Annotated in this window: 899 protein-coding genes, 1 tRNA gene, 6 pseudogenes, 2 riboswitches and 2 other annotated features (2 of these 910 running past the window's edge); of the genes and pseudogenes, 196 read left to right on the top strand and 710 right to left on the bottom strand. The window is 42.9% G+C overall.

Annotated elements, in window-relative coordinates; genetic code table 11:
- A protein-coding gene (locus tag NST58_RS16505; protein WP_339248743.1) for an alpha-amylase family protein crosses the window boundary here: on the bottom strand, positions 1-1,767 show its 5' portion. The gene continues 408 nt to the left of window position 1, outside the view; only the first 1,767 of its 2,175 coding nucleotides appear in the window; it begins with the start codon at positions 1,765-1,767; its stop codon lies off the left edge, out of view.
- Positions 1,768-2,037: 270 nt separating this feature from the next.
- Here NST58_RS16505 and NST58_RS16500 point away from each other — a divergent pair, with 270 nt between their 5' ends.
- The gene (locus NST58_RS16500) at positions 2,038-3,321 is read left to right on the top strand and encodes a response regulator (RefSeq protein ID WP_339248742.1); all 1,284 of its coding nucleotides are present in this window, start codon (positions 2,038-2,040) and stop codon (positions 3,319-3,321) included.
- Between the two features lie 31 nt (positions 3,322-3,352).
- The gene (locus NST58_RS16495) at positions 3,353-5,080 is read left to right on the top strand and encodes a sensor histidine kinase (protein ID WP_339248741.1); all 1,728 of its coding nucleotides are present in this window, start codon (positions 3,353-3,355) and stop codon (positions 5,078-5,080) included.
- 370 nt (positions 5,081-5,450) lie between these two features.
- Here the strand turns inward: NST58_RS16495 and NST58_RS16490 are convergent, their stop codons facing one another.
- The 24 genes from NST58_RS16490 to NST58_RS16375 form a co-directional block, all read right to left on the bottom strand.
- Entirely contained in the window at positions 5,451-6,491 is a 1,041-nt protein-coding gene (locus NST58_RS16490) for a hypothetical protein (protein ID WP_076218692.1), read from the bottom strand.
- A 60-nt stretch (positions 6,492-6,551) separates the two neighbouring features.
- Positions 6,552-9,014, bottom strand: coding sequence for a hypothetical protein (locus NST58_RS16485; protein WP_339248740.1), 2,463 nt, complete (start codon positions 9,012-9,014; stop codon positions 6,552-6,554).
- A gap of 101 nt (positions 9,015-9,115) precedes the next feature.
- Positions 9,116-10,546, bottom strand: a complete 1,431-nt coding sequence (locus NST58_RS16480; RefSeq protein WP_339248739.1) for a hypothetical protein — start codon at positions 10,544-10,546, stop codon at positions 9,116-9,118.
- A gap of 142 nt (positions 10,547-10,688) precedes the next feature.
- Positions 10,689-11,573: a carbohydrate ABC transporter permease gene (locus NST58_RS16475; protein ID WP_051490964.1), complete on the bottom strand. Its 885-nt coding sequence runs from the start codon at positions 11,571-11,573 to the stop codon at positions 10,689-10,691.
- A gap of 5 nt (positions 11,574-11,578) precedes the next feature.
- The gene (locus NST58_RS16470; protein ID WP_197740348.1) at positions 11,579-12,511 is read right to left on the bottom strand and encodes a sugar ABC transporter permease; all 933 of its coding nucleotides are present in this window, start codon (positions 12,509-12,511) and stop codon (positions 11,579-11,581) included.
- 210 nt (positions 12,512-12,721) lie between these two features.
- Positions 12,722-14,827 (bottom strand): hypothetical protein, encoded by a 2,106-nt coding sequence (locus tag NST58_RS16465; protein WP_076309435.1) that lies wholly within the window; start codon positions 14,825-14,827, stop codon positions 12,722-12,724.
- Positions 14,820-17,468 carry a glycoside hydrolase family 2 TIM barrel-domain containing protein gene (locus NST58_RS16460; RefSeq protein WP_339248738.1) on the bottom strand — a complete coding sequence of 883 codons (2,649 nt, stop codon included), beginning with the start codon at positions 17,466-17,468 and terminating at the stop codon, positions 14,820-14,822. Before NST58_RS16460 ends, NST58_RS16465 begins: the two co-directional genes overlap by 8 nt.
- A gap of 840 nt (positions 17,469-18,308) precedes the next feature.
- Positions 18,309-21,116, bottom strand: coding sequence for a glycoside hydrolase family 2 TIM barrel-domain containing protein (locus NST58_RS16455; RefSeq protein ID WP_076309433.1), 2,808 nt, complete (start codon positions 21,114-21,116; stop codon positions 18,309-18,311).
- 10 nt (positions 21,117-21,126) lie between these two features.
- Entirely contained in the window at positions 21,127-22,731 is a 1,605-nt protein-coding gene (locus tag NST58_RS16450) for a helix-turn-helix domain-containing protein (RefSeq protein ID WP_076309432.1), read from the bottom strand.
- Positions 22,731-24,521: a sensor histidine kinase gene (locus tag NST58_RS16445; protein WP_339248737.1), complete on the bottom strand. Its 1,791-nt coding sequence runs from the start codon at positions 24,519-24,521 to the stop codon at positions 22,731-22,733. Before NST58_RS16445 ends, NST58_RS16450 begins: the two co-directional genes overlap by 1 nt.
- Before the next feature lie 102 nt (positions 24,522-24,623).
- Entirely contained in the window at positions 24,624-26,309 is a 1,686-nt protein-coding gene (locus NST58_RS16440) for a hypothetical protein (protein ID WP_076190338.1), read from the bottom strand.
- Positions 26,310-26,339: 30 nt separating this feature from the next.
- Entirely contained in the window at positions 26,340-27,236 is an 897-nt protein-coding gene (locus NST58_RS16435; protein ID WP_036677267.1) for a carbohydrate ABC transporter permease, read from the bottom strand.
- Positions 27,237-27,242: 6 nt separating this feature from the next.
- The gene (locus NST58_RS16430) at positions 27,243-28,136 is read right to left on the bottom strand and encodes an ABC transporter permease subunit (RefSeq protein WP_081387769.1); all 894 of its coding nucleotides are present in this window, start codon (positions 28,134-28,136) and stop codon (positions 27,243-27,245) included.
- 207 nt (positions 28,137-28,343) lie between these two features.
- Positions 28,344-29,690 (bottom strand): LLM class flavin-dependent oxidoreductase, encoded by a 1,347-nt coding sequence (locus NST58_RS16425; protein WP_076125544.1) that lies wholly within the window; start codon positions 29,688-29,690, stop codon positions 28,344-28,346.
- Positions 29,691-29,765: 75 nt separating this feature from the next.
- Positions 29,766-30,245, bottom strand: coding sequence for a DinB family protein (locus NST58_RS16420; protein WP_339248736.1), 480 nt, complete (start codon positions 30,243-30,245; stop codon positions 29,766-29,768).
- On the bottom strand, positions 30,245-31,417 hold the full coding sequence (gene solA / locus NST58_RS16415) for an N-methyl-L-tryptophan oxidase (RefSeq protein WP_339248777.1): 1,173 nt from the start codon (positions 31,415-31,417) through the stop codon (positions 30,245-30,247). Before solA ends, NST58_RS16420 begins: the two co-directional genes overlap by 1 nt.
- Positions 31,414-32,595 carry an amidohydrolase gene (locus tag NST58_RS16410; protein ID WP_339248735.1) on the bottom strand — a complete coding sequence of 394 codons (1,182 nt, stop codon included), beginning with the start codon at positions 32,593-32,595 and terminating at the stop codon, positions 31,414-31,416. The genes solA and NST58_RS16410 overlap by 4 nt, the downstream gene beginning before the upstream one ends.
- Positions 32,596-32,644: 49 nt before the next feature.
- On the bottom strand, positions 32,645-33,661 hold the full coding sequence (locus NST58_RS16405) for an LLM class flavin-dependent oxidoreductase (protein ID WP_076184631.1): 1,017 nt from the start codon (positions 33,659-33,661) through the stop codon (positions 32,645-32,647).
- An 11-nt stretch (positions 33,662-33,672) separates the two neighbouring features.
- Positions 33,673-34,425 carry an amino acid ABC transporter ATP-binding protein gene (locus NST58_RS16400; RefSeq protein ID WP_076125552.1) on the bottom strand — a complete coding sequence of 251 codons (753 nt, stop codon included), beginning with the start codon at positions 34,423-34,425 and terminating at the stop codon, positions 33,673-33,675.
- Complete coding sequence (locus NST58_RS16395; protein WP_339248734.1) at positions 34,422-35,132, bottom strand: amino acid ABC transporter permease; 711 nt, start codon at positions 35,130-35,132, stop codon at positions 34,422-34,424. The genes NST58_RS16400 and NST58_RS16395 overlap by 4 nt, the downstream gene beginning before the upstream one ends.
- Complete coding sequence (locus NST58_RS16390; protein WP_076125555.1) at positions 35,129-35,914, bottom strand: amino acid ABC transporter permease; 786 nt, start codon at positions 35,912-35,914, stop codon at positions 35,129-35,131. The genes NST58_RS16395 and NST58_RS16390 overlap by 4 nt, the downstream gene beginning before the upstream one ends.
- A 33-nt stretch (positions 35,915-35,947) precedes the next feature.
- Positions 35,948-36,805, bottom strand: coding sequence for a transporter substrate-binding domain-containing protein (locus tag NST58_RS16385; RefSeq protein WP_339248733.1), 858 nt, complete (start codon positions 36,803-36,805; stop codon positions 35,948-35,950).
- Between the two features lie 4 nt (positions 36,806-36,809).
- The gene (locus NST58_RS16380; RefSeq protein ID WP_076125558.1) at positions 36,810-37,325 is read right to left on the bottom strand and encodes a GNAT family N-acetyltransferase; all 516 of its coding nucleotides are present in this window, start codon (positions 37,323-37,325) and stop codon (positions 36,810-36,812) included.
- A gap of 119 nt (positions 37,326-37,444) precedes the next feature.
- Positions 37,445-38,338, bottom strand: a complete 894-nt coding sequence (locus NST58_RS16375; protein WP_076309429.1) for a LysR family transcriptional regulator — start codon at positions 38,336-38,338, stop codon at positions 37,445-37,447.
- Between the two features lie 294 nt (positions 38,339-38,632).
- Here NST58_RS16375 and NST58_RS16370 point away from each other — a divergent pair, with 294 nt between their 5' ends.
- Positions 38,633-39,172, top strand: coding sequence for a GNAT family N-acetyltransferase (locus tag NST58_RS16370; protein ID WP_339248732.1), 540 nt, complete (start codon positions 38,633-38,635; stop codon positions 39,170-39,172).
- Positions 39,173-39,276: 104 nt separating this feature from the next.
- Here NST58_RS16370 and NST58_RS16365 read toward each other — a convergent pair whose 3' ends face one another.
- The 8 genes from NST58_RS16365 to NST58_RS16330 all read right to left on the bottom strand — a co-directional run bounded on the left by NST58_RS16365 (position 39,277) and on the right by NST58_RS16330 (position 48,359).
- Complete coding sequence (locus NST58_RS16365) at positions 39,277-41,214, bottom strand: hypothetical protein (RefSeq protein WP_339248731.1); 1,938 nt, start codon at positions 41,212-41,214, stop codon at positions 39,277-39,279.
- Positions 41,215-41,427: 213 nt separating this feature from the next.
- Complete coding sequence (locus NST58_RS16360; protein ID WP_076125565.1) at positions 41,428-42,444, bottom strand: sugar kinase; 1,017 nt, start codon at positions 42,442-42,444, stop codon at positions 41,428-41,430.
- Positions 42,437-43,192 (bottom strand): KDGP aldolase family protein, encoded by a 756-nt coding sequence (locus tag NST58_RS16355; RefSeq protein WP_339248730.1) that lies wholly within the window; start codon positions 43,190-43,192, stop codon positions 42,437-42,439. The genes NST58_RS16360 and NST58_RS16355 overlap by 8 nt, the downstream gene beginning before the upstream one ends.
- Positions 43,185-44,297 carry a DgaE family pyridoxal phosphate-dependent ammonia lyase gene (locus NST58_RS16350; protein ID WP_339248729.1) on the bottom strand — a complete coding sequence of 371 codons (1,113 nt, stop codon included), beginning with the start codon at positions 44,295-44,297 and terminating at the stop codon, positions 43,185-43,187. The genes NST58_RS16355 and NST58_RS16350 overlap by 8 nt, the downstream gene beginning before the upstream one ends.
- The gene (locus NST58_RS16345; RefSeq protein WP_339248728.1) at positions 44,251-45,384 is read right to left on the bottom strand and encodes an amidohydrolase/deacetylase family metallohydrolase; all 1,134 of its coding nucleotides are present in this window, start codon (positions 45,382-45,384) and stop codon (positions 44,251-44,253) included. The genes NST58_RS16350 and NST58_RS16345 overlap by 47 nt, the downstream gene beginning before the upstream one ends.
- Before the next feature lie 144 nt (positions 45,385-45,528).
- The gene (locus NST58_RS16340) at positions 45,529-46,422 is read right to left on the bottom strand and encodes a sugar phosphate isomerase/epimerase family protein (RefSeq protein WP_036677301.1); all 894 of its coding nucleotides are present in this window, start codon (positions 46,420-46,422) and stop codon (positions 45,529-45,531) included.
- A 24-nt stretch (positions 46,423-46,446) separates the two neighbouring features.
- Entirely contained in the window at positions 46,447-47,304 is an 858-nt protein-coding gene (locus NST58_RS16335; protein WP_076125572.1) for a sugar phosphate isomerase/epimerase family protein, read from the bottom strand.
- The gene (locus tag NST58_RS16330; RefSeq protein ID WP_076125574.1) at positions 47,301-48,359 is read right to left on the bottom strand and encodes a Gfo/Idh/MocA family oxidoreductase; all 1,059 of its coding nucleotides are present in this window, start codon (positions 48,357-48,359) and stop codon (positions 47,301-47,303) included. Before NST58_RS16330 ends, NST58_RS16335 begins: the two co-directional genes overlap by 4 nt.
- A gap of 123 nt (positions 48,360-48,482) precedes the next feature.
- On the opposite strand from NST58_RS16330, the gene NST58_RS16325 reads away from it, so the two are divergent.
- Positions 48,483-49,352 (top strand): AraC family transcriptional regulator, encoded by an 870-nt coding sequence (locus tag NST58_RS16325; RefSeq protein ID WP_036677307.1) that lies wholly within the window; start codon positions 48,483-48,485, stop codon positions 49,350-49,352.
- Between the two features lie 70 nt (positions 49,353-49,422).
- On the opposite strand, the gene NST58_RS16320 is transcribed toward NST58_RS16325, so the two are convergent.
- Positions 49,423-49,926, bottom strand: coding sequence for a DUF1572 family protein (locus NST58_RS16320; RefSeq protein WP_036677310.1), 504 nt, complete (start codon positions 49,924-49,926; stop codon positions 49,423-49,425).
- Positions 49,927-50,178: 252 nt separating this feature from the next.
- Between NST58_RS16320 and NST58_RS16315 the strand changes: the two genes are divergently transcribed.
- From NST58_RS16315 to NST58_RS16300, 4 genes are all read left to right on the top strand, one after another.
- Positions 50,179-52,263 carry a subtype B tannase gene (locus NST58_RS16315; protein WP_339248727.1) on the top strand — a complete coding sequence of 695 codons (2,085 nt, stop codon included), beginning with the start codon at positions 50,179-50,181 and terminating at the stop codon, positions 52,261-52,263.
- Between the two features lie 165 nt (positions 52,264-52,428).
- Positions 52,429-53,121 carry a response regulator transcription factor gene (locus tag NST58_RS16310; protein WP_076278485.1) on the top strand — a complete coding sequence of 231 codons (693 nt, stop codon included), beginning with the start codon at positions 52,429-52,431 and terminating at the stop codon, positions 53,119-53,121.
- Positions 53,118-54,365 carry an ATP-binding protein gene (locus NST58_RS16305; RefSeq protein WP_076190352.1) on the top strand — a complete coding sequence of 416 codons (1,248 nt, stop codon included), beginning with the start codon at positions 53,118-53,120 and terminating at the stop codon, positions 54,363-54,365. The genes NST58_RS16310 and NST58_RS16305 overlap by 4 nt, the downstream gene beginning before the upstream one ends.
- Positions 54,366-54,507: 142 nt before the next feature.
- Positions 54,508-55,077, top strand: a complete 570-nt coding sequence (locus tag NST58_RS16300; protein WP_076125581.1) for a hypothetical protein — start codon at positions 54,508-54,510, stop codon at positions 55,075-55,077.
- Between the two features lie 23 nt (positions 55,078-55,100).
- Here NST58_RS16300 and NST58_RS16295 read toward each other — a convergent pair whose 3' ends face one another.
- Positions 55,101-56,090 carry a zinc-binding dehydrogenase gene (locus NST58_RS16295; RefSeq protein ID WP_339248776.1) on the bottom strand — a complete coding sequence of 330 codons (990 nt, stop codon included), beginning with the start codon at positions 56,088-56,090 and terminating at the stop codon, positions 55,101-55,103.
- Between the two features lie 131 nt (positions 56,091-56,221).
- Here NST58_RS16295 and NST58_RS16290 point away from each other — a divergent pair, with 131 nt between their 5' ends.
- Complete coding sequence (locus NST58_RS16290; protein WP_339248775.1) at positions 56,222-57,076, top strand: LysR family transcriptional regulator; 855 nt, start codon at positions 56,222-56,224, stop codon at positions 57,074-57,076.
- 104 nt (positions 57,077-57,180) lie between these two features.
- Here NST58_RS16290 and NST58_RS16285 read toward each other — a convergent pair whose 3' ends face one another.
- The 3 genes from NST58_RS16285 to NST58_RS16275 all read right to left on the bottom strand — a co-directional run bounded on the left by NST58_RS16285 (position 57,181) and on the right by NST58_RS16275 (position 59,930).
- A complete protein-coding gene (locus NST58_RS16285; protein ID WP_339248726.1) occupies positions 57,181-58,008 on the bottom strand; it encodes an SUMF1/EgtB/PvdO family nonheme iron enzyme in 828 nt (275 codons plus the stop codon).
- 153 nt (positions 58,009-58,161) lie between these two features.
- A complete protein-coding gene (locus NST58_RS16280; protein WP_076190353.1) occupies positions 58,162-58,797 on the bottom strand; it encodes a glycoside hydrolase family 11 protein in 636 nt (211 codons plus the stop codon).
- Positions 58,798-59,048: 251 nt separating this feature from the next.
- Positions 59,049-59,930, bottom strand: coding sequence for an alpha/beta hydrolase (locus NST58_RS16275; RefSeq protein WP_076306488.1), 882 nt, complete (start codon positions 59,928-59,930; stop codon positions 59,049-59,051).
- 157 nt (positions 59,931-60,087) lie between these two features.
- Here NST58_RS16275 and NST58_RS16270 point away from each other — a divergent pair, with 157 nt between their 5' ends.
- Positions 60,088-60,801: a MerR family DNA-binding transcriptional regulator gene (locus tag NST58_RS16270; RefSeq protein ID WP_076125585.1), complete on the top strand. Its 714-nt coding sequence runs from the start codon at positions 60,088-60,090 to the stop codon at positions 60,799-60,801.
- A 47-nt stretch (positions 60,802-60,848) separates the two neighbouring features.
- Here NST58_RS16270 and NST58_RS16265 read toward each other — a convergent pair whose 3' ends face one another.
- The 5 genes from NST58_RS16265 to NST58_RS16245 all read right to left on the bottom strand — a co-directional run bounded on the left by NST58_RS16265 (position 60,849) and on the right by NST58_RS16245 (position 64,985).
- On the bottom strand, positions 60,849-61,658 hold the full coding sequence (locus NST58_RS16265) for a GNAT family N-acetyltransferase (protein ID WP_339248725.1): 810 nt from the start codon (positions 61,656-61,658) through the stop codon (positions 60,849-60,851).
- 47 nt (positions 61,659-61,705) lie between these two features.
- Positions 61,706-61,943: a binding site (T-box leader), on the bottom strand.
- Positions 61,944-62,046: 103 nt separating this feature from the next.
- Positions 62,047-62,496: a DUF1569 domain-containing protein gene (locus NST58_RS16260; RefSeq protein WP_339248724.1), complete on the bottom strand. Its 450-nt coding sequence runs from the start codon at positions 62,494-62,496 to the stop codon at positions 62,047-62,049.
- A gap of 250 nt (positions 62,497-62,746) precedes the next feature.
- Entirely contained in the window at positions 62,747-63,628 is an 882-nt protein-coding gene (locus NST58_RS16255; protein WP_339248723.1) for an aminoglycoside phosphotransferase family protein, read from the bottom strand.
- A gap of 98 nt (positions 63,629-63,726) precedes the next feature.
- Entirely contained in the window at positions 63,727-64,290 is a 564-nt protein-coding gene (locus NST58_RS16250; protein ID WP_076218110.1) for a hypothetical protein, read from the bottom strand.
- Positions 64,291-64,637: 347 nt separating this feature from the next.
- A complete protein-coding gene (locus tag NST58_RS16245) occupies positions 64,638-64,985 on the bottom strand; it encodes a VOC family protein (RefSeq protein WP_076125591.1) in 348 nt (115 codons plus the stop codon).
- 883 nt (positions 64,986-65,868) lie between these two features.
- Here NST58_RS16245 and NST58_RS16240 point away from each other — a divergent pair.
- Complete coding sequence (locus NST58_RS16240; RefSeq protein ID WP_339248722.1) at positions 65,869-68,928, top strand: ATP-binding protein; 3,060 nt, start codon at positions 65,869-65,871, stop codon at positions 68,926-68,928.
- A 45-nt stretch (positions 68,929-68,973) separates the two neighbouring features.
- Here NST58_RS16240 and NST58_RS16235 read toward each other — a convergent pair whose 3' ends face one another.
- From NST58_RS16235 to NST58_RS16215, 5 genes are all read right to left on the bottom strand, one after another.
- Positions 68,974-69,768, bottom strand: a complete 795-nt coding sequence (locus tag NST58_RS16235) for an SDR family NAD(P)-dependent oxidoreductase (protein ID WP_076125594.1) — start codon at positions 69,766-69,768, stop codon at positions 68,974-68,976.
- Positions 69,769-69,934: 166 nt separating this feature from the next.
- On the bottom strand, positions 69,935-70,960 hold the full coding sequence (locus NST58_RS16230; protein ID WP_339248721.1) for a helix-turn-helix domain-containing protein: 1,026 nt from the start codon (positions 70,958-70,960) through the stop codon (positions 69,935-69,937).
- A gap of 18 nt (positions 70,961-70,978) precedes the next feature.
- Positions 70,979-71,926: an LLM class flavin-dependent oxidoreductase gene (locus tag NST58_RS16225; protein ID WP_076276528.1), complete on the bottom strand. Its 948-nt coding sequence runs from the start codon at positions 71,924-71,926 to the stop codon at positions 70,979-70,981.
- Positions 71,907-72,269, bottom strand: coding sequence for a hypothetical protein (locus tag NST58_RS16220; protein ID WP_076218114.1), 363 nt, complete (start codon positions 72,267-72,269; stop codon positions 71,907-71,909). The genes NST58_RS16225 and NST58_RS16220 overlap by 20 nt, the downstream gene beginning before the upstream one ends.
- A 37-nt stretch (positions 72,270-72,306) precedes the next feature.
- A complete protein-coding gene (locus tag NST58_RS16215) occupies positions 72,307-72,756 on the bottom strand; it encodes an OsmC family protein (RefSeq protein WP_038571065.1) in 450 nt (149 codons plus the stop codon).
- Between the two features lie 151 nt (positions 72,757-72,907).
- Here NST58_RS16215 and NST58_RS16210 point away from each other — a divergent pair, with 151 nt between their 5' ends.
- Positions 72,908-73,393 carry a nucleoside deaminase gene (locus tag NST58_RS16210; RefSeq protein ID WP_076125601.1) on the top strand — a complete coding sequence of 162 codons (486 nt, stop codon included), beginning with the start codon at positions 72,908-72,910 and terminating at the stop codon, positions 73,391-73,393.
- 122 nt (positions 73,394-73,515) lie between these two features.
- On the opposite strand, the gene NST58_RS16205 is transcribed toward NST58_RS16210, so the two are convergent.
- Positions 73,516-74,415 (bottom strand): glycerophosphodiester phosphodiesterase, encoded by a 900-nt coding sequence (locus tag NST58_RS16205; protein WP_339248720.1) that lies wholly within the window; start codon positions 74,413-74,415, stop codon positions 73,516-73,518.
- Positions 74,416-74,742: 327 nt separating this feature from the next.
- On the opposite strand from NST58_RS16205, the gene NST58_RS16200 reads away from it, so the two are divergent.
- Both NST58_RS16200 and NST58_RS16195 read left to right on the top strand, forming a co-directional pair.
- A complete protein-coding gene (locus tag NST58_RS16200; protein WP_339248719.1) occupies positions 74,743-75,717 on the top strand; it encodes a glycoside hydrolase family 43 protein in 975 nt (324 codons plus the stop codon).
- Between the two features lie 49 nt (positions 75,718-75,766).
- Complete coding sequence (locus NST58_RS16195; RefSeq protein WP_076125606.1) at positions 75,767-76,909, top strand: glycosyl hydrolase family 8; 1,143 nt, start codon at positions 75,767-75,769, stop codon at positions 76,907-76,909.
- 82 nt (positions 76,910-76,991) lie between these two features.
- Here NST58_RS16195 and araA read toward each other — a convergent pair whose 3' ends face one another.
- Genes araA through NST58_RS16180 form a run of 3 tightly spaced genes read right to left on the bottom strand, consistent with a single transcriptional unit; the run spans position 76,992 to position 80,768 of the window.
- Entirely contained in the window at positions 76,992-78,416 is a 1,425-nt protein-coding gene (araA, locus tag NST58_RS16190) for an L-arabinose isomerase (protein WP_038571054.1), read from the bottom strand.
- A gap of 32 nt (positions 78,417-78,448) precedes the next feature.
- A complete protein-coding gene (locus NST58_RS16185; RefSeq protein WP_036677359.1) occupies positions 78,449-79,144 on the bottom strand; it encodes an L-ribulose-5-phosphate 4-epimerase in 696 nt (231 codons plus the stop codon).
- 16 nt (positions 79,145-79,160) lie between these two features.
- Positions 79,161-80,768: an FGGY-family carbohydrate kinase gene (locus tag NST58_RS16180; RefSeq protein WP_076190364.1), complete on the bottom strand. Its 1,608-nt coding sequence runs from the start codon at positions 80,766-80,768 to the stop codon at positions 79,161-79,163.
- 307 nt (positions 80,769-81,075) lie between these two features.
- On the opposite strand from NST58_RS16180, the gene NST58_RS16175 reads away from it, so the two are divergent.
- The gene (locus NST58_RS16175) at positions 81,076-82,158 is read left to right on the top strand and encodes a GntR family transcriptional regulator (protein ID WP_076125610.1); all 1,083 of its coding nucleotides are present in this window, start codon (positions 81,076-81,078) and stop codon (positions 82,156-82,158) included.
- A gap of 99 nt (positions 82,159-82,257) precedes the next feature.
- Here the strand turns inward: NST58_RS16175 and NST58_RS16170 are convergent, their stop codons facing one another.
- The 7 genes from NST58_RS16170 to NST58_RS16140 form a co-directional block, all read right to left on the bottom strand.
- On the bottom strand, positions 82,258-83,268 hold the full coding sequence (locus tag NST58_RS16170) for an AraC family transcriptional regulator (protein ID WP_076190365.1): 1,011 nt from the start codon (positions 83,266-83,268) through the stop codon (positions 82,258-82,260).
- A 110-nt stretch (positions 83,269-83,378) separates the two neighbouring features.
- Positions 83,379-83,972, bottom strand: a complete 594-nt coding sequence (locus tag NST58_RS16165) for an AAA family ATPase (RefSeq protein ID WP_076276526.1) — start codon at positions 83,970-83,972, stop codon at positions 83,379-83,381.
- 68 nt (positions 83,973-84,040) lie between these two features.
- Positions 84,041-85,030, bottom strand: a complete 990-nt coding sequence (locus NST58_RS16160) for an ABC transporter substrate-binding protein (RefSeq protein WP_076141218.1) — start codon at positions 85,028-85,030, stop codon at positions 84,041-84,043.
- 130 nt (positions 85,031-85,160) lie between these two features.
- The gene (locus NST58_RS16155; RefSeq protein ID WP_076125617.1) at positions 85,161-86,135 is read right to left on the bottom strand and encodes an AraC family transcriptional regulator; all 975 of its coding nucleotides are present in this window, start codon (positions 86,133-86,135) and stop codon (positions 85,161-85,163) included.
- 176 nt (positions 86,136-86,311) lie between these two features.
- Positions 86,312-87,217 carry a hypothetical protein gene (locus NST58_RS16150; protein WP_249267687.1) on the bottom strand — a complete coding sequence of 302 codons (906 nt, stop codon included), beginning with the start codon at positions 87,215-87,217 and terminating at the stop codon, positions 86,312-86,314.
- On the bottom strand, positions 87,214-87,771 hold the full coding sequence (locus tag NST58_RS16145) for a sigma-70 family RNA polymerase sigma factor (protein WP_076125863.1): 558 nt from the start codon (positions 87,769-87,771) through the stop codon (positions 87,214-87,216). The genes NST58_RS16150 and NST58_RS16145 overlap by 4 nt, the downstream gene beginning before the upstream one ends.
- Positions 87,772-87,944: 173 nt before the next feature.
- Positions 87,945-88,619, bottom strand: a complete 675-nt coding sequence (locus NST58_RS16140) for a hypothetical protein (RefSeq protein WP_254857049.1) — start codon at positions 88,617-88,619, stop codon at positions 87,945-87,947.
- A gap of 176 nt (positions 88,620-88,795) precedes the next feature.
- Here NST58_RS16140 and NST58_RS16135 point away from each other — a divergent pair, with 176 nt between their 5' ends.
- Complete coding sequence (locus NST58_RS16135; RefSeq protein WP_280752963.1) at positions 88,796-89,575, top strand: GNAT family N-acetyltransferase; 780 nt, start codon at positions 88,796-88,798, stop codon at positions 89,573-89,575.
- Between the two features lie 70 nt (positions 89,576-89,645).
- On the opposite strand, the gene dhaK is transcribed toward NST58_RS16135, so the two are convergent.
- Positions 89,646-91,406 carry a dihydroxyacetone kinase subunit DhaK gene (gene dhaK / locus NST58_RS16130; protein WP_339248718.1) on the bottom strand — a complete coding sequence of 587 codons (1,761 nt, stop codon included), beginning with the start codon at positions 91,404-91,406 and terminating at the stop codon, positions 89,646-89,648.
- Between the two features lies 1 nt (position 91,407).
- Entirely contained in the window at positions 91,408-92,544 is a 1,137-nt protein-coding gene (locus NST58_RS16125; protein WP_076280637.1) for a glycerol dehydrogenase, read from the bottom strand.
- Positions 92,545-92,747: 203 nt separating this feature from the next.
- Here NST58_RS16125 and NST58_RS16120 point away from each other — a divergent pair, with 203 nt between their 5' ends.
- Positions 92,748-93,806 carry a PocR ligand-binding domain-containing protein gene (locus NST58_RS16120; RefSeq protein ID WP_076217596.1) on the top strand — a complete coding sequence of 353 codons (1,059 nt, stop codon included), beginning with the start codon at positions 92,748-92,750 and terminating at the stop codon, positions 93,804-93,806.
- 24 nt (positions 93,807-93,830) lie between these two features.
- Here NST58_RS16120 and NST58_RS16115 read toward each other — a convergent pair whose 3' ends face one another.
- The 3 genes from NST58_RS16115 to NST58_RS16105 form a co-directional block, all read right to left on the bottom strand.
- Positions 93,831-94,757 (bottom strand): VanZ family protein, encoded by a 927-nt coding sequence (locus NST58_RS16115; protein ID WP_339248717.1) that lies wholly within the window; start codon positions 94,755-94,757, stop codon positions 93,831-93,833.
- A gap of 158 nt (positions 94,758-94,915) precedes the next feature.
- Positions 94,916-96,874 carry an RICIN domain-containing protein gene (locus NST58_RS16110; RefSeq protein WP_339248716.1) on the bottom strand — a complete coding sequence of 653 codons (1,959 nt, stop codon included), beginning with the start codon at positions 96,872-96,874 and terminating at the stop codon, positions 94,916-94,918.
- 208 nt (positions 96,875-97,082) lie between these two features.
- Entirely contained in the window at positions 97,083-97,508 is a 426-nt protein-coding gene (locus NST58_RS16105) for a MerR family transcriptional regulator (RefSeq protein WP_076184593.1), read from the bottom strand.
- 169 nt (positions 97,509-97,677) lie between these two features.
- On the opposite strand from NST58_RS16105, the gene NST58_RS16100 reads away from it, so the two are divergent.
- A complete protein-coding gene (locus tag NST58_RS16100; protein WP_076125630.1) occupies positions 97,678-97,998 on the top strand; it encodes a carboxymuconolactone decarboxylase family protein in 321 nt (106 codons plus the stop codon).
- Positions 97,999-98,018: 20 nt separating this feature from the next.
- A complete protein-coding gene (locus tag NST58_RS16095; RefSeq protein WP_076125632.1) occupies positions 98,019-98,414 on the top strand; it encodes a cupin domain-containing protein in 396 nt (131 codons plus the stop codon).
- Positions 98,415-98,482: 68 nt separating this feature from the next.
- On the opposite strand, the gene NST58_RS16090 is transcribed toward NST58_RS16095, so the two are convergent.
- The 25 genes from NST58_RS16090 to NST58_RS15970 form a co-directional block, all read right to left on the bottom strand.
- Positions 98,483-101,647 (bottom strand): ATP-binding cassette domain-containing protein, encoded by a 3,165-nt coding sequence (locus NST58_RS16090; RefSeq protein WP_076280640.1) that lies wholly within the window; start codon positions 101,645-101,647, stop codon positions 98,483-98,485.
- Positions 101,648-101,750: 103 nt separating this feature from the next.
- Positions 101,751-102,167: an SRPBCC domain-containing protein gene (locus NST58_RS16085; protein ID WP_339248715.1), complete on the bottom strand. Its 417-nt coding sequence runs from the start codon at positions 102,165-102,167 to the stop codon at positions 101,751-101,753.
- 2 nt (positions 102,168-102,169) lie between these two features.
- Positions 102,170-102,490, bottom strand: coding sequence for a metalloregulator ArsR/SmtB family transcription factor (locus NST58_RS16080; protein WP_038571021.1), 321 nt, complete (start codon positions 102,488-102,490; stop codon positions 102,170-102,172).
- A gap of 216 nt (positions 102,491-102,706) precedes the next feature.
- Positions 102,707-104,179: a 6-phospho-beta-glucosidase gene (gene ascB, locus NST58_RS16075; RefSeq protein ID WP_339248714.1), complete on the bottom strand. Its 1,473-nt coding sequence runs from the start codon at positions 104,177-104,179 to the stop codon at positions 102,707-102,709.
- A gap of 42 nt (positions 104,180-104,221) precedes the next feature.
- Positions 104,222-105,520, bottom strand: a complete 1,299-nt coding sequence (gene celB, locus NST58_RS16070) for a PTS cellobiose transporter subunit IIC (RefSeq protein WP_038571015.1) — start codon at positions 105,518-105,520, stop codon at positions 104,222-104,224.
- 59 nt (positions 105,521-105,579) lie between these two features.
- Positions 105,580-105,903: a PTS lactose/cellobiose transporter subunit IIA gene (locus NST58_RS16065; protein ID WP_051490993.1), complete on the bottom strand. Its 324-nt coding sequence runs from the start codon at positions 105,901-105,903 to the stop codon at positions 105,580-105,582.
- Positions 105,904-105,926: 23 nt separating this feature from the next.
- Positions 105,927-106,244, bottom strand: a complete 318-nt coding sequence (locus tag NST58_RS16060) for a PTS sugar transporter subunit IIB (protein ID WP_036677859.1) — start codon at positions 106,242-106,244, stop codon at positions 105,927-105,929.
- 143 nt (positions 106,245-106,387) lie between these two features.
- Positions 106,388-108,310, bottom strand: coding sequence for a BglG family transcription antiterminator (locus NST58_RS16055; protein WP_339248713.1), 1,923 nt, complete (start codon positions 108,308-108,310; stop codon positions 106,388-106,390).
- A 221-nt stretch (positions 108,311-108,531) separates the two neighbouring features.
- A complete protein-coding gene (locus NST58_RS16050; protein ID WP_339248712.1) occupies positions 108,532-109,422 on the bottom strand; it encodes a hypothetical protein in 891 nt (296 codons plus the stop codon).
- A gap of 213 nt (positions 109,423-109,635) precedes the next feature.
- Entirely contained in the window at positions 109,636-110,556 is a 921-nt protein-coding gene (locus NST58_RS16045; RefSeq protein WP_076099247.1) for a metal ABC transporter substrate-binding protein, read from the bottom strand.
- A complete protein-coding gene (locus tag NST58_RS16040) occupies positions 110,553-111,395 on the bottom strand; it encodes a metal ABC transporter permease (protein ID WP_036677866.1) in 843 nt (280 codons plus the stop codon). The genes NST58_RS16045 and NST58_RS16040 overlap by 4 nt, the downstream gene beginning before the upstream one ends.
- Complete coding sequence (locus tag NST58_RS16035) at positions 111,388-112,131, bottom strand: metal ABC transporter ATP-binding protein (protein ID WP_305953683.1); 744 nt, start codon at positions 112,129-112,131, stop codon at positions 111,388-111,390. Before NST58_RS16035 ends, NST58_RS16040 begins: the two co-directional genes overlap by 8 nt.
- Before the next feature lie 239 nt (positions 112,132-112,370).
- On the bottom strand, positions 112,371-114,173 hold the full coding sequence (locus NST58_RS16030) for an alpha-L-fucosidase (RefSeq protein ID WP_339248711.1): 1,803 nt from the start codon (positions 114,171-114,173) through the stop codon (positions 112,371-112,373).
- Complete coding sequence (locus tag NST58_RS16025) at positions 114,167-115,333, bottom strand: glycoside hydrolase family 88 protein (protein ID WP_076303762.1); 1,167 nt, start codon at positions 115,331-115,333, stop codon at positions 114,167-114,169. The genes NST58_RS16030 and NST58_RS16025 overlap by 7 nt, the downstream gene beginning before the upstream one ends.
- A 47-nt stretch (positions 115,334-115,380) precedes the next feature.
- Entirely contained in the window at positions 115,381-116,412 is a 1,032-nt protein-coding gene (locus NST58_RS16020; protein WP_179088137.1) for a glycoside hydrolase family protein, read from the bottom strand.
- 16 nt (positions 116,413-116,428) lie between these two features.
- Positions 116,429-117,628, bottom strand: coding sequence for a glucuronate isomerase (locus NST58_RS16015; protein WP_339248709.1), 1,200 nt, complete (start codon positions 117,626-117,628; stop codon positions 116,429-116,431).
- A gap of 59 nt (positions 117,629-117,687) precedes the next feature.
- Positions 117,688-119,250 carry an extracellular solute-binding protein gene (locus NST58_RS16010; protein ID WP_111504065.1) on the bottom strand — a complete coding sequence of 521 codons (1,563 nt, stop codon included), beginning with the start codon at positions 119,248-119,250 and terminating at the stop codon, positions 117,688-117,690.
- A gap of 209 nt (positions 119,251-119,459) precedes the next feature.
- Positions 119,460-121,286 carry a histidine kinase gene (locus NST58_RS16005; protein ID WP_339248708.1) on the bottom strand — a complete coding sequence of 609 codons (1,827 nt, stop codon included), beginning with the start codon at positions 121,284-121,286 and terminating at the stop codon, positions 119,460-119,462.
- Positions 121,286-122,311, bottom strand: a complete 1,026-nt coding sequence (locus NST58_RS16000; protein ID WP_076276512.1) for a response regulator — start codon at positions 122,309-122,311, stop codon at positions 121,286-121,288. Before NST58_RS16000 ends, NST58_RS16005 begins: the two co-directional genes overlap by 1 nt.
- 170 nt (positions 122,312-122,481) lie before the next feature.
- The gene (locus NST58_RS15995; protein WP_076125649.1) at positions 122,482-123,345 is read right to left on the bottom strand and encodes a carbohydrate ABC transporter permease; all 864 of its coding nucleotides are present in this window, start codon (positions 123,343-123,345) and stop codon (positions 122,482-122,484) included.
- An 18-nt stretch (positions 123,346-123,363) separates the two neighbouring features.
- Entirely contained in the window at positions 123,364-124,257 is an 894-nt protein-coding gene (locus NST58_RS15990; RefSeq protein WP_076190487.1) for an ABC transporter permease subunit, read from the bottom strand.
- Between the two features lie 179 nt (positions 124,258-124,436).
- Positions 124,437-126,797 carry a glycoside hydrolase family 95 protein gene (locus NST58_RS15985; RefSeq protein WP_076280648.1) on the bottom strand — a complete coding sequence of 787 codons (2,361 nt, stop codon included), beginning with the start codon at positions 126,795-126,797 and terminating at the stop codon, positions 124,437-124,439.
- Positions 126,798-126,967: 170 nt separating this feature from the next.
- Positions 126,968-128,782 (bottom strand): hypothetical protein, encoded by a 1,815-nt coding sequence (locus tag NST58_RS15980; RefSeq protein WP_076280649.1) that lies wholly within the window; start codon positions 128,780-128,782, stop codon positions 126,968-126,970.
- Positions 128,783-129,071: 289 nt separating this feature from the next.
- A complete protein-coding gene (locus NST58_RS15975) occupies positions 129,072-130,055 on the bottom strand; it encodes an aldo/keto reductase (RefSeq protein WP_076184577.1) in 984 nt (327 codons plus the stop codon).
- 15 nt (positions 130,056-130,070) lie between these two features.
- Positions 130,071-130,661, bottom strand: coding sequence for an SDR family oxidoreductase (locus NST58_RS15970; protein WP_339248706.1), 591 nt, complete (start codon positions 130,659-130,661; stop codon positions 130,071-130,073).
- Between the two features lie 156 nt (positions 130,662-130,817).
- Between NST58_RS15970 and NST58_RS15965 the strand changes: the two genes are divergently transcribed.
- Positions 130,818-131,726, top strand: coding sequence for an AraC family transcriptional regulator (locus tag NST58_RS15965; protein WP_076278454.1), 909 nt, complete (start codon positions 130,818-130,820; stop codon positions 131,724-131,726).
- Between the two features lie 589 nt (positions 131,727-132,315).
- On the opposite strand, the gene NST58_RS15960 is transcribed toward NST58_RS15965, so the two are convergent.
- Positions 132,316-133,593: a family 43 glycosylhydrolase gene (locus NST58_RS15960; protein ID WP_339248703.1), complete on the bottom strand. Its 1,278-nt coding sequence runs from the start codon at positions 133,591-133,593 to the stop codon at positions 132,316-132,318.
- 143 nt (positions 133,594-133,736) lie between these two features.
- Here NST58_RS15960 and NST58_RS15955 point away from each other — a divergent pair, with 143 nt between their 5' ends.
- On the top strand, positions 133,737-134,600 hold the full coding sequence (locus tag NST58_RS15955; protein ID WP_339248701.1) for an AraC family transcriptional regulator: 864 nt from the start codon (positions 133,737-133,739) through the stop codon (positions 134,598-134,600).
- Between the two features lie 460 nt (positions 134,601-135,060).
- Here the strand turns inward: NST58_RS15955 and NST58_RS15950 are convergent.
- Positions 135,061-136,042: pseudogene (locus NST58_RS15950) on the bottom strand (aldo/keto reductase).
- 352 nt (positions 136,043-136,394) lie between these two features.
- Here NST58_RS15950 and NST58_RS15945 point away from each other — a divergent pair.
- Positions 136,395-137,525 carry a glycosyltransferase family 61 protein gene (locus tag NST58_RS15945; RefSeq protein ID WP_081387454.1) on the top strand — a complete coding sequence of 377 codons (1,131 nt, stop codon included), beginning with the start codon at positions 136,395-136,397 and terminating at the stop codon, positions 137,523-137,525.
- A gap of 337 nt (positions 137,526-137,862) precedes the next feature.
- Here NST58_RS15945 and NST58_RS15940 read toward each other — a convergent pair whose 3' ends face one another.
- A complete protein-coding gene (locus NST58_RS15940) occupies positions 137,863-138,327 on the bottom strand; it encodes a hypothetical protein (protein ID WP_339248699.1) in 465 nt (154 codons plus the stop codon).
- Between the two features lie 12 nt (positions 138,328-138,339).
- Positions 138,340-139,086 carry an SDR family oxidoreductase gene (locus NST58_RS15935; RefSeq protein ID WP_076217570.1) on the bottom strand — a complete coding sequence of 249 codons (747 nt, stop codon included), beginning with the start codon at positions 139,084-139,086 and terminating at the stop codon, positions 138,340-138,342.
- Between the two features lie 168 nt (positions 139,087-139,254).
- On the opposite strand from NST58_RS15935, the gene NST58_RS15930 reads away from it, so the two are divergent.
- A complete protein-coding gene (locus NST58_RS15930; protein ID WP_339248697.1) occupies positions 139,255-139,824 on the top strand; it encodes a TetR/AcrR family transcriptional regulator in 570 nt (189 codons plus the stop codon).
- Positions 139,825-140,118: 294 nt separating this feature from the next.
- Here NST58_RS15930 and NST58_RS15925 read toward each other — a convergent pair whose 3' ends face one another.
- The 11 genes and pseudogenes from NST58_RS15925 to NST58_RS15875 form a co-directional block, all read right to left on the bottom strand.
- The gene (locus NST58_RS15925; RefSeq protein WP_339248696.1) at positions 140,119-141,984 is read right to left on the bottom strand and encodes an ABC transporter ATP-binding protein; all 1,866 of its coding nucleotides are present in this window, start codon (positions 141,982-141,984) and stop codon (positions 140,119-140,121) included.
- Positions 141,971-143,710, bottom strand: coding sequence for an ABC transporter ATP-binding protein (locus tag NST58_RS15920; protein ID WP_076302066.1), 1,740 nt, complete (start codon positions 143,708-143,710; stop codon positions 141,971-141,973). The genes NST58_RS15925 and NST58_RS15920 overlap by 14 nt, the downstream gene beginning before the upstream one ends.
- 18 nt (positions 143,711-143,728) lie before the next feature.
- On the bottom strand, positions 143,729-144,214 hold the full coding sequence (locus NST58_RS15915; RefSeq protein WP_339248694.1) for a nitroreductase: 486 nt from the start codon (positions 144,212-144,214) through the stop codon (positions 143,729-143,731).
- A complete protein-coding gene (locus tag NST58_RS15910; protein WP_076217567.1) occupies positions 144,201-144,593 on the bottom strand; it encodes a hypothetical protein in 393 nt (130 codons plus the stop codon). The genes NST58_RS15915 and NST58_RS15910 overlap by 14 nt, the downstream gene beginning before the upstream one ends.
- A gap of 201 nt (positions 144,594-144,794) precedes the next feature.
- Positions 144,795-146,399, bottom strand: a complete 1,605-nt coding sequence (locus NST58_RS15905; RefSeq protein ID WP_076303774.1) for a response regulator — start codon at positions 146,397-146,399, stop codon at positions 144,795-144,797.
- On the bottom strand, positions 146,389-148,155 hold the full coding sequence (locus tag NST58_RS15900) for a sensor histidine kinase (protein ID WP_076303775.1): 1,767 nt from the start codon (positions 148,153-148,155) through the stop codon (positions 146,389-146,391). The genes NST58_RS15905 and NST58_RS15900 overlap by 11 nt, the downstream gene beginning before the upstream one ends.
- 104 nt (positions 148,156-148,259) lie before the next feature.
- Positions 148,260-149,099, bottom strand: coding sequence for a carbohydrate ABC transporter permease (locus tag NST58_RS15895; protein ID WP_339248692.1), 840 nt, complete (start codon positions 149,097-149,099; stop codon positions 148,260-148,262).
- On the bottom strand, positions 149,099-149,998 hold the full coding sequence (locus NST58_RS15890; RefSeq protein ID WP_339248690.1) for a sugar ABC transporter permease: 900 nt from the start codon (positions 149,996-149,998) through the stop codon (positions 149,099-149,101). Before NST58_RS15890 ends, NST58_RS15895 begins: the two co-directional genes overlap by 1 nt.
- Positions 149,999-150,055: 57 nt before the next feature.
- Entirely contained in the window at positions 150,056-151,411 is a 1,356-nt protein-coding gene (locus tag NST58_RS15885; RefSeq protein ID WP_339248688.1) for an extracellular solute-binding protein, read from the bottom strand.
- 219 nt (positions 151,412-151,630) lie between these two features.
- The gene (locus NST58_RS15880; protein WP_339248687.1) at positions 151,631-151,960 is read right to left on the bottom strand and encodes a hypothetical protein; all 330 of its coding nucleotides are present in this window, start codon (positions 151,958-151,960) and stop codon (positions 151,631-151,633) included.
- 116 nt (positions 151,961-152,076) lie between these two features.
- A pseudogene (locus NST58_RS15875) lies at positions 152,077-152,244 on the bottom strand (formylglycine-generating enzyme family protein); the annotation flags it as partial.
- 190 nt (positions 152,245-152,434) lie between these two features.
- Between NST58_RS15875 and NST58_RS15870 the strand changes: the two are divergent.
- Together NST58_RS15870 and shc are read left to right on the top strand one after the other, a co-directional pair.
- On the top strand, positions 152,435-152,881 hold the full coding sequence (locus NST58_RS15870) for an OsmC family protein (protein WP_076125698.1): 447 nt from the start codon (positions 152,435-152,437) through the stop codon (positions 152,879-152,881).
- Between the two features lie 134 nt (positions 152,882-153,015).
- Positions 153,016-154,908 carry a squalene--hopene cyclase gene (gene shc, locus NST58_RS15865; RefSeq protein WP_339248686.1) on the top strand — a complete coding sequence of 631 codons (1,893 nt, stop codon included), beginning with the start codon at positions 153,016-153,018 and terminating at the stop codon, positions 154,906-154,908.
- 1,206 nt (positions 154,909-156,114) lie between these two features.
- Here shc and spoVB read toward each other — a convergent pair.
- Positions 156,115-157,671 (bottom strand): stage V sporulation protein B, encoded by a 1,557-nt coding sequence (gene spoVB, locus NST58_RS15860; RefSeq protein WP_339248685.1) that lies wholly within the window; start codon positions 157,669-157,671, stop codon positions 156,115-156,117.
- Positions 157,672-158,147: 476 nt separating this feature from the next.
- Between spoVB and NST58_RS15855 the strand changes: the two genes are divergently transcribed.
- The 5 genes from NST58_RS15855 (at position 158,148) to NST58_RS15835 (ending at position 167,137) form a co-directional block, all read left to right on the top strand.
- A complete protein-coding gene (locus NST58_RS15855) occupies positions 158,148-161,627 on the top strand; it encodes a sugar-binding domain-containing protein (protein WP_339248684.1) in 3,480 nt (1,159 codons plus the stop codon).
- 493 nt (positions 161,628-162,120) lie between these two features.
- A complete protein-coding gene (locus NST58_RS15850; RefSeq protein ID WP_076190391.1) occupies positions 162,121-162,807 on the top strand; it encodes a response regulator transcription factor in 687 nt (228 codons plus the stop codon).
- Positions 162,794-163,783 carry a HAMP domain-containing sensor histidine kinase gene (locus tag NST58_RS15845; RefSeq protein ID WP_076190392.1) on the top strand — a complete coding sequence of 330 codons (990 nt, stop codon included), beginning with the start codon at positions 162,794-162,796 and terminating at the stop codon, positions 163,781-163,783. The genes NST58_RS15850 and NST58_RS15845 overlap by 14 nt, the downstream gene beginning before the upstream one ends.
- 82 nt (positions 163,784-163,865) lie before the next feature.
- Positions 163,866-164,552 carry an ABC transporter ATP-binding protein gene (locus NST58_RS15840; RefSeq protein ID WP_076125710.1) on the top strand — a complete coding sequence of 229 codons (687 nt, stop codon included), beginning with the start codon at positions 163,866-163,868 and terminating at the stop codon, positions 164,550-164,552.
- A complete protein-coding gene (locus NST58_RS15835; protein ID WP_339248681.1) occupies positions 164,549-167,137 on the top strand; it encodes an FtsX-like permease family protein in 2,589 nt (862 codons plus the stop codon). Before NST58_RS15840 ends, NST58_RS15835 begins: the two co-directional genes overlap by 4 nt.
- Before the next feature lie 229 nt (positions 167,138-167,366).
- Here the strand turns inward: NST58_RS15835 and NST58_RS15830 are convergent, their stop codons facing one another.
- From NST58_RS15830 to NST58_RS15795, 8 genes are all read right to left on the bottom strand, one after another.
- Positions 167,367-170,156 (bottom strand): glycoside hydrolase family 3 C-terminal domain-containing protein, encoded by a 2,790-nt coding sequence (locus NST58_RS15830; protein WP_339248680.1) that lies wholly within the window; start codon positions 170,154-170,156, stop codon positions 167,367-167,369.
- Positions 170,157-170,336: 180 nt separating this feature from the next.
- Positions 170,337-171,818 carry an Lsa family ABC-F type ribosomal protection protein gene (locus tag NST58_RS15825; protein ID WP_339248678.1) on the bottom strand — a complete coding sequence of 494 codons (1,482 nt, stop codon included), beginning with the start codon at positions 171,816-171,818 and terminating at the stop codon, positions 170,337-170,339.
- A gap of 301 nt (positions 171,819-172,119) precedes the next feature.
- Entirely contained in the window at positions 172,120-173,028 is a 909-nt protein-coding gene (locus NST58_RS15820) for an NAD(P)/FAD-dependent oxidoreductase (protein ID WP_339248676.1), read from the bottom strand.
- A 280-nt stretch (positions 173,029-173,308) separates the two neighbouring features.
- A complete protein-coding gene (locus NST58_RS15815; RefSeq protein ID WP_076125721.1) occupies positions 173,309-173,821 on the bottom strand; it encodes a DinB family protein in 513 nt (170 codons plus the stop codon).
- 414 nt (positions 173,822-174,235) lie between these two features.
- Entirely contained in the window at positions 174,236-174,781 is a 546-nt protein-coding gene (locus tag NST58_RS15810) for a CueP family metal-binding protein (RefSeq protein ID WP_248548243.1), read from the bottom strand.
- 213 nt (positions 174,782-174,994) lie between these two features.
- On the bottom strand, positions 174,995-175,861 hold the full coding sequence (locus NST58_RS15805; RefSeq protein ID WP_248548242.1) for an SDR family oxidoreductase: 867 nt from the start codon (positions 175,859-175,861) through the stop codon (positions 174,995-174,997).
- Positions 175,862-176,057: 196 nt separating this feature from the next.
- Entirely contained in the window at positions 176,058-177,809 is a 1,752-nt protein-coding gene (locus tag NST58_RS15800; protein WP_248548241.1) for a HAMP domain-containing sensor histidine kinase, read from the bottom strand.
- Positions 177,806-178,561, bottom strand: a complete 756-nt coding sequence (locus NST58_RS15795; protein WP_036677929.1) for a response regulator transcription factor — start codon at positions 178,559-178,561, stop codon at positions 177,806-177,808. Before NST58_RS15795 ends, NST58_RS15800 begins: the two co-directional genes overlap by 4 nt.
- A gap of 191 nt (positions 178,562-178,752) precedes the next feature.
- Between NST58_RS15795 and NST58_RS15790 the strand changes: the two genes are divergently transcribed.
- Both NST58_RS15790 and NST58_RS15785 read left to right on the top strand, forming a co-directional pair.
- A complete protein-coding gene (locus NST58_RS15790) occupies positions 178,753-179,784 on the top strand; it encodes a M23 family metallopeptidase (protein WP_076125730.1) in 1,032 nt (343 codons plus the stop codon).
- A gap of 200 nt (positions 179,785-179,984) precedes the next feature.
- Positions 179,985-180,860: a deoxyribonuclease IV gene (locus tag NST58_RS15785; protein WP_076184557.1), complete on the top strand. Its 876-nt coding sequence runs from the start codon at positions 179,985-179,987 to the stop codon at positions 180,858-180,860.
- A gap of 44 nt (positions 180,861-180,904) precedes the next feature.
- Here the strand turns inward: NST58_RS15785 and NST58_RS15780 are convergent, their stop codons facing one another.
- The 10 genes from NST58_RS15780 to NST58_RS15735 form a co-directional block, all read right to left on the bottom strand.
- Positions 180,905-181,228: a hypothetical protein gene (locus NST58_RS15780; protein ID WP_076190400.1), complete on the bottom strand. Its 324-nt coding sequence runs from the start codon at positions 181,226-181,228 to the stop codon at positions 180,905-180,907.
- An 84-nt stretch (positions 181,229-181,312) separates the two neighbouring features.
- The gene (locus tag NST58_RS15775; RefSeq protein WP_076280668.1) at positions 181,313-182,533 is read right to left on the bottom strand and encodes a GNAT family N-acetyltransferase; all 1,221 of its coding nucleotides are present in this window, start codon (positions 182,531-182,533) and stop codon (positions 181,313-181,315) included.
- A gap of 94 nt (positions 182,534-182,627) precedes the next feature.
- Positions 182,628-183,995 carry a Na+/H+ antiporter NhaC gene (gene nhaC, locus NST58_RS15770; protein ID WP_076184555.1) on the bottom strand — a complete coding sequence of 456 codons (1,368 nt, stop codon included), beginning with the start codon at positions 183,993-183,995 and terminating at the stop codon, positions 182,628-182,630.
- Between the two features lie 223 nt (positions 183,996-184,218).
- Positions 184,219-184,845, bottom strand: coding sequence for an HAD family hydrolase (locus NST58_RS15765; RefSeq protein ID WP_076303786.1), 627 nt, complete (start codon positions 184,843-184,845; stop codon positions 184,219-184,221).
- Between the two features lie 58 nt (positions 184,846-184,903).
- Positions 184,904-186,385, bottom strand: coding sequence for a DUF4179 domain-containing protein (locus tag NST58_RS15760; protein WP_339248673.1), 1,482 nt, complete (start codon positions 186,383-186,385; stop codon positions 184,904-184,906).
- Positions 186,386-186,402: 17 nt separating this feature from the next.
- Positions 186,403-186,915, bottom strand: a complete 513-nt coding sequence (locus NST58_RS15755) for an RNA polymerase sigma factor (RefSeq protein ID WP_306066376.1) — start codon at positions 186,913-186,915, stop codon at positions 186,403-186,405.
- 151 nt (positions 186,916-187,066) lie between these two features.
- Positions 187,067-189,451 carry a polyprenyl synthetase family protein gene (locus tag NST58_RS15750; RefSeq protein WP_339248671.1) on the bottom strand — a complete coding sequence of 795 codons (2,385 nt, stop codon included), beginning with the start codon at positions 189,449-189,451 and terminating at the stop codon, positions 187,067-187,069.
- A gap of 76 nt (positions 189,452-189,527) precedes the next feature.
- The gene (locus NST58_RS15745) at positions 189,528-190,298 is read right to left on the bottom strand and encodes a flavodoxin family protein (RefSeq protein ID WP_076184551.1); all 771 of its coding nucleotides are present in this window, start codon (positions 190,296-190,298) and stop codon (positions 189,528-189,530) included.
- A gap of 166 nt (positions 190,299-190,464) precedes the next feature.
- Positions 190,465-191,031, bottom strand: a complete 567-nt coding sequence (gene cysC / locus NST58_RS15740) for an adenylyl-sulfate kinase (RefSeq protein WP_076125754.1) — start codon at positions 191,029-191,031, stop codon at positions 190,465-190,467.
- A gap of 35 nt (positions 191,032-191,066) precedes the next feature.
- Positions 191,067-192,146 carry a saccharopine dehydrogenase NADP-binding domain-containing protein gene (locus tag NST58_RS15735; protein WP_076125756.1) on the bottom strand — a complete coding sequence of 360 codons (1,080 nt, stop codon included), beginning with the start codon at positions 192,144-192,146 and terminating at the stop codon, positions 191,067-191,069.
- A gap of 128 nt (positions 192,147-192,274) precedes the next feature.
- On the opposite strand from NST58_RS15735, the gene NST58_RS15730 reads away from it, so the two are divergent.
- Positions 192,275-193,360 carry a helix-turn-helix transcriptional regulator gene (locus NST58_RS15730; RefSeq protein ID WP_339248670.1) on the top strand — a complete coding sequence of 362 codons (1,086 nt, stop codon included), beginning with the start codon at positions 192,275-192,277 and terminating at the stop codon, positions 193,358-193,360.
- 79 nt (positions 193,361-193,439) lie between these two features.
- On the opposite strand, the gene NST58_RS15725 is transcribed toward NST58_RS15730, so the two are convergent.
- Positions 193,440-194,963 carry an MDR family MFS transporter gene (locus NST58_RS15725; RefSeq protein WP_076217540.1) on the bottom strand — a complete coding sequence of 508 codons (1,524 nt, stop codon included), beginning with the start codon at positions 194,961-194,963 and terminating at the stop codon, positions 193,440-193,442.
- 276 nt (positions 194,964-195,239) lie between these two features.
- Here NST58_RS15725 and NST58_RS15720 point away from each other — a divergent pair, with 276 nt between their 5' ends.
- A complete protein-coding gene (locus tag NST58_RS15720; protein ID WP_172628892.1) occupies positions 195,240-195,662 on the top strand; it encodes a MarR family transcriptional regulator in 423 nt (140 codons plus the stop codon).
- An 80-nt stretch (positions 195,663-195,742) separates the two neighbouring features.
- Here NST58_RS15720 and NST58_RS15715 read toward each other — a convergent pair whose 3' ends face one another.
- From NST58_RS15715 to NST58_RS15690, 6 genes are all read right to left on the bottom strand, one after another.
- Complete coding sequence (locus NST58_RS15715) at positions 195,743-196,084, bottom strand: DUF1801 domain-containing protein (RefSeq protein ID WP_036677965.1); 342 nt, start codon at positions 196,082-196,084, stop codon at positions 195,743-195,745.
- A gap of 292 nt (positions 196,085-196,376) precedes the next feature.
- Positions 196,377-199,853 (bottom strand): discoidin domain-containing protein, encoded by a 3,477-nt coding sequence (locus NST58_RS15710; RefSeq protein ID WP_339248667.1) that lies wholly within the window; start codon positions 199,851-199,853, stop codon positions 196,377-196,379.
- 290 nt (positions 199,854-200,143) lie between these two features.
- A complete protein-coding gene (locus NST58_RS15705) occupies positions 200,144-200,503 on the bottom strand; it encodes a multidrug efflux SMR transporter (RefSeq protein WP_339248665.1) in 360 nt (119 codons plus the stop codon).
- Positions 200,504-200,520: 17 nt separating this feature from the next.
- Positions 200,521-200,847 (bottom strand): multidrug efflux SMR transporter, encoded by a 327-nt coding sequence (locus tag NST58_RS15700; RefSeq protein ID WP_339248664.1) that lies wholly within the window; start codon positions 200,845-200,847, stop codon positions 200,521-200,523.
- A gap of 13 nt (positions 200,848-200,860) precedes the next feature.
- The gene (locus NST58_RS15695; RefSeq protein ID WP_339248662.1) at positions 200,861-201,394 is read right to left on the bottom strand and encodes a TetR/AcrR family transcriptional regulator; all 534 of its coding nucleotides are present in this window, start codon (positions 201,392-201,394) and stop codon (positions 200,861-200,863) included.
- 117 nt (positions 201,395-201,511) lie between these two features.
- Complete coding sequence (locus tag NST58_RS15690; RefSeq protein ID WP_076184542.1) at positions 201,512-201,988, bottom strand: GNAT family N-acetyltransferase; 477 nt, start codon at positions 201,986-201,988, stop codon at positions 201,512-201,514.
- A gap of 129 nt (positions 201,989-202,117) precedes the next feature.
- On the opposite strand from NST58_RS15690, the gene NST58_RS15685 reads away from it, so the two are divergent.
- Positions 202,118-203,779: a ribonuclease J gene (locus tag NST58_RS15685; RefSeq protein ID WP_339248774.1), complete on the top strand. Its 1,662-nt coding sequence runs from the start codon at positions 202,118-202,120 to the stop codon at positions 203,777-203,779.
- Positions 203,780-204,010: 231 nt separating this feature from the next.
- Positions 204,011-204,877, top strand: a complete 867-nt coding sequence (locus NST58_RS15680; RefSeq protein WP_076217535.1) for a helix-turn-helix domain-containing protein — start codon at positions 204,011-204,013, stop codon at positions 204,875-204,877.
- A gap of 275 nt (positions 204,878-205,152) precedes the next feature.
- Here NST58_RS15680 and NST58_RS15675 read toward each other — a convergent pair whose 3' ends face one another.
- The gene (locus NST58_RS15675; RefSeq protein ID WP_036677991.1) at positions 205,153-206,709 is read right to left on the bottom strand and encodes an ABC-F family ATP-binding cassette domain-containing protein; all 1,557 of its coding nucleotides are present in this window, start codon (positions 206,707-206,709) and stop codon (positions 205,153-205,155) included.
- 230 nt (positions 206,710-206,939) lie between these two features.
- Between NST58_RS15675 and NST58_RS15670 the strand changes: the two genes are divergently transcribed.
- Positions 206,940-207,524, top strand: a complete 585-nt coding sequence (locus NST58_RS15670; protein WP_076306429.1) for an AAA family ATPase — start codon at positions 206,940-206,942, stop codon at positions 207,522-207,524.
- A gap of 899 nt (positions 207,525-208,423) precedes the next feature.
- On the opposite strand, the gene NST58_RS15665 is transcribed toward NST58_RS15670, so the two are convergent.
- The 7 genes from NST58_RS15665 to NST58_RS15635 all read right to left on the bottom strand — a co-directional run bounded on the left by NST58_RS15665 (position 208,424) and on the right by NST58_RS15635 (position 216,450).
- Complete coding sequence (locus tag NST58_RS15665; RefSeq protein ID WP_076217533.1) at positions 208,424-209,311, bottom strand: RsiV family protein; 888 nt, start codon at positions 209,309-209,311, stop codon at positions 208,424-208,426.
- A gap of 1 nt (position 209,312) precedes the next feature.
- Positions 209,313-209,819: a sigma-70 family RNA polymerase sigma factor gene (locus NST58_RS15660; protein WP_076125785.1), complete on the bottom strand. Its 507-nt coding sequence runs from the start codon at positions 209,817-209,819 to the stop codon at positions 209,313-209,315.
- Positions 209,820-209,909: 90 nt separating this feature from the next.
- Positions 209,910-211,775: an acyltransferase family protein gene (locus NST58_RS15655; RefSeq protein ID WP_339248658.1), complete on the bottom strand. Its 1,866-nt coding sequence runs from the start codon at positions 211,773-211,775 to the stop codon at positions 209,910-209,912.
- A gap of 170 nt (positions 211,776-211,945) precedes the next feature.
- Positions 211,946-213,016, bottom strand: a complete 1,071-nt coding sequence (locus tag NST58_RS15650) for a stalk domain-containing protein (RefSeq protein WP_248548228.1) — start codon at positions 213,014-213,016, stop codon at positions 211,946-211,948.
- Between the two features lie 72 nt (positions 213,017-213,088).
- Positions 213,089-213,550: an NUDIX hydrolase gene (locus NST58_RS15645; protein ID WP_076135220.1), complete on the bottom strand. Its 462-nt coding sequence runs from the start codon at positions 213,548-213,550 to the stop codon at positions 213,089-213,091.
- Positions 213,551-213,586: 36 nt separating this feature from the next.
- Positions 213,587-215,386 carry a peptidase gene (locus NST58_RS15640; protein ID WP_076302037.1) on the bottom strand — a complete coding sequence of 600 codons (1,800 nt, stop codon included), beginning with the start codon at positions 215,384-215,386 and terminating at the stop codon, positions 213,587-213,589.
- A gap of 2 nt (positions 215,387-215,388) precedes the next feature.
- Positions 215,389-216,450 (bottom strand): MoxR family ATPase, encoded by a 1,062-nt coding sequence (locus tag NST58_RS15635; protein WP_076190418.1) that lies wholly within the window; start codon positions 216,448-216,450, stop codon positions 215,389-215,391.
- 268 nt (positions 216,451-216,718) lie between these two features.
- On the opposite strand from NST58_RS15635, the gene NST58_RS15630 reads away from it, so the two are divergent.
- A complete protein-coding gene (locus tag NST58_RS15630) occupies positions 216,719-217,147 on the top strand; it encodes a MarR family transcriptional regulator (protein WP_036678010.1) in 429 nt (142 codons plus the stop codon).
- A gap of 29 nt (positions 217,148-217,176) precedes the next feature.
- Positions 217,177-218,811, top strand: coding sequence for an MDR family MFS transporter (locus tag NST58_RS15625; protein WP_339248656.1), 1,635 nt, complete (start codon positions 217,177-217,179; stop codon positions 218,809-218,811).
- A 91-nt stretch (positions 218,812-218,902) separates the two neighbouring features.
- Here the strand turns inward: NST58_RS15625 and NST58_RS15620 are convergent, their stop codons facing one another.
- Positions 218,903-219,454 carry a YdhK family protein gene (locus tag NST58_RS15620; protein WP_076276464.1) on the bottom strand — a complete coding sequence of 184 codons (552 nt, stop codon included), beginning with the start codon at positions 219,452-219,454 and terminating at the stop codon, positions 218,903-218,905.
- Between the two features lie 223 nt (positions 219,455-219,677).
- Here NST58_RS15620 and sleB point away from each other — a divergent pair, with 223 nt between their 5' ends.
- A complete protein-coding gene (gene sleB, locus NST58_RS15615) occupies positions 219,678-220,271 on the top strand; it encodes a spore cortex-lytic enzyme (RefSeq protein WP_339248773.1) in 594 nt (197 codons plus the stop codon).
- A 190-nt stretch (positions 220,272-220,461) separates the two neighbouring features.
- On the opposite strand, the gene NST58_RS15610 is transcribed toward sleB, so the two are convergent.
- Positions 220,462-221,013: a GNAT family N-acetyltransferase gene (locus NST58_RS15610; RefSeq protein WP_339248654.1), complete on the bottom strand. Its 552-nt coding sequence runs from the start codon at positions 221,011-221,013 to the stop codon at positions 220,462-220,464.
- A gap of 301 nt (positions 221,014-221,314) precedes the next feature.
- On the opposite strand from NST58_RS15610, the pseudogene NST58_RS15605 reads away from it, so the two are divergent.
- A pseudogene (locus tag NST58_RS15605) lies at positions 221,315-221,429 on the top strand (DUF2935 domain-containing protein); the annotation flags it as partial.
- Positions 221,430-221,449: 20 nt separating this feature from the next.
- A complete protein-coding gene (locus NST58_RS15600; RefSeq protein ID WP_339248653.1) occupies positions 221,450-221,809 on the top strand; it encodes a hypothetical protein in 360 nt (119 codons plus the stop codon).
- Positions 221,810-221,866: 57 nt separating this feature from the next.
- On the opposite strand, the gene NST58_RS15595 is transcribed toward NST58_RS15600, so the two are convergent.
- From NST58_RS15595 to NST58_RS15560, 8 genes are all read right to left on the bottom strand, one after another.
- On the bottom strand, positions 221,867-222,133 hold the full coding sequence (locus NST58_RS15595) for a CD3324 family protein (RefSeq protein ID WP_038570858.1): 267 nt from the start codon (positions 222,131-222,133) through the stop codon (positions 221,867-221,869).
- A 187-nt stretch (positions 222,134-222,320) separates the two neighbouring features.
- The gene (locus NST58_RS15590) at positions 222,321-223,715 is read right to left on the bottom strand and encodes a protoporphyrinogen oxidase (protein WP_076280682.1); all 1,395 of its coding nucleotides are present in this window, start codon (positions 223,713-223,715) and stop codon (positions 222,321-222,323) included.
- A 143-nt stretch (positions 223,716-223,858) separates the two neighbouring features.
- Complete coding sequence (locus NST58_RS15585) at positions 223,859-226,462, bottom strand: FtsX-like permease family protein (RefSeq protein ID WP_339248652.1); 2,604 nt, start codon at positions 226,460-226,462, stop codon at positions 223,859-223,861.
- On the bottom strand, positions 226,459-227,142 hold the full coding sequence (locus NST58_RS15580; protein WP_076125806.1) for an ABC transporter ATP-binding protein: 684 nt from the start codon (positions 227,140-227,142) through the stop codon (positions 226,459-226,461). Before NST58_RS15580 ends, NST58_RS15585 begins: the two co-directional genes overlap by 4 nt.
- A 95-nt stretch (positions 227,143-227,237) precedes the next feature.
- Positions 227,238-228,239, bottom strand: a complete 1,002-nt coding sequence (locus tag NST58_RS15575; protein WP_076280381.1) for a HAMP domain-containing sensor histidine kinase — start codon at positions 228,237-228,239, stop codon at positions 227,238-227,240.
- Complete coding sequence (locus NST58_RS15570) at positions 228,240-228,923, bottom strand: response regulator transcription factor (RefSeq protein WP_076125811.1); 684 nt, start codon at positions 228,921-228,923, stop codon at positions 228,240-228,242.
- A gap of 35 nt (positions 228,924-228,958) precedes the next feature.
- The gene (locus NST58_RS15565; RefSeq protein WP_076280382.1) at positions 228,959-229,759 is read right to left on the bottom strand and encodes a GNAT family N-acetyltransferase; all 801 of its coding nucleotides are present in this window, start codon (positions 229,757-229,759) and stop codon (positions 228,959-228,961) included.
- A 211-nt stretch (positions 229,760-229,970) separates the two neighbouring features.
- Positions 229,971-230,738, bottom strand: coding sequence for an SDR family NAD(P)-dependent oxidoreductase (locus NST58_RS15560; protein ID WP_076308534.1), 768 nt, complete (start codon positions 230,736-230,738; stop codon positions 229,971-229,973).
- A 257-nt stretch (positions 230,739-230,995) separates the two neighbouring features.
- Between NST58_RS15560 and NST58_RS15555 the strand changes: the two genes are divergently transcribed.
- On the top strand, positions 230,996-231,604 hold the full coding sequence (locus NST58_RS15555) for a TetR/AcrR family transcriptional regulator (RefSeq protein WP_076190423.1): 609 nt from the start codon (positions 230,996-230,998) through the stop codon (positions 231,602-231,604).
- 99 nt (positions 231,605-231,703) lie between these two features.
- Here NST58_RS15555 and NST58_RS15550 read toward each other — a convergent pair whose 3' ends face one another.
- From NST58_RS15550 to NST58_RS15535, 4 genes are all read right to left on the bottom strand, one after another.
- Positions 231,704-232,021, bottom strand: a complete 318-nt coding sequence (locus tag NST58_RS15550) for an iron-sulfur cluster biosynthesis family protein (RefSeq protein ID WP_076125818.1) — start codon at positions 232,019-232,021, stop codon at positions 231,704-231,706.
- Between the two features lie 121 nt (positions 232,022-232,142).
- The gene (locus NST58_RS15545) at positions 232,143-232,601 is read right to left on the bottom strand and encodes a DMT family transporter (protein WP_076125820.1); all 459 of its coding nucleotides are present in this window, start codon (positions 232,599-232,601) and stop codon (positions 232,143-232,145) included.
- A 31-nt stretch (positions 232,602-232,632) separates the two neighbouring features.
- Positions 232,633-233,058 (bottom strand): DMT family transporter, encoded by a 426-nt coding sequence (locus NST58_RS15540; RefSeq protein ID WP_076302027.1) that lies wholly within the window; start codon positions 233,056-233,058, stop codon positions 232,633-232,635.
- 190 nt (positions 233,059-233,248) lie between these two features.
- Entirely contained in the window at positions 233,249-233,650 is a 402-nt protein-coding gene (locus NST58_RS15535; RefSeq protein ID WP_076125824.1) for an NUDIX domain-containing protein, read from the bottom strand.
- A 367-nt stretch (positions 233,651-234,017) separates the two neighbouring features.
- On the opposite strand from NST58_RS15535, the gene NST58_RS15530 reads away from it, so the two are divergent.
- Positions 234,018-234,818, top strand: coding sequence for a polysaccharide deacetylase family protein (locus NST58_RS15530; protein WP_076125834.1), 801 nt, complete (start codon positions 234,018-234,020; stop codon positions 234,816-234,818).
- A 74-nt stretch (positions 234,819-234,892) separates the two neighbouring features.
- Here NST58_RS15530 and NST58_RS15525 read toward each other — a convergent pair whose 3' ends face one another.
- From NST58_RS15525 to NST58_RS15450, 16 genes are all read right to left on the bottom strand, one after another.
- Positions 234,893-236,035 (bottom strand): copper amine oxidase N-terminal domain-containing protein, encoded by a 1,143-nt coding sequence (locus NST58_RS15525; RefSeq protein ID WP_339248650.1) that lies wholly within the window; start codon positions 236,033-236,035, stop codon positions 234,893-234,895.
- A 68-nt stretch (positions 236,036-236,103) separates the two neighbouring features.
- On the bottom strand, positions 236,104-237,264 hold the full coding sequence (locus NST58_RS15520) for a DHHA1 domain-containing protein (protein WP_339248648.1): 1,161 nt from the start codon (positions 237,262-237,264) through the stop codon (positions 236,104-236,106).
- Between the two features lie 129 nt (positions 237,265-237,393).
- Positions 237,394-237,621, bottom strand: coding sequence for a hypothetical protein (locus tag NST58_RS15515; protein WP_036678084.1), 228 nt, complete (start codon positions 237,619-237,621; stop codon positions 237,394-237,396).
- A gap of 89 nt (positions 237,622-237,710) precedes the next feature.
- Positions 237,711-239,336 (bottom strand): DUF4179 domain-containing protein, encoded by a 1,626-nt coding sequence (locus NST58_RS15510; RefSeq protein ID WP_339248647.1) that lies wholly within the window; start codon positions 239,334-239,336, stop codon positions 237,711-237,713.
- Positions 239,314-239,904, bottom strand: a complete 591-nt coding sequence (locus tag NST58_RS15505; RefSeq protein WP_076302019.1) for a sigma-70 family RNA polymerase sigma factor — start codon at positions 239,902-239,904, stop codon at positions 239,314-239,316. The genes NST58_RS15510 and NST58_RS15505 overlap by 23 nt, the downstream gene beginning before the upstream one ends.
- A gap of 169 nt (positions 239,905-240,073) precedes the next feature.
- On the bottom strand, positions 240,074-241,363 hold the full coding sequence (locus NST58_RS15500; protein ID WP_339190952.1) for an amidase: 1,290 nt from the start codon (positions 241,361-241,363) through the stop codon (positions 240,074-240,076).
- A gap of 95 nt (positions 241,364-241,458) precedes the next feature.
- On the bottom strand, positions 241,459-243,024 hold the full coding sequence (locus NST58_RS15495; RefSeq protein WP_339248646.1) for an ABC-F family ATP-binding cassette domain-containing protein: 1,566 nt from the start codon (positions 243,022-243,024) through the stop codon (positions 241,459-241,461).
- Positions 243,025-243,469: 445 nt separating this feature from the next.
- Complete coding sequence (locus NST58_RS15490) at positions 243,470-244,780, bottom strand: voltage-gated chloride channel family protein (protein ID WP_339190946.1); 1,311 nt, start codon at positions 244,778-244,780, stop codon at positions 243,470-243,472.
- Positions 244,781-244,847: 67 nt separating this feature from the next.
- Positions 244,848-244,910, bottom strand: a riboswitch (Fluoride riboswitch).
- A 7-nt stretch (positions 244,911-244,917) separates the two neighbouring features.
- Complete coding sequence (locus tag NST58_RS15485; RefSeq protein WP_036678376.1) at positions 244,918-245,640, bottom strand: YebC/PmpR family DNA-binding transcriptional regulator; 723 nt, start codon at positions 245,638-245,640, stop codon at positions 244,918-244,920.
- A 165-nt stretch (positions 245,641-245,805) separates the two neighbouring features.
- A complete protein-coding gene (locus NST58_RS15480; protein ID WP_339190943.1) occupies positions 245,806-246,933 on the bottom strand; it encodes a 5-methyltetrahydropteroyltriglutamate--homocysteine S-methyltransferase in 1,128 nt (375 codons plus the stop codon).
- Positions 246,934-247,072: 139 nt separating this feature from the next.
- Positions 247,073-248,188: a 5-methyltetrahydropteroyltriglutamate--homocysteine S-methyltransferase gene (locus NST58_RS15475; RefSeq protein ID WP_076184511.1), complete on the bottom strand. Its 1,116-nt coding sequence runs from the start codon at positions 248,186-248,188 to the stop codon at positions 247,073-247,075.
- 16 nt (positions 248,189-248,204) lie between these two features.
- The gene (locus tag NST58_RS15470) at positions 248,205-249,137 is read right to left on the bottom strand and encodes a LysR family transcriptional regulator (RefSeq protein ID WP_076105621.1); all 933 of its coding nucleotides are present in this window, start codon (positions 249,135-249,137) and stop codon (positions 248,205-248,207) included.
- A 120-nt stretch (positions 249,138-249,257) separates the two neighbouring features.
- Complete coding sequence (locus NST58_RS15465) at positions 249,258-250,385, bottom strand: phosphodiester glycosidase family protein (RefSeq protein WP_076125850.1); 1,128 nt, start codon at positions 250,383-250,385, stop codon at positions 249,258-249,260.
- 174 nt (positions 250,386-250,559) lie between these two features.
- Positions 250,560-252,089, bottom strand: a complete 1,530-nt coding sequence (locus NST58_RS15460) for a TPM domain-containing protein (protein ID WP_339248642.1) — start codon at positions 252,087-252,089, stop codon at positions 250,560-250,562.
- 1,492 nt (positions 252,090-253,581) lie between these two features.
- Positions 253,582-254,514, bottom strand: coding sequence for a cysteine synthase A (gene cysK, locus NST58_RS15455; protein WP_076129370.1), 933 nt, complete (start codon positions 254,512-254,514; stop codon positions 253,582-253,584).
- Positions 254,515-254,626: 112 nt separating this feature from the next.
- Positions 254,627-255,649 (bottom strand): LacI family DNA-binding transcriptional regulator, encoded by a 1,023-nt coding sequence (locus NST58_RS15450; protein WP_339248641.1) that lies wholly within the window; start codon positions 255,647-255,649, stop codon positions 254,627-254,629.
- A 315-nt stretch (positions 255,650-255,964) separates the two neighbouring features.
- On the opposite strand from NST58_RS15450, the gene NST58_RS15445 reads away from it, so the two are divergent.
- A complete protein-coding gene (locus tag NST58_RS15445) occupies positions 255,965-257,017 on the top strand; it encodes a 2,3-butanediol dehydrogenase (RefSeq protein WP_339248640.1) in 1,053 nt (350 codons plus the stop codon).
- Between the two features lie 687 nt (positions 257,018-257,704).
- Here NST58_RS15445 and NST58_RS15440 read toward each other — a convergent pair.
- Complete coding sequence (locus tag NST58_RS15440; protein WP_339248638.1) at positions 257,705-258,301, bottom strand: GNAT family N-acetyltransferase; 597 nt, start codon at positions 258,299-258,301, stop codon at positions 257,705-257,707.
- Entirely contained in the window at positions 258,298-258,978 is a 681-nt protein-coding gene (locus NST58_RS15435) for an HAD family hydrolase (RefSeq protein WP_076219101.1), read from the bottom strand. Before NST58_RS15435 ends, NST58_RS15440 begins: the two co-directional genes overlap by 4 nt.
- A 129-nt stretch (positions 258,979-259,107) precedes the next feature.
- On the opposite strand from NST58_RS15435, the gene NST58_RS15430 reads away from it, so the two are divergent.
- Positions 259,108-259,602 (top strand): DUF6803 family protein, encoded by a 495-nt coding sequence (locus tag NST58_RS15430; protein WP_076129365.1) that lies wholly within the window; start codon positions 259,108-259,110, stop codon positions 259,600-259,602.
- Between the two features lie 78 nt (positions 259,603-259,680).
- On the opposite strand, the gene NST58_RS15425 is transcribed toward NST58_RS15430, so the two are convergent.
- Positions 259,681-261,129, bottom strand: a complete 1,449-nt coding sequence (locus tag NST58_RS15425; protein WP_076185870.1) for an MDR family MFS transporter — start codon at positions 261,127-261,129, stop codon at positions 259,681-259,683.
- A gap of 153 nt (positions 261,130-261,282) precedes the next feature.
- On the opposite strand from NST58_RS15425, the gene NST58_RS15420 reads away from it, so the two are divergent.
- Positions 261,283-261,831: a PadR family transcriptional regulator gene (locus NST58_RS15420; protein WP_076302009.1), complete on the top strand. Its 549-nt coding sequence runs from the start codon at positions 261,283-261,285 to the stop codon at positions 261,829-261,831.
- Positions 261,832-261,891: 60 nt separating this feature from the next.
- On the opposite strand, the gene NST58_RS15415 is transcribed toward NST58_RS15420, so the two are convergent.
- From NST58_RS15415 to msrA, 4 genes are all read right to left on the bottom strand, one after another.
- Entirely contained in the window at positions 261,892-263,289 is a 1,398-nt protein-coding gene (locus tag NST58_RS15415) for a HAMP domain-containing sensor histidine kinase (RefSeq protein WP_339248636.1), read from the bottom strand.
- A complete protein-coding gene (locus tag NST58_RS15410; protein ID WP_179089399.1) occupies positions 263,286-263,993 on the bottom strand; it encodes a response regulator transcription factor in 708 nt (235 codons plus the stop codon). Before NST58_RS15410 ends, NST58_RS15415 begins: the two co-directional genes overlap by 4 nt.
- A 98-nt stretch (positions 263,994-264,091) precedes the next feature.
- The gene (locus NST58_RS15405; protein ID WP_076302007.1) at positions 264,092-265,282 is read right to left on the bottom strand and encodes an ArsR family transcriptional regulator; all 1,191 of its coding nucleotides are present in this window, start codon (positions 265,280-265,282) and stop codon (positions 264,092-264,094) included.
- Positions 265,283-265,451: 169 nt separating this feature from the next.
- The gene (msrA, locus tag NST58_RS15400) at positions 265,452-265,964 is read right to left on the bottom strand and encodes a peptide-methionine (S)-S-oxide reductase MsrA (RefSeq protein WP_076302006.1); all 513 of its coding nucleotides are present in this window, start codon (positions 265,962-265,964) and stop codon (positions 265,452-265,454) included.
- Positions 265,965-266,125: 161 nt separating this feature from the next.
- Between msrA and NST58_RS15395 the strand changes: the two genes are divergently transcribed.
- The gene (locus NST58_RS15395) at positions 266,126-267,034 is read left to right on the top strand and encodes an aldo/keto reductase (protein ID WP_076302005.1); all 909 of its coding nucleotides are present in this window, start codon (positions 266,126-266,128) and stop codon (positions 267,032-267,034) included.
- Between the two features lie 336 nt (positions 267,035-267,370).
- Here NST58_RS15395 and NST58_RS15390 read toward each other — a convergent pair whose 3' ends face one another.
- From NST58_RS15390 to NST58_RS15290, 21 genes are all read right to left on the bottom strand, one after another.
- Positions 267,371-268,063, bottom strand: coding sequence for a class I SAM-dependent methyltransferase (locus tag NST58_RS15390; RefSeq protein WP_076302004.1), 693 nt, complete (start codon positions 268,061-268,063; stop codon positions 267,371-267,373).
- A gap of 108 nt (positions 268,064-268,171) precedes the next feature.
- Entirely contained in the window at positions 268,172-268,570 is a 399-nt protein-coding gene (locus NST58_RS15385; protein WP_036678138.1) for an Rrf2 family transcriptional regulator, read from the bottom strand.
- Between the two features lie 292 nt (positions 268,571-268,862).
- Complete coding sequence (locus NST58_RS15380) at positions 268,863-269,945, bottom strand: CHAP domain-containing protein (protein WP_256721000.1); 1,083 nt, start codon at positions 269,943-269,945, stop codon at positions 268,863-268,865.
- A 75-nt stretch (positions 269,946-270,020) separates the two neighbouring features.
- The gene (locus NST58_RS15375; RefSeq protein ID WP_076302003.1) at positions 270,021-270,710 is read right to left on the bottom strand and encodes a hypothetical protein; all 690 of its coding nucleotides are present in this window, start codon (positions 270,708-270,710) and stop codon (positions 270,021-270,023) included.
- A 1-nt stretch (position 270,711) separates the two neighbouring features.
- Complete coding sequence (locus NST58_RS15370) at positions 270,712-272,100, bottom strand: serine hydrolase (protein ID WP_076302002.1); 1,389 nt, start codon at positions 272,098-272,100, stop codon at positions 270,712-270,714.
- A gap of 116 nt (positions 272,101-272,216) precedes the next feature.
- A complete protein-coding gene (locus tag NST58_RS15365; RefSeq protein WP_076280541.1) occupies positions 272,217-272,453 on the bottom strand; it encodes a DUF3977 family protein in 237 nt (78 codons plus the stop codon).
- Between the two features lie 30 nt (positions 272,454-272,483).
- The gene (locus NST58_RS15360) at positions 272,484-272,999 is read right to left on the bottom strand and encodes a GNAT family N-acetyltransferase (protein ID WP_076185895.1); all 516 of its coding nucleotides are present in this window, start codon (positions 272,997-272,999) and stop codon (positions 272,484-272,486) included.
- A gap of 150 nt (positions 273,000-273,149) precedes the next feature.
- On the bottom strand, positions 273,150-273,806 hold the full coding sequence (locus tag NST58_RS15355) for a CatB-related O-acetyltransferase (protein WP_339248631.1): 657 nt from the start codon (positions 273,804-273,806) through the stop codon (positions 273,150-273,152).
- A gap of 184 nt (positions 273,807-273,990) precedes the next feature.
- The gene (locus tag NST58_RS15350; protein WP_076194264.1) at positions 273,991-274,767 is read right to left on the bottom strand and encodes a DUF817 domain-containing protein; all 777 of its coding nucleotides are present in this window, start codon (positions 274,765-274,767) and stop codon (positions 273,991-273,993) included.
- 2 nt (positions 274,768-274,769) lie between these two features.
- Entirely contained in the window at positions 274,770-274,985 is a 216-nt protein-coding gene (locus NST58_RS15345) for a helix-turn-helix transcriptional regulator (RefSeq protein ID WP_076129351.1), read from the bottom strand.
- Between the two features lie 10 nt (positions 274,986-274,995).
- Positions 274,996-275,478 (bottom strand): DUF2975 domain-containing protein, encoded by a 483-nt coding sequence (locus tag NST58_RS15340; RefSeq protein WP_038570783.1) that lies wholly within the window; start codon positions 275,476-275,478, stop codon positions 274,996-274,998.
- Between the two features lie 208 nt (positions 275,479-275,686).
- The gene (locus NST58_RS15335; RefSeq protein WP_339248629.1) at positions 275,687-276,901 is read right to left on the bottom strand and encodes a hypothetical protein; all 1,215 of its coding nucleotides are present in this window, start codon (positions 276,899-276,901) and stop codon (positions 275,687-275,689) included.
- 24 nt (positions 276,902-276,925) lie between these two features.
- On the bottom strand, positions 276,926-277,771 hold the full coding sequence (locus NST58_RS15330) for a hypothetical protein (protein ID WP_248548200.1): 846 nt from the start codon (positions 277,769-277,771) through the stop codon (positions 276,926-276,928).
- A complete protein-coding gene (locus tag NST58_RS15325; RefSeq protein ID WP_339190920.1) occupies positions 277,768-278,454 on the bottom strand; it encodes an ABC transporter ATP-binding protein in 687 nt (228 codons plus the stop codon). The genes NST58_RS15330 and NST58_RS15325 overlap by 4 nt, the downstream gene beginning before the upstream one ends.
- A complete protein-coding gene (locus NST58_RS15320) occupies positions 278,451-278,867 on the bottom strand; it encodes a GntR family transcriptional regulator (protein WP_076129346.1) in 417 nt (138 codons plus the stop codon). Before NST58_RS15320 ends, NST58_RS15325 begins: the two co-directional genes overlap by 4 nt.
- A gap of 138 nt (positions 278,868-279,005) precedes the next feature.
- Positions 279,006-280,514 carry a malate:quinone oxidoreductase gene (locus NST58_RS15315; protein WP_076129345.1) on the bottom strand — a complete coding sequence of 503 codons (1,509 nt, stop codon included), beginning with the start codon at positions 280,512-280,514 and terminating at the stop codon, positions 279,006-279,008.
- Positions 280,515-280,730: 216 nt separating this feature from the next.
- Complete coding sequence (locus NST58_RS15310) at positions 280,731-281,771, bottom strand: hypothetical protein (protein ID WP_076129344.1); 1,041 nt, start codon at positions 281,769-281,771, stop codon at positions 280,731-280,733.
- 236 nt (positions 281,772-282,007) lie between these two features.
- A complete protein-coding gene (locus NST58_RS15305; protein WP_076194274.1) occupies positions 282,008-283,009 on the bottom strand; it encodes a Gfo/Idh/MocA family oxidoreductase in 1,002 nt (333 codons plus the stop codon).
- Positions 283,010-283,039: 30 nt separating this feature from the next.
- Positions 283,040-284,128, bottom strand: a complete 1,089-nt coding sequence (locus tag NST58_RS15300) for a Gfo/Idh/MocA family oxidoreductase (protein ID WP_076278977.1) — start codon at positions 284,126-284,128, stop codon at positions 283,040-283,042.
- A 32-nt stretch (positions 284,129-284,160) separates the two neighbouring features.
- Positions 284,161-284,922, bottom strand: coding sequence for a sugar phosphate isomerase/epimerase (locus tag NST58_RS15295; RefSeq protein ID WP_339248625.1), 762 nt, complete (start codon positions 284,920-284,922; stop codon positions 284,161-284,163).
- Between the two features lie 25 nt (positions 284,923-284,947).
- A complete protein-coding gene (locus NST58_RS15290) occupies positions 284,948-286,111 on the bottom strand; it encodes a Gfo/Idh/MocA family oxidoreductase (protein ID WP_339248624.1) in 1,164 nt (387 codons plus the stop codon).
- Between the two features lie 154 nt (positions 286,112-286,265).
- On the opposite strand from NST58_RS15290, the gene NST58_RS15285 reads away from it, so the two are divergent.
- The 4 genes from NST58_RS15285 to NST58_RS15270 are packed head-to-tail and all read left to right on the top strand — an operon-like array spanning position 286,266 to position 289,410.
- Entirely contained in the window at positions 286,266-287,102 is an 837-nt protein-coding gene (locus NST58_RS15285) for an AraC family transcriptional regulator (RefSeq protein WP_305953559.1), read from the top strand.
- Positions 287,103-287,128: 26 nt separating this feature from the next.
- Positions 287,129-287,608: a GNAT family N-acetyltransferase gene (locus NST58_RS15280; RefSeq protein ID WP_256718899.1), complete on the top strand. Its 480-nt coding sequence runs from the start codon at positions 287,129-287,131 to the stop codon at positions 287,606-287,608.
- Between the two features lie 34 nt (positions 287,609-287,642).
- The gene (locus NST58_RS15275; protein WP_339248620.1) at positions 287,643-288,497 is read left to right on the top strand and encodes an SDR family oxidoreductase; all 855 of its coding nucleotides are present in this window, start codon (positions 287,643-287,645) and stop codon (positions 288,495-288,497) included.
- Positions 288,498-288,519: 22 nt separating this feature from the next.
- Positions 288,520-289,410, top strand: coding sequence for a LysR family transcriptional regulator (locus tag NST58_RS15270; protein WP_036678189.1), 891 nt, complete (start codon positions 288,520-288,522; stop codon positions 289,408-289,410).
- A 24-nt stretch (positions 289,411-289,434) separates the two neighbouring features.
- On the opposite strand, the gene NST58_RS15265 is transcribed toward NST58_RS15270, so the two are convergent.
- From NST58_RS15265 to NST58_RS15225, 9 genes are all read right to left on the bottom strand, one after another.
- Entirely contained in the window at positions 289,435-290,118 is a 684-nt protein-coding gene (locus tag NST58_RS15265; protein ID WP_076129337.1) for an ABC transporter ATP-binding protein, read from the bottom strand.
- Positions 290,115-291,233 (bottom strand): ABC transporter permease, encoded by a 1,119-nt coding sequence (locus tag NST58_RS15260; protein ID WP_076194278.1) that lies wholly within the window; start codon positions 291,231-291,233, stop codon positions 290,115-290,117. Before NST58_RS15260 ends, NST58_RS15265 begins: the two co-directional genes overlap by 4 nt.
- Positions 291,234-291,302: 69 nt before the next feature.
- On the bottom strand, positions 291,303-292,679 hold the full coding sequence (locus NST58_RS15255) for a HAMP domain-containing sensor histidine kinase (protein WP_076194281.1): 1,377 nt from the start codon (positions 292,677-292,679) through the stop codon (positions 291,303-291,305).
- The gene (locus NST58_RS15250) at positions 292,676-293,353 is read right to left on the bottom strand and encodes a response regulator transcription factor (RefSeq protein WP_076129334.1); all 678 of its coding nucleotides are present in this window, start codon (positions 293,351-293,353) and stop codon (positions 292,676-292,678) included. The genes NST58_RS15255 and NST58_RS15250 overlap by 4 nt, the downstream gene beginning before the upstream one ends.
- A 71-nt stretch (positions 293,354-293,424) precedes the next feature.
- Positions 293,425-294,231, bottom strand: coding sequence for an NmrA family NAD(P)-binding protein (locus tag NST58_RS15245; protein ID WP_339248619.1), 807 nt, complete (start codon positions 294,229-294,231; stop codon positions 293,425-293,427).
- A gap of 17 nt (positions 294,232-294,248) precedes the next feature.
- Complete coding sequence (locus NST58_RS15240) at positions 294,249-294,698, bottom strand: MarR family transcriptional regulator (protein WP_339248618.1); 450 nt, start codon at positions 294,696-294,698, stop codon at positions 294,249-294,251.
- Between the two features lie 140 nt (positions 294,699-294,838).
- Entirely contained in the window at positions 294,839-296,032 is a 1,194-nt protein-coding gene (locus NST58_RS15235) for a metallophosphoesterase (RefSeq protein ID WP_076129331.1), read from the bottom strand.
- 152 nt (positions 296,033-296,184) lie between these two features.
- Positions 296,185-296,595, bottom strand: coding sequence for a bacteriohemerythrin (locus NST58_RS15230; RefSeq protein WP_051491008.1), 411 nt, complete (start codon positions 296,593-296,595; stop codon positions 296,185-296,187).
- Positions 296,596-296,730: 135 nt separating this feature from the next.
- Positions 296,731-297,600 (bottom strand): cation diffusion facilitator family transporter, encoded by an 870-nt coding sequence (locus NST58_RS15225; protein WP_076129330.1) that lies wholly within the window; start codon positions 297,598-297,600, stop codon positions 296,731-296,733.
- Between the two features lie 249 nt (positions 297,601-297,849).
- Between NST58_RS15225 and NST58_RS15220 the strand changes: the two genes are divergently transcribed.
- Positions 297,850-299,208: a PQQ-binding-like beta-propeller repeat protein gene (locus NST58_RS15220; RefSeq protein WP_076305060.1), complete on the top strand. Its 1,359-nt coding sequence runs from the start codon at positions 297,850-297,852 to the stop codon at positions 299,206-299,208.
- A gap of 37 nt (positions 299,209-299,245) precedes the next feature.
- Here the strand turns inward: NST58_RS15220 and NST58_RS15215 are convergent, their stop codons facing one another.
- Positions 299,246-299,749 carry a ferritin gene (locus tag NST58_RS15215; RefSeq protein ID WP_076129328.1) on the bottom strand — a complete coding sequence of 168 codons (504 nt, stop codon included), beginning with the start codon at positions 299,747-299,749 and terminating at the stop codon, positions 299,246-299,248.
- Positions 299,750-299,876: 127 nt separating this feature from the next.
- On the opposite strand from NST58_RS15215, the gene nagZ reads away from it, so the two are divergent.
- Complete coding sequence (nagZ, locus tag NST58_RS15210) at positions 299,877-301,172, top strand: beta-N-acetylhexosaminidase (RefSeq protein ID WP_339248614.1); 1,296 nt, start codon at positions 299,877-299,879, stop codon at positions 301,170-301,172.
- Positions 301,173-301,191: 19 nt separating this feature from the next.
- Here the strand turns inward: nagZ and NST58_RS15205 are convergent, their stop codons facing one another.
- From NST58_RS15205 to NST58_RS15150, 12 genes are all read right to left on the bottom strand, one after another.
- Positions 301,192-302,280 (bottom strand): efflux RND transporter periplasmic adaptor subunit, encoded by a 1,089-nt coding sequence (locus NST58_RS15205; RefSeq protein WP_076194292.1) that lies wholly within the window; start codon positions 302,278-302,280, stop codon positions 301,192-301,194.
- 30 nt (positions 302,281-302,310) lie between these two features.
- Positions 302,311-303,699, bottom strand: coding sequence for an ABC transporter permease (locus NST58_RS15200; protein ID WP_175623537.1), 1,389 nt, complete (start codon positions 303,697-303,699; stop codon positions 302,311-302,313).
- Positions 303,689-304,408: an ABC transporter ATP-binding protein gene (locus NST58_RS15195; RefSeq protein ID WP_076129325.1), complete on the bottom strand. Its 720-nt coding sequence runs from the start codon at positions 304,406-304,408 to the stop codon at positions 303,689-303,691. Before NST58_RS15195 ends, NST58_RS15200 begins: the two co-directional genes overlap by 11 nt.
- Positions 304,409-304,447: 39 nt before the next feature.
- Complete coding sequence (locus NST58_RS15190; protein WP_339248611.1) at positions 304,448-307,045, bottom strand: hypothetical protein; 2,598 nt, start codon at positions 307,043-307,045, stop codon at positions 304,448-304,450.
- A 132-nt stretch (positions 307,046-307,177) separates the two neighbouring features.
- Entirely contained in the window at positions 307,178-308,506 is a 1,329-nt protein-coding gene (locus NST58_RS15185; RefSeq protein ID WP_076194294.1) for a hypothetical protein, read from the bottom strand.
- Complete coding sequence (locus NST58_RS15180; RefSeq protein WP_076129323.1) at positions 308,503-309,591, bottom strand: DUF58 domain-containing protein; 1,089 nt, start codon at positions 309,589-309,591, stop codon at positions 308,503-308,505. Before NST58_RS15180 ends, NST58_RS15185 begins: the two co-directional genes overlap by 4 nt.
- A gap of 3 nt (positions 309,592-309,594) precedes the next feature.
- Positions 309,595-310,572, bottom strand: a complete 978-nt coding sequence (locus tag NST58_RS15175; RefSeq protein WP_076129322.1) for a MoxR family ATPase — start codon at positions 310,570-310,572, stop codon at positions 309,595-309,597.
- Positions 310,573-310,704: 132 nt separating this feature from the next.
- A complete protein-coding gene (locus tag NST58_RS15170) occupies positions 310,705-311,793 on the bottom strand; it encodes a GerAB/ArcD/ProY family transporter (protein WP_076129321.1) in 1,089 nt (362 codons plus the stop codon).
- Positions 311,794-311,814: 21 nt separating this feature from the next.
- Entirely contained in the window at positions 311,815-312,966 is a 1,152-nt protein-coding gene (locus tag NST58_RS15165; protein ID WP_076129320.1) for a Ger(x)C family spore germination protein, read from the bottom strand.
- Entirely contained in the window at positions 312,963-314,405 is a 1,443-nt protein-coding gene (locus tag NST58_RS15160; RefSeq protein ID WP_076217912.1) for a spore germination protein, read from the bottom strand. Before NST58_RS15160 ends, NST58_RS15165 begins: the two co-directional genes overlap by 4 nt.
- A 199-nt stretch (positions 314,406-314,604) precedes the next feature.
- Positions 314,605-315,894: a right-handed parallel beta-helix repeat-containing protein gene (locus NST58_RS15155; protein WP_339248772.1), complete on the bottom strand. Its 1,290-nt coding sequence runs from the start codon at positions 315,892-315,894 to the stop codon at positions 314,605-314,607.
- Between the two features lie 860 nt (positions 315,895-316,754).
- Positions 316,755-317,615: a DUF421 domain-containing protein gene (locus tag NST58_RS15150; RefSeq protein WP_076129318.1), complete on the bottom strand. Its 861-nt coding sequence runs from the start codon at positions 317,613-317,615 to the stop codon at positions 316,755-316,757.
- A 208-nt stretch (positions 317,616-317,823) separates the two neighbouring features.
- Here NST58_RS15150 and NST58_RS15145 point away from each other — a divergent pair, with 208 nt between their 5' ends.
- Positions 317,824-318,030 carry a DUF1657 domain-containing protein gene (locus NST58_RS15145; protein ID WP_036678243.1) on the top strand — a complete coding sequence of 69 codons (207 nt, stop codon included), beginning with the start codon at positions 317,824-317,826 and terminating at the stop codon, positions 318,028-318,030.
- A gap of 37 nt (positions 318,031-318,067) precedes the next feature.
- Here the strand turns inward: NST58_RS15145 and NST58_RS15140 are convergent, their stop codons facing one another.
- The 9 genes from NST58_RS15140 to NST58_RS15100 all read right to left on the bottom strand — a co-directional run bounded on the left by NST58_RS15140 (position 318,068) and on the right by NST58_RS15100 (position 328,398).
- On the bottom strand, positions 318,068-319,861 hold the full coding sequence (locus NST58_RS15140; protein ID WP_339174007.1) for a sensor histidine kinase: 1,794 nt from the start codon (positions 319,859-319,861) through the stop codon (positions 318,068-318,070).
- 16 nt (positions 319,862-319,877) lie between these two features.
- Positions 319,878-321,458, bottom strand: a complete 1,581-nt coding sequence (locus tag NST58_RS15135; RefSeq protein WP_076194307.1) for a response regulator — start codon at positions 321,456-321,458, stop codon at positions 319,878-319,880.
- 171 nt (positions 321,459-321,629) lie between these two features.
- The gene (locus tag NST58_RS15130; protein WP_339248608.1) at positions 321,630-323,315 is read right to left on the bottom strand and encodes an extracellular solute-binding protein; all 1,686 of its coding nucleotides are present in this window, start codon (positions 323,313-323,315) and stop codon (positions 321,630-321,632) included.
- Positions 323,316-323,387: 72 nt separating this feature from the next.
- Positions 323,388-324,284: a carbohydrate ABC transporter permease gene (locus NST58_RS15125; RefSeq protein ID WP_036678249.1), complete on the bottom strand. Its 897-nt coding sequence runs from the start codon at positions 324,282-324,284 to the stop codon at positions 323,388-323,390.
- A gap of 29 nt (positions 324,285-324,313) precedes the next feature.
- Positions 324,314-325,282 (bottom strand): ABC transporter permease subunit, encoded by a 969-nt coding sequence (locus NST58_RS15120; protein WP_076129315.1) that lies wholly within the window; start codon positions 325,280-325,282, stop codon positions 324,314-324,316.
- 244 nt (positions 325,283-325,526) lie between these two features.
- Positions 325,527-326,747, bottom strand: coding sequence for an FAD-dependent oxidoreductase (locus NST58_RS15115; protein WP_076129314.1), 1,221 nt, complete (start codon positions 326,745-326,747; stop codon positions 325,527-325,529).
- Positions 326,748-326,831: 84 nt separating this feature from the next.
- Positions 326,832-327,392 carry a YeeE/YedE thiosulfate transporter family protein gene (locus NST58_RS15110; protein WP_232061338.1) on the bottom strand — a complete coding sequence of 187 codons (561 nt, stop codon included), beginning with the start codon at positions 327,390-327,392 and terminating at the stop codon, positions 326,832-326,834.
- 22 nt (positions 327,393-327,414) lie between these two features.
- Entirely contained in the window at positions 327,415-327,642 is a 228-nt protein-coding gene (locus tag NST58_RS15105; protein ID WP_076129313.1) for a sulfurtransferase TusA family protein, read from the bottom strand.
- 66 nt (positions 327,643-327,708) lie between these two features.
- Positions 327,709-328,398, bottom strand: a complete 690-nt coding sequence (locus NST58_RS15100; RefSeq protein WP_076129312.1) for a YeeE/YedE thiosulfate transporter family protein — start codon at positions 328,396-328,398, stop codon at positions 327,709-327,711.
- 173 nt (positions 328,399-328,571) lie between these two features.
- On the opposite strand from NST58_RS15100, the gene NST58_RS15095 reads away from it, so the two are divergent.
- Positions 328,572-329,456 carry a LysR family transcriptional regulator gene (locus NST58_RS15095; RefSeq protein WP_076129311.1) on the top strand — a complete coding sequence of 295 codons (885 nt, stop codon included), beginning with the start codon at positions 328,572-328,574 and terminating at the stop codon, positions 329,454-329,456.
- Positions 329,457-329,458: 2 nt separating this feature from the next.
- Here the strand turns inward: NST58_RS15095 and NST58_RS15090 are convergent, their stop codons facing one another.
- From NST58_RS15090 to NST58_RS15055, 8 genes and pseudogenes are all read right to left on the bottom strand, one after another.
- Positions 329,459-329,674 carry a sulfurtransferase TusA family protein gene (locus NST58_RS15090; RefSeq protein WP_076129310.1) on the bottom strand — a complete coding sequence of 72 codons (216 nt, stop codon included), beginning with the start codon at positions 329,672-329,674 and terminating at the stop codon, positions 329,459-329,461.
- Between the two features lie 14 nt (positions 329,675-329,688).
- Positions 329,689-330,015, bottom strand: a pseudogene (locus NST58_RS15085) (PhzF family phenazine biosynthesis isomerase); the annotation flags it as partial.
- A gap of 40 nt (positions 330,016-330,055) precedes the next feature.
- The gene (locus NST58_RS15080) at positions 330,056-330,787 is read right to left on the bottom strand and encodes a DUF5071 domain-containing protein (protein ID WP_339248606.1); all 732 of its coding nucleotides are present in this window, start codon (positions 330,785-330,787) and stop codon (positions 330,056-330,058) included.
- Between the two features lie 44 nt (positions 330,788-330,831).
- On the bottom strand, positions 330,832-331,272 hold the full coding sequence (locus NST58_RS15075; protein ID WP_175618980.1) for a hypothetical protein: 441 nt from the start codon (positions 331,270-331,272) through the stop codon (positions 330,832-330,834).
- Between the two features lie 332 nt (positions 331,273-331,604).
- A complete protein-coding gene (locus tag NST58_RS15070) occupies positions 331,605-332,108 on the bottom strand; it encodes a GNAT family N-acetyltransferase (protein ID WP_339248604.1) in 504 nt (167 codons plus the stop codon).
- A 10-nt stretch (positions 332,109-332,118) separates the two neighbouring features.
- Positions 332,119-332,634, bottom strand: coding sequence for a TlpA disulfide reductase family protein (locus tag NST58_RS15065; RefSeq protein WP_312148016.1), 516 nt, complete (start codon positions 332,632-332,634; stop codon positions 332,119-332,121).
- A 15-nt stretch (positions 332,635-332,649) separates the two neighbouring features.
- Positions 332,650-333,177, bottom strand: coding sequence for a ClbS/DfsB family four-helix bundle protein (locus NST58_RS15060; RefSeq protein WP_076194318.1), 528 nt, complete (start codon positions 333,175-333,177; stop codon positions 332,650-332,652).
- A gap of 121 nt (positions 333,178-333,298) precedes the next feature.
- Positions 333,299-334,165 carry a S66 peptidase family protein gene (locus NST58_RS15055; RefSeq protein WP_076281134.1) on the bottom strand — a complete coding sequence of 289 codons (867 nt, stop codon included), beginning with the start codon at positions 334,163-334,165 and terminating at the stop codon, positions 333,299-333,301.
- A 170-nt stretch (positions 334,166-334,335) separates the two neighbouring features.
- Between NST58_RS15055 and NST58_RS15050 the strand changes: the two genes are divergently transcribed.
- Positions 334,336-334,830, top strand: coding sequence for a hypothetical protein (locus NST58_RS15050; protein ID WP_076129305.1), 495 nt, complete (start codon positions 334,336-334,338; stop codon positions 334,828-334,830).
- A gap of 63 nt (positions 334,831-334,893) precedes the next feature.
- On the opposite strand, the gene NST58_RS15045 is transcribed toward NST58_RS15050, so the two are convergent.
- The 3 genes from NST58_RS15045 to NST58_RS15035 are packed head-to-tail and all read right to left on the bottom strand — an operon-like array spanning position 334,894 to position 337,346.
- Positions 334,894-335,367 carry a GNAT family N-acetyltransferase gene (locus tag NST58_RS15045; RefSeq protein ID WP_339248602.1) on the bottom strand — a complete coding sequence of 158 codons (474 nt, stop codon included), beginning with the start codon at positions 335,365-335,367 and terminating at the stop codon, positions 334,894-334,896.
- A gap of 41 nt (positions 335,368-335,408) precedes the next feature.
- Entirely contained in the window at positions 335,409-336,440 is a 1,032-nt protein-coding gene (locus NST58_RS15040) for a Gfo/Idh/MocA family oxidoreductase (protein ID WP_339248600.1), read from the bottom strand.
- A gap of 18 nt (positions 336,441-336,458) precedes the next feature.
- Positions 336,459-337,346: a sugar phosphate isomerase/epimerase family protein gene (locus NST58_RS15035; RefSeq protein ID WP_076129303.1), complete on the bottom strand. Its 888-nt coding sequence runs from the start codon at positions 337,344-337,346 to the stop codon at positions 336,459-336,461.
- Between the two features lie 124 nt (positions 337,347-337,470).
- On the opposite strand from NST58_RS15035, the gene NST58_RS15030 reads away from it, so the two are divergent.
- Together NST58_RS15030 and NST58_RS15025 are read left to right on the top strand one after the other, a co-directional pair.
- Complete coding sequence (locus NST58_RS15030; RefSeq protein ID WP_076129302.1) at positions 337,471-338,355, top strand: AraC family transcriptional regulator; 885 nt, start codon at positions 337,471-337,473, stop codon at positions 338,353-338,355.
- A gap of 28 nt (positions 338,356-338,383) precedes the next feature.
- On the top strand, positions 338,384-339,205 hold the full coding sequence (locus tag NST58_RS15025) for a DUF2785 domain-containing protein (protein WP_339248598.1): 822 nt from the start codon (positions 338,384-338,386) through the stop codon (positions 339,203-339,205).
- An 89-nt stretch (positions 339,206-339,294) separates the two neighbouring features.
- Here NST58_RS15025 and NST58_RS15020 read toward each other — a convergent pair whose 3' ends face one another.
- From NST58_RS15020 to NST58_RS14990, 7 genes are all read right to left on the bottom strand, one after another.
- Positions 339,295-340,089, bottom strand: a complete 795-nt coding sequence (locus NST58_RS15020) for a hypothetical protein (protein ID WP_076185986.1) — start codon at positions 340,087-340,089, stop codon at positions 339,295-339,297.
- A 75-nt stretch (positions 340,090-340,164) separates the two neighbouring features.
- Positions 340,165-341,268 carry a Gfo/Idh/MocA family oxidoreductase gene (locus tag NST58_RS15015; RefSeq protein WP_339248596.1) on the bottom strand — a complete coding sequence of 368 codons (1,104 nt, stop codon included), beginning with the start codon at positions 341,266-341,268 and terminating at the stop codon, positions 340,165-340,167.
- A gap of 20 nt (positions 341,269-341,288) precedes the next feature.
- Positions 341,289-342,011: a ThuA domain-containing protein gene (locus NST58_RS15010; RefSeq protein ID WP_076129298.1), complete on the bottom strand. Its 723-nt coding sequence runs from the start codon at positions 342,009-342,011 to the stop codon at positions 341,289-341,291.
- A 25-nt stretch (positions 342,012-342,036) separates the two neighbouring features.
- Entirely contained in the window at positions 342,037-343,197 is a 1,161-nt protein-coding gene (locus NST58_RS15005) for a Gfo/Idh/MocA family oxidoreductase (RefSeq protein WP_339248593.1), read from the bottom strand.
- A gap of 10 nt (positions 343,198-343,207) precedes the next feature.
- Positions 343,208-344,251 carry a LacI family DNA-binding transcriptional regulator gene (locus NST58_RS15000; RefSeq protein ID WP_339248771.1) on the bottom strand — a complete coding sequence of 348 codons (1,044 nt, stop codon included), beginning with the start codon at positions 344,249-344,251 and terminating at the stop codon, positions 343,208-343,210.
- A gap of 188 nt (positions 344,252-344,439) precedes the next feature.
- Positions 344,440-345,189 carry a sulfite exporter TauE/SafE family protein gene (locus NST58_RS14995; RefSeq protein ID WP_076129295.1) on the bottom strand — a complete coding sequence of 250 codons (750 nt, stop codon included), beginning with the start codon at positions 345,187-345,189 and terminating at the stop codon, positions 344,440-344,442.
- Positions 345,190-345,548: 359 nt separating this feature from the next.
- Positions 345,549-346,424: a LysR family transcriptional regulator gene (locus NST58_RS14990; protein WP_076185996.1), complete on the bottom strand. Its 876-nt coding sequence runs from the start codon at positions 346,422-346,424 to the stop codon at positions 345,549-345,551.
- 128 nt (positions 346,425-346,552) lie between these two features.
- Here NST58_RS14990 and NST58_RS14985 point away from each other — a divergent pair, with 128 nt between their 5' ends.
- Complete coding sequence (locus tag NST58_RS14985; RefSeq protein ID WP_339190878.1) at positions 346,553-347,446, top strand: DMT family transporter; 894 nt, start codon at positions 346,553-346,555, stop codon at positions 347,444-347,446.
- Between the two features lie 71 nt (positions 347,447-347,517).
- Here the strand turns inward: NST58_RS14985 and NST58_RS14980 are convergent, their stop codons facing one another.
- The 6 genes from NST58_RS14980 to NST58_RS14955 form a co-directional block, all read right to left on the bottom strand.
- Positions 347,518-349,017 (bottom strand): MDR family MFS transporter, encoded by a 1,500-nt coding sequence (locus NST58_RS14980; RefSeq protein ID WP_339248589.1) that lies wholly within the window; start codon positions 349,015-349,017, stop codon positions 347,518-347,520.
- A gap of 247 nt (positions 349,018-349,264) precedes the next feature.
- On the bottom strand, positions 349,265-350,005 hold the full coding sequence (locus tag NST58_RS14975; protein ID WP_339248586.1) for a stalk domain-containing protein: 741 nt from the start codon (positions 350,003-350,005) through the stop codon (positions 349,265-349,267).
- Between the two features lie 131 nt (positions 350,006-350,136).
- Positions 350,137-350,901, bottom strand: a complete 765-nt coding sequence (locus NST58_RS14970) for a M15 family metallopeptidase (protein WP_339248583.1) — start codon at positions 350,899-350,901, stop codon at positions 350,137-350,139.
- A gap of 14 nt (positions 350,902-350,915) precedes the next feature.
- A complete protein-coding gene (locus tag NST58_RS14965; protein ID WP_052097010.1) occupies positions 350,916-351,827 on the bottom strand; it encodes a hypothetical protein in 912 nt (303 codons plus the stop codon).
- 59 nt (positions 351,828-351,886) lie between these two features.
- Positions 351,887-353,212, bottom strand: a complete 1,326-nt coding sequence (locus NST58_RS14960; RefSeq protein ID WP_076129289.1) for an FtsW/RodA/SpoVE family cell cycle protein — start codon at positions 353,210-353,212, stop codon at positions 351,887-351,889.
- Positions 353,209-353,541: a PadR family transcriptional regulator gene (locus NST58_RS14955; RefSeq protein WP_036678319.1), complete on the bottom strand. Its 333-nt coding sequence runs from the start codon at positions 353,539-353,541 to the stop codon at positions 353,209-353,211. Before NST58_RS14955 ends, NST58_RS14960 begins: the two co-directional genes overlap by 4 nt.
- Before the next feature lie 81 nt (positions 353,542-353,622).
- Between NST58_RS14955 and NST58_RS14950 the strand changes: the two genes are divergently transcribed.
- The 4 genes from NST58_RS14950 (at position 353,623) to NST58_RS14935 (ending at position 356,322) form a co-directional block, all read left to right on the top strand.
- Complete coding sequence (locus NST58_RS14950; protein ID WP_339248580.1) at positions 353,623-354,171, top strand: hypothetical protein; 549 nt, start codon at positions 353,623-353,625, stop codon at positions 354,169-354,171.
- Between the two features lie 137 nt (positions 354,172-354,308).
- Entirely contained in the window at positions 354,309-354,803 is a 495-nt protein-coding gene (locus NST58_RS14945; RefSeq protein WP_076275718.1) for a hypothetical protein, read from the top strand.
- Between the two features lie 267 nt (positions 354,804-355,070).
- A complete protein-coding gene (locus NST58_RS14940; protein WP_081387354.1) occupies positions 355,071-355,604 on the top strand; it encodes a PadR family transcriptional regulator in 534 nt (177 codons plus the stop codon).
- Between the two features lie 58 nt (positions 355,605-355,662).
- On the top strand, positions 355,663-356,322 hold the full coding sequence (locus NST58_RS14935; protein ID WP_339248576.1) for an SDR family NAD(P)-dependent oxidoreductase: 660 nt from the start codon (positions 355,663-355,665) through the stop codon (positions 356,320-356,322).
- Positions 356,323-356,673: 351 nt separating this feature from the next.
- Here the strand turns inward: NST58_RS14935 and NST58_RS14930 are convergent, their stop codons facing one another.
- Both NST58_RS14930 and NST58_RS14925 read right to left on the bottom strand, forming a co-directional pair.
- Entirely contained in the window at positions 356,674-358,128 is a 1,455-nt protein-coding gene (locus NST58_RS14930) for a DHA2 family efflux MFS transporter permease subunit (RefSeq protein WP_076130929.1), read from the bottom strand.
- 50 nt (positions 358,129-358,178) lie between these two features.
- Positions 358,179-358,748: a TetR/AcrR family transcriptional regulator gene (locus NST58_RS14925; RefSeq protein WP_076186025.1), complete on the bottom strand. Its 570-nt coding sequence runs from the start codon at positions 358,746-358,748 to the stop codon at positions 358,179-358,181.
- 1,532 nt (positions 358,749-360,280) lie between these two features.
- On the opposite strand from NST58_RS14925, the gene NST58_RS14920 reads away from it, so the two are divergent.
- Positions 360,281-360,715, top strand: a complete 435-nt coding sequence (locus NST58_RS14920) for a DUF4395 domain-containing protein (RefSeq protein WP_076126204.1) — start codon at positions 360,281-360,283, stop codon at positions 360,713-360,715.
- Positions 360,716-360,726: 11 nt separating this feature from the next.
- Here the strand turns inward: NST58_RS14920 and NST58_RS14915 are convergent, their stop codons facing one another.
- The 17 genes from NST58_RS14915 to NST58_RS14835 all read right to left on the bottom strand — a co-directional run bounded on the left by NST58_RS14915 (position 360,727) and on the right by NST58_RS14835 (position 374,840).
- A complete protein-coding gene (locus NST58_RS14915; protein WP_076126201.1) occupies positions 360,727-361,260 on the bottom strand; it encodes a hypothetical protein in 534 nt (177 codons plus the stop codon).
- A gap of 64 nt (positions 361,261-361,324) precedes the next feature.
- Positions 361,325-361,765: an NUDIX domain-containing protein gene (locus NST58_RS14910; RefSeq protein WP_076218016.1), complete on the bottom strand. Its 441-nt coding sequence runs from the start codon at positions 361,763-361,765 to the stop codon at positions 361,325-361,327.
- 26 nt (positions 361,766-361,791) lie between these two features.
- Positions 361,792-362,667: a serine/threonine protein kinase gene (locus NST58_RS14905; protein ID WP_076190053.1), complete on the bottom strand. Its 876-nt coding sequence runs from the start codon at positions 362,665-362,667 to the stop codon at positions 361,792-361,794.
- Positions 362,668-362,713: 46 nt separating this feature from the next.
- The gene (locus tag NST58_RS14900; RefSeq protein WP_076126195.1) at positions 362,714-362,983 is read right to left on the bottom strand and encodes a PQ-loop domain-containing transporter; all 270 of its coding nucleotides are present in this window, start codon (positions 362,981-362,983) and stop codon (positions 362,714-362,716) included.
- A 79-nt stretch (positions 362,984-363,062) separates the two neighbouring features.
- Positions 363,063-364,052: an ROK family protein gene (locus NST58_RS14895; protein ID WP_076190051.1), complete on the bottom strand. Its 990-nt coding sequence runs from the start codon at positions 364,050-364,052 to the stop codon at positions 363,063-363,065.
- A 36-nt stretch (positions 364,053-364,088) separates the two neighbouring features.
- A complete protein-coding gene (locus NST58_RS14890; protein ID WP_339248566.1) occupies positions 364,089-365,588 on the bottom strand; it encodes a PLP-dependent aminotransferase family protein in 1,500 nt (499 codons plus the stop codon).
- Between the two features lie 31 nt (positions 365,589-365,619).
- Positions 365,620-365,931, bottom strand: a complete 312-nt coding sequence (locus NST58_RS14885) for an AzlD domain-containing protein (RefSeq protein ID WP_036686713.1) — start codon at positions 365,929-365,931, stop codon at positions 365,620-365,622.
- Complete coding sequence (locus NST58_RS14880) at positions 365,928-366,644, bottom strand: AzlC family ABC transporter permease (RefSeq protein ID WP_076190048.1); 717 nt, start codon at positions 366,642-366,644, stop codon at positions 365,928-365,930. Before NST58_RS14880 ends, NST58_RS14885 begins: the two co-directional genes overlap by 4 nt.
- A 148-nt stretch (positions 366,645-366,792) precedes the next feature.
- On the bottom strand, positions 366,793-367,896 hold the full coding sequence (locus NST58_RS14875; protein ID WP_339248564.1) for a PRK06851 family protein: 1,104 nt from the start codon (positions 367,894-367,896) through the stop codon (positions 366,793-366,795).
- 135 nt (positions 367,897-368,031) lie between these two features.
- Positions 368,032-369,564: a M56 family metallopeptidase gene (locus NST58_RS14870; RefSeq protein ID WP_339248561.1), complete on the bottom strand. Its 1,533-nt coding sequence runs from the start codon at positions 369,562-369,564 to the stop codon at positions 368,032-368,034.
- Positions 369,565-369,575: 11 nt separating this feature from the next.
- A complete protein-coding gene (locus NST58_RS14865) occupies positions 369,576-369,935 on the bottom strand; it encodes a BlaI/MecI/CopY family transcriptional regulator (RefSeq protein WP_076126183.1) in 360 nt (119 codons plus the stop codon).
- 201 nt (positions 369,936-370,136) lie between these two features.
- Positions 370,137-370,577, bottom strand: a complete 441-nt coding sequence (locus tag NST58_RS14860; RefSeq protein WP_076126240.1) for an NUDIX hydrolase — start codon at positions 370,575-370,577, stop codon at positions 370,137-370,139.
- Between the two features lie 67 nt (positions 370,578-370,644).
- On the bottom strand, positions 370,645-371,265 hold the full coding sequence (locus tag NST58_RS14855; RefSeq protein WP_339248558.1) for a thermonuclease family protein: 621 nt from the start codon (positions 371,263-371,265) through the stop codon (positions 370,645-370,647).
- A 152-nt stretch (positions 371,266-371,417) separates the two neighbouring features.
- Complete coding sequence (locus NST58_RS14850) at positions 371,418-372,587, bottom strand: MFS transporter (RefSeq protein ID WP_076305482.1); 1,170 nt, start codon at positions 372,585-372,587, stop codon at positions 371,418-371,420.
- A gap of 82 nt (positions 372,588-372,669) precedes the next feature.
- Positions 372,670-372,981 (bottom strand): helix-turn-helix transcriptional regulator, encoded by a 312-nt coding sequence (locus NST58_RS14845; RefSeq protein WP_076190171.1) that lies wholly within the window; start codon positions 372,979-372,981, stop codon positions 372,670-372,672.
- Between the two features lie 106 nt (positions 372,982-373,087).
- On the bottom strand, positions 373,088-374,041 hold the full coding sequence (gene mraY / locus NST58_RS14840; RefSeq protein WP_339248556.1) for a phospho-N-acetylmuramoyl-pentapeptide-transferase: 954 nt from the start codon (positions 374,039-374,041) through the stop codon (positions 373,088-373,090).
- A 178-nt stretch (positions 374,042-374,219) separates the two neighbouring features.
- Entirely contained in the window at positions 374,220-374,840 is a 621-nt protein-coding gene (locus tag NST58_RS14835) for a DUF3885 domain-containing protein (RefSeq protein ID WP_076305484.1), read from the bottom strand.
- Between the two features lie 254 nt (positions 374,841-375,094).
- Between NST58_RS14835 and NST58_RS14830 the strand changes: the two genes are divergently transcribed.
- Both NST58_RS14830 and NST58_RS14825 read left to right on the top strand, forming a co-directional pair.
- Positions 375,095-375,715 carry a TetR family transcriptional regulator gene (locus NST58_RS14830; protein WP_076218025.1) on the top strand — a complete coding sequence of 207 codons (621 nt, stop codon included), beginning with the start codon at positions 375,095-375,097 and terminating at the stop codon, positions 375,713-375,715.
- A 47-nt stretch (positions 375,716-375,762) separates the two neighbouring features.
- Positions 375,763-378,066, top strand: coding sequence for an MMPL family transporter (locus NST58_RS14825; protein ID WP_076305485.1), 2,304 nt, complete (start codon positions 375,763-375,765; stop codon positions 378,064-378,066).
- A gap of 112 nt (positions 378,067-378,178) precedes the next feature.
- Here NST58_RS14825 and NST58_RS14820 read toward each other — a convergent pair whose 3' ends face one another.
- From NST58_RS14820 to NST58_RS14795, 6 genes are all read right to left on the bottom strand, one after another.
- Entirely contained in the window at positions 378,179-379,312 is a 1,134-nt protein-coding gene (locus tag NST58_RS14820) for a GNAT family N-acetyltransferase (RefSeq protein WP_339248551.1), read from the bottom strand.
- Between the two features lie 37 nt (positions 379,313-379,349).
- Positions 379,350-379,979, bottom strand: a complete 630-nt coding sequence (locus NST58_RS14815) for a hypothetical protein (RefSeq protein ID WP_339248548.1) — start codon at positions 379,977-379,979, stop codon at positions 379,350-379,352.
- A gap of 113 nt (positions 379,980-380,092) precedes the next feature.
- On the bottom strand, positions 380,093-380,878 hold the full coding sequence (locus NST58_RS14810; protein ID WP_036686696.1) for an ABC-2 family transporter protein: 786 nt from the start codon (positions 380,876-380,878) through the stop codon (positions 380,093-380,095).
- A gap of 6 nt (positions 380,879-380,884) precedes the next feature.
- Entirely contained in the window at positions 380,885-381,634 is a 750-nt protein-coding gene (locus NST58_RS14805) for an ABC-2 family transporter protein (RefSeq protein ID WP_339248770.1), read from the bottom strand.
- A gap of 127 nt (positions 381,635-381,761) precedes the next feature.
- A complete protein-coding gene (locus tag NST58_RS14800; RefSeq protein WP_076126169.1) occupies positions 381,762-382,817 on the bottom strand; it encodes an ABC transporter ATP-binding protein in 1,056 nt (351 codons plus the stop codon).
- Positions 382,818-382,895: 78 nt separating this feature from the next.
- Positions 382,896-383,678 (bottom strand): GTP cyclohydrolase II, encoded by a 783-nt coding sequence (locus NST58_RS14795; RefSeq protein ID WP_076183786.1) that lies wholly within the window; start codon positions 383,676-383,678, stop codon positions 382,896-382,898.
- A 194-nt stretch (positions 383,679-383,872) separates the two neighbouring features.
- On the opposite strand from NST58_RS14795, the gene NST58_RS14790 reads away from it, so the two are divergent.
- Positions 383,873-384,199 (top strand): winged helix-turn-helix transcriptional regulator, encoded by a 327-nt coding sequence (locus NST58_RS14790; RefSeq protein ID WP_036686688.1) that lies wholly within the window; start codon positions 383,873-383,875, stop codon positions 384,197-384,199.
- Positions 384,200-384,276: 77 nt separating this feature from the next.
- On the opposite strand, the gene NST58_RS14785 is transcribed toward NST58_RS14790, so the two are convergent.
- From NST58_RS14785 to NST58_RS14725, 13 genes are all read right to left on the bottom strand, one after another.
- Positions 384,277-385,161 carry an ABC transporter permease subunit gene (locus NST58_RS14785; RefSeq protein WP_339248544.1) on the bottom strand — a complete coding sequence of 295 codons (885 nt, stop codon included), beginning with the start codon at positions 385,159-385,161 and terminating at the stop codon, positions 384,277-384,279.
- Positions 385,158-386,150: an ABC transporter ATP-binding protein gene (locus NST58_RS14780; RefSeq protein ID WP_076126163.1), complete on the bottom strand. Its 993-nt coding sequence runs from the start codon at positions 386,148-386,150 to the stop codon at positions 385,158-385,160. The genes NST58_RS14785 and NST58_RS14780 overlap by 4 nt, the downstream gene beginning before the upstream one ends.
- Positions 386,150-387,235 (bottom strand): DUF4179 domain-containing protein, encoded by a 1,086-nt coding sequence (locus NST58_RS14775; RefSeq protein ID WP_076218029.1) that lies wholly within the window; start codon positions 387,233-387,235, stop codon positions 386,150-386,152. The genes NST58_RS14780 and NST58_RS14775 overlap by 1 nt, the downstream gene beginning before the upstream one ends.
- Before the next feature lie 44 nt (positions 387,236-387,279).
- Positions 387,280-387,798, bottom strand: a complete 519-nt coding sequence (locus tag NST58_RS14770; RefSeq protein WP_076218030.1) for a sigma-70 family RNA polymerase sigma factor — start codon at positions 387,796-387,798, stop codon at positions 387,280-387,282.
- Positions 387,799-387,917: 119 nt separating this feature from the next.
- Positions 387,918-388,235, bottom strand: a complete 318-nt coding sequence (locus NST58_RS14765; RefSeq protein ID WP_036686678.1) for a hypothetical protein — start codon at positions 388,233-388,235, stop codon at positions 387,918-387,920.
- Positions 388,236-388,378: 143 nt separating this feature from the next.
- Entirely contained in the window at positions 388,379-389,833 is a 1,455-nt protein-coding gene (nagE, locus tag NST58_RS14760; RefSeq protein ID WP_036686675.1) for an N-acetylglucosamine-specific PTS transporter subunit IIBC, read from the bottom strand.
- A 47-nt stretch (positions 389,834-389,880) separates the two neighbouring features.
- Positions 389,881-390,387 (bottom strand): PTS glucose transporter subunit IIA, encoded by a 507-nt coding sequence (locus NST58_RS14755; RefSeq protein WP_076126158.1) that lies wholly within the window; start codon positions 390,385-390,387, stop codon positions 389,881-389,883.
- Between the two features lie 22 nt (positions 390,388-390,409).
- Complete coding sequence (locus NST58_RS14750) at positions 390,410-391,282, bottom strand: PRD domain-containing protein (protein WP_076126156.1); 873 nt, start codon at positions 391,280-391,282, stop codon at positions 390,410-390,412.
- A gap of 213 nt (positions 391,283-391,495) precedes the next feature.
- Positions 391,496-391,879, bottom strand: coding sequence for a DivIVA domain-containing protein (locus NST58_RS14745; RefSeq protein ID WP_036686669.1), 384 nt, complete (start codon positions 391,877-391,879; stop codon positions 391,496-391,498).
- A gap of 93 nt (positions 391,880-391,972) precedes the next feature.
- Complete coding sequence (locus tag NST58_RS14740; RefSeq protein WP_036686667.1) at positions 391,973-392,332, bottom strand: helix-turn-helix transcriptional regulator; 360 nt, start codon at positions 392,330-392,332, stop codon at positions 391,973-391,975.
- Between the two features lie 222 nt (positions 392,333-392,554).
- Complete coding sequence (locus NST58_RS14735) at positions 392,555-392,701, bottom strand: hypothetical protein (protein ID WP_339248540.1); 147 nt, start codon at positions 392,699-392,701, stop codon at positions 392,555-392,557.
- A 566-nt stretch (positions 392,702-393,267) separates the two neighbouring features.
- The gene (locus NST58_RS14730; protein WP_339248538.1) at positions 393,268-393,408 is read right to left on the bottom strand and encodes a hypothetical protein; all 141 of its coding nucleotides are present in this window, start codon (positions 393,406-393,408) and stop codon (positions 393,268-393,270) included.
- A 580-nt stretch (positions 393,409-393,988) separates the two neighbouring features.
- Entirely contained in the window at positions 393,989-394,180 is a 192-nt protein-coding gene (locus tag NST58_RS14725; RefSeq protein ID WP_254847608.1) for a GNAT family protein, read from the bottom strand.
- A 251-nt stretch (positions 394,181-394,431) separates the two neighbouring features.
- Here NST58_RS14725 and NST58_RS14720 point away from each other — a divergent pair, with 251 nt between their 5' ends.
- On the top strand, positions 394,432-395,322 hold the full coding sequence (locus tag NST58_RS14720; RefSeq protein WP_076183777.1) for a GNAT family N-acetyltransferase: 891 nt from the start codon (positions 394,432-394,434) through the stop codon (positions 395,320-395,322).
- 35 nt (positions 395,323-395,357) lie between these two features.
- Here the strand turns inward: NST58_RS14720 and NST58_RS14715 are convergent, their stop codons facing one another.
- The 7 genes from NST58_RS14715 to aroC all read right to left on the bottom strand — a co-directional run bounded on the left by NST58_RS14715 (position 395,358) and on the right by aroC (position 400,330).
- Complete coding sequence (locus NST58_RS14715) at positions 395,358-396,296, bottom strand: GNAT family N-acetyltransferase (RefSeq protein WP_339248535.1); 939 nt, start codon at positions 396,294-396,296, stop codon at positions 395,358-395,360.
- Positions 396,297-396,423: 127 nt separating this feature from the next.
- A complete protein-coding gene (locus NST58_RS14710; protein ID WP_339248533.1) occupies positions 396,424-396,831 on the bottom strand; it encodes a hypothetical protein in 408 nt (135 codons plus the stop codon).
- A 163-nt stretch (positions 396,832-396,994) separates the two neighbouring features.
- Positions 396,995-397,279, bottom strand: coding sequence for a hypothetical protein (locus tag NST58_RS14705; protein WP_339248530.1), 285 nt, complete (start codon positions 397,277-397,279; stop codon positions 396,995-396,997).
- Entirely contained in the window at positions 397,254-397,751 is a 498-nt protein-coding gene (locus NST58_RS14700) for a hypothetical protein (RefSeq protein WP_339248528.1), read from the bottom strand. Before NST58_RS14700 ends, NST58_RS14705 begins: the two co-directional genes overlap by 26 nt.
- Positions 397,752-398,027: 276 nt before the next feature.
- Positions 398,028-398,222 carry a hypothetical protein gene (locus NST58_RS14695; protein ID WP_076126143.1) on the bottom strand — a complete coding sequence of 65 codons (195 nt, stop codon included), beginning with the start codon at positions 398,220-398,222 and terminating at the stop codon, positions 398,028-398,030.
- Positions 398,223-398,255: 33 nt separating this feature from the next.
- A complete protein-coding gene (locus tag NST58_RS14690) occupies positions 398,256-399,113 on the bottom strand; it encodes an NAD(P)-dependent oxidoreductase (protein WP_076280747.1) in 858 nt (285 codons plus the stop codon).
- Between the two features lie 161 nt (positions 399,114-399,274).
- Entirely contained in the window at positions 399,275-400,330 is a 1,056-nt protein-coding gene (gene aroC / locus NST58_RS14685; RefSeq protein ID WP_076126139.1) for a chorismate synthase, read from the bottom strand.
- 71 nt (positions 400,331-400,401) lie between these two features.
- Here aroC and NST58_RS14680 point away from each other — a divergent pair, with 71 nt between their 5' ends.
- A complete protein-coding gene (locus tag NST58_RS14680; protein ID WP_076218037.1) occupies positions 400,402-401,334 on the top strand; it encodes a LysR family transcriptional regulator in 933 nt (310 codons plus the stop codon).
- Positions 401,335-402,036: 702 nt separating this feature from the next.
- Here the strand turns inward: NST58_RS14680 and NST58_RS14675 are convergent.
- Positions 402,037-402,621, bottom strand: coding sequence for a general stress protein (locus NST58_RS14675; protein ID WP_076126136.1), 585 nt, complete (start codon positions 402,619-402,621; stop codon positions 402,037-402,039).
- A gap of 98 nt (positions 402,622-402,719) precedes the next feature.
- Complete coding sequence (gene hrpB / locus NST58_RS14670; protein ID WP_339248526.1) at positions 402,720-405,212, bottom strand: ATP-dependent helicase HrpB; 2,493 nt, start codon at positions 405,210-405,212, stop codon at positions 402,720-402,722.
- Between the two features lie 139 nt (positions 405,213-405,351).
- On the opposite strand from hrpB, the gene NST58_RS14665 reads away from it, so the two are divergent.
- Positions 405,352-405,774, top strand: coding sequence for a GNAT family N-acetyltransferase (locus tag NST58_RS14665; RefSeq protein ID WP_339248523.1), 423 nt, complete (start codon positions 405,352-405,354; stop codon positions 405,772-405,774).
- Between the two features lie 138 nt (positions 405,775-405,912).
- Here the strand turns inward: NST58_RS14665 and NST58_RS14660 are convergent, their stop codons facing one another.
- Positions 405,913-406,311 (bottom strand): DnaJ family domain-containing protein, encoded by a 399-nt coding sequence (locus NST58_RS14660; protein WP_076218040.1) that lies wholly within the window; start codon positions 406,309-406,311, stop codon positions 405,913-405,915.
- A 1,313-nt stretch (positions 406,312-407,624) separates the two neighbouring features.
- Positions 407,625-407,768, bottom strand: coding sequence for a hypothetical protein (locus NST58_RS14655; RefSeq protein WP_339248520.1), 144 nt, complete (start codon positions 407,766-407,768; stop codon positions 407,625-407,627).
- A 334-nt stretch (positions 407,769-408,102) separates the two neighbouring features.
- Between NST58_RS14655 and NST58_RS14650 the strand changes: the two genes are divergently transcribed.
- The gene (locus NST58_RS14650) at positions 408,103-408,579 is read left to right on the top strand and encodes an SRPBCC family protein (protein ID WP_339248517.1); all 477 of its coding nucleotides are present in this window, start codon (positions 408,103-408,105) and stop codon (positions 408,577-408,579) included.
- On the opposite strand, the gene NST58_RS14645 is transcribed toward NST58_RS14650, so the two are convergent.
- The 4 genes from NST58_RS14645 to NST58_RS14630 form a co-directional block, all read right to left on the bottom strand.
- Positions 408,571-409,380 (bottom strand): SDR family NAD(P)-dependent oxidoreductase, encoded by an 810-nt coding sequence (locus tag NST58_RS14645; RefSeq protein ID WP_036686506.1) that lies wholly within the window; start codon positions 409,378-409,380, stop codon positions 408,571-408,573. The genes NST58_RS14650 and NST58_RS14645 overlap by 9 nt on opposite strands.
- A 226-nt stretch (positions 409,381-409,606) precedes the next feature.
- On the bottom strand, positions 409,607-410,473 hold the full coding sequence (locus NST58_RS14640; protein WP_339248514.1) for a transglutaminase family protein: 867 nt from the start codon (positions 410,471-410,473) through the stop codon (positions 409,607-409,609).
- Positions 410,470-411,423, bottom strand: coding sequence for an alpha-E domain-containing protein (locus NST58_RS14635; protein WP_076126125.1), 954 nt, complete (start codon positions 411,421-411,423; stop codon positions 410,470-410,472). Before NST58_RS14635 ends, NST58_RS14640 begins: the two co-directional genes overlap by 4 nt.
- 74 nt (positions 411,424-411,497) lie before the next feature.
- Entirely contained in the window at positions 411,498-412,961 is a 1,464-nt protein-coding gene (locus NST58_RS14630; RefSeq protein ID WP_076279025.1) for a circularly permuted type 2 ATP-grasp protein, read from the bottom strand.
- Between the two features lie 354 nt (positions 412,962-413,315).
- On the opposite strand from NST58_RS14630, the gene NST58_RS14625 reads away from it, so the two are divergent.
- Entirely contained in the window at positions 413,316-414,194 is an 879-nt protein-coding gene (locus NST58_RS14625) for a DUF1835 domain-containing protein (RefSeq protein WP_339248510.1), read from the top strand.
- Between the two features lie 124 nt (positions 414,195-414,318).
- On the opposite strand, the gene ftsY is transcribed toward NST58_RS14625, so the two are convergent.
- The 12 genes from ftsY to NST58_RS14565 all read right to left on the bottom strand — a co-directional run bounded on the left by ftsY (position 414,319) and on the right by NST58_RS14565 (position 427,093).
- Positions 414,319-415,326, bottom strand: coding sequence for a signal recognition particle-docking protein FtsY (gene ftsY, locus NST58_RS14620; RefSeq protein ID WP_036686498.1), 1,008 nt, complete (start codon positions 415,324-415,326; stop codon positions 414,319-414,321).
- Between the two features lie 36 nt (positions 415,327-415,362).
- The gene (gene smc / locus NST58_RS14615; protein ID WP_076126122.1) at positions 415,363-418,932 is read right to left on the bottom strand and encodes a chromosome segregation protein SMC; all 3,570 of its coding nucleotides are present in this window, start codon (positions 418,930-418,932) and stop codon (positions 415,363-415,365) included.
- 197 nt (positions 418,933-419,129) lie between these two features.
- Positions 419,130-419,834, bottom strand: a complete 705-nt coding sequence (gene rnc / locus NST58_RS14610; protein WP_038570606.1) for a ribonuclease III — start codon at positions 419,832-419,834, stop codon at positions 419,130-419,132.
- A gap of 15 nt (positions 419,835-419,849) precedes the next feature.
- Positions 419,850-421,085, bottom strand: a complete 1,236-nt coding sequence (gene fabF, locus NST58_RS14605; protein ID WP_076101782.1) for a beta-ketoacyl-ACP synthase II — start codon at positions 421,083-421,085, stop codon at positions 419,850-419,852.
- 218 nt (positions 421,086-421,303) lie between these two features.
- On the bottom strand, positions 421,304-421,537 hold the full coding sequence (locus tag NST58_RS14600) for an acyl carrier protein (protein ID WP_036686493.1): 234 nt from the start codon (positions 421,535-421,537) through the stop codon (positions 421,304-421,306).
- A gap of 125 nt (positions 421,538-421,662) precedes the next feature.
- A complete protein-coding gene (gene fabG / locus NST58_RS14595) occupies positions 421,663-422,412 on the bottom strand; it encodes a 3-oxoacyl-[acyl-carrier-protein] reductase (protein WP_036686492.1) in 750 nt (249 codons plus the stop codon).
- Between the two features lie 54 nt (positions 422,413-422,466).
- Entirely contained in the window at positions 422,467-423,390 is a 924-nt protein-coding gene (gene fabD / locus NST58_RS14590; protein ID WP_339248507.1) for an ACP S-malonyltransferase, read from the bottom strand.
- Positions 423,391-423,411: 21 nt separating this feature from the next.
- Positions 423,412-424,401 carry a beta-ketoacyl-ACP synthase III gene (locus NST58_RS14585; protein ID WP_139329841.1) on the bottom strand — a complete coding sequence of 330 codons (990 nt, stop codon included), beginning with the start codon at positions 424,399-424,401 and terminating at the stop codon, positions 423,412-423,414.
- 8 nt (positions 424,402-424,409) lie between these two features.
- Entirely contained in the window at positions 424,410-425,399 is a 990-nt protein-coding gene (plsX, locus tag NST58_RS14580) for a phosphate acyltransferase PlsX (RefSeq protein ID WP_038570599.1), read from the bottom strand.
- Positions 425,383-425,979, bottom strand: coding sequence for a transcription factor FapR (fapR, locus tag NST58_RS14575; RefSeq protein WP_036686484.1), 597 nt, complete (start codon positions 425,977-425,979; stop codon positions 425,383-425,385). The genes plsX and fapR overlap by 17 nt, the downstream gene beginning before the upstream one ends.
- 358 nt (positions 425,980-426,337) lie before the next feature.
- A complete protein-coding gene (gene rpmF, locus NST58_RS14570) occupies positions 426,338-426,511 on the bottom strand; it encodes a 50S ribosomal protein L32 (protein ID WP_019911234.1) in 174 nt (57 codons plus the stop codon).
- Between the two features lie 69 nt (positions 426,512-426,580).
- On the bottom strand, positions 426,581-427,093 hold the full coding sequence (locus tag NST58_RS14565; RefSeq protein ID WP_036686482.1) for a DUF177 domain-containing protein: 513 nt from the start codon (positions 427,091-427,093) through the stop codon (positions 426,581-426,583).
- 209 nt (positions 427,094-427,302) lie between these two features.
- Between NST58_RS14565 and NST58_RS14560 the strand changes: the two genes are divergently transcribed.
- Positions 427,303-428,541 carry a nucleotidyltransferase gene (locus tag NST58_RS14560; protein WP_076218872.1) on the top strand — a complete coding sequence of 413 codons (1,239 nt, stop codon included), beginning with the start codon at positions 427,303-427,305 and terminating at the stop codon, positions 428,539-428,541.
- Here NST58_RS14560 and NST58_RS14555 read toward each other — a convergent pair.
- Positions 428,531-429,568 (bottom strand): SepM family pheromone-processing serine protease, encoded by a 1,038-nt coding sequence (locus NST58_RS14555; protein ID WP_076275749.1) that lies wholly within the window; start codon positions 429,566-429,568, stop codon positions 428,531-428,533. The genes NST58_RS14560 and NST58_RS14555 overlap by 11 nt on opposite strands.
- Before the next feature lie 152 nt (positions 429,569-429,720).
- On the opposite strand from NST58_RS14555, the gene NST58_RS14550 reads away from it, so the two are divergent.
- The gene (locus NST58_RS14550; RefSeq protein ID WP_076275750.1) at positions 429,721-430,947 is read left to right on the top strand and encodes a nucleoside recognition domain-containing protein; all 1,227 of its coding nucleotides are present in this window, start codon (positions 429,721-429,723) and stop codon (positions 430,945-430,947) included.
- Here the strand turns inward: NST58_RS14550 and coaD are convergent.
- The 8 genes from coaD to NST58_RS14510 form a co-directional block, all read right to left on the bottom strand.
- Entirely contained in the window at positions 430,925-431,437 is a 513-nt protein-coding gene (coaD, locus tag NST58_RS14545) for a pantetheine-phosphate adenylyltransferase (RefSeq protein WP_076126111.1), read from the bottom strand. The genes NST58_RS14550 and coaD overlap by 23 nt on opposite strands.
- Positions 431,421-432,029 (bottom strand): 16S rRNA (guanine(966)-N(2))-methyltransferase RsmD, encoded by a 609-nt coding sequence (rsmD, locus tag NST58_RS14540; RefSeq protein ID WP_339248503.1) that lies wholly within the window; start codon positions 432,027-432,029, stop codon positions 431,421-431,423. Before rsmD ends, coaD begins: the two co-directional genes overlap by 17 nt.
- Positions 432,030-432,391: 362 nt before the next feature.
- Entirely contained in the window at positions 432,392-433,348 is a 957-nt protein-coding gene (locus tag NST58_RS14535; protein WP_076126107.1) for an alpha/beta hydrolase, read from the bottom strand.
- A gap of 229 nt (positions 433,349-433,577) precedes the next feature.
- Positions 433,578-433,682: a sporulation protein YjcZ gene (locus NST58_RS14530; protein ID WP_111503812.1), complete on the bottom strand. Its 105-nt coding sequence runs from the start codon at positions 433,680-433,682 to the stop codon at positions 433,578-433,580.
- A 123-nt stretch (positions 433,683-433,805) separates the two neighbouring features.
- Positions 433,806-434,228: a hypothetical protein gene (locus tag NST58_RS14525; RefSeq protein ID WP_076126105.1), complete on the bottom strand. Its 423-nt coding sequence runs from the start codon at positions 434,226-434,228 to the stop codon at positions 433,806-433,808.
- Positions 434,229-434,340: 112 nt separating this feature from the next.
- Positions 434,341-434,625 (bottom strand): holin, encoded by a 285-nt coding sequence (locus NST58_RS14520; protein ID WP_076126104.1) that lies wholly within the window; start codon positions 434,623-434,625, stop codon positions 434,341-434,343.
- Positions 434,626-434,645: 20 nt separating this feature from the next.
- Positions 434,646-435,455 (bottom strand): glycoside hydrolase family 73 protein, encoded by an 810-nt coding sequence (locus tag NST58_RS14515; RefSeq protein ID WP_339248498.1) that lies wholly within the window; start codon positions 435,453-435,455, stop codon positions 434,646-434,648.
- A gap of 989 nt (positions 435,456-436,444) precedes the next feature.
- Positions 436,445-437,053 carry a pentapeptide repeat-containing protein gene (locus NST58_RS14510; RefSeq protein ID WP_339248769.1) on the bottom strand — a complete coding sequence of 203 codons (609 nt, stop codon included), beginning with the start codon at positions 437,051-437,053 and terminating at the stop codon, positions 436,445-436,447.
- A gap of 126 nt (positions 437,054-437,179) precedes the next feature.
- On the opposite strand from NST58_RS14510, the gene NST58_RS14505 reads away from it, so the two are divergent.
- A complete protein-coding gene (locus NST58_RS14505) occupies positions 437,180-438,373 on the top strand; it encodes a transposase (protein WP_339244447.1) in 1,194 nt (397 codons plus the stop codon).
- A gap of 247 nt (positions 438,374-438,620) precedes the next feature.
- On the top strand, positions 438,621-439,001 hold the full coding sequence (locus NST58_RS14500; RefSeq protein WP_076126099.1) for a PilZ domain-containing protein: 381 nt from the start codon (positions 438,621-438,623) through the stop codon (positions 438,999-439,001).
- A gap of 114 nt (positions 439,002-439,115) precedes the next feature.
- On the opposite strand, the gene NST58_RS14495 is transcribed toward NST58_RS14500, so the two are convergent.
- From NST58_RS14495 to NST58_RS14475, 5 genes are read right to left on the bottom strand one after another with little or no spacing between them, the layout of a single operon-like run.
- A complete protein-coding gene (locus tag NST58_RS14495) occupies positions 439,116-439,844 on the bottom strand; it encodes a hypothetical protein (protein WP_076217771.1) in 729 nt (242 codons plus the stop codon).
- Entirely contained in the window at positions 439,838-440,539 is a 702-nt protein-coding gene (locus tag NST58_RS14490; protein WP_076217772.1) for an ABC transporter ATP-binding protein, read from the bottom strand. The genes NST58_RS14495 and NST58_RS14490 overlap by 7 nt, the downstream gene beginning before the upstream one ends.
- Before the next feature lie 13 nt (positions 440,540-440,552).
- The gene (locus NST58_RS14485) at positions 440,553-440,927 is read right to left on the bottom strand and encodes a GntR family transcriptional regulator (RefSeq protein WP_076217773.1); all 375 of its coding nucleotides are present in this window, start codon (positions 440,925-440,927) and stop codon (positions 440,553-440,555) included.
- Positions 440,928-440,929: 2 nt separating this feature from the next.
- Positions 440,930-441,676, bottom strand: coding sequence for an ABC transporter permease (locus NST58_RS14480; RefSeq protein ID WP_076126091.1), 747 nt, complete (start codon positions 441,674-441,676; stop codon positions 440,930-440,932).
- Positions 441,669-442,625 carry an ABC transporter ATP-binding protein gene (locus NST58_RS14475; protein WP_081383247.1) on the bottom strand — a complete coding sequence of 319 codons (957 nt, stop codon included), beginning with the start codon at positions 442,623-442,625 and terminating at the stop codon, positions 441,669-441,671. The genes NST58_RS14480 and NST58_RS14475 overlap by 8 nt, the downstream gene beginning before the upstream one ends.
- 195 nt (positions 442,626-442,820) lie before the next feature.
- On the opposite strand from NST58_RS14475, the gene NST58_RS14470 reads away from it, so the two are divergent.
- From NST58_RS14470 to NST58_RS14460, 3 genes are all read left to right on the top strand, one after another.
- Entirely contained in the window at positions 442,821-443,192 is a 372-nt protein-coding gene (locus NST58_RS14470; RefSeq protein WP_076126089.1) for a hypothetical protein, read from the top strand.
- A gap of 148 nt (positions 443,193-443,340) precedes the next feature.
- Positions 443,341-443,712 (top strand): hypothetical protein, encoded by a 372-nt coding sequence (locus tag NST58_RS14465; protein ID WP_076126088.1) that lies wholly within the window; start codon positions 443,341-443,343, stop codon positions 443,710-443,712.
- A 101-nt stretch (positions 443,713-443,813) separates the two neighbouring features.
- Positions 443,814-444,650, top strand: coding sequence for a sulfurtransferase (locus NST58_RS14460; RefSeq protein ID WP_339248493.1), 837 nt, complete (start codon positions 443,814-443,816; stop codon positions 444,648-444,650).
- Positions 444,651-444,859: 209 nt separating this feature from the next.
- On the opposite strand, the gene NST58_RS14455 is transcribed toward NST58_RS14460, so the two are convergent.
- Entirely contained in the window at positions 444,860-445,552 is a 693-nt protein-coding gene (locus NST58_RS14455) for a Crp/Fnr family transcriptional regulator (protein ID WP_339248490.1), read from the bottom strand.
- Between the two features lie 171 nt (positions 445,553-445,723).
- On the opposite strand from NST58_RS14455, the gene NST58_RS14450 reads away from it, so the two are divergent.
- The 6 genes from NST58_RS14450 (at position 445,724) to NST58_RS14425 (ending at position 449,792) form a co-directional block, all read left to right on the top strand.
- Positions 445,724-446,062 carry a cupin domain-containing protein gene (locus NST58_RS14450; RefSeq protein ID WP_339248487.1) on the top strand — a complete coding sequence of 113 codons (339 nt, stop codon included), beginning with the start codon at positions 445,724-445,726 and terminating at the stop codon, positions 446,060-446,062.
- A gap of 16 nt (positions 446,063-446,078) precedes the next feature.
- Entirely contained in the window at positions 446,079-446,426 is a 348-nt protein-coding gene (locus NST58_RS14445; RefSeq protein WP_076275796.1) for a cupin domain-containing protein, read from the top strand.
- A 13-nt stretch (positions 446,427-446,439) separates the two neighbouring features.
- Positions 446,440-447,195 carry a class I SAM-dependent methyltransferase gene (locus tag NST58_RS14440; protein WP_248548149.1) on the top strand — a complete coding sequence of 252 codons (756 nt, stop codon included), beginning with the start codon at positions 446,440-446,442 and terminating at the stop codon, positions 447,193-447,195.
- A gap of 125 nt (positions 447,196-447,320) precedes the next feature.
- Positions 447,321-448,340, top strand: coding sequence for an MqnA/MqnD/SBP family protein (locus NST58_RS14435; RefSeq protein WP_248548148.1), 1,020 nt, complete (start codon positions 447,321-447,323; stop codon positions 448,338-448,340).
- Positions 448,312-449,073 carry an ABC transporter permease subunit gene (locus NST58_RS14430; protein WP_248548147.1) on the top strand — a complete coding sequence of 254 codons (762 nt, stop codon included), beginning with the start codon at positions 448,312-448,314 and terminating at the stop codon, positions 449,071-449,073. Before NST58_RS14435 ends, NST58_RS14430 begins: the two co-directional genes overlap by 29 nt.
- Before the next feature lie 11 nt (positions 449,074-449,084).
- Positions 449,085-449,792, top strand: coding sequence for an ABC transporter ATP-binding protein (locus tag NST58_RS14425; protein ID WP_248548146.1), 708 nt, complete (start codon positions 449,085-449,087; stop codon positions 449,790-449,792).
- A gap of 116 nt (positions 449,793-449,908) precedes the next feature.
- On the opposite strand, the gene NST58_RS14420 is transcribed toward NST58_RS14425, so the two are convergent.
- Positions 449,909-450,376, bottom strand: coding sequence for a hypothetical protein (locus tag NST58_RS14420; RefSeq protein WP_076126071.1), 468 nt, complete (start codon positions 450,374-450,376; stop codon positions 449,909-449,911).
- Between the two features lie 84 nt (positions 450,377-450,460).
- Between NST58_RS14420 and NST58_RS14415 the strand changes: the two genes are divergently transcribed.
- Positions 450,461-450,841, top strand: a complete 381-nt coding sequence (locus tag NST58_RS14415) for a hypothetical protein (protein WP_076126069.1) — start codon at positions 450,461-450,463, stop codon at positions 450,839-450,841.
- On the opposite strand, the gene NST58_RS14410 is transcribed toward NST58_RS14415, so the two are convergent.
- The 3 genes from NST58_RS14410 to NST58_RS14400 form a co-directional block, all read right to left on the bottom strand.
- A complete protein-coding gene (locus NST58_RS14410; protein WP_076126068.1) occupies positions 450,842-451,300 on the bottom strand; it encodes a hypothetical protein in 459 nt (152 codons plus the stop codon). It lies immediately after the preceding gene.
- A 113-nt stretch (positions 451,301-451,413) separates the two neighbouring features.
- Complete coding sequence (locus NST58_RS14405; RefSeq protein ID WP_076126066.1) at positions 451,414-451,599, bottom strand: hypothetical protein; 186 nt, start codon at positions 451,597-451,599, stop codon at positions 451,414-451,416.
- 212 nt (positions 451,600-451,811) lie between these two features.
- Positions 451,812-453,767 (bottom strand): AraC family transcriptional regulator, encoded by a 1,956-nt coding sequence (locus tag NST58_RS14400; RefSeq protein ID WP_339248481.1) that lies wholly within the window; start codon positions 453,765-453,767, stop codon positions 451,812-451,814.
- A gap of 374 nt (positions 453,768-454,141) precedes the next feature.
- On the opposite strand from NST58_RS14400, the gene NST58_RS14395 reads away from it, so the two are divergent.
- On the top strand, positions 454,142-456,205 hold the full coding sequence (locus NST58_RS14395; RefSeq protein ID WP_339248479.1) for a methyl-accepting chemotaxis protein: 2,064 nt from the start codon (positions 454,142-454,144) through the stop codon (positions 456,203-456,205).
- A 165-nt stretch (positions 456,206-456,370) separates the two neighbouring features.
- Here the strand turns inward: NST58_RS14395 and NST58_RS14390 are convergent, their stop codons facing one another.
- Together NST58_RS14390 and NST58_RS14385 are read right to left on the bottom strand one after the other, a co-directional pair.
- Complete coding sequence (locus NST58_RS14390; RefSeq protein ID WP_076183597.1) at positions 456,371-458,590, bottom strand: M56 family metallopeptidase; 2,220 nt, start codon at positions 458,588-458,590, stop codon at positions 456,371-456,373.
- 5 nt (positions 458,591-458,595) lie between these two features.
- Positions 458,596-458,976, bottom strand: coding sequence for a BlaI/MecI/CopY family transcriptional regulator (locus tag NST58_RS14385; protein ID WP_254847611.1), 381 nt, complete (start codon positions 458,974-458,976; stop codon positions 458,596-458,598).
- Positions 458,977-459,176: 200 nt separating this feature from the next.
- Here NST58_RS14385 and NST58_RS14380 point away from each other — a divergent pair, with 200 nt between their 5' ends.
- From NST58_RS14380 to NST58_RS14360, 5 genes are all read left to right on the top strand, one after another.
- Positions 459,177-460,667, top strand: coding sequence for a 4-hydroxyphenylacetate 3-hydroxylase N-terminal domain-containing protein (locus tag NST58_RS14380; protein ID WP_076183910.1), 1,491 nt, complete (start codon positions 459,177-459,179; stop codon positions 460,665-460,667).
- Positions 460,668-460,881: 214 nt separating this feature from the next.
- Complete coding sequence (locus tag NST58_RS14375) at positions 460,882-461,541, top strand: response regulator transcription factor (protein WP_076135640.1); 660 nt, start codon at positions 460,882-460,884, stop codon at positions 461,539-461,541.
- A gap of 73 nt (positions 461,542-461,614) precedes the next feature.
- Positions 461,615-462,916 (top strand): HAMP domain-containing sensor histidine kinase, encoded by a 1,302-nt coding sequence (locus NST58_RS14370; RefSeq protein WP_312147801.1) that lies wholly within the window; start codon positions 461,615-461,617, stop codon positions 462,914-462,916.
- 60 nt (positions 462,917-462,976) lie between these two features.
- A complete protein-coding gene (locus NST58_RS14365) occupies positions 462,977-463,786 on the top strand; it encodes a hypothetical protein (RefSeq protein WP_076304209.1) in 810 nt (269 codons plus the stop codon).
- Positions 463,787-463,866: 80 nt separating this feature from the next.
- Positions 463,867-464,244, top strand: a complete 378-nt coding sequence (locus tag NST58_RS14360) for a PilZ domain-containing protein (RefSeq protein WP_076126051.1) — start codon at positions 463,867-463,869, stop codon at positions 464,242-464,244.
- Positions 464,245-464,377: 133 nt separating this feature from the next.
- On the opposite strand, the gene mnhG is transcribed toward NST58_RS14360, so the two are convergent.
- The 7 genes from mnhG to NST58_RS14325 all read right to left on the bottom strand — a co-directional run bounded on the left by mnhG (position 464,378) and on the right by NST58_RS14325 (position 470,962).
- Positions 464,378-464,776 carry a monovalent cation/H(+) antiporter subunit G gene (gene mnhG / locus NST58_RS14355; protein ID WP_076126049.1) on the bottom strand — a complete coding sequence of 133 codons (399 nt, stop codon included), beginning with the start codon at positions 464,774-464,776 and terminating at the stop codon, positions 464,378-464,380.
- Positions 464,751-465,044 carry a Na(+)/H(+) antiporter subunit F1 gene (locus NST58_RS14350; protein WP_036686407.1) on the bottom strand — a complete coding sequence of 98 codons (294 nt, stop codon included), beginning with the start codon at positions 465,042-465,044 and terminating at the stop codon, positions 464,751-464,753. Before NST58_RS14350 ends, mnhG begins: the two co-directional genes overlap by 26 nt.
- The gene (locus NST58_RS14345) at positions 465,044-465,517 is read right to left on the bottom strand and encodes a Na+/H+ antiporter subunit E (RefSeq protein ID WP_076126047.1); all 474 of its coding nucleotides are present in this window, start codon (positions 465,515-465,517) and stop codon (positions 465,044-465,046) included. The genes NST58_RS14350 and NST58_RS14345 overlap by 1 nt, the downstream gene beginning before the upstream one ends.
- A 4-nt stretch (positions 465,518-465,521) precedes the next feature.
- Complete coding sequence (locus NST58_RS14340; protein ID WP_076304207.1) at positions 465,522-467,000, bottom strand: Na+/H+ antiporter subunit D; 1,479 nt, start codon at positions 466,998-467,000, stop codon at positions 465,522-465,524.
- Positions 466,997-467,332, bottom strand: coding sequence for a Na(+)/H(+) antiporter subunit C (locus NST58_RS14335; protein WP_036686402.1), 336 nt, complete (start codon positions 467,330-467,332; stop codon positions 466,997-466,999). Before NST58_RS14335 ends, NST58_RS14340 begins: the two co-directional genes overlap by 4 nt.
- Positions 467,332-470,196 carry a Na+/H+ antiporter subunit A gene (locus tag NST58_RS14330; protein WP_076126230.1) on the bottom strand — a complete coding sequence of 955 codons (2,865 nt, stop codon included), beginning with the start codon at positions 470,194-470,196 and terminating at the stop codon, positions 467,332-467,334. Before NST58_RS14330 ends, NST58_RS14335 begins: the two co-directional genes overlap by 1 nt.
- Positions 470,197-470,323: 127 nt before the next feature.
- Positions 470,324-470,962 (bottom strand): universal stress protein, encoded by a 639-nt coding sequence (locus NST58_RS14325; protein WP_232061321.1) that lies wholly within the window; start codon positions 470,960-470,962, stop codon positions 470,324-470,326.
- A 345-nt stretch (positions 470,963-471,307) separates the two neighbouring features.
- Here NST58_RS14325 and NST58_RS14320 point away from each other — a divergent pair, with 345 nt between their 5' ends.
- Positions 471,308-471,640 (top strand): metalloregulator ArsR/SmtB family transcription factor, encoded by a 333-nt coding sequence (locus tag NST58_RS14320; protein WP_076304206.1) that lies wholly within the window; start codon positions 471,308-471,310, stop codon positions 471,638-471,640.
- Positions 471,641-471,692: 52 nt separating this feature from the next.
- Positions 471,693-472,229, top strand: coding sequence for an SRPBCC domain-containing protein (locus NST58_RS14315; protein ID WP_076183573.1), 537 nt, complete (start codon positions 471,693-471,695; stop codon positions 472,227-472,229).
- 63 nt (positions 472,230-472,292) lie between these two features.
- On the opposite strand, the gene NST58_RS14310 is transcribed toward NST58_RS14315, so the two are convergent.
- From NST58_RS14310 to NST58_RS14280, 7 genes are all read right to left on the bottom strand, one after another.
- A complete protein-coding gene (locus NST58_RS14310) occupies positions 472,293-473,045 on the bottom strand; it encodes an alpha/beta hydrolase-fold protein (protein ID WP_081391843.1) in 753 nt (250 codons plus the stop codon).
- 11 nt (positions 473,046-473,056) lie between these two features.
- On the bottom strand, positions 473,057-473,857 hold the full coding sequence (locus NST58_RS14305) for an alpha/beta hydrolase-fold protein (protein WP_076304205.1): 801 nt from the start codon (positions 473,855-473,857) through the stop codon (positions 473,057-473,059).
- A 19-nt stretch (positions 473,858-473,876) separates the two neighbouring features.
- Positions 473,877-474,881 (bottom strand): iron ABC transporter permease, encoded by a 1,005-nt coding sequence (locus tag NST58_RS14300; protein ID WP_076144064.1) that lies wholly within the window; start codon positions 474,879-474,881, stop codon positions 473,877-473,879.
- A gap of 25 nt (positions 474,882-474,906) precedes the next feature.
- Positions 474,907-475,923 carry an iron ABC transporter permease gene (locus tag NST58_RS14295; RefSeq protein ID WP_076135621.1) on the bottom strand — a complete coding sequence of 339 codons (1,017 nt, stop codon included), beginning with the start codon at positions 475,921-475,923 and terminating at the stop codon, positions 474,907-474,909.
- Positions 475,924-475,936: 13 nt separating this feature from the next.
- Positions 475,937-476,953 (bottom strand): ABC transporter substrate-binding protein, encoded by a 1,017-nt coding sequence (locus tag NST58_RS14290; protein WP_076304204.1) that lies wholly within the window; start codon positions 476,951-476,953, stop codon positions 475,937-475,939.
- A 219-nt stretch (positions 476,954-477,172) separates the two neighbouring features.
- The gene (locus NST58_RS14285) at positions 477,173-477,625 is read right to left on the bottom strand and encodes a hypothetical protein (protein WP_081383245.1); all 453 of its coding nucleotides are present in this window, start codon (positions 477,623-477,625) and stop codon (positions 477,173-477,175) included.
- A 27-nt stretch (positions 477,626-477,652) separates the two neighbouring features.
- The gene (locus NST58_RS14280; protein ID WP_076126032.1) at positions 477,653-477,991 is read right to left on the bottom strand and encodes a winged helix-turn-helix transcriptional regulator; all 339 of its coding nucleotides are present in this window, start codon (positions 477,989-477,991) and stop codon (positions 477,653-477,655) included.
- 165 nt (positions 477,992-478,156) lie between these two features.
- Here NST58_RS14280 and NST58_RS14275 point away from each other — a divergent pair, with 165 nt between their 5' ends.
- Positions 478,157-478,885, top strand: a complete 729-nt coding sequence (locus NST58_RS14275; RefSeq protein ID WP_076279085.1) for an SDR family oxidoreductase — start codon at positions 478,157-478,159, stop codon at positions 478,883-478,885.
- Positions 478,886-478,998: 113 nt separating this feature from the next.
- On the opposite strand, the gene NST58_RS14270 is transcribed toward NST58_RS14275, so the two are convergent.
- From NST58_RS14270 to NST58_RS14240, 7 genes are all read right to left on the bottom strand, one after another.
- The gene (locus NST58_RS14270) at positions 478,999-480,390 is read right to left on the bottom strand and encodes an alpha/beta hydrolase-fold protein (RefSeq protein ID WP_339248467.1); all 1,392 of its coding nucleotides are present in this window, start codon (positions 480,388-480,390) and stop codon (positions 478,999-479,001) included.
- Positions 480,391-480,905: 515 nt separating this feature from the next.
- Positions 480,906-481,628 (bottom strand): sensor domain-containing protein, encoded by a 723-nt coding sequence (locus tag NST58_RS14265; protein WP_076217792.1) that lies wholly within the window; start codon positions 481,626-481,628, stop codon positions 480,906-480,908.
- A 154-nt stretch (positions 481,629-481,782) separates the two neighbouring features.
- Positions 481,783-482,922: a toxic anion resistance protein gene (locus NST58_RS14260; RefSeq protein WP_248548134.1), complete on the bottom strand. Its 1,140-nt coding sequence runs from the start codon at positions 482,920-482,922 to the stop codon at positions 481,783-481,785.
- A 24-nt stretch (positions 482,923-482,946) separates the two neighbouring features.
- A complete protein-coding gene (locus NST58_RS14255) occupies positions 482,947-484,635 on the bottom strand; it encodes a VWA domain-containing protein (protein WP_076217793.1) in 1,689 nt (562 codons plus the stop codon).
- A gap of 13 nt (positions 484,636-484,648) precedes the next feature.
- Positions 484,649-485,392 carry a hypothetical protein gene (locus NST58_RS14250; RefSeq protein WP_076217794.1) on the bottom strand — a complete coding sequence of 248 codons (744 nt, stop codon included), beginning with the start codon at positions 485,390-485,392 and terminating at the stop codon, positions 484,649-484,651.
- Positions 485,393-485,543: 151 nt separating this feature from the next.
- Positions 485,544-486,785: a molybdopterin-dependent oxidoreductase gene (locus NST58_RS14245; RefSeq protein ID WP_339248462.1), complete on the bottom strand. Its 1,242-nt coding sequence runs from the start codon at positions 486,783-486,785 to the stop codon at positions 485,544-485,546.
- 49 nt (positions 486,786-486,834) lie between these two features.
- Positions 486,835-487,713, bottom strand: coding sequence for a LysR family transcriptional regulator (locus tag NST58_RS14240; RefSeq protein WP_036686616.1), 879 nt, complete (start codon positions 487,711-487,713; stop codon positions 486,835-486,837).
- Between the two features lie 115 nt (positions 487,714-487,828).
- Between NST58_RS14240 and NST58_RS14235 the strand changes: the two genes are divergently transcribed.
- Positions 487,829-489,118, top strand: a complete 1,290-nt coding sequence (locus NST58_RS14235) for an adenylosuccinate synthase (protein ID WP_339248459.1) — start codon at positions 487,829-487,831, stop codon at positions 489,116-489,118.
- A 142-nt stretch (positions 489,119-489,260) separates the two neighbouring features.
- Here NST58_RS14235 and NST58_RS14230 read toward each other — a convergent pair whose 3' ends face one another.
- Both NST58_RS14230 and NST58_RS14225 read right to left on the bottom strand, forming a co-directional pair.
- Complete coding sequence (locus NST58_RS14230) at positions 489,261-489,449, bottom strand: hypothetical protein (protein ID WP_036686376.1); 189 nt, start codon at positions 489,447-489,449, stop codon at positions 489,261-489,263.
- A 119-nt stretch (positions 489,450-489,568) separates the two neighbouring features.
- The gene (locus NST58_RS14225; RefSeq protein WP_248548131.1) at positions 489,569-490,810 is read right to left on the bottom strand and encodes a stalk domain-containing protein; all 1,242 of its coding nucleotides are present in this window, start codon (positions 490,808-490,810) and stop codon (positions 489,569-489,571) included.
- Positions 490,811-490,977: 167 nt separating this feature from the next.
- Between NST58_RS14225 and NST58_RS14220 the strand changes: the two genes are divergently transcribed.
- Together NST58_RS14220 and thyX are read left to right on the top strand one after the other, a co-directional pair.
- Positions 490,978-491,514: a GNAT family protein gene (locus tag NST58_RS14220; RefSeq protein WP_339248457.1), complete on the top strand. Its 537-nt coding sequence runs from the start codon at positions 490,978-490,980 to the stop codon at positions 491,512-491,514.
- A complete protein-coding gene (gene thyX, locus NST58_RS14215) occupies positions 491,511-492,227 on the top strand; it encodes an FAD-dependent thymidylate synthase (protein WP_038570515.1) in 717 nt (238 codons plus the stop codon). The genes NST58_RS14220 and thyX overlap by 4 nt, the downstream gene beginning before the upstream one ends.
- Positions 492,228-492,280: 53 nt before the next feature.
- Here the strand turns inward: thyX and NST58_RS14210 are convergent, their stop codons facing one another.
- The 7 genes from NST58_RS14210 to NST58_RS14180 all read right to left on the bottom strand — a co-directional run bounded on the left by NST58_RS14210 (position 492,281) and on the right by NST58_RS14180 (position 499,816).
- Entirely contained in the window at positions 492,281-493,687 is a 1,407-nt protein-coding gene (locus tag NST58_RS14210; protein WP_081391841.1) for a GNAT family N-acetyltransferase, read from the bottom strand.
- A gap of 171 nt (positions 493,688-493,858) precedes the next feature.
- Positions 493,859-495,301 carry a PQQ-binding-like beta-propeller repeat protein gene (locus NST58_RS14205; protein ID WP_339248453.1) on the bottom strand — a complete coding sequence of 481 codons (1,443 nt, stop codon included), beginning with the start codon at positions 495,299-495,301 and terminating at the stop codon, positions 493,859-493,861.
- Positions 495,302-495,996: 695 nt separating this feature from the next.
- The gene (locus tag NST58_RS14200) at positions 495,997-496,980 is read right to left on the bottom strand and encodes an ROK family protein (protein ID WP_339248450.1); all 984 of its coding nucleotides are present in this window, start codon (positions 496,978-496,980) and stop codon (positions 495,997-495,999) included.
- Between the two features lie 16 nt (positions 496,981-496,996).
- The gene (locus NST58_RS14195) at positions 496,997-497,683 is read right to left on the bottom strand and encodes an N-acetylmannosamine-6-phosphate 2-epimerase (protein ID WP_038570497.1); all 687 of its coding nucleotides are present in this window, start codon (positions 497,681-497,683) and stop codon (positions 496,997-496,999) included.
- A gap of 8 nt (positions 497,684-497,691) precedes the next feature.
- On the bottom strand, positions 497,692-498,609 hold the full coding sequence (locus NST58_RS14190) for a dihydrodipicolinate synthase family protein (protein ID WP_339248447.1): 918 nt from the start codon (positions 498,607-498,609) through the stop codon (positions 497,692-497,694).
- Between the two features lie 58 nt (positions 498,610-498,667).
- The gene (locus NST58_RS14185; protein WP_051491452.1) at positions 498,668-499,555 is read right to left on the bottom strand and encodes a carbohydrate ABC transporter permease; all 888 of its coding nucleotides are present in this window, start codon (positions 499,553-499,555) and stop codon (positions 498,668-498,670) included.
- Between the two features lie 12 nt (positions 499,556-499,567).
- On the bottom strand, positions 499,568-499,816 hold the full coding sequence (locus NST58_RS14180) for a hypothetical protein (protein ID WP_339248444.1): 249 nt from the start codon (positions 499,814-499,816) through the stop codon (positions 499,568-499,570).
- A gap of 123 nt (positions 499,817-499,939) precedes the next feature.
- On the opposite strand from NST58_RS14180, the gene NST58_RS14175 reads away from it, so the two are divergent.
- Positions 499,940-501,931 carry a hypothetical protein gene (locus tag NST58_RS14175; RefSeq protein ID WP_339248442.1) on the top strand — a complete coding sequence of 664 codons (1,992 nt, stop codon included), beginning with the start codon at positions 499,940-499,942 and terminating at the stop codon, positions 501,929-501,931.
- Between the two features lie 1,407 nt (positions 501,932-503,338).
- On the opposite strand, the gene NST58_RS14170 is transcribed toward NST58_RS14175, so the two are convergent.
- Both NST58_RS14170 and NST58_RS14165 read right to left on the bottom strand, forming a co-directional pair.
- Positions 503,339-504,460, bottom strand: a complete 1,122-nt coding sequence (locus NST58_RS14170) for a DUF4179 domain-containing protein (protein WP_339248439.1) — start codon at positions 504,458-504,460, stop codon at positions 503,339-503,341.
- Positions 504,453-504,989: a sigma-70 family RNA polymerase sigma factor gene (locus NST58_RS14165; RefSeq protein WP_339248437.1), complete on the bottom strand. Its 537-nt coding sequence runs from the start codon at positions 504,987-504,989 to the stop codon at positions 504,453-504,455. The genes NST58_RS14170 and NST58_RS14165 overlap by 8 nt, the downstream gene beginning before the upstream one ends.
- A gap of 224 nt (positions 504,990-505,213) precedes the next feature.
- On the opposite strand from NST58_RS14165, the gene NST58_RS14160 reads away from it, so the two are divergent.
- Entirely contained in the window at positions 505,214-505,597 is a 384-nt protein-coding gene (locus tag NST58_RS14160; RefSeq protein ID WP_076125996.1) for a winged helix-turn-helix transcriptional regulator, read from the top strand.
- 150 nt (positions 505,598-505,747) lie between these two features.
- Here NST58_RS14160 and NST58_RS14155 read toward each other — a convergent pair whose 3' ends face one another.
- On the bottom strand, positions 505,748-506,173 hold the full coding sequence (locus NST58_RS14155; protein WP_036686349.1) for a hypothetical protein: 426 nt from the start codon (positions 506,171-506,173) through the stop codon (positions 505,748-505,750).
- A 197-nt stretch (positions 506,174-506,370) separates the two neighbouring features.
- Positions 506,371-506,653, top strand: a binding site (T-box leader).
- Between the two features lie 102 nt (positions 506,654-506,755).
- On the opposite strand from NST58_RS14155, the gene trpS reads away from it, so the two are divergent.
- A complete protein-coding gene (gene trpS, locus NST58_RS14150; RefSeq protein WP_339248435.1) occupies positions 506,756-507,751 on the top strand; it encodes a tryptophan--tRNA ligase in 996 nt (331 codons plus the stop codon).
- Positions 507,752-507,820: 69 nt separating this feature from the next.
- Here trpS and NST58_RS14145 read toward each other — a convergent pair whose 3' ends face one another.
- From NST58_RS14145 to NST58_RS14135, 3 genes are all read right to left on the bottom strand, one after another.
- A complete protein-coding gene (locus NST58_RS14145; protein WP_076219156.1) occupies positions 507,821-509,053 on the bottom strand; it encodes an aminopeptidase in 1,233 nt (410 codons plus the stop codon).
- 104 nt (positions 509,054-509,157) lie between these two features.
- Positions 509,158-509,616: a hypothetical protein gene (locus NST58_RS14140; RefSeq protein ID WP_076219157.1), complete on the bottom strand. Its 459-nt coding sequence runs from the start codon at positions 509,614-509,616 to the stop codon at positions 509,158-509,160.
- A 103-nt stretch (positions 509,617-509,719) separates the two neighbouring features.
- Positions 509,720-510,067, bottom strand: coding sequence for a hypothetical protein (locus NST58_RS14135; protein ID WP_076219158.1), 348 nt, complete (start codon positions 510,065-510,067; stop codon positions 509,720-509,722).
- Positions 510,068-510,219: 152 nt separating this feature from the next.
- Here NST58_RS14135 and NST58_RS14130 point away from each other — a divergent pair, with 152 nt between their 5' ends.
- Complete coding sequence (locus tag NST58_RS14130) at positions 510,220-511,356, top strand: VanZ family protein (RefSeq protein WP_339248431.1); 1,137 nt, start codon at positions 510,220-510,222, stop codon at positions 511,354-511,356.
- 87 nt (positions 511,357-511,443) lie between these two features.
- Positions 511,444-512,883 carry a serine hydrolase gene (locus NST58_RS14125; RefSeq protein ID WP_339248430.1) on the top strand — a complete coding sequence of 480 codons (1,440 nt, stop codon included), beginning with the start codon at positions 511,444-511,446 and terminating at the stop codon, positions 512,881-512,883.
- Between the two features lie 67 nt (positions 512,884-512,950).
- Here NST58_RS14125 and NST58_RS14120 read toward each other — a convergent pair whose 3' ends face one another.
- Complete coding sequence (locus tag NST58_RS14120) at positions 512,951-513,715, bottom strand: exodeoxyribonuclease III (RefSeq protein ID WP_076219164.1); 765 nt, start codon at positions 513,713-513,715, stop codon at positions 512,951-512,953.
- Positions 513,716-513,906: 191 nt separating this feature from the next.
- On the opposite strand from NST58_RS14120, the gene NST58_RS14115 reads away from it, so the two are divergent.
- Together NST58_RS14115 and NST58_RS14110 are read left to right on the top strand one after the other, a co-directional pair.
- Positions 513,907-515,052: an MFS transporter gene (locus NST58_RS14115; protein ID WP_076219161.1), complete on the top strand. Its 1,146-nt coding sequence runs from the start codon at positions 513,907-513,909 to the stop codon at positions 515,050-515,052.
- A 162-nt stretch (positions 515,053-515,214) separates the two neighbouring features.
- Positions 515,215-515,502, top strand: a complete 288-nt coding sequence (locus NST58_RS14110; RefSeq protein ID WP_076125983.1) for a hypothetical protein — start codon at positions 515,215-515,217, stop codon at positions 515,500-515,502.
- A 60-nt stretch (positions 515,503-515,562) separates the two neighbouring features.
- On the opposite strand, the gene NST58_RS14105 is transcribed toward NST58_RS14110, so the two are convergent.
- Positions 515,563-516,423, bottom strand: coding sequence for a helix-turn-helix transcriptional regulator (locus NST58_RS14105; protein ID WP_076125982.1), 861 nt, complete (start codon positions 516,421-516,423; stop codon positions 515,563-515,565).
- Positions 516,424-516,550: 127 nt separating this feature from the next.
- On the opposite strand from NST58_RS14105, the gene fabF (NST58_RS14100) reads away from it, so the two are divergent.
- The gene (gene fabF, locus NST58_RS14100) at positions 516,551-517,789 is read left to right on the top strand and encodes a beta-ketoacyl-ACP synthase II (protein ID WP_339248426.1); all 1,239 of its coding nucleotides are present in this window, start codon (positions 516,551-516,553) and stop codon (positions 517,787-517,789) included.
- A gap of 84 nt (positions 517,790-517,873) precedes the next feature.
- Here fabF (NST58_RS14100) and NST58_RS14095 read toward each other — a convergent pair whose 3' ends face one another.
- From NST58_RS14095 to NST58_RS14080, 4 genes are all read right to left on the bottom strand, one after another.
- Positions 517,874-519,340, bottom strand: a complete 1,467-nt coding sequence (locus tag NST58_RS14095) for a family 43 glycosylhydrolase (protein WP_339248424.1) — start codon at positions 519,338-519,340, stop codon at positions 517,874-517,876.
- Between the two features lie 189 nt (positions 519,341-519,529).
- Positions 519,530-520,597, bottom strand: coding sequence for an ABC transporter ATP-binding protein (locus NST58_RS14090; protein WP_076135552.1), 1,068 nt, complete (start codon positions 520,595-520,597; stop codon positions 519,530-519,532).
- A gap of 139 nt (positions 520,598-520,736) precedes the next feature.
- A complete protein-coding gene (locus NST58_RS14085; RefSeq protein WP_076189909.1) occupies positions 520,737-521,276 on the bottom strand; it encodes an HXXEE domain-containing protein in 540 nt (179 codons plus the stop codon).
- Positions 521,277-521,343: 67 nt separating this feature from the next.
- Positions 521,344-522,342 (bottom strand): aminoglycoside phosphotransferase family protein, encoded by a 999-nt coding sequence (locus NST58_RS14080; protein ID WP_254848944.1) that lies wholly within the window; start codon positions 522,340-522,342, stop codon positions 521,344-521,346.
- A 144-nt stretch (positions 522,343-522,486) separates the two neighbouring features.
- On the opposite strand from NST58_RS14080, the gene fabV reads away from it, so the two are divergent.
- Positions 522,487-523,677, top strand: coding sequence for an enoyl-ACP reductase FabV (fabV, locus tag NST58_RS14075; RefSeq protein WP_312147881.1), 1,191 nt, complete (start codon positions 522,487-522,489; stop codon positions 523,675-523,677).
- A 19-nt stretch (positions 523,678-523,696) separates the two neighbouring features.
- Here the strand turns inward: fabV and NST58_RS14070 are convergent, their stop codons facing one another.
- The 6 genes from NST58_RS14070 to NST58_RS14045 all read right to left on the bottom strand — a co-directional run bounded on the left by NST58_RS14070 (position 523,697) and on the right by NST58_RS14045 (position 528,957).
- Positions 523,697-523,954, bottom strand: coding sequence for a DUF2164 domain-containing protein (locus NST58_RS14070; RefSeq protein ID WP_076125970.1), 258 nt, complete (start codon positions 523,952-523,954; stop codon positions 523,697-523,699).
- Between the two features lie 72 nt (positions 523,955-524,026).
- Complete coding sequence (locus tag NST58_RS14065; protein ID WP_339248413.1) at positions 524,027-525,016, bottom strand: aminoglycoside phosphotransferase family protein; 990 nt, start codon at positions 525,014-525,016, stop codon at positions 524,027-524,029.
- Positions 525,004-525,972 (bottom strand): sugar phosphate isomerase/epimerase, encoded by a 969-nt coding sequence (locus NST58_RS14060; protein ID WP_076101695.1) that lies wholly within the window; start codon positions 525,970-525,972, stop codon positions 525,004-525,006. Before NST58_RS14060 ends, NST58_RS14065 begins: the two co-directional genes overlap by 13 nt.
- Before the next feature lie 34 nt (positions 525,973-526,006).
- The gene (locus NST58_RS14055; protein ID WP_339248411.1) at positions 526,007-527,077 is read right to left on the bottom strand and encodes a Gfo/Idh/MocA family oxidoreductase; all 1,071 of its coding nucleotides are present in this window, start codon (positions 527,075-527,077) and stop codon (positions 526,007-526,009) included.
- Positions 527,078-527,099: 22 nt separating this feature from the next.
- Positions 527,100-528,197: a Gfo/Idh/MocA family oxidoreductase gene (locus NST58_RS14050; protein ID WP_339248409.1), complete on the bottom strand. Its 1,098-nt coding sequence runs from the start codon at positions 528,195-528,197 to the stop codon at positions 527,100-527,102.
- Complete coding sequence (locus tag NST58_RS14045) at positions 528,190-528,957, bottom strand: sugar phosphate isomerase/epimerase (protein ID WP_076125967.1); 768 nt, start codon at positions 528,955-528,957, stop codon at positions 528,190-528,192. The genes NST58_RS14050 and NST58_RS14045 overlap by 8 nt, the downstream gene beginning before the upstream one ends.
- 277 nt (positions 528,958-529,234) lie before the next feature.
- Between NST58_RS14045 and NST58_RS14040 the strand changes: the two genes are divergently transcribed.
- Entirely contained in the window at positions 529,235-530,053 is an 819-nt protein-coding gene (locus tag NST58_RS14040; RefSeq protein WP_076125965.1) for an AraC family transcriptional regulator, read from the top strand.
- A 102-nt stretch (positions 530,054-530,155) separates the two neighbouring features.
- On the opposite strand, the gene NST58_RS14035 is transcribed toward NST58_RS14040, so the two are convergent.
- From NST58_RS14035 to NST58_RS14025, 3 genes are all read right to left on the bottom strand, one after another.
- Positions 530,156-531,714, bottom strand: a protein-coding gene (locus NST58_RS14035) for an IS3 family transposase (RefSeq protein WP_339248407.1) whose coding sequence is annotated in 2 segments (ribosomal slippage) — positions 530,156-531,081 and positions 531,081-531,714 — 1,560 coding nt in all. Because the reading frame shifts where the segments join, the coding sequence is not laid out codon by codon here.
- Between the two features lie 118 nt (positions 531,715-531,832).
- Complete coding sequence (locus NST58_RS14030; protein WP_339248404.1) at positions 531,833-532,564, bottom strand: class I SAM-dependent methyltransferase; 732 nt, start codon at positions 532,562-532,564, stop codon at positions 531,833-531,835.
- Between the two features lie 61 nt (positions 532,565-532,625).
- On the bottom strand, positions 532,626-532,832 hold the full coding sequence (locus NST58_RS14025) for a hypothetical protein (RefSeq protein ID WP_076125962.1): 207 nt from the start codon (positions 532,830-532,832) through the stop codon (positions 532,626-532,628).
- Between the two features lie 162 nt (positions 532,833-532,994).
- Here NST58_RS14025 and NST58_RS14020 point away from each other — a divergent pair, with 162 nt between their 5' ends.
- Positions 532,995-533,675, top strand: a complete 681-nt coding sequence (locus NST58_RS14020; RefSeq protein WP_036686316.1) for a TIGR00266 family protein — start codon at positions 532,995-532,997, stop codon at positions 533,673-533,675.
- 73 nt (positions 533,676-533,748) lie between these two features.
- On the opposite strand, the gene NST58_RS14015 is transcribed toward NST58_RS14020, so the two are convergent.
- On the bottom strand, positions 533,749-534,228 hold the full coding sequence (locus NST58_RS14015) for a transcriptional repressor (protein ID WP_036686314.1): 480 nt from the start codon (positions 534,226-534,228) through the stop codon (positions 533,749-533,751).
- A 318-nt stretch (positions 534,229-534,546) separates the two neighbouring features.
- Here NST58_RS14015 and NST58_RS14010 point away from each other — a divergent pair, with 318 nt between their 5' ends.
- Positions 534,547-535,203: an S-layer homology domain-containing protein gene (locus NST58_RS14010; RefSeq protein ID WP_339248402.1), complete on the top strand. Its 657-nt coding sequence runs from the start codon at positions 534,547-534,549 to the stop codon at positions 535,201-535,203.
- Between the two features lie 95 nt (positions 535,204-535,298).
- On the opposite strand, the gene NST58_RS14005 is transcribed toward NST58_RS14010, so the two are convergent.
- From NST58_RS14005 to NST58_RS13995, 3 genes are read right to left on the bottom strand one after another with little or no spacing between them, the layout of a single operon-like run.
- Complete coding sequence (locus tag NST58_RS14005) at positions 535,299-536,051, bottom strand: amino acid ABC transporter ATP-binding protein (RefSeq protein WP_076189904.1); 753 nt, start codon at positions 536,049-536,051, stop codon at positions 535,299-535,301.
- Positions 536,052-536,064: 13 nt separating this feature from the next.
- Positions 536,065-536,733: an amino acid ABC transporter permease gene (locus NST58_RS14000; protein ID WP_036686309.1), complete on the bottom strand. Its 669-nt coding sequence runs from the start codon at positions 536,731-536,733 to the stop codon at positions 536,065-536,067.
- Between the two features lie 53 nt (positions 536,734-536,786).
- Positions 536,787-537,623 carry an amino acid ABC transporter substrate-binding protein gene (locus tag NST58_RS13995; RefSeq protein WP_076183478.1) on the bottom strand — a complete coding sequence of 279 codons (837 nt, stop codon included), beginning with the start codon at positions 537,621-537,623 and terminating at the stop codon, positions 536,787-536,789.
- 222 nt (positions 537,624-537,845) lie between these two features.
- A riboswitch (TPP riboswitch) is annotated at positions 537,846-537,949 on the top strand.
- A gap of 198 nt (positions 537,950-538,147) precedes the next feature.
- Between NST58_RS13995 and NST58_RS13990 the strand changes: the two genes are divergently transcribed.
- From NST58_RS13990 to thiE, 6 genes are read left to right on the top strand one after another with little or no spacing between them, the layout of a single operon-like run.
- Complete coding sequence (locus NST58_RS13990; RefSeq protein ID WP_175619994.1) at positions 538,148-538,843, top strand: ABC transporter ATP-binding protein; 696 nt, start codon at positions 538,148-538,150, stop codon at positions 538,841-538,843.
- On the top strand, positions 538,824-539,600 hold the full coding sequence (locus tag NST58_RS13985) for an ABC transporter permease (protein WP_081386295.1): 777 nt from the start codon (positions 538,824-538,826) through the stop codon (positions 539,598-539,600). The genes NST58_RS13990 and NST58_RS13985 overlap by 20 nt, the downstream gene beginning before the upstream one ends.
- Positions 539,597-540,634 (top strand): ABC transporter substrate-binding protein, encoded by a 1,038-nt coding sequence (locus tag NST58_RS13980; protein ID WP_076125951.1) that lies wholly within the window; start codon positions 539,597-539,599, stop codon positions 540,632-540,634. Before NST58_RS13985 ends, NST58_RS13980 begins: the two co-directional genes overlap by 4 nt.
- A 41-nt stretch (positions 540,635-540,675) precedes the next feature.
- The gene (thiM, locus tag NST58_RS13975) at positions 540,676-541,470 is read left to right on the top strand and encodes a hydroxyethylthiazole kinase (RefSeq protein ID WP_076125949.1); all 795 of its coding nucleotides are present in this window, start codon (positions 540,676-540,678) and stop codon (positions 541,468-541,470) included.
- Positions 541,471-541,493: 23 nt separating this feature from the next.
- On the top strand, positions 541,494-542,324 hold the full coding sequence (thiD, locus tag NST58_RS13970; RefSeq protein ID WP_248548109.1) for a bifunctional hydroxymethylpyrimidine kinase/phosphomethylpyrimidine kinase: 831 nt from the start codon (positions 541,494-541,496) through the stop codon (positions 542,322-542,324).
- Entirely contained in the window at positions 542,314-542,970 is a 657-nt protein-coding gene (gene thiE / locus NST58_RS13965) for a thiamine phosphate synthase (RefSeq protein WP_081383238.1), read from the top strand. The genes thiD and thiE overlap by 11 nt, the downstream gene beginning before the upstream one ends.
- Here thiE and NST58_RS13960 read toward each other — a convergent pair.
- From NST58_RS13960 to NST58_RS13895, 14 genes are all read right to left on the bottom strand, one after another.
- Positions 542,951-543,643: a pseudouridine synthase gene (locus tag NST58_RS13960; protein ID WP_076125945.1), complete on the bottom strand. Its 693-nt coding sequence runs from the start codon at positions 543,641-543,643 to the stop codon at positions 542,951-542,953. The two genes, thiE and NST58_RS13960, sit on opposite strands and share 20 nt — an antisense overlap.
- A gap of 114 nt (positions 543,644-543,757) precedes the next feature.
- Complete coding sequence (locus NST58_RS13955; RefSeq protein WP_036686296.1) at positions 543,758-543,940, bottom strand: DUF3934 family protein; 183 nt, start codon at positions 543,938-543,940, stop codon at positions 543,758-543,760.
- A gap of 116 nt (positions 543,941-544,056) precedes the next feature.
- A complete protein-coding gene (locus NST58_RS13950; RefSeq protein WP_076125942.1) occupies positions 544,057-544,455 on the bottom strand; it encodes a hypothetical protein in 399 nt (132 codons plus the stop codon).
- 121 nt (positions 544,456-544,576) lie between these two features.
- Positions 544,577-545,662 (bottom strand): aspartate-semialdehyde dehydrogenase, encoded by a 1,086-nt coding sequence (asd, locus tag NST58_RS13945; RefSeq protein WP_038570412.1) that lies wholly within the window; start codon positions 545,660-545,662, stop codon positions 544,577-544,579.
- A 466-nt stretch (positions 545,663-546,128) separates the two neighbouring features.
- Complete coding sequence (locus NST58_RS13940) at positions 546,129-546,731, bottom strand: response regulator transcription factor (RefSeq protein WP_036686291.1); 603 nt, start codon at positions 546,729-546,731, stop codon at positions 546,129-546,131.
- Positions 546,731-547,867 carry a sensor histidine kinase gene (locus tag NST58_RS13935; protein ID WP_076125940.1) on the bottom strand — a complete coding sequence of 379 codons (1,137 nt, stop codon included), beginning with the start codon at positions 547,865-547,867 and terminating at the stop codon, positions 546,731-546,733. Before NST58_RS13935 ends, NST58_RS13940 begins: the two co-directional genes overlap by 1 nt.
- 158 nt (positions 547,868-548,025) lie before the next feature.
- On the bottom strand, positions 548,026-549,090 hold the full coding sequence (locus NST58_RS13930) for a fatty acid desaturase (RefSeq protein ID WP_076125939.1): 1,065 nt from the start codon (positions 549,088-549,090) through the stop codon (positions 548,026-548,028).
- Positions 549,091-549,233: 143 nt separating this feature from the next.
- Complete coding sequence (locus NST58_RS13925) at positions 549,234-550,430, bottom strand: hypothetical protein (RefSeq protein WP_076125937.1); 1,197 nt, start codon at positions 550,428-550,430, stop codon at positions 549,234-549,236.
- A 14-nt stretch (positions 550,431-550,444) separates the two neighbouring features.
- Entirely contained in the window at positions 550,445-552,043 is a 1,599-nt protein-coding gene (locus NST58_RS13920; RefSeq protein WP_076125936.1) for a response regulator, read from the bottom strand.
- 17 nt (positions 552,044-552,060) lie between these two features.
- Positions 552,061-553,380, bottom strand: a complete 1,320-nt coding sequence (locus NST58_RS13915) for an extracellular solute-binding protein (protein ID WP_076183887.1) — start codon at positions 553,378-553,380, stop codon at positions 552,061-552,063.
- Between the two features lie 62 nt (positions 553,381-553,442).
- On the bottom strand, positions 553,443-555,167 hold the full coding sequence (locus tag NST58_RS13910) for a sensor histidine kinase (RefSeq protein ID WP_076125934.1): 1,725 nt from the start codon (positions 555,165-555,167) through the stop codon (positions 553,443-553,445).
- 83 nt (positions 555,168-555,250) lie between these two features.
- On the bottom strand, positions 555,251-556,114 hold the full coding sequence (locus NST58_RS13905) for a carbohydrate ABC transporter permease (RefSeq protein ID WP_038570403.1): 864 nt from the start codon (positions 556,112-556,114) through the stop codon (positions 555,251-555,253).
- Complete coding sequence (locus NST58_RS13900) at positions 556,111-557,064, bottom strand: sugar ABC transporter permease (RefSeq protein WP_036686279.1); 954 nt, start codon at positions 557,062-557,064, stop codon at positions 556,111-556,113. The genes NST58_RS13905 and NST58_RS13900 overlap by 4 nt, the downstream gene beginning before the upstream one ends.
- A 103-nt stretch (positions 557,065-557,167) precedes the next feature.
- Positions 557,168-558,526 (bottom strand): extracellular solute-binding protein, encoded by a 1,359-nt coding sequence (locus NST58_RS13895; protein WP_339248398.1) that lies wholly within the window; start codon positions 558,524-558,526, stop codon positions 557,168-557,170.
- A 270-nt stretch (positions 558,527-558,796) separates the two neighbouring features.
- Between NST58_RS13895 and NST58_RS13890 the strand changes: the two genes are divergently transcribed.
- Entirely contained in the window at positions 558,797-559,009 is a 213-nt protein-coding gene (locus NST58_RS13890) for a hypothetical protein (RefSeq protein WP_076125931.1), read from the top strand.
- 78 nt (positions 559,010-559,087) lie between these two features.
- Here NST58_RS13890 and NST58_RS13885 read toward each other — a convergent pair whose 3' ends face one another.
- The 4 genes from NST58_RS13885 to NST58_RS13870 form a co-directional block, all read right to left on the bottom strand.
- Positions 559,088-559,249: a hypothetical protein gene (locus NST58_RS13885; RefSeq protein WP_172628809.1), complete on the bottom strand. Its 162-nt coding sequence runs from the start codon at positions 559,247-559,249 to the stop codon at positions 559,088-559,090.
- Between the two features lie 144 nt (positions 559,250-559,393).
- Complete coding sequence (locus NST58_RS13880) at positions 559,394-560,287, bottom strand: polysaccharide deacetylase family protein (RefSeq protein WP_339248396.1); 894 nt, start codon at positions 560,285-560,287, stop codon at positions 559,394-559,396.
- 138 nt (positions 560,288-560,425) lie between these two features.
- A complete protein-coding gene (locus NST58_RS13875) occupies positions 560,426-561,019 on the bottom strand; it encodes a TIGR00730 family Rossman fold protein (RefSeq protein ID WP_076125930.1) in 594 nt (197 codons plus the stop codon).
- 89 nt (positions 561,020-561,108) lie between these two features.
- The gene (locus NST58_RS13870; protein ID WP_339248394.1) at positions 561,109-562,668 is read right to left on the bottom strand and encodes a hypothetical protein; all 1,560 of its coding nucleotides are present in this window, start codon (positions 562,666-562,668) and stop codon (positions 561,109-561,111) included.
- A 194-nt stretch (positions 562,669-562,862) separates the two neighbouring features.
- Here NST58_RS13870 and NST58_RS13865 point away from each other — a divergent pair, with 194 nt between their 5' ends.
- Positions 562,863-563,534 carry a tetratricopeptide repeat protein gene (locus NST58_RS13865; RefSeq protein WP_076183453.1) on the top strand — a complete coding sequence of 224 codons (672 nt, stop codon included), beginning with the start codon at positions 562,863-562,865 and terminating at the stop codon, positions 563,532-563,534.
- 85 nt (positions 563,535-563,619) lie between these two features.
- Here NST58_RS13865 and NST58_RS13860 read toward each other — a convergent pair whose 3' ends face one another.
- From NST58_RS13860 to rpiA, 5 genes are all read right to left on the bottom strand, one after another.
- On the bottom strand, positions 563,620-566,781 hold the full coding sequence (locus NST58_RS13860; RefSeq protein ID WP_339248391.1) for an MMPL family transporter: 3,162 nt from the start codon (positions 566,779-566,781) through the stop codon (positions 563,620-563,622).
- Positions 566,778-567,233 (bottom strand): MarR family transcriptional regulator, encoded by a 456-nt coding sequence (locus NST58_RS13855; RefSeq protein WP_038570382.1) that lies wholly within the window; start codon positions 567,231-567,233, stop codon positions 566,778-566,780. Before NST58_RS13855 ends, NST58_RS13860 begins: the two co-directional genes overlap by 4 nt.
- A gap of 171 nt (positions 567,234-567,404) precedes the next feature.
- Positions 567,405-567,845, bottom strand: coding sequence for a GNAT family N-acetyltransferase (locus tag NST58_RS13850; RefSeq protein WP_076125920.1), 441 nt, complete (start codon positions 567,843-567,845; stop codon positions 567,405-567,407).
- A gap of 3 nt (positions 567,846-567,848) precedes the next feature.
- The gene (locus NST58_RS13845; RefSeq protein ID WP_081387717.1) at positions 567,849-568,325 is read right to left on the bottom strand and encodes a VanZ family protein; all 477 of its coding nucleotides are present in this window, start codon (positions 568,323-568,325) and stop codon (positions 567,849-567,851) included.
- Positions 568,322-569,002 (bottom strand): ribose-5-phosphate isomerase RpiA, encoded by a 681-nt coding sequence (gene rpiA, locus NST58_RS13840; RefSeq protein ID WP_139330165.1) that lies wholly within the window; start codon positions 569,000-569,002, stop codon positions 568,322-568,324. Before rpiA ends, NST58_RS13845 begins: the two co-directional genes overlap by 4 nt.
- Positions 569,003-569,083: 81 nt before the next feature.
- On the opposite strand from rpiA, the gene NST58_RS13835 reads away from it, so the two are divergent.
- Positions 569,084-569,281 carry a hypothetical protein gene (locus tag NST58_RS13835; RefSeq protein WP_076183447.1) on the top strand — a complete coding sequence of 66 codons (198 nt, stop codon included), beginning with the start codon at positions 569,084-569,086 and terminating at the stop codon, positions 569,279-569,281.
- 151 nt (positions 569,282-569,432) lie between these two features.
- Here NST58_RS13835 and NST58_RS13830 read toward each other — a convergent pair whose 3' ends face one another.
- On the bottom strand, positions 569,433-569,888 hold the full coding sequence (locus NST58_RS13830) for a hypothetical protein (protein WP_339248384.1): 456 nt from the start codon (positions 569,886-569,888) through the stop codon (positions 569,433-569,435).
- Positions 569,889-570,119: 231 nt separating this feature from the next.
- Here NST58_RS13830 and fsa point away from each other — a divergent pair, with 231 nt between their 5' ends.
- Positions 570,120-570,767, top strand: coding sequence for a fructose-6-phosphate aldolase (gene fsa, locus NST58_RS13825; RefSeq protein WP_036686257.1), 648 nt, complete (start codon positions 570,120-570,122; stop codon positions 570,765-570,767).
- A gap of 56 nt (positions 570,768-570,823) precedes the next feature.
- Here fsa and NST58_RS13820 read toward each other — a convergent pair whose 3' ends face one another.
- From NST58_RS13820 to NST58_RS13810, 3 genes are all read right to left on the bottom strand, one after another.
- Positions 570,824-572,137 carry an MFS transporter gene (locus NST58_RS13820; RefSeq protein WP_339248383.1) on the bottom strand — a complete coding sequence of 438 codons (1,314 nt, stop codon included), beginning with the start codon at positions 572,135-572,137 and terminating at the stop codon, positions 570,824-570,826.
- A gap of 132 nt (positions 572,138-572,269) precedes the next feature.
- The gene (gene helD, locus NST58_RS13815; RefSeq protein WP_076125914.1) at positions 572,270-574,621 is read right to left on the bottom strand and encodes an RNA polymerase recycling motor HelD; all 2,352 of its coding nucleotides are present in this window, start codon (positions 574,619-574,621) and stop codon (positions 572,270-572,272) included.
- Between the two features lie 219 nt (positions 574,622-574,840).
- On the bottom strand, positions 574,841-575,884 hold the full coding sequence (locus NST58_RS13810; RefSeq protein ID WP_076125912.1) for an aromatic acid exporter family protein: 1,044 nt from the start codon (positions 575,882-575,884) through the stop codon (positions 574,841-574,843).
- Between the two features lie 184 nt (positions 575,885-576,068).
- Between NST58_RS13810 and NST58_RS13805 the strand changes: the two genes are divergently transcribed.
- The gene (locus NST58_RS13805) at positions 576,069-576,572 is read left to right on the top strand and encodes a hypothetical protein (protein WP_339248378.1); all 504 of its coding nucleotides are present in this window, start codon (positions 576,069-576,071) and stop codon (positions 576,570-576,572) included.
- 68 nt (positions 576,573-576,640) lie between these two features.
- Here NST58_RS13805 and NST58_RS13800 read toward each other — a convergent pair whose 3' ends face one another.
- The gene (locus NST58_RS13800; protein ID WP_076125909.1) at positions 576,641-577,282 is read right to left on the bottom strand and encodes a phosphatase PAP2 family protein; all 642 of its coding nucleotides are present in this window, start codon (positions 577,280-577,282) and stop codon (positions 576,641-576,643) included.
- Between the two features lie 111 nt (positions 577,283-577,393).
- Here NST58_RS13800 and hfq point away from each other — a divergent pair, with 111 nt between their 5' ends.
- Positions 577,394-577,615: an RNA chaperone Hfq gene (gene hfq / locus NST58_RS13795; protein WP_036686247.1), complete on the top strand. Its 222-nt coding sequence runs from the start codon at positions 577,394-577,396 to the stop codon at positions 577,613-577,615.
- A 136-nt stretch (positions 577,616-577,751) separates the two neighbouring features.
- Here the strand turns inward: hfq and NST58_RS13790 are convergent, their stop codons facing one another.
- The gene (locus tag NST58_RS13790; RefSeq protein ID WP_076217722.1) at positions 577,752-578,858 is read right to left on the bottom strand and encodes a lactonase family protein; all 1,107 of its coding nucleotides are present in this window, start codon (positions 578,856-578,858) and stop codon (positions 577,752-577,754) included.
- Positions 578,859-579,065: 207 nt separating this feature from the next.
- On the opposite strand from NST58_RS13790, the gene NST58_RS13785 reads away from it, so the two are divergent.
- Together NST58_RS13785 and NST58_RS13780 are read left to right on the top strand one after the other, a co-directional pair.
- A complete protein-coding gene (locus NST58_RS13785; RefSeq protein WP_036686243.1) occupies positions 579,066-579,401 on the top strand; it encodes a hypothetical protein in 336 nt (111 codons plus the stop codon).
- Positions 579,402-579,586: 185 nt separating this feature from the next.
- Complete coding sequence (locus NST58_RS13780) at positions 579,587-580,744, top strand: peptidylprolyl isomerase (RefSeq protein WP_076125905.1); 1,158 nt, start codon at positions 579,587-579,589, stop codon at positions 580,742-580,744.
- Between the two features lie 84 nt (positions 580,745-580,828).
- Here the strand turns inward: NST58_RS13780 and NST58_RS13775 are convergent, their stop codons facing one another.
- Positions 580,829-581,023 (bottom strand): hypothetical protein, encoded by a 195-nt coding sequence (locus NST58_RS13775; RefSeq protein WP_036686240.1) that lies wholly within the window; start codon positions 581,021-581,023, stop codon positions 580,829-580,831.
- Between the two features lie 71 nt (positions 581,024-581,094).
- Positions 581,095-581,709, bottom strand: a complete 615-nt coding sequence (locus NST58_RS13770; RefSeq protein WP_339248375.1) for a nitroreductase family protein — start codon at positions 581,707-581,709, stop codon at positions 581,095-581,097.
- A gap of 256 nt (positions 581,710-581,965) precedes the next feature.
- Between NST58_RS13770 and NST58_RS13765 the strand changes: the two genes are divergently transcribed.
- Positions 581,966-583,363, top strand: coding sequence for a metallophosphoesterase (locus NST58_RS13765; RefSeq protein ID WP_339248372.1), 1,398 nt, complete (start codon positions 581,966-581,968; stop codon positions 583,361-583,363).
- A 97-nt stretch (positions 583,364-583,460) separates the two neighbouring features.
- Here the strand turns inward: NST58_RS13765 and NST58_RS13760 are convergent, their stop codons facing one another.
- Both NST58_RS13760 and NST58_RS13755 read right to left on the bottom strand, forming a co-directional pair.
- Positions 583,461-584,978, bottom strand: coding sequence for a copper amine oxidase N-terminal domain-containing protein (locus NST58_RS13760; RefSeq protein ID WP_076125900.1), 1,518 nt, complete (start codon positions 584,976-584,978; stop codon positions 583,461-583,463).
- Between the two features lie 92 nt (positions 584,979-585,070).
- Positions 585,071-585,739, bottom strand: coding sequence for a TraX family protein (locus tag NST58_RS13755; protein ID WP_076125898.1), 669 nt, complete (start codon positions 585,737-585,739; stop codon positions 585,071-585,073).
- Positions 585,740-586,213: 474 nt separating this feature from the next.
- Between NST58_RS13755 and thrS the strand changes: the two genes are divergently transcribed.
- Complete coding sequence (thrS, locus tag NST58_RS13750; protein ID WP_339248367.1) at positions 586,214-588,127, top strand: threonine--tRNA ligase; 1,914 nt, start codon at positions 586,214-586,216, stop codon at positions 588,125-588,127.
- Positions 588,128-588,207: 80 nt separating this feature from the next.
- Here the strand turns inward: thrS and NST58_RS13745 are convergent, their stop codons facing one another.
- The 12 genes from NST58_RS13745 to NST58_RS13690 form a co-directional block, all read right to left on the bottom strand.
- Positions 588,208-589,197, bottom strand: coding sequence for an aldose 1-epimerase (locus NST58_RS13745; RefSeq protein ID WP_339248365.1), 990 nt, complete (start codon positions 589,195-589,197; stop codon positions 588,208-588,210).
- Positions 589,198-589,281: 84 nt separating this feature from the next.
- The gene (locus NST58_RS13740; RefSeq protein WP_036686231.1) at positions 589,282-589,998 is read right to left on the bottom strand and encodes an MgtC/SapB family protein; all 717 of its coding nucleotides are present in this window, start codon (positions 589,996-589,998) and stop codon (positions 589,282-589,284) included.
- A 181-nt stretch (positions 589,999-590,179) separates the two neighbouring features.
- Complete coding sequence (locus NST58_RS13735; protein WP_076105002.1) at positions 590,180-590,971, bottom strand: SDR family NAD(P)-dependent oxidoreductase; 792 nt, start codon at positions 590,969-590,971, stop codon at positions 590,180-590,182.
- 112 nt (positions 590,972-591,083) lie between these two features.
- The gene (locus tag NST58_RS13730; RefSeq protein WP_076183422.1) at positions 591,084-592,196 is read right to left on the bottom strand and encodes a rhamnogalacturonan acetylesterase; all 1,113 of its coding nucleotides are present in this window, start codon (positions 592,194-592,196) and stop codon (positions 591,084-591,086) included.
- Positions 592,197-592,253: 57 nt separating this feature from the next.
- A complete protein-coding gene (locus NST58_RS13725) occupies positions 592,254-593,093 on the bottom strand; it encodes a carbohydrate ABC transporter permease (protein ID WP_038570347.1) in 840 nt (279 codons plus the stop codon).
- A gap of 3 nt (positions 593,094-593,096) precedes the next feature.
- On the bottom strand, positions 593,097-594,017 hold the full coding sequence (locus NST58_RS13720) for a sugar ABC transporter permease (RefSeq protein WP_076105030.1): 921 nt from the start codon (positions 594,015-594,017) through the stop codon (positions 593,097-593,099).
- 143 nt (positions 594,018-594,160) lie between these two features.
- Positions 594,161-595,498: an extracellular solute-binding protein gene (locus NST58_RS13715; protein WP_076202541.1), complete on the bottom strand. Its 1,338-nt coding sequence runs from the start codon at positions 595,496-595,498 to the stop codon at positions 594,161-594,163.
- Between the two features lie 121 nt (positions 595,499-595,619).
- Positions 595,620-597,188: a response regulator gene (locus tag NST58_RS13710; protein ID WP_076183420.1), complete on the bottom strand. Its 1,569-nt coding sequence runs from the start codon at positions 597,186-597,188 to the stop codon at positions 595,620-595,622.
- The gene (locus tag NST58_RS13705) at positions 597,181-598,947 is read right to left on the bottom strand and encodes a sensor histidine kinase (RefSeq protein WP_339248360.1); all 1,767 of its coding nucleotides are present in this window, start codon (positions 598,945-598,947) and stop codon (positions 597,181-597,183) included. The genes NST58_RS13710 and NST58_RS13705 overlap by 8 nt, the downstream gene beginning before the upstream one ends.
- Positions 598,948-599,170: 223 nt before the next feature.
- Complete coding sequence (locus NST58_RS13700; RefSeq protein WP_339248358.1) at positions 599,171-599,965, bottom strand: ABC transporter ATP-binding protein; 795 nt, start codon at positions 599,963-599,965, stop codon at positions 599,171-599,173.
- A complete protein-coding gene (locus NST58_RS13695; RefSeq protein WP_036686219.1) occupies positions 599,958-600,881 on the bottom strand; it encodes an ABC transporter permease in 924 nt (307 codons plus the stop codon). Before NST58_RS13695 ends, NST58_RS13700 begins: the two co-directional genes overlap by 8 nt.
- Positions 600,882-600,942: 61 nt before the next feature.
- Positions 600,943-602,013, bottom strand: a complete 1,071-nt coding sequence (locus NST58_RS13690) for an ABC transporter substrate-binding protein (RefSeq protein ID WP_339248355.1) — start codon at positions 602,011-602,013, stop codon at positions 600,943-600,945.
- A gap of 324 nt (positions 602,014-602,337) precedes the next feature.
- Here NST58_RS13690 and NST58_RS13685 point away from each other — a divergent pair, with 324 nt between their 5' ends.
- The gene (locus NST58_RS13685; protein WP_076189887.1) at positions 602,338-603,273 is read left to right on the top strand and encodes an NlpC/P60 family protein; all 936 of its coding nucleotides are present in this window, start codon (positions 602,338-602,340) and stop codon (positions 603,271-603,273) included.
- A gap of 89 nt (positions 603,274-603,362) precedes the next feature.
- On the opposite strand, the gene NST58_RS13680 is transcribed toward NST58_RS13685, so the two are convergent.
- Together NST58_RS13680 and NST58_RS13675 are read right to left on the bottom strand one after the other, a co-directional pair.
- Positions 603,363-606,059, bottom strand: a complete 2,697-nt coding sequence (locus tag NST58_RS13680; RefSeq protein WP_217696552.1) for a calcium-translocating P-type ATPase, SERCA-type — start codon at positions 606,057-606,059, stop codon at positions 603,363-603,365.
- A gap of 126 nt (positions 606,060-606,185) precedes the next feature.
- A complete protein-coding gene (locus NST58_RS13675) occupies positions 606,186-606,599 on the bottom strand; it encodes a DUF2500 domain-containing protein (protein WP_254848946.1) in 414 nt (137 codons plus the stop codon).
- Between the two features lie 184 nt (positions 606,600-606,783).
- Here NST58_RS13675 and NST58_RS13670 point away from each other — a divergent pair, with 184 nt between their 5' ends.
- Positions 606,784-607,146 (top strand): hypothetical protein, encoded by a 363-nt coding sequence (locus NST58_RS13670; protein ID WP_076301813.1) that lies wholly within the window; start codon positions 606,784-606,786, stop codon positions 607,144-607,146.
- A gap of 356 nt (positions 607,147-607,502) precedes the next feature.
- Here NST58_RS13670 and NST58_RS13665 read toward each other — a convergent pair whose 3' ends face one another.
- Positions 607,503-607,673: a hypothetical protein gene (locus tag NST58_RS13665; protein ID WP_175617292.1), complete on the bottom strand. Its 171-nt coding sequence runs from the start codon at positions 607,671-607,673 to the stop codon at positions 607,503-607,505.
- Positions 607,674-608,076: 403 nt separating this feature from the next.
- Here NST58_RS13665 and NST58_RS13660 point away from each other — a divergent pair, with 403 nt between their 5' ends.
- Positions 608,077-608,937: a YitT family protein gene (locus NST58_RS13660; protein ID WP_076125880.1), complete on the top strand. Its 861-nt coding sequence runs from the start codon at positions 608,077-608,079 to the stop codon at positions 608,935-608,937.
- Between the two features lie 961 nt (positions 608,938-609,898).
- Here NST58_RS13660 and NST58_RS13655 read toward each other — a convergent pair.
- The 4 genes from NST58_RS13655 to NST58_RS13640 all read right to left on the bottom strand — a co-directional run bounded on the left by NST58_RS13655 (position 609,899) and on the right by NST58_RS13640 (position 615,045).
- Positions 609,899-610,186, bottom strand: a complete 288-nt coding sequence (locus NST58_RS13655) for a stage VI sporulation protein F (protein WP_036686212.1) — start codon at positions 610,184-610,186, stop codon at positions 609,899-609,901.
- Between the two features lie 66 nt (positions 610,187-610,252).
- On the bottom strand, positions 610,253-612,304 hold the full coding sequence (gene recG, locus NST58_RS13650; RefSeq protein ID WP_339248352.1) for an ATP-dependent DNA helicase RecG: 2,052 nt from the start codon (positions 612,302-612,304) through the stop codon (positions 610,253-610,255).
- A gap of 9 nt (positions 612,305-612,313) precedes the next feature.
- Positions 612,314-613,177 (bottom strand): DegV family protein, encoded by an 864-nt coding sequence (locus NST58_RS13645; RefSeq protein ID WP_076304166.1) that lies wholly within the window; start codon positions 613,175-613,177, stop codon positions 612,314-612,316.
- 83 nt (positions 613,178-613,260) lie between these two features.
- On the bottom strand, positions 613,261-615,045 hold the full coding sequence (locus tag NST58_RS13640; protein WP_076280820.1) for a DAK2 domain-containing protein: 1,785 nt from the start codon (positions 615,043-615,045) through the stop codon (positions 613,261-613,263).
- Positions 615,046-615,235: 190 nt separating this feature from the next.
- Between NST58_RS13640 and rpmB the strand changes: the two genes are divergently transcribed.
- Complete coding sequence (gene rpmB, locus NST58_RS13635) at positions 615,236-615,424, top strand: 50S ribosomal protein L28 (protein ID WP_339248348.1); 189 nt, start codon at positions 615,236-615,238, stop codon at positions 615,422-615,424.
- A gap of 102 nt (positions 615,425-615,526) precedes the next feature.
- On the opposite strand, the gene spoVM is transcribed toward rpmB, so the two are convergent.
- The 16 genes from spoVM to NST58_RS13555 all read right to left on the bottom strand — a co-directional run bounded on the left by spoVM (position 615,527) and on the right by NST58_RS13555 (position 632,583).
- The gene (gene spoVM / locus NST58_RS13630) at positions 615,527-615,607 is read right to left on the bottom strand and encodes a stage V sporulation protein SpoVM (RefSeq protein ID WP_020431362.1); all 81 of its coding nucleotides are present in this window, start codon (positions 615,605-615,607) and stop codon (positions 615,527-615,529) included.
- A 177-nt stretch (positions 615,608-615,784) separates the two neighbouring features.
- Positions 615,785-616,450, bottom strand: a complete 666-nt coding sequence (rpe, locus tag NST58_RS13625; RefSeq protein WP_076189881.1) for a ribulose-phosphate 3-epimerase — start codon at positions 616,448-616,450, stop codon at positions 615,785-615,787.
- A 4-nt stretch (positions 616,451-616,454) separates the two neighbouring features.
- Positions 616,455-617,360, bottom strand: coding sequence for a ribosome small subunit-dependent GTPase A (rsgA, locus tag NST58_RS13620; protein ID WP_036686201.1), 906 nt, complete (start codon positions 617,358-617,360; stop codon positions 616,455-616,457).
- 96 nt (positions 617,361-617,456) lie between these two features.
- The gene (pknB, locus tag NST58_RS13615) at positions 617,457-619,703 is read right to left on the bottom strand and encodes a Stk1 family PASTA domain-containing Ser/Thr kinase (protein ID WP_076179563.1); all 2,247 of its coding nucleotides are present in this window, start codon (positions 619,701-619,703) and stop codon (positions 617,457-617,459) included.
- Positions 619,703-620,476, bottom strand: a complete 774-nt coding sequence (locus NST58_RS13610) for a Stp1/IreP family PP2C-type Ser/Thr phosphatase (RefSeq protein WP_339248343.1) — start codon at positions 620,474-620,476, stop codon at positions 619,703-619,705. Before NST58_RS13610 ends, pknB begins: the two co-directional genes overlap by 1 nt.
- Positions 620,477-620,482: 6 nt before the next feature.
- A complete protein-coding gene (rlmN, locus tag NST58_RS13605; RefSeq protein WP_036686196.1) occupies positions 620,483-621,523 on the bottom strand; it encodes a 23S rRNA (adenine(2503)-C(2))-methyltransferase RlmN in 1,041 nt (346 codons plus the stop codon).
- A 151-nt stretch (positions 621,524-621,674) separates the two neighbouring features.
- Positions 621,675-623,006, bottom strand: coding sequence for a 16S rRNA (cytosine(967)-C(5))-methyltransferase RsmB (gene rsmB / locus NST58_RS13600; RefSeq protein ID WP_256720996.1), 1,332 nt, complete (start codon positions 623,004-623,006; stop codon positions 621,675-621,677).
- 137 nt (positions 623,007-623,143) lie between these two features.
- Entirely contained in the window at positions 623,144-624,079 is a 936-nt protein-coding gene (gene fmt / locus NST58_RS13595) for a methionyl-tRNA formyltransferase (protein WP_076301809.1), read from the bottom strand.
- A 5-nt stretch (positions 624,080-624,084) separates the two neighbouring features.
- Positions 624,085-624,564, bottom strand: a complete 480-nt coding sequence (def, locus tag NST58_RS13590; protein WP_036686193.1) for a peptide deformylase — start codon at positions 624,562-624,564, stop codon at positions 624,085-624,087.
- 85 nt (positions 624,565-624,649) lie between these two features.
- The gene (priA, locus tag NST58_RS13585; RefSeq protein ID WP_076275857.1) at positions 624,650-627,181 is read right to left on the bottom strand and encodes a primosomal protein N'; all 2,532 of its coding nucleotides are present in this window, start codon (positions 627,179-627,181) and stop codon (positions 624,650-624,652) included.
- A complete protein-coding gene (gene coaBC, locus NST58_RS13580) occupies positions 627,181-628,416 on the bottom strand; it encodes a bifunctional phosphopantothenoylcysteine decarboxylase/phosphopantothenate--cysteine ligase CoaBC (protein WP_076280821.1) in 1,236 nt (411 codons plus the stop codon). Before coaBC ends, priA begins: the two co-directional genes overlap by 1 nt.
- A gap of 216 nt (positions 628,417-628,632) precedes the next feature.
- On the bottom strand, positions 628,633-628,833 hold the full coding sequence (gene rpoZ, locus NST58_RS13575) for a DNA-directed RNA polymerase subunit omega (protein WP_036686188.1): 201 nt from the start codon (positions 628,831-628,833) through the stop codon (positions 628,633-628,635).
- 51 nt (positions 628,834-628,884) lie between these two features.
- Positions 628,885-629,454, bottom strand: coding sequence for a guanylate kinase (gene gmk, locus NST58_RS13570; RefSeq protein WP_076129144.1), 570 nt, complete (start codon positions 629,452-629,454; stop codon positions 628,885-628,887).
- A 19-nt stretch (positions 629,455-629,473) separates the two neighbouring features.
- On the bottom strand, positions 629,474-629,734 hold the full coding sequence (locus tag NST58_RS13565) for a DUF370 domain-containing protein (protein ID WP_006209218.1): 261 nt from the start codon (positions 629,732-629,734) through the stop codon (positions 629,474-629,476).
- Between the two features lie 48 nt (positions 629,735-629,782).
- Positions 629,783-630,676: a YicC/YloC family endoribonuclease gene (locus NST58_RS13560; RefSeq protein WP_076308135.1), complete on the bottom strand. Its 894-nt coding sequence runs from the start codon at positions 630,674-630,676 to the stop codon at positions 629,783-629,785.
- A 38-nt stretch (positions 630,677-630,714) separates the two neighbouring features.
- Positions 630,715-632,583 carry a bifunctional homocysteine S-methyltransferase/methylenetetrahydrofolate reductase gene (locus NST58_RS13555; RefSeq protein ID WP_339248338.1) on the bottom strand — a complete coding sequence of 623 codons (1,869 nt, stop codon included), beginning with the start codon at positions 632,581-632,583 and terminating at the stop codon, positions 630,715-630,717.
- A 185-nt stretch (positions 632,584-632,768) separates the two neighbouring features.
- Here NST58_RS13555 and NST58_RS13550 point away from each other — a divergent pair, with 185 nt between their 5' ends.
- The gene (locus NST58_RS13550) at positions 632,769-633,026 is read left to right on the top strand and encodes a hypothetical protein (protein ID WP_036686181.1); all 258 of its coding nucleotides are present in this window, start codon (positions 632,769-632,771) and stop codon (positions 633,024-633,026) included.
- Here NST58_RS13550 and NST58_RS13545 read toward each other — a convergent pair.
- From NST58_RS13545 to NST58_RS13525, 5 genes are all read right to left on the bottom strand, one after another.
- Entirely contained in the window at positions 632,999-634,099 is a 1,101-nt protein-coding gene (locus tag NST58_RS13545) for a GerAB/ArcD/ProY family transporter (protein WP_339173571.1), read from the bottom strand. The genes NST58_RS13550 and NST58_RS13545 overlap by 28 nt on opposite strands.
- A gap of 22 nt (positions 634,100-634,121) precedes the next feature.
- Positions 634,122-635,408, bottom strand: coding sequence for a Ger(x)C family spore germination protein (locus NST58_RS13540; protein ID WP_081388258.1), 1,287 nt, complete (start codon positions 635,406-635,408; stop codon positions 634,122-634,124).
- Positions 635,326-636,990, bottom strand: coding sequence for a spore germination protein (locus NST58_RS13535; protein WP_339248333.1), 1,665 nt, complete (start codon positions 636,988-636,990; stop codon positions 635,326-635,328). The genes NST58_RS13540 and NST58_RS13535 overlap by 83 nt, the downstream gene beginning before the upstream one ends.
- 146 nt (positions 636,991-637,136) lie before the next feature.
- Positions 637,137-637,973, bottom strand: a complete 837-nt coding sequence (gene dapF, locus NST58_RS13530; RefSeq protein WP_076129138.1) for a diaminopimelate epimerase — start codon at positions 637,971-637,973, stop codon at positions 637,137-637,139.
- A 137-nt stretch (positions 637,974-638,110) separates the two neighbouring features.
- Complete coding sequence (locus NST58_RS13525; RefSeq protein ID WP_076129137.1) at positions 638,111-640,927, bottom strand: calcium-translocating P-type ATPase, SERCA-type; 2,817 nt, start codon at positions 640,925-640,927, stop codon at positions 638,111-638,113.
- A gap of 291 nt (positions 640,928-641,218) precedes the next feature.
- Here NST58_RS13525 and NST58_RS13520 point away from each other — a divergent pair, with 291 nt between their 5' ends.
- Positions 641,219-643,108, top strand: coding sequence for an NFACT RNA binding domain-containing protein (locus NST58_RS13520; RefSeq protein WP_339248330.1), 1,890 nt, complete (start codon positions 641,219-641,221; stop codon positions 643,106-643,108).
- An 87-nt stretch (positions 643,109-643,195) separates the two neighbouring features.
- Here the strand turns inward: NST58_RS13520 and NST58_RS13515 are convergent, their stop codons facing one another.
- From NST58_RS13515 to NST58_RS13470, 10 genes and pseudogenes are all read right to left on the bottom strand, one after another.
- Entirely contained in the window at positions 643,196-644,083 is an 888-nt protein-coding gene (locus NST58_RS13515; protein ID WP_339248768.1) for a PHP domain-containing protein, read from the bottom strand.
- A 72-nt stretch (positions 644,084-644,155) separates the two neighbouring features.
- A pseudogene (locus NST58_RS13510) lies at positions 644,156-644,608 on the bottom strand (GNAT family N-acetyltransferase); the annotation flags it as partial.
- Positions 644,609-644,631: 23 nt separating this feature from the next.
- Positions 644,632-645,531 carry a selenium metabolism-associated LysR family transcriptional regulator gene (locus NST58_RS13505; RefSeq protein WP_076129135.1) on the bottom strand — a complete coding sequence of 300 codons (900 nt, stop codon included), beginning with the start codon at positions 645,529-645,531 and terminating at the stop codon, positions 644,632-644,634.
- A gap of 160 nt (positions 645,532-645,691) precedes the next feature.
- A complete protein-coding gene (locus NST58_RS13500; RefSeq protein WP_076129159.1) occupies positions 645,692-646,129 on the bottom strand; it encodes a hypothetical protein in 438 nt (145 codons plus the stop codon).
- Between the two features lie 164 nt (positions 646,130-646,293).
- On the bottom strand, positions 646,294-646,557 hold the full coding sequence (locus tag NST58_RS13495) for a YlbG family protein (protein WP_036686170.1): 264 nt from the start codon (positions 646,555-646,557) through the stop codon (positions 646,294-646,296).
- A 40-nt stretch (positions 646,558-646,597) separates the two neighbouring features.
- On the bottom strand, positions 646,598-647,035 hold the full coding sequence (locus tag NST58_RS13490; protein WP_076129134.1) for a YlbF family regulator: 438 nt from the start codon (positions 647,033-647,035) through the stop codon (positions 646,598-646,600).
- A gap of 20 nt (positions 647,036-647,055) precedes the next feature.
- Complete coding sequence (locus NST58_RS13485; RefSeq protein WP_339248326.1) at positions 647,056-648,981, bottom strand: helicase-associated domain-containing protein; 1,926 nt, start codon at positions 648,979-648,981, stop codon at positions 647,056-647,058.
- A complete protein-coding gene (locus tag NST58_RS13480; protein WP_339248325.1) occupies positions 648,978-650,690 on the bottom strand; it encodes a DNA repair helicase XPB in 1,713 nt (570 codons plus the stop codon). The genes NST58_RS13485 and NST58_RS13480 overlap by 4 nt, the downstream gene beginning before the upstream one ends.
- A gap of 119 nt (positions 650,691-650,809) precedes the next feature.
- The gene (locus NST58_RS13475; RefSeq protein WP_076223876.1) at positions 650,810-651,241 is read right to left on the bottom strand and encodes a CBS domain-containing protein; all 432 of its coding nucleotides are present in this window, start codon (positions 651,239-651,241) and stop codon (positions 650,810-650,812) included.
- Positions 651,242-651,304: 63 nt separating this feature from the next.
- A complete protein-coding gene (locus tag NST58_RS13470; RefSeq protein ID WP_076189870.1) occupies positions 651,305-652,486 on the bottom strand; it encodes a M20 family metallopeptidase in 1,182 nt (393 codons plus the stop codon).
- Between the two features lie 239 nt (positions 652,487-652,725).
- On the opposite strand from NST58_RS13470, the gene NST58_RS13465 reads away from it, so the two are divergent.
- Together NST58_RS13465 and ftsW are read left to right on the top strand one after the other, a co-directional pair.
- Positions 652,726-653,073 (top strand): YugN family protein, encoded by a 348-nt coding sequence (locus tag NST58_RS13465; RefSeq protein ID WP_036686159.1) that lies wholly within the window; start codon positions 652,726-652,728, stop codon positions 653,071-653,073.
- Positions 653,070-654,311, top strand: a complete 1,242-nt coding sequence (gene ftsW / locus NST58_RS13460; protein ID WP_081390640.1) for a putative lipid II flippase FtsW — start codon at positions 653,070-653,072, stop codon at positions 654,309-654,311. Before NST58_RS13465 ends, ftsW begins: the two co-directional genes overlap by 4 nt.
- An 88-nt stretch (positions 654,312-654,399) precedes the next feature.
- On the opposite strand, the gene NST58_RS13455 is transcribed toward ftsW, so the two are convergent.
- Entirely contained in the window at positions 654,400-654,765 is a 366-nt protein-coding gene (locus tag NST58_RS13455) for an Asp23/Gls24 family envelope stress response protein (protein ID WP_019911482.1), read from the bottom strand.
- Between the two features lie 153 nt (positions 654,766-654,918).
- Between NST58_RS13455 and cax the strand changes: the two genes are divergently transcribed.
- Positions 654,919-655,989 (top strand): calcium/proton exchanger, encoded by a 1,071-nt coding sequence (gene cax, locus NST58_RS13450; RefSeq protein WP_036686157.1) that lies wholly within the window; start codon positions 654,919-654,921, stop codon positions 655,987-655,989.
- An 87-nt stretch (positions 655,990-656,076) separates the two neighbouring features.
- Here the strand turns inward: cax and NST58_RS13445 are convergent, their stop codons facing one another.
- The 6 genes from NST58_RS13445 to NST58_RS13420 all read right to left on the bottom strand — a co-directional run bounded on the left by NST58_RS13445 (position 656,077) and on the right by NST58_RS13420 (position 661,874).
- The gene (locus NST58_RS13445) at positions 656,077-656,373 is read right to left on the bottom strand and encodes a YlaN family protein (RefSeq protein WP_036686156.1); all 297 of its coding nucleotides are present in this window, start codon (positions 656,371-656,373) and stop codon (positions 656,077-656,079) included.
- Between the two features lie 202 nt (positions 656,374-656,575).
- The gene (locus NST58_RS13440) at positions 656,576-656,821 is read right to left on the bottom strand and encodes an HPr family phosphocarrier protein (protein WP_036686154.1); all 246 of its coding nucleotides are present in this window, start codon (positions 656,819-656,821) and stop codon (positions 656,576-656,578) included.
- Positions 656,822-656,927: 106 nt separating this feature from the next.
- Positions 656,928-658,043, bottom strand: coding sequence for an aminopeptidase (locus tag NST58_RS13435; RefSeq protein ID WP_036686152.1), 1,116 nt, complete (start codon positions 658,041-658,043; stop codon positions 656,928-656,930).
- Between the two features lie 95 nt (positions 658,044-658,138).
- Entirely contained in the window at positions 658,139-658,966 is an 828-nt protein-coding gene (locus tag NST58_RS13430; RefSeq protein WP_143762422.1) for a hypothetical protein, read from the bottom strand.
- A gap of 104 nt (positions 658,967-659,070) precedes the next feature.
- Positions 659,071-659,223, bottom strand: a complete 153-nt coding sequence (locus NST58_RS13425) for a hypothetical protein (protein ID WP_280752774.1) — start codon at positions 659,221-659,223, stop codon at positions 659,071-659,073.
- A 647-nt stretch (positions 659,224-659,870) separates the two neighbouring features.
- Positions 659,871-661,874, bottom strand: coding sequence for a sensor domain-containing diguanylate cyclase (locus tag NST58_RS13420; protein WP_076280827.1), 2,004 nt, complete (start codon positions 661,872-661,874; stop codon positions 659,871-659,873).
- A gap of 400 nt (positions 661,875-662,274) precedes the next feature.
- Here NST58_RS13420 and rpsD point away from each other — a divergent pair, with 400 nt between their 5' ends.
- Positions 662,275-662,874 carry a 30S ribosomal protein S4 gene (gene rpsD / locus NST58_RS13415; RefSeq protein WP_036686147.1) on the top strand — a complete coding sequence of 200 codons (600 nt, stop codon included), beginning with the start codon at positions 662,275-662,277 and terminating at the stop codon, positions 662,872-662,874.
- Positions 662,875-663,118: 244 nt separating this feature from the next.
- Entirely contained in the window at positions 663,119-666,034 is a 2,916-nt protein-coding gene (locus NST58_RS13410) for a transglycosylase domain-containing protein (protein WP_076189866.1), read from the top strand.
- Between the two features lie 83 nt (positions 666,035-666,117).
- Here the strand turns inward: NST58_RS13410 and acsA are convergent, their stop codons facing one another.
- Positions 666,118-667,842, bottom strand: a complete 1,725-nt coding sequence (gene acsA, locus NST58_RS13405; protein WP_076129125.1) for an acetate--CoA ligase — start codon at positions 667,840-667,842, stop codon at positions 666,118-666,120.
- A gap of 159 nt (positions 667,843-668,001) precedes the next feature.
- Between acsA and NST58_RS13400 the strand changes: the two genes are divergently transcribed.
- Positions 668,002-668,634, top strand: coding sequence for a GNAT family N-acetyltransferase (locus NST58_RS13400; protein WP_339248320.1), 633 nt, complete (start codon positions 668,002-668,004; stop codon positions 668,632-668,634).
- Positions 668,635-668,637: 3 nt separating this feature from the next.
- Here the strand turns inward: NST58_RS13400 and NST58_RS13395 are convergent, their stop codons facing one another.
- The 3 genes from NST58_RS13395 to NST58_RS13385 all read right to left on the bottom strand — a co-directional run bounded on the left by NST58_RS13395 (position 668,638) and on the right by NST58_RS13385 (position 671,153).
- Positions 668,638-669,333, bottom strand: a complete 696-nt coding sequence (locus NST58_RS13395) for a 5'-methylthioadenosine/adenosylhomocysteine nucleosidase (RefSeq protein WP_076310556.1) — start codon at positions 669,331-669,333, stop codon at positions 668,638-668,640.
- A gap of 92 nt (positions 669,334-669,425) precedes the next feature.
- A complete protein-coding gene (gene ccpA, locus NST58_RS13390) occupies positions 669,426-670,436 on the bottom strand; it encodes a catabolite control protein A (protein WP_036686140.1) in 1,011 nt (336 codons plus the stop codon).
- 252 nt (positions 670,437-670,688) lie between these two features.
- Positions 670,689-671,153 (bottom strand): hypothetical protein, encoded by a 465-nt coding sequence (locus tag NST58_RS13385; RefSeq protein WP_076220597.1) that lies wholly within the window; start codon positions 671,151-671,153, stop codon positions 670,689-670,691.
- 209 nt (positions 671,154-671,362) lie between these two features.
- Here NST58_RS13385 and NST58_RS13380 point away from each other — a divergent pair, with 209 nt between their 5' ends.
- The gene (locus NST58_RS13380) at positions 671,363-671,887 is read left to right on the top strand and encodes a type 1 glutamine amidotransferase domain-containing protein (protein WP_038570273.1); all 525 of its coding nucleotides are present in this window, start codon (positions 671,363-671,365) and stop codon (positions 671,885-671,887) included.
- A gap of 93 nt (positions 671,888-671,980) precedes the next feature.
- On the opposite strand, the gene NST58_RS13375 is transcribed toward NST58_RS13380, so the two are convergent.
- The 7 genes from NST58_RS13375 to aroA form a co-directional block, all read right to left on the bottom strand.
- Complete coding sequence (locus tag NST58_RS13375) at positions 671,981-673,408, bottom strand: DUF4179 domain-containing protein (RefSeq protein WP_076275868.1); 1,428 nt, start codon at positions 673,406-673,408, stop codon at positions 671,981-671,983.
- On the bottom strand, positions 673,401-673,931 hold the full coding sequence (locus NST58_RS13370) for a sigma-70 family RNA polymerase sigma factor (protein ID WP_094902125.1): 531 nt from the start codon (positions 673,929-673,931) through the stop codon (positions 673,401-673,403). Before NST58_RS13370 ends, NST58_RS13375 begins: the two co-directional genes overlap by 8 nt.
- Before the next feature lie 180 nt (positions 673,932-674,111).
- Positions 674,112-675,881 carry a phosphoenolpyruvate--protein phosphotransferase gene (ptsP, locus tag NST58_RS13365; protein ID WP_076136100.1) on the bottom strand — a complete coding sequence of 590 codons (1,770 nt, stop codon included), beginning with the start codon at positions 675,879-675,881 and terminating at the stop codon, positions 674,112-674,114.
- Positions 675,878-677,764 carry a glucose PTS transporter subunit IIA gene (locus tag NST58_RS13360; protein WP_036686132.1) on the bottom strand — a complete coding sequence of 629 codons (1,887 nt, stop codon included), beginning with the start codon at positions 677,762-677,764 and terminating at the stop codon, positions 675,878-675,880. The genes ptsP and NST58_RS13360 overlap by 4 nt, the downstream gene beginning before the upstream one ends.
- A 781-nt stretch (positions 677,765-678,545) precedes the next feature.
- Positions 678,546-679,214: a hypothetical protein gene (locus NST58_RS13355; RefSeq protein WP_076277974.1), complete on the bottom strand. Its 669-nt coding sequence runs from the start codon at positions 679,212-679,214 to the stop codon at positions 678,546-678,548.
- 643 nt (positions 679,215-679,857) lie between these two features.
- Positions 679,858-680,292 (bottom strand): CoA-binding protein, encoded by a 435-nt coding sequence (locus tag NST58_RS13350; protein WP_076104783.1) that lies wholly within the window; start codon positions 680,290-680,292, stop codon positions 679,858-679,860.
- 75 nt (positions 680,293-680,367) lie between these two features.
- Entirely contained in the window at positions 680,368-681,660 is a 1,293-nt protein-coding gene (gene aroA / locus NST58_RS13345) for a 3-phosphoshikimate 1-carboxyvinyltransferase (protein WP_076129118.1), read from the bottom strand.
- 110 nt (positions 681,661-681,770) lie between these two features.
- Between aroA and NST58_RS13340 the strand changes: the two genes are divergently transcribed.
- Positions 681,771-682,076, top strand: coding sequence for a rhodanese-like domain-containing protein (locus tag NST58_RS13340; protein ID WP_036686126.1), 306 nt, complete (start codon positions 681,771-681,773; stop codon positions 682,074-682,076).
- 4 nt (positions 682,077-682,080) lie between these two features.
- On the opposite strand, the gene NST58_RS13335 is transcribed toward NST58_RS13340, so the two are convergent.
- The 4 genes from NST58_RS13335 to NST58_RS13320 all read right to left on the bottom strand — a co-directional run bounded on the left by NST58_RS13335 (position 682,081) and on the right by NST58_RS13320 (position 686,715).
- The gene (locus tag NST58_RS13335; RefSeq protein ID WP_235219530.1) at positions 682,081-682,629 is read right to left on the bottom strand and encodes a shikimate kinase; all 549 of its coding nucleotides are present in this window, start codon (positions 682,627-682,629) and stop codon (positions 682,081-682,083) included.
- A gap of 144 nt (positions 682,630-682,773) precedes the next feature.
- Positions 682,774-684,189 (bottom strand): NADP-dependent phosphogluconate dehydrogenase, encoded by a 1,416-nt coding sequence (gene gndA / locus NST58_RS13330; RefSeq protein WP_038570246.1) that lies wholly within the window; start codon positions 684,187-684,189, stop codon positions 682,774-682,776.
- 259 nt (positions 684,190-684,448) lie between these two features.
- A complete protein-coding gene (locus NST58_RS13325) occupies positions 684,449-685,045 on the bottom strand; it encodes a hypothetical protein (RefSeq protein ID WP_036686566.1) in 597 nt (198 codons plus the stop codon).
- A 380-nt stretch (positions 685,046-685,425) separates the two neighbouring features.
- Positions 685,426-686,715 (bottom strand): MFS transporter, encoded by a 1,290-nt coding sequence (locus NST58_RS13320; RefSeq protein WP_076183344.1) that lies wholly within the window; start codon positions 686,713-686,715, stop codon positions 685,426-685,428.
- Positions 686,716-686,812: 97 nt separating this feature from the next.
- On the opposite strand from NST58_RS13320, the gene NST58_RS13315 reads away from it, so the two are divergent.
- Complete coding sequence (locus NST58_RS13315) at positions 686,813-688,288, top strand: aminotransferase class I/II-fold pyridoxal phosphate-dependent enzyme (RefSeq protein WP_036686120.1); 1,476 nt, start codon at positions 686,813-686,815, stop codon at positions 688,286-688,288.
- A 130-nt stretch (positions 688,289-688,418) separates the two neighbouring features.
- Here NST58_RS13315 and NST58_RS13310 read toward each other — a convergent pair whose 3' ends face one another.
- Complete coding sequence (locus tag NST58_RS13310) at positions 688,419-688,730, bottom strand: DUF1292 domain-containing protein (RefSeq protein WP_036686118.1); 312 nt, start codon at positions 688,728-688,730, stop codon at positions 688,419-688,421.
- An 80-nt stretch (positions 688,731-688,810) separates the two neighbouring features.
- The gene (locus NST58_RS13305; RefSeq protein ID WP_036686116.1) at positions 688,811-689,365 is read right to left on the bottom strand and encodes a copper amine oxidase; all 555 of its coding nucleotides are present in this window, start codon (positions 689,363-689,365) and stop codon (positions 688,811-688,813) included.
- A gap of 164 nt (positions 689,366-689,529) precedes the next feature.
- Between NST58_RS13305 and NST58_RS13300 the strand changes: the two genes are divergently transcribed.
- Entirely contained in the window at positions 689,530-690,267 is a 738-nt protein-coding gene (locus tag NST58_RS13300) for an MBL fold metallo-hydrolase (protein ID WP_076129115.1), read from the top strand.
- A gap of 62 nt (positions 690,268-690,329) precedes the next feature.
- Here the strand turns inward: NST58_RS13300 and NST58_RS13295 are convergent, their stop codons facing one another.
- The 4 genes from NST58_RS13295 to NST58_RS13280 form a co-directional block, all read right to left on the bottom strand.
- Positions 690,330-690,569 (bottom strand): DUF3892 domain-containing protein, encoded by a 240-nt coding sequence (locus tag NST58_RS13295; RefSeq protein ID WP_036686113.1) that lies wholly within the window; start codon positions 690,567-690,569, stop codon positions 690,330-690,332.
- Between the two features lie 86 nt (positions 690,570-690,655).
- Positions 690,656-691,099, bottom strand: coding sequence for a GNAT family N-acetyltransferase (locus NST58_RS13290; protein ID WP_076129114.1), 444 nt, complete (start codon positions 691,097-691,099; stop codon positions 690,656-690,658).
- Between the two features lie 107 nt (positions 691,100-691,206).
- Positions 691,207-691,419, bottom strand: coding sequence for a hypothetical protein (locus NST58_RS13285; protein WP_076219148.1), 213 nt, complete (start codon positions 691,417-691,419; stop codon positions 691,207-691,209).
- 99 nt (positions 691,420-691,518) lie between these two features.
- A complete protein-coding gene (locus NST58_RS13280; protein ID WP_076219152.1) occupies positions 691,519-692,592 on the bottom strand; it encodes a site-2 protease family protein in 1,074 nt (357 codons plus the stop codon).
- 202 nt (positions 692,593-692,794) lie between these two features.
- Here NST58_RS13280 and NST58_RS13275 point away from each other — a divergent pair, with 202 nt between their 5' ends.
- The 3 genes from NST58_RS13275 (at position 692,795) to NST58_RS13265 (ending at position 694,699) form a co-directional block, all read left to right on the top strand.
- Entirely contained in the window at positions 692,795-694,009 is a 1,215-nt protein-coding gene (locus NST58_RS13275; RefSeq protein WP_339248311.1) for a copper amine oxidase N-terminal domain-containing protein, read from the top strand.
- 163 nt (positions 694,010-694,172) lie between these two features.
- Entirely contained in the window at positions 694,173-694,475 is a 303-nt protein-coding gene (locus NST58_RS13270; RefSeq protein ID WP_036686108.1) for a hypothetical protein, read from the top strand.
- Positions 694,476-694,627: 152 nt separating this feature from the next.
- Positions 694,628-694,699 (top strand) — tRNA-Val (locus tag NST58_RS13265).
- Positions 694,700-695,189: 490 nt separating this feature from the next.
- On the opposite strand, the gene NST58_RS13260 is transcribed toward NST58_RS13265, so the two are convergent.
- Positions 695,190-695,606, bottom strand: coding sequence for a LytTR family transcriptional regulator DNA-binding domain-containing protein (locus tag NST58_RS13260; RefSeq protein ID WP_339248308.1), 417 nt, complete (start codon positions 695,604-695,606; stop codon positions 695,190-695,192).
- A gap of 112 nt (positions 695,607-695,718) precedes the next feature.
- On the opposite strand from NST58_RS13260, the gene NST58_RS13255 reads away from it, so the two are divergent.
- Positions 695,719-695,949: a helix-turn-helix transcriptional regulator gene (locus NST58_RS13255; RefSeq protein ID WP_339248305.1), complete on the top strand. Its 231-nt coding sequence runs from the start codon at positions 695,719-695,721 to the stop codon at positions 695,947-695,949.
- Between the two features lie 215 nt (positions 695,950-696,164).
- Here the strand turns inward: NST58_RS13255 and NST58_RS13250 are convergent, their stop codons facing one another.
- Together NST58_RS13250 and NST58_RS13245 are read right to left on the bottom strand one after the other, a co-directional pair.
- Positions 696,165-696,566, bottom strand: a complete 402-nt coding sequence (locus NST58_RS13250; protein ID WP_339248303.1) for a LytTR family transcriptional regulator DNA-binding domain-containing protein — start codon at positions 696,564-696,566, stop codon at positions 696,165-696,167.
- 11 nt (positions 696,567-696,577) lie between these two features.
- Entirely contained in the window at positions 696,578-696,697 is a 120-nt protein-coding gene (locus NST58_RS13245; protein ID WP_339248300.1) for a cyclic lactone autoinducer peptide, read from the bottom strand.
- Positions 696,698-696,935: 238 nt separating this feature from the next.
- On the opposite strand from NST58_RS13245, the gene NST58_RS13240 reads away from it, so the two are divergent.
- Positions 696,936-697,268 carry a hypothetical protein gene (locus tag NST58_RS13240; protein ID WP_339248297.1) on the top strand — a complete coding sequence of 111 codons (333 nt, stop codon included), beginning with the start codon at positions 696,936-696,938 and terminating at the stop codon, positions 697,266-697,268.
- 45 nt (positions 697,269-697,313) lie between these two features.
- On the opposite strand, the gene NST58_RS13235 is transcribed toward NST58_RS13240, so the two are convergent.
- The 3 genes from NST58_RS13235 to NST58_RS13225 form a co-directional block, all read right to left on the bottom strand.
- Positions 697,314-697,955, bottom strand: coding sequence for a hypothetical protein (locus NST58_RS13235; protein ID WP_339248294.1), 642 nt, complete (start codon positions 697,953-697,955; stop codon positions 697,314-697,316).
- 495 nt (positions 697,956-698,450) lie between these two features.
- Positions 698,451-698,618, bottom strand: a complete 168-nt coding sequence (locus NST58_RS13230) for a hypothetical protein (protein ID WP_339248291.1) — start codon at positions 698,616-698,618, stop codon at positions 698,451-698,453.
- 48 nt (positions 698,619-698,666) lie between these two features.
- Positions 698,667-698,858 (bottom strand): hypothetical protein, encoded by a 192-nt coding sequence (locus NST58_RS13225; RefSeq protein WP_076275272.1) that lies wholly within the window; start codon positions 698,856-698,858, stop codon positions 698,667-698,669.
- A 153-nt stretch (positions 698,859-699,011) separates the two neighbouring features.
- Here NST58_RS13225 and NST58_RS13220 point away from each other — a divergent pair, with 153 nt between their 5' ends.
- Positions 699,012-699,236 (top strand): helix-turn-helix transcriptional regulator, encoded by a 225-nt coding sequence (locus tag NST58_RS13220; RefSeq protein WP_076275271.1) that lies wholly within the window; start codon positions 699,012-699,014, stop codon positions 699,234-699,236.
- 43 nt (positions 699,237-699,279) lie between these two features.
- On the opposite strand, the gene NST58_RS13215 is transcribed toward NST58_RS13220, so the two are convergent.
- From NST58_RS13215 to NST58_RS13200, 4 genes are all read right to left on the bottom strand, one after another.
- Complete coding sequence (locus NST58_RS13215) at positions 699,280-699,624, bottom strand: YolD-like family protein (protein ID WP_339248288.1); 345 nt, start codon at positions 699,622-699,624, stop codon at positions 699,280-699,282.
- Positions 699,605-699,850, bottom strand: coding sequence for a winged helix-turn-helix transcriptional regulator (locus NST58_RS13210; protein ID WP_076273417.1), 246 nt, complete (start codon positions 699,848-699,850; stop codon positions 699,605-699,607). Before NST58_RS13210 ends, NST58_RS13215 begins: the two co-directional genes overlap by 20 nt.
- Positions 699,847-700,038 carry a hypothetical protein gene (locus tag NST58_RS13205; protein WP_076303973.1) on the bottom strand — a complete coding sequence of 64 codons (192 nt, stop codon included), beginning with the start codon at positions 700,036-700,038 and terminating at the stop codon, positions 699,847-699,849. Before NST58_RS13205 ends, NST58_RS13210 begins: the two co-directional genes overlap by 4 nt.
- A gap of 298 nt (positions 700,039-700,336) precedes the next feature.
- Complete coding sequence (locus tag NST58_RS13200; protein ID WP_339248286.1) at positions 700,337-701,134, bottom strand: hypothetical protein; 798 nt, start codon at positions 701,132-701,134, stop codon at positions 700,337-700,339.
- Between the two features lie 127 nt (positions 701,135-701,261).
- Between NST58_RS13200 and NST58_RS13195 the strand changes: the two genes are divergently transcribed.
- Together NST58_RS13195 and NST58_RS13190 are read left to right on the top strand one after the other, a co-directional pair.
- Positions 701,262-701,627 carry a hypothetical protein gene (locus NST58_RS13195; RefSeq protein ID WP_076220718.1) on the top strand — a complete coding sequence of 122 codons (366 nt, stop codon included), beginning with the start codon at positions 701,262-701,264 and terminating at the stop codon, positions 701,625-701,627.
- 710 nt (positions 701,628-702,337) lie between these two features.
- Complete coding sequence (locus tag NST58_RS13190; protein ID WP_339248283.1) at positions 702,338-702,565, top strand: hypothetical protein; 228 nt, start codon at positions 702,338-702,340, stop codon at positions 702,563-702,565.
- A gap of 131 nt (positions 702,566-702,696) precedes the next feature.
- Here NST58_RS13190 and NST58_RS13185 read toward each other — a convergent pair whose 3' ends face one another.
- The 37 genes from NST58_RS13185 to NST58_RS13005 all read right to left on the bottom strand — a co-directional run bounded on the left by NST58_RS13185 (position 702,697) and on the right by NST58_RS13005 (position 735,315).
- Positions 702,697-703,143, bottom strand: coding sequence for a type II toxin-antitoxin system antitoxin SocA domain-containing protein (locus NST58_RS13185; RefSeq protein WP_339248280.1), 447 nt, complete (start codon positions 703,141-703,143; stop codon positions 702,697-702,699).
- A gap of 63 nt (positions 703,144-703,206) precedes the next feature.
- The gene (locus NST58_RS13180; RefSeq protein ID WP_339248277.1) at positions 703,207-705,099 is read right to left on the bottom strand and encodes a hypothetical protein; all 1,893 of its coding nucleotides are present in this window, start codon (positions 705,097-705,099) and stop codon (positions 703,207-703,209) included.
- A 124-nt stretch (positions 705,100-705,223) separates the two neighbouring features.
- The gene (locus tag NST58_RS13175; protein ID WP_339248274.1) at positions 705,224-705,574 is read right to left on the bottom strand and encodes a phage holin, LLH family; all 351 of its coding nucleotides are present in this window, start codon (positions 705,572-705,574) and stop codon (positions 705,224-705,226) included.
- A 2-nt stretch (positions 705,575-705,576) separates the two neighbouring features.
- Positions 705,577-706,428: a M15 family metallopeptidase gene (locus NST58_RS13170; RefSeq protein ID WP_339248272.1), complete on the bottom strand. Its 852-nt coding sequence runs from the start codon at positions 706,426-706,428 to the stop codon at positions 705,577-705,579.
- Complete coding sequence (locus NST58_RS13165) at positions 706,428-706,886, bottom strand: phage holin family protein (protein ID WP_076316626.1); 459 nt, start codon at positions 706,884-706,886, stop codon at positions 706,428-706,430. Before NST58_RS13165 ends, NST58_RS13170 begins: the two co-directional genes overlap by 1 nt.
- Positions 706,887-706,903: 17 nt before the next feature.
- Positions 706,904-707,116, bottom strand: a complete 213-nt coding sequence (locus NST58_RS13160) for a hypothetical protein (protein WP_339248269.1) — start codon at positions 707,114-707,116, stop codon at positions 706,904-706,906.
- 50 nt (positions 707,117-707,166) lie between these two features.
- Positions 707,167-707,931 carry a phage antirepressor KilAC domain-containing protein gene (locus NST58_RS13155; protein WP_081387723.1) on the bottom strand — a complete coding sequence of 255 codons (765 nt, stop codon included), beginning with the start codon at positions 707,929-707,931 and terminating at the stop codon, positions 707,167-707,169.
- Positions 707,932-708,175: 244 nt separating this feature from the next.
- Positions 708,176-708,619, bottom strand: a complete 444-nt coding sequence (locus tag NST58_RS13150) for a hypothetical protein (protein ID WP_339248267.1) — start codon at positions 708,617-708,619, stop codon at positions 708,176-708,178.
- Positions 708,616-709,161 carry a hypothetical protein gene (locus tag NST58_RS13145; protein ID WP_339248264.1) on the bottom strand — a complete coding sequence of 182 codons (546 nt, stop codon included), beginning with the start codon at positions 709,159-709,161 and terminating at the stop codon, positions 708,616-708,618. The genes NST58_RS13150 and NST58_RS13145 overlap by 4 nt, the downstream gene beginning before the upstream one ends.
- A gap of 39 nt (positions 709,162-709,200) precedes the next feature.
- The gene (locus NST58_RS13140) at positions 709,201-711,432 is read right to left on the bottom strand and encodes a phage tail spike protein (protein ID WP_339248261.1); all 2,232 of its coding nucleotides are present in this window, start codon (positions 711,430-711,432) and stop codon (positions 709,201-709,203) included.
- Positions 711,433-711,445: 13 nt separating this feature from the next.
- A complete protein-coding gene (locus NST58_RS13135; RefSeq protein ID WP_339248258.1) occupies positions 711,446-711,964 on the bottom strand; it encodes a hypothetical protein in 519 nt (172 codons plus the stop codon).
- 87 nt (positions 711,965-712,051) lie between these two features.
- The gene (locus NST58_RS13130) at positions 712,052-712,195 is read right to left on the bottom strand and encodes a hypothetical protein (RefSeq protein WP_162636801.1); all 144 of its coding nucleotides are present in this window, start codon (positions 712,193-712,195) and stop codon (positions 712,052-712,054) included.
- A 71-nt stretch (positions 712,196-712,266) separates the two neighbouring features.
- The gene (locus NST58_RS13125) at positions 712,267-712,839 is read right to left on the bottom strand and encodes a hypothetical protein (protein ID WP_339248255.1); all 573 of its coding nucleotides are present in this window, start codon (positions 712,837-712,839) and stop codon (positions 712,267-712,269) included.
- 13 nt (positions 712,840-712,852) lie between these two features.
- Complete coding sequence (locus NST58_RS13120) at positions 712,853-715,564, bottom strand: hypothetical protein (RefSeq protein WP_339248252.1); 2,712 nt, start codon at positions 715,562-715,564, stop codon at positions 712,853-712,855.
- Between the two features lie 29 nt (positions 715,565-715,593).
- Positions 715,594-715,995: a hypothetical protein gene (locus NST58_RS13115; protein ID WP_339248250.1), complete on the bottom strand. Its 402-nt coding sequence runs from the start codon at positions 715,993-715,995 to the stop codon at positions 715,594-715,596.
- A gap of 12 nt (positions 715,996-716,007) precedes the next feature.
- On the bottom strand, positions 716,008-716,559 hold the full coding sequence (locus NST58_RS13110) for a phage tail domain-containing protein (RefSeq protein WP_076138795.1): 552 nt from the start codon (positions 716,557-716,559) through the stop codon (positions 716,008-716,010).
- On the bottom strand, positions 716,560-721,764 hold the full coding sequence (locus tag NST58_RS13105) for a phage tail tape measure protein (RefSeq protein ID WP_339248245.1): 5,205 nt from the start codon (positions 721,762-721,764) through the stop codon (positions 716,560-716,562).
- 97 nt (positions 721,765-721,861) lie between these two features.
- Positions 721,862-722,209 (bottom strand): hypothetical protein, encoded by a 348-nt coding sequence (locus tag NST58_RS13100; RefSeq protein WP_339248244.1) that lies wholly within the window; start codon positions 722,207-722,209, stop codon positions 721,862-721,864.
- On the bottom strand, positions 722,139-722,471 hold the full coding sequence (locus NST58_RS13095; RefSeq protein WP_339248241.1) for a hypothetical protein: 333 nt from the start codon (positions 722,469-722,471) through the stop codon (positions 722,139-722,141). Before NST58_RS13095 ends, NST58_RS13100 begins: the two co-directional genes overlap by 71 nt.
- Positions 722,472-722,540: 69 nt before the next feature.
- On the bottom strand, positions 722,541-723,323 hold the full coding sequence (locus NST58_RS13090; RefSeq protein ID WP_339248238.1) for a hypothetical protein: 783 nt from the start codon (positions 723,321-723,323) through the stop codon (positions 722,541-722,543).
- A gap of 42 nt (positions 723,324-723,365) precedes the next feature.
- Positions 723,366-723,554, bottom strand: a complete 189-nt coding sequence (locus NST58_RS13085; protein ID WP_339248235.1) for a hypothetical protein — start codon at positions 723,552-723,554, stop codon at positions 723,366-723,368.
- 73 nt (positions 723,555-723,627) lie between these two features.
- The gene (locus NST58_RS13080; protein ID WP_339248232.1) at positions 723,628-724,062 is read right to left on the bottom strand and encodes a hypothetical protein; all 435 of its coding nucleotides are present in this window, start codon (positions 724,060-724,062) and stop codon (positions 723,628-723,630) included.
- Entirely contained in the window at positions 724,059-724,637 is a 579-nt protein-coding gene (locus NST58_RS13075) for a hypothetical protein (RefSeq protein WP_076189998.1), read from the bottom strand. Before NST58_RS13075 ends, NST58_RS13080 begins: the two co-directional genes overlap by 4 nt.
- On the bottom strand, positions 724,634-725,203 hold the full coding sequence (locus tag NST58_RS13070) for a hypothetical protein (protein WP_339248227.1): 570 nt from the start codon (positions 725,201-725,203) through the stop codon (positions 724,634-724,636). Before NST58_RS13070 ends, NST58_RS13075 begins: the two co-directional genes overlap by 4 nt.
- Positions 725,203-725,637, bottom strand: a complete 435-nt coding sequence (locus NST58_RS13065; protein ID WP_339248224.1) for a hypothetical protein — start codon at positions 725,635-725,637, stop codon at positions 725,203-725,205. The genes NST58_RS13070 and NST58_RS13065 overlap by 1 nt, the downstream gene beginning before the upstream one ends.
- On the bottom strand, positions 725,627-726,016 hold the full coding sequence (locus tag NST58_RS13060; protein ID WP_339248222.1) for a hypothetical protein: 390 nt from the start codon (positions 726,014-726,016) through the stop codon (positions 725,627-725,629). Before NST58_RS13060 ends, NST58_RS13065 begins: the two co-directional genes overlap by 11 nt.
- Positions 726,017-726,030: 14 nt before the next feature.
- Positions 726,031-727,044: a major capsid protein gene (locus tag NST58_RS13055; RefSeq protein WP_076208611.1), complete on the bottom strand. Its 1,014-nt coding sequence runs from the start codon at positions 727,042-727,044 to the stop codon at positions 726,031-726,033.
- Positions 727,045-727,059: 15 nt separating this feature from the next.
- The gene (locus NST58_RS13050; protein WP_339248221.1) at positions 727,060-727,428 is read right to left on the bottom strand and encodes a head decoration protein; all 369 of its coding nucleotides are present in this window, start codon (positions 727,426-727,428) and stop codon (positions 727,060-727,062) included.
- Position 727,429: 1 nt separating this feature from the next.
- Complete coding sequence (locus NST58_RS13045; protein WP_339248218.1) at positions 727,430-728,719, bottom strand: hypothetical protein; 1,290 nt, start codon at positions 728,717-728,719, stop codon at positions 727,430-727,432.
- 75 nt (positions 728,720-728,794) lie between these two features.
- On the bottom strand, positions 728,795-729,007 hold the full coding sequence (locus NST58_RS13040; RefSeq protein WP_339248215.1) for a hypothetical protein: 213 nt from the start codon (positions 729,005-729,007) through the stop codon (positions 728,795-728,797).
- 5 nt (positions 729,008-729,012) lie between these two features.
- Positions 729,013-730,473, bottom strand: a complete 1,461-nt coding sequence (locus tag NST58_RS13035) for a hypothetical protein (RefSeq protein ID WP_339248212.1) — start codon at positions 730,471-730,473, stop codon at positions 729,013-729,015.
- Positions 730,474-730,592: 119 nt separating this feature from the next.
- On the bottom strand, positions 730,593-731,066 hold the full coding sequence (locus NST58_RS13030; RefSeq protein WP_339248210.1) for a hypothetical protein: 474 nt from the start codon (positions 731,064-731,066) through the stop codon (positions 730,593-730,595).
- Between the two features lie 158 nt (positions 731,067-731,224).
- Positions 731,225-731,656, bottom strand: a complete 432-nt coding sequence (locus NST58_RS13025) for a hypothetical protein (protein WP_076275295.1) — start codon at positions 731,654-731,656, stop codon at positions 731,225-731,227.
- A gap of 61 nt (positions 731,657-731,717) precedes the next feature.
- Positions 731,718-733,529 (bottom strand): DNA packaging protein, encoded by a 1,812-nt coding sequence (locus NST58_RS13020; protein WP_339248206.1) that lies wholly within the window; start codon positions 733,527-733,529, stop codon positions 731,718-731,720.
- A gap of 2 nt (positions 733,530-733,531) precedes the next feature.
- A complete protein-coding gene (locus NST58_RS13015) occupies positions 733,532-734,206 on the bottom strand; it encodes a hypothetical protein (RefSeq protein WP_339248203.1) in 675 nt (224 codons plus the stop codon).
- Between the two features lie 237 nt (positions 734,207-734,443).
- Complete coding sequence (locus NST58_RS13010) at positions 734,444-734,767, bottom strand: hypothetical protein (RefSeq protein ID WP_339248200.1); 324 nt, start codon at positions 734,765-734,767, stop codon at positions 734,444-734,446.
- A 161-nt stretch (positions 734,768-734,928) separates the two neighbouring features.
- Positions 734,929-735,315 carry a hypothetical protein gene (locus NST58_RS13005; RefSeq protein ID WP_339248197.1) on the bottom strand — a complete coding sequence of 129 codons (387 nt, stop codon included), beginning with the start codon at positions 735,313-735,315 and terminating at the stop codon, positions 734,929-734,931.
- A gap of 1,149 nt (positions 735,316-736,464) precedes the next feature.
- Between NST58_RS13005 and NST58_RS13000 the strand changes: the two genes are divergently transcribed.
- Positions 736,465-736,953, top strand: a complete 489-nt coding sequence (locus tag NST58_RS13000) for a hypothetical protein (RefSeq protein ID WP_339248194.1) — start codon at positions 736,465-736,467, stop codon at positions 736,951-736,953.
- A 50-nt stretch (positions 736,954-737,003) separates the two neighbouring features.
- Here the strand turns inward: NST58_RS13000 and NST58_RS12995 are convergent, their stop codons facing one another.
- Entirely contained in the window at positions 737,004-737,654 is a 651-nt protein-coding gene (locus NST58_RS12995) for a hypothetical protein (protein WP_339248191.1), read from the bottom strand.
- 26 nt (positions 737,655-737,680) lie between these two features.
- Complete coding sequence (locus NST58_RS12990; RefSeq protein WP_076208575.1) at positions 737,681-737,935, bottom strand: hypothetical protein; 255 nt, start codon at positions 737,933-737,935, stop codon at positions 737,681-737,683.
- An 87-nt stretch (positions 737,936-738,022) separates the two neighbouring features.
- Between NST58_RS12990 and NST58_RS12985 the strand changes: the two genes are divergently transcribed.
- On the top strand, positions 738,023-738,463 hold the full coding sequence (locus NST58_RS12985; RefSeq protein ID WP_076208576.1) for a hypothetical protein: 441 nt from the start codon (positions 738,023-738,025) through the stop codon (positions 738,461-738,463).
- Between the two features lie 256 nt (positions 738,464-738,719).
- Here the strand turns inward: NST58_RS12985 and NST58_RS12980 are convergent, their stop codons facing one another.
- From NST58_RS12980 to NST58_RS12880, 21 genes are all read right to left on the bottom strand, one after another.
- On the bottom strand, positions 738,720-739,001 hold the full coding sequence (locus NST58_RS12980) for a hypothetical protein (RefSeq protein ID WP_339248187.1): 282 nt from the start codon (positions 738,999-739,001) through the stop codon (positions 738,720-738,722).
- Between the two features lie 205 nt (positions 739,002-739,206).
- Positions 739,207-739,605 carry a YopX family protein gene (locus NST58_RS12975; RefSeq protein WP_339248184.1) on the bottom strand — a complete coding sequence of 133 codons (399 nt, stop codon included), beginning with the start codon at positions 739,603-739,605 and terminating at the stop codon, positions 739,207-739,209.
- Between the two features lie 36 nt (positions 739,606-739,641).
- Entirely contained in the window at positions 739,642-739,824 is a 183-nt protein-coding gene (locus tag NST58_RS12970) for a hypothetical protein (protein WP_339248182.1), read from the bottom strand.
- Between the two features lie 88 nt (positions 739,825-739,912).
- On the bottom strand, positions 739,913-740,164 hold the full coding sequence (locus NST58_RS12965) for a hypothetical protein (protein ID WP_076304718.1): 252 nt from the start codon (positions 740,162-740,164) through the stop codon (positions 739,913-739,915).
- A complete protein-coding gene (locus NST58_RS12960; RefSeq protein ID WP_339248179.1) occupies positions 740,161-740,361 on the bottom strand; it encodes a hypothetical protein in 201 nt (66 codons plus the stop codon). Before NST58_RS12960 ends, NST58_RS12965 begins: the two co-directional genes overlap by 4 nt.
- A complete protein-coding gene (locus NST58_RS12955; protein ID WP_339248176.1) occupies positions 740,358-740,522 on the bottom strand; it encodes a hypothetical protein in 165 nt (54 codons plus the stop codon). Before NST58_RS12955 ends, NST58_RS12960 begins: the two co-directional genes overlap by 4 nt.
- Positions 740,523-740,524: 2 nt before the next feature.
- Entirely contained in the window at positions 740,525-740,920 is a 396-nt protein-coding gene (locus NST58_RS12950; RefSeq protein WP_339248169.1) for a hypothetical protein, read from the bottom strand.
- On the bottom strand, positions 740,917-741,135 hold the full coding sequence (locus NST58_RS12945) for a hypothetical protein (RefSeq protein ID WP_339248164.1): 219 nt from the start codon (positions 741,133-741,135) through the stop codon (positions 740,917-740,919). Before NST58_RS12945 ends, NST58_RS12950 begins: the two co-directional genes overlap by 4 nt.
- A gap of 119 nt (positions 741,136-741,254) precedes the next feature.
- Complete coding sequence (locus NST58_RS12940; RefSeq protein ID WP_339248162.1) at positions 741,255-741,383, bottom strand: hypothetical protein; 129 nt, start codon at positions 741,381-741,383, stop codon at positions 741,255-741,257.
- A 33-nt stretch (positions 741,384-741,416) separates the two neighbouring features.
- Positions 741,417-741,734, bottom strand: coding sequence for a hypothetical protein (locus NST58_RS12935; RefSeq protein ID WP_339248159.1), 318 nt, complete (start codon positions 741,732-741,734; stop codon positions 741,417-741,419).
- On the bottom strand, positions 741,727-741,957 hold the full coding sequence (locus tag NST58_RS12930; protein ID WP_339248158.1) for a hypothetical protein: 231 nt from the start codon (positions 741,955-741,957) through the stop codon (positions 741,727-741,729). Before NST58_RS12930 ends, NST58_RS12935 begins: the two co-directional genes overlap by 8 nt.
- 197 nt (positions 741,958-742,154) lie before the next feature.
- Positions 742,155-742,571, bottom strand: coding sequence for a hypothetical protein (locus tag NST58_RS12925; RefSeq protein ID WP_339248155.1), 417 nt, complete (start codon positions 742,569-742,571; stop codon positions 742,155-742,157).
- The gene (locus tag NST58_RS12920) at positions 742,568-742,936 is read right to left on the bottom strand and encodes a hypothetical protein (protein WP_339248152.1); all 369 of its coding nucleotides are present in this window, start codon (positions 742,934-742,936) and stop codon (positions 742,568-742,570) included. The genes NST58_RS12925 and NST58_RS12920 overlap by 4 nt, the downstream gene beginning before the upstream one ends.
- Positions 742,930-743,286 (bottom strand): hypothetical protein, encoded by a 357-nt coding sequence (locus tag NST58_RS12915; RefSeq protein WP_339248150.1) that lies wholly within the window; start codon positions 743,284-743,286, stop codon positions 742,930-742,932. Before NST58_RS12915 ends, NST58_RS12920 begins: the two co-directional genes overlap by 7 nt.
- 160 nt (positions 743,287-743,446) lie before the next feature.
- Positions 743,447-744,175 (bottom strand): dUTP diphosphatase, encoded by a 729-nt coding sequence (locus NST58_RS12910; RefSeq protein ID WP_339248147.1) that lies wholly within the window; start codon positions 744,173-744,175, stop codon positions 743,447-743,449.
- A gap of 5 nt (positions 744,176-744,180) precedes the next feature.
- Positions 744,181-744,528, bottom strand: a complete 348-nt coding sequence (locus NST58_RS12905; RefSeq protein WP_339248144.1) for a hypothetical protein — start codon at positions 744,526-744,528, stop codon at positions 744,181-744,183.
- Between the two features lie 206 nt (positions 744,529-744,734).
- The gene (locus NST58_RS12900) at positions 744,735-745,574 is read right to left on the bottom strand and encodes a hypothetical protein (RefSeq protein WP_339248141.1); all 840 of its coding nucleotides are present in this window, start codon (positions 745,572-745,574) and stop codon (positions 744,735-744,737) included.
- Positions 745,575-745,614: 40 nt separating this feature from the next.
- Entirely contained in the window at positions 745,615-745,881 is a 267-nt protein-coding gene (locus tag NST58_RS12895; RefSeq protein WP_339248138.1) for a hypothetical protein, read from the bottom strand.
- A 41-nt stretch (positions 745,882-745,922) separates the two neighbouring features.
- Entirely contained in the window at positions 745,923-746,192 is a 270-nt protein-coding gene (locus NST58_RS12890) for a hypothetical protein (protein WP_339248135.1), read from the bottom strand.
- Between the two features lie 11 nt (positions 746,193-746,203).
- Positions 746,204-746,881, bottom strand: a complete 678-nt coding sequence (locus NST58_RS12885; protein ID WP_339248132.1) for an HNH endonuclease — start codon at positions 746,879-746,881, stop codon at positions 746,204-746,206.
- A 72-nt stretch (positions 746,882-746,953) separates the two neighbouring features.
- Positions 746,954-747,127 carry a hypothetical protein gene (locus NST58_RS12880; protein ID WP_339248130.1) on the bottom strand — a complete coding sequence of 58 codons (174 nt, stop codon included), beginning with the start codon at positions 747,125-747,127 and terminating at the stop codon, positions 746,954-746,956.
- Positions 747,128-747,284: 157 nt separating this feature from the next.
- Between NST58_RS12880 and NST58_RS12875 the strand changes: the two genes are divergently transcribed.
- A complete protein-coding gene (locus tag NST58_RS12875; RefSeq protein ID WP_143766307.1) occupies positions 747,285-747,500 on the top strand; it encodes a helix-turn-helix transcriptional regulator in 216 nt (71 codons plus the stop codon).
- Positions 747,501-747,520: 20 nt separating this feature from the next.
- On the opposite strand, the gene NST58_RS12870 is transcribed toward NST58_RS12875, so the two are convergent.
- The 16 genes from NST58_RS12870 to NST58_RS12795 all read right to left on the bottom strand — a co-directional run bounded on the left by NST58_RS12870 (position 747,521) and on the right by NST58_RS12795 (position 760,648).
- A complete protein-coding gene (locus NST58_RS12870; RefSeq protein ID WP_339248124.1) occupies positions 747,521-747,898 on the bottom strand; it encodes a hypothetical protein in 378 nt (125 codons plus the stop codon).
- Positions 747,899-747,907: 9 nt separating this feature from the next.
- The gene (locus NST58_RS12865; RefSeq protein WP_339248121.1) at positions 747,908-748,090 is read right to left on the bottom strand and encodes a hypothetical protein; all 183 of its coding nucleotides are present in this window, start codon (positions 748,088-748,090) and stop codon (positions 747,908-747,910) included.
- 146 nt (positions 748,091-748,236) lie between these two features.
- Complete coding sequence (locus NST58_RS12860) at positions 748,237-748,758, bottom strand: DUF1064 domain-containing protein (RefSeq protein ID WP_339248118.1); 522 nt, start codon at positions 748,756-748,758, stop codon at positions 748,237-748,239.
- On the bottom strand, positions 748,755-749,423 hold the full coding sequence (locus NST58_RS12855; protein WP_339248116.1) for a dUTP diphosphatase: 669 nt from the start codon (positions 749,421-749,423) through the stop codon (positions 748,755-748,757). The genes NST58_RS12860 and NST58_RS12855 overlap by 4 nt, the downstream gene beginning before the upstream one ends.
- Before the next feature lie 3 nt (positions 749,424-749,426).
- The gene (dnaN, locus tag NST58_RS12850; RefSeq protein WP_339248113.1) at positions 749,427-750,533 is read right to left on the bottom strand and encodes a DNA polymerase III subunit beta; all 1,107 of its coding nucleotides are present in this window, start codon (positions 750,531-750,533) and stop codon (positions 749,427-749,429) included.
- Positions 750,530-751,387, bottom strand: coding sequence for an ATP-binding protein (locus tag NST58_RS12845; protein ID WP_339248767.1), 858 nt, complete (start codon positions 751,385-751,387; stop codon positions 750,530-750,532). The genes dnaN (NST58_RS12850) and NST58_RS12845 overlap by 4 nt, the downstream gene beginning before the upstream one ends.
- Before the next feature lie 129 nt (positions 751,388-751,516).
- Positions 751,517-752,578, bottom strand: coding sequence for a replication protein (locus NST58_RS12840; RefSeq protein WP_339248110.1), 1,062 nt, complete (start codon positions 752,576-752,578; stop codon positions 751,517-751,519).
- Between the two features lie 5 nt (positions 752,579-752,583).
- A complete protein-coding gene (locus NST58_RS12835; protein WP_339248107.1) occupies positions 752,584-753,006 on the bottom strand; it encodes a hypothetical protein in 423 nt (140 codons plus the stop codon).
- A gap of 16 nt (positions 753,007-753,022) precedes the next feature.
- On the bottom strand, positions 753,023-753,499 hold the full coding sequence (gene ssb, locus NST58_RS12830) for a single-stranded DNA-binding protein (RefSeq protein ID WP_339248105.1): 477 nt from the start codon (positions 753,497-753,499) through the stop codon (positions 753,023-753,025).
- Between the two features lie 13 nt (positions 753,500-753,512).
- On the bottom strand, positions 753,513-755,327 hold the full coding sequence (locus tag NST58_RS12825) for a UvrD-helicase domain-containing protein (protein ID WP_339248103.1): 1,815 nt from the start codon (positions 755,325-755,327) through the stop codon (positions 753,513-753,515).
- Positions 755,320-757,452: an AAA family ATPase gene (locus tag NST58_RS12820; RefSeq protein ID WP_339248101.1), complete on the bottom strand. Its 2,133-nt coding sequence runs from the start codon at positions 757,450-757,452 to the stop codon at positions 755,320-755,322. Before NST58_RS12820 ends, NST58_RS12825 begins: the two co-directional genes overlap by 8 nt.
- Positions 757,452-758,312: a hypothetical protein gene (locus NST58_RS12815; RefSeq protein WP_339248099.1), complete on the bottom strand. Its 861-nt coding sequence runs from the start codon at positions 758,310-758,312 to the stop codon at positions 757,452-757,454. The genes NST58_RS12820 and NST58_RS12815 overlap by 1 nt, the downstream gene beginning before the upstream one ends.
- 74 nt (positions 758,313-758,386) lie before the next feature.
- A complete protein-coding gene (locus NST58_RS12810; RefSeq protein WP_076135707.1) occupies positions 758,387-758,593 on the bottom strand; it encodes a hypothetical protein in 207 nt (68 codons plus the stop codon).
- A 292-nt stretch (positions 758,594-758,885) separates the two neighbouring features.
- Positions 758,886-759,119, bottom strand: coding sequence for a KTSC domain-containing protein (locus NST58_RS12805; protein ID WP_339248096.1), 234 nt, complete (start codon positions 759,117-759,119; stop codon positions 758,886-758,888).
- The gene (locus tag NST58_RS12800; protein ID WP_339248094.1) at positions 759,116-759,532 is read right to left on the bottom strand and encodes an ORF6C domain-containing protein; all 417 of its coding nucleotides are present in this window, start codon (positions 759,530-759,532) and stop codon (positions 759,116-759,118) included. The genes NST58_RS12805 and NST58_RS12800 overlap by 4 nt, the downstream gene beginning before the upstream one ends.
- A 3-nt stretch (positions 759,533-759,535) precedes the next feature.
- Positions 759,536-760,648, bottom strand: coding sequence for a ParB N-terminal domain-containing protein (locus NST58_RS12795; protein WP_339248092.1), 1,113 nt, complete (start codon positions 760,646-760,648; stop codon positions 759,536-759,538).
- A gap of 90 nt (positions 760,649-760,738) precedes the next feature.
- Between NST58_RS12795 and NST58_RS12790 the strand changes: the two genes are divergently transcribed.
- Positions 760,739-760,918 carry a hypothetical protein gene (locus NST58_RS12790; RefSeq protein ID WP_339248089.1) on the top strand — a complete coding sequence of 60 codons (180 nt, stop codon included), beginning with the start codon at positions 760,739-760,741 and terminating at the stop codon, positions 760,916-760,918.
- On the opposite strand, the gene NST58_RS12785 is transcribed toward NST58_RS12790, so the two are convergent.
- From NST58_RS12785 to NST58_RS12770, 4 genes are all read right to left on the bottom strand, one after another.
- Positions 760,919-761,242 (bottom strand): hypothetical protein, encoded by a 324-nt coding sequence (locus NST58_RS12785; RefSeq protein WP_339248086.1) that lies wholly within the window; start codon positions 761,240-761,242, stop codon positions 760,919-760,921. It abuts the gene before it with no gap.
- A 14-nt stretch (positions 761,243-761,256) separates the two neighbouring features.
- Positions 761,257-761,463: a hypothetical protein gene (locus tag NST58_RS12780; protein WP_339248083.1), complete on the bottom strand. Its 207-nt coding sequence runs from the start codon at positions 761,461-761,463 to the stop codon at positions 761,257-761,259.
- A 43-nt stretch (positions 761,464-761,506) separates the two neighbouring features.
- Complete coding sequence (locus tag NST58_RS12775) at positions 761,507-761,800, bottom strand: helix-turn-helix domain-containing protein (protein WP_339248079.1); 294 nt, start codon at positions 761,798-761,800, stop codon at positions 761,507-761,509.
- Positions 761,801-761,905: 105 nt separating this feature from the next.
- Entirely contained in the window at positions 761,906-762,133 is a 228-nt protein-coding gene (locus tag NST58_RS12770; protein ID WP_339248076.1) for a helix-turn-helix transcriptional regulator, read from the bottom strand.
- Between the two features lie 96 nt (positions 762,134-762,229).
- Here NST58_RS12770 and NST58_RS12765 point away from each other — a divergent pair, with 96 nt between their 5' ends.
- From NST58_RS12765 to NST58_RS12740, 6 genes are all read left to right on the top strand, one after another.
- Positions 762,230-762,631 carry a helix-turn-helix transcriptional regulator gene (locus NST58_RS12765; RefSeq protein ID WP_339248073.1) on the top strand — a complete coding sequence of 134 codons (402 nt, stop codon included), beginning with the start codon at positions 762,230-762,232 and terminating at the stop codon, positions 762,629-762,631.
- 8 nt (positions 762,632-762,639) lie between these two features.
- Positions 762,640-763,050 carry an ImmA/IrrE family metallo-endopeptidase gene (locus NST58_RS12760; protein WP_339248070.1) on the top strand — a complete coding sequence of 137 codons (411 nt, stop codon included), beginning with the start codon at positions 762,640-762,642 and terminating at the stop codon, positions 763,048-763,050.
- Positions 763,051-763,127: 77 nt separating this feature from the next.
- Positions 763,128-764,372, top strand: a complete 1,245-nt coding sequence (locus NST58_RS12755) for a site-specific integrase (RefSeq protein ID WP_339248067.1) — start codon at positions 763,128-763,130, stop codon at positions 764,370-764,372.
- A 1,948-nt stretch (positions 764,373-766,320) separates the two neighbouring features.
- Entirely contained in the window at positions 766,321-766,572 is a 252-nt protein-coding gene (locus NST58_RS12750) for a DUF3951 domain-containing protein (protein ID WP_076219399.1), read from the top strand.
- Positions 766,573-766,764: 192 nt separating this feature from the next.
- Positions 766,765-767,295 carry a GNAT family protein gene (locus NST58_RS12745; RefSeq protein WP_076219398.1) on the top strand — a complete coding sequence of 177 codons (531 nt, stop codon included), beginning with the start codon at positions 766,765-766,767 and terminating at the stop codon, positions 767,293-767,295.
- A 1,827-nt stretch (positions 767,296-769,122) separates the two neighbouring features.
- Entirely contained in the window at positions 769,123-769,950 is an 828-nt protein-coding gene (locus NST58_RS12740) for a hypothetical protein (protein WP_339248063.1), read from the top strand.
- Positions 769,951-770,112: 162 nt separating this feature from the next.
- Here NST58_RS12740 and NST58_RS12735 read toward each other — a convergent pair whose 3' ends face one another.
- The 4 genes from NST58_RS12735 to NST58_RS12720 all read right to left on the bottom strand — a co-directional run bounded on the left by NST58_RS12735 (position 770,113) and on the right by NST58_RS12720 (position 771,609).
- On the bottom strand, positions 770,113-770,439 hold the full coding sequence (locus NST58_RS12735; protein ID WP_076279830.1) for a YolD-like family protein: 327 nt from the start codon (positions 770,437-770,439) through the stop codon (positions 770,113-770,115).
- Between the two features lie 12 nt (positions 770,440-770,451).
- Positions 770,452-770,790, bottom strand: coding sequence for a hypothetical protein (locus NST58_RS12730; RefSeq protein ID WP_076130556.1), 339 nt, complete (start codon positions 770,788-770,790; stop codon positions 770,452-770,454).
- Positions 770,753-770,950, bottom strand: coding sequence for a hypothetical protein (locus NST58_RS12725; RefSeq protein ID WP_282579736.1), 198 nt, complete (start codon positions 770,948-770,950; stop codon positions 770,753-770,755). Before NST58_RS12725 ends, NST58_RS12730 begins: the two co-directional genes overlap by 38 nt.
- Positions 770,951-771,369: 419 nt before the next feature.
- The gene (locus NST58_RS12720; protein WP_076189823.1) at positions 771,370-771,609 is read right to left on the bottom strand and encodes a hypothetical protein; all 240 of its coding nucleotides are present in this window, start codon (positions 771,607-771,609) and stop codon (positions 771,370-771,372) included.
- Between the two features lie 134 nt (positions 771,610-771,743).
- Here NST58_RS12720 and NST58_RS12715 point away from each other — a divergent pair, with 134 nt between their 5' ends.
- Complete coding sequence (locus tag NST58_RS12715; protein WP_081383512.1) at positions 771,744-772,703, top strand: hypothetical protein; 960 nt, start codon at positions 771,744-771,746, stop codon at positions 772,701-772,703.
- Positions 772,704-772,736: 33 nt separating this feature from the next.
- Here NST58_RS12715 and NST58_RS12710 read toward each other — a convergent pair whose 3' ends face one another.
- The 5 genes from NST58_RS12710 to NST58_RS12690 all read right to left on the bottom strand — a co-directional run bounded on the left by NST58_RS12710 (position 772,737) and on the right by NST58_RS12690 (position 775,411).
- Positions 772,737-773,171, bottom strand: a complete 435-nt coding sequence (locus tag NST58_RS12710) for a hypothetical protein (protein WP_081383513.1) — start codon at positions 773,169-773,171, stop codon at positions 772,737-772,739.
- Positions 773,172-773,249: 78 nt separating this feature from the next.
- A complete protein-coding gene (locus NST58_RS12705) occupies positions 773,250-773,714 on the bottom strand; it encodes an NUDIX domain-containing protein (RefSeq protein WP_076183322.1) in 465 nt (154 codons plus the stop codon).
- Between the two features lie 48 nt (positions 773,715-773,762).
- Positions 773,763-774,206 (bottom strand): hypothetical protein, encoded by a 444-nt coding sequence (locus NST58_RS12700; RefSeq protein ID WP_339173492.1) that lies wholly within the window; start codon positions 774,204-774,206, stop codon positions 773,763-773,765.
- Between the two features lie 126 nt (positions 774,207-774,332).
- Positions 774,333-774,623 (bottom strand): DJ-1/PfpI family protein, encoded by a 291-nt coding sequence (locus tag NST58_RS12695; protein ID WP_248548057.1) that lies wholly within the window; start codon positions 774,621-774,623, stop codon positions 774,333-774,335.
- A complete protein-coding gene (locus NST58_RS12690; protein ID WP_076141723.1) occupies positions 774,620-775,411 on the bottom strand; it encodes an AraC family transcriptional regulator in 792 nt (263 codons plus the stop codon). The genes NST58_RS12695 and NST58_RS12690 overlap by 4 nt, the downstream gene beginning before the upstream one ends.
- A gap of 248 nt (positions 775,412-775,659) precedes the next feature.
- Between NST58_RS12690 and NST58_RS12685 the strand changes: the two genes are divergently transcribed.
- A complete protein-coding gene (locus tag NST58_RS12685) occupies positions 775,660-778,221 on the top strand; it encodes an Ig-like domain-containing protein (protein WP_339248056.1) in 2,562 nt (853 codons plus the stop codon).
- Positions 778,222-778,339: 118 nt separating this feature from the next.
- Here NST58_RS12685 and NST58_RS12680 read toward each other — a convergent pair whose 3' ends face one another.
- Both NST58_RS12680 and NST58_RS12675 read right to left on the bottom strand, forming a co-directional pair.
- Entirely contained in the window at positions 778,340-778,765 is a 426-nt protein-coding gene (locus tag NST58_RS12680; protein ID WP_339248054.1) for a GNAT family N-acetyltransferase, read from the bottom strand.
- A gap of 12 nt (positions 778,766-778,777) precedes the next feature.
- Positions 778,778-779,419: a phosphoribulokinase gene (locus NST58_RS12675; RefSeq protein ID WP_076305226.1), complete on the bottom strand. Its 642-nt coding sequence runs from the start codon at positions 779,417-779,419 to the stop codon at positions 778,778-778,780.
- 498 nt (positions 779,420-779,917) lie between these two features.
- Here NST58_RS12675 and NST58_RS12670 point away from each other — a divergent pair, with 498 nt between their 5' ends.
- Positions 779,918-780,595, top strand: a complete 678-nt coding sequence (locus NST58_RS12670) for a DUF1796 family putative cysteine peptidase (protein ID WP_076189817.1) — start codon at positions 779,918-779,920, stop codon at positions 780,593-780,595.
- Here NST58_RS12670 and NST58_RS12665 read toward each other — a convergent pair.
- On the bottom strand, positions 780,585-780,902 hold the full coding sequence (locus NST58_RS12665) for a hypothetical protein (protein ID WP_076310549.1): 318 nt from the start codon (positions 780,900-780,902) through the stop codon (positions 780,585-780,587). The two genes, NST58_RS12670 and NST58_RS12665, sit on opposite strands and share 11 nt — an antisense overlap.
- 260 nt (positions 780,903-781,162) lie before the next feature.
- The gene (locus NST58_RS12660; protein WP_339248049.1) at positions 781,163-782,059 is read right to left on the bottom strand and encodes an SDR family oxidoreductase; all 897 of its coding nucleotides are present in this window, start codon (positions 782,057-782,059) and stop codon (positions 781,163-781,165) included.
- A 256-nt stretch (positions 782,060-782,315) separates the two neighbouring features.
- Here NST58_RS12660 and NST58_RS12655 point away from each other — a divergent pair, with 256 nt between their 5' ends.
- Positions 782,316-782,507, top strand: coding sequence for a DUF6199 family natural product biosynthesis protein (locus NST58_RS12655; RefSeq protein WP_076130567.1), 192 nt, complete (start codon positions 782,316-782,318; stop codon positions 782,505-782,507).
- A 1-nt stretch (position 782,508) separates the two neighbouring features.
- Here NST58_RS12655 and NST58_RS12650 read toward each other — a convergent pair whose 3' ends face one another.
- Both NST58_RS12650 and NST58_RS12645 read right to left on the bottom strand, forming a co-directional pair.
- Positions 782,509-784,104, bottom strand: coding sequence for a helix-turn-helix domain-containing protein (locus NST58_RS12650; protein WP_248548051.1), 1,596 nt, complete (start codon positions 784,102-784,104; stop codon positions 782,509-782,511).
- A gap of 121 nt (positions 784,105-784,225) precedes the next feature.
- On the bottom strand, positions 784,226-785,248 hold the full coding sequence (locus NST58_RS12645) for an ABC transporter substrate-binding protein (protein ID WP_339248045.1): 1,023 nt from the start codon (positions 785,246-785,248) through the stop codon (positions 784,226-784,228).
- 287 nt (positions 785,249-785,535) lie between these two features.
- On the opposite strand from NST58_RS12645, the gene NST58_RS12640 reads away from it, so the two are divergent.
- Together NST58_RS12640 and NST58_RS12635 are read left to right on the top strand one after the other, a co-directional pair.
- The gene (locus tag NST58_RS12640) at positions 785,536-786,591 is read left to right on the top strand and encodes a LacI family DNA-binding transcriptional regulator (protein WP_036685989.1); all 1,056 of its coding nucleotides are present in this window, start codon (positions 785,536-785,538) and stop codon (positions 786,589-786,591) included.
- Between the two features lie 176 nt (positions 786,592-786,767).
- The gene (locus tag NST58_RS12635; RefSeq protein ID WP_036685988.1) at positions 786,768-789,203 is read left to right on the top strand and encodes a glycosyl transferase; all 2,436 of its coding nucleotides are present in this window, start codon (positions 786,768-786,770) and stop codon (positions 789,201-789,203) included.
- A gap of 100 nt (positions 789,204-789,303) precedes the next feature.
- Here the strand turns inward: NST58_RS12635 and NST58_RS12630 are convergent, their stop codons facing one another.
- The 4 genes from NST58_RS12630 to NST58_RS12615 all read right to left on the bottom strand — a co-directional run bounded on the left by NST58_RS12630 (position 789,304) and on the right by NST58_RS12615 (position 792,996).
- The gene (locus NST58_RS12630) at positions 789,304-789,612 is read right to left on the bottom strand and encodes a hypothetical protein (RefSeq protein ID WP_076130570.1); all 309 of its coding nucleotides are present in this window, start codon (positions 789,610-789,612) and stop codon (positions 789,304-789,306) included.
- A 104-nt stretch (positions 789,613-789,716) separates the two neighbouring features.
- The gene (locus tag NST58_RS12625; RefSeq protein ID WP_076303388.1) at positions 789,717-790,352 is read right to left on the bottom strand and encodes a pyridoxamine 5'-phosphate oxidase family protein; all 636 of its coding nucleotides are present in this window, start codon (positions 790,350-790,352) and stop codon (positions 789,717-789,719) included.
- Between the two features lie 18 nt (positions 790,353-790,370).
- Positions 790,371-790,940, bottom strand: coding sequence for an HIT family protein (locus NST58_RS12620; RefSeq protein ID WP_256721407.1), 570 nt, complete (start codon positions 790,938-790,940; stop codon positions 790,371-790,373).
- A gap of 91 nt (positions 790,941-791,031) precedes the next feature.
- A complete protein-coding gene (locus NST58_RS12615) occupies positions 791,032-792,996 on the bottom strand; it encodes a beta-L-arabinofuranosidase domain-containing protein (protein ID WP_076212730.1) in 1,965 nt (654 codons plus the stop codon).
- A 165-nt stretch (positions 792,997-793,161) separates the two neighbouring features.
- On the opposite strand from NST58_RS12615, the gene NST58_RS12610 reads away from it, so the two are divergent.
- The 5 genes from NST58_RS12610 to NST58_RS12590 all read left to right on the top strand — a co-directional run bounded on the left by NST58_RS12610 (position 793,162) and on the right by NST58_RS12590 (position 799,721).
- Positions 793,162-794,028 (top strand): AraC family transcriptional regulator, encoded by an 867-nt coding sequence (locus tag NST58_RS12610; RefSeq protein ID WP_339248041.1) that lies wholly within the window; start codon positions 793,162-793,164, stop codon positions 794,026-794,028.
- A 2,366-nt stretch (positions 794,029-796,394) separates the two neighbouring features.
- Positions 796,395-796,997, top strand: a complete 603-nt coding sequence (locus tag NST58_RS12605) for a YitT family protein (RefSeq protein WP_076218939.1) — start codon at positions 796,395-796,397, stop codon at positions 796,995-796,997.
- Between the two features lie 82 nt (positions 796,998-797,079).
- A complete protein-coding gene (locus tag NST58_RS12600; protein WP_076189810.1) occupies positions 797,080-798,342 on the top strand; it encodes a DNA polymerase IV in 1,263 nt (420 codons plus the stop codon).
- 157 nt (positions 798,343-798,499) lie between these two features.
- Positions 798,500-799,264, top strand: a complete 765-nt coding sequence (locus NST58_RS12595; protein ID WP_076129956.1) for a threonine/serine exporter family protein — start codon at positions 798,500-798,502, stop codon at positions 799,262-799,264.
- Positions 799,265-799,292: 28 nt separating this feature from the next.
- The gene (locus tag NST58_RS12590) at positions 799,293-799,721 is read left to right on the top strand and encodes a threonine/serine exporter family protein (RefSeq protein WP_036685970.1); all 429 of its coding nucleotides are present in this window, start codon (positions 799,293-799,295) and stop codon (positions 799,719-799,721) included.
- A gap of 109 nt (positions 799,722-799,830) precedes the next feature.
- Here NST58_RS12590 and NST58_RS12585 read toward each other — a convergent pair whose 3' ends face one another.
- From NST58_RS12585 to NST58_RS12570, 4 genes are all read right to left on the bottom strand, one after another.
- Positions 799,831-800,715, bottom strand: a complete 885-nt coding sequence (locus tag NST58_RS12585) for a DegV family protein (protein ID WP_339248766.1) — start codon at positions 800,713-800,715, stop codon at positions 799,831-799,833.
- A 518-nt stretch (positions 800,716-801,233) separates the two neighbouring features.
- On the bottom strand, positions 801,234-801,695 hold the full coding sequence (locus NST58_RS12580; RefSeq protein ID WP_339248039.1) for a DIP1984 family protein: 462 nt from the start codon (positions 801,693-801,695) through the stop codon (positions 801,234-801,236).
- A 2-nt stretch (positions 801,696-801,697) separates the two neighbouring features.
- Positions 801,698-802,222, bottom strand: coding sequence for an N-acetyltransferase family protein (locus tag NST58_RS12575; RefSeq protein ID WP_339248037.1), 525 nt, complete (start codon positions 802,220-802,222; stop codon positions 801,698-801,700).
- A 2-nt stretch (positions 802,223-802,224) separates the two neighbouring features.
- Positions 802,225-804,243 carry a Na+/H+ antiporter gene (locus tag NST58_RS12570; protein WP_339248035.1) on the bottom strand — a complete coding sequence of 673 codons (2,019 nt, stop codon included), beginning with the start codon at positions 804,241-804,243 and terminating at the stop codon, positions 802,225-802,227.
- 251 nt (positions 804,244-804,494) lie between these two features.
- Between NST58_RS12570 and NST58_RS12565 the strand changes: the two genes are divergently transcribed.
- Positions 804,495-805,256, top strand: a complete 762-nt coding sequence (locus NST58_RS12565; protein WP_339173461.1) for an MBL fold metallo-hydrolase — start codon at positions 804,495-804,497, stop codon at positions 805,254-805,256.
- Positions 805,257-805,333: 77 nt separating this feature from the next.
- On the opposite strand, the gene NST58_RS12560 is transcribed toward NST58_RS12565, so the two are convergent.
- The 19 genes from NST58_RS12560 to NST58_RS12470 form a co-directional block, all read right to left on the bottom strand.
- Entirely contained in the window at positions 805,334-805,969 is a 636-nt protein-coding gene (locus tag NST58_RS12560) for an NAD(P)-dependent oxidoreductase (RefSeq protein WP_076189805.1), read from the bottom strand.
- 18 nt (positions 805,970-805,987) lie between these two features.
- Positions 805,988-806,881 (bottom strand): beta-1,6-N-acetylglucosaminyltransferase, encoded by an 894-nt coding sequence (locus tag NST58_RS12555; RefSeq protein ID WP_143762697.1) that lies wholly within the window; start codon positions 806,879-806,881, stop codon positions 805,988-805,990.
- 67 nt (positions 806,882-806,948) lie between these two features.
- Positions 806,949-807,815 carry a VOC family protein gene (locus tag NST58_RS12550; protein WP_076189804.1) on the bottom strand — a complete coding sequence of 289 codons (867 nt, stop codon included), beginning with the start codon at positions 807,813-807,815 and terminating at the stop codon, positions 806,949-806,951.
- 154 nt (positions 807,816-807,969) lie between these two features.
- On the bottom strand, positions 807,970-808,251 hold the full coding sequence (locus NST58_RS12545) for an N-acetyltransferase (RefSeq protein WP_256715847.1): 282 nt from the start codon (positions 808,249-808,251) through the stop codon (positions 807,970-807,972).
- Between the two features lie 89 nt (positions 808,252-808,340).
- Entirely contained in the window at positions 808,341-808,664 is a 324-nt protein-coding gene (locus NST58_RS12540; protein ID WP_339248765.1) for a protein tyrosine phosphatase, read from the bottom strand.
- Positions 808,665-808,700: 36 nt separating this feature from the next.
- Complete coding sequence (locus tag NST58_RS12535) at positions 808,701-809,252, bottom strand: GNAT family N-acetyltransferase (RefSeq protein WP_339248031.1); 552 nt, start codon at positions 809,250-809,252, stop codon at positions 808,701-808,703.
- Positions 809,249-810,007, bottom strand: a complete 759-nt coding sequence (locus tag NST58_RS12530; protein ID WP_081386271.1) for a peptidase E — start codon at positions 810,005-810,007, stop codon at positions 809,249-809,251. The genes NST58_RS12535 and NST58_RS12530 overlap by 4 nt, the downstream gene beginning before the upstream one ends.
- A gap of 5 nt (positions 810,008-810,012) precedes the next feature.
- The gene (locus NST58_RS12525) at positions 810,013-810,615 is read right to left on the bottom strand and encodes a GNAT family protein (protein WP_076183265.1); all 603 of its coding nucleotides are present in this window, start codon (positions 810,613-810,615) and stop codon (positions 810,013-810,015) included.
- A gap of 79 nt (positions 810,616-810,694) precedes the next feature.
- A complete protein-coding gene (locus NST58_RS12520; RefSeq protein ID WP_339248028.1) occupies positions 810,695-811,429 on the bottom strand; it encodes a metallophosphoesterase family protein in 735 nt (244 codons plus the stop codon).
- Positions 811,430-811,479: 50 nt separating this feature from the next.
- Complete coding sequence (locus NST58_RS12515) at positions 811,480-811,746, bottom strand: hypothetical protein (protein ID WP_076303459.1); 267 nt, start codon at positions 811,744-811,746, stop codon at positions 811,480-811,482.
- Positions 811,747-812,123: 377 nt separating this feature from the next.
- The gene (locus tag NST58_RS12510; RefSeq protein ID WP_339248026.1) at positions 812,124-812,648 is read right to left on the bottom strand and encodes a hypothetical protein; all 525 of its coding nucleotides are present in this window, start codon (positions 812,646-812,648) and stop codon (positions 812,124-812,126) included.
- A 175-nt stretch (positions 812,649-812,823) separates the two neighbouring features.
- Entirely contained in the window at positions 812,824-813,246 is a 423-nt protein-coding gene (locus tag NST58_RS12505) for an Rrf2 family transcriptional regulator (protein WP_076100677.1), read from the bottom strand.
- A 345-nt stretch (positions 813,247-813,591) separates the two neighbouring features.
- A complete protein-coding gene (locus tag NST58_RS12500; RefSeq protein ID WP_076303458.1) occupies positions 813,592-814,419 on the bottom strand; it encodes a HEAT repeat domain-containing protein in 828 nt (275 codons plus the stop codon).
- A 101-nt stretch (positions 814,420-814,520) separates the two neighbouring features.
- On the bottom strand, positions 814,521-815,267 hold the full coding sequence (gene map, locus NST58_RS12495; RefSeq protein ID WP_076218952.1) for a type I methionyl aminopeptidase: 747 nt from the start codon (positions 815,265-815,267) through the stop codon (positions 814,521-814,523).
- A 32-nt stretch (positions 815,268-815,299) separates the two neighbouring features.
- Positions 815,300-816,286 carry a hypothetical protein gene (locus NST58_RS12490; RefSeq protein WP_143766515.1) on the bottom strand — a complete coding sequence of 329 codons (987 nt, stop codon included), beginning with the start codon at positions 816,284-816,286 and terminating at the stop codon, positions 815,300-815,302.
- A 168-nt stretch (positions 816,287-816,454) separates the two neighbouring features.
- Positions 816,455-817,081, bottom strand: a complete 627-nt coding sequence (locus NST58_RS12485) for an SGNH/GDSL hydrolase family protein (protein WP_339248021.1) — start codon at positions 817,079-817,081, stop codon at positions 816,455-816,457.
- Between the two features lie 164 nt (positions 817,082-817,245).
- Positions 817,246-818,424: an NAD(P)/FAD-dependent oxidoreductase gene (locus tag NST58_RS12480; protein ID WP_339248017.1), complete on the bottom strand. Its 1,179-nt coding sequence runs from the start codon at positions 818,422-818,424 to the stop codon at positions 817,246-817,248.
- A 40-nt stretch (positions 818,425-818,464) separates the two neighbouring features.
- Positions 818,465-818,908, bottom strand: a complete 444-nt coding sequence (locus tag NST58_RS12475; RefSeq protein ID WP_036685888.1) for a DUF1641 domain-containing protein — start codon at positions 818,906-818,908, stop codon at positions 818,465-818,467.
- Between the two features lie 200 nt (positions 818,909-819,108).
- Positions 819,109-819,951, bottom strand: coding sequence for a DUF2785 domain-containing protein (locus NST58_RS12470; protein WP_339248014.1), 843 nt, complete (start codon positions 819,949-819,951; stop codon positions 819,109-819,111).
- Positions 819,952-820,172: 221 nt separating this feature from the next.
- On the opposite strand from NST58_RS12470, the gene NST58_RS12465 reads away from it, so the two are divergent.
- Complete coding sequence (locus NST58_RS12465) at positions 820,173-820,790, top strand: nitroreductase family protein (RefSeq protein ID WP_076129923.1); 618 nt, start codon at positions 820,173-820,175, stop codon at positions 820,788-820,790.
- Positions 820,791-820,900: 110 nt separating this feature from the next.
- Here NST58_RS12465 and NST58_RS12460 read toward each other — a convergent pair whose 3' ends face one another.
- From NST58_RS12460 to NST58_RS12430, 7 genes are all read right to left on the bottom strand, one after another.
- Entirely contained in the window at positions 820,901-821,521 is a 621-nt protein-coding gene (locus tag NST58_RS12460) for a hypothetical protein (protein WP_076129922.1), read from the bottom strand.
- Between the two features lie 3 nt (positions 821,522-821,524).
- Entirely contained in the window at positions 821,525-822,409 is an 885-nt protein-coding gene (locus NST58_RS12455; protein WP_339248011.1) for an EFR1 family ferrodoxin, read from the bottom strand.
- Positions 822,410-823,082: 673 nt separating this feature from the next.
- Positions 823,083-824,225 (bottom strand): DNA polymerase III subunit beta, encoded by a 1,143-nt coding sequence (gene dnaN / locus NST58_RS12450; RefSeq protein WP_076280868.1) that lies wholly within the window; start codon positions 824,223-824,225, stop codon positions 823,083-823,085.
- On the bottom strand, positions 824,226-824,561 hold the full coding sequence (locus NST58_RS12445) for a hypothetical protein (RefSeq protein WP_248548037.1): 336 nt from the start codon (positions 824,559-824,561) through the stop codon (positions 824,226-824,228).
- A gap of 717 nt (positions 824,562-825,278) precedes the next feature.
- Entirely contained in the window at positions 825,279-825,764 is a 486-nt protein-coding gene (locus tag NST58_RS12440) for a DUF3888 domain-containing protein (protein WP_339248008.1), read from the bottom strand.
- Positions 825,765-825,824: 60 nt separating this feature from the next.
- Positions 825,825-826,787: a phosphotransferase gene (locus NST58_RS12435; protein WP_339248005.1), complete on the bottom strand. Its 963-nt coding sequence runs from the start codon at positions 826,785-826,787 to the stop codon at positions 825,825-825,827.
- Complete coding sequence (locus NST58_RS12430; protein WP_179087399.1) at positions 826,784-826,945, bottom strand: hypothetical protein; 162 nt, start codon at positions 826,943-826,945, stop codon at positions 826,784-826,786. Before NST58_RS12430 ends, NST58_RS12435 begins: the two co-directional genes overlap by 4 nt.
- 174 nt (positions 826,946-827,119) lie before the next feature.
- Here NST58_RS12430 and NST58_RS12425 point away from each other — a divergent pair, with 174 nt between their 5' ends.
- Positions 827,120-828,334, top strand: a complete 1,215-nt coding sequence (locus tag NST58_RS12425) for an MFS transporter (protein ID WP_076129958.1) — start codon at positions 827,120-827,122, stop codon at positions 828,332-828,334.
- Positions 828,335-828,410: 76 nt separating this feature from the next.
- On the opposite strand, the gene NST58_RS12420 is transcribed toward NST58_RS12425, so the two are convergent.
- Genes NST58_RS12420 through NST58_RS12410 form a run of 3 tightly spaced genes read right to left on the bottom strand, consistent with a single transcriptional unit; the run spans position 828,411 to position 830,403 of the window.
- Positions 828,411-829,121, bottom strand: a complete 711-nt coding sequence (locus tag NST58_RS12420; RefSeq protein WP_076303488.1) for an SAM-dependent methyltransferase — start codon at positions 829,119-829,121, stop codon at positions 828,411-828,413.
- 38 nt (positions 829,122-829,159) lie between these two features.
- Complete coding sequence (locus tag NST58_RS12415; RefSeq protein ID WP_076129917.1) at positions 829,160-829,459, bottom strand: hypothetical protein; 300 nt, start codon at positions 829,457-829,459, stop codon at positions 829,160-829,162.
- 50 nt (positions 829,460-829,509) lie between these two features.
- Complete coding sequence (locus NST58_RS12410) at positions 829,510-830,403, bottom strand: LysR family transcriptional regulator (RefSeq protein WP_076278074.1); 894 nt, start codon at positions 830,401-830,403, stop codon at positions 829,510-829,512.
- 131 nt (positions 830,404-830,534) lie between these two features.
- On the opposite strand from NST58_RS12410, the gene NST58_RS12405 reads away from it, so the two are divergent.
- A complete protein-coding gene (locus NST58_RS12405; RefSeq protein ID WP_339248002.1) occupies positions 830,535-831,275 on the top strand; it encodes an SDR family NAD(P)-dependent oxidoreductase in 741 nt (246 codons plus the stop codon).
- Positions 831,276-831,743: 468 nt separating this feature from the next.
- Here the strand turns inward: NST58_RS12405 and NST58_RS12400 are convergent, their stop codons facing one another.
- From NST58_RS12400 to NST58_RS12385, 4 genes and pseudogenes are all read right to left on the bottom strand, one after another.
- Complete coding sequence (locus NST58_RS12400; protein ID WP_339191176.1) at positions 831,744-832,526, bottom strand: X2-like carbohydrate binding domain-containing protein; 783 nt, start codon at positions 832,524-832,526, stop codon at positions 831,744-831,746.
- Positions 832,500-835,652 (bottom strand): annotated as a pseudogene (locus tag NST58_RS12395) (X2-like carbohydrate binding domain-containing protein); the annotation flags it as partial. The pseudogene NST58_RS12395 and the gene NST58_RS12400, both read right to left, overlap by 27 nt.
- A gap of 350 nt (positions 835,653-836,002) precedes the next feature.
- Positions 836,003-836,761 carry a DUF6612 family protein gene (locus NST58_RS12390; protein WP_076130658.1) on the bottom strand — a complete coding sequence of 253 codons (759 nt, stop codon included), beginning with the start codon at positions 836,759-836,761 and terminating at the stop codon, positions 836,003-836,005.
- A 214-nt stretch (positions 836,762-836,975) separates the two neighbouring features.
- On the bottom strand, positions 836,976-838,217 hold the full coding sequence (locus NST58_RS12385; RefSeq protein WP_076179753.1) for a metallophosphoesterase family protein: 1,242 nt from the start codon (positions 838,215-838,217) through the stop codon (positions 836,976-836,978).
- 226 nt (positions 838,218-838,443) lie between these two features.
- On the opposite strand from NST58_RS12385, the gene NST58_RS12380 reads away from it, so the two are divergent.
- Genes NST58_RS12380 through NST58_RS12370 form a run of 3 tightly spaced genes read left to right on the top strand, consistent with a single transcriptional unit; the run spans position 838,444 to position 841,921 of the window.
- The gene (locus tag NST58_RS12380) at positions 838,444-839,157 is read left to right on the top strand and encodes a polyphosphate polymerase domain-containing protein (protein ID WP_076179754.1); all 714 of its coding nucleotides are present in this window, start codon (positions 838,444-838,446) and stop codon (positions 839,155-839,157) included.
- A 2-nt stretch (positions 839,158-839,159) separates the two neighbouring features.
- Complete coding sequence (locus tag NST58_RS12375) at positions 839,160-839,888, top strand: DUF4956 domain-containing protein (protein ID WP_036683492.1); 729 nt, start codon at positions 839,160-839,162, stop codon at positions 839,886-839,888.
- 29 nt (positions 839,889-839,917) lie between these two features.
- Positions 839,918-841,921: a CotH kinase family protein gene (locus NST58_RS12370; RefSeq protein WP_339247999.1), complete on the top strand. Its 2,004-nt coding sequence runs from the start codon at positions 839,918-839,920 to the stop codon at positions 841,919-841,921.
- Between the two features lie 112 nt (positions 841,922-842,033).
- On the opposite strand, the gene NST58_RS12365 is transcribed toward NST58_RS12370, so the two are convergent.
- From NST58_RS12365 to NST58_RS12320, 10 genes are all read right to left on the bottom strand, one after another.
- Positions 842,034-842,675: a DUF1775 domain-containing protein gene (locus NST58_RS12365; protein WP_076187371.1), complete on the bottom strand. Its 642-nt coding sequence runs from the start codon at positions 842,673-842,675 to the stop codon at positions 842,034-842,036.
- A gap of 63 nt (positions 842,676-842,738) precedes the next feature.
- Positions 842,739-843,398 carry a response regulator transcription factor gene (locus NST58_RS12360; protein WP_076130654.1) on the bottom strand — a complete coding sequence of 220 codons (660 nt, stop codon included), beginning with the start codon at positions 843,396-843,398 and terminating at the stop codon, positions 842,739-842,741.
- A complete protein-coding gene (locus NST58_RS12355) occupies positions 843,395-844,168 on the bottom strand; it encodes a histidine kinase (RefSeq protein WP_254857126.1) in 774 nt (257 codons plus the stop codon). Before NST58_RS12355 ends, NST58_RS12360 begins: the two co-directional genes overlap by 4 nt.
- Positions 844,169-844,454: 286 nt before the next feature.
- Complete coding sequence (locus NST58_RS12350; protein ID WP_339247996.1) at positions 844,455-845,348, bottom strand: hypothetical protein; 894 nt, start codon at positions 845,346-845,348, stop codon at positions 844,455-844,457.
- A gap of 20 nt (positions 845,349-845,368) precedes the next feature.
- A complete protein-coding gene (gene cysK / locus NST58_RS12345) occupies positions 845,369-846,289 on the bottom strand; it encodes a cysteine synthase A (protein ID WP_076187365.1) in 921 nt (306 codons plus the stop codon).
- A gap of 147 nt (positions 846,290-846,436) precedes the next feature.
- Positions 846,437-850,339, bottom strand: coding sequence for a discoidin domain-containing protein (locus NST58_RS12340; RefSeq protein ID WP_339247992.1), 3,903 nt, complete (start codon positions 850,337-850,339; stop codon positions 846,437-846,439).
- A gap of 265 nt (positions 850,340-850,604) precedes the next feature.
- Entirely contained in the window at positions 850,605-852,299 is a 1,695-nt protein-coding gene (locus NST58_RS12335; protein WP_339247989.1) for a methyl-accepting chemotaxis protein, read from the bottom strand.
- 161 nt (positions 852,300-852,460) lie between these two features.
- Positions 852,461-853,159, bottom strand: a complete 699-nt coding sequence (locus tag NST58_RS12330; protein ID WP_036683474.1) for a cyclic nucleotide-binding domain-containing protein — start codon at positions 853,157-853,159, stop codon at positions 852,461-852,463.
- A gap of 94 nt (positions 853,160-853,253) precedes the next feature.
- Positions 853,254-853,778: a hypothetical protein gene (locus NST58_RS12325; RefSeq protein ID WP_339247986.1), complete on the bottom strand. Its 525-nt coding sequence runs from the start codon at positions 853,776-853,778 to the stop codon at positions 853,254-853,256.
- Between the two features lie 24 nt (positions 853,779-853,802).
- Positions 853,803-855,314 (bottom strand): DUF4173 domain-containing protein, encoded by a 1,512-nt coding sequence (locus NST58_RS12320; RefSeq protein ID WP_339247983.1) that lies wholly within the window; start codon positions 855,312-855,314, stop codon positions 853,803-853,805.
- Positions 855,315-855,426: 112 nt separating this feature from the next.
- On the opposite strand from NST58_RS12320, the gene NST58_RS12315 reads away from it, so the two are divergent.
- Positions 855,427-857,118 (top strand): ABC transporter substrate-binding protein, encoded by a 1,692-nt coding sequence (locus NST58_RS12315; RefSeq protein WP_339247980.1) that lies wholly within the window; start codon positions 855,427-855,429, stop codon positions 857,116-857,118.
- Between the two features lie 71 nt (positions 857,119-857,189).
- On the opposite strand, the gene NST58_RS12310 is transcribed toward NST58_RS12315, so the two are convergent.
- From NST58_RS12310 to NST58_RS12280, 7 genes are all read right to left on the bottom strand, one after another.
- Positions 857,190-859,151: a CotH kinase family protein gene (locus tag NST58_RS12310; RefSeq protein ID WP_339247978.1), complete on the bottom strand. Its 1,962-nt coding sequence runs from the start codon at positions 859,149-859,151 to the stop codon at positions 857,190-857,192.
- A gap of 88 nt (positions 859,152-859,239) precedes the next feature.
- Positions 859,240-859,731: a DinB family protein gene (locus NST58_RS12305; protein ID WP_339248764.1), complete on the bottom strand. Its 492-nt coding sequence runs from the start codon at positions 859,729-859,731 to the stop codon at positions 859,240-859,242.
- A gap of 31 nt (positions 859,732-859,762) precedes the next feature.
- Complete coding sequence (locus NST58_RS12300) at positions 859,763-860,206, bottom strand: GNAT family N-acetyltransferase (RefSeq protein WP_076219441.1); 444 nt, start codon at positions 860,204-860,206, stop codon at positions 859,763-859,765.
- A gap of 26 nt (positions 860,207-860,232) precedes the next feature.
- Positions 860,233-860,778 carry a histidine phosphatase family protein gene (locus NST58_RS12295; protein WP_312150893.1) on the bottom strand — a complete coding sequence of 182 codons (546 nt, stop codon included), beginning with the start codon at positions 860,776-860,778 and terminating at the stop codon, positions 860,233-860,235.
- A gap of 46 nt (positions 860,779-860,824) precedes the next feature.
- On the bottom strand, positions 860,825-861,370 hold the full coding sequence (locus tag NST58_RS12290) for an AAA family ATPase (RefSeq protein WP_076187343.1): 546 nt from the start codon (positions 861,368-861,370) through the stop codon (positions 860,825-860,827).
- 116 nt (positions 861,371-861,486) lie between these two features.
- Complete coding sequence (locus tag NST58_RS12285) at positions 861,487-862,905, bottom strand: NAD-dependent malic enzyme (RefSeq protein ID WP_076130640.1); 1,419 nt, start codon at positions 862,903-862,905, stop codon at positions 861,487-861,489.
- 323 nt (positions 862,906-863,228) lie between these two features.
- On the bottom strand, positions 863,229-863,804 hold the full coding sequence (locus NST58_RS12280; protein ID WP_076303027.1) for a hypothetical protein: 576 nt from the start codon (positions 863,802-863,804) through the stop codon (positions 863,229-863,231).
- 139 nt (positions 863,805-863,943) lie between these two features.
- Between NST58_RS12280 and NST58_RS12275 the strand changes: the two genes are divergently transcribed.
- Positions 863,944-864,939 carry an acryloyl-CoA reductase gene (locus tag NST58_RS12275; protein ID WP_076187339.1) on the top strand — a complete coding sequence of 332 codons (996 nt, stop codon included), beginning with the start codon at positions 863,944-863,946 and terminating at the stop codon, positions 864,937-864,939.
- A gap of 51 nt (positions 864,940-864,990) precedes the next feature.
- Here the strand turns inward: NST58_RS12275 and NST58_RS12270 are convergent, their stop codons facing one another.
- The gene (locus NST58_RS12270; RefSeq protein WP_081383448.1) at positions 864,991-865,827 is read right to left on the bottom strand and encodes a cupin domain-containing protein; all 837 of its coding nucleotides are present in this window, start codon (positions 865,825-865,827) and stop codon (positions 864,991-864,993) included.
- A 171-nt stretch (positions 865,828-865,998) separates the two neighbouring features.
- On the opposite strand from NST58_RS12270, the gene NST58_RS12265 reads away from it, so the two are divergent.
- From NST58_RS12265 to NST58_RS12255, 3 genes are all read left to right on the top strand, one after another.
- Complete coding sequence (locus tag NST58_RS12265; RefSeq protein ID WP_339247971.1) at positions 865,999-866,856, top strand: alpha/beta hydrolase; 858 nt, start codon at positions 865,999-866,001, stop codon at positions 866,854-866,856.
- Positions 866,857-867,201: 345 nt separating this feature from the next.
- Entirely contained in the window at positions 867,202-867,519 is a 318-nt protein-coding gene (locus NST58_RS12260) for a transposase (RefSeq protein WP_036683594.1), read from the top strand.
- Complete coding sequence (locus NST58_RS12255; protein WP_143766422.1) at positions 867,468-868,394, top strand: IS3 family transposase; 927 nt, start codon at positions 867,468-867,470, stop codon at positions 868,392-868,394. Before NST58_RS12260 ends, NST58_RS12255 begins: the two co-directional genes overlap by 52 nt.
- A gap of 836 nt (positions 868,395-869,230) precedes the next feature.
- On the opposite strand, the gene NST58_RS12250 is transcribed toward NST58_RS12255, so the two are convergent.
- Complete coding sequence (locus tag NST58_RS12250) at positions 869,231-869,737, bottom strand: hypothetical protein (protein ID WP_036689814.1); 507 nt, start codon at positions 869,735-869,737, stop codon at positions 869,231-869,233.
- A 201-nt stretch (positions 869,738-869,938) separates the two neighbouring features.
- Here NST58_RS12250 and NST58_RS12245 point away from each other — a divergent pair, with 201 nt between their 5' ends.
- A complete protein-coding gene (locus NST58_RS12245; protein WP_076130327.1) occupies positions 869,939-870,208 on the top strand; it encodes an excalibur calcium-binding domain-containing protein in 270 nt (89 codons plus the stop codon).
- A 2-nt stretch (positions 870,209-870,210) separates the two neighbouring features.
- On the opposite strand, the gene fetB is transcribed toward NST58_RS12245, so the two are convergent.
- The 5 genes from fetB to NST58_RS12220 all read right to left on the bottom strand — a co-directional run bounded on the left by fetB (position 870,211) and on the right by NST58_RS12220 (position 875,718).
- Positions 870,211-870,972, bottom strand: coding sequence for an iron export ABC transporter permease subunit FetB (gene fetB / locus NST58_RS12240; protein WP_076280315.1), 762 nt, complete (start codon positions 870,970-870,972; stop codon positions 870,211-870,213).
- Positions 870,969-871,718: an ATP-binding cassette domain-containing protein gene (locus tag NST58_RS12235; RefSeq protein ID WP_339247966.1), complete on the bottom strand. Its 750-nt coding sequence runs from the start codon at positions 871,716-871,718 to the stop codon at positions 870,969-870,971. The genes fetB and NST58_RS12235 overlap by 4 nt, the downstream gene beginning before the upstream one ends.
- Before the next feature lie 122 nt (positions 871,719-871,840).
- Positions 871,841-873,466, bottom strand: a complete 1,626-nt coding sequence (locus tag NST58_RS12230; protein ID WP_248548023.1) for a glycoside hydrolase family 9 protein — start codon at positions 873,464-873,466, stop codon at positions 871,841-871,843.
- Positions 873,467-873,623: 157 nt separating this feature from the next.
- Entirely contained in the window at positions 873,624-874,373 is a 750-nt protein-coding gene (locus NST58_RS12225; RefSeq protein WP_076130330.1) for a GTP pyrophosphokinase family protein, read from the bottom strand.
- Positions 874,374-875,139: 766 nt separating this feature from the next.
- The gene (locus NST58_RS12220) at positions 875,140-875,718 is read right to left on the bottom strand and encodes a TIGR00730 family Rossman fold protein (protein WP_076193859.1); all 579 of its coding nucleotides are present in this window, start codon (positions 875,716-875,718) and stop codon (positions 875,140-875,142) included.
- Positions 875,719-875,815: 97 nt separating this feature from the next.
- Between NST58_RS12220 and NST58_RS12215 the strand changes: the two genes are divergently transcribed.
- Positions 875,816-876,133, top strand: a complete 318-nt coding sequence (locus NST58_RS12215; protein WP_076130332.1) for a MazG-like family protein — start codon at positions 875,816-875,818, stop codon at positions 876,131-876,133.
- An 82-nt stretch (positions 876,134-876,215) separates the two neighbouring features.
- Here the strand turns inward: NST58_RS12215 and NST58_RS12210 are convergent, their stop codons facing one another.
- The 3 genes from NST58_RS12210 to lepB all read right to left on the bottom strand — a co-directional run bounded on the left by NST58_RS12210 (position 876,216) and on the right by lepB (position 879,059).
- On the bottom strand, positions 876,216-877,076 hold the full coding sequence (locus tag NST58_RS12210) for an alpha/beta hydrolase (protein WP_076187007.1): 861 nt from the start codon (positions 877,074-877,076) through the stop codon (positions 876,216-876,218).
- 263 nt (positions 877,077-877,339) lie between these two features.
- The gene (locus tag NST58_RS12205; RefSeq protein ID WP_076187005.1) at positions 877,340-878,377 is read right to left on the bottom strand and encodes an HD domain-containing phosphohydrolase; all 1,038 of its coding nucleotides are present in this window, start codon (positions 878,375-878,377) and stop codon (positions 877,340-877,342) included.
- 184 nt (positions 878,378-878,561) lie between these two features.
- Entirely contained in the window at positions 878,562-879,059 is a 498-nt protein-coding gene (gene lepB / locus NST58_RS12200; protein ID WP_076130335.1) for a signal peptidase I, read from the bottom strand.
- A 156-nt stretch (positions 879,060-879,215) separates the two neighbouring features.
- Here lepB and NST58_RS12195 point away from each other — a divergent pair, with 156 nt between their 5' ends.
- Positions 879,216-880,193 carry an alpha/beta hydrolase gene (locus tag NST58_RS12195; protein ID WP_076187003.1) on the top strand — a complete coding sequence of 326 codons (978 nt, stop codon included), beginning with the start codon at positions 879,216-879,218 and terminating at the stop codon, positions 880,191-880,193.
- Between the two features lie 84 nt (positions 880,194-880,277).
- Here NST58_RS12195 and NST58_RS12190 read toward each other — a convergent pair whose 3' ends face one another.
- Complete coding sequence (locus tag NST58_RS12190; RefSeq protein ID WP_339247959.1) at positions 880,278-880,679, bottom strand: DUF4265 domain-containing protein; 402 nt, start codon at positions 880,677-880,679, stop codon at positions 880,278-880,280.
- A 369-nt stretch (positions 880,680-881,048) separates the two neighbouring features.
- Positions 881,049-881,906: an SDR family oxidoreductase gene (locus NST58_RS12185; protein ID WP_076130339.1), complete on the bottom strand. Its 858-nt coding sequence runs from the start codon at positions 881,904-881,906 to the stop codon at positions 881,049-881,051.
- Positions 881,907-882,108: 202 nt separating this feature from the next.
- On the opposite strand from NST58_RS12185, the gene NST58_RS12180 reads away from it, so the two are divergent.
- The gene (locus NST58_RS12180) at positions 882,109-882,918 is read left to right on the top strand and encodes a hypothetical protein (RefSeq protein ID WP_143759902.1); all 810 of its coding nucleotides are present in this window, start codon (positions 882,109-882,111) and stop codon (positions 882,916-882,918) included.
- A gap of 24 nt (positions 882,919-882,942) precedes the next feature.
- On the opposite strand, the gene NST58_RS12175 is transcribed toward NST58_RS12180, so the two are convergent.
- The 14 genes from NST58_RS12175 to NST58_RS12110 form a co-directional block, all read right to left on the bottom strand.
- Positions 882,943-883,734 (bottom strand): lipid II flippase Amj family protein, encoded by a 792-nt coding sequence (locus NST58_RS12175; RefSeq protein WP_036689792.1) that lies wholly within the window; start codon positions 883,732-883,734, stop codon positions 882,943-882,945.
- 24 nt (positions 883,735-883,758) lie between these two features.
- Positions 883,759-884,154: a DUF2809 domain-containing protein gene (locus NST58_RS12170; RefSeq protein WP_339173318.1), complete on the bottom strand. Its 396-nt coding sequence runs from the start codon at positions 884,152-884,154 to the stop codon at positions 883,759-883,761.
- Positions 884,155-884,178: 24 nt separating this feature from the next.
- Entirely contained in the window at positions 884,179-884,604 is a 426-nt protein-coding gene (locus NST58_RS12165) for a hypothetical protein (protein WP_076130341.1), read from the bottom strand.
- Entirely contained in the window at positions 884,601-885,188 is a 588-nt protein-coding gene (locus tag NST58_RS12160; protein WP_339247955.1) for a histidine phosphatase family protein, read from the bottom strand. The genes NST58_RS12165 and NST58_RS12160 overlap by 4 nt, the downstream gene beginning before the upstream one ends.
- Positions 885,189-885,204: 16 nt before the next feature.
- Positions 885,205-885,678: an NUDIX domain-containing protein gene (locus tag NST58_RS12155; RefSeq protein WP_076130372.1), complete on the bottom strand. Its 474-nt coding sequence runs from the start codon at positions 885,676-885,678 to the stop codon at positions 885,205-885,207.
- 30 nt (positions 885,679-885,708) lie between these two features.
- Positions 885,709-886,158: a DUF4362 domain-containing protein gene (locus NST58_RS12150; RefSeq protein WP_076130343.1), complete on the bottom strand. Its 450-nt coding sequence runs from the start codon at positions 886,156-886,158 to the stop codon at positions 885,709-885,711.
- A gap of 168 nt (positions 886,159-886,326) precedes the next feature.
- A complete protein-coding gene (locus NST58_RS12145) occupies positions 886,327-886,473 on the bottom strand; it encodes a hypothetical protein (RefSeq protein ID WP_155288116.1) in 147 nt (48 codons plus the stop codon).
- A gap of 49 nt (positions 886,474-886,522) precedes the next feature.
- Positions 886,523-886,999 carry a DUF523 domain-containing protein gene (locus NST58_RS12140; RefSeq protein WP_076193844.1) on the bottom strand — a complete coding sequence of 159 codons (477 nt, stop codon included), beginning with the start codon at positions 886,997-886,999 and terminating at the stop codon, positions 886,523-886,525.
- Positions 887,000-887,145: 146 nt separating this feature from the next.
- Positions 887,146-887,712: a putative ABC transporter permease gene (locus tag NST58_RS12135; protein ID WP_036689784.1), complete on the bottom strand. Its 567-nt coding sequence runs from the start codon at positions 887,710-887,712 to the stop codon at positions 887,146-887,148.
- A 165-nt stretch (positions 887,713-887,877) separates the two neighbouring features.
- Positions 887,878-888,057, bottom strand: coding sequence for a hypothetical protein (locus tag NST58_RS12130; RefSeq protein WP_076218748.1), 180 nt, complete (start codon positions 888,055-888,057; stop codon positions 887,878-887,880).
- Positions 888,058-888,223: 166 nt separating this feature from the next.
- A complete protein-coding gene (locus NST58_RS12125; protein ID WP_036689781.1) occupies positions 888,224-888,403 on the bottom strand; it encodes a hypothetical protein in 180 nt (59 codons plus the stop codon).
- A gap of 94 nt (positions 888,404-888,497) precedes the next feature.
- Positions 888,498-889,184 (bottom strand): LrgB family protein, encoded by a 687-nt coding sequence (locus tag NST58_RS12120; protein ID WP_076130346.1) that lies wholly within the window; start codon positions 889,182-889,184, stop codon positions 888,498-888,500.
- Positions 889,184-889,594, bottom strand: a complete 411-nt coding sequence (locus NST58_RS12115) for a CidA/LrgA family holin-like protein (protein WP_339247950.1) — start codon at positions 889,592-889,594, stop codon at positions 889,184-889,186. The genes NST58_RS12120 and NST58_RS12115 overlap by 1 nt, the downstream gene beginning before the upstream one ends.
- A gap of 187 nt (positions 889,595-889,781) precedes the next feature.
- The gene (locus tag NST58_RS12110; protein WP_076130347.1) at positions 889,782-890,456 is read right to left on the bottom strand and encodes an NAD(P)H-dependent oxidoreductase; all 675 of its coding nucleotides are present in this window, start codon (positions 890,454-890,456) and stop codon (positions 889,782-889,784) included.
- Positions 890,457-890,606: 150 nt separating this feature from the next.
- Here NST58_RS12110 and NST58_RS12105 point away from each other — a divergent pair, with 150 nt between their 5' ends.
- Positions 890,607-890,999: a helix-turn-helix domain-containing protein gene (locus tag NST58_RS12105; protein WP_076130348.1), complete on the top strand. Its 393-nt coding sequence runs from the start codon at positions 890,607-890,609 to the stop codon at positions 890,997-890,999.
- Positions 891,000-891,015: 16 nt separating this feature from the next.
- On the opposite strand, the gene NST58_RS12100 is transcribed toward NST58_RS12105, so the two are convergent.
- From NST58_RS12100 to NST58_RS12055, 10 genes are all read right to left on the bottom strand, one after another.
- Positions 891,016-891,393: a YkvA family protein gene (locus tag NST58_RS12100; protein ID WP_081383451.1), complete on the bottom strand. Its 378-nt coding sequence runs from the start codon at positions 891,391-891,393 to the stop codon at positions 891,016-891,018.
- Positions 891,394-891,503: 110 nt separating this feature from the next.
- Positions 891,504-892,142 (bottom strand): Vat family streptogramin A O-acetyltransferase, encoded by a 639-nt coding sequence (locus NST58_RS12095; protein ID WP_076130349.1) that lies wholly within the window; start codon positions 892,140-892,142, stop codon positions 891,504-891,506.
- Positions 892,143-892,307: 165 nt separating this feature from the next.
- Positions 892,308-893,582 (bottom strand): L-rhamnose isomerase, encoded by a 1,275-nt coding sequence (rhaA, locus tag NST58_RS12090; protein ID WP_076218752.1) that lies wholly within the window; start codon positions 893,580-893,582, stop codon positions 892,308-892,310.
- Between the two features lie 545 nt (positions 893,583-894,127).
- Entirely contained in the window at positions 894,128-895,618 is a 1,491-nt protein-coding gene (gene rhaB, locus NST58_RS12085; RefSeq protein WP_076193840.1) for a rhamnulokinase, read from the bottom strand.
- 26 nt (positions 895,619-895,644) lie between these two features.
- Entirely contained in the window at positions 895,645-896,373 is a 729-nt protein-coding gene (locus tag NST58_RS12080) for a lactate utilization protein (protein WP_076130352.1), read from the bottom strand.
- The gene (locus NST58_RS12075; protein ID WP_339247946.1) at positions 896,366-897,919 is read right to left on the bottom strand and encodes a LutB/LldF family L-lactate oxidation iron-sulfur protein; all 1,554 of its coding nucleotides are present in this window, start codon (positions 897,917-897,919) and stop codon (positions 896,366-896,368) included. The genes NST58_RS12080 and NST58_RS12075 overlap by 8 nt, the downstream gene beginning before the upstream one ends.
- On the bottom strand, positions 897,916-898,644 hold the full coding sequence (locus tag NST58_RS12070) for a (Fe-S)-binding protein (RefSeq protein WP_076130354.1): 729 nt from the start codon (positions 898,642-898,644) through the stop codon (positions 897,916-897,918). Before NST58_RS12070 ends, NST58_RS12075 begins: the two co-directional genes overlap by 4 nt.
- Positions 898,645-898,670: 26 nt before the next feature.
- The gene (locus tag NST58_RS12065) at positions 898,671-899,429 is read right to left on the bottom strand and encodes a DeoR/GlpR family DNA-binding transcription regulator (RefSeq protein WP_076305639.1); all 759 of its coding nucleotides are present in this window, start codon (positions 899,427-899,429) and stop codon (positions 898,671-898,673) included.
- Positions 899,430-899,469: 40 nt separating this feature from the next.
- Positions 899,470-901,539: a bifunctional aldolase/short-chain dehydrogenase gene (locus tag NST58_RS12060; RefSeq protein WP_339247944.1), complete on the bottom strand. Its 2,070-nt coding sequence runs from the start codon at positions 901,537-901,539 to the stop codon at positions 899,470-899,472.
- Positions 901,540-901,755: 216 nt separating this feature from the next.
- A complete protein-coding gene (locus tag NST58_RS12055) occupies positions 901,756-902,256 on the bottom strand; it encodes a GNAT family N-acetyltransferase (protein ID WP_339247942.1) in 501 nt (166 codons plus the stop codon).
- A 381-nt stretch (positions 902,257-902,637) separates the two neighbouring features.
- Here NST58_RS12055 and NST58_RS12050 point away from each other — a divergent pair, with 381 nt between their 5' ends.
- Entirely contained in the window at positions 902,638-903,546 is a 909-nt protein-coding gene (locus tag NST58_RS12050) for an alpha/beta hydrolase (protein ID WP_076130358.1), read from the top strand.
- Positions 903,547-903,641: 95 nt separating this feature from the next.
- Positions 903,642-904,442, top strand: a complete 801-nt coding sequence (locus NST58_RS12045) for a sugar phosphate isomerase/epimerase family protein (protein ID WP_256716679.1) — start codon at positions 903,642-903,644, stop codon at positions 904,440-904,442.
- Positions 904,443-904,505: 63 nt separating this feature from the next.
- On the opposite strand, the gene NST58_RS12040 is transcribed toward NST58_RS12045, so the two are convergent.
- On the bottom strand, positions 904,506-905,015 hold the full coding sequence (locus tag NST58_RS12040; protein WP_339247936.1) for a DinB family protein: 510 nt from the start codon (positions 905,013-905,015) through the stop codon (positions 904,506-904,508).
- Between the two features lie 142 nt (positions 905,016-905,157).
- Between NST58_RS12040 and NST58_RS12035 the strand changes: the two genes are divergently transcribed.
- On the top strand, positions 905,158-906,186 hold the full coding sequence (locus NST58_RS12035) for a glycosyltransferase family 4 protein (protein WP_076280900.1): 1,029 nt from the start codon (positions 905,158-905,160) through the stop codon (positions 906,184-906,186).
- Between the two features lie 157 nt (positions 906,187-906,343).
- A complete protein-coding gene (locus NST58_RS12030; RefSeq protein ID WP_339247933.1) occupies positions 906,344-907,312 on the top strand; it encodes a glycoside hydrolase family 43 protein in 969 nt (322 codons plus the stop codon).
- Positions 907,313-907,385: 73 nt separating this feature from the next.
- Here the strand turns inward: NST58_RS12030 and NST58_RS12025 are convergent, their stop codons facing one another.
- Positions 907,386-908,180, bottom strand: a complete 795-nt coding sequence (locus tag NST58_RS12025; protein ID WP_076130362.1) for an AraC family transcriptional regulator — start codon at positions 908,178-908,180, stop codon at positions 907,386-907,388.
- 133 nt (positions 908,181-908,313) lie between these two features.
- Here NST58_RS12025 and NST58_RS12020 point away from each other — a divergent pair, with 133 nt between their 5' ends.
- Positions 908,314-909,657 (top strand): glycoside hydrolase family 30 protein, encoded by a 1,344-nt coding sequence (locus tag NST58_RS12020; protein WP_339247930.1) that lies wholly within the window; start codon positions 908,314-908,316, stop codon positions 909,655-909,657.
- An 89-nt stretch (positions 909,658-909,746) separates the two neighbouring features.
- Here the strand turns inward: NST58_RS12020 and NST58_RS12015 are convergent, their stop codons facing one another.
- The 5 genes from NST58_RS12015 to NST58_RS11995 all read right to left on the bottom strand — a co-directional run bounded on the left by NST58_RS12015 (position 909,747) and on the right by NST58_RS11995 (position 917,390).
- On the bottom strand, positions 909,747-912,164 hold the full coding sequence (locus tag NST58_RS12015) for a TIM-barrel domain-containing protein (protein ID WP_339247927.1): 2,418 nt from the start codon (positions 912,162-912,164) through the stop codon (positions 909,747-909,749).
- Between the two features lie 22 nt (positions 912,165-912,186).
- A complete protein-coding gene (locus NST58_RS12010; protein ID WP_339190559.1) occupies positions 912,187-913,791 on the bottom strand; it encodes an extracellular solute-binding protein in 1,605 nt (534 codons plus the stop codon).
- A gap of 48 nt (positions 913,792-913,839) precedes the next feature.
- Complete coding sequence (locus NST58_RS12005; protein ID WP_076130365.1) at positions 913,840-914,763, bottom strand: carbohydrate ABC transporter permease; 924 nt, start codon at positions 914,761-914,763, stop codon at positions 913,840-913,842.
- 17 nt (positions 914,764-914,780) lie between these two features.
- Positions 914,781-915,704, bottom strand: coding sequence for an ABC transporter permease subunit (locus NST58_RS12000; protein ID WP_076130366.1), 924 nt, complete (start codon positions 915,702-915,704; stop codon positions 914,781-914,783).
- Positions 915,705-915,785: 81 nt separating this feature from the next.
- Positions 915,786-917,390: an extracellular solute-binding protein gene (locus NST58_RS11995; RefSeq protein ID WP_076280335.1), complete on the bottom strand. Its 1,605-nt coding sequence runs from the start codon at positions 917,388-917,390 to the stop codon at positions 915,786-915,788.
- A gap of 256 nt (positions 917,391-917,646) precedes the next feature.
- Here NST58_RS11995 and NST58_RS11990 point away from each other — a divergent pair, with 256 nt between their 5' ends.
- Complete coding sequence (locus NST58_RS11990) at positions 917,647-919,371, top strand: sensor histidine kinase (RefSeq protein WP_076280336.1); 1,725 nt, start codon at positions 917,647-917,649, stop codon at positions 919,369-919,371.
- A 14-nt stretch (positions 919,372-919,385) separates the two neighbouring features.
- The gene (locus NST58_RS11985) at positions 919,386-920,996 is read left to right on the top strand and encodes a helix-turn-helix domain-containing protein (protein ID WP_339247923.1); all 1,611 of its coding nucleotides are present in this window, start codon (positions 919,386-919,388) and stop codon (positions 920,994-920,996) included.
- A gap of 1,709 nt (positions 920,997-922,705) precedes the next feature.
- On the opposite strand, the gene NST58_RS11980 is transcribed toward NST58_RS11985, so the two are convergent.
- Positions 922,706-922,746, bottom strand: the 3' portion of a protein-coding gene (locus NST58_RS11980) for a glycosyltransferase family 2 protein (protein ID WP_339247920.1). Its footprint extends 1,054 nt past the window's final position; 41 of the gene's 1,095 nt are visible here — the last part of the coding sequence; the start codon falls outside the window, past its right edge; the stop codon is at positions 922,706-922,708.

Below are 922,746 nucleotides of genomic sequence, written 5' to 3'. Positions count from 1 at the left end.
CATGCGGTCCTCGGCAAATTCAGCCAGTACCTTCACATGGCTTTCCAGCTCGATATCCGATTTGTAATAGGATCCGTGCGCCGTATCGTCTGCTGCCGATTCCTCCGCCTTGCTGTGCTCCATAACATTCCGCAACGGAATCGCTGTCCGTGATTCGAACGCAACCTGATGATAGCTGTGATCCAGGTTCTCAGCGGAATGAATCCAAGTCTCACGGACCCCGAACACCTGGTCAAATCCATAACCGGGCACCGTATAGCTGTGGCAGCCATTCTCTGCCTGAAGTGCACCGAACGAGCATTCCGAAATCAAGATCCCGCCCTTTTCCACCCACTCGCGTAGGATGTCACACAGTTTGCGGTTCAAATATAGAGGATAAGGCATCCACAAGCAGTGGTATTGCTCCAGTGTCTTCTCGTTAACATCCGTCTCATGCAGAAATTCAACTTTATAATTGAGCTCATGCAGTAGTTTATGGGCGCCTTGTAAGGAATCGTTGTAGGTGTCCAGATGATCATGTGCCGCAAAGTTAGCAACCTGGTTCTGCGGACTGAACAGAATGGCAATCCCGTCTCCGCGCCGTTTTGCATGCATCAGCTCTTGCTTATTGTTTTGCACCAGCTTATTTAGATGAGCCATATCCTTGTACCATGGGGTTGGACTTCCGTCCAAATATACACTGCCCCATGCAGGGGCCTCCTGTCCCAATATCTCTGGTCTGTACTGCCAGAACAAATATCCCGTGATGCCACGAGCGAGCGGGGTCAGAATATGCCGTTTCATTTCCCGCAGGTCCGGCTGACGCGGCTTCATTGCAGTATTGCCTGGCAAAGCATGAATCTCCGAATTGATAATGGGTTTACCTTTGGCGGCAGAGATCAGTAGATCAGCAGACCAGGCCGAGGACCCAAGGCTATTGCCTGTCAAGTCACAGGGCTCAGCCAGCTTGAAGTCGTCCGAACCCGCTGTAATCATATTAAAGATAGGGGCGGGCACAGTGTGGGCCATAACAGGATGCAAAAGATCCAGTGACTTCACTATATCTACCCGGCTCCGCAGCTCATCCGTTAAAGTACCGGACATGAACAGGCGCCAGTCCACCAGATCATTAAATACGCCTTGTCCACGCGGTGCCTCTACTTCCTCCCAGCTTCCGTAAGTCCGCTGCCATGATTCATTGAGAGCTTCCAAAGTAACATATTTATTTTTTAGCCATTCTTGGAACACCCACAGCGATTGCTCGCAATAACACACCTGGTTGTCAAAAGACAGCTTGCGCTTGATTCCTGTGGTTAGTTCAGGCTCATTCCATAAATCCCAGACCCAGAGCGCCGGATGATCCTTAAAAGTTTTCACCGTCTCCGCCAGAAACTTTGCCTTTTCTTCGGCGGCAGCTGCATGATGATAACAGGGCCCCGGCGCTCCGCCGATCTGGCGGCAGTTAATCGCCCTTGGTTCCAGAATGGAACCGTCCGCTGTAATCATTTTGGAATCAGGATATTTTTTATAGAACCAGGCCGGCGCCACGTCGAAAATTACATTCAAAATGACCTTCAAACCATTCCTCTGCGCAATATCCATTAGCTCCTGAATATCATCGAAATGATAGGTCCCTTCTTTGGACACACTCGCGCGCCATTGTACCCAATATTTCACACAATTGAAGCCCTGTCCGGCAATATTGCTTAGGTCTTGTTCCCATTGATCACGGAAGGGGGTCGGGGAACGGTAATATTGAAACCCAAATGGAATAAATGAATCTTGCATCTAGTGTACTCCTCCTACAACGTTCAATTTCGATCTCTCTATGTTTATAAAAGCGCTTACTGCTCTTTTACGCTTAAAGTCTATCACAGTGGATTTTGCAAAAGTTAGGATGGAATCCTATGAAACGGTTTGCGAAGCTGTTGAAATGTTTGATCCTTACGCTACGTGGCAGTCACTGCGCAGAGTCAGCGGGGAATATACTGCGAAATCGTTTGCGATCCTGACAACCTCAGAAATTATACCTCCTCTTTAAGAGGTTTCATGTTTATAATGGCTGTAAGACATATTAGAAACTACTTCGAGGTGAAGCCAATGTTGAAAGCGCTTGTAGTGGATGACGAATATCTGGTCCGCATGGGCATCACCCAGACCATAGACTGGGCAGAATACAACGTCGAGATCATAGGAGAAGCCAGCAATGGCGAGGAAGGATTGGAGCTTGCCCTACAGCACCGTCCAGATGTGATCATTACCGATATTCGTATGCCGTATATGAACGGTCTTGAGCTCATCGAAAAAATACGGGAACAGGACATGCTCGTAGGGATTGTCGTGCTCAGCGGTTATGACGAATTTCAATATGCGCAGGCTGCTTTGCGTTATGGCGCCTCCACCTATTTGCTAAAACCCATTAATATAGAAGAACTTGCAAATACAGTTCGAAGCGTCGGGGATGAAATCCTTGGCAAAAAGCAACTCTCCAAGCGGTATTCACAGCTTAATGAGGAATTGGCCTCGATCTCCAAGCAGTTCTGGCAGGATTTGCTGCATGACCAACTGCATGACGAAGAGTTTATTTCAAATAAGATAAAATTACTGGAACTGCAATTGGAACCTGGAAAAGCTATCCTACCGCTGTCCATTACCTTTCCTCCTGATAACGGCCTTCAAGGAAATACTGTAGGCAAAGCGCTGGAGGATGCAGCGGCGACTATTCTGGAAGCGCATTCTTTTGAGCAACTGTGTCTATTCCGGGACAGCCATCTGGAGTGGGTTATGATCCTTCGGACCGGGGAACCAGAGCTGGCCGGAGATTCTGCACGAAAATTGGGCAAACAACTATCTGAATGGAGCCAACAGCACTTCGGCCAGGCCTTAAGCGTCGGCATAGGTAAACCTGCGGGAGAATGGAACGGGATCGTAGATTCATACCGGCAGGCTGTACTTGCTGCGCAGCGTGCCCTTTCTGGCATTGAACGTGTGCTGTATGCTGAAGAAGAGGCTGGAGCTCGGTGCCGGCGCGAAATCAGGGACGCACTCGCTTTTATACGGGAGCACTATGCCGGAAACATTACCGTTGAGATGGTTGCTGCGGCGGTCTTCGTCAGTCCAACCCATTTGATGCATCTGTTCCGTAAAGATCTGAACAAAACTTTTTACGAATGTCTGACGGAATACCGTATCGAGGAAGCCAAACGTATGCTGCGCAATCCGAAGTATCGGGTGTACGAGGTTGGCAATCAGGTCGGCTTCACCGACTCCAAATACTTTAGCCAGATCTTCAAAAAAATGACGGGCATCCCGCCGAGTGAATATGCAAAAACCTATGGGTAAGCGGAGACTAGCCAACCGGATGGATTCCTGGATGAGGCGGTTCAAGATCAAAAGCCGGATTGTTGTTGTTCTGTTAGCAGGACTGTCTCTGCATCTGGTGCTGATGCTCGTTATTTTCAATTTTTATTCCTATACCTACCTGCAAAAGGATCTGTACCGCCATGTCGTTCAGACTCAGCGCCAAATTGGGCTTAGCGTGGAGCTCATGGTCGATGACATTCAAATGTTGTTTCTGCGGTTTCTGGTGAACAGTGATATCTACCAAATCATCAATAATGATTCCCTGCCGTCAGCTGATAAGGAATCGCGAATCGGAGCTATCATCGACGGTATGCTGGCCCAGAACGACCTGGTGGGTAACGTGATTATCAGCACCAACGATAATATGCTTTATTCTTACCAGTCTAAGGAGCAGATGCTGGAGGTGCCTGAAGCCCTGTTCATCAAACGCATTCAGGAGAGCAGCATGCCTGTTGTCGGTGAGATCAAACGGGATGGAGAAGGCAATGCGTATATTCCATTCGGCCAGCAGTTCCGCAATTTCAATACAGGGCAAAATATCGGGGTCGTGATCATTTATGTCAGGGAGGCTGCTTTGGCGGACCTGTATTCCTCCAGCTTCACTGGCATCGGCTACTCCTTCCTGACTTCCGACAATCGGATTATTTCTCACCCCGACAAACGGCTCTTGGGCAATTTTTTGGAGGAAAACGCCCCTCTTCGCCCAGGTAAAAAAGAAGGCTATCGTACCTGGTCAGATAACGAAAATTCCTACATCATTGCTACTTATCCTTTGAATCCCCGGTTGGAGACACTTGGGGTCAGCTGGGAATTCACCAGTGTGATTTCCAATCACAAACTGCTCTCGGGAATCGCCAAAGGCAATCAAAATGCGCTTCTGTTCGCCAGCGTTACCTTTATTGTGCTGCTGATTTTTTCCTTCTATCTGGCAGCCAAAATCACCCGTCCACTGCTGAACTTGAAGAAGAAGCTGAGCCTGTTTGGCAAAAAAGATCTGGCCGCTGTTTATGAACAGCGCGGTCAGGTTGATGAGATTTTTCAGCTTGAGAACAGCTACTATCAGATGGTGGAGCGGATCAGCCAATTAATGCTGGAGAAAGATGAGGAGAAAGAAAAGCAACGGAAAGCTGAGCTGACCGCACTTCAATCACAGATCAATCCCCATTTTCTCTACAACACACTGGATGCAATTGCCTGGATTGCCCGACTGAAGAAGCAGCCCGATATCGAACGGCTGATTTCTTCATTAGCTACCTTTTTTCGAATCAGCCTGCATAAAGGCGACAAGTTCGTGACCGTGGACGAAGAAATCCGCTTGGTGCAGAGTTTTGTGACAGTTGAGCAAATGAGGTTTCCGGATAAGTTCGAGATTGAATACGAGATTGAGGAATCGCTGCGCAAGGTTCGCATTCTGAAGCTGATTCTTCAGCCTATTGCAGAGAATGCGATCAAACACGGCATCAGCGAGAAACGCGGGATGGGCCGAATCTGGATTAAAGGCGAATTAGTGGCAGATGAGATTCGCTTCACAGTGACTGATGACGGGGTGGGATTTTCCAACGGTGCGACGCTTAGCCAAGCCAAGGAAGATGTGTTGTTTCAGAGCGGGTATGGACTAAGAAATGTGGACGAACGAATTAAACTTGAATATGGTCCTCAATATGGTTTAAGTATCTCCAGCACGCCGGGGCAAGGCACCACGGTTACGATCAACTTGAAAAAGGAACTGCCCAATTAGCGAATTTAGTTTATAAATGCGGACATAACAAAGAAATCGATCCTTTTTGAGTGGGTAGAAGGGACTTCTACTTTGCTTAAAAAGACGATTTCTTATTTTTTTCTGAGTAGTGGCAAATTAAAGATACTTTCGAGAATTATAGGTGCTTTAGTTGTATTTAATACAGCTAAAGCACCCTTTTTTTGCAGCGAGCAGAAGTTTAAGTGTATTTGGTACATCTATACGTTCCAATTCTGTTGGCAGCAACTAACTTTCCGAATAATAAGTGTACTGAATACAACTATATCTTACTTCATCCGTTTATTGCCCACGCTAGATGTATGAAATACACTTCGGTTAGCGATTTTCATGATTCAGACTCCATCTTATCTTAGTCTTTCATTGTTGAATTAATCTTCAGGTACAACTGCTTCAGTGGATTAACTATACTGCCGCTAAGCACTGAGATCAGCAGCCAGAACACTATGAACACTACGAGGTTCAGGGCGAGCATTAAATACTTAAACGTTCGCAGCTCTGCATTCATGCCATCTGCTGAGATATAGGTGACAATCCGCTCTGCCGATTCCGGTAGTGGATAGAGCAAAATCAGGCCGTCAGCCGTTTCCCGCTCCAGCAGATCTGCATCACCTCTACCTGTACTATTTTGATCGATACCCTGTGTCACTGGCTCAGCCAAGGTAGCTTTTTCCGAAGTAACTAGTGCTGCTTTGATCTCCTGCAGGCGCTCCTTCGGGACATCGGCAGCACTCAATAGCTTCCCGTTTCCGGTCAGTAGGTAAACTTCATTTTCCCCGTAGATTGTATTCTCGCCAGATAGGTAGAAGCTGTAAAGCTTGTCAATCTCCACTTCGAGCGAGAGCAGACCGAGGACGTCTCCCATCGAACCCTTAATTTTTACTTCAAGCAACAGACGGTCGCGCAGATCCGAAGGTGCATTCATTAGATGCTCCCGGTTCAGCACCGTCCAGCGCAAAGCCTGCTCTCGGTTATTTAGAAATTGTTCCATCCCTGGTTCTTTTTTGATCTCTGCAAAGGGCAGCAACCCGGAAACATTGCTCGAGGAGTAAGTTCCCCCTGCTTCTCCCCAAATGTAAATGCCGAGAATGTCACTACTGGAAGAACGTATGCCCTCAAGTATCGGAGAGATTGCCCCGTCATATGTTGGTTTTTTCAGCGCATTCTGCACCACCTGGTTGTTGGAAATAAGCTTCGAGGTCTCCTCCAGCCAGTTCATGAACAGAAGTGTGTTCTTATGCTGCTGGCCAGTGTACTGAACGGATAGCTGCCGCAGCATGTCAAGGCTTCTATGCTCCATAGTACGGTACAGAATGAAGCTCGAAGCGACAATATAGACAGTAATGAACAACACCAGGACTAGGCGGATATTGCGGCCGAACGATCTGAACATATGACTTCCCCATCCCCCTCCGGTGTATGAATCATGAAAACAAAATCAACTGAAATCAGACTAACAGCTAAGGTGACTAATGTCGATCTCCTTGTAAAAGGAACCCTCATCTGTCTCATGCACTTCATGATTAGGCAGAATTATTGTAATCGCCGATCCGGTTTGCCAGGAAGCTTTCATGTGGAAGATCTCCTGTCCTGTTACTGAACGGATCTCCCATTTGATGTTTATTGGGCCGATACTTGTATTTACGGTTCCGCTGGCCTGCCGCAGTTCTCCATAGTGGGGCTTTATAGTTATTCCCTCTATTCCTTGTTGGACACCCAATATCCCTCTGGTGAACTCAGTGATCGGCAGTGCGCTCCATGCGTGGCAGTCACTTCTGGTGCCGGTTGAATCTATTTCTGGAAGTGTAGTGAGATTAAGCTCCAACTGCTTCAACCACCGTGTCCATAGTCCGAACGAGCGGTCATACATTCCGCATTTCTCTAGCGCGCGGAATAGATAGTAGCTCATCGGCAACGAAAGCTTAGCCAGTGATGTGTCTGTTAACGTTGACTCCAGCAGTGCCGCCCCTTCTACAACATCCACTGTGCCCGCCAAAACCGCCCAGACCTGCGTGTGCTGGCTATGCTGCGTTCCCGCAGTTGCCTCCGGACTGTCGCGGAACAGCTGACTGTTCGTTAGCCGGCAGCAATCCATTACCGCAGCGTTGACCGCCGCTTTGCGTTGACGCAGTTCACCAGCAATCTGTGTCCAACCGCTGGCTGCAAGCAATTCAGCCGCTTGCTCCAGCGCGGCCGCATACATCAGGCTCAGTACGGTTGCGGGTGCATCATCCGTACAATCCGGTGCGCCGAGCGGCCATTCCTCCACCCAATCGAAGTAATTCCAATATTGGCGGGGCGTTCTGTCCACCAGACCCTCCGGAGTCAGATGTTGATCGAACCAGTCCAGCACAGATAACAGCGCTAACCGGTACTGATTCACCAAGGCCATATCCCCGAAGGATCTGTAGTGGTCATGAATCATTCCGATCCAATATAGGGAGAAGGAAGGAATGACCTGCGGCAGCACAGAGGGATAGCGACTTTGCAGCATCCCGTTTGGTAGCTGAGAGGCCTTATAATCTTCCATAGCTCTCCGCGCTAACCGGTCGTCCCCTGATAATAGGTACGTAAACTCCATCATCAGTTTGGTATCCATGGTATACTGCAGCTGTTCATAATACGGAGTATCCTCGTAGGTCTCATGCATGCAGCGCTGAAGTGTTCGTACACTGAGCTCCCATAGTTGGTTATATTGTTCATCGGAGCAGTGAAAGTTTCCTTCCGGCTGCAGTGGATATCCGGTCTCCCTATAGCTAAAGCTGGAAATCGTTAGAGGCTCGACACCAGCCTGCACTTCCAGCCGTACATAGCGGAAGGTACGGAACCAGAACGGTTCGTAGATTTCCGTACGCGCAGAGATGCCGTAACCTGCCGGGTGATAGCTGTCGTAACCGCCTCTTAATACATGTTCCTTCGTATTATCGCGGACAGCTTTGCGGCGAATCTCATCATCCCCCGTTTCTTCTTCATAACACTCAGCGCATAGTAGGGTAATCCGGCTACCTTTGCCTCCAAGAAGTCTAAGCTGCAAATACCCTGTGGTTAGCTCGCCAGCATCCAACTCCAACCAAAAATGTTGCCCTGCTTCTATTGTTATTCCAGCGGAAGGCAGTACTGCGTTGGGTGAAGCGCCGCCATCTCCATTTCGCAGCTCCAGACTATGCCCTTCCTCAAAAAAGGCATGCCCTTCCCCGCTGCTGCTGCGCATCAGCTTCAGAAAAAATTGCTCCCGCTCATACAACAGCGGAATCGGACGCCGGGCCAGCTGCCAAGGGGTTAATTGGCCATATTCATCCCGCACCGGTTGCACAATTCCGGTAGCAAGCCAGGCACTGTCATCATATTCGGGCAGTGTCCAATCCAGCAGCGCTTCGACACCCTCCACCTCTTCCAGTCCACCCATCCAGCGTATGATCGGAAACTGCTGGAGCTTATAGCTGCGATCCTTAATACTTTTCCATGAGCTATCCGTATTTAGCTCCTGTACTAGCTGCCCGCCTTGTGTAACTGCCGCTTCCACAAGCAGCCCGCCTTTTTGCGAGCGCCAGACGGACAAAGGTCCGTCTTCACCCAGTTCAAAGGGCGTAGTCCCTGCATAATGAACGACCATAACAGCAAGCACATTTAAACCTGGTTGTAGAACATTGTCCAGACTGAATTCTTCATAATACTGTATATGACCATGTCCTTTACAAGGACCGGCCCATAAACGCTGCCCATTGACGAACAGCCTGTAGCGGCTGTCTGCGGTAATGGCCACATCCAGGGTGCAGGTCTTTCCGATACCAGCTGGCAGTTCGAACACTCTGCGAAAGTACGCACGCTCGTGCTGCTGTTCCCTATCCGCTGATCCTTGCTCCTCCTGCGGCCAGATCCAGCGTGCTCCCCAGTCTCCCCATTCTTTTGCTGCCATGTTATGCATATCTCCTTTATCTCATTTAAGTAGTTAAGGCAATCTACGCAGAAACGGCATCGCCGCCCTTCAGAAGGACGACGTCGCCGTTGGTCTGCGTTTTATTTAACCTTATCGAGATAATCACGTTGGAATTCTTCGGCAGCCCTATCCAAGATCTGTTGCGGATCTGCGTTCTTGTCCGTCAGTACGGTTTGCAGTACGATATCCAGCTTTTGGTACAATTCCTGTGCGTTGACTGGTTCTTCCGCCCGCATGCCTTTGCTGCCATTGTCCATATAATCACGGAACAAATCCAGATTGACGTTGTTGTATTTGTCGAGAATCTTTTGTTCTTCTCCAATCCGTTTCTCATCAGTCCAAATCCGCAGCCCGTAAGGCCCTACGATCAGCCCTTGATCGCTCAGTGTCTTCTTCTCAATATCCCAACCGGTCAGTGCCTCTTCAGAGGACTCTGGTGTAAATCCGTAGGTTATTAGCCATTTGAATCCGGCATCAATCTGCTCAGGTGTTACATTAGGCGAGAACATATATAGGCCGCCACCGAGCAGGGTTACAGGTTTCCCGATTGGTCCTACTGGAAGCGCGGACATTGCCACATTGTCCTTGGACATCTTAGTCTGTTGCTGGATGACCGGTGACCAGTCATTCGTGCCGAAGCTCATAGCGACCTGATCGGTTCCGAACAAGCGGAACATATCGTTCGTAACATCGACCAGATTGTTGTCGGGCAGTACATCATATTTCCATTTTAAGTCCTTCACATATTGCAGGGCCGCTGCTGCTTCCGGCGAATTGAACACCGCCTGCCATTTCCCGTCTACCTGTTTTTCAAATTCTGCTCCGTATGCCCAGGCAATGTTCATGAACATCCAACCGCCTTGACCACTTTTTGTAGGCAAGAACATTCCGGCTTTACCGGTCTTTTGTTTAATAATCTGCGCAGTTTCTGCTAGCTCTTCATATGTTTTAGGAAATTTAGGAATCCCCTTGTCGTCCAGCAGTCCAGCCTCCTTGAAAAGATTCATATTGTAGAGCATACCGATGACGTATCCGTCCTTCGGAATCCCATAATACTTGTCGTCCTTGGTAACCATTTTCAGCAGATCTGGATTGATCGCCTTGTCGTAGCCATATTTTTTCATCGTATCCGTTATGTCAGCCGCGTAATTTGCCTTGATGATTTTGCTTGTTTCTGTAAAAAAGGTTTCGTATACCGTCGGAAGCTGGCCGCTGGCCGCTTTTGGCAGGAATGAGCTGACATCATACCCCCATTCATCTTTGTCCACAATAATTTCCGGATAATTGGCTTTCATCTTCGCCATGACCTGCTCATACTGGGCGATTTTGGCTTCCTCATTCGGCTTTGGCCAGTTACTGACCTTGATCGTCACCTGTTGATTGCCCGCTGTCTCCGTCTTTCCTCCGGCATTCTTCTCATTGGAGCCGCCTCCGCAGCCAGCCAGTCCGGCAGAAAAAAGCAGCGTAAGTGCCAGTGTAGCTGTCAGGTTCTTGGTGTGTCCTTTTTTCAATGTAATTCCCCCTAGTCTTATTGTTAAAGCATTCTTCGCAACATGTAAAGCGCTTTCTTTTTGAATCTGAAATCATCTTAACATGCACCTTCTGCAGCACCCTACGGGGCAAAACTGTGAAATGGTTTGTGATCGGGTGATGTTACCCTTTAATACTGCCGCCGAAGGATTGCCCGTTCATAATGTACTTTTGGAAAAAAATAAACAGGATAATCGGCGGCAGAATCGCAAACGTCAACGCAATAAACTGTATGTCCTGCGGCAATGTCGCCTTCAGATTGTAAATAGCCACAATGACCGACCAGGTCGATTTATCCTTCAGCACCATAAAGGGCCAGAAGAAGTCCTGCCAGACACTGTTCATCGTAAGGATTGTAATTGTAGCCATAACTGGTCCGCTGAGCGGGAGAATGACTCGAATAAAAATACCGATGGTGCTCGCTCCGTCAATTTTGGCTGCTTCCAGCAGCGCTTGTGGGATGGTATCGAAAAAGTTTTTGAAGATCAGAATTACCACCGGATTCACAGCAGCCATAAACCACATCGGCCAGTAAGTATTGGTCAGGTTCAAGTGCAACAGCGGAAAATCAATCAGATTCTTAAACAGCGGCACCATGCCCACTGTATTCGGCACCATCATGGTCCACACGATCAGTGCAAACAGCAGGGCACTGCCCCGCGGCTTCAGCTTGGAGAAGAAATACCCGGCCAGTCCGTTAAAAGTAAGGCAGAACAGTACAGAACCTGCGGCCAGATAAGCCGTATTCAGATAATAACTGAGGAAGTTAAACTCCTGCCAGGTCTCCCATAGCTTGCCAACATTGAACGAGCGGGGGATCAGGGTGGGCGGGATTGCATAAAACTCTTTGATGTCCTTCAGACTTGAGACCATAATCCAGACCGGAGGCAAAATACAGACAGCGGCCAGCACAATCATCAGAATGAACATGCACCAATACAGCAGGCGCACCCAAGGTGATCTGTATTCTATATTGCCGATAATGCCATATGCTTCTTTAGTTTTCATAGCTTCTACTCCCTGTTCAATTTCTTATCCAGCCGGAAATAAATAATGGTAAGCACCATCAGGACTAGAAAAGTAATAACCCCGAGCGCCATTGAATGGCCTGCTTCAAAACTCCGGAACGCATAATAATAGCTTTGCAGCATTAAGGTCATTGAGGCATTGTTCGGTCCACCCTCAGTCATTACCAGGGGTTCATTGAAGATCTGGAATACACCGCTGATCTGCAAAATCATCATCAGTCCGATCATGCTAGAGATTTGCGGAATGGTGATACTTTTGAATCTCCGCCATACATTCGCACCGTCAATAGAGGCTGCTTCGTACAGATCATGATTAATGCTCTGTAGACTTGCCAGATAAAGCAGCACTGTTCCCCCGAAATTTCGCCAGGTAATCGTGAAGATAATCAGCATTATCGTCATTTGCGGATCCTGAAGCCATTGCTGCACCGGAAATCCCATGGCACTCAGCATAATATTCAGCACGCCACCCTTTCCGGGCTCAAACAAAAACATCCATAACATCGAAGCTGCAATGCCGGGAACCATACTCGGAAAAAAGACCGAAAAGCGAAAAAATGACTTCCCATGTCTCAATTCATTAATCACGACAGCGACAATAATGGGTACGGCAAAACCGATCAGTAGTGACCAGAACACATACACAAAAGAGTTGGTCAATGTCTGTTGAAACGCCGAGTTCTGTATAACATCCTTGTAATTCTGCAGTCCGGCGAAACTTACGGCATTATAACCCTCAGTATTGAAAAAAGAGAGCACAATGCCCTTCACGAGCGGCTGCCAGGAAAAAAAGAAAAAGGCAAACAGTGTGGGTACAATTAATATCCAGGATGACCAATCTTTGAATAAACGCCGTACAGGATAACCTTTCTTTTTCTCTGTCATTAAAGGATTTAGTTCACTGGTTTTTCCAATCATGCTCCTGTCCTTCCTTCCTCCCGGAATCAAGCTTTAATCCGGTCAGGCGTTGTATAGTTGTTATACCTAAATGATAGCGCTTCCTACTGAGCGCCGAAATCCGGTAACCCTGCGAAAGCGTTTGTAAAGCTACTTATTTGTTGGAAAAAAAAAGCAGTGCACGCACCGGAATGGCCGCACACCACTTATGTTCATGTTATGGTGAATCGTTTAGGCCTCACTTAACCCTGCGCTGATGCAGAGGACGGCCGCTTCCGCCCGAAACGCTTCGCTCGCCGGATTGGGCTGCTCCTCCAAAATACGAAGCACCGACTGAGGCTCTACGCCGGGCTGTGGCACACGGGAGGGAGAAACTACGCTCCACTTCTGCTCACCCTTGAGCCTGTATGACAGCTCATAAAGATATAAGCCCGCATGTTGTCCGTCAGTGAGCTGGCTTACGCCATCCTGCCACGAGCAGAGTTCAAGCGGATGCTGTTTGTCCGGCAATACACCGGACGCCAGTGTGATGCGCTCATCTCGAACTACCTGCTGCTTCTGTTCCCAAGCCTGCTGATCTAGGATTCCCAGATCCAGGCGGTATTCCATTCCCGGCTCTCCATAAAGAGTCCAAGCCACAGGGCTACCCACCGCTACGAACTTAGGTGCTTCCAGAAAAACGGGTTGATGAGTTGGGACAAAACGTTCGGTCTGCTCCCACTCTCCCGCAGCCGGACTGCGTCTGCGATAATGCACCGTGCCCGTGAATTCGAGCTCCTGTTCCTGTAGCAGAGCTATTAGACATAGAGTAGCTTGCTCGTAAAGATCCGTGCAGTTGTTATGGCCGAAGCGGTATCCGATCTCATGGCGAAGCGGTATCCCGTGACTCCGAACCAAAGCCGCGAAGGAAAAGCTGAAGCGGCTAAGGGTAAAGGCATCATGCGTGCCATGGTTAATCAGCAGCTTTGTGCCACTCGCTTTAAGACCCTCCAGAAAAAATTCGGATTCCAGTCCGGTCGTTTCCTTTAGACTTGCAGAGTCAATAGTTCCCGTCAGAGTCTGTAGCAGAGTCTCGATTCCCGTGCTGCCGTTCTGTGGATGCTGCCAATCTTTCTTCCAGATTTCCCGGTAACCGGTGTCTACTTCCGCCACATGCCAGATCAGTGGGCAAGCTCCTTCGGCAAACTCACGGGTGAGCCCGTTCAGAATCAACGGCGGTGCATAACACAGTGTGTAGCGCACCCGATAGGGTAAGCAAAGCGGATTGCCTCCAGCCAGCAGCGCAGTTAAGCCGCCGCGCGAACCACCTACAGCCACTACCTGCTCTGCATCACCGCCATAACTTTCTTGACCTCTGGTAATTGCCGCCCCAATGCCAGCATAGATGGAGCCTTGCAAGGAACGGCTGCCGATATATCCTCCTCCGTTCCACAGAATGCCGACAACACCTTTGCCGGTGCTGGCCAGAGTCTTGCCGATGATTTCCAGAAATGAGGGACCTACCGTGCTGAAGGTATTCTCATTGGCATCATAATAACCATTGAACAACAGTGGATATCCCTTAACATTTGCCGCACTCCAGAAGGGCGGCAGAATATAGGAAGCAAGGCTATGCTGGTCATTCTCTATAACTAGCAGACTGCCGCTGATGAGCTGAAATACAGGCGCATTGCTTAAAAGTGCAGCATTGTCTGTGGATGCATTGCGGAAAACCACCGGAAATCCGAAGGTCTTAAGGATGCGGTCGCTCAGGGAAACTGCAACTAGATCATCTACAGCATAGAGACTGTAGCGGTCACCGATATAATGCTCGAATTGCGGAGTTTTAAGATTCTTATTCCCCTCGTTGCCTCCGAAAAGCTGATGATCTTCCGTATTGTATACATAAGGGCTATCTGGGTCGCTATTGTAGAGCCGCGCATGCTCGGAAACAACCTTTTCCCCGGCTTCGTCCATCCGCAATGTCCCTATGCCATCTGTTCCGCCATAACGGAAGCCGCCTTTTCCCTCAGCAACGCTATTATCCCAGTGAGACACTACAGGAAGCATATTGGTCAGCAAAGGACTGACTAATACAAATACCCCCTCCCCTTTCTCGGAGATCTCTTCTGCTGCTTCAGCTTCAACAGTGTCTTCATGGAGGGTTGACCAATTCGCTTTCTGATAAGCTACTTCGCCGCCTCGCAAGCAAGCAAGCAGCAGTGGAGCGTTGTGCAGCCTTAAGTAATCAGCCACTGCTCTGCTAACAGGTATAGCGACAGGTGTAGATCCCTCGGCTTGAATAAACCGACTTAGCGGAACATATGCCTCCGGTACAAAACACAATGTTTTACTCACGATTTTTTTCTCCTCCAACCTGTATCATTCTGCTCTGTGCTGTTAGGAACGACATGAATCTAATTTCTGGCAAGCCATCTGTGATCCTATAATTTTCCCCAGACAGGAATCCTCCTGAGAGTTTAGGAGTGCAAGTAACCGTTACTGTTTTGGTCTCACCCGGAAAGAGGGTATGGAACTGCTCATCCGCTTCCATCCAGTAGCGGTCTCCCTTTTCCTCTGCATGGATATGCAGCAAAACTTCACTACCGGTATTTTGGACTGTGAAACGGGCCTGCTGGCTCTTCTCCTGAGCACCCGTCGGCTGCCATAAACTATCCTGACGCACCTCAAGATTGCCTCCTGTAAGTGCAAGCGCGGGAGCATATGGATGCTTTTTATTGGTAGAGAATACATATAAATTCTGCTGTGGTGCTTCATCGACCTCCTGGTAGGACAATCTGACGAAATATAAAGCATCCTCATGCTCTGGCACGTTGAAATTCAGCACCCCAGCGCCGACAGCCTGATCTTTGTTTCCCTCTGCCTCAAATGATTGCTGATAGATGCACCGTCCGACTGCATCGAAGACTTCCGCGTCGACTTCTACCTTGCGTCCATTTCCTCCATGCACGTATACATCTCCCTGAAATCCGGTGCTTGGTGTAAGCAGTAGACTGCGGTAGTCCAGCGAAACATGTAGCGGACGGAAGGCAGATTTCACCCAATGGTAGGCCATCTTCGTTTCACCGTAATAATCGACAAGGTTAGTGCAGGACACATTCGGCCACGGCTCGTTGAACTGCCAGACAATACTGCCGCTGTTTCGGAACTTACGGCGGCGGTTAGCCTCCAGCACGAACCGGATTCCTTCCGCCTGTATCCACTGGCTGCAGGCAGAGAACTGCTCCAAATCTGTCATGCTGCCGAACATTTCTTCTTCACGGCTCAGCGTATCCCACCACTCCCCGTGATGTCTCCATATCGCGTTGTTCTCCATAGAAACCGGTCGCCGGCTAGTCTCACTCAGAAATTTCTCCAGACTTTTGAGAGAACTCAGACCGTCCACCCCAAATTCGCTGTGCAGCAGATTATCGTTGCTGCCATATAACTCGTAGTGATAAGGGTTTCCCATATACTTCCAGTAACCGTGCACATCATGCCCCTGACCTTTGGCATCCGTAATATATTCTACCGGGCCGGAAGCTGAGGTCGGTAGGAAGAGTCGCTGCGGATCATACTGTTCTACCAGTTCTTTCAACATCGCCAGATTGGAATCGCTGCTGTCGGAAGGCTTATTTGGCTCACTCATTAATTCATTGCCGCCGCTCCATACCGTTAGCGATACATGATTGCGTTTGTCACAGAGCGCTGTGCAGGCAGTCTTGTGAAGCAGCTCCAAAAACTCCGGCTGCTTCGAAGGGATATTGTCAATACCTGAACTGGACTGAATGAACTCCTGCCAGACCATAATGCCGTTTACATCACATAAGTCGTAAAAAGCCTTTTTCTCAATGATTCCACCGCCCCATACCCGAACGAGATTAATATGAGCTGCTTTCATCAGACGAATCATCAGTTGATATTGTTCAACCGTTACATTCCCGTAGAGATGGTCCAGAGGGGTCATATTTACCCCTTTCATATAGATCTTGCTTCCGTTAATCACCACTGTATATGGTAGGGCGTTGTCTGGACTGTCTACATTGTGGATATAATCGAGCTTGCGAATGCCCGTTTGAAAGCTCTGGGTATCCAATTCCGTTCCAGCTTCATCCAGTAGCTTTAGTTCAAGATTGTACAGTGGTTGCTTTCCATAACCGTTTGGGTACCATAGCTCAGGTTCGGGTATTTCCAGCTCCGCGTTCAGAAGCTCTCCAGCTCGAACTGGTCGCGATTGAACCAGCAGCAGATCCCCCTCCGGATCAGTACAGGTGATGCTCGCTGTCAGTGTCCCATCATCTTCAGAGCCAGCCATTCGCTTGATTCCTGCTTGAATGGTGATTCGACCAGACGAGATCTGATTTCTATCGTTCTCGCCAAACTCCGCATCTGTAGTGATCGACACATCATCCCAAGAGCACTGTTGATGTACCCTCAATACCACATCATCCCAGATTCCGACATTGACCAACCGGGTAGAGAAATCCCATTTATAATTAAAACGGCTCTTCTGCGTGAAGGTAGCCGAGGTTTTGCCGATTTGCCCCATTTCATCTGGCGCCTGCTTCAACAGCACTGAAATTTCAAGGCTTTCCCGCCCGGAGAGCAGGTCTGTAACATCAAATACAGTCGGCTCGAACATACCTTTATGTTCACCCAGCAGTAAATGATCAGCGTATACCGAGGCTTCATAGTCCAGTCCCTGAAAGACCAGTTCAACTCTGGCTGCTCTCAGCTCAGGCTGCTTCAAGGTCGTACGGTAAACCCACCAGCGGTTCTCCACCCATTCACAACTCAGGCTATTTAACTCTTCATAAGGGTTGGTAATCCAGCCCTGTCTGAAGAGATCATAGTGAACTCCACCCGGCACAGTGGCAGGCATCCAGTCCGTAACCCCCATCAATTCCTGTCCCAGCTCCATACTGGTGCCCTTTAGCGGAACCCAGGGCCAATACCCTTTGACTTCCCACTTCAAATCGTTCAATAGAATTTCATTCATGTCTTCTCCCGTTCCCCCAAACCCTGCTAAATTTGGCGCTGTTCCTGACGATGAGCGGCTCTGGCGCCATTCGTTAATGCGCTTACAACTTTAGGTGTGCAGCTTCATTACCAATGATAGCACCGGGTTAATGTTTTCAAAGGTCTCCAACCCTGTGAAATCGTTTGTAAAACTGCTCAGTTGCTGATAAACACAAACAACCCCTCTAGGCTGGAGTGAGGGTTATCAGCAATCATCTATAGAGGTGACTTTTTAAGGCTTGTTTTGTTTCGGAGCCTCTGACTCCCGTGCTTTACCAATACGTATAATACGTCGAACGCGAAAAAAGGAGTTCCCTTCAGCCGCGAAAGGCTGCTTGGTGAACTCCTTTACTTTTTGTTCGATAGAAGTTTTAAGAACTATTGCAACAATGTAGCACCACCTATCGGACATAGATGACGCTAAAAGCAGTATTATTGTACTTTTGGTGGGCTAACGGTCCCCATAGCCACTATCTGTATGAAATACAACTCATATGGACCTCTTTATAAGCAATAGCGTCACTGGAGTCCGAAATGTTGTTCAAAAGACTGAAAATTAGCAAATAGTGTCATCTGGGTCCGAAACCCTCAGAGACTCAGATAACGATACACTGTTAAAGCTGGCGGCTACCAATAAACTAAAAGCAGCAAAAAACTAAGAGCAGCGAATCTCTCTTTATTATGAGAAACGCTGCTCTAGAGTTTTTACGATGAAACCTTCTGTCTTACTCAATGAAGAAAGTAGTTTTTAGTATAGCGCCCTTGGACTGTTCATTCATATGAAATGCGATAAGGAGCCTTAGTAATCGCCTGCCTCTGCCTATTGGATCAGCTCTAGTAGCTCCGCAACATTGGCCTTGTACTGTGGTTTGAAATCGTCTGATTTCATATAACCCGCAAGGCTGGATAAGAACTGTCTGCCTTCCGGCGTATCGCTAACCTTATCAGCATCCAATGCGCATATCAGCAGGTTTCCTGCTCCTACACTGCATTCCACTAGGAAACTCAGCTTATGATTGCGTTCAAAATTATCGATAGTCTGCACTACGGGATTCCAGTTGCGGTCTGCCGCATCCATGATGAGCGATTTCGAATTCTCAACAATACTCCACCAAGGATAAGTAGAATATTCCTCGCTCGGGAACTCACGCAGCGCCGGGTGGTTGTTATCAATCAACAGCCCCATAGTACCAATGGGTACTTGCCGGTTCATGCTCTCTGAGATCGAGCGGAACATTGGATAACACCAGAAATCTGTGCAGTAATAACCTTCAACAGCATTTTTGAGAGATTCCGGTTTCGGCATAAGAAGTACATTCTCACCTTGCTCCAGCAATGCAAGCGCATCATCAGATAGCTTGTCGAAGACATGGACACCCTCCAGTATATTGCTACTCCTCACTGGATAAATCCACAGGTCATAGCTCTTGCGGATATCTGTTCCCTGTATGGAGAGGGATAATACGATAGTACTCATCCGTTCAACTACAGGTAGTTTTATTGCCAGATCGCAGATATCGATATAATTCGTTCCTGCAGGTACGTCCACCTCGGTTGAACCTGAGGCGAGTATACCGTTATCCTCGGTAAGCTCCCAATGCAGTTCAAATGCACTCGGCATACCACTGCGGAAACAGCTCAGTTCGACATGGGCATCGAACGATTCACCAGAGACATAGTTATACTTGGGGAATCTTGCCAACAGAACGGCATCATTACAAAAAGTTCGCCAGTCCTCAGCACTTATCATTCCTTTGGAATCCATAAAGGCGTCGAGGACACCCACCAGCGCCGTTCCCTGGCCACTGAAATCCTGCAAATCAAGCAGTTGGAAGCCCGCAAGCCGCCGGGAGCGGAATGCAGACTCGAGTTCCTCTTTGTAGCAAGCTACTGCCAGTTGCCCCGAGGATTCAAAATATTTGGCGGCCAAATGACTCAGCCCTTTACTTTCCAGTCGTTCACGGAAAATTTTGAAATTCTCAGCTTTGAGCGGACCGTTGTATTTATCGATTTCCTCATAATTAGGATAGGTAGCATACTGTCCGATCTCATGCGAGATTACCGGAATGTGCGGTATCCATTCTGCGGAAGCGTCTCCAGCCTTCACCGTCTTGGCTTCCGTACCATACTGGATCTGGATCTCGCCGCCAGCGGCAGCTTCCAACCCCTCTTCGTTGAAGAAATCCTGAGGGACAATCTGATCGTCATAGTCTTTCATCGTGCCTGGCAGATCAATCTGGACATGACCTAATGGAGCATCACACATCGCATAGGAGCCTCTGAACAGCCGATCTCTGGAGAAGCGCACGCCGCTGAAAAAATCGTCATGTTCCAGAATTTCTGGCACCCATTGGTGGTTATTGGATCCCTGTGTATAGAGAATCCGATTATCAAATGCTTTATAGTCCTTTAGGAAGGAATCAATCTTAGCTTTGCTGCCCCATAGCTCGTTGCCAAGCGACATCATCACGAAGGAGGGGTGATTGCCAAAAGCCTGAAGAATGGCATAGCCTTCGCTGATCAGATAGTCCTGCTCCGCCTGATCATGTCCCTCGTCGGTTTCTTCTGTGATTGTTCCCCAGAAGGGAAGCTCTGGTTGCATGTAGATACCGAGCATATCCGCTGCGGTGAAAGCAGCTTCCGGCGGACAGCAGGTATGAAAGCGATAATGATTGATGCCGTAAGACTTGGAGATGCCCAGGATTCTTACCCATTCCTCGACGTCAGTCGGGGCATAACCGGTAAGCGGGAAGATCAGGCCGTCATGTTTGCCGCGGAGGAAGGTTTTTTCTCCGTTGATTGTAAACTTATCGCCTTCTGCCCGGAATTCCTTCAATCCAAAAACGAGCTCCTGTCGGTCCGTTATATATCCATCGCTGTCTTTCAAAACAAGGTTTATGTTATAAAGATTGGGAGCGCCTTCACTCCAGAGCAGCGCGTCTTGACCTAGCTCATAGTTGACGGAAAAACTACCCGGTGAGACTGGGTACTCCCGCTCGTCCACAGCATGTGTATTGTCGCTGTTGAAGCTCTGAGCAGACACTGTAAGTATAGATTCATTCCTGCTGTCCAAGGTTGCCGTGATTCGGACTGAGCGGGCTGAGAGATCCGGATCGAGCCGGATGCCGCTGAGCCGTGACTCACCATAGAACTGAAGCTCCATACGTCCGGTAATCCCGTTCCAGTTGGTTTGGGTATCCTGCGACGTTAAATGTCCACCTTTGGTTGGGTAACCAGTATTGTCCACGCGGATGGTGAGCGTATGATTCCCAGGTTGAAGCTGCGGCAACTCATATATATGTGGGGTATTTAGACTGTTACGGCTGCCTATTTCCTGATGGTCCAGCCATAGAGTCGTCAGTCTCGTGCGTTCCAAATATAGGAAGCAGACTTTGCCGGCTAGTTCTTCCGGAATGACGACCTCTTTTGAATACCAGACTTGCCCTTCAAACAAATACTCATCCGTTAATGCGCTTACTAAAACATCCTCGTTCTTCGGACCTTTGCGTGCGTAGGACGTTGTTCCGGGCAGTGTGATAACATCTGTAAAAGGCAATGCCAGCAGTCCTTGTTTTCCCTCATCCAATTGCAACTTCCATTCGCCTTCCAGGCTGATCTTTGTCTGCAAAATATCACTCCTAATAATGATAATCTCTGAACTCCTGAGGTGTAGTGCCGGTTGTTTTCTTAAAAAGGAAGGCAAAATAAGCCGCGGTCTGAAAGCCCACCTGCTCGGCAACCTCGTAAACCTTAATATTGGGGTCACGAAGCAGTTCCTTGGCTTTGTTCATACGCGCTTCCTGCACGAAGTCGGAAATCGTCCGGCCCATTTCTTTCTTGAAGAGAACACTTAAATAGCTGTGATTCAAGTGGAACTGCTCAGCAAGCTGCTTAACAGTCATGTTCTCATGCAGATGCTCCTCCAGTTGGCGGGCGACCCGCTGGATAAGGTTATGCTGCTGAGCGACCTGCTCTCTTTGATTAAGCTTAGCATATTGCGCCAAATATTCCAGTACGACCTTCCTGACTTCATCTACGCCTGTACAGTCGATCAGCCGCTGCCACATGAGGATGTTCATCTCTGTTTCCTTCTCATGTACACGCTTCAGTTTTCTGGCTAGCTTGCTAAGCAACCCCATTCCGAAAGCCTGCACATAGGAGAAGGATACAGGCTCTCGTGCAAGTAACACTTCGAAAGCATGATTGAAATAAGCGGAAGCTTTATCGCTCTCTCCTCTGTCCAGTAGCTTAACGATTTCCGGAATGTATTCTTCACGCAACCTGAAATCATGATATTCATTCATCAAGTTCCGGTCGAAATAGAGGATTTGTCCGTAGCCGGCCAGCCTGGCACCGCTCATCATATGCCTTACTTCCTTATACAGCAACGGTATTTCCGTCCAGAACAAACACTCTCTGCTGATTCCGACCGAGACGGAGGCTTTATACTGCTCTCTTAGGATATCTTGGATAAACGCAAGCTGCTTCTCAAGTCTTGCCCGCACCAATGGCGTTGCGTTCAGCACAATGACGGCCAGTTCATCCGCTCCTGTCTTCCCTATATAGGTACCGGAGAAACCAGATAGACCAGTCTTAACGCAGTTCAATAGCCCTTCGCTAAGCAGGATCCGATCCTTGGCATCATGCGGATTATCTAGGAACCTGCGGTCATATCCGAACAGGAATAATGTTGCCTGCCATTCCCCATTAGGCAGATCCAGCAGGCGCTGCCAGGATTCGAGCAGCTCTTCACTGTGGATCCAGCCTTCAACCATATCTTTGACGAAACGTTCCTGCAGCACCTCATAGCTCTCTGTAACTTTCTCCCTAAGTACAGTGGTTTCCTGTTCAATCTGTTTTTTCTTCTCAACTACTTCTCTGAACGCAGCCAGTTTCATTTCGAGTTCTTCCGTCTTGATGGGCTTCAGAACGTAAGCTTTAGCTCCCAGATGTATAGCCTCCTGTACAAATTCAAACTCGTCATATCCACTGATCATCACAGTCTGTAAAGACTGGAGTGTCGGATAATCCGCTCTGCATCTGGCGAGCAGTTCGATCCCTGTCATACCTGGCATCGAGACGTCAGCGATCAGCACATCCACAGGAGTTTCTCCTAGAATCGTTAGTGCTTCTTCACCAGATAATGCAGTTAACGGTTCCTCATACCCCAGAGCTTTCCAGCCAATATGACGAAGAAGCCCTTGAATCTGCATAGGCTCGTCGTCGACAATTAATGCCCGCATTAAGCTCCATCCCCCTTTTTTATCTCAGGACTTTCCTTGCAAACAGGGATATCAATGGTTACACAAGTCCATTCGTCTTCTACACTTTCAATCTCAAAGCGGCCCTCTGTGCCAAAATACAATGCAAGACGTTCACGGATATTGTTCATCCCGAATCCGTTTTGCGTACCCGTGTAGCTGCCGGCACGGATCTGTTCCAGCTTCTCACTGCCAATCCCTTTTCCATTATCAAAAATCTGAAACTGCACCGTATTCTCCACTCGTTTGATCGTAATTTGTATAAAAGCATGAGTTCTAGTTGTGATGCCCCCGTGCAGATAACAGTTCTCGACCGTTGGCTGTAGGATCAGCTTAATGCTGTACAGGTCAAGAACGTCCGGCTCTACCAGCCAATCTACGGATACCTGACCGGGATAACGCAGCTGCTGAATTTCGATATACGCCTTAAGATGCTCAATTTCGTCACGGATCAGCGTCACATTAACCCGGTTATTGAGTGCCAGCCGATAGAATGTCGTCAGCGCATCTATGGTTCGGATTTGCAATTCGTCCTGCTGATCTAATGCCCGCCAACGGATCAGACTTAGCGAATTATAGATGAAATGAGGGTTAATCTGTGCCTGCAACGCCCTGAATGATTGCTCCCGCTCTTTGAGCATGGCCTCTGTATGTTCTTCGACCAGTTTTCTCAAACGGCCAGACATGGAATTGAACAATACCTCAAGCTCACCCAGCTCATCGTTGTCACGGTTTCTCACTGTAACTTCGAAATAGCCCTGTGAGATATCTGTCATCCTGGTGCCCAGCTTGCGGATCCGCCAAATCACATTTTTAAGTACAATCATGATTAGAAAGATGGACAGCAGCAGGAAAAAAGCAATACCTGCTCCGATATAGTACATAATCCGCGTAGACTGCTCCTCCAGTCGGTCAAGATGCACAAGTGCGGCAACCGTCCAGCCAGACTTAATCTCCTGAGTGATCAGCATCATCCCGCTTTTTGTTGCTGAGGTTTCCAACGAGTTGTTCCAGTACTGACCTAAGGAGGATGAGGATAACCGGCTGCCAATTTCAGAGGGCTCCGAGGATGCAATAATGCGTTCGTTGTCGTCAACGATATACAATTCTCCGGCCCCTTCAAAAGGATGTTCGAACGATTCCATGAAGACACCGTTATAGTTCAGTAACAGGTACACAATCCCGTAAACATCTCCATACGCGTTCAGAATTTTATGGGATACCACTAGCTTAGTCCTGTCGTCAGCTGCATTAGTCCATACCAGATTGTCTGTTGTGCGAAGCATTTTCGTATACCAATCCCGCTCTCGAATTCCCGAAAGGCTCCGTTCTTCCGGCTTCCACAGAAGCCCTCCATCTTGCACTAGTGTATCGTTGGTATGATAGATTCGGAAATTCTCAATACCTGGCAAGTATTTGCTGGTGAGCAGAAAGGATCGGTCCACATAATTGACCGTACCCAATTGTTCATCGATATCCGCATAGTCCCTGGCTAATCTAGAGATCAGCTCACCATCCGTAGCCGTTCGGGTAGCCAGCAGATCATAGCTTTGCTTCCTGAATTCAATACTCTGCGCACTTTGCCGAACGGCTTCCCTGATCGTAAGCATATAATTGGCCCGCACCGTATGAAGCATCATGTACCCTGCACCTGCAGCCAGCAGTACGGTGGGGAGAAATACAATGAGTCCGTAGAATAATACAATTTTACTCCTCAGGTTCATGGAACGGGTCATACGGATGATCCATTTCTCTATTTGTTGTTTAATCATAGATTCCCCCCATGAAGTGCAAAGGGAGCCCCCTCCAAGTGAGAGGTGCTCCATTAATTTTTTATCGTTTACGATCCGCGACTGAAAGAGCGGCACGGTTGTCTATTGCAAGGCTGTTACTTCCTCCTTGTACGTATCCAGCCACTCCTGCTTGACTTCACTCCAGTGCCCACGCTTCTCTAGTGCTGCTTGGAAATCGCTCCAATTCTTTTCGAATTGCCCCTCGTCTTTGGCCATTAAAAGCTTGGCTCGATATTCCTTGCGGATATTTTCGATCTCCGGTGAATATTTCTCCCATGCGCCGCCCTGTTTCATCTGGAATAGATCATAAGGCTCTGCCACGCGGATCGTTCCCATTTTGCCGATAGCTTCTGTGAACTTAATGGTCTTAGCAGCTCCGGCTTTCCCTGCATCCTCTGTGTTCCACCATGGGTACCATTCATTGCTGTAAGAGGCAGTCATGTAAAGCTCAGGGGTGACTTTAGCTTTTTGTGCGGTGTCTCCGGAATTGCGGCTCGTCTTGTAGGTTTCGTCTGTGAATTTCCATTTGCCCAACGGTTGATCAATCCAATCCCAGTATAATCCCGCCGGTCCTTCATTAATGACCTGCTGCTGCTCGGGTTTTGGTTGCAAGGTATAATCGAAGAATTTCAGAATAGCTTCCAGATTTTTAGTTTTTTCACTAACATAGACATCATAGCCTGGATTCGGATTGGTAACCTGATTAATTCCGACTTTCTCTACACCATCCACTTTAGGAAAAGGGATTGCTTCGTAAAACCACCCTGGTTCTGTTGGGCCGTCCAATGTCTCCCAGGCTGAGGCAGGAATGTTCCAGAAGCTGCCGACATTGAAGGCAATACGACCCGATTTGTTCTTTTCTGTATACTGTTCTCTTTTGCTGGTGACGACCTCTGGATCGATCAACTTCTCCTGGTACATCTTGTTCATCCATTGATAAGCTGCTTTATAATTGGGATCGTCGTAAGCGAATACAAAATCATCGCCGCGTTTGTCAACGCCATTACCTGCTGTAGTCACCCCGAATGCGGTCAAAATCGCGTTTTCATCGCTCCAGCCCAGATTATCACTAGTGTCCATTAGGAATGATAGAGGAATAAGCGATTTGCCGGAAGCATCCTTCTCTTCTGCAGCTTTCCGAAGGAAGGTCTCAACTCCTTCTAACGTTGCTAAGTCCTCTTTGGTCATACCTGTTTTCTCCAGCACATCACTTCTGACAATCCAGGCTTGAGATGCCCAGCCTGGCCACGGATCTTCCGGGTTTTGGTCAAACCAGGTAGGAATGGACCAGATATGACCCTCATTATCCTTCATAAGTTCCAGATACTGCTTTGGAATAGACGCCAGTCCTGGATATTTGTCAGGCATGTCGAAATACTGCTCTAGCGGCATAAGCTGTTTCGACCGGTTCATCGCGCTTTTGACCGTTTCGTTTCGGCTGAAGATAGCTGCATCTTCAAAGCCGCCTGTGTTTATCTTCAAATTAAGTGCAGTCATTGCGTCGCCTTGAGTGGTTTCCAGCTTCACATTTACTCCAGGCTCCTGTTCACGCCAATATTTCTGGACCAAACTATCATTATTGATGGTTGCCGTCCATCCAAGCCAGAGATTAAAGGAAGTCGAGCCACTGGCGGGCAGGTTACTTGACGTTTCATTGTCGCTTCCAGGCTTGTTCGCAGTATTCTCACCTGATCCGGAGCATCCGGCAATAGACATCAGTAAGGTTGCTGCAGCCAAAGCGGCTAGACCCGTTTTTTTGAATATCATTGATTTTTCCCCCTGTTCTATTATTGAAAATCAGCCTTTTACTGACCCTACAAGAACTCCTTTCACAAAATATTTCTGCAGGAACGGATACACGCACAGGATGGGGATTGCACTCACCATAACGACTGCCATCTTAATCGACATCAGTGTAATATTCTGCATTTGTGAGCTTCTCGCCAAAGCTTCCTGGTTGGTATTCGAGCCAAGGACAGCGGATAAATCCTGAGCAGCGAGCAATTGCTGCAGGAAGGTCTGCACCGGAATCAGGTTCTGCTTCGTGACGAAGAAAGCACCGGCGAACCAGTCATTCCAGTGTCCCACTGCGGTAAACAATCCAAGTGCGGCAAGCATAGGTTGAGAGAGTGGAATAATAATCTGAATCAGAGTACGAACAGGACCGGCTCCATCTAGTTCAGCGGATTCTACCAGAGCTTCAGGGATTCCCTGTATAAACTTCAGCATGACAAACATGTTCCAGACCGAGAACAGCCCGGGAAAAATATACACCCAGAACGTGTTGATAAGCCCGAGATTATTAAGCTGAATATAGAAAGGAACCAGTCCTCCACTGAATAGCATGGTTAAAAGAATATAGCCTAGAATCGTGCTTCTTAATGGAAGGCCGCGGTAGGACAAGCCAAAGGCCACCAGAAGTGTGACGATAAGTCCTGCGAATGTGCCAATGACTGTCCTAGCGATTGTAATTAGATAAGACTGGCGGATAATCTCATTTCCTAATACAATCTCATAATTAATTAATGTGAAATTTTTGGGCCATAGATACACGCCACCTTTGGCCGCACTTGCACCGTCATTCAGTGAGATGGCCAGCATGTATAGGAATGGATATAGTACAGACAAGCACAGACCGGCCAGTACTATGACGATGACGTATTGAGCTATTTTTTCACCTCTGCTGAGCTTCATATGCCATCACCATAATCCTTCACCATTTATTTTTCTGGATAACTGATTAGTCGAAACAACCAATATCAAGCTGATCACTGAGGATAACAATCCCACTGCGGTCGCCATTCCAAAATATCCCTGCTGCAATCCGTTGCGGATGATATACGTATCCAGTACATCCGCGACCCCTTGATTAGCAGAATTCATCAGCGGATAAATCTGATCCATCCCTACTGAAATCAGGCTAGGGATACTCAGAATTAGCACAATCGATATTGTCGGTAGAATACCCGGGAAGGTGATATGCCGAATCTGGGCTAGCTTTCCTGCACCCTCTACTTTGGAGGACTCATACAATTGCGGATCAATCGTTGTGATCGCAGCCAAATAGAGAATCGTGTTCCAGCCGGTCTCTTTCCACAAGCCGCTTAATATAACCATGGGCCGGAACCACTCCGTGGAACCCAGAAAAAATACAGGATCACCGCCTGCCTTCTCGATGAACTGATTGACCAGCCCACCATCCAAAGTCAGAAAAGACTGCAGGATGTAAGCGACTACAATCCATGAGAAAAAATGTGGCAAATAGCTGACCGATTGCACGAATCGCTTAAATACAGGCCGGGTTACCTCGTTAATCACCAGTGCCAGTAGAATCGGTGCCGGGAATCCGAAGATGAACTTAAGCACAGATATATATAACGTATTTTTGACGACAGTTAAAAACTGGGGATCTTGCAGGAAAGAAAAGTTGTCTAATCCCACCCATGTGCTGTTCCAGATCGAGGTGCCAATCTGAAAGTCGCGGAAGGCGACCTGAATCCCTGCCATCGGAATATAGCTGAACAAAAATAGCAACAGCACTCCCGGAAGAATCATTAAGTATTGCCATCGGTACTTGTAGAACTTAGCGTACAATTTACATCCCTCCTTGATATTTCTATCATAAGGTGCAGCGGGAACCCTGCCTATATAACAGTGATTGGTTATCTATTGCTCTGATTGGTTCTTTAAAGCGCTTACGTTGTTAGACAAGCTCCGCTCGCACGCAAATAAACGCAGCCTTAAACGGCTGCGTTACATTTTTTATGACGAAAGCTAATTATTCGATTCAAATTATTATTGTTAATGTACGGCTTTTTGCCCTACCGGTTGTGAAGCCTTGGAATAGCGGTTCTCTGGCAATGGAATACCGAGATTTCCACGCAGGGTGCTACTTTCGTATTCAGTGCGGAACAGGCCCCGCTCTTGCAGAATCGGCACTACCCGATCGACGAATTCCTCCAGTCCATTAGGAACAGCAGCTGCGATCATAAATCCGTCTGCTCCTCCACCCTCAAACCAGGTTTGAATCTGATCAGCCACTTGCTCAGGTGTGCCAATAAAGCTGCTGCGCGGGGTAGCGGATTGTAAGGCGACCTGTCTTAGTGTTAAGCCTCTCTCCTTCGCGTCCTTTTTGATTTTATCCGTGCCGCTCTGAAAACTATTGCGCCCCAACTCGCCAAGCTCAGGGAACGGTTCATCCAGCGGATATTGCGAGAAATCATGATGCTCGAAGAATCTGCCCAAATAGTTCAGTGCATTCTCAATCGTCACGAGACCAGCAACCTCCTGATATTTACGCTCTGCTTCCTCTGATGTGTCGCCAATGATTGGTGCAATACCAGGAAAGATCAGCACCTCATTCGGATCCCGGCCAAATGAAGCTACCCGTGTCTTAACATCGCTATAGAATGCCTGGGCATCTTCTAGCGTTTCGTGGCCAGTGAAGATAGCATCCGCTTCCTTTGAGGCGTAATTTTTACCAACTTCTGAGGAACCTGCCTGAAACACGACTGGCTGCCCCTGCTTCGAACGAGCAATATTGAGCGGTCCTTTCACGGAGAAGAACTCTCCTTGATGGTCCAGGGTATGCATTTTTTGCGGATCAAAGAATACACCTGTTTCTTTGTCTCGAACAAACGCATCATCCTCCCAGGAATCCCATAATCCGCGGGTCACCTGCAAATATTCGGTAGCAATACGGTAACGCTTGCCATGGTCAGGATGCTCTGTTTTGCTGTAATTCGAGGCAGAGCCTTCCAGCGGTGAAGTCACCACATTCCAGCCGGCCCGGCCACCGCTGATTACATCCAGTGAGCCGAATTGACGCGCGACGGTAAACGGTTCACTGTAGGAGGTGGACAGGGTACCAACCAGACCGATGTTGGTGCTGACGGCGGCGAGTGCGCTAAGAATGGTCAGCGGTTCAAACCGGTTAAGGAAATGCGGAATGGACTTTTCATTAATGTACAAACCGTCTGCGATGAAGATCAGATCCAGCTTGCCTTCTTCTGCCTTCTGTACCCACGCCTTGTATAATTCAAAGTTTACACTTGCATCCGGCTTAGCATCAGGATGGCGCCACATCGACGTGCTGCCTCCTACTCCATGCAGCAGTGCGCCTAGCTTCAGTTGTTTTGGTTTGGTCATGTTCATTCCTCCTAAAAGTTTTGTGAGCATACGATTCCCAGGTTTTACTTCATGCAAAACTAACTATGAAAGTATTCATTGCACGAACGATGCATTGGCTGCGCCCTGCTTGATTCGCTCAATCTGGCCAAGATGTCTCTCTACATGTGCGGTGAAGCTATGGACGATATCGGAAATTTTAACGTTTTCCCCCTTGAAGTTAACCCCGCTTTTCTCCCAATCCTTTGCGCTGAGCCGTTCAAACAATAGACTGTTATAATAAAGCAGGCTGCGGAACAACTCCAGACTATCGGAAGCACTACCACTATTGGCGTACTGGCCGCTGACCCAAGCGTCCTGATTGAAGACTGGCAGCTGCGCAGTTGTAGCAGCGAGAATATCACGTATACGGAACGAAACCACAATGCTGTGATCAGCTAGATGGGCTAAAACCTCAGTAATACTCCAACTCGTTGGTGCTGCCTTCCATTTCAGCTGTTCCTCTGATAACCCTGCGGTTGCATGCACCAGTTGGTTGTGCGTACTTAAAAAATTGCTAATTTGAACTTTGCTCATTAAATCCCCTCCAAAATAAGGCCTGCTTGCGAATGATCAGGTGTAAAACGTGATAACGCAAAAGGTTGAATGTTGTGGTTGGTAGCTCCACTTGTCGCCAAATCAGCAAGTATTTCACCTACAACACTAGAAAATTTAAAACCATGCCCTGAGAACCCTCCGGCTACCAGCACATTGGAGTGGAGCGGATGGCGGTCAATAATGAAATCTTCATCAGGTGTATGCTCATATTTGCATACAGAGCCTTTAAGTAATCGGCCAGCTGCACCCGGCATGTAAGTCTCCAGTACTCTTCGGAGGTCTTGCTCATCGCTGGTTTCACTGCCAAAGGGAGCAAGTAGTGTGCCTGGTTTCCATTCCAGCCCCGTATCGTGCCGGCCGATCTTCAGACCGGCTCCAGCAATGCTGGGAAAGCCATAATAGCCACCTTCCTCAACTCCTAGCGTGAAGCCAGGGAAGTTACCGGCTGCAAAAGCAGGTGAACTCTCAAACCAGCCCACAACTTTGCGGATCGCCTTGATTGGCAAATGCACAAAAGGCGCTAACGCACCAAACCAGGCTCCGGCACTAAGGATAGCTGACGCTCCGTGATAATCGCCGTTTGTTGTATGAACCGTTACACTGCTTTCGCGGGCGGTGATGTTTACTACCGAAGTGTTCGTCAACAGTTCCGCACCCTGTCCAAGGGCAAGCTGGCGGTAGGCGGAGATACAGCGCTCGCTGTACAAATACCCGGCTTCTGGTTCATACATTGCTGCGAATGTTTCCGGAATGTTCAATCCCGGCCAGCGCCGCCGGATCTCTCCGGCATCCAGATGCTGGACCTGCACCTTCCGTTTCATTGCTTCCGCGAGACGACCGCTGAAGGAATAAACTGCACTAACTGCGAGATTCAATACGCCCGAGCGGACAAGCAATTCTATTCCGCTCAACTGCTCGGCTTCTTGCCATAAATGATCTGCCCGCAGAGCCAAATCAATGTAGGCGGGATCACCACTGTAAGCATGCCGGATCAGCCGCGTTTCCCCGTGATGGCTTCCCAGTGTATGTGGAGGATCAAAGGCATCAATTAGCAGCGTCTTCACTCCGCGCTTCGCAAGATAGTAACCGGCACTCATGCCCATCGAGCCTGCGCCGACGATAATTACATCGTAACTGTTATGTTCAGCTATAATTCTGCACCTCCATCGGGACTGTACTGCACTAGGGATCGTACAGCTACATCCGCAAGGAAACGTGCTGCCACAGGGAGTGCACGTTCATCCAGATTGAAGGCCGGATGATGCCATTCCTGGCTTCCTTCAGTACCTACAAAAACGAACAGTCCGGGTACCACGCGCTGATAGAAGGCGAAATCCTCTCCAGCCAGAGAAAGCTCTGGCTGAATCGCTCGGTAGCCAAGAGCTTCGACCGATTCAACTCCAAGCGCTGCTAGGGAGGGATCGTTGATAACCGGAGGTGGCCCTTCTATCCAGCGAACGGTAGCTTCTGCTCCAAGAGCCGCTGCTACACCGACCGCCACTTCCTGAAACCGGTCCAGCACTTTGCTGCGTACCGTTTCATCAAAGGTGCGGATCGTCCCTTCAAGCACGGCTTTTTCGGGGATAATGTTCCATGAATTGCCGCTGTGAATCTGCGTCACACTAACCACCGCACTCTGCAGCGGACTGACATTGCGACTTACAATGGACTGGAATGCCGCCACAATATGCGAAGCCGCTACAATCGGGTCTATGCCAGCTTCCGGAACGGCAGCATGAGAACTGCCACCCTGCACTTCAATCACAAACCCGTCAGCTGCTGCCATTAAAGGACCACCCTTAATACCGATGGTTCCGACTGGCAGGTCTGGCTTGTTATGCAGCCCGATCACTGCCCGGACGTCTTCGAGTGCCCCGCTAGCAATGATTCGTTGTGCACCCTGCGCCTTCTCCTCGGCTGGTTGGAATAACAGGCGCACCGTTCCCTGTAATTGCTGCTCTCGCTGTTTCAATTGATAGGCGGCACCAATCAAGGCAGCCGTATGGAAATCATGCCCGCAGGCATGCATTTTGCCGGGATATAATGAAGCGAAGGATACTCCGCTTTCCTCCTGGATTGGCAAGGCATCAATATCTGCGCGCAGTGCGATGACCGAACCAGGCTTTTTGCCGCCAATCTCTGCGATCACGCCGGTAGACAGACCGTATTCTACGATCCTGACTCCTGCCCGCTCCAGCAGGGAAATAATATATTCTGTTGTGCCATATTCTTCATTGGACAGTTCCGGGTGCCGGTGCAGATGACGGCGTATCCCGATTAATTCTTCTTCAAGCGCTTCCGCACTCAACTCTTTAGCTTTACTTGTCATATACAGTCACCCTCCTTTACACGATTTCCGGTGTGATACCGAGCCCGCTTTATGCCTCTGCCGCCACTTCAGCGATTGCTTCGCTCAGTAGCTCAAAGGATCGGAGCCGTTTATCAAAAGGCTGTACATTCGTCGTTATGATGAACTCCTCGACACCGGATGCCTCTGAAAGTTCCAACAACTGTTCGCGGACAGATGATTTAGTTCCTTTGGTAATCTCTGGTTCCAGCTCTTCAATCGTGTAGGCTTCATTGCTCTGGCGGGCAAATTCTTCCGCCTGTTCCAAGGTCCCTACTGTCAGCTTCTTCCCGCTCGCCAGTTGAATCCGGATCAGCTTATGCGCACCTGCCAGTTCTTTCGCTCCCTCTTCAGTCTCAGCCACCACTAACGCTAAAGCGATAATGGCTTGCGGTTGTCTGCCCTGTGAAGAAGCGAAACCGCTGCGGTAAGCACGAATGGCATCCAGCGCTACCGCCTTATCGCTGTTAATAAACAGGGAGAATACGTACGGTAACCCCAGTTCAGCGGCAATTTCCGCGCTGCTTACACTCGCGCCAAGGACATACAACTCAGGAGGAATACCAGGAAGGGGACCTGCCTTCAACCCTGCCAGCGGATGGTTTTCTTCGAGGCGGTTATGTACATACTTTTCCAGCTCGATGATTTTGTCCGTCAGGTCTGGGGTTTCAGCTTTTCCCTGCTGTAGTGCCTGTGTGCTACGTGGGAGTCCACCGGGAGCACGTCCCACACCGAGATCCACTCGTCCAGGAGCCAGTGTAGACAGCACATTGAAGTTCTCCGCTACCTTATATGGGCTGTAATGCTGGAGCATGATGCCACCGGAGCCAATGCGGATTCGCTCTGTTTTAGCCAGAAGATGTGAGATAAGTACTTCCGGGGAAGAACCGGCTACCTGCTCGGAGTCATGATGCTCCGAAACCCAGAACCGGTGGAATCCAAGCTCTTCGGACAATTGTGCCAGCTTGATCGTATGCTGGAATGCTTCCTCCGGCGTTTCTCCCGGATAGATCGGACTTTGATCAAGTACGCTGATTGTAATAACCATTGTTTTTCCTCCTATATGGAATAGTTAAATTCAGGTGTGATCCGCTTCAGGAACTGCTTCGTTCTTTCTTCGCGCGGATGGTTAAACAGCTCTGCCGGAGTCCCTTCTTCAACAATGACGCCTCCGTCCATAAAAACCACATGATTCGCCACATCGCGAGCAAAGCCCATTTCATGAGTCACCACAATCATTGTGATGCCTTCCTTGGCAATTTTACGGATGACGGCCAGCACCTCACCCACTAACTCTGGGTCCAACGCCGATGTGGGTTCGTCGAACAATATAACCTCCGGCTCGAGCGCCAAGGCACGGGCAATGCCAACCCGCTGCTGCTGGCCTCCGGACAGCTGACTTGGATAGGCGTCCAGCTTGCTGCCAAGACCAACCTTTTCAAGCAGGGCAATACTCCGATTTTTCGCTTCGTCCTTCGGAAGCTTTTTGACAATCAGCAGTCCCTCCATCACGTTCTCCAGCGCGGTTTTATGGCGGAATAAATTGTACTGCTGGAACACCATTGCCGTTTTTTGCCGGAGCAGATGAATCTCCTTTTTGCGGGGATGTTTGCAGTTCACTTTGAAATCGCCGATGGCGATCTCTCCGCTGCTTGGCTTCTCCAGATAATTCACACAGCGTAAAAGTGTCGTTTTGCCTGAGCCGCTGGGACCGAGAATGACGACAACTTCACCCTTCGTCACCGTTAAATCTATATTATTGAGCACCTGATTCCGACCAAATGACTTCGAAATTTGCGCAAGCTTGATCATGCTACTCCACCTCGATTGTACAGATTAATTCTTTTTTCAATCAGCGACGTCACGCGTTCGATTAGGAACGTAAGTCCCCAGAAAATCAGTGCTGCCGCCAGATAAGCCTCAAAAAACTTCCAGTTCGTTGAAGCTACAATTTGCGCCTTAGCATTGATATCCACCACCGAAACGGTAAAAGCAAGGGTAGATCCATGCAGCATACCAATTACCGAATTTGACAGATTAGGCAGACTCGCCGCCAGCGCCTGAGGAAAAACAATCCGCCGCAGTGCCTGGGGTGTGGTCATTCCGATAGAATGGGCCGCTTCCAGCTGACCGCGATCCACAGCAAGCAGACCGGAACGGACGACCTCGGACATATAGGCTCCCGCAGTAATCGAGAACGAAATATAGGCAAAACCGATCATCGGAATGGCTACCGACCTGAAGCTCCAGCCGAACTGCACTGCCAGACCATCGATTAACACGGGAAGCCCAAAATAGATAAGCAAAAGATGCGTCAGCATCGGTGTCCCGCGGATGAACGTAACATAACCGACAGCCAGCGGATACAGCAGCGGAATTCTGTATATCCGGATCAACGCTACAGCCACACCAATCACAAATCCAATGAGTACTGAGACAGCAGTAATAGATAAGGTCACAGGAATTGCACTTAAAATTTGCACCAGAGCAGTCCAGATAAAAGATGGGTCCAGCCTCATAATCCGCTACCTCCTTTACCCGGTCCAAGTTCAGCAATGATGCGGCGGTAGGACCAGCTTTTGTTGATTTTGAACGATTTTTTCTCCGGTGTATTCCGTTTCTCATGCCGCAGCAGCCGGCGTTCTGCTATAAGCAGCAGTTTCTCGATTGTAAAGCTGATGACCAGATAGATTAGCGCAAGCGCGATATAAGTTTCAATAAAATGCTGAGTTAAGCTGCCTAGCGTCTGTGCTTTACCTGACATTTCCATCACCCCAAGAGTAAAGGCCAATGACGTATCTTTCAGTAGAGCAATCACCAGATTGGAGAATACCGGAACTGCGATTCCGAGCGCCTGCGGCAGCACGATTCGCGTAAAGGCTTGAAACCCCGTCATCCCTGTAGCATAAGCAGCCTCTACCTGCCCCTTATCCACCGCCATTACAGAAGCCCGGATCATTTCGGACATGTATGCCCCCGTATGCAGCCCGTAAGTAAGAATCACAAAAACAAGCACCGGAGTCCGGGTCATATCGACATGAACCAGCTTCATAATTTCGGGCAGACCATAATAAAACAAGAAGAGCTGGATAAGAATCGGAGTTCCCCGAAAAAAAGAAATATAGATTTCGGAGATGGTTTTTAACACAGGCACTTTATAAAGTCTTGGCAGAGCTACGAGAAAGCCGACAAGAATTCCTGTCAGTAGAGAACAGGCGACAATCAGAAGCGTGGTGCTTAAAGTCCCTAGTAACTTAGGCAAAAACGAAAATACAAAGCTGATATCAAACTGTGCGCCCATATATTCCCCCCCTTCCCGTGCTCACCGGCTCAATCATTTAACCGAATCCGCTGTAACATCCGCACCCAACCATTCCGTACTAAGCTTGCCTAGTGTGCCGTCTGTCTTCAGCTCTTTAATCGCACTGTCAATCGCATCTGACAGCTTTTGTGAATTGGCATCATCCTTACGGAAAACATAGAGAATATCCGCGGATGACAGCTCGTCGCCCGTAGCTTTTAGCTGACTCTGCGGATCAATGATCGGCAGGACAAAATCTGCAGCCAGCGTAGCGTCCACACGCCCAGTACTAATCTGTGCGACGGTATCATTCGCTGCACCATTCTGATACACGATATCAATCGCATTGTCATTCTCTTTATTGTAGTTCTCGAGTATTTGTGCTTGTGCACTCGTTGCACCTACAAGTACCTTTTTCCCTTTGAGATCATCAAGCGATTGGATTGAATTATTATCCTTTGCCACTACAATGCGGTTTCTCCAGTGGGCATAGGCTTCTTTGTTAAAAGAGTACTTCAGCTCCCGTTCCGGATTTTTCTCCATGACATGGGCGACCAAATCGATTTTTTTGGTTTCCAGGCTCAGCAGCAGATTGCTGAAATCCATGGTTTGAAATTCGAATTCATATTCTGGCAGCTGCTTATCGATTTCTTTGAGCAGTTCCACATCAAATCCGGTGAGTTTGCCGTTCTCATCTATGAAGCAGACTTTCGGAAAAGCAGTACCCGTGCCCACAATGATCTTAGATACCTTTGCCGAATCCTTTGCCGGTGCCGCAGCTTCTGCTGCATTTCCATTCTGATTGCTGCTAGCGCTGTTACTGTTGTTTCCGCAGCCGGCAATCGCCAGTGTCAATACCGATGCAAATACTAGTGAAATGGACTTTTTCATTGTTTTATCCCCTTTGAATGAACTGTGGTTTGTCTGTAAGTGTTTTTTTCATCAGATACATAATGCCGTCACCGTTCTGCTGATCCAGTTCTAAAAACCGTTCGTACCCCCGGCGTTCATACATTTGAACCAACCACGGATGTTTCTTCGCCGTTGCCAGCGTGACTGCAGCCGAACGTAACTGTCCAGCAATAATGTTCTCTTCAACCCAATCCAAAAGTTTTCCACCATAACCTTTGTTACTGTAATCTGGATGAGCAGCAAACCATTTGATAAAAGGCAGTGGGCTAATCTTCTTAATCTCTTCTTCCTTTGAAAGGGTTATGGTTGCAACTATCGTTCCGTCAACTTCAAGCACATAACACTCATTCGTAGCTATATTGTCTTCAATAAGCGCCAAGTCGGCTGTGGCCGCCGGCCAATGCAGCCCGAGTTCACGAATCAGCTGATAGGCACGATATGTAACATCTAGCAATTGCTCCGCATCCTTCAGTTCTGCTAGCCTGAATACCTCACTCATCACATGCCCTCCAGCCTTTCGGAAATTAATTTAATAATCCCTATCGAAATAGTCGTGATTATATGCAATTAACTTTATCACTGCATGTGTCCACGCGCTAATAGAGTTTTTTAATACATCTATACAATTAGTCGATCTCCCACTTTACCAATCCCCAGTTCAAGCAAGGTTTCGATGAATTCTGCGTTCTCTCCATTCAGTGAAATCAGGCTGGTTCGCAAGGAGATGCCTTCCGTCTCCGCAATATCCACCCGGATCAGCGACCCCGTCGCCACTTCCTCTTGCACACTGAGGGCGGGAAGGAAACAGATGCCTGCTTTTTTCAATACCAGCTTTTTGGCTGTCTCCAGGTTATCTACCTGATATTCAATCTTCGGTGGCTGTTCCATACTCTCAAATACACGATGCAGCCGCATCCAATCCAAAGATCCGCATTCAAAAAAAACCAACGTCTCCTGGCGGATATCCTCCAGTGAAGCCCGCTGTGCTTTAGCAAAGCGGTGTCCCTCATGTACATACAGTGAGATGGGGTCCTCGCAGAATGGAAAGGTTTGAATTGCCGGATTTACGACCTTACGGATAAAAGCCAAATCAAGCTCTTTCGATTTTAACTTTTCAGTCAATACTTCCGTAGAAGCTGTCATAAGCTTGATTGTGATATGAGGATATCTGCGCTTTAAATGAAGCATCAGATGGGGCATTAAATAATTGGAAACCGAGACCGTACTGCCGATTCTCAGTTCATTTGGAATGTGCCCCTTAGCCTGAACCTGATATTTACCGTTCTGATAAATCTGAAGAATCTGCTGCGCATAGGGTAGAAACTGTTTACCTTTATCCGTCAGGTTAATCTGCTTCCCCAACCGATCAAACACTTTGCAATCCAGTTCCCTTTCTAGCGATTGGATCCGGGCCGTTACTGTCGGCTGTGAGATATATAGGACTTCGGCCGCTTTATTGAAGCTTCCATAATGATTGATGTAGACAAAGGCCTCAATATTTTCAATGTTCATCCCTAATCCCCCTATGCTTTTATTAATTTTACTATTCCGATGAAAAAACAATGAATTATAGCGATGCTTTCCTATAGATTTTGTTTATATCTTAGTCATCGCCCTATTTTTTGTCAACAATTAATTCCGTGTAAATCAATCGGATTTTGAATCAAACGTTATGTTTATTTCATATAGAACTTTTCTATTCCTATATCAGAATTATAAAACCCCTCTTATTCCACTGGGAATTATCATATATAATAATTTCATTCGAATGAACATTACATTTGTCTGAAAGGGGATAGCGAAAACATGTCACAAAAGATCATTATCCGTGAAGCTGAGAATAAAGATTGTAATGCTATCGCCGAAGTGCTGTTAGATGCATACCATCAATATTCGGAGATCATGCCTGAGCCGTTGTGGCTGGAGTATCGAAATTCGCTTCTTGATTCCGTTCATGGTGATACTCCGCTCGTACGGATCATCGCTGAAATCGACAAGAAAATCGTTGGTAGCGCACTCTTGTTCAGCTCCTCGGAAACGGCTTACGGGAAACCGGAGCTCGGGATTCACTCCCCGATCCTACGTCTGCTAGCCGTATCTCCATCCGCTCGTGGTCTTGGCGTTGCAACCCTTCTGATTCACGATGCTGCACGGAGATCACTACAGTTGGGTGCCACCACCTTGAACCTACACACCTCGGAAATGATGTCTTCAGCCATCAAACTGTACCAGCGCTTAGGCTTTAATCGTGCATATGAGACCGATCTTATGAACGGTGACACTCTAGTACAAGGCTTCCGGCTAGACCTGCTGTCCTCCGTCCGTTCTACAGCGGGACAAATATAGAATTCGAGAATTCTTAAATATTTGTTTTTTAAATATAAAAAGAAGCCTCGGAAAGCTTCCCCAATGATCTTGTGTGATTGTTACGGTGAACTCCCGAGGCTTCTTTATTTTTCTTTTTTATAAGTGATTTCTTTAAAACTCACAGTGATTTCCCCCGTATTATCGGCATCGCCCATTCGAAGATCTGTAGTAATGGTAGCACGGGAAGGGATGGACGAAAAGCTTGCCCCCTTCTGCTTCTTTTTTACATCATAGAGATAATAAGAAACATCCTTAACATTAAGCCCTACATTATCCTTGTGTATAAGTTCTACAGTATAGGATTTTATCACGGCTACATTAGCGTCCATCCACCCCACAACTTCAATAGCTGTATCTTCATGGTTGCCTTCAGTTTTAATGGAGCCGATGGAAAGACCATCCTGATTATAAAAATTAATTTTTTGTGCAGCTATTTTCAGATAATCGATATCGATGTCAAGAATTCGGTTTTCGTTGACTTCTGCTGTATCCATCCAGGCAATCGTGCCCGCCGGGTTCCACTTTATTTTCTCAGAAGGTACATATTGCTCTTGTGGTAACGCTACAGTACGAAGAGAAACTCCTTTATTATCGTAAAAGGTTAATTCGCCGCTCTCATCATCATGTACAAATCTTTTAAAAGTTGGTGAGAGGAACAGGGATGGCGCCCCGGTCGTCGAATGTGGGATTACGCGATATTTCAGAAGATGGACATCGTCCTTTCCTGTTTTCAGATCAAAGATCCATACATTGCCGAGATAACTCTGCATAAACAATTTTTGCTCATCAGCTTTCCATTGAAATTTATAAATGTAATCATAATCATCAGAAAGCGGCCAGAAGTTTTCCCGAAGTCGTTCAATCTTTCCTGTAAGAACATTATATGAGGACAAATGATATTGCCCAGCTTTTTTCGTCACATCCGATTCCAGAAATAATAGATGATCCTCATCCAGCGGGATTAGCATATTATAGTTGCTCATAAAAGCATTATTCCAGCGATTATTGGAATCGTTGAGCTCGTCGCTCCATTTCACCTTTACCTCATCCGAAGCAGGATCATGGGCTAACAAAGCGTTGACAGCATTATGGTCGCCATAGAAAAGATGAATGGTATGATAAGCGATCCCTTGCAGTTCAACTACTTCTCCACCGTTTAACAGATAGTTATTTTCGGATAGGCCAACCGGTTTGGCCACCAGATCTCCAATAGAGTTCCGTTCTGTATTAAACTCCAAACCATTAAATTTTGCTTCCGAGAACAGAATCTTCTTTAACTCGGCAGTTGATTCCTTAGTAAGTGTGTAGCCTGTATCCGTTTTGTTCACATTCATTAACATGCCCTGCTCGCTTGTCTCGTTAATCCATAAATGAAAGGCATATTTATTATTATCTGAAATTAGAACGATATCGTAGTTAGGCGTTGCGGTATTTAAATTCCCTGGTATTTGTTCAGCGGTACGGATGGCTCGGACGAAAGTATCTATGGTTTCATGATCTGTGTATTCATCCTTTATGTTAGCATTCACTGAACCATGTGCTAGAGCGTTTGCTAATGTGATTCGCTTGATGGTCTCATCTAATTTTAGATTATCTGATTCTACTTGTTGTTCAGTTGATTGAAATAAGGTAAGCAAAGCAGCCTTATCCGTTTCAGATAACTTGTAATGCCCATTTACTCCTGATTTGGTGAAAAGACCATTATTATTGCCCATAATCCAGAATGAGAATTTTTCGTTTTCTTTACTCTTCAATTCAACAGTAACCTCATAATCAGGTGCTGCAATATCAAGCTTCGCGTTGTCATACTCAGCAGTATGTATAGCTTTATTGAAACGTTCTATTAGCTTTTGGTCCGTTATGGTTATTAATCCACCGCTATCATTATGGATTGTAATGGAGTCCACAGAACTCAGATCGATTAGCTTTTTATTCGCTTTATCTTTACTCCCTGTATTGGCACATCCAACAAAGATTATTGAAATAACTGCTAAAAGGGCTAGTAGATTTAACTTTTTCATATAGGCTCCCCCTTCTTATTCTCTCTTCTTTGACGCCGGATAGAGGATAAAGTTGCAAAAAATGAGATTTTACACCTATTTAAAAAGATCTAATTAAGCCAAATCTAGCCTGTAACCATTGGATCTGATTCTTGGCCTGAACAAAAGTACAGTGTTTGTAGCGATAAAAAAAGCCACCGCACAGGCCTGTTCTCCTGTAAGGCAGCTTCTTCTTTATCTCAATATATCTTTTACAGCACCCGTCAGTACACCAATAACTTCTTGCTCGGAGGCCAGCGGAGAGTCTCCTTCTACTGTGTGGGCTAGCATTCCGGCCGCGGCCGCAAAGGCTACAGTATGCTGAGGATCAAAACCTTCCAGCTCACCATGAATTATACCACTGGCATAAGCATCTCCAGCCCCGACTCTATCAAGCACCGGAAAGCTTAAGGTCTCGGAATATGCGAAGCGACCGGATTTGAAGATATAACCGCGCAATGAATGGCGGTTATCATCATGGATGGACCGATGCGTTCCTGCTACCGTACTTAGACTGTAGCGTGAAGCTACTGTGGGAATCAGCTCCTGAAGTTGTTCTTCTCTTGAAGTTCCTTCGGGCTTCATACCAAGGATTAGCATTGCGTCTTTTTCATTCATCAGCACGATGTCGGCCAAATGCAGCATGTCTTCGTAATGGGAGCGCGCCAGCTCATAGCCTCTCTCCCCCCAGAGCGATGGGCGGTAATTGCAGTCAAAAACGACTAGACCACCGTGTTGCTTAACCGTTTTTGCATAAGTTTTCATCGCTTTTCGCACATCATCGTTCATTGCCAGTGTTATCCCGCAGAAATGAACAGCATCCGCGAGGTCTGCCAGCTCTGCGAATGGATAAGTACCCGGAGGAGCAGTATTGAAGCTGCTCTCCGGGCGACCGGAATAAGTCACTCGGGAGGGTCGAGCCCCGAATCCGTTTTCAAGAAAGTACATCCCTATACTTGAGCCCCCGCGTTGGATATGCTCCGGCTGGATGCCCAGTCGCCGAAGATAGGCTGTTGCTGCGTCACCAATAGGATTCGCAGGCAGTCTGGACACCAAAGTCCCCCGATGTCCGTATCGGGACAATGCGGACAGTACATTGACTCCGGTGCCGGAGAACGAATACTTCAGCAGGTTACCCTGAGATAACAGTTCAAAGCCCGGTACCTGTAGCCGCATCATTATTTCACCAAAAGCGGCGATATGTTTAGGCATATTGATCTGCCAGCTTTTTCATCGTCCGATACAGCTGTTGTATGTCCGCCACTCTCGTTCTTCCGCTCTGCGGATCGATGATCGATGTATAGACATGGGGAATCACCTGCAGCACTCCCGCTTCCAATATAATAGACAAGATCTCTTCAAAGTTGTCCAGATCGATACCGCCGGTCGGCTCCAGCGCAAAACCCTCTTCCGCACAGGCTTTGGCCACAGCGATTAGCTCCGCTTTACGGCTCAGCCCCTGCATCGGAAAATACTTTAAAGCATTTCCGCCCATATCCCGAACCAATGCAATCGCCGCATTTACGGGAATTACAGCGGGTACAGATTGTGCCGCACTGGCCGGGCCGGTGGAGATATTCACAAAACCAGGTTGTCCCGTTGGTGCGATCATGCTGTTAATCCAGCTATCTTTCGCTCCAAGGTTAGCACGGGTCGCACCAACTGCTGGGAATACCTGATTAATGTGGCTGCCAGCATAGGATTTGACAATCTCTGCAACAACAGCAGCTTGCCGATTATCACCCGCACCTAGTCCTATTGATACCGCACCGTCAATTTCCCGCCCATATGCCTCCATCGCCTGCACGGCTTCTTCTACCGTTGCATAGTCTTTGGACAATACACCGACCAGTACATAACCTTCGGCAGCAGCAAACACCTCTTTGGCATTTTCTATATCCTTAGCCAATACGTTTAAGGCCACCCGACCTTTATAGAACCGCTTGTTAATTTCAGACATTGCTTGCCCCTCCTGTCAATTCCCTTATCCTCGCTGTAATCATTTCTATGTCATCACCCATTAGCGGACGCGGGTCAATATCAAAATAACCTTGCCTTACCCCATAGTCTCTAGTGTAAATAGCCACTTCACCTTGTTGAAGCTGCTGGGACAGCTCAAGTGCTGTTATTGCGCACTGATTCGGGTCCACATGGATGCGTCCACGGTAAATCGCCCGGCCTGCTTCATCCTGCACGATAGTTACCCGAATTCCGGGAAGCCCATCGAGCGGCATCAGCAATTGGAGCGTAGCTTTTTCCTTTTCGCTTGTATCCTGTTTGTGAGCATATTCATCCAACGCTTGCATCAGGCCGAAGGATGTTTCCTTACCAACCTTCATACTGCGTCCAATGCCGTGAAGCTGCACTTTCAGCCATTCAATATAAAGACGTTTTCCCGCCACAAGTCCGGATGTTGGACCTTCTATGGCTTTGGAGCCACTATAAATGACCAGATCGGATATTTGCACGTATTTCTGCAGATCCTCTTCCGCTGCAGCATCTACAATAAGCGGGACGTTATGAGTTTGAGCCACAGCCCAAGCTTCCTCTACAGAGATCATATTCTTCTGAACGGCATGATGAGATTTGACATACAAGATAGCCGCAGTCTGATCCGAGATCGCAGCAGCCAAATGCTCCGCCCGTCCTTCATTGGCATAACCTGCTTCCACCACTTTACCGCCGCCGAGATAAACCATGGTTTCCACTGGTGCACCGTATTGTACGTTATGACCTTTTAACATCACAATTTCATTTCTAACAATGCTATCCTGATGGAGCCGTAGACTTGTACGAATATTACCGCGGGTTACCAGCGCCGCCACGGATAAAGCAATTCCACTGGAAGCCGAGTTCACGATCACCGCTGCTTCAGAACCTGTATGACGTGCAACATAATCCCCCGCTTTATCCACCAAATCGGCGATTTCCACATAACTCTGTCCGCCTTGACGCATAGCTTCCATCACCGTATCGGTCGGTGCCGATACCCCGAGGATGCTCATCCGGCCGCTTGCATTAATAACTCTTTTCAGGCCGTATTTCGCATTCCATGTATTTGTCACCTATGATCACTCCTATTGCTTGAATGGTTTGCTGTGCTACCCGGCGTTCCCCCTCAGAATCTACCAGTTCAATCTTCTTATCCGTCACACGAAAAAGGGTCAGATTCGCCTTGTTATTGATCCGAATCTCCCCAAGTTCCGGGCGTCCCAGCCACTGGGCTGCTCTGCTTGTCACCCGTGCAATTGTATCTTCAAGGGAATATCCCAGTGCAAGGAATTTGTTCAACAGATTCGCCATGGAGTAGACGGGACCATTGATACGGTTGCCTCTGTATATGTCTGTGCTGATCGTATCCGGATCAATACCGTTTTGTTTGGCCGCCTCGGCCACAGCGAACGAGAAGCTAGCCGTACCATGTCCCACATCCAAGTGAACTCCACGCTCAATAGCATCTCTCAGCACTTGGAGCGGTCGATTCTCCTTATCGAACAAATTGTTGCTTTTACCATTTAGATAATGGGTTATCACGTCGTTGCGTTGAAGTAGCGGTAAAACCTCACGGATATCCGGCGGTGCGGAGCCTATATGTATCATCAGCGGCAGCCCGGTCTTTTCCGAAAGCTCCAGTGCATGTTGAAGCGGTTGAATGCCATTGTCACCCACTACGCTTTTGCTGATTCTGGCCTTCAAGCCTACGATAAATTCAGGATAAGCAACTACCGCCTGAAGCACCTTTTCATGATCAATCCACTCTAGTTGGGACAACTCGTCAATTCGCATCAGGCCAATCTTTGAAATGTTAAGAAAAGCAAGCAGTTGCGTTGCTGACTTTTTCCCCGCCTCTGCCAGCTCACCAATACGCTCCGCTCCGCAGCTACCTGCGTCCACGAGCGTAGTCACGCCACATTTGATTCCGATTTCATCGATCTCGTCTCCATACGGATTCAATTCTGCAAACGCATGTACATGCAAGTCGATCCAGCCGCTAGAGACATACGCCCCATTGGCTTCCACGACCTTGAAACCATGGTCTTCGGCGGTGCCACCGGGAACAATCTGGACTACGTTGCCATCAGCTATGACAATGTCCACTTCCGCTCCATTCAGGACTTTCGCCCGGCGGAGGAGCAAACGTTCTGCTGTCATCGTCACACCTTCTTTCCAAATTCAGAACATTACCGTCCTAGGTCTTTCCCGCACAATCTATAACACAAACAGTCCCAATGGATGTAGGATCTTTTTTCACAGGGACTGTTTGAATGAACTATTTATTCTTTATCACTACCGTGTTCAGACCCGAAAACCCTTTAAAAAATTCACAGCCTGGCGGATATCTTCCTCCGGATTAGTGCCAACTTCCCGTTCTATGGTCAGGAATCCTGTATAACCGATGTCGTTCAGTGCTTGCAGATAGTTGTTCCAATCAACAGAACCCGCTCCGAGCGGAACTTCACGGAATGCCGAGCCGGTCTCGGCCATTTCAGCGATTTTCTCATGGTCTAATGCTGGTGCTTCATAACCATATTGACCGTAAACATCGCGTGGATCGATATCGGCAAGCTTGAGACCATCTTTAGCATGGGTGTGTACAATGTAGTCTTTTAGAGTATGAACACCTTGCACCGGATCATCACCAGTCACCATGACCATATTGGCCGGATCAAAATTAACGGAAACCCCTCTGGAACCCAGACCGTCGAGGAACGTCTTCAGACGTGCAGCGGGTTCTGGCCCAGTCTCAATCGCAAAATAAGAATTCATCTCATGTGCATATCTGCTAAGTTCCTCACAGGCAATGTGCATGGTTTCATAGATTTTACTGGCAGGGTTAGAAGGAACAATACCGATATGTGTAGTTACGATATCTGTACCTAGCTCCTTGGCCAGCTCCATAATGCGCTTGGACTTTTCAATTTTGGCACGGTTCTGGGCAGGGTCCTGAAAGCCATGTCCGCCTAAATCTCCAACGAGGGCAGAGATTTCTAAACCTAGCGAAGCAATGTAATCCTTCCATTCACGGCGTGCTGACTGAGAGAGAGTAGCGGGATCAAATTCGCCTTGTACCGCATAAATCTGAACTCCATCTGCCCCAGCTTCTTTTGCCTTGCGCAATCCCTCTTTCACTCCAACCTGAAAGCTGTCTACGATAACACCGATTTTATTAGTGATAATTGGTTTAACCATGGCATAATCCTCCAGTATAATGAATTAGATTTGGTTCCAAACCCGCTTGATGTATTCCAGCCCCAGTCTTGTTCCCTTACGGCACTCTTCCATTCCCTCAAATTCTACAGAGATATATCCATCGTAACCGCTTTCCTTAACGATTCGAATTACACTCGGCATATCGATGTCTCCTTGACCAACGATGGCACCTCTCAACCAGTTCCCACCGGAGGATTGGAACCAACCTTCGCCAGGCTGGCGGTCTTGCGGACGAATATAGAAATCTTTGAAATGCACCATTGAAGCAAGCTTGATGTTGTTAGGTACAGCTATTAGCGGGTTCTCATCTGCGCACAGGAAGTTCCCAATGTCGAGTGTTGTACGGAAGTTGTCTCTACCCACCGCATGAACCAGCGCCTGTACACGATCGCTGTGCTGAATAAAGTATCCATGATTCTCCACACTGGTCGTAATGCCTAAACCTGCGGCATAATCAGCAATTTCTCGGCAGGCTTCAGCCAAACGTGGAAGCTCTTCCAAAAAATGCGTGATGGATAGATCGTTTGAGGAGGCTACATCATGCCGCATCCGCTGAATGCCTAATGCCGCGCACACGTCTACTTCCCGCTTTACCCGCTCGACTTCCCGCTGCATTTCCGCTGTCTCCAGCCCGGCAAAGTTCGCCCCGATAGCATAATTGGATAACTCTAGTCCACGACCCGCTGCTGTTCGTACAATCTGATCAATTAGCTCAGGATTTTCAACCAAATTGATACCCAAAGGTACAATCTCCGCATGTTCTGCGCCCAGATCGGCGATCGTCTCAATGACTCCTTCAAGCGTGAGCTCACCCGTTGAAAAAGCCGAATGCAAACTGTAAGTGCTGATTCCTAACTTCATAGTTTCACCTCTTCACCTTTGGCTGCGGATTCATAGATCGCGCCGAGTATCTTCATGATTGTAACGCCGTCTTGCACAGGACTAATTGGTGTAGAGCCGGTACTGATGTTGCTCGCAAAATGATTAATTTCATTCTGGAATGCACTGTTGAACTCAAACCCCTTATTATCGGTCTGCGGATAGGTATTGACGATCGTATCCGCCTGTTCTTTAACAATGACTATCTCAGGATCAATTTCAAAACCACCCTTGTCACCATACAGGCGTACCGAACGCTCGTCTTCTTTGGCATGCAGTGTAAAGCTGACATCGACCATTAGCGAAGCTCCATTCTCAAAGCGAATCAGTGCATTCGCTAAATCTTCCACCGTATTGTTCGCTGCGTCGTAATCGGCGGCTTTATAGAATGAGAGATTCTTAATATTAGAACGATTGCCGAGCTTCCGGTAGGTATTAGCACTTACCGATACTGGATTCGGACGGCCCATCAAATACCAGCATAGATCAATCACATGGACACCAATATCGATCAGCGGTCCGCCGCCGGAGCGTTCAATATCACTGAACCAGCCGCCGGGATTGCCTAGTCTCCGGAACGTCGTTGCTTTTGCATAATAAATTTCGCCGAATTCTCCTTGTTCCACCAACGTCTGAAGGAGCTGGGCATTGGAGTCATAACGTCGTACAAAGCCTACTTGCAAAATCTTGCCGCTCTTTTCCACAGCTTGCTGGACCTGAAGCGCTTCTTCAACCGTACGGCAAAGCGGCTTTTCCACAAGCACATGCTTGCCTGCCTCAAGCGCCGCGATGCTGATCTCGGCATGAGAGTTGTTCCATGTGCAGATGCTTACTGCATCTATTTCGGAATTGGCCAGTAATTCACGGTAATCCGTGTATACTTTCTCGACGTTATATTCTGTAGCAACTTCGCGTGCACGCTCTTCATTCAGATCACATACCGCATATATGGTTGTCTGCGGATTATTCCGATAAGCACTTAAGTGCATGCCGGAGATAGAGCCCGTACCTATTACGCCAATTTTGATCTTATCCATTAACAATCGCTCCTTTATTTTGCATAGGTTATGATTCGTATTATAATGATTTCAACCCTAAACACCATGCAGAGCCTTGCGGTTTCATTTGTACAATTGTGCTATAGGAGGTGCAGTCTATAAATGTTGGACTATGATAAACATCTACAGGAACCCATGGACATGCCGGATCCCGAGTTTCCGATTAAAGTACATACCCAGCGTTTCAACCAAGAAGGAGTTATGTTGTTCCCACATCATTGGCATGAGCATCTTGAGTTTATATTTATTGAAAGTGGTGAGGCTGTTTTTGAGTGCGGACGAACACCGATCAACGTTCGGGCTGGCGATTTAGTTGCTGTGAACAGCAACGAGCTGCATTATGGGGTAAGCGCTTCTTCTGATTTATTGTATTATGCGATTATTGCAGATACTTCTTTGCTGCATAGTGCGGTAAGCGACGCTGCCGAAACCAAGTTCATCGCCCCGATTCAGCGGAACCAGCTGCTGTTACGTAACCATATCCGGGGGGATCAGCATATTACTGACTGTGCTTTGGCGATTATTCGGGAACTGGAACGTCGCGAATTTGGTTACGAGCTGGCCGTCAAGTCCGAGCTATACCGCCTGTTAACGCTGTTGTTGCGCAGACATATCGTCACCGTACTCTCACAAGCTGAGCAAGAGAGGCGTATTCAGACCGTTGAACGCTTCGCACCTGTTTTGCGTTATATCGATACCCATTACCAGGAACCGATTCAAGTTGACGAACTTGCGGCGCTAACGGGGCTAAGCCGCTTCCATTTCAGCCGTCTCTTTAAGGAACTAACTGGGCATACGATATCGGAATATGTAAATGCTGTCCGTTTAGACCGTGCAGATTATTTGCTCCGCCATACCCAGCTAACGATTTCTGAAATCGCTACCACTACCGGCTTCAGCGATATCTACTATTTCAGCCGCACCTTCAAAAAGCATAAAAAAGTAACCCCTAGCAGTGTGAGGGGATTCTAGTTAGAGTGAACAAAGGACTGCCTCTTGGCAGTCCTTTGTTAGTGTATACAGCGTTCCTCTAGTTAAACTATTATTGCCACACAAGCTGTCCCTTTCTTATTTTTGCTGCATAGATGATTTGGCCTGTATGATAATGGACTTCTCTCACCATCGCTATCATGAGATTAAGAGCAGTGGTCTCGTTATTTACTTGGCTATATGTAAGGGGTGGCAAATTAAGAAAGGGTTGTGACATCAATAACTCCGGGTTAGATTGGAGCCGTTCAAGATATTGGATAATAATATCAAAAGCATCCCTGGTCATGGTTATAGCTTGTTCTTTAGTCATTTCTAGACCTCTTTCAAACTCCCTCTCTCTATCTCTTGTATCAGGAATATCTAAAAGAATGGTTTCAATTCGTGAGTGTACTGCCCCGCTAATATGAGCAACCAAATTTGCAATACTGTTACTTTCCACGGTTGGGGACCATGTAATATCCTCTTGGGTACATTGCTCGATTGCTTGGAGCGTCCATTTCTTTTCCGATCTAAATTTAACCAACATACTTTCAATTAACTCAATGGCGATATCCATTGCTAACCTCCTATTGATATAACCTATGTAAATTTTACCAAACTCATCTCTTCTGTCAAATGAAATCCAGTACCAATGCTATTTTTATGCCACAATGTTTTGTTACATTCTTATCCGAGCTCCTGAGTAGAGTTAATTGATAACGTTTGTTGGCCTTAAAAGAAGGAGTTGGTATATGACACTGGATCATTCAGATTAGTACAAAAGAGACTGATGAGATTATCTACTATTTTTAGAAAAAGGAGATACGAAATGAAACTTAAAAAATGGATTGCCCCTATCCTCACATGTTCTCTGATGAGCCTCTCTTTCGCTACAGGATCTGCAAGTGCAGCAACTAACAGCGAGTATAGCTTGAAATTCAATGCGACTAACTATACTACAAAGACCATAACGGTGGATGGTCAATCCGTCACTTATCGGGCATATGAGAATATCGTTTATGTAAAGAACCCTGTAGATATTAATTATGAAACTATGAACGTCTATGTCCCTGAGGAATACTTCCAGGGTAAGTCGATCGGTAGTTACACCGCCGATACCGCACCTATCTTCTTCCCAAACCAGGTTGGCGGGTATATGCCTGCTCAGCCAGGTAGTACTGAAACAGGTAAAGGAATGGGTATGGGGGCAGGTCCACAGAACGGCGCTCCGAAAACAGACAAGGAATCCGCAGCAGCCCCAGACGCCGATACAGGAACGGAATTGAATAAACCCGCTGCGGGTAAAGACGAAAACGCAGGAAAACCTTCATCTGAATCTCCCAGTGCTATCGCAGTTGCCCTGTCCAAAGGTTATGTGGTCGCATCTCCAGGCGCTCGCGGTAGAACTACAAAGGACGAAAAAGGTGTTTACACTGGTAAGGCACCCGCAGCTATCGTAGATCTGAAGGCGGCTGTCCGCTACCTTCGCTTTAACGACGACATTATGCCTGGTGACGCCGAGAAGATCATCTCTAACGGCACAAGTGCTGGCGGCGCGCTCTCCGCATTACTGGGTGCTACCGGCAACAATGCGGAATATGAGCCTTATTTGGAAGCGATCGGAGCAGCTGATGAGCGTGACGACGTTTTTGCCGTTTCGGCCTACACGCCGATTACGAATCTAGATAACGCAGATGCAGCTTATGAGTGGCAATTCAACGGAATTAACACTTATGAAAAACTTGATTTCTCCGGAAATACGGATTTTAACATGGAAAGAACGTTGGTAGAAGGAACATTGACGGAGGATCAGATTCAGGTATCTAACGAACTGGAAGCTATGTTCCCTGAATACGTCAATAGTCTAGGACTTACGAATACTGACGGAACAGCTTTGAAGATGGATGCGGACGGCAATGGCACCTTTAAAGATTACATCAAAGATTTTGTGATCGCTTCAGCGCAAAAAGCGTTAAAATCGGGTACAGATCTGTCCGACAAAACCTGGATCACCATTGAAAATGGCACTGTTACGGATATCGACTATGATCAATATCTCGCATACTTGGGCAGAATGAAACTGCCTGGAGCCTTTGACGGTTTAGACCTGAGCAATGGTGAAAACGATCTATTCGGCACAGCGAATGTCGCTGCCCAGCATTTTACTCAGTTCGGTTTGGAGCATGATACAGCGGGGGGAACACTTGCTGACCAGAATCTAGTGAAAATGATGAATCCAATGAACTATATCAGCACTGAGGGAACAACCACTACAAATAATTGGCGGATTCGGATGGGAACCAAGGATAGTGATACTTCCCTCGCTGTTTCTACTATATTGGCAACAGAGCTTGAGAACAAAGGTTCAAACGTTGACTTTGCAATGGCTTGGGATATTCCACACAGCGGAGATTACGATCTGGATGAGCTTTTTGCTTGGGCGGACAAGGTTAGTGCTACTTCGCCAAAAGCATCCGCAGCTGCCATTCCTTCCAAATCATCATTGTTGGTGAATGGTAACAAGATATCTGTTAACGCGTACAATATCGACGGCAGCAACTATTTTAAATTACGGGACATTGCTATGGTTGTAAACAACACTACACAACAGTTTGAAGTGACATCGGATGAAAATACGAATACTTTAAACATTACATCTGACAAAACGTACACTCCGACGGGCATTGAACTTTCAGCATCTGTAAATACTAGTTCAAAGACCGGTGTTATGACAGCCACTAAGATAACTTTGAACGGACAAGAGATTTCAGTAACGGGCTATAATATCGGCGGTAGTGAGTATTTTAAGCTGAGGGATGTTGCAAAATCACTTGATTTTAATTTGGAATGGGATGCTGGAACGCACACCATAAGTATAGATACTTCTAACATCTATAAGGACAGCAATAAATAATAGAACAGTAACTTATTCTGGTTACAAGAGGCCGATCCTTCAATCGGTCTCTTTCCATTCCATTTAGAATGCGATTATTTCCCTCACGAACATGCAGTCTTCCTTGCTCCTTTTAGACAATTTACATACAATAAGGTCCAAGATATCGGAATAAAGGTGGTAGCTATGCAGGGTAAAGTGAACATACTAATTTGTGATGACAATATAGCTGTACATGAGAGCATATCTGCTTATTTACAGGCGGAAAATATGGAATATGAATCCGTATACAATGGTGAGGAAGTTCTTTACAAATTGGAAGATCAGCATTTTGATCTCTTAATTCTAGATATTATGCTGCCTGGACTTTTTGGGACAGAGGTCTGCCGTAAGATTCGCTTGACTAGTAACGTCCCGATTATAATGCTGAGCGCAAAAGGTGAGGAAACTGACCGCATATTAGGTTTGGAAATTGGTGCAGATGACTATATTACAAAACCGTTCTCCCCCCGGGAGGTCGTCACAAGAGTAAAAACCATTTTAAAACGCACTCATTACACCTTTCCAAGTGAAGACGCCATCCTGACGCTGGGAGAAATGAAGATTGACCGAAATGCTTTTAATATCAAAATTAATGGATCACGAATGGAATTTACACCTAAAGAGATCGAATTGCTTATCTATTTTACAATTAATAAAAACAAGGTGCTTTCAAGAGAACAAATCTTAAATAAGGTCTGGGGCTATGATTATTTCGGTGATACTAGAGCCGTTGATAATCTCATAAAAAGAATGAGAAAAAAACTACCTGAAAAGAATTTGGGATTTGAAATCAAATCTGTTTATGGGATGGGCTACAAAATGGAGACTTCCACATGAAAAAAGTAACTTCCAACAAAAAAGTGATATATCTGGCCATCCTCTTTTGTTTCATTTTAGGACAACTTGGAGGAACCTTGATTATTAAACAGCTTTTTTTGAATTATAAATTAAAAGATATGCTGCCTCAGGCCTCTGCTATAGCTGCTGAAATGGCACAAAATGAGATGAGCATTCGAGGTTTTAAACCGTATCTTATGAAGGTGTATGATTTAGAGGGAAATGACCTTTCACCTGGTGACGAAAATAAGCATCTTTTTTTCAATGTTACATCGGAAGAATTCAAGGATGCCCTTATAGATTATATTCCCGAAGTAATTAAGTACAATAAATTCGCTGCGATTAAAAATATTAATGGGTTTCCGAGTAAATCCATTGTCGTAGGCGCACCTATTATTCAGGATAAACAAGCGGTCGGAGTCGTCTTTTTATTAGAACCTGGTAGTGAATTTCAAGCGGTATTGAATGGCTTCTATTACGTTTTTACAGGTACCCTTTTGTTAGGCACACTAATAATCAGCTTCTTTATATCCTCCTATCTAAAGGAGATGAAGCAGCTTGAAAAGACTCGTCGGGATTATATAGCGAATATTAGCCATGAGCTGAAATCTCCCATTGCCTCTATCAGAGCTTTAACGGAGACGCTGGCAGATGGAATGATTCAAGATGAAGAAAAAACAAATAAATACTATGGAATTATTTTATCCGAATGTGCGCGCTTGCAACGATTGATTTATGATGTACTGGAATTATCAAGAATGCAAAATAAAAAAGAAACTTGGAATAAAGAAAAAATAGATACTCAAGAATTAGTCATGCTTATTGAGTCTAAATACTCTTTCTTGTCCGATGAAATGGGCATTGTATTTGAGATTACAGATAACGCCAGAAACCTTCCAGATGTTTTTTCTAATAAAGATAAAGTGTTGCAATTAGTCAATATTTTGATGGATAACGCCATGAAATACGTTCAGGAGGATGGGAAAATAACTTTTGATGCTATTGTGCATTCGAGGGTTGTAACTGTGCAGATATCAGACAATGGACCCGGCATTGCAAAAGAGCACCTCCCTTATATCTTTGAAAGATTTTACAAAAGCGAACAGTCCCATAATGAAAAAGGAAGTGGTCTTGGGCTTGCTATCGCCGAGGAAATTGTAAATGGTCTGGGAGAAAAAATATCGGTTACAAGCAAACCGGGAAAAGGAACGGCTTTTCAATTTACCATTAGACGGTTCAAATAATAACTCTCTCATTTAACACCAAGAAGGTCAGGTAAGGGTATTTCCCTCTACTGACCTTCTTATATTTTATTAATTGTGTAAAAGAAACTATCTTCCATCTTATGGGTATAATTAACATAAAGCTCTATAGGAGGGAAAATCATTGAGAAAAATAAGGAAGCTGATTCTTTTAGGATTTTGCATCATGATTTTACCGGGAACCGTAATTTATGCTGCAGCTGGCTCATCTGAAGTTTCATTATATTTGAATAATGTGCTTCAAAAACAGCCCGCAATATTGTCCGAAGGTTCGATTTCCTTGACGACTGAACAGTTGTCTAAAGATTTATTTGCACTATTCGCCTTGGATGAATCAGGTAAAACCGTTCGAATCTACAAGCCTAATATAAACATGGTTATGCTCGATAATAACGGAGAGATTTTTGGTAAAGTAAAAAGCCCGTCACGTTTTGCATTTTCGACTCTATTACAGGTGGATCATTTAAAAACAGAAATTTCAGATATTAAGGTTGTGATCACCGATCCTGCGGATAAAACAGAAACCATTGATGCTCAACAAATTAAGAACAGCGAAGAAAACTTTTGGTTCAAAACCAATGAGTATACATATTCCTTTACTACAAAGGGCACCTACACTATTCAAGTATTTTTTAAAGATGTGGCTTCGAAAAAGTGGTTTCCTGTCTCCGAAATTGATATATTTGGCATTTGAATTCCAGTTATAATGGACTCCGCTCATTCTATTCTTATCGCGATATTACCAAATTGTTCTCCCTGCTGCATTCGGTGAAAGGCTTGAACTGTGTCTTGTAAAGGATACACTCGATCAATGATAGGTCGAATCGAATGGTGTTCCATAAACTGAAGCATATCCGCAAACTCTTCACTACTTCCCATTGAGCTACCTATGATACTAATTTGCGGGAAAAATATGGCTCGCGTCGGGATTTCGATTCGATCTCCTGAGCTTGCACCAAACGTAACAATACGTCCATTGGGTTTAATAATATCAAAGTAATGTGGGAACGTCGCAGGCCCAATGCTGTCGAGGATGAGATGAACGGTGTCTCCTTTCATTCTTTCCTTCCAGTTGCTATGACTGTCAAACGCATGATCAGCTCCATGAGCGAGTGCAGCTTGTCTTTTCGTTTCACTGCGTGAAGTGACACTGATCCGTGCACCCACCGCTGAAGCCATCATCATGGCATAAGTCGCAACCCCACCACCAATGCCAGGTATAAGAACATGTTCACCTTTCTTTAAGCGGCCTCTAGTGAATAGCGCCCGATAGGCTGTTAAGGCAGATAAGGGCAGCACGCCGGCTTCTTCCCATGACAGGTAAGCTGGCTTGCTGATGGCATTTTGCGCAGGAATGATGATTGACTCAGCGAATGTGCCTTCTGAAGGTCCCCCTACAATGGCTGGAACGTTTGGAATATTGTCGCTATATTCCCATCCGATGCACGGATTAATGATGACATCTTCACCTACATTATGATCCAGCACACCTTCACCTATTGCTTCAATTCTCCCCGCGCCATCAGAGCCGATAATCAAAGGAACATCCTGTTTTGTTCGGTCATCCATGATAAACAAGTCCCTGTGGTTTAGCCCTGCAGCCTTTAACCTAACCTTCACTTCTCCAATCCCCGGTCTTTTATCCATAATCTCTTTATAGTTCAAGCCCTTCAGGCCACCTTCTCCAGCATGTATAATGGCTTTCATCATCTAAGCCCCTTCCTCAAGTTGTTATTAATGAATCTATAATAAATTTTACATAGTGGGTGTAATCCAGTAAAATGATCAAAACTGAAGGTGACTATCATAAATCATCATACCAAGAAGGTGCAAAGGAAATGGAAAGTGGAGATTTGAGAATATTTCAAGCGGTTGCTCGCGAGGGTAGCATAACGAAGGCTGCTCAAGTCTTGAATTATGTCCAATCAAATGTGACGAACCGGATTCAGTATCTAGAAGCTCAGCTGAAAATCCCCCTATTTCGTCGATCCAATCGAGGGATGACGTTAACGCCGGCAGGTGAGAACTTACTGGTATATACAGACAAAATATTATTACTAATGGACGAGGCTGTGATAACCACACAATACTCTGAGCACCCTGCTGGTCCGCTCCGTCTAGGTTCCATCGAAACAACAGCGGCTACTCATCTAACGCCTCTGCTAACCGAATATCACTTACGATATCCCGAGGTTAATCTATCGCTTATAACGGGAGAAACGCATAAACTCTTACAAAAGGTGCTTGATTACCAACTAGATGGAGCCTTTGTTTATGGGCCCATTGACCAGCCTGATATAGAACATGTTGTTGCTTTCGAAGAGGAGCTGGTGCTTATCTCACAACCAGGTAAGAGCGAAATGCGCGAATTGCTTACAAAGCCAATGTTGTTTTTCGACGTCGGATGTACACATCGTGCCAAAGCTGAGAGTTTCCTAAATGAAAGCGGGATGAGCTCTTATAAGATTATGGAATACGGAACGTTAGATGTAATTCTAAGTGGGGTTTCAGCTGGACTCGGCGTGTCAATGCTGCCCCAATCTTCGATTTCCAAGGCCGAAGAGGCGGGAGTAATTACTTCCCACCGTCTGCCTGAAGGATATCGAGATTTGCAGGTATGGTTTGTGTATCGCCGGAACGCGGTTTTTTCTAGTGCGTTGTCAAAATTAATCCAAATGATCGAAGAAATATAGCAAACATACATATTGGGGTTTGATTATATTCGAGCGCAAAGCTTGTTTATTAATCAAACCCTTTTCAGCTTTTTCCGATTATACTTGGTATGTCTTGTTCCCCTCTACTCACCACGAATTACTCGAAAACCTTGATCAGCACCCATACCATTCGCTTCGAACTTTCCCCGAAAAGAAATCTCGTTGTTGCTGATACCGCCGATCCACCCGCCACCCTTTACAACCCGGAAAGAACCGCTGTTACTATCTATATCTCCGTACCAGTTCCAACACCATTCCCTTACATTCCCTGACATATCGTAAAGACCTAGCTCATTAGGTTTTTTGCCACCGATAGATTTTGTTTTGTTGTGGTTGTTTTCTATGATCGGCCAGTTCCAATCTCCTGATAAGTATTTGTCTCCAGCATTTTGCCAATACCATGCTACTTCATCTGCTTTATTGCTTCCACTGTAGATGTAACTTTTGCTCAACTGTCCTCCACTTGCAGCATATTCCCACTCTGCTTCAGTAGGCAATCGGTAACCATTAGCTCCTACATTGAGCGTTACTGTCCATTTAAAATTATCGTTATCACTCTTATTATTCGGATCTTTTTTATTTTTATCTATATTGTAATAGGGTTTGAACCCCTCTTTTATACTTCTTTTATTACAGTAATCTATTACGTCATACCAATTAACCATTTCTACTGGCAAGTTGTCGCCTTTGAATGCTGAAGGGTTGCTTCCCATTATTTCAACCCACTCTTTCTGAGTCACTTCATATTGGCCGATATAGAAATTTGATATAGTTGTACTTTTGTAGTTGGAATTTGTGTTAATGAAAGCCCCGCCTTTGACTAATACATAAGTATCCTTCTGTTCAGGCTTTTCTTGCGAACAAGCGCTGATAACAACTACTATTAAAAGAGAAATTAATAGTTTTCTCATGGATATATCTCCTTTCCAACCACTGGTATGTAGTTAAGTATCATTTGTTGAATGATCTAAGGCTGCCGGCTGTGGACCGACAACCTTAGCAATGACAGTGATTAATAGTTATTTTAATAATCTGGAGATGCCTGAGCTGGTCCGATGCTCAAGTTACCATACTGTTACGTTTGAGCTCCCGCTACTTTGATATCCTTCTGTCGCTAACACCTGATAAGACCAACTGCTGCCCAGATTCATTCCGTAACTTTTCCAAGCATTAACGTGGTTGGCAAAAGTGATCGCAACATTGCTTCCCGTTGCTCGCTTGGATTGTCTTACACTCCAAAACTGTGTGAAGGTTGCCGTACCATCAATAGAAGGGGCGTTCGTTCTCGTAGTCGTATATATATCATATGTGCCTCCATCACTGGTCACGGTACCTTTATAAGTTCCAGTAGGTCTATAAGTGCCCCAGCTATCAACGACGTAATATTCTATGAGGGAGTTTCTCGTCCACCCATACAGAGTTAAATACCCATTGCCGGATGGTGCCCAGACGCCTGCATTGTAGTTTATTGTTCTAGATGGGGATCCAGTATTCCAACCTTTACCAACAACAAAGTTACCAGTATTTGACCATGTAACGCTGTAATTCCCACCAGATCCATTAGTAGCATTTACTGTTCCGCCACCATCGGTCCAATTTTGCCAATAGTCTGTCGCTGCACTTGAGGTTGCTGCAAACAAGCTGAAACTCATTGTAGCTGCCATAATTACAGTCACGATTTTCTTGTTAAATTTAAACATAATCTACCTCCTGAAATTTTTTGTCACTACATACCTACATACTGCTTGTCTGTATTTCTAGTAGTCGAAGCAATTCCTTGTGGGGCAGATTTGCAACACCACTTCCTTCCATATATATTAATGTAAGCGATTACATATGGAATCTTATCATAGATCGTTTACTATTTAATCTCTTCAAATTAAAGATTTTACCCTAAAAAGTATTGTTCTTTTGGGATACCTTATTCACTGGATTTTTGTATCTGCCACAATTACAATCCAGTATTTTTTAGTAACACGTTCATAAACCAAGGCTTAATCAGTGGTAAGACTACTGCTGGTTGCATAGCTTTTGTATGGTCCATCTCGGCTCCCGTAAGGATTTCAACATCCCAACCTAAATCAGCCAGCGTCTCCTTATTTCTTTTTAACAACCCGACGATGTCAACGGTAACGTTCCCGAAATTTTCACCGTAAACGATCGTATCATTTCCACCTGCAAAAGCTAGTTTAGGGAGACTAAGCAAATGTTGAATACTGCGATCATCAAAGGCTGTGAGGCTCTGGTATAGAGAGACAAATTGTGCTGTAACACGGGTATCTATGGTAACCTTTATATTGTCCCAATCCATTTCGTTTGGATTCTCCGATCCTGTTGGGCTTTCTACAGATTCATTTTGGTTACTCAAAGCTTGTGTATGTGTTTTATGGGTCACAACCCTCATTTCTTGATAGGGGCCATTATAGGGTGGAAAACCTCCCATTACCAAACTCTCCAAGCGATCTGTTCTTATAGCCATTTGCAATCCAATCAACGCAAGCCAGGAATAACCGTAGTAACTAAAGCTTGTAACATTCATTTCATCCGCAATGTGGAGAAGATCCTTCACAATATGATCTGCTGTTAGATTTTCCACTGGATGTTGAAATAGATGACCTTCATAATCGAAATAAAGCACTTGAAAAGTGTCCGCTAATCCTTCAACAAAATGTTTACCTAATTCGGGATCTACTCCCCATAGCTTTAAGTTTTCTGCTTCCTGATTGTACACAGATTTTTTAGCGATGGGTAACATGATGGATGGACGATCTGGAAGCCCTGCCATACCTACTTCTATTTCTGATTGGTTTGCTAATTGTATTATCTTTTTCAATGAACTCACTCCTTTATGTTCTATAAAAGTATCATATAACATTCATGCAATCTTTCGGTTTATCCCTCTACCTCCCTTGATATATCTACCTAAATTCGATTTAATATTGTTGTAGCACTTGAAGGTTCAACTTTAATGTTTTGGGGCGATGATGATTATGGAAGAGATATATACACCTACACTGATAGCTAAGCAATTAAATGTGAGTACCACTACTTTAAGGAGATACGAAGATCAAGGCTTAATTCCAGATGTACCAAGGACCGCCAGCAACCGCAGATGTTACACTTCCATCCATGTGCAAGCTTTTATTACCATTCGGGCATTATTGCAGGGATATGAAATTCCGGTTGTGTACGATGTGATGAGGAAGATAAAAGGCCAGCAGATGGAGTCTGCTCTTTGGGCAATCAATCAAGAGCAACATAATACCCAAGTGGAAAAAGAAAGGTTAGAGGAAGTCTTACGCATGTTTCGGGATGTTGATTTATCTAAATACAAAGATTTAACTGTATCAGATTCAATGACGATTGGTGAAGTTGCACAAATGGCAGGAGTTAATCCATCAGCTATTCGGCATTGGGAACAAGAAGGGCTAATCTCTTCGAATAGGAACAAAGATAATGGCTACAGAGTCTTCACTTTAACGGAATTAAGAAAAATTATTCTTATCAGCAGTTTAAGGAAAACTGTTTATTATATCGAGAATATGAAACAGCTTTTGAATGAAATAGAAACACATAACTACAAAAAAGTGGAGATATCCTTTCAGCTTGCCTTACAAAAATTGAATTCTCAATTAATGAAGCAATTTTTCGCGATAGCTGAACTTACAAACTATGTGAAATTGTATAAAAGTAATGCCGAGTAACATATTGATCATAGAAAAAGGACTACCTTGCGGTAGCCCTTTTGTGCCTATTTGAACTTGATGTCAACAATCTTCCCGCTTTCCACAAAACCAATCTTTCGATAAACCTTATTCGAGTCAGGATTCTTTAAATCAGCATAAAGCATGGGTACTAAATCCTCCGATAAAAGAACAGAACTTAACTCTGCTACTAGCGCACTTGCATAACCTTTTTTCCGGCAAGACGGTGGTGTGTATACCGCATTTAATCTGGAATATCTTGCCGACCTATGTGCAATGTACGCCATCGATACAGGTTTATCGTCTACAAACCATATATACAAGTCCCCTGTCTCAATCATCCTCTTGGCATCTAGAATTTTAGCTTCTGGGTTCACCCTAACCCCATAAGCCCCCTCTGAGAAACCCGCCAAAAACTCTGCTACAATGGCCAGGTTTTTTCTCGTTGCTTGTTGCATTGTACCCTTTACGTTCAACGGTTTCTTTGGATCTGTACAGAAATAAGATTCTATAGTCATCGTGGACTCATATTGAAGATGATTTGCCTGAGAATACAGCTGTGCAAAACGTTCTGTTGTTTTTGGTTCTCCAGATACTCCCGGTAATGTAGTCTCTTTAAGAAATTCTATAAGTTCTTCGTAGAGAACGGCCTTCTTATCCTCGGCAATATCCTTAGAACTCCAAAGCCATGCGTTATGTCCCGTTGACTGGGCATAAATCATTGTTTCATCAGAATCTTTTAAGCAAGTAGAACTCTTCGACTCGCAAATAAGGTGAATCAGGTTGTATTGAACCTCATCAGCAATAAATATATCCTGGCTAAGTATTCGATCGGAGACATTGATTTTTTGAAACATTGTTACTCCTCCTTATTTATTTATAAGAACGCAAAAAACTCCGTCCCATTAGGGACGGAGTAGATTCCGCGTTACCACCCTGATTAGTGTATTCGTGAATACACCCTCTCTGCCATCGTCCAACAACGATGCTTCTTTGTAACGGCAGAATCCCGGGCCCGCCTACTATGATTTCGGGAGCCAGCTCTGAGGCGATTGTTCGATTCGGGTGTCCTCTGCCTCGCACCAACCGGCAGTTCTCTGATCGACATATCCGGATTTACTTGTCCTCTTCGTCGCATTTGATTGCAATGTAATTAGATACAATATAAAGTAACAGGGATTTTATGTCAATAAAAAATATGTAAGTTGGCGACGTTAAACAATTATTATTCACTGCGAAAAAAGACTAAACACCAAATTGTCTTAAATGATGGTCTAGATGTTTATAAATCCCTTTACCCCATTGCTCCGGAGTGAATTTTCCGAAAAAAGGATGTGGATGGGATGAACAATTCTCCGGACCGTTAATTTGAAAAGTTATAATCTTTTGTTTCAGTATTTCTTTTTCTTTTCCAAAATCTCTATCATCTAAAATAAGTATGGTCGGAATTGTTGACATATTATGTGGTACTGGCTTGTCATTGTAAAAAATAGATTTCACAAACCCTCCTATTAATATTCCTAGCCAACTTCTAGGAGGAAAGGAGTTTCCATTTGCGATGTCTTGAAATGCTGAACAGTGAGCCAACATTTGAGAAACATTCATTTTTCCCCACTGTGGGCTTGAATTTGGACTTAAATTCTCGATACGGCTCAGTATTTCCGCTGTATGTAATTTGTTATATATATTTTCCATAAACACACTTCCATTACTTTTTTTGGGTTTTCGATTTTTTCATTATTAGTTCTGATGATCCATATATCACGATAAGCTATTGTATTCATGATTGCATCATAATAATTTTACAGTATACTGCCGATCTAATATTCGCCATTTCCATTATTCTATCCTTTATTCACTATCATGTCCTTTAACGTAATAAAGCTATCCATCATGGAGGTAGCTCCTCGTCTTAAACTGTCTTTAAATATCGTTTCCCGTTAGTTCAACAACCTACGGATTTCTGCAATACAGAAATACTTTCCTTTAGGAACGCCCTATTCTTTTCAATCCCTCTATTTTTACACCAGACAACAGCACCAAAAGCATCGTAAAAATCATAAAAGGGTAGTATTGTTTCCAAATCCATTAGAGGACGAATTGTTGAATATCCCTCTTTATACGAAATTCTACTTTGAGGATTCACTCCCCAAACATATCGGTTAATTTTTGTGAAATCAATTTCAGAGGATCCACTCCGTGCACTCTCAAAATCAATAATTCCAACAACCATATTATTATTTGTTAGTATATTACCTTGTCGAAAATCCATATGAACAACACACGGGCCATCAGGAGGAGGTAAAACTGAGAAAGCACCCTCAAAGTAATTAATACATTTTTCGAAAAGTCCTCTCTCAAGGACTTGCTTGCAAGGTTCTATAAATTTTTCAAAGCTATTTCTTATATAAAGTCTCCAATTGTTCTGATTGAAAAATTGAAAACCGTCTAATCCTTCCACACCATATCCCGGCATTTTAACTTCATGCAGCTTTGCGTGAAGTACTCCAATTTGAAATGCTAATTCATCGTCAATAGCACCTGTACATGGTATACCTTTAATCTCAGATAAAAGTAATGCACCAGAAATTAAGTCATCCCCACTCCAGAAGTCTAACACCTTTGGAACCGGTAATACCTCCCTCAACAGTTCAAGCATACGATATTCGCGATGTAGTTTATCCCTGTTATAAGGGATCTTCGCATACAGCGTTTCTCCATTAGTAAGATTCAGCTTGTATACTTGTGAACTAAAGGACTCAGGAACATTATCTATACTTAATACATTAAGGTTAAATCTTTTTATGATTGTTTCTACTAAATTCAACTCGCACCTCACATGTTTTGAATGAATAGTAATTAGTTCTGCTATCTTATTCTTAATTTTATTGAACTATCCTAACCATTAGTTTAATAAAATTACACTTAGCCCTTTTTCCTTCTTGCTCTCAGGTAAATGACCGAAATCACCACTAGTCCTATTGCAATTACAATATACAAATCAATATCCTGCTCAAACATTAACCACATCTTGTATTCTAGGTGTACTTGCTGTTTGGGTCGAAGTCCTTCACCGAATAGTTCTGTTGCTTGGTTAAGGTTATTCATTTCAATTGTTAAACTGCATGGACTACTGCTTGATTCGCCATCCACTTCGCTAATGTATATTAAGTATTTATTACCTTCCTTGAAATCAAAACCCCAAGTGTAGTCTGTTCTCACAATAATTTGAGAGTCAACTTCAGTTTTCCAACTTCGTTCAACATCCACTAATATATATCTGATTTTCTCTTTTGTCCCCGTAAATCCTTCTTGTTTCAAATCGACCTTTATTTGTTTTACTTCACCGTAAATAGCTCCGCCGTAGACCTCTAGGGCTTCTTGGGGACTTCCTAACTCGACACAGGATAAAGCTTTAGCATCTTGTCCATTTGCAATAAAGAATGCGAAAGTGAATAAACATATTAACGTGATTAAACGAAGTTTCAATTTACCACCTACTCTTATGATTTTATTACATAACTTCTTTATTGACATAAGTTATAGGTGAAATGTTGCACTAATTTTCCAATTCCTTCAATGAAATGGGGAGTACACCTCGACGGTATGCTCCCTATTTGGGTTGACAATAGTATTTCGTTGGCCGTGGATGCAGCGCAAGCGCCGCACCTCAGATGATAGAAGTTAAAGTTCTTCCTGGGAGCTTAAAGCTTTGAAGAAATATTCCCCACGGATTTGATTCAACTTTATTCCCTAATTCATTTACAATTAGATATTGAACTGAGCTTTTATAAAAAAACGCACCTGTTAGCTCAATAGCAATAATCTGCAACTCCTTACTTCTCCCAAAGCTCGATCAGTCGACCTTCTGGATCTTCAATCCAAATAAACTTTCCAAATTCACTAATCTCTATTTTCTTTGCAAGAGGTACACCAATCTGTTCAAAATGCTTAATCGTTTCGTTTAGATCATGAACTTGGAAATTCAACATCACTTGTTGTTCTATTGGAAAATAACTGTCATCCTCGGTAAAGAAAGAAAAGATGGTCTCATTTCCCACTTGAGGTTTTATCACAGTCCCATTCCAATTCTCTATGTCAAGCTTCAACACCTCACTGTACCACTTTTTTGTAGCTTCAAGATTCTTAGTTCTCCAGAATATTCCTCCGAAACCTTTAATCATCGTATCTACACTCCTGTCTGCATTGAATTTTCTAATAATATACCCTTTAGGATTAAGGAGAATCCACCGTTAACCTCCTTTCAATACATCGAATGGTAGTGCCAACGGGTATTCAATATCACATTCAACAATAAACGAGAAGCCAAGCATATAACAAATGGCATTAGAAGCAGGAGTGAAGTCTATCGGACCCTATAGTCGCTATTAACCATAATCCGGCTCATTTGAGAACCTATCGGACTCTATAGTCGCTATTGGCTCGAAAAGCCCTCATATCGCGCATGTTTGGAACAAATAACGCCTCTGGGGTCCGAAACACTTCTCAAAAGCCAAAATTCAGCCAAATAGCTGCATCTGAGTCCGATCGCTCATGGTGAAGAGAGCGTGTGGGAATACAATACGCACAACAAGCAGCATAGTCGCACATCCGGTAACACAGACGCCAAACATGCAGCAAAATCGCACATCAAGTAATCCAGACACCCAACAGCAAAGCACTAATCAAGTGTTGAAGTATCCGTGTGTTCGTGTGTTCGTGTATTCGAGTGTTCGTGTGTTCGTGTATTCGAGTGTTCGTGTGTTCGTGTGTTCGAGTATCCGAGTGTTCGTGTGTTCGTGTATTCGAGTGTTCGTGTGTTCGTTTTTCGAGTACGCAAATGTTCAAGGAGATACATCATGCATCTTCCATGTGGAGAACATTCCTCTTAGCCCCACGCAGTGTCCGTTGCTCATTACTTCTCCTTCTTATGTAAATAATCTTCATTTTAGATTCTAGATTAGAATTATTTGCTATAATGTTCTCATGAAAAATAAAACTATCCTAAACAAATTAGCTATCATTCTACTTTTTATAAGCATTCTCTTTGGCCTACGCTGCATTTGGTTGAGTCTATTTAAGGTTTCCGACACTGTACCTGTGATTAACAATGGGGTACTGGATTTACGCGGCCAGGATCTGGAGCAGGCTAACTTATTCAGGCTGGATGGTGAATGGAGCTTCTATCCTTCGCAATTCGTTTCATCGAAGACTTCTACTCTACCAAAGCTATCCCACTCGCTTCAAGTTCCTGGAAATTGGAGCCATGTTATGGGAAGCGATCAGAATTCTTCTTATGGTTATGGTACGTATCGTCTGCGAATTTTGGTAGACCCGCTTCAGCAACCTGTCTCTTTCTGGATCAAACAAATTTATTCCGCTTCCAGTGTGGAGATTAACGGCACACCTATTCTCAATAATGGGGTAATAGCTCTTGATGCCGATACATATGTACCCAAAACCACCTCATATACAGCAGCTTATTTTTCAAAAAACACCACAGTGATAGATGTATTTATTCACGTAGCTAACTTTGATCAACCCTATAAGGGCGGTATAAAAGGCCCTATTTTCTTTGGCTCTCAGGAACTCATTGACCGGACATACTTTTACACTGTCGGATTTCAAATGCTTACAGCAATTATCTTACTACTGCATGGGCTTTATGCCTGTATTCTGTACTTATTTAATCCTAAAGAACGTGCTTTGTTTCTTGTAGGATTAATGACCTTATCTGTAGCTGTAATCCTTTTAGCTCGAAATGACAACTTAGTGCTTTCATTACTGCCGATTAATTATACTTGGTCCTTAAAAATCCGTTTGATCGCCTTCTTATGGCAAAACCTTTTTATTCTGCTTGTTTTCAGGAAATTCACCTCAGGTGCCAAAGTCAACAAGTGGTTACGTGCTTACACATGGTGTCTTTTCCTTTATACCTTGTTTATATTTATTGTCCCTGCTTATTTAGTCAGCACATCCATTCATTTGGGGATCATTCAAGTGTTCCAGTATATTCCCTTCATTTGGTTGCTCTATAGCTTAGGGCGCTTATTGTTCAAAAAGCAAGATGATAAAGATGTTGTTTTTCTGCTGTTATCAGGTGCGGCGATCGTTTCTAATTTGTTATGGAATTTGTGGGATAGTAACGGACACTATTCAATTGTCTATTATCCTTTGGATATTATCGCAGCCATCGTGGGCTTCTCAGCTTATTGGTTTAAAAAGTATTTTCAAAATGCTAAAGAGAACATGGAACTGAATGAGCAGCTGAAAAAAGCAGACAAACTTAAGGACCAGTTTCTCGCTAATACCTCACATGAGCTGCGTACACCGCTTCACGGAATCATGAATATCGCGCAAAATATTGTCACAAAAGAAAAGGACAGACTTTACGAAAGTAGCCGTCAAGATATGGAACTGCTGATCACAATCAGCCGCCGTATGTCTCATATGCTTGGTGATCTACTGGATGTGGTCCGTCTTCAGGAGCATCGTGTTATTTTACAACAGGAACCTATTTCGGTTCAATCAGTAGTTCCCGGTGTGATTAGTATGCTTCAATATATGATTGAAGGTAAGCCAGTCCAGCTATCTATGGATATCCCGGAAGCTATGCCGCCAGTTCTTGCGGACGAGAAAAGACTGGTGCAGGTTTTATTAAATCTGGTGCACAACGCGCTTAAATACACCGAAGCAGGACTTGTAGCTGTTAAGGCTGAGGAACAGGACGGACAGGTTCTTATCTATGTGACAGATACCGGAGTAGGCATGACTGAAGAGACTATGGCACGGATATTTCTCCCCTATGAGCAAGGCCCTCACGGAATAAATGACGGGCGTGGAATTGGGCTGGGATTAAGCATATGCCGGCAGCTCGTAGAACTGCATGGGAGCAGCCTAAACATTCAATCTGAGCTTGGTAAAGGTTCAACTTTTAGTTTCACACTCTCTCTTGCCGATTCTTACAGCGAACAGATAATAAAACAGACGGAACCTACAGTTTCGTATATGGCAGATGAGATTCATAGACAGATGGCTGAGTGGGGAATTTCCGAACATCAGCCAAGTAATCACTCTGAAAAAATTCCGCCGCTTTTTACAGAGATTAAGGTAAATATTCTGGTGGTAGATGATGATCCTGTCAATCTGAATGTACTAAAGGGTATTCTTGAAACCGAACCTTATATCATAACTACCGTGAACTCAGCCCATGAAGCATTGGAATTGTTGGATAAAAGGAACTGGGACTTACTTATTGGCGATGTTATGATGCCACAGATGTCGGGATACGAATTAACACAGAAGGTTCGTACTCGTTACTCCTTATATGAGCTTCCGATTCTACTGCTTACTGCCCGTAGTCAGCCTGAGGATATTTATACTGGATTTTTGTCCGGTGCCAATGATTATGTCACAAAACCTGTGGATGCAGTGGAGCTTAAATACCGTATTCGGGCTTTAACTGCGATGAAGCTATCCTTCAATGAACGGGTGCGCATAGAAGCAGCCTATCTACAAGCACAGATACAACCGCATTTTTTATTCAATACGTTGAACTCTATTGCCGCACTCAGTGATTTGGATACTAAAAAAATGCAGGAGCTCATTGGCGCGTTTACTTCTTTCTTAAGAATCAGTTTTGACTTTTTAAATGTCGGAGAGCTCGTGAACCTCTCCCATGAACTGGAATTGGTAGAATCTTATCTGTATATTGAACAGACTCGATTTGCAGAAAGGATATCTGTTGTCTGGAAGGTAGATCCGAATATTGACATCCTAATTCCTCCTCTATCCATCCAACCGTTGGTAGAAAATGCTGTTAAGCACGGTATACTTAAGCGCCAACAGGGTGGGACTGTTGAAATACGTATTATCCGTCTGCACAACGCTGTAAAGATTGAGGTGGAGGATAATGGGCAAGGTATGGATTCCGGGACCCTCTCTTTACTGCTGAAGCCAATGATGGAAGGCAAAGGTGGCATCGGGCTGGCCAACACCCATAGGAGGTTAAGTCAATTATATGGTCAAGGTCTCTCGATCCAGAGTAAGCCTGGAGAAGGCACCTTGGTATCCTTTGTTGTACCAGAGGACAGTGATAACTTTTCAAGCAAAAAAGCCGCTCCATAAGGAGTGGCTTTTTTGTATCGTTATCTATATCCTTTTAGAGTAAGCTTAAAAAATAGTCGGCACCATTCCCCCATCCATGCGAATTGGAGAACCTTTAAATGCAGAGGCATAAGGACTGCATACAAATGCTGCTAGTCTGCCTATTTCAAAAGGTTTAATAAATCGTTGTATTTCAGATTGAGGAAGATTTGTAGTCATGAATTTTCTTTCTTTTTCTGAAAAAGTCATATCTTCATTGGAGTATATCCCATCAATAATTTGATGCACATTTTCAGAAAGTGTTGGTCCTGGCATGATTGTATTGACTGTAACTTCAGTTCCTATCGTTAACTTAGATAAGCTTTTTGACAATGATAATAACATTGATTTGGTCATTGCATATTGAGGCATTTGGCCTGAAGGCATAATGGCTTCTTCACTAGCAATAAAGAGAATGCGGCCATAATCTTTTTGTAACATTTTAGGTAAATAGAATTTTGTTAATCCATTTGCAGCAAGGACATTAGTACGGAAGTATTTTTCGAATATTTCGTCGTCAACGTCCTCATATTTCATAATTTCATAGATACCCATATTATTAACTAAAATATCTATATTAGGGTATTTTTCGAATAAGGCTTCTCTTTGTTCAATATTCACAATATCCGCTGTAGCATTTTGTGGAGAGGTAGCCGGGAAATTTGACTTTATTTCATTTACAGTTTGTTCTACCTGATCATAATTCCGTCCATTAATCAGTACATTAACTCCTTCTTTAGCAAGTTCAAAGGCGATTGCTTTGCCAATACCTTTTGTTGATCCTGTAATTAAAGCTGTTTTATTATTTAATCCCATATCCATATTACATTTCTCCTTTTATCACGGCGTGCTGAGTAGTTGTCATTTCAAGAACAGTCCTGTGTGCCGGCTAGGATTATATTATCGTACTGGGGTTGTTCAGTAACTAGCGGATTGCGCCAAAGTTCTTGTTTAACACGCCAATGATAAATCTCTGAAAATACTGTCTTTATGAAGAGGGTATCGAGTTTAAACCTAAATGTTCAGTACGCCAATTTGAAGGAGTATCACCTTCCCAAAGACGGAAGGCACGGTAGAACGAGTTCTGGTCTTCATATCCAATCAAGAAAGCCACTTCTTTAATATCAAGCGATGGATCTGCCAGATACTCTCGTGCTTGCTCATGTCTAGCTTGTGTCAGCAATTGCTTGAAGCTTGTGTTTTCTTCAGTAAGCCTGCGTTGCAACGTACGGTCACTCATACTTAATGCCTTCGCAACAGCATGAATGTCAGGGCGTCCTCCGCTGAAGCTGCGTTTCATGAACCATTTGACCCTCTCGGTTATAGAGCGAGTGCCCTTCTGTTCAGCAAGCGTCCGGTCCAAAACGGGAGTCAGAATCTCCAGCAGCTCTTCGTTGTACGAGATAAAAGGCCGATCCAAATCATTTCGACGCAACGTCAAACGATTATATTGAGCACCTATCTGAATTCGGCAGCCGAAATAAGCTTCAAGAATCTTTACATTTCCTATAGGCTGTGAAAACTCGACAAGCTGTGCTGTCAAAGGTAGACCTGTGCCTCGCCGCCCAAGCTCTAGAAGAAATGCCAAAGTGAGGCCTAGTAGCAGCGGTGGACCAAAATGCCCGGGATGCTGCCATTCCAATTCGATTGTACATAGCTCGCCTTCTTCGGTAAAACGCAAGCTTTCAGGAGGGCACATTTGTTTGTATCGTACCATTCGCTTAAGAGCATCGCGATAGTCCTTAGCATGGTATGTTGCTAAGACCGTAGGCGGATATTGTGTAGTTTCAAAGACGGTTGCAAGCTTAATGATTCCTTCGGCTGTATCCCCAATGAGATCGGAATATGCCTGCCAGACTGCGAAATATTGGGCGGTGGTGACTTCTGACTCTGTGATCTGGCTAAGTGGAAGATTTGCTTTGCTGGCTACATCTTGTGCAGTTATTCCTAATTGACTTAATCCAGCCCAAAATCCTGGTGGGATTTTAATTTGATCAGAGGTATGAGACTTCATACATATGGACCTCCTTTATTAAGAACTCCAGCACGCTTGGGCAAGCAGTTCGAACGAATGTAACCGTTTCTCATAATCTGGAATCATGGTAACGATAATGAATTCATTAACTCCATACAAAAGAGATAACCGTTCCAACTTACCTTTAACACTTTCCGGAGTACCTACCAGCAGCTTGCGTTCCAAGGGCTCAGACTTCGCTTCGGCAGAACCTTCTTGTTGGAATAATGTCGTACCAGATGAGGCCAATCGCTCTGCCTCTTCCTCAGTCTCGGCGCAAATGACGCCAACAGCAACCATGGCCTGCGGTTCAGGAGAAAGTGAAGAAGGAGTAAAGGTTTCACGGTAAGCCTGCAAAACCTCCTCCCCTGCTACATCGCTCATGAACTGGCCGAACACATAACCTGCTCCAAACTCGGCAGCATATGCCGCGCTTTTCTTGTTTGTACCCAGCAGCCATAGCTCTGGAGATATGGGTGGGACCGGACGGGCGGTTATTGAACGTCCTTCATAGGAATAGTTACCCTGCAATAATTCAGTGACGCCTTTAAGGAGTTCTGGCATTTTCCAAACATTTTCGAGAAAATTGCCACTCAGTGCTAAACTTACTTCAGCAGTACCGCCGGGAGCTCTGCCTAATCCAAGGTCGATGCGTCCCGGGTACAAACTGGCCAGCAAATGAAATGCTTCCACCACCTTTAGCGGCTTATAATGTGGCAGCAATAAAGCACCTGAGCCAAGGCGAATGTGTGCTGTTTTCGCTCCAATATGCGATAAAAGCACCTCCGTAGAGGTACATGCTAATCCCGGCATATCATGATGTTCAGCAACCCAATAACGAGTATATCCCAGTCTTTCTGCTGTCTGAGCCAGCTTCACTGCTTGTCCCAATGCGGTACTAGCATCCACCGTATTAAAAACAGGTACGAGATCTAATACACTAAGCTTAATGGATGTTGTTGTCATGATTAAGTCCTACTCGAGGGTTTCGGTAAAATTCGATCATATCGATAAAAATAAGCTTGTAATCAACTGTCACCGCAGCCAGATCATACATTCGGCCATGGCCGTCTTCTTTGGAGGCAAAAACAACATCGTGCCGCAGCTTGTCCATAATCATTTTGCCGATGAACTGATGCTCGTATTCCGCGTACTTCTTTTTGAAAGCTTCATTAAATTCCCACACCTCTTGGTAAGACCGCTCTAGCATTGCGTTTACCAAAGTCAGCTCGTTGCCCTCTTTTTGTACAGCCACGTAATAATTTCCGCGCTCATCCTTGATCAAATCCTTATATAACTCAACGTTCAAAGTTAACGTCTCCTCTCTGATTACCTAGGACTCAATTTTATAGGCTTGCAGTCAGCACCGTTGGCTCTGTCGTGATTTCTACATTTCCTGCAACGGCTCTGGAGATCATGCAGGAGCCTTCTGCTTTATGGGCAATTCGGATGGTTTTATCGATATCGTCCTGTGACGCATCTTTGGTAAGGGTGATTAGGGGTGAATGTTTGATGGCTTCATATGTAAAAATGTTATTCGTTACATCGACCGTCGCCTCTGAGGTTAACGTCAGCTCTGAAGTCGTAAGCCCTGCCCGCTCCAGCATTGCTGCAAGTGTAATGAGATAACAGGTTGCTGCTGCTCCCAAAAGCATCTCATCCGGATTCGTTCCTACTCCGGGTCCTCCCATTTCCTTCGGAATGGAAATTTGAGTCTTAAGCTGTCCAGCTTCAATAGTTCCGTCACTGTTACGGCCACCGTTCCATACGGCGTTCAATATAAATGGATGCTTCATTTTTATATATCCTCCCTAGCTTGATATTGCATGATATATTTTTCATCGAATACTTTACATGCTAACATAGAAGAATGTGGTGAACAAACAGGCTCAGGCCTACTATTCATGAAACTTATCAATAAATTAAAATTCAGGAGGTTCTAACATCATGATAAACGACACGGATATCAAACATCTTAAGCGTTGTATTGAACTTGCCCAAATTGCACTCGAAGCTGGGGACGAACCCTTTGGTTCCGTCCTTGTATCAGCAAGTGGCGAAGTGCTGGCGGAAGACCGCAACCATGTAGGTAGCGGTGACCATACTCAGCATCCCGAATTCGCTTTAGCCCGCTGGGCAGCTCAGAATATGACACTGGAAGAACGTAAGCAGGCAACAGTGTATACCTCCGGAGAACATTGCCCTATGTGTGCAGCGGCACACGGGTGGGTTCATTTAGGACGAATTGTATATGCCAGTTCCTCGAAGCAATTATCGGCGTGGTTAAATGATATGGGAATTGCAGCATCACCCGTCCGTAATTTAAGTATTCAGGAGGTTATTTACGAAACGTTCGTAGATGGCCCTGTACCCGATCTTGCAGAACAAGTACGGGAGCTTCATCTACAATTTCACGAGAAAAGACTTCATTAGAAAGAAGAAACAAAAATAATTGATTTTCCGTAAAAAAAGAACCTTTGGATAAAGGTTCTTAGGCTGTCGAGAAAGTCCCGACAGCTTTATTTATGTCCAGAAAAGGGTGATTTCACATCCCTTTACCTTTTATTATTCTTAATTACTTCGTTAAAGCGGTCAGGGAAATTTGTATGTACACCATCTACACCCCAAATTACGGCTTTATCCATATTCACTTGATAATTCACAGTATATGGAAACACCTTTAGCCCTGAATTTTTTGCCTGCGCGACATATGCAGCATTTATTTTTTGAAAGTTAGGACTTATGCCTACCGCATAAGTTTTTAATCTATTCACATAGGATTCTGATATTTTATAAACAGGGAAATCATACCATACAATTTGATAAAGAGGGACTGCTGGATTTATGGAATGGAATCTACGCAAACTCGCTTCACTAAATGAATGAATAGCAACATGAGCCGACAGATCATAATTTAAGATTTCTTCGTTTAACAATGCCTCGATGTTCGAATTCGACGTGGGATCTTTAATCTCAATCATATAGTCCACTTCTTTTCCGAACCTTTCAAATACCTCTTTTAGTGTCGGAATACGTAAATCTACATATTTATCTCTAGCGAACATGGGATATTGTTCATTAAACCATGAACCCGCGTCTAATTTTGAGATCTGCTCTAAAGTAAAATCCTTTACATACCCTTTAGCATTCGTGGTACGATTTACGGTCCCATCGTGAATAACAACAGGAACATGATCTTTTGTTAACTGAATGTCTAACTCGATATAATCGGTCTTCATATCAATGGCTAGCTCGAATGCAGGTATTGTATTCTCAGGAGCATATCCTGAAGCACCACGGTGAGCGATGGTATATACTTTATCCGCAGGCATGATAATTTCCTTTACTTTAATGCGAATCCAGGGGGAATAAGCATACAAAGAGGTGAACAATAAGATTAATAAAAGCACATGTATACCTATAAAGTAGATTCTGGAATTTTGAATTTTTTGCATTAAGCTGACCTCATCTTTTTAAAAATATAATGTAGAATACTTGGTGTCTTTCGCTCTAACATTCATTCTTGTGTAAAATTATGATTTATATTCCCTTATGTTAATCTCACCTCATCGTATTTGTAAGGTCAAAGTTTGGAGATTTCTATTGTACCAGATTATCTAGAGAAAATATTGTGAGGCAGCATAAATGGGAAAGGATCTGCAAGGTCAAGAAAGCAACATCTAAACTTTGTGGGGTATAAACTATAGTTGCTATATATACAGAGTCCTAAAGTTCTTATACCATTAACTTTGTAAGCGATTAACTTTATAGGAGGAAATGACTTGACAAAGCCAGTGCAACCCAATGAACCTCTCGTAACTCATATTTATACTGCGGACCCTTCTGCTCATGTATTTGAAGGCAAGATTTATATTTATCCCTCTCATGACCTGGATCACGATATGATCTCTAATGACAACGGTGACCAATATAATATGGAGGATTACCATGTTCTGTCTATTGATGGAGATGGCTCCCCTTGTATCGACCACGGTGAAGTGCTTCATGTGAAGGATGTCCCATGGGCTAAACAGCAAATGTGGGCTCCGGATGCAGCATACAAAAACAATACCTACTATTTGTTTTTCCCAGCCCGAGACCATGACGATATTTTCCGAATTGGGGTTGCAACCTCAGCGTCACCTTCGGGACCCTTTACACCTGAACCGAACTACATTCCTGGCAGTTATAGCATTGATCCCGCTGTTTTCGTTGATGATGATGGCAAATCATATATATACTTTGGGGGTCTTTGGGGCGGTCAACTTGAAAAATGGCAAACCGGCTCATTTGTTGCGGATGCAGAGGGACCGGCTGAAACGGCACCTGCTCTAGGACCTATCGTAGCGGAGCTGAGCGAGGACATGCTGAGCTTTGAAGGTGCGCCTAGAGAAATATCCATCGTCGATACGAACGGAAATCCGATTCTTGCTGGAGATGAAGAGAGAAGATATTTTGAAGGTCCATGGGTTCATAAATATAACGGTTATTATTATCTTTCTTATTCCACGGGTACTACCCATAATATTGTATACGCTATCAGTAAAGATCCGCTTGGGCCTTTTTTATATCAAGGAAAAATACTTACACCCGTCCTGGGCTGGACAACACACCATTCTATTGTTCAGTTTAAAGAGAAATGGTATTTATTTTATCATGATAGTTCTTTATCTGGTGGTGCTGACAACAAGCGTTCTGTAAAATATACGGAGCTGAAATACAACGATGATGGCACCATTCAAACCATCCATCCTTAGTTTTTATTGAAATGGAGTGCATGCTGTAGTGCATAGGAGGGGAAATATCATGCCAATAACACAACAAGGTGCTTTTTATACGGGGAAATATCGCAATTTATTTAAGGAGCTCGGCTTTTCTGAAGATGAAATCAACGCTAAACTCGAAGAAACTTGGAGTGATTTGTTTTACGGAGATCCGAACGTACGAATCTACTATCCGCTGGACGAGGATAAAAGCTATATTCTGGATACAGGTAATCTGGATGTTAGGTCTGAAGGAATGTCCTACGGGATGATGATGGCTGTTCAAATGAATAAAAAAGATGAGTTTGATCGTTTATGGAACTTCTCTAAGACGTTTATGCAGCACAAAGAAGGCCGTTATGCCGATTACTTTGCTTGGCACTGCAAGCCTGACGGTACAAGAATTTCTCAAGGACCCGCACCGGACGGGGAAGAGTTTTTCGCCATGGCTTTGTTTTTTGCCTCAAAACGTTGGGGGAACGGTCCGGAACCTTATAATTATTCCGAGCAGGCTCGAATAATATTGCGTGCTTGTGTACATAAAACTGAAACAGGCGCTGGTGACTCAATGTGGGACGCGGAAACGAAACTGATTAAATTCGTACCGGAATCCACCTTCAGTGATCCATCTTACCATCTCCCCCATTTCTATGATTTGTTCGCTTTGTGGGCTGATGCAGGTGACCACATGTTTTGGCGAGAAGCGGCGGAAGCCAGCCGCTCATATCTACACACTACATGTAATCCTATAACTGGTCTCGCTCCCGAATATGCTAATTTTAACGGCACCCCGGCAGAACCCCAGCCTCATGGTGATTTCAGTCATTTTTTCAGTGATGCTTACCGGGTTGCGGCTAATATCGGTTTGGACTGGGCATGGTTCCAAAAGGACAGCTGGCAGGTCGATCAATGTAACCGGATTCAAGCTTTTTTTAGGAATATCGAAGTTTCCAATTACCGGAGGTATACCATTGAGGGACAGGCATTCGACGAACCGGCGCTGCATCCGGTAGGCCTTTTGGCGACCAACGCTATGGCTTCGCTTGCTTCTGATGGCCCGGAGGCAGAGCATTTTGTCCGTTTGTTTTGGGATACACCTTTGCGAACTGGACAACGTCGTTATTATGATAACTGTCTGTACTTCTTTAGTTTACTGGCCCTAAGTGGAAACTATCGCATTTATTGAAGTAAATCGAACAAAACAATAGGACTCCATTCCTCAAAAAGCCGAGGAATGGAGTCCTATTAATCGTAATAAAGCTTTGCTATTATTTAATAACTACATATTCCAAGTTCACAAGTTTTGCGTAAGCAATAATTTGGTCTGTTGTAAGAGTTAATGAAACAACGGTGTGGTGACCGCCACCATTTTCGATCCAAGCTTTAACTCCGTCTTGGAAGTTTGGTTTAACATTCCAAAGCACACGAGCTACTGGAAGGTTTGGAGCTGGAACAGTTGGTTCAAAAGCAGTCACTTCATTAATCAAAAGTTTGTAATGCGTACCGAAGTCAGCCATGGAAACCACTACACCGTCTCCTGCTTTGCCGTCAAATACTAAACGGGCTGGATCGTCTTTACCACCAATACCTAGTGGAGACACGATGATTTTTGGTTTGTTGCTTGCCAAAGTTGGATCTACTTCAAGCATATGGGATTGAAGAATAGATTCTTGTCCAACTGTCAATTCATAAGTGTAATCTTCCATAAAGCCAGTCGATTGGTTATGGCTCATCACTTTAAGCAAGCGGTCGAGAGCTGCAGTCTTCCAGTCTCCTTCTCCAGCAAAACCATATCCTTGTGCCATCAAACGTTGAACAGCAAGTCCTGGAAGTTGTTTCATTCCATGTAAATCTTCGAAGTTTGAGGTGAAGGCATTGTAGCCACCTTGATCAAGGAAACGTTTGATAGCAATTTCATAGCTTGCTTGAACTCTTACGCTAGCTTCCCAAGCTTCTTTGCTGTTAGTGCCATAGTCGAATTCATACAGCTCTGCATACTCAGCAAACAAACCATCGATTTCTTCTTCTTTAACTTCATTAATGACTTGAACCAGGTCACCAATACCAAAGTAGTCAACCGTCCAGCCAAATTGAATTTGGGCTTCAACTTTATCTCCTTCAGTTACACCAACGTTACGCATGTTGTCACCAAAACGAGCAACTTTGATATTGAAGCTTTCGTTATAAGCAACGGCTACGTCCATCCATTCTGCAATTTGCTTTTGAACTTCAGGGCGTTCCCAATAGCCTACAACCACTTTGTTTTGTTTGTTCAAACGGGCGTTAATAAAACCATATTCACGGTCACCATGAGCTGCTTGGTTTAAGTTCATAAAGTCCATATCAATTGTTGCCCATGGAATACTTTCATTATATTGCGTAGCTAGATGAAGCAAAGGTTTTTGCAGCATTTTTGTTCCGCGGATCCACATTTTTGCAGGTGAAAAAGTATGCATCCAAGTGATGACACCGGCAACTTCGTCACGGTAGTTAACTTCTTTCATAATGTTGGTGATTTTATCTGCGCTGACAGCCAAATCCTGCAATACTAGTGGGTAAGGCAAAACTCCGCTTTTATTCAAAGCATCTGTCATCGTTTGTGCGTGCGCTTTAACTTCAGCCAATGCTTCTTCCCCATAAAGATGTTGCGAACCTACGACAAACCAAAATTCTTTTGCTACTGCTGTTGACATATTCATCCTCTTTTCATCATTTTGTGGTTTGATTATTTTTGACCGTAATAAGCGTCTTTCCCATGTTTGCGCAAGTAATGTTTATCTAGAATACGTTGTGGCAATTCTTCCGCAAAATGGTTCAACTCTCTAGCAAATAAATTCATTTTCGATACTTCATCCAACACTACGCTGTTCATTACAGCGGATTTTGCATTTTTCCCCCAAGTAAAGGGTCCGTGGCCTTTAAGCAAAACACCGGGAACCGCCATAATATCTATCCCGCGTTGTTCAAAGGTTTCGATGATTACATTACCTGTTTCCGCTTCGTAACCCCGATCGATTTCCTCTTGCGTCAAGAAACGCGCACAAGGAATGGAGCCATAGAATGTATCAGCGTGCGTAGTTCCCATTACAGGAACGTCAAGTCCTGCTTGTGCCCAGATAGTCGCCCAAGTGGAATGTGTATGCACGATTCCGCCAATTTCGGAGTAATGTTTATAAAGTACTGCGTGAGTAGGTGTATCGGAGGAAGGTCTCATCTCCCCTTCAACCACATTGCCATCCAGATCAACAACTACCATATCGCTGGCTTTCATTGTTTCATAATCTACACCACTAGGTTTGATTACGAATAATCCACTTTCGCGATCAATTGCACTCACATTTCCCCATGTATACTTGATTAGTCCATGTTTCGGCAATTCCAGATTGGCTTGAAAAACCTCTTCTTTAAGTTGTTCTAACATCTTGGTCCCTCCATTTTCAGACTAAATTATCAACAGCGGATTGCTCAATCGCCAGACCTTTTTTATAACGTTCGATAAAGGTTTCAAAACCTTTAATGTCGGTTGCATCGGGATGAATTTCTTCTCCCTTTACATCTTTGAACACTTTTTGATCGAGGAAGTCTTCCAAGCTTTCTTCCTGATTTTTGTTCATCATGTAGGAGGCAAGAATAGCCATTCCCCATGCGCCGCCTTCTCCAGCTGTCGACATTACGGAAACAGGAACATTCAGTGAAGCTGCCATCATTCTTTGGCCAACAACCGGAGTCTTAAATATACCGCCGTGTCCTAAAATACTATCTATGGCTACATTCTCTTCTTTCGTCAAAATGTCCATTCCAATTTTCAAAGCACCAAAGGCGCTGAACAAATGTGTACGCATAAAGTTAGCCAGATTAAATTTGCTCTCAGGCGAACGTACAAATAACGGACGACCTTCTTCTAACCCCGTAATGTTCTCACCCGAGAAATAACCGTAACTGAGCAATCCACCGGCATCTGGGTCTGCTTCCAAAGCTTTATTCAGCAGTACGCTGTACAATTTGTCAGCTTCGGCTTTTTGCCCCATCGCTTCATAGAATTCACGGAATAATCCGAGCCAGGCATTAAGGTCACTTGAACAGTTATTAGCATGAACCATACCTACTGGACTTCCGTCTGGCGTAGTCACCATATCGATTTCCGGATAAACCTTGGAAAGCTCTTTTTCCAATACGATCATGGCAAAAACAGAGGTTCCTACGGAGACATTCCCGGTACGTTTTCTTACACTATTGGTAGCAACCATACCGGTTCCTGCATCCCCTTCTGGAGGACTAAGCGGAATCCCAGCTTGTAATTGCAATGATGGATCCAGAATTTTGGCTCCTGCTTCGGTTAATAGACCTGCTTGCTCACCGGCAACATACACCTTAGGAAGAAGGTCGCTGGTCTTCAGCGAATAACCTTTGCCAGCAATAAGCTCATCAAACTGTTGTATCATAGATTCATTATAATTTCCTATGGATTCATCAATCGGGAACATACCTGAAGCATCTCCAACACCAAGTGCTTTGTTGCCGGTCAATAACCAATGAATGTATCCTGCTAACGTTGTAACAAACCGAATCTGCGGCACATGTTCTTCTTTGTTTAAGATCGCCTGATAAAGATGAGCAATACTCCAACGTTCAGGAATATTGAATTTAAATACATCTGTCAGTTCTTTGGCTGCCTTACCCGTTGTTGCATTACGCCAAGTCCGGAACGGAACGAGCAATTGATCCTGTTCGTCAAAAGCCATATATCCATGCATCATTGCAGAAAACCCGATTGAACCAACGGTTTGGAGGGTGATTCCGTAATTTTGTTGAACTTCTTGCTTCATCTCACGATAAGCATCTTGTAGACCTTTGATAATATCTTCTAGGCTGTACGTCCAAAAGCCGTCTTTCAACTGATTTTCCCATTCATAACTTCCAGAAGCGATCGTTTGAAAACTATGATCAATAAGTACTGCTTTAATACGCGTGGATCCAAATTCAATCCCTAGCGAAGTTTCTCCCTTATTGATTGCTTCTTCGATGCTTAATCGATTCGATATCACGTTGGTCACCTCTCTGACAGCGCTTTTTTAATATAAAAGAATTCGCTTTCTTAATTGACAGCTTTAGTATAAATTTTTGTACGTACATTTGTCAATAAAATAGTTATATATACATACAAATATGGAGAAGATAATAATTTAACTCCGGACTTAGTTTGTTTATGATGATCTAAAGGTACGAAATATTTACATTTTTCATAAAAAAAGAGCCCCTTTATATTTAATTCGTAGTCATGCTATAATTTGTACATACAACTTAACGAAATGTACGAATTATAAAGCGAACAAGTATGGAAAGAGGAATTACATGAAACCAAAGTATCAAGTGATTATAGAGGATATAAAAAGCAAGATCCTTTCAGGAGATTACAATGTAGGCGAACAAATTCCTACGGAGTCTGCCTTGCAGTCCTTGTACGAGGTTAGCAGACAGACTGTTAGAAAAGCCATTTTAGAGCTATCCAACGAAGGATTCCTCCGCAGCGAAAAAGGTTCTGGCACGTATGTCAGCAACCAATATCGCACAAAGACCGGCGGGAGTTCCCATAAGAAGACGATCGGTGTAATTACGACTTATATCTCTGACTACATCTTCCCTTCTATTATCCGGGGGATTGAAAGCCGAATGAATGAGGATAACTATTCACTACTATTGGCTAGTACCAATAACGATGTTGCGCAAGAAAAAAAAGCTCTCGAAATGATGTTGTCCTACGGCGTAGATGGTTTAATTATTGAACCTACGAAAAGTAATCTGTATAATCCCAATATTGCGTATTATCTGTCGTTTAAGGAGCAAGATATTCCACTCATTATGATTAATGCTTTTTATGAGGAAATAGAGCTCCCCTTCCTTTGTCTTGACGATGTGCAGTCCAGTTATCTGGCAACAAAAGAATTGATCTCCAAAGGCCACTCTCAAATTGGACTTATCGCAAAAATGGATGATTTACAGGGCAAATATCGAATGAAGGGTTATATCAAAGCCCTCGAAGAAGCTAAATTGCGGTTTTATCCAGAGCAAATATTTTCGTTCAACACCGAGACCAAACAAACCTTAGCTACGAACTTGAAGGATTTCCTAAATAAAAATAGAGATACCCTCTCTGCGATTGTCTGCTACAACGACGAGGTTGGTCTGGAAGTGGTCAATGCTTGCAGACAGCTAGACATTTCTATACCAGAGGAATTATCAATTATTGGCCAGGACAACTCCTATATTGCCCAAAATGCGAACATCAAACTGACCACTTTAACACATCCCCAAGAAACTATGGGCCGTGATGCAGCGGATTGGGTCATTAAAAAATTACAAGGAAAAAAGGATCTTCCCAACAATACTTATTATCAACCTGTGTTAATTGAAGGAGAAACAGTAGTCGAGAGATAGAATAAATTCTGAGGGATTTTGCGTTTCTCTTCATATGTAAATGTAATAACCCACCAGTCGTGACTGGTGGGTTATTTGCAACTGTTATCTCCGTATTCTTTAAAGGTTCGATTCGTGTTTTGAAGTCAACAGTACAGAAGAAGCAAACTGTTTCACAAGCTTGCCGGGATTAATCCCGTATTTCTCCCGAAACACCTCTGAGAAGTGACTTGAGTTGGAATAACCTACAGCACAGGATGTCTCATTAACGTTCAAATTACCTTGCTGCAATAGGTGTAGAGCCTTCTCCAACCTTATATCCCGCAAATAGCCAAATACAGTTGTTCCGAACATTTCTTTAAAGCCTGATTTTAATTTGTTATCATTCATTCCAATCAATCGGGAGAGCTCCAACAGGCTTGGCGGATCTATCATCCGTTGCAACATGATGTCCCGGGCTTCACTAATTTTTGTCATGTCGCTTTTCGACAGCTTTGTTGTCCCAGAAGTACCTTCTGTTAGAATCGATTGAAAGCCCAACGACAAAAGCTCTAATGTACTACATTCGATCTCCAGATTTTTGGTGCTGCGGTTTTGAAGAGCTGCCAGCATTCGCTCAAGCACGATAGCAGTAGACGGCTGCATCGTTTCCTGAAAAACACGAAAAGATGCTTGGCCAAGAATGCGGTCAAAATCAGCGGATCTCCCACCCCCGCCTTCTTCCATGAAGTGATGAAAAGTCGAAACAGGAATACCTATGCCTAACATCAGATAAGATTCATTCCCCTGAAACTCAAATTGAGAGCCAACTTCATTCATGAGTTGTAGCGTACAGCTTCCCGGAACAAACTCATACTGGACACCATCAACAGAGACTTCTCTTTTCCCTTGCAAACAATAATTAAGCTCAACCATTGCTGTTTTGGTTACGAGAGGCACGCTGTAATCCTGGCGAAAGGTAAAATCGGATACCACCACATTGATATCAAAGCGTGGGACGAATCGACGAACGAACCCTTCTCCCCTTTGCGAATGTAGTGCCATGTGCTCTGTACGATCTCTATTCTGCCGCGGCAGCTCAAGCCCATCGAAAAAAAGATTGAAATTGTGATGAAAATCTATTCCAGTCATTGCTACCGCTCTCCGATCAAGTTTTCATAATAGTGAGAACCATTCTCATCATTATAAAGGATCCTCTCTTTTTTGACCCGCTTGAATATGGTGTTATCTGGATACGCCATCTAGGAAACACTAACATTTCTTTTACTTAATTTCTTAAATACCGAGTATTCCTTATTGGACTTAATAAAACTTAATATCTTTTCGGCACATTCTATTGAATTCATCTCTTCCGTATTTACTTCGAGGTCATATTCATCAAAGCAATATACTTTGCTAAACTGTGAAGCTGCTAGTCCAATCTTTCTATCTCCTCTTGTTTGCTCTCTTCTTATGAGTTCTTCTTTCGAGCATATTACACCTATAAATAACGTAGGCTGATCGAAAAATTGCTCAAGAAACACATTAAACCTCTTATCATTGTCGATTACGGTATCTACTATTACATTAAAACCCATTTCTATTAACAATTTAATTGTCGAGCGGTACACTGAGAATATGGAATCATCTAATATTTGGGAAACGACTTGATGATCTATTTCTCTTGGAGGTTCATCTGGAAATTTATTATTAATAAAATCATTGTAATTATTAAAAAAATCATCAATTGATAAATGATAAAAAGGAATCTCTTTCTGTTTTATCAGTTCAGTCGATATGGAGGTCTTTCCGGAACTTGAAGTTCCATTTAGAAAAACTAATATCCCTTGCTTCAATTTAATCATCCCTTCAAATAATAATCATTGCAACTCAGAGAATATTCGAGAAAAGATTAAATTATCCTTTACTGTTTGATATGTTCCTTGATTTGTTCGGCTATTTGCTCCAACAATGCTTCTTTTCCTAAAGCAAAGAAAGCCTCATTATAATTTTGTCTGCTTGTTATACGATATATATTATTCGATTTTACAGCTTTCAGATTGCTCCAGACCTTGCTTTGGTCAAGAACATTCTGGTCATTATCGGATAATAAAATGATATGGTCTGGATTAAAGGTGGACAGTGCTTCTAGACTTGTCACTTTCCCTCCCCATGGATCTGGCTCCGGTGTACCTGGCGCGATGGGTAATCCTAGATCATTAAAAATCATATCCGCAATACCTGTGCGGGAATAGATGCGTATTTCTTTCTCTGTAGCTTCGATTACCGCAAACGTCTCTTCCTTGGTTATCTCAGTGATTTGATCATGTAGTAGTAGAGCACGTTGATCATAGGCCTTCAGCCACGTTTCCATTTCCGCTTTCTTATCAAGCACCTCCGCAACAAATGCAAATCGCTCTCTAAAAGCGTTAAAACCATAAGGCACCCTCACTGTTGGAGCAATCATATTTAGTTGATCATAGATTTTTTCTTGGGTAGGTCCTGCCAGTATCAAATCAGGGCTTGCTGCAATGATCGCTTCTAAGTTGACTTCCGTCTGAAACCATCCAGCGGGAGTTACATCAGGCAGTTCTTTTTTGAGAATAGGAGTGATTTCTAATGAATTAGCCATATCTGTATTCCCAGTAATAACAGGTTTATATCCAAGCACCAGAAGTTCTTCCGTTGAGCCGGATACATCGGCAATTCTAACCGGGTTCACCGGTATTACAATATCCCCTTTAGCATCCTTGAGGGTACGTGTTTCGGTCGAATTAGTAGCGACGGGTTCTGAATTTACCGCAGGTTGAGAATTTTCTACTTTAGCCTCCTGACCTGAATTCCCACACCCGTACAGCATCACCATCATGATTAAGGCGATTCCCACAAAAGAGATCTGTTTTAAACTGAACATTTTTTCCAACCCTCTCCAATCTACTGATAATCATTCTCACTTCTAGCAAGTCCGATCATACACTCTGCTGATAGGACAGAACTACCGGCAGAGGGATTGAATAACGGTTTGGCGGATATTTATTTAATTTTTATCGTTTTTTAATTACTTCTGAAGGATTAATTCCATACTGCTTCCGAAAAGCTTCGGCAAAATGACTAAAGTTGTTGTAACCTACCATCGTCGCTGTTTGGCTGACACTAATCTCCCCGGTACTTATGATTTCCCATGCTTTTTCTAAACGTTTGTTCCGTAAATATGCAAATACAGTTGTTCCGTACTCTTCCTTAAAACCAACTTTTAATTTGTATTCGTTAATGCCTGCCAGCTTGGACAATTCGATTAGCGAAGGTGGGTTTGCCATGTGGTCAAGGATGATATCCCTGGCTTTTCGAATGTTTTCTCGGTCACTACGTGATAAATGCAAACTCCGTTTAGTATGTTTCTGCTCAAAAAGAAATGCGTCAAAATATACAGATAGGAGTTCTAATGCCTTCCCCTCTACGTACAACCGGCGCATGGAGGTATGATATGGACAGTCTCTCAATTGCACCAATAATCGGGTGGTTTCTGGAAGAATAGGCATACGGAACATTCGAAAAGCACGTGAATCTAACAGCCCGGATAAGCTGCGAGCATGTGAAGAGCCTTGATCCGCCATCCATGAATCGAATAGTGTAACCGGTACACCTATGGACAATAAACGGATAGGTTCAGCACTGCGATAGTGAAATTCCGCTTGGAAATCCTGCATGAACTGCAATGAACAACTATCGGGCATTAACTCATGGCTGGTATCTGTTACATGAACTTCCCCGCTTCCCTGCAGACAAAAGCTTAACTCAATCATCGCCGCTTCGGATTGAACCCGAACTAGGCGATCATCAGCAAAACGGTAATCACTATCAACAATTTCGATCCCGGAGGGTGTGATCACTCTATCGACGTATCCTTGTGTACTGGATTGTGCAAAATGTTTCCTCTCTGTAGTGCCCCTCATAGACGGAGCCTCAAACAAAGCATCGAAATACCCGTTATAGATGTTATGAATAGATGAACTTGTCATTCTGTTATACACTCAGCAGGTAAGCTGCACTCCGTAATCCCAATATTATGTTTTATCATGAGCAGATCACCTTTTCTCTTCTATTAAATGATAACGATTATCATTTAGATCATTATATGCGAGATATTAGATAACCTGCAATGTACAGTTTTTAAGGATCTCTTATCTCCGCCTTCTCAGTAAAGCGGTAGCACTTCTTGTGTCAGCCCTGAAAAGAGGTCGCTGGTTTGATCAAAAAAGGCATCAGGCAAATAATAATAAGCATCACCCATAGACACCACCTTTAATTCGGGAATGATATACATGGCGATATAAGTCCCGTCTTTGAGGTTGAACTGTAATTGATATGATTTTCCTTGGGATTGCGCCGCTGCAAGAGCTTCATATTCCTTAATGCTTAGCTCTGTTTTTTTTGCGCTGTACAAACCTTCGATAATGGACTCAACAATAGGATGATCAGTGATAGTCTTTTGCACGTCATTCCCCACATGATTCAGAATATAGATATCTTTTGCATGCTCCTTCAGATTAGCCAGATCTAGATACTCCTTCGCGCTCATTGCAGAATCGTCTACCTTCGCCACAATTTCAGCTAGATAATAATATTGCTCATCCTTAACTGCAATACGAAAATGGGATGGGTATGTTGGGATTTCATACAGCTTTCCACCCATAGCGAACGTAGCGGCATAATCTTTTTCCGCATTCTTATCCCCGTCATTCTTTCCGGGCTCTTGGTTGAGATCAAACTCTAATGCACCAAGCGATTTGTCAGGCTCCATACCTGTGAACTTAAACTGAGCGCCATCTGCTACGAATGCATAACGGTATCCATTGTAATTCAGAATTTTGCGAACCCCTGTGGGAGACGAGACTGGTGTCTGCTGTGATATTTGTGGTGAATTAGGCAACGGAGTCTGCGGAAATTTATAAACGGCCACACCTAACACCAATGCAGCACAAGCTGCGAGTGAGCCCCACTTTACATAAGCTTTTTTATTAGTGCGTCTCGCGGAGTTGGCTTTTTCTATCAGATTTTCGTCTATGTAACCGATTGTTTTGAAGAGTTCTTTATTATTCAAAGGAAATAACCCTCTTTCTGAAGATATATTTGGAGTTTTTTGCGTGTTCTGAAAAGAATTGATTTGGTTTTACTTTCACTGATTGAGAAGCGTGCGGCAATATCGGCCAAAGAATCAGAATACCAGTAACGCCTCAAAAAAACATTCCGCTGATCTTCCTTAATGTTGTGTAGAAATTTGCTTATAGATTCGGCTATTTGTGCTTCCTCGTATTGGGTTTCAACGTTGTCTGAAGAGGATAAACAATCGTTTAATTCATTAAGAATCGTATCGAATTTTTTATTCCGTTTTTTAGCCATGTAATAATCGTATTTGTTCAAAGCAATATTTCGTGTGATTCTCCCCAGAAAAGAGGACAGCTTTGCAGGAGACTTCGGCGGTATTGCTTCCCATGCACCAAGAAAGGTATCGTTAACACATTCTTCCGAATCTTCAGCATTAGACAAAATGTTATGAGCGATCCGAGTACAATAATTTCTATATTTTTTCGATGTTTCTTCTACTGCCCTTTCATTACGTGCAAAATACAATTGTATGATTTCACTATCTTCCACTCCATCACTTCCGTTCGATTTGATTAAGCATTCACTTATAAAGTAGGAAAAGAAGTGTTTAGGTTGCATAAAAATATAATTTTCTATAAGCTTCGGCATTCAACGCTGATAATATGACATAAAAATACAAATAACCCCTCATCCTAAGGGATAAGGGGAAGTTATGATATCATCTAATTTTTAATTAATTCTACTTCCTTCATTGGAACCTTTGTCTTACGGAGCATCATCCAGATCCCCCCCAGACAAAATAAAACACTACATCCCATGCCAAACAACGCGCTGGCGTTTAATGCCTGAGGTGAGCCTTTCATTGTAAGCACAGCCATTTGAGTGACAACAATGGAGACTAAGGCATCAGTAAAGCTAATCATTTTTAATGTTGATATAATGGGATTTTTGAGATGACGGTTAACAATATTTCCATGAATGGCAAAACCAAGTTTTGTAAAAGCGATCAGTGCTACCAGATATACAATGTAACCTTCATAAACCAAAGCATCTCCGACTAGATAAATCCGCAGGCAGACCAACAGATAAGAAACCCCTAGAAGACAAAGAAAAACACCGCCACGCTTATAAACGTAAAGCTCCAGTGAATACCTTTGCTGTGCTGAACTGACTTTTTTAGCTAATGTATATTTATGAAGCACCTGTCCTTTGGCTATACAAAGGATCAGATAATAAAGTGCATTTGTGATGAACCATCCGGACAATAGATATAACCCAAGAATTAACTTGCCTATACCAATAAAAGCATCGATGACTAAGGAAGCAGCGTTGAACATGGCGGTTCGATCTTGCGGATTTCCGAAGTACCGAACTAAGATTGCCTTAATATATATCATCCTTTCAAGAAAACCTTCATATCTCATTTTATGTTTCTAAGGGGACAATAGTATCATACTTGGCTCAACCCAGCAATAAAGCAAACAAAGTTCTGATTTATGATATATTAGAAAAGGTTGTGCAAATTCGGCAAGAGGAAATAGCAACAGCAATTGTTAATGGAGGCAGGTCGTATATGTATAGAAAATTAACAGCAGCAGAGTTAGATGTTATATTAAGCTCGATTAATAAGGAACAGCATTTTTTATATTATTCATACCTTACTTTTCGCAGACAAAACACAGTGCATTACGGTCAGTATTCTGACCAGGGCGAGTTGCTTGGAGTATTAGCCTTTTTAAGTGGCCTTCCGTTTAATGCTTTTTCTGTATATCCAGTTCAGCAATCCTTTTGTCTCAGCTCAATGTTGGCGTTCATGAAAGATGAATTACATCTACATAACCATGCGGTGGGTAGCTTTATTATTAACGAACAAGAGCTGCAGGTCTTTGCTTCTCAGCTTGAGTTCTACAGCCCTCCCCAAAAATTGCTTCTTATGAAACATATTCATGAAGATGTTCTACCAACAGCGGACAAGCATGTTATGCACTTAGGACCTGCTCATTTCCAGCGAATTGAAGCAAAGATGAACGAGCTGCAAACCATGGCTTTTTCAAAAGAAGAATTACAGAATCCGTTCTATGGTGTGATGGCACAAGACGAGCTGATTGCTGTAGGAGGATACCATATATATAGTGAGGATTACGTTGAACTAGGAAATATCGGAACAGATGTGGCCTGGAGAAGAAATGGTTATGGTAAAAAAGTCTGTGCAGAGCTAACACGCCAAGGACATGCCATTTCAGCTAACGTATATTTGAATGTTTTTGAGGAGAATGTAGGAGCCATTTCTCTATATCAATCGCTGGGATATGAACTCATTTGCCAACAATACATCGTTGAATTTGTTATTTAAATTAAAAACGTACTGCAGCTAATGCAGTACGTTTTTTTTAAATTTTAGGTGATACGCCAGTTAACCTTGTTTATTTCATTGCTTTTGCCAGCTCTGTGAAAATAACCCCAAGCGCATGAGCACCCGCATCTGGATAACCGATGCTGCGTTCCCCCACTGTGCCGGCTCTTCCCATACGGGCAACGATTTCTATAGTATTTTTAGAACCTTGGACAGCTGCTTCCGCTGCTTTATTTGCCGCCACTTTGATATCGTCGCCTTGTTCTGCACTTTGGGTCCAGGCATCTGCGAACGGTACAAGCGCATCAATCAATGTCTTGTCTCCGACGACAGCCCCTCTGCCAAAAGATCTTTCACCCGTATCTTGAATCCCTTTGACAACAGCCTGCATCATATCAGCAAACTCCTGAATGGTCAGCTCTTCCTTCTGCTGAACATTTTTACTCGCTGCGCGGAAGCCTGATCCCCAGATCGGTCCGGATGCTCCACCGCAATATTCCATAATGACCATGGAGCAGGCGTCAAGGAACTCACCGATATTAGTGAAATGATGAGTTAAAATATCTTCCCACTCGACTTTCAGCTGTTTAAAGCCCTTAGCTACACTCATCCCAAAATCGCCGTCTCCAGCGTGGGAGTCAAGCTCACAGAACGGAACTTCATTCTCGATAATAACCTGGCTCATTTGATCGAGCAGATAGACGATATTTTGTAAAGTAAACCGATTGTTCTTAATCACCGCTGCAGCAGCATCCGTATTATTCTTAAAGGATACATTGCTGTCTGCTTTCTCTTCTTGGATTACTTCAGTATAGTTCACAGGCTCAAAACGGCCTTTAATCGACAAGGCTGGTGTATCACAAGGCGCAGATAACCATTTCTTCAGTGTCTCATCCAGCTTCATTATCGTCACCGATGCACCTGCCATGTCAATGCTGGTCATGTAGTTACCAACAAACACTTTAAACACTTGCTTATTCTTAGCGGTTAATTCGCGGATGACAGAATTGTTCAGCAAATATAACTCTTGCAGCGGGGTGCCTCCAAAACCATTAATTAATACGGCTACTTCCTCCTGCTTCTGATCATTCATTTGGAAGTTGTCTAGCAAAGAGGTAACCATTCGCTGTGCTAATTCATCTGCGGGTACAATTTTCTCCCTGCGTATTCCAGGTTCTCCATGGATGCCAACCCCGTATTCCATCTCGTTCTCTTCAATATGAAATGTCGGAGTACCTTTGGCAGGCACGGTACAAGAGGTATAGGCGAAGCCTATGCTGCGCACATGATCAATTGCATGTTGCGCCGCTTCTTTCACCTCCGCTAAGGATAATCCAGCTTCTGCTGCTGCTCCGGCTACCTTATGAACAAGCACTGTTCCGGCTACGCCTCTTCTCCCTACTGTATAAAGGCTGTCTTCAACGGCAATGTCGTCGTCTACTTTGACATAATCCACTTCGATGCCGTCTTCAGTTGCTAGATGGGCCGCATTTTTAAAGTTCATGATGTCACCGCTATAATTCTTGATAATAAGCAGCGAACCTTTGGTGCTGGCAGTGCGGCGAATCGCTTGATAAACCTGAATTTGGGATGGAGAAGCAAACACATCACCGCATACAGCTGCATCCAGCATCCCGGTTCCTACAAACCCGGCATGAGCCGGCTCATGCCCGCTTCCGCCACCACTGATCAGGGTAACTTTATCCTGATTGATCTCTTTCTTAGAAATCACTTTGAATTTAGGATCGAAATCCAGCTCGGGATGCGCCAAGACAAGCCCGTTACACATTTCCCTAACCAGAGTCTCCGGCTTGTTTATTATTTTTTTCATCTTAAAGCTCCTTACTTGATTTATATTGACGGCCTAATTGATCGGCTGCCATAATTGCTGATGCAACCGCATCCTCCGTAATTGGGAACGGCATCGAATGGATAGATTCCTCAGCAATGCAAGCTTTTTTAGCAACCTCAAGCAGTTCCTCATAGGTTACATGCTCAACACCAATATCCGCTAAGCATACTGGGAGGCCAATCGAAAGACAGAAGTCCAACACTTCTTTTAATTCAGTCCGGTCTGCATTTTCAAGAACCAATTGAGCAATCGTGCTGAAGGCAACCTTTTCACCATGATAATAATGATGAGTTCCTTCCAAAGCAGTTAACCCATTATGAATCGCATGAATCGCTGCCAAACCACCACTTTCAAACCCAAGACCCGATAAAAGAATATTCGTCTCAATTATATTCTCCAAAGCTGGGGTTACGATATTCAGATCGCAAGCTTGCTTCGCCTTGAATCCATTCTCAAGCAATGTCTCATAGCAGAGCTTCGCAAGTCCCAACGCTGTTACTGTTCCTTTAGCTTCACCGCAAACCCCTTCACGAACTCCGCAAGGTAAACCTGCATTCACATTGGAGTAAGAATTTGCAGTAGCTCTTGCTTCAAAATAGGTTGAAAGTGCATCTCCCATACCTGCCACAAGAAATCTTGTAGGTGCATTGGCAATAACTGTTGTATCAATCATGACTACACTCGGGCTTTGCTTGAAATAAGCATAATCATCGAATTCACCTTCCGGAGTATAGAGCACCGCTGAGTGGCTTGTCGGAGCATCAGTTGCTGCTATCGTTGGAACGATAATCAGCGCTTCTCCTTCAGCTACACATTTTGCCGTATCAATCGCCTTACCTCCACCCAAGCCAATCGTACATGAACATTGATGTTCTTTGGCTAGCGCTTGTAATCTGGCGACTTCTTGTCTTGAGCATTCCCCGTGGAAGCCGCTTTCAACAAGAGTTATATTAAATTTCTGTTTAGTTGACTCCAGTTTGTCTTTCACACGTGTTACATCATCTGGATGGGCAATTAACAAAGCAGAATCACCAAATGTTTTTACGAAGTAACCTAAGTTCAATAATTCATTCTCACCTTGTACATATTTCGTCGGACTGATAAATGCTCTTCTCATTTTTCGTTCCTCCTCAGTTGTTTATAGTTATCATTATAGATTGCTCTAATTTAAGAAACATGAAACAATAAAAGCTTATTAAAGCGTTTTCTTATCGTATTTTTTTGTCATAATCGTGAAAAATCGAACTTTCATGTCATTGTGTTGAATTATTCTGTATAATGTTCATTAAGATTCTATAACTTACATAGGAGAATTTTGTGATGTCAAAATCCCGGTTCAATCTAGAAGAAATTATTGACTTGAAGAAATGGGAAAAGCTCCAGGATTCCTTATCTCTTGTAACCAAAATGGCTATTCTTACTGTTGATTACAAGGGTGTTCCCGTGACCAAGCACAGCTATTGCCAGCCATTCTGTCAAGGTGTGCGCCAGGACTCCCATCTCTCTCAATATTGTCAAAAATGTGATGCCCGCGCTGGGATTGAAGCGGTTCGCCAGAACAAACCGTTTATTTATTTATGTCATTTCAATATTATAGATATCGCGATTCCGATCATTATAGATAATCAATATCTAGGTGCAATTATGGCCGGACAGCTCAAGCTTCGTGAACCTGACGTGCCACAACTGGAGCAAATTGTCTCTCGCCCGCCGAATGTGGAGACGAACATGAAATTTAAAGCACTCAAAGAGGATTACCAGGCACTGCCTGTTTTATCCTACGATGAAGTAACAAAGTGTGTTGAGCTGCTGCTGCAGTTAAGTACCTATATCGTGGAGGAAGCCATTCAAAAGCATACTACTGTGGATTTGTACAAAAAGGTTCTGACCACCAATATAGAAGAACCCGCTTCTGCTGAAGCAATGGACGAGTCAGACCGTACGTACCGAAAAATCCAATCCATACAGCAGGAGTTATCCGGGGCCTTGATCGAGACCAAATTAAAGAATGGTGTACAAAAGTTCGTCTCAGTAAATTCTGTGCTTCAGCCTGCTTTTAATTACATTTATGCTCACAAAAATGAGAATTTCAGCCTCAAAGAGATGGCTAAGCTTTGTCATATCAGCCCCAGTTATTTCAGCCGTATTTTCACTAAAGAAACTGGAGAGAATTTCTCCATCTTCATTGCCAGACTCAAGATTGAATGGGCTAAGCAACTGCTGGAATCCACGGATTCCCCGATCAATCAAGTCAGTGATGATTTGGGCTTTTGCGACACGGGCTATTTCATTAAAACCTTCAAAAAATACGAGAACCTCACCCCGGCTGTATATCGGAATATGTATATGAGGCGATCAGCAAAAGAAACCCTCCGTTAATAAAATTAACGAAGGGTTAGTTCCTCATTCCCACCAATGCTTCATTTCACTAAATCCTACATCCCATAACTTCACATTCCCTTTAAGGATAAAGGTTATTTCTTTTACGGTAACTAGTGCCGTATTGTTGAGTTCAGCTTGGGAACTATATTGTTCACTGGATTGAAGGATCATGTTACCATCAGCTATAATCATTAGTTCACTGCTAGAATTTTCATTTTGCGGGAATCCAAAGCTGAAATATAACCATACCTCTTTTTTATCACCCAAAGTATAGGTGTATTTTTTAATATCTTCACCTTCACTGCTGTACAAATTCATTTTTGGTATTATATTTTTACCTGCGATAGTGAAACGGGGAAGATTATGCGTGGTAGGCATGCTTCCCGTAAGCTTTTCCAACGTTTGTAATCCCTGCACGGGTCTTTCACTTTTCTTCAGAGTTAAATCAATGATCTCAGAGATTCCCATGATTCCAACCAATAGCACAACAACAGATAATGCCGAAGTAAAAAGTGATCTCCTGGTGATTTCCGGGGAAAATCCAATCTTATATGCACAAAATCCGATCATTGCCCCTAACGTATTGGAGATGACATCGGCTACATCAAAGGAACCCAAAAAAGTTAAAGCTTGAAGACTTTCCAGCACAAAAATTGTTAAGATAAACAAACAAATAAACTTCTTAAAATGTGTACGATACAGCAAAGGAAATAATACGCCAAAAGGAATAAAAGCAGCGATGTTCCCAAAGTCATAAAACCAAGAAAAGGATAGATCAAAGAGATCAGGAAAAAGAAGCGGAACACTTTCTGGAATCAACATAAACGTATATTCATACTGGCTTGTTGCATGCTCTACTCTATTGAAAGCAAAAAACAAAAAATATAAGATCAACAGTGTATACAAAATAGTTCCTATAATAAGAATCTTTCGTAATTTCACTCCCATAATAACTTCACAATTCCCTCCATATGTCGATGGAAATAGTATATCTCTCCAAAGTGACATTCCCGTGACACTGAAGGTGACGATTTAGTCATTCAAAGCTTATATCGACAAAAAGTCATCACCCTTAATTTAAGGTCGATGACTTTTTGTTACATAAATTATCTATTCGTGACTAGTTTCCAGTGCTGGCCAGCAGAACCTGTATTATTTGTTTGAATAATATTTGCCCCCTCTGTCGTCGAACCCTGATCTACTGCCAGAGCTTTTCCACTGTTACGATTAATAATATTGTAAAAATCACCTGAGGACTCCAAAGTCCACTGCTGGTCATTCGATCCGTTATCATTCCATTGTACACTTTGAGCACCGTTAGCTAATGAACCTCCTAAAATGCCCAGGTTTTTACGACTATTAGTATTGACCAGCTTCGTATAACCATCAGCTGTGCTGACTACAAACCAATTTTGGTCATGGGATGAAATTCCGCTGGTCCACTGAACCGCCTTCCCTCCATCCGCCATCGAACCTTGATAGATACCCAACACTTTACCACTGTTCTCATTAACTAATCGATAACTGTCCACCATAATATGTCCTTCATCTGGAACCAACTCCCACAGCTGATCAGTGCTGCCTGCATCAGTCTGCTGTATAACTTGGGTACCCTCTTCAGTAGAACCCTGCGCTATACCTAACGTCTGACCACTGTTACGGTTAACAATCTTGTAGTAGTTACCAGAGGCTTGTAAAGTCCACTGCTGGTCATCGGAATGGTTTTCAGTCCATAAAACGGCTTTAGCTCCTTCTGTTGTTGATCCTTCTAATATTCCGGCGACCTTTCCACTTTTTGCATTCACAATGGATTTGTAACCATTAGGAGCATAACCACTTTCCGCTGTGGAAATGAGCCAATATTGATCCAAAGAATTAGTCCCGCTGCTCCATTGGACGAGCGGATTGCCATTCGCAGTTCCACCTTCCAATACACCTAAAGCCTTCCCACTCTTCACATTAATTAATTTGTAGTAACCTACGGACATATCACCATATTTCACCGTGTTTTTCCCACTAAAAAATCCGGCTTGAGGGATAAATAAGCGGCCATTGCTAAGCGGCAGTAGTTGGCGGTTATACCCTGCATCTACGGGCGGATTATATGGAACCCAGCTTCCGGATGCATCCACTCTAGAAGAGTTGATCAGCACTTCTTTTTTCCCTGCAACGTTTAATACGAGTCTCCCATCTCCCAAAACAGAAATATAGGGACTTCCTCCGTACCCTACAAGAGATCCTACTTCAGTTGGATTCCAGCTCTCAGGATCTGCTGAAATTTTCAAATAATTGGGCACGCCCGGGTATCCGACCATCTCATAGGTCATTGCGTAATTACCATTGCCCAGCTTAGCGATTGTAGGCATTCCTGGACGTAATTTACTGTCTGCAAATGCCACATCAACTACCACAGGTCCCCAGTTCGTACCCTCCAACGTAGTCTGATGAACTAACTTCTGGGCATGGGCAGGATCACGTTCATCTGAATAATAAACAATGAGTTTGTTGTTGTGAACCAAAAAGAAAGGCTCCCAAATGGGATCATAACCAATATCGTTTCGTCCACCTTCAGCAATGGTGCTTACATATGTCCATGTTCTACCTAAATCATTGCTTTTATATAATTCCAACTTGGTAGCTGCTTTGTTGCTTGGCACAGAATTTCCTGCAAGAAGCATAGTACCTGCAGGCATGTTACCTATAGATTGGGGGAGTTCAAACAATTCAGGGCAATTTAACATTCCCCAACCGTTTTGAGTATCCTCCACTTCTCCAACCTGATTCCAAGTGACACCATTGTCAACGCTTTCATAAATAGGGAAAACAGGGGTGGTATTAGAGGTTTGTTCAAATGTAGCATACATTTTATTATTGTTGATGCCACTATATTTAAGCTGGATTGCCCTAGGTGATAAAGCCCCATAGGATGGTGAATCTGCTGGTGGTACATATAAGACATTAGGACCGAAAGCGTTTACAATATTGCCGTCAAAGCTAATCCCTGTGCCAACCACTGTCACTAAAACCAACAAAAAAGACAAAACCTTCCTCAGTTCTCTTCTCAAAAGTAATTTCTCCTTTACTCTGGTTTTTTTTAACGAATACAGCTTCAATATAATTAATAAACGGATAAATGAGAATGTAATATCTCGACCGGATCATGCAATATGATTACACAAATAGACTCTCATCTTCGATTTCAAGTTTTGAAATTAGAAGAGGCAGATGAACAACCTTTGATAATCAAAAGTTGTTCATCTGCCTCTTAACTTGTTAGGAATCTACTTTTTCTTCTTGATGTGGTATCTTTTCATTGTGATAAAGGACGAATTCGTATTTATTCCCCGTTAGTTGATCATTATAAAATACAATTTTACGGTTCAGTATATCTAAGTTTTGTTGCAATGCCTTAATTTCTTGTTCCACTTGTTGCTTACGCTGTTCAAGTAAATTTTTCCGTTCAGGAATTGTCTCGTCCCCCATAGCCCGCCACTCGGTATATTGCTTCAATTCTGCCATCGTCATTCCTGAATCTTTTAAATGAAGCAAAAATTGAACCCAACCTATATCCTGATCTGTATATTCGCGTAAATTATTGTCACTTCGATGTGGAGTAAGTAAGCCTTCCATTTCATAATATCTGAGCGTGCTCTTGTTAACACCGACGATTTCTGCAAATTCTCCAATGGAATAAGGCATGATCCCCACCTCCATTTCTAATTTTGTTTCTATTCAAAGGATATACTTAAATTAATAAAAAACCAAATGTCGGAGTATCAATCCATTTTTATGGCTTGCCTTAAAGTGTACTTTAAGGTCTATACTTCATTTTGAAGCAGTTAATCATCGATGAAAGGGATGTTCTTAGATGGCTGAAAAACAAACAGCAGGACGAGATTTGTTAGGAGAATTCGCTCCGAAATTTGCTGAACTGAACGATGATATCTTATTCGGTGAAGTGTGGTCAAGAGAGAAAGAATTATCTGCACGTGACCGCAGCATGATTACAGTTTCAGCATTAATATCAGGAGGAAACTTTGAACAATTAACTCCACATCTGCATAAAGCAAAGGCAAACGGAGTCACAAAAGATGAAGTAGCGGAAATCATCACGCACCTTTCGTTTTATATAGGGTGGCCTAAAGCTTGGTCGGCATTTAATATTGCCAAAGAAATTTATAAAAATTAAACGAAAGAGGTTTTTTTATTATGGCTAATGAGCAACTAAGCAACAGTACTATCTTTCCACTCGGACAAAAGGTTGAAGCTAATTTTATAGGTGATGCATACTTGCAGATGATTTATACTGATGCGACACCTTTGAATGCGCCTATTGGGAACGTAACCTTTGCCCCGGGAGCTCGCAATAACTGGCACTTCCATAAAATCGGACAAGTATTATTAGTTACCGGTGGTGAGGGTTGGTATCAAGAAAAAGGCAAACCAGCTCAATTCCTCCAAAGCGGGGATGTTGTGAATATTCCAGCGAACGTAAAACATTGGCATGGTGCTACAAAAGACAGTTGGTTTGTCCACTTAGCCATTTCACCCGGAGAAACAGAATGGTTAGAACCTGTTGATGGTGAGCTTTATAATCAATTATAAAAAAACGCATCGAGTCTATAGACTCGATGCGTTTCTTTTATATATCGTCTTTTTAAGAAAACTAAACTTTATTGCTCAAGAAATTGGTAAACTGCCATCATCTCTTGTTTATTCAACTCACGAATACGATTGAAAATTGGAATATCAGCAACAGCTTCAATATTTAAGCTTTCAGAAATAACGTCACTTACTTTACCCGTTAGCCAAGTTTGAACATCTATACCTTCAACGACTTCCTTACGTCCTTCATCATTGATTCCACTCGCATAACAACTCACACAGGGAATAGTTAATTTATATACACCATCATGAAGTCCATCTTCCGAGATAACTTTTTTTCCTTTACAGAATGGACAGGGATGGCTTGCTTTAACCTTATTAATTAAGGTGACGATTTTTTTGTAACCAAACGCTTCATAGACATAAGTCAGCTTTTTATATTTTCCATTAGTGAAATACTTATCTATGATATTTTCTCTTGTTTCGTGGATATTGGCAAAATCACAGATCGTAATCCGGTTTTTCATGCTGATGGTTTCGATACTGCCGCTAATGCTGTCCCAGAATGGCAGGGCATTTTGTAACACCATTTCATATTGCGCAAAACTTCCTAACTCTAGTTCAAGCATTTTTAGAGCGACTTGTGTTTCCCTAGGTAATAGAGAGACCTCTTCTGTCAAAACCATATCGCCGCCCACGATGGCTTTCATTTTTTCTAGTACCTGTAATTCGCCAACAGTACTAATAACTTGATCAAGGGGCATCCCAATAATCTCACGAATATCAGTGTCGCCGTATTTAAGCTTTTTATGATGATTTAATACCGTTCCTTGACAAATTGGACAGGTAATCATTTTTTTGGATGCTTTAATATGCTCTTTAATAATCGATTTCGAGATAACCATATAGTTCCCGATAATGGTATTAAAGCCATCCCAAGTTCTCGAGGCTTTAGCTGCTTTATCATAGAAGGACTTTTCCCAATACCCGTATAAAAAGGTGTGTTTTTCAGCTTCTGTCATCTCATTATAACTTTTGCTAATATCCTGTCCGAGCTCATTCTTTAACTCATCAAAGATGAATTTTATTTTTGGTAATTGATAGAATTTCAGAATCTCCATCGCATCTGGATGTAATGAACCGTCCCAAAAGGGTACGTTCTTGTCCTGAAGAACAATATCAAAGTCAAATTCTTCAATCACACGGCGGCCCTTACAGCTTGGACAATGATTGTCTGATTGATAGAAATCAAAGCTTTTTGTATCTTTATTAGTGGGATGCGCTGCCACAATATGGTTGATCAAGCCACCCATTTCATAAAGGAAAGTAAACTGACTATACAAGTGTCGTTCCAGATCAATGGCGATGACAGGCGCAATCGTATCCGATTCATATTCACCATAAATCAGGCGGGCCATGGAGGATAAGCTTTTTAAGATGCCACCTTTATAGATGTTCTCTGCATTTTTAAAATAGGGGATCTGACTTTCTTTTAAATAGTCAATTCCATTTTGTAGCTGGAGTGTTGAAGAAATGTGCGCAGGTGCCAAACTATCAGCAGGATTTTGTTGACGATAATAATCATCATGACTGAGAACATCAAGATGCTCCACAGGTGCAAGCTGTCTTTTGCCAAAATCAACGATAAAATCAGAGTTCTCTAACATATAAGAATTATGTTCAATCATGATTATGGAGACAGATTCATCCTGCAGAATGTCCCTAATGCTGTCAATGAATTGATTTAAAATATTTTGTGATAAACCTTTGGAAGGCTCGTCAAAAATAAAAAGTGTATGTGGATTTCTTGAGCCCGCAAACAGCTCAGAAACTAAATGGACACATTGAAATTCACCCGTGGATAAGGACTGTGTTTTTCGCTCCAACGTCAAATAACCAAGTCCAAGCTTGATCAATAAGCTTAGTCTTTTATGAGCAATGTCCTCATTTGGCAGTTCAACAATAATATCTTCAATCGAGCGCTCAAAAATATCATCAATATCCTCACTGTACTTTGTGAGTTTCCTTTTAATATCAAGAAAAGTGGCAACGGTCGAGCGACTGGTAATCGACTGATTTCGATCTTGCCCTACGATCACCAGCTTATCTTTGGAATAACGCTTTAGAAAATCTTTGACCATACATTCATTAACCAGTGTAGATTTACCACATCCGGACTCACCTGTAAAAGTTACCAGTCTATTTTGAGGAATCTGAATTTGGGCCATTTGAATATTACGACAATAAAGATCATGAAATTGATAATATTCTGCAGGTGCTGCCTGATTTAGTTCTCTATTGATGGGCTCAGGACGTGGTGATTCTTCAACAATTTTCCCGCCATATTTGCCACTGCCAGGTCCAAAGAACAAGTGTTTATCCGCTGTGTCCAGCACGGTGTCAGAATGGTCAATAAGCCAAATTTGATTTTTATATCCCAACTGTTTAATCTCCGCTAAAATCTTCAATAGGGTTTGGTGATCGAGACCCACGGAGATTTCATCAATGATAATCACGGTATTTTCACTTGTTGCCATGAATTCTGCCAAGTAAAGTCGTGTTAATTCTCCGCCTGATAATGTACCCATAATACGATTTAATGTTAAATAACCAATATTCATATTGATTATATTTTTCAGAATTTGTTGTTTACCTTCACTTATTTTTAGAATATCTGCCTGTGATAAAATGGTCTCTATACTTAAGTCGTTTAGATCAGAAATACTCTTTGCTTGATCCAATAATTCAATTTTATATTGTTCAGCTGCTTGATTATAGCGTTTCCCCTGACACTTTTTACACTCGACATTTTTTGTAGTTCCACGACCCTTACAATCAGGACACCAACCCAATTCATTATTAAATGAAAAAACCTCTGGAGAGAGATTATATTGTTCAGCAAGAGTGACACGGATTTCAGTAAACACACCTGTATGTGTGCCAATGGTTGACCGAGGATTTGAAGATATGGATGATCTACCAAGAAAAAGAACAAGTGGCATTGCTTCCATTTTGATCGCACTGAAATTAGTCTCCATAATATTGGGGAATAAATACTGGTATTCAGCTTTTGGCAGTAAGGAAACGAGACGTTTTTTTGATTCTTCCCCAATCGTTTGACAAAAAGTTGTTTTACCAGATCCAGACAAACCAGCAATTCCTAACGACTCATCAACTGGCAGTACCGTTTCTAATCTGTTAATATTGTTCGCAATTAATTGATTTATTTTCATAGTAAGCTCATCTCATCTCCATTCTCTTCATCTAGTATTGCCATGATTTATTCCATTAAAAAGGGCACTTTCCTTGTTCCAGAAAAGCGCCCTATTCTTGAAATTATAATTCTGCTAATACCTTTTCGAGCTGACCACCCATATTTGTCCAAGCATATTTAGCACCTTCGATGGCTCCTTGGCGGGCTTTCGTCTCTTCACTAAATCCTGATTGATCTAAATGGAGATTAACCTTCCCCTCTGAATCTTGACTCAAAGTCCAAGTAACAGTTGTACTTTCTCCCGCACTATTCCAAGTATAAGATAACGTATGCGGCTCATCCACGACGAGTACTTCGCTATCTACAATTCCATCCCACCATTCATTTGGCTCAGCACGGAATTGAAATTTATGACCAACGACGGGTTTAAAATCATTACTCCAGATCCATTTCGCAAGCGTATCCGAATCCGTTAAAGCATTCCATACCTTCTCGATCGAACTTGTAAATTGAAAATCTAATAATACATCTGGTTTCATAGTTATTCCTCCAATATAAGTTTTAATTTATCAATTCTTTGTTTCCAGAATCCTTCATAAAAAGATACCCAATCTTGAATTTCTTTCAAAGGATTGGCATTCAACCGATACCTCGTCTCTCTGCCAACCTTTCGAGCAATTACGAGACCAGCATCTTTAAGTATATTTAAATGCTTCGAAACGGCTGTACGACCCATTTCAAAATGAATCGTTATCTCATACAGAGGTAATTCATCAACATCAGCCAGAATTTGAAGAAGTTTTCGTCTTGTTGGATCCGCAACAGCGTCATAAACATCTCTCACTTGACTATTGTCGCTCACAACCACCCCCACCTTTTCCGTAATATTTCCTGTAATGTCACCTGGTATCCATCATTATTAATTAATAGGACACCATTTGGTGTCTGATTGATTATAAGACACCAAATGGTCACATGTCAACAATTCAGTAAAAAAAGCATTACCAAAAGCGAGTCCAGCATAGGACTGCTTTTGATAATGCCTCCAGATAAATCATTTCGTTGTACGCTTTAATAATTAATCTAATTGTTCTCCATTAGTAGCGATAACATTTTTGTACCAATAAAATGATTTTTTCTTTATACGACGTTTTGTACCTCTGCCCATATCATCTTGGTCCACATAAATGTAACCATAACGTTTGGACATTTGATTTGTTCCTGCACTCACCATATCTATGCAACCCCAGCTTGTGTAGCCCATTACATCTACACCATCTGCAATGGCTTCTTTTATTTGCTTAATATGTTCTTTTAAATAATCAATTCGGTAATCATCCTCTATAACATCGCCTTCTTGTAATACGTCTAAGGCACCTAGGCCATTCTCTGCAACAAGTACCGGCTTTTGATAGAGGTCATACAATTGGTTTATTGCAGTTCGTAAACCCTTAGGATCAATCTGCCAACCCCAATCACTCGATGGTAAATAAGGATTTTTCACTCCGCCTGTAAGCAAATTCCCTTCTGCGCCTTCTATCTTTTCTGGATGTGCACTGACTGCACCAGACATATAGTAGCTAAAGGATACATAATCCATTGGATAGTCTTTCATGATTTGTTCATCCTCGGGCTCTGTTTTCAGAACTATATTTTTTTCTGCAAACATTCGAGCGGTATAAGCCGGATAGTAACCTCTCGCTTGAACATCAGTAAAGAATAAAGAGGTACGTTGTTTATCAACTGTGGCTTGAACGTCGTCAGGATCACAGCTATAAGGAACAAGAAGTTGATAACTAACCATACATCCAACCATTGCTTGAGGATTACTTTCTTTACACGCTTTGGTTGCAAGTGCACTTGCGACAAATTGATGATGCGCTCCTTGAAACATTGCTTGTTCAATATTCGGGTGATTTTCTTCGATAACCCCTAAACTTACATATTGGTGGTGTACTACACAGTTAATTTCATTAAAAGTCATCCAATATTTCACTTTATGCTTGTATCTTTCAGCTACAGTGGTTGCATAGCGAACAAAGAAATCTATAACTTTCCGGTTCACCCAACCTCCATACTTAGTTGTTAGATGAAGTGGCATTTCATAATGGGATAAAGTAACAATAGGCTCAATTCCATATTTGTTCAATTCATCAAACACACGATCATAAAATGCAAGACCTTCTTCATTAGGGATTAATTCATCCCCATTTGGAAAAATACGAGTCCAAGCAATGGACATACGGAAGGCTTTAAAACCCATTTCGGCCAATAAAGCAATATCTTCTTTATAGTGGTGATAAAAATCCACCCCATGTCTTTTGGGATAATACTTTTCACTTGCGGGATCTTGTGCTTCTTCTATTTGTTTATGAGTCATGAGGTGCCACTGGTCAGACCAGTTTTTTTTAGGGGTGTTTTCGTCAAAAATATATACATCTGCTAGAGAAAGCCCTTTACCGCCAACATTACTTGCTCCTTCTAGTTGATTGGCAGCTGCTGCTCCTCCCCATAAAAAGTTTTCTGGAAATGTCGTTTTCAATTCAAACATGTGTAAACCCTCCTTGTTGTTAAATAAAACATATGCTACGGATTAAACCTGTTGGATAAGGGCATCTTGTTCTTCTTTATATTTTTGATTATCCATTATTCTAAAGAACGGATAGTAAATAATAAACGCTACTGCAAACAGTACAATTTGTAAGATCATTCCCGAGATACTACCTGTCATCAAATATCCGCCGATAATTAATGGCATTGTTCCCGGAGGCAGTACACCTATTGGCAACGCTACTAATCCAAAATCCATGGAGAGATAGGTTATCAAAACAGTAACAATCGGTGTTATAAGAAATGGGATTAACATCATTGGGTTTAATACGATAGGCATCCCAAAGATTAACGGCTCATTAATATTAAATAGTCCTGGTCCAATCGTCAGTCGACCCATTTGTTTCAGCTGTTTGCTCTTCGCAAAGAATAACATAGCAATCGTTAGTCCTAGAGTTGCACCAGATCCACCGATAAAGATAAGATATCTGAACTCTGCTGTAACAATATTATGGACGGGTGAACCCGCTGCGTAGGCTGCAGCATTTTCTGAGGTCAATTGCAACCAGATAGGCAACATGACAGAACCTACAATGGTGGAACCATGTAATCCGATTGCCCATAATAAGTTGATTAACAAGAACACAACAATTGTTCCCGCTAAGCTTGTTCCAACAGTGGTTAATGGTTGTTGAAGAAGCTTGGCAACAATGGTATGCACGTTATCAAAACCAGTAAAGTTCTCAACAAGTAGGCGAACTCCCCAGACACTCACGATAACAAAGAAACCAGGAATAATCGCTGTAAAGGATTTAGCAACTGTTGGCGGCACACCATCCGGCATTTTAATAACTATATTTTTTTGTACGATTCTGCGATATATTTCTGTTGCGAAGATTGCGGTTAACAATCCTACAAATAAACCTTGACTCGAAAAATAATTCACGTTCATTGCTTTTGTAACAACATCATCTACTGTGAAAGAAGTTGATGGAGTGACCACAAAATATGAACATAATGCCACAGCCCCTGAAGAAAGCGGATCCACTTTATAGCTCTCTGCTAGTCTATATCCCACGGCAAATGTTGCAACTAATGCGACAAGGTTAAATGTACCATTGTACGGATATAGTAAAGCTGTTTTGATATTTGGATGGGCGACCAAGAAATCTAAATAGGCTGGAATTGGCAGGTTTGCTAAGATTAAAAAAATGGAACCGATAATAATAAACGGGATAGTTAAAACCATTGCATCGCGAAGCGCTTGTAAATGCCGCTGACCAGAGATTTTACCTGCAACTGGCATTACCTTATCTTCTAAAAATTTCGTTATTTTATCCATAGTTTCTTGCACGCTCCCGAAGAAGTATTTTCTTATTGCGATGCCACTTCTTTTTGATCCTATTTTGAAAGCTTATAAAGTTCAATGATTTCCGTAACAAGTAAAGAAATGGTCTCTACACTCATTAGTTGGTCTTCAGCATGCATAAGGATCAGTGAGAATTGAAGCTGTTCGCCATTTGCTTCTCTTTTGATTAATGATTTATGCATTTTATGACCTTCTCTAAAAAATTGCTTTGATTCTTCTAATTTTTCTTGTGCCTCTTTAAATTCTCCCTCTTTGGCTGCGTAAAGCGCCTCCATTACTAAGCTTTTAGCTGCGCCTACATTACTGATAATGTTAAAAGCCACAGTATAGTATTCCTCTTTCACTTCATCTACCATTTCTCTCTACTCCTCTCTTATCTCTATTTACTTTCAATTAATTGCAAGGCTTGTTCAAGTACTTTTTCACCGTTCATCATTCCGTAATTCAACATATCAATAGCTTCTATAGGAATGTTTTTATCTGCTAATCTTGTTTCTAATTGCTTTTTCATATATTTCACCTGAGGTCCTAACAATAAGACATCAACCTTTTTCTCTTGCAAAGTAATATCAATTTCAGATGCTGATTTAGCAAAAACATCGACATCCAACCCTTTTTCTTCAACAACCTTCTGCATTTTTGTTACTAAAAGGCTTGTACTCATTCCTGCTGAACACACTAACATAATTGTATTCATATTGACTTCCCCCTAAAATTATCATTTATTGAACACCTTTAGTGTAAACTTAAATCGCTTTCTTTTTAAGCTAACCTTTTTCCAAATCAACAGGAAACGGTTACATTGCAAATAGTAAGGCAGTACCTAATTTCTCACTCACTCTAGTTTAGTAATTGTATAATTTCTTCCACAGAGTCCTTAGCAAGGATCTGCACAACAATCTCTTTATCCTCTATCAATGATCCTAGCTTTTTATACATTTTATCTAGGTCGACATTGTTTCCTTCTTTAATGTTTAATAAACAAATTAATTGCACCATTTGCTTATCATTCCAACGAATAGGACGTTTTAACGTACAGATTGTCCAAAAGGTTTCCGAGGTAACAGGAAGTGAAGGATGTGGAACAGCGACAAGATTTCCAAAACTAGTGGGTGCATAGGACTCTCTTTCAACTACTAAGGATTCATAATGCTCTGGTACAAGTCCTTGTTTTGTTAGCTCATTGCTTAAAAAATGAATCACACTTTCCTTTGTGGTAAATTCTTTTTTCACGAATACTCTAGATGTGTCAAGGTAAGAATGAGTTTCTGCCACCTGTTCTGAAGACAGTAAGACTTCCTTGATTCTTTTGAGGTCTTTAGCTTCTAGAAAGGTATTTACAACATAGACGGGAATACCTATATCTTCATTGATCGGAACTGTACTGATAATAAAATCAATCGAGGATAGGTCCGTTTCTGCTAATTTGTAAAAACTAATTGTGTCTACAATCTGCAATAGATTCTCAAATGAATTGATCAATCGGTAATAAAGTAATTTGGCACTTCCAACACCAGACGCACATACAAGAATAACTCGTTTTATTTTTTTGTTTTTATTTTTCATTCTTTCTAAAGCAACCCCAATGTGCAAGGCAATGTAAGCAACCTCATGTTCTCCAACTTCTGAATCTAAATAGTAGTTAATACATTTACTCGCAATAAGTGCTCCTTCGAATGCGGCTGGAAAACTCGTCTTAATATCATTTAACAGAGGATTTCTAAAATTCATGTTGTATCTTAATCTATTCATCGCAGGCCTAATGTGAAGGGTCAGGGCTTGAATAAATTCATGGTCATGGCCAAAATCCCAATTCAACTCAGTTTGTAAACTTTTCAAAATACAGCTGACAATGGAGTCCACTTCATCGAACTTACTGTACTCCGTTAGATTTTCTTTCGGCAGCAATTTTGTTCCAACCAAATGGATGATAATATAATTAATCTCTGAATCGGAAAAGAGCAGATCTGTGAAATCTTCAATGTCTTTAACAATTTCATGGGCAACAATTTTTTCAAAAGGATACTCTTCCATAAGATTTACCGACGGTTGTTCGATTAAAAATCCCTCTTCGATACGTTTACAAGCTATTATTAAGTGAATAGCGAGGTTTTCCAAGGAAATATCTGAAATCTCAATTTTGTATTTATTTACTTTGCCGATGATTATTTCTTTGATTTTCGTGTATACCTCTTTGTCAAACAAAGTAAAGTTATCGAAAGTTGGATCGGAGTTTTCTTCTCTTTTGTATAAAAAATTAGACAAACATATTCGTTTCTTAAATTCATCGCCCTCTATAAACAGGCCATAATGAGGCCGATTAACTAAATTCAGGTTGTATTTTTCCAGTATCTTACGCACTTCTTTTAGATCGTTTTGGATTGTCGATTTAGATACAAACATCTCATCTTCAATAGTGGCCAACTTGATATACTTATTTTCTAATAAAAACCGACTCAACAAATAAAGAACCCTATTATCTTGTTCAGAAAAGTCTACTGTAGAAGGATTGATTTTTTCATTAGTTAACTCATTTAATTTTTGGGAAAATATATCTTTATCGAAGACTCTTACAACGAAGCCCTTCCCACGAATTAACTCTATTTTTAGTCCTACTATGGCGGATATATTTTGTAACTCTTTCAAATCATTACGGATCGTTCGATCGCTAACATTCAGTTCTTTAGCAATCCATGCAGCTGTGACAGGTTGATTAGAATTAATTAAGTATAAAAGTATTTCTTTTTGCCGTTTTGAAAACAATTGTATCCCTCTTTCTTATCCAGAGTATGAATATGAGCTAATATTAACTGAAGCATACATTTACATACATTTGCTCATTTTTTTATATCGGTTACAATATCACTTCCTAAGAAAATTTGATAGTGTTCTTACAGTAACATAAGAAACAGGCGTCCTCATTTAAGAAGACACCTGTTTAAATTTCAGCTTCGTTTGACGAGTCATGGCAAGAAATTTGCGGGTTAACTCAACTTCTGCTGCAGTATAATTGCTAGCTCTTCTGCTGAATCCCACACAATAGGACGAATATCCTTAAGCTGTACAAAAAGTTTATCCGCCTCAATACTGTTTACGGTCCATAATACGGGTATGTTTAAACCAAGTGCATATCCCGCTGAAAAATACACCTCTGGGGATTGCCCCGTTAAATCTGCGATAATCAGTTTGCTTTCTGCGATTTGATCCAACTCGTATTTTTCGCCGTTTTGAGTTTTCGTATGTGTTAATAAGCGCGGCAGGAAACCACACTGTTCTATTTTGGGCAATAACTTCTCCAGCCATGTTGTAGACAAATTTTCTTCATCCGACACGAGCACGAGACAAGGTTTTAGTTTTTTACCTCCAGCGCTTTCCGCAGCTTCATTCCAGCCGGTTTCAGTAAGCTTAAAGGTCATGCCTTCCCTGATCAGAAGCTGATCACTTATCAACTTGTCTATGATGTATACCAGCTCTTGCAGATTGGGAGAATACGTCAAGTTATAGCTGCTAGAGAGGGGTTGAATGACAACCGCTTCCCCCGGGCCTTCAGAATGTCTATATAAATATTGCAGTAGATGGTTTCCTTTATCTTCAATGCTCACAGGTATTTTTGGTGAATTTACAATGGACTCTAAATCATCAGCAGATATAGTGATCTTTTCATCACAATCAGTCAGCTCACGTATGTAAGCAGATACTACATGAAGCATGTCGCGTTTCTTTTGATGCGGGAGCGAATTAATGGGTTCGTAGCTGTCTCTACGTAGACTATAAAACCCGCCTGGTGAACAAGAACAGCCTATATATCTATCGTTATCGCCTTCTGGTTCAATGGAAACAATCTCATCACAGAACAAACAGTGTTTCTTAATCATGACAACTCTTCACCTCTTATTAAGTGTTAGCCTCTACCTTACCAAGATTTTTTTGAAAAGTAGACAAGAAGATATTTCCTGTAGCAGGTTATCCCAAGGCGTAAACGTATTATTTCGAGGCTCGAATGTAGATTTTATTCAATAAAAAACCGACATAAGAATCAGCTAAAAAACTGAATCTTAGGTCGGTTAATATAGGCTTGGAGCCGGCATTTAGGATTGTGATAAACCTTCTATAACTTTATCAATATTCCATTTGATCATCTTAATGTATGTGTCGCCCTCTTCGCCTTTCTTAGCTAAAGAATCGGTGAAAATCTTAGAGTGTATCGGTACTCCCGTTTCATTTGCGATAGTTTCCATTGTTTTTGGATTTACGCTAGTTTCCAGAAATAATGCAGGCACTTGATTTTCATCAATGATCTTAATTATGTTTTTCATTTGTTCAGGCGTTCCTTGACTATCCGTATTGATCTCCCAGATAAAAGCTGATTCAAATCCGTAAGCTTTGGAAAAATATTTGAATGCTCCTTCGCTGGTAACAAGGATACGTTTCTCTTGTGGAATTTTTTCGACTGCTTCTTTTGCATATTGATCCAATTCATTCAGTTTCTTAACATATTCCGATTGATTATTAAGATAAAATTCTTTGTTGTCGGGATCCTTTTCGATTACACGTTTTGTGATGATATCTACATATTTTATTGAATTCTGAATATCCAGCCAGGCATGAGGATCTACCTGTGTTTCTTTTCCTTTTTCTGTTAGGTACATCGGAGATACTTCATCTGAGACTGCAAAAGCAACATCCTTTTTATTAGTCACATCTAGAAGATCTTGAAACCACCCCTTACCTGTTTCTAGGTTCAAACCGTTATAAAACACTAAATCTGCGCTAGAAACCTTACTTGTATCCTTGGGTAATGGATCGTACATATGCGGATCTGTTCCGATGGGTACCATACTGTAAACTTCAGCTTTCTCCCCTACAATGTTTTCGGTCATATCAGCGATAATGGAGTATGTTGCAACAATCTGCAGCTTATCATGGTCTGCATCTCCTTCACTAACCTTTGAGCATGCGGTAAGAAGTACGATAAACATTGTCAAAGAGAGTATTTTTATGGTCTTCATCCTTGTTTCAACCCTTTCCTGAAAAAATTATTTTTGGGTGAGATTATAAATGAAATTCCGAACATGCTTACGCCGACCAGAACAATCGTGGCACTTGTAGGTAAATTGAATTTAAAGCTTACAATTACACCTATAATCCCTGATACAGCGCCAATTGTAGAAGCCAGGATAATCATGTGGAACAGCTTATTCGTCCAGAGATAGGATGTAGCAGCCGGAATAACCAGCATTGCAATCACAAGCACAATTCCTACTTGAGATAACGAAGATACGGTAACCACAGATAGGAGCATCATCAATAAATAATGATAGAACCCTGTTTTTAACCCATAGGCTTTGGAAACAACCGGATCAAACGAACTCATTAAAAGCTCTTTATACAGCAATGAAATGATGGCAATAACAACAATCATAATAATAAAGGATTGCATTAACTCCGACTGTGGGACGGCCAGAATATTACCAAACAGAATGTGAGTTAGATCAAGCCCGCTTTTGGCAAAAGTAATTAGGACGATACCTAGCGCAAAAAATGAGCTGAGAATAATGCCGATAGAGGTGTCACTTTTAATATTGCTGCGACTTGTAATAAATTGAATGAGAACCGCTGCTAATAGTCCAAATAGTGAAGCTCCAAGAAGAATGTTGATGCCTAAGATATAAGATAATGCCACCCCGGGTAACACCGCATGTGATAACGCATCTCCCATTAATGACATCTTTCTAAGTACAATAAAGCTTCCTAAAACCCCTGATACAATTCCAAGAATGATAGCAGATAATCCCGCGTTAAGTGCATATATCGGAATGTTTAATACTCCTGAGAAATAATCAATCATGATCTGTCACCCCCATCCCTTTGATCACCAGATTACCTAAGGAGGCACCATAGGCGCTGAGGATATTCTCTGGCGTAAAGGTGTCTTTAACGTCACCAAAAGCAATTAATTTCTTATTGAGAATGATGACTTTGTCAAAATATTCTTCGACCTCATGCAAATCGTGATGAACGATGAGTATGGTTTTTCCTTCTTCGCGAAGTTGTTTTAGCAGCTTTACAATGATTTTCTCACTGACTAAATCTATGCCTACAAAAGGTTCATCTAAAAAAAATACATTTGCTTGTTGTGCAAGCGCCCTGGCGATAAAAACTCTTTGGAGTTGTCCCCCGGACAGATTGCTGATTTGTTTATTCGCAAGATCACTTATATCCACCATCGCCATACATTCCTCGACTCTTTGCCGCTCTGTTTTTCCGGGACGCTGGAAGATTCGCAAATTTGGGTAAGTTCCAGTCAGCACTGTATCCCTTACCGTGATTGGAAAAGAAAGATCAATGTCATTCTTTTGCGGCACATATGCGATCTTCCGTTTGTACTCAGAAATATCTTTTCCCTCCACCATAACTGATCCTGTTCTCTTCTTTATCACCTCTAACAATGACTTGATGAATGTAGATTTTCCCGCACCATTTGGTCCGATAATTCCGATTGTATACCCAAAGGGGATATCAATATTTACATTTTCTAGTGCAGAATTACCGAAATAATCTACGTTTAGGTTTCTGATTTCAATCATAAAAAAACTCCTTATCTCTGTTAAGTTCATATGTAGCACTGTTCTGTTCATCCTGTTAATTTATTTCCCGATAGAAACAATGATTCCTTTGATCCAATTTGTTTCCCTAGGTAAACTTTTATTCTTATATACAATATATTTACCCGAGGGCAATATGTCAACAACATTCCTTAAATCAACAAAAAAAAAGAACCCAAGTGATTTGAGTTCTTTTGCATTATTTCAATATAAAAATCTCATAGTTGCAGTAGTTTTAAACATCTAGGCTGCATCAAATAACCCCCTGTAATACGCTCTGCCTGCAATTGAATCGTATATTCTCCTGCCGTGGGGAAATACAGCTCACCTACTTGAAAGCTTTGAAAATTACTAACCCCATCAGTAGAATGAACTTTAGCTTGTAAAATTTGATCCGCTGCCTTGATGAGGTAGACTCCGCCACCACCATTCTCTCCTTCTTCGCTGCGATATTCGATACTAACCTGAAATCTTACCGGACCTAATGTCCGGACATGCCAAATTGCGGTATCCTCTCTATCCTTCCAGTCCAACAGATTATCATGGTCTTTTTTTCCTGTATCGTAACGGAGGGTTGGACCAACGATCTCACTTTCAAATACCCCTAATTCTTGTAAGGTATCTTCTCCAAATTCCAATAATCGGATTGGATTACCTTCTACAGGTTCTGCACAGACAATTGCGATGACCAGCGGCATGTTGTTAGAATTTTCGGCAAAGTTCGGTAAGCTGGGGAGTTCGACTTCCAGATCCTGCTCAGATAGCTTTGTGAAAATCAGCTCCTCCCCTCCATCTAAAGCAAATACCTTTTGAACAGCGGTCTTCAGACCGGGGACGATTAGCTTATTTCTCTTCTTAAGATCGAAAACATGCAGATATAATGTGTTTCCTTTCAGAGTGCATCTGCCCCATGACGGTTTGGCTGTGGGCGATTCTCCAGCACCGTAAATGCTATCCCCATTGGTATTTAACCAATCTCCTACATCAAGCAAAATGGATTCGGATACCGGATCCCATTCCCCTGTTGCTGTTGGGCCGATATTGATTACCAGATTTCCATTTTTACTTACAACATCGATGATCTGGCGGATGATAGTTACAGGGGATTTCCAATGGTGATCGGATCTCTTATACCCCCATGAGTCGTTTAACGTAATAATATTCTCCCAGTACTTACCAAGGTTACGAGTCGTAAGTTGATTATCAGATGTATTTGAATAATCTCCAAGTGGTGCTTTCCATACTCTGCTATTGACCAAACATTCTGGCTGAATTGCATGAACCGCCGCCAAAAACGCTTCTCCTTGCTCACGGGTCAGTTTGCCTCCGCAATCAAACCACATTAAACCAACTTTGCCGTAGTCCGTCAGCAGCTCACGGACTTGAGGGATTGATTTGCTGTGCAAATATCGTTCAAAGCGGGTGCGTTTATCGGTATCATTTATCCACGTTTGAACGTCATCGTAAGCGCCGATATTCAGTGGATAATCCCAGGTATTCCCTTGAGAGTCTGGATCATGCCAATCCATCGCATGAGAGTAGTAAATTCCGAGTACCATTTTTTCCGCACGACATGCCTCCATTAGTTCCCGAAGGGGATCACGGCCCAATGAGGTGTGCTTGACGATCGAATATTCGGATACACTTGAGTCATACATCGCGAAGCCGTCGTGATGTTTAGCTGTAAAGATGATATATTTTAGGCCAGCACGCTTGGCAGTCCGTACCCACTTCATTGCATCAAAAGCTGATGGATTGAACGCTGCGGCCATTTCCTCATATTCAGCCACTGGGATCTTCGCGCGTAGCATAATATGCTCACTGTAAGAAGCTTGTATTTCTTTTCCCTTCCATTCACCCGCAGGCAGGGCATAAGGGGCCCAGTGAATAAACAAGCCGAGCCTGGCTTCCTGCCACCATTCCATACGCCGAGCCTGCTCGTTATCTATCGGAGTTTCGACCGACTGTATACTATACGGATCATCGAGAAGGTTTTCTGTTGTTTTTCCGTTCCTTACCATAACTGAAGAACGGCTCCGCGGAGTTTAGATACAGCCTCGACGAAGAAATAATCGCCATAGATCAGTGGCGTATCAATGTGCACACCCCCTGGAAGATTGGATGTTCCAGAAAGAATCAAGCCCTCCTCTTCCGGAATGTCCCAAGTCCCATAATTCTCATAAAGTGAGCGAACGATTTGTTCTGCGGCTCGCAGGTAAAAAGAGGCTTCCGCCTGTGGTACGATCTTTGCCAGCTCAATCAAGCCACATGCCGCACATGCACCAGCAGAGGTATCACGCGGCTTTTCGCCTGCATCAGGTGCCCTGAAATCCCAGTGAGGTACATGATCCTCCGGAAGATTAGCTAAGAAGAAGTGCGCAGCTCTTTTAGCTCCCGTTAGAAACTTATTCTCTCCGGTATAGTGAAAAGACAAAGTAAGACCGTAAATCATCCATGCGCTGCCCCGTGCCCAAGCGGATTCTTCCGCATAACCTTGGCCGGCCATAGCGCCGATTTTTTCGCCTGATTCCGGGTTGAACTCCAGAATATGATAACTTGATCCATCCGGACGTAAAAAATGCTCAACTACCGTTTCCGCATGCGCAGCGGCGATATGCCGGAAACGCGGATCCTCTGTAACTTCCGATGCCCAGTATAGTAAGGGCAGATTCATTACAGTATCAATGATGGACCATCCCGCCCGGTTTATCGTCTCCGTGTCATGCCAGGCTCTGATAAATGACCCTTTCAGGTTAAAGCGGCTGGCCAGTTGAGCAGCAGCCATCAACCCGCGCTGCTTGGAGCGTTCATTACCAGTCACTCGGTAATTGGCCAAAGCTGAGAGTGTCCATATAAAACCAGCATCATGATGTACGGTAAGGGCATAAAGAGGTTCATCCAATTTCTCTTCAATTTGCTCGGCGATTTCTTGCAGCGCCGGATGATTACCTTCTGCGGCAATCTGCCACATAATACCCGGCCAGAACCCTGCTGTCCACCACGATGGACGCATGTTATCGTATACTCCGCTCACGGAGGCATGCGGAAAACTAACACCAATTCGCTTACTAGTCTTTTCCACTTTATTTACAATTTGTTGCCATGCGCCATCCGCCCATTCCAGAGTAGACTCCGAAATTAGCAGTCCGCGAGTTTGTTGAGTTGGTATTACTTCACCCATTTTAGTTCCTCCTGTTAACACTGATGATATTTATGAAATTCAATTTTTTAAAACGTTGTCCGTAGTGGAATGACCATATTCCAAGTGTGCTTCGCATTTCGAAACCCTCCCGGTCCATCTGCTACTGCAGCGAATAAATGGGTAGGGACCCCTTCTTGAAATAATAGGAACGGACGTTCAAAGCTGCCCATCCACTGCTCTGTGCCGTCCTCCCAGAGTACCCGCCGGGAATACGATTGCGTTGAATCAGCCAGCTGCCAGTCGGTTCCATCCGTAGATGATGCAAATATCCCACCGTGCTTTTCTCCACATATCCGGCCATCCATATCCTTGGCGATCATTTGGTACCCGTCCGTGGTCCGCCAGATAAATGGATCTTCAATATGAGACCGCTCTGGTGGAAACAGCGGTGCGTTGTTAATTACTTTATATGGCCCTTCGTCCTTAGATGAACCGGCAATGCCAAGCGTCATCTGTCCATAGGAATTGCCCTCATATTTGCGGGCTTTATATACCAATAGCAAGGAGCCATCTTCGCGGATACAAGGAGCCGGATTGGATGTGAGGAAGCTGTCGAACCTGCCCGGACGTGTAGGCAGAATAGGTGCGTCCATCCTTGTCCATGGTCCGAATACACTGTCGGCTATAGCTAAGCCAACACGTTTGTTGGCACGAGCGGCAATCACCCGATAGTCGTCAAATTCCACTGTTTCATTAGGCTGCGGCTCAGCGAATGGATGAGTGGAACCCATATAATACAACAGATACTTATCACCATAACGAAGGATATGCGGATTATGGGTGCTTCGTCCGTCCCAGTATTCCGCTCCCCTTGCGGGTAGTACGGTTTCTTCGTACGTATAAGGTCCTTCCGCGTTATCGGCAGATGCGCGGACAATTTCTGAGCGGAGTAACCATCCCGGATGCATCGGCAGCCACTTCGGCCAACGGGATGCAAATAAATGAAAACGCCCATCCTCGCCACGCACAGCTGATCCGCACCACACCCACCAATCCTCCATGCGGAACCCTCCGTTCAAAGGAGCAGGCAACATTCGGTCCATCAATGAAAAAGTCATTTTCTCCCTCCACGGCTTATTGCTTTACATCTGTTAGTCCATAACGTTTAGCAGCACTGCCATGTAGCCATTCCGCCGCAATATTCAGCGCCTCCTCCCGGCTGATCCAGCCTTCCGCTATTTGACTTTCCAAAAATCGCGCAAGTATTTTTTTAACGATCAGCAGCTTGCCATATGTCCATTCGATACAGCGCGCATCCGAGACAATGAGCGAACACTTGAGCGGGGCGAGTGCCTCTAACCGATACTGCATGCTCTGCAAATAGGTACTGGGTCTGAAGTTATACCACCACATCCCACCTACATGAACGTTAGGGAAATTCCATCCAGCCTGCACAATATCCAGGTTATTTAATTCTGAAGCCACCACCAGCTCAAACGAAATGGAATACCGTTCAAACAAACCATACAGTTTAACAATCCGTAGCGGATCGTTAACTGGCGCAGCCGATGTATTACACCATCTGCGTTCGACGCCGAGAAACAGCTGCAAGAACATTCCTCTTACTTGCAGTTCCGAACAGATATGATGAAGGAGCAGCATCATGATTTCATCCGGTCCAGTTACGCTGCTAAGATTGTAAACATCATGAGCATTGGCTTCAAAGGCAGGCAACGTAGTCATGATTCCCGGACAGCCCATCGTCTGATATGAGTGCAACTGCTCGCTAATAAACTTTTTCGCTAGAGTATAAGCCGCTTCCCGGTTGGGATCAGAGGCATCTGCAATATTCTTTGCCAGCTCAGGCAGCCAGGAGTCAATTCGAGGAATCAGTAGAGCGTTTTCTCTCATGTGTGCAAAGTTGGCATGCTCCGAACGGTTTACAATAAACCGCTGCACATGCAGACGGTCAGCTACGTTTTGCGCCCAGTCGGGATCGTTACTTTGCTGTTTAACCGTTATATCCGCTTTGAACACCGACTCTGAATCAGTGATGGAGATACCGTACAAATCTTTCATGATTGCTGTAAAAGCACGATTCATCATCGTATTACGGGAAGCGTGGTAAGCTCTAACAAAAGAGTCAGCCCGTTTCTCTTTCGAAAGTTGGTCCGCATCCGCCGGATATCCTGCTGACTGAAGCTCTTGGTTCAACCAGAAATAATCGGCTATTTCCCAGAAGTCAGCCGCGTTTAGCTTATCGCCGACGAGATGGGTATGTGTATCGATTACAGGAAGACGCATGATTTCATCACACAAAGCAGTTTGACTCATTGATCTCCCTCCTAACTGGCAGGAAGCCCTTCGAATGAAGAGGCTTCCTGAGAATCTATCTATTTCCGGCTTTGCTGATTAAGAATTCCCTCATTATTTTTGTAGCGTTCTGTTGCTTCTTTTAAGATTTCTTCGCCGCCCTTTTGCTTATATTCCTCGATGACTTTTGGGAAATCGCTAATCGGTTCTTTGCCATAAATCATTTTGACCATATGGTCTATGATCAGTTTTGGTGCCTGATCGGGACGTTTGGAGGCAAGATCAGGGAACTTGCTGAAAGACTCCAGATCAGGTACAAATCCGATGCCCCCTAAGCCTTCTTTACTCAGAGTTTCATCCAATGCTTTCAAAACATCTTTACCACCCGTAAGCAGCTCAGTTCGTTCGCGGTTGATTGTTCCGTCTCCTACCCAGCGCAGCTGTGTGCGGAATTTCTCTTCATCTTGGGCAGCCTTGTTCTCTGGCAGCTTATAATCAACTTTTCCGTCTTTTACCGTGTAATTCTCGCCTTCAATCCCAAAGCTATAGAAATTACTGGCTTCCGGGGTCTGCATCCATTCAAACATTTGGACAATCCGGGCAGCCTTTTCTTTACTGACCTTATTGTTGATATACAGTGAGGTATTGACCGAACTATACAAACCGTATCCTTTTTGTCCATGGTCACCGGTTGGCGACGAGATAATATCCACTTTCGCTTCCGGATTGGACGCGGCGATCTGGGTCCGGAAATCCAGGAGATTCTGCGCATTAGCTGTCCAGATCCCTGCATTGCCTGCAGCAATATTTTCACCATACTGTGCCGTTTGAATTGTCGCAAAATCCTTCTGAATGAGGCCTTCGTCATACATCGTCTTGTATACGTTCAGTGCTTTTTCCATATTCTCGGAATTATAAAATTTGGGTACGATCTCTCCATTATCCTCTGTAAACTGATAGCCAAGCGCGTCATATGCACCAAATGCGATATCTGCATACTTGAAGTTCTCACGCATCTGATAAGGAGCGCTCACACCGAGTTTCTTAAAAGCGCGCAGCACATTCAAGAAATCCTCAATCGTTACTGGTACCGGAAGGCCTGTTTTCTCCAATAAATCAGTTCGGATAAAGGTAGCACGTCGAGACGGATTGCTGAGCCAAGTCGGAATGCCATATATTTTTCCATCGTAGCTGACTTCATCCCATGCTTCCTGCGGGACAACCTTCATCAGGTTGGGCGCATTCTCCTTCAGCAGATCATCCAGCGGCATAAAAACACCAGCCTGAACCGACCCAGCCATCGATTTATCCGTAGCCCCTCCGACATTTTGTACGACATCCGGAATATCACCGCCAGCGAACATAACAGCCATTTTGGAATCAAAGTCCTTCAAAGGAATTAACTTAATGTCTAAATCGACATTCGCCCGTTTCTCCAACTCCTTGACCCACTTATCAGTATTAATGTCTTTAGAACTTTCCGTGTAAGCGTTTCCGCTTGTGTTTAACGAAATACTAAATTTAAGCGGTTTTGATTCGCCTGCTGCATCGACGTTACCGTCCGATGTTTCATTGCTTCCGCATCCTGCGACGAGACTTGAGACAAGCGCCGTGGATAGGATCAGACTAACCCATTTTTTCATCTGGATAATCCCCCTTATTAGTATAAAAAGGTTTTTGGTTTACCTGTACCCATCATAAAGCTGTATCAACAGCACTCCCATGGGGTGGATTATTGTGGGATGTGTTTTTTTGTGATCGGTTATCGTTTTAAAAAAAGGCCATCCCCAAAAGTCCGCGGTTCGGACCTCAGGACAGCCTTTTGATCCTCTTTCTCTTCGGCGATTAGCACCTATGCATTAAGCACTTGATGTTCCTTCCTTCCGGAAATCGGCATTCTCATGATCATGCGTGTTCCCCAATCTGGACTGCTTTCTACGTCAACGCCGAATTCTTCTCCGAAGACAAGCTGAATCCGGCGATGAACATTTTGCACACCGATGCCGCCTGGGCTTCCTTTCCCTTCCTCCACATCGGCAAGTCGATTTTCGCTCAGTTTGAGGCGAAGTTCTTCAAGCCGCTCCGGGGTCATCCCGCTGCCATTATCCGTAATGCTGACCCAGAAGATATCGCCATCCTCTCCAGCATCAATCGTAATTGTGTGATAATCTTCAACACCATACCGAAAGGCGTGCTGGAACACATTTTCCACAAGTGGCTGTAAGGTCAAGCGAACCATTTTGCGCAGAAGCATTTCAGGCTTTATCCGCACATCGATTTCAAACGGCCTTCCGATCCGGTGATTGATAATGACCATATAATGGATGACATGCTTCAGCTCATTTGCTACGGTTATCTCTTCAAGATTGGTGCGCACCGAATAATGCAGCATGTAGGACAGGGCTCCGACAATTTCTGATATTTCATCTGAATCCTGAATTACTGCATAGCAGACCACCGTTTCGAGCGTATTGTATAGAAAATGAGGGTTGATCTGCAGCTGTAAGGATTGGAATTCGGCCTTCTGCCGCTCAGCTTCCATTTCCTTGTTCTTCAGTTCTGACTGATACACGGTGTCCACAAGCTCTGACAGGCGGGTTACCATCAGATTGTAACGAACGATAAGCCCAGTGACCTCATCCTGGCTTTTCGGAAGGGAGATTAATTCCCAATTTCCTTTTTCGGTCTGGCTCATTCCTTTCATCAGTATACGGATGGGTGTAGTAACGGACTTACCAAATCGGCTTGCCAGAAACAGCGCTATCATAAATGTCAAAATCGCGACAACAATAATATAATTCCGGATGGTAATTAGCGGCTTTTGCAGCTGAGTGTCTGGGATGGATACAACCAGATGCCAACCGGAATATTCCGCATTACGGCTGATATAAGATTTTTCCACGCCCTCTGCCGAACTGCGGAACATCGCCTCTCCTGCTTGCTCAATTTGCTTGCCAAGACTATCGGGAATCAACGTCCCTACTTTGTTTTGATCGTTATGATATTGAATCCTGCCTTCGCCATCTACAATAAAAAAATAGCTTTCGGGACCAAGATCGATTCCTTTCCATAACGTAGAGAGCTCCTCCGCTTTGACTTCGATGCCTACGAATCCTTTCATCTCTGGTGACTGAAGACCGCGAATGCTGCGGATTAAGGTCAACATCGGCGTTTGATCCCCACGGATACTGTAATTGATTACATTCAACTGTCCACTGACATCTGTATGTTCTTTGAAATACCGGATCTGTCTAGCGGTGTCTTCCTGTGTAAAAGATGGCGCTGAACCGCCATTATAATAATAAAGCGCATTCCCGGAATACCCGATAATATATAGGGCTTCAATCTCGGGATTGCGAATCCATACAGGTTCAACAATAGCATCGCGAATATCGGTCGTGTAGCGGTAATTTTCATATTCCTCACGATCTGCTGATAGATCAATATATCTTTTAACTCTCAAATCCGTTAGTAGCGCCACGGTCGACCGTTGATAGGATGAAATATATAGATTGGTATGATGAACTGCATTATTTACGATCTGAATCATTTGGTTTTCAGTGCTTGCCTGCAATTGCTTGGCAGAAATGCTGTAAAAGGAAATCCCCAGCGCTGACAGGGAAAGTAAGATGACAATGGTAAAATAAAATAGCAGCTTCCGGCTGAGGGTTGCTCTCATTATTCAATGCCAAACGAAGCACGGTATTCCGAAGGTGACACACCCACGAGATTTTTAAATGTCTTCGTAAAATGAGGATAATCCTCGTAACCTACATGAATCGAGATGTCACTGATTGTCATGGTGGGTACGGCAAGAAGTCTGCGCGCTTCCTCCATTCGTCTCCGGATCCGATAGTGTACGAAGGTTTCCCCCGTCATTTTTTTGAATAATGCGCTGAAGTAGGTGCGGGCAAGTCCCACCCGTTTGGCTACTTCTTCTAACGACACATCCTCAGCCAGATGTTTATCAATGAAAGCTTTTGCTTCTTCAACCGGGTCCTTATAGTTGCCTTTGCGAGTAAGTTGCAGCTCCGCAAGTATACCGTTTATTATCGCGACAAATGCTAACATCGTTTCTTTTTTCGTATTGGCGGCTTTCACATCTCCGCAGCACCGGGACGGAGGCTTCCAGCCTCGGCGTTCCAAGCGATCTACGATCATTTGCAGACAATCATTCAGCACTGCATCCATGCTAAAGACGTTCAATCCTTCAAATAAACCGGATGTTTCTCTTTCATCAAGCAGACGGTTAGTCTCATCACGTTGCAGCAGCCAGATGTGTTGTTCCAGCTGTTCGGCCCAATCCACGTATTTATGAACAGGAATAATGCTGCCTGTCATGCCTGATATCAGTTCTCTCAGCATATCATGCACATCCTGCTGGAGAACCGGCTTCAGTAAATACCGTTTAACGCCATAGGCCATTGCTCGTTGTGCATATTGAAAGTCATTGTACCCGGAAATGACTGCCACCTGGACATGACTGTAATCACGGTGAATTCGTTCACATAAATCAAGGCCATCCATCCGCTTCATGCGCAAATCTGTCAGCACTAAATGCGGTTCTAGCTTTTGGATAGTTTCTAAGGCTGCTTCGCCGTCGTCGGCTGTATAAATCGCGGTGAATGAGACCGGATAACGCTGGACCATCTTCACCAATCCTTTTTGAATGACAGGCTCATCTTCTACAATCAATACTCGCACTTGTATCAAATCCCTTCCGGAATGGAATCAGAATCAGTTGTCTTGTGGTATGAAATTGATTTGAAGTTGCGATATTTGGCAACGCTTCCATTTTGAGTTTGGATTATATCTTACCATATTTTGATAAGCAGATGGCTGTTTCTTTTAAAGGATGATGCAAGCTGATTGATTTAAGACTTAATAGATCCGATTAACATCCCTTTGATAAAATACTTTTGCAGAAACGGATACACGATAATAATCGGTATGACGGAGACGACAATAACTGCCATTTGCACACCTGCCGGAGATACCTCATTTACGTTTTCTAATAAGCTGCCCGCTTGCCCAAGGTCGTTACTCAGTACGATTTCCCGAAGCCGCAGCTGAAGTGGATAAAGCGCTCGTGTATTGATAAAATACAACGCCGATGAATAAGAATTCCAATGGGATACCGCGTAGAACAAGCCCATAGTTGCCATAACAGGTTTGGACAAAGGAAGGATGACGCTCCACATCGTGCGCAGCTCTCCCGCTCCATCCATTCGCGCGCTGTCTATCAGCTCAGTAGGCAGGGCTGAGAAAAAAGAACGCATGATGAACAGGTTATATGCACTGATGGCCGATGGGATGATTAATACCCATAAAGAGTCGATCAAGTGCAAGTTTTTGATGACCATATAGTTCGGTATGAGCGGAGCGTGAAATATCATCGTAATTAGGATTAAAATCAGAACTCCTTTGCGCATCGAATATTCGGATCTGGATAAAGGATAGGCCAGTGATGCAGTTAAAATCAGATTAATAAGCGTTCCGACAACGGTAATAAATATACTTACCATGAAAGCTCTCCAGATGGAGGTATCCCCAAGAATAACTTGATAATTCATAAGCGTCCAATCTACAGGGAATAGCTTAACCTCGCCTGCATTAATGGCATGAGTGCTGCTAAATGATTTGGCGAGCACATGCAGCAGAGGGAAGACCATCAAGCACCCGACCAGCATCAGAAATATATAGTTGAAAACGTCAAACAGGCGACCTTTATTTTTCATTTACTCTTCGACTCCTTTCTAGTAAAGTCCATCCCCTGATGCTTTTTTACTAAGCGTATTCCCGATCATGACTAGCAACAGTCCGACGACCGATTTAAAGAGGCCTATAGCTGTTGTATAGCTGTATTGCTGATCAATAAGACCCACTCGGTATATATAAGTATCGAGAATATCTCCATTGGTCTCATTAAGCGAATTGATAAATACAAACACTCGCTCAAAGCCAAAATCAAGGAAGTTACCGATATGAAGCAGGAACATAATCATGATAGTGGGCAAGATCGTCGGGATCGTTATAGATAAGGTTTGTTTCCAACGATTTGCTCCGTCAATCCGAGCCGCTTCGTACAGCTCAGGATTCACAGCAGCGAGTGCGGCTAAATAAACAATAGTTCCCCATCCACTGTCTTTCCATATGCCTGTTCCAACCAGGATGGTACGAATATACGAGTCCTCGCCCAGAAAATAAACGGAGTCGAGCCCAAAAGTATTTAAGATCTGGTTCACGATACCTGTCGTTGGGGACAAAATGCCAATCATAATCCCCCCAATAATGACCCATGAGAGAAAATGGGGCAAATAAACGACGGTCTGCAAAATCCGTTTATAGAAAGCTTTTCTCACTTCATTAAGAAGGAGGGCGAATATTATGGGAACCGGAAACGCAAAGACCATATCATATAGGCCGATCAGGATAGTATTTTCAAGAATTCTCAAAAACTCTGGATAGGTGAACATCCGCCGGAACTGATCAAGGCCAACCCACGGACTGCCTGTAAAACCTTTGAATATGTTGTAGTTTTGAAAGGCCATGATGGATCCCGCCAAGGGTAAGTATTTAAATACGATAAAAAAAATAATGCCCGGAAGTGAAATGAGATACAGCGCTTTATATTTGCGCAAATTGGTCATTCGTCTTTGGAATGGGGAAAGATCTGGCCTGCTCGCTGGCAATGCGGCTGGCACTTGTTGTGGCATAAATATCGCTCCTTTGGTTGCAGTTTGGATTTTGTTGTATGGCTAATGTTAATCCAATATCCAGGTCTTCAAAATGGAGATTTTTCGGCTTGCCTGTGTTTTATTACGATTGACTATTGTGCACGAATCTTGCGGGACTTCCCTGCAACCGAAGAAAAAGTATATTCGAAGCCCTGACCATTGCTAATAAGAAATTGTTCTGGCAGATCGAGCGGAACGGCAGACCAAATTCGATATTCAGCGGTAACCGTAGAGTGAACCGTCGCTTCATCAAGCTTTCCTTGGCTCCAAGAAAGATCAACGGTAAAACCACCTCTTGCTCTCATCCCCCTTATGCTGCCTGAAGACCACTCCTTAGGAAGGGCAGGTAATAGTCGAAGTTCTCCTCGTTGGGATTGCAGCAGCATTTCTGCTACCCCAGCTGCTCCACCAAAGTTTCCGTCTATTTGAAAGGGTGGATGGCAGTCTAAAAGATTCGAATACGTGGAGGAGGTTAACAGTTTAATTAAATGCTCATAGGCTTCCGCACCCATACCGAGACGGGCATAAAAATTGACGATCCATGCCCTGCTCCAGCCGGTATGACCTCCACCTCCGTCAAGGCGGCGTTCAAGCGTTCGCCGGGCTGCTGCGGCAAGCTCAGGGGTGTGCCTCATGTCAATCTGTTCCCCCGGATGTAATGCGAACAACTGAGAAATATGCCGGTGACCTGCGTCTTGCTCTTCGTAGTCAAACAGCCATTCCTTAATCTGTCCATGACTGCCCACACTCGGCTGTGGAATGTGTTCAAGCGTCTCATGTAGTTCAGAGAGAAACATTGTATCTTCTTCTCCGATAATTAATGCCGCTTCTGAACAGGCGGATAGCAATGTATATGCGATTTGCAAATCCATGGATGGTCCCATACAGAGGCTGCCGTTGCTTCCGTCCGAAAGTAGGAAGCGGTTTTCCGGGGAGACAGAAGGCCCAGTAATTCGTAAGCCACCTTCCTCTACCATGTAATCAAGCAGAAAAATCGCTGCTTCCTTCATCACTGGATAGGCCCTTTCCTTGAGAAAAGAAAGGTTCAGTCCAAACCGGTAGTGTTCCCACAAATGAAGGCATAACCAAGCAGCACCCATTGGCCAGACCGTGCAGGTAATTAGGATGCCTTCTGGTCGGGTTTCCGCCCATAAGTTAGTGTTATGATGAGCAACAAAACCGCGACAGCCATACATTTCTTTTGCCGTTTCTTGACCGTTCAACTGCATCCGTTCGATCAGATCAAACAGCGGTTCATGGCATTCAGCCATATTTAGGACTTCGGCAGGCCAGTAATTCATCTGGAGGTTAATATTAATTGTATATTTTGATTCCCATGGCGGGGTAAAGCTATCATTCCATATGCCTTGCAGATTAGCAGGCAACGTACCTGGTCGAGAACTGGAAAGCAGTAAGTAGCGCCCATACTGTACATATAGTGCAACTAGTCCCGGATCACCAGACTCATTGGGATTGCTTCTTTCATCTTTTGCTTGCTGTAAACGCTGTAATCTCTTATCGGTAGGAAGCTCAGCGTACGGGTCTCCATCCTTAGTTAAATCGATTGAAAATCGAGCAAACCGGGACTTGTATTCCTCCTTATGCTGCTTTATTAGAGTTGCAAAAGACTGAGCCGTAGCTTGATCCAATTGCTCTAGACAGGCTTTTTCAGGTTGATCTACACGGAAGGTACTCTGCGCTGCCAGCATAAGGGTGACGGAGTCTGCCCCCTCAATAGAGATGTAATCCCCGATGAGCCTCTGGCGGCCCCCTTGTTGAACTGCCCTTAGTGCTGTGCAAAAGCGAACGCCATCCGCTCCGCATTCCCCATTCATTAAAACTGTGTTTGCAGGACCAGTGCTACAGCCGGTATCGAACGGACGACGCATAAGATTCGCAGCCAACGTGATCTTGCCAAGTCTGTCAGCTGTCAATCGGACTAGCAATACACCGTCCGGTTCACTTATAAAATATTGCCTGTAATAGCGAACCCCGCCACAACGGTACGATACCGTAACGACCGCTTGCTCCAAGTCGAGCTCCCGCTCGTATTTTTCTATAACCTCACTGGAATCCAGAAACTTTAAAATCAAATCTCCAAGTGGCTGGTACGGCTGCTCATATTTTGGTGAAGCAGTCATAGCCATTCGTGCCAAATGTTCTGCCTCCGCCTGCCTGCCGTCTTTCAGCATTTGCCGAATCTCTGTTAAATATGGCTGAGCTGCAGGATTAGCTGCACGTCCAGGGCCGCCGTACCAAATTGAATCTTCGTTAAGCTGGATTTTATCTTGGCCGATCATACCGGACACCATTGCCCCGAGGCGCCCATTTCCTATGGGAAGAGCCTCATTCCAATTTGACGCCGGGCTTGTATACCATAATCGAAGACGTTCTGATTCCTGCTTGGTTGCCGGTAATGCTACCTCTTGTTTCGCTCGTCTTCTTTCACTCAACTCTTGTTCACCTGGCCTTTCCTATTTTCAGTTCATATCATTCGTCAGTAACTCCACTTCCTATGCTACTCTTGATCCTGATGTCTCTCCATGGCATAGATTGTTAGGGGTTGTGTTTTTTTATGATCCAAACTAAAAAGGATGCGGAAAATTCCGCACCCTACTGTAAATTATTTTTTTATATTATTGAGCGCATTTCGACCTAAACGTTCCATCAGCTGCTGCTTGTAGAGACTATTAATGACGACATGTTGACCGCAACTGCACCAATATCCATCTTCACGGGGCCGGGAATCATAATCGTTAGGAAGCAGTCCGGGTATCTTGCTACCAACATGGCCAATGGCGTAGTTTTGAGCGGTTGGTGGCCGCTGTAAAGTGAGCTCTCCTTGTGTATTCCAAGTCACATAATTCGCACCTGCCCAGCCATGTCCGCTGCCTAACCACGCCCTATCCCGAATAGAGATGGGAGCTTTGATATTATCGAACAGGCCTCCGACTGACCAGCGATGATGAGGTTCACTGGTGTTATAATTTTCAACAGCTTCTCCATCCAGAAATACATTCGGCCCCGGTACCCAGCTATCGACGGTGAACGCATGCCGCGCCGTCTCTGTATAAATACGTTGAGCGAGATTTAGCTGGCCCATCTGATGTATGACATAACGGCGACCCCCAGTAACCACACTGATCATATCGTACATTTGACAGTCCTGAACCGTAACCCATTTGGAATAACGCTTCATTTGAACGAGAGAATAGGACAAATGGTAACCTCTCACCTCTCGAACCCAGCCATTCTTCACACTGTTGAACACGACGAAACGTTCAGCATGTTTTTCGTCCGCATAATAAGGATCTGTTGTATCGTTATCCATCTTAATATCTATAATGCTTGGGTCAAAATCGGACTCTACCCTCATTTTCTCTACCCCCACCTGCTGAATGCGGGCATGGTCTGTATATTTATAGATCTCTCCGCCGCCCCACTGACGTTCGATAGCATTCGCCAATGGGGCATCGACCGTAATCGTATTACCTACAATAGCAGTGATGACTCGGTCAAAATCCAGATTGAACGGTGACCATTGGGTTACGGTTCCACCCGGGCGCTTATAGATGTTATCCATACCAATTTCGTGAATCCAGTTTTTATTACCTATTCTGCGGACTATGATCTGATCGCCTACATTGTAAGCACCCCCGTCTTCTACATGGAAAGAACGCGAGCCTGAGGGCACATACAAATCTGAAATCATCTGCTTCGAGTTGCTGTCCAGCATAAGATCTGCATTTTCACCAATTTCAATTAGATTTCGCAGTTTCGCTCCGGTACCATAGAGAATAGTGCCCTCTTTGTCCTGACCTTCACCGCGAAGGACGATCCCGCTTGCTTTAATGAACAACGTGCCTCCGACTTCATATCTGCCTTTTTTCAAAAGGACTGCCCCGCGGAATCCGTTCTTATCGAGCGGGAGCATAGCCAACTGGTCAATTGCCACCTGAATACGGTCCGTCGCGTCTCCGTCCAAGGGTAGAACGGTCGACTTAACGGGAATATTCGGGATCTCAACACCACCACCCCTATAACCCGCATTAGAAAAGTCCAAGATCCGATTACCTCGATAATCACCGATATACATCATCATTCCATCGTTACCAAGGAAAGCGATTGTGCTCTGTCCCGCGGGGATGCTCTTTGGATCCAGCACGGTAAAATAATATGAGTCATACTGAGGAGCTTTTCCGTCCTGCTTGAGGGTCATTCGCAGTTCATAAGTACCCAGTAGATCAGCCGTGCCTAACGGTGTCCATTCCATTAACGAGTCTTTAACCATAGGAGTCTCAGGCAACTCAGTCACCAGTTTCGTTCTATCAAAAATCAATTCACAGGCAACCCTTCCGTTAACACACGGTGTGAAGGAAACCGTCGGGTACACCTGACTTGGATTGAGGATGGCTGGTTGGCCAATTTCAGTATTCATGTGCGTATGCTTCAATGTGGAATTAATAATAAAGAGTTCATCTCCTTTTCTATATTCACTCTCACATATCGGATACATATTACCTTGGCTTAAGAAGAATTAACATGTCATTTTTATCGATTGGAATGTGTTTTCTTATTCACCTATTTATGCAAACCCTTGCACCCGCATGGTGCTGAGCAACGATTAAGCCAAACTAAAGACAAGTTTCTAAAGGCACTAAATGGTAGATGAAAGTTTAGCTTAGGTAAAAAAAAGGCGCGATCCCCAAGGGTATCACGCTTTTTATCTAGCTTAGATTTCCTATAACTGGGTGTGGCACATAAGGCTCTTCCAGACTCGCTATTTCACTTGGCTCCAGCTTCACTGATACCGCTGCAACGGCGTCCTCCAGATGATTTGCTTTGGTTGCACCAATGATAGGCGATGTTACTTGCTCTTTTTGCAGAACCCAAGCAAGCGCTACTTGGGCACGTGGAATCCCGCGCTTTGCCGCAATTTCGGCAACTACCTCAACAACCTTGCGGTCAGCCTCAGCCATTTTTGCATAAAATGCCTTTCCGACTTCGTCTATCTCTGAACGAGCTGTTTGTTCATTCCAATCACGGGTTAGTCGACCTTTAGCAAGCGGACTCCATGGGATCACACCGATTCCTTCTTCCCGGCAAAGAGGCAACATTTCCCGTTCTTCTTCCCTGTAGAGTAGATTCAAGTAATTTTGCATAGAGACAAATTTAGTCCAACCGTTACGCTCAGCAACATGCTGTGCCTGCAAGAACTGCCAAGCATACATAGAGGACGCTCCAATATATCTAACTTTACCTGCCTTTACTACGTCATGAAGGGCCTCCATGGTCTCTTCGATAGGAGTGTCATTATCCCAACGATGGATCTGGTATAGGTCCACATAATCTGTGCCCAGCCGTTTTAGACTGTTGTCTATTTCGGTCATAATCGCTTTGCGTGAAAGTCCTGCTCCATTTGGTCCCTGATGCATCCGGAAAAACACCTTTGTAGCAATGACTACCTCATCGCGGCGAGCGAATTCTTTTAAGGCACGTCCGACAATTTCTTCGCTTGTTCCGTCAGAGTATACATTAGCCGTATCAAAGAAGTTGATGCCAAGCTCCAGTGCTCTTTTAATAAAGGGTCTGCTCTGCTCCTCATTTAGCGACCACGGAGCCATTCCACGTTCAGGTACTCCGTAACTCATACAACCAAGACAAATTCTAGATACATCCAAACCAGTACGACCAAGTTTTGTATATTCCATTAGTTTGTGTCTCCTTTAGATTTTGGGTTTGTTTACTCCTAAACTGCGGCGAATTTCCATATCTGGTGACTCGGCCAATTTAACAACTAATGCAGCCACACTTTTTCGCGACACTTCTCTCCCTTTAAAAGGTTCACCTTTCTGAGTTGTTTCGTAGTCTATCTCGTCTTTATAGGTAAACCATCCAGGTCTCAGAATTGTATAGTTAAGATTTGAAGCTTCAATAATTTCTGCAGATTTACGATATGGATCCAATATACTGCTGTACTTCTCTCCTGGAACTTCATCGTAAATGCCCATTGAGCTGATAAAAATCAAACGTTTAAGACCAGTGGTGTTCATTGCTTCAACGATGGTCTTAGACATTTTCTCCAAATTACCTGCCAGATTAGCATAAACAACATCTTGCCCGATCATCGCTTCTTTTAATTGCTCACTATCCAACACATCTCCTTCAACTACTCGAGTGCGGCTGGATGTTATATGGCTTAATCTGTCCGAGTTTCGGAGATATAGTGTTAACCGGGCATCGGTTTCGTTCAAAAACAAATCAATCGCATGACGTGCAATTCCGCCGTTAGCGCCTAAGATCAAAACATTGCTCAATTTCAAAACCCCTTTCTTAGTTCTAATTATGCGATAAATGAAGGGGACGCCGTTATCTCAATTATCTTAAATGATTGCCTATTCCTCTCACTATCACTAACACAAAAGATGTTTTTACTTTATAATTGAATAAGAACAAAACATTAGGAGGAGCACATGTCTAAAGAATTACTAGAGCGGAAAGAAGAACTCGCCAGATTGATTGAACATCATTCGAGCCAGGATGGAGTATATGAGACCGCTATCCCCTCATTGTTTGTGATTCGTAACTCCAATGTGACCGAGCCAGTATACAGAGTATACAAACCTTCTTTATGTTTCATTGCGCAGGGAACAAAGGAGATCTTATTGGCCAAGGAGCGTTTTGAGTATGGTCCCGCAAATTATCTAATATCATCAATGAATTTACCCGTTATCGGTCAGATTATAAAAGCTTCTCCCAACGCACCCTATTTAAGCTTTAAGCTAGAATTCACGCAGAGTCAGATTTTGAAAGTACTAAATGATTCCGAATTTAAACTCGCTCCGAAAGAAAATGCTAAGCGAGCTATGTATGTCGGGCAGATAGAGTTATCACTATTGGATGCGATCCTGAGATTGGTACGTTTGCTGGATGATCCCAAGGACATTCCGTTTTTGGCTCCGATTTATACTGATGAAATTCTATACCGGCTTCTGCAGGGACCCTATGGAGTTACACTCGCTCAAATTGCGATGGAAGGTAGCAGCACCTACCGCATTCGGGAGGCCATCGAACAGATTATCGAGAACTGTGATAAACCTTTGCGGATTGAAGAGCTTGCTGAAACAGCCAATATGAGTATTTCTTCGTTCCATAGACACTTCAAAGAGGTAACTGCCATGAGTCCTATTCAGTTTCAAAAGCATCTGCGCTTACAGGAAGCTCGCCGCCTTTTATTATCTGAATCAGCGGATGCAGCGGATGTCGCGTTCCGTGTTGGCTATGAAAGTGCATCACAATTCAGCCGCGAATATTCTCGGATGTTTGGTTCACCCCCTAGAGCAGACATCAAGCGTTTGAAGGAAGATATGCTCATTGGATAAAAGCGAACGTGTTCTTCATTCACAATATGGAACTATCAGCTTAACACCAACTTGTATGGGTAACCTTTGCGCACACGCTGATTCTATCGGGCTGGTCCTATCAGGCTTATCCTATCAGGTTTATCCTATCAGGCTTATCCTATCTGCTGATCACTATCGGACCCAGGGGACCTTAAACGCAGTATTATCTCACATTTGGGATGCTAAAGGACCGCATAGCCGCTATTGGCTCAAAAAACACTCAATATGAATCTATTTCGAAGTAATAGCTGCATTGGGGTCCGAAACTATGCTTAAAAAGTGATAAATACGCAAATAACGTCCTCTGAGTCCTTAAGCCTAAGAGGTTGATAAATACAAGCTGAGGCAGACAACCAACGACGACAAAAAAACAACGATATCCAAACAACAACAACAACAACAACAACAACAACAACAACAACAACAACAACAACAACAACCAAAAAACAACTAAATCCAACAACCAAAAAATACAAAGCAGCGATTCATCCATACTTGGAGAATCGCTGCTTTGTATTTTTCACAAGCTAACACTGCTTTTTCTGACGATCACGTAGCCGACCGCCTTTTATTTCTTTTGATAACTAAACCAATCATAATAAGCAGTTGTTCCATAAGGAGAGTAGTTATACATGCCGAAGAATACTCCAGTAAATCCGCCTGCGACTTCAGTAGATATCAAGTGTGTCTCGGCTTCGCCAAGCAGATGCCATATTTGATCCACACCTCGATAGTAAAATATATATTTTTCAGGTAATGCCTGGATTCTCAATTCTACCCCTGTTCCTTCGAAAGCCGAAGAATATGCCACATCACTAATGCTCCCTACCTGTCTGCGCAGCGCAATAACATTTTTATCTTCCATCTGCGTTAGTCCAATTGCGTAGTGATACTTCTGATCCATAAAAACTACAAGACCAGCTTCGTCACTCTCAAGAGGGCTAAATTCCATTTTGGTGGTAATTCCACAATTCAAATGCCGCTGTCTACAGCCAATAAAAGCAGGCGTACCCTTCTCATTTAATCTCACATCTGATCCACGTAAAGCTAGCCACCCTCCCCGTTCCTGCAATGACCAATCCACCTTATTAGCATTACGAATGAAATTCCAGCTCATTCTTAGGTCAGATTGATCAAAATCGTCGGTTTCAGGCTCTTCTTCCCACGGCATTGGTGAAGGCAGGTCAGCTTCCATTTCTAAACCAACCACTCCGTTATCACCAATCATTGGCCACCCCTCCTCCGTCCACTGAACAGGAGCCAAATATGTCTCTCTGCCAAGATGATGACGGTAAGGATAACCTACTGGTCGAATCCCCAGAAATACCGCCCACCAGCTACCATCCTGTGCTTCAACTAAATCGGCATGCCCTGTAGCTTGAATGGGGTAATCTGAACTTCGATGTGTCAAAATGGGATTGTGAGGAGACGATTCATAAGGCCCATATGGCGATCTACTTCTTGCAATAGTCTCCATATGTCCATACTCTGTCCCACCTTCCGCACACATCAAATAGTAGTAATCGTTTATTTTGTAAAGATGTGGACCCTCAGGGAATTTCCCTCCGCTATCCTGATTTGTCGTAACCATATAAAAACGACCGTTATAATAACGAAGAGTCGGCGCCCAAACACCTCCGGACACCACGGATTCATCAAATTGAAGCTGATTCTCACGAGTCAAACAGTACCCAAGCTGCTTCCAATGCACCAAATCCTTGCTGTGCCAAATGGGTATTCCCGGAGAATAGGCAAATGAACTGTTTACCAGATAATAATCCTCGTCTACTCTGCAAATGCTTGGATCTGGATAAAACCCCGGGATAATCGGATTGTTATATTTCATGTAGTATTCTCCTTCTCTATCTTAATCACTGAAACCTATGTCAAGGATTATACTGCTTCCACTGGATAGAAAGCCTTGATTATTCGGTCCTAAAATAGCATGATATAGACATTCATCTAGACAAGCTTTTGGAGGGTAACGAGTTGAGTGAATTTTATTTAAAATGGTTTACATCTGATCGTCAATTTCCATTTTTTATTCAATACGGCTATCACGACGAAGACACCGATCTACATAGACATGCGGACTTTTCAGAGCTCGTAATTGTATTGAGTGGCACAGCTACACATATTGTTAATACTGAGGAGTCTTTTATCAAAAAGGGAAATGTGTTTGTAATTAATGGTTCGACCCCGCATGCTTTTAAAGATCCTCAGGATTTCAAGATCTGCAATATTATGTTTCAGCCTGAAATGCTATCGACAGCTGGGGCAGATTTGCGGACATCCAACGGCTTTCAAGCCTTATTTGTGTTGGAACCCCTGTATCGCCATAAACATTCCTACACAAGCAAACTCAGCTTGCCGATTCCTAACCTGGAGTATGTCTCTTTTCTCATTGCGGGCATGATTGAAGAATATCACAACAAGCTACAGGGTTATCAGACCATGCTGGGCTCCAAGTTTATGGAACTGGTCGTCTATTTGTCCAGACAATATGACCAACAGGAAAAAGGGATTCAGGGGAACCATCTGATGCATTTGGCGAATGCACTCTCATATATGGAAGATCGTTATCTTGAGCCGTTAACACTGGATCAGATCGCCAAACATTCGGACATATCAGTCAGACACTTAAACCGGATCTTTCGCTCCTACTATCAGACAACCCCGATCGCTTATCTTCATCGTTTACGTCTGGAACGGGCTTGCGGGCTATTAAAGCATTCTAATCTCAGTATCACCCAAATCTCACATGAATGCGGGTTTAGTGATAGTAATTATTTTACTCGCCAATTCACTAAAATCTATGGGATGTCACCCAAGGTCTATAGGAACAAGCTTTGAGTGTAAAAAAAGAACACCATGCAGCGATTCTCCTATTATTGGAAAATTACTCCCTGGTGTTTTTGAATTAATGCGCATTACCTGATCAGATTATGGGCAAGTGAATATAAACAGACTAATGGTCGCTAATCGCTTTTAACAAACCTTGGACTTGAAGCGATCGGAAGTTCCTCTCCGCATTCTTCTAGCTCTACGTCTTAATCGAATCTGGAAAATAACTGCATTCTATACACTTATTCCGTACGCAGAAAGAACCTTCATACTTTAATTGCACTTTATACAACTAAAAACAACCAAACCTACCTAATGGGTAGAAAATCAAGGAAATAGATGTACGAAGTACACTTATATCCCCGAGCTGAGTGATTTGAAGGAATATAGCTGTACAAAATACAGTTAAACGTTGGTAAACATCGCTGACTTCGGCTCTACGGGATTATCCTCCCCCATTGATTTTTTATTAATTAAAACCAACGATGGAATGTGGTACATAAGGCTCCTCTAAAAACGCAATTTCTTCAGAGGTTAAAGTAATGGATAACGCACCTACGGCATCTTCGAGATGCGATGTTTTTGTAGCCCCGATGATAGGTGCCGTAACAGGTTCTTTTTGAAGCAACCAAGCAAGAGCGATATGAATCCGTTGAACACCGTGTTTTTCGGCGATTGTCGCAACTCGCTCCACGACTAATTGATCGGTATCGGCAGTTCCATCATATTTAGATTTTTGAATCTGATCAGTTTCTGAACGATGAGTTGATACCGCCCAGTCTCGCGTAAGTCTTCCTGATGCAAGGGGACTATAGGGAATAACACCAATATTCTCTTCCTTACAAAGCGGCAACATCTCTCGTTCTTCTTCACGATAGATAAGATTGAGATGATTTTGCATAGATACAAATCGGGTCCAACCGTTTTTCTCCGCTACATATAACGCTTTTTGAAACTGCCAAGCATACATTGCTGAGGCACCTATGTATCTTGCCTTACCAGCCTTCACTACATCATGAAGAGCTTCCATCGTTTCTTCGATAGGTGTGTGATAATCCCAGCGATGAATCTGATATAGATCTACATAATCTGTTCCCAATCTCTTGAGACTCTTATCAATCTCACTCATAATTGCTTTCCGGGATAATCCTGCTCCGTTCGGACCTTCATGCATACGGTTAAAGACCTTAGTTGCTAAAACAATCTCGTCTCGATTGGCATAATCCTTAAGCGCTCGTCCAACGATTTCTTCACTCGTTCCATCGGAGTATACATTCGCTGTATCAAAAAAATTAATACCCAGGTCAAGCGCTTTTTTTTATGATAACACGGCTCTGCTTCTCATCAAGCACCCATTGATGGATCCAACGTTCGGCAACGCCAAAGCTCATACAACCTAAACACAGTTGGGATACGTCCAGCCCCGTTTTTCCAAGTTTTGTATACTTCATATATCTCGAATCCACACTTTCCAATTAAATTGTAATATCCTAATGCCCTGTCTTAAAGGGGTACATATTAATTCATAAAACAGCTCCAACGCATACCGATGAAAAGGAACTGGGGAATAGTTAACACTTCCAGCAGTACATTGCACCTAATCGATGATTTAAACGGCGTTTGAATAAACTGAATTTATATTCAATCCTAGTCCATGTCAAGCCTATTAATCAAGTAATAACAGCATTTGAATCAAATCTTGTTCATCCGCCTCTTTCCGTGTAAGTCTGTGTCCGAAGATTCTTCATTTCATAAAATAGCTTAATAAGTTTTCTGCGCTTCTACTTGGGAATATGAGGTGACATGATGTTATTTTCTGCACAAGGGGTACCACCCCAAGGATATTACCAAAGCATCTGGGACTTTACTTCCCACAACGAAAACAGTACAAAGGAAGCGGGGAATGTCGTTCCTTTTGACTTCGGACGGGCGGCTGAGTTCAGAGCGCCTAAAAGCATTGAAACGAGTATTGCTCCAGCACTAACACCTTATTGTTTGAAGCCCTTTGGCGGATACGTTGCCACCATTTCCAGAGGGAAGGTATGGGGAGAATCTGGTGCTGTTCTAACACCAGAAGGGAAATTGATCTTTGATCTTTCCCAAGAATATGACGCCAAGCAATATAGGATGCTTGAAGCAGATGAGCACCCAGTGTTTCACCGGTGGAATGATCCGCAGCTTCAACATTTTGCCGGGACCGCGGCGGTGTTAACCTTTTGCGGAGCCCATAACTATTTTCATTGGATGTATGATGTGCTTCCTAGATTAGCGATGCTTCAATCGAGCGGAATCACTTACTCCACTATTATCATGAATCCAAATCCGTATGGACCCTTTGTGGAACAAACGTGGACCATGCTTGGGATATCCGAGTCATTGGTGATCCGGACGAATTCAGAAGCATATGTTCAGGCTGACCAGCTACTCGTCCCTTCCTTAATGATGAATTCACATTATCCTCCTTGGACCACGGATACACTGCGCAGATTTTTGTTACCGCATAGAGAAACAACACTAGTCACTCCGGAACGTTTTTATATTTCACGAAAAAAAGCAAGCTCAAGACGGTTGGTTAATGAAGATGATGTCATCCGCTGCCTTGAGAATTTTAATATCGTACCGATTTGTCTAGAGGACTGGACGGTTGCCCAGCAAATCCAATTATTCGCCTCAGCGAAAGTAATCGTAGGTCCACATGGTGCTGGACTCGCTAATCTGGCTTTTTGCCAGCCTGGAACACAGGTCATTGAAATTTTCCATGCCCAGCACGTTGTTCCAACCTATTGGATGATCAGCAACCATAATAATCTCGAATATTATATGGTGTACGGGCAAGGTGTACCCGATCCTGCGATTCGTTTTCCAGGACTGGAGGACATCTATGTGAACGTAGATCGTCTGAAACAAACGATGCATCTGGCAGGCTTGGAATGAGAAGATTGCTTACTACTTTCTCGAATTCAAAAAGCGCAAAGCATATTTTGCTTTGCGCTTTTTAAGAAACATAGATTTAATCACGCCGTGTTACATACTTCAACCATAGCCCATCATCCGTAAGTTTTTCTACACTTTTTAAGCTAAGATTTGCTGGGGGCTGTTGTTTCATAGATGCATCCATTTCAAATAAGGTCACAGAATTAGAGGCACCATCTGCGATGGGAACTATAACCAGGCTCAACTCATCAATTAAATCTTCATTCAGGAAAGACCCGTTTAAAACGCCCCCACCCTCCAGCATCAATTTATCGATTGAGAATAATTGTTTCAGCTTTCACACGACTACAGAAAAATTCAATCGTTCTTTTCCACCAAATATATATGAGATTCCTAGATTTTTCAGATAAGCTAGATAAGCATCAGATACCTGTTCTGTAAGCACTTCAATGATATGATCCTCTGTTCTATTGTGACTTCCTTCTGAAATGTAGTTTTGGGTCCAGCCTAATTTTCCAGTGGGATCTACAGCTACTGCATATGTTGAGGCATCTTTTTGAACGATATAGTCTGTTCTTGGAATGCTTGAAAGGTTACTCTGCTCTAATTCTAGTTTATTGCCTAATGTAAAATTCTCCTCCATGGTAATCCTGCCACATATCCAAGCTTTACATCCATACCGATCATGAATATTTTCGTACTCATCAATAAAATAGGCAGTCCGTTCTTCATCCAAATAATCTCCGATGATTTTACCATCCAATGAGGTAAGCATATGGCAAATAATATAGGGTCTGTCCATAATGATCCCCTTTTAACCAACTTGAACAGTTGGACGAATAATCATTTCATTGATAGCTACATCTGACGGTTGCTCAATGGCAAATGTGATCGCACGTGCAATGCTGTCTGCATCAATAGCCACTTTGTAAAATTCATCCAAGCCAGCTTTTGACTCTGCATCTGAGGTAGTAGCTAACAATTCGCTGCTGACGGCACCTGGAGAAACATTGGTGACACGAATATTGGTTCCACTCATCGCTTCTTCTTGACGAAGCCCTTCAGAAATTGCTCTAACCGCATGTTTGGTGCCACAATATACTGTACCCCCTGGGTAAATGTTATGGCCAGCAACCGATGACAGATTAATAATATGACCTGATTTTTGCTCTCTCATTGAGGGGAGAACAGCTGCAATCGCATATAAAACCCCTTTGATATTTACGTCAATCATTTGATCCCATTCATCCACCTTTTTCTTAAAAAGAAAGGCTTGTGGCATGATTCCCGCATTATTAACTAATACATCAATTTTGCCAAACTTTTTAAGTGCATAAGCAGCCAGTTCTTCCATCTGTGTTTGGGAAGTCACGTCTGTTACTTTGTAGATGGCCGTTCCACCACTTTGTTCAATTTCTCCTTGTAGCTTTTGTAGACGTTCCTCACGACGTGCGCCTAGGACAAGCTTAGCTCCTTTAGAGGCTAGTTCTATAGCAGCGGCTTCCCCAATCCCACTAGAAGCACCTGTAATAATTACGACTTTATCTTGGATATTAGACATGCGAATAAACATCCTTTCGATATTGAATATTGATTCATTAATGGACTATAGTCTATTATTATAAACAGTTACAAAATACATTCAATTGTACGATGATTCTGTTTTGTTCAATACTGAACAGATCCTATGAATGTGTTCAGTATTTTCTGAAAGTTAGGTGAACCACGAATGTCTAAAGTGGATAGAAGAATACTCAAAACTCAAGATGCGCTTAAAAAGGCTGTTATTGAACTAATGTCTGAGAAAAATTTTGACGACATTACCATACAGGATCTCTCCGACACAGCAAATGTAAGCCGGGGAACGATCTACCTTCATTATCTGGATAAATATGATTTGTTAGATAAACTTATCGAAGAACATATAGAGGTCCTAAGAACACTTTGTGAATCGGCGTCTGAATTGGATTTTATCGAGGCAACGTTGACCTGGACGGAATACTTCGATAAAAATTATTCTTTCTTCTCTATGATGCTAGCGAGTAAAGGTGCTCCTTATTTCCGAAATCGTTTCTTAAACTTTCTTCTCGACGAGTTTCGGCATGAAGTAAATGTCACCGCAGGAATAAACCTAGGGTTAAATGAAGAGGTTATTATTAGTTTTGTTGCATCAGCTTATGCAGGGGTAGTGGAATGGTGGTTCAAGAATGAAAGACCTGTGACCTATCAAGTCTTGGCTGAACAACTCGGAACGTTATTAGAGAGGAATTTTAAAAAAAAAGCGGCGATTCTCCTATAATAGGTGAATCGCCGCTCTTTTTTATCGGGCATTAATTACGCCGATAGATTACACATCTTTTTAAGGACTTCGGTCCCAGATGACGTTATTTGGTAGTTTTCAGCTCTTGAAGCAGGGCTTCGGACCTCAAGGATGTTATTCCTTAGAAAGTGACTTATATTTGGTGTTTTTCACGCCAATAGCTGCAGTGGGGTCCTTTAACATTCTGAAAATCAGAAAATCTCGTCTTTAAGGTCAGAGGAGTCCGATAAAAGCATCTACTTACAAATGTTATCGGCTCAAGTAATGATTCTTTTAAATCGCTCGTTTGAACTGGGTATTGTACAGCTCGTAATAAACGCCTTGCAGCGCAAGAAGCTCTTTATGACTGCCTTGCTCGGCAATTCCGCCACCCTGAATAACGAGTATACGATCAGCATCCTGGATGGTACTAAGCCTATGGGCGATCACAAAGCTTGTTCGTCCCTTCATTAGCTTTTCCATCGCCTGTTGAATATGCATTTCCGTACGCGTATCCACACTGCTGGTTGCCTCATCTAGGATCAAAATAGCTGGATCAGCTAGAATGGCGCGGGCAATCGTTAAAAGCTGACGCTGGCCGTGGCTCAAATTACTGCCTTCCGCATGGAGAATAGTCTCATATCCATGCGGCAGTCTATTGATAAAGGCATCTGCATTGGCCAATCTTGCCGCTTCCTCTACCGCTTGGTCTGTCGCATCAAGACGTCCAAAGCGAATATTTTCCCGAATCGTTCCCGAGAATACATGCGCGTCTTGCAATACCATTCCCAATTGACTACGAAGTGCATTTTTATCCAGCTCTCCAATATCGCGGCCATCAATGAATATGGAGCCGCTGCTCAAATCATAGAATCTGATCAGCAAGTTGACAATGGTCGTTTTTCCAGCACCCGTTGGGCCGACAAGCGCAATTTTCTCTCCGGGTTTTGCTTCAAACGTAACCCCACTCAGAATTGGTGAATCTGGCTTGTAAGCAAATGAAACGTCTTTGAAAACAACATTCCCTTTTAACCGTGGCAGATCGTCACTTTGTTCATCACCGTCACCATATTCGGATGGCATATCCATAACTTCAAACACACGCTCCGCACCAGCAATTGCTGACTGAATTAGATTGTACTGGTTAGCAAGATCGGAGATCGGTCGTCCGAACTGTTTGGAATACGTAAGGAAGCTAACGATTACGCCAACCGTAGCCATGTTATGAAAAGCCATCCAGCCACCCACCCCGGCAATGATCGCAAATCCAAGGTTATTAATCATGTTCATGACCGGTCCCACTAATCCGGAAACAATTTGTGCCTTAATGCCGACTTTATTCAACTCTCCGCTGATTTTGCGGAACCGTTTCACTTCTGTCTCTTCCCTGCTGTATTGTTTGACTACTTTTTGTCCGCTGATGGTTTCTTCGATAAATCCACCCAACTCACCTAGATGGCGTTGCTGATTTTTAAAATAAGTTCGACTTAAACCTATGATTTTACGGCTGGACAATAACACAAGAGGGATCGTTATCAGTGAAACTACGGTCAACGGAACGTTCATCATTAACATGATCACTAGTGAACCGCTTAGGGTGATCAAACTGTTTAATAACTGGGTCACACTCTGATTAAGTGTACTGGATACGCTCTCTATGTCGTTGGTTGCCCGGCTCATTAGTTCTCCGTTAGCTTGCGTGTCAAAAAACTTAATCGGTAGCTGTTGATATTTGCTGAACAGATCACGACGCAGCTCAAACACGGTATTCTGTGAGACGGATGTCATAACATAGGCTTGCACCCAAGCAACCACACTGCTTAGCCCATAAATACCGATTAGGAGTAGACAAAAACGAATAAGACCCTGATAATCGTGAGGAATTACCGCAGTATCAATCGCTTTACCGATTAGATAAGGCCCAATCAACGAAAGAATTGCATTTAACACAGTAAATACATACACAATGATTAACCCGAACCGCTGGCGGTTCAAATACATCCAAATGCGTTTGAGTGTGCCCGCTTGATTCTTAGCACGTACGATTGGCACAGCTCCGCCCCGTCCGGGGCCAGATCCCGGTCCAGATCCAGATCCAGGTCCGAATCCGCCTGATCGATTAAAAGGAGTGGTGTTCATGCCATTATTAAGCTTTGACATAAGGCACCTCCTCTCCCTTCATCTGTGATCTCCAAATATCTCTGTATATTTCACTGCTGTTCATAAGACCATCATGTGTACCTTGTACAGCAATTCGGCCGTTTTCTAATACCAGAATACGATCAGCGTCAATTACAGAGGTGACACGTTGAGCTATCAAAATATTCGTGCTGCTGCGCAGCCGTGTTTTTAACATCTGCCGGATTCGTGACTCTGTCGCTGCATCGAGCGCACTAGTGCTGTCATCCATAATGAGGATTGTTGGCTGAATTAAAAGTGCCCGTGCAATCGAAAGCCGCTGCTTTTGCCCACCGGACAGGTTAATGCCACGCTGGCCGAGCTCTGTATCGTAACCCTGTGGAAGTTCTAAAATGAAATTGTGAGCTTCAGCGGCTATTGCTGCTTCTTCCACTTCCTCATCTGTGGCATCCGGTCTGCCATATCGGATATTATCGCGGATAGTACCGCTGAACAGAATAGCCTGCTGCATAACATATCCGATTCTGCTGCGCAAATCTTCCAGAGCAATCATACGAGTGTCGGAGCCATCAATTGTGATAGATCCAGAGGACACTTCGTAAAACCGGGGAATGAGGCTGACCAATGATGATTTACCAGTACCGGTGGCACCAAGAATGGCCACTGTTTCTCCTGGCTCCGCAGTAAAATTAATACCGTCTAACACTAGATTTTCATCCGTAGGATCATAAGCAAAAGATACATTGTCAAATACGATCCGACCGTTGTGTATGGCATCTTTTTTAGCGTTGGCAACTTCTGTAATCTCACTAATGGTGGAAAATACTTCATTCTCCCGATCGGCAGAAACCTTGGCTCGTGAGAAGAAGGTCAACATATTGCTTAACATCAGCATTGACATCAACAATTGGGTTATATAGTTAATAAAAGCGATCAGCTGACCAACTGGCAGCCCACCGTTCCAGCTTTGCACTCCCCCAAACCATAGTACAGCAACAATACTGGCATTTAGTACAAGCATCATTAGCGGCATATTTAATGACATTAACCGTACCGCTTTTATCGCAATTTCTGTATAATCCTTGTTAGCTGTATTAAAGCGTTTCTGTTCATGGTTAGCGCGGACGAATGCTTTGACTACACGGATGCCCGATAAATTTTCCTGCAACACTGTGTTCACACCGTCTAATTTGACCTGCATTTTCTGAAACAAAGGAAAAGAAAGGCGGATTAATCCATATAATATTAAACTCAAGAGTGGCACGGCAACGGCTAGGATGAGGGTCAGCATAGGACTAATCCGGATCGCCATCACCAAGCTTCCGACTAATAGCAAGGGAGATCGAATACTCCGCAAAATCATTTGCACAAAGGTTTGCAGCTGCACCACATCATTTGTTAATCGTGTAATCAGTGAGCCCGTCTTCAATTGATCCAGGTTCTTATTAGAAAATTTCTGAATATGTTCAAACAAGCTAATCCGCAAATCATTTCCGAAGTTTTGAGAAGCAATACTCGAAAAAATAGTGCAGCCCACCCCACCAATTAGACCGATAAACGCTACACCAAGCATGATCAGTCCGGTCGAGAAAATATGAGACAAATCTTTTGTCATGACACCCTTATCCACAATGCTCGCCATGAGTGTGGGCTGCAGTAAATCCATAGTCACTTCGACCAGCATCAGCAATGGTGCCAACACACACCACACCCAATATGGCCTCAAATAATGCTTAAGCTTCCACATTCCGCCACCTTCAATTGTTTAAGATAAATACGTGATTTTAGAACTAATCGGTGTTCTGGGTTTCGCATTCGGCACTTCCTCCGGATACCCCATTCCAAATATCCCAATAACATCGTAATTTTCTTGAACACTAAGAATCTCACGATTATGAGGCAAAGCCCCCAGCGAAGCCCAATACGTACCTACACCTGCTTCATGTGCAGCTAATAAGAAATTTTGTACGAAACAAGCAGCAGCCATAACATTCTCATCGCGTTCAAACGCAGTTGCGGCAGGCTTAGACAGAACTGCAAAAACAACAGGTGCGTTGCCAAAATCCGTTTTATGCTTTAATTTCGCTCTAGTATTGGGTCCGATGAAAAGAAGCTCCCAAGGTTCGGTCATACGATGATTAGGAGCGTAACTTGCAGCCTCCAGCCATGAATGTAACTCCTCTTCACGAATTGGAGTCTGTTGGAATTGTTTTGTACTTCTACGAGTTTTAATGAGCTCAGTTATTTTCATCTTTTTCTTTACTCTCCTCTTTATTAACATTTGATGTTGTATCTTCTGGAGCGATCTCATGAATCTGAAAGATTTGTTTAAACTCTTCAATGATCGCTTCCGTTGCTTTTAATTCACCGCTAACCACTTGTTTAATCGATTCAAGCTCAGGCTGATTTAACTGCCGCTGTAATGTAGCCCGGTTAACCATAAGCTTATCTAAAAAAGCGATGGCTCTGCCACGGCGAAAAGTTTGAGCACTTTTAGGATGTGGATCCATTGATTCTGTCATCCCATGTTTCATAAAGCCACGATCTCTGTGTTCGCCACGTCCCTCACGATCTCTGTGCTCTCCATGCTCCCTATGACCGCCACGTTTGCCGACATGTCCTTCACGCATTTTATTTCCTCCTTTTGCAGTGTATACATTTGTATACGTACTCTTCATGTATACAAATGTATACGATAGAAACCATTTCTGTCAAGATCATTTTTCCATTTTGTAACATCATTATTGCTTACTTTATATCTTAAAAAACAATAAAAAACCCGCATAAAGTGCGGGCTTATAGAGAAAAAATATCAAATTCAACGAAGCAATTTATAGGGGGAAACTATTTTTCTTATACTCCTGAACGGATACTCCCATTACTTTTTTAAAACAGTTACTGAAGTAAAATGGATCTTTAATGCCGACCTTTTCAGCAATTTGATAAGCTTTCCAATCCGTTTCATTCAGAAGCTTCACCGCTTTTTCCATTCTGCACTTGAGAAGATAATCCGTAAAGCTAATCCCTGTGTCCTGCTTAAAGATCCGGCTAAAGTAACTGGAATTCATGTGGAATTTATTCGATACATAGGATAAAGACATCTCCGGAATGTGCATCTCCTGTTGAATAAAATCTTTAACTTCATGAATAATATTATTAGTTTTTTTGCTTCGTGCCTGAATTACTTGAGAGGTTACCTTCTCTGTGAGTTCAAGTAATGTCTGTTGCATGTCTGGCAGGCTATCGAGCTCAAAAATCCTTTTATATGGCGAAATATCGAAAGAAAGATTATTATCTAGTATAACTCCCATTTCAGCGAGTGAATTGATTAATGTGGAGACAAATTGGGCCGAAACCAGCCTAGCTCGTTCCACAGAAAAAGCCTTGGACTTCTCCAAATCCTGAAACATTTTCTCAATGGATTGCACAGCCTTATCTAAGACACCAGCTTTTACAAAAAACAAAATTTCCTCAATTTCATTCGTCTTAACTTCCCAGGATCGGCCTCCGAAATGAATTTCATCATTAAAAAAATAGATGGCGTTACTGCCCTTTAACTTACCATATCTAACTGCCTCCAGCGCCTCTTTATAGGATTCTTTGATCCTATTGAAATCCGTACAGGTACTACCTACGCCAATGCAAGCTTTACATCCAAGCTTTTCATGGAGCGATTGGGCCAGCCACTCTCCAATCTTCGTAAGATTCTGATTATCTTTTCTATTAAGAAGGACAATCCGTTGACTGTTATCAAAAAAAACTTCCATTCCCTCATACTCTTCAAGCGCGTAATCAATAAACCTCTTACAACGCAAAGACTGCAGGATTCGTTGTTCCTCCCCTTCTTCTAAGGGAATTTGAAGTTCAATAAGCATGATTGAAAACAAGCTGTTCGCTGATTCAGGAAAAAAGTAATGGAATCGGCTATCCAGCTGATCGGGGTCCCAGAGGCCTGATAGCAAATCATTTAGAAATTTTTCTTTTAGTTGAACGGCGTGTTCTTTTAACTGTCGATTCAGCTCCTGATATTCGTTCCACCGCTCTGTCTCTTCCCGGATTTTCCCATGAAGATCTACCGCAACTCTTCGTACCTCCTCGGCTTGGAGCGGCTTCAAGATAAAATTTTGCACTCCAATGTCCAGGCTTCTTTTTGCATATTCGAATTCGGGATGTGCAGTGATGATCACAATTTTGACTAGCGGATACCTTTCTTTTATCAACCGGCTTAATTCCAGTCCATCCATAAAAGGCATACTGATATCTGTAAATACTACATCCGGTTTCATGGTTTCGATCAGATCTAACGCTTCGCTTCCATTCGAGGCCTCACCTACGAATCTGTAACCAACTGCTTGCCAATCTATAATGATGGGAACAATTTTTCTCGCATTAATTTCATCATCCACAATAATGGCTCTGAGCAGTTCAAGCTCCATGACTATTCCCCTCCTCAAGCGGTAGTTCCAATTCAATCCGAGTTCCTTCTCCCGGTGCACTGACCAAACTACAATTCATGTCCGCCCCATAGTACAGCTTCAAACGCATCAAAGTACCGCGCAACCCAAAACTGGACTCATTTTGCCCATAGGGCTCAGCTTGCATTTCCCGACGTTTGTCTTCATTCATCCCCACACCATCATCTTCCACGACTAGCTTCAGTCGATTCCCCTGAATACGGGCAAGGATGCGAATCTTACCACACTCCCCTAAAGGGCGAATACCATGATAAAGCGCATTTTCTACAAGCGGCTGAAGCGTCAATTTGGGTATCCGAACATACTCAGCTTCTTCCGACACCTCAATTTCACTGATGAAAATTTCTGGATAGCGAATATTTTGTATACTCAAATAACTTTTAGTGATCTCTACTTCTTCTCTTAACGTTACTACATCACTGCCCTTACTAAGACTCTGACGATAGAAGGCTGCAAGCTCAGAAATAATCTGGTACGCCTCATTATTATTTCCTGACAAAGTTAAATAGCCAGCTGATTCTAACGTGTTATATAAAAAATGTGGTTTAATTTGCTGCTGCAAAATATCCAATTCGAGTTTCCGAATCAATTTCTGTTCTTCTTTCTCCCGCTTCAGCGCTTGCTCAATGGTCATAATCATATTGTTATACCTATCTTTCAACTGGTTCAGCTCATCCGTTCTCGCCTCGTACCGAACCAAACTGAAATCTCCAATCTCCACTTTTTTCATGGATCGCAGCATATGTAAAATAGGTGTAGTAATGAATCTAGAAATCCAGACGGAACCTAAAAATATAGAAATGAAATTAAACAACATAATCATTAACAGCATCAGATTAAATTGACGATAGGGGCTTTCCCATTCCCCCAAAGGCTGAGCGCTAGTAAACCTCCAACCACGATCCATTGAAACCAGAGAAGAGATCAGATAATTATGATCTTTGATCTTTACGATTTTGCTACTGCCGAGCGGCACATCAAGCATAGAAGAGTTTGTATAGTTCGATAATTCAGGCCGTGTAAAATCAAGGAGTGTCTCATATCCAGTTTCGATCATTAAATCAGGTTTATTATCGTTGATCGAACGTTCATAGCTTTTTTTCAGCTCCTGAACCGTAATGTTCACGACTAATACTCCTATTTTCTTGGAAGTGTTCATGTCGTTTACGATACGAATCAGAGAAATATATTGTGGATCCTGCTGGGGTTCCTTCGTCTCAAAATTGAAGATACCTCCGGCATTTTTCCTCCAAATTGCTTTTCCGTCCAAGGCGACTGCCTCGGAGTACCATTCCGCTGACTCGATCCCATCTGTTCTGATCGGTTTTGCAGACTGCAAATCAATCGCAAACTTACGTCCTGCATTATCGAATAGATAGACAGAAGAGATAGAGGGCTCTGCGAGCATAAAATCTGACAGAGCCACCTCTAGCTTGTAAGTTAAAATTCCGATGTCGTTACCCGCCAGATCACTGCCCAAAATTTCCTGAACCGTATTGTTCGACACGATCATCTTGGAATAATTATTCGTGCTGTCAAGAAGTGATTCGATTCCGGAATTCATGGCGTTTAAGGTTTGAAGCGATACCTCACCTACCTTTTCCTCGGTGAATTTCTCATTGATTCGTTGGTACATAATACCGCTTGCAATCATGGAAACCACTAGTAAGGCCAAGTAGTAAAAAACGATTTGTGATCGGATACGTGCAAACCTCATCGGTAACCTCCTGGCCGACAATTAAGCGAATACGGACTTTTATTTATAGCTACTTCAATACGAAACTAGTATAGCATTTTTCGAAGGATTCCTATCCCATTGCTTTAACCCTTAACTGCCCCGACAATAATGCTTTTTTGGACTTGGTTACTTAGGAACAAGTAGATAATGATCATGGGTAGTGTAGCCACAACCATTCCTGCGAACATAGGTCCGAATTCTGTGGCATAGGCACTTTTAAACGAATTGATGGCGACGGTAATTGTTGCTAAGTCAGGATCATTAATGAATGTATTGGCAAACATCAGTTCGTTCCAAGCGGATAAAAAAGTAAAGATGGAAGTGGTTACGATAGCCGGCTTTACAAGCGGAAGCATAATACGGAAAAAAACCTGATAAATATTGCAGCCGTCTACAACGCTGGCTTCTTCCAACTCCCCTGGCAGCGCTCTAAAGAAACCAATCATGATAAAGATTGTAGTAGGAAGTGCACTAACGGTATAAGGAATGATTAAGGCCCAAGGCGTATTCAGCAAGCTTGTCATTTTTAACATCTGAAAGACAGGTAGCAGCGTAGCATGAACGGGGATCATCAATCCCAGCATGAAGAAAGTAAGCACCACATTATTAAGCTTCCACTTCATTCTTGCGACAGCAAAAGAAACCATTGCCGATAACAGAGCAGAAATAATGACAGTTACCGTTGTATACATAAGGCTGTTCAAAAAGTTACGTGCGATATTCGCCTTAAATAGTGCGTAGTCGTAGTTCGCCCACCTCCACTCATTAGGCAAGCCCATCACATTTGAGCCTGTAATTTCTATGTTTGTTTTAAAGGAGGAAAATACAAGCCACACGAGCGGATACAGTTGAATAACTGCGAAGATTAGAAACGCAATCTGCAAAACAACCTTTGGCCAGCGGCGGTTATGTGTTGTTGTCATTAGCTCTCCTCCTTATCATCGTAGGTTCTGATCAGTTTTTGTAGAACTAAGTAGAAAAAGAGACATTCCACAACCATAAACACGGCCATCGCGCTGCCGTACCCATACATATTGCGATTAAAAATCGACGAATACATCAATGTACTTGGAACACTAGTTTCCGGTGTTGGGTAGCCATTGGTCATAATGAAGACTAAATCGAAAAACTTCAATGATCCCAAAACAGCAAATATGACACATACCTTCAGGATCGGTGAAATAAGTGGAATAGTGATAGAGAAGGCGGTTCTTATACTTGATGCTCCGTCAATTTTTGCAGCTTCGTACAAATCTTCAGGAATCCCTTTGATGGCAGCGTACATTAGAAGCATATGGTAGCCGATATATTGCCAAACGATTGGAATCATAACACTTATTAGTGCAGTTCCGCTTTCCGTTAACCAATCATTTGTCCAGGAGGACAAGCCTAGTTGATTGAGTATCGTATTCAGCAAGCCATATTCAGGCTGATAGATTTTCAGAAACATAACCCCGATGACAGAGGAGGATACCAAGACTGGAATGAAATACAAAGTACGATACAGCTTTTCACCCCACACCCCTCTGGCAAGAACCAGAGCGAGCACCAGAGCTATCGGAAGTTGCATGAAAACAGAAAGAACTGCCAGATACAACGTATTAAGTATCGAATGATCAAAATCCATGCCGTACGTATCTGCAAAAAATAAATCCTTATAAGAAGCTAAACCAATAAATTTAGCCGGTTGTATCCCATCCCAGTCCAGCAGACTGTAATACATAGACTGAAGGATCGGGAAAAAACCAACAAGAATGTATAAAATCAAAGCAGGAACAACAAATACGGCGATAGCCTTTTTGTTTCCGAATACTTGATGCATGCTTCACTCCACCTTAAATCGATCAGGCGGCGAACAATTCTCGCCGCCTGACGCAGATTATTGTCCTTGATTGACCTTGCTCTGTAGTTCTTTCGTGTAGTCTTCAGGTGTTGTTTTTCCGGCGACGAATTTCATCAGCGAACCGAACATAGATTCAGTGTCATTACCATTCAGCATTTGATCCCACCAGTAGGAGAAACCAGTTGCTGATGAGGACAATTCACCAATTTGCAGAGCCAGTGGATTCATTTGAGATGTGTCACCTACATCAACTTTCCATGCTGAGGAGCCTGAACCAGCCAGAAATACTTCTTTAGACATGGTCTCAATAAAGAACTTGTATACTTCCCATATTCTTTCCTTGTTTTTCAGATCGGCATTGAGCACGAATGTTTCACCCGAACCTCCGAACCACTCGTCAGCATTTCCTTTCCCCCCTGGAATGGTTGGAAATTTAATCGGTACCACTTTACCTTTGACCAGAGAGTTATCATCTTCAATCTGTCCGTTGACCCAAGCGCCCATGAACATCATAGCTGCTTTGCCTGATAGGAACATATTTGTCGCGTCATCATAAGAAGTTCCAACAAAATGTTTGCCGAAGGAGTCCGCATCAATCAATTGTTTGTATTTCGCAGCAGCTTCTGTGAATTCAGCTGTGTCGAATGATCCTGTTTTCGTTAAAGCGGCATTTACAGCATCCACGCCTGCCATCCGGATGGCTAGAATCGCGTTCCATTGCATTGCTGGCCATCTGTCTTTAGCCCCAAGTGCAATCGGCTGAATGCCTTTTGCTTTTAGTGCTTCAATCGCAGCAACAAGCTCATCCCATGTTTCCGGAATTTTTGCTCCTGCTTGCTCAAATAGTTCTTTATTGACGTACATTTGAGCAGTAGCTATATTGATCGGCAGACCGTAAAGCTTGCTATCGAAGATGAAATTGTCTGTCGTACCTGGTACGATTTGGTCCAGCGTTCCATCTTTTGCGAGATCATCAATGGACAGAATCCGGTTCCCCGCTATAAATGGCTCAGAGAATCCACCACCCCAGGTGTAAAAAATGTCGGGCAGCTCATTGGCTGCTGAAGCCGCTTTCACTTTCGTTTTATAAGATTCGCCTCCAACACCTACATGCTCGATTTCTACATTAGGGAATTTAGCCTGGGTTGCCTCAAGTGCTTTATAAAAACCAACAAACCCGCCGTCTTTAGAATTTGGATCCGCGAATTGGGACCACATGGTAATCTTGAGCTTCTCTTCCGACACAGGTGTTTTTCCCGTATTGCCTGCGTTTGCATTAGCCTCAGAATTCACTTTATTCCCGTTGTTCCCACCACAAGCAGTGATAAGCATGGACATAGCCATCAACACTGTTAAAGTTAGGTTAATCCTTTTTTTGTTGACTTTTTTCATTCTTTTTCGCCCCCCTTTTTATATTACTTACAGGACTAATTATATAAATCAATTTATCGAGTGAACATGAAAGCGTTTTACTTAATGATGTATTCTCTTTACATTAGACATTTTTCTTTATTAGCTACACATAAAGAAGACCTCTGATTTCTTCAGAAGTCTTCTTTTTTCATTCATATCAAAACCTAGGGCATGAACACCTCTATATAGCTGAGTGGCTTAGGTTCTATCTTCTCTATTATCAGAAGTTATCTCATGAATCTGAAACATATGTATGAACTCATCGATGATCGCTTCCGTAGCTTTTAGTTCACCACTAATGACTTGTTTTGCCGATTCAATCTCTGACTCTTTTAGCTGCTGCTGCAACGCCGAACGATTAATCATTAGCTTGTCCAAAAATGCGATAGCCCTAGCACGACGAAAGGTCTGAGCGCTTTTGTGAGGATGCTCCGAACCCTCCTTGACTCCATTTATATTCATTTCTTCATGCTCTCCGTATTCTCGATGCTCGTTATAACCGTGCTTATCTATGTGTCCTTCGCACATAATTATTCCCTCCTCTAATTCCACTTACAAATCCATAACCCATTAATAAGACCGGGCAAGATGGAAGCCGTCTGACTCCTTATCCCAAGTAATGTGTATACCATCTTCACCTATATATTCACAACCGGCTTTAGATCTCCCTGAGATGAGTTATTAATTATAGCATTGGATAGATCCATAGTTACAGGATAGGGTGCAAGAAGAAACGGTTTGAATTGTACTTTCCATCTACGCTTTATCCGATCGTCTCTTAATTCTATTTTTCCCCCTGGAATTGCAACCATAGGATAGTCCAAATAGCCCTCAATTTCGGTCGACACTCTAGCTGCCTCCTAACTATAATTTTAATCATGTATTGACGGGTATACAGAATAGAACTATAATCTATACAATTCCTAGAAACATACTATGAATTTCAAAAAATAAGAAACATTAAATCATCCTTAGTTTGTCCACAAGAAGGAGTGTAAACACATGCCAAATGTTCAAACTTTCAAAGCAACTGCTCATTTGCAAGACGGCGTAAAGGTCGTTACTAATGCAAGACAATTCGAGCTGGTCATCGATGAACCGACAAGTCTAGGGGGCACGGATACAGGAATGAATCCTGTTGAAGCTTTGCTCGCTTCTTTGGGTGCCTGCCAATCCATTGTAGCTCGGGTCTACGCCTCTAAATTTGAGGTGGAGCTTGAAGATTTCAGAGTAGATGTGGAAGGTGACTTGGATCTCGACGGATTCTTCAACCGCTCTGAAGTACGTCCTGGCTATTCCGATATTCGGTATACATTCTACATAAAGACTCCATCCCCTGCTGAGAAGGTCGAACAGTTCGTACAATTTCTGGAGAGCAAATGCCCTGTAGGTGACACCATTGCTGCTCCGGTTAATCTCAAGCTAAATCGTATTGTGATTGAAAATTAACCGTTTTATAATGCTAAGAGGGAATGTAAAAAGGGCTGCAAAGTTGCTTAAAAGCGACTAAGCAGCTCTTTTTCATGTCCTGTTCTCCGACTTCATATAATGTTAAAAATGATGACTTCGGAGGAACCCAAAACATGACGGATATACTAAGTAAAGTAGATGAAGAAATCGAACGTTTGTCAACGTTCTTGCTACAACAGCAGAAGGATGACGGCTCATGGCATTTTTGTTTTGAGAACGGGATTGTGATCGATGCTTATATGATCATTCTCTTTAGAGTGTTGAACCTACAGAATGAAACGCTCATTCGGCAACTACATGATCGCATTCTTGATGCACAACAGCGAGAGGGTTGCTGGCAGTTATATAAGGACGAAGAAGCTGGGAACTTATCCACATCAGTCGAAGCTTATTATGCCCTGCTCTATTCTGGATACAGTAAGATAACAGACGAGCCAATACTGCGGGCTAAACGTTATATACTGTCTAAAGGTGGATTAGGCAAAGTCACAAGTATCTTAACTAGAGTCATACTCGCTGCAACGGGTCAAAGCAAGTGGCCTTTAGCAATTTCTTCGATTCCACTGGAGGTGCTTTTGTTTCCCTCTTACTTCCCTATTAACTATTTCGAATTCTCTGGCTACTCTAGGGTACACCTCACTCCTATGCTCATTATGGCCGATCGGCGATTTTCGATCACTACAGCCCATGCTCCTGATCTGTCAGATCTTATAGAGACACGATTGGATACAGATGAATCGCCTACCCGTGGATATCAGGAAATGCAGGATGTTATTCAAATGGGTTTGAGCAGATTACTCGGGAGTCCACACTACATACATGAAGCTGCCAAAAACAAAGCGGAACAATATATGCTCCAGCGAATCGAATCCGACGGTACCTTTTACAGCTATGCCAGCAGTACGATTCTTATGGTTTTTGCCCTGCTTGCTCTCGATTATGATCGGCAGCATCCAATAATTACACAGGCCATTCAAGGTCTCACCGCACTGCAATGCCAATCAAATCGTAATACTACAATTCAAAACTCTCCATCTACAATATGGGATACAGCGTTAATCTCCTATGCTTTACAAGAGGCTCAAATTCCGGTTGATCACAAAGGAATAAAACACGCTGCAACTTATCTTCTGGATAAACAGCATCATAAACCTGCTGATTGGAGCATCCATAATCCGGATATAGTTCCCGGCGGATGGGGATTCTCTGAGTCTAATACAATCAATCCGGACGTAGATGATACAACGGCAGCCTTGCGAGCCATCCGAAGCTTATCAACCATTCACCCTCCATATCTGGAATCATGGAATCGCGGACTGAATTGGGTCCTATCGATGCAAAATAACGACGGCGGCTGGCCGGCATTCGAAAAAAACACCAATAAAGAAATGCTCACATGGCTCGCTATCGATGGTGCTAAATCTGCAGCCATTGATCCTTCGGAAGCAGATCTTACCGGACGAACTTTGGAGTTTCTCGGAAACTTCGCTGGTTTAAATACACAACACGAGTTCATTAAAAGGGGTACAAAATGGCTGATTCAACATCAGGAGAAGGATGGTTCGTGGTACGGAAGATGGGGTGTTTGTTATATTTATGGCACTTGGGCATCATTAACAGGCCTGCAGGCTGTTGGGCTCCCTATAAATCATGATACATTGCAAAAAGGAGTGAAGTGGCTCCTAAGCATTCAGAACCCGGACGGTGGTTGGGGGGAGTCTTGTCACAGCGACCGGCTTCTACAATATGTTCCTTTAGGAGAAAGCACACCTTCACAAACCGCCTGGGCACTTGATGCGATTATCGCCGTTCAGCCAGAGTCAACAGCTGCGATGGAAAAAGGAATTCAAAGACTAATCACGTCTATTCATGAAGAGGATTGGAAAACTTCTTATCCCACTGGCGCTGGTCTCCCCGGTAATTTCTATTCCAATTATCATAGTTATCGGTATATCTGGCCACTACTCACACTGAGTCATTACAGAAAAAAATACGGTCAAGGTTAGTACTCGGTAATACTCGGTAATAACTAGCGTTGTCCTGCTCCACTTTTTAACTGTCTCGTAAAAGCTTGAATCGCACCATTTGCCGTCCTTTACGACAAACTCTCCTTATCAGTACTTACTTAATAGTATACATCTCCATTTCAGTCGGTCCGTAAACGGGTACGACCCAGTAATGCAACCAAATCATTCATTAAATGCCATAGAGATTGGTATATCAGCTACCCTACCCTCTCCAATAACTTACTCCAGTACGTATTCATCTGTTCAAACTATACTACATGTTTTCTTTCCATAAAGACCGTCTGCTTTTTCTATTAGTAAAAAACACCAGAGCAGCGACCATCCGGTATTGAAGAATCATTGCTCTGGTGTTATGAACCGGGGGTTGAATGCTTTTATCCGTTGCACCTACCTAAATCACCCAGTCTTAATTAAGATTAGAGCTTTCGGACTCAGAAGACGCTATTTGCTTGTTTTTAGGCTTTTGAGTTAGGTTACGGACTCCAGTGAAACTATTCCTTAAAAAGAGAGTCATTTCGGGTGTTATTCATGGTAATAACTGCGATGGAGTCCGTTAAAATTCCAAATGTAAGCTAAATCTGCTCTTAAGCTCAGCTGTGTCCGATAGCAAATACGTGTGCGCAAAATGTTACCTAATCAATCCAATTTGCTATTAGAAGCAGCCCTATAGAAATCACTTAGATTACTTATGAGATAGACTCCATTTTTGCATGGAGTCAATTGAGCGTAGTTCACACATAGTCAATCAGGCGCAATCTCCGATAATCAAGGATCGCTGCCTGATATTTTGGATCACTGGCGGTTTGCCTGAGCAAATTATGACTGTAACTTCTGATATCCCCACTCCGTATATTTGTAGCGCAAGATTTTAACGCAATCTAATGAGATAACTGTATTTTATACACTTAATCCATATTGCTAGGGAATAACTCCGACTTTAACTGCATTCTATACAATTAAAATCAAGAGAAATCACCTAATAGGCTTAAACTCGTGAGAATAGATGTAAGAAATACAGCTATTTTCAATGTGTAACTGTTTTGAACGATTATAGCTGCACAAAATACAGTTAAACATCTCGCTGCTCCCCATCCATTACCTTCATCCGCCCCCATACGGGTACACAGAGGGTTGCATTACTCATTTTACTTTTTGGAGCATGCTACCGAAATATCCCCTCCTCTTTCAAGAAACAGGTGTAATCGTTGGTGGTTTCGGTGCCCTTTCCCACGCATGGGTTACCTGCAATGTTGCTGCATAGGTGATTATCGAAACAAGCAACGCTCCGAACAGTTGAATAATCTGCCCCAGGTCCAATCGCTCCAGAATTCCGTGAGCCGCCAACCCGCTAAGCGCCATGACAATTCCTCCTGCTCCAACCTTGAATACAATACGAAAGTCAAAATAAAACCCGATCGTTCCTGCCACAGATAAAAAATTCAACAGTGTCAGCAGCAAGAGCCCCAGTCCGAATCCCATGGCCACCCCTTCGATTCCAATATTAGAACCTAGAACAAAGATCGCAATCACTTCAAAGACATTCGTAAGAATATGATTCCACATAACCGTTGATGCTTTCCCCAAACCAAGCAAAATTGCTTGCAGTGGCGCTCCGAAATAATAAAGAAAAAATAAGGGTGCTATTAACTTTAACAGCTCGCCCGCTTCTGGCGAATGATAGATCATGGTTGTTAAGGGTACAGCCCATAAGTACAGGATGATTGTACATGGGAAACCTACTATAAGCGCGGATCGCATAGCCATATCCATCCGACTATGCATAAGCTTGCTATTGTTGCTCACACTTGCTTCGCTGATCGCCGGAATTAATGCAGTCGACAACGATTGTGTGAAGAAGCTGGGGAGAAACAACATGGGAAGAGCATAACCCGCCAGAAGTCCGAATTGCTTGGTCGCCATCTCAACACCTACACCAAACAGTACTAGACTTTTCGTAATCAGCAGTGGTAGAAAGGCATGATAGAGCGAATGAATAAAACCGCTGCCTGTCATCGGTAAGCCGATGCGCAGCAAATCTCTCAACGTACTGTCTCCTTTAAGTGAAATTCTTGACGTATGTGGTGGAGAGGTTTTGACCTTACCTCGATTTGCCCATTTGAAAACAGCAAACAAATAGAGCAAACCAAAACCTTCCCCAACAACGGATGCAGCCATTGCACCAGCAGCCGCATAGGCAATACCGTAGGGCAACAAAACGTTGACAACACCGATAATGACAATGATTTGCGCCAGATTCTCAATAATATCGGAAAAGGCAAGTGGGTTCATGTTCTGTTTTCCACGAAAATAACCTTTCAGTACAGCAGACATCGCAATAATTGGAATGATCGGCGTAATAGCAACCATAGCATAATACGCCCGCTGATCGGCCAAAAAAATCGATGCGATCCATTTGGAGCCAAATAGAGCCACTAAAGTTAATATAATACTCAACGTACCCGTAATGCTTAAGGATACTGTGAGAATCCGCTTTACTCGCGCTTCATCCTGCTTAACCTCAGCTTCCGATACAAGCTTTGAAATCGCAACAGGAAGCCCCAGCTCTGTCAGCGTAATAAATAAGGGAAGCAGTGGATGAGCAATCATAAGCAGCCCTACTCCCTCTGCTCCCAAAAAACGTGCCAGCAAGACTCCGTTCAAAAAACCAAGCCCTTTTGTGAAAAATGACGACACGGTTAATATGAACGTGCCACGAATAAAACTTTGTTTACGCATCCCCATTTATACGCATCTCCACCTATGGTTTGTCCTGTCCTTCTTTCTAACTTATTCGAACAAACACAAGTACATGCAGACAAGTATTTGTAAAGTATTAAATCAGCGATAAGCCCAACACATCTTAGCCGGTGTACCAGGCAATTTCCCTCACTTCACTTTCATTAGCTTCTGTAGCGAAATCATTTTTCATAGACCAGAGATACTTCTCTGCATCATTTATTAGTACTGTTTTTGTATAAATTTCATCCTCCGCAATAAAAGATATATTAAGAAATAAATAGATAATTTACCAATAGCATGTTATCATTTTGAATGCGATTTCAATAGCGTTGTTATAACAGTTTTTTTACTCTTCTTCGTGAATGTCTTTTTGCAAAATCTTTGATATGATAAAAAAGAGTACAAAAGTCTTTACGGAAATCATTCACATCGTTAATAACCACTTCTAAATTTTCCAAAGATAAAGGAGAACTTCTTTCATGAGTCAGAAAACAAGATTAAATAATGACTGGTTATTCAGCAAACAGCCGCTTAAGTCCACTTTAGAATCGGTGATAGCAGCTGATTCGGAGTGGATCGACGTAACCTTACCCCATGACTGGCTAATTTTTGATACACATAATCTATATGAAAGCGGAGAAGGCTGGTACCGTAAAAGCATAGTTATAGATGAGAAAGTGCCAAATAGTCGTGTCTCGCTTCGTTTTGAAGGCGTATACATGGACTCCACTCTCTATGTGAACGGCCATATCGCAGGCGTCTGGAAAAATGGATACTCGACTTTTGAAATAGATATCACGCCATACATTATTGAAGGTATCAACGAAATCTATGTTCAAGTGGTTCATGAGTCTCCTAATTCACGCTGGTATTCCGGTGCGGGCATCTATCGCAGTGTATGGCTGAAGACGTATTCAGGGACACATATTGTGCCTGATGGTATTTATATCTCTACTCACAAAAAAGAGGATTCCTGGAATGTTGAGGTAGATACCGAAGTCTTGTGCAATGATCTATTGCAAAGCGAAAAGCACTACATAATTCGTCATAGTATACTGGACGCTTCAGGTATCTGTATCTCTCATGCAGAAAATGAAAGTCCAGTACAAGTCGGGTCTGCTGTATCCAGCTCTGCCCTCTTATCCGTCAATAATCCAATGCTCTGGGATATTAACCAGCCTTACTGCTATTCCCTAAAAACGGAGCTGCTGGAGAATGATCAGGTAATTGAAGAAGAAATCCAAACCTTCGGATTCCGTACGATGGAGTTTGACAGCCAACAAGGTTTCTTTTTGAATGGCCGAAAGGTGAAGATTCATGGCGTATGCCAACATCATGATTTGGGATGTTTGGGGGCTGCGGTGAATAAGGCAGCTCTAAAAAGACAGATTATCCTCCTGCAGGAGATGGGCGTAAACGCTATTCGTACGGCCCACAATATGCCAGCCGTTGAACTGATGGAATTAGCGGATGAGATGGGCGTGCTCATAGTTTCCGAAGCATTCGATATGTGGGAACGCAGTAAAACTCCTTTTGACTACGCCAGATTTTATCCGGATTGGTGGAAACAAGATATTGCCAGCTGGGTACGCCGGGATAGAAATCGCCCCTCCATGCTCATGTGGAGTATCGGAAATGAAATATACGACACCCATGCCGATGAACGCGGCCAAGAGTTAACCATAGAATTACGTGATCTGGTGCAGGTTCATGACCCTAAAGGAAATGCAGTGGTTACTATCGGTTCCAACTATATGCCATGGGAGAATGCACAGAAATGCGCAGATCTAGTGAAGTTCGCAGGGTATAACTATGCCGAAAAATACTATGACCAGCATCATGAGGAACATCCCGACTGGATTATTTATGGTAGTGAAACTTCGTCTACTGTACAGAGCAGAGGCATCTACCACTTCCCTTATGCTCAGTCTGTATTGTCTGACGATGATGAACAATGCTCAGCCTTAGGGAACAGTTCTACTAGCTGGGGTGCCAAAAACACAGAAGCTTGCATTATCGCAGATCGTGATGCGACCTACTCGCCTGGACAATTTATTTGGACTGGATTTGACTATATTGGGGAGCCGACCCCGTACTTCACTAAAAACTCGTATTTCGGTCAACTGGATACCGCGGGATTCAAAAAGGATTCCTATTATATTTATCAAGCAGAATGGACGGATTACAAGGTCGCCCCGATGATTCATATTTTTCCGTACTGGGATTTCTCTAAAGGGCAGCTTATTGATGTGCGAGTATGCTCCAACGCACCACAAATCGAATTGTTCTTTAATGATCAATCCATGGGCACGGTTAACATTGACCATAAACATGGTAAAAAGCTGCTTGGGGAATGGCAGCTCCCCTATAGCGATGGTACTCTGCGAGCAGTCGCTTATGATGAACACGGAGTGCAGATCGCTGAAGATACGGTAACTTCTTTCGGAGATTCGGCCACTGTGGTCATGAATCCTGATAAAACTCAGTTGACTGCTGACGGATCGGACTTGGTATTTGTTGAGATCTCGACTCTCGATCAAGAAGGACGTCCCGTGGAGAATGCCAATAATCGTATTAAAATCTCTGTAGAAGGGCCGGGGCGTCTTGTTGGTTTGGATAATGGTGACAGCACTGACTACGATTCATATAAAGGAACAAGTCGCCGGATGTTCAGCGGCAAATTGCTTGCGGTCATTGCCTCTTCATTGGAGTCAGGTACAATCGTTGTACGTGCATCTTCCCATGGCTTACAGTCTGCTGAGCTTACACTGACTTCCGAAGCACGAGAGCTAGATCATTCTAAGGACGAAGAGCTTATACTTTATCAGCATTCGTCACAATCACTATCGGATGTGAGCGAGTTATCCCAAAACTATTTATCAGATGAAATTCCCGTTCGCAAGCTGGAAATCATATGCCCGCAAGGAAATCAACTAACGAAGGACACCCGTTCACTTCCGGTTCGTGTGCAAATTCATCCAGAGAACGCAACCTATCAGGAAATTGAATGGCGAGTTACGAATGCTGCCGGTATTGACGCTAATATAGCCGTTCTTGAGGCAAATGGGCATGAAGCAGTAATTTCGGCTTTGGGAGACGGAAACGTCTATGTACGGTGTGCAACGAAAAACGGTGCAGATCAAGTGCGCCTGTATTCGCTTATGGAATTCCATATTCGAGATATGGGAGCTGCCTTTTTGAATCCTTATGAGTTTGTTTCCGCTGGTTATCATAGCAATACGAGCCGGAACTTAACAAATGGGAATGAACGCGGAGTGGCTACTGCAAGAGAAGGAGAAAGCTGGATCTGTTTTGACAACATCGATTTCGGTGATTATGGAGCTACTGAACTTACCCTTCCTATCTTCGCGCTAGATAACGATAAATATACGATTGATATATGGAAAGGTACACCGGATGCTCCAAACGCAGCTCTGCTGACACAGGTATCCTATCAAAAACCATCCATATGGAATGTATATCAAGAGGAGACCTACCCATTACCTGAGCGAATAAAAGGTGTCACCACCCTTTGTTTTGTTCTTCATAAAAAGATTCATCTCAAGGGCTTTCAGTTTAACAAGCCTTTAAAAGCGTACGAACAACTTAACGTTCTAGAATACAATCAGATTTATGGGGATTCCTTTACTCTGGCAGATGGACAAATCAAAAATATTGGTAACAACGTCTCTCTCATCTTTAAAGATATGGACTTCGGTCATACTGGAAGCACTAAACTAACCTTATGCGGGCATTCGCCTATCGATAAAAATACTCTGCATATTCTATTTAGCGGACCAGAGGGTGAAAAGAGACAGCTTGTGGAGTTTACACAGTCAAGTGATTATTGCGAAAGAGAATTTGTATTGGAGCGCATAACCGGTCCGCAAACCGTCACCTTTATATTTCTACCGGGGAGCCAGTTTGATTTTAAGTGGTTCCAGTTCCAAGCAGAGTAAGGTATTTTCAACTTTAAACTAGATGGATAGCTTTATTACAGAACAAATCCCCTGCGCATTTGTCACGGTTCAATAAGGATGTTTTCGGCTTTTGAGATTTGCCGTAGGATTATCAAGTCCTACGGCTTTTTTCTTGTTTTAAACCTTTTATCAGACATTGCTTTTGAAATTCATCCTTAATTTGCAGACTCTTTTCTTTCGAGAGATTTCTTCCTGTTACATTTAGCTTCATACTATTTAACCCTATTACATTTTAGCGTTCATATTTCTGCCTTTAATATAAGTTTACACACCCTTTATTTTTTGTTTATACCTCGGACTGTATGTTTCTGTCAAAAGAAATATAATAGATCTAAGGAGGTGTTATGCATAGATTATATAACGACAAAGGAATCAGCGAAAAAATGGGAAATACTTGCCTTGTTCCAATTGACGCTAAAAACCCGGCTAACGGACGATATAGTTGCAGTAAAGTAAAGGACGGTGCAAATAAATGAACCAGATATTTTTGGTTGAGGACGATAAGGCAATCGCTAAAAACCTTGTGCTTCTGCTCCGCTCAGAGGGATTTACAGTCTCTCATGTCCCTACGCGGAGTGAAGCCCTTACCGCGCTTGCCGGAAATAAATTTGACTTGGCGTTGATTGATATTTCTTTGCCTGATGGAAATGGCTTTGCGGTTTGCACGGAAATCAAAAAAACGCAAGATATTCCCATAATCTTTCTGACGGCTTCTGGCGATGAGTCAAGTGTTGTTACCGGGCTGAACATGGGCGCGGACGACTATATCACTAAGCCTTTTCGTCCGCGTGAATTGATTGCACGAATTGGAGCCGCCTTGCGAAAAAGTGGGCGTTCCATATCTGATTTTAAAATTCACGGGCTTCATGTCGATATGGCAAGTGGCATTGTGGAGAAAAACGGTAGCGAAGTCTTTCTTTCAGCATTAGAATACCGCTTGTTGCTGATGTTTATTAGCAATTCGAAAAGTATTATCACGAGAGGCAGGCTGCTTGACGAATTGTGGGACGCTGCAGGCGAGTTTGTCAATGACAATACACTGACCGTGTACATCAAACGTTTGCGGGAGAAGATAGAGAACGATCCAGCAAGTCCGCAAATTATTCTGACTGTTCGTGGGACGGGATATAGATTGGGGAACGAGTATGCTTCGGAATAGAGAGTTTCGACATTTTGTCATTTTGTTCTCCTTAATTGCCACCTCCGCTGTGACGCTGGGATTTGCAATCAATATGACGGCGGGAATCCTTACCACTACCTCTACCGCCGCTTTTGGCATAGCGTTTTTCGTGTTTACCAAAGCCCGATACATAAGCATTGCACGGATTTCACATCAAATCGACCTTGTGCTTCATAATGCTGACCTTCTGTACATTGAAGAGTCGGACGAGGGCGAGCTTTCTATTCTGCACAGCGAGATAACAAAAATGCTACTGCGCATTCGGGAGCAAAACGATGCGCTGAAAAAAGAAAAAGAACATCTTGCCGATTCGCTGGCCGACATAGCCCACCAACTCCGAACCCCACTCACATCAGCCAACCTCATTCTGTCTTTGTTAGAGAATAGCCCTAATGAAAACGAACGGAAAGCATTTATACGAGAAACAGAAGAATTGCTTGTGCGGATGGATTGGCTGATTACTTCTCTACTAAAATTATCTCGCTTGGACGCGGGCATTGTGGTATTCCAAAACGAGCAGATAGATGTAGATAGCTTGATACGCTCCGCCCTTCGCCCGTTCCTAATCCCAATAGAACTGCGCTATATTGATTTGCAAATAGACGTGCCGAAAGTAGTACTTATTCAAGGCGATCCAGGTTGGATTTCGCAAGCAATTCAAAACATCCTCAAAAATTGTATAGAAAGTGCAGGCGAGCACGGGAGGATTGAGATTGATTGTACGGATAACCGGTTATTTACCGAGATTGCCATCCACGACAGCGGTGCGGGTTTTCAGAAAGAAGATTTGCACTGCTTGTTTGACAGGTTTTATCGCGGGAAAAACCCAAACGCTACAGGATACGGGATTGGATTGGCTCTCTGCAAGATGATTATAACGCGGCAAGGAGGAACGATTACCGCAAAAAACCACCCGCAAGGCGGCGCAATCTTTACCATTCGTTTCTCAAAGTGACAGATCTCTCACCTGAAAGTCACAGAGATGTAAGTTGAAGGTTCTATTATATGGGTAACCCATCAGAAAGGAGACTCACATAATGGAGTTTTTAAAAATTGAAAATTTATGCAAAGTCTACGGTAAGGGAAATAATCAAGTTACTGCGCTTGACCATGTTTCACTTACAATTGAAAAGGGAGGATTCACCGCAATCATCGGTTCGTCCGGCTCGGGCAAATCTACATTGCTTCACAGCGTCGGGGGCGTAGACGTACCGACAAGCGGAAAGGTATATTTGAACGGGCAAGATGTATATAGCCAAAGCAATGAAAAACTCGCCATCTTCCGCAGACGGCAAGTTGGACTGATTTACCAATTTCACAACCTCATTCCCACTCTGAATGTAGTGGAAAATATCACTTTGCCTATCCTTATGGACAAGCGCAAGGTCAACGAGGAAAGGCTAAATGACCTGCTCGAAATGCTTGGGTTGCAAGATCGAAAAACGCATTTACCCAATCAGCTTTCAGGTGGTCAGCAACAGCGTGTTTCCATAGGACGCGCTTTGATGAATGCCCCGGCGGTCATGCTTGCCGACGAACCCACGGGCAGCTTAGATAGCCGAAATGGACATGAAATCATCAAGCTGCTCAAAGAAAGCAATAAAAAATATGGGCAGACCCTGATCCTCGTCACCCATGACGAAAATATTGCCCTGCAAGCAGACCGTATTATCGGTATAACAGACGGCAAAGTAACGCGGGATGAACAGGTGGTTCGGCCATGAATATTTTTAACAAAGTCACACTGCAAAGTATGAAAAAAAGCCGTTCCCGAACGATTGTCACGGTGATCGGAGTTGTTCTGTCCGCCGCCATGATTACGGCTGTCGCTACCTTTGGCACTTCCCTGTTAAATTATCTGGTAAACGGTTCTATTGCGAAATACGGCGGTTGGCACGTTGAGTTTTTGGATGTTGATTCCTCTTTCGTGCAAGAGAGAACCCATGACAGTAAAGTTGCAAACAGCGCAGCATTTGAAAATATCGGTTATGCAACGCTTGAAGGCGGGAAAAGCCCTGAAAAGCCCTATCTTTTCATCGCCGGATTCAGTGAGGAAGCCTTTGATACCTTACCCACAAGCCTGATTTCCGGCAGGCTTCCTGAAAATAGCAAGGAGATTCTCGTCCCGTCTCACGTTACTGCAAAGGGCGGTGTTAGATTTAAGTTGGGCGACACACTTTCACTTTCTGTTGGAAGCCGATTGAATGGAAACAAGAATCTCGGCCAACACGACCCTTATCAGACCGGGGGTGAATCGGGAGAGGACAAAGAAACCCTTGTTCCAAAATCAGAGAGAACCTACAAGGTTGTAGGTATCTGCGAAAGACCCAGTTTTGAGGAACATTCTGCACCGGGATACACCTTGATAACGAAAGCAGATCCTAAAGACCAAGCGGACAACTTCAGTATATTTGTCACACTGAAAAATCCGCACGGTGTAACGGCTTACGCAAGCAGTACAGTCGGAGCAGGAGCTTATGTCTTTAACGATGATGTACTGCGCTTCATGGGCGCTTCGGACAATAAACTGTTCAACACGCTTCTGTACTCAGTTGGCGGCATTTTGGTTGCCATAATAATGATAGGCTCGATTTTTCTGATTTATAACTCGTTCAACATCTCGCTGAACGAACGCACACGCCAGTTCGGGATTCTCGCATCGGTGGGTGCAACGGCAAGGCAACTGCGAAATTCTGTGCTATTTGAGGGACTTTGCATTGGTGCAGTCGGCATACCTATTGGCATTATGGTCGGCATAGGCAGTATCGGACTTGTAATTCCTATGGTTGCCGAGAATTTCGGGAAAACTTTCCACAGCACCGTGCCTTTAACCCTATCGTTGTCTGTCCCCGCAATTGTCGCAGCTACAGCAGTCAGTTTAGTTACCATTTTGATTTCAGCCTATATCCCGGCCAGAAAAGCTGCAAATACTCCCGTGATGGAGAATATTCGTCAGACCAACGAGGTTAAAACCGAATCGAAAGCGGTAAAAACATCAAAATTTGCACAGCGTATTTACGGTTTGGAGGGTACACTTGCGTTAAAAAACTTTAAAAGAAACAAAAAACGTTATCGCAGCATTGTGTTATCGCTCACTTTAAGCGTCGTGCTGTTTGTATCGGGAAGTGCTTTTGGAACAACTCTAAAACGACTTTCAGAACAGTTGATAATGGATATGGACTATGACATTCTTTTTACCACTCAGGTGACGGACGACAGCGAAATGATCCCGCTTTACAACAAACTTAAAACCTCTGACGGGGTTTATGAAAGCTCGTACCAAATCGTTTATATGTATACATCCGTAATTAAGGCAAGCGATTTTTCAGACCGTTACCGGGAATACGCGGGGTATACTACGCCGGACGAAACGGTTCAACTACCCATGGACATCCAGTTTATTGAGGACAGCAAATATCTGAGTTTTATCAAAGAATTGGGTTTGTCTGCAGATGAATATACCGGGCAGGACGCGAAGATGATTGCCGTTGCCAAAAAGCGGATTGATAATAATGAAAGGCCAAGCGAAGTGTTTAATATGTTTGCAAATCATTCCATGACATTCAGTGTCGCCCCCCAAACAAATGACAAGCAAATGATGGAACAGGGGCAAAGCATAAACATTACGTTTGTCGATACGTACCCGGTGGATCCGCCTCCAAGGCAATCTTTAGAGCAGCGGCCATACGTTTTTATGGTGGTAGCTCCCTATTCACTCAAAGAGAACTTTAAAAGCCCGGATACCCATGCGGAAATGGGCCTGGCCTTTCTTTCAAATAATCCCTCGCAATCGGTGGCTGAAATGGAAGCGATCATTCAGGACACGGGAATGATGTCTGCTTATACCCTTTACAATGTCCATACAATAGTTGAACAATACCGCAGTTTAATATTTGTTATTGATGTGTTCACCTATGTTTTTGTTATTATGATTTCCCTGATTGCGGTTGCAAATGTATTCAATACTATTTCCACAAATATCAGACTGCGCAGGCGGGAACTTGCCATGCTCCGCTCGTTGGGGATGTCCGACCGCGATTTCAATAAGATGATGAGTTTTGAGTGTTTCTTTTATGGGATGAGGACGTTGCTGTTCGGAATTCCAATAGCGGGAATCATCTCGTGGCTGATTTATGAAGGGTTAGTGGCCGTAGAAAGGATAGATAACTTTAATTTTGTATTCCCGTGGGGCAGTATGGCAATTAGCGTGTTTGGCGTAATCTTTATCGTGTTTATTACAATGTTGTATGCCATTAGCAAGATAACAAAAGAAAATATCATTGACGCGCTTCGGGATGATTTGGCTTGATTTTAATACCGATATTAAGATCAGGTTTTACTGCAAAATTGTGGACATACGGCTTTCTATGTATTCAAATTTAAACTTCACCAAAAAGTAAATCCTCCAATATAGATTATTTACAATTCAACAGTAATCGTTCGGCTGTGTGCCTAAACAATTATGTTTATCGTAAACATCCTTATTGGAGGATTTGCATTAGCGCAGGGTTTTTCCTTTAACTTATATTTAGAGCTACTTAGTCAACTTTATTAAATTCGATCCAGTCGATCTGTAAACCTGGTTTAATGAATTCCAGTTTCATTTCATAAAGACCTGCTTCGAGTTCTACTTTCACAAGCTTTTGTCTAATCCATTGACCTTCTGTCCCGTTGGTTTGAATGGTTGTCATCAATTGATCATTCAAATTAACATTGCATGCACTTTGAGCCAGCTCAGGTTCTGTTGACATGATATGCACGAGGATCCGATATTGTCCAGCTTGGCCAACTTCAAAGAAAGTCGATCCTTCAACGGCTGGCTTAACCTGTGGATTTTGAGATAAGGATTGTACTTGTTCTGCAGTAAGTGAAGGATTAGCCTTAAAGGACTCAACTGTTTCAACAATTTGCTGTTTTCTCGAGAATACTGGAGCATGTATGATGAACTCACAAATATTCATTGCAGAACGTTGCAGCTCTCCTCTAGTCAAAGATCCATTTTCCAAGGATTCAATGGTGTTGTCATTCCATCCATTAATTTCGGCGCCATAGTTAGCTACAACCATGTACAGGTCATTTTGTGCACGGACCATCCAATTTGTAAATTTCCGGTCTGCAGCTCCACCATTAACGACATCATTCATGATAGCCCACCAGTCTGTCATGACAATACCTTTGAAGCCCCATTCTCCGCGGAGAATTGTAGTGTTCAAATCGTAATTTGAAGCGGCCCAATGTCCATTAACAGGGTTATAGGAGGTCATAATTGAATTCGCTCCACCCTGCTTCACTGCAATTTCAAAACCTTTCAAATAAATCTCGCGAAGCGCACGTTCCGACACAACAGCGTCCACTTTACTGCGATGTTTCTCCTGATTATTGCAGGCAAAATGCTTCAGCGTGGCATTAGAGCCACCTTTCATAATCCCACGTGTACATGCAGCCGCAAACACCCCAGAGATCAAAGGATCTTCAGAAAAATACTCAAAGTTGCGGCCATTAAGCGGGCTGCGACGAATATTTAGACCTGGTCCAAGCAAGGTGTCTATGTTGTTTCGTACCAACTCTTGTCCTTCTAACACATACAGCTCTTCGACTAATTCGGCATTCCAAGTAGCTGCAAGAAGCGTTCCGATCGCAACCTGAGTCGCTTTTGCTCCACTATCCATACGAATTCCTGAAGGACCATCTGCCGTACATGCAACAGGGATTCCTAAGTTATATAGACTATCACTTACTCCTCCAAATGCAGAAGCTGTACCCGGTGTAACCAATGGGCTGCTCATACCTTCACCCCGTACAATGGCAGCCAAATCATCGTCACTAAGCTGGGCAATAAAAGCTTCCATACTAACTTTTTGTTCAAATACATCTCTTAATTTATGCCCTTGATTGCCTGTCTGGGAGATCGTTGTTGGTAGATTGCTCTCGATCCGTTCTGCTAACGAAATCTTGCGTGTTGGAACCTCTGCATAAACAAGTTCATATGAACCGTCTGATTTTTGAACACCAGGTTGCATTCTTGTAAAGCTTTGCGTGGGTGCAAGAGCTTCTTGTAACTGTTCCACAACTTGAAGAGTTTCCACGACATAGCCGCTATTCCCTTCAACCTTGACTTCCTCCACTTTTTTAACACTCGTTCCCACAAATATGCGGTACGTGCCTTCTTCTAGCACATAAGCGGAAGCATGCCCTGACACACCAGCATCATCATAGGAAGCCATTGAATGAACAGGGAAACTCACGGTAAGACGTTGTGCTTCGCCTGGCTGAAGGACTTCTGTTTTTGCGAAGGCTGCCAAAGCTTTAGCAGGCTGTCCCAATTTTCCTTGTGGAGCTTCATAATAGACCTGAACAACCTCTTTTCCAGCAAAGGTAGTTCCTGTATTAGTTACGGTTACGCCGACTTCAACATTAAGTTCGCCAGCTTTGTAAATAAGTTTAGCTTCTTCTGGCTCGAGCTTAAACGTGGTATACGATATTCCATAACCAAATTCATATTGAACCTTTTCTGGGCAAAATGTCTCGAAATAACGATAACCAACATAGATATCTTCCTGATAAAGGTTTGTAAATTCATTACCGTAGTTGTGTGTTGACGGGTAATCGTTGATGGAATATGCGATCGTGTCTGTTAATTTTCCGCTTGGAGTTACTTCTCCAGCCAGCACGTCCGCAATTGCATTACCACCTTCCATTCCCCCCTGCCAAGAGTAGATGACAGACGAAATCGGATTTTTATAGCTTTCATCGTTCAGCCAGCTCATATCAATAATATTAGAGACGTTCAGTACAACAATCGTTTGCTCAAAATATGTAGTTACCTGCTTCAGCATCGCTTTTTCATCAGCTGTTAGTTGGTAGCTTCCTGAACCATCGACATTATCCTGATCTTCTCCTGCTGTACGTCCGATTACAATGATTGCTTTGTTCGATTTACTTCTAGCCTCAGCTACCAATTCGTCGGATAAAAGCATTTCCTTCTGGTTCCATGGCTCTGCAGCCCAAACGCCGCCACCATTATCAAATGGATTTTGCTCAATCCACTTCTCATATACTGCTGCCAAATCTTCGTTGACCGTAAGGTTCTTTTTACTGCGAAGACCGCCCAGCAGGTTGGTCGTATAAGTAACATGAACACTACCGCCCGAACCAGTACCACTGCGATAATAATTCACTTGAGTTCTGCCAAAAACAGCAACATTATCACTTTCACCAAGCGGAAGCACCTGATGATCATTCTTCAACAGTACCGCACCTTCTGCTGCTACCGTCCGGCTAAATTCTGCAAAACCTTCTAATGGAATTCCCACACTCTGTGTACTCAACTTGTTTCCTCCTGTTGTTCAATTCTATAGGTTGTTTCTTTAGGCATCAATTACATATCATAAAGTTTAACTATACCATTATAGTACATTGGATAACTGTAATATATATAATAATTATCTTTATTAATATAATAATATTGGTCTGTTAGAGTTGGAAATTTTCAATCGGTGTTAAAAATATCAGCTAAGTTCAATGATCTTCGTGGCAACATTATGGCAAAATTCGCGATCATGCTCCACAAAAACGAGTGTTGGTGTATATTCAAGCAATAGCTCCTCAATTTGCATACGTGAAATAACATCAATAAAATTAAGCGGTTCATCCCAAATATACAAATGAGCTTTTTCACTAAGACTTTTGGCGATCAGGACTTTTTTCTTTTGGCCGCCACTGTAAGTGGATATATCCTTATCAAATTGAATTCTGGAGAAATCAAGCTTTCGCAGAATAGATTTAAAAAGACTTTCATCTATCCCATTCTCTCTAGCATAATCTGTTAAATCGCCCCGTAGATCTGAAGTGTCTTGTGATACGTAGGAAATGATAAGCTGGCTATCCTTAGTGAAGGTGCCGGTATAATCTATATCCTCACCGCAGATCAATTTGATGATACTTGATTTTCCGGAACCATTTTTACCCGAGAGTGCAATTCTCTCCCCCTGCTCAATGGTAAAGCTTACTTCTGAACATACCCTTTTCTCTCCGTAAAAAACCGAAACATTATCCAGCTCCGCAAGATGACGTTTATGATAAGCAAGCTGCGTAATCTCTAAGTTCTCAGAATTTTCGATGTTTTTAAGAAGCTTAGACTTTTCGTTGATGGCAGATTGCTGTCTCTGCTCGATGGCTTTAGAGCGTTTCATCATTTTAGCGGCCTTGTGTCCAACATAACCTTTATCTAACTTAGATCCAGAATTTCTAGTTCCATTTTTAGTTTTTTCCACCTCATGTGACCAGTTACCTGTTCGTTTAGATGAGGCTGACAAGCGTTTGATATCTCTTCTAAGTTTTTCGTCTTCCGCTATCTCAAAGTTATCTTGTCTGACTTTATTCTCCCACCAGCTAGAAAAATTGCCCTTTTGAATCTCTATATTGGTTTTGTTAATTGACAAGATGTGGTCCACACAATTATCAAGAAAGGATCTGTCGTGAGAGACCAGAATATATCCACTTTTCGTATTGAGGTAATCACTGACAAGCTTTCTTGCCGTCATATCCAAATGATTTGTAGGTTCATCAATCAACAGGAAGCTATTTTCCTTAATGAATAATGTGGCTAACAGCACTTTCGTTTGCTCTCCGTTAGACAATGAATCAAAGGGACGATATAACACATCCTCAGAAACCTTTAGCAAAGAAAGCTCACGCATTAACTTCCAATGAATATAATCCGGAAAAATCTCGCTGATCACATCTATGGTGTTAAGCTCCTTGTTATTCACCTGAAAGGGGAAATATTCAAAGCTGACATGAGCAGAAATATTACCGCTGAATTCATGCTTTCCAAGCAATAAGCTAAGAAATGTAGTCTTTCCTCGACCATTTCTCCCTGTAAAACCTAATTTCCAATCGGTATCGATTTGAAAGTTTACGTTCTCAAATATGTTATCGTAGCTGCCTTCATAGGCAAAGGTTAGATTTGTGACATTTATTAATGACATAAAATAATCCTCCTGTATTTTAACAAAATAAAAGCCACAAGAAAGTTACTTTCTTGTGACTCAAATAAATACAGCAAATCCAGCCCCAAATGGAGTTAGATATGGATATATTTTCGAGTGAAAAGAAGTAGTAACTTTCTTGCATACAAAGAATAAAACAAACGAAATAAACCATTGTTGTTGTTTTATTCATCATGGGACGCAAGAATAATTACTACACTATACTTTTCAACTCCGATCATTAATTTGTAATTATGTTATCATGCATATTTATTATTTTCAACTTCCTACCCATAATTCGTTAAAAAAGTTCAAATTCTTCTTCTATAAGATCCATATTTACACTCATAGCTGTCCGACTCCCGTCAGCCGCGGCAAACACTAACTGAGAAGGCATAAAATAAGAAACATCTCCAGCCGAATATAATCCTGGAATCGAGGTTCTCCCCGCACCATCCGTGCTAAACCCACCAGAATCATTCCGCTTTACAGTCAAATGGTCTACGATTGATGCCGTTTGGATCAAATTCGGAGAAATAAACCCTCCCGTTCTTAAGATCTCAGTACCATCTGCAAAGCGAACCGCCTGAAGTTGCCCGTCATGCCCTATAAAAGAGGAAATTGTTTGTTCATTGACTACAACTCCCTTAGCCTCAAGACTTTTTTTCTGTTCATCAGAAAGGAATGTCTTGCCGTTCGTGCAGATAACCAAATCTTTACTCCAATTGAGCAGCATTTTAGCCATATGAAAAACATGTGGATTTTCGCAAACAACGACAAGGGGTTGATCTCGTAGTTCCCAGCCGTCACAATACGGGCAATTAAACAGACTTTTTCCGTATAATGGTCGTAAGCCCTCTATCTCAGGAAGGACCTCTTTTAACCCGGTCGCCAAAATCAATCTGCGAGCTTCAATGTGACGACCAAACGAATCATGTACCGCAAATCCAGAATCATTTTTGTTAATCGAAATAATCTCAGTCTGGATATGCTCAACTGACGGATAACGTAGTACCTCCTCATACGCAATGCGACGAAACTCGGCTGGTGTAACCCCGTCTCTTGTAATAAAACCATGTGATGCATGGGTAACAGCATTCCTTGGCTGATTATTATCAATTAAAGCTACTTTTCTTCTTGCCCTACCAAGAACAAGGGCTGCGTTCAAGCCTGCGGGTCCACCACCAACAATAATGCAATCGTAAATCATATGAATCATCTCCTATATGCAGATATTAAAGACTCTTTTTGTCTATTATTAAACCAAAAAAAATATTCGTTCCATCATAGACTTAATGAATCTATAATATCTCCAAATTAACTAAAGTGTCAACCCAAACTTTCCGATCCTCCGTGAGTTTTATTTAGTGTAATACTAGAAAAAAGTAAATAAGCCCATTACCTTATGTTTGGAGGTAACTTAATACTCCAATATATCAGGTAAGAGCTATATGTTGAACTTACTTGGCAGTGCAGGGCTTCCTCACTTATCAACCTTCACCGTTTGCTAATTCTAAATCATCAGCCGAGGGTCCGTAAAGACCAGGTACCGGCACGTCAAGCAGCCGCAGATAAACTCCAAGCTGCGCCCGGTGGTGAACCATATGATTCAATCCGATGGTACGAAGCGCAGCTGCCCGTGTCTGACGACGGATGATCTGCTCCCCGTTCCGTAAGGTCCACTCCGCGCCGAGCATCTCCACATTGCTTGCAGTAATTAATTCCTCAATCTCACGAGCTTTCAGGTCGAACTCTTGTAGAACCGCGTCGGGACTCTCCAGTGCTTCTCGTCGATATGCCACAGATGCCAAATCAAACTCCGAGTAAAGTAGAATTGCGGATTGCCAGCTCAGAAGATTAACGAGGTGTGTGGCCAGCCCACCCAGGCTCATTGACTTAGAGTGTGGTTTCCATGTCATATTCTCCTGAGGCAGCTTCTCCAGTATCCGACGTGTACCAGCCAGCTCTTGCAAAACATCCCCAATGATCAGCTCTTTAACCATTCATCTCTCTCCTCTCTTCTGTAAAGCAATTTCTTTTGATCATTCGTGTGATAGTTTGGATTCCTTTTACCCAAACACTTTCTAACTCTCCGCTAGATCGGACCGAGGTGCACTTATTTCGTAGATTTATAGCATTTCACCAGGTTATCGGACCCAGATGCAGTTATTTCCCTAAATACACTCCAATTCTGTGCCATTACAAGCCAATAAGAGCTATGCAGTCCGATAAGCTTGAAAAATGCAGCGAAAATCTAAAATAGCTGCAATGGAGTCCGATACGATGGACATTTGGCGAAAGTCCAATACAGAATACATCAGAAGGAAGATCTAATTGGATTATGAATAACGACTTCGACATCGCTTCAGAAACATCCTGCTGAGCATTCGTTTTTCAAGTCTTCTCTCTGCATCTTTTTAGATATTTTCTGCCAATTGCATAGTGGTAACACATGTATTATCACTCTTAAAAGTGGAAAGCTCAGATTTTGCTGCTTTTCCATCCTGCTCAATGGTTACGTTATATTTTTTGTCCCGGGGTAACCAAAGATCAATAAATCCGTTAGATAGCGATTTCATTTCTTGATCCACAATCACATTGCCTTCGCTGTCTTCAATATATACTTTAAACTCATCATCCGTTAATTCACCTTGGCAGCCAGTCAAGCTATGTGTTGCGCAAGGATGCGTATTCTCCACATATGGAGCTATAGAAACAAAAAACTCATCTTTAGGCAAGTCGTAAGTTTTCTCTTTATTGTTACTATCGGTTACAATAAGTTGCTCAGAAGTGATAGACGCGGACAGGTTTTCCAGACTGCTTGAACTATATTCTTGCACTAATTGCTTAATGTCGGTTGTATCTTGTGCTGAAGGCGTATCCTTATCGATACCTCCCAATAACAAATACGCACCTAATGCAACAACCGCCGCTCCCGATACCACCAAGATATTTCTTTTCATTTGTAATCATCTCCTTCGCTTATTCGCCAGATTATGTACTCACTCAAAGTATCTTCCATTTCTTTTAGTATAACTAGTTAAACTAAACTAACACAATTATGAACAAGGCAAAATAGTGAAAAGTTATGTATTTGATTCATCCTCTATCAACAAAAAAAAAAGGCCTCCTCACTGGTTTTTCAACCTCGAGGAAGCCTTTTATCTTTTATATTATTATGCTTGTAAATTACCGACCATAACACGAATGACATCCGCAAGAGGAGTAGCTGAACGTTTCAGCAGTTTCTCTAAATCGCTACTTTCAATATTAAGCCAACCTTCACGAATCCCACGTTGTATAGCTACAACTATTGGAAGCGCAGCTTCTGGGACACCCACCTCCGACATGGTCTTGGCATAAGCCTCGTCGTCAACCTGGATTACTTTGATTTCTTTACCGATTACACTGCCTATGATCTCAGTCAATTCCTCTTGTGTTAAAGGGTTGCCAGACAATTCATACACTGTGTTCTCATGTCCGTCACCTGTCAGAACATTTGCTGCAGCTTCTGCATAATCTCCGCGTGTAGCCCAGCCAACTTTACCATTCCCTGCTGAAGTCACCCATGGGGCACCTGCTAGAGCACCTTGAATGGAGCCGATCTCATTCTCCAAATACCAGTTATTACGGAGGAAGCTGTAAGGAATGCCTGTTGCGCGAATAGCTTCTTCGGTGATGCGGTGAACTTCAGCAAGAAATAGTTCACTCTTGTCTGCTTGTCCTACACTTGTGTAGGCAATGAAGCCGACGCCTGCTTTTTCCGCAGCAGCAACAGCTGCTTTATGTTGACGAATCCGGGTTTCATTATCACCATCTGCAGATACAATTAATAATCGATCCACACCGGCAAATGCTGATTCCAGCGTCTCAGGTTGATCAAAATCACCATGACGGACTTCCACTCCACGTGCCTGAAGATCACTTGCTTTTTCTGGGTTCCGCACACTAACTACAAGATCACTTGCGGGTACAGTTTTAAGTAAAGCTTCTATCACCAATGATCCGAATTGACCTGTTGCTCCTGTTATTGCTATTTTCATTTTTACTTCCTCCTCAAATTAGGATGATAAATTTATTTTTAACCACTACCTGTAACTATTGTAGTTACAATAAGTTTAGATGTCAACTTATTTATGATCCCAACTCTGGCTGGATAATAAACAGAAGAATTAAAAAACTATATTCACAACAAAAAAACCACCGTCATTTCCGTTAGGAAAAACGCTGGTTCTATGATCAGCTCCAACTCAACTTAATAATGGTCCCTTGTCCAGGGCTACTCTCAACAGCAATCCTGCCCTCCATACATTCGATTAATCCCTTGGAGATCGCCATGCCAAGGCCGGATCCGTTGGAGCTAGATACCGTGTCCGTTCCTCGATAATAACGTTCAAATAGACGGTTAAGTGTGACTTCATCCATTCCATCGCCATCATCGGAGAATTGAATAGTAAATCCACTGTCCTCATCATTCATAGTTAGTGAAACCGTTAAAATCGTATCCGAGGGGTTATGAAGTAAAGCATTCGCAGTCAAATTGTTGACCACCCGCTCTAGCCATGGAGTATACAATCGGGCTCTCACTTCGTTTGGTGCCGGCACAAATATAATTCGTTGCTTCCCATATTCGGGATTTGCAGCAGCTTGATCAAGGGCTTGATGTAGCCAAGAGTTCAATTCCACCTCCATCAGCTCTGGTGGCTTGATCCCTGTTTTTAGCCGATAGGTCATGGCAAGATCACTGATCAGCATGTCCATATGGGCTGATTTATCCAGCATCGTCCTTGTAAACTTGCGAACTTCCTCTTTCGACCAATCATACGAAGGCTCCGCCAGTAAATGGGCATAACCAGTTATAGAAGATAAAGGAGTTTTTAAATCATGTGTAACACCTGCGATCCATTCTTCCCTCAAATTCTCTGTTTGTTGCCGCAACGCCTGATCTCTCTGCAAATTAGCAGATAATTTCTCTATGGATACCATAACATCAGAAAAAACCCGGTATCTCCGCCTCCATTTACCTACGTGGGTTCGACTACGACGATTTCCTTTACGGTCCATAGGCTCTGTATATATGGCATTTCCAATGGAATCGAGCCATACAAGCATATGCAGCATTGGCGCTCCAAACCTATGAGCTTGCCATAAAGAAAGCAATATAAATGCAAGCAATAAAGTCGCGAGCATTGCTAATGAGCCTTTAATAACAATTTTAACTTCTTCAGGTACCCATACCTTTTGTCCTGTATCTGCACCCTTTACGTTCGGTTGTCCAACGATCCATGTTTGGCCCGTTTGTTTATCAAAAGAAGATCGGACATGATAGCCGTAACGTTCACTGTAGAGAGTGCGTAGTGCTAGCTCTGGCACTGAGTACTTGGTGGGAATCATCTTTGGCCTATTATAGGAGAGCAGCTCCGTACCCGATGAATCAATGAGTTGAACAAAAGCCTGTGATGATTTAATTTCTCTTTCAATCGAATCAGGCAGAACCAGATCTCCATCTACTGCATCAAATGTACCTTCGCTCATTTTTTTTAACAGAGGATCTAGTATATTTGGCGCGCCATAAAGAAGCGTGAATTGTCTCCCATTTTTCTCTTGAATCCATACAGCTAGAGTATACGGAAAAGGCTGAGTCCCTGTCCAATAGGCGACTACTTCACCCGGTCCATATTGAATTGGGACATCTTTTGGAGTGTTGTAGGCACTTTCAACTTTTCCATTTTCATCGATATTTTGCAGCCAGCCCTTATTCTTCTTCACTTGCTCCAGCAAGCTCGGGGAAAATTGAATGCCCTTCTCATCAATTTTGGAGGATTCAACCAGTTGCTCTAAGCCAACATTCGCAAAATCACGCGTAATACTGATATCGAGAAAACGCAACAGCATCCAAGTAAAAGTTACTGCTGCAATAGCGAGAACAACCATTCCCGTAATTGCTAGCTGTAGAACGAACCTTAACGTTAACCGACGTTTGATATTCATGGCATGGACAACTCCTGGCGGTCTACCTTCACCAGCTTATAACCAAGACCCCTAACGTTAACAATAAATTTTGGATCGGACGGGTCTGCTTCGATACGTTCTCGAATTCGATGAATATGAACCATGACCGTATTATCATCGCTCAGTGCTTCATCGCCCCATACTTTCTCATATAACTCACTTTTGCTGAAAATCTGATTGGGATGTTTGCATAAGAAGACCAGCAGTTGAAATACAAGTGCCGGACAAGCAACAGACTGACCCTCTACCAGGAGTTCTCCCGCTGTCTCATCTAGCTTAAACCTTCCGTAATCATATACATTTGCAGATTTATGGGGAACTATTTCTACACTCTTGCCAGTAGCCTGTTGGTTAGCAGAAGCAAAATATCTCCGCAGCTGTGCTCTTATACGAGCCACCACTTCAAGCGGGTTAAAGGGCTTGGTGATATAATCATCTCCTCCTATAGCAAAGCCCGTTAATTTATCGAAATCAGACGTTCGCGCAGTCAGAAAAAGAATAGGGGCATCCGTCGTCTGCCGGATAAAAGGGCAAATTTCGATACCACTTCGTCCGGGCAGCATTACATCCAGCACAATTAAATCATATTTTTTGGATTCACAGGCACTTACTGCTTCTTCACCTGTTTGCACTGTATCTATATTGACGTAGCCTTCCTTACGCAGCACTGTCTCCATAATGTCTAAAAGTGATACCTCATCATCAACCAATAAAATTGAAGCCTCATTCATATAAATTTTCCCTTTCACAATAGACGTTTTTATTATCATAGCATGATTTTTTTGGCTAGCAATCTTACTAATCTTAACGGAAGCTTAATTCGTATTCATTAAATAGCTAGTAAATTATGTAAGTGTTAATATAGAATTTCAGAAGCGCTAAGGATAGACTGCTACAATCGTAATACTGGGAGGCGATATATATGAACAAAAAACCTAAAAAAATCATTCATAAAGTTATTTTGAATACAAGAACTGCCTTGGCTGTAGGGTCACTGTCTTTATTAATGGCTGCCTGTGGAGGAGAGAATGCAGATGTGCCGACTACTGAAAAGGCGGAGCAGACAACAAGCCCGGCCACAGCTGCCATTCTGAGCGGATTTGCTCCAGATGAACTATCAAAGATTCTACTGGACGGGAAGTACAAGGAGTTGTATGCCCGCTTTAATCAGCCTTTAAAAGATGAAATAAGTGAAGCAGAATTAACAGAGACAGGAAAAGAATTCACTAAGGGTATCCATGCATTGGAAAAGGCATCGACCATGCAGCTTAATGGATTTGATCGACGCACATGGGTTAGTGATGCTGGCAATAAGGGGCTTGTCGGGATGTTTGATCCGGATGGGACGATTACATTAATTCAAGTTCAAGAGCTTACCCCTTCTCCTGAAACCGACAATGTACTAAGCAAACATGAATACGCACTGCCGTTTGAGGGAGATTGGTATGTATTTTGGGGTGGTGAAAATGTGCTTGTGAATTATCATTATGAGTTAGAAATCCAGCGGTACGCTTACGATTTTATACAAACCAAAGATAACTATTCCTATACAGGAGATCCACTAAAAAATGAAAGCTATTATGCCTTTGGCAAAAACATTCTCGCTCCAGCGGACGGCACCGTTGTATCGGTTGTGAATGACATTAAAGACAATGAGCCAGTTGGGGTCATGAATCCGAATCAAGCTACCGGAAATATCGTTGTCATTGATCATGGCGGGGAATATAGTCATTTGGCGCATCTCAAACAAGGGTCAGTTACTGTAAAACCGGGGGATAAAGTCGAAAAAGGTGAAGTTATTGGCTTAACAGGTAATTCTGGTAATACGAGCGAGGCCCATCTACACTTCCAAATCTCAGATGGAGCTGATCTATTCACTTCCCGGGCAATCAGAGTTAAATGGGAGAAAAATTTAAAACCAATTCAAGGTGAGACTATTTCCGCTGCTAATTAGCGCTAAATTCCGGGTCGCTAAGGTTGTCTCTCATAAATAATAAATCAGATGAGACAACCTTGATCTTCCCTAAAAAACATCCTACTTTCTTGTAATACCAATACATATAATCCGGGTAATTCACAAATAATAATAGACATATAGGATATATAGTAACTAAATATGGCTCTCTTTTCAGAGGAAAGGAAGTGTCAACCCCGATGTCTTTACTCCTAGGCTCTCATGTGTCTATGACCGGAACAAAAATGCTCCTTCGAGCTAGTGAAGAGGCAGCCTCTTATGGAGCGACCACCTTCCTTTTTTATACCGGAGCCCCACAAAATACACGCCGCAAACCCATTGAAGCTTTGAATATTGAAGCAGGACATGCTCATATGAGAGATAACGGTATTTCTAATATTATTGTACACGCTCCATTTATTGTTAACTTAGGAAATACACTTTCGGCACAGGTCTTTGAGCATAGTATAGAGTTTCTTCAATCAGAAATCATAAGAACAGAAGCTTTGGGTTCAACCCAAATCGTCCTACATCCTGGCTCCCATGTTGGTGCTGGCTCTCAAGCTGGAATCTCTCGGATCGTGGAAGGCTTAAACGAAGTGCTAACAGATAAACGAAATGTTCAGGTTTCATTAGAAACTATGGCTGGAAAAGGTAGTGAATGTGGAGTCTCTTTTGAAGAACTTGCAGCCATTATTGATGGAGTGACCCATAATGAGCGTCTATCAATTTGTTTGGATACTTGCCATATCCATGATGCCGGTTATAACGTAAAAGAAGATTTTGATGGCATATTGGATAAATTTGATCGATTGATCGGAATAGAGCGACTAAAGGTAATTCACGTCAATGATTCAAAGAATATCATGGGCTCACATAAAGACAGGCACGAAAATATAGGACACGGATATATCGGCCTTCAGGCGCTTCGATATGTGGTCCACCATCCTCAACTGTCAACCATTCCCAAACTCCTAGAGACTCCCTCCATCGGTGAAAAGAAATATGTAAACGCACCCTATAAGCATGAGATTTCCTTGTTAAGGGGAGAAACAAATGAGCTGGTAAAAAAATAAAAACCGCCAATTACGCGGTTTTTCATCTGTGCAGCCATGATCGACTATCCTTTTGTGGAATCAATTGTAGTAGGTGCGGTTCCATTTACCAGGAGTTTTTTTAACGAGTTTTTCTTTGCTGTTAATTCTTTGGAAAGATCAGCTTGCAGTCGATTCATGTTCTTAATCTCATCGTTAAGCTTTTTGATTCGCGTCATTTTACTGCTCAAATCTGTGTGAGACTTGCTAAATTTCATATCCTGTTCTAATTGATTAATTTTGAATTTGGATTTTTCTTTTTTGTTCTTCACGTTTTTGAGCTTGCTCTCTACCTCTATGATTTCTTGTTCTAACCTTTGGATCATTGGTTTGGTGAAATTAATCGCCATTCTTACACCCCATATCATTTAGTGTTGCCGAGAATCAATTCTACTATAAAAGAACAAAAAAGCACACTCATTAGAGTATGCTTTTTAAAAATAATCAGAGAAATAAGGATGTTCTGGCCTGATTAACCCTTCCAGGAATTGAACTGTAGCTTCATCTGCCTGGATCCGACCGATCCTAGCCAAATAGGTAGGTCGCTTATAGCCCATTAACATCGTGGTTAAAGTAGGAATGTCAATCAACAAGGAAGGGTTAGTCCCTCCTGCGTGCAAAACACCTGTTCCATCTTTATCCACATTAAGTGTAAATGTACCCCGGTTCCATTCCAGCATCGGATCACTCAAGGTGAAGATAAGGCAACCATCTTTATCCTGTTTTTTAAACGGATACTGTTCGATAAATAATTGCACATCCACTATCCGGGCCATAAAATAAGGAGCAATGGTTTCCTTGATGTCACCATCATCTAAAACGAAGGAAAGCGGCTCCCCTTTATAAATATCCCCTTTGACAAGAGTAATCATCGAAAAATGTGCACTTATAAAGTTCCATAATCCCACGCGAGCTTCTTCGTTAATATATACCATTTCTTTGATGTAAAAGATCTCCTCAGCAACCCAATACAACAAATACCCTGTGGGCAAATCTTCATTGTTATAGTAGATGCCCACTGTCATTTCATCCAGATCCCAGCGTAAATATTCTTCCCAAGCCAACTTATTTCGAAGCATAGCTCCATGATGCTGCATGGAGAACTGATCATATATCTCCTTGATATCTGGATGTTCAATAGTTACCCGCTCCACGTTCCCAGGAACTTTTTTAGTTTTCGGCAGCTGGGTATCCGGAACTTCAAATGAGATTTTATCGGTAATGATCTCCCAGCCTTTCCGCCTATAATACGGAATAGAATACGGAAATAGATAAGAAATTGATTGCTTGCGGCCCCGCATTTTAGTTAATGCATGCAACATCAGCTTATTCATTAAACCTAAATTAGCATATTCGGGATAGGTTCCAACACCCGTCAGGCCACCCATCTCATAAATTCGCCCAAAAATATTTACTTGAAATGGGTATACTGCTAACTGTGAAATCAATTTATCACCATCAAACCAACCGACTACATCAGCATACTTTAGAACTGGCAGCTTCGCTTGGGTGATTTCACGATTTTCCCAACCAAAGATTTGTAAATCACGATTCGTCACTTGAAATACATAACGCAATAAATTATTAAATTGCTCTGCATGTTTAGTCTCGACATTTGCTAACCTGATTCTGTCCTGTAACTTATTGCGACTCACTAGCAATACCCCCGCTGAATTCCCCAGATATAAATCAGAAATCACTCTTATTATTCTTTATATCCGTTCAATAAATACATTCTTTCAGAGAAGGTTAGCCTAGCGAATTCTTTTGCAGCTGCGGGATCAAAGCATACGCAAACGTAATGAATGGGCTTAACCACAGAAGGGTGGCATAAGGTATATATTCAATTACCGGCACACCTAGTGTAGCAGCGAAAAAAGCACCGCTAACTCCCCAAGGAATTAAAGGATTAACAAGGGTTCCACAATCCTCTAACGTACGGGATAGTGTCTTTGCTGGAATGCCTCGGCGATTATATTCATCTTTGAACATTTGACCAGGCAACAAAATAGAAAGATACTGTTCACCAGTCATCCCATTAACCGCAATGGATGATGCGCCGCTCATAAGCACGATACTGCTTTTACGTTTGAGGGGTTGAATGATTTTGCGAAAAAAAGCCTCTATGACACCACAATGTTGTATTAGCCCGCCTAATGATAAAGCAATCAAGATAAGTGAAACGGAACTCATCATTGATTGCATTCCACCTCGGTTAACGATAGAAGCAACGGTTTCATTGGCAATAGTACTTTCGTATCCATTCTGCATCACACTGAACCAGACACCGATTTCTGCCTGCTGCTGAATAATAGCGGTCACTAGAAGACCAGTAACAATACCAACTATCAGTGTAGGAAGGATTGGGATTCGTTTGATTGAGCAAATAATAACGGCAAGTGGTGAGATCAACGTTAACCAGTGGATATGAAATCCATCTTGTAGAGCAAACTTAATCCCCTGAATCGACGATAAATCAATCGCATCGGCTTTTGGTGCGAACAAGAAAAAGACAGTAGTTATAATAAGCGCTGGAATCGTTGTGTACATCATATTACGAATATGTGTGAACAAGGATATACCTACCACTGCAGGTGCAAAATTCGTCGTATCGGATAAGGGTGACATTTTATCACCAAAACAAGCTCCGCAAATGATCGCTCCAGCAGCAAGTGTGGGAGAAATCCCTGTCGTCAAAGCAATACCCATCAAAGCTACACCGATCGTGCTAACGGTGGTGAATGAGCTTCCAGTAAACATAGAGACGACAATTGTGACATATAACGCGCTTACTGCAAAGTAGTTCGGATTAATATAATCCATACCATAAAATAAAAGTGTAGGCACCGTACCACTCATCATCCATACAGCGATCAATATTCCGATCAACATGAGGATAAGAATGGGCATTATAGCTGTTTGGATGCCTTTAATGATAGCTGCCTCAATATCTTTCCATGACACGCCAAATAAACCCAATAAGACTGCTGTGCCAACTGTGGTTGCGAGAAGAGGGATATGAGGTTCTGCTTTTAATAGGAAAATAGATACAAAAAGAAGTGCGAAAATAAAAGCGATGATAATCATACTTTTTGAAAAACTAAGCTGACGGTCCATAACGATAGTGCTCCTTAACATTGTGATTGGGATAAAATTCGGAGATTGCGGTGCTTCCTTACTTTTAAGCTTTTAAGCTTTTAGGCTTTTGGGCAATGAAGCACAGAGGTAATATTAACGATAAGATAGAGAAGAGTCAATGTTAAGAACATACAATGAAGGTTTTTCCATTAAAAAAACAGAGGGCAAAATGCCGCTCTGCTATATATTCACCCTATTCACTTTACAATTGCAGCTTTAAAATATCCTGCGGAGTTTCAAATTTATATTTCGCGGGAATATGCTCATGCTGCTTGCATCCCCATAAAGCTAATCCAAAATCGACACCAGCATCTCTTGCACATTCATAATCATAGATCGTGTCCCCTATGTAAATAGATGATTCAGGGTTTGCTTTTGATACTCTAATAAATTCTAGCAAGGGGTCTGGATGTGGCTTATGCTTTGCTGTATCTTCTGCGATAACGGTATATGATAAATATTTAGTTAAGCCAAATGGAACGAAATCGTCATTCAGCTCATCTCTTGTCTTGGAAGTCACAATTCCTTGAACGATCTCTTTTGACTGTAATGAACTCATTACATCTACAATTCCGTCAAAGATGTTAATAGTATCATAGAAATCTTTCATGAAAACATTCCATCTCTCATTGCCCTCATGAATATCTTCGATCCCAAGTTGTGGTAATGAAGCTGAACCGGGAATACCTAACACAAAATAGAGCTCTGACAATTCATACTCTCTGTTATGATCCACCTTTAACATCTTTTGCAGAGAACTCAGAACAGCGATTTCTGTATCAATTAAGGTTCCATCCACATCAAAGATTACAGTGTTATATTTACGCATAACTACCTCCTATAGGATTACAACAAATACAAGATTATTAATCGTTAAGCTTAATCTATTACTTAGAAAATAACTCTACGGCTTGCGTATCCATAATCGGATTAATATATTTCTCTAGCGTAATCGTTAGGGGTTGAGGATAATCTTTCGCTCCCTTTCCAAAAGTATAACGCATTTCATCCACGGCTGTACCCTCCTTTGAAGTCATGTAGCCACCGAAGTTTCCTGCCGAAGTTGTTTTGATTGCTCTTTTATGCACATTTCCTTCCGCATCAGTAAAAGTCTCAGCAAGTCTAGTGTAGTATTTTAAATATTCGGCATCAGTAATTGTATGCCGCAACAAGATCTCTCCTTCATCTGCATAATTCTCTTGCGTTGGAACAACAAGCTCAAGGCCACTTCCCGGTGCTTCAATGATTTGCTGCTTATTGAGATCGACAACAATTTTCATTTTATTCTTTTCCACTGCCGAGATACCAAAGGTTTTTAATGAAACGGTGTCTGGCTGACGGTTTAGACTGCTCTGGCTGTTCCTGAACACCAGTGTAAACTTGGTGTTGTCCGAATAGACTTCAGAATTGTCAGAGTTGATGATGTCGGGGTAAAATAATTTTTCGGTAGCTCCCCCATTTGTACTAATCAGAACTGGATTAATCAATTGGAAAATTTGTTTATCATTGTTCGGATCATACTCCAAATCTACATAGGTACTAAGCGGTGTATATTGCACTAGATTCACTTTAATCTTTTGCCCGTCAACTGTCAGCGTTTTATCCGTTTTTAGAATTCTTTCCTGTGCTTTGAGCATATCAGGATTAAGTTCGAAAGCAACATCCAGATTAGTCCGGTACTTATTACTACTGGATTGTAGCGCCTTATCTGAAGTTTCAGTGAGAATGACATTATAGTTTACTTCCTTTGGATATTTAACCGTTGGTGAAAGACTAGTAGTGTATATAAAATCCTTAGACTGGCCTGGTTGAATTCGGTTATCGCTGGCAAGCATACTTAGTGCAGCACCTTTATGTAGATTCGAATCCTGTATGCCTTCATATTGAAGCGCAAAATTCGCATGTATAACTTCTTTGTCTGTATTGTTCTGAACACTGTATAGAATATACACCTTCCTTCCATCTGTTACTGCACCAGTTACATCCACTCGGTACCCCTTGTTTTCCGCGCTCTGACCCACCGGCATCACGAGATTCTCTTCCAGAGCACTAGCAAGCGCTGGTTCTAACCTTGAAAATGAACGATAAGCTGCAAAATCATCTGTATTTTTAGGGCTGGCGGTTTGAACTGAAGGTTCAGCCACTTCCTTGGCCGGTAACCCGATTGAAGAGTATGTAAATAAAAGGGCTGCGGCTGCAGCTGCGATCACTCCCAAACCTGCGGTATAAACGCGGCGTTTCTCACGTTTTTTTCCTTCCATAATTCCCTTTCGCATCGCGTTATAAATTTTCATTTCCTGTAAAGTTTCAGTATTCTGATTCATTTCATCAACATTTTTCTGCAAAATACGATCTTCTTTATCTGTCACTCCGTTCACCTCCCATATCACTTCAGCACATTACGAAGCTGTTTAAGTCCCTCGCGTAACCAGGTTTTGATTGTACCTTCAGGTTTTTTTAGCACTTTTGCGATTTCGATTGTAGTCATGTCATTGTAATATTTAAGAAGTACCACATGCCGATATTTGGGCTTTAATCGGTTCAGAGCACGTTCCAGATCAATCCGGTCGTTACTTTTCATTTCCTGAGTTGCAACCTCTGCCAGCTTCTCCGTAGGAATCACTCGTTTTTTTAGTCGTAGTTCATCCATACAGCAATTGATCGTAATTCGAATCAACCAAGGTGTAAATGACTGTTCATCTTTAAGCTTCTTACGTTTCATCCAGGCTCGACATGAAGCCTCTTGTACAACTTCTAACGCGTCCGCTTCTGTCCGTAGATAACTATAAGCGACAGTGTACATTTTCCGATGCTCCACATACAGGCGTTTAAAGAAAACTTCCTCATCCATTCGGGCAAAATCAACCATTCTGACCTCGTCCATCGTCCTATCCACCACTCACCACACCCCCTCTTTTTTTGTCAGTGTCGGTATTAGGATAAAGTCATCGTTCTGATGTTCTTATAAGTAAGACGGAGTTGAACGTAAAAACGATTGATTTTTTTCATAAAAAAGTGCTGGCAAAGATGCCAACACTCCATTTTCATATTTATCGATCACGATTAACCATATAATTCAATAGATGTTTTAAAAAATTGATATTGCGGGGGATCTCTTTTAGCGCCTCCATGGCAAGACAATAGTGCTCCCACATCTCTTTTCTAGCGCCTTCTGAACCCAGAATGGAGACAAACGTTGCATTGTTATTCTCAACATCCTGCCCTGTGGGCTTACCCAGTAATTGTAAATCCCCTTCCAAGTCGAGTAAATCATCTTTAATCTGAAAAGCAATCCCCGCATGATAAGCAAATTTCTTCAAAGCTTCAATTTCTGTCTCCTTAACCTGTGCGAGAATCGCTGGCATAACTAGTGAAGCTTCGAACGCAATGCCCGTCTTATAGAAACAAATCATATTTAATTGCTCTAGCGTCAATGCTTTCCCTTTAGAATTCAAATCCATCGCTTGCCCCATGCAGGTATCTTCCGCCTTTTGAGCTGAATATTGCATTAAAGCAATTACGGATTTAGCATCGAATGTAGAAAGGGATGCCTGTTCCTCAATCGATTTCTGAATTAGAAAGAGTCCTGTCAATTCCGCCGTTGCGCTATTATACACCTCATGTAGAGTTGAACGGCCTCTTCGAGTGGGGGCATTATCCTGAGAGGGCAGATCATCGAAAATTAAGGATGCAGTATGCATATATTCCAAAGACCTCAAAAGCGGCACAATTGCCGCGCTGTCTAATCCGTATTCGTTCACCCCCATAACCCAAGTCAGAATAGGTCGTATTCGCTTGCCATCACCCTCTAAACTATAATTGGCTGCATCAATTAACATTTCTTTCATAGCTGGTGTCCCAACAGGTTTATTAATCGGCAATTGATTGTTGATTTCACCACGAACCTTTTGAATCGTATTGTGAAAATCCACCTTTTCCTGCTTGTTGTTTTTTAAATTCGTAAGCATTTGATCTCTTAGTAGTTTGTCAAAAAAATCCACATCATCAGCTTTCAACACCATTTGCTGCACGAGTCGATTAAATTCGGGTTGACCCGAAGCAAAGATCTCCATAATCTCTTTATACTTTTCAGTACCCACACGTACTTTACAACGCTTCAAACCGTTAATTGCTCGATCTAGAATCACTTCACGGGTTTTGACATCGGAGTGATATACGGAATGGATTAGATGAGAGATGACGGTCCAGTATAATTCAAAAGGGTTTATCAAATCTGAACGTTGATCACGGTATTTCAGAAAATAGGTATACGGCGTTACCGCTCCCTCTTTCATATCGTCAAACATATCTGCAAAATCATCAGCCAGTTGATTGTAAAGACCATAATAAAAAGTGCGTTGATCAAATCCATCATCTGTAGGTGCACTAATAACGGATCGGACAATTAAACGGGAAGAAGAGGATTTTAAGATAATGGGGATATAAAGCTCTTCATTGGTGTATTTAGCATTGGAAAGTTCCTTAACACGGTCCAGCTCCTGAGATTGAAAAAACACAAAGGATTGCTCGAAGAATATGTTCTGCATTTCTGGACGTTGATAGCTTTTAATATATTCGAAAGCTTCACTAAGCTCCGAATGTACGTATCGAATGAATTCCATGTTCTCTCCGGACCATTCTCCAAGCTCAGGCACAGATCTAGTAAGGATAGCGTCGCGTATCATGAGGGAAAATTGCTCTTTTTCTTGAACCGTTAAGACACTGGAATCGAGAAGATCATCAATAAAAGGGTAAGTCAGCCCATAAGAATAACCAAGTCTAATGGCTTCACTAAGCTTCTTAGAACGTTCCAAAGGTGGGGTACTCTCCCCCATTTCCTCCATTACATGCAGAATGACCCCGATAATGATCTTAATTAACTTACGCTGCGCTTGTTCGGCATTCATTTCCTGCGGAATATGGGTTGATACGTTCTTTAGCTTGTCGATCACCCAGATGGTGGCGGTCTCGACGCCTTCTTTCTGCGCCCAGCGATATACTCCTGCCAAGCTCATAAATTCCGATTGATCTCTTATCGTTGTTGAATCGTCTGGGATCAATTGAGATCTAATGTCAGCAACCATTCGCTGAATCCTGTTTTGTGTATCAGTAGAATCCAAGGCTTTGCCCAGATCCCTCATATATAAATAGGACACGCTGCGATCTAAATAATCATCCAATTTACCGTTAAGATTCAGCCAGCCTATATACCTATGATAATCCTGCGAATCAGGTTTCCTTTTCCCTCTAGAGAAAAATGACAACCATGAACGGCGATGAATATGATGTTTTTTCCATAATTGAATATCTTCAGTGAGAGTAGATACATAAGTTTGTTCTTTGAACTGCAATTGCAGTGAAATAAAATACTGAGCCGCCCTCTGCTCAGCTAGCGAATAGGCTGAATCGGCATGATCGGTTACATTCACATTCATAGGTGGATTACCTCAACTTCTCTTTTGGTTATTTATCGGTCATGTTCATATCTTATACGGGGAAGTGTCTTTATGGTTACGAATTCTTCGCCATACGTTTCCCAATAAAGTCAAAGATCAGACCCGCTGTCCTTTTTATAGGACCCAATGAAACAGGATAATAATAACCCGACTCAAACCAGCCTTGTTCTTTGTAATAACGATAATCCTTGGAATGATCATCAAGCATTGTTTTTATACTTGTACGTGACATTCGAAACAGCATTAATCTGAGAAAAGAAGGAACTGGAGTCTTGGGCGACATAAGGTCCTTATAGAATCTTTCGGAGGCTTTCTTTATTTCTCTCGTCATTTTTTTCTGCGCAACTTCTGTTCTTGGCTCCAAAGTAGTCAAGACACAGCCTTTTGTAACTTGAAATCCGAAATTCTCGCCCATATTACTAAGGTATTTCACAATTTTGCTGCCTCCAAAGATCCCCTGATTGACAATAGCCGTGAAGGTTTTCCCGAAGAATCGAGGTCTATGAAATACAAAAGCAAGCCGGTCCAAGAGGTTCTTCATCGGTGCCGATACATGAAATGCATAATTAGGCGTGGCGAAAATAATTCCGTCAGAATGGATCATTTTCTCCATCAATACATCGCGATCATCCTTTAGTGGACAATATTCCTCACCTTTATTGAAACATATCTTGCAGCCCCGGCAATATTCAAGCCGATAATCTTTTAAAAAGACATACTCAAATTCAATATCACCATATGCTTTTAAATTATTGCCAAATTCACAAACCGCTTCAAAGGTCGCATGCTTTTGTTGATTCCCAATAAATGCAGTAACTTTTTTCATTTGAACCCCTCCATATATGCATATTTTGAATAAGACCTATCAATATGAATGAATATTATTTTATTCATTCATATTGTAGCACCTTGATCCCTTTTATGCGATATAATTCCATTTGAGAATGCAAAAAAAAGAAGCCCGACTTGACCAGGCTTCTGTTAACTTCCCTCTATATCTTTTTAGCGTAATTATGTGTAACAAAATCAACTAGCAGATTCACACTGCTCTCCATATCGTAAATCTCTGTGTTAACTGTCAATTCGGCATGTTCAGGGGCTTCATAAATAGCATCAATACCTGTAAACTCACGAATTTCACCTTTTCTAGCTTTCTTATACAGCCCTTTAGGATCACGTTGTTCGCAGGTTTCTAATGAACATTGCACATAAACCTCTGCAAACTCGCCAGACTGAAAACGATATCTAATCGCTTCTCTAGCAGCTGAAGAAGGTGAAATCATCGGGACAAGCACTATAAAGCCTAGATCCAAAAACATAGATGCTACTTCGGCTGCGCGACGCATATTTTCTTTACGATCCTCTTCTGAAAAGCCTAAATCAATATTCAAACCTTTTCTTAGCTGGTCGCCGTCGATCACAGCACATCGGATGCCTTGCTTAAACAATTCTTTTTCAGCTTGTTGTGCTAGTGTACTTTTTCCTGAACCTGATAATCCTGTGAACCAAAACACGCCCGCTTTATGACCGTTCAACAGCTCCCAATCTTTTCTATTCATTCTAAGACGCCCCTTTCTATATGATTAATATTATACTAGTTTACCGCAGTCTTGAGAGAAATGGCTGATCCTAATTCCTTCTGTATATACGCTATATCAGTCATCTGCTCAATATGGTAAACTCCACCTGGGGGTGGTGAATCATATAGATGTTTTGCTACTGCCGCTGTTACTTTTGCCGTAATGATAGATTGATTCTTTCCTTGTAATAAAAAATCCGCATGAAGTAATTTACCTTCTGAATTTCTTCCATGTGCTTCAACCTTAATAGCGAACCCATCATCCCCCAAATGCAGCCGCCCCATAACACGAACAATTGAATTCTTCAGCCAGCCTATTTGCAGTAAGCGAACGGCTCCAGTTCTTTTCGTTATTGCCAGTATTTTAGTAACTAGAGCTGAATCAAGACAAAATCGTGTAGAGATAGACGATGATTTCAGTGTTCTGCTAAGTGTCTGTTGATCTGAGAATGGAAAACGGTAAGCATATCGGTTACCCATCTCATCACCAAAATGATACAACCTTCTGTCTGTAAAGCTCTCCACCTCAACCTGGCGATTATCCTGCTTCACTTCGAACTTAGCTGCTAAACTGTCAACTGTCCATTCTAGCGCCGCTTTGCCATGAGAATCACCTAATCCGAGCATAATCGCAATTTCTATCTCCTCAATCTGATCCATCTGCCGCTCTGCTTCAAGGGCCAGGAGATTAGTGATGCCGGGAGCAAGTCCTACACTTAAGACAGCACTTGACCCATTGTCTTCAGCTTCTCTCTTGTATTTCTCAATTTCATTCAAAAACAAACCGTTCGCAGATACATCCACATAATGAATACCGCTTCGAAACACAGCTCTTATAAAATCCGTATCCGTTTGATCTAAGCACATAATGATTAATTTCACTCGTTCTAACTTATCAGTAGGTAAAGGTTTATTAATATCCAACTGCATCGGCTTAATTTTCCCATCAGTTGCTTGACTGAATTGCTTTGCTTTTACAAGACTTCGCCCTGCAGCATATACTTTTCCAGGATATTTTTTCTCTAAGATTTCACAAATGGTACGCCCTACATGGCCATATCCACCGACGACTACAATATCTTCTTTTCTCTGCATTTTATCACCGCATCCTATATAATAGAAATAATTAAGAACCATTCTCAATTATACGGATATGGTTTACATTCACTATCCCATAAATGTGGGATACCTGTTTTTATACTCCATGACTAGAGGGCTGACCTATGAAAACCATAAGACAACTTAATCATATTAAACAACAAATCATAAGGTTAGGTACTGTTTCTGAATCTTCACATAGCTACCGTACTTCATTACTGTCGATTTTACGCCAGGCTGTACCCTTTGATGCTGCCTGCTGTACCCATGTTGATCCACAGACACTACTCTCGACAGGTGCGGTTACAGAAGATAACGTGGAATCCATTCATCATCACTTGTTCCAGATCGAATACGGTGAAGACGATATTAATCCCTATGAGCAAATGGTTCATAGTAAAGTGCATGTAGCTACTTTATATGAAGCAACCGAAGGGCAGCCAGATTTGAGTGCCCGCTATCAAAAAGTACTGTCTCCGGCAGGATTTGAGGATGAATTACGCGCTGTACTTGTTCATGGAGATGCGTGTTGGGGGTATCTGACACTTTACAGAAAGTCGGGTCAGCCTGTATTTTCACAGGAAGATTGTGTACGGATAGCCTTAATGCTTCCTGAGATTGCCGCAAGAATGCGGGCTTTCAGTCTTGAGTTGCCTGAGAGAAATCAGACTTGGCTGGAAGAAGATTACGGTTCCGGAATTGCCGTCCTTTCTGATCAACTAGTGCTCCTCTCCTCCAATCCTACAGCAGACCGCTGGTTAGAGAAACTTCGTTCATTAGAAAAAATTGATCACCATATCCTGCCACGACCAATTCGGGCGGTGAGCACACAAGCAATCAATAGTCCCTCTGAATCTTCGGGGATGGCAAAGTCCTGTATCCGGATGTCAGACGGACCTTATCTAGTGATCCGGGCTAGCCGGCTTCATGCATACGACGGTCAGACGCAAATTGCCATTTCATTCGAGCCTGCACGTCCAGCAGATATGCTTCCTATCATTGCAGAAGCGTATGATCTGACGAAACGGGAACAGCATTTACTTGAAGGAGTAATTCGCGGATTATCTACTAAAGAATTGGCTGCTGAATTACATATTTCTGCTTACACGGTTCAGGATCATTTAAAATCCATTTTTGCTAAAGCAGGTGTCAGTAGCCGTAGAGAGCTTATCTGGCATTTACATTCTCGTTATAGCATTTCAGAGAAATAGGATCGCCGAGCTTCTTATCAAAAAAGCCCAAGCCTTTATTAACAAAGGACTTGGGCTTTAATTTTTATCTTTTATTTCCTTAATGCGATGCCGTAAATTCTTCCAGCTCAGTAGCAGGGTCAAACTTCTCCCTGCTCATCACAAATGCTGCCATTAGAGCTATAACTGATGGAATAATCGCCCAAGCAAAGGTATGAACAAGAGAAGAAGATAATCCTTCGGTGATTTTATCAAGAACCTCAGAGGGAATTTTGGCCCGTGTGTCGGGAGTCAAAATTGTACTTGGATCACTTAGATTAACACCTTCTGGTGCCGCGCCTCCCTTACTGAACATGGAAGCTAGTTTATTCGAAAAAATGTGACTTTGAATAATACCAAATACCGTAATGCCAAGTGTCATTCCCAGCTCCCGTGTGAAGCTAAGTGTCGAACTTGCAGAACCCCGTTGTCTTGCTGTAAATCCATGAATCGCTGCATTGCTTAGAACAGAAAATGATGAACCTATGCCAAGACCCACCAGAAACATAAAAATAGTGACCATAAACCGGGAGGAGTCTGGTGTTAGTGTGGTAAGTAGAGCCATACCTGCTACAAGGAGTACTAACGTAGAAATCATGATCGTGCGATAATTAAATTTAGAGAGCAAGAATCCTCCGCCAGCAGCAGTGATAACAGAACCAATCATCATCGGAAGTAGAACAAGCCCCGAATTTGTGGCAGACCCGCCAAGAACCCCTTGAATATAAATTGGAATGTACACCGAGGCTGTAATAAATGCCGCTCCGCTAAATATCGCCATAACATTACTCGTAGAATAGAGACGATTCTTGAACATGCCAAAGGTAATGATTGGCTCTTCTGCACGACGTTCGATAACAATAAAACCAATTAAAAACACAACAAAAGCCATAAACAATCCCAGAATCATTGTCGAGTCCCAAGCATATTTCTTACCCCCGAGCTCAATCGCAAACATGAGACAAAGGATTGAAGCTACAAGTGTAAAAGCCCCAAGATAATCAATTTTTTCTTTGGAATGCTCAACAGATTCTTTGTAGAAGAAAGCGATCATAAAGAATGCAATAACACCAATGGGTAAATTGATATAAAAGACCCAAGACCAATGAATATAATCCGCTATATAAGCGCCAATAAGAGGACCAAAAATACTGGAAATACCATAGGCAGCACCGAATAACCCACCGATTTTCCCCCGTTTTTCTGGGGCCACTACATCGAACATAATCGTGAATGCAATAGGAACGAGTGCCCCTCCACCAATACCCTGAATTGCCCGATAAATACTAAGCTGGACAATAGAATTTGCCGTACCACATAAAGCTGAACCAATCATAAAAACAATAATACCGAAAATAAAAAATCGCTTACGTCCATACATATCCGATAATTTACCGAAAATCGGCATACCCGCCATCTCAGCTATCATATAAGCGGACGTAACCCACATCAATTTGTCAAAGCCGCCAAGGTCACCTACAATGGTTCCCATTGCGGTTGCAAGTATAGTATTATCCATTGATGCCATAAGTGTAGCCAACAATAGAGCTACTATAATAACCCCAACTTTATTTTTCTTTTCCATGCTCCTTTTTCTCCTCCACTTTTCCCAAATGTTTAGTTCTACTCTAATTGTTAAAGGATTGTGCACAGGCTTCATTCCAAACCACGTGATTTTATACCCTTTGCAAATTAGTGAATAATTCGATAAAATCAAGACAATTAATTAGGTGTTCATCAAGCATCTTGTTTATTTATTATCTTGACTATCAAGATATAAACATTTTAAAAGGAGGGTCCTCTTTTGTCAAGAGATCGACACAATCAAGTTACAATTCAGCAGGAAGACTTAACTTTACGCATGCGGGGCCTAGGCAGCCGAACGGTTTTGTATCAGCAAAAAGTAGCAACTTCTCTAGGGTTATACAATAACGATTTTCTATCTATAGATATCCTTCATGAAAAAGGTCCTATCACCGCCGGCGAGCTATCCAAATTAACTGGACTTACTACAGGCAGCATTACCACATTAGTTGATCGACTTGAAAAAAACGGCTTTGTTCGCAGAGAACATGATCCCAATGACCGTCGTAAGGTGATTATTGTTCCTTTATATGAGAATAACGAGGTTGGAAATGCCTACCTTCCTTTGCACACTAAGATGGTTAAACTGGCGTCTTCCTTTACTGAGCAGGAGCTTGAGCTTATAACAACATTTTTAGGCAAAGCAAGTACCATCCTGGAAGAGCAGATTCACTATCTCAGCACTACAACGAGTAACTAAAACTGTATAATCGTCAAAAAGGACGATATCCCATGAAGTCAAATGACTTTGAGATATCGTCCTTTTAATATAAGTATGGCTCAAAGAGAAGCTGAAGCTTGAGCAACTAAAGAGACCAATTGTGCAGAATCAAATGTGTCTCCTTTTCGAAGCTTCAGGGTTTTCCTTTCAGGTGGTCCCTCAAATGCTCCCTCAGGAAGCGTTAGCTCGGTTGTATTAAAGATTACAAAGCTGACTGCGTCTTTTGATGTCGAGATGGCCGCAGCGTATTTTCCATTTTTCAAAAAATGAGGTTTCTTATACTGAATACGTTCCTGCACATCCGGTATAGCCTGATGAACAACCTCACGTAGTGAGGTGGACAACTCCACCTGCCATGATTCTTTTAGCGCTTCAATAAAATCGATTACTTCCTGATTCATTTTTCATCTCTCCCTTTAAGTAATTAAATGGTTTGCCTGAATAAGCGCAGTAAGTTGTTTAACAAAATCAGGAGGTCCTTTGAGATCCGACGCATCTGCTATGACGAACATAAGATGATGAAATCAACACATCCGCAAAAGAATTTCAAAAATTTAATAGTTTAAATTCCCCTTATATTAATTTCTTGTTCATGTAGTCATTATCCTTCTGGCAATTTAGAGATATCCAGCTCGTTACAAGCTAAAAAGGGAAAAGCTCCTAAGAGCTTCTCCCTTAACCTCGTACATAAAATTAATGAATCGTTAGATTAAAACCGCTCTGAATATAATTCAGATTCGGATAAGCAATGTTGGAGGTTGTCAGGTTATTAAAGGTTGCAGCACCATTGCCTGTATAGGTGTAAATAGCTGCACCTTTATGTGGACCTGAGAACCGTGAAGTTGTTATTCCATCAAGTCCTGTACCGTTAATATTGATGTTGTTGAACACGATGTTCTCGAATCCACCACCATATCCAAATTGAATCGCATCACGCTGGGTATTAATGATGTCTATGTTATTAAATGTAACGTTCTTGATAGCATCATTTGATGCTTCAAGATCAATTGCGCCACGTTCACCCCCATAAAGATCTTTACTCGTACCACTGTTAATAATGGTTGTGTCTGAGAAAACTACACCCGTATTATTCTGGAAATGATAACCTGGAAAAACGGTATTCATACGTATGCCGGAACCACCAACTGTATCAATGATATAGTTATGATCAGCCTTATGACCACTTCCTCCAAAGAAAGCAATCGCTGCCGCACGCCAGTTATTCTCAATGGTGTTATACGAGAAGGTATTATTCACACCAGCAGGTGCACCATTTGTGTTACTGGTCCATACTGCAAGACCATCGTCACCATTATTTCGCACACTGCTATTGCGTACAATTGAATTGCTAGTTCCTTGCGAGAAGTTGATGCCGTCTGCAAGATTGTTCCGAATCCGACTGTTTTCAACTACCAGCCCGGTAGCATAAATCGCAGGTGTATGAGCGTAGTCGCCTACCCACATTCCGCATTCAAAATGCTCTACCCAGACATCATGGATAATAGAGTTGGTTCCAAAGTTATCCATAAAACCTTTGTAAATTGCATTTTGTCCATAACGTGAGCGCAAATTAGAATTCATATATACATTACTGAAATCTAGCTTACCTGAAATACGGAGTGAAATACCACCGCCCGCAGCATTAGGATTGGTGAACTGAATATTGGTGTGCCAGAGACCAGCACCAGTAATAGTGAGGTTATTGATCATATTACTAGCAGAACCAATCTCCCACATACTGCTAAGATTAAAGGTTCCTGCTGGAATATAAATAGACTTACCGCTTGCCACGGCTGCATTTACAGTAGCTTTAAAAGCTGCCAGATCATCTTGTCCATCGTTTGCCACAGCACCGTAATCTGTTACAGATACGGAGTTAGCTGGGCGGGCAATTGCTGTTGGAACAGATTCAATTTCAATGAAATCCACACCATATTCCAAGCTATCTCCATTGTTCTTCTGGATTCGAATCTTGTCCCCAGGTTGGAGGGGTGTATCCATCTTCCAGTGAACTTCATCAAAACGGAATAGTGGACGTCCAGCACTAGGTGTATCGCCAGGCATATCACCTGAGAAATACTGCCAGCTATAGTATGAGGTTAAGGAAACTGTTTTTACTTTCGCTCCATTCACATACACATCCAGTGAACCATTCAATCCCATCCCATCTGCAGAGTCAGGCATTGTAAATCTCATAGTTACACCTGCGCCGCCTTGACCCTGTCTGACCGTCCACTCTAAGTTCGAACCATTCGAAGGAAGAGCTATATAACGCTGACCAGAAGCCTCAGAGGCGATTAATGCTTGATCAAAGGTTGGCGCCGATTTCAATGTCGCGCCACCCCCGAGTGTAGCATCCTCGGTATCATATCGGCTATACGGCATGCTTGCACCACGCGCAGCATAGACAACGAGATTAGAAACACTTACATTATTCGCTTGCTTGGCAGCTATCTCATTAGCATCCACTTCAACAGTAGTGGTAACTGTGTAGTTACCATTAATCGCTGTCCAAGTCCCTGGAATCGCAACATTAACTATTGCCCCCGCTGCTAAGGCACCGTTATAAGATCCATTATAGGTTTGAATAGTGGACCCCGCAGAGTTTTTAAGAACAACGCTTATACCATGTGAACCACTTGCAGAGGCAATGGTTCCTTGATTCTTAAGATTTACATTAAACGCTACATTGTTATTAGCAACAGGATTACTTGGTGTCCATGTAACAGTTCCCACTAAGTCAGAGCTGGACACTGGAGCGATAATAAGTGACGCTGGGTTCGTGTAGCTGTTATTCGCTTCATTTTGTTCGATAACTAGGTTGTCTTCATCAACTTTGGCACTAACTGAATACGTTGCGGCAGGCTTAACTCCTGCGGTAAGTGTCATCGATGCTGTTGTCGATGCTCCAGTTGCTAGTACACCTACCGGAGCTGAGCCTACAAGCTCATTATTTAAATAGAAATTAACAGTAGTAGCTGGAGAGCTGGCATTGCCGATATTCTTTACGATTGCGTTCAGCGTAATCGCATTAGACTCAACCGGATTCGTTGGTGACCAGGACATGCCAGTAATCACCAAATCCGGATTCGGAGCTGGAGTACCGTATACTTCAAATTCGGCGATCTGTCCAGCTGGAGCACCCGAGTTGACAGTAATATTAAGCTGTAGACGTTTGACAGTTGCGGTAACAGGAATGGTTACTGTATTTCCTGAAGCTGGATTAAACGAATACGATTGTGCTGACACCAGATTCCCAAATGTCGTTGTGTTCTGATTGTGACCGAGCACTTGAATCGTTTGGGTACGTGCTCCCCATGCAGCGGCTGGATTTAACTTTAGAACGATGGAGGAAACATTGTAGTTTGACCCCAGGTCAAGTATTAATGAACTAGGATTACTGCCACCTTCCCAGTATGTGTTGGTGTTGTTGTCATTAGCATTTGCTGCCACAAATGATTGCGTATTAGAAGATGCGGTAATCGATTTGCCAACCGCGATATTACTGCCCGCAACAGGTGTGGCCGTTGGCGTTGGTGTGGCTGTTGGCGTTGGTGTGGCTGTTGGCGTTGGTGTGACTGTTGGCGTCGGTGTGGCTGTTGGCGTCGGTGTGACTGTTGGCGTCGGTGTGACTGTTGGCGTCGGTGTTGGTGTACTAGCTCCATAAATTTCGAATTCAGATACTTGTGCTGCCGGCCAACCCGTATTACCTGTTAAATTCAGGCGTACATAACGAGTGCTGGTTGCTGAAAAATCAATCTTAACGGTGTTCCCTCCTGCTGAAGGATTGAACACATAATCAGCTGAACCAACAATGTCAGTGAATGTAGATCCATTTGTGCTGCCTTGAACGGCGAGTGTTTGCGTACGCGTCTCCCAGCCCGTTGGCAGCTTCAATACGATTTGGTCAATACTTGTCTCTGTACCGAGATCTACTTGGATCCATTGCGGAAATGCATTATTGCTGCTTTCCCAATACGTCTCTTGATTGCTGTCTTTCACATTGTTTGGACTATACGTTTGTGATTGACCACTAGCCGTCACAGTTTTGCCCAGCGTCAAATTCGCGCCACCAGAGGCACTAACAAATGTGAACGGACCCGCTGCCAGGTATAAACTTGAAATCAACAGGGTTACTACAAGCGACCAAACGACATACTTCTTGCGCATTATAATCCTCCTCTTAATGTAGATACTCACTAACGTGTCGCCTTATCGGAGTGCTCAAATGATAGCGTTTACAATCAAATTCATCTCAGAACACATTAAATAACAACCGATCCTCCTTTCAATGTGAGACACTCTCATTATAGAGAAAGAGCGGATCAAGCTATAAGATGTAATTCTACGGAAAAGATATGTGATACCAATATCGCGCAACTACCCTAAATATGGAATCTATTAACATCACGTCCATCAAATAAAGGCCTGATTTCTCAGGCCCTAGTTTTTTATGAAGATTAACTTGTCGTTTTAAGTTCTTTTTCATTAGCTGAATCTGGAGAGTTTAATAAAACCACACCTCCAACTATTAATACTATGCCTGCAAGTGTAAGCATACTAAATGGATCCCCCCATATTACGATACCAACGATTGCGGTTAGAACTGTACCTACACCTGCCCAAATCGCATAAGCTAGGCTTAAAGGTAAAACTTTGAGACTTATGGACAAACTATAAAATGCGATAATAAAACCAATAATAATACCTATAGTAGGCAATATTTGTGTGAACCCTTCTGACATTTTCAGCATAGTTGTACCTATTACTTCGCTTATAATAGCTACTCCCAGTACCCAAAAACCCTTATTCTTGTTCATAACATTTCCTCCAAGCTCTAATGAGATCCACCAGAAAGTTTCATAATGACTACTCCACCAATGATAAGAATCAGGCCGAGTAGTTTTTTCAGATTGAAGTTTTCTTTATAAATGATGACTCCAATTAACGCAGTTAAAGCCGTACCTACCCCCGACCAAATACCATAAGCCGTCCCTAGTGGAATCGTTGAAAGCGCTAAAGAAAGACAATAAAAGGCTGAACCCATGCCGAGTACGACTCCTATTGAAGGTAAAATCTTTTTAAACCCGTTAGAAACCTTAAGCATGGAGCTACCAAATACCTCGCAGATAATCGCTGTTGCCAGTAACAGATATGAATTCAACAATAGCCCCTCCTTACTCCGTCATGTTTATTAATTCTTGAATTACTTTATCTCGTAAATCCTTATCTAAAGCTCCTAACCCGAACATTTCTGAATACCATAAACCGTCCGCTGCCAGCCTGACAATTGTGGAACGTACAGGATCTATTCCATCGTTCTCTATATTGTTTTGCCATACTGAGTATTGATTTTGAAATTTCTTAAGGATATCCGGATTCGTAAAAAGAGCAGCCGAAAGCGCGGTGCTAATCTCTTGCTCTTCCTTAAGATCGTCGTCTATCGCCTGAACAAACGCTCGTCCCCACTTCCCCGTTTCTCTAGATGCGTTCGATACTCTTTCTTGAACATTACTGAAAAAATCACTTGTTAATTCTTCCACCATACTTTTTATTAAAGCTTCCTTATTCGGAAAATGGTGCAGCAGTCCACCTTTACTGACCCCGGCTTCTTTGGCAACGGCTTCAAGCGTAAGCTTCTCCACCCCATTATTTTTAACTACTATAGAAGCTGCTAATAAAATACTACTTCGTTTTGAATTACTGTTCACGAAAATCACCTCTGTTATTTACTATACCGTCTGGACGGTTTTATTGTCAAATAAAAAATCATTACCTTAGATCAAAAAAAGCCTGGTAATCCAGGCCTCCAACATTTTTAAAGCAATTCACATTAAATTTTTAATATACCAAGCATCACAAGCGAAATGCTCCGACCCCGCAAGCGGTTCATCCAAAAGCTCAAATCCATTTTTCATATAGAAACGGTTAGCTGCGTGCATGTTTTGAAGTGTCTCCAAATAACATTGGTTGTAATGAAGCTTAGCAAAGTCCAACGCTGTATTTAAAAGTTCTTTGGCTATCCCGTTACCTCTAATCGACTGAGATAAATACATTTTTTGTAACTCACATATCTTGTCATCATTCCCGAAAGGAGCAATGCCACACCCCCCTAATACTTCCCCTCCCTCTTCGACAACCCAATAAGCCCGATTCTCACTATGATTATAATCATCTGATAAATGATGCAGGCTGTCATCCTCCCAGGCTAGACCCGAGCGATTCCCGCCAAACTCAATTAGGCAGTCCCTAATGACCTTTTCAATGGAGCTATTATCTTTCATTTGTAATAGTCTGATATTCATGAGTAACGTTCTCCTATCTTTCGATTAGCTTTCTTCAGTTATTATATTGTATCAAGCTTCAGAATGGATAATTATAATGGGATTCAAACATAATATAGAGAAATTTATTTAGGAGGGGCTTCAATGAAAATGGCAGCTAAGCAACTCTCGATTGCAGCATTAGGTGGGGTTCATGAAATTGGTAAAAATATGTATATCCTGCAATACGCAGATGATATTGTTGTCATTGATTGCGGCTCTAAATTCCCAGATGAAAGTCTCTTAGGGATTGACCTAATTATTCCTGATGTTTCGTATTTATTAAATAATATTGATAAGGTACAAGCGTTGGTGGTGACTCACGGACATGAGGATCATATCGGTGGGATTCCTTACCTGCTTAAACAGTTGAATATCCCAATATATGCTTCCCGTTTAACCTTAGGATTAATCGAAAATAAACTTAGGGAACATGGAATTTTACGACAAACGAAACTCCATTGTATTAATTCAGAATCCACGTTGACCCTGGGAGCCATTACTACAACATTTTTTAATACAAATCATAGTATTCCAGATTGCCTTGGCGTAGTATTCGATACACCTGAAGGTATCGTAGTTCATACGGGAGACTTCAAATTTGACATGACGCCTGTCAACAAGCAGTATCCAGATATACATAAAATGGCCGATATTGGGAAAAACGGTGTAAAGATCTTGCTGTCAGAAAGCACTAATGCTGAGCGTCCTGGCTTCACCCCTTCTGAAAAGCTTGTTGGCGCTCACATAGAAGAAGCCTTTTTAAAAGCAGACCGTAGAATTTTTATTTCTACCTTCGCCTCAAATGTACATCGTCTACAGCAGATCATTGATGCTTCTCATTTAACTGAACGTAAATTGACCTTACTCGGCAGAAGTATGGTAAATGTAGTCAGAGTGGCCCAAGAACTCGGTTATTTGAACATGCCGGACGATATGCTGATCGAACCTGCAGAAGCTGCTAAGCTCCCTCCGGCACAGGTAACTGTTTTATGTACAGGCAGTCAAGGAGAGCCCATGGCCGCACTATCCCGCTTAGCGAACTCAAGCCATCGATTGATGGAGATCCAGGCTGGGGACACGGTGCTGCTCGCAGCCAATCCCATCCCGGGAAATGAACGGAATGTTTCAAGGATTGTCGATAATTTATATATGCTGGGTGCTAAAGTCATCTATGGTTCACGCAGTGAGCTTCACGTCTCCGGGCATGGCAGCCAAGAGGAGCTTAAGCTAATGCTGACTCTAATGAAACCTGAATACTTTATTCCGATTCATGGTGAATACCGTATGCTGCATCATCATAGCTTGTTAGCGGAGGCGGTAGGCGTCAAACCGGAAAATATCTTTATTCTAAAAAATGGAGACATCGTTGAGTCATCGTCTGGTGTTGTCCGCCAATCCGGTCGAGTGACTGCTGGGCAAATTCTAGTAGATGGCCTTGGGATCGGAGATATTGGAAATGTTGTGCTTCGCGATCGTCGCCAGCTGTCAGCAGACGGCATTCTGATTACAGTGATTACACTGAGCCAAACCGATGGACGTCTATTAAACGAGCCAGACACTATTTCCAGGGGATTCGTTTATGTCCGTAACTCCGATAATTTAATGGACGAGATCAACCAGCATGTAACATCAACCCTTAAAAAAATGAACGAAACGGATCTCGGCCAATGGAATATCATCAAGCAGACCATCAAAGAATCATTAAGTAAGTTCCTATACGAAAAAACGAAACGGCGGCCAATGATTCTTCCAATCATCATTGAGGTTTAATGTAGGAATGCAATCGAATAGATATTGGCGAATTCTTACTCCATTATGAGTAAGAATTCGCCTTTTTTGTGTTTTATAGTTTTATACTCTCCTTTTATATCTTCTGCTGATAGTATTAGGTTCAGATGCAAATCTCTACATATTGAAGTACAACTAAGCAAGAATTATCAAAATCCCTTTAAATAGGTGAGGTATATTAATACCAGGGAGGTGATCAGGCTGTATTACAAGATGATTCACAATAGTATTGAATTTATTGAGAACCATTTGGAAGAAGAATTGAATCTGGACAGAATTGCGAAAGAGGCTGGATTCTCCAAATATCATTTCCACCGGCTCTTTCAGAAATATGTCGGCAAAAGTTTAGCTGAATACATTCGTTCCCGTAGGTTGAGTTCTGCTGCCCAACTGCTGCTCTATTCCGAAGAACGCATTCTAGATATTGCACTGCTTTATGGTTTTGATAGTCAAGAGGCTTTTACAAGAGCTTTTAAAGGACTTTATGCTCTCCCCCCAGCCCAATACAGGTCGCAGATAAAACTATTGATTCAGGAAAGAGAGGAATTAACCATGTCCGAAATTAAAGGTTGGTTCATCACCGGAACATCCCCCAGCAAATATAAGGCATCATTAGATATGCAGATTTACCATAAGGGAAGGAACTCTGTATCACTGGAATGCGCAGAAACTGAACCACCTGAAGAGAACGAATTTGGTACTCTAATGCAGCAGTTTGATGCAAAAAATTATCTTGGGAAGCGGATGCGGTTTGCCGGCTTTATCCGGACCGAAGAAGTCAGCGACTGGTGCGGCTTATGGATGCGTATTGATGACAAGCTCCAGAATATGCTGGGTTTTGACAACATGCAGTACAGAAGCATTAAAGGAACTGCTTCCTGGAATTTTTACGCTTGTGTGCTGGATATCCCGGCAGAGGCGGATTGTATCAACATTGGTATTCTCCTATCGGGATCAGGAAAGATTTGGCTAGATGACTGCACATTTGAAGAAGTAGGCCTGGACGTTCCCGTCACTGATTCCCGTGCACGGACAGAAGAATTTCCGACGGAACCACAGAATCTGAAGTTTGAAGCCTAAAGTCTTCTTATCGGACGGAAAGTTTTGAGGAGTGATCTATTCTTTGTGTTAATTATGAAAATCATTAAGGCGGCCATCAATTTTTGACGGATTTGTTATCTGGAAATCTGCATTGAAAGTGGAATCACTCCACATGATGATCTTGATTTCTACTCAGACGCCAATTTTAATCGCCACAATTAATGCAGATAGTGCCTCGGAATAAAAAACAGGATACCCTTCGGAGTATCGAAGTAAGGTATCCTGTTTAAGATTCGTTAATTGAACTCGTATACTTAGAATACTTTCGTTGTCCAATCTTCGCAATTCCAGATATCGGTTACGATGTCCTGATAAAAATCGGGTTCGTGAGAAATCATAAGAATACTTCCTTTGTATGCTTTTAGAGCGCGTTTCAGTTCATCTTTGGCATCGATATCCAAGTGGTTCGTCGGCTCATCTAATACGAGAATATTAGTTTCGCTATTAATCAGCTTACATAGACGCACTTTAGCTTTTTCCCCACCACTTAGTACAGCAATCTTACTCTCAATATGCTTCGTGGTTAATCCGCATTTAGCTAGAGCAGCACGTACTTCGAATTGTGACAGAGACGGGAATGTATCCCAGATTTCCTCAATACAAGTCTTGTAATTGCCTTCCTTCATCTCTTGCTCAAAATAGCCAATCTCCTGATGATATCCACGTTCTACTGAACCAGACAATGCAGAGATTTCACCTAAAATACTGCGCAGCAATGTTGTTTTACCAATTCCGTTTGCCCCAACCAACGCGATCTTCTGTCCACGCTCCATCAACAAATTAAGCGGTCTGGACAATGGAGAGTCGTAGCCGATAACCAATTCTTTTGCTTCGAAAATCATCTTGCCGGCAGTTTTACCTTCTTTAAAGTTAAACTGTGGTTTCGGTTTCTCCTTGGCAATCTCGATGATCTCCATCTTGTCGAGCTTCTTCTGTCTGGACATCGCCATGTTACGGGTAGCCACGCTGGCTTTGTTACGAGCTACGAAATCCTTCAGCTCTGCTATTTCTTGCTTTTGGCGATTATAAGCAGATTCAAGCTGTTGTTTTCTCATTTCGTAGACTTGTTGGAATTGCTCATAATCACCCACATAACGGGTCAGCTTTTGATTTTCCATATGGTAGATCAGGTTGATAACACTATTCAAGAATGGCATATCATGTGAGATCAGAATAAAAGCATTATCGTACTCTTGAAGGTAACGTCTCAGCCATTCAATATGCTGCTCATCCAGATAGTTCGTAGGCTCATCGAGGAGCAAAATATCTGGTTTTTCAAGCAATAGCTTAGCAAGCAAGATTTTGGTACGTTGACCACCACTAAGATCGGCTACATCGCGATCCAATCCAATGTCAGTGATCCCTAGTCCACGCGCGGTTTCTTGTACTTTCGCATCGATCATGTAAAAGTCTTGATTTGTAAGTGTATCTTGGATGGTACCTACTTCTTCAAGCAGCTTTTCCAGCTCTTCAGGTGAAACGTCACCCATTCTGCCATACATATCGTTCATCTCTTGCTCAAGATCGAACAGGTACTGGAAAGCACTTCTGAGTACATCTTGAATCGTCATTCCTTTGGTTAACACTGCATGCTGATCGAGGTAGCCAACACGCACCCGCTTGGACCATTCGACTTTACCTTCATCAGGTTGCAGTTTGCCTGTAACAATATTCATAAAAGTGGATTTTCCTTCGCCGTTAGCGCCGAATAATCCGATATGCTCGCCTTTTAGGAGACGGAATGAAACATCCTTAAAGATCGCACGATCTCCAAAGCCATGACTTAATCCTTCAACATTTAATATGCTCATTTATGGACACCTTTTTCTTATTTTTCTCGCTATATTATAAGCAGGATTAGCTAAAAACTCAATGGAGAAGCAAAAAATATCATTTTATGGGCTAATCCGTGAGCAATTTTAGTTTTGTGGACCGTCACTTGCCGAGAATGGGATTACGCTGGCGATTGCTCGTCATCTTTTATATGATAGTATGCATAGATACACATTGGAGTTGACTTGAGAACTAAGGAGAATTAGAAATGAATAAACTTGTATTTTTTCTTGGTCCAGCTGGAGCAGGCAAAACAACGTTAGCTAAAGCGATTGCTTCGCGGCGCAAAATACCTTTTTTCGATATGGATATTCTACTACGGCCTGCTGCTGACGCGATAATGACTTTACACGGACTGGATCCGGCAGATAGAGACTCAGCTGAGTACAAAAGATTATGCCGCGATTTAGGTTATCGAATCACTATGGATGCTGCGCTGGATAATATAGGCTTGGACGTCGATGCTTTTGTAGTTGGTCCCTTTACCAAAGAGGCAGCCAATCCTGACTGGATCAGCCATGAGTTAGCTCGGATCGGGCGTTCTCTTCATGATGTTGAGGTCAAGGTTGTCTTGGTAGGGTTAGCCAACGAGGAATTGTACCGGGAACGAATTCAAGACAGACAATCACCACTAGATGAATGGAAGTTCCAGCATTGGAATGAATTCCGCACTTCTCTTGGCAACCGTACGGTAGAATGGCCGCTCCCGGCTGAAAATATTGCGTTGATCGACAATTCTAACCCGGATATTACTGCTACTGCTGCGGCAGTAGAACGATTTATTTACGGCTAAACTTTCGGACCCAGATGACGTTATTTCCACTTTTATCACCTTTTGCGCAGAGTATCGGACCCCAGATGGCCTTATTTCCACATTTATCACCTTTTGTGCAGAGTATCGGACCCCAGTGCAGCTATTCGTTAGAAAAGTGCGCTTGGGGTGTGTTTTTCGTGCCAATAGAGACGATGCGGTCCGTTAGGATTGCAAAAGTGCGAAAATGCTGCGTTTAGGGTCAGCTGAGTCCGATAGCTGCTGCGTCACCCGTAAAATAATGAGAGCAAACGATGTTTGAGGCTTGGACAAAGAGCCTTGGCTAAACTTTCGGTCTCAGATGACCTTATTCCCACATTTATCAGCTTTTGTGCAGAGGTTCGGACCCCAGTGCAGCTATTCGTTAGAAAAGAGTGCTTGGGGCGTGGTTTTCGTGCCAATAGCGACGATGTGGTCCGTTAGGATTGCAAAAGTGCGATAATGCTGCGTTTAGGGTCAGCTGAGTCCGTTAGCTGCTGCGTCACCCGTAAAATAATGAGAGCAAACGATGTTTGAGGCTTGGACAAAGAGCCTTGGCTAAACTTTCGGTCTCAGATGACCTTATTTCCACTTTTATCACCTTTTGCGCAGAGTTTCGGACCCCAGTGCAGCTATTCGTTAGAAAAGTGCGCTTGGGGGATGGTTTTCGTGCCAATAGCGACGATGCGGTCCGTTAGGATTGCAAAAGTGCGATAATGCTGCGTTTAGGGTCAGCTGAGTCCGTTAGCTACTGCGTCACCCGTAAAATAATGAGAGCAAACGATGTTTGAGGCTTTGACGAAGAGTTTTGGCTAAACTTTCGGACCCAGATGATCTTATTTCCACTTTTTCACCTTTTGTGCAGAGTTTCGGACTCAGATCACGTTATTCCCAGAATTCTTTTATTGAATATACTTCTGACTGACCAAATCATCAGCAAGCACCGCGGTTGGTATCACAAATTCAACGGAGCCCATATAACCCGGTGCGACATCGTATTTATTAAACACAATTACAAGCTTACCTTCGGTGTTGATATAAAAGCTCTGATCCTTCGTAATGGAGGTAAACTGATCCGTTGGCACATCATCGCCATACTCAGGGATCCAGTAAACTTTCTCAGAGTCTGCTTTCATTTGAGCAATCATCTGTTCTTTAATATTTTCACTGATGCGTTCAATGTATTGATCATCTTTAAATAGCATTGGCAATGTAATAAGGATCTGGTTCACTTTGTCTATCGTATCAAAAGTAACTTCCATTGAAGATGAACCAGCGGTTTCCTCAACATATCTGCCAATGGAGAAAATGCGCTCATTATCCGTTTTCACTTCATAACCTACATCCAGCCCCAAATGGCCCCCACCTTGTTCCTTCAACGCTTCGATCTCCGCTTGGAACTTTTCGTATAGTGCTTTATTCTCACTTAAATATTTGCTGTTCAATCCAAGCTCCAGTTCTTTGTTTTCCATATCGGTAACGGCTGGAACTTTGATATTAGCATCGTAGTTCTCTTCTTCTACAACGTATTCTTTAATAGTTAGTACTTTTATTATCCGATCAACGCCTGGAATGGAAGATAATGCACTAGCTACGGTTGTACTAGTGTTTATGGCTACTAGAAAAATAACTGCGGCCGCACCAACACTAGCCACCCACTTAGTTGTCGTGTGTTTTTTTCTATTGGCTTTAAGTGACTGCTTTATAGAACGGTTTACAATCAAATCAAGTTCATCCGGAATGGGAATATCGGTATACTCTTTATGTAATTCTTGTATTCTTTCGTCCATCTTACTTTATCTCCTTTAAGGCTTCATCATTCAGCTTCACCCGCAATAACTGAAGGGCCTGATACAGCCTTGTCTTTATTGTATTGGTGTTCTCGTTAAGAACTTCAGCCACTTCATTAATCTTCATATCCTCAAAATATCTAAGCACAATCACACTTCGGTATTTCGCCGGCAGCTCTTCCAGTGTTCTTTTCAAATCCATATCTGTATAGCTATCCTCAACAGCCGGACTATAGGTTTCTATTATCTCTGGCTCCATCGTCTGAACCTTCTTGTTTCTGCGCAAAAAGTCTAAGGAAGTATTCACGACAATCCTGTAAAACCAGCTTTTCACGGCATCGTGATCCTTTAGCAAATCCATTCGTGTCATCGCTTTATAAATAGAATCCTGCACAATGTCGAGGGCATCCTCTTTGTTTTTCACATAACTGTAAGCAAGCCGGTATACATTTTCTTTGTTTTCTTTGATACATCGCGTCAATATTTTCTCGGTTTTCCTATTCAACATGGTCGATTATCCTTCTCTGTTTGTGATCTGGTGTTGTAACAGGAGTAAGACGTTTGGTGAGTATAAAAAAGTTTGGAGATTCCAAATAAATTATTTATTTTCTTTTTCCAAAGCTTTAATTAGAATTGATGCATAATACTTGGCACCCTCACGTTTCAAATGAACACCATCTTTGTAGAAGTAGTCGTCTTTTCCTTCACTAGCTGAGTACCAGTCTACTATGGTCGTATTCCTGAATTCACTGGAAACTTTTGAAAGGGTGGAATTCACAGTCTGCTCCCACTTTCTCGGCACACGTGTATTGACCAAAATAATCTGCTCCGCATCGCTTAACGAGTTTAGTAGTTTACGTAATTGCTTGGAGTTAAAGGCTCCATTCGTCCCCAGCTCTATGATCATCCGCTTCCCTAACCGTCCTTGTGCTCTAAGCTGATCAACTACCTCCTGTGCCTGCATCATCTGTCTGCCGACCTTTCCATCGATGACAATACCAGGGAGACTTTCTACTAAAAACGGTGCTGCATCCAAAATGACAGAATCGCCAATGGCCGTAATATTCTTTCCAGTTTGATTTTTCTCGGTTACCGCTATGTTTCCTTCTGGTTCAACTTGTTGCTCTTCAGTGTCAGGTTTTTGCTTCTCAACATCAGTCGTATCTTTTTCTACGGGTGGTGCCAATGAATTGTGATCTATTGGTTCTTGCGCTGTTCTCTCTTGCTGTACATTCTGCTTATCTGCAACTTCGATTGTAGGTGTGTCAGATTCAGCATTGGATAAATATCCATTGCAGGCAATCGGAATAAGAACCAAAAAGATCATGGTCATAAGAAAGACAGGGTGGTAGCTGCGGCGTTGCTTTGCACTCCAATGGTTCCAAATATCTCTTAATGATCTCCGCCGGAGCGGCTCCTCCACATATTTGTATGATAAGGCTGCCAGTAGAAAACTTCCTGCTAACTGAAGGATAATTCGAAGCACGCCGCTCTCATCTGGATTCCCATTAGGGCTAGTAAGAATAATTACGGGATAATGCCAAAGATATAAGCTATATGAACGTACACCTATCCATCGCATAGGTTTCCAACCCATTTTCCGTCCAAGAGAACTGGCAGGATGAGCAAGCACAGCAATCACTACTGCAGTAATGATAGAGATGATCAAAAATCCACCCCGATATAGTGATTCATCAAACTCGTTAACCCGGTAAACTAACACCATTAATACCAGCAGTCCCAGAGCACCAATGATATCAAACATATAACGAGATCTTTCTGTGACTGTATTTTTAAGTTTCTGACTAGGCCATGCAACGGCAAGCGCCGCTCCAATTAGAAGTGCAAATATGCGAGTATCTGTTCCATAATAGACCCTGCTTGGATCTGTGCCCGGTACATAGAACATAGCCATGGCTAAAGCTGAGACAGCAGCACAAGCCAGAATCCAGGCAATAAGTTTACTTCGACGAGGTATGATCTTTAGTCCTAATACGAGCAGCAGCGGCCATAGAATATAAAACTGTTCTTCAATAGAAAGTGACCATAAATGTCCGATCGGTGAAGGAGGTCCAAAGCTTTCAAAGTACGAAACATCATGAAATATTAACCACCAGTTATTAACGTAAAATAGTGATGACATGAAATCTCCTGTCAGCCCATTTAATCTCGTGGGATCTATGATTAAGAGCCATATGGTGACAACGATCAGCATGACTATCGTCGCCGGCAGCAACCTCCGTGCTCTACGTATCCAAAAGTCCAGAAGGTCCAATCTTCGATGACGCTCCCATTGGTTATTGATTTGGTCTGTGATGAGATAACCCGAGATCACAAAAAAGATTCCCACTCCCAGCAGTCCACCCCCAGCCCATTTCAAATTCAAATGATAGGCTATGACAGCGAGTACGGAAAAAGCTCTTAGTCCATCAATACCAGGCATATAACGCTTGTTGTCATTCATTCTGTTTCAGTCCTTACCCTTAATTTGTTGTTCATAGGCAGGACGCAGGAGCAGCTCAAAAAGTTCTTTAAACTGGCTAATCTGTTATCAAAAGTAAAAAACACCCACGCAAGAATTACCCTGCGGGATGTTTTTAATAATTCTAACTACTTTTACAAACTTCTAAATGGTTATTTCTGAACTTCAACCTGTAGAATTTCTGATACGAATTGAACAGGTACATAGGTTTTGTTATCTTGCAGAACAGGTGCGGCACCTAAAGCTTTAGGAGTCATTTTTGCGAAGAAGTATGAATCTTTGTTAAGCGTAACACTTGTCCACTGCGCTCCTTTCATCAACTCAGCGGTTTTGGTAGACTGATTCCATTTCAATTCATAGTTTAGTTGACTGGCCACATCACGAAGCGATACCATGAGCACGCCTTTCTTATTCGTGAAAGTAGCTACTTTTTTCAAATCTAGCTTAGTTGTATCCGTTGAACTATGATTTAAGCTGAACCGAAACTCTGGTGAACCTACATAACCTGGTGCAATGCTGTATTTAGGGAATACGATTACTAAGTCACCTTTATCGATATAGAACGACTGCTCAGTTGAAGTTCCTGTGTACTCTTCTAAGAAATACTTATCTGAATCCTTTTTAATCTCTGCCAGAATGTCTGCATCGAGCTTCTCTTTGTAGTTAGCGCCCAGTAGATCCGTTAGTGCAACAGGTTCTGCCTCAGCTATATTTTTCACATTATAAGTATCGATCCGCGGCATGCTTGTTCCACCTTCAGAACCTTCAGTAGTAACAGTCAAGGAGATAACGCCTGCTGGAGAACCTGTTCCATCTGATTTCAGATCATAAGTAATGTAAAGAGTATAAGGATGAAATTCCATTTGATCAGCCTGTGCTTTTTTGCCCATTTCTGCGGCGTCTTTCTCCCACTGTGCCAGATCCTTTTCAGCATGAGAGAGGATAATATCGTTCAGTTCATCTTGATAATGAGTATCCAGCATTCCTGTTAGCTGTGGTACTTTTAAATCTGCAATCAGGTATTTACTTGTTGTGTTAAGTACTTTTTCTTGTACTTCAATGCCAGCAAGGGCTGGTGCCTTCGACGGTAAAGCCGCAGAAACATTAGCTGTTACTTGTGTGGAAACCATAGCATGAACCGGTAAAGAAGCTGCACTCACTCCCATAATGGCTACACATCCAACTGCACTCATTTTAAATAGATTTTTTGTTCTTTTGTTCATATCTCGTCATCCTCCATCTCTATTTATAAGTGCCTTCCGATGACACTCATTAGCTAGGACGCAGGAGGACCTCTAAAAAGTTTGCTGGTTTTCTAATTTAAATATAATTTCCTCAACTTCTGTACCCCGTAACTCTACGTAAAAAGGCTGCACCTTATCATTTAGACAATACTCCAGCCGCAGTCTGAGATTTTTCCATGTGACCATTTCCAATGCTTGTTCTATCGAAAAAAAACCAACTTCTAAGCTCTCGGAACTAGTAGCAGGTTCGCCGCCGATGGCTTTCCCTAGAAATAGGTTAGTACAAATAGATCGATCAACATTTTGAAAAACTCCGCAGAACTTATTAATCTCTATATCAATGCCCGATTCTTCTTTGGCTTCCCTGATTGCTGCTTCTATAAGGGACTCCTCCTCTTCAACCTGTCCGCCTGGCATCTCCCATCCTCTACGTGGACCTTTTATTAATAAGATTTCTTCTTGATCATTGAATACAACTGTAGCTGCTGAAAGAATATGTTTGGGGGGATTCATATCCATTGTTACCTCTCTCTAAATTTATTCTAAGCCCTAATTTATTCTGAATACAGGTCCTTTGGGTGAGAAAGGCAAGTCATTTCCCTTGGGCAAGATATAAGCATGGTCTCTTTTAATGGTCAGCTTGTCACAATAACCATCTGTAATAATTAGAAGTGGTCCTTTTTTCGGAAAATCCTCAGCTTGTTGAATCAAATCAATAGCTGGTTGTAAGATCGTTCCCCCTCTTCCCTTCACTTGTACCCGATCCGCGATAGCCTCCGGGGGCATGAAACCTGCATCATAAGGACAAGCATCACAAAAGATAATCCGTGCAAAAGGAACATCACGAGCCTGCGCATAACTTGAAATGGCTCCTAATGCTTTGGCCAGAAGCTTTTTATCCATTGAGCCTGAGGTATCTAAAATAACTCCAAAAGTACGGCCATCATCTGCAGCACCGCTATGAACCCACTGTGGTCGAGGGATATCAGGTGTAGAAGATTGACGTCTGCTAATTCGTGAATAAGATCTGGTCTTCTCAAGCGGTGAAAAATAATGATCAAACCACCGAGCAAGCTCTACATCCCATTTAATAGGTGGCTGGCCTAGCGCTCTAATCTCTTCAACTAGGCCTGATGGCAAAAGACCGCGGCTTTGCTCTTCATGATACATCAGTCCTTGTTGCATAGCATTTTTACAGAAATCATCTAACGTCTGTCCTTCTCTCGCATCCCAAAAACTTGATGAACCGTTATCTAAAATGTCACCAAGTCCATTCCCTCTCAAGGTCGCCAGTTTCTTATAAGTGCGGATATCTCCGACCATACGATCATAAATCGTTTCAGCAGATAAACCTTTAAGCTCAGGATCTAATAAGAGTCCAATTCGCGGATACTCCCCCACACTCATTTCTACTAGCCATAGATTTATTACGTAGTCACAAGCCACATTCCAAAGATAATGATCCCGGCCAAGACATCGCTCGTGATGCTGAAGCCCCGCGTGCAGAAGCTCATGCGCCATCACGAAAATACACTCCTCATCGTTTAGTCCGGCTGCAGGGTTCATAAATATTTTGCGCTCAATAACGTCAATGGCAGCTATGGAAATATCAAATCGCCGACATATCGCTGGATCTTCTATAATCTCAAAGCCGGCGGCAAGCGCACCTAATAAAGGATATCTGTCCATAAACCATCGTTTTGCACGTTGTGGAGCGGTTAATGAAAGTGCAGGGTCACTAATAGTATTAGCATGGCCTCCAGCAACACTTACTGCATTCGTCACAGCATTAGATAACCCATAAGCAAAATAGGCTTCCCAATCCGGTGCTTTTCCCCAGTATCTTTTGGTGGTTTCTCTAACATTCATATCCAGTTTTGAAACACCCGCAGTCCCAAAATATCTGGAGGTGTCCGGAATTCCTTTTATCATAAACTGCTCGTAAAGCTGTTGTTCATCTTTAATTGTAAGATCAATTCGCGACTCCATATCTGCGGGTACTTTCCCAAGCTTCAAGTCATTTAAAAACTTTGCTATGTACACATCACATGCAACGTTCCACGCCACTTGATTCTCTTTAATCTTTAAATGTCCAAGACCTAAATGAAGAAAACAATGTGCCAAAACGTACATCCATTCAGCAACCTCGCCACGCCGTTTAGGATGAGTGTAAATATAACCGTTATTAGTGACAATTGCCCAGCCGTCTTCAGGATAGGGACTATTTTCATTATGAATAATCGAAGCTCGAACAGATAACGGCGCAAAAATAGGATGATCCGCGATTAACGAACATGCTTCATTAAAATTTTTCAAAGCGGGATTATCTGGAGTTGTTTTTTTAGCCATATTTACCCCCGCTCTTTTATTGCAAGACGTGGTAAATCACGTACAATTTCAACCATTAACCAATCTGGAATATTATCACTTTGCTCCTGCTTAGCAACTACTAGCTGTGCAATTTCGAAGCTAATGACGGACAAGTCTTTAATCAGCTTTTTAACAGTGTGTGCAAATTGGCGATGTCCATCTCGTACGTTATCTTTAATCGGAGGGAGTTCTTTGATAATCTGGGCACGCAAGGATTGCGCCAGGAAATACAGGAGATCCCGATCTTCTGGAGCCGTTGGAAATGAGGATTTACCATCTATAATTTGATTAAGTTCATATTTTCCAGTTAGATTTTTATAAAAAGCCCTGAATTGTGTGGCGTGAGCAGGTGTCAGTGAACCATTCGCTAAAATCCCCACGGTATCCGCATTTATATCATCGCCAAACTCATGTAGTGCATCACTAAGCATATGCCAAGAGCGTGGCGTGGAGAAAGGCTCTTCAGTCTTTGGAGGTGCACTCCACAAATGATCGGGACGCAATTCCAGATATTCAATAACCATAGGATGAATGTTATGCTCATATGCCCAAGAGATCCAATTCTGAAACGATACATTTAACTGTATATGGAACATCCGATTGATAAGCGCGGAGGACATAGGTTTAACAATTGCACTATCTTGTGCACGGTTACCAGCTCCTATTACTATAGAGCCCTCAGGTAGGTGATAATCGCCTATGCGGCGTTCGTGGATGAGACTATAAAAAGCTTTTTGCACTTCTTGAGAACAGGCATTAAGCTCGTCCAGGAACAAACAATAAGGTTCATCCCGAGCAATCATTTTTGGAGGACAGAATTGGCTCTTACCGTTAACGATTTGCGGGACTCCAATGATGTCTTCAGGTGCTAATTGAGAACCTAATAGAGACACACAAGGAAGACCCACCTGATCAGCAAAAGCTTCTACTAGCGAAGATTTCCCAATACCAGGCGCCCCCCAGATAAAAACAGGGCGAATCACAGAAACGTTTAGAAGTACTTGCATAAGTTGAATAGGTGTTACAGGAGTTGCTAGATTCAAATAAATGCTCCTTTTTTAATGTAATGATAATAACGATAACTATACACAGTATAACAAATAATTCATTAGCTCAGGAACGAACTTCAACAACAATATTATCAACCCACTCTATTTCATTCGAAAAAACAAACCTTTTCTTGACGAGATATAAAAAAGGATGATATATTGTTTCACGCTTTAATAATTAAGTAGTTAATCATTTAGTTGTTATCTAAAATTTAACGGAATTACTTATTCCGCCCTATTTCATAACTTTAGGAGGCGTGATTTGGCTAATAATGAAGATTTTCTTCAGATTTCTACTATGTTCAAATCCTTTTTAAAAGGAATCTCTCAAGATTGGAACAAACAAGACTACCCCCTAAATATTACACAGTTCAAAACCCTCAGGACTTTATCTAAGAACGGTCCACAAAACGTATCACAGATTGCTGCAGCTCTTGGTATTACCTCAGCAGCAATTACAGGCGTAACAGACCAATTAATCGCTGAAGATTACGTAAATAAGGAACGCGCCAAGGATGATCGAAGAGTGGTACACATCACCATTACGCAGAAAGGAGAAGCAACGATTAAAGAGGTGCAGGAACGCCATCAAGAACTTATGGAATCTTACTTTAAGATACTGCCCGATGAAGATATTGAGCATTTAAGAAGAATTTTCGCAGTTATAATTTCTGATTTAGACAAAAGATAAAATTTAAAAAGTGGCGGGGAAACAATCGAATGGAACATTTATCCAGCAAACGAAAACTTAGTATTATGATAGCTATTATGGCTGCAATGCTGTTCGCAGCGATTAATCAGACAATTACAAGTAATGCTATGCCGCGTATAATCGCAATTCTTGATGGCATGGATTACTATACTTGGACTATTAACATTTATTTATTAACATCAACAATAGCAACCGTTCTTGTCGGTAAGTTATCTGATATGTTCGGACGTAAACCCTTTCTATTAGCAGGTATTCTATTATTTATGGTTGGGGCTTTTCTGACAGGAACATCTTCCGATGTTTATCAATTTATCATTTATCGTGGGATTCAAGGGGTAGGTGCAGGTATTATTCAATCCACCGCATTTACTGCCGTAGGTGACTTATTCCCTCCGCGTGAACGTGGTAAATGGATGGGGTTGATGATGGCCGTATTCGGTTTCTCCAGTGTGCTTGGACCAACGCTTGGAGGCTTTTTGATCGACAATATGGATTGGCATTGGCTGTTCTGGATCTTCCTACCGCTTGGTGTAGTGGCCTTCGTGATGATTCTTACCTTATTTCCTAAAGGCAAACGCGGAGAGTCAACCAGCATCGACTATTTAGGTTCCTTGTTAATGACAACTACCATCGTTCCTCTACTGCTTGCCTTCACCTGGGCAGGTACAGAATATGATTGGGGTTCTTCGCAAATTCTCGGCCTGTTGGCGGGAACAGTTGTTTCGGCACTTCTCTTTATTCTTGTCGAATCCAAAGCTAAAAATCCAATACTTCCGCTTCATCTATTTAAGAATAGTGTAGTTACCATATCTAATATTATTGGTTTTATTATGAACTTCGGTATGATGGGAGCTATGATCTATCTTTCCTTCTTCGTACAAGGTGTTCTGGGGATCTCCGCGACATATGCAGGGTATGTTACTATGCCAATGTCGATCGTTATGGTTGTAGCCAGTGCCCTTACCGGACAAAAGATGGCGAAAAAAGGGAAGTATAAACGTTACGCATTAATTGGAATACCCATTATGATTGCTGGTATGACAATTATGGTATTTATGAATAATGTACCGATGGCTGTCCTAAGTATGATTGTGTTTGGTCTTGGGTTAGGATTGGGGATGCCAGTATTCTCACTAGCTACTCAAAATGCAGTTTCACACACAGAACTGGGTGTAGTAACGGCCTCCTCACAATTATTCCGTAATTTAGGCGGTACGATCGGTATCGCAGTCATGGGTACCGTTATGTCCAATAGTCTTACCAAAAACTTGAAGGAAGCTCTGCAATCGTCATCAGCACCGGATTTCACACAGATAGATCCAAAACTTGCTGAGCAAATGCTCTCCTTCGCTAATCCACAGGCATTAATGAACAAACCATTGCTTGAACAGACTCAAGCTAGTCTGCCAGCCGATGTACAGCCTGTCTTCTTACAAATGATTGAGGGTATCCGTGATGCTTTAGGACAGACATTGTCATCCGTGTTCTTAACCGGGACCATTGTGCTAGTTGTAGCTTTCGTGCTTGTCTTCTTCCTGAAGGAGCTTCCACTTCGTACTTCTAACCAAATGCCAGTTCCTGAAGAAGCTGAACAGGACCTGTCAAACATGAAATCTTCAAAACTTGCAGTGGATAAAGCCTAACCGCAAATTATTTTGAAGCTGACTATAAAACAACAAAAACTGCAACGTACTCATGCGTAACTGAGTAAGTTGCAGTTTTTGTGTTGATCTATTATTTTACAGGTGAAAGCTCATCTTCTGTTACCCACTTATGATTTTTCACTTCATCTCCACCCGTAGTAGGTTTGTAATTAATCATATAGACTGTGGTTTTTTCTGTGGAGTTAATCTGAGCCGTTGCACCCTTCATATCCTTCATATGATCAGCTTCCATAATAACCTCTGAGCCTGGTTGATAGGATATATCATCTGCTTCTTTTATTTCTTCATGAATAATCCACTTATGATTTGTGACCGGTTGACCTCCTGTAGTAGGTCTATAGGAAACATTATATGCTGTCGTCTCATAAGCTCCCACAATTGTCGCAATGGCTCCCTTCATCCCTTCCATATGGTCAGTTTGGATCACAGCTTCACTTCCTACTTTGTAAGTAGGATTCTCCGCTACCCTCAGATCTTTTGGAACTTCACCTGAACTTGAATGTGAGTTATGTTCCATTTGTGTATCGTTAGAAGACATCTGATTGCCATAGCTATTGTCATTACTACAAGCACTTAAGCTGAAAGCAGCTGCGACGACTAGTAGAAATAATTGCTTTTTCATATAAAAGACCTCCGAAATTTTATCTGCCTATAAGTATTATTTTACCCATTTCAGAAAATCACAAACGGAACTAAGGATTTACAGTTTGTAAAACAGTAATTTATTTTCCATTAAATGAGTGTTGTCTCAATGATTAAACTATATTTATAATGTTTTCTGAAAGGAGGCTACTATAATGAAGACTAAAATATTCACTTTGTTGCTTCTTTTGGGTCTGGTGAGCATGGCTACTATAATCGGTTCTGCTAATGCAGCTCCGCTATTAACCATAGGAAGTTCTTCAGGAGATGTATGGGATCTACAATATAGATTAAAAACCCTTGATTTCTATACTGAGCCCTTAGATGGGGTATACGGATCACAAACGAAAGCAGCGGTTGCTAAATTTCAAAAGGCCTATGGCATAAGCGCTGATGGAATTTCGGGGACAAAAACTTGGAATATTTTAAAAAAACACACGCTAAATATTAATGAAATGGATATTTTGGCTAAAGTTATCTACAGTGAGTCTCGCGGTGAGCCTTATGTTGGACAAGTTGCAGTGGGTGCAGTAGTCATGAATCGTATACAATCTAGTCAATTTCCTGACAATATTAAAGAAGTTGTATTCCAAAAAGGAGCTTTCACAGCCGTGTCTGACGGCCAGTATTGGCTTACACCAAATCAGACAGCTTATTTAGCTGCTCTTGATGCTGTTCGAGGTTGGGACCCCACAAACCATTCAATCTATTATTTCAATCCCGATACAGCAACTAGTGCATGGATTTGGTTACGTCCGCAAAACTTAAAAATTGGTAAGCATATATTTGCAAGTTAAACGCATCAAATAGCTAAGATCAACAAAAGCCGATCTAACTACGATAGTTAGATCGGTTTTTATTATTAAACCTATTCGATAGTGATAGCATCCATTCCAAGCACTAAAGCTACCAAATATTGCAGTCAATTGTACTTATAAGCTTTTGCTTTTAGGAATGAATTCTTAAACATAACTTCGAAATCCCCTTTTATGGATTCGATAATTCTGATTGGTTATTGAATGTAAAAATCATCTTTAATTCATCATCATATGACTTCCCGCATTCCTCTAAATAACTATCCCCAGTGTATTCTTTTAAAGTTTTCCTCCAAAAATGCTGTGCTCTCCTATTTGTATCCGTGGGATTCGTTTGTAGCTCCCAGTTACCCAAATGAAGCTTAAAGACTTCCTTAGCCGCATATTCAGCGAGCCCCTTACCACGGAAAGGCCGTAGAATAAAAAATTCATTCAAATAGATTTCACAAGCAGACGGAGTATATGGTGGTGTAGCAACTAATGCAAACCCTATTGGGATATCATTTTCTTTTATTAAATAAGGATACAAAATGCCAGCTTTCTCCCACCAAATGTCGAATACTTTATTCTGTTCCTGCAGTGTCTGTGTCTCGTCCTCCTCGAAAACCCCGTATAGATTAGGAATCGTCCCCCATATTTCTGATAGATCGTGTAAGTATAGTGGGTAAAGGTTGTTAATAATAAACTTCGAGGCACTGTCAGTTAAGGTGATTGTGATATTCATGTCGTTCCCTCCCTACCTTCTGTCGAAACTAAAATATTATGGTTACTGGAACAAGCTTAATCTCCATCATACCTCCACAAGTTCTTGTCTAATGTCACTTCTTTTTTAGTATAATTACGACCTCGCTCTAGTTATATGCCATATTCGATTAGAATTAATTTTTATATAATGTCACCATTTATATTTGATAATTAAGTTAACCGTACCTACTGTACTTCTATATACTCGTCTTAACTTTTGCGGATATAGTACAAACCTCACGCATATTATAATTGTATGAAAATGGGGGGTGTATTCAGATATGCCGGATCCTTTTGTTTCGAGACCTCTAGATGAAATAAGATTCTGGTCACGAATCATCAAAGAACACTCTTTTTTTCTTAAACCTTGGGTTTCGTTGTGAAGACACGCAACTAGGGCAGATTATGAAGAAAAGATGAAAACGCCACAAGAAGTAATAGATTTCACAACCTATTCTAATCAAATAGCAGCGATTTTTAAATTTGATGAAATTGCCTCTGATGCATATGTAAAGAACAGAATAGATACAGGTAACAATAGAAAACAACGCTATACAGCGTTCAATAATGTAATCATTCCTAATTACACTAAGTTGGTAATAGAGGCGAAAAAAATTAAAGCACCCAATACAGATTTGCAGGCGTTACATGAAATCTATTTAAAAGCGATTAAGTTGCAATTAGAAGCAATGACAATGATGAAAGAAGCACTATACAAAACAAAGGTTTCTAGTACAGCTATTAATGCCGCAAATAAAAAGATGGATGAATTATAATTAAACTCCAAAAACCACGTCAGAGTTTCCTCTAACGTGGTTTTTTTGGATGATAAGCTATTTTTTTGAATAAACAATTTTCTTAATACTATCCCTAGATAGGCAATATTCATCTGAAAGCTGGTCAACCGTTGCACCCACAGCAAACCTTAGACAGATTTCGATGTTTCTAGATCTTAAGTATTTTCTGCTCCCTGACTTTTCGCCCCATTTTACATGTGATTCTTCAGGCTTAGGGATATAAACCATACCCCCGTTGATATATTTCTGAATTTCCTCTAATAATTCTTTTGGGAAAATCGTATCTGCATTTACATATTTCATAATCGCTCTGCTCCTTAAACTTTTTATGAGTTTGAAGGTAGCAAAGTCTATTCTTTAAACAACCCATGCACACTGCACTAGCGGTAAAATCAATTTTTCGCTCTATACAAACAACCGCCGTTGTTTATAAGTCTAGACTTTGCATAGAGCTGATCGCTAATCTTCTCACGATTGTACACCCTCCTTTTTAATGTGAAATTACTTGTTCCAAAATACGCTCTGCTGTTTTTTCTCCATTCGCAATACAATCTGGAATGCCTACACCATAATAGGAGCATCCAGCAAGGATAACATTAGGATACCTGTCTGTCATCTTCTTCTCTAAGGATACTACAATTTGATGATGAAGTTTATGGTAGTTTGGCATTACATCATGCCATTTGGTCACATCGTAGGTAGCTGGCTGTCCTGTTATCCCGAGACTGGTCTGTATATCTTTCAAAGCCACCTTCAATAGTTCCTCTTCAGATAGCTTGATCAACGAATCATAATGAGGGTTTGAGCTTTTATAAAAGAGTCTGACAAGCAGACGCTGTTGTCCTGACGTATGCTCCCACTTGCGACTTGTCCACGTACACGCATTACATAGAACATCATCGCTGTTGGCAGTGATGAACCCTGTGCCATTCGCAGGCAGCTGACTGTCGGGGATATCAAATCCTAAATATACACTAATCATAGAACTATTATATAACTGATTGAAATCTTCATTTAGTTCTTCGTCTTGAAGTAGCGCTTGTGCAGTAGAATGCATCGTTCCAAGTACGACAACATCGGAGTCTATGATTCGTCCATCTGCCAAAGTTACCTGGTACTGCTCTCCACGCTTCTCAATTCTTTCGGCACGAATCCCTTTGATGATCTCCGAATTAGAAAGATGTTCTTCCATAGAGTCGATCAAGGCAGATACACCTCCCTTGAATGACATGAACTTCTTATCACCATTCCCTTGAAATTTGGCTTTATTTGCGGATAAGCCTTGAATAATACTGCCGTATTCATTCTTATAATCAATCAAATAAGGCAGCGTTGAGGCAATTGTAAGTTCGCTTAGCTTCCCGGAATATACACCTGAAAGAACCGGTGAAATTTGCTTCTCGACAAGTTCTTTTCCAAAGAAAGCTTCTAGAAAATCACCCACAGAATCGTTTTTCGTAAACTTATTATTGGGAGTGTAGAAATCTTTGAGTGCTTCAACCTTTCCTTCAGCTGAGATCAGTTCTGTTGTAGCAAGCGACTCCATACTGAGCGGAATGCCAAAGACTGCATCTTTAGGAATTTGCTTCAGTTTACCTTCTGTATAAATAAAGGATATTCCTGTCGCGTTATATACAACCTCATTTTGTATACCCAACTCTTCAATCAGAGGTGCAACATTCGTTTTACGGGTGACAATAGAATCTGCCCCAGACTCCATAATGAAGTCTTCTTGTTTTAGTGTTCTGATTTTGCCGCCCAGTCTATCGCTGGCTTCAACCAAAATGATTTTTACATCTAGCTTGTTATGCTCTATAGATTTCTGTAAATAGTAAGCGGTAGACAATCCAGTAATTCCCCCGCCAATCACGACAACTGTTCTCAATTCGTTGACACCTACCTCGTGGTTATAATCTGTTCAATTCAATTGTGTACATTATATCATAGGAATTTATAAGAATTTACATACCAACGTGTCAGATATGACACAAAAAAGCCGCGTTAAACGCGGCAATGTTGGGGTAATAGTTATATATTTTCCTGTTTCAATGCATCGATAATGTTCTCTTTTTTCACTTTTGAGCTTGAATATAACATGGCTGCGCTAACGATGATAAACACTGCCAATATGACACACAAGATACTCATCCACGGAAGTGTGAATCCATAAGAGAAGCTGCTCATCATTGATCTATAAATCAAGTACATAATAACGATACTAATCGGAAGCCCATATAGTAGTGACTTTATTCCATAAAAAACACTTTCGTAATTAATCATTTTATTAAAACCGTTTGGCGTCATGCCCACAGACTTCAGCATCGCAAACTCTCTTTTACGAAGAGATATGCTAGTTGATATCGTATTAAAAATATTCGCAATTGATATTAAAGTAATCAAAGCAATAAAACCATAGGTGAAAATAGACATTAACATGATCATCTGCTCACTATTTTGTCTATTTTGATACACATTTTGAACATAGATATTCCGCTCTTTCATTTCCTCTATGGCTTGTTGTGTTGCTAATGGGTTTGTGCTATTCAAGTTAAGCCGGCTTTGAATATCTTTGCTCATCGCATCATTTGTTAGTTTATCGAAGACTTGTTCAGAGACGATGATGTTTATTCCACCAACCATTGCTGAATGTACTCCCATTGGACGTTTATCAGTTAAAGCGACAATTTTTACTGGTGATAAATCCGTCTCTTTTTTGGTATCCCAATCCGTATAAATAAGCTCAAGCTTTTGGCCGACTTCAGAGTGAAAAGCTTTGGTCTCAACAATTTTTTTAGCTTTCTCATCCTCAAAGGTAACCGTATCATTCACAATAGCAGTCATCTGATCAAGCTTCGTTAGTTGTTCATAATTTATACCGACCGTTTCTGCATAGGTTTTCAAACTCTGTTCATTTAGTGCATAGATCTGAATATAGTAAGGATATTTCCCGTTCTTTAGAACACTCTTATCCGCCTGCACAATCTCTTGCAATTCTTTTGCCATATTTTTCTCATCAATCCATGAACTCACACTGAGTTCCTTAGTCACATTATATTCCGTTATATTAGGTAATTTGGATATCGAGTTCGTCAACCGGTCCACTTTTTGAGCGTCCTCAGTCCCCATATATACTTGGATATCATAGTTCAAACCATCCTGTGAGAGTTCTACCGATCTTCTCATATTAGAAGTGAACGCTGATACAGATAAAAATAAAACAATACTAATGACAAGTGAGAACACGGTTGCTTGGTACCTGCGTTTATTTCTCTTTAAATTCTTCAAACCAATTTCTGCTTCAATACCAAACAATCTGCGCACGAACTTGGATGTTTTCACCGCTTTACCTGAGAGCTTAACATCGGTTGTTTGTCTGATCGCATCAATTGCCGAGATCTTTGAAGCCTTTCTGGCTGGAAGATAGGTGGATATAAAAATTGTCAGTATTGAAACTAAACAAGCGGTTAGTAGAGACAGAGGTGTAACAATCAACATTAATCTCTCAGTTATCCCTAATACATCTTTAATCATCGAATTGATAAACATAAAAGTGATCCCGATGCCTGCTATACCGCAAATGATCCCAATTGGAATACTAATTAAACCGATAATCATTCCTTCAAAAAACACTGAATTCTGCTTTTGCCACTTTGTAGCCCCTACACTGGAGAGCATCCCTAAATGACGTGCACGCTCCGAGACAGAGATTGCAAAAGCATTATAGATTAAAGAAACGGAACCAATGATAATCACAACCATAATAATTACTGACAATAAAAGAAGTGTGTTACGTAAGCCATCGTTATTCGTCACACCATAATAGCGGAGCAGACTATTATTATAAGAGATCGACTCGATCTTATTTTCTTTTGCCAATTCCTCTGCATGCTTGTATATGGAGCTGTCCACCTTTTTTAATACAACCGTCGCTGTGGTTTTTTCAGCTGCTCCAATCATGCTTTCATCCACATAACTTATGGCAGTATAACCCGGAGACCATGTTGGTTCCCAAGTAGGACGTTTTATCACTCCCACAATCGTATAGTTCATTGATTTTTTATGAATAATCTTTTCAAGCAGGGTATCCTCTTCAGTCCGTAATCGTTCATTCTGAGATAGGGGTTGGCCACTATTTTCATCATCGCTAGTGACACGTTCACCCACATCAAGCGTTAAAGTTTCACCAATCTTGTAAGAGACTTTTGCATTCTTTGCAATCTCCTCAGAAATGACTACTTCGTGGTTTGTCTTCGGGAGTCTACCTTCCAGCAGTTCAATCGGGAATTGTTTAAAACCAGCTGCATTATATTCCTTGATATACCAATAGGGTTTATTCTCATTCTTCCCACCCTCTAAAGGGGCGTAGCCACGATCGTTGGAGATCACTAGGGCTTTTGTCGCATCATCTGTTTCTATCGCTTTGAGCTGAGCTTTAGTAACATTTCTATATTGGACATGCCATTCTCCATTTGTAGAGATACTTTGCTTCTTCATTAATTCCATAAAAGAAAAACCTAACGTCGCCACAGCCGTTACCATAGCTACTGAAATGATAACTCCAATGATAGTTACCAATGTTCTTCGCTTATTCTGTTTCAAATGTCTTATAGTTAATTTGTTTACGATATTCACGGACGAATCACCTCATCTTTAGCGATCCTTCCATCTTCAATAGTAATAACCCGATCTGCTTGCAAGGCAATACGTTCATCGTGAGTAATCACAATCAGTGTTTGATTATACGTTTTATTAAACATTTTTAATAATTCAATAATTTCACTGCTATTCTTGCTGTCAAGATTACCAGTTGGCTCATCTGCCAGCATAATTGCAGGGTTACTAATTAATGCTCTGCCTATGGATACCCGCTGCTGCTGTCCGCCTGATAGCTGATTCGGCAGATGGTTTAAACGATTTTCCAAATTTAACGCCTTCACGGTATCTGCAAATTGCTTCTTATCCACTTTATGCTGATCGAGCAGCAACGGAAGTGTGATATTCTCTTCAACCGTCAGCACCGGTATGAGATTATAGAACTGATAAATAAGACCAATTTGTCTGCGTCTAAAGATCGCCAGCTGTGTTTCATTCAAATCATAAATATCCGTGTTATCTACAAATACTTTACCGCTTGTCGGTCTATCCACCCCACCTAATAAATGCAGAATCGTTGATTTTCCTGAGCCGGATGGTCCAATAATCGCTACGAATTCACCTTTTTTAATTGAAAAAGATACATCATCCAGAGCCTTTACTGCGGTCTCGCCTTTACCATATGTTTTAGACAGATGTTCAATCTTTAAAATATCCATTGTTAGACCCCCATTTGTTGATGAGATCAGTATATCTGTCTACAATGACTCTTCAGTGACTCTTAAGTGACATTCTAGTCACTAAGCCATAAGTGTTAAATCACTTGCTTGTAAAATTTGATCCGAAATTGTGTACCCTTTCCTACTTCACTCACCACATCAATCGTGCCGTTTTGTTCAGTGATAATACTTTGCGCCAAGGCAAGTCCAATTCCAACGCTGTCTTCGTTTGCATTTGTACCCTTGTAGAATCGTTTGAAAATAAAGGGGATCTCTGCTTTAGGAATTCCTTTGCCATTATCAGTAATGACAATTTCCGTGAACAGCGTGTTTTCTGCAAAAGAAATCGCAATCTCTCCCCCAGCAGGTGTATGCTCTACACAGTTTTTCAGAATATTAATCATCGCCTCAGTTGTCCAATTGCAATCGCCTATAAATGAAGTAGCGTCTTCACCTTCGATTTGGATCCGTTGCTCTTTAATATCCATTGGAATCAGTATGGGCTCCATAGATTTCTGAACAAGCTTCTTTACTTTTATTGAATCTTTTTTAAATTGAATGGTTCCGGCATCGATCTTTGAGAACTTTAATAATGAAGAAACCAGCCAGCCAATTCGATCGAGCTGAAGGCTGATTTTCCGCGTAAATTCTATTCTTTTCTCAACGTCCAGATCAGGATCACTTAATAAATCTGCCATCACGGTCATGGAGGTAAGTGGTGTTTTAAGCTGATGGGAGATGTCGGAGATCGCATTGGTAAGCTTTATTTTATCCTCTTGCAAAAGCAAACGCTGCTCCGATAACATCAACGTCACCTTATAAATATCATTTTTCAGGATACTAAGCTCGCCTTCCTGATTATCACGAACATCGAGCGAATAATTACCGCTGCTAATTTGACGTAGATACCCTGAAAGCTTCTCAATTTCGCGGTATCTCCAGCGGGTAAATAATAAACAACAACCTATAAGCAGAACTGAAGTTACCGCCGTGATCCCCATCGCTGCTGATGAAATAAATGCCGTTCCTATAATCGCCAGAAGGCTGATCGTAGTCATCGTTAGTAATAACCATCTAAATTCTCTGTTTCGTAACATCTAATCACCAACCTTATACCCTAAACCGCGTACTGTTTTGATCAGTGTGGGTTCTTGCGGGTTATCCTCTAACTTTTCCCTTAAGCGTTTAATATACACAGACAATGTATTATCATTTACAAATTCTCCGGCGACATCCCAAATCCGCTCTAACAGCTGATTTCTGGAAAGGACTTGTCCCACATGATTAGCAAATATCAGAAGCAGACGATATTCTAATGCTGTTAGCAGAACTTCATCGCCGTTCTTATAAACTTTTCCTTCAAGCGTATTAATCCGTATATTCTCTAGTTCAAAATTAGATGGGGTCTGAGCCTGCTTGTTATATCTCCTTAACACCGATTTAATGCGTGATAACAGCTCGCGAATCCGAAATGGCTTAGTTATGTAATCGTCTGCTCCCATATCAAGTCCCATCACTACATTAACTTCGTCATCAATCGCAGTTAAAAAGATGACCGGAATATCGCTCCGCTCCTTCACGATCTTACACAGATCATATCCGCTGCCATCCGGTAGAGAGAGATCAAAAATGCAAAGTGTTACTTCAGATAACCGCTCCGCCAACACCCTCCTAGCAGAGGTTGCATCATAACATAAAATAGTTTCAAAATGATCCTGCTGCAAGGAATATTCAAGTCCTGAAGCAATCGTTCTATCGTCCTCTACGAGCAATATTCTCATCAATGTTCATCCTAACCTAATAATTTGCGAAACTGTCATATTGAAAAAGCACTACACTTATATTGATGAATTTGCTGAAATCCTAAACGGAGCGCTAGCTTTCGGGAAGCTTCATTATCTAATGAACAGTCCCAGTAAGGTGTAAAACCATTTGTAAGTATATCCTCCGCTACTAAGGCCGCTAAATGAGTCCCCACTCCTCTATTCTGATACTTGGAGAGAGTTTCAATTCCGATAGCATGAGTATCCTCCGTAACGAAACTAGAATAACACACACCCATAATCTCAGTTCCATCAACAGCAGCATATCCATAGCCTTTTGCCCTAAAGTCTTCTTTCGATGACCAGAATAAATCAATATTATCATGTACAAATTCTATATTCTTTAGATCTAAGTCCTCCCAGTCCAGCATTTTAAGATTTATAATTCTAATCGCATTATTAAGGGACTCAACGGGCTTGTGGAATAACTTGAACACCATTTGTTCAAAAGGATATAGCTTCCTAGAAGGAAACATCAATGCCAGATTCCATTCATTGTGTTGACCTGAGACTTCAAAATACTCCAGCCCAAGCTTTTTCATCCTCGGTACAATCTGACTGGATACATAACTATCTAAGCTTTTAATAAATATCTCATTGGTGTGATCGCCTATAATATAAAATCCTTGCATCCCCTTACTCCATACCAACGCGCTTTTTGGTGTTACAAGTTGATCTACAAAAATCCAACCCGGATTATTTCCCTCGATAATGGAGAGAATTTCAGGATGAATAGGAGCACCTGTAAGTAACGGTTTCACTTCATTAAAATCCTGTTGAGATAATTCATGCATATGAACACTCCTCGCCAACAATTTATCTAAATCACTGATCAATACTTAAAAAGATTAAATCCCCTTTGTATATTCTATAAGATAATTCAGCAGATTGCTTATTATAAAATCCGATCCGGGTATCCTAAATAAAAAAGAATTGGACCCAATGCTTGACGCACAGGCCCAATCCTTTATTTGAAGTATCCTTAATGATCGAAATCAGCTTGCATTATTGACCTATCATACCACCATCGACTGTATATAGAGAACCCGTTACGAATGAAGCCTCATCCGACAGAAGGAAGTTCATCACAGCGGCAACCTCTTGCGGTTCTCCGTAGCGTCCCATAGGTGTTGCAGCTTCGTTAGCTGCCTTGTATTCTTCTGCGCTTCCAAAATTATTTTCAATTTTACGCATCATTTGTGTATTGATCGTTCCTGGGAGTACCGCATTTACACGAATACCAAGTGGTGCAAGCTCATTTGCAGCTACGCGAGTCAGACCGATTACAGCATGCTTAGACATAATATAAGGGGCCATACCTGGTGCACCCATGAGTCCTGCCAGAGAAGAAGTGTTCAGAATAGCACCTGAGTTTTGTTTTTTCATCACAGGAATTACATAATGTAGTCCAAGAAATACACCACGTACATTGACGTTATATACAAGATCAAGTGCTTTAACGTTAAGCTCTTCGATTTGACCTGCTGGACCTTCGATTCCGGCATTGTTTGCAAAATAATCAATGGTTCCAAATTTTTCTACCGCTCTATTAACATAATTCTGAACGTCTTCTTCATTAGAGACATCCGCAGCTACAGCTAAAGAGTTAGATTCATTTAAGCCTAAATCTTGGATGACATTTTTTATCGCTTCTTCATTCAGATCGACAAGTACAAGATTCAGTTTACGATCAGACAATCGACGGGCAAGCTCTTTACCGATTCCACCTGCAGCTCCAGTAATTACAGCAGTTTTTACATATGATTCACTCATTGTATGTTCGCATCCTTTGTTATGAATTGGCTATATATTATAGTCTTAGGAGATGGGATAACCTATCTCTATTACTAGAGTACACCCCATTAGTTAACCTATTCAATAATCAGAATTTTAAGTAATGTCGCCTAACCAACATACTTGCTCTCCGTGTTTACTTATGTCTAAATCTTGAACATTAGCTGATCTTTTGTTACTTTTAAAGTAAGAACTATAAATGAACGATAAAAAGATCATAGCTGGAGGTAGTTTTTTTGATACAGGAAGAACATGAAGACAGAAGAACCAGAAGAACACGCCAAGCTCTGAAATCTGCATTCGTTGAGCTAATATTGGAAAATAGTTATGATTCAGTTACGATTTTGGACGTGACTAATCGAGCGGATTACAATCGAGGGACTTTTTATAAACATTTTGAGAGTAAAGAGGCTTTGCTTAAGGAAATACATGATGAATTTCTACAGGGTATAGGAGAGGCGCTATTAGACCCTTATGAGGGATTGGAACGTATTGAGGCAACGGAGGTCTTCCCTTCCATTCTGCAGCTGTTCGAATATATTGAGGGGCATAAAGCGGAGTTTTTAGCCTTATCCGCAGTGGAACGAGGGAAAATGACTGTTGAACTGTTCGACCGTTTACGGGAATCCATGCGTGAGGATATGCGAATTGAGATAGAAGCTGATGCTGCTCCTGTGGATTATGAAATTATGTTGAGTTACCAAATGTCTGCTACAGTAGGTGTCATTATGCACTGGGCTGAAGTCAATTTCAAATATTCGGCGAGCTATATGGCAGAACAGTTAATTACACTGGTGAACAGCAAAATAGACCATATAGCTTTTATGAAAAAATCTAATGGGTAAGAAATGAATTGCAAGTGCCATATATAGGAACGAAATTTAAAAAACCAGCGCATTGAGAGATGATCTCAAATGCTCTGGTTTTTAGTAGCAGTGCTCTACTCAGCGAATATCTTTTACTCGAATATTGCTTCCTAACAGGCCCGAATCACTACTTAATCTGAATGACGGGTAATTCTCATCTGCTTCAAGTCGCATCTGTTCATCAAATAAAGATTCCTGTTGACGGTCCACAAAAAAAGTAAAGGGCTCTTTCTGAACTTCAATATCTGTAGCATGGGGTTCACTAATAATCTGAATTACGATCACGCCATTACAACCACAGCCCTCTGTATCGAAGAACAATTTAAAATAACCTGGTCGTTCACCAAGGTTTTCATTTAACTTTTCTGTAGTTAGAGAGTTCAATTGTATGAACATTGGATGATCTGCTCCTTATTTATAATTGAGTTACTACTTTCCCAAAGTATAGATTGATTTGCTTTCACTCTCGTGTGACTGCCATCACTTCTATTTTGACAAACATGAGTCTGAGGATAAATTAAGCCGACTTTTGAGTCTCCCGGGCACCACCTAGCTTAAACACTAGAATACCGCCAACAATCACGAGTACTCCGACCAACTGCTTCCAGGTGAATGGAACCTTTTCAAGCCCTAACCAGCCGAGGGAATCCCACAATAAAGCAAACCCAAGCTGAGAGATTAATACGATCGAGATCGCATAGGTTGGCCCAAGACGTTTGGTGCCTTGCACGAGACAGATTACTACACCCACCCCGATCAATCCGCTGATCCAGTACCAAGGCTCCATATTTCGCAAAGTAAATATTCGGCCGCCTTCAAAGATAAGACTCATAATAAAGGAAGCCAGAAAACCCAACCCTAATACTAACGTCGTTGTGGCCCAAGATCCAACCTTTTGATTAACCTTCGTATTAAAAATATTTTGTAAACTAACGAATGAACCCGCGACAAGCGCTAATATTAACCCTAAAATCATAACGTAACTCCTCCAGTTGTTGATTGTATTCTCAGAATTTCAAAATCACTACTCCCGCAATCATCAACCCTATCCCAATAAACTGTGGGAGTCTCATTTGTCGTTTTTCCATCCCAAACCAGCCTTTAATATCAATTAAAAAGGTCAGGCATAGCTGTGCAATGAGCAATGTCGATATAGTAAAAGTAACGCCAATCTGTTGAATGGCAGTGACTTCACTGAAAATAACGACTGCGGCAAAAGATCCGCCAATTAGATATAATGGTTTTACTTCTTTTATTCCTTGCCATTTCCCATCTCTAGCAAATAAGAGGATTAGTAACGACATGATAAATCCTGTTAACTGTGTAATTGTCGCAGCTTGCCAAGTCCCAATATCTTGACTAATTCGAGCATTAGATACTCCTTGCAGAGTGATACAAGCCCCCGCTAAAAACGCAAATATAATTCCTCTCATTTCTCTCTCTCCTCAACTTCGATCTCTTACATATTAAAAAGCAATTCAGGCCTTTAAAAAAGGACATCTGTCCTAAACCAAAATAAACGATGTTGTTGCCCCTATAAGCCTTTCGTATATTTTCAAAAAAAAGACCGCCTCAAGCCATCTCTTAGGCTTAAAACGGGCTTTCAGAACTTTAAATTGTGAATTAGGAAAGTAATTTATGCTCATGCAATTGATCGAAAATGATCTGTGTAACGACTGAAACACGATTTCGATCCTTATAAGATAACCAGGATAACTCTTCAATTTCCGACGCAGGACTAAGTGTACCTTCAAAATCCGCGATATAACATGTCATTTTAACTATGACGCCTTCAGCTTTACCGTGAGCTTCCGCTTCAAAGGTTCCAAAATAGGAGATGGTTTCTGGTTTAATACGAACAGAGATCTCTTCCTCGATTTCGCGCACGAGCGTCTCCTCGTCTGTTTCTCCAGCTTCTCTTTTTCCTCCAGGCAAATAATAGGTATCTTTCCCTTTGGAACGCGCACACAAAACTTGTCCATTCTGAATATGAATCCATGCAATTTTATCAATGATTGTAGTCATACAGTTCTCCCCATATTTTTTTCTAATAATTATATCATACAGCCAAGACCATCTATTTATACAACGTCTATATTTGATTTTTGTATGTGCAGCTTAGGTCAACTACATATTTCGTTATGAACAGCTCTGCAAATAGAATTGGTGGGCTCAGCAGGTTAGTGATAAAATATAAAAGTGAGTTTCTTTTGTCTTTTACATAGAGTAGCTTTACAACGTAGAGAAAGTCAGGCAGATAGCATCTCTCCTTAAGTGTATATTTTTCACTGAAAACTCTTTCCTTTTCAAACGTGGAATCTGATTATAACGTTAATTGTTTATAATTGGAAGAAGTACTTTCAAGCTCACCAAATTATAGGAGTGTGAATTCATGAAACTTCAATTCAACTTATTCCCAGGCGGATTATCAAAGGCGCTCACTATGAGCTATGATGACGGCCAGAAACACGATATCCGCTTGGCTGGTATTTTTGATCAATATGGAATTAAAGGGACCTTCCATTTAAATAGTGCAATGATCAATGCACCTGGGTTCTTATCGCCCGCTGATGTTAAGCATTCGCTCAGGAATCATGAAGTGTCCGCCCATTCCGTTACTCACCCACATCTAGAGCGTCTTCCTTTACCGATGGTAATTGAAGAGCTGTTCGAAGACCGTAAACGATTGGAAAAGCTGGTGGATTATCCAGTGCGAGGCATGTCCTACCCCTACGGTACATACTCTCAGGAGATAATTGCACCACTTCAGTCCGTTGGAATTGAATACAGCCGCACTGTTCACTCTACTAAACAATTTGATATGCCTCTTAATTTCATGGAATGGCATCCAACCTGCCACCATATTGAAGATCTGCATCAGGTTTGGGAGCGATTCACAATGGAAGGACCCTCCCAGAAACTAAGACTCTGCTATGTTTGGGGCCATAGCTATGAGTTCGCACAGCAGAACAATTGGGAGCTAATCGAAACTTTTTGCCAACAAGCAGGTGGACATTCAGATATTTGGTACGCTACTAATATTGAGATTTATGATTATGTCACTGCCCTGTATTCACTGAAATTAAGTGCCGACAAAACGATTATCCGCAACAATTCTGCCATAGATGTTTGGGTATCTATAAATGATCAACCCGTTCAGATTAAGGGTGGAAGTATGATGACAACGAAATAATCATAAATACATAAAAAAGAGCGATGTTCAACATCGCTCTTTTTTTGTGCTAATTATATGGATGTGATTCCGAATTATTTCGCTTGAAGTGTATATGTCACTGTTTTTGCTTTTTCTTCAAGGATTGGCGTATAGGTGAATGTCAGTACATTCCCCTTACGGCTTTTCATCCCTAACATTCTGCTCAGAATGTATTGATCTCTGCCATCATTTACTTTATCCCATTCTTTACGATCCTCACTAGTAATCAGTTGTTCACTGAGATTGACGATTTCTCCTGTACTGCTGTAGACAATATATAATTGAGTTGTATCTAATAAGCGAACGAGTGCCACATCCTCCGCGGCGTACTCCACTATGAAATCACCGGTTGCCCCGGTTAATTTCTCCATCTCAAACAACTTGCCCAAACCGCCATCCTTAGTAATATACTGAACGTTCTTCCCATCGGTCATATACACCTGAGTGGAAGGCACTTGAGGCGCGTGTGGATAAGCCGGAATCATATATTGATAATCCATTTGCTTAATTATTGTACCTGCTTGAACTAGTACCTGATAGCTGCTGTTGAAATCATAAAACATTGCATAATGATTGTCCGTTAATTGAAGTAAGTCCGTGCCATTTCCAAGTTTTTTAATCTCAAATCCATGATTGTAAGCTGACTCCTTAAGGGGTAGTTGGCCAATAATTACTGGTTTCCCAGCTGCCGTAGCCCGGTAATATAAATTTGCGTTTTTTTGAGATATCCAATAGGATCTACCTTCTACAGAAGCAGCAACAAATCTAGGTTCATCTACGATTTGGATAACCCCATCCGTTTTATTAAACGCGGTTTTACCCCCAAGTACACTGACTGCAGAGACCAAGGGCATGTACAACGAACCTTTTATGATACGCGGAGATTTTGTTAATGCCATCGCTGCCCCGTTCACTTTTGACGTTGCAGCACCCGCGGTGAAGATGACTTCACGCTCTGGACGTACCAGCTTGGCCATTTTGGACTTTTGATCCCACGATAACGTATAACCCATAGCATCTGCAAGTGATTTCAAGGGTACAAAAGTTGTATTCTCCGCGATGACTTGTTTACTGCTGATTCCAATTTCTTTATAGTTAAATTGAATTTGCTTGTCTGCTTGCGCAGATACCGATCCATATCCAGTACTTAAAATCAAAACGGCAAAGATCCCTAGTGTTACCTTCCATTTATTCATTTCTATCCGTCTCCTTCGACATTATAATCATATGTTATTAGACGGAAGATAATGGAAAAAGTTTCTTCTCACCCTCTAGCAAACTCATAAAATGCCAAAGCATCCTCCCAAGTTGGGAATCCTGCTTGCGCCAGTTTATCGCTGCCCCCGCCTTTACCATTATAGCTGCCTAGATGAGCTTTGAAAAAAGCTCCACAGGAAATCTCCGTGCTCCCATTCTGCGCAAACACAACCTTATTCTCCGCAGAAGTAGCTAATAATACAGGAAGATCACATTTCGAAGTCAGCTTATTAGCTAAGCTCTGTAGATCTTTTAGCGATTTATCCTCAAAAACTTGTGCGATCATCTTTCCCCCTTGCTCATTTAAAAGCTCTTGCAAGACATAATCATCATTTTTTTCTTTAAGCAGATTAATTTCAGCTTGCAGCAGCTTTTGTTCATTTTCCCATTTTTCAATTCGATCAATAATCTCATCTTTGCCTGTGTTGAATTTGGAAGATAGTGTACCAAGGATTTGCTGACTAGTATTAAATTCCTCTAAAGCACGATATCCACATTTAAAATAAATCCGTGTGTTCCCTTTTATTTTCTCAGCTTTCAAAAGCTTAATCATTCCAATTTCACCCGTTGAGGACACATGTGTCCCCCCACAAGCGTTGTATTCAACACCTTTGATCTCAACAATCCGGATATTCTCTGTCACTTTTGGCTGTTTAACCAATTTAAGCTGTGAAGCCTCTTCCCCTGTTACGAAATAGCTGAGAATATTGTGATTTAAGTAAATCTGCCGATTAACTTCTCTCTCTATGGAGTACAGTTGATCAGCAGACAGTTCTGGCACTTCTATATCAACAGTGCAATAGTCCTCACCTAAATGAAAGCTTAAGGTCATAAAGTTATGTTTTTCTAGACAAACCGCTGAGAGCAAATGCTGGCCACTATGCTGCTGCATATGGTCAAATCTTCTATTCCAATCGATCTGACAAGTTACCGATTCCCCATTAGGTAAACGTTCCAGCTTATGCAGTACAAGCTCTTCCTCACTGATTACATCAAGCACAGGAATTCCCTGAATAGCTCCAAGATCACAGGGTTGTCCACCACCATGCGGATAAAAAGCCGTCTCCTCTAAAAGAACATAAAGACCATCTTCTCGTTCTATGGTTTCAGTCACACGGGTTGGCCAATCAGTCAGGTATGTAGAATTGTAGTATAGTTTGTTGGTCATAAATGGTTTCCTCTCTTTTTTACGTTATCGACATATTAAGTTTATAGTATCATAACGGATAGTGTGAATCTTATTATTTCAAAAAAACCAGCTCCACGCAAAAACTGCGTAGAACTGGTATTAGGGTAATTAACAAGAACAAGTAGCATCTTTTAAATTTCTAATGGCAATTGCATTTAGTCGAAGCGCTTCTACTATTGAGTCTCTTACTGCTAACAATTCAAATCTTTCACGACTGCCAATAGGCAACCTGCAAAGAATGGCTTCAATTCTTTTAAGACTTTCTTTCAGAATCACTCTTTGCTTACGCAATGCGTTCAAAGCTCTTTGAATTTTTCTCTTCTCTGCAGCAGTCATAAACTACCACCTCTTTTCGATTGTGATAGTATATGAGATGCTTATTCCCCCTTATTTGCTTGTACAATCCGGAAACCAAATAACTATATTTACTCTTTTTTGCTAGCTTCCATGATAGGAACGGACCAGTCTACATTAGCATACATTCGATTGTTTATCGTGCGCACTAATTGAAGCTGCTCGGGAATTTGTGTAAGGCCTTCGGCACGGAATTGGAAATATTTCTTTTGATTATTTGACTGAGACTCGATAAATTCAATATAACCATCTTTCCATCCTACCCCTTTAGTAGTAAAAGCTCCTTGTTCAGTGAGTTTGTACTCCTTGCCATCTAGTGTCTTAAATATCCATTCACTATTTAAAAACTCATTTCTCAATCTTCCTCTAAAATGTAATACACCTTCCTTCGCTGATACATTGTTATCGGGAGATGACTCCACTGTAAAATCATTTAACATCAGTTCATCCCCGTCAAATGCAAAGGGAATCGGCTGTTCTTTCAACTTGGCAGGCTCAAATTGCACACTAGAACCATCCTTCTCTGGGATGAAATATCCATCCAATACGAAAGTATAAGGCGTATCCTGAGGTAAATATTTAAACGTATAGCTCCAGTGCATAAGTCCCTTTGTTGCCCCGGGAAGGTTAGAGTAGGACATCACGCTATTCTTATTAGGAAACTTTCTAGCATTAACACTGTGAATCTCTTCTCCTGCTGTATCCTCAAAATGGAATTTCAAGCCCTGTTGCTTCCATAGTTCGCCAGGAGAACGGGTCAATGCCTCTTCACTCAATTGCGTATCAAACTCAAAACGAACACCTTGCACCATATGAGTTAATTTTTTCAAGGTCACAGTTAAACCGTCCGGGGAGGTGTAGCTACCCGTTAGTGGCATGGAGGTTGTTTGTTTATTCGCTTCTGTCATATCCATAGAAAAATTGAAATTCCAATCGCCTTTAAGAGTAGGGATGTTCTTGCGTTCACTTCCCAATTCAGTAATATGACCTTCGACCGTAATTCGATCAGTTTGCAGAGGTTCAGTGAAATTAGCGATCAAATAGTAAAAGTCACTGGTAAATCCTATATCGTATAACTCCCCAACAACCTTCCCTTGATCATCCTTAATCGCAATACTGTTCCCATCATTAAGGGCCAACCGCTTTTTATCATGCTTTCCATCTGGTCCAAACAACTGTAACGCAACAATTACCCGTGTAGGATCTGCCACTGCTTCATCTATTTTGATTGTGTAGCCCTTATCCTTCACCTTAATATTAGGATGCTCTACCAACCCAAATTCTTGTGCTCGTAGAAGGCCAATGTCCATGTTGTTTTTTACAAAAAGAGAACGTAAAGTCTCTGCCAGTGTAGGAACGGAATATAAGATCACGGCACTTAGCACAACCAGTAACAACGCCGCACCCATAAATAATCTCAGCAACTTATTGCGCTTCGGATGCTTGCGATTCCTTTGTGTTGGAGTAAATTCCTCAAGCTCTACTTGTTCCAAAGAAGCCATTACTTGAGCAGTAAATGAATCTGGTAAGCGCTCTTCATACATAGCCTGCGACCATTCAGCTTGTTCCTCAAGCTCTGCTTCGTAGATCATATTACAATGCGTACAAGTTGCCATATGTTCAGCTACGGCTTGATCTCGTAAGATAGATTTGCTTAAAATATATTCTTCGATCTCATAGGAATTTAAGCACCTCATCGGTCTTCACCTCCTGGAGTGTAATTAGCTGCTTCAAACGCTGTTTAGCCCGGTATAAATCATTTTGAATCTTGCTTAATGGAACATCTAGAACCATACACATTTCTTCATAGCTTAAATCATTGGTATAACGAAGCAGTAAAGCCGTACGATAATTAGACGGGAGCTTCTGCATCAGGTGAAGCAGCTCTGTGCGATGCTCCGATCGCATTAATTCTTCTTCTGGATTATCCGAAAGAGAATATTCGGCATTGTCGTCCGGCAAACTCGCTGTCGGTCGGTCTTTTTTCCACAAATCCTTCAGTAAATTAGTCGCGATAGCATATAGCCACGCCGCAAAATTCTTATCCAAATCATGTGAGGCCAGCTTACGGTAAGCTTTAATAAACGTCTCCTGCGTTATGTCTTGTGCATCTTGATGATTGGCTCCCATTCCTCGCAAAAGCCCATAAATTTTATTCTTATATCGATTTACAAGATACGAATAGTCTTCTTTATGTCCATCGAGAACATTTTGGATCCATAGCCTCTCATCCTCTTTTTCAACTTTCGGTACATGTCCCTTCACCCTGAAGCCTCCTTGAAGCACGATACTATATAGACGATCCCTATTAAAAAAACTCTCACTTTATACAAAAAAAAGTAGATCTTCAAATAAAACGAAGACCTACTGTGTAATCTACCGATTACGTTTTAGAACAAAATACAACAATTGATCCATTTCTAAAGCCATAGAATCACTGAAGCGCTAAAGAAACCACTTTACTCCAATAAATTAACTCTTCATCCCTACCATATGCCCCGATACATTGAAATCCTAATGGCATGTTGTTTATAGAGGCAGCTGGAATACTCACCGCAGGCGCTCCAGCATATGACCAAATGGCCGTCATTCCGGTCCATCCGGTTCGTGAACCCCACAGCGGAGCTGTTCCTGCCTGAGCCGGCGAAACCCACAGATCAATCCCCTGTGACTTCTGCACATCTAATAGATCATTTCTGAGCTTGATTTGTCCGCTACGATATCCTTCCAGTTCTTCCTCAGTGATGGTTCGTCCAGATAAAATAGCCTGCCGTACGGTATCCTCATAAAGATCTTTATAAATATCAAATAGTGAATGATGGACTTGCGCCATTTCTCCGTGAACAAACCGCACCATGGCATCTCCGTAGATAAAGCTATCTTCCCACGGCATCGCAACTGTTTTTATGCTGAACCCTGCTTCCTCAAGCTTCTTAAGCTGCTTCTGAAAGGTTATCTTGGTGTCATCCTCCAATAATGTCATGTATACACCTTCGGGTATCCCTAGCACAGGTTTACGAGCTTCATTAAATGGTTTCCATTCTGTTACTAGCTCCGCGGCGAGAAAGTCCATACCCTCCATATCCTGAGTGAAAAATCCAAACGTATCAAAAGATGGCGACATCAATTGGACACCATCTATAGGGATACGCGCATAACTAGGTTTAAAGCCGACCACTCCGCAAAATGAAGCAGGTGCCATAACAGAACGCAAGGTTTGTGTACCTATCGCAAATGGACAGATACCCGCGGCAACCGCAGCAGCAGAGCCTGCACTAGAGCCGCCAGGCGTATGATCCAGCTGATGAGGATTGCGGGTTGTGATAGGTCCGGCATAAGCAAATTCCTCCGTCACTGTTTTGCCGGTGAACCAAACCCCTTTTTGCCGAAGCTTTTGAATAAAACTGCCCTCAGACTTCGTCAAAGCTTGTGGGGGAAGGTTCGACCCTGCACAGGTAGGCAACCCGTCTAAGTGAATTAAATCTTTGATTCCAACAGGTATTCCATATAGCGATGGTTTAGGAAATTCCGAATACTTCTCTTTTACCCTAGCCACTTCATTTTTTATTCTATCTGCTCGGTTCTCCTCTGGCACAAAAGCACGCACGTGTGGTTCTACCTTATCGTAAAGATCTAAATATTGTGTAAGATATCTATCCATGGTCACATCTGAGGTCTTATTGCCCTGAGCAAACTGAGCTAACGAAGATTTATTAATGTACATGTCTGATTGGAGCCCTCCTTAATATTCACTTAAACCAGGAAGCCATTTGAAGACGATTGTATTAATTTGGAACAACTTTATGTTACTAGTTAACCTTATCTATGGCTATACTTTAGTTCTCTATTTCTATTTTCATCCACAATATTGATTACACGATCCACCCACCCTTGATAAAATTGCTCCTCATGAGAAACTAGAATCACTGTACCTTTAAATTGGATTAAAGCATTCTGTAAAGCATCTTTTGTTTCGGCATCTAAGTGATTAGTGGGCTCATCTAAGATTAAGAAATTACATGCTGTAAGCAATAAAAGACACAGCTTAACTTTGGATTGCTCGCCACCGCTGAGTGTACGGATAGGCTGTGTAACGTGACTATCTTTTACAACACATAATGCTAGATGACGACGTATTTCCTTAATAGTCAATTTTGGATAAAACGATGAGACGATTTCAATAGGTGTCATGTTATCGTTTTCCCAAATTAAATCTTGCTCGTAGTAACCAATAGAGACTTGTTCCGCAAAGCGGAATGCCCCGTCAACACTGGGGATTTGACCAACTAATGTTTTCAGCAATGTTGATTTTCCGATGCCGTTAAAGCCTGCTATGACTATCTTTTGTCCTCCTCGAATGGAAAATGTTAATTTTGGCAGCAGCGGCCTATCGTAACCAACCACAAGATGGTCTACTCTAAGCGCAACTTGTGCAGTAACAGGAAGCTCTTGAAAACGGATAGATGCTTTAGTGACAAACGTCGGTGCAGCGATTCTCTCCATACGATCCAGCTGCTTCTGACGGCCACGGGCAATTCTAGAATTAACACCAGCACCATTTTTCCGGATATATTGCTCAGTGGCTTCAATTTTTTTCTGCTGTGCATGGTACTGCCGGATATGGCTTTCGCGAAAATGCTCCTTCTGTCTCAAAAAATCAGCATATTTGCCATGATATTTTTTAATCGTTTCCCCTTCAATATCGCAAATGCTTGTTGATATTTTATCGAGAAAAGTGTAGTTATGAGAGACCACAATGAAGGCTTGATCGAACGCTATCAGATATTCAGCAAGCCAGTTAATATGCGTGGTGTCGAGATAATTGGTGGGCTCGTCGAGCAATAACACATCAGGTTGTTCAAGCAACAGCTTTGCCAATATAACTTTGGTTCGCTGCCCCCCACTAAGCTGATCAATAGGACGGTCCATCCCCATTGCATTTAATCCTAGCCCCGTAACCACTTTACTGATATTGCTCTCGATAGAATAATAGTCGAGCGCCTCAAGTCGTTCCTGAAGGTCTGCTGCCTTCTGCAAAAGCACTTCATTGCCAGTAACAGCACATTCCGCATAAAGTGCATTCATCTTTTCTTCCATTTCGTATAATTCAGTGAACGCTCTCCTTAAATAACTTTGAACGGTACTTGACCCATCAATAACCGCGTATTGATCAAGATGACCTATTTTGATATTGGGCTGCCATTTAATCGTTCCACCATCAGGAATCACCTCGCCCGTCAGAATACCAATCAATGTGCTTTTCCCTGTTCCATTCTGACCCACTACACCTACATGCTCCCCTTTGTAGACTTCCAAAAAAACCTGTTTATACAGCACTTTATCTCCAAAAGCATGTGATACATTAGAAACCTCGAGTAAACTCAATTGCTTTCCTCTTTTCTATAATTGTTTTTAAGCACAAAAAAAGCAGAAGACACCGCGCCCTTGGGCGCAAGCCTTCTGCTTATTAGTGCACAAATAGACGGCACAAATAGATAATTGTCAGTTTGGAAACTGAACATTATAAACACAAAAGGCTGTAGACGAAAATTGTCTACAGCCTCTTAATCATTAACATCGGAAGATGGCGTAATCAAATAAGCATGAATAATCACACTAAAATGACCTAGCTATCTTTCGATGATATAAAAAGCGATTCGCTTTTTGATTAAGCTCCGGACAACGTTTCATCGTTTGTATCCGATTGTTCGGAGCAGCTTCTGGTATATAATTTTTCAGTTTCCACATGAATCATGTTGAACCATCCCTTCGTTTGGCTACATTTTAAATCGTGTATCCGCACTTGTCAACCACCATCCGAGAGGTGCTGTTATTTTTTGCGGGCGCGTTTGACCGTACCGATCCTAGTCCCTTGAGGAATAGTAATGAACTGGCTCTTCGATACACCAATAAGCTGTGAAGTATAAATACTACTATGTCCGGAGAATAAATAACTCACCACACAAGCGATAAACATGTATATGGCTCCTTCCGAACCAAACAGCTCGATCCCCATTAAGAAGCAAGCGATAGGCGTGCTAGTAGCTCCACAGAAGACAGCAATAAAACCGAGGGCAGCTAAAAAGGGTCCATACAAATGTAATATTCCAGCCAAAGCATTGCCTAGTGTGGCACCAATCGTAAATAACGGAGTAACCTCACCACCCTGAAATCCTGTTCCTAAGGTAAAGGCGGTAAAGATCAGCTTCCATAAAAAAGCGAACGGCGAGACATCTCCCTCAAAAGAATCCTTGATTAATGGAATTCCGAGGCCTAAGTAATCACGAGACCCTACAAGGAATACTAAGGCAATGATAATTAATCCACCTACGGCACCTTTTATCATTGGATTGCTTATCCTGGCGGTGAAGATTCTTTTTAGAAAATGAGTCAGTTCACTGAAAAGCATACTCACGAGACCAAAAATTACAGAGGCCAATACCACTTTTAGAATAATCATTAAACTTAAAGCTGGAAATTCATTCACTACATAGTGTGTATGATGAACACCCCACAATCGAGTGGTGACCAGATCACCAACAAAGCTAGCCACAAAACATGGAAGTAATGCCTGTTGGCTAATAAGTCCAATGGTTACTACCTCTAGACCAAATAAGGTTCCAGCCAGCGGTGTTCCGAAAATAGAACCAAAGCCTGCACTGATCCCGCACATTAACAGTATCTTACGATCCAGAGGACTGATTTTAATCAGCTTTCCGAACCATTCCGCAAGGCTTCCGCCCATTTGAACAGCTGTCCCTTCACGCCCAGCGGATCCACCAAATAAGTGGGTTACCAGTGTCCCGAACAATACTAAGGGTGCCATCCGTAATGGAATGGTCTCGTTACCATCCTGAATTTGTTCTATAATAAGGTTATTTCCTTTAGCGCTGTTTTTTCCGTAACGCATATATAGGAAACTAACAAATACTCCCCCAAGAGGCAACAAATAAAGTAGCCCTGGATGCTCTAAACGTACATCTGTTACGTAATCCAAGCTTTTTAGAAAAAAAGCAGAGGCGGTGCCGGATAAAATACCAACTACACTGCCGAGCACAATCCATTTGATAAATGTACTCCAAAGAGCAAAATAACTTCGCTTCTTAGTGATTTCAAACCATCGGGTAGACCATGGATTCATCTCGACAGCTCCTAAGGACAAAATAAATTAGTCTCAACAATAAAACAGACTCCTACCAGGGAAGCTCGCACTGGTAGGAGTCATTAGTCTCAGAGAGACAGTTACGGCGAACTCCATCGCCCTTTATAAAACTTAAATTATTCTTCTTCTGAATCTACGTTATGATACACTTGTTGAACATCTTCCAGGTCTTCCAAAGCATCAATCAATTTCTCGAATTGAGCTTGAGCATCTTCTGGGAGTGCCACATAGTTTTGTGGAAGCATGTTTAACTCAGCAACAGTAAATTCAGTGATGCCTGCATTCTTGAATACTTCTTGCACTGCATTGAACTGATCAGGCTCTGCATAAACAATAACTGCATCATCCTCTTCCAGCACATCGCGTACATCAAGTTCTGCATCAAACATCATTTCAATTACTTCATCAGCAGTTTTACCTTCCACACCTATAACGGCCGTAGAGTCAAACATGTAAGCTACTGATCCGCTGACACCCATATTTCCGCCATTCTTACTGAAGGTTGAACGGATCAATGGAGCTGTCCGATTAACGTTATTTGTGAGCGCATCAACGATGATCATTGAACCGCTAGGTCCAAATCCTTCATAACGAAGCTCTTCATAATTTTCTTCAGCGCTACCTTTAGCCTTATCAAGCGCACGGTCAATGATCGCTTTTGGTACATTGTAAGTTTTTGCACGTTCTAATACAACTTTCAGGGCCCGGTTCGCTTCTGGATCGGGTTCACCCTTCTTTGCTGCTACATAAATCTCAACACCAAACTTTGCATAAACACGACTAGTGTTTGCGTCTTTGGAAGCTTTCTTTTCTTTAATATTATTCCACTTACGACCCATATTGTTCCCGCTCTCTTTCAACATGAATTAAAAACAATTGTTACTTATTATACCCTTCTTCGATAGCTCTAGTAAAGTGCAGTAGTAGGTTAATCCTCTAAGCTGTCACAATACAGATAGAAAAAGGCCCCTGATTCAATCAGGAGCCTGCTAATTTTTTATAGATTACTGCCAAATTTCATCTGCAATCTCTTTAATAAACTGCAGTTTATCCCATTGCTGTTGATCTGTCAGATGGTTTCCTTCTTCCGTAGAGGCAAAACCACATTGTGGGCTCAGGCACAACTGATTGATATCCACATATTGCGAAGCTTCTTTAATCCGTCCAATGATTTCTTCTTTATTCTCAAGCTCACCTGACTTCGAACTGAACAAACCTAAAACCACTTGCTGATCTTTAATAAATCTAAGGGGTGCAAAGTCTCCGGCCCGATCCGTATCGAACTCCAGATAGAAACCATCTACATCTACCGTTCCAAATAACACTTCTGCGATAGGCTCGTATCCGCCGGATGCTGCCCAAGTGGACGCGTAGTTCCCACGGCATACATGCATCGTGATAACCATATCTGCTGGATGATCTTTAATCGCTTCGTTATTTACAAATGCGTATAGCTTAGCGATTTCGTTAACATCTACACCCTCTTTTTGACGGGCTTCCCAATATCCTTTATCACAGAGCATACCCCATGTGCAGTCGTCCAATTGCAGATTACGGCAACCTGCCTCATAGAAATCGCGAATAACTTCACGATAAGCTGCAGCAATATCAGCCACAAGTTCATCCTGCTTGTCGTAAACAGCTACAGTAGTCTTTTGATTGCGCTGAAGTTCAGCAAGGAACTGCGCTGGCGAAGGAATCGTTTGGCGCGCTACTACATCATTTCCCGCTATGCTAACCAATTGTTTGTAGTCAGCGATCATTGGATGGTTAGTCCCACGGATTTTACCGGATAATTCTGCAGTTTCCGCTCTGGTCTCTACACCATTAAACAGGTAGCCCACTGGGCTGACTTTCTTTGTTACCCCTTCAAGGCCCCACATAAAATCTAAATGCCACCAGGAGCGGCGGAACTCTCCATCCGTTACACCTTTTAATCCAATCGCTTTTTGTTTTTTCACAACTCTGGCAATCTCTGTATCTTCAACCTTGCGCAATTCATCAGCGGAGATTTCATTATTTTGATATTGGACACGAGCTCTCTTAATCGTTTCCGGACGTAAGAAGCTGCCAACGATATCTACTCTGAATGGCACTTCAGTTCTTTGTTTTCCTTTTTGGATGGTACTCATAGGGGTTCGTCCTCCTTTATTGTCTGTGCTTTTCTGTTGAATTCACTATAGCACTGTACAATCAGGACAGGGTAACTCCTAAAAACTATGGCCTACCATAAGCTTACGCTATAGCAGGCCACCAAATTAGCTTATTTAATTATAACCAGACCTCTCGGGCGGTTTCGATCACAAGGCGTATTTTATCCCACTGCTCTTCTTCAGTTAGAATATTTCCTTCCTCCGTAGAAGCAAATCCACACTGAGGGCTTAGGCACAACTTCTCAATATCTACATATTGCGCGGCTTCTTCGATTCTTGCCTTAAGCTGCTCTTTACTCTCCAGACCCCCATGTTTGGTCGTTACTAATCCCAACACTACAAATTGGTCTTTAATAAATCGTAAGGGCTCGAAATCGCCAGCTCGTTCATTATCATATTCCAAGAAAAAGGCATCAACTTTGGTATTGGAAAAAAGCACCTCGGCAACAGGCTCATAACCGCCAGCAGCGAACCAAGTGGAGCGAAAATTACCTCGGCAAACGTGCAGCGCGATGGTCATATCATGCGGACGATTCGCAATACTCTCATTGATCAGCCTAACGTAATCCTTCGCTAACTGATCGGGATCTGTACCTCTACTGCGTAAATGTGCGCGATGTCGGCCACTGCTCAGCGTTCCCCAAGTTGTGTCGTCTAACTGAAGGTAACGGCAGCCTGCATCATAAAAGGCTTGAATCGCAGTTTGGTAAACCGCGATGATATCTTGAAATAGAGTTTCCTTATCAGGGTAAACTTCATTTCCATTAAACTCCTCCACAAAGTGAAATAGGGCAGGTGAAGGGATCGTCATTTTGGGTAACCGGTCTCCCGCCATTTCCTTGAGCTTTATAAATTGCTGTAGCATGGGATGATCTTCAAAGGAAATCCGGTCAACAATTCGGAATGATTCTGCACGCTGAACCGTTTCCGCTCTTCCATTCCCTTGATTTAAGTTAATCTTTTCAGTTCCTTTAATTCCGACAAAGAAATCAAGATGCCACCAGGAACGGCGAAACTCACCATCTGTAACTGCTAATAATCCTACTTCCTTTTCTAATTCCAGTAGTTTAGCAATCTCAATATTCTCTATTTCATAAAGCTCACTACCTGTAATTTCACCATTCTCATATTGGAGGCGGGCTGCTTTAATCTCTTCCGTACGCAAGAAGCTGCCGACGATATCATAGCGAAAGGGTGGAGCATTTCTCTGGGTGCCAGTTACGGGTCTAATCATACCGATCCTCCTACAGCTATAGTAAAAAATGATTTAGATCAAAATAACTTCCGGAAACCAAGTCATTTAAGATTTCTATATACTTGGATGCCATCACACTAGGTCTACGATCTTTATGCGCAATCCAACCAACCGTGAATACTTCATTACTCTCAAATGGAATCGTCTTCAGTCCATTACCGTTCAGATCGGATGCCATGATTCCTGTACCCACTGTATAACCGTCCGTGCCCATTAATAAATTGGTCAAGGTTGCCCGGTCATTCACTTTAATATTCTTCTCAATCTGAGAAAAACTTAACATTTCCTCCGAGAAGTGAAGTGAATTGTTCTCACCCTGTTCAAAAGTAATATACGGAAAAGGTAAAATATCGTCCTGCGAGATCCTTTCCTTCTGGGCAAGCGGATGTCCAGTTCTAACATAAAGATGTGGGTCAGTATTAAAGAGTGGCGTGAATTTCAGATTACCGTCACTGAACAGCTTATTCATATGCTTATAGTTGCTCTCGTTAATATAAAGAATCCCCAAATCGCTACGGAGAGTACGCACATCTTCGATGATGTCGTAGGTTTGCGTCTCTCTCAAGCTGAAGTTGTACTCTGAGACATCACTTTGCTTCATGAGACTCACAAAAGCATCTACCACAAAAGCATAATGCTGAGTCGAAATGGAAAAATAGATTGGGCTACGCTTTTTCCCAGTATAACGATTCTCCATAAGCTCTGTTTGTTCAATGATTTGACGGGCATATCCGAGAAATTCCATTCCTTCTACAGAAATGCTGATTCCACGGTTCGTCCTTTCAAAGATGGTAATCCCAAGTTCATTTTCAAGCTCTTTAATAGCGTTGGACAGGCTCGGTTGAGAAACAAAGAGTTTCTTTGCCGCCTCATTCATGGAGCCACTATTTGCAATTTCGATAGCGTAGCGGAGCTGCTGCAACGTCACTCCTATTCCCCCTGTTCCAGACCTATTCGTACTACATTCTGTTTCATACTAGCTGATATCGTAGCATAAATACACATCTCATTCCAAGATAATCCTTATTATGTGCCCAATAACGCGTACTTATTGTGTTCTCTTTTTCCCAGCATCAATCTTGGCAGGATCTAGTCCTTTCCAGATATTTGGCATATCAACCTGTTCTGGATGCTCAAAAACTAAAAAAGCTGTAGGCAAATACCGCTCACCATATTGGGATGAAGGTTTATTCATAATCTCATTGTCTTTTACTAGTACCGTAGAAGAACCACCATCAAGATTAGCCGCTATCACGGCTCCATGCTTAAGCAAAATCTGCTGCACATCATAGAGATTTGCTCCAATACTATAAGTAGGCTGTCGACCGTCAATTACTACAAAAATAATAGCGCCATCTGCCCGCTGACCCATTGCTGTTCTAGGTGCAATCCCCCAACCTTCCGCTGCATTCTTAATCAATCCTTTGCCATTGACGATTAGCCGCGGGCTAAAAGTAACTGCCTCCTGAACCCCCATTTTACTAATCTCATCTAGCGTATAATTCCCTGCAACCATTTTTCCTTGTTTATCCAGACCAACAATCTGTGTAGATTTTTTACCGCCAAGACCGTTGTAATATAACTTACCTTGTGAGACTACAATTCCTATGGGTTTAAACCCGTTACCTTTCCAGTTCGGATCAGCGAACCCACCACCGTTAACTCCAGCGATAGCGCCTGTACGCTTCACCATACTGGTTACTTTTTCACCTGAACCAATCTTATTAGGTATTCCTAGTCGGACTTTGGTTGGATCATTAACAATCATTACATATCCGGTATAGCCACTGCCTGAGACATTCTCAATCTCGACAAGCGGCTTCTCTACCACCTCAGGTTCGGGAGCAATCGTATGTGTATCTATTTCGTCCCCCATCTCTTCAAAACGGGCGGTATATTCGGTTACCCGGTCCTTCAGTTGATCTTCACCTATAATATATTTAGCCATATAGCGATGTTGTGTTGTAATTAACGTATCTGCGATTGTATAACGTAAGTTCTGAGCCGAGGGTGCAAAATAAAGCCATCCACCAGCAGCGATCATTAAAAATAAGCAGAATAAAAAAACTTTGGATAAGGTGCGAAAAAAACTCCGTTTCTTCCGCTTTTTTATTGGTTTCTTTACAGGTTTCTTATTGCGTGCATTGGAACGTTGAGGTAATGATGAAGTGCTCACTTCTGAGTATCCCTCCCTAAATATTACTAATTTGATAATATGTACAACTCGTCCTTATCATAGACGATGATTTTCGTTAAAAGTTTCTGTTTGAGAAATAGTCAGCATTCAAAAACAAAAAACGAGCAGGTTTCCAATATCTTGGCTACCTGCTCATCTAAAGCTAAACAAATTCTAATGTCTTCCTACTCCACCACCGCTGCTAGCGCTACCGCCGCCACCTGATGAGCCACCACCGCCGGAATAACCGCCGCCACCTGATGAGCCTCTATCATCATCATCTGAGTAGCTGCGGCTGGATGAGCTTGAAGAATGTCTTCCTGCTCCTCCACCACTGCTGGAACCTCCACCACCATGGTTCTCGTTGCTTGAGGAATACCGTCCTGCACCGCCACCGTTAGTAGAGCCTCCGCCACCACTGTTTCCCCAGAAACTTGATTGCGAATTGTTTGTATTCCTATGGTGGTGATGATAATAACGTCTGTGCCAGCGTCTGCCATAACCGTAATCCGCTTGACCATGCCAAGGACCATAACGGCGTATATTCCTTTGGCTATATGGATTAAATGGCAAACCATACATTTCTATATATCTATTGCGTCGTGAAGCAGTAAATCCAAATAAGATGAGCGAACCAAAAATCGCTGAGAAAATTAGAAAAGCCTTGCTTTTACTAACCGCCTCACCTCCACTTGTAGCTGTAGTAGAGGAAGTACCAGAATTCGTTGTAGTCCCAGGATTAACATTGTTTCCGTTGTTTCCTGTGACTCCTTGCGGATGATCCGCTCTCGCTAACAAGAAACTGTAGAACGAATTAACTGTCGTTGTAGCTCCCGTACCGTAATCTTTTTTCACAAATTGGGGTTCAAGCACGGTATTTAAAATATCACTAATAACCTCATTGGTTAAAACCTTGTCGATATCCTTGCCTTGTAGAACATGATAGTTGTCTCCGCCTATGTCCAATACAAGCATAACATCCTTAGGACCAGCACCTACCGAAGCAAACTTCATATAAGTATAGTCCTGCAATGTTTTATCTCCAGCATTTTTTACGGTGACCACATAAATTCCACTTCCGGTTGTTGTTTTATATCTGTTGCTGGAATCGTTCAGATAGTCTTTAGTTACTTTTTTGAGCACACCCGCATTATCGGATACGTAATTTTTGGTGCCAACATTTTCTGCCCAAGTGCCACCCATAGCTTGAATAAAAGCTCCATACGTCTTCCTAGCACCATTACTGTATGTTTTAGCTGCGAAATCCGGCTCAAGATATTGTGAAAGAATCTCTTTAATCTTACTGTTAGGCAATGATTCCTCTATACCTTTACCTTGTACCGCCCAATAATCATCATCTTTTATAGAGAGCAGCAGCAGGAGACCATTATTTTTATCCGCAGCCCCCACACCCCAGCTATTGAAAAGCGATTTTGCATACTCTTCCATCGAAACCCCTTCAGTAGAATCCACAGTTACAAGCACAACTTGAGCTCCAGTAGCCTGATGTAATCGAATGCCGTAGTTCACCATGTAATTCTCTGCTTTCTCGTCAATCACATTCGCAAAATCATTCACATAAAATGACCCTGTATGCTTAGGTACAGCAGTTTTGGCTAAACTTACAGCCGGCAAAAGCAATACACTTAACAATAAGGCAGCAAGTGTGGTATGTAGCAGTATTTTTAGAGTTCTCGTGTTCATATGTACCTCCTGATCTATCATTATCTCTCTTATTTATCGGTTACGCGCGGTTAGCGGAATAGTTCCATTTTATTCTAAACTGGAAATTACACAACAGGAAAAAACGCTTAGAGTTTGTGAGGCGGGTGATTTGAGGCGTGCAAGTCGCTTTAGGGGCAATCATCGTGTTGTGTTGATGGATCACACTCAAGATCATTGGAGATTTGGAACCCCCTGCTGGATAACATACTTTTCGCCGATGGATCGGACTCAGGAGTCGTTATTTTGTTCATTTGCGGGTTTGCGGCAGGCTATCGGACTCAGTTGCAGCTATTTACTCAAAACCACACTGTTTATCCACAAATGTTGGCCAATAAGTGCTATACAGTCCGTTATCTCGGCAAAATGAGCTAAAAAGGCGAAATAGCTGCAATACGGTCCGTAACACCCTGAACTTCCTTGGCCACTTGAGGTTCATTGGAGATTTGGAACCCCCTGCTGGATAACATACTTTTCGCCGATGGATCGGACTCAGGAGTCGTTATTTTGTTCATTTGCGGGTTTGCGGCAGGCTATCGGACTCAGTTGCAGCTATTTACTCAAAACCACACTGTTTATCCACAAATGTTGGCCAATAAGTGCTATACAGTCCGATAACGCAGCAAAATGAGCTTAAAAGCCGAAATAGCTGCAATACGGTCCGTAACACACTGAACTTCCTTAGCTACTTGAGATAATGGGAGTTTTTGATCCCTCCTACTGAGATAACATACTTTTCGCCGATGGATCGGACTCAGGAGACGTTATTCTGTTGATTCGAGCGTTTGCGGCAGGCTATCGGACTCAGTTGCAGCTATTTACTCAAAACCACACTGTTTATCCACAAATGTTGGCCAATAAGTGCTATACAGTCCGATAACGCAGCAAAATGAGATTAAATGGCGAAATAGCTGCAATACGGTCCGTAACACACTGAACTCTCTTAGCTACTTGAGATAATGGGGGGATTGGAATCCCCCTTAAACTTCCTAAGCTACTTGAGGAACATTGGAGTTTTGGAATCCTGCTACTGGATAACATACTTTTCGCCGATGGATCGGACTCAGGAGACGTTATTTTGTTCATTCGAGCGTTTGCGGCAGGCTATCGGACTCAGTTGCAGCTATTTACTCAAAACTACACTGTTTATCCACAAATGTTGGCCAATAAGTGCTATACAGTCCGATAACGCAGCAAAATGAGATTAAATGGCGAAATAGCTGCAATACGGTCCGAAACACACTGAACTTCCTTGGCTACTATACAAAATGGGAGATTTGGAATCCCCCTTGAACTTCTTAGCTACTTGTAATAATGGGAGTTTTTGAATCCCTCTTAAACTTCTTAGTTACTTGAGATACCCGTTATCTGGAGATATACAGCCAATACTCCAACAACAAAAAGGCTCAGCCTATAGCTGAACCTTTTGTTTGCTTTTTAAAGCCAATTCCTTGGATCTAGCGCTCATGTTCCGTTAAAAATCAAACAGCGTAGTGGTTAAGTAACGTTCACCGGTATCCGGCAGAATCACCACGATGGTCTTGTCCTTATTCTCAGGACGCTTAGCGATTTGTGTAGCTGCGTAAACAGCTGCTCCGGAGGAGATACCCACCAGCAATCCTTCTGTTCGCGCAAGTGCACGTGATACGCTATAGGCATCATCATTTTTCACCTGAAAAATCTCATCCACTACTTCATTATCGTAATTCTCAGGAATAAAGTTTGCTCCAATGCCCTGAATCCCATGTCCCTTAGGACGGCCTCCTGATAAAACAGGAGAGTCAAACGGCTCGATGGCGACAATTTGGACTGCGGGGTTCTTTTCTTTCAACGCTTTCCCAACACCCGAGATAGTGCCTCCAGAACCAACACCCGCTATGAAAATATCAACATCTCCATCGGTATCCCGCCAAATCTCCTCTGCTGTAGTCGTTCTGTGTATTTCCGGGTTCGCAGGATTGCTGAATTGTTGGGGAATAAATGAATTTGGAATTTCCGCAGCTAATTGTTCTGCCTTTCTTACAGCTCCGCTCATTCCTTCAGTTCCCGGTGTTAACACAAGCTCAGCACCTAATGCCAGCATTAATTTACGGCGTTCAATACTAAATGTATCTGGTAGGACGATGATCAGTGAATACCCTAAGCTAGCAGCTGCAAAAGCAAGTCCTATCCCAGTGTTTCCACTAGTAGGCTCAATAATGACAGAATCTTTATTGATGAGACCTCTCTCTTCCGCATCTTTGATCATTGCATATCCAATACGATCTTTAACACTACCTGCAGGATTAAAAGATTCCAGCTTGGCAAGAACCCTTGCTTCTACGTTTTGGGTTTTACTATACTTTGAAATCTCTAATAACGGTGTATTTCCGATCAGATCGGTTAAGCTCTTATAAATATTAGCCATAATGATCCGCACCTCATTTCTTAATTTCCAATCAAATTACTCTGTATTAAGTCTAGCAGGATTTAAAGGATTTACAACCTATTCATTCTTAGTAGTCGCAAACTTGAGGCCTTTAATTCGTACTACGTCTAACCGAAACACTTGACTCTCGCACGATTAATCGCGGATCAAGCTGCACCCTTTGATACTCCCCGGTAATATTATCCTGAATACGTTGCAAAAGAAGCTGTGTGGCTAATCGTGCCACTTCATTCCCCATGATGGAAACTGAACTAATCTGAGGCGTTGTGATAGTTGTCCATGCGTTATTATCTACCCCAACCACCGCCACATCTTCTGGAACACGTACGCCTAATTCTTTAAACCGATTCACAATACCTATGGCCACCATGTCATTCACTGCATAAATAGCGTCTGGCATATGCGTCAGGCTGTAGAAATAGTCAGCGGCTTGTAGTCCAGTTTGCAAGGAAAAGTCTTCGCCAAAATAAACAAGCGAAATATCCACTTGATTTAAAGCTTGCTGATAAGCAAGATAACGATCTTCAATAAGATCTTTTTGTGCCCCTGCATATGCAATCCTAGTACGACCGATATTGATTAAATGCTCCATCACTAATTGTCCTTCAAAACGTGACAAACTAACGATGTCAGCTTTCACATTTTCTGTGATTCTTTTCCCGTAGTTAATGATAGAGACCGGAACACTCGATTTATTAATTAACTCTACCATGGACTTTGGATAAGCAAGAGGCATGATAATGAGTCCATCTACATGTAATTTTTTGACCTCACGGATTGTTTCGAGCTCAGTCCGCGGGTTGCCAGAAGTATTAATCTGGATTACCCGATAGCTATGTTGTTTGGCGGCTTGCTCTACGGACCAGGCGATATCCGGAATAATTGCGTTGCGAATGTCAGGAACGGCCAGAGCAATTTGCTTCGTTTGGCGGATTTTGAGGCTTTGCGCAGAGGTATTTGGAGTGAAACCCATCTCCTCAATCACTTGCAGTACCAGCGCCTTGGTCTTGGAACTAATTCCCTCTGAATTATTAATGGCTCTTGAGACAGTAGCAATACCTACCCCCGCCCGTTTCGCTACATCCTCTATGGTTACTTTGTTTTTATTAGCCACTCTGATAGTCCCCTTATTTCCGGAATCGTTTTCGTATTTATCTCTATTCCACTCATCTAAAATCAAAATTCCAATGTATAGATTATAACATAATAGTACATAGAAGAATACTTATCTCAACGACTAATGTGAGCCTAAAGGCTTGATATAACTCTGTTTTAGTGAAATATTTCACTAATTTTCAATATTAATATTTTCATTATTTAAATTTGACAATATGAAAATTATGTGACATATTTGTTCTCGGAAACGTTTCCTCTTTTCCAGAAATAAAACACTATTTATTATCAATTATTAATCTAGGAGATGAATGATATGCAAGCATTAAGATGGCATAACGTCAAAGATCTACGGTTAGAAACGATTGAAGAACCAGCAGCCCTTGAAGGGAAAGTGAAAATCAAAATCGAATGGTGCGGAATTTGTGGCAGCGATCTTCACGAATATGTAGCCGGTCCTATTTTCATTCCCCAAGGAACAGATCATCCCCTTACTGGTGAAAAAGCTCCAGTCGTAATGGGACATGAATTCTCTGGACAAATCGTAGAAGTAGGTCAAGGCGTTAGCAAGTTTAATGTTGGTGATCGCGTCGTCGTAGAGCCTGTTTTTGCATGTGGTGAATGTGTGGCTTGTCGACAAGGTAAATATAATCTTTGTGAAAAAATGGGCTTCCTAGGTTTGGCTGGTGGTGGCGGTGGATTCTCAGAATACGTCGCAGCAGACCAACATATGGTGCACAAAATTCCAGACAGCTTATCCTATGAACAAGGTGCTCTGGTGGAACCTTCTGCCGTTGCTCTACACGCTGTTCGTTCCAGTCAACTGAAGGTTGGAGATAAAGCTGTAGTATTCGGTGCTGGCCCAATCGGTTTGCTGGTCATTGAAGCTTTGAAAGCATCCGGCGCAGCTGAAATCTATGTGGTAGAACTTTCCGAGGAACGTAAGAGTAAAGCTAAGGAACTTGGTGGTATTGTAATCGATCCTAAACAATATGATGTGGTCGAAGAAATTCAAAAACGTACCGATGGTGGCGTAGATGTTGCGTTTGAAGTGACAGGTGTACCTCCCGTTCTAACCCAAGCCATTAATTCCACTAAATTGAGTGGACAAATCATGATCGTTAGTATTTTCGAAAAAGATGCTACGATTACTCCAAACAATATCGTACTTAAAGAACGCAACTTAACTGGTATCATTGGTTACCGTGATGTTTTCCCCGCTGTAATTAGCTTGATGGAACAAGGATACTTCCCTGCTGAAAAACTTGTTACTAAGAGAATTAAACTGAATGAAGTGATTGATCACGGGTTTGAGGCTCTTTTGAAAGAAAAAAATCAAGTAAAAATCCTTGTAAGTCCTAAACAATAACCATAAGCAGCCTATTGGCTGAATCATAAAAGAAGGCGCTGCCCCAAGCAGCTCTTTCTAGAATTTGTAGCGGTCTCTGTTATTAAAAAAAACCAGGCAGCGATTCTCCGGGATTGGAGTATCACTGCCTGGTGTTTTTGATCTGTGGGGGGTGTTTAAGCAAATTTATGGGCAAATCCTTATACGCTCTGGCTTAACTCGCTTAATCATCCGCTGATCCACCAAAGTATATTCATCCTCACTAAGCAGGAGTTGCAAGTCTGATGCCTTGAAGAAATCCTTTCAGACAGAACGTAGCTTCCGGTGCATTCCCTCTTGTTATACTTCTAGCACCTAATTTAAAGGATTCGAATGAGATAATGGAGAGTGATATAGGGTAAATGTGAAATAACTGTATTCTGTACACTTATTCCGTATGCAAAAGTAACTATTCTTGTTTTAATTGTATTCTGTACAATTAAAACCCTGAAAATCCACCTATAAGAAATTAAATGAGGAATATAGATGTACTAAATACAGTTATATCTATACCCCGACCAATTAAGGAATTATAGTTGTACAAAATACAATTAAACGCTCACTCTGCTTTAACAAATTGCTTCCGTCACCACTCTGATTCATCAATTATAGATGAAGTGTAGCTCCCTATGGAACGGCCCCTAGCCCGTTTGTTTGCTTCATCTATACTTATGCGTATTTATCATTTATCAAATAATGCAGATTCTCTTTTACAGCAGGCCATTCGGTATCCAATATGCTAAAGACCACATTATCATGAATCGATCCGTCAGACTTGATTCTATGCTTACGCAGAACCCCTTCTTTAACCGCCCCTATTCGTTCTACTGCTCTTTGTGACCTCAAGTTGTTCGCGACCACTGTAAATTCTACGCGGATCAGCTTTAGTTCTTCAAAACAATAGTGTAGCAGCAGCGACTTGCCTTCTGTGTTCACACTAGTTCTCCAATAGTCTGGTGAGATCCAGGTACATCCAATTTCAGCGTTACGATGAACCAAATCCGGATACATAATACGAGTGGTTCCGATAATTCGCTCCGTTGCTTTATCAATGATAGTAAAGGTAATTTGTGAACCGTTCTTTTGATTCGCTAAAGCTGTTGAGATTAATCCTTGCACCTGCTCGTCCGACGTTATTTTTCGCCAGGTAAATTCCCAGATGTCTGGATTTCTTAACACTCTCGCCAATCCTTCTGCATGACTTTCATCTATTGGAACCAGCTTAATCGATTTCCCGTCAAGTATTTGAGTATTCATAACACTCATTTGGTGCACCGTTCTCTCAATGAAATATGCTGAATGATATCTGCAATTTCTTCCACACGAAAGGCGATATGGTCTGCACCGGCTTGTTCAAGCTCTTCCTTGGGACCATAACCAAAAGTCACTCCAATGGATTCAACACTACAGCCAATAGCACCGATGATATCATGCTTACGATCTCCTATCATTACCGCTTCCTCTGGATGTATGTCATTCTCATCAAGCACGTACTGAATAACCTCTTGCTTCTTAGAACGGGTACCGTCCAGATTACTTCCTCCGATATGTTTGAAATAATGATCGAGCTTATAATGCTCAAGAATCTGTGCTGCAAAAACAGTCGGTTTGGAGGTTGCTACATACAATGAGTATCCATTCGTCTTAAGTCCCTCCAGCAATTGGGGTATACCTTCAATCACCATATTCTCAAATAATCCCGTGGCACTGTAACGCTCCCGGTAAAAAGCAACCGCTTGAAGCGCTTGTTCCTCAGTGAAATGGTGCAGCTCGATAAATGAATCATATAACGGAGGACCTATGTAAGGAAGAAGCTCATCCAAATGCTCGATCTGTATATCAAATTTGTTCAAAGCGTATTCTACGCTTTTGGTGATGCCTTCTTTGGGGTCTGTTAAAGTACCATCTAAATCAAATAAAATGTTTTGTAATCCTCTTCCCACGGTTGTCTTGCTCCCCTCGACTGTTATTATTGCATATATTTATCATACCTTCGTTTCCACATACTTTCCACATACTTCTCGAATACGATAAGTAACTGAAGCTATTACATATTATCGGAGGAGTATCTTATGAACATGACGCATTACATGTCTTTGCTAGCGGACAACCAGCCTTGGAATTTGATTATATTCATGGCCATCCCCGTGATTTTTGCTGAGACGATTACCATTACAGAGTTTATTATTTTGTTCACCAAGAATCTAACAGGCCCACTACGATCCTTCAACAAAGTCTGCAGCATACTCGCAGGGATATATTTCACAGGTGTATTCCTCTACTTGTTCCCGACTGCGTTTATTCCTTTGTCTGTGAATGGGGAATGGCACACATGGGTTGATATCGTAGCCGTGGGCTTCTATTTAAGCGGAGTACTCTTCTTATTGCCACTGGCTTTGTTAGATCTTGGTCTGATTGCCCGTAAACGATCGGAAGAGCACAAGATGAAGCTGCATTTTCTGCTTATTAGTGGATTCTTGGTCGTGGCGCATATCGCGATGATATTTGGGATGATTAATCCGGAAATTGTAGGGAGTATGGGTGGAATGGGCGATATGATGCATTAAAGTTTATTAACAAAACGTAATCTAAGACAAAAAGCAGATCAAGGATAAAACCTTGATCTGCTTTTTGTATCGTACCGGTTATCCTGCGTTTTGTACAGTTACCACAGTACGCTTCTTGCGTAATAAAAACATCAGTGGAAATCCAAACAAAACAATAATGGAACCTACCACAAAAACATCATTCACACCCATCGTGAACGATAGCAAACGTATCGAATCTGTATTACTTGCACCGGAGCTGATCAACTCTTTAGAGTGGAGTAAGGATCTACTCGACAGCAGGGAGGTGAATACTGCAATCCCAAGTGAGCTTAACACATTGCGGACCCAGTTGTTGATCGACGTAGCATGTCCAGACCATTCGACAGGAATTTCCTCCATTGAGGCTGTACTGCTTGGAACATTGGCTAGTCCAATGCCGAGATTACGAACGACCATCGCCCACATAATAAAGCTATAAGATATGTTCGTTTGCAGCCGACTAAGCATGAATAAGCCGATGAATATAAATAAAATACCCGCAGAAATCAACTTCACAGGTCCGAACTTTGGATACAGCTTACCTACGATTGGACTCAATAAGGCAAGGAGGATCGAGGACGGCAATAAAATCAGCCCTGTTTTAAGCGTTGTAGCCCCTTCTACCGTTTGTAAGAACAAAGGGGTTAAATAGGTTCCGGCATACATCGCAATCGTAACTAAACTATAGATACTAAGCATGGCGGTAAAACGGCGATTACGGAATACACGCAAATTCAGCAGAGGTACCTCCGCCTTCAGCTCGCGCAAAACAAACAAAACTAACAACACAACTCCCAAAAGGATTAACGATAAGGTTTTCCACGAAGTCCATCCCCAGCTATTGCCTTGGCTAAATGCAGTTAATAATGATAAACTACCGAGGACAACGGTAAGGAAACCAGGAATATCAAATGACTTCGGAATATTCATTCGATAATACGGAATTAACGTTAGGGTTAGAATAACAGCTATGATTCCAATAGGGATGTTAATTAAAAATAACCAATGCCAGCTGGCATATTGGAGCAGCCACCCGCTAAACGTTGGTCCTATGGCTGGCGCGACCATCGCGGATAACGACCAGAGGCTTACTGCAAAAGGTCTGCGTTCTCCCGGTATTACTTGAAATATGATGGTCATCGTACAAGCCATGATGAGACCGCTGCACGAACCCTGAAGCATCCGAAATACAATTAATGATGTTGGATCCCATGCCAAAGCACAAAACAAAGAGAACATGGTGAATCCCATCAAGGCGAAAAGATAAAGCCTTTTGTAGCTGAATCTTCCTCCGAGATATCCCGCGAGTGGTGCGGTTACTCCTGTCGCCAGCATAAAACCGGTGACCATCCATTGCATGGTGTTCAGACTCGTATTGAAATGATCCATTAAAAGAGGAACAGCAATGTTGATCGTCGTTGTACTTAAGACAGAGACGAAATTCCCGAAGAATATGGCAATCATGATCGGCCAAAAATGTATTTTGCTTGCTTGATTTTCTTCCATGCTTCCCCTCCTCATTATTTTTTATATGTCTACTTTTACATATATAAGGTGACTTGAATAATGTTATAATCGTACGATCAATATGTCAATGATGACATATGCCCGAAAAATTCAATGAAAACGGATTTATAATAACTGGAGGGCTTTATAGTAATGAATACACTGTCTTATGGACTTCTAGCTTTACTTAGCGCTAACTCATTGTCTGGATATGAATTAACTCAGAATATCAAGCCGCTCTGGCGTGCTGGACATAGTCAGATCTACCCTCTATTAATGAGCATGGAGCAGCAAGGTTATATCACCTTTAAGCTCATTGAACAGACCGATAAACCGGATAAAAAAGAATACTCCATTACGAAAGCAGGACTGGAGCAATTGCGGCAATGGGTGGAAACTACTGCAGAGCCTCCGGTGCTGCGGGATGAGCTGCATTTTAAGCTGTATAGCTTATGGCTATCCAACCCGGAAGAAGCCAAGGACCTATTGCTAAAACGTGCAGAGTTTTGTAAAAGTGAGCTGGAGCGATACAAGGTTTTGCTCAAAGCAAACGAAGTCTTGCGTGATGAATGCGGTGAGACTCGTGAGTTAAAAGCCACCACTTTTGGACGTTATTTACTGATCCACAAACGTGTGCTTGATATGGAGAGCTCTATACAATTTTGCGAATGGGCACTTGAAGAGCTTGAGTCGAATCAATAACATTATAAACAAGCAAAAAAGAGACCTCATTTTGTATCTGAAGTCTCTTTTTACTTACATTTATTCGGATTTAGATAGATTAAATAGTTGCACCTCGCAACGAGTACCCGCTCCAGGCTGACTCATCATTCGAATCTTGCCTCCATGCAATTCCACCAGCTTTTTAACAATGGAAAGCCCCAGACCTGAACCACCGTATTGTCTTGAACGTGATTTCTCTACCCGGTAGAAACGTTCGAAGATATAGGGAAGCTCTTTCTCAGGAATACCTATTCCTGTATCTTCAACTATTAGAGTTGCAGCATCCGCTGCAAATTCCACATGAACAATAATCTCGCCTTCATCCGTATAACGAATTGCATTTTCCAGAAGGTTCATTATAATCTGTTCCATACGTTTTTGATCTCCACGGATCATATACGCATCTCCGCTAAGCTGAAGCTTCAGGTGTAATCCCTTCTCTTTTGCTTTCAGTTCAACTCTGCGCACGGCTTGTTCCGCTAGCTTACTGAGATCGATCCACTCTTGGGTAAGTGTAACCTTTCCTTCCTCCATCTTTGCCAGTTCAAATAAATCATCCACCAGATGCTGGAGCCGATGTGCTTCCTGATGAATGATGTCCAGGTATAGATCTCTTTCCCCTTCGGTCTCGTAAAGTCCATCTTTTATAACCTTGGTGTACCCCTCCAAATATGTAATGGGCGTTCTCAGCTCATGTGAGATATTTGCCAGAAATTCCTGCCTTGTATCCCTGTATCGTTGCAGATCGACAGCCAGATCATTTATGGCCTCTGCCAAAAAACCAATCTCATCGTTACTACGTATAGACAGTCTCGTTTCCAGCTCGCCAGCCGCGATTTTCCGGGTTGCCTTTTGCATCTTGATCAGAGGTCTGGACAAAATCATGGCGATCACACCAGTGATCCCTAAAGCCAATATAAAAGCCCCTATTCCTGCAATCAGCAGCAGGTTCCGGATGGAAGCCAAAGATTGCTTCATACTCTCTGTAGAGGACATTACATAAAGTGCAGACTGAGTTGTATCCCCCTCCATTATTGGTTTTCCAATGATAAAATAAGAATATCCAGCAGGATCTTTATACTCAAAATCAACACTTTTCCCAGCGAAAATCCGGCTAACATCCGAAGCTTGGATGAATGAACGATCCATACGATCATGTGCACCCGAGTGGAGTATCACATGGCCATCCTTCGAGATATTAAAGATACTGACATCCGAAAATTCTGCAAAGGTACTCATCATCTGCTCGTTTGAACTATCCTGCGATTCCGCCATTCCAATAAAATGTGAGGTGAGTTCCTCCGTCTCTTTTTGCATCTCGTTGTAATAGAAGCTTGTAAACATCCGGTCTATAGTAATTCCAAGAACAAGCAAAACAACCACAAAAACAGACATAATAACAAAACCGAGCTTAAGTCCGATGATGTTATTTTTCATACCTGATTACCGGGAGCATGAAATTTATAACCTAATCCCCACACCGTCTGAACCGGATTATAGGCTAGGCCTGCTTTATGTAGTTTCTCGCGGATATTCTTAATATGAGTGTCAATAACACGATTCTCCCCCTCATAATTATTCCCCCATAATCGCTCCACCAGTTCTTCTCTCGTAAAAACCCGGGTAGTGTTTTGCGCCAAAGTGGCCAGTAGATCAAACTCCTTGAGCGTGAATTCAATGGATGTATCCTGAATATGTACCTCCCTAGCTTCTGGGTATATTTTAAAATCAGGGTATGTGAGCACCTTTTCCTGAGGTTGTTGAACAAAAGTAAGTGCTGAACGCCGCAGCAGAGAATAAATCCTAGCCACTAATTCTTCCGGCTCAAACGGTTTAGTAAGATAATCATCTGCGCCTATACCGAGACCACGTACCTTATCCTTGGTTTCAGAACGTGCGGTTAGCATTAGAATTGGGATAGAGCTTGACTCCCTCACCAGCTTGCAGACCTGCCAGCCATCCATATCCGGCATCATCACATCCAGCAAGATTAGGTCAAAGCTGTGTTGTTTCAACAGTTGGAGTGCCTCATGACCCGTTGACGCCTCTTTTGTAGACATCCCTTCTTTACTTAAATAAATCCGCAATAAATTCCGCATGTTCCATTCATCATCTACGATCAGTATCTGTAGCTTATTCAAGCCGTTCACCCTCTTTATGACCTAGTTCTTCTCATTATACAAAAAAAACACAGAACAAGCCGACATCATCCCTAAATGATGCCAGCCTCTGATGATGGTTAGTGACCGGAATGCGGATTGCCTCCTGCAGCAGGTGAGATTTCTAGCATGTCATCGATTTCACTTTGTGCTCGCTCATTTATTGTAAGGTTATCCCCACTTATCCAAGCATGATTGTAAGGACCTTCTGCTGGTGAATCTTGAAATTTAGGTTGAAGCTCCATCATATACTCCATTACTGAATCTGGCAGCCCGTCTTTTTCCGTAAAAATAAGCGGCGCATGTTTCCCCAAATGAGAAAAAGGCGCAGCGGCGATAGCGAGCATCGTTGAATCCGTGGTTAACAAAGACAGGTTATGACCGGGTGTATTGATTCCCCAGCCGAATCCGTTATTGGCATCCTTAAAACTTGCAAAAGCTATAGCGTTCTTAAAAACATCTTCTCCAGCTATACGGAGAACTGTTCCGTATTCTTTTAATTGCTTTTCTACATCTGCTGAGACAATGTCTTCTGGTCCTAGGATGTAAATGGTTGCGCTACCTCCACGTTCTTTTAAAGCCTCGACCGTTGAGTTAGGAATTTCGTCTTTGGTTACAAAGAGAAGAGGTTCAGGCATATGTGCGATCCAATTCACTGCTGGCAACGTGTACTCAGGGCTATCCATAGAACCAATAATGACCGACTTTGGAAGTTCACCCGCTGCTTTGGCGTAATAAGTATCTATAGCCTGAGCTACTGCCGCTGGCTCATCCCCTTCTATCCGGTCTACTTTTAAATCAATGGCCTTTAATTGTTGTTCGACATTGGATGCCATAGGCCCAACAAGCACTACCTGAACCCCTTTATTGCCTTCAGCACCTATTGGATTCAGTCGCTTAAGTTCAGCGAGAGTAACCTCAGGAACCCCTTCTTTTGTAGTATACAGTACAGGCCCATTACTGGGATGATGAATCAAATCTGCACTAACTGCGGCGATCTGCCAATTACTCACATCCGTCAAAACTACACTTGAAGGTCTATTATTCTTTGTTTGCGCAGTCCATAAAGTCTGAGAAACTAACACTGCGGCTTGAATCGGATCTGAAGTGTTAATACGAGTAGTATTCTTCGTAGCTATCCATGGTTGCTCCACCGTTGCAGAACTAGCTTGCGAATTAACCTTAGATGGAACATTATTGCCTGATTGGCAGCTTGTTAACACTGTACTCAAAAGCAAACTAACGGCAACAAATGGTATGATTTTTTTCATCCTAAACCCTCCTGTATGATGTTCTCGCTTGATTTAGAGTAGTTTAGTCTACAAATGTGTGGAAAGTATGTAGAATTTAAAATAAATAAAATTTGTATATAATGCAAAAAGAGCATCCCGTAAGCCATGAATGACTCAGGATGCTCTTGGTTTAAAGTTTTTTCAACACTTACCAGTGTTTAGCGATAAAAGTATCCCGACCGGATTGCTCCCGATCTTCTTTGTAGTGCTTGGGATTCTTATGATGATAATCCTGATGGTACTCTTCTGCACGATAAAAAGTTGGCGCCGGAAGAATTTCCGTAACGACTGGACCGGAGAATCTGCCACTGACCGCAACCTGTTCCTTCGAGGCAAGAGCTGCTAAACGCTGTTCTTCATTATAATAGAAGATCGCTGTCCGGTACTGAGTTCCTCGATCCTGGAATTGCCCACCATCATCGGTAGGGTCAATCTGAGGCCAATATAATTCAAGCAGCTTCTCGTATGAAAAAAGCGCTGGATCAAACGTAATCTGCACAACCTCGTAATGCCCCGTTGTTCCGGTTTTGACTTCTTCGTAGGTTGGATTCTCAGTTATCCCTCCCGCATATCCCGATACAATTCCATGAATGCCTGGTAATTCCTCAAACGGTGTCACCATGCACCAAAAACATCCGCCTGCAAACATCGCTTGTTCCATATGATCCAATCTCTCCCTATCTATCTTCATCTAATTAAGAATATATGCTATGACGATAAAGCCAAAAGATCATAAAGTCAATGGAAGTCCGAAGCACCATTAGAATTCAATTCTCCAAAACGTTATAATATAACAACAACAGAAGTAGAAAGGAATGCGCTATGAGAAAAAATCGTTTAGGACAATCCGATTTGTATGTAAGTGAGATAGGACTTGGCTGTATGTCTTTGGGTACGGATGAGGCGAAAGCCATTTCCATTGTTCATGAAGCACTCGATCAAGGAATCAATTTTGTTGATACAGCAGATCTTTATGATGAGGGCCGTAATGAAGAAATTATTGGCCAAGCCATTCGTCAACGTCGACAGGATGTAATCCTGACCACAAAAGTTGGCAACCGCAGAATTCCCGGCCAAGAAGGCTGGAGCTGGGACCCTTCAAAAGCCTATATTAAAAATGCAGTCAAAGATAGTCTTAAACGGCTGCAAACCGATTACATCGATCTATACCAGCTGCATGGCGGCACTATTGAAGATCCAATTGACGAAACGATTGAAGCTTTTGAAGAACTTAAGCAAGAGGGTCTTATCCGCTATTATGGGATCTCTTCTATTCGTCCTAATGTAATTAGAGAATATGTGAAAAAATCAAATATCGTAAGTGTTATGAGCCAATATAGCATTTTAGATCGACGTCCTGAGGAAGAAATCCTTCCTCTGCTAGCAAAGCATGGAATTAGCATGATCGCACGCGGGCCTCTAGCAGGGGGCATTCTATCAGAGCGTGGTCGCAGCAAGGCGGAGAAGAATTACTTAGATTACAGTAGTGAGGAACTTCTGAATTTGCATGATCAGCTTTCGCAGGAAACTAGTGACTCTCGCAATCTTGCACAAACAGCGCTTCATTATCCACTAGCTAATCCATCTGTAGCTGTTATTATTCCTGGGGCAAGCAGTCTGGAGCAATTAAAAAGCAATGTAATGGCTGCTGATGTAGCTCCACTCACTTCGGAGGAACTTGCAGACATTCAGCGGATAAGCAAAGCAAATCGTTACAAGCTTCATGTATAGATTAGTCACTTTCGTTAAAAACAATGAGGTGTCCATAGCCATACAATGGCTGTTGGGCACCCCCTACTTTTTGAAGCTACCTGATCGCTGATCTAATCCTTAAACTTGGTTTAATTAAGTACTAATCACACTTATGAATCGCACTATAGGACACAGTTGACCTTATACGCTACTTTTTCCTATATTAAGGGTGCTCGCGGACTCCATAGTCGCTATGAGCATGATAATCACCATATATCACCCTCTATTTAAGGAATAGCAGCACTGGAGTCCGAAATCATGCTCCAACGCCTAAATATATACAAATAACGTCATCTGGGTCCGAAAGTATTCTAGTCACTCCGCGTGACACATCCAGCCTGCCATAATTCCAGTAGAATAAAATCGAGTGATTCTTGTGAAGCCTGATTCTTTCAATAACTCTTCAATTTGTTTTTCGGGAAGGAAAGAAATTTTTGTAATATTGCTACTTACATTATCAAACGCATCGGGAGATTCATACCCTGCAACCCAAAAGCTTTTCCATACGTTTATTCTGTCGTGGAGTTCAGGATCATCCAAATCTCCATATGCACTTACGAGAACAAATGGAGCACCCGGTTTCAGATTATCCTTTATGGAGCGTAGCAATTTCAATTTTTCTTGAACATCATGGATGAAATGAAGGACCAAAATACAACTTGCCACATCGAACTTTGAGTCCTGCTGAGGAAGATCATCGATTGTCCCAGAAATCAGACTGACACGGCTCTCTAAGCCCAGTTCATCTATCTTTAATTTCGCGATCTTAAGCATATCTTCCGAAGGATCCACTCCAGTAAATGTCCAGTTTGGGTTAGATGGCCCCCATGCCGAAAATTCATTTCCTCCGCCCGCACCGACCACGAGCATAGATACAGGGATGTCACCTAACTCGAAGCGAAAATAAGATTGGATCATCGAAAATAATGAATCATAAGAGGGAATCGAAATATGAGTGGTTTTTTCATAGGTCGCCCTCTTGGCATTTAATTTTTGCTCTTCAGTCATTGTAATCATCCTCCATTGTTTTAAACTTCACATTTTAGTATCAAAACCCTCATTAAAGTCATTACGGATTTATATTGTCTCTAATAAACCCGAAAAAAGAACGGATCTTTACTCCGTCTTCATCGTTTTTGCCAAATCTGCAATTTTCGTGTTCTCTAAGTACTGCTCCATCTGTCGCTCAGCGTCAATCACAACCTGTTGAATCAGACATTCACTTCCGTGATCTAGACTGCATTCAAAAAAGGAAGCCGTTCCTTCGATTGCATGGATAATATCCAAAAAAGAGATTTCTTCCGACTTGCGTCTGAGACGATAACCACCATTAGCACCAGGTGCAGATTGAATCAATCCAGCCTTCACTAGCTTAGTCATCATTTTGGACAGATAGGTTTGGGAAACACCTAACTTCTCAGCAAGCAATTGAACACCCACCGGCTTATCAGACGCCACCGTCACCATATAGAGCATTGCATGAAGTGCATAATCTGTCGCTTGGGAATATTTCATTCAGCACCTCCATTAACGACTTTAGAAATCTATGATAACTCTAACATAGCTAAAAGGCAAGTTTGTTCGCTTTTTAAAAGAGAAGAAGCTCAAGAACCTTTGTCCCAAGCTGGCTCATTTTTCCCTTCAAAAGTAACGATAAAAACCGGAGTTTTATTTAGATGTTTTGCTGTTGCAGCGTATTATTTTTTCCAGAGCATGTTCTGAAAATAATTCAAAATTAGGGTTAGTCATTAATAAATACTCAGCCTTAATATTCTTAACTGTGACCATCCGAATGAACTCCCCTCAACTAAATTGGAGTATACTCACCACTAAACTCAAATTCATAGTCATTAGCGATACGGATATAGCCATATACGCAATGCCAGCGATCTCTGTAGAAAACACTGGAATAATTCTGATTATCCCTATTTCCTTCAGCAACTAAGATCTCCTTGTCATCGCATGCTAAAACAATACCTGTATGATCGTGAGGGTCATTAGTTAGCAATTTTTCATAAATCACAATATCACCACGTTGAGGAGTAAACCCCTCTTGCCCGTCAAAATAAAAAAATGCGGTCTCAGGTAGTTGCGCCCACTCTAACCAAGCCCCTACGCCAGCTAATCGAAAATCAGCATTCGGATATCGAATCGGCAGCAGAAATCCAGCTTGCATACAGCAGTAATATACAAATGCTGCGCACCAATTGTTTTGTAATACTTTATAAATCGCTTGGTCAGGCCAATATTTACAGATTTCTCGATATCGTTCGTTTCCTGGTATTCCAACAATGTTTTCTTTTCCAAATGTTTCAGCAATATTAGCTAACTTACCTCGTTTATCCGTAGGCTGGAGAACTTCAGCCCCGCTACTGTAATCTACCTTTTCCAAAAAATCCTCTGGGATCGTCATTTCACGAAGTACATTCCGAAGTCTAGTATTGTCCTGAGGCATTAAGATACAATTCCTATTCTGAAAATATGATTGTAGAACTTGAGCATCCTTTAGAATCTCTTCATAGGGACCCTGAACTTTATTCCTGTCCCCTTGATGGAAGATTGCCTTTAGAATTTGAGTCAGCTCTTCTTTGGTAAACATATTCAAGTCTCTTAATAAAGGCCTTACGGTATCAGCACTGTTGGGACCTGGAAATTCCTTGACTCCGGTTTTGAAGAAATAATAATTATGAAGCAGTCCTATAATGGCTGCCAATTCCTGATTTTGTTCTCTTTTCATGGCAAGCAATGAAGCGAAACTAGAAACTCCGTACAGGTGAACACACGCTTCCTGTTTCCATTGTTCGCTACCTATAGACATGATCATTTCTTGAACCAGCACACGCACACTATCGAGGCGCTGGTTCACTTTTGTTATCAGTCGTTGAGTCACTGGAAACCTTCCCTTCCGTTACTACTCAGCTGTAATAATATCAAAACTAATACTGACATGAATCTTTTTATTAATTCAGTCCCTAATGACTTCCTTTTTATGTCCATCCTTGACGAACTCCACACCAAAATAATCGGTATTACCGTTCGCCCCGAATTCAGCAATTCGAGCGTCAGACTTACTCTCAAAGTGAATGTTATGTTTAATATTAGATCTTGGTAACAAGGTAATCTCTTGCGGCTGAACCTCTGCGAATGACCAGATCCCTTGAGGATTACCGTACTCTCGAAAGATTGGACGGATCATAACGGTTTCATTTTGCCCGCCATAGTTGATTAGCCTGATTGTACATTGAACCTGCACAATATCCTCTTGAGTACCGTACATACAGTGCGAATCTTTTTCCAGAAAATCCACAACTTCAATTCCATCATTGTTCATATTCACAAGATAATACAATCGTTCTGTTAGAAATGGATATAATATAATGAAAATGATGATAGCAAGCAAAACGGTTCTGCCTACATATTTTTTATAACACTGTCTAAAGTGCTTTATAGTTAAACTCCCACTGAAAATTAACAAAATGATCCCGAATATTGCTGAATAATGTAAACCATGGTTTGTCGCAGGTTCGCTCCAAGGCGGAATTCCAATGGTTCTGAAGAGGTAATCCCCAAACATAGTACCCTGATGTGTGATTCCCACAAAAACTAAAGAAAACAGCAAAAATAAAACAGCTATCCAACCTTTACCCTTGGTCATTTCATCCCTCCCAACCAATAACAGTTATGTCTTCTCTATCCTCTAAGGAAAGATTCCTATGCATATGCAGTTCAATTTTTTTACCGCTAAAACTCAAAGTGTAATCAACTACGTAAGGGGTTTCAATGTAATATACCGTGAGGATTAATTTGGAATCATCATATTGCCAGCTTGCAGATGTACAAACTTCCTGCTCACTAAGGGATAAGTCTTTAATAAATAAACTTTTTGCATGGGTAGGCCTTAAAAAATCGAACGGAAATTCATCTAAATGATCGTCGTAAAGTAAAGAAAAACTAAGGTGCTCATCTTCAAACTTCAGTGTTAATTCTTTGATTTTATGCTTATTATCTTCAAAGATATAAATTCCACTGTACGATCTATAATCTACTTTAACTATCCTGTTTACTAAGGAGGTAAATGTAGGAGGTTTTATAATGTTAGATGCAACCGTTGGCCAATCAAAGTTCAGTAATTTTGCATATATGATATCTAAAAAATCCTGTAACTTCTTCATCTCGGTAAAACTTGAAGTTGCAGCAATCACAATCTCTTGACTCGGATCAATGAAACACAATTGACCAAAAGCTCCATTCCCCATCTTACATCCATTCCTGCACATAAAGAACTGATAACCATATCCGTTTGACCAGTCAGCCTTATTTTGTCCCCAACGATTATCGCTTTGTTCATTTAGCGCCAGCTTTAAATAATCTTTCGAAACAATTCTACGACTATTGTAAACCCCTTGATTGAGGAGCATCTGGCCAAATTTCGCGATTCCATCTGTTGGTATGCTTAGTCCCATTCCACCAGCAACAATTCCTAACGGGCAAGTCTCCCATTCTGGTCTTTCTATGTCCAATGGCGTAAATAATCTTGGCATTAAAAAATCAACAAGATTTTCTCCAGTCGTCTTTTCGATAATAGCCGAAACCATATAAGTGGCGTGTGTATTGTAATTGTAATAACTTCCCGGTTCATCTTCTACGTCCAAAGCTAAAAAGGCACGAACCCAATCATTTTGCTTGGCTATCGCACCATAGATACTATTGTTATGTCCTGTATTCATGGAAAGAAGATGATGTATCGTCATCTTCTCTAAATTAGGTGAAATTGAGCTAGGAAGCTGATCCGGGAAAAAAGAAACCACTTTATCCGTTAATTCAAAATAACCGTTATCCCATGCTATGCCTGCTGCAATAGATGTAAAGCTCTTGCTTAGAGAAAATAAAACCTGGGGAACGTTTTTGCGGTACGGTTGACGATAAAACTCGGTAATAACTTCTCCCTTACGTAATAGCATAAAAGTATTAACCGGTAAATCAGATCGTTCAAGTTCTTCATAAAACTTAGACAGCGCTTGGGTCAAATTCTCTGGATTATCCATTTAAACCTCGCTTGTCGTTATATTTTGAGTTTTTAATAATTCTCAGGTAGAGCACTAAGTCTCGTGTCAGGTCTCCTCCATTTGTTCATTTAGACGGCAACCTTGTCATACTTAACCTAAAGACTTGTTATACCAAAAATAATCTTCAACGTTTTACGACTCTTCTTACATATTTTCAAGCCTTGTTTTAAGTCTAGAATGATTACAGTTTTGCCAATCCAAATCCTGAAATATAACGAGCGGAACTTTACCGGTTTCATTATGCCTTTTTCTTCATATTCCGTTCCATCCTCTAACTCCGTTTCAGTTCTAATTAGCCATGTATTGCCGATACCAAATTCGATATACTTCAGAATCTATCTCCCCCCGTACAAGAGCTGCTTTTATTGCTCAATAGTTTTTATTAGATAAAGGCAGAGATCATCGTCCACACAAACATGTGCCCCAGGCTCAACAGGCTTATTATCGTACATGATTCCCCGCCCATCAGGGATAAAACCACGCTTTATATACATCCGTTGTGCGGTTCCATAGTCAGCGTATAATCCAAATCCAATACCAATAGTATTAGATATAGTAAAAGCATCTTTTTCAAGAGCTTCAATTAATACACTTCCTACCCCACGTTTCCTAAATGGCGGGATGACGTCAAAGTTTTGAATTTCAGGTATATTATTCTCTGCAAAATAAGGATATTCCGACCTGTATACCACATGTCCCCATCCAACAAACTCATTTTCACAAAAAGCTAAAAGTGTAACTCGCTTTTCATTTTGATTTTCTTGCCAACAACGTTGGACATAATCAAGAGGTTGGCTTACGTCATGCTCAGATAACCCCGTATGTATAATATCAATATCGTTTTGTGTCATTCGACGGATTTGTAAAGGTAAGGCCATAATATAATTTCCTCCTAACTTATTAAATGAGTCCATTCCTATATTAACATACTAATTAGGATTAATCTGGTAAAAAACAATTATTGTTAAACTACCCTGTCAGATAAAAGAACAGGCTGCCGAATATACCGGCAGCCTGTTCTGATTTTGTTATTTTTTTATTTCTTTAAGGTAAAAGTCATATAATTGATCAATAGATGAACTTGAAAAGATAGACGTGGCTTGTTCAATTTTCTCACGTTTCCAATCGAACCAGCACATTTCCTTTAACTTTTCGATTTCTTGATCTGTAAACCGTTGCTTGATCACTTTAGCAGGATTGCCGCCCACTATCGTATACGGTGGGACATCCTTTACAACAACTGATCCTGCCGCAACAATAGCACCTTCGCCTATTTTCACGCCGGGCATAATCATTGCATTCATCCCAATCCAGGCATCACTAGCAATGTTTGTATCCCCTTTGGATTCGTAAGAGTTTGCAATCTGGTCTACAAAAGGATACACGGTAATCCATTCAGGATGATGATTGTGATTCCCACCCATGAGAATAATTACACCACTAGCAATACAAACATAATTTCCTATAATCAATTTATCTAAATGCCAACCATAATCTTCACTGGGATTAAACAACTTTCTTGATTGTTCATCACCCCAAAGGTATCTGACACACCCATCTTCAAAATCAAGATTATCGTAATAACCAGAGTAGTAAGAGTACTCTCCTACCTCTATCATTGGGTTGGTGACAATATCCTTTAAATACTTAGTTTCAGACCAGTGGCTGAACTGATGTTGTTTCATTTTCTTTCCCTCGCTTCTAAGTAATGTAATTCATTTATACTTAGAAGCTTGATGCAGTAGCGACATTCTTAAACCTTTTCAAACGACGAACCATCGTCCTCATCCTTTTCCTAATTGATGCCGTCATTGTAACAAACGAATGATTTATTCGTCAAATCAACCGTATTGTCCGAACTCAGCTCAATTATGAATTTATCGGATTACGGCTAGCCTTAACATGTTTAAGCTGGGCAACTATAATGACGCTAATGATCACTAGAAGGAACCACGAACTGATCTTACTGAAACTAACCAGTTGCCACGTTTGATATTGATCAGGATATTTCCATGCATTAAAAAATGTAGCGATATTTTCAGCTAACCAGATAAAAAATCCTACAATAAAAAAGGCCAGTGTCAAGGGCATTCGATAGGTAACCGTCCGTACCCTATAAGTGATCCATGTTTTCCAGAAGACAACAACCACAAGCGCTGTCAGCCACCAACGAAAATCAGGAATGAAATGATGTGTGAAAAAATTTAAATAGATGGCTCCTCCCAACAATCCCGCTGAAGCAAGCCCCGGCCAACCGGTCATATCCATTTTCAATCTTCGCCATATCTGGCACATAAAGCTTGCGACACTTGCATACATAAATCCACTATAGAGGGGTACACCAAACACCTTCGTAAACCCTGGCTCAGGGTATGCCCATGAACCCATCTTTACCTTATAGATTTCCAGCAATAAACCAATAACGTGGAACACACAGATTACTTTTATTTCATCCAGTGTCTCTAATCCAGTACGGTACATGAGGTACTGCACTGTAAGCAGTATTAGAAGAATGGCATCATAACGGTAAAGAAAAGGCATTTCTATTATGTTAGAAAGAGCTAAAGTCCCAAAAATCGCAACAGGAAATATACAACTCATCGCCTGATGATATCCGAAATGCAGTAATTGTGTTATTGACTTCATTCTTATGTTTCCTCATCATTTTTGTATTCTAATAGATCTCCAGGCTGACATTCCAAAGCCTTACAAATTGCCTCTAACGTTGATAATCGCACCGCTTTTGCTTTTCCATTTTTCAATATAGAAAGATTAGCCATTGTTATTCCAACTCTCTCCGAAAGCTCAGTAACACTCATTTTTCTTTTAGCCAGCATCACGTCGATATTAATTATAATCGCCATTGTTTTCACCTCAGACAGTTAAGTCATTTTCTGATTTTATATCAATAGCTTCTTTTAAAAGCTTTTGTAGAACTGCAGCAAAAACGGCAATCACCATGGAGGCAAAAATGATAATCAAGCCGATGACTATAATCCCTGGGGCATCATCTTTCTCCGCCATGAGGTAAAAGAGTGGCATACCAACTACATACAAGCAACTGATGATGATTGCACAATATTTTATTTTCTTTAAAACCTGTACAGACATTTCCGAGAAAGCATTGTTCTTGTCAATATAGCCTAACAGTTTAAAAGCTTGATACAGTGCAAAGTAAAAAGGTATCGCCGAGGCATACAAATCAATGGCAATGAGATATTTCAATAAACTATAATCCGGATACAGTTCTGCTGCGAAACTCGCTATTTCCGGCACCACAAATATGCACAAGGCAAGCACCGGGATACCAATAAGAATAACCGCTGCCCTTAAAAAAAGTGTTGATCCTCTTTCCATAATAAACACACCTCACAGATTTATTGTGAATTGAATTTATCATATTATTTATCGTTTTACAATATATTTTAATCGATATACAGTTATTATTGGTTGTTTTATAACTTTCGACTAAAAAGCCGAGCTAATTGACTTTTGAAGTCACTAGCTCGGCTTATTTCACCTTTTCATATCTCTTTATCTCTATTTTTCTATTCTACAAGTAATTCTAATACTGACCGAGATCGATAAAATTCAAATCCATGTTAGCTTCATCTTCAGCCTGATTTGCAGCTTCTGTTGATACTGCTTTTCCTTCGTATTCAAGGTTACCGCTTGTCAAATTGAATACATATAGACGATTACCTTTGAAGTACTTATTATCCATATTCTTATAACCCACAATATAGAGATAGTCTTGTTTAAAATCATAGGTAATGTTTTCACTTAAATCTATATTGGTATTCTTCAGAGTAGTCTCATATTCTTTACTCACGAGATCGTAAGAAATAACAGTAAATCCTATATTCTCCTTACCCGATACAGCTTTTTGCAGGAAATAAATTTTCTGTCCATACGCATTCATAATATTATTCAATAACATTTCATGCCCTTGGAACGCGAGCGGCGAGATTTGTCCTGTTGCAACATCTACTTGATATGCCTTTTTATGATTATCTTTACTAACCGTTAAAATCCATTGATCCGAGTGATCCAGATTTTGATTGGCTAACCTAACGAATTGATTATCCCCATTTGCTGCTTCAGATTTAGCTCCTGGTAATACGAGCGGCTCATTCGTAATCTCCTTTGTTGTTAGATTAACACGGATAATCTGCGGTTCAGTTACATAACCTTTGGCGCCGTGATTCAAAAACACCATTGCAACAAGCTCTTGATCAACAAGCTGTACATTTTGTACATAGATATCTGAAACATCATGATCCACATTGATATCGGATCTGATTTCCTGCGTATTATCCTTTTGCTTATTAAGCACAGAAATACTGAGTCTAGCATTTTTCTTCGCTGATGGATCATTTGATTGCTGCTTATCTACGGTCCAATTCACGTAAGCAAGCATATCCTGATTTTCATAGAACCCAGCTAAGTTCTTCTTCCCACGCATGAACTGACGATGCTGATCCCTCCATTTATCCAATTGTGTGTTCACTGGTCTTCGGTTTAAGCTTTGGCTGATCGTTAACTTTTCATCTGGATAATCTGTACCATTTGTAGTGATATTAGCTCGTTTGATGCCAAAAACACTATCCTTAGTCAGATAATTTCCGTATAAGGCTATACCTTCAACGAGGGAAGCATCCCCTTGAACCATCGTCAGCTTATAATTAGGTAGTGTCTCTTGTGAGGCCTGTACATAATACGTCCCGATTGTAACAACCGAGAACACTACAAGAACGGCGGTAACCATATATTTTCTCATTCCTTAACCTCCATACCCCTTCAATTATACCGATATTTTCTTACGCAATAGATATAAGCTGTACCAAAGCGAACCTCCAGCAATAATCACTATTAATCCGAGACAAGCACCTATGATCTCTCCGGGATAGAAGTAGCTATCATATCTGCTATAACCCATAAGATAGGGTATTGAGGCTAATCCAGCCAGAACCGCTAAGTATAATATGATAAAGCCGATCCCTTTCAGTCTGTAGCTCCGCTCCATTAGAATCGCTGTGAACAAGACGATCAAGCCCGTAATGCCCAGTCCATAATATAGAACAAACTCAGAAAAGTAGGGCGGAACCAGAACTTTAAGCACAGTAGGATACTTCAAATAATCAAATACCGAGATGTTCCGATATAGTTCAGCAGGAAGAATCGACTGTGCTATCAAACGCTCCAGTGGCACAAGCACAATTTGCAGGGCAACAAGTCCAAATGCGAATAGCAAGATCGTAACCAGCTTGGCAAAATACAAATTCGCCCGATTGGATGGCAAGGTGAGCAGGCGATATACTATCGTATTTTTACCTCTCCAGTCACGGTACCAGATGAAGCAGCTATATATTAGCAACACTGTTATGCTCAAAAATATGGGTCCGAAATATAGAAGTCCATTATAGCGAGCATACATCATACTGTTTAGCTGAATATATCCAGTCACATTGTGATATTGCTCAAGCGTCCATTGATTCACTCTCATTGCCTCATTCGCAGAATCCAGCCAATGATTAGCACCGATGGTGACTGCTGCAAGCTGCAAGGCAACTGTCAGCACCATGAGTCCAATATATATTTTGGCAAATCGGTTCATTTCAAAATTCAATAGCTTCACAAAAGCTCTCATTTCAAGTACACCTCTCTCATTACGTCCGTAATGGACTTACCTTCCTGCTCGCGAACTTCTTCACAGTAGAATTCACGTTCTACCTTCCCGTGCTGTAGCAAGACCGCTTTATCAATTAAATGCTCAATATCGTTAATTTCATGAGTTGTAATAATCACACCACGATCCTCGATCAATTCACTCGTGAACACATCAGTAATTTGCTCGCGGCTGAACATATCAATTCCCGAGAACGGCTCGTCCATTAGGATGTAATCACAATCCAAGGCAAGTCCCAGCAACAAATTCACCTTCGCAGCCATCCCTTTCGACAATGAGGATACGCGATCTGAAGAGCTCAGTCGGAAGAACTTAAGCATTTCCTTTGCACGTTCAGCGTTCCAATTCCGATAAAAGTCAGCCATAAAGCTCAAGCAATCAGCAATTCGCATATTAGAGGGCATCGTTAACGAATCTGGAATGAAAGTGATTTTCTCATACATCGCAGGCGTTAGTGATGCGTTATCGATTAAGACTTCCCCTTTGAATGGTGTCAGTCCCATGATGGACTTCAGCACTGTTGACTTCCCGGCACCATTGATTCCGATCAGGCAGGTAATCTCTCCCTTGGCAGCAGTGAAGCTAACGCCATTTAGTACCTTCTTGAATCCATAATTCTTTACCATCTGATTCACTTGGATCATCTTGTGTCACCACCCTCTGGAGATAACTTGCGCTCGGATGTATATTTTGTCTTTATGATCTCTACCAGTTCTTCAACTGGAATTTGAATATTCTGAATGGAGCTGATGAATATATCCACTGCACTTTCGATTAATTCAGCTCGAATCGAGTTTAGGATTTGCTGATCCTGTGTAATTCGGCTCGGGGAATTCCCTTCTGTTACGATCAAACCCTGTTCCTCCATTTCCTTATATGCCTTCTGCGCCGTGTTCGCATTAATCTTCATTACTGATGCCAGTTCACGCCGTGAAGGAATTTTGTCTCCCGCTCCGATTTGCCCTGTGGCGATCTGTTCCTTGAAATGACGCACAACTTGAATATATACCGGCTCACGAATATTAAAGCTGACGCCTGATTTCTGTTCTTCTGTCATACAACCAACTCCATATACTAAGTGTGTGTACTAAGTGGTTCATACATCTCATTTATGTACTATACGTGTAATACACTTTTGTGTCAATAGTTCAGATTTGAGCAAAAAAAAAACTGCCTCTCGGCAGCTCTTTTATTACTAAAACACCTTTTGATTAAAAACATGTTCTTTTCCACCTAAACCCAGTGTATCTGCTGTTGTAGTGTGAATTTTCTGCAGAAGCACGGGATTATCCATTAGTGACAAGCCATAAGAAGGAATCATTTCTTTTATTTTGGGTTCCCATTCTTTTATATATTGAGGGAAACATTTGTTAAGCACTTCAAGCATCACGTGAACAGCCGTAGAAGCTCCAGGGGAAGCCCCTAACAATGCTGCGACCGAACCATCAGCGGCACTAATAACCTCCGTACCAAATTGAAGTGTGCCTTTGCCAGCTTCTGTATCTTTGATAACTTGCACACGCTGACCAGCTACAACAAGATCCCAATCTTCAATTTTGGCATTGGGGATAAACTCTTTCAGTTCTTCCAGACGTTTTTCTTTCGATAACAGCACTTGTTCGATCAGGTATTTTGTTAATGACATGTTTTTAGCACCTGCCGACAGCATTGTTATGAGGTTATCCGGTTTTACAGAAGTTATTAAATCAAACATTGAGCCCGTTTTTAAGAATTTAGGTGAGAAGCCGGCAAATGGCCCAAATAGAAGCGATTTTTTATTGTCGATAAATCTTGTGTCTAAGTGCGGTACGGACATTGGAGGGGCTCCAACTTTAGCTTTGCCGTATACTTTGGCATGATGCTGCGCAATAACTTCCGGATTATTACACACCATAAAAATACCACTTACTGGGAATCCTCCAATATGTTTTCCTTCAGGAATACCGGATTTCTGCAGTAAGTGCAGGCTTCCTCCCCCGCCACCAATAAACACAAATTTCGCTGTATGTTGTTCGATGTTACCGCTGGCATTTCTGATTTTTAGATCCCATAAGCCAGCACTATTGCGTTTCATACTATTGACACTATGTTTGTAGTGAAGATCGACGTTTTTACTCTTTAAATGCTCAAATAAGATACGCGTTAAAGCACCAAAGTTAACATCCGTTCCAGAGTCAATTTTTGTAGCCGCAATGGATTCATTCGCAGGACGATTTTGTATAATAAGCGGAATCCATTCCATCAGTTTTTTAGAGTCAGCGGAAAATTCCATCCCTTGGAATAAAGGATTTTTTGAGAGCGCTTCAAATCTTTTCTTTAAAAAAGCTATATCCTTCTCCCCTTGCACCAAACTCATATGAGGTAACGGCATAATAAAGTCCTGGGGAGTATGTATCAGCTTGCGATTTACAAGATAAGACCAAAATTGCATCGAAAGCTGAAACTGTTCATTAATCTGAATAGCTTTGCTAATATCTATAGATCCGTCTGGCTTTTCAACAGTATAATTAAGCTCACAGAGCGCCGCATGTCCGGTTCCTGCATTATTCCATTCATTAGAGCTTTCTTCCCCTGCTTTCTCAAGCTTTTCAAATACTTTAATTTTCCATTCCGGTACTAATTCCTTCAAAAGTGTTCCTAAAGTCGCACTCATGATTCCGGCACCAATTAAAATGACGTCTGTATCAGTTGCACTTTTGCCCATTATTACCATCCTTATCCCCTGAATTTTGCAGAAAGGATGTGGGCGCTCCTTCTTAGGCGTCACACCTTTTCTGTATCAATTATAACCTTATCATGGTGTAATACAATTATTTATAAATTTAATATCTACTATTATATGAAAAAAATAAAATATTTAAAAGCTTGTAAAAAAGATAGAAATAAGTCCTCAAGATTTAAGGAACAAAAAAAGGCTGCATCATGCCCTGTTCTCATTGTAGACAATTCCGTTTTGATAGCCCAACCCCACTATTGTTTTTTGAATTTCCTGATCTACTTTTCTTTTAAAAGTTGCAAACTCTATTGTGGTTAAGCCGATTGGAAGCTCTTGTTCTATAAATGAATCAAAATCGATCGCCGTTTTGAAAATACGAAGCTTATGCAGAAAAGGTAATTGCTCCATTCCCGTCAAATGAGCCAATGTTTTGCAATTCATAATCGTTAGCTCTTCCAGTGCCTTCATCTGCTGATCAAAGTTAATCTCACGTAGCTGGATTTGATCTTCAATCACAAGCTTTTTTAACGCACGAAAAACCGAAATATTACTCAGGTCATGAAAGCCACGGACTCTACAAATTTCCAGGCTCTCGATTTCATTTTCTTCGATGTCCTGAATATGTTCTCTGCCTCCAAGTAAAATACGTAGGTCTTTCAATTTCTTTAGCCGATTAATAAAATGTAAGGGTTTGTTGCTGATGGAGTGCAGCGCGAGATAGGTAAGATCCTCCAGATCTCCAATAGCATCAAGGTTTTTAACCTTACCTATAACATGCAACTGTTCTAAACGGGAGAATTCTTTTAGGTATTCCAGATTAAGCATCTTTTTCTCCGAGCTAATATTTAAAATACTTAGAGACCGTAACGTATCTATACTCAGAATTTCCGGATTTTCAAGCTCATATATCCCCACGCTCAGACTATACAGGTTATTCAGCTTAGCCAATACGTTCGTGTTATGTGCCTGGTGAAGACAATTCAGCAGCAGCATTTTAACATTTGGAATCTGCAGGAGTGTCTCACAATCAAAGGATACAGAATAGTGGCCATAAAAACGCACTCCAAAATTTTCATCAAAACGCGCGCAAAGCTCATTTACTTCATCCAGAATCGAACCATAGGTCGATGGATCAGAGAACTGGACAATAACTTGGTTGCCGCTGTACAAGTCTTGCTGAATCTGAACTGGATCTAGTGAAATAGGATCATTGATCAGAATCCTTCTTTTCCATGTAACACTCATTCCTAATCCCTCCTACTTGCCGTTAATCATCAGTGTATATTTATTGTAAATCTACGAATTACTTACCCAAGAACATAATTACATAAATCACCCCCATGGACAAGCTACCAAGGAAGGTTACAGGTTATTTAGAGTTTCGTTGATTTAGGAGGATTGAGTACAAGTGTTTTACATTAAAATACAATAAGCTGTATCATTCGTAGATTACTCTACTTTTGATACAGCTTATTTATCATTTATTCAGCCTTCTGCGATGAACTATAAATCCCCGCCACCAACTCCAGCGCTTTTATCCCTTCAGCACCATCCAACCAAAACTTTTGACCCCTGGCGACATGCTCATAGAAGTCCTCAATCAGTCTCTTATGCCCGGTGCCCCAATAGGATTTACCTTCCGTGGCACTGAAACTAGGCTCGCACAGCAAGGTTTCCTTTCCATCCTTCCAAAGATATAAATGATCTCTGCGGAGGTTGATAGTACCCTTTTCAAAAACTAGCTCCAGCTCCACTGGAGAATTCTCCAGATAGGTATTTGTACCATAAAAAAGCCCTCTGACATTACTAGTGAAATCGATGCAGGCATGGGCGGTATCTTCTACCTCTATGACCCCATTTAGCACATCCGTGGTAATACTCCCTTTCACCGATGCCACCTCTCCACCAAACCACTGAAGTAAATCCAGTGTATGAATGGTTTGGTTAATTAGCAGACCTCCACCTTCCGTAGACCAGCGTCCTCTCCAGTTACTATCGCTATAATAACTTTCGCTACGGTGCCAGGTCACGATTCCTTTCATACAGAGCAGCTTCCCATATATTCCTGAGTCAATCACCTGCTTAATATACATCGAGGCATCATTATAACGGTTCTGAAACACCACACCAAGCTGACCTGTGCTTTGCTGTGCGGCTTCAAGTATTCGTCTGGCTGAAGGAAGATCTGCCGCCATAGGCTTTTCGGTAAGGACATGTTTTCCTGCTTGTAACAACTCCGTAGCCATCTCTGCATGTAAATAATGAGGCGTACAGAGATGTACAACATGAATACGGTCATCCTTTAAAATTTCTCTATAATCATTAGTGGCTTGGCAATCATATTCATTAGACGTCTGCAATGCTTTATCAGCATCAATATCTGCAACCGCAAGTAGTCTCACACCATCGATGCCTGTTAATGTTTTTGCATGAAGAGGGAAAATGGCTCCGCATCCAATAATGGCTGCTCCAAGTTCTTTCATCTATATTACCCTCCGTTCATCATTCCATCGTTATCTGAGTATTGCTGGGGTTAGATTGATCGCTTGCTCTTGAGCCTTCAGACATAGCTCGGCAGCTTTGAACACATGGGTCTGTGTCATCGCCAGCTCTGTCCGATTCAGACAGTCAAGGATTAGCTCACCAAAGAAAGGAAAACCAACCTTCCCTGCTACATGCTCATAATGTTCCCCTTCCCCATTGACCCAGTACACATGATCCGGTGTATTTGAACGACTTATATCAGTATATTTACGCAGTTCAATGTATCCTTCAGTCCCCATAATCATCGTGCGCCCGTCTCCCCAAGTGCCCAGCCCATCAGGGGTAAACCAATCCACGCGAAAATATTGTGTTGCCCCATTGTCCCCTACAAGAGTAGCATCACCAAAATCCTCTAATTCGGGATAAGTCGGATGATTGTAATTGGCCACTTTACTATGAATAACCGAAGCATCCTGACAATCTGCATAATATAAAAATTGTTCTATTTGATGACTGCCTATGTCACATAGAATCCCACCATATTTCTCCCTTTGGAAAAACCATTCCGGCCGGTTAGGAGCATTTAGACGATGTGGCCCTAATCCAATGACTTGCAGGACACGGCCAATAGCGCCTTGTTGAATCAGCTGCCCCGCATAGATAGCGCTTTCAACGTGAAGGCGTTCACTATAGTAGACCATATATTTCTTATTGGTTGCAGCTGCCATTGCTCTAGCGGATTCAAGCTGTTCCAGGGTCGTAAAAGGGGCTTTATCCGTAAAATAGTCCTTACCGTGAGCCATTACTCTATTGCCTAAAGGTCCTCGTTCAGATGGAATTGCGGCCGCTGCAATTAATTGTACTTCGGGATCTTCCAGAACTTCTTCCATTGATCCGGCAGCTTTGACACCGGGATATTTACTAATAAAATTTCTGACCTTTTCCTCGTCCGGATCATATACCCATTTCAGCTCTGCCCCTGCCTCAACCAGTCCGTTACACATCCCGTAAATATGACCGTGATCTAGGGCAATAGCGGCAATGATGAATTCCCCCGCCTTCACTACGGGTTTGGATTCATACGTTGGTGCATAGGTCATCCCATTTTTTCGATTCATAGAAACCCTCCTTCTATTAGTATTACTCCATTCTATAAGGTATTAAGAAGATACCGCAGACTGATCTCCAAGCTTTCAAAAGGATCACGGCGGCAAACATCCTGCTCCACTACGAACCATTCAACACCCGTTTCGCGACAGACATTGATAATTTCTTTATAGTTCATATTCCCTTCACCGATTTCAGCAAAGATCTGTTTTCTATTAACAATCGCCATATCTTTTAAATGCACTACCTGCATTCGACCTGCAACTTTGCGTATCCATTCGGCTGGACTCCCTCCGCCCGCTTGAACCCAATATAAATCCAGCTCAAAACCAACGGCAGGATCAGACTCAGTGAGCAGAATTTCCATGCCAGTCAATCCATCAAACCGTTCAAATTCAAAATCGTGATTATGATAAACAAATTGCAGATCATGTTGTTCTTTTAGTGTAACTGCAATGCCCGACATCAGCTTGGCGAATTCACGGTAACCTTCTTGCACCGTACGGAATTTTTCCGGTAAACTTCCTAGTCCAATATTTTTGCAGTTCCACAGCTTATGTTCAGCGGCTAAAGCATCTAAATCGTTCACTAGCCGATCCCAAGACACATGGGTTGCACATATTGCCAGTCCTGCTTTATCTGCATACTCTTTTACGAGCTTCGGATCGATTGGTCCGATGCCTGAAATCTGAATAGCTTCATAACCCATAGCAGAGACCTTTTGAAAAGTAGATCTTAAATCCTCCGCAGTTTTAGTAAAATCACGTAATGTGTACATTTGAGCAGCAATGGTTGAACGATTCATATGATCTTTCCTCTCTGATTAAAATTTAATGAGTTCCCTTAACATCAAAGGTTTGGGCGGCTGTGGTTTCTTTGTTGAAGTTAGAATTCTCCACCTTTTCCATGAGCTTCTCATAAAATAAATCTTCATCAATCGGTAACTCCACCCAATCGTCGGTCCAAGCCGATAAATACATCCCATTAGATAGCGTTAGACCGTGAATGCCTTCCTTACCCGGAGCTAACAATTTCTCATCGTGTAGAATGGCATTCGTAAAGTTACGCAAAATTCCTTTATGCTGTTCCCCGCCACCCTCTTCTACAGGAATCTCACATTTCCAACATTCTGGACTGCCGAATCCTCCCGTAAACTCTGCATTGAATTGCGGCTCCGGCGTGCGTAGACGCCAAAAGGTTAATTTCCCGTCTTCCACTACGATTTTTCCATGATCACCAGTAATTTCGAAACGGTTAGTTCCCGGTGCTTCACCTGTTGTGGTGATAAAAAGCCCTGTCGCACCATTTTCATATTCCACATAAGCGGTTACATCATCTTCAACCTCAATATTGCGATATTTACCAAAATGACAAAACGCTCTGATCCGCTTAGGCATCATACCTGTCGTCCACTGCCATAAATCTAGTTGATGAGGATCTTGATTCAGCAGCACCCCACCACCTTCGCCTGCCCATGTAGCCCGCCAACCACCGGAGTTATAGTAACTTTGTGATCTGTACCAGTTGGTGATAATCCAATTTGTGCGGCGGATTTCGCCTAGTTCACCAGACTGTATGAGATCCCTAAGCTTTTGATACAAAGGATTCGTCCGCTGGTTATACATGATTCCGAATTTACGATCAGACTTTGCTGCAGCTTCGTTCATCTGCTTAACAGCTTTGGTATAGACCCCAGCCGGTTTCTCTACCAATACATGATAGCCATATTGAAAAGCCTCGATAGCTAAAGTTGGATGATCATAATGTGGAGTACAGATTAATACTACATCTATGAGATGAGACTCATATAACTCTTGGGGTGTTGCAAATTTCTGTACACTTTCCGGTAAATGCTCTTCTGCCCATTTCAAACGTTCTTCCCTTACATCACATACAGCTGCAAGCTCAGCATCTTTAATATGATTCAACAGACTTTGTGCATGTGCACTCCCCATATTCCCAATTCCAATAATGCCATACCGTACTTTATTCAATCAGATCACTTCCCTATTTGAGGTTATGTTATGAGAATATACTTAATTAATAGACATGAACATGAGCGAAACTAAGCATTATTTGCACAATAATAAGATGATTTAGTTAAATTAATTCGTTATAATAAGGATAATCAAGTCATAGAGGAGCTAGATGATGAATAATCCAGGTAACCTTACCGGCAGATTCCTCCAGAATCTTACCGTAAAAGTGACCCATGCCCAACTTAGAAGCGGATATAGCGGGTGGAATCGTACGTTGGAAACTCCAACCTTTAATCGGCTGTATTTTATTGACCGCGGTGAGGGAAAAGTTATCATTAACGGTGTTACTTATTATCCGAGAGCAGGTCAGCTAATGATCATGCCCGCAGGAAGCACTCAAACTACAGAGACGTCAATGAATGATCCCTATACACGCTATTTCTGCCATTTTGATGCTGATATTGGGGAGTGGCCCTTATTCCATTCGGCAAACAAACTGTTTATCTGTGATGCGCCCAACCCAGATTCCGTACGGGTTATTTTCACAGAAATGATCGAACAGTTTCAAAAAGATGATGTATTGTCCATTCTGCGTACTCAGGCGAACGTCCTCAATCTAATTGCTACTTGTCTTGAATCGAACGAGAATATCAAAACAGACTTTATGCAAGAATTTATACATACGGGGGATCAAGGAAAGCTCGCCTATGTGCTTCAATATATTGATGAGCGGCTGGATAAACCCATAGAAATAGAAGAGTTAGCAGAAATTGTCCACTTACATCCGAACTATTTCATCCCCTACTTCAAGAAATTTATAGGGGTTCCCCCCATGCATTATGTACAATTGAAAAGAATGGAGCATGCTAAAAGACAGCTTTCTTATAGCAATTTCAGCATTTCAGATATCGCGGAGCAAGTAAGTATGGAATTAGCCCATTTCTCTAAATATTTCAAAAAGACAATAGGAATCTCCCCTTCTGCCTATCGTAACAGCACTAAGTAAATTTATTAGGGAATGTCCTAATCTATGTGTTGAACTATAATAAAAAGGCTCTAACCTACAATTTTGAGGTGGTGAACGATATTCTTATCAGAACAGCATCTATAAGCGACATTCAAGAGATAGCAAGACTCTCAAGCCAGCTTGGATATCCTTTGAATATCGAACAATTAGGAGAAAGACTACAAGAAATCGGAACACACAAAGATCATACTGTATATGTAGCTGAATCAAATCACCAATTGGTAGGATGGATACATGCGACCGTTCGAATCTTACTTGAATCTCCTTCATTTATTGAAATCGGAGGTCTTGTTGTTGATCAGACTTGCCGCGGAGAAGGAATTGGCAGACAGCTTGTAGAAACCTGTGAACGATGGGCAATCCAAACAGGGTTTAGCAAAATTAGAGTACGTACCAATCAAACCAGAGAAGATGCTGTACAGTTCTATAATCATATAGGATTTTCGCAAAAAAAATCACAGCATGTACTTGATAAGGAACTTTAATCACACTCAGGACTTTTAGGGAGGTTCAATGGTTATGCTAGAATTAAATTTGCATCCAGCATTAGAAGGAAAAATCGCTGTGATTACCGGAGGAGCCGGTGTATTATGCCGGGTTATGGCGCTAGAGTTAGGTCGGCAAGGAGCTAAAGTCGCGATTCTAAATCGCACCGCAGCTAAGGGAGATTTGGTTGCCGCTGAAATTACAGCCGCAGGCGGTCAAGCGATTTCACTCTCCTGTGATGTTACAGATCAACAGAGTGTTATGAAAGCCGCAGAAGCTGTTAAGAATCACTGGGGTCCTTGCGATCTATTAATTAACGGTGCTGGCGGAAATGATTCCTCAGCAAATACGACCCAAGAGATTTTCAAAAATGATGATCTGGAGAACCCGGACATATTTACTTTTTTTGACCTTAGTGTAGATGGATTTCGCAATGTGATGGACCTTAATCTGATTGGAACATTGATCCCAACCCAAGTTTTTGCCAAGCAGATGCTCGGCAGAACGGGCACATCTGTTATTAATATTTCATCCATGAGTGCACCTTCTCCAATGACCAAAGTACCTGCCTACAGCGCTGCCAAAGCAGGAATTAATAATCTCACCCAGTGGCTCTCCGTTCATTTCGCTGAGTCTGGTATACGTGTGAATGCCATTGCCCCTGGCTTTTTCCTTACTAAACAAAATGAGAAGCTGTTGGTTCGTGAAGATGGCGAGCTTACAGACCGTTCCCAAAAAATCATCTCTCATACTCCAATGCGCCGCTTTGGACAGCCGGAGGATCTGCTTGGCACACTACTCTGGTTAGCAGATGAAGCAATGTCAAGCTTTGTGACCGGAGTTACCGTCCCCGTTGACGGTGGATTCTTGGCTTATTCGGGAGTATAGACTAATCTAATGAGGGATTACAATGATTGTAGATCCATTACGCGTATTCGTTACTGTAGCTGAACTGAGTCATTTTTCCAAAGCAGGAGAAGCGCTGAATTTATCTCAACCCGGTGTCAGTCTGCATATCCGGAATCTTGAGAATGAGCTCGGTGCTAAACTCCTGCATCGTTCTTCTAAACAGGTTAGATTAACAGAAGCCGGCAGTATTCTTTATAAACACGCCAAACAAATATTGGCTCATTTCGATGAAGCAAGCCAGGAAATCCATATGCTTCAGGACGAAGTCACTGGGAGTATACATATCGGCGCTAGTTTTACTATAGGTGAATATATTTTGCCGGCAAGACTTGCTGATTTTGCCAATCAATATCCGCAGGTCAAGCTGCAAGTGACGATAGGTAATACTGAGGAGATTATTGGAGGCGTTAAATCCAACGAACTGGACATAGGGTTTATTGAAGGTGAGGTCCATGAGAATGATCTGAATGTCACTCCTTATATGAAAGACGAGATGATTATGGTCGCTCCTGCTACCCACCCTCTGTCAAAAGCGATTTCTGTGGAGCAGAGCATGTTGCAGGATCAGGTTTGGGTGCTTCGCGAGCATGGCTCGGGCACACGAGCTTTCAGTGATCATTTCCTACAGGAGGAAGATATATCTGTTAAAAGATCCTATGTCTTCAACAGCTCTCAAGGTGTTAAAGAAGCTGTGGCCTCTGGCCTCGGAATCGCCATGCTCTCCAGATGGATTGTACGGAAGGAACTAGAAAGCGGTGAGATCAAAGAGCTGCCAATCAGGCAACATCATCTGGAAAGGCAATTCTCAATCATCCGACATCAAGAATGTTCTTCTTCCTTAGCTACCGATGTCTTTATAAAAAAGCTACTTGTCTTTAGAAAAGACAAGTAGCTTTTTTTCTTCCACACTATGAAATTATACTTGATGTTCAACCAAATGCCCGTCTTCCAGATGCAGAACGCGGTCACACCATTCGAGCATCCGTTCATCATGAGTGACCATTACCGCTGCTTTACCTTCACTCTTCACCTCATCAGCGATCATGCGTACAACTTCTCTTCCGCGTTTGAAGTCCAGACTGGCTGTCGGTTCATCTGCAAAAAGAATCGCTGGTTTATTCATCCATGCTCTAGCGATAGCTACACGCTGCTTCTCCCCACCGGAGAGCTGTTCCGGATAATGATTACGCCGTTTCCAGATATCCAGCCGCTTCATCAAATCAGCAGCCCGTTCCTTCGCTTCCTTAGCACTCATTTTCGCTTGCTTGGCTACAAAAAGGAGCTGCTCCTCCACCTTCAAATAAGGCAACAACTGAGCGCTTTGGAACATAAAACCTATCTTCTCTAAACGGAGCTCTGTCAGCTCACTTTTACTTTTATCTGTAAGTGATTCTCCATCTATAAAAATCTCACCGCTAGTAGGTGTTAGAAGTGCACCAGCTGCTGAAAGGAATGTACTTTTCCCTGTTCCCGAAGGTCCAAGGACAGCAACGAATTCCCCTTCATTAACGATCAGATTCAAATTGTTCAGCACTGACACCGTTGTATCGCCATCACCGTAGTTTTTGGTTACTTGCTTCATGATTAGTTTTGCACTCATGCTCCAGCCCTCCCAATAGCTTCTAATGCATCTACTTTTGCCACTTTAGCGACAGAAATTAGTGATCCTAAAAGAGACATCCCAACGAATAAACAGCTGGTTAAAAGAATGGTGGAAGGCTCCAGTTGGAATGGCATCGAATCAGGCAAAACCTTATTCATCCCAAAGGTAAGCAGTAGGCTAATGCAAAGACTTGAAATAGCTAAAATCATAACCTGCCCTACCACACTCCAAGCCAAGTAAGACATTTTGGTACCCATCGCCTTCAGAATACCAAACTGGCTAGTTTTCTGAATCGTAATGACATAGAAGAATACTGCCAGAACAAACGCTGCGATCACAAACAGGAAAACAATCATCATTAGCAGAGAACCCTGCTCTGCCGAGTAGCCCGGAACATTGGATATAGCTACTTTTTGAGTAATGACCTCTACATCTTTTACATTCGTTGAAATCTTATTTACTTGATCAGCATTCGCATTAAGGGCAATCACATTAAACGGTACCGACGAAGAGGTTTCTTCTCCTTGGTTAACCCCCTGCTTCATAGCTTGCCAATCCTGATTGTTGATATAAACTACTGGGGTATGGCTGTAAGAGCTATCCTCAACAAAACCTGCGACAGTAAATTCCATCCCGGTCGCCTGATCACGAATGATACTGCCAAGTTTAATTCCTGACTGTTCCAGGTCACGATCAACAAGGACTTTACCGTTTGTCTCATTCGTAATCTTGTCACCTTCAACTACTTTAGGAGCTAATAACCCATTCATATCTACTGCAAAAAAAGTAATATCTGCTTTTACGTCTGCCTCGTTAGCAGTGACAGTGCTCATCTGCATTGCAAGTGAAGATGCATTATTGTCTCCAACTACTGCACGTACATTCTGGAGCTCCGCATCTGTTAACTGAGAACGTCTAAAGGTCTGATCCGCATCCCCTTGCACTACAAAATAATTCGCCGGCATGTTCTCTACTGCAGAGATATTTGCATAAGCTAATCCTCTGGCTAGTCCCGTGACGAAAAGTACAAGAAAGGAAACCAATAACATGATAACCATAATTAATAGGTATCTGGCTTTAGAATGTCGCATTTCCCTTAAGGCTAAAAACATATTACCACTCCTTCTAATCTGTATAGTCACAGTTTAGAAGATGAAAATGAACGGAGTATGAATAATGAATTACAAAAGCGGAAGTGTAACTGTAAAGGTAGTCCCTTCACCCAAAGTACTGGTTACTTCAATGGTTCCGTTATGCGCTTCTACGATTTTTTGAGAAATCGCAAGTCCAAGTCCGCTGCTATGGGTTTCATGTGTTCGTGCTCGATCTACTTTATAGAAACGATCAAAGATTAACGGTAACTCCTCGGCTGAAATGCCTTCACCCGTATCAGACACAGAAACAATACAGTTCTGTTCCACAAGCTTCGCGGAAATCATAATGGAACCCTCAGCAGGTGTGTATTTTATGGCGTTGGAGAGCAGGTTCATCCATACCTGGAACAATAGATTTGGATCACCTAGAACGCTGATATCTGCAAGATTCAAACGCACGGCCAGTTGTTTCTCTGTTAATCTCCATTCCATGATTTGTACGACCTGTCTTAGTTGTGCACGCAAGTCTGTCGACTTTTTCTGTATGGAATTAGGATCATAATCAAGCGAAGACAAGGTAAGCAGCTGTTTGCTTAGCAATGAAAGACGATGGCTTTCTTGGTCAATGATATTGAGATACTGTAACCGTTCATCCTCAGGTAAGGTTGAATCTTGTAACGCTTGGGCAAATCCCTGAATTGATGTTAATGGCGACTCAATTTCATGTGATACATTAGCGACAAATTCCTGACGTGCCCGATTTGTTCGTTCCAGCTCCCGGCTCATAATCATAAAATGGGAAGCTAACTGACCAATCTCATCACGCCGCCACGTATTCAATTTGATATCGTATCTGCCTTTTGAGATCCGTTTAGTGGCCGTCGTCAAACGTGTAATAGGTCTAACTACATGCAGTACGCTAATCATTACAAAGCCTAAGCTAAACAACACGGTGAACCCAATGATCACAGCAAAAAAGACGCGCAGCTCACCGAATTGTACTTCAGCATCCGGACGCATAAACAAAGCATACGTCTCATTGTTTACTTTTACAGGAACACCAATTGAATTACGCAGTTGATTATCAAAAAATCCGGTAATAAATGCACTGTCCGGGAAATCCGCAACCCCATGATAAATTTGCCCATTCAGAACCTTCTCTAGTTGCTGCTCATCCAAATCTTCTTTTCTAAAGGGCTTACCGTAGAATCTTGATTCCCCTTCAGCATCTGTTAAATAGATTTTATAACCCAGCTTGGCTATACTCCGCAAATAATCCTCCATTGTCTCCGGATGTGATTCTGCGAATTGTTGAACCTCGATAGCCATTCCGGTAAGTTTGGCATCGTTCTGAGATTTAATCTGGGCTTGATAGTAAATATTAGACACCAAAAATCCAAGAAGGCTACTCACCACAATTACTGAACAGAAGACAATACACATCCGGACATACAAGGATCTCATACGTTAACCATCTCCAATTTATAGCCAATGCCTCGAACAGTTCGGATCACAAAATCTTCCTGATAATCTACGAAGCGCTGACGCAAACGTTTGATATGTACATCGACTGTTCGCTCATCCCCTTCATAATCCATGCCCCATACCAGTTCAATTAACTCACTACGTGTATATAACCTGCCTGGATATTGTGCGAGTTGAGCCAGAAGCTCAAACTCTTTTACCGGTAGCAGCAGAACCTCATCACCATCGGTTATTTCATAATTTTTGCGGTCAATAACTAGAGAATTTAATCGAATCCGATCATCTGAAGCAATGGAATAGCGGCGAAATAACGCTTTGATCCGAAATAGCAACTCTTCAGGCTCAAAAGGTTTCGTTAGATAATCATCCGTCCCCCGCAAATAACCTTGCTCTTTATCACTCAGCTGCTGACGTGCTGTCAATAAAATAATCGGAATATCATACGTTTCTCTAATATGCTGACATAGCTCTAACCCATCTACATGTGGCATCATTACATCTACGACCGCTAAATCCGCAATACTGTCCTGCAATTTATGTATCGCATCTCGGCCATCACTGGCCTCCATCACCTGATATCCTTCCCTTGTTAGTACATGTTTTAATAATGTTCGAATATTCACATCGTCATCTGCTACTAAAATCTTCTTCATCATTTACACTCCCTGAATAATGGATGAACTCATAGTAACAACTTTATAACGATAGAACAACTAAAGTCAGATCAAACAAAAGGCTTAATACTCTCTCTAAGTGTGGTAACCGGCCGCTCCATCAGTCTCTCCAGATCTTTTGATGTAGAAGCAGTATCTATCTTCGCTAGAAACGAATAAATCCAATGCTGAATACTTGAATCCTGGCGAAACGTAATTTTTTTCCCTGATAACTCTGATAATACATCAACTAATTCGTTGAAGTCCCAAACGTTGGGTGCAGCTAGTTCGTAGACTTGGTTCATATGTCCATTCGTTGTAAGAACCTTTGCCGTAGCTAAAGCGAGGTCCTCACGAGTGACTGAATTAAACTGCCAGTTCCCTGGATAAGTGGGTAGCTCACCGCTTTCCATCGCTTCCTTCAACCCAAGCACACCCACAAAATCTATATACAAAGCGTTACGTAGAAACGTATAATCTATCCCTGATTCAAGAATCATCTGCTCAGTTAGTAAATGAACATGATAAGAAGGAATCGGACCTTTGGGTGGAAAGGCAAAACCAGTATAAAGCAGATGCTTCACATTGGCCTTTTTTGCTGCATGAATGACCTGAGCATGCTGATGTAATCTGATCTTATCATCGGTATGAGAGCTGGAGATTAAAAGTAACGTTGTGACCCCAGTAAAAGCTTCAATCAGCGTATCTAACTGGTCATAATCGGCAAAACGGACTTCGAACCCTTTTTCTAAAAAATTAACAGCTTTATCTGGCTGACGAACACAAGCAATAACTTGACTAGCCGGAACGTACTTCTCAAGCTTCTCCATAATTAAGCTGCCTAATTGACCTGTGGCTCCTGTAACCATAATCGACATACATAACACCCTTTCTGTTATTCCAATGTACTCAGTTTTTGCAATATAAAGATAAGTTGATGAAGCTCCTGATCATTCAGATTCTTCATTCTCTCTGCGACAGCCTGACGATTCTCTGGAAGATGCTCCAGAAGTAATTGCTGGCCTTCAGTCGTAATCGAAATGACGCTTTTTCTGCCATCCTTGGTATCATTCGAACGGGTTATTAATCCATCTCGCTCCAATGGTGTTAACAGCATGCTTATATTAGCTTTGGTAACTCCAATAATGTGAGCCAATGTAGAAGGCAGAATCGCACCTCCCTGTTTAGAGATCTCCACCAAGATACGAATTCTTGCTCCATTCAATCCTTTCGACTGCCAATATTTCTCAGAAACAGAAACTAAATTTGCAGTAGCTTCAACTAATGTAAAAAATGCTTTGGTATGCAATGGCTGATTCAGCACAAACTGTTGTAAATGATCCATATTCTATAATTCAGCTCCAATATAGTTAAGTCCTTAACTAATTTTAAACATACTACACTCCTCATGAGTTGTCAAAAAAAAGAAGCTGCCTCACCTAGCAGATAAATCTGCTGATGAAACAGCCTCTATATAAACTCACTTTAGATTAACACCGTTTTTGTGGAAACAGGCTCTTCACTGTATTTTTTAGAACCCTCCAGCATAACCTCCAGCTTAATGATCTCCGACCGGCTTGCTAAACGAATTGGGGGTCCCCATGTTCCATAACCTGACGACACGACTACATGCAAATTGTCCTTACGAAGATATCCCCAGTCCAGCTCGAACAAACGTTTAGTGATCCAGTGATTAGGAGCAATCTGTCCTCGGTGTGTATGACCCGAGAGTAGAACGTCTACCCCAGCTTGAGCGGCTACGTCGAAGCCTGTAGGCTGATGATCCATCATAATCACAGGACGTGTAAGATCAAGTCCTTCGAGCAAGGTGCTTACACTTTGTCTGCCACCAGCTTCCATCGTCTCGGCTGTCTTGTCTTTTCGGCCTACAATATACGTTCCTGCGACTTCTTCAACCTCATCTTGCAGGACCTTGATCCCAATACTACTCATCAAATCGGTATATTCCTTAATTGATCCACCATAATATTCGTGATTGCCCAGTACTGCGTAGACACCATAACGAGCTTTTAACTGTTTAATCTGTTCACTCATACTATTGCGGATAAAAGGTTCAATGCTGTCATCCAAGACATCTCCAGCCAGCAAAATCACATCGGGTTGCATCGCGTTCATTTGTGCCACCATTTTTTTGAGATGACGATTGCCCACGATATTCCCTAAGTGCAGGTCTGAAGCAACCGCGATCGTTAATGGCGTGCTGGTGCCAATAGATTTATCAATAGGTATGGAATGTGTGCGGATCACGGTACTCCAGGCGTTGATTGAACCCCAGACCAGAAAGACTGCCAGTAATATCAGAATTGTCCCGCCCGCTTCTGCAATGTAATAGGTACGATTGATTCCTGACCATCCCAGTATCACATATAATAGGTCTGCCAAAGGTAACATAATGATTGCAAATTCCATACACGCTAAATAATACGATCCAATCACTTTAAAGAATCTGGCGATCGGTTTAACCGATTTTGGCCATGGGATCATTCCAATGACATACGCAAAAGCGATCAGCATAAATAATGTCCAGAATACTGCTGACGAAACACCTGAAAACCATTCATGAATAAGTAACCAGCCGTGATAGCCAATGTAGAAATTAACAAGACCCAGAATGAGCAGCATAGCAAATCCTGAAGCTAACATTCGTAATGTTTTCATCGTTTCTCTCCCCTTTACCTAACTACTTCTCTACTTCTTATCTCAAATCATAACACAAACCGTTAACCCAGTATAAACTGCAATGCGGTGTTCGGAAAACATCGGAACTTAAAAAAGAAAATGCCCATAGGCATCTTCTTTGGAGGTTTATCTTATATCGCTTTATCACGTGTGGCCATACATTGACCAATCAGCTTATCGCATTTATTGATGTGATTTATCAGCCAGTCTGTTAACGTTCGATTAAGCTTGATGGTTGAGAGTACGGATACTCCCTTTGTTTTGACCGTTTCTTCCAATTCGAGAACTGCCTTCACGAAATCAGCATGTGTCTGACGATGTTCAGCTAGTTCAGGGAAGTTGATCTCCTCCATCAGCTGCTCTTCATTACTGAAATGTTCAATCGTGTATTCTTTTAAGAATTTCAGTGTTTCCTCAATCTTTTCTTTCCCTTGCTGATTACTGCATGCTTCAAAGAATTCGTTCAATTTCGCTAACAACTGTCTGTGCTGGCAGTCAATTTTTTCTACACCGATATCATATGAATCTTTCCAAGCGATCATGAAATCACCATTCCGTTTCTTGAAAATTACATTTTAATTTTATTTTCCACCTTTCTCCACAAAAGAACTATTAACAACATCACAGGTGCTTATATTCAACCATTAGCTGTACATATGGCACCTACTGATAAATCTCTACTTCATCACGGGTTCGATATGTACAAGTACATTGGAAACTTGGTGCCGGTCTTTTAACTGTTCTTCAATTTCTTCCGTAATATCATGACTCTGCACTACACTTAGCTGAGAATCCACTAGCACAGTTGTGTCTACTAATACGTTATTCCCATGGATACGGGCTTTGATATCTTTTATGGATTGTACACCATCAATTTCTGCCACAGTTTCTTTCATATGTTCAAGCTCTTCCGCATCAAATCCGTCCGTCAGATCATGCGTAGCTTTGCTAAAGATATCCCATGCCGTCTTACAGATGATTAGTCCGACAATGATGGCTGTAAGCGGGTCAAGCCAAGGAACGCCCAAGGAGGAAGCCACAATTCCGATAAAAGCGCCCACGCTAACTATAGCATCTGATCGATTATCCAGTGCTACTGCCCGCATTGCGTTACTGTTAATGGCACGGGCCAGCCTAATATTATACATATAGACAGCCATCATAACTACAGCACAGCCCACTGCCGTCCACGCCGCTATGAGATCAGGACTTTCCAGTGCTGGTTGAATAAATTTGTTCACAGCTTGGTACAAAACTTGAAGCCCTACCGCAATCATAATGAATGAAGCAATTAATGAAGCCACGGTCTCCGCTCTAAAATGCCCGTAGCTGTGGTTCGAATCCGGCGGTCTTCTGGAAATCTTCAGGCCAATTAGTACCGCGATAGAAGCAATAATATCTGTACTGTTATTCAATCCATCTGCAAGCAACGCTTGAGATCCTGAGACCGTACCTATGAACAGCTTGATAGCTGATAAAAAGATATAAGCAACGATGCTTAGCCAAGCTCCTTTTTCGCCTTGTTTAATGTCGTTATAAGTTTCCAAAAAAAGAACCCCCAAAGAATAGTATTGTTCTATACTACACTTTGAGAATCGGGTGGGTCTAGAGAAACAGTGTTGCTACGGGGCGCAATAGTTCCCTCTGTCAAATAGAGTTGCAAGGTCGTAACTGTTTTGCAGAACGCAACATAGTTTGCCCCCGTTCAACTTTGCTTCCATTCTTCTGGAATAGTAACTTTTTGCTATTTTTATTGTCTAATTATAGTAATGACTAATTCAAAGGAGCGTGGAGTGATGATTCAGTCTTTGCCGAAGAAAATTGTTACATGTTTAGCTATAGGGAGTATTTTAATTCCAATAACAAACAGTGGATCAATGTCAGTCATTTCTGCAGAAAAAGCAATTGTAAGCCTAAGTAACACTTATTACAGTGAAGTCACAGCCCCGATCCTAAAACCTGTTTGGTCAGCACAACTCGCCATTTTAAAAAAAGACAGAATCACCGGACAGGACATTACAGCACTCGCGGAAAACGGGAAGATCTTTGCGTTGCAGCGCAATGAAAAATTAACCGCAATGAATGCGGCAACAGGCAAAAAAATATGGGAGTTCGGAAGTGGATTAGCGCCGCTATTCACGTACAGCAATGGATTTATCTACGGTCTAACCCAAAGCGGCTCCCTATATGCCGTTAATGAGGCAGGTAAAAAAGCATGGTCGGCTTCCATAACACTCCCCAAAGCTACAAATATACAGCGTTTAGGATCTACTATTTATGTTACTCAAGAGGAACAATTAGCAGCAGTTGACGCCGTAACCGGAAAGATCAAATGGAAGGCTGTAGAGAAAAGCAATAACTTTACAGGCTTATCAGAGGTCATGGAATCAGATGGGGTCGTTATTCGCAGCTATCTGTCTCAAGGGGCCTTAACAACTGCTGGACTCGCCGCTTATGACAGTCTGACAGGAAAAAAACTATGGGACCAGACCCGGCAGTGGATGCCGTTAGCAGTGAAGGATGGGCTCCTCTACTCTATCACGAATACATTTATGATGGATGATGACCCGGTAAATCGAAAAGTCAAAGTATCCGTGTTCAACATAAAGACAGGTGAATTAAAAGGAGAACGTTTATATAAATGGACAGATACCGAGAATAAAGATGGTGTGTACAGTTATAATGGGATGAATGGAAACGCGTTTTTGGATGGAAAGGACTTTTATATCTTTCAGGGCAGTAAGTTTGTGAAATATGATTTCTGGAATTATTCTGCAGAGGGTAAACCGGTGCAAACCTGGACCTCGATGGTTAAAGAAAAAGACTCTCCATTGAACCAAGTTTATCAACAAAGAATGTTATTTCAAAATCAAGATAAAGGTACTTTATCCGCACTTAAGCTAGGAACCGGCCAGCTTGTCGACCTCAATATTGGAGAGAATCCAGTGGTACAGACGGATCTGTTCGGAAACGTGGTTTATAGTGGACAATCTGATGGCCTATTTCACGCTTATGACATGTTAACTCTAAAGCCTATTTTCACTGTGAACACAGGCTCTCGTAACTTTGCCCCTTCCCTTAAAACTGGAGGGATGCTGATGATTCGGACGGATAATAAGCTGCTCGCGATTAAACTTCCTACATCTATAAAATAAAAAAGCCTGATTTCTCAGGCTTTTAGGCTTCAATAACTTATTCAGCCGGAGCTGTAAAAGTACGTGCAGCAAACTCGGCATCCAGCATGTAGAAGGCGTTGCTATCTTTTTCAATTCGTTTCAGTTTACTGATGATGTTGCTAAAAAGTGCTTCTTCTTCTACTTGCTCGTCTATAAACCATTTCAAGAAATAAATCGTCGCATGTTCACGCTCATCCAGAGCAAGGTCAGCCAAATGATAGAACCGTTTAGTATTCTGCTGTTCATGCGCGAAGGCATGTTCAAAAGCATCTAACATCGAGTTATATTCGTTCTTCGGCTCTGGTAGTGCTTCTAGTGTAGCACGGTTATCCCGGTCGTTAAGGAATTTATAAATCTTCATGGCATGGAACCGTTCTTCTTCGGCTTGAATTAGAAAAAAGTTTGCAAATCCATCCAGACTTTCGCCGGAACAATAAGCAGCCATCGCTAGATAAACATGAGCGGAATAAAACTCGAAATTCATCTGTTCATTAAGTGCTTGTACTAATCCATCTTTCATTGGACCGTCACCTCATTATTCAAATTTAATATGTAAATATTTAAGTTTATCTTATCACCGTGCTTCTAAGTCAGCAAGGATTCCTCTCCCAATATCTAATTTAGCTAACGAAAGGACGACTATTCAGATGATTAGATTCACCCGTCACAGCCTAAAGCCTAAGATTTCCGGTACACTCTTCATTATTGCAGCTATGGTGTCACTGTTCCTCATTGCTGGCTGTTCTAATAGCAGCAGTAATTCACAGTCCGAAGCTACCGATTCACCGACCTCCCAATCCACACCTGCACCAACCACCAGCTTGGCTCCCACCCCCTCAGCAGTCAGCGATCCAATTGCTCTTCAGGTTGCTGAGATGACTTTGGAAGAAAAAATCGGACAAATGCTCCTAGTTGGAATTGATGGAACTGTCCTTGATGAGCAAGCTAAAAAGATGATTACCGAAGACAAAATAGGTGGAATCATCCTCTATAAGGACAATATTAAAAGCCTGAAAGGGATGATCAGTCTTATCAATTCTATGAAAAAGAGTAACACTGGTAACCCTGCCCCACTATTCATGAGTGTTGATCAGGAGGGTGGAAAAGTCAGCCGGATGCCTAAAGAATATGCTACATTCCCTTCTAACGGAACAGTGGGTGCAAGTAATGACGCTGCTGCCGAGAAAATGGGAAAGCTGCTCGCAAGAGAAGTACGTTCAGCCGGATTTAATATGAACTTTGCTCCCGTTCTCGATATCAATAGCAATCCAGACAATCCAGTCATCGGAGACCGGTCGTTCGGCAATGCTGCTGGCCAAGTCATTCAACTAGGGATTGCCGAAATGAAGGGAATTGAGAGCGAAGGCGTCGTTCCTGTTGTCAAGCATTTCCCAGGACACGGAGATACTTCTGTCGACTCCCATCTGGATCTGCCGATTGTGAACAAAACAGCCGGTCAGCTAGCCGACTTAGAATGGCTCCCCTTCCAAGCAGCCATTAAAGAGGGGACGGACGCCGTAATGGTCGCTCATATTTTGTTTCCAAAATTAGATCCAGACAAACCCGCATCCTTATCGCGTACCATTATTGGTGAACAGCTTCGAGATGAAATGGGCTACCAAGGAATCGTAATTACAGACGATCTAACCATGGGAGCCATTATGAAGAACTACGATCTGACTACAGCAGCAGTAGATACTGTGAATGCAGGTAGTGATATTCTCCTTGTCGCTCACGGCTATGATAATGAAAAACGGGTCATGGACTCCCTCCTGCAAAACGTAAAAAACGGTAAGATTCAAGAAACACGGATTGATGAAAGCGTCTATCGGATCTTAGCCTTAAAAGCCAAATATAACCTTTCCGATGAGCAAATCCCGGTTCCTGATCTTACCGATCTTAATAAAGATATTAACGTTTGGCGTCAAACGATTGAGAAGTAAATCTAAGCGTTAGTCATTGTTACTGAAGAACAACAACATCTCCAACCTTCAACCCAGAGAGAACCTCTGTTTTGTCCGTAGTTTCCAGACCCACTTCGATGTCTTTTCGTTCATATTGCCCGTCCCCTTTATCCAGCATAACGTAGGAGAGGTCTCCTTCATGCATTACAGCTATGCTGGATACAACGGTGGCATTTTCTTTGCGAACTGTTTCAATTTCTCCGTTTAAGCTTAAGCCACCGATCAAATGCTCGTCAGGCTGCAGCGTGATAACCACTTCGAATTGAGGAACCGAACTGGCAGTAGCATTCTGACCTGAAGCTGTCTTTGCAAATTTCGCCACCTTCTTAACTTCTCCAGATAACTTCAAATCTTTTATAGCTGTCATTTTTACGTCGACCTTCATGCCTGTCTTTATACGGAAGACGTCTTGTTCACCTACAAGAGCAATGAATTCTAGCTTGTTCATATCTACTATTTTTCCGATATATTGATTATCTGTCACTGTTTGCGGAATTTCGCTTGCACTGTCAAATAAGAAAATGCCGGTTGCCGGAGCATAATAAAGTGCTGTTTTGAGTTTGGCTTTTTTCTCTGTTAATTCGCGTGCTTGTATTTCGGCATTGACCTGATTAAGCTCGTCCCCTAGCCGTGTTGCTTCTTGGGCTGTGAGTGCTTTAATCCGTTCTGCTTCAGTTGCACCAAGGGCTGCATTCTCCTCGTCTTGCTGGCTCACAAATGCATTCAGCTCTGCTTCCAGCTTTGCTTTACGGATGGTCGCCTCTTGTGTAGCAATCTCATTCTTCAAGGCTTCCTGATCGAGAGTAAACAGTAAATCACCTTTTTTGACCTGTCCACCGTTCTCAACCTTCCACTTTGTCACCTTTGAAGCATATGGAGCATAAACAAGCGTTTCTTTCTCATAATTAGAATTACCTTTAACCTGTATGGAATTGGTAATGGTCTCCTGTGTGACCTCAAAAGTTATGGCTTGTGGGGGTTCAACAGGCTCTAACTGCGCTTCAGGCTTATACATCTTACTATATAGAAAATAACCTGCTGCAATTATAATCAGTACCAATACAATCCACTTGATTCTCCTCTTCATCACTTTGGCTTCCTTTCAACTTAAAAATAGCTAATCCCGTTTAATCGCCGTGAGTGCATTCGTTCTGGATGCACTGATCGCCGGATAAATACCCGATAATACCCCTGTCATTACCGCAAATGCGATCCCTACCGGAAGAGTCATCAGAGGAATATAAATCACCAAAGGCTCGCCTCCACCCATTCCTGAAGAGTTACCGATGAGCTTATTAATTCCTAATACAATCAAGTATGAAAAGGCTATGCCGAGCAATCCGCCCAACATCCCGAGCAATGCCGCTTCTGTAATGAACATATTGCGGATCTGGCCCATATTGGCGCCTAACACTTTCATAATACCGATCTGCCGTCGTCGTTGATGAGTGGACATAGTCATCGCAACGATAATGGAGATCGAAGCAATAATCAGAATAAATACACCTATACCGAGAGCTGCTTTCTTGACCATGCTGAAGGTATCAGCGAGTGCCTCTTTTTGATACAAATTTGTGCTTGTTGTTAAGGTAAGTTTCTGAATAAGCTTCTCTAGTTCCACGATATTCTCAGTGCTGTCTACCTTTACAATCGCTGAGTTATAGACACCCTTTTGCCCAGCGGTTCCACTCGATAGCTTCATTTGTTCTACAAGCCGCTCGCCAGTCTCTAGTGACACATAGATCTTCTTGTCGTACATAGCCATATCCTCGCTCGTTCCACTCGGGTTGTCGAGGATTCCCACCACTTGAATCGGTGAGCTAACTAACATCCCTCCGGTTTGAGAGGCGGGATCAAAAGACTGTAATTGAACCTGTTGCTTGTACATATCTGTTGGAAGCATGCTTAAGCTGTTGTACTGTTCCATCAACTTATTGTTATATGGATCTGTACTCAGTTGTTCAAAAAGACGCTGCCGAGTTTCGTTATCAATCAGTCCAACGGTTGCACCATAGTTCAGTACAGCCATTCCTACCAAATCAGAAGCTCCGCCTTGTTTGAATTTCTTATCATATTTCGTTAACAAGCGTAGATCCGTTCCAATAAGCTGTACATCTGTTATTTTATTATCGATAGTCAACATCTGTATGTACCCTAGCTCTTGAAAGGGTGCTGCTGCAGTTACATGCCGCAAGCCTTTAATAATCTCCAGCTTTTGTGCTGTCAGCCTGCCGGGATCAAGCTTTTCATTGGCCGCAGACGATCCGCTGCCACCGCTGCCTCCTCCTTGGGAGGGTATACCTCCGTTGGGAGACACCGTAATTTCATCCATTTTGAAATTGCGGTTGATTTCCCGCTCCGTGTAGCTCTGTGCGGAGTCTCCTATACTTAATGCAACTATGATTGCAGCACATCCAATGGATATGCCAGCCATACAAAGACCTGTGACAACTTTCCGCCGTTTGACCTGTTCCCAAGCCAAGCGGGAAATATCACTAATCCTCAATGAGTATACCCCCTTCGAGTTCAGTATTCGAAGAAGTTTGGTTTTCAGTAATCATATATCCGTCCCGAAGCGTGAATATCCGCTGCATTTGCTCCGCGACTTTTAGCTCGTGAGTTACAACTATGAAGGTAGTCTTCATCTTCTTGTTCAGGTTAAGCAGGATATTGATAATTTCTTCTTCTGTCTTCGAATCTAGGTTTCCGGTTGGTTCATCTGCAAAGATAACAGATGGTTCCGTAATCAAGGAGCGTGCAATACTAACACGCTGCTGCTGTCCGCCAGACAGCTGGGAAGGGAACAAGTCGGCTTTATCAGGAATGCCGACTCCTTCCAACAATTCTAAAGCTTTTTGTTTACGTATAGAGGGTGCAACGGATTGAAAAACCAGCGGCAGCTCTACATTTTCACGGACTGTCATGCTAGTAATCAGCTCATAAGCTTGAAAGATAAACCCGATATTTTTTCTGCGAAATTCCGATAGCTTATTCTCACTCATCTTCACGATATCTTGATCGGCAATATAAATATGGCCTTCCGTAGGTTTCATTAGTCCTGCCATCAGATTGAGCATCGTTGACTTACCGGAACCCGAGCTCCCCAGCAGTGCTACCATCTCCCCCTCTTTCACAGAAAAGTCAATTTGATGAAGCACTGCTGTAGTTTCATTACCGTTTTTATAAGAATGCGTTACATTTTCCACTCGCAACATTGGAGCTGCTCCTCTTCGTACAATAATAGATATGAAATGCTATTTCTCAGTTACAACTGCTCTATCAATCTTGATGTTATAAGCTTGACTAGCCAGCTCGATCCGTTCACCTTGGAATTCATCGTACAGCGTGATCCGGTAGGTTCCTCCTGACAAATTCTTATACATATTATTGCTAAAGCTTGCTGTATACGAGTTGTTGGTCCCTTCAAGAATATCGGTGCCAATGTTCAAGCTTCGTTCCTGAGATAGACCATATGGATCCGTCATTTTGAGGACCAGCTTATGCGTGAAGGTTCCCATATCATAGCTGCTGTCACGAAGAAGATTGTAATTCATAACTATATTTATAGAGTCACTGCCTTGTAGTGAGCGCCCTTCCGAACTTAGAACGGACATGGTATACGGATAAATAGCCACCTTCGTCAAGTTCTTCTCTGGTGGTGTGATGACCGGATTTAATGACAGTGATGCCATATTAATAAATCCAGTGGATTCCTGACCGGGTTCCGTCAGCTTATTCCCAGTAATCCCTGGCCCAAGGAACAGGCTTACATCAGAAGCATTAACAGCCTTGGGAACCTTAGCCCAAAAGGTGATTAATTGCTTACCGCCTGGAGTAGCAGACGTATCCGGCTGATTAGCAGTAGCTTCGAATAGCTGACCATCTCCCGTTTTGTAATAAGCTTGGAGGCGAGCCATTTTGCTTTGTCTTTTCTCTTCACTGCTCAGAAGCAGCTCTGTGTATACGAGATTGGAGTTAAGTCCTTCATAAATAATGGTTTTGTTCTCTTGCACTTTTGCGTTCTTGCCTTTACCAGAGATAACATAACTTCCTCCAGTTTCAATAGAAGCTACAGCGTTCATCATGCTGTTCGTAGTAACTGACAGGAACGAGCTTTTCTCTTCTTTTACCATAGAATAAAGATTTAATTTTAATTTATCGAACTCTTGTGTATAAGGAATTTTGGCAAACACATAGATTTCAGCGTTTTTACCGGGCCCAATCGTTGAAGTTTCCTTATCCATAAACAATTCCGTTGAAGATGTCATGTCCTCATTGTCTACCTGAACAGCTCCCTTTAATTCCGGCAGAGACAAGGCAACCGATTGGGTATTCGTAATATTTAATCTGGCAACAACGATATCATCGTCTTTCCATGGAAAACGCTGCAAGGAAACTAAACTATAAGTGAACGTCCCATATTCATTTGTTGCTCTATATTCCATACCTTTCTGTATCTCAGGACGCAAGGTATAGGAGATCGTAAAGTAAGCAACCGGAACCGTTAGTTTAGCTGTGTTGCTCGTAGCGACATTGGTTCCACCAGTGCTTCCAGTTGCTACACCTTCTCCAGTAGTTCCCGTTTCACTATTATCTGGAGCAGAAACAGCCTCAATCATCTGCAATTGCAGTGAATTCTGTTCTACCTCAAGGGGTACCTGTGCGGTAAGCGGGATGATTTTTTCCTCCAGAGGCTTTATGGTTAATCCGCTCAAGCCCTTAGAATTGATCGGAAAGGTTGTCCCCGTTGAGGATTTGACGGCAAGCTCATAAGAAGGTAACGTAACGGCTGTCTTTCCTGTATTCTTCACTCGCAGCTGAAAAGTCCAGAATCCCTTGTTGTTCTCTGCGTATACGGTTGCGTTATTTAATTGGGTTTCAACCGTATTGTTATTGATGGTAATTTTCTTGATTACACCTTTGCCAACTACCAGATTTGGTGTAGTCGCCGCAGGCAGCTTGTACGAAGATTTGGCAATCTCCAGCTTCAGCGCCTCATCCTTTTGGGTGAATTGCAGTTTCATATTCTCCGTCTTCATATACGAAGGAATTTCTGTAAGATAATAAATGGTTTTTTTCTCTTGGGGCTGAATTTTATAACTAAGCTGAGAACGGTCAAGGGCTAATTCATACGAGCTTCCCCCTGCCGAGACCAAATATGCTGCGTAACCAGGATCACTTAATACTTTGCTGCCTTTATTGGTCAAGCTTATGCCCACCTTGGCATAAACCTTTCCGCTGTATTTGTAGAGCTCCAAGGATTCACTTTTAGCAATAACCGGAATGTCATTCATTGTAGTGCTTACATTTTTTCCGTTTACAGCGGTTGGCGAATAGTTGGCGGGTATATTAAAAGTTCCTACTTGCTTGAGATACCCCTTGGTTTTGGAATCCCAAACGTACATTGGAATCTTGATACCTTTTAACGAATTTACCTGGCCAACATTAACATAATATGTAACGCGCAAGCTTTCGTTAGAACCCACTTTTTTCTTAGTAGCGTCCGCACTTAGTGGATTCCCTGGAATAACAGAGCCGCCAGAGGTCATAACTCTCGAAAAATAATACAGTAGGCTAGCACTTTTGTTGCTGCCATTCGAATAGTTAATTGTATAAGTTAAAATATTGCCTCCAGGCTGTGACCAAATATTCACATCTTCCAGTGTAGCTTTGATATTAGCTCCTAAAGAAACGGAACCCAGATTACTAGGAGCTGTTACAGTTGCAGCAGCTACCGCCGATTTTGGCTGAACAGAACTAACTGCAGCAGCCGAAGCGGTATGCCCTGTCAACTGGCTTATGACAAAGGTGCTTAAGAGTAAAACAACATATGTACTGCTATGCTTTCTCATTGACTTCCCTCCACGAGTATTTTACTAGAATTATTATAGTGGTTAGCACAGATCCAATTGTATCCATGTTGTAACTCTTACAGATCTTTTGTAACCTATTTGTTCCAATTTGCATATATTCTGAAAATGATTCTATAATTTCAGTTGATTTTTCAAAGCTGCAATATCAGAAGCGGCAGGCTCATCTTCTCCGTATCTAACTTTTTCATATATTTCAATCAATTGATCTGCTGCTAAAGAATCATCATCACCCTTACGTTTATGCTTGCTACGATCTCCCCATAGCAAAACATCCCTTTTTGTTTCCTGCGGCGTAAGATAACTTTTCATTTCATAACCGTTATCGCGCTTTATATTAAGCCACCGCCGATAAAGCCAACGGACACGTTCCTGCTCGCCATTCATCTGATCCCAGCGATCCTTACGATGTTTTGAAGGAAGACGAGAGCTCCAGAAATCCTTTAACCCTCGAACGGTTTGTTCCCAAGTAAAGACGCTTTTCTCCTCGTCAAGATATGCTGTATTATTCTTAGGGGTATGTTCCCTACGTAACATCGATAACAATGCATCTATGACTTTCCGCCACTTTTCTCCAGCATTTCTGTACAACCAGCGAAGTGCATAATAGGCTGCAAACCCCAATAATACCGCCGCCAAAATATAAAACCCGTATTCTAGTATAATAGCTAGCCAGCCACGCTTTTGCTCGCCAACAGGTGGTAACATCGGAGTTGCTGGCGGCAATTCTGCTGGCGGAGGCTCTGGTTCTTTTGTGCCAGAAAATAACTGATTAATAAAATTGAAAAATGAGCGTAAGAGTCTCCATACCAATGATCCTATAGCTTTACCGACACCTGCCGCTAGTACAGCTGCAATAACTCCAATCACAATGACATATATACGATTATTCCGTTGTATCCCTTTGGGCAGCGTTTCATTCTCTTCAGTAAGTGCGCTGTATCGTATATAGCTGCTATTAGAAATAAGTAAAGTCAGTATTAAATACAGACTGCCACACCAGGTCAATAACGGCACACTTGGCTCCAATTCAGGAACTCTATGAAACGCTATAGTTGCCACAAAATAGATTATTATACCTATCCAAAACATTCTGAATCTATTATTTCTAGAGTCTACCGTCATCCCTAAGAATGTACATATAATTCCAGCCACACCTAAGGGAAGGCTTTCGATGGATAAACTCCCTGAAGCCACACCTAATAATGCCCCGAGGATTAAGGCGGCAAGTAATTGCTTCCATCTTACATTGCAAAAATTGCGCAAAAGAATGCCTGCTAAAGCTAGTATAGGCAGCGCAATCAACCATATTTGTTCATCTTGTTGGGGCAACAAATATATCTGAAATAGAACCCAAACCGGTAGAAATAGCAACAATTCAATAATAGACCACAACCAGAGTTTCACTGTTTCCCTTACATAGCCAGACAACGTAAGCTTCATGCGCTCTCTCTCCCTTGTTCCGGAATATCCAGCCATTCCACACCATTGCCTTGCTGCATTAGGAGATCCGTCGCCTTTTGCAATTCTGCTCCCCTATGGCAGCTTATGATTAGAAAATCTGTGTCACTAATTCCACTCTCAACCTGCAATTCCAATAGTCGACTCATAGGAAGTGTTCTATCCAGCTTCAGCCTTGCCAGGAGCTCTAACATATCTTCGAGCTGAGCCATCGGCTCTGCTTCAATTGGATCTCTTTCGCCAGCATCGTCCAATCTGCCATTACAGATTAATCCGGTCTCAATTCCATGCTGCATTGCGTATTCAGCTATAGTCGCTGCATATCTTATTCCTTGCTCGATTCGTTCCACATCAGTCACCGTTCTCCACATGGAATCACTGTCCTCTATATTCAGACAGATGACGAGCCGGGAATCAGCCGTGTAATCTTTTTTATGAACCTGCATAACACCAGTACGTGCTGTAGCCTTCCAGTTTACCAATCCCATAGAATCTCCTGAGCTATATTCACGAATGCCAGCAGTCAGAAAAGGATCTTCAACGATCCATCTTTTCACAGGAAGCTCACCCAGCCAGCTATGAATGGGCAATGGAAGCTCGTCTAGATTCAGCAGAACGGGATAGATCAACAACTCTAACTCGAGTGGATATGTTTTGTTTTTTCGAGTCAAACCAAATGGATCTCCCGTTGTCATAGTCACGGATTCCAAACGATATAAACCACGGCGCTCACATGTCACTTGATGCCGTCTTTTAATATGACGATAAGATTTTAAATAGAATAAACTAATATGATTCTGAGAGATTTCTCCTGTACTAATCCCAAGATTATCCTGACTTCCAAATTCCAGACCTCTCGCAATACTAGACTCCAATCGGAGCCACGGCAAAGGAAGAAGCTTCGCATTAATGATCTCCTCGATCATCTCAATACGTTCTCCTTCATAAGCAGTCTTACTTGAAAAATAACGAGAATAACTAAGCGCTTTCAGACCATTCCGTTTATAAATGTCAGCAAGAAGTAACACCAACGCCACTGTAATGAAAATGAACCAAGGCAAAGCCATAGGTCATTCCACCTTTCCGCCTCTTAAGGACGTCACGGGTTCAGCAGGCACCTCAACTTCACGAAGCACTTGCAATACAATATCCGCGGCTTGTCCCTCTCTTGAGCCTAATCCCCGATGAAGCAGCAGACGATGTGCAAGCACGGAAACAGCCACGGCTTTGATATCATCCGGTGTTACATAGGATCTGCCTTGAATAAGTGCATATCCCTGAGCTGATCTAAGCAACGCGCCACTGGCACGTGGACTCGCACCCAGTTTTACTGCCGTAGATTTGCGGGTAGCTTCCGTTATCCGTACGATATAACCTAATAAATCATCACTGATACTTACCGATGCGGCTAAACGCTGTGCGGCTTGAATATCTTGTGCCGTTGCTACAGGAAAAGACTCTTCGAGCGGATTATTCTCACGAAAACGCTGCAAAATATGTATCCCTTCATCAAAGGTAGGATAACCCGTAGTAATCCGCATCAAAAATCGATCTAATTGAGCCTCAGGCAGTGGGAAGGTCCCTTGGTTGTCTATCGGATTCTGAGTAGCAATGACAAGAAACGGTGCTTCTAATCCGTGCGTTACCCCATCGATAGTAATTTGCCGTTCCTCCATACACTCCAGTAGGCTGGATTGGGTTCTAGGTGTTGCACGATTAATTTCGTCAGCCAGCAGTATATTAGCAAATACCGGACCCGGTCTGAACTGAAACTCTCCCGTCTTCTGATTGTAATAGTTGATCCCGCTTAAATCGGAAGGCAATAAATCCGGCGTAAATTGTATGCGCTTAAATGAACAATCCAATGATTTGGCAAGCACCTTTGCCAGCAAGGTTTTACCCGTACCAGGTACATCTTCCAGCAAGACATGTCCATTCGCAAGTAATGCGGTCAGCAGCAGGTCTACTCCCTCCTCTTTTCCTACAATGACTTTGGCAAGATTGCCCCTAATAGATTTGATAAGTTCAGCTACTTCTTGAAGATTCATGTGAATACACCATCCAATCTGAGGATAATTATGTAATAAGTGCTTTAATCATAACAGAAAGCGTACCCGATTTATAATTCACAAAAAAAGGCACTGCCCATAATTAGACAGCACCCGTCTTCCATTCGATTTTCATTTCGCAGTCTTATGCCGATATCGAAAGAAGGCTACAATCCCATAATAGATGGGTATGCTTTCAACGATTAGCCAAATGATCACAATGGCAAAGCTTTTGTAGTGTTCGTAATATCTGCCGACGTCGCGTGAATATAAGTATGCTATTGTCACTGAAACCAGTGTTAAAAGGGGAACGTAAATTTTTTTACTATTAGTATTAAATAAACTTGCTACACATTTTGAAGCTATATAGATAAGGAAAGCGCTGTGAATAAACATCGAAGACGACCATATTCCAATCAAAAGCGGGTCTGTATTACCTAATAAATTATCTTCTTTCGAACTACGCACCATCTCGAGAAAAGGATATTGGAGTTGCTGGCCTAAATGTGGACCAAAACTCATCATTGTCAATAACCATCCTATTAAGACCGTAATTGAAACATAGAACTGCGCAAATACTAATCTTTTCATCATTTTCGCTTCAATTTTTAAATCAGGTGCAATGAACAAAAGGACAATCCATTCTCCAAACCATGACATGACCACAATAGAATCTTTCAGGGCGATTCCAGGATCATGATAATGAAAGAAAGCAGGTACCATATTAAAGTCCGCGTTTGGAAGGAATAAATTAAATAAAATGATCACGGTAATAAAGAAAATAATAAATAATCCATCGGCCATATATGTAATTGTTGCAAATCCTAGACTTGCCGTGTACATGATTACGAGACCAACGACACACTGGATAAATAGAGGTGGAGTTCCTCTTAAATAATTCGAGCCGAAAAATAGTACGAAATTCTCTATATCGAAAGAAACATAATAAACACACCAGCATAGTAGGAGCAGAATCATAAATTTATGTGGCCATTTGCCAATGATCTCTTTTCCAAAGTGAACCCAAGCTTGATTAGGTCGCAGCTTACCAACATAGATTGTAAACCACAATAATATCAATCCTAATAAGGAGCCAACGATTAATGCAATCCAGCCTTGATAAGAGGAAGTAGCAATAATAGCTGGTATCAAAAAAATGGTGGTTTGTGAGCTAAAAAAAATGGTGATAAACCGGAACAGCTGCCACTTTGTTGTACGCATAACTTCTCCTTCCTCAGTTCTTTATTTTGCTGTTCCAAAATCCACAATCCGAAAGTCCGTCTTCACCTTAATATCTGCCTCATGAGCGTAGTAATTATCCCAACGTTCTCTTAATTGCTTCCAAAGTTTCGGATCATTCCATTCCAGCAACATGCCCAGCTGTAGAACATCCGCACCTGCTTTTTGGGATAAATGTATAGCTTCGGTCAGATTAGCAGTTACTTTATCGCTTAGTTTCTCTGTAATGATATTACTGATCTCTTCTAGATTTCTTTTCTTAGGATCCCTTAAATAAATCACACTAGCTTTTCCCTTTAATTTCACTGTAAAAACTGGACCCTTATCCGTTATTTTTACTTTTTTCGAAGATTTGGCGCTAACAAATACAACACTTGCTGCACTTTCTCCACCATCCCAGGTAACAGAATAAACCGACAGCTTAAGCTTGCCTGCGGCCCATGCCAATGCCCTCCCCTCTTTAAGCTTTAGTATTCCCTTCATTTTCTCATTCTGAAACAACATAGCTCCTTGAATGCCTGCCCAATATTGTGGTTTACCTTCTTTTGTAGTTTCTTCTTTTTTACCAAATGAAAGATTATTTATAGCAAATCCAACGCCCGAAGCCTCAGCGAATATGCAGTCCTTAATTGTAGTCGAAAACATGTATTTTTCTGTTCCAAAGCTCCTCAGTACATCAGAAGGCAATTGTTCATAGATAGGTGTTAATGTATTCATCTCTTTTGCACTGCCGGGACTAGCCATGACATAGGTTCCAAGGGGGAGACTTGGCTCTCTTCTAATCCATAATAGGAGTTCACCAATCCCTTGTTCTGCATAAGCTTTCCCTAAGACAATTATTTTCAATTGGGAAAGACTAAGTTGACGTGTCAGATCTTTCTGAACTAGTAACATGGCGTCTGCGATCGTATCTGCGGTCTTAGAAACTGTAGAATAACTATTCCCATCACCGCCACCACTTGAAGGCTGGCTTCCCGAGTTTAGACGATTGGGCAAAGGAGAGTTAATCGTAATTTCAACGGTGCCTGCTTCTTTGCCTACATCTATAAATAAGCCGTACACAAAGGTTAATTCGTCCAGTTCCACCTTTGAAGACCAACAGCCTGTTAAATTTAGGAGTAGAAGTATAACAACTCCTATCTTTAGAGTTCTCATTTTTGATTCTGTCTCCTTAGATTCCTGTTGCTATAAAGTTTGCTGCGTTTCTTCATATAGTTAGAGGGAAAGCGAGATAATGTGTCCTTCCAATCTTCTAACACCAAAGGGGCAACGGGTTGTAAATATGGTGATCCTAACGGTCTAAGATTAGCTAAATGCCCGTAAATCAAAAAAGCTGTAATATATACCCCGAGCAAACCCATTGTTCCCCCCATAATCAATAAAGGGAAACGAAGTAAGCGAAAAGTCAGACCGAGCTCATAATGGGGAATAATGTAGGTGGCAATACCGGTAATGGAAACAACAATAACCATAGGAGCGGATACAATTCCCGCTTGCACCGCAGCCTGACCGATGACTATACCGCCAATAATTGAAACGGTCTGGCCTACAGGCTTTGGTATTCGGGTTCCAGCTTCTCTAAGGGCTTCGAAGGTAAGCTCCATAATCAAAGCCTCAGTCAATGCTGAGAAAGGAATGTTCTCTCTGGCAGATGCTATCGTAATTAACAGGTTTGAGGGAATGATCTGAGGATGAAAGGTTGTAATCGCAACATAAAGCGATGGAAGAATCATCGATATGATGGAGAACACAAATCGAACGATTCGAATCCAGCTTGCGGCATAGAAGCTTTGATAATAATCCTCAGAGGATTGTAGCATTGTAAAAAAAGAGGTAGGTGCAATCATTGCAGTGGGTGTGCCATCCTGTAATATTCCGATCCGGCCTTCCATTAAAGAAGCTGCCACCGAGTCGGGGCGTTCTGTATATTGAAATACCGGAAATGGTGTCAAGTTCCCCTTCCGTAATTGTTCCGATATATAACTAATGCCCAATATGCCATCAATATCTATTTCATTTAGTTGCTTTTCAATTTCAGCAAGAACTTCTTTTTTATAAAGTCCTTCAATATATACAACATACACATCAGTTTTGGTATATTTACCAATCGTATAATGAATAGTCTTTAGATCCGGATGTTTAATTTTGTGTCGGAGCAGGGACAGATTTGTTTCAATATCTTCAATAAATGCTTCCTGTGGTCCAATCACCACAAGTTCATTTTGTGATTCCGTAACCGATCTTTTCTGATATTGCGTGATCTCAAAATAATAAACATAAGGAAGCTCTTCAAAATAAAGCACTACTTTTCCAGCGACAATCAAATCCACAGCCTTGTTTATGTCAAACTCCTTAAGATACGGGATGGGAAAAACAGCTCCTCGATCCAATCGTTCTAAAAAATCCGGCCATTTGTGCTCTGAATTTGCTTCATTTCTTAGCGGCAATGCAATATCTTTATGAAGACTCAGGGAATTTACGATGAATGGGATATAGATCAAGTCACAGGAATGCCCATGAAGGCGAATGTTTTGAAAAACTGCATCACTAGATCCTTCCAGTTGTTCTTTTATTGTTTCAATAATTCCAGACATCTGCAGACTACCCCCAAAATTGTGACTTGTTAATCTGGCTTAGTTTGCCAACGTGATGGAAGGTTTATACTTAAAACAAACCAAATAGGCACAAATCCGGTATAGTACCGGACTCATGCCCATCAAAATATCGAATAAAATGACCTATCTAATCCTACAGAGTCAATTAAATAAGGAGCTCAAACCCCTAGCTTTCAAATCACGGAAAAGTTGCACCAATATTAGTTCCGCTAGGTGTTCCAGATCCGATTAGATCGCTACCCCCAGTTAATTTGAGGAAACTGCCCAGACTAAAAGAACCATCTGCATTTCGCACCACTGAAGGTGTAAGACTTACAAAATCAGCGGTACTGGCCACCAAACCCTTGGCATTGGTACTTGCATTACTTTTCCACCACACATTAGTACTTAGAATATCGGTTCCACTTGTTTTGTCACTCGATCCTCCAGCAAAAGACAAGTTGTTCGTAAATTGGTGAGTACCGGCATCAAAAGCAAAGTTACTCTGTCCGTTACTCCAAGAAGTATTATTTGTTAGTTGAATGGAACCTGGATTACTATTGTAAGTGAATCCGTGTTTTTTATTTTGAAATGCTATGCTATTCAGCACAATATGGTTTACTGCAATTTTTTCACCACCTAGTTTGAATCCATTCCCATCACTGTTTGCCGTTGAATTTCCATCTGAGGTCTGTCCGTTCTTATAGGAGATACTATTCTTGATCGTCACCACTCCGATGGGGCCTGTTTCTGATTTACTGTAAAGATCCCAGCCGTCATCTGTATTCCATGCAGCTATACATTTATCGAATACGTTACCAGGACCTATGGTCAGCTTAGCAGCAAAACCATCAGCGTCTTCCCCGTTATCCGGATCATAATTATCATGAGAATACACTCCAATGATCTGATTATAGCTCGGCCATTGACTCATGCTGGTCAGTGATGAAGCATACCGGCTGATTTGCAGTCCCGAATCCCGATTATGGTGGGTTTCAACATTCTCAATAATGTTATAGTTCCCGCCAATAAAGATCCCATTGTCTCCTGAGCCTCTTATCTCTAATCCTTTTACCTTCCAGTAGTTACCGTATATCTGCAAACCACGTTGAGCTGGGTCAAATGGCTGGGCGTAAAAATCCAATATAGGCTTCTCAGTCCCATATGCAGCGATGTTCTTTCGTAAGTTAGAGCTTCCGCTATTATCTTGTCCAACAATTATTGTTGAAGAATACGTGTAAACCCCTCCACGCATATAGATGGTTTCCCCGGGGGCTACCTTCGTAATCGCTGAGGCCAGTGTGGTTGGACTACCAATTGTTCCTGCGTTGCTGTCCAGACCATTTGGAGCTACATAAATAGAGCCTGCAACTGGTGTTGCTGTTGGTGTTGCTGTTGGTGTGACGGTTGGAGCTACTGTCGCAGTGGGAGTTGCACTTGCTGTTGGAGTAGCCGTAGGAGCTACCGTTGGTGCAATTGTTGGAGCTATAGTAGGCGTTGGTGTCGGAGTGCCCGTTGTGATATCGGAGACATTGATATTGTCGAACTTCGCTGCTGTCTTATAAGCTACAAGTCCTATACCTCCTGCTGTCAAAATGTTATCGTGTGCATTTAGCTGTAAAACATCATTAACATACATTTTAAGCGAATCTCCACTAAGCTCTAGCCTAACTGTATAGGCAGTCCCTGTAGTTATAGGAAAATCAGTTTTACTAGCCAGTGTTGAACTTGAACCATTCACTTTTTTTCGTATTTCAAGCGTCCCACCATTACTGTTAGACAGAGATGCAGCATAATAGTTATTTCCGTCAACATAGCGCCCGCACACATAAATTCGATTAGTCCCATTGAAATCATCAATCTTCACATCAGCTTGAACGCTGTAATCTGTCCACGTGTTGCTACCGGAGAACGAACGTCCTTCGTTTTGACTGGATTGGTAATACACATGATTGCCACCTTCTTCAACTACAGACCAAGTTCCTGTTGTACTCGTCCAATTGTCGGCATTTCCATTCTCAAAATCATTACTGAAGATATTTGCTGCCTGTGCGGTAGGGTTACTCCATGCCAAATTACCTAGAACCAGTGAAGTTGTAAGCGTAACCATAATTCCGAATGAAAATCTTCTTTTTAGTTTCACGTGAACATCTTCCTCCTTGTTTTCTAATTTAAATAAAAACCGAGGGCATTCCTCCAATCTTATGTCATCTATAACTCCAGCCTAATCTCAACTATAATTAATATTTCGAGGTTGTACAGCTACTTTATACCCATATTATTACATTTATTTAAATTAATATAAAAAAACACCCTCGATCTTACTCGAGAGTGCCTTTATCTTTACCCTTAGCTTTGAATTAACGGTTTCAAAACCTTCAGTGAAGCTTGCAATTGCTCCGAACATTGCTCATACATTTTTTTAGCTTTTTCATTATCTGTTGATAAACTGAACATTTCTAAATCAGCTTCACATTTTTTCAGCAAAGCATATAATTGAGGCTTATCCTGCGGCTGTGGGACTTTAAAGTTATCGGCATACAAATCGACAGTCAGCTCACCATAAGAATCAACTTGTCCAAGAAAAACATTCTCAACCGTAAAACCCATTTTCTCAAGGGCTCCATCCAGCCAGCTTCGCGTCAGGTTTAGGGTGTCTAATGGTTTGTCGAGCACTTTACCATCCATAATGACAACTTGCGACTCTTTCTCCGGGGCAACCTTTATACCCAATTGCTTAGGGGTTACCGGCTGATATTCACTCTTGAGTAAAACATTTATGGCTCCATCAGATTCCATAATCGCAAATTCCACTTCCGATATATTGAAAACGTCTTTTTTGCGTAATTCCTCCAGCAGTTCATCTGTGGTTAAACGTTCTTTTTTCATATGATCTTCGAGTATTTTTCCGTCCTTAATTAGTACGGTGGACTTGAAATCAATAAAGTCTCTTGCTTTTTTACTCTTCATCTGAAGGTATTCGATCCCTAAAGAACAAGCCACCCATACAATCAGTGCAATGAGCCCTAAATGCCATAACTTATCCGTATCCAAAGAAATGTAAGCGGCTAAGCTGCCGACGGTTATCCCCGTAATATACTCGAAGAACGAGAGCTGCGATACTTGTCTCTTTCCCAGTAATTTTGTTAAAAAGAAAAGTACAACCACAGCAAAGAGCGTTCGAACTACAACCTCCAACCACTCCGGCATTACAAATACCCTCCTTTTTGAATCAAAGCTTGTTTACTAACACTCATTATTTGTCAATAAAGCCGCATTCAATCCGGAATTTCACTACTTATTTATGGAAAATCATCTATTACTACAAGTATGAATTTTTTTCCTGCATAACGCTAGAAGCATTTGAGGACAATAGCATTCGTCATGCTAATAATCCAACACAGAGGAGAGAAACTCAATGACAGTAGCCTCACAAGTTAAAACATGTTTATCTTCTTTAAAAGGTGCTCAAGCCAGTCTTGAACAATTTGCACTAGAAACACAAAACGAGAGTGCAAAAACCTTGTTCACGAACGCAGCCGAGCAAACACAACAAATCGTAACTCAAGTGGAGAACCGGGTAACCGAATTGGAGTCCGAAGAGCCTCAATATAAAGGATTCTAATTAAAATTAAAGGGGTCTTAGGCTAGAAAAACTAGCTTTAAGACCCCTTTTCATCATGTACAACATTCGAACGAATGCCACGCTTGCCCTTATTAGCAGGAATTAGTATCTGAACAGAAGTGCCAATTCCAACACGGCTAAAAATGGTTACGCCGTACTCCGATCCATATTGCAGTTTAATCCGCTGATCCACATTACGGACCCCATAACCTGTATTCGTGTGGCCCTTTGGATCAAAAATTTGATCAATACGTTCCTGTCTCATGCCGATTCCATCATCAATGATACGGAACAGAATATTATTGCCCTCTTTACGCCCAACAATTCGTAAATGAATGTGATCACCACACCAGGCGTGCTTTAGCACGTTCTCAATAAATGGTTGTAGAATCAGTTTTATAGTCTCATAAGGCCAGATTTCTGTATCAAAATCAAACATAACTTCCAGACGATCACCGTATTTAATTTTCTGAATTTCTAAATAAGCGTTTGCCTGCTCAATTTCAGTCGGGACCGGAATCATGGTTCGTCCTTCATTAAGCGTCAGGCGATAAAACTTCGCTAATTCCAGCACCATCTGCTGCAGCTTCTCATTTTGACCAAACTTGGCTAATTGAATAATAGATGACAACGTATTATATAGAAAATGAGGATTGATTTGTGATTGCAGAATTTCAAGCTCTGCTTCCTTCTTCTGGAGCTGCGTCAAATATACCTCTTTAATCAACATATCGATATTTTCGCCCATATCATTTAATGCGGTTGCAATCTGAGAGAATTCATCCTTGCCTCGATAGGAAATACGCTTGTGAAGATCACCTTCCCGATAGGCATTCAGCACGTACACGAACTTATTAATCCGAATTGAAAAATATCGGGATATAAATATGCCGACAAAACTAAAAACTACACAACAGATGAGACACATCAAAATAATAAACAGTCGTACCTTCACTGCATCCTGTTCAAGAATCGTAATTGGAACTAGCGCGTTTAATTGCCAAGCTTGGTTAGAAACTGTAACTGTTTCACTAATCGTCAGGTAATCCTTATTAAGTTCGGCTTCGTTGGAATAGTGCTCTGGTAGTTCTCCCGATTGGTACATCGTTCTTCCGAACTCGTTTTTTAAAATTAGAATACTTCCTTTTCCTATCTTCGTATAATTCACACTATTGAACAGATCTGGAATGCCTACATTAATCCGCAGGAAGCCAATCTCCTTAGGTACGAGAGGGTCATATGTATCTATTAATCTACGTAGCAACGAGATACGATTATTTTCTACATCGCGCTCAATCTGCCACCATTTCATAGTCTCCGCATATTTCTCGGTTGGAAAATCATAATACCAGGATTTCCCTTCAATCCGGTTCATATGGTAAAGATGATAGAAGCTACTATTATCCAGATAGCCCTCTAGTGAATTCGAATAGATCTCAGGAATGGATTCATTCTTTAAAAATAGCGACATCCCAATCCTCATACCCGTTGATTGAATAGCTACGTCCAGCTTTGGAAGTACCTTCATAGACATCCGGTCATAATTCTCCCAGCCTTCTTCATAGCTTCGCAGATTCCGATAGAAATCATAATCACTATATAATTGCGTTGATATCCGGGTAACTTCCCCCATTTTATAATCAATATTATCGCGAATTTGCAACAACGTACCTTTAATATTCGAACTTGTATGCTCGCGTAATGAATCATTGTACATAGAGTGAGAGACAAAACCTATCACAGATACTGGGATAATAATGAAAAAAATATACGTCAGCATTAATTTATACCCTATCGGCACATACTTATGTTTACTTCTTGGTTGTTTCATGCAACATCATCCCCCATCACTTCTCCCGCTTACGATATTCCATAGGTGTCATACCATAGGCTTCTTTGAATTGTCTGCTGAAGTAAGGAAGATAACGGTAACCTACCTGGCTTGCGATTTCATAGATTTTACACTTCGGATCTTTCAAAAGCTTGCCGGCTTGTTCCATTCGCAGCTGAATGAGTACTTCGCTGAACGTTTTCCCAGTCTCCTCCTTAAATAGATATCCCAAATAGTTGGGTGAGAAAGAGAACTGCTGTGCAATATCCTTTAACGTAAAATTCTCGCTCATCTTATCCTTCATCATTTGCATAATTTCTCTAATCAGTTTATTGTTCACTGACTCTGTTTTACTGCGTAGGTACTCGGATATTTCAAACGTTTTGAGTACAAGCCAAGAGCGTATATCACTGATCGTATCGAATTGAAGCAAAATATCTAAACTATGTAACTCCATACCTAAGATTTCAAATAAATCCTCACTAACCTCTTTCAACTGCTGATCCAGCTTCCATATAATATACATGGCTAGATTATGAATCGTGAATTTAGATCTTAAACTACTCACGGATTTAAACAGCTTATCGATCTCGTCATAAATAAGGACTAACTCATATTCTTTCATCGCTTTAAAAAGCGTATCCATACGGGTATCCAACGTACGGGCATCAATCATTCCAGGTTCGCTGCTAACCGTTTCATACATAATAAGTTTGCCTTTGCCGAGAAACATCTTTCCGTCAACGGCTTCCATAGCTTGCCGATAGGAGGTGTGAACCTGGTCCATAGCAAATGTAGGCTTCCCTACACCTACGGTCATAGTGACAGGAAATTTTGTGCGAATCGACTCATAAATTTCTTCAATAAACCTCTCCATCTCCTGTTCGTTAATCAACAACGCGATTCGATAAGAAGATACCTTATAGCAATGTGGCATACCGTGCTTCTGAGCAATAGTATTCACTTCATACAGAAAGTCCTTGGACATTAGATGTTTAGTTAGATTATCCTGTTCTTGAAACCAATTGAAATAATCCAGCTCCAAAACCGCCACACGTATAGGCCACTCCAGCTTATCCAGACCGTAAGACTTCATAAGCTTCAACATTCCAGCTTGAGTGTCCCCCTCCCATTCCCCTTCAAATAAGCGAATCAACAAATCATTTTTGGCCATAGGAATCATATGCTGATAAGCTTCTTCCACGTCACGCCGTTTACTTTCATCATCTAAATCCTGCTTTACTTTCTGTAGTGCAGCAATAAGTTCCTTGTCATCCATTGGCTTAAGGACATAGCTATATGCTTTTAGTGAAAGCGCCTGTTTCACATAGCTGAAATCCTGGTAACCGCTTACAAAAATCACACGTATATCGTTTTTTTTCTCTATGGCAATCCGAGCCAGCTCTAGACCCGACATATTCGGCATATTCACATCACTAACTATAATATCAATAACATGCTGTTCTAAAATATCGCATGCCGTAAACGCGTTATTCGCTGCCTCCACGACCTGCATACCCAGTTCATTCCAAGGAATGAATTGTCTCATGCCTTCAAGATCAAGCATCTCATCGTCTACTAATAATACGTTGTACATCAACACAATCCCCCTTTGAAATGTTTTAATCCAACCAGCTGAATTCTACTAACCAATCTTTTTCAGTATACCATTCATTCTCTTCCCTAACAGCTGATAAAACAATGAGTACAAGAAATGGGACGTAAAAACGAAGGCTTGCTAAATAGCAAACCTTCGTATTACAAATTATTATTTACCTAAAGCTTTCTTATTTTCTGTCCATACTTTTGTTACATAATCAAGGAATTTCTCATAGCCAACCTTGATAGAATCTTCATGTGCTTTATCAAGAATTGCTAATGCTTCTGCATCAGTCTTCGCATACATCGATTTTGCTCTTGCTGTTAACCAGATATCTCTGACACTTTGTCTGATAATCCCTTCTTCACTGTCTGGAGCCGGATCCCAATTCAGGAACTCCGTAAAGTCACCTTGCGAAGCCCAAGTTACTTCCATCTGCCAACGGTTACTAAAGTCAATCTTGTCAGCTGGAAGGGTTTGCAACATCATTTTCTTTGTATTATCCAAGAAAACAGTATTACCTACCCATACCAAGTCACCGGCTTTTCCGTTAATTTCGGACAGAGCTTCTGGCTCATTCAGATATTTATCTTTATTAAATTTAGGAGTAAGTCCATCTGCTTCAAATCCATCCCAATACCCTTCTGGTCCTGGAGGTCCCCAGTTAAGAACCATAGAACCTTCTGGTCCTGTCATCCAGTCAAGCATAGCGAATACAGCCTCTGGATTTTTAGCGTTTTTAGTGATTGTAGCAACGTTCCAACCTAACTGATTATACGTTCCTGGAGTAATCTTACTTTGATCCAAACCAGCTTTGTAAATCGGTTTAATAAACATATATCCAGCTTCCGGATCCATCTTCTTCATCTCTTCATCAGCAGTGGCGAGCAATTTCATTGGATCAAAAGTCGCAATAACAGCAAACTTGCCATTCATCGCTTTCTCTCTAATTTGATCTTCTGTTTGAGTATTCGCATCCTGCGTCATTAGCTTCTCACGCATTAATTTAGCAGCAAATACAACTGACTCACGGAATCCTTCATCCTTGTATATCGAACCCATTTTGTCGCCATCAGGTACGGCGTATATTCTAGTATACGACAGATTACTCTCTTTAAAAGAGGAGAATAACTGGTCAATTCCGTTACCATCTCTCGCTAAACCCGTCTCGAACGGAATAACGTCAGGGAACTTCGCCTTAACAGCATTTAAATAAGCATACAAATCATCTGTCGTTTCTAGCTTAGGAGAACCAAGCTCTTTGTAAATCTTTTTATTAATAGCATAACCGGCATTTCCGTTTGGCTGAGTTGTATAATAATTCGGCAGCTGATAGATCTTCCCATCAGGGGAACGAAGCAATTCCAAATGTCCAGCTGTTAAGTATTTCTTAAAGTTTGGATATTTATCAATATATTCATCCAAAGGAACTAGCATATCCGCTTGGCGAAGACGTTCTACGTCAGCACCTTTCTCGGTCCACACAATATCCGGCAGCTCGTTACCAACGATCATCGTTTGCAGCTTTTGAGCGTTATTACCACCAGAGCTAATTCCTGTGACATTGATCTTCAGATTATCTAAAATCCATTTAGAAGCAGCATCTTTGCCCCATTTCGGCATTTGATACCAGCCGTAATTTCCGTAGAATGAGACTTCAAGCGGTTCTTTCCCTAATTCATACAAATCAGCCGCAGGTGCTTCAGTTGCTGTGTTGACCGCTGTTCCTCCTTCTTTCTCTGGTTCAGCAGTTGCCGCCGGAGCGCTTGAATTGTTGCCACCACAACCCGCCACCAAAGTCGTTAATAGCAAGGTAGACATCATACCGAGAAGCATCTTTCTCTTAGTCTTCAATGTATTTTCCCCTTTCAATTTGTAATCTATGTTCAAAGCAATACGCTCTAAACCCATTCTCATTCTATCATCCTACTCTTTCAATGATCCGACCAAGACCCCTTTAACGAAGAATCTTTGTAGGAATGGATACACACATACAATCGGAATGGTTGCAACCATGATCGTAGCCATCGTTAATGACTTCGAGGTTATTTTCTTTGCCGAGTTAATATGAGCAATGGAGCTTGCATCTACATTAGACAGCTGTTCTGAAGCAATATTAGAGAACAATATCTGTCTTAAGATGGTCTGAATCGGCATTAACTCCTCTTTCGTAATGTAAATACTCGCTACGAACCACTCATTCCAGTGATTTACTGCTGTGAACAAAGATAATGTTGCTATAACTGGTCCCGACAAAGGAAGTACGATGCGGACAAAAGTCCCCCAATATCCGCAACCGTCAATCTTTGCTGACTCCTCTAAACCTTGTGGAAGGCCTTGAAAGAAGGTCCGGAATATGATCATATTCCATACGCTGACCAGTGCAGGAATTATAAACACCCAAAATGAGTTGAAGAGACCTAAACTTCTGATAAGCATGTAAGACGGAATGAGTCCCCCACCGAAATACATAGTAATGATACACATAATCATGTAGTATTTGCGACCCATCAGTTCACGCTTCGACATTCCATAAGCGAATATCGAAGTGGCCAGTATCGCTGTTACTGTACCGATTACTGTCCGCAATGTAGCAATGACGAATCCACCCATTAGACGAGAATCTTCAAAAACGATCTTATAATTCTCAAGCGTGAACTCACGAACCCAGAAAGTAACTCCACCTTTCGAAGTATCCATCCCCTCATTAAAGGAAATAACAAGTGAGTTCCAAAATGGATAAAAAGCGGAAAATGCCAGTAAGGTCAAAAATACATATATGAATCCTATAAATATTCGATCTCCTATATTAATACGTTTCATAGTTTGGTCCCCCTATATTGAGTAATTCATTACCACAAGCTGTTCCCTGCTCTTCTGGCAATGAAGTTGGCAAAGGTAAGTAATGTCACGCTGATCACGGCCTTGAACAATCCGATAGCAGTCGCATAGGAGTACCTGAAATTGTCTATACCGACACGTACAACATATACATCAACTGAATCTGACACTTCTCGCAGAGCTGGATTGGAAGCTAGGATCAAAATATCTTCGAATCCTGCATTCACCAGATTACCGATTGCCAAAATCATAAAGATGATTACAACTGGCATAATTGAAGGCAACGTTATCAAATATATCTGTTTAAACCGACTTGCACCATCCATCGAAGCCGCTTCGTATAAATGCGGGTCAATACCAGCAATGGCAGCTAAGTACACGATTGAAGCAAATCCAATTTCTTTCCATACATTGGTTGTAACTAAAATGCCCCAGAAATATTCTGTCATGGAAAGGAAGTTGATCGGTTCATCAATGAATTTCAATTTCTCAAGCAGCATATTTATACTGCCGTTATCTACGGATAACATCGAGGTAACCATTGAGCCGATAACTACCCAAGATAAGAAGTGAGGCAAGTAAGTAACGGTCTGAATCACCCGTTTAAAGAACATCTTACGGACTTCGTTCAGCATTAACGCCAAAATAATCGGTGCAGGAAATCCAAAACAAAACTTCAGTAAGCTGATGATGATTGTATTTTTCATAACCACTTCAAATTCAGGAGCATTAAAGAAGTAAATAAAGTGCTTTAAGCCAACCCAGTCACTGCTAATAAAGCTATTCCCTAACTTGTAATCCTGGAATGCAATTAGAATCCCGTACATGGGGATATAGGCAAAAATAAAAACTAGAACAAGTGCTGGCAATACCATAAGCTGTAGATCTATTTGCTTAAAAAAGCGTCTGATCCCGCTAGTTCGTTGCTTGTTTAGATTCGGTCCGGATCTCTTGTCTGGTGCGACGCTTGCGTTCGCCATAGGTGAATCCTCCTTGTGATGATTTTGAAGATATGTACAGATAATTGATGTCCTTTCTCCCTCCGCTATAGTTGCAACATTTATAAAATAATCATAAGGTTTAAGCGCTTTCAAAAATATATGACAAAACAACTATTATTGATACTTTGACACTCTCTTGCATTAGCTCGTCTCATATTCCTTAAGCTTGAATAAAAAAAGACACATACAGAGATAACATCTGCATGTGTCTTTGACTTTCTCCTTAATTAGCAAGAGTCCTCAGTATTTCTTCATTTATCTTTTCAGTAATTACTTTTTGGACCTTCCCATTATCCAGATAAACAATAGAAGGAACTGAATCTATCCCTAGCTTGGCAGCAAGTCCGGGTGACTTATATACATCTACCTTTGTGACCCTGACATCCGAATGGGATTGCTCAAATCCCTCAATTAAAGGCAATAACTCCCGACAGGAAGGATCTGTGGCATTCCATAAATAAACAACAGATGCTTTGCCTTGATTCAGAATTTGATGCTCATACACCTCACATTCAGAGATATACTTCTCTGCACCATACCCTGCAATGGCACCATCGCCAACAGCGGTAGCAACTTGTTTTAGAAATTTATCGCACACATCTCCTGCTGCAAAGACCCCAGGTATATTCGTTTCCATTTTCTCATTAATAAGTACATATCCATTACGATTTAAGTCTACTACCCCTGATAAAACTTCTGTGTTCGGGGTGTATCCAATAAATAAGAAACATGAATCGACCTTAACGCTTTGCAGTTCATTAGATTTTAAATTTTTCAGGACGACGGAATTCAAACGTTCCTCACCTTCGAAAGAACTTACCACCGTATTCCACATGAATTTCATTTTAGGGTTTTCTAGTGCCTGCGTTTTGGCAATTTCATTACAATCCATTTTCCCATGATCATGCATGACAGATACGATCACTTTATCTGCAAACTTAGTCAGAAACATCCCTTCCTCAATAGCTGCATCACCACTGCCAACGACCATAACTGTTTTCCCCGTATTTGCCGCAGCGTCACAGGTTGCACAGAAGGAAATTCCTTTATCATATAAGAACATATCTTCATTAGCTGCACCTGTAATTCTTGGTTTTCCTCCACTGGCTATGATAATGACTTTACATTCATATCGAACCCGAAAGGTTTCCACTACTTTTATCTCTTCCGCTGCCGAGACAGATTTGACATCTGTCATTTTGAAATCAACACCAAATTTTTTGGCTTGTTTATGAAATAATCCCATAAGATCTGTTCCGGTCGTTCCTTCAGGAAAACCAGGATAATTTTCTATTTCATTAGTATAAGTCGCAAGACCGCCTACCAGCGATTTTTCCAAAAGAAGTGTCTTCAATTTTGCTCGTCCACAATAGATCCCTGCTGTTAATCCAGCAGCCCCGCCACCGATAATGACGACATCATACTGTTCTGTCTTCTTTTCCATTTCAATTGACCCTCCTGTGTAGACTATGATTTCAATAAAATAGGCTGACTCTCGTCAGCACTATAAGCTCAGTCTATTTCACTTTTACATAAAGAATTTGGCTAATAATTTACTGCCTATAAATGCACCAACCAGCAGGAACAATCCAAAAATCCAGCCTGAAAGCGATAAAGAAGCTATAGCCGTAAATAATGCACCTATATTACATCCATTAGCCAGTCTAGCTCCGTACCCCATGAGCAACCCACCAAGTACAGCCGCCACTACCTGCTTTTTGGACTTAATTTTCTTAAGCTTGAACTCGGAAGCAAACAATGTCGCTGCTAATGCACCTAAGATAATCCCTACATTTCGAATAGACCCACCATCATTCAAAAATCCGGAAGATAATGTTTTTTGAGCTTTCTCCGTACTAAAGTAAGCCCAGTTATCTACATTTCCTCCTACCAGTCGATACGCCCAAGCTCCCCAGTCCGCGAAGGCGCTGGTTACTCCCCATCCTTTTGAGAAAACAGCCAGATGTGCTGTAGCGAACACAGCGAGAAGTACAGCTCCAGTTACATAAGTAAACGGTTCTTTGAGCAATTGCTTGTAAAAGCGGTTAGACGATATCTTCAACCAGAATTCGTTCACCGTTTCATTCACCGTCCTTTCCTACTTAGCGATCCTATTTTACCTTCTCAATAACAACTTCCCACTCGCCATCATCGACCTCTTCGATTTCCACATTATGTCCCTGTTTTCTCGCCCATTCTGGTACGTTTTTCATTGCGCAGCTATGATCAATAGCAACAACTAGAACGTCTCCAACATTTAGTTCAGTCATTTTCTTCTCTGTTCTCATTAACGGTACCGGACAAGCTTCTCCCAGGCAATCAAGTGTAAATTCAGCCATCTTAAAAACCACCTTTTATATTTTTTAAAATTCCTAATAGTGAAAATATTCACGTAATAACTTAAACTAATCTGCGCTTCCCATCTTTTTCTCTTGCCATTTAACTGCAGCGATGTACAACAGAAGAATGATCAGGAACTGAACAACTAGTGCTCCAAGCCAACCAAAGACGTCTGGTAAAAATACAGTGGGTGCATCCTTTATAACGTTAGCTCTCCACCAACCCATATCATGTGATCCCCAAAGTGACCCAATGACAAAAAACACAAGTGACAACATCTGCATCGTGAATCCTTCACCTACACGCATCAATGTACCCGAAGCGCAACCCCCTGCAATAACCATGCCAATTCCGAATAATACTGCGCCAATTATCAAAGCAAAACTGATTTGACCCACATTATCCATCCCAGGAATCGGTTTACCTTCCAGGAATGCTGGATACTTTATGGCTGTAAATCCGATCGTAGCGAGAGAAAATGCTATCAGTACAGCTCTTGTTACCGATGTGCTGCCTGTAATACATGGATCTCTAAGTGATGCAGTAAAACAGAAACGTGATCTTTGCAAAATAACGCCAAACGAAATACCGAAAAGCAGGTAGACAACCATTTTATCGTGGGAATGGTCTAGGAAAAAACCAAACCCAATAATGAGAACTGTGACCAGCAACGCGATGGGCAACTGACTCTTTTTAGGTTTTCTAGGAGCTCTGGTTCGGATTGATTTCGTTTCGGGACTTACGGTTTGCCCCATAGTCTAACACCTCCATCGTTTTATGTAATTGACTATGTGAAAATAGTAACATACTTATTTGCGCTGTGGTTATCTGCTTTCTTTATGCTGTATAAGTGTTACTAATGGCACAGATGGAGCGTAATCAAGTATGCTATAGTTTGCACTAACAGCGGGCAACAGGAGGAATAAGTATGAATATGGAAACGCTTAAATTATTTTTAGATATTGCTTCGTTAAAAAGTATATCTAAAGCCGCTCAGAAATCTCATATCACCCAATCCGCACTGAGTCAGCAGTTGAAATCCTGGGAGAATACCTTGGGTTCTGAGCTTTTTGTGAGAAGTAATAAAGGGGCCAGCCTAACAGAAGCAGGGATTATAGCAGAGAAGTATGCGGAGCAAATCTGTAAATTGTATGATGATATGGTCACAGAGATCAATCATTTACAGCCAACACAACATGAGCTGTCTATTTATGCGATTCCAGAAGTCTGTAATTATGCCCTGCCATGTACCTTATATGAGGTAAAAAAGCATTTTCCCAATTGCCATATCACTCTAAACGAAGGGGCATCGTCACTAGTAGAAGAACGTTTGCTTCTTGAAGAAGGTGATGTTGGCTTTATTTCCGGACCTTCCCCGAAATCTGAATTAAGCTCCAATATGGTGTTTTCTGATCAAGTTATGCTAGTGGCAAGCAGTACGACCGTTTGTCCTGATAAAATCACACTGAATGAGCTCCCTAAATATCCGTTAATCTGGTCCTCACAGCTTCATTGTGTGCAAAGGGCTTTAAATAACATATCTGCGAGTGAGCTTAAATTAAACATACTGTTTAATCTGGACTCCCTTGAGGCGGTAAAGCTTGCTGCAATTAGAGGACATGGTGTTGCCTTTCTGCCTTATATGTCCATAAAAAAAGAGTTGTATAGTAAACAACTCAAGATTATTCATATTGATCAGTTCCAAGTAAATAACGATGTCTACATGGTAAAAAAACATAATCAGCGTTGTGACAATGATACGAAACAATTAATTCGTTATATAGAAAAGACATTGATTGATACATTGTGTTGAACTTATATCTCAATCGTAATCTCCCATACCCCATTAATAACTTCTTGGATGGTACATTTCAAATTTGAACCACGACAGTAATCCGTGATGGAAACTTTTGCGCAGCTATGATCAGTAACCAGCATCACCTGTTCGCCATTTTGAATGGCTTTTTGATGTTTTTTTAACATCATTACTGGTACTGGACAGATTTCTCCCAGACAATCAATTTCAATCATGAAGTTACCATACTGAATTGAATGGGTAGCACCCCCACGTTTGTTTCGATCTTTATCGAGCCAGCCTCACCAAGGATCCCCTTTGTTTTTAAAGCAAATAAAGATGCCATTGTAGCATGTCCACAAAGATTGATCTCATGGGCTGGCGTAAAATACTTAAGCCTTAAATCAGCTACATCTGATGAGACTACAAAAACTGTTTCGTTAAAACCGACCTTATGAGCTATCGCTTGCATGTCACTTTCGCTCAAATGAGCCGCATCTAATACTACACCAGCTGGATTTCCTTTGTTGGGATAAGGAGAAAAAGCATCATAATGAAGTACTTTTATGTTGTTCATTGGTTAGTCTCCTTTCAATTTATTTCAAAGCTTGATAACTTCACGAAGTGAGAAACTCAGCAGTAAAAATTTCTATTTCTCTTAAAACTTCTTGGCGGTTAGATATCGCATTACATATATAAAAACGGTCTTTATTGTGCTCATAAAACTGTTTAATTACATTAGGCTGCTGATTTAAGAATTCTTTATGAAGAGCTTCACAATCAATTTCAAGATGAGTATCATGAAGTTCCTTGAGTTCAAATACAAGGACATCTTTTTTGTGCTGGATTATTTCACAGACCACATCTTTTGCGTATATACCGTGAGTTAATAAGATTCTTAATGCCGATAGGTCATTGGCTTTTTCCTGTGAAATCTTAATTAATTCTGCTTGTATCTGTTGGACTTGTTTCGTGTTCCAATGATCAATTAATTTTTCGAAAATCCAATACACCCATTCTTGATCATCGCTGTGTTGATTTAGTACATCTTTAACATATGGAATCATCGGATCCCCTATTTCAAGTAAAAAACCAGCTATTTCCCCCGCACCTGGCCAATTTAAATCTTGTATCCATTCAAGCAAACCCGGCAATATGCTTTTCACACGTGGATATCCTAAACGTATGACTGTTTCAGCCGCTCCATCCAAATAGTCTTTTGATATAGGTTGTACTAATAAATGCAAAGCTTCATCCTTTATATATTGAAGCTTATTAATTGCATCTTCCTTTTCCTCTTCGCGTGTGTGCCATGATAATTTTTTGATTAGACTAGATGCTTCTTCCACTAGATTCACCCTTTGAACTTGAATTTTCCACCACGCCGTTCTAGCTACAACACTGCTTTCTTCCGCTTCATTATCCAAATTATTAATAAGACGATAACCGATGTCCCCAATAAGAAATACATCCAAATCGTTTTTTTAACCAATTCATCATTGGGATAATGGCCTTTATTATAAGCTTTTACAAAGATATCCTCTTGGGTCTTAATAGCAATGTAATCTTTTGGATCCGTATTGATAATTGAGTAGTAGGGCGTACCTTTAGGATAAATATTCGAGAAATTTCCCCTGTACGTGCCTTCCTCATCGGAATATTTAGTTACATGCCCTATCTTCTTATCGATTTCTTCGGAGGGGATGAGTTCATCGTCTGATATTTCGTAGATGTCACCTGAATAAACAACAAACGAACCGGCCCAATCCGCGGAGACCGCATGTAATGGCAATAAAGCAATTATGGCTAGAATTACAATAATGAATTTCTTCATCTCAACCTCCTAGCTTTGGGATTCGATTGATTTATAGATTGTTTTGAAATCTTTTCCATTATTTAATCCATCAATAAGCTCCACTAAACCTGACAAAGATTCCAAACCATCTATTAATTTCTGAATGGGCGATCACATCCGCGTTAAATCCGTCTGGATCAATATCGTTCAAAAGTATCGTTGTTGTGACCTCTGTAAAATCTGGTTCTACATAACAGGTTGAGGATTTATTATATAGACTACAATCAGCATCAGAAGCAAAAATGAAAGAAATGCGGTGATGATTATGAGTTTCTTTCTTTTTTTGATCATAGGGATTAACTCCTTACGGTTTAGATACAAAGTGATTTCCGATAAATGTATTTATGATCCTCATCCATATCCGATGATTTCATATACCCCACACTGCGCCAAAACCTTTCATTTGCATCATTAGTCGGGGTTAACTCGATATACTTTGCACCGTCTGCATAAACATGTTTTTCGACCATTGAATAGGCAAATTCACCATACCCTAAATTCCGATACGTAGGTTCAATATAATACTCCATTAAAAAACACTTTCCACCCTCATCAAAATAAGTAATATACATTATAAATCCAAGCACAGTACCGTCCTTATGTATAAGAAACAAATTTAAAGGATTTATATCTCTTGTTCTTAGCTCTTCAATGATCTCTCTATACTCGTCTGAATAAAAGTAATCCAGGTCAAAATCATCGCCCATAGATACATGGAGAGATAATTCATCAATGTAACTATTAAAAAGTCCCCAAAATATATCCACATCCGATTGATCTTTTGCTGCAAAAACTTTTAAATGGGTCGTATTCATTTCAACCTCCTTAATCATAGTTTTTAATGAAAATCTTAAACGAGCTCTCAATTGCGTCAAAATCAGTCGAGCCAATAATTTGATCCATAACCTTGCCATCAGAGTTTATAAAAAACAACGCAGGAAAAGCTTGTTCACCAAATTGTTTATGGAGATCACCTGTTTCATCTAGGAGAACAGGATACTTTATGTTGTAATCCGCCACGTATTGTTTTACTTCAGAAAGATCATCTTGATAAAGCAAATTGATTCCGTATATGTTCACTCTATTTTTATATTTCTCATACAATGAGACAATCTTAGGAGCGTCGTCATTACAATATGGACACCATGAGGTGAAAAATACGAATACAGTCGGTTTCTCCGAAAAGTCCACTTGAATTTTGTTTCCATTCGCCAACTCTTTTAGTTCAATGTTATCAGGACTCTTAATGGGTTTAGAAGAGTTGTTTACTACGACAAATATAATCGAGCTTAATGCAATCAAAAATATAAATGTACTTACAATAATAGATATCTTCTTCAAAAATCATCCGTCCTTTTATACTTCCTTAGTTACATTAAGCTTTTTCCATTTGCGAATCTTAGAACGAAAAGTCTTAAACGGTGCTACTGAATTAATATGAATCCATTTGACCATTGGCCATCTTGGATTGTTTCCTGTCCATTTCCGCACGCCTTGCGTAAAAAGTTCTTCATCACTTAAAGAATCAATCCAGTTCTGCCACTGATGTTCTGTCTCTTGAAATAAAGATCTTAACTCATCTAATGAGTAGGCAGCATATGTATGATAAAACGATTGATATAATCCGCCAAGTTGATTCCATTTATAATCTGGTGAAGGTGTAATAACGGTTAACCCTGCTTTTTCATCCTTATCCCATTTCATAACAAGATGCAACCAGCCCAATTGATAAGCAATGATTTCTGCTGGGGTACGATCAACCCCTTCCATACGATTGTCTCTTTGGGAGTTCTCAATACCATCAAATTCATGATCAAGAGACTGATAGGAAATATGAATCGCATCTTTCAATTCTTCTTTTGATAGATAATCGTGTGTTGACATCATACCCCTCCTTTAAATCACTTTATTAAATTACTTTACAAATGTATTATGTACTCGCTCTGATTTCAATAAATATGCTCCATTTCCAAGTTCTCTGGCAAGAGGAATTTGATAAAGAATTTTACAAAGTGATTTTATCACCCACAACAATACACTTACTGTTACTGCCATGCCCAAGCTCAGCTGTCTTTATGATAGGAATGGAGGCGGAATGGCTAATTTCCTTCACATACTCTTCTACTATCGGGAATTCATTAAAGTTCTCAAGTTCTGAAAACGACCCTAGAATCAATCCAGCACAAGCATCAAAATATTTCAATTGCTGGAGCTGAGCAAAAAAGGAGACTATTTTGTTAGCTCTGCCACTTAAACTCTCCAACAATAAAATTTTGTCCGAAGGATCCGGAAAATAGCTTGTCCCTGCCAGCTTCAAAAAGCAGCGAATATTCCCCCCGATTACTATCCCGCTCATCTGGTTACCACGAACCCAATGATACCGGAAATCGTAAAGATCGTTTTGACCCTCGAAGAATGTTCGATAAAAAGCCCTTTGCTGCTCCGCCCCATCAGAAGACACTAAATTCATCAACTGATAATGATAGGATTTCGAATTATTTTGCGTATATAAAGCGTTCAAAATAACTGACAAATCACTCATTCCGAAAAAGGGTTTGGGGGTCATTCGGATACTTTCATAGTCTATGTACTCTAAGATCTGATTGGCAGAATCCCCACCTGAAATATCGAATATCGCGCTAATTTCAGTATTTTTAAATAGTTGATTCAGCTCCACTGCTCTTTCCATGGGATTGCCGCTGAAATAACCCTCTTTTCTAAACAAAGTATTAGCCACCACTACATGGAGTCCAAATGAATGCAAAACTCTTTTTAATTCCTCTACTTTTGCTAGGTTTTCTACTCTCACACCATCTGAACAAGCAATCAGTCCTACTTTATTCCCGTGAGTAAATTTTAAGGTTGTGTTCATTTTAATAATCCTTTCGATTCTACTTTTTAGTTTAATCTCCTCAAATTTACGATCATATTTACACCATACCATATTTAGGGATTTGAATCATTTTCTTCTTGAAATTATGAAACCACAACATGGTAATATAAGTATAATAATGCAAGATCAAATACATTGGGGGTGTACTAATGCGTAAATCACCGTTGATATTAAGCATGATATTATTATCCCTAGCGTTAATTATGGGATGTAGTTCAGAAGTAGATGATGCTACTAAAGCCGCAGAGAAATATAAAAATGTAGAATATACCGTCAAGGCTTCTGAGGATTTAATGTCTGATGAATCCATTCTTGCGCGAAATGAAGAGATGAAACCGTATTTTACAGAATACTTTTCCGAAAAAGCTATAGCGAACCGAATTACAACTATCCCATTTAAAATCGCTGATAAACAAAAGCTTTCTTTAAAACCGGAAAACCTAAAATTCAACCTTTCCGAACAAAAAAAGGATATTGTCGAGTTAAAATATACGGTGGATCTTGTTTTATTGGATAAGGATGACAAAGAAAGTAAACGTGTACCTTTGGAAGGTATATTGACTCTCTTTGATGTGGACGGTAAATGGTTAGTTCAAGGGGATCGATTTGATACTGTAGCATTAATGAACTTGATTGATGGGTAAATTTGAATATCCTTCTTATCATAAAAAGCAGACTGCTCTAATGAGCAACCTGCTTTTTTTGAATTACATTATTTTTTTGCTCATCCTATAATTGACCAACAAAACACCTTTTCGTTCTACACTTTGTTTCGCAATAACCTGGTACCCCAATCGTTCAAAAAAAGGTTTAGCAGTGATGCTTGCTTCGGTATCCATTTCATAAAGACCCTGTTCTTTTGCTTTCAATTCAAGCTTATTCGCCAATGCAGAGGCTACACCTTGCCCTTGGTAATCCTTGTGAACATATAATCGATCCAAATGTCCTTCTGCTGTCATATCAGAAAAGCCCACAATAATATTATTAATTTGGGCTACATAAGTGATATTTTGACGTAAAGTTGCTCTCCAAGTATTAAGCTTAAGTGCCTCTTCCTCTTTAGGTGCCCAAGCATCCAGCTGTTCCTGTGAGTAGTCTTGTTTGTTTACGGAATGAACTGTTTCGTAGAACAATGAGACAATTTGACTAAGATCCGATTCTCGGTAAGCTCTAATATTCATTTTGATCTCCTTGCTGGCGATTGTAGTAACAGAAGTCAATCTCAAAACTCCACTAGATCGATTTTCCGGCCAGATTCAGCACTTTCCAGCGCTCCGAACACCATTGCCATACTATACCGATTATCTCTACAATTCGTCTCTGCAGGACGTTGCTCTGCCAATGACAAGAACATCTCATCCAAACACCCTTGATGGAATGTTTTACTCATCTCAACGTTTTCACCATTTACACGCTTTACGTCACGAATGAACATATCACTCTGATCTCCTGCAGTAACTACCTCAGCATATGGCAGCTCATGACCATCCCAGATTGCGGTTCCTTTCTCCCCGTTAACCCGCCAAGAAGCTTCCCATGACGTGGATGCACCTTCTGCACACCAAGATCCCTGATAGGTAAATATTGAACCGTCGGACATCTCGAAAATGCACACTGCCGACGCATTCCCCTCATACCATGAACCGGGAGGATTAAACTCCTGACAGTATACGGACACAGGGTTCGCGCCACTAATAAACCGGGCCTGGTCGAAGGTATGAATCGCCATATCCAGCAGCAACGGACTTTTCATAACATCACGGAACCCCCCGAAATGAGCCCCAAGGAAAAAGCTAGCACCGATAAATCCTGTTCTACCAATCGTTCCTGATTCTATGATTTTTCTTAAAGAACGAATACGAGGATCATAACGGCGGTTCTGCATCACCGCATGAGCGTTTCCAGTCCGTTCCGAGATCTCAACAATCTTATTACATTCCTCCATAGTCTCAGCTAAAGGTTTCTCACTAAACACATTACACCCAAGTTCCAATGCAGTGCTAGAAATATTGAAATGACTTCCTGGAACAGTAACGTCAAAGACGAGATTTGCTGCGGTCTCCTGTATCGCCTGCTTAATATCCGTAAACGTCAGACATGAAATCCCATGCTTCGCGGCCATCGCCTCAGCCGACTCCAACCTTATATCTACTAGAGCAACGATCTTAGTATCTGTACGCAATAAAGCGTATTCAATCCATGCATTAGCCATTCCTCCGCAACCTGCAACCGCTACCCGATACTGTGCTGTCATATTTCTCCCCCTGACTTATTAAAGCGGATTAGGCACAAAGCTGCCCCCGCGGCATTGTTTTAAATGATTCAAGGCATGTACTTGACCCATCATTTCCAGTTCATCCCGATAGACAGGATCATGCCAACCTTCAATATCAATGGTGCCTTTATAACCAGCCTGACGCAAAATGGAGATAACATCCGTCCAGTTCGTATCACCAAAACCCGGAGTACGGTGCCATACATAAGGTTTCGGGCCGTGGATTCCATATTCTTTTACAATATCCCAAGCGATGGTGGCATCCTTGCCGTGTACATGGAAAATCTTATCTGTCCATTTGCGCAGCTGTGGGATCGGGTCAATCAACTGCACCATCTGATGGCAAGGCTCCCATTCGAGTCCCATATTGTCAGCAGGGACAGCGTTAAACATCTTTTCCCAGGCTATTGGATGATGAGCGATATTCCAGTCCCCAGAAGTCCAATTGCCATCCATGGAACAGTTCTCAAAAGCAATTCTTACTCCGCGATCTGCTGCTCTTTTTGTCAGCTCACCAAATACCTCGGCAAACTTCGGAATCGATTCATCAATGGACACTCCTGGTAGTCGTCCCGTGAATCCTGATACCATATCAGTACCAAATACATGAGCGTGATCAATAAGCCGTTCCCAGCTCGCTAATGCATCGGAATTGTCACCCGTATTCGTCAAAGGATTGCCAAAGATGCCAACCGATGAAATCACAAAATCATGTTTTGCCGCAAGTTCTTGCACACGCTTACCAGTTTCCACAAGATCTGTTTCACCTGTAGTCTGCCAGAAGGTTAAGCTAAAAGATTCGAAGCCATGACCTACGATTTGCGGAATCACTCTAACAGCATCTCCGCCTCCAACTAATGTGCCTATACGCATTGTATCCTTCATCTTGTGTACCACTCCAATATTGGTTTATAGTAAGTTCTATAACCCGAGTATATACTGCATTTGAGCTTAAAACTCTTATTATATTGTGTTTATATAGTCGTATATTGTGGGAGTTGAATAAATATTGAGCTATCCTAATGATCTTAAAGAATACCCTCAATTAGAAGGAAACACCTATCCGTTTCGATTGTTTTTTAATGAATGCAAACATGCGAAAATCGGCCAGAACATCCTTTTTCTACACTGGCATGAGCATTTCGAAATCATTATCATGCAAGCAGGCAGCGCTATTTTCCACATCGACAGCAAGCCCTACGAACTGCATCCCGGAGAGGTTTTGTTTGTTCCTTCTGGAGGTTTGCATGTTGGATATAGTCTGCGGGATGATCATGTCCGATTTATATCCGTCGTATTTCATAGTTCTTTATTTAAAGATTGGAAGCAAGATCCTCAACATGAACAATTCGTAGCTCCCTATTTGGAGAATCGATATCAGCTACCAGTTAAACCAGCGGCACTAGTTCCAACCTGTTCCACTTATTACTCTCTTCTGAACACTATCGTGGATGAAGTGCATCAGAAAGGTCCTGCATTTCAGCTGATCATCAAAAATCAACTTCATCTGCTTTTTGTATTGCTGTCCCGTACCTTTTTACCTGAGCAGGTGTCTGGCAGAACAAATGAACGTCAATCCTTCAATCGTGAGCGTTTCAAGCCACTGCTGGAGTACATGGAGAACCATTTTGATGAGAAAATGACTATTGAAAGCGCCGCGAGATCCGTTAATCTAAATCCATACCATTTCTGCAAAACCTTTAAGAAGCTCACCGGCCGAACCTTCATCGATTATGTTAATCTTTGCCGCGTAAATGAAGCAGAACGACTGTTGCTGGAGACAGATTTTACTGTAACGGAGATTGCTGGACGAGTGGGCTGCGACAATCCTAATTATTTTACCAAGCTGTTTAAGCAATATAAAGGAACTACACCATCCGGTATTAGAAAATAATTCACACTGGAAAATAGGAGATTATAAAATGAATTTAAAAGAAACGTTGATATGCATAAAAGAAAATGATTACCAAGCACCTCCCGATACCTTCCAGTTGGTACAAGAAATGATAAATAACATTGGTTCTTTAGATGCCCAACTACGGGATGAGCTAATTTATACAACTTTTTCTCATTGGATCCCAGGTAATTCTCTAACTACAAACGGACTGGAACAACTTATACCCGTTATCTTGGATAAAAACCATTTGCATTTTAAGCTTGGCGAAACCAATACAGACTCTGTCTTTACCAGATCCTTCTCTATGCTAGTTATCCCACTCCTCTTCATGAGGCATAAAGAATCACCATTTCTCTCAAGAGAGCAAATTCATCAGATAAAAGAGAAGGTATTTTGCAGTGTGCAAAATGAGCGGGATTACCGGGGGTATGACGAAGAAAAAGGCTGGGCTCATGCTATAGCCCATGCAGCAGATACTTTAGGTGAATTGGCTCAATGCTCCGAACTGGATGAAAATGACCTCATAACTATCCTCGATTTGGTTTACGAAAAGATGACCATAACAGATCGAATATACTCCGATGGGGAAGATGAGCGAATGGTAAGATCCATAATGAGTGTTTTAGTTAGAAAAATGCTTAGTCAGACTTATGTAGAGCAATGGATTCAAAGTTTTGGTGATGTGGAGAAAAATCCAGAATTTCTTCCTGCCTTTAAACAAAAAAATAATATAAAGAACTTTTTGAAAAGTTTATATTTTCGAGTTAAATATTACAAAGTACATGCCAATCTCTGTCCAACAATCGAGCATACATTATATAAAGTAGAAAAAGTATACTATTCCTAATTAAAAAAAGTGAGGGTTAGAGCACCCTCACTTTCCATCTACAGTTCAAATACGTGGAGCACTTGCTACCTGTTGACGGGTCTATTAGATTATTCAGTAATTGCTAGCTCCATCCTCCGCACACTCGCAAGCGCGGGAAAAGATTCCAGCACCATCCCTGTATTCCATAACTTAACCTGCTGTCCAACCTGTAAATCCTTAAAGCTGATGGTCTCTCCAGCTTCATTAAACATTTCAGATTTCGCATTGAATGTGAACCAGTAAGATGGATCTTCGTTACCAGGTTCAAGGATTAGAATCCGCTTCGCCTGTTTAGTATCGATATCCACGATTGTACCTACTACATGCGGATCACCTATTTCTGAAATATCATAGGTCAACATCTTTGGATCGATCCACTTTTCAATTTCAAGCTTAGCTGCTTCCGCATCATCTGACGGAATGGTTATAGTTACTTTATTACCAATCGTATCTACACCAGAGCCGTAGAGATTCAGCTTCTGGTATAGTTCTTGTTCATGCAACAATTCTTGAGCAGCTAATAACTCTTGCATCGTATATTTCACATCATGAAGTTCATAAGTACCTGCAGTGAAAGTCTGAGCAAGGCTTTGCTCAATCTCCGAGTTCAAACCTACAATATTAATATGAACCTTGTTATCTTGCAGATAAATATCTCCGTTAGGAATCTTCTGAGCTGATAAGAAAGTCTTAACCGCGCCTGGATCATCCATTGCGGGGTTCGTAGAAGCTAAAATTTGTGGTTCTGAACTAATTACAGGAGTTGGAACCGGCTCCTTATTCGCTTGTTGAGCCTCTGAACAGCCACTGATTAACAAAATAACAACGGGAATCCATATCCAACCAATAATTATCTTACGCATCCTATTAACACCTCCACTCTTCATCTTCTCAAACGAAGACCGGAAGTGATAGGTTGCAGATTCAGGAAGAATTCTCTAATCCAAAGTATAAGGAGCAAGACCGATTGGAAGTGCCGCAGGACGAGTGCAGGTGCTTTCCATTTCGTAGAATGAATGAGCATCAGAAGAATCATGGAAAGCCCACATTGCTTCTAATACGTGATAAGCCAGTTCTCCACTGGCACGATGTTCTCTACCCGTCCGAATGGCGTAAGCCATATCTGCTGGTCCAATCCCGCGGGTATTCTGATCATACCCTGACAACAACGGCTGTTCCGTCCACTCATTCTCACCCATAAGCCGGAGTTTCACGGGACCCCCAAAGTTATTCGGGTCTGGAACTTGAATCGTTCCTAGCGTTCCGTAGATTTCTATATGCGGCAGGTTGCTCCCGCCAAAGATATCAAAGCTTGTAATCAACGTTGCAATGGCACCATTTTCAAATCGTAAGGTTCCGGCTACGTGAGTTGGAATTTGAACAGAAATTTTATTCCCAAATTTCTTCTCACTTGTTATCGTACGTTCTTCCAGCGCTTTCCCAGTCATTCCGCTAACCGTATGAATAGGACCCAACAGCTGCACCAAAACCGTCAAATAGTAAGGACCCATATCGAACATTGGACCTCCACCAGCGGCATAATAAAATTCCGGATCTGGATGCCAATGCTCATGTCCACGGCCCAGCATAAACGAAGTAGCTGCAACAGGTTCGCCAATTACTCCTTCATCTATCAGCTTCAAAACCGTTTGAATTCCCGCTCCGAAGAATGTCTCCGGTGCACTGCCCACAAGTACTCCCTTTTCCCGCGCCGCAGTCAGAACTTTGCGTCCTTCTTCTCTCGTCACAGCTAGAGGTTTCTCAACGTATACATGTTTACCCGCTTCAATAGCTTTCAGGCATACTTCCGCATGAACAGCTGGGATCGTTAAGTTGATTACGATTTCTATCTCTGGATCATTCAGTAATTGTTCTGTGGTATAGACGTTTGGAATATTGTATTTATCCGCTTGTTCTTGTGCTCTCACCAAATCTAAATCTGCACATGCAACTAGATCAAGGATCTCGAACTTTTGACAGTTCTCCATATAGATACTACTGATTTTACCGCATCCAATAATACCAACTTTGACTTTATCCATTCGCTGATCGCTCCCAGAATTTATTGACTGTCTGCCATTCCACTATAACTATTATTAACCCCCGAAACATTGGATAATGCTTGCGCTTTACCTTCAGCTGCCCATATTAATCCTCTGCGCATCATTTCACGCACTTGCGGCTGATCTACAATGTCCGCATGATGCCCCAGCGAATTATAATAAACTCTGCCCAAGCCCCAACGTTTTGTCCAAGCTACTGGCATATCAACAGCCTTATTATACGAATGAGGCCCTTCAACTACTGGAAAACGAGTCGTAGCAAGAACTTCAACAGCTGGATCTACATGCAGATAATATTGCTCTGAGCAAACACTGAAATCTTCTAATCCTTCTACCAGAGGACTTGAGCTTTGACAAATCTCTACGGTATAGTTAACGCCGTCATTCCCAGGATGAGCTACCCATTGTCCACCCGTCATAAACTGCCAATCTACATTATTACGAAAAGAATCACACATCCCGCCATGGCAACCGGCAAGACCTGTTCCATGCTGTACAGCTGCGGAGACATGATTCACAAAATCCTGCTCGATTGTGCCCATTGTCCATACCGGCACGATCAAATCTAGTCCAAGAAGCTTATCTGCATCAGCAAAAGCCTCCAGTGTATTCGATACTTCAACTTCAAACTGTTCCTCTTGCAACATTTTAGCGAATATATCAGCGACCTGCTCAGGCTCATGACCCTCCCAACCGCCCCATACAATCAATGCTTTTCTCATCTTCAGCACTCCTTCTAAGGTTAGATTACATCTCGGATAAATCGACCCACCGGCGTTCATCAATAGAGCGTTCTACAGCCTCTAACACCGCTTGGCATTTCACTCCATCATTGAAATTCGGTTCTGGCTGACGACCTTCTTCAATTGCGTTAGAAAGCTCCAGCATTTCGTGAATAAACGTATGTTCAAAACCAATCGTATGACCTGGTGGCCACCAAGCCTCTGCATACTCATGAGCAGGATCGGTCGCCAGCACACGGCGAAAACCTTGTACATCCTCTGCATCCGAGGTCAAATAAACTTCTAATTCATTCATACGTTCGAAGTCGAATTTCACACTGCCAAGACTCCCATTGATCTCAAAAGAATTGGTAGAGCGATGACCCGCTGCGAATCTTGTAGCTTCAAAGCTGCCCAGAGCACCATTATCAAAACGGGCTAAAAACAAGGTGGCATCGTCAACGGTAACCTTACCCTTGGGTGCATCTTTATCTCCTTTAGCGCTTAAACCAGTCATTTCAGCGGCGAGCGGACGCTCTTTTATGAAGGTCTCGCTCATGCCGATTACTTCCTTCATATCACCTACTAAGAAATGAGCCAAATCTATGAGATGCGCCCCCAGATCTCCATGCGAACCTGAACCGGCGATATCCTTCTGCAGTCTCCATACTAAAGGGAAATCCGGATCTATTATCCAATCTTGTAGAAACCAAGCCCGAAAATGATAAATCTTTCCCAGCCGCCCACTCTCTATGAGCTTCTTAGCCAGTCGAACTGCCGGAGAAAAGCGATAATTAAAACCAACCATATGTGTAACTCCCGCGTTATCAGCAGCTTGCAGCATTTCACGGGAATCCGCCAAGGTCAGCGCAAGTGGTTTTTCACAAAAAATATGTTTACCTGCTTTGGCTGCTGCCAAAGCTATCTCTTTATGCGCGTTGCTGGGAGCATTAATATCTATAAGATCAATATCCTCTCGAGCGATCAGATCCTTCCAGTCCGTAACACAATCCGCCCAGCCTAACTGCGATGCAGCTTCTCCAAGCGCTTCACTATTACGTCCACAGATTACAGACATTTCCGGTTTAAGCGCTTTCGGGAAAAACATAGGCAAACTGCGATAAGCATTACTGTGGGCTTTACCCATAAATTTATAACCGATCATTCCAATGCGAAGCTGTTTCATCTTATTCCTCCTAAGTGTTGATAGATTTAGATGAAGCTCGTATAACTAGTTCTGTCGGTAATTTGATCTGTACGGCTGGTGTGGGTACTTCTGCCAGATTGTTTCCCAGCAATTCAATGATTTGGGCTGCGGCAAGTTCACCTAGTTCGTAAAAGGGAACCCGCACACTGCTTAATGCAGGTGTGGTAAGCTCCGCAGCTTCCGAATCATCATAACCCACAATAGCTGGCAGGCGATCCCTTGGTATTCCTAGCTCCTGCAGCCCTTGCTGCAAACCAATGGCCATCCGATCATTGGCGGCCATAATCGCATCAATCTCATTCAGCAAAGGCAACATTTCTTTGGCAGCTATAATTCCGCTTTTCCGGCTGAAGTTACCTTCGAACAAAAGTGAAGAGTCTACAGAAAGATTCACCTCTGCCAAAGCGCGGGTATACCCCGTTAAACGATCTCGGCTGTTGGAATAAGATTCTGGCCCATTTAGAAAAGCAATCCTCTTAAAACCTTGTTCCAGTAAGTGTTTAGCCGCTTGCCAGCTTCCTTCGACATGATCGGCATCCACCTCGTGAAAAGCTTCCCCAGCAAAATGCTGATTAATCAGACAAAAAGGATGGTCTTCTTCCTTCAAACGGCGGAGTGAGGCTAGCTCACCTGGCTCTTCTTTAGCGCCAAGCACAATGCAAGCATCGATCTTCCGCATCTTAAACAACTCGTTATAATCCATTGGCGCTTCGGCATTCCGAAACAGCATTAACAGATCATAACCCTCTTCTCGCGCCTTGCTCCCTATTCCACTTAATATTTCCGAAAAATAATAAGTGGAGAACAAGCGGGCTTTCGGCAAATAAGGCATCACTACACCCAAGTTCCCGCTCCGTCTACGAGCAAAGCTCTGAGCAAGTGAACTAGGGGTATAGCCTAGCTTCAGTGCAGCTGCCAACACACGTTCCTTTGTTTCTTCCTTAATCGGACCAACATTGTTTAACACGCGAGATACTGTGGCTTCTGAGACACCTGCAAGCTCGGCAACCTCTTTACGGCTGGCGATATAAATTCCTCCTTCTCATAGGTTATGAACAGTGACATTTAGCCTCGTTCAATTCGCTATTCGAAAACGCATTCATTTAATGTACGCGCGTACATTTTCTCATGAACAAGGCTCTTCGTCAACCCTAAGATTGGATAAATTTAAAAGACGTTCATATACAGTAAGGGGAAGAACGTCTTTCTATTTCTTTTCAACTATCCGCGAGGTACTAGCATTAGGACACCAAGTAAAATGATAATCAGAAATAAGTAACTCTCAAATTTTTTAGCAGGAATACGTTTATTCACATATACCCCAAGCACCGTAGCTAAGAGAATTGCTGGAATAGAATATCCATAAAGAACAAGAGCATCCACCGTCCACAATCCCCCGATAGCATGACCCGTTACAACGAGTACACCAGAAATAAGAAAATGAGCTTGCAACGTACCCCGAAAACGATCCGGATTCCATTGTCGTAAAGTACCATAGATCACGACAGGGACACCATTAAAGTTATAAGCACCGCCAAGTACACCCGAAGCGAATCCGAAAGGATACACCCAGCCTTTTGCCTTAAGCAAGGGATGATCGATCGTCTTAACTATTCTCTTCTTAATCACCGAATAAACTCCATAAACAATCAAAAATATACCAAGTCCAGTCATAATTACACTTGCAGGTGCTAAATAAAGCATGACAAGTCCTACAGGAATTCCTATCACTGTTGAGAGTGCTAATCGAATCAAAATAGGTCGTTCTATATGCCGCCACCCACTCACAACTGTAAGTGAGGCAACCGTGAGGCCTGCCAATCCAATCAAAGAAACTGAGGTATGTATAGGAATCGGGAGCAGTGCAAGCAGTGGCATGCTCACAATCGCTTCACCAAAACCAAACACGGTTCTCATTAAGGCACCTATAAATACTGCTACTACGACTAGTGTAATTATTGTAACGCTCAATCGCTTAATCCTCCTCCTAATCTCATTCATCCGTAATTGTGCATAAAGTCCTCACATTTCCAGAACATCTGAATACATTCCTTATTTCCACTCTTCTAATTATAACATATTAATTATACTAAAACAGATATTAATAGATGATCAACATGCAATTTAACGTCTCTTAAATCCTCTATAATGCCGACAAAACTATAAGATAATGGAGATATACATATATTTAACGAAAATCCTTTAAAATCGATTACAGTGGCCTGTGTGTAGTTCCTGTTTTCTGAAAAACTAGCTGAAGTACTAAACAAAAAAACTGATCCCTCTTAACTTTGATGAGGTATCAGTTTCTTATTTTCGGATGTATTTATTTAGGTGTTATCTTTCAGCCACACCTGCACATGCTTTAGAAATTTTTTGGTGACGGGAGAAGCATATTTCATAGAGTGGACAGCAATTCCTAACGATCTGAAACTACGTTCCTCCAATTCTAGCATAGCCACATTATAATTTTGCCGGGTCAAGACAAGCTCTGGCAAAATACTAATGCCAAGGCCTTTCTCCACCATCGACATAATGGCATAGTCATCACCTGCTGAGAATTTAACATTAGGTTTAATACCCGCCTTATCCAGCACACGTCTAACATCATAATCCGAGCCTGCTTTCGGGATAATGAAATCCTCCTTAGCAATTTGCGATAAGGAAAGAAAGGGTTCTGCACTAAGCGGATTCTCTTTAGATACAATCCCTAACATCCGGTCTTTTTTTAAAGGAATTACGTCAAACTTCTCACGTGTAGGCAGTGAAATAAAACCGCAGTCGATCACTCCAGCCTCTATCCATTGCTCAACCTCCAAATAACCGCCTTCCATCAGCTTGATTTCTATATATGGGTATTCACTGCGAAATTGCTTAATCATCCCTGGCAGCCAATGCACAGACACACTGGTGAACGTACCGATGGTGATCGTGCCAATCTCTAGCCCGTGGATGTCCGCTACCTCCTGCTTCAATTTCTCGTTCCATTTCAAGATTTCACGGATAGGCTGCAGAACTTGTTCCCCGTTTACCGTCAATTTCACACCGGATCTATTTCTAATTAATAACGCGAACCCAAACTCCATCTCCAAGCTGCTAATGGTGTGACTAATTCCGGATTGCGTAAAACCCAACATTTCTGCTGCTTTTGTTAAGCTGCCTAGCTCTACAACTTTCAGAAAAATCTCATATTTATTAATGCTCAACCTCTGTTCCCACCCTTATAAATTACATAAGTTTTACTCATGTATCCTATGATAAACATTCAGTTACCTTATGTATAGAGCCGTATTATACTATATTGAGTTGAAAATGAAGAAGGATGGATGAAGAGATGAAACCGCTCAAAGCTGAGCTGCTGCTGTTAGTTGTAACATTATTTTGGGGCTCCTCTTACATATTTATGAAAATGGGGTTAGGTACGTTAGGCGAATTCAATCTGATTGCACTCCGCTTCGGACTTGCTTTTATATTAGCCGCTATGATATTCCACAAACGATTAAGACGAGTAGACATGAGAACATTAAAATATGGTGCTCTCCTCGGATTCCTCCTGCTAGGCGTATTCACATGTATAACCTTCGGACTTCAAACAACCACCACCTCAAACGCAGGATTTTTAGTTGCATTGACGGTTATTTTTGTACCGATCTTGGATCGAGTTATTTTCAAAAAAAGAGTTGCACCTCCGCAAGTGTTCGGCTCCATCCTCGCCATAGCCGGGATTGGACTTCTTACCTTAAATGCAACCTTAACTATTCAACCGGGTGACTTTCTGTGTATCCTTTCGGCAGTGTTCTATGCGGTACAGATCTTATTTACAGGCAAGGCGGTAAAAGAATGTGATTCCCTGAATATTGGAATCTTGCAGTTAGGATTTGCCGGAGGGTTGGCCTTAGTGTTGTCCGCAATCTTCGAGACACCTTCGCTCCCCTCTACTTTGCCAGGTTGGGCAGCAATACTAGCGCTTGGTATCCTATGCAGTGCCTGTGGCTTCATCCTGCAACCTATTGCTCAAAAATATACTTCACCAACCCGCACCGGACTAATCTTCTCCCTTGAGCCGGTCTTCGCTGCGATGTTTGGTTATTGGTTCGCTGCTGAGAAGTTGTCGATGCAAGGCTATGCTGGCGCAGCGCTTGTTCTGCTGGGAATCGTGGCTTCTGAGCTGCTTGGTAAAGCAACTCTCCCCGCATCGTGGGCTCAGAAGAAACCAGAGCATTTATAACAATAAAGGCGTCGTTCAACTATACAAGCTGAACGACGCCTTTTCTATATTATCTATGTTTTTGGGTTCAATTAATGCCCCATCATCATCGCCGCATCTGCCTTCTGTCCCTCTCCAGAGGAAGGATCTCCAGTGGAAAGCTTAGGCTTGCGCAAAATAATACTCATCAATACACCTACCACTCCTATGCAGCCAGACAGGAAGAACACATCATCAAAACCACTAACTGCGGCTGTCAAAGGATTACTTCCCGCTTTCAGTGCTCCCATATGAACAGCGATCTGACTAGTCAGGTAACCTGTCATTCCAGCTATAGCAAATGAAACAACGACTTGTTGAGCAGCAGCAGTTAGTGAAGTTACACTTCCCACCCATTCACGTGGAGCAGCATTCAAAACATGAGTATTCAAAGGCATCATCGTTAGACCCATCCCAAAGCCTAAGAAACCCAGGTATGTCATAATTAACGATAAATTTGTTGTAACACTAATTCCGGATAACAGGAACAAGGTGACCGTAATGATACTAAGTCCAACAAACGCCAGCGGACGAGCCCCGATCTTATCAAACAACCTGCCGCCAATCGGCATTCCGATTGCTGAAGCTAAAGCCTGCGGAAGTAGAATCAGGCCGGTCTCCAGCGGGGTATAGCTTCGAATCTGCTGCAGGTAAAGGGGCACAAATAACATGGACCCAAACAAAGCAGCTTGCATAACCCAAGTTAAAATAATACCCCGAGTGAAATCCGACGAACGAAAAACTCGCAGTTGTAAAAGCGGATTTTTGTGAAGCAGCTCCACAATGACAAGAAGGATCAATGCAACCCCTCCAACAGATAAGCCAACAATAGCGGGAGTAGACGACCAGCTTGTTCCACCGCCTTCATTCACCCCATAAGCCAACATAGAGAAGGCAATTGGGGCAAGGATAATGCCTAGGATATCGAGTTTGCCTTTGCTCTTTTGTTCAGACTTCGGCAAATATTTAACACCAAGAATAATGCCAACAATTCCAATAGGTACATTAATCAAAAAGATCCAGTGCCAGCTTACGTACTCCACCAGCCAACCGGATAAGACTGGACCGAGTGCCGGAGCTAAGAGCATTGGAATACCAAGCATCCCCATAATAGAACCTCGACGTTCTACTGGAGCTAATTTAAAAACCATCGCCATCCCAATGGGAGCAACCATCCCCCCGCCAAGACCTTGAATGACTCGAAAAATAATGAGCTGAGATGAGCTTTGTGCAACCGAACATAACATAGAGCCAAGAATAAACATCGTAAGAGTTGCCAGAAAAACTTGTTTTGATCCAAAACGATCGGTCATCCAGCCCGCGAGTGGGATTACAGCCGCTAAAGCTAAAGTATAACCCGTAATCGCCCACTGAATCGTTTTGAGATCGGAAGCAAAATAATCAACCAGCTTGGGAACGGCCACATTCACAACAGTACCATCCAGAATAACCATAATCATACCGACAATAATAGCAAGAAGCGGGGGGATGATTGCTTTTAATGAAAAGGGTTGATCTTCTGCAGTACTCATTCCGGTCAATGTTTTTGTCATCCAGTACTCCACTCATTTCTCTAATTTAATTAAATGCTTTATTGATTATTTCAAATTTTAATTTACATTCGATGAATCTGGAAGTCAACAAATAAAACCATTTTTTACATTAAAAACACATCGGGTTTACGATACCCTTCAGAAATTATCTGGGAAAGTATATTAGAACAGCAAAAAGACTATGCATAATCCCCTAAAATCTTCTCGCTTGGGAAATGTGCATAGTCATCATGGAATCATTTTCCGATTAGAGCGTCTCTCTTAATTCTATAATTTTGCCCGATGTGTTCAAAATAATTTCAAGTGGAATCTCTGTCTCTGCAAAATCCAATACACAGCGGATAGAAAATTGATCCTCGTTATAGCTACTTTTTGTAGATTTAATCCCATGATAATTCCCGGCTTTTATCGTAATTTGCTTCCATTCTTCCAGTAATCCATTTGAGCTTGGCTTATTTACGACCACATCATAATGATATCGCTCCGATAATTCATTATATTTACCGCCGACCAGTAACCCCGCTATAACACTCGCTGTCACTTCAGGGGTATACACTTCAACTTGATTGGACTCCCCATCATATGAGGTTACTAAACCAATTGTCTTAAAAAAGGAGATTGGAACATAGATATGATCCTGTCTGAATTCGAAATCATCTTTAAAAACCAACTCTTGTGCATTATTGATGCTAACTAAATGTTCGTTAAGCTTCCATTTAATTATTTCATTTATCCTTGTTAGCGTTATAGTTTCTGAACTTTTTTGATATGTTGTTGTATATTTCAGTGCATTGGAAGCCTCTCTGAGCGGAATCATGACCGTGGAACCCTTGTTGTAGGCTGAATGGGGATCAGTTTCCAGTAGTTTACCATTCAAAATCACGCTAACCTGGCCGGAGTCTGCCCATACTGTTGGAGCGGCAAATCCACCAAATCCATTAGTTAAAAACAGAACACCTAACACAACAACCGCTGCCATTTTGATCATCCGCTCGAAACCTCCCTTTAGTTATTACAAGTATTATGTGCGTTTCCAGCATGTGCTAATCCTAAGGTTAATCAAGCCAAGCAAAAAAAGAAGCCGTTCAACATTATGTTGAGCCACTTCTTTAGAAATGATTATTCCACCTTGAAGTCAAAATACTGCTTAGGAAAAGGTTCTTTTATCAGCGTAAAATGCCACCATTCCTTACTATAAGGTTTAAAGCCTTGCTTCACCATAACCTCTTTGAGAATTGCGCGATTTGCTTTCTGAGTTTTGGTGATCAACGATGTATCATAAAAAGAGATATCTCCGAAAAAATCAAACGGGCTGCCCATATCTACATCTACACCGGTCTCTTTATTGACGATCGTTAAATCGATGGTACTGCCTCGAGAATGTCCTGATTTTTTCGCTATAAATCCGAGTTTGAATAAATTACGTTTATCCAGTAGCGGGTAATATTGCTGCTTCATCTTAGTATCCGCGGAATTCTGTGACCATCTTACAAAATGATTCACCGCGGTCTGCGGACGATAAGCATCATAGATTTTTAGGATATATCCTTTTTTGGCTAAATCCTCACTTATTGCCTTCAAGGCTGTAGCTGCAGTCTGTGAAAAGATCGCTAAAGGCGCTTTATAACCATCAATCCGCTTCCCTACAAAATTATTGTCTCCGTAATAGCGAATTTCAAATTGGGCAGTAGGAATCACTTCATCCAAATAGACAAATCCTTGCGGCAGACGGTTTTTCTTCTCCAGCTGCATTTGCTGCAGTACATTGTCTGTAGATGATCCAACGTAAGCTGCATCTGCACTGCCCATAAAAATAGTGTTTGTCCATAACAACAGCACAAATGCGAAAACTATGATTTTTGTTCCTCTAAATCCACTTCTCAATAGATCCCGCCTCTTCATTTCGAATTAACCGTTTGATTCAGAAATTTCTCCACTTCAGGTGTGAGTTTATTATTCGTGGAATCAAGTAACTGCAGTAGTTTTTCTAAAATCATTAGGATTCTGGTGTCGCCTTTGTTTCCTTTTAATGCATTCTCATACGCCTTCTTTACTTCAGGTTTGATTACTTGCTCATCATAGTCATAAGCTGGTGTGTTGCTTGATCCATATAATAAGCGTGAAGTTGCATTGAGCAGCTCTTTTTGAAGAACGGTTGACCGATTGGAAGCTGGGTATTTCGTCACAAAATCCTCCAGTGCAAGCGCCCTGTTCGTTAACTCTGTCCAACTAATCACAATAGCTGCATCAAAAACACTTGGTTGATTCGATTCAGTGGCCATGATGTCTATATAAGCAGCGATGTCCTTCGTGACATACGGCTTAAAGCTTTTGAACCCCTCATAATGCATCACTGGATAGTACATGCCCTCACTAGTCTCCAGCTTATACCCCTTATCCCGTCCTTCAATTAACATATTGCGTACATTAGCATCTTTGATCGCATTAAGGAGTGTGCTGTAGGTTAGATTTTTGCTTTTGGAAAAAGCATTATTTATCTCTTTCTGAACATTCTCCGGAAAAACCTTCTCAGAGTACACAGGTAAATATGCCTTCTGTGCATTTTCGAGCTGGAGTGTCATCTGAGTTGCTGTCCAGGTATCCACTTCTTTGATATGGTTAATCAAATAATTCCGTGCGTTAGCAAGAGATGCCGGTTTCTGTACATATTGTTGGAATTGGTTATAGACTTTTGCAGATTCTTTCACAGTTGCGGCAGCTACAGTATCAGTTGTATGTATACTCCCAAACCCTCCCATAGAGCCTAGGGCAAAGGCAACACTTAACAAGCCTGTTTTTTTCCATCCCATTAAAAGACCTCCCTTAAGTATTCATACTTAATAATTAGACATACGAGAGGATCCTGAATCTAACTCAGTACAGTATTATCCTGGACGGCTCCAATATCCTTCCTACGATAAATTCCCATCAAAAGTCCAATAGCCGCATATTCAAACCATACATGACTCCCATAGCTCAGGAAAGGGAACGGGATAGAAGTCAGCATCATTCCGCCGCTCAAAACAGCAAGACCATAGGTTAGTCTTATGGCTAGCAAAAATGCCAAACCCAACACTAAAGCTTGTCCATAGGGATCACGAATCGCTCGTATCGTAGATAGAAGCTTGATAAAGAACCAGGAGATAACTGCAAGCAAAAGCAGCGCCCCCGCCCAACCAAAACAATGAATAAGATAGACAGGCAACATATCTGAGTAAACATACGGCAGCTTTTGTTCTACTGCTCCGAATCCGTGCCCCCACCAACCCGCTGAACTAATAACTTCACGCATTACTTGATAGATATAGCCATAACCTTCTGGATCTAAAGATGGATTTATTGCACTAATAATTCTGGCCATCAGGTAGTCGCTATTGAAGATGAACATTAGTCCAACTATTACAAAGAACCCTAATAATACTACACTCTTTATCCAATCGCGAGTAATCCATACATATAATACTAGTGAAGAGATTAGATACACCACAAGCTCTGGAAGAGAGTTTAGAGAGATAAGAAGCCATGCAGGTGCTAACAGAAGGCTTATGTCGAACAACCCACTCCGCCAAGTTTTCTTTTTAGCCGATTCCTTACGATTCACTAAAATCCCTGCTAACGCGACTATCAAAACATAAGGACGATAGGATGTCATATCAGGTAAGATCAAAAAAATCCTAGGACCATAATTTACTCCATTTATTGTTATCCCCCAGAATATACTCGACAGAATTCCTGCTATTGATGTTCCGTATAATACCCACGAGAAACTTCTCAGCTTTCTGAAATCAATGAAATACAATCCAAACATCAATACAATTCCAATGAGTATATTTATCGCTTGGCGTCTAAACGCATTATCCAAAAAAGCACCTTTAACAATATCACTGTAGCCTACATCCACAGAACTCATTCCGATCAGACTGATCGCGGATAATAAAGCTACAACGCCAAACAATTCCCAAGGTACATGTGGTTTATGTATTAGATGAAGTTCCTTTCCTAACGTTTGCGGGTTCCCCATTTGTGCGATCGCCCAAGCTATGGCTTCTTCCCGTGATACACCGTCTGATTCTTTTTCACAAATTAAATCTTCTAGATGACTAGCTAATTCTTGACGTATCTCTGGGTGAGTTTTTTTCGCTTTAATCTCTGCACACACTTCATCCAAAAATTGCTGCTGCCTCTCTTTCATCATACACCACCCTCTCCCAGAACGGAGTCAACTGCACCTTTAAACATAACCCATTCTGCTTTTTTCTCCTTGAGTTTCTCTTTACCTTCATCCAGAATTCTATAGTATTTACGCTTCCTTCCCTCTACCTCCATCCAGTAAGCCTCTACCCAGCGCTCACTTTCCATCGCATGCAGAATTGGATACAAGGTTCCTTCTTTTAATGAAAAAACACCCTGTGATCTCAGCTCCAGCTCTTTGATTAACTCATAACCATATAATGGCTTCTCCAGTAAAAGAGTCAGAATTAACGTACCCGTACTGCCCTTCAGCATCTCTTTACTTACTTTCAACGGCTAACACCTCCTAAATTCTAACTTTACAATTGGCGTGGGACCGGATTCGGCTCATTCTACGGGATTTATACCGTTGATTTGCTTCTGCGGTCCGGATACGGCTCATTCTACGGGATTTGTATCGTTGATTTGCTTCCTCGGACCGGATTCGGCTCATTCTACGGGATTTATACCGTTGATTTGCTTCCTCGGACCGGATTCAGCTCATTCTACGGGATATATACCGTTGATCTGCTTCGTCGGTCCGGATTCGGCTTATTCTACGGGATATATACCGTTGATTTACTCCGTCGAGCCGAATTCGGCTCATTCTACGGGATTTATACCGTTGATTTGCTTACTTGGACCGGATTCAGCTCATTCTACGGGATTTATACCGTTGATTTGCTTCCTCGGACCGGATTCAGCTCATTCTACGGGATATATACCGTTGATCTGCTTCGTCGGTCCGGATTCGGCTTATTCTACGGGATATATACCGTTGATTTACTCCGTCGAGCCGAATTCGGCTCATTCTACGGGATTTATACCGTTGATTTGCTTACTTGGACCGGATTCAGCTCATTCTACGGGATTTATACCGTTGATTTACTTCCTCTTCTAATGACTAATATCTGTATATCATGAATATTAGTTATCCTTTTATACCTAGGACAACTATACATCGTAAATCTATGCATGTAAAGTTTCTATTAATAATCCTTATTCCCTCCTCATTCATGTATAATAATGGTAATACAAGCAGGATGTTGAGGAGATCAACGATGAGAAAAACAACAATAACAATTTTGAGTTTTACCGTTCTATTCATATTTGTTTTCGTTGGATATATGCTCCGTAACAATTCGATGAACTATTATGAGACGTGGAAGATAAATTGGGGCATATCGATCTCTAAACCTACAGAGTCAAAGGTGATATTTGAAAGTCTACCTAGTTTCCATGGGGATGGCGAAAGCTATTACGTATTAGATTATGACGAAAAGCAATTCAAAGAAATCAAAGACGCAGCATTTTGGCATCCCCTCAATGTTGATTCCATTGACCTCTTAAAAGAGAGAATATCAAGTTTCAAAGACTCTGTGATTGCCATTTATCCAAATGAAAAAGAAAAATACGAAAAATTATTTCAGGCGAACCCTATAGAACACGAAGAAAGAGGATTGTATTATTATAAGAAAAAAGATGATGGTAGCTACTGTATCGTGATCCTTAACGTGGAGTTACAACGAGTATATATGATGGAATGGACACAATGAAAATTAATAAAGTGAGAATTAAACGACGATCGCTCCCCGGTATTCTGCCAGGGAGCGATCGTCGTTTTTTCGGAATGCCTATTTATTATTATAATCCTCATACTTGTAGTCCTCATTCTACTGCCACTGCATTTATATTCTAGGGAAATGAATACATAAAAAAACAACTCCAAGTATCCGTCCAATATATATTGACTCAATATATAAAGGTCTGATATATTGTGATAACGATATACAAATATTTAGAAACTTAAAGGAGGCCCTATTTTGAACAGTCAGGATGTTATTTTAGGCATGCTTATGAAAAAATCGTTGACTGGATACGAAATAAAGCAGTTATTGGAGGAAATATTCTCTAATTTCTATAGTTCTAGTTATGGAACGATTTACCCTACGCTTGCTCGCATGGAAAAGGAGGGTCTGATTACTAAGGAAAACATACCTCAAGAAGGTAAGCCTAATAAAAATCTTTTAAACATCACGGATAAAGGAAGAGATAGTTTTAATGCCTATTTACTAGCCCCACTAGAGGCTGACAGTATTAAGAAATCTGATTTTATGATGAGGCTTTATTTTGGTGAATTTGTCGGGTATGAGAAGGTGATTATTTGGTTGAAGCAAGCTCAAGAGGAATCACAACATAAGTTAGATCAATTACTCGCTCAGTATTCGCTTTATAAAGATGAAATGCATCCAGCACAGATCATCTGCATTCAAATTGGCATAGAAGAATATAAGGCTAAACTAACAACCATTGCTGAGGGATTGTTAAACATGGAGAAGTTAGCACTTCCGAAGTGAGTTTAATACGAACCAGGTTAAGATGTACCGCTCATAAAACTTTTAGGAGGAATTGTAGATGAAAACAATTTTTATAACGGGTGCTTCGTCTGGTATCGGTAGAACTACAGCAAAACATTTTGCTGAAAGAGGATGGAATGTGGTAGCCACGATGCGTTCACCTGAACAAGAAAGTGAATTCACTACACTCGATAATGTGTTGGTGTTACGGCTCGATGTTGAGAAAGCAGACACGATTCAACCTGCGTTAGAGGAGGCGATCAAACGGTTCGGTAAAATTGACGTTCTTCTCAATAATGCTGGTTATGGAACAATGGGACTTATAGAAGTAGCTACAGATGAGCAGATCAGAAGACAGTTTGAAGTCAACGTTTTTGGTCTTATCAGTATGACTAAAGCCATGCTGCCACATTTTAGAGCTAACCAAGATGGTTTTCTTATCAATATCTCTTCTATGGGTGGGAAAGTAACCTTTCCTACAATGTCTCTGTATCATTCAACGAAATTTGCCGTAGAAGGTTTTTCTGAATCCGTATCTTATGAATTAGCATCACAAAACATCAAAGTTAAGTTAATTGAACCTGGTGCCATTCAGACAGACTTTGGTGGTAGATCGATGGAGTTCTTTTTTAATGAAGCATTAACGGAATATAAACCTTTTACTACTGCATTTTTGAGTAAATTGGGTGAGATGGAAAAACAACCTGCGTATGCTTAGCCTCCAGAACTTGTTGCGGAAACAATATGTCAAGCCGCCACAGATGGGACAAGTCAATTCCGATATGTTGTTGGTGAAGATGCAAAAATGCTCATTCAAATGAAAGAAAATACGGCCGAAGAAGAATATCTGACTAATATATCCCAGCATTTTTCTTAAAAAAGAAAGCTTTAAGTGGAGTCGCTTTTCGGTATTCTAACGAGGAGTGGTCCTCTTTCTTATTGCGAAAAAAAATCCCCTTCGATCAACAGTGTTAAGTCCATGAGATCATGAACTTTTTTTCACTGTCTATCCTAAGGGGATTTTAAAACTAACCTATTCGAACACCTTTTCTTGCGTCAAATTTATTTATTAATGCATCGGGGTATTCATTTTATGATTAACAACTACTCTTTTTATGAAGAAAGCAAGAATTAGTCCTACAATCGCCATACTCATTCCGAAAATAAAAGCATTTTGTACACCGTTCGTGAACGCAGGTAACATATTAGCTGGATCTGCTGGGTTCTCCACAGTTTTCATGTAGCTTTTTGAACCCGCGGTCATAATGCTGACTGCTAATGCAGTACCAATGGCACCAGCAACCTGCTGCAGTGTATTCATAATAGCTGTACCATCTGGATAAAGTTCTAGTGGCAACTGGTTAATACCATTCGTCTGTGCCGGCATAAATACCATTGAAATACCAATCATAAGCGTACTGTGAAGTACGATTACGAACACAACCGTAGAAGCTACAGTAATACTGGAGAAGAACCACAAGGCAACTGCTGCAATAATCAGACCTGGAATCACGAGCCATTTCGGACCGTATTTATCAAACATACGACCCATAATTGGGGACATCAATCCGTTTATAATTCCGCCTGGAAGCAGCAACAGACCCGCTTTGAAAGCTGTATAACCTTGTCCTTGTTGAAGGTACATCGGAAGAATCAACATGGAGGACAGAATAACCATCATACAAATAAATACCATAGCTACACCAATAGCGAACATTGGATATTTAAAAGCACGCAGATTAATCATTGGCTCCTTCATCTTCATTTGACGAAGTCCAAACAATAACAGCGCTACTACACCTACGATGATCGCAATGATCACTTTCGGACTTCCCCAGCCCGCTTCTTCACCGGCACTGCTGAAACCAAACACAATACCACCAAACCCGAGTGAAGACAACACAATGGAGAGGATATCAATCTTCGGTTTCGTCACCTTTGTTACATTTTGCATGAACAGAATCCCGAATATCAATGCAATCACTAAGAATGGCAATGACAACCAGAAGATCCAGTGCCAGCTGAGGCTTTCAATAAGCAGTCCAGCAATGGTAGGCCCAATCGCCGGAGCAACCATAATAACCAGACCGATCATCCCCATTGCTGCCCCACGTTTTTCAGGAGCAATGATGATAAGGATTGTATTAAACATCAGTGGCAACAGAAGCGCTGTTCCCATAGCTTGAACCACTCTTGCTGTAAGTAAGAACTCAAAGTTAGGTGATACTGCCGCTAGGAATGTTCCTAGGATTGAAAAACATAAAGCCGCTATAAACAGCTGTCTCGTCGAAAACCATTGAAGCAGCATCCCCGAAATTGGTACTAGTATACCCAGTGTAAGCAGATACGCTGTTGTCAACCATTGTGCTGTTGCTGGGGTAATTTGTAGGACATTCATAAGATCACTTAAGGCAACATTTAATGCCGTTTCACTGAACATTCCGATAAAACCTGCTAGTAATAAAGAGACAAGAATTGGAATAGTCTTAAACTTCTTGACCTCTTTTTGTTGGTTCCCTTGCATAGTTGCTTCCACCCTTAGTCCTCCTGATAATCTTATCTATTTGTCTGTATCTAACCAAGTATTACTGGGATAAACTTTGCCGCCGCGAGAAGCGGTTGTTCCTCCCGAAAAGTCAGCGTCTGGAGAAGCGCCCCTTCAAATAAAGAGATTACCACTGAAGCCTTATCGGCCGCGGGCTTGTTCTCTACGCCCTCATCCAAAAGACGTTTCTTGATCACATCCTGCAAGTCCATAAACACAGATTTACACGCAGTCCGCAGCTCCTCACTAATACAGGATGTCTCCGCCGCCAACCAAAAACTAAACGGAACAATCCCTTCGTATGAGGATTCCACAGCATCTTTAGCCATTCCTAGAATGAAATCCTCCATTGCCTCAGACGCACTCTTGCTGTTCTCCATATGATGTCTAAGCTTCTGAGCGACAACTTCACTAGTCCGGTTAATACATGTTAAAGCCAGTTCTTCTTTACCGTGAGGAAAGTAGTAATAAAGAGACCCCTTCGGTGAATCGCTGTCTTTAATAATCTGATTCAGTCCTGTTGCATGATATCCCTGAGAAAAAAACAATTTCGAAGCTGTGTCCAAAATCGCCTCACGCGTATTCGGCTTGTTCGACAAGCTGACACTTCCTTTGCATTATAACAATTGGTCTACATAATAAAACCATATTTCAAAGAGATATGTCAACACATAAATTACTTAAATTCAAAGTAATTTTGGTGGAAGATCGTGGGGGTTGGTTGGGTTGGGTTAGCTCCATCCTCCCTAACGGACTCAGATGCAGCTATTTGTGCTAAAACATACTTTTGGGCTCACTTTCGGACCTCACCGTCGCTATTCCCCTCAAACCGGACAGTTTTCATCCCTTTTTGTACACATAGCTGCATTGGGGTCCGATAATTACTCAAAAGGTTACTTTTCCAGTATATAAGGACTCTGGGGTCCGATAGCTCCTAACTTCGTACATCCTTCTACTTCACTACTTCTCATCGAGCTATTAGCTTCATTAGGTCGCACACTTGCCTCACACTATTTCCGCGTATGCATTTGTCCGTGTACTCCCATGCTTCACACTTACTCCCACACTTTTGTTTTCCCTGTACTACACTTGCTCTCAAGCTAACATTCCTATCGGACTCAGATGCAGCTATTTGCGCTAAATCATGTCTCTTCACAATTTATCGGACCTCACCGTCGCTATTCCACTCCAACCGAACTGTTTTCATCCCTTTTTGTGCTCATAGCTGCATTGGGGTCCGTTAATCTTTCAAAAGGTTACTTTTCCAGCAAATAAGGACTCTGGGGTCCGATGGCTCCTAACTTCGAGCATCCTTCTACTTCACATTTACTTCTCATCGAGCTATTAGCTTCGTTAGTTACTACACTTGTCCCACACTATTTCCGCGCATACATTTGTCCGTGTACTCCCTTGCTTCACACTTACTCTCACACTTTTGTTTTCCCTGTACTACACTTGCTCTCAAGCTAGCATTTCTATCGTACTCAGATGCAGCAATTTGCGCTAAATCATGTCCTTTCACAATTTTTCGGACCTCAGCGCCGCTATTCCCCTCAAACCGGACTGTTTTCATCCCTTTTTGTGCTCATAGCTGCAATGGGGTCCGTTAATCTTTCAAAAGGTTACTTTTCCAGCAAATAAGGACTCTGGGGTCCGATGGAGTGAATGAGATGAGGTGAAGGAGATGTTGTGCAGGAGATGAGGTGAACGAGATGGTGTGAACGAGAGAAGGCCCAATGTGCTGTGGAGAGGAGGTGAGGACGTAATGTGCTGGGTGGGTGGATGCTATTATTGTCCATCTGTATTTTCGCAATAAATTACTACCTGCCTCCATCCAGCCCATCTGCTCCTTCTGCCCCTTCTGCTCCTTCTGCTCCTTCTGCTCCTTCTGCCCCCACTCGCCCCATTTGCTCCATCTGCCCCCATCTAGCCCGTCTGCTTCATCCGCCCATCTGCTTCATCTGCCTCCATCCGCCCCATCTTCCCCATCCGCTTCCAGCCATCTCCATACCTTCTCTCTCCCTCACTAAATTAAATCCCGACACCCCACGTCCGCTTGAAATTATCTACTTCCCATTCCCACAATCCCAGCGTATACTATAATTATTCCAATGAGAAAGGTGTGAATAAAATGCAAAACGTGCCCAAAGGAATTCCCCGGCCATTAGTAAAAACTAATCAGGCGTTTATCGTCATTTCTGTAATATTAACCTGGCTAACAGGACAACACTGGATACTAGCGCTGCCCTTGTTTGCCGGATTGCTCGGTCTTTTGTTCGGTTATAATCCCATCATTAAGCTAGCTGCCAGGTTTCTGACAAAAGAGCGTTCCCACTATGTACTCGAAGACTGGTCACAACAACAGTTTAATCAAAGCATAGCTGTCTTCTGCCTCGCAGGGGGTCTCATCAGCTTCATCGTTGGCTGGACGATCGCAGCTTACATTTTCACAGCGCTCGTTGCGGTGGCCGCCACTGTGGCAATCCTAGGTTTTTGTATCGGATGTTTTATCCATTATCAATGGAGAATGTACAATTATAGACGTAAACAAAGCAGCACAAATTAAATTTGTTAATTTTAATCTCTCTCTTCTCCAACAACATCCCAGCGATGGCGAAATTTTAGTAACCGTGGATGCAGTGATGAAGGTGCAGCTGGCAACAATAACCGAATCTTTACAATCCACTCTTCAAAAGAAGAATAAGACGCGAACTGATTCGCCACCTCAGGCGTTAAATACAGAAAAATCGGCGAAGGATAGATCTCCAAAAGATGCCGCAACGCTGAATCAAGCGGAGTATACTTCTTTCGCTTCCCTTCCAAACTCTCTACCGTGATAAAGCTACGCCCTTGCTCCCTTTTCCATTCATGCAGCCGGTCCTCTCGCTTATAATAAGCGCTCACCGGCTCTTTGGTCATCCGTCGCACCGTTTCCTCATGAAGTGGATATAACACCAGTTTGGTGAAACGCCGGTCTGTTGCAGTTTTTGCCGCCACTTCAAGCTCTTGATCTGTTATATGTTCAAAAGAGTCGTAAAACACTAAAGTCCCTTTACGTTGCTCAACTGGCGGCTCATAGCCATAGGGTACATGCTGAATGTCTCTTTTCAATGAAATCCCTCCTGCTTGTTCTATTTATTAATCATATCATGTGACAACAGCAGGGCTATCATTCTTATCCTACAGCTGAAGATGAATGGTTAATGAAATCCTGAACTTTTGATATCAAGGCTGGGTAAATCAAGGGATACGTCAGCTCTTTTGGTATCTCAGTAAATCCTCTGATTTCTGCCATCTCATAAGGAGGAAGTTCTGCGAACTGTTCCACATTTGCAAAATATAACTTACCATAATTTTCTGGAGCGTCGATACTAGTGACCCTATAAATAGCTATTGGAAAAAGTGAGAATTGTTCCGCACCCGTTTCTTCATATAATTCTCTGGCAGCAGCCTGCTCCGGGATTTCACCAACCTCTATATGCCCTCCGGCAAACTCCCACGTCGAACGGTTCTGATGTCTCGCTAAGATCCATTCTTCACCATGTTTAACCATAATAACAACGTACTTCAGCTCAACTTCTTTTTCCTTATCCAAATCATAAAAGTTTACCAGCAATTATATCCCTCGCCTTCCCTCCAGCCTCAAACATTTTTTGCCGCATCCCAAGCCAATTTAAATTCCGCTATATTCCGATACCGCTGCTCCCTCACCGCACTGACAGCCCGCAAAGCAACCTCGTAGAGGGCTTGGCTGGTTTCCCATTTTGCAAACGATCGATCGGATGCTCCTCCTAACAAAACAAATGCTGTGGCGCCCATATTAAATACATTCGTAACTTCATCAATCGGCGCATCCAAGCTAAACTCTTCCGGTGACTTAAATCTGGATGAACCCCAGAAGTTCTCTCCCAGATCATTTACAGTAGGCTTACGTCTATAATAATCAATATCACAAATTTTAGTTTCATCGTTTACAAAATCATATAGAATACTTCCATCATAAAAATCGACAGCCACATAACCCTGTAACTCCACATATTCATGAAACGAAAAGATTACATCTAATGAAGACAGACGTTTTTCAACGGATAATTGCTTATAACGAAAAAAAGGCGACTCCGGATGACTCAGCTTCGCTTCTCCCGCAAACAGCCAATGCGAATGTAAACATTCACCTGCAAACCAATCAAAGACTGCTACATACCCCGACTCAACTTCAAAATGTGACAGTAGCGTGATCAGCGCATCATATCTAAGTTCGTTATATAACGGAATAGCTTCAATTAAACGGTTAACAGCATCCTGAGGATTCCCGGCATAAGTCAAAGGTTTCCCCCCAGCAAATTTCACAAAATACTTCTTCCCCTCCTGCTCCACACCAAAAGAAAGATTTCCGGAGTCTTGCTGATCGAACACTTTAAACACTTTTCCCAGCTTAGTTAACCAAGCAAAATCACAGGCTTCCTGCAATTGAAAAATTACCGCATCGATTTCATATGTATAATATTTTTCGCGCAAATTAACCTCCTACATTCATTATCTAGATTATATCTATTAGCTTCATTCATGGTCTTGTTCGATATTTAATCACTAGAATAATAACCAGCAATACAACACATAAAGACATCGTATTCGTAATCAAAAAAGCTAATCCAACCCCCGTAACCGCCAAACTGATCGCATAAGCTTCCATTAAACTAATCCCGAGCAGCATAAGTAAATACGATTTGAGATTTAAATCGGCTACGGATTTTGATTTGAGGATTTGAACAATCTGCGGGATCCATCCCAAAGAAAGAATCACTCCACCTATTAATTGCATGATTGCAAACATAAGAGCACCTCCACGGTTTTATACAGTTGTATTCCGGGCGGCTCGATCTGGTTCCATTTCATGTAAAAAACAAATAACACTAAGCAAAGTTTAATTTCCCTGCATCTTGCAGCTTACTATACGCATAAGAGGCCGCACCTATAGTTCCTGCTCGACTCCCAAGCTCTGCTTGAACAATTTTACACTTACTGCTTGATAGCTTCAACGCATGCTGATGCACAGTCTCTCTTACAGGTTGGAGCAATTTATCTCCCGCCGCTGCCATTCCCCCACCTACAATAATAAGATCCGGGTTGAGGATATTCACAACATTCGCTAATCCAAACCCAAGTATAGTTCCAGTCTCCTGCATTACTTCCATAGAGAGAGCGTCTCCAAGTTCGTAAGCCTCAGATATCATTAACGCGGTAATTTGCTCATCTTGATCCTTAGTCCAAGTCTGAATTATACTTGTTCGACCTTCTTTCAGCTTTTCTTTAAAAGTATTCACCATGCCAATCGCGGACACATATCGCCCCAAACAACCGGAGCTTCCACATTTGCAGGGACGCCCGTTCCTGTACATATTCATATGCCCAATTTCACCAGCGCTATAAGACGTACCGTAGATCACTTTTCCGTCGTTCACAATACCCGACCCTAATCCCGTTCCCAAGGTAATCAGAACCAGATTGTTATACCCTCTTCCTGCACCTTGTTGCCATTCACCATAAAGATTAACCCTAACATCATTATCAATAAAAGTAGGAAAGTCATAGAATTTTTTCATCTCATCTACAACATGTACATGCTCCCAATCCGGAAAATTCGGTGAGAAAAAAGAAATTCCCGTTACTGGATCAAGTAATCCTGGCACTCCGATTCCCATTCCTTCTACCAAATCTAATGGAATATTCGCTTCATCCGTGATTAAACGTACTGCTTCTCTAATCCGTCCCAACACATGGGCCGGGCCCTTAGCAGCCTCTGTTGGTATAGATCTTTCTTTTACAGCTATAAAATCAGTATCGTAAATCCCTGCTTTAATATTGGTTCCGCCAAGATCAATCCCTAACATATACCGTTTCATAAAAACCTCCAGAATTAGGTATTCTATCGTTTTCGATTAAGTTCTAGTACTAACTGCCGCTTCCGTTTCAGCTAACATCAAGCGGTTCACACCCATCTTAATCTGATTCTCGGTGAGATTGGAATAACCAAGTAGAAAGACAGGACCTTGAGGTTTAATGCCCACAAAATAAGAAGACGCAGGATAAACCCGAACTCCATAGCGTAACGCCAATTCAGCTATACGATGCTCTTCGGCATTGGATTCCAGCTCAATTAATAAATGAAGACCCGCCTCTTCCCCATAATAGCGGACACGACTGCCAAATTCAGCATCCAAACTTTTTACTAGACAAGCCCTGCGGGCAGCATAAAGTTTCCCCATCTGCGTAACATGCCTTGCATAATGTCCATTCTGAATAAATTCCGCCAACGCTTCCTGATCCAAAGCAGAAGACATACGATCTGTTATCCATTTGACCGCCAAAAAAGGTTGAATCAAAGTCGGAGGCAATACAACATAACCTATGCGCAGAGAAGGAAATAACACTTTACTAAAGCTGCCTACATAAATTACTCTACCCTCAACATCTAGTCCAGCAAGTGATGATAGCTTCGGCCCCTCGTACCTGTATTCACTATCATAATCATCTTCAATAATAAAAGCTTGATGGGCTTTGGCCCATTCCAGTAACTGCACTCTTCGTTTCATCGACAGGGTCACCCCGAAAGGAAACTGATGCGAGGGAGTGACATAAGCTAGTTTTGGTTTTTTATGAGGACCTTCTTTGATGGTATCACAGCTTACTTGGAGCTCATCTACAGAGATACCCTCTAGGTCAACTCTGATGGGTGTAACCACCGCTCCAGCGAACGAAAAAATCTCCCGCACAACGTTATGTGATGGATCTTCAACAATAACATGATCACCTTTTGAAACAAAAATTCTCGATAATATATCCAATGCCTGCGTTGCCCCGGATGTAATCACAATTTGCTCCGGAACCACGGGCATCGAACGTGTGGACCGTAATAAACGTGCAATCTCTTGGCGTAGTCCCAAAGAGCCCTCGACCGGGCCGTAACCCAAAGTATCAGGAGATGCACGACGACAGGCATTCATTAATGCTTTTTGCCACTGATCCATTGGAAAAGCGTCCCATGCAGGTACACCGTGCCGAAAATTACATAATACTGTGTTCAAGTCGTTTTCTATAATAGAAGTAGGATTGAGTGTTAGGAAATCAGGACCCTTCGTTATAAAATTGTAAGGGTTCTCAGAATCCTGGGGGTCTTTCTCCTCCACCGGCAGCCCCGTTATATAGGTTCCTGCCCCTTTTCTCATCTCCAGATAACCCTCTGCTTGAAGTAGCTCGTAGGATTGAAGAATTACACTTCTGGATACTTCCAGTTGATTGGCCAAAGTCCTTGATGGAGGCAGTGAATCCCCCCCACTTAAAGCTCCTGAATGGATAGCATTACGAACCTGCTCATAAATTTGACGGCTTAATGGAATAGGTCTTTGTTTATCGAGAGTAATCAGCAATTCATGCTTCATAAGATTTCCTACCCTTCTAATCCGGGTTTTCTTAATGGTTCATAGTAAGGATTTTTACAATTAGTGCTGCAGAAACAGCGCCTAAGATCACGAGTAACAGCGGGATTTTCCTAATTAATACCAGTATAACAGCGACTATACCCGAAGCGATACCTACAAGATTGTCATCTGCGTCCACCTGAAATATCCCAGGAACCGTTAAAGCACTAAGAACCGCGATAGGCAAATATTCCAACAAAGCTTGGACTTTGGAAGAGCCATTCGTATGCTTTGTCAGCAGCAAAGGTACAAAACGAAATGAAAATGTAAGGATTGCCATCCCGATAATGATCAGAATAGTCATACGGATACCTCCTTTTCTACTTCAGCTTGCTTTCGAAATAAGGAGCCTACTGCCATACCCATTAACATAGCTGCAAGTATCGAGGAGTTTCCAAGTACGGGATGTAGAAGCCATGAAGAACCCGCCGCTGCTAAACATATGGCCAAATTCCGAATGCTTCCCTTTAGTTGTGGCACTATTAGTGCTATCAGTAAGGCATATAATGAGGTGTTCAAAGCAGGTAAGTATATAGCCGGAATGTAGGATGCCAGCGATATTCCCGCAGCTGTTGCCAGCAAATTTGCTATATACGGAGGAATTTGTAGACCCAGCAAATATGGAAGTTTTATATTTTCTTTTGAATGATTGCGGGGGATCATACTAACAGCGTACACTTCTTCTGTTAAACTGAACCCAATCCAGACTTTGGACAGTGAATTGATTGTACGGTCAAGCTGACCCCCAAAAGATAGGCTTATAAACAAATATCTTAAATTAATGATCAACGTAAGCAGCAGGATCATTGGAGCGGCGGCACCAGCGGCAAGCATTTTCACGCCAATAAATTGGCTGGCTCCCGCAAATACGAGCGCTGACAATAAGAACACTTCCAGACTCCCCAGGCCTAATCCCTTACCGACCAATCCAAACGTAAAACAAGCAGGAATAAATCCTGCAACAATAGCTACAGAATCCTTAAGACCCGTTCTAAACATCACTTTCTGATCACTCATAAGTTTCTCTCTCCCTTATCGTTGTCCCTAGAGAGAGCATACTTGGATACAATTCTGGTGGAAATAACCGCATGGGTGCGTATGTACCATACCAATTTCTTGACATAGAAAAAAGACCGCCCGCTAAGAGAGCGATCTTTAATGAAGGTTAAACCTCCTGAGGACTTTCTACAATCCCGCTGATTTCTTGTTGAATTTGGGATTTAATCTGATCTACATGGTCAAAATCTGTAGCGTCGGCATAGATTGTCTTTAACTCATCCAAAAATACTTTGGCATCAGTCAGATGTTGAATGGATTGTTTCATGGTGCTGGAATATCGCTCTTTAATACTTGCGATGGCTTCGGCAAAAGCTTCATCCGTACCTGGCTGAATGCACCGTGAATACATATCAACAATCTCGTCGGTAGCACGATCAGGGAAATACTCATGCGGAGCTGTGCTGTCAAAAATAGCAAACCCAAGCTCGCGTACGATAATCATATCAAGGCTGTTCGGATCGAAACCACAGTGGTAAATCTCAACATTGACACCACGTTTTATTCCTTCAGCCGCCAATTTTTTTAAAAGTGTAGATTTACCGGAACCCGCGCGACCTTTTACAAGATATCTTTTTAGCCCTGCGGTTAAATTAGGTACAAAATCCACTGCACCCTTAGGCGTAGCTGCACCTAAAAAACGGTGATCCACCCGGCTTACTTTTTCGAAGTTCTGATCACCATACAGAAGTTGAATATACTCCTGAGTCAGCTCATCAGCGGCTTGGAAATTCATTGTCGCAATATAAATCGCTTCCCATTCGTCATGAATGCGGAGTGCTTCAGCAAAGCCTGAATAAGCGAGTTCATGCTCTTCCGTGTACTGATCAACTAAGCTGTCGATCTCAATACAACGCTGGCTTAACTGGAGCGTATCGACGGCCTGCTCCAAATTCACATGTATGATGGCCTCTTCAGGCAATTCTGGCTTAATGACCCGTGGAGCCGTACCATCTATAATTCCTACTTTTAATTCAGGAATAACCACTCCGTCGAGTGAATCATTATCTGACGCTGTGTGAATTAACCAGATCTCATAACCTTGTTGAGCCAGAAGATCTCCGATTTCTCGAATGATTCTAGTTTTCCCCGTACCGGGGCCTCCTTTTAAAACAAACAAACGTGTTAAACCTTGCAATGACGACTCATAGAGGTTAGAGAAGCCGTGAGCTGTGTTGCCGCCAGCAAAGAAATTCAGGATTGTTCCGTCCATAATCGCACACCTTTCCGGGCTGATGTCATGTTTCATTGTTCATCTTATTAACGTTCTGCGGGAAGGGTGACGCTTTAGAAATCGAAGTTAAGCAGGAATCTAACATTTATGTGACAACACACTCTTAGATTATTCTTAATTGTATTTGCTCAGTATCTCTTTCGCTTCCCTCTGCGTCATATTTCCTTGCTTGACTTGTTGCTCACAGTAAGGTTTAACCTTAGCAAGAAGCTCTTCCTTCGTGTCAAACGGGCCAAATGAGATAACCTCACCGTTGTCCGACGAAATGGTTTCACTGTAGACAGAAGTACTTATTTCAGTCGCATTAGAGGACAACATCATGTCGTCCTGACCATTCACGGTCTTTGAAATTTTTGTCCCGTTCTTAATATCAGCAAGATTTTTTTCATACCTAGCGATAACATCATCCACACGCTTCTGTGTCCATGTGAACCACCCATCTCCTGAGGTCCATGCTTTTCCTCCAATTATTTTTGGGAGTTCTATTTTTTCATCTTCGAGCCAAGCTTTGTATTCATCATAAGTCCACCATTCTACATCTGAAACGGGATATTTTGCTTCATACTCCACTTGGCTCATCCATGTCTTTCCTCCATTCGTTGAGTACTGAATATTATCATTGTCCCCACGAGTCAACACAGATGAATCTTGATTCGTCTTCAAGCCAACAGACTTCGCTGAACTGGTTGCAAAAACAGCCGTAGCACCAACAACTAAGACAATGGCTAGAACAGTCGCAGCGGTGGTCGTTTTTTTCATCTTCATAATCATCATAATCCTTTCTTCAATCGCATTTTTTGAAAAATGATTGCTTAAAGGGTTTAGCTTATTCTTTCGTTCTTCCATTGTTATAAGAGACATCGCATAAGCTCTTTTCGTTGTTTCGCCAAATGATCGCACAACCGTTTCATCACAGGAATGTTCAATATCACGATTAGCCAGCATATACATGACCCACACTAACGGGTTAAACCAATGAACACAGAGAACAGCTGTTAATATCAGCTTCGTTATCTGATCGAATCGTCGAATATGTACTAGTTCATGCATAAGAATGTATTGTATCTGCTCAATATTACTCCAGTCTGTATTTTTCGGCAGTAGGATTACTGGATGCTTAATTCCATAGGTTAGGGGTGAACGGATTAAATCCAATTGCCGGATCTGTATCGTGCGAGTCAACTTATGTTCATCTAGCCACTTCAAAGCAACGGGATGATCAACAGGCAAAGAAGCATGAAATTCTCTTCGACATTTCACATAAGTGATGATGAAGTACAATGCGGAAATAACCATACCCATTATCCAAATGACTAAGATAGACGAGATAGCAAAAGACAAATGGTTATTAATCGACTGAACCTCAGACGTCGAAGTCGAACCTACTAGATTCATGGTTAAGGTTAGTGGGGAGGACGGATTAACGAAAGTCACATTGTTCGAATTATTCAAAGGTAAACTATCAACCCATGTGTAAATACTAAATGGTGACGGCAAAGAAAAGGGAATCAGTAGTCTGTATACAACCACCCCCCATAACACCATAAAGGTTTTCTTAGGCAGCTTATTGATGACCAGCGCTCGAATGACAATAATAGCCACGATCATCACCGCAGCAGTAAAACTCATATTCATAAAGGTGCTCATAGGCCATCACCTCATTCAACGTTATCGACGATTTGTTTGAGCTTCTCAATCTGTTGAGCAGATAATTTCTTACGCCCAAGTAAGGATGCAAATAACTTGTCGACAGAACCATTGAACACCTTGTCAATCAGCTCATCTGTCTCCATTTCTTGTACCTGCACCTTAGCAATTAACGCATGACACATAAAATTAGGTTCATAGCGCTCAATTGCACCTTTACCAATACACTTTTTGATAACAGTATAAGTTGTATTCATATTCCAACCAATCTCAGCCTTCAAAATATCAGAAATTTGTTTGGCAGACCTATCTCCTTCTTTCCATAACACTTCCATTACTTTAAGTTCCGAATCAAAAAGTTTAATAGTCATTTAAATCATCTCCTTACACTATTGCAATAGTTTGGGTCTTGGATACAGACTACTCCAATAGTTTGACGAAGTCAACACTGCTGCTATAGTTATTTTCAACAGGAAAATTCGTGGATGTACTGAAACTTCCGAGGAAATGGCAAACTAAAGAAAGGGCTACCACTAGGCAGCCCTCTTTAATCTTTTGAATACCATCCGACATCACTTCACAAAACGATCCAAAAACCTCTTAATGACGGGAACATCTGGAGGAGACAGCTCGCTTGGCAATTCTGCATAATTAAAAAAACGCAATTCTTGCACTTCAATTCCATCTACTTTTAGCGCCCCATCAAAGTCTGTGCATAGATACGCAGCCACAACATTATATACTTCATCCCCGTGCGGGTATTTATAATAAAGATCTTTTCCAGAGAACATGTCGAACAATTCAAGACCTTTGGCTGTTAAGCCCGTTTCCTCAAAAAGCTCCCTCTTAGCGACCTCTTCTAAAGTCTCCCCAAGCTCCATCGAGCCACCTGGTAAACCCCAGCATCCGTTGTCCGTTCTACGTTGTAATAATAATTGATGATTGCTGCACAATAAAACGCAGGCTCCTGCCATTATAAGCGGTCTGGTACCTACCAGCTTTCTTAACTCCATAATATAATCGCTCAAAAAACTACATCCTTTCTTCTAATAGGCTCAAGTATCCTAAGCTAATTAAAATTTATTTCTTTTTCTGCACATGAAAACCATTGTCTTGCGCGTAATTTTCAATGCTCCAAATACCTCTTCCCCGCTCTCGCGCCTTATCCTGAATCGCTCTAAATTGATCTACGTATTTTGTATTAGGTGCAAATACATAGGCTACACGTGCATAACCCTGCTCTAGCAGAATCTCATTGAACATTTTCCCATCTATATAGAGGTAACAAAGTAGGCGGCCATATTTGTCCCGCTCCGATACATCTAGTTCAATTTGTACATCTTTATCCGTAAGCATCTTTTTGGCGAAATCAGAAGCTTCTAACGAAAAGGGCTGTGGTTCGGGGATGTTCGGATTCACTGACTCTGGAGTATCGACCAGCAATAAACGAATGGTTTCCTTTTTGCCGCCTATAGTCAGCTTCATGGTGTCACCATCGACTACTCGTGTTACCTTTGCATCTATTAAACGTTTGTTGTCCTCTGTTGTATTGTCTGGCGTAGAACCCAATCCAGAACTGGAATCAGCCGTAATCGTTGGAACTGGCTCTAAAGTAATCTGCTCGGCTAAGTTGCAGGCAGTTGTTGTTCCAAGTAAGAGTGTGATAGCTAAAAAGCTTTTTACTAGATAAATCTTATTCATTGTTAACCTCTTTCTTATACACGTATGTAATTTCATGGGGTCTATTAAAAATAAATTAAAAAACTTAAAAACACAAGACTGTACTACTAATCATAGAAAACAGCGACAGCCATGTACCAGAAAAAAGATACTTGGCTATCGCTGTTTCGCCTTTACTCTACTTCCACCACGTTTAATTTGGAAATCTTTATTTTGATTATGATCGATAAGAAAGCAAGCAGGGAAAACATAATTCCGATCCAGATGAGTTGATGTATTCCTGCGTGAGAAATAAACCAACCACCGATAGCAGTCCCTATAGTAATTCCAAGGTTGGAAAATGAGATAAACAAGCTGTTACCGAATTCGGGAGCTTCTTTCGCTTCGGTCGTTAACCATGCTTGACTGACAATCAGTCCGCCGGAATGCACTGCCCCCCAAATGATTATGATAACAACCATCGGAAGGAAATAAGAACCTAGATAATATACGAATAAGTAAGTTACCGCATATAACAATGGAAACATGATAACGGTCTTTGTAATGCCTTTATGCAAAAGGCTTCCAAATAAAAAATTCCCAAAAATCATGATTATCCCAAAGGCCATCAACATGATACTAATCCATGACCCGTTCATATGTGTTACCTGCCCAAGATATTCAGCAAAGTAACTGTACACAGAAAACATAGCTGCAAAGATAAAAATAACTGCCACAATATTTAACCACAATAGGGGTTTGCGTAAAATACCAAGTTGTTTACCATATGACATTTTTTCTTTAACTGGCATGGAAGGAAGCCAAGCTAGTATTCCTAAAAAGGCAATTATACTTACGACAGCTCCAAACAGAAAAGCGACTTCTAACGAAATTTTGTCCGCGAGATAAGAAGTCAAAGGTACACCAAAAGCAAACCCGACCGTTATTCCGGCGAAAACCTTTGTAACTGCTTTGGTGCTCTTTTCCGGAGGGACAAGTTGGGCAGCGGTAACAAGTGCAACTGAAAAAAACACGGGATGAAAAATAGCAGGGATAATACGGAAAATCAGCATTACTTCAAACATGGTCGTATACGCATAAACAATATTTGAAATTGCAAAAATAAGTACAGCAGTTAATAGAATTATTTTACGATTAATTCCAGAAGCCAATAAGGTCAGAAATGGACCTGAAATAGCAACAACTAAAGCAAATATACTTACAAGCCATCCAGACTGAGAAGTTGATATATTAAATTTTTGAGTTACCTGTGGCAGAACACCTATAATCCCCATTTCCGTTGTAATAATGCCAAATACGCCTAAAGCCAAAATAATAATAAGCAAAGGGTTAACCTTTTTCATTTTAAAATAATCCTCCATTTATATTTACATATTTATATTTGTAGATATGTATTACCAAAAAAAAAGCCCTTCCTCCTTTCTCCTATAGTTTCTCTTTAATATAATCGGAAAACTCTTGAATTGTCTTTTCGTTTCGACGATAATACGTCCACTTCCCAATTCGCTCAGATTCCAGCAAACCAGCTTTTTGCATAGTCAATAGATAGCTCGAAATAACCGACTGTGCAAGCCCCGCTTTAGCTTGAATATCTCCCACGCAAATCCCAATTTGAAAATTTAGGCCTTGTTGTAAATAAGGCTTTTCATCAAAAAATTCCTCGGGAGTTTTTAGCCACATCATAATTTGACTACGAGTCTCGTTAGACAACGCTTTGAATATCAATAAAGGTTCCATGTGTTCCATTATATCTATTTTTATAGATTTGTAAATACAAAAGATGCCGATGTCTCGTTGTTGCAATAACATTATGTAGATTCATGTTTCGTATCGAATTGTTCGTTTAGTGAATTAAATATTTCCATATCAACCAGCACAGCAGTACGGATACCCAAGAAATGAAACCGAAAATCATCACGATTTTGTTTTCACTCCATCCGTATTTTAAGCTGAAGTGGTAATGGATCGGAGCCATCCGGAATAGCCGCAGCTTCGTCCGTTTGTAGTACCAAACTTGTAAAATGACCGACAACTGCTCCGCAAAATAAACGAAAAACAAAATCGGAATCAAAAGCTCAACCTTTTCAATGACAGCCAGAACGGAAAGGGAGCCACCGATCGCGAGTGATCCAGTATCGCCCATAAACGCTCTTGCTGGATAAATATTGTAAAGCAAAAGCCCTAGCAGACAACCGATCATAACAAGTGAAAAAGTCTGCACTTCAGGTTTGTCCGAGATCATAAAAAAGAAAAAATACGACGGTATGGCAACATTGATCAGTAGCCCATCGAGACCATCTGTAAAATTGATGGCATTCGCGGAGCCGACCACAAACAGCAAAATGATAGTCACATAAAGGTATAAAGGCAACTGCAGATTTTGGCCTTTAAATAACTCGATATTACTCGTCAGGCCGAACGAATGGAACAACACATATAATATAATTCCAGTAAAAAGAAATTGAAGCACTAGTTTTGAGCGGCCGCTGATGCCGGATGGATTTTGCCAAAAAGCCTTTTTGAAATCATCCAAAAATCCGACTGAACTAAACAACAAAAACGTAACGCATAAGAGTAACATTAGAGGCCCGGGTTGAAACTGCAGCGAAATCGCTATCCCGATAAGCAGGATCAACCCTGCCATTAGTGGCGTACCCCGTTTGGCCTGATGCTCTGCTGGAAGCTCGGCACGAATTGGCTGCGTTAACCTCAGTCTATGCAGCGTCCAGATTAATAGAGGCGTAAACACCGCCACCAGAAGAAAAGACAGGCCGGAAACAGCCAGAATTCCATACATATAACGAACTCCCCTCTTTGAAAAAGATCATTTATAATACTCACAAAATATTTCTAGAGTTAATGAGGTCGTCTGTAATTATGTACTCTTTTCATCTGTTGATAAAGAGAAATTATTCTATTTTTATTTCCTGTTTTCAATGCTCATCTAGCAATACTGCATGTATGTTAAATAAGAACTAGTTCTTGAATATACCATCCATATACTCTCTCCAGTAATCAACAATCCAGTCGTTATATTTTGTATATAGTATCTTTAGATTTGGTACTGAAAGAGCGTAAGCGATACATCCTCTATCATCATACATGTGAAATAGAATGTTCTTTTCTCGACTTAGAAAGTAAACTTTTTGCCCAATGGAAGGTTCTCTTCCCTGCTCATAATGAGAAATCCCTTCAAAAATTTTCTTATATGGAATCGAAGAAACTATCCCCGACAAAACTATAAGTTGATACTCATTTTTAACTTGAATGCTGTTACCGTTGTCATCTTTTTCTTCGTCGATCTCAAAGAAGGTCTCCCTTTCTATAGCTCTATCTTGAAGTATTTCATATAGATAGTCAGGGGTTGTATTTCCAAACATGGGATCTGCATTTGCTCCCCAATCTTTGATTAAAACATATATAACATCATTCGGTTTAAACAATTCTTCGAATATTATATTTACCCTTTTATTTACTTGATCAATTCTCTTTTTTGATCCGTTTCGATAAGGATTTCCTAACTCAAAACGGATGTTGATATCGCTCCAATATTCAGGAAAATTGTCATTTATATAATCACATGTTTCTTGTAGCATTTGATCCCCTCCATTCTTATTTATACCACAATTCAATTTTCAGCCGTAGTCATATAGCTGTGAAACTACTGGGAATTTTCTTCTAGCAGATCCCGAAGCTAAATTTGCACAATGAGCAACTTTGCACTTTGGGCAAGTTTGCGATAGAATATAATCTGCAATACTAATCCTCACTGAGGTAACCTTGGAAAAATTGAATACTTCATAGGTTCTTCACCACAATTACAGCTATATGGGAGGTGTATACATAAATTATGATTAAACAAACGTTGAGAGATTTCAAAAAAGAAGCCACTGAAAAAGCGCTAGCAGAAGCGGCATTCGAACTTGCACTTGAACATGGGTTGGACGGTTTTGTTGTTGAAGATATCGTGCAAAAAGCCGGCTACTCCAGAAGAACTTTCGCAAACTATTTCACATGCAAGGAAGAGGCAGTTGCGATGGGAGCAGTTACCGTACGGAACACAAATGAGTATGAAGAATTGCTCACCAAAATCCCTGAAAATGCCTCCCTGCTGGATACCTTATATCAACTAATTAAGATGCAACTTACATCTGAGCTTATAGGGAGGTTGCGTGAGCTTTCTTTACTTTCCCGAAAATTCCCAGCTCTCGAGCCCCATTATCTAAGAGCAATACATCTTACGCAAACTGGAGCACAAAAAACATTGTTGCACTTGTCAAATGGTAAGTATGACGAGGTCTATACTTATCTGCTTATAAATTCGGTTTACGGAACTGTACTTCCCTTAATTGACGGAAAACTTAATGTGCTGCTTCCGGGACAAACGACGAGCGACGATCCAAGTCCTGAAACGCTTACGTTCGATCAATTTTTGGAAACTATTTACGGATATTTACGCAACGGATTCTAATAGGCTAACAATCAGTTTTCATCATCGAGGGAGTGTAAAATAGATACATGTCAACATTATTATACAGAGTGGGAAAAACCGCTTATCGCAAACCTGGGTACTTCATTTTAGGTTGGATTTTAATTTTAGGAATTGTCATCTCTATGATCAGCATGAATGGTATTCATATCAGTTCAGAAATGAAGATTGAAGGCACAGAATCGCAAAAGATTTTGGATCAATTAGCAACAGAACTTCCGGCTGCATCTGGTGGACAAGGGAGTGTCGTGTTCAAAGCACCTGAAAATGAGCGATTGGATACGCCAGAACGTTTGGCAGCGATCACTAAAGGTGTTAATGAGGTTTACGGTATAAACGAAGTGATTAATCCTGCGGATTATGCAGCGGAAGCAAGTAGTTCAACTACTGAAGCAACTCAGGCTGCCAGTATGGATCAGTCTGCAGCAGCCACAGCACCCCTTTCCTATGGTCCTCTGATGGCAGATGGCGTTCCAGTACCTGGAGTTATTCTTTCCTCAGACGGTAGCATTGCATTGTTCCAATTCCAGTTTACTATTGAGCAATCTGCTATCTCTCAAGATATTTTTGATTCTGTAATTGATACCGTCATGAATGTCGAGAAAGATACCAACATCACTGTACTGCCGGGCGAGACACTCAAATCAGTATCTATCGGTGTAGGATCAGCTGAGATTGTCGGACTTGTCATTGCTGCAATTGTTTTGCTGGTGACGCTTGGCTCTGTCGTTGCAGCAGGTCTGCCCCTTATAACTGCACTGCTTGGAGTCGGCATCGGTGTAGGTGGAGCATTTTCTATTTCCAAATTCATTGAAATGCCTAGTGTCACTTCCGTCTTGGCGCTTATGATTGGATTAGCCGTCGGAATCGATTATGCTCTTTTCATTGTAAATCGCCAACGCCGGATGATTATTGATCAAGGATTAAGCGCACAAGAAGCTGCGGCTAGAGCAATTGGCACATCCGGCAGCGCCGTATTTTTCGCCGGTTTGACGGTTATTATTGCTCTCTGCGGTATGCTTGTAATCGGGCTTACTTTCTTATCTACGATGGCGTTAGTAGCAGCTGCTACCGTCCTTATCAACGTATTTGTTGCCTTAACCCTATTGCCGGCATTGCTCGGATTGGTGGGTGAACGCATCTGTTCGCCTAAAGCTCGCAAGAAAAACAAGGATCATCATACAACGGGTAACCGCGGTATAGCTGATAGATGGGTTAAATTCGTCATCAAGTATCGTTGGGTCACTATTGTTGCCATCGTCGTGGTACTTGGCGTAGCAGCAACCCCTATAGCCAAAATGGAAATGGGCATTCCCGGAGCTGCCTCAGCGAATTTGGATACGGTAGCAAGACAAAGTTATGATGCTATATCCGAGGGTTTTGGAGAGGGCTTTAACGGACCGCTTATTTTGGTTGCAGAACCAAAGAATTCTTCCAATCCAGTCACTCCGGAGCTCCTAGGAAATCTTGTAAAAGAGCTCCAAGCTCAAAAGAATGTCGCGTTGGTCACTCCTCTGGGCATGACTAAGGATTTGGCTATCTTCAGTCTGATTCCAGAAACGGGTCCTAGCGATATAACAACCAAAAATCTGGTGAATGATTTACGGGCTACGGAATCTAGTATCGCTCAAAGTAATGATGTTAAACTCGGGGTTACCGGCTTTACCGCTGTTAACATCGATATGTCGGCCAAACTGGCAGATGTATTTCCCATTTATGTAGGAATCATCATTCTCCTATCGCTCATTATTCTCCTGTTGGTATTTCGTTCGATTATCGTTCCTATCAAAGCTACGATCGGCTTTCTGCTTAGCATACTCGCTACCTTCGGGATCACCACAGCCGTGTTCCAATGGGGCTGGCTCCATTCTCTCTTTGGTTTCGACACCGGTGGCCCATTGCTAAGCTTTATGCCAATCATCGTTACGGGTATCCTATATGGGCTTGCGATGGACTATCAGGTTTTCCTTGTCAGTTCCATGCGTGAATCGTACGTTCATGGTCATGAGGGATCAGAGTCCGTTGTCCATGGATACAACCAGGTGAGTCGTGTCGTAGTAGGCGCTGCTATAATTATGATCTCCGTTTTTGCAGGGTTTATTTTTACGGATGATGTCATGATTAAACAAATCGGCTTTACACTGGCCGTAGGGATCTTAATCGATGCTTTCATTATTCGAATGGGATTAGTTCCTGCTGTAATGTCTATTTTCGGCAACAAAGCTTGGGCACTTCCAAAATGGCTCGACCGTATTCTGCCAAACCTGGATGTCGAAGGCGAGAAACTGATTGCTACACTCAATGCTAAAGACAAATCTAATTCCATGAAATAGATACAATAATAAACAGCCTGAGACCTGTATTCCTAGGGGTTCAGGCTGTTTTGTTTCTGTGGTAGGGTTCACTTCCCGCGAAGAGCAGATGGGCAAGGCTCTGGAAATTATCTCATTGAAGATTAAGGATTAAAGCGGGGCGCACACCGTAACAAGCTAAGTTGACATGTCCGTAACTGCGAATACTGCTACGAGTACCTACAAAATACGCACGTGAAGAAATCGCAGGTTGAGTTCTCAGCCACCACCATGAGCAGCCAAACTCTTCATCCTTCTCAAGGATATAATCAGCTTTGACTTTTTTATCATACACATACAATTTACATCCATCGTTCTTTTTCACTTTGGAGAATCCCGTTCCTATCGCCCTACGCTTCGCACGTAAAGTATCTTCTCCAAGTTTAAAGGTGAATTCATTCGCCTCCGAAACACTAAGCAGAAAAATCTTATCTTCCGTGTTTATACTTCCCTCTCCGTTATCTGTGCATTGTGTAGTCTTGATGAGCCTGTGCTCGGAGTCATTAAAAGCGGCATTATAAAACTCATCGTTCAACCACTTTCGCAAATCGGAGTCATGCCATGTAACATCAACATATTCACTGTGATACCGCCTGCAGTCCAAAATATACTCGCTCAAAATGAACAGTTCTCTACCTGAATTTTGCAGCACCCGCCACTTTATCGGCATTTGGTCTGCTCCGTCCGCCATTTGCGGATAAGAACCAAAAGTAATTAGTTCGCCGGGTTTCGCCCGCTCATACATGGAAGCAAGATTATCATTTTCATTACAAATCATAATTATAAATTCTGTAGTTCCTTTAACGATTTCAGCTTCCCTGCTAAATCCTAGTTTTTCATACAAGCGTATCGCTCTATCGTTGAACTTCGCCACTGTCAGCCGCTTTGGTTTTTCCTCGCATCTCTCATTAATATAGTTAAGGACTGTTGTGAAAAATAGTGTCCCATTCCCCTGTCCGGTTAACTCAGGCTTCATTCCTAAACCCACATCTATAAAATCCTGAGAATATGTATATTTATCATTTGGAACCTGTGCCGGACTTCCTACACAGAAGAATCCGATCAATTGTTTATCTGCATCAAGTACAGAAAAAAATGCTTCCTCTAGCATTTCACTTATAGCTTCAGGAGTTAGTTCATTATTGTAAAAATCATAGGGTGGATCATATTGCCAGCTTAAAATATCCCTAGCAGCATCAGCATTCAGCTTTTCCACGTAAAGTTCCAATTTCGCATCCCCCTTTGTTTTCAAAATCGATAAGTCCCTAAGAGTCTAGCTCTGCTAACTCCTGAAGGATTGTCTCTACATCACCATCAGGATTTAACGCTTTGATCATCTCTTTTGTAATGGCTGCCCCCTCATAAACTTGTGCAACAACCTCTAAAGGGAGTGTGAGTTCAAAATAACCTTCGGCAAATTCCACAAAATCCTCAGCTGTGCGGAAAATAGTCCCTAGCAAAAAGTCCGAACCATCTTCTACCTCCGCTGGAATCTCTACCTTCCCCTTCTGCCACGTCAAATCATTATTTTCACGCCAAAAACAAAAAGTAACATCATCCTTAGCTATCGCCTCATCTTCCAGTAAAGACAATAGCGAGGTTGGGACCTCTTCATAGATTCCTGGCCAAACTTCATGTTCGTCACGCGCATATGGACTTACTTCGGACTCATGATCAAAACCTTTAATTACCGTTCCTTGAGGTGTAAAAATAATAAACAAATTATCGCCTGAGCCATTATCGATCGATGCTAGAGAAACATTCTTATCAAATTTAGAATCAAAACTATGATAGCGAAGCCAGTCCTCTGGACATAGGACAATATTTAGAGAAGCAAGTATTTTCATAAGTTTTTTTAAGTTTTCGGGTGCTGGTAAAATATCTAACACATTCATCTATGATTCCTCCCCATTGTAGATATAAATGATTTTAGCATATTCATGATTCCGAGTGAAAAAAAAGACTACCCGAAGGTAGCCTTTCCAACTTAACAAAACACTAGCTTAACTTAAGACCCCGCACCTTTATATCTTCGTACGCCATAACTCCAGGCTAACAAACCAATCCCCAGGAATATAGCGCCTACTACAGGTGTCATCAGAGCAAGGCTGGTCATCTCCTCCCGCTGTAGAAAAAGCGCGGCTGGATACACTCCGACGAATGCAAATGGAATGATCCAAGTAAGCAATACCTGTATAGCACGATTGTAAATCGTTACCGGGTAACGGCCATAAGTCTGAATGTTGTACATTAACGGAAGAATGCCAGTAGGAGCATCCGAATAGAAAGACAATGAAGTCAACGTTGTGTAAATCCCCGTATAGATGGCGACCGCACTTAACGTTAGAATGATCAGAGCCGGTATCGTCCACCATTCAAAGGGAAGACCCAAATTGCTGCCACTGATGGCCATAATAATAATACCTATGAATGAGCCCATAAGTGCTGGTGGATCAACATTTTCCAAAAAGATCTGGAACAAATTATGAGCTGGGCGTGTCAAAATACGGTCCATCTCACCTTTAACGATGTAACGTTCACTAAATCCCCATAGATTCACAAAACAACTAAACACCCCAAAAGGCACCATAAAGAATCCATAAACGAACACTACTTCATTCTGATTCCAGCCGCCCAGGCTATCTGTGTGCATAAAAATTACGAGAATAAAGATAAAGTTGGTAGCTTGAAAAAGTAAGTCTGAAATGACCTCTACCCAAAAGTCAGCGCGATAGGTGAGCCGGCTCTTCATATAGTTTTTGATATATTCAATTAATAATCCCAGGTAATACATGTTTCCTCAACCTCCCTGCACGAAGAGACGCTGCCGCGCCGCATGATATAACCAGACAATTGGAATCAGCAATACCAGGAACCAAATAATTTGTATCCCTAATACATTCCATATTCCAACCCCTTGCACCCGTCCCGTAAACACTGAACCTGGCAAGTAGGTAATCGCCTGAAACGGCAGCACCTCAAGTACGAAAGATAACCAGTTAGGAAACAGACTGATCGGTACGATTAAGCCGGAGAATAAGTCTACAATCACCCGCTTCATTCGCATCATGCCTTCATTATTTTCTACAAAAAATGCCGAGAGCCCTGTAATGATATTGATCTGTGAATTAATTAAAAAGCTGAAAAAGAGCATCACCAGGAACCCTGCCCAAGCAGATGGCGCTGTTGGCAATTGAACCGGGAACAGCAACATCGCTATGGCCATGCCGGGAATCATAAATAAGAGGAAGCGGAACATTCCCTCTCCAAGACCTTGCATCATTTTGACTAAGACATAGTTATAGGGCCTTATAAACTGGATAGCGATACTTCCATCACGGATATCCGTAGAGATTTCGCGGTCTAGGTTATTAAAATAAAAGGCTCTAGCCATCCACGATACAGCTACATATGACGTCATTTGCGTTGCAGTAAAGCCACCCAATGAATCCCCATTGCCATAGATGGCCATCCAAGTGAAATAGTTAACCCCAATATTCAGTGAATAGATAAGAATACCTGAGTAGTAGTTAATCCGATAAGCAAGCATGGTAAGAAAACGGATGCGTATAAAATCTAAGTAAGCCCCGAATAGTAATTTACGGCTATTCTCCTGAGGACCACCAGAAGATGCGCCTCCTGAGGAGGAAGACATAGCCGTTGCAGGATTAAGCTTATCAGACATGTAAAGCCTCTCTTTCATCCTTCAGAGCGGCAGCCATTTCATCAGGCTTGTCTGCAGACCCGGATTGATAAATACTGCGAACAATATCGTCCGTATTGGTCTCTATGATTTTGATATCAGTAATATCTGCTTTTCCCACTACTCTGCCTAATACATCCGATACATTTAGCTCTAGCGGTATCCAGACAGACGCCCCTAAATCGTTCTCCGCAGACCAAGTAACAGGCAATCCCTCAGTCCATAACTCAAGTTGCTGACGTTTCGTAGCATTTCCAAATTGAAATTGAACCTCACGTCCGGTTCCCCAACGCTGCTTCAGGTCTTCCAGTCCTCCGTCATAAATGATACGGCCATCATCAAGCATTATCACTCGGGAGCAAAGCGCCTCAATATCTTGCAGGTCATGTGTAGTCAGCAGTATGGTTGTCCCATGCTCGCGGTTCATATCTTTTAGGAATTCACGGATCTCTGACTTCACCACAATATCTAAGCCAATGGTTGGTTCATCCAGAAATACAATCGATGGATTATGAAGCAATGCTGCCACTAATTCACAACGCATCCGCTGACCTAGACTAAGCTTACGAACCGGACGATTCAGCAGTTCTTGCAGTTGCAGTCGTTCGACCAATTCATCCAGCCGTTTCTTGAAATCTTGTTCAGATACCCGGTAAACCTTGCGCAGGAGCTGGAACGACTCAATCACGCCAATGTCCCACCATAGCTGACTGCGTTGCCCGAATACCACACCGATATTTTTCACGAATTTCTCGCGCTCCAAATACGGAACATACCCACCTACTGTCAGGTTTCCGGAAGTCGGCACGAGAATACCTGTGAGCATTTTGATCGTGGTCGATTTCCCAGCACCGTTCTCGCCGATATATCCACAGATCTCACCTTCAGGAATGGAAAAGGAAATGTCCTTCACCGCAGTCACTTCCGTATATTCCCTTTTAAACAAATCAGCGAAGGCCCCTTTGAGACCCTCGCGGTTTTTTTGTACTTTGAATGTTTTGCGTAAGTCTTGTACTTGAATAGCAGTCATATTGTACCTCACTAAGCTTAGAGTTGGTTCCCAGTACCCCATTATAATAGAAGAAGCGCAAAAGCACTACTTCAATCTTTACTTAGCCAGTCTTTCATTTAGCGAATGGGTGTCCTTCACAGCTTCTAAATGCCCTGAGCGAGCGACTTTAGTCCGCAAATATTTCTCGTTAAAAGAAGATACATCTCCCCATAACGCTACTCTTTTCACGGCATTCATCCCTGCAGCCTTGAGCGCATCCAATTTCTTCGGATTATTCGTAATCAGCGTCACTGGTTTGTGACGTAAAGTTTGCAGAACACTGATTGCCTCTTCGTAGTTTCTTGAATCATCAGCAAATCCCAACTCTAAATTAGCCTCAACTGTATCGTATCCTTCTTCCTGTAAAAGATACGCTAAAGATTTGCTGAACAGGCCAATGCCTCTTCCTTCATGATTCGCGAGATAAAATAATGCCCCAGAGCCATGCTCAACAATCATTTTCATGGATTGATGCAGCTGGAAGCCGCAATCGCAACGTTTACTGCCAAAAATATCGCCAGTATGGCAGATGCTATGCATCCGGATCAATGCATCCTCAGATTCTTCGAAATCGCCATATACCAACACACTGGATTGTTGTCCTTCTGCTAAGTTCATGGATGGCAAACGTGAAATTAAAGCTGCCGTTGCTTTACTGCTATCCTCTTGAAGAAGCTCTGCATCCGTTGTATTCAGCCAGTTGTACCATTTAAAAACAACGGTCTCGCCGTCTAAATTCACCGGTAATGTAATGGGTCCAACCAATATATTTGTGGAATTTGCTAAAGGAATTCGCGTGATTTTATTCTGTAAAATAGAAGTGATTTCTGGTTTAATCATAATTACACCTTCCTCATTGTTCATCAATGCTTAGATAGAGCTAAGCATAAGGATAAAATATTAGTTAAATTATAAGTAACTATTTGTAAGTAAGTTTATCATTGTAATATAACTTCGTCAAGTTATAATATATCTTTAAATATTTATAATTACTTTATGTAAGTTTATGATATAATGAATGTCGAGGTGATATTATGAATGATTTCAACATGTGTCCTCGCTTTGAAAAAGCGGTAGACTTGCTAAGTAAACGTTGGGTCGCGCTTATTGTTTTCGTGCTTATGCCAGGGCCACGCCGTTTTGGTGAAATTGAGAGCTGTCTGTCCAATCTCAGTGGCAAGGTGTTATCTGACCGATTGAAGGAAATGGAAACCGAAGGCATTATAGAGCGAACTGTATATCCTGAAATGCCAGTACGTATTGAGTACTCTCTGACTCCAAAAGGCACAGCGCTTGCTCCTATACTTGGTGAAATTGGAAACTGGTCTACCGAATGGATTGAGCTTGGTATTAAGAAATGATTCCCGCTACACAACACAAAGAGCCCTAATTGTCCCGATCATGAGACAAGAGGGCTCTTTTTGGATTAACATCCCCTTTATAAGTCTTTTCGCTCGAAGCGAAGTAGACCTATAACAAAAGCTAACAGGGTATATCCAATCGCATAAAAAATAAACATATTTGACGGAACCGTATTAAAATCCAGCAATCCATTCATGCTGCCGAACAACCCCATCATTCCACTCATTTCATTAGCGCTGAACAGGACGGCGGTCATTTTCCGCTGTAAACCATCCACTGGCATAAGCAGTGCCATCATTCCTGACAGATTATTTAATGTGTCAAGGACATCGGGTTCTAATCTCAGCGATCCTCCGATCTTATCAATCATCCCACCTAACCAGCCAGCTCCATATAACATTGTCATAAAGACACCATTCCCCACTGCTGAGAAGAATCCAGAACCCAGCATAGAAATCGTAATTAGCAAAGGTACTACAGAGGAGAATAACAAAAATGATTTCAATAGGACTACGGCATCTCTAGGAACGGTGGCATGGATCTTAGTAATCCATAAAATAGAAATAAATAAAATCAGGGCATAACCGATCCCAAGCGTCACATATCCAAGCCAGCGACCTGTATACCATTTCCACCGCGGCAGCGGTCTTGGCAGTAAAGCCTGCATAACCCCTTGTTCCGCTTCACCTGCAATAGCTGAGAAGGAACTGAAGATCGCCAAAAAGGCGAGTACAAAAGCGCCAAAAAAGAAGCCAAGTGATAATATAAAAGCACCATTTGTAAAATTAGCTAAGAGATGCTCGCCACTGCTAATATCTGTTCTGTTCGGTATTCCGCTTTGTCCGATCGTATTTGCCACAAACCAAAACCCTATAAGAAAGACAATGGTCATAAGCAATGTTAATACCATTACTCGTTTACGCAGCAATTCCTTCCAGGTCATTCCTATGATTATTCTCATTCGTGTTCACCTCTGTGACTTAGGCCGGATACAGCACTCATAAACCAGTCTTCCAGACGTTCTCGCTTCCGTGAGACTTCATATAAGGTCATGCCCTGTTCAATAATTAACGTGTTCAGCCAGCCTACTTGCTCCTCATTCTCCAATTCCGCTTCCAGCCAAACTGTGCTACTCTCCAATGTAGCTGGGAATGAAGCTCCTTTTTCAGATTGAGCTCCGATATCCGCTGAAACTTTGATCTGAAGTTCAGTACTATCCTGTAACCAAGACAACAAAATAGGCGTAAAACCGCCCACTTTAAAATGCCAGCTTGTTCGCTTATTTAAGATCTCAGATACTTTCCCATGCCGCAGTATAACTCCGTTATTCAGCAGTGCCATACGGTCGCAGATGAGTTCAACATCCTCCAGTAGATGAGAGTTAAGAAATATTGTAACTCCCTTCTCTTTTAGCCTCTGCAAAATATTCCGAACTTCCTGACGTCCAATCGGGTCTAGCGCCGATGAGGGCTCATCCAGAAAAACGATGGCCGGATTGTTTACAAGAGCGCAAGCAAGCCCTAATCTCTGCTGCATCCCTTTGGAATAATGTTTCACACGATCCCGTCCACGGTTTCCAATTCCAACTTCCGCTAGAAGCTCTGGAATTCTTTTGTCGGCTACAGATCGATCTACACGGCACAGCTTGGCATGCAGTCTTACTACTTCTTCCCCCGTAAGCCATTCTTGATAGCGATATAATTCCGGTAAATATCCGATTTGGGACTTGGCTTCAAGTGAACCGATCTTATGACCAAATAGAGTAGCACTACCATTCGATGGACGAATGAGACCTACCAACATTTTGACAAAGGTACTTTTCCCCGCACCATTAGGGCCGAGGAAGCCAAAGGCTTCCCCTTTCCCAACAGTAATCGTTACATCACGGCAACCACGTCCGTTATCATATTCTTTAGTCAAAGACTTCGCTTCTATTGCAGCAGCCGTCATTATTCAATCAACTCCCCTAGCTTCTCTAAGAATACAGCTTTATCTGTATACACGCTTCCTCCGTTGAAATCAAACAGTTGTCCGTTCTGTACCCAAACGGCCGAGTACACAATCCCTTGACTATATTCATTCTGATTCAGTAGAACCGTTGTATCTTTAATCTTTATTTGATCGGTATTCAGGCCTTTTACCAGTGGCAGAGGAATTTCACCCGATAAAATGCGGCTCTGCTTTAAGCTGGATTTCAGATAATCTGGCAGCAATGGAAAATCGATTATAGCTTCCAAAGCTTCATCAACCTTTATAGTTGGATCTACCGTAATTAAAGGAGTCTTCGTCTGTGTAAGATTAGCCCATTTATCATTATCAATCGAAAGATCATAATTCACGATCTCCGAAAGATCTAATTTAATTTCTTTCCCATCTATGGCTTCTGGAAGAAGCTGTTTTGCACCCAATCTTTTCATTGCTTTATTAACTGCTTCAATATTAAGCTTCAAGGTTATTTCTTGTGAATTGGTTATATATGCGCTCTTCACATTCTCGAGCAAAGTTCCGCTTGGAAGTGTAAAACCTAGAGTCTCTTCCACCTGATTTAGCGGAATAATCCCTTTATTTGAACCAAAGGAACTTGTAAACACACCAAATTTGTTCATAGCTTCATTCATGGATTGACTTTCATTTACCTGATAAAAAATATCCCGGATATCATTTTCATTCACAACTGTAACTTCTTCCATCCGAAATTGATTCAGCAGCGATGCCATAGCCGTATTTCCTACTGGAGTTCCAAGTATAACCGCAAAGATCGCGGCACCTGCCACTGCTACTCCCCATTTGCGCCGACGATTCATGCGAGGACGCTTGGATGGGCGATTAGCTGTTGGATTGTCATCCGTAGATTGAGGCTGGTCTATATGTGGATCTGTTTTGTCATCATCTTTCATAACATCCACAGACAACTGCTGACTCCACACAGACCATTTGGGACTTGCAGGCTCAGACGCTAACTTGTTTTGCAATTTGGCCCAGGCTTCATCTGTATGTTGTTTATTATGATCTTGATTTAGCGGTTGTTTAGTCATTAGTAATCCCTCCTAAATAATTTAGCTTCGCTTATCTCGTTTTATTATTCCGTCTGAGACAGTGATTTTGCTGCATTTTGTCTTAACCTCTGGGTCGCACGGTGCAGTAATGTCCCTACTACGGGAGGTCTTAGACCAAGCTCGCCTGCTATTTCCGCATAACTGTAACCAGAGTATCTAAGCAGAAGCGCTTGTCTATCCCTGTCAGGCAGCTCGTTCAACCATTCATGAACATCCTCCTGATCCAGCTTACTGATTAAGACTTCCTCTCCTGAAGGAGGTGATTCCCCCACTTCGTATAACTGTTCTTGTTTATTTTGCAGCCGCCGTTCCCTTGCTTTTTTGTCCAGATAATCATATCCAATACGAGTAAGGACTCTATGAAGCCAGGCACCCAGCGCTGCTGGATCATCTGGGGGGTTACGATACAATCTCAGAAAAACTTCTTGTGCCAAATCATCTGCTGCCGACTCATCACGAACCAAAGCGGTCAGCTTACGTCTGACAATAGGATAATGTTCATAGAATATTGCTTTAAAAATTTCAGATTCCGGAATTCCCATCTTGTAAATCCTCCTTATCAGCTGCAGCTATAAGTAAGACGACTATCAATGTATTTTTGTATCAAGATTACGTAAAAAAAGACAGCCCCTAAATTAATAAGGAAACTGTCTTCTAGTGTTTACCTAATTCGAATGTAACGATTAAGAATCTTTTTAGATAAAATACTCCGTTCCAGCCTAAGCTCCCAGAGCTGCTCTTTCCACTGAAACTGTTGCTCTGAATGTTCATTCTCCCGTAACTTCTCAAACAGCTTCATGATCATTATGTTAATGGCATCAAACCTTGACCAAAGTTCTATTACACTTTCTTCTTGTATCTGAGGACTTTCCGCTGCTGCACTAAGATTCTTTAAGCGCTCAATGATGTCAGCCTGCCACTGCCCATCTTTAATCGCCTTGGCGTAATTTAAAAGATCCAAATAATCATCGACTGACATGTGTACCGACTCCTTTGGTTACTTATACCAAGTATTATACTAGGCATTATCTATAAAGCAACCCTTTATCTCTGGACACAGCAAAAAAACAGGACTGGTATGAGAACCAGCCCTGTTTAAGGATTTCAACATGATCAATTTAGTTATAAAAGCTTTTGAATATCATCTTTAATTTGCTCTGATTTTGGACCAAATACGATCTGCACAGCCCCTTGACCCAGTCTCATAACACCGGAAGCTCCGAGCTGTTTCAATGCGGAATCTTTAACGGCTTTTTCGTCATTAACAATCAGACGAAGGCGTGTGATACATGCATCGATATTGCGGATGTTCGATGGACCGCCGATGTTCTCAAGAATTTGAGCAGCTTTAGAAGACGATGAAGGCGTTCCATTACCTCCAGGTGGTGCTAACAGACTTTCTTCATCATCATCTTCACGTCCAGGTGTTTTTAGCTTGAACAATGAGATAATAAAGCGGAATAGTACATAATACAAGACGAAGAATCCAAGACCCACAGGAATAAGTATCCATGCATTAGTAGACAGTTTCAGGTTTACAAGATAATCGATCAAACCTGCGGAGAAACCAAAACCAAGCTTAACATCTAAAATGTACATCAAGGCCATGGAGAATCCTGTTAATAAAGCATGAACTCCGTACAAGAGTGGTGCTACGAACATAAAGGAGAACTCAAGTGGTTCAGTGATCCCTGTTAAGAAAGAAGCAATGGCAGAACCGATGAAGATGGAAGCAACCATTTTACGTTTTTCCGGTTTAGCTGTATGAATAAATGCAAGTGCTGCCCCTGGAAGCGCAAACATCATAATTGGGAAGAATCCAGTCATAAACATCCCAGCAGTTTTATCTCCAGCGAAGAAGCGGTACAAGTCACCATGCACCAGTTCACCAGCCGCATTCGTAAAATCACCAATTTGGAACCAAGCAATCGTATTAAGCACGTGGTGAAGACCGAACGGAATCAGCAAGCGGTTAGCTGTACCGAAGATGAATGCTCCAACAGCCCCCAGTGACACAACCCAGTTCCCGAAGTCACTGATAACATCTTGTATCGGACTCCAGATCATACCCACAAATACAGCAAGAACCATCATAGAAGCTGCCGTAATGATTGGGACAAAACGTTTACCTGCAAAAAATCCGAGCCAATCAGGCATTTTTATATTGTGATATCTCTTGTATAAGAACGCTGCCCAAGCACCGGCAAAAATACCACCAAGCACACCCATGTTCAATACAACATCATCATTGATGAAAGAGAATTGAAGCGGTACGATAAGCAGAATCTTAGTCAGTACCATGTAAGAAATTACTGCTGACAAAGCTGCTACGGCGTCACCGGCAAATCCAATGGCAACCCCTACCGCGAAGATTAAGGCTAGGTTACCGAAGATCGCATTCGCTCCGGCGTTTAGAAATGGAGCAAAGTATTGATTCAGAAATCCACCAATGGTCGCTCCTAGCGGAATATCTTTTTCGTAGTTAAGCAAACCAAACCCTTGAAGAATAGCTGCCGCCGGCATGGTTGCAACAGGAAGCATTAACGACTTACCTAGTTTTTGTAGAAAAGCCAACATTTAAAATCATCCTTTCGGTTCAATAGTAGTAGTGCTCTATAAACCATTTACTTTGAAGCCACGGTAAGAATCAGATCCTGTCCTGCTGTAACCTGACCATAATGTCCGCTTACTTGAGGTGGATTCTCCTCTGTACTGGTCACGATTACAGGCGAAATTGTGTCACAACCTGCCGCGCGAATTACGTCCAGATCAAATTCGATTAGGGTTTGACCTGCTTTTACTTGATCTCCAGAGGTTATATGACTGACAAAACCGTTGCCCTTGAGGCTGACAGTATCGATTCCGATATGTAATAGCAATTGCATACCGGAGGAATGTTCCAGAATGACTGCATGACTCGATTTCACGATATGAGCAACCCTACCGTCAAAAGGCGCTTTCAAAATTCCTTCAGATGGTTTTATTGCAATTCCGTTACCCATATGACCGCCAGCAAAGGTTTCATCCGGAACCTGTGCTAGTGGAACTGACTCCCCGCTGATTGGTGCCATGATTTCGATGGTATGTTCAGTATGTTTCTCTTCTTTTTTTGATTTCCATTTGGAAAACATATGCTCCACTCCTCTTAAGATGTTAATTTGATTTCACTAAGGTCTGAAATAACCGGTGCAAATGCATGGCTAGAAAACATAGTTCTTCTTCCGGAATTTCGACCTCAAGCGATCTTTGCATTACTTTACCGAGCTTTTTAGCCAGCTTGTATTCCTCTTTGTATTCTTTCTTAATATGTTTCACAAAGGGATTATCTATTAGTGATCCTTTTAAAATACGTTCCAGCGAAAAACGCAAGTGGATCATTAATCGGATATGATTCATACTGCCGTGCTCAAAAGTTATCTTTCGTTCTTGCTGAATCATGTCTAGAAGCTCATTGACAATATTAGAGGCCTTGACTAACTGACCAACCGATACATTATTGACGGCTGAATACACATGATAAGTAAGAAATCCAATCTCATCTTCGGGGATTTGCACTTGAAATTCAGCATTGATTTTCTCCGATGCCTTGTAAGCGATCTCAAATTCCTTCGGAAATGACATTTTGGTTTCTTGCAAAAACGGATTAATAATATCCATCCCGTTGCGCAGACGGTAGATGGTGAACTGTATGTGGCTCGGGAGTGCCAGATAAATCTTGTCGTTTAACTTGTCAGGAAATTGACTTTGGATATCTGCAATTATCTCATCAGTTATTTTCATTACCTTAGGATCTATATCTTCCAGCAAAACTTGATATTGGCTCCAGGCTTCGCGATCTTCTAGACGAAACAATTTTTCAATCCGAGCATCATTTCCTTCGATCACACCAGAACCCTTCACTGCAAATCCAATACCTTTGCCAATGATGACATATTCCTTCCCGTTTTTGCTTCCCTGAACCATTACAACGTTATTCCCAATTACACGCTGTACTTGAAATTGCTCGATCTCTCGCGACAAGCTCATCACTCCTCTCCCTAATTATCGTCAAATTGGAACAAAAAAAGCCAAGAATTGTCTAATGGAAATAAAGACAATTCTTGGCTCATGCCCTTAACGGTAACACGCCACTAAAATATAAATGATCATTTATGAACATATCATAATTCATGAACTGCTAACTCGTCAATGGTAAATTTAGAAATGTCAAGCGGAGCTCCCATTATCCCAAACAGCGCCTTATAAAAACTCTTCCACGCGAGGAAGCTTATCTTTAAGCTGGCGGACGTTAGTTTCAAGCCTCAGAATAACCTCTTCCAATTCTTTTGGATCAATGCCTCGGGAAACAGGAACCTGGATAACCTCTGTTTTTGTTTCTGCCTTTAATTCCCGCATTTCCAGCTGCTGCTCTTGCCATTTATCCATCAGATCAGCTATCGTCGCATAGAAACGTTCGTAATCTTTGATTACGCTGTCCAGAAATGTATCTACTTCCTCCGCATCGTAGCCACGCAGCTTCATGCTGAATTCTTTTTCATGTATGGTTAGAGCGTCTAATGTGATGCCAAGTTGACTGAACAGCTTCCGCTGTTTGTCTAACCGGCGTTTCATATGTTCATCCATCTTTTGCTACCTCCAAGTATATACTGCAATCATCCGGCAGTAACCATTATAACAGGGTGAGAGCATCCTGAAAATATTACTATAGTTGCAGTTCTAATAGTTGTCCACAACAGCTTTATTCAAAATGCCTAAGCAGCGGTCAAGATCCGTCTTTACCTGCTTTTTATATAATTTTGCTTTTTCTTCACCATCTGAGGTGAAATGGTAAAGTACGATTTCTTGAAAATCCACTTTAGGGTCATTGCCTTTCAGCTGCTTGGTACGATATAAAATCCCTTGCTGCACCAGCTCATGCAGGGCGCGATAGATTTCACTCTGTGGAGGGGAATAACCATGGGCTTTGAAATCCCGACGTAAATCCTCCAGCATTTGATATCCGTAACCGCGGTGTTGTTCTACCATTGTTATAAGATACACTTTGATAAACGCTCGTTGAGCAATCATAAACGCCATATAAACCCTCCTCATGTTGTAAATGTTGTTGGCTAATCTTTCCTTCTATTACTCTAGTATAAGCACTATTTTCCAACTTTCACAACCTGAAATTTGGTAGAGGGTTCACTTATTACGTTGTTTATAGAGATTTGGTGGGATATAGGATGATTTATGTGGATGTGGGTAGGGAGAGCTTAGTTTTTTTGTGGTTTACTATTGTGAATTTTTCATATGGTGAAATTATGGAATAAATAATTGTACATCGTTGATTTCGTAGAATGATCCTCGTAGAATTAGGTCCACATGCTTCTGCACGATACAAACTCTATCTGGATCAATATACTTCAGTACGATACAAACTCCATCTGGACCCATATGCTTCTGCATGATCCTCGTCCCATTCTTTGTTTGGTTTGATCAATTTTGCTCGTTCGAGCTACTATCGGACCCCATTGACTCTATTCGCTGCTTTTCCCCACTTTTGCTGTGCTATCGGACCCTATGGGCGCTATTAGCATAAAAAGTAACATTTATACAGCTATTCTTGGGGAATAGCTGCACTGGTGTCCGAAACTACTCTGAAAAAGCTTAATATTTGCAAATAGCGTCTTCTCGGTCCGAAAGTTTCTGCGCGAAATAAACTCCATCTGAGCCCACATACTTCTGCGCAAACCAAACTCTATCTGAATCCACATGCTTCAGCACGCTCCCCTCCCATTCTTTGTTTAGTTTGTTCAAGTTTGCTCGTTCGAGTTGCTATCGGACCCCGTTGACTCTATTCGCTGCTTTTCCCCACTTTTGCTGTGCTATCGGACCCCATGGGCGCTATTGGCATAAAAAGTAACATTTATACAGCTATCCTTGGGGAATAGCTGCACTGGTGTCCGAAACTACTCTGAAAAAGCTAAATATTTGCAAATAGCGTCTTCTGGGTCCGAAAGTTTCTGCGTGAACTAAACTCTATCTGGATCCACAAGTTTCTGCACGAAATAAACTCTATCTAAGCCCACATACTTCTGCGCAAACCAAACTCCATCTGGATCAATATACTTCTGCACGATACAAACTCCATCTGAATCCACATGCTTCTGCATGATCCTCCTCCCATTCTTTGTTTAGTTTGTTCAAGTTTGCTCGTTCGAGCTACTATCGGACCCCATTGACTCTATTCGCTGCTTTTCCCCACTTTTGGTGTGTTATCGGACCCCATGGACGCTATTGGCATAAAAAGTAACATATATACAGCTATTCTTGGGGAATAGCTGCACTAGAGTCCGATACTACTCTGAAAAAGCGAAAAATATGCAAATAACGTCTTCTGGGTCCGCATGCTTCAATAGAACATCAATTCGAAAAGAAAAACGCAAAAAAGCGATCCTCCAGTTATTGAAGAATCGCTTTTTTAGGTAACTAATAAGTTCCACTTTGCCAAGTTCATTTTCTAAACGTCCTTCTCAGCTATAATCCCTGCGCCACTCCGCTTTCCAAGTAACCTCTCCTAAGCACTATTTCATAGCGTTTTTCTCCATAAATTCATCTTTCGTCAATCCAAACAAAAGTAAATCTAAATATTGTCCATTTGTATAAATAACTTTACGGCGCACGCCTTCTTGAACACAACCCACTTTTCTAAGCATAGCTGCTGAGGGTTCGTTACCTTCGAGCGCACATTCGTTAAACTTGTTTGAGTCTAAGCTCCAAAAAAGCATACTTCAACAGGATGTTGATAGCTCTTGTCCCATACCCCTTACCTCGATGGTCTCTATCCACTTGCACGCCTATACTGAACGTACCATTTTTCTCGTCTATGCTATTAAGATTTACTCCACCCACATATTCACCATTCAGATTTTCGATCGTAAACATCAGTCGCTGTGATGAGAATTCTGCAAATGTGAACAGATCTTAGTCTTATTTTCTCATCCTGCCAAAAATAATGACTGTAATCTATCTCTCTCATCTTATACCTCCGAGTTAATAATTTAGAGATTATGATAACACATCTACAGGATTATATTGGTATAGTATTTTTAAAATCAACTTTACGGTTAAAAAGCATAGTATTATATATTCATAAAATGCGAATCCCAAAATCATCTGAAATAGAGGTATATTCTATGAATGAATATCAATTGATTAGCGATTATAAACACATCGATAAATATAAGCTTAGCTTCAATTCTTTAGCCCAATCAATCTTTGGTATTGATTTTAAACCTTGGTATGAACAAGGGGGCTGGAATGACAAATATATTTGTTATTCCTTTATCGATGAAGATCACGTCATTGCGAATGCATCTATTAATAAAATGACTATTCTCATCAACAAAAAAGAATACAACGCCATCCAAATTGGGACGGTGATGACACATCCTGATTATCGTATGCAAGGTTTATCCCGAAAATTAATAGACCACATTATCGCTAAGTACGAACATGAATACGACTTCCTCTACTTATTTGCTAATGAGCGCGCTTTGGATTTTTATCCTAAATTCGGGTTTGAACGCATGCAAGAAAGCAGCTTTTCACTTAACGTTGCTCATCTTAGCAATCAGCCAACTACAACCTACTCTGTGCGGCCTTTATCTATAGGTAACCCCGTTGATTTTAGCATGATCAAAAATTTTGCAGTCAAAAGAACACCGGTATCCTCCGCGCTAAGTGTGATAAATAATGAACATCAGCTGCTGTTTTATTTTATTCTTCCTTTTCACGATTCCTTTTATTATATTGAAGAGGCTGACGTTATTGTGATCTTTAAACATGAGGATCATCAGCTTCATATTTTTGATATTATTAGTACAACAAGTTTTGATATCAACACAGTATTGAAAAGCATTATTTCTCCGGATACTGAAGTTATACATTTTTATTTCACACCAGATTATCCAATCGATCAAGTTAAGGCAGAATTAATTTCCCAGAGTGAAGATACCTTATTTATACGTCCGCTATTAAAAGAACTCCCTCAACATTTCATGTTTCCTATTACCTCTCATGCCTAGTTAACAAAAAAAAGGCTGCCATTTGGCAGCCTTTCTTAGTCGTGCATAGGAATATACATACTCTGTATCTCTTGTACTCCAGGGACAAATCCTAGATTTAAATAAACAGACTCCGCATCATTACCTTCCATGACATATAATCTTAGGATCGGATACTTATCTTTCAGGAGATTTAGTCCTCTTTTCAACATCAGTGTAGCAATCCCTTTTCCTCTGTAAGCAGGTATTACACCAATACTGTAAACCGCTGCGTAATCATCTTGTAAACCCAAAAGACAATTCGCAATTAGCTGTCCTGATTTCTTATCATACACAAGCGTTGACGCTGTCAATAATTCTTCATTTGTATAATTAGGTTCTTCACTTGGGATAAAATCTTCATAAGAGAATTTCTTTCTCCTTGTTGCCTCAAGACTTCCATCAAAGCTCGCATAGTTACATTCGGCGATCTGCTCTTCAAGAATAAATCGTTTAGCGCCCATTCCATTATCTTCGATCTGAGGACTTTCAATCCTTAACTCTTCGTTCCATTCGACCTCAAAATAATCTGTAGGACGGTGCATCCAACGGCATCTGAACTCATCAGGCCAAAACCCCGCCCGCGCAAATAATTGAACCTGGTCTGGCAGAACCTCGAAGGTTTTTATCGGTTTTGTTCTATCCGACCAATAAATCAAAAGCTTTTTTAATAGCTTCAGCACCACAAATGTATCGTTAAACGGTGGAATAACAAATAAATGATATATCCGGTTAGGCGACATCCTTACTCCACCTATTTTAGACTCGCCTTTATAAATCCAAAAAGCGTTTCTTTGGGCAGAATTGAACCTTTCTTCTTTAAAAAAACCGTTATATTGCATATTATAATAAATGGAACAATACAGTCCCCACTCTTCTGAGTCTGCCTTACGAATAGAATAATCATTATTTAAGTCATATGAAATCTCGTATTCAGACCATGCCATTAATTGCATTTACATTTCCTCCTCGCTAGTCCTATCACCTTCTGTATTCCATAGTATCACTTCTTAAAGTAAATGTTTGGTAATAAACTGTTATATTAATCTTTTGCCGATTTAAAGCAAATGCTTTTCTTTTATCTTAGAAACGGCTTGTACCCGGTTTTTTAACCTCTAACTTTTGATAAGCTTGACGTGCCATCAGCATACGCGCGAGTGTGATTTGTTCGTATTCCCGGGCAACATTAGGTTTATCATTTGCACTAATATGCCTTTTCGTTAGCCATTCATCACCGCTACTTAACAGTCCTTGCGAGAACTGAATTCGAATATATGCGGCTTCCAGCAATCTTTCCCTGCCAGGAGAATGATATTGCTTAAGTTCCGCAATAGCTGTCTGCAAAACCTCCGCTGCATCTTCCACATGACCTATTGCTTTTAACATTTTAGCTTGCAAAATAACCCCTGGTACCCACATGCTTCGAGGAATTACACATAACAAGCACTTTGTCCAGTTGGACATTTGCATCTTTAAGATGATTCTTTTCATAGAAAAGATCCACCAAAAATACAAAACCATGACCTTGTAACGTTTACTATAGATGCAAATTTCTCTATGCCTTCCCTGTTTTGGTCCAATAGCTCAACGAACGTATCCACGTCTCCCTGATAAAATGCAACCGAAGCACGATACAGATCCAACCGCATTTGAATTACGGCTTGCTCTTTTTCCGGAATAATAAATTCCTCTTCCATGAAAAGTTCAACCTTTGTAAGAAGCGTTTGGCATCATCTGATCGTCCAGCGACAGCCATCGAACCCGCTTGAAAATAAAATAAATCAAAGTGCACAATCATATTTTTGATCGACAACTTATCTAGTAAATCTAGCAATGTAGATTCATCGCCATCTTTGATAATTGAATTGAAAGGCCTATCCATACATGATGCAGAAAACGTATAATCCTCTGCCTCAAAAGCATGCTGGATAGCTTCCAAGACCAGCCCTTCCTGAAAAAGAGCGGAAGGCAAGAATTAAACCCGCTGCCCATCCTTCTGTTTTTTTTCCAAGCAAAAATAACTCATCTTGTGAAAGCTGCTCGCTCAAGGATTGAGATTGTAGCTCATCTATTTCGTCAAATGTAAACCTCAGATCATCGTAACTTAATTCTAGTAGTTCCTGTTGTGCTCTTAGGCGGGATAAGGCGAGTGGCGGGAGAGTTCTACTCAATATTACAAGCTTCACATTAGCCGGAAGATGTCCGATGAAAAAGCCCATACTCTCATGAATCGATTGATTCGTAATCGCATGATAATCATCCATTATAAGTGTAATAGAGCCTGGAAGAGAATGCAGATCGTTTAATAAAAGAGGAATCGCAGTTTCTACTGAACCGTCACGAATAGACTGGATAAACAAATCCAAGCGATTTAAAAAGGGGCGAAAGATTCTCTCAATTGCAGCATGCAAATTTAACCAGAACCGTACAAGATGGTTATCTGCAAGCTATGCAACCTCATCGGAATGAGTACGAGCCCATTCGGCCGCAAGTGTCGTTTTTCCAAACCCAGCTGAGGCGGCAATAAGCGTCACTTTGGCACGATTTTCATCCATGAGTTTAAACATTAATCTTATGCGCTGAACATAATAAGGAGCCTGTTTTAACCATCTATTAAGTAGTAACATAACATTCTAGCTTTCTGACATCCAATATCAAAAAAAGACCGCCAATTGGCAGCCTTTTCTCTAATATATTCTTGAGCATAACCAAAAAGCTGAACCCACTGCGATAATGCCTGCCATAGATACAAACAGGACATACCCTTTCTTTGTTCTAGTAACGGTGTGTTTATCATAAAACTCTGGTTTTCGAACGATTCCAAACCATAGATCAGCAATTAAATTCACGACTACTAAAGAAAAATTCTTTAATTTACTCATGTTATCTCTCCTTGTACATGTTTGGATTCATCTCTAACCTTTCAAGCTCTGAGCAAAACCTGACCTCCATGAAGGGTATGATGGACTCCATCCGTAATCCATTCGAGCTTTTGTATTGGACGCCCCCCGTTCCCAGCCTTCTCTGCCCATTTGCAAAGGAGGTCTAGGAGCTCCCAAGATTTCAGAAAAAACAGGCACCCAATCTATTCCTCGCGCAGGTTCATTGTCCACAATATTAACTGGACCAGAAGGCCAGTTCAGAGCAAGCGCCGCCGCGTTAGCTGCATCCTCCACGTGAAGGAATGACGTAACCGCTTCTGTTGCAGTCAGTCTCCCTTGTCGAATTTCTTCTGTCATTAATCCCGCAGTATCATACCAAGTCCCTTGGCCGTACAACATTCCGTACCGCAAAATCACATGATTAGGAATTTCTGCAACTGCCTTTTCAAGTGAGCGGATACCCTCAATGGTTCTCATCCGGGATTCAGAAGCATTAGTATCTAATGGAGTATTCTCCGTGGCAGGTCCCTCACCAGCTTCATAAGCCCAAGAGATACTTTGAGCAATAATCTGTTTAACCCCGTTTGTCAGTGAAGCATCGACAATATTTCGTGTTCCTTCTATTCTTATCCTTGAATTATCTGCAAAATTCCGCTGACTTAATGAAGTCAGCTGATGAATTACCACTTCAGGTTGGGCTGCTTGAATAGCCGCAAATATAGACTCACGCTCATACACATCCGCGATTACCGCTTGTGCCCCTAAGCTCTCAAGGATTGTTTTGTTTTCTTCTTTATGGGTCAGACCGATAACCTCATGCCCCGCTTGTAGTAACTTAGGAAGCAATGACCGTCCAATCACACCTGCAGCACCTGCAACAAAGATTCTCATCTATTCCCTCCTTTTCGCTGTGCTGTATCTTATGGCATAGCTAGAGACAAAGCATAATTTGAATGATTATCCATATGATACCACATATGCAAAAAAGACTGCACCTCACAGTCTATTGCTAAGAGGTGCAGTCTTTGATTTTTTTCATTTTATAAAGTGTTTCATCCAAAAATAGCAGCTTGTCTTTTATAAAGATCTTCCAATACTAAGCAAGCCATTGCTTCAACAACCGGCACGATTCTCGGACAGATACATGGATCATGTCTGCCCTCCGTTTTAATCTCAACTTCTTCACCATTCGTGTTTATGGTCTGTTGAGTAACAGAAATCGAGGATGTAGGCTTTACACTTATTCGAAAAATAATCTCTTCTCCTGTGCTGATTCCGCCTATAATCCCGCCGGAATGGTTACTAAGAAATCCATCCTTATTCATCGCGTCATTATGTTCACTTCCAAGCATAGAGGCCGCTTCGAATCCAGCTCCAAACTCTATTCCTTTTACAGCACCAATAGATAACATCGCTTTAGCTAACTCTGCATCCAATTTATCAAATACGGGTTCTCCAAGACCCGGAATAACCCCTCTAATCCGACACTCCACGATACCTCCGCAGCTGTCTCCAATCGAAGCTAAGTGTTCAATTTTTTTAATCATTTCAGCTCCAGCCTTAGCATCACAGGCGCGGACTGCATTTTGTTCAATAACATCTTCATCAAAGGTTTGACACTTAATCCCTCCGACCTCTTGCGTGTAGGCTAGTACCTCAACCCCTCTTCTTTCGAGCAGTTTCCGAGCGATCGCTCCGCCAGCTACTCTTGCCGCTGTTTCCCTGCCTGATGCCCGTCCACTGCCTCTATGATCGCGAATTCCGTATTTCTGCAAAAAAGTATAATCCGCATGGCCGGGTCTAAATGAATGCTGAATATCGTTATAGGCCTCCGGTTTCATATCTTTGTTGTACAGAACTACAAAGAGTGGAGTTCCGGTTGTTTTCCCTTCGAATATTCCTGATTGTATTTGCACCACATCATATTCCTTACGCGGTGAAGTTACAGAGGACTGGCCTGGTTTCCTTCTATCCATCTGTTTCTGAATATATGCTTCATCAATTTCAACATTAGGTGTAACTCCATCCACTATGACCCCAACCGCTGCACCATGTGACTCTCCAAAGGTAGTAATCTTAAATACTTCTCCAAATGTGTTACCTGCCATAATATTCAAACCTCCATTACCGACTCTTTTATTATTTATATATCCAAATTATAATAAGATTGTTGCGATTAATGAAATCACATTTTCAACAGACTGTCATAGAGGTGATCTATATCAAATTCTTTAACCTTGAATGGTATCGTATTTTTTTATATACGGCTCGTTACAAAAATCTAACAAAGGCTGCAAATGAATTGCATATTACACAGCCATCCGTAAGTTATGCCATTAAACAAATGGAGGATTCTTTAGGCCTCAAATTATTTCATCGTTTATCTAAAGGTGTAGAGCTAACCGAGGAAGGACGGGCGTTATTGGAATATGTTGAGCCCTCTTTAGTCATGCTGGATTCTGCACAAAAGCATCTTCATAATCTAAAGCAATTAAACGAGGGAGAAGTTCGGATTGGAGCAAGTGATTCCCTTATAAAAAATCTTTTGCTGCCGCAATTGAACGCATTCCACAAACAATATCCCGGCATACGAATTCGGCTATCACACGGAAAAACGCATGAGATCACCAAACGTTTGAAAGAAGGCGAAATAGACTGTGCGCTCGTCCATATGCCTATTGACGATCCACAATTAAGTATTCAGACGCTTGCCACCCTTGAGGATTGTTTTGTAGTGGGACGAGCCTTTCAGGAACTGGCAAACCGTTCGCTTACGGCAAAAGAACTTGCAGAGTTACCTTTTATTTTATTATCCCCAGAAAGCAGCACCAGACTGTTTGTTGATCATTGGTTTGCTGGTAAGCGGTTGTCCGTTAAACCAGATATAGAGCTGGGCAGCATCGATTTACTCTCTGAATTTGCAAGACTTGGTTACGGGGTAGCCTTTATTAGCCGTTCTTTTGTAATTGAGGAGATTCAAAAAGGAGAACTTTTCGAGTTGCAATTAGATGATCCCCCTCCACCCCGGAATATAGGCTTCGCAATCCATCGCGATATGAGGTTATCCGTGGCAGCTGATTCTTTCGTCCGCATGCTTCGTATCCTTGATTAAGATCGTGCAAGGTAACAGCATATAAGGACACTGCGTAACGGGGCATGTGCTTAGCAACCATAAGGTCGCTGCGGAACGGGGCATGTGATTACCAACCATAAAGACGCTGCGGAACGGGGGGATTTCGTAGCTGCAAACCGGGGGCTTATGCTCAGTAGGATAAGGACACAGAGTCCGGGTGCGCTTACGTAGCAATACAAGGACACAGTGGAACGATGCACGTACGTAATAGTAAAAGGACTCTAGGGAACGGTGCATGTACGTCAGCGGAACGATAACCCTCCAACAAAGGTTACAGTGATCGGGTACGCATAGATAGCAGTACAAAGACAGCACGTGCGTTGCAGCATAAGGACACTCCGAAACGATGCAGGAACGTAGTAGCAAAGGACACAGCGGACCTTAACCGCAATATTATTCAATATTTGGAGCCCTATCGGACCCCATTGCAGCTATTGGCATAAATAACAGCAAATATGAGCCTCATTCTATAGAATAGCGTCCATGGAGTCCGAAATCCTGCTGCAAAGACCAAAAATTAGCCAATAGCGTCATCTGGGTCCGTACACCTCAGAAGAGGATGAGCAAAGGGGGATTCCGGGAGGCGCGATGGACTAAAAATACAAAAGGAGCGATTCTCCATTAAATCGGAGAATCGCTCCTTGTAACCTTTTACCGCTTTTAAAGCAGGTTATTATAATGTTATATTTTATCGCGGTTGTAGACTTCAGCCGTCCGATCCGCTCTGTTAGCCATCGAATTTCCTAGTCTAGTGTCTTCGTTATAGACGCCTTCGTAACGCTGAGTATTCAGCGAACGGTTACCGCGGAACACATCATGTGCTTGATAGCCGCGTCCATTATCATCGACTAGTACAAGGATTTTGCCGCTTTCCACATAACCTTCGTACTCTTTAGCCTCATCCTCAGGAATACCGAGTCCGATCAAGCCGCCGACTAATCCACCTGCGCCTGCACCAACTGCTGCACCTGTAAGGGTTGCAACTATAGGCCCTGCCGCCAGAATCGGTCCAATCCCCGGAATCGCCAATGCTCCGATCCCTGCTAATAGTCCGGCAACGCCGCCAACTACACCACCTGTAGCAGCGCCTGTTGCTACTCCTTCTGGAGCTTTTGTGCCTGTATCCTCTGAGATGTTTCTAAGCTCATCACGATCACGTGTGATTACTGATATTTCATCATTATTAAATCCTTGATTGTGAAGTCCTTCAATTGCTCTGGTTGCTTCTTGTTCTGTGTCGAAAATACCTACGATTTTTTTAGTCACTTGAAGCCCTCCTTAGTAATTGTCTTCGCTAGTAATTACCCTTTAAACGGGAGACCAAACATCTAAGGAAAAATTTCAAGAGCATATGTAACCATAAATTATTTTACAGGACGTGTACGATTAGTCGGAATAGCCTGTAATGGGTCATCTGGCCAATAGTGCTTCGGGTACCGTCCCTTCAGATCTTTTTTGACCTCAAAATAGGTCCCCCGCCAAAAACTTGCTAGATCAGAGGTTACCTGCACAGGTCGTCTAGCTGGTGACAAAAGATGCAGCAATACTGGCACTTTTCCCCCTCCAATTCGAGGTGTGTCCAGCTGTCCAAACATCTCTTGCAATCTTACTGCCAATACCGGGGCAGCAGGATTAGTATAATCTACAGGCACACGCGAGCCACTAGGAACAGATATATATGTAGGTGCCTCCTTTTCCAGCATCTGCCGCTGATTCCAGTCTAACATCCCCTCAAGCGCTCGCGCTAACGGTACACGCTGAAGGTCGCGGAGGTTCCTCATACCTTGCAGATATGGCAAAAGCCATTCATCCAACGTAGCAATTAAAGCAACATCTGATACATCCGGCCAATCTGAACGTAAGGTATGCATAAACATCAAACGTTCGCGAAGCTGTATGGTTCCCTTCTCCCACGGTAGGATTTCAATGCCATCTGTAGCGATGACACTTAATAGTACATTTGCCATTTCTTCCGCGGAGGGTCTTTCATGTGAAGTTTCTTTTAAGACCAACGCGCCGAGCATTGTGCGACGACGTTTCTTCACACTTCCACTTTCTTTATCCCAATACACATCCGCTTCCTCGGTGATGCGGTCTGCATGATAGGAAAGCAGTTGTCCTTCTTCTATCTCAGCTGCCAGCATAATTGCGCCCTGTGTAGCGCGATCATCGATCGAAGCAGCTACGATATAAGATGACCGGGCCAGCGGTTGCCCTTCCCGCATGGCCGCCCCCCGACCGGAGGAGAGCAGAAACGCACCATCGCCGCGTTTCTGCCCGATCCGGTCGGGATAGGCGAACGACAGAAGCAGCCCGCAGCGGCTGATGTCGTTCACGTTCTCGCCCGGCGCGGCTTGCAGCTGCGCCAGGAAGTGGCGGCTCTCGCGCAGCACAGCGCGCAGAGCCGCCGGGTCCGCTCCGCCGCTATCAGCGGAGCGCTCGAACCGGAGCAGCGCCTCAACGCGGAGCGTGAGGTCGCAATCTAGGGCCGCGGGACCCTTGAAAAGGTCCCGCTCTTGCAGCAGCGCCGCCAGCCGGCAGGCGAGCGGTGCTGTGCCAAGCTCTGCCGCGAGCAGCAGCATATGCGCGGCTCGCGGGTGCGCGCCAAGCGCGGCCATGCTGTGGCCGTGCGGCGTAATAGCGCCGCCGGCGTCCAGCGCGCCGAGCTGGCGCAGCAGCGCGGTGCCCTGCGCAAAAGGCGCAGCGGGCGGCGCGTCAAGCCAAGATAGCGCGGCAGGATCGCGCACGCCCCACAGCGCCAGCTCCAAAGCGAGCTGCGCAAGGTCCGTCTGCATAATCTCCGGCACATTGTCATCCGGAAGTCGATTATGCTCCTCCTGACTCCACAGCCTGTAGCACACGCCAGGGGCTGTTCGTCCAGCACGTCCCCGCCGTTGATCCGCGGAGGCTTTCGATACCGGGACTGTCGTCAGACTTGGCATTCCTGTGCGTGGTGAGAATACCTGTGTACGGCGCTGCCCTGTGTCAATTACCGTTCGCACGCCTTCAATCGTTAGACTTGTCTCAGCGATAGAAGTCGCAAGCACTACTTTTCGTTCACCTTGAACAGATGCAGCCACGGCTGCATCTTGGATATTTTGTGGCAGCTGGCCATATAGAGGGCGAATTACCGTCTGCTCTGCCAAGCTTCCATTTTCCAACTCACTTTGAGTTCTGCGTATTTCTCTTTCCCCCGGTAAAAAGACGAGAATATCTCCGGGTTGTTCAGCAAGCGCACGTCTCACAGCAGCTGCAGCAGTTTTTTCCAGTGGAAGATTCCCAGTAGTTGGCACATAGATTGTTTCTACAGGATAGGTTCTGCCCGGACAATTTACTACGGGCGCATCGCCTAGTAAAGCAGACACCCGCTCACTGTCCAAGGTAGCTGACATGATAAGAATCCTTAGATCCTCCCGCAGCACAGCCTGTGCTTCCAGTGTAAGGGCAAGTCCCAAATCCGCATGAAGACTGCGCTCATGGAACTCATCAAAAATAACTAAACCCACATCACCCAAAGAAGGATCGCTTTGCAGCATTCTCGTTAATACTCCTTCAGTGACTACAACAATCCGCGTATTTTTGCCTACTTTAGTGTCATTCCGCATCCGATAACCTACCGTCTGTCCAACACTTTCTCCAAGGCAGGATGCCATGTAAGTGGCGGCAGATCTAGCAGCAAGCCTTCTAGGCTCTAACATTAAAATGCTTTTACCCGCCATCCAGGGCTCGTCCAAAAACGCCGGAGGCGTTCCTGTTGTTTTGCCTGCACCCGGTTCAGCGATAAGTACTGCTGCCTGCGCAGTGTTAAGTATGTTTTTCAGGTCAGGAAGCACCTGTATAATCGGAAGTTGTTTCATTCTATCTCTCCATCGTCTATAATCATATGTTATAATTTCCCTTGAAGTTATCTTAGATCATCTTCATCATGTGTGAAAAAACCTTAAAGATCAAGACTTACCATTCATACCCTCTATAATATTAATAAGGAGACTTACTATGATATTCGTAACAAAAGCTACAATTTCAGATCTACCCATGCTCACCAAAATAGACAGCAAGATCATTGGCAATGAAAGCCGCAAATCGAAGATTGAAAAATATATCAAGCATGAGCAGTGTTACGTAGCATCACATAATGGAACGTTTGTAGGATTTGCTTGCTACGATACCACCTTTTTCGAATGTTGTTTTATTCAGCTGGTCATTGTGGATCCTGAGTTCAGACGCCTAGGCATAGCCAAAACACTCCTTAGCTACATCGAGGAACAATGCCCAACCCCCAAGCTTTTCACCTCCACCAATGAATCCAATACGATCATGCAGCAACTATGTCTTTCTCAAGGGTTTGTTAAAAGCGGAGTCATTGAGAATTTAGATGATGGCGATCCGGAATGGGTATATTTTAAACAAATTAGATGAGTATACATGTTTAGTTACACATAACAAGCAAAAAGGCAGCTCTTCTGTCTAAAACGACCAAGAGATGCCTTTTTATTTTACACTATTTATTCTGATGTCCAAATGACTGTAGGCATTTAGGCAGTAACGTAACCAGCGTTATTCCTCTTCCTTTATCATCTGTTCGTGTATTTGAGCACTGTATTGCATAAAAGCAGGGTTACTATCCAAGCCGCGTTCACGTAATAACTCCTGTAGACGCAGTCTTTTCATTGACAGTTTTGACCGCAAAGCCTTGCCCTCACTTGTTTCTGCACTTCCGCTATTATGACACGCCGCTAGCAATCCTTCCAACGTAACACATTCAGCTCGCAGAGAGATTTCCTCAGGCACTAGTCCGGAGTTCTTCATGATTTTAAAAGACATCCGCAATTCTTCCGGCACACCCGATAAATCCTCGAGCTCCAGCGGCTTGCCATGCCCAGGTAAATCTCGAAATTCCCCGTTACGCATAGACTCCTGAATTCGCTGCTCAGCTAACCAAGACATCATCCCCATATACGCAGCCTCCTTCACTAATACCACACTATTAACTACCCTGCCTAAGCAAAAGTAGATTTTACGGAATTGCGTTAATTTTAGCATAAAAGACTTAGGATTTGCATCAAGGTGCCGGAATGCTTTCTCAGATCTTTCCTATGCTGTTAACTATAGGGATGGCGAGCTATTTACTCAAATGCCCCTTGCCCTCCTCGCACAGTTGAATAGCTCAGACTCTGTAACTATCGTACACAATGCATATTCTAAGCCCATAACCGCAACGTCAGCATACACTGGCCACCGTGAAATGTTTGGACCCAGGAGCTCTTGCTTGTATACTACATCCTTTATTACACATTCATTACCTCTTCGTCGCCATTGATCGTTCGGACCCAGCAGCTCTTGCTCGTATACTACATCCTTTGCATCTTCATTACATCTTCATTACATCTTCGGCGCCATAGATCGTTCGGACCCAGCAGCCCTTATTTCACTAATTTAGTCCATTTCGCTGTACTATCGGACTCAGTTGCACCTATTCGCTCAAATACGCCCTACTTTTGTTCAAAATCGCGGCATTAAGCGCTATGCGGTCCGATACTTCTAATAAACACACCAAAAACTCCAAATAGCTGCAATACAGTCCGATACATTAGCGAATCCACGCCTCCGCAAATCGTTCGGGCTCAGTAGCTCTTGCTCGTATACTACATCCTTTGCATCTTCATTACATCTTGGTCGCCATAGATAGTTCGGACCCAGCAGCCCTTATTTCACAAATTCAGGCTTATTCTCTCTGCTATCGGACTCAGTTGCACCTATTCGCTCAAATACGCCCTACTTTTGTTCAAAATCGCAGCAATAAGCGCTATGCGGTCCGATACTTCTAATAAACACACCAAAAACTCCAAATAGCTGCAATACAGTCCGCAACGCCGATGCATCCTCGCTACCATGTAACGTGCGGACTCAGATGACCTTATTTCACAAATTCAGGCTTATTCTCTCTGCTATCGGACTCAGTTGCACCTATTCGCTCAAATACGCCCTACTTTTGTTCAAAATCGCGGCATTAAGCGCTATGCGGTCCGATACTTCTAATAAACACACCAAAAACTCCAAATAGCTGCAATACAGTCCGATACATTAGCGAATCCACGCCTCCGCAAATCGTTCGGACCCAGCAACTCTTGCTCGTATACTACATCCTTTGCATCTTCATTACATCTTCGGCGCCATAGATCGTTCGGACCCAGCAGCCCTTATTTTACTAATTCAGGCTTATTCCCTCTGCTATCGGACACAGTTGCACCTATTCGCTCAAACACGCCCTACTTTTGTTCAAAATCGCAGCAATAAGTGCTATGCAGTCCGATACTTCTAATAAACACACCAAAAACGCCAAATAGCTGCAATACAGTCCGCAACGCCGATGTATCCTCGCCACCGTAGATGCTACTGTTTACTTCCGCCATTCATCACTCATTTATCCCTTTCTTCACTCACTTTTCACCCTCATCACACACTTATCCCTATCTTCACTCATATTTTCCTCGTCTTGCACACTTATCACCTTCATCACTCCCTTATCTTCGCCAACACTAACTCCGCGCCGTACGCAAATCAAGCTCGTGGATTTGCTTATGACCTTATTTCTCCCGCTATTTTATTACCCTCTATACCCTATAAGTTACGCTTCAGCCACACAGCCGGATCGTGCAATTCACACACGCGATTGCTATACTCTTTCTAATGAGCCTCAACTCAATAAAAAAAGGACTACCGCAGTAGTCCAAAGGAGAAATATAAATGTTAGCTAACATCCAAAAAAAAGATCAACATTATGTCGCTCGTTTCGAACGCCAGTTAAAGCATTCCGCAACTGAGATTTGGTCCTATTTGACCGAAAATGAGAAGCTTGCCTTATGGTTCTCTGAATTAAAAATTGAGGACCTGCGTGAAGGCGGACTTATAAAGTTTGATATGCAAAACGGAACGTTTGTTGATATGGAAATTACCGTGCTGCAGCATCAATCTATTTTTGAGTTTACATGGGCTGAGGATCTTGTTCGTTTTGAGTTATACCCTAATTCAGAAGGCTGTTTACTCGTCTTGAACGAAACACTACAAACGCTTACCCCGCATACACCACGAGATCTCGCTGGCTGGCATGTTTGTCTAGAAGTGATCCAACATCTTTTGGAAGGCACGACGCTGGAGTCACGGAAAGACGAATGGAATAAATGGTACGAGCAATACCGGGAAGCGATCTCGAAATTAGGATAACAAGGACTCCGCGCCGTCAATTACGATTTGAGCACCTGTAATATGGATAGATTCATCCGAAGCCAAAAAAGCAACGAGATCAGCGACATTATCCGGCTTGCCCGGTCCATCTGCCAAGGGTTGCGCTCCATCAGGGAATTCAATCGGAATGACGATTGCTTCAACATCCTCGCTCATTTCAGTGGTTTCATCTATATTCGTAGCAATAGCCCCAGGGCAGATAACATTCACACGAATCTTAAACTTAGCAAGCTCGAGAGCTGCCATTTTGGCAAAAGCCACCTGTCCAGCTTTGGTAGTGCTATAAGTAGACCACCCAAAGCTGGCAAATCTAGTGTTCCCATTAATGGAACTAGTAATAATAATACTGCCCTTCCCTTTATCTTTCAGATGAGGAATAGTATATTTCAGAGTCAAAAAAGTCCCCGTCAAGTTCACCGACATCGTACGCTCCCAGTCGCTCAAGCTTAGTTCTTCTATCGGGCCCACAGCGCCATTAATTCCCGCGTTAGCGAATACTACATCCACACCTCCGAATTGTTCCACCGTACAACGTACGGCTTCCTCCATCTTTTTCTCATCCGAAGTATCTACCTCTATGGCCAGCGCGCAATCTTTTCGTAGCTTATTAAGCTTTTCTGCCAAGGAAGAGGTTCTTTCAAGATTTAAATCGAACAATGCTACATTTGCACCTTCCCGCGCCAGCTTAATAGCGGTGGCACGGCCAATTCCCGAGCCCGCTCCGGTTATAATCGCTGTTTTTCCAATAAATCTTTGTTTTTTAGATATGTTTGGGCTCATATGTAATCTCTCCTCTAATGTCTGTAAGATAAGTACTATGGATCAAGATTACCCAAATAAACCTGTAATGGAATCATCTCGTTCATAAATCTTCAGAATTTAGGCACGCCGCACAAAAAAATCTCCCCATTCAATAAGATGAGCGGAGAGTTTGTTTCGAATATTTTGATTTTTTTGATTGTTTCGATGTTCGATGTTCGATGTTCGATGTTTCAATTATTTCAGTTCAGTTGTCCAGCTTGCGTACGTCCACTTTTACAGTCAGTGTTCCTGCTCCGCCGCGATATACCCCTTGTACAGGTACTATATCTTTATAATCCCGTCCATGACCCAGCTTGATATAACGCCAGTTCACTTCAACATTATTCGTCGGATCAAAACCAAGCCAGCCCGTACCCGGAATATGGGTCTCCACCCAAGCATGTGAAGCCTGCTCGAAATTAGCATTGCTGCTCTGTAGATCACCGACAAAATGATATCCACTAACATATCTTGAAGGCAGACCCACACTGCGGCAGACAGCGATCATAAGATGAGCATAATCCTGACAGACCCCCCGCTTCAGCTTGAGGGCTTTTTTTACCGTTGTATTTACGCTTGTTGCCTCAGGATCATAGGTGAACTGTTCATAAATCGTCGAAGATAACTTCAGAATCCATTCATACATATCCTCAGCTTCACTAAAAGGGTACTGGGAAGCGAACTCCACTAATTCAGGAGTCACCTCGGTATAACGGGTCGGCAAAATAAACTCAATATAACGGTTCTGAAACTTTTCATCATTTAATAGTTTAACTTGCTCTTCAAGGCTGGTTCGCGGAAGATCGGTACCCTGGGCTTTATCCAGCGTTACTACAGTAGCTTTCGTATGGATTACCATTTCCGTATGTGGCTTATTAACCGAATAGGCATGCACCCGATTACCGAAGAAATCCTCATACGTTAATAGATTAGCTGCCGGAGATACTTCAACCTCATGGTGATAACAGGATTGCCGATAGTTGGTGCGTGGGGTAAGCCTGATTTCATTGACACTGTCCGTAACCGGCTCTGGATAACTGTATGTGGTGGTGTGATTGATTTGAATCTTCATACAGATACTCCTTCTCGCCGAAAAAAGGCGCCCTCCATCGTTTTGCCCAGTCTCTGGCAAGATATTACGAGTGATTGCAGCACATCTTCCACCAGTTCACCGGACATTTCCTCTTTCTCCATATAATCCAGCTCTGCCTTCAGCTTTCCTGCTTGACGGATGACCTTTTCATGACCTGAGCCTTTTTCTGAGGAATCTAATTCAAGCCTAGCTAAATGTTCTTCCAGCTGGTGAAAAGAAAAGCGGATCGAACGTGGAAATTTGGGATTTGCGATCAAAAAATCTAAAATGCTCTCCGGTGACATAGCATCTGCATAATAACGGCGAAACGCCTGATAACCACTTACCGATTTCAGCACAGCCTGTAACTGAATATAAATTGCATGAAGCTCTTTAAAACGGCAAGAGGCAATAACTGCCTGCAAAATACGCGTCGTATTCTCTGCACGTTCCAGAAAACGGCCGCTCTCTATAAAATGCCATTCATTTCCCCTAAGCATTACGGATTGTTCTGCTCCTAGAAACATAGCCGCACGTTCCTTCACCTGCTGGTAGAAATGATGTGGGCCACTCATAATATCAGCGACTGACCGCTCCCCAAGCCATAGATTAAAGCTGTTGACGATATCCCATAGCTCACTTGGAAGATGCTGACGCAGTGTGCGAAGATTATTTCTAGCATGATGTACGCAAGAGAATAATGAATTCGAATTGCCCAAATCGAGTGTAATAAAGGATAACACGTCCTGTTCAGAAAAGGTTTCGAACTGCTGCAAATACTCACTTCGAACTCCTAATGCATCGATAAGCCTCGACCATTTATGTCCTTCTTCCTGAAAATCCTCTTCCTGCTGGATATGATAATGTACATTGATTAGCCGCGCATGATTCTCTGCCCTTTCAATATATCGGCCGATCCAGAATAAAGCCTCCGCATTTCGATTCAGCATCTTTAGCCACTCCTTTATCCTCCAAATTGATGCTGCATATTTTTGATTCACAATCAAGGCTTACAAGATATAGATCAAGCCATAACCCAAGTATCCTTTACGCCACCACCTTGCGAGGAATTCACAACCAGTGAACCTTCTTTCATAGCCACTCGTGTTAATCCACCAGGTATGACATGCGGCTTCCGGTCTGCGCCCATTAATACAAAAGCCCGAAGATCGATATGCCGGGGTGCCATAGTGCCTCCCGACAATACTGGCGCTCTGGACAAGGACATAATTGGCTGTGCCACATAACGGTCCGGATCGGCAATAATTTTCATTCGGAACTCGGCTAATTCTTCTTTGGTCGCCTCACTTCCGATCAACATCCCATATCCTCCGGATAATGAGGTTTCTTTAACAACCATTTCGGATAGGTTCTCAAGAACATACAGGCGTTCATCGGGTCTGCACAACAAATACGTCGGCACATTACCAAGGATCGGCTCTTCATTCAGATAATAACGAATCATATCCGGTACATAGACATACATCGCTTTATCATCTGCAACACCGGTTCCCGGAGCATTAGCAATCGCTATGTTACCTGCCCTATATGCATTCATAAGTCCTGCCACACCCAGTAAAGAATCAGGTTGAAAGGCCAGCGGATCAATGTAATCATCATCCAACCGACGATACAGCACATCCACGCGACGCAGTCCGTTCATTTCTTTCAAATATATTTTGTGATCCTTTGTTACCAAATCTCGTCCTTCGACCAAATGTATACCCATCTGCTGTGCCAAAAAAGCATGTTCATAATATGCAGAATTGTATTCTCCAGGCGTTAGGAGTGCTATAACCGGATCTGACCTTCTTGAAGGAGATAGACTACGAAGCACGGATAAGAAGCGATTTAAGCTATGATCTACATCTCGGATGGAGCTGGCAAAGGACAATTCAGGAAACAATTGATTCATAAGCGTTCTGCCTTTAAAAAGATAGGAAAAGCCGGAGGGTGTTCGCAGGTTGTCTTCAAGTACATAATAATGTCCATCGTGGTGGCGGATCAGATCGATTCCTGAGGTGGTGATATAAGCTCCACCGGGCACTCGCAGACCTGACATTTCTGGCCGGAAGTAACAGTTGGAAATAATCATACGCCTAGGGACGATGCCATCTTTAACAATGTATTGCTCATGGTAAATGTCATGAATGAACAAATTCAAAGCTGTGATACGTTGAATAATTCCAGCTTCTAGCCTCTCCCACTCATTCTTAGGGATTATACGTGGAATCATATCGAAGGGGATCGTTCGCTCCATAGGATGATCCTGAGCCGGGTTGTAAAGCGTAAAGGTAATTCCTTCTTCCATCATCCTACGCTGCATTAAATTTTGCTTCCCTTGCAGCTCTTCGGAGCTCATTCCGGAAAACATGCGATTCACATGTCTGTAGTGCGGCCGGACATTCCTCTTATCAGCATACATTTCATCGAAAAAATGCTGTAATGGATACGGAGACAGACCTGGCAGAGGATCTAATTTGGACATGAGCCCGACTCCTTTCGATAGATGTAATCTTTGTTAACAACTTATACTTTCATTTCAGAAAACATCCATGGAAATATTGGTTTATATTCTCATAATACGTAAATCCACTCGTTCATGTCAACATATATAACAGAGAAATGTGATTCCGGAGATATTTGTATTTTTTGGAATCGCTTCCTTTCTCTCTTATATAGGTTGCCGGAGATGAAATGTAGATTCATCATTGAATTGTATGCAGGAAGTGTGACAAGCATTACTGTTATGAATTTTTCATATAATGTATTTTTTATATAGTTGCCTGAGGATGTGGATTCATTGAGTATGGTATAATTTGTTGCGATGGGAGAGTGACCTATGGAGCACAAATATACTATGTCAATTGAGCAGGAAGAGACTAGGCGGAATCACATTTATCTGTTATTTGGCCTGTCTGAAGCGGGATCAATGAAGGTAGCCCTTAGTCATCTGGGTTGTCGTCATTTAATACGAGTACTTTCATTTAATGAGACGTTCTCTGCTGGACCGTTGCGTGGATTACATAATAATGAAGGCTATCATACCCGTGAGTTATGGTTTCAGGAACGATTTCCGGATCAGGGTTATCATTTAAATCCCCAGCATAAACTGGCAGCCATGATTCAGACCTTAAAAGAAATTCCCGAGGACAAAAAAATCACTATTTGGTGCGGAGATAAATCCCATGATCAGACAGGTTTACGATTTGCACTTTCTATTCTTAGTGAGAGGACGCAACCTATTCATGTTATTGATTCAGTCAAGGCTTATAGGGAGATTGCTGCTCCATTTGAAATCGGCTTATATCCCAGAGCACTTAGTCAGCTCCCAAATGAAGTTCTGCAAAAAATTATAAAAATTACCGAAAACACATCCCCTATCACCTCCGCTCAAAGAAAACAGTATGAACTAGAATGGCAAAAAATCAGCAACACCGAGGATATGCTTAGAGTTTGGGCTGATGGCCAGCTTATGAATGTTCCCGAGAGTTACTATGACGAAGAAATTCTTTCTTTAATTCTGCAATTTCAACAGTATGAGGATCGAGATGGCTACGTAAATGCAGGTCTAGTTGTAGGCACAATTATAGGGCAATGGAATTTGTATCTCAGTACCTCATTCATAGAATATCGCTTCTGGAGGCTAATTAGTGAGGGAAAGCTGTTATTTAAAGGGATCCCTTACGCGATGCATTTATACTTTCTAAAAGTCGCTTAGCAGTTGCTACAAAATGACGGACAAACCCTTTATAAAAAAGAAAAGGAATGCCCTCCTAACTAAATATAGCTTCGAGGGCATTCCTTGTAAATATGACTTCTTTATGTTTATATTGTGCTGTTGACTACACTTGCTCTTCCGATTCTTCTGACTCTTCTTCCTCGGCAATTAATCCGGCAAAAAGAGCATGTACGAACTGCTGCGAATCAAATGGCTGCAAGTCTTCCATTTTTTCTCCAAGACCTACAAACTTCACCGGCAAATTCATTTCCTGACGAATCGCTACAACGATTCCGCCTTTAGCCGTACCGTCCAGCTTCGTCAAGACCAAGCCAGTGACGCCACTCTTTTCACCAAATAACTTGGCTTGTGTAAGTGCATTTTGACCTGTCGTAGCATCTAGCACCATCAGTACCTCATGTGGAGCACTTGGGATTTCTCTTTGAATGACGCGGAAGATTTTGTTGAGCTCTTCCATCAGATTGCTTTTATTCTGCAGTCTGCCAGCAGTATCGCAGATTAAGATATCCACGTTGCGTTGCTTTGCCGCTTGGACCGCATCGTACATTACAGCCGCCGGGTCAGAGCCTGCTTGTTGTTTAATGACATCTACACCTGCGCGTTGGCCCCAAACCTCAAGCTGCTCAATCGCTCCGGCACGGAACGTATCCCCTGCAGCCAAAAGAACTTTTTTACCTTCTTGTTTGTAACGATGAGCCAGCTTGCCGATGGTAGTCGTCTTGCCCACGCCATTGACCCCAACGAACAAAATAACCGTAATTCCATTCGGATTTTCCTTCAGGCTGTTATCATCATCTCCACGCAGCAGCTCCATAAGCTTACGGGACAAAATCGGCTTCAGCTCGGCAGCATCTTCAATCCGATTTTGCTTCACTTCGGCACGCAAATCCTCGACAAGGGTCATAACAGTGTTTACACCCACGTCTGCACCAATCAAAATCTCTTCCAGCTCTTCGTAGAACTCTTCATCTATCTTTTTGCGGCGGATGATAAGGTCGGAGACCTTCTCTACAAAACCTTTACGGGTTTTCTCTAATCCGTCGCGGAATTGTTTCGTTACACTTTCCGTTTTGCCGGAAATGCTTTCTTTTAATTTTCTAAAAAAGCTCATTTGGTTCCTCCTAAAAGTTTCTCTTCTTTGATGAATTTAAGCAATCTCAGCTTCTTCATCCTCTAAACGTACTGAGACGAGCTTGGAGACACCGCCCTCTTCCATCGTTACTCCGTATAACACGTCCGCCTCTTCCATCGTTCCTTTGCGGTGCGTAACGACGATGAACTGAGTTTGTTCAGAGAACTCGCGTAAATACTGTGCAAAACGAACAACGTTCGCTTCATCGAGCGCAGCCTCGACCTCATCCAATACGCAGAACGGAACTGGCTTCACTTGCAAAATAGCAAACAATAACGCCATCGCAGTTAGAGCGCGTTCACCGCCTGATAAAAGCTGCAGATTTTGCAATTTTTTACCCGGTGGTTGGGCTACGATATCTATACCTGTTTCCAGCATATGTTCCGGATCCAGAAGCATGAGATCCGCTCGCCCGCCGCCGAACAGCTTTGAGAACACGGTCCCGAACTGTTTGCGGATCGCATCAAAGGTCTGTTTGAAACGTTTGGACATTTCATCTTCCATCTCGCGGATTACTTGATACAAGGTAGTCTTAGCTTCGACTAGATCATCTTTTTGTCCACTGAGGAACGTATACCGTTCATGGACCCGCTGATATTCTTCGATCGCCCCTAAGTTAACCTCTCCTAGCGCAGAAATACTGCGCTTCAAACGCTGTACATCGGCTTGTGCGGCAGGTACATCTTCAGGCACTGGATATCTCTGTTTTGCTAATTCATAACTTAGCTCGTAGTCATCACTCAGCTTGCGGAGAATATTATCCAGCTCCACATCGAGTCGACCGACAGAAACTTCAGTGGCACGCAGCTTGTCCTCGACTACTTTAAGGGCCTGACGTTGATCTTTAGTCTTGCCTTCCTCAAGTTCCAGCTTACGGGTTAACGCTGTACGCTCAGCACGCGCAAAATCCAAAGTTCCAGTCGTCTCTTCCTTCTTCAAGCGGTAACTGTTCAAATCTTCCTTCTGCTTCACAGCTTCCAAAGCATTGTTAGCCAGATCCTGTTCAATCGTATGTAACAGATTTCGATTCTGGCGCAGCTCCTTGTCCTGTGAACCCACATCTTGTCTTAGGCGACGTAACTGCTCCTCCAGGGAGAATATCTCCTGATCGAGCTTGCCTTCCGAGACTTTCATACTGGTCAACTTGCCTTGCAGCTCTTCCTTAGCTGATTCATTCGCTTTACGCGCTGATTCAGCGTTACGGATACCCTCATGGGCTTCCTTTTCTTCCTTTTCAAGGCGTTCAAGCTCAGCAGTGGCTTGCTTCCGCGTCTCTTCAAGCGCACGTACTTCATTCTCAAAGCCGCTGCGTTCCGCACCTGTGCTCTCCACTTGCTCCTGCACATGCCGAAGCTCATGCTCGAGCTGCTTCAAATCACCGGAGACTCTTTGCTCTTCCAGTCTTTTCTCATCGCCATCACGGCGCAGGTCCTCCAACTTCACGCTAGCGTTCTCCTGCTCCTCACGAAGTCTGGCAATGCCTTGCTTCAGCTTCACTATTTGACGTTCGCTTTCTTCAATCTCACTGCTTAATTGATCCAGCTGACGTTTACGGCTAAGCAAGCTATTATTCTTCTTATGCTGGCTACCCCCGGTCATCGAACCGCCGGCATTAACTACATCGCCTTCCAGGGTAACTACCCGATAACGATATTGGCATCTAGCGGCGATACGGTTCGCTTGCTCCAAGCTCTCCGCAATAACCACATTGCCGAGCAAACTGCCAATAATGCTAGTATATTTATCATCGTAACCAACAAGTTCGGAACCAATTCCAACAAATCCGTCAGCATCACCCACCATACCACGGTCACTGCCAGAAATCTGGCGCGGCCGGATAACATCTAGCGGAAGAAAGGTAGCTCGTCCCAGCTGACGTTGCTTTAGAAATGATATCGCTTGGCGGGACACAGTCTCATTATCCATGACCACATGCTGAAGTGATGCGCCTAGAGCAGTCTCAATCGCCATTTCCAGCTTCTCCGGAACAGAGATCAGCTCCGCAACCGCACCATGCACACCGTTGAGCTGTCCTTTGCGCGCACCCTTGAGCACTTCTTTAACCCCAAGCATGAAGCCGTCGAAATCATCCTGCATCTCTTTCATGGTCTCATGACGAGAGACTTGCGCTTCCCGCTTCTGTTCCCATTTCCGAAGACCGGACTGTGTTTCTTCGATCAGCTTCTGACGTTTACTGAGCTGCTCACTTTCAGTGATATAAGCCCCGCGAAGATTGCTAAGCTCCTTCCCCAGCTGGGCAATCTTGTCCTTCAGCCCTTTCTGGTTGGCAGACAACTCTTCATGCCGGGCTGTCCATTTGCCGCTTTCTTCTTCACTGCGGCTCATACGACGTTCCAGATTCTCCTTTTGCTGATCCGCGTAACGAATTTCGTTACGTGCATTCGCCATAAGGTTCATTAGCTCCAAAAGAGCACTTTTGAGCTTTTCTTCCTGGCTCTGGCTAATCCCGTCTGCCACACCTTCAAGCCTTGTCTCTTCATCTTCGATCTGTTTCCGAAGATCCACAAGCTTAAGCCGCGATTGTTCAAGCTTAAGCTCCAGATCCACGACTTCACGCTGACGATCTGCAGAACGCTCGCCAACCGAACCTAACGTGAGCATTAACTGCTCACGATTACTTTCCAGATTGCGCTTGCGTTCCCTCAGCACTTCACCGTAACCTTCACTCTTCTCAAATGCTTCGCTATAACGCAGCAATTGCTCTTGCTGCTTCTCGATCTGTGCTTCGATTGTGCGCAATTCAGAGCGCCCGCTCTCCAGCTTGGCATCATGAGCCGAAACCACAGTAGACAGCTCCAGCTGCTCGTCCTTCAACGTTTCAAGCTTAGCGTTACCTTCCTGCCAAGCGGTATGAATGCCTTCAATCTGGTGTACGTATACTGAAATTTCCTGATGTTTTAATTGTTCGCGAAGTTCCTTAAAGCGGATAGCTTTCTCGGACTGATCCTTAAGTGGCCCAATCTGATCCTCAAGCTCACTGATCAAATCATGAATACGAAGCAGGTTCTGCTCGGTATCATCCAGCTTTCGACTTGCGTCTTTCTTGCGCGATTTATATTTTACAATACCTGATGCTTCTTCAAAGATGCCTCGCCGATCTTCGGAACGAGTACTTAGAATTTCTTCAATCCTACCCTGCCCGATAATCGAATACGCTTCGCGTCCGATACCGGTATCCATAAACAGCTCTGTGATATCCTTCAGACGGCAGGACTGCTTATTAATTAAATATTCACTATCTCCACTGCGGTGGACTCTCCGAGTCACTGTAACTTCGCTGAAATCCAGCGGAAGTGTGTGATCTTCATTATCAAGCGTAAGTGATACTTCGCCATAATTCACGGCTTTACGCGCATCACTTCCAGCAAAAATGATATCCTCCATCTTGCCGCCACGCAGTGATTTAGCACTCTGTTCGCCGAGTACCCAGCGTATGCCGTCAGAAATATTGCTTTTGCCGCTTCCGTTCGGGCCAACTACAGCCGTTATACCGCGCACAAACTCCATTTCTGTTTTGTCGGCAAATGATTTAAAACCAGCTAATTCTATCCGTTTCAAAAACATACTTGCCAATCACCTCTGACCCATTATACCATAGCGTTTGTACCCTAAAAAACCATTAAGATGTACCTTATCCTTTGTAACGCGGAACATATAAGTTCTTATATTGTCGAAAAAGAGCAGCAACGGTCTGAGCTCCGCCTAAACGCCGGTATTCAGACCTTTGCTGCTCTCCTCCGCTTGTCCCCTTGATGCAAAACTCAGGCACCGTCCTCTTTCAGATGCAAAAGTGCTGCTGCTGCAGCCTGCTGCTCTGCTTCCTTCTTGGACCGGCCGCTTCCTTTACCAAGTGAACGGTTAGCCATATACACCTCTGAGACGAATTCACGCTCATGTGCAGGTCCCCGTTCTTCTATAATTCGATATTCCAATGTACCCATATTGTGCTGCTGAATTAGCTCTTGCAGTTCCGTCTTATAATCGGTCATCTGCATTTGCAATTTCCCATCCGTCTCCACGAGAGGAAATACGTGATTATCAAGAAAACTCCGCACTGTTTCCAGTCCTTGGTCGAGATAAAGCGCTCCCACGAAGGATTCGAATACATCAGCCAGCAGGGCCGGGCGAGTACGTCCGCCCGTAAGTTCTTCCCCTTTGCCCAATAGTACATAACGGCCAAAACCTAAACTCTCCGCAAACTTGACCAGTGAAGGCTCGCATACAATAGCGGCCCGCAGCTTGGTCAACTCTCCCTCAGGTCGGTCTGGCAATAGATTGTACAAATATTCAGAAACCGTTAACTCCAGAACTGCATCCCCAAGAAATTCGAGACGCTCATTGTCCTGATGCTGATTGAAACGGTGTTCATTCACATAGGATGCATGGGTAAAGGCCTGCTTCAGAAGCACAGAATCGTGAAATTGGATTTGAAGTTGCTGTTGTAACTGCTTCAGTTCTCCTTTCACCGCACTGTCCCCTTACTAATTATATTTTTTTAGAATAACTGTTGCGTTATGTCCCCCGAAGCCGAACGAATTCGACATTACAATATCAAGATCAGCTTTACGTGGCACATTTGGTACATAATCCAGATCACATTCCGGGTCTTGGTTGTCCAAATTAATCGTTGGCGCAATCATCCCTTTTTGCAAAGAAAGGCCACAGATAATAGCTTCTACTCCACCAGCAGCACCCAGAAGGTGACCTGTCATGGATTTCGTCGAACTAATTGCCACTTTATAGGCATGGTCACCCAATGCTTTTTTAACAGCAGCAGTTTCTGATCTATCTCCTACAGGCGTTGAAGTACCATGAGCATTGATGTAATCAATATCTTCAGGAGAGATACCAGCATCCCGGATTGCCATCTTCATGCAGCGAGCTGCACCATCTGGATCAGGCTCAGTCATATGATGAGCATCTGCGCTTAGACCATAACCGATAACCTCAGCATAGATCTTCGCTCCACGTTTCTCAGCATGTTCGAGTGATTCCAGAATAAGAATCCCGGCACCTTCACCCATAACAAAACCATCGCGATCCACATCAAACGGACGACTTGCCTTCTCAGGCTCATCATTGCGAGTGGACATTGCTCTCATAGCACAAAAACCAGCCATACCTGTTGGACGAATGGTCGCTTCGGAACCACCGCAGATCATTGCATCTGCGTCTCCACGTTGAATCAAGCGGAAGGATTCCCCAATGGAGTGACTTCCTGTAGCACAAGCAGTTACTGTCGTCGTATTAGGACCCTTTGCACCAAGGTTAATGGACAACTGCCCAGAACCCATGTTAGCGATCATCATCGGAATGAAGAACGGACTAACCCGCTTCGGTCCTTTTTCAAGCAACAAGTTATGATTGTCTTCCCAAGTGCCAAGACCGCCAATACCTGATCCTACAGATACACCTATTCTTTCGGCATCAATATCTTCACCGATCTTAAGTCCGCTATCTCGTAATGCGTCCTCACCGGCAGCCACTGCAAATTGTACAAAACGGTCCATTTTGCGGGCTTCCTTACGACCAAAAAGTGCCTCTGGATCGAAATCTTTAACAGAGGATGCTATTTGCGTAGTATACTCACTGACATCAAAGGTCTCAACCTGTGATACACCGGATTTGCCGCTCATAAGATTATCCCAGAACGTCTCCAAATCTTTGCCCAATGATGTAACTACGCCCATCCCGGTAACAACCACTCTATGACTCAAACACAATCACCCCATCTATAGGTTGTATACATTATATTCAGAACTTATATACTTTCTGTTGCTACTATATGAACAGCGATAACCGCATCATTAACCATCCTGCGGTTCTGTTATATCCCTTATATAGTTGCTCAAGGCAACCTTTGATTCATCTTTAATGCTCTATAAATGAGGAGAAGTCCCGCCCTAGCAGGAACGGGACTCTCAATCATATGACTCTAGGTATGAGATTGTATGTACTTCACAACTTCACCCACGGTCGTAATCGTCTCTGCATCTTCATCAGAGATTTCCATATCGAATTCATCTTCCAATTCCATAACCAATTCTACTACATCAAGAGAATCAGCACCTAAATCATCTTTGAAAGACGCTTCTAATGTTACCTCAGCTTCATCGGCACCTAAGCGGTCGATGACAATGCGTTTTACACGCTCTAATACATCGGACATCCGGTTCACCTCCTCTTTTGGTATTATACGAGATATGAGTTCAAAATACCATAGAGCGTCAAAAACGCTTTCTTTATCCCTCACATTTCAGCATTAAAACAGTGTAATTTCTCCTTGACGGAGAGTTACATATACATCCCGCCATCCACGTGTAGTGTCTGGCCGGTCATATACGCAGCGCCTTCAGAGGCCAGGAAGACTACAGCCATAGCAATCTCTTCAGGGCGCCCCAGCCGAGCAAGTGGAATGCCCTTCTCAAGCTCACTGCGCACTTCCTCAGAGAGCTCACGCGTCATATCTGTATCAATGAAGCCCGGAGCGATACAGTTCACCGTGATCCCCCGTGAGGAAAGCTCACGAGCCGATGCCTTCGTTAAACCGATGACACCTGCCTTAGCTGCGGAGTAATTAGCTTGTCCAGGATTTCCTGTTACACCTACTACGGAAGAAATATTGATAATGCGCCCGTAGCGTTGCTTCATCATAGGGCGTGTAGCTGCCTTTAGGCAGTTAAACACCCCTTTTAGATTCGTTTCGATCACTTGATCGAACTCTTCTTCTTTCATGCGCATAATCAGGTTGTCTCTGGTAATGCCGGCATTATTGACAACAATGTCAATACGTCCCCAGGTATTCAGAACCTCTTTGACAAGGTTCTCGGCCTGTTCACTATTGCCGACATCGCCACGAAGGGCAATACCCTCCGAGCCAAGCTCGACAATCCGAGCCACGGTTTCTTGTGCGGCTGCTTCACTGCCCGCATAGTTCACGGCCACCTTCACGCCATGTTCCGCGAGAGCAAGTGCAATACTGCGGCCAATGCCGCGAGAGCCACCAGTTACAAGGGCCGTTTGACCCCGCAATGCTGAGAACATCATTTATTCCCCTTTCGATCATATTGCTATTGATAAACAATGTTTGAACGTATCTTACAAGACAGCTTGCACACTTTCAAGCGTGTTAATGTTGATTACTTTGACCGTTTTGTCTATTTTGCGGATCAGACCTGCCAGAACACTGCCAGAACCAATTTCCACAAAAGTATCCACACCATCAGCAATCAGCCATTCAATACTGTCTTGCCAGAGCACAGGGGAGTACACCTGGTGGACAAGCAGTTCACGGATTTCTTCAGGATCCGTTACAGGTGCTGCGGTAACATTGACAATAACAGGTACAGCCGGAGCATTAAAGGTAACACTCTTCAGCTCGTCTGCCAAGCGGTCTGCCGCAGCCTTCATCATCGAAGAGTGAAAAGGTCCACTTACTTCCAGCGGAATAGCCCGCTTTCCGCCTGCTTCCTTAACACGCTGCACAACACCGTTAACCCCGGCCTGTGAACCAGAAACAACAATCTGTCCCGGGCAGTTCACATTCGCCAGTTCTACCACGCCGCTCTCCTCGGATACGCTCCGGCATAATTCTGCCAGAGCATCCCGCTCCGCACCAAGCACTGCAGCCATAGCTCCCTGTCCACCTGGAACAGCTTCCTCCATAAAACGACCGCGTAAACGCACGAGTCTTACAGCATCTTCATAGGACAATACGCCTGCCGCAACCAGTGCGCTGTATTCTCCTAGGCTATGACCAGCTACATAATCCGGCTTCATCCCTTGATCACGTAATGCTTCCAGATAAGCCACGCTTGCTGTTAGCAGAGCCGGTTGCGTATTTACGGTCTGTTTCAAATCACTGTCAGGTCCTTCAAAAATCAGCTGGCTCAGTGGAAATCCGAGCACCTCATCACCTTTTTCGAATACCGCGCGGCTGTGCGGAAGAGCTTCATATACATCTCTACCCATTCCAACTGCCTGTGCACCCTGACCGGGAAAGACAAATGCGATTTTACTCATAAGTAAGAACTCCTTCCTCTATTACCAGATCAATACGGACGCGCCCCAAGTCAAGCCACCGCCGAATCCAACCATCAGAACCGTGTCGCCTTCCTTCATGCGTCCTTCTTCCGCCGCTTCAACTAGAGCTAGAGGAATAGAAGCTGCTGATGTATTAGCATATTTATCAACATTGATTACACATTTCTCCGGTGGCAGGTCAAGCCGCTGCATAGCGGATTGAATGATACGAATATTCGCTTGATGCGGTACGAACAAATCAATATCTTCTTTACCTAATCCGGCTTTAGTAAGCACACGTTCTGTAGCTGAGCCCATAACACGAACGGCAAACTTAAACACTTCACGGCCATTCATATAGATGAAATGTTTCTTGTCTTCAACCGTCTGCTGAGATGCAGGCAAGCGCGAGCCCCCAGCTTCCAGCTTAAGCAAGTTTCCTCCAGAACCTTCAGCACCCAGATCGAAGGATTGGAAACCGCGTCCCTCTGGAACTTCACCGATGATTACTGCTCCTGCACCATCGCCAAACAGTACACAGGTGTTACGATCCGTATAATCAGTGATGCGGGATAAAGTGTCCGCACCAATTATGAGTGCATTATTGTACATTCCGTTCTGAATAAAGCCAACTGCAGTAGCTAGGCTGTATACAAAACCAGAGCAGGCTGCTGACAAGTCAAAGGCCGCAGCACCTTTAGCTCCAAGTTTATCCTGCAAAATGCAGGCTGTGGAAGGAAAGGAGCTATCAGGGGTTACCGTTGCGATAATAATAAGATCCAGATCTTCGGCTTTCATGCCTGCAGAATCCAAAGCTTTAAGTGCAGCTTCATAGGCTAAATCAGAAGTTGCCTCATGTGGTGCAGCGATATGTCTTTCACGGATCCCTGTCCGACTGACGATCCATTCATCGTTAGTCTCCACTATTTTTTCCAGATCACTGTTTGTTAAAATTTTCTCAGGTACATATTTACCCGTACCGATAATCCCAACCGGCCGCAATTGTTTCATTTCGTCACTCACTTCCCGCTAATTTCCTTGGATATACTTGGCACAAGATCGGCTTGCAGAGCAATCCGCGCTTGTCTTACTGCATTTTTAACCGCATTTCCGTCCGAAGATCCATGCCCCTTAACTACCAATCCGCTAAGACCAAGCAGCGGTGCACCGCCATGCTCTTTGTAATCCATCTTACCCTTCAGGGCTCTAAGCTCCGGCATCAGCATAGCCGCTCCAAGCTTAGTCTTCAGAGAACGGCTGAATTGCTCCTTCAGTAAAGAGAACAATGCACCCGCTGTACCCTCAAGCGACTTCAACAGGATATTACCAGCAAATCCATCGCAGACAAGCACATCGCAGTTTCCTGTCAGTACGTCGCGTGCCTCAACATTACCGATAAAATGAATGCCCGGCAAGTTCTCCAGCAGTGGATAGGCTTCTTTGGTCAGTTCGTTGCCTTTCCCAGGCTCCGTCCCTACATTTAGAAGTCCAACCCGCGGCTTAGCAATGCCATGCACTTTATTCCGATAAATGCTGCCCATCAGCGCATATTGCACCAGATGTTCAGGCTTCGCATCCATGTTAGCGCCAAGATCAAGCGCAAGCACGCCAACATCATCCAGCGTCGGAATCATAGGTGCCAGCGCCGGACGTTCAATCCCCTGCATACGGCCTACTACAAGTAACCCTGTAGTCATAAGCGCCCCCGTGTTACCTGACGAAATCATAGCATCTGCTTCGCCCTCACGCACCATACGTCCAGCTACAACCATGGATGAATCTTTTTTGCGGCGAACCGCCTTAACCGGCTCTTCATCAGAACCAATAACATCTCCTGCATGCCGCACACTCAGGTTGGACGGCTTGTCCTTCAGCAGTGGCTCTAGTCTGGCTTCGTCACCTACGAGCACAATCTGCGTATCTTTCCATTCCGCGGCCGCGGACAACGCCCCCTCGACATTACATTCAGGAGCGTTGTCCCCGCCCATGGCATCAATGGCGATCAGCACTACGGTTACCCCCTTCACTATACTCTTCATTAGCGGAACGATACACTATAAAGTGGCCTTGAAATACCAATTCTTCTCCGACATAGGTGAATACGTCCACCTCTGCTTTGCCGCCTCTGCCTGCAAGTGACCGCACTTGAGCTTTAGCAATGCACTTCTCACCAAGCAGAACCATACGAACAAATCGTATGTCGGCTGAAGCAGTCAAGGCAATTTCATCGTTAATCACAGCAACCGCAAGCGAGTTGGCTTGAGCAAACACGTAGTGGCCACGGGCGATCCCATTTCTGGAAAAGACATGATCCTCACGAATTTCAAAGATCGAAATCCCGCTTTTATCGAGCTGTAAATCGACAATATCTCCGATCACTTCATCCGCAGGCAAAGAGCGCACCTGATCATAGGAATGCTCTGCCATTTGTTTCATTCTTTCACGCAGTTCTGGTATTCCCAGCTCCATCCGGTCTAACCGAATCGTCTGAATGCTCACCTTCAGCTGACGAGTCAACTCCCGATCAGTTACAAAAGGATTGCCTGCAATTATATGTAGCAGCTGTTGCTGACGTTCTTTCTTGGACATCCGCTCGATAGCGGCTCACCTCCTGGCACATGCCAAGCATAAACGCCTTCGGAGCCCTAATAAGGACGGTAAGCGTTTAAGCGAGAAATATAAGACATAAAGTATAGGTGCATAACTTATACTTCCTTATATTTTAAAGAAAGCATCCGGCCGCTTGAATGGCCGCTGTTATATTAGGTCAAACAATCATAAATATTTTTTAGAACCAGGTACTAATATGTAGTATAAAGCATGCCGCACCAAAAATAAAGCATTGACTTCTGAGCGGAACATAAAGTATAGGTGCAAACCTTATCTTTATTAAATTTGGACAAAAAAATAGTACCTCACCGAAGTGAAGCACTACTTATTTTTGAAACTATTGTTTGATGATTTCTCTTGCTTTGTAAGTTCCGCAAACTTTGCATACGTGGTGAGCTAGTTTCAACTCTCCGCATTGTTCACATTTCACCATGCCCGGCACAACCAACTTAAAGTGGGTGCGACGTTTGTCACGGCGTGTTTTAGACGTTCTACGTTGTGGTACTGCCATGTGTTCCACCTCCTCGTGATATTTCTGTCAGCCTGCTCCTCAGAGCAGGATGTGTTTTGTTGTAATGTTTCATTTGAAAAAGTCTTTCAACCCAGCGAGTCGAGGATCGATCACTGTGTTGTCGCAACTGCAGGTGCCTTCGTTCAAGTTCTGTCCGCATTTCTGACAAAGACCAAGACAGTCTGCCTTGCACAATACCGAATCCGGTAAGTGCAGTACGAAATTTTCTTCCACATACGGGATAAGATCCACAACCTCATCCTTGACGTAAATGAGATCCTCATCTTCGTCATCATCTGGAAGAACTGGCTGCTTAAGCCACTTGAAAGTCTCAGCAAAAGGAATGTTCAAATCACTTTTGACCTCCGTGAGACAACGTGAACATAACATGTCCACATCTCCACTCAGTTTCCCCACCACGTTCACACAATCGGTTCCCGCGGGCAGCGCTTTAAGGTCTACTGAGAGCGGAGCAACAGTTAGAATATCCTTGCGCCCTTTGACTACCTCGCTGACATCCACAACATCGTGAATATGTAACGGTTCGTCGGCATTCGCTAATTTGCGAAAGTGAATCTGCATACTTATCACTCCCAAACAAACAAAATTTATTATACCTAGTATTCTATACCTTTGTCAACCATTTTCCCTTTATATTGTTTCAGAAAATGCGGTGAATTATGATATAACTATTAGTGTAAATCAAAAGATCAGCTTGTGCTAACAGTATCTCTAGAAATCTACCCTACTAAACTCAATAAATATACCTTACTTATCGGAGGGAAGCCACAGTGACAACGGTTGGAATCATCGCAGAATACAATCCTTTACATAACGGACATGTGCATCACTTCACGGAAGCCAAAAGACTTTCCGGCGCAGAGCGCACCATCGTCGTCATGAGTGGTCCCTTTACCCAGCGCGGCGAGCCGGCGGCGGTAAGCAAGCAAGCCCGGACAGAGATGGCGCTGCATATGGGCGCCGACCTCGTCATTGAGCTGCCGGTGGCTTATGCCGTCCAGCCAGCCGAGTGGTTCGCGTTCGGAGCAGTTGCACTGCTGGAAGCGACCGGGGTCGTGGACAGCTTGTGCTTCGGCTCAGAAGCCGGCACTTTGGGCTCGCTGCTCCCGCTGGCCAGATATCTGGCTGAGGAAAGCAGCGAGCTTCAGAGCGAGATCCGCCGCCGCATGGCGCTCGGAGCGAGCTTCCCCGCCGCGTACAGCACAGCGGCGGCGGTGGCCTTTGAAGGGACTCTCCCGGAAACGGAGAGTCCCGGAGATGCAGGCGAGCTGCTGCGCCAGCCGAATAACAGCCTTGGCCTGCATTATCTTATCGCCTTGCAGCGGCTGCACAGCAAGATAATGCCACTAACCGTTCCGCGCACAGCAGCAGGCTTCCATGACCCATTACAAGCCGACTCTTCTATTGCAAGTGCGACGGCCATCCGCAAGCTGCTGCAAGAAGGCGGATCTCCCGCTGCTTATATGCCGGATTATAGCGTGTCCATTTTGGAAAGAGAGCATGCAGCCGGAAGGGGCCCTCTGAGCTTGGAGAGCTTCAGTATCCCGCTCCGCCATCTGCTGACCACCCATACTGCGGCCGAGTTACACGCGATCCATGATATGAATGAAGGCTTGGAGAATCGAATACTGCGGCTTTTGCCTGAGTTGGAGCAATTCTCTGTTTCAGGCCTGCTTCACGCCCTTAAGAGCAAGCGCTACACGCATACACGGTTACAGCGTCTGCTGCTACATGTTCTGTTAAATCATTCTAAAAAAGAAATGACCCCTTCCATACTAGCAGAGGGGCCCGGATATATTCGTATTCTTGGTTTTAGAGAAAGCGGACGAGCACTGCTTAAAGAGATGAAACAAAAAGCTACGTTGCCCATCGTCATGCGCCCGTCCCTTTGTTCCCATCCGCAGCTTGAGCGAGATCTTCAAGCCGCTTCCGCTTTCGCGGGAGCTTTTAAGGAGCCCCGTAGAAATGATATGTACCGCGATTATTTGGAACCTCCGGTCATGGTTTGACCGGCAGTTCCTCCATATACTTCAGCGCCTCATCCAGCGTAGATACAGGCACCAGCTTCATAGATGTGCCGATTTTATCAGCTTTTGCTTTGGCTTCGTCATAATTCTTAACAGGCACGAAAAAAATCTCCGCCCCTTCTCGGTCCGCAGCCACGATCTTGTGTTTCACTCCACCGATAGCACCAACTACACCCTCAGCGTTAATCGTACCCGTCCCTGCAACCCTATGGCCTTTAGTTAAATCACCAGAAGTAAGGCGATTGTAAATTTCCATAGTGAACATTAGCCCTGCCGAAGGTCCGCCAACATTTGTATCTACAAAGCTGACAGCTTTCCCTGCTTCTTTTGGTTTTACTTTTTGAACGGCGGCAATAGTAACTCCAAAACCAGGTCGAACGGCAGCGCCCTCTTTATCCTTTATTTCAACCAGCGTCACTTGTTCTTGTACTTCCTTGCCATTTCTTTGCAAAACAACAGCGACTTGATCTCCGATTTTTTTAGAGGAGAGCAGTTTAGACAGTGCTTCAGGATCGGGCACTTTTTGTCCCTCTACACTAATGATTTTGTCACCCGGCAGAAATTGTCCTTTATTACTTTCTACAGGAACCGAAAAGACGTAGAGATAATCCACTACATCCTCATATGGAATTCCCGCTGCATGATAAGCGGCCTGAACAGAATAAGACTGTGAGCTATTCATATAAAAAACCTGCTCTGCAGCATATTCGTCTTCTGATTTATCCCCTAGCCGGGTTTCTTTTCGCACAACCTCTGAATTGGAATTAAAAGCAGAGGCGACCAATAAGGCCACATTAGCATAACTAGCAGACACCGTAGTCATCATAAACGTTCCTTCTTCAGCCGGATCGGCATTCTCTACCTTAATCATAGGGGCAACTTCAGATGCACTGCCTGGCTGATATACGATGTACGGGGTGTTCATAAAGACAAATACATACACGATTACTACAAACGTAAACAGATAAGCTGTGGCGCGGAAACCCGGCCGATGCTTCAGTTGCTTCACTGCTCTTCCCTTCTTTCCCGCGGCACTTTTAGGATATGAATGATTGAACTTCATTACCGCTTCGACTAGTGGTTTGGCATGATGGTTGTCTACTCTGCATAAATTGATAACACATCGTCCATGCCTTAAGTTATGAAGAGGTGATCTGAGAAATGAAAAATATTCAAATACGCCGACTAGCTACACGCTCCACACCATTTATACCCGGGATTATGGCAATCTTGACAGCCATTGCAATTATTATCTCACCGGAGAGCTCCTTTGAGGCTTCACTCCAAGGATTGAAGCTTTGGTGGACACTCGTATTCCCTGCCCTGCTCCCCTTCCTGATGCTGTCAGAGATGCTTACCGCCTCGGGTTTCGTGCATGGTTTTGGAGTGCTTCTGGAGCCATTGATGAAAAAGGTCTTTCGTCTGCCCGGTGCCAGCGGCTGGACCTTGGCACTCGGAATCACAGCCGGATTCCCCGGTGGAGCTGGAGGGGTCATGCAGCTACACAAGCAGAACAGCATTTCTGACAAGGAAGCCGCCCGACTTGCCGCACTTACACACTTCGCCAGTCCGGTAACCATGCTTATAGTAATTGGCATAGCTTTTCTACACAGTACTTCAGCAGGTTATTTCCTGCTGGCCATCCACTGGATCTCTGGACTTCTAGCCAGCTGCACCGATGCTCTATTAAAGGGGCGGTCAGCGAACACGAAACCAGTTGATAAGATCTCCACGGACACCAAACAGCCTTCTTTATATAGTCGCGTTCAGCTTGCAGCAACAGATGCCAGAGCAAAAGACGGACGCAGCTTCGGCAAGCTTCTCGGCGAGTCCGTCGCTAATGCCGTGCAAAGTCTGATGGTCGTGGGCGGTTACATGATTATGTTCGCTGTAGTCATCAATATCATCACTACTGTACTTCCCGCATTGCCAGCTGCTCTGCCAGCAAGCTTGCTGGAAATTCATTTGGGCGCCGACGCGATCAGCAAAGGGCTAGCAAGCATAGGAACAGGTCCCTCTAGTATGTTTGGGATAGCTTTGCTGTCTGCTGCACTGGGCTGGAGCGGACTCTGTGCGCAACTACAGGTGCTGACCATGCTCAAACAAGCCAGAGTCAGATTTCTACCCTACGCTACGGTTCGTCTGATGCATGGACTTTATGCTTTTCTGTTAACTTTATTGCTCTGGAAACCATTGCTGGCTATCCCTAAAGCTGCTTTACCAGCACTTGCAGACTCACGCCCGACTCCAAGCGGCACCATTAATATAACGGACATATGGAGCTCTTTTCCACAGCTGCTAAGTCTGCAAGCCCTTCTGCTCATCATCCTGTTGGGATTATCTGCTGGAACGTATCTAGTAAGTACTATTCGCCATCGGCTCGGTTAAATTTACGCTTCATCGCTTGTTCAACCTCAGGCGTCACAAAATCAGTCACATTCCCGCCGAAGTGGGCGATTTCTTTAACAACACTGGAACTTAAGTAGGAATATTTCGGATTAGTCATCATAAAAATCGTTTCTGCATCGGGATCCAGGCTATGGTTGATCGATGCGTTTTGCAGCTCATATTCAAAGTCAGTAACGGTACGGATACCCCGAACAATGACTTGAGCATCTTTTTGACGAACATAATTCACTAACAGATCACGGAAGCTGTCAATTTCCACATTGGGAATATCAGCGGTCGCCTGTCTTAATAGCTCTGTCCGTTCATCAACAGTAAACAGCGGGTTTTTACTCAAATTATTAAGCACCGTTACAATCAAACGGTCGAATTGCTTGGATGCGCGCCGAATAATATCCATATGTCCCATAGTCACGGGATCAAAGGTACCTGGATAAATGGCAACACGTTCTTTTCTAATTTGCTGACTCATTCTCTACCTCCTCACCAGCTTCACTTTCCTCTGCAGGATTAGTTTCATACTGGTAAATAGAAATTGTCGTTTCTCCGTATACGGCCTGACGCAGCCTATAAAATCCTGGAATGTCTTCAGGATAGGCATAACTTGATTCATGCTCCAGAACAATAATTGCGTCCTCTTGCAGCATTCCTTTTTCGACCATCATAAGCATAAGCTCATCCCCGTGCTTCAAGCGATAGGGAGGATCTAAAAAGACCAAATCAAAAATTTCCCCCCGCTTCTCCAACGCACTTAGCGCTCTCCCAGCTTCATTACGGTACACCTGCGCTTGTTCTTCCAGCTTAGTAGCCTTCAGATTGGCGCGTATCGTGTCGATACTTTTAGGATCCATATCAACAAATACGCCGCTTTCCATCCCTCTGCTTAAGGCTTCGATCCCCAACCCCCCAGTACCGGCGAACAAATCCAGCACCACTCCACCTTCGAAATATGGGCCTATCATGCTAAATACAGCTTCCTTCACCTTATCGGTCGTAGGCCTTGTCCCACTTCCCGGAACACTCTTCAGTGGCCTTCCTTTTGCACTTCCCGATACCACTCTCACTGTTATTCACCCGCTCTATATCTCTGTTTGTTATGCCCAAAAGGGCATAAGTCCACGCCTATCGTAACACATTTGCGCGATGAAATAAAAAATTTGTCTAGATATGAAATAAGAAGGCGAAACAGCTTATTCAGAGAAATAAGTCATCTTAATGTATAAGATTGGACTTCCAGGGACATCATGTAATTATCGACACCACAAATGTCGTAGACAACCGCGGAGCAGGCTTACGTTTCCCCATAAGCTCTTCGTCCGGTTTCTCCTCTCCCATGAAAGGGGCCCTCGAAAGAGGGCCCCGAATTTATGTTTAACGGTATTATAAGCACGAAAAGACTACCTTTCGGCAGCCTTTTCAGCAACAACTATTTCACAAATCTTCCGATAAACTCAGAAACTACGCTCTCATACTTAACCGGATCCATGCGGAAAGCTTCTCCGTGACCCGCATTAGGAACGATGTAAAGCTCCTTCTCGACCGGACTATTTTCATATACCGTATGAACCATTTCCGTAGGAACAAAAGTATCATTATCGCCATGAATAAACAGAGTTGGCGTTTTAGATTTCTTCACCTGTTCTAAGGCCGAGGCTTCACCAAAGGAATAACCTGCCCGGATCTTTGTTAGCATACTGGTCGTATCTACAATTGGAAAGGCGGGGAGATGGTACATTCTTTTTAATTGAAAGGTAAGCTCGTCCTTCACTGAGGTATAGCCGCAATCTTCCACAATTGCTTTAACATTAGCTGGTAAATCCTCACCGCTTGTCATCATTACGGTAGCTCCCCCCATGGAAACACCGTGCAGTATGATCTGTGTATCCTCACCGTTTGCTTTCAGAACGTTCTGTATCCACTTCAGGTAATCCTTACGTTCTGGCCATCCAAATCCGATATAGTCACCCTCACTTTCTCCATGTCCTCTGGCATCCGGCAGCAAAATATTATATCCAAGTCTCTCATAATACATTCTGGCATAACCGCTCATTTGAGTTGCATTTCCAGCATAGCCATGAGCAATAATCACTGTCTTATCGGAATGTTCAGGAGCAGCTAAATAGTACGCTTTAAGCTGTATTCCGTCATCAGAATTCATTTCCCATCTATCAAAGCTCTGGGTATCCCACCACTCTTGGTCTGCCTTCGAGGTATCTTTAGATTGTTCTACCTCTGGACTGGACTGCAGGTCAGGGCTTTCATTTAAGAAGTCCTTTGAAGCACGTGCAATAGCAACATGATAGAAATAAAAGCTTCCCACAGTTACAACAATGATTAAAAGTACAATAACAGAAGAAATTCCGATCATCATTTTTTTCTTCAAACTAGCTCTCTCCTAAATAAAATTTAACAGTATTAATCTATGTTATCAGATTAAGATAACATGTATATTTGAATATTCAAAATCAAAGTATTGTAAACTCATGTTATTCACTACGTGATTAGTATTCTTTTAACTTATTATTTCATATTACCTTAATGGACAAAATATCTACAAAAAAAAAGCCCCAAGTCGGCAAAATGCCAACATGGAGCTCTGCTATTTTAGTGATTTAGAATATGCATGCGCTTGTAATAATTACTAATAAGATGAACAAAACTAAGATTGCGCCTGTAGAAGTAAAAGCACCACCAACATGACCATATTCAGCACCCATGAGAAGACCTCCTCCGTATTTAGAATACATCATAAGATATGTAATGATCCCCTTAGAAGATTGGGCGTTCAGTTAAAAAAAAAGACCTCTACTGGGCTACCAGCGAGGTTAAAGGCTCTACAATTAATCAGAAACTAAAATACCATCAAAGCTTTCTGGGCCCACACGTACTGTACCGAGAAGATTAGAAGAAACAAATGCTGTATAAGTGAGCTGAGGTGTGATGGCTGGTAAGAAATCCGCTGCTGAAAAGGTTATTACTTGCGGAGCCAATATACTAAGAGCAAAAGTTGAAGTAGCAGAATACACTTTTGGATCAGTAGCCAAGGTTCCTCTTACAATCGTAATTGTGATGCCCACTAACGCTAGCGGAAGCGTCACTGATATCGTTCCTTTAAGGAGAACACGTGGATTGGTAGTCACTCCAGCCGTTAACAACCCAATCTGTCCAAAAAGCTGCGGCGTGTTAAGTACCGTAATAGGAATAGATATAGAGTTGGCGAGGCTGGCATTTTGAGATGTTCTAGCATCAAGGTAAGTTCCCATCGTTGCACCCCCTTTATAAATTGGCATACCATAATATATTAGTGTTCTCGATAGCATGCATAGCCACATTACCAGTGTAAAACGATTGTTTTATAAAACTCATAGGCAAGATCTATTTATCATCTTTTTTCGTCCCCTCCCTTTTATTAAAAGCTAGTTCAAACAAACCGGTCGCTGATAGTCCCGCAAGCCCCCCCGCCCAGAGTCTCAGAATCAGATTCATATCAGTGAACGGGTAGGCAACTGCTCCAACCAGCAAGCCAATAGCCAACCCCACTACTGGCACAATGTTCCGCGGAAGTTCAATGCTATTCTTCACAAGTTGTACAAGTGCCATTACAAAAACAGCTAGGACTGAAGCAAAGGCAAGCACACTGTTGAGAGCATCGTTATACATGTTTTTTAATCCTCCTTATTTCATTTTTTACTTCCTGTTACAAGTAAACCTGCACGGTTCAGCACCGTTAATATGCGATAGAAATCGTAACTGCCACCCGATGGAGTATCGAGAAGTCCTGCCGCAGTCGCTGCTTTCACAGCCGCCTCAGCCCATGCAGGGACATTCATGACTGCCCGATTTCCAATGAATGTCACCCGATCCGTAAGCTTATTAATCGACTGCCCCTGTTCTTGCACACCTGTTTTCAGCGTATCCCTGCTATCTGTAAGAGCTGCTATAAGAGCACGCAGTTCCTTTACTTCCGATTCTAGACTAACAAGCTTTTGCTTATCCTCTGCTGACATCTCATCATCTCCTCCCATGGATTTGTCGTCATATTGATACAGATTATAGGTATTCATAATTTGAATCAGCTTAGCTGCATAGTTCGGATCAGTAGCGTAACCAGCTGCGGCAATCTCTTGTGCGGCCACCTTGCCACTCGCACCGAGAACCTTGCTGTAAAGGTTGCGATTCCATGAGACTCCATTCACAATCAAGTCGGAATGATCCGCGATAGATTCTCCCCAGTTGTTATAGGCTCGAAAAGGGGAATTCACTTTAACAGCTTTACCGTTAATATATTCGGTAGTCTGTACAGTAATGCTGCCAGCAGGTCCACTTCCTTTGATCCCAAACAAATTATTCGCTTTCACAGTCAATCCACTGCTGCCCCAGCCTGACTCCAGAGCCGCTTGAGCAATGGTTAACGAAGCAGGAACCTTAGTGAGCTGCATGTCCTTTACAGCAAAATTCGCAATCTTCGCTATAAACTCGCCTTCTGTCATCTCATCACATCCTCTCCGTTTATTAAATGCGAGGCATCATAAAATGACTGTGCTTATCCCCTTCTAACATTGTGTTTTTACTAGATTCGAATCCAACTCGGCAACAAAAAAAAGCCATCCCATTACCCATGAAATGACTGCTGGAGTAGCCTCAATGATCTGAACATCTAACTTCCTAATTACATCTCATTCGCTTACGAATCATCTATCGGACTCAGCTGACCTTATACGCAGCGTTAGCTCACTTTTTGGATATTAACGGACACCACAGCCGCAATTGGCACCAAAAACACTCAATAACAGGCTCTTCATATAGAATAATGTCTCTGAGGTCCGAAAGCACGCTCAAAAGGTTAAAAACATGCTAATAACGTCATCCGGGTCCTTAAGCTTCAGTGGACTGAATATGACTCGGCGGTGTAAAAACAGCCAAACAACGATCCAAAAAAAAGGAGTAGTAGTTCTCCTAATATTAGAGAACTACTACTCCTTTGTCTTTCATGACATCGACCACTGCTATCCACTATGACGTGGAGCGTCTATGTAAAATGGAGGGGTGCACTTCTCGGTAGCTCAAGCGGTGCCTTAGGTCCTGCATAATGCATCCTCAACTCCTTTCACCCGGACAATATGTAATTATTAGTAAATCTAGCTTGTGAATCCCGTAGAATTAGCGTAATATATAGTAATAATTTACTATATAGGAGGGTCTAACAGACTATGCCTTCATATTATTTTAAAGAAGTATGGACACCCTTACGCTGGGTAGGTATAAAGTTTTTTCGTGATGATGATGGATTCTTATGGATTAAAAGGTGGGCAAAACCCAGAAAACGGTTACGTTAACGCATACTATTACATATGCCATAATACATAGGTTCAGCAGTTAGAATACTCATAATAATCTGCACTGCCCCCCCTCCGCTTCAAGCATTGATTTGCTAGCGGAGGTCTTTATGATCCACGCTAGCAACTGATGCGTCCGTTTACTAATTCCCTACTTTTGCCCCAAATGAACGTGCCAAGAGTACCGCCTGTTCAATATCCATCCGCACTCCCTGCAGATCCAGACTCTTTAAATCAATTCCTTCAACAATCGCTTCCCGCATATCCGCTCCCTTAAGTTTGCATTGAGACAATTGTACACGGCTCAAATCCGCTCCGCGCAAGTCACTTTTTTGCAAATTACAGCCCATTAAATCCGCTTCTGTAAATCGAATCCCTCGCAGATCCTGTCTGCTTAGATTAGTATGTCTTAGGTTCGTGTACGACCAGTCCCCTCCGAGTAGGGAGATCCCGTCCAAATATGCATTTGAGAAATCCGATCCTACCATCTTGCAATCTTCAAATTTAGATACAAACAGGTTCGCTCCCGTAAATTTACAATTGGTAAACGCTGAACCTGTATGGTGAGACGCATTAAGCATGGCTCCAGTAAAATCACAATCAATAAATCGGCAGCCAATAGAGTTCATCTCTTCCATAGAAGTGCCTTTGAAGGAGCATTGCTCGAATGTGCAGTTATTTAACTCACCATCCTGCAAGCTTCCTTGATCAAAATTGTGATTACGGAACGTTTCATTAAGGTATTGGTACATGAGCATTTTGCATTAATCTAAGTCCTTGCTACACAAAGGAATTTTGGATATAAAAAAGGACTTCACCCCAACTTGGAGAAGTTTTTTGGTGACGAAACCAAAACACTCAAGAGGAGGAAGCCCCCTTTGTATATTCTCCAAGAAAGTCTATTTTCCTTTGAAGAGCTTCAAAAAATGGATTCCAAAGAACGTCTTCCCATCTTTTTCAGCGCTCTCGACCTGCGTCCTTATGCGAGAGAATTGAGAAAACCTTCACCCCGAGGAGCGGAGGGGCACTGTCGGCAAGGCATTCTTCGTGCCTTACTCGCGGCTCCCTTGGAGAACATCGATACGTTCACTGGCCTCGCACGCAGACTGGAGTTTGACCTTCGTTTCCGTTACCAATGTGGACTTCGGCTAGACATCCCTGCCCCTTCGATTTCCACTCTAAGCCGGGTTTTTACCGAGTTGACTCAGAAAAGCCTTGCCCAGCAGTTGTTTGAGGATCTTGTGACTCAGTGCCAAGAAGCTGGAATCATCGACGGCACTCATGTCGCCATCGACAGCGCATCCATTCACGCTTACGAGAAAAAAGAACCCAAGCGAAAAAGCGAGCTCACTGGCAATGCCAACTGGGGTGCAAAGTTTGACACCTTCGGCAATAAAATCAAGTGGTTTGGCTATAAGCTGCATCTGGCCGTCGATGCCAAAAGTGAACTTCCGATGGCACTGAAGGTAACCCCTGCCCATGTGAACGACGGAGACGAAGGGCCTGCACTCACGACGCTGGCTGCTGCAAAATCCAAAGTGAAATTCTTCATGATGGATGCGGGCTACGACCAAATGAAAAACTACGAGGGAGCCCGGAACGTCAAGGCACAAGCCATTATTCCGCTGAATCCACGGAATGAAAAGGAACCGCCAGCAGGAATTACGCGCAAAGGTACGCCCTGTTGTTCGATGGGCTTTCCCATGACGTATTGGGGGCAAGAGAAGACATCTTTGAAATTCCGTTGTCCACATGCGACAGGACATGTGAATTGTCCTTTAGGCATGGCCGCTTGTTCGTCCTCTAATTATGGAATGGTGGTCAAAGTTGACAGCCAAACGGATCTTAGACGTTACGCTCTACCGCATCGAGAAAGCCGAGGCTGGAAGGAGCTTTACAATAAACGGACCAGTGTAGAACGCTGTAATTCTCGAATGAAGACCTATTTAACCGCAGACCAGCTCCATGTCTGGGGGATTCAAAAGGTAACAACCCACCAATATTTAAATGCGATTGTGTTACTTGCTGCTGCACTTGCCATTGCGAAGCAACGAGTCCAAAACGCCGCTTAAAATTTATGATTCTCCGAAATTCTGCCCGTCTGACCATTTATAACCGAAATCACAAAACGGGGCTTTGGAAGTGGTTAGACTACGACCTTAGAATCGAAAATTGAATTATGCAAAATGCTCACATATAAATCTCATCACCTTCGTTAGTATTAAAAAAATTAATTCTTAATTAAAAATAGCACTTTAGTAGATTGTTCTCAACATTCCCTTTCGATATAATAGCAAATAAACAATGGGGAGGAAAATTATGGATGTGTCCAGCAGGAAAGAACCATTCCGTTATGTTATGAACCATCCGCTTGAATGCTGGATTGAAGTTCCGCTTAACAATTCCGGTCCAGGTGCTGGAAAGTTAACAGAGGCTGTATTACTCGATCTTAGCCGTTCGGGTTGTAAGGTACGTACTCCTTTGAATCTTCGATTCACTGCAAGAGATACTAGGCTTATTATTCATCTTCAATTAAATGAAGAGAAGCTTCAGCTCTTATGCAGCGTCCGGTGGGGTTGGATGTTTGGGCTTGGCCAATATCAATATGGAGTTAAATTCCGCTTGGACGAAAATGAGGAAGAACGCCTAATAAGAGAGCTTGAAACATGGACCGCCACCCTTCGGGTTGAAGGTCTATAGAACTTACCCTAACAGATGCCCTTCACTTAGAAGGACGTCTTTTTTTTGCACAAAAACGAAGACAAAGCTAAATCGCCCTGTCTCCGTTCTAAAAACTATTCCGCCAAGTTGTGGCTAGATATCCACTCTTTTATTAACGAGCTTGATGATGACCGCTATAAGAAGAACTGCTATCACCGCTTCAAACAGAAGAGGAGCTAGATTCAAATGACCCTGTATAAGCTGTATCCCATTTGCGGTATCCATCTCATCTATGACCTCGAACTGGAATACACTTTCCCAAGCAGTGAAGTTACTTTTGAAAATAAAATACTCCAAATAGAATATTCCATTCTGTAACAAATACGCAGTGGCCAGCCCAATCCATACTCGCCCCTTAAATTTCACACTTCGTGCAACCGTAATGGAGACCATCAAGGTAAGCATGATATAACCGGCAAACCAATACGCCTGCAAGAGAACTAACAATCCCACTGTCCAGAAATTCTCCGGAAGAAATGAGGAGGGATACATTGAAAGATACACGCCAAAATGGATCAAAGCTATTAAAATAATACCCAGCATTAGGGCTAAATAGAGCACTAACGGAGAAAGGACTGTGTTCAGGGTTCTTACGGGCACTAGGCGACGATTATAGGAATTTATATTGTTAAAAAAGGTTTTTGCTGCCATGACAAGAAAGATCAGTCCTGCAATAACATAAGCTATTCCGTTCAAAGTAAACCGTTCATAGTCATGCAGTTTGGTAAATCCTAACCCAATCTGCGCCAGAATTATGATTACAAAAACTGCAAGAAACTTATCCCTATCCCGTCTAAAATCATACTTCACTAGCTTTAGCATTCTGCGTACACCTCTCTGAACAGTTCGTCAATACTTTTGCCATGGCGTAGCCGAATATCCTCTACCGCAGTATGCATCAGAATTTCTCCTTCTTTTATAAAAATCACATCATCAAAGATCCGCTCAATATCCGATACTAAATGGGTTGATAAGAGAATGGTACTGTCCTCTTCATAAAACTCTACTAACGCGTTAAGAATTTTTGTTCTAGCTACCGGATCCACACCACCAATGGGTTCATCCAGCAAATAAAGGCTAGCTCGGCGTGATAGGGCAAGTGTAAGCTGTAAACGTTCGTTCATCCCTTTGGACAGGTCCTTTACCTTATCTTGCGCTCTTAGTTTCATAAACTCCAACATTCGCGAGGCTTTAGACTGATCAAAATCCGGATAGAAGTCAGTTTGGAATTTCAGAGCATCAGAAACACTCATCCAGGATTCTGTAAGCGGCTTATCAGGCATAAACGACACCACCGCTTTACTTTCTGTTCCTACAGAACCCCCAATGACGGATACACGACCAGAGGTAGGTTGTGTCAGTCCAGCGATGATTTTCATAAGTGTACTTTTGCCGCTGCCGTTACTGCCCAGCAGTCCTGTGATCTTACCCGCACTCAAATTAAATGATACTTTGTGGAGGGCATGCTTGGATCTATATTTTTTTGTAACTTCATGAACCTCAAGTATATTTCCCAACTTGTTTATCCCCCTATTCTTTATCCTTGTTACGGATATTCTCCGCAACCGCCTCTAAAATATCTTCGCCTTGAAAGCCAAGATCCTGCATACCACGAATGAACCGATCTAGCACATCTTTGGCCATTTCTTTTTTGATGGTCAGGATAGTACCTTCATTACTTGTGACGTATCTTCCCATTCCACGCCGGGTTTCCACGATTTCTTCACGCTCCAGTTCCTGAAAAGTTCTTTGCACCGTATTCGGATTAATCTGCAGTTCACTGGCAAGTTCTCGTACTGAGAGTATTTTATCTCCCGGTTTCAGCTTGCCTGTGACGATTTCACCTTTGATGTAATTCATGATCTGTATATAAATCGGCAGGTTGTTATCGAATTCGATTGTCATGATTAAGCAACATCCCTTCGTCTAAAGACGGAGAAACCTACGAGAAGAAAGACAGCTGTGTATAAGACAAGCATCACGATAGAAAAGGTCAGTGTCATTCCAGGCATAGGTGCTCCTCCACCTTCATAAGCAGATAAATTTAAGTTTGGAAACAGAACATATTTGTAAAAATCACGAGAAATAATCAATTTGTCTATCATTAACGCAAACATAGTAGCCCCTATCGTTACTCCCGTTGAAGTGGTCAATATCCCCAGCATAAAAGCAAGTGTTCCATACACAACCGTACTAACGAGATTATACAATAGGTTTGTAAGCATCTCACTCATACCCGCTTCTCCACCACTTAGTCCAAACCACAAAGCTCCTGTTCCAAAAACGGCTATACCTCCGATGACAGTCAAAGTCAAAGCATACAACAGTACAACCACATATTTGGATGCGAGGATTGCTGTACGGCTTCTGGCGCGGATAAGCAGGAACTTGATGGTTCCTTGACTATACTCTTTTGAGACAATACCTGCTGTTCCGATAATCGCAAGAATTGTAATCACTTGCCCAATCCCTTGGGAAAGCAGCATCATTGCTGAAAAATCATAAGCTGATTCAAACAGGCCAGGTGAGACAGAATGAACTATATAACCTAACAGCAGGGATAATAGAATTAATATCAGATATGGCATAAAAAATGTGCGTTTTTTTGAGAGCTTGAGCCATTCATTCACAATCAGATTATTAAAGTTACGCAATGCGGTTTCCTCCTGTCCATTTCAAGAAATCTTCCTCAAGACTTTGTTTATTCTCCGTAATCCGAAAAATCCCCACACCTTCATCACTAAAAGTAGATACAAGCTCCGGTACTCTGCTATCAAGCAGACTTACTGTCACTTCAGATCGCGCGCTATCCATAGAGATCAATTCTGCATAATCCAAGCGCTCCAAGATATTTATAGCGGATTCGATTGATCCTACACGGATGGTGAGCTTCACTTGTGCGGTTGCTTCCTGCTCCTCACCAATCGTAGTTACGGTCACCAGCTTACCATTCTGGATCACAATAGCCCGATGGCATATTTGTTCAATTTCAGTAAGTAAATGGCTGGAAATCAGAATAGAAATGCCTTCCACTTCGGCGATGGTACGCATATAATCACGCATTTCCCGTATTCCGGCCGGATCAAGTCCGTTCGTAGGCTCATCTAAAATCAATAACTTCGGCCGATTGAGAAGCGCCTGAGCAATCCCAAGACGTTGGCGCATCCCCAGCGAATAAGCCTTTACTTTTTTATTCATCGCTTCTTGAAGTCCTACCAGTTCAACAACCTCATCTATTCTGCCAGCCTCAATGTTATCCGTCATTCTTTGGTACTGCTTCAGATTATCAAGTCCAGTCATATAGGGATAAAACTCTGGATTTTCAATTATCGCACCGATATGGCCAATCGCCTGCTTAAAATCCTTTTTCACACTGTGGCCTTGGATAATCACATCGCCTTCGCTCATCCGTATTAGACCCGTCATCATTCGAATCGTTGTGGTCTTTCCTGCACCGTTTGGACCTAACAATCCAACAATTTCACCCTTACGGATATCAAATGTCAGCTTATCCACAATCGGTCTTCCTTTGATGATCTTACTTACCTCATTCATTTGCAGAACGATTGAATCTTGCATTTCTACACCACTCCCCTGTTTCATGCGAATCCTCCCTGCCAACTAATGTTTTCATCATTCTGTATATTGTGTCAGTGTCATAGTTAAATAGTACACTAATATATTGTTGGAGTAAAGCCCAAAATAATAAATTCATGCAAATAAGGGCTTTCTATTAGACTATCAGCCAAGCCAAAAATTTATATGAACATAGATTAGATAACAAAGGAGGAATTACAAATGAAAAAAGAAGTTCACATTTCTCAGACTTTCCCTCGCTTGACCGTGTACGATGAAGAAAACTTCAATGGACGCCGTAGAGTATATACTGGCAACCTGGGTATTCGTAATACGGACAACATCCTCGATGGTATTGAGAGCCTTCGGTTCTTCTCTACTAGCAGCAATGCTACACTGGTACTTTTTACAAGAACAAGGTTTAGAGGAAATTTCCGTGTTCTTCGCGGGAACCGCAACATTAGGGATCTGGATGATTTCATTTCAGGCAATGACGTGGAATCCATTATTTCTACTAACCAACGCCTAACCCTCGAACAAATCCGTAATATCCGCAGCAGCGGTAACTTGCCTTCGGGATATCGTTTGATCTAACAACTGCTTACAACAAAAAGGAGTAATCCGGAGCCTAACGCCCAGGTCACTCCTTTTTCCAGTCGAAAATACCGCATTCATTTATGGTAAATCTGGCGGCGAGTTGTCGAAAACGACAGTTCGTCAATCGAACTTGGAGGGATTAACCATGATTACAAAAAAAGTAACATCTGTAATATATCCTAGGCTAAGAGTGTTTAGTGAGGAGAACTTTCGGGGGCTTCGCAGAACTCTTCGCGGCAACCTGGGCATTGCAGATATAGATTCAGTCCTTACAGGAATAGAAAGCTTGCGCTTCTTCTCCACAAATCCGAACGCTACGCTTGTGTTATTCGATCGTTCTGCCTTCCGCGATAATTTCGTCATTTTGCGTGGCAACCGCAGCATCCGCGAACTGGACGACTTTCTGCGAAGAGGAGATGTCGAATCGCTCATTTCAAGCAATCAACGGCTGACCCCGGCGCAGGTTCGCACCATTCAACGTACCGGCAGCTTGCCATCAGGATATCGTTTGATCTAATTCAATGAGGACGCAGTTTAAGCCATAAGCTTAAGGTGCGCCCTCTTTTATTTTCCGCTATAATGACTCCATACATATTAAACAGGAAAGAAGGCTACTTTATGGAACCGATCGTTTCTACTCGATGGCTGCTTGCTCGGTTATACGAGCCTGAACTTGTTATAGTTGATTGCCGTTTTTTACTTACTGACCCGGAAGCTGGACGTAAAGCCTATACAGAAGATCATATTCCCGGAGCAGTTTATCTACATCTGGAAGAACAGCTCTCCGCTCCAGTAAGCGCACACGGTGGACGCCACCCACTGCCTGAGATCTCGAAGCTAACCACCGTTCTTAGCAAGGTTGGCATTAACAGAGATAGCATTGTCGTTGCTTATGATGATCAAGGTGGAGCTTACGCTTCCCGTTTATGGTGGATGCTCAGTTATTTAGGGCATGAACGTGTGTATGTAATGGATGAAGGCTACTCTGCTTGGAAAAATGGTAAGTTTCCCGTCAGTGATCATCAAGCGGTTAGGATTCCTAGCCAGTATGAAGCAGATGTTCAGAAGAAGATGCTTGTTAGCATGGAAGATGTGCAAAATGTAGTTAACGACGGTGGCGCACTTTTGATGGATTCCCGCGAGTCCCGCCGCTATGAAGGACTTGAAGAACCCATTGATCCGAAGGCAGGTCATATTCCCGGAGCGATCAATAAGTTCTGGAAGGATGTACTGGATGAGCAAGGGCGCTGGAAATCAACTGAGGTGCTGAAAGAGCATTATGAAGGAATTAATCCTGAGCAAGAAATTATCGTGTACTGCGGTTCAGGCGTAAGTGCCTGCCCAAATGTGCTCGCACTAGGCAAAGCCGGGTACAAGAATGTGAAGCTGTATGCAGGAAGCTGGAGTGATTGGATTTCATATGAGGAGAATCCGGTGGCTACTGGAGGAGAGTAAAATACAAGAGCCCGCGTCCGACGCGGGCTCTTGTATTTATGAGTAACTCCGATAGATAGCTAAAATCAACAAATCAAAACTCAAGTCAACAGTTAGCTAACTTTAACTACGTCTTTTATGCTGTTTAGTTCGGTCAAATCCTTTCCCAATGCGCTTTCTAGCTGATTATTCCCTCTGTTTACTCCTTTTCAATGTTTGGAGAAATTATTCTAAAAATCGCTGATCCGCAGCTGATTCTCCGCGTCCAACAGCTCGAATTGATTTCGATTAAACCGGATCAGCCCGTCCTGTGCCATTCGCTGCAGCTCTCTGGACAAGGCGCTGCGGTCAACAGTCAAATAATCAGCCAGGTCGCTGCGGGTAAACGGAATTTCAAAACAGGCGGAATTGTTTTTTTTGGTCTGGAGGGCCAAATAATGCAGGATACGGTCCCGCAGCGATTTGTGGGAGACCAGATCCAGCTTTTGATAGATAGACCGGTTGTTCTCAAGCAGCAGGGCCAACATATTCTCAATGATCCGTCCCCTTAAATGGCAAGTGTCCTGGCCGGGCCGGACGATTTTATTTATTTTGATAAACAGAATCCGGCATTCCGATCCCGCCACCGCTTCATAGCCGCTGTGCTCTTGGACAAGGCGAAGCGCCGTTTCGCCAAAGATTTCTCCATCCCCGAGTTCCGAGTAAATAAATCTCATGCCTGAGATATTATCTTTGCATAACAAAACATTTCCATGGATAATAATGCCCACCGAATCCAGAATATCGTCTTTTCTAAAAACAACCTCCTTCCGCGCAAAATCCTTGATTATGCCCTGCAGACAGCTCAGTGCTTGCTGCACCTCCCGGTCCGCGAATCCCTTAAACAAAGTGGTGCTCTGTATCCTGCTCAGATATTTCTGCAATTTTCTCAGCCTCCTGTTGCCATGGCAACAGAGTCATGATGAATACTCTGCTACAATAAAATAAATGAGAATAATTCTCATTAGTCATTCTCATTATATCAAATTGCAGGAATCATTCAATCAAGCAATTTGGAAATAATCAAAACACTGTACTTTGAATAGGGGGATCGTATGAGTGGAATTACAGCAGGCAAGGTATTTTTCTTAACAGATATGATCAGCGTCAAGCCGCACCGGATTGCGAGCCGAACGCTGTCATTACCCATAGCTGCAGCCGAAACAGCGGCACAACCGGAATGGGTATTGTATGCCATGGATCAGGAGGAGACTATCAGTTCGGAGACCTCCCCCAAATCTAAAATCATCCATGTGCTGGAAGGCGAGCTTCATCTGCTGGTGGCGGAAGAGCCCTATCAATTGACAGCCGGTGCATCCGTTATCGTCCCAGCGGGCACTTGGCATGATTATTCCGCCCACAGCAGCTGCAAATTTTTGCAAATCAGTATATAAAACGGAGGTATTCAAAATGGAAACAGGTTTATTTATTAAAAAACTGCCGCAATCCGCAGTCATAGATTTGAAAGACATCATCACAATAGAGGAACAGCAGGTTTCCAGTCTGACCCTTGTACAGCGGCCAAATCTGGCAATGACCTTACTTTCGCTGGATAAAGGCTCGTCGATTGGGGGCCATTCTTCCCCGGGCGATGCCATGGTCAACATTTTGTCCGGGCAAGCGGAAATTACAATTGGAGAAGATAACTACACAGTTCATGCGGGGGAGACCCTAGTTATGCCGGCCAATATTCCGCATGCCCTATACGCAACAGAAGCGTTTCAGATGCTTCTGGTTGTAGTCAAGCCGGATAAGTAATGGGGTGAATGCGATGAAAAAGGAAGTAGGCCATAATTTTTTGGCGCGGCTGGGAAAAAAACGTTTGCGGCCCGGCGGCGTTGCAGCAACCAACTGGCTAATCCAGCAAGCCAATCTGAGTACGGACAGCCAGGTTTTGGAGGTAGCCTGCAATATGTGCACCACCTCCATTCAACTGGCCGGGAAATACCACTGTCAAATTACCGGCATTGATATGGACCCGCGGGCGCTGGAAAAAGCAAACCGAAATATTAAAAATGCCAATCTGGAAAACTATATCCATGTCCGGCAAGGCAATGCGATGAAGCTCCCTTTTGAGAATGAGAGCTTTGACGTTGTCATTAATGAAGCCATGCTCACGATGCTTAACCAGCCTGCGAAGGAAAAGGCAGTCGCCGAATACTATCGGGTACTGAAGCCTGGCGGCATTCTGCTAACACAAGATATTACCTTTGCCAAGGAAAATATGGAAGAACATCTAGCCGAGCTTCGCCGCACCATTCACATCAATGTCGAGCCGCTGTCTGTTGGGCATTGGGCGGGATTGTTCCACTCCGCAGGCTTTAAGCAAGTAGACAATGCTACCGGTCCCATGTCCTTAATGAGTATCAATGGACTCATTCGCGATGAAGGGGTTATCGGGGCGCTGCGTATTGTGAAAAACGGGCTCAAGAAAGAGAACCGGGAACAGTTCAAAAAGATGTATACCTTTTTTAATATGACGGGTAAAGATCTGAATTATATTGCCGTTTGCAGCAGCAAAAAATAGTTGGGCGCAGGCCTATCATGTCTTATGATAGGTTTTTATTTTCACTGTAATTGAGAATGGTTATCAATATAATTCATCAACATTACCATCTAGCTGTCAAAATAACCGCTTGAAAGGAACTCACGATGAAAGCTAAATCTGTTTATGCCTTGTGCCTCAGTTTACTGTTAAGTTTATCTTTTATGTTAAGTGCCTGTTCGCAACAAAAAAATGAAAATTCGTCCAAATCCGCCGCTCCCTCCGCTGGCCCGGCAGAAACACTGAATATCACGGTCGGCGGCCCTCCTTCTCCGCCTTCTCTGCCTATTCTGAGGCTAATTGAATCCAAGGCGTTGGGAGAATCGGTCAACATCGAGTTCAAAACCTGGGAGTCCATCGACACGCTGACCGCGCTGGCTAAGGACAATCAAGTAAGCTTCTTAGCTCTGCCGCTGAACAATGCCGTCGTGATGTATAACAAGGGAATGGATCTTTCCTTGATGAATGTGAATACCTGGTCAGTGATGAGCATGATTACAACAGATCCGTCCATCCAGAGCTGGGCGGATCTTAAAGGAAAAACGCTGTATGTGCCTATGAAATCCTCGCCTGTCGATTATATTACGCAGACCTTTTTGAAGCATAACGGACTGGAGCCAGGGAAAGACATCACATTGCATTACACCCAGCTGGCTGAAGGAGCTCAGCTGCTGTTATCCGGCAAGGCCTCCACAATTGTGAGCATTCAGCCGCAAATTACCGCGATACAAATGAAAAATGATCAGGTGCGCTCGATCGTGGATTACAAAAAGGAATGGCAGCAGGTTACCAAATTAAACACCGATCTGCCCAACGCCGGACTCGCAACCAAGCAGTCAGTAATTGCCAGCCAGCCGGAACTGGTCGCCCGCTTCCAGGAAGCATATCAAAAAGCGCTGCAATGGACGCTGGACAACCCCAAAGAGGCGGCTCAGTTGGCCAACAAGTATTTCAAGCTGGATGCCGGTGTGGTTGAGAAAGCGATTCCGCATATGGCGCTGGATTTCGCCTCCGCTTCCGAGAGCAAAGAGGTTCTGTCAACGTATTACCAGACGCTGATGAATTACAGCAAGGACAGCATTGGAGGCAAGCTTCCCGATGAACAGTTCTATTATCAGCCTAAGTAAAAAAGCCATATCCCTGTTGGGCATTGCCTTGCTGTGGCAGCTTGTAGCTATGCAGATGGATCCTTTTGTCCTGCCTGGCCCGCTGGAGACGATGCGCACGGTCCTGAGCTATTTCGGTGATCCGGAGTTTTATTATGCAGTTTATCGCACGCTGCTAAAGCTGCTGATCGGCATGGTCTGCGTTCTGCTGCTGGGCGGCTGTCTGGGGCTGCTGCTTGGACTTTATCCGCGTTGGAAGCCTTATCTGGAACCAGTCATCGATATAATACAATCCGTGCCGCCGATTGCCTGGCTGGGCATCGCGATCATTTGGTTTGGGCTTACGGATCTGCCTGCAATTTTTATTATCGTGTTGTCCACTACACCGGTTTTGGTGGTCAATCTGTACGAGGGATTTGCGGCGATCGATGGCAAATTGATGCGGATGGCCAAGGTCTATCATGTGCCCGGCAATAAGATTCTCCGGCATATCATATTGCCTTCGCTCAAAAGTTATCTGAAATCAGGCATGATCACCTCAGCGGGACTGGGCTGGAAGCTGGCCGTAATGGCGGAGCTGTTGACCTCCGTTGACGGGATCGGCAGCCTGCTGTCCGATGCCAGAACAAATCTGGAGACCGATCGCGTGTTTGCCCTGGCATTGTTTATGGCTATTTTCTGGAATGTGATCAAATCTTGCATTACATTTCTGTTCCGCAGCAGGGTAAGCCTGCCGACGCATTTGAATAAATAAGGGTGGGGCTTATGCTTATTACACTACAAGAAGTTTCCAAGCACTATTCGGGAGTTCCTGTCCTGGAAAAAATCAGTTTTGAAATCCAGATGCCGAAAATCATTTGCATTCTAGGCCCTTCAGGTGCGGGAAAGACAACGTTGCTGAATATCCTGTCACAGTCCGAAAACGCCGATTCTGGCAGGGTCACTGTGCATCCAGAGCTGAAGCTGTCCTATGTCTTTCAAGAGAATTGTTTGCTGCCGTGGTCTACAGTTGGTGAGAACATCAGCTTTGTTAAGGAGGCTTCTCCGACCTCTGCGTCGGAAATCGAAGCATTTTTGGAAGAGGTCGGGCTTGCTGCCTACAAGAATCATTATCCTCATCAGCTGTCAGGAGGCATGCGGCAGCGCTGCTCCATTGCCCGCGCTTTTTATCACGGCGGAAATATGCTGCTGATGGACGAGCCTTTTCACTCCCTGGACTATCATCTGCGGTTTGATTTAGTTCAGAAATTAATCGCATTGTGGGAGCGCAAGAAATGTGCCATCGTTTTTGTGACACATGATATTGATGAAGCCCTGCTGTTGGGGGATGAAATTATGATCTTGTCCCGACATCCGGGCAGGATTGTAAAAATTATTGAAATTGATACTCCACAGCGCAGCCGTTCGCTGAAAGAGCTGAGCCTGCTGAAGATTCGCGCCGAAATTTTGGAGCAGCTGCTGACGGCACAGTAATTGCCTGAATGATGCAGAGCATTTCAAAAACAGGTATATAGAAAACGCGAGTCTGGGCGGCATTGCCCTGAACTCGCGTTTTTGTGCTAAGTGATTCGGTTATGTATTTCTAGCGCCTATTTTGCCGGGTATCGTTTCAACTGCTGCTCAAACACGGTATTATAGTAAAATTTTCGCGGATAGGTATCCTCCTTCAACACCTTGTAAAGCACGGATTGACCTTCTTCATAACGGACCGCAAATTCACATTCATCATAAAAACGCCGGGACAGCTCACGGATATTGTCTTTCTCGGACGAACAGCGCCATCCGAAATAAATCATGTCTAGCTGGTCCAGCGGATCACGGTAAGTGTCGAGGACAATACAAGCGTTTGGTTGCTCTGGATTGCTGTAAACGAGCACATGTCCGGTGTGAACAGGGTTGGCAAAAAAATGTTCATAAATCTCAGCAACGGGTACTGTAATACCCAATTGATCCATGATGATCTGAAAATTCGGGTGCGGAATATAGGTATCACTCTGCTCATCCGGGTACTCCACCAATTCTGTAATGGATGCCATGACCCCAAATTCATACTTCATATAAACATCCTTCCTGTTGATTGCTTGAAAAATATCCCTATGCTTGCTATGATAACAAAATTATTAGGATGAGAGGCGATTTTCATGAAAAAAAAGCTGCGTTCTATCACGCTCAGGGAACTGGAATACAGCTATATATTGGGCATGAGAATCCATGACGAACGGAGTCTGCTTGAATTAAAGATTTATCATAAAAATGTAAAGCTCCATCCCCTCCGCATCCAACTCCTAACATGGGATGATCCTATTGCCGGTTGTCCGCTAAATACAGGCTATCTGCTGCAAAACCATAAAAAGGGTTTTGAAGATGTCTATAATCTAAATCATCCACAGCGTATCCGCGAATGGATCGAATATGGAACGGCTAAAGGCTGGGACGGCACCCGAACAATAGAGATCATAAATGGATTGGATGCTATGCAGGAAATGGGCTATGATATTACTTCATTGCGCACCTCTATATAATCAGTCAAAAACCTGTTCCAGTGCTTGCGGATAATAAGGGCTGATAATTTTATAGGCATTCAAGTGAGGATTGCTTAAATCATTATCATAAATGATCATATGCTGTCTGCTTTTTAAAATAATATCAAATCGTTGCTTGCAGTCAGCCTGAACTATCGTAATATAATAACTAAAGTTTTTGTCAGAACTGACATTTCGGGCCGATTTCATTAATTGAACATGAGAGAAATCAGCAAAAATCCGCTCAATAACAGCAGGATCAGTAATAATGATGTCTTTCTTTTCACCGGGAACTGAAGACAATCGCGAGATTTCTAGAGAGGCGATTTCTTCCAAACGGATGGTATTGGCTACGATTCGTTTAAACGAAGTATAGCGGCTTGCTGTATAGGCCATCAAAGAGACACCTACCCCTGTCAGAAGCGCACCGACAAGCATATATTTTCTATTTTTATCCATTTCCCCATTCCTCCCAGTAATACGATTAAGTAAACTACAATTATAAAACTATATAGACACCGGTGCAAATTCAGAAACATAAAGTTCAAACGGTACAAAAGGGCGGTGAGCTCCTAATCCTCAAGCTCGTCCAGCTTCGCTTCCAATTCAGCCAGCTTACGATTCGCTTGATCCAATATTTCTTGAAGCTCTGCAGCTTCTGCTCGTTTTATTTCTTTTTTAACGGCCTTAATCTGCTGCTCCAAATAAAGAATATCGGCTTCATTTCCTGAGTTGTTCCAGATCTGTGAGTAAGTCATAGTCAGCCTCCGTTTATCTATGTCGACGATTCAATCATAACCCGCATTCCACTTCTTCAGATTAATCGATGCTACTCTTGGAGTCTAGCTAATCAACAAAAAACAATGACCGATTACTATTCTATATTCAGCACTCTTTACTTAATAAACAAAATAAAGAAGCAGCGAGTTCCTCCTCTGCTTCTTTGTTGCGGATTAACCTGAGATCTCATTTATTTAGCCAGCAGTTTAGGGAACTCATCCAGCAGCATGCTGCTGGTCAACATATCGTCATAATTCCATTTGGTCTCCACAAAAGTAACTTTTCCGCTCTTTACAGCAGGGAGCGAGCTCCACAACGCAGTTTTCATTAACTCATTAAAGGAATTTTCCGCATCAGCATTGGCCGGATAGATGACAAACAAATGGTCACCAATAAGCATCTTATGCATTAGCTCAGGGGAGACCTCAATATAGGGTGCACCTTCTGCCGGCTCGATTTCCTTCACTGCCTCGGACATTTTGTAGCCCTGCGGCTGATACAGCAGTGCAGGAATACCACCAGTTTTCATCAAATACATTGTCTTGTTCCAATAATAAATCAGCACTACCGCTGTTTCTCCTTCGGCAAGTTTGCCTTCCTGACGCAATCCGCTCCACATATTCTCGGCCTTGCGATTATATTCGGACAACAGTTGCTCTGCTTCAGCCTTTTTACCCACTATCTCACCAATGACAGGCAGACGCTCAGACAAGGGTTTACTCTGGTCAAATACAACAGTAGGTGATATTTTGGACACTTCTTCATATTGTTTGTCCATCACATAACCCAGCATTGTCAAATCCGGTTCCAGATCCAAAACAAGTTCCAGATTTGTAGGAAATCCAATATCCTGTGCCGGGGTTGTCTCCTTATCCAAATAGACTGATTCTTCAATAAACCGGCGGTCGACACCGACCGGCTGAATCCCGAGTGCTAGCAGGTCTCCGATCGAATTACCTTGCAGCACAATCCGCTGTGGACGCTCTGGAATATCAACCTCATGCCCCTGACTGTCTTTATATACTCTTGTAGATTTTGAATTGGTGGCTGAGTCTGGTGGACTTGTCTCTGTTTGCACAGAGGATACTGGACTAGGGCCAGCATTCACAGAATTAACAGGACTGTTCCCTGAAGAACAAGCACTAAGCATTAAAACCAGACATAACAGCATCGCTGCTCCCATTGACATTTTTGTATTTCTAACCATCGGTAAATCCCCTTTTCTTCTATATTGATAATGATTATCATGATCATTAACAATATAACTTGGCTCAGCCCATCCTGCATTAGACAATCTTAGCCTGATTTTAGGACGATCTGATCCTTTGGCAGAGCCTAGGGCCAATGACTTAAAATTACCCGGAGTCACACCGGTTGTTTTCTTGAAAATACGGATGAAATAGGACAGGTCCGTGTACCCCACTCCGGCGGCAACCTCCTGCAATGATGCATCGGTATTTAGCAGCAGTTCCTGCGCCTTATCTATTCGCGTCCGAATAAGAAAATCAATCAGACTGGTACCCGTCTTGCTTTTGAACTGCTTCGCCACATAGGCCACACTATAATTAAGCTGCTCTGCAATAGAGGATAAGGTAATAGGCTGACTGTAATATTCTCGTATGTATCGAACTGCTTGCTCCACCAGATCCGGCTTGACGGGATAGACTCCATATGCCTGTCTCTGCCGCTCAACTTCGTAGACAAATTGATAAAGCATTGCTTTGATCTGAATCCGTTCAAGTGAACTTGAGTCCAGCCATTTCCGGTGCATCTCCTTTACTTGAGACAACAAAGCCACTGGAGCATTCGGAGCAAATTCATATTGTTTTTGAAAAGGACTGTTTCTTTCAAAAAGTCTACGTACACCTGATCCGGACGTTAGCGAAAGCGAGGCTTTATAGAAAATAAAATAAAACTCCATTTCCTCCCTGACCCAATCAATATCCAGTTGCCCTCCCTTTCCGCTGTGTAGGATATGAAAACGTTCTGCAGCATGTTTATTTCCATTGAGCCGAAAAACCGCGTTGCCGCGAACCATATATAAAAAACCTGCAGCCGGGAACCTATAGGAGGTCAGCTTGTCTCCTGCCTTAAACAACATATGGCGAATATCAATCAGCCGGATATGTGCATAATCCCAGAGCATCAAATTATCATCAGCATTTAAAATCTTTACTCGCCTCCTTCCTATCGGAAGTATAATTGATAATCATTATCAACCGCAAGAGCTGGAAGCAATCTACAAACAAGAAGTCTGATAAAGGCAGTTAAGCATCACCTAAAAAAACAACAATTCGCCTCTAATCAGTAGCTGCAATGTGCCAAGCTACAGGCTAATTGTTAAGATCTCCCTCTCCCCCCACCATCTTGAAATCCCGCACCAGTCAAGGATTTATCCTGTGCATCATCCATTTTAATTTAATTTTTTCATTCTCAAAATTACTATTTCGAAAATCTCACTATCTTCCGATATGTTCTTATGAGCTATTTGCTCAGAGACAACTTGGGGGAGATGGTAGCATGTTACAACAACTAAAAAAAAGGCGGTTTGGTTCATCAAGCATAGCAAATACTTTGTCCATTGTACTTTTAGTTATTATTGTTGTCGTCTTCTCAATCTTGGGAACCTTTATGTTTTCCAGCACTCGCAGCATACTTGTGAAACAACAAGAATCTATGCTTCAGACCAAAACACAGGCACTTGTCAGTCAATTTGATGCACTATTTAAGGAAAAGGGTTCACTGGTCAAGCAAATGTCAACGAATAACTTATTCAAACAATACATCGAAACCACCGAAGTTCCTGAAATGGCCAAGACTTCTCCGCATGCCGCTGAAGTAGCAAAGACACTAGCTGCCATTGTAAAGGTGGAACCCACTTTTGCAGATGCATGGATTGCTAGTACTGCCGGCAAAGGTTTTTATATCCTCAACAATGGTACGACATCAGATGCTGCTTTTAACATTAAAGAACGGCCGTATTATAAGCCAGCAGTCGAAGCAGACGGCCTGTACTACTCCGATCCTTATATTGACATCACTACAGGTGATATGCTAATGGGTATTTTCTATCCGATAAAAAATGACAACAATACATTAATCGGTTTTGTCGCGGTTGATATAGCGTCTAAAAATATCCCTGAGATAATGGAAAGCTATAAGCTAGGCAGCACAGGTTATTCGATTCTCGCCTCCAAAACAGGTGATATTCTGTATCACCCAGACCAGTCTAAGGTCACAAAGGAAAAGATTAATGAGCTGCCAGGTGATCTTGGGGGAATCGGCAAGAAAATGATCGCTGGTGAATCCGGCGTACATCTGATTAATGACAACGGAGAACGCCGTTACATCGGCTATGCTACAAGTAAAGATACCGGCTGGTCCGTAGGTTTAACTATTTCAGAGCGGGAAGTGCTCTCCGAATTAAAAAAGTTCACCTGGATTACGATTGGCGGGTTTGTTGCAGCGGCGATTCTGCTCGTTCTATTTTCGTATATCACGCTCCGTTATCTGCTCAGATCCATACCGAAGCTGCTTACCAAAATCAAACGGGTGGAAAATGGGGATTTGACGGTTCTATTTGATGCCTATTCCAACAACGAAATTGGACAAATCTCCAACGGAATATTCAACATGGTCCAGAAAATTCAAGGGATGCTCCAAATAGTGGGTACCTCCGCTCAGGTATTAAACCAATCCTCAAAGGATCTGCAATCTATTTCTTCCCGTACAGCTATAACGATGAACGATACAGCCACAGCCATTAATGAGATTGCGAATGCAACCAACTATCAGTCGATCGAAACGGATACCATTTTGCAAAAAACCGGATCATTATCTGGTCAAATTGACGAAATCGCAAATGATGCCATAGCCATAGAGACGATGGTGCAGGCTTCTGCCGACCAGAGCGAACTGGGGTTGGGTGTGTTGGATCAGTTATCAAAATGGGCAGAAGAAAATCACAACTCCACTCATTCGATATCGTCTGCCATCCATGATATTGATCAAAGCCGTCATGAAATTTCGAGCATCGTGGACACGGTACATCAAATCGCTACGCAAACCAATCTGCTGGCACTAAATGCTTCCATAGAAGCAGCACGTGCGGGAGAACAGGGACGCGGATTTGCCGTTGTTGCCGGAGAGGTTCGCAAGTTGGCGGAGCAGACTGCACAGGCTACACAGGAGATTGGCAGAAAGGTTCATGAAATCGAAGAGAAAACTAGAGCATCTGTGGAATACACAGCCCAAGGACTTGAAATTGCCGAAGAAAATGCAAAATCCGTGCAGGCTACGAAACAGGTATTCTTTAGCATCAACAGCGATTTGGAGGCTTTAAGATTACGTATGATTCAAATCAGCAGCAACACCTCCAAAGTCCATAAACACAAAGATGAAATCCTACAGGCACTCGAAATCATTTCTTCAACTACAGAAGAGAATTCCGCTTCAACGGAAGAAGTTAGCGCAAGTACGCAAGAACAATTGGACAGCATTGAACAGGTTGCCGAACTGTCCCTGCAGCTCAATCAGTTGTCCAAAAAGCTTCAGGACGAATTAAACCAGTTCCAGGTCGAATAGTCCTTTAGTCATCCGTAATTTACACAGTCGTAAGACTGTCCTCCCTTCTAGAAAAATTAAGCAGCCAGTGCATGCCGATAATCTATCGGCGCGTACTGGCTGCTTTTAGTTTCAATTCGCTAGTAATGGTCTCTTCAATAATACGGTACAGACCTTGAAACTTAACTATTGATACGGGTCAGGAATTTCCTCCCACTGACCAGTAAAGACATCTACTTTAATCGTGAATTCCCTGCTTCCTTGCCTAACATCACTGAACAAATAACCATCCCCGATAAAGCCTGAAATCCAGTCCGTATCTGTTGGCTTGAAACCCTCTGTATCAAAGATAGGTTGGAGTAACTTATACAGTTCCTTCTGGTATTCTGTACCGTTAGAGATGTTCCACAGATCTATCGCTTCTCGGTTTACAAGACTTCTCAGTGGACTGCCAGAAGTTACGTCATGAACCGTTCCGGTAAGCGGATTTATTTTATAGCTATTGCCTTCCCCTACGCCATTCAGTGGATCTATATCCACCCTATACTGATCTCCGTCTTTGCTAAAGGTCCAACCACTTGCCGGAAGCTGTTTTTCCATCATGGACTTGATATCCTGTTCACTGAGTGGTGGAGATATAAACGATCCATAGTACATCTGTGCGCTCTCAATGGTCAGATTCTTCCCGTAAACGGCAATAACTTCGAGCGGAAACTCAGACATAGACGCCGCACCGGACATATGGGCTACAATTTGGTCATCTATCAGTTCGTATGAAACTATAGAGCCAAATCCGACCTTCTCTCCCCAAGCTCCCTCCGTGTAATCATACACTTTGGTCAAATGCTTTCCGTCCAGTTCAGCAGATACATAAGTGTGGTTATTTCGATGTGTAATGGATGATTTCAGCTTCTGATTCAACGTTTCGATCGGATCTTCGACCACAAGCTCTTCCAAGCTAGCAGGCTGGAGCACATGAATCTCACTCATAGAAAGTCCAGTACCCGTGCCGGTCGTAATGCGTATGAAAATTTCTTTAGTTCCATCTCCGTTCACATCTGCTTCTTCAATCAATGGAGGCCGAGTTTTATCTTCACCTGCATTCCACAAGAACGTACGGCTTACTTCACCACGCACATCTACCGTGACTTTATGCAAAAGTGTATTCTCACCAGTGGGATTAGCAGATACCGTGATTCCGTTTTTTTCCGCCAATAAAGTGCCTTTAACACTGGAATCCGTTGTATTTTTATCCTGCACTTCTGCCTGAAAAGTAGCAGGAGCGCTCATTGCCGGAGCTGATGCAGAATTTAGCTTTGCTCCTGTAAGGGTACAGCCACTTAAGATCATAATTACAGCGAGGCCCAGCATTGAGCTTTTTGCCGTAAATTTTTTGTGCCTGGTGATCATAATAATCCTTCTTTCCATTTCCTTTTTACTGCTTGAAATGCCAGCTGTACCTGCCAACCGGATCGGATCGGGTAAGGTTTCTAACAATTTGAGAAGTGTCAAGGCATAACTTCTGTGGCAAGCTGGTTCAAGATGCTTCAAGGCCAGAGCATCACAGGCAACCTCTTGATCGTCTTTCATTTGGCGTACGGCATACCACAACAGAGGATTAAACCAATGCATGGCCAGCAGCAGACCTGTCAGCAGATTTAGCAAAATGTCATGGCGCTTCACATGTGCCAGCTCATGAAGGAATATATGACGGAGTCCGTTCGTCTCCAGAGTGTGTAAAGTAGAGGTGGGCAGCAGCAACTTGGGCCGCATAACGCCAAGTAGTGTCGGTACGGCAATCTGCTTCGTCCCGATCAGCTTGACTGGGCGACGCACCTGCATTTCCTGCTTACAGGATTTGAACAACCGTTGGACTTCTGAGGAATGAATCTCCGTTTCCTGTCGAACCCGTGCGGTAAATCGCAGTTGCGCTCGAACCGACATGCCCAGCACCACCGCCGCTCCGCCAAACCACACCAAAACCAGTACATGTATCGGCTCCCATCCTGAATCGGTATGCGGATTGACTTGTGCCACATCATCCGATGTCGATTCTCCCGGCAAAGGTCCAGTTTTTGCAATTCCAGTAACTGACGGCGGTTCCTTTTCCCCTCCGGTCAACTCTGGGACATAAGTAAAGCCAACTTCCGATTGCGCTGACGGAATAAAGGAACTCTGCGCCGTTTCTTTCTCCAGCGGCAACAGATTAAAAATACTAAATGTGCTTTCAGGTGCCCAAGGTATAGCCAGCCTCACGATCAATGGTATCCACAGAAGATACGTCCAAGTAGGTTTCAGACGATCCTTGAACAGGAAGCGGGTCAATAAGATCAGCAGAGCCAGCACGCTCGCCATGGCAGACAGCGACAATACCTTGACGAACAGATTGTATGCAGCTTCCAGCAAGCGGCTCAGTCCTTTCGTTCATCCAAAATTCTCTTCAGTTCTTCAATATCTTCCCGGGACAACTTTTCATCCTGCAAAAAATTGACCAACATCGGGCGCAGAGTTCCACCGTAGATCCGCTTCAGAAAGGATCTTGTCTCCGATTGGACACATTCCTCTTCCCGCACCAGCGGATAATAGGAATACACCCTACCTGTCTGGTTATAACCAATAGCCCGTTTCTCTGTCAGACGCTTAATCAACGTCCGTACCGTCTTTGGGTTCCAGTCCCTGCTGCCTTCTAGTGCTTCAACAATCTCACCTGCAGTGCGTGGGGCACTTGCCCACAGCACCTTCATCACTTCCCACTCGGCATCCGAGATCTTTGGAGTTTCCGTAGACATCATTCTATCCGCCTTTCTTTCCTCTGTATGACTACACTTGTAATCCAATATCCAAAATATACAAGTCAGCATCGTTTATGTCAACCCTAAACTCCCAGCTCACCACGGTTTATGGACAATGTACACGGAGATTCATGATTACGTACATTAATAGCAATAATACGGCTTTATTAGTCAAAGATGACTTCAAAGAGGTGGAACCTATGCCTATAAAAACAGGTAATCAATACATCGAACGAATCGACCGGCAAAAGATCAATATCTGGTACAAAGGAACACGTGTTGAAGGTCCTTTATCCAAACACCCTGCCTTTCAAGGTCTCATACAAACACAAGCCGAAATGTATAACATGCAGTGTGATGAACGTTATTTGGCGCAGATGACCTATCCTTCACCTGATACTGGAGATCCGGTTGGTTTATCTTTTCTTCCACCCAAAAATGCTGAAGATTTAGAACGCCGGAGAAAAATGATTGAACTCTGGTCCAACAGACACCACGGATTTTTAGGACGTTCCCCCGATTATATGAATACGGCCATCATGTCTCTGTTCACAGCTGCTGATATCCTTGAGGATCATAATCCGAAATATGCTGAGAACCTCAGAAAATACTATGCCTTCTGTCGAGATCATGACATTTCCTTATCCCATGCTTTCATCCAGCCTCAAGCCAGCAAAATATCCGGCCAGATTGATGCTACAGAGGATTCTATCGCTGCAAAAGTCGTAGAAATCAATGATCAAGGGATGTTTGTTACCGGTGCTTTTATGATGGCAACACAGGGAGCTACATGCGATGAAATGCTTGTATTCCCAACTCCCTCACCCTCACTTGTGGATGATGATAATCCCTTTGCGTTTGCCTTTGCGGTGCCTAATGATCTGCCTGGGATGACTTTTTTTTGCCGTGAAAGCTACGCTGCCTCATCCTCCTACGACCATCCGTTAAGTTCAAGATATGAAGAAATGGATACCCTTGTTATCTTTGACCGCGTACTGGTCCCTCATGATCGTATATTTTATTATGGCGATGAGAGGTACTGTTCCCGATTATTCGGCGAGAGTAACTTTCATACGCATATGGCCCACCAAATTATCACCCGCTATATTGCAAAGACCGAGTTTTTTCTTGGTATGCTAGAGTCTTTGGCGGAAGAACAAAATGCTGTCCTTGAGGCCTACACGATTTTGCCTATTTCCAGAATATTAACCTATTTAGAAACTTTCAAAGCCTTAAGACTTGCAGCGGAAATAGGGGCTTCGCTCGACAAATTTGGATATCTCGTTCCAGATAAAGGGCCACTGTTGGCTTCAACCATTCACTTTTCAGAGTTTTATCCAGAGATGGTTGAAATGGTTCAAAACCTCAGTTCAAGCGGTCTCATCATGATCCCCTCTGAAGCCGACTTTACATCAAGCGCTGGTTCGTATCTTTATGAGTATTTGAAGGGAAATGTCTCGGATGCGTGGTATCGAAATGCCTTATTCCGGCTGGCTTGGGAACTAGGAGCGGGTGCATTCGGAGGTCGTCAAACCCAGTTCGAGCGGTTATTTTTCGGCAACTCCCAAACAGTGGCCTGGCGTATGTACAACAGCTATGATAATCACGAGTATTTTCGTCAAATCGTTCACGAATTTATTGCCCCTGATGCCCACTTGTCTAAGTCAACAACAGATGGAATTTCCAATTAATCAAGAGTTGCGAAGGTTTATAATGATGTTTTTCAGGATTGATTAAGAGACTGCTTCAGCTCTCTTTTTCAGTCCTTTTTGAGCTGTATCAACAAACCAAATTAGGAAGAACTAGATGCTTTTTCATACCTGCACTGGACAATTCTGTAATAAGTTGTTTATAGTTTATTAGCATTAGGAAGTGATTTGCTAGCTTAGGAGGGAACAATGAACTATGGGCCATATCATAGTCGTAGAAGATGAACGTGCAATCAGTGACTTAATTACTATGAATCTAAAATTAGTCGGACATACCTATAGCAAGGCTTATCGCGGGCTGGAGGTTATTGAACTGCTGGAACGTGAAAAGGCCGATTTAATTCTGCTCGATATAATGCTGCCCGAACTGGACGGTTTTGAGATCATGCAGCGGATTGCTCACTTACAAATTCCGGTGATTCTGATCACCGCAAAAGATTCACTGGCTGATCGCATCAAAGGCTTTGAACTGGGCGCCGATGATTATATTATTAAACCTTTTGAAATCCTTGAATTGTTGGCAAGAATCAATGTAGTGTTACGTAGGAGCGAAAAAGGCATTTCCAATTTTCTCTGTGAAAACGTTGAGGTACGTTATCTTGAGAGGCTTGTGATGGTGGATCAGATACCCGTAGATTTAACCGCTAGGGAATTTGAGCTGCTTGAGGTCCTTATCCGCAACAGAAATATTGCTTTATCAAGGGAAAAGTTGCTGGAATTAGCCTGGGGCTATGATTTTGAAGGAGATACCCGTACCGTAGATGTTCACATCAGACAGCTGCGCAAAAAACTAGGCTGGGAAGAACGAATTAAAACCGTATTTAAGCTTGGTTACCGCTTGGAAGTTCAGGTCTAGTATGAGATTCTGGCATAAAATTCTGCTGTCAGTCCTCGCTTTCTTCATCGTCGCCCTAGATGTGAGTGTAATCATGATTATGAAAAAAAGCTGGCAGCTGAACATGGACAGCGAAATGCAGCGTGCTTCAAGCGAACAGCTATTAATTGCAAACAACATTTATGAAAATCTTGAATCGATTCAGACCCGTGGGGCCACACTTACCTCTACTTTAATCTCAAGTGTGGCTCAATCCTATGGTGAATTTTATCATAAGCAGGGAATCGGACTACAGCTCTGGGAGAATGACCAGCTGGTTTATCCGAATGCCGGAGTCCCATCAGTCTCAACACCGGAGTCACATTCTATTCAACTCTCTACTGAGCTCCCTGCTCCCTATCAAGCTTTGTCGATCGTTTATCAACGTGATATCAGTGACCTGTATGCTAAGCAGCATGAGCTGAACCGTTTTTTTGTAATGATTAACTGGATTATCGGTCCAATTCTGCTCCTATTACTCTACTTGCTGATCCGGCAGTTGACCAAACCACTTAAACAGCTTTCAAAGACTACAAAAACGATCGCTGAAGGCAAATATACCGAGCGCGTGCAGTTGCGCAGTAAAGATGAATTTGGTGAGTTAGCCCTGAACTTTAACCGAATGGCAAACGCAGTGGAGCAGCACGTGATCGAACTGTCTAATATGGCCGATGAAAAGCAGAGAATGGTCGATAACCTCGCCCACGAACTGCGCACACCTTTAACCAGTATGCAGGGATTTGCTGAATTTCTGACTTCCGCAAATATAGGCCAGGAAGAACAGCAGATGGCTGGTCAATATATCCTTAGTGAAACCTTACGCCTGAAGAATTTAGCCTTCAAACTGCTGGATTTGTCCGTCCTACGGCATCATCCTCTGACTCTGAAACAAGTAGACATATCAGATTTGTTCAAATCGGTTAAACAGATTGAGCAGCTTAAATTGGACGAAGCAAGCATCAAACTAGAAATGGATTATTCCATCCCTGCGGTTTGGGGTGATCATGATCTGCTAACTTCCTTCTTGGTTAACCTTGTCGAAAATTCCATTCATGCATCTCCGCAAGGGAGCACCATCCGCTTGCTTGCCTATGTATTGCAAAATGAAGCCATATTGGAAGTATGTGATTCGGGATTTGGGATGACACCGGAACAGAGTGCGCGTGTTTTTGAACCCTTTTATCGAGGTGAAAAATCGCGCACACGCGAATACGGGGGTGCGGGTCTTGGTTTATCTTTATGCAAGCAAATCGCAGATGCGCATCAAACTAGAATTTCACTGAATTCTACTTTAGGTCAAGGAACAAGTATCCGCATCTTTTTACAACTCCATAACATCTGTTCACCTACTCTATAACATCTATAGTTTAAGGTTAGGAAGATTCAGCATCATCCGAAGCAAATGGAGGTTATTCAAGTGAATAACAAAAAATTCCCCACTACTTTAGCTATACTCCTGTTCTCGGGGAGTCTGCTAATCGTCAGTGCAGTCATTCAAAACACCACCCATTTAGCTTTAACCAGCACCAAAACCCCAGGGGTGAAGTTGGAAGCACCAACGCCGGTGTCCACAGTGAATGACGATCTGCAACCGCAGATGAGTCCTAAAGAAATACAAACCATTAAGAATTTCATAGACATGGCGGGTCATGAGACTTCTGAATCCAAACGGACCACTGTCACACCGCCTGCTGCAGAGAATTTGAGTCAAACTGATGCCGTTATTCTGGCTGCTTCAAGCGTACGCAAATTATTCGATGTGGATATTGCCAAGCTGCAGATGCGGGTTATTCTGAGTGATACCCGAACCTCGCTGCCGTGGACATGGGCTGTACATTTCAGTCCATATAACGCCAAGACCCTAGAAGGGCAAGGTAAGGAATTCTGGGAATATGATGTACTAATTGATCCCATAAACGGTATGGTAGTGAATACGACCGCGATTAATATTGCTCTGAAAAGAACACCAATTAGCGCTTCTGCTGGCAGCACTATCTATAAAAATGCCCGTTGGATCAATGCGGCCATAACTATCCTAACAGATAAACAAAAAGAAAGCCGGAAAATTGCTACAGCAACACTGATCAACACTGACACCAATGATAAACGCGGCATGGTCGCTGTTCAGATGATGCTGGAAGATGGCAGCAGCTACACGGCAGAAATGCGTTATCCTGATCAAAGTCTGCGCTGCCTTACCTACGAGACTGCTCAAGTAGTGAAATAAATCAAAAATTGAATCAGCTCTTCACTAATCCTACTTTTATGTCGATAATTTATATTACATGGAAAAGTATGGAGGAGCATATGAACACTAATCGCAGAACCGAACCTTTTCGATATACCCTTAAAGAACCTGTAACATTTGATCTTCATATTCTTACTATTAACGGAATCCAGGTTCCTTCCAAGCCTGTAAGGGCTGTATTGTTCGACATCAGTCGATCGGGTTGCCACTTATCGTTACCCCTCAATATCAACCCAGAAAATAACCTAGTACGCATTGGCATGGAAATGAATCTTACGGATGAATCTATGTACATAGAAGGAATATTGAAATGGAACAAAGAACAACAAGGCAGTTTCCACTACGGCATTCAATTGGACATCCCTGAGAATGATGGTGATCGACTCCCAAGAGTACTTCGCATCCTTGCTGGAGAAGGCAAAATATTAGTTCGTTAAGATAACAAAAAAGAGTAGTTTTAATCTAAAAAAGCAACAACCCCGCGTTTTCATGCAGGGTTGTTGCTTTTTAGCTATTGCGATCCAAACTTATTGTTGTAATCCGAAATCGCAGATCACCATTTCATGGATTTTATTCTTGAGGCACATCCCGTTCAGGGGATGCTGCTACAGCTTTTTCTTTCTCCAGTACCTCTCTTAAATCATCTTGAATTCTGCGATTCCATAAGGGAACCCCTGAGCGATAAGCAGCTCTGCCCGTCAAATGCGCAGATAAAGGTGAGGTCATAAATACAAAGACAATCCCCAGTAGCAGCTTAGCACTTATATGATCTAGAAAAAATGCAAAATATAGAAAGGCCCCGCTCAGAACACATAAAACACCAAGGGTGGCACTTTTGGCAGCAGCATGTGATCTCAGATAAACATCAGGCAGCCGAATCAGACCATAAGCACTTACAGCACTAAGCAATGCCCCCATCAGTATTAATAAGGCAAACAGCAATTCACCGACTGTCTTGATCATTTCCATGTTCAAGCACCACTCCCCTTTCGATGTATCTGGCAAATGCCGTCGTGCCGATAAAGGAAAGAATGCCTATTAACAAAATAATTTCGATAAAAGCCTGCGTTCGGAGTAAAACAGAAAGAACGGCTACCATGGCTAACAGATTAATTCCAATCGTATCCAGTGCCGCTACCCGGTCGGGCAAAGAAGGTCCCTTCAACAACCGCCAGGCACATACACCAATCGCCAGCGCCATAATCGTAAGCGAGAGCATAAGAATAAAATGGATCATTAACGGGTCACCTCCAATATCGCACGCTCAAAGGTGTCACGGATATTCGCTCTGAACTGTGCGGGATCCTCAACATCCATGGCATGAATATACAAAGTCCGGTTATCATCCGATACTTCAAGTACCACAGATCCGGGAGTAAGGCAGAGCAATGTGATCAAAGTAGCCACTTCCCAATCCGATTTCAGCTCTGTAGTATATTTCAAGATTGCTGGACGTATATTAAGCTCCGGTCTCAGAACAGCTTTTACTACTACATAACTTGAAACGACCAGCTCCCGCAGCAGCAACAGGATTAGCTTAATAATTGCCCACACTTTTCCTAGATATAATCTGGGCCAAAAACGTCGCATTCCGAGCAGAATGAGGATACCGATCAAGAAACCAATGACGAAACGTGGCCCAGTCCAGTCATTGTGCAGGAACATCCACAGGAATGCTATCATGAAATTCAATAATAGTTGAAAAGCCATAGTATCACTCCTTCATGACAGCGTTAATGTATAGTGCTGGATCAGCCAGTACAGCTCCGGCTTGGCTGACAAGTCCGTTTACCGTCTCCGCACCCACACCCATCAGAATTACAATCGCGAACAGAACAGCTGCCGGTGCCATCATAGCTTTATAATGAGGCGGTTTGACTTGTTCTTCCCTTTTCTCGCCACCCCAGAACACTTGCTGGAATACCTTGATCAAGGAATATAACACTACGAAGCTGGATGCAAGTGCAATCAGCGCCAGAGCCACGTGATTCTCGCCAAATCCACTCCGCACCATCATCACTTTTCCAGCGAAACCACTAAGGGGCGGAACACCAACCAATGCCAAAGTCAGTACAAAAAACATCCAGCCGGTCCACGGATAACGTCGGATTAAACCACCCATTTCTTTTAAGCGGTCAGTGCCTGAAGCTGAGATAATCATCCCACCCAGGAAGAATAATAATGCTTTGGCAACCATGTCATGCATTAAATAAAACACTACACCATTTAACGAATCCTGAGTCGCAACAGAGATCCCAAAAGCAATAAATCCTACACTGATGATGATATTATAATTAAATATTCGGCCCAAATCGTTGTATGCCAATGCCCCGATTGCCCCAAGTATCATCGTCGCCCCCGCCATCCAGGCAATCAATGTATGGGTAAGTCCCGGTTCTTGAATAAAAATCAAAGTAAAGGTACGAGTAATTGCATACAATCCGACCTTGGTTAGCAAAGCCCCAAACAGGGCTCTAACAGCCAATGGCGGTGCACTATAAGAATCGGGAAGCCAGAAAAAGAGCAGTAAACCTGCCTTAATCGAAAATACAATTAGCAGCAGAACCGCAATGACGTTCATTACACCGCCTTGTTCCGCCTCTGCTACACGCATAGATAGATGCGCCATATTCAGTGTTCCTGTCGCGGCATATAAATAAGCAATCGTCGCCACAAACAAGGAAGAGGAAATCACATTAATTAATACATACTTTAATGTCTCTCGCAGTTGACCCTTGGACCCACCAAGTACGATCAAAGCGTAAGAGGCAACTAACAGCACCTCAAAGCAGACAAACAAGTTAAACAGGTCCCCGGTGAGGAAAGAGCCAAATACCCCGGTTAATAAAAAATGGAAAAACGGATAGTAATAAAACCGTTCCCTGTCTTCCCCAATGCTAGCGAAGGAAAAAAACAGACAAGCCGCGCCAACAATGGCCGCAGTCAACACGAGCAATGCCGAAAACATATCGGCAACAAACACAATGCCATAAGGTGGACGCCATCCCCCCATATATAAAGTCTGGATACCGTTTGTATTTACCTGATACACAATGAATCCTGCAACAAAGATATTTAAAAACACACTCACGGCACTTATGATTCGTTGCAGACGTACTCGTTCTTTCAGAAAAATGAGTATTACTGCCGTAATGGCCGGAATCAGCAGAGGCAGCACTAACAAGTTGTTCATCGTCTCTCCTCCTTGGTTCCTTCCACATCATCGGTACCCGTCGAGCGGTAAGTCCGGTATGCCAAAACAATAAAAAAAGCTGTTACTCCAAAGCTAATTACAATAGAGGTCAAAATGAGCGCCTGCGGCAAAGGATCGACATAAGCTTCCGCTTCCTCACCCAGCAATGGTGCAGCACCTGTCTTGAGGCCAGACATTGTCAGTAACAACAAATGAACGCCGTGCGTTATTAAAGTGGTTCCCAGAAGGATGCGCAGCAAGCTTTTGGAAAGAACTAGATAAACACCTACGGAAAACAGTACACCGATCGCCAGGGCAATAATAAGCTCCATTAGCTATCCCTCCCGATCGTAAATATGATATTCATAGTGACACCAATAACAGCTAAGAAAACACCGAGATCAAAGAACATTGCTGTGGTCAGTTCTGTTTTGCCCATAAGTGGCAGTTGGAAATAGCCAAACGCTTGGCTCAGAAAAGGTACATCGAATAAAAACGAACCTATTCCTGTAAGAAAAGCTACAGATACCCCAACCGCGATTAACTTACGATAGTCGATAGGCAATACCTTCTCAACCATATCAATCCCAAAAGTAATGGCGAGCAGTACCAATGCGGCTGATGCCATCAATGCTCCAATAAATCCGCCTCCCGGATTATTATGTCCGGCGAAAAACAGATAAAGCGAAAATATTAATATCATAACAAAGGCTACTTTAGCTACCGCTTGTAGTAACACATCATCACTTACAGAAGAACGTGGTTTATTATCCTTCACAGCCCGCTTCAGTGGGGCAATAGTTCCATCCGTATCCAGCTGCAGTTTGATCATGGAATAAATAGCAAGTGAGGCAAGGCCAAGCACTGTAATTTCAAACATGGTATCAAAGCCGCGGAAATCAACGAGCAGAACATTAACAATATTTTTACCGCCACCCAAGGTATAGCTATTCTCCACATAATATTTCGAGATGGATTCAAACGGACTACTGCCTAAAGCAGCAAGTGCAACCAATGTCATGGTTATTCCCATCCCGATGGAAATAATTAGCTTAGGCAAGCGGGACCGAAGTTTGAGCGGCTCTTTCTCCAGCTTAGGCAAATGCCGAAAACATAGCAGGAACAATGTAACGGATACTACTTCGACAATCATCTGGGTAAGCGCCAGATCAGGTGCCCGGAACAGAACAAAGAGTAAAGTAACCATATAACCAACCATTCCTGTTAACAAAATGGCTGTGATTCTGGAACGAACAAAGGGGATAGCCAAAGCGCCCACAAGCATAACCATAACAACAATAACTTCAAACAAAGAAAACGGAGCATATTCAGTTGTCCCAAGCGTTATTCCATCGGTATACCACACGGCTCCACCAATGGCTACGATCAGGAAAGCGAAGATATACATCAAGTAATGGCGCATGGAACCTGTCATATAGGTGCCAGTCAACGCCCTAGACGATTTCTCGACCAGCCGGATTACTCCGTCATAGACTTGATTTAAAGTGTAGCCACTGCCCCATTCTTTATCGACCAGACTCCAGCGGCCATAGATTCGGTATACAATAATACCAAGAATCACAACACCAAGTGTCATCCATATTTCTGGTGTAAAGCCGTGCCAGAAATGAATATTCACAACAAAGGGTTCTCCGGTCTGCAAGATAGGGTGAATAGCATTCATTGCAGGGATAATAAGTGTTTTGGATAATATATTCGGGAAAAAACCGATAAATATAGACAGCACTGCTAGCAGGCACGGGGCAAGCAGAAGTCCAAATGGGGCTTCATGCGGTTTTTTGTCCAGCTTCTCAGGCTGATATTTTCCGAAAAAGGTGTGGAAAACCAAAATCATACTGTATGCAAAAGTAAACACGCTGGCAATCCAGGCCAAAACCGGGAAGAGCGTAAACAACGAGGGAATAGACAATATATCCAGGTTTCGGATATTCAGAACAGCCGTAAAAAACATCTCTTTACTTAAAAACCCGGAAAATGGCGGCAAACCAGCCATCGAGAAACTGCCGATCATCGCTACCGTAAAGGTAACCGGCATAATGGAAATCAGTCCGCCCAGCTTTCGCAGGTCGCGGGTACCCGTCTCATGGTCAACTATACCGACCATCATAAACAAAGAGCCTTTAAAGATGGCATGGTTAATAAGGTGAAAGATAGCCGCTGTTGTTGCAGCAGTGTAAAAGACTGAATCTTCCCCTACATAAAATGCCGCTGCCGATCCCATTCCCAGCAATCCCATAATCAGTCCAAGTTGACTAATCGTTGAATAGGCTAATAGAGCCTTCAGGTCCGTCTGCTTCATCGCCTGGATGGAGCCATAAATCAAGGTGATCAAACCGACGCCTGACACAACCCAGAACCACTCATATTGCCCCGCGAAAACAGGGCTGAAACGGGCGACAAGATACAATCCAGCTTTAACCATCGTTGCCGAGTGCAGATAGGCGCTGACGGGTGTCGGTGCCTCCATGGCATCCGGCAGCCAGATATGAAACGGGAACTGAGCTGATTTGGTGAAGGCGCCTAAGAGAATTAGTAGCATCGCCGGAATAAATAAAGCATGCCCGCTGATATCGCCAACCTCACTCCAAATTTCCCGGATACTAAAGGTGCCTGTCATTACATAAAGCATTAAAAAGCCGGCAAACATCGCTAAACCACCAAATACGGTAATCAACATAGATTTGAGAGCACCATACCGCGATTTTTGCCGCCGATGCCAAAAGGCAATTAACAGAAATGACGAAACACTTGTTAATTCCCAAAAGCCATATAACACCATCAAGTTATCCGAGAGCACAACGCCAAGCATCGCCCCCATAAACAACATTAGATAAATATAAAAAGGGGTTAACGCTTCTTTTCGCCGGTCCAGATAATAAATTGAATAGATAATTACAAGACTACCCATCCCAGTGATTAGCAAAGCAAACAACAAACTTAATCCATCCAGATGGAAAACCAAATCAATTCCTAGTGAAGGAATCCATGAAATGGTTTCATATCCCAAATCCCCACCTTTAATAACGGGAATCCGGGTTAAGAAATAAACAAACAAAACGAGTGAACCAGGGAAAACAAGCCATCCTCTATGAAGGTTGGGTGCTCTCTTGGACAAAAGTGCGATTACTAAGGCCATTAGAAACGGAACAAGTATGATTACATGCAGCAAAGGCAGTCCTCCTTTTCCACTTGAGCTTATCAAGTTGTGAACTTTAGTACTTACTTTTTTACCAAAAGCCAAAGATCATATGATTGGTAGGGCCTTTTATACAAGGCCCCAATGTTGATAAGGGCAAGCCCGATTATAAAGAATCGGTCAATGTGCCATCACAAATATGCAGATATCTAGCCTTTCCATCTTCTTGCTCAATTCTGAATAAACCGTTCTCAAATTCTGTGTGTAGTTCGTGAAAGAACTTTCCCTTAAGCGAATACTCTCCCTGAGGTTCATCACTGAGCTGGTACTCAGCCCCGTTTTTGACCAGGTAAGCGATAACGCCTTCCTCATGGGTTTCTTCCAGCCCTGCACGCATCCGCTGCACAGCCACGACATGCAGATCCATCATTTTCATTTTACCAATGAGTTCATTGATGAAATTACGTTTGGTAAGCTCCTGCCACCGAGTTTGAGCAGATTGTCCAATGACGATCTGTGTAACCTCATTCTCTTCAGCAACTTCTACAATAATATCTGTTGTTTTTCGGCCTTCACGTTTCCGAATGATAAACTCTGCGCCAGCTTCATCGGCAAGACGTTTCCAGACCGTCATATACATTTCTTTGCTCTGATTATATTCATCAATATCCGAACTATCGACATTTAATACAAACAATGGCGCCCCTATAATTTCAGATAGTTGGACACCACGCCGGATTAAACGCTCCCCATGCGGACCATAATGAACACAAACCATAATCTTTTCATTGTGTATGACCTTCACCCTCCTGTAACATGGCCAAGAAATACAAAAGGAGCCCACTGGCGTTAGGCCCCTTGCGTAATTCTAAAACCCGATAAGTTATACTTAATTATATCTATTCCTATGTTTTTTGTAAAGTTTGTTGGTTATCATGGAACATATTTCTTTTTAATGCTTGTATCATGCCCTTCTCTAGCAGTTGTCATACAATGGTTATTATATATTCCTTTACAGGAATATTCCCTCCGTGGTATATTATCATCACAAACAGGAAATACCAAAAAGGAGGCGCTATAGAGCCGCTCAACCAGAGTATGTCATAATAGAGATGCGAATGAATTTAATGAATCGAAGTGATCTGTGTTTATGAATACTAACGTTATGAGTGCCTTAGCTGAGCCCCACCGCATGCAGATCGTTGAACTATTACGCGAGAATCCTCTAACCGTTGGGGAGATTGCAGAAAGTCTTCAGCTACGGCAGCCTCAAGCGTCCAAGCATTTGCGCGTCCTTAGTGAAGCGGGCTTAATTGAAGTTCAAGCTGTAGCTAACAAGCGCATTTGCAAGCTCCGTCCTGATCCATTTAAGGAAATAGACGATTGGTTAAACTCCTACCGCCATATATGGGAAGAACGATACGATCGACTGGATGATTATTTACAAAAGCTACAGAGCAATGAAAACAATAATAAATCATAGCCTCAGGCCGAAATTGGCAGGAAGCAAACAAATTTTGAGGAGGATCTATCCCATGACAAATTCTAACCCGTCCAACCAAGTGGTATCCAAAGTTGTTGATGGCAACACATTAGTATTAGAGCGCGTATTCCAAGCTCCACGTGAGCTAGTATTCAAGGCTTTTTCTGAGGCTGAGCATTTGAAGCACTGGTGGGGTCCAAAAGGTTGGACGCTTCCCGTATGTAATGTCGATTTCCGTCCAGGGGGTACTTGGCATTATTGCATGAAGTGCGTGGATAAGAATCAAGGGGATTTCTACGGTATGGAGTCTTGGGGCAAGGCGTTGTATAAGGAAATTACAGTCCCAGAACAAGTCATTTATACAGATGGATTCTCAGATGCAGAGGGTAATATTTCAAAAGATTTGCCTGAAACGCTTGTCCAGCTAGATTTTATCGACCTGGAGGGTCAAACGAAGCTGGTGAATACCGGTAAATACACTTCTCCGGAAGCCTTGCAACAAGTGATTGATATGGGGATGTTAGAGGGGATTTCCCAAACCTTCGATAATTTGGACGCCCATCTTGAGAATTTACAGAAGAATAACTAGAGCAGCTATCACACGATAAGTAGGACGATGCAAGAATACTCTCTCCTGCTCGTCCTATTATGTTTATTTTGCTGGAAATAAGAACCTGATACTATTCGGAAAATATTGCAGGAAAAACGTGTCATTATGCGTGCCCAGCGGATCCGTCTCAAACTTCACTCGCTGATCCGCTCCATCAATCTTCTCTTTTAAAATATCATAAGCACGTTTGCTGTTAGGCACCATGTCCTTCTGGGCATTTGTCTTGTGGATCCCTTCCTGTTCACCAACATACATATAAATTCTGCATTCCCTATCTAGTCTTGATGTCTCCATGAAATGAATGAAATCTTTAAACCATACAGACGCAGATATCAATATAAAATTCCCAACGGTAGCTTCAGTCTTGTACATCGCGTACAGACTTATTAATCCACCTAGTGAAACACCACCCAAAGCCAATTTCTCCGGCTCGTTAGAGATGCGATAGGAGCTTTTGATATAGGATACAAGATCCTGATAGACATAATTCAAATAATCATCGCCCTTGCCCCCAAAGGACCAATCCTTAAAAAGAGCAGGCATTTCCCAAGGTGTATATTCATCATTCCGCAACTGAGAATCAATCCCGATAAAAATAACCGGCTCTGTTACTCCCTCTTTCACATCTTTCTCTATAGCTATAATCGCCTCTTTGAACAAAAAATCTCCATCCTGTAAGAAAACCGCTGGGAACATCCGCTCCGGAAATAGATGATATTCTTTCGGTAAATACACGGTAATCTGACGATCCATATGTTCAAAAAGCACAAGCTCGCCTGCCCTCATTTGCGTCATATCCCCACTCCTTAACAGTTCAGCACTCGAAACGCTCTACTCATAATCGTTGGTACTACAGAAGCGTGATTTTCATTGGGTGCGACATAGTGCTCAACCTCTAAATTAGGCAAAGCATACTCGTTCAATTTTGAAAATAAATCTGCTGCGTCATCGACCATAAAGGATTCTTCACTTCCTACGGTAATCAATAATTTTTGTTTATCGGCCGTCAGCTCTTGACCCTTGCTATAGAACTGCTCCGCATACGTCAGGATTTCATGATCATTCCACCAAATGGATGGACTAGAGGCCAAATAATACTGGAATAGCTTCGCACGAGTGAATAACGTCCAGAGGACAAATAAACCGCTGAGAGAGTGACCAAACAAGGCTTGTTTATGCTGATCCACATTATATTTCTTGTTGATTGCTGGCATTAACTCTAATTCTAAAAAAGCCAAAAACTTCTCAGCTCCACCATGTGGTCCTATGTCAGCATTTTTCAATCGATCCGGATATACATACTGCTTCGCTGGAGGTGTGAAATCATAAAATCTTCTTTTGGAGACCTCTTCATCTGTACCATAATGTCCAATGCCAATCACAATTGCTGGTGCAATAAAAGTTTTCGGGGCATTTCTTGACTGCAATTTCACAACATCCCGACCCAATTGAAAATATGAATTACCATCGAGCATGTAATACACGGGAAAGCCCTTTTCTGGTGCTGCTTCTCTCGGAAGAGAAACCTTTATATCGTACGTGTAACCCATATACTGAGATTCAAGTTTCCATGATTCTGTGTGTTCGAGCTCTACTTGTGTTGTCATTTTTTCTGTACACTCTCCCCTACACTCTTGACTTTGCTAATAAATATAAGAAATAAGGAATTCCAATAATCGAAACGACTATACCCACGGGTAACTCTGCCGGCTGAAATATTGTTTTGGCAAAATAATCCGAGATCACCAGCAAAAACATCCCTACCACTGCACTGGATAACATAATATAGCGGTGATTAATCCCTACTAATCTTCTGGCGATATGAGGAGCCATCAAGCCTATAAAACTTATAGAACCGGATACAGATACACAAACACTTACGATCCCCACACTGCATAACAGAAAGATCAGCTTTTCTTTTTCTACAGAGATCCCTAAGCTCTTTGTACTGGAATCCTCCAATTGAAAATAATTGAGTAAATAGCTTTTTCGATACATTATAAATCCTAAAATAAGCACCCAAGGTGCGATCATAATGATATAAGTCCAGTTCGCGCTGTAAATACTTCCGACACTCCAAACCGCAGCCATCTCATAATCACTTGCATTCATTTTCAGAGAAATATACAACGACAACGCACCAAAACCACTGCTAATCGCGATCCCTGTCAAAATCAAGCGTTGCATATCGAGTGCACCATTCCGCCATGAAAAAATAAAGATAATGACAACTGCGGCAAGCCCACCTACAAAACCAAACAGCGGCATGGCTAGTATCGAGAACCAGCTTTCTTTAAAAAAAGTAACTCCCGACATCTGAAAGAAAAACATAAATGCAACGATGGCAGCTCCTGCGCCTGCATTAATCCCAAGGATACCTGGATCAGCCAGCCCGTTACGGGTAATTCCTTGAATGACAGTTCCCGCCATCCCCAGACCTATTCCTACTAATGAGGCAATAATGATCCGTGGTAACCGAAACTGAAAAATAACCAGGTCAAATTTAGCATTAGGATCTATTCGCAGCAGTGTTTTTATCACATCCATTACAGACATATCAAACACGCCATTCGTAAGATGAAAATATCCGGCCACAAGGGTTAACAGGATAAAAACTAATAGTGTCAGCATATAGCGGCTAAACTGTACTTTACTTCTATCCACGCTGCTCTCCCCCTTTAACCCGAATTAAATAAAGGAAGAAAGGGATGCCAATAAAGGCTGTTACAACACCAATTGGCGTCTCAAACGGAAAGTTAATATAACGGCTTAAGACATCGCAAAACGCTAAAAAAACAGCTCCAATCACCGCTGAGCAAGGAATGATAAAGCGATAGTCTATACCTACGATAAACCGTGTAATATGAGGAATGATTAGACCCACAAAGGCTATCTTGCCGACTAAAGCTACTGCTGTCCCGGTCAGACATATAACCGAAATAATACTGACAATTTTCACCCATTTTGTTCGTTGACCCAAGCTAATCGCGGTTTCATCCCCCAGGGAAGCAACCATTACTGACTTAGAAATACTAACCGCCAAGAGCAGTCCAACGATTATAAAAGGAACTGATAATATTAGCATATCTGGATTAACGGTATGTATTTTCGAGCTATACCAAACGCTAACATTTTGTGAGACTTGAAAAAACATCGCTACTGCTGAGGCGATACTACTTAAAAAAGTACCAATTACAGTTCCAATAATGGCTAACCTGACTGGAGATAAACCGTTTTTAACCAATGAACCAAATCCGAAAACCAAACCTGCTCCGATGGCTGAACCCACCATAGATAAAATAATCATCTGAACATTCGATAATCCCGGATAAAACACCATAGCCAACGTAATAACAAATGCCGATCCGTCATTTACTCCCATAATCGATGGTGATGCAAGATAGTTACGTGTAACCCCCTGCATTAACGCCCCTGAAACAGCCAGAGCCGCTCCAACTAATAAAGCGGCGATTACACGCGGAAATCTAGATGTCATAATAATGTTGTGGTCCACATTATTAGCATCGAAGTGTGTAATCGCCTGCCATATTGTCAATATTCCAATATCTTTAACACCATATAAGACGGATACAACAATTGCTAATACGATGAATAATGGAGAAGTTGATAGGATCAATATAACTTTCCAATTTTTTGTATTCATCTTATTCATCGCACCTTCGGTTTTACTTCAACAGGTTTTCAATTGCCGCATCCAGGAATCTTACTTTAGACCAAGCCGTTCCACCTTGTGCCAACGGATCAATTGCATTTACAAACACATGATTATTTTTGACAGCAGTTACGCTTTTGAAGATCGGATTCTTGAGCAAATCATCAAGAGCTGTTGCATTATCAGTATTCTCACTAGTCTCAAACTGCAAGAAAATATAGTCCGGATTAATATCCGCCAAAGCTTCTAATGAAAGCTCTGCTTGTGCTTCTGTAGAGGAAATCACCTCAGGAATGGCAGCACCCAGATCTTCATAAATAACCGGATTCAAATAAACGCCAGCAGGATACACACACATACTCCCCTGACGAATACGAATGACTAGAATGGATTGATCTTTCAGCTTTTCTCCAATTTCAGCCTTTGCACCCGCAGCTTTAGATTCATAATCACTAATAATTTTTTCTGCATCTGTGGTCTTACCGGATAATTGGCCTAATAAGAGCAAGTTATCTTTCCAGTTTGTTGAAATATGTGAATAAGGAATCATCGTTTGAATTTTATTAAGTGCGCCGGCCACATCTTCCCCAAACTTGGAAGACCCTAAGATAACATCTGGATCCAGTTGCAGAATCGCTTCATTACTTGGAGCAAATTTATCCCCCACTAAGGATGCACCCGCTAGGTCAGTTGACAGATAACCTGGAATGGCATCAGCTATTGCAAGTACACCTACAGGTTTCACTCCCAGTATGGAAGCATCTTCCATAGATTCGAGACTTGCTGCTACAATATTATTAATCTCTGCAGGCACGACATAATCCTTGCCCAAATATGTAACGGTTTGTTCAGTGGCAACAGCCTCCTGAGCCGCATTTCCTTTGTTATTTGCAGTTCCTTCTGCTGCTACTGCAGCATTATTTGTGCTTTTTTCTGAAGCTGTCTTATCCTTTTCATTGTTACCGCAAGCTGCCAAACTCAAAGCTAATACTGCTGATACCCCAGCTAATAAATATTTTTTCTGATTCATAATCAATCTCCCCATCTATATTTTATTTATCATTCTTCAAACTAAAGTAATGATAATGAGAATCGTTATCATATTAAATCATATGAGAATAATTATCAATACTTTTCTTTGATTATATGAAATCTTGTAATTTAACAGATGCGTTGAATGATTAGTGAACATGCAGAAGAACCCGCACCAACTGCGGGTTCTTCTGCACTATAAATATGAGTCCACTTTTTAATCTGCGTTATAAAACTCAGATAAGTCACGGAACAACAATCCGCACGCCTCTAGTCTATTAAGTTCCTCATCCACATCAGTGAGCAAATTGCTTTCTCTCTCATGGGCTGTATTGATTAGCCACGGTTGTCCCTGTTTTAGAAAACAAAGATCATCAGGCAGCCTGGTCTGTACCCACGAGTACAAGCTGGTGGAATAGGATAAAAGAATATTGACCGCTTCAGGTGAACAATCAAAAAAATAAACATCTGCATAATGCCCCATAAGCCGAGTCCCCGGCCAATAGTCATCTTTTATGACCTTTTTGAGAAAAGGTTGCAGCTGTTCAAGCAGTTCATATCCTTCTGGCTCCAACTCCATCTGATCACGTTTTACTAGAATAAATTCATCACATACTTCCATAGCTACCTGTACCAGCGTCTTGTAGGTCTGACCCGTTGGTTCCTGCAAAATAGTATGAATAATAATGTACCCCCTCTACTTACTTGTATTATTCAAATATTCTTTATGCATCCTACCCCAGCCACACATGCTATCCAAAACTGTAATTAGCGATTTGCCATGTTCTGAAATACTATATTCCACCCTGAGTGGAAGCTCATGATAACTCACCCGATCGATAAGCTGATCCTCTTCAAGCTCCCGTAATTGTTTAGCTAACGTACCTTGGGAGACATCTGGGATAATCCGTCTAAGTTCACCAAATCGTTTTGTGCCATCTATCAATAAAATAAATAAAATGAGCGGCTTCCACTTTCCACCGATCTTTTCAAGTGTTGTAAGAACCCCGGTTAATCTCGGCTCCAGCAAATCCATGCGATCCCCTCTTTCGATAGTTATATAACTGTATGTTCGAACCAGCTAGTACGAAAAATCGTACCTAGTACGAAAAAAGTGCGTACTGTGCAGGTTATATTTTATAGCTAATAATAAAAAACAGAACTTAATAAGTCCAATTAACTATGAACGGAGAAGATAAATATGTCCACTATTTCATTAAAAAACCAGCGCATCGTCATTATTGGAGGAAGCTCCGGAATAGGGCTTGCAACTGCCAAACAAGCGGTAGAACAAGGTGCAGCTGTCATAATCGCTGGGCGATCACAAGATAAATTAGAGAAAGCTCAACAGCTTCTGGGATTCGATTCTGTTGAAATTCATTCACTAGATAATCAAAATGAACAGGACTTGAAGGATTTCTTTGAAAAAATCGGCGTTTTTGACCATTTGTTCACTCCGGGAGCCTCCTATGTTAGAGGACCGATTACTTCTAGCTTGGAGATTGCACACAGTTGCTTTAATGCAAAGTTCTGGCCGCAATATAATGCTGTAAAGCATGCCATCCCTTTTATCAACCCTACAGGCTCCATTGTTCTTATGTCCGGCGCATTCAGCCAACGTCCACTTGCAGACGGTGCCTCCTATGCAGCTTGTAACGGCGCGATTGAAAGTCTGGGAAAAGCATTAGCAGTAGAATTGGCTCCCATTCGGGTAAATGTCATCTCCCCTGGAACCATTCATACCAACTTTAATTGGGAAGGCGCAGAACAGGAAACTAGAGACAAGGCTTACGACGAATATACGAATATCAATATCCTTGGCAGGGTGGGTCATGCCGACGAAGCAGCACATACAACGATTTATTTGATGACCAATAGCTATACAACAGGAAGTACTTTATTTCCGGATGGGGGATATATTTTGCGATAAAAAACAGCTGAGTCAATAAGTTGGAACCGCTACTTATTGACTCAGCTTCTTTTAGTTGAAAGAATCAGGGTGGAATTCCCTGATTATCAGCCAGGGAATATGAATTTCCATGACTACTTCGTAGTAAAGATTATACGAATTACATCCTCCTGAGTCTCCTTAATTTTATATATACCGATTTTTTCAGCAGCGCTCACTAACGCTGAGATATACTCAGGAGTTGAATTTATTTTTCGAGCAGAGGCCTTCAGATTAATGGAGAACTCATCACCGTTCTCGTCAACATCAAGAGATTTCACATAAACTTTAAATACCTTTACATAATGCTCATAGTTAACCAAATGTTCTTCAGTAACACCTTGAAATGAAACATTTACTTTCAAGGATTCCGGCTTCAGGAAGCTCACCTTACCTGCCTTGTCTACCTGCCCTACTTCAGGATTCAACACTTGATATTCAACTCCGTCAAGGATTGTAAAATCCATCTCATTATCCATAGTTTCTAGTAAATTAAGACGTATATCGATAGCTTCTGGTCCGATTAATGTCAGATAGTCACTTACTTCATGCTTGATCGTTTGTCCAGCCTCTTTCCCGGCAAACATAATCAATGGACTATGTACACGTCTATTCCATGACTTCTCTTCATGTGTACCCAAAGGGTCCATCTGAAAGAATAGATCCTTCCCTAATACAAATCCCTTCGACTTTAGTACAGTCACAAGCGGATCAATTGGCATTCCTTCGGTTACGCCCATGTCGAGCCAAATCTTCAATGCAGGCTTCCCGGACTCTTTCGCCAACTCATCCAATATACGTCCATTGCTTACCCAAGTGGCAGGGGATAAAGCCCCTATCGCTGAGAAGGTCTCCGGGTGCTGATACCCCATCCATAAAGCCTGAATAGCACCGAATGACGATCCCATTATCATCCGGTGATCCCGATCGGGAATGGTCCGGTAAGCACCATCCACATAGGGAATAACTGTATTGATAAAATATTGGGTAAATTCGGCTGCACTCGCTCCATCCGAAGGAATAGACTCGTCCGGAAATGGAACATACTCCATTCCCCGTTCTGATCCATCACTTGAAGCGACTCCTATCACGATAACCTTCTCCATGGTTCCATCAGCAACGAGCTGATCAATGATCTCCTCAACTCTCCATTCTTTGCCTAAAGAGCTGGTATTTGTATTGAAAATATTCTGCCCATCGTGCATATACACAACAGGATAACGCTCACTGTCAGCTTCATACCCTGCAGGTAAATAAACAAATATTCTCCGCTCACCTATATTTTCTATGTGCACAGTACCTTTTGCCGCCCCCACATTGGTTGGGTTCTCCGATGCATTAGAAGTATTGCTTATCGTTGGATTGGGGGTTGGTGATGTAGCAACTTTTTCATTTACATTTTCGTTACTGGAACATCCCGAAAGCGCTAACAAAACTAATACTGCAAACCCCAAAAAGCTCCATCTAAATAATCCATTTGAATGCATAGAACCCCTCCTGATTTTTTGTTCAAACGTTTTCACAACTCTCATTATACAGGATTTATATGGGATTATGAACATTTTTTCACAAGTTGGGGGAGCGTTATAAAGCGCTCAAGTTTAATTGTATTTCATACAACTATAATCCAATAGAACGCTCGATCACTGGATATAAGTGTATTTCATGCAGCTATTTTCTGAAATTACTCCCTTATAAGTGGATTCTCTAGTTTTTAGTTGTATAAAGTGCAGTTAAAGTCAGGATTATTCTTTTGGCACTCGAAATAACTGCACAAAGTACAGCTATTTCGCACATTCCATCAACATCCATCACCAGTAACCGACACTAAAAAAAATCAATGAAGCAATCAGGCAGCCTCCACTAGCTCATCATTTGCAAAAGCAAACCTCCCCGCAGACCAAAAACACCAGACAGTGATTCTCCACGAACTGAAGGATCATTGTCTGGTGTTTTATTCAGATTCAGTAAGGGTTGTTTGGAGACAATCTCTTCTTTCCAATTAGTACTGTTGTCTTTCCTCGTAGGATACGAACAGCATTCTACGTTGCACATCCATAAGCATACGAATTACCCAACTTGCTAACAAGGCAACAACAAATCCAGCTACTACATAGGAGATATATTGTTGGGATAATGTCCAGTCGATCTGGAACAAAGCAAACACACTATTCTCTAAAATGTTCAAATCCATGGTTTGCAAGAAAATCTGGTGCAGCACAGGTAGTGTAATCAGGCCCAGTGCAGCCGCTACTACAGTTACTGTTATTGAAAAGAAAATAATGCTGGATACGAATCGACCCATAATCAGCATGACGTTACGGGCAAACTTCGCTCCATGAAAACCTAACTTCATTCGTTGCAGGAAGCCCGCTCCCTCTAGCTGCATATCCGATCTGGCCTCTTCACTAGGTCTAGGAATATCTAACAATGATCTGACCAGCTCTTGCTCAAATTGTACGATGTAATCCAATCCCTTAGCTACTGCAAAAAACAAAGGAATTCCGATGAATATTGGGGTTAACGCAATGGATAACGTCAGCCCTGTCACCATAAACACGAAATATACAATCGTAAGCGGCAAAGAGATTAAGAAGTATAAAATACTCCGATATGTCTTTGGACTTGCTCCACGTTTGCGCGTTTTGGATTGGGGTTGTGATTCTGCTGGAATATGCATGGAATCAAGAGCTCCCATCGGCATAGTGTATAACTTATCATTCATTTCTATTGTCCTTCCTCTCACGTTTTTCAATTAATCTCATTATACGTGGGAAAAAGAAGGCTCAAAACAGTCTTGGGGCTGGAGTCATACCAGACTAAAGGCTAGGATTTGTTGCTCAAGGCGCATAATTAACCGGATTTATGATTTTGCTAGGCTACAGCCCCAACTTATTTCCCTTTTCCAGCCGCACAATCTGCTGTTCGCCATTATCTGCCAGCTCTCTGAACTGATTAATGGTTTCACGCATTTTGGGGAGAGCTTCCTGCTTATAAGTACTGATGGAATCGAGAGCGGATAGCACATCTGTAAAAGCTTGCTTTAATGTATCCACTGAAATACTTGATTCTAACGACTGTTTATGGATTTCCGCCCCTTGGTTTTTCAACATTTTTGAGGTACCGCTGATCAGGCTATCGGTGGTTTGATTTAAAAGTTCGATCTTTTTCAAAACAATTCGTTGATTATACAGCGCACTAGCTACCGTAACCGATATTTTCAAGGCAGACACGGTAACATTTCTAGCTCTGTCCACCCCTCTGATCAGCTCTTTATTATTTCGAATAACCACTTCTATGGCCATAATTCCTTGTTGATTCACTACAAGCATCTGTTGCAAATCCATGACACGCTGCCGCAACGGAAAAAGCACTTCTTCTGTAATGAACCGAACTTTCTCCTCATCCTCATCACGCAGCTTAGCCGCTTCCAGTTGCGTCTCTATTTCCTGATCCATCAGCATGCCGAGCTGAATTTCTTTTTGTAGCTTTTTTGTAAGTTCCCGAAGTGACTGTTGCTCGAATTCCAGCGTAGTATTGTCGTTCTTCAGAACGGTCTTACCCTTGTCTAAAGAAATTATAATATCTGAAATGACAGCATCCGCCTTTTGATATTTAGCAAAATAACTACGTAATGGATTAAAGAACTTACCTAAAAAACCTGTCTTAGCAAAATCTACTGCACTGGGATCCAAATCCTTCAGTTGGAGATTAAGCTCCGTCAAACCTTTCGCTACTTGGCCGCCTTCATCCCCTGTCTTTGATAAATTTCCCACTGAAACCTGCAACAGGGAGTTTTTGTCCGAAGAGGATCTCATCGTTTCCATACCGAAGCTATCAATGGATTGCAACACCGCTTTCCGCTTATCCAGTGACTCTAAATTCAGATCCAGAATGGCGGAGACATTGTTTACTGCCAGTGCTTTCAGTTGTGATACTTCCTCAGGCTCAGGTTTGACCTGCTCTTCAATTACTGATTTCAGCTTTTCCTGACTTACGACTTCCATAGTAAACGACATAGAACCCCTCCTATAAAAAATAGCTTACATTTGAACATTGAGCAGGTTGCCAATTTTATAGACTACATCATCTGTATCTGCATTGATGTTGGCCGCTTCATTTATACTCGAAATACTCTCAAGCGCCTTGATATTCGCATTGTAGCCAATCGTGTAAATCGGGATTTTGTAGGTCTCAATAAGACCTCTGATATCATTCAAGGAATGCCCTTCATTGGTCTCTCCATCACTTAATACAAAGATCAACGGCTTCAAATCCGGATTTAGCTGTAATTCCGTTTGAAGCATATGGATGGCTACCGCGATCCCGTCAAAAGTAGCCGTCCCCCCATTTGCTTGTAGACTGTCAATCGCACCAACAAACATGGACTGCTGGTTCGTGTCATATTTTCCAATCGGAAGATTGATTGTAACGTTATCAGAGTAAGAGACAAAACCAATGCTGTTATCCTTGCCTAAGTACTTCTGGCCTGTTAATAAAGATTGCTTTAAGCGGTTCAAGGGTTCCCCGTTCATACTTCCTGAGACATCTGCCACAAATACTGCGGCGATAGGTTTATTGCCATTTTTCTTCTCTTTCCACAGCTTCTGAGCTGAGGATATGAGACTGCCATCCACTGTACTAAGCTCTGATTGGTAATCATTAAGACCATTGAAGCCTTTTTTCTCACCCAGCTCCTGGTATTTATCCTGTTCAACAAACTCAGCAAACTTCTTAATAATATCGAGTTTTTCCTGAGGAAGATCACCCAAAGCATAAAGCGGGCTGTCATGTCTTACACCAAAAGGAGTGAATACATACCCCCCTTTCAAATCTGTTGCATTCACAAAGATCTGGTATTCTAAGACAAAAGCATCAAGCTTACCGGTTTTTGCAGCCTCTCGCATCTGTAAAGTGGTTGAGGCAATAAAGGGTACATTTGCTTGAAATTTCTCAAAGCCCTGCACCGCTTGCTCACCAAGTAAGTCTGAACCGCCAAACGTCCCAAGCGCTGTTACCAGAAAGTTTAAACCCGTAGAACTGGCAAAAGGGTCGGTATAGCCCATTGATAATTCATTATTTGCTATGGCGTCTGTAACCGTCTTAACGTTTAAAGAACCGTATTTCTCTATTAGTTCATCATATTTCGCCTTACTGGTAACAATACCAGCTACATTACCTACAAGGCGTTTAGTGATTAGCTGAGTGTTCATCCCGTTTGCTTTTACCATTTCACCCCACAGCTCATTTGAAGGGGTAAAGGCATCTGGCACATACTTCCCAGATCTTATGTAATCTGTCGCTGTACCTGAAGCAATATTACGGATTTTCACAGAAACATGACTCCCGTTCACCTCAATATTAGAGTTGTTAAAATCTGTAGCAACTTCATTTAGCCAACCATCATTACCCGTTCCTGATTTCTCTGTAGAAGAAAATATCTCTACAAAGCTATCTGTTGTATTGTCTACGGATACAGGAAACTTTGAGATATCTGGTAGTGAATCCCCAATCGCAACAGGATCCAGGTCAATCTGGCCTTTGATTTGCTCAGCAGTGGTCACGTTTATGTTCTTATATAGCTTCTCAAGCTGCTTCCCCGCATCTTCGGAAGAAATCTGGGTTTTGGTTTTTCCTATATTAGAAGTCAAGGTGATTCCAAAATACACGAGAGCAAAAACTACCACCGTAATGGTCCCTAAAACTGCTACTGTTTTTCCTTTATTAGCCATACACATCTCCCCTTCATTGCTTATAGAATTTCGTCTGCTTGATCAGCTCATCGATTTCCTTCATACAAGGCATCTCTTCAACATCTGTATAATCTGTACTGTCAAGTAGCGATATTTCCAGCAGCAGCTTATCCAGCTTCAGCAGAATCTCTTCATTTGCCCCAAGATACCCTGTTACGTAGGCTAAATATTCATTGTACAAAGCTGTCTTTTTTTGCACCAGTTTATCTGAGAACTGCGAGGGTCTATGCTGGCTGGAGAAAAGGGTGAACTCTGAGGCATCAAATACACTGAGTTTATTCAGAATCCCTCGAATGTTCAGGTAAAAAAGCTTTGCTACTTCATAACTGACTGCATTAAATTTTTTGAAGCTAAGTTCAGTGGATTCGAATCTCTGACCTAAAACATCTAACAAGGTACTTCTCTTCTTTTCCATCCGGGATATCTGATCTAGAGCAAGCGCAATGTCTTTTTTCAGCACTTTGACATTTTTGTATTGAGTAAGCGCGGCTATATAATCCTCATAAGATTTCAGTGTTTTCACAGCAGGGATAGATGAAGGTTTAAACAATAAAATATAACTTCCGTAAAGAACAACAAGTAGACTAACAAACAACAATGTCACACCTAAAGCTATTTCAAATACACTGGTTCCTCCGATTTCCACCCCTAATAAACCTGGTGACAACACGATAATGTTCAGTAGTACCACACCGAGAATAAGTCCCAACAGCTTTATGGCTCTAACCCCGTTCATCACAACCACCTCCTGCATCCAGTCACTTCTATTGTATGGAGCAATTTCTGTTATTACGTCTCTTCATTTGCTATATGCTAAAAAAATAAGGAATTAATCAACAAAAAAACCTTAACAGGCAATAAGCCCATTAAGGTTAACGATCCCTATTTTATACCCACGCATCATTTGAATACCCGCGTTGCTCCCAATATCCCGTATGATCGCCTTCGATCAGCTCAATCCGGTTCAGCCACTTCACAGACTTGTATGCGAACATCTTCGGAACGATTAACCGTACAGGACCGCCGAGATCGCTAGGAATCGGCTTTCCATCATGCATTACCGCGACCAGCACATCATCCATGTCAGCTTGTTCCAATGTGAGCGTATCCGTGTATACACCATCACCCGAATAGAATTTCACAGTCTTAGCTGTGGGCTTCACACCGGCCTGACTCAAAAGATCTTTTAGCTTGATTCCTTCCCAGGTATTCTTATAGACTGACCAGCCTGTCACACAGTGAAAATCACTCACCTGAACGGTCCGGTTCAGCTTTACGAACTGTTCCCAGTTCCACTTGAAATTCTGCTCCACAAGCCCATCTATCGTAAAAGACCAATTGTTGTTCGTAAACTCTGGAATCGGAGTGACTGTGTAAACACGGAATTGTCCTTGCGCCCCTCCTCCGAGAGGGGGTGAGGATGCCGCCAGTGGCTGGGGTGCAGGCAACAACTGATTACGATCACTTTCGATTAGCTTATCAATTGTTTCGCTGCCCCCGATATTTCCAATTGAACTGCCGAGCCATTTTATAAACGATGGACCTATAGTGACCGCAAGCCCAACACCAATCGATCCGCGTATGAAAGCTCTACGTGTATAAACCGGCTGCGGGGTTTCCCGATGATTCGAAGGGCTACCTGTCTCAATGCCACTTTTCACTATCCGCCGGCTCGGTTCTTTAAGCCATTTTACCCGAGTCAAAGAATGATAAATAATATAAGGAAGGCCTATCCAGGTCAATAAGTCATGGACGACCAGAGCAACGTTCGATACATGTGGACCCACCACGCGGAATTGCCAGAGTAGCACTCCTGAAACGAACCAGCCGAGCAGCAATGAAAGTACAACGATTACATTAAAACGTTGCCAAGGCCGTTCCTTCAGTTGTTTCCAATGTTTACCTGCCAGCAGCAAATAATAAATAACCGGAATAATCGAAGCGACACCGACCACGATATGAAGCCCTTTGATCCATACTCTGCCTTCCCCTAAGAAGCCACGCCAGAAGCCACCTACAAGCACAAGTCCTGTGAGTGTGAGCAACACAACCAGCCAGCCATTCCAGGTATGAAGCGCCCGAAGCTTTTTCCCGTATCCCTTGCGCAGCCGAGCCAGTAAAGGATTCATTACCTTTCCTCCTCTTCACTATGTATGCTCTAATAGCTCTTTCCTGATTCTACTCTAATAATGTTAGAAAAGACTTTGAAGCAGCTGTAAGAGGAACTCCACGCAGGGTAGCAATTCCTATGTTACGTTCTGGCAAAGGTGGGTCCAGAGGAATCTCGACAAGCTCACCTTTTTTCAATTCTTCGGTTACGTAATCACGAATAACAAAAGCAAGGCCAAAACCACGTTTCGCAAACTGAACAAGCAAATCCACACTTCCCAGTTCAAATTCAGGTGTAATTGTCAGATGATTAGAAGCTAAAAACTGATCCATATACTTTCTGGTGCTGCCACCCGCTTCTAAGCATAACAACGGATACTGCTGAATGTCTGCAAGCGGCATGGTCTTGTCCGCCAAATGACGAAAACCTTTGCCCCCTACCAGGCAATCTTGAAGCTGAGTACTTTTGCGAAAATCAATCTGTTTATCAGATGTCGGCAAGCTGACGATACCAAAATCAATTTTCCCTTCTTTTAAAAGCGTAAGTGTTTCTGGTGTCGTACGATTCGTAATATGAATGCGGATATTGGGAAATTGTTCATGAAATTGCTCCAAAAAAGGTAACAGATAATATTTGCATAAGGTGTCACTTGCTCCGATATGAATCTCGCCGCTGTTCAGATTGTTCATATCTGCGATCGCTCTTTCGCCCATGTCTACATGATGAAAGGCTTGCTCAATAAAGCTAAGCAGTACTTTTCCTTCTGTTGTTAGATCGACCCCGCGAGAAGTGCGAAAAAATAACGGGCCGCCCATTTTTTCTTCCAATTGTTTAATCGTGTGACTTACTGCCGGTTGTGTAATATTGAGTCGTTCTGCCGCAGCAGTTAAACTCCCAGTATTCGCTACCCAATAAAAAGAGCGATACCACTCCAAATTAATGTCCATCCCCACGTCATTACTCCACCTTATAATAGATATAACTTATATCAATTTTTCTAATGATTTAACTAGCATTATACTTAGTCCTGTAGCCAAAAACAAGCTTGGGAGGCGAAAACGCGTGACCGTAATTGCAATTGTAGGAGCAAACTGGGGCGACGAAGGAAAAGGAAAAATGACGGATGTGCTAGCTGCACAATCTTCCTTTGTCGTTCGTTTTCAAGGTGGTAGTAATGCTGGGCATACCATCATAAACCAATATGGAAAATTTTCATTGCATATGCTGCCATCTGGGGTATTTTATCCTTCCGTTACAAACATTATTGGACCCGGAACAGCACTTGATACAGAAGTATTAATAAAAGAATTGAAAGCTTTAACGGATAGAGGTGTGCCAAAGCCTAGATTATTCGTATCCGAACGGGCGCAAATCGTGCTTCCAATCCACCGTTTGTTTGATGAACTAGAAGAGGAACGTCTGGGATCTCAAGGATTCGGTTCAACTAAACGAGGAATCGCACCATTTTACGCAGATAAATATGCAAAGCTAGGCATACAGGTAGCGGATTTATTTGATACCGCCCGACTTGAGAAACTTCTTGAACAATTACTCGCTTCCAAAAATATCTTACTTGAGCATTTATATAAGAAAGCGCCGATCCAAATCTCGGAATTAATGATTCAGCTGCAAGAAGAAGCTGCACAGCTAGTGCCTTATGTAGCCAATACAACAGACTTGCTGCAAGAGGCTTATGCCAAGGGAGAGACTATCTTACTTGAAGGTCAGCTTGGGGCTCTGCGTGATCCTGATCACGGTATTTATCCCTACTCCACCTCCTCTTCAACACTTGCCGGGTTTGCACCTGTCGGTGCCGGTCTTCCTGCAGCAGCTATCACGAATGTCATCGCTGTAACCAAGGCCTATTCCAGTTGTGTCGGCGCTGGACCTTTTGTTACGGAATTAGAAGGGCCCGTTGCGGATGAACTTCGTTCAAGAGGTGGCGATGCCGGGGAATTCGGGGCTACGACTGGCCGTCCTAGACGTATGGGCTGGTTTGATGCTGTAGCTACTCGTTACGGCTGCCAAATGCAGGGTGCCACTGAAGTCGTGTTGACTAATCTTGACGTGCTTGGTTATTTGGATGAGATTCCAGTTTGTGTGGCTTATGAGCTTGAAAATGGAGAGATCACCGACAAGTTCCCGGCTACGAATAAACTGAACTCTGCAAAACCGATATTCACGCATTTATCTGGCTGGAACTGCGATATCTCTCAGATCACCGACTTCGAAGATCTGCCAGAACAAGCTAAGCTTTACATTGATTTTATTGAAACCTCTATTGGCACGCGTATTACTACGATTTCCGTGGGTCCTAGACGCGAACAGGTCATTAATCGGATAACGAAATAATCATATACGTACTAAATCTCTGTAGAATTTAAAAGAAGCGCCTCTCTTATTAGAGAAGCGCTTCTTTATTTTATTCATGAGAAGGGCTGCCTCATACGTAGAAAAATCCACTTTTGAGACAGCCTCTTTTTGTGTACTCTTTTTAAATCAACACGGCATCCACTTTCGTCTGCGGAGCCTTGTCACAGCGTTTACAGACCTTAACAACTGCTCCATCCGTTTTTTTCTTGGGATAAAGCAGCTTAATACGGGTGTTCTGACAGATTGGACAAGTCCCCCTGCCCCTTGATGGTAAATTCCAAAGTGCATGTCCACGTTTTGACTTTGCCATGAATAAACCCCTCATTTCGGCCAACAATAGTCAACACTTTAATTCTGAAAGTGCTTCTCCAAAATGATATGTCGCAAAGACAGGCTCTATGACTAAAGTAACGCAGAAGTTAGGAAGAATTAATTCGTATAAATCATGGAGACAACACCGTTCGTAAAGGTAACATAGTTATAATTACCATACTGCCAGGTCTCCACTTGAATGCCACTACCTGATAGTGTGGATTTACTTATTGGCTTACCCCAACTAAACTCCACTTGCTGCTTGGTCATCCCAGTAGCAACTATGCTCTTTTTAATCTTACTCCAAATCGCATCCGACCACTTATAGGTCTTAAATGGATCCGTTGTTAAGAAATATTCTTTATTTCCTAATGTACGGATCAACTCATCCCCCGACATTGTATAAGAGTTAAGAATTTGCCCCGTCGATAAAACCTTAAATGAAATGGCGAATTCACCTTCATAATCAGGTAGAATATCTACAATAGTGACTTTTTGGAACTTATAATCGGAGTCGAATTGATTGAGCCAATATGTTTTTCCAATGAACTTAACGAGGTTTCCTTGTTCTTCCTTCTTAAAAATCTGCGCAGTTTGTTTCGTATAGGCGAACAACTCTGCTTTGCCGAAGTAGATCTCCATCGTCTGATAATTTCCATCCCAAATTAACTCTGCTGACAGTGCAGTCTTTAAAAGCGTGGCAGGAAAAACTGTAGATCCGTCGATCTTTTGCACCTTACCACTCATTTTGACCTTCGCACCATTCACCATTGCAATATCGCTTCCGAGTTGAAGCTGTATTGGCAAATCACCTAGACGAATGCTAAAGGTTTTAGTTGCTGTATTAACTTGGACTGTTGCTCCCAACGTTTGAAAAACCGATTGAACCGGCAAATACATTGTTCCATTAACAAATGCACCTTGATCAATATCATGGTCCGCACTGATCGAAACTTTTATTGTTTTGGAATCTGATCCTGAAATGACCGTTACGTTCGTTTCTCCTACCGCTAAGGCTTTCATTGTGCCATCGGCTTGCTTTTGCAGCAAATAAGGCTTTTCAATTACGACATTTGCTTGAGCTAACGGAACGCGTTCGGAAATGCCATCGGCATCTTTAGCATAGATTTGTACCGGAACATTGTCCCCAACAGTGATTTCGGTAGCATCCATCTGAAAAATCAAATCTTCAACCTGCGGATTGCCTTCATTGTATGATGACGAAACTGAACTGGCACTCCGTAAAATACTACCTTGATCGTAATCGACGTTACGCGTATCTGCCGCCTTCACTGTATGTATTGGACCCAACATAGATACTGCTAATGCTGCAGTGATGCTCCATTTAATAGCTTTCATTTTCCTTACATCCCCCTCTAAATATATAAACCTTAATTACTGTATCACAATTCCACAATTTTACTAGAGAAAAATTTACAAAAATATTTTTTTGTATTTCTAGTGAATTTACTCCGTGATAATTACAGAGTCTTCCATTATAATCATGGATTAGGAGGTATTAACTCATGGAAATAATAGCCGACAGATTGATATTAAGAGATTATACAAGCAATGATTTTTCTTTTTATGAAGAACTGGAACTTAATCCTTTGTCTCACAAATATGAAAACACCGCACCAGATGCAAAACAAATTAAAGAGAACTTCCTTTCGATTCTGACTCAGACTACCAGCGATCCGCGTGAGCATTATGATCTAGCAGTATGTACAAAGCAAAATAGAACCCCCATAGGCAACGTAAGTATAAAGTTAAATTGGGAAGAGATCAGAGAGTGGGAGATTGGCTGGGTCTTACTGCCGGAATACTGGAAAATGGGCTATGCGACAGAAGCCGTCAAAACACTGATATGCTACGCCTTTAGCTCTCTTAATGCCCATAGAGTCGTTGCCTATGCCAATGCAGAGAATCTTCAATCTGAAAAAGTTATGATTAGAGCAGGAATGATTAGGGATGGAATCCTCAGAGAGACTAGATTTTGCAATCAACAATGGTGTGACGAACTCATTTACTCTGCTTTGGAAAAGGAGGCTACATTAAATTGACAACAATCAAAGTTTTAAATGAAGGTTATGTAAGATTAGTAGATCATATGGGCTCAGATTTAACGGTTGCTAACGCTGCGCGTGTTTCTTATGCAAAACAATCTTTTGAGCTTAGTGATCGGGATATTAAACTAATAAAATTCCTTGCCCGTGAAGGACATACCTCTCCTTTCCGCCATGCCATCACTCAATTTGAGGTTTATGCCCCATTAATGGTTGCGAGACAGTGGTGGAAATACGTAGTCGGTTCTGCTCATTACGAAGGTACTGGAGATAGCTTGGAAGCCTGGAACGAATCCAGCCGAAGATACATAACAGAAGAACCCGTTTTTTATCAACCTGCTGCGGGAGAATGGAGATCCAAACCAGAGAATTCCAAACAAGGCAGTGGTGACATCATTGCATGGGAGCTTGGTGAAAAATACACCCGTGAGCTTCAAGAATACACCGAGTTAGGATTATCTAAGTATGAAGCAGCTTTAGCAGATGGTATATGTGCTGAACAAGCAAGACTGTTTCTACCTGCTTATGGATTATTCGTTCGTTGGTACTGGACAGCTTCAGTTCAATCTGTAGCCCATTTTTTAAATCAAAGACTGGAGCATGACGCTCAGAAAGAAATTCAGGAGTATGCAAAAGCAATTTTATCGCTGATTGAGCCACTATTCCCTGTCTCTTTTGATCAGCTGCTGACAACCGGCTCTGTAGATTAATTTATTTCCTTATATAAAAAAGAGCCGCCAAACCCTTGGCGGCTTTTCCCTTTTTACACTACCAACCCTCGTATAACTTCAAACTCGTCCCTACTGACTTCAACGAACCCGAGTGATGTATATAAATTCGTAGCACGTTCGTTTTCGATCCGATGGCCAATAACGATTTTGTCACAATGATGTTCTGCTTTAATATAACGAATTAAGGTATCCATACCCGTTCTGCCTAAACCCCTGTTCTGATATTTCTGGTCAATCATAAAAGCCATAATCCAATAACTTCCATCCTCAGGATCTACGCTATACACAGAGAAACCTACCAATTCTTCATCTGCGTATAAAGCGAGCGGGGTCATACCACAATAAGCTGCTTCTGCTAACCAATAGACCACTGGTACAGGAAAAATAGCCTTTTGCTCATCCGATACTTCTAATTGAGTACAAGCGTACCAGTTTTTTTCAGTGATATCCTTCAGCACTATATGTGCTTGAAAGCCGGTTCGTAATCGGTCACAAACTCTTTCTAATTTCAGTTTAAGCTGTTTCGCCCAATCCGGGAAAATAGAATCATCCGTATTCTCCATACACCGAAGTAATCTAGCAAAACTGTATAAGTCTGCAAATCTTTGAAATTCAGGTATCAACTTCATATACTCATCATCTAGCTGCTTAACCGATCTATATCCATTAATAAAATGGTCAATGTTTCTTCTACTCTCATTATCATCCGATTCCGTCAGGTCTCTTAACGCCGATGTAATATCCATCGCAAACCAGTGATACATAGAGTCATCAAAATCGATGGCACTGTAGCGGGATTCTTCTTGCATATAAAAGATATTATCCATCTCAAAATCATAATGTACGAGCCCAGTATGCCCTACTCCAAATGGAAGCTCCGATAGCCAAGCTTCAATCCGCTCATATTCCTTAAGCGCCTTATGCTCCTCAGGATGCCTGCTCAATACGGAATAAATAAAATTCAATGAATCGACCCAGCTTTTGCGATAAGGTGTGCTCGGTGCATAGGTTTCCGAAAAATTATGCAGACGTGCAAGCGATTGGCCCCATTGATAAAAATGAGGTTCCTTCATCTCATCAAGTGAAACATATTCACCCTGGGCCTGTTCAAAAACTACCCCGTGGTATCGCCCGTGATCCGTTAACAACGTTTCAATCCAATTGCCAGACTTAGAACGCACTGGAGAGACAGTCTCATAACCTTGTTCTAATAAATACATCATAAAATCCAGCTCTGCCTGGATATTGTCTGGAGAATTATCCTCTTCATGAGTAAACCTTAAATAAAAGCGGTTACCATTCCACTGAAAGGTATAAATAAAATTGCTGCTGGCCCTTACCATCTTTAAGGTTCCAGGCTCATGATTCCAATACTTAATCATCTCTTTAGCAGGAAGATCGTTCTCCGTTCCCCGCACCATGTTCATTAAAGTCATCATTGTCCGATAGTGCCTCCTGCTTCATGACGGATTTGATTTTGGGTCCCCCCATTAACATTATCGGTAAATTATTCTATTAAATCAAGGGAATTTAATAGGCAGAGCTTTTGCTCTTCCACCATATCTATAGCATTTTATAAAAAAACACTTTTCTAATTAGGACTATATAATTCACTGTGCCGGAGCAAATCTCCGACCAAGCGACTCATCGTCCTCTACCCAGTCATATTTCAGAATAAGCGGAGCAGGTACAATAGTCTCCAGTTGCTCTACACTCTCCCGCACATCATCATCAAAGTATCCTATAGCAAGTACAAGGGAAGAGATCAAGTTAGACAAAGATCTGGCGCTTTCACCAATCGTTTCCCAGTTGAATTTCTCCCCCAGTACTGTTGTCCAACCTTGGGACTGCCCGATGGAGATTTGCAAATGAAGTTCCCATTTAGGCTCCATCTTAGCCGTCCAATAGGAGGACAGGACGTAAATCACGTCATCATTTGCCAAAATCACCGAATGAATGGAACCTTTGATTGCGGTCTCCGCTAAATGCACTCCTTTTTGGAAAAAAATATCAACAACGGAGTAGCTTTCAATCGAGTTATCCATTAAGCGACTTTGAATAACGTTGCCGCATCGGCCGAGAATTGGCTGAGTTATTGCAAAACCTTTAGTTTCCGCTCTCCATAGCTGTTCACCGTCTCGCGTTAAACAAATGAATTCCCCGCCGGTCAAATTTACGTATAAATTACCGTCTGCGCCCAGGGAAGGGCTGGTGTCAACGTAGCTTTCCTCCGGTTGGTATATCCATTTCACTTCGCCATCCGGAGCAATGGCATATAACTGGCTAGAAAGACACCCATACATAACCCCATCCTGATCTATGACAGGGGGACGGTGCCCTTCTCCTTGACCCATCGGTTTCTCCCACAACAACTCTCCATCAGGACTAAAAGCATAAAGTTTGGAATTCACATTTTGACCAATATATATGATTCCTTCACGGGAAATAACCGGATCGCACCAAAATATGGACGAGCACTTGTAAACCCATCTTATGGTTCCATCCGCATCAAAAGCATAGAGTCTCCCAATAATTTGTGACTCATCTTCATATGTACACAGGTAAATATACCCTTCGCTGTTTACCACCGGCCTGCCATACGGTACACCATCCACTGCAGTCTTCCAATTTATCTGGCCGTTTTCGTCAACCGAAATGAGCTGATTATCTCGAATGCTATTGGTCGCAACTAAAATGGAGGCTGGGCTGATCAGCAGGGGAGACATAAGGGATGCCTTAGTCTCCAATAGCAGCTCCACAGTGTCAGATTCAAAGCAAACCCGAAACAGTTTGCCATATTGATGATTAAGCTCGAAATCACCCTGCCCCACAGCCAAAATGGCTCTCCTTTGTTCATTCACTGTAAACGAGCTTAATCCATATGAAAAATCCGGCCGCCCCGAGTCAACAACTCGCTTCAAAACTGAAAGCGATGTTGGAGCTCTGAATCGGGATTGTCTGGTCCAATTCGCCTCAATGGGATGAATGGCTAATGGACGATAGCTGCCTTGTTGAAAACCGCCTATTCCTTCGTTGTTATTATAATCGACCATAATTTTCCCATCCTTTGTTATATAAGTTAAGGGATACAAACTGGAAAATTTGTATCCCTTAAGCCTAATTAAAATCTTAGCTAGGCTGGTTTGGTCAAACAAGTTATCCGAGCCGGACCAGTTAAGGTCGAATTTCCCCGAGTCTTTGGACACATTGAATTCGTCGTAGCGATATCGTGTGATATGCTCACATTAATGAATCATCATCATAAATTCAACGTAAAAAGCAAAAAACAGCTTCCCATAACATGGATTAGATGTGTTGATGGTTGAACGAAGGGTTCATTCGGCAGTGGGTACTGGGGCGGGCTATAACTAATAAAAGAAACCACATGGAGTATTATTCACATGTGGTTCTAACTAAATTATTTTAAAATTTAACCAATCCCAAAACACTAATCAATCTTCAATGGCTCAATTACACCGGATCTCAGGGGAATCTGAGAAATAGAATAAATGTATTCTATACAGTTATTTCGTAGGCGAATGCAATCATTTTGACTTTAGTTGCATTTTCTACAACTAAAAACACGAGAAGCACCACTAAGGCTGTAAATCAAGAAAATAGCTGTACAAAATACACTTATACCCATCGGCTGGAGGGATTCGAGAAATATAGTTGTACGATGTACAATTAAACTCGCTTCTACGTATTGCTCCATGGCTTTCTATACAGATAGATGGTGAATAGCCCCTTATAACTCTGCTCTCTTTACTTTATCGGGACTATACTCCCACATCTGCAGCCCCGCACCGATCATTCCACATAAATTACCATGATAGGCTGCTTCAATACGAACATTTTCCAGCATCGATGGCATTACTCTGCCCTTTACTTCCCTTCTAATGCCTTCAAACAAAAGTTCGCCTGCTTCAGCAACTCCACCGCCAATGACGATGACTTTAGGGTTAAAAATATGGATTAATGAAGCAATCGCGGATCCGAGCGCAGCAATCGTGTCTTCCATTAACGCTGTAGCCAGAGAGTCACCTGCCCGCCATCTCGCTATCACTTCCCGTGAGTCTACATTCTCTGGGGACTGGTTATGTAATAAAAGCTTGTCGCGCATGCGACGTGCGATACTTGTGCCTGAAGCATACTGCTCTAAGCAGCCTGTTCCACCACAAACGCATGCAGGCCCTTTGAAATCTACGGACATATGGCCTAACTCTCCAGCCCCACCCCAAGAACCGTGGACAAGATGGCCGTCTACGACTATCGCTCCACCCACGCCCGTACCAAGGGCAAGACAGATAAAATCTTTTACCTCTTTGCCTGAACCTAAATATTTCTCTGTTATTGCTAATACATTCACGTCATTATCAACGATTACTGGAAGTTGAAATTGTGTTTGAAGCAACTCCTTCAAAGCTGTGCCAGCATAGCCAGGGATAAGCTCCGAAGCGGAGCGGATACGCCCCGCCTCCCAATCCATTTGCCCTGCCGATCCTACGCCAATTCCTTGGAGCTGAATTCCCGCTTGTTGTGCTGTTATTTCATCCATTAATGTCCGAATTGCTAGTATAATACGATCCATTGTTTTCGTCTGTCCAGCCAATGTGCTTAGGCTTACAGTATGTAAAACGTCCCCTTGTGAAGAGACGAGTCCGGCATTAATTTTCGTGCCGCCAATATCTACTCCGATCGCATATTCTATATGAGGATCATACCCTTCCATCGCGGACTCACCTCCGTCAGTCATTGAAATTGCTCACGGCCTTAACATATCTCGAAGTGATCAATTGCGGCCTAGTAATTGCACTTCCTACAACAACATAGGATGCCCCCGCATTCTTAGCTTTTGCTGCGTCTTCCGGTGTCCATATCCGTCCTTCCGCAACAACAGGAATGTTCACTAATTTGCTTAATTGTTGAATTAAGACAAGGTCCGGTCCTTCCTGCTGTGTACTGTATGGGGTGTAGCCTGAAAGCGTGGTACCGATGAAATCCACACCTAATTTCTCAGCGGCAAGCCCTTCCTCAAATGTCGAAATATCCGCCATAACCAGCACACCTCTCAGATGTGCATATTCTATTAATGGCTTTACTGACTCTAAGCGTTCTTCCCGATTCGTTACATCAAGCGCAACAATCTCTGCTTTTGCAGAAACAATCGCCTTCACTTCATCTAAGGTTGGTGTTATAAATATGGCTGATCCGGGAATATCCCGTTTAATAAGTCCAATGACCGGTACATTTACTTCTTTTTTGATAGCTACAATATCTGGAACACCATTTGTCCGGATTCCTATAGCTCCTGATTGAACCGCTGCTCTTGCCATTTTAGCCATTGTATCCCCACCATGAAGCGGCTCATGCTCAAGTGCCTGACAGGAAACAATCAGACCTTTCACCGGAAAGATATCACTTATTCGAGTCATTATTAACCCTATCCTTTCGCTTCAAGAATATAATCTAATATTCTATTGTTCAGAGCTTCCACCCGCTCCTGATCGGAATCCTTAATCGGTAAAAGCGGCATTCTTGGCTGACCTGTTTCAAATCCGCGCACACTAAGGATCGCTTTACACGCACCATATAATGAAGGAAAGGATAGCAATTCAACAATGAGATCATTGATGATAAACTGCCATTTCTGCGCCTCAGCCATCTCTCCTTGCACATAACATTGTTCCACTTTTAGGAATAACTCTGGCATCACCCCATAAGTTCCACCAATCCCGCCATCTGCCCCAATACTGCGGCCCGCCAAATACTGCTCATCAGGTCCATTTAAGACTAGAAAATCCTTCCCGCCTGCGGCTTTAAATTGCTGAAGCTCAAACGTGCTCTCCGCCGAAATTTTCACCCCGATCACTTTATCCTGAGCTGCCATCTTAATCAGCAAGCTTTTCGATAATTGAAAGCCTGTAGTTTGCGGGATGTGATAGATAATAAATGGAAGCGCTGTACTATTAATAATTTCCTGCCAATGACTTTCAACACTGTCCGGAGACAGACGATAATAGATCGCAGGAACAGCCGATACGGCATGTGCGCCAACTTTCTCAGCATGGATAGCTAGTTCAACACTGTCTCTTGTAGATGGAGCACCCACGTGAGCAATGATTGTAAGCTCTTTTCCAACCTCTGCTATAACTGCCTCGAGCATTTGTTTGCGTTCTTCTACAGATTGCAGCATACCTTCGCCAGAGCTTCCGCCAATATAAAGACCTTTTACTCCCGTAGAAGCATACTGACGAGCTAATTTTCGGGCTGCTTCTTTATCGATTTCCCCCTCAGCATCATAACTGGAGTACATAGCAATAATAATGCCTTTAAAGGATTCAAGATCATATGATTTCATAAATTACAGCCTCCATCGTTTAATTCATTACTATTAATTTTCGTTGTTATAAGAATAACTAGCCTTTTACAGCCCCCATAGTAATCCCTTGGGTAAAGGCTTTTTGGAACATTAGAAAAATTGCAATCATAGGAATAGAGGCTAACGCAGCACCCGCCATAAGCAATCCATAGTTTGTTGTGAATTCACCCCGAAGAGTCGCTACCCCAAGTGGTAATGTCATCATTGAAGTCGATCTGGTCATGATCAGCTGACTGAAATAATCATTCCAAGAAGTGATGAAAGTAAAGATTGCCAGTGCCCCTATTGCAGGCTTTAACAAAGGTAAAATGATGGTTCCGAACAAACGAATTTCAGAGCTGCCATCTATTTTGGCTGCTTCAATTAATTCTCCTGGAATCGTCTGCGCGAACTGCTTCATTAGGAAGACTCCAAATGGCCAGCCAATCGCCGGTAAAATAAGCCCTTTATACGTGTTGACCCACCCAAAATCTGCAAGCATCGTAAACAGCGGGACAAGAATAACTTGCTTAGGCAATGCCATAGCGGCAACAAACATCGTAAAGATAATGCCTCGGCCAGGAAAAGACTTTTTGGCTAGCACATATCCAGCACAGGAAGAAACGATACAAATCGCTGCCATTTCACAAAAAGCAATGATGAAACTGTTAAACATCCAGCGCTCAACGGGATTCTTAAATAACTCGGTCCAGTTTTGCAGAGTCGGCTTAGCCGGAAACCATTCCGGGGGGATCGTTGTTGCCACAGTCTGAAGCTTAAATGCCCCTGAAACCACCCAATAAAAAGGGAAGATAAAAAACAACGTTGCTAGAATCAACAGGATGGTCGCTAATATTTTTGGAATCGTCAATTCTTTTTTCCATTTGCTTACTTTCTTAGATTGGCCAATAGGTGCTCTCAGTTCTAACGGATTCGTAGAATTCATGATGTCCCCTCCTTAATACTCAACATCACTGCCAAAGTATTTGAATTGAATGATAGAAATGATCCCGATCACAATCGCAAGGATGACACCCATCGCCGAGGCATATCCAAAATGACCGAGCATAAAGGCTTGTTCGTAAACGCCATACATAACAGTCGATGTGCTATACACAGGTCCACCCGAGGTGAGCAACTGAATTAGTGCAAAACATTGAAAGGTGTTGATCGTGGTAATCACGATAATATATAAGTTCGTTGGCATTAGCATTGGCCAGCGGATGTAAAAGTAGTTGATTTTAATGGCTCAAACAGAACTTATGTTGCGGGCAGATACATAGATGGAAATAATTTTTATGCAGCTTCTTTGTATAATAATAATGATGGCATGCTGGAAATCAGAAAGAAGGTTTCTGGATCTACTACAACTTTGTCCAGCAAACCTTACGCTCTGCAACCAGGAGTTTGGTATAATGTAAAACTCGAAATGAGCGGAAATACCATCAACATGTATGTAAATGATACGCTGGAGCTCTCAGCTTCCGATTCCAAATTAAAAAAAGGTGCAGCAGGGCTCGTTACCTTTAAGACAATTACGATGTTCGACAACGTGACCGTTTCTGATACCATTGGCACTACGCCGACACCAACACCTACTGCTACGCCATTACCGACTGTTACACCGATACCGACTTCTTCACCAACACCTACTGCTTCACCGACACCGACGGCTACACCGATACCGACTTCTTCACCAACGCCTACTGCTTCACCGACACCTACTGCTACGCCGATACCGACTGTTTCACCAACACCAACTGCTACGCCGATACCGACTGCTTCACCAACACCAACTGCTACGCCGATACCGACTGCTTCACCAACACCAACTGCTACGCCGATACCGACTGCTTCACCAACACCAACTGCTATGCCGACACCGACTTCTTCACCAACGCCTACTGCTACACCATTACCGACTGCTTCACCAACGTCTACTGCTATACCGACACCGACTGCTTCACCAACGTCGACACCGGTTCAGGTTAGTGAATATGATTTGGCTGGGTTTGCCACAGGAACAACAGGTGGTGGAAATATCCAAGAAAACAGTCCACTCTATAAAAAGGTATATACCGCAGAAGATCTTGCCACTGCACTGAGAAAAGGATCCAAAATAAAGGTTATTGAAATTATGAACGACTTGGATCTGGGATGGAATGAAATTTCTGATGCAGCAAAGATCTCCCCATTTAGCGCTCATAACAATGCTTTAACACATCCCGTATTAATAGAGACTGGTGTCAGCAAAGTGTCTATAGACAACTTCGACGGTTTGACCATTTTCTCTGCTAAGGGTGCAACCATTAAACATGCCGCTTTTACCTTTAAAAGAAGCTCTAACGTCATCATCCGCAACCTTGAATTTGATGAGCTGTGGGAATGGGATGAAGCAACCAAAGGGAATTACGATAAAAACGACTGGGACTACATCACCATTGAAAACAGCAACAACGTATGGATCGACCACTGCACTTTCAATAAATCTTATGACGGAGTTGTCGATGTTAAAAAAGGCAGCAACGGCGTCACCATTTCATGGTCATCCTTCTTAGGGGATGATAGAAACGCAAACAGCTGGGTTACTCAGCAAATTAATGCTATGGAAGCCAACAAAGCTGCCTATCCCATGTACGCTTATTTAAGAAGCAGCTCAGTTGGCCTAAGTAAAGACGACATCATTGCGATTGCCGCTAGTCAAAAAAAGGGCCACTTAATAGGCGCAACAGAGTTTGCAGCTGATAATGCGCTTCTTTCTGTAACGCTCCATCACAACTACTATAAAGATATACAAGACCGCATGCCCCGCCTTCGTAGTGGTAATGCGCATGCCTATAACATTGTAATGGACAACGAAGATACCAGATTGGCTAAAAAACGTCTAACCTCCGCTATGGAAAAAGCGATCTCAAGCAAGGGGTATCATTTCGGGGTTACAAGTAACGGAGCCATCTCGACAGAAGGAGGAGCTGTATTACTTGAAAGTTCTGTAATCATTGATGTAGTGTATCCTCTTCGCAACAATCAAGCGGATGCAAATAATAGCAAATATACGGGTGCAATCGCAGCTTTAGATACGATCTATTCACTTGATGGAGCAACATTCAGAGGAGACAGTACAGCAAAGAACAGCCCTCTCTCCCCTGCACCCGCTGCCGTTAAAGCATTTGCATGGAACGGATTCACAACACTACCTTACAGCTACATTTCAGATGACCCAGCTAGTCTAAAATCCAGACTTACCGCTGTTGACGGCTCAGGGGCAGGCAAATTGTCCTGGTCAAACGAGGAATGGTTGAAAACAAATTACAGCAACTAACTCGACTAACTAATTACTGAACACATATCCCATTACTACAACGAGAAAAGTTACTAACTTAGTTGCCACACTAGCGCCACCTTTGCACCAAATTAGCGACATATTAGTGCTACTACCGCCATATTAACGCCACATTAGCACCACATTAGCACCACTTTTGTACCGCCGAAATTGCTCAGACGCTCAGACGGTGATTTTACAGTTTAGAGTGTAATATTTACGAGGTCAGACGACGATTTTAGTTTACAGTGCAGTATTTACGAGGTCAGACGACGATTTTACAGTTTATAGTGCAGTATTTACGAGGCCAGACGACGATTTTACAGTTTATAGTGCAGTATTTACGAGGCCAGACGACGATTTTACAGTTTATAGTGCAGTATTTACGAGGCCAGATGGTTCGGACTCAGCAGCCCTTATTTCGAAGAATCCGGGCATTTCGCAGTGCTATCGGACTCAGATGCAGCTATTCATCCCAATATGCTCATTTTGGGTGTGGATTTAGACCAATAAGAGCTATACAGTCCGAAAACTCAGCAAAATGGTCAAAAAAGCCAAAATAGCTGCTATACAGTCCGTTAGGAGTGCTAAGAGCGTGAGGAACATGAGGAACATGAGAAACGTGAGGAGCGTTATTAACTTAGTTGCCACATTAGCGCCACCTTTGCTCCAAATTAGCGCCATATTAGTGCTACTAGCGCCATATTAACGCCAGATTAGCACCACTTTTGTACCTCCGAAATTGCTCAGACGCTTAGGCGGTGATTTTACCGTTTACAGTGCAGTATTAGCGAGGTCAGACGACGATTTTACAGTTTACAGTGCAATATTTACGAGGCCAGATGGTTCGGACTCAGGAGCCCTTATTTCGAAGAATCCGGGCATTTCGCAGTGCTATCGGACTCAGATGCAGCTATTCAACCCAATATGCTCAATTTTGGTGTGGATTTAGACCAATAAGAGCTATACAGTCCGAAAACTCAGCAAAATGGTCAAAAAAGCCAAAATAGCTGCAATACAGTCCGTTAGGAGTGCTAAGCGCTTGAGAAACATGAGAAGCCTGTGAAGCGTGAGAAGCGTGAGAAGCGTGAGAAACATGAGGAGCCTGAGGAACCTGTGAAACATGAGGAGCCTGAGAAAAGTGTGAAGCCTGAGGAACATTAAGCGCCTTAGCCCCCCTGAGGAGCATTAAGCACATACAGTCCCGATAGGAGCATCAGGAGTTTGTTCTCATTTAACAAGTGGCGTGTTTGGTGTTAAAAGGTAACTCGAAAAGTTAGTATAATGTCCCAACAATAACAAAAAGGCCGCAACCAGCGGCCTTTTTCTATATTACAACTCCCAACGCATATTCACTAATATCGCTATTACAACTCCCAACACATATTCACTAAAATCGCTTACCGCTCATTTTTTCAGAATATCAATATACTCTTCTTTCTCTCGATCTGCCCCCGCATTAAGTTTCAGTCGCAGTGACTTCGGGTGATCCAACACATTACTGCTGAAGTAACTTATAAATCCATCATCAGATCCACTACCAGAATTCGGATTAATTTTAATGTCGTGCTTCCCAACCTGCGCTGTTAATTCATAGGGGAGCTTTTGAAACAGTTCATTTCGGACGATCCAATCCGTTTTCAATTCCTCATTTATCGTAAATTTGAGCGCTATGCTTAACGGAGAAAGCTCGACTTCGGCTAGTTTTACTTCCTGTCCATCAATTATGAAAGGGTGGTCAACAACTAATGTCTCCGTCTTCAGCTCCCAAAACTTAGGATCAATAGAGAAGTTCACTTTTAAACGATCAGAATACCGCATGTCGGATAAAACCGTTCCTGTTTTCGGTTTACTTAACATTCCCGGGTCTACAGAGGCAATCTGAAAATCCGCTACTACGTCTGTTGGCCTTGGTTTATTTCGGTCCAGTGAAAATACAGTTTTGCCGAGCCAAGTATATATGGTTCCCTCTGCGTGTGCTCCCATTCCGCCTCTATTCCCATTCTCCTCCATTACGTCTCGTCCAGTTTCAGCATCTGTCAGCTTCACACTATTTACACTGTACACTTCCTGACCATCACTTGTTGTCCCTGTATACAGCAGCATGATTTTATTTTCATCAGCAAGTACAGCATTTAGAGTAATTTTATATCCATTTGATTCAGCACTCTTATTAACGATTTGTACATAATCATTCCGTATTGCAGACTCTAGTGTAAGAGCATCAATATCAGCTGCAGCCAATGTTTTAAAAGGCTCCAATACGCCCCAATCAAACGTTTCAACACTCGAAGTCCCTTGCTGTGGCAACAGCTGGGTTGGATTGAAGAACAGCAAGCCCGCTATCATCACTGCAGCCGCCAGCACAGACATCGCACTTTTTGTGAATATTAACCTTCTGCCACGTTTCTTGCCTAATTCCAAACCTGCTTGGATCGCATAGGTCTGAGCGGCTGCATTCTCTATTTTTTGTTCTTGTGGGATACGTCCGGCATCGCTTAACATGGCAAGCTCCTCTTGACTACTCATTGTTCCATTCACCCCGATTCTTTATGATGGTTCGCAACTGCTTCAGCCCCTTATGCTGCCAAGTCTTAACCGTCCCCTCGGGTTTATTCATAATGTTAGCGATCTCAGTCAAGGTCATATCATTGTAGTATTTTAGCAGCAGCACATGGCGATACTTGGGCTTAACCTGCTCGAGTGCCCACAGCATTTCCATCCGATGATGGCCAATGTGTGTGACCTGTTCTCCTATTCTTTCATCTACCAGCGGCATGGAACGTTTTCTCCGTCTTTGTTCATCTATGCAGACATAAATTAGAATTCGAATAATCCATGATTTGAATGCTTTGGGGTCCTTTAAAGTTTTTCTTTTAATCCAGGCCCGGCAAGTCATTTCCTGCATCGCTTCCAGCGCATCGTTTCGGTTCCGCAAGTAACTATAAGCAATACTGTACAGTTGTTCTCTATGTACCAATATCGAATCGTAAAAATCCGTCTCGCTCCGAGTATCAAGAATCGTTATTTTTTTCATTTCTGCATTAGTCATCGTCATGTCCTTCCTTAGCCTCCTCTCTTCAACCTTTCATAGATTAAGACGGGGGAGGTATAGAAACGGTTTTTATTTCGTTTTGCTTTTTTTGCTCAAAGCTCTTTAAATTATAGCATTCTATAAAAATCGAATGAAAAATGTTATGATAGGTTAAATTGGACATAATCAATAGTACGCACTCAAAAGTGCCATAGGTACTAAAAAGTACCCATACCTTGGAGGTTATCATGACAACAACATCTACAACAACTGTCAAGAAAAAATACAATATTTCTGTTGAAGCCACACTAGAGGTCATCGGAGGGAAATGGAAATGCGTAATTCTATGTCATTTAACTCATGGCAAAAAACGCACCTCCGAGTTAAAACAGTTGATGCCCGGCATTACTCAAAAAATGTTAACCCAGCAGCTACGCGAGCTTGAGGCAGATGGAATCATCAACCGAATTGTTTATAATCAGGTTCCACCAAAAGTAGAATACGAGCTTAGTGAATATGGGGATAGTTTAAGCGATATTTTGACTGCATTATGTAATTGGGGAGAACAACATATCATTAAACAATACGGCGATAAATACGCTGTTTTAGAGGATAACATCTTAAATAAATAAACCGCTATATGAAGGAAATGGTTGGAGATTTATGCTGTGAGAGTTGTACTTCAATTATACACCCACGAAAAAAGGACAGCTGAATCAGATCGATTCAACTGTCCAAAGCATTGATTCACCCGTCCCTTAAATGGCGCACAGAGACATAACTTAAATTACGCCCTCTCCTCCAATAGCAGTTGCTGTGAATGATATGGGTCCAAATAGATTGATAGGCAAGTTGCTATCATTCTGAATTACCAATTCATAGTTGTGGACTCCAATATAAGCACCATCGACCCACTGAGCACTTAATTGAATATCAGTAATTGTAGTAAAACGATAAAAGGATCTATAAATATCGACTCCAGCTCGTCGGATGATAACAAGAAATTGGCTATTAGCAAGTGCAGTAAGACTAAAACTACCATTTAACTCGACTCTACTGGAGAAAGAAGCCGGATTAGCCGGACTAATATTTACTTGTGCTGTGGCTAGACCCGCTCCAGCTCCAGGAATCCCTGCAACCGTTATAGCAGTAGTAAACGGATCTAACGGGATTTTTGCCTGTGACCCATAACTTATTATTGTCGCCATTTATCATCACTCCATTTCAAGGTTATAGAGTAGTATATTGTGAATCCGCAATGATAGATTGGACTTAATTCCTGATGATTATATACATTTAAGGTATACTTTGCTAGATCATATAAACCTAGATACCTTGTCAATCACCATACGATTTCCACTCATTGACAACACCCCTGTTCAGCATTACAATAATTCACATATCATGAACAACGATGACAAAGGGTAAGTAGACAGACGAACATGGTCTTCAGAGAGCCGGTGGTAGGTGCGAACCGGTGACCAGCGTATGCTCGAATGGCCTTTATAGTTGTTTTTCCGAACTATCTTAATGGATACAGTAGGGAAAACCGGGGTTCCCGCCGTTATCAAGGGACCTGTATCGAGAATAAATTCAACCTCTCCGTACAGGTAAGAGAAGATCGTAAGCCAAGAATCGTAAGGTGACACGATCATTTAAGGTGGTACCACGACAACTTCGTCCTTATTGGATGAGGTTTTTTTGTTATTTAAAGGAGGTGATGGCCATGGATGATGGCTGGTGGTGGCGACTCGAGTGTAACCAAGTGCTAAATAACAGGAGGAATTTATATGATGAACGAACGTGTCTTAACTGGAGATCGAGTGACTGGAAAGCTTCACCTTGGCCATTACGCCGGCAGCTTGCAGACCCGTGTAGCCCTTCAGGAGCAATATGAAACTTTTGTGTTTTTAGCGGATATTCAAGCCCTAACGACCCATTTTGATCGTCCACAGCTGCTGGGTCAACATCTGCATGAGATCACACTGGACTATTTATCTGCGGGTATAAATCCGGAGAAAACAACTATATTTATTCAATCGATGATCCCTGAAATCGCAGAGCTGACCCTCTTGTTCTCTATGTTTGTTACTGTGAATTCTTTACGGCATAATCCCACGATTAAAGCCGAATCGAAAAATTCGAGCTTAGATGAATTGTATTACGGTTTTCTTGGTTATCCAGTTAGTCAGACTGCTGACATAACATTTTGTAAAGCAACGATCATTCCTGTAGGGGAAGACCAACTCCCTCATCTGGAATTAACCCGCAAAATCGTCCGCAGATTCAACGAGCTGTACAGCCCGATACTGGTGGAACCCAAAGCGCTGATCAGTGAGACGCCGAGGCTTGTGGGTACGGATGGCAACGCTAAAATGAGTAAGAGCCTTGGCAATGCCATCGAGCTGGACTCCACTAAGGAAGAGATTATCTTTAAGATACGAAAAGCCACAACCGATCCAGCGCGTGTGCATAAAAATGATCCTGGACATCCAGATATCTGTCCTATTTTTGCTTATCATGGTGCTTTTCGCTCAGCGGGGGTAACCGAAATTCGTGAAGGCTGTGAGCGGGGTACCATGGGTTGTTCTGCTTGCAAACAGTTGATTTCGACAGCTCTAGATCAGCTTATAGAACCGATGCGAGAGCTTCGTTCCTATTATGCTACTAAGCCCAAGCTTGTGCAGGAAATCTTAATCTCTGGAACACAGCATGCCCGCAGCATTGCTCAAGAAACAATGGCCGAAGTACGTGAGGCTATGAGTCTTAACTATTTTTTAATCTAAAAATGACCAATATAGGCACTCAAAAAAAGCCGGAATCTCATTAGAAGAGATCCGGCTTTTTTCTTCTCCTTACAACACCCAATTTCCCTTACGGAATACGGGTTCAATCGTGCCGTCCACCAGCTCTCCGTCAATATCCAGCTCTGCTGAACCGATCATAAAATCGACATGAGTTAAGCTGACATTAGCTCCTCTAGCCACAAGCTCTTCGTTCGTAAGCTTTGTGCCGCCTTCAATATTTACAGGATAAGCACTTCCTAGCGCGAAATGGCAGGAGGCATTCTCATCAATCCCTGTATTGTAAAAAATGCGGTTCAAGCGAGAGATTGGAGAATCATGCTGCACTAAGGCTACTTCTCCTAGATAAGATGCACCTTCATCCGTTGCCAGCAGTGAGGTTAAATGTTCGCGTCCGGATTCAGCTTCATAAGCTACGACTTTCCCTTTTTCAAAAGTGAATGAAAGTCCTTCAACTAACCGTCCATTCAAATTAAGAGGGAGCGTGCTTCTAACTGTGCCATTAACGCCAGTCCGATGGGGCATGGAATAAATCTCTTCCGTTGGCATATTAGCTACAAAATATACGCCTTTATCATTCTCACCGCCACCCCCGCGCCATAAATGGCCTTCCGGAAGCTCTACATGCAGATCCGTTCCCGGAGCACGGTAATGCAAGCTTTTATAACGTTTAGCGTTCATTCTGTCCTGACTTTCTTTCAACTGACCAATATGCTCTCTCCAAGCAGCTACCGGATCATTGCTGCCCACACGATTCATCTGGAATACAGCTTCCCACATCGCCTCTACCCGCTCTTCTTCAGGAAGATCGGCAAAAACCTTGTTCGCCCAAGCACGTGTTGGCGCTTTGACCAGAGACCAGCTGATTTTGCTGTTCCGAGTATATTTGGAGTAGTTCTTGCGAGCAACAGCCGCTGCTTTGACTGCTCTAGATACCTTAGAAGAATCAATGCCATTAAACAGTTCAGGATCAGGTACTTTAATATGTAAGATGGCACCATTCTCTTCCGCGAATTTCTCCATCATCTCAGCCTGCCACTGTGGATAGTAATCGAAAGAATCCTCTGGGGCTTTTTCATAACGGATCCGTGTAGTTGCTTCATCGTCCCAGTCAACAATTACATATTTAGCTCCCGCTTCATAGGCTTTCGCTACAATCAAGCGAGTAAGTTCTGCGGTTTCGATCGGTGCATGTACCATAAGGACTTGTCCAGGCTGTACATTTACTCCTACTTTTACAACTAGGTTCGCATATTTCTCCAGCATTACTTCAAAATCTTTCATGAATTCTCTTCCTCCATCTCTAGGGTTGCTATAAGGACTCGGTCAGCTTCACTTCTTATTTTAACGCAAAACGAGGATAGTTGCGATTCGATTTAGATTCTCAGCTACTTCACTTCAGGTATTTCACCTGTATAGACACCTAGATCATTCTTATGAATCTCTACATTGGACGTTCCGATCTGCTTATCATTATGGTAAGCAATCACTGTGATCTTGGTATCCTGAGGTTCATCTATTTGCTTATTCCCCCCATCCATTGGACTCCAATAAATTTGATCTCCAGATTTGATTTTCAGCTCAAGACCTTTGTTATGCACCTTGTAGTCAGGGGGAGTCCATAACAATAAATTGCCGGATGTAGCCTGTATCTTAATAACATCCGCCCCTTCAGCAGTTATAAGCATAGGTAATCCTGGAGCACTACTATCAGTCACCCTGTATTCCGCTGTTGGGAACATAACATCCGGTTTTACCTCAAGTGATTGATTATTATGCCGCAAAATAAAGAAGAAAAAAAGTAAAATCGTTAAGCCCATGACGCCTCCGATGATTATTTTTTTCACTATTCAACCTCCCTTCCACCCTAATACTGTAACATATTTCCTTAATTTGGACAGTTATGAGCCAAATTAAGCGGCTCCCGCGAGGAACCGCTCACTTCAATCCCTATTTTTTATCCACCTGTAACAGTGTCACTGTCTTCAAAGCATAAGTATGCATGATTTTATCCTCTGAAATTACATTCAACTTGGTCAAGCTTGCCACCTTTGCCGGATCTGATTTGGAGAGCAAACGCCACACTTCGGGGTCTGATAAGGTCTCATATAACTTTGCATCATCATATTCTTTGCGGTTTTGCACGACCAGCTTCACTTTATAGCGGCCAATTTCAGTCTCGTTAGTTTCCTGCTCACTACAATAATTTAAAATATCCTGACGAAGCTCGGCCAATTCTTTTTCAATATCCTTTTGCTTTTGCTTGAGCCGATAATACTGCTGAACCTTTTTCTCCATCCACTTCACGCTCCTTCATAGACATATGTATGCCGGAAACGTTGGATAAATTAGTTGAGTTCCCTATCATAAAAACTTATAATGAGCCGGGGATAGCTAATTTCCAAGTAGAGTCAAATTTCTTATAAAAACAATTCCACGGCAGGTGACTTATGTTTCATTCGTACTTTTTTCCAATTTCGTATGCGTTCATGATGTTTCCAATAGCAGCGCTGGTCTTCACACTACCTTTTCTTATCGTACAATACCGCAGACATGGCTATATACATAAGCTTAGAGCTTTAATCCTATATCTGCTGCTGCTCTATCTGATGAACGCTTATTTTCTTGTCTTGCTTCCTTTTCCATCCTCCCGGCACAATGCTGCACCTTCTGGGAGTATCGTCCAATTCATTCCCCTTCAGTTTATTCAGGATATTGTGGATGGATCGTCAATCATCCCTGAACAAATCTCGACCTACTGGTCATTACTGCGTGAGCCTGCATTTTTACAGGTCATTTTTAACGTTGCATTGACCGTACCGTTTGGAATGTTTTTGGGCTATTATTTTCGTACACGCTGGGTCGTGTGCATTCTACTATCCTTTGCCTTTTCCTTGTCCTTTGAGATCACGCAGATTACAGGAATTTATGGTTTCTTCGATCATCCTTACCGTCTTTTTGATGTCGATGATCTCATTACCAACACAATCGGAGGGATTTTTGGATTTCGAATTTCCATTTGGATCTCCGGGCTATTGCCACGTATAGAACAACTGGATACAAACATTGACCGCGCTGCCAAAAGAGTCTCCTATACCCGCAGAGGAATAGCTTTTCTAATCGATAGTATGGTGTGGAGCATCGGGTTTGGGGTACTCTTCGGATTCGATATAAAAGCTGCCTTCTGGATTGTAACTGGTATTTACTTCATGCTTGTTCCGGCTCTCACGGGCGGACGGACCTTAGGGAAATGGATGGTGCGGATTCGGGTGAAGAGCAGCGGGAATCTTGCTTTTTTCTGGGCTCTGATGATCAGATATGGCCTGCTATATTGGGTACTGCTTGGGATTCACGCTCTTTTGCTTGATTCCGCCCTTCTAGGGCATCTTTCCTCCGTATGGAATATGCTTATTCATCTGTTTGTTCTATTGCTAGACTTGGCTTTCTTTATTCATTTAGTCATTAGTATATTCAAAAAAGAAACTCAGCTAATGTATGAGAAACTAAGTCGAACTTCTCATGTTATTTCTTGGCCAGAGAAACGGCTCCAATCTGATGTATCCAGCAACAGCCCTGTAGAAAGCTAAACTAGTTATTATTTAAATGGTATTTTTACATTGGAAATTATTATAGAATTAGGAGGTGAGCATTCTCAAAATTTAGGAGATGAGCGTATGGAAACTACAAGCAGCTTGCAGTTATCTAGAAGTCTTCCAGAAGAACAGGGGATTTCATCAACCGCAATATCCTGCTTTATTAGTGCAGTAGAAGAACAAAATTTAGGCCTGCACAGCTTTATGCTATTACGACATGGTTATGTGGTCTCTGAAGGCTGGTGGGCTCCTTACAGGTCCGTTCTTCCGCATATGTTATTTTCCCTTAGCAAAAGCTTCACCTCAACCGCAATCGGGTTTGCTGTTACTGAGAAACTTGTCACCCTCGATGATTCTGTCCTCTCCTTTTTCCCTGAAGAGGCTCCTTCGACTATCACGGAGAATCTATCCAATATGACAATCAGACATCTATTGATGATGGGTACCGGGCATGTCGTGGATACTATGGACACCCTTCGCAAAAGTAGCGACGGGAATTGGGTGAAAGCTTTCTTCTCCGTCCCCGTCGAGAAACAACCGGGTACACATTTCCTATATAATACCGGTGCTACTTACATGCTGGCCGCGATCCTTCAACGGGTTACTGGCCAAACACTGCTAGAATATTTAGAACCGCGCCTCTTCGTTCCTCTGGGCATTCACGGTGCTACGTGGGAGTCTTGTCCACGTGGAATTAACACAGGGGGTTTTGGCTTAAACATTGCAACCGAGGATATCGCTAAATTCGGCCAGCTATACTTACAAAAAGGAATCTGGAATAATCAACGGGTACTGCCTGAAAAGTGGATTAATGAGGCTACTTCCAAACATATTTCCAATGGCGAAGGTGATCATGACTGGGCAATGGGATATGGGTATCAGTTCTGGCAATGCCAGCACGGTGGCTACCGGGCAGATGGCGCCTTCGGTCAACTCTGTGTTGTGCTTCCGGAGCAAGATGCCGTAATTATTACTACTGCTGCATCAGACAGTATACAAGGAATGTTGAATGCTGTGTGGGAACATCTGCTTCCCGCGATGAAACCAGCTCCCTTGCCATTAGAGCCGGCTGCTTCTGCCCACTTGGTTGAACAATTAAAGAATTTATCTATCCATCCGCCACAACTGCAGCCCTCTTCATCACAAGAAGAACGAATAAACGGCTTAACCTATAAGCTCGATGACAACCAATTTGCCTTGGACACCTTCTCTATCTCTTTCAATAACAACGAAGCTGCAGTTACTTTACAATTTAAGACTGGAGAGGATTCTGTGATCTGTCTTGGTCGAGGGGAATGGCTCGAAAGCTTCGCACAGGTCATTGATGCTTCCTTGAACCGAATCATGTCCAGCTTTACTTGGGTTGCTGATGATCAGCTACAGCTTACTTTATTGTTTATTGAAATGCCTTTCTGCATAACTCTTGAAATAATCTTACTAGAGAATCAGCTAATTCTTAAACAAAAGTTTAATGTGAATATGGGACCGACTGAATTCCCTGAGATCATTGGCAGACTATAATTCTTAATGAATACAAAAGACCGCTTCGTCCTTTAAAGAGACTTAGCGGCCTTTTAAATATTCGATTCTAATCTGTGAAATCAGCAAGCTTGAGGATGACCGGGCAATGATCGCTCCCCATAATGTGGCAATCGATTTGGGCATCCAGCAGATTAGGTGCAAGTCTAGAAGAAGCTAGGAAATAATCAATCCGCCAGCCTACATTCCGTTCTCTCACCTTCGGCATATAAGACCACCATGAATAAACGCCTTCAAGCTCTGGATGAAAATATCTAAAGGTATCTATGAAGCCGGACTCCAGCAGCGTACTCATTTTTCCTCTTTCTTCATCGGTAAAGCCAGAGTTTCCGCGGTTAGCTTTAGCATTTTTGATATCAATATCCTGATGGGCTACGTTCATATCGCCGCATACAACGACTGGTTTTAGCTTGTCCAGTTCCAGAAGGTAATTGCGGAAGCGGTCCTCCCATTCCATTCTGTAATCCAATCTAGCCAGATCTCGTTTGGCATTTGGTGTATACACATTCACTAGATAAAAATGTTCGAACTCCAGCGTAATAATCCGGCCTTCCGCTTCATCATCCTCTTCCATTCCGTATCTCACAGAGATCGGCTTGATTTTGGTGAATATAGCTGTGCCTGAATACCCTTTTTTCACTGCATAATTCCAATATTGATAGTATTCTTCACCCTGTTCCAGAACAATCTGCCCTTCTTGCAGCTTCGTCTCCTGTACACAGAAAATATCTGCTTCTACTTCCTTAAAATAATCATCAAACCCTTTTTTAACACAGGCCCGAAGACCATTCACATTCCATGATACCAACTTTATCATTAACGTTTCTCCTTGCATTTTGCTTTGATAGTAACCAGTTTATCATATTACGGCCAGAAATTTATAGAGGGTTAGGGTCATCTTGAGCAGTTCCGCGAATAGATTTATATCCTAATCATTTATTATCCATGATACAATAGCAAAATTGACTCTATACAAATTTTCTAACACGTGAGGTAAAAAAACTTATGAATGCACCAAATCTTTTACGAGGGTTTAACTTTTTGTATTTTGCTCTGCTAGCCATGTTTATTCCCTTTCTGCCAGTCTATCTAAGTGAACAAGGGCTAAGCCCATCGCAAATCGGCTTCATTATTGGAACTGGTGGTTTTGTTACCATCGTTGCCCAGCCTTTATGGGGGATGATCAGTGATAAAACAAAGACCATCCGCAAAGTGCTGTTAGCTCTGCTGTTATGCTCAGCGGTAACCGGATACTTTTTGTTCGATTCCAGCAGTTACGTTGTTCTCATTCTTTTTGCTATGCTGCTGTATTTCTTCTTGATGCCCATTGATCCGCTGACAGAAAGCTTGAATTTCCGAGTCTCTGAGGCGGCTGGAATTAGCTATGGTTCTATCCGTACATATGGTGCGCTAGGTTATGGTGTAATGGCTCTGATTACTGGCTATGTGCTTGGTTTTTTCGGCTCTCATGGAATAGCTCTTCTGTTTGTTGCCATTTGCCTTATAAGCTTTATAGTAAGCTGGAACATGCCAGATGCCCCCGTCACAGGTAAGCCGGTCACGCTGGATAGCCTCAAGCACTTTTTTGGCAACAAAAAGACATTGATGTTTCTGGTGCTCATATTTATTAGCTCTGTACCCGCACGAATGAACGATACATTTATTGGAGTTTATATTCGTGAGCTTGGTGGCAGTCCTCAACTGGTAGGCCAATCATTTTTCCTCGCGGCAATAAGTGAAATCATTGTCTTTGCATTAAGCTTCTGGTGGTTGCGAAAAGGAAAAGAACTGATTATCATATCGATTTCCGGAGCCTTCTATTTCCTTCGTTTCTTGATTTCAGCTTGGATCATTGATCCACACTTGTTAGCGTATTTGCAGATTCTGCAAATTCTTACCTTCCCTGTGTTCTACTCGGCTGCTATTCAATACCTCTACAGCATTGTACCCGAGGAATGGCGTGCTACAGGGCAAACCGTCCTTGCACTATTGTTCTTCGGTGTATCAGGTATCCTGGCTTCTTATGCTGGTGGGGCATTATATGATGCCTTTGGGGGTAAAGCTCTTTACTTAACGATATCCGCAATGTCGTTTGTCGGCATGCTATTCGGATTGATACTGTATCTGATTTATCGTAATAAAACGGAATAAGCGTACGAAAACAAACCGGGGATGTCCCAGCCGCTTTCTAAGTGGCTATTGGACATCCCCGGTTTTTTCTATTAAAAAGTGCTAATTCACCATGGCATTCGCTCTAGCATTAATAGATTTTCAACATAGAATATTCTATCAAACGAAAAGGAGGTCGTTACTATGGCCATCGTATTACCGCTTCAATATTTCAATTTAGCCCCTGTCATTGGTAAATCTTATTATGAAAACCTTGCAGGTGGAATTAACGCTGCTGTTACTGTGAACAATAACTCCAACTTCCCAGTAGATTTAGTAATCACTCGTGTAAATGCTCCAGTTATCACATACACGATTCCAGCATTCAATAGCCTTACGCTTGCAGTTCATGCCCTTTTGGTAGCTGCACTCTTAAGCACTCCTGCTGGCACCACATTCGGAACTATTGAAATTTCAACATCAGATTTCTAATAGTGTAACATTAAGCATCTCTAGCTGGAAGTTCAGCTAGGGATGCTTCTCTATGTGCATCTAGCTTAATCCTTCTATTGTGTGCTGCTCCATAAGCTGCTTCAGCTTGGTTTCAGTATTCGAATCTCCCGCAGGAGTATAGATGCTGCAGCGTAAATCTGCACTGCCATGAACCTGCAAAGAGGTTAGATGAAATAACATTTTTCCCGCCTTGGCATGTCTGAATTCTAGTAACACATCCGGGGCCGAACTAACCCGACTTTGCTCCCACATCTCATTAAAAGCCGGATGCAATTCTTTCAATTCCTCTATAAATTCATCATACCAATGATCCTCTACATACTGTCCGTAATACGCTCTGAAGATAGAAAGATAACCGCTGACGAATTGTTCCCAATTCACTGCTAAGCGCCTAAACTCCTTACGAACAAATAACAATCGGATCATATTCCGCTCTTCGATGGGCAGCTTTGAGAAATCAAGAAAAACATGGGCGGCAGCTTCATTCCAACCGACGATTCCGCAACGTCTATCAGAAATTATCGTAGGACAATATTTAAGTTCCTGTAAAATTTTCTGCAGCGAAGGACTAATTACGGAAGATTCATCTTGCGGATAGGGTGTGGTTCCGGTTCCAGTTTCTAAAGCCAGTGCAAAGAGATACTTCCGCTCATCTTTAGTCAGCCTAAGTGCAGTGGCAATACAGTCCAAAACAGAGGACGAGACTTTTATATCTCTGCCTTGTTCAAGCCACGTATACCAGGTACTGCTTACCCCTGCAAGCTGTGCAACCTCTTCCCTGCGGAGTCCTGGCGTTCTTCTGCGTGTGCCTTCTGGCAAGCCTACAGAGCTTGGTGAAATTGCCGCACGACGTGCTTTCAAAAAATCAGATAATGCTTGTAATCTTGTTTGATTAGCCATAAGCTACCTCCACTTTGGGATTTCTGTTCCTTTAGTATAGTACAAATTATACTAGGATAAACGATAACTTGTAATAGGATAAATAAAGTGGAAAAATACTAGTATACACTAGCTGAGGAGGTTCATTATGGAACGCGTAGTGATTACAGGCATGGGCTTAATCTCACCACTTGGAAATACAATCGGGCAATTTTGGGATCGGCTAATTTCTGGTGAATCGGGTATATCCCCGATCACTTCATTTGATACAACAGGTTTTAAGACGAGAATTGCCGGCGAAGTACGTGATTTCGATGCAGAAGGCAGATTTGGGCGTAAAGAGGCACGGCGAATGGACAGATTCAGTCAGTTTGCCCTCGCAGCTACTGAAGAGGCTTGGAAACATTCTGGCCTCCAGCTTGATAAGATTGACAAGGAGAGACTTGGCGTTTATGTAGGATCTGGTGTTGGAGGAATTCAGACCTTGATGGATCAAGGTACGGTCCTGAAAGAGCGTGGACCTGATCGAGTCAGCCCTACCTTAATTCCCATGATGATCTCCAATATGGCTGCGGCGATGATCAGCATTAAATTTGGAGCTCTCGGCCCGACCATGTCTCCAGTAACAGCTTGTTCTATTGGAAATACTGCGATTGGTGAGGCCTTCCGTTTAATTCGTTATGGCGGTGCGGACATTGTTATAGCCGGGGGTTCTGAAGCTGCTATTACTGAAATCTCGTTGGCCAGCTTCGGGAATGCCACCTCTTTATCTACACGAAATGAAGAGCCTGCTAAAGCGAGCCGCCCTTTCGATGGAGGACGGGATGGCTTTGTAATCGGTGAAGGTGGCGGCATAGTCATTCTTGAGTCACTCTCCCACGCTCAACGTAGAAACGCCAAGATTCACGGCGAAGTGATCGGGTATGGTGCTAGCTCTGATGCTTATCATATGGTTGCCACTCATCCAGAGGGGATTGGTGCCTATCAAGCTATGAAGTTAGCGCTAAATGAAGCTAATCTCCAGCCCCACAACGTAGATGTAATCAGTGCGCATGCGACAAGTACAGTAGTAGGAGACCATTCTGAAACCCTAGCGATTAAAAAATTATTTGACGAGCATGCCTACCACATCCCCGTAACCGCTAATAAGTCCATGACTGGACATGCTTTAGGGGCCGCTGGCGGCTTAGAAGCCATTGCCTTAGTTAAGAGTATCCAAGAAGGAATCATTCCTCCTACCATCAATCAGGACACGCCTGATTCCATCTGTGATTTAGATTACGTACCTAACAATGCACGAAAAGCTAATCTCGAAATAGGCATCTCCAATTCATTTGGCTTCGGCGGCCATAATGCTGTTATTGTGATCCGAAAGTTCGTAGACTAATCCTACATTATAAAAGGGGTTTCAACTTAGCCATTACACATGACTAGTTGAAACCCCTTCTGCTGTTAATCCTTTTAAACTATCTTATTCCGAAGGTGATACATGACTTCCCCAGATAGAGATCCCTTCATTAGAAACCGCGGTGAACGTCATAACATTACTGGCTGTAGCTTCATTCCACTCTTTCAGGAACACACCCTTATAAGTAGAACCACCTATCGTTAACTCTGCAGTATGATCGTCGATAAGCTTCCACTTGCCCTTTACTGCGCCTTTGATTTTACCACTCTTCGTCAATTGAATTAGCTCCGATTGCACGATATCTGCCGTAATTTCTTTATTATGATTCACATATTTGTATTCGCCTGCGATTTGCTCTTTCGTATATTTATCAATGCTCTCGCCACCATAACGGTGTGGTGCGACCACCGGCCAGCCATCAGCGTTCATGAACATCTGGTGTACTCTAACCTCATGTTTTTCACCACGATTCGGGAACCTTGTATGGAAGATCAAATAATACTTGCCAGTCTCTTCATCGTAAAATGCGGAGTTATGTCCTGGTGATACATATCCTTCCCCACTTACTGGGAGCTCATCGTCATTATTCAGGAATTCGAAATTCCCCATGAGTTTAACTCCGTAAGGAGCATAAGCAGGATCATCAAACAATACGCCAGCTGTGCCCTGTGAATCGATCATATCCTGGCCCTCAGAATCTTCAAAAGGTCCATCAGGTGTCTTCGAGCGAGCTACACGGATGTTATATCCGCCATCAGCAGCCAGCCCCCCGTAGGATAGGAACAGGTAGTAGTAATCCGTCTCAGGACTGTACAGCATATAGGGAGCTTCTATCCGCGCATGATTTGCGCCTAGAAGCTTTTTGCCATAACCTTGATCTGGCAGTGGGAATCCTGTGCTTGTATCCAGTTCCATAATAAAAATACCACCGGAATAAGAACCATACACCATCCACAATCTGCCTTCTTTATCAAAGAACACATCCGGATCTACAACATTCGGCTTTTGTGTGGCATCATAAGTTTCTCCGTCATCGCCTACACCCACCATACCTGACTTTAAGAAGATCCCTTTGTTCTTATAAGGTCCTTCAATATGGTCTGACACGGCTATACCAAGTGCTGATAATGGGGAATCACCTTTACACGCGTTGTAATACATATAATATTTACCATCCGCCAATTGAATGACATCCGGTGCCCATAAAGTGTCCGTCTTTCCCCAGGTTAAGGCCTCTTTTAATTCCTCTTTGACATTCGGGATGAGTACGTTTCCATCAACAACTCCAGAGGACAATTGAGTCCAGGACATCAGGTCGTCGGATTTAGCAGAAGCCAAATGTGAGCCAAACACATAGTACTTATTATCAGCCAAAATAATGGAAGGATCATGTACAGAAACATTCTTGAAGACAGGCTGAACAGGCTCAGGTCCGCTGTTTGTGTTGCCAGAATTAGCCGTGTCGTTGTTGCACGCGGTTACAGCTAATAATGAAACGCTAAGTAAAGTAGTAATAATTATCTTCTTCATCGTTATACCCCCTATGTATGCCTTTTCATTTTGAGATGAAAACGATAAATAGTCAACCCTTTTATTTAATTAAGTTCGTATTAATTCATATTTATTTAAATAATAGTGAACATTGTAGAAAATAAAAAAAACGCTAAGCCAACTAAATGGCCTAGCGTTTCCTCTTATTATTTAGTTAAAACAAGTTGCTTACTTAGCGCCTTCTTGCACTAAAACTGGCTCTGGATAAGCGTTCTTAAGTATACGTTGTCTATTCTTAACGACTGTTGGTGGTTCCACCTTAGGTGCCATCGGATGCATTAACCAAGACTTCACCATATGGGTATCCGAAACCTTATACATTGGAGGCTCTTTCTCCATATCGATTTGCATAGCATAGGTGCTGCGAAGTGCGAAGGCATCACCCTTAGGCGGTTTGATCAAATCTGGAGGGGTACCAGGAATAGCGGTAAGCAAAGAACCTTTGCTCTCTAAACTTGGCATGGACGCAAGCAATCCCCAAGTGTAAGGATGTCTTGGATCGTAGAAGATCTCTTCTGCAGTTCCCATTTCAACAATTTGTCCGGCATACATTACCGCTACACGATCCGCCATTCTTGCTACAACACCAAGATCATGGGTGATAAAAATAATCGCCGTATCAATCTTCTTCTGCAATTCCTTCATCAGGTCAAGAATCTGTGCCTGAATGGTAACGTCGAGCGCTGTAGTTGGCTCATCCGCAATCAGAAGCTTAGGGTTTGCTGCAAGTGCCATTGCGATAACGACACGTTGACGCATACCGCCACTGAACTCATGCGGATATTGATTGAAGCGGCGCTCTGGTGAAGGAATACCTACTAGCGTAAGCAGTTCAACCCCACGTTTATTGGCAGCTTCTTTGGAGATTTTCTCATGTTTGTGCAGTACTTCAGTAATTTGTCTGCCGACCTTCATCATCGGGTTCAAGGAAGTCATCGGATCCTGAAAAATCATACCGATCTCTTTACCACGAATCTTCTGCATTTGCTTCTCAGTCTTACCGATCAAATCTTGTCCATCAAATAAAATTTGTCCACGTTTATATTCTCCTGGCGGCGTTGGAACTAGCTTCATTACCGCTTGTGAAGTTACACTTTTACCGGAACCGGATTCCCCAACTATCGCTAGAGTTTCACCTTTATCTACATGGAAGCTAACACCACGGATCGCTTGTACTTCTCCACCGTGTGTTTTGAATGATATCGCTAGATCTTTTACCTCTAAAAGGCGCTCCATCTTGTCACCCTCTCATTTCCTCGTCAATTATGATAATGATTCTCACCAAGTTGTAAGCAATAAGTATTATTTTATCTAGTTCTAAGGGTTCTAGTCAAGATTTTTCTGAAAAAGATATGGCCAGCAGCAGCCTTATGTACTAGTTCTGTTTAATGCGAGTTCTATTCTTCACTAACAACCACAATATTGGCGGAAGCAGCAAAAGAACTAACAGCAGAGACCATCCGATATCTCCAAGGGATACCAAGTTGTCATTCAATAGTCGATAATACGCATAAAGAGAATAGGGAAGAACTACTAGTACTGCTGTAACTACCCCTGGTGTATATATCTTTAAATATATCGTCTGTCCTAGATGAGTAAATACATGTAAGAAAAATACCGCAAGCACTGCCAAGTACAATAAGTAATTAGAAAAGAATACTGCAATACAAGTTACCGTCACTATCAAAATATACACGAATAATACGTCCATTGCAAAATTACGTGTAGTCATTTGTAACATCGAATGATACGTCTTGCGCATAAACGAAGGAATTGCGTCCTCTAACCTGGTTCTATACTTTGCCCCCCATGCTTCAATCGTTAATATTTCTTCAAAATCATGAAACATAAATAGGATCGGCAACAGCCACAGCAAACTTACGATATCTATATGTACACTTAGCCACTCAAACATGAGAATCCTCTCCCTTCTCCTGCTCAGCCTCCTTACCTTCTTATGTTGTAATCTTGCTGAAAATGTCCTAACCCATGAAACGTTCCCAACCTTCCAGCAGATTATCCTGTGCCCACTGGAAATGGCCTTGGCTATCGTATTTACGCGAATAACACTCAATGAAATAAATTAAATCGATATATAAGTCGTAGAGCTTTTTGCGTGCACATTCATTAGGGCTATCAAAGCTGTCCCCATAACCTCTACAGAAATGCTCAGAATCCTCAATATAGCGAAAATAATATTCCATAAGGTGATCGCCCCATAACGCCCGTTCCCAATCGATTAAGGCAACAATGCTTCCCTCTCGCACAAACACATTCCCATCCCATAGATCCCAGTGAACTAAACGTGGCTCAGTGACCACATCCATCACATGTATACGGCTGTTGATCTCCGCCTCAATCTTTTCTAAAGGAATGGGCATCTTTGCCTCTAAGCGCCGAGCATCATCAAGGAGGTTGCCAATCAAATTTTGAAAGGTTTCCCGCCAAGAAGTCCCCTTTATCTTCGAGGATACATTAAATAATCCGAAATGATCCCCTTGAATCTCATTGATAATCCGGCTATAACGACCTAATTCTTCCTCAATACAACTTCTTTGCTGCGGACTAAGCTCTTCCTTAATTTCATTATAGGGCTGGCCGATTATTTTCTCCATGAAAAAAAAGTCACTCGATATTAAATTTCTGCTGTTATCATAAGCGTATACCTCAGGCACAGGTACCGTTCCTTTAGACTTCATTAGCTGCATTGCCGCAACCTCTGTAGCCATGATATCGTGCTCGTAACTTAGCGTGTCTGTCTCATCGGATGGCGATATTTTAAGGATCGTAGCTCTGCCATCTGACAATAGGAGGTCATAAGCTGCGTTGAAATAACCTCCCGTCAATTCCGTACTTTGAATGATTTTCACATGGCTTCCAAAAGCAGCACCCACCAGGATGTCCTGCTGCTCAACCGTCAATTTTGTTTTAGTCTGACTTTCCAAGACTTCACCACCATACAGAGTTAAGTAAAAATGCAAAAATCCAACCTCATAAAAGCCCGGGATTCATTGTATTTGATATAAGAAAGATAAACAATCCTTCTCCATTGGAATGAAAATTGTTAAAATTAGAAATAACACGTATCATTAGCTGCTTTTCATGAAAGAGAGGAAACTATTATTATGATCATAAAACCTAGAACACGTGGCTTTATATGTACAACCGCACATCCGCAAGGCTGCGCTCGTCAAGTCAAGCGGCAAATTGAGTATATTAAGGCACAACCCGCGATCAAAGGACCCCGGAAGGTGCTTGTCATTGGCGCATCCACAGGCTACGGCCTCGCCTCACGGGTTACAGCCGCCTTTGGGGCTGGAGCCAGCACAGTAGGCGTATATCGGCCGAGCAGCAGCAATGGAGCCCGTACAGCCTCTGCTGGGTGGTACAATTCCGCCGCCTTCGAACAACTTGCGGAGTCTGCAGGCCTGCAATCCTACAGCGTTACCGGAGATGCTTACTCCAAAGAGACCAAAGAAAGAACGATTCAGCTGATTCGCAGCGAATTAGGACAAGTCGATTTGGTCATCTACAGTGTTGCTTCTGGGCGCCGTACAGACCCGGAGACAGGTGAAGTATATAACTCTGTTCTCAAACCTATTGGCGACACCTTTACCAACAAAACTGTAAATTTTCATACGGGTGAAGTCACTCAAATCTCCATCGAACCCGCGACCGATAAGGAAGTTCATGATACCGTACGGGTGATGGGCGGTGATGATTGGCAGTTATGGATAGAAGCACTCCAGCAAGCCGGAGTATTAGCTGATCACGCAACCACTATTGCTTATTCGTATATCGGATCAGAGCTTACTCAAGCCGTATATCGCCAGGGAACGATTGGACTTGCTAAAGACCATCTCGAAGCTACGGCAAGAACACTTAACGAAGCGTTAGCTGTTACTCACGGTAGAGCTTATGTAGCGGTCACAAAAGGTCTTGTCACACAGTCCAGCTCGGCGATTCCTGTCGTGCCCCTCTATATTTCCGCCCTTTACAAAGTCATGAAAGAGCACGGTCTTCATGAAGGTTGTATTGAGCAAACCTATCGGTTGTTTGCTGAACATCTCTACGCAGCGAAAGGAACTCCTGTGGATGAAGAAGGGCGTATCCGTATAGATGATTGGGAATTGTCTCCGGCAGTCCAGCAAGAAGTAATAGAAATCTGGGACCAGCTTACTTCAGACAATATCTACGACCTAACGGATCTGCATAGCTATAAACAGGAATTCTTCCAGCTATTTGGATTCGAGACTGAAGGTGTAGATTACGAAGCTGATACTGATCCAGACGTAACTGTTATAAATCTGCGCTAAAATTAATCGTGTTTTTGGATTATCTTCTGCCTGAGGATAAGGGTTGTTCGAGAGCATAAATCTCCTCTTCCAGAGAAATCATCTTTTGCTCAATCATTTTTCGTGCATCTGCCAACGCTTGATTGTAAATATAAGGCGAAAGTTCTTTGAGCATAAAATCGAGAAGGTTCTCGCTGGCTAATTGCCCAATTTCACTGGACAGCTCTGTGTCAAAATATTCTTGAATACTAGCTGTAATCTGAAGCTTATGTTCTCTCGGTATTTTTAACGGCTGCATGGTAATCCTCCAATCTAGTTAGATACAGGAAAATGACGTGCTTTCGCACGTCATTTTTCACACCTATAACCTTCATTCACTGCTGCCTTTAAAACGGTTCCAACCCTCAGTCAAGTTATCATGCGTCCAACGGACATAACCTTCGTCTGCATATTTGCGTGAATAACATTCGATAGTAAGAATAAGATCAAGATAAAGATCATAAAGCTTCTTCCGCTGAATCTCGTTCGGACTGTCGTAGGTTGTTCCGTACCCCTTATAGAAACCGGCAGAATTCTCAAAATGCCTAAAATAATACTCCATCAGCACATCGCCCCATAGGGCTCTCTCCCAGTCAATCAGCGATACGATGACTCCATCCTTCACAAATACATTCCCATTCCATAAATCCCAATGCACCAGTCGTGGCTCGGTTACGGCATCTAATGCAGGGAGATACTTGGAAACCTCCTGCATAATCTCTTCACAGGACGCAGGTAGCTTTGCATTCAGCCTCTTGGCATCAGCAAGTACACTTTCCATCAGGCATGAAAAGGTCTCTCTCCACGAGGCTCTTGGCTCCTCTGAATCCGTTCCAAAAATGCCAAAACGTTCTCCGCGTATCTCATTGATTATGCGATTGTAACGCCCCAGCTCCGTTTCGATAGCGTCTCTCTCCGGAAGCGAAAGACTCTCCTTTACATCACTGTAGGGCTGGCCCTCCACCTTCTCCATAAAGAAATACGGAATAGGAATAAGCAGCAGACTTTCATCATAATGGTAGACGGCAGGCACGGGCACAACACCCTTATCTGCAACCATACGGAGAGCTTCCACTTCAGTTCGCATAATGTTCTTCTCGTAACTTAACGTATCTGTCTCTACAGCAGGGGCAACCTTTAGAATGACAGATTTCCCAGTGCTGAGTTCCAAATCATAGGCTGTATTAAAAAAGCCTCCCGTAAGTTCTGAACTAAGGTTAACCGCAGTTTCTGAACCGAAAACCGCTTTCACCAAAATATCCAGCTGTTCATCATTTAATTTAACTTTCGTGAAGCTCTCCATTTCGTTTAAACCCACCACATTTCTGTCAGTGGCTCCTCAATCAATACTTGTTGAAGGTTACTTACAGCTTTGGAGAAACCTTCTTCAATAGACATCAGCCCATCTTCATGCTCAATACTAACCACATAGTCATACCCAACCAAACGAAGTGCACTAATAATGTCAGCCCAAGTCTTAAGATCATGTCCAAAACCGACAGAACGGAACTGCCAAGCACGGTCAAGCATCTTGGTATACGACTGCATATCAGTTAATCCGTGCATATTGACATTCACAGGATCAATAACGGTATCCTTCGCATGGAAGTGATGGATTGCACCTTGGCGTCCCAAAATATGAATCGCTTGCACAGGATCAATTCCTTGCCACCACATGTGACTCGGATCAAGGTTCGCACCGATCACTTCACCTGCTGCTTCTCTCAGCCGCAGCAGAGTACCTGGTGTGTGTACAGAGAATCCGCCATGCAGCTCAAGACCTACCTTTACATCATGCTGAGCGGCAAAGGCACCCCATTCTTTCCAATAAGGAATAACCTTGTTCTCCCATTGCCAGTCCAGAATTTCTTGATAATCATTGGGCCATGGAGCTACAGGCCAGTTCGGATATTTAGCACCCTCATGATCTCCAGGACATCCAGAGAAGGTATTCACAACCGGAACCCCTAGCTTCTGCGCCAATTTGACCGAGTTTACGAAATCCTCATGATCCTTTTGAGCAAGTTCTTTTTGCGGGTGCAATGGGTTACCGTGGCAGCTCAAAGCACTGATTGTAAGTCCGCGAGATTCCACGGCATGTTTGAATTCTTGTAAGGCTGTTTCATTCTCCAGCAGCATTTTAGGGTCGCAGTGGCTGTTGCCAGGATTGCCTCCCGTACCGATTTCTACCGCCTTTAGCCCTTTGGATACTACGTAATCAAGAGCATCCTCCAGCTTACGACCTCCAAACAAGACCATAAATACTCCAAGTTTCATTGTAGGCCACCTCCTCTTGGAAATAGTTTACTTATTATTTATCGTAGATATCAAAATTCTTCACCACTTGATTACTCTCAGCAGCTTCAAAAATAACTTCTATCAAATTCTGTACCCGCATAACCTCAGCGTTCTTAACGATAGGTTCTGCAGTTCCCTCAATGACAGCAGCGAAATTATCATAAAAGCTAGAGCTTAACTCCGACGGCTGAGGTAATTCCTCAGTGATCGTTGCCCCCTCCGATGGAGGTGCCATAGTTTTAGTTAGTCCTACACCTGCACGAATCGGCTTCGGTTCGATTTTTTCACCTGCGTTATTTCTGGTCACCAATCTTCCAGTTAAAGACCAGTCTTCAATAATTCCAGTGCCTTCGATACCCTTCACATACCATCTTGGCAAAGTAATAAAGTTAGTCGTGCCAACCTCTACGATCGCTTTAATTCCATTCTCAAATTGCAGAATAGCTTCAAAACCGTCATCGACATCGTTTCCTAAAATAAAGCTTAAACTACTGCTCACACTGGTAATTTTGCTATCAATCATGAATAATAGCTGGTCCAATAAGTGAACGCCCCAATCCAGCAGCATCCCTCCGCCTTGTGCCTTAACATGACGCCAGTCTCCAGGAATTCCGTTCGCTCCGTGCACGCGGGATTCGATCTGGAATAGGGATCCAATCGTCTCCTCGTCGTACATTTTTTTGATAGTTAGAAAATCTTCATCCCAACGTCTGTTCTGATGCACCATAAACACACGTCCGGCTTCATCAGCCGCCGCCAGTATTTCTTGAAATTCAACCTTTGATAGAGCAACTGGCTTCTCACAAATGACATGTTTGCCAGCTTGTAATGCACGAATCGCAATTTCTTTGTGCACATCGTTCGGTGTGGCAATTAGAATAATTTCGACCGAAGAATCTGCCAATACTTCTTCATAACTTTGGTACGCCTTGTAGCCAGCGTCGTTGGAATTGGTACGACGTGCTTCAAGCACATCGTACGTTCCAACTACGATTAAGGTAGAGGTCTCTTTTATCAATCCTGCGTGATAACTTCCCATTCCTCCAAAACCAACAATGACTACAGAATGTCTGTTTGAACTCATGAACTTCACACCTGCTTCTCGTTTAGTTATCTGATGTTCCGTCAAAATACACAGCACGACCTGTACGGGAAGATTCGTAAATAGCCTCCAAAATTTGGGTAACGACAAGGGCTTGTTCAGGTTTAACTACTGGTTCTTTATCTTCCCGAACTACTTCAAGCCACAAGCGAGCTTCACGATCGGATTCACTCTCTTGTCCTCCGTTAAAGAAAGCTACTCCCCCTGCGGACAAGTCAATTTTAGTCTCGTATAGACGGCCACCACGGTCACCATTTAAGCGTAACCCGTCCTTCATATCTGCACCACCCTCTGTACCTGCTAGGAGCGTCTTCGCTTCTCCAAATTCAGATACATTAAGAGCCCAGCTTGATTCCAGTACAATTGTAGCACCATTTTCCATGGTAATAAATCCAAATGCTGAATCTTCTACTTTAAATTGTTCAGGGTCCCATGGACCAAAGGCATTTCCGCCGTTTTTACGGTTACCAAGCTTATGGAAAGTCGAGCCCATAACACTACGCGGTTTATAATTGTCCATCATCCATAATGTTAGATCAAGCGCATGCGTACCGATATCGATCAGTGGACCGCCGCCTTGCTTTTCTTCATCCAGGAATACGCCCCATGTAGGAACCGCACGACGACGAACGGCAATCGCTTTTGCATAATAGATCTCACCAAGCTCACCGTTTTCACAAACGTCTTTAAGATATTCACTATCCGCACGATAACGGTTCTGATAAGCTACAGACAATTTCATGCCTGTACGTTTGGCAGCCTCTAACATTTCCTGTGCTTGAGCTGTAGTCTTCGCCATTGGCTTCTCACACATTACATGATTGCCAGCTTCCAATGCTGCGATTGTGATCACGGAGTGACTGTCATTCGGTGTACATACATGCACGATATCGAATCCTCCGGCTTTCAAAAGCTCTTGATAATCTGTATATACAGCCGCGCCTTCAGCACCATAGGTTTTTGCTGCTTCCTGTGCACGTTCTTCGACGATATCACAAAAGGCTACCATTTCAGCGTTTGCTTGACGTGACAAACTTGGCATATGTTTTCCATTAGCAATTCCACCGCAACCGACAATAGCAATTCTCAACTTTTTAGACATGAACATTTCCCCCTTGATTAGCGTATGCTTTTACCCATTTCAAACTATCTTCTACACTTCCTAATGGTGAACGGCTGCAATAATCCTGCTCCACTACCGCCCACTCTACCTTTGCCTGTACAGCCGCATCAAGAATTGCTGTAAGGTTTACTTCTCCTTCGCCTAGAACAACCGTTTCCGGTGAACCATCCTCATGTTTCTTCAAATCTTTCAGATGGATGATTGGCAACCGGCCAGCGTATTTATTGATATACTCTACGGCATCATAACCTGCGTGATGTACCCAGCATGTATCCATTTCAACTTGCAGCAAATCAGCCGGCACCTCTTCAAACAAACCGTCAAACGCTGTACGGTCACCATATCGATCAGTTAACTCAAAGTCATGATTATGGTACAAAAGAACCGCTCCACGCGCCTTACACTTTTCTCCAATAATCTTCAGATTCGCAGCAACTTCTTCATAGTTACGTTGTTCTTCTGACAGATACGGCACAATTAGATGATGATTTCCAATCTCCAGGTTGTACGCGATCTCTGCCTCTGTATCATTCAACAACGCGTCATAGGGACGGTGTGCGCCCAGCGCTACTAGTCCAAGTTCATCAAGCAATTGTTTGACTTCTGCTGCGCTACGGCCGAAGTAATGGAAAAACTCCACACCTTTATAACCAAGGGCTGCTACTTTACGCAGTGTCCCTTCAAAATCCTGTTCCAGTTCTTCTCTGAGCGTATACAATTGCAGGCCTATCTTCAGCATTTTCGAATCACTCCAATTGGATTTAAAGTTAGCTTTCTGTAGTGACAATCACTTGAACAATAATGCTGTAACAGAATTGACTAATCTGATTCACATCAGTTTCCTTAAACTGTCATTCTTGTAAGCACAGCTAATACCGACTGTTTCTAGCGTTGATGGTCGATTTCTTTCTTTATTGCTTAGCTACATAGTAATATGAAAGCGTATATATTAAAATGAATAATATGATTAAAACATGAACAATCTGCTTATCATTTCAATACACCCAGGAGGACCTATGACTCATTCTGCTACCTGTCACGTATTATCAGCCGGATTTTCTTTTCATCGCAAGCCTTTTCATATGTCTCAAAGTCAAGGGAACCAGAACTTTCTTATACGTCTGCAAACAGAAGGAAGGAGCCGTGCATTGATCGATGGTGTAATGTCACCTGTGGAAAGCGGGGATATTATGTTATTCGCTCCAAATGATCCTTACTATTTGATCATAGATAAAGAAGAGTACCCTGTGGGCAAGCCACGAATTGAAAGCGGAGATTATCATATCTTTTGCGGAGGAACATGGATTGATGAATGGTGGCAACGTTCACAAAGACCCACTCGCCTAAGTGTGCCGCTTAGTGAGAGTTTTCTTGGCTTGTTTCGCCAATTGATTCTGGAGCACCGTCGACTTTCCGACTTCTCTCCAGAAATATCTGCCTGCTATCTGCAAATTCTATGTATGGAAATCGACCGGCTAATTACAGATCAGCCAGCAATTACTCCAAAAGGTTATCTGGCATACCGAATGAAGCAATATGTTGAGGAGCACGCAACCCTACCCTTTCTATTGGAAGATGTAGCAGGTTTTGTGGGTATATCCGTCTCGCGGGCCGTTCATTTATTTAAGGAAGCCTTTGGGACCAGTATTATTAAATATGTAAACGATGTCCGACTGGAAATGGCCAGAGAACGGATAACCTTCAGTCCCATGCCGCTGGAGCAAGTAGCAGAAACTTGTGGTTTTGCGAACTACACCTATTTTCACCGGGTCTTCCGAAGTCGTTTCGGGATGTCACCAAGAGAATATCGTGTGCACAGCAGAGAACAGGTGTAAATGAAGAAAACCCGTTTCATTGCAAAAGGGTTGTCCCTTAGTAGAAAAAGCTACTTTTGAACTGCACCCCGTCAAGTAGACAGCACAAAAAATAAAAGTAGTTTAAGCGGCCTTAGTCCTAAATTCAATGGGACTGAGGCCGTTTAGTTTTGCCTGTAACCGTTCGTTATTGTAAAAATGAATGTAGGTATCAATATCTGTTTGGAGTTCTTCAAAGGTCTGGTAGGAATGTAAGTAGTACTTCTCACATTTCAATGTTCCCCAGAAGGATTCCATCGGCGAATTGTCAATGCAGCAGCCTACTCGGGACATGCTTTGCTTCAGTTCTGCATCGTCCAGCATCTTTTTAAAATGCAGAGAGGTATACTGAAAACCACGGTCGCTATGGAGTAAGGTTCGGCTCTCCGGTGCTGCCTTCAAAGCTAATTCCAGTGTGTTAAAAACTAGCGAATTATTATTGGAATGACCCAGAACGTAAGCAACAATCGACTTGTCATACAGATCTTTTATTGCACTTAAATACGCCTTCTTGCCGTTTCCGTATTTGAATTCCGTTACATCCGTTACCCATTTTTGGTTTGGAGCTTCAGCCTCAAAATTACGGTTCAGCACATTCTCTGCAACCTGCTGCGGCGTGGAGCCTACATACTTCTTTTTCTTTCTGCGGATGACTGACTGGATGCCTTGGCATCTCATCAGCCGGTACACTCGCTTTGCGTTAATAGATTTATCCATTTGTCTGCGCAAATGCAGGGTCAATTGGCGATACCCAAAGGTTCGTTCCACCTTCTCATACAAGAGGAGCATAGCCTCTGTCAGTTTCTCGTTGTCTGCCTCTCGAGAACTGGGTTTGCGATTCAACCATTTGTAATAACTTGATCGTGAAATCCCTGCGATGTCATACAAAAGCCGAATGGAGCAAGACTGTTCCTGCTGAACGGCCTGAATGGCCAGGTAGATGTTCACCTGGCGAATGGTCCTTAACGTCTCCTCCTTTCGAGTTCCTCTAACTTTTTTAGAAAAGCATTCTCCGCACGCAGGCGTGCATTCTCGTATTCCAGCTTTTGCATCGCGAGTTTGTGGCGATCTGCTTCCGTAAGTTCTTCAGGCGCTTTAGTGCGTCCTCTACCGTCTCGTAACGCCTCTTCACCACCAGCTTCGTACTTCTTTACCCAGCTATATACTTGTTGGTAAGACACGTGAAAATGGCTTGCCGTCTTCGCATAGTCTTCTCTGCTCGAAAGGCAGTACAGCACGATATTTATCCGTTCCTGCCAAGTGGTTACGCGTCCTTTGGTCATAGCTTTAGTTCCTCCTGAATGAGCTGTTAAGCTGTTGCTATGACCATTATACTTCCTAATCCAGTTGGCGAGTTGGGTTGAACTTGCAATCTTATACTTGCAGATGATTTGGTTTTGCGACAATCCTCCCTCGAGATAGTCCTTAACGGCATGGAGTTTAAGTTCTGCAGAATATGTACGATTGTAGCTTCGGACTTCCAGCCCTTCGTATCCATACAATTGATAACGTTGCCGCCACTTCACTAATGAGTTTTTGGATATTCCATACTTCCGGGCCGCAGTTTTCAAACCAATGTCGCCCCGTTCAATTTCTTGGAGAATCGTTAACTTTTCCAGTGCTGTAAACTTCTTTTGTTCCATAAAAATGCTCCCCATACAGCGACAGGTTTTTATTATTTCACCTGTCTACTATATGGGGAGCATATCATTTTAGGACAACCCCTGCTTCTATATTCGAACATAACTCGTGAGCATGAGATTATTCTTTTACAGCCGAAATGATCAGGAACATCGGTCTACGCTCCTCATCCTTCATCCATAGATCATTACTCATTTCTGCTGAAGGCTTTGGTTCTTTAACCGCTTTAATAGTAAAGCCAGCTTCAATCAGGTCATTGAAATAGGTGGAAATCGTGCGATGGTATTTAATCACATTTTCTGTTAAGAATTTCGTTTCACGAAGTCCTTCTGATTGATAATGATCTACGGGCCAATGCAGGCGGTTTCCTTGTTCATCGGCATACCAGTCTTGCTCTTCACGTGAAGTAAAGATTGGATGCTCCACTGAAAAAATAAAACTCCCGCCAGGCTTAAGAAACGAATGCACCTTTCGGCAGATGGCTGCAAAAGATTCAATATAGTGGAAAGCCAATGAACTGAGAACCACATCAAATTGCTCGCTCGCAAAATCAATGTCCTCAATCGGCAGCTGGATATAAGTTATAGCAGGATCGTTCGTTTTTTCACGCGCCTGTTGCAGCATTTTTTCAGAGATATCCACACCTATAACTGAACTCGCCTGCTGCTCACGGGCATATAGGCAATGCCAGCCAAAGCCGCAGCCCAGATCAAGCACACTTTTATTATGTAAGTCTGGAAGAAGCGCCTTTAATACATGCCATTCTCCTGCTGCTGCAAGCCCTCCAATAGAACGGGGCATTTGCTGGTAGGCAGAGAAGAAATTCGAATCGTCATATTTATTTTGTTTCATCAGGGATACATCTCCTATATATTATTTCTTCAATTACTATACGCTGAGCGATGTTCTCTTATCAAATAGCCAATAAAAAAGGAGCATCATCTTGGAAGATCTGCCCCTTATATCTATTCTTATTCAATTGTTCCTGCTTGCTTGGTGTTAATCGTACATGCTGTGAAATGGCTCCATAATCACTATTCAATCTACGACTCTGTGCTGCGCACCAGGCTCCGGAGCGCTCTGCCTTACGCAAGGCTTTTTGTGTCTTGGTTCGTGCCATGTGACACCACTCTCCTATTCATGGGTGAATGATTATTGATCTTACATCTATAAGACAACTTCATTTTAACATATTCCAGACTATGAGCGAAGCAAGAATTCCGTTACACTTAGAGCAAAGCTAGTATTCTATCTTATCTAAATAGATGCGGAGGTTTAAAGGATGAATTACCAGGTTTTGTATGAAGGTGCTTTTGCTATGTTAAAGGTCCAACTAAATCCCGGTGAAAGCGTAAAGGCTGAAATGGGCGCAATGGTCGCGATGTCACCTAACGTAGAATTAAAAGGAACCGTGGATGGTGGTTTAATGCGCGGTCTCGGGAGAATGCTGAGCGGTGAGAAATTCTTCTTTCAAGAACTTAGAGCGACCCGTGGTCAAAGTGAGGTATTGCTGTCACCTGGCTCACTCGGCGATATTCAGGCGATAGAATTAGACGGATCGTATAAACTGTTAGTTCAAAAAGACGGATTTCTCGCCGGAACTGAAGGCATTCAAGTAAATACCAAAATGCAGAATTTAACCAGAGGGCTCTTCTCCGGTGAAGGCTTCTTCATTGTAGAAATCAGTGGCAGAGGAACGGTGTTCCTGTCTTCCTTCGGTGCTATCCATGCAATAAATTTAGGACCTGGTGAAGAAATGATTATCGATAACGGACACCTCGTAGCATGGCCAGACTATATGGACTACAAGGTGGAAAAGGCAGCCTCTGGCTGGCTTAACAGCATAACCAGTGGTGAAGCACTTGTCTGCCGCTTCCGTGGAGAAGGTGTAATTCTCGTTCAGAGCCGTAACCCTGGCAGTTTCGGAACGTGGATCAAATCCTTTGTACCTACTCGAAGCTAGACTTCCTAGAACGCAGTAATCAAAAAAGACACAGGCTTAGAGAAAGCCTGTGTCTTTAGGTTAGAAAGCAATCTTACGAGACTGCTTTATCTGCTTCTGCTTTTGCTTTTTTGCAGCCAGTACGTTTACATGTTCCATAAGTACCCTTGAAATCAAGGCGGTGATCCGTGACGTTAAAGCCATATTCACGTTCCACTCTTCTCTCCAGCTCCACAAGCCAGTCGTCCTTAATTTCCTCCAACCGACCGCATACGCTGCATATCAAATGATGATGCATATGCGAATGATCGTTCCCGCGCAAATCGTAACGGGCAACTCCGTCTCCGAAGTTCATCTTCTCTACAATGTGTAGCTCACATAAAAGCTCAAGTGTACGGTATACCGTTGCCAGGCCCAGATGTGGATAGCTGTTCTTAACAAGCATATATACTTCTTCTACGCTTAAATGATCCTTCTCATTGTCGAGCAGAACGTTCACTATAGCTTCACGCTGAGGCGTTAATTTATATTTTTGCGCCGCAAACAATTGACTGATATTTGATATTTGATCCATTTGGTCTCCTACCTTCCCGGAACGATTTAACATCCGTACCCTCTGAGACGCTCCTATTTATGCAGTTAAGACAAACCATAAATAGTAATCGTTACGATATAATCATAACAAAATTAACCACGAATGAAAAGAGCCTGACATCATTATATCATTTCATGCCACTTATCCAAAGTACTACACCCCAATCTGGCCTATATTTCTATTAAAATCTACTTTTTCGTGAAATAATACAGATTAGACCGCAACCTTTCCATAATTTACAACGTTAAAGGAGTGACAAAGGCTAAGGAGCCTATCCATACAACGAGGTGAAAAGACATGAACATGAAAAAAAGCACACTAGCAGTAATCACAACCGTAGCCATTTTCTCCTTTTCTTTGGGTGGTCAGATGTTTGCAGCTGGGAACACCTTTAAGGATATTGATAACATAAACGGCAAAGAAAAAATCATTTCTTTAAAAAATCAAGGGTTAATTAAAGGTGTCAGCGAATCTCAATTTCTCCCTGGCTCTAAGGTAACTACAGCCCAAGGGATTCAGTTTATCTCCGGCGGTCTTCAGCTCAGCCTCGCAGCCATTGACTTTAACAAAGCTCCTGTTGCCAGCGGCTTGTTCACAAAAGTAAAAGACAAAGCCTGGTACGCTGAAGCCTTTATCAATGCTTATTACAATCAAGTTAAGCTACCAAAAGACATTGATCCTAGCCTAATTATGACCAAAGAGCAATTCACTAACTATCTAGTGCAAGCGATCGAAGGCGTAGGTAATCTGCCGATGATCAATATCGTTCCAGTAGATATCGCTGATGAAGCGTCACTGACCCCTGCATATCAAGGCAGTATTCAGCGCTCCCTGAAATACAAGATCAATACTCTAGACGCTAACGGAAAGTTTAATCCAAAAAGCGAACTCACCCGTGCCGAAGCTGCGATTATGCTCTACAACGCTTTGGAGTTCCTGAAAACTGGAGTATAAGCCAAATTTCAGTTACTCTTCTCATTTGAATAATCTACACACGAAAAAGCAGCTCCGGATGATTCCCGAGCTGCTTTTTCATATATATTGTCTTTCTACTCTTCTTCACCATTCAGTCTATTCAGAAATTGCAGAGCCCGGGGATTCTTCGGATGCTCCAGCACTTCTTGCGGAGTTCCTTGCTCTAAGATATGACCGCCATCCATCAAAATGATCCGGTCCGCTACATCGGCGGCAAATTTCATCTCGTGGGTCACAATCACCATAGTCATACCTTCTGCTGCTAATTGTTTGATGACCTTAAGCACTTCCCCTACCAGCTCGGGGTCGAGCGCCGAAGTGGGCTCATCAAACAACAGCACTTCTGGATCTACTGCCATAGCCCGGGCGATGGCCACTCTCTGCTGCTGTCCACCTGACAGCTGATGTGGATAGTTATCAGCTTTATCAGCCAAACCCACCTTAGCCAGCAGTTGAAGGCCCCGCTTACGCGCTTCTTCCTTGGTTCGTTTCAAGACAGTTACCTGTCCCTCCATCACATTGCCTAGCGCAGTCATATGCGGAAATAAATTATACGATTGAAAGACCATCCCTGTTTTCTGCCGAAGAGCTAATACGGAATTCTGAGGAATTTTCTTATGATCTGTAAAATTGATGGTGATATCCCCGAGTGACAGGCTGCCTTGATCCGGGATTTCCAACAGATTAAAACAGCGCAGCAGTGTAGTCTTTCCGGAGCCGGATGGCCCAATAATGACAAGTACCTTTCCATGCTCCATTTTCAGATCAATACCCTTTAACACTTGGAGTGCGCCGAAGGATTTATGCAAATTAATGATTTCAATCACAAGTATCTCTCCTTTAGGTCGCAGAGTAACGATCGAGTCGTTTCTCCAAGTAATTTTGCAGCGCCGACAGCACAGAACAGAACACTAAATAAAACAATCCTGCTTCGGAGTATACCAGCAGAGGCTCATAAGTGGTAGAGGCTACCTGCTGAGCAGTTCTAAACATCTCCGTATAGGTGATGATCGCTGCAAGCGATGTATCTTTGACCAAGCTAATAAAAGAATTGGATAACGGCGGTACAGAAACGCGTGCAGCTTGTGGCAGAATTACGCGGCGCAGAGCCTGCCCACGAGTCATCCCGACTGAGAAGGCAGCTTCCCACTGGCCTTTATGTATCGACAGGATAGCAGCGCGTACGATTTCCGATGAATAAGCCCCTACGCTAAGGGTAAATCCAATGGTGGCGGCAATGAAAGGGTCGAGTACAATACCAACAGCCGGCAAACCATAAAATATAATAAATAGCTGCACTAACAACGGGGTTCCCCGAATGACCCATACATAAAAACGGGCGATTAGCTTCGGAATTACCCACGGTGAAAGACGTGCCAACGCGGTTAGGATCGCCAAAATCAATCCAAGCACAAAGGAAAGTAGAGCCAACGGAATGGTAAAAGCCACCCCGGCTTTAAGCAGGGGTAGCAGTGTATCTAAGAAAATTTGTATTTTGCGGTCATCCATTATTCAGACATCCTTTTTAGCTTCTAGGCTTAATTAGCCTTGCTAGCCTTGTATTATTTTGAAACGTCAGCTCCAAAGTATTTCTCGGAAATTTTCAAGTACGTTCCATCACTTTTCATCTCTTTAATCGCATCACTGACCGCATTCACCAGCTCATCATTGCCTTTCAGGAATACCGCAGCACTTTGTGAGCCTTCAGGAATCTCATCAACCACTTTAATTTTTGCATCTGGTTTTTGTTTTTTCAGATCCAGATAAGACAAGCCATCATTCACAGTTGCATCAATACGTCCCGAAGTCAGCAGATCCATCGCTTGATTGAAACCGTCCGTAGCTACGATTTCAGCACCGTTCTCACGAGCGATGTCGGATAAGTTACTGGTCAGGGATTGTCCGGCTTTTTTACCCTTTAGATCAGCAAAGGTCTTAATATCCTCATTGTTTTCGCTCACGATCAATACTGCCTTGGATACAATATAGGGTTCAGAGAAATCATATTTCACTTTGCGATCTTCGTTAATGGAAACTTCATTAAAAATGACATCAAACCGTTTCGCATCCATCCCAGCAAAAATACCATCCCACTGAGTTTCAAAAAATTCAGCTTCAACACCTAAACGTTTGGCTACTTCTTCGGCAATTTCCACGTCAAAACCCGTCAATTTCCCCGCAGTGTCATGATAAGTAAAAGGTGCATAAGTCCCTTCTGTACCTATCCGCAATTTGCCGCTGGCCTTCACAGCCTCCAAACTGTTTTGCGCTGAAGATGCTGCTCCACCATTCGTTCCAGCTGTTGGTTCAGCAGCCGTATTGGTATTCGAATTATTGCCGCAAGCCGCTACAAGGACCACGGTTAACGCCAATATAATAGTTAAACTCCATTTTTTCATTATTAAATCCCCTCTCTCTATCCGGTTTTTTTCCGGTAAATTGAATAGTACACTGCCATCACATGATCGTCAATACTTTTTTCCGATTATATACATCGGAATTGTAATATTAACTAGATTTCTACTTATATCTTACCCAATCTTGGATTAATCCTTCACTTCTTTCTCTCTTTACTTCTCAGAAAGATATGGTATATTTATAAACAAATTAATATGGACCTGTTATTTCACTAGGGGAGTCGGCCGACTGAGACGGAGCTTCAAGCTCCGGACCCTTGGAACCTGATCTGGATCATACCAGCGGAGGGAAGTGGAGCAGAATTTTCATCAAGCATGTTAAGTGTTATTATGCAGAATGAACTTTTTGACCCATTCATTTCCTCTGGAAATGGATGGGTCTTTATTTGTTTAGGCGCTCCACAAAAATATTAGGAGGTTAGATCATCACGACCATTTTATCTATTCAAGGCCTAACCTACTCTTTTCCGGAAACTGAACAACCCCCTGTATTCGCAAATCTATCCATGGATATCAGGCAAGGGGAATTCGTCTCCGTAGTAGGTGCTAGCGGATGCGGGAAAAGCACATTTTTCAAAACGGTTGCCGGTTTACTCGAACCTACTCATGGAAAAATAAAACTCCCTACGCTCCCCTCAACCGCTAGTCGTTTAGGTCAGATCGCTTATATGCCTCAGCAGGATTTATTGCTGCCTTGGAGAACAGTGCTCGATAACTGCCTTTTGCCCTGGGAGATCAAGCCCAGATTTAGTAAACAGAAAACGATCACTCAGATTCGGGAAATGTTGGCCCGCTTCGGCTTAACAGATGTAGAGAAGGCTTATCCCCATGAACTTTCGGGAGGTATGAAACAGCGAGTAGCATTTCTGCGCACCTTAGTGGCTGGAGGCGGAAGTGGTCTTATGCTGCTGGATGAGCCCTTTGGCGCTCTCGATGCCATGACCAAACGTGAGATACACCGTTGGCTGTTGGAGTTATGGGGTGAACTGAATCAGACGATTATGCTCATCACTCATGATCTGGAAGAAGCCCTATTGCTCAGTGACCGGATTTATTTATTATCTGGCGGTGCGCACAGCGAATTACAGGAGATCGTTGTCGATCTACCAAAACCAAGACATTATAAGATGAACTATGAACCCCGGTTTATAGCACTACGGGCAGAGTTGGAGCGAAGATTGCATGCAACCTATACCTTTTAAAAAACATCTAGACAACTATGGTCCCTTCCTTCTTCTGGTACTGCTCATTCTTGTAATCTGGGAGTCAGCTGTTCGCCTTCACTTGATTCCAGCCTTTATTCTCCCTGCACCTTCATCTATTGGCATCGCATTGATCGAGCACAGGCAATTATTATTTGGACAGCATTTATTGGCGACGTTACAGGAGATACTGGTGGGTTTTGTCCTTTCTGTGATTTTTGGTGTATTGCTGGGCATTGGAATGTTCCTGTTTCGCCCCGTAGAAAAGGCCATCTATCCCTTCCTTATCATTAGCCAGACGGTCCCATTAATTGCGCTATCCCCCATTTTTATTATGTGGTTCGGATATACGCTGTGGAGCAAAGTGGCTGTGGTGTTTTTGACGGCTTTTTTTCCAGTCGTAGTGAGTACATATGATGGACTTCGTACAAGTGGCCAGACTTACAAGGACTTATTATTAACATTTGGTGCAAACCGCTGGCAGCTGCTTGTCAAAACCCAAATTCCACTGGCATTGCCTGCTTTTTTCTCTGGCTTAAAGCTGTCCATAGTATACTGCGTCATCGGAGCTACTATCGGGGAATGGCTCGGCGGCAGTAAAGGACTCGGTTACTTCAGCCGCAGAATGGCCGGAAATATGCAGAGCGATGAAATGTTCGCGGCTGTATTTCTGCTGTCCGCGCTTGGTGTTGTGCTTTTTCTGGCGATAGCTTTACTCGAACAATTATTTTTAAAGAAAAGAGGATCTAACCAATGAATCATTTAAAATCACCACAACGAGGACTTATTTCTGTATTTCTAGTATGCACACTTTTGCTCTTAAGCAGCTGCGGGAAGGCAGACAAGCTAAATAACAACTCCCAAACCGGTTCCTCCAATTCCGAAAATAAACAGTCACACAAGCTGACGATTATGCTTGATTGGTATCCCAATGCCGTTCATTCCTTTCTATACGCTGCGCAACAGCAAGGTTTTTTCCAAGAGGAAGGTTTGGATGTCGAGATCAAAATGCCTGCGGACAGCAATGACGCCCTAAAGCTTGTAGCAGCAAATCAAATTGATCTAGCGCTCAGTTATCAGCCTCAGGTGCTTATGGCACGCGGAGAGAAAATCCCTGTACGTTCGATTGCAGCAATCGTGCGGCATCCACTGAATCATCTGATGGTTCCTCAAGCAGGCAGTATTCATAGTCCCAAAGAGCTCGTGGGAAAACAAATCGGCTATTCCTCCATTCCGCTCTATGAAGCGATGATTCGGACAATGATCCAGAGTGATGGAGGCGATCCTTCATCCGCCAAGCTGATTGATGTAGGTTTTGACCTTATCCCTGCGATCTCTACAGGACAAGTGGACGCAATAATGGGCGGATTCATCAACCATGAACAACTGATCCTTGAAAAAGAGGGACATCCGGTCACCTCGCTTAATCCAACGGATTACGGAGTACCTGACTATTATGAGCTTGTGCTGGTGGCCAGCGAACAAGGATTGCAAAATTCTGAAGCCTACTTTAAAAAATTTCTAAATGCCATAACAAAAGGACAGGAATTTGTGGAGCAGAATCCTGAACAAGCCCTGGATTTACTGATTGCACATGAAGATGCAACTTCACCGCTCGACAAGGAGATTGAGAAAAAAAGTCTTGAAATTCTACTGCCGCTGATGAATGCAGGCGATCAAACTTTTGGTTATCAAGACCCGACATCTTGGGAAAAGGTTCAGCAGTGGTTATCCACCAACGATCTTCTACCAGAAGATATTAAAGCACAGGAAGCTTTTATCAATCTGTAACGTTTAGTTGGTTATTCATACAAGCTTGAGGAGGAATTATGATGAGTTACTTAGCCAAAGTACGGGAATCCAACCCCTTGATCCACAACATCACTAATATTGTAGTAGCCAATTTCTCAGCCAACGGTCTGTTGGCGCTGGGTGCCTCTCCCTTTATGGCGGATGCCCACGAAGAAGTGATCGACATCGCCGCTATGTCGTCTGCTGTAGTTCTAAATATAGGCACACTCAATGACTACGCCATTCAATCTATGTTGCTCGCTGGTAAATCCGCTAATAAACACGGGGTTCCCCTAGTGCTTGACCCGGTAGGTGCAGGCGCAACTTCTTATCGGACCGCTGTCACTCAAAAACTAGTGAATGAGATGCAAATCACCGCACTGCGGGGGAATGTGGCTGAAGTCGCTAATGTGATTGGGGAGAGTTGGTCCATTAAAGGAGTGGATGCTGGCGAAGGTGAAGGCGATGTAGTCCTTTTGGCTGAAGCTGCTGCGAGGAAGTTAAGCTGTGTGGTCATCATAACTGGAAAAGACGATGTGATCACGAATGGAAAAAACACTTATATTGCCAGCAACGGTCACCCTATTCTCACGAAGGTTACAGGAACTGGCTGCTTGCTCAGTGCTGTTGTGGGTGCATTTCTCGCGGTAAGTGGTGGTGCCTCGTTGGAGGCCGCAGTGGAAGCCCTCTCCTTCTATGGAGTAGCCGCTGAAATCGCCGCTGAACTAACAACTGGTCGAGGACCGGGAAGCTTTCAGGTTGAGTTTCTAAATCAACTGACATGGGTCACGCCAGAAGTCTTCTTAGAAAGATCTAGCATCAAACAGCTCAGTTAATGACCCTCAAAGGAGTGAATTCGATGATTATATCCAAAGCTCTAACCATTGCCGGCTCCGATAGCGGCGGTGGTGCTGGCATTCAGGCCGATCTAAAAACCTTTCAAGAGCTTTCTGTCTATGGGATGTCCGTCCTCACAGCTGTGACAGCGCAGAATACGCTGGGTGTCCAAGGGGTTTATCCAGTGACTCTGGAAGCTATAAATCAGCAGCTTGATTCTATAGGACTTGACCTGCAACCAGATGCCGTAAAGACCGGGATGTTATTTAACAGCGACATCATCCGCATTGTGGCAGATAAAATTAAGTATTACGGCTGGTCTAATCTTGTAATTGATCCTGTGATGGTCGCTAAAGGAGGGTCCACACTGCTGCTGCAGGAGGCGGTTCAATCCTTAATCAGCCATCTGCTGCCCTTAGCATTGGTGACGACACCCAATATTCCCGAAGCCGAAATGATCACAAAGATGACGATCTCCACCATAGAAGAACGCAAAAAAGCAGCCAAAATCATTCATGGCATGGGCTCCAAATATGTAGTGCTAAAAGGGGGACATGATACCTCAACCACAGCCGTAACCGATCTTCTATATGATGGTCACGAATATACCTTATTGGAGAGTAGCCGGATTCAGACCAGACATACGCATGGTACAGGCTGCACCTATTCAGCAGCAGTTACCGCCGAGCTAGCCAAAGGCAAATCCGTAGCTGAGTCCATTCAAACTGCCAAAGCATTTATACAAGCGGCGATTGAGGACGAGCTGGGCATAGGGGCTGGGCATGGACCAACCAATCATTTTGCTTATCAAAACAGACTGCGGGGGATAAACAGTGCAACGAATGAACAGTGAACATCTGCGAGATCTATTAAAAGTCTATTTCATAATGGGCAGCGTAAATTGCCGTAAAGCTCCCGTTAAGGTGCTGCAGGAAGCGGTAGCTGGGGGCATAACCATGTTTCAATTCCGTGAAAAGGGTACCGGATCCTTAAGCGATAAGGCACGACTTAATCTTGGCAGACGACTTCAAAAGATCTGTCATGCCAATGGCGTGCCCTTTATCGTGAATGACGACATTGATTTAGCGATCGCGCTTGATGCGGACGGAATTCATGTAGGACAGGAGGATACACCTGCATTGGCGATCCGCCAGCTACTTGGAGAGAATAAAATCATTGGTGTATCCGCTCACTCCTTCGCTGAAGCTCAGCAGGCGATTGCCGATGGAGCCGACTATCTGGGCGTGGGTCCCATCTATCCTACGTCATCCAAGGAGGATGCCAAAGCTGTTCAAGGCACTGCGATGATTGAAGAACTAAGAAATAAAGGCATTACCATCCCTTTGGTTGGCATTGGGGGAATCACGCTGCAAAATGTTGCACCAGTATTAACAGCTGGTGCGGATGGGATTTCTGTTATCTCAGCGATTGCCGGAGCTGAAGATATTACCACAACTGCCAGAGGCTTTGTTGACAAAGTCAGTTTAAGCGGGACATAAGCTCATACAGCTCTTCACTGCTTAAATGCCGCCATTGTCCCAGTTCCAAGCCGTCTAATGTAATATTCATAATTCTTATGCGCTCCAGCTTTAGTACTCTATATCCTAACTCCTTGCACATTCTGCGTATTTGCAGATTAAGACCTTGAGTTAGGATAATTCTAAACTGACATTCTGTGATCCGATAGACCTCACAAGGTTTCGTTGTGACTCCAAGAATGTTCACGCCGCTAGACATCGCCTGTAAGAATTCTGACGTAACCGGTTTGTCTACATGAACTACATATTCTTTTTCATGCCCATTCTCGGAACGCATCATTTTATTTACAATCTCTCCATCGTTGGTTAACAAAATGAGGCCTTCCGAGTTTTTGTCTAATCTGCCAATCGCAAAGATCCTTGAAGGATACCCTACAAAATCAATAATGTTCCCAGCCACATGTGGGGCTGCTGTACAGGTAATGCCTATCGGCTTATTCAAAGCGAGATACACTGGCTCCCCTTTACTGCTTGTTATCGGCTCCCCATCGATCCATACGATATCCTCTGGCTCTATAAGAATGTTCGCCTCACAGACAATACCGTTTACAGCGATTCGACCTGCTGCAATTAATCGTTTGGTTTCCCTTCTGGAACAAAAGCCTGTTTCGCTTATATATTTATCGATTCTCACTGCTGATCCTACTTTCATTCTATATACTTACCTTACCTCTAGTCATAAAAAAACACCTGATTTTAACGATCAAAATCAGATGTTAACCTTCAGGAATAACCCAGTTTAAGGGAGCTATTTGGTGCTTCCGCTTTTTTTCACGTTACTGCCCTTGCTTCCACCTGCACCTTTAGCACCTGGACCCGTCGTTGGGTCACCTTTTGCAGGTTTAACTGGTTTTGCTGTTTTGTTCCAGCGTGTCCAGCCTTTACTCCCCGTACCTCTGCCTGTGCCGCCACCTTTACTTTTTGCACCCATCATATCACTCCGTCAGTCATTCAGAATTCGTATAGTTTATACACTTTACCTATCTTACCACACTCTCAACCTTTCTGTTTAAGTAATAACAAATGCTTCATCTTATTAGCCACTGTTTAGAATTTAGCATCTTTATTCATTTCATGAATATCAAAGGTATCCTGATGTATTTCGATGGCGATGACGGTGTCCTTTTTTTCAAAAAATTGCACATGTCCTAACCGCTTGTCCTCCAGCTCTATCCATCCAGCATCGTTTAATTTATTAAAATAGCCGTCAGGCCGATAAAGACCTTGTACTCCCCCTATATTATCCAACTCGTACTTTGCTCCAATTTTTATATTAGGGTTATTTGAATTTGTTATCACTACGATTTCTTTGGCATTCTTCGGAATAGGAATTTCGGCATTTATAGAGGACACTCCATACTCTTGTTCCTCTTGAGCTGACGATGTACAACCGCTTGTAAACAGGATTAATGGTAACCATATAAAAGCTAATAAATATTTATTCAATGGCATCCTCTCCTTCCATAACTTATTTTACCAAATTCAAAATTAAAATAAAAACACCCCACCAAAGACTAAGCTTTGTTGAGGTGTCTATTCACATCAGCTTTGCAGCTCATGCATGGACTTATTTCGGTTGAATATAACCTTCTGCTTTCAGAAGCTCAGCGATCAGCACAGCACCGCCAGCTGCTCCGCGCAAGGTGTTATGGGAGAGACCTACGAATTTGTAATCATAGAGGGCATCTTCCCGGAGTCTGCCCGTCGATACGCCCATTCCGTTCTCGATATCACGATCCAGCTTGGTCTGTGGACGATTGTCCTCTTCAAAATAGGTAATGAACTGTTTAGGTGCGCTAGGCAGTTCAAGCTCCTGAGGACGTCCTTTAAAACTCTTCCAGAGATTCAGAATCTCTTCTTTGGACGGTTTTTTCTCAAAAGAAACAAATACAGCAGCCATATGTCCATCCGCTACAGGCACACGGATACACTGCGAAGTAATCGTTGGCGCTTCACTCTTTACGATACCCTCTTCTTCAACGCTTCCCCAGATCCGCAATGGCTCTTGCTCGCTTTTCTCTTCTTCGCCACCGATATAAGGAATCACGTTGTCCAGCATTTCTGGCCAATCTGCAAAAGTCTTTCCTGCACCAGAAATCGCTTGATAGGTGGTGACCACCACTTTAGAAGGATTAAAGTCTTTGAGCGCATGAAGTGCAGGCACATAACTTTGAATGGAGCAGTTAGGTTTAACCGCAATGAAACCTGTCTCTGTTCCCAGACGTTTTCTTTGCTGTGCAATAACCTCAAGATGCTCCGGATTAATCTCAGGAATGACCATAGGCACGTCAGGCGTCCAGCGATGCGCTGAGTTATTGGAGATTACTGGCGTTCCGGTGCGCGCATAAGCTTCTTCGAGCGCTTTAATCTCATCTTTTTTCATGTCTACAGCACAAAAGATCAAATCTACATCCGCAGCTACTTCTTCTACCTTAGAAGCATCTTGGACCATAATATTCTTTACGTTCTCAGGCATTGGAGTAGATAACTTCCATCTGCCCTTGGCCGATTCTTCATACGTTTTTCCAGCAGATCTAGCACTGGCAGCAATCGCAGTTACTTCAAACCAAGGATGATTCTCTAGAAGGGCAATAAAACGTTGTCCTACCATACCTGTGCCGCCAACTATGCCGGCTCTTAGCTTTCTTGACATCAGAAAATACACTTCCTTTTGATTAACTGTCCTATTGTGGATAATAGGCCGATAATTAATGATATACGGCGCGGGAACATTTGGCGAGTGTTAACATCAAAATAACATTAAAAATTTTATTTTTAGCGGATTATATTGAATTTCACTAATGCTAATAAAAGAAATAGCTGCACTCAGTACAATTATAAGTCTATTTTCTGCTTAGACAACTCTTTAACTGCATTCTCTACAACTATTTCCCCGAAAAATAATGGAAATGCCCTCTAAGTGAACTTTTAGATGTAAGAAATGCAACTAAATCGCATCTGCAGAGCATTTTATAGCATATAGTTGTAGGAAATACATCTATTTGCGATTGGTGAGTATAAATTAGGAATCAGCGCTCTGCGATCAGCAATCGGCAATCGGCAATTAGCGATTTACGTTTACAAGCTGCTTCAACCAACTAATCGTTTCTTACCCCCGCTTACTTAAACCAACCTTTTTCCTTAAATCGAGTGATTGCCTCGATGCGGTTACCTACATCCAGCTTATCTAGTATAACTGAGATGTAATTCCGGACTGTTCCCGTGGTAATGTACAACTGGCTGGCGATCTCTTTTGTATTTTTACCGTCGGCAATGAGTCCAAGTACTTCCTTCTCCCGCTGAGTCAGAGGATTTACTTCACCGCTGTAGGCTTCATCCATTAGCTCCGGTGCATACATGCGTCGGCCTGCCATCACATTACGTATCGAAAGTGCCAGTTCTTCGCTAGGACTGTCTTTCAGCAAATAAGCATGAACTCCCGCCTTGAGCGCACGTTCGAAATATCCCGCACGGGCAAAGGTGGTTAATATCATCGTTTTGCAGCCGCTATTCTTCAGCGCTTCCGCAGCGTCGAGACCACTCATCGCTGGCATCTCAATATCCATAATACAGATATCCGGCTTATGCTGCTGAACCATCGCTACAGCTTCTTCCCCGTTGCTTGCCCGGCCCACGACCTTCATATCCTCTTCTAAATCCAACAAAGATGCCAGCGCTCCAAGGAGCATTCGCTGATCCTCAGCGATTACAATCTTAATCATTATACGGTTACCTCCTGTTCCGGATGCTTAAATGCATTTGGGACCTTAATCACTATCGTAGTACCCTCATCTCGCACGATATCCATACAGCCATTTACAAATTCAAGACGTTCCCGCATACCTTGCAGCCCATGTCCTTTAAAATAAAGATCATTGCCCGGGATGCCGGTTCCATCATCTTTCACTTTAATGATGAGATCTGTGCGTGTGGGTTCAATGATAATTGCGCAAGATTGTGCATTACTATGCTTCACAACATTTGTGACAGCTTCCTTAATACACATGCTGAGCACATTCTCCGTAATCAATGAAGTGTTAGACAGTTTAGGATTGCCTTGCAAAACATAGTCGATCTCCGCAGCCGCAAGAAGCTGCTGAATATGAACGAGTTCGTCCTCAAGCCGAATGCCGCGCATTCGCGTAATCATCTCCCGGACCTCTTTCAGCGCACTTCTTGCCGTCTGGCGTACATCATTGATCTCGGCTTTTGCTTGCGTCGGATTACTGTCGATAAGCTTTCCTGCCAAATCACTTTTCAGACCAATTAACGAAAGCTTCTGACCTAATGTATCGTGAAGATCACGTGAAATCCGCTGGCGTTCCTCGAGCTTAACCAATTCTGAAATACGCTTATTAGCATCCTCCAATTGGTCTTGCAGCTTCCCTTGATTATTCCGGTTATAGGTACTGATTGGCAGCAGGATCACTGCAATCATACTGACAAGCACAAAGGGAAGCTGGCTGATAAATACGGGATTACGCGACAGCAGCTCATAATTGATCGTAATAATCGTAGTCAGCAAATGAATGGAGTACAGGGTGAAGAACCCTACTCGGTTCTGGATATTCCCAATAAAAAAGGCTAAAAAAAGCGCAAAATACATATATCCGAACAACAACGTCATCGTTATAGAGACCAGTATCTGCACGCTCGTCCAAAAATAAACTAACCAACCCTTGGAGACAAAAGAAAGCACATAACAAACAAAAAACACAGCGATCATCAAGATTCCCGAAACTACCTGGTAGGGAGAAGAGGACCGAAAGATGAAATAAAACGGTAGAATATAAAATACGACCCATACATAAGGGCTAAGACCTGTACTTTTATGAAAAATATGATGCCACTTCTGCATGTTCGCTCTCCTTTTTGCCATATGCCACTCACCTTATTCTAGCATAAATCCGGTAAAATCCGGTGAACCACAACGATAAAGAGAAAAAAGATTAGAGCGCGAATGAGTTCTCCGGCTCTAACCTTCCATTTTGCTGCTATTTGATTACAATGTAGCTATTATTCTCCCTGGAGTCTGGGCTTATGAACTTGCAGGACCTCGCCTGCAGTTTTCGGTTTATTTAATATGGACTTCATCTCTTTGAAGCTAATGAATCGTTTATTTTCCTCATCCCAAAGACGGAAATTAAGGGCCTTCAAGCTGGTACCAATCGTAATCGTTGTTGCTTTTTGTAGCGGTGGCGTCGCGTTATGCGCTTTTTCCAAATTATAGTTTGGCACCTTTGGACTTAAATGATGCACATGGTGGAAGCCGATATTGCCCGTAATCCATTGCAGCACCTTCGGCAGCTTATAATATGAGCTACCTTCAACCGCGGCCATCACATAACTCCATTCAGATTCATTCTCGAAATAAGAGTCTTCAAACTGATGTTGGACGTAGAACAACCATATGCCGAGAAACCCTGATACAAATGCTACAGGCAGCTGCACCATAAGAAATGCCTGCCAGCCAATAGCCCATATTAGCAAGCCATAAAGCGCTGCGATTGAAATATTCGTCAAATAGGTATTCATCCGCTCTTTGCGTCTAGCACCTTTAACATTGAAACGATACTGAATCATAAAAACAGCAATCGGTCCAAGACCAAACATCACGATGGGATTGCGGTAAATCCGGTAATATAGACGTTTCCAGAAGGAAGCCGCTGCGTATTCCTCGACCGTCATAATCCAAATATCGCCGATCCCTCTTTTATCGAGATTACTGGAGCTGGCGTGGTGAATGGAATGACTATGTTTCCACTGCCGATAAGGAACCAGTGTCAGTACACCTGTGATCGTTCCGATAATATCATTCGCTTTACGATTCTTAAAAAACGATCCATGTGTGCAATCATGAAAAATAATAAAGGTTCGAATTACAAATCCTGCTGCAGGAATAGCTAACAGAAGGGTGAGCCAATAGGAAACGGATAAAGAGAAATAAGCTCCGCCCCATAACAGCACAAGTGGTCCTAAAGTATTGATGAGCTGTCTTATACTTGCGTTGCGGTCATTTTTCTCGTAAGGGGCTACACTCTTTTTAAGGCTGGAGAGCTGTGATGTCTGTTTTGTAGTCATCTATATCGTTTCCTCCTTGATGTGTCCGGCTAAGGATCTTTTCATCTACTCTAAGTATAGAAGATAAAGTGTCATCCTATAAGTCATAAACATCAAGTAGAGAGTATGACAAATGTCATACTCTCCTTCTCATTTAAATTACGTTAGCATTGCAGCCAACATCCATCTTCCTTCACTTCGTATTGACCTTTGATCTCACCAATTCCATTAAGGATTAACGAATCTTTATTAAAAGTTGGAGGTTCATCTAGTACGAGGTGCAGTTTATTAATATTTCGAAGGTCAGCTGTATAGTAGCTAATCACTGGCTTTTCCAGAAAATACTCCGCATCATTGATTTGGATTCGTAAATTATTCTTATGAATGCATTTCTCATCTCCACCAATAATACCCATAGGATTAAAACCCGTAGATTTTATATCTCCTTCAATATACAGGTGGTACCCTTCAAGGCTGATAAAATCAATGAATTCCTTCTCCCTGATTGTTTTGACCGATTGCATAATATCTTCCGTTTCTTTGCTGATGGATATCTCCTCGAAGGGAATGATGACTTGATCCACAAATTGCTTAAAAAACGCATATAAACTTAACTCCGACTTCATAAACTCTTCTTTCCAATCGGTCCGAAGCTCATCCAGCAGCAAACATATAAACAGACCAGAACCGTAGCAGCTTCTTCTGATATTAGCCGAAGATTCAAGTTCATCTATTAAATACGAACTGAATTTGTGCAATACTTCCTCATTAGGTAGGGTGGATTTTTCGGCATAGGCATTTAATTCAACATACCATGCGGGTCCTTCCAGCGTTTCAATAAGATATTCATTTAGCACGTACTCCCCGAGCAGTTGTTCTCTTTGTTGACGGATGGCAATAAATCTGTACATTGCGTGATTACGCTCTTCAATAGTAGCTGCCATTACACTAAGATATAAATGATGTCTTTCTTGAATCCGCAATTCCATATTTTCGAGGGATAAAGGGTAGGTAATCATCAATAATTCATCTGCATAACGTTCATCTCCCATCAGGAATTGATAACCGTGAAATAATTCGTGTACACAAATGGCGTACAAGTCTTCGAATTCTTCATGTAATTCCAGATTAACGATGGCTGTAGGGTGATCCTCATATAAAATGATGGTATCTCCTGAGAATTCATTACTCCAAGGAAGCAAATGTGGATGATATCCTACCGTTTTGAATTTGGGATGATTGTACAGATACACGTTATCCTTATTATAAAATGCAAAAGAAACAGCCTCGAACCCCTTCCAATATTTCTGCAGCTTGTGGTTCGTTAAACACTTAACAATCATCTCCAAATGAAATTCCATCCCTTACCTCCTCGTTAATGGCTCTGCTTAGTATGCTCTTCTCGGTATTCTGTTGGTGTTTGACCACTAGCCTTTTTAAAAACCTGTGTAAAATAACGCGGGTCCTGATAACCGACAAGAGGAGCTATCTGATACACTTTTACGTTGCTGCTCTGCAAAATATACTTCGCCCGCTCCATCCGGCAGTGTGTAACATACTCCAAAAAGGTATAGCCTGTTATTTGCTTATATAAAGTGCAGAAATGACTGATGCTGAGATCAGCCAGCTCCGCTACTTCCTCAATACTTAAATCTTTATGGTAATTACTCTCAATATAACGTTTCGCTTTCTCGATGGCGCTACGCGTATCCTCGCGGTTCACAGGCTTGTTCCCTTGCTCCAATCGCACACCAAACTCTTCTTTCAGAGCAGAGATCACTTCATTTAAAGTGCCGAGATTGTGCATCTTGCTAAGTAATCCATGCAAGGACCAATCTGAATTTATATTCAAATACTCATAATTTCTGTATAACACAACGATCAATTCAACAAGAAGACGTTCAGCCATATCCTTAGGAACAGCTTGTGACTCAATAAATAAAGCAAGCTCATCAAATAAAGACCACATCCGGTCTCTATTTAAGGTACGTATACTTTCAATCAGCGCGGTTTCCAGCTCTTTTGGGTATTTCACCTCTTTACTGCTTGGGAACGATATCTCTTCATCAATAAAGACCCCGGCAAGCCCCGAATAGAACCGTTGATATAAGGCCTTCGCGGCCAGAGGGTAAACCGTACTTAATTGATCAATGCCTTGTGTGGTGCGGCTGATGCCTACGGAACAAGACTGCTTGGAGTATCTCTTGATTCCCGCTATCAAATGTTCACCAAGTTCTCTCCTGCTGGCGCTTAAAGATCCAGGGAACAGTAGTATCCACTCTCCATTATGAAACGGGAAAACCGTCAGCACGCCATGCTCCAGTGACCATTCTTCCACAATATTGCGGATTGCAAACAGCCATAGCCGTTTTTCTTCTACACTCCATTGACTGCTCAGTGTGGTGTAGTCATCTAACTGGACAACAGCCATGAAATATCCGCTCTCCAGTTCACTGTTCTCCAGCCATTTCAGATGCTCAAGCGGCCTTGCATTTCCCAAAGTGATTTCTGCAAACAGACGTTCACGTGCAAGCAATGACAGCATCTGTACAGAATGAATCAGCTGATCATTTTGCTTCTGTTCATCCAGCTTGGTTCTGGCGCGGTTTAGCATTTCAACCAGTTCATCATGATCGATCGGCTTCAATAAATAATCAAAAGCACCTTGACGTAATGCTTCTCTTGCATATTCGAACTCTCCGTACCCGCTTATAAAAATAAACACCAGCTTCGGGTTTTTAGACAATACTTCCTTCATCAACGTAATCCCGTCAATTACGGGCATGCGAATATCACTAATCACGATATGTGGTGAAGTGTCTTCTATCAAGCGGAGAGCTAATTCTCCATTTCGGGCCTCTCCCACAATCTCCATCTGAAGATCATTCCATGGAATGGCTGCTTTTAAGCTACGAAGAATAATCGGCTCATCATCCACGATTATTACTTTATATTTCTCTTGTAACTCATCCATTCCCTGCACCTCCAGGATCATTGTACACTTGAGCTTTGGATCAAATTCCAGTATTGAATGGAGGATGCCTGCACTTGCTTTAACGCTTGCTCAGCAGACATTTCTCCGTTAATCATCTGTTCTATAACACTCAGGAACGTTTTTTTCACTTCTGGTGACAATACATTATCATAAGGGACAAAGCTCTTCCGGTTAACTTCCATCATATTCATGACTTGCGCGAATACGGGTCCTGTCTTCTCAGGATCAAAGGCGATGCGCATAGACGGAATTCTCAACCCTTCATATACAATCCGAGTCTGAACCTCCTGGGTGTAAAAAGCTTTCATGAGATCGAGCGCAGCCTCCCGCTTCGCTCCGCTTAGTTCGGAGGAAAGGCCGATGCCAAATGTATAACCGCCGGCAATCGAAGGTTGTTCCCCCTTCTTCAATGTGGGAAACGGAATAACACCTACCTCATTTTGAAAATCCGTAGGAGCTGCTGTTCCGGCAAATAAATTGATATCCCAGTTTCCGTTCAGATACATCGCAGCCTTGCCGCTCGTAAATAATCCCACCGCATTTTCTGTGGATAATGCATTCGATTTCGTGCTGAAGGCACCTTCTTTGATCCATTGCTCCAAGTGCTGAAAAGCCTTTAAATACGCCTCATTCTGAAAGCTGGCTTGATCTTCACCAGTGATCAGCTTCTCGATCAAGTCGGCGCCGGCATAACGATCCATTAAATAATGTGCAAAAATTCCTGCGGGCCAACGATCTTCGTTGCCAAGTGCAAATGGAATATACCCTGCCGACTTCAGCTTTAGTATGGCAGCATCAAGCTCTTGCAGCGTTTCTGGCGGCTTCAAACCCAGCTTTTCGAAGATGGTTTTATTAAAATATAAAGGTTCAGCATTCCCTTCAATGGGCAAGCCATAAATATGGTTGTCAAAGGTCCAGAGATCCAGATCCTTGAATTGATTGGTTAGTGCATTCTCCCGGACGAAATCCGTCAGATCAATCAGACGCTTAGAGCGTACATATGGCTCAATCTCCGCTCCACCGAACAAAACAAACATATCTGGCGGGGTGCCAGTAACCATCTCGTTCTTCAGCTTTTGGTCACGGTGCAACGTCTGGTCTAAACCTTCAAAGTTAACTTTCACATTTGGATGCTCTAACTGGTATTTGTCCACGATATCTTCATAAATAGTCAACAGTGGCCGATCATGCTCTTTTATCCAGAAATGACGGAAAGTTAATGTGATTTTCTCTGGTGAATCATCTTCAATGGGTTCTTGCTTTCCTAAAGTTATAAATAAAACCGCACCCGAAATCAGCACTAGATATAACCACATCCAGCCCCATTTCAATAACCATTTTTTGATAACATTCTCCCCCTTTCTTTCCGTACGGTCGATTACGGCAGTATTTTTGGTATTCGGATTCGGATGGTTGAACCAAAGCCGGGGGATGAACACACTAGTATGCCGTATGGACTGCCGAACCGAATATTCAAGCGTTCATGCACATTTTTAAGCCCCACGCCGCTATCACTGTATTTCTTCTGAGCACTTCCCTCGTTATCCCAAAGACTCATCATCTTGGCAAGGTCAAAGCCGGGGCCGTTATCTTTTACGATAATGATCATATCCATGCCCATTTCATAGGCCGTAATCTCAATGACCCCTGGGTCCTCCATCTGCTCAATCGCATGATACAGCGCATTCTCAACAATCGGCTGAACGATCAGCTTTTGTGTCATGAACGTCCTAAGACCATCCGAAAGATCTATGATATACGAGAATTTATCTTCAAAACGAAACTTCTGGATATCCAAATAATGACGGACATGCTCGAACTCCATATGCAGCGGAATCAGCTCCTGATTCTGACTGATACTGATTCGCAGCAGCTTGCCGAGTGAGATGACCATTTTGCTAATATCTTTATTGCCTTGCAGCACTGCCATCGAATTAATCGATTCGAGTGAATTATAAATAAAATGAGGGTTAATCTGCGCCATTAGCGCTTGCATTTCTGCTTCCTTCTTACGTCCCTGCTCAGTCTCCACCTGCACAAGCAGTTCATTGATCTGCGTGCTCATCCGATTAAAGCCATCAATCAGCAAATCACTTTCATCATCAGCACGATAGGGTGTAGTGATCGGCGTAAATATCCCTTGCTTCACCCGCTTCATCCCGTTAACCGCACTATTAATACTATGAACGAGCCTCCGTACGAAATAGCGGTCGAACAAAATGGCGGACAACAGCGAAACTGTACTTAAAATAATCGCAATATTCCGGATGGATACAGATTCTGACGAGATGAGATTCATAGGTGTAATGGCTACTAAATACCAGGCTGCATTATGAGAAGGTAGGAAGGTTATGAGTGATTTTTCCCCCTGATAGTTGTCGATGTAATAGTCATGTTCCTTAGCATAATCATTCTGTAAAAAGGGGAACTCTGTGCGTTGTCCAATATGTTCACCGGATTTATTAAAAACGATATTGCCTAGCTTGTTGACCAGCAAAATATCCCCCTTCTTGAGGGTTGCTGCTTCCCAGAAAATCTGATCCAATAAATCAGGTTTTACATTAACAACCAGATATCCGATATCTTCGAGAGAATATGAATCTTTGATTACTCTTGCTTGTACAAGTACCGGATTGCCGGAGATCTCCGAGCCATTTTCTCCCGGTCCTGACCACACGGGCCGCCCTTCGGCGCCTTCCATCGCGTCAAACCAGCTTTGTCTCTTCAAGTCCTCAAAAGACATCGATGCATTGTATTGATAAATTAAACGATCTTTACTATAAAAACTAAATGAAGTAATCATTGGATGATCAATGAGATAACTGCTAAGCTCCTGCTTTCGATCATAAGTGATTACAAAATTCTTCTGCTTCAGTGATTGCTGAACAACCGGCTGCGTAATTTTTGAATTCGTGATCGAGGTGATTTCACTAAGCGCGAATTTAAGCTTTCGATCCGTTTCAAGCAGTGAAATCCAGTAGAAATTGCTTGATTTTTTCTCCATTGCATTAGAAAAATTAACGTAAGTGACGATCCCCATCAGAATAACCGGAATAAAGACGAGAAGAATAATAGCGAACAAGATTTTACGGCGGAGTTTCATGATATTCCCCTTCCCCCTGCTGTCTCTGTCCTCTAGTATTCTTCACAAAACCGCCTATTCCCTGTAAAGATCAAAAAGTAAGATCAGCTCTTAATAGCTCCTGAAGTAAGTCCAGCAATCACCCAGCGGCTAAATAACAGGAATACAATCAGCAGTGGCAAGGTTGCCGTAAACGTTGCTGACATGATCATTCCGTAGTCTAGACCATCGCGATTGGAGAACAGCTGCTGGAGCGCAATCTGAATTGTGAAATGCTCTTGATTCTTCAGTACCACTAAAGGCCAGAAGAAGTCATTCCAAACGGTCATAAAATTCAGTATACCTAGTGTAGCCATAGCTGGAGTAATGACCGGGATAGCGATGTTCCAGAAGATCCGGAAATGTCCGCCGCCATCGATCCGACCTGCTTCAATCAATTCCGTATGTACAGCTGTAGTGATATACTGCCGCATCCAGAAGATCCCGAAGGCATTAACCATCGCCGGAACAATAAGTGCCTTGAAAGAGTCTATCCAGTGGAGCTTGGCCATAATTACGTAAGTAGGTAATACACCAAGCTGCTGTGGCACAAATAATGTAGCAATTACAAAGTAGAACAGAAAATTTTTAAACGGAAATTCATATTTGGCAAAGGCATAACCTGCCAGTGTACAGAAAAACACGACTGATATTGTAACCATAGATGAGACAAATAAAGAGTTGCCCAAGGCTTGAAAGAAGTCTGTTTTGTCCAGTACCCGCTGGAAATTCTCAAAAAACTGGTCTCCAACCGTAAGCAAAGGTGGCACATGGAATACTGCGCCTCTGTCATTAGTGCCAACTACAAACATCCAATAAAAAGGAAAGATGGACACGAGCGCACCAACAATCAGCAGCAGATAAAATCCTAACTTGCCGATGATCCCTAGATCATCCGGATCTTTTTTAAATACACGCAGCGTACTCACGCTTTACCCCCTCCCGTATCTCCACCCATGCGATTTGAGACCAGCATATTGAGGACAGAGAAAATAATCGTGACCAGGAACAGCAAGACTGCCGTAGCTGCTGCCGTACCAAAAAATCCGTTGCGGAATGCTTCGCTATACAAATAAGTAACCATAGTGATTCCTTCCTGACGTGTAGATCCAGTTCCCGCTTGGCCCAAAAATACATAAGGCTCAGTGAACAGCTGCAAGGCACCTATAGTTGAAAGCAAGGTAACAAATACAATGAATGGCTTCAATAGCGGTAACGTTATAAAGGTTAGCTGTTGTCTTCTGTTCGCACCGTCAATACGTGCCGCTTCATATAGATCCGTAGGGATACTTTGCAAGCCTGATAGAAAAATAATGGCATTATACCCCGTCCAGCGCCACATAACCATCGTAGAAATGGCGATTTTAACGCCCCACCAGCCAGAGTTGAAGGCCATACTATCCAGTCCCAAGCCGTTTAGAATCCAGTTGATCATTCCGTTGTTGCCAAACAGTGTACTGAACACGAGCGTAACCGCAACGATAGACGTAATATTAGGCATAAAAAATAAAACCCGGAACGTCTTCTTAAAGCGAGTCATCGCCGAATTCAACAAAACAGCAATCAATAGAGCTAGTAATATCTGTGGAACAGTACCCATAAGCCCCATAATTAACGTGTTGCTAAAAGAAATCCAAAAGGTCGGATCACTTGTGACCAGATCGTAGTTTTTCCACCCTACAAATTTCATAGGATTCAGGGCATCCCATTTGAAGAACGAGAGATAGATCGTGAAAAAGATCGGATATAGTCCAAATATCGAGAACAGAATAAAAAAGGGCGAAATAAACGTGTAAGCAGTGATGCGGCTCCTTCTTTGTTCAGTTAAAAAGCGGCGCTTGCTCTCGGCATGCGGACTTGAAATAACAGGTTGTGCCATGTCACACCTCCAGGTAATCTAACGTGTAAATCCGAATTCACAGAGACTGTTTCACTCTATGAATCCGGACCTTCTAGAAATTGAATTTCATAAGCTTGAAATCTTAGCTGCGTTCAGCCAATGTTTTCGCTTGTTTTACTGCTTCGTCCCATTCTTTTGTCGGATCTGCTTTTTTCTCCAACACATTTTTCAATGCGTTTTTGAAGAAGGTATCGGTTTGGTCATGAAGTGGACCGTAGTATACAGGTTTTACCCGGTTTGCTGCTTTACCGAATTCTACAGCGGTTTGTTGTCCACCGAAGAAATCATCTTTGAAATCTACGAATGCAGGATCTTCATACAGGGCAGGAATGGAAGGCATAAGGCCTTTGGTTTTGAAAGATTCCAGTTGGTTTTCCTTGTTATCCATCCATGCGATAAAGTCATAAGCTTCTTTCGAGTGTTTGCCTTCTTTTGGCAGCGTCAGAAACGAGCCACCCCAGTTACCAGCACCTTCAGGAAGCTGAGCAATTTTCCATTTGCCAGAGGAGTCTGGAGCATTACTCTTAACATTTCCCGCCATCCAAGCTGGTCCCATAACTACTGCAAATGAACCGTCGTTCATGCCTTGACCCCATTCAGGAGACCAGAGCATAACATTGCTGATCCAGCCTTCTTGAATACCTTTAACCGTGAAATCATAAGCTTTTTTGACTTGCGGATTGGTATCTCCGATAAAGCTGCCATCAGCTTTGCTGAAATAGATTTCATCAGCAGATTGATCACGCAAAGCATTAAAGGTAAGATCCGTAAGGTCTACAAATGGTTTGCCTGTTTTCTCTTTGAAAGCTTTGGCAACAGCTGCGAACTTATCCCAAGTATCAATAGCAGCGCCGAATCCTTCTGAATCACTTGGCAGTCCAGCTTCTTCAGCCAAATCTGTGCGGTAATATACAACCGTTGGGCCGATATCTGTTGGAAGACCTAGCTGGAAGCTGCCATCTACGGAAGAAGCTTGTTTCCATTTCCAATCCAGATAGTTGGCTTGAATATCTTTGGCACCCAGATCATTCAGGTTATAGAACTTGTCCTGAGCGTTGATGAAACGTTCCATGAAACCGATTTCAAGTTGGAAAATATCAGGCGCACCCGATCCAGCCGACAAAGCAGTGGTCAAATTATTATGGTGAGCGGTTTGGTCACCGGTATTTTGCACTTTGATCGTAATGTTTGGATGTTCCTTAGTGTACTCCTTCGCTAAATCCTCGTAGTTCACGTTGCCCAGCGTCCAGAAAGAAAGTTCGATTTTCTCAGCCGGTTCTGTCCCCTCATCCTTAGTAGGTTCACTTGTGCTTGCTGCTTTATTACCTGCATTTTTGTTTGATGTGTTGTTGTTCTCGGCGTTGTTGCCTCCGCATGCTGCCAGTGAACCTACGAGCATGATAGCGACTAACGATAGCGCCAAGTGTTTTACTTTATTCATTCCCCTGTACCCCTTTCAAAGGTTTCTCTTACAAGAATTAGTGTACAGGGTTTAAATTCTTTTTTTGAGGAGGTAAACTTCCGATTTATGGTGGAAATAATTACGAAACCATTCATATCTATGTTATGTCTAAGGAGGGAGTATAAAATTTCTTCCAAATATGTTCCTCACAGAATACTTGTACTTCATCTTAAATTGGATTTCTTGTGCTTCCGCAGGTATACTATTTTTATTTCTTACTTCATTACATGATCAAAGGAGTTATTACCCATGCCCATTAACCGCCCGCTGCTAAGCGACAGCGATTTCCAAGAAGCCGTTGACCGCAAATTACCTGTTCGTGTATTTCAGGACGATCATTTAGTAAATTCAGGAGCAACCGTTGTCCGCTTCACTGATTTCGATGTTGTTATTCAATCTAGAGTTAGTGATCTGACTTACTACTCTCGCAAGAGCTGCGAATTTTTTGAGGTCAGACCCTAAAGAAAGCCGGAATGCAATGATCTCTAGGATCATCGCGTTCCGGCTTTCTTTAACAGACATAGGGTATAGCTTTCATCTTTAATTTTTGTTGTAGGTGCTGTACGCTTTCATTTTCTCATTCAGAACTTCCTGGAAACTCATTCTCTTCTTGTCTGCTTTTCCTTGCTTGGGATTGACCACGGGCTGAGGTCTAAAAAACTGATGATTGTAAGCCATAAGATTATGTACGATCACATTCATTGGATTTCAACCTCCTTCCGTGATGTTCCTGAAATTTGCATTTCTGCTTGGTTACTTACGGCTTATTTACCCAGCTTCTCCAAAGTTTAAACAGTTTTATCAGATTCATATTAAAAAATGAAAAAGTGCAGCTTTTAGAATATGCTAAATACATCTTTGTAAATCACGTATGTCTTTCCACGAAATAAGTTTAATCTCCTTATTAATAATCAATTCCTTAATTTCAATATCATTTAGAAGACGATATTCCAATTCTCTTTCTGTATAACATTTCGTTATTGCTATTAATTGATCTGTTATTTTAGATGGATGTATAGTTAACTGTGTTATTCCATGTTTTAAATTCTTTAACAATTCAGTTAATCTCATTTTCATTTTGCTATATTCCGCAGCAGGGTAAAAACAGTAAGGAAGAGAAATTATATCATCGATTAATAAAATCCCCCTTTCTTTTGCTGAAGAAATTCTTTTTTGAAACAATCTCAACTGATCATTATTAAAAAAGGGTTGTTCTAATATCCTAATAGGTAAATTAAAGGGCAGGCGGTACTTTTCACACAAATCAAATATTATTTCTATAAAATCTCGCCCAGTGTATAACCCCATGATACTCCCCCCATGACTATCCAGATGAGTTGGATCAATGTCTTGTACGATTGCACTTTGGATTTGCGATTCTAACTCTAATCTAATCTCGTCATCAGCAGCGTTTCTTTCCAGAAGAGTGGCATCTTGATGAAAATACCCTTCCCCCGTAATTAAGCTACTCAAGATTTTTTCTTTGAATACTGGTTGATACGGATATTTCTCGCCACTCGTTAGCGTTAGATGAATTCCAATATTCTTTATTCCTTTCCAATTAATTATCTTTATAGCGTCATTTGAGTCTGGGCAAGGCATCATAATAGATGTGGATGTTATAGCTTGTCCTTCAAATAAGTTAACAATAGCTTCATTAGTTCCTTTAGTTATTCCGAAATCGTCGGCATTAATTATTAACAGACGGTCGTCAGCCGCAAAGCCTAATTTTCGAATCATAAACCTTCCCCCTATTACTAAATGATTTTACAAAAAGAAAAAAAATAAGAACGTAGACACCGTGAAGTGTTTGCGTCCTTATTTTGAATAGCGTGCTAAACCAATTATTCGCACCTTAGAGCAGTGGAAACCTTGAATCTAGCGCTGAGACGGGAACCTTGCTTTCCCCTTCTCATCATTATTATGATCCACTCGCCCTCTCATCAGTTCAAGCAGATATTCGGGTTCTGAGTTCATATGCAGCATTTGAAGTGCAGTTTTTGGTGCAAAACCTTCAGCCACACTATGTGAGATCAGGGCTTGCAGTGGATTAAAATAACCTCGAACATTCAGCAGCCCTATAGGCTTCTGATGAATACCAATCTGCATCCAGCACAGAATTTCAAATAGCTCATCGAAGGTTCCAAGACCTCCCGGCAAAGCAATAAAAGCATCCGCCATACCGCTCATTACCGCCTTACGTTCATGCATACTAGAGACCTCAATCAGATTCGTCAATCCGGAGTGTCTGATTTCATCTTGAAAAAGATCCACTGGCATAATTCCTACAGCTTCGCCGCCATTCGCAAGTACTCCGTCCGCAACCTGTCCCATAAGGCCATTCCGCGAACCTCCATAGACCAACCTACAGCCTTGTGCCGCTATATGATAACCTAATTCCCTAGCCATTTCCGTATATTCAGAGTTAAGACCTGGATTCGATCCGGCAAACACACATATTGTAAAAGCCATTCCTATCACTCCAGACTGGTTATTATGGTGAAATTGAGATTAATTCACTTATTGTACCTCAGAATATTAATATATGTGTTAAATGAAAGTCATCTTTTTGTTTGTAATGTTAATTGGTACAGCGTACTATTCCACTCCGCAGATAGACCTGTAGCTTTGGCCAAAGCCGCTGCTGGCACTAGAGAAGTATAGCTTACTTTAATGGATTCTGCTGATGGTAATGAAATTTTCTTCCCAGCTTTCGTCAACGTCAGTTCCCCCTCCAAAGACAGGGTATATCCCAGACTTTCTGCTACATCCCTAATCGGTACTTTTACACTTCCATCCATAAAAATAGCAGACTGTGCGGAATCCATTTTTTGACCATCTACAATTACAGTAACAGGCTTTAAAATAGGAGATATAGCAAAAGGACGTGAATCAACCGCGCTAATTCCGAGTTGACCAAACCTATTTGTTCCCCAAGCCACAGCTGTTCCATCCTTCAGGACTGCATACTTACTATTCTCACCCATGGCAAAAGAAACAGGATCACTCAATCCTTTTATTAACTTAGGCTGCGTAAAAACTAAACGGTTGTCGGTTGATGGTTGGGTACTCCAAGTCCACACGGTGCCATCTTTTTTAACAGCTGCAAAGTTGTCTAAATCCAGCGTAAGTTTTGAGATCGTTTTTACGGCTGTAATCTTTTGCAGACCTTGTAGTGAGGTACCAGCTTTCCATACCCAGTATTCTCCTTTTTTATTGCCAACAAGATTGAACCCGTTTTTCGTCTGGACAGATACAATATCCGTAAGACCTGGCATCTTGCTCATCGTGACTTCGTTATAATTATTGCTGTCAATTGTTCCCCAGACGCTCCCGCTCTCGGTTAAAGCCAGTATACTGCGATCGCTTATAGAGACGGACTTTACATGGTATAAATCCTTAACTGGGGTCGGTTTCTTCATCACATTCGTGTTCTCTGTTTGCGGGATAGCACTCCAAATCCACAGGGTACCGTTAGTTCGAATGGCGGCATGATAAATACTGCTTCCGATCCACTTCACTTCGCTTAAACCCTGTACCTTAGTGGCAGCAGGCAGCTCTGTATAGCCCACATCTGAAGCTTCTGGAGGATTCCACTGGAGTAGACTTCCATCGTTTCTCAAAGCTAATGCACTATGCAATCCTGACGATATACTAACCACATCACTCATTCCTGAGATCCCTTGAGGAAGCAGAACCTTGTATTGTTTAGCACTTGCCCCATTGCCAGCTTCTGCTACACTCTTATCCCGATAATCTCCCCAAGCCTTAACCGTACCGTCTTCGTTCAGCGCTACATAGTACGCTTCGCCGATCGCCAGCTGTTTCGTATGTTCAAGCCCAGCTATTCTATGGGGAGTAATCGTCCAACCCTCAGGCCCGGCAGTACCATTAGCAAATTGACCAAAAACATTACTCCCCCAGGACCAAACATTTCCGTCAGTTCCCACCGCAAAAGAGCTTCCACCCCAAAAACCAGGCGAAGCAACAATCTCCTTAATCCCACCCAACTTCCCAGGTGATGGAGCTGCACTTATAACTTGAGGGACAGACAATGCAGTCAGCAGACTTGAACAAACCAACAAACTAAACAGCCTTAGCTTCCTTGAAAATAAGTGCATCTTGATTTTCCCTTCTTATGATATTATTGTAATTATTATTTCTATTACACTAAGACGCTATAAAGCTGACAAAAGTTGTAGTTTATCTTAAATCCCGGGATTCAGATTGGTTTGAATTATGATATAATTACGCTGCCTTAGATCTGCTCTTATTCAACCGCAATACCGGAACCAAATGATCATGGAGGGAAATCATGCTTAAATTTATAGGTATTATGATGCTTTTCAGATTAGTGGGCAACCCTTTTCTGGCTTTATTCATCCTGCTTGTTATCTTGTATTTCTTAGATCGGCGATACGTGGGAATCTTCCCTAGTATAACAAAGCCCTTCAAACGGGTGCGGCAAATCTCCAAGCTGCGCACAACAGTATCTTTGAATCCAAATGATGTTTCTGCAAAATTTGATTTAGCCCGGAATCTGTCAGAACGTAAAAAATACAAGGAAGCCAAGGATATCCTGCTACAGATCGAAGACCGTTACGAACAATCTGCCGAATATTGGGTAGAGCTGGGTCATGTGAATCTTAAGCTGGGCGCTTTGGAAGAAGGCGAAGATCAGATGCTTCGAGGTCTAGAAATCAACCGAAAAGCCCAATATGGTCAGCCATATCTTCGGTTAGCGGAAACCTTCCGCCATACAGATCACGATAAAGCGTTGCATTACGTTACTCAATTTCAAGAGATTCAGTCTTCCTCTAGTGAAGCCTATTATTTAGCCGGCTCCATGTACAAAGCATTGGGCAGAACTGAGGATGCTAAACGTGCTTTCGACGAATCCACCGCCATCTACCGTTCGCTACCCAAATATAAAAAACGGCAAGAACGCGGCTGGGCGTTACGTAGCTTTTTTGCCAAAATGAAATAAACTTTGTACTTATATTTTCACAAAAAAACCTCTAGCCGCCTATTTATTTAGGCAAACACTAGAGGTTTTTTGCTGTGTAGAGTGATTACATGTTTACATCTTGTTTAGTGGGTTCTCCACTTTGTTTGACCGCAAATGGCCACCAGTTCCCACGGCCGAAGATCCGTACCATAACAGGAACAAAAAACGGCAAGAAGATTAGTGCATATAAGGCCAATCCTACAAGCACCACTGTTGCAATCTGCATCATCGACAATACGCCTGAAGGGTACATCGATGCGAAGGTGCCGCCCAAAATAACTACCGCCGAAAGAATGACTGTTCCCATATTGCGCATGGCATGCAGGATCGCTTCCCGTACATCCCAAGTTTTATATTCGTTAAAGCGGGCCATTAAGAAAATACTATAATCTACACCAAGCGCAATCAGCATAACAAAGCTGAAGAATGGCGTTGTCCAGGTAATCCCTTCAAAGTGCAGAAGGTGAACAAATATAGCCTCTGTAACACCCAATGCTGAAAAATAAGTAATCAAAAGAGAAATAATAAGGTAAATCGGCATTACGATTGAACGAAGCAGCAACACCAAGATAATGAAGATCCCACCCAGCATCAAGATTACTGTACGTGTGTAGTCTTCGTTGGAAATATTACGCAAATCGTTCTGGCTGCTTGTAACCCCGCTGATTGCAGACTCTGCATTTTCCAGCTTCGTACCTTTCACTGCACGATCTACTGCTGCTTGAATATCATCAACACTGTCAATAGCTTCTGAACTATATGGATTCTCAGTGAATACTACATCCAGCGTCATTACCTTACGGTCGTCAGACAAGTAGGTATTAAATACCTGCTCTATACCTTCAGCTTCAAGAGCCTCAGCCGGTACAAAGAATCCACTCAGCTCATCATCCTTAGCCGCTTGAATCTGATTCAAATAATCTTGTGCAGAGCCCAGCCCACTGGTAATTTGTTTCAAGCCGTTTGCACTGTCGCTTAAACCAGTAGTTAAGGCTCCTATCTGCCCAGTTAATTGACCAAAACCATCCGCAAGCTGCTGCTGTCCGCCTTGCAATTGATCTAGTCCACTAGTAATGGATGGAATTTTATCTACGATCTGTCCTTGGCCTGCTGCGGCCTGCTCCAGCCCAGATTGCAGCTGACCGATGCCCGCAACAAGCTTAGCTAAACCTTGTGCGAGTGCGGTTTGCCCTGCCGAAGCTTTGGCATAGCCAGCATTCGCCTCATTTAAGCCAGCTGCTGCTCCTTTAAGCTGCTCTGAGATCTGCCCGAGACCCGCTGCCAGCTGTGCTGCCCCAGTACCACTCTGCGTTACGGTGCCTTTAATGGTCAGGTAATTAACATCCTGCAGAATTTCCGGATAACTGCTCTCAAGACCATTAAAAGAACCATCCAGTCCCTTCAACGCTTCTGCCACACCTTGCAGCTGCTGCGGAAGCTGCCCAAGCCCTTGATTCAGCGCAGTTAAACCGCTGCCGATTTTTTTATATCCCTCCAGCAGCTTCGTATTGGCATCCGCAAGCTGCTTGGCACTAGCAGCTGCCTGTTGAAGTCCTGCTTTGATTTCTCCTGCACCAGCTGAGCCGCTTTTTATTCCGCTCTCAATACGTGCCAGCCCATCGCCTAACGCGACGATTCCATCTTTCAGTTCTGCTGTGCCTTCCGTCAGCTTAGCGCTGCCTTGAGCAGCCTCTGTAAGCTTAGGTGCATTTTCACTCAGCTGTTTACTAGCTTCGGACAATCCCGTTTGAATCTTGGTCAGTCCCTCACTGGTCTGATCCAGACCGTCAGATAAAGTCCCCACCTGATTCGGGATTAAGAAATCACTGATCAGCTCTCCGGTTGGACGAGACATGCTGCGCACTGATTTTACGCTGTCCACTTTTTCCAGCTCGCGGCTGATTTTTTCTGCAAGTCCAAGATATTCTGAAGTATCCATCCGGTCATCATTTTTGATTACGATCTTGCCAGGCATGGATTCACCCGGCCCGAAGCTATCCGAAATGATGTTAAATCCTTTTACCGAGGCATATTCCGAGCCAATTTCCTCCAAGCTGTTGAAGGACAGCTTTCCGCTATAGGTAACAAGGAACGGAGCTACGATTACTGCAACAATTAGCAGCGCGGCCCATGGTCTTTTTAAGGAAAAAGAACCTGCTGCTCCCCAAATACGGCTCTCACTGTGCTCCAGCTTCCCGCGTGAAGGCCAGAAGAGCTTTTTGCCAAGTACCGCCATGAAGAATGGAACAATGGTTACAAGCGCCAGCAGCATAACCGCAATCCCCACGGCAACGGCTACCGCCGAGCGATACAGAATGAATTTGGATAATCCAATCGCTACAAAACCTACGAATACCGCAAGTCCGGAATAGAACACCGTTCCCCCAGCCTTACGGTAGGTTGCAATAATAGCACTTTTGGTATCTTCTGCTGTCATCATTTCTTCTTTAAAACGACTAATTAACAGGATACAATAATCCGTACCAATCCCGAACATGACCGCAACCATAAAGATTTGAGTAAATGTAGATAATGGAAAATCATAACGGTCCACTAAAAAAGCCACAACGGACTGAGAAACAATATAGCTGAGTCCTACCGTCAGTAGCGGAACAAACGGTGCCACGAACGAACGGAATACCACGAACAGGATAAGTAAAATAAAGACTACCGTAATATATTCCGATTTCTTAAGCCCGGCTTCCGAGCTAGCAATCATATCCTCAGTAATCAAACCCTCACTGGTTAAATAATGATCCGCCTTAACATCTGTGAGTAATTCATCCACTTTATCAGGAAGTGCGGTGACAGACTCTCCTCCGCCCTTGATAGACAACGCCACCATTATCGTCTTGCCATCCTTGGCAATCAACGTTTCCTTAAGCTCACTTTGTGAAAAAGGATCGGTGATGGAATCGATCTGCAGCGTCTCCTTATTCGCAGCCAACTTCTCAACGCCCTGCTGGATACTAGCTGTTTCATCGGCTCCGATTCCCTCTGGATTATTGAATACAAGAGCTACCTGATGCAGGGTCTCTCCGCCCTTATCATTCGCCGCTTCCTTTAAGATTTCTGCCGCTCTAGATGAGGAATAGCCATCAGGTACAGTAACCTGCCCCTTCTCACGTACAAGATCAGAGAACGAAGGGGCCGTCATGACCAAAACTACGGCCACAGCGAGCCAGATTGCGATAACCGCCCATCTTGCTTTTAGAATCGTCTTCATGGATTCTTCCCTCCATCATCATTCTGAATTAAATTCGCCAGCTTCTCGAACATCATGACGAACATTTCAATATCCTTCTCTTCAAAATGAAACAAATACGGGGAAATCACTTCATGTACCTGCGTCTCCGCTGCTTCAAAAACTTTTTTTCCGTGCTCAGACATCGACAAATACACCTGGCGGCGATCATTCTCGTCACGAGTTCGCTCGATTATACCCGCTTGCACCAATCTGTTAATGATTGCAGTAATGGAGCTTTTACCCACGCAAAAAGATTCAGCAAGATATGTAGACGTACATTGTTCCTGAGCATTAATCAACCGAAGAATTTGATACTGATCATTCGTTGTCTCCGCAGCAATACTATCTTTAATTCTTGCTGCTACTTGTCTTGTCACAATCAAATAAGCATCCATGTAGCGATTGATCCAATGTTGCACTTCGTTATCCAAAGCTTCCTACCTCCAAAATATAGTTCAACTATCGAACAGTTTCATTGTCAAACTATAATACCTGCTTTTATAAAAGTCAATTGGCTTTTTTTCGGGCATTTAAAGGCAAAACGCAAAAAAAACAGGCCGAGATTCCTCTCGACCTGCCATTTTATGACCTTCAAAGACTTTTTAGTCCTCATCCTCGGTCTCTTCAACTTCGTATACACATCTTAACATTTCAATTCCGGCTTCATTCTCTCCTAAGCTGTACACCATGAACCCTAGACTGCGATAAAAATCTGCGGCGATTTCATCCTCAGTCTCAGCTACCAGATAACGCGGCTGACGAGTAGCGAGCAGCTCCAGAATCATTCCCCGTGCATAACCTTTCCCTCTATTCTCTGGCAAGACGGCAATATGCCGAATGTCCAAAGAACCGTCTTCGGTTTCTTCGAAACCTACAAGACCAAGCAGGAGTTCTTCTTCTTCCCAGCCATATAACTGCAGCCCGGCTTGTTCGCTGTACTCAGACGATGTCTGCTCCAACGCGTTGGGGTCATCAATGACCGCATACGTCAACAGCTCGTTCACCTCAGGCGAACCAATAAGGGATTTAAGATCTACCAACATTGTTCACATTCCTCCTTCTCTGTTGCTTCTGTACCCGATTCGAAACATACAGTAACCTGTCCATATCCCTAACATGTTTAACAATAGATCATCAATATCAAAGCTTCCGACATGCAGCAGCATTTGCAGAGACTCCAAAAGCAGGATGCAAGGAACAGCATATAAAGAGATTCTTTTCCAAGAAATTGGCCGTGTCTTTGCAAGTGGAATTAGTATACCAAATGGAATAAACACAACAACATTTCCAAGCAGATTCACAAACCGGCTGATCAGCGATAACCCGTTATTCATGTCGAAATAAAGTGACACCGTACGTAATGGAATCAAATTGTACTGAAGCGGGCCACCTGTATGGATCTCACGCCCAAAACCGATGAACATCCAATAGATAACAGTAGCACTATACAGAGTCAGCCCTATCCGTGTCAATGCTCTCAGCTTCCGTAAACTGCTGGATTCTCCAGATCTACGAATGATCAATTGCCCGGTTTAGCTTCTATAATTTCAATACTTCCATCTTTTTTACCCACAATAGCCATTGCTGCAATTCCAATAAATAAGCCGTGTTCCACAACTCCCGGAATACTTTGGATGGTCAGTGCCAGCTTCGGTGCGGACTCAATGACTTCGAACCGGCAGTCTGCGATGTAATTGCCGTTATCTGTCTTGTACAGCTCTTCTCCGCTACGACGCAATTCAGGATTGCAACCCAGCTTGGCAAGTTCAGCCACAGTCCATTCCCATGCAAAAGGAACAATTTCCACAGGCAGCGGGAATTTGCCAAGTGTGTTTACCACTTTACTCTCATCAGCAATAACGATCATACGAGTACTGTTACTCGCAACAATCTTCTCCCGAAGCAGCGCGCCGCCGCCGCCTTTAATAAGCTGTAGACTACTATCCAGCTCGTCCGCTCCGTCAATGGTCAGGTCCAGACTATCAATATCTCCAAAAGCTACGATTGGAATCCCAAGTTCACGCGCCTGTTCTTCGGAAGCACGGGAGGTTGCTACAGCGGTAATTTTTAGACCTTCACTGACGCGCTCACCAAGCTTGTTGATCGCCCAATAGGCTGTAGATCCAGTGCCTAGGCCGATCTTCATGCCATCTTTTACAAATTCCACTGCTTTTTCCGCGGCTAATTGTTTAACATTGATACTCATTTTATTACCCCCATGTTATCCGTTATAATGATCTATGATGATGTTGAAATCACCTATTGTTCAGGAGGATTCCGGATGAGAACCGAAAACCAAATTCAATCTAAAATCAACGAATTGACACTGCAGCGCAGATCTCTGGAATCAAGATTAGCTTCATTAACAGAGAACAGCCCACAGCAAGATAACCTGCAAGCTCAGCTCACTAGAGTTGAAGATATGGTCATGATGCTGGAATGGGTGCTTAATGCACCCGTAGGGAGATATCATGCCTAAGGCTGACTGCCATCCATTATTTTACCAATCAATGTGCCGGTAGCTGTGTTTAACATAAAACGCGATTGCTTCCGGCTGTTTGATTCTTTTTTATATCCAAATTTGTATTATGCTTTGCGCAGAGCAAAAAATCAATATTTTTCACCCTACTCTATGTATATTGTAAATTCACTGCATCCTCTAGATTGAGAATCATCTCTTTTTCTGTGTGATTAGCCGTCCTGTGTAAGTAGGCTTTATGCTCTGAATACGCATCCAAAGGCATTGGTCTACTAATCTTGTCAAGCATATTACGCTCGACATCAGCCAATAAGTAATCCCCTTTTCCCGCTGCAACTCTGCACAAAATAATCAAAGCTACAGGCTTGTTCACAACAACCGCTCCATTCGACCGCGCAAATACAGTGTATTGAAATAACGGAATGGCCTCAGGTTCTTCAACACCAGCTGCACTAGATTGGTCAAAGATAGAATACATAAGGGAAGGATCACTTGATGAAGTACCGAGTTTCTTCTGATTAGACACCAACTTGCTGTTTTGGTAGGTAAGGAATCCCGCTGCTGCCAGCACAAGCACAAGTAAAATCACCAATATCGCATACATCATCCCATCCCCACCTCCCACTCCAAAATAACAATTCCGGTTATATATTATCATGGAGGGAGGCCTAAGCCAATCTTATATTATCTGAAATTCAGCGCATACAGGTAATACTGATTCTATAAAGTTATTTTGAAATATTCAAAATAACAGTTGAAACTTTGATTTGCATGTCTCATAATGTAAATATGAATGTTGCTTGTCAATCCATATGGAAATCAAGGGAGGAAATTTAAAATGAAGTTTTTCTTGGATACCGGAAACATTGAAGAAATCAAACGTATTACTCGCCTAGGACTAGTGGATGGCGTAACGACTAACCCTTCGCTGATCGCTAAAGAAGGAAGATTGTTCAAGGATGTTATCAAAGAAATCGTTGCAATCGTTCCAGGACCTGTAAGCGCAGAAGTAATCGGACTTACAGCAGAAGAAATGCTTAAAGAAGCATACGAAATTGCTGAATGGGCTCCAAACGTTGTAATTAAACTCCCTATGACTGAAGATGGCTTGGAAGCTTGTTATGAGCTTACTAAAAAAGGCATCAAAACTAACGTTACACTAGTATTTTCCGCGGCTCAAGGTTTGATGGCTGCTAAAGCAGGCGCAACTTATATCTCTCCTTTCGTAGGTCGTCTGGATGATATCGGTGTTGACGGAATGAAGCTGATCAAGGATCTGAAGACTATCCTGACTAACTACAACTTGAAATCCGAGATCATTGCAGCAAGTATCCGCAACATTGCTCATGTTGAGCAAGCAGCTATTGCTGGTGCACACATCGCTACAATCCCAGGTTCACTTCTGCCAACCCTCTGGAAGCACCCGCTGACAGATAACGGTATTGAACGTTTCTTGAAGGATTGGGAATCTGTTCCACAAGCCTAAGAATATCTTTTATTCTTTTATCAAGAGGGCTATCCCACAAGCTGCGGCTACGCAGCTTAGGGATAGCCCTTTTTTCCATCCAGAGACATTGAGGAGGTTTGGCGAACACGTTTCGGCCAGATCGAAGGAATTATCTTCTCTTTGTCTTTAACGCCTGGCTCCCCCTTTTCCCCCTTACTCGGAGTTACTGCAAACAAGGTCAGCAATCCACCAATTGCCCCTACTGTAGCCATCAACGCAAACAAGACCCAATGCCCGCTGCTTAGCAGCAACGATACCACCGGTGGCCCCAACGCTACCCCTATAAACCTCATACTACTATAAAGAGCGGTGATTGTGCCGCTGTTCTCCTTCTCAATCCCCTCCGTGATTAAAGCATCCATACAGGGAAGTACAATTCCGATTCCAACACAGCCTAAACCCATAAACCCTACTAAAAAATAAATGCCTTTGTTGAATCCCGCACAAATCATCGCCGCAGTCAGTAACACCATGCCCCCAAAGCCCAGCCATTTCATTAGCGTTTTATTCTGACCAATGATCTTTCCTGTTCCATAGGAGGACAGACATAAGAGGGCAAGCGGTATCGCCAGCACAAACCCCTTCGTCGCTCCGTGCATTTTATATTTAGTTTCCAGCATTTCTGATAAATAGAATTGGACACCAAAGGTCACAAACATACAGATGCCGCCTATGGCAAAAATAGCGTACAACCAACGTCCCTTTTTACGTAAAACGCTCACAATTCCAGATAAAAACGCCCGAAGTTCCTGTTTCTCAGGTTCATCCTTTGCTTCGGGTTTTCGGACCAGAAATAAGACTAACAAAAATGAAATTAGACATAGAATGGGAATTGCAATAAAAGGAGCAAACCAGAGCCATATCCCAAGATAGGCACCAAGAATTGGACTGAGTACTTTACCAAACGTATTGGAGGTCTCAATGATTCCCAGACTTTTGCTCACATCTTCTTCTTCCTTGAACAAATCGCCTACAAAGGGGATTACAATTGGAAAAGCACCCGCTGCACCAATTCCTTGCAACAGACGCCCCGCTAAGATCACCCAATAAGCGCTAACCCCCTTCATAAACCAAGCAGCCACCACGCAGACAGCACCGCCAATTGCGGCAATGATTAAACTCGGAAGAATAACCTTCTTTCGCCCAAAACGGTCTGACAGATAACCTGCAATAGGGATCATTACAATTGCCATCAATCCATACACGGTAATCAGCATACTGACTTGAAAAGCGCTAATGCCGAGTTCTTTGGAGATCTGCGGCAGAATAGGCAGCAGCATGGAGTTACCGAGGGTCATTATTAGTGGGATTGATGCTAAGGCAAGCAGATCCCATTTTCTTTCCTTCATGAACTGACCACCTTTGTCATTGTGTACAACATTCTTTATTGTGGTTTGTTCGCCCTTCTTTATTCATGAAAACAAAAAGACCGTCCCTCCGCTGCTGCGGAAAGGACGATCTTAAAATGAAGAAATCTATGCTTACAGCGACCCGGCGCTTAAAGATGCCACATTAGCGGACGGTATAAAATGGCTAGGTTCACCCAGACTAAAAATGTGCAGCAAGTGCATAGCCCGAGTGCACGCCGTATAAAACAATTTGCGTTCACTTTCTCTGCCATATTGTTCAGCCGAGCCATCATAGATGACGACCGCATCAAACTCCACGCCTTTGGCTAAATAAGCAGGCAGAACCAGTGTCCCCTTCTGAAAATTCGGTGTTTCCTTTGTAACAAGTCTCACCGGCAGGCTACGATTCAGTTCAGCATGAACCCTTGCGCTTTCCTCCGCTGTTTTGCAGATGACCGCCACATAATGATATCCCTCAGAATGCAGCTTGCGGATATCCTGTTCCACAGCATTCAGAAGCTCCTTCTCGCTGGATACCACACTTATCTGGGGTTCTTCTCCCCGCCGATTAAAAGGTACGATTCGTTCTCCTCCAGGGATCATTGACCGCGTAAACTCCACGATCTCATAAGTTGAACGGTAGCTTTGGGTTAACGAGATCACTTCTGTGTTCTCTTCACCATATATACTTACGAGACTAGACAAATCCCCCAGTACCTCACCTTGCGCATAAATGGCCTGGTTCAGGTCCCCTAATACGGTCATTTTTGCTCTTGGAAATAAACGCCGCATGAACTCTAATTGGAATGGAGAATAGTCTTGTACCTCATCTACAATCACATGACGGATCAGTGTGTTGGTCCGGAAACCTTGGCTTAACTCCTTCAGATAAAGGAATGGCGTAGCATCCTCATAAGCAAGCTCGTTCACTCCAATGGATTCCAATGTCTGCTCACAGATATCATCCCACACCTCTGGTAAAGGATAATCTCCATTGAGGCGCGCCATAAGCTCGCGATCTGTAAATAACGTGCTGTACAAGCCCTTAACGTCCACAAATCGACCCCGTTTAGTCCAACCACGCAGTGGTTTGAGCCGCTGGCTGACTACATAACGAGATAACACTTCTTTTTCCGTATCAAAATCATCAAAGCTATCCTGCGAAGCTTTCTTCTTCCGACGCAACATCTGATATGCACGGTGATAATCGCTGGAATCCAGCAGCTCGATCTGATCTTCGACCCACTTCGCATTTCTTTCCTCATGAGTAAAATCTGCAATCTTCTTAAGCAGCCAGCGGATCATCAAATCCACACGATTTGCAAGCTTTATGGCAGGATCGTACGCGTAGAACTGGCGTTCCATTTCTTCTTTACTGACCACTGCTTTCCCTTGAAACATTAAAGGTTTAAAAAGCATACCCTCCTGTTCCAATAACGTAGCATACCGCCGAATCACATCGAGGAAAGGTACGGACGATTTATAGGCAATGCCTTCTCTGCGTATAGCCACCTCAGGACCCTCAGGAGCATTAAGTAAACTTTCGGTCTGACTAAAGACATCTTCCAGCAGGAATTCATGTCCAAGACGATGTTCTAAATACATTTGGAACGTTGTTTGCTGCATATTTTCTTCGCCTAGCTCCGGGAGCACTGTAGATACATAGCTGTTAAACAGCGGATTCGGTGAGAACAGCAGCATTTGATCTGCTGATAATACTTCACGGTATTTATATAGAAGATAAGCTACCCGCTGCAATGCAGCAGAGGTTTTTCCGCTTCCCGCTGCTCCTTGCACAACTAGCATCCGGCTTTTGTCGTTGCGGATTATCGCATTTTGCTCTTTTTGAATTGTAGCAACAATACTTTTCATTCGATCGTCAGCGCTATGACTTAGCACCTGCTGCAGCAGCTCATCCCCGATCGTAACCCCAGTGTCAAACATAACTTCAATTACACCGTCAGCAATAACAAACTGGCGTTTAAGATTCATTGTTCCGGAGACTAATCCTCCAGGTGTTTCATAAGCTGCAGGACCTGGTGCCCCGTCATAATACAGACTGGAGATAGGCGCACGCCAGTCATAGATCAAAAAGGTGCCATCATCCTCCATCAAAGATCCAATCCCTAGATAAATCTTTTCCAGCCCGCCCGTTGGTTCCTCTGTGAAATCAATTCGGCCAAAGTAAGGAGAGACAACCAGCTTTTTATATTTTTTCAGCGCCTTGCTTGATTGCAAATGATGACGTTCCCGTTCATTTAGGATTTGGGACTGTTGGCGAAGACTTGTTGAGGTTTCTCCCAAATCATCCGGGCTACTGAAGTTTACGGTTACCTCTTCCCAGAAGTCTTTCCGCATATCCACTACATCACTGCGATGAAGTCCAAGCTCCTCTGATAAATTGCGAATATGGGCGGACAAAAGCTTGGTTACTCCGTCAACCCGTTCCTGTTCCTCTTTCCACTGACTTTCATTGTTATCCACTACATTTCATCCCCTTTTGGAAGGTTGACATTCCATTTGAATCATGATATGATAAATTTGCATATTTATGTTTTTAAATGCATACTCATTCGATATCTTATCATTTTAGCAATTTCAGTTTGAGATTTCAAGTATTCTCTTAAATAGATGATCCGGTCCCTGTGGAACCGGATTTTTTGCTGTTACAAAGCTTATATGTTGCTCTTCACAAGGTTATGTTTAGGCTTCATGCACAGATTCTTTATCCTCCGCTATACGATTCATCTGATCGGCCACTTTATCTAAGCGCTCCAATTGATATCCGTAATCATAAATTGCAGCAGCCACAACATATAAACGCAGCTGACCTATTTTCTCTGCATTATACCCCAAAATCGCGGTATTCAGGAATTCATCATTGTCTTCTCCCAAGGGTTCGGATTCATTGGCATTGGGCTTTAATTTGTCTTCAAACTTAAGTAAGATGTGCTGATGATATTTGATTAAATGTTCCAAATGATTATCAAATAGAGCATCTGTATGTTCGGTCCGATCCGCCTGGAAATAATGCCGATCTACGGCCTCGAGAACATCGTAACCTTTTTGCAAAGAAGCTAACAGGTTCTTATACACAACCATTTGTCTAGTCTGGCTATACTTGGCCCGTTTTAACTGCTTCTGCTCCTCCTCAAATAATGCATACTTATCAGCCAACGATTTTATGGATGAATGCAAAGCATTTTTTTCATCACGAAATACACTTTCCTTCATCTCATGAGAAACCGCTGTTCTCAGCAATAAAGAGAGGCTTGAAAAAACATTCTCAATTTGCTTAATGTATTGCTTACGAGGTTTTGGAGGAACGACAATAATATTGATTAGAAATGCAGAAACAATACCTGTCAAAGTTAATAAAAAACGATTAAGTGCGAATTGCCATTCACCCGAAGCCTCCATCACTGTTATTACAGTAACTAACGTAAGACTTATCGTATCCGCCCGGTTGATTTTCATACTGATCATAATGACTAGAATACAGACCAAACCGACTGCTATTGGGCTGTTGGATAACAGCATCCCTCCGAGTAAAGCCAGAACGGCCCCCATTGTACTAGTCGTGAGCTGGTCAAGAAAATAACGCCAAGAGCGATAAATAGAGGGCTGCATAGCGAAAATCGCCGCAATCCCTGCACCCACGGCAGAAGGAAATTGAAGCATTACAGCTAAATACAGGGCTAGCGTAACGGCCAAACCTGTTTTAAATATGCGAGCTCCTAAAGCCAAACCTATCCCTCCTAAAAATTAGCCCACGCTACAATATGAACATCAGCGAACCCTCGTACTTCTAATTACCCCAGCCTGGAGTTGATGAATTTTAAGAACATTTAAGCTCTCACTCATGTTTCTTTCAGCTTTCAGGGAATACTAATTCGAGTAGTGCCTATCACATAACATACGAGGTGAGTGAATGAATAACAATATCAAAAGATTAATGACTTTCACGACCGTTATTTTTCTCAGCCTGTCTCCAGCTCTTGCGCCAATCGGAAGTGCTTCTGCTGAGAAAGTAACCCCTACAGCCACCGCACCTGGTGCCCATCCTTCAGAGAAAGGTCACGGTCACCATTCAGGAAAAGACGGAAAGGTTAGGGCTGGTGGACATTTCATTATTTTTGAAACGGCTAAACTGCTGGAAATGGATCGTACAGAGCTAATCAATAGCCTGAAAGCAGGCAAAACGCTCCCGCAGCTTGCTCTTGAGAAAAAAGGCTGGACGGAAGATCAATATATTCAGAAGCTCTGCGAATCGGCAAACCAACGGCTGGATCAAGCCATCACCGAAGGACGTCTGACAAAAGATGAAGCCCAAAAGCTTAAAGCAGGACTTCCTGCGATGCTGAAGCAAAGAATAAGCAAAATGGGGCAATTCCAGGATCGCAAAACATCTGAACAACATGTGACGACTCCTTAAACAATCCTCTTACACATAAAGACGGATATCTTCATGCGTTATGAAAGATATCCGTTTTTGTATCTATCCTACTTCTTACGCGAGCTCTTGTAGATTTGAAATAAACAAATGGACAACATCAGCCAAGCGCCACTAGCCATATATCCCCCAATTACGTCACTCGGGTAATGAACACCCAGATAGATACGGCTCCAGCCAATCCCCACGGTCATGAATACGGCGAACATTATTAATAAGACCCGTTCATGCCTCCGCCGCAGATGACGCCACAATAAAAAGGCAATAACACCGTACAAAGAGAATGCTGCCATTGAGTGCCCGCTCGGAAAACTATAACCAATCTCTTCAACAATGCGATGTAAATTCGGACGTTCTCTGTGAAAACATAACTTCATTATTGTATTCAAGAGCTGTGAGCCTAATCCAACCCACAGGAACAAGATTAATTCAAATCGGTGTTTCAGCAAAAAATAGAGCAGTGCCATGGTAACGATAGATAGGCCAATAGCGATCTTAGAGGAACCAATCAGAGATAAACCTTTGGCGAATGAGGTCAACCCCGGTGATTCCGCTGATTGTACCCCATCAATAATATAGTTATCAAAGGTTGATACCTTATTCATACTTACAAGGACAGCTATAACGGCGAAACAAGCAGCAAACCCTAAAAAAAAGCGAAAAGCTCTAGACCAGTTCTGATAATAAAGCATAAATACCTCCATGTCTATTCAGGTGACTGTTGATCTCATTTCCAGTGAGGGACTAACCCATGTTATAATTATTGAGAGAAAAAAATTCACAGAAGATGGAGTGCTGCCAAAGTGGAGAGTTTAAAATTGCAAGAACGATTGTTGAACCAGTTCATTTCCACAAAGGTGCCTGTGACGATTTTTACGACGAATGGTGTGAAAATGCAAGGGCTCGTAACCTCGTACGATGCTTTCACAATCACTTTACAAGGTCAAGGTGATGGCAGGCAAAATGTACTATTCAAATCTGCAGTATCCACTATTGTACCTCTTAAGCCCGTTTCGCTCAAATAGTCTACTCCCTCATTCACCTCATCAACCAGATAATCACAGGCTTTTATTTTCAAAAAAAGGGAACACCGGACTTTATATCCGGTGTTCCCTTTAGCATTTCCCAAGATCACTGATTCACTCTTCAAATGGAGTAACTTTATACAGGAACATTTACGGGCTTCACACATACCGGTTTGGATACTTCAGCTGTATTTCCAGTAAATTCGAGTCGGCCACTTGCCGCTTCTATTGAAAATACAACCAGGTTATTCGCATCACGATTTGCCACGATAAGATAAGCTCCATCTGGTGTCAATGCGAAGTGACGTGGATGTCCCCCACGAGTAGATACATATTCCAGATGTGTAAGCTTAGCAGATGCATTATCCACAGCATACACAGCGATATTATCAGCCCCACGGTTTGAAGCGTACAGATATTTTCCGTCCTTGGAAATGGCGATTTCAGCGCAAGTATTCTCTTCGTTAAAATCATCAGGCAGCGTCGGCACTGTATCTACAGTATGCAGAGTGCCTGCGGCACTGTCATATGTAAACGATGTAATGGTGGAATCCACCTCGTTAATTACATAAGCAGACTTTCCGTCTGGATGAAAAGTGAAGTGGCGTGGTCCCGCTCCTGGATGCAGCGCCGTATCACCATGCACTTCTAGCTTGTTGGTTTCTCTATTGATTCTATAGGCACGAATTAAATCAAGCCCAAGATCAGATACAAACACATACTGCCCGTCCGGACTGAAAATAGCGGAATGGGGATGAGGGCGGTCCTGCCGTTCAGGATGCTGGCCATGACCTGAATGTACGGCCACATCAACTAATTGATCCGCAGCTTTCTCTTCATTTAATTTGATCAAACCAACGCTTCCACCATGATAACTACATACAACAACGTATTCATCATTCAAATCTCTATTGATATGGCAGGTGGTTGTTTGACGGTTGCCAGAAGCAGGCATGGAGGGAATGCGTTTCAGTTCACTCAATTTCCCGTCTTTTGGATCAATGGCAAAGGTAACAACCTCGCCTTCTTTTCCACCCTCACCATTCGGTTTTTCTCCTATAGCATATAGACGTTTTTCAGCGGTATCTACATTAACAAAGGTAGGATTAGTTAAGCCCTGCACCGAATCCAGCAGCTTTAGCGTACCACCTGCAGCTCCATCGAATTCAAACACCTGCACTCCGCTTTCCGCGGCACTTGCATAAGAACCTGTAAACAGCAATAACTTATTCTGCTCATTCATCTCTATATTCCTCCTCAAAAGTATTGCTACTTCACACTCATTAGATGTGATCATCTATATAATCTACAATTTTTAAACGTTAATTACAAACGATAAAGTTAGAAATGTACGAAACAATTCAAAAATGGGTCTTTCCAACGATTAACTGTTGTGATATAATGAAAGCGCTAACATTAGTCTTTTATTCCGTATAAAGGGGGAACATGAATGAGTAGCATCCTGCTGGAAGCCAGAAATGTGTACGAGGACTTCGAGGTGGAAACAGACATTCTGTTCTTTAAGGTCGGGGACCATGATTTGGTCATTTTTCACGGCAGAAACTATAACATAAAAAAGAGAATGACTGCCGAGCAATTAAATCGATTGTTGTCCAATTCAAGTTATTATCATGTGTACGGTGGCTGTTATGTCAACCTGAACAAGATCAGCTCTATCGCAGATGACTGCATTTATTTCGGTGAAATGGGCCTGTATGCTAAAAACGTACGTGTCCCAAGACGAAAACAAGAAAGCATTCGTCATCTTCTGAAAGGACTGAAGTAGACATCTTATTCCCATTAGCCGGAAGGGCATGTTACTGATGCCATTTCCGGCTTTTTGCTTTTTATTAATAGAAACTTAAAAAGATCCTGCCTTTTTTTATACTTTCTTAAGGTTTAGGATTAGGATTTCTGTTAAAGTTGTAAATAGACAAGCAACACCTATATTGAAGGGAGTCATTACTAATAATGGACAAAAAAGATCTGAATGGAAATGAGAACTTAGAAAACAACGGTACCACGGAAGAAGAATTGAACACTTCCGAGATTATCAATGAAGAGGTTGAAGTAGCGCAAGTTGCTGCTGAGGAACCTGTGAATACAACAAAAGCAGACAGTATTCCAGTAATGAACAAAGTCGGTGCGAACAACGCTACGCCACCTACACCTCCGACAGCTCCTAGAAGCAATAAAGCTTGGATGATTGCCTCTATCGTATTAGCTGCAGCACTAATCATTGTTCTGGTCGTCCAAAAAGACGACAGCAAAAAAGCTGTTGCAACAGTAAACGGAACAAAAATCACAAAAGAACAACTTTATGATAAATTGATCGAAGCAGGCGGAGAAAGCACGCTGCAATCTATGATTACAACTGAGCTTGTTGATCAAGAGGCTAAAAAAGCTAACGTAACTGTTACAGATGAAGACATCAACACTGAACTTGAAGATCTTAAAGCACAATTCGGTGGAGAAGCTGCCTTTAATGCTGCTTTGTCCCAAAGCTCAATGACTGTAGACGACTTGAAAAAGCAAATGCCGCTGCAAGTAAAGCTGCGTAAAATCCTTGAGCCACAAGTCACTGTAACGGATGATGAAATCAAAGAATACTATGACACAAATAAAGCTACTTTCAGTGAAGAAGAACAAGTTCGCGCTTCCCACATTCTCGTTGAGACTAAAGAAGAAGCAGATGCAATTCTGAAACAACTGAAAGAAGGCGCAGATTTCGCTACTCTTGCCAAGGAAAAATCCTCTGATACGGGTTCCAAGGATAATGGCGGAGATCTAGACTTCTTCAAACGTGGCGATATGGTAGCTGAATTCTCTGATGTAGCCTTTAAGCTAAAAGTTGGTGAAACCAGTGATGCTGTCAAATCCGATTATGGTTATCACATCATTAAAGTAACCGACCATAAAGATGCTAAAGACTATACACTGGAAGAAAAGAAAGATGAAATTCGTAAAACACTAGTTTCGCAAAAGGTTTCCACTCTGTCCTCCACTTGGATGTCAGAAACAACTGAAAAAGCAAAAATCACGAACACACTTACTGACGCTAAAGAAGATGCAGCTGCAACAGCTGAGCCAACTGCAAGCGCAGCAGCAGGAAATGAATCCACTAAATAATTGTGCCCGTCAAAAAGCAGGACAAGCGTTAATAAACGCTGTCCTGCTTTTTTTCATTTCTATGTTCAGGCCTTTGATTAAGCCTTAATGACCTTTTTTACGGATTTGTTTATCGTGGTTCTCCCCCCACTCTTTCGCCTGCGCTGTGGCAATTGAAATCGCCCGCCCCTCCTCATAACCATCTTCGAGGAGCGCATTCGCAATATCGATTGCCTTATTGCGAACAGGTGCTGTGAAGTTCTTCAATGATTCTGGATAATCCTCTTTGTTCCATGGCATACCAAAAACCTCCTTAACCAGTCTATATACATACTTAGCCTGGTTAAGGAGGTTTCAAACGCTTATTTCACTTATTTAAAGACTTTAACACGATCTTCAATCGGTTGGAATTGTTTCTCACCAGCAGGAGTAACTGTTTTACCAAATGGCAATTGAGCAATCAATTTCCATTCTTGCGGGATGCCCCATGCTTCTTTTACTTCATCATCAATCAGTGGATTATAGTGCTGCAAGGAGGCACCTACACCTGCTTCAGAAAGTGCTGTCCATACTACAAATTGCAGAATACCAGAGGATTGGTTAGCCCAAATTGGGAAGTTCTCAGCATATAGAGCGAAGTTCTCTTGCAGGCTCTTCACTACCGTTTGATCTTCAAAGAATAGTACGGAACCGTAACCTGCTTTGAAAGACGCTAATTTTTGCGCTGTTCCTTCAAATTGTTCGGCAGGAACGATTTTACGCAATGTTTCTGTAGTGATATCCCATAGCTTATCGTGTTGTTCTCCAAGAAGAACAACGGCTCTTGAGCTTTGGGAGTTGAAAGAAGTTGGGCTATGTAGCACCGCTTGTTCAACGATTTCTACAATTTGTGCATCCGAAATCGTAGATTCTTTACTAAGGGCATATATGGAACGTCTTCCTTTTACTGCTTCAAAGAAATTGTTAGACAAAAATACTACCTCCATTAATTTTAGTAACTTACTTTTGTATATCTTAGCACTTTTTTTTCTGAAAACACAACAGTTATTCACAACTTATTTTGTCGGATATATTCGTTGCCAACTCTTATTGTCGCATTTATGGGCTTAATTATGCACCTGATCTATTAATCATTAATCACTTCAGGCGGGCTAGAAACTGCCCTCTTCCTTTTCCGATATACACCACGAGCTAAAATGCGCTACAATAGTGCAGCAAATGTATAGAAGGAAGGTTATAATCATGAAATTCCCAAGCGAGAAAGCCCTTGTTCGGCATAGAAAATCAGCCTTAATCTCATTATTGCTGCTCCTTTCAATGAGCTTGGCTCTAACTAGCTGTAAAGACACAAATTCGTCTAATTTAACCTCAACAGCACAAGATCCGAATGATCTTCACCCCCTCACTTTCTGGGTGGCAACGGACACTCACTTCTTAGATAAGAAGCTACAGGATGGCGGTACAGCTTTTCAAAAATATGTAACTGGCGGTGATGGAAAAATGCTGCCTTACAGTGATGAAATCCTTGAAACCTTGGTTTATGACGCTGAGCAGCAGAAGCCTGATTTTCTCATCCTGAGTGGAGATTTAACAAATAACGGAGAACGCAGCAGCCATCAGGAGCTAACCCAAAAATTAAAGCGAATCGAAGCACAAGGAACCTCTGTTTATGTCATTCCAGGCAACCACGATTTATTTAATCCTTGGGCCAGATCCTTCAGCGGGGATAAGCAGCTTGTTACGGATTCCATTACAGACAAAGACTTTACCAAGATGTATGAGGATTTCGGTTACAAAGAAGCTGTATCACGTGATAAAGAATCACTAAGTTACATCGTTAAGGCAGCGCCAAATTTATGGCTCCTTATGATTGACAGCAGCCAATATCATAACAATCAGAAATACGGTTTCCCCCAAACGGACGGACGCCTGACCGCCTCTACCCTATCATGGATAGATAATTCTGTTAAACTGGCTGCCAGGGAGCATGCTTCTGTTCTCACGGTTATGCACCACAATCTACTAAGCCACACCTCTATGTCTGTTTCAGGCTTTAAGCTTAACAACAGTCAGGAAACAATAAAGGTACTTCGTGAAAATGAACTTAATTTAGTCTTGTCAGGCCATATCCATATGCAGGACATCCGGGTAGACCCGGTAACTTCTTCGGAAGAAACGCCAATTTATGATATCGCAACAAGTGCAATGGCTGTCTATCCACATCAATACGGAGCGATGACCTTCGATCCCCTGAGCAGAACCGTCAATTATGAAGCAACGCCCTTAAATGTAGAGGGATGGGCTAAAGCTAATGGCAATACAGATCAGAATCTTTTAAACTTCAAGACCTATGCTGAGGATACTTTTGCTACAAACTCTTATAACAAAGCTATGGATGGTTTAAAGGAGAGTTCCTTTACGCAGTCTGAAAAGGCATCGATGGCAGAGGTAATGGCCAAGCTAAATGTAAGATATTTCGCGGGGACAGCCGGCAGCTCCTCAGAAGATATTAAAGCGATGCCAGGCTACAAGCTTTGGGAAGGCCTACAAGAAGGTTTCTTAGGTGGATACATCCAAAGTATGACAGAGGATAAAGAGCTTAGTAATATAGCTTTAGAGGTGGTATTGACGAAGCAATAACTGGATTATGTATTCATATGAAAAACCCAGCCTCCACCCGCATTTATGCGTCAGATGGAAGCTGGGTTTATTGTGTTAATTAATCGTTAAGATACAACTATTTCCGTACAATAGTAATCCAACCATCTTCATCTACCGACACAGTAGCATGAAGCGCTTCAGCAAGCAGACGCAAGGATACATATGCATCGCCATACTCGTCAACAAATACAGGTTGGGCAAGCTTTACAGCCGTACCGTTAATCAAGGCTTCGGAAGAACCGATTTTGAATACCAGTTTATCTCCGTACACACCATCAGTAACGTTAATTGCACGATTGGCCGTATCCCATTCTACAGTAGCATCTAAATCTTCTGCCAAATAACGCAGTGGGATATAAGTAGTGTTCTTGTCTACAATCGGGTAATAATATTCGTCATCAGGTTCGATAACAATGGTTCTCTTCGTAATGCCCAGATCATCCTTCAATATACGATATACATCAGAATCTGGGGCAAAGTTTCTCAAAGTCTCTCCAGGTGTAAGTCCGGAAGAAATATCAAGTGCACCTTCAGTGCTGATTGGATCAGCGGTTACAGCACCGCCAATGTTCCAAATCTGACTGGAAGCTTTAAGCGAGAGGCTCTTCAATGGGAAATCCTCGGTACCCGGAAGCGCCACTTTTAGATCAACATTCTGTTTACGCACATGCAGAGCACTATCAACGAAAATATCAACAGATAACTTCGTATCCTTACTCAACACGGTCTTCATCTCAGGAGTTGATTTGTAAAGACTGTCCACTTGATTGTCATATACTAGCAGCAATGCATCAACAGCCAATTTGGCAGCATCATGCAATACAGTTACGACAGCTTCTTTATCATCCAGTGGAATATCTCCGAATCCCAGATTGAAAATATCGCCAGAACCGTCTTCATCCATAGCTTTGATCACAGGGTACAGATAGTCGTAAAGACCACCCACCAATTCAGTAAAACCTTCTGTGTCTTTGGAAACAGACTTCAGGAAGCCTTTTAACAATGCAGGAAGCTCATCACCAGTCACTTCTGCATGCAGCTTCGTCATGTTCAACTGCTCACCATACACAGCATCACTAACCGGTGTAATGTTGATTACGCCAGGATTAGGAAGATTCTTAACAACGAATTTCGTCAACAGCTTACTGACATCTTCAGCTTTTGCCGTATCCAATCCTACTTCACCTAAAATTTCATCGTATCCTTGTACAGGGAAGTAGAACGGTTGTTTTGCTCCTTCAACTGTAAAAGCAAGTGTTTGTTTGTCCATAAACAAGGTGAATGGAATATTCAATTGTTTATAACCAACAGTTCCTTGGGCCGATAAACTCCCATTATCTTGTAACTTAGCTTTACTAATATTCAGGGAAAAAGAATTAATAAGATCAACCATTTCCTTATCTTCCGCGCTAATTCCCTCTATGGGCTCAGCATTCATGGAAAAAGTCATACTGGATTCTGATGATTTAACATCAACATCCCCAATCAACGCCTTATTAACATCGAACCCCCCTACCGACTGACAGCCGGCAAGAACTAGCATCAGTGCGACAAAAGGCAAAAACCACTTCAATTTCGCTTTAACTCTACTCATAGCATGTCTCCTTCATCTTATTTTGTGAAATCAATCCATTATCTCAGCTAAGGTAAGTTTTGTAAATCAAAGTTCCTTTTATTGTAAAATGTTTAGATATTCAACAAACTTCGCCATTCGATCTGAGCCCAATCCTTGTAAATTACAGCCTTAACTATCGCCAACATCAGTAAATGTGCAGGATAAAATGACCACCACATCCAGCGCGGAACCCGGTGCCGCTCCAAGCGATCCCAAATTAAAGGCGTAAAAGCAATCAGCAAGGTAGGTAAAATACTGAGCATCTGTACAACCCAATAATTATAAAACATATAGAAAAGATTCAGTGCCAGATGGGCTCCAACAAGCCAGTACGATTTCGTATAACGAAAAATCAATACTAAGAGCAAACCGTACGCATTATAATCTATAGGGTAATAATCCATTAACACTATAGCAGCAATTACCACAGGTATACCAAGCCATAGTGAAGGCAGCTTGTCCAAAATTACCAGTACGATTGCTGACAGCAATAACGTAAACACCACGTTCCAGCCACCAGAATTTAGCGCTAGATTATAGGGAATCTGGGCAATAATCGCAATCAAGAGCAACCGAAATAAATATTTAGGTCTGGATGAAGTATGGATATGTCCCTGCACAAGCCCATAACAATAAATCGGAAAAGCTATTCTCCCTACATATCTCCAAGCAAGATTCTCCGGGAAAAAGATATAGCCAATATGGTCGATTAGCATCGTCAGCATGGCAATAATCTGCATTACAATCCCCCTTAAGCATGTTGAAATATAAATTCGCCAAGTCCATCCTCATTTCCTTTACCAATAAGCAAATGAAGACCGCGGAGAAACGATCATCCGATTTCTGTGCACCTCCCCCCCTTGACTTTATCGAATACTATTGAGTAATATTAACTAGCAACAGAATATGGCAATGATCAAAGACATGATTTCCTACACGAACTGTCCAGAGAGAGAAGTCCAGGCTGCAAGCTTCTCCAGTTACCGGTTGTGAAGTTACCCCTTTGTAGCCGTGGCGCTGAATCCGTAGAACTTTGTTTTTTCGGTAGTATGCGGCACCGATTTATCCCCGATATCGGATACCAATGAGGTCCTGTCTATATGACAGGTCGAATTAGGGTGGAACCACGAGCTGAACGCACTCGTCCCTTTCTGGGAGAGATGCGTTTTTTTGCGTTCACAACTAACAATATTTGAGAAACGGAGGCTAAAATCATGAAGATCAAGGTAACACTGCAAGATGGAACAATTAGAGAGGTACTGCAAGGAACAACGATTAAAGAAGCAGCAGGTGCCATAAGTACCAGTCTGAAAAAAAATGCTGTAGCTGGAAAAATTGATGGAAAATCTGTTGATCTAAACCAAGCGATCGAATATGATTGCCGGCTCGATATTGTTACGTTGGATAGCAAAGACGGTCTTGAGGTTTATAGACACAGTACTGCACATATCATGGCGCAGGCCATAAAACGTATATATGGAGATAAAGCTGTCCAGCTAGGCATAGGTCCTGTTATCGAAGACGGCTTCTACTATGACATTGATATTGAGAAACCTCTATCCACTGATGATCTTGCTGCAATCGAACAAGAAATGGCGAAAATCATCCAAGAGAATCACCAGATTGTCCGCCGTGTGGTGAGCCGCGCAGAGGCCATTAAACTTTTTGAAGAGCTGAATGAGCCTTTAAAGCTGGAGCTTATTCATGATCTGCCGGAAGACACAGTATTAACTATTTATGATCAAGGTGAATTCTCCGATCTTTGCCGTGGGCCACATCTTCCCTCTACTGGCTTGGTCAAAGCCTTTAAGCTGTTGAATGTAGCGGGTGCCTACTGGCGTGGAGATTCCAATAACAAAATGCTGCAACGTATTTATGGAACTGCCTTTCCTAAAAAAGCGCAGTTAGAGGAACATTTACTGTTTCTTGAAGAAGCTAAAAAACGTGACCACCGTAAGCTCGGCAAAGAACTTGAGTTGTTCATGTTCTCAGAAGAAGCGCCAGGCATGCCCTTCTATCTTCCCAAGGGAATGACAATCCGTACAGAGCTTGAGAACTTTGCCCGGGAATTACAAAGACAGAGAGATTACGATGAAGTTCGTACACCGCTGATGATGAACAATCGGCTTTGGGAGCAGTCAGGACACTGGGATCACTACAAGGACAATATGTATTTCACAGATGTAGATGAAACAAAATTTGCCCTTAAGCCGATGAACTGCCCTGGGCATATGCTAATTTTCAAAAATAATCTGCATTCCTACCGGGAACTGCCTATCCGTATCTCGGAATTCGGTCAAGTGCATCGCCATGAATATTCCGGAGCACTGAACGGGATGATGAGAGTCCGCACTTTCTGCCAGGATGATGCTCACCTCTTCGTTTTGCCAGAGCAAATTGAGGATGAAATAAGACGGGTAATCTCACTGATTGACCATATTTATCAAGTGTTCGGCTTTGAGTATAAGATTGAATTATCAACTCGGCCGGCAGATTATATGGGATCTGAAGAATTATGGGATCAGGCTGAACAATCTTTACAAAATGTATTAGACAATCTCGGGATCGAATATCGTGTGAATGAAGGGGATGGCGCGTTCTATGGACCTAAGATTGATTTCCATATCTTAGATGCGCTAAAACGAAGCTGGCAATGTGGAACAATACAACTAGATTGGCAAATGCCAGAGAAATTCGATCTTACTTACATCGGGGAAGATAATCTTAAACATCGCCCGGTCGTAATCCATCGCGCTGTTTATGGGTCGATCGATCGTTTTATGGGGATTATTACTGAACATTTCGCTGGGGCTTTCCCACTGTGGCTCGCACCTGTTCATGCGAAGTTATTGCCAGTCTCTGAGAACTATGTTGACTATGCACTGCAAGTGAAGCATCACATGGAGAAGGCTGGCATTCGTGTCGAAGTAGATATCCGAAATGAGAAGTTAGGCTACAAAATTCGTGAAGCTCAGCTTGAAAAAGCACCTTACATGCTTGTACTTGGAGAGAACGAAAAAAATTCCGACACTGTCTCTGTAAGAAAACGTGGTGAAGGTGATCTTGGTTCGAAGAGTATCCAAGACATCATTGAACAGATTAATGAAGAGATTATTAGTAAGAGATAAATTTAAGGGGCTGTCTAATCGTAGAAAAACTACGTTTGAGACAGCCCCTTCTTTATAACCTATTCCTATTCACATGAACTCTATTTTACGTACAGGCGGCTGCTCTCTTCCCAATATTCACCTGGTTTCAGGCTGAACAAGCCGATTTCATCAGCAGGAAGATCTACCATTGGCGCATTCACCAAGTTAATTTGTGGCTCAGGGCAGAAGAACTGTTCTGTAGCACCATTATTCCAGATCATCCATTGTTTGTACGAAGTCCCTACATCGTACACCAAGGTTACTCCAGCTTTGCTATCGGTAAGCTCCATCCGGTTGCGTCCGTTCTGAGGTACAGCCGTGTAGTGATTGTCCATCGATGCAAAATATGGATTCACACCTTCTTCACGAAGCTGAACTTCTCCTGGCTCCAACGCCTGGAATTTGCCTGTTGGCAGCATGCGGTCGTTGAGCTCCCAGCGCTCGCCAATAGTAGCTTTTACGCGGTAATCTTGTGCACTGCTTCCTGGTGCGAAAGGTGCGTTAATGGCAGTGTGGAATGCCAGCAAGCAAGGCATCACATCTTCTCCATCATTGTGTACCAGCACCTGTTGAGATAATCCTCCTTCGCCGAGGGTATAACGCAATTTGATCGTATACTTATGTGGAAAATACTGATAAGAAGGATGATTCTCATCCACCTTGATGAATACGGTTACGAAGCTTTCAGTCTTACCGCTGCCAAATTCTTCGACTTCCCAAGCTGCAGTATGTAAAAATCCGTGTAAATGGTTGCCCGTTGCAACTTCATTTACTGGGAATTGATAAGTTTGACCATTCCATGGAAATTTACCATCCTCATAACGATTTGGAGGAAATAATACAGGAATTCCGTGAATCCCCGGACTTGCCTTAAAGGCTTCCATCTCTTCAGCTCCAGGCTCATGCAGGAAGCGATATCCGTTTTCGGTATCACGGAAACAGATCAGGTTGCCGCCAATGCCTGGCAGAATAGCTGCCTCATAACGACCGGCTTTCAACCAGATAGCTGCTTCTCCTTCATATTGTCCTTCATACGCTGTGATTGACATAATATATTGTTCTCCCTTCCAGTGTCTGATAATTGTCTCCACTTGATAGATTACCACATCTAGTCATGAGGTGACATGCTCTTTTTACAATTGCTCCACTTCTACGCTCATTACATGTTCAATTTTCTTCACATCGTAATAGATTTCTGTTGCGTAATCCCGATCCGGTGCTGAGATCACCATATCGATCATTTGTCTGCCATCTTCCAAATCTTTAATTTTCATTCTTCGAATCGCTCGGGATGGACCTCTAGTACTACGCTGCGAGCTGACCTGAGGCCGCTCGATTTTTTGGATCACTTCTGTAAGCACAAAATTAGCTTCCATAATGATCCTCACTGAAACTTCATGTTTATTCAGTACTTCTGGTCCTAGCGAACGGATTAAATGAGGAACTAAATTCACAGCAAACATCAGCAGAATAACCGCATATGCTGCCTCAATATAGAATCCCGCACCCACAGCTATACCAATTCCAGAAGCTGTCCAGATGAGTGCTGCCGAAGTAAGGCCCGAAATGGCATCTCCGCCTCTACGCAGAATAACACCCGCACCCAAAAAACCAATCCCGCTGACAATCTGAGCCGCAAGCCGCATTGGGTCCATGTTGGGATGCTCTGGTCCTGCGAACTTATCAAAGGCATGGATAGACACCACTGTGACAAGACAGCTCGCAATGCTTATGACCATACTGGTCCGTATCCCCAGCGGTTTCTGCTTGATCTGTCGGTCAATCCCGATGAACAGCCCGAACAGCATGGCCACTAGTAACTTCATTAATGATTCCAATTGAAAATCCATATCGCAATCTCCTTTCTCCAGAGATACTCCATTATAACGGAAATTGGAGATAATGATTAGCTTTATTTTACAATAAAAAACGGCATAACCATCCTCAGCGCATATGCTCTTTCGACCCGTGTGGTCCGGCATAGCGACGAGGATGGAATCCGTTATGAGAGGCCAAGATTATGTTGAAAAATTAACCATGCAGAAGCGACTCTGCACCGTCACAATAAATTTCCGTCCCCGTAATATGATCTGAATCTTCAGACGCCAGAAACAGCGCCAGCTTCGCTACTTGATCAGGTCGCCCCGGACCTTCTTCGAGCGGTTGATCTCCCTCAGGAAATTCTACTGGGATTTTCACTTCTTTCAGATCCTCTGATGGAAAAGTGTTGTCATCTATATTGGTCTTTATAGCCCCAGGACAGATCGCATTTACGCGGATTTGAAATTGAGCCAGTTCCAGTGCCGCCATTTTCATAAAAGCAACCTGTCCTGCCTTTGTCGTACTGTAAGCAGAAAAACCAACATTAGAAAATACACGATTTCCGTTAATGGAGCTGTTGATCAGGATGCTGCCTCCGCTTTCTTTTAGATGCGGTATCGCATATTTAACAGTCGCGAAGGTTCCACGCAGGTTAATATGAATGGTCTGATCCCAAGCTTCAATATCCATCGTTTCAATAGGCGTCATCGCCCCATTAATCCCTGCGTTGGCAAAAACAACATCAAGACGACCCCATTTCGCGGCCGCCTTATTTATCGCCGCTTCCACTTGTGGTGGTTCAGCAACATCACATTCGATAACTAGGGCTTCTCCGCCCTCTTTCTCCACTTGCTGTCTAACCTTTTCCGCGTTCTCTACAGTTCTGTCCAATAAGACAACTTTGGCTCCGTTACGTGCGAACTCAAGCACGGTTGCCCGGCCAATTCCTGAGCCGCCTCCGGTTACAACTGCAACCTTACCTACAAGCTTTTTATCTGCCATATCGTGATATCCTCCTTCTTATCATGCAAGTCTTCCAGTTAAGTTCTTTCCTTAACCTTAACCTTGCATACAGAAGTTGAACCGACAGATATTTACTTTTCCTTTAGGATTATTATTCTCCCTGACGAAGATGAATGATGAGATCGTTTAATCCAACTTCCCGGATCCCTTCCACTATAAGCTCAGCTAGAAGACGAGCCCCTAAAATCTGAAAATGTGTATTATCCTGCACCCCACCTGGATGCGCAATAAATTCTCCTGGATAGCTCCACATGAATAAATCTTTTGAGCCCTCTGAGCCATAAGCTTCAAAGAGCTTGCGGCTCTTCTCGGCTAAATCAATCAGTGGAACCTGCTCGGTATCTGCGAGTTCCCGCATGGCGATTAAATAATCTCCATGCGTGTCTACAATTGCTTCTTCACTATCAAATCTTCGCCGTTGTACAGAGCTCACAAGAACCGGATAGGCCCCCGCTTCTCGGGCGACTGTAATCAACCGGAGCAAATGTTCTTTATATGTAGTAAAGGGCTCGGTATGTCTTAAATCATCAGTTTTGGAATCATTATGTCCAAACTGGATGAACAGATAATCTCTGGGTCTGATATCTGCGGCAATGCCCTCCAAATGCCCTTCCTCAATAAAACTCTTGGAACTGCGTCCAGAAAGTGCTCGATTATCTACAGCTATTCCGGCTTTGAAGCAGCGTGGCAGCAGTTGGCCCCACCCCGCATAGGGGTAACCTTCTTCCCCTTGATCGGTCACCGTGGAATCTCCCGCCAGAAATAAGACTAGCGCTTCATTGTCCATCTGAATGTCCAAGGCGTTAATACGCGGTGCCGCACCCGAGAACGATAGCTTTAGCTGCCCATCCTTAACCCTAATTGCAAAGGATTCGCGCAAATATTGGCCCGCAGGCACATTTAGCGTGTCCAATACGAACTTGCCTTCTCCAGCTTTGATAAATGTGCTGGTATCTGCCAGAGCATCACCCAACAGCAGCGTAACACGGTAGATCCCATTCGGGAGATCCAGAAGAAAAACTGCTTTCTGTGGGATGCAGCAATCGCTTCGCAGTATATCTGTTCCCCCTCTGAAACGACCAAAGACGGAGGAATCAGAAGTGAAACCATACCCTATTCCCTTAGAATAAGATGTGTCCGGCCGAATTTTGGTGTAGCCAGGCTCAGCTTCCTTAATCCCAAAATCAAAACGATAGCTATCCAAATTCAGCCGCACCTTTCTTAATTAGAGATTTAAAACATTTATATTCGTTTGCTGAAATCAACCTTTCAAACCACTGGTGCTGATTCCTTCTACAATCTGCTTTTGGAAGATAAAGAAGATAATCATGACTGGTGCCAAACTTAGAACAGACATGGCGAACATTGGACCCCAGTTGGATACGGACTCACTGTCCAGGAACATTTTAAGCCCCATCGAAACTGTATATTTAGAAGGTGAGTTCAAGTACAATACCGGTCCAAGCAAGTCTTCCCAGCGCCAATAGAAGGAGAAGATCGCCGCAGTAGCCATAGAAGGACGGATAAGCGGAAGTATAATTCTGAAATAAAGTCCAAATTTCCCACAACCATCGATGGTAGCCGCTTCATCAAGTTCAACAGGAATGGTCCGAATAAACTGCAGCATTAGGAAAATGAAAAACGGGACACCGAAGAACTGTGGAACAACGATCGGTTTGATACTATCGAGCCATTCCAATTTGGCATAGATAATGTATTGAGGGACGAGCACCACATCGGAAGGAAGCATCAGGGTCATCATCATGATTCCGAACCATAAGCCATGGCCTACAAATTTATTGCGGGCAAAACCAAAGGCAACCAGTGAAGATGAAATGACTGCGCCCAGTGTTGCGACAATGACAATTACAAAAGAGTTCTTGATGAAGACACCAAAGGAGTAACCTGCAATACCTTCCCAGCCTTTAGCATAGTTCCCCCATTCCCATGGATCAGGTATAAGGTGTTGTGCTGTAACAAATACAAGCCGGCTCTCTTTAAAAGAACTCATGATCATCCACAGAATCGGATACAGCATAACGATAGCGAGGCCACCTATAAGGATGTGATAAAGCGGCCATTTCAGTTTAATTTTCGCCATGGATTATTTTCCTCCTTCCGACTCGTAGAAGACCCACGATTTGGATGTCTTGAACAAGATTCCGGTCATGATGCCGACAAGCAACAACATTACCCAAGCCATAGCCGAAGCATAACCCATATTGTTAAACATAAAGGCCTGACGGAATAAATAGAGAGAATACAACATAGTGCCGTCCATAGGTCCGCCTTCACCTTTAGAGATAATATAAGCTGGAACAAAGGTCATGAATGCGCTGATCGTCTGCATAACTAGATTAAACAGAATCACTGAACTTAAGAGTGGCATAGTAATCTTGAAGAACTTTCTGAAGAATCCGGCTCCATCCACACTAGCTGCCTCATACATTTCACCAGGAATATTTTTAAGACCTGCAAGAAAGATCAACATGGATGAGCCAAACTGCCACACAGATAGAGTTATCAACATGATAAGCGCAGCGTTCGGATTGCCAAACCAACTTACCGGTCCAATTCCGAAAAAGCCAAGCATGCCGTTAATAATTCCAGTATCACTAAAAATATTACGCCACATGATGGAGACCGCCACACTACCACCTATAATAGAAGGTAAATAATAAGTTGTCCGATAGGCTCCTACCATACGTGATTTCGTATTTAGAATCATGGCCACAAATAATGCGAAGGTTAGACGTAAAGGCACACCGATAAATACGTAAAGCAGCGTTACCTTTAGTGAATGCAAATATTTCGGGTCATTTGAGAACATTTTGATGTAATTATCAAATCCAATCCACTTAGGTGGAGCGAATAAATTGTATTTGGTAAAAGAAAGATACAGCGAAATGATCATCGGGATCAGTGTGAAGCAAAGGAAGCCAATGACGAACGGACTGATGAAGGCATATCCTGTAAGGTTGCTTCGTAACCGCCGGCCGGTGAGGTTCTTTTTCTTAACAGCCAATGGATTCGAAGGTAGGGGATTCGTTAATGCCAAGGGTCTCCAACTCCTTTTTATGTGAATAATATGGGAAACGGGATGCCGCCTAGCGAAATGGCATGCCGTTTCCCATGTGAGACGCAGTATAGTTTTCTGTTACCCTACGATTAACGGCTGGAGAGAATAGAGTTCGCTTCTTTTCGGAACTGTGCTGCTGCTGCTGCTGGGTCGATTTTTCCGAAGTTCATTTGTTCAGCAAGGTCTGTAAGCAGGGCTACAACCTCTGGGGAACCTACCGGTGGACTCATAGGTGAAGTTGTAGGCTCCATGTCAGCAACAAACTTAAATACTTGCTTACCGGAATCAGTTAATTGTGTAGCTACAGATTCTTTGATTTTGCTTGAAATCGGTACTCCGCGTTCGCCTTTGATCAGGTTGTTAGCTTCCACATCATTAATCCAGAAATCAACGAACTTCGCTGCTTCTTCCTTCACTTTAGAGTTAGAAGTAATTGACCAGTACATACTTGGCTGCATGTAAAGTCCTTTATCCATATCTGGACCAGGCATTTGTGCCAGCTCCATAGGACGATTTACAGCGATTTGCAAAGCAACGTATTGGTTCGACCATTGCCATACACCGATACCTGTCCCTTTAACAATATCCGACTCTTCAATAACCCCTTTATTTTGACTCAGTTTGTCTTGTGATGGGACCGCTCCATCTTTAATCAGACCAGACAACATTCCGAAAAAGTCAGTGAACAACGCATCGTCCTCATAGCCAAGTGCGGAACCATCATTGTTATAGAGTGCCAGCCCTTTTGTACGCAGATAATAGTTGAAGAACACGTCTGCTGCCATGGAACCATCCATATACAGTCCAGCCGACTTAGCTTTTGCGGCGATTTCCTTGTATTGATCCCAAGTCCAGTTCTCTGGGATAGAATCAACACCTGCCTTTTTCAGCAATTCTGGATCATATTGAAAACCAAGTACGTTAACCCCTAACGGAATTCCGTATTGCTTCTCACCGATCACTCCAGTACTCAGCACGTTCTCATTCACATCGCCGACTTGAATCTGAGAGTTTAAATAAGGTTTCAAATCTTCGAGCTGTCCGTTAGATCCATATTGATTAATATAAGAAATATCCATTTGAACGATATCAGGAAGTCTATTTGCAGCAGCTTGCGGAGCAAGCTTTTTCCAGTAATCATCAAAGGATGCATATTCAGGCTCAATGGTTACATTCGGATATTTGGCTTCATACATATCAATAACTTGTTGTGTATAAGAATGTCTTGTATCTCCACCCCACCATGCGATACGCAGGGTTACTGGTTCTGCTGAGGTCGTGGCCGCAGGTTTCGTTTCCGAAGGAGTATTTGTAGCGGAATCCGTAGCAGTAGCATTGTTATTGTTGTTACCTCCACCGCAACCAGCTAACATCGACGACAACAATAATGGTACGGCTAGTAAAGCGAATCTCTTTTTCAATTTCATGTCCCCTTTTCCTATGATAGTGTAAAGGCTCTGATCCCTTTAGGTAGCGCTTTCATTGGTTAAATTTTCTCAAATATTCCGTGATTATTGAATACAAAAAACCGTCTTGTTTGTTCAATAATCAGTTCGCTTGAGGGGGTTTCATGAAATCTGTAGGGGTCTGGCCGGTTACTTTTTTAAAAACCTGACTGAAATATTGTGCATTTCCACCGAAGCCGAACATTTCAGCCAGCTCAAATACTCTTACATCCCCACTTCTCAAAATATGCTCCGATGCTTTAGCAATCCGGTAATTGGTTACATAATTCGAGAATTTCTCCCCGGTAATTTTCTTGAATATTTTGCCGAGATAGTCGGGATTCATATATAACATTTCAGCAGCGACCGAGCTAAGCGACAGCTCTGCATTCTTGTAATCCTCTGCGATAATTTTGAACATTTTGTCTACAATAAGCGATTGCCGGGAACTAAAATGTCGGTCATACATCGCTGTTAAGCGAACCGCTGCCTCTTTGACGTATGCTTTTAAACCTCCCAAGGTTCTAATTTCGGCAAGCTCCGCCAAGCCCGATGTGAAGCTATTTCTTTCATCAGGGACTGCTAAACGAATCATAGCGGAATATAACTGTAAAACATATGAACGCGTCACGTTAATATCTAACCGTTCATCCGCGAGCAAGTTGAATAATCGTTCCAATTCCAGCTCTACCGTATTTTGGTCACCTGCTTTGATTAGTAGACAAATATGCTCTTCATCTAGCTCGATATCATTTCTTCCACTTAGCTCATCACTTGGGATATCACTCCCGGTAATCAAACCGCCCGCCTCCAAATAAAAACGATGGTTCAGGCATTGCAAGGTCTGACGATACAATCTCCGGGAATGAATCATAAGGTCAGCATCACTAATCGCGATTGTCACATCCATTTTATAAAACTTGCAGAATACCTCTCTTACTTCAGCGATACGTTTAAGCAAGGGGCTATTCTGCACCGTATTTCCTTCGTCTTCCAGTAATATTAATAAATGACCGCCTATCGTCGCACTCAGGAGTGTTTCCTGAAGTACGTCCTGGGCAATATTTTGCAGAGCGAACAATTGCTCATATTCGTAAGAACCTTCTAGTCGGAACAGGAGCAAGCGTACCGTTTTGTCATTGAGTTCAATGCCGAATAATTCCTGATAGTACTCTAGATCCTGACTTCCATAAGTTTTGTTAGAGATCCATTCCTTCAAAAACTGTTCTTTCACATGGGGCAATACCTTCTGAAGACGTTGTTTCATGCTATTTACGAATTCGCCCCGGCTCTTCTGTTCATCGAGCTCTGCTACCAGCTCAACCAGCGCTTCATGGATCTGATTCTCATTGCACGGCTTTAAAAGATAATGTTTGACCCCGTTCTGCATAGCAATACAAGCATAATCAAAATCCTTATAACCAGTCAGCATAACGAATTTCACATCTGGAAATCGTTCACTGCATTTTTGCACCAGTCCCAAACCATCTAAACCAGGCATAGAAATATCAGTGATCACAATTTCGGGGCTAAGCTCCTCTATTTTTACCAAAGCCTCAATCCCGTTCCACGCCGTGCCTACAAGCTCTGTTCCCGCTCGTCCCCAGTCCACAACCTGCGATATCCCTTCCAGAATCAAGCGTTCATCGTCCACAAGCAGCAGTTTATACATTCTCTAGCACTCCTTTTAAGTAAGGTATACGCACATGTATAGTTGTTCCTTGACCCGGCTCACTTTCTATGACTGTGCCCCATTCAGGGCCAAAGACGATTTGAATCCGTTCCGCGATGTTAGCTAAGCCGATGCCTTCTCCACGGGTCTTAACTCTTCCCATCTGCAAATCTTTGATAAATTCAGCGCTCATTCCCGGTCCATTATCACTGACTCTGATATCGAGGCCCTGCTCTTCTTCACTAACTGTTATAGAAATGGTACACGGCTCAATATTAGGCTCTAGTGCATAGCGGATAGCATTTTCGATTAAAGGCTGCAAGGTCAGCTTCGGAATCAAAGCGTCATGCAGATGTTCAGGTACATCCATCCGGAAATCAAGCCTCTCATCAAACCGTGTTTTCTGGATAATGACATAATTGCGCACGATAGTGATCTCTTTTTCAAGTGTAATCAGCGGATCCTTTAGACCAATAGAGCTGCGGAACAAGTAACCGAGCGCTTCTACCATTTCTGAGATTTTGGCTTGTTTGTTCATTTTGGCTAACCAGTTGATTGATTCCAGTGTATTGTACAAAAAATGCGGATTAATCTGGGCCTGCAAAGCTTTTAGCTCAGTCTCTCTAATAATCAGCTGCTTCGCATAGTTCTCATCAATAAGCTCTCTGATCCTGCGGATCATCATTTTAAAAGTCCGGTTTAGCTGACTAACCTCGTCCTGCGCAGTCTGTGAAACCACACCTAATGACTGTTCCTCCAGATTGTCCAGATCGCCTTTCTCGATTTGCTTCATTTTTTTGGTCAACTTAGAGATCGGACGTACAATACTGCGAGCAAGCCTGTAGCCTAAAAGGAGACCAATTAATAAGATTAGTGCGAATATGATGACGACCAGCTTTTTGACAAAAGTAATATGTTTGAACATCTCATTAAATGGAGTGGCATTGATGTAGATCCAATCTATATAAGATGATTTCGTCTTGGTTATAAAATAAGTACCTTCTTGATATTTGGCCGTGCGATATAGCTCCGGACGTTCTGTCTCTTCTTTAAGCTCTTCTGGCAAAAGAATCGGTGCTTCAGGATAGATTGCCTGTCCCGTCGTGGCATCAACTGCGATTAATTGGTCTGTATCGCTCGTACTATCCGCAATGATTAGATCGATCCGAATACGGATCACGAGTGTTCCCAGATCATCCAGCGTAAACGTTGACCCTGTATAAGATTTAATCTGCCGAACCGCCAAAAGTGAATTTCTGTTTCCTTGCGGATACCACACTATACTCCCGCTAGCTTCCGCAGCTAACGGCTTTAACTGATCCTGCAGATCCTGTGATACTCCTTCACGATTGCCCGCAGTCATTACTCCGCCACTCGTATCCATCAGCATCATGGAATAAACGTATTTCTCTGCCCCTGCAAAAGCAACCAGCCTGTTTATGATCTTGTTATGTAGAACTTGTCTTTCATAAGGCTGTGGATCATTCTGCAATTGGCGCAGGCATTCTTGAATTTGCTCATCAGACACCATTGTAAAAGAAAGCTGATCCAATTCTCTTAGGGCATTTTCGATGCTAATGGAGGACATCCCCAGTACCTCAGAGGCCTTTTCATAAATTTGCTTGTCATAGATACGATACACATATTGTAAAACGGTCAAAGAGAATAAAAAGGAAAGTAGAAGCAAAAAGGAAATAATCAGTATCATTTTGTTGAAAATGCCCGAACTTCTGTAAGCGCTAACATTTTTCCAAATCATCTGCATTCTCCGCTCCCTAAATATGATAATTTTCATTTATTATCACTATAATTCCATTATAAACCATAATGTTCCATTTGGGTAAATTTACGTGAACTGAAAGATAAGGATAGTATAATGGCTCGGCGAAAAAATTCCTATGTAAAAAAGGGCTCGAAATGAAATCCAGAATCAGACTTCACTTCAAGCCCTTATATTGAGCTACCTTCACAGCTACAACTGACTAGCCAAGCATCATTCGGTCATCTGCCAATTTATGTCCGCTGATTGTCTCGAATTCTCCGAGCAACCGTTCTACAGTAAGATCTTTTTTACGTTCCTCATCGATATCCAAAATAATACGGCCCTTATCCATCATGATCAGACGATTGCCAAGACGAATGGCCTGTTCCATGTTATGAGTAACCATTAGGGTGGTTAACTTCATCTCTCGGACAATGGACTCTGTCAGTTTAGTAATCAGCTCCGCACGAGAAGGGTCAAGGGCTGCTGTATGTTCATCTAAAAGTAAAATTTGCGGTTGAGTAAAGGTCGCCATTAGCAGACTTAGCGCTTGTCTCTCTCCACCTGACAACAACCCTACTTTTGCCCGCAGGCGATCCTCCAGCCCAATCCCCAGACGGCTTAGCTCATCGCGAAACAAAGCTCTTTTTGCTTTATTTACGCCAAAGGTTATCCCTCTGCTTTTGCCTCTTTTATAAGCCATAGCTAAATTTTCTTCAATCGTCATATGTGGAGCCGTACCCGCCATTGGGTCCTGAAAGACACGGCCAATCCAACGACTCCGTTGAAATTCCGCCAAATGGCTGATTGAATTTCCCTCAATGCTGGCTGTACCCAGATCCGGCTTCATGACACCGGAAATAATGTTCATCAACGTAGATTTACCAGCTCCATTACTTCCAATGATGGTGACAAAATCACCGGGAAGAAGCTCCAAGTCAATGCCGAGCAGCGCTATTTTCTCATCGGGTGTTCCGGGATTGAACAGCTTAGATACGTTCTCCAGTTTAAGCATCGATGGTGCCTCCTCTCTTGCTGCTTAGAGCCTGCTCAGCTAATTCAACGGAACGCCTCCGCGCCATATTCTTCTGCTTCAGGAAACGCTGAATCGACGGGAATACAAGAGCGAAAATAACGATAATTGCTGTGATCAGCTTAAGATCCGAAGCTTTCAGCCACGGTACCCGCAAGGCAAGTGCAACTACGATCCGGTAAACTATGGATCCGAGCACAACAGCCAATGTGGCCCGAAATACATTTTTAGCACCGAATATGGCTTCACCGATGATCACCGAAGCTAACCCGATTACAATCATCCCAATACCCATAGAGGAATCCGCAAAAGTAGAATACTGAGTGATTAGCGCCCCCGAGAGCGCCACCATTCCATTGGATAAACTGACGCCAAGAATAGTGGTATTATCCGTGTTTACACCCAGACTGCGGATCATTCTTGCATTATCTCCAGTAGCCCGCAGCGCAAGTCCAAGATCTGTACGCAGGAATAAATCCATTACTATTTTCACAAAAATAACTACAAACGGCAGTACGAGCAGAGGATCAATGGAAGTGAACAAGGTAGTGTCGCCCATTAAAGACCAGTTCGGTTTGCCACCAAATATCCGCAGATTAATGGAATAGAGTGCAATCATCATCAAAATCCCGGATAACAGTCCATTAATCTTGCCTTTCGTATGTAATAGGCCCGTACACATTCCTGCCAGCATTCCACCAGCAATAGCGGCCAGGGTAGCAAGCCATGGTGCATAACCGTTAGTAATCATAACAGCGGCAATGGCACCACCAGTGGTAAAGCTCCCATCTACAGTCAAATCAGGGAAATCAAGAATACGAAAGGTAATGTATACACCTAAAGCCATAAATGCGTAAAGCAGTCCCATTTCAACGGCCCCGAGCATCGAATTTAACATAGATGACTTCCTCCTTCGAGCGGAAAGGGGCGTTCTCACGAAATCGCCCCTATATAATGGCTTATTGAATAATATTGTTAGCTTGATCGGCAACTTCTGCCTTCATTGCATCAGTCACTTCTATGCCTTGCGCTGCTGCAGATTTCAGGTTAAGAATGAGATCGAGTTTTTCTTGCATGGTTACTTTCATATCAGCTGGCTTTTTACCATTTTTCAAAATATCCACGGCCATTTGACCCACTTGATAGCCATGATCGTAATATTTAAAACCAACGGTGGCGAAAGCTCCCTTTTCAACCGTATCACGGTCACTGGAGAAGAAGGGAATTTTCTTGTCATTAGCTGTTTGAATAATGGTATCCACTGCACTTACGACTGTGTTATCCAAAGTAATGTAGAATGCATCTACACGACCCACAAGTGATTCTGCAGCTTGTTTGACTTCAGAGGTATTCGTGATGGCAGCCTTCACAAGCTCGATTCCATGTTTATCCAACTCTTTTTTAGCAATCTCAGCCATAATTACTGCATTTGGTTCACCTTCATTAATAACGATCCCCAGCTTTTTCACGTTAGGAAATTGGGTAGCTATAAATTGCATTAATCTGTTAATCGCTTCGGGATTGGTGTCCGATACCCCTGATACATTTCCACCTGGATGCTCCAGATCCGTGACAATCTTCGCGTCGAGTGGGTCAGTTACTGCTGCGAACAAAATCGGTGTATCCTTACTTGCTTTGCTGAGTGCTTGAACAATTGATTGAGCGGAAGGCGTTGCAATTGCCAATACCAAATCATTAGAGTCAGCGGCAATCTTTTGAGCAATGGATAAGTTATTCGCTTGGTCAGCCTGAGCATTCTCAAGGTCAACCTTCAGGTTCTCGCCTTCAACGATTCCTGCATCCTTCAAAGCAGCGAGAATTCCTTCGCGTGTAGCATCAAGTGAGGGGTGCTCCACATATTGCGAGATCGCAATTTTGTACGTTTTTGAATCTGCTGCTCCTGCATTCGTAGGGGAATTACCGGAATTCGCTGCATTTCCTGAGTTTCCCGCAGTGTTATTGTTACCACAACCAGCTGCTACGAGCATGAAGCATAAGCTTAATCCCGCCAAAATGTTTCTCTTTTTCATCAAAGTACCCCATTTCATTAGTTTATTAACGCATACATCAAGGTGAGCGACTCAGCATTATCACTTTTATCGATAAAAGCATTAAAGCACAAGCTTACACGTACCTCACATTAATGATAGAAATCTATTAAACCTATATTATATGGAGGTTGTTTATCCGTCAATCACTTATCATATTTCCATAGATTTCAAATTCTGAAGAATATATGACATCAAAACAGGTAATGCTTGGTTGTCTCTTACAACGATTGCCTTCGTTTCTTTTACATAAAAAAAATCGCCCTGCACAAACTTAATTTACAGTTTGAAGATGGAGCGTGTTAAATGGCTAATAATCACAAAAGACTACTAACCACCGCTACTGTATTGCTTGCTGTCGCTTTAACGAGTTCATCCTGCGGTTATTCATCTCAATCGCAAAAACCTAAGGTTAACGCGCTAACTCCTGATGGAACAAATGCCTCCAGTTATTATGAACAATCTGCAATTACTGACGCTCAGGGAAAGTACTGGATTCCACTTAAGCCTGCGGTTACTTCGCTCGGATATCGGATGAAAGATGATGGTTCAAGTGATGGATACACTAAAATTGGTTATAGCGATGTTATGTATATGCTGCGCCCTGGCTCACCACAGGTATTCTCACTTGGGGAAAAAATCACACTGCCACAAGCCCCTAGACGACAAGAAGGGCAAATCTATATCACCCCTTTAGCCTTGTCCAAATTTCTGCAAACAGAAGTAGGCTGGAATCCCCAGTCGGGTGAGATAAACATTGCTACACCGTCCGAACGTAAGACTATCGAAAAATTATCGACGGTCGAATCCACGAGTGAATCTAAATCTTTACGCATTCAAAGTATTTCTGAAGCGGATAAAAAGGAGTTAGTCGCTTTTGCCAAAAATTTCTTAGGTGTACCCTACGACTTTGGCGCTGGATCTTATGAAGAAACCAAAAAATTTGATTGCTCTTCTTTTACAAAGCATGTTTTCAAAAAATTCGGTGTCAGCTTACCTCGTTTAGCTAAAGATCAAGATAATTTAGGTACTCGTGTAAGTCGAAGCGAACTGGATGTAGGAGATCTTATCTTTTTTACCGTTCCCGGCCGATTTGAAAGTGATGCTATACCTGGTCATGTCGGTATTTACATTGGAGACGGAAAGTTTATCCACACTTGGGGCGAACCCGGAGTTCAGATCAGTGACCTCGACTCAGGTTATTGGAGTAATGTAATCCTCCACATGCAACGTGTTTTATAAGCTTCCCATACTTTAAAAGAAATCATTCAAAAAGCCTGAATCCCTATTGAAGGGATTCAGGCTTTTGACTACAACTCTTAACCAAATTCTTAATCCCAGCTCTTGCCCCTTCCGCTTATCCGGACAAACAGCTTTACAAGTTCTACTATGACAATAATCGCTACAGCTGCTGCACATACTATTCCCCACTGTAATCCACTTAAATGTGAGACACCAAACCAGTCGTTTAAGCCCGGGATGATGATCACAAGCACAAGCATTAGTATAGAGATCAGCGACGCCCATAACATATACCGATTGCTGAACCAACCGATCTGGAATAGCGATTTTTTATTGGATCTGACGTTAAAAGCATGGGCAATTTGCAGTAATCCTAATGTGGCAAAGGCCATTGTAACCGCAATACCTTCATTGTAATGCGTATGCGCCCATTGGTACACGAATAACGTAAGCGCCGCTTCTATAATCCCTTGATATATAATCCCAATCCCCACGCCGCCAGCAAAGATGCTACTGCTTGCTTTACGCGGCTTCTTCGCCATTACATCCTCACCGGCTTTCTCAAGCCCGAGGGCAAGTGCAGGTAAAGTATCCGTAACGAGATTAATCCACAGGATATGGATCGGCTCTAGAATACGCCAACCAATCATAGTGGCAATAAATAATGTCAGCACTTCCCCAAGGTTAGCGGAGAGAAGGAACTGGATTGCTTTGCGGATATTGCTGTAAACTTTCCGTCCTTCTTCAACGGCAACAACTATAGTCGTAAAGTTATCGTCGGCAAGCACCATATCTGATACACCCTTGGCAACATCCGTTCCGGTTATCCCCATGCCCACACCGATGTCGGATGATTTAAGTGCAGGAGCATCATTTACACCATCTCCGGTCATCGCCACAATTTTTCCTTTTTGCCGCCAAGCCTTAACGATACGCACCTTGTGTTCAGGAGAGACGCGTGCATAAACCGAATAATCGGTAACCTTCTCCGCAAATTCCTCTTCGCTGAATTTATCCAGCTCACTGCCCGTTAATACACCTGATTCATCTTCAATAATCCCTAATCTTTTGGCAATAGCCGCTGCTGTATCACGATGATCCCCTGTAATCATTACAGGTCTTATTCCCGCTTTACGGCAGATGGCTACCGCATCCCGTACTTCCTCACGCGGCGGGTCTATCATACCAACCAAACCAATAAATACTAACTCTATCTCTGTGGTATCTGGTGAGAGATCGGTCGGCAGCTGCTCCTCATCTCGGAAAGCAAACGCCAACACTCGAAGTGCGTCATTTGCGAGCATTTTATTACTCTCCATGATATTCCGCTTATGTTCGTCTTGTAGAGGTACAATTTCTCCATCCACATAAATATGGCTGCATTTGGACAAAAGTACATCTGGTGCACCCTTTGTCAGCACACGATATCGACCATCTTCTACCTCATGAATCGTTGTCATCAGCTTGCGATCAGAGTCAAAAGGCAGCTCATTTTTACGTGGATATTTCTTTTCAAGCTCCCTTTTGTCAGTACCTATACTAAGCGCATAATCGACTAACGCGGTCTCCGTCGGATCGCCGATGATTGCTTTTCCGCTCTTGGTTTGGGGATCCTTGTTTCCAGCTTTTGCTTCAGTTTCACTAGGAGTCTTTCCTTCGTCAATGCTGGAGTCATTACAAAGCGTCATAGCTTGAAGCAGTAACTCACCACCAGGAATCCCTTCAAGTCCTGCACTGGAATCAGTGGTCTTTCCGTTGACATGTACTTTTTCGACAGTCATTTTATTTAATGTTAAAGTACCTGTCTTATCGGAGCATATAATCTCTGTACTTCCGAGTGTCTCCACGGCAGGAAGCTTGCGAATGATCGCTTTTCGTCCCGCCATTCGCTGCACACCAAGCGCGAGAATGATCGTAACAATTGCTGGCAGCCCTTCCGGGATAGCCGCTACCGCAAGTGAGATCGAGGTGAGTAGCATATCCATTAGCTCTCTTCCCTCGAAGATCCCAACGGCAAAGATAATCACGCAAACGCCAAGAATAATAAAGGTGAAATATTTCCCTAGTTCATCCAGCTTTTTTTGCAGCGGTGTTACATCATTATCTTCCTCCGAGATAAAACCGGCAATTCTACCGACCTCCGTCTGCATTCCTGTTGTTGTAACGACACCAACCGCCCGGCCATAAGTAACACTGCTGCTCATGTAAGCCATATTGGTGCGGTCACCGATTACAATGTCGCTGCCTTCAAGCACACCGGCCCGCTTTTCTGATGGCAATGATTCTCCTGTAAGCGCGGCTTCCTCCGTCTTTAACGATGCAGCTTCCAAAAGTCTTATATCCGCCGGAACTACATTTCCGGCTTCCAGTAATACGATATCCCCGGGTACGAGGTCTTCACTTTTTATCTCAGTAACCTGACCGGAACGTCTTACTCTGGCATGCGGAGAGGACATGCTTTTAAGCGCATCGAGTGCCTGCTCCGCCTTATTTTCCTGAATAACTCCAAGCACCGCGTTCAGAATGACTACAAGCAAAATAATAATCGTATCCGTCCATTCCCCCAAAACTCCTGACAATACAGCTGCTACTAGCAAAATAAAGATCATTACATTTTTAAATTGTTCGATAAACTTTTCTAATAGCGATTTAGTCTTCGCTTCTTGCAGTACATTCTTCCCATATCGCTCCAGAAGTTTAGCTGCTTCATCGGAAGATAAACCCTCTTTCCGAGTTTCCAGCCTATTCAGCACTTCTTCCTCGCTCAGTGTATGGAAGGGTACCAGCCCTTGCGATTGTGAATTATTTGAATTCAAGACCATAGCCTCCTTCCAGAATTGAGATCTGGTAAAACCTCTCATATGAGTTTTACCCAAAACAGGCATGGTGATTCTTGAATGGTATGTACTTTTTTAGAAATTTAGATGTTCTTTCTTCAAATCGCGATTGAAGCTTTTAAACCTAGTCCCTTGATATAGGAGTTCACCTCGGTCCCCTTCTACAATCAGGCCAAAATCCTGATCTCTTACCTGCAACTCTAAACGAGAGCCATCGGCAAACTCAAACGTAACGTAATAACTAGTATTTGCTCTCGATTCACCGGATCCACCCCATACCTCGGTTCGTTTGGTGACCGCTGTGCAGTTTGCTTTTATCAAAGGACTTGCGTTATTGGACATCCAGATTCTCACTGATTTAACAATTATAAAAACGAAAAGGCCAAGAAAAAGCAAAGCAAATAATTTAAAAAATAGTGGCATCTCATGAATGAAACTTCCGAAAAAGCTGCGCTCATCAAAACCGTTAAAATCCTGCCATTCGCTCAAATTTATCCCTCCTGACTGAAACTAGATAATAAAAGTTATCTATGCTGCGAAATACGTCATTTTTCCCGTTCGGTTTCATGTTTTCATCATCTATATATGAATTTTTTTCACAAAACAATTTGGATTCAAAGGAAAAGGTATGGTATGCTTTTTATACTACATACAGTTGGGAGGTGTTATTTCGGTGCAATATATAGCGCGTTTATCACTACATTGGTTTCTTCGTATCGTCCTAATTCTGGGAATGATGTTCTCTTTTCCACCTGCCTGGTCTGGAGGATTATTCACTACGGAGCAAGAATCAACGACATCCGAAATTGAACGCTACGAGCGAAAGTTTACACCTCCCGTAAGGATTGCACCTCAAATAACCCCTCAGGTAGGAGCCATCAAAATAACTGAACAGTGGGGAGCGAAGTCACTTGCGGTAATTGCAATACTCCCTGTACTTTCTTTACTGTTCCGTCCAGTGATTTATAAATTCCTGCTTCGACTGCGGCTGTACCTGTTAAAATTCACGTCTCATTTTCTAATATCACTACCTTAGCGAAGTTCACCTCTGCCCTAAATGAATGTCGGCTGAAGGGAATTTAGAACTTCAATTGATAAAAATCTTATGTATCATGAATTATAGAGATGCGGATTTACCGGTAGGTATACATGCTCGCATTGCTCATCATCCACCGGAAGAAAGCAAGTATCTTGGCTCAACCGTGTTCTGGATATCCGTTCAGGTGCGCTTTTACATTAGTAATATTCGCAGCACTATTCCTGATTGCTGGATTCACCGATACCATTCATCTAGCAGACAGAAGTTATTGGCGTCCTACTAGTGGACTTGTCCTCGCTGAAACCGAACATGTGAGACGAATTGAAAAGCTCGTGATCCTATTTCGTTATTTCTTAGGTGCCATCTTCTTCTTCAGCTTGAGACTGAGGTACATCCACCCACCTTAGGCGGTGAGGCGCTCTAGGCTCCCTTGCAGCAGTTATCGTTACGCTGATTGGCAACTTCGTTGCAGGCTTGCTGGCCGGACGCTGCGCTGGTCTAAGCCCTCGTGCTTCATCTATCATGGATGCCTATAGTCTCGCGGGATAAACTTTAAATTGTTTTAGCCAATTTGGGTAAAGAAAGCGGAGTGCTGGCTAGTCTTCACTATTTGCAGCCATTTGCAACCAATTGGAGCCTTTGCAACATTCTCCGTCATTTGCAACCATTTGCGGCCATTTACAGCTATTTGCAGCCTTTCGCAGACATTTGCAGCCTTTCGCAGACATTTGCAACCATTTGCAGCCATTTACGTGCTGATCCATGTTATCCTTGGACATCGTCTGACGAAGGAATCTAAATAGATTTGTAAAATAACGGATAAAGTATTCAACTTTGAGAAACGACATGATGCACGAATATTCAAAAAATCTGCCATAGCCACTGAAAATAAGTAAGGTCGTTTCCCCTGTTGAAGGAGGAAAAACTATGCAGAACAAAATAAATCAACGTCAACAGCTACAAAGAAGCTCTACCTTCCGAGTTCTCACAGTCATTGCCGGCGCATTGCTTGCTGCTGTAGGATTGGAATTATTTTTAATGCCACATGGCCTTGTTGTCGGCGGGATTACAGGTTTATCCGCATTATTCGCTCATACTACTGAAATGCAGCTTGGATTGTTTCTATTTCTATTCAACCTGCCCTTTATATTTATGTCGCGAAAACAAGTAAATCTCCGCTTTGCTCTTTACACTGTTTTGGGATTAACCTGCCTAACCATCGCGTCTCTTGCGCTGCATCGTTTTCCTGCTGTGATTAGCGATCCTTTACCTGCGGCAATGGCAGGAGGCATCTGTCTTGGAGTAGGTATTGGAATATCTGTGAGATTCGGCGGTGTAAATAAACAAGCCAGTGACCAGGGGTATTCTCTGCTGAGCGGCGGACCTCCAAAGTCAACGGAAGTCGTTATTATGATCCTGAACTGTGCAATTCTGCTTTTTGCAGGTACATTGTTCGGTTGGGAGCAAGCAATGTATTCTATCATTGCCTACCTGCTGGCTTTCGAAGGTGTTCGTATCTCACTACGAGGATTATCCCACTCCCGCACTGCTTGGATTACCAGCAGCCGATGTTTGGACATTCAGCAAGCAATCGCAAGCTCCCTAAACCGAGAAGCTGCGATTGCTGAAGGTTCAGGGCAAGATGGAGAGGTTAGCACGTTGTTTTGTCTGACGAACAGAATGGAAGAAGAGCATCTTCGGGCACTCGTTCTACAGTGTGATTCAGAGAGCCAAATTGTGTTTAGATCAGCCACTAAAGATCATAGACAAACACGCTTACACGAATAAAAAGAAGGGAGCGCCCTTAAGCCATCAAAATGGCTGGAGCGCTCCCTTCTTTTTGAATTTAGCCTTTGATCGCAACCAATTTTTCTGCGCGAGACCTAATTTCTTGAGCGAAGATCCCATTTTTTTGTTTGCGACCCAAAACTTCTTGATCGAGGTCTCAAACTCCTTGTGTGAGGCCACAAACTTCGCTTAATCTAACATGTTTGCGCGATTGAGGCAGCTATCGGACACAGGAGACCTTATACGCTGAATTATTCTGAATTTTGGATGCTATCGGACCCCATAGCCCCTATTGGCACCAAAAACGCCAACTATGAGTCTAATTCATATGAATAACTGCACTGGGGTCCGAAACCTTGCTCCAATGGCGATATATTTGCGAATAACGTCATTGGAGTCCGAAAGCCGCAGCGGATGATCATGATTCGGCGGGATCGGACGGTGGATGAACAAGATTCGGTGGTAACGGACAGCAGATGAACATGATTCGGTAGCATCGGACGATGGATAAACATAATTCAGCGGTACCCCACGGCAGATGAATGGAATTCGGTGGCATCGGACACAGGAGACCTTATACGCGAAATTACCCTGAATTTTGGATGCTATCGGACCCCATAGCTCCTATTGGCACAAAAAACGCCAACTATGAGCTTATTTCTTATGAATAACTGCACTGGGGTCCGAAACCTTGCTCCAATGGCGATATATTTGCGAATAACGTCATTGGAGTCCGAAAGCCGCAGCGGATGATCATGATTCGGCGGGATCGGACGACGAATGACCACGATTCGGTGGCATCGGTTTGTCCAGAATAGAAACGTATTGCAGCTTGCCGTAACTACGGCCAAAAACGCAAAGCAGCGATCCTCCAGTAATAGGAGGATCGCTGCTTGCAGACTGTCACATACGATGAAAAAAACATCTATGGACAACCCCTACTTTTCATTTAATACGCTACTTAACGGAACATTCCCCACAAGCGGATCAAATGAAAGGTGTTGTTCGGATCGATTTTTTGCGCGATGATAAACTTCACAATTTGTTCTTCCTGTGTCGAGGTCAATTTCTCGTTCAATACACCTGACGCTTTTCGTACCAATCTGCGAACAACCGCAGGATCCTGCAGCTCCTGTTTCGAGATGCCCTCAATCATACTTTTGATACGATCCTTCACAGTCGAGTTTTTCATCTTCAGCTTGATGCGATCCACCAACTGAGGGCTAATTCCGAATTGTTGATAACCCAAGTGTAGCACCTCCCGTCATATCCAATCTTTCACAGTATATGAGCCTTCGGTGCTACATGTGCCTAGTTAGTCAATTAATTCTCCTTGGAAGATCTGTTCACTCTGTAAATAATGCCGAAGAGATGCATATTCAGGTGATGTCCAAAAGGCTTCATCCTTAAGCAGCTCAGCAACATCATCCCGCGCCTGCTCGAGAATTTCAAAGTCAGCCGTCATATCTGCCAGCCGAAACTCCGGTAATCCACTCTGCTTTGTCCCAAAAAAGTCCCCCGGACCACGCAGCTCCAAATCCCTTCGGGAAATCTCAAATCCGTCATCCGTATCGGTCATGGCAGTCATTCGCTCACGTCCGATTTCAGATTTTGGATCAGCTACCAACACACAAAAAGAGGCATGCTGCCCTCTTCCTACCCGTCCACGCAGCTGGTGCAGCTGTGACAGGCCAAAACGATCCGCATCCATAATGATCATCAATGTAGCATTAGGAACGTCTACACCCACCTCCACCACCGTAGTGGACACAAGCAGCTGCAGCTCATTGTTATAAAACGCCCGCATCACTTCATCTTTTTCAGCGGGAGTCATTTTACCATGTAAAAGCCCAACTTTATAGCTAAGGAAAGCTTGGCTCATCTGAATATGCAAATCAATAGCATTCTGCACATCCAGCTTCTCTGACTCTTCAATAAGCGGACAGATCAGATAAGCTTGACGACCGAGATCAATTTCACGCTTAATCAAATTCAGCACACGATCCATAAGATCATGCTTTACCCAGTAACTAGTTATTGGCACCCGGCCTTTCGGCCTCTCAGATAAAGTGGATACATCCATATCGCCAAAAACAGAGATGGCTAGCGTACGAGGAATAGGCGTCGCCGTCATCGTCAGTACATCCGGATTATATCCTTTACGCCGCAATACACCACGCTGATTCACACCAAAACGATGCTGCTCGTCAGTTACTACAAGTCCCAGATCACGGAAAAATACATCCTCCTGAATCAAAGCATGTGTTCCTACCACGATATCAAGCATCCCCATTTGCAACGAGGCCAATAATTCTTTACGTTTTCGGCCAGTCACACTGCCCGTCAGGAGTCCTACAGTAATCCCAAACGGCTCAAACATTCTGGTAAGTGAACGCATATGCTGCTCTGCTAAAATCTCTGTAGGCACCATAAGTGCGCCCTGAAAACCAGATCTTACCGTAGCAAAAAGCGCCACTGCCGCAAGCACTGTTTTACCCGAGCCAACATCTCCTTGCAGCAGACGATTCATGCAATATGGTGAACGCAGATCATGTAAAATCTCCAGCTCTACACGTTTCTGTGCATCTGTAAGCTCAAAAGGCAGACTGCGAACGAACTGGCGTACCGTCGCGTTATCCACTGTGTGGACTACCCCATCCATCCGCCCGCGGTTCAGAACCCTGAACGCTTGCATCTTCAACTGGAACAGGAATAGTTCCTCATACACCATCCTACGGCGCCCCTGCTGCCCTTCACGAGTGTCCTCAGGCCTATGAATAGTGGCAATGGCCCGTTTACGCGGCATGAAGTCATATTCCCTCATAATAGAATGCGGTAAAATTTCTGGAATCAGATCCCCGTACTGCTGAAGTCCCTGATTAATAACCTTCCTGATCCATGACTGCGTGATCTTACCACCTACTGAATAGACCGGCTGCAGTGTTCCCGTCTTCCCTTCACCACGATCCGGAAATTCATAATCAGTCACTGTAATCTGATTGCGCTTCTGATCCCATTTTCCGGTCAGCACAATTTCCCGTCCCACAGTGAGTTGCTCTCTTACGTAATGGCGGTTAAACCAGGTTGCTGTGAACATCCAGGGCTCTGCAGCCATCTTACAGCTGAGACGTGACTTGCCGCCAAAGCGCTGCAGCACAGGGATACCGATCACTTTTGCCTCAACGGTCACTTTATCCCCGTGTTTAGTCTCGCTAAGCGAGCGGGGCCGATAATCCTCGTAGCGGAACGGATAATACTCTAATAAATCCTTTACTGTAAAGACGCCAAAGGCGTGAAGCTCGCTTTGCTTTTGAGCACTCACGCCAGTTATGTTTTTTACTTCAATTTGATTTAATGCCAGTGTCATATTTATCCCTCATTTTGCAGGCCAAATGAACACAGCTAATGTACCGTTACCGACATGGCTGCCCACGACAGGGCCGACGTTCGTCAGCACTTTTTCTTCCAAGGTGAAGTGTCCTGCAAGCTCATTCAGGAACTCCTCGCCGGAAGCCGGTTCAGCCGTATGACCCACGGCCACATTGATTTTGTTTACACCCTGCAGATCCCGCTTGAACAGTTCAATCATACGGGCGACAGCCTTCTTACGGCCTCTAACTTTCTCCACCGCATAAATAATTCCTTCTGCATCAATGGACAGGATCGGCTTAATATTCAGAAGTGTCCCCAGAATAGCGGAGGCTTTCCCAATTCTCCCGCCTTTTTGTAAATATTCAAGTGTATCTACTAAGAAGTAAAGCTTACGCGATTGACGTAGGCTTTCTACAGCCTCAAGTATCTCTTCAGGTCCTTTGCCCTCAGCAGACATTCTGGCAGCTTCCACTACCATAAATCCAAAACCATAAGAAGCGGAGAGAGAATCCACAACAGTGATTCCTTCTCCCTCTTCCTCCAGCATCGATTTAGCCAGCAATGCAGATTGATAAGTCCCGCTCAGTCCAGAAGAAATATGAAAGGAAAGGATAGAACAGCCCGGGTTACGCTCCAGAATACTGCGGTACACATTCATATATTCAACCGGTGAGGGTTGAGAAGTAGTCGGCAGCTGTGAGGTACGGGGAAGACGCTCATAGAACTGCTCCGGAGTCATATCCAGATTGTCCCTAAAAGCCTCTTCGCCGAACATTAAGGTCAACGGTACTACCTCAATTCCGTACGTTTCCGCCATTGTTGGCGGGATATCTGAAGTGCTGTCGGTGACGATAATGGTACGATTCATGGATTTTCTCCCCCAAGCTATAATTTTGCCAACTACGCAATAGCAAATTTCTACTCCATTGTTAAAGAACCATTAATTCCTACCTATGGCTCTACAGAGAACAGATAATAATACAGGGGTTGGCCACCCTCATGAATCTCAACTTCCACATTCGGATAAGTCTCTTCCAGCCACTCACTCAAAGAATCAGTAGCCTCGGATTCTGTTTCTGCACCAATAAGGATCGTGACGATTTCGTCGCCATTCTCCAGCATGTTGGATAACAGCGCCTGACTTGCAGCCAAAAGATCATCCGCCGCAGCAACAATTTTGGAATTAGAAATCCCAATAAATTGGCCCGATTTAATCTCCAGCCCATCAAAGCTTGTATCACGCACAGCGTTCGTTACTTGTCCGGATTTCACATGAGAGATTGCTTCCAGCATATTCTCAGAATTAGTCTCCACAGCATCTTCCTCTTGGAACGCAAAAGCTGCTGCTATTCCCTGTGGAATACTTTTACTTGGAATCACCGTAATCTCACGTTCGCCTTCTAGAAGATCTTTAGCTTGTTGAGCGGCAAGAACAATGTTCGAGTTATTCGGCAAAATATAAACATGCTTCGCAGATATAGAAGAAATCGCGTTCACGAAATCCTCCGTGCTAGGATTCATTGTTTGACCACCAGCAAGGACTACGTCCACTCCAAGGCTTTTGAAAATATCAGCAATACCTGCGCCAGAAGATACCGCAATGAAGCCGTAAGGTGCCAAATCATCAGCTGGTGGCTCAGCAGGAGACATTTGCACTGCACTCTTCTCATTCGGCATATCAGCGAACACATCAGGCATCGGTGCAATATCCATACCCGCAGTCAGCAGGTCACGATGCTGCTCTCGCATATTAAGAATGTGAATCTGCGTGATCTCCCCATAAAGAAGAGCCAAGTTCATCACTTCACCTGGAGCCTTAGAATGCACATGCACTTTAATCGTCTCATCATCCGAAATTACAATAATGGAATCGCCATTAACTGACAACGCTTTCCTAAAAGCTTCCTCATCAAAATTAGTTCTCACGTTAGCGCCTAACTGGCGATTAATGAAAAACTCCATATCATATAGAAATTCTATATCTTCAGTAGATAGCTGTGACTGCGCAGAAGACTGTACAGAAAACAGTTCATTTTCAGGTTTCGTTAACACGGGTTTAGGCGCTGGTGCAACTGGTGTGTGGGTTTGTCCTTGCACAGATTCAGACAGACCGGTACTTCCGTTCGTCAGATGCTGGTGAAACCCTTCATAAATGTAGACCAAACCTTGACCGCCAGAATCTACAACACCGACTTGCTTCAATACAGGTAATTGCTCAGGCGTATAAGCTAAGGCTTCTTTTGCTTTGGCTAATACCTCTGTCATCAGCTCCACAACGTCAGTAGTACGGCGGGCATAATAAACAGCATGTCTTGCAGCCTCTTTAGCTACAGTAAGAATAGTTCCCTCTACAGGCTTTACAACTGCTTTATACGCAGCGTCCACTCCGGTTTGCAGCGCAGCAGCGAACTGCTGTGTATTAAGCTCATCATGTTGAGCCGCATACCTGCTAAACCCTCTGAATAACTGGGACAAAATAACGCCGGAATTCCCGCGAGCTCCCATTAATAAGCCCTTGGAGAGTACACCTGCACATTGGCCCACAGAAGTGGTGTTATTTTTCTTTAATTCATTCGCACCTGCGGTCATCGTCAAATTCATGTTTGTACCGGTATCTCCGTCTGGGACCGGAAAAACATTTAGGGAATTGACGTGTTCTGCATGCTGTTGCAGCTTATCCGCTCCAGCCAATACCATAGCGGTAAAATCTGTTCCGTTTATAGAACGCTTACTCAATTGAGAATTCCCCTTCCTAACTTCATGCCTAATCATTCTATGATTAACAGGACATAATGCACTAATTTACATTGTACTATAAGTATTAAAAGAAATAAATGTTTTTGAATCGGTTGACGTAGCAAAATTTGCTGTGATATTATAGATAAGTATTGTTTATGCAGGTGTTAGGAATAAGGAGGTGTAATCTATGTCCCGCAAATGTGTAGTAACAGGCAAGAAACCGAGCAGCGGCAACCACGTGTCTCACGCTAATAACCGCAACCGTCGTTCTTGGGGAGTTAACGTTCAGAAGGTCCGTATCCTCGTGAACGGTAAACCAAAACGCGTGTACGTCAGCACCCGTGCTTTGAAAGCCGGTAAAGTTGAACGCGTTTAGTCTTTAGCAATTTTTAAGACCGAACGATAACTTATATGAAGCAAAAAGCACCCTTTACATTTGTAAGGTGCTTTTTTTCATGTTTTCTTTTCTGTTAGAGGCTTAACTCTTCTGAAATGTGTTCAATATTGCTTTAACAAAACCTCCCAAAAACCTTGGCAGCTTAAACGTGTAAAATTTCATGATTTACCCTCCCATCAATTCATGCCGTACGCAGGAGACTTTCCTCTTGTCAATAACGGAAACGAACTGCAGTCCTCCCTGCCAAAACAAAAAAAGGCTACATGAGATTTCTGCTCATGTAACCATATTTATGCACCGAGGACTTGGCCTATACCTCTAGTCTCAATCGCCTATTTTTTAACACAGTGCTGATTCGGCTGCTTCTCGAATTCCTTGGATCGCCGCAGCACGATCACTCCGGCCAAAAACTGCATTCCCCGCTACCAAAACATCGGCTCCAGCTGCCACAACCAATGGTGCTGTATCTTCCGATACTCCACCATCTACTTCGATCAATAAATCTGGATTCACTTCATTCGCCCATTCTCGAATTTGAGTGATTTTGCGCAAAGTGTTAGGAATGAATGCTTGACCACCAAAGCCTGGATTAACGGTCATCACCAGAATCATATCCACATCCTCCAGCACCTCACGCACCGCTGATGCCGGAGTACCCGGATTAATTGCTACACTTGCCTTCAGCCCCAGTTCCTTGATCTGATGAACCACACGATGCAAATGAACGCATGCCTCAGCGTGAACGGTGATCACACTTGCACCAGCTGCAGCAAAATCAGGGATATAACGTTCTGGTGACTCAATCATCAAGTGAACATCAAGTGGCAGCTTGGTATGTAACGATACAGCTTTTACAATAGGTGGACCCAACGTGATATTCGGCACAAAATGACCGTCCATTACATCCACATGTATCCAATCTCCACCACTGGCTTCCGCCTCTGCAACTTCTGGACCTAAACGCGCGAAATCCGCCGACAATAAAGATGGTGCTATTCGTATCATGATGTTAGTACCTCCGCTTTTTATCTTTCATTTCATTAAAAAACAGTTTGTAATGATCATAGCGACTATCCGCAATTTTCCCTGCTTTCCAAGCCTCTATTACACGGCAGCCTGGTTCATGCTGATGACTGCAGCCCCGGAACTTACAATCGGATGCGTATTGAGCAAATTCACGAAAACAAGTGGACAGCTCTTCTACACCAAGCTCCAAGAAATCAAGCTGACTAAAACCTGGGGTATCTGCAACAAAACCTCCACCACCAATATCCATCAGCTCCACATGACGGGTCGTATGACGACCACGTCCCAATCGTAAACTGATCTCTCCAGTCTCCAGTTTAAGCCCTGGAACAATACGATTCAATAAGGTGGACTTACCAACCCCGGATTGACCCGCAAATACGCTGATGCCTCCAGTAAGCCTTTGTCTTAGCTCATCGCTTCCGGCACCAGTAAGTGAACTTGTGACCATCACTTCATATCCGATATCCTCATAAAGTTCTTTAACATAACGGGTAGCTTCACCATCATCATCCGCCAAATCCTGTTTAGTCAGAACAATTAGGGGTTCCAGACCCGAATGCTCAATATGAACTAGAAACTTGTCCAACAGATTCAGGTTCATATCGGGCTCCCGAACGGAGAATAAAAGCACTGCGAGCTTAACATTCGCTACAGGTGGACGAATCAGTTCAGATTCTCTAGGTAGAAGTTCATCCACCATTCCTTCTCCATGCTCAGTAAGGATATAAATAACCCGATCTCCAACTAGCGGAGCGATCCCTTTTTTCTTGAGAATTCCTCGGCCTCTGCATTGAACAGAATGCTCTTCAGTCGCAATTAATCCTTCGCGGAGCGGTTTCACATAATAATAACCGCTTAACGCCTTAACAATTATTCCTTCAGGCATACATAGTGAGCCTTCCTCTCCTGATTTTGCGAAAATGACCCAAGTCTGATATCCCCGGGTCATTTCGCTACGCCAACCGTTCAGGTTAAACCCTGTTTAGTTGTTGTTTTTATCTTTAGATTTATCCTTGCCTTTATTGTTGTGCTTATTATTGCCATTATTAGTCGATTCACTATTTATAGAACTATTGTTTACGAACCCTGTCTGATTCACCGCCCCGTTATTCCCTCCGTCATTCTCTGAACCTGAACCCGGCAAGATCTCCGGTTCAATCGTAGGTTCAATTGTAGGCGTAGGTTCAGCAGAAGGTGTTGGAGTTGGCTGTGGTGTTGCTATAACTGGTGGTTCAGGCTCCTGAACGGTTCCGTTCTTCGCATCGATATAAGGAATGACATAAGTGTCCAAAAGCACACCGTCACGGGTAACAATAACCGAACCATCTTTATTAGGAGCCAATACTAGATTAACGGATAACACTTGGCTCTTTCCAATGGTACGTGTTCCCCAATCCTGTTTCTCTCCATTATTGCGCGCATCCACGAATTCGATACGAATCTTGCTCTTTTTCCCATCCTGAGCAGGAGCGACTGGCACATTAAAGGTATAATTCAGGGCTTCAGGTGGATAACCTGTACTTAAGTAAATCGTTATCGCTGTTCCAGGTGGAACAGAAGTACCTGTCCCTTTATCAAATGCCCAAGTCTTTGTTACTTTACCTTCTTCAATGCTGAAGCTGGATTCTTTCTTCACTTCTCCAAGAACAAGCTTGGCACCTTCAAGCAGCGCCTTTGCCTCACTCTCCGTCTTACCGATGAGATCTGGCAACAGTACACTTTCTTCTCCTTTACTAACGTAAAGGGTGATTTGAACCGTCTCAGGATCGAATTCAGTATTTAATGCAGGGTCAGATTTTACAATGAGACCTTCATCTGTATTTTCGTCATAGAGAGGTTTATTATCAATCCTGTCCTGGGCTACACCCAGCGCCATCAATGCCTTAACCGCATCATCAAAGCTCTTGTTAACTACATCTGGCATCTTGGGTAATGGCTTAGCCGTATTCACAGTGAGTATAAGGGACGCTCCTTTTTTCACTTTGGCATCCTTTTCCCTACTCTGCTTAATGACCACATTCTCTTCAAAATTCGGACTGTAGTCATACAGAATAGGATCAGCAACCTCAAGCCCCAAATCCTCAAGCTCAGTTTGTGCTTGTTCTATCTGTTTACCTACTACATAAGGAACGGAAACCTCAGGAACAACTAGCTGTGATTTAACGTACCATACGAGACTGGCCATAGCCAACAGCAACAGTAAGGTAAGCCCAATCCATAATGTGGGTTTTGCCCATTGTTTTTTACCTTTGCTTGAAGGCACCGGTTCATCATCTTCATCACGAACCATCCGTTCCTCACGATGATTACGATTACCATTGCTTCTTTGAATCGGTTTTATCGCCGGGATAACCCGCGTACGATCCTCATCTTCTTCATCGTTGAACAGAATCTTCGCCTCACTGCGACGCTCCGGCAATAAGCATGTTTCCAAATCCTGTAACATTTCTTTGGCAGAGTCGTACCGCTCCTCCGGGTTTTTACGCATTGATCTCAGAATTACATTCTCAACGCTTTGCGGAATGAGTGGATTCAGAAGTTTTGGCTCTTCAAACTCTTCTTGCAGATGTTTTAAAGCTACACTAATCGGACTCTCTCCCAAAAAGGGTAGGCTTCCAGTAAGCATTTGATAAAGTACAATACCTAATGAATACAAGTCAGACTTTTCTCCTGTAGAGACACCTTTGGCATGCTCTGGCGAGAAATAATGTACTGAACCAACCACAGAACCGGTCTGTGTTATGGTTGTTGACGTAACTGCGCGGGCAATCCCAAAATCGGTTACTTTCACCCGTCCATTGCGTCCGATCAGGATATTATGTGGTTTTATATCACGATGAATAATTTGATTCTGATGCGCATGATCTAGGGCATCACAGATTTGTGAAGCGATCCGTACGGATTCATCAACCTGCAATGGCGCTCGTTCTTTTATAATTTCATTAAGATTCTGACCCTCAATATACTCCATGACAATGTAATGAATTTCGTCTTCTTGTCCTACATCGTATATGCTGACGACATTCGGATGAGACAAAGATGCGGCAGACTGCGCCTCACGCCTAAAACGGCGAATAAATTCCTCGTCATGCACAAACTGATTGCGCAATACTTTGATGGCGACATTTCGGTTTAAAAGAATGTCATGTGCTCTATAGACGAGCGCCATTCCACCTCCGCCGATCCGTTCGATGACTTGGTAACGGCCGCCCAATTCGTGACCGATCATCAATCCCACTCCTTTGTTTCGGGCACAGCGGCCTCTCCATGATGTTCTAACAAAGCGACGCTAATATTATCGCCACCGCCGGCGAGCAGTGCCAGCTGAAGTAAACGGTCCGCTCTTTCCTCTAACGATATCTCATGTATACCTGCTACTTTGCCTAAATGCTCATTTGTGACAAAGTTGCTTAAACCATCGCTGCATAGAAGCAAAATTTCCCCTGGTAGCAGAGCTATAGGCGCGATATCAACCTCAACCTCAGCATCTGTTCCAAGCGCCCTCGTCAGCACATTACGACGCGGATGATTATCCAATTCCTCCACACTGATCTGACCGTTCTTGAACAGCTCATTGACTAGCGTATGATCCTCGGTTAGTTGAACTGGCGCACTGTCTTTTATTAAATAGGCTCTGCTGTCTCCGATATGGCCAATATATCCGTTTGATCCATTCAAAAGAACAGCAACGACAGTAGTACCCATATTATGATACTTATCGTCACCGGAAGCCTCCCTGAACACAGTGCTGTTAGCTTCCAAAATAGCAGCTGACAACGCATCACGCAGAGCTTCGTCTTGAAGTTCAGGCTCTAACCCGTCCAGGTTATTCCTCATTGTCTCCAAAGCGAGCCTGCTTGCGGTTTCACCAGCCTGATGTCCACCCATCCCATCGGCAATTATGCCGAGTGTATAACCGTGGCGCGTCGCACCGATCCAGACCGAATCCTCATTGACAGAGCGCACTCGGCCAATATCGCTGGCATGAACTGTTCTGATCAAATATCCTCACCCCAACTCCATATGTTTGGCACGCAGCTGTCCGCATGCGGCCGCGATATCATGGCCTTGCTCACGGCGAATAGTAACATTCACCCCGTTATCAGCCAAAATACGTTGAAACTCAAAGATATCATTGCGTGAAGTACGTACATATTTTCGCTCAGGCACATGGTTTACCGGAATCAAATTGACGTGGCACAGCATGCTCTTAAGCACCCCGGCCAATTCCTCAGCATGCTCCGGTTGGTCATTTACCCCGCCGATCAAGGCATATTCAAAGCTGACACGTCGTCCAGTCTTAGCTTGATAATAACGCAATGATTCAATTACATCATCAAACGGAAAACGGCGGTTAACAGGCATTAGCTTTGAACGCAAGGCGTCGTTAGGCGCATGAATCGAAATCGCCAAATTAATCTGGGTATCTTCTTCTGCAAATTTATAAATGCTCGGTACAATACCGCTGGTGGAAACAGTAATATGCCGTTGTCCGATATTTAGGCCCTTCTCATGAATCATAAGACGCAGGAATCTCATTGTTGCATCATAGTTCTCAAACGGCTCACCAGTACCCATGATAACAATGCTGCTGACACGTTCGCCGCGCGCATCAAGGATTTGTTGGGAACGAACAACCTGAGCTACAATTTCTCCCGCTGTCAAATCCCGTTTTAATCCACCGAGTGTGGAGGCACAGAAAGTACAGCCGATTCGGCACCCTACTTGGGTTGTTACACAAACGCTATTGCCATAATTATGTTTCATGATAACTGTTTCGATAGCATGATCGTCATGCAATCCAAACAGGAATTTTACAGTTCCATCTTTAGATTCCATTTTAGTAATTTCAGTTAGTGCTGCAATAGAGAATTGTTCATTCAGCTTCTGGCGAAGCCCTTTGGACAAATTGCTCATTGCTTCGAAGTCATTCACACGTTTTACATACAGCCAATCAAAAATTTGTCCACCACGAAAAGCAGGCTCACCATTGTCTTTCGCCCACTGTTGTAACTCTTCTAAAGAAAAATCATATATTAAAGGTTTCATTATTATCTACACCTGTTCTTTCATAAGGATATGCGTATTATTTCTCATTCTTCCTATTTTAACACAAATTTCAGAGACGGTAAAAGAAAACGCCCGCCGTACGGTAGCCCGGCGGGCGGAGGATACTACAATTGTCAGAAAATTTGCTATATTACAAGACTCTCTGCAGCTTGGAAATATAGAACCCGTCGCTCCCATAATGATGAGGCAGCAGCTGAATTCCCTCACCCTCAGCCAGCGCAGTACCCTCCAGCCTGTCCCATAATGGGGAGGCAAAAGTTACAGCGGTGAAGTCAGGATTCTGCTTCAAAAAGTCAGCTACTACTTCACTATTTTCCGCTTGTTCAGTAGTACAGGTACTATATACCAGAATGCCACCCGGTTTCAACAGTTTAGAGACCGACTGCAGCAATTCCCGTTGCAATGACGCTACGCTAGCCACATCTTCCGGCTGCTTACGCCATTTGAGGTCTGGCTTACGGCGAATTACGCCGAGTCCAGAACAAGGTGCGTCGAGAAGAATTCTATCAAAGGATTGATGCTCTAAAGTGTGCTCCAGCTCCAGCGCATCTGCACTGCCTGTAGATACGCAATCAAGACCTAAACGTTCTGCTTGATCTGAGATCAATTTCGCTTTATGCAAATGCAGATCATTAGCGTAAATTGATCCTTCATCTTTCATGAGCTCGCCCATATGTGCTGTTTTGCCCCCAGGAGCAGCGCAACAGTCAAGCACCCTCATACCAGGCTCCGGAGCTACCGCTTCAGCTACTAGCATAGAACTCTCATCCTGAACGGAGAGATATCCATCACGATACCAGGAGGTGAGCGCCAGGTTTCCGCCGCTTTTCACAACAATACCATAGGGACTAACCTCAGATGCTGAAGCTTGCAGACCTTGTTCAATCATCTGGTTCAGCAGAGCTTCACGACTGATCATCGTTGTATTCACACGTACGCTGACCGCAGGCGGCTCATTATTAGATGCACAAATCGCTTCCGCCGTGTCGACACCGTACTCGGTAATCCAACGTTCCACTAACCACAACGGATGTGAGTATAATATCGATATCCGCTGCGCTTGACTCAGCCCCTCAGGCAGAACCGGTAGATCACCAGCACGCAACACACTGCGCAGCACACCGTTAACCATCCCTGAGATTCCCTGGTGGCCTTTTTTCTTCGCTATATTAACAGCCTCATTAACAGCTGCATGGGACGGTATACGATCCAGATACATAATTTGATATAAACTTAACCGCAGTAAATTACGGACCCATGGCTGTAGTTTAGCTATCCCTTTACTAACAAATCCTTCAAGCACATAATCCAAGGTGTTCATCCGCGAAATAGAGCCATAAACAAGTTCTGTGACTAGTCCGGCATCTTCTTTGCTAAGTGTCGCCTTCTGTAGACTGCTGTTGAGCAGCAAATTGCTATATGCACCTTGCTGCTCAACTTTAACCATTATATCAAGCGCGATTTCCCGGGCAGAAGCAGGGGCAACCTTACCCTTATTGCCAGCTCTGCCGTTGTTGCCAACTGCTTTGGAATTGTTCCCCTGTCTCTTCCCAGCGTTAGGATTTACTGCTGATCGGCCAACACCATTTCCACCGCCGCTCAACCTAACACCGTCCCTGGCTTCATAACAGCACCACGGCTAAAATCGGCCGCACTCATTGCTTTTTTGCCAGCAGGTTGAACCGTTGTCAGCAGCAGACTTCCGTCACCTGTTTTCACTTCGACACCTTGCTCGGTTACAGAAAGCACCGTTCCTGGAGCACTATCGCTTGCTTTCTGCTCTTCAGGCAGTTTAGAAGCCCAAGCTTTAAAGGTCTCACCATTCCAGAGCGTGAATGCGCCGGAAAAAGGAACTAATCCACGAATTCGATTATAGTTGTCATGTGAGGTAGCGTTCCAATCCAAACGTTCATCCTCGCGATTAAGGTTAGGAGCATAAGTTGCCTCACTATCGTCTTGCTGAACAGCTTGAACTTTTCCACTCACTAAACGTGGCATTTCAGACTTTAACAGATCTCGTCCCGCTAGGCTTAGCTTCTCAAAAAGAATTCCTGAGGTATCTTCAGCCTCAATAGCCACTTCGACACGAGAGATCATGTCACCGGTATCCAGCCCTTCCGCCATATACATCAAAGTAACGCCGGTCACTTTCTCACCATTGATGATACTACGCTGAATCGGAGCACCTCCCCGATATTTAGGAAGCAACGAACCGTGTACATTCACACAACCATTCCGCGGTAAGTCCAACACAGCTTTAGGCAAAATTTGACCATAAGCAGCCGTGACGATCAAATCCGGCTCATATGCAGCCAGCTCAGCGACTGCCTCAGGACGACGCATGCGTTCAGGCTGAAGCACAGGTAATCCAAGAGCTAATGCGGCTTCCTTAACTGGTGAAGGAGCCAAGATCTTTTTTCTCCCCTGCGGACGATCCGGTTGGGTGATGACAGCTACAACTTCATAGCCTTCATCTACCAGCATTTGCAAGCTTGGCACCGCAAAGGCTGGAGTTCCCATGAAAACAATCTTCATATTCCTCACTCCTCAGTCTCGTTAGCAGTCATCTCGTACACTTTTTCAGCGATATCTGTAAACAGAACTCCATTCAAATGGTCAATCTCATGCTGAAAAGCCCGGGCAAGTAAACCACTGCCGGTTATCGTAATCTCTTTTCCCTCACGGTTAAGGCCACGTACAGTTACAGTCTCCGCACGGCGTACATCACCATTCAAGCCAGGAATACTAAGACATCCTTCTGGTCCTAGCTGTTCACCTTCCATGCTGATGATTTCAGGGTTAATCATTTTGATCAATCCATGCTCTTCATCCGCATCCACCACAATTAGACGTTTCAAAATTCCGACTTGGGGTGCCGCCAGCCCTACTCCTTCAGCGTCATACATCGTATGTGCCATATCATCCAGCAATTTTTTAACATTAGGAGTAACTACTGCTACTTCTTTAGCTTTTTTGTGCAATACTTCATCCGGTTCCTTAACGATCAAACGTATAGCCATTACAAAACACCTTCCCGTTCTGAACATTTCTATATTTAAAGTCAATTTATAAAGCTCTTTTTTTACATTGTAACATGATACGGATTTACATCAACATCTGCGGATCCACATCAATGCTGATCTGAAGACCAGTATCCCGTACAGAATCCTCTAACTCTTCAGCCACTTGGCGGACAAGTCCAATTACATCGATGGCGCCGCGCCATTTTATCATACACTGGAATCTATATCTACCCTTTAATCGAGGGATAGGTGAAGCCACAGGACCCAACAGATCTAACACATCACTGGTTAGCTTATCGAGACTTCCATACCATCTTAGCTGTCTGGCTTTTCCTTGAAGATTCAGAGCATAATTCTCTGCCATCCGCAGTAGAAGCGGCAGCTGTTCATGAGACAATGTGACCAGGATGAGTCTGCAATACGGCGGATAATGGAGGCCTCTACGATGCTTCAGCTCTTCACGTACAAAAGAGAGATAGTCATGTCCGCTGGCATGAATAATGGAATAATGCTCTGGCGTATAGGACTGAACGACCACTTCGCCTGGAAGCTGATGCCGGCCTGCTCTGCCTGCAACTTGTGTAAGCAATTGGAATGTCTTCTCTGCTGCGCGAAAATCGGGCAGGTTCAACGCTGAATCTGCTGTGATTACACCAACAAGAGTGACATCTGGAAAATCCAGTCCCTTTGCTACCATCTGAGTCCCCAGGAGAACATCCGCTTTTTTGTCCCGGAATTGGTTCAGCAGCTTCTCATGTGAGCCTTTTTCTGTTGTTGTGTCCACATCCATACGAATCACTCGTATGCCTGGGAACAGCTTACCAAGCTCTTCTTCCACCCGCTGTGTACCCGTTCCGAAAAACCGGATATGCTCACTCCCACACTCCGGACAAAGCTTAGGTGCTGGTTCAGCATGGCCACAATAATGACAACGTAAATTGTCACTACGGCTATGATATGTTAGTGAGATATCACATTCTGGACAACCGGCTACGTAACCACAGCTACGACACATGACAAAGGTGGAGAAACCTCTACGGTTAAGCAGCAGCACGGTCTGTTCTCCGCGTTCCAGCCTCTCTTCCAGTGCTGAATGAAGCTTTCGGCTGAACATCGAACGGTTGCCTTCTTTAAGCTCTTCCCGCATGTCTACTACGTTCACCTTTGGAAGTTCATTTCCTAGCGCACGGGTAGGCATCTCCAGCAGTACCGGTGAAAAATGAATATCACTCTGCGATCTTGCAGCATGATAGCTTTCCAGCGAAGGCGTGGCAGATCCAAGAATCACAGCTGCCCCACACTGCTCCGCTCTACGAATAGCAGCATCACGGGCATGATATTTCGGATTCTCCTCCTGTTTATAAGAGGTCTCATGTTCTTCATCCATAATAATCAGCCCTAAGTTGGAGAAAGGAGCAAACACGGCCGATCTTGCGCCTACAGCGACTGTGGCCTTTCCTTCACGGATTTTACGCCACTCATCGTATCGCTCACCAACAGACAGCCGGCTATGCATAACCGCGACCCCGCTGCCGAACCGTCCCTTAAACCGCTCCACCATTTGTGGCGTTAAAGCAATCTCTGGAACAAGAACAACAGCCTGTCTACCCTGATCTAAACAACGTTTAATACACTGCAAATAGATCTCTGTCTTACCACTACCCGTAACGCCATGAAGCAGAAATACTTCGTGAAGCTGCTCTTCTACGGTTCGAGAAATCCTTGTATATACGACCTCTTGTTCCGCTGTGAGCGGTAGAGGTGCGGTAGGTTTAAAATCTCGCCCTTGATAAGGATCGCGATAGACTTCAATTTCACTGATCTCGATAAATCCTTTTTCCTCCAAGGCCTTTACAGTACTTGCCGTTACTTGGAGTGCAGACAAAACTTCTTTAAGGGCCATGGGGAGTGTAGCTTCCATATCAACTAAAAAGCTCAGAACTTCCTTCTGGCGTGCTGATTTTTTCGGAAATTTGTTCAAAGCCTCCCGGGCAGCAGTGACACCTATCGCCAGATCGACTGCCTTGAGCTTTTTCTTGCCCATTTTATCCTTAATGGATTGACTCTCTATAAGTACTCCACGCCGCAGCATGAACTTCACCGTCTCAGCAGCCTCAGGAAATGCACGAGTAAGCTGCTTCATGGAAACTTCGCCACTACGTCCAATAAATTCTGTGATTAGCCGTTCCTCATCCCCTGTGTCCGCAAACATTGGGAACAATTCATCCTCTGGAAATGCTGTCTCTTCCTGCACATCTCCAAGTGAAATCAGCCGTTCTGCCTTCCCTTTTAGAGCGGTGGGCAACATCGCCTGCAGTGCTGAAATTCGTCTACATGCATATCTTTTACTCATCCAGTCCGCAAGCTCAACTAATTCAGGAGATAAAGGCGGGAGCAGATCCAACACTTCTTGGATTGGCTTCAGGCTAGGATTCACTAGGGTCTCGCCTGATTCTAAAGAAACTACAAAACCTTGGACTGTCCGGTGCCCAAACGGAACGGCTACCCGACTGCCCACTTCAATCCATAATTTCAGGGATTCTGGAATACTATAATCAAATGGCCGGTCAGTGCTGCGTACAGGCACATCCACAATGACCTTGGCGATATCCATTATAATGAAGCTCCAGTAATTCGCTCTGCCACGAGCGTCAGCAAACGACGAGCAACCTCATCCTTCGACAATTGTGGCAATTCAAGCACCAATCCATTCACATCATATATCGAAACGATATTCGTATCCGCTCCAAATCCGGCTCCTGCAGCCGCTACATTGTTAGCAACGATGAGATCGCAGTTTTTGCGGACCAGCTTGTCCTTAGCATAAAATTCCGTATTGCCCGTTTCCGCAGCAAAGCCAACCAAAAACTGCTTGTTTTTGTTCTTACCGAGTGTTTCCAGAATATCCGTTGTCTTCACAAGCTCAAGCGTCATCGTCTCTCCGCTTTTTTTAATCTTAGAAGGCTCACTATGCTTCGGACGGTAATCCGATACAGCCGCCGCCTTGATCATAATATCGCAGCTGTCCCACTGTGCGGTAACTGCTTCATACATTTCCTGTGCAGATTGAACACGAATGACTGAAATCTCTGGATCCTGTGGAGGGGCCTCATCTGTACGCGCAGCAATCAACGTTACCTCAGCTCCCATTGCGCGCGCAGTACGTGCTAATGCGAAGCCCATTTTACCTGATGAATCATTGGAGATATAACGTACTGGATCAATGCGTTCTACCGTTCCACCCGCTGTGATGACGATTTTTTTACCCACAAGAGGTTTGGATGCGACGCTTGCTTGATGTGCAAAAAAATTCTCAACCACACTCACAATAGCCTCTGGCTCTTCTAGCCGACCTTTGCCAACGTATCCACATGCCAGCAGTCCTTCACCAGGCTCAATAAATTGAATGCCCCGAGTAGCTAGAATATTCAAATTATTAAGTACAGCTGGATGCTGATACATATGAACATTCATAGCTGGTGCAACCATAATAGGAGCCGTAGTAGCTAGCAGCGTTGTAGATAACATATCATCGGCGATCCCGTGCGCCATTTTGGCAATCATATTTGCGGTCGCGGGTGCTACCAGCACAAGATCCGCAGCATCTGCCAGATCAATATGTGAAATGGAGGATGGATCTCTCTCCTGGAATGTATCGCTGTATACTCGTTGCTTCGATAGTGACTGTAGAGTTAATTCTGTAATGAACTGCTTCGCCGAAGCTGTCATAATGACATGGACCTCGGCACCTTTTTGGACAAGCTTACTGGTCAAGGACGCCGCTTTATAAGCAGCAATTCCTCCTGTGATCCCAAGTAAAATAGTCTTCCCCTTCAAGCTCTTCAACATGATCTCCCCCCTGTTCCCTACTCTTACAACGAATGGCTATCTTTACGACGAGAAAAAAATAACAACCTTCCGGTTGTCATAAAGAGCCCGGTTCTGGGCTTTCATCATAAATTTAAGACCCGTAAATGCTCCATAACCCAAGAAGAAACGGCAGCGCCTCAAAACAAATAGGCGGCATCCGTTTCTACAATAGGTCATTATTACTTATGCTTGAGACTACTCTTCACCGCGGGTTAGAGTAATGCGATCTTCGTAAATTTCCTCAAGAGCAACACCAACAAATTTATGCGATCTAGGATTCTTCACATCTGTCTTGCCACCCTCACGCAATTGTCTAGCACGACGTGCAGCAGCGACAACGAGCGAATACTTACTGTCAACCTTAGTCATCATTTCATCAATGGATGGATATAGCACTGGGACACCTCTTCATAGTTTACTGTTAATACATTTGACCTTCAGCATAAATTATCTGACTTTACAATGTTCGGCGATAATAATGCTTTCTATTCTCTTACAAGCCAGATCAATCTCATCATTCACAACAGCATAATCATAATGCTGCATTAAGTTGATCTCATCCTCCGCTACAGTCATGCGGTGATCGATCACATCTGGATGCTCAGTACCCCGTCCGCGAATGCGGTCCTTCAACTCGTCCATGGATGGAGGAAGAAGGAACACAAAAATCCCTTCAGGAAATTTCTCTTTAACTTTGAGAGCGCCTTGAACCTCAATTTCGAGAATAATGTCTTTGCCGCTATTGAGAGTTCTCTCCACAAAATCACGTGGAGTACCGTAATAATTACCTACGTACTCCGCGTATTCAAGCAATTGATCGGCTTCGATCATTGCCATAAATTCATCTTTGCTTTTGAAAAAATAGTTGACGCCATCTTCCTCACCCGCACGCGGACTGCGAGTAGTAGCAGAAACTGAGTAGACAAGTTCGGGCATCTTCGGACGTAGTGCTGTACAAACAGTACCTTTACCTACGCCGGAAGGTCCGGATAATATGATGAGCAATCCTTTTGACATAATACACTCCATTTAGTTGTTATTCGTCGTTGTCGTCATCTTTACTGGATAAGCGATGCGCCACAGTCTCCGGCTGTACAGCCGATAGGATGACATGATCACTATCTGTAATGATTACGGCACGAGTCCGTCGGCCATAGGTGGCGTCGATCAACATATGCCGATCACGTGCCTCCTGGATAATACGTTTGATTGGTGCAGATTCCGGACTGACGATAGAAATAATGCGGTTGGCAGACACAATATTTCCAAAGCCAATGTTAATAAGTTTGATTGCCATGTTCCGGTAGTTCCCCCCATAAAGTTCTATGCTATTACCTATTCCCGATTACTCTATGTTCGCAGCTTGTTCTCGAATCTTCTCCAGTTCTGCTTTCATATCTAGCACAAGACCCACGAGAGTTAGATGATTGCATTTCGATCCGATTGTATTCGTCTCACGGTTCATCTCCTGAATGAGAAAATCCAGTTTGCGTCCTACCGGTCCTTTCCCCTTCAGGAGGGCTCTGCATTGCTCGAAATGACTATACAACCGGGTCAACTCTTCATCAATATTACAGCGATCTGCAAAAATAGCGATCTCCATCCCGAATTTATGCTCATCAAAAGCGAACGTCCCATCATTTAGTTCATTTAACCGATGTCGAAGTTTCTCTCGATATTCAGTGATTACGACAGGTGCAAGTTCAACCATTTCAGCATGCATGTTCTCAAGATGGTTCAGGCGCTGTTCAATATCTGCGGCTAGATAACTGCCTTCACGGGCGCGCATCTCCAGCAGAGACTGCAAACACTGCTCAAGTCCCGCCTCCAATACTTCGGAGTAGTCTTCTAATGTCGCAGACACGGCACCCGCAGCCTCGTCTTTGCTGTCCATAATACCGGGTATAGAAAGTATATCACGTAAAGTCAACTCACCACTCAAACCATATTCATTCTTAAGCTGCTCTGCTGCCTTTAGATAGGTCATTACAGCAGAGTGATTCAGAACCGGTCTAACAGTCGACTCATCGTGCTCTCTATTGATGGTAACATCTATTCTTCCCCGTTTGATGTGCTGTTGAACCTTTCTTCTCAACACATCCTCATAACCCGTCCAATCCCGGGGCATCCGCAGTACAACTTCGCAGTACCGGTGATTCACCGATTTCACTTCGAACATAATCTTGTAGCCGCCGAATTGCAGGGACGATTGACCGTATCCGGTCATGCTAAATGACAACGGAATCACATCCATTACACTATTGTAATTGATTATTACTAGCGAAACAAGGGGGACAATTTGCGTCCTGATTTCTCCCACACATACTCCATTAGCTGTGCACTCATATCGTAGAACATGAACGGAGTCATCAGATAGATCCCATTAAAATGGGCAGTAGCAACATCTAACAGTTCCTTAGCGATAGCGACACCTTCTGCTCTTCCAGCTTCCCCTTCAAGTCCCTTCATGCGGATGCGGACATCGTCCGTAAGCTGAATACCGGGAACCTCATTATGTAGAAACTCTGCATTTCGTCCGCTTGCCAGTGGCATAACCCCAATGAATACAGGGATTTCCAGATGTGCTGTTGCCTCAGCTATCTTCACGATAAGTTCCTGATCATAGACAGGCTGGGTCATAATATAGTCGGCACCAGAGGCGATTTTCTTCTCCAGACGTTGCACTGCCTTATCCAAATGTTTAACATTCGGGTTAAACGCAGCTCCGATTACAAAATTCGCTTTCTGTTTCAAAGGTTTACCTGAGAAGGAAATCCCGTCATTCAGCTGCTTGATCATTCTAATTATCTCAAAAGAAGTTAAATCATAAACCGAGCTTGAGCCGGGAAGATCTCCAAATTTCGCAGGATCACCTGTTACGGCCAGCACATGATCAATTCCAAGCGCATCAAAACCCATCAAATGGGATTGAGTACCAATCAAATTACGATCCCGGCAAGCAATATGCACTAGCGGACGAAGTCCGGTTTTAGCGTGCACCAAATGCCCCAACGCCATATTGCTCATCCGTGTAACCGCCAGAGAGTTGTCGGCGAGTGTCAACGCATCCGCGCCTGCTCTTCTTAGCGCTTCTGCGCCCTGCATAAACTTTGCGATATCCAATTCACGAGGTGGATCAAGCTCAACAATAACCGTATGTCGTTCCTTTACCAGATCAACCAGGTTCGGCTCTCTACCCTCTCTACCATCATCGCCAAAATTATCTTGCAGCGATACACGCTCCACAGTAGGTGGCAACGGTTTAGGAAGCGGTTGCGGTACATAATTCTTCAGTGCAGACGAGATTTCTGCGATATGCTGCGGAGTTGTACCACAGCAACCACCGATTATCCGGCAGCCCATCTCCGCAAAAGTCTGCGCCATTTGCCCAAAATATTCTGGAGAAGCCCCGTACCGGTATTCTCCGTCTACATAATCCGCTACACCCGCATTTGGATACACAGAAGCTGGCAAAACCAGACTCCCTTGTACAGCTTTGAGCGCCCGCTTCATTCCGTTCGGGCCTGTGTTACAGTTAAATCCGATAACATCAGCACCATCGCTTTCCAGGATACGAAAAGCTTCCGGCAAAGTTAATCCATCTAATGTGCGTGCTGTTTCATCGACAGCTAATTGGCAAACTACAGGAAGCGAGCTGATCTTGCGGAGCGTTCTTAGAGCTAAATGCAGTTCCTCAACATCGTAGAAGGTTTCCAGCATAATGCCATCTACGTCCTCTTCTAACAATGCAGCAATCTGCTGTGTAAAATATTTTTTCAGTTCTGTGGAAGAGAGATTCGCACGTTTGCCCGCGCGAATAGATCCTACAGCTCCTAATACATACCCATGATCTCCAGCAGCCCGGCGAGCAATTCTAACCCCGGCTCGATTGATTTCCTCAACCTTAGATTCTAGACCATATTTAGAGAGCCTGTCATAGTTCGCCGAGAAGGTGTTGCTCTCCAGCAGCACTGCCCCTGCCTCAATATAGCTGCGGTGAACATCTTCGATTACCCCCGGAGAGGTCAAATTCAATTCTTCATAGGAAATGCCGACCGGGAAACCCTTCTGATATAAGTAGGTGCCCATCGCTCCGTCTCCGACTAATACTTTATTTCCCCATGCGGAACGTAAATCCGGCTTCACAACAAGATCCTCCCCTGCCACATTAGTTTCTAACTTTAGTTTCATACTAATGTAACATAAATCGGTATGGATGATAAGCTTTCCAAAAGAAATGCATTTAGACCAAAATATCCACCATGCATGTTCATATATAAAAAGCTTCATACTAACGTTAATGCTGATATTTCCATAAAGGAGAGAATACTTTGAAGAAAAAAACAAGAAAGTTTCTGATCCGAAAATACGCTGTAACTTTACTGCTAGCCACTCTCTGCTTATTGTATATTTATTTGCTAGATTGGCTGTATGGCTATGGGCTGGGTAACGTCGGCTATATCCTTAATTATCTGTTCTATACCGCCTCAGAGAAAGCTACTGCTTGTATTTTACTGCTCTGCTTGTTCATCCCCGATATCTATTACTGGAAAACAGGACATCAACCAGAACGTGGCGGGGAAAGATGACTTCTTATCGCCGCAACGATGACAAGAATTACAGGGATCAACACCATAAAGAAGGGAAAAATCGTATATAACAATCTCCCGCCCTCATTAATGTGTTCAGTAAAGCTCCGCGCGTTCAACATCGAGCTGAACAGAATGATCAGAGCACAGGGATAGACCATTCTCCGGTAAGGAATCTTGAACAATTCGGAAATCCCTATAAGTGCGGCCGCAAAAAACACTGACATTTTGAAAAAAACGCCGATAATCAGCACCATAACAACTAGAATATCCACCCGTTGAATAAAATCGGAGATTGAAATCTTGCTAATCGTGGGCATCAGAGGTAGGGGTGAACGTTTCACAATATCTGTGCCCAGCACGGAGATATTCAGCATCATAGTCAGACTTAAGAGCAAACCTGAAACAAATATCCCTGCTCCGATGACCCAAGGACCTTTTTTAGCATTGTTCAGATAGGGCATTAGCATGGTAAAACAAATCATTTCACCAAAAGGGAACATATAGTTCTGGCGAATGACAGATTCGATCACAGGCTGGAACCCATTCTCAAAAACAGGAAGCAATCGATTCAAATTAATGGAGCCCGATAACATCAGCATGATCGAGCAAAATATACCGATCAGCATTACGAGAGTTGCGAATACCAATGAAGTTCGGGATAATACCTCTACTCCTTTATGCAAAACATACGCAGAAGATAAGATCATCAACGTAGATATAACAAATAAAGGTGTGCGATGCATGGTAGCCATAACCAGCATGGAACTTCCATCCCGTAAATCACGACCCGCTAAATTGAGAAAAAGGATAATGTAGAGAACAGAAATCACCGTACCGAAGGATCTTCCCAGCAGCTTGCGTGTATAGGTTGTTAAGGGCAGATCCGGAAACTTTCTGTACAAATAAGTGTACCCCGAAAAAATAATCAAACCGATCAAATTTCCGAGCAGTATGGATATCCACGCATCTTTACCAGACTCCATCCCAAGATTCACTACCAGTGCTGTTCCTAGTTCAAACAACAAAGTCAACGTGAAAAATTGGAGTAGTCCTATTTTTATTTTTCCCATAGCTGCCCCTCCTTTATTGTCATTACTTATTCTTGGACTGAAAGGAATCACTCCGCATATCCGTATGCCTGATCACAGCATCCGTATTGATATTAACCTGGCAGGTTTCAAATATACGGTCCCAATGATCTTTTACTTGTTTCCAGCCACGTGGATTAGCTCTTTCTGCTGCTTCACCAAAACCTAGATAATCACTTTTTAACGAACGGGCAGTTGCTATGGCAGCGCGGATCTGTTCTTGAATATTCTTTTCCAAAAGCTTCGAAAGATCATTTAACACGGTTGGATCTGTTAGATCCAAGCCATTGGGCGATTCCTTTAATCCAGCCTGCTGAGTGACGTTAATCGTGAAGATAGGATGCTCTATGTCTTTCGCATCAGCGTGGATATGTACCTGTGATAAATACACATTAAACGATATATAATCATTCTCACCTATCGAGACCAGTACCGGCATCTGAGAGATTTTATTCTTAAGCAGAACGGTACCGATCGCCTCCTCCCCTTGCAGCCACCCTTTAAGCTTGTCTTCTTTAAAAGCTGCAAGACCCGTAACTTTTATTATGGCCTCCGGTCTTATTTTTTTTAAATTATCATTACTTTCCCTCTGCTCCAAATCTCCAGTCACTAGCACGCCATTGATCACTGGCCCTCCACCAGGAACCTGTATCCCCCGGATAATATCATCCACTTCCATCCGATAGTTATATCCGAATTGCTTGGAGGTCGTCTGCAGCTTTTCCACCAAATCGTTGGATGGAATTCTTCCGAACACGGTCATAGTCGTCATACATTCACTAGCAGGCTGTCCCTTGGAAATAAAAATCAGGCTTGTCAGCCGGGTTTCACTTTCCCTTTCCAGCACATCCATGATATCCTTGATGCCTTCTTGCGCGAACTTCTCGGAAATGATGACCACCCGAATATGTCCTAAAGACAAAAAACGTGCAGTCTGACGCGAGGCATTGGCTAATGCTTCAAACATAGAGCGGCCGCTACCTTTATATACCGAAACAGGTGAAGTCCCTCTAGCGTTCTTCCCAGAGATTTCGTCAGCAACGATAACCTGAAAGGATACTACGTATTTCTCTTCTTCTGTAGGTCCTCTATCTATGGACACACCGGAAACGATGGCTCTTCTGTTTAATTCCACACTATCCCAGCAGCCTGTGAGACTAAGACAGATCAATACGCAAGGTAAAAGTCCTGCTAAGAAAAAATTGCATTTACTCAGAATCTTGCTTTCCTTTCTTATGCGGCTGTGTCCCTTTAGTCTTATCAAGAATTTTTGGAGATAGGTTCTGTTCATGTCCGGCTGTGATCTCCTTCCCTTCTGAAATGTTCCCTTGCTGCGCAGTAGCAGGAGCTGGTTCTGCTGTGCCAAGCGCCCACAAAGGCAGCCTTAAGACGGCATCCTTCTGACCTCTGGATGACAAAGGCACGATTGGAGACAAATAAGGAACGCCAAAAGTCCGCAGACTGTTCATATGTGCAACCAGTACGATTAAACCCAGTGTAATCCCGTAAAAACCAAACATACCAGCCAATATCAAAAAACCAAAGCGGATAATTCTGCCCGCAATCGCCATGTTATACGCTGGAATGGCAAAGCTCGCAATCCCGGTCAACGCGACCACAATCACCATAACGGGCGTAATAATTCCAGCCTCTACCACAGCCTGACCAAGAATCAGAGCACCTACTACAGATACGGTCTGCCCAACTGCACGCGGCATTCTTACTCCCGCTTCCCGGATGATTTCAAACGCACCTTCCATTAGAATAGCTTCGACAAAAGCGGGGAAAGGCACATTTTCCCGTTGCGATAACAGGTTGATCAGCAAAGTCGTAGGGATCATCTCATAATGAAACGTCGTCAAAGCTATATACACGGAAGGCCCTAGAATAAGCACAATAAAACTGATATACCGAATAATTCGCATCAGAATAGCAATATCGAACCTTTGCGCATAATCCGAAGCTGACTGAAAAAAAAGAGTGAAAACCGCAGGCAAAATCAATACAAAGGGGGTGCCATCAACGACAATCACTACCCTCCCTTCTAACAGATTCGTTGCAGCCACGTCTGGCCGCTCGCTGTTATTGATCGTTGGAAAAGGGGTAAAGGTCTTATCCTGAATCAGCTCTTCGATATAACCGGATTCCATGATGGCATCTACATTAATCTGCTGCAGCCGTTTTCTAACTTCTTCAACCAGCTTCTCGTCCGCAGTATCCTTGATGTACATAAAAACCACATCGGTCTGAGTTACCGCCCCGATCTTCACATGCTCGAGTCTTAGTTTGGGTGATCTTATTCTTCTGCGTATTAATGAGACATTCGTAGCCAAAGATTCAACAAAGCTATCCTTTGGACCACGCACAACTAGCTGAGTGGAGGGTTCAGTGACAGAACGAGCTTCCCCTCCTTCAGTCTCACACATGATGCCACTGTCATAACCTTCAATGAGAATCAGTGTCTTCCCAGAAAGAATTCCGAGCAGCACCTCGTTCCAATCCTCCTGCAGCTGCGCTTCACCTATTTCCAGGGCACGGTTTAAAATGAGGTCATTCAGATTATTATTTGCTGCAGTATTACTTTCCTTAAGCATCTCATCTGTTATGGAGAGCAATGAACCCATTACAAATTGATTCACGGTTTCTGTCTTAGCTAGACCATTAAGATGTACCGCAGCAGCCTCAACAAAGGATTGCTCACCAAGCTTTACCTGGCGGATTCTAAGATCCGGACTATCTCCCAGCTCGGTAATGATATTGTTTAGTGTCTGTTCCAGATGAATGGTTAATCTGGCTCCCGAACCTGAACCCGCCGGGTCTGCTTGCTGTCCCTTACCGGATTTATTTCTTTTAGTTAACCCGTTGATGTTCAACAAGCTCCCCTCCTTTCTCTCATAAACATTGTAGTATTATTCTCGGTTACTCCTTCCATTATTCGGCTGCTTAAAGTCACATCAGGTTAAAAACACAAAAAAGGCAGTCCAAGAATGCGCTCTTGGACTGCCTTTTTTATTATTTTTTATATTGCTACACTGCCCGTGAATACGACCTCAGCAGGTCCAGTCATATAAACATGATTATCCTCTTCATTCCATTCAATATAGAGATCGCCGCCCTTTAGACTAATCCAAGCTGCCCGGTCTGTAAGATCATTCAGCACAGAGGAGACAAGGGTTGCACAGGCTCCAGTGCCACAGGCAAGCGTAGGTCCTGCCCCACGTTCCCAGACACGCATATCCACTCTCCCCCGATCCAGTACCGTTGCGAATTCAACGTTTACTTTTCTCGGGAACAAAGGATGTACCTCAAGCTTAGGTCCCCATGTGGCAAGATCAAAATTCACTGCATCTTCTACGTAAATCACGCAATGAGGATTTCCCATGGATACCGCTGTGAACGTAAATTCGGTTCCGTCCGCTTCAATCGGCTGAGAGAGCACTGGCTCTGCATCAATAGATACTGGAATTTGCAGACCGGACAATACAGGTTCGCCCATATCTACAGTTACAGTCTCCACAACACCGTCTTTCACGTTTAATGTAACCTTTTGTTCTCCGGCACCAATCGTTTCTATTACAATCTGCTCTGAGCTTACCAGTCCGTGGTCATATACATATTTAGAGACACAGCGAATAGCATTTCCGCACTGCTCCGCCTCCGAACCATCAGAATTCATAATACGCATCATGAAATCGCCACGCTCAGAAGGAAGGATATATACCAGTCCGTCAGCACCGATTCCAAAGAACCGGTTGCATAGGGTTACAGCAAGCTCCGCTGCATTACTTGGCAGCTCTTGCTCACCGAAAACAACGATGAAGTCATTACCGAGGCCGTGCATTTTTGTAAATTCCATTAAAAGTCCACTCCTAAAGGTTATGTTATGTTAGCATTCGCTTAAGCTTAAGGTTCTGTGTAATTTAGCATTTCGCAAGCATATGAGCGGTTAACTGCAACAAGTATACCTTTAGGAATGGAGCATTAGTATTGACTTTATGCTGAAATTTTTGTACTTTTTATCATCGTACTGCCGCTGCGCCCACGATTACGTTTGCCGCCCCAAACACTGCCGGCACCCATCAAGAAGGTTGGGATCCCCGCTGTTACAAACACCAGACACCATTCGCGGAAATTGAGCGGCACTGTTTTGAAGACAGGCTGGAGCACAGGCACGTACATTACGGCCAGCATCAGTAAGACTGATGACAATACGGCAAGCACTAGATACTTATTCTGGAACGGATTGCGGTGGAACACTGAGCGCGAGCTGCGGCAATCGAAGACGTGGATCAACTGTGCCATAACAAGTGTCGCAAAAGCCACCGACTGTGCGCGAATCAATTGTGCAGGATTCTCTGGTGCTATACGTAAAGTTAGCCAAAATGCTCCTAGCGTACATAAGCCAATTAAGAGTCCACGGCTTATAATTTTCCAGCCTAAGCGGCGGGCAAAAATATTCTCTTTCGCACCACGCGGTTTATGCTCCATCAAATCCTTCTCGGGCTGATCCACGCCAAGGGCCATCGCTGGCAGTCCGTCTGTCACCAGATTGACCCAAAGGATTTGAATGGGAACGAGTGGCAATGGCAGAGCGAGCATCATGGCAAAGAACATTGTCAGAATTTCTCCTACATTGGATGCCAACAAATAACGAATGAATTTACGAATATTCTCATAGATGTTTCTGCCTTCTTCGATGGCAGCAACGATCGTAGAGAAGTTATCATCTCCGAGAACAAGTGATGATGCTTCCTTGGTCACATCTGTGCCTGTGATACCCATGGCTATTCCGATGTCCGCAGCCTTAATGGCTGGAGCGTCATTCACTCCATCTCCGGTCATAGCCACTACGTGACCATGACGTTGTAGCGATTTAACGATCCGAAGCTTATGCTCTGGAGATACGCGGGCGAATACATACACATTGTCCGATACCTTATCCAGTTCATCATCATCCATCCGGGTTAACTGAGCGCCTGTCAGCACCGTTCCACCACGTTGCAGAATTCCCAGCTGGTGAGCAATAGCCTCGGCAGTTGTTCCATGGTCACCGGTAATCATAACCGTCTTGATCCCGGCCCGGCGTGTGACGCTGATGGCATCGCGGACTTCACGACGTGGCGGATCAATCATTCCAGCCAAACCAATAAAGACTAATTGATTCTCCGCATCCTTTTCACTATTCACATGTTCATTTGGTCGCATATCCCGGTAAGCCATACCTAGCACACGAAGGGCTCCAGAAGCCATCTGCTCATTGGCATCAAGCACCTTTTGCCGCAAAGTCGGCGTACAAGGCACAACACCGCCCTCCCAAAGCATGTATGAGCAGCGATTGAGCAGTACATCGGGCGCACCTTTTGTACATACCATCCGTCCTCCAGGATGGCCTACGATCACAGACATCAGCTTCCGCTCAGAATCAAACGGAAATTCCTGTTCACGAGTGTAGGTTACGGCAAGCGTCTGAGCGGTAAGTCCCATCTTTCCTGAAAGTGCCACGAGCGCTCCTTCAGTCGGGTCGCCCTTCAGTTCCCAAACGGAAGTGTTGTCTGCAGACTTTTCAAGAATAGCATCCTTATCCTTCCCTTTGCGTTTGCCTCGCACTTCAGACTGGAAGGTCTCGATGATTTCTGCGTTGCTGCATAATGCGCCGACCTGCAACATCCGCCGTAAGCTTTGATCATGTTTTAGATCCACTGCTTTACCTTTCTCCAGAACCTGTCCATTTGGAGCATACCCTTCGCCTGATACCTCAAGACCACGTCCACCTGTCCATAATCGGGTCACCGTCATTTTATTCTGCGTTAAAGTTCCTGTCTTGTCTGAACAGATTACCGAGGCACAGCCCAGCGTTTCCACTGACGGCAATTTACGAACGATAGCTTTGCGTTTGATCATCCGCTGCACACCTAGCGCAAGCGCAATAGTTACAATAGCGGGGAGCCCTTCCGGAATCGCGGCAACTGCCAAGCTCACACCCGCCAAGAACATGGAGGTGGCAGGCTGTCCATGCAGAATACCTGCTGCCACAACTACAATTGTCAATCCCAGAGATACGTAGATCAGAATCTTCCCTAGCTGCTCAAGCCGATGCTGCAAAGGTGTTTCCTGAGAATCCGTATTTTGGATTAGATCTGCTATCTTACCCATTTCCGTATTCATACCGGTACGGATTACAACAGCTCGCCCTGTTCCTCTGGTTACCATTGTGCCCATGAAGCCTAAATTCTTCTGATCACCAAGCGGAATCTCTTCTGCACGGATCGCTTCCGAATGCTTCGAGACAGGCAATGATTCCCCAGTAAGTGCGGATTCTTCCACATATAGAGCACTGCATTCCAACCAACGTACATCAGCAGGAATCCGATCACCACTCTCCAGCAAGACAATATCGCCTGGCACCAACAGCTTGGCTGGGATAATCTCGCTATTCCCTCCACGTAGCACTTTGGCAGAAGGTGCGGAGAGCTGCTTTAAAGCTCTTAGCGAACGTTCGGCGCGAAACTCCTGAACAAATCCAAGCGCTCCATTCAGTAGGATAATCGCGATGATCGTGATGGCATCCAAGTATTCGCCTAGCAACCCGGATACAAGCGTTGCACCCATGAGCACAAGCACCATGAAATCCTTGAACTGGTTCAACAGCAGGGTAAACGGAGATACTGTCTTTCCTTCCGACAGCTCGTTGTACCCGTTCTCCTTTCGTCTCTCCGCGGCTTCCTCATCACTGAGGCCCGTCCTTGGCTGGACATTGAACATTTTCTGCAGCTCTTCTGCACCGAGACGGTGCCAACTGTTTTGTTCCATGACTTTTCTTTCCCTCCCGGTCGTTTCTTTACTTCCGGCGGCGCACAGCTTTTCCACCTGTTCATGACAAATGTATTCAAGGTCGTCCAATAATATCACCCCTATCCAATTCCCCTTTTGCGCGAATGTCCTAAAGTATGGCATCATAGAGAGGTAAGCATAAACATCTTTGGCGTCCTTATAAGGACAGGTAGGCGTTTGAGCGAGAAATATAAGACATAAAGTATTGTGTGAAACTTTTACTTTCTTATATTTAAGAAATTCATTTCACGGCGACAGGAGAGCTTTATCATGGCATTAGACGGCATTGTTACCCGAGCTATCGTGCACGAATTGCAATCATTCATAGGTGCACGTATAGGAAAAATATATCAACCGAACAATCACGATTTAATTTTTAACCTGCGCGGCGCAGGTGGCGGCGGCAAGCTGCTGCTCTCTGCTAATCCAACGTATCCTCGGGTGCATTTTACCGAAAGAAACAGCATTAATCCTTCGGAAGCCCCCATGTTCTGCATGCTTATGCGGAAGCATTGTGAGGGAGGGACCATTGAAAGCATTACGCAGGTAGGCATGGAACGAATTATTCACATAAACGTCAAGACTAGAGATGAGCTTGGCGACGTATTTGCCAAAAAGATCATCATTGAGCTCATGGGTCGGCACAGTAACATCATTCTTACTGATCTCAGCTCTGGAACGATCATAGACGGCATTCATCATGTAACTCCATCGATTAGCAGCTATCGGATTGTGATGCCCGGCATCGCCTACACAGAGCCGCCACAGCAGCATAAGCTGAACCCTTTGGAGATTGGCCAGGAGCAATTTCTTAATTTAATCTCGGCTGCTGAAGAAGCTGCACTGATAGAGGATGTTGAGGAGGAATCTGAGCCAGAAGAAATCATTGAGGGAGAGCTTGCTAATCTGATCACAAAAGAAGCAGTAGAGCAAAAACCTGACGGTTCTGGCGGTCCATCTCCCTCAGCTGACCCGGTGGGCTGGATGGTACATGCTTTCAGCGGAATGAGCCCGCTGATTGCTGGTGAAATTGCTCTTCGTCTGAGAAACACCCTGGATAAAGGCGAAGTTACAGAATCCGAAGCAGCGTTTCCGACACAGTTATGGATTGCCTTTCATTCCGTAATGGTCCCCGTACGTGATAACGAATTTTCTCCTGTTGCAGGTGCAAACGCAAAAGGTAAGATGATTTTTTCTGCAATCCCCTTAACACTTCTGGGTGAGAGTGCGAAACATTACAACTCCATAAGTGAATGTATGGAGGATTATTACGGGGATAAAGCCGAGCGCGATACTGTAAAGCAACGGGTGAGTGATTTGATCCGTTTCCTCAGCAATGAACGGAGCAAAAACGTTAAGAAACTCGCTAATTTGCAGAAGGATCTCGACGAGGCTCAGGATGCTGATCGTTACCGCATTTGGGGTGAGTTGCTTTTCGCTTCATTACACGCGGTATCCAAAGGGGATAAAGAAGCCTCCTTGGTCAATTATTATGACGAAAATCAGGCAGAGATGGTGATTCCGCTCGATCCGTTATTAAATCCTTCGGACAATGCACAACGTTATTTCAAAAAATACAACAAATATAAAAACAGCCTGCTTGTCATTAATGAACAGCTTTTGAAGACGCATGAGGAAATTTTGTATATGGAGAGTCTGCTGCAGCAACTTGCCCACGCTTCCCTCAACGACATTGAGGAGATCCGCGACGAGCTTGTAAGCCAAGGTTATCTGCGTGACCGGAGCAAAAAGGGTAAAAAGAAGAAAAAGGCCACCAGACCCACATTACAGGTCTTCACCTCTTCGGAAGGAATCGATATTTATGTCGGCAAAAATAATTTGCAGAACGAATACGTCACCAATCGGCTGGCTTCTCCGAATGATACTTGGCTGCATACCAAGGACATCCCCGGATCACACGTGGTCATCCGAAGTGAGCAATTTGGAGATGCAACGCTAGAAGAAGCCGCTCAGCTTGCCGCTTATTTCAGCCAAGCCAAACAGTCCAGCAGTGTGCCTGTGGACTGTACATTGATCCGCTATGTACGTAAGCCAAGCGGTTCCAAGCCGGGATTTGTAATCTATGATCATCAAAAGACACTGTTCGTCACACCTAATGAGGAAAGAATTAAGAGTCTTCCAAATACTTTGAGAAGCTAACTACTAGATATAAAGAAACCTCCAGCTGCAGATGTTGAACATCTAAGGCTGGAGGTTTTTATAATTTGCTCCGCAAATCGACTAATTTCATGCCTTTTTGTTTAAAAACTTCAGTACTTCTGTAGAAACCGTAACACTGCCGATATCCCCGTGAAAAATTACGCCTTGACGGGCACCATGAAAGTCAGAACCTCCGGTTATTAACAGATTATAATCCTCAGCCATAACTTGATAACGTTCTTCTTCCGCAGGTCCATGATCAGAGTGATAGACCTCAATCCCTTTAAAAGCGCCTTGCTCCAGAATATCTCGCACCAGAAGGTCATCCCCGTACAAGCCCGGGTGGGCTAATACTGGAGACCCTCCTGCCTCAATGATCCACTCGCAAGCTTCCTCCGGTGTGATTCTGGGAGGTGACACATAGGCTGCTGCATCCTCGGCCAAATACTTGTTGAAGGCATCTCTCATATCGGTAGCTGCCCCAAGCCGAACCAGCTCGTCGGCAATATGTGGCCGGCCGATGCTTTCGTCAGGCTTCAATTCCCGCCCGATCCCCGCTATAACCTGTTCCAAGGTAATCGCAATCCCAAGGTCTTGCAGCTTGGTAATTATCGCTTCATTCCTAAGTGCCCGGGTATCTCTTAGCCCTACCAAACGTGAGAGAAATTGTTCATTCTCAGGATCAACATAATAGCCCAGCACATGAATGTCTTTGCCACCAGCACGCGTACTGATCTCTACACCAGGCACAACGGTTATTCCGTACTTCTCTCCTGCTTCACAGGCTTCCTTCACGCCAGCTACTGTATCATGATCCGTAATGGCAACAGCGCTTAGCCCCTTCTCCTTAGCAAGCCGTACATTCTCCGCTGGCGGCTGCATGCCGTCAGAGGCTTGAGTATGGGTATGGAGGTCGCATACATCCTTAGCAGATAGGTTACCTGCATTCTCCCACTCTTCCCGCAGAATCCCCATTTTTATGGCATCATAGTATTCTCCTCGCACGATTCGTGCTTTACGGACGCGAGCTTCCTCCACCATGCCACATTTCGCTGCCAACCCGATCATTCTTTTATTCCCTGACCAGGTGCCTATTCCAAGACGGACTGTATCAAGAGAATTAAATAAATAATCTATCCACATCTTAAACGCTTCCGTACCGTAACCACCTGACCAATAACTAGAATCAAAGATTACTATACCAATCTCCATCCAGTTGGTTTCTTGCGATATCCAGTAGCGCCCTACTTTGCCCTTTACCTTGCCGTCTATTTCTATGATCAACAGGTTACGCGGGGTTTCCGTCTCAACTAACGCCAAATGACCTATGTAGTCCTCGGTAAACTTTTCGAATCTTTGATGTGCCAGAGATTTATAGGGACCATCCCATTTCAAGTGTTCACGGTCTTCAGCTTCATGATAGTGATAATAAAGCTTCTGAAAATCAGCCTCTGTAATATCGCGCAATACTAGCTTTTCTCCACGTAGAACAATTGACATTGTAATATCCCCCGCTTTAACTATCAGATTTGATTCGAATGCTCACGCAAATAAGTCAGGAAGGTTACTGCAGAAATTGGCAGCAGTGTTGATTTTAGATGAATAGCGTAGAATTGTCTTTTAAAAGAGGCATCGGAGATATTCACAATTTTCAACAGTCCCAGCGCAACTTCATGCTTAACCGAAGAGGTCGATATGATCGTTATGCCAAGACCTGCTTCCACCGCTGATTTCACAGCTCCCGTACTTCCAAGCTCCATCACGATCTTCATAGTTCCCGGATCAAGTCCCTTGGAGAACAGCTGCTCCTCCATCACACGCCGCGTTCCTGAGCCCTGCTCACGCAATACAAAAGGATGCTGAAGCACTTGCTCCAAGGTAACCTCTTGCTGCTCCGCAAGTGGATGATCATGTGGCACGATCAACTTCAGCTCATCCCCCATCACGGGCTCGATCTCCATGTCCGGATGTGTGACCGGGGCTTCAATTAAGCCAAAATTCAGTTGATGCTTGAGGATTTCCTCCATAATTTGCGAGGTATTCATCACTTTCATCATAATTGAAATGTTAGGATATTGCTTTCCGAAAGGGCCTAACAGCCGTGGCAGCACATATTCTCCTATCGTAAGACTCGCCCCAAGCTGCAGCCGTCCCTCCAGCATATGTGTGAATGCTGACATCGCTTGATCCGTCTCACGCATCAGCTGAATACTGCGCAGCGCGTATGGCATCAGGGTGTGCCCTGCTTCGGAGAGTACGATTTTTTTGGTGGAACGGTTAAACAATTTGGTGCCAAAATAATCCTCCAGTGCCTGTACCTGCATGGTCACAGCTGGTTGAGTCATATGTAAAGTCTGCGCCGCCGCCGAGAAGCTTCCCCGCTCGGAGACCGTATAAAAAATATGCAGCTGATGAAAGTTCATGCTTCGCAACTCCTTATATTACAAAAAGAACGTCCTTTAAAGACGACAATCGTTTCTCGTAGAAACTTAAGAATATTATAATCGTGCAGTATATAAATTCTTATATTTTTAAAAAGGACATGCAGACTCGCCGCATGCCTCTTGCCCGTTTCTTTATAGACTATTTGCGTCTTCGTTTCTTCTTCGACAGCTTTGTGCGGTGAGAATTACGCAGCAGTGAAAAATAGGTCTTTAAATCTCTCAACTGTGGCATCTCCGAGATTCTCCCAAGAAACGAAACGATGATCATAGAATATAATGGCTGGCCTGAGAGATCTCTCTCACCTGTCAATTCCGTAAACTCAGCGATTACTACAGAGTCATCGTCAATTAAATATGCGTTATAATCACTGCTTGAAAAGGGCTTAATCCGATTCTGCATTAGGCACTGCCACATCCATGCAGCGACCTCTTCGGCATTGCTTGCACCATTGCTGATGCGGTCCATATAACGGCTCTTCGCATGATTGGTTATAACGATATCGGCGACCCTGTAATCGTTCAGCATGATGTGGAAGGGCTCATAAGTGCTGGGCCAATCCGTCCCCTTGTTGCGCATCATCATCACACTCCACCATAAGGGTCTTAGTATGCACTTAATGTTGTCATCTTACCTCATTGCCGAAAGTTGTACAAGTTTCTACCGTCGAGAGTAATGGCGTTTTTTTGTAAATAAGCATAAAAAAAACAGGCGCTGTTTAAGCGCCTGTTTATCTCCTGGAATCACATACTGTAATTACGGGACTTGTCCGGTCCATTACTAGTATACTCTGTCTTAATTTCGTTACGATAAGATCTTTCAATCTTTCGCACATAGGAGAGTCTGCGGACATTCTTCATAACTTCCTCGGCCCGTTCTGCATTTACATACATAACTGCATAATGCATTTTCCGAGAAACATAATGTAATGTTCCGTATTTCTCAAGGTTACGTGCCGCTTTAACGTCACTTACCCAAATGATGTATCCTGTCCGTTCCGCAAACATAAGCTAAACCGCCTTTCTCTCTCTAAATCCTAAGGGAAGCTTATCCGCAGGAGCATTTTCCCCCGCTGCCGCATCCACCTTTAGGGGAAGGATCATTACTTGGTACTTTAATGCTATCGGATACTGAAAAAGCAATCGCTTCCGACATGGAATGCAGAATGTCGTCAAGGGTCTTCTCTGCCAGCTTGAAACGAACAACTTCTTCGAACCGCTCCAGTTCCGCTTCTACTGCCGAAACCTCATCCTTTGCTGAATGATAATTCGGGTGGAAATGTCCGAATCGCTGTGTTTCTTCAAACAACTCCTTCTTAGTCTGAAGTCGTTTGACCATGGCCTGAATTTCGGGGTTCGTATCAACCCGTCCTTTCCAGTATAAGTAATCCGACACCTCGGCGGATTGATTAATCATATCGCCTAATTCATAGGCGTATGTCAGCACTTCAGCCATATCGACCGTATTTATTTCAGCTACGCTCATGAACTCAGCTCTTTTCTTCGTTAATGATCTACCGATTCAGTAGACTTTTCTATCATACCATAATCACTCGCTTGAGCAGAAGAGGAATTTCTTCGTCCTTTGGGAATAACTAACTTCATTTCCTTCCAGTCTTCCGGAGTGAGCTCTATATCTTCAACCGTTTCACCATCGTGATAGAGCAGCTGTCCGGAAACTCTCCATGGATTTCCGCTTATGCGGGAAGGGATAAAATCTAACATCTGATCTTTTAGTGCAAAACGCACTTTGACTCCCCATCTTAACCCTTGCTCCATCACCTTTTGTGCAGTCGAGCTATGATAATGCCGCCATTCTTTGCTCCAGATCTGCGGTACATTTTCTCCACCGAAGAGAATCTCCTCCTCTTGTTCAGGAGCAATAACCGGCAGGTTAAGAAAAGGATTCCCTTTGGACAGCAATCCTAGTTCTACATTCAGCTCTGGAAGAACATACGTTGCCTCGGGGTTTCCTGTTTCATGAGGAAACCAACTCCACCCTACGTTTGGATCCTCCCCTTGTCCTCCAATGATTCTGGAAGGCGCTAGCCCCGCGGAGTACAGTTCTTTTCGTATCTGTTCCATATATTCCGGGTCCACTATGAAATGTAAAGGACCGATACGTTCAAGATTCTCCTGTAAACGCGGGTGAGCTGCGATAGCAGCTCCATCGGCTTCCGTCTGACAGGTCAAGAGAATTACTTGCGATAGTGAAGTACGGCCAATGCTTTTTGCCCATTGCTCAAGGGACATTTGAACCCCCGAAGGAAGCCCGCCCAGAGCATGCTCGCTTATCCAGGAGATGATGTCATTCGGTGACATTCCACGCTCAGCTGCAAGTTCCAACCTCTCTTTCGTCAGCTGGAAGCTCCATATCGTATCACTTTGCTGGAGCTCAGCGCAGCCAGCCAGTGTCCATCGTACAGAATAGGGGACTTCCGGTGGAACCAGCACCTCGAAATCCGGCTGCACAATAAACTGTTCCTGTGTATCTCCAGACCCAACAGCAGCGAATGATCCCCTCTCAGCAGATAGCATTGGCTTAGCAGCGGTCCAGCGAAAACACAACATGCCCTCAGCGGTTTCTCCCAGTTCACACCAGCCAAAGCCTGTTAAACAACGTAACCAGTTCAAGCTTGACTTCTCAAGCTCATTACGGGCAATGTTACCTGTGAGATTAGAAGCCATCATCCAGTCTAATAGTGCGGGCAGCATTATCCATTTCCCGGGGATAAAATCTGCATTAGAAATTATATAACGAAAATGTTGATCGGCTGGGCCCACGCTTCCAGAGCGATTAATTACAATCCCATAAAGAATGTCACTCATCGTCGCTTCAGGAAGCTGCAGCCAACGATCCAACAGCTCCAGATCAAGCGTGTATCCGGCACTCTGCCTGCGAATAAGTCCAAGACACAGCAGGATATCCACCGTCGCTATGACAGAAAGTGTGTTCTGTTCCTCTAAAAGAGAACCTACGGAGAGCCCTTGCAAATGCTCCTCCCCAAAAGAAAGCTGCGCCGCTAAGCGGTTAAGATGCTTTTTATGAATAATCCCCTTGGCTGTCAGCGGCAACCCTTCCCAAGCGGTGAACAGCAAAGCCCGAAACAAATCTATCGCCAGTCCGGCTCCTGCTTCCATGGTAAGACTCACTAAATGCCCGGCAATGAATTGCGGCTGATACGGGAAAAATTCTTGTTCAATTGCCGGCAGCTGATCAACAGGAATCTGGTACAGCTTTTCGCCTAATATTTTATGCCTTGCAGTTAACAGCCCCTCGCGGCGCAATTCGTTCATTGCAAGCTTTTGCTCAGCACGACAAAGCGCCACAGGGCGCAATCGTTCTTCCTTCCCTTCCTCAAACGGCTGGGCAGCATAAGCTGCACATAATCGCTTTAAGACCTCTAATGCTTCTGTAGACAGCTGGTTCAATGGATGGTTCTCTCCTCTCCACTCGGCATCTTTTTAACGACATATTCATAGCCCTGCTCAGTCAAAAACATCCGGCGGCGCAAAGCGAAATCCTGTTCCCGGCTATCTTCAGATACCAGTGTATAGAAATAGGCTTTATTCTCCCCCGCTTTGGGACGGAGGATTCGACCTAGTCGCTGGGCTTCCTCCTGCCGTGATCCATAAGCTCCCGAGACTTCAATAGCAATTGACGCGTCAGGTAAATTCACCGCGAAATTCGCTACTTTTGACACCACCAGTACCTGTATATCTCCCTCGTTAAAAGCCGCATATAGCTCGTCTCTTTCACGCTGCTTCGTTTTGCCGGTAATTAAAGGCGCCCCGATCCTGTCAGCCAGTTCACTTAACTGGTCGAGATATTGTCCAATAACCAGCACCGAAGAACCTGTATGGACCTTTAGAAGCTTGGCTACAATTTCAGCTTTGGCAGGATTGCAGGAAGCCATACGAAATTTTTCTTTTGCCGCCGCGTACATATATTCTTGTTTAAGCTCCGGATTCATCGGCACAATGATCTCTACACATTCCACTTCAGCGATCCAGCCCTGCTGCTCCAGCTCCTTCCAAGGCAAATCGTAGCGTTTCGGTCCGATTAAAGAGAACACATCCCCTTCCTTCCCGTCTTCTCTAACCAAAGTGGCTGTAAGCCCCAGTCGACGTGTAGCCTGAATGTCTGCTGTAGCCCGAAATACAGGCGCTGGAAGCAGGTGAACCTCATCATATATAATCAAGCCCCAATTGCGTTCGTTAAACAGCTTCATATAGAGAAACGGACCGTCTTTGGACGAACGATGCGTTAATATTTGATAGGTGGCAATGGTGACTGGCCGCACTTCTCTTTTTTCACCAGAATATTCCCCCACTGCCTCCCCAGCCAAATCTGTTCGCTCCAGCAGTTCATCCATCCATTGCCTTACGGACGTTGTATTTGAAGTTAAAATCAGGGTTTCACATTGGAGACTTTCAAGTACTGCTACTCCTACAATTGTCTTCCCTGCGCCACAAGGCAGCACCACCACACCGCTTCCCCCTTGTCCTTCTGTCCCTTGAAACAGCTGAACGGCCTCCTGCTGATATTCACGTAAGCCAAATGAATCGTTTGCCGAATCAGCCTTGCAGGTATCGAGATTCTCCTTCCAGGTCAAGCTAAGCGCTTGCCCTTCATGATATCCGGCGTAGTCGAGAACTGGATAACCCAATCTCATCAGCTCTTGTTTCAAAAGCCCTCTATTCTCCGCAGGGCACGCGCATTCCAGAGGATTTATTCTCAGTAGACCCAGCGATTTTAGACCTTGTTCATCACTCAATTCATCCAAAAGCTCAGGAGCATCCGCTCTTAACATAACGACCTCATTCTGAGTCTCTTGGCCATGAAGAGTCAGCTTTCCATATCTGGACAAAAGAGTTTCGATTTCCTCCTCCAGTCCTGTGGGAACACCCCAGCGTGCAAGGTGATGCAGGCTAGTGATAATCTCCTCAGCAGTATAATTAAGCGCAGCTGCATTCCAAAGAGATAAAGGGGTAATTCGGTAGGTATGGTAAGCAGGAGGACTTTTTATCAGCTCCGCGAAGGTCCCTAGCTTTTTCCTTGCCACCTCAAAATCCGGATGAGCACATTCCAGTAAAATTGTCCGGTCCCTGCGTACGATGCACGCTCCTGATCCATTCATAGCTTTTCCTCCCTAGTGTTCAAGTAATTTAAGCTTGCGCTATGTAATTTTGTTTATTTTCATATAACAGGAAAAAGCCCATCCCCGCATAACGGTCATGAGCTTCCCTATCTGACTATTTAATGTAAATGCTGCTGCGAAATATCATGGAGGGCTTCACCAGCTTCATCCGCAAAAATGTCGCGCACAGCCAGATCTCCAATCGACACTACGCCCACCAGCTTCTGGTCACGTGTCACCGCCAGCCTGCGAATTTGACAGCCAGCCATTACCTCTGCAGCCTCATCTACTGAAGTATTCTCCGAGACGGTCTGAATCTCTTTACTCATTACAGTTTCCACTGAGGTTGAACCAGGATGTTTAGCCGCATAACCTCTAATCACGAGATCGCGGTCAGTAATTACACCGAGCAGTGTCTTATGTTCTTCATTATCAACAACAGGTATAAATCCAGTGTCATAATCTCGCATTTTCACGGCAACTTCATACACATTATCTTGCAGCGTAACCGTTGCAGGCTCCTTCGTCATAACCTCTTTCACTGTTTTCAAGAATGAACCCTCCTAATCATGGTCTCCATGTTATGGGAATAGGTTCTCCTCTATGAAACGAAATTATACGATTGTGTCCTCACGCATACAGGAATTCGCCATAGCAATGAGCAGCTTCATTCCGTGCAGCATGGCATCTTCGTCAAAATCAAATTTGCTATGATGATGTGGATAGTCAGCCTCTTTATCCGGATTTCCGGCACCCACAAACATAAAGCAGCCTGGAATCTCCTTAACATAATAGGCAAAATCCTCAGCTGGCATCAGCTTTTCCATCCGAATCACTTCAACAGATTCTCCTAAAGCCGCTGGGGCCACCTCGAAAAACCGCTGCACTTCACCATCATGATTTACGAGGGGAGGATATCCCATAACGTAATCTATCTTAGCTTCTGCCCCGTAAGCGCTGGCAATAGAAACGGTCATTTCTTCGATTCGCTGGCGTATCAAATGCCGTGTCTCCTCGTCGAATGCCCGCACTGTCCCTGTGATCCGGCATTGCTCGGCAATGACATTCTGGGCGAACCCCCCTTGAATGGTTCCTACACTGAGTACAGCGGGCTCCAGCGGGTTCACAGAGCGGCTTACAATGCTTTGCAGCTGGGTCACCAGCGCCGCTCCTGCCACGATGCTATCAATGGTACGGTTCGGCATGCCGCCATGTCCGCCTTTGCCAATGATATCTATAAAAAACTCGTCCGCAGACGCCATCAACGGTCCCGGAGCACTCCCAACAGTTCCCATAGGCAATGGAGTCCACAGATGCAGACCATACACCGCATCCGCTCCTTCTAACATGCCTTCGGCAATCATCCCCTGCGCCCCTCCTGGGCATACTTCCTCTGCGGGCTGAAAAAGAAAACGCAGCTCCCCTTCCAGCTCCTCAAGCCGGCTGCTGTAGTAAGAGGCTACACCGAGCAGTATGGAAGTGTGGCCATCATGTCCACAGGCATGCATTACCCCTTCATTTTGCGAAACGTAATCCTTCTTGTTCTCCTCTTTAATAGGTAGGGCATCCATGTCCGCACGAAGAACAACGGTTTTCCCCGGCCGCTTTCCCCGTAGTATGCCAAGCACACCATACCCTGTCCCGCTTTTTCTGACTTCAATTCCGAATTCGGCTAACTTATCTGCTATAAATGCTGACGTTTCCTTTTCATGAAAAGACAACTCCGGATGACGATGCAAATGGCGTCTCCATTCCACGATCTCCGGCATGAGCGAATCAACCGCTAAGCTCTTCATAAGTTCTCCATCCCCTTCTCGATAAACCCGCATCCATAGCAAGCGATAGCAGTCCTGTTCACTTTGTTCCAGCCGCGAACGACTATAATTCTTTTATTGTAGCAGAAACGCAAAAAACTGGGTATTGTTAGGCACTGCCTACTCTTGCACAACCTTTAGAAACATACTATCATGAGGTAGAACATCAGCAATCGGATCAGAAATTCATCATTATACTTCATAAGGGGGATATGCGTGCTATGATTTTTGAGAACACGGGCCTCGTAGGATTGAAGAGTGATCTTCTCTATCTGGACGAGAGTGCCACAAAAGCTGGCTTCATCCGCTGGCAATGGGAATACTATCGTGCCACTTACGACTGCAAAATTGAAGACCCACAGGATGGTGGCGAATACTTCCTACGCATTAACACTCGCGCTGTCGAGGGAAAGCTAGAGAAGTCTGATGCCGTACTTGCAATTGAAGCCGTATACTTAGGAAAAGCAACCTTCCCTCATGGCCTGGAATATGAATCTCCGGTGCCAAAACCAGTATTGGACACTGCTGCTAAGCGGATTCTTGAATTAAAGCAGCTGTTAGAGGCTTGAGTAACAAAAAGGGAACGACGAAACAAAATGTCAGCCTGCCCAAAAGAGGAACACCCGATTTCCAACTACTTATCTTAACACTACTACTTGTGGGTTTCGGTCTAGTCATGGTCTTCAGTGCTAGCTCAAGCTTAACCTTAGCAAGCTCGAAGTTCGGTAATGACCCTCTATATTTCATTAAACGCCAAGTGATCTGGATCGTACTCGGAACCGTTGTTATGTTTATAGCTATGAACATTCACTACAGTAAGTTTAAGAAGTGGTATGTACCTATTTTTATCATCACCGTTATACTTCTGCTCGTGGTAGCCTTCTCTGAAAAAATTAATGGTGCCAAGAGCTGGCTTAGTATCGGAAAACTTGGAATTCAACCCACCGAATTAGCCAAAATATCGATTATCCTGTATATCTCAGCACTCATCACCAAAAAAGGTGAACGGTTTAGAGATTTCCGTACAGGATATATCCCTGTAATGGTCATCGTGGGTATTGTTGCCGGACTTATAATGATGCAGCCGGATTTAGGTTCTTGCCTCATTCTCGTAGCTACCAGCGGACTTGTTATTTATGCCGGCGGTGCCAGCATGAAGCATATTCTGGGCTCTATAGCACTGCTAGTGCTGGGTGTAGGACTAGTTGTAGGCGCCAAAGCAGCGATTGATTCCTTATCTCCATCCGATAAAGCCACTGACACTCAGGATTATAGAAAAGGTCGTATCGTTGCCTTTTTAGATCCTTATCAGGTTGCTGAGGGTGATGGTTATAACATTATTCAATCCTTAACCGCTCTTGGCCAAGGTGGAGTAAGTGGTTCCGGCTTCGGCAAAAGCATTCAAAAGCTGGACTATCTAAAATACCCTTATACGGACTTTATCTTCCCCGTAATTGGTGAAGAGTTCGGCTTTCTGGGGACCTCCATATTTTTGATGTTATATCTGTATTTTATCTGGCGAGGTATTCTAATCGCTTTAAGGTGTAAGGATCCCTTTGGTACGCTCGTCGGAATTGGGATTATGGGCCTCATAGCCATTCAGGCCTTTGTCAATATCGGCGGTGTAACCAATACAATCCCTCTTACCGGCGTTACCTTGCCGTTTATCAGCTATGGGGGCTCTTCACTCCTTGTCAGCATGCTGTGCATGGGAATTATGCTAAGCATCTCAAGAGAAACCAACCTTCCTGCCAAAGAGGAAGTAACGAAATCTGTAACAACGGTTAGACAGGTTCGTTCCCGGTAAGCTTTATAAAGCCGGAGGTTAGGGAATTTACACATAAAAAAGCAGCCCAGGGAATTAACCTTGGACTGCTTTTTTGTGTACAAGTTTTTTAAGAGATTTCATCATTCTTGAAAGCTACGCCTTCAACTTTGACATTTACCTCAACAATATGAAGTCCAGTCATGCTCTCCACAGCTTCACGTACGTTCTGCTGAAGCATCCGGCACACTTCGTGGATCGGTGTTTCATAGAGAACGATAATTCGTAGATCTACTGCTGCTTCCAGCTGTCCTACTTCAACGGTAACGCCCTTCTGAACGTTCTTACCGCTTAGACGTTTAGCCCAGCCTTCTGACAGGCCACCAGACATGGCTGCAATTCCCGGAGTCTCCAAGGCAGCCAAACCGGCAATTTTTGAGACGACGTCATTTGAAATTCGTATATTTCCCATTTCCAGTTGAAGTTGTTCTGCCATGCCATATCCCCCCTACACTCATTATCAATTATTGTAATTCCAAAACAGGCTAAAAAGCAAATCACTTTATCGCTTTCTCGTTTACACCTAGGAACAATTTGGGTATATTGATTATGAATTCAATCTAAATACATAGATAGGAGTGCCTTCACATTGAAAAAATGGATTTCACCATCACTGATGGGTATCGCCTTTATCCTTAGTGCGATCGGCCATTATGCCGATTGGGATCATACCCTGCAGTTCATTCTCTCAGCAATCGCTGTGGTGTTTGTGGCTGGATTTCTCGGCCGGGCCACTGAAAGTGTAGCTCATTATGCCGGACAACGACTGGGCGGCTTCCTAAACGCCACCTTCGGCAATGCTGCTGAGCTAATCATTGCCTTCTTCCTGGTTAAGGAAGGATTGTTCGACATGGTCAAAGCCAGTCTTACCGGTTCTATTATCGGCAACCTGTTGCTTGTTCTAGGATTGAGTATTTTCGCCGGCGGGATGAAGTTCAAAGTTCAGAACTTCAACGTAACCCTTGCCGGAATGAATGGCTCCCTGATGATCGTTGCCGTCATTGCCTTATTTGTTCCCGCTATGTTCTTTACCACCCACTCTATTACGGAGAAGGATACCGATGTGCTCAGTTTAATCGTTGCCGGGCTGCTCATCGCTTCGTACATAGCTTGGCTAATCTTCTCCATGATCACGCATAAGAAACATCTAGAGGACGTTACAGAAGAGGGTAAAGAAGAATTAGCTCATGAACATGCCCCTGCTTGGTCCAAAAACAAATCCATCCTTTATCTCGTGCTTGCCACTGTAATGGTAGCCTTCGTGAGTGAGTGGCTGGTAGGAACGTTAGAGACTTTGACAGAACGTTTCGGATTCAGCGAGCTGTTTGTAGGTGCGTTCCTCGTAGCTATCATCGGTAATGCCGCAGAGCATAGTGCAGCCATTATGCTGGCCATGAAGAACAAAATCGGTGCGGCAGTAGAAATTGCGGTTGGAAGCAGTCTGCAAATCGCCCTGTTCGTAGCACCTGTCCTAATCTTCGCCAGTTATTTCATGGGTGATACAATGGACATAGTTTTTACGACCATCGAAATTGTCGCCATCGGTGTAGCCGTCTTTATTGCCAAATCAATTACTCAGGACGGCTCAACTAACTGGTATGAGGGTCTCTTGTTATTAACGGTCTACCTGATTTTAGGAGTCTCCTTCTATCTCGTATAATCATTATTAACCATTGTACACAACAAAAAGCGCACATGAGCGATTCGTCCTCATGTGCGCTTCTATAAATACTTAAGAAACCGATATTTATTCTTCCTTCGCTTTGTTGTTCAAAGCCTCGTAGAGTACTGCTAAGTTACGCTCCAGCTTACTTAGTACCATCTTACCAGTAATCTCTGGGACCAAACCTGCTCTAACCGCAAAATCCACTTCTCTGGAGAAACCGTACATCTGGGTATCCAGCACTTCCTCATAGAGAGGGCAGTAGCGTGTTGCCAGATTCTCCATCTGCACTTCTATAAGTTGCTGAATTTTATCGGCATCTTCTTGTAGAAGATTGATTGCTTTAAGATTATACTGTTCCTGTAATTCCGATGAAGTCATGCCTCTATCCCCCCCATGTCCAAAAGTTAAGCTGCTTTTACTATTTTACTTAATATTAGACGAAATCCGGTATCAATACAACAATTCAGTTTATACTAACCATATATTTAAAAGAACCTGCTGCGTTATCCTATCAAGTTTCGTATCTACTTCTAGAAAAAACGCCCCACCGAAAACCGGTAGGACGTTTTTAGCACGACTATTACTCAGCAACAACTGTGAATTTCAAACCGTGTTTTGCAAACACTTCAGTCATTGCCTTCTTAGCTTCTTCAGCATCTGCCCCATGAACATGAAGCTCATAGCTTTGGCTGGATACCAAAGTAGTGAACAAACCAAGGATACTTTTAACATCAATGTACTTGTTGTCCGCTTGAAGAACGATTGAAGAGTTGAACTGGCCTGCCGTTTGGGCAATATCGACAATTGCCGCATTGTTACTGGACATAGAAATCCCTCCGCAACTTGATTATAAAACTTTAGTCTTTTGTTATCATTTCTTATGATACATTGAATCCGCTTACTTGTGCAAGGAGTTTTCTTGTTATTACATTTTATTTCAAGTTTTCAGGATTCAGACCTTCGAGTTCCGGCAACACAAAAATTCCATCCTTACGGATCAATACATCGTCAAAATAAATTTCACCGCCGCCATAATCGGGACGTTGGATCAACACAAGATCCCAGTGAATGGAGGAGCGGTTACCGTTATCTGTAACATCATATGCTTGTCCTGGCGTAAAGTGCAGGCTGCCTGCGATTTTTTCGTCAAAAAGAATATCATTCATCGGATGAAGAATGTAAGGGTTAAAACCAATAGCGAATTCGCCAATATGACGCGCGCCGTCATCTGAATTCAAAATTTCGTTCAAACGGGCGGAGTCATTGCTGGTGGCTTCAACAATTTTTCCGTTCTCGAATTTGAATTTGATATTTTCAAAGGTCACTCCATTATATACTGACGGTGCATTATAGCTGATCGTTCCATTTACAGAATCGCGAACTGGGGCGCTGTAAACCTCGCCATCCGGAATATTTTTTTGCCCGGAGCATTTCTCTGCACCGATTCCTTTAATCGAGAACTTAAGATCTGTTCCAGCACTCAAAATATGTACCTTATCCGTTCTGCGCATGAGATCAGCTAAAGCATCCTGAGCCTTGTCCATCTTGGCGTAATCCAAATTACACACTTCGAAATAAAAGTCCTCAAACGCTTCAGTGCTAATATTCGCAAGCTGAGCCATGCTCGCATTCGGATAACGCAGTACTACCCACTTCGTATGCTTCACACGTTGTTCGCTATGCACTGGATGAGAGTACAACGAGTTATACAATTTCATATTTTCTTCAGGAACATCGGACAGATCGTTCACATTCTCACCTGCACGAATCCCGATATAACAATCCATTTGCTTCATCCGGTTCAAGTCAATTTCAGCCCATGTCTGAAGACTCTCACGAGTTGCGTATTTAAGCATGCTGCGCAGGACTGTACGATCTGTTAATTGTACAAAAGCATGACCGCCGGCCTTGCCGATTTCCTCTACAACAGCTTTGATTAAATCTCTTTCATTGCCAATCATTTCGACGAGCACGTTCTCGCCTGGCTGGACATTTACGGAATAACCGACTAGGTTAGCTGCCAGCTTTTGAATTCTGGGATCTTTCATTGTGTATTCTTCCTTCCTCTGTCTAAAAAATAAGCAAGCTTTTCTATTGTAGCACGCCCTGTATGGAGCGCAAGACCTGTGGGATAATGTGAAAATCAACGAAAGCCTGAAAAATTCACCTGTGATACATAAGTTTCATTATCAGATTCATTCCCCGCTTCCGAATAGGTAACCTTACGATTTAAGGTGAGTTTTCTCGGCAGATTATGTTTTGTATCAACGGTTAAATGATAGACAGTCTCAACATTAGCTTGTTTCAGCTTTTGCTGTAATTCATTATTTTTCTTCTCCCATAGCTCCACTAAAGCTTGCGTAACCGCCTGATCGTTCTTTGTTATTTTTCCAGCAGAATCTGGTGTTTCAGGTCGAAGGTCTTGCATCTCTTTTTCCAATTCAGCAGTCAGCTGCTTTCTGGCCTCAGCAGGCGTCAGCTCGATCCGTAGCACATTTGTCCCTCTGCCTGCACCCGCATCTTCAGTCACATTAGCCTCCATGGATTGCAGCTCCTCCAGCTGTTTCAACGGATTAAGCAAAGCAAGCGGATTTCCGTCCTCAGAGGAACCTTCAGTAGTCAACGCTACCCATTCCCCCTCTTTTTTCTCTAGCTGACTATGGAAAGCTTTCATAGAAGTGATGCTGCTTTTTAAATCTTTAGCGCTATTTGCTGATTTTTTTGTGGATGAGGATTTATCAGGAAGCAGTGTATACAGATTGACCTTCTTATGGTCCTGTACTGTGCCTTCGTAAAATATCATGGATTCCGGAACGGTCTTTCCACCCTTTGTAAGCATGGTTGACCCTTTAAAAGTAACCCCATCGCTGCCCGTTATACCCGCTAACACCAAACTTAGATCTTCCTTGGCTGGTTTGTCTCTAATAACACTGCAACCGCTGTTGAACACGCAGGACAAGGTAAAAATCATAAGAACTAACCCCTTCAGTAATAATGACTTTCTCACGGTCATCAGGCCTTTCTTGGAGTATTTTACTTTACAGCCCACTATAGGGTTCTCCCTTCCTGCGCGCCTTATACAGATGCAAATACGTTGCTGTAATCGGTTTCCATACATTGCTCTAACTTATGCGCGTTCGTCGCTTGCTTCTGAATGTCAATACATACCACCTTCAGACTCACGAAGTTACCGCTGCCAGTCGCCGCACCGTTGTCTCTATCGGACACAGCTGACCTTAATTACAGTATTTTGCGATATTTCCCATACCAACGGACACCAGCGCAGCTATTGACCCGAAATGCGCCCGATATGCCCCTCTTACTAAACAATAGCGTCTCTGGTGTCCGAAAACATGCCCCAAAGGCAAAATACACGCCAATAGCGTCATCTGAGTCCGAAGGCCTCGCAGCATGATGAATACACCAGTCGAAGCAGCGAGCCAACTAACAAAACAATGACCAGCAACTCCTTATTACGGGAGAACCGCTGTTCAAATGCTAATGCGCGAATATGACCGTTGCAGTCGCCACGCCGTTATCTCTATCGGACACAGCTGACCCTTAACGCAGCATTTCCCGATATTTCCCATACCAACGGACTCCAGCGCAGCTATTGACCTTAAAAACGCACAAAATGAGTCTTTTTCCAAGCAATAGCGTCTCTGGAGTCCGAAAACATGCCCCAAAGGCAAAATACATGCCAATAACGTCAGCTGAGTCCGCAAGCCTCACAGCATGATGGATACACAGTCGAAGCAACCAGCCATCTGCCAAAACTAAAAGCAGCGACTCTCCAATAACGGGAGAACCGCTGCTCTGCTATCTTTTTTTACTTATGAGGCAATCCCTTCACACCGCTGCTCTGCTATCTTTTTTTACTTATGAGGCAATCCCTTCACACCGCCGCCATTCTCTTTAGTGTCAACGATCACCTGGTTACGCCCATTGTTCTTAGCTTTATACAGTGCCATATCTGCTCGATAGAACAGGGATTCGACGCTTACACGTTCGTCCATCCAGCTCCATTCTGCTATACCGCAGGACACTGTTACATTAGGTTCGGTCTCATTCATCACTCGCTTACGAATACGTTCAGCCACATTTACTGCCTGTTCTACTCCCATTAATGGTAAATAGACCGACAGTTCTTCTCCACCCCACCTCGCAGCAATATCCCCTTGACGGATGGAGGACTTCACAATTTCACTGACCTCTTTTAAGATCTTGTCGCCCTTTTGATGACCATAGGTATCATTCACCATCTTGAACTGATCGATATCCACAACAATTAAGCAACCGCAAAAATCTGTAGACTGCCGTTCCTTTATTTCTTCGTCCAGATAATGACGAGCATAAAGTCCAGTTAGGCTATCTCTGTTCGCTAGACGTCTAACTTCGGCATGCAGCCTTGCATTCCCTACAGCTAGTCCAATATGCCCCGCCATCGCCTGAAGCAATCTGTAATTGTCATAAGAGAAATAATGGGCATCGCGATGCGCCAACATGATGGCACCACGCACTTCACCACCTACACTTAAAGGTGTGGCAATCAGCGACTGCGACCCGGTAGCATTCATTAAACGAGAAGTAGTATTAGGATTATCTATGTAGTTAGACATGATTAATGATTCCCCAGTAGTATAGACCTTCCCGCCTAAACCTTGTCCTACTTCTAAAATTTCATTTTGCAAGGAGGAATGATTGCAAGCAATAACCTCTAGCCCGCCCTTTTCTTCGTTCATATGTAAAATACAGCAGTAGTCTGCACCAAACATCTCAAGCAGCTCTTCAAACGCAAATTGAAAAATATCCCCTAAACGCAAGCTTTGATTCAGCCGTTGTGTAAGTTCGTTACTCATACGCAGCTCACGAATGAGCTGATTGGAGCGTTCATACAGCTTGGCATTCTCAAAAGCAGTACCTGCGGTATCCGCCACCATCGAGAGAAACCGTAAATCTACATCCATAAAGATCGAGTTATCCATCACCATGTGGAATACGCCATAAACCCCTTGCTTCCCGCCTAGCGGAAGACCAATCTCTACAATGTGTTGATCTTCAGTGTTGGTGTTCAGAGCAACACGGCCGTCTTTAAATGCTCTAGCGCAGACATCATCACTGGACATCTGAAACGGTAAAGGTTTGACCTGCGGATGAGTGCTGCGGTGATCTTGCGACATAAACAGCTCAAGCCTAGCACCAGGGTACATTGCAGAAATGCTATCTATAACCTCCGTAAGCACAGCGTTCACATCAATATTGTCATGCATCCGCTGAACGATCTGAAATAACAAGGAGCGGCGATTGCTCTCACGTTCAGCATGTTGATGAACACTCGCAAGATCAGTTACAAAAATATGTTCAAACTTATGATAGAATATGGTCCGGTACTGCAAAGATATAGCCTCAGCAGTATCTCGTCCACCCATTAAATATTGTTGTGTCGGCATAGCACAGCCCAAGAAGGCAAAAATTTCTTTGTCAACGCGAGTGATGAGCGGTATAGTAAAAAAGCTCATATCCTGACCCTGCACCGTAAGTTGAACAGATGAGGTTGCGCCAGAAAGTAAACTAGCTGCAGCCGCTTGCTCCCATTGGTGCCTCCATCGTTCTTGCTGATCGGCAATATTTGCAAAATATCTGCCTTCAAAATTCAGCACACACCAATCCCATGATTTAGCGAATGGTAGAGCCTCTAGCCCATCGATCCATTCCTCGAAGCTGTCTGCAATCAGATTGGCCAAATATGGGAAGTCATGGGACACTATTTCCGTTTCCCTAAGCCAGGCGGTGGGATCTTCGGAATCTCTACTAGTGTGCAATTTGTCCTGTATCAGCATACGACTGTCTTGAGAAGCGTATGCTTTCTGTTCTGACATAACGAAGATCCCCTTTGCTTCTCATTTAAGAAAAAAAACCTTCCCAATTAACATCTAATTAACTATATTTTACTCCCTTTCTTTGTGTATTGCATTATATTTTCCTTATTTCCGGGATTTTTTTTAGGACCAAAGAACTAACGACAAAGAATGACAAAAACTCTTTTAATATGCGCTTGACTTTATATGCTACTTTCATATAATATTTATTGTTGAACAAGACTGTAACAAGTCTTACTTGGGCGTAACGTTGTGTCACCCTCACGCATTTCGTTACTGCCAGGGCAGCGGCTGAACTTCCCTGGTAGTGTGGAAGCCAATAATGCTAATCACGGATACGAAATGCGGCGCAAATAGAGCCCTAACCTGAAATTTCAAATATAAAGGAGTCTACTATAACATGGCACGTTACACCGGACCTAAATTCAAACTCAGCCGCCGTCTGGGCATTTCCCTTAGCGGTACAGGCAAAGACCTGAAACGCCCTTTCCCACCAGGACAACACGGCGCTAACCAACGCAGAAAAGTAAGTAACTACGGAATGCAGCTTTTGGAAAAACAAAAACTGCGTCACATGTACGGCTTGGGAGAGAAACAATTCCGTACTCTCTTCGCTAAAGCACAAAAACTTCCAGGTCTTGCGGGCGAAAACTTCATGTTCTTGCTTGAAAGCCGCTTGGACAACCTAGTTTACCGTCTTGGATTTGCTAACTCCCGTGCTGGAGCACGTCAGTTGGTATCCCACGGACACGTAACTGTAAACGGCAAAAAAGTCGACATCGCTTCTTACCGTGTAAGCTTGGGCGACGTTATCGGTCTTCGCGAGAAGAGCCAAGGCATGGCTTCCATTAAAGAAGCTCTTGCTAACCGTAACCACCTTCCAGCTTACCTGGAATATGCTGAAGGATCTTTCGAAGGTAAATATATTCGTTTGCCAGAACGTTCCGAGCTTTCCCAGGATATCGATGAGAAACAAATCGTCGAGTTCTACAACCGTTAATATCTCGCTTTTAGCGGGTATGACCAAAGCCTCCGGATTAATCCGGGGGCTTTTTGTTATGTCAATATCCTAAATTCCATGCCGTTTGTAGAAGGTTACGCTTCCGCAAATCATACCCTAAATTACTTTATTTATAATTTTTGCACAAAAGTCGAATCTTAAGACCATGAGAATCAGGTAGAAGCGCATTCAAAAACGCCAATTTATGCTATAATAATTCCGTTAAAAGGAGGAATTATCGTCGATGGCTCAAGAGAACAAGAAAAAAAACGCTAAGAAGCCTTCACCCCGCAGATCCGCCCTAAGCAGGTTCGGTTCTGTAGTTAAGTGGATGTTTATTCTTGGAATAATAGGCGTTCTATTTGCCGGTGGTGCTGTAGCAGGCTATGTCGCTTCCATTGTGAAGGATGAACCTGTTCGCTCCGAAGAAATGATTCAGCAGCAGGTCAGTCAAAATGCGATCACCGGATTCGCTTATTTCCGAGACGGCGCACCGATCGGCCAGCTTCGGACAGAAGAAGACCGAAGGCTCATTGAATTCAACGATATCCCCCAGCTTATTATCGATGCAGTTCTCGCTATAGAGGACAATAATTTTAATGAGCATAATGGCGTGGATTTCAAAGGCACCTTGCGTGCCGTCAAACAAAAGCTTCTCAATGAATCCGTTCAGACCGGAGGCAGTACACTCACCCAGCAGCTCGCAAGACGTGTATTCCTGAATCTGGATCGGACAGAAGATCGCAAAGTAAAAGAAATTCTACTTTCTCTTAGATTGGAACGCTTCTTGACCAAACAAGAAATATTAACGGCTTATCTGAATAAGGTTCCTTTCGGCAATGGCTCGAATGGCTACAATGTATTCGGAATTAAAGCAGCAGCCAAAGGGATATTCGGTCTAGACGATCTGGACAAATTGAACGTGGCTCAAGCAGCTTATTTGGCTGGTCTTCCGCAGCTCCCTTCCACTTATTCTGCATTTAATGGGATAGGTGAATTCAACGAAAAAGCTTTCAACAGAGCTATGGACCGTCAACATCTTGTACTTCGTCGTATGCTTGAGGAGAATAAGATCACTACCTCTCAATATGATGAAGCCCTTCAATTTGATATCAAGAGTTCTCTGGCGCCGCACACCAAAAAAGCCTATGCTACCTATCCATACCTGATGATGGAGACTGAGCGTAAAGCATCCGAGATCCTTCTATCATTGAATGAAGAGAAAAATGGCACAACGGATGCCAATAGCACTACTGACAATGCCGTGTTACTTGAGGAAGCAAGACAGCAGCTCATGACCGGCGGTTATCGAGTCTACACAACCATTGATAAAAAAGTTTACAATGCAATGCATAGTGTTTCTGAAGACAGCAATAATTTTACTAAAGACAGCAAAACCAAAGGTATGGAACAAACGGCTGGCATGTTAATCGACAACAAAAGCGGAGCCATTCTCGGCATGATTGAGGGTCGCGACTTCAATATTGAGCAGATGAATTATGCTACCCAAATGATCCGTCAGCCCGGATCGACCATGAAGCCAATTTCAGCTTATTTACCAGCCTTAGATGCAGGGCTGATTCAGCCTGCCGGGATTGTGGATGACGCGCCAATTATTCTAAAAGACGGCGGAAAAGGATTCCACATTCCTAAGAATGCCAATAATCGCTATCAAGGTCTGGTCACTGCCCGTTACGCACTTAACAAATCGCTCAACTTGCCTGCGCTTAAGCTGTTTAATGAAAAGGTCGGAATAGAGAAATCTTGGGCCTTTACTAAAAAGCTGGGGATCACCACCCTCACAGATGATGATTACAGTGCGCAGACTGGGGTTATAGGTGGTCTCAAATACGGAGTATCCGTAGAAGAGTTAACCAATGCCTATTCCGCTATCGGCAACCAAGGTGCCTTTAATGATGCCTACATGATTGAGAAAATTGTCAATTCAGAGGGAAAAATTATCTATCAGCACAAGGTTAATCCTGAGCAAGTATTCTCTAAGCAAACAGCTTACCTAATGACAGATATGCTGCGAACTGTAATTACAGAGGGTACAGCCAGCACCGTAAAAAGAGAATATAAACACTCTAAAGAAATTCCGATTGTCGGTAAGACTGGATCTACCCAGAATTATGGAGACGTATGGTTTATGGGCTACACTCCTGATGTCACACTGGGAATGTGGGTCGGCTACAAAGAGCAAATCAACACCCTTACGGGAGATACACAAAAACGTCAAGCCCAAACATTATGGGCAAAAGTGTTGAATGCTGTCATTGATAAGCAGCCGGAACTATTCGTCACAGACAAATTTGCACAACCTGAGGGAATTATCAAAAAGACAGTTTCCGCATATAGCGGCAAACTGCCAACATCCCTGACTGATAAATTCACAACGGATATATTTAATACAAAATATGTGCCAAAAGAGAGCGACGACGGGATTTCCAAAGCCAAATATATTACTTACAAAGGCGTCAATTATATCCCGTTGGAAGGCACTCCAGAGGAGTTCCTAAAGGAAAAAATCGTCGTTAAACGCGAGAAGCCGATACAGGAACTAGTCAAAGAACTCCTGGCTGCCTTCCCTAAGATGAAGGATCATAAATCACTGGAGTATTATATGCCAGCCGATGCCAAGACGGATTTCCCAACAGAAGTTGATCCACGTGTGGACGATGGGGCTTCCCCTGCTGCTCCCGGAAATGTTAACGTCTCTTATAGCACTGGTAAAGCGGTCATCAGCTTCTCCGCTAGCAGCTCGGCAGATGTTGTGGGATACCGCTTATATCGTTCATTAAACGGAGGTTCTTTCCAGAAGCAATCTATACTCATGGCAGATGAGAACAAGGTATTCACACCGGGTACACCTGCAAGTGCTAATGCAACCTTTTATGTAACAGCCGTGGATGTTGCAGGTAATGAGACGGCTTCTGGCAGCGTTGCTGGAGGGATTACACCAACACCCGAAGCAACTCCTACACCTGATCAACAACCTGGTACAGAGGCGCCTACAGAGCCTGAGACGACACCAGGAGACGTTATTGAGGATCCAGGTAACATTCTCCCGCTACTACCGACGGAAACACCAGCCGGCGGAGGTAACAGTACTGGAGGCAGTAATAATACCACAGCAGGTAATAATGCAGGGACACGTTAACCCAAAGATCATTAAATAATTTCACACAGCAAAACACCGTTCCCATGAATTCATCCGGGAACGGTGTTTTTTTACAATTCATTCTAATCCTCAATCGTGGATAGATCTCCTGTCGGTAGATGCAGCTCCCATGCCTTCAGTACACGCCGCATGATTTTACCTGATCGTGTCTTCGGAAGTTTATCCTTAAACTCGATTTCCCGCGGGGCAGCATGTGCAGACAGACCCGCTTTGACAAAAGCGGCGATCTCCTCTTTCAAGGCAGCAGTTGGAGTATAACCTTCTCTAAGCGAGATAAAAGCCTTAATAATCTCCCCCCGCACAAGATCCGGTTTGCCGATTACACCCGCTTCTGCCACTGCCGGATGCTCCACTAATTTGCTCTCCACTTCAAATGGACCAATACGCTCACCAGAAGAGTTGATGACATCATCAATTCGTCCCTGAAACCAGAAGTATCCTTCGTCATCCATATAAGCTGAATCGCCAGAAATGTACCAGCCAGGAATCCGGAAATATTCCTCATACTTCGTCTGATTGTTCCATATCGTTTTCATCATGGATGGCCACGGAGTTTTTATCGCAAGATTCCCCATAGAAAAAGGCGGGAGAACATTTCCCCGGTCATCCAGAATCGCTGCTTCAATCCCCGGTAACGGACGGCCCATCGAGCCTGGTTTGATATCCATTGACGGATAATTACAAATCAATTGTGCCCCTGTTTCAGTCATCCACCAAGTATCATGAATACGCTGATTGTAAAATTTATCTCCCCAACGTACTACTTCCGGATTTAACGGTTCACCAACAGATAGAACATGGCGCAAACTGCTTAAATCAATCCCCTGTAAAGAGTGCTCCCCTGCACCCATTAACATACGAAAAGCTGTAGGTGCGCTGTACCATACAGATACCTTATTCCGTTCGATTGTCTTATACCAATCCTGAGGACTAAAGCGGCCGCCTCTGACTACATTGGTCACCCCGTTTAACCAAGGGGCAAATATGCCGTATGAAGTTCCGGTCACCCAGCCAGGATCTGCCGTACACCAGTATATATCGTCTTGACGTAGATCTAGCACTACTCTACCTGTATAATAATGTTGAATCATTGCTCTATGCACATGATAAACGCCTTTGGGCTTACCTGTAGAACCAGAAGTATAATGCATAATAAGGCCATCGTCCAAATCAAGCCATTCTAAATTAAGATCAGCAGAAACGTTAGCCATCTCTTCTGCGAATCCTAAGTTTCCTTGCTCAATATCAGTTGCTCCACCTACTAGAAAAATATGACGCAGCTCAGGAAGCTCTTCTCGCTTGACCCGATGCAGCAATTCTGGCGTAGTTACTAGCGCAACAGCCCCACTATCCTCCAAACGATCCTTAACTGCTGTTTCCATAAAGGCTTCAAATAAGGGTCCTGCTATGGCTCCGATTTTGAGAATACCTAGCAGACTGAAATACAGTTCCGGTTGGCGAGGCATAAAAATAAATACCCTATCTCCTTTACCGATGCCATATTTACGCAATACATTTCCGAACCGGTTCGACCGCTCCTGCAGATCGGCAAATGTATAGGATTCTTCCCGTACAGTGTCACTGTAGAGTAGGGCCGTTGCCGCTCCCCGCCCTTCATCCACATGGCGATCAACGGCTTCATAGGCCATATTAACCTTGCCGGTTTCATACCATGAGAAATTACGTTCAACATCCTCCCACTCAAAATTGGCTACTGCCTCCGCATAATCAGACATATTGGAGCTCTGCACACGACCCGGCAAAATTTCGCTATGGACTTGACCCATCACTCTTGCCTCCCTCACTCGTTTGATTTAAGCTTTAAGGGTAAGACTCATGTTTTAAATAATGATGTCAATGCAATGAATGTGAATTTTTTATGTCTGAATTAGTATACCATAGCAAGCGTTTACATACCATTTTTTTGATCTGAAAGGAGCACTGTCATGGAGCATCGCAAAATCCCTATTTCCCATACTCTCTCCTATATGGGTAGAACGATAACTGTGAGCGGACCCCGATCTCCCGAGGACCTTGAAGTCCTGCATATGCATCAGGATCTTGATGCTTTCCGCAGGCCATTAGAGCAACAAGAGGCGCTCGTAGAGATCGCCAGCTTGCCAGAGGGCCGTGTAATTACCGCAGTAGAGAATGACGTTATAGTAGGCTATGTGACCTTCCATTATCCAGATGAAATGGAGTTATGGTCACAGGGTGGTATGGAGGATCTTATTGAGCTTGGAGCGATAGAGGTGAGTAATGATTATAGAGGGGCCGGACTAGGCCGGCTGCTGGTTTCTACTGCTTTTGAGCGGGAGCAATTGGAGAATTGTATTGTTTTTACAACAGAGTATTACTGGCACTGGGATTTAAAAGGCAGTGGGCTGGACGTATGGGCCTATCGCAAGATGATGGAACGGCTGATGAAGACCGTAAATATGGTTTGGTATGCTACGGATGATCCAGAAATTTGTTCACATCCCGCTAACTGCCTAATGGTTCGCATTGGACAAGAGGTGCCCATGTCCTCCCAGGAGACCTTTGACAGAGTACGTTTTAGACAACGCTTTATGTATTGATCATTAAATATGCTGCAGCATAAATTCTAATATGGAATGGGAGCGTTGTGAAGATTGTTCTGTAAATTCCCTGAAATTCACCTCAGCTGATCCATCAGACTTATCTGACATGGAGCGAATGATGACAAAGGGCGTGGCGTTCATATGACAGACTTGGGCAACCGCCGCCCCTTCCATTTCCACACAAGCTCCATCCATTTGGTCTCTTAATTCAGCTACAATCTCCGCATTAGAAATGAATTGATCACCAGATAACACCTTGCCTATCAAGTACTTTTGACCTAGCTCATTGCATGCCTTCTCAGCAAGCTGTACTAGCGCAGGGTCTGCCTGGAAGACGGAAGTCTCCTGATAAGGAATTTCGCCTCTTGCGAACCCAAGCCCCGTAGCATCCATGTCATGTTGTACACATGTAGAAGCTATAACAATATCTCCAATATTCAATTCTGGATGTACTGCTCCAGCAACCCCCGTAAACAGCACACGGGATACGCCAAAATTATCAATTAGAATCTGAGTTGTAACTGCTGCATTTACTTTACCCACTCCAGATTTACAGAGCACTACGGATTTTCCTAATATGTTTCCTATGTAATATTGTATACCTGCTTTAACTTTTGTCCGCTTGTCCTCCATACTCTCTAGAAGCAGCTTGATTTCTTCATCCATCGCTCCGATTAATCCGATGATTTCACTCACAGTAAATACCTCCTTTGAAGATTTATTTAGCAAATAAAAACATAAAAAGCTCCATAAGGAGCTTTTTACGGAATAACTGTTCAGTTCTTAAATTACTTATTTAGATGATTAACCGACAAGCGGAGAATCGTTTCATGAGGCAGGATAACCCGCGGATTCTCAACGGTTTCTTTCTTCATAAGCTTGGTCAAAAGTCTCATCGCAACTGCGCCCAAATCGTACATAGGCTGAGCTACGGTTGTCAGCAAAGGACGAACCATCGAAGCCATACGAATATTATCCACACTAATGATGGAGAAATCATCCGGTACCTTCAGACCTTCATCTTGAATACTGTGAATGGCACCAATAGCCATTTCATCCGTTGCCGCAAAAATAGCGGTTGGTTTCTTCTTGAGTCCAAGGAAATACTTCATTGCTTCTACACCAGATTCATAGCGGTAGTTACCGATGCGTACCAAATCCTCTTGGTACTCGATTCCTGCCTGTTCCAATGCTTTCTTGTAACCATGGAAACGTGCATATCCATTTGCAGGATCCTGCAGTGTGCCACTGATCATAGCGATCTCACGATGACCGTGACGAATCAATGTGTTCACAGCATCAAAAGCAGCGGTTTCATGATCGATGTCAACGGAAGGATAAGTTCCCTTCTCATCCCGTGTAGCACATAGAACAATCGGAACTGCAGAAGTCTGGAAAGCTTGAATATGTTCGTCAGTTACTGTACCCCCCATGAAGAGCAGACCATCGACCTGTTTCTCCAAAAGGGTATTAATGACACGAATTTCTTTCTCTTTACGCTTATCCGCGTTACACAATATGATATTGTAATGATACATGTTCGCGATATCTTCAATCCCGCGTGCAATTTCTGCAAAAATCGAGTTTGAAATATCAGGGATGACAACCCCAACGGTTGTCGTTTTCTTACTGGCAAGACCTCTTGCCACGGCATTGGGACGATATCCCAAACGTTCAATCGCTTCAAAAACTTTCTTCCGGGTCTGCGGTTTCACGTTAGGGTTATTATTCACAACCCGTGATACCGTAGCCATAGATACGCCTGCTTCTCGAGCTACATCGTAAATGGTTACCGTCAAATTACTCTCTCCATTGCGATAAATTTTATCGTTCGACTAATTAAAAATATGATACGACACTTTGTACATTTGTGCAATGATAACGCTTCATTTTCCTTTCAAAATTTCTTTCAAGGCTGAAAACGTCACCCTGGATTAAAATTGTGACCAGTGCTGGTTAACCTGTCCAAGAGCATCAATAATGTAACTTCTATCTATCGTAACAAAAAGTGAGTGAAAAATCCAACATTCCGTGAAAAATTTTCATTATTTTCACACAATTTTTTTATAATCTTCATTTTCAGCCATTTGGAAGGTTAATTGAGACAATCTTCGACTAGTTTCTTCCATCCAATACTGGTCTGACAGCTTCTCAGCTAAACGATAAATATCGAGAAGCATATCGACTCGGCTCTGAATCCTCTCTCGGATTATCGTCTCTAGTTCTGATATTCCCCCTATTATAGTTTCTGACAAGGATTCTTTTAATACACTGGCCAATTCATTTCTCTCCGTAAACAAAAAATCTTTTCCCGGATCATCTCCACTGAGTTCTTTTACTAATTTGCCTAGATCTGCTTTAATAAACTGCAAAGGTTCATAACTAGCGCATTCCGGGCAGGTATAGACAGGAACATGGGTAATCTTCATCTTCGTATTAAAAATCAAAGAATGCATATGTAAGTTCATGAGGCCACCACAACTGCACAACTTCTCCATCAAATTATCTTTATACATCTTCTACACCTCTTGCACAAAATTAATAAAGCACAAAGTTTGACTTTTTCAACTTCTATATTCGACTCTACTCGATTAAAACCCTCCTTTATTGCATATAATGATTAAATTGGCAATTTGTCTATAATTTACATCCCTAAAGATGACTTCATATTTTAAATTTGATAGAATAATGAAAGAATCATGGGAATCGAAAGGAGCTTAACTAAATGAGACTAGCCGGTAAAAAGGTCATAGCACTCGTAGACGATGAATTTGAAGATTTGGAGCTCTGGTATCCCGTGTATCGGGTGAGAGAAGAAGGTGCCGAGGTTCATTTGGCAGGTCTGGAAAAAAATAAGACGTACATCGGTAAATATGGCGTACCAGCTAAAGCAGAATACTCCTGGGACGAGCTTAATGCCGCAGATTATGATGGGATTTTGGTTCCAGGCGGCTGGGCTCCTGATAAAATCCGTAGATACAGTGCCGTTCTAAAGCTTGTACAGGATTTTAATGCGGCTAAAAAACCGATTGGGCAGATCTGCCATGCAGGCTGGGTATTAATTTCTGCTAAAATTCTGGAAGGTGTAACCGTCACCTCCACGCCAGGCATCCGTGATGACATGGAGAATGCCGGAGCCATCTGGAAGGATGAGGCTGTAGTTACGGATGGACATATCATCTCCGCTCGCCGCCCGCCAGATCTTCCGCCATACGGGAAAGCCTTTTGCGATGCACTCGCTGGGGAATAAAAACAGTAGGTATATAGTTTAAAATCAAAAAAGCCCTGTTTCTCACAATTTGAGGAACAGGGCTTTTGATTTGAGGCTTTAAAATCCAGATGGTTATCTAATCCGCACAGAATCCGTCTCCATGATCATATTTGGATAATTTGTAAACCTAAAAGTCAAAGGTTGAGGCAGCTTTTCTTTGCCTACGTTGAGAAAATAAGTTATTGTAGTTCCCTTAGCGTCCTCACGGTATTCTCTATATCTAGAATAACCCTCAGAATCATGTACAAGCCAATGTCCGCTTCCAGCGCTATCCACAAAATTATCGTCTATCCCAAAACCGGTTGCTTCATGCAACTCCTCAACTTTTTTGGGAATCAATAAGTCCAATACTATAATTCCCTGCTCTTCGTCCGCGGTCCGTTTAGAAATTGTGAGGTAGCTATCCGGTGCCTTTAAAATCTGCTGTGTTTCCGTGTTAATCACTAACTCCACCTTAGATTTATCCAGTGCTGAAATCCCCTCAATTTCAAGCTTGATTGGATCATCGGGTCTCATATTATCGTTATGGTAGATATTTGTCTGTGGGCCGCCATTTGTTAATGAAACACTACCCAACCCATTTAAGGTCTCTTGATCCTTCCCTTTTCCCATAATTAACTTAGGCGAAAGTGTTCTAAAAATCTTCATTTTATTATCGCCGTCATAAGATTCTTGCGTATAAATCCCAGTAGGCCCCATATAAACATTATTCACTTTGATCTTCTGTCCAGAAACAGCCAAACTATCCTTCAGATCAACGAACTCTCCTTCAAAATAATCTTTATCAGTATCCATAGGAATGGTGACGCTTAATTTTTTGATATCACTGTTCATGATAATATGTTCAATTGTTGCTGGAAAAACCGATAATGTAACATTCAACTTCTCCAGCAACTCATCTTGGTATTTATCCCACACAATTTGTTGAAACATATAAGTCGTACCAGGAGAACCATCCTCCTCACTCACGGAGTTACTAACGCCACTATAGCCACTCATTGAAAATTTATCCTCTGGCGCTTTTTTCAAAGACAACCCCATGAATTGCATCTTCTGATCCGTATTGTTCTGGATTGTATAAAGCACCACAATGCCTCTTCGGTCTGCAATGATTCCATTAACAGTCCATGTTATCCCGTCCACCTCAGGAGAAGAGATATTTACCTCCTTCATCATCCCCGCATCAAGTGCTGATTTAATCGTCAGATTATTAGCAATAACGGGTCTAAACACTTCAAGCTGACCCCAGCTTTTTGGAGGTAATTGCGCACGTACGGGATTTATCATCTGATTTGCCCAAGGCAAAATTATAAGTAAGGCGAATGCCAAGACTACCAATACAACAACAGCGTACTTTTTTCTAAAAGGCAAACGTGAACGGTTCCCTTGCTGCATCCCCTTGCGGATCGCGGTGTCCAGTTTTACATCCAGAATTTCTTCTGCCTCCGCATCGATTTTCTGAAAATAATCTTTAAGCAGCTTCTCTTCAGACTCAGCCATAAAATAGCTCCCCCTTCCGCTTCATTTTGTCACGCAGTTGTTTTAATCCTTTATTCAGCCATGTCTTCACTGTGCCCTCGGGTTTATCCAGCACCTCTGCAATCTCGGCAAGGGTCATATCCTTGTAATATTTGAGCACCAGCACTTGGCGATATTTGGGTTTCACTCCATCCAGCGCTTGTTCCATGTCCAGTCTGCGGTCACTTTTCATCTCCATGATCCCCTCATCACTTCGAGCAGCTTCTGCGACTGTATTCCTCTTTCGGCGTTTCAGCTCATCATTACAGCAATTAATCAAAATTCGTGTTAACCAAGGAGCGAAACGCTCCGCATCTTTTAAGCTTTTTCGTTTAATCCATGCGCGGCAGGTTGCCTCCTGCAAAACCTCCAGCGAATCCGCTTCATTTCGCAAATAGCTGTAGGCAATGCTATAAAGTTTTCTTTTCTGTCCAGCCACTTGCTCATAAAACAGCTCTTCATCCGTAGCAGCCATTTCCATTTCGTCATTTATAATGTGATCCATTTTCGGCCTGCCTCCCCCCTTGCCTTTATTCTTAAATCGGTTCTGTGTAACTCTCTCTATGTATTGACTGCGCCGCAGGGCAAACGGTTTTGTTTTTTTAAAAAGTATGGCTTAAATAAAGAAAAAGGCTCGGCAAGAATGCCGAACCTTGATATGAAATGAATAAAAGTTACAGTAACTTTAGGATGAGGCTTTCTCCTGTAGTTCCCCGCTTGATCCAAGTGTAAGACCACTTTTTTGGGCAAACGCAGTTAACATTTCTTCCGTCTCTGAGCTTGTACGATGGTGGAAACACGCTTTGGCGATTCTTTTGGCATCCTTGGCCAGTGTGTTCAGTGTGCGGTGTTTAACCTTCAGCAGCGCCTGCGGCGACATGCTGAGTTCTCTAATTCCAAGCTCCAGCCAAAGAGGCAAAGAACGCTCATCCGCCGCCATTTCACCACATACACTGATATCAATCTTGGCATTACGTGCCGCTTCTACCGTCATACGGATCATTCGCAGAACCGCTGGATGGTACGGATGATACATATGAGCAATTTGTTCATTCATACGGTCTACCGCTAACACATATTGAACCAAATCATTAGTGCCGATACTGAAAAAGTCAACTTCCTCAGCCAGTAAATCAGCAATCATAACCGCCGCTGGAACTTCAATCATAATACCCACAGGAAGATTCCGGTTAAAAGGGATATCTCGTTGCTCCAGCTCAGCTTTCACTTCTTCTAAAACAACTTTTGCCGCCTGCACTTCCTCTACGGAAGAAATCATTGGAAACATCAACTTTACATTCCCGTATGCACTTGCCCGCAGAATGGCACTTAGCTGAGTTTTGAACATATCTAATCGGTCCAAGCTGATGCGAATCGCCCGGTAACCAAGGAAAGGATTCTGCTCTTCAGGCAGCTGGATATAATCCAACTGCTTGTCCCCGCCAATATCCAGCGTACGAATCACTACAGTGTTATTGCCCACCTTCTCGACAACCTGTTTATACACTTCAAATTGTTCATCCTCAGTTGGAAAAGATCTGCGGTCCATATAAAGAAACTCCGTGCGGAACAGGCCTACGCCTTCAGCTCCATACTTAAGCGCTATGTTGAGTTCTTTAACTGAACTGATATTGCCGGCAAGTCGCAGGTTCACACCATCCTTGGTAACAGCCTCCACGGTGGCGAGCAGTTCCAGTTGCTCTTTCTTTTTATGCTGTTTATCCCGAATCGCTACGTATTCATTTATCGTAAGTTCATCTGGATGGATTTGTACAGATCCGGTATCACCGTCGATCACAAGCATGTCCCCGGTCTGAATAGGATTAGACAGATTATTCTCCAAGCCTGCTACAAGAGGAATGCCTAGCGCACGAGCCATAATGGAGGAATGTGAGGTTTTACCGCCCATCATGGTGACAATACCTAGAACATAAGTTGGATTCAAGTGAGCTAGCTGGGAAGGAGACAACTCCTTCGCAACAAGAATATATGGCTGTGTATCCGATGGTAACGTAACCTCTGGAGCGCCTAAAAGATGTTTTAAAAGACGGTTTCCGACATCCTTGATATCCACCGCCCGCTCCTTCATGTACTCATCGTCTAGCAGATCAAACATCGCTACAAAATGATCAATCGCTTCTTTCACAGCTACTTCTGCCGCCTTGTACTGGCGCTCAATGATCCCGCGGATTTCACTCATGAACACAGGATCATCTAAGATCGCCAGATGAGCATCAAAAATACTCGATTCCTCCGGACCTACCACTTCTCTGAACTCTTTTTTGATGAATTCAATCTCGTCCTTAGAGGTACGGATACCTTCGTATAAACGCTCAAACTCCTTAGCTAGATCCACTGGGTTCACTTGTGTATCCGGTAAGCTCCATTCCCAGTTCGGCAAGACAAAGGCCTTCCCGATAGCTACACCTGCTGCTGCGCCTATGCCTTGTATCATCCTTCAATCCCTCCAACGTTACTTTCGTGTAAGACTACGGACATTACTGATGATTGCCCCTTTTTAACATTTTTAAATGGAGCATAGCTCCATGATTTGACTCGATCAGGATTCGTGATCACCATCGGTGTAGCCAATGAGGCCGCATGTTCACGCAAATAAGCGAGGTCGAATTTAACAAGCAATTGACCCGGCTCCACGCTGTCGCCTTCTTTTACAACCGCCTCAAAGGGTCCCTTGAGCTGTGAAGTGTCGATCCCTATATGCATGAGTACCTCCAACCCTTCCGGCGTCGAAATACCCACGGCATGCATTGTAGGATAGACGTGCATAACTTTCCCGAATACGGGTGAAGTAAGTTCCCCTTTTTCCGGCAAAAATGCAACCCCATCCCCCACTAGCTTAGCTGCAAAAATGTGATCAGGCACTTCCTCAATGGGCATCATTCTACCCTGCATTGGCGAACTGAACAGCACCTGCGGTAAATCACGAAGCATAAGCTTATTAATCTCCTCGCGGATCAGTTCTGAATACGTGCCAAATACTACCTGGACATTTCCGCCGCCTAGCTTGATAATCCCAGCAGAACCTAAACCTTTAAGCGCTCCAGTATCTATATATCGGTCATTATGAACGGTAAGCCGCAGACGGGTGATACAGGACTGCACTTGTACAATATTCTCCTTGCCTCCAAGCGCCTCTAAGATCAGCGGTGCCTGATAAGGGATATTGCCGGCCCAATCCCCAAGCTCTGAACCTTCTTCACGCCCCGGTGTCGGGATCTGAAAACGGCGAATCGCCCAGCGAAATAAATTATAGTATACAATCCCGTAGCCGATACCAATCGGAATCAGCAGCCAAGCCCTCTGTGACAAATGCATGTTCAAGAAGAAATCGATGGCTCCAGCCGAATAGGAGAACCCGTGATGGATTCCCAGCATGTAGGTCAGCACCATAGCGAGACCGGACATTACAGTATGTACCGCGAACAAATACGGAGAAGCAAATAAAAATGCAAATTCGATCTGCTCCGAAACCCCGGTCAGAAAACAAACCAACGCCGCCCGCACAAAAGTCTTTTTAATCTTGGGCTTCAAATCCTCGCGCGCTTCCTGAATAATTGCAAAAGCAATGGCAGGCAGCGCAAACATCATAATCGGAAACAACCCCGCCATAAAAATCCCCGCCGTAGGATCACCTGCAAAAAAACGCGGCAAATCCCCCTGAACCACAGCACTGCCATCAGGAGTCGTAAAATTCCCAAATTGAAACCAAAACACATTATTAAGAATATGATGTAGTCCAAAAGCGGTCAGAACCCTATATAGGACCCCATAGATAAAAACGCCAAACCCGCCCGTCTGCAATATTCCCTGAAAAAGATTATCAAGCCCTATCTGCAGCAGCGGAGATATTCCTAACATTACCCATGCGAACCCGGCAGAAAATAAGCCCATGAACAGCAAAACAAAACGCGACCCTCCAAAAAACTGGATCGCCTCTGGAAGCTTAATATTTTTAAACCGGTTTTGCGCGACACCGGCAACGATCCCCAGCAAAATTCCGATTAGTGTTGCAGGTTGTACAAGCCCGTCTCCCATTTGGGTGACAATTCGGTCGTAAGTGAACATCCCAGCCAGCGCTGCCAGACCCGCTGTTCCGGCTTGATTGGATAACCCCCATGCTACACCTACAGCGAACAAATAAGGCATATAATAAAATATTGCCTGCCCCGCGTAAGTAGCCACTTCAGACACCGAAGAAAGTCCCCATGCAGACCAAGGTAAGCTGCCCAAACTAAGCAAAATGGCTGCCGCCGGCAGTACCATGGTAGGAAGCATTATGGCTCTGCCCAATTGCTGCAATGATCCGAGCCAATTCAAGGCTACCCTCTCCTTTCTTTCTATATTGAATGGTAAGCGCTGCGGGGATTTTTGTCAAAAGAAACTCATGAGATCATCACGTTACATTTTTAAAACAAATATTCTCACATTCCACTAAACATTTATTCATTAGTATCCATAGAACGGCTGGTATTTACGTGAGGCTATCGATACTACAGAGTCAGAATCGAGTTTAAGTGTACTTTGTGCAACTATTTATATCGACGTTACTCTGAGCACCTTTTTAACTGCACTTCATACAACTATTTTTAATGATTTTCCACTTCATCTAATCTTTGAGGCGTTTTAAGTGTACAAAGTGCAACTATTTCGCATTTAGATAGCTATTTCGGCAATTTAGTTGTATAAAGTGCAATTATTCCCTTGCGCAGCTACCGTATAGATTCCCTAGCATACCTGATCAGATCAGGTATGATTTGGTCTGATATGATTTGATTTGATTTGGTCTGAACTGATCTCAGAGCATTCGATTCATAACAGCGAACTTTTCTCCCCCATTAACTAGCTCTAACACCCTAAACTCACAGTTAGGAATTCCACCTGAGTTTAAGTGCACTTTGTGCAACTACTCCTATCGACGTTACTCTGAGCACCTTTTTAACTGCACTTTATACAACTATTTTTAGTGATTTTCCACTTCATCTAATCTTTGAGGCGTTTTAAGTGTACAAAGTGCAACTATTTCGCATTTAGATAACGATTTCGGCAATTTAGTTGTTTAAAGTGCAATTATTCCCTTGCGCAGCCTCTAAAGATCCTCTTACCACATTTGATCTGGTCTGAGAGCCTTCACCTCATAATACCGAATTCTTTCTCCCTGATTAACCGGCTTCAGCAACCCCTTCTCACTTAATGATTGCAGCAATCGACGCGCCGTACGGAAATTAATGCAGAAATGCGTGGCCACATCCTTTGGACGAACCGGTCTACCGAGACGCCAAGCGAAACGCAGAACCTCTTTTTCCTCAGACAAAATAGCTACGCTAGCAGATTTACGCGCCAAGTAAGGCGCCAGCACCAGTTGCAACAACATCCGGCAGACCTCGGGACGTTGCTGGATATCATCAAAAGAAAAATGAATCATCCTCCAGCCCATCCCAGTCAAAAAAGTGTCCCTATTTACTGAATAGTTGAATTTCTCACGGTCCATATCTTTCACATGGCTTTGATATCCATCACACTCGATCCCAAAGCTGCTGCCCGTCTGTGGAAGATAAGCAAAGTCCAGAAATTGTGATTTGCGATTCCAGTCATATACTTCGTATTCTGGATGCAAATCGTCTAGGGACTCAAACATAGGCCACCATATATTCTGCAAAAACAGCTTTTCCGCAAAATTATGTCCCCTAACCAGCCTGCCCCTTCTTTCACCTGTTCTTGATTTCATATGCTGGTCGATGAACAAACCATGTGCTTCTTCAAACTCCATAACCTATAGCCTCCCCTACAAAATAAAAAAACGCCCTTCACCGCAAAAGCGGTTAAAGGACGTTCTTCGTCTAATTTCATTATAACTAGCTCAACAGGCGTTTTACATTAGAAATCGCACCTTACGTTACACAATACCACTTATTTCGGCTAAACTTCATCATGTAAGTTTTCATTAGCCACAGCATCATAAATTTAAACCTAGTTAGTTTATTCCACTTTTGCTCGTTCTTCACCAGCTAGTTCGTTCTTCACCAGTTATCCGTTCTTCGCAGCCCGTTCGTTCTTCACCAGCTAGTTCGTTCTTCGCCAGCCCGTTCGTTCTTCACCAGCTAGTTCGTTCTTCGCCAGCCCGTTCGTTCTTCACCAGCTTGCTCATTCTTCACCAGTTATCCGTTCTTCACCAGCTAGTCCGTTCTTCACCAGTTAGTCCGTTCTTCGCCAGCCCGTTCGTTCTTCACCAGCTAGTTCGTTCTTCACCAGTTTGTTCATTCTTCACCAGCTAGTCCGTTCTTCGCCAGCCCGTTCGTTCTTCACCAGCTAGTTCGTTCTTCGTCTGTTCCTTGTTACGTCCGTTGGTCAACGCTAACTATAATCACTACACATTTAACTCAGTGTTTAGTTTAACAGTTATATAACCGAACCTACTGCCGGCTACGACCATGCATTGTGATCGCTTCTTCGACCTTGATGCAGCGGTCCATAATGGCGATCATACCGTGCTCAGCGGCGATTTCAGCGGCTTCCGCGCTAACTATACCCTGCTGGAGCCACAGCACACGTGCGCCAATGTCAGCTGCCTCCTGCGCGACCTTTGCGCAGTGTTCGCTTCGACGGAATACATTGACGATGTCCACTGGCTCTGGAATTTCTGCTAAAGTGTGATAACACTTTTCTCCCAGGATTTCTCCGTCCACCGTTGGGTTAACGGGAATGATCCGATATCCCCGGCTTTGCATGGCGCCCGCGACCATATAAGAGGTACGATCTGTTTTGTCTGATAAGCCAACAACAGCAATGTTACCTGCGGAAGCAAGAATATCTCCGATCTGCTCCCGACTTGGATTCTCAAAGCTCATAAGTAGTGCCCCTTTCCATAGTTACACTTAATGATCCTTGTTTAACTGTAGCTAGATACGCTAGCTCCCTTATTCCTATTGTACCCACTCCACATTCGCACCAAGCGCACGCAAGTGATCAAAATATTGCGGATAAGATTTTGCCACATGATGTGCATCCTTAATCAAAAGAGGTTGACGCGCACGCAAGCCTACTACGGATAGTGCCATAATTACGCGGTGATCATAATGCGCATTAATGGTGACTCCGCCTTCGACACCTTCGGGCATGCCGTGAACAATAATCTCATCGCGGCGTTCTTCTACCTTGGCTCCGGCACGGGTTAACTCTGCCAAGTAATCGGTAATGCGATCACATTCCTTATAGCGCAAATTCTCAACATTGTAGAATCGGGAGGTACCTTCTGCAAATACTGCAGCAGCCACCATGGCCAGTACCGCATCTGTTGCAGCATCTCCATCGAATTCAACAGCTTTTAGGATACCGTTCCCTTGGACATGTACTGTACCCTCTTCATGTGTAAGAGGAACTTCCATCATCCGCAGTACATCAACAATGGCTCTTTCACCTTGTTTACTTTGTTCTGCAAGACGGTGAATTTTCACATCCGACTTTGTAACGGCAGCCGCCGCAAGGATTGCCGCAGAGCCTGGGTAGTCACCTTGAACAGTATATGATTTAGCTGCATAAGCTTGACGACCTGGAACTTTAAAGGACATGTAATCATCCGCGGCGTGCACCACAATACCTGCCTGCTCCAACACTTCCAAGGTCTGGCCCACGACAACCTTCGATTTCAAATCATCGAGGACAATAATTTCACTATCTTCTTCAAGCAATGGTGTCAGAAACAGTAGAGCACTTAAGAACTGGGAGCTTACTGCACCAGAGACAGTAATTCTGCCTCCAACCGGTTTACCCCCACGGATCGTGATCGGCAGTTTCCCTTCATTATGCTCCACCTGAACACCTAGCTGTTCCAACGACACAATCAAGTCGTCATGCGGACGTTTGCCCAATGAGTCTGGATACGTATTTACAAAAGTAACCTCAGGACTTAACGCGGCCACAGCCATAAGAAAACGCAGTACTGCTCCGGCATTTCCTACATTAAGTTCTTTAACGTCTTTTGGGTGACGTCCGAAGCCTTGAATCACAATCTTTTCCTCATCTTCTGTAAGCACAGCACCCAAATCTGCTATGCAGCGGCGGATCGCGTCGCTATCCTCACTATGTGCAGGATGATAAATCGTACTTACTCCTTCAGACAATGCCGCAACCAGCAGATAACGTGTCGTATAGTTTTTGGAAGAGAGGGCTCCAAATTCTCCTTGCAGAGATGGCGTTGGCCTAACAATAACGTCCATAATATAAACTCTCCTTAGTAGATGTAGTGGGTATGTAATGCTCGTTTGACAGGGTATTCTGTTCTTGTGTTATCATTAAACCATTCTTCTGATGAAAAGAGGTCAAACCCATGCATAATGTACCACAAATCACACCGCAAGAATTACGGCAGTGTATAGAGACAGGTGAAGACCTTGTACTCATCGATGTTCGCGAAGACGAAGAGGTGGCCTTTGGGATGATTCCCGGTGCACAACATATCCCTATGGGAGAAATTCCGCACCGTACTGAAGATATTCCAAGCGATGCCAAAGTGATCTTCATTTGCCGTTCCGGTGCCCGCAGCCAACGTGTCTGCGAATATCTACAGCAATTTGGTTATAACGCTGCGAACCTTAGCGGCGGTATGATTGAATGGAATGAGACACTCTCTTAAAAGCTCAACCGCGGTAATGCATTAAAATATGTTGCGACACTTCTGCCGCAGTCAGTCCCGTTGTATCGACCGTGTAATGCGCGAATAGGTATGCATCCTGGCGATCTTCCATGATTCGTCTGACCCGTTCTTCTGCATTGCCGGCGAGCAGCGGACGATTCTCATCCCCGCTAACACGTGCAATAATCTCTTCCTCAGTTGCCGTTAGCGCAACTACATGCCCTTTACTCAGCATTAAGGCTGTATTTCCCGGCGCCAATACCGCGCCTCCACCCGTGGATATTAATTTATTCTCAGACTCTAGCATTTGCTTTAGAACCGCAGTTTCTACGCTTCGAAAGTATTCCTCACCATCTTCTGCGAAGATTTCTGCAATGCTTCTGCCTTCAGTCTCAATAATGACATGATCCAAATCAACCAGCTCATAGCCCAGCTCCTCAGCCAAAATAGCACCAACGGTTGACTTACCAGTCGCCATCATCCCTACTAAAATAATGTTTTTGTTCTTATCTTCCTGACTCATCGTTTTTAGTTCTTCTGTATCCCCAGCCATGACTATCCTCCAACCGCGATATTTGTCATATCATAACACAGGGTCAAAACATTAGACAATCCGCTTCTTCCAGTAAAAAAAGACCCGAAAGGCTCCCCATTTCTGGTGAAGCCGTCCGGGCCGCTTGTCATACCGTCAATTAGATTATTCCGCTGCCATCCAGTTGTGGTGGAAGACGCCTTCTTTGTCCACACGTTTGAAGGTGTGAGCGCCAAAGTAATCACGTTGAGCCTGAAGCAAGTTAGCAGGCAAACGTTCTGTACGGTAGCTGTCATAGTAAGCCAATGCGCTGGAGAATCCAGGAACTGGAACACCCAAAGTTACCGCAGAAGCAATGACTTTACGCCATGCAGATTGGTAATTGTCCATAACATTCTTGAAGAAAGGATCAAGAAGCAGGTTCTTAAGCTCTGCATTGTTCTCATAAGCATCTGTGATATTTTGCAGGAAACGGGAACGGATAATGCAGCCGCCGCGCCAGATTTTAGCCAGCTCGCCATATTTCAGATCCCAACCATATTCGTCGGAAGCTACGCGAAGTTGAGCGAAACCTTGCGCGTAGGATACGATTTTGCTCGCGAACAATGCTTTACGCACGTTCTCGATGAATTCGGCTTTGTCACCTTCAAATGTTGTTGCTTCTGGTCCGTTAAGCACTTTGCTTGCTTCTACGCGCTCATCCTTCATAGCAGACAGGAAGCGGGAGAATACGGATTCGGTAATCATGGACAGAGGTACACCAAGATCAAGTGAGCTTTGGCTTGTCCATTTACCAGTACCCTTTTGGCCAGCGGAATCAAGGATAACGTCAACCATAGGTTTGCCGGTTTCTTCGTCGTATTGAGCAAAGATATCAGTAGTGATCTCGATCAGGTAGCTGTCGAGCTCGCCGCTGTTCCACTCTTTGAAAATATTGTGAAGTTCTTTTGCATCCAGACCTAGAACATCTTTCAACAACTGATAAGCTTCACAGATCAATTGCATATCACCATATTCGATACCGTTGTGCACCATTTTAACATAGTGTCCTGCACCGTCAGGTCCGATATATGTACAGCAAGGCTCTCCGTCAACTTTGGCTGAGATTGCCGTTAGGATAGGCTCTACAAGTTTATACGCACTTTCTTGACCACCTGGCATAATCGAAGGACCTTTAAGAGCACCTTCTTCACCACCGGAAACTCCAGTACCGATAAAGCGGAAACCCTTTTCTTCCAGCTCTTTACTACGACGAACTGTATCAGGGAAGTAAGCATTCCCTCCGTCGATAATGATGTCGCCTTGATCAAGATGCGGCAGCAGTTGCTCGATGGTAGCATCAGTAGCTTTACCAGCTTGAACCATGATCAGAATTTTGCGCGGTGTTTCCAGCGAAGCTACAAATTCCTCAACGGAAAATGTGCCTACGAGGTTTTTACCTTCCGCTTCAGCAAGAAGATCATGTGTCTTCTCCGGGGAGCGGTTGAATACGGATACGGAAAAACCTTTGCTTTCGATATTTAGAGCCAAATTCTTGCCCATTACCGCCAAGCCAATAACGCCGATTTGTTGTTTTGCCATCTGGTCCTCCACCCTTTGCACCCTATATTTTTGTGAAATCCATTTCTCGCAGTATAAGAATACCACCCTTTATCAGAGACAGCAAAGCCTGCCCTGCGAATAGAGATCAATTTCATTGACAAATTCAGTCTAAGAAATGATCACAATGACTATTTTAACGTTTTTAACGTCAGAAGTGAACCCCTGTATGCAAGTTCCAATACAAATATAAGACACCCCGATGAACGGGGTGCCTTGAAAGAACATTTGCGGCACTTGCTTACCATTCTAACATAAACAATTCCTTGGTCAAAAAGGCAAGCTCAGCTCGACATTTGTCCGCGCGAACCGTATCTCCAGCCTTTAGGGCATCATTTAACCGATCCAACTGTTCATCTACTTCAATTCTCCGCTGGCGAACCCGTTCTTCCCCTTCAATAGAATAAAAGAGTCTTGTCAGCTCCTCATCTGTGAGCATAGGTCCCTTCTGATATAACACGCGCTGCTGATAACCAGAAATTTCAACTAGGCGAATCACTTCGCCAAACAAAATATTTTCAATAATAATCTGCCGATCCCGGAAACGTTTAACGATTGCATGCCCGCGCATATCCCCAATTAATTTCTCCATCCACTCTGACAAGCGAGCATCACGGATCATATAATCGCCCACAAGCTTATAGCCGTCTTTAATCCTTTGAAACCGCAATTTCACTAACTTACGACCCGTACGGACCGAAATCACAAAGACCTGTTCATTCTCGCTCCAATATAGGGAATAACCTTCTTGAATCAAATCCTTGATCAGGTCCTGGATATGCTGTCTGTCGAACCGCAGTTCCAGGTTACAATATTCCACCTCGTCGTTTTTGTTCACGGCACTCCCCCCTAACAGCTTCACATCTGTAAAGCCAACCTTCATTAGTTCAATTCCAGAGTAATCATGGCTGCCGGACCTCTTCTTGAGTTAACTTCCTTTTTGCGTTCGTCTTAATCTTATTTTATACTTCAGTTTATGTAGCGGTAACTTGGTTTATTGACTATTTTTACCCGCAACAGCCTTTCTCCAAACGCTGATCGAGAATTTTAATGCCTTTTAGTCCTTTTGAAGCATAAACGTTCTAGTCCTTCAGCTGCACAGTGTCATACAGAAGACCTTCGAAACTTACTTCCGTTATATCGTATGTCCTTCTAATTTTCTAAAAAGCCGCTGATTTACCGGATCATTCTCCGGTTATCAGCGGCTTTTTATTTTCCTCAGCTAGTCTTAAATTTCTGTTTCGTTCTATGCACAATAAGCAGATGCAGCCCGAAGAGCAGCAGCATTACAATAGCACTTGCCAGGAATGGGACACCATGTCCTACATGATCCCATAATCTACCTGATAATACTGGCCCCGCTACCATTCCTGAGCCTTGGAGTGTCAGGAACAGCCCCCAGACCGTCCCTCGTTCTCCCTTAGGTACTTGCTTAGCCAGAAAGGCATTCCATGCCGGGAGGATAAGCGCGTAGCTTATACCGACCAGTGCCACCGCGATAAAGGCAAGTGGCAGCCAGCGAACCTGAGAGAAAAAGGCCAGCGAAAAGGCAGCTAACAAAAAACCTATATTCAGAAACACCGTTGTCCCTATACGGTCCACCAGCTTACCTGCGGGAATAAGTGCAAGAACTGTAATCCCTCCCCCTGCAATGAGGAGCAAACTGAATTGATTGGGACTAACATGCAGCTCTGTACGTGCGAACAAGGTAACTACAGGTGTCATCAAGCCAATGGCGAAGGCCTGTAGGAACAACGCCGGGTACAGCCATCTGCTGACTTTCAGCGTAGTTCTCACCTGATGCAGCGTTCTTTTTATACTTTCTAACGGACTAAGCTTTTTACGCTCCATTGCTCCACCAAGTCCATGCATGTCCCTCACGACAGCATGAGACCCGCTAGAAGAGATTCGTTTAGGTAAGAAAAGGGCTACTACAACTACAGCGGCAGCACAACCTAACAAGACTAGAAAAGCTACGTGATAGCTTTGTCCACCCTGATCCATTAAAAAATTCACAACAATTGGACCGATTCCTGTTCCTGCGAGAGAAGCCATCTCAACAGCGCCCATGGCCGCACCACTGCTGCCGCTTTTGGTTGATCCGGCCAGCTCGGTAATCCCGGTCATCACACATGGCCAAAGCGGTGAGGTCCCGATCCCAAGAATGAGACAGGCGATGGATAACGCAACGGCCGTTTTGGCATAGATGATCAAACCAATGGCTACTAGAATCAGCAGCAATGCACTTGTCATCGTCCAGCGGAACCCTATGCGCTCCATAACCCAGCCTGAAGGGCTGCGGAAGACGTTGTCCCCCAAATACTGTAGGGCAAAAGCGAATCCCACTACTGTCACCGACAGCCCCAGTATATTCTCCATATACACTGGCAATAAGGCAACAAGCAGCGAACCTTTAACAAATTCAACTAAAAAAATAATTACCCACATCTCAACAATAAATGGTGATGCTAAACTAATATTCATCCGTTGTTCAGCTTTCGTGGACATTCTATCACATCCAAATCCTAGTATTCTGAAGATTGTTTTGTTATACTGATGCTTGCCTTAAAAATTAACTATTCGCGAAAGGTTGTGACAGCATTAAATGAATCAACACCGTACTCCCCTCTTCACAGCTCTAAAAAAGCATGCCGCCGGCAATCCAGTTCAATTTCATATTCCCGGGCATAAGAAGGGGCTAGGAACCGATGCCGAATTCCGTGAGTTTATCGGCGATAACGCTCTATCCATAGATCTAATCAACATCGCACCGCTTGATGATCTACATCAGCCAACTGGCGTAATCCAGGAGGCTCAAAAGCTGGCTGCGAAGGCTTTCGGCGCCGACTATACGTATTTTAGCGTACAGGGCACGAGCAATGCCATCATGACGATGATCCTCTCTGTCTGCTCACCGGGTGAAAAAATAATTGTGCCGCGTAACATTCATAAATCCGTAATGTCGGCCATTATCTTCTCCGGAGCCAAGCCTGTGTTCGTCTCGCCTGTACAGGATGAGAATCTCGGGATAGATCACGGCATAACCACCAGTGCGCTGGAACGAGCGTTAAAGCGTCATCCAGACGCTAAAGGAGTTCTAGTTATCAATCCAACGTACTTCGGCGTATGTGCCGACCTGCGTTCGATTGTCGACCTGGCTCACCGTTACGGGGTACCCGTTCTGGTGGACGAGGCACATGGAGTACTGATTCATTTTCATGAGGATCTGCCGGTATCGGCCATGCAGGCCGGTGCGGACATAGCTGCCACTAGTGTGCATAAGCTTGGTGGTTCCATGACGCAAAGCTCGGTACTGAATCTAAATGCGAAGACTGGGCTGATTAACCCACAACGGGTGCAGACCATTATGAGCATGCTGACTACAACATCAACCTCATATATTTTATTAGCGTCTCTCGATACATCTAGACGCAATCTCGCGCTGAACGGACATGAAATGGCGGAAAGAACCATCCAATTGTCCAACTACGCACGCGAGACCATTAACACTATCGAAGGCTTGTACAGCTTTGGTAAAGAAATACTTGGAACAGAAGCAACTTTCGATCTAGATCCAACCAAACTTAACATTCACGTTCGCCATTTAGGGATCACTGGTTACGAAACCGAAAACTGGCTGCGTGAGAAATACAACATCGAAGTTGAACTGAGTGACATGTATAATATTCTTTGCCTTATTACCCCAGGTGATACTCAAGAATCAGTAGATAAATTATTAGCTGCTTTACGGGTGCTATCCGCTATCCATTATAGCAAGGGTGAAATCTATGAACTGAAGGTTCAGGTTCCAGAAATCCCGCAGCTTGCTTTAATTCCAAGAGATGCTTTTTATGCTGACACTCAGTTAGTTCCGTTCCGCGAATCTGCTGGGTACATCATTGCAGAGTTTATCTATGTATATCCACCGGGGATACCGATTCTCCTCCCTGGCGAAGTCATTACTCAGGATAATATCGACTACATTATCGACCACGTCGAAATCGGCCTGCCGGTTAAAGGGCCTGAGGACCGCAGCATCACTAATGTTAAGGTGATTGTTGAAGCCGATCCTATATCCTAAGATCTATCTTTTTCCTTAAAAACTTAAATCATTTATACAAAAACCCGATACCATAATGAGTATCGGGTTTCTGTATATAAGCATCAACTGTTCCATTCACATAGAACAGCTTAAGTTTAGTCGCTAGAATCTATTCTTGCTGAGCAAGCAGATTGTTGTAAGCTTCTTCAACAGCTTTCCATTCTTCTTCATCTTCGATATTATACAATACCATTTCTTCGTCTTCTTCTTCCATACGCAGAATAATGCCGTCTGCTTCTGGATTCTCGCGCTCTAACAACAGAGCATATAATTTCTCGCCTATGTCGAACGTTTCTACAAGCACCATTTCCACATCTTCGCCCTGCTCGTTCGTCAAGGTCAGCACAAACTCCTCGTGCTCATGGTCGTGATCATGCCCGCAACCGCATGCTTCACCATGCTCATGTTTGTGATCGCTCATTGTAATACCTCACTTTGAATTGTATTATCCTACATCTGGTATCGTACCACGTTAGATTAGTTCAGGTCAATTTAGAACACCTAATTTAACGCTGTTATTACCTTCTCCGACACAAGTACGTAATCGGCATTTTTGGAGGGCTTAATATAGAAGCCTACCCGGTATTTGCCCGCTTCTTTAAAATCATAAGTAAACTCCGAGGTTGGAAACCAGAAATTATCCTTCTGCGAGCCTTCAAGCACCTGTGACTGAATATCCTTAACGTTTCCAGACGGATCTGTCATGGCCACTTTCACTGCTGAAATCTCTTCGGTCAGACTATCTACCTGAGTTAATATCTTTATTTTCAGCTTGCCTACATTGACATTGCCAAAAACCGTATCCCCTTTAAAAAGTACAATATGGACATTAGGTTTAAGGATCGTAACTTTCCCAGAACCGTCCCAAGTAACAACCCCGCCTGTTTCTCTAGCAGGAATGTACGTTTTTCCATCAATTAGATAACCGCCGTCTACAATTTCTTTTCCGTTGCTCCATACTCTAATTTTCTGATTAACGGAATCGGCGAATAATAATGAGCCACCCATTAAGGAAAAAGCAAACACGCACAAAGTGATTTTTTTCCATCTATTCATTTGAGACCCTCCAGATAATTCATGCTGTTAATATATACTTACTTTGTTTCAGCAAGTTGCGCTGATTTCAGGTAAATATTTCATTGATCTTGCGAAAAATGATATTATGGTCTTATTCGAAGTAGAAACATTAGCTATAACCGATTTCAGGAGGGTTCTTTCTTATGAGTCTAAGCCTACAAATGCTAGGAACAGGCAATGCTTTTGCGAAAAAATATTTTAACAACAATGGCTTGCTGCTAGATGAAAATTACACCCTGCTGATTGATTGCGGGATAACAGCCCCGCTTGCCATGCATAGACTTGAAAAATCCTTCAGTGACGTAAATGCTACGCTCATTACACATATTCATGCAGATCATGTTGGAGGGCTGGAAGAGCTTGCACTAACCTTAAAACATGTGCACGGTAAAAAAATGACCTTACTTCTTCCCGAGACACTTATAGAGCCCTTATGGAACAATACGTTAAAGGGAGGTCTATACCAAGAAGATGCTGTGTCTTCCTTATCTGATATCTTCGATGTTAAGCCCATGCAGCCTGAAAATACCTACAAGCTCTCTCCTACTCTTTCATTAGAGATCATACAAACACCGCATATTCCCGGCAAAAACAGTTACTCCCTTCTAATAAACAACGAGATTTTTTATAGTGCGGACATGACCTTTCAGCCGGATCTACTGATTAGCCTTGTGCGGGAGCGCGGGATCCGGATCATCCTGCATGACTGCCAACTAGGTGGAACAGGCGTTGTTCACACCACGCTGGAAGAGCTGATGTCTCTGCCTAAAGATGTTCGCGAGCGGATCAAGCTCATGCATTATAGCGATGAACAACCAGATTTCGTCGGACTTACAGGAGAGATGGAATTTTTAGAGCAGCATGTGAACTATAAACTCTGATCTTTACAAAAAAAAGCCGTACATAAACGTCTGTAGACGTATGTACGGCTTTTCGTGTTGAACTATGAAAATGTCGGCAAATTATCCAGATTGTTAGTTGGATCTCCATCCGCATCTCCGCGAATATAAGTTTCTCCATCCTTACCTTTAAAAGCGTTCACTCCGGCAATATTTCCGGCCTGTACTTCTTGCAGGGCTTGGTCATACGCCAGCACACGTCCTGTAGAGGTCTGGAAGCTTGTTAAATCGCCATCCCCATTTTTTTGAACAGCTACGAAAGATTCACGTTCGTTATTTGGCACTTTAGCTCGCCCCTTGCACTTGGATTTGCCATCATTCGGCACATCCTAGCTTGCGTAGAGCGTCCAATAATTATGTGCACCAATCTTTAAAGCATTTTTTGCATCCGTACATGTAATATACCTGCATCATAGAATGGCTCTGTAGAAATAACTTCATAGCCGAGTTTCTTATAGAAATTCTCTGCCTGACACTGAGCATCTAGAATTGAAGCTTCCAGTCCAAGCTCCCGAGCAAGCTCTTCCATCGCCAGTAACAAGACACGTCCGTATCCTTTGACCCGATATTCTTTCAATACGGCGATGCGCTGCATTTTAGCCGTACCTGCTTTGTAATAGATCAATCTACCCGTTGCTACAGGTATCCCTTCATCTATAATCAGAATATGGTGCGCATTCGGACTGATGGCATCATATTCGTCAATTTCTTCCTCGGCCGGTACCTTTTGTTCCTCAACAAATACTTTAGTACGGATATCCAGCCCCATCTGAAGCTGTTCCTCTGTAGTTACCCGTAAGATTTCTGCCGCCATGTTAGTTGCAAACTCCTCTCTCTATGTAGCCAACGATAGTTGTCTATTATATAAAATAATGACAAGAAAGAAAAGCCTACACATGGAATCCGTAACCTCTCAGTAGACTAATCCACAGAATATACTTCTTCAGGGATTGAACGGTTATATACGTCTTGCATCACAGGTGACAACGGAGGATACTGACTTTTAGATTTGCCATCCAGATTGGTCATCTCATTGATTTCGATAACTTTTGCGGGTTTCACCGTAGAGCACCCCACTACACCCAGCAGTAACACTAGGCAAACGCCGACTTCCCATTTCACAATTTTAGACATAAAAAAGCTCCTTTCATCGCAGCTGCAGTTATACTCACTACAGCTTTGACGATTCAGGAGCTTTATAAACAATAGGAGCTATTCATTCCAGTTGCCCTCTTAGAGATTGACGTTTCCAACCAAATGGACTAGATACATCATCCCAACCAAAAAGCCTGCTAAAACAAAATAAGCTGTTCCATATTTCCAGCGTGTACTGGCTGGCACATCGTAATACTTATCATTATCGTGCACGGTACAGCTGATGTCACATTGCATTTTTAAATGAAGACCATTCTCTAACGTTACTTGCTCCAGCTGCGAAATTCTTACCTTTTCAATAATACATTGCTGTGGCAGTGTAGCTTTGCCATAATAATTCAGCTGGTCCCATCTGACCACAACATACTGCTGTCTCTCTAGATCACTGTAGGTAGTAAAAGGTAAATCCCGGCGATGCTCAGCTCCTGGAATCATGTAACCCGCCTCTCGCAAGGGCTCTACGGGAATTAAGAACCCCTTAGTGACAGACTGCGGCCGGTTGTTGTTACGTCTTTTCACATATTTATTATACAGATCGTAAGCAAACATTGCCCAGATGATAAAGAACAAAATCGAACGCAAGTAAACGATTATAGCTAAGCCACCCACCAGACCCACAAGCCACAGCCAGCGCGTAACTGCGGTAGCAATACGTCCACCGTCTAGCGGATGGATTGGCAGCAGGTTAATCAAATTAAGCAATAAGCCTATATAAGCCAGGGAATAAAGAAGTGGACTATCCATATAATATGCCGCTCCAAACACAGCAGTAGCCCCAATAGTACCCAGAATCGGTCCGCCAAAAGCAACATACGCTTCTGTCTTCGCATCCAGCGGATGTTTTTTCATAGTAATTAACGCGCCTAAAAAAGGAATAAATAACGGAGCGCTGACGGGTAACCCGATCCGCTTAGCGGCTATGACATGTCCCAATTCATGAACAAGCAAAAGCAGGACGATACCTATAGCAAACCCCCACGGATAAATCAAAGCATATGCCCCTATCGAAACCATCATGGAAATTAACGGCCCGGCAATTTTACCTATTTTCAGCAGAGACAAAATCGCCTTTCCTTTTAACAGGAGCATGGCGGCTCCGCCCCCCAACCATTTCAGCGGAGTAGAAGTATTCTTTTTCTGCTCATTTTGCATTTGCGGCAAGATCACAAGATCCTTTATCTTTCAATTTTAAGAAACTACTGTACAGTTCCATCTATCTTATCATAGAAGCATTAAATATATTTCTACAGTGAGCCCTTCGGAAAGTATACGACGCAACTTTTAGAAACGTTTCAGCGTCAAACCAACTATCATGGATAAATTTTACTGCCAGATAAAGAAAGGGTTGGTTAATATGCTCTCTTTTCACTCCAAAGCTTGGTTATCCGTCTTAATGCTCTCAACATTTTTACTCCCTGCCACCATGTCAGCAAGCTCTTCATTAACTGTATCGGTGTCCTCTGCGCTCACCCAAGCTTCCTCTGCTAATACTTCGCAAGTATACTACCAATTTGGCATTCCTGGTGGAAACATAGGCGGACCTGCGCTGCTCAAAAATGGTGTAATCTACGTAGATGTTCGGGGGATCGCTGAACAAGCTGGCTTAAAAATGGAATGGGATAAATCCGGCAAACGTGCTCTGTTCAAAGGCTGGACTAAAAGTTTTGCTGTTCGAATCGGGAGTCAAACTGGCGTGCTTGACGGGAAAGCGGTAGATCTAGGAGGAATACCTTTTAAATCCAAAGAAGATGGGATATATGTGCCGGCCCGTTTTATCGTTAAGGCTTTCGAAGGCAGCCATCTCCGTCTGGACTCCACAACGAACACACTTTTAGCAGATGATCTGAAGACCTACAATGTTTTCACAGAATCCTTTGGAGGGCGTACCTATACGCTGGTCAAAGCTAATGGTGATTTATATGTCTCACAAGGCAAGGATACGGTGATAAAACTCACTTCACTCCAAACAAACTTTGACTGGGCAGGAATGAAGATCGAGAAAACGGCGGGGGGTCTGCTAGTCATTAAGATTATTGATTCCTATGGAGAGCCTCATATTAATACACGCGAAATCACACTCATATTCAAAAATGGTGCATTACTACGCAAGGCCACATTCGCTTACCAGTTCAGAGGAGATGCGGATTTCAAACCTTATGATGGCAACCTCATCTTGCATGATGGTAATACCTTACGTTTCATCCAAGACGGCACAGGCAATGTAATAGATACTCTTGATCTTGTAAAGCTGGGTGGCGAGGAAGATGCTTACTATGTAGAAAGCATTGATAAAGAAATCATACTGCTTCGTGGAAATCAGAATGGATTGCTAACCTTAATCGACCGCCAAACAGGCGAGCGAACCCTTTTGTATAAGGAGCTACTCACAGCAAAGGATCAGGAATATGCGGAAAATAACGATGTTCCTTTTAAAGGAGATACTTTGAAATTCGTAAAACGGAGCGGTGACAAATTGTATTTTATAAATGACTCCCCGCTTACTGGCAAAAAAGAAGTTATCTACTCCATTGAAGCTCATTCCAATAACTCCAAGAATAATACTGATTAGAAAGTACAGCACAAGCATGTGTATAGATTAAAGAACTAAATCGAATCCTCCTCAGTGATTATCCCTGAAAATTAACCTTCCTACATATAGGCAAACGCCGTGAACGTTGTAGGCAAAGGACCATAGACTGTTATCAGGATTGAAACATTCGAGGAGGATATCCATGGAATCAAATACAAATTTTCATCAACAGGTCGCTTGGAATTGCATGAATAAATATGTAGGTATAGTAACGACTGATGGTCAATCCTTTGACGGCTTCATCGCTCACGTGGATCAGAACTATATCACCCTAGCGGTTCCCAGCAATGAAATGGTCGATCGTATGAACGGAATGCCTGCCGAGCAGTCGAACTATAGACAATTCGGGTTCCAGCCCGGCTTTTACCCAAGACGCCGCTTCTATCCACGCCGTATCCCTTTTTTCGGAATAAGCAGTCTATTTCTACTCCCGTTTTTTATCTGACTCGGTGCAGGGGGATGAAGGGTCATCCCCTTTCTAGCTATTTAACTACTTAATCGGAGAAAATTAAGAAGTAAATACAACTCTACATCTATATTGATTATAAAAAAGAATTGCCATCCTACTCTATCGTATGGTATTATAAATTTCGTCGCAGGACGGTAGCTCAGCGGGAGAGCACTATCTTGACAGGGTAGGGGTCATGGGTTCGAACCCCATCCGTCCTATATTGCACCATTTAAAAAACCCTTATTTTATAAGGGTTTTTTCTTTTTTTAGATTATCGGTGTCGTTCTACAAGTTTACAAATTTTGATCTTGGGGACGGATTGGGGACGGAATTTTTCTTTCCAATAAAGAATGGCTACCTTTTTCACGACTCAAACAGCCATCTCATTTACTTTAATATATTTAGCTCATATATTTTATCCGGGGTAATTACCTGAACTTTTGCCGGAGATTTAACTTTCATAATACTGAGTGTAGCCCTCACTTTATATTCTAAGTATTTTTTTTCTATCGGTTTATCATATGTTATTGTATGAGTACTAATCAACGAGTTGTTCCCCTTCCGAAATGCATGTCATAGATCTTTTTGCGATAAACATTTATACATAATTGCTGTTATTGTCAAGTATAATTTGACGGTCGAAAACCGTTACTTTTTAATTTTAAAATGTGATACATTTTAAATGAAATTTTGAATTATTTTGCTGTCTTAAGGGCCCGCCTGCCAGGACAGGTCCTTAAGTATTTTACCCTCGCCAGCCCTATCGGATTTTCGATTTATACCATACACATCACAAAATGCTTTATAACCTGTAATGGACATTGTGCACCTTATAGTGTTGTTATCTATATTTGAATCAAAATACGCTAGTTTATATTCAGAGTCCACCACTCTGATTTTATCCAAGTTTGCCAAGACTCCTCGATCTAATCGCATAAAATTCAGTCCAGCCTTTTCAAATGATGATTCCCAGAATCTAAGTGGGCCAACAGTAACATATTTAGTGGTTTTAGTCTGAACCGAAATAAATAATCGGTTGTCAAAATGCATATAAAGTATATCCTCAACATTTATCTGCTGGATTCCATCGCCATCTTCGTTTTTTGTAACGGTTATGAATACCATATGCGCTCCTCCAGTCTTTTTTGTTATTCTGCATTAGTGCCTTCAATTTAACCATGTGTTATAATTTTCATAAAATCACCTTCTTAATAATTTTTTAATAATTGGAGGAATTATGGCACTCATCTTAGGGGAGTGCCTGTTGCGTGAAATAAGGGAATTGAAGGGCATGAGTCAGCAGGAACTGTCTGACAAATTGTTCGCCAAGTATGAAATATCAATTTCCGACACAATGATTTCAAAGTATGAGCGCGGACTAAAATATCCCAATCCCCTTGTAAGTAGAGCTATTTGTAAGGTGCTTGGGTGTGTAGAATCCGAGCTTTACGATTTCTTTGAAGCGTAACAGGACGGAGTATTTTATACTCCCCACGGTGAACGCCCAACAAAGATGTTCGCGCTTCTTTTGTCAACAATTTTATTACCTTCCTTTATTAAACCAGCATTTTACATAAAAGTGTAGTACTATTCCCACTGTGTGAATTTCAGGTTTTCGACAGCGCGATTCGACAGTTTTTCTCTTACATACCCTATAAAAGAAAAATCCACCTTTTGGGTGGATTAGATCAAGATCAGTTCTTTTCTTTTTTCTGCAAATTTAACTCTGCTCAATGGAATGCCTATCTTATCCATGAGATACATAAACCTTGCCTTGGAAAAAGCACAGTATTGTGAATCTGACGTAGGATCTTGTTCAAAGTACGCAAAATTACGACCACATTCAACCGCCCTAACTTGATCTATATTTATAATTGAATCGCGTCCTGCTATCATGAAATTAAATCCATTTATAGCCATAAGGTCGCTCCAATAGTTGATTGATCCAGTAAGATAGTATTTCCTTGAACGTGTTCGAACAATTATTTTCTTTATTTCTTCTTCATATTGAAAGAAAAGGATATCGCTAGGAGTTACTTCTGTTAACTCCTTTAGCGCTATCTCCCGATATACAGATAACTTCATCCAAACATCTCCTAGCGCAGCTCTTCTGGTGTTTCTGGCTGGTGTACAAGCAGAAAACTATCAATAGATACCACCACAGATGCAATCACAGATAAAAGCGTAGCTGCTTTATAAACGAAGTTTTTTTTCATTCATTTCACCTCCTTCAATTAATCCACTTTGAGCGAATCCTCTTTCTGTTACAAACTTTTCTTGATACCATCAAATTCATCAATCGTTACAATCCACATGGCACCAATTCAAGTCCTTTTTTGTCGAATTAAGGAGATGCATTGCGCAAAAAACGCCATAGCAATTGTCGAAGACTGTAAATAAAAGTTGACTGTAACTAGTAATACACTCACTATTTTTAAATATGGGTAATATTTTTTGGGAATTTTCGATTGTTTGTCAATTTTACTTGGAGAAAAAAACAATGCTAATAGCACGCTGCTACAGTTAAGAATCAATACTGTTATTGAATTTAATGATATTAAAGAGATCAAAGTAAATAGAAATACTGTAAATATTACGCAGCCATCGGAAGATTTAATGTGGTATCCACCTGATAACTGTCTCAACAAAGCAAACGAAAGTATAATAATAATAACCTCGCTTGTTTTACCCGTAAGAATGCTGATTAACAAAGACAGCGCAATTCCAAACATAGCATTTAAGATTACAATCAAAGCATACTTTAGAACGTTTACTGACGATGGATGATTCGGAACCGTGTTTTTAATTCTTCTCGCAATACTAAATGCTAAATTATCTACCATTACGTACAGCCTGCACCTCTTTCCTGAATGAATAATATAAAAAGAATATCAAACTAATTAAAAACAAAATGCTCATTGCAGTTAAGTTGATCGTGTACATTATGACGGCAAACAGGGTAATAGATACCACTATGATGCTCATTATAAAAACGTTCTCAAACTTAAATCTAAATTTTTCAAAGAAATCAATTGCAAAACCATAACCATGTCCGTATAGATAATAGGAAAGCGCAGAGCACGCAATAAAGGTAACAGATTGAAGTATGTATCCATTTACTATGTTTGATTCTAATGCTTGCATATTACCGTAGATCACTTTCGCTAGTAGCACTTGAATAATTCCGTAAGAAAAATAACCCGTAATAGACATTATTGCTGATCCTACTGTGGACTGTTTAAAGATAATAGCAATGAAGAACATGAATCCTACTACATTAATAATTGGCACAACGTAGGAAAGGGACAATTCATTGCGCAGTATGAAACTTGCGAGACTCATAAAGATAACTATTGATAATGAAGGCCAAATGTAATACTTAATTTTAAATCTAAAAATTGTAAGCATTAATGTTACAAGCCCTATACCTTCTAGGATGGAAAAAAACATAAAACCTACTGGCTCCCACAACAAAGCACAACACCGCCTGACATAATTTTCATTCATTAGGTTAATTATATAACCCTACCAGGTACTGAGTATACTACTTATTTACTACGTAATAGGTCTATCAGGCGGCATTATCTTAATACCCTTTCACCAACCTTCCTGAGCGTCTAAGCCAATCCATCTTAACCAGAAGATCTACTTCCCAATTAGTATCATGAGTGGACCTAGCTTGGATAAGTTGATTATTAAGAGTATTGTAGTCCCAACAATACTTTGCATTCTCATGGAGACAATACTGTAACTCTATAGCTAGTTCCTCGCTTAATGGTCCCTTCAAGTTCTCATGAAAAATTTCAGCTAATCTTTGGTGAGCTGCCAACATATCTATCACTCCTATACATGTGAGGACGCGCGCTGCCCTCTTATGACGGATACCGCGACCATCCCGGCAAATATACTCCGGTAGGTTTCAACCAGCCCCGCAGCCGGTCCAAGGCGCTTATGCGCTCATCAGGCGGATTAATCAAAAGATCTCTCGTAGATCCTTTTAGCCTCCTCGATTGTTTTATAGTCAAATTCGTTATAGACAGCCCGGACAACTTCTCTGATCTTCTCCTCAGCCCAACCTTTACCCTCCAGGGCGGCCCTGATGTAACCCAGGCAGGCATTATTACTCCATTGATCCATATACTTCATTTCCTCCTTTAGTGGGGCTGTAGCCCCGTGTTCCTCCATTCAGTTGTACCTATCATCAATTTCTTTTGAAATTCTTCTGAACTCCTCAAACGATTCAATAGGCCCGGCAAGGCTGGTTTCAGTATCATTCACCCATTGGCCGCCACCAATATTTACGAACGATAAGATTTTTGGACCAAATGCCGGAACATTCGTGTATTTGTATTGGACACCGTTAATGATTGTTTCCATATCCTTCATCCCTCCTGCGTATGCCCGCCAGCTATGTTTTATTGACTATCTTTGTTTGTCGATATTCAAATATTACACCGACAACTTTTGTTTGTCAATAACGAATTGACAACTTTTCTTAGTCGTGATAATTTGTATACAGGAGGGTTGTCCATGATTAAATCAAGACTCAAGGCAGTTGCTGATGAGCGCGGCCTATCTATTAGAGAATTAGCCCGGGAGGCTGATTGCCACTTTGAAATAGTAAGACGTTTGTACAATGACACAATGGAACGTTATCCCCGGGATGTACTGGACAAGCTTTGCAAATACTTGAATGTAACTGTGCAAGATATCCTTGAATTTACACCTGAAGACGAAGAAACCCCACCAGTATAATCACTGTTGGGGTTTCATTTATGCATGAGAAGGAAACTTTTCCTTACGTGCTTACTTCTATAATATCCGCTACCTTTATCCATTCCAAATCATCATCTTGACGGAATTTAATCTGTTTAAGCTGCTGATCTACTCTCATGACTATCCCGTGGATGGATCTTTCCTCATATTCCCCAAACAATGTAATCGTGATCGGACTACAATCCTCTAAAGATTGAGCTAATACCTGTGAGATTTCAGCTAATGCTTGGGGATCTAAATCAGGCTTTGATCGCACCTCTTCTTTCAGCGAATCGTCCAGAATCCTATTTTTATGCTCAGGCATTATCATCCGACTTCCCTCCCAAAGACCATTACCTTCAAGTTTCTTACGCTGTTGTGATTTCATTGTCTTCGTCAACTCCCTTAATAACTCTCAACGCTCGTGGCATGTTCTTACCTCTCTGTATGTACCCCTTGATCTCTAAGCGCTCCATATGTGCATGTATTACCGCTGTAGATGACAATCCTACCTCCTTGGCAAGCTCCCGCAAAGTAGGTGGATAGTGATTAATTTCGATCATCTTAATTAATGATCTGAGTATTTCTTTTTCTTTATTCGTTAATGGCTTCATGCAATTGCTCCTTTATCACTTGGCTGCCAAGCTAATATGTTTACCATTAGAAACACTCTTGGCGCTCCTGTATTTAAGCATGTTGCGCGAATCTTGCCGTCATTCATGCTTTTAACTTCAATTTTGCGCTGAGTAATCTTGCCGACTTTATCTAAGTAAACAATTTCAACGGTTTGACCAATCTGCATTTGCAAGTTGATAGCCTCCCAAAATAAGAACGTTTGTTTGTATTATAACCAAACATACGTTCGAAATTCAATGTAAAAAAGAGCCACGATTATTCTCCGGGCTTCTTTGTGTATTCAATTAATTTGATTACTTTTTCTTAGAGGTTTTCGTTATTGTCATTTCTAGACCAACCTTTGAATTTGTTTTGTCTAACCTCACAGTTAACTTCTTGAATATAAAAACACACTACGAGCTTAATAAGCGTAGTGTGTTTTTGTTCATCATTCAATTTTTAAAATCTCATTTATTAAAATCTCATTATTCTGGCCATTGTGGGAAAGTTCCTAAAACCATTACCCCAAAAGTATATTTCCAAGTCGTGCTTCCTCTTTTAAGTTGCGTTGTGAATTTCACTCCAATTTGAGTGCCTAATCCACTAGTTAATACGGGTTCCCAATTATAATTTTGGACTTCAAATAAATATGTATTTCCAGATATTATATTCCAAGGATTTCCGGGGTGATTGCCCTCATTTGTATAATTTTGATTCGTGACGGCTCCGTTTTTTCCAGGACCGACCTGTATGATAGTCGAGTCTGCAGTCATAGATGAAATCGTAGAATCTTCTTTGTCCCAACGGACATAGGCTTTATCCATTCCAGTATACATGTCATTATAATAGGTACTAGAATAGATCGTTATGGATAGATTCACACCTCCGGAAGGATCCCATTTATTATCTCCCTTAAAGGCTCTCAAACTAACATCAGTTTTATACTGTGTTCTTTCTTCACCTGTTTCAAGGTTTTTAATATCACGGATCTTGTGTGTTTCATTTTTGAGGATTTCAGTTTCTAATGAACTTTCCGTTTCACCATCCGTAGACAGTAGTAAAGCCTTCTCATTACTGTTATCAAAAAAACGAGCAGCCTTCTGTTCACTCACATTGTAATCTAAATCCGTCTCATCGTAAGCTTTGGTTACTGTAAAGCCTTCCGGAATAAAATCATTATCAACATTCTCTACGCTTTTAGCTGACACAATACCACCTACACTAGTCAAAGACAATGAAAAAATAAGCGTTACAATTCCAAATTTAATTCTTTTTTTCAACATTTCCAAATTCCTCCTTTTAATGTGATATATAGACACTATACCACATTAAAATAGTATTACTAGTATATTTTCCATATTTATTGTATTATTTTAGTAGATTAAAATACATTAAAAGTAGGTGTCCATCATGAAAAAACTATTTTTATTAAGTCTTTTGCCATTATTATTTTTGATTGGTTGCTCTGATAAAACTCTCAGTTGGGAAGGACAAAGTGCTAATTGGACCGCTACAATAAAAAACGAAAAAAGTTCAGAACTAACTAACTTCACTATTAAATATATCGGAGAAGAGAAAGAATTAACTGCTATCTCTTATCAGTTTGCAGGGCAAGTTATAACAGCTAAAGGGCTGTACGATGATAAAACTTATCCAACTTCATTTCAAATTCAATCAACTTCAGAGAAAAATATGGAACACGAAGAATCTTCGGTAAAACTTATAATTAAGTGGAACAATAGTAATGAAGAAATCGTACAATTAAAGAAAAATTAAACTTTTATGAGATATATCACAATGTTCACTCGTGCCGTTCGATGTAAACCTAGGCTTAGAGCAGTAATAGAAACTCCGAAATCGTTTTCAAGTAAATTAATGAGCAGATCAACAAATACCCCGCCAACCACTTTAGGTTGACGGGGTATTTGTTATACATACTTAAGCCAAAACTATCCTAAATTCAAATTCACTTCTCATGTAATAAGCATCATTAGCCTTAACGCTAACTCGGCTCCATTTCTGGACTGGAACGTCCGCAACTAGGTATAAATATCTGCCAGCCAGTTTTTACGTAATCTCTTCATTTTTCTTTAAAATTTATGTTTTTGATTATTAATATAATGGAGAATAGAATTAATAGTATAAATCCTACTAACGAAATTATATTAGTAATAAAAACTAACAACACACCAAATCTGCTTGTTCCATAACCACTCTCGAACATTCCAAGTTTAGCGTAACTAAGGATAGGATTATTTAATAAAGCGAGTATAACACTACCCAAAATACAATAAAGCAATTTCGAATTTTTCCCCATTAAGATTAATCCTCCTATATTTTTAATTTAATATCCAAAAAATGCTTTTACCGACCTCTGAATAATTAATATAAATGATTTGGAACATTATGTATATGTGGGTAAGTAAAACTTTCCTTAGGATATAAGTCCAGGTGTATAATAATCATAAAAGACCCGAGGTGTGGTCATGGATAAAAAACTTAAGCAAAGTTTAAAGGTCGCAGCCGTAAGACGAGAATTGATTGTTGTATGGCTATTAAATGGGGACAAGATAAAGGGTATTGCGGAGGTATCAGCAGATCCAGAGCGAGTTAAGATCAATACGATCGAGGGTCCGGTTTGGGTACCTTACATTGAGGTGGAGAGTATTTCACGAGTAATTAGATTGCGGATCGAAGGGGAAACGACTGAATGAATAAAAATACCCTGCCGATATAGCCGAGATACAATGGACCATTATGTATACATACTATATATACTGGCAAGACGGATTTACCTGAACACAAAGAAAAGCCCTACCATTTATGATAGGGCTTTTCTTTGTGTTCAGAGTTTAGAATAGTATCTCTTCATTGTTTTCTCACTAATAGGATTATTTGAGTAATCGTCTTCTGCCAGACCTTTTCTAGCCTCAATCCAGGGTTCCTCTTGGTGAGTTAAAGATTCCAAAAATTTTGCATCATGATGGCCATAAGCTTCCCAAACTTCATTCAATATACTTTCTTGGTCATCATTAAACCGCGCTTTACTTTTTTCACTTTTGATTGGGTTCCACCCGTAGTTTCTATACTTTGAGAAAATCTCAGTATTCACAGGTCCGTGCACCCAAGCTTGAAATTTAGCATCAAACAGCTGCTCTTTTTTTGAAGACAAAACTAGATGCCATGCTTGCGCATAATAACATAACTTTTGGAGTTTTAAATGCGTGATAGGTATTCCATCTTTGTATGACCTTTCAATAAAAAAGGACGCTACGTCTTGGATAGTTACCATAGTATCACTCCTTTCTCCATTATATCTAGATTAAAGCATAACGTTCCCATTTTGTATATACAATTATACTTCCATATTCCTTTTCTTCCCTGATACATTTCCATTTCTTACTGTTGTTTTGACTTTATTAGGTTGTTTGCTTGATTTATATACACTCGTAAAATTAATCACTTCAGCTTTTACGACACTAATAAATTTTAAATCACTTATCACGAGTAATCCGTATTTATCCCCTACTTTTAGTATTTTTTTATACAAGTAATTAATATTATTTTGTAATTTAGAAATATTGATATAAGGTTCAATTTGAATGGATTTATCAATTGCTATGTTATAGTATTGAACAAATCGTTGTTGGGAGTAGAGAAGCACAGACATTTTTTCAAAACAATACCTCAATGAACTGTTATTAAAATTAAAAGATGCCGATATATTTGAATTTCTATTATCTTTTAAATATGGATTTTCATGATTTTTATCCCTTACTAAGTTGTCCACTGAAGTAGCATAGACTTCTTTAATAAATCCACCATTGAAGTTTGAAACAATAAATTTTATTAAAAATCCTGTACATGAATAATGAGAAACCTCAACACTCTTCACAAGAGTCTGTATCATCATATAGAGAATACATTCACGTAAGGCCTCATCTTGGTTTGCTGATGTTAATTTTTGTACCGGTATTCTTCTTTGGGTTGTTCTATTAGTTATTGGCATAATTTTTGTATTTTTCAATAATGAATGAGCAATATCAGAAAGATCCCTAATGTCATTTTTCTCAACCGCTAAAATTAGTAACTGTTCATAGATCGAATTCACACTGCTTATTTTCTTGTCTTTGCTCTTTTGATTTTCTATTAAGGAATTAAATTTTCTTAATACTAGACCAAGATTGCCTTGTCTATAACACAAGATTGCCAATTCATGAAGTGCCGTGTAATACTCCTGTTCCCCAGATTCCAGTCTAAGAAATACATTAAAGGAGTAATTTGCTTCTTCAAGTCGATGCGAACTTAACAATTTACTAATTAAGTTAACTTGGTTTTTAAGTATTGATCGTTGTAATGAAATATATCGTGAATCCATTTTCCCTTGTTTTAAAATTAGTCGCTTTAGTGTTTCTGGATTTTCTTCAGTTATTAACTGTAATGCTTTTTCCCATTTTATTAATGCTTCATTATAAAAATCAACTGTATTTTTCTCTATACCGAGAAGTAACAATTGAAAGAGTGCATTAATATTATTATTAATTCGTTTATATAGCTGATCTTTCTGAAACTCACCTAAAGAATATGGGAGAAGATTCCAACTCTGTTCAATCTCATTTAAAGCGAATCTGAATTGAGAAGATATATTTAAGTTTGAAAGATGAACTTTAATCGCTTCAACCCCATTTATTATTGCCAATAAACTCAATACAATAAGAAATATTACTCTACCAGAAAACTCTTCGTTCAATTGTGACAAAGTTATTGATGATGTATTTGAGTAGTAATAATTCAACGCTCCTTTCAAATGTGTTCCAAAAGCAATTGATAAAACAGAGGTCAAACCATAAACTACAGTCGATCTATTCCAAAAAGAAACGCTACTCATGGCAAGCGCCTTTTGTTCTTTGTAACTGAAGTAAAAAAAGGTTAAACTCAAAGGCAAGGCAATAATCAGTATTTTTGTCAATCTTTCAATTATTGATAAATCAGTGCTAATTGCTTGAGTTAAACTAATTTCACCGTATAGCGAATAAGTGAAATTAAATATTGGAATGTTGATCCCCTTGGCAGAAAACCATAAAAAGAAATGTATTAACGGAGTAATTAAGACAGCAATCCAAGTCTTGCTAAAAAGTCTTTTAGCACTAACTGTAATTAAATCCACGAAATAATTTAACAACAAAAAAGCTAAAAGCTTAGCCATGCCAAAGGACTCACTGAAAGATCCCTTATTATTCTTTGTCATTTACTTAACATCCTGACGTATTGGAGTAAACACGAATAAATTATTCCATATTTACAGTTAATTCTCAAGAACGTTTTTATTAAATCCCCATCCTCTACTAGAAAGACGGGGATTCTTTTTTATTTTACTTATTCTTCGCGTAACTTAAGTAAGCATGTTCTATCGCTGATGTTATCTCAACAGAAGAGAAACTAATACCTTTCTTATCTAACTGTTCCTCAACATAGAGAATTGCATTTCCCAATTTCTTTTCCCCATCAGCTTGCCGAAAGAGAGTTTCTGCATACGCAACAGCTTCAGTTGTTATCTTGTGTAGTAGCTCCCGCTGAGATACCGATAGCTTTGCATCAAACCATGAATTTGCCTTTTGTTGTAGCAACGCTACTGCTCGCAAAATTACAGTAGCCAATACACCAACAATAGCCAATGCAACGGCAGTAATATAGGGTTGTGCTTGATCAATAATTGGTTGCATGGTTATTTACCCTCCAATCTTGTGATGAGTAATCCAGCTGTATACAAAACCTTAAGCATCCGGTAAAAGTCATAACTTCCACCCGTTGGTGTGTCTACCAATCCCGCATCAAATGCAGCTTGTACAGCCTCATTTGCCCAAGCAGGTATTTCAGTTAGATTCGCCTTACCCTCCAACTTATCCACTCTAGATAAAACTTTAGCGATACTCAGCCCTTGCTCTGTTGCAGCTTGTTTAAGTACATCTTTGCTATTAGTCAAGCCTGTTACGACTTTTAATAGCTCCTTCACTTGTTCTTCCAGTTCTGCAATTCTACTCATATCTTCATCTGCCTCCCCTTTTATTCGATCTAAAATAGCCGTTGCTTTTGCCATTGCTGTTTCTGATGGTTTGCTACCAGCTCTCAGCTGAGTAAGAGTTAAGCCAAAGGCCATTTGGAAATGCGGATAATCCTTAAATGATGTCCAGTCACCGCCCCAATCAAATCCGAGCTTCTTAGCCTCTTCCACTACTTCAATCCAGTCTTTTATGTTGTTTCCGTTGTAGTCTCGGTTCATATCCCATGAAACACTCGACCCATTAGGCAGCAGCAAAGCAAAATCAACAGCCAAACCAAAATTGTGGTAACTATACCCGCCCTTTGCATTGGTCACGATAGATCCTGGTTTTGTACGCCCTTGTGCGTAGAGAGCGTCTTGTTCTGCAATAGTTCGTAATCCTTGAGTAATAACAATAGGCACTCCCCGAACGTAACAGCGTTCAATTAAAACTGTCGCAGCAGCCAATACGAACGGATGCAGACCAACCAGGCGTTTAGATGATTTACTCTTTACTTGATCCAGCGTCAGAGGCATTACTCATCGTCCTCCTTTCTGCTGGCAGCGCGTTTAACCTTCTTGTCCAGCTCACTCCCCACCCACTTAAGTACTACATCCAAGACTGGCAATGGGAGTGAATCCCCCCAACCTGCCCGAATTGAGTTTGCTGTCATACTCTGCAAAACGTGGTACAAGGTTCCAATAGATAATGCACCAAATATCGCTCCAGGCAACCCGAACACCATATCAAGCAGATGTCCACCTGCGGGTAGTAGCAACATGAAGAACGTACGAAAGACTCCATCAATTCCATATTTACTGGCATATGTGTTATCCTTTTTGGCGGCTCTAATACCAGATAACCAATCCATGATAATAAAAAATAAAAGTGCGACCATGATGGTTACGACAGCGTCCGCCTCCCCGTATAAAAAATCAAATGTTGGAATAAGTACTGCGCCTACTGTTGACGCAGCAATTTGAGATTTTGTCATTACAATTCGCCCCCTTTCTATTGTTTTTCCGAATTTATTGCTGGTTCTAATTTTGTATTTTCTTTTGGTTGCAATGCACCTAACATTTCACCGACTCTATGATCAACTTGCTGCAAAACCTCAAGTTGTCGCCCGGGGTAAAATTCTAATACTGTTATAATCGCTTCAACTAGTTCTTCAGCAGGTCTCGTTAGATCAAGTGCTAATTCAAGTTTTTTTATAATCACCAAAGGTTACGCCTCCTTTCAGGCAAAAATAATAACCATCCAGTTATGAATGGTTACGCAATGCCGTTTTTCTTTTCGTATATTTTAATCAGCCATTCCCTGCCCAGCTGAGTGAATCGCCGATGATACACAACTCTGCCGCTGTCCAGAACCTCTTGTTTAATCTCGACATAGCCACAATCGGAGTATTTGCTGTACAGTAGCCACGTCTCATTCTGCTTGAATTGAATGCCCCGATCTTCCAAATCTCTATTGAGTGCATTGGCAGACTTAAAGCCGATCTCCTTTGCAATCTCTGTGGCGGTGTAGGTCTTATTAACGTGCATCAAAATGGCATTTGTTCGTTCGGCCTGAACCCGCGCGGCACGTTCCTCTTTGAGCTTTGTCAGCAGTTCAATTCCGAAGTCGGGGTTGTTCAATATGTTGTCGATTACATTGTCTGTTGCGTATATTCCATGTTTCTGGATTGCTGGGAGCATATCTTCGTACAGCCAATCCTGAAAAGGGATAGCTTTCGGCTGAGCAGATTGTCCTAGAACGCGGTTGAGTGAGAGGCTGGAAATAAACTTTTCTCCAGCATTATTGAGCTTTCGGACATTTCGATTCAAAATGTCCGAATTCTTGATGTGATAAATCTGTTCCTCTTTGCAAAACTTCAGAACATGATTTGTTGCGGATTCTCCTTGGTATTCAAGTGCTATAGACACATCTTTCGCCCTAATAATGAAGTCGCCCTTGAATTCAATATTAACGTCTGCTTTTGTAAGAACTGCCACTTCGTGTTGCCCTTCAAAGAAAAAAATGCTACTTTCGCTCATCAATAGTTCCTCCGTTCAATTTTGGACATGAAAATAAGCCTCCGAGTTATCGAAGGCTTTCTACTATCAAGCTTATATGTGTTTTGGTACTTGTTCGCTACGGTTATGTCATTAATTAATTATAGCCCAAACAACTCAAATTGTTTACAAGTACGAATTTGACTTTTTAAGATACACAAATAAAGGCCCCTCCTTAGGAGAGACCTTCTTAGTTATAGAATATATTTGTTTTTATACTGTAGTACTACGGTTTATTTGTCTTCAAACCTTCAAGATAACTAAAGAATGATGTGATTGCTTCATTAGCTGTTTTTATAACTTCTTTTTCTTTACTGTCTTTAGAACTGATAAATAAAGAGTAACTTGTCTCTAATACAACAATCTTTGAATACATGCTTTCTTGTTCACCACTCAATCTAGGATTCCTTGAGTAATTGTTATAGTAGTCATTTAATATGGTTTCTTCATCCTTGGTTAATGGAAGAAGATCTTTTGACTTTTCATCGTAAATCCGGACAATTTCGAACGTCTCCTTTTCGAAAAGTTCCACTGAAGATGTTGGGACTGGTTTACTCATTGCTCTTCCATATGCACTTTTTTTAGGATCATTCGTTAAATAATCAATTACTACAAATGAGATAAATAAAATAATTAATATAGAGGTAATAACTATTAATTTCTTCTTCATTTTTGATAATCGCCTTCAATTGATTTTATTTGGGTATCAATATCAGTAATTTTCTGTTGCAAAGTGGCTGATTCAGCCATTAACTCTTCAATTTTCTTAATACCTTCATTAATTGTATCCTGCCAACGAGGTTGTTTATCAACAAGTTCTTTGCCTAATGCAATATAGTTCACTTCGTAATAATTAATTGATGTTTTATTTTTTTCTATCTCTGCCAATAGTCTATCCCGTTCTTCTTTTAATTCAGCTGATGATAACGGAACAGAAGTTGTTAATGCCGAAGTTGTTGAATTATTTGCATCTCCCATAATAATCTTTTTCCCCTCTACTTTTAGAGTCGTTCCTGAGGCCTCTGCCACTGATCTAACTGGAGCATATGCTGATCCATTAATAATAACTGCATCTGCCACTTTCTTGCCATTCTTTTCAATTGTATATATCCCCTGTATTTTTTGACCAATCAAACTTGTAGAATCAGCAAAAACCGTAGCTCCAACAAACAATAGGACGCCAACAACAAGACCAGAGACGAATTTTTTCATAACTTCCAACCTCCTAAACACTTTTTCCTTATAGTACCATTAAGGCTTTGAAGTTGCATAGGTTCCACCTCCAGTGTTTGGCAAGTTTGCGGAATTCCCATGATTATGAGGAGGTACAGTGACGGTATGAGTGTGATTATAGATATATGACCAAAGTGAGCTTATTCCAGATTGGAGATCACTTATTAGATCTTGTAATGTTTGCTGTCCATTAAAAATTTTCGCCCATGATGGGACAATAATTAGTCCTGAGGAGCTTGGAGAAAGATTAACATTCGATCCAGAAAGAGTAACATTTCCATAACCACTTACTATAAGCCCAGCTGATGGAGAATTATATATGGTAGATTCATTACCATTGGCCCTGAGAATAATTCTTGAAACACCACCGTCGTAGGCTGGTATAGATATACCACTATTAGAATCTGAGTAAACTCCAAACGCTATGTTTGATGGATCAATCTCTACCCGGGGGTATATACCAGGTGCACTTGTTCTGAATCTAGCACCAGTAAGAATACCTCCAATGATTTCTCCGCTTGAATAGATATTTCCCTCGAACGTTCCACCTTTAGCATTTATGGTTCCTTGGAAGGTTCCATCAGCTGCATAAACACTACCAGAGGAATTAACTACAAATTTGCCATTACCTACATTGATGGATGATCCCACAATAGCCCCGCCAGAAAAGTTAGAATTCGCTATTGAGGCATAGTTTGCTGTCAATTTATTAGCTACCAAGTTACCAGCCATATCTACTCGAAAGGGCGCTTCATTGAAGTTTGCGTGTCCTGCTGCTATACCATTGGTATTGATTTGAGTGACGGCATTTCCAGTTCCGATCAACATTGAAACAAAGCTACCAAACTGTCCAATTACTGTTTCAGCTAAGACACCGCCTGCCGTTACAGCAGAACGCACAGTCTGCCATCCATCCGTTGAGATGCCCAATCCCGCCGATGTAAGGCGAACTTGACGTAATGGATTTGTTTTTTCCCTTGCCAATATCCCGCCATCTTCCGGATAGATAAGTTCAGTTTTCGAGTTGTTAATATCTGTAATTACTTGCTTGGCTACAGCTTCAAAAAGCTCTGTTCGGATACGTCCGTTTGAATATAGGTTATCAACTAACTTTTTGCTTTTGTCTAGGTCGGCTATGATATCGTCATAGTCTCTCAACATCACATTAGCTATTGTTGCTTGAGCGTGTTTTTCTTTAGTGAAAGGATATTCTGTGAGTTCAGTTATCCTAGCTTTAAGTTTGACCATTTCCATGTCTGGATCGTAACAATAGACTACATCACCAAGGTTTGGTTTTGTCTCTTCTCTATCGATCTTGTGTAGATCAGCTCCGTCAACTGAAACCTCAAACGTAGGGATTTCTCTTTCCCTTAGTGTCTGTCTTGCTACTCTAAGAAGCTCATTAACAGCAGTATTTGAATCAATGCTTGGATCAATGTCCTGCTCAATAATTTCATCGTCAAAATATGGTACGGAATCACTAGCCCAAGTTGAGGCGTAAGGAGATATAAGATAATTGACTTGTAGTATACCGCCAACTATTGCACCCGGAACAGTCTCTAACAGCGTTTTCTCCTCGTTTGTTAAAATTGAGGACGGTTGACCAATCCAAGTCGTCCCATCCTTCATTTGGGCGTACAATCGTGTTACAAGTGATTTCGCATCGTCTTTGAACTGATCTGATACTATGTTTTTCTTAATTCGATACTGATGTCCATCATCAATTCCGATTTTCTTTTTCAGATGAATGACAAAGTTATCTGGCTCGACTTCGCATCCATACATCTCCACGATCTTATTTAGTGCTTGAAGGCAATTTCCTTGTCCAAAATCTTTTACGTCATGAAGATCGAAAGTATCATCGATTGAAAAGGTAAATCTTCCACCAGTTGCCTCAGTAATTAGATTGGTCAGTCGAGAAATAGGTACACCATAAGCCTCATTAATATATAAGGAATATGGAAACTTGAAATCTGTTAGTTTAAACATCACATGTGTACACATGATAGAGGCTGTTAGCTTACGCTCTTCTCTTACTCTGGATCTGCTATTGATAACGTAGAATTGACCCCGTTCGTCCTTAACGTGACCCTTAATTAATAATTTTTCTTGGTAATCCTCTGAATTCATGGGCACCAAGAAAGATATCTCGTAATCCGAATTGATCCGTCTCTTCCGTTGGATATCGTATGAATCATTTAAAATCCCCACACGCTTCATGTTCTTATCATAAGACTGAAGGTAATCCAAATGTGTACCTCCTTTAATATAGGTATTTATCTCGATGAGTAACGCGCGCAAGTACAGATCTAGTTATTTCTTGATCGGTATATGTGATCTTGTTTTCTCCAAATACGAGATCGAAAAAGTCACCATCCATCAAGTGAAGTACGTTTTGCCCATTCTTGGTTATTTTCATTTTTTTGGTATCAATAACTATTCGCTCACCTGGTGCGAACCCACCCGTAAAAATGATTTCATCGGTATGTGTATATTTCACTGTTGCCTGAACCTCAAGCGCAAGTTCGAATAAAGCATTATAGGACTGTTCTCTAACCATAGTTGTTTCAAAATTAAGCATAGTCTCAAACTCTGCTCCAAATGATTGTTCACGTATCATTTCAGAATTGAATTCTGTGATAAATTCAACTACTACAGGAATAGCCATATCTAGATTAAGCTTAGATTCAACTTCAGTGATGATGTCGAAATTAACTGAGAAAGATAGTTCCTGTTGAAATGGTCTATCAAAAGGTAATCGATTAAACGCACCCCCGAACATAACTCCTCTCCTTTCTGGTCAGGAAAATTTTCCATACGTAAAAAAATGCCCCCGAAAACTTCGAGGGCTTGTGGTGACTAACAATATTTATTCTTCTATTTTTAACGGCGTGCCATTCTCGTCATATCCAAGAGTCGCAAGCCGCGTCTTTACAGCAGCCTTGGAGCCAGTTGGGACTTGAGCAATTGTAATATCTCCATAAATAATGAGCGATGCCATAACGATAATCATTTGTATTCCACCTCCTTTCTCGGACTTCAGTAATAGCCATAATAAAAGGCGGCTGATGACGTTCACCGTCATCAGCCGCCTAACAAAATAGAATAAATTTCAAAAAGCGCATTTTTATTCTCCCGGTCTTTATCTTCTATCAGTTTTTTTAATGCTTCATTTTCAAGCTTCAGCTTTTCAACTTCTGTCTGTTCTCCAGGCTTTGTCAACTCCGCAATCTCTTCTGGTGTTAAGCCCTCGATCCATAGGTTATCAGGCTGTGTAGGAGGTGTATAAACTGGCACAGGACCTTGTTCCTCTCCCTCCGCCCATCGCTCCCGCCAATCATGTAGCTCGTCGGCATAATCGCTTTGTGCCTCTAGTACAGCGTCCTGATATGCATCCCATGTTAACAGATCGAAACGCGGATGATACAACCCGGTCGGCAACGGAATGCCTACGAGATAACCGATGATCTCTCTTGGCTGTTCTGGTTCTTCTAGCGCGTCCGGTTCATCTTCGATCTCTTCATCTCCCGGCAGCTCAGGAGCTTCTTCCTGCACTGGCTGGGCATAAATAGGGACGACCCCTATTAAAGAGTCGTCCGGTTCTACATCTTCTATATACAATCCGTTTAGGTCTACTTTCGGTACTGCTTTTCTCATGATATCGCCTCCTTTAATCTAACGGAAACCGTAGACCATCAAATATAATATTTTGCTTTACGTTGACCTCTGTTGTTATATCTCCATTTACACCTACTGACACTGCGCTCGACGTTGGATCTACTTTTGATGTCCATGAGGATGTAAGCATTCTAGAGATTCGCACAGGTCGAAACTGCGTCGGCAAATTAAAAATCTTTGTACCCGCTGGTACGTCAGCAGCGCTGTAATACACATAGCCACGAAATTCTACAAACCCTTTGTTTACGCGATAAGCTAAGTCAAAGGCAGTAAATCCGCTTAGCACTGCGGACGGTGTAATCCAAGGCCCTGCATCCTTTTCCGCTTTCTTGGCTTCAACGACGGATACCCGCGCTAGAGCTTCAGTTACTCCATCCGTAAGATCATGTAGCTGTCCCTTTTCAGTGGCTGCATACACCCCTGTTACACTTGACACCGGGGATTTATCTAGGCTGATATAAGATACGCTGTATGAGGCAGTTGTATCGTATCTATCTGTCCATGCATAAAACGTTCCGTCTGCTAATTTATCAATATTCCAAAAATCAGGCAGACCGTTTTTAAAAACTTGTTTAATTTCGGAGGCGCGTTTTTTCAGGCTAGAATCTCCACCATTGCCTGCGTCATTGAGTCCAATGTAGTATACGTCTGATAAAGCATTTTTCTTCGGTCTCGCAGGCTCCCTCGATATATAACCACTGCCTACCTCGATAAAGTTATCGCCTTCGAGCAGAGAAAGAGCGCCATCCTCTTGTACCGTCTCCGTGGTCGGTGTTGCTAGACGGTATAGAAGTTGATACGGTGTCCAGCCCGAAGGTATTGTTGTTGGCAATACTCCTACCGGATTGCCAGCACTCAAAATCTCGACCCATCCTTTTGTTTGTCCGGCCGTACCGTTATATGGATTTGTAGCCACTCCACTAGCGCCGTTGTACATCCGCCAGCCATTAAAATATGCCTTAATTTCGTCAGATGTAGGAGTGTAGGAGTCCCCCCAACCGGAATCTGTGATGGCAATAGTAATGTATAATACACCATTGTAAAGCGTTGATTGATCAGCAGCTGAATAAACACCCGCTGAAGGATATAAAGGGTATCCGTTATACTTAGTCACTCGTTCTGATGCGTTTATGCCACTAGAAGTTGGTAAAATAACGCGTACACGTTTGAAACCTGTGTAATTCGTATCGAATAACCACGACCAGTCACCCACAAGATTAGATTTACGCCATAACCTCGTCACCTCATACCGTCCGTTAACCTCACGCAGTATATCCGGTTCGCTGCCATCCGTTGGGTTAGCGTGTAACTCTACTCCGCTAAAGGCGATAAGAGAGTCTTCGCGTGGCTGAAACGGTGTGGTTGTGCTGCCGATTTCAAGTTGCCAGTTACGGAAGGTGAAAGTTCCAGTAGTGGCGGTGTTTAAAAAGATGATGTTAATTGATTTTGTACCCGCTGGAACTGTAAATGTGAATGGAATAGGATCACCAGAGTTTTTAATTTGATTAATCGTACCCACATCAGAAATCAATCTTACAACTGCCTGGATGTTTCCTTCATAAGCGAACGTGTAACGTCCAGGAGCAGCCTCAACGGTAATTACGGATTGATAGCCAGTTCCAGTCGCTGTCAAAGTTGCATCATATGGACCATTAACGCGAGCCTGGGCGTGCAGTGTATCCAACTTATCCGGTAATAAATTACGTCCATATCTCCGTACATACAACCCATCTACTCCATTAATACCTGGAGGTACATAAGGTAAAAGACGGTCTATAGCTTCGCCTGTGATTGTGGTTCCAATAGCTGCATAGTCTGCTGCAGACACGGCGTAAAGGCGGATCTCGTCAATGTATATTACAGCATCCATAGCGGACGTATATCCAGCAAACAGTCGGAATCCTGACCCCACGAGAGTGTTATTTGTCGGCACTTTTAAATACACGAATTGCCAACTACCTACTGTTGTATTCACTGCACTTGCAACATACTTAGCGTTTGAAGTCCCAACATCTCTCAGATAAAATACAGGCATACTGGAACCTGACACTGTCGTGGACTCAATATATACCCAAGCACCAAGAATATACTGCTTGTTCGCATCCAATGGGGTATAGAAATCCTTTGTCATGGCACATGACGCGGTGTTTGTGGGCGCGAACCTAAAGGAAGATGCTCCCGAGCGTTTGATACTAGTTGATAGTGTTGCCGGAACAGCCCCTTGCGCCCATCCCGTTAAACTCTCTCCACTCCCAGCCCCACCAAGTAAATCTATTCGCGAACATCCAGATACCTTTAATCCTTGTAGTCTAGCGTTCTTTGTTGCGTTTAAGATTTGCTGACCAGCTGATAGGATGACATCGGTTGTAGATTCCGAAGTTACTCCGGAAAGATCCGTTAAATTTTTGCGAAATGCTTCGTGATCGTAGGCGGTGTAATAACGGGCAACGCGTGAAGCTACCGCCCATCCTTTTGCTGTTGTTCCTCCAAATCCGCGTGTACAACCGATTAAACTATTTCCACTTTTGGACGTATAGAGAACGGTCTCTGACGTTTCATCTACACCAATCGTAATGATATTAGGACCTTCTGGTAAAACACTCCCGGTTACAACGGGTATAGTCGTAACTGCTGCCGTTATTGCCGCGGATAATTCCGTGCCCGGCGAATTGGCTATCGCAGAATACATTTGCTGTTGTGCCATTAATTATCCTCCTTCCTTATTGCCCTTATCTATTGTGCGAAACGAATAAGAGTTGAACCTGCATAAAACCTAGGTTTATCTCCTATCAAAGCAGACCGCGGTGTGATGGCTTGAGAGCATAATAAATTTCCTCCTGTTAAAGCCGTTCTCAATCCGACATGTGTCACCAATCCCCAATCCGCCGTAGCTATTGGAAATTCCACATCAGCAGATGACCTAACCGTCATTTTCCCATTCTCCAATGAGGCTACAGCAAAGGTGATCGCTTTTCGCGCATATGATCCACCAGATACTTCTGTCCCTGTGTCAGCTTGTGTAGGATCAGAAGTATATAAAGCTAGATAGACTGTTGATGGTTGGGAAAAAGCCACATTTCGAAAAGCAGCATTTAAAAGTGCCGCTGATAGCCAGTTAGATATTTGCATTGCCATTTTTCTCAGCTCCTATAGTTCGTATTCGTTAATGATTTTAAAACCCTGAATTGTATTTAATCCGGTATTGGTCAGAACGATCAATGGTGTGGCTCTTTCGTCACCATCAGAAACAATTTTTAGTGTCTGCGGAGATTGTGTAATGGTTGTCTCATAAACTTTTTCATCTGATTCTGGAAAAGGGTTCTCAGACATGGTGATGGGAATCGTTAATTCTCCATCAAAGATAATCTTCTGGATATCCATTGTTCCTGCATATCGTCCGATATATCGCTTCCCTGGTCTATCCGAAAATGTAAATACAATATCTCCTTTTCGAATATTAAAAAGAGCCGCCACTTGGGCGACTCTGTTGTGATAGTCTATAGTTGAATCATCAGCCATAACGATGCATTCGAGGTTAAATGTTCGTGGTCCATAGGTACTGCCAAAGTCTAACGCTCCATCTCTATCTGCTAGTTCTAGTGTATTATCTTTTGTTGGTGGTAAAACAGGAATGTTATGAGATTTCAAACCTAACCCAATAGATGATAGTGGAACACCGTCTGCTGTAGCTACAATCAATTATTTCACCCCTGTTCTGGATTGCGCTCTACGAACAAAATTATCTCTTTCGTTCCAATAAGTCTTCGCTACCGAATCGTCCTTAATATAATTATCTCCTGAATTCATTTCGAAAATGTTGTAGATTTGATGCGGATTTGATCCTCCAAAAGAATTAGATGCAGATGTGCTGGGCATTGTGAAACTAAAAGATGGCATTCTGAAGTTCAGCATCTTAAACAAGTTGTCTTGTTGACGATCATTGATGTACATTTCTCCAACCTTAGCTGTTACCTGCGTTTCTTCTCCTCTTCTAGTTCCTTTAACTACTCCGCCTTCGTGAAAGGTCTGAAGTTTCCCTGTATCTTTTGTAACACCATAAATCTTTCGAAGTTCCTCATTTCTTGCCGCTAACCGCTCCATTTCTGATTTATTACCAGCCGCTTTTGCCGCATCCCATGCATCTTTGTTGGTATTGTACTCAATTAAATCTAAATCTTTTTTGGATGTAGTTGTTGACGTGATGAGTGATAACGCGCCGCCTACAGATGGTGTTAAAGCTGTAATAGCACTCATCTTTGATTGATAATCAGCGATAAACTGATCTAATTGTGCTAATATCTCGGCATTTTTCTCAGATTCCTTCAGCACTTGGATATTCTTCATCAACTCCGCACGATTGGCAGTGTCGGAAGAAAAGTTTTCAAGAGCTTGCAGTAACTCATCATAATGCGTTTTAGTTGCTTCAATGTCCTTATCAAAAGCATCCTTCTTAGCGTCTTTTTCGTCCTGTAGGGCTTGTTTCTGTTCTTCCAGACTTCTCTTAGCTAAGGTGCGCTCATGATCGAGTTGCAACTTCTCAATGTCTTTTTGAACCTGTTTTCGTTCCGCAATTCCGTCAGGTCCTACGGCTGAAGCAAGTAAAGCTAATCTAGCTTGCTTTTCTGATAGTGCACTCTCGTAGTCTTGGTCTTCATTTAATTCCTGTTGCTTGCTAAGTAAATCATCAATAGCTTGGATCTCGGCGTCCTTCGCAGCAACATAAACATCCCGCTCTGCCTCTATTGCTTTAATAGCAGCATTTTTAGATGATTCGATACTCGTTTTATAGTTTTTGGCTAACGTCTCAACGGCCTTCGTCTCATCTTCAATCAGCTTTTGACGTAGTGCATAGACTTGTTCGTCCGCTTCCATCCGTTGATCTGTACCAACACGATAAATAGCCTGAATTTTTAACCAATCCTGCAATTCACTTTCGGTAGTAGTCTGACCCATAGCCTTTCTATGGTTCAAATCCTTTTGAAAGTCAGAATATTGTTGCTCAAGCAAGCTTTTCTTTTGCTCGTAAATCAGCTTTTCTAGCGCAAAGCTCTGCTCGGCAGTTCGATTTTTATCTTTTGCCATTCGTTCATAGGCTTGTAGTTCCATGGTGATGATATTAATCTTACTTTTTCCAGCCATCTCCATCTTAGTGGCTTCTTTATCTATCCATGTCTGGGAATTTTGGTAACGAAGCTCATTGTATTTCACCGTTAGATCAAATACTTGTTTTTGAGCTTCCGCTTTCTGTTCTGTAGTTAAATAAGACTTCGACAACTCTTTATTATAAAAATTAAGTGATGTCTTCACCATTTCTACTTCTTGGAGATTTGCCTGTCTCATTTTTTCGATTTTTTTCTCAAGAATCGAAACATCTTCGTTGTACCTACTATCATTAAGTGCCTGAATGTCTCTAGTCCATTCTTTTAAAGCATCTTTATCTTCGGCAAGGTATTGCTTATGACGATTCTTAAGCCGCTCGTAACCAGAAATCTGTTGTTCTATGGACCAACCTTGCCGTTCTGCTACATACTGGAAGTTATCCATTTCCTCATCATATGCTTCCTTGCGTGCAGCAGCCGCTTCTTTTGCTGCCTTTTCTGCCTTTTCTGCATTTGATGATTTTGATTTATCCTTACTGCCACTTTTATCTTTAGAATTTTTACTAGAAGATACACCAAATGATGGATCTTGATACATACTGCTAAGTGCAGCTATCTTATCATCGTAAACTTTAGCTGCTGTATCATAATCATCAATAATGCTCTGAATTTCCGCTTCTGCTGCTGCTTGAGCAATACCCGCTTCTCTAAACTGTGATTTAAAGTATTTGAGATCGTCCCCGGTTTGAGTAACGTTATCTCCTGTGATAGCCTTACTACCATTTAACTGAGCCTTTAGCTGTGCCAAGCTCTTAATAGCATCTGCTTCAATTTGATAGGCAGATAATCTTTCGTCGGTAGCTACTTTTGTATTAAATGCTGACGATTTCTCTGAATTTAAGTCATCAATAGCTTTCTGGATTTTCATTTTCCGTAGATTGTTAACCGCATCCGTCTCAAACGCCCATCCATCTGCAGTTTTATAAATCGCTGATGCAAGTTCAGGATATTTGTTAATTAGATCCGTAGCGTTTGAAGCATTTAAGGACTGACCTTTTGCCAGTTCAGCTAGTACTCCGTTTAGTTCCGAAACCGTTTGACTATTTCCTTTGACTGTTGATGCCCATTCTTCTTGCGCTTTTATGAGGGCTTTAACTTCATCAGATAGTTCTTCTGTTGATGTGGAGGCGGAGTCCGTTGAATCTGAGTAACTCTCCATTGAATCCGCTGAATCTGCTGCAGCTGTGGCCAATCTACTATTCGCCGCTACACTTGCCTCTGTGACACCATTAAGGGCATCAATGGCTGATTTACTTGCAAGGATTTTTTGCTCTTCTTGGGACAGTTCTGTTCCCAAAGAAATCATTTCATTGCCCCACATTTCCCGTAGGGTTTGAACTGTTTTTCCTAATACCTTATCAACTAAACTCAGGTCGCTCTCTGAAGCGTTTTTAATAGCGAGGTCAGTATAGGCAATCTCCTGCTCTAACTCTGCTTTTCGCTTCGTGGCAGCATCCAGATTCGCTTGTTCGACGATTTTGATACTCTCAGAATATCGCGTCTTCCATTCTTCAATTTTTTGAATATCCAGCTCTTTCGCATTACCAAGTTCATCCCATTGTGATACAAGACCAGGCATCGTGGCACTGAGTCGATCCATTACATTCGCCAGTTCTGATTTCGCAGCAGAAACTTCTTTGTCCGATTTAGTGTTATCGTCAACGATAGATTTCAGTTCGTCGTATCTAGCAACTAGTTCAGCTGTTTTTCGATTCTGTTGCAGAGTCTCATCACTCACTTGACTTTGTGTACCTTTATAATAAGCCCATGCTGTTGTAGCAGCACCTATGACAACTGCAAGTCCTGCTAAAGCAGCACCTATTGGCGTGGCAATAAAAGCCTTTTGTGATACGTTAGCTGCATCGGTTGCAACCTTCATCCCAAGCATCCCTTTAGCCGCGGCAGCGACTCCTGTAACCAAAGAAACCAGAGTTTGTCCAGTCAGAATCCTGGCTCCCGTGTTTAAAACCGTAATTGCTCCACCTAACAAAAGAATCGATGTGACAGTATTTTTGATGGGCCCTGGTAGATGGTTAAACCCATCTAGTAAGATAGTGGCTTGGCCTACAATTAACTTTAATCCTCCAAGTAACCCGCTATCACCAATAGATATAATCAACTCATCCCAAGAAGCGCGTAATTGCTCAGATTGCTTTGTCAGTGTAGTCATTGTGAGGTTGTTTTCTCTTTGTGCTGATCCAAATGATTCCTCTGATACTTTAGCTACATCCATAACCTTGCTATAGTTATTCATCAGAGCGATAAATCTAGACGCTTGATCCCCCCGAGCGATGGCTTGTGTAATCTCGCTACGTTCAACATCTGAGAGGTTATCCCACTGAGCTGCAATCTTACTAAGTAATTCTGGGAACTTCATCATATCGCCATTAGCTTGTCTCATCACTCCAACATACTTTTCTAGCTTGTCTACTGCTATAGGTCTACTGGAGAAGCTAATAAAGGATTTTATAGCATTACCAGCTACAGAACCAGAAAAACCAGCTTGATTCAGTGTAGTCAAATATCCGATAAGTTCGTCAATGTCCACTCCAGCGTTTTTAGCTGTAGCACCCACTCGGTTTATACCTTCTAAGAGCTTCTTAGATGTTGTTGGAAAGTTGTTGGAAACTTCATTGAGTTTATCAAGCAACTTTTCAGAGTCTTCAGCAGCCATCCCGTAGTTGAGAATTGCTCCTGTCATTAATTCTTGAGCCTGGGAAGCACTTTGAAAGGATTGTTCAACGTTTTTAGCCATCAGTGCTGTTCTGGCCAGTTGTTCAGTTTGCTTCTCGTCAAAACCGTTCTGAGCGATGAGCGTATAAACACTCGCGACTTCTCGAAGTGCATACCCATATTCCTTGGCGCTGGATATCATTGAATCTTTGACATACCCAACGTCCGCGGATTCGCCCATGACCCGCTGCACGTTTACTAGTTCATATTCAAAGTCTTTAAGGAGACTGATTGCCTCAGTGGCTCCTCTTGTAAAGGCATAGTACAAAGTTCCCGTCATAGCAAACTGTGCGGCTGTACCCGTAATTCCGTTGATCTGAGTCTGTGTCTGAGTCAACGAACGGCGAATACGCTGTTCTTCTTGTAATGCTTTTTCGCGAACCTGTGTTTCTTTACGTTCTCTAGCCTGCAATGCATTCAACCAAAACTTCTCGTAGTTGGCTGCATATTTCTGAGATTGTTGACTTTCTCTCTCAGCTAATTGCGCTATTTTTTGTCGGATCGCTTGTTCCTGCATTAATACACGTTCTCGTGTGCTATCTGTTCCTGTAGATGACGAACTTCCTGTTGTTAATTTGAGAGCACTAGCGGTGGCTTTATTCTGTAATGTTTCCATCCGTTTTTGATGTTCTCGCTCTTGTTGCTCAATAGCATCATATCTTTTTCTAATGATAGCTTCTTGTGCAGCCATTTTAGCATCAACTAATTTATTAGCTTGTTCCATCTGGCTCTTCTTTGTCTGTATCAGCTCGGTTTGAGCTGTTCGTTGTTTAACAAGAGCTTCCGACTCAGCCATGATCTTCTTTCGCCGCTCTTCAGAAGTGAGGGCAAGTTTATTAGAAGCCGTTGCTAACGCTGTATAGTTTTTAGTGGTTACCGTAATTTCCTGATTTAGCACTTTAAAGGTTTCTGCGTTCCCTTTTACGCCTTGGTCAATCGCCTTAAATGCTGGGATCATTTTAGATGTATCTAAACTTATTCGAGCACCAACTACATCTTTGTTGTCTGCCATTGCCATCACCCCTTGATTGTTAAGGAAAATTTTCCTTTGCTACTGACACGTCTACATACAGAAAAAGAGGTCCCCGGCATCATGCGGAGACCTCTTTTTATTTTGGAAAGATACCTAAATCAGATAGATACTTTGCTTTCTTCGGCTTTTTGGTGATTTCTCCACCGTGAAGAGCAATTTGAAACTCTTGATTCCTCTTTCTAATTCTTTTGAGAGCGTATATCTTTGGGAAAGTCATGTTTTCCCATTCGCTATCTGGAATGCCTAGAGTTACACATAAGGCCCATGCATCAAGTAGTGTTTGTTCTCTTCCCTCTTCCGTCCCTTCGCTCTCGCTTTCTTCCTCAGCGTCCGGATCAGCAGGGAACGATTCCTCATAGAAATCGGGTAATGAGTTTTTCCAACTCCTCGATACCTTCGAAATCGACCTGATCATATTCTTCATCTGGCAGACCGCCTTCAAGAATAAGATTGAAAGATTCGCGATAGGCAGCTTCTATCTTAGGCCAGTCCACAGCTTTTCCTAGATCGTTTTCGACCCATGGTTCCCGGCCGATAGATACAGAGAATTGATAAGGTATCTCCTTCATGATTTTTCGAACCTGTCGTATAGTTCCAATAGTTCCGATTTTCACATTCTTAACAAGTCCTTCAGCCAGTCTGACTTCTGAACCTATATTTAATGTTTCATCGATTTGCTTTTGCACTGTTATTCCTCCTCAAAATAGATAATCCCCCGCTATAACAGCGAGGGACGTCATTGTTAATTGTTGCTTCTAGTCTACGAAGATAATAGTTGCTGCAATACCTTCTGGATTATCTGGAGTGACATCTGGTTCCAAAACCTCCAGATTAAGAGTGCTTGTGCTAGGAGTCTTACGTGCAGCTCCAACATTCAGCGTACCGCCGCCTACAGCTTTGTATACCGTCAACTGCACCTGCACCGGTTGACCTGTTCGGTCATTTATCAATTCAAAACGGTGAACAAACTTAAATGGTTTAGGACGCCGTGTTCCTTTGAAGTTGCTGGATGTTCCTTGTTTGGACCATTTATAGGTCACAATCACATTTTTGTTCAAATTCCCTGTTGCAGATGTAATAACACCGTCGGCCGAAATTGCATATTGCTCAATGGTTGGTGTTGAAGCAACTCTTTCAAGCTTGCTTAGCGTTCCATCTGCCGCTTTAAGATAGACTTCGTCGCTATCCTTAACAAACGTACCACCAAATGCTTCAATTCCTTCGATGGCATATCCAGTAGCACCGAGAATGCCTTCTTCGTTCTCATCGATTTCAACAGGACCTGTTTTTGTCTCTGCCCCTTGAGAAATCTCAGCAATTACAGCAGAATAACGCGGCAGCTCAATCGTAAGCACATCTTGCAAATCTTGTGCGGTCAAGTGAAATGCATAGCCGGACTGTCCACCAAATACTTTCGTCCAAGAGAACTGCGGTGCGAACATCACACTGTTAATTTTTTCATCAATGTATCTTAGAGTCCCATCGTAATCTCTCATCCATATCTTACCGACTCCATCAAATACTAATGGTTCCTGCATTCGTGTATCCCTCCTTGGGTAATAAAAAAGAAACTGATCAGTTTATTTGATCAGTTCCCATAGTTTTAAATCAATTTCTTTAATCCGTTTGTAATCGTTCGTTTCTTTATATCCTTCAATCGGTTGCGTACCTTGCTCCATTAGTCCGAGCTTTTTAGCCAGCTTAACTTTTTCTTTCACAAGTTCCTCAAGCTCTGTCGGCTCTTTCCTAAGTTCGGGTTTCTCTGTCACCGTATCACCCCTTTTCCTTATTTCCATATTACTTCAATTACACTTTACAATCACGTTCATGCTTTAACCATGCTTAATTAATGCGGATATAGTCGATATCATAGATACCTTTATAACCCTTTACACCGCTGATTCCGGTTGCAAAGTCACCATCGTAGGCCAACACGCACAAAAATGAATGGAATTTAGGTTGAACAATCCGCCTATCATGCAAAAGTTCGAATGACCGTTCGAATAGTAGTTTTGCTTCATAACCAGTCTTGCCATAAAAATCGAGGCAGAACTTGCCTTGGAAGACCAACGGGTTTCGTCCGTATTGCCCTGGCATAATGTACTGGCAAATATGTGGTAAGGTTTCCTTTGTCACTACTATTTCAGGCTCTACACCTTTTGTGAAGCGAGTTGCCATCTGTTCGCTATTTGCAGTTGGCGTAAGCTTCAGCATAGCCATAAACGCCGTGTCATCCTTAAGTGTGTTCTGTATAGCATCAATCAGATGAAGGCTCATGTCTTATCCTCCAAAAAGTACTTGTGGTATGGAAAGTTTTCAATTACCTCCGCAATCCCTTGTAGGATTCGATTACGATTGGACTGGATTGCGATACGTAGAAAATAGGTCGGTGGTGTTGGCTTGAACTTCGGGTCAATATCTCCACGTTCTGCTAGCTCCTCCAGGTCCACTCCAGCATAGCCACCGCCTGAGAAACGCATCGTACCATCTATGCTTTTGTAATTCCCTTGTCCACGCCCTACAACCACCTTACTGCTGCGTGATCTTAGTCGATTCCACGCATCAGAATTCATGTAAGTAACTAAACCGGGGTTTTGTGAGGCGTCCGCCATTAAAGATCCCTTACCAAACTGTTCAAGCCATGCCTGCCAGTAATCTGCTGTAATATCTCCTGAGATCATTTGATTAGCGAGTACGAACATTTCCATTTTAAGTTTATCTCGCACTGCTGGATAGTATCGTATACCACCTTTGGCAGTCAGTAGGACAATCTTTGTTAACCCGGTAATTTGGAGAGACAGCTTGTGTTCTAAATCCTTAGACGCCCTTGTAGCATCATATCCGGTGATCATCGCACACTGTCCGATAACTGCACATGCAGTAGATTGGGGTATTTAACTACATCAACGGCATCCACCTGATAAGCCTTGCCGTGGAGAATAACCTGATCTGGATGGATGGCGTCTTGAGGGTCTTTTATATCAACCGTTGTTTGTAATTGCAACGTGTATGTTGTGGAGGGCAGTAAGCCTGGATCGTCCTGACGTAGCAGCGCCGTGACGTATTGAGCAAACGCAATCACATTTTCTGCAATAGGTCTGTACTCTTCATCACCGATTTGATTGTCATTCTCGTCATATTCTCCGGAGTAACGATTGACTGTTATCGCTGCATTAGTCTTGATCAATGAGCAATATCGATCTTTCTCCGTGGTCAAACGTAAGGTTTGAACTAAGAAGGTATCGCCGTTTTCAATTAGGTCTCCCGGCTTAATCGACGAGGTTGGAGCAAACACTCCGTTGTACATGTATTCCTTACCGACAATCGTTGTTGCTCGGGTATCCCTGGAAAGTATAACCACATCCGGTTCTCCATTCACTGTACAAGGCGAATGGCGGTGTGCAAATTGTTTGAACATTAACAACGCCACCTTTCCTTGTATCGTGTTGGACCAGCAACACCGAATATTGGTGCATCTGCTCCATGTATTGCCGTGGATATCAGATCAATTAATGCATAAGCATCGTCAATCAATTGGATACCGAATGCACGCCAGTCCACAACTTGATTCTCAATAGAGAAATCGAAGTCTTTCTTGGACTTGGCAATTCTGGCCGTCATGGATGGAGCTAGCATAGCAGCGACCATGCTTACAGCCGCTGCATATACATAGTTCCTATCATCATCAATCAGTTCAGCATAATCCGGAACTGCTGTAATAACCTTCGCTTCAGCTATGGGTAAAACAGAAAGAGCGTCTATGTCAGCATCGGATAATACATCCTCACCGACTCCTAGACGCCCTCTTATTTCCTCATGATACGTTTCCGTGGTGAGGATCTTATTTGCCATCACCGTCACCACCAGCAGCGCTGATAGCCTCTTTCAGCTCATCAGCATCCATTTTGGTGTAACCAGGAATCTTCAATTCCTTGGCAGCAGCTTTCAGTTCCTTGAATTCTCCATCTGCTTGGATCATTGCAATTTGCTCCTGCAGCTCCGCCTCTCGTGCTTTAGATTCTTCAAGTTGAACTTGGAGTTCTAGTTCGCGTTCGGAAGGATTATCACTGACAATGTCATTGCTATTCACGAACATAACAAGTAATTCACCCGTTGCCGCATTCCGAACTTGTCTCTTTGCAATATCAACAAGACCTTCGGGGGCATCTGTTACGATGTCCCCAGCATTATATTCCCCTACAGCATCAACCAACACTTTTACGATTGTCATAGTATGCCCCTCTCTTACGCCACTGTAGCAAAGATATGCCAGTTGACGTATTTCAGACGCGGTAGAACCGTTGCGCCGTTGATCACTTGCCACTGGTCAGGGTCACCCTTAATCAGTTTTGCCAGTGCAAACTTACCGGGATGTCCAGTGAAGATGTCTTCATAGTTATTAGGGCTGGTTACAAGATCCATCATGGAACCCGTCATGCCTTGTCCGATGATAATGCAAGCATTGTCCGGGATGAATGGATAAAAATTACCTGATTCGTCAATATAACCGCCATCGTAGACTTCGTATTGAAGGCCGTTCAATTGTTGGCCGATAATATCTGACAGCAATCCTGCTGTCACTACTTCTTTACCATAAGTGAACTTGATCAACTCACGAATTTTAGCATTTGCCTTCAGATAAATATCGATTTGTTTGTTGACTACGATCTTTACTGGCCGCGCCCCACTGCCACGGAACTTGAGAACCCAAAGATCAATGTCAGCAAGTGGATCAGCTGTGGCCACATTGCTCCAGAGCACAGCTGCAGTCGGCTTGTTATTGGACGGTACTCCATAATTAATAGTTCGTGCTGGCATTGTTGCCGTCGCTGGCACTACAAGGCTCCCAGTGAGCGACTGCCACCGCATCCATTCGAAACGTGTTTCAAGACGTTGATTAAGATTGACCATTCGTTCAACCATATAATCTTCGCCCCATGTTTGTTCCAAGCTTGTCCCTGGCTTACGGAGAATCGCAATTTTTTCACGATCGATTATAGCTTTTTCGCGCCATTCCTGGTTAGTAAAGCTCATATGTTTCACAACAGGTGCCGCGTGAATAGGTGATGGATCGTTGAGCCCGGTTGGTGGTGTCATGCCAGTGTCGTCATACGTGATATCATATTCGATTGTTAAACCAAGTTCCGGCTTGAAATCAACGCCATTGGTCAGGATCTGAGCTCCCCGGAAACTATTGATATCAGTACGGATGTTTTGAACGACTTCGGTTAGGAAGTATGGATCAAGTACGTTTGCCATTTATGTTGTTCCCCCTTATACAAAGTAGCAAAGTTTCAGCGCTGTTTTAGCCGCTGTATCAATGCCGGTCAATTTGGATGATACGAAAATCCCTGCAATCCAAGCAGAAGCGCCGATATCGGTTATCGTTGTGTCTTGATCATTATCCAAGATGCACACGGCCGCTTGAGATCCGTCTGTTGCAGAAGAAACATAGGGAATATACTTCCCCGTTGCCGTTACCTTGCCAAGCACAGTTCCCTTTTTAATCACTCCGTTGCCTTGAGCCAGCAGTACACCACCCGGAAGTTTTGCTTGGAGATCCGTGGAAGCAAGTACCTCAGTGAATTCCTGAGTATAAATCGTGCCTGGACCCGGAGCACCATTATATTGTGCTGGATTCATATTACTCGTCCTCCTTCAGCAGATTGCCTCTGCCAGTGTTTTTGAGGGCTGCAATTGCAGCTGTTTTAGCTGCTTCTTTCTCAGCTGCCTGAAGTTGCTCTGGTGTCTTTTGAGCCGCTGCTTGCGCATTGGCAGGTGGTGTTCCATTGGCTGCACCGGCAGGAAGATCAGGGTTATCACCTTCTGTGTGGCGACCACCGCCGCCAAGAGCCGCTTGAGCTTGCGCTTCATAGCTAGCACCAATCTTTTCAATTTCTGTTACCGGTAGGTTAGAAAGCACCGTCTTCATCGCTTCAACGTTAAATGCTTCACCCAGCGCCCGGACACCAGCTCCACAGGCTTGTTCTGTTACTTTAACTTTGTACGCCGCGCCATCAGCAGCTTGAGCACTCAAAGCCGTCAGTTTCGCCGGGATATCAGTGTCATTTTCTACACCCAATGCTGCTCGGACTTGTCCGAGTACACCATTTGCAGCCGCTAGTGCAGTTGCTTGTGTTTGTGATGCTGCTAAAGCAGCTTTTTGTTCCTCTGTCACAGTGTCATCTCCTTTGGCCTGTGTTTCAGGCTCATTGTTTTTTTCTTGCTTGATTACAAATCCATCAAGCCCAGATTTTCCGCTAAAAGAATAAAAGACGCGTCCGCCACTTGGTAGTGACTTCGCATCTTCAGATAAAGATTCCCATTTGACACTTGATTGAGTTTCTGAGGTATTACTCATCCCTACTACCCCAGCACCAGGATAAGCTCCGTCAAAGACGAGTGAATTCTCCATGAGATCTCCGTCATTGATATCAACGGTACAAAGTTTAGTATCATACTCTCTACCACGAATGTGAGGACAATTCCCACCGAAATACTCCTGACCACAGATCGAACACGTCTGGCTGCTTACCGTGAAGCCAATTGAAGTATCAAAGATAGTTCCGGCATCAATACCATCGGCTATTTGGTCAATCTTGATATCTCCGACTTCTTGGCCGAGTTTCATGTAATGATCTGCGTACAGCGCCAGTTCATCCCCATCCATCTGCAATCGACTTTCAAAGGTTCTTCCTATTGGAACTGTTAGAATACCAAGGTTAGCCCATGAGTGATCCAACAATAGTGATACGCCTGCTTTAGCTTGGACTGCCATTTTCCGCAAAAAGTTAGGAGTAAGGCGATAAAAACGATTAGGGATCATTTGATCACCTACAAGTTTTGCGGGAAAGACATAAGTTTCATCTTCCGTGAGTGGAACACGGGCAAGTTGATTGATTAATGCTAATTGCTCAGTTGTTGGTTTAGCCATTTACTAATTCTCACCTCCCTTTCGTAATTAACAATTAGATGTTTGATCACCTCCGCGCTCATTGGCGCATCAGAATTAAACTCTTGGAGGCCAATCCCATTTACCGCCGCCTTGGCCCTGAACAACACTTCGATTGAATAACATTCCTTCTGGATTGAGAACACATAAGTCCACACAAGTAGCATTATGAACTTTAGTAATGATTGCTGCTCTCGGTTCGCTTTGATATTCGCCGCCCGGCGTGCCATAACTGAAATAGTGAACCATACGACCTACTGTTGGTTGCATATTGGCTATTCACCTCCATTCGGTGGAATTTGCTCGTTTGGATCGGTTTTATATTTTCCCTCAAGGTCTGCCAGTAGTTCGGATGGAATTTTAGGATTAAGACCCATTATCCAACGCGCTTCTGTTGCAGCCTCTATGGAGGTAATGTAACGCTCTTTTTCAGCCAGTACGTAGTTATTAAGCTTCGCTCTCAAATCACGCTCACGCTCCATATCAGAACGCAAATCAATCGGTGCATAATCAGCTTCAACCTGCGTTTGCACACCACGCACTCTTACAGCCATAGAAAAAGCCCGCTTCCAGAAACGTTTGGTTACGCTCCGGGCGGACTCGACGGACTTGATATATATTTGGGTATCCACTGAGCTGTATGTCTCTGTGGAACCTTGATGCCGTGATAACAAGGTGAGAAGTGTCTTTAGACCAGTTGCCATTTGGGTATCAATGATATCGATCAACTTTTTAATGTCGATCATCGGTCCTGTGTTACCGCCCTTGAGGTATTCAACCTTTACACTATCCCAGTGAACTAGGGCATCATCTGGATTGAGTGAATTGAAATGGTTTAGCATCTCATCCATTCGTTCCTTGAGCCATGTCTGCTGCGCTTTAGGATCATTTTTGATACTTGGCGGCATGTTCTTCAGCATGATTTCTTCAAGCATGGAAATGTCCAACCGTGGATAGCCCTGATTATGAACGACTGCCTTGAGATCCTGAAGCACCTGAAGGTGAAAGAACACAACTTGTAGCACCGGCAGGAACGGCGTGCGTCCGTAAGGATCATCAACCATAGGGTCGAATTCTTCATAGATGAATGTCGGTGTGTCGATCTTCTTATACTGCCCGAACCATTCCTCGCCTGAATTCCTGCTGCCCGGGTTCTTTACATATTGCCACGGCACAAGCCTGTTCGTGACTGGCTCCCTGCGGAACCATATTAACGCCGGATCTACTGGCACAATATCGATTACATCATTACATCGCTCATTAAGGACGACTTCACCGGCACACGCCCCGCGAACCATGATCATCATGCGCTGAATCGTATCCAGCTTACCGAGTGACCGCCCGTGTTGGTAGCCGGGTGACGACAATGGCGTTTCAAGCATTTCCTTAATTGCGTCCAATTCTCGTTGCCCGGATTTGTCATCACTACCTGATTTTTTCTTAGCTGTGAAGGTTAACTCGGTATCTCCCATTCTGAGGTATGTGTATAACGCATGAGAAATGTCCGGGTGAACTGATATAAGAAGCTCAAGTAATTCTTCTGCTGTGTAACTTTGGAGCTTAGTCAAATCAATATTGTGAGCGCTCTGATATTTCTTCGGTAACCAGTTAAATATGCCCCAATTATTTGAGTTACTGGTTACTGTTGATCTGCCTACACCCATCATCTGACGCTTTACTGATGCCGGTAGGATTGCATTAGCAGCTGAATAAATAAGTTTATGATACCATTTCAAGTTTTCACCTCCTCCAGACATAAAAATAGAAGGCAGGAAAAGTTTCCTGACCTTCTGTATTCGTTCATACTTCTATGGATTAATAATATCATTGGTTTTATTCGGTGTTACTACGGGTTTCATGAGTTATTTTCAGTGGAGTATTTTCTTGAGAATTCTAACAGAAATCTATTTCGGTTGCCTTTGTTGTAAATAAACATATCGGCGAACTTCTCTCTCCAAGATTCATCGTATACGCTTAGGCTTTCTATTTTGTATCCCAAGAATGAGTTTAAACGTTCTCGCGAAACACTCACGTCAAATGTGTATGTTTTGTGGGGTACCATGATGTACACGTTATTCAGATAAGGAAATTGACGTAATATCCTTGCCGGTTCCCCCACTAAAATTTTGTCTATTTTATTTTGAGTGAAGTAATCATCATAATCGATCTCAGTGATTAATGGATTTTCATTATTTGATTTATAGTCTTCATAATCGGAAAAATAAAATATATTAACTACTCCATTTTCAATTGCCACACTCTTGATGAACGTTCTTCCAACAAGATTTCCGATATAACCCTCTAGACTTCTTAAAGTCTCATCTTTCATAACTTAGCCCCCTTAGTTTCTTTTTATTGTAACACCTCCAATACTAGGAAGCATCAGATTCCGGATTTAGTTTTTGGATACAAAAACAGAAAGTGAATATAAAAATCACCTTCTGTCCTTTTTGTTTTTTTAGTCTTCTTCGTGTCTCCTCACGAGCCCTATATGCTGAGGATATCATCTAACTTTTTACTAAGAGCCATTTTTGCCATTTGATCTTTAAAAACTCCAAGTCCATAGACTTCCTGTAAATCATCAGTAACAATAGCTACATGCAAGAACTTAGAAGTACTGGCTATGGCTTTAAATGCTGGAATAGTGACTTCCCCTAAAGGAATTAGTATATTAAGTATCTTGTCTTGAGTTAAACCTCGCAATTCGACACCAATAATATTATGTTTCCCTTCGACATGAAACGCCATTGAACCTAAAGAATCACTTTCTCGTATGCTACTTCTAAATTCCTCGAAAAAAGTACGTTTTTGTTTTACAACAACCATTAATTGTTCTGCGTCAGCATCATATAATACCTTGCTGTTGCCTGTTTCAATGTCAACTGCTTGTTCTTTAAAGAAGTCCTCGTAAGTTTGCATATAATTCTCCTTTATTAGTGATTTTAGGATTATACCAAATAGTAAGTTTTCCCACTATGTGTTATGTCCTTTTTAAAGTTATGGCTCCTATGCTCGGGATCATAACATGTTTATTACTTGGTGGACGCCGTAATCTCATCTGATGGGCAATGCCGTACCCTAAAACTCTATCATCTTTGCAGCCACCTAATGTTCCCTTGCCCATAGCCTGCGGCTTGCCGGCTCTATTGCGGACAAAGGTCTTCATCTCGCTAATCAGGTTAGCATCATTGATACGCCATACTCCCTCTCGAATGCCTTCTATAAGCGCGTCTACGAGTATCGGACGCGTGACAGTTGTTGTAGGCCATCCGGGTCTATTCTCATTCGTTCCAGCTTCAGCGTTATAGGAATCATGATGATAAAGGTTCGGATAGAATGTCACGTTCAACAGCGTGTTAATGACACTGTGCCCCACATTGTTCGTTTCTACGCCTAACAGCGCATCGCCATACAAACGCCCTACATAGTCCAGTTGCTTGGCGTAGATATCCAGATCCATTTGCCCGTAAACTGCGGCAACGTCTTCACCGGTCTCGGCATCAATGATATAAGCTGCTGAAGCATCCCCGCCTTCCAACCCTTCAGCTACGTCAGCTCCGATGCAATATTCTCTTTCAGGATCGAATTCGCTGAAGACTTCAAACTCTCCGCGTTCATCCTCGATAAATTTGACCGATGTCCAGTCATAACCCGCACCTTCAATTGCCGGAGGAATGACTACTGAGTATTTGATTCCTTTTTGTGTATGCTTGGTCATGGCGTCAAGCTTGTCTTGATTGAATACCGTCCGGCCTGTGACCAAGAATGCCTCTTCTGGTGTGGAAGGATACTCCTGCCGGAATAGCTTTTCATCACCTTCAAAGTCATTCCTGATTGTATAGCGTCGCCATTCTAATTGTTCATCAGCTAAATTGAACTTTTGTTTTAACTCGATTTCTTCCTTGGTTAGTTCAAAATCATCTGGAATCTTCATTCGATAATCCGGCATATCGAACCACGGGAAGAACAATGGAATGTAGTCGTTATTACCGGCTACAGCGTTATCCCACATTTCTTTGTATATCTCAATACCGTTAGCTGTGGATTCGATAATGCCGACTGTACGTGGTTCCTTGGAAAGGGCAGCGAATAGGGAAGCCAGATGTTTTTTCTTGCGATTCTCAGGCCAGAACGCCAACTCTGAGATGTGGAGGTAATGAATAGTCTCTGAACGAGCTAAGACCCGATTCTCCGCTGATTGTACTGTAATCTTTGATTTCAGTCCCGGTTCTTTCTTACGATCAACGTCCTTCATTGCTGGGCTTTCGAACGTAAGGCGACGGCTGTTGTTCCGTTTGCGCATTGGTTTAATGTGCTCGGGGATATAATCATAGTAAAGCCGGAACATATCATAAAGGTTTTCGGATGCGCTGGAGTCCTGAGCTACGATAAACGCATTCTTTGCTTCCTGTAACGAGGACAGATAGTAAATGATAGCTTCTGTTGTAGTGGAGAATCCCATCTGTCGCGCCTTTAAGATGATGATACGCACCGGTTTGCCTGATTTAATTTGGTCGAATACTGTTTTGGCAAGCTTCTTCTGCGCCTTGTTCAGGGTGAGTGGTACGATATCCCCCGTCTTAGTCTTAATCCGCAGGAATTCAAAACAAAAGGCCTCAAAGTCATCAAGGTTTCCCTTGAGTTCCTTAAGGCCTGCTGGATTATCTCTATATTCACTTTCGATCTTTCTGTTAATTTCTCCAGCCAGATCAACGAACTTTAGCTTCGGACCTTTTGCCCCTCCAATTGATTCAGCCGCTTTACGGATCTGTTCATGCAGTTTAGCCAGCACATTTATTCACCGCCGCCTGTATATAGCTTCTGCTGATCAATCAGTTGCTTCATTCGTGGGTTGGCGGATATACGGATGATCGAACGGTCATAAGCTCCATCACTAGACTCTTCCTGGAATATCTCCATGAAGATGTTAATGTACTCTTGTACCAGCTCGAATTGGAACGCCTTCTCCCTTAATGCAACAAGGAACTTCATGTTCTCGCGTACCTCACGGTTAAGCGATACTATTTCAACAACCTTCCGGCGTAATTCCACTTCGAATGAATTCTGCCAACTCTCGATGAAGCTCACATAGTTAAACTCTTCACCGTCATTCATGAGTTTATCAATCAGTTCATCCATCTCTTCTCTGAACAACTTCGGTAGATCGTCCACCAGTTCAAATCGATCAATGAGGCGTTTGGTTGCATCAAGGTTGGTTTGAATAATATCTATCTCCTGATGAACTGTCTTAATCACACGCCTGCGGTCAGCCACAATTGCATCTTTCTTCTTGGCTTGTTCTGCCGTCCCCTTCTCTTTGACATACTTCGCTACAGCTGTATGTGAGACTTGCTCATTTGCCCATTCAGAACATTCTTCAGCGATTGCTCGTACAGTCTTTCCGTTCCTCACACCAGCCCACACAATTTCCTGACACCCTAATGTTTCTATCTTCGATGGCTTTGCCACTGAGCATACCCCTTTTCTATTCTTGTAACGTTTGTAACGTCTTGTAACGCTTGTAATGGCATTTTGTAACGTTTGAAGCGTTACAAGTTAGAATGCATATAATGAAGAGCCTTATTCTATAAGGGTTTAACTTGTAATTCTTGTAACGTTACAGAAGGCTTACAAGCAAACAATCGGTTAAGGAAAATTTTCCTTAACAAATAAAAAACGCCCTTCATCGGCGCTGTCGGTTGTTGCCTATATGATTTGCTGACCTTCGTTAATCTGGAAGTTATCCAGTGTAATCCGATCATCATGTTTCCTTGCCCAAGCTAATGCCCTCGGTACATCAAAGTGACTGTTACCATAGCATGTGATCAGCACAACCTTTCCTTCGCGAATAGTGAATATCCACCAGGCATCATAGATCTTGATGAAATCTCCATCTCGTCTGTAGTCCCCTGCTGCCAATTGTTCACGTCCGGCATCCCGAATCTCTTCAAACGTCGCCGGCCCTACCCTTTCAGTGAATTGCTCATGTGCATGAATAGTTAGCTCTAATCGCAATCCATTTAGTATCATTGTTATCTCTCCTTAAGTATAATTTTGTTTCATAGAAATAGAAAAAGCGCCCAATGAGGCGCTACTTGATGAAGATATACTGGTTGTATGTACAATGTAACATGAATTTAATTCGAATTTACTACGTCAAAAGTCTATGAAAAGATAACTTAGCCCTTGTCCTATTGATTATCGTAAGCCTGAATGAATCTTTTCCAATATTCCCGTTCAACCCTGTGTATTCGGCCCTCAACCATAATATTTCGTTTCTTACGATCAACTTTTTGCACTCGTCGTAGATTGATATGTAGTTTATTGGATATGCGTTGCATATCTGCCTTCTCCAATTCTTTAGGCATTAGCATTGCAGCTACACAATCTTCGTTTAGTATGCGGTAATTTCCATTAGCTGTTACAGCTAAAATCGTGTCACTTGCTCCTCGCATCACCTTATTAATATCTTTTCCGTTGATGATTATGATTTGATCACCTCCAGTGGGAATGGCAAATATCTGTTCTTGCTTCTTAAGCCATCCTTTCATTACCTTCAGTAATGGATCAGATTTCATAGTTATTCCTCCGCTGATGTTTCAGAGAGTCTTCTATGCAAAGCGGGAGTTATCCTCTTGGTAATTTATTCCTAGGTACATTAAAAAGAGGTATCCCATCTAATGCCTCCAGGACATTGTCAGTATACCGCTCGTTTGTTTTGATGTAGGCAAGGATTCGCACCTTGCATGGTAAATTTCGCGGTATCTCGTTTATGCCCGATATTGCTGGAGCTTCAGCGCTCTTTTACCGAGAGCTATTAGCTACACCGCTACGTTGCGTCTACCTTTTCCGCCACTATATCAATAAAAAAAGCAACTGATGGCGCGTATCTACAAGCCCGTTACCGGAGCTTCCCTTTGCGCATGCCTTCATGAAGGCCATCAGCTGCCACTATATAGCACTCATACAAACCGTGAGACGCATACGGTGATTTACGCTCTTTACTGAGCCGGCACAGAAGCCGAAAGGAATAACCGCTAACGGCTGTCCTCTTACTTAATATACCATTGCGAATAGAAAAAGAAAACGGTATGCCGCTCTAACGCCCGTAGGACATTGTGTGCATACCCTTTAATGATTTGATGTGGGTAAGGGCCTCTCTCCCTTACACGGGGCCAGCTACTGTCTGCATCGTCCGCCTCTTAAAGCAGGATCTCTACAACGCATCCCGACTCGCTCTAACGTCTGCGTCTCTCTTCCGCCACCACATCTTATGTTGTACTCATTTATCCGTGAGCACTAACGGATTATTGTTAGGCGGTAATTTGTAACATGCGGCTACCGCTAATCCGCCATGCCCCGGATTGGGCTACAATGTGCACCTTTAAGGCTTCGGGGTATCCCCCTCTGTGCACTGTTCTCATAGGTTTGTCCGGTATTTATTGACGTATCCGGTTCACGTTCTCGATCCATATCTTTAGCCGCTGAGATCACGGTTGCCCAGGAGGTGTTCGGGTATGAGTTGCGGTGTGATGTCCCGTCACAGATTGCCGCAACCAGATATGGAGTAGTACGGAAGCTCTCGCCTCGTTATCTTTATTATATTTGAGGCTTACTGCTGGTACACTACGGATATCAGCGTTCCGTTTAGTTTCATTTTTTTCCTGAATATCTATTCTTAATTTAAATCACAATACCTAATGCAACATAAAAAAGGAGGCCTTCCAATGGATAGTATTAGTGACATCAGCATCGTTGACAGCGGAGTAGACTCAGTTTCAATGCTAGTAAAAGACATCTTAACTGAAGATCAAATAAATGAGCTTAATCTTAAGTCAGAGAGGACATACCTGACAATTGGTAATCACACTGGTAGGGATCTTCACATTCAAGTCCAATGTGATGTTCATACTGATAACTGGGGACCAAATCAAGTCAACAATAACACTAACGGTCTTGAGTTGAAATCAAGGAAAGTCAATTTTGGCAATAACGCTAAATACTGCTTTACAGTTTGGAAGAACAATGCTGGTCAACCAGGTGAAAAAATTGGTGAATTTGATCATAAAGTAAGGTTTAATTTAGCTGGTAACAGAGATCATATTGAATTTACAGTTGTAAAAATCAATGGGGAATACAATCTTCAAGTATGGTCGGTTAGATTAGCGGCTGCGATATTTATCAAAATTATCACAGGTGCATTGGAACATGCTTAAACTGTAAGAAAAACAACTTAGACCGCGTAATCACATTTAGTTACTACGGTCTAAGTGTTTTCTATCTTTCTCAAACCAATTTCTCCCACTTTATTTCGTCCTCTTCCATAATCGATGGTAACGTAATCCAGTGTTCCATTGAATAACAGCGTGTTCGCAAGAGATGCGATAACCTTACGGCGCTTTTCTGCAAATGTAGTAGCTTCGATGCCATAAGCAACTGTTTTGTATCCCTTTCGCATGTACTCTACAGCATCCTTGTATCGATATTTTCTTTCTCCTACAAAGAGTAGTTGTACAATCTTATGTTCATGTGGATCGATAATGTTATTAGCTGCGTGCGCTACAGCTTCTGTAACTCGTTTATAAAGAAGATAGTTATTATGACGTGTTTCTTTAGCTATGAGCACATTAGCTGGCAGATTGGATATCGAATCACTTGAACCTAGTCGCTTTACTGCTCCTTCTACTCCAGCCATATCAAAATCGTTTAGTCCATTCTCCTGTGGCTGCTTAAGTACAAATTCATAACTATCCACTAATCCTTTTATGGTCCGGTAACTGTTGAGCAACCAAATGGTTTTTCGAATATCTTCCTGATCTGCATTTACGAAAAACTGCACCTGATAAACTTGAGAAATCAATTCAACGTCATTTTTAGGATTAAAGTCACTCTCTATTGTTGGTAATAGTTCAATCATGGAAAATTCTCCTCTCTACGGCTGTCTTATATATTTACTGTCAGTATAGAGTGGATTTCATACGTCTTTACTACGGATAATTGGTCTTCTGTTATGCCGTAAGCCACCATACCACGGCGTCGGAATTCTTCAGGATCTTTGTCGATTAGGTCATAATCATCTATTAGATATTGGGCTGGCTTTTGTGAATCAATAATATATGTGTTCAGATCCACGAGGGTTTCTATATGTTGTTGCAATATGAAAGCGTCATTCTGTTCAATCTGTTTATTTATTAACATAAAGTTTTCTCCTTTATAAGAGGATTTGTGAATATTTGTATGGAATAATCAAGTTAGATACTAATAATTTCAAGGAGGAGTTTTTTAATGAATTTCATATCTAAAAGCGAGTTCCGACTGATACTTGAACAGCTATATGAAAAAATTGAAGATTTTAAGTGGACTGAACTTATTTCACTAAGTGAACGCGGAACGAAAATCCCAGCCGATTCTGGAGTATTAATTCTAAAAAATAAGGATCGCAATATCATCTACGTATCAGCCAGTAATGATTTACAAAGACGACTAGAAGAATTGATGTTTAAATCTCAAGGGAGATTTGATGACGCAGTTTATGTTCAGTTCACTCTTGAATATGAAAGATTCATTCGTTTTGGTAAGAAGGCTGATTTTAAAAACCTTTTGAAATTCATCGAAATCGGTGAAGATAATTTTTCAAATGTTCTTGATGACGATGATCCAAGAATTATTGAGCAGGATAAAGAAATGGCTAGGTTAATAAATAAGGACCTTTATACCACATCCTAATTTTTGCGCTTCAGCCCTCTTCTTACTACAATCAATTGGGGAGGGTTGTTATTCTTGCAGTACGTATGTTTTTCCACCAATAATTAGTTTTGTTACGATGCCTTCTTTTTCTTCCATGATCTGAATTACTGCTCTTTTACGTTTAAGTTTGTTGCTCATTTATGTTTACCTCGCTTTCAGTTTATCAAAGTGTCTTGTTCCTATCTTTATGGGGAGCAGATTATGTAAACCTTATCCGGCCCCCGTTTCACTGGGATTATTCGGTCTGACTCGATGGCGCTTCGCGCACAACTGGTTCGTACTCGTCCATTTTGATCACGCTCGGAACGCCTGTCTTGTGATCTACAATGAGTGTATAAGTCGAAGAGTCCCATCCCAGAGTCTCCGGTTCATCAAATATCGCTACATGGCAAAATGGGCATTCGTCTAACTCATGATCATCAATTTCATAAAACTCACCTTCACACTCAGGACAGCACAATCTTCTGACTGCTATTGCCATATTGCTCGTTTCCCAAAAGTTGATACTCTTCTTCATATCCTCTTCTCCCCCTCAATTCTCTTTTCCCACGTAATAGTACAGTGTCTACACTTGCCGCATTCGTACAAAACTAAAAGTTGACCTCTCCTGCTGTTTATCCCTTCAAACTCTTTGGTTATGGATACCGTCTCATGAGCGCATAAGAATTGCTTTAATCGAACGGACAGTTTTAGCGGATACTTATCCATTCCTCTTCTCCCCCTTATACCTCTAGTAGTTTTGGATTCTCGTAGATGTTGCCGATGACTTCGGATGTAGCAGCAATATGAGAGTCGAAGAAGTGTCCTGACCAACCACCGTTACCAGCATTAATTTTATAAAGGTCTACAGGAACCAATTTGTAAGTGCATTTATGAGTATCGAAGCATACAATTCCTTTGCGGCGTTCGTCACAATATACATGGGTGTTGTAGTCCTCTATATCCCCTTCGTAGATCTCCCGGCCGTTCTTGTCCTTTAATCCGGTGTATTGCAGCCAAACTGTGTCCTCCGAAAAATCTTCCAAGTGCGGGAAGTCCAGCAACCATTGTTCCAGCGTATGACCATAAGTCATCTTTTTGATTGTCGGCAACCATGCCTTGTATTTAATCTCTCTGCCCATCGTGTATCGTCTCCTTTGATTGGGGGTCTCAGCCCCCTAAATTGATTCTGCTGTCAGCACTTTTGATATTTCGATAAGTGCTTGTTTTGACAATATCTCTACATGTGAATTGTCTTCTTCATCGCGTTTATTCGGGATCACATGAAAGACATCGTCACCCTGACCCACCATAAATACATGATCCTCTCCAAAGCGATCTGTCCATTTGATTGGTAACATGTGTCTCAGCCCCCTTATAAGTTCAGTACAGCCCTGCGGCCTCCGCTGTCGCTATGTAATGCGGTCGAATCGGAGGCCTGACGGCCAATCAGTAATACTCTCTGCCTTCGATAGACTCTGTAACTGTTCGGTTATCTTCGCCTCTCTCATTCTCAATGTCAGAGTAAGCGCCCTTTATCATCTTCACTGTTATACCGATGTCATAAAGATAGATGATTTTCTCCATCAAATCAGAATCATTAAGGACATCCTCTAAGTCGAAATGCATACCATGTTTTTGTTGAAATAAGTTTCGGCGTATTATTTTCGGTATATCGTTATCTTCCCTTGTGAGTGTCATATCGTTTCCTCCAGTCCCTTTAGGAATTCCATGATCTGTGTCGTATATTCTCCCCTTGTGTACACCATCAGTTGACCAGTTTCCTCGTTCCGTAACCATATGAATCCTTTCATGGGTAGCCATTCAGCAACAGCCTCATAGTATTCCTGACATTTGTCGATCGTTTCTTTTTGAAGTTTTTGCATGTCTGATGTCATTGGTTATCTCCTTCCTCAACATGCGTTTGATCGTAGCACCACACGCTGATTTTTCCATTCAAATTCTTTTTCATAGCGCTAGTTATGACTCCGTTTTCTTTCATGTCCCGCAGCGTTTTCTTCCACTCGGTTTCTTTAGCTTCGACTTCCGTCCTGTTCATTTCTATTCGCCCTCCTTGGGTGCTGGGGTATCTGGGTAAAGGGTGGATAATGTGCGTTGTAATTGTCCTAACACAACTTTTGCTGCCAGTGTTTTGTCACTCCATAGTTCGAGATCGTTAACCGCAAGCTGTACCGCATCTTTTAGTTGTTGTTCCCGTGCCTCTGCTGCGTCTGCTCGGTCTTCTGTTGCTGTCAGTTCATCATTGAGACCTCCCAATAAGCTGCGAAGTCTTAGTATTTCTCTACCACGTCCCGACATGATCTCTTGGAGTTCTTTGGCTTCTTGGAGCCAGTATGTTAATGCAAACATAGACTCGCGTACGTTTCCCGGCGTGAGTGGTATTTTGTCTGCGTGTCTGCAAAAATCAAAATCCTTTTGCCAGTCCCTTTGTGTCATTGGGCTTCCTCCCCGATCTTGATCAAATCACCTTTAAACATTTCTGACTCTTTTCTGCATTCTGGATTAGGGCAAATGTGAAATGAATTGTTTTCCCTTTGTTGAATCTCGCAAATTTCATCTGAGTATGTTCCGTACTTTTTCATTGTCTCGGCATTCCAAAGTTTCGAGTAAGATTTAATCCTGCAGTGTGGACATGTATATTTCAGTTTCATGTTATATCCTCCTTTGGGAGAGGAGGGATACTCCTACTCCCTTAATGATCTGAATGATCTCTTACGGCTCGTGCCTATTCGGTCGTTACGATGGCCTGTCGGCCGTTTCTTCGTACTGTTCAGGATTGCTCGTATCCACATACAAGGTCGTGCATTTCCGCAATGACTTCCTCGCTTTTTCCCTCTTGCAGCAATGTCACCCATTTATCCAATTGCTCGTACCACCCTTCATTCATTTCCTTTAGCATTTCAATCCCTCCTTTTCTCCTGACTGTCCGCAATCACCAGCTACCGAGTCGTACCGAATAGGGATATTCTGAATTTCTCTCCCATTCCTCGCTGTCACGTATTCGCTTAAATTCACGAAGAGATTCTAACGAATTATTTAGGTCTTCCTTAAAATCTTCTTTTTCCCCATCATCCTGAGCAATGGAAAGTTGGAAGAGGTTCCACAGGGCACCATTTACAAGATGTGCCTGCTCCATCAGATCATATCTCTGACTGGTAGCAGCTCCCGTATCCATCTGATTCTTAATTCCGGGGACAATATTTGAGTGCTGCTGAATCTCCCATACAATTTTCCGTTCTGTTTTATTCACTGGAACCACCCTTTATTAGCGAACTCTCAAGCCTGATACGTTCTTCACAGGATATGCAATTTTCAATAATCTCTTTATTTGATGGAGACTTGCCATGTTCAGCAATATACTCAATTACAAATTCTCCGACCTCTTCCCTAAAGTCACCCGCGAATGGGCCGTTAGGGTCATCACCTGCTAGTGCTTCATATTTCTCTAAAAACGTCCTTCTATAGCGCACCATTAATCACTCCTCTAGGTCGTGGCGACTAGAATAGGAAGTATTCTCTTTGCCGCAGGATGGGCAAAATGGAGGATAGGAATAACTCCCGGAAGTGAAGAACACTTCTTCACATTCAGCATCTAAACACTTTGCCTCAAACAGAGACTCATTCTCTGAAATCGGAATCACACGAAGTCCTTGCGTAGTAGTGAAGGTTTTCATTTTCTGGATCCTTCCTCGACCTGGGATAGCGTGATATATGCCGCCTCTGCCCTCTCTCGGGGGCTGGCGGTGAGTAAGTCACCAATATCTTCAAGATTTATTGATTCCCATCCGTCAATTTCTTCAGGTTCTACAGCGTCCTTCCATTTGACAATAGATAGATTCCAAACATACATTTTTGCGTCTACCTCTATAGCCTTTGCCTGTACCTCTAGGCTGGCAGCTGGGTCGGTGCAGTAATCAGGTGCGTAGGTCCATATCAGATCCTCTGTACCACTGGAGGTAGCGCGTATTTTTCTGCCAATCATTAAACTCCATCGTTCCTGAGTTTTGGACCATTCCACCGTGTATCCCATCAACTCCGCCAGCGCCCGGTTAAGCTGCTGGTCTGTCTTATCCTTTACCTGTGTCATGACTGCACCCCTTCCTCAACCAATTCACCCATGCTTCCACCACTCTCATACCAATCAATCACCTTTTGTTGTCGGGCTATGGTCTGCTGTGCCTCTGCTAACTTGCCTTGCACCCTCTGCATTTCAGTTTCGTACTTCCCGTCTTGGAACAACATTTCTTCTCCGGCTAATTGTTTGCAAATTTCGTTTAATCGTTCCCCCTCTTGTTGTGACTCTTCTAGAGCAGCCAGCAACTCGTTCGTGCCTTCACATAAGGCAAACACTTCACCTCTCAAGTGCGCTTCTGCTCCTCTTGAATTGTCAGCAGCAAACCAACTATCATCAGCAGTTTGTTTGATCTCTTCTATCCGTTCTGGTGTCAGCATTGAGATTCCCCTTCACCAAGTAATTGAATTAATAGCCCTTCTGCAAATTCTGCTGCTTCCACTTCTTCGCTTGGAAGTAGTTCTCGGATATATCTATGCCCAGCCCGGAATGTTGCCAGTTTGCGTATCGCCTCCCATACTTGCGCCCATACACCAACGCCGAATTTTTCATATAATGGGCCTTTATACTTAGCGTATAGATCAGCTAAAGGACTCTTTGCCGCAGAGTGGCTCACTCTTAAATCTTGCTTGGTTAGGTCTCTTAGGATTTCAGCTTTTATATCTGCTTTGAGCAATGCAAGCTGTTCTGGTGTCATGCTGGGTAAGGAAACTTTTCCTGATTCACTCATTTGCCCCATACCTCCTTATGGCATGCCTTGCAAACTTCCAGTTCATTACCGTTGAACTTATTTTTCATGACCAGTTCTGAATGTTTTTCCTCACAGAGTTGGCAAAGTGTCCGACCACATTCGGGGCATTTCTTAAGTTCAGTCATAATGTCACCCTCTCTTAATATCCATTGGATTGCCGATCATGGTTTACTTTGTTCTTGGCTGTATAGGCTTCTGTAATCTGCTCGAAGGTAAATCCTAATCGTTGCTCCCCCAAAGCGTAGAAAGCATATAGTGCCCCTTTGAAAAAATGTTTTCGATGCATATCGAAATTCTCCATTGGATTTGCTAAAAACTTGTCACCGATAATCGCTCCAACCTGATGGAGAATCTCTGTGAATAGTACGGAAGTTTCTCCATCCACGTATTCGTCGCAGCAGTAAAGGTCATCTGCCGTAAGGTTGAGCTGTCGCGCGATGCTCAGGAAGAAGTGTAGGCAATCTACGTATTCTTCAAGTAGTTTTTGTGGTTGTTTTTCCGGGAAGTGCGGATAATCCTTAAACGCTCCAATATGTTCATCATGAGCTGCAGCATACTCCACTCGTGTTGATTCCCAGCAATGTTCACACATGTCGGCGCCAGCATCAGCCATAAACGGAGTTGGGCGCGTATAGCTAACTTCTTCTCCGCAGTAACTGCATCTTTCAAGTGGGAACATCTTCGGTTCCTGTCGGTTGCTCCAATGCTTGAATCCGCGCCATTCATTTGCCAATTCTCCGATTTCTACCTGAAGAGCTAAGACTGTGTTCGGTAGCAGGTCAACGCCTTCAAGCCCCTTTTCTTTGATGATCCGTGCATCCAATACTTTCTGCATTTCATACATTTGCTCTAGAGTTAATGTGCTCATACTGGTTATGCCTCCCCTGAAATGGATTTTTTAAAGCGCTCGACTCCGGCTAGTCTTCCAAAAATAAACTCTTGATCAAGTGGCGGCGTATATGGATTTTCGTCTTCTTGTGTACGATAGAGGTAGGCTGCTATGCTGGATGCCTTATATCTTTCCATAGCCAGCTTATAGTCAAGAATCATGTTGGCAATCTCTTCTGGGCTCTCCTTAACCAGCGCATGTCCCGCACCGGGAATTGTGACATCGGTATAGACTTTGTAAGTTCTAAACACTACATCTACCGGAATGAATACAGACGTTTCACTTGCAATATCTCCGCGCCCATTTAGAAGTACTTCCGTGAGTTTTATCATGCTTATCAGCTCCTTTATAGGTTTCAATCCGTGAACTATGGCACATGCCCCAGTCCTCACTGATGTTATAATTTGGATATTGGAGGTGTTAAATTGACTTATACTACTTGGATAGCGATTTTTATAATCATCATAGTTGCCGCACCAGTGAGTCTGATTAAGCTGCGCAAGAAAAAATAGATTCGGCCTGGTAGGGGAGAGGGTGGTTAACCCTCCTCCGTGTTTTCGCCGGTCCAAGTCTCGTTGCACTCTTCCCAAGTCTTGTCTTTATTGATCCACTCTGTGTCAGAATTTTGAGGAGGATCATTCTCGACTGCCTTCTCCGTAATGTCGTGAATATCGTAGATATAAACCTCAATATCCCGGAATTCATAGCGGCCGCGCCGATCGGAATAATGGTTACGCGTCCGGACAATCTTCGCTGAAGGGAATCGAGATTCGATCAGTTCAATGAGCTTGGCGCGGTTACTATCGTTATCAATCAAATGAGGATCATTTCCACGCTTATCAAATTCAATCTCCCATCCTTCCTCCTGCATTTGCTCAAGCCGACTTTTATGCTGAACCTTGTCTGTTTCCGGTGTATCGCTAAACGTAGATCCCATATACCCGAGCATGAAACAGAAGTTTGCCTTGTAGAATCCGTATTCCGTGAATCCGGCATCAGATACATGTCTAAATCCATGTACTTTCCACCATTTCGATACAGTGCTTGTAAGATGAGTGAGTTGCTGCTGCAATCCATCCACAGGACGGGACGCTCCCATCTGCTTCTCCAATTCATGAATCCGTTCGTTAGCTTGACGAATCTCACAATACCGCTCTTCCTTCTCCTTAGTTAGGACACTCTCATAACCGAGTTGCTTGGCAATATCTCCGAAGTGACTTTCAATTAAACTCGGGAGAATTCCGGCCATTTCTTCAGACAGGTCGTCAGCGGTGATCCATTCATGCAGTTGCTTGGCAGCAAAGAACAAATCCTTCGTTGATTTCAGAACAACCGCTTTTTCATCTGGGTTAAAAGTTACATTAGGTTTTTGAGTCATGCTTGTTTATCTCTCCTTATGGGCTATGCCCGAATTTGTTTTAAACTCCCAGCTCCCGCATTTCTGCATCCTCTGTAGCATCCAACGTGATTGATGGCATGCCATCCCATAACTCTCGAATCTCATTAGCCTTAGCAATTACTGCTGCTTTCTGCTTTGGTGTTAATACGATATCCATAGCCTCTTGATAATGGTTTTCGGCTTTGGTGTACGCCCTCGTATGAAGTACATTCATGTACTTCCAAAACTTATTAGTACTCAAAGATTTGATTCGCTGGAAGCGTCTGCGCTGTTCTGTTTCGGTCATTTAAATAATCACCTCACGTTGTTATATGAATTAACAAGATTTCATTTGACCTTTCGAGACCTGCTCCTCCATTCTTTCTCCCGTTTCTCAGCTATCTGATCAATCATGTCGGTTACGTTTGTGCGGATATACTCCCTACAATGATCCGCTTTTACACCACATGTAACTGCTTCGCTAGAAACGAGAGCAAGTAAGTGATCAACTTCCTCTAATTTCCGATATATTTGCAATTCATAAGATTCAAAAATAGGTATTAATTCACGTTTGTTTACAAGGCGCTGCATATACGTTGCATCTCTGACCTTAGCCATTTTAACAACTCCTAATCTTCAAAACGTTCACCATAGTTGTAAACCTTTGGCTCTTCCAATGGTCTACCGAATACGTCAGCCATAAGGGTCGCGAATACCGCCATATCCTTATCTTCAAAGGACTGAAGCAACCGCAATTCTTTAGCCTTGAGACTGCGTCCAGCAGCCGAACTAAGAAGATCTACAACCGGTTTAATCTGATTCTCCCGTTCTTGCTTCTCACTTTCTTTCTGTTGTTGAATATTTTGTTTATGATGAAATTCCTCCCAGTCCTTTTCATCGAACCAAAAGTAATCTCCATATTTCTCTCGGTATACTGAAATCCAATATTGGAGTAATTCATCGGTCGTTTGAATTTTGTCGTGACAAGGCCAACAGACTCTAAGCCCATTCGTTTTTACACCCCGCCCCTTCCGGCCTCTAGGCCAAACGTGGTGAGTAGTATTTGACGAAGCAGTTTTGCAGCACGGGCATACTTCGCCTTGTTCTGCAATAAGCTCATCAATCACTTCCTTAGTAAAGTCACACCGATCCTTCGAACTCTGTCCTGGTTTGTGGTGAGCAAGGAGTGCCTTTTTATGTTCTGGAACTTCTTTTTTAGTCTTTGTTTTGTTTGAACGCAAGCTACTGTATGGGGGTTTCTCCTTGACTTTCTTTTTAGGTTTCCAGAATGTTTTGTGTTCACCCATGCTCTTTTACACCTCCTATATTTCTATTTTAGGGCTAGAACAATGCTGTTCCGCCGCGCCGTTACTGCGGTTTTAAGAAATTCTCTCCAAGTAGCCCGCCTGTTCCAGTGTTTGATAATGCCGTTCGCGCTCGTCTGCCGTGAAATGAATCAGTAATACGGTATGAGCTGCATAAAATGCGATTGCTTCTCTAATTTCCTGCGATTGATCATCAAGTTCCGTAAGATCAAGTTTCTTTTTATTCATACACTCACTCTCCATCACTTAAGGGAAATTTACCTTTTAATTATTATTCGTTATCGCATTACGTATATTTAACTGTAACTCAATAATATACGATATCGAATAATAGGTCAATGGATCTTGCGAAAAAATATTCGTTATCGTATAATCACTTTGAGAGGTGATATATTTGAAGAAAGTACGCCCTAAACTAAATGAGATATTAAAAGAACGTGATATGACTCAAATGCAACTATCAGAAAAATCCGGCGTTCCTCAAGGATCACTAAGCCGATTCGATAAGAATTCAAGACACGAAGCAAGTCATTTATTCTCAATCTCTGAAGCTTTAGGTATCTCGATAGAGGATTTGTTTGATAAGGAGCAAGAGGTATAAATCCTCTATGCTCCTTTGTTTTAATTGAACAGTGTTGTGTTTCTCTTGAGATCCTCTATGAACTTACCTTGCATTTCCGGGAACAATACCCAAGGATGAAAGTCTCCGTAAAAGTCACGTACAGCCAATGCTACTACTTTCGTGATCGCCTCAGCCCCGGTTTTAGCCCACACAAGAACTTTCTTTCCGTCATTATCCCAAGAGCAATGTTCAGGAAAATCATCACAATATCTAACAAGTTCGAATCCACCACCAAATTGATCTATGAAATGACCTCTTAATTGCCAAGCATCATTCATATTTGTTGAAGGAGAGAATCCATCTTCTAAATCTATCACTGTAACAAGATCATCCAGTTCCTTGCTTGGCCCCATTTTAATAATTTCTTCTGCTGTCATTTACGCGCCTCATTTCTTTGGAGGAAAGTTAGATTGTACAATTGGTTTTCCGTGATGATCCCAGAATGTATCTTTTGGCAACTCACGGTATTTCCGCAGTTCTTCTTCAAATAGATAATAGCGTTTGTATGTTCCATATACTCCACTGACCGTCTCCACTTCGCCAGGCGGCAACTTAGTTGGTTCTTCCATGTTTACTCCCGCTCTCAGGAAAAACTAAAGTGTTGCCTGATAATTCAGCCCGAAGTTGATTTGGATCATTTTCAGCAGCCTTCAACTGTTCCACCTTCCAAATGATCCGCGACAACTCACTCTTGTCATGTTCATCCAGGTATCTATCAATATCTTGGCTTTCGAGTACTACGTCCTTTGGGGTAGCCGATGCGCTCATATTTCATCTTCCCTTCTGCCTTCTTCATTAATTTGTTAGCAGCCCGTTTCCGCGCTGCTTTCTCTTTCTTTACTTGATCCAATGGAACAAACTCACCGCTCTTTTTAGTTAGTATTTCAATGCGCATAGTTGGATATTTTGCTTGGAAAAGCTTCAACTTCGTACGGAATACTGCCGTTTCAGCACCTTTTATGTCCACTACCCGTTCCGATCCGTCCATATCGGTGATTAGGAAATCAGCGATATACGTGATCTTAGGCTTCTCTTGAAGTATATATTTGGGCTGAAGAGTAAAATCCTTTATGAGTCCAATCTTCTTCAACTGCAGCAGATGCCGGTAATACTCGCCTTCCATCATACTGTCGAATCTGTTCCCGGTGATTTTGATATTGTATTTCTTCAGTTGTGCTTCCTCGAACATTGTTCCGTCTGAGGTAACTATGACCTTCTTGGCATTGTATTTGTTCAATATCCATTCACCTGACGCTCATGATTGACTTTGTTCTTGGCTGCGTAAGCATCGGCTATCTGCTCGAATGTAAAATTGAATCCAACAAGACCGATAGCTAAAAATACATACCAAGCATTCCTGAAACATATCTCACGCTTTGTCCTTCCGAGTTTTTCCTCAAGCTTCTCATCGCGGTCTCTTTCCATATGAAATTTCATGAGCCAGTACATCGATTCCAAGAATGCACCTGTTACTTCTCCATCTAAACCTTCGTCCCTTGTTTCTTCAATTGCATCTTCTGAAATATAAAGAGCGTCCAGCCAGCCGTATTGACCTGCGATACTCAGGAAGAAATGAACGCAATCAACGAATTCTTCCAGAAGGGGATTGGTAATCTTCCCTTTTTCATTACAACGACCACAGATAACGCGTTCTCCACTAAACCAAAATCCCTTTCCGCTGCATTTCGGACATTCAATCAGGGCATCGTATCCATGCTTCGGTTCGCTGCGATCACTCCAAAACTTAAATCCCCTGTACTCATTTGCGCACTCTGCCAACTCGACTTGGAGAGCCAGTGTTCGCTTGTAAAGCAGATCCTGACCTTCCAGTCCTTTTTCAGCAACGATCTTTGCATCTAGTTCTTTTTGCATGTTGTACATTTCTTCAAGAGTAAGAGTCATTATTTATACCTCCGTTGTTCGATATGGAAGAACAATTCTATAATTTCGCTCGTCATCAGCGTCTTTGATTAAGATGGGGTTCGTCATACCCGAGTACCCTATGATAAGTTCCTTGGAATTAATGGAATCAGCAGCTTCAAGGAAGTACTCCCCGTTAAATGCAACTTTAAATCCTTTTCCTTGAAGTGAGATGATATCTACAAATTCATTTACTTTTCCTACGCCTTCAGCAGCAGCTTTGAGTTCAATAACCTCTCCTACGTACATACGGGTAACTTTGGACTTTTGGTCTTTGATGATAATCTTCACACTCTGGAGGGCATCGATCAATAATTCCCGATTTACCCGAAGTGTCGATTGATAGTTAATTGGTACCATTCGGTCTACGTCTGGATATGTCCCCTCTAAGACCCGAGAACAAAATATGAAATTCTTCGTCGCGACTACAAGTTTCGATTGAACCAATTTAATTACTAACTTCTCCTCTGGTCCGATCAGATTCATAAGATCGGACATTGTCTTGGCTCCCACGATGATCTGCATTTCGATCAAGTTATCTGCCACTTGTACCGAAGATGACAATCTATGCCGGTCTGTACTGGTGACATTAATCATGTTGTCTTGAAACCTAACGCGAAGTCCAGTTAAAATCGGTGTCGCGTCGCTCTCTGATGCTGCATAGGCCGTCTCTTTGACTAAAACTTTTAACGCTCGTCCCTCTAGTTCTACCGAAGCACCTTCGGGATCTTCGATGAATTGAGGATATTCTTCTGGATCTAAGCCAGGAAGGTCATATTTCTTTCTTCCACTCTTAATTTCAGTCTCGAATCCGACTGTCTCAATGTCGATAACACCCTTCATAACTTTCACAATCTCAGCGATCCGTTTACCTGGAATAGTTGCTGAACCTGGCTTGATCAACTGATAATCGTCAGGTTCAATCTTTGATTGTAGGAATTGAGTTCCGTTTCCACCGGTGATATACAATCCATCATGTTTCGCTTCGAAAAGCAGTTCAGCCAATATCGGAATAACATTTTTTGATGGTAGGAACTTAGCCGCTTGTTCTAACGGCTTGATAAAAATATGCTTATCAATTGATATTTTCATAGCTTTCCTCCTGTGTTACGAGAATTATCCCTACGTCGATTCCGCCCACCTACATGCAGCACTTCAGCAAATGGTTCTATCCTTTCTAAGATTCTCTCAGCCTTCTTTTCATGTTGACGCTGATCCATGGTCTTGGCGGCATCTTTGACGTTTATCAAGTGTTGCCGCAATTCCTTGATCGTTAGGTTCGACGTGTAAATTGTGACTAATCGCTCCATTCGGCGTTGTAGAATAGGTCCCAGTATTTCATCCCGCGTCCATGTAGTCAGGTACTCAGCTCCGATATCATCTAAGATGAGCACAGTAACGTTCTGTAAGGCCTCTAGTTTAGACAAAACCGTTTCTGTCTTAGATCCAATAGCATCCTTCGCCTCAGACATAAAGTCTGGGACATAGACCATTGCAACGTCTACCCCTTGAGAAGCTAACTCTTGAGCAATCGCGCCGGAGATCAAGCTTTTGCCCACACCCATTTGACCGTATAAGTAAAGTCCTTTTTTACTCTTTCCAACTTCGAAGTTCTCACATAGGTCCATAGCCTTTATGATTGCAGCAGATCTATGGGGGTCAAGATCAATGCTCTCAAAAGTCGCATTCACAATGTGATCAGGAATAAAATGACTTTTAATCTTTCCCATTACCCTTTGCTGTTTCTCGTGAGAAAGGAGCAAAGGGCATTTTTGGAGCCTATAAATCAATCCCTTATCGTCATCCGGATTTCCCTCTACAACGCTACAGTGACCTTTGTGGTCATTCTGACAACCAACTAAGTCTTTGCAGCCTCTACAGTTATCAAAACTAACAAGGTGTCGTGATAACGAACCGTAATTTGTCGGATGCGTCAAGTTGTCCACTCGATCAGGAAAAGTTCCCTTGATTCTTTTCGTTTCAGGGTGTTCTTCTAGCCGTGTTATTACTGCTGCTTTTCGCTCGGCAAATCCCTTTGGAATAAGTTTTTTCAGTTCATCACCTAAGTTTCCCAATCACACCACAGCCTCACGCTTGGCTTTCAGCCGCTCAAGCTTTTTTTGATATTCTTCTTGATCATAATCCGGTTCAGCCTTAGTTTTAGAATCTATGACAGTACTAATCTTCTGTTCGTCTATTTTTCCGTCTTGCTCGGATAATAAATTATAAATGCGTCCTTCGCAGTACTTGATGCTTTTGATCTCGTCTCGTTTATGTTTAGGTTTAAATTTGTCAAAGGATTGATTGATGCCGTCAATGGCAACGGAGATCGGAACTCCGTCTGCAATGAGTTGATCTAAAAACAACTCGTCATTAACCGTAAGATCAAGTCCCTTTGCTCTGCGTTTGAGATAAAGGTCTGTGACTTGTTTACGATAATCAAATTCAGCAGCTTTCCGGTTGGAGTCGGCATCCCCGGCAGGAACGGCATCCTGGCTATCTGATTTGATTTTGTTTGAAAGTCCTTTGTCCATTTCAGTGTCCTCCTCTAAACAACAACTACTATTGTTTTTAATAATGTTTTTAATAATGTTTTTAGAGACGCGTTTCGCCTTACAGCCGCAAGGGTTTGAGGCGCCTTCAACTTCTCGTTTTGAGAAGCCCGAGCTTCTTGTTTTGAGAAGTAACAACTTCTTGTTTTGAGAAGCCATGATGATAATTCCATGTACCTTCGATTTCTCGGGCTTCTTGTTTTGAGAAGTTCCGCCACTTTTAAAGTTGATGTTTTTACTAACTAAATCCTTGAATATTTCTTCATTCCATCCCTTTACCGGACTAATCTGCCACTGCTCATAATCTTTGTTCACCGCAAAAATATTGTTATTTTTATTCCAAACTATCACTCGACAATTGGATAGATGATCAAGTTCCTTTCGAATATTTTGGTATCCAACGCCACATAACTCGAAGTATTTGAGCAAAGGTATCGATGCTGTTTTCTTCTGACACCCATACGACAACCGCCATATGAAGAGAATGATGTCTTTCTGACGCTTGGAAAAATCACGACGTATGATTTCATTCCATATCTCGTTGGCAAGCTTTACAAAGCCATTCTCTGGTTGTGGATTCGCCAATCACCTCACCTCTGATAACTATTGCTGTACATCGTCCCATCAGCAAAATTAACTTTCATTTTCAGCTTGAGGGTGTGAATGTTCTCCTGAAGACTTTTAAACTCGTTACGCCATTTCATTGAGCGACCATAGGATTCTGCTTCAAGCACTCTAATTTCTCTTGTAGCCAACTCTGCACGCTCCTTCTTAGGTGCCTTGGCAGAAATATATGCCTCTGCATAGTCCATGTCACGCTGGACGTGAATGCGCTTGTAGAGCCTGTCGCATTCACTTGAAATTTCTCCAGCCAGTTCATGACACTGTGTAAGTAACTCAATCTTTTCTTGCAATGATGCTGGGTTGTTCTCAGGCAAAACATTAGCCTGTTTCTTCATTAAATCTACTTGCTCTATGTAAGCCGCAAGGTCGAACTCGTTTTCTTCCTCCATGCTTACAACTCCGTTCTCAGAATGGAAGATCGTCATCGCTTATGTCTATGGGTTTGCCATCGCCAGAGAATGGATCACCATAACCTCCGTTTTGACCGCTAGAGTTTCTATTTTGACTGCTACTACCATTTTCATTACTACTTGATGAATTGCTGCCACCGTGTTCATTACTTCTGTTGGACTCCAGGAATCGCACGTTATCCGCAATGACCTCAGTGATGTAAATACGCTTCCCTTCGTTATTCTCGTAGTTGCGGACCTGAATACGTCCCTCTACTGCTGTCAGCCGTCCTTTGCGCAAATAGTTCGCGCATGTCTCAGCCAACTGCCGCCAGGTAACTACTGGAATGAAGTCCGCTTCCTTCTCTCCGTTCTGACCGGTAAAGTTGCGGTCTACGGCAAGAGTGAACTGCGTCACGGCAACACCAGCAGGAGTATAACGAAGTTCAGGATCACGGGTCAGTCTACCAATCAAAATAATTCTATTGAGCATTTATAGCACCTCGTCAATTTAGAAATTTCATCTCATCAATAAATCTGCTTGGTTCAGATGGAATGACTTTGCCCCAACTGCTATGTGATTTAGTAGTAGTAATAATAAGTTCATTCTCTGCCCGGGTTACCGCTACATAGGCCAATCTACGTTCTTCTTCAATGTCCCTGGTATTTTGGCTAGGGAACAGCCCTTCGTTCATGCCCACAAGGAAAACTATCGGAAACTCAAGTCCCTTACTGCCGTGAACGGTCATAAGTTTAACTGCATCTCGGTCTTCCATTAGTTTTTCTTGAATATCTCTGATTTTGATCCATTTTAGGAACGCAGTAGGACTATGGTCTTCACCAGACTTCAACTGCCGTTCAACCCAATACATGATGTAGGTCTGAGCTTGATCCAGATCCTCAAGACGATTATTAAGATACCGCTCTATATAGCGTTCTCTCAGCTTTAATCTACGGGACAATACATCTAATGCATCATAAGCAGAAACGCACTCTCTGACCGATTCAGCAATACCTTGTAGGATGGTGGCATATTGGACAACCATTTCTTCGTTCGAATCTACTAATGCCTCCCACAATGGAATTGACTTATCTATGGCTATCTGCTCTGCAATCTGAAGTTGCATATCAGTCAGTGACCGTTCTGGAAACTTAATGACTCTTTTAAAATTCGTTTCGTCCTGTGGGTTATATATCCATGCAAGGTAGTTCAATAGCGACTTTACGTCAGGCTTTTTAAGAGGATCATCCGAAGCGCTCAATACAGTACATGGAATGTTCTCCCGCCGCAACGCTTGATAAAAGTTATCAATTTGCGCATTCGTCCGTGCCAATATCGCAAAATTTGAATACTCGGCGCTCTGCACTCTCTCTTTGATCTGGATGATTACATAATCCATTTCAGTATCATCGTCAAACAAAGAGACTACATCAACGCTGGTACCTTCCTTGTAAGCTACTAGCCCTCCACCAATTTCAACTCCACTATGAGAGATTAAGTTATTGGCAGCTTCGACTATTGAAACTGTTGAACGGTAATTGCGGTTAAGCTCAATTACTTCTGTATTTGGATAAGAACTTGTAAATTCAAGAATGTTTCTAACGCGCGCTCCGCGCCATCCATAGATAGATTGTCTCCAATCACCTATGCAGAAAAGGTGTTCCGGATTCAGCAACCGGATAAATTCCATCTGCTGCTGATCCGTATCCTGAAACTCATCCACGAACAGGTACTTCCACTGCTTCCGATAGTACTCAGCGACATCAGGATGATTGCTGAACAATGTGTTCACCTTCGAAATCAAGGCATCCAGATCCACGGCATTGTAACGGCGTAACTGATAGTTGTATTCGTCCCAAACCGCCTGTTCTTCAAGACCCTTGATTCTCAAATCTACTGCCTTAATGACTTTACTCACGCTGGTTCTGTATCCCATTGTTTCGATAATGACCTTCATGACCTCTTCCCGATCCTCTTGGGAGTAAATCGTGAATTGTCTATCAAGATTCAAACGGTGCCCCCATTCTTGGAGGATACGAACTGCAAGTGCGTGGAACGTGCAACATGTGATTCGTTTGGATTCCTGTTCTCCAATCAATGGAACAAGACGATCTTTCATTTCTTTTGCCGCAGCTCGGGTAAAGGTTATGGCCACAATGCTTGAAGCACCAACGCGATGGTTTAGATTTAGATGTGCTATCCGATGAGTCAGGGTACGGGTTTTACCCGTCCCTGCTCCAGCTCTCATTAGTATTTCATCAGAATCAGAAGTAACCGCTGATGCCTGTTCCTCATTTAATCCGGCAGTGAGATTAACCACGCGATGCCGCTCCCTCAAGAGTCAAATCCCAAATCGTCCAGCCCTCGGCCGCCTCGATTTCCACGACACCAGCAATCAAGATATTGTCCAGCTTGTGGGACAAGGCGTTCAGACCTTGCAGAACACCGCTTAGGTTCTTCTTATCCAAGTTGTTGATATCGTCCAAGGCCAACACTTTAAGAGGCGGATTTGCTCTTTCAAGCAGAGTGACAAGGAAGGCAGACAGGAACATTAATTTCTCTCCAGTAGACAGTACATCAAAGTTCGTTTTACGATCATTCTTGATCCATCCAAACTGAAATACTTCCTTTCCTGTCTCGGATTCAGTAGAGAAGAACATTGGATGTTGGATGCCCATCAGCTGCAGATTTTCATTAATAGAATCTTCAATAGGACCAAGCACACCCTTGACCAGCTCCCCTTGAATCCCTTTGGCTCCCAGCGCCTCTGCTAAGCTCTTGCAAGCTGTAAAGTAATACTGTGCCTTACTCGCTGAGATCATGGCTGTTTGGGCGTTAGAGAGCGTGATTTTAGCTTTCTCCTTTTCCTCAATCAAGCGCTCAAGCTCTTGAATCTGCTGCGCCAGTGCCGACAACTGCGGCTCCAGTATTTCGAGTGGAGCAAAGGTTGGCTGCTTATCATTCAGGAGGCGCTCTTGCTCCTGCTGCAAGTTGATGATTTTGTTCTGTGTATCCTGGTGACGGCGAATTTCTCCTTGTTCGTCCTTACGGATTATTTCAATCCGTGAACGGATGCCGTCATTAGCAGTGTTTTCATCGTTCGCAGATTTATAAAGCGCCTGCTTCGATTGTTCCAGAGAACTTTCTTCAGCACGTAACTCCTTAATTTCGTTTCGTAAATCTTTTTGTTGTTGTTCCAGAGAATTTAGTTGTTCTATCAAGGACGGGCCTTTCTGCCCAACAAATGAAGTGAATTTCGAAAAATCCTTATCACATCCAATTTGATGGTGGATTACGCAGACACCAGCGCCCTTTTCCTCAATATTTTTCAGAACCTCGTTCATGGTATTGAGCTCAAGGCTAAGTTTGTCGGACTTCTGTCTAGCATCCACGCCCTCTGCGGTCTTGGATTCTCTCAAAGCAACCAGCGCGTCGATCTGATCTTGGATAGTTTGTGCTTCACCACTAACATCTGTTTGCTTAATTGACTGCTGGAGCACCGCAATTTCCACCGCATAGTCACGATCGGACTTTACATCTAGAATTGACGTCAGCTGTTGAATCTCGCCTTTTAGGGCCTCTAAACGTCCGCGCTTCTGCTCCCATTGCCGTTTAATTTCATAACCCGCTTTAATCTGCCCATGAACATCGGTATGCTGCTGCCGGAAGTCTTTCAATTCTTCTTTTTTGATTGTGATATCCCGATCAGTCTCTTCAAGCTTATTTTTCATATCAGCCAGCTCGCGCACCGCGCCAGTAGCATCATTCTGTTTTTTGTTCCAATGCTTCTGTTGCGATTCAACCCATGAGGTCATAGCCTGAAGGCCGGAAGACAGATCATAATCACTAGGCCATTCATCTAAGCAATCATTAATCAACTCTTTGGATGCTTCATGAAGATCAGGGTTTGCTTCCTGAAGTCCTTGGGTCAACAACTTTTGGATAAGATGAGCAGATACCTTTTTCTTATCCCATTCTTCGCTGGATATAGGAGACAAGCTATAGATAAATTCACGTCGTTTAGCATCCGACATATCAAGAAACTGCTGGAAGTCAAAGACCATCGGGAAGTTTCCAATCTCAGCTGAGATTCGCGCATTCATTTGCGTGGAGTTTTTCTCGCCTTTATTCGGTGAAACTGTGATCGATTCGCTGTATTTTACCTCTTTTGATCCAGTGCCCTTCAACTTTTCGGCACGAATGACCGAGCGATCAAAGGAGAATGAATCCATTTGCAAACCAGCCGTCATCTCATCTCCAGAACTGAGTTTGAATGTTTCGGCGTTAGTCTTCTTGCCGGGAATATACCCCAGTATTGCTAGTTGTACGGCTTGGAGCCGTGTAGACTTACCGGAACCATTAGGACCTACGAAGATATCCTTCCCAGTCAACTCTTGGTCGAAAGTATTCCCCTTTATGTTTTTGGTGCGGATAGTTTTGATCATTAGAAACGCGGACCTCCTTTGGTTGAAAGAAAGCTGTCTTCTGTTTCGATAGACTCTTCTGAGGCGTTGATCGTTTCTTCGATCACTTCAGCCCCAGCAACCGAACCGGTTTGTTGAAATTCAGCAGCGATTTCATTCAGTTTCGTTTCATCAAACGTGTCTTTGTATCCAATCACTAGAACGTCTGCTACGCCGTTATAGGCCTTTAACTTTGCTAATGGCATACTTGGCTGCTGTTTAATAGAAGCCTTCCACGCAAGCGTCTGGACGATCTTGTCACCGTGTTCTTTGTTATTTATGAGGTTTTGGATAACGTGGATCACATCAATATTGTCATGTCTGCCATAGACACCCAACTTCCCTTGGAAGGCCATGAATATACCGGAACGAAGCTCTTCTTCAGTTAGCGTTCCCTCCATGCAGAGCTTACCAGCATCGCGGTTTTCTTCAATCTTTTGCATTAGTTCCTTCACGAAACGAACGCGGATATCAAAAAGGACTGTGGCGGAACTAACAATTGCTTTCCCAGAAGGAGACATGCCAACCGTGATTTTTTGTGACCAGAACTTGTCTGCCGTGCCTGTCTCAAGGTCAAATTCGATATATGGATTGCTAACCTCGCGTCCATCTGCAAGGCAGATTGTATCAGGAGTTATTGTAGAGATCCCAGCAATCAGGTTACATGCACGGTACCCCTCGGCACTAATGCCCCATTCACCATCATCGAATTGAATCAGGTGTCCATCGGCATTCGTCAGGCGAACAACACCTACAGTGTTTTCCGCACTGGTAAAGAGGTTTCCGGCGCGGGAATTTACAGTTTTCCATTGCTCGGGATAGTTAATTGATATTTCTTGCATTTGCAAATCCTCCAATTCATGTTAATATGGAGGCGAAAACATGTTTTCGAGGACAATGTTTTCGCCCAAATGTTTCATCTACCCAAATGGCTCTGCTCCCCAGCAGGGTCATTTTTCTGTTCTGCCAACGCTAAGGCGGTATCCAAGTCATCCAAGACCGATTGAAATTCATGTCCGAAGAACCATCCAGCTCGTTCCAACGCTGCCCCGATTGAGACATTCGTTGTCTCTTCTTGCATTTTCTTAAGCTTGTGAATCGCATGCTTGAGATGATGTTCCACATGTGCAACCCCCTTTGCAAGTTGATACTGGGTAAGCATCATTTAACAAATCACGGATCGCTAGTATGTTCTTTAATCCAGTTACCTTTAGAGAAGGATCTTCTCCATCTAATTTGTAGACTAATAGAGCGTGAAGCTCATTTTCTACGAATACGACATCTTCAGATTCTAACTTGATAGTCATTGCTGGTATGCCATTAATCATGATTTTTCACCACCGAAGGAAAATGTCTTAAAATGATTTCGTACTGAAGTTTGTTATTTTTCCAACGTTCAGCCAACTCTTGTATAGTCATAGTTGAACACCTATAGCAGCAGTTCCTGGATAAGTCTTCTTGATGTTTCGTGCATAATAGCTTCCTATAGATTCAGCGGCCATCATGATTTCATAGGTCAAACGCGGTACACCAGGATGCTCATATACTGTATCGCGTCCTTTGAATTGAACGAAAAGTGTCTGACTTTCTGTATCGTAACCAACAGCGGCAATGTTCGAAGATACTACAGGCTCAAGATCATGTCTCATAAGTAATCCTCCGGTCTAAATGTTTTTATAAACTCCAATGCATCACCAAAGTCAATTCTCCGAATGTGACTATACTTAGCTACTTCGAAACGTTCCTTAAGTTTTGACCAAATGCTCCTACGATGACGACCTACAACATCCTTAAATTTTAAATCCGTTTCTTTATAACGGTCTTTCGTTAGTTCGTTAGATTTCAGACGAACTCCATATTGTAGTTGATAGCACTCTGCATCTGTCAAAGTCACACTGTCTCTGACCTCTTGCACCATCATCTGAACTTCTTCCTTGTGTTCGATGATTTCAGCTTTGAAAGCATTCATACCTTCAAACATCATCCTGAGTGCCGTACCTTGTTGTTCAGTCATTTTGAGTTGCTGACCAACAACAGTTAACAATTGATCTGTATTCTCCATCACCTACACCACCTTTCTGCTATTAACAGCCGGCCTTACCTGATCAATAAAAGTTTGAAGCATATCTAGGCTTTCATTGAGTCGTTTTTTCTCACTGCTGCTGGCATTTCCAATAAATCCAACCATCAAAGCAGTAACTCCGGCTTCCTGTAAGAATTTCTTGACCTTGATATTGAATTGAACAGTATTGATGTCTGATTCGTAACGAAGCTTTTTCAACTGTATCTCTGATTGCTTTTCATCAAATTCATCTGGGTTGCTAATCTTCAGTGCCTCATTCTCATCTTTCAGCCGTTGGTAACCCGACTTCAATTGCTCAACCTTCAAGCGCTCATTGTCCAAATCTTCTTTGTTTTTTGTTTTCCAGTAATCATCCCGCTGTTTGAGTTGAGCTTCAGCTTCCCTCTCCTTCTGTTTAAGGTAAACAGTCTGTTCTTCATCATGCTGTTCAAGAGCCGCCGAGACTGCCTCTTGCACTTGATAAGCCGGTACAACGTCTTTGTATTTCTTTTGAAGTTCTTCCTTCTCATACTCCGCTTGTTCAGCTCGATCTTCGGCTTCGCGAACAGCAGCTTCGAGACGTTCCTTGGTTTCAGTAAATGCTTTATGAGTGCTGATAATATTGGCGTCTAACTGCTGGATAATTTCCGGCGTGGCATTCTCCTTAATGAATTTCATCTTGTCAAACTGACGGCCTGACACTCCAAGTTGTTCTCCTACAATGTCGCGGACCTGACCAGATTCATGCTCAGGTAAATTTTCCTTACCTGCTTGCATTCGTTCTTTGGCTCTGATCCGTTCCAGTTCCTCAATTTTCTTCCCGTAAGCGACCCGTTCAGAGAATGTAAAGTCTTTCCGGTGTTCGTTCTCGCTTATCTCTAGTTGTAGTTGATGAGCATAATCGCGAACCTCAGTAACTCTTACTTCTACCTGTTCTCTCCCCAAATGCATGTGTGCTCTCAACCGTCGTTCTCCAGCGATCAATTGATAATCGGGTGTTACAACGATTGGATTGATTAAGCCGTTCTCAGCGATGTCCTGAGCCAATTCTTCGATGCCCGAAAAATCTTGGCGAATACGATCCGTTACTTTGATTTTTCTAATATCAATGAGCAATGTGATTCTCCTTCCTAAAATCATTTCCTCTCTGTGATAAAATGGGGATTGTCCAGATCTACCAAATTAACCAAGAAGGGAGGTGTTCAATTGAATGATAGCGAATTACACGATTTGACCATGCTCTTTATTCAAAACAAGATCAACGACACATTCACAGTTAAAGAAGTTTATGATCTCTACCAGAAGACTAAAGGAGAGTTTCAATCATTAATCGCTACTCCTGGCAAGATGATGTATGGATTCGCAAATCCAAATCAAGAGCGATAATTATTTACTAATGGAGCTAAACATTTTTCCGAACTCGGCGGTACTGCTGATGATTGGAGCAAGGTCTCTATCTCGGATACCGCCGAACTCTCTAACATAAATTTCGATATATGAACAAAGAAGGTAAAATGTCTCCGTCGCTTTCATTAATGCAATTCTTTTTTCGTATGCCTTGTGGTTGAAATGTTCGTACCACTTTTTCTTTGGTGTATAAGGCTTTACGTTGTAAGGATCAACAGAATTAATTGATAAAGTCCCATCCTCATTTTGCTTTACCATTTCGGAAAGAATTTCTCTTATCCGTTTTTCGTCTTCCGCTTTCACTGTAACTCCCCCTCTTACAAACTTGGTAAGCAGTAATTCTCAACACGGTTAAGCGTTACTCTTTGGGGCTTAGTCTCACGCTGCTGAAGCGTTGTCGTTAGCTCCAAGGTTTTAGCCCGAGCAAGACCTGCTTCTCTTAAAGCGATTTTGTCTCCAGTAGCTAATGCAGTTACTGTTACTCTTGATAGAGCCTCATAAGCAATTTGTAAATCTGATTTCAATGTACAAAATCTCCTTTCAGGTATAAAACTCTATATGGTGTGGTTAAGATGGCTGATAGTTACGTTCTTCTTCCTCTCTTATCCATTGATCCAAACTATTAGATCTAAATATATACCTTGGTGACTTCGAGCCCTCCGCCCCGATTGTCCTGAAAGGTATCCGTTTGGTCTTGCAAAGATTACGAAGTGTGTACTCTGACATATTCAGATGATCACAAGCTTCACTGAAAGTAAGTGATCTATCTTTTTTTAAGGACAACCTTTCCATGATTCTCTTCTCTGCTGCTGCGACCTGAGTTAAAACGATTTCAGTGATTGCTTGTTCGACTGTGTTCATGATTTTCACCTCTTTTAATTACGGATATTTTATTTATCCATTTTAAGCAAAAAAAATCTTGACCGGATAATATAAATTACATATAATACGAAGTAGATAATTAAATTATCGCATTTGGACAGACTTATCCTGTTTAAAGTAATCCGAGAATAACACTTCGGCTGGAACATCGAAATATCTTGATAATCTAAACATCAAGTCTCTGCCAGGAGTAAATGTTCCATTCTCAATCATGCGGAGATAAACTGCTGAAATTTCGTTATCTTCTGCCACTTTAACCTGAGTTCCTTTTGATTTACGGAGCTTACTGAATAGCTCCCTTTTTTTAGCCATACCGTCTTGACCCCCTTTCGATATTTGAATTATAACGGATAACTAAATTATCCGTCAAGGGGTTTTTGGATAATTTAAATTAAAGGATGATTCTAGGTGGAGTTTAAAGAAAGATTAATTAGTCTTAGGGAGTCCAAAGGATTAAGCCAATATCAAATTTCGGAACAATTAGGAATCAAAAGACCTCGTTATAATGCTTGGGAGCAAGGTATTTCTATGCCTCGAACAGACATGGTTAATAAACTCGCTGATTTTTTCGAAGTCAATCCAAACTATCTCTTAGGCTTTGATTCTAAAATCCCTGATTGGGCCACTCCGAAGGATGTTCATGACTTTAAGACTTTACTCGAAGAAGACTCTCCAATTATGTTTGATGGCGTTCCTATCAGTAAAGACGATAAAGAAAAAATCAAACGTGTAATGGAAGCTATGTTTTGGGATGCCAAGAAGAAAAACAAGGAAACATATGGTCGCAAGAATAAAAAAACTGATGAGTAGGGATGCTCATGGACAATACGATCTTAAAGTTAATTAAAAAATTCAAAACTAACGACCCCTTTGAAATTGCAGCGCACCTTAATATCTTTGTACGCTATGAAGATTTAGGCTCAGGTACACGTGGCATGTATTTCAAAAAATTACGAAGACGTTATATAGTTATACATAACGGACTTAATACTGAGTGGCAGAGGTTTATCTGCGCACATGAATTAGGTCACGATAGATTACATCCTGGCATTTCTCGATTCTGGTTAGATGAACAATCTTTATATAATGCAGGAAAGTATGAACGGCAAGCTAATAAGTTTGCCGTAAAACTTCTTACTGCAGGTGACACACTGAAAACAGATGAAACCATAAGGGATCTATTATCTCGTAATCAAATTCCTGTAGAAATGGATCAATACTTCGATTAACCTTTAGCGTCTTCCAGCTGAAAGGCTGTTTAAATATGCCCAAAAATAGAACATATGGTCCTATAGGAGGTAATTTCATGGCAAGTGGTAGTATAGAAAAGAGAGGAAAAAGCAGTTGGCGTCTTGTTGTTGAAGTAGGAGATTCAGGCGTGAGAGACAAAGAATACAAAACCATCAAAGTGGATGATCCTGCCCTTCTTAGAACCACAAAAAAACTTCAAGACTATCTCGATGATCAACTCCATCAATTCAAAAGAGAAGTCGAATCCGGCACATACATGAAACCTCAAAAGATGAAACTGGATGAATTCTACGAAAACGTGTGGAAACCCAAGTATGCATCAAATTCTAAAAACCTCTCACCTCTTTCTTACAAAACATACCAAACTTATTACGAATCACATATCAAAGAAGCATTAGGAAGCAAAGAATTAGGAGCCATAAAAACTATTCACCTCGTTACTTTTATTGCGGATCTTCATAAACCTGAAGCGCGTAAAGATGGCAAAGAAGGTTGTCTAGAACCAGGAACAATTCAATATATATATCGCGTCTTAAAAAACATTCTCCAACGCGCAACTGAATGGAAGATGATAAAAGAAAACCCGATTATAGGTGTGAAAAAGCCAACAGTAGAACAATCTGAAGGAAATTTTTATGAGGAGGAAGAGGCTAATACTGTCATTTCCACTTTATATCATGAGCCTCGAAAATGGCGCCTCTTCATCTTAGGTGCTTTAGTGGGAGGTTGTCGCCGAGGCGAGCTTGTAGGCCTGGAATGGAAAAGTGTAGATTTGAAGAATCGTACTATGGAGATAGTTAACAGTATCTCTTTAACTGAAGATGGTAAAGCCGTTGAAAAAGGACCAAAGAACAATAGCTCAAAACGAACTATTGCATTACCAGATTGGTATGTGGAGGAGTTAAAACTCCATAGAAGAGATTGGCTTAAAAATATGTGGGAAAAGAAAGAGGCTGGACTTTGGAAAGGTGACGAACGTGAATATGTTTTTCACGGAGGATACGGAAAACCCTTCTATCACTCTTATCCATACCGTTGGTGGACAAGATTTCTCATACGTCACAACTTAAAGAAAATTCGGTTCCATGATTTGCGTCACAGTTGTGCTTCGCTTCTTATTGAAGATGGCGCCCCAATGAAGGCGATTCAAAAACAACTAGGTCATGCTAGAGAACAAACAACCTCAGATATCTACGCTCACGTCACTAAGAAATTAAGTCGAGACACCGCAGATAGATTCAATAAATTCGCTCCCCAAAACCTTCAAAAACAATCCGCGATAGACCAACCTTCGTTTTAATCTTCTGGGGACCAGTTGGGGACGGATTGGGGACGCACTTAACTTTTCGGTGCTTTTATCCACTCGTTTTCACTAGTTGACCAACTCAGCAATCCCAGACATTTCAAGGATTTTTCAGTTCTACACTGTCTCACAATCCATAATAGTTTACATTGACAGGGTAGGGGTCATGGGTTCGAACCCCATCCGTCCTATACTGAAAAAGCCTTATTATATAAGGCTTTTTCTTTTGTTCAGAGATCTATAGGTTGTAAGAAAAAGCAAAGTGGTGCCATTATCGGCACCACTTTTTTTACCCCCTGTAACCGTTTTAGAAATACATCCTTGGATACTTTTATCGTCTTTCCGACCCGCACGATATGAAATTGACCCGAGTTTAATAGTTCATAGGTTTGAAGTTCACCTTACCAAGTATTTGTTGGATTTCCTTCGCTGTGAGTACAGAGGGATAATTAGAAGTAGTCTTATGTGTTTATTCAACCACCTTAACTTCCACTGATCTCGTCATCGCCTTTAACGTGGAACTATACAAGTTCCTTTTTAGATTCCTTAGTTTGCTTTTTGAAGTGTGCTGCTATTTGAATTTTTATTCATAATTGCTCCTCTCAAATTTGGATTTTATAAAAAAATAACGACTGCAGCTAGTGCGATAATTGAAGCAACATATATAGCGGTGCTTTGTGGACTAGCTACACGTTCCATATATCTTTTCCCCTAATGCTATAAGTGTTGCCCACGGTTGCATGATGGTTATCGATTTCATGGTTTTGCCTCATTTCTTCATTGTATTTTCAAATAAATTGAAGCAATGTTAATAATGATTTATTTTCCAACCGATAGTAAAAAGAGAATAAATAATACATAAGGAGAATTTGAAATGGAATATATACTCATTGGTATTGGAATATATGCACTACGTATACTTGTTCCAATTTTTGTTGCTAGAGTTATGTGGAAAAAGAAATCCGAAATATGGAAGATTGTTATTGCTGTCATACTGACAATTTTCCTCCCTTGGTTGGGTTTAATTTATCTCATCATCAATCGTTTGAGGTCACCCGGCATCCCCCGATTATAATATCTGCATTTGTACAACCCCTGACGCTGAGCAACTTGTTTGCGTAATTGTTCTTTCTATACATACTGGTTATTTGTCCTCTCCTTTATATAGGAGAGGGTGGTTAACCCTCTACCTTCTTCAGATATTCAGTCGCAAACCCGCCATTAAAAACCTTCCAGCAACACTACCTCTGATGCAAGTCCCACGGTTCCGATTTCACCGTCCATACCTTGTCCTTGTTTACTTCCTTCCAAGCTTCGTATCATGTATGCATGATTAATTTGTCTTCCGGTTTCAGTCCTGATTTCTTGAACTTTGGTTATTTTTCCATTTCGTTTATCTCTCCTTATTGGCTATGTCCGATTATTGGCGCGTTCTCTCCATGCTAATCTGCGGAAATACTTGCGTCTCTGATCCTTACGGCGGGTTCGTACTAACCTGACCTGCCGAGAGAATTCCTATTCTATCTCCTCGACCTCTGAATTAGATGTGCTATACGGGTATCCTCCGTCCCATCTGCCAACTAGAAGTGAAGGTGTGCCCATATGACCAGTTACGTTGATATTCGGAGGAGAGACATCTATCATCTGTTTTTACACAATCCAATTCTTCGTTCCAAATGCGATGAATCACTCTTCCCCCGCAGCAAGGACACTTATCGCCGCTCACCATGCTGTAGCTACTATATTCCCACCGATCGTACTTGTCGGTTCTTTTAGGGCAAACTCCCGATCATCAGATTCTATAAGAGAGGAGAGCTATTAACCCTCTTTGTCACTGTATATTCCTACTGTGCATCAAATCTCAGTCGAATGAATAGTACGCAGCGGCCTGAATCTTGTAAATATTAACATTTGATTATAAAATCAAACAAAGGCGGTGTTAACAATGAGATTAGTACTGTTCATGTTGGCTGGAATAGGCGCGATTTTCTATCTTTCATTAGGAATCATCATTGTAAAGGTAATCCTTACAAGAAAATTACCAAATAATAATTACACTCCATTTGACTACATCACGGCCCAATCTCCTGTTGAGTTTCACGATGAGAAAAAAGAGATAGAAGAAAATGCAGACCATGGTGATGATAAGGACAAAAACATTATTTCATTATCAAAACGACGACCTTCTCTTCCCTGATGCACAATAGGCTGCTACTTCGTCATGACCTTTGGAGGGACACTCCTACTCCTTGAATGATCTGTATCTTCGTACTGTGACATAAAAAAACTCTTACGTTATAATAGTGTTGAATTAAATATTGAAGGGACTGAACTATGCGCAGATATCGATATCTTAACCCCAAAATAAATAGATAATGGAGGTAATATATTGATTACAGAAATACAAACCGAAAGACTAATATTACGAAAAATGAAATTATCTGACTCTGCTAGTTTGTTTAACATTTGGTCTGATCCAGAGGTTACAAAGTTTATGAATATCAATAGTTTCACTGAGGAAAGCCAAGCAGTAGAAATGATTAAAATTCTTAATAACCTGTCTTTGGAAAACAAAGCTATTCGTTATTCCGTAATTGAGTTAGAATCAAATCGCATAATTGGTTCCTGCGGTTATAATTCTATAGATTCTTCAAATGCTAAAGCAGAGATTGGATATGATATTGGTAAAGATTATTGGGGCAAGGGATATGCTCCTGAGGCCATTCAATCTCTGATGGATTATGCGTTCAATACTTTAAATTTCAACAGGATAGAAGCAAAAGTCGAACCCGAAAACAATAATTCCATAAGAGTTTTGCAAAAGTTAAACTATACATTCGAAGGAACAATGAGAAAGTGCGAAAAGTCCAAAGGAAAGTTTATTGATTTAAGCATTTTCTCAAAATTAGTAACAGAGTAACTTTTAATGAGTGGGCCTACATTTTTATGGTGTAGGCTTTTTATTTACTATATTTTCACGTTGCTCAACTAAATGAATAGTTTGCGTCTACTTCGTCATAGCCTTTGGGAGAGGAGGGTTACTCCTACTCATTTAATGATCTGTATCTTCGTACTGTGTATTAAGTAGAGCAACTGTTATCACATCTTCCAAACGTAGAAGGCTAGACAGACTCTCCTAGCCTCTTTTTTTGAAACCAGTAAATTAACACCTCTTTACCGAAAAGAAATTCACAAAAAATCTCGGCACAGCCGATTCCGGATCGAGCTTAGCCGCCTCTGCTCCCTCTCGGGGGCAAATGTTTGTCTGTGTCATGCCTTTTCGCTCCCTTCCTCAGCCTTCCCCACCGTGCTACTTCAAGACCGTAGTGTTTTTTTTGATAAAAGCGATATGACGATCAATTTTAATATTAGGAAGCCTGTCTTTCAGGTACTCGGGTCCCACGTGGCTAATTGATTCCGGTGGACACCAAAAGGTAAATTCGCACCGTATCCCTTTTTTGTCTCATACTGGATATGACCCCCTATGGTATAATTCAGGAAATTACATCGAGGTGATTTAATGAATCGTAGAACAAAGGTGATTATCTGGATGTTTGTTGGATCGGTAGCTCTATTGATCCTTTATTTCTATGGGCTAAACTATATGTTTCGCTATTCTGCTACTTAGAGGGTGGTTAACCCTCACAATCCAGTGTCTTTTTCATTCTTCAAACTTCTCGCCTGAATAAATGAACTTCGCTAGATCCGATGAGTTATAGGTGAAATAATTCATGCATTTCTCTATTTCCAATCTCGCCTATCCATGCCTGCCTTGATCTGTGCTTGAATATCTTTGACTTGCTTCAACGTTGTAGCCTGATCAACTCTTCGGTTCTGAAGCTTAGTCTGCACTCGTCTGATCTTTGCTTGTAACTCCCTTACTTCCGATCTGTATAAAAAGCCACGTACTCATGCTTGCAATGTTGGCAAGTAAAGTACGTCTTCTATATGGCTCCTGGTAGGTTTGCTGTTTGGAAGCCGTTCACCTCGAATAGTTTAATTACAACCTTCGTTACAAATGGCTGACTGCAAAACAAAAAGAGTCGCTTTTCTGCGGCTCACCTTTTGAATAATTTTTATTTCTTTATCATGCCGCTTAAGCTATTACCTGACTTTGCGAAAAATAGTTTTCCCCATATTAACAAAATTGTCCTCTGTGTCTACAAGAGAAACAAACCTTCTTTGAACCTTTACTAAAAAATCAGGTTTTGTTGACGAAATCGAATTTTATGAAGGTCCAAGAGCTCCTCAACATATATTTCAAATACGTTTTATCTTCGTATTGTTCATCAATTCACTGGATTACTTGGGGCTGTTCAGTTTCCACAAAATATATCATTAACCTTCCTTGTTCCTTGTTCCTCCTTCCAGATAATCTGTTATAAATTCATCGTCGAATCCGCAACGAGTACAAGGTTTTTGCTTTTTTGGCTCATGCTGGTTGCGACTCCTCTTATGAAATAAAACATATGTAACACAATCCTTAAAATGGTAGTATTTGATAAACGCGATTATTACAATACAGTCGAATCAAGCTCATCTGAGATCGTGAAGTAAGGACTTTCAGCTAATACAGTGCCATCAGGCCAAAGCTTACCCAGGCACACATCATGACGCAATAATGGATAGATTTACTTTATTGGTCCCTATTAATCATCTATTTTTTATATGGAGCACTTAATTGACCATCTATTGATTACATTGTATAATACAGGTATATTATGTAAAATAAAGGCAGGTGAGGCCGTTGGATGGAAATATCGATTTAGATTTAGATATAAATCTTCTAGATCTTGATCCAGCCGTAAAAGTTCTTAAAATGATATATTCTTTTGAAAGCTGGCCCAATCTTCTAAAACTAGCAGATACCTTTTTCAACCGAATAACTCAAATTTATAATAATTACACACACAATAATGAACTGGAACTAAAACACCAACGACCTTTAATTTATTATTATGGTTACAGCTTGCTTATGTTGGGACTAGCCCACAAAGAAATCGAAAATTATGATAAAGCTCGAACTTACATTAAAGCTTACAGTGATTTGAGTTGGTTCAAGGGATTAGATGCTGAAGGATTAAATGAGGTAGCCTATTATAAGTACATATCAGAGCCAAATCTCTTAGAAGTAGAAGTGCTTTCCGGAAATATTCAATTCATAGATCGTTATGTTTCTTTCCTTTTATCCAACACTAAAGAAGTTCTACCGGGACTGATAACTTTGTTAAAGACAGCTACTAATTTCAATTTAAACATTGAATCTCATTTAGAACTTTTCTCTAATAGTATTTCAAAATTTGAGGATACCGCTGCTGATGAAATTATAATAAATTCCTACCAAGAAACTTTTTTTATTAATATGATCAGATATAAAACAAAAATTCAAGATTATAATTCAGCTATCAAATATAGTATGAAATTATTAGATTCTGCTGAGGTCACAAACTCTGATAAAATCTTTAAACAAGCAGTAGTATACTTCGAATCATTACGTTCATGTGCTGATGCTACTCAGATTAAAGATTTTGAAGAGAAAATAATAAATTTCAAAGAAAGGGTTGAGTCTCTATGAAAAAGTTTGCCGTCTCTTTATTGTTGGTCCTCACTATCGTCAGCATTGCGCCAGCACTGCCAAGTACCTCACCAGTCGTCTTATTCCACGGAGCAGAACATTAATATCAGAAGTACAGCGCGGGTTAGGAGATTGCTCCTAACCTGTTTTTTATGAAGTGCATTATGTAGTTATTGCAATAACATCCTCCATCTTGAACCAATCCCACTCCTCCTCCGACCAACGGAGTTTAATTCCCTGTTGTTTATCCAGCTTCATCACGATACCTCGTTTTAATATATTCTCCATGGGATCAAACAGAGTGAGTGTAATCGGGCTGTGCTCTTCCATCGAACGATATAACAATATTTCAAAGCGCTCTATCTCCTGTAGATCTAGAGTGGGTTTTTCACGACGTTCCTGCTCATTATTGTCATCTATAATCCGGTTTTTATGTTCGGGCAATATCATTCTGCTACACTCCCATACGTTCTCTAATTTTTTCATCATGAAGCTGCCCTCCTAATAATCCGTCCAGTAGTTCGTTTTACTACCATCTATCCCCCATTGGAGTTCTTGTGGCTCTGACTTTCTCTTTTTAAACCTAGGGTCAATCCTTTCCCAGCCTTCAATAATTCGGGCGCTCTCGGGTGGAGTGTGTGGGGTCCATTCTATATATTTTTCGTTAACTAATTCCCTAAGCCCACTAATGATCTTATCTGGTGTCCGTCCACTCTTGATCTCTAACTCCTGTAGAGTTGGCATATGAGCATGATGCACGGCAGAGTGGCGCATGATCATTAGTAGCTTTCGGGCGGTGTCACTAAGCATAGCGCTTTTTTTGCACAGGCTGCCAAGCAAGAATATTAGCCTCCAGAAATACGCGCGGTGCTCCGGTTGATAAGCAAGTTGCGCGAATATATCCCCCACGAATCCCTTTCACATCAATTTTCCGTTGAGATATCTTACCTGATTTATCTTGATACACTATTTCAATGGTTTGACCGATGCTTATTTGCATAATTACTCACCTTCCAAGGATAAGAACATTTGTTTGTATTATAACCAAACGTACGTTCGTTAATCAATGTAAAAATATCCCGTCAGGCATGAATTATTACATACAAAGTCATCGCTCAGGTTTATAATTTGTTCTATAAGCATTTATTGCATTTCCGCAAACAAACTAAGGAGTATGAGTGTTTTTTATATGTTATAGGGGGAAACGAATATTAGGACCGATGACTGAGGCTGAAGCTATGCGTGAATGGTTTACTCTCTCCGGTACAGTGAAGGAGATTTATATCATTGAGGTAGATGAGAACGATAAGGTAAGACGTCAGATCGGACCCACTAAGAAAAAAAAGAAATAAATATAAAGGGAAAAAACGTAAAAACACCCCGCCGACCCATTAAGGTTGACGAGGCTGTTTTTAATTTTTAAAAAGGAAACTGAGTAAGCGAGACTATTAACAATACAATCCCAACAATCGAGGATAGCACAGCCATTTTATCTTTCGTTTTCAAATACAATGCCGCTCCATTAAATATTAAAGCTCCGCACATCCCCAGCATAGTCCAAGACACTATCACTTGATCCTGGCCGCGGAAAAATGTGATTCCCAGAATGATTGTTGCTGCACTGAATAAAATACCGCACACTCTTAGTACTTTCAGCAAAATGCTCACCTCCGACAAATAAAACACGCTAATCTAATATATTGGTTCCGCCATAAATTATAATTCATAGATTACTATTCCTATATCTGGTAGAATTAATTAGCAATTATTAGCAGATTTAGGGGGATATAAAATTGAACAAAAAAGCTTTTTTATGTATCGTGGCAACTATTGTAATCCTTTCAGGATGTGGTAGTTCCACAACAAATTCAGAGAAAAAAAATACAACGTCTACAGGAGTTATACCGTCCGAAGCAACAGCCAGCCCTTCAGAGCCCACTCCTGAGCCAAAAAAGAAACTTACAGCTTCCGAGAAACTGGCTCTCAACTATGTGGAGATTTTCCTCAATGGTTCAGATATCGAAGCGAAAAAGAAATTCGTATCCGAAAATATACTTCCAGATGTACAACCCATTTTCCAAATGGCTGAATCTACTGAGACACCCGAGAATAATAAACTTAAGAATCCTACAGTAATTGAAACAGCTGATTATAAGGACAAAGATGGCGGAAAAGATAAACTCGTGCTTATCCAAGGTGAGAAGTCTTCCTCCAATAGCGAACTTATCATTTTTATTAAAGATGACAAAGTTGGTTGGGGGTATTCGTCTAATGACAAAGATAAGGATGCATTTAACGAAGTGAGGAAACTTTTCAAGGAACCTGTAATTAATACTTCAGATTCAGGTAATGCAGGTACAACTGAACAGTCTCCTGAAGCGATGCTTAAAGAAATCAGTAATTTTGTCGTTTCAGATATTTGGAATGATGGATTTGTTGATATCAGCTGGTATGCAGGTTCAGGAACTGGCTCTACGGGTGAAACAATAGATATAGATTTTACAATCGAGCAATTAGGAAAAGCTATGATTCAAAAAATGGAATACGATAGTTATATCAGCAACCTTGATGCAAAATATGATTCAATTAAAAGCATCTGGGCTAAGCTCACGGGTGAGATGGATCGTATGTACAAACAAATCCAAGATACGCCTCCTATTGCAAATGATGCAACCACCAAAATAGATACAGGATTATTCACCCAGTACTTGGAAGCCTTTACTGACGAGGTTAACAAATTACCTAATACTTAGATTAAAAAATAACGTCCCTGCCGGCCGCCACGGTTAGCAGGGATTTTGTTCGGCTTTAATGGCTTGCCGCTCAAAATAGTAATCCACCAGAGCATAGATGAAACCAGCAATACCGAAAAAAATAATAGCTGTACTACTATTCAAATGGTATTCCCGTATAAAGCGTTCATCGTACACCTCGTAAAAGAAACCATATCCCGCAATACCACTCAATAAGAATATCATTATGCGGTTTACTAAAGGATTAACTATCTTTCGAATAACCCATGATAAAGGAAGCAGTATAACCGGGTAAAGAAGAACTGAAAAGAGGAACACCAGAAAAATAAAAGCAAACCCAATGTTTTGAAAACCGTAATATTCTGTTGTACTTATTTTAGTTCCTTCCCAAAGCTCCAATCCAAAGGCTGCCAGGGTGAATAAAATCGTCGAAATAAACCATAACATTATAGGCTTAACTGCACGCAAAACAATCCCACCATCTTTATGCTTTTTATACTTACAGCCGATTTTTCAAATCATCATTTCGCACTTGGTTTAGATGGATTACCTTTTTACCTTGCTGAATAATTCTTGCATGTAATCTTCCGTCATGTATTCTCTAAACTCTTTATCTAATAAGTCTATTTCATCTTGATTTATCCATTGGTAGTTAAAAATAGTCCCACAGTCTTCACCTTCTCCTTCTCCAGTGAAGCTCCACTTTTCAGGTAATCTCGTTTCTGGAATTAGAAGGTAGTCATGTCTTTCGACATTCGCATCTATAAAATCCTTATAATAATATTGTGTGCCTATTTTCTTTACTAATTTAAATTGTTTAAGTCCACTTTCTTCTTGAATTTCCCTGAATAACGCTTCTTCTTCTGTTTCCCCGGCATCGACATTTCCACCTACTAATCTAAAGGGTACTTCTGGTTCATTAAGATAGACTAATAAAGTCTTTTCTCCAACTTCATTGTCTTGCAAAATAAATCCGTATACCTTCTTTCTAATCGGTTTTCCTATCTTCATCGTGACACCTCATATCTTCAACATCTCTTCTGGGACTAAGTGGCTCTACTAATATTGTTTTTCGATCTCCACACTATTTTTTTGTGCCCATTTATTTAATAGTGTAAAAATATCTTTTGCTTCATCCTTATTTACCTGTATCGTAATTATTTTTTTCTTTTTTCGAGCCGGAATTATATGAAAAAATATTGAAATAGGATTATGAATCACAATTTTTTTCAAGGAACCACACGTAATATTTGTTTCACCAATTACTACACTATCATCTAGTACTTCAAGTTTATGCTTTTCCTTTTGACTTTTTAACGAAATAAATAGAAAAGGAAAAACTGGCAGGACAAAAAATAAATAATAATAAACACTAAGATCAAAAAACACATTCAAACCTACGTATAAAGCATTGGCTAATAAACAATATGAAGTTAAATAAGGATATTTTTTACTATGAGGAAAAGTTACCAGCATTCTATTGCTATTATTTGTGTCCAACATACTTACACCTCTATTCATCACCTTAATTATTTCACTTTGGATAATTATATCATTAATTCCCATATATTATAGTTATGATTTCCCTTTGGAAGGGTTAATTGTCTTTGTAATATGGGTAATCCATCTTCACTTAGTCTGAATCCATGTTATAAAATCAGTATCGAATCTAAGTTTTCGAGTGGATAACCCTCCAGGGATAAATATCAAATCATAGGCTGACAGATCAGGGGAAACCTGGTTTATTTTCAACGTCAATCCTCGATCATCCGTGACTTCTTCCTTGTTGGAACAAAAATCCCACGATACATTTTCTATCGCCTTTAGAACTCCCATCCGGGTAACCGCATCGTAAAAACCAACAAAATCTAACGTGGTCATCCCATCAAATAGAATATAAGCCATCCTCATCATTTTCATTCTACACACTCCTTCGATACTTTTCGGCGAAATTCATTGGGGGTGATCCCGTATTCATTTTTAAAAACACGATAGAAAGAACGCAAACTGTTGAATCCGGAATCAAACGCGATATCCGTGACCGGATGGGTAGTGGATAACAGCAGCATATGAGCAAAGGCTACCCGTTGGCCATTGATGTAATCACGAAATGAAATGTGAAACTGCTCAGAAAAGATTCGGGAAATGATAAATTTACTAATGCCAAGCTCTCTTGAAAGCGTATTCAGATTTATGTGATCTAAAAAATGCATGTCGATGTAAGCTAGGATTTTGGGGACGAGATCCATTTCTTTTTTGTAGTCTACTTTTTTCATTAGCAGTAACGGCAGCGCGTGCCCTAATACTACAGAGGTATAAGCCTTGAGCAGACGAACATCACATTGTTCTTTATATAGTTTATACAAGGTTGCCAACAGATCTTGAAGCACCTTTTGTTTCGAAACTATAGGGTTATCCGGAACATGATTAAGCAAATCCCCCGCAAAATCCCCCGGAAAAGTGGCGTCAAAAAAGAACAGCAGGATCTGGCTTTTCTCTAGGGTTTTGTAGCTGTGAGGTTGATTGGAGAAAATAATCGCTATGTCTCCTTCAGACAAATCATACTCTTTTCCATTGATGTTGATATTGATTTTGCCGGACAAAACCATTGTTATCTCTACATTTTTGTGTAGATGAAGAGGATAAGTGTTATTGGTAGAAATAAAGGAGTGAAACGCCTGGTCACGATGCTGATATTTAATATTCATGTTTTTCTCCCTATCGTCATGGAATGCCAAGCACTATAGCTGCTGTAATACTAAGAACATAATATGAATTTGTTCGTTTACGCAAGAACCAAAGAGCAATAGTTGGCACAAAAAAAGATTTTTTTGGCAGGTAAATACGCCCTAAAAGTTTTAAAGTATTACCAGTAAGCTGCTTGTCGCAGACCAGTAACATTTCACTGAGAGGAGGAAGTATAACAGGAACAGCATTCAGCGATAAGACTGTATCCATGTTATACGTCAAAAAGATGAAATGGAAGAGTAAAAAATCAGGTAAGGTTATAGGTGTCTTATTGAGTTTTTCGGTAGCGTTTTCATTTTTAGGAGGTCACACACTTGCAGCTTCAGGGCAGGCAGACGGAGACAAAAGTTTTGCGGGTGCCTCTATTCTTGCTTTTCCTGGCGCGGAAGGTGGCGGCGCCTATACAAGCGGTGGTCGAGGGGGCGATGTATACATCGTAACTACCCTTGAAGATTACGCTGTAAAAGACAAACCGATTGCAGGGTCCCTTCGCTATGGAATTTTATCTACGCCTAAAGAGGGTCGTACCATTGTTTTTCATGTTTCCGGAACGATTGAACTGAAGAGCACGTTAAGTCTCAATAATATTAAAAACCTGACCATCGCTGGGCAAACCGCTCCAGGCAACGGAATTACCATTGCAGGTTGGGATACCAATATCAGCAATTCAGAGAATATCATTATTCGGTACACCGCTTTCCGTCCGGGTGCCACTAATGTGTATAATGGCAGTGATTCAATGGATGCGCTTTGGGGGAGAGACAACAACTACTTCCTCATTGACCATTGTTCCTTCAGTTGGAACACAGATGAAACTCTATCTTTATATAGAGGCGAAAATGGCACGATCCAGTGGTCCATTATTTCCGAAAGTCTGACTCTATCCGGGCATTCCAAAGGAAGACATGGCTACGGCGGTATTTCAGGCGGAGACAAAACAACATTCCATCACAATCTGTATGCGAACCATACCTCGCGAAATCCAAGACTAGGCGGCGGTTACGCAGGTGCTGCAGATGCTGATCATGTGGCGGTTGTTCAGTTCTCGAACAATGTAATTTACAATTGGGGCTTTAACGGCACTTATGGCGGAGGGTTTACTTTTACTAACTTTATGAACAATATCGAAATTGCCGGCCCAGGTACAAGAGATAATGTAACTAACCGAGTGATTGATGCCGGTGAAGCTACCAAGCTGGGCGGTTTCTATATTGCTGGAAACAGAATTAACGGTAAGCTCACAGGCTTACTGAATGATTCTTCAGATTATGTGAAATTTTCTGGCGTACAGAGTGGTGAGCAAAAGACGACCCTTGCAGCCACACCATATCTTTCCGCGGACAGTACTGGAGTTAACCATGGTATTACCAATAAAGCATTTGATAATTATGTTAAGTCCGGCGTAAAGCAAGCGAATGAATCACTATTAAAAAGCATTCTGCAACAAGCGGGCGCTACCTATCCACGTCGCGATGCTATCGATGCAAGAATTGTGGCAGAAGTCGAGCAGAACTCGGGAAGATATATCAACACTGAACATGAAGTCGGGGGTTACATTTCAGACTTTGGCGTCATTGAGGCACAATATGATAAGCAATTTGACACTAATAAAAACGGAATAGACGACAAGTGGGAAAAGAAAAATAAAATCTGGGGCAGCAAGGATGCATACAAAACGGTTACTAAAAATGGTTACACCTGGCTTGAGCTTTATATTAACGGCCTAGTTGATATGAAACACGTCGCCGAAAACCCTGATGCTAAGCTTTTAGCGCCAGAAAACAATGCACAATTTGTTACCGGGAAAGAGGTCGAAGTTAAAATCAATGCTTCCCCTAGATCCGGAAACAAAATAAAAAAAGTTGCTGTATATAATGGTTCTAAATATCTTGGGGAAGCAGTCAAAAAAGGCAACACATACACATATACCCTCAAGAATTTAACGGATGCTTCATACTATATTTCTGCAAGAGTGACCGATACCCAAGGAAATGAGACGCAGACCACAGCCACTAACATCCATATCAATGCTGCTACCTCTTCCCTGGCTGGAAAGGGTTGGACTACAGCAGATATCGGTGATCCGAACATTAAGGGTTCCGGAAGTATGACAAATGATGTGCTTACCGTTAAAGGCAACGGAAAGCTTGGAAAAAGTGAAGGTGGCACAGAACGATCCGAAGCAAACAATGCAACCAAAGATGACTTCCACTTCGTGTATAAAGAAATGAACGGAGATATGGAATTTACCGCGAAGCTCGAAGAAATCGGGGCCGTTGACAACCATGCCTTCACCGGGCTAATGATCCGCGATGACTTGAATAAAGACAGTGCCGCGGCGGCCCTTGGTATCTCCTATGTGAAGTTGTCCAAAGAAACCAGCTGGTCATCTTATCTGACGGGCAGAAATATTAAGGGCGGAGGATTTGATGAATTAACTGAAACTTTAGACAGCGTATCTGCTGCTGAAAAAGCTGGCATTCAACTTGTTTCAGATGTTCCATTTAAAATTAATGGTGTGGAGCAAGGGTATTGGCTCAAGCTTGGCCGTAAGGGAGATGTTTTCTATGCTTACGGATCAACGGACGGAAAAGACTGGAAGCTAATTGGCGAGCGAACTATTGTTATGGAGGGTTCGGTATATGTCGGATTCGCCGTTGACAGCAATGATGTCGCCAATAAGATTGAGCAACTGAACTATGCTAAGTTCTCTAACCTTACTGTGGAGAATACATTCACTCCAATAGGTGACTCAGCGATAAATAAATAGCGTCTGTTCATCTCCACAGTTCCAAAAAGACGGAAGCCAGTAAAGCGGCTTCCGTCCTTTTATTGCTATCCAATTGGACCAGCACAATAAATTGCCTAATTCACTGTTCACTATGGCTTTAAAGTTTTTTCTTTAACATTACTTCATCATCCTTAACATACCCGTTCAATTCATACGCTTTAATGGCTACACGATTATCTTCTCCTGTTAAAATCTTAACTGTTTTGACTCCACGAGAATAAAGCTGACTTTCCAGAAAAGAAATTAGTGCAGTAGCGACACCATTTCTACGAGCTGACTCTTTTACATACATTTCAGTAATTTCACCATATGCTTCATTATAACAAAATGATTTCAGACTTTGAGCACAGCCAAAACCAACCACTTCATCCCTTAAAGTAGCCACGGCCACCACTTCATTATTGCTGTTCAAACACTTGATGATCTCCGGCACAGGACGTTTTACTCCACCATTGAACTCATGATTTAATCTAGACAAAACATCCGCGTCACATATCGTTGCTAGCCTAACATTTGGAAGCATTCTCTTCCCCCTCTACAACGTTCCCTTTTCAAGAACATACTCTTCATTGGAATTTTTTAAAACGATATCAAATTTATGATGATAAGAATGCATAAACAACTCATATTGCATCCTGCGCTGTTCATGGGATTTTCTTAAATAATTAATATCTGTTCCTCTTTCAGAAACATCACGTATACTCCTTCTCATCAACTCAGTTTCTCCATCCGTGTATAAGTAGATTTTCAGATCATACAAATCCGGATCAGTAAAGGCAACGCTCATGCCTTCTACAATATTTACCTTGTTTTGTGAAGATATGAACATACTTTTTGTATAGTCTGTGCCAATTGTGTAAAAATCCAACCCATCCCTCAACATATGAATGTCTCTCTCTAAAGCAAATATATGATGAGCAGCAGGATGACAAGCTGTCACTTTATCGTGATAATGTACATTCTTATATTCATAGTCGATAGAAGTGTATTTTCTAAGACTAGATTCAACAATATAGGGGTCTGTATTAATATAATTCACATCATCCTGTTGCAAAAGCTTTAAAAGATTATGAGCAAACGTTGTTTTTCCAGATGCACCATGACCCGAAATCCCAATGATGAATCTATTAGCCTCACCGCTAATCAAATTAGCTATCTTATGTAACACCTTGTCCATATTATTAGCCCCTCTCCCTACTCGATCCTATGTATTCCTTACTCCGCTATGGTTTAGCACATTAAAATCAATGGTGCATTTTATATAAAGAAACTTAATAGAAAGGGGTAGATCTTCCATGGCTACTCGTCAGCCAGATTTAGTATTGATCAGTTGGAGCAGAAATCCTTTGGTTGCTGGATCAGCACGTAGGATTATTGCCGCCCGTGTTATTGGAAATGCCGTGCCGTGCTGACCTAGCTTGAGACCCAACGGATTGCTTAACACCGCTTTGGCTTGCTTATTAGACAACGATGTTGGTTTTAAAGTGGTCTTTCGTAAAAAAACTTCAAGCATTAGCGGATATATTTTGTTACAACGTAATTAATAGGTTTAGGGGGCAGTGAAAATTGCTGCTCTCTTTTTCCTGTGTATCTCATTGCACTTAAACCAATCAATCCTAGAAAATGGTGTATATAATTTATTAGAAACTGAATCTGATTGAAAATGGGTGAGTCCATGAAATTACAAGCTGTGAAAAAAAGCTATGATTTAATAGTAAGCTTAGGGATGTCTTGTGCTCCTGCTATAAATCTGCAAAGAAATAGCTTGAGGAAATTCTCCATGCCGCTCGACTGGATGGTTTCTTATTCATTGGCTGATGTAAATAGACTTTATAAGAATAGATTTCAAAATTTCATGGAATTAATAAATCTGCAAATTCTTGATGAAACACATTTTTTTCTGGAGGATGGATTACCAGTCTATCCTAATGGGAATAAAAATGCACTAGTGAAATCCTATTTTATTCAGGATACTTTATATAACATTATCTCAGTTCATGATTTTCCAATCCACCAAGGTAAACACTGGTCTATAACCTATCCTTCGTATAAAGCGAAGCTGGAATTACGAATTAATAGATTTTGGGACAAGTTAATCCACAGTAAAAAAACTTTATTCATTAGATGGTTTGCCTCATATGAACAGGCTGTAGAGCTACAGTCAATTTTGTCTGATTTATTAAAACCGAACGAATTTATTATTCTTATTCTTATTCCCGTTCGTGAATCAATCTCGGTACAAGAATTAAATTGGAACATAAGTGATATTTGTGTGTTAGAAGTTCCTGAGGATATGAACGATTATGATAGCTGGGATTATATTTTGAAAGACATACACGTAACTAATAACTAATTTCGCTTTGATCGATCATATGATTAATTATTTCCTCTGTTGCAAAAACATATGGATACAAATACAGCCTACTGATGCTGACCAATAAAGAAATAGGGTTACTAATTCCAAAATCGTATTGACTCCCATGCGCTGCTGGATTTGCGGGTTCAGGCTCTACAAGATCATACTTCTCCATCAGCCTTTCCTTGGTTCCACTATCTACTACTGTTCCGTTTCCTTTATCCGCAAGGACAGATCCCGATTGAAAACACGCCATGAATAAGACACAGCAAATGGTGAGGATCGCTAGTTTCTTTTTTCGCATCATACATCTCCTAATTCTTTCTGGGTCTCCCCTATAACTTAGAGCCGTTCAAATTATTTCTTGGGTAATCGCAGGAAAACTATATATTCGACAATCTTGATCAGTATAGATCATATTCCATGAAAATAATGGGAGAAAAAGTCTCGAATTCTATAATACTCCTTTCTATATATAAAAACAAAAGCACCCCACAGCTAAAATTAGCAGGGTACTTTTGGATGCTTCGCCGTATTTACAATATCAACATTCCGCTGAGCGGTTTATGGAGTTGGAGTTCCGCCGTTCGCATTCAGTGTTTCGCCACTGATATAGCTAGATTCCTGGCTAGCCAGGAATACATATGCCGGAGCCATCTCCGCAGGCTGTCCCGGACGACCTAGTGGTGTGCTCGACCCGAACTCCTTCAGCACTTCCTCCGGTTGCCCACCCACAACTTGAAGAGGTGTCCATACGGGACCAGGTGCTACTACATTGACGCGAATCCCCTTATCAGCTACTTGCTGAGCGAGAGACTTACTGAATGTATTAATAGCAGCCTTGGTGGTCGCGTAGTCCAAAAGGATGGGTGAGGGATTATAAGCTTGAATAGAAGAAGTGTTAATAATGGTGCTGCCCGGTTGCATATGCTTCACCGCAGCTTTGCACAGCCAGAACATAGCATACACGTTCGTCTTAAATGTGTCGTCAAAATGCTTCGTAGTGAGATCAGCGATGTCTGGAACGAATTGCTGTTTGCCCGCGATATTGGCTAAAATATCAATTCCACCTAGCTCTTTAACCGCAGTATCGACGAGTTGTTCGCAGTATGTCTCATCCTTCAGATCGCCTGGAATGGCGATTGCAGTACGACCCGTTTCCTGCACTAGCTTGACCACCTGCTTTGCATCTTCCTCTTCCTCGGGCATATAAGATAGAACAATATCTGCCCCCTCACGAGCAAAAGCAATAGCAACAGCACGGCCTATACCGCTGTCGGCTCCCGTAACTAACGCTTTACGTCCGGTCAGACGCCCAGTTCCTTTATAGGTATCTTCTCCTGTATCAGGTACTGGATTCATTTTCTTCTGCAGACCCGGCTCCTCTTGTTGCTGCTGAAATTCCGGTCCAGCCTTAGTGTACTGAGTGGTAGGATCTTGCATCGTATATTGGTTAGACATCGATCAATTCCTCCTTTATTTTTAGAAATACATTTCTATATTTTCCGAACTCTTTGTTATGTAAACACAACAAGCACGCCTCTAAACATTCACCTTCAATAACATAGCCTTGAATAGTGCCGCAAAAATACCCCAACCACCTGTCAAGGTGGCTAGGGTATCCCCCGCCTAAAAATAAATATATGGAAGCTCACTTGTTAGTTAGGGAACGCTCCGTATAGTCTGGCGTATACATTAGATAAAGGAGTGATAAATCATGGGCTTTTTTATATTCCTCTTTGTACTATTAGCATTGCTTAATATCTTCTTTCCTCATTTGGGATGGTACATGCGCTATGGCTGGATGATGAAAGGTGATGTAGAACCCAGTGATGCCTATTTATTAATGACTCGCATCAGCAGTATAGTGGCACTTATTATCCTCTTTTTTATCTGGACTAGTTTCTGACTTACCCTAACGCTCTTAACACATCTTCAATCTTGCGCTGATGCGACAATACCCCATAATTCATCCAGGCCATAAAATCCACCTCATATACACAACGATTACGAACAGCGGGCAGATTGCGCCAAAGCGGTGTATCCAACAGCTCCCGTCCTTCTCCTTCCTGTCGATCAAAGGTAATGAACAAATGATCTGCAGTGAGGCTCGCAAGCTCTTCTCTTGTTAGGCTCACCCGCTTCTGTCCACGAGTCAACTTCGGAACCAAGGCATGGGGCTGCAAACCTAAATCATGATGGAGTACGCTACCTGTATAACCCAATTGCCCGCATCCGTAGAGATTGATTCCGTAGGAAGATATTCTAAGGCATGCTACAGTCTGCCCTTGGACAGAACGGTTTAGCTCTCGTCTAGCTTGCTGCGCCCGATGCTCATAATTGCCGATCACTTCCTGGACACGATCCGTTCTGCCAAAGACGGCTGCTGCGGAAAATAACGTGGCCCGCCAATCCTCTTGATGAAAAGGCAGCTTGAACAACGGAGCAATTTGGCTGCACTCATCCAGGTGCCAACGCTGAAAGCCATCATCCAGCAGGATCAGTTCGGGCATGTACTGGGAGAGCTCCTGCCAATCGCCAGTCGAAATATCAACCGCAGGCACATCGAGGAGGGACAGATACTCTTGCTTCCCCCACTGAGCGTGAGAATATTGCGCCACTGGTGTAATATCCAGAGCCAGCAGGTAGTCTTCCAGAAAAGGAGCGAACACCCGCAGCCCTTCCTGATGGAAGCTTCTGTATTGGCCGGGCGTAACGCCCACCGATCTTTTGAAACGCCGGTTAAAATAATACTCATTGCTATACCCTACAGATAACGCGATATCATGCATACGGTCATTCGTAAGCAGCAACTGCTGCTGCGCCCTTTCAATACGAAGTCCGTTCAAATGCTCTAAGGGAATCCGCCCTGTCACTTCTTTAAAAATCTGTGTGTAGCGTGCACGTGTAATGCCTGCCACTTCAGCTAATTGATCGACGGTTATGGCGTGATTGTAGTGTTCCTGCATATAGCGGATGGAACGCTGTACCGCCTCATGGGCTCCTTTCATCTGGATGACAGAGGAATTTGCCCGCATGATCAGCAGCAGTAACTCTTGAAAGCGGGTATGGCCTGCGAACCATTCAATCTCTTCCGTACTTCTGCGACTATGATAGATAGCCTCCAGCAGTAATGCACATTGTGAAAAAGGTCTGCAGCTTAGCGGGCCGGACTGGAGAATTCCTTCTTTAGTCCCCTTTTCCATTCCACTCTGCCTGCTTCCCCCCGTTTCGATGACTTCAAACGTAAGCCTATAGAAGCTAAGTCCTCGCTCCTCGGCATTGATTTTGCTTATTAGCCCAGGTTCGAACAAGAACCCGACACCTTTTTCCAGAGGAAAACGCTTCTCCTCGGCTTCTAACCATCCCTGTCCTTCCGATACAATGATCAGGGTATGATTTTGAAACACTAAGGTCTGTCCGTTCACCGATAAGGATTGGGCTTCTATGTTAATCAAGCTATAGAATAGCCTCTTTTTATTGCTGTCTTGTAAATCTTCTGCCATTCTAGCGCCCTCCAATTGAGAACCATTTTCATTCACTTTACTATAGTTTAGAATAAAAAAGAAGGTCTATCAACTATGCTGATAGACCTTCTTTATGCTATTCCTTACGACGGCTGCCGTTTTATTTCACCATAGCTTTCAGCAAGTCATCAAGCTTCATCGAATTGGCTGTGATGGCACCAGTCTGCCAGTGGGAACGTTCCATTCTATAAACATTCCCGTTCTTCACCGCCGGCAAGCTCTTCCACAACGGGCCATCAAGGATTTGAGTCGCTTCCTGATTCCCTTCAGTATCCCAGCCCCCGTTGTCAGGGAACACAATGATATGATCCGCTTCGAGCTGAGGGATAAGCTCTTCGGAGATAATAGATTGATATTCGGTCATTTCTGCCGCCATAGGCACAGGTGTCAGACCAAATTGAGAATAAATTACACCGGTGAAACGGTTTTTAACACCGAATAGAGCAAAGGTTTTATCCGCTACGTTGAGCCGGATCACTGCTACTTTTTCCTGACCTAGGGCCTGTTGCAGCTTAGCTTTCCCCTCTGCCACTTTCTGATCGTACGCTGCAAGGACAGATTCCGCCTTCTCCGGAATACCGAGCGCATCTGCAATAGCCGTAAGCACTTGTCTTGAGTCTTGCAACACCGCCTCAGGTAGACGATAGGTTGGTGCTATCTTGGAATATTGTTCATATTTCGCCGCATCCGCACCTCCATCCATAATAATCAAGTCAGGGTCTTTTTCCAGCAACACTTCCATACTACCGGTAATATCAAATTCTGGTACATCAAGATTTAAATAATCCTGTTTGCCCCAGCTTGGATGATACCACTGCACCACCGGGGTAATGCCCAATGCCTTCAAATAATCTTCAACATAGATCCCGGCTACCCGTTGCGGTTTAACTGGAATTTCAACATCCCCGAATTCCCCGGCAATCGTCCGAGTTGCACCCTCTTCTGCGGCATTTCCATTTCCTTCAGTTGGTGCGCTAGTGCTCGCTGAGGTAGATTCCTCTGCATTCTGTGTCTTAGCAACGTTTTCTTTCGCAGTATTGTTATTCGTTCCGCATGCTGCCAGCGCAGTTATTGCCATTATAAGTACCGCTGCCCATAAAAACTTCTGACCCCATCTTGCCATTGATCCCTTCACTCCTATGCTTTATTGTCATTGATTATCATTCTCAATAACCTTTATCACAATAGTAGCATGACTTTCATAGCTTTCAATGCACTTTCTCCGCAAAAAACTTATACAAACTATTTCTAGTTGCTCTGCTCTATCATTATTCGGTAGGATTCTTCTTCTATTAAAAATATGTCATCCTTTATTAACTTGATCGCAAAATTTCTTTTTTACGATTGATTTATACGATGCTTTCGCTTACAATAAACTCATAAACGCGCGTTTATGAAAAGAGGGGAAACATGCGCAGCGAAGATATTGCTAAGTTGGCCGGGGTTTCCCGTAGTACGGTATCCCGCGTGATCAACAACTATTCCAATGTTCCTGAAGAAACCCGGGCCAAAGTGCTGCGGGTGATTGAGCAACATCAGTACGAACCGAACAGCTTTGCACGGGCTCTGGCCGGTAAGAAAACCGATACCATCGGATTGTTCGCCATCAGTATGAACGAGAAAGAGAACACTACCCGAATTTATCAGAACAATTACTTTGCACCATTCGTCGATGCCGTAGTCGACACGTCGAATGCCCGCGGATGTTACGTTCTGATTCATACGGTATACTCTCCGGACGATTTTCTGAAGGTAAAACAAGCTTTTCTGCAAAAACGGATTGACGGTGGTATAATTGTCGGCACTCAGAAGGATATTAATATCGTCCGCGAAATGGTGGGACTCGATTCTCCGCTAGTACTGATTGATTATGATATCTCAGAGATTATGTCGGAGCATCTTGACCGCAATCATTTGGCCATTGTGAATTCCAAAGATTACGAGGGCACCACAGAAGTGATTGAACATTTAATCTCCTTAGGCCATCAAGAGATCGGCATCATCTGTGGGCAAATGAATACGTACTCTGGTCGAGAACGCTACACGGCCTATGAGGACACGCTGAAAAAACATGGTCTGCCTATGAATGAAAAGTTTATTCTTAAGGGTGATTTTCTGAAAGAGACGGCTTATGAAGAGGTCAAGAAGCTGCTTGCTTCTGGTGAACCTTTGCCGACTGCCTTTTTCTCTTCCAACGATGACATGGCTATTTCAGCGATGGAAGCGTTCTCCGAACATGGAATCATTGTCCCTGAGGATATCTCCATTGCGGGTTTCGATGACATTCAGCTGGCATCCCGTATTCAGCCTAAGCTGACCTCTGTACGCTTGCCGATTTATGAAATGTCCAAGGCTGCAGTGGAAAAAGTAATCGAGCTGTGTGATTCACAGCAGCCGACTTTCAGCACGATCAGCTTTCCAGCTCGTTTAGTGGAGAGAGATTCCTGTCAACCGCCGAAGAAGTAGCACAGATTCATCATTCACTGAAGAATACATATTTTTCTGTGGAGCTGCTATCATTGGGTCTCGAAATCACTGCCTAATACTATCTTTTAGAAACAACGGAAAGAATCCCTTCCCTCGAGGGAATTTTTCCTGAAACTTATAAACGCGCGTTCACAATCGAAAGGAGACTTTCTCACATGAAATTCGGTACCTTTGACGACACTCGTAAAGAGTATGTAATTAACACACCAAAAACACCTTACCCTTGGATTAACTACCTTGGTAATGAACAATTTTTCGGACTTATTTCTAATACTGCTGGTGGCTATACCTTCTATAGAGACGCTCGTCTCAGAAGATTGACCCGTTACCGTTACAACAATATCCCAATGGATGCTGGCGGCCGTTACTACTATCTTTATGATGATGGTGATTTCTGGACTCCAGGCTGGATGCCAGTAAAACGTGATCTGGACTTCTACGAATGCCGTCACGGTCTTGGCTACACCTCCATTACTGGTGAACGCAACGGTATCTCTGTAAACCAGCTTGCTTTTGTACCTATGGGTCATAACGCTGAAGTACATCGTCTTGTAGTGAAAAACACGGGTTCCGCGAAGAAATCCGTTAAACTGTTCTCTTTTGCAGAGTTCTGTCTTTGGAATGCACAAGATGATATGACTAACTTCCAACGCAATCTCAGCACTGGTGAGGTTGAAGTGAAGGGTTCTGTTATCTATCACAAAACAGAATACCGTGAGCGCAGAAACCACTACGCTTTCTACTCTGTTAACAAAGAAATCGCCGGCTTTGATACTGACCGCGAAGCTTTCGTAGGTATGTACAATGGTCTGGAAAGCCCGCAAGCTGTTGCTGCAGGTGAACCAACTAACTCGGTAGCGAGCGGCTGGTCCCCTATCGGATCGCACGCCCTGAACATTACTCTGGAGCCGGGCGAAGAGCAAAGCTTCATCTTTGTCCTTGGTTACATTGAAAACCCAGAAGAAGACAAATGGGAATCTCTGAACGTAATCAACAAAAAACCAGCAGAGGCTATGATCGAGCAATTTGCTACAGACGCTCAAGTGGACGCTGCTTTGGCTGCACTGGCTGCACACTGGGATAACCTGTTGTCCAAATATCAAATCCAAAGTGGCGACGACAAGTTGAACCGTATGGTTAACATCTGGAATCCATATCAATGTATGGTTACCTTCAACATGTCCCGTTCCGCTTCTTACTTTGAATCCGGTATTGGCCGTGGTATGGGCTTCCGCGATTCTAACCAAGACTTGCTCGGATTTGTGCACCAAATTCCTGAACGTGCTAAAGAACGTATTCTCGATATCGCCGCTACACAATTTGAAGACGGCAGTGCCTATCACCAATACCAGCCGCTCACCAAAAAAGGTAACAATGAAGTCGGTACTGGCTTTAATGATGACCCGCTTTGGTTGATCCTTGGCACAGCTGCTTACATCAAAGAAACTGGCGACACATCGATTCTTGATGAGCAGGTTCCTTTTGACAGTAATCCGGACAACACAGCTACTCTGTTTGAGCACTTGAAACGCTCCTTCGAGCATGTAACTAACAATCTCGGACCTCACGGCTTGCCGCTGATCGGCCGTGCAGACTGGAATGACTGCTTGAACCTGAACTGCTTCTCTACAGAACCAGGCGAATCTTTCCAAACAACTGCCAACATCGAAGGCCGCGTAGCGGAATCCGTATTTATCGCGGGTCTGTTCGTCTTCGTTGGACCGGACTATGCAGAAATCTGCCGGATGCGCGGACTTAATGACGTAGCTACGGATGCAGAAGCTAAGATTGACAACATGCGTGAAATCACACTCACTCACGGTTTCGATGGTGACTGGTTCCTGCGCGCTTATGACCACTATGGCGACAAGATCGGTTCCAAAGAAAACGAAGAAGGTAAAATCTTCATCGAACCACAAGGTATCTGTGTTATGGCCGGTATCGGTGTGGAAGATGGTCAAGCTGAAAAAGCTCTGACTTCCGTGCAAGAGCATTTGGATACTAAATACGGTATCGTATTGCAACAGCCACCATATTCCAAGTACTATCTGAACCTGGGTGAAATTTCTACGTACCCTCCGGGCTACAAAGAAAATGCTGGTATTTTCTGCCACAATAACCCTTGGATCATGATCGCTGAAACTGTACTTGGACATGGCGACAGAGCGTTTGAAATTTACGCTAAAATTGCTCCTGCTTACTTGGAGGACATCAGTGAAATTCACCGTACTGAACCTTATGTATACTCGCAAATGATCGCAGGTAAAGATGCCGTTCGCCACGGGGAAGCTAAAAACTCCTGGTTAACTGGTACTGCTGCTTGGAACTATGTAGCGATTACACAATCTATCCTTGGTATTCAAGCGGACTTCAATGGTCTGAAGATCGATCCTTGTATTCCTACAGAGTGGGACAGCTTTGAAATCACCCGTGTCTTCCGTGGAGATACTTATGTGATTCAAATCAAGAACCCGAACCATGTATCCAAAGGTGTAGCTAGTCTTACCTTGGATGGCGCAGCTGTAGAAGGTAACATCATCACTCCTGTTGGAGACGGTGCTGTACACCAAGTAGTTGTAGAACTGGGTTAATACAAAAAAATCCGCTCACCGTTCGTTTGAACGATTGAGCGGATCGGATCTAAAATTAACAGTGGGATGCCGCCTGAAGGATTCAGGGGGCATCTTTTTTTTACCCTTCCACAATATCTGCTCTTAAATCACTCGCGACCTCAAGCATTCTAGGAATCACGGCTTCATTGGCGCCAGAAACATAAATATCGCCCTGATAATGTCTAAATGGGATTGTTGTATCACCATAGCTCCACATAAAGAAATCTCCCTCAATGGACATGGTAGTGGCACCTGTTACTGTAAAAACTGATGTATAGGTGAAATCAGGTTTGGATGCGAAATATTGCTTACACTCTTCTAAAGATAGGGTTGTTGCTGAATCTCCAGCATTCTGCATTGCTCTTGTCATCCGATAACGTTTACTCATTGTGATGCCTCCATTATTATCTGTAAAATGATCAGTTACCTTATCCAGATCAAATATAGCATACAATGAAGGGCAAATCCCATTCCATTTCTAAGTCGAAAATGTTAATATAGCCGTTTTTCATAGCTTTCTTTTAGTGATTTTGAGATATCCTCTGGAGTAACTCCAAGTTTACGGGCATGCTGCGCCAGTATTTTTGATGGATTAGGCAAGACTTCTTTCGCAAGCCAATGATCGTCATCCCACAAACGTGACCGCTTAAAGGCTTTTGCACAATGCATATAACATTCTTCTACTTCCACGCCAATTCCAATGATCGGGACTTTACCATGCGCTTCCATAGGTTTCAATATATCTTCATCCTTAACTATACTCGCGTGCCCATTTATTCTTAATGTTTCTTCAAGTCCGGGGATGATGAATATCAAACCGACTTTTGGGTTCTCAAGTATATTCCGCAAAGAATCAAACCGTCTATTCCCAGGGCGTTCAGGGATCACTAAATGTTTATCATCCAACACGTGAACAAAACCTTCTGCGTCCCCGCGCGGAGAGACATCACAAGCACCGGACGAACCGCTTGTAGCCATAAAAAGCATTGGGGATTTTGAGATATAATCACGGCAATGATGATCTATAACAGTTATGGTTTTGTTGTTAACCAATTCGCTTGGGTACCCAAATAAAGACCTTAGCTCTTCTTCTGACTCTATAACTTTTTCGAAAAAGTTTGACTTCATACTTCTCCCTCTCTCAACTTAATAAGCCCCAATGTTCTTATTTTTGCTCAAATATCCGCTTAATAATTGGGCGAAATTTTTTCTTGTTGATTCATCCGATAACTTCCCAAAAGTACCATACAGATTATCCCCATGATATCTTGGAAACACATGTAAATGATAATGCCATACATCTTGGCTGCCATCCGGCTCATTATGTTGTCTAGAAGAAACGCCATCACATTTATAAACTTCTTTAAGACCTTTAGCAATTTCAATTTCCAGCTCATGTATCCGGTTTGAGATCTCAACCTCCAATGTGTAAATATTCTCGATATGCTGATTAGGGATGATTAGAACATGCCCTTCATTATTCGGATACCAATGAGAAGCAATAAAAGCCGTTATGTAATGATCTTTATAAATAATATCCGCTTGCTTAGAATGCACATCTTCATTTTCAATGCCCGAAACCAACAAACAAAAGGGACAAGTATAACCCTCTGGAGCATGATTATAAATATAGCCCGCCTCCACTGTTATAGGATTTAAGAATATTTCTATGTTTCTTCTAATTTCGCCATTTCGCGTGTGTTCTCCTTTTTGCAAAAAGAAAAGGACAGACTGTAAATTACAGCTGTCCTCATCGGTAAATGTTGATAAACTACAGCCATTCCCGAGATCTATGTCTACCTATAACTTAAACGCTGGCTTCCGGAATCCATACCTTCATTTCACCACTGCCACGATTTCCCCATAAGTAATACGGAACCGCCTTAACTTTTACGGTTTGAACTGGTGCCTTGACTCTGCTGTAAAGCTCACCACTCCAGCCCTCTTTATCTACACGTAGCCCCTCTGCCTCGACAACAACAGCGCCGCCGAGCAACGTCTCATCAAAAGCCGCAGTAAGTTCACTGCCTTCTTTTAAAGAAATCGAGCTTAACGGCTCACCATTATCGATACTTTCAAGACAATACACAAGAGGTCCACGCTGAATCGTTACTTTTTGAGCATCAGCACGCAAACTTGGATGTGCGTAGATACGATGTGCCTCCATAGGGTCATGCACTTCGATTACATCTCCTGCTCTCCACAGTCTCCGGATAACGAGGTATCCCTGCTCGATGTTCTCAGCAGTATTCATTGCTTCACCGTTGACTCTGATCTCCATTCCTTGGCTCCAAGATGGAATCCGCAAGGCAATCCCAAACTCTGCTTCCGCTGCAGGATTAATCTTCAACGAGACTGTACCTTCCCATGGATAGTTACTCTCTTGCTGAATCGCAACATCTGTTCCACCCAGCTTTGTTGTCAGCTCACTCCCAATATACAAATTCGTATAGAGCGTATCACCATGGATCGTATAGATATATTGATTAAGCGAAGTCAGCAGACGCGCCACATTCGGAGGACAGCAAGCGCAGCCAAACCAACCTTGGCGCTCGGACTTCACATGATGTTTATCTGGATTGCAGCTGCATGCCTTAGGCCATACTTCCAGTGGATTCACATAAAAATAGTGCTTACCATCCTGTGCCATTGAACCCAACACATTGTTATAAAGCGCCCGCTCCATCACGTCGGCATAACGTGCATCCGGCGATATTCTCAGCATCCGCTGTGCAAAAAAGATCAACCCAATAGATGCACAAGTCTCTGCGTACACCGAATCGTTAGGCAGATCATAATCGAAGGTGAAAGCCTCACCCCGATGCGTAGATCCGATCCCGCCAGTAATGTACATTTGCTTAGTAGTGATGTTATTCCACAGTCTCTCGCATGCTTCGCGAAGGGTGTCATCTCCCGTAAGTGCGGCTAGATCAGCCATAGCAGTATACATATAAACCGCACGCACAGCGTGTCCTACAGCCACTTCCTGTTCTCTTACCGGAAGATGACTTTGGTAATATTTTAAATCTAAATTCTCCTTCTGACCTGTAAAAAAATTGATACTCCCCAGATTATCCCATTGTTGCTTTAGGAAATTCGGCTGTTGACCTCGCTCATTAATAAAAAAGCTGCTGAGCTTCAAATACCGCTCCTCACCTGTGAGCCGATACAGCTTCACGAGCGCAAGCTCAATCTCCTGATGGCCATCATATCCCCGCATTTTGCCTTCTTCCGGACCAAACACAGAATCGATATGATCAACCATTCGGCACATGATGTTGAGCAGTTTTCTTTTGCCTGTAGCCTCGTAATAAGAAACGGCTGCCTCAATGAAATGCCCAGCACAGTACAGCTCGTGGCAATCGTTCAGATTAGTCCAGCGTTTGCCGGGTTCTTTTATCGTAAAATAAGTATTTAAGTACCCGTCTTCCTGCTGCGCTTCTCCAACGAGGTCAATCACTTCATCCGCTTGACGCTCCAGCTCAGGGTCACGTTTGATGCTTAAGGAATAACCTACGGCCTCCAGCCACTTGGCTACATCACTGTCTTGAAATACCCAGCCGTAAAATTCACCGGTCTTCCGGCCCGCAGCAATCTCAAAGTTAGCAATGGCATGACTGGGCTCAGCTCCCGCTGCTTTGTCGTGCAATGCCTCATATTGATATGGGATTACAACATCCTGAACCAGCTTTATATAACTTCCCCAGAAATCATCTTTAATGCTAACGGATTGATCTTTTACAACTTGCTGATCCTGGATCGTTTTATTCATCATCATCTTCCCCTTAGCCTTATTTTATACTCGCTAATTACAATTATAGAGCGTACAATAGATAAAAAATATAATCAGAAGCAACCCCTTTTTTGTACTATTTCACACTCCTATTTTCAAGGACTATTTGAGCTCGGACTACGATAAAAAGAGAGGTAGAACACAGTGAGTCCTTCCTATGTACATTTCGCAGCGCCGCCTTTTCCATATTTTCTGGAATGCAATCACACTGTTTATCAACCCGGAGAGCAGCATCCAAATAGAAGCCATATCGGCTTATTTGATCTGATTATTGTAGAGCAAGGTTGCCTATTTATCGGTGAAGAGCATAATCAATGGGAGGTTGCGGCTGGGCATACGCTGCTTCTGCTGCCTGACCGCTATCATTATTCCGTTAAGTGTTGCGAGGAGCTGACTTCGTTTATCTGGATTCATTTTCATACCCTCGCAGATTGGTCAAGTTCTGATGGCGAGCCCGTGTATATCAACCGAGAGACACATTTCCGGCAGTTTCTTACTCATCCATATACCATTCGCATCCCGCAGTTTGGTCCCCTTCCTGATCCCTTTAAACGGAGTGGACAAGCTGAGAAGCTTTTACAGCTGTCCACTGGAAGACGTTCCAGTGCAGTTTGGGAGCAGCAAAGGATTTTTGAAGAAATGCTGCGGATGATGGATCTAGCGCAGCATGATACTTCAGAAAGTCATGCGGTAGAGATCGCCGAGAGGACAGAGACTTATATCCGCAATCATTATGCGGAGCCTCTCTCCAATGCCTCTTTGGCGGATGCGCTGCATTTTCATTATAACTACCTTGCCCGCTGCATGAAACGCGTATATGGACTGACTCCGATGGAGTATTTAGCGGATTACCGTTTGGAACAGGCCAAGCTGCTTCTGCTTAAGACAGAGATGCCTATAGCTGCGATCGCAGAACGTATCGGTTTCGAGAGCACCGCCTACTTCTCGCGTCGCTTTACTCAGCAGATTGGAATCTCTCCGCTTCGCTTCCGCAAGCGGTATTCCCGATAACGGCAAAAACAGCATGCCTCATAATTGGAGGCGTGCTGTTTTCGTTGTTAATGCGGTGCGCTGTTGTAGCTTTCTTGTGTGCTGCTGGCTTTCTTCTGCGCTGCTGGCTTTCTTGATCAGCTATGAATTAATTGGACGCGAGATGCTCCTCTAGCTCGGAGAAACTTAGATAACTATTGTGATGGAGCAGTACTCCGATTGGCAGATTTCTTGTGTACCCGTGATCCGTCCTAAATCCTTCTACTGCTCTTACTTCTTACTTCTTGCTTCTTGCTTCTTGATTCTTGATTCTTGCTTCTTGCTTCTTGATTCTTGCTCCTTGCTCCTTGCTCCTTGCTCCTTGCTCCTTGCAATAATTTTACCAGTTTACCTTCCTAGGCGTGGCCCACTCATACTTACCATAGCTCAACGCTGATTATGCGGCTCGACCCTCCAAAGCTTATCAGCAAGTAACTCACCGTATAGCCATCACACTACTCTCTATATCCCCCGGAGACGCGTCTGCTTAATCATCCATTCATAGCATTCCCCGTTGCGGACCGGATTGCAGCTATTTTTGATTTTCGATCCATTTTGCGGCATTTTCGGACTGTATAGCTCTTATTGCTCATAATTTTCTCCAAATCGGGCTACATTTGTGGGAATAACTGCAACTGAGTCCGATAGTGTGACAAAACGAGCGAAATCATGGAAATAAGAGCAACTGAGTCCGAACAGTTGCTGAAAAGAACGCCGCCTGCCAAATTTGCTCCTAATCGTGCTAGCCATTGTTTAAACTAGCTGTCTGGGGCTCAACCTAGCTACTCCGTGCGAGAAATTAGTTACCTGTTGCTCAAACTAGCCGCCTACGTCTCGATACCTGCTACCTTTTGCTAGAACTTGATCGTATCGGACCGTATTGCAGCTATTTCAGCATATGGGTTCATTTTGCGAAGGTTTCGGACTGTATAGCTCTTATTGCTAATAATTTGCTCCGAATCGGGCTACATTTGTGGGAATAGCTGCAACTGGGTCCGTTAGTGTGACAAAACGAGCGGAATCATGGAAATAAGAGCAACTGAGTCCGAACAGTTGCTGAAAAGAACGCCGCCTGCCAAATTTGCTCCTAATCGTGCTACCCAGTGCTTAAACTAGCTACCTCTGGCTCAACCTATCTACACCGTGCGGAATTAGTTACCTAGGACTTAACCTAGCTACTCCGTGCGCAATTAGTTACCTATGGCTCAACCTATCTACACCGTGTGCGGAATTAGCTACCTATGGCTTAACCTAGCTACTCCGTGCGCAGAATTTGTTACCTGTTGCACAACCTAGCTGTCTACGTCTCGAAATCAGCTACCTTTTGCTCGATCTTGATCGTAACGGACCCTTTTACACCTATTTGTGATTTTCGGCCCATTTTTCGGAAATTTCGGACTGTATAGCTCTTATTACCCTTAATTTGCGCAGAAAAGGAGCGCATTTGAACGAATAGCTGCAACTGAGTCCGATAGTGTGACAAAACGAGCGGAATCATGGAAATAAGAGCAACTGAGTCCGAACAGTTGCTGAAGAACGCCGCCTGCCAAATTTGCTCCTAAACGTGCTAGCCATTGTTTAAACTAGCTGTCTGGGGCTCAACCTAGCTACACTGTGCGGAATAGCTACCTATAGCTCGACCTATCTACACCGTGCGCGGAATTAGCTACCTATAGCTCAACCTATCTACACTGTGCGGAATTAGCTACCTATAGCTCAACCTATCTACTCCGTGCGCAATTAGTTACCTATGGCTTAACCTAGCTACTCCGTGCGCAGAATTTGTTACCTGTTGCGCAACCTAGCTGTCTACGTCTCGAAATCAGCTACCTTTTGCTCGATCTTGATCCTATCGGACCCTATTGCACCTATTTGTGATTTCCGGCCCATTTTTCGGAAATTTCGGACTGTATAGCTCTTATTGCTCATAATTTGCTCGCAATCGGACCACATTTGTGGGAATAGCTGCAACTGAGTCCGTTAGCCCGAAAAAATGCCTTGTTACTGCCTAATAAGGTCTTCTGGGTCCGCAAGGAGGCTGGGCGTGAATTACTCAAATGTCTGTTGATCCTATCGGACCCTATTGCACCTATTTGTGATTTTGGGCCCATTTTGCGGCAGTTTCGGACTGCATAGCTCTTATTGCTCATAATTTGCCCGCAATCGGACCACATTTGTGGGAATAGCTGCAACTGGGTCCGTTAGCTCGAAAAAATACCTTGTATCTGCCTAATAGGGTCTTCTGGGTCCGCATGATTAGGCCCGAAATCAGTTTTTTGCTTCACTGCAATTTTTTGGAAGTGACAAGCATATTTATAAGACATGCCTTTAATGTGGAGATGTTAAATATGCAGTCATTATTGAGATACGCGATCATCCTGATCGGAAGCTTGCTCATTGCAGCAGCAACTAATTTTTTTCTAGTCCCATATAAAATCCTAGATGGGGGAATAATAGGAATAGCCCTCATCATCAATTATTTATCCGATGCCAAAATCGGTATAGCTGTCCTTCTCTGCAGCTTTCCGATTTTCCTGTTAGCCTGGCTGAAGGAACGCGATATCTTTTTCAATAGTGTATTAGGTTTATTGACCTCATCGTTTCTGATTGAGCTTCTCGGTCCTTTGCAGTACCACTTTCTGTATTATTTTGAGTTCGGCTCCATTTCCAGCGCCATTATTGGCGGTTTTTTAATGGGAACGGGTCTTGGGCTTATGCTGCGGTTCAAAGCCAGTACAGGCGGAACGGATCTGCTTGCTCAATATATCAAAAGGTATCTCCCGCTTAACCTTGGACTCATCATTTTTTTGACAGATTTTATAATTATCGGCGCGGGGGGACTCCTGATTTCCAAAGAAACCTTCTTCCACTCCATCCTCACGATTATCGCTGGGGGTGTGGCCACAGGTCTCTGTACCTTGGAGACTGAAGAGAAATGGGAAAAAATATGAATATACACGATCATATGTTCGTATTATAATAATAAGAAAAATCATCTACCCTATCTCTACCTCACCTGGAGAGTGTGAATCTATGAATAAAGAGCGTGTTATTTTGTTATCCGATTGTCAGAGCTTTTACGCCTCCGTGGAGAAGGCCTCTAATCCGCAATACAGCAACAAACCGCTTATTGTCGCCGGAGATCCGGCTAGACGAAGCGGGATTGTGCTTGCCGCTTGTCCGTTAGCCAAATCTTTTGGCATTACTACCGCCGAGACCTTGAAGGAAGCACTCGCGAAGTGCCCCGAAGTAATCGTCGTCAGACCACATATGCAGCAATATATCGATGTTTCCTCCCAAATCACGGACATTCTACGCAAATTCAGTGACCTCGTAGAACCTTATTCCATCGATGAGCAGTTTATTGATATCACCGGCAGCCTCAGCTTATTCGGAAGCCCAAGACAGATCGCTACGACCATTCAGGACTTAATCCGCAGAAATACAGGTGTGCGCGCACGTATCGGTATAGGTTATTCCAAGGTTACCGCCAAAATGGCTTGCGACCTGTGGGCCAAGAAGAACCCGGAGGGTCTATTTACCCTCACTCAGGAAGAGCTTCCAGATGTACTTTGGCCACTGCCCATTAGTGAGTTGTTTATGGTAGGCCGCCGCATGTCCGCGCACTTCCAGAGCATGGGCCTCACAACGATTGGCCATTTGGCACAGATGCCGCTAAGCGAGCTGAAATGGCGCATGCGGGAGAAATTCCATAAAAAATGCGATATCGATGCCGAGCTATATTGGCGAATTGCCAATGGCATCGACGATAGCCCTGTAAGTCCCGCTACCTATGAAGTAGCACCCAAGAGCGTCGGGCACCAAATGACACTGCCACGGGATTACTATACACTGCAAGAGATCAAGACCATCATTTTGGAGCTGTCAGAGCTGGTGTGCAGGCGCAGCCGCAAACTGAAGGTGCATGGTGCAGTCGTGTCTGTTGGCTGCCAAGGCGCCAGCTTTGATGACCCCAGCGGCTTCTCGAGACAGACTACGATGAGCGATCCTACGAATGCAACCCAGCTGGTATACGAGGCCGCCCTCGCTCTTTTCAAACAGCATTGGGAAGGTCAGCCTGTGCGCCGAATTCATCTAAGCCTGTCCAATCTGTCTGACGAAAGCCAATATCAGCTAACCTTATTTGAGTCGCGCCCCCGCTACCGCGAGCTCGAACGGGCCACTGATGCGCTGAAGAATAAATACGGGGAATCGATCATCGGACGCGCCGCATCGTTCACAGATGCCGGACAACTTAAGGACAGATCCGGAAAGATTGGCGGGCACTATAAATAAACAGTGCATCTTTATACATTTTATTTCTGAAACTATATTAAAATATATCCCATATCGTTTATAATGCTATATTGAGGTTGTTATTTTCACACAATGAAGCGACAATCATAAGTATATACACATAGATATGTAACATTCCAGGGGAGGACCGGAGAAGTTGGAAAGCACGAGCAACACTAACACTACCTATTATGAAATCGTTGATCTCTGTCTTCTTGCTGGCAAGATCATGCTGCAAAACGGTGCAGAAACCTACAGAGTAGAAGATACAATGACACGTATGGCTGCTTCTCTCGGTTTTCCAGGGGCACATAGTTATGTGACACCAACCGTTATTATGTTCACCACCAATAGAACGGAGCCCGTTAAGTTATATCGGATTGCCGAGCGGACAACAGATCTGCAGAAAGTCTCGGAGGTTAATGATATCTCGCGGCGTCTGAACGAGCGTCAGATTACAGCCGAGGAAGCTCGGACACGATTAGGAGAGGTCGATGATGCCGCACATGCGTATCCGGTATGGCTGCAAATCATAGCAGCGGCGCTTACCGGCGCTTGCTTCACCGTTATGTTTAAGGGCAGCTTGTGGGATGCTCTCCCCGCATTACCGATTTCCGGGTTAGGTTTTGCTGCGGTTATCTACCTGCATCGTCTTGTGCAGACTAGATTTTTTGCAGAGTTCTCTGCTTCCTTCCTGATCGGACTTCTGGCCTTCTATTCTGTAAAGCTGGGCATAGGTCAAGAAATGGACAAAATCATCATCGGCTCCGTGATGCCTCTAGTACCGGGTCTACTCATTACTAATGCCGTTCGTGATCTGATGGCTGGTCATCTGGTCTCAGGCATATCCAAAGGAGCAGATGCCTTTCTAACTGCTTTTGCGATCGGTACAGGCATTGGGCTTGTACTATCACTATTTTAATTTTCCATGTGAAAGAGGTTAGCCCTTCATGATTTTGCAACTTATAACCAGTTTTATCGCCGCGGCAACCTTCTGTATTTTATTTAATGCGCCTAAGCGCGCTCTACTGCAGTGTGGTTTTGCTGGAATGGTAGGCTGGATGGTGTATGTAATCCTTGATGTAGAGTGTGGGCCTGTTGTTGCTACGTTTGCGGCTACTGTAGTGGTGGGCATCGTCAGCCAGCTGTTTGCCCGATCCTTCAAAATGCCGGTTATTATTTTTAGTGTAGGCGGTATTATCCCACTTGTTCCGGGTGGCCTTGCTTACGATGCTATGCGTAGATTTGTAGAAGAAAACTATAATCTGGCTGTAGAAATCGCTGTTCGGGCATTAATGCTCTCTGGCGCAATTGCGGCTGGACTGGTACTGAGTGAAGTTATCGGACAAATGTTCCGCCGTCGTGCAAGCAAAGCATAACCTTCTTACAACGTCATCTCATAGATTCAAAAAAAAGAAATCGTCTCTTGGTATAATGAGGATCATCCGTCCCTCTTCCAAGAAGCGATTTCTTTGTTTACTATCCTATCTACACAAGTACTGCTACAGGTTCAACCTCCGAATAAATACTATTGATCCGGTTATTTTTAATCCAAGAAAGTCCCACGGTACCTTCACCCGCATGAACAGCCACGGCAGGAATGTAAGTCATAATCTCCGTACGTAAATCAGGCGCCATCTCTTTGATGTCTTCTTCTAGCTTCAGCGCCATTTCTAAATTATTGGAATGCATGATGCACACATCGCTAACAAGTCCACAATCCTGTTTAAAGATATCTAACAGCGCCTGCTTTGTCTTCTTCATCGTGCGGATTTTTTCCACAACAATGACCTTGCCCTCGTCAAAACGCAGCAGCAAATTTATCCGTAGTAATTGACTAAGAATTACCTGTGTACCAGAAACACGCCCACTACGGTGAAGCTGGGACAAGCTTGCAGGAATTAAGTAGAAGGACATATTTTGAATGATATTCTCTATCTTTTCTTTAATCTCTAGGCCAGTAAAGCCCATCTGGTGCCAATGAATACCTCGCGTGATCATTTCCCGAATCGGATAAGCGCCAACCTTGGAATCAATTCCAATAACATTAGCTTCCGCTATTTCAGCACCTTGCATGGAAGCATTGTATGTTCCGCTAAGCCCTGTCGAAAGATGCACCGCGATAATCTCATCATATTCTTCCTTCAACCGTTCGTATAACTCGATAAACTCACCGATTGGCGGCTGTGAGCTGCCTACTTGATCATGCTGACGCATTTTCTCATAGAACTCATCGATCGTAATATCTATATTTTCTTTATAACACTCGTTGTTAATAATCAGACGTAAAGGAACAATATACACATGGTTGTTCTTGGCGAACTCAGGATCGATTGTACATGTACTGTCGGTTACCCAGGCAATTGATTTCATGGTCACTTGTCACTTCTCTCTTTCATGAAAGGAATAGTAGAATGTTTGAAAAGACAAGGGCCACTAAACCTTCTCGGCCAATGAATCACTCTCTCATCCTGTACAATCAACATACGAATAGATCAGCGGTTTAGGAAGTCCTCGTGCGTATTCGTAAATTATACAAGATAACGAGCGATAAGATAGGCAAAACAGGCCGATAATGCAAATTTTATTCAACTTTATTCGACATTATTTCACATTATGTATGACGAATATACCTATCCTAATAGAGCCAGTTCATGTTATGTAAAAGCCTAACCACAGCAAAAATATCCCCGTCCCCACCCTCACCTTTCTTACATAAATCAGCGCTTGGTAGTTACATTAATAGGTACTCTTTACAGTTGTTACAGTACGGGGCTAAGTTATGATTGGTCAGATATGGCCCGGCATCTGTCAATTTGTCCAACTTTCCCTGTTGGCGGGTTGCACTCGCCTTTATGAAGATCAGTTACCTTCTGCTGTGATAAAGCTTATTACGGTGTGATTAAGGCTACCGTCCAGTTTTTCTCCTGAATTTTAAAATCCAACTCCCGATATGACTTAGACAGCTCATCAATCTGCTTCTGAATCTGGGCGACATCTACCGTTCTCTGGAAACGAACCTCAGAGCGGCTATACCGATCCTGAGTGATCGAAGCTTGCTCAAGCAAATCGCTAAACAGCTTCCGCAGCTGAAGCATTTTATCCCGTTCGGCTAGGGCATCGGCAATACTCCAATTCTCATTGAAGGCAACAGATGAATTCGTTCGATTAATCGCTCGAATCAAAATCGTCTGCTCGTTAACAGCTATTTCTAGCTCATGCAAAAGAGCCTCCGGCTGCTCTGCCGGATCTTCCCCCTCCTGCACCTTAACGACCCGATCGAGCCGCTGCTTTAGCTGCGCGATTTTACGGGTAAGATCACTTCGGTTCACTAATGCTTCCGCAAGTTTCATCTTTAAGTTCCCCCTAAGATTTTCTGATAGCTGGCGATATCCAGTCTTCGACCAAATTTACAGCCAATCTCCTTGAAGTAGGCACATTGTTCATATCCATTCTTTGAGAAAAGCTGGCGACTGCGTTCATTCTCTGCGCAAACGGTAGCTACTAACACATGGAAATCCAGTTCGGCAGCTCTCTTTTCAATAAAACGTAAGGCATGCTGTCCTATTCTTTTACCCACACAAGCCGGTTTCAAATACACACTGATCTCCCCAGAGCTATCATAAGCCGGCTTACTCTTATGTCTAGCAATCAGAACATAGCCCTGAATAACATTATCCCAGGATAAAATAACGTATGATTTGAACCGCGGATCATCATTCATCACTGATTGCCGCATTTCGTCCACACTTAAAGGCTCGGTATGAAAAGAAACCGTAGTGTTCAGCACGTAATAGTTATAAATATCGAGTACATCCGACAGATGCTCTTCGCGAATTTCAGTGAATAACAAGCTTTCTCCCACTACTTTGTTCAACACAGCTAATCCTCCCAAATGGATGTTTCCAAATGATCGACGAACTTGCGTAATTTACCGGCTAGCTTGCGGTTAATGGTTCCATCCTGGTACAATTGCTGCACCTTATCCCGTTGCTCCTGAATAGCTTTCAGTTTCAATTCAAGCTTTTGATCATCAACGAGACCATCCTTTGTCCAGCCTTGACCCTGCTCGAAGCGTGAGATTAGTTGCTCATAACTGCATGCAACCTTCTCTACTGCTTTTCGGTTGTTCTCATTCATACTTGCATTAACAGCAGCTATTGCTGCGCGGGACATAGAAATCTTAGCTTTTCTTGCACATTCAGCCTGTTGCAGCATTTGTTGGCTAGCTTCCCGTTCGTTTTGTCCTGAGAACATCCCCGCAAATAGCCTTCTAATCTCTGTAAGGGATAATCTAATTTGAGAGTTGAGACTTCTGGCTAAGAAAACTTCACTATGATCCAAGAATTCTTCCATTTTCTGAGCCACTGAGGCAGGAATCTCATTGTTAGTAAGCAATCGGGTCAGCTCTTTGCGTTCAGCATGCAAGCCCACTATCCTTGCTTCAACCCCAAGCCGACGGAGTTCCTCAAATGCCGGATCGTTCGCTTGATCCTCGCGGTTCAGACTATAAACCTTTTCTCTAAATTCACTCAAAGCTGGCTGTGCGGAATCCTTGCTCTCCTCCGTCATCATACTTTGAAGCAGCGTTATCCCGGCAGCAACGACCTTAGATTTGGCCGCCTGTTCAACCTCAGTGTCCCCTGGTTCGGCAACCGGCTCTTCTTTACCTGCGAGAATTGGTAAAAAGATACTAGCGATCAGCAGTGACATCAGAATCACACCCGCAGCGATAAAGATAATTAGATCACGTTCAGGAAAAGGTGAGCCATCTCCTAACACAAAAGGAATCGAAAAGGCACCGGCTAAAGTAACCGCGCCTCGCACCCCTGAAATGGTCAGGATTAGCATGGACTTTATAGACGATTTTTCCATTTTTTGCAGGCCGGCGCCAGCCAGGGAAAATACATATACCCATATAAAACGCAGCACAAAAAGCAGTAACGTTATCGCAAATACATAACCAATCACCATAAGATTGTCCACCGCTGTATCCCGGTAGATCACTTCAATAACATCTGGAATCGACAATCCGAGAATAAGGAAGACCAAGCCATTCAAGATGTAGAGCAGCACAGACCATGTGCTGGCGGATACCAGCTGTAGCTTATACTGTGGCGAGACCGCACGATTCTTCTCGACCGCATGAATTATCCCCGCTGCAACCACAGCTAAAATGCCGGATACCCCTATTTCTTCACTGATCAGATACACAATGAAAGGAGTCAGGATTTGCAGCAGCACATGTACTGTGATGTCCTCCATCCCCAGTCTGCGGATAAATACACTGAACCGAATCAGGAGGAACGCGAGTATTGCTCCGACAATTAGCCCACCTAAAGCGATAATCACAAAACTAATGGAGGCTTTCGGCAAAGAAAATATGCCTGTAACAGCTGCTGCAATAGCGAAGTTAAACGCAACAAGGCCAGAGGCATCATTCATCAATGATTCGCCCTCTAGAATACGATGAATACTCTTGGGAAGATGTACTCTCCCAGCGATTGCACTTACCGCCACAGCATCTGTCGGCGATAAGATCGCTGCCAGCGCAAAAGCAGCTGCGAGTGGAATGGTGGGAATCATCCAGTTAATGGAATAACCAGCGATAAGCACTGTAGCAAATACCAAGCCTAGTGCCAGCATTAAGATTGGAGCCCGCAGGTTCCATAACTCATTTCTTGGTGTTCGCTTTCCGTCATTGAACAAAAGCGGAGCAATAAATAACACGAAAAACAACTCTGGCTCCAGTGACATATGTATTCCCAAAGGCAGTAGTACGACCACTACACCCAAGCCAATTTGTATTAAGGGTATCGGCACGAAGGGAATGAATCGGTTTATGATGTTGGATATTGCGATAAGCCCAAGTAGGACGAGTACAACTAGAAATGTCTCCAAACCACATCAACTCCCTTTTTTATATTTGATTATTATATCGCAAAGCTTTAGGCAAGGGCAAAATCTAGCAAAAGATTCTTAACATTAAAATCCCCTACAAATTCCACAAAAATTCCATCAGATACATATTGACATAAATATTTATTTGTGTTATAATAAAATATTTATCTATTGTTTTTATTTTCAGTTTTGAGTAATATATGCATTAGCCTCACGGCGTCGCTCTTATTATCAATCACGGAGGGATAATAATGTACATTGCTCAAGGAATAGAAATGCTCGAGATTACAGCGCAGGTTATGGGTGGAAAAGACACGATTTACCCCACGCTACTCTGGGATGAACATGCCGCCGTACTCGTCGATACCGGATTCCCGGGTCTACTCTCTACTTTCAAAGAGGCTCTAAAAGAAGCGGATGTGCCTTGGGAGAAGCTCCGTACCCTTATTATCACGCATCAGGATTTAGACCATATCGGTTGCCTCCCTGCCCTATTGGCTGATGAAGATCTAGAGCTTACTGTTCTGGCTCATGAAATTGAGCAGCCCTATATTCAAGGAGAGCGAATGCTCCTTAAGCACACTCCTGAAGCTTTAGCGGCGGCAGCGGCTATGATCCCAGCTCATGTACCTGAGGAGTGGCGGCGTGCCTTCCTCTCTGTATTAGCCCATCCTCCTAAAGGAAAAGTGGATCAAACGCTTGTGGATGGAGAAAAGTTACCTTTTGCCGGTGGAATTACGGTGATCCATACCCCTGGCCATAGCCCAGGGCATCTCAGTCTTTACCATCATGATAGCCGTACACTTATTGCCGCCGATGCCTTGACCGTTCAGGATGGCGAGCTACAGGGTCCCACTCCTTCCGCCACACCTGACATGGAGCTGGCTTTGTCCTCTCTGAACAAATTCTCTGAGTATGAGATCGATACGGTCATTTGTTATCACGGTGGACGCTACCGCGGAGATGCAAACAGACGTATTGCTGAACTAGCAGAAGGAAAAGGAAAGCTGTAATGATACAAAAGAAGACAGAGCCTGAAATCCGGCTCTGCCTTCTCTTGTTATATAGGATCGTTATTCTTCATTATCACTTAAGACTCTGAACCCACCGTAAACCGTTCACGAATATGCTGCGGCTGTTCGATTTCATCGACAATAGCAACGGCATAATCTTCGTAGCTGACATAACTCTCGCCTTTGGAGTTCACCAGAAGATTATCCTTACCTTTTACATAAGAACCTGTTCTTGTGCCGATGGCAAAATTAGCAGATGGACTAACAAAGGTCCAAGAGAGTGCATCTGTTCCTTGCAGAATCTCCAGATTCTTGGCTTGATTCGTCGCTGTTGGCTTAATAAAGTCAGGAAAGTCATTCGTATCCACTACTTTAAGCGTTTTGGCTTCATCTACATAAAGACTTCCTGCACCCCCAACTACAATCAATCTTGTATCGGGCGAAGCCTTCAACGCTTCAATAAGCACATTCCCGGCATCCACATGCAGATGTTCTTGTCCAAACGGCGCACCAAAAGCATTCACAACCACATCGAACCCCTGCAAATCTTCAGCGGTAAGTGCAAATACATCCTTTTCAATGACATTCGCTTTACTATTTGTTACTTTAGATGCATCCCGCACAATCGCTGTAACTTCATGACCTCTATCCAACGCTTCCTGCGTAATTCGGCTTCCAGCTTTTCCACTTGCTCCAACAACTGCGATTTTCATATGATTGTCCTCCTGAGTTTACGATGTTTTCGCTTTAATATTTATATCAAGGAGCTCCTGAACGATGGTTCTATCGATATCGAGATCAAATTTTCTCCCCCAAAAGCATTCCGTGCCCCGTTGAGTGATCCGATCATAGTCTTCTATCGTTAGCGTTCTAGGATAATCCGGTCCTGTTTCCCAATCTGTATACCGCTTAATTTCATTCAGCACATGCATCTTATAAACACTATTCAAAATTATCGTATGGAAAAAAATTTCGTCTCCACATAAAGTGTTCCTAAAAAATCTGACGTATTCCGGAGAGCTTTTTGTAAAATCCAAGATGTACTCCATACATCCACCTGTAATAGACATCCAGTTTGAGCCTTTATATAAACCGTTCGGCAGAGCGCTTAATCTTCTTTGCAGAAACGGAACGCTCATAATTAGTTTAATGTACCTCATTCGGATCGCTGTCATACGCCGGGTCCTTGAGATGAGGAATCTAGGATAATAAACTGAGACCCGCTCGTAACATCCCCAAGTTTCCGCAGCATTAGGCAGCTGCAAATACTTCACAAATTCCTTACCTTCATTCACCTTAAAGAAATCTAGAATCACTTCATTTGAAGCAAGAGGCAGATCCTGACCGCTTAGGATGTGGATATAATTGAAATCCCCATGTTCTTTGATCAGCGAAAAGCACTTCAAAATGCATTCAATCTGGCTGTAATGCCCCCACTGCACATCAATAGGCTTTTCCACAAAATGAATATCGTTACGATGAATAATATCAGCTTCAATATTACTTTTCTGATCGACATGAAGGAAAAACTCTACGGACTCGTTAGTTAAACTATCGATTAGCAAATTGATCTGCTCCGGATTCTTATGACAAAGAATGATATACGCCATTTTGAATGCTTCCAACAAACTTCACCCTTCCGCCCATCTATTTCCAATATTATAAAATAAATGGACGAAAATGGATATATAATTATCTCTCTAAAACAAGTCTGATTCCAATGTTCCAAGGATCTTGGAATGTAGGATTTCCATTCACTTCTGTAACTGCGTAACCAGCCTGCCGAACTCGCTCCACCACAGCGTTGCGTTCCTCTTCATTCGTAAGAATTAAGGTAAAATAATCAATCCCCACAGTATCAGCTGGAGCCGCAGGTGCGCCCTGTCCGGCCCAAACATTCAGCCCGATATGGTGATGATAGCCGCCAGCAGAGATAAACATAGCAGCACTTCCATAATTAGCTGTTAGTTCAAAACCAAGCAAATCGACGTAGAAGGCTTTCGCCTTATTTAAATTCCCCACATGAAAGTGTACATGCCCAATCACTGTTCCCGCTGGCAGCCCGCTCCATGATAAACCTTCAGAAGCTGCCAATAGTCCATCTACATCCACTGGATCAGTGGACATCATTACATGCCCTTCTGCATCATATTTCCATTCACTCTTAGGACGATCTCGATAGATTTCAATCCCATTATTATCTGGATCCTGAATATACAACGCTTCACTGACCAGATGATCCCCCTGCCCCACTTCAATCCCCGAAGAGATCAAATTGCGCACAACCAATCCAAGGCTAGGACGATCTGGAACAAGGATAGCGAAATGATACAACCCAGCCACAGAATTAGGGCGGATCACCCGCGCATTTTCAATCTCCCGCAAGATTAATAACACATTCTGACCGTCAGCGGTCATTTCCACTTCGCGGCCAGTCTGCCGCAAAACGCTTAATCCCACAACATTCTGATAAAAGGTGAGCGAACGCTCCAAATTGCTTACTCTAATCTGTACCAGACCGATCTGAGTATCTGGTTGAAGTATTGTTTTAGTCGTCATTATAAATTCCTCCCAATCATGCTGTAACTGTTTTAGTTACAAATTAACTATCTTTAGTATAGTTACCTTCTATATGTTTGTCAATTACCTATAAAAAAATCATGTCGACTGGTTCACAGCCAAACATGATTCACAGGAACATATAATAAGTAATTCAAAAAAAGGTTTCCGGGTATTTCAACTCTCCCTTAATCCTCTGCAGTACGCCTTCCTTCAGCTCACAGACCATAAAGACATTCTCCGGTACCGCGAATTGTTTCAACTCCAGCCCATGTAGCCCTGCGGGTTGAAATCCGAATCTTGGATAATATTCGGGATGCCCGATCAAAAAGACAAGCTCATATCCGAGCGTTCTACATCTTTCTAACCCTTCTTGGATCAGCGCCTTGCCGATTCCTTGCTTCTGAACGAATGTTTTCGACCAACTGCGCTTCATCTTCCCGATCACCAAAAGCCTTAACATTCACTTGAAATACTTCATTATAGTCTGCCACAGTTTCTGCTCTAATTCTCATTTTTGTTGCTTTATTCCAGTAAATATTCGGATACACTGGATTCCAAAAGGCCGATCAAGTCTTCATCCATATACTTATAGTCATCAGCTATGTTCAGGCAAATTATTTTTTTGCCCCTTACACAGTCTCTAAATTTATCTTGAATTCTTCGAACATGTTTCTTCTCCATCACAAAAATCACATCCGCCCAACCCAAATGCCCTTCAGAAATTTTAATTCTGGCATGATCTTCAGTCCCTGCTGATCTCACTTCATGACCATCAATTCCTTGAAAGATCTTCTCCGCAGTTAGACTCCGCCAGCGATTCTGGCTGCAGACAAACAGTAGTTTAATAAGTGCACCTTCCTTATCCGATTGTTAAAAAGATATTTATTGTCTCGCCTGCTTCGTGTATTCAATCAACCAACAATCTCTTAGCTCTCCTTCATGTTGTTCGTGCTGTTCAAGGTATTTCTTCTTCACAAAGCCAATCTTCTCGTATACTCTAAGGGCTCTTTTATTCCAGGCTTGCGGGTCCATGACAATTTTATCCGCCTGTTTTGCTTCGATAAGATAATTAACTGTTTCTTTAATGAGTCGCGAACCCATTCCTTGATTCCATAAATCAGGCTCGCCAATAAACTGGTCCATCCCAAAGATTTGACCTTCGAATCCCACGTAGCCGTACATCTCTAATTCTTCATCATCTATAAGATAGAACTGGAGATAACCTATATCCCGCTCCTTGTATTGCACAATACACCGCGTAACTTCGGCTTGCTCGTCGTAAAAATGCTCCTTCACCAGCTCCAAATCATGCGGGCGATCACGACCTTCATAGAACTCCAGTACAACGGGATCTGAGAGCCATTTTACAAGTAATGCGGCATCGTTTAGCTCAAGTGTTCTCAGTCTGATCTCTTGCTTTTCAAAAATAATCATAACGCACCATACAATTCATGAAGTGGTCTGTAGCTCGGATATTCTTCTATTTCCGTTACGACAACACCTTGCTCGGAGTCAATCACACGGTAGGCCTTAGCTTCTTCTCTGGTCGACATCACTTTATATTCCTTATCTTTATAGATGATTGCACAATTGTTATCCACCGCGATTCCAGGCAAACCTCCACCTTTAACCATGCGTGTAAAATCTTCAACCCGAATATCCTCATTATAATGCGGACAATGAATGCCCGGCAGAATCCCCATGGCTTCAAGCTTGATATACTGCCATTCCCCCTGATCGTCGAACGCCTCAGAGTCACTATGCCCATATTCAAACCAACAGATGGAACCTGCGCTAAGCCCGGCCAATACGGTTCCAGAGGAATAAGCTTCTTTCAAAAGCGTATCTACCCCTGTATTTTTCCAAATCTCCAGCATCTTTCGGGTATTGCCTCCACCCACATAAATCAAATCAGCAGCTGTAATTAAATCTGTAATCTCATCATGAGTGTAGGTTTGGCTCACAAGCAATAAGTGACTTGTTTCACATCCAAGAATATCGCCATATACTTTGCTAAAAGTATCACAATATCCCGGCGCATCACTACTGGCTGTTGGAATAAATAACGCCTTCGGCTTAGCCTTTTGAGTCAGCTGCACAACTTTACGATCAATTTCCAGCGTTTCAAGCTCGATTAACTCTCCCCCGCCAATAACTACGATAGTGCCCATGATTTCCCCTTCTTTCACTAGGATTACATCCTATTGCTTACTCTTAGCTTACCGATGCTCGCAAAATATTCCTCTGCCAAAATGCTGTAGATCTCCAGATCCACCAGCCCTTTACCCGACCATACATGTGCCTGCCTTAACGTGCCTTCTTTCGTAAAGCCATTTTTCAAAAGCACCCGCTTCGATCGTTCATTAAAGGGCATAACCTCAGCTTGAATTCGATTGACTTCTGCAGTCTCAAATAAATATTTCACCACTAACTGAATGGCCTGAGCTGCAATCCCTTTTCCCCAATAAGGTTCCGCCAAAAAGTAACCGATCGTCACCATATCCACCTTTTGATTAAAATCCATAACTTCGATGATACCTAGCAATATGTAAGGGTTATTTTTGAGGAAAATCCCCCATTTCACTCTTACCCCTTTGGTAAAATCACGTTCGAAATGACCGATCATATTCTTGACTGTATCTTTATTATGTTTCGGAATAATTCCACAGTACTCAAATACTTGATCATTGCTATATATCCCAAATACCTCATTAAGGTTGCTGACTTCAATCTTTTTCAGTAATAATTGCTCGGATTCCAAAGTAGGGAATTGCTCAAATACGTGACTAAGCTTCAATTTGTTCCCTCCATTACTTTTTGATGGCTTGGATCAGGGTTGCAGTTTGACTTTTTTTCCTTTATTATCCTTTCCTTTATTATCCCCGGACACTTCCCCTGTACTGCGCGGTTCTAAGCTCACGAATATAAGGCTCTGCAGCTGGCATATCTGCCTCAACGGCCTGTTGAACAGCTAACTCGATGTCATAAGGCACTCTTACAAATTGCATATTCAAAGGAGCTGCTGACACTCCCATGTATTCTCCCTCCATAATCACATAAGATGCCTGGGTTAGATCAAGCGGATTCCCCACACTGCCTACGTTAAATAAGGTCTTACCTTCTAGATGTTGAATAAAAGCATTATGAATATCCCCGTAACCTACGATATCCGCTTGTCGTTTTTCCTGGCAGAGATCAGAATAATCAAACAAAGATAATCGCTTTTCATAATCATCCCAAGGTTGAACACGTTCATACAGGCTTCGTGGCGAAGCATGAAATAACCGTACAAATTTACCACTCATCATAAACTCAATCGAAAACGGCAACGTGCTTAAATAAGCTAGGCGCTCTTGACCTAACAACCCGCGGCACCACCGAGCCATCTCAAAATCAACATCCTGATTCATTAAATCATCCCAGTTCCCCATAACACTGATTTCACAATTCTTTTTTATGATATCAACGGCTAGATCTGAGTCCGGTCCTTTTCCAACAATATCGCCTAAACAAAAGACTCTGCTGATTCCCCGCTGCTGGATGTCATCTAAAACGGCCGTAAGGGCTGGTATATTTCCATGAATGTCTGAGATTATTGCAATTTGCTCCACTGTAGAACCTCCGTATATATTGATCTTTAAAAAAGTTACTTATCCTAAAACTAATTGTACTGCATTCTCAATGTTGGCTGTTGCTGCTCATTTAGCGGCCGCTGCTCATTTAGCGGCCGCTGCTCATTTATAGGGCATTTTTGCCTTTCTTTTCGCTCATTCAGCGACTGTTGCTCGTTTATAGGGCATTTTTGCCTTTCTTTTAGTTCATCCATCGACTGTTGCTCGTTTATAGGGCATTTTTGCCTTTCTTTTCGCTCATCCATCGACTGTTGCTCGTTTATAGGGCATTTTTGCCTTTCTTTTCGCTCATCCATCGACTGTTGCTCGTTTATAGGGCATTTTTGCCTTTCTTTTCGCTCATTTAGCGGCTGTTGCTCGTTTGTAGGGCATTTTTGCCTTTCTTTTCACACTTTCAGCGACTATTGCTCGTTTATAGGGCATTTTTGCTTCTCTTTTTGCTTCTTTGGATGATTTCAGCCAAATCTGAGGCATTTATACCGTACATTTCACCATTCCAGCTACTTCAGCCCATTTCAACGGTATTTATACCGTACATTTCATCATTTCAGCCACTTCAGCACATTTCAACGGCATTTATACCGTACATTTTATCATTCCAGCTACTTCAGCACATTTCAACGGCATTTATACCGTACATTTCACCATTCCAGCTACCTCGTTCTAGTCACACTTAATCTTTTGTAAACTTTATGGATTGTAAAATATCCTCTATCCTCTTCATATCTTCTTTATGTACTTCATCCACACTATAAGGGAACTGCACCATAAATGACATTTCCGGTTCCTCAATAACGTAATAGATAGCTTTCCCTTTACTCCCTTCCTCTTCGAATACTTCAGTTTCGTACTTTATGGACTCTAACCCGCCTAAACTAGCTTTACTTTTTGTCAGCTCCGCCCCGTTGTTGTAATTCGTTTGGGCATCCTCGAGCCATTTGTTGACAAGCTCCATGTCCTTAGGCTTAAATCCAAAAAGCATTACTCCCGGACCTTTAAGTCCCTCAGCAGGTTTATAATCAGTCGTAGAGACTATCAACCATAATGGCGCTCCATACTTCTCAGTTACAACCCAATCATCCGGATAGTTAAAGGTGATTCCAAAATTAGTATCCTCGTATTTAGTGGTATCCTTTGATTCATTACATCCGGTAATCGTTACTATAATTAGTAGTATAGGCAGTAATTTCTTTAACATTCTTTAGCTCTCCCTCAATGTATGTATGTATATTATCTTTAATCCGGCTTCTAAATACAGATTCTATATTCCCTCTTACTTCCCTTCTTTGACCCTAAACCTAATTAAGCAAAAAAAGACCAGAATCACGTTTTCACATGTTCTGGCCTTACTTCTAAGCTGTGATATGGAGGAATCATAGTTCTGGCATTTCATTCACAATCTGTTCCAATGTAACCTCCTGGAGAACATTCTCCATCGCTTTTTGGGCGAGTGAGAACACAGGTACAATTGCACTGGCTATATTCTTGCCAACAGGACAATCTGGATTAGGATGCTCATGTACAGAAAACAACGAGTCCTCTTCCACCGCATTAACTGCCTTATAAATCTGCAGCAGCGTAATCTCGGATGCGCTACGTGTAAGCGAAGCGCCTGCGACTCCGGGGCGTGCATTTACTAGTCCTGCTTTTTGCAGCATACTCGTAAGCCGACGGATAACTACAGGGTTTGTGTTTACGCTACCAGCTATCCACTCCGACGTGCTTTTGCCTTCTTTATTGCTGTCAATTAACGTTAATATATGAATGGCTACCGCAAATCGGGTGCTAATATTCATGGAAATCTCTCCTTCTGCCTTGCTGCAAAACATCCTTCAGATGCAACTATAATAGTTACATTTCATGCATTTGTCAAACTTTTGAGGATATGAACAACTTATAATCTATCAATATTCTCCATATAGATAGGTTGGTGCATTTTAATGAAAAAAGATCGTTGGGCAATACTTTTAATAATAGTTGTCTTTGAATTTATTAATATAACCTACAGTTTAATATTCGAACAATCCATAGAGTGGTTTTCTTTGATTATATTAATTCTCTTTGTTTCTTTAATTGTTAATTCTAATATAAGTAAAAACAAAAAAAATGATTAAATACAACTGCCAAATGGCACTCGTATCCTAAGTGTCTTTTCCTATGTTATCGAATTCCTTTAGGATCTCAGCCACCTGGGCAGCATATTTTTTACTCAGACGCGATTTACCAAGATTACTCTTCACAATCTTAAGGATTCGGGCATCTCGGCTCTTTGCAAATCTCTCCAGCATAACAAAGCCTTCTTCAGGCTCATTCGCCACTAATACACTCAAGCTGTATTCAAGTCCCTTAGATAATACGCGAAAATGCTCAGCGTCCTCATGTTGCGCTCCCCCACCATCTATACTCTCCATGATTCGGGCAGCCAACTGAAGACAATATAGCGTATTTTCTTTCTTTTTTAAAAGAGGAGGATGCGCTAATGCTGCTACAAAAGCCCGCTGTTCAAGCCTGTTCGCACCTTTCTCCCACATGTCAATCAGCTGCCTGAGCAGGGTGAAATCATCCTCCCCTATAATTTGCAGCGCCATAGCAGACGCTTCACGCACCCTCCATCGCGAATCATTCATAGCTGTCTTGATGATGTTTTGAATCACTACTTGCTGCTCTTCTCCAGCGTAACTGTAATAAGCACCCAACGCCCTAACTGCACAAAACGGCAGAAACTCACGGGGATCATTCACCCCAGCTTCAGCTTCACTAATGTCAGTCCAAGAGACGAGCAGCTCCCAGCCTGTATCTGTTAGATTAGGATGAGCGAATTGTTTGGCAAAATGGTCTGAGAGCTCCAAATTCACTCGTGGTCCTGGGAGTTTACTCTCCTGCATCATCAAATCATTAAGCTGTACCCACAGCTCCTTATCGTTTACCCATTGCTGAAACGGCACTTCAATCATCTTTTGCTCAGCCATCTCTGGTCCCTCCGATAGTTATCTTCAGATTTGAACAATTCCTTGCATCGCGTATGCGGGGCACAACCTATAAATAATAAGGTCTGTTCGCACACTACTCTTTATGCCTTAGTCAGAATAACAGGCTCACCTTTAGTCACGATAATCGTATGTTCAAACTGCGCTACCCGACCGTTATCTACAACACTTAGCGTCCAGCCATCCGATTGCTGCTCCACATAGTCCGCTCCAGTCGAGAGGAAGGGCTCTATTGTAATTACTTGTCCTTCCTTTAGCACCGTGGTCACTCTTGGATTATAGAAGGGTAGAATTTCAAAAGGCTTCTCATGCAGTGATTTGCCAATTCCATGGCTGCACAGATTACGCACCACTCTATAACCGCGTTTGCGAGCTTCAAGTTCCATCATTCTGCCGATCTCGTTAACCTTCATTCCTGCCCGCAGATGATTGATCACACTCATCATGGTTTCCTCTGTACTCCGGCATAAACGCAGAATATCATCGTTATAGGGCGGCAGTTGAAAAGAAACGCCAGCATCCCCATAATACCCATTCAGCTCAGCAGAGACATCAATGTTGATCAAATCGCCAGCATTAATCACTCTCGGACCCGGAATACCATGAGCAACCTCTTCGTTCACACTGATGCAGGTGCTGCCCGGGAAATTATAAGTTATCTTCGGGGCTGAGGATGCTCCGAAGCTTTCCAGAATCTCAGCTCCAATAAGATCTAACTCTGCAGTCGTCATCCCAGGGGTTACTTTCTTTTTCATCTCGGCGATGGTGTGGCCCACCACTTTTCCAATAGCTTTTAACCCTTCTAAATCTTGTACCGTATCACTTGTCATCCAACACACATTCCTCTCACTTCATGAATTAATCATTTGTCCAGCCTCTGAAATGCACTCCCTACCCACTGAAAAGTATCTTCCACTTGTTTGCCTGCTGCGTTATCGTAGTAACTTCTCTTGAAGCTATGCTCATCAACTTTATCCAGTTTTATGGAATACCGCTCAGGACTGCTGATAAACAGCTGATTTACAGGTTTAATAGGCAGTTCTTCTATCACGTTATTTCTTCTGAGTGTAAAAAGCTTGTAGAAATAACCGTTACTCGTTCCATATTGTCCGATCGTAAAATCGGGATCACCATCTCCATTATAATCCTCAAACTGAAGCTGGAAAAAATCATTAAAGGTCTGGGCAAATTGATCATTTAACGGATAGCTACTCAGTGTTTTTCCATGCTCGTCAGTCACTACTAGCCTAAATCGGCCACTCCAGTTTCTTCCCGCTAACGGACTCGGTGTAGTCCAATCTTCGCTATATGTCCCCTCTTGCAGTTGCAGATTTAAAAATCCCGCTCTGCCTGTGACCGGAGACAGTTCATTATGTGATAGGGTTACTGGACCTGTTACCTCGACAGAAGTCTCCACAGGGTCTGCCTGTTCAATGTTCTCCGTATCGATTGTTCCATAAATGAGCTTTCTTAACTGGTCAGAGTTTTTTACAGGAATTGTGTAGCCCTGACTGCTGTTCTCTGCTGTAGTAAACATCCCTTCATGTCCAAGTTGATCTCCAAGCGCTATGTAATAATCTTCCGAATAGCCGTCCCCATAAACAAGCTTCATTTCAAATTCCGGACCCCAATCCAGATCATCAGAAAATTTCTTACTCTTGTTCATAGCCTCCGCAAGCGTCTTGATCAAAACAGAATCCTTTAGCGTTAAGCTCTCTGAGTGCAAAGGACGATCCGCTTGTTTCTGATCACTCGTTGCCACAGGTGTCAACGACACGCCTTCGATCCATCTGGCATTGATGAAGCCCAAATCACTTTTACATCCGCTTAACACTACGACCAATAACAAAGGTGCTATCCATATTAACCGCCTAATGCGAATCGCCTCCAATACATAAGCATATTCCAATTATAACAGTGTCTATAAATATATAAAAACGACTTTATGAACACGCGATTAAAAAAAGACTACAACCTGCTTATTAAAGCGTGGTTCTAGTCTTAAAAGGGCAATTGATTAGATTGCTCCCATCGTTTTGAGCCAAGCATCCGCAATAAGTGCATGACCTGCAGGAGTAGGATGTACTCCATCATATGCCCAGTAAGCCGGTTCTGCTTTTACGGAAGCCGCTGCAAAAAGTCCATCTAGCGGAACCAGCGGCGCCCCATATTCACGTGCCAGCTCGCGGACAATATGAATTTTAGGATCAAGATCCTGACGCCAAGTTCTACGATCTTCCGGTACAGGCAAAACAAAAGGCTCTATAAGCACTAATTTAGCATTCAAAGATTTCCGAGTGCGTTCGATCAGGTCCCGATATGAAGCTTCAAACTGCTCGGGAGTGGTTTCTTCACCAGAATCAAAACGCCGCCAAGTGTCATTAATTCCAATATAAATGGACACCCAAGTCGGCTTCAAATCCAGACAATCCTGATCCCAACGTCCCTGTAAATCAACAATACGGTTGCCACCAATACCACGGTTAATAAAAGTAAGATTCTTCTCTGGATATAAATACCCCAGACGAGCGGCGACCATCATTGCATAACCTACTCCAAGTGATGAAGCGTCTTCATGATTACGCCCCCAGTCTGTAATGCTGTCCCCTTGAAACAGAATGACATCGTTTTGTTGGAATATCATAAATGAAATCCTCCTCTAACTACCTCTGTTAATATAACCCAATCTATTATATCAAATACAATGAATACAGCCTACTGTGAAACATCAATAATGCAAACATTTCACTAAAAAAACAATAACAAAAACCCCGCTCAGATTTGAGCAGGGTTTAGGGTTAAGCTATATTAGTAAGCTAGGCTGAACAATCCTTTAATGTGGGACAAGTAACGGATATTACTTGCTTCCTTCATCAGAGTTGCAGGCAAGCCCTTTAACGGAGTAGAACTTGCACCAACGATGGCAACACCGTCTTTACGGCCTAAGCTAGCAAGTGTACCAGAGTTGATTGGGCTAAAGCTTTCAAACGATTTATTTTTCAAGAAGGCATACAGATTGTATCCGATCAATTCACCCATTTGCCAAGCAATTTGCGCAGTTGGAGGGTAAGGACGTCCATCTTCTGCAAAGACCACCGCGCTGTCACCAGCAACGAATACATCTTTGTGGGAAGTGGATTGCAAGAATTCATTCACCGTTGCACGACCTCGGTTAACTTCAAGACCCGATTCGCCGATGAGTGGATTTCCTTGTACGCCACCAGTCCATACAAATGTGTTAGCAATAATTTTTTGACCGTCTTTCAAGTCAATCGCATTGCCTTCTACATTCGTAACAGGAAGACCTGTCAGGAATTGAACACCACGTTTCTCCAAGCTTGCTACAGCACGTTCGATTAATGCATCTGGCAATACTGGAAGGATTTTAGGACCTGCTTCAACGAGCATAAGCTTAATTTCTTTAGGATCAACGCCATATTTTTTAGTAAGTGTAGGCAATACATCCGCGATTTCACCAACAAGCTCAACACCTGTTAAGCCGCCGCCACCGATCAGGATGTTTGCATCTGCTTCATTTTTCGATTTCGCATATTCACGAATACGATCTTCAATATGTTGATGAATTTTGTTAGCATCTGCAGCTGATTTCAATACCATACTGTATTGTTCAAGCCCTGAAATGCCAAAATAAGCTGTAGTGCTGCCAAGACCTACAACAAGCGCATCATAAGTAAGTGTCACACCATCAGAAAGAACAATTTGTTTGTTCTCCACAGAAAATGAATTAACCTTCGCGATTTTCAGGTCAATATCTTTCCCTGCGAAAAGCTTAGTTAGAGGCATAGCTACAGCACCCTCTGCAACACTACCTGCTGCAAGACGATGCAATTCTGTAATGATTTGGTGTGTAGGATACTGATTAACTACAGTAATTTTAGCTTCATCTTTTTTGAGATATTTGCGTACGGTTAAGGCGCTTAGTAGACCACCATAACCTGCTCCTAGAATGACAATATGTTTAGACATGATGTTTCCTCCGTCCCTTACGTATAAGATATGAAAATGATTATTTCTGCTTACTGCGTTCTCCAGCAACTTGAAGGTATGCATTTACGAAACGGAAAAGCTTTTGCGCTTGCGGATCTTTCAACAACTTCATAAGACCAAAAAGACCAATAACTTCGTTACTTTCATTCGCACGATCTTTTGCTTCGATCACTGTAGCTGCCATATTCTTCGCGGAATGCACTACAGGTTCAGCAAGTTCTTTAATTGCACTTACCGTATCACTTTTCAAGACATCATCCGCTGCGACAGTTTGCACAAAGTCATAGGACTTTGTAAGCACGCCAACAAGCTCAGTTAATTTTGGCAGCTGTTCCACCAAGACTGTTAATGATTCCTGAACTTCTGGTTTCAAGAGCTGTTCTAGAACATCCATTTGTTCCTTGCTAACAGCTACTTTTGGTGATTCTTGTTCAGGTTGTGTTTGAGTGATTGATTCTGACATATCCAAATCTCCTCTGCAATAAGCTTTGCTGCTTAATAGTAATGAAAAACATAAGAACTTTTAACGCCATATTTCTATTATAGCACTTATCAAGTTATAAATGTCACAAAGTTTTTGAATTTCCATAAAATTTTGTGATTTTTATTACATTATAATAAATTATTTAAATTACCAGTGTTAATTAAAACCGTTTGAGTGAATTAATGTACAAATTCATTCAAATTCTTCTCAGTTTTCAACAAAACATCCACAATGTCCATATTCTTCTCTGTTAGAAGTAACCTGAAATAAAGAGAACGCAGGAAGTTCTTTGTATTTATTCGAGTAACGTACTGGCTGTGGCTTCTAGGCCAACTGCCACATTGCGCCAAGTTGAGAATCCAATCGGTTATAGACTGCTGTGGAAGTAAATGATGATCGATGATTGTAACTATAATAGTAGCAATCCGTTCATCTTCTTCCTCCCTGAATATGTATTGATCGTTATAAAGCATCTTTTGAATAACTGCCAGAACCTCTTCCCGCACCGCGGCATCACTCTCCGAGCATAAAACCAGCTCATCCAAGGCGTCGGCGCCATGAGCTGCTGCGTGTGCCCAGCCTTCTTTTTCCATATAACCTCTTAAGTCCCGTTCTTCCTCATAATAACGAATCAAACCCTGCTTCACCTTTATAAATTCAGAGCTATCTAATATCACCTTTTCCCTATGCCGCTGGAGAATAAGAGCAACAACCAATACAGAAAATGTTCTTGTATACACCGTGAGATCTTCTTTATTCCCAATGTGATAAAACAGATGCTGCTCGTCAAGAAGTATCCACAGCAGTTCACGAAGCTCCGTATCATTAAACCAACGTTTCTCATTAATCCATTTGTAGAATGTGGAATAAATCAATTCATCACGCAGTACAGGCTCGGGATCTCCTATATGCTCAAGCATCAACTTCACATAATCCTTTATATCCTCTCCACTTCTAAGCTCGTAGTCATTCTCTTCTATTCTTTGCAAATCTATCATCAATTGTTCTCTACTATTAATCAATTTATCCACCCTTTCATCCACTGTGTTTCTACATATCCTAATATCCTAATTTATGTCCTATTTTTTGACAACAGGGTATTCAAGATTAACTTCAATAAATTTTATCATTGACGAATTTTTTAGGCTGTGTTATTTTGAGTTAGTAACATTTAGTTAGTTCATTTACAAATATCAGGTGTTGATATTTTACAACCGAATACATACACAACGGAGGAATACTTATGAGCGCTTTTACAGACTTGATTCAGTCACGCAGATCCGCTATGAATTTTGTGGAAGGGGTTATCATCCCTCAGAATGAATTAGAGGAAATGTTCTCTTATGCCAGATTGGCACCCTCGGCCTATAATCTACAGCATACAAATTACAAAGTGATATCTAACGAGAGCTTAAAAGAAGAAATTCGCGAAGCAGCTTACGGCCAATATAAAATCCATACTGCTTCAGCAGTTATTGTAGTGCTAGGAGATAAGCATGCTTATCAGCAGGCTCCAGAAATCTATGGCGGGCTTAAAGCTTTAGGAGCGATGTCACAAGAGGAATATGATGAGCAAATAGAGATGATTAACAATGCTTACATTGATAAGGATGCTTTTCAAAGAGATGAAGCAATACGTAATGCCTCTCTCTCTGCCATGCACTTTATGCTGATCGCCAAAGATAAAGGTTGGGATACCTGCCCGATGATCGGCTTCGATGCTGATGCTATCCAATCCACCTTGAATCTGCCGGATCATATGGTACCTGTTATGCTGATCACGATCGGCAAAGACAAAAAACATAAAATCAGACCCCGCGGCTACCGTAAGCCAGTCAACGAATTCGTTGAATTCATCTGATTATAGATACAGCAAAACGTTCCATCCGAGGCAAGTAGCGGGTGGAACGTTTTTTAATTGAAACTCATCATGAAGATAATGAACCGTGTGCCCGATATACAAGAGAGGCTCTACTTCGCATATTGTAAAATGGCAATCGCTGCTCGTTCCCGTCGTTCGGAGTCATCACAAATCAAAGCATCTTTCAAAATATTAAGCGCCTTAGAGAGCGTCTCCTCATCCAATTCCAGCGGACTATTCACTTCTTGTTCATTAGCAGAAACACCTGTAATCCACAGATCCAAGCGAGCGCTTGGTTTTGGACCCTTATATTGTACAACCGGTGCACTTTGGTTAAATAACTCCCGCACGCCTGCGTTTAGTTCAGAAATCGGCAGACTTTTCAACCACGTCACACCACGCCGATGGCATGTACCCTCGTCAACATTATCAGTTAACTCGTTGTAAAAATAATCTCCGAGGTCCCCGAGATGTACCCAATCTCCATCGGCCACCAGCACATAATCTCCATCTTGCATCGTATGTACAAATAGCTGAAGGGCTTGCAGATGTTGCATAAGCTCCAACTCACTATATTGGTATGTGCCAATCAATCGATCATGAAGTTCCTCTGTGCTTAGATTCTCCAGATCCCCTATTCCGGGGTAGCCGATACTCACATAATTATCCTCCAAAAATGTGCTGATCCGCTCAATCCCCAGTGGCTTCGATCCCATCCGAAACAGATTCATATGTCATTCCTCCAAATACTTAATAAAATGCTTGTAGTAGCCCTTGGATTTGGGAGTAACAAACCGTCCATCATTCGCAGAATCCTTCATTAGTTTATGAAGATTCGGACCTCCAGTATAGGGATCTACTACGCTAGCCTTAAGTCGTGTCGCTTGGATTGCCTTCTGAGGACAAGAATAAACACAACGCATACATAATAAACAATTTTGACTGAAAACAATTCCTTCTACGCCGCTACTAATATTGGATGTTGGACAGTTTCTGACACATTTTAAACATAGTGTGCAAGCGTCGGTTGTACGCAATCCTTTGGCGAAGTATTTTCCCCCTTGGTGTTCCTCACAATAGTATACTGTTCTCAGAACCCGCTCCAACACAGGGTGAATCGGCAGATTTCGTGGTGTCCGGTTTACGATTTCCTCTGCAAACAATTCCACCTTACGCTGTGCGGCTTGATACAACTGCTTATTCAACCTGTCATTGTATTTGATATAAAAATTACATGGCATCGCCAAAATCGAATTGTGAAAGGGATTATATCCCTTCCCACGCAAAGAACGAAGCACCGTATTCGAAGCACCGTTATTGATATAGTGTGGAGAGGATGCCGTTTTGAATACAAATGCCGGGGTTCCATTACAATCAGGTAGCCCTTCTGCAAAACGTTCAACAAAACCGGAAGCGCCAAAGCCTAGAACCGGATGACCAATACCTATAAGATCATAGGCTTCATATTCTACAGAACGAGTGCCTTTAAAAACATCTTCCACTCTAAACAAATCTACATCTTGCCCTTTACTTCTTAGCCTTTCAGCAAATTGCTTAGCAATAATCTCCGTATTGCCCGTACCTGAGAAATAAAATATGGCCGTCTTTGCATTATGCATTCCATCCCCTCCCAGATCAAATATACCTCATTCCCGTCTGGGAAAGCTGTGAAGTTGAGATGGGTTTTGGCTAATTCGGACTCAGTTGCTCTTATTTCCATAATTCCGCTCATTTTGCCACACTATCGGACTCAGTTGCAGCTATTCGCTCAAATGTGCTCCTTTTCTGCGCAAATCAGGGGCAATAAGAGCTATACAGTCCGAAACCTTCGCAATATGAACCAATGTGCTGAAATAGCTGCAATACGGTCCGATACGATCTCAATCGAGCAAAAGGTAGCTGGTTTCGAGATGTAGGCGGCTAAGTTTGGGACGTAGACGGCTAGGTTGAGTGATAGGTAACTAATTTCGCACGAAGTAGTTAGGTTGAGCTATAGGTAGCTAATTCCGCACGGTGTAGATAGGTTGAGCTATAGGTAGCTAATTCCGCACGGTGTAGATAGGTTGAGCCATAGGTAGCTAATTCCGCACGAAGTAGTTAAGTTGAGCCCAAGACAGCTAGTTTAAGCAATGGGCAGCACGTCTAGGATCAAATTTGGCAGGCGGTGTTCTTTTTAACAACTGTCCGGACTCAGTTGCTCTTATTTCCATAATTTCGCTCGTTTTATCACACTATCGGACTCAGTTGCAGCTATTCACCCAAACCTGCTCAAATACTGTACTTAACAAATCCTCAATCATGCGTCCTCACAGGAGTAATTAAAAAAAGTGTGGACGAAGATGCGTCTACAGGCAGGATCACCAGCGGCCTTTCTTTTCCCGCGAACCTGATTCTAAGCGTCTCGCTATCGATCGCCCGAAGGATGTCCCTGAAATATTTTCCGTTAAAGGCTACTCGAAAATGATCACCTTCCAGATGCTCCAAAGGAATCTCTTCTTTTACATCCCCAATTTCTGCAGTCTTGGACACTAAACTTAGCATGTTAGAAGGAAGTACGCTGAGCATAACACTCTCACTAGCCAATATAGAAATACGTTCAACCACATGTAACAAACGATCCTTCTTAACAATCACTTCGGAGAGGTACGCTTTTGGGATTAAATTATTGACAGAGGGATAAGTTCCTTCTAGAAGAGCAGACTGAACCCTCAATCCACTAGAAATAAATCTGATCTGCTTGGGGCCTATTTCTAAATCGGTGCTGCTGTCTGGATCATCGTTTAATATTTTTAAAAGATCCTCCAGGGTGCTGCCCGGGATTACAACATCTAAAGGAATTGCTCCGTAATCTTCTACGCTTTCAACAACATGCTGGGCGAAGCGGATGCCATCAGTGGCGACTACACGAATATTATGCTTCTCTATTTGCAGCAAAACTCCTGTAAGCACAGGTCTGGTTTCCGATGAAGAGACCGCAAAAACCACTCTTTTAAATATTTGCTTCAGGAGAGTGTTCTTCATGCTTATCCTTTGAATGTTTGGATGATCTATGTATTGGATTCTTGGAAACTCTGCCACATCCATTCCACATAAACGAAATTGAGTGCTCCCTGATTGAATATTTAATATCAATGACTCTACGATTTCCAGCCTAATTAGTCCAGGATCAAGCTTACGAATGATCTCATAAAAATAACGCGCGGGAACTACGATCTCACCTGTGTTGTGCACAACCATCGAATCCATCTTCACAGGGAGCTTATATTCAATGGTCATTCTTATATTGCTGGCTGTTAATATCAAACCCTGAGTTTGCGCTTGAATAAGTATTCCTGATAGAACACGTGAGGAACTATTCGCGGATATGGCTTTTAATGCTGCCTGCAAAGCGGTACTAAGAGAATCTTTTGAAACATGGATTAGCAAAGACTTCACCTAACTCTCCTTAGATTCCTTTACAAAATGCGCCTCAATGATGTTCCGAAATACTTGGGAGCGAGATGCGTTCTGATCCGCGCAAGCCTGCTCTATCTCCTGCCAAACGTCCTCAGATAACGTCAGTGATACCTTTTTAGTTACACCAGTGCTTTTTCTACCTGCACCTTCCCGAAGCCCCCCTCTTGTAAAAAGAAACCCTAACTGCCCGTCTTTAGTAGCTACACCTACTTTGACTTTATCCTCGTTGTTACTTGCGCTATCGCTAGTGACCTTATCTTTAATTTCGCTAATACTGCTCCCCTTTTGTTCGCCCTCGAATTTATGATCACCCAATCCCTCACACCTCCATATTTGAATTTAGTAACTTAAATCAATATATCCACTAATTTCATAATACCATAATCGCCATTAATCCACCACAATTCTAACCACAAAAAAACACCCCAAAGATCGGAGTGTGTGCGGTGAGCTGGGCATGAGTTGGGTATGAGTTGGGTATGAGTTGGGTATTGCAATGTTAACCCATGGACTTTTTTATTTTGCTTAAAATCGTTTGGGAATGTATGGGTTAATTGCACTTTATACAACTATAAACAATACATTGTGCTGGCCGAGCGAAATAAGTGTATTCTCTGCAACTAAATTCAACGATATTAACAAATTAGTGTGAAAAGACTTCTATTAACTGCACTAAATGCAACTAAAAGTGACTAAGCTTCTTATCTCCTGCAAATAAGTGTACAAACTGCAACTATCCCGTTTGCCCGCTCGCGGACACACGCACGCACACCCTCATCATCCCACTAACCCAATCTTTATCCCCTCACGCACACCCTCATCATGCCACTAACCCAACCTTCATCCCCTCACACACCCTCATCATGCCACTAACCCAACCTTCCTCCCCTCTCCCAAAGACTCCTTTCCCTACAACTCCCATCACCATTACCTCAGAACTCCCTACTTATGTAAAAATAGCTCGCCTCATCACTCAACGTGTGGCACATATTAATATCTACTCTTCCACCCACGCGCCTTACCGAAACTACACTATCTAAGGATGTTCTGATAATTTGGTGGAAAGTCTGATTTTTTGGGGTCTTTTAGATGCTTGAACGATTCAAGCTTCACCTTAGGACCAGGAGAGATCCTAAAAGTCATGGTATCTTCTCCAACTGAAATATGTGGACCAACTGTAGGATATACGTTAAGTGTAATCAAGAAATCAAACCCACGGAAACCATTGGTCCGCTTCACCTCTGTCACATCCACAAAGTAAGGATAAACCATTGGCGATTCTCGCAAAAGCGGCGAATAAATATCTGCAATCTTTTTCTCAATATGAGGTAAAAGAAATAACATCAGCATGTCTTGAAACTTAAGTTCGCGAGAATCTTGATCTGGCAGTTGAAGTCCCGAATCAGACCTGGAAGGTGTTACAGACTGAGGTTGAATTAACCTATTTGCGGAGCAAGGTTGTGGCGTCAGAAATAGCATCACTGCGACAAGAAGGGGAGCAATCCAGCTTTTATTCATCACAATAGCCTCCTTAGGGAACTTTATATAAATTCCCCAAAGAGACCCTATTTCTATACGTTAAATCTCAATCCTGTTAAAAAGAAAGGGTTCTCCCTTAAGATAATTTCTCAAGATCGCTAACGCATACAGCTGTTCTGCTTTTAGACCCTCGGTTTCCGTCGGATCGGATGCGTGATGGCAATAATTTTCGATCATAACCATGACCGTAAAATTCTCTAAAGTCTGAACCCACTCCCCATCAAGCTTGGCGATACTTTCGTACCCCTTAATGACCCCTTCTCTTTGCAATGGATATAGTCCAAGAAGGGTATGTGCCACGTCATAAAGATAATACCCCCAACCACATCTTCCAAAATCAATCGGCCGAGGTTCGCCCTCTTTAAATATGATGTTGCCTTGATGTAAATCTCCATGGATAACGCCATAAGACCTTCTGTTCTTATTTTTATGCTGCTTGCTTAACCAATTGTATAATTTCTCAGCTGCCGACTGATACAGCACAAACTCTTCATCTGTAAGAAAACAATGATAATGCAGCTTTAAACGAAGCATTGCTTTTCGAAAGCTATGTTCATCCCAAACAGGACGATTAAAGCCAGGGGGTAACTCCAGCTCCTGTGCCGCCTTATGTAGCTTGGCTAATAGAACGCCTTCTTTGTAAATTTGTTCTTCGGTAAGATTTTCATTCGCATGTTCCCCTTCAACCCAGCGCATTAATGAGGCATAAACACCTTCTCCATTTCCCTGTTCCACTCTGAACGTTACAGCACCCGTGCGATCATGAACACCTTTTGGCAGGGGGACATCGATTTTGCTCTTCAAAAGCTCCAGCCACGCGATTTCGGAGTTAATTTCCTCTTTAGATCTCCCCGAATGAAGGCGCAGTAAAAAAGTTCCCTCTTTATTAGTTTCTATTACAAAGGTACAGGTATCCGATAGCTGGTTAAAACGAATCTGCGTCCAATCCAGGTCAAAGTTCTGAAGCGCTATTAAAGCTGCCTGCTTATAATTTTTTCTCATCGCAAAGGAAGGAACAATTCAGTCTCATCGGGCCAGGAAGAGTTCGCAAATTGATAGATTTCTATAACCAATCCACGATCATTACTCTGCAAACTGCTATTAAATTCTCGCTTCATTTCCGGCAATTCAAGCACTTGGACTTGGCTTTCATCATTCATAAATAACCATCCCTTCAATGATCTATAAAAATGAAAACTATCTGAAAAAATATTTATCTTGAAAATATTTTCAGAAAACTAAATAATAGAAAAGCAATACTTACATGTCGGATCTATCATCTTAACCAAGGTGGAGCTTCATTACAGGCAGAAGAAAGGTTGAACATCGGCATCATGAACGCAATTCCAAACCTCAACAAGGCACAATCACGCAAAGAACGAGCAGGGAAAGAGCCCTTTCCCATCTCTATACTTTCTCTTACGGTAGGCGCTTTTGCGATTGGTATGACTGAGTTTGTTATTATGGGTATTTTACCAAATGTCGCCAACGATTTACAGGTTAGTATTTCGACTGCTGGCCAACTCATTACAATGTACGCACTTGGAGTGGCCGTTGGCGCCCCCATCCTGACCATTCTCACGCAACGCATTCCGCAAAAGAAACTGTTATGTCTTCTCATGATTCTTTTTATACTGGGCAACGGAATCTCTGTGTTTGCACCAAACTATACCGTTCTCATGGTAGCTCGTATAATTACAGCTTTAACTCATGGTACTTTTTTTGGGGTTGGCGCAGTCATTGCATCCAATCTTGTACAACCCAATAAGCGGGCCGGAGCCGTATCTATTATGATGGCAGGTTTAACGATAGCCAATATTGTCGGAGTTCCTCTAGGAACATTTATTGGACAAAGTATGGGCTGGCGGGCCTCATTTGCAGCGATTGCTGTCATGGGAGTCGCCGCGCTGATCGGCATCCTCATTTTTATTCCAAAGCTTAAACAAGAGAAACCAGCGAGTGTTATCCAGCAGATTGCTGCTCTGGCTAATCCAAAGCTGCTGCTATTCTTATTGATCGGGGCGTTAGGGAACGCCAGCTTGTTCACCGTGTTCACATATATTACTCCACTGCTTGAAGAAGTGACCGGTTTTGCTGAACATAGTGTGACTTGGATTCTAGTCTTATTCGGCTGTGGGGTGACCATCGGGAACATCGTTGGCGGAAAGCTTGCGGATTGGAAGCTGATGCCTTCTATCGTGGGACTTTATTTTGCAGTCAGTATGATTCTAACGATCTTTTCCTTCACGATGCATAGCCCAATAGCTGCGGTAATCACAATATTTTTTTGGGGTATGGTGTCCTTTGCCGTCATGCCAGGTCTGCAAATACGGATTATGAGTCTGGCTCAGGCAGCCCCTGCACTTGCTTCAACGACCAGCCACTCCGCCGGGAATCTCGGTAACGCAGCGGGTGCCTTTATTGGCGGTTGGGTTATTTCTCATCTAGCGATCACTTCGCTTCCTTGGGTCGGTGCGGTTCTAGTGGGCCTTGGTCTGGTATTAGGCATAGCTTGTTTTGTAGCAGAACGGAAAGAAACTGTAGCGTAAGCTTTATAGATATGTATACAAAAACGAGGGTGCTCCCAAAGTCATCATGGCTTGAGGCACCCTCGTTTTTTATATTTCAGAGGAACAATTCTGCTCTTCTAATCTTCAACATCTGCTTTGCACCTTTTTGAAATTCATAAGGAACCTCTAGTTCCTCTGCAGTAAATCCTTGCCTCACCAAATCATCAATAAGGCGGTCTAAATGCTTATACCTTTTACAAGAGAGGTCGACTAGTGGAAAGATTCGGAGCTCGCCTCTCGTCACCCGCATGAGTTCCTTAACAGTCTCTAAATGAAATTCATAGTCCAGCCGATCGCTGTACATAAATAGAAAGTGTGCAGATAATGTCAGGTCAAATGCTTCATCCGCAAAAGGCAGATCCGGAAGTATCACAGGAACATAACGCTCCGGGGTTTGTCTTCGATCCTTAGTGCTGGCGGTTAAAGCTGCGTTCCTCGCTTCGGTCAGTCCCTCGATTGATTTAAAGTAGTTCCAAACGAAATTATCCTGTACTTTTTCCATTCCGGACATCGCATGCGCAATATCTTGAGCCCCTTTGTCTGCCAGCTCATTTTCAGAGTAATAGTAAGCAATATCAGCAGCCGTTACTTCACCACCCAACCGATTCGCTATTGCTGTAAAAGAGCAAGCACCAGCAGGACAATCCAGAATGCTCTGGCCGATAAGATCTGATTCCAGCAAATCAAACATACGTATATATTCCTCATAGGTTCTGCCAATAAAAACAATTCTCTCCAAATCAAGTTTTCCCTTTGCTCCGCTCATCTCAGCTCACCTTTCCTCTTCTAGGCTCATCTACACTTCTACTTCTGTTTTAATATACGAATAAGGTAATCCATTAGAATACCCAAAATCAAAAACGTTCCAAAATGAATAATATACGTTGGGAATCTGACGCTGATTAACGCACTATTGGTTCCCCATCTCGGATTATTTACATCAACCATGAAGCTTTCAAAAGGTTCTGTAAAGATCAGTGTATCTATAATAGGGTTCAAACGTACAAGAATAATATTCGCGATCCCCACCCCCAGATAGTCACTCAGACAGATGATGATACTTATAATCGAAAGCCAGAAACTGAATTTCCTCCTAAAAAACATCAAACACCGCCCTTTCTATTTTTTCTATTTCTTAACAATTCGTTTAAAATTCAAAATATCCTTGTCACGGTTAGTTCCTGTTTTAAAAAATGATACAATCTGGAGCTCGCTTGCTTAAGCGGATAATCTGAAAGTTTACATAGGATCCCACAGGTCATATCAATAACCTTCCCCTCCAGCTTCCGTACTATAGTTCCTGCTGGGGCTGGATTCAGCACAATCTCAGGAACAAGTGCCACACCTAAACCACTTCCCACAAAATATTTCAGCGCTGTCATGCTCCCAATCTCCATTGTATCTAGTGGCGGCCCGCCTGATTCCTGCAGCACACTTTCTAATTTTTTACGATAAGGACAATTCGCTGCCGTAATCAGTAAGCGATGACTCTGTAGATCCTCTGGGGTGATACGTTCCTTGGATGCTAGCGGATGCTCTTCTGGCAAAAGTAACAAGAATTCCTCCGCAAATAAGGGTTCAAAATACAGCTCCTTACCGAGCTCTGGTGCCGAACACACTGCCAAATCAATTTCACCACGCAGGAGTAGTTCACTAAGTGCGGCGGTTCCCGCAATATCCACGGAGATCTTCACTTTAGGGAATTGCACCATAAACCTACTTAAAAGCTGCGGCAAACGATAGCTTGCCGTAGGGTCCGTTACCCCTAATCGCACGTTGCCAGCTTCCCCTATTTTTAAATCAGCCAAACGGCTCTCTAGTCGTTCCATATCTTTAACAATATGTAGGCTCTCTTCATAAAACAATCTGCCTGCTTCTGTTAAGCTGATTTGCTTCCCCCGCTCAAGCAATTGACATCCCAGATCAGATTCAAGCCTTTGCATCTGCATCGTAACTGTAGATTGGGCATAGTTCAATTCTTCTGCTGCGCGATTAAAGCTTCCGGAAGTTACGATCGTTTGAAAGGTTTTTATTGTTTTCAGATCCATCCTAATGCCCTCCCCTATTCAATTCAAATAAATTGAATCAAACCTTCATTATATTCAATTATACGAAATTCACTTTTCTCTATAGAATACTTTATAACAACAACATACGCCAACTTAAGGAGTGCATGAGGATGGATCTCAACAATAAAGTCGCATTAGTAACGGGTGGAGGGACTGGAATTGGCAAAGCTGTAAGCTTGGAGCTATCCAAACGCGGGGCTCACGTCGTAGTGAACTATTCTAGATCTGAGGATGAAGCCAATGAAACCGTAAAGACGATTCTGAATCAAGGAGGGCAGGCTATAGCAATACAAGCGAATGTGTCTAAAGATCAGGATGTGCGAAGTATGGTCGATTCGATTATTCAGCATTTCGGGACAATTGATCTGCTAGTGAATAACGCCAGTATAACTAAACATATTGCTCTCGGAGATCTGGAAAAGGCAACAGAGGAAGTATGGGATGAGTTATATGATGTAAATGTGAAAGGAATGTTTTTCTGCGCCAAAGCGGTTGCACCGTATATGAACCAAAAAAATTCAGGAGCCATCCTCAATCTCGGCAGCATCGCTGGACAGACAGGCTTAGGCTCATCCCTTCCTTATGCCGTCTCCAAAGCGGCTGTCCACGGTCTTACCAAATCGCTGGCACACGCGCTGGCTCCCCATATTAGAGTTAACTGTGTAGCACCGGGAGCCGTTGCTACTAGATGGTGGTCTGGACGAGAAGAACAAATGCATAAACTAGCCCCTAATCTGCTGCTTCAGCATATTTCAACCGCCGAGAATATCGCCCAGTTCGTCTGCGCTGCGCTAGAACAGGAAGCAATGACTGGACAGATCATTACTATAGATAGCGGACAAACATTGTAACAGCCAAAACAGCAAATGGTATGTCAGAACTACTTTTAAATATCATTAGCTGGTTTTTGCGTACCGTACAGGAGGAAGTGAAGCGTTGATAGCATAATTGGGGAATTTCTCCCTAAAATTCTAAGTTTTTTGGTCATCCAGCCAATAATTAGGGAAAACCTCCTTAATTATTAGTTAATTTGCTGGCAAATAACGAACTTGTCCTGATTTTTAGGGAGGGATTCCCTGATTTCGTTGATTTAAAGCAAATATGGGCTGTTTTCAGGGAGGTTTTGCTTAATTACTCTCTAGCCAACACTATAGGAACCATAAATGCATCCGACATACCACATATCACATGACTCATAGAACGTAGCACATAGCGTACATACCACCTATAGCCTGAGGGTTAAAGTAAGAAGCTGCCCCAAAAGTAGAATTTTCTACTTTTTAGGACAGCCTCTTCAGCATAACTATTGGTGAAGATTCTTAGTTAGGTTCATTACCCCAGATCAGGTTACCTGAGATGTAGGCGGGCGCTTTTGTCCAGTCTACAAAATTGGTATCAACCGCATTAAAGGAGTAATCTCCGGTTTGAGTGTAATTTGACCAATCCTCTTTAGCTACTCGCACTTGGATATCGATGCTCGCACCCGCAGCAAGTGAACCTGCTGCACTCGAGAATCCAAGCTCCAGATAATAATCCGCATCCGCTTTAGCCGTTGGCAGCTTCACAAATGTGCCTGTTACATTCGCGCTTCCAGCCTGTGACCAATCGCAGAAGAAGCTTTGTGCCTTCTCACCGTCAATTGTGTAATAATATCTTAATTTCACATCAGAAAGTGCAACGGCACTTGTACTTGTGTTCACCAGCTTAAACTTTGGATTTAGCGTATTTCCGGAAGCAGTCACTGTACCGTTATACATCTGCACTTTCAGTGCTGCTGTAGGAGCTACTGACGTATCTGAGAGAGTGACAACCAAGGATTGTGCCGCTCCGGCACTAAACTCAAAGGTCAGCGTTGTCGTTCCTACCGCTTGAGTTGCCAAATACTCCTTCTTGAGAGTGACTGTTGATCCACTTACCGTATAATCCGTTCCGGCTACGAGGGTTGCCGTTCCGTTCTTGATCGCACTCAGCGTATTTCCGTTCAACGTCATAGTTACTGCAACGTCTGCCTGATTCGCTGTTTTCTTATCAAATCCCGCGCTTGTTGGCGTTATCGTGGAGTTGGATACTGGTGTTGTAGTATCCGTTACCGCTACCGCCAAAGATTGTGTAGCTCCAGCGCTAAAGCTGAACGTCAGCGTTGTCGTTCCTACCGCTTGCGTCGCTAAATACGCTTTTTTAATCGTCACTATTGATCCACTTACCGTATAATCCGTTCCGGCTACGAGGGTTGCCGTTCCGTTCTTGATCGCACTCAGCGTATTTCCGTTCAACGTCATAGTTACAGCGACGTCTGCCTGATTTGCTGTTTTCTTATCAAATCCCGCGCTTGTTGGCGTTATCGTAGAGTTAGATACTGGTGTTGTAGTATCCGTTACCGCTACCGCCAAGGATTGTGTAGCTCCAGCGCTAAAGCTGAACGTCAGCGTTGTCGTTCCTACCGCTTGCGTCGCTAAATACGCTTTTTTAATCGTCACTGTTGATCCACTTACCGTATAATCCGTTCCGGCTACGAGGGTTGCCGTTCCGTTCTTGATCGCACTCAGCGTATTTCCGTTCAACGTCATAGTTACTGCAACGTCTGCCTGATTCGCTGTTTTCTTATCAAATCCCGCGCTTGTTGGCGTTATCGTGGAGTTGGATACTGGCGTTGTAGTATCCGTTACCGCTACCGCCAAGGATTGTGTAGCTCCAGCGCTAAAGCTGAACGTCAGCGTTGTCGTTCCTACCGCTTGCGTCGCTAAATACGCTTTTTTAATCGTCACTGTTGATCCACTTACCGTATAATCCGTTCCGGCTACGAGGGTTGCCGTTCCGTTCTTGATCGTGCTCAGCGTATTTCCGTTCAACGTCATAGTTACAGCGACGTCTGTCTGATTTGCTGTTTTCTTATCAAAGCTTGCAGTTATTGGCGTAATGGTCGAGCCTGTAGCTGGTGGATTTACAGGATCAGCATACAAGGTGCCTCGGCCATTCGTACCGAGATATACACGTCCATAGATTCTTGGATCCCCAGTAATCGCCATATTGATCTTAGCGTATTGGTGAGCATCGTCATTAATACGAACCCAAGTTGCGCCAACATCATCAGAACGGAATACGCCCCGTACACCATCAATCTTAGCTACGGTGTACAATGCCATATAAGTTTGGCCCGGAGCAGCCTTACCATAACCAATAAGATCAGCTTCTTCTACATTCGTTAACTTCGTGAAGCTCGCACCTGAATTAGTGGAGTGCCATAGACCATATTTATTCTCAACCGTATTCCCTCCGGCGAACCAGATGTCACCTTCAATACCTGGAACTGCCTTCATACTGATTTGGGCTTCGTTCGGCTGTAATCCAGCCACATTATTGGTCGGGAAGCCCGAAGCTGCGGTGGCAGTAAATGTAGCTCCACCATCCACACTTACATAGAAGATTCCTGCATAAAATCCATAGTATTTGTTAGGATTCACGCGATCAGACGCTATCTTCGCGCCTGCCGGTAATCCTGCACTTGCTGTCCAAGAATTGCCTGAGGTTTTGGAATAATACACCCCGATATCTGAGGTGCTCCACAGAATGGAATTACCACTTGCAGAGACAGCCACTTGTCCATGGCCAACCGTTGTTTTGGTTCCATTGGAAGGCTCGGAGTTTGGCATGTACCAGTTCACTCCACCATCGTTAGAGATACCAATGGACTTCATACTTGGCGTTTTTTCTTTATCTGCACTGCCTACCCGCACCATATAGGACGGACTCAGTTCAGCATAGTCAATACTCATCGTCGTTGCCCATGAAGGACTGGTCTGGAATTTAGTCGGCGCTACCGACAAATCCTCATGACGGAAACCGGAAACGTCACCAAGTGCAGTGATCAAATGGGAGGTTCCCGTTGGCGGGCTAATTAGCCCCAGCACTGCAGTTTCCTCCACACCTTTTGCCATGACAGAGATATTTACCTTGCCTCCGGTATCCCATGAGGTCAAATTGTTCGAGCCATAAATTGTTGCTCCAGTGCCGTACATCATTCGATTCGAGTTAAATGGATCAATTTCCAAATCACCCATCATCCAGCCTAGCTTCGGTGAAGGATCCAGGGATGTTGAAGTAGTTCCATGATCGAGCCATGGAGCAGCGGTGATGTCCATGCTGAACTTATAAGTCCGTTCTGGATAATTGCCCCAATCCCAAATGCGACTCCAAGTAGCCCCACCATTGGTACTGCGGAAAATAACTTCATCAGGCCACCAAGCGTTTAAGCTGGATACCATCAATGTGTTAGGGTGCTGAGCATCCAGCGCCAATCCACCAAAGCCATACCAGTTATCTTCACCGGTCGTAGGACTGATATTGGTCCAAGCCCCACTAGTTTTGTTGTATTTCCAAACTTCACCCTTACTGCCATCATAGGGACCTACACCATTACTATAAGTAATATAGAGATCACCTGTGGATGACAGCTCGCCGTGATGTGGCAAGAACCCCGTAGGTTGTCCAGCCAGAGCTGTCCAGGTTACTCCACCATCTGTACTCCGATATACGCTGCTAGCCGTATCGGCCACACCGACATATATCGTTTGAGTAGCGTTGCCAAGTGTACCTGTGCTCTTATCGAACGTGATCCAAGACAATCCGACAAGATCATTCCCATAATCAAGTGTCGGATTCTGAATATACGTTCCTACGTTTGGAAAAGAGGTTACCTTTGACCAAGTTACACCCGAATCAATACTTTTCCAGAGACCATTACCACTTCTAGCTCCAAAATAGAGAATGTTGTTCTTATTGGGGTCGATGACTAGACGTTCACCAGCGGAACGGCCAGGCATATTGCCACCTACTTTAAAAGGCAGTGGAGTAGTTTGCCAGGTGTTCCCCCGGTCATTAGAGCGCATAATCTGGCCATTATTATCCCAATGATTAGTATACGTACCCGTTGCCATGTAGACTTTATTAGGATCAATTGGGTCTGTAGCCAGAGCATCAACACCATTCTTGTTCCAATCCACCCAGCCTACCGAGTCACTAATTGATGTCCAGCTAGATGTAGCTTGATTCCAGCGATAGGCCCCGCCAATATCTGTTCTGGCATAAATCAGATTCGGTTCAGTTTGATTAAAAATAATTCCGGGTACAAAGCCCCCGCCAGCTCCCGTTACAACGCTTTTCCAGGTGTAAGGTTCACTTGAGGCTGCATGGGTAGTAGCTGGGAATGCAGAGAATAAAGAGCCTACCATCGCGCCAAGCAGGACCAAAAGTCCTGTTTTCCGGATACGGTTACGAATCACGTTTTACGCCTCCTACGATATAATTGGTTTGTTTATGCCTTCTTCTTACTCTATATCCCTGCTCCTCCCTCCCCCTTAATCCATACCTTCAGAACTTAGACTCCATTTTCTGATAACGCTTTCATTATAATGGTAAGGTTTTTCATTATCGAGAGAAAATGGTTATATTTTGCAGAAGATTGTCTCTAAAAATCGTACCATTTTCACACTTCAGGATACAATTTCACTAAATTTTGATTGAAAATAATTCTGCTGATAAAGAAAACCTCCGGAATAAATCCCAGAGGCTTCTGATATAACTATTCTTCACTAGTATCTACAGGCATAACAATCTCTTTTATACCATTAAAATTGCTGATAGTTGTTTGCAACGTGAGCACTGACTCTGAATTTAAGTTTTCTGATTTCAATGAAGTGAATATTTCTGCCTCCACTTTATGCGGCAAAAGTGTAGTTTTATCCAGCATATATCTTAGTTTAATCTTGTCTGTCAAATTCTGCTTCATCAATTTCATCGTTTCCTTACTCGCATCATGAGACGATATCTCTATCGAAAGTATGTATTCTTGTTCCTCCTCAGAAACAACGATCCCCTGAGAATCTATCCGGTACATGTCTATATAATCATACGGGTCAATAAATCTTTGTGCGATTTGTTTTTCTTTCGCTGGAATATAATCGTCCTGCTTAATAAATAAATCATCCATTACCTTTGTATGATATTCAGTATCCGATATGTATTCTTCTCGTTCCTTTCCTTCCGCAGTCTCCGATTTTAGATATACGGTATAAGGATTTCTAACATAGTCGACATGAAATGAGGCTGCGCTCGACCAATGTTTATCTTCACTTTTTTCCGATTTGCTGGATGTTTCTTCTTGTTTCTCCATTTCTATAGTATAGCTCTCCTGCTTAGCCAGTTCACTCCGAGACATGCTGAGCAGCTCCTCTGCACGCTTATCTCCCTCTCCTTCAGCACCTGATTTAGTGTTCGTTGCACAACCTGTCAAACCTAACATACAAATGATACCGATAAAAACCATTTTTCTGATAAACATATTACTTCCCCTTCACTTCAAATGAAATCCAAATATAACTAAATCTATTTTATCATTATAAAGTTAACAGCTTATATGACGGAAAAGGTAGACATGTGAAAAAACGGCTTAAGATACACTTTTACGCTGGGTTTGGTGCGATGCAAATCAAAAAATACCTCCCCGACTTTACAGCAGAGAAGGTATTTAAATAATATTATCCAATTCTCTTAGCTCAATGTGTCAACACAAACTCATCCAGCAGCTTTCCATCCACATCATAGGCCTGATAGGTTAATGTATCCCCGGTAACGTTAATGCCCGCAAACATTTGCTTATAGTTCTGAAAATGCACCGCATGATAGAACTGATCTTCTTTTTTCTCGTTAAATTTCCCTCCAGAAGCGTTGGTCACCACATAGACTGTCCCTCGTTTAGCACCTTTGGAACTCTCACCTTCTGGAACTATTTTTCCGCCACGTAACGGGTAGGATCTGGAGTATTCATGATTATGACCCTGCAGCACTAAATCAACCTCATACGTATCAAAAATATCCGTCCAATTTTCAACTTTCTTATAGGAGTTCCCCCCGTAAGCCGGACGGTGCATCGCAACGATTTTCCACTTCTTGTCTGTGTTCTTCAGATCTTCCTTCAGCCACTCCGTTTGCTTTTTTAGATTGCTCTCTGTATTCAGTACCGTTACATGCACTGGTCCATAATCGAAGGAATACGAGGTGCCTGCAATTGAACCCTTTGCCCCATTATCCGGCAGGTTGAAGTGTGAAGTATAATACGTTGCATCCTCATCCACCTCATCATGATTGCCTGTTACCGGCATTAACGGAATCCCTGAAATCCAGCCCTGCACATTGTCAAAAAAATCATCCCAGCCTGCCGAATCCTCCGGATCCTCCGTCAAATCCCCGTTATGCACAATAAATTCAGCTTCAGGAAATGTCTGAAAAGCCTTGTTCAGTGTATTTCCCCACAGCTTAAAATCCTCTGCCGTTTCCCCTTGAGAATCCGTTACATTGATAAAAGACACACTGTCCAGTCCATCTTCTTCCGTTGTAAATTCCGCTGCCGGACTCCATTCTCCTTCAACGCCACTACCCACTCTATAAGTATATAACGTCCCGGGTTCAAGACCCGTAGCTTCCACTTTATGAACACCTTTGGTGCCATTGTCTGTTTTGATGGAACTACTTTTCGCTTCTACCCTTTGTACATCCGTATTTGTAAAAGAGGACACCTGTCCCTTTACAATCTCCAGAGTGCCTGCTGCACTCGAATCACTTGTATACCAAGTAAACGCGCGGCTTGTGCTCGCATCTCCCTTAAAGGTAGTCACGAGATCATACGGTGCTGGTGAATTTGCATTACTTCCGCTTTTCGATCGTTCCAACCCATAAGCCACTAAAATAACCACAATCACAAGCACTCCTAGGATTATGGCAAATTTATAGTCTCTCATCACGGTACCTCCTTATGAAAATTTCTCTCTAGCCTTCTAAATAAGATAGCCCCCTACAAAGTCAGAAGTCAAATCTGCACACGAATCTTTATACAGACTTTTGTTAACGCAGTGTAAAACATTCAGCAAACATTCAGTCTATTTTAAGTTAAGCATAAGGTCTGTCTCCTAGAATTAGTCAAGCAGGAAGGTTAGCCAGAGATAGAGAGAGAAACGAGGTGTGAAAATGAATAAGAAGCTTCAATTCCGGCATGAACTTAAATTTTTCATTAACTATCATCAATACCTTATATTGCGCCAGCGATTGCAAAGCTTGATTGAGAAAGATCAACACGCTAATGAGAGTGGAGAATACCACATTCGTAGTTTGTATTTTGACGATATCAACAACACGGCACTTGCAGACAAGCTCGGCGGTCTCCGAGAACGGGCCAAATACCGGATTCGCATTTACAACATCCAAGACAACATCATTCACTTTGAGAAAAAAATTAAAATGGACGATTATATCGCCAAAATCAAAGAACCGCTAACCCGGCAAATGTACGACGAGATTATGGCGGGCAACTACGAAGTGCTGAACGTCCCGGACAGTCCGCTGTTCATGGAGTTATACGATCAGATGCGCCATAACCTGCTGCGACCCAAGGTCATCGTGGATTATGTTCGCGAGCCTTATGTTTGCCACAACGGCAATGTGCGAATAACGTTCGATAAAGAACTACGTACGGGCCTGCACTCTACGGATATTTTCGATAAGGATTTGCATCCGATTCGGGCGATTGATGAGAACTTCATAATTTTCGAAGTGAAATTCGATGAGTATATTCCGGAGTACATTAAAATCGCATTGCAGCTGGAGGGACTGAATAGGCAGTCCGCTTCAAAATACGTGATCTGCCGCAAATTCTTAAAAACTAACACTTGGGAGGATTATTGATTATGAATGCATCACTAGCACCGCTAGCAGCTACAACAACGACTACAGATACTACAAATAATTTTTCAGACATTATTAAAAACTCGGTGATCGACAATTTTGTATCTGATATTAGTATCTCCAAGATGCTGATTACCTTGGGCGTAGCTTTTCTGATCGGATACTTCATTTACCTGCTCTACAAACGTGTCTTTAGCGGCGTTTTATATTCCAAAAGCTTTAACGTCTCACTCATGGGCATGACCATGATTACAGCTACTGTCATTATCGCGATTAACTCTAACCTTGTGCTGTCCCTCGGTATGGTCGGCGCATTGTCCATCGTTCGTTTCAGAACACCAATCAAAGATCCAACTGATCTGATCTTCTTGTTCTGGGCAGCTGTAGCAGGGATTGTAACTGGAGCAGGATTTTTCACCTTGGCTATTATCGGTTCGATCATTATCGGCCTTATTTTGTTCCTGTTCATTAAACACTCTTCTATCGAAACGCCATACTTACTGGTCATTAACTGCGACAGTGATGAAAGCGAACGTGAAGTACACAGCCATATCACCAAATCCGTAAAACGCTACAATGTGAAGCAAAAAACAGTCTCCGCAAACAATATTGAATTGACGCTGGAGCTTCGTCTGGATGATAAAGTAGGCGGCTTTGTCAACACAGTCTCTGACCTAAAAGGTGTCAAAAATGCACTCTTGATCAGCTATAGCGGTGACTATGTATCTTAATTACAACGAGATGAAAGGCGGTGCCCCAGATGAAAACCAGAGGTAAGTCAATCCTGCTGAGTTTTTGCTGCCTGCTGCTGGTCATCGCCGTAGCCGGGTGTCAGAATGCAAGTCCGTCTGCAATAAATAATCCAACGTCTGATGCTCAGGACAAGGTCATTTCGAGCGATGAGAAAAAGCTAGACGAGCAGGTCTTTCCAAAAGATAAGGTCGTGGATGTCAAAATCACCTTGGACCCGGACGATTTTCAGGATATGCTGGATAATGCCAGTGCTGAAGAATATAAAATGGCTTCCGTCGAGTACAACGGTATGAAATACGATAATGTAGCTGTACGGACCAAAGGAAATCTCAGTCTCAGAAGCGTAGTACAGATGACAGACTCTGACCGCTACAGCTTCAAAATTTCTTTTGATGAGTATGTTAACCAGAATTTATTCGGCATTACTAAGATCAACCTGAATAATAATTACAGCGATGCTTCTTATATGCGTGAATTTCTGACTTATGAGCTCGCTGAAAGTGTCGGTCTCCCGACGCCGAAATATTCCTTCGTCAATGTGTATGTAAACAATGAACTGAAGGGTTTCTATCTTGCAGTAGAACAGATCAGTGATGCTTATCTGGAACGCAATTTCGGCAACACTTATGGTGCACTTTATAAAGGTGTAATGACCGGTCAGGGCAGTGATTTGACTTGGCTGGGCGATGATCCATCCCTCTATACTGGACTAGAAATGAAATCCGATAAGTCTAACGATGATATTCTTGTCGACATGCTGAATGAGCTAAACAACGGCACCGATTATGAAAAATACATCGACGTAGAGGAATCGCTGAAGTATATCGCTCTAAATGCGGTCACGGGTAATATGGACAGTTATTTAGGGGGAAATAAGCAGAATTATTACTTATATGAAGACGATGGGGTCTTCTCGATTCTGCCGTGGGATTACAATATGGCTTTTGGCGGCATGGGAAGCGCAGATGTGTTAATTGACGAGCCTACCCAAGGTGCGTTGGCAGAACGACCACTGATTGCGAAACTGCTCGCTAATGATGAATACAAAACGAAATATCATGAGATTGTTAGTGAGATGATTACTGGCTATCTAGCGGACGATACGTTCCAGGCTCGGATGGATGAGCTGAACACGATGATTTCCAGCTATGTCAAAGCGGATCCATCCGCCTTCTACACTTTCGAACAGTATGAAAATGGGATAAAGGCTGTTGAGACCTTCATGTCGAACATGGCCACAAGTATCCAGCAGCAACTCGACGGTACCATTCCTTCCTCCGGTGACGGATCAGGAAGTGGTGGCATGGGCGGCGGTGGCTTTGGTGGCGGCGCTAAAAATGGCGCAGCTCAAGGCGCTGCGGGTGCTGGGCAGGCCACAGGTGCGGATGGCGCTACTGGTAATACTGGCGCAAATGCAGCTGCACCAAATACCGAAGGGCAAGCGGCTACGGGTGGACAGACTGCCCAAGGCGGTGCAGGGGGTGAACCTGGTGCCATGGGCGGACCGGCTATCCCTAATGGCGGCGAGGGGCCTGGCAGTAACTCACAAGCAGCTGCGGGTGGGCAGACTACACAAACAGGGCAAACTGCTCAGGGTGGACAGGCCAACACCAACGGCCAAGCTGCTCAAGAGGGACAGGCCAACACTAACGGCCAAGCTGCTCAAGGTGGACAGGCCAACACTAATGGCCAAGCTGCTCAAGACGGACAGACCAACACTAACGGCCAAGCTGCTCAAGGTGGATTTGACGGCGGCGCGGGTGGTGAGCCTGGAGCTATGGGCGGACCTGCTTTCCCTGAAGGCGGCGGAAATGGTCCTGGTGGTGGCGGCATGGGCGGCGGTGGCTTTGGTGGCGGTATGCCTGGTGGTATGGGCGGTGGCGACTTTGGTGGTGCTGGTACTATGCAGCAAAAAGGCAGCACGAGTGAAGCCATCACAACTGGCGTCGCCATCCTTCTCCTAATACTAACCGCTGCTTTCGTAACCTTTTACAAACGCAAACGGCTGTAGATAAGTAAAAAGTATCCTCATAAACAAATAATTCATGCAAGAAGCCTCCGTCGTTTATTGGCGGAGGCTTCTTGCATGAACACTATATTCTTGTATCACAACTATTTCCCGCTTACTCTTTTCGCCCGCGCAATATACTTATGGTTGCTATTAAAAAGGCTAGTAAAGAGATCCCTAATGCGATATAGACCATTGGGTTGACACTGGTAGAGTTGTTCTCGCTTTCCATGATGGCATTATGTTCTTCCATGCTCATGCCATTGTCACTGGAACCATGAGAATGTTCATCCCCACCGGAGGCTTGCACAATCGAAGTAATAGAATGCGGACTTTCTGTTCCTGCCTCACCAGACCACTGCACCAAGCTGCCATCGGCATAATGCTGATAAGCATCCCAAGCAATGTCGCCTGCAGTATCAGGATTCTTTGCTGTGAAATAGAAACGTTGGAATTGCCCTGCTTTAATTCCTTCTCCATTAGCTATCCAGCTAACTTTGTTCCCCTCAATGGTAACATCCCAGCCCGGTGTAGCCTCATATTGCTTGAACTCGGCACCTGCCGGGATTCGTAGATCCACTTGTGTAGTCGCCACATCTTTTTCTGAAGGAACTTTAAGTGTGTAAGTCTCCCATGCTCCGGTACTGGATTGTGCTGGTGCTACGGTTACATGCGCGCTAGCCACGGCTGCGAACAACAGAAGTGTTGCAGCGGCTGGTGCGAAGAGTGTCATTATTTTGCGAGATAATCTGTTCATAGTTAGAGTGCCTCTTTCTTTAAGTAATTTTATCATTATTCACTTTCATCTCTATCCTCATATTTACCGCGGAAAATCACGTTTACGTGAAGCAAGCCCCTGCTCCAGAGCATAACGCGTCAGCTGCGTACGATTTTGGAGTTGAAGCTTCTGAAGGATGTTTTTCAGATGGTTTTTTACGGTATGCTCCGAAATCGACAGGCTTATGGCAATCTCTTTATTCGTCGATCCGGAAGACACACAGCTTAAAATCTCCTTCTCCCTCGCCGTCAAAGACTCCCCTTCGTCCGTTAATGAAGGAACGGTAAATTCTTTCAAGATTTGAAAAGCCAGCTCCCGGCTTAGCGGTGCTTCTTCATTCACAATGGCTTGCAAATATTCAATCCAGGTGGAAGGTGCCAGATTCTTGAGTAAGTACCCTTGTGCGCCTTGCTTCAATGCTTCGAGGAGGTGGGAAATTTCGTCCGATACCGTAACGATAACGATTTTGACATAGGGATATTCCTGCTTGATCCGGCGAGTAGTCTCCAGCCCGTCCATCTCCGGCATCTGAATGTCGATAAGAATGAGATCAGGCATCCACTGGGCCGTGAACGCGATCGCCTCAGGACCACTCTCCACTACACCAATGACCTCAAAACTATCATCCATGGACAAAATCTCACACATCGCCTCACGCGCATGCGCATGATCATCCACAACCAAAACCCGGTACCGGCTCATAAACTTCCCCCTCCTTTCGTAATTTCCACATTTGTCCCCGTATTGCCGGAGCTCACCTGAAGCTTCCATCCCATTCCTTCGACACGTTCCTTCATGATCTGAAGGCCGTAACTTCCGTTCACCTCAAAGGGATCATGCTGAAATCCTTCGCCATTGTCGACAATCGCCACGCTCCAGTTTTTCTCAGTGCCTGCACCTGTGATGGAAACCTTCGCCGCTCTTGTATGCTTACGCACATTAATAATAGCCTCTCGGATACAAGATAGCAGTTCTGCTTTTTCCGAAGGAGAGAGGGCTTCATCCTGTAGACTCCAATCCAAGGAAACCTCAATCATAATCTCGTTAGCCATTTGAGCAAGCTGATCTTTAACCGACTGTTCCAATGAAAAAGAGTGCTGCTCAGACACTGGTACCTTCAGATTGGCGATCGCCTGTCGAACATAACGGTTCACCTCGTGGACGGTCTTTTTGATCTGATCCACATTTTCTTCGCTGACTTCCCCATTCCTGCGGCTTGCTTCCAAACGATCTATTTTTACAGATAAAAGAAATAAAGATTGCGCCATCCCATCATGCAGTTCCTTAGCTAGCCCTTCCCGGGCTTTCATTGCCTCTTTGAGCGCACGTTCCTGCTCCAACTCCCGCTGATTCCGCTCCATCAGCGAAAACAAAGGGACGAGCAAAACAAGAGTGAACAAAAATACGAGGACAGGTGTCAAATAATTCCCCAGATCCATCGAGATATAAGGCATTAGAAACTGATGGCGCACGACCTCCCAGATCCCTACCATTAGCGTTGGCAGTAACAGGATCATATACTTGATTCGGTTATACGTTGCTGTCCCCTCCCGTACATCTTATGATTAACAATATCACCGTCACAATTCTGCTACATGACTCGATCGGGCTATTTAAAGTTCTTATTGTTACAAATTTAAGTATTTTAAAAAAATAATGCTATCCTTCATAATATTATAAGCAATATATAGTGAAAATTTATACTTTCTTATATTGTAGCAAAAAAAAGATACATCCTTCGATGTATCTGCATCCCAGTTATAGTGGTGATGTGTAGCGTCCGTATTGAATGTCCATTTCTTTAAAAACATCTCCCTCTTTTTTTAGGAAAAATGTGTTTACGCCTTCCGCTCCCCACCACTCCATACCGAGTAATGGACCTTCAGCAGTTTCCGCCGCAAAAAGAATAGAGAACATCTCAGGTATCACTTCCCCGCCATCATCCACTCTCCAGACGGAAAATTCATCGCCTTGAATGACAGCCGGATAATCCATAAAGGTAAGCCCGGCCTTATCTTCCAGCACGAGACTAAATAACATCTCCTGATCCTGTCTAATGAATTGAACGAGATACAGCTGCCGATCACCAGACAGGTCAGCAAGTTTCCAAATGTGCTCTACTTCACGATTTTTCGCAGAAACAATATTCTGCCGCACACTTTCTGCAACATTTAGCGAGGCTTGCTTAACCTCCGTAGGCTTAACAGAGATTAGCGCATTCGCATTAAACTCTGCCTGATCCGTCAGGTAATAGGTCTCATCAGGGGTCGCATTCCCCGCTTCAACCGTATAAATATACCCTGGCAGATTCACAAAATTGTGAGCCATCTCCCGGCCATTACTGTTCTCCGTACCCTCCTGCCATTTATTCAATTTCACTTTTAGCACTTGCCCATGATCGCCGATTGCCTCATTCAATTGTTGCATTTGCGCATCCAGCCCTTTTTCCTGCCCGGTGACTAAGATGCTCTTGCCAGACTCATCTGCAAAACCAAAATTCGCCTTCAGCTTTCCAGCTTCCAGATAAGCTGCTGGCTGCTGCATACTTGCCGTTGGTGTTGGCTCTGCACTTGGAGAAGGGTTTGGATTGTTAGAGCCTGAGCAGCCCGCCAGCAGTAGAACAATAAGGAAACTCACACGGAGCTTATTCATTCCCATTCCTCCAGACGAAACTAAAATATTCCCATACTAAGATACCGTTCCCCTGTGTCAGGTGCAATGCAAAGCACGCGTTTGCCAGCCCCAAGACGACGTGCTTCCTGCAACGCCGCCCATACAGTGGCACCCCCGGATGGACCCAGCAGAATTCCTTCTTTTGCAGCCAGCATTCTTACCGTCTCCAAGGCAGCTTCATCCGCAACTTGAACGATGTCATCGTAGACCTGTGTATTCAAAATGGCGGGTACGAAGCCCGGACTCGTTCCTACCAGCTTATGTGGTCCTGGCTTTCCTCCAGATAATACGGGCGAGCCTTGCGGCTCAACCACAAGAACCCGGATATCAGGTAGATGCTCACGCAAAACCTCACCGGTTCCAGTTATCGTGCCCCCAGTTCCTGATGAAGCAACAAACACGTCCAGCTTACCTTCCATTTGCTCCAGGATTTCCAGAGCGGTCGTTGTCCGGTGAATATCCGGGTTGGCTTTGTTCTCGAATTGCTGTGGAATAAAACTGTTCTCCACTTCTTTTCCCAGCTCAATCGCTTTTGCTATAGCTCCCGGCATCCGTTCTGCTGCGGGCGTCAGCACAACATCCGCACCATAAGCCTTTAGAATATTGATTCGTTCCTTGGTCATATTATCAGGCATGACAAGAATCGCTTTATACCCTTTTGCCGCGGCATTCATCGCTAAGCCTATCCCTGTATTTCCACTAGTCGGCTCAATAATCGTTCCGCCCGGCTTCAGCAAACCTGCTAGCTCGGCTTGCAGGATTAGATTATAAGCTGCCCGGTCTTTTACACTGCCACTTGGATTAAAAAGCTCCAGCTTCACGTATAGTTCTGCATCTTGGGGGCTAGTCAGCCGATTTAATCTTACAACCGGTGTATTCCCAATCAGCTCTGTTATATTGTTAACCACTAAGGATGTCATTTTAGAGCCTCCTTCATTTCTGTACCTTCCATTATTGTAACGTGAGCAGCACCTCCTGTCGATTCAGAACCTTACTTTCTGCAACCTGAAAACAACCGCCCCCCACGAAAGCGGGAGACGGCTGTTCAGTACTGGCAGCATTTATTTTTAAGGATTAACGTTAATCGTAAAAGTAGACGTGTTATTTTTAATATTCGTTACCGTGTTGGTAATCTTCAGATTGTTAAAGGTGGCTGACCCTCTGGCAGGACCTTGCCCAGCCTCAGCCGCTTCATTTACCCAGATGCCCACTCCGGATTTGCTGTCAAAAGCATCTCCACTCTTTTGCGCACCGGAAATTGTGACATTCGTGAAGAGGGTATCTGTCACTGGGAATTGCGGCGTGGAGCCGACATAGTTGGTCTGGAACATGATGCCATGATAGGTTGGATCAATGATATCCACATCACTGACACGAATGCCTTGGAATACCTTAGAGGCTGAGAATACCCAGATTGCCGGGAAGGTCTGTGCCCCCCAGAAATGTCCACCTGCACGAACAATGGAAATATTCTCAAAATTCGTTGTCGGTGAAGCGCCAAAGCCGTTCATTGGATACCCGAAGTCAAGTGAGCTGATCGTAATTCCAGAATAGCAAAGTGTGTCAGCAATATAAATGTTGCGGAAGGTATTGGCATATCCGCCATAGACGGCTACACCTGCTGCCCGCCAGGTCAAGATTGAAGTGAGATTCTCATAAATATTATCCTTCATATCTGCACCACCGGAATCAATAGCCGAAAACAATGCAAAGCTATCATCCCCTGTTGCCCGTGCCTCAATATTGGACACGAGATTATTCGTGCTGCCATTCGTCATATTGATGCCGTCAGCGAAGGTGTTGCGGATACGGGAGTTTTTGATCACCATGTAATCCGTATTAGCTCCCCAATACATACACACCTGATGTTCGGTCCAGATGTTATCGATCGTAATATTTGCCACATTGGAGAAATCAAATACTTTACCCGGGCCATCAATACGTGATGTGTAGTTCCCAAAGTAAGCAAAATTCGCAAAAGTAGAGCCGTTAGCGGTATCGCTTGCCCGGAAACCGATATCCGTATTCTCCTGATTCGTTGGAGCGTAAAATCTGGTATACCATGGGCCCGCACCAATGATCTTCATTGCTTTTCCATAGACCTGAAATTTACTGGAGGTCTGATAGTTACCGGCCGGCAAATACACACCTACGAGATTTCCGGTCGTATCCATGCGTACTTTATCTAGCGCATTTTGCACATCCTGATGTGTAAAGCCGGCTGGGACCGTATATTTGGCCGGATCTGGATTGGTAATCGGTGATACCTGCTCCAAACTGATGAAATCAATGGCATACTGCGAGGTATTTGCCACATCCTTTTGCAGTCGAATCGTACTACCTTTCGGAATCGTGCTGTCGAACATAATGTTAGCTTCATCATAAATATGCCGCGGAGAACCCGCGCTTGGTGAATTGCCGGGACTTATCTCTGAACCGTACAGCCATGCATATTTAGAGGTCAGATTAATCGCCTTGGTATAAACTCCGTTCACATAGATGTTCAGTGTAGCATTCGTACCGTCTCCACTCGCCGAATCTGGAATGGAGAAGCGGGTGACCAGTGTATTAGTGTCAGCCTTAGTAGTGAATTCTACATAACTGCCTGTAGTATTCAGTGTGACTGCTCTTCTGCCTGAAGCCTCACCCGCAAGATCTCCAATGGTCCGATTAGCAGTAAGCTTCACAGCCCCGCCACCAATCACACCCTCCTCAGCCTCATACATGTCGTAAGGCATATTGGCTCCACGACCTACAAAAAGAGACTGTGTTTGAATATTATTGGCCTGTTTAACTGGCAGCTCATTAGTGTCTACGGCAATTTCCGTCTTCACAGTATATTTGCCATTAGCTGCTGTCCAAGTGCCAAGACTAACAGGAGGCGCTGTTACTCCACTGCCAATCACGCCGTTATAGGTTCCAGTTAAGGTTTGGAGTACAGCATTCGTAGTAGCATCCAGAACCTTCAAGGTTATGTTATGCGCACCCCCTGCGGATGCTGCTGTCCCTTGATTCTTGATTGCCACCGAGAAGCTGACCACATTGCCGCCTGCTGGATTGCTTGGTGTCCAGCTAACAGGGGAAGCTACTAGATCAGAACTGGATACGGGAGCTATAATAAGAGAATTTGGGCTAGTGAAGCTGTTATTGCCTTCGTTCAATTCAATAACCGTATTATTCTCGTCAACCTTTGCAGTTAAAGTATAGGTAGCAGCATCCTTTGCGCCCATATTTAAAGTGACGTTCGTAGATGCGCCAGCCGCTAATGCCCCCACTGGGCTAGTGCCTACAAGTGTGCTGCCCAAGTAGAAATTCACATTAGTCGCTATGGAAGCTAACGTTCCAAGGTTTTTTACCGTTGCATTTAAAGTAATGGCATTGGTCTCTACTGGAGCTGAAGGTGACCATGTAAGACCGGTTATCGCCAAATCCGGATTAGCAGCTGGTGCACCCATCACTTGGAATTCAGCGATTTGTCCAGCGGTTGAACCAGTATTGGTGGTAATCTTCAACTGTACTTCACTAGCCGTGGCCGTTACCGGAATAGTGACCGTATTGCCAGCTGCCGGATTAAAAGTATACACGGTTGCTGGCACAAGACTAGTAAAGGCTGTTGTATTCTGATTATGCCCAAGCACTTGAATAGTCTGAGTACGTGTGGACCAGGCCGATGATGGATTCAGTTTGAGGACAATGGATGTAATATCGGCATTACTACCCAGGTTTACAGATAATGTATTGGGATAACCTCCTCCTGCTCCTTCCCAGTAAGTAGTTACATCACCGTCATTCGCATTTGTAGGAACAAAGGTAAAGACGGAAGAGGAAGCGTTGATGCTTTTGTTCAAAGCCAGATTGGAACCCGCCCCAGGCGTTGGTGTAACTGTTGGTGTCGGGGTCGGTGTTACCGTTGGAGTTGGTGTAGGTGTTACTGTCGGTGTTGGCGTAGGTGTTACTGTCGGTGTCGGAGTTACCGTCGGAGTTGGGGTAGGTGTTGCCGTTGGTGTCGGAGTTGCCGTCGGCGTTGGCGTAGGTGTTGTCGCAGAAGCTGGAGTGACGTTCAAATTATCTAGATTCACATTTCCAGTGTCTCCTGCATCGTACTTATAAGTAATCGTGTTAGCACCAGCATTCAGAGCCAGCGTCTCAATCTTTGTTGACCAAGTATTCCAATTGGCCAGATTCGCAAGTGAGGTTTGCTTAATTTTAGTTCCATTCACATAAACACTAATGGTTTTTGTACTGCCTGATGCATTTGAAAATCTTAATGTAGCATCATAGTTACCAGCAGAAGCCACATTAACGCTAAATGCAGTTGCAGCACCTTGATTTAGGTAACCATCAACAAATCCTGTACCTGTATAATCTGTATGATCCGTGTTAACCTTGGCACCACCGGATAATGCGGCATTCTCCGCTTCATATCCTGAGGATGGAGTTGTAGTTGTATTACCATGAACCTCAAATTCCGCTAACTGTGCTGCTGGCCAGACCGTATTGGATGTGAAATTCAGTTTAACATATCTGATATTCGCAGCTGTAAAGCTGATGGTCACTGTATTGGAATCACTCGTTGGATTAAATGTATAATTGGCGGATTCTACTAAGTTGTTGTAAGCTGCATCGTCTATACTCCCTTGCACCGCTAATGTTTGAGTTCTTGTTTCCCAATTCGTAGGCAGCTTTAGCACAACCTGATTCACGCTGCTTGCTGCCCCTAAATCCACTTTAATCCATTGCGGAAAAACACCGCTTGCGCTCTCCCAATACGTTCCTTGGCTGCTGTCATTAGCATTGGCTGCTACGTATACATCACCGAACGAGCTTGAAGTAATAGTCTTCCCTTGGGCTAAATTCCCCGCAGCTAAACTCACCGAAGGATAAAACCCTAACTGACCTACAAATAATATAACAATCAAACAATAAAGTACTGCCGTCTTCCCTGTAAATCTTTTAGAAGCTGCTATCATTGAATAACCACCTCCCAAAATTTTGTGGAGCTATGCAGCAGAAAGGATGCGCTTTCAAAACAGTAGTTTTATAGACATTCGCCTCCTACATTTGAAATGATGGATTACGGATACAAGCTAACTAATAACGCTAATAATATAAGTTATAGGTAGATGGCCGTCGATGGCGATTTCTATGCTTTGTATGTGGGATATTACGTTCAACAAAAAAGCCCCGGAGAGGCCAAGGGGACTATATTGCCCCTTAACTCTCCGACGCTTCATGTTATACATTAAATCTAGCTACCAACCCTTGCAGTCCATGCGCCATTGTACTTAATTCACTTGCAGAGGATGCAATTTGTTCGACCGAAGCCATTTGCTCTTGTGAGGCTGCTGACACATGCTGAGTACTCGCAGCGGTTGTTTCCGAGATTTGCGTAACGTTACGAATTGACTCTACAATCTCATCCGCAGCCGCCGTAATCTCCTCCACGGCTCCAGATACTTCCTGAACCTGTTCAGCAAGTGAATCTATAGATAATCGAATCTCACCGAAGGAACGTCCCGCTTCCTCGATAATCTCCGTACCTCCCTTTACTTCACGCATGCTGCTCATCATCACCTTCATGGCATCATCTGCTTCACTTTGGATCCCAGTCGCCATTTCTGCAATTTGATTGGCGGATTCCGCGGACTGCTCTGCCAGCTTACGGACCTGATCGGCAACCACAGCGAAACCTCTACCTTGCTCACCAGCACGAGCTGCCTCAATCGTCGCATTTAGGGCCAGCATATTCGTCTGCGAAGCGATTCCTTTTATGACTCCTACAATACTGCCAATCTCCTGAGATCGATTCACAAAACCTTGGACCTGCTGTGATAAAGATTGTATGGAGTGATTAATCGATTCCATTTGCTGCCCAGCGGCCTGAAGGGATTCATCTCCTGTAATGGCAAATGCCGCAGAGCGATGGGAGGCTTCCGAGATGTCCTGGACACTGGCAGCAATTTGGCCGATTCCTAGTGATATTTCTGAGATTGTAATTGTATTAGTCTGCAAATCATTCATCTGTCTGGCTGTTCCGGAAGCGACTTCACCCATAATATCCGATATTCGTTCTGTGGCGCCTGCCGTCACTCCACTATCTGACCTAAGCTTTGTAGAGGAACTCGCGAGACTATTTGCTGATAACTTCACCTGTTCAATCATCGTGCCCAGATTATCTGTCATTTTATTAAAGTTAAACGCCAGTTCACCAATCTCATCTTTAGAACGAACACTTAACTTGCGCGTAAGATCGGCATCCCCATCTGCAATTTCCTTCAACTGAGTGTTCACATCACGAAGCGGTTTAATAATTCGTCCAGAAATTAGCAGCGCAAGGATCACCGCGAGCACTACCGACAATCCGGTCACACCAAAGCTAGTAATCAAAGCGTTATTACGATGCGAATTTGCCAGGCTTTGTCCATTCTCTATTTCCTCTATGAGCATGTTCTGAAACACAATCTGAGATTCAATCATAGCGTCTAATGACAGGTTCGTGAATTTCTTCTGCGCTTCCGGGAAGTTGCCTTCCTTAGCTAAGGCAAAAGCTTCCTTCAGAACGATTAAATAATCATTCCATTTGCTCTTCAGCTCAGCTACACCCTTTAACTCAGCTTCACTTAATCGGGTATTCTCCAGCTCTGTAATAGCATTTTCAATCAATGGGAGCATTTCTTCATACTGCGCCAGATATGAATTCCGCTCATCATCTGTGTTACTCATCACATAACGAGCACCCAGCTCATCTGCGGTACGAATCTTATCCGTTAAGCCTTGAACAAGTGACAGCTTGTCCCAGTTACGATTAACCTGATCTGTCAATTGGGTAACCTTCCCCTGAAACAATGTGTTTCCGGCTATCGCCACTAGAAAGACTATAATCACAGCAGTAAATCCTAAGACTATTTTCCCACGGATACTTTTCACCATCGGTTTTCCTCATCTCTATATGTATGTAGATCTATTTGGTACTTTTATCCTACTAGCTCTCCCTTAAGCCTCTCTGAATTTGAACTGAATGTTTGCTTAAAAAAAACAAAAAGACCCCTATTTCCGGCCGAGGCAGGAACTAATGGTCTCTTGAGATCTTTTTATTCGTATAAATTTCCGTTAGCCAGCTCTGCCAGCTTCGATTCATCCAGTACACTTAAGCGTCCACGATTTCGTGTAATGATTCCTTCATCAATAAAACGCCGTACAATTCGATTAAGATGCCGATAGCTTGTGCCAAGCAATTCTGCTGTCTCAATAAGACTTGAGGTCCGAATCTCCTCCACCCGCCGGTCACCATTTTTATCCGCGAACAAAGACATTAAATAACTGGCAAATCGATTCTCCACAGGATACAACAGGTTAAGTGCGGAGGCTTGACCGAGCGTATGCAATTTGTGACTAAGTTCTCCGACGAGAAAACGTAACAACGCTGTGTTTTCCTCAAGCTCTCTCAGGAGTAGTCTTCTCCCTGCAAAAAGAATCAAGCTCTCACCCACAGACTCCACTTGATTCTTAACAGGGAACCGGTGAAGCAGCTCTACATCCCCAATCACAGATATCGGATTTGTAAACCGCACCAGCATAGATTTGCCATTTGGCAGCAAGGTCTGGATTTTGAGCTTGCCCTCAACCAATATGAACATCCCATCCAATTGATCGCCAACCAGACACAGCTTTTCTTCATCCGCGTAACGTCTCAACTCCATTTTATGCGTTACCAGCGGGCTAAATATTCCGTCCAGACCGTTCTTCACTGCCAAGGCACGGACAGCCTCACGGTCATTTATCGTCTGCATGTAGTGCCCCCTCTATTGTTTGCTCCAGTGTAATTTAGAATACCCCACAAAAAAAGGACATATGTCCTTTTTAATGAGGTTTTCCTATGACACTTTACATTACAACAGAATCCACACAATAACGAATCATATCTACCTTCTGATCCTGCAGCCAAAATTCAATACTCCGATGGTTGATTTTATCCACGTATCCGATAATCTCAGCCCCTTGCTCCCCTCTTTTATAATAAGAAGTGCCATAAGCCTTGATCACTTCGTCTGCTGAAGCTCCAATATGAATATCTCTTGCCGTACTCATCGTATGATCGGAATAGACGCTAATTAGAATGATCTTATCATCACCACGTGCTGTGGCTATTGTTGTCTCGTGACCCAGATCATAATACTGATACCGCTCTATATCAATATTTGGCTTAGGTTCCCTAGCGATTGAATCAAGGCTTTGAAGCAGCTGAATGCCGCCCAGACTTTCCTGTTCAAGATGGGTGCTGGAAACACGCGAGTAATGATTTTGTTTGGGCGCATTGTATAAATAGATATGATAGATCCCGTAACTTAAACCTACCGTAATAAAAATAATGATAAATGACCAGCCTCTTTTAAATGGCTTTTTCCTCACTGACCTCACACCTTCTTCTTACCTTTACTGTGCAAAATATTCAGCCAGCTCACGCTGCGCCAGATATTGCGGGAAATTAAACGACTGCCATGCCTGCTCACGCTTATTGAGTTCTCTCCATTCATTCTTTAAAAAATCATCCAGCATCCCATCTTCCTGTTCACTAAACTTTATCAGAGAAGGGATGACCTCCGGAGATAAACGGACCAAATAATTGGCGTCCAATTTACCACTCGCTGCATAGCGATCCATATTTTTATTAGCGATAATAACATCCATCCCGATATAGTTCATGACGACGTAGGAGATCAAGCCCAGCACAATATAACATTTCGCCAATGGCACACGCTGAACAGCTATCCGTAAGGCTGCAACCACCAACAATAAGCCCATAAATATCATAAATGCATGCACTAAAAACCGAGTCGTGGTATAGCCATACACCTCTTCATAGAGAGTCAGACGGGTATAGGCGGAATATAGCATAACTGTCGAGCAACCAACCAGAATGTAGAGCAGGACATTAATGAATTTTTGCAGCCCCCCACTTCTTTTTCCTTCCGATACCAAAGCCAGCAGCAAAATCACGAAATTAATCGCAGCCACCATAATCAGCTCAAAAAATCCACTACGTGCGTAATCAGCATATGAGCTGCCCTCTGGTAAAATCCCTTCCCATGCTCCAAACAAGTAAGAAAACTGTACGAAAACAAACAATACATATACCGTGTTAATGGCTATAAGAATCGTCGTCATAATTATCGGATCCATTTTAAAGCTTACAGGCGCCAGCACTGGACCATATTCCTTAGGCTGCATATTCCAGTCATAGATTTTCGAATCCACATACCCCCACACTAAGCCGAACAAGCCCATGCCCAGTAGGATAATCCACAGCACCCGCACAAAACCTTCCCCAAATGAAATCCGATCCAGCACATTCGGCAGCGCCAGCAGTACATGATGAAACACTCCGTCCGCTGAGGACAGCAGAGTCACCACAACCAGCAATATTGGAAAAGAGATCGCAAGTCCTATCAGCACTTTCCCCATGACCTGCTTACGCTCGTCCTTCATTTTACTGCCGCCAGACCTTTTAATGATCGTAAACACAGTGCTCCAATGGCGGAAATTCTGTGGAAGCACATGCTCCAGCGTGTTCCCCACTAATCCAAGCCGGCTCCAAGCCGGCCGTTTATCACTAAGCAAATAAGTCATATGTAATAAAATCAACACCGGGATCACCAGCAGGTTCAGCCCAAAGAAGAAAAAATTATGAAAGAATAAATAGGTTAATGAAAGTAGAAAAATCGCTCCAAACCAGAAGTAACTGAATTTGTTAAGCTTGTGGATTTTAGCCTTGGCATAATAAAGCATGAACGCATAGAACAGACATACAAAGATTGGATACGATAGGCCCGCCAGCTTCCCATAAAATAAATACTGATGAACTATTGCCAGTAAGAACGCGGCAAGCAAAGCAGCAAGCGATCGATTAAGCCTAAGTCCCGTTCCCGTTTCCATTTCCTCGGTCATGGTAATTACCCCCATTTTCTTACTTTCTCATCCTTATTTTACGTGATAAAATAAGAAAAAAAAGAGAAAGAATTTATTTATAATTTCCTATTTTCCGAAAGGAACCAAAACAATGAAGCTGCATAGCCAATTTTTAAAGCTGCAATCTCATTTTGGGGGAGCCACAGAAATCTCAGTGACGATGGATGAGTTGGCATTGATTTTCGGCTGTACACACCGCAATGCCCTGCATATTGTGAATAAAATGATGTTGCAGGAATGGATCAAATGGACGCCTAAGCGTGGGCGGGGAAGCCGCTCTTTGCTGCAATTTCTTGTTCCCTCCGAAGAAATTGCCCTTCAATCCATGATGCAGGCGATTAGCCGCAAAGATGTCCACAACGCTATAGAAGGTATCAAAACCCATGCCAGCTCCACCTCACTGCAGGATACACTGCAGGGTTGGCTGCTGACCTATTTTGGGCATCATTCTGAAATTCGTAGTGACAAGCAAATTGATACTCTCCGGCTGCCTATTACCCAGCAACTCCATACCTTCGATCCGTTGTATATGAATCTGCTGGCAGAGTCATTTGTTTCCAGCCATGTTTTCGACGGGTTAGTGAAACGAAGTGGTGAACAGGACAAAATTGTTCCCTGTCTGGCTCACGCCTGGGAAGTCGATGAGAGCCGGACGCTCTGGACTTTTTTTCTACGCAAAGAGGTGTTATTCCATCATGGAAAAGTGCTGACAGCCAAGGATGTAGTCTATTCCCTGGGACGGTTGATGCAAACCTCTAAACGGACACTCTATAGCTATATTTTCAAAGAAATCCAGCGGGTCACCGCATTAAATCCATCTACCGTTCAAATTACGCTTAAGCAGCCTAATGAACTATTTCTACCATTTTTGTGTACGAGCAGAGCCGCAATTGTACCGCGTGATTTAGAAGGAATGGATGAGCAGAGCTTTGGCCGTAGACCCGTGGGGACTGGCCCCTTTAAGGTTGTGGATATGACCGAGGACACTTGTGTGCTGGAGGTTTTTCCTTATTATTTTCAAGGACGGGCTCATTTAGATCGGGTTGAAATCCTTTATGTCCCGTGGGATACCGAAACGTCATCCTCTGATACGGGTTCTGCTTTTCACGTGATTCAGAATCCCTCATCCGCCAGTTCTTCGACCTGGAGCCGAATTCATTCGGAGTCTTCCATTCGGAAATTCGTCACCTGCAATACGCAAAAAAAGGGACCGCTAAGCGATCCCCTGCTTCGGGCAAAAATAGTCTCCTGTTTAAAAGACGATTCAGCGTCCATCGAGCAAGAAGCGATAATAGATCAAAAAATCACGTTGCAAATCTCTACGATTCCACAATATGCTGGCGATGCTGATTTTATTGCCACTAGACTAGAGCAACAAGGTTATAAATGCAATGTCATTTCCGTGTCTCCAGAGGAATTTAAAGGTCCGATTCGGCTGGAATCTGACCTGATTGTTTTCTCATTATTCCGTGACGAGGATGAACAACTTCGTTTGTTTGATCTATACCTCACACTCTCTAAGCATATTGAACCGCATACTAGAGCGGATATTGAAGGCTGGTTATATACCATCGCGCGCGAACCTAATCCGGTGGCCCGAGCGGAAAGTTTCAGTATCATCGAGAACCGTCTGATTGAAGAGCACCACCTACATATTTTGTATGAAAAACCTACTCAGACTGCTTATCTCCCTTCTGTCCGTGGAGTTAGCTTCAATAGCCAGGGTTGGGTTGATCTTCGTCATGTCTGGTTTCCGCCACTGCTCTCTAGCAGCACGAATTGATCTGCTTGAAATAAAAAATGCGGAAATCCAGAGCTTGCCCCGGATTTCCGCATTTGCGATAAAGCTAATTATTAAGCTGCTGTTTTAGTCGTAGCTGTAACTGTAGAAGTCCCTGCATCCCACTTCACATCCATATTCAATCCCTCGGAAATAAATCTTACCGGAACCAGTGTCCGATTTCCGATAATTTGCGGAGGAACGTCGAGTGTGAGTGCTTTGCCATTGATGTAAGCAGTCTTGCTGCCAATGGCCATTACGATCGTTGTATTGTCTTTTACTGCGGTGATTTTCTTAGTCGTTTGATCCATGGTTACTGTAGCACCCAGAGCATTAAAGATTGCATTCACTGGCACCAGCACCCGGCCATCCTTATTCACAGGAAGCTGATCTGCAAAGCTGACCGCTGTTCCGTTTAAAAGTACGGATATTCCCTTAGTGCCCGTCGTGTTCGGATTCGTTGTTGATGGCGTTGTAGTTACAGAGGGTAGAGGTGTGACGTTAAGTCCTAGCTGGCCTTGCAGATTAGCAAGTCTGTTCAGCGCAAAGGTCATAATCGAACCTGCAGCCATTGTGCCCATACCTTGTCCCCCGCCTCCAGCGTTACCTGTTGGAGGTGTAGGATTACCATCAGTCGCAGTCCCTGTATTATCAGGACGTGCTGGCGGTGTCGTTCCATCCGGAGGTGTCATGCCTTCCATCCCAGCTGGTGGAGTCATTCCTCCACTACCACCCATCTCACCTGTTGCTGAATAAGTAACATTACTTTCAAATTGTTCCATGGTATAAAATTTGGTTGGGTCTGCTTGAACGTAAGGCTTGATCAAGGTAGCCAATTCAGTAATTCTGCTCTGAATTCCTTCCAAATAATCAACCAGCTCAGATACATATTTCAGGTATTTAGTCTTATATTCAGGCACTTCCAACAAATTAGCAATCATTGGGACCTGATCTAAACTTATCCCAAGCGTTGGATTATCAATTGATGCAGTTACTGCGTTGGTATTGGCTGCAAGGGTTGTTGCCGAAGTAGAAGTTGTGCCCGCAGCAGCTGTTGTATCTGTTGTCCCTGTTCTGCCGCCTCCGCCACCAGAATACCCGTTAAAGGACATGTTCATATCCCATGGAAGTACACTAAATTTACCGGATGCATCCCCGTACAACATATAATTATGACCTTTATCCCCGTTATAGCTGTCATAGTTACCCAATACAGCATTAGCGGCAATATACTTCAGTGCCGAATCCACATCTAGCACACTTTCAATAGAACCCTTCTCACCGGCAGGCATCTCATTCAGCACCTTGATGAAGTTCTTTAACGAAGCTTTATCATCTTCTTTACCTGTATCATAAGTTATCGTTTCGTAGTCACTGCCTTCTTTGTACTGCAGATAACTTTTTTCTTCTGTATCATACAGAACACCATCGTCATAATTTTCTCCATAGGTACGTTCTAGATAGCTATCATCTATCGCTTCCACACCTACATAAAAACCATATAATTCTCCGTTGATATACAGGTTGGTGAACACAGTCAAAGGTGCATCCACACCAACAGAACGAAGCGCTTCGTAATGTAAATATTCACGAATATACGAAGGGTCCGAGAAATTATTGTTCAATACCATTTTATCAAGACCAAGTAACGTTTGCTTCTTATCATATTTATCAAATTTCAGCCGGAAGCTGTATCTATCCGAGTCTGTCATACTGGCTACCGATTTTAACGTCAGATTCCCTTTAGTAGAAAATCCAACATTTTCAACAACATTCCCGTCAACTTCAACCTTAACTTTTTTGTATTCTTTTTCGAGGGGACTTGCTAATATACTTTTCCAATCCGCATCATCAATCGTTACTTTAACATCAATGATTCTGTCACCCGCGAACAGGGATTCATACGCTTTCGTTACACCTGCATCCGCCGCACTAACTACGGGCGTGTTTCCAGCAACACCAAACGCCGTTGAGACGATAGCAAGACTTAGTGTAGCTGCCATGAACTTTCTCAGCAAATTTTTCTTCTTCACCATGTGTAATCCTCCTTGAAGTACAGATTTATGTTTTCGCAGTTCAAGGAGATTGTAAAATATGAATCTGAATATACGCTGAATAGCTTGTCTATGCTTTGCCAGGTAGGCTGTTTATCAGCCCTTTGCCAATCAGATTAGCTGAAACCGGCGGTTTTCCGATCTCTCTAGCCCAGACCGATAATTGCCCGACATGATGAATCTCATGAGCAATCACATGGCGCATTACCTCACCCCAGGCATCGGTCACGATCCTGCCATCCGGATGATGATCCTCAAAAATCCTCTGCTCCAGCCCCTCATGCCAAGCCGTTACAAAGGGTTCCACCTCTGTGTGGAATTTTACATCCAATTCTCGTACTTGCTGCAAAGTCTTGTACCGCTCAAAATCCTCTTGGAAATCCGGCTTTCCTTGCAATACTTGAATCCAGCTCCACTCCACATCAACAATGTGAAAAAGCGTCTTAAGAATACTGCCTACACCACCTATACGTGTTGCGAGCAGCTCCTCCTCAGAAATATCTCCACACCACTCATACCATTGTTCACGGACCATCCAGTTATATTTAAAAAATGTATGCAGGTTAAAAACCTCCTAGAAAGTTGTGTGCTTTTTAATGGGAGCTTAAATGTTTTCGGTATCCCTCCACCTTTTCATCTCTATAACCTAACGATTCATAGAACACATGCGCTTCCTTCCGCTGCTCACCGGAGACTAAAATGATATAATAGCAGTCTCTTTCCCGGGCCGCTTGTTCAATGGCGTTCATAAGTTTTTTGCCAACGCCTTGACGGCGTGCCCGCGCTGAAACCACCACATTCTCAATCACCATAAACGGTTTGCAGTCCCCCACTAAATCCTGACACACGATCCCCATCAAAGACCCTAGTAACTCTCCTTCTACAAAAGCACCCAACAGGATGTAGCGGTTATCCGCCTTGACCCCTTTAAATACTTCTTCAAGCCTATTAAGGTCAGACGGTTTATTCATCAGCTCTTGATATAAATTCCCCAGTTCAGGAAGAGATTCCATTTCTATTTCTTTAATAACAACCATGATTGTTCATCCTGCTTTCTTTTAAATTAACAGCCCTGCTCATACACATACAGTCCGCCATTCCGTGGATGAGATATTCGCTTTCCATTATAACCTCTTTGGACCAGCTGCTGCGCCAACACCTTCATAAAAGCTCCATGGGTAACTACTAACACATTTGCTGATCCAAAATCGCGTTCTAAGCGCTCGATAACTGCTTGTGTGCGGAGTAATGTTGCGGTTCTACTCTCTGACTGTGAGGAATGCCCATAATACCAAGCCATCCGCCCCAGCACTAACCACATAAAATGATGCAGTTTAATTCCCTTCAGCCAAGTTGCAGCAATCTCGATTTCTCTTAACTGCTCCATATATATAATATTACCAGAGTAGATCAGATTCGCGGTATGTATGGCTCTAGGCAGATCACTACTGAGACACACATCCCAAGCTTGCTCAGAGCTTCTAAACTGCCCGAACTTTATATCAGATTGATCATATGCTTCGACCCAAGCGTTAAAATTCTCCCCAGATATTCGTCCGCGCCTCGGTTGATTGTCCACTTTAAAGTGCCTCACTAAACCTATCTTCATTGAACTACACTCCTATTTGCTTAGACATTCAGAGCCCCTTTTAAATCTATGTATCGCTTATATCCATTTGTAAATATCTCAGCACGATCTCAACGCGCTCTCCAACCGATAAATCTTCCTCTATTCGTAAAATAGGACATTCCAGTGCGGACATCCATTCCTCATGCAGCACTTTGCTCCTGACTTCAACTCCAGCAACATCATATAATGCCGCCCACTCCATAAAGGTCTGATATGCTTCGTATTTACTTCCTCCAGGCAAAATATGATCACCATATCTCTCGTACTCTCTGGCTCTTAATCTATCTAAACGAATTTCCGGTGGAAGTCCTAGAAAAATAACCAAATCGAATAATGGTCGAAGGCCATCTCCCCAGCCACATACCGCACCGCTTAAAATCCAAGGCTCCTTATGGGTCAAATCGCTTGTAAGTTTCGCTAATCGCGCATTGACCTCACGCTGCTTAGTGAATTTATGCTCCCAAAAATAGTCGTCACTGTCTAACTGTACATGTGGCAACACTTTAGCTAATTCGTAACCTAAAGTACTCGTTCCTACGCCTGAGGCTCCCATAATATGAATTCTTCTCATACATTCCCCCACCTTTAAGTGGATTTAAAGTTGCAATTCGGGCAATTTTCCTCCAAATATAAAAACAAATAGACTGCTCTCTAATGAAGCAAAGCAGTCCATTTATCGTATAGATCTTATTCCGTTATAGCTGCTACGTCTTTAGGAATCCGGCGTGCTGCATCCGTGGATATAGCTGCTTGGATTACTGCCAGGCGGACCTGTTCAACTACTTTTTCGTTAAAAATACTCGGGATGATATATTGCTCATTGAGTTCATCCGGATGAACGACCGATGCAATGGCTTTTGCCGCAGCCAGCTTCATTTCGAGATTCACAGTTCTAGCCCGGCAATCAAGTGCGCCACGGAAAATACCCGGAAAACATAACACATTGTTGATCTGGTTCGGATAATCACTTCTGCCTGTCGCTAGGACACGAACAAAAGGTTCTGCCAAATCCGGTTCAATCTCCGGTGTAGGATTAGCCATCGCAAAAACGATGTTATCACTGGCCATGCTTTTGAGATGATCCACGGTTAGAATTCCCCCACGGGACACCCCAATAAAGACATCTGCCCCTCGTATAACCTCCGTTATTCCACCCTCAATTCCCTCAGGATTGGTTGCGGCAGCAAGCTTCTGCCATTCCGGATTATCATACTGGAGATCTTTTCTGAGAACGCCTTCACGATCAACCGCATAAATATAACGCGCGCCCGCTGCCAGCAGCAGATTACATATGGACACCCCAGCCGCCCCAATACCCACAACAACAATCCGTGCATTTTCAATAGATTTATTTACAACTTTAAGCGCATTCAAAAGTCCTGCAAAAGCCACCACGGATGTTCCATGCTGATCATCATGAAATACCGGAATGTCCAGCTCTTCCGCAAGCCGGCGTTCGATTTCAAAGCAGCGTGGCGAACTTATATCCTCTAAGTTTATCCCTCCAAAGCCAGGAGAAACTGCTTTTACGATATTGATAATTTCATCCGGGTCTTTGGTATTTAAGCACAGCGGAAAAGCATCAATGTTCGCCAATTGCTTAAACAGCATCGCCTTACCTTCCATGACAGGCATAGCGGCTTCCGGCCCGATATCCCCTAGTCCAAGCACAGCAGTGCCGTCCGAAACGACTGCAACTGTATTTCTTTTCATCGTCAGAGAATAAGCTTTTCTGGGATCTTCAGCAATCGCCGTACATACCCGGGCTACCCCCGGCGTATACACTAAGGATAAATCCTCCCGATTTTTAATCGGCATTTTAGGTGTGATTTCGATTTTTCCGCCAAGATGAGCCAGAAATGTCCGATCCGACACGTTGATTATTTTAATTCCCGGCATCTTCGATAATATTGAGATAATATCTCCATTAGCTGCGTCTTGCACATTCACTGTTATATCTCGGGTAGTGACATCCTTCCCTGCACGTATCACGTCAATAGCAACAATATCTCCGCCAGCTGCGGCAATTCCTGAAGCAACATCGCCAAAAGATGCAACCGATTTCCGAATTTCGAGCCTGATAATCATTGTAGTCGCAATCGACATGAATTAGCCTCTCTTTCTTCAATCCTATTATTTAAAAAATACTATACTTTCCCATTTAAACATATCTTCCGCCTATTAACTAGATCAACGAAAAATTTTTCTTCTTACAGTATTCCCATCCGCACCCGACCCAAATACATCAGGTATGACAGCTACGGGCACAGAGCCATTTTTCCCATAAAAATAAAATTCATCATAATCTTAAGTGTATGTAAGCATAAACAAACCGTAAGCTCTTCTACTCTTCATTACCTTTTCTGCATGCTGTAGAGCATCCTGCCGATTCCTTTTCTCCACTAACCCTTTCTAGTTGTTCTCCTTCACTAAGGTCTGTACTGCTCTTCTAGCAAAACAACCTTACCTTCTACAAATGTCAGATGGAATAATCTATCCATTAGCTCTTCGCTAATAAAACTCGTATAGTCCACTTGCTGATGTCTCGCCCCGTTTAGTTCAGCTATAGTTACATCAGGCTCCAGCTTAACCCGCTTAATTTCTTCGCTTGCGTTTCGGATATAGAATCCATTAGGCAATGATTCGGGTTCTAGTACACCATCTTCTTTAGCTGCAATTTCTGCCGCCTCTCCACCGAACCATTCCACCTCATCCAGATCCAGATAAACCGTATTCCCTTCTGTGATAACGCCCTTTATAAAAGCTAATTTTTTCTCCACTTGCGGTAACTTATAAATAATTTTTTTCAGTTCCTCCACACTCTCACCCTGCACTCCGCTCTCAGAGTTAGATTGGATTGAAATCTCACCTATAGTTTGAACTAGCTCCTTGGTAGTTGGGTTAGTCTCTTTTGGTGGCTTGTTATAAAAAGAATATCCATTAAAACCAAGTGAGACTAATGTGATACCCACTAAGACTGTAACCCTTAAATTTTTCCATTTCATAAGCTTCACCCTCTATCACGTGATTTAACGGAACCTTAATAAACAATTGCGCTATATCATAGACAATCACTAGTTGACCGGGCAGAATAAATATTATATACATGTCTTACCTATAACGTAGTTGAAGGAGCTCACACTTATGACAGAATCATTTCAAGCGTTAGTTGTCGACAAAACAGAATCATCCTTCTCCGTAGCTGTTAAACCGGTTACCCTAGAGGATCTGCCAGCTGGAGAGGTTGTAATTAAGGTTGCTTACTCCAGTGTAAACTATAAAGACGGTTTAGCCAGTATTCCAAACGGTAAAATTCTAAGAACATATCCCTTTATTCCAGGGATAGATTTATCCGGTATTGTGGTATCTTCCACAGACGAACGGTTTCATAAAGGGCAGCAAGTCATTGCGACAGGATATGGTGTTGGCGTATCACACTTTGGTGGCTTTAGCGAATACGCTCGTATTCCCGCAGGTTGGATCACTCCTCTTCCCGAAGGCCTGACGCTTAAAGAAGCTATGATCTACGGTACTGCAGGACTGACAGCCGCCTTATCCATACTGGCCCTGGAAGATCATGACGTTTCCCCGGACAAAGGCAAAGTACTTGTAACAGGCGCTACCGGCGGTGTAGGTGGATCTGCTATTGCCATGCTTGGCGCAAAAGGGTATAGCGTAGTGGCAAGCACAGGTAACGCCGAAGCTACCGATTACCTTAGAGGTATAGGAGCCGAAGACGTGATTTCACGTGAAGAGGTCATTGGCGGCGCCAGCAAACCCTTGGACAAACAATTATGGCAAGGCGCAGTAGATTCGGTGGGTGGTGACACCCTTGCCGCAGTTTTGAGTAAAATCACCTACAGAGGTTCTGTAGCTGCAAGTGGCTTAACCGGAGGCACTTCAGTTCCAACTACAGTACTTCCGTTCATTCTTCGGGGTGTTAACCTTCTCGGCATAGATTCCGTTGAATGTCCTGCAGACCTTCGCCAGAAGGCTTGGAAACGGATGGCGAGCGATCTGAAGCCAAGTCAGCTGGAGAACCTCGTGGATCGTGAAGTCACGTTAACCGAGCTACCGCAAGCATTGGAAGATATTCTACAAGGAAACCTTAGAGGAAGAGTACTTGTCCGTTTATCCTAGGTTTAACAACGAAACCTCCCGGAATCTAGAGTTCCGGGAGGTTTTTTTAGTTTACTCTTGGTTATTCGGATATTGGTAATGCGGCTGCTGCTGTACATAGGGTTGTTGGCGATAATGCTGATCATAACCCTGCGTATAGTACCCTTGCATCGGGTATGGCTGATAATTAAAGGCTTGTGTAGCTGGAGGCATTTGTGAAGATATCGGGATGGGTTGTGCCTGCATATGAGCGTATGGATTCATATTTGGCTGCATATTAGGATGCATATTTGGTTTAACATTGGCTTGCATATTTGGAGCCATATTAGGGGCCATATTAGGAGCCATATTGCTGCTGCCCATTACTTTATCTTCTTCGCAGCAGTCAGCAGGAGGGCCGATGAAGGTTCCAGGCTTGATTGGAGCTAAAGCTTCTTTTACCTTAGCTTCATTTAAGCAGTAAGTATGGGCTAATACATTTGCCGGGGTTTTGCTAAGAATATCCGAACCTAAGATAACCTCAGGAATAGGTGCGTCAAAAATCGCGAGTAGATGTGTATTATCGACAGTAGCTATCTCATAATGCCACCAGCCTTGCGGCACATTTGCCACTTGACCCGGACAAATCGGAAAATGCAGAAGTTCATTTGTGAACGGATTGATTAAAGACACTACCGCTGAACCGCAGATACAATATACAAGCTCTGCAGCATTTTGATGATAATGAGGTTCAACCACATTTGATTTGCTAAGAAAAATATCCAGCAGTGATATGTTCTCGAGCGTATTCAATTGTTTAACCGACAGCAAGTTAATGAAGTTGTTGGCATCTTTTTTAAAAAGTGTATTAGTGTTCACATCAAAAGTAAACTCTGTATTGGGGGACGTATAGTCCATGTATGAAGTCACTTTTTTTCCTACCTTTCTGTTGCTATAAATTTTTGCTTTCCCTAAACACAAGATATGCGTTTGCCTATGCCTAGGTGCGGAGATTCACTACTCCTGATAAAAATTCATCTTTCTTTTCTAAACGGGGCATCCTCTAAGTATTACACTCTCACCCCACATAGGAGGCACAGTATGAAATCGATTCGCACAAAAATAGTGTTAGCTTTATGTATCACTGTCTTTACAATTATGGGTTTCCACCCTATGAATCTTAGCTCCACAGTTGAGGCCGCCAATAACAAAACAGCAGCGAAACAGGCGCCTCTTACATTCGTTCTAGTTCATGGGTCTTGGGCTACTGCTGGTTTTTGGGATCAAACGGCCGCCGCACTTCGCAGCTTAGGACACACCGTCTATACTCCGGAATATGCCGGACATGGCGGGGACAAAAACAATAATGTAACGCATGCGCAAATCACACAGTCTGTTGTCGACTATATCAAGCAAAAAGACTTAAAGGATATCATTCTGCTCGGACATAGCTTTGGTGGTTCGGTGATCCAAACCGTCTCTCAGGAAGTACCGGATCGGATCAAACGTCTGGTATTCTTCGACGCCTTCGTACCGCTGGATGGGCAAAGTGTGGCGGACCAATTTCCAGCTGATTCGCTGAAGTACTTTGAACAGCTGAGAGATACTTCCGGCAATAACACCATAACGCTCCCTTTCCCTCTTTTCCGGGATACATTCGTCAACACCGCCAGTCTTGCGGAAGCGCAAGCTTTTTACAAACAAGCTCCTCCTGAGCCAGCAAGTCCACTTTTCGAAAAGCTTGATCTCAAGAAATTTTACAGTCTCCAGATTCCCAAAAGTTATCTTTATCTAACGGAGGACACCGCGATACCGCAAGGTCCATACGGATTCCATCCTACACAATCCAGTCATTTAGGCATCTTCCGCTTCATCGAGGGCAAAGGAGATCACATGACCACCGTTCGAACCGAACCCAAAATGCTGGCGGAATTGATGGTGAAGGCGGGAAGAGATTAGTCGCTTAACAGCTGGATAGTCTAGGTAGCTGTTGTAGCTTGAGCTGGGGTTCGCGAGCTGGGCTGGTGATTGAGCTGCGCTGTGTAATGTGAGTTGGTCTATGCGATGCGAGTTGAGCTATGTGATGTGAGTTGGGCTATGCGATGTGAGCTGAGCTGGCATTGTCACTCTGAGCTGAACATTACGACTTTAAATACACTAGAGTTTGGCGGTGATCGGACCGAGGAGCTCTTATTTTCATAATTTCGGCGATTTAGTCATGCTATCGGACTCAGATGAAGCTAGAATAAAAAGTGGACAGTAGTTAACAGACTGGCGATAATGAGTCCACGGAGGTGTGTTCACATGGGAGAACATCGACAACGGTATAACGAAGAATTTAAAAAACAGACAGTGCAGTTCATTCAAGAGCAAACAAAGACAGTGGGCGACTTGGCGGAAGAGCTCAACATCCCAAAAAGTACCCTGCATCAATGGATGAGCCAGTATCGAGAATTAAAGAATGAACCGGCAGCTAGCGTGGATCGAGTACGAGAACTCGAGGCACAGTTGAAAGAAATGAGCCGTCAACTTCAAGAAAAAGATAACAAGATTGCCGATGTGGAAGAGGAATTAGCGATCGTAAAAAAAGCAGTGCACATCTTCAGCAAACCAAGGAACTGAGATTCCAGTTTATTGAAAAACATCGCTCCGAGTTTCTCTTGGAGAAGATGTGCATGACCCTACATGTGTCACGGAGCGGGTACTACAAGTGGCGGACAGAAAAAACCAGTACGCATATGCTTCGTAAGGCTGCGATAATGAAGCGAATTCAGTATCATTTTACAGACCATCAAAAGCGGTATGGGAGTCCGAAGATCACCCGCCTGTTACATCAAGAAGGTTATACCGTTACCGAACGCACGGTGAGTGTGTACATGCGACATATGAAGCTTCGCTCCATTGTCTCCAAAACGTATCGGGTACAGACCACTGACTCCAATCATGACCATCCGATTGCCCCGAATACGCTGAACCAGCAATTTAAAATACGCAAACCCAATTCAGTATGGGTTACCGACATTACGTACATTCCTTGCCGGGGAGGGCGCTTGTACCTGGCTAGTGTGATGGACCTTTGCACGCGCGAAATCGTGGGGTGGCGTTTGGAGAACCATATGGAAACTAGCTTGATTTCGGGCGCTTTACAAGATGCCTACGAAGCTAAACAACCGGAAAAGGGTCTATTACATCACTCCGATAGAGGTTCTCAATATACTTCTCATGAATACACGAAGCAGTTGAAAGCGTATGGCATGGAGTCCAGCATGAGCCGCAGAGGTAACTGTTATGATAACGCCTGCATCGAGTCGTGGCACAGCATTTTGAAAAAGGAGCTCATTTATTGTAATCCGCGATTCAAAACTAAGGAGCAAGCCTACCAGACACTTTTTCAATATATTGAGTTTTACTATAACCGCAAGCGAATGCATGGCGCGCTGGGTTATCTTTCTCCAGTTCGTTTTGCTGAGCAATTGACTAGAATGTCTGTTGCGTGACTGTCCACTTTCTTGACAGAGGTCCAGACGCAGCTATTCGCCCAAATGTACTCCTATAATGCGTGATTTCAGGGGAATAAGAGCCATACAGTCCGAAACTCTCGCCAGACGACCATAACCCAAATAGCTGCAATACGGTCCGTAACGATGTCTGAAGCGCTGTCTCTTAAGTAATCACCAACTTAGGCTGATGACGCTGAATTAGCCTTGCCACTTTGAGCTGCACTGTCACTCTGAGCCAACATTGCCCCTCTGAGCTGAACATTACCACTCTGAGTTAGCCTTGCTACATTGAGCTGGCATTGTCACTCTAAGCTGTACATTGTCACTCTAAATACACTAGAGCTTGGCGGTGATCGGACCGAGGAGCCCTTATTTTCATAATTTCGGCGAATTAGCCTTGCTATCGGACTCAGATGCAGCTATTCACCCAAATGTACTCCTATAATGCGTGATTTTAGGGGAATAAGAGCCATACAGTCCGAAACTCTCGCCAGGACGACCATAATGCCAAAATAACTGCAATACGGTCCGTAACGATCGTGCAGTGCAGCAAAAATAGCTGCAATACGGTCCGTAACGATCTGTGAAGCGAGGTTTCTTAACAACGTAGGCTGATGATTTGTGACGCTAAGTTGGTATTGTCACTCTGGGCCGAACATTGTCACTGATGATTTGTGACGCTGAGTTGGTATTGTCACTCTGGGCCGAACATTGTCACTGATCATTTGGAGAAACAGACCACGTGGACTGAACGATGTGCTTTCGAATCAAAAAAAGAGCAAGCATATGGGAACCCCCTACTACGCTTGCTCTTTTTCCTATCCATAACTAACCTACTTCCTAGGCAATCCGCCACGCGGCAGCTCGGGGTCCGATGTCACTCCGGTAATCACCCAGCTATTCTTCTCTTGCACAAGTGAGATTGTCAAAAGTATAGAAGGTGCTGGTCCACTTGAAGTCGCAGTATCCAGACGCATTTCTATGACCTCTGAATTCTTGTTAATTATCGTTTCTTTAGTGACCTCGTAGTTCGTGATCCAAGGGCTGGAGACACCCGTCACCCAGTTTAGTTCAACAAACCGCGGATACATAATCTTTTTGAAATCTTTGGAGAAGATCGAATATTGAATCGAGGCATTCCGATGCTGTAATCCGAACCCGTATAGCTCTGATGCTTGAATTGCAGAAGGTAATATAATGCGCCTAGACTCCGGAGCTGGCTTAGGCATAGCCGATAGCAGTTCTCCATTAACGTGAGTCATAGTAACGGGAGCTGATGCACCCATAGCCATTCCCGGCAGAAGCAACAATCCCGCAATTAGGGCAGTCGCCATTTTCATTTTGCTAATTAGAATCACCTCATTCGTAGCCTGTTCACTACATGTGAATTGAATCTAATTATTCCCCCACCTCACCCATAAATATGTACACCGTTTCCAATTTTCCCAATAATGTATACCTCAATGAATTAAACTGGTAATATAAAATACAATGATACTACACAACCAGCAATTTCATTAGATTTTTATAGGAGTGTTCCCATGAAAAAAATCTTAAACATTTGTCTAGCAGCAGGCCTGCTACTCACTCTATCCGTCGCTACCTTGAATACAGCTAGCGCAGAATCCAAGGCCAAAACCTACAAAAACTGCACGGAGCTAAACAAAGATTACAAAGGTGGAGTTGCCATTTCCAGCTCAACCAAGAACAAAGGCGGCAAAACGAAATACAAACCCTACGTATCGAAAGAACTCTATAATGCCAATAAAAAAAGCGACCGTGACAAAGACGGAATCGCTTGTGAGAAATAGGCTTAGCCTTGCTCCACTATTTGCTTGAGCCTTAGATCCGGCGTGAAAAAGAGTCTGTAGCTCAGTACACTGAGCAGCATACTCGTTATGGCAGCAGAGGCAGTGAACGAGAACACAATTAATATCTGATAACGAACAGCTACTACAGGATCAGCGCCTGCGATGATCATTCCGGTCATCATTCCAGGGAGTTGAACAAGCCCAACCGTCTTCATACCGTCGATGGTAGGAATCATACTGAATTTTACAGATCTTTTTCTAACTTCCTGGATCGCCTGTGGGACCGTTGCGCCAAGAGACAACAACGTTTCAATCTCCCCTTTGCTCTGCTGAATTTCATGCTTGATATGGTTAATGAACAACCCTGAAACCACCATAGCACTGCCAATGGTCATGCCGCTAATCGGAATGATATATTGTGGCGTAGCCTCAATGATATGTAAGCTGAGCAGAATGCCCATCATGAGCAGTTCCATAGTAGCAATCGCCAGTCCAATTCTCCAGACTAATCCGCGCAAGCCTTTGCCTCTTTTGGCTGCATTCCATGCGGCTACACTGATCATGAAGAGAATTATCACAATTACATAAATGACCTGATCCGATTTAAAAATAAATTGCAGCACATACCCCACCGCAAGCAATTGAATGGCCGACCGCACTGTGCCAACAATGATATCTTTTTCCAGTCCGAGCTTTTGCCACACGGAGACCAACATCGTCCCTAATACAAACAGAAGCGTGAAACTTAGTGCTGTATAACTCATAACAACGACGCTCCTTCCGAAGGCCGAACGAACCTTTTAACCAATTCTTCCGCAGATTCAGCAAAAAAAGACTCGCTCACATGCTGTTCCAACCTGCCTTTTCCCATAAACCATGTAGTTGTGCTTATTCTGCTCGCCTGCTTAAGATCATGAGTGACCCAAATCATCGAAGTGCCTTCTTCCTTATGCCAATCCTCTAGTAGCTTTTCAACCATTTGAGTGCTGTTGACATCGAGCGAAGCGGTGATTTCATCGAGCAATAATACCGTAGGTCGGAGCAGCAAGGATCGAATTAAAGAAATCCGCTGCTTTTCACCACCCGAACAATCTGCCGCTTTTTTGCTTAAATCCAAATGCTCCAGCCCCAATTGCCCAATTAGTCGCTGCACTAGTTTAAGATCATAAGGTTTGGCATGCAGTCTGCTGACAGTTCTTAAATTATCCTCCACACTGCCAGACAGCATGACCGCTTGTTGTGCTACAAACCCTATTTTCATCCTCCATAATCTCGCATCCATACTTTTATATGAAGTCCCATTTACCAACATATCTCCCTCATCCGGAGCATCCAAGAGAGCCAGGATTCTAAGGAGTGTACTTTTCCCTTGGCCAGAGGCACCAATCAATGCGATGCGGTCAGATTCAGCTATGTCTGCGGAGATCTCCGAGAAAAGATATTTCGAAGTTTGGTCGTTACTTTTCCAGTTAAGTTTTGCAAGTCTCTGAATCTCAAAAATACTACTCAATCCCCTACCTCCTAATACCATCCGCTTAAATAGCATACCGTCTAGTATTATAGCATTTCAGCTATAAAAAAGAGAAAGACATCCAGTTTCAGGACGTCTTTCCCTATTCGAACTATTGCTTTTTATTGATTAAAACGGGCCACAACAAACACCGCAGGTGAATTCCAATAGATCGTCACTTCATTCGTAGAATAGCTAAGCTCATGATCGACAAAGCACTGCGCAGCTGGTTTTCCTTGTAAATGCTCAACTACATATTCATCATGCAGCCCACGATCTGGCCCCCCTGACACCAATCCCGGCACCGGATCAGCCACATGGTCACCTACAGAAGGGCGATGATGCGGATTCATCACGGCATGATCCCCAAACCCGGTAACATAGCTGATATCCAGAACGTTACGCCCCATCAGATAATGTAGATGATCTAAGGCACAGTCCGCAAAACCGGAGTCTCCACTAAAATATTCAGCCGCCAGCAGCAGCATTGCATTGTTCATTACTAGCATATTGCTGCCCCAGATATAGTCCTCCTCTTTTAAGGAGATCCTATAGCCCTCCTCACGACTCTGTTCCGCTAATCGTTGTGCCTCAGCAACAAGCCCTTCTTTTAACGAGGCATATAAAGCACGGTCTGCCTGCTCCTCACCATTTAACAGATAAGCAATAGTGCCATAGCTTCCCATATCACCCCAGCCTAAACTGTATTTTGGAAAAGTCAGCTGCACTAGCTGCAGAACAGCTTGATGATATTCCTCTTTCCCTGTCGTACGATACAGCTCCGCCGCTGCCCAATACCGCTCGTCCTTATCGACTCCATCCCCGTATTCTCCAGTGCTAATCTCAGGCGGATTCGTAAAACCGGGTACATCTGGATGCTGTACAAGCCATTCCCATGCTGCCCCCGCAGCATCCAGACATTTCCGCGCATAAGCAGCATCAAAAGGCTTGTACACTCTTGCAGCCATAGCCATAACACCAGCAAAATCCCCAGTTGCAGTAGCAGATATTGGTGAGAAGTACAGATCTGCTGTATCGTCCTCAGGCATAACATCCAGACCAGGAAAGCTTAACGTAGTCAATTTATGGTATACACCACCTGTTGCGGAGTCTTGCATTTTAAACAACCAATCGAGCTCCACCCTGCATTCCAGCAGCACATCTGGCGTAGATCCATCACTTTCAGGCAATGGGATAGCGCTTACAAAAGCCGAGGGATATAATTCATAGGCAAGCAGCATATCCGCGATAGCTTTCGCTCCGGGACCGCTATATTTTCCATAATCACCTGCATCATGCCAGCCACCCGAACAGTCTAGTTGAAGATCCGGTTGCCCATATACAATCCCTTTTGCGGTATGGCACGCCTTGTGCTTCCAATCTCCAGCATATTCTTCAGTCAACTCAACGCCACAGCGATAATAATAGAAAGCTTTCAGCAAGCCCTGTTGAAGCTCATGATAAGGCTGATCTGAGATTGTAAAGGATGCCGAAGCTACACCCTCGCTCTGCTCAATCCGATATCTTCCCTCAGTATTGACCTCCGAGAAATCACCTGTGTGCAAAGTTACTCCACTGGCTTTATCAAATCTTCCAGCATCTGAACTACCTTTGAACACAATAGTCCCACTATCAACATCAACTACCTGAAAATCATGCTCAGTACCTGTAAATACTGCGATCTTTTGTCCATCCAGCGGATATCCGATTTGATTCACAGTAATGGTGCGAAGTGTACGCTCGCTCATCTTCATTCTCCTTTTATGTAAAAATGATGAAGCTAAAGTAACCATTCTCTTCTAGTTGAGAATACTCTATTCTAGTTATCTATGGCAATGATGTATACAAGAAAAAAACCTAGAGTCACCCGAAAGGAAACGGATAACTCTAGGCGGACAAAACAGCTTATTTGTCGTCAAGCAATTTAATAAAGTTAGCTGGAAGTGTGAACTGCTTATTATGAACCACTATACGGCGAAGCTCTTCCTCGAAGGAGCTAAGATCATCTTCATCATCGTCTTTAATTTCCTTTATATCCCGGTGCAGACGCTCCATTTGCAGATCAAGGGCATGAGCGGCATCCGCCGCATTTTTCAGTTCACGAGTCATACTCTCAGGTACTGATTTATTATATTTATAAAAGATTTTATGTTCGAGGCTTGCCCAGAAATCCATAGCAATGGTACGAATTTGAACTTCTACACAGACAAGCTCCTGACGATCGGACATAAAAACAGGGACTTGAATCAGCAAGTGAAGACTCTGATATCCGTTAGGTTTAGGGTTCTTAATATAATCCTTTACCTCAAGGACCGTTAGATCATCCTGCTTCTGAAGCATCTCACTAACATGATAGATATCAGAGATAAAAGAACAGGTGATCCGCAGACCAGCGATGTCTTTAATACAATTTTTCACTGAATCCAGCGATAATTCACCATTTTTGCGCAGCATCTTGTTCATGATACTTTCTGGAGACTTAATACGCGATTTGGTATGTTCAATTGGGCTGTAATCATGCAGAGACTGAAACTCCTGTTTTAGGATCTCAATCTTCGTTTCCATCTCATCCAATGCAAATTTATAAATTAACATGAAACGAGTGATATCGTGCTTAAGCTTCTTAAATTGTTCGATTTGATTCTCGGGGGTCATTATCTCATTTCTCCTCTTGTAGCGTTTCTCTATATTTATCATAGCCAATCCACTAGTGAATTTCAAATTCAGCGGTAATGTAGCCATAATCCAAACCTCACACTTCGTTTGATTACGTACCTTTTGCGCCGCGAATCCACTTTCGAAGTCGCTATAGGACCCAGTTGACCTTATACACAGTATAATCCCATAATCGGGATGCTATCGAACTCCATAATCGCTATTGGCAAAAAAACACAAAATATGAACCTCTTCATAAGAAATAACGTCACTGGAGTCCGAAACCCTGCTCAAACGGAGATAAACCTAAGAACCAAACCCATGATGCCCAAGAAACTAAAGTAACCCAAATAACCAAACTAGCCAAAGACCCTCAATATGTTACGGACCGTATTGCAGCTATTTGAGCTTTTTGGTCATTTTTACAGAAGTATCGGACCGTATAGCTCTTATCACCATGTAACAGTGCTGAATCGGTGTGGTTATGAGTATATAGCTGCAATATAGTCCGATAGCTCGCCTAAAACGTTCGAAATGGAGAAATAAGGTCAGCTGAGTCCGATCCATCGGAAAAGTGTGTTCACAAGCATGGGGGATAGTTCAAATCGCGCGAGAACCCAAAGTAACCTAAGTGCAAATAACGCCTTCTGAGTCCGAACGCTCAGCGGTAAAGGTCATGCAGAAACTAATGCCTGATGTCGGTTGGTTTACGTCCAGGAACACAGTCTACCCGAGTACCCGATCATTAAACTGAAAGTTTCATTATTCAGTTGAGCTGTTTCCACTTTTGCTCAAGCGTTTGCGGAACATACTCCTTCAAAAGAGTCAAGAGTTCCAACGGCTCGTTGGATACGTTTAGCAGACTTAGATGCGAAGAATTAGAGAAGCCTTCTTGGATACTGTTATGTATCAGATTCATCAGAGGATCAAAATAATTCCTGATATTTAGAACCCCTACCGGCTTCTTGTGTATGCCAATTTGTGACCAGCACAAAACCTCAAAGAGCTCCTCATACGTTCCAAACCCTCCAGGTAAAGCAATAAAGCCATCTGCCAGCTCTCCCATTTTTGCTTTACGGCCATGCATATCCTCTACTTCTATCAACTGCGTTAACTCTCTATGTACCATTTCCCCATTAAATAATCCTCTAGGCATTACCCCGATTACCTCGCCTCCACCATTCAAAACAGCATTAGCGACCTCACCCATTAATCCGATTTTTGAACCACCGTAAATTAAACGATAATTATGCATAGCCATGTAGTTACCAAGTTCAACAGCTTTAGCTTTATAATCCTCATGCACCCCTAAATTCGATCCTGCGAAAACACATATTGATTTCAAAATCTCATCTCCAAACTATATATTGATAATGTCCGCTATCTAATATACTATATGTTGGAGTATAAATCATGTGAAAGATTAAGGAGTGCTACATAATATGGAAATTAATGATGTGCAGAAATGGATTAATCATTTTTATGGAGAACGAGGCTGGACTACTTATGGTCCTTTTATAAGAGTCGGATTCTTAATGGAAGAGACCGGTGAAGTCGCTCGAGCTGTACGCTCCTATGAAATCGGCAGAGATCGACCGGATGAATCGACTCGTACTCCAGAGCAACTGAAAAACGACTTGATTGAGGAAATCGGGGATGTTCTCGGAAATATCGCATTGTTAGCTGACTTATATGGCATCACTTTAGAAGAGGCTTTTACTGCACATAAAGAAAAATTAGTGAAGCGATTTAATTCCTAGGGACGAAGTAATCCTAAAAAAATAGGACTACAATCGGCAAGACCGAATTGTAGCCCTTCTTTATTTTACTCTTTAAGCCCTGTTAAGCTTTACCGCCTAAAGTATGATTCGAAATGGCTTTGATTATTGTTTCCCAATCATCCGGGTGGACTTCGTGGCCCGTTCCTTCCAGGGTTAGAAGCGACGCATCAGGAATTTCCGCCGCAAGCGCCAAGCCATGCTCTATAGGAAGCACCGTGTCTTCTGTGCCGTGGATAACCAAGGTAGGAACCATGATATTTTTTGCCTTGCCCTCGTAGCCGTCATCCCCTGTAAGAAGAGAATGATTAAACATGCTAAGCAAGTTGTTGGCACGTTTTATTTCCAGCCTTACTTGTTTATACGCTCTTTTCTCATCGAATTTATGTTTTGAACCACAGAGTATGCCGGAACCTGAAACCAAATAATTGGCTACCTCTTCCTCATTAGACCAATCCAGTGTTGCTCCATTTGCATGGAATGCGAGGATCCGCTCATCCATAGGAGGCAAGTTCCGATCATTATCGTCAGATTCGAAAAAACTTGATGCGATCAAGGTTAAGGTTAGAACTTTTTGCGGATGACGTGTAGCAAGGACTTGCGCAATCATTCCGCCTAAGGACATTCCAACGATATTTGCCTGTTCTATATTATAGGCGTCTAGTAACCCAGCAGCATCATTTGCCATGTCCATCACGGTATAATTGGAACTCCCAGGCTCATAAACAACGGAACGTCCGACATCCCGGTTATCATAACGAATAACGTAACGTCCGGTATCTGCTAATCGCTGACAGAACTCTTCATCCCAATAAACCATAGAACAGGTGGCACCCATAATCAGCAATATCGCAGGATTGCTAGGATTTCCAAAACTATCCGAACATATATCAATTCCGTTTACTTTTACTATTTTTTCGCTCATTGTTCATTCCTCATTTCATTCGAATTTTATCAATGAATGCACAGTTAAATAAGACTCAATACATTTTCAAAAAAATGGATGATGTCATCATTGAATTGCACCTCAAATTAACGTAAACGAATGAATTTGATAATCACGATAAGCACTCTCCTATTCCATATTGAAGGGTTTTTAACCCAATTTCGATTATAACACAAAAAAGCTATCCCCTGATTTTACGGATCAGGGAGATAGCCTCCTATTTATCGCCACAAAAATATTCGTTAAATAAATACTTCTTCAACAGTCAAATTACGCTCTTTAGATAAGTCTCTGAACGTAGTCTCATTTATTTTTACCAGAGGTTTGAAAATATCCAACGGATTATTCATAATAATCGTACCTTGCTCACCATTGCTAAGCTGAACGCTCTTACCCACAAAATTCGGCAATAAATGTCCGATTAGAGCTTGTACCGCATTTCCATTCAGCTTGCCAAATCCAAGCTCATGTACCTTGCGCAGAACGTTAATCAGGCCTTGTTTTGGTTGATTCGCTCTTCCTAAGGTCATGCCTACATAAGTATTTGCAACAGCAACAATCTGCGTATACGGGTGCAAGTCCTGTTTACGGAGATTGTTAGGATAACCTGTACCATCCTCGAATTCATGATGCTGAAGCGCCACTAGTGCGGTCTTTTCGTCATTCATCGATTTAAGGATAATGTCGTATCCATACGAAGTATGACGTTTTAGTTCTTCTGATTCTTCGGGAGTTAAGTTATCCGTCTTATTTAAGATATGTGGAGCAATCTGGCTTTTTCCGATATCGTGCAAATAACCGGCTCTACTAATCTCAAATCTTTCGGCTTTTGTATGACCTAACCAAGTCGCTATGTAAAAAGATAACAGTCCGACCTGCAATGAATGGTTGTATGTACTGATATCATCACGTTCCAGCAGCAATAATAAAGAAACGACATCCTTTTGTTCATCCAATTTTTCCAGCAATGGCTGCAGCGTATTATCAACATCCGACTGCGTAAAGCTACCCTTGCTGAGTGCTTCCAGAAATATAGATTCATAGTTTTGGATGGCTTGATCAAAATTACCATCTATCCCTTGTGCCACATTCATTTCTTCATTATCCAGCACCATCATGCGTGGTTCAATATCGACATAATCAATTTGATGCCTCATCAGGATGGTGATTTCTTCTCCGTAGACCACTGTCCCCTTCGGAAGCACGTGTAGGCCAACACTATTGAATGTATCTGTGATTAGACAATCGCCATGTTTGAGATCTGTGACATGAGCTTTCAAAATTCAGCACCCCTTACTATATGTAGGTATATTTTACCTTAAGGATAGCTAAATTCTTCCAAAGTAACAATATGGTTAAAGACTCATTAAACCACTCGGTTAGTTCAAAAGACCCCCGCGACTTCAGCACCCCTAAATCTATTTTTAGAGATTAAGCCTTACATTTATCCGTCTTACACACTACCTAAAAGGGATTGCTAAATTCAGCGATTACTTTCCCAATCAACTTATCCTTCGACACAAATGGAGTATCCCACAAATGAGCATCATAGCTTATATTCCGGTTATCTCCGAGAAAAAAATAATGATCGGCGGGTACCGTAACCGGTCCAAAAGTGTAATCCATCTGTTCATTGAGGTAAGGTTCGTTAACCTTCGCTCCATTTCGGTAAAGTGCGCCGTCTTTAATTTCCAAGGTATCTCCAGGCAGCCCCATTAGCCTTTTTACATATCTTTTATTCTCATCACCAGCTACAGGTGGCGTAAATACAACAATATCTCCATGCTCCAGTGTGGTCATCCATAACATTTTCTCAACAATTAAGCGATCATTGATTTGAATCGTTGGGATCATAGAGCCCGTTGGAACTCTCATGGCTTCAGCAACATAGGTTCTAACAAACAAAGAAATAACCACTGCGATCACAATACTCGGCAACCATTGCTTCATAAATTTCAACATTATTGCTCACCTCACATTCATTTTATAGAGTCAAACTTTTTTTAGCTGGTTCATATTCAGTTCATATTGTCGTCATGTATAGTTCATCTTCATCGGGTAAGCTTTCTTTAGCAACTCATTAAGATAGCTAGAATAAAGCGATTAGAACAGGAGAAGATGCGATTGAAACCAGAAGAAGAGGTTATTAAAAAAAGGATGAATAAACCGCTGAAAATTATACTTATTTCCTTAGGGGCTTTAGCTACTGCAATAGTACTTTTTCTAGTGACTGTTTTTGTCGCTAATATTTTCCTCAATAAATCGGACCAAGCTAAAATAAAACCCTATGGTCAGTCTGTAAGCGTCGATGGTAAAAATATGAACGTTTTGATTCAAGGAAAGGGTGAAGAGACAGTCGTGCTCTTACCTGGTTATGGAACGGTGGCACCGGGACTTGATTTTAAGCTGTTAATAGATGAACTATCTCCATTTTACAAAGTTGTCGTGATTGAGCCTTTCGGTTATGGATTAAGTGATAGAACTGAAAAAGAGCGAACCACAGAAAACATTGTGAGTGAAATTCATGAAGCTGTAAAGCAGCTTAATATTGACCGTTATATTCTAATGGCACACTCTATTTCCGGTATGTACAGTTTGAATTATGTGAACAAATATCCAAACGAAGTGAGTGCATTTGTCGGGATTGATAATAGTATTGCAACGGAAGACAGAATAGGTGTTAAAATACCAACAGGAAAATTAAAACTACTTAGAGAATCAGGCTTGGGCAGATTGTTATTTAAATCAAGTGGAAATCCCTATGCTGAATTGCCGTTTGATGATGAAACTAAAGAACAATTGAGATTGCTTACGCTTAGAAACACTTATAATTACACTAACTTAAATGAAGTGGAACATATGTCTTCTAATTATAAAGGGGCTCTAAATTCAACTTTTCCAAAGGATCTCCCCCTTTTGCTCTTTGTTCAAGGGGATGATACTCTCTTAAAAGATTGGATATCATTGCATGAAGAGCAAGTCAAAAATTCCGTACAAGGAAAATTGGTAAAACTTGATGCAGGACATTATCTGCACCATACCAAATCAAAAGAAATTGCCGAAAATTTTAAGACATTTATGGAAGAAATAAAATAAAAAGCGTTTCTTCTATTCTCCATGCTGCGGTCATCATGTGCAAGTTTCCTTGCATTTCATGACGCAGCATTTTTTCCTTAGTATTTAAATTTCGAACCGCTCAATAATTCGATTCATTTCCCCATCAACATCAATTGAAGTATTCTTAGGAATATGAATGACGAACAAACCGCCAAAGATCAACTCACATTTGCCTTCATTCTCTATAATTCTATGTTTAAAAGCTGCAATGGCCGTTGAATCAACAGCTTCTTTACTAAGCAGCCAAGCGTATCTTTTGAAAGGAGATTTCTGAACAGTCTCTTGGTAATAATAGACTCCATTTTCTTCCTTCACCTGTATAATATCTCCCATTGTAACAGCCGGATTAAAAATCGGTGTCTCTTCAATTCGAAATTTCTCTTTGCCAAATGGAGTAACATCGAGGATTTCTATTTCACGGCCATCTGCGTTGAAGCAGATATGGATTCCGGACGATTCTAGCATCGGCACACCTCTATCCTTGTTCAATATCTAATCTTGTTCATTCTAAATAACACAAAACAAAGTAAATACATTAGACTCGTAATCCCGAACAACCTAAAGATTCCGGGTGTTAATAACATATATAAACTGTAGGGAAAACTCCAGACAAATGCAAGCAGCATTAGCCGACTTCTGTTTAAAAAGACACCTATTGCTAATAACCCCGCCGGTAATAACAACATAATTATACTAATCACAAGAGTGGAGCGATTCGTAATCTCAGCATAAGGATTGATGAATATAAAAATTAGCCATAAAAAAACGGTCATCAAACTGGACACATAACCTATTAGTTTAATGATTGTTAAATTTATGGATGACTCCATCCTATCACCTCAATTCTTTCGCAATAATTCTCTCCAGCCACTTCCATGGAAGCAGCGTTTTGCCTAAGATTAAGATTCGCGTACCTTTGCCGATAGGATAACGTAGCCGTGGAGCCTTCATTTCGGTAATACGACCGATAAGATTAGCTACTTGACTAGGGTCAGGCGCTGTCTCAGCAGTATGTTTGGAATATCGTAGCACAGCGTCAAGACGCGCTTTATACGGAGAATCCTCCTTACGTCGAATTTGCTCCATGCCTTTTCCCCATATCGGTGTTCGGAAGGAGCCCGGTTCAATTAATACCACCCTTATTCCATAAGGGGACATTTCATGACGCAGGCTTTCGCTGAAGCCTTCAACAGCAAATTTAGAAGCTGCATAAGGCGCATAACCTGGAAATCCGGATAATCCACTTACACTTCCCACATTAATAATCGTGCCGCTCTGCTGTTCTCGCATAATGGGCAGCACAGCTGTTGTCACAGCCACTAATCCAAAAAAGTTCGTCTCCATTTGCCGCCGCCATTCCTCCATAGATATTTCTTCTATGAAACCGCCAATGGCAAAACCTGCATTATTGACTAGAACATCAATTCTTCCAAATGTTTCGTGTACTGAAGATATTGCTGTCTCTATAGAATCGCTGTCAGTTACATCCATGGTCATTAAATGAAGCTGCTTTAAAATTCCTGCCTGTTCTGCCTGCTGCACCAGCTCGCCTTTACGGCTTAAATCACGCATGGTTGCTATCACCTTAAACCCCTGTCCAGCTAATTTGAGCGCTGTCAGCAGTCCAAATCCACTGGAGGTTCCGGTAATCAGGGCCACACGATCGTGCCCATACTCTAGATGTGAACTCATATTTACTCCCCTTTGTATTTCACAATTACAAAAACAAGCACAAATGTTCTATTGTTCATTGACTGTCCATTAATTTCAAGTTATAGTAAGAGCATCTTTTATATTTCTGTGCGGGAGAAGCACCTCGCAAGACAGGCGTCAATGCCTATCTTGGAGGTGCTTTTTTGCGTATATTAACTAATTCATTAAGGAGCTGAGAGGAATGTTTAAGCCAAAAAACACCGTCAGATGTAGAACGAACATTTTCAGAATTAGGGATTTAAAATGGATGGCTCAAGTAGTGCTGGTAGCAGCTTTCTTAACCTGTAACCTCACACTTGTGTCTGCTGCTACTGGATGGGATTCCGCGCTGGATGACATTAACAGTCTTCATGGTAATTATACCGCGCTTCAAGCCACCCTCAAGACAGATAACTCAAAAATTCAGAAGTTACGCAAACAGAATAATGACGCTCTGAAATCTATTCGTACCGTCATACAGTCAACAGATCAAGCACTGTTAAGCCGCTTATCTTCAGAAGCTAGCTCAGTTCAGAAGAAACATGCTCCCCTTCTGGAACAATACAGCACACTCAGTAAACAGTCTACCGCAGCCAAGAAAGCTAAAGACTTGAAAACAGTCACATTGCTGGACCTGAAGCGTAATAAACTAAAGGCTGCTGTAACCCTCGCCCGAGCCGAAATTAAGACAAAGACAACCGCTTTGGCAGCCGCTCGCAAGCAAACCGCTGCTAAGCTTAAACCCGTCAAAGATGCGTTGGCACCCATCACTGCTTTAAAGAAACAAATAACTGCCGAGAGTAAGAATCTCGCTGCCACGCAGAAAGTACGCGCGGAAGCTGACAAACAATATAAAGCAGCTGTTAAGCAAGGAGATGCAGTTAGAGCCGCCACAGAATTGAAATCATCCTATGAGCAAATGAAACGAATTCATTCCATGCAGCAGAATATTTACAGCTGGGAACAGAAGACTTCGCTAGCACTACGAGCAGCAGAATCTAAACTTCCCTAATGATTATGATTCGCCCCCACCGGCTCAAATCAGCTTCACTAACATACTAATTAATTGGGCTGCAGGCACAATTAGGAGCTGAGCAAATATAGTGCCTACAAATCGTGAACCCATCAATACCACATATATTTTTCCTAGCTGATCACGGTATTCTACATTTTCAGTAGCCTTATGGGTAATAAGACCAAGCTGTGGGTCGATAAATATGGTCAGCAGAATAGTCGCCATACCGTTAATCAGTCCGGAAGCTTGAGAAGCAGTCGTGCTATATTGAGGCATTAGATGAGCAGCGTACAAAGATGATATGACACCTACGGTGTAAAAGGCTGTAACAAAAACATTCATCACAATAAAACGTTTAGGAATCCCCAGGTATCTGAAGTTATATAAGTTCACTTTTGGTTTTCTTATGTATTTTCTTGTGTTCTTAAGTTGCCCGATCGTCACACTGGTAAGCAGTTTTGGGATAGAACCTTCGATTTCAAGCTTAGAGATGATTCTCCCAAACAAGCCTACAAAGGTAGGGAACACAGCAATGGCAATTAAAGTCCCTAATGAAGAAGCCAATAATATAATTCTCAAGTAATTAAGAAGTGGAAAATCGGAATGTATTTTGGCATAATCTACGAATTTAGCCGTCAGTGGAGCTTGGATCATATTTGCAGTTCTTGAGACGAGAACAATAATGCCTGTGAGAGATAACGCAATGGCTATCTTGTTCAGCTTCACTCCGGCGTATCGTACCGAATACGATAAGGTTTCTGCCGTGTGAATAATCATCGTAAGCAAGCATACCACAATCAAACTATTTACCATTTAAAGGTTCCTCTCCAATAAACACTATTTATTATTTCGGTGCACCTTTTGGTGAAAGTATTGATCCAATCCATAACAAAGGGCAATGCCCACTAAATATCTAACAAGGTCGATCCACAGGAATCCTTTTCCGAGAATTAGACCACCCAATACTGTAGAACGGATGCTGTTGATCCACTCCGCTTGATACAGCTGGCTAAATTCTATGCCGAAGCTAAACACCAAACTCCATACAAAGGCGAGCCTTAGCTTTTGATTTACCAGTAGAACCCGAAACATAAAATAAACCATACTGCCCCAAAGCGCATCTCCGAAATGTCTAGATACAAACAAAGGCAGCTGATCCGTGCATACTCTAGAGCTTAACCCCAATACAATAACAACGAGGCAGATACAAGTATAAAAAAGTCTTTCTTTCAAATCATTGATCCTCATTTCCAACCTCTATCCAGCTTCTGACTTAAAATTAATGCTTGCGATAATACTAATCATTGCGATATAAAACGGATAAATAATCATGGCTCCTATTATAATCAGTCCTGTTACCGGTGCAGGTTTATCTGCAGGTTCTGTAATTGGGAACCAGGTTGCGAATAAACTAATGAACAGAATCAAATAGGGAAACCATAGGATCGTAGTGAAATACATGGATTTTTTTCCGCTCAAATATTTTTTTGTAAGCCAAATAAATACTATAGAAGATAATAAAAATAAAACAAGCTTGAAGATAAACAGCAAGGTATCTACTTTTCCCAGCTCCAAGCCGGAAATTCTGCTGATTCGATAAATATTCAATGGCAGCTCTATTACAACAAACAACATAAAGGCATAAAGTACGCTTAGTGCATTCAGCTTTATAAAATATTTCATTTGTTCAGCACTTCGGAGTCCCACAGCCGCTCCACATGGGTAAGCTCCAATTCTTCAAATTCCAGCTTATAAATATCCGGCTTGGACGTCTGTTCAAAGAACTCATATCCATACTTCTTATCGAAGTAATTCAGGATAATGGTCATGATATTCCCGTGCGTACCTAATGCGATTTTTCCGCCTTTATGCTGTTGAATTAATTGCTTGATAACAGGAATTGCACGCTCTTGTGCTTCCTGGGTACTCTCTCCATCCGGCATTTTATATTGCTTGTCGCTGAACGATGTCCGAATGCCCTGAAGAAAATCATCTTCACTGATTTCAATCTCGACACTTCCGATTGCTCGTTCTCTGAGTTCTTCATACAGTTCAATCTCTTGGTTCGAAGCTTCTGCCAAATATTTAATTGTCTCTACGGCTCGTCTATATGGGCTGGATACAAAATATGTAATTTTCTCCTCCGCCAAAAGCTCTTTGATTCTATAAGCGTCTGCGTGTCCTTTTTCGGATAATCCCCGTTCCCGCTCGTTCCCTAATACAAAAGGTGACACTGCATGTCTAACCATATAAATGTATGTCTTCATGAGGCACTCCTCTCAGTCACTCAAATATCGTTGCAGTCTTCTCTCGGTCTTTTATAAAAATCTCTCTAGGATAAAGAATTGCAATCTCTGGCAGCTCGTTCTCTTTGAAAAATTTAAATTCTTCGATCTCCCCATCTATAGCTCTAAGCGTTCCTCTGATAATAGAGCACTCAAATACAATAACCGTATATTCTACCTGATCGCCATTACTATATTCGTATCTATATTTCGCTCCACCAAAAACACCTAAAATCGACGTAGGATGAACCATCAACCCTGTCTCTTCATATACCTCTCTGCGTAAGGTTCTTCCGGGACGCTCCCCTGGCTCAATCGCTCCCGCAGGCAATCCCCACAAAGATTCTCCTGGCTTGCGGATGAACAGAATCTCATCCTCTTTATTTCTTACTACTGCAGCTACGGAAGGCATCATTAATAATTCTGAGCCCACTTTCCCACGAATCCCTTGATAGTACTCAGACATCGGCATATTGATCATCCATCCTCTCCGTAAATGGGTTTATAATCTTTCTTTTAAAAAGCTGATCACGTTTATTTTCTCACCGTCTGGCTGAACATTACATTGAGATAACTCGACATTAAACCGCTCACCTGTCTCTATTAGTTCAATCGCTTGGCATACATATTCGATCTTCCCAGGACTACTACTCCATGCATCTCTTGTATCATCCTTTACCCAATGAAGCTCTTTACCATTAGAATAGAAATCATGAATTAACCGTCCACTATCCGTGGTTGGCTCAATCAACATCAGGTTATCTCCTTTACCTTCACTAAACCTTTGAACGGTTTCTTTCATCCTGTTTAAATCTTTTTGATCAAAATGTATTAAAATATCATCATGTTTAGACTCATCTGAGCCTGTCTCACCTAGATCGGCCGCCAACACGCCTACAAGCACAGCAATCATAAATAACTGCACAATGATTATCCATGTTCTAAATTTCATAGTTCCCCCTAAATTCTTTCCTTGGACTTCCCAAAAACCCACTATATGTATATTAGACATCACTATGAAGGAATCCTTTAGATTTCACAATATGCATAGCCATGGACAAAAAAAGCTTCCGAACTCAAAAAATGCTGAGCTCCGGAAGCAGTTACAATGAGGTGAGTCTTAGTGTTTACCTTTTGTGCCAGCAAGCTGTACGATCATAATGACAAGAACGAGCAAAGCAATGAGCTGATCAATACTCATCTGCGTCCGCCTCCTATCCCAAATGAAGGATGGCTCATCGGACGGCATTTCCTCTCCCAAGGACACTGCTTCGTTCCCCTTATACACACTATGTATCCTACAGCCTATTTATTACTTAAAGAATGCCATGCTCGTCCATACGTGCGAGTTCCTGCTCGACTTCATCCAGCTGATCTTCGCCAAATACTTTAAACCCATTTTTCCTCAACAGCTCCGTAGTGGTGCCCTCTCCCGGTGCTTTCGTATCTTTAAAGGTTCCATCATAAATATACAGGCTTCCGCATGAAGGACTGTCTTGTTTTAAAATAGCTAATGCAACCTGATGTTCCCTAGCCAGCTTTAGTGTGGCTTGAGCCCCCTTCATAAATGGCTCCGTAACATTAACGCCTGCCCCCGTCACTACCCGATCTCCTTGCCGCTGTGCGTCAGGACGAGGGGTTGGCAAACCTCCCACTACCTCTGGACAAATATGGACAAAACGCCCTTCCTCATACCACTTTAGGAATCGGGCATCGAGACACGGAACATCGCCATTATCATAACGTACTTTATGCCCTAACAGACATGCGCTCACTAGAATCTTCCCTGTCATCGTTATCGCCACCAGTCCGTCTAGTATTTAATATATTGCTATATTATTTATGACTAGAAACGGATATGCAATATCGAAATGCCTGTCCACGAAATGTTTGTGCTTGATACACAAAAGAAGACTCGTAGTACACATATAGAAAACCATTATTTCTGATATTGAGGGGTTTTCTCCATCCGATACCGGCTCCAGCAGGTCCATAATAAATCCGCCATAAAGTAGAACCCCACGATCGGAAGCACGAATTTCCAAATAGGCTGAACACCCGAATATAAAAGCTCCATAAGCGGCTGAATTACATACACACTAGCTACTGAAAGCCCCCACCAATATAGAGAAAAACGCAGGCAAATATGCCCTTGCAGTTGATAAGACATTCCTGAGTAATCCCACCATTGCTTATGGAATACCGTCTTTAACAGCCAACCGCTTATAAATTCAACAGCAGAAGGAATGATTAGCGCAAGAAATAGGAAAAGCGGAAGTGGCAGCGTCAAATCTCTAGCAATCAATAGCAATAGTGGAGCAAAGCCATACATCGGCTTAAATGGACCTTTTAGAAATCCTTCTTTGCGAAAGCTTCCATTACTGTATAGATTATAGGTCCCTTCCAATACCCAACCTAAAAAGGAATAGACCATAAAATAAAAAAAGTATTGGCCCACCACAGTAACTGCTATATCTCCACTTAACGAAAATATAGGAATAATCATGACCTAATCTCGCCTCCCGTTGTCATTATTTTCTTAGTTGTCCATCCGGCCCTATTATGTCTTGATCGTTCTGGAAATATGCGCACAAAAAAAGACATAACCCAAAAGGTTATGCCTCCATTCCAGAATTCCAGGAGTAAAAGTCTCCCACTTGTTACCTTCTAATTATTTATGCTCTTCTTCATGAGGTGTCGTCAGCAACTGATCGTCGTTTGGTTTCTTCAGTGCATCCATCTTAAGCTCACTGCGTACGCCAAAGTTTGAACCGTACTTTTTCTCAAAGTTTCCTGCTAGAGCCTCACCACGTTTTTGCCGGTAACGGCTGTTCTCATTCCGACTACGCATTCCATTTCCTCCCTGTTGGCAAAGATCTGTGAAATTTGCGAAAAGCTAAGACGAACTTGGAGAAAACACTCTGATGAGGTTGTACTTTTATTTATTATACAATACTTACTATAATCATCAACAAAAACAGACTGTCCCCTAAAGGACAGCCTGTCTTCCGAATCATTTACTCCAAATTATCGGGAAGCGGATCTGGGTGTGAGGATTCAGCAGGTTTGGCTACCCACTCATCTGCCTCTGGCTCGATGTCTACACCGTTCTCCATCTTCTTAATTTCAGCTAATGAATCGCCTTCTTTATTTTCCTTGTTGCGGATTTCCGCTTCATCTTGTGTGTGATCGGACATGTGAAATCCTCCTCAGGTGCTTTGCTTTTTTTGTTCCTTAGTTATAGTTACCCGATGGAGTGTTTTGCAAACATAGTCCAATTAAAAGAATAATTTAAGGGTACATCATCCACGCTACAAGTGGGCCGATACAAGAGCCAACTACGGCGCAAACAGTCATCGCAACCGAGCTCATCGAAACAGATTGTTCACCATATTCCAAGGCCTTTGCTGTTCCTAGAGCATGTGAAGCGGTTCCTAGACCAATTCCGATTCCAACCTCACTACGAATTCTAAACAGTTTGATGATAAAAGGTCCGCCAATCGCACCTGTAAATCCAGCAATCATAACAAATACAGAGGTTAAAGAAGAGTCCCCACCTAAGCTGTTCGAGATCTGTATCGCTACAGGTGTAGTGATCGATTTAGGTAATAAAGATAAAACATATAATTTAGAGAAGCCTAGACCTGCCGCCAAAAGCAGTCCACTAAACATCCCTATAAGCAGACCTACAATGGCTCCGCCCAGAATTGCCGGGAGATTCTCAATCAACACATTACGTTGTTTATATAATGGGTAGGCTAACGATACTACAGCAGGACCGAGCAGCTGATTAATCCATTTGCCGCCTATCATATATGTATCATACGGAATATGAAAATATAGTAGTAAAGTTACAACAATCACTGTTGCTGTAAGCGCGGGAATAAGTACAGGAATACGAAATCGTCTATATACTACTGACATCATCAAATAAATAGCTACGTTAAGCAGTACAATACCTGTTGCGATAAAAAACATTATATTTCCTTCCCCTTTTCGCTTAGTCTCTTGCCGCTCCATCCCGCTTTCAGCTTGTTGTTTACGCTAGTAAGCCGTTGGCTAGAATGTGCAGCTGCGGCAATCGTGAGAACACTGCTAACGATAAGGATTAGGATTAATAGTAAACCTCTACCACTAAAGATATCCATATGATTCACGATCCCAGCTGTCGCTGGAATAAAAAATAACGGAAGATAAGCTAATATCGTTGTAGCACCCTCTTCAATCCACTTCACAGGCACGACCCTGAATAGCAATAGAACAAAAAGTAACAGTAATCCTACGATACTCCCGGAAACGGGGAGATGCAGTTGCTTTTGCAGATAGTCCCCAGCCAAGTAGAACAAATATAGCAGGAACACTTGGATAATAATGCGAATGATTTTCATGATGCAGGATCCCTTCATTATTAAGTTAAAGCGATAGCGCTAATATGGAGTCACCTTCATAAGGGTATCAGAGTTTTCATGAAACTTTCAATTAATTTTTGAATCTTATAAGAAATATCGCAAAAAAACCTGCAAAATCCCCAGAATACAGAGACTTTACAGGCTCAAAGATTAAGATTCAATTTCGTTAAACCCACTGAATTACTTGCTCTGCACCTTGACGCGTCTTACCACGTGGTTCATTCAGGCGATATCCGAAAGCTGCCATACAGGAGATTCCAAAATGCTCAGCGTCCAAAATCCCTTCTTCTTCCAGAATCTGTTCAACCTTAGCTTTATCAAAACCTTCCATTGGGCAGGAGTCGATCCCGATTAACGCAGCTGAAGTCAGCATATTCCCAAGCGCCAGATAAGTCTGCCGGCAGCTCCATTCGAACATTGCCCGCTCATTCTCCATCAGTCCGAAATCAACCTTCAAGAACTTATCAAAAACTTTACGTTTTCCTTCCATTCCTTGCGGAGGCAACTCCTGCACATTCTCCATGATCCCTTTAATATAATCGGAGTCAGCAGCCATATCTTTAGGAAGACGTGAGAGAATAAGCACAAAATGGCTTGCGGTTGCCAGTTGCTTTTGTGCGCCCCAGGCATAAGGACGTAATTTCTCACGTACTTCCGGACTTTGTACTACCACAAAACGCCAAGGCTCGAATCCGAATGAACTTGGTGACAATCGTCCAGTTTCCAGAATAAATTGAAAGTCCGATTCACTAATTTTTTTATGGCTATCGAATTCTTTAGTTGCATGTCTGAACTGATATGCAGACAGGATTTCATTCTTGTTTAACGATAAAGTATCCATGAGTAACACTCCCTTTACTTGATTAGCATCGACGAGCATTTGACTGTTTGCCGATCACATGCTTAATATTAGTGTATATATCACTTCTTTAAAAGTACGCACAATAATGTTATGTAGTATACAAAATGATACCATGGGAGTTGAACAGCTATGCGTGACCGAAAAGGTGGCTTCGGAAATTTCCCGGAAAGCAACAAAGAAGCTTGCCCTGTAGAATTCACACTGGACGTTATAGGAGGCAAATGGAAAGGAATTCTCATCTATCACTTGATTGATGGCACGAAACGTTTTAACGAATTCCGCCGGATCTGCCCGGGCATTACCCAACGTATGCTGACCCTGCAACTAAGAGAGTTGGAAGAGGATGGGGTTGTACACCGTGAGGTCTACCATCAGGTTCCCCCAAAAGTCGAATACTCTTTAACTGAATTCGGCAAGACACTGATTCCTATTATTAAACTCATGAAAGATTGGGGCGAGGTGTACAAAACAAAACAGCTTTCCGCAGAAAGCTGTCCTGAAGGTACAGATATTACGGTGTAGCTCAATGCTGCACCTTTTATTTTTCCCCATTAAAAAACGCTGCAGCTTTTTCCTTATGTTCGTTGGTTACCTGACCGGATATCGCTTTAATGCCTGCTGCGATAATCGCTGCATCATCTGTAAATCCAAGACCTAGAATCGCATCGGGTATAGCATCTATAGGAGAAATAAAATAAGCCAATGCACCGAAAGCAATTCCTTTCGCCCATAAAGGTGTTTTAGCGTCGACGGCACAATAATACATCGCGATAGCATCTTTAGTAAATGGAATTTTGCCTGCAAACTTTTTAGTTTTCGTCCAAAAATTTTGCGTTACCATTTCCTCATTTTCTTTGCTATATGGAAATTCCTCTGCAGTGAGCTCCATGCTATTCTTGACCTTATCTTTCTTCATTGCCGGTTCCCTCCGAAAGGTTCATATGACGTACATACCTAAAGTATTCCCTCAATTGAGGTTTATATCTTTAAGATAAACTAAAGTCCGTATCCTGAACCTACTTACGGTTAATTGATCGCTTTGATTTTCGTTAAATCGCTGCTGCATAACACTTCAAGATTCTTAAAGATTCGCTCAGCATCCCAATCCCACCACTTCAGCGCTTCAAGATATTCGATCATTTCATCATCAAAACGTTGTCTGATCACTTTGCAGGGATTTCCTCCAGCTACACTATACGCCGGAATATCCTTTACAACTGTAGAATTGGCTGCGATAACTGCTCCGTTTCCAATATGCACACCTGGCATAACCGTAACATTTTGTCCAATCCAAACATCGTTTCCGATGACTGTATCACCTTTTAGCGGCAGATCTTTTAAATCCGGGACCGCCTGTTCCCAGCCATGGGCCATGATATTAAACGGATAGGTCGAAACCGAATTCATCCGGTGGTTGGCACCATTCATGACAAATTCAATGCCTTTGGCAATCGCGCAGAATTTTCCAATAATAAGCTTATCGCCAATAAAATCATAATGATGAGTCACACGTTCCTCAAACTTCTCTGCACCGTTTATATCATCATAATAGGTATAATCGCCAACAATGATATTGTCTCTTGTAATCGCATTTTTTATATAGCAGATACTTTTAATTTGTTCATTGGGATAGAGCGTATTCGGGTTCGGTCCATATTGTTTCATAGTTTGCGCCTCGCTCTCTTTTGGATAAAACATAGCAGAGATCAGAGCTGAATTCAAATCATGTACGATTCATAAACATAAAAAAGCGGCTACCTGCCGGTAACCGCCTATCTTTTATCTACTTATATTGTTAAAGTTCGTTCTACTTCACTTCTACTTCTACCTCTATCTTTTCGATAAAACCTCAGCCTCATACTGTTTCACTTCATTTAGCCAGCTTTCCCGGACCGGTACGCCATTCTTCGCACAATAATAATCCCAAATGGCTCCAAACGGATACGATTTAAATTCCTCGACCAAGGCAAGCCTTGAAGTGTAATCTCCATCCAGCTCAATTTGCTTCAATTGCTCGATTGGCTCCAGCATGGCACGAAGCAAAGCTTTTAATGTATTTCGTGTTCCGATCACCCAAGCAGCAACATGATTGATACTTCCATCAAAAAAATCTAATCCAATATGCGTTCTGTCCAGAAACTGACCACGAACCAGTTCACGGGCAATCTCGAGCAGCTCATCGTCCATAGTAACCACATGATCACTATCCCAGCGTACTGGACGGCTAACATGCAGCAGCAATTGATCCCCAAACAGCAGCCAGGAAGACAGCTTATTCGAAATCGTCTCGGTTGGATGGAAATGCCCAGCATCGAAGCACACCGCCTTACCCCGGCTTAGCGCATAACCCATATAGAATTCATGTGAGCCAACCACGTAACTTTCCGAACCAATACCAAACAGCTTACTTTCTACAGCATCAATGTTATATTGCTGATCGATTTCCTCGCTGAAGATTTCATCGAGTGACTGCTGAAGCCGTACCCTTGGTGACAAGCGGTCGATCGGCGTATCTTTATAACCATCTGGAACCCAAAAATTAGTGACACAAGGCTGACCTAATGCTTGACCAAAGGACTCGGCGATTCGACGTGAGGCCTTGCAATGAGCGATCCAGAAGTTGCGGATCTCAGGATCTGGGTGACTCAGTGTGAAGCCATCATTTGCTTTTTCATGAGAAAAACAGGTAGGATTGAAATCCAATCCGAGTCCCTGCTCTTTTGCCCAGCTCACCCAGCGCTCAAAATGCTTAGGCTCTAACGCGTCGAGATCTACAGTCTCTTCTGTATCCGCATAAATAGCATGTAAATTTATTTTATGTTGCCCTGGGATGAGTGCTAGAGCCTGTTCCAAATCCCGGCGCAGCTCCTCCGGATTCCCGGCCCGCCCCGGGTAACTTCCGGTGACTGCGATCCCGCCGCTCAGTTCTTTTTCCTTATTCAAAAAACCCTTCACATCATCCCCTTGCCAACAATGCAAAGAAATCTTAATTTCCGCTAGCTGCTCCAACACCTTATCTACTTCGATCCCATGCTGTGCGTAAAGCTTTTTCGCTTCATTGTAGCTGTTCTGAATGCTCTGTAAGCTCTCTTTACTCTGCTCCATGTTTGAGCCTCCTGATTTTTAACTTAGTGTGTTTTAGATGAGGCATTTCTGCCTCTCTTTAGCTCGTTTTCCGCGTACTCCGCTCAAAGAGAGGCACTTTTGCCTCTCTTTAGCTCGTTTTCCGCGTATTGCGCTCGATGAGAGGCACTTTTGCCTCTCTTTGGCTCGTTTTCCGCGTATCGCGCTCGATGAGAGGCACTTTTGCCTCTCTTTAGCTCGTTTTCCGCGTATCGCGCTCGATGAGAGGCACTTTTGCCTCTCTTTGGCTCGTTTTCCGCGTATCGCGCTCGATGAGAGGCACTTTTGCCTCTCTTTAGCTCACTTTCCGCATACGCCGCACGATGAGAGGCACTTTTGCCTCTCTTTAGCTCGTGTTCCGCGTATCGCGCTCGATGAGAGGCACTTTTGCCTCTCTTTAGCTCACTTTCCGCATACGCCGCACGATGAGAGGCACTTTTGCCTCTCTTTAGCTCGTGTTCCGCGTATCGCGCTCGATGAGAGGCACTTTTGCCTCTCTTTAGCTCGTTTTCCACTAAACTTAGCTACTAATTAACGACCTGCAGCCGGGCGAACTGTGCCAAAGCCGCTTTTTTGGTCGTGGGGTCCATCCCCTTCGGTATATAAGATGTTACTTGGAATGAACGACTTATAATTTCTCTCGCCTCTTGAAGATCAGTTACAGCACCTGTGCTGATCATCTGCACCACCAGATTGCCTAAAGCCGTAGATTCTGTTGGTCCGGCGTGAATTTCCATCTCCAGCAGATCTGCCGTAATCTGGCACAACAGACCGTTATTCGCACCTCCGCCAACGATATGCAACCTCTCTAAGTTGTCACCCGTCAATTGCTGGAGATCCTGAATGTAGAAATAATAAGATAAAGCAAGACTATCAAATACACATCGAGCCATTTCCCCAGGTGTTTGAGGGACCAACTGTCCTGCTTCCACACAATAGCTGCGGATCTCGTCAATCATGCTCTGTGGATTCATGAAGCGTTCATCATTGCAATAAATGATCGATCTAAAAGGGATTTCTTGTGCTGCCAGCTCTACCAGCTCGCCGAAGCTGTATTGTCCGCCGTACTCCTCACGAACCTTTTGAATCAACCACATGCCCATAATGTTTTTAAGAAACCGGAATGATCCGTAGGCTCCCCATTCATTCGTATAGTTGCGTAACATTGCCTCTGGACTTGTGATGGCTGAACTCCGTTCCACCCCGATGAGTGACCAAGTACCACTACTGAGAAATCCCCATTTCTCGCTGTTTGCCGGAACCCCTAGTACAGCTGATGCTGTATCATGAGAGGCTACTGCTATGAACTCGCAATCTGGAAGATCGCCGCGAGCCGCCAAGTCCTCCGTCAACCTCCCAACGGGTTCCCCAGGTTCTGTTAAGGGAGGGAATTGCTCTTTTGAAAGACCAAGCACCGACAGAAGATCCTCATCGTAATCACGAGTGTGAAGATTCAGCATCCCAGAGGTGGAACCTATCGTCACTTCACTAATCTTGCGACCCGTAAGCCGATAATAAAGATAATCAGGGACCAGCAGGATGGAATGTGCTGCTTCCAGCTCCGCCTGATCATGCACAAACAGTTGATACAACGTATTTATCGGGAGATATTGTATCCCCACTTTTCCGTAAACGCTTTCAGTTGAGATGTTACGATGCAGCCTCTCTATCGCTCCATCCGTTCGGGAGTCACGATAAGAAAAAACCTCATGGATCCGCGCCCCCTCCTGATCGAGAAGTACATAATCGACACCCCAAGTATCGATGCCCACGGTGCAGCGCTCGATCCCTCTAGCCTTGGCCTGCTGTAAGCCCTTGACGATTTCAGCAACTAAATAATCTATATCCCAATATAGATTACCATTTTGTTCAGCGAATCCATTACTGAAGCGATGAATTTCTTCTATAGACAGGGTTCCTCCCGGCTGCTGCAAGGTTCCACAGACCACTCTCCCACTAGAGGCTCCGATATCAACAGCAATATGATTCTGATTTTGATTATGAGCTTGTGTATTCATCCCTATACAACACTCCTTATCTCCTATCAGCCTACTAGCAAAGCGAATACGATTCCTGGACCATGCACACCTATCGTCAGATCATTCTCAATATCCGCTGAACGGCTAGGTCCTGAGATAAAATGGATGCCCGCCGGCAGCCCCGATGGCCCAGCTTCATCAAAATCAATAAGCACCTCACCGAGACGAGTCTTCAGCCGCTCCAATGGAACGATGGCAATTAATGCGGTAGGTAATAAGCTGACTGAACGGCCTTTATTCTCAGAGGACAGCACAGTAATGGAGCCTGTATAGGCAACTGCATAATCCGCAATCACAATTCCAATATCAGCCTCGGCCGCCCTAGCTTTCCATGCCTCCTGATCATCTGTATTCCAGACAGACACCCGTGTATCTGTGAGTTCCTCCTCTAGTCGAAGTGCTGCTAGCTCGGTGACATTTTGCCGGAGAATATACCGTGCGAGCATCTCATTGACTTTGCTGACGATGAAAGCTTTGGCTTCATCCATATCCTTCACACGAAATACATGGCCACCGGCGCTTTGAAAATTCGCCGTAAATTGTTCAATCCTTTCCTCCGGACTCCACTTGAATTGCTGCCAGTACTGCGGTGCGCCGCGAAAAGGGTGTGCGGGAGCTTCAGTAATTCTCGGCCGCTTCAGGCGGCGAGCGATATCATTCATGAATCCCTGCTGCTTTTCACGTGAATCCTGCTCCATACGTTCCAACCAGTTACTGTGCGTCTCTTCAGTCATGCCCGGCCTCTCCTTCCAGCTCTTCCCGCTTCCGCTTCGCTAGTAAATCTTCCATTCGCTTCTGTATCGCCGGGTCCATTTCGCGACTGTTCTTGTCTAGCTCCTGTTGCAGCCCCTTCCAGCTCTCACGGAAGGATTGATCTGCCAGCTTCGGGGCGATCCGATAATTGTTCCAGCCTTTCAGCGGCCCCAGTTTCGACGGAATTCCTCCGTCTCGCACGAGCAGCTTTTGCCCGATTCTACCTACCTTCATCACATTACTAAATCGCTGTGACTTCGCCATAATCGCCCCAAAACCCTTCATGCCGAGACCTTCTGCCTTATCCCCATAACCACGTTCAACCTTCCGCCGCCGTAAATAGATGAGCATATCATGCAGAGGAATTTTGACCGGACAGGCTTCATAACATGCTCCGCATAGGCTAGAGGCTGAGGCGATGTCATCCCATTGATCTACATTTTTATTCAGCGCCGGGGTCAACACCGCTCCTATAGGTCCGCTATACGTTCCCCCATATGCATGACCGCCAATATGACGGTAGACAGGACAAGCATTCAGACAAGCTCCACAGCGGATGCAATTCAGCAGCTCCTGAAACTCAGGATCGCCTAGCTGCTCAGATCGGCCATTATCAAGAATAATAATATGCTGCTCTTCCGGCCCATCACCATCGTTGGTTCTGCGGGGACCAGAAATACCCGACATATATACCGTTAACTTCTGCCCTGTTGCCGAACGAGGCAATAATGTAGCCATCACTTCAAGATCAATCCACGAAGGAATAATCCGCTCCATCCCCATCAGGGTAATTTGTGTTTTCGGTAAAGTGGTGACCATACGAGCGTTGCCTTCATTCTCGAACAGCACCATCGAACCCGTCTCTGCAATAGCAAAGTTACAGCCAGTCATTCCGATATCCGCATCAAGGAACTTCTCTCTCAGCTTTCGCCGTACAAATCCAGCAAGAATAGTAGTTTCAGGCAAAAGCTCCTCCCCTGCCTCTTTGGACAACAGCTCGGCAATCTGGTAGCGGTTCTTATGAATCGCCGGAATAATGATATGTGACGGGGTTTCCCCGGCAAGCTGGATAATATACTCCCCCAGATCCGTCTCTATGGTCTCCACACCAATGGATTCCAGCGCCTTATTTAAATGCAGCTCCTCAGTAACCATTGATTTGGATTTGACCACAGAAGCTGCCTGTTTTCGCTGCGCGATTTCAAGGGCAATCTTCACAGCCTCTTCACCCGTTGCTGCAAAATGAATATGTGTGCCGTTTGCTCTTGCCTTGTCAGCAAAAAGATTCAAATAGTAATCAAGATGGGCGATCGTGTGTAGACGGATTTGCCGCCCACGTTCACGCCACTCTTCCCAGTGGCCATGATCGTTAGCTGCTTTTTGTTTTCCATCACGCAGTCTCTCCGTGGTAAAACGAACAGCCTTGCGTAAAAAGTCATTATTCAGTGCCAAGTCTGCACGCTCTTTTACTGTTGCTGGCTTCCCGTTCTCTGATTTCGCCGTTAGATTGGTGGTGGTTTGACTCATTTATCAGTCACCCCCTCATACAGCAGTTCTGCTAAATGCATAACTCGAACGGGTTCGCGGCGGTAACGCAGATTCCCGGCAATATTCATCAGACAACCCATATCCAGACCCGTTAGGATTTCTGCTTCCGTCTCCAGCACATGATCTGATTTCTCAGTGACCATCGCCCCGGAGATATCAGACATTTTCACGGCAAAGGTTCCACCAAACCCACAGCAGTCCTCAGCAAAAGGCAGTGGTACCAGCTCCATCGCCTTCACATTTTGCATAAGCTGCATAGGTTCGTCGCGAATCCCTAGAATCCTTGTGCCATGACAGGAAGGATGATAGGTAACCTTATGCGGAAACACTGCTCCTAGATCAGTTACGCCAAGCACCTGCACCATAAACTGGCTGAATTCATAGGATTTGCGTTGCAAATTCTGCGCCTTGACCAGATTAACCGGATCTTCCTGAAACAGCTTAGGGTAATGATGAAGCATCCCCGTACAGGATCCGGAAGGTGCAATGACAAAATCACTGTCATCGAAGGCCTGCAGAATCGTAAGTGCAGCTTGCCGCGCTTCATTCCAATATCCACTGTTGTACGCAGGCTGTCCGCAGCAGGTCTGCACCTCAGGGAACTCCAGCTGTACGCCATATCTGGCCAGCAGACGAGCCATGGCTTCCCCGACCTTCGGGAACACGGCATCGCTGACGCAAGTTATAAACATCGATACCTTCATGCCTTCACCTCCTGCACAACTATTTACTACACCGTCGTTATTGCGATGTTCAGCTTCTGCAACTGCTTCATTTGTTCTTCAACAGGGCTGTAATCCGTTATTAGGACATTCACATCACTAGGAGCCGCAAAATGTGTGAACGCTTGAATTCCGAATTTACTGGAATCGCATAATAAGATCACTTGCTCCGCTATAGAAATCATCTTTCGTTTCACCATAGCTTGCAGCTCATTTGATTCACTAGCGCCACGTTCGAGATGAAATCCTTTGCAGGAAAAAAACATTTTATCCACGTGATACAATTCAAGCGAACGTTCTGCTAAATGACCCACATAGGACATTGATCTGCGGCTCAGTTGCCCGCCTGTAGAAAAGACCTCGATCCGCTCCTTCCCGCTTAACTCTGCTGCCACTCTAGTAGAATTGGTCAACACAGTGAGCGGCATATCCGGCAAATGCGAAGCCATATACCAAGCCGTTGTACTGGCATCCAGCAAAATCCGATCGCCCGGCTTAATCATCATTACCGCCTCACGGGCAATCCGCTGTTTCTCCGCTGCATTCATGATTTCTCGTTCGGCATAAGGAGTCTCCGGTTGCCGGTCACGCAGGCTAACTGCTCCGCCATGCGAACGCAGCAGCCGCCCCGCTTTTTCCAATCGATCCAGATCGCGGCGAATGGTTTCTTCCGTCACTTGGCATAATGTACTCAATTCTGAGACACGGATGCTGCCACGTTCATTCACTAGTTCTACGATTCGTTCATATCTGTCTGCAATCAGCATGATTTCCCTCCGTTATTCCTATCTATATTCAAGCTACTTCTTATCTAGTAAAAGCTGCTGGCACTCCACCGTCGATTGTCAGCATACAACCCGTAGTTTTCTCTGACTTGGAAGAAGCAAAAAAAGCAACGCCTTCGGCAATATCACGTGGATAAATATTAACTAGCAGCGTCGTGCGTTTACGGTAATGCTCCTCTAATTGATCCGGCTCAATCCCGTAAGCAGCCGCCCGTTCATTACGCCAGTTCGAATTCCAGATGGCTGATCCTTGTAGAATTGCATCGGGCAGAATCGTATTGGCACGGATGCCAAACTCTCCACCTTCAGCTGCTATGCAGCGGGCCAGATGGGCTTCGAGCGCCTTGGCAGAACTGTAAGCCGAGACGCTTTTACCTGCAAAAATAGAATTTTTGGAGCCGATGAATACCATGCTGCCTCCGATTTTTTGCTCCTTCATCACTTTAAAAGCTTCGCGTGCAACGAGAAAATATCCTGTGCCCAGCACAGAAATATTCAAATTCCACTCTTTCAATGAAGTCTCATCAAACGGACTGGAGGTTGCAAGCCCAGCATTATTAACAATAATATCGACCCCGCCATAAAAAAGGGCTGTCTCCGCATAAGCTGCAGTTACCTGCTCTTCCTGAGTTACGTCCATTTTAACGGCGAATGCACGATTTTCACCATACTTAGCGTTAATCTCTTCCGCTACTTTTTGTGCACCCTCCAGATTGAGATCTGCCAATACAACATGCGCTCCTTCTGATACTAAACGACGAGCCGTCTCACTCCCAATTCCCCCGGCACCACCTGTAATAAAGGCAACTTTACGGGAGAACTCCGCTTCTGCCGGAGCCAAGGATAATTTATATAATTCCAGGGGCCAATATTCCACATTGTACGATTCATTCTCACTAAGAGAGACGAAATCTCCCAGCGCAGTAGCTCCGCGCATAACAGCAATCGCCCGGTGATACAAGGCTCCGCTGATCTTAGAATTGCTCCAGCTTTTACCTGTGTTGATCATGCCCACGCCAGGGATCAGGATCACACGTGGCGCAGCCTCGAACATTACATCGCCTTCATGTTTATTACGGTCGAAGTACGCTTTGTACTGCTCCTTATAAGCGCTAATCGCTTCGCTCAGCTTCGCCTTCAAGCCATCGATATCATTGGTATTTGGCTCCCACGCAACAAAAAGCGGCTTCATTTTGGTATGTACCAAATGATCTGGACAAGCTGCGCCTACACCGGATAACTTCTCCGAGTCAGCCCCTCCTACAAAACGCAGCACATCCTCCGCATCGTCGAAGGTCAAAATCATTTTACGCTCATCGCTGACCGCGCCTCTGATCAGTGGCATCACTGCCGCCGCTACAGCCCGCCGCTCTGCTTCCGGAAGTGCTTCCGATTTGCGGCCGCCAAATAGGTTCTGATCTTCAATTCTTTCTTCAATATAACTTTCCGCTTCGTTAATTATGGAGATTGTTTTGGCATAACAAGATTCAGGTGTATCCCCCCAAGTCACGAGACCGTGTTTCTCCATCAGCACTAATTCAGCTTTAGGGTTTGCGAGCACACCTTCGGCAATCATTTTGGATAAAGTGAAGCCTGGACGGATGTATGGCACCCATACGAAACGATCCCCATAAATCTCACGGGCAATTTCCTTACCGTTATGAGCGCAGCATAAGCTGATAATGGCATCTGGATGCGTATGATCCACATGCTTGAAAGGTAAAAATGCATGCAGTAACGTTTCGATAGAAGCACGCGGATGTTTAGGATCAATCATACAATTTGCGAGATAAGCTACCATCTCTTCATCTGGCATTTCATCACGTTCAAATAACGGGGCAATATCCTGAAGCCTTAGTCCGGTAAAGTTGCCTGATTTCATCGTAGCAAGGTCAGAGCCGCTGCCCTTCACCCACATTACTTCTACCTCACGCCCGCGAAAATCCAATTCTATCGTTTTGCTGGAGGTATTCCCTCCGCCAAAGTTACAGACTCTGCGATCTTCGCCCAGCAGATTAGAGCGGAACACTAATGCATCCAATCCCCCGTTTAATTTCGTTTTCCGAGATGAATCCCATAAGTTTTGTACCATTTGTGAATACCTCCGTTTTTGAATGTTTGTTTTTTCGTTTATTTTTGTTTGTTTTGATTTTAAACTATTTGTTTGTGTTTGAATAGAGCGCTTTCATCAAAATTTTAATTTTTTTTCACATTTTAGACGAATCTCCATTGGATGAACTACAATAACATCGCGAATAACAAAAAAGAGCTGCCTCTTGGCAACTCCTCCCCTATTTTTCACACCAGCTTAAAGGGTGATCCAGTAGTTACATTTTTCATTCTCAATGCCCTGTAGTATTCCTTTGTTCGCCTCAATAACCTTTCTCGAAGATATATTGTCCGGCTCACAAGTCAGCATGACCTTATCAATCCCCATGTCCGCAGCTTTTTTTAACAGCTCTGCCAAAAAAATCGTACCATAACCCTTTCCTCTTTCACTGGGTCTGATACTATAACCGATGTGTCCACCGGACTTCCTCAATTGATCATTTAAGGAATGTCTTAGTTTTCCGACACCAACAGGATAAGCGTCAATCAGTAGCCAGTAGTTGGTTTGTGCTACATACTGTGGCGGAAGATTATCACCTTGTGAAAGTGCTATCCGATCCCGGATGAAATCAGGAAATTGACTGTAAGCCAGATCAAATCCGTTATTGACGAATCCATTCTCCCCCGGACCTATCTCCACAATCAGCTCAAAAATATCGCGTCCATCTGAAACACTAGCTTCCTTTAGCTCAACGAGCATAATCATCCCCACCTAGAACGTTATTAATAACTTCCCTATCAAAATTTACCGCAAAAGAGACCGGCATGCATTATTTAATTGCACATTCTACAACTAAAATGAACTTCAATGCTCACGCCTAATGTGTTAAGTGTACTTTGTGCAATTAAATTCGCCCAATTTAGCTGAATCAGCTAAATACGAGAGAAATAGTTGTACGAAGTACATCTATTTCACAGTAGTGAGAGTAAAGTAGCAATTTAGTTGTATGAAATACACTTAACTGGTCTGCACCCCTCTTTTCACAGGAATGTTCCTATTGCGCGCTCCTCCTTCCCCACTCTCGTAGTATACTTATTGGAATAAGATACAGATGTTGTATTTTCACTAAGGAGGTTTGTGATGGTAAATAGCTTTAAAAATGCCAAGGTGCAAGAACGAGTGTGGCAATCCTACCAACAGCTAGTTGATCAGTGGCCTATTCCTCTTGAAGAGCTCGATCTCCCAACCACATATGGGCTGACGCATTGTATCCTTACCGGGCAAAAGAGTAATCCCCCTTTATTTCTGTTTCATGGCGTTGGTGACAACTCGGCGGTCATGTGGCTCCTTAACATCGAGGAATTATCGCGGCATTTTTACTGCGTTGCTATTGATACTCTGGGCGGACCCGGAAAAAGTATTCCTAATGCGCACTTTAATAAACAAAAGTTTGAGCAGGTGGAATGGATTAATGAAATAGCCAAACATCTGAGCATAGACATCTTTAATATTGCAGGGGTGTCAAATGGCGCCTATATTGCTTTTAATTATGCAACCAAGCAACCGGACAAAGTGAACCGTGTGATTTGTTTGGAAGGCGGAATGGTCACCACACCCATCAAAGCCATGCTGCAAACGCTAATGATGATGTTCCCAGAGATTCTGATTCCCACGGATCGCAATTTACTGAAAGTGCTGAAGAAGTTAAGTGCGCCTGACTCCCCTTTATTTGACAATCACCCAGAAGTAGCTGCTCATCTAATTCTTTTAATGCGAGCTCATAATCAGCAAGCTATGTTTGTTCATAAGCTTCAAAAATATGATAAAAACGCCGCAGTTGCCGTCAGAGATAAGCTTTATTTTTTAGTAGGAGAACACGCGTTAAAACAATCAAAGGATTTCATAGATATTTTAGAGGATGGAAAGTTTCATTACCAAGTGATTCCCCGTGCGGGACACGGCATTAATCATGAGCAACCGGATAGAGTCAACACTGAAATCATCAATTTCCTGACCCGCGATAATGATAAATCACTTGCATCCTTATGAAAGCGTTACTATTATGAAGGTTATTACTCATACTTACTCTATTAAAGGAGAGGTTACTCATCAGATACGGAACTCTGGCCCACACATTTGGCTGCTTGCCGCTCAAGTCGTTAACTGCAACCCTTCAGAATTATGATATCGATTTTGTTCAGCTTGCATTATCCAAAGCCATTCAGGACATCGACACTTCTACCGGTAAACTAAGTCCAGGTCTTGCCAGCTATATTGGCGAACAATTTGACAAAGCAGGAATACGTATCGGTGTTTTGGGCTGTTACATCAACCCTGTTCATCCGGATCCTGTCATCCGGAGAGCTGAGATCAATCGTTTTAAAGAGCATCTTCGTTATGCCCGCCAATTCGGCGCACCTATGGTGGCAACAGAAACAGGTGCGCTGACTACTTTTCAAGCACAAGATCCGATCCATTACGAAGCTATCGGCTGGGATACGTTAAGGGCAACTGTAGAAGAACTTGCAGAGGAAGCTGAAAAATGGGGCGTTTTTCTAGGACTAGAAGGGGTCTGCACACATACACTTTCTACACCAGACAAGATGCGCCGCATCTTAGATGAAGTCCCATCAAGCTGTATAGGTGTTGTATTGGACCCTTGTAATTTTATTGGCACGGCTGCGCATTTGCAGGATCAAATTGTCGATGATTCCTTCAGATTATTCGGCGACCGTATCATTCTGGCGCATTTAAAAGATATCTATCAAGATGGTGAAAAAGCATACCACGGAAAAGCAGGCAGCGGAGTATTCCATACCGAGGCTTTCCTGCGCAAACTCCAAGAATATAAGCCAATGATCGATGTGTCATTAGAAGATATCAAGGATCTGGAGGTTAATGAAACCGTTGCTTTACTGAAGAAGCTTGCACCTATAACACAATAAAAACCCATTTCTGAGGATAGGTGTTAGCAGCAGCTGCGCATCTATCCCCAGCTTTATCTATGCTCAAAAATAATGCTTCCAGTTATTGAGCAGATGATCATCCTCTTTCTGCAGCAATTTAGAGGCATATACGATTTGACCTGTATGATAGGAATAATGCTCTGCCGCTCCGATCATAATCTTTTGAATACTCCAAGTATAATTCTCCATTCCAGCCCCCTCAGGGAAACTAATGGTGACCTCCCGTTCTAGATCAGCCTTCGTCAAATTGCCCACCACCGAACGGCTTTCTTCCCTGACCTTTAGCATATACTGCAATAATTCCTGTGATGAATAACCGCCTCTGGTCAAAAATTCATTAGGTCTATCTCTTTCTATTAGCTTATTGCCGATTCCGCTGACCAGATGCTGATATTCGCTGCCCGCAATATGCAGGCATAGGTTACCAATGGCATTCATTTTTGACTTTGGACGAAACCAGATCTCTTCGGTCGTTAGCTTATTTACAGCTTGCTCCACATACCCCAAGGATTGATCGAGCCTTCTCATACATTCGATAATGATTTCACTCATACTAACCCCTCTTCCTTCTCCTTTTGTTTATAAGCTTGATAAATGGTACTTTTCTATAGGAGCTGAATAAAATAAAAAAAGGAACGATTGAATCATATTGTTTCACCATTATAGCTCTAACTTGGAAGGGACGGGATTATCAATGCGATTCACATTCCCTATTCTGACCTTATCTCATGGCGGAGCACAACGTATGCTAGTAGAGCTCACCAATGGGCTGACAGACTTGGGTCATCAGGTCAATCTCCTTTTGCCTGTGGATGGCGCTATTTCTTATGATGTGCGCGCAAACGTAATCCGCTCCTCACATATGAATATTCACGAGCATGACTTTCCTCCCGGAGACGTCATTGTTTCTAATTATTTTACAACTGTCCCCATCGCCCAAGCAGCAAGCCAACAAGGAAAAGGGGTTCATGTACGTTTATCTTTATGTTATGAGCCACCTTTTTTACCGGATAACGGACGCTCCTTCCCCTCCTATCACATCACTGAGCATCTAATCGTTTTATCACGTTGGCAGCAGGAGCTGATCCGTTTAAATCATGGCATCACCGGCAGTATCGTGCCCATTGGCATTAGCTCCTCTTTTAAAAATATGAATATCCGTCACAGTCTTCAAGAGCCTTTAAACATAACAGCTATATTAAGAAAAACAGAACGAGGTTTCTCCTGGCACCGTGAGCAAGATTATCTTATAGAACAGCTGGATTACGTAAAAAGCCAATATCCCGATGTAAATATTAACTTCATCAGTCCGCCTGACGAGTTCAACACCTCAGAAATTCTCCAAAGAATGAAAGCTACTGGCAAATATCGGTTCTTTACGCCAGCAAATGATGAGGAGCTCTGCTATCACTATAACGGTGCGGATATTTTTGTTAGCTCAAGTATTTTTGATACAGGCTCTTTACCGGGACTTGAGGCCATGCGTTGTGGAGCAGCGTTAGTCTGTGTATATTCGGGCGGGAATATGGAATACGCCCATCACAAAAAAAACTGTTTGCTCTCTTATCGATATGAGAACCGGCTCGGTGAAGATGTCATTCGCTTAATACGTGATCCCAACTTAAGAACTAAATTAGCGGAGCAGGGGGAAAGATATTCGCGCAAATGGACTTGGGAAAATAGTGTCAGATTATTTGAACAAGCGATCACAGATTTATTATAAAAATATAAAAAAGCAAGTCTCCGATGGCTGAGATTTGCTTTTTTATTGATCCAAAAGAATCATTGACTAGAGAAATAATACAAGATATTATGTAAGCGTTATCAATTGCAAAATAATGAAACACTTTAGGAAAATATAAACTAAAAGGAGAAGGAATATGGCGAAAAAAGGTGGGCAAGGTTATCGGTTGTTATTGTTGTCTTTTTTAATGCTTTTTACAACTGTTTTCTCAGCAGGATCGCAAGCTTATGCAGCAACCTGGAATCTGACTGGAGATACCAACGTACACGACCCTTCATATATCAAAGAGGGAAACACACATTGGGTATTCAGCACGGGATCAGGTCTCCAAGTGATGTTTTCAAACGATGGAACGAACTATATTCGCTCCCTTCCGATTTATAACTCGAAACCCTCCTGGTGGAGCTCTTACGTTCCCAATCAAGAAGGGCTAGATGTATGGGCTCCAGAAATTTTCTACTATAACGGTACCTATTACCTCTATTATTCTATCTCCACATTCGGCTCAAGAGTGTCTGCTATTGGTTTAGTAACTACTAAATCGATCTCCGGGGGAAAATGGACGGACCAAGGTGTCGTTATCTCATCAAATGACGCCTCCAATTATAACGCCATTGATCCTAACATTACGGCAGATGCTAACGGAAACCTATGGATGACCTTCGGTTCCTGGAGCAACGGGATTTACATTACCTCCATCAACAAAACAACCATGAAGCCAACGGGCAACTCCTATCGCATTGCCACTAAATCCGGAGGGATTGAAGGCTCCAGCATGGTTTACAATCCAAATACCGGATATTATTATCTATTCGTATCCATTGGCCAATGCTGCTCAGGCGTAAACAGCACCTATAAAATTGCAGTGGGACGCTCAACCAGCGTACTGGGGCCTTTCTATGCAAAGGACGGTACTGATATGAAAAATGGCGGGGCTACGGTCATCGATAGCGGCAACAGTTTTTGGGCGGGTCCTGGTGGACAGGATATATACGGAACCAACGTTATCGTCCGCCATGCTTACAGTGTCGCCGAGAATGGTGCACCCAAATTGTTAATCAGTGATCTCGAATGGGATTCAGCTGGCTGGCCTTACTATAATTAACGTCTAATCGAGGAGTTGCCCCTAAGCCCTATTCTGTGATTTATGGGGCAGCTTCTTTTTACTGCTAAACCTTCTACTCTCTCTTTCGATAAATACCTGGCGAGACACCATAACGCTCCCGAAACACCCTGTGAAAATAGGTATAACTTCCAAACCCCGTCTCCTCTGCTATACGCTCTAAGGTGTAATTGGTATTGTCCATTAATCTCAGTGCCATCGCAAGCCGGATTTGCCCCGCATATTGCATAATAGAATAACCGAATTGGATTTTGAATACATGCACGGCCCTTGTCACACTAATTCCAGCATGAGCGGCTACGTCCTTTAGTCTGATCTCTGAAGTAGCATGCTCCTCCACATAACTCTTCATCTTAAGTCCGTGTAGAAGTGAAGCCGAAGATGATGCAGGTGCCTCTTCCATAGCCCGATCTAACAGCAAACATAAAGCTTTAAATAGCGCTTCTAGTATTTCAGGGCTACCCCCGTCTAGTCTTCTATTCTCCAGATCAAGCTGTTGCCATATACTTTGCAGCTTACCATCATCCGCAATTCTTACCTTTTTGGGTCGCTCACGCAGGTTCCACCAGTGGTCCACCCATTCCCCTGTACACATTACAAAATAGTCCACACTATGTCCCAGAGGACTTTTCTTTTCACCGATTCTCAGATCATATATATCATAGGGCTTAAATAATAGTAGATCCCCAGGTACTACGGTAGTCATTTCTCCATCAATGAGGACTTCACATTCCCCTTCGGCTTGCAGCCTGATGATATAGGTATCCAACCCACTGCGATATAGTTGCCGAAAAGGCTGAGTATGGCGGATAAATCCACACAAACTAATTTGAACGCTGTTTGTTTCCATCGCATTTGCTCCTCTTTCTATAGTAATCAATGACCAGATTGTTGAGGTTCTTAGCCATATAGTTTCTTCAAAGTGCAGTGAATCTCCTTCTATAATAAAGACAGAATTCATATGTAGGAGGTTATCAACCATTATGAGTAAAACTATTCGCGTCATTCAAACCGCTAAAGAAACCACGGATCGTTTAACAGAAAAGGACCCTCTGATTTTCCTTCCCGATACGTCAGGAGTCGAATCAGAGCTAATCAATATCTATGATGATCTGGAGTATCAAGAAATTGAAGGCTTTGGTGGAGCCCTTACGGAGTCCTCTGCCGTTACTATCGCTAAACTTAGTGAAGCTAAACAAAAAGAAATCATTGACGCTTATTTTCATCCTGAGCACGGCATCGGATACACCCTTTGCCGCTCACACATCCAAAGCTGCGACTTCTCACTGGGCAACTATGCTTATGTAGAGGAAGGCGATGCGGAGCTACGTTCATTCGATATTTCCAGAGATCACGAATCAATTATCCCCCTCATAAAAAATGCTGCCGCAGCAGTAGGTGAAGATTTTCGTCTGTTCTCTTCCCCATGGAGTCCTCCAGCGTTCATGAAGACAAACGGGCAAATGAACGGAGGCGGAGCTCTTAAGCCTGAATATCGTGAGGCTTGGGCTAACATGTTCGTTAAATATATTGAGGCGTACGCTGCAGAAGGGATTGATATCTGGGCTGTCAGTGTTCAGAATGAAGCCAAAGCTGTACAAAGATGGGATTCCTGCCTGTATACCGCTGAAGAAGAAAAGGATTTTGTGCGTGACTACTTGGGACCTGCTCTGGAACAAGCGGGCTTGGGCCATGTAAAAGTTATGATCTGGGATCATAACAAAGAACGGGTATATGACCGTGCTAAGGTTGCTTTTGAAGATCAAGCAGCGTCCAAATACATATGGGGAATCTGCTTCCATTGGTATTCCGGTGATCACTTCGAAGCCCTCTCTGCTGTACATGATCGTTTCCCAGATAAAAAGCTGTTCTTCAGCGAAGGCTGCCAAGAAGGTGGCGTTCATCTCGGCTCATGGAACACTGGTGAACGTTACGGACATGATATCATTGGCAATCTGAACAACTGGATGTCGAGCTGGACAGACTGGAACATTGTCTTGGATGAGCAAGGTGGACCTAATCATGTAGGAAATTACTGTGACGCTCCAATTATCGGAGATACCAAAAACGATGAAATTACTTTTGAGAGCTCTTTCTATTACATCGGGCACTTCAGTAAATATATTCGTCCGGGTGCTAAACGCATTGGTTTCTCCAAATATACAGATAAGCTTGAAACAACAGCTTTTCGCAACCCTGATGGCACTATTGCTGTTATCGTTATGAATCGCACAGAGCAAGAGCTTCCATTCACCCTGCGCCTCCATGACGAACTGGCTGAGAACATGATTCCGGCTCATGCCATTCAAACCCTGCTAATTAAGTAGCAGCGGTTCATTCCTAATAAAAAAGAGGTTCTCTTTATGCCAGCGCACAGAGAGAACCTCCTTTTTTATTAAATTCAATGAAATAGTGCTTAAAGTCTTGCCGACAGTATTTCGCATAACGCTCCATACAGTGTATGTTCAAGATCCAACGAGGCAAGAGAAGCCAGGGCTGCCATCGGCGTTACTGCTGCTTTGACTACATGGTAAATTTGTTCTTTCAATTGGAAAAGAATTTGCGCACGGTTCAGAAGGCTGAACACCTCATCATCTACCGAATTCACCGCAATCCGGGCATCTGTGAACGTTACCTCCAATGAATGCTCTACCGCTTGATCCGAAATCATGATCGTAAGCGTATGTGTAGCCTCATCATAGTCCATGTTTGCTTCGATTTCTGTGCCGCCAGCGAATACCTGTACCTTCGTATCAGCAAAACCAACAAAGGACAGCTTCCACGATCTCCGCTCAGGCACAACCTTTGTATTTCCCTTAGCAGAGAGGATCTTGAAGCTCGCTCTATCCCCCATTTCCAGGATCATTTCTGTATCACACCATTGATCGTCCTGATCCTCCGCAGTATCGCCCTCATCCTCCCAGAGATGAAAATGACCCCTTCCTCCCGCAAATACACGGACCTCCATATGCCTCGGATTATCCACTGAAGAGGTATATTGCGTCAGATCTGCCATAGGCACGATAGCACCTGCTTTAGCTAATACAGGGATATTCTCAAGATTGCGATAAAGAGAAAGCTTTCTGCCACCGTCGTACACTCTTCCGTTAAAAAAATCTATCCAAATCCCTTCAGGTAACCAAGCCTTAAATTCGGCAACGTCTACCTTTGGGTTGACCGGCTGTGTAATCGGACAGGCAATAAGTTCCGTTCCGAAATAATATTCATTGGGCACTTCATAGGCTTCATTCGACAACGCATGATGATAATACATCGGTCGGATTAACGGAAGACTATCGCGGCTGGCGTAGCGATTCATGGTGTACAGATAGGGAAGTAAACTATGCCGCAAGCGCAGGCAATCCTTCATCACATCTTCCGCAATCTTATTGAATCGCCATGGCTCCTTGCTGTTAAAGGCACTAGCAGAACTATGTAACCGCAGAATAGGTGAAAACACACCGAATTGCACCCAGCGCATTGCCAACTCATCGTCTAAATAACCATTCATATGGCCCCCGATATCATGGCTCCACCAACCATATCCCACGTTGGCGGCGTTGGCTGTGAAGTATGGCTGGAAATCCAGCGACTCCCAAGTGACAATGGTATCTCCAGAGAAGCCCACAGGATAACGATGGCTGCCAAGACCTGCATAACGGGAAAAAGTAATCTGCCGGTTGCCTCGCCGGCCGCTATCCAGATAGTGATAATGGTTCAGCATCCAAAGCGGATCTAGTCCCGGTACTTTAGTCACTCCACCCTGCTGCCAATCAATCCACCAGAAGTCCACACCTTCATCCTCTAGCGGATGATGCAGAAACTTAAAGTATGCCTGTAAAAAATCCGGGTCCGTAATATCAAATTCCACAGCATCCCCTTTTTCCGGGTCCATCCCCATCTCCGCAGCAATGGCCAGATAAGGATCTTCAAACGCCCGTACACCGTCTGCTGGATGTACGTTGAGCGTTACTCGAAGACCTTTTTCATGCAGCCATGCCAAAAATCTTTGAGGCTCCGGAAACAGTTCCCGGTTCCAGGTATAACCCGTCCAGCCACTGCCATACTGCGGATCAATATCGACGAGATGCCAATCCATATCTATAACAGCGACGGAGAACGGAATTCGCTCGAGCTCAAACCGCTCCATTAACGCTTTGTATTCTTCTTCTGAATATCGGTAATAACGGCTCCACCAGTTGCCAAGGGCATAACGTGGCAATAGGGGCGTACGACCGCAAAGGTGATAGAAATCCTTCAAGCAGTGCAAATAATCATGACCGTATCCAAAAAAATAAACATCGAGGCCAGCCAACGCCCGTAGCTCGACCCGTCCATCCTCTTCCAGTACTAGGGAGGTGCTATCATCAACTAACGTATACCCCGCACGTGAAAGTAGTCCGTACTCCAGCGGAATGGCACCATCTGCATTATCCAGTGTACGTGCTGTTCCTCCCAAATCTTGGACTGTATCTCCATAATTCCAGACACTCATTAGGTGACCCGCTTCGTTTCTCACCCGAACACTGAGACCATGCCGGGAGAAAGGCTGCTTGTCATAAGTTAAATGCAGGCGCTCCGTAATCAACTCAAGTTTATTCCCCAGATCCATTACGCGGAACTCTGGAACCGGGAAATTGCGATTCACAACGGTCTGCGACGCCCGATCTTCGAAAAAACCTTCCTCACTATATTCCATCCGGATAAGCTCCGGAGTTAAGACAGTGAACCGATAGCACTCCCCCTGAATAATCGCGTCAGCATTACTGCCTGGTTCAGAATGCAGCTTTAATTGGGCCGCCAAAGGGGTTGGCTCTTTCATTATATTTCCCATCAAGTAAAAACCTCATTTCTTGTTATTCAACGCCCATATAACGGCTGAAAGCATCTGTCCGAATTTTCACCATCTTTTCGAGGCCCATCCCCCGTAGCTGCTTCACATAGTCATCCCACTGCTCGTCAATATCACCTGAGATTATAAATTGAGCACGCATTGTATTGACGTAACTATCAATATCGGTGGTCAAGGTCGGCAGCTCCTGAAACTCTTCTGCAGTGTACATTACGTTGGGGAAAGGTGGTGTTGTGTAGTTACTTCCCAGCTTATCGAGTTGTAGCTTCAGTCCATCTCCGGTTTTAGGATTTAGAAAGATAGTCTTTTCAAAAGCTGGGCTTACATATTTCGGCCCAAAATCCCGGAGTGACTGTTCCCAATACCAAGCATCCGCACTGGTGCCGGTTGGAGGGTCCATCAATGTATACGTACCGTTGTCATTTTTCTTAATCACCGTTCCAATGGCACCCCAGAAATTCTGAATGCTGGCTTCATTGGTATAGAACTGATCCGCCCAGCGTGCTGCAATTTCTGGATACTTGCAGGATGTGGTGATCAACAGCTCGTTGCGTTCCAGATTCATCCCATACGGGTTCCCAACGGTGTAGCGCTTCCCGTCTGGTCCAGCAATTGGCGGAATGGTCACATATTGATCACTCCATTTGCCAAACATAGCGTCTGGCGTCCACTGATAAGAGAAGCCTACGATTGGAGCATCCGGATTTAGAAACTTTGCCGATCTCATCGTTTCGTCTTGAGTGAATACTTCTTTATCAAGTAATCCGTCTTTAAACAATTTGCTCTCCCATTTGAGCCCTTCTTTGTATTCCTCTGAAATCGGGTAATAAACCGCATTTCCGTCCTTGACCACCATGAAGTTATTATTCAAATCTGCAATTCCGAAGGGACTGATTAGATCATTACTTAATTCGATAAAAGGAATCTCATCCTGTTTTCCGTTTCCATTCGGATCTTGTTCTTTGAATGCTTTTAGCACGTTATAAAGATCGTCTATCGTATCCGGTACCTTCAAACCCAATTTGTCCAGCCAGGTTTTATTAATCACAGGCTGACGTGAGCTTTTAGGACGTGAGGGTAATCTTGCAGGCAGCGAGTAGATTTTCCCGTCAGGAAAGGTGCTGATTTTTTTCATTTCCGGTGTTTCTTCCATAGCTGCTTTGAGATTAGGCATGTTTTGCTCAATATAATCATCTAGCGGCCGAAATAAGCTTAAATTATTGACGATATCCGCATCTCCAAAGGTCTGACTCCCTAAAATGATATCTGGAAGTGTGCCGCTGGCCAGCATAATAGACTTCCGTTCACTCCAATCATTGGAGGACATCACCTGCCACTCGATTTTGACATTCGTGTTCTTCTCCAAATCCTTGAGCCATTGATTCTCGGTAAAAGAATCTCCCATGCTTACCCACCGGACAGTGAGTACTTTCAGCGTCACAGGCTTATCCACTATCGGCAATCCTTCTTTGTTAAATCCGCCCGGCTCAGGTTCAACAGAATTAACCCCATTGCTCCCTTTACAGGCAGTAAGGCTAGCAAGCAACGTTGTCACTAAAAGAATGACGGTGATTGTTCTATATATCCTGTTTTTTTGTTGCTTTTTCATAACGTTCTTGCTCCTTACGAATGAATGTTAGTAGAATAGCCGAATGTACTATTCCTTCACTGCGCCGATCATTACCCCTTGGTTAAAGTATTTTTGTACAAAGGGGTACACACACATAATCGGAACCGTTGCCACGATAATAACAGAATACCGCATCATATTGGCGAGTCGTAGTGCGATTTGCGCAGCTTCCCCGGTTCCCATCCCCGATTGCATCTGATTGGTGATCAGAATATTTCGCAGAATCAGCTGCAAGGGATACATATTAGGATTTTTCAAATAGATCAAGGCATTAAAATATGAATTCCAGTAACCAACGGCGATCCATAGACCCAGCACGGCAATAATCGCCTTCGATAGTGGCAAAACGATCTGTACAAAATATCGAAGATTTCCACAACCATCGATCTGTGCAGCTTCCCATAAATCTCCCGGAATACTCGACTGAAAAAAGGTGCGGGCAACGATAATGTTAAACACCCCAACGGAGAAAGGCAGTACCATCACCAGAAATGTGTCGTACAGATGGAAATCACGGATCGTTAGAAAAGTCGGAATTAACCCCCCATTAAAAAACATCGTAAAGATGAAAAACAGGGAAAGATATTTTCGCCCCACAAGATCCTTTCTGGACAACGCATAGGCCGCAGAAATATTTACAATTAAACCGATTGCCGTCCCTACCACCGTATACATGATGGTATTCCAGTAACCGATCCAAATATTTTCATGACGCAGCAGCTCTTTGTAACCATCGAAGGTGAACCCTTTAGGAAATAACCAAACCTGCCCCCCCGCCACCGCAGAAGGATCACTGAATGAAGCAATGACGATAAAATATAGCGGATAGATTAAGATAACTAGAAAAATTGCTGATATAACATACATCACTATTTCCATTATAGTATCCGAAGAACGATTCTTCTTTATTTTCCCCACATTCCCTTTAGTAACTGTCTCTAAACCTCCCATTTCAATGCTCCTCCCTTCTACCACAAGCTATTTTCGCTTAGTTTTTTAGAAATCTGATTGACCATGATCAATAAAATAAAATTAATAACGGTGTTAAACAGGTTGATCGCCGAGGAAAAGCTGTATTGACTGCTGAGCAAGCCAATTTTGTAGACATAAGTAGAAAGAATTTCGCTTGAAGTGATGTTCAAGTCATTTTGCATTAAGTACACTTTTTCAAACCCAACCCCAAGCAATCCACCGACCCGCAAAATAAGCAAGGTTATCGCTGTTGGCATCAGCATCGGAATATCGATATAACGAATTTTATGCATCCGGCTTGCTCCGTCTACGGTTGCCGCCTCGTACAAGCTAGGATCAACTGCGGAGAGCGCAGCGATAAAGATAATGCTGTCCCAGCCGACATGCTGCCACACATCTGACCAAACATACACACTGCTGAATAATCCAGCGGAGCCAATCAGATCAGGAGCCTCTTTTCCAAAAAGACTATATATATTGCCCAGCAGTCCGGTGCTAGGTGAGAACAAAATCATCATTAAACCCACCATTACTACTGTGGAGATAAAGTGCGGCATATAGGACACCGTCTGGAAAAAACGTCTGAACCGGTTAGGTCTCATCTGGTTAACCATCAGCGCCAGTATAATTGGAATCGGAAAGGTAATCAGACTGTACACACTGATGATCAATGTATTTTTAATCGTTGATGAAAATTGATAGGAATGAAAAAATTTCTCGAAGTACTTGAATCCAGCCCAAGGGCTGCCTCCAATTCCCAACGCCGGGCTATAATCCTTGAAAGCAATCAGCACCCCGTACATTGGCTTGTACGCGAATAATAACGTCAGAACTACAGCAGGAAAAAGCAATAGATAGAGACCCCAATTTTGTTTGATTTGTCCGAATTTCCGCCCGAAATGAAGTGGACTAGATTTCATGACATCCCCTCCTTTTTAAAATAGAGAATGCTACCCCACAGCTATCCTGCAGGGCAGCACCTTTTTCGAAAGACGAATAGGTTATTTCACGTTCATATAACGGCTGTAAGCATCCGTGCGAATCTTAACTAACTTTTCAAGTCCCATTTTATTAAGCTTGCTCACATAATCATCCCAGCCCTCGTCAATTCCGCCTTTGCTAATAAATTGCGCCCGCATAGTATTCACATAGCTGTCGATATCCGTAGTCAAGGTTGGCAGCTCCTCGAACTCCTCAGAAGTGTACATTACGTTAGGGAAAGGTGTGGTTACATATTCACTGCCCAGCTTATCCAGCTGCAGCTTCAGTCCATCTCCACTTTCAGGGTTCAGGACAATTTTCGATTCAAAGGATGGGCTCACATATTTCGGTCCAAAATCACGTAGCGATTGATCCCAATACCAAGCATCTGCGCTGGTTCCAGCTGGTGGATCCATCAACGTATAAGTGCTATCATCGTTTTTCTTAATAACCGTTCCAATCGCACCCCAGAAATTCTGAATGCTCGCTTCGTCAGTATAGAACTGATCTGCCCAACGTGCGGCAACCTCAGGATATTTGCAGGACGTGGTGATCAGCAGCTCATTACGGTTAAGATTCATCCCAATCGGATTCCCGATCGTATAACGTTTACCATCTGGTCCGGCAATCGGTGGAATCGTCACATATTGATCGCTCCATTTCCCAAACACGGCGTCTGGAGTCCATTGGTACGTAAAGCCTACGATTGGAGCATCCGGATTCTGGAACTTAGCCGATCTCATCGTATCGTCCTGAGTGAATACCTCTTTATCTAGCAAGCCTTCCGCATACAATTTATTTTCCCATTTGAGACCTTCTTTGAACTCCTCCGAAATAGGGAAATATATCGCTTTTCCGTCCTTGATGATCATATTATTGTTATTTAAATCGGCAATTCCGAAAGGACTGATCAAGTCATTACCAATTTCAATAAAAGGAATCTCATCTTGTTTTCCATTCCCATTCGGATCTTGTTCTTTAAAAGCTTTGAGCACGTTATAAAGCTCATCAATCGTTTCAGGCATCTTCAAGCCCAATTTGTCCAGCCAGGTCTTGTTAATCACAGGCTGACGTGAGCTTTTTGGACGTGCAGGAAGTCTTGTTGGCAGGGAGTAGATTTTCCCGTCAGGAAATGTGCTGATTTTTTTCATTTCTGGGGTTTCTTCCATAGCTGCTTTGAGATTAGGCATATTTTGCTCGATATAATCATCAAGCGGCCGGAAAAAGCTCAGATTATTTACGATATCGGCATCCCCAAAGGTTTGATCTCCCAAAACGATATCCGGAAGCGTGCCACTTGCCAGCATAATCGACTTCTGCTCACCCCAGTCATTGGAGGACATTACTTGCCAATCGATTTTGACATTCGTATTTTTCTCCAGATCCTTCAGCCATTGGTTTTGCGTAAAGGTGTCCCCCATACTCCCCCAACGGACAGTCAGCACTTTAAGTGTCACAGGCTCATTCACAATCGGCAGACCTTCTTTGTTATAGCTGCTCGTTTCATTTGTCGCTGCATTATTCCCGTTGTTACCGCCGCAGCCAGCAATTCCAACTACCATCGCAGCCGCCAGCAGACCCACAGTCCATTTCTTTGCAGTTTTTTTCTTACTGTGTTGACTCATCTCTTAATCCCCCATTTCAATTTATCAAAATGCATCTGAATAGCTTTATAATAACTTCTTATTTTTTCGTATTCCGGACACATTAAGACGGTTATCCAGACCTTTGAATTCGCTTACAAAAAATACAAAAGCTAAATGCTCTACTTGGGGAGATTTAATAACAGTATCCCGACTTCTGTATGTGCTATCCGGACTTTGAGGGAAATCACTAGCGAGTTCTTATGTTTTTTTCACGCAGAGGTTTTATAATGACTTTATGATCAAAAAAACAGCGAAACATAAAACCTACCCCATTCGCCATTATATAAAAGTCATGATGTTGGTTTCATTCACAGTCCTTATTCTGGATTTAGGAATCAGCATCGCTTCCATTTCCATCGTTAAGCAGCAGTCCACTCGAAATTTGCAGGATACTGCGGCGCTTTACATCAATCGTATTAATCATGATTTTGCCTACATTAATCACTATATGGGCTGGACGCTTGGGAACGATGAGAGCTTACTAACGATGAATACTTACGGGGTCAACAGTATCGAGTTCTTAAAAGCAAATGATAATCTGTTCAAACGCTTTACCGAGCTGCAAAAAAACTACGGGCATGAGTATAACTTCTTCTACTACTTGAAAAATGAGACCTATTTTTTGAATTGTGCACCGATCAGCGTAACCTATACGGATTACAGGGAGCTGAAAAAGAAGATTATTTCTTATATTGATGATAAGGAGATGTATGAGAAGTTTTATTCCAAATGGACGCCTATTCTTGTGAACAACCATTATTATGTAATTAATATCGTGCCCTATTACAATCGCTATTTAATTGGACTGATCTCCGCAGATAATCTGATCCGGCCGCTACGCCAAATTAATCTTGGCGCCAATGGTTATGTTTCTCTAGTAGATGAGAATGAACAGCCTTTAACCAGTCCGATCTCCAATAGCGGAACGTTAATAACGGAAAATGGGGGATTCGCTAATCTTTTGCAATCGCGTACAACCATCAACAGCGCATTCTCAGACACCACCTTCAGCACCAAAATGGTCATTAAATATGGCATATTCGAAAAAATCATGATTGCCCAGCTGCTTATTATGTTATTGTTCTTCATTGTGACCTCCACGTTATGCATTGTTCTGCTCTTTTTCAAAAAAAGAGTGTTAGGTCCGATTCAAAGCTTCTCCGATAACCTTGCTTTCATTAATGAGTCTGGGCAACCCGCAGATTTCAAAAGCAGTGAGATTATAGAGCTGGAACAAGCAAACACTCAGTTTAAAGGCTTGGTTGAACAAATCAAAACCTTTAAAATCGCTATGTACGAGCAGGAACTGGAGAAACAAAGAATACAGCTGGACTATATGAAGCTACAGATTAAACCACACTTTTTCTTAAACTGTCTGACTAGCATCTATAGCATGGCGCAAATTCATATGTATAAAGAAATTGAAAATATGACGTTGTCTACCTCTAAGTATTTCCGTTACATTTTTCAGAATGGCGAGAATTTTGTCCGGTTAGAGGATGAAATCGAGCATGTCCGAACCTACTTGGAGATTCAAAAGCAACGTTATCAGGACGCATTTATTTATTACATCGAACAAGAGGAACAGGCAGGCAGTGTGGAAATTCCACCGTTAGTGCTGCAAACCTTTATCGAAAATTCAATTAAATATGCGATTTCACGCGAACATGAAGCCGAGATCAGACTTACAGTACAACGATTACAGATGGAGCAGGAAGAAGAAATGCTCGTTATCCAGCTCACCGATACCGGTCCCGGTTTTCCACCTCAGGTGTTAGAGAAACTTAATCTTGGAGAGCCCTTGGATCAAAGTAAAGGTACGCAAATCGGCATTATGAATACGCTTAAAAGACTAGAGTACCTATATTTAAAAAGAGCAACCGTCACCTTCTCCAATTTGGAGGGCGGCGGCGCTAGTGTAATCTTATATCTTCCGAAACTTCCTGATAAATCTAAATGAATGGAGAGCAAACTATGAATGTACTGCTTGTTGATGATGACTTTTATGTTATTGCCGCATTGCAAAAGAAAATAGATTGGGAATCACTCCACATTGATACCGTTTATACGGCTAATAATGTCGCTCAAGCACGTGAAATAATAGAAAAGCATTCTGTTCAAATTCTGATTTCAGATATTGAAATGCCGCAGGGCAGCGGACTGGAATTACTGGCATGGATTCGCGAGGGAAATTATAGTATTCAGACTATTCTTCTTACCAATTATGCAGATTTCAACTATGCGCAGAAAGCAATCGAATTGCAGAGCTTTGAATATTTCCTCAAGCCCATTGAATTTGACAAGCTGATGTTGATCATCCAAAAGGCGGTCACCCAAGCAAAAGAGCAGCAAAAAAACGAAAAAGCCATTCAGGGCGGTTACTTTTGGCAAAAAAATCAGGCGAAGATTCTTGAGCATTTTTGGCGGAAGCTAGTCAGTGGCAGTACATCATTTCCGATTAAGTTGGCAGACATCACACATGCCATTGAAGAACAAAACCTCTCCTATCAAATGAGCGATACTCTACAGCCTTTGATATTTAACTTATTCCCTTACAATGGCAGCATGGGAAAAGAAGAAAAGGATCTGTTTGATTTTGCCCTGCTAAATGTATTGTACGAATTGTTTCAGCACCCTTGTTTTACCATCGAAAGCATTCTGGAATATAAAGATTATAACTGGATCGCCATTTTAAAATGGAACCAGGCACCAGACACGCAACGGCTTGAAGCATTATGTTCTTCTTTTATTCAAAAGGCGAATCCTTATTTAAAATGTGATGTCTGCTGCAATATTGGCTTATACGATAAACTGAGTAATGTAGGGAATGTTCTAAAACAATCCCTGACTATGGATGAAGAAATTACGAGATACAGAAATCAGACCTTTTTGGTGGAGGCTTATCTGCAGCAAAATAAACCGGGCTATACACCACCGGATCTTGCCTATTTGGAAGAGCTGCTGAACCAGAATAAATTCACTGCTTTTCTTGAAGAAGTTACACAATATTTAAAGGTCATGCTTAACAATAGAACACTTGAGACCTCTGTCCTTAGCTTGTTCCGTTTAGATGTAGTTCAGCTAGTCTATTCATTTCTCAATCTGAAAGGGATACGATCGCACAAATTATACTCTGGCAAAACTAATGATAAATTATCTATGCACTCTTTGGATTCAATCGAGGATATGGAAGAATATCTTAAATACCTTGTCACTACAGCCATGAAATATCGTGACTTTGCTGCCCAGCCTAAGTCCGTCGCAGAAGAAATCAAACAATACATTCATTCACATTACGGCGATGATCTGACCCGAAATGATTTGGCTGAAATTGTTTATCTCAATCCTGATTACCTGGCGAGGATATTCAAACGAGAAACTGGGGTTTCATTAGGAAGCTACGTCATCCACGTCCGAATCGCTGCTGCGAAACATCTATTAGAAACCACAAATATGTCTGTATATACCGTCGCCAACAAAGTTGGCTATAGCAACTACTCCTATTTCTCCAAGCTTTTCAAACAAGAGGTAGGTCTCCCTCCAAACGATTATAAGAAGGAACAACAATACAATCCAGCTTTCTAAAAGAGGGTAACCCAGCATCTAGTTCATGGATGCTTGGTTACCCTCTTTGGAATATCTTCTGAATATTAATTACTGTCTACCTTTACTCCTACGCTGCTGATAATGATCCACCTACGAGCTTACTCTTGCGCCCAGTAATCATACGCCACGCCTGTACTCCTACACTGCCGGAGTCATTTACGCCGAGCTTACTCTTACATCCAGTAACCCCCGCCCCACCCTCTCCCCTCTGATACTTCCGGACCCAGATGACGCTATACGCCCATTTATCGCCTTTTGAGCACAGTTTCGGACTCCAGTGCAACTATTCCTTAGATATTGCTCCAAATCGAGTGTGTTTCAGGTCAATAGTGACTATGCAGTCCGTTAGAATTCCAAATGTGCCATATAGCAGCGTTTAAGGTCAGCTGGGTCCGATAGCTACTTCGTACGCGGAAATCTGGAGCTAATTAGCGAAACATGCCGGGGGATCAAGGGAACAGCTCAACATCGCCAATAACTATGCGCCTCACTCTTACACACAGTAATCATCCGCCTCGCCTATACTCCTACGCTACCGGGAATCTTACACCTCATACCTTACTCTTACACCCGGTAATCATCCGCCACGCCTTTTCTCCTACACTACCGGAGTCATTTACGCCGAGCTTACTCTTACATCCAGTAACCCCCGACCCACCCTCTCCCCTCTGATGCTTCCGGACTCAGATGACGCTATTTGCCCATTTATCGCCTTTTGAGCACAGTTTCGGACTCCAGTGCAACTATTCCTGAGATATTGCTCCAAATCGAGTGTGTTTCAGGTCAATAGCGACTATGCAGTCCGTTAGAATTCCAGATGTGCCATATAGCAGCGTTTAAGGTCAGCTGGGTCCGATAGCTACTTCCTACGCGGAAATCTGGACCCAATCAGCGAAGCTTGACGGGGATCAAGGGGACAGCGCAACTCCGCCAGTAACTATCCGCTTCACTCTTACACCCGGTAATCATCCGCCACGCCTTTTCTCCTACACTACCGGAGTCATTTCCCCGAGCTTACTCTTACAACCAGTAACCACCCGCCCCACTCTCGCCTCAGGTGCTTTCGGACCCAGATGACGCTATTTGCTCATTTATCGCCTTTTGAGCACAGTTTCGGACTCCAGTGCAACTATTCCTGAGATATTGCTCCAAATCGAGTGTGTTTCAGGTCAATAGCGACTATGCAGTCCGTTAGAATTCCAAATGTGCCATATAGCAGCGTTTAAGGTCAGCTGGGTCCGATAGCTACTTCGTACGCGGAAATCTGGAGCCAATCAGCGAAGATTGCCGGGGATCAAGAGGACAGCGCAACTCCGCCAGTAACTATCCGCTTCACTCTCTCCCCTCTGATGCTTCCGGACCCAGATGACGCTATTTGCCCATTTATCGCCTTTTGAGCACAGTTTCGGACTCCAATGCAGCTATTCCTGAGATATTGCTCCAAATCGATTGTGTTTCAGGTCAATAGCGACTATGCGGTCCGTTAGAATTCCAAATGTGCCATAAAGCAACGTTTAAGGTCAACTGAGTCCGATAGCTACTTCCTACGCGGAAATCTGGAGCTAATTAGCGAAGCTTGCCGGGGATCACGGGAAGGTTCCCCACTGCCAGTAATCTTGCAAGCTCCAAAAACGCATTAATGCCCCAGCAGTCATAATCAGAACGGCTGGGGCATCTCTTTTACTAAATTAAGCCTGAAGCGCTACATATTTATCGCCAAGCAGATTTT

The organism is Paenibacillus sp. FSL R10-2796, from assembly GCF_037965315.1.
GTDB lineage: Bacteria > Bacillota > Bacilli > Paenibacillales > Paenibacillaceae > Paenibacillus_AQ > Paenibacillus_AQ odorifer.
The sequence above is the reverse complement of the archived record's forward strand: the minus strand, read 5'-3'. Positions and strand labels throughout refer to the sequence as shown.

What these genes read in the sequence shown, in the direction of transcription:
- NST58_RS12300 (WP_076219441.1), bottom strand. Translation starts at nt 860,206, where the DNA reads ATGGTTGTTATTAAAGAAATAGAAATGGAATCTCTTCCTGAACTGGGG.
- NST58_RS15745 (WP_076184551.1), bottom strand. Translation starts at nt 190,298, where the DNA reads ATGAAAAAAGTTACTGCATTTATTGGGAATCAACAAAAGCATGCGACC.
- NST58_RS12080 (WP_076130352.1), bottom strand. Translation starts at nt 896,373, where the DNA reads ATGACTGAAGAGACGCACAGTAACTGGTTGGAACGTATGGAGCAGGAT.
- NST58_RS16015 (WP_339248709.1), bottom strand. Translation starts at nt 117,628, where the DNA reads ATGAGTCAAACTGCTTTGTGTGATGAAATCATGCGTCTTCCTGTAATC.
- NST58_RS12365 (WP_076187371.1), bottom strand. Translation starts at nt 842,675, where the DNA reads ATGAACAGATTATCTCGCAAAATAATGACACTCTTCGCACCAGCCGCT.
- NST58_RS13320 (WP_076183344.1), bottom strand. Translation starts at nt 686,715, where the DNA reads ATGTCCACGAAAGCTGAACAACGGATGAATATTAGTTTAGCATCACCA.
- NST58_RS15580 (WP_076125806.1), bottom strand. Translation starts at nt 227,142, where the DNA reads ATGGATATTTTAAAGATTGAACATCTGTCTAAAACATATGGTAAAGGC.
- NST58_RS13480 (WP_339248325.1), bottom strand. Translation starts at nt 650,690, where the DNA reads ATGAATGGATCAGGAGCGTGCATCGTACGCAGGGACCGGACAATTTTA.
- NST58_RS14160 (WP_076125996.1), top strand. Translation starts at nt 505,214, where the DNA reads ATGACAACAACATCTACAACAACTGTCAAGAAAAAATACAATATTTCT.
- NST58_RS15550 (WP_076125818.1), bottom strand. Translation starts at nt 232,021, where the DNA reads ATGTTCATACAATTGAACTCTCTAACTACAGAAAAGTTAAATGAAAAC.
- NST58_RS13005 (WP_339248197.1), bottom strand. Translation starts at nt 735,315, where the DNA reads ATGAAATCTGATCCATTACTGAAGGTAATGAAAGGATGGCTTAAGAAG.
- NST58_RS13745 (WP_339248365.1), bottom strand. Translation starts at nt 589,197, where the DNA reads ATGTCAATCACAGCGTATGAAGGACAATATGAAGGAGAAGCAGCTATC.
- NST58_RS12615 (WP_076212730.1), bottom strand. Translation starts at nt 792,996, where the DNA reads ATGAATAAAACGATCCAGGATCAGCAAGTTGTAAAAGATCAATCCGTT.
- NST58_RS15045 (WP_339248602.1), bottom strand. Translation starts at nt 335,367, where the DNA reads ATGAATATTAGAGCTTACCGAGAATCGGATCTTAGTCAAATTGTCTCA.
- NST58_RS12190 (WP_339247959.1), bottom strand. Translation starts at nt 880,679, where the DNA reads ATGCTAGAATCGTCCGGAATCCATATCTGCTTCAACGCAGATGGCCGT.
- NST58_RS12210 (WP_076187007.1), bottom strand. Translation starts at nt 877,076, where the DNA reads ATGAGCGAAAAAATAGTAAAAGTAAACGGAATTGATATATGTTCGGAT.
- NST58_RS16230 (WP_339248721.1), bottom strand. Translation starts at nt 70,960, where the DNA reads ATGAAGTCTCATACCTCTGATCAAATTAAAATCCCACCAGGATTTTGG.
- NST58_RS12040 (WP_339247936.1), bottom strand. Translation starts at nt 905,015, where the DNA reads ATGAGTGAAATCATTATCGAATGTATGAGAAGGCTCGATCAATCCTTG.
- NST58_RS14305 (WP_076304205.1), bottom strand. Translation starts at nt 473,857, where the DNA reads ATGACAACACAAGTAGAGCTCGAACACACAGAATCATGGAAACTTGAA.
- NST58_RS15460 (WP_339248642.1), bottom strand. Translation starts at nt 252,089, where the DNA reads ATGAACACGAGAACTCTAAAAATACTGCTACATACCACACTTGCTGCC.
- NST58_RS12895 (WP_339248138.1), bottom strand. Translation starts at nt 745,881, where the DNA reads ATGACCGAAACAGAACAGCGCAGACGCTTCCAGCGAATCAAATCTTTG.
- NST58_RS13100 (WP_339248244.1), bottom strand. Translation starts at nt 722,209, where the DNA reads ATGAAGAATATGATCAGGTCGATTTCGAAGGTATCGAGGAGTTGGAAA.
- NST58_RS13935 (WP_076125940.1), bottom strand. Translation starts at nt 547,867, where the DNA reads ATGCAGAAGTGGCATCATATTTTTCATAAAAGTACAGGTCTTAGCCCT.
- NST58_RS15625 (WP_339248656.1), top strand. Translation starts at nt 217,177, where the DNA reads ATGGAACATTTATCCAGCAAACGAAAACTTAGTATTATGATAGCTATT.
- NST58_RS13925 (WP_076125937.1), bottom strand. Translation starts at nt 550,430, where the DNA reads ATGGAATTTCATTTGGAGATGATTGTTAAGTGTTTAACGAACCACAAG.
- NST58_RS16235 (WP_076125594.1), bottom strand. Translation starts at nt 69,768, where the DNA reads ATGGATATGGGATTAAATAATAAAACAGCTTTAATTACAGGATCAACA.
- NST58_RS14030 (WP_339248404.1), bottom strand. Translation starts at nt 532,564, where the DNA reads ATGAAACAAAATAAATATGACGATTCGAATTTCTTCTCTGCCTACCAG.
- NST58_RS13490 (WP_076129134.1), bottom strand. Translation starts at nt 647,035, where the DNA reads ATGAGCGTAGCTGAAATAAATACGGTCGATATGGCTGAAGTGCTGACA.
- NST58_RS15405 (WP_076302007.1), bottom strand. Translation starts at nt 265,282, where the DNA reads ATGAAAAAAATCATACCATTTGTTGCCGTTAGTTTGCTTTTGAGTACA.
- NST58_RS12260 (WP_036683594.1), top strand. Translation starts at nt 867,202, where the DNA reads ATGGGAGAACATCGACAACGGTATAACGAAGAATTTAAAAAACAGACA.
- NST58_RS15705 (WP_339248665.1), bottom strand. Translation starts at nt 200,503, where the DNA reads ATGAACAAGAATAAGGGTTTTTGGGTACTGGGAGTAGCTATTATAAGC.
- NST58_RS12460 (WP_076129922.1), bottom strand. Translation starts at nt 821,521, where the DNA reads ATGAATCTGTTTCGGATGGGATCGAAGCCACTGGGGATTGAGCGGATC.
- NST58_RS15125 (WP_036678249.1), bottom strand. Translation starts at nt 324,284, where the DNA reads ATGAAACGTATTAATATAGGAGATCGAATATTTATAGGATTCATATAT.
- NST58_RS14895 (WP_076190051.1), bottom strand. Translation starts at nt 364,052, where the DNA reads ATGAAACGGTATATGTTAGGGATTGATCTTGGCGGAACCAATATTAAA.
- NST58_RS15195 (WP_076129325.1), bottom strand. Translation starts at nt 304,408, where the DNA reads ATGTTGCGAGTGGAAAATGTAACGCATTCTTATAAAAACGGTAATGAA.
- NST58_RS16210 (WP_076125601.1), top strand. Translation starts at nt 72,908, where the DNA reads ATGATAAACGACACGGATATCAAACATCTTAAGCGTTGTATTGAACTT.
- NST58_RS15425 (WP_076185870.1), bottom strand. Translation starts at nt 261,129, where the DNA reads ATGGAAGAAAATCAAGCAAGCAAAATACATTTTTGGCCGATCATGATT.
- NST58_RS15340 (WP_038570783.1), bottom strand. Translation starts at nt 275,478, where the DNA reads ATGGAAAGAGGATCAACACTTTTTTTAAGGGCAGCGGTTATTCTTATT.
- NST58_RS13380 (WP_038570273.1), top strand. Translation starts at nt 671,363, where the DNA reads ATGAGACTAGCCGGTAAAAAGGTCATAGCACTCGTAGACGATGAATTT.
- NST58_RS14805 (WP_339248770.1), bottom strand. Translation starts at nt 381,634, where the DNA reads ATGCTTGCTTATCGGATTAACTACTACTCAGGTATTCTTATCTATTCA.
- NST58_RS14415 (WP_076126069.1), top strand. Translation starts at nt 450,461, where the DNA reads ATGAAAAAAAAGCTGCGTTCTATCACGCTCAGGGAACTGGAATACAGC.
- NST58_RS16115 (WP_339248717.1), bottom strand. Translation starts at nt 94,757, where the DNA reads ATGGGAGTGAAATTACGAAAGATTCTTATTATAGGAACTATTTTGTAT.
- NST58_RS15230 (WP_051491008.1), bottom strand. Translation starts at nt 296,595, where the DNA reads ATGATCGCTTGGAAAGATTCATATGATATCGGTGTAGAAAAAATTGAC.
- NST58_RS12330 (WP_036683474.1), bottom strand. Translation starts at nt 853,159, where the DNA reads ATGCAGACGATAAATGACCGTGAGGCTGTCCGTGCCTTGGCAGTGAAG.
- NST58_RS12030 (WP_339247933.1), top strand. Translation starts at nt 906,344, where the DNA reads ATGGCGAAAAAAGGTGGGCAAGGTTATCGGTTGTTATTGTTGTCTTTT.
- NST58_RS14360 (WP_076126051.1), top strand. Translation starts at nt 463,867, where the DNA reads ATGAACACTAATCGCAGAACCGAACCTTTTCGATATACCCTTAAAGAA.
- NST58_RS15140 (WP_339174007.1), bottom strand. Translation starts at nt 319,861, where the DNA reads ATGAAACAACCAAGAAGTAAACATAAGTATGTGCCGATAGGGTATAAA.
- NST58_RS15945 (WP_081387454.1), top strand. Translation starts at nt 136,395, where the DNA reads ATGATGTTATTTTCTGCACAAGGGGTACCACCCCAAGGATATTACCAA.
- trpS (WP_339248435.1), top strand. Translation starts at nt 506,756, where the DNA reads ATGATGAACGAACGTGTCTTAACTGGAGATCGAGTGACTGGAAAGCTT.
- NST58_RS15220 (WP_076305060.1), top strand. Translation starts at nt 297,850, where the DNA reads ATGATTCAGTCTTTGCCGAAGAAAATTGTTACATGTTTAGCTATAGGG.
- NST58_RS13120 (WP_339248252.1), bottom strand. Translation starts at nt 715,564, where the DNA reads ATGGCACAACAGCAAATGTATTCTGCGATAGCCAATTCGCCGGGCACG.
- NST58_RS14350 (WP_036686407.1), bottom strand. Translation starts at nt 465,044, where the DNA reads ATGATCCATTTTATTCTTATGCTCTCGCTTACGATTATGGCGCTGGCG.
- cysK (WP_076129370.1), bottom strand. Translation starts at nt 254,514, where the DNA reads ATGGCTAATATTTATAAGAGCTTAACCGATCTGATCGGAAATACACCG.
- NST58_RS13290 (WP_076129114.1), bottom strand. Translation starts at nt 691,099, where the DNA reads ATGGCGGCAGAAATCTTACGGGTAACTACAGAGGAACAGCTTCAGATG.
- NST58_RS12130 (WP_076218748.1), bottom strand. Translation starts at nt 888,057, where the DNA reads ATGCGTAGTCGGAATGAGAACAGCCGTTACCGGCAAAAACGTGGTGAG.
- NST58_RS12250 (WP_036689814.1), bottom strand. Translation starts at nt 869,737, where the DNA reads ATGAAAATGGCGACTGCCCTAATTGCGGGATTGTTGCTTCTGCCGGGA.
- NST58_RS15025 (WP_339248598.1), top strand. Translation starts at nt 338,384, where the DNA reads ATGAATTTAAAAGAAACGTTGATATGCATAAAAGAAAATGATTACCAA.
- NST58_RS14295 (WP_076135621.1), bottom strand. Translation starts at nt 475,923, where the DNA reads ATGAATAAGATGAATACAAAAAATTGGAAAGTTATATTGATCCTATCA.
- NST58_RS12535 (WP_339248031.1), bottom strand. Translation starts at nt 809,252, where the DNA reads ATGATTATTTTTGAAAAGCAAGAGATCAGACTGAGAACACTTGAGCTA.
- NST58_RS13055 (WP_076208611.1), bottom strand. Translation starts at nt 727,044, where the DNA reads ATGGCAAACGTACTTGATCCATACTTCCTAACCGAAGTCGTTCAAAAC.
- NST58_RS12425 (WP_076129958.1), top strand. Translation starts at nt 827,120, where the DNA reads ATGAACGCAATTCCAAACCTCAACAAGGCACAATCACGCAAAGAACGA.
- NST58_RS13155 (WP_081387723.1), bottom strand. Translation starts at nt 707,931, where the DNA reads ATGAGCGAAAGTAGCATTTTTTTCTTTGAAGGGCAACACGAAGTGGCA.
- NST58_RS12405 (WP_339248002.1), top strand. Translation starts at nt 830,535, where the DNA reads ATGGATCTCAACAATAAAGTCGCATTAGTAACGGGTGGAGGGACTGGA.
- NST58_RS16370 (WP_339248732.1), top strand. Translation starts at nt 38,633, where the DNA reads ATGTCACAAAAGATCATTATCCGTGAAGCTGAGAATAAAGATTGTAAT.
- NST58_RS16420 (WP_339248736.1), bottom strand. Translation starts at nt 30,245, where the DNA reads ATGAGCAAAGTTCAAATTAGCAATTTTTTAAGTACGCACAACCAACTG.
- NST58_RS15295 (WP_339248625.1), bottom strand. Translation starts at nt 284,922, where the DNA reads ATGAATCGTTCAACCATTGCTGCTCAAATGTACACATTACGTGATTTT.
- NST58_RS16295 (WP_339248776.1), bottom strand. Translation starts at nt 56,090, where the DNA reads ATGAAAGCCATTATACATGCTGGAGAAGGTGGCCTGAAGGGCTTGAAC.
- NST58_RS15930 (WP_339248697.1), top strand. Translation starts at nt 139,255, where the DNA reads ATGTCTAAAGTGGATAGAAGAATACTCAAAACTCAAGATGCGCTTAAA.
- NST58_RS16225 (WP_076276528.1), bottom strand. Translation starts at nt 71,926, where the DNA reads ATGACAACAACATCCATTAAGCTTAGTGTATTAGATCTCGTACCTGTT.
- NST58_RS14185 (WP_051491452.1), bottom strand. Translation starts at nt 499,555, where the DNA reads ATGAATTCTACGAATCCGTTAGAACTGAGAGCACCTATTGGCCAATCT.
- NST58_RS12215 (WP_076130332.1), top strand. Translation starts at nt 875,816, where the DNA reads ATGGAAATTAATGATGTGCAGAAATGGATTAATCATTTTTATGGAGAA.
- NST58_RS12585 (WP_339248766.1), bottom strand. Translation starts at nt 800,715, where the DNA reads ATGAAATCAATTGCCTGGGTAACCGACAGTACATGTACAATCGATCCT.
- NST58_RS15870 (WP_076125698.1), top strand. Translation starts at nt 152,435, where the DNA reads ATGCCAAATGTTCAAACTTTCAAAGCAACTGCTCATTTGCAAGACGGC.
- NST58_RS12560 (WP_076189805.1), bottom strand. Translation starts at nt 805,969, where the DNA reads ATGAAAATCGCAGTTGTTGGAGCAAGTGGAAAAGCTGGAAGCCGAATT.
- NST58_RS12060 (WP_339247944.1), bottom strand. Translation starts at nt 901,539, where the DNA reads ATGGTACAAAACTTATGGGATTCATCTCGGAAAACGAAATTAAACGGG.
- NST58_RS12410 (WP_076278074.1), bottom strand. Translation starts at nt 830,403, where the DNA reads ATGGATCTGAAAACAATAAAAACCTTTCAAACGATCGTAACTTCCGGA.
- NST58_RS16320 (WP_036677310.1), bottom strand. Translation starts at nt 49,926, where the DNA reads ATGGATATCGCCATTGAGTTAATTGAAAGTATGTTGGTTAAATTTAGA.
- NST58_RS12885 (WP_339248132.1), bottom strand. Translation starts at nt 746,881, where the DNA reads ATGGGTGAACACAAAACATTCTGGAAACCTAAAAAGAAAGTCAAGGAG.
- NST58_RS12245 (WP_076130327.1), top strand. Translation starts at nt 869,939, where the DNA reads ATGAAAAAAATCTTAAACATTTGTCTAGCAGCAGGCCTGCTACTCACT.
- NST58_RS12015 (WP_339247927.1), bottom strand. Translation starts at nt 912,164, where the DNA reads ATGGGAAATATAATGAAAGAGCCAACCCCTTTGGCGGCCCAATTAAAG.
- msrA (WP_076302006.1), bottom strand. Translation starts at nt 265,964, where the DNA reads ATGGAACAAGCGATGTTTGCAGGCGGATGTTTTTGGTGCATGGTGACA.
- NST58_RS15250 (WP_076129334.1), bottom strand. Translation starts at nt 293,353, where the DNA reads ATGAAGAAGATTTTAGTAGCAGATGACGATGTGAATATTCGAACATTA.
- NST58_RS15600 (WP_339248653.1), top strand. Translation starts at nt 221,450, where the DNA reads ATGAAAACGCCACAAGAAGTAATAGATTTCACAACCTATTCTAATCAA.
- NST58_RS15490 (WP_339190946.1), bottom strand. Translation starts at nt 244,780, where the DNA reads ATGAATCCATGGTCTACCCGATGGTTTGAAATCACTAAGAAGCGAAGT.
- NST58_RS15670 (WP_076306429.1), top strand. Translation starts at nt 206,940, where the DNA reads ATGAATAAACTTGTATTTTTTCTTGGTCCAGCTGGAGCAGGCAAAACA.
- NST58_RS16310 (WP_076278485.1), top strand. Translation starts at nt 52,429, where the DNA reads ATGCAGGGTAAAGTGAACATACTAATTTGTGATGACAATATAGCTGTA.
- NST58_RS13775 (WP_036686240.1), bottom strand. Translation starts at nt 581,023, where the DNA reads ATGCCATGGAACAAAGAGGATTATCCAGAATCATTGAAGAACTTCACA.
- NST58_RS14515 (WP_339248498.1), bottom strand. Translation starts at nt 435,455, where the DNA reads ATGACAGAAGGCGAGTTTATAGCGAAGATTGCGAATTTTGCTGTAAAG.
- NST58_RS16435 (WP_036677267.1), bottom strand. Translation starts at nt 27,236, where the DNA reads ATGAAGCTCAGCAGAGGTGAAAAAATAGCTCAATACGTCATCGTCATA.
- NST58_RS15335 (WP_339248629.1), bottom strand. Translation starts at nt 276,901, where the DNA reads ATGAGAAAATATATGGTTACCGCCGTTCTTGTAGTGTTCTCGGTTGTT.
- NST58_RS14585 (WP_139329841.1), bottom strand. Translation starts at nt 424,401, where the DNA reads ATGAAACAATTGCGGCCGGTTGGGATTATCGGTACGGGTAAATATGTA.
- NST58_RS13820 (WP_339248383.1), bottom strand. Translation starts at nt 572,137, where the DNA reads ATGAAGGAAAGAAAATGGGATCTGCTTGCCTTAGCATCAATCCCACTA.
- NST58_RS12105 (WP_076130348.1), top strand. Translation starts at nt 890,607, where the DNA reads ATGCGTGACCGAAAAGGTGGCTTCGGAAATTTCCCGGAAAGCAACAAA.
- NST58_RS14870 (WP_339248561.1), bottom strand. Translation starts at nt 369,564, where the DNA reads ATGAGCACCTTTATGAATATGAGTTTTACTGCTGCGGTGATGATCGTG.
- pknB (WP_076179563.1), bottom strand. Translation starts at nt 619,703, where the DNA reads ATGATCGGTCACGAATTGGGCGGCCGTTACCAAGTCATCGAACGGATC.
- nagE (WP_036686675.1), bottom strand. Translation starts at nt 389,833, where the DNA reads ATGTTGGCTTTTCTACAAAAACTAGGTAAGTCGTTAATGCTTCCTGTT.
- NST58_RS14205 (WP_339248453.1), bottom strand. Translation starts at nt 495,301, where the DNA reads ATGGTCGATTATAATAACAACGAAGGAATAGGCGGTTTTCAACAAGGC.
- NST58_RS14710 (WP_339248533.1), bottom strand. Translation starts at nt 396,831, where the DNA reads ATGAAAAGAATCATCTTAAAGATGCAAATGTCCAACTGGACAAAGTGC.
- NST58_RS14745 (WP_036686669.1), bottom strand. Translation starts at nt 391,879, where the DNA reads ATGGATGAACATATGAAACGCCGGTTAGACAAACAGCGGAAGCTGTTC.
- NST58_RS12515 (WP_076303459.1), bottom strand. Translation starts at nt 811,746, where the DNA reads ATGGATGAGCGAAAAGAAAGGCAAAAATGCCCTATAAACGAGCAACAG.
- NST58_RS14850 (WP_076305482.1), bottom strand. Translation starts at nt 372,587, where the DNA reads ATGAAAAAGGTTAACCCTTTGCTTATTATTATTTTGGCTTTAGGCGTA.
- NST58_RS14750 (WP_076126156.1), bottom strand. Translation starts at nt 391,282, where the DNA reads ATGAGCTTGTCGCGAGAGATCGAGCAATTTCAAGTACAGCGTGTAATT.
- NST58_RS14475 (WP_081383247.1), bottom strand. Translation starts at nt 442,625, where the DNA reads ATGAAACAGGGGAGTGGTGTAGAAATGCAAGATTCAATCGTTCTGCAA.
- NST58_RS12640 (WP_036685989.1), top strand. Translation starts at nt 785,536, where the DNA reads ATGCGCAGCGAAGATATTGCTAAGTTGGCCGGGGTTTCCCGTAGTACG.
- asd (WP_038570412.1), bottom strand. Translation starts at nt 545,662, where the DNA reads ATGTCAAGAAAGCTAAGAGCCGGCATAGTTGGCGGCACAGGTATGGTA.
- NST58_RS14600 (WP_036686493.1), bottom strand. Translation starts at nt 421,537, where the DNA reads ATGTCCGATGTATTAGAGCGTGTAAAACGCATTGTCATCGACCGCTTA.
- NST58_RS13185 (WP_339248280.1), bottom strand. Translation starts at nt 703,143, where the DNA reads ATGGTAACTATCCAAGACGTAGCGTCCTTTTTTATTGAAAGGTCATAC.
- NST58_RS15815 (WP_076125721.1), bottom strand. Translation starts at nt 173,821, where the DNA reads ATGGTTAAAGAGCTGATCATTGGGGATGTTTTGCAAGAGCTGGCTGGT.
- NST58_RS12435 (WP_339248005.1), bottom strand. Translation starts at nt 826,787, where the DNA reads ATGAGAAAAAATTATAAGCAGGCAGCTTTAATAGCGCTTCAGAACTTT.
- NST58_RS13765 (WP_339248372.1), top strand. Translation starts at nt 581,966, where the DNA reads ATGAAATTCCCAAGCGAGAAAGCCCTTGTTCGGCATAGAAAATCAGCC.
- NST58_RS15315 (WP_076129345.1), bottom strand. Translation starts at nt 280,514, where the DNA reads ATGGGCAAAAGTGCAACTGATACAGACGTCATTTTAATTGGTGCCGGA.
- NST58_RS15525 (WP_339248650.1), bottom strand. Translation starts at nt 236,035, where the DNA reads ATGAATAAATGGAAGGTAACACTAGGGATCTTTGCCGTTTTGATTTTA.
- NST58_RS14115 (WP_076219161.1), top strand. Translation starts at nt 513,907, where the DNA reads ATGAATGCACCAAATCTTTTACGAGGGTTTAACTTTTTGTATTTTGCT.
- NST58_RS15835 (WP_339248681.1), top strand. Translation starts at nt 164,549, where the DNA reads ATGAATATTTTTAACAAAGTCACACTGCAAAGTATGAAAAAAAGCCGT.
- NST58_RS14790 (WP_036686688.1), top strand. Translation starts at nt 383,873, where the DNA reads ATGAATGATTTCAACATGTGTCCTCGCTTTGAAAAAGCGGTAGACTTG.
- NST58_RS11985 (WP_339247923.1), top strand. Translation starts at nt 919,386, where the DNA reads ATGAATGTACTGCTTGTTGATGATGACTTTTATGTTATTGCCGCATTG.
- NST58_RS12645 (WP_339248045.1), bottom strand. Translation starts at nt 785,248, where the DNA reads ATGGCAAGATGGGGTCAGAAGTTTTTATGGGCAGCGGTACTTATAATG.
- NST58_RS15255 (WP_076194281.1), bottom strand. Translation starts at nt 292,679, where the DNA reads ATGAGATCCTTGTATGTCCGGATGTGTATTGTCTTCTGTTCAGTAATT.
- NST58_RS12065 (WP_076305639.1), bottom strand. Translation starts at nt 899,429, where the DNA reads ATGCTGATTGCAGACAGATATGAACGAATCGTAGAACTAGTGAATGAA.
- NST58_RS12965 (WP_076304718.1), bottom strand. Translation starts at nt 740,164, where the DNA reads ATGACACTCACAAGGGAAGATAACGATATACCGAAAATAATACGCCGA.
- fsa (WP_036686257.1), top strand. Translation starts at nt 570,120, where the DNA reads ATGAAGTTTTTCTTGGATACCGGAAACATTGAAGAAATCAAACGTATT.
- NST58_RS12500 (WP_076303458.1), bottom strand. Translation starts at nt 814,419, where the DNA reads ATGGCTGAGCAAAAGATGATTGAAGTGCCGTTTCAGCAATGGGTAAAC.
- NST58_RS15245 (WP_339248619.1), bottom strand. Translation starts at nt 294,231, where the DNA reads ATGTCGATTATGGTTACAGGAGCCACAGGTCAATTAGGCAGCTTAATT.
- NST58_RS12000 (WP_076130366.1), bottom strand. Translation starts at nt 915,704, where the DNA reads ATGAAATCTAGTCCACTTCATTTCGGGCGGAAATTCGGACAAATCAAA.
- NST58_RS16410 (WP_339248735.1), bottom strand. Translation starts at nt 32,595, where the DNA reads ATGACAAGTAAAGCTAAAGAGTTGAGTGCGGAAGCGCTTGAAGAAGAA.
- NST58_RS14525 (WP_076126105.1), bottom strand. Translation starts at nt 434,228, where the DNA reads ATGGGAACTTACCTTGATGCTAGAACATCTCAAAATGCCAGCCTCGCC.
- NST58_RS15825 (WP_339248678.1), bottom strand. Translation starts at nt 171,818, where the DNA reads ATGTCATTAATAAATGTCACAAATCTAACCTTTGCCTATGAAGGCAGC.
- NST58_RS13895 (WP_339248398.1), bottom strand. Translation starts at nt 558,526, where the DNA reads ATGAATAAAGTAAAACACTTGGCGCTATCGTTAGTCGCTATCATGCTC.
- NST58_RS12930 (WP_339248158.1), bottom strand. Translation starts at nt 741,957, where the DNA reads ATGGTGCGCTATAGAAGGACGTTTTTAGAGAAATATGAAGCACTAGCA.
- NST58_RS16360 (WP_076125565.1), bottom strand. Translation starts at nt 42,444, where the DNA reads ATGCCTAAACATATCGCCGCTTTTGGTGAAATAATGATGCGGCTACAG.
- NST58_RS16090 (WP_076280640.1), bottom strand. Translation starts at nt 101,647, where the DNA reads ATGAAAATAAATCAATTAATTGCGAACAATATTAACAGATTAGAAACG.
- NST58_RS13315 (WP_036686120.1), top strand. Translation starts at nt 686,813, where the DNA reads ATGAATCAACACCGTACTCCCCTCTTCACAGCTCTAAAAAAGCATGCC.
- NST58_RS15850 (WP_076190391.1), top strand. Translation starts at nt 162,121, where the DNA reads ATGAACCAGATATTTTTGGTTGAGGACGATAAGGCAATCGCTAAAAAC.
- NST58_RS12195 (WP_076187003.1), top strand. Translation starts at nt 879,216, where the DNA reads ATGCGATTGAAACCAGAAGAAGAGGTTATTAAAAAAAGGATGAATAAA.
- fetB (WP_076280315.1), bottom strand. Translation starts at nt 870,972, where the DNA reads ATGAGTTATACAGCACTAAGTTTCACGCTTCTGTTTGTATTAGGGACG.
- NST58_RS15165 (WP_076129320.1), bottom strand. Translation starts at nt 312,966, where the DNA reads ATGAGAACTCTAAAGATAGGAGTTGTTATACTTCTACTCCTAAATTTA.
- fabV (WP_312147881.1), top strand. Translation starts at nt 522,487, where the DNA reads ATGATCATAAAACCTAGAACACGTGGCTTTATATGTACAACCGCACAT.
- NST58_RS14800 (WP_076126169.1), bottom strand. Translation starts at nt 382,817, where the DNA reads ATGACTGCTATTCAAGTACAAGACTTACGCAAAACATTCAAAGTACAA.
- NST58_RS15880 (WP_339248687.1), bottom strand. Translation starts at nt 151,960, where the DNA reads ATGTGCGAAGGACACATAGATAAGCACGGTTATAACGAGCATCGAGAA.
- fabG (WP_036686492.1), bottom strand. Translation starts at nt 422,412, where the DNA reads ATGTTCTCAGCATTGCGGGGTCAAACGGCCCTTGTAACTGGTGGCTCT.
- NST58_RS15515 (WP_036678084.1), bottom strand. Translation starts at nt 237,621, where the DNA reads ATGACTGCTGCAGAGAAGAGAAAAATTCAAAGAGCTTTGAACGCATTG.
- NST58_RS12690 (WP_076141723.1), bottom strand. Translation starts at nt 775,411, where the DNA reads ATGAATATTAAATATCAGCATCGTGACCAGGCGTTTCACTCCTTTATT.
- NST58_RS12285 (WP_076130640.1), bottom strand. Translation starts at nt 862,905, where the DNA reads ATGTCGATTGCGACTACAATGATTATCAGGCTCGAAATTCGGAAATCG.
- NST58_RS14095 (WP_339248424.1), bottom strand. Translation starts at nt 519,340, where the DNA reads ATGAAGAAGATAATTATTACTACTTTACTTAGCGTTTCATTATTAGCT.
- NST58_RS15710 (WP_339248667.1), bottom strand. Translation starts at nt 199,853, where the DNA reads ATGCGCAAGAAGTATGTCGTTTGGTCGCTTGTAGTAACCCTGTTGATT.
- rsgA (WP_036686201.1), bottom strand. Translation starts at nt 617,360, where the DNA reads ATGCCTGAAGGAATAATTGTTAAGGCGTTAAGCGGTTATTATTATGTG.
- NST58_RS13835 (WP_076183447.1), top strand. Translation starts at nt 569,084, where the DNA reads ATGAGAACCGAAAACCAAATTCAATCTAAAATCAACGAATTGACACTG.
- NST58_RS16405 (WP_076184631.1), bottom strand. Translation starts at nt 33,661, where the DNA reads ATGGTTATTACAATCAGCGTACTTGATCAAAGTCCGATCTATCCGGGA.
- NST58_RS13445 (WP_036686156.1), bottom strand. Translation starts at nt 656,373, where the DNA reads ATGACTTCATCGGAATTACAGGAACAGTATAATCTTAAAGCAATCAAT.
- NST58_RS15910 (WP_076217567.1), bottom strand. Translation starts at nt 144,593, where the DNA reads ATGCGTGAAGGACATGTCGGCAAACGTGGCGGTCATAGGGAGCATGGA.
- NST58_RS15990 (WP_076190487.1), bottom strand. Translation starts at nt 124,257, where the DNA reads ATGACCAATTTGCGCAAATATAAAGCGCTGTATCTCATTTCACTTCCG.
- ascB (WP_339248714.1), bottom strand. Translation starts at nt 104,179, where the DNA reads ATGTTTGAATTGAAAACGACATTTCCAGAAAACTTTTTATGGGGAGGA.
- NST58_RS14975 (WP_339248586.1), bottom strand. Translation starts at nt 350,005, where the DNA reads ATGATCAAAATGGCAGCGGTTGTTGTGTTAGGTGTTCTGTTTTTAACT.
- NST58_RS12480 (WP_339248017.1), bottom strand. Translation starts at nt 818,424, where the DNA reads ATGTCTAAACATATTGTCATTCTAGGAGCAGGTTATGGTGGTCTACTA.
- NST58_RS14730 (WP_339248538.1), bottom strand. Translation starts at nt 393,408, where the DNA reads ATGCAGAAGCATGTGGATTCAGATGGAGTTTGTATCGTGCAGAAGTAT.
- NST58_RS15980 (WP_076280649.1), bottom strand. Translation starts at nt 128,782, where the DNA reads ATGAATACTGAAATTGGCCAACCAGCCATCCTCAATCCAAGTCAGGTG.
- NST58_RS15135 (WP_076194307.1), bottom strand. Translation starts at nt 321,458, where the DNA reads ATGTACAACGTATTATTAGTAGACGATGAGATGCTTGATCTTGAAGGC.
- nhaC (WP_076184555.1), bottom strand. Translation starts at nt 183,995, where the DNA reads ATGGACCGTCAGCTTAGTTTTTCAAAAAGTATGATTATCATCGCTTTT.
- NST58_RS14785 (WP_339248544.1), bottom strand. Translation starts at nt 385,161, where the DNA reads ATGAGAATAATCATAGGAATGACCTGGAAGGAATTGCTGCGTAAACGA.
- NST58_RS13705 (WP_339248360.1), bottom strand. Translation starts at nt 598,947, where the DNA reads ATGATTTGGAAAAATGTTAGCGCTTACAGAAGTTCGGGCATTTTCAAC.
- NST58_RS12265 (WP_339247971.1), top strand. Translation starts at nt 865,999, where the DNA reads ATGAAATCGATTCGCACAAAAATAGTGTTAGCTTTATGTATCACTGTC.
- NST58_RS15420 (WP_076302009.1), top strand. Translation starts at nt 261,283, where the DNA reads ATGAATACACTGTCTTATGGACTTCTAGCTTTACTTAGCGCTAACTCA.
- NST58_RS14425 (WP_248548146.1), top strand. Translation starts at nt 449,085, where the DNA reads ATGCTTATTACACTACAAGAAGTTTCCAAGCACTATTCGGGAGTTCCT.
- NST58_RS14980 (WP_339248589.1), bottom strand. Translation starts at nt 349,017, where the DNA reads ATGACAAAAACATTGACCGGAATGAGTACTGCAGAAGATCAACCCTTT.
- NST58_RS13375 (WP_076275868.1), bottom strand. Translation starts at nt 673,408, where the DNA reads ATGGCTGAGTCTGAAGAGAAGCTGCTTAAAGATTATTTTCAGAAAATC.
- NST58_RS15015 (WP_339248596.1), bottom strand. Translation starts at nt 341,268, where the DNA reads ATGGATAAAGTCAAAGTTGGTATTATTGGATGCGGTAAAATCAGTAGT.
- NST58_RS13440 (WP_036686154.1), bottom strand. Translation starts at nt 656,821, where the DNA reads ATGTCCAGTAACAATGCGGCAATTGTCGATATTGCCCAAACGGCAGGC.
- NST58_RS13170 (WP_339248272.1), bottom strand. Translation starts at nt 706,428, where the DNA reads ATGCCTCTGACGCTGGATCAAGTAAAGAGTAAATCATCTAAACGCCTG.
- NST58_RS12630 (WP_076130570.1), bottom strand. Translation starts at nt 789,612, where the DNA reads ATGAGTAAACGTTATCGGATGACAAGAGCAATGCAGAATGCTGGAGAT.
- NST58_RS14105 (WP_076125982.1), bottom strand. Translation starts at nt 516,423, where the DNA reads ATGGCTAATCAAACAAGATTACAAGCATTATCTGATTTTTTGAAAGCA.
- def (WP_036686193.1), bottom strand. Translation starts at nt 624,564, where the DNA reads ATGGCTATACGTTTGATCGTTAAGGAACCGGATGAAGTATTGCACAAA.
- NST58_RS12165 (WP_076130341.1), bottom strand. Translation starts at nt 884,604, where the DNA reads ATGAAATATTTTATAAAGCTGAATGCACTAAGCGTACTTTATGCCTTT.
- NST58_RS12605 (WP_076218939.1), top strand. Translation starts at nt 796,395, where the DNA reads ATGCAGTCATTATTGAGATACGCGATCATCCTGATCGGAAGCTTGCTC.
- NST58_RS12815 (WP_339248099.1), bottom strand. Translation starts at nt 758,312, where the DNA reads ATGCAAGAAATATCAATTAACTATCCCGAGCAATGGAAAACTGTAAAT.
- NST58_RS13355 (WP_076277974.1), bottom strand. Translation starts at nt 679,214, where the DNA reads ATGGAGTTTGAAGAAGCACATGGTTTGTTCATCGACCAGCATATGAAA.
- NST58_RS13920 (WP_076125936.1), bottom strand. Translation starts at nt 552,043, where the DNA reads ATGGATGAGTTACAAGAGAAATATAAAGTAATAATCGTGGATGATGAG.
- NST58_RS13805 (WP_339248378.1), top strand. Translation starts at nt 576,069, where the DNA reads ATGAATAACAATATCAAAAGATTAATGACTTTCACGACCGTTATTTTT.
- NST58_RS14500 (WP_076126099.1), top strand. Translation starts at nt 438,621, where the DNA reads ATGGATGTGTCCAGCAGGAAAGAACCATTCCGTTATGTTATGAACCAT.
- fmt (WP_076301809.1), bottom strand. Translation starts at nt 624,079, where the DNA reads ATGAAGATTGTTTTCATGGGAACTCCAGCCTTTGCGGTGCCAAGCTTG.
- NST58_RS13915 (WP_076183887.1), bottom strand. Translation starts at nt 553,380, where the DNA reads ATGTGGTTATATCTAGTGCTGATTTCGGGTGCGGTTTTATTTATAACT.
- NST58_RS13280 (WP_076219152.1), bottom strand. Translation starts at nt 692,592, where the DNA reads ATGCAAAATGAGCAGAAAAAGAATACTTCTACTCCGCTGAAATGGTTG.
- NST58_RS16460 (WP_339248738.1), bottom strand. Translation starts at nt 17,468, where the DNA reads ATGAATGAAATTCTATTGAACGATTTGAAGTGGGAAGTCAAAGGGTAT.
- NST58_RS15725 (WP_076217540.1), bottom strand. Translation starts at nt 194,963, where the DNA reads ATGGAAAAGAAAAATAAAGTTGGGGTTATTATAGTAGCTCTATTGTTG.
- NST58_RS12350 (WP_339247996.1), bottom strand. Translation starts at nt 845,348, where the DNA reads ATGAATAAGCTCCGTGTGAGTTTCCTTATTGTTCTACTGCTGGCGGGC.
- NST58_RS13880 (WP_339248396.1), bottom strand. Translation starts at nt 560,287, where the DNA reads ATGATTCGAAAATTAGGCTTTGCGGCTGACGACCGTCTGTTAATAATT.
- NST58_RS13180 (WP_339248277.1), bottom strand. Translation starts at nt 705,099, where the DNA reads ATGACAAAGAATAATAAGGGATCTTTCAGTGAGTCCTTTGGCATGGCT.
- NST58_RS16340 (WP_036677301.1), bottom strand. Translation starts at nt 46,422, where the DNA reads ATGGTTAAACCAATTATCACTAATAAAATCGGTGTTATCGTAGACAGC.
- NST58_RS12095 (WP_076130349.1), bottom strand. Translation starts at nt 892,142, where the DNA reads ATGAAACAATATGGACCGAACCCGAATACGCTCTATCCCAATGAACAA.
- NST58_RS14695 (WP_076126143.1), bottom strand. Translation starts at nt 398,222, where the DNA reads ATGAGTAAATTAAAGAATTTTTCTTTAGTAGTCGTGAATTTAATTGCT.
- NST58_RS15915 (WP_339248694.1), bottom strand. Translation starts at nt 144,214, where the DNA reads ATGAAAATAACTGAGCTCATTAAAACTCGTAGAAGTACAAAACAATTC.
- NST58_RS12995 (WP_339248191.1), bottom strand. Translation starts at nt 737,654, where the DNA reads ATGATTGAACTATTACCAACAATAGAGAGTGACTTTAATCCTAAAAAT.
- NST58_RS13715 (WP_076202541.1), bottom strand. Translation starts at nt 595,498, where the DNA reads ATGAAATTGAAAAAGAGATTCGCTTTACTAGCCGTACCATTATTGTTG.
- NST58_RS15040 (WP_339248600.1), bottom strand. Translation starts at nt 336,440, where the DNA reads ATGACAGCACAGTATCGGGTAGCGGTTGCAGGTTGCGGAGGAATGGCT.
- NST58_RS13040 (WP_339248215.1), bottom strand. Translation starts at nt 729,007, where the DNA reads ATGCAACCAACAGTAGGTCGTATGGTTCACTATTTCAGTTATGGCACG.
- NST58_RS14435 (WP_248548148.1), top strand. Translation starts at nt 447,321, where the DNA reads ATGAAAGCTAAATCTGTTTATGCCTTGTGCCTCAGTTTACTGTTAAGT.
- NST58_RS12835 (WP_339248107.1), bottom strand. Translation starts at nt 753,006, where the DNA reads ATGGAGGAAGAAAACGAGTTCGACCTTGCGGCTTACATAGAGCAAGTA.
- NST58_RS12100 (WP_081383451.1), bottom strand. Translation starts at nt 891,393, where the DNA reads ATGAAGAAAGATAAGGTCAAGAATAGCATGGAGCTCACTGCAGAGGAA.
- NST58_RS15325 (WP_339190920.1), bottom strand. Translation starts at nt 278,454, where the DNA reads ATGATCCAAGTGAATCAGATGGTAAAGAATTATGGATTCAAGAAGGTA.
- NST58_RS16280 (WP_076190353.1), bottom strand. Translation starts at nt 58,797, where the DNA reads ATGTTTAAATTTAACAAGAAAATCGTGACTGTAATTATGGCAGCTACA.
- NST58_RS16140 (WP_254857049.1), bottom strand. Translation starts at nt 88,619, where the DNA reads ATGATATATATTAAGGCAATCTTAGTTCGGTACTTCGGAAATCCGCAA.
- NST58_RS12635 (WP_036685988.1), top strand. Translation starts at nt 786,768, where the DNA reads ATGAAATTCGGTACCTTTGACGACACTCGTAAAGAGTATGTAATTAAC.
- shc (WP_339248686.1), top strand. Translation starts at nt 153,016, where the DNA reads ATGACGGATATACTAAGTAAAGTAGATGAAGAAATCGAACGTTTGTCA.
- NST58_RS12970 (WP_339248182.1), bottom strand. Translation starts at nt 739,824, where the DNA reads ATGTTACCAATCAAATGGACAGATCGCTTTGGAGAGGATCATGTATTT.
- NST58_RS12800 (WP_339248094.1), bottom strand. Translation starts at nt 759,532, where the DNA reads ATGGAGAATACAGATCAATTGTTAACTGTTGTTGGTCAGCAACTCAAA.
- NST58_RS13200 (WP_339248286.1), bottom strand. Translation starts at nt 701,134, where the DNA reads ATGTTGAAAAAAAGAATTAAATTTGGAATTGTAACGCTTATTTTTTCA.
- NST58_RS15355 (WP_339248631.1), bottom strand. Translation starts at nt 273,806, where the DNA reads ATGAAACAACATCAGTTCAGCCACTGGTCTGAAACTAAGTATTTAAAG.
- NST58_RS16500 (WP_339248742.1), top strand. Translation starts at nt 2,038, where the DNA reads ATGGCTGTAAGACATATTAGAAACTACTTCGAGGTGAAGCCAATGTTG.
- NST58_RS14650 (WP_339248517.1), top strand. Translation starts at nt 408,103, where the DNA reads ATGTTAGCTAACATCCAAAAAAAAGATCAACATTATGTCGCTCGTTTC.
- NST58_RS16185 (WP_036677359.1), bottom strand. Translation starts at nt 79,144, where the DNA reads ATGTTAGAACAACTTAAAGAAGAGGTTTTTCAAGCCAATCTGGAATTG.
- NST58_RS16155 (WP_076125617.1), bottom strand. Translation starts at nt 86,135, where the DNA reads ATGACAAGTTCATCTATTCATAACATCTATAACGGGTATTTCGATGCT.
- NST58_RS13250 (WP_339248303.1), bottom strand. Translation starts at nt 696,566, where the DNA reads ATGAAGTTATCTGTATATCGGGAGATAGCGCTAAAGGAGTTAACAGAA.
- NST58_RS15995 (WP_076125649.1), bottom strand. Translation starts at nt 123,345, where the DNA reads ATGAAAAATAAAGGTCGCCTGTTTGACGTTTTCAACTATATATTTCTG.
- NST58_RS16040 (WP_036677866.1), bottom strand. Translation starts at nt 111,395, where the DNA reads ATGATTGATTATTTCTCAGGAGTATTAAACATTCCGATATATGCACTT.
- NST58_RS14680 (WP_076218037.1), top strand. Translation starts at nt 400,402, where the DNA reads ATGAAATCACATTTTCAACAGACTGTCATAGAGGTGATCTATATCAAA.
- NST58_RS14985 (WP_339190878.1), top strand. Translation starts at nt 346,553, where the DNA reads ATGAAACCGCTCAAAGCTGAGCTGCTGCTGTTAGTTGTAACATTATTT.
- smc (WP_076126122.1), bottom strand. Translation starts at nt 418,932, where the DNA reads ATGTTTTTGAAACGGATAGAATTAGCTGGTTTTAAATCATTTGCCGAC.
- NST58_RS13150 (WP_339248267.1), bottom strand. Translation starts at nt 708,619, where the DNA reads ATGAAGAAGAAATTAATAGTTATTACCTCTATATTAATTATTTTATTT.
- NST58_RS14640 (WP_339248514.1), bottom strand. Translation starts at nt 410,473, where the DNA reads ATGAAGATTCAAATCAATCACACCACCACATACAGTTATCCAGAGCCG.
- NST58_RS13740 (WP_036686231.1), bottom strand. Translation starts at nt 589,998, where the DNA reads ATGGATTTTCAATTGGAATCATTAATGAAGTTACTAGTGGCCATGCTG.
- NST58_RS12290 (WP_076187343.1), bottom strand. Translation starts at nt 861,370, where the DNA reads ATGAGAAGAATTCATATTATGGGAGCCTCAGGCGTAGGAACGAGTACT.
- NST58_RS14485 (WP_076217773.1), bottom strand. Translation starts at nt 440,927, where the DNA reads ATGACAATCGAATTCGATAACAACCTGCCGATTTATATACAGATCATG.
- NST58_RS13310 (WP_036686118.1), bottom strand. Translation starts at nt 688,730, where the DNA reads ATGAGCGATCACAAACATGAGCATGGTGAAGCATGCGGTTGCGGGCAT.
- NST58_RS15560 (WP_076308534.1), bottom strand. Translation starts at nt 230,738, where the DNA reads ATGAGTGAATCATATGTAAAAACTGCTGTAATTACTGGAGCTGCAGGT.
- NST58_RS14835 (WP_076305484.1), bottom strand. Translation starts at nt 374,840, where the DNA reads ATGCTACAAGAAACATGTGATTATATAAATGACAATTTTCCTGAATAT.
- NST58_RS15545 (WP_076125820.1), bottom strand. Translation starts at nt 232,601, where the DNA reads ATGATTTTAGGGTTAATATTAGCGCTTGTCGCGGGTTCATTCGTTAGT.
- NST58_RS16445 (WP_339248737.1), bottom strand. Translation starts at nt 24,521, where the DNA reads ATGATTAAACAACAAATAGAGAAATGGATCATCCGTATGACCCGTTCC.
- NST58_RS13770 (WP_339248375.1), bottom strand. Translation starts at nt 581,709, where the DNA reads ATGGAGGTAGTATTTTTGTCTAACAATTTCTTTGAAGCAGTAAAAGGA.
- NST58_RS15385 (WP_036678138.1), bottom strand. Translation starts at nt 268,570, where the DNA reads ATGAAATATTCCCAAGCGACAGATTATGCACTTCATGCAATGCTCTAT.
- NST58_RS12280 (WP_076303027.1), bottom strand. Translation starts at nt 863,804, where the DNA reads ATGAAATGGAAAAATTTAAGGGTTACAGTCTTAGTGGGTATCACATTA.
- NST58_RS14830 (WP_076218025.1), top strand. Translation starts at nt 375,095, where the DNA reads ATGATTAAACAAACGTTGAGAGATTTCAAAAAAGAAGCCACTGAAAAA.
- NST58_RS13410 (WP_076189866.1), top strand. Translation starts at nt 663,119, where the DNA reads ATGGCTCAAGAGAACAAGAAAAAAAACGCTAAGAAGCCTTCACCCCGC.
- NST58_RS15685 (WP_339248774.1), top strand. Translation starts at nt 202,118, where the DNA reads ATGGCAGCTAAGCAACTCTCGATTGCAGCATTAGGTGGGGTTCATGAA.
- NST58_RS16375 (WP_076309429.1), bottom strand. Translation starts at nt 38,338, where the DNA reads ATGAACATTGAAAATATTGAGGCCTTTGTCTACATCAATCATTATGGA.
- NST58_RS15060 (WP_076194318.1), bottom strand. Translation starts at nt 333,177, where the DNA reads ATGTCAACACACGATTATCTATCAAAAGAAGAATTGAAAGATGCGATT.
- NST58_RS14015 (WP_036686314.1), bottom strand. Translation starts at nt 534,228, where the DNA reads ATGGATCAAATATCAAATATCAGTCAATTGTTTGCGGCGCAAAAATAT.
- NST58_RS13220 (WP_076275271.1), top strand. Translation starts at nt 699,012, where the DNA reads ATGATTAAATCAAGACTCAAGGCAGTTGCTGATGAGCGCGGCCTATCT.
- NST58_RS15895 (WP_339248692.1), bottom strand. Translation starts at nt 149,099, where the DNA reads ATGACAACAACACATAACCGCCGCTGGCCAAAGGTTGTTTTGCAGATT.
- NST58_RS12230 (WP_248548023.1), bottom strand. Translation starts at nt 873,466, where the DNA reads ATGAGCGAGCGTACACTTCGCACCATTACTGTGAATCAAATCGGATAT.
- NST58_RS16325 (WP_036677307.1), top strand. Translation starts at nt 48,483, where the DNA reads ATGTTGGACTATGATAAACATCTACAGGAACCCATGGACATGCCGGAT.
- hrpB (WP_339248526.1), bottom strand. Translation starts at nt 405,212, where the DNA reads ATGAAACAACTTCCGATTATACAGGTGCTTCCTGACCTGAAAAACATA.
- NST58_RS15100 (WP_076129312.1), bottom strand. Translation starts at nt 328,398, where the DNA reads ATGGGGCAAACCGTAAGTCCCGAAACGAAATCAATCCGAACCAGAGCT.
- NST58_RS13165 (WP_076316626.1), bottom strand. Translation starts at nt 706,886, where the DNA reads ATGACAAAATCTCAAATTGCTGCGTCAACAGTAGGCGCAGTACTTATT.
- gmk (WP_076129144.1), bottom strand. Translation starts at nt 629,454, where the DNA reads ATGTCAAAAGGATTGCTCATCATATTATCCGGACCTTCCGGCGTAGGT.
- NST58_RS14240 (WP_036686616.1), bottom strand. Translation starts at nt 487,713, where the DNA reads ATGGACATTAATTTGGAGTGGTATCGCTCTTTTTATTGGGTAGCGAAT.
- NST58_RS16380 (WP_076125558.1), bottom strand. Translation starts at nt 37,325, where the DNA reads ATGAGTGAGGTATTCAGGCTAGCAGAACTGAAGGATGCGGAGCAATTG.
- NST58_RS14930 (WP_076130929.1), bottom strand. Translation starts at nt 358,128, where the DNA reads ATGCAAGGGAACCAACAAAAAGAGGTCAAGAAGTTTAAGACTATTCCA.
- NST58_RS12760 (WP_339248070.1), top strand. Translation starts at nt 762,640, where the DNA reads ATGGACAATACGATCTTAAAGTTAATTAAAAAATTCAAAACTAACGAC.
- dapF (WP_076129138.1), bottom strand. Translation starts at nt 637,973, where the DNA reads ATGGAATTTACAAAAATGCACGGCCTCGGTAATGACTTCATCGTTGTT.
- NST58_RS13370 (WP_094902125.1), bottom strand. Translation starts at nt 673,931, where the DNA reads ATGGATCACATTATAAATGACGAAATGGAAATGGCTGCTACGGATGAA.
- NST58_RS14885 (WP_036686713.1), bottom strand. Translation starts at nt 365,931, where the DNA reads ATGACTATTCTGATCATTATCGGGATGGCAATCCTTACATTTTCATTT.
- NST58_RS12945 (WP_339248164.1), bottom strand. Translation starts at nt 741,135, where the DNA reads ATGAAACTGAAATATACATGTCCACACTGCAGGATTAAATCTTACTCG.
- NST58_RS12075 (WP_339247946.1), bottom strand. Translation starts at nt 897,919, where the DNA reads ATGAGTCAAACCACCACCAATCTAACGGCGAAATCAGAGAACGGGAAG.
- NST58_RS12665 (WP_076310549.1), bottom strand. Translation starts at nt 780,902, where the DNA reads ATGCGAAAAAAGAAACTAGCGATCCTCACCATTTGCTGTGTCTTATTC.
- NST58_RS15260 (WP_076194278.1), bottom strand. Translation starts at nt 291,233, where the DNA reads ATGTTTTTAGCCTTAAGGGAAATGCGACATTCTAAAGCCAGATACCTA.
- NST58_RS15810 (WP_248548243.1), bottom strand. Translation starts at nt 174,781, where the DNA reads ATGAAAAGAAATATCTTGGTGGTATCGGGAGCGGCGGTTGTTGCATTA.
- NST58_RS14270 (WP_339248467.1), bottom strand. Translation starts at nt 480,390, where the DNA reads ATGCATTCAAATGGATTATTTAGATGGAGCTTTTTGGGGTTTGCAGTA.
- NST58_RS14230 (WP_036686376.1), bottom strand. Translation starts at nt 489,449, where the DNA reads ATGGCAAAGTCAAAACGTGGACATGCACTTTGGAATTTACCATCAAGG.
- NST58_RS14370 (WP_312147801.1), top strand. Translation starts at nt 461,615, where the DNA reads ATGATTATGAAAAAAAGCTGGCAGCTGAACATGGACAGCGAAATGCAG.
- NST58_RS12890 (WP_339248135.1), bottom strand. Translation starts at nt 746,192, where the DNA reads ATGGCTAAGGTCAGAGATGCAACGTATATGCAGCGCCTTGTAAACAAA.
- NST58_RS12660 (WP_339248049.1), bottom strand. Translation starts at nt 782,059, where the DNA reads ATGTCTAACCAATATACGATGCAAGATCCTACCACTCAGTACACTAAG.
- NST58_RS14170 (WP_339248439.1), bottom strand. Translation starts at nt 504,460, where the DNA reads ATGAGTAGTCAAGAGGAGCTTGCCATGTTAAGCGATGCCGGACGTATC.
- NST58_RS14495 (WP_076217771.1), bottom strand. Translation starts at nt 439,844, where the DNA reads ATGCTAAAGCTAGTGAAGTATGATTTTAGACGGGATAGGGATAAGTTT.
- NST58_RS14290 (WP_076304204.1), bottom strand. Translation starts at nt 476,953, where the DNA reads ATGAATCAGAAAAAATATTTATTAGCTGGGGTATCAGCAGTATTAGCT.
- NST58_RS14260 (WP_248548134.1), bottom strand. Translation starts at nt 482,922, where the DNA reads ATGTCGTTTACTATGGAAGTCGTAAGTCAGGAAAAGCTGAAATCAGTA.
- NST58_RS14280 (WP_076126032.1), bottom strand. Translation starts at nt 477,991, where the DNA reads ATGGATTTGCTGGAGCCGAGATTAACCGGGGTTCTTACAACACTTGAA.
- NST58_RS15935 (WP_076217570.1), bottom strand. Translation starts at nt 139,086, where the DNA reads ATGTCTAATATCCAAGATAAAGTCGTAATTATTACAGGTGCTTCTAGT.
- NST58_RS15095 (WP_076129311.1), top strand. Translation starts at nt 328,572, where the DNA reads ATGAATATGGAAACGCTTAAATTATTTTTAGATATTGCTTCGTTAAAA.
- NST58_RS12475 (WP_036685888.1), bottom strand. Translation starts at nt 818,908, where the DNA reads ATGTCAGAATCAATCACTCAAACACAACCTGAACAAGAATCACCAAAA.
- NST58_RS15840 (WP_076125710.1), top strand. Translation starts at nt 163,866, where the DNA reads ATGGAGTTTTTAAAAATTGAAAATTTATGCAAAGTCTACGGTAAGGGA.
- rlmN (WP_036686196.1), bottom strand. Translation starts at nt 621,523, where the DNA reads ATGAAACCTTTAATATATGATTTTTCTTTAGAAGAGTTACAACAGTGG.
- NST58_RS14690 (WP_076280747.1), bottom strand. Translation starts at nt 399,113, where the DNA reads ATGAGAATCTTTGTTGCAGGTGCTGCAGGTGTGATTGGACGGTCATTG.
- NST58_RS12625 (WP_076303388.1), bottom strand. Translation starts at nt 790,352, where the DNA reads ATGAAGTCAAACTTTTTCGAAAAAGTTATAGAGTCAGAAGAAGAGCTA.
- NST58_RS14735 (WP_339248540.1), bottom strand. Translation starts at nt 392,701, where the DNA reads ATGCAGAAGCATATGGGTCCAGATGGAGTTTGTATCGTACTGAAGTAT.
- NST58_RS13125 (WP_339248255.1), bottom strand. Translation starts at nt 712,839, where the DNA reads ATGAGAAAAGCAGTACCGAAAGTAGACCTAAACGGATTGTATATAGAA.
- ftsY (WP_036686498.1), bottom strand. Translation starts at nt 415,326, where the DNA reads ATGAGCTTTTTTAGAAAATTAAAAGAAAGCATTTCCGGCAAAACGGAA.
- NST58_RS15795 (WP_036677929.1), bottom strand. Translation starts at nt 178,561, where the DNA reads ATGAATGAGGCTTCAATTTTATTGGTTGATGATGAGGTATCACTTTTA.
- NST58_RS15510 (WP_339248647.1), bottom strand. Translation starts at nt 239,336, where the DNA reads ATGAGGTGCTTAAATTCCTATGAGATCGAAGAATATATTTTAAGCAAA.
- cysC (WP_076125754.1), bottom strand. Translation starts at nt 191,031, where the DNA reads ATGAATAGAAAAGATTGGGAGCTGTTGAACGGTCATAAAGCGGGCGTG.
- NST58_RS12960 (WP_339248179.1), bottom strand. Translation starts at nt 740,361, where the DNA reads ATGACATCAGACATGCAAAAACTTCAAAAAGAAACGATCGACAAATGT.
- NST58_RS15090 (WP_076129310.1), bottom strand. Translation starts at nt 329,674, where the DNA reads ATGATTGAAATTGATTGTCTGGGAGAAATCTGTCCAGTACCAGTAATG.
- NST58_RS15530 (WP_076125834.1), top strand. Translation starts at nt 234,018, where the DNA reads ATGAAACTTCAATTCAACTTATTCCCAGGCGGATTATCAAAGGCGCTC.
- NST58_RS14335 (WP_036686402.1), bottom strand. Translation starts at nt 467,332, where the DNA reads ATGGAGCTTATTATTGCCCTGGCGATCGGTGTACTGTTTTCCGTAGGT.
- NST58_RS13335 (WP_235219530.1), bottom strand. Translation starts at nt 682,629, where the DNA reads ATGGCTGGGGATACAGAAGAACTAAAAACGATGAGTCAGGAAGATAAG.
- NST58_RS15960 (WP_339248703.1), bottom strand. Translation starts at nt 133,593, where the DNA reads ATGAAATATAACAATCCGATTATCCCGGGGTTTTATCCAGATCCAAGC.
- NST58_RS12750 (WP_076219399.1), top strand. Translation starts at nt 766,321, where the DNA reads ATGAGATTAGTACTGTTCATGTTGGCTGGAATAGGCGCGATTTTCTAT.
- map (WP_076218952.1), bottom strand. Translation starts at nt 815,267, where the DNA reads ATGACAAGTGATACGGTACAAGATTTAGAAGGGTTAAAAGCTATTGGA.
- NST58_RS12140 (WP_076193844.1), bottom strand. Translation starts at nt 886,999, where the DNA reads ATGACAGGGAAGATTCTAGTGAGCGCATGTCTGTTAGGGCATAAAGTA.
- NST58_RS14660 (WP_076218040.1), bottom strand. Translation starts at nt 406,311, where the DNA reads ATGGGGATGATGTCTTGGTTAGCTGAGCAGCGAATTCAGGAGTCTATG.
- NST58_RS14155 (WP_036686349.1), bottom strand. Translation starts at nt 506,173, where the DNA reads ATGGCGACAATAATAAGTTATGGGTCACAGGCAAAAATCCCGTTAGAT.
- NST58_RS14440 (WP_248548149.1), top strand. Translation starts at nt 446,440, where the DNA reads ATGAAAAAGGAAGTAGGCCATAATTTTTTGGCGCGGCTGGGAAAAAAA.
- NST58_RS13885 (WP_172628809.1), bottom strand. Translation starts at nt 559,249, where the DNA reads ATGAATGTGATCGTACATAATCTTATGGCTTACAATCATCAGTTTTTT.
- NST58_RS15300 (WP_076278977.1), bottom strand. Translation starts at nt 284,128, where the DNA reads ATGAATCGAAAAAATGGGATGACCTATGCACCAACGTATGAATCCAAA.
- NST58_RS15415 (WP_339248636.1), bottom strand. Translation starts at nt 263,289, where the DNA reads ATGAAAAATAACATCATCGGACTTAAGCTCGGTTTTGTTATTATGTCT.
- NST58_RS12545 (WP_256715847.1), bottom strand. Translation starts at nt 808,251, where the DNA reads ATGAAGCGCAGTTGGTCGAAAACATTCGTTCAGAAGCAAGGAATCGGC.
- NST58_RS15360 (WP_076185895.1), bottom strand. Translation starts at nt 272,999, where the DNA reads ATGGCCTTACCTTTACAAATCCGTCGAATGACACAAAACGATATTGAT.
- NST58_RS12990 (WP_076208575.1), bottom strand. Translation starts at nt 737,935, where the DNA reads ATGTTAATAAATAAACAGATTGAACAGAATGACGCTTTCATATTGCAA.
- NST58_RS15485 (WP_036678376.1), bottom strand. Translation starts at nt 245,640, where the DNA reads ATGGGTCGTAAGTGGAATAATATTAAAGAAAAGAAAGCTTCCAAAGAC.
- NST58_RS13505 (WP_076129135.1), bottom strand. Translation starts at nt 645,531, where the DNA reads ATGAACTTTCATCAGCTGCATATTTTTTATACGGTCTCCGAGCGGGGA.
- NST58_RS14530 (WP_111503812.1), bottom strand. Translation starts at nt 433,682, where the DNA reads ATGGGTGCTGAATATGGTCATGTTGGTGGTGCTTTTACTTCTACAGGC.
- fabD (WP_339248507.1), bottom strand. Translation starts at nt 423,390, where the DNA reads ATGAGTAAAATCGCATTTGTCTTTCCCGGTCAGGGTGCACAGGCAGTT.
- NST58_RS14825 (WP_076305485.1), top strand. Translation starts at nt 375,763, where the DNA reads ATGTCAACATTATTATACAGAGTGGGAAAAACCGCTTATCGCAAACCT.
- NST58_RS12380 (WP_076179754.1), top strand. Translation starts at nt 838,444, where the DNA reads ATGAATAAGAAGCTTCAATTCCGGCATGAACTTAAATTTTTCATTAAC.
- NST58_RS15150 (WP_076129318.1), bottom strand. Translation starts at nt 317,615, where the DNA reads ATGCCGGAGTGGTTGGAGGTTGTAGTTCGAACGCTCTTTGCTGTGGTT.
- NST58_RS12905 (WP_339248144.1), bottom strand. Translation starts at nt 744,528, where the DNA reads ATGATAAAACTCACGGAAGTACTTCTAAATGGGCGCGGAGATATTGCA.
- NST58_RS15320 (WP_076129346.1), bottom strand. Translation starts at nt 278,867, where the DNA reads ATGACAGAAGAACAGAAATCAGGCGTCAGCTTTAATATTCGTGAGCCG.
- NST58_RS14195 (WP_038570497.1), bottom strand. Translation starts at nt 497,683, where the DNA reads ATGACTCGAATAAGTGATATCTTTCCGGTGAAAGGTCTGATTGTTTCC.
- NST58_RS13050 (WP_339248221.1), bottom strand. Translation starts at nt 727,428, where the DNA reads ATGAATCCAGCACAATATAATGGTGCTCCGGGTCCAGGCACGATTTAT.
- NST58_RS15115 (WP_076129314.1), bottom strand. Translation starts at nt 326,747, where the DNA reads ATGGAAAAGAAGACAGAACAGTATGATGTCGTCATTATCGGTGGCGGG.
- NST58_RS14380 (WP_076183910.1), top strand. Translation starts at nt 459,177, where the DNA reads ATGCCTATAAAAACAGGTAATCAATACATCGAACGAATCGACCGGCAA.
- NST58_RS14145 (WP_076219156.1), bottom strand. Translation starts at nt 509,053, where the DNA reads ATGAAAGATTTTGAAGTAATGCTGGAGAAATATGCGAACCTAGTTGTA.
- NST58_RS13175 (WP_339248274.1), bottom strand. Translation starts at nt 705,574, where the DNA reads ATGCAACCAATTATTGATCAAGCACAACCCTATATTACTGCCGTTGCA.
- NST58_RS13565 (WP_006209218.1), bottom strand. Translation starts at nt 629,734, where the DNA reads ATGGCAATCAAACTTATTAACATTGGCTTTGGAAATATTGTGTCTGCC.
- NST58_RS16450 (WP_076309432.1), bottom strand. Translation starts at nt 22,731, where the DNA reads ATGCGGGCATTAATTGTCGACGACGAGCCTATGCAGATTCAAGGGCTT.
- NST58_RS16335 (WP_076125572.1), bottom strand. Translation starts at nt 47,304, where the DNA reads ATGAAGTTAGGAATCAGCACTTACAGTTTGCATTCGGCTTTTTCAACG.
- NST58_RS14300 (WP_076144064.1), bottom strand. Translation starts at nt 474,881, where the DNA reads ATGCTGACACTATTAGTTTTTATCCTGTTAACCCTTGTGGCCGGATAT.
- NST58_RS13710 (WP_076183420.1), bottom strand. Translation starts at nt 597,188, where the DNA reads ATGTATAAACTGCTGCTTGTGGACGATGAACGCTTGATTCTGGAAGGG.
- NST58_RS14520 (WP_076126104.1), bottom strand. Translation starts at nt 434,625, where the DNA reads ATGTATAACGATGCTCTCAACAGTGTGCTTGCCTTTGCTTCAGTCCTA.
- NST58_RS15275 (WP_339248620.1), top strand. Translation starts at nt 287,643, where the DNA reads ATGCTAGAATTAAATTTGCATCCAGCATTAGAAGGAAAAATCGCTGTG.
- NST58_RS13245 (WP_339248300.1), bottom strand. Translation starts at nt 696,697, where the DNA reads ATGAAAAAAAACTTCGTTTATAAAGCAGCTACGCTTTTATCTGTGATT.
- NST58_RS16305 (WP_076190352.1), top strand. Translation starts at nt 53,118, where the DNA reads ATGAAAAAAGTAACTTCCAACAAAAAAGTGATATATCTGGCCATCCTC.
- NST58_RS14225 (WP_248548131.1), bottom strand. Translation starts at nt 490,810, where the DNA reads ATGAAAGCTATTAAATGGAGCATCACTGCAGCATTAGCAGTATCTATG.
- NST58_RS15820 (WP_339248676.1), bottom strand. Translation starts at nt 173,028, where the DNA reads ATGATTTACGATTGCATTATTGTTGGTGGTGGACCCGCAGGCTTGAAC.
- NST58_RS13695 (WP_036686219.1), bottom strand. Translation starts at nt 600,881, where the DNA reads ATGTTAAATTCGATGCTCGGGGCCGTTGAAATGGGACTGCTTTACGCA.
- NST58_RS14135 (WP_076219158.1), bottom strand. Translation starts at nt 510,067, where the DNA reads ATGGAGAAAAAGGTTCAGCAGTATTATCGGCTCAAGCAAAAGCAAAAG.
- NST58_RS15185 (WP_076194294.1), bottom strand. Translation starts at nt 308,506, where the DNA reads ATGAAGCTTACGTTGTCTGGCTATGTAAGGGAAACAGTGAAACTCTGG.
- NST58_RS12035 (WP_076280900.1), top strand. Translation starts at nt 905,158, where the DNA reads ATGCGATTCACATTCCCTATTCTGACCTTATCTCATGGCGGAGCACAA.
- NST58_RS14090 (WP_076135552.1), bottom strand. Translation starts at nt 520,597, where the DNA reads ATGGAGCGCCTTTTAGAGGTAAAAGATCTAGCGATATCATTCAAAACA.
- NST58_RS15565 (WP_076280382.1), bottom strand. Translation starts at nt 229,759, where the DNA reads ATGCATGAATTATCTCAACAGGATTTTAATGAAGTGAAACCGTTACTT.
- NST58_RS14470 (WP_076126089.1), top strand. Translation starts at nt 442,821, where the DNA reads ATGAAAAAAGAAGTTCACATTTCTCAGACTTTCCCTCGCTTGACCGTG.
- NST58_RS14340 (WP_076304207.1), bottom strand. Translation starts at nt 467,000, where the DNA reads ATGAACAACTTGTTAGTGCTGCCTCTGCTGATTCCGGCCATTACGGCA.
- NST58_RS12915 (WP_339248150.1), bottom strand. Translation starts at nt 743,286, where the DNA reads ATGAGTGAATCAGGAAAAGTTTCCTTACCCAGCATGACACCAGAACAG.
- NST58_RS15350 (WP_076194264.1), bottom strand. Translation starts at nt 274,767, where the DNA reads ATGAAGTCAATAACACAATTACTGCATTTCGGATATCATCAGGCGATG.
- NST58_RS12465 (WP_076129923.1), top strand. Translation starts at nt 820,173, where the DNA reads ATGAGCGCTTTTACAGACTTGATTCAGTCACGCAGATCCGCTATGAAT.
- NST58_RS12675 (WP_076305226.1), bottom strand. Translation starts at nt 779,419, where the DNA reads ATGGACAAGGTGTTACATAAGATAGCTAATTTGATTAGCGGTGAGGCT.
- NST58_RS16105 (WP_076184593.1), bottom strand. Translation starts at nt 97,508, where the DNA reads ATGCCTTATTCCATTGGAGAATTTGCAGAAATCGTCGGTGTTAACAAG.
- NST58_RS14920 (WP_076126204.1), top strand. Translation starts at nt 360,281, where the DNA reads ATGCAAAACGTGCCCAAAGGAATTCCCCGGCCATTAGTAAAAACTAAT.
- NST58_RS14655 (WP_339248520.1), bottom strand. Translation starts at nt 407,768, where the DNA reads ATGGCGGAAGTAAACAGTAGCATCTACGGTGGCGAGGATACATCGGCG.
- NST58_RS14395 (WP_339248479.1), top strand. Translation starts at nt 454,142, where the DNA reads ATGTTACAACAACTAAAAAAAAGGCGGTTTGGTTCATCAAGCATAGCA.
- NST58_RS13260 (WP_339248308.1), bottom strand. Translation starts at nt 695,606, where the DNA reads ATGGTATTCATAACCGTTACAAAAAACGAAGATGGCGATGGAATCCAG.
- NST58_RS14855 (WP_339248558.1), bottom strand. Translation starts at nt 371,265, where the DNA reads ATGAATAAGATTTATCTAGTAAAAAGCTTTTTAGCTATCACACTCTTA.
- NST58_RS14450 (WP_339248487.1), top strand. Translation starts at nt 445,724, where the DNA reads ATGAGTGGAATTACAGCAGGCAAGGTATTTTTCTTAACAGATATGATC.
- NST58_RS15010 (WP_076129298.1), bottom strand. Translation starts at nt 342,011, where the DNA reads ATGAGAAAAGCATTGATTGTATGGGGCGGTTGGGAGGGTCATGAGCCT.
- NST58_RS16400 (WP_076125552.1), bottom strand. Translation starts at nt 34,425, where the DNA reads ATGATCAAGCTTGCGCAAATTTCGAAGTCATTTGGTCGGAATCAGGTG.
- NST58_RS12180 (WP_143759902.1), top strand. Translation starts at nt 882,109, where the DNA reads ATGTTTAAGCCAAAAAACACCGTCAGATGTAGAACGAACATTTTCAGA.
- NST58_RS12680 (WP_339248054.1), bottom strand. Translation starts at nt 778,765, where the DNA reads ATGCTTCCAAATGTTAGGCTAGCAACGATATGTGACGCGGATGTTTTG.
- NST58_RS15190 (WP_339248611.1), bottom strand. Translation starts at nt 307,045, where the DNA reads ATGAGAAAGCATAGCAGTACATATGTTGTTTTACTCTTAAGCACCTTT.
- NST58_RS12725 (WP_282579736.1), bottom strand. Translation starts at nt 770,950, where the DNA reads ATGCAAATAAGCATCGGTCAAACCATTGAAATAGTGTATCAAGATAAA.
- NST58_RS15715 (WP_036677965.1), bottom strand. Translation starts at nt 196,084, where the DNA reads ATGAATCAGGAAGTAATCGATTTTATTGAAGCGCTAAAAGAATCATGG.
- NST58_RS15645 (WP_076135220.1), bottom strand. Translation starts at nt 213,550, where the DNA reads ATGAATCCCCCCAAACATATTCTTTCAGCAGCTACAGTTGTATTCAAT.
- NST58_RS13545 (WP_339173571.1), bottom strand. Translation starts at nt 634,099, where the DNA reads ATGGGAAAAATAAAAATAGGACTACTCCAATTTTTCACGTTGACTTTG.
- NST58_RS13995 (WP_076183478.1), bottom strand. Translation starts at nt 537,623, where the DNA reads ATGAAAAAATGGAGTTTAACTATTATATTGGCGTTAACCGTGGTCCTT.
- NST58_RS14310 (WP_081391843.1), bottom strand. Translation starts at nt 473,045, where the DNA reads ATGACGCAAATGAGGGCAGGCGAGCTTGTGCTTTTTGAACATATGGAT.
- NST58_RS15445 (WP_339248640.1), top strand. Translation starts at nt 255,965, where the DNA reads ATGCAAGCATTAAGATGGCATAACGTCAAAGATCTACGGTTAGAAACG.
- NST58_RS15520 (WP_339248648.1), bottom strand. Translation starts at nt 237,264, where the DNA reads ATGACCAACAAACTATACTACAATTCTACATACCTGACTGATTGGCCA.
- celB (WP_038571015.1), bottom strand. Translation starts at nt 105,520, where the DNA reads ATGGATAAAATAACGAAATTTTTAGAAGATAAGGTAATGCCAGTTGCA.
- NST58_RS12870 (WP_339248124.1), bottom strand. Translation starts at nt 747,898, where the DNA reads ATGACAGCAGAAGAAATTATTAAAATGGGGCCAAGCAAGGAACTGGAT.
- NST58_RS13435 (WP_036686152.1), bottom strand. Translation starts at nt 658,043, where the DNA reads ATGAAAGATCCCAGAATTCAAAAGCTGGCAGCTAACCTAGTCGGTTAT.
- NST58_RS13940 (WP_036686291.1), bottom strand. Translation starts at nt 546,731, where the DNA reads ATGATTAAGATTGTAATCGCTGAGGATCAGCGAATGCTCCTTGGAGCG.
- NST58_RS12975 (WP_339248184.1), bottom strand. Translation starts at nt 739,605, where the DNA reads ATGGGCAGAGAGATTAAATACAAGGCATGGTTGCCGACAATCAAAAAG.
- NST58_RS14430 (WP_248548147.1), top strand. Translation starts at nt 448,312, where the DNA reads ATGAACAGTTCTATTATCAGCCTAAGTAAAAAAGCCATATCCCTGTTG.
- NST58_RS14190 (WP_339248447.1), bottom strand. Translation starts at nt 498,609, where the DNA reads ATGAAATCATATGATCTTGAATCCTTTAAAGGCATTATTATTGCTATG.
- NST58_RS15440 (WP_339248638.1), bottom strand. Translation starts at nt 258,301, where the DNA reads ATGAGTGTTATGAATACTCAAATACTTGACGGGAAATCGATTAAGCTG.
- NST58_RS13900 (WP_036686279.1), bottom strand. Translation starts at nt 557,064, where the DNA reads ATGGCACAACCTGTTATTTCAAGTCCGCATGCCGAGAGCAAGCGCCGC.
- NST58_RS15160 (WP_076217912.1), bottom strand. Translation starts at nt 314,405, where the DNA reads ATGTCTGGAATTATTGAAACAATAAAAGAACAACTGGAAGGATCTAGT.
- NST58_RS16095 (WP_076125632.1), top strand. Translation starts at nt 98,019, where the DNA reads ATGGCTAATGAGCAACTAAGCAACAGTACTATCTTTCCACTCGGACAA.
- NST58_RS13255 (WP_339248305.1), top strand. Translation starts at nt 695,719, where the DNA reads ATGGCACTCATCTTAGGGGAGTGCCTGTTGCGTGAAATAAGGGAATTG.
- NST58_RS13090 (WP_339248238.1), bottom strand. Translation starts at nt 723,323, where the DNA reads ATGCAGGAACCATTAGTATTTGATGGAGTCGGTAAGATATGGATGAGA.
- NST58_RS13910 (WP_076125934.1), bottom strand. Translation starts at nt 555,167, where the DNA reads ATGAAACTCCGCCGTAAAATCTTGTTCGCTATTATTCTTCTCGTCTTT.
- NST58_RS14165 (WP_339248437.1), bottom strand. Translation starts at nt 504,989, where the DNA reads ATGACGATGACTAATGCAGAAATGAAAAAAATAACGATTCTTGATACT.
- rpsD (WP_036686147.1), top strand. Translation starts at nt 662,275, where the DNA reads ATGGCACGTTACACCGGACCTAAATTCAAACTCAGCCGCCGTCTGGGC.
- NST58_RS13790 (WP_076217722.1), bottom strand. Translation starts at nt 578,858, where the DNA reads ATGAATGAGCAGAATAAGTTATTGCTGTTTACAGGTTCTTATGCAAGT.
- NST58_RS13465 (WP_036686159.1), top strand. Translation starts at nt 652,726, where the DNA reads ATGATTTTTGAGAACACGGGCCTCGTAGGATTGAAGAGTGATCTTCTC.
- NST58_RS13305 (WP_036686116.1), bottom strand. Translation starts at nt 689,365, where the DNA reads ATGAATAGATGGAAAAAAATCACTTTGTGCGTGTTTGCTTTTTCCTTA.
- NST58_RS12185 (WP_076130339.1), bottom strand. Translation starts at nt 881,906, where the DNA reads ATGAGTTCACATCTAGAGTATGGGCACGATCGTGTGGCCCTGATTACC.
- NST58_RS15270 (WP_036678189.1), top strand. Translation starts at nt 288,520, where the DNA reads ATGATTGTAGATCCATTACGCGTATTCGTTACTGTAGCTGAACTGAGT.
- NST58_RS13860 (WP_339248391.1), bottom strand. Translation starts at nt 566,781, where the DNA reads ATGAAGACGATTCTAAAAGCAAGATGGGCGGTTATCGCAATCTGGCTC.
- NST58_RS11990 (WP_076280336.1), top strand. Translation starts at nt 917,647, where the DNA reads ATGATCAAAAAAACAGCGAAACATAAAACCTACCCCATTCGCCATTAT.
- NST58_RS12385 (WP_076179753.1), bottom strand. Translation starts at nt 838,217, where the DNA reads ATGAGAGACTATAAATTTGCCATAATCCTAGGAGTGCTTGTGATTGTG.
- NST58_RS13955 (WP_036686296.1), bottom strand. Translation starts at nt 543,940, where the DNA reads ATGGGTGCAAAAAGTAAAGGTGGCGGCACAGGCAGAGGTACGGGGAGT.
- NST58_RS16390 (WP_076125555.1), bottom strand. Translation starts at nt 35,914, where the DNA reads ATGGGCGCACAGTTTGATATCAGCTTTGTATTTTCGTTTTTGCCTAAG.
- NST58_RS14880 (WP_076190048.1), bottom strand. Translation starts at nt 366,644, where the DNA reads ATGAGTGATCAGAAAGTGATGTTTAGAACGGGTCTTAAGGATTCTGTA.
- NST58_RS16385 (WP_339248733.1), bottom strand. Translation starts at nt 36,805, where the DNA reads ATGAAAAAGTCCATTTCACTAGTATTTGCATCGGTATTGACACTGGCG.
- NST58_RS13665 (WP_175617292.1), bottom strand. Translation starts at nt 607,673, where the DNA reads ATGATAGATGAAGCACGAGGGCTTAGACCAGCGCAGCGTCCGGCCAGC.
- NST58_RS15430 (WP_076129365.1), top strand. Translation starts at nt 259,108, where the DNA reads ATGAACATGACGCATTACATGTCTTTGCTAGCGGACAACCAGCCTTGG.
- NST58_RS12370 (WP_339247999.1), top strand. Translation starts at nt 839,918, where the DNA reads ATGAAAACCAGAGGTAAGTCAATCCTGCTGAGTTTTTGCTGCCTGCTG.
- NST58_RS13060 (WP_339248222.1), bottom strand. Translation starts at nt 726,016, where the DNA reads ATGACAATCGTAAAAGTGTTGGTTGATGCTGTAGGGGAATATAATGCT.
- NST58_RS13030 (WP_339248210.1), bottom strand. Translation starts at nt 731,066, where the DNA reads ATGAAAGATGAGACTTTAAGAAGTCTAGAGGGTTATATCGGAAATCTT.
- NST58_RS16475 (WP_051490964.1), bottom strand. Translation starts at nt 11,573, where the DNA reads ATGAAAACTAAAGAAGCATATGGCATTATCGGCAATATAGAATACAGA.
- NST58_RS13520 (WP_339248330.1), top strand. Translation starts at nt 641,219, where the DNA reads ATGGCATTAGACGGCATTGTTACCCGAGCTATCGTGCACGAATTGCAA.
- NST58_RS14775 (WP_076218029.1), bottom strand. Translation starts at nt 387,235, where the DNA reads ATGACTAAACAACCGCTAAATCAAGATCATAATAAACAACATACAGAT.
- NST58_RS13865 (WP_076183453.1), top strand. Translation starts at nt 562,863, where the DNA reads ATGCTTAAATTTATAGGTATTATGATGCTTTTCAGATTAGTGGGCAAC.
- NST58_RS12590 (WP_036685970.1), top strand. Translation starts at nt 799,293, where the DNA reads ATGATTTTGCAACTTATAACCAGTTTTATCGCCGCGGCAACCTTCTGT.
- NST58_RS16205 (WP_339248720.1), bottom strand. Translation starts at nt 74,415, where the DNA reads ATGCAAAAAATTCAAAATTCCAGAATCTACTTTATAGGTATACATGTG.
- NST58_RS15790 (WP_076125730.1), top strand. Translation starts at nt 178,753, where the DNA reads ATGAACAAAAAACCTAAAAAAATCATTCATAAAGTTATTTTGAATACA.
- NST58_RS15305 (WP_076194274.1), bottom strand. Translation starts at nt 283,009, where the DNA reads ATGAAAGAACTTGGAGCAGCCATTATTGGATGCGGAGCCATTTTCCCT.
- NST58_RS15660 (WP_076125785.1), bottom strand. Translation starts at nt 209,819, where the DNA reads ATGTTGAATAGGAAAACCGAGAAAATATTGACGCGATGTATCAAAGAA.
- NST58_RS15170 (WP_076129321.1), bottom strand. Translation starts at nt 311,793, where the DNA reads ATGCGTACAACAAAGTGGCAGCTGTTCCGGTTTATCACCATTTTTTTT.
- NST58_RS15540 (WP_076302027.1), bottom strand. Translation starts at nt 233,058, where the DNA reads ATGAGAGGAATTATATTTGCGTTTTTAGCGGGGGCTTGTATCACTCTG.
- NST58_RS12310 (WP_339247978.1), bottom strand. Translation starts at nt 859,151, where the DNA reads ATGGTGAAGAAGAAAAATTTGCTGAGAAAGTTCATGGCAGCTACACTA.
- NST58_RS12125 (WP_036689781.1), bottom strand. Translation starts at nt 888,403, where the DNA reads ATGTCCGATCACACACAAGATGAAGCGGAAATCCGCAACAAGGAAAAT.
- NST58_RS16245 (WP_076125591.1), bottom strand. Translation starts at nt 64,985, where the DNA reads ATGATTAAAGGTTTCGGAGGAATATTCTGGAGAACTAAGAATCTTGAA.
- NST58_RS13785 (WP_036686243.1), top strand. Translation starts at nt 579,066, where the DNA reads ATGAGTAGCATCCTGCTGGAAGCCAGAAATGTGTACGAGGACTTCGAG.
- NST58_RS13210 (WP_076273417.1), bottom strand. Translation starts at nt 699,850, where the DNA reads ATGAAGCCATTAACGAATAAAGAAAAAGAAATACTCAGATCATTAATT.
- NST58_RS14720 (WP_076183777.1), top strand. Translation starts at nt 394,432, where the DNA reads ATGAATGAATATCAATTGATTAGCGATTATAAACACATCGATAAATAT.
- NST58_RS14810 (WP_036686696.1), bottom strand. Translation starts at nt 380,878, where the DNA reads ATGTATTACCTGGGATTATTAATTGAATATATCAAAAACTATATGAAG.
- NST58_RS15240 (WP_339248618.1), bottom strand. Translation starts at nt 294,698, where the DNA reads ATGGATCATTTACAACAGTTTGTGCTGAATCAGCCATTGCATACCAAA.
- NST58_RS16290 (WP_339248775.1), top strand. Translation starts at nt 56,222, where the DNA reads ATGGAAAGTGGAGATTTGAGAATATTTCAAGCGGTTGCTCGCGAGGGT.
- NST58_RS12755 (WP_339248067.1), top strand. Translation starts at nt 763,128, where the DNA reads ATGGCAAGTGGTAGTATAGAAAAGAGAGGAAAAAGCAGTTGGCGTCTT.
- NST58_RS13850 (WP_076125920.1), bottom strand. Translation starts at nt 567,845, where the DNA reads ATGTTGGTAGATCTTAAATCCCTTATTGGTTCGCCTGAGGTGAACGAG.
- NST58_RS14130 (WP_339248431.1), top strand. Translation starts at nt 510,220, where the DNA reads ATGTTTCATTCGTACTTTTTTCCAATTTCGTATGCGTTCATGATGTTT.
- NST58_RS13525 (WP_076129137.1), bottom strand. Translation starts at nt 640,927, where the DNA reads ATGGAACAAAACAGTTGGCACCGTCTCGGTGCAGAAGAGCTGCAGAAA.
- NST58_RS16025 (WP_076303762.1), bottom strand. Translation starts at nt 115,333, where the DNA reads ATGGGTGAAGTAATACCAACTCAACAAACTCGCGGACTGCTAATTTCG.
- NST58_RS12050 (WP_076130358.1), top strand. Translation starts at nt 902,638, where the DNA reads ATGGTAAATAGCTTTAAAAATGCCAAGGTGCAAGAACGAGTGTGGCAA.
- NST58_RS15475 (WP_076184511.1), bottom strand. Translation starts at nt 248,188, where the DNA reads ATGATTAGACCCGTAACTGGCACCCAGAGAAATGCTCCACCCTTTCGC.
- NST58_RS15885 (WP_339248688.1), bottom strand. Translation starts at nt 151,411, where the DNA reads ATGAAAAAAGTCAACAAAAAAAGGATTAACCTAACTTTAACAGTGTTG.
- NST58_RS16160 (WP_076141218.1), bottom strand. Translation starts at nt 85,030, where the DNA reads ATGTTCAGTTTAAAACAGATCTCTTTTGTGGGAATCGCCTTAATCATG.
- NST58_RS13760 (WP_076125900.1), bottom strand. Translation starts at nt 584,978, where the DNA reads ATGAGTAGAGTTAAAGCGAAATTGAAGTGGTTTTTGCCTTTTGTCGCA.
- NST58_RS13645 (WP_076304166.1), bottom strand. Translation starts at nt 613,177, where the DNA reads ATGAATCGTACCATTATCGTCACCGACAGCACTTCAGATATCCCGCCA.
- NST58_RS12135 (WP_036689784.1), bottom strand. Translation starts at nt 887,712, where the DNA reads ATGATTATTCCTATATTTTCGTTAAGTGGAGATATAGCAGTTACTGTG.
- NST58_RS13230 (WP_339248291.1), bottom strand. Translation starts at nt 698,618, where the DNA reads ATGGATCAATGGAGTAATAATGCCTGCCTGGGTTACATCAGGGCCGCC.
- NST58_RS13400 (WP_339248320.1), top strand. Translation starts at nt 668,002, where the DNA reads ATGGAGCATCGCAAAATCCCTATTTCCCATACTCTCTCCTATATGGGT.
- rhaA (WP_076218752.1), bottom strand. Translation starts at nt 893,582, where the DNA reads ATGGAGCAGAGTAAAGAGAGCTTACAGAGCATTCAGAACAGCTACAAT.
- NST58_RS14050 (WP_339248409.1), bottom strand. Translation starts at nt 528,197, where the DNA reads ATGTCTAAAAAGTTGAGAATTGCTATTGTCGGTTGCGGTGGAATTGCT.
- NST58_RS13145 (WP_339248264.1), bottom strand. Translation starts at nt 709,161, where the DNA reads ATGAAAAAATTCGTCTCTGGTCTTGTTGTTGGCGTCCTATTGTTTGTT.
- ssb (WP_339248105.1), bottom strand. Translation starts at nt 753,499, where the DNA reads ATGCTCAATAGAATTATTTTGATTGGTAGACTGACCCGTGATCCTGAA.
- NST58_RS16485 (WP_339248740.1), bottom strand. Translation starts at nt 9,014, where the DNA reads ATGGCAGCAAAAGAATGGGGAGACTGGGGAGCACGCTGGATCTGGCCG.
- NST58_RS16005 (WP_339248708.1), bottom strand. Translation starts at nt 121,286, where the DNA reads ATGAGAGCAACCCTCAGCCGGAAGCTGCTATTTTATTTTACCATTGTC.
- NST58_RS14665 (WP_339248523.1), top strand. Translation starts at nt 405,352, where the DNA reads ATGATATTCGTAACAAAAGCTACAATTTCAGATCTACCCATGCTCACC.
- NST58_RS15175 (WP_076129322.1), bottom strand. Translation starts at nt 310,572, where the DNA reads ATGAATCTTCAAGAAGTAGCTGAACTTATCAAATCTATTAGGGGCAAT.
- NST58_RS12120 (WP_076130346.1), bottom strand. Translation starts at nt 889,184, where the DNA reads ATGTTTTTTATCGCAACAGGTATTGTACTGCTTAACGTAGCTATTTAT.
- NST58_RS15180 (WP_076129323.1), bottom strand. Translation starts at nt 309,591, where the DNA reads ATGGCTTTGCCTTGGTTCATTTTCATTACAGTGGCGTTGGTGTTACTT.
- NST58_RS13685 (WP_076189887.1), top strand. Translation starts at nt 602,338, where the DNA reads ATGGCTAATAATCACAAAAGACTACTAACCACCGCTACTGTATTGCTT.
- NST58_RS15690 (WP_076184542.1), bottom strand. Translation starts at nt 201,988, where the DNA reads ATGAATATCAGACTATTACAAATGAAAGATAATAGCTCCATTGAAAAG.
- NST58_RS15330 (WP_248548200.1), bottom strand. Translation starts at nt 277,771, where the DNA reads ATGAGAGCTTTTGTGAAGCTATTGAATTTTGAAATGAACCGATTTGCC.
- lepB (WP_076130335.1), bottom strand. Translation starts at nt 879,059, where the DNA reads ATGTTGAAATTTATGAAGCAATGGTTGCCGAGTATTGTGATCGCAGTG.
- NST58_RS16365 (WP_339248731.1), bottom strand. Translation starts at nt 41,214, where the DNA reads ATGAAAAAGTTAAATCTACTAGCCCTTTTAGCAGTTATTTCAATAATC.
- NST58_RS16215 (WP_038571065.1), bottom strand. Translation starts at nt 72,756, where the DNA reads ATGAAGCATCCATTTATATTGAACGCCGTATGGAACGGTGGCCGTAAC.
- NST58_RS14945 (WP_076275718.1), top strand. Translation starts at nt 354,309, where the DNA reads ATGAGAAAAACAACAATAACAATTTTGAGTTTTACCGTTCTATTCATA.
- NST58_RS12335 (WP_339247989.1), bottom strand. Translation starts at nt 852,299, where the DNA reads ATGGTGAAAAGTATCCGTGGGAAAATAGTCTTAGGATTTACTGCTGTG.
- NST58_RS12505 (WP_076100677.1), bottom strand. Translation starts at nt 813,246, where the DNA reads ATGAATATTAGCACCCGATTTGCGGTAGCCATTCATATATTAACGTTA.
- NST58_RS14405 (WP_076126066.1), bottom strand. Translation starts at nt 451,599, where the DNA reads ATGACTTACTCACAGATCTGGAACAACTCAGGAAATGAAGCCGATATT.
- NST58_RS14045 (WP_076125967.1), bottom strand. Translation starts at nt 528,957, where the DNA reads ATGCTGAAGATAGGCCTGCAATTGTATACGCTCAGAGAAGAACTGGAA.
- NST58_RS16495 (WP_339248741.1), top strand. Translation starts at nt 3,353, where the DNA reads ATGAGGCGGTTCAAGATCAAAAGCCGGATTGTTGTTGTTCTGTTAGCA.
- NST58_RS14110 (WP_076125983.1), top strand. Translation starts at nt 515,215, where the DNA reads ATGGCCATCGTATTACCGCTTCAATATTTCAATTTAGCCCCTGTCATT.
- spoVM (WP_020431362.1), bottom strand. Translation starts at nt 615,607, where the DNA reads ATGAAATTTTACACGTTTAAGCTGCCAAGGTTTTTGGGAGGTTTTGTT.
- NST58_RS12005 (WP_076130365.1), bottom strand. Translation starts at nt 914,763, where the DNA reads ATGGGAGGTTTAGAGACAGTTACTAAAGGGAATGTGGGGAAAATAAAG.
- NST58_RS14860 (WP_076126240.1), bottom strand. Translation starts at nt 370,577, where the DNA reads ATGGAGTTAAGAAAGCTGGTAGGTACCAGACCGCTTATAATGGCAGGA.
- mnhG (WP_076126049.1), bottom strand. Translation starts at nt 464,776, where the DNA reads ATGGAAATGATCAAGACAGTCGGTGAATTGCTGTTTGCCTTATTAATA.
- NST58_RS14000 (WP_036686309.1), bottom strand. Translation starts at nt 536,733, where the DNA reads ATGGATGACCGCAAAATACAAATTTTCTTAGATACACTGCTACCCCTG.
- NST58_RS12700 (WP_339173492.1), bottom strand. Translation starts at nt 774,206, where the DNA reads ATGTTGGACACAAATAATAGCAATAGAATGCTGGTAACTTTTCCTCAT.
- NST58_RS16045 (WP_076099247.1), bottom strand. Translation starts at nt 110,556, where the DNA reads ATGAAGACCATAAAAATACTCTCTTTGACAATGTTTATCGTACTTCTT.
- NST58_RS11995 (WP_076280335.1), bottom strand. Translation starts at nt 917,390, where the DNA reads ATGAGTCAACACAGTAAGAAAAAAACTGCAAAGAAATGGACTGTGGGT.
- NST58_RS14250 (WP_076217794.1), bottom strand. Translation starts at nt 485,392, where the DNA reads ATGAACGGGGTTAGAGCCATAAAGCTGTTGGGACTTATTCTCGGTGTG.
- NST58_RS14375 (WP_076135640.1), top strand. Translation starts at nt 460,882, where the DNA reads ATGGGCCATATCATAGTCGTAGAAGATGAACGTGCAATCAGTGACTTA.
- NST58_RS16085 (WP_339248715.1), bottom strand. Translation starts at nt 102,167, where the DNA reads ATGAAACCAGATGTATTATTAGATTTTCAATTTACAAGTTCGATCGAG.
- NST58_RS16175 (WP_076125610.1), top strand. Translation starts at nt 81,076, where the DNA reads ATGAAACCAAAGTATCAAGTGATTATAGAGGATATAAAAAGCAAGATC.
- NST58_RS14550 (WP_076275750.1), top strand. Translation starts at nt 429,721, where the DNA reads ATGAAAAATATTCAAATACGCCGACTAGCTACACGCTCCACACCATTT.
- coaBC (WP_076280821.1), bottom strand. Translation starts at nt 628,416, where the DNA reads ATGTTGAAGAGCTTGAAGGGGAAGACTATTTTACTTGGGATCACAGGA.
- NST58_RS14865 (WP_076126183.1), bottom strand. Translation starts at nt 369,935, where the DNA reads ATGACTATTAAACTTTTTGATTCGGAACTTAAAGTAATGGAAGTGTTA.
- NST58_RS14265 (WP_076217792.1), bottom strand. Translation starts at nt 481,628, where the DNA reads ATGAATGATAAGTTATACACTATGCCGATGGGAGCTCTTGATTCCATG.
- NST58_RS13495 (WP_036686170.1), bottom strand. Translation starts at nt 646,557, where the DNA reads ATGTTTGCGGAACGGACAGGATACATCATTTGGGTAAGTGACGTTAAA.
- NST58_RS15845 (WP_076190392.1), top strand. Translation starts at nt 162,794, where the DNA reads ATGCTTCGGAATAGAGAGTTTCGACATTTTGTCATTTTGTTCTCCTTA.
- NST58_RS16270 (WP_076125585.1), top strand. Translation starts at nt 60,088, where the DNA reads ATGGAAGAGATATATACACCTACACTGATAGCTAAGCAATTAAATGTG.
- NST58_RS16125 (WP_076280637.1), bottom strand. Translation starts at nt 92,544, where the DNA reads ATGAGAAGAGCATTTATCAGTCCGACGAAATATGTACAAGGTGAGAAT.
- NST58_RS12775 (WP_339248079.1), bottom strand. Translation starts at nt 761,800, where the DNA reads ATGAACACAGTCGAACAAGCAATCACTGAAATCGTTTTAACTCAGGTC.
- NST58_RS16395 (WP_339248734.1), bottom strand. Translation starts at nt 35,132, where the DNA reads ATGAGGCTGGACCCATCTTTTATCTGGACTGCTCTGGTGCAAATTTTA.
- NST58_RS15070 (WP_339248604.1), bottom strand. Translation starts at nt 332,108, where the DNA reads ATGAATACGACCCATTTAAAAGTTTTTGCAGCAAAAGATCAATCGGAT.
- NST58_RS15480 (WP_339190943.1), bottom strand. Translation starts at nt 246,933, where the DNA reads ATGAGTACCATCCAAAAAGGAAAACAAAGAACTGAAGTGCCATTCAGA.
- NST58_RS14320 (WP_076304206.1), top strand. Translation starts at nt 471,308, where the DNA reads ATGAATACTAACGTTATGAGTGCCTTAGCTGAGCCCCACCGCATGCAG.
- NST58_RS15805 (WP_248548242.1), bottom strand. Translation starts at nt 175,861, where the DNA reads ATGAAAATAGCAATAACAGGAGCAACAGGTCAATTCGGATCATTGGTG.
- NST58_RS14275 (WP_076279085.1), top strand. Translation starts at nt 478,157, where the DNA reads ATGTCCACTATTTCATTAAAAAACCAGCGCATCGTCATTATTGGAGGA.
- NST58_RS13300 (WP_076129115.1), top strand. Translation starts at nt 689,530, where the DNA reads ATGAGTCTAAGCCTACAAATGCTAGGAACAGGCAATGCTTTTGCGAAA.
- NST58_RS13455 (WP_019911482.1), bottom strand. Translation starts at nt 654,765, where the DNA reads ATGGCAGAACAACTTCAACTGGAAATGGGAAATATACGAATTTCAAAT.
- NST58_RS13350 (WP_076104783.1), bottom strand. Translation starts at nt 680,292, where the DNA reads ATGAGCTTTGAGAATCCAAGTCGGGAGCAGATCGGAGATATTCTTGCT.
- NST58_RS12315 (WP_339247980.1), top strand. Translation starts at nt 855,427, where the DNA reads ATGAAGCTGCATAGCCAATTTTTAAAGCTGCAATCTCATTTTGGGGGA.
- NST58_RS14635 (WP_076126125.1), bottom strand. Translation starts at nt 411,423, where the DNA reads ATGCTGAATCGAAATGCGGAGGCTTTATTCTGGATCGGCCGATATATT.
- NST58_RS14715 (WP_339248535.1), bottom strand. Translation starts at nt 396,296, where the DNA reads ATGCAATTAATGGCATGGTCTGAATACGAGATTTCATATGACTTAAAT.
- NST58_RS12275 (WP_076187339.1), top strand. Translation starts at nt 863,944, where the DNA reads ATGACAGAATCATTTCAAGCGTTAGTTGTCGACAAAACAGAATCATCC.
- NST58_RS16440 (WP_076190338.1), bottom strand. Translation starts at nt 26,309, where the DNA reads ATGATATTCAAAAAAACGGGTCTAGCCGCTTTGGCTGCAGCAACCTTA.
- fabF (WP_339248426.1), top strand. Translation starts at nt 516,551, where the DNA reads ATGGAACGCGTAGTGATTACAGGCATGGGCTTAATCTCACCACTTGGA.
- NST58_RS14400 (WP_339248481.1), bottom strand. Translation starts at nt 453,767, where the DNA reads ATGCTCTGGGATTATGCACATATCCGGCTGATTGATATTCGCCATATG.
- NST58_RS15345 (WP_076129351.1), bottom strand. Translation starts at nt 274,985, where the DNA reads ATGGCGATTATAATTAATATCGACGTGATGCTGGCTAAAAGAAAAATG.
- NST58_RS15965 (WP_076278454.1), top strand. Translation starts at nt 130,818, where the DNA reads ATGTCTAAAGAATTACTAGAGCGGAAAGAAGAACTCGCCAGATTGATT.
- rpmF (WP_019911234.1), bottom strand. Translation starts at nt 426,511, where the DNA reads ATGGCAGTACCACAACGTAGAACGTCTAAAACACGCCGTGACAAACGT.
- NST58_RS12320 (WP_339247983.1), bottom strand. Translation starts at nt 855,314, where the DNA reads ATGACCGAGGAAATGGAAACGGGAACGGGACTTAGGCTTAATCGATCG.
- NST58_RS14965 (WP_052097010.1), bottom strand. Translation starts at nt 351,827, where the DNA reads ATGGGATGGAAAAAAACAGGCTTGTTAAGTGTTGCCTTTGCCCTAGGC.
- NST58_RS12670 (WP_076189817.1), top strand. Translation starts at nt 779,918, where the DNA reads ATGAAATTACAAGCTGTGAAAAAAAGCTATGATTTAATAGTAAGCTTA.
- NST58_RS15205 (WP_076194292.1), bottom strand. Translation starts at nt 302,280, where the DNA reads ATGAAGAGGAGAATCAAGTGGATTGTATTGGTACTGATTATAATTGCA.
- NST58_RS15570 (WP_076125811.1), bottom strand. Translation starts at nt 228,923, where the DNA reads ATGAGAATATTGCTCGTAGAGGACGATAGAACGATTGCTTCAGGACTT.
- sleB (WP_339248773.1), top strand. Translation starts at nt 219,678, where the DNA reads ATGGCTACTATAATCGGTTCTGCTAATGCAGCTCCGCTATTAACCATA.
- NST58_RS15020 (WP_076185986.1), bottom strand. Translation starts at nt 340,089, where the DNA reads ATGCGTAAGATAATTATTGGTTGGATATGGATTCCCGTTGTTATTTTG.
- NST58_RS14900 (WP_076126195.1), bottom strand. Translation starts at nt 362,983, where the DNA reads ATGTTTGCAATCATGCAATTAATAGGTGGAGTGATTCTTTCTTTGGGA.
- NST58_RS14815 (WP_339248548.1), bottom strand. Translation starts at nt 379,979, where the DNA reads ATGAATGTGTTAGATATTTTACCAGCACCCGAAAACTTAAAAAAACTT.
- NST58_RS12735 (WP_076279830.1), bottom strand. Translation starts at nt 770,439, where the DNA reads ATGATGAAAAAATTAGAGAACGTATGGGAGTGTAGCAGAATGATATTG.
- NST58_RS12175 (WP_036689792.1), bottom strand. Translation starts at nt 883,734, where the DNA reads ATGGTAAATAGTTTGATTGTGGTATGCTTGCTTACGATGATTATTCAC.
- NST58_RS15620 (WP_076276464.1), bottom strand. Translation starts at nt 219,454, where the DNA reads ATGAAAAAGCAATTATTTCTACTAGTCGTCGCAGCTGCTTTCAGCTTA.
- NST58_RS12865 (WP_339248121.1), bottom strand. Translation starts at nt 748,090, where the DNA reads ATGGAAGAACCAACTAAGTTGCCGCCTGGCGAAGTGGAGACGGTCAGT.
- NST58_RS13890 (WP_076125931.1), top strand. Translation starts at nt 558,797, where the DNA reads ATGCCCATTAACCGCCCGCTGCTAAGCGACAGCGATTTCCAAGAAGCC.
- NST58_RS15975 (WP_076184577.1), bottom strand. Translation starts at nt 130,055, where the DNA reads ATGGAATATACAAAACTTGGTCGTACTGGTTTGGATGTATCTAGAATT.
- NST58_RS15780 (WP_076190400.1), bottom strand. Translation starts at nt 181,228, where the DNA reads ATGGCGATTAATTTCACCAAACCAATGATCCAAAGGTTAGAACAAGAA.
- NST58_RS14960 (WP_076129289.1), bottom strand. Translation starts at nt 353,212, where the DNA reads ATGATGAAAGAGAGGCAGCAGCAATTTTTGGATGAAGTGTGTGCAGAG.
- NST58_RS13875 (WP_076125930.1), bottom strand. Translation starts at nt 561,019, where the DNA reads ATGGCTTTTACAATATGTGTGTTTGCCGGATCGAATCCAGGTCTTAAC.
- rpe (WP_076189881.1), bottom strand. Translation starts at nt 616,450, where the DNA reads ATGATACGAATAGCACCATCTTTATTGTCGGCGGATTTCGCGCGTTTA.
- NST58_RS16050 (WP_339248712.1), bottom strand. Translation starts at nt 109,422, where the DNA reads ATGATTAAGAAACACTGTTTGTTCTGTGATGAGATTGTTTCCATTGAA.
- NST58_RS15900 (WP_076303775.1), bottom strand. Translation starts at nt 148,155, where the DNA reads ATGAGGTTTGCACGTATCCGATCACAAATCGTTTTTTACTACTTGGCC.
- NST58_RS14315 (WP_076183573.1), top strand. Translation starts at nt 471,693, where the DNA reads ATGACAAATTCTAACCCGTCCAACCAAGTGGTATCCAAAGTTGTTGAT.
- NST58_RS13430 (WP_143762422.1), bottom strand. Translation starts at nt 658,966, where the DNA reads ATGATTTTTACCTTGTCCTGCGTGTTCAACAGCGGTTGCAGTGTTATT.
- NST58_RS15640 (WP_076302037.1), bottom strand. Translation starts at nt 215,386, where the DNA reads ATGGCTAAAAAAACAACTCCAGATAATCCCGCTTTGAAAAATTTTAAT.
- NST58_RS14565 (WP_036686482.1), bottom strand. Translation starts at nt 427,093, where the DNA reads ATGCAGATTCACTTTCGCAAATTAGCGAATGCCGACGAACCGTTACAT.
- NST58_RS12115 (WP_339247950.1), bottom strand. Translation starts at nt 889,594, where the DNA reads ATGAAAATCATTCGCATTATTATCCAAGTGTTCCTGCTATATTTGTTC.
- NST58_RS13800 (WP_076125909.1), bottom strand. Translation starts at nt 577,282, where the DNA reads ATGCTTTATTATCAGAACTGGTCTAGAGCTTTTCGCTTTTTTTTAGGG.
- NST58_RS14255 (WP_076217793.1), bottom strand. Translation starts at nt 484,635, where the DNA reads ATGGCTAATAAAGGAAAAACAGTAGCAGTTTTAGGGACCATTACGGTG.
- NST58_RS12025 (WP_076130362.1), bottom strand. Translation starts at nt 908,180, where the DNA reads ATGGAAACAAACAGCGTTCAAATTAGTTTGTGTGGATTTATCCGCCAT.
- NST58_RS15650 (WP_248548228.1), bottom strand. Translation starts at nt 213,016, where the DNA reads ATGAACAAAAGAACAAAAAATCTATTTAAAATGAGTGCAGTTGGATGT.
- NST58_RS12110 (WP_076130347.1), bottom strand. Translation starts at nt 890,456, where the DNA reads ATGGATACTTTATCGTTAAACAAGAATGAAATCCTGTCTGCATATCAG.
- NST58_RS12880 (WP_339248130.1), bottom strand. Translation starts at nt 747,127, where the DNA reads ATGAATAAAAAGAAACTTGATCTTACGGAACTTGATGATCAATCGCAG.
- NST58_RS13985 (WP_081386295.1), top strand. Translation starts at nt 538,824, where the DNA reads ATGCAACCTATACCTTTTAAAAAACATCTAGACAACTATGGTCCCTTC.
- NST58_RS12925 (WP_339248155.1), bottom strand. Translation starts at nt 742,571, where the DNA reads ATGACACAGGTAAAGGATAAGACAGACCAGCAGCTTAACCGGGCGCTG.
- rhaB (WP_076193840.1), bottom strand. Translation starts at nt 895,618, where the DNA reads ATGAATACACAAGCTCATAATCAAAATCAGAATCATATTGCTGTTGAT.
- gndA (WP_038570246.1), bottom strand. Translation starts at nt 684,189, where the DNA reads ATGGCAAAACAACAAATCGGCGTTATTGGCTTGGCGGTAATGGGCAAG.
- NST58_RS16490 (WP_076218692.1), bottom strand. Translation starts at nt 6,491, where the DNA reads ATGTTCAGATCGTTCGGCCGCAATATCCGCCTAGTCCTGGTGTTGTTC.
- NST58_RS15680 (WP_076217535.1), top strand. Translation starts at nt 204,011, where the DNA reads ATGATTCACAATAGTATTGAATTTATTGAGAACCATTTGGAAGAAGAA.
- NST58_RS13105 (WP_339248245.1), bottom strand. Translation starts at nt 721,764, where the DNA reads ATGGCAGACAACAAAGATGTAGTTGGTGCTCGAATAAGTTTAGATACA.
- NST58_RS12985 (WP_076208576.1), top strand. Translation starts at nt 738,023, where the DNA reads ATGAATTTCATATCTAAAAGCGAGTTCCGACTGATACTTGAACAGCTA.
- NST58_RS14630 (WP_076279025.1), bottom strand. Translation starts at nt 412,961, where the DNA reads ATGTCCAAATTAGATCCTCTGCCAGGTCTGTCTCCGTATCCATTACAG.
- NST58_RS13070 (WP_339248227.1), bottom strand. Translation starts at nt 725,203, where the DNA reads ATGTTCAAACAATTTGCACACCGCCATTCGCCTTGTACAGTGAATGGA.
- NST58_RS16010 (WP_111504065.1), bottom strand. Translation starts at nt 119,250, where the DNA reads ATGAAAAAATGGGTTAGTCTGATCCTATCCACGGCGCTTGTCTCAAGT.
- thiE (WP_081383238.1), top strand. Translation starts at nt 542,314, where the DNA reads ATGAACAGTGAACATCTGCGAGATCTATTAAAAGTCTATTTCATAATG.
- NST58_RS13195 (WP_076220718.1), top strand. Translation starts at nt 701,262, where the DNA reads ATGAAAAAACTATTTTTATTAAGTCTTTTGCCATTATTATTTTTGATT.
- NST58_RS12055 (WP_339247942.1), bottom strand. Translation starts at nt 902,256, where the DNA reads ATGCTCGTTGAGCTAAAGGAAGCTAGTGTTTCAGATGGACGCGATATT.
- NST58_RS14070 (WP_076125970.1), bottom strand. Translation starts at nt 523,954, where the DNA reads ATGCAGCCGTTAAAAATACCGAGAGAACATAAGCTTCAGATTACAGCT.
- NST58_RS12440 (WP_339248008.1), bottom strand. Translation starts at nt 825,764, where the DNA reads ATGAATAAAAGCTGGATTGCTCCCCTTCTTGTCGCAGTGATGCTATTT.
- NST58_RS16100 (WP_076125630.1), top strand. Translation starts at nt 97,678, where the DNA reads ATGGCTGAAAAACAAACAGCAGGACGAGATTTGTTAGGAGAATTCGCT.
- thiD (WP_248548109.1), top strand. Translation starts at nt 541,494, where the DNA reads ATGATTATATCCAAAGCTCTAACCATTGCCGGCTCCGATAGCGGCGGT.
- NST58_RS12820 (WP_339248101.1), bottom strand. Translation starts at nt 757,452, where the DNA reads ATGATCAAAACTATCCGCACCAAAAACATAAAGGGGAATACTTTCGAC.
- NST58_RS12360 (WP_076130654.1), bottom strand. Translation starts at nt 843,398, where the DNA reads ATGAGCCGGTACCGGGTTTTGGTTGTGGATGATCATGCGCATGCGCGT.
- NST58_RS13010 (WP_339248200.1), bottom strand. Translation starts at nt 734,767, where the DNA reads ATGATACTAAATGGATTGCGATTAGAGCTAACTATTCATGCACATGAG.
- NST58_RS14245 (WP_339248462.1), bottom strand. Translation starts at nt 486,785, where the DNA reads ATGAATCCTTTACTGGCTCGGCTGCGCAAGGGATACGGGAAAAAGCTT.
- NST58_RS12420 (WP_076303488.1), bottom strand. Translation starts at nt 829,121, where the DNA reads ATGAGCGGAGCAAAGGGAAAACTTGATTTGGAGAGAATTGTTTTTATT.
- NST58_RS14010 (WP_339248402.1), top strand. Translation starts at nt 534,547, where the DNA reads ATGAACATGAAAAAAAGCACACTAGCAGTAATCACAACCGTAGCCATT.
- NST58_RS14845 (WP_076190171.1), bottom strand. Translation starts at nt 372,981, where the DNA reads ATGGAACCTTTATTGATATTCAAAGCGTTGTCTAACGAGACTCGTAGT.
- NST58_RS12430 (WP_179087399.1), bottom strand. Translation starts at nt 826,945, where the DNA reads ATGAATGATGAAAGCCAAGTCCAAGTGCTTGAATTGCCGGAAATGAAG.
- NST58_RS13700 (WP_339248358.1), bottom strand. Translation starts at nt 599,965, where the DNA reads ATGCTTAAACTGGAGAACGTATCTAAGCTGTTCAATCCCGGAACACCC.
- araA (WP_038571054.1), bottom strand. Translation starts at nt 78,416, where the DNA reads ATGTCAACAGCAGTAGCAAAAGAATTTTGGTTTGTCGTAGGTTCGCAA.
- NST58_RS12010 (WP_339190559.1), bottom strand. Translation starts at nt 913,791, where the DNA reads ATGAAAAAGCAACAAAAAAACAGGATATATAGAACAATCACCGTCATT.
- NST58_RS15055 (WP_076281134.1), bottom strand. Translation starts at nt 334,165, where the DNA reads ATGAACACAACCTTAAAATTTACTCACGGGAATAAAGTAGGACTGATT.
- NST58_RS14175 (WP_339248442.1), top strand. Translation starts at nt 499,940, where the DNA reads ATGCTGGAAATCAGAAAGAAGGTTTCTGGATCTACTACAACTTTGTCC.
- NST58_RS12070 (WP_076130354.1), bottom strand. Translation starts at nt 898,644, where the DNA reads ATGAAGGTATCGATGTTTATAACTTGCGTCAGCGATGCCGTGTTCCCG.
- priA (WP_076275857.1), bottom strand. Translation starts at nt 627,181, where the DNA reads ATGGATATCGCCAAGGTCATTGTGGATGTGCCTGTACGCAGCACTGAC.
- NST58_RS14445 (WP_076275796.1), top strand. Translation starts at nt 446,079, where the DNA reads ATGGAAACAGGTTTATTTATTAAAAAACTGCCGCAATCCGCAGTCATA.
- NST58_RS14465 (WP_076126088.1), top strand. Translation starts at nt 443,341, where the DNA reads ATGATTACAAAAAAAGTAACATCTGTAATATATCCTAGGCTAAGAGTG.
- NST58_RS15145 (WP_036678243.1), top strand. Translation starts at nt 317,824, where the DNA reads ATGACAGTAGCCTCACAAGTTAAAACATGTTTATCTTCTTTAAAAGGT.
- NST58_RS14510 (WP_339248769.1), bottom strand. Translation starts at nt 437,053, where the DNA reads ATGTACCAATACCTTAATGAAACGTTCCGTAATCACAATTTTGATCAA.
- NST58_RS13930 (WP_076125939.1), bottom strand. Translation starts at nt 549,090, where the DNA reads ATGACTACAAAACAGACATCACAGCTCTCCAGCCTTAAAAAGAGTGTA.
- NST58_RS12295 (WP_312150893.1), bottom strand. Translation starts at nt 860,778, where the DNA reads ATGAAGATAGGTTTAGTGAGGCACTTTAAAGTGGACAATCAACCGAGG.
- NST58_RS16265 (WP_339248725.1), bottom strand. Translation starts at nt 61,658, where the DNA reads ATGTTTCAAAAAATCAATGTCTCCGATCGAATACTTAGCCAGGATATA.
- NST58_RS13470 (WP_076189870.1), bottom strand. Translation starts at nt 652,486, where the DNA reads ATGAAGAGCTTAGCGGTTGATTCGCTCATGCCGGAGATCGTGGAATGG.
- NST58_RS14725 (WP_254847608.1), bottom strand. Translation starts at nt 394,180, where the DNA reads ATGTTTACGATCGAAAATCTGAATGGTGAATATGTGGGTGGAGTAAAT.
- NST58_RS12655 (WP_076130567.1), top strand. Translation starts at nt 782,316, where the DNA reads ATGGGCTTTTTTATATTCCTCTTTGTACTATTAGCATTGCTTAATATC.
- fapR (WP_036686484.1), bottom strand. Translation starts at nt 425,979, where the DNA reads ATGTCCAAGAAAGAACGTCAGCAACAGCTGCTACATATAATTGCAGGC.
- ptsP (WP_076136100.1), bottom strand. Translation starts at nt 675,881, where the DNA reads ATGATACAAGGCATAGGCGCAGCAGCAGGTGTAGCTATCGGGAAGGCC.
- NST58_RS14645 (WP_036686506.1), bottom strand. Translation starts at nt 409,380, where the DNA reads ATGAGCCCAAACATATCTAAAAAACAAAGATTTATTGGAAAAACAGCG.
- NST58_RS14780 (WP_076126163.1), bottom strand. Translation starts at nt 386,150, where the DNA reads ATGACGGCTGCTGCAATAGAAGCGAAGTCTTTGACTAAAGAATATGAT.
- NST58_RS12225 (WP_076130330.1), bottom strand. Translation starts at nt 874,373, where the DNA reads ATGACCCCCGAGAATCAAATCGAACAATTTAAGAAGCTTAAGCACGAT.
- NST58_RS12455 (WP_339248011.1), bottom strand. Translation starts at nt 822,409, where the DNA reads ATGCATAATGCAAAGACGGCCATATTTTATTTCTCAGGTACGGGCAAT.
- NST58_RS15075 (WP_175618980.1), bottom strand. Translation starts at nt 331,272, where the DNA reads ATGAAGAAATTCATTATTGTAATTCTAGCCATAATTGCTTTATTGCCA.
- NST58_RS14345 (WP_076126047.1), bottom strand. Translation starts at nt 465,517, where the DNA reads ATGGCTTTTCAACTATTATTGAATTTCATGATAGCATTCCTGTGGATG.
- NST58_RS15535 (WP_076125824.1), bottom strand. Translation starts at nt 233,650, where the DNA reads ATGACTACAATCATTGATAAAATTGCATGGATTCATATTCAGAATGGA.
- NST58_RS12550 (WP_076189804.1), bottom strand. Translation starts at nt 807,815, where the DNA reads ATGACGACTAAAACAATACTTCAACCAGATACTCAGATCGGTCTGGTA.
- NST58_RS15905 (WP_076303774.1), bottom strand. Translation starts at nt 146,399, where the DNA reads ATGGAGCTTGAACTGCTCAGAGCCATTATTGTGGATGATGAAATTAAT.
- NST58_RS15675 (WP_036677991.1), bottom strand. Translation starts at nt 206,709, where the DNA reads ATGAGCATATTAAATGTTGAAGGATTAAGTCATGGCTTTGGAGATCGT.
- NST58_RS14770 (WP_076218030.1), bottom strand. Translation starts at nt 387,798, where the DNA reads ATGGGAATTCCGGAATCTGAAATTTTTAAAGCAATATTCTATGAACAT.
- NST58_RS13065 (WP_339248224.1), bottom strand. Translation starts at nt 725,637, where the DNA reads ATGGCAAATAAGATCCTCACCACGGAAACGTATCATGAGGAAATAAGA.
- NST58_RS12390 (WP_076130658.1), bottom strand. Translation starts at nt 836,761, where the DNA reads ATGTTTATCAGAAAAATGGTTTTTATCGGTATCATTTGTATGTTAGGT.
- NST58_RS14020 (WP_036686316.1), top strand. Translation starts at nt 532,995, where the DNA reads ATGAATTACCAGGTTTTGTATGAAGGTGCTTTTGCTATGTTAAAGGTC.
- NST58_RS13420 (WP_076280827.1), bottom strand. Translation starts at nt 661,874, where the DNA reads ATGTCAGAACAGAAAGCATACGCTTCTCAAGACAGTCGTATGCTGATA.
- NST58_RS12160 (WP_339247955.1), bottom strand. Translation starts at nt 885,188, where the DNA reads ATGAAGACATACATTTATATGGTTAGACATGCAGTGTCACCTTTTGTA.
- NST58_RS14055 (WP_339248411.1), bottom strand. Translation starts at nt 527,077, where the DNA reads ATGAGTTCAAACAGACATTCTGTAGTCATTGTTGGTTTTGGAGGAATG.
- NST58_RS14125 (WP_339248430.1), top strand. Translation starts at nt 511,444, where the DNA reads ATGGAAACTACAAGCAGCTTGCAGTTATCTAGAAGTCTTCCAGAAGAA.
- NST58_RS15920 (WP_076302066.1), bottom strand. Translation starts at nt 143,710, where the DNA reads ATGTGGAAGCTTAAGCATTATTTGAGGCCATATTGGGTGTGGTGTGTG.
- NST58_RS16170 (WP_076190365.1), bottom strand. Translation starts at nt 83,268, where the DNA reads ATGACTGGAATAGATTTTCATCACAATTTCAATCTTTTTTTCGATGGG.
- NST58_RS13990 (WP_175619994.1), top strand. Translation starts at nt 538,148, where the DNA reads ATGGATATCAGGCAAGGGGAATTCGTCTCCGTAGTAGGTGCTAGCGGA.
- NST58_RS15500 (WP_339190952.1), bottom strand. Translation starts at nt 241,363, where the DNA reads ATGTACATTAATAAATCTTCGTTAGCTCAGTTTGCTCAGGGCAATAAG.
- NST58_RS12855 (WP_339248116.1), bottom strand. Translation starts at nt 749,423, where the DNA reads ATGACTCTTACTCTTGAAGAAATGTACAACATGCAAAAAGAACTAGAT.
- spoVB (WP_339248685.1), bottom strand. Translation starts at nt 157,671, where the DNA reads ATGGGGATGCGTAAACAAAGTTTTATTCGTGGCACGTTCATATTAACC.
- NST58_RS14755 (WP_076126158.1), bottom strand. Translation starts at nt 390,387, where the DNA reads ATGTTTTCCAAATGGAAATCAAAAAAAGAAGAGAAACATACTGAACAT.
- nagZ (WP_339248614.1), top strand. Translation starts at nt 299,877, where the DNA reads ATGATTAGATTCACCCGTCACAGCCTAAAGCCTAAGATTTCCGGTACA.
- NST58_RS15925 (WP_339248696.1), bottom strand. Translation starts at nt 141,984, where the DNA reads ATGTCAAAGCTTAATAATGGCATGAACACCACTCCTTTTAATCGATCA.
- NST58_RS13000 (WP_339248194.1), top strand. Translation starts at nt 736,465, where the DNA reads ATGGATAGTATTAGTGACATCAGCATCGTTGACAGCGGAGTAGACTCA.
- NST58_RS15800 (WP_248548241.1), bottom strand. Translation starts at nt 177,809, where the DNA reads ATGAATATCAAACGTCGGTTAACGTTAAGGTTCGTTCTACAGCTAGCA.
- NST58_RS14040 (WP_076125965.1), top strand. Translation starts at nt 529,235, where the DNA reads ATGACTCATTCTGCTACCTGTCACGTATTATCAGCCGGATTTTCTTTT.
- NST58_RS14200 (WP_339248450.1), bottom strand. Translation starts at nt 496,980, where the DNA reads ATGGAAGGGTATGATCCTCATATAGAATATGCGATCGGAGTAGATATT.
- NST58_RS12650 (WP_248548051.1), bottom strand. Translation starts at nt 784,104, where the DNA reads ATGGCAGAAGATTTACAAGACAGCAATAAAAAGAGGCTATTCTATAGC.
- NST58_RS14085 (WP_076189909.1), bottom strand. Translation starts at nt 521,276, where the DNA reads ATGTTTGAGTGGCTAAGTGTACATATAGATATCGTAAGTTTGCTGTGG.
- NST58_RS13270 (WP_036686108.1), top strand. Translation starts at nt 694,173, where the DNA reads ATGGAATCAAATACAAATTTTCATCAACAGGTCGCTTGGAATTGCATG.
- NST58_RS14385 (WP_254847611.1), bottom strand. Translation starts at nt 458,976, where the DNA reads ATGATGTCTACGGAAACTCCAAAGATCTCGGATGCCGAGTGGGAAGTG.
- NST58_RS14420 (WP_076126071.1), bottom strand. Translation starts at nt 450,376, where the DNA reads ATGAAGTATGAATTTGGGGTCATGGCATCCATTACAGAATTGGTGGAG.
- NST58_RS13755 (WP_076125898.1), bottom strand. Translation starts at nt 585,739, where the DNA reads ATGCAGATTATTGCCATGCTGACGATGCTAATCGACCATATTGGCTAT.
- NST58_RS14060 (WP_076101695.1), bottom strand. Translation starts at nt 525,972, where the DNA reads ATGAAACTTGGAGTATTTATGGTCTTGTTTGGAGGTCGTAAGCTGGAG.
- thrS (WP_339248367.1), top strand. Translation starts at nt 586,214, where the DNA reads ATGAAGATCAAGGTAACACTGCAAGATGGAACAATTAGAGAGGTACTG.
- NST58_RS15890 (WP_339248690.1), bottom strand. Translation starts at nt 149,998, where the DNA reads ATGCATCAAGTATTCGGAAACAAAAAGGCTATCGCCGTATTTGTTGTT.
- NST58_RS13225 (WP_076275272.1), bottom strand. Translation starts at nt 698,858, where the DNA reads ATGGAAACAATCATTAACGGTGTCCAATACAAATACACGAATGTTCCG.
- NST58_RS15005 (WP_339248593.1), bottom strand. Translation starts at nt 343,197, where the DNA reads ATGAAACAGCTTCGCATTGGAATGATCGGTTATAAATTTATGGGTAAA.
- NST58_RS15235 (WP_076129331.1), bottom strand. Translation starts at nt 296,032, where the DNA reads ATGAAAACATTACGAATGTTAGCTTCAGGATTTGCTATGCTGCTCATT.
- NST58_RS12910 (WP_339248147.1), bottom strand. Translation starts at nt 744,175, where the DNA reads ATGAGCACATTAACTCTAGAGCAAATGTATGAAATGCAGAAAGTATTG.
- NST58_RS16345 (WP_339248728.1), bottom strand. Translation starts at nt 45,384, where the DNA reads ATGACAGCAGAACGTTTGCTCCTCCGCCGGGCGAAAGTCCTGAATGGA.
- aroA (WP_076129118.1), bottom strand. Translation starts at nt 681,660, where the DNA reads ATGGACGTTATTGTTAGGCCAACGCCATCTCTGCAAGGAGAATTTGGA.
- NST58_RS12980 (WP_339248187.1), bottom strand. Translation starts at nt 739,001, where the DNA reads ATGAAGAAGAGTATCAACTTTTGGGAAACGAGCAATATGGCAATAGCA.
- NST58_RS15375 (WP_076302003.1), bottom strand. Translation starts at nt 270,710, where the DNA reads ATGACCAAGGGTAAAGGTTGGATAGCTGTTTTATTTTTGCTGTTTTCT.
- NST58_RS12770 (WP_339248076.1), bottom strand. Translation starts at nt 762,133, where the DNA reads ATGGCTAAAAAAAGGGAGCTATTCAGTAAGCTCCGTAAATCAAAAGGA.
- NST58_RS15050 (WP_076129305.1), top strand. Translation starts at nt 334,336, where the DNA reads ATGCGTAAATCACCGTTGATATTAAGCATGATATTATTATCCCTAGCG.
- NST58_RS12705 (WP_076183322.1), bottom strand. Translation starts at nt 773,714, where the DNA reads ATGAAGATAGGAAAACCGATTAGAAAGAAGGTATACGGATTTATTTTG.
- NST58_RS13735 (WP_076105002.1), bottom strand. Translation starts at nt 590,971, where the DNA reads ATGGCAGATAAAAAGCTTGTAGGTAAGGTTGCAGTTGTAACCGGAGGC.
- NST58_RS13690 (WP_339248355.1), bottom strand. Translation starts at nt 602,013, where the DNA reads ATGAAAAAGAGAAACATTTTGGCGGGATTAAGCTTATGCTTCATGCTC.
- NST58_RS15265 (WP_076129337.1), bottom strand. Translation starts at nt 290,118, where the DNA reads ATGAGTGCAAAACTAATCATGAAGCAAGTAACCAAAAACTACGGTGAT.
- NST58_RS13540 (WP_081388258.1), bottom strand. Translation starts at nt 635,408, where the DNA reads ATGAACAGAACCTATCTCCAAAAATTCTTGATAAGACTAAAGGGACAC.
- NST58_RS15610 (WP_339248654.1), bottom strand. Translation starts at nt 221,013, where the DNA reads ATGAATATCACAATCACCTTAACTGACAGTGCCTCGAAGTTTATTATT.
- NST58_RS13080 (WP_339248232.1), bottom strand. Translation starts at nt 724,062, where the DNA reads ATGAGCCTTCATCTGATTGATGCTATACAGAACACACTTAAGGATGAC.
- NST58_RS15855 (WP_339248684.1), top strand. Translation starts at nt 158,148, where the DNA reads ATGAGTCAGAAAACAAGATTAAATAATGACTGGTTATTCAGCAAACAG.
- NST58_RS13385 (WP_076220597.1), bottom strand. Translation starts at nt 671,153, where the DNA reads ATGTATAAAGATAATTTGATGGAGAAGTTGTGCAGTTGTGGTGGCCTC.
- NST58_RS13660 (WP_076125880.1), top strand. Translation starts at nt 608,077, where the DNA reads ATGCAGAACAAAATAAATCAACGTCAACAGCTACAAAGAAGCTCTACC.
- NST58_RS14210 (WP_081391841.1), bottom strand. Translation starts at nt 493,687, where the DNA reads ATGATGACTTTAATGAACATGGTGCGGGGAACGGAGAACGATCTTCCT.
- rpmB (WP_339248348.1), top strand. Translation starts at nt 615,236, where the DNA reads ATGTCCCGCAAATGTGTAGTAACAGGCAAGAAACCGAGCAGCGGCAAC.
- NST58_RS16030 (WP_339248711.1), bottom strand. Translation starts at nt 114,173, where the DNA reads ATGGTAAGGAACGGAAAAACAACAGAAAACCTTCTCGATGATCCGTAT.
- NST58_RS12510 (WP_339248026.1), bottom strand. Translation starts at nt 812,648, where the DNA reads ATGTTAAAGAAATTACTGCCTATACTACTAATTATAGTAACGATTACC.
- NST58_RS13135 (WP_339248258.1), bottom strand. Translation starts at nt 711,964, where the DNA reads ATGTTCGGGGGTGCGTTTAATCGATTACCTTTTGATAGACCATTTCAA.
- NST58_RS15105 (WP_076129313.1), bottom strand. Translation starts at nt 327,642, where the DNA reads ATGGCTGAATTTACACTTGATTGCCTGGGAGAAGCTTGTCCGGTACCG.
- NST58_RS16120 (WP_076217596.1), top strand. Translation starts at nt 92,748, where the DNA reads ATGTCAAAATCCCGGTTCAATCTAGAAGAAATTATTGACTTGAAGAAA.
- NST58_RS14410 (WP_076126068.1), bottom strand. Translation starts at nt 451,300, where the DNA reads ATGGATAAAAATAGAAAATATATGCTTGTCGGTGCGCTTCTGACAGGG.
- coaD (WP_076126111.1), bottom strand. Translation starts at nt 431,437, where the DNA reads ATGAGTCAGCAAATTAGAAAAGAACGTGTTGCCATTTATCCAGGTACC.
- NST58_RS14890 (WP_339248566.1), bottom strand. Translation starts at nt 365,588, where the DNA reads ATGAAGCATGAATTGCTGATTACTCTCGATAAACAAAGACCTATTCCA.
- NST58_RS16470 (WP_197740348.1), bottom strand. Translation starts at nt 12,511, where the DNA reads ATGATTGGAAAAACCAGTGAACTAAATCCTTTAATGACAGAGAAAAAG.
- NST58_RS13205 (WP_076303973.1), bottom strand. Translation starts at nt 700,038, where the DNA reads ATGCAGATTGGTCAAACCGTTGAAATTGTTTACTTAGATAAAGTCGGC.
- NST58_RS13780 (WP_076125905.1), top strand. Translation starts at nt 579,587, where the DNA reads ATGGACAAAAAAGATCTGAATGGAAATGAGAACTTAGAAAACAACGGT.
- dnaN (WP_339248113.1), bottom strand. Translation starts at nt 750,533, where the DNA reads ATGAAAATATCAATTGATAAGCATATTTTTATCAAGCCGTTAGAACAA.
- NST58_RS14180 (WP_339248444.1), bottom strand. Translation starts at nt 499,816, where the DNA reads ATGCCAACGAACTTATATATTATCGTGATTACCACGATCAACACCTTT.
- NST58_RS12805 (WP_339248096.1), bottom strand. Translation starts at nt 759,119, where the DNA reads ATGAGACATGATCTTGAGCCTGTAGTATCTTCGAACATTGCCGCTGTT.
- NST58_RS14795 (WP_076183786.1), bottom strand. Translation starts at nt 383,678, where the DNA reads ATGATTAAACCAGAAATCACTTCTATTTTACAGAATAAAATCACGCGA.
- recG (WP_339248352.1), bottom strand. Translation starts at nt 612,304, where the DNA reads ATGACACTGGCATTAAATCAAATTGAAGTAAAAAACATAACTGGCGTG.
- NST58_RS15765 (WP_076303786.1), bottom strand. Translation starts at nt 184,845, where the DNA reads ATGCGTAAATATAACACTGTAATCTTTGATGTGGATGGAACCTTAATT.
- NST58_RS13215 (WP_339248288.1), bottom strand. Translation starts at nt 699,624, where the DNA reads ATGAAATCACAACAGCGTAAGAAACTTGAAGGTAATGGTCTTTGGGAG.
- NST58_RS15120 (WP_076129315.1), bottom strand. Translation starts at nt 325,282, where the DNA reads ATGGCGAACGCAAGCGTCGCACCAGACAAGAGATCCGGACCGAATCTA.
- NST58_RS14875 (WP_339248564.1), bottom strand. Translation starts at nt 367,896, where the DNA reads ATGGACGGAACAATCCTGAATTTCTTTGCTGGCGGCAACACAGCTCAC.
- NST58_RS14460 (WP_339248493.1), top strand. Translation starts at nt 443,814, where the DNA reads ATGGAACCGATCGTTTCTACTCGATGGCTGCTTGCTCGGTTATACGAG.
- NST58_RS14025 (WP_076125962.1), bottom strand. Translation starts at nt 532,832, where the DNA reads ATGGCACGAACCAAGACACAAAAAGCCTTGCGTAAGGCAGAGCGCTCC.
- dhaK (WP_339248718.1), bottom strand. Translation starts at nt 91,406, where the DNA reads ATGAAAAAAATAATAAACAAGCCGGAGACTCTGGTTAGGGAAATGTGT.
- NST58_RS13500 (WP_076129159.1), bottom strand. Translation starts at nt 646,129, where the DNA reads ATGCGCAACAAGGGGACGGATTGGCCCAGCACTTATGAGCCCTTCCAC.
- NST58_RS15215 (WP_076129328.1), bottom strand. Translation starts at nt 299,749, where the DNA reads ATGAAAGATGGATTAGTACAAGCACTTAATGAACAGATGAATTTCGAG.
- NST58_RS12565 (WP_339173461.1), top strand. Translation starts at nt 804,495, where the DNA reads ATGTACATTGCTCAAGGAATAGAAATGCTCGAGATTACAGCGCAGGTT.
- NST58_RS16355 (WP_339248730.1), bottom strand. Translation starts at nt 43,192, where the DNA reads ATGTCTGAAATTAACAAGCGGTTCTATAAAGGTCGGGTGGCCTTAAAC.
- NST58_RS12940 (WP_339248162.1), bottom strand. Translation starts at nt 741,383, where the DNA reads ATGCTAAAGGAAATGAATGAAGGGTGGTACGAGCAATTGGATAAATGG.
- NST58_RS13025 (WP_076275295.1), bottom strand. Translation starts at nt 731,656, where the DNA reads ATGCAAACTTACGAGGACTTCTTTAAAGAACAAGCAGTTGACATTGAA.
- NST58_RS12950 (WP_339248169.1), bottom strand. Translation starts at nt 740,920, where the DNA reads ATGACACAAAGGGACTGGCAAAAGGATTTTGATTTTTGCAGACACGCA.
- NST58_RS16285 (WP_339248726.1), bottom strand. Translation starts at nt 58,008, where the DNA reads ATGAGAAAACTATTAATTTCTCTTTTAATAGTAGTTGTTATCAGCGCT.
- NST58_RS12375 (WP_036683492.1), top strand. Translation starts at nt 839,160, where the DNA reads ATGAATGCATCACTAGCACCGCTAGCAGCTACAACAACGACTACAGAT.
- NST58_RS12955 (WP_339248176.1), bottom strand. Translation starts at nt 740,522, where the DNA reads ATGAACAGGACGGAAGTCGAAGCTAAAGAAACCGAGTGGAAGAAAACG.
- NST58_RS13980 (WP_076125951.1), top strand. Translation starts at nt 539,597, where the DNA reads ATGAATCATTTAAAATCACCACAACGAGGACTTATTTCTGTATTTCTA.
- NST58_RS14765 (WP_036686678.1), bottom strand. Translation starts at nt 388,235, where the DNA reads ATGTCAGTCGATGATTATTTGGATCTTTTAAATTACGCCAAGGCGATT.
- NST58_RS16135 (WP_280752963.1), top strand. Translation starts at nt 88,796, where the DNA reads ATGTATAGAAAATTAACAGCAGCAGAGTTAGATGTTATATTAAGCTCG.
- mraY (WP_339248556.1), bottom strand. Translation starts at nt 374,041, where the DNA reads ATGTATGGAATTCTGGCTGTTTCCGGCCTGTCTTTTCTTCTGGTGGCG.
- acsA (WP_076129125.1), bottom strand. Translation starts at nt 667,842, where the DNA reads ATGGGTCAAGTCCATAGCGAAATTTTGCCGGGTCGTGTGCAGAGCTCC.
- NST58_RS16315 (WP_339248727.1), top strand. Translation starts at nt 50,179, where the DNA reads ATGAAACTTAAAAAATGGATTGCCCCTATCCTCACATGTTCTCTGATG.
- NST58_RS14625 (WP_339248510.1), top strand. Translation starts at nt 413,316, where the DNA reads ATGGAGCACAAATATACTATGTCAATTGAGCAGGAAGAGACTAGGCGG.
- NST58_RS13830 (WP_339248384.1), bottom strand. Translation starts at nt 569,888, where the DNA reads ATGATGTATGCGATATTGGTGATTTTACTTGTGCTTGTGCTGGCAGCA.
- NST58_RS12150 (WP_076130343.1), bottom strand. Translation starts at nt 886,158, where the DNA reads ATGAAATTTAGAACATGGATAATCATTGTGCAGTTATTTATGATTGCT.
- NST58_RS16065 (WP_051490993.1), bottom strand. Translation starts at nt 105,903, where the DNA reads ATGGTAGATGAAGTGAAAGAGGAATACTATACTGTGGCTTTTAACATT.
- NST58_RS15735 (WP_076125756.1), bottom strand. Translation starts at nt 192,146, where the DNA reads ATGCAGAGAAAAGAAGATATTGTAGTCGTCGGTGGATATGGCCATGTA.
- NST58_RS15665 (WP_076217533.1), bottom strand. Translation starts at nt 209,311, where the DNA reads ATGGACGAAAGAATACAAGAATTACATAAAGAGTATACCGATATTCCC.
- NST58_RS13045 (WP_339248218.1), bottom strand. Translation starts at nt 728,719, where the DNA reads ATGGCTAAACCAACAACTGAGCAATTAGCATTAATCAATCAACTTGCC.
- NST58_RS12695 (WP_248548057.1), bottom strand. Translation starts at nt 774,623, where the DNA reads ATGAAAATGATGAGGATGGCTTATATTCTATTTGATGGGATGACCACG.
- NST58_RS15390 (WP_076302004.1), bottom strand. Translation starts at nt 268,063, where the DNA reads ATGACTGAAGAGCAAAAATTAAATGCCAAGAGGGCGACCTATGAAAAA.
- NST58_RS14935 (WP_339248576.1), top strand. Translation starts at nt 355,663, where the DNA reads ATGAAAACAATTTTTATAACGGGTGCTTCGTCTGGTATCGGTAGAACT.
- NST58_RS13340 (WP_036686126.1), top strand. Translation starts at nt 681,771, where the DNA reads ATGCATAATGTACCACAAATCACACCGCAAGAATTACGGCAGTGTATA.
- NST58_RS12415 (WP_076129917.1), bottom strand. Translation starts at nt 829,459, where the DNA reads ATGTTTTTTAGGAGGAAATTCAGTTTCTGGCTTTCGATTATAAGTATC.
- NST58_RS13115 (WP_339248250.1), bottom strand. Translation starts at nt 715,995, where the DNA reads ATGGCAATGCAAATATCTAACTGGCTATCAGCGGCACTTTTAAATGCT.
- NST58_RS15035 (WP_076129303.1), bottom strand. Translation starts at nt 337,346, where the DNA reads ATGAAGGATACAATGCGTATAGGCACATTAGTTGGAGGCGGAGATGCT.
- NST58_RS15655 (WP_339248658.1), bottom strand. Translation starts at nt 211,775, where the DNA reads ATGAATGACAACAAGCGTTATATGCCTGGTATTGATGGACTAAGAGCT.
- NST58_RS15285 (WP_305953559.1), top strand. Translation starts at nt 286,266, where the DNA reads ATGATGAATAATCCAGGTAACCTTACCGGCAGATTCCTCCAGAATCTT.
- NST58_RS13130 (WP_162636801.1), bottom strand. Translation starts at nt 712,195, where the DNA reads ATGATTATCGTTATGGCATCGCTCATTATTTATGGAGATATTACAATT.
- NST58_RS13275 (WP_339248311.1), top strand. Translation starts at nt 692,795, where the DNA reads ATGCTCTCTTTTCACTCCAAAGCTTGGTTATCCGTCTTAATGCTCTCA.
- NST58_RS14740 (WP_036686667.1), bottom strand. Translation starts at nt 392,332, where the DNA reads ATGGCGTTTATGATTGCTCAACGAGCGTTTATCAAAGTGTATCTTATA.
- aroC (WP_076126139.1), bottom strand. Translation starts at nt 400,330, where the DNA reads ATGGCAGGTAACACATTTGGAGAAGTATTTAAGATTACTACCTTTGGA.
- NST58_RS15595 (WP_038570858.1), bottom strand. Translation starts at nt 222,133, where the DNA reads ATGAAATATGTAAATGCAGATACGATTTTCCCAAAAGAATTATTAGAG.
- NST58_RS12485 (WP_339248021.1), bottom strand. Translation starts at nt 817,081, where the DNA reads ATGATATTCCAACAAAACGATGTCATTCTGTTTCAAGGGGACAGCATT.
- NST58_RS15310 (WP_076129344.1), bottom strand. Translation starts at nt 281,771, where the DNA reads ATGAGTGTTACATGGAAAAGAAGGATTCTGATCAATGATCCTATTTCA.
- NST58_RS13075 (WP_076189998.1), bottom strand. Translation starts at nt 724,637, where the DNA reads ATGATCACCGGATATGATGCTACAAGGGCGTCTAAGGATTTAGAACAC.
- NST58_RS16020 (WP_179088137.1), bottom strand. Translation starts at nt 116,412, where the DNA reads ATGACTTTTTCATTGATGGACCGAATGTTGCCTGCTCCTTTGAACGGA.
- NST58_RS13285 (WP_076219148.1), bottom strand. Translation starts at nt 691,419, where the DNA reads ATGTCTAAAATTGTGAAATGGGAAGTCGGCGTTTGCCTAGTGTTACTG.
- NST58_RS12020 (WP_339247930.1), top strand. Translation starts at nt 908,314, where the DNA reads ATGAGTAAAACTATTCGCGTCATTCAAACCGCTAAAGAAACCACGGAT.
- NST58_RS12600 (WP_076189810.1), top strand. Translation starts at nt 797,080, where the DNA reads ATGAATAAAGAGCGTGTTATTTTGTTATCCGATTGTCAGAGCTTTTAC.
- NST58_RS12920 (WP_339248152.1), bottom strand. Translation starts at nt 742,936, where the DNA reads ATGCTGACACCAGAACGGATAGAAGAGATCAAACAAACTGCTGATGAT.
- NST58_RS15395 (WP_076302005.1), top strand. Translation starts at nt 266,126, where the DNA reads ATGAGAAAAAATCGTTTAGGACAATCCGATTTGTATGTAAGTGAGATA.
- NST58_RS16060 (WP_036677859.1), bottom strand. Translation starts at nt 106,244, where the DNA reads ATGAATACAATTATGTTAGTGTGTTCAGCAGGAATGAGTACAAGCCTT.
- NST58_RS14220 (WP_339248457.1), top strand. Translation starts at nt 490,978, where the DNA reads ATGGAAATAATAGCCGACAGATTGATATTAAGAGATTATACAAGCAAT.
- NST58_RS12340 (WP_339247992.1), bottom strand. Translation starts at nt 850,339, where the DNA reads ATGATAGCAGCTTCTAAAAGATTTACAGGGAAGACGGCAGTACTTTAT.
- NST58_RS15750 (WP_339248671.1), bottom strand. Translation starts at nt 189,451, where the DNA reads ATGAATGTGAATGTAACCGATCATGCCGATTCAGCCTATTCGCTAGCT.
- NST58_RS13515 (WP_339248768.1), bottom strand. Translation starts at nt 644,083, where the DNA reads ATGGGGATTCTGCGGGAAGAGTGGGAGAATGCAGGTAACCTATCTGCT.
- NST58_RS12900 (WP_339248141.1), bottom strand. Translation starts at nt 745,574, where the DNA reads ATGACTCAAAAACCTAATGTAACTTTTAACCCAGATGAAAAAGCGGTT.
- NST58_RS16195 (WP_076125606.1), top strand. Translation starts at nt 75,767, where the DNA reads ATGCCAATAACACAACAAGGTGCTTTTTATACGGGGAAATATCGCAAT.
- NST58_RS13870 (WP_339248394.1), bottom strand. Translation starts at nt 562,668, where the DNA reads ATGCACTTATTTTCAAGGAAGCTAAGGCTGTTTAGTTTGTTGGTTTGT.
- NST58_RS12685 (WP_339248056.1), top strand. Translation starts at nt 775,660, where the DNA reads ATGTTATACGTCAAAAAGATGAAATGGAAGAGTAAAAAATCAGGTAAG.
- NST58_RS16260 (WP_339248724.1), bottom strand. Translation starts at nt 62,496, where the DNA reads ATGGAAAATATATATAACAAATTACATACAGCGGAAATACTGAGCCGT.
- NST58_RS12580 (WP_339248039.1), bottom strand. Translation starts at nt 801,695, where the DNA reads ATGAAACTTGCGGAAGCATTAGTGAACCGAAGTGATCTTACCCGTAAA.
- NST58_RS15575 (WP_076280381.1), bottom strand. Translation starts at nt 228,239, where the DNA reads ATGTTACGAAACAGAGAATTTAGATGGTTATTACTAACGATGACTACG.
- NST58_RS13725 (WP_038570347.1), bottom strand. Translation starts at nt 593,093, where the DNA reads ATGGCGAAAATTAAACTGAAATGGCCGCTTTATCACATCCTTATAGGT.
- NST58_RS15730 (WP_339248670.1), top strand. Translation starts at nt 192,275, where the DNA reads ATGAAAACCATAAGACAACTTAATCATATTAAACAACAAATCATAAGG.
- NST58_RS16425 (WP_076125544.1), bottom strand. Translation starts at nt 29,690, where the DNA reads ATGACCAAACCAAAACAACTGAAGCTAGGCGCACTGCTGCATGGAGTA.
- NST58_RS15370 (WP_076302002.1), bottom strand. Translation starts at nt 272,100, where the DNA reads ATGGATAATCCAGAGAATTTGACCCAAGCGCTGTCTAAGTTTTATGAA.
- NST58_RS12155 (WP_076130372.1), bottom strand. Translation starts at nt 885,678, where the DNA reads ATGCCGATGTCTGAGTACTATCAAGGGATTCGTGGGAAAGTGGGCTCA.
- NST58_RS15720 (WP_172628892.1), top strand. Translation starts at nt 195,240, where the DNA reads ATGCGGGGCCTAGGCAGCCGAACGGTTTTGTATCAGCAAAAAGTAGCA.
- cysK (WP_076187365.1), bottom strand. Translation starts at nt 846,289, where the DNA reads ATGACATCCTTAGTGGTTAACAATATAACAGAGCTGATTGGGAATACA.
- NST58_RS15785 (WP_076184557.1), top strand. Translation starts at nt 179,985, where the DNA reads ATGTCTTTACTCCTAGGCTCTCATGTGTCTATGACCGGAACAAAAATG.
- NST58_RS13190 (WP_339248283.1), top strand. Translation starts at nt 702,338, where the DNA reads ATGGATAAAAAACTTAAGCAAAGTTTAAAGGTCGCAGCCGTAAGACGA.
- NST58_RS15940 (WP_339248699.1), bottom strand. Translation starts at nt 138,327, where the DNA reads ATGGACAGACCCTATATTATTTGCCATATGCTTACCTCATTGGATGGT.
- thiM (WP_076125949.1), top strand. Translation starts at nt 540,676, where the DNA reads ATGAGTTACTTAGCCAAAGTACGGGAATCCAACCCCTTGATCCACAAC.
- NST58_RS16330 (WP_076125574.1), bottom strand. Translation starts at nt 48,359, where the DNA reads ATGGATAAGATCAAAATTGGCGTAATAGGTACGGGCTCTATCTCCGGC.